This is a genomic window from Streptomyces mutabilis, assembly GCF_046628145.1.
Taxonomy (GTDB): domain Bacteria; phylum Actinomycetota; class Actinomycetes; order Streptomycetales; family Streptomycetaceae; genus Streptomyces; species Streptomyces mutabilis.
In genome coordinates this window covers 1792501-2712968 of record NZ_CP176874.1, presented here as the reverse complement: position 1 = coordinate 2712968, position 920468 = coordinate 1792501, and the positions used below count along the sequence as shown (strand labels likewise).

At 72.2% G+C, this 920468-nt stretch carries 814 protein-coding genes, 10 tRNA genes, 1 other RNA gene, 11 pseudogenes and 4 riboswitches (2 of these 840 only partly in view); of the genes and pseudogenes, 466 read left to right on the top strand and 370 right to left on the bottom strand.

The features are described 5' to 3' along the window. Positions 1-787 carry the start of a S8 family serine peptidase gene (locus ACLIN4_RS12060; RefSeq protein WP_411575764.1) on the bottom strand. 2510 nt of this gene lie to the left of the window's left edge, so only the first 787 of its 3297 coding nucleotides appear in the window; its start codon is at positions 785-787; the stop codon falls past the left edge of the window. A 268-nt stretch (positions 788-1055) separates the two neighbouring features. On the opposite strand from ACLIN4_RS12060, the gene ACLIN4_RS12055 reads away from it, so the two are divergent. Together ACLIN4_RS12055 and ACLIN4_RS12050 are read left to right on the top strand one after the other, a co-directional pair. Next, a complete protein-coding gene (locus ACLIN4_RS12055; protein ID WP_107476625.1) occupies positions 1056-1523 on the top strand; it encodes an NUDIX hydrolase in 468 nt (155 codons plus the stop codon). Between the two features lie 100 nt (positions 1524-1623). Further along, positions 1624-2760: a serine hydrolase domain-containing protein gene (locus ACLIN4_RS12050; RefSeq protein WP_382053851.1), complete on the top strand. Its 1137-nt coding sequence runs from the start codon at positions 1624-1626 to the stop codon at positions 2758-2760. Between the two features lie 79 nt (positions 2761-2839). On the opposite strand, the gene ACLIN4_RS12045 is transcribed toward ACLIN4_RS12050, so the two are convergent. Beyond that, positions 2840-3904, bottom strand: a complete 1065-nt coding sequence (locus ACLIN4_RS12045; RefSeq protein ID WP_411575763.1) for a hypothetical protein — start codon at positions 3902-3904, stop codon at positions 2840-2842. 212 nt (positions 3905-4116) lie between these two features. Further along, a complete protein-coding gene (gene pepN / locus ACLIN4_RS12040) occupies positions 4117-6696 on the bottom strand; it encodes an aminopeptidase N (protein ID WP_411575762.1) in 2580 nt (859 codons plus the stop codon). Between the two features lie 145 nt (positions 6697-6841). Here pepN (ACLIN4_RS12040) and ACLIN4_RS12035 point away from each other — a divergent pair, with 145 nt between their 5' ends. Together ACLIN4_RS12035 and ACLIN4_RS12030 are read left to right on the top strand one after the other, a co-directional pair. Further along, positions 6842-7480, top strand: coding sequence for a DsbA family protein (locus tag ACLIN4_RS12035; RefSeq protein ID WP_100047331.1), 639 nt, complete (start codon positions 6842-6844; stop codon positions 7478-7480). A 126-nt stretch (positions 7481-7606) separates the two neighbouring features. Then, a complete protein-coding gene (locus tag ACLIN4_RS12030) occupies positions 7607-8383 on the top strand; it encodes an SAM-dependent methyltransferase (protein ID WP_100047332.1) in 777 nt (258 codons plus the stop codon). A 116-nt stretch (positions 8384-8499) separates the two neighbouring features. Here ACLIN4_RS12030 and ACLIN4_RS12025 read toward each other — a convergent pair whose 3' ends face one another. Together ACLIN4_RS12025 and ACLIN4_RS12020 are read right to left on the bottom strand one after the other, a co-directional pair. Next, on the bottom strand, positions 8500-9141 hold the full coding sequence (locus ACLIN4_RS12025) for a superoxide dismutase (protein ID WP_290014234.1): 642 nt from the start codon (positions 9139-9141) through the stop codon (positions 8500-8502). Between the two features lie 164 nt (positions 9142-9305). Then, the gene (locus ACLIN4_RS12020; RefSeq protein WP_100047334.1) at positions 9306-10688 is read right to left on the bottom strand and encodes an amino acid permease; all 1383 of its coding nucleotides are present in this window, start codon (positions 10686-10688) and stop codon (positions 9306-9308) included. A gap of 330 nt (positions 10689-11018) precedes the next feature. Here ACLIN4_RS12020 and ACLIN4_RS12015 point away from each other — a divergent pair, with 330 nt between their 5' ends. Then, positions 11019-11600, top strand: coding sequence for a biotin transporter BioY (locus ACLIN4_RS12015; RefSeq protein ID WP_100047335.1), 582 nt, complete (start codon positions 11019-11021; stop codon positions 11598-11600). An 82-nt stretch (positions 11601-11682) separates the two neighbouring features. On the opposite strand, the gene ACLIN4_RS12010 is transcribed toward ACLIN4_RS12015, so the two are convergent. Next, positions 11683-13125: an amino acid permease gene (locus tag ACLIN4_RS12010; RefSeq protein ID WP_100047336.1), complete on the bottom strand. Its 1443-nt coding sequence runs from the start codon at positions 13123-13125 to the stop codon at positions 11683-11685. A 207-nt stretch (positions 13126-13332) separates the two neighbouring features. Between ACLIN4_RS12010 and ACLIN4_RS12005 the strand changes: the two genes are divergently transcribed. Beyond that, entirely contained in the window at positions 13333-13818 is a 486-nt protein-coding gene (locus ACLIN4_RS12005; protein ID WP_411575761.1) for a ribose-5-phosphate isomerase, read from the top strand. A 145-nt stretch (positions 13819-13963) separates the two neighbouring features. Further along, complete coding sequence (locus ACLIN4_RS12000) at positions 13964-14827, top strand: Fpg/Nei family DNA glycosylase (protein WP_411575760.1); 864 nt, start codon at positions 13964-13966, stop codon at positions 14825-14827. A 76-nt stretch (positions 14828-14903) separates the two neighbouring features. Here the strand turns inward: ACLIN4_RS12000 and ACLIN4_RS11995 are convergent, their stop codons facing one another. Beyond that, entirely contained in the window at positions 14904-16154 is a 1251-nt protein-coding gene (locus ACLIN4_RS11995) for a GNAT family N-acetyltransferase (RefSeq protein ID WP_411575759.1), read from the bottom strand. A 162-nt stretch (positions 16155-16316) separates the two neighbouring features. On the opposite strand from ACLIN4_RS11995, the gene ACLIN4_RS11990 reads away from it, so the two are divergent. Both ACLIN4_RS11990 and ACLIN4_RS11985 read left to right on the top strand, forming a co-directional pair. Then, positions 16317-17537: a PP2C family protein-serine/threonine phosphatase gene (locus tag ACLIN4_RS11990; RefSeq protein WP_107476622.1), complete on the top strand. Its 1221-nt coding sequence runs from the start codon at positions 16317-16319 to the stop codon at positions 17535-17537. Between the two features lie 12 nt (positions 17538-17549). Then, positions 17550-18044, top strand: coding sequence for an HD domain-containing protein (locus tag ACLIN4_RS11985; RefSeq protein ID WP_107476621.1), 495 nt, complete (start codon positions 17550-17552; stop codon positions 18042-18044). 21 nt (positions 18045-18065) lie between these two features. Here ACLIN4_RS11985 and ACLIN4_RS11980 read toward each other — a convergent pair whose 3' ends face one another. Next, the gene (locus ACLIN4_RS11980; RefSeq protein WP_289903195.1) at positions 18066-19232 is read right to left on the bottom strand and encodes an acyltransferase family protein; all 1167 of its coding nucleotides are present in this window, start codon (positions 19230-19232) and stop codon (positions 18066-18068) included. 664 nt (positions 19233-19896) lie between these two features. On the opposite strand from ACLIN4_RS11980, the gene ACLIN4_RS11975 reads away from it, so the two are divergent. Further along, complete coding sequence (locus tag ACLIN4_RS11975; protein WP_100048540.1) at positions 19897-20091, top strand: hypothetical protein; 195 nt, start codon at positions 19897-19899, stop codon at positions 20089-20091. Between the two features lie 88 nt (positions 20092-20179). Here ACLIN4_RS11975 and ACLIN4_RS11970 read toward each other — a convergent pair. Further along, positions 20180-20250 (bottom strand) — tRNA-Gly (locus tag ACLIN4_RS11970). Between the two features lie 162 nt (positions 20251-20412). On the opposite strand from ACLIN4_RS11970, the gene ACLIN4_RS11965 reads away from it, so the two are divergent. From ACLIN4_RS11965 to clpX, 5 genes are all read left to right on the top strand, one after another. Continuing rightward, positions 20413-20489, top strand: a tRNA-Pro gene (locus ACLIN4_RS11965). A gap of 168 nt (positions 20490-20657) precedes the next feature. After that, complete coding sequence (gene tig, locus ACLIN4_RS11960; protein WP_100048541.1) at positions 20658-22052, top strand: trigger factor; 1395 nt, start codon at positions 20658-20660, stop codon at positions 22050-22052. A 364-nt stretch (positions 22053-22416) separates the two neighbouring features. Continuing rightward, positions 22417-23022, top strand: a complete 606-nt coding sequence (locus ACLIN4_RS11955; RefSeq protein ID WP_052412035.1) for an ATP-dependent Clp protease proteolytic subunit — start codon at positions 22417-22419, stop codon at positions 23020-23022. An 81-nt stretch (positions 23023-23103) separates the two neighbouring features. Continuing rightward, on the top strand, positions 23104-23784 hold the full coding sequence (locus tag ACLIN4_RS11950) for an ATP-dependent Clp protease proteolytic subunit (protein WP_100048542.1): 681 nt from the start codon (positions 23104-23106) through the stop codon (positions 23782-23784). A 191-nt stretch (positions 23785-23975) separates the two neighbouring features. After that, a complete protein-coding gene (gene clpX / locus ACLIN4_RS11945; protein WP_107476619.1) occupies positions 23976-25262 on the top strand; it encodes an ATP-dependent Clp protease ATP-binding subunit ClpX in 1287 nt (428 codons plus the stop codon). Positions 25263-25332: 70 nt separating this feature from the next. Here clpX and ACLIN4_RS11940 read toward each other — a convergent pair whose 3' ends face one another. After that, positions 25333-26304, bottom strand: a complete 972-nt coding sequence (locus tag ACLIN4_RS11940) for a hypothetical protein (protein ID WP_411575758.1) — start codon at positions 26302-26304, stop codon at positions 25333-25335. A 138-nt stretch (positions 26305-26442) separates the two neighbouring features. Between ACLIN4_RS11940 and ACLIN4_RS11935 the strand changes: the two genes are divergently transcribed. From ACLIN4_RS11935 to obgE, 17 genes are all read left to right on the top strand, one after another. After that, complete coding sequence (locus ACLIN4_RS11935) at positions 26443-29067, top strand: valine--tRNA ligase (protein WP_289903197.1); 2625 nt, start codon at positions 26443-26445, stop codon at positions 29065-29067. 195 nt (positions 29068-29262) lie between these two features. Continuing rightward, a complete protein-coding gene (gene folC / locus ACLIN4_RS11930; protein ID WP_100048544.1) occupies positions 29263-30786 on the top strand; it encodes a bifunctional tetrahydrofolate synthase/dihydrofolate synthase in 1524 nt (507 codons plus the stop codon). A gap of 8 nt (positions 30787-30794) precedes the next feature. After that, the gene (locus tag ACLIN4_RS11925; RefSeq protein WP_100048545.1) at positions 30795-31151 is read left to right on the top strand and encodes a DUF4233 domain-containing protein; all 357 of its coding nucleotides are present in this window, start codon (positions 30795-30797) and stop codon (positions 31149-31151) included. 158 nt (positions 31152-31309) lie between these two features. Continuing rightward, positions 31310-31723, top strand: a complete 414-nt coding sequence (gene ndk / locus ACLIN4_RS11920) for a nucleoside-diphosphate kinase (RefSeq protein WP_007449819.1) — start codon at positions 31310-31312, stop codon at positions 31721-31723. A 319-nt stretch (positions 31724-32042) separates the two neighbouring features. Further along, positions 32043-33062: a rod shape-determining protein gene (locus ACLIN4_RS11915; RefSeq protein WP_019325389.1), complete on the top strand. Its 1020-nt coding sequence runs from the start codon at positions 32043-32045 to the stop codon at positions 33060-33062. A 166-nt stretch (positions 33063-33228) separates the two neighbouring features. Next, positions 33229-34236 carry a rod shape-determining protein MreC gene (gene mreC / locus ACLIN4_RS11910; protein ID WP_269956779.1) on the top strand — a complete coding sequence of 336 codons (1008 nt, stop codon included), beginning with the start codon at positions 33229-33231 and terminating at the stop codon, positions 34234-34236. Between the two features lie 13 nt (positions 34237-34249). Further along, positions 34250-34921, top strand: a complete 672-nt coding sequence (gene mreD, locus ACLIN4_RS11905) for a rod shape-determining protein MreD (RefSeq protein ID WP_100049023.1) — start codon at positions 34250-34252, stop codon at positions 34919-34921. Positions 34922-34973: 52 nt separating this feature from the next. Next, positions 34974-37271, top strand: coding sequence for a penicillin-binding protein 2 (gene mrdA / locus ACLIN4_RS11900; RefSeq protein WP_290014242.1), 2298 nt, complete (start codon positions 34974-34976; stop codon positions 37269-37271). Continuing rightward, positions 37268-38467 carry a rod shape-determining protein RodA gene (rodA, locus tag ACLIN4_RS11895; protein WP_107476616.1) on the top strand — a complete coding sequence of 400 codons (1200 nt, stop codon included), beginning with the start codon at positions 37268-37270 and terminating at the stop codon, positions 38465-38467. The genes mrdA and rodA overlap by 4 nt, the downstream gene beginning before the upstream one ends. Before the next feature lie 105 nt (positions 38468-38572). Continuing rightward, complete coding sequence (locus ACLIN4_RS11890) at positions 38573-40516, top strand: TIGR03960 family B12-binding radical SAM protein (protein ID WP_179350566.1); 1944 nt, start codon at positions 38573-38575, stop codon at positions 40514-40516. Between the two features lie 59 nt (positions 40517-40575). Beyond that, positions 40576-41709: a hypothetical protein gene (locus ACLIN4_RS11885; protein ID WP_411575757.1), complete on the top strand. Its 1134-nt coding sequence runs from the start codon at positions 40576-40578 to the stop codon at positions 41707-41709. A gap of 170 nt (positions 41710-41879) precedes the next feature. Further along, on the top strand, positions 41880-42656 hold the full coding sequence (locus ACLIN4_RS11880; RefSeq protein WP_107476610.1) for a TIGR03936 family radical SAM-associated protein: 777 nt from the start codon (positions 41880-41882) through the stop codon (positions 42654-42656). Between the two features lie 273 nt (positions 42657-42929). Continuing rightward, positions 42930-47066 carry a ribonuclease E/G gene (locus ACLIN4_RS11875; protein WP_411575756.1) on the top strand — a complete coding sequence of 1379 codons (4137 nt, stop codon included), beginning with the start codon at positions 42930-42932 and terminating at the stop codon, positions 47064-47066. Between the two features lie 168 nt (positions 47067-47234). Further along, positions 47235-48296 carry an iron-containing alcohol dehydrogenase family protein gene (locus tag ACLIN4_RS11870; RefSeq protein WP_179342730.1) on the top strand — a complete coding sequence of 354 codons (1062 nt, stop codon included), beginning with the start codon at positions 47235-47237 and terminating at the stop codon, positions 48294-48296. 203 nt (positions 48297-48499) lie between these two features. Further along, a complete protein-coding gene (rplU, locus tag ACLIN4_RS11865; RefSeq protein ID WP_004931419.1) occupies positions 48500-48820 on the top strand; it encodes a 50S ribosomal protein L21 in 321 nt (106 codons plus the stop codon). 14 nt (positions 48821-48834) lie between these two features. Beyond that, entirely contained in the window at positions 48835-49089 is a 255-nt protein-coding gene (gene rpmA, locus ACLIN4_RS11860) for a 50S ribosomal protein L27 (protein WP_003976205.1), read from the top strand. Between the two features lie 112 nt (positions 49090-49201). Beyond that, positions 49202-50638 (top strand): GTPase ObgE, encoded by a 1437-nt coding sequence (gene obgE / locus ACLIN4_RS11855; RefSeq protein ID WP_107479946.1) that lies wholly within the window; start codon positions 49202-49204, stop codon positions 50636-50638. A 121-nt stretch (positions 50639-50759) separates the two neighbouring features. Here the strand turns inward: obgE and ACLIN4_RS11850 are convergent, their stop codons facing one another. Both ACLIN4_RS11850 and ACLIN4_RS11845 read right to left on the bottom strand, forming a co-directional pair. Next, positions 50760-53000, bottom strand: a complete 2241-nt coding sequence (locus ACLIN4_RS11850; RefSeq protein ID WP_107479945.1) for a bifunctional glycosyltransferase/CDP-glycerol:glycerophosphate glycerophosphotransferase — start codon at positions 52998-53000, stop codon at positions 50760-50762. Between the two features lie 175 nt (positions 53001-53175). Next, complete coding sequence (locus ACLIN4_RS11845) at positions 53176-55212, bottom strand: hypothetical protein (protein ID WP_411575755.1); 2037 nt, start codon at positions 55210-55212, stop codon at positions 53176-53178. 405 nt (positions 55213-55617) lie between these two features. On the opposite strand from ACLIN4_RS11845, the gene proB reads away from it, so the two are divergent. From proB to ACLIN4_RS11820, 5 genes are all read left to right on the top strand, one after another. Continuing rightward, the gene (gene proB / locus ACLIN4_RS11840; protein ID WP_179342731.1) at positions 55618-56724 is read left to right on the top strand and encodes a glutamate 5-kinase; all 1107 of its coding nucleotides are present in this window, start codon (positions 55618-55620) and stop codon (positions 56722-56724) included. Positions 56725-56869: 145 nt separating this feature from the next. Further along, positions 56870-57346, top strand: a complete 477-nt coding sequence (locus ACLIN4_RS11835; protein ID WP_100048516.1) for a hypothetical protein — start codon at positions 56870-56872, stop codon at positions 57344-57346. A 361-nt stretch (positions 57347-57707) separates the two neighbouring features. Next, positions 57708-58994 (top strand): glutamate-5-semialdehyde dehydrogenase, encoded by a 1287-nt coding sequence (locus tag ACLIN4_RS11830; RefSeq protein WP_107480482.1) that lies wholly within the window; start codon positions 57708-57710, stop codon positions 58992-58994. A 133-nt stretch (positions 58995-59127) separates the two neighbouring features. Continuing rightward, a complete protein-coding gene (locus tag ACLIN4_RS11825) occupies positions 59128-59697 on the top strand; it encodes a hypothetical protein (protein ID WP_289903205.1) in 570 nt (189 codons plus the stop codon). 84 nt (positions 59698-59781) lie between these two features. Then, positions 59782-60852, top strand: a complete 1071-nt coding sequence (locus ACLIN4_RS11820; RefSeq protein ID WP_307652835.1) for a hypothetical protein — start codon at positions 59782-59784, stop codon at positions 60850-60852. A gap of 64 nt (positions 60853-60916) precedes the next feature. On the opposite strand, the gene ACLIN4_RS11815 is transcribed toward ACLIN4_RS11820, so the two are convergent. Next, a complete protein-coding gene (locus ACLIN4_RS11815) occupies positions 60917-62089 on the bottom strand; it encodes a M48 family metallopeptidase (protein WP_289904016.1) in 1173 nt (390 codons plus the stop codon). A gap of 142 nt (positions 62090-62231) precedes the next feature. Here ACLIN4_RS11815 and ACLIN4_RS11810 point away from each other — a divergent pair, with 142 nt between their 5' ends. From ACLIN4_RS11810 to ACLIN4_RS11770, 9 genes are all read left to right on the top strand, one after another. Further along, positions 62232-62393 (top strand): hypothetical protein, encoded by a 162-nt coding sequence (locus ACLIN4_RS11810; protein ID WP_179342636.1) that lies wholly within the window; start codon positions 62232-62234, stop codon positions 62391-62393. A gap of 151 nt (positions 62394-62544) precedes the next feature. After that, positions 62545-62712: a hypothetical protein gene (locus tag ACLIN4_RS11805; RefSeq protein ID WP_043373015.1), complete on the top strand. Its 168-nt coding sequence runs from the start codon at positions 62545-62547 to the stop codon at positions 62710-62712. Between the two features lie 73 nt (positions 62713-62785). Further along, positions 62786-63490, top strand: a complete 705-nt coding sequence (gene nadD / locus ACLIN4_RS11800) for a nicotinate-nucleotide adenylyltransferase (protein ID WP_107479345.1) — start codon at positions 62786-62788, stop codon at positions 63488-63490. A gap of 16 nt (positions 63491-63506) precedes the next feature. Continuing rightward, positions 63507-65264, top strand: coding sequence for an LCP family protein (locus ACLIN4_RS11795; RefSeq protein WP_411575754.1), 1758 nt, complete (start codon positions 63507-63509; stop codon positions 65262-65264). 81 nt (positions 65265-65345) lie between these two features. Continuing rightward, a complete protein-coding gene (gene rsfS, locus ACLIN4_RS11790) occupies positions 65346-65792 on the top strand; it encodes a ribosome silencing factor (protein ID WP_100048514.1) in 447 nt (148 codons plus the stop codon). Continuing rightward, the gene (locus ACLIN4_RS11785; protein WP_100048515.1) at positions 65789-66460 is read left to right on the top strand and encodes a histidine phosphatase family protein; all 672 of its coding nucleotides are present in this window, start codon (positions 65789-65791) and stop codon (positions 66458-66460) included. Before rsfS ends, ACLIN4_RS11785 begins: the two co-directional genes overlap by 4 nt. A gap of 142 nt (positions 66461-66602) precedes the next feature. Then, a tRNA-Ala gene (locus tag ACLIN4_RS11780) sits at positions 66603-66675 on the top strand. 378 nt (positions 66676-67053) lie between these two features. Continuing rightward, on the top strand, positions 67054-67287 hold the full coding sequence (locus tag ACLIN4_RS11775) for a hypothetical protein (RefSeq protein ID WP_003976229.1): 234 nt from the start codon (positions 67054-67056) through the stop codon (positions 67285-67287). Positions 67288-67423: 136 nt separating this feature from the next. After that, positions 67424-67496, top strand: a tRNA-Ala gene (locus ACLIN4_RS11770). 50 nt (positions 67497-67546) lie between these two features. Here the strand turns inward: ACLIN4_RS11770 and ACLIN4_RS11765 are convergent. Then, positions 67547-69157, bottom strand: coding sequence for an NADH-quinone oxidoreductase subunit NuoF family protein (locus ACLIN4_RS11765; protein WP_179350635.1), 1611 nt, complete (start codon positions 69155-69157; stop codon positions 67547-67549). Next, on the bottom strand, positions 69158-70420 hold the full coding sequence (locus ACLIN4_RS11760) for a cytochrome b/b6 domain-containing protein (RefSeq protein WP_411575753.1): 1263 nt from the start codon (positions 70418-70420) through the stop codon (positions 69158-69160). Between the two features lie 534 nt (positions 70421-70954). Between ACLIN4_RS11760 and leuS the strand changes: the two genes are divergently transcribed. The 9 genes from leuS (at position 70955) to holA (ending at position 83070) form a co-directional block, all read left to right on the top strand. After that, positions 70955-73843 carry a leucine--tRNA ligase gene (leuS, locus tag ACLIN4_RS11755; RefSeq protein WP_411575752.1) on the top strand — a complete coding sequence of 963 codons (2889 nt, stop codon included), beginning with the start codon at positions 70955-70957 and terminating at the stop codon, positions 73841-73843. 191 nt (positions 73844-74034) lie between these two features. Next, positions 74035-74769: a hypothetical protein gene (locus tag ACLIN4_RS11750; RefSeq protein WP_107479349.1), complete on the top strand. Its 735-nt coding sequence runs from the start codon at positions 74035-74037 to the stop codon at positions 74767-74769. A 72-nt stretch (positions 74770-74841) separates the two neighbouring features. Then, entirely contained in the window at positions 74842-75687 is an 846-nt protein-coding gene (locus ACLIN4_RS11745; protein WP_100049150.1) for a DegV family protein, read from the top strand. Positions 75688-75820: 133 nt separating this feature from the next. After that, the gene (locus tag ACLIN4_RS11740; RefSeq protein WP_411575751.1) at positions 75821-76978 is read left to right on the top strand and encodes a helix-hairpin-helix domain-containing protein; all 1158 of its coding nucleotides are present in this window, start codon (positions 75821-75823) and stop codon (positions 76976-76978) included. Further along, a complete protein-coding gene (locus tag ACLIN4_RS11735; RefSeq protein WP_411575750.1) occupies positions 76975-79695 on the top strand; it encodes a ComEC/Rec2 family competence protein in 2721 nt (906 codons plus the stop codon). Before ACLIN4_RS11740 ends, ACLIN4_RS11735 begins: the two co-directional genes overlap by 4 nt. A gap of 5 nt (positions 79696-79700) precedes the next feature. Further along, on the top strand, positions 79701-80528 hold the full coding sequence (locus ACLIN4_RS11730; RefSeq protein WP_411575749.1) for an arylamine N-acetyltransferase family protein: 828 nt from the start codon (positions 79701-79703) through the stop codon (positions 80526-80528). 295 nt (positions 80529-80823) lie between these two features. After that, complete coding sequence (locus tag ACLIN4_RS11725; protein ID WP_107480390.1) at positions 80824-81705, top strand: YceI family protein; 882 nt, start codon at positions 80824-80826, stop codon at positions 81703-81705. A 51-nt stretch (positions 81706-81756) separates the two neighbouring features. Further along, positions 81757-82002, top strand: coding sequence for a hypothetical protein (locus tag ACLIN4_RS11720; protein WP_107480392.1), 246 nt, complete (start codon positions 81757-81759; stop codon positions 82000-82002). A gap of 78 nt (positions 82003-82080) precedes the next feature. Next, positions 82081-83070, top strand: coding sequence for a DNA polymerase III subunit delta (holA, locus tag ACLIN4_RS11715; protein WP_179342802.1), 990 nt, complete (start codon positions 82081-82083; stop codon positions 83068-83070). Positions 83071-83269: 199 nt separating this feature from the next. Here the strand turns inward: holA and rpsT are convergent, their stop codons facing one another. Then, positions 83270-83536 (bottom strand): 30S ribosomal protein S20, encoded by a 267-nt coding sequence (gene rpsT / locus ACLIN4_RS11710; RefSeq protein ID WP_019326438.1) that lies wholly within the window; start codon positions 83534-83536, stop codon positions 83270-83272. A gap of 464 nt (positions 83537-84000) precedes the next feature. Between rpsT and lepA the strand changes: the two genes are divergently transcribed. The 4 genes from lepA to hemW all read left to right on the top strand — a co-directional run bounded on the left by lepA (position 84001) and on the right by hemW (position 91591). Continuing rightward, positions 84001-85869: a translation elongation factor 4 gene (lepA, locus tag ACLIN4_RS11705; RefSeq protein ID WP_100046483.1), complete on the top strand. Its 1869-nt coding sequence runs from the start codon at positions 84001-84003 to the stop codon at positions 85867-85869. 295 nt (positions 85870-86164) lie between these two features. Continuing rightward, on the top strand, positions 86165-88042 hold the full coding sequence (locus ACLIN4_RS11700; RefSeq protein ID WP_100046484.1) for an AMP-dependent synthetase/ligase: 1878 nt from the start codon (positions 86165-86167) through the stop codon (positions 88040-88042). Between the two features lie 197 nt (positions 88043-88239). Continuing rightward, the gene (locus ACLIN4_RS11695) at positions 88240-90255 is read left to right on the top strand and encodes a SpoIIE family protein phosphatase (protein ID WP_411575748.1); all 2016 of its coding nucleotides are present in this window, start codon (positions 88240-88242) and stop codon (positions 90253-90255) included. Between the two features lie 103 nt (positions 90256-90358). Further along, positions 90359-91591 (top strand): radical SAM family heme chaperone HemW, encoded by a 1233-nt coding sequence (hemW, locus tag ACLIN4_RS11690; protein WP_411575747.1) that lies wholly within the window; start codon positions 90359-90361, stop codon positions 91589-91591. Between the two features lie 145 nt (positions 91592-91736). Here hemW and ACLIN4_RS11685 read toward each other — a convergent pair whose 3' ends face one another. Together ACLIN4_RS11685 and ACLIN4_RS11680 are read right to left on the bottom strand one after the other, a co-directional pair. Further along, a complete protein-coding gene (locus tag ACLIN4_RS11685; RefSeq protein WP_411575746.1) occupies positions 91737-92540 on the bottom strand; it encodes a DUF3097 domain-containing protein in 804 nt (267 codons plus the stop codon). A gap of 34 nt (positions 92541-92574) precedes the next feature. After that, positions 92575-93309 carry an MBL fold metallo-hydrolase gene (locus tag ACLIN4_RS11680; protein WP_411575745.1) on the bottom strand — a complete coding sequence of 245 codons (735 nt, stop codon included), beginning with the start codon at positions 93307-93309 and terminating at the stop codon, positions 92575-92577. A gap of 163 nt (positions 93310-93472) precedes the next feature. On the opposite strand from ACLIN4_RS11680, the gene hrcA reads away from it, so the two are divergent. From hrcA to ACLIN4_RS11660, 4 genes are all read left to right on the top strand, one after another. Further along, positions 93473-94489 (top strand): heat-inducible transcriptional repressor HrcA, encoded by a 1017-nt coding sequence (hrcA, locus tag ACLIN4_RS11675; RefSeq protein ID WP_100046491.1) that lies wholly within the window; start codon positions 93473-93475, stop codon positions 94487-94489. After that, positions 94490-95629: a molecular chaperone DnaJ gene (gene dnaJ / locus ACLIN4_RS11670; RefSeq protein ID WP_100046492.1), complete on the top strand. Its 1140-nt coding sequence runs from the start codon at positions 94490-94492 to the stop codon at positions 95627-95629. It begins immediately after the preceding gene. A gap of 111 nt (positions 95630-95740) precedes the next feature. Then, positions 95741-96826, top strand: a complete 1086-nt coding sequence (locus ACLIN4_RS11665) for a nitronate monooxygenase (RefSeq protein ID WP_107478959.1) — start codon at positions 95741-95743, stop codon at positions 96824-96826. Continuing rightward, the gene (locus tag ACLIN4_RS11660; RefSeq protein WP_307652840.1) at positions 96823-97572 is read left to right on the top strand and encodes a 16S rRNA (uracil(1498)-N(3))-methyltransferase; all 750 of its coding nucleotides are present in this window, start codon (positions 96823-96825) and stop codon (positions 97570-97572) included. Before ACLIN4_RS11665 ends, ACLIN4_RS11660 begins: the two co-directional genes overlap by 4 nt. A gap of 9 nt (positions 97573-97581) precedes the next feature. Here the strand turns inward: ACLIN4_RS11660 and ACLIN4_RS11655 are convergent, their stop codons facing one another. After that, positions 97582-97941 (bottom strand): hypothetical protein, encoded by a 360-nt coding sequence (locus ACLIN4_RS11655; protein ID WP_107478957.1) that lies wholly within the window; start codon positions 97939-97941, stop codon positions 97582-97584. A 70-nt stretch (positions 97942-98011) separates the two neighbouring features. Between ACLIN4_RS11655 and ACLIN4_RS11650 the strand changes: the two genes are divergently transcribed. The 5 genes from ACLIN4_RS11650 (at position 98012) to ACLIN4_RS11630 (ending at position 104260) form a co-directional block, all read left to right on the top strand. Continuing rightward, positions 98012-98521, top strand: a complete 510-nt coding sequence (locus ACLIN4_RS11650; RefSeq protein WP_107478956.1) for a hypothetical protein — start codon at positions 98012-98014, stop codon at positions 98519-98521. Positions 98522-98599: 78 nt separating this feature from the next. Next, the gene (locus ACLIN4_RS11645) at positions 98600-101833 is read left to right on the top strand and encodes a S41 family peptidase (RefSeq protein WP_289903253.1); all 3234 of its coding nucleotides are present in this window, start codon (positions 98600-98602) and stop codon (positions 101831-101833) included. 124 nt (positions 101834-101957) lie between these two features. Further along, positions 101958-102311 carry a histidine triad nucleotide-binding protein gene (locus ACLIN4_RS11640; RefSeq protein ID WP_100046498.1) on the top strand — a complete coding sequence of 118 codons (354 nt, stop codon included), beginning with the start codon at positions 101958-101960 and terminating at the stop codon, positions 102309-102311. A 24-nt stretch (positions 102312-102335) separates the two neighbouring features. Next, the gene (locus tag ACLIN4_RS11635; protein WP_107478954.1) at positions 102336-103241 is read left to right on the top strand and encodes a ribonuclease Z; all 906 of its coding nucleotides are present in this window, start codon (positions 102336-102338) and stop codon (positions 103239-103241) included. A gap of 20 nt (positions 103242-103261) precedes the next feature. Beyond that, positions 103262-104260 carry an adenosine deaminase gene (locus ACLIN4_RS11630; RefSeq protein WP_307652841.1) on the top strand — a complete coding sequence of 333 codons (999 nt, stop codon included), beginning with the start codon at positions 103262-103264 and terminating at the stop codon, positions 104258-104260. 3 nt (positions 104261-104263) lie between these two features. Here the strand turns inward: ACLIN4_RS11630 and ACLIN4_RS11625 are convergent, their stop codons facing one another. Together ACLIN4_RS11625 and ACLIN4_RS11620 are read right to left on the bottom strand one after the other, a co-directional pair. Further along, a complete protein-coding gene (locus ACLIN4_RS11625; RefSeq protein WP_290014144.1) occupies positions 104264-105610 on the bottom strand; it encodes an MFS transporter in 1347 nt (448 codons plus the stop codon). Positions 105611-105784: 174 nt separating this feature from the next. Beyond that, on the bottom strand, positions 105785-106579 hold the full coding sequence (locus ACLIN4_RS11620; protein ID WP_269957568.1) for an IclR family transcriptional regulator: 795 nt from the start codon (positions 106577-106579) through the stop codon (positions 105785-105787). A gap of 111 nt (positions 106580-106690) precedes the next feature. Between ACLIN4_RS11620 and ACLIN4_RS11615 the strand changes: the two genes are divergently transcribed. From ACLIN4_RS11615 to ACLIN4_RS11600, 4 genes are all read left to right on the top strand, one after another. Further along, on the top strand, positions 106691-107653 hold the full coding sequence (locus ACLIN4_RS11615) for a 5-dehydro-4-deoxyglucarate dehydratase (protein ID WP_290014142.1): 963 nt from the start codon (positions 106691-106693) through the stop codon (positions 107651-107653). Beyond that, positions 107650-108945 (top strand): glucarate dehydratase family protein, encoded by a 1296-nt coding sequence (locus tag ACLIN4_RS11610; RefSeq protein ID WP_289903265.1) that lies wholly within the window; start codon positions 107650-107652, stop codon positions 108943-108945. The genes ACLIN4_RS11615 and ACLIN4_RS11610 overlap by 4 nt, the downstream gene beginning before the upstream one ends. A gap of 92 nt (positions 108946-109037) precedes the next feature. Continuing rightward, positions 109038-110423: an MFS transporter gene (locus ACLIN4_RS11605; protein WP_411575744.1), complete on the top strand. Its 1386-nt coding sequence runs from the start codon at positions 109038-109040 to the stop codon at positions 110421-110423. An 85-nt stretch (positions 110424-110508) separates the two neighbouring features. After that, positions 110509-111699, top strand: coding sequence for a carbohydrate kinase family protein (locus ACLIN4_RS11600; protein WP_290014140.1), 1191 nt, complete (start codon positions 110509-110511; stop codon positions 111697-111699). 67 nt (positions 111700-111766) lie between these two features. Here ACLIN4_RS11600 and era read toward each other — a convergent pair whose 3' ends face one another. Beyond that, positions 111767-112720: a GTPase Era gene (era, locus tag ACLIN4_RS11595; protein ID WP_269957572.1), complete on the bottom strand. Its 954-nt coding sequence runs from the start codon at positions 112718-112720 to the stop codon at positions 111767-111769. A 286-nt stretch (positions 112721-113006) separates the two neighbouring features. Here era and ACLIN4_RS11590 point away from each other — a divergent pair. After that, a pseudogene (locus tag ACLIN4_RS11590) lies at positions 113007-113226 on the top strand (polymorphic toxin-type HINT domain-containing protein); the annotation flags it as partial. Positions 113227-113599: 373 nt separating this feature from the next. Further along, on the top strand, positions 113600-113794 hold the full coding sequence (locus tag ACLIN4_RS11585) for a hypothetical protein (protein ID WP_143657512.1): 195 nt from the start codon (positions 113600-113602) through the stop codon (positions 113792-113794). Positions 113795-113822: 28 nt separating this feature from the next. On the opposite strand, the gene ACLIN4_RS11580 is transcribed toward ACLIN4_RS11585, so the two are convergent. The 8 genes from ACLIN4_RS11580 to ACLIN4_RS11545 form a co-directional block, all read right to left on the bottom strand. Beyond that, on the bottom strand, positions 113823-114176 hold the full coding sequence (locus ACLIN4_RS11580) for a hypothetical protein (RefSeq protein WP_100046508.1): 354 nt from the start codon (positions 114174-114176) through the stop codon (positions 113823-113825). A 37-nt stretch (positions 114177-114213) separates the two neighbouring features. Further along, positions 114214-114573 carry an MmcQ/YjbR family DNA-binding protein gene (locus ACLIN4_RS11575; RefSeq protein WP_107477216.1) on the bottom strand — a complete coding sequence of 120 codons (360 nt, stop codon included), beginning with the start codon at positions 114571-114573 and terminating at the stop codon, positions 114214-114216. Beyond that, positions 114570-115874 (bottom strand): hemolysin family protein, encoded by a 1305-nt coding sequence (locus ACLIN4_RS11570; RefSeq protein WP_100046510.1) that lies wholly within the window; start codon positions 115872-115874, stop codon positions 114570-114572. The genes ACLIN4_RS11575 and ACLIN4_RS11570 overlap by 4 nt, the downstream gene beginning before the upstream one ends. Further along, positions 115871-116368, bottom strand: coding sequence for an rRNA maturation RNase YbeY (gene ybeY / locus ACLIN4_RS11565; RefSeq protein WP_100046511.1), 498 nt, complete (start codon positions 116366-116368; stop codon positions 115871-115873). The genes ACLIN4_RS11570 and ybeY overlap by 4 nt, the downstream gene beginning before the upstream one ends. 12 nt (positions 116369-116380) lie before the next feature. Next, positions 116381-117460, bottom strand: a complete 1080-nt coding sequence (locus tag ACLIN4_RS11560; protein WP_107477215.1) for a PhoH family protein — start codon at positions 117458-117460, stop codon at positions 116381-116383. Between the two features lie 106 nt (positions 117461-117566). Continuing rightward, positions 117567-118898 (bottom strand): GH1 family beta-glucosidase, encoded by a 1332-nt coding sequence (locus ACLIN4_RS11555; RefSeq protein ID WP_307652846.1) that lies wholly within the window; start codon positions 118896-118898, stop codon positions 117567-117569. Positions 118899-118955: 57 nt separating this feature from the next. After that, positions 118956-119222, bottom strand: coding sequence for a protealysin inhibitor emfourin (locus tag ACLIN4_RS11550; protein WP_100046513.1), 267 nt, complete (start codon positions 119220-119222; stop codon positions 118956-118958). 21 nt (positions 119223-119243) lie between these two features. Beyond that, positions 119244-120314, bottom strand: coding sequence for a M4 family metallopeptidase (locus tag ACLIN4_RS11545; protein ID WP_107477213.1), 1071 nt, complete (start codon positions 120312-120314; stop codon positions 119244-119246). A gap of 334 nt (positions 120315-120648) precedes the next feature. On the opposite strand from ACLIN4_RS11545, the gene leuA reads away from it, so the two are divergent. Together leuA and ACLIN4_RS11535 are read left to right on the top strand one after the other, a co-directional pair. Further along, on the top strand, positions 120649-122370 hold the full coding sequence (gene leuA, locus ACLIN4_RS11540; RefSeq protein ID WP_411575743.1) for a 2-isopropylmalate synthase: 1722 nt from the start codon (positions 120649-120651) through the stop codon (positions 122368-122370). A gap of 184 nt (positions 122371-122554) precedes the next feature. Then, positions 122555-123250, top strand: coding sequence for a TerB family tellurite resistance protein (locus ACLIN4_RS11535; RefSeq protein WP_100046516.1), 696 nt, complete (start codon positions 122555-122557; stop codon positions 123248-123250). Between the two features lie 49 nt (positions 123251-123299). Here the strand turns inward: ACLIN4_RS11535 and ACLIN4_RS11530 are convergent, their stop codons facing one another. Continuing rightward, positions 123300-123839 carry a GNAT family N-acetyltransferase gene (locus ACLIN4_RS11530; RefSeq protein WP_107477211.1) on the bottom strand — a complete coding sequence of 180 codons (540 nt, stop codon included), beginning with the start codon at positions 123837-123839 and terminating at the stop codon, positions 123300-123302. A 277-nt stretch (positions 123840-124116) separates the two neighbouring features. On the opposite strand from ACLIN4_RS11530, the gene ACLIN4_RS11525 reads away from it, so the two are divergent. The 9 genes from ACLIN4_RS11525 (at position 124117) to ACLIN4_RS11485 (ending at position 135093) form a co-directional block, all read left to right on the top strand. Beyond that, positions 124117-124869 carry an SCO2525 family SAM-dependent methyltransferase gene (locus ACLIN4_RS11525; RefSeq protein WP_411576751.1) on the top strand — a complete coding sequence of 251 codons (753 nt, stop codon included), beginning with the start codon at positions 124117-124119 and terminating at the stop codon, positions 124867-124869. 55 nt (positions 124870-124924) lie between these two features. Then, entirely contained in the window at positions 124925-126769 is a 1845-nt protein-coding gene (locus ACLIN4_RS11520) for an SCO2524 family protein (protein WP_107477210.1), read from the top strand. Positions 126770-126771: 2 nt separating this feature from the next. After that, positions 126772-127689, top strand: coding sequence for an SCO2523 family variant P-loop protein (locus ACLIN4_RS11515; RefSeq protein ID WP_100049153.1), 918 nt, complete (start codon positions 126772-126774; stop codon positions 127687-127689). Beyond that, positions 127686-128651, top strand: a complete 966-nt coding sequence (locus tag ACLIN4_RS11510; RefSeq protein ID WP_107477209.1) for an SCO2522 family protein — start codon at positions 127686-127688, stop codon at positions 128649-128651. The genes ACLIN4_RS11515 and ACLIN4_RS11510 overlap by 4 nt, the downstream gene beginning before the upstream one ends. 1 nt (position 128652) lies before the next feature. Further along, positions 128653-129639: an SCO2521 family protein gene (locus ACLIN4_RS11505; RefSeq protein WP_107477208.1), complete on the top strand. Its 987-nt coding sequence runs from the start codon at positions 128653-128655 to the stop codon at positions 129637-129639. An 83-nt stretch (positions 129640-129722) separates the two neighbouring features. Continuing rightward, positions 129723-130835, top strand: coding sequence for a hypothetical protein (locus ACLIN4_RS11500; RefSeq protein ID WP_107477207.1), 1113 nt, complete (start codon positions 129723-129725; stop codon positions 130833-130835). A 151-nt stretch (positions 130836-130986) separates the two neighbouring features. Further along, a complete protein-coding gene (locus tag ACLIN4_RS11495) occupies positions 130987-133077 on the top strand; it encodes an MMPL family transporter (protein WP_411575742.1) in 2091 nt (696 codons plus the stop codon). 67 nt (positions 133078-133144) lie between these two features. Then, the gene (locus ACLIN4_RS11490) at positions 133145-134419 is read left to right on the top strand and encodes a sensor histidine kinase (RefSeq protein ID WP_179342370.1); all 1275 of its coding nucleotides are present in this window, start codon (positions 133145-133147) and stop codon (positions 134417-134419) included. Next, positions 134416-135093, top strand: a complete 678-nt coding sequence (locus ACLIN4_RS11485) for a response regulator transcription factor (protein ID WP_269957590.1) — start codon at positions 134416-134418, stop codon at positions 135091-135093. The genes ACLIN4_RS11490 and ACLIN4_RS11485 overlap by 4 nt, the downstream gene beginning before the upstream one ends. Here ACLIN4_RS11485 and ACLIN4_RS11480 read toward each other — a convergent pair. From ACLIN4_RS11480 to ACLIN4_RS11470, 3 genes are all read right to left on the bottom strand, one after another. Continuing rightward, on the bottom strand, positions 135081-136565 hold the full coding sequence (locus ACLIN4_RS11480; RefSeq protein ID WP_307652852.1) for an alpha/beta hydrolase: 1485 nt from the start codon (positions 136563-136565) through the stop codon (positions 135081-135083). The genes ACLIN4_RS11485 and ACLIN4_RS11480 overlap by 13 nt on opposite strands. Positions 136566-136630: 65 nt before the next feature. After that, positions 136631-136828, bottom strand: a complete 198-nt coding sequence (locus ACLIN4_RS11475) for a DUF397 domain-containing protein (protein ID WP_100049159.1) — start codon at positions 136826-136828, stop codon at positions 136631-136633. Next, complete coding sequence (locus tag ACLIN4_RS11470; RefSeq protein ID WP_289903314.1) at positions 136810-137643, bottom strand: helix-turn-helix domain-containing protein; 834 nt, start codon at positions 137641-137643, stop codon at positions 136810-136812. Before ACLIN4_RS11470 ends, ACLIN4_RS11475 begins: the two co-directional genes overlap by 19 nt. A gap of 115 nt (positions 137644-137758) precedes the next feature. Here ACLIN4_RS11470 and ACLIN4_RS11465 point away from each other — a divergent pair, with 115 nt between their 5' ends. Genes ACLIN4_RS11465 through ACLIN4_RS11450 form a run of 4 tightly spaced genes read left to right on the top strand, consistent with a single transcriptional unit; the run spans position 137759 to position 139830 of the window. Then, entirely contained in the window at positions 137759-137965 is a 207-nt protein-coding gene (locus ACLIN4_RS11465) for a hypothetical protein (protein WP_411575741.1), read from the top strand. Further along, positions 137962-138183 (top strand): hypothetical protein, encoded by a 222-nt coding sequence (locus ACLIN4_RS11460; protein ID WP_100046995.1) that lies wholly within the window; start codon positions 137962-137964, stop codon positions 138181-138183. The genes ACLIN4_RS11465 and ACLIN4_RS11460 overlap by 4 nt, the downstream gene beginning before the upstream one ends. Before the next feature lie 22 nt (positions 138184-138205). Next, a complete protein-coding gene (recO, locus tag ACLIN4_RS11455) occupies positions 138206-138955 on the top strand; it encodes a DNA repair protein RecO (RefSeq protein WP_100046996.1) in 750 nt (249 codons plus the stop codon). 32 nt (positions 138956-138987) lie between these two features. Continuing rightward, positions 138988-139830 (top strand): isoprenyl transferase, encoded by an 843-nt coding sequence (locus ACLIN4_RS11450; RefSeq protein ID WP_307652854.1) that lies wholly within the window; start codon positions 138988-138990, stop codon positions 139828-139830. A gap of 60 nt (positions 139831-139890) precedes the next feature. On the opposite strand, the gene ACLIN4_RS11445 is transcribed toward ACLIN4_RS11450, so the two are convergent. The 4 genes from ACLIN4_RS11445 to ACLIN4_RS11430 are packed head-to-tail and all read right to left on the bottom strand — an operon-like array spanning position 139891 to position 143065. Next, positions 139891-140310: a Fur family transcriptional regulator gene (locus ACLIN4_RS11445; RefSeq protein ID WP_100046993.1), complete on the bottom strand. Its 420-nt coding sequence runs from the start codon at positions 140308-140310 to the stop codon at positions 139891-139893. 60 nt (positions 140311-140370) lie between these two features. After that, positions 140371-141273 (bottom strand): metal ABC transporter permease, encoded by a 903-nt coding sequence (locus tag ACLIN4_RS11440; protein WP_100046992.1) that lies wholly within the window; start codon positions 141271-141273, stop codon positions 140371-140373. After that, positions 141273-142043, bottom strand: coding sequence for a metal ABC transporter ATP-binding protein (locus tag ACLIN4_RS11435; RefSeq protein ID WP_100046991.1), 771 nt, complete (start codon positions 142041-142043; stop codon positions 141273-141275). The genes ACLIN4_RS11440 and ACLIN4_RS11435 overlap by 1 nt, the downstream gene beginning before the upstream one ends. 26 nt (positions 142044-142069) lie before the next feature. Next, on the bottom strand, positions 142070-143065 hold the full coding sequence (locus ACLIN4_RS11430) for a zinc ABC transporter substrate-binding protein (protein WP_100046990.1): 996 nt from the start codon (positions 143063-143065) through the stop codon (positions 142070-142072). Positions 143066-143224: 159 nt separating this feature from the next. On the opposite strand from ACLIN4_RS11430, the gene ACLIN4_RS11425 reads away from it, so the two are divergent. The 4 genes from ACLIN4_RS11425 (at position 143225) to ACLIN4_RS11410 (ending at position 150893) form a co-directional block, all read left to right on the top strand. Continuing rightward, positions 143225-144607, top strand: coding sequence for a glycine--tRNA ligase (locus ACLIN4_RS11425; protein WP_388163174.1), 1383 nt, complete (start codon positions 143225-143227; stop codon positions 144605-144607). Between the two features lie 177 nt (positions 144608-144784). Further along, the gene (locus tag ACLIN4_RS11420; protein ID WP_107477222.1) at positions 144785-145405 is read left to right on the top strand and encodes a LysE family translocator; all 621 of its coding nucleotides are present in this window, start codon (positions 144785-144787) and stop codon (positions 145403-145405) included. Positions 145406-145706: 301 nt separating this feature from the next. Then, positions 145707-146504: a hypothetical protein gene (locus ACLIN4_RS11415; protein WP_290014860.1), complete on the top strand. Its 798-nt coding sequence runs from the start codon at positions 145707-145709 to the stop codon at positions 146502-146504. A 9-nt stretch (positions 146505-146513) separates the two neighbouring features. Next, positions 146514-150893, top strand: coding sequence for a cation-translocating P-type ATPase (locus ACLIN4_RS11410; RefSeq protein ID WP_307652855.1), 4380 nt, complete (start codon positions 146514-146516; stop codon positions 150891-150893). A 109-nt stretch (positions 150894-151002) separates the two neighbouring features. Here the strand turns inward: ACLIN4_RS11410 and ACLIN4_RS11405 are convergent, their stop codons facing one another. Further along, positions 151003-152442 (bottom strand): MFS transporter, encoded by a 1440-nt coding sequence (locus tag ACLIN4_RS11405; RefSeq protein ID WP_411575740.1) that lies wholly within the window; start codon positions 152440-152442, stop codon positions 151003-151005. Between the two features lie 107 nt (positions 152443-152549). Here ACLIN4_RS11405 and dusB point away from each other — a divergent pair, with 107 nt between their 5' ends. After that, positions 152550-153716 (top strand): tRNA dihydrouridine synthase DusB, encoded by a 1167-nt coding sequence (gene dusB / locus ACLIN4_RS11400; RefSeq protein WP_100046984.1) that lies wholly within the window; start codon positions 152550-152552, stop codon positions 153714-153716. Here dusB and ACLIN4_RS11395 read toward each other — a convergent pair whose 3' ends face one another. Further along, entirely contained in the window at positions 153717-155516 is a 1800-nt protein-coding gene (locus ACLIN4_RS11395; RefSeq protein WP_290014924.1) for a CDP-alcohol phosphatidyltransferase, read from the bottom strand. Positions 155517-155997: 481 nt separating this feature from the next. On the opposite strand from ACLIN4_RS11395, the gene ppdK reads away from it, so the two are divergent. After that, positions 155998-158718 (top strand): pyruvate, phosphate dikinase, encoded by a 2721-nt coding sequence (gene ppdK / locus ACLIN4_RS11390; RefSeq protein WP_100046982.1) that lies wholly within the window; start codon positions 155998-156000, stop codon positions 158716-158718. 122 nt (positions 158719-158840) lie between these two features. On the opposite strand, the gene ACLIN4_RS11385 is transcribed toward ppdK, so the two are convergent. The 6 genes from ACLIN4_RS11385 to ACLIN4_RS11360 form a co-directional block, all read right to left on the bottom strand. After that, positions 158841-159308, bottom strand: coding sequence for an excalibur calcium-binding domain-containing protein (locus tag ACLIN4_RS11385; protein WP_411575739.1), 468 nt, complete (start codon positions 159306-159308; stop codon positions 158841-158843). A gap of 152 nt (positions 159309-159460) precedes the next feature. Beyond that, complete coding sequence (locus tag ACLIN4_RS11380; RefSeq protein ID WP_269955724.1) at positions 159461-160615, bottom strand: alkaline phosphatase PhoX; 1155 nt, start codon at positions 160613-160615, stop codon at positions 159461-159463. 126 nt (positions 160616-160741) lie between these two features. Next, on the bottom strand, positions 160742-161689 hold the full coding sequence (locus ACLIN4_RS11375) for an SMP-30/gluconolactonase/LRE family protein (protein WP_289903342.1): 948 nt from the start codon (positions 161687-161689) through the stop codon (positions 160742-160744). Between the two features lie 106 nt (positions 161690-161795). Next, a complete protein-coding gene (gene nirD / locus ACLIN4_RS11370; RefSeq protein WP_043373180.1) occupies positions 161796-162146 on the bottom strand; it encodes a nitrite reductase small subunit NirD in 351 nt (116 codons plus the stop codon). After that, positions 162143-164758: a nitrite reductase large subunit NirB gene (gene nirB / locus ACLIN4_RS11365; protein ID WP_411575738.1), complete on the bottom strand. Its 2616-nt coding sequence runs from the start codon at positions 164756-164758 to the stop codon at positions 162143-162145. Before nirB ends, nirD begins: the two co-directional genes overlap by 4 nt. Further along, positions 164758-165996, bottom strand: coding sequence for an NAD(P)/FAD-dependent oxidoreductase (locus ACLIN4_RS11360; protein WP_107479033.1), 1239 nt, complete (start codon positions 165994-165996; stop codon positions 164758-164760). The genes nirB and ACLIN4_RS11360 overlap by 1 nt, the downstream gene beginning before the upstream one ends. A 185-nt stretch (positions 165997-166181) precedes the next feature. Between ACLIN4_RS11360 and ACLIN4_RS11355 the strand changes: the two genes are divergently transcribed. Next, a complete protein-coding gene (locus ACLIN4_RS11355) occupies positions 166182-166964 on the top strand; it encodes a sulfite exporter TauE/SafE family protein (RefSeq protein WP_381913205.1) in 783 nt (260 codons plus the stop codon). Positions 166965-166983: 19 nt separating this feature from the next. Here ACLIN4_RS11355 and ACLIN4_RS11350 read toward each other — a convergent pair whose 3' ends face one another. The 3 genes from ACLIN4_RS11350 to ACLIN4_RS11340 all read right to left on the bottom strand — a co-directional run bounded on the left by ACLIN4_RS11350 (position 166984) and on the right by ACLIN4_RS11340 (position 170207). Further along, positions 166984-167610 carry a class F sortase gene (locus tag ACLIN4_RS11350; RefSeq protein ID WP_100046975.1) on the bottom strand — a complete coding sequence of 209 codons (627 nt, stop codon included), beginning with the start codon at positions 167608-167610 and terminating at the stop codon, positions 166984-166986. 123 nt (positions 167611-167733) lie between these two features. Beyond that, positions 167734-168267 carry a hypothetical protein gene (locus ACLIN4_RS11345; protein WP_107480519.1) on the bottom strand — a complete coding sequence of 178 codons (534 nt, stop codon included), beginning with the start codon at positions 168265-168267 and terminating at the stop codon, positions 167734-167736. 302 nt (positions 168268-168569) lie between these two features. After that, positions 168570-170207, bottom strand: coding sequence for a M4 family metallopeptidase (locus ACLIN4_RS11340; RefSeq protein WP_290014708.1), 1638 nt, complete (start codon positions 170205-170207; stop codon positions 168570-168572). 162 nt (positions 170208-170369) lie between these two features. Between ACLIN4_RS11340 and ACLIN4_RS11335 the strand changes: the two genes are divergently transcribed. Beyond that, positions 170370-170852: a gamma-glutamylcyclotransferase family protein gene (locus ACLIN4_RS11335; protein ID WP_307652861.1), complete on the top strand. Its 483-nt coding sequence runs from the start codon at positions 170370-170372 to the stop codon at positions 170850-170852. A 15-nt stretch (positions 170853-170867) separates the two neighbouring features. Here the strand turns inward: ACLIN4_RS11335 and ACLIN4_RS11330 are convergent, their stop codons facing one another. Continuing rightward, on the bottom strand, positions 170868-172970 hold the full coding sequence (locus tag ACLIN4_RS11330) for a molybdopterin oxidoreductase family protein (protein WP_307652862.1): 2103 nt from the start codon (positions 172968-172970) through the stop codon (positions 170868-170870). A 110-nt stretch (positions 172971-173080) separates the two neighbouring features. After that, entirely contained in the window at positions 173081-173767 is a 687-nt protein-coding gene (locus ACLIN4_RS11325) for a SanA/YdcF family protein (protein ID WP_107478515.1), read from the bottom strand. 194 nt (positions 173768-173961) lie between these two features. Between ACLIN4_RS11325 and ACLIN4_RS11320 the strand changes: the two genes are divergently transcribed. The 4 genes from ACLIN4_RS11320 to dnaG all read left to right on the top strand — a co-directional run bounded on the left by ACLIN4_RS11320 (position 173962) and on the right by dnaG (position 179595). Beyond that, positions 173962-174831, top strand: coding sequence for a sirohydrochlorin chelatase (locus tag ACLIN4_RS11320; protein ID WP_307653591.1), 870 nt, complete (start codon positions 173962-173964; stop codon positions 174829-174831). 39 nt (positions 174832-174870) lie between these two features. Next, positions 174871-176145 (top strand): deoxyguanosinetriphosphate triphosphohydrolase, encoded by a 1275-nt coding sequence (locus ACLIN4_RS11315; protein WP_290014707.1) that lies wholly within the window; start codon positions 174871-174873, stop codon positions 176143-176145. A gap of 145 nt (positions 176146-176290) precedes the next feature. Further along, positions 176291-177556, top strand: coding sequence for an NAD(P)/FAD-dependent oxidoreductase (locus ACLIN4_RS11310; RefSeq protein WP_289903359.1), 1266 nt, complete (start codon positions 176291-176293; stop codon positions 177554-177556). Positions 177557-177666: 110 nt separating this feature from the next. After that, positions 177667-179595 (top strand): DNA primase, encoded by a 1929-nt coding sequence (gene dnaG, locus ACLIN4_RS11305; RefSeq protein WP_411575737.1) that lies wholly within the window; start codon positions 177667-177669, stop codon positions 179593-179595. Positions 179596-179607: 12 nt separating this feature from the next. Here the strand turns inward: dnaG and ACLIN4_RS11300 are convergent, their stop codons facing one another. Then, on the bottom strand, positions 179608-180603 hold the full coding sequence (locus ACLIN4_RS11300) for a nucleotidyl transferase AbiEii/AbiGii toxin family protein (RefSeq protein ID WP_411575736.1): 996 nt from the start codon (positions 180601-180603) through the stop codon (positions 179608-179610). After that, entirely contained in the window at positions 180600-181274 is a 675-nt protein-coding gene (locus tag ACLIN4_RS11295) for a hypothetical protein (protein ID WP_179342536.1), read from the bottom strand. Before ACLIN4_RS11295 ends, ACLIN4_RS11300 begins: the two co-directional genes overlap by 4 nt. 162 nt (positions 181275-181436) lie before the next feature. Between ACLIN4_RS11295 and ACLIN4_RS11290 the strand changes: the two are divergent. After that, positions 181437-182692: pseudogene (locus tag ACLIN4_RS11290) on the top strand (RNA polymerase sigma factor); the annotation flags it as partial. Between the two features lie 16 nt (positions 182693-182708). On the opposite strand, the gene ACLIN4_RS11285 reads toward ACLIN4_RS11290, so the two are convergent. The 5 genes from ACLIN4_RS11285 to ACLIN4_RS11265 all read right to left on the bottom strand — a co-directional run bounded on the left by ACLIN4_RS11285 (position 182709) and on the right by ACLIN4_RS11265 (position 188670). Further along, positions 182709-182981: a hypothetical protein gene (locus tag ACLIN4_RS11285; protein WP_143657556.1), complete on the bottom strand. Its 273-nt coding sequence runs from the start codon at positions 182979-182981 to the stop codon at positions 182709-182711. A gap of 29 nt (positions 182982-183010) precedes the next feature. Beyond that, positions 183011-184939: an ABC transporter ATP-binding protein gene (locus ACLIN4_RS11280; RefSeq protein WP_290014705.1), complete on the bottom strand. Its 1929-nt coding sequence runs from the start codon at positions 184937-184939 to the stop codon at positions 183011-183013. After that, complete coding sequence (locus ACLIN4_RS11275) at positions 184939-186672, bottom strand: ABC transporter ATP-binding protein (RefSeq protein ID WP_107478511.1); 1734 nt, start codon at positions 186670-186672, stop codon at positions 184939-184941. Before ACLIN4_RS11275 ends, ACLIN4_RS11280 begins: the two co-directional genes overlap by 1 nt. Positions 186673-186824: 152 nt before the next feature. Beyond that, positions 186825-188279: a xylulokinase gene (locus tag ACLIN4_RS11270; protein WP_411575735.1), complete on the bottom strand. Its 1455-nt coding sequence runs from the start codon at positions 188277-188279 to the stop codon at positions 186825-186827. Positions 188280-188364: 85 nt separating this feature from the next. After that, the gene (locus ACLIN4_RS11265) at positions 188365-188670 is read right to left on the bottom strand and encodes a hypothetical protein (protein ID WP_107478509.1); all 306 of its coding nucleotides are present in this window, start codon (positions 188668-188670) and stop codon (positions 188365-188367) included. 150 nt (positions 188671-188820) lie between these two features. Here ACLIN4_RS11265 and ACLIN4_RS11260 point away from each other — a divergent pair. The 3 genes from ACLIN4_RS11260 to ACLIN4_RS11250 all read left to right on the top strand — a co-directional run bounded on the left by ACLIN4_RS11260 (position 188821) and on the right by ACLIN4_RS11250 (position 189233). After that, positions 188821-188893: transfer RNA gene (locus ACLIN4_RS11260), tRNA-Asn, on the top strand. A gap of 5 nt (positions 188894-188898) precedes the next feature. Continuing rightward, positions 188899-188971, top strand: a tRNA-Asn gene (locus ACLIN4_RS11255). A 188-nt stretch (positions 188972-189159) separates the two neighbouring features. Continuing rightward, positions 189160-189233: transfer RNA gene (locus ACLIN4_RS11250), tRNA-Ile, on the top strand. A gap of 51 nt (positions 189234-189284) precedes the next feature. Here the strand turns inward: ACLIN4_RS11250 and ACLIN4_RS11245 are convergent. From ACLIN4_RS11245 to ACLIN4_RS11210, 8 genes are all read right to left on the bottom strand, one after another. Beyond that, positions 189285-189434, bottom strand: a complete 150-nt coding sequence (locus ACLIN4_RS11245; protein ID WP_307652865.1) for a hypothetical protein — start codon at positions 189432-189434, stop codon at positions 189285-189287. A 98-nt stretch (positions 189435-189532) separates the two neighbouring features. Next, entirely contained in the window at positions 189533-190273 is a 741-nt protein-coding gene (locus ACLIN4_RS11240; protein ID WP_411575734.1) for an ANTAR domain-containing protein, read from the bottom strand. Positions 190274-190512: 239 nt separating this feature from the next. Beyond that, the gene (locus tag ACLIN4_RS11235; RefSeq protein WP_411575733.1) at positions 190513-191949 is read right to left on the bottom strand and encodes a GAF domain-containing protein; all 1437 of its coding nucleotides are present in this window, start codon (positions 191947-191949) and stop codon (positions 190513-190515) included. 50 nt (positions 191950-191999) lie between these two features. Further along, positions 192000-193049 (bottom strand): rod shape-determining protein, encoded by a 1050-nt coding sequence (locus tag ACLIN4_RS11230; protein WP_307652868.1) that lies wholly within the window; start codon positions 193047-193049, stop codon positions 192000-192002. Positions 193050-193182: 133 nt separating this feature from the next. Further along, positions 193183-197109: an SAV_2336 N-terminal domain-related protein gene (locus ACLIN4_RS11225; RefSeq protein WP_411575732.1), complete on the bottom strand. Its 3927-nt coding sequence runs from the start codon at positions 197107-197109 to the stop codon at positions 193183-193185. Then, positions 197109-198134 (bottom strand): AAA family ATPase, encoded by a 1026-nt coding sequence (locus ACLIN4_RS11220; protein WP_289903383.1) that lies wholly within the window; start codon positions 198132-198134, stop codon positions 197109-197111. The genes ACLIN4_RS11225 and ACLIN4_RS11220 overlap by 1 nt, the downstream gene beginning before the upstream one ends. 57 nt (positions 198135-198191) lie before the next feature. Continuing rightward, the gene (locus tag ACLIN4_RS11215; RefSeq protein WP_411575731.1) at positions 198192-199856 is read right to left on the bottom strand and encodes a trypsin-like peptidase domain-containing protein; all 1665 of its coding nucleotides are present in this window, start codon (positions 199854-199856) and stop codon (positions 198192-198194) included. Further along, positions 199853-200209 carry a CU044_2847 family protein gene (locus tag ACLIN4_RS11210; RefSeq protein WP_179342674.1) on the bottom strand — a complete coding sequence of 119 codons (357 nt, stop codon included), beginning with the start codon at positions 200207-200209 and terminating at the stop codon, positions 199853-199855. The genes ACLIN4_RS11215 and ACLIN4_RS11210 overlap by 4 nt, the downstream gene beginning before the upstream one ends. A 226-nt stretch (positions 200210-200435) precedes the next feature. On the opposite strand from ACLIN4_RS11210, the gene ACLIN4_RS11205 reads away from it, so the two are divergent. Beyond that, positions 200436-204080, top strand: coding sequence for a S8 family serine peptidase (locus ACLIN4_RS11205; protein WP_411575730.1), 3645 nt, complete (start codon positions 200436-200438; stop codon positions 204078-204080). A gap of 236 nt (positions 204081-204316) precedes the next feature. Here the strand turns inward: ACLIN4_RS11205 and ACLIN4_RS11200 are convergent, their stop codons facing one another. Genes ACLIN4_RS11200 through ACLIN4_RS11190 form a run of 3 tightly spaced genes read right to left on the bottom strand, consistent with a single transcriptional unit; the run spans position 204317 to position 208597 of the window. Continuing rightward, positions 204317-205690 carry a carboxyl transferase domain-containing protein gene (locus ACLIN4_RS11200; protein WP_411575729.1) on the bottom strand — a complete coding sequence of 458 codons (1374 nt, stop codon included), beginning with the start codon at positions 205688-205690 and terminating at the stop codon, positions 204317-204319. Continuing rightward, the gene (locus ACLIN4_RS11195) at positions 205683-207140 is read right to left on the bottom strand and encodes an acyl-CoA synthetase (RefSeq protein WP_100046953.1); all 1458 of its coding nucleotides are present in this window, start codon (positions 207138-207140) and stop codon (positions 205683-205685) included. The genes ACLIN4_RS11200 and ACLIN4_RS11195 overlap by 8 nt, the downstream gene beginning before the upstream one ends. 59 nt (positions 207141-207199) lie before the next feature. Then, on the bottom strand, positions 207200-208597 hold the full coding sequence (locus tag ACLIN4_RS11190) for an SLC13 family permease (protein ID WP_290014690.1): 1398 nt from the start codon (positions 208595-208597) through the stop codon (positions 207200-207202). A 174-nt stretch (positions 208598-208771) separates the two neighbouring features. Here ACLIN4_RS11190 and ACLIN4_RS11185 point away from each other — a divergent pair, with 174 nt between their 5' ends. Both ACLIN4_RS11185 and ACLIN4_RS11180 read left to right on the top strand, forming a co-directional pair. Next, positions 208772-209479, top strand: coding sequence for a FadR/GntR family transcriptional regulator (locus ACLIN4_RS11185; protein ID WP_100046955.1), 708 nt, complete (start codon positions 208772-208774; stop codon positions 209477-209479). A 4-nt stretch (positions 209480-209483) separates the two neighbouring features. After that, positions 209484-210353, top strand: coding sequence for an ATP-grasp domain-containing protein (locus tag ACLIN4_RS11180; RefSeq protein ID WP_107479582.1), 870 nt, complete (start codon positions 209484-209486; stop codon positions 210351-210353). 10 nt (positions 210354-210363) lie between these two features. Here the strand turns inward: ACLIN4_RS11180 and ACLIN4_RS11175 are convergent, their stop codons facing one another. Further along, entirely contained in the window at positions 210364-210957 is a 594-nt protein-coding gene (locus ACLIN4_RS11175) for a hypothetical protein (RefSeq protein WP_107479581.1), read from the bottom strand. Positions 210958-211093: 136 nt separating this feature from the next. Between ACLIN4_RS11175 and ACLIN4_RS11170 the strand changes: the two genes are divergently transcribed. Together ACLIN4_RS11170 and ACLIN4_RS11165 are read left to right on the top strand one after the other, a co-directional pair. Then, positions 211094-211867, top strand: a complete 774-nt coding sequence (locus ACLIN4_RS11170) for an IclR family transcriptional regulator (protein ID WP_107479580.1) — start codon at positions 211094-211096, stop codon at positions 211865-211867. Then, positions 211864-212727: an SMP-30/gluconolactonase/LRE family protein gene (locus ACLIN4_RS11165; RefSeq protein ID WP_382086364.1), complete on the top strand. Its 864-nt coding sequence runs from the start codon at positions 211864-211866 to the stop codon at positions 212725-212727. Before ACLIN4_RS11170 ends, ACLIN4_RS11165 begins: the two co-directional genes overlap by 4 nt. A 68-nt stretch (positions 212728-212795) precedes the next feature. On the opposite strand, the gene ACLIN4_RS11160 is transcribed toward ACLIN4_RS11165, so the two are convergent. From ACLIN4_RS11160 to ACLIN4_RS11140, 5 genes are all read right to left on the bottom strand, one after another. Then, a complete protein-coding gene (locus ACLIN4_RS11160) occupies positions 212796-214202 on the bottom strand; it encodes an NAD(P)/FAD-dependent oxidoreductase (protein WP_307652874.1) in 1407 nt (468 codons plus the stop codon). Further along, positions 214192-215406 carry an MAB_1171c family putative transporter gene (locus ACLIN4_RS11155; protein WP_107480518.1) on the bottom strand — a complete coding sequence of 405 codons (1215 nt, stop codon included), beginning with the start codon at positions 215404-215406 and terminating at the stop codon, positions 214192-214194. Before ACLIN4_RS11155 ends, ACLIN4_RS11160 begins: the two co-directional genes overlap by 11 nt. Positions 215407-215437: 31 nt before the next feature. After that, positions 215438-216622: an MAB_1171c family putative transporter gene (locus tag ACLIN4_RS11150; protein WP_381940368.1), complete on the bottom strand. Its 1185-nt coding sequence runs from the start codon at positions 216620-216622 to the stop codon at positions 215438-215440. After that, positions 216619-217149: a toxin gene (locus tag ACLIN4_RS11145; RefSeq protein WP_269955760.1), complete on the bottom strand. Its 531-nt coding sequence runs from the start codon at positions 217147-217149 to the stop codon at positions 216619-216621. The genes ACLIN4_RS11150 and ACLIN4_RS11145 overlap by 4 nt, the downstream gene beginning before the upstream one ends. A 91-nt stretch (positions 217150-217240) precedes the next feature. After that, positions 217241-218473, bottom strand: coding sequence for an MAB_1171c family putative transporter (locus ACLIN4_RS11140; RefSeq protein ID WP_107479416.1), 1233 nt, complete (start codon positions 218471-218473; stop codon positions 217241-217243). Positions 218474-218667: 194 nt separating this feature from the next. Here ACLIN4_RS11140 and ACLIN4_RS11135 point away from each other — a divergent pair, with 194 nt between their 5' ends. The 5 genes from ACLIN4_RS11135 to ACLIN4_RS11115 are packed head-to-tail and all read left to right on the top strand — an operon-like array spanning position 218668 to position 224348. Next, entirely contained in the window at positions 218668-220026 is a 1359-nt protein-coding gene (locus ACLIN4_RS11135) for an extracellular solute-binding protein (protein ID WP_411575728.1), read from the top strand. Further along, a complete protein-coding gene (locus ACLIN4_RS11130) occupies positions 220023-220964 on the top strand; it encodes a carbohydrate ABC transporter permease (RefSeq protein ID WP_289903413.1) in 942 nt (313 codons plus the stop codon). Before ACLIN4_RS11135 ends, ACLIN4_RS11130 begins: the two co-directional genes overlap by 4 nt. Further along, the gene (locus ACLIN4_RS11125) at positions 220961-221824 is read left to right on the top strand and encodes a carbohydrate ABC transporter permease (RefSeq protein WP_100046966.1); all 864 of its coding nucleotides are present in this window, start codon (positions 220961-220963) and stop codon (positions 221822-221824) included. Before ACLIN4_RS11130 ends, ACLIN4_RS11125 begins: the two co-directional genes overlap by 4 nt. Positions 221825-221865: 41 nt before the next feature. Further along, positions 221866-222795 carry an arabinan endo-1,5-alpha-L-arabinosidase gene (locus ACLIN4_RS11120; protein WP_290013544.1) on the top strand — a complete coding sequence of 310 codons (930 nt, stop codon included), beginning with the start codon at positions 221866-221868 and terminating at the stop codon, positions 222793-222795. 47 nt (positions 222796-222842) lie between these two features. Beyond that, complete coding sequence (locus ACLIN4_RS11115) at positions 222843-224348, top strand: alpha-N-arabinofuranosidase (protein WP_100046967.1); 1506 nt, start codon at positions 222843-222845, stop codon at positions 224346-224348. Positions 224349-224445: 97 nt separating this feature from the next. Here the strand turns inward: ACLIN4_RS11115 and ACLIN4_RS11110 are convergent, their stop codons facing one another. Further along, positions 224446-227193 (bottom strand): beta-galactosidase, encoded by a 2748-nt coding sequence (locus ACLIN4_RS11110; RefSeq protein ID WP_307652878.1) that lies wholly within the window; start codon positions 227191-227193, stop codon positions 224446-224448. 233 nt (positions 227194-227426) lie between these two features. Here ACLIN4_RS11110 and ACLIN4_RS11105 point away from each other — a divergent pair, with 233 nt between their 5' ends. Next, the gene (locus ACLIN4_RS11105; protein WP_411575727.1) at positions 227427-228080 is read left to right on the top strand and encodes a DUF4360 domain-containing protein; all 654 of its coding nucleotides are present in this window, start codon (positions 227427-227429) and stop codon (positions 228078-228080) included. Between the two features lie 81 nt (positions 228081-228161). Here ACLIN4_RS11105 and ACLIN4_RS11100 read toward each other — a convergent pair whose 3' ends face one another. After that, the gene (locus tag ACLIN4_RS11100) at positions 228162-229724 is read right to left on the bottom strand and encodes a substrate-binding domain-containing protein (RefSeq protein ID WP_107479541.1); all 1563 of its coding nucleotides are present in this window, start codon (positions 229722-229724) and stop codon (positions 228162-228164) included. A 309-nt stretch (positions 229725-230033) separates the two neighbouring features. Here ACLIN4_RS11100 and ACLIN4_RS11095 point away from each other — a divergent pair, with 309 nt between their 5' ends. Further along, a complete protein-coding gene (locus tag ACLIN4_RS11095; RefSeq protein ID WP_411575726.1) occupies positions 230034-231002 on the top strand; it encodes an arabinan endo-1,5-alpha-L-arabinosidase in 969 nt (322 codons plus the stop codon). 17 nt (positions 231003-231019) lie between these two features. Here the strand turns inward: ACLIN4_RS11095 and ACLIN4_RS11090 are convergent, their stop codons facing one another. The 8 genes from ACLIN4_RS11090 to ACLIN4_RS11055 all read right to left on the bottom strand — a co-directional run bounded on the left by ACLIN4_RS11090 (position 231020) and on the right by ACLIN4_RS11055 (position 241417). After that, positions 231020-232699, bottom strand: coding sequence for a pyridoxal phosphate-dependent aminotransferase (locus ACLIN4_RS11090; protein WP_411575725.1), 1680 nt, complete (start codon positions 232697-232699; stop codon positions 231020-231022). Positions 232700-232825: 126 nt separating this feature from the next. Then, on the bottom strand, positions 232826-233974 hold the full coding sequence (locus ACLIN4_RS11085; protein ID WP_179342667.1) for an aldose epimerase family protein: 1149 nt from the start codon (positions 233972-233974) through the stop codon (positions 232826-232828). Positions 233975-234042: 68 nt separating this feature from the next. Continuing rightward, positions 234043-235287 (bottom strand): multiple monosaccharide ABC transporter permease, encoded by a 1245-nt coding sequence (gene mmsB / locus ACLIN4_RS11080; RefSeq protein WP_100045887.1) that lies wholly within the window; start codon positions 235285-235287, stop codon positions 234043-234045. Beyond that, positions 235284-236834: a multiple monosaccharide ABC transporter ATP-binding protein gene (mmsA, locus tag ACLIN4_RS11075; RefSeq protein ID WP_107479543.1), complete on the bottom strand. Its 1551-nt coding sequence runs from the start codon at positions 236832-236834 to the stop codon at positions 235284-235286. The genes mmsB and mmsA overlap by 4 nt, the downstream gene beginning before the upstream one ends. Before the next feature lie 32 nt (positions 236835-236866). After that, entirely contained in the window at positions 236867-237976 is a 1110-nt protein-coding gene (chvE, locus tag ACLIN4_RS11070) for a multiple monosaccharide ABC transporter substrate-binding protein (RefSeq protein WP_100045923.1), read from the bottom strand. Positions 237977-238113: 137 nt separating this feature from the next. Then, positions 238114-239085: a hypothetical protein gene (locus ACLIN4_RS11065; RefSeq protein ID WP_100045888.1), complete on the bottom strand. Its 972-nt coding sequence runs from the start codon at positions 239083-239085 to the stop codon at positions 238114-238116. 164 nt (positions 239086-239249) lie between these two features. Continuing rightward, complete coding sequence (locus tag ACLIN4_RS11060; RefSeq protein ID WP_107479544.1) at positions 239250-240254, bottom strand: zinc-dependent alcohol dehydrogenase; 1005 nt, start codon at positions 240252-240254, stop codon at positions 239250-239252. Then, entirely contained in the window at positions 240251-241417 is a 1167-nt protein-coding gene (locus tag ACLIN4_RS11055) for a mandelate racemase/muconate lactonizing enzyme family protein (RefSeq protein WP_100045890.1), read from the bottom strand. The genes ACLIN4_RS11060 and ACLIN4_RS11055 overlap by 4 nt, the downstream gene beginning before the upstream one ends. Positions 241418-241632: 215 nt before the next feature. Between ACLIN4_RS11055 and ACLIN4_RS11050 the strand changes: the two genes are divergently transcribed. Then, positions 241633-242328: an SCO2400 family protein gene (locus ACLIN4_RS11050; protein ID WP_411575724.1), complete on the top strand. Its 696-nt coding sequence runs from the start codon at positions 241633-241635 to the stop codon at positions 242326-242328. Between the two features lie 50 nt (positions 242329-242378). Here the strand turns inward: ACLIN4_RS11050 and ACLIN4_RS11045 are convergent, their stop codons facing one another. Continuing rightward, positions 242379-242819, bottom strand: coding sequence for a MarR family winged helix-turn-helix transcriptional regulator (locus ACLIN4_RS11045; RefSeq protein WP_100045924.1), 441 nt, complete (start codon positions 242817-242819; stop codon positions 242379-242381). Between the two features lie 120 nt (positions 242820-242939). Between ACLIN4_RS11045 and ACLIN4_RS11040 the strand changes: the two genes are divergently transcribed. The 3 genes from ACLIN4_RS11040 to ACLIN4_RS11030 all read left to right on the top strand — a co-directional run bounded on the left by ACLIN4_RS11040 (position 242940) and on the right by ACLIN4_RS11030 (position 245438). Then, positions 242940-243962, top strand: a complete 1023-nt coding sequence (locus ACLIN4_RS11040; RefSeq protein WP_307652880.1) for an NADP-dependent oxidoreductase — start codon at positions 242940-242942, stop codon at positions 243960-243962. Between the two features lie 116 nt (positions 243963-244078). Further along, positions 244079-244498, top strand: coding sequence for an organic hydroperoxide resistance protein (locus ACLIN4_RS11035; protein ID WP_100045894.1), 420 nt, complete (start codon positions 244079-244081; stop codon positions 244496-244498). A gap of 106 nt (positions 244499-244604) precedes the next feature. Then, on the top strand, positions 244605-245438 hold the full coding sequence (locus tag ACLIN4_RS11030; protein WP_107480285.1) for an EI24 domain-containing protein: 834 nt from the start codon (positions 244605-244607) through the stop codon (positions 245436-245438). Here ACLIN4_RS11030 and ACLIN4_RS11025 read toward each other — a convergent pair. The 3 genes from ACLIN4_RS11025 to ACLIN4_RS11015 all read right to left on the bottom strand — a co-directional run bounded on the left by ACLIN4_RS11025 (position 245401) and on the right by ACLIN4_RS11015 (position 248913). Beyond that, positions 245401-246693 (bottom strand): pyroglutamyl peptidase, encoded by a 1293-nt coding sequence (locus ACLIN4_RS11025; protein WP_289903440.1) that lies wholly within the window; start codon positions 246691-246693, stop codon positions 245401-245403. The two genes, ACLIN4_RS11030 and ACLIN4_RS11025, sit on opposite strands and share 38 nt — an antisense overlap. Before the next feature lie 277 nt (positions 246694-246970). Beyond that, positions 246971-247948 carry an aldose epimerase family protein gene (locus tag ACLIN4_RS11020; RefSeq protein WP_107480286.1) on the bottom strand — a complete coding sequence of 326 codons (978 nt, stop codon included), beginning with the start codon at positions 247946-247948 and terminating at the stop codon, positions 246971-246973. 38 nt (positions 247949-247986) lie between these two features. Then, on the bottom strand, positions 247987-248913 hold the full coding sequence (locus ACLIN4_RS11015) for an SGNH/GDSL hydrolase family protein (RefSeq protein WP_411575723.1): 927 nt from the start codon (positions 248911-248913) through the stop codon (positions 247987-247989). A gap of 258 nt (positions 248914-249171) precedes the next feature. Between ACLIN4_RS11015 and ACLIN4_RS11010 the strand changes: the two genes are divergently transcribed. Then, the gene (locus ACLIN4_RS11010; RefSeq protein ID WP_107476456.1) at positions 249172-249666 is read left to right on the top strand and encodes a DUF3145 domain-containing protein; all 495 of its coding nucleotides are present in this window, start codon (positions 249172-249174) and stop codon (positions 249664-249666) included. 76 nt (positions 249667-249742) lie between these two features. On the opposite strand, the gene ACLIN4_RS11005 is transcribed toward ACLIN4_RS11010, so the two are convergent. The 5 genes from ACLIN4_RS11005 to fasR all read right to left on the bottom strand — a co-directional run bounded on the left by ACLIN4_RS11005 (position 249743) and on the right by fasR (position 254710). Further along, on the bottom strand, positions 249743-251023 hold the full coding sequence (locus tag ACLIN4_RS11005; RefSeq protein ID WP_289903445.1) for a beta-ketoacyl-[acyl-carrier-protein] synthase family protein: 1281 nt from the start codon (positions 251021-251023) through the stop codon (positions 249743-249745). An 86-nt stretch (positions 251024-251109) separates the two neighbouring features. Continuing rightward, a complete protein-coding gene (locus ACLIN4_RS11000; protein WP_043373398.1) occupies positions 251110-251358 on the bottom strand; it encodes an acyl carrier protein in 249 nt (82 codons plus the stop codon). A gap of 79 nt (positions 251359-251437) precedes the next feature. After that, positions 251438-252469, bottom strand: a complete 1032-nt coding sequence (locus ACLIN4_RS10995) for a ketoacyl-ACP synthase III (RefSeq protein WP_107476454.1) — start codon at positions 252467-252469, stop codon at positions 251438-251440. Positions 252470-252485: 16 nt separating this feature from the next. Next, the gene (locus ACLIN4_RS10990) at positions 252486-253415 is read right to left on the bottom strand and encodes an ACP S-malonyltransferase (RefSeq protein ID WP_100045901.1); all 930 of its coding nucleotides are present in this window, start codon (positions 253413-253415) and stop codon (positions 252486-252488) included. Between the two features lie 89 nt (positions 253416-253504). Then, positions 253505-254710 (bottom strand): fatty acid biosynthesis transcriptional regulator FasR, encoded by a 1206-nt coding sequence (gene fasR, locus ACLIN4_RS10985; RefSeq protein ID WP_100045902.1) that lies wholly within the window; start codon positions 254708-254710, stop codon positions 253505-253507. Positions 254711-254814: 104 nt separating this feature from the next. Here fasR and ACLIN4_RS10980 point away from each other — a divergent pair, with 104 nt between their 5' ends. Beyond that, positions 254815-255477 carry a pirin family protein gene (locus ACLIN4_RS10980; RefSeq protein WP_107476453.1) on the top strand — a complete coding sequence of 221 codons (663 nt, stop codon included), beginning with the start codon at positions 254815-254817 and terminating at the stop codon, positions 255475-255477. Between the two features lie 115 nt (positions 255478-255592). Here ACLIN4_RS10980 and ACLIN4_RS10975 read toward each other — a convergent pair whose 3' ends face one another. Together ACLIN4_RS10975 and ACLIN4_RS10970 are read right to left on the bottom strand one after the other, a co-directional pair. Continuing rightward, entirely contained in the window at positions 255593-256414 is an 822-nt protein-coding gene (locus tag ACLIN4_RS10975) for a serine hydrolase domain-containing protein (protein WP_289903452.1), read from the bottom strand. An 18-nt stretch (positions 256415-256432) separates the two neighbouring features. After that, positions 256433-256904, bottom strand: a pseudogene (locus ACLIN4_RS10970) (GNAT family N-acetyltransferase). Between the two features lie 96 nt (positions 256905-257000). On the opposite strand from ACLIN4_RS10970, the gene ACLIN4_RS10965 reads away from it, so the two are divergent. Continuing rightward, on the top strand, positions 257001-257483 hold the full coding sequence (locus ACLIN4_RS10965; RefSeq protein WP_179342272.1) for a MerR family transcriptional regulator: 483 nt from the start codon (positions 257001-257003) through the stop codon (positions 257481-257483). Next, on the top strand, positions 257483-258499 hold the full coding sequence (locus ACLIN4_RS10960; RefSeq protein WP_107476451.1) for an aldo/keto reductase: 1017 nt from the start codon (positions 257483-257485) through the stop codon (positions 258497-258499). Before ACLIN4_RS10965 ends, ACLIN4_RS10960 begins: the two co-directional genes overlap by 1 nt. Before the next feature lie 5 nt (positions 258500-258504). Here the strand turns inward: ACLIN4_RS10960 and ACLIN4_RS10955 are convergent, their stop codons facing one another. The 3 genes from ACLIN4_RS10955 to ACLIN4_RS10945 all read right to left on the bottom strand — a co-directional run bounded on the left by ACLIN4_RS10955 (position 258505) and on the right by ACLIN4_RS10945 (position 261420). After that, the gene (locus ACLIN4_RS10955) at positions 258505-259371 is read right to left on the bottom strand and encodes a DUF4429 domain-containing protein (protein WP_107476450.1); all 867 of its coding nucleotides are present in this window, start codon (positions 259369-259371) and stop codon (positions 258505-258507) included. Positions 259372-259446: 75 nt separating this feature from the next. Then, complete coding sequence (locus ACLIN4_RS10950; protein ID WP_289903461.1) at positions 259447-260655, bottom strand: alpha/beta hydrolase; 1209 nt, start codon at positions 260653-260655, stop codon at positions 259447-259449. A 72-nt stretch (positions 260656-260727) separates the two neighbouring features. Further along, positions 260728-261420: a TetR family transcriptional regulator gene (locus tag ACLIN4_RS10945; RefSeq protein WP_411575722.1), complete on the bottom strand. Its 693-nt coding sequence runs from the start codon at positions 261418-261420 to the stop codon at positions 260728-260730. 138 nt (positions 261421-261558) lie between these two features. On the opposite strand from ACLIN4_RS10945, the gene ACLIN4_RS10940 reads away from it, so the two are divergent. Together ACLIN4_RS10940 and ACLIN4_RS10935 are read left to right on the top strand one after the other, a co-directional pair. After that, the gene (locus ACLIN4_RS10940; RefSeq protein ID WP_289903466.1) at positions 261559-263166 is read left to right on the top strand and encodes an MFS transporter; all 1608 of its coding nucleotides are present in this window, start codon (positions 261559-261561) and stop codon (positions 263164-263166) included. 233 nt (positions 263167-263399) lie between these two features. Next, the gene (locus ACLIN4_RS10935; protein ID WP_107476447.1) at positions 263400-263708 is read left to right on the top strand and encodes a small hydrophobic protein; all 309 of its coding nucleotides are present in this window, start codon (positions 263400-263402) and stop codon (positions 263706-263708) included. A gap of 33 nt (positions 263709-263741) precedes the next feature. On the opposite strand, the pseudogene ACLIN4_RS10930 reads toward ACLIN4_RS10935, so the two are convergent. Both ACLIN4_RS10930 and aceE (ACLIN4_RS10925) read right to left on the bottom strand, forming a co-directional pair. Beyond that, positions 263742-264550 (bottom strand): annotated as a pseudogene (locus ACLIN4_RS10930) (potassium channel family protein). 81 nt (positions 264551-264631) lie between these two features. After that, positions 264632-267388, bottom strand: a complete 2757-nt coding sequence (gene aceE, locus ACLIN4_RS10925) for a pyruvate dehydrogenase (acetyl-transferring), homodimeric type (RefSeq protein WP_290013517.1) — start codon at positions 267386-267388, stop codon at positions 264632-264634. Between the two features lie 412 nt (positions 267389-267800). Between aceE (ACLIN4_RS10925) and ACLIN4_RS10920 the strand changes: the two genes are divergently transcribed. The 6 genes from ACLIN4_RS10920 (at position 267801) to ACLIN4_RS10895 (ending at position 272320) form a co-directional block, all read left to right on the top strand. After that, entirely contained in the window at positions 267801-268238 is a 438-nt protein-coding gene (locus ACLIN4_RS10920; protein ID WP_043373435.1) for a DUF3052 domain-containing protein, read from the top strand. A 123-nt stretch (positions 268239-268361) separates the two neighbouring features. Continuing rightward, positions 268362-268820 (top strand): peroxiredoxin, encoded by a 459-nt coding sequence (locus ACLIN4_RS10915; RefSeq protein ID WP_107476445.1) that lies wholly within the window; start codon positions 268362-268364, stop codon positions 268818-268820. A gap of 141 nt (positions 268821-268961) precedes the next feature. Next, positions 268962-269537 (top strand): calcium homeostasis/redox stress adaptation protein, encoded by a 576-nt coding sequence (locus ACLIN4_RS10910; RefSeq protein ID WP_043373440.1) that lies wholly within the window; start codon positions 268962-268964, stop codon positions 269535-269537. 109 nt (positions 269538-269646) lie between these two features. Next, positions 269647-270222 (top strand): TerD family protein, encoded by a 576-nt coding sequence (locus tag ACLIN4_RS10905; protein ID WP_100045912.1) that lies wholly within the window; start codon positions 269647-269649, stop codon positions 270220-270222. Positions 270223-270271: 49 nt separating this feature from the next. Next, the gene (locus ACLIN4_RS10900) at positions 270272-271414 is read left to right on the top strand and encodes a DUF475 domain-containing protein (RefSeq protein WP_031020227.1); all 1143 of its coding nucleotides are present in this window, start codon (positions 270272-270274) and stop codon (positions 271412-271414) included. A gap of 168 nt (positions 271415-271582) precedes the next feature. Beyond that, entirely contained in the window at positions 271583-272320 is a 738-nt protein-coding gene (locus ACLIN4_RS10895) for a TerD family protein (protein WP_100045913.1), read from the top strand. Between the two features lie 53 nt (positions 272321-272373). Here the strand turns inward: ACLIN4_RS10895 and ACLIN4_RS10890 are convergent, their stop codons facing one another. Next, positions 272374-273333: a TerD family protein gene (locus ACLIN4_RS10890; protein WP_107476444.1), complete on the bottom strand. Its 960-nt coding sequence runs from the start codon at positions 273331-273333 to the stop codon at positions 272374-272376. Positions 273334-273541: 208 nt separating this feature from the next. On the opposite strand from ACLIN4_RS10890, the gene ACLIN4_RS10885 reads away from it, so the two are divergent. The 3 genes from ACLIN4_RS10885 to ACLIN4_RS10875 all read left to right on the top strand — a co-directional run bounded on the left by ACLIN4_RS10885 (position 273542) and on the right by ACLIN4_RS10875 (position 278235). Then, complete coding sequence (locus ACLIN4_RS10885; protein WP_307652885.1) at positions 273542-274711, top strand: HpcH/HpaI aldolase/citrate lyase family protein; 1170 nt, start codon at positions 273542-273544, stop codon at positions 274709-274711. Between the two features lie 81 nt (positions 274712-274792). Further along, positions 274793-277423, top strand: a complete 2631-nt coding sequence (locus ACLIN4_RS10880) for a phosphoribosyltransferase (RefSeq protein ID WP_411576750.1) — start codon at positions 274793-274795, stop codon at positions 277421-277423. Next, on the top strand, positions 277423-278235 hold the full coding sequence (locus ACLIN4_RS10875) for an HAD family hydrolase (RefSeq protein WP_289903489.1): 813 nt from the start codon (positions 277423-277425) through the stop codon (positions 278233-278235). The genes ACLIN4_RS10880 and ACLIN4_RS10875 overlap by 1 nt, the downstream gene beginning before the upstream one ends. On the opposite strand, the gene ACLIN4_RS10870 is transcribed toward ACLIN4_RS10875, so the two are convergent. Further along, positions 278153-278986 (bottom strand): DedA family protein, encoded by an 834-nt coding sequence (locus ACLIN4_RS10870; RefSeq protein WP_307652886.1) that lies wholly within the window; start codon positions 278984-278986, stop codon positions 278153-278155. The two genes, ACLIN4_RS10875 and ACLIN4_RS10870, sit on opposite strands and share 83 nt — an antisense overlap. 132 nt (positions 278987-279118) lie before the next feature. Here ACLIN4_RS10870 and ACLIN4_RS10865 point away from each other — a divergent pair, with 132 nt between their 5' ends. Continuing rightward, positions 279119-280261, top strand: a complete 1143-nt coding sequence (locus ACLIN4_RS10865) for a histidine kinase (RefSeq protein WP_381940329.1) — start codon at positions 279119-279121, stop codon at positions 280259-280261. Next, a complete protein-coding gene (locus ACLIN4_RS10860; RefSeq protein WP_411575721.1) occupies positions 280252-280896 on the top strand; it encodes a response regulator in 645 nt (214 codons plus the stop codon). Before ACLIN4_RS10865 ends, ACLIN4_RS10860 begins: the two co-directional genes overlap by 10 nt. 177 nt (positions 280897-281073) lie before the next feature. On the opposite strand, the gene ACLIN4_RS10855 is transcribed toward ACLIN4_RS10860, so the two are convergent. The 3 genes from ACLIN4_RS10855 to ACLIN4_RS10845 all read right to left on the bottom strand — a co-directional run bounded on the left by ACLIN4_RS10855 (position 281074) and on the right by ACLIN4_RS10845 (position 283791). Continuing rightward, entirely contained in the window at positions 281074-281298 is a 225-nt protein-coding gene (locus ACLIN4_RS10855) for an FmdB family zinc ribbon protein (RefSeq protein WP_100045919.1), read from the bottom strand. A 244-nt stretch (positions 281299-281542) separates the two neighbouring features. Continuing rightward, positions 281543-282949 (bottom strand): hypothetical protein, encoded by a 1407-nt coding sequence (locus tag ACLIN4_RS10850; protein ID WP_290013519.1) that lies wholly within the window; start codon positions 282947-282949, stop codon positions 281543-281545. A 71-nt stretch (positions 282950-283020) separates the two neighbouring features. Continuing rightward, positions 283021-283791: a DUF4097 family beta strand repeat-containing protein gene (locus tag ACLIN4_RS10845; protein WP_107476440.1), complete on the bottom strand. Its 771-nt coding sequence runs from the start codon at positions 283789-283791 to the stop codon at positions 283021-283023. 361 nt (positions 283792-284152) lie between these two features. Here ACLIN4_RS10845 and ACLIN4_RS10840 point away from each other — a divergent pair. Beyond that, a tRNA-Val gene (locus ACLIN4_RS10840) sits at positions 284153-284227 on the top strand. Positions 284228-284348: 121 nt separating this feature from the next. On the opposite strand, the gene ACLIN4_RS10835 is transcribed toward ACLIN4_RS10840, so the two are convergent. Next, positions 284349-284705, bottom strand: coding sequence for a hypothetical protein (locus ACLIN4_RS10835; protein WP_107476439.1), 357 nt, complete (start codon positions 284703-284705; stop codon positions 284349-284351). 151 nt (positions 284706-284856) lie between these two features. On the opposite strand from ACLIN4_RS10835, the gene ACLIN4_RS10830 reads away from it, so the two are divergent. Together ACLIN4_RS10830 and ACLIN4_RS10825 are read left to right on the top strand one after the other, a co-directional pair. Beyond that, positions 284857-285408: a GNAT family N-acetyltransferase gene (locus ACLIN4_RS10830; RefSeq protein ID WP_307652888.1), complete on the top strand. Its 552-nt coding sequence runs from the start codon at positions 284857-284859 to the stop codon at positions 285406-285408. Positions 285409-285412: 4 nt separating this feature from the next. Next, positions 285413-285646, top strand: coding sequence for a DUF2277 domain-containing protein (locus ACLIN4_RS10825; RefSeq protein WP_107476437.1), 234 nt, complete (start codon positions 285413-285415; stop codon positions 285644-285646). Positions 285647-285800: 154 nt separating this feature from the next. Here the strand turns inward: ACLIN4_RS10825 and ACLIN4_RS10820 are convergent, their stop codons facing one another. The 4 genes from ACLIN4_RS10820 to ACLIN4_RS10805 all read right to left on the bottom strand — a co-directional run bounded on the left by ACLIN4_RS10820 (position 285801) and on the right by ACLIN4_RS10805 (position 289929). Further along, entirely contained in the window at positions 285801-286463 is a 663-nt protein-coding gene (locus tag ACLIN4_RS10820; protein WP_100049059.1) for a DedA family protein, read from the bottom strand. A 209-nt stretch (positions 286464-286672) separates the two neighbouring features. Next, the gene (locus ACLIN4_RS10815; RefSeq protein WP_307652889.1) at positions 286673-287128 is read right to left on the bottom strand and encodes a DoxX family protein; all 456 of its coding nucleotides are present in this window, start codon (positions 287126-287128) and stop codon (positions 286673-286675) included. Positions 287129-287357: 229 nt separating this feature from the next. Further along, positions 287358-289154, bottom strand: a complete 1797-nt coding sequence (locus ACLIN4_RS10810) for an alkaline phosphatase D family protein (protein WP_411575720.1) — start codon at positions 289152-289154, stop codon at positions 287358-287360. Between the two features lie 130 nt (positions 289155-289284). Continuing rightward, on the bottom strand, positions 289285-289929 hold the full coding sequence (locus ACLIN4_RS10805) for an HNH endonuclease family protein (RefSeq protein WP_107476435.1): 645 nt from the start codon (positions 289927-289929) through the stop codon (positions 289285-289287). Positions 289930-290353: 424 nt separating this feature from the next. Between ACLIN4_RS10805 and ACLIN4_RS10800 the strand changes: the two genes are divergently transcribed. Together ACLIN4_RS10800 and ACLIN4_RS10795 are read left to right on the top strand one after the other, a co-directional pair. Then, positions 290354-290935: a TMEM165/GDT1 family protein gene (locus tag ACLIN4_RS10800; RefSeq protein WP_100049053.1), complete on the top strand. Its 582-nt coding sequence runs from the start codon at positions 290354-290356 to the stop codon at positions 290933-290935. Positions 290936-291223: 288 nt separating this feature from the next. Beyond that, positions 291224-291889 carry an HAD-IA family hydrolase gene (locus ACLIN4_RS10795; protein WP_100049052.1) on the top strand — a complete coding sequence of 222 codons (666 nt, stop codon included), beginning with the start codon at positions 291224-291226 and terminating at the stop codon, positions 291887-291889. Between the two features lie 172 nt (positions 291890-292061). Here ACLIN4_RS10795 and ACLIN4_RS10790 read toward each other — a convergent pair whose 3' ends face one another. Beyond that, positions 292062-292958 (bottom strand): peptidoglycan-binding domain-containing protein, encoded by an 897-nt coding sequence (locus tag ACLIN4_RS10790; protein ID WP_289903509.1) that lies wholly within the window; start codon positions 292956-292958, stop codon positions 292062-292064. Between the two features lie 846 nt (positions 292959-293804). On the opposite strand from ACLIN4_RS10790, the gene ACLIN4_RS10785 reads away from it, so the two are divergent. After that, on the top strand, positions 293805-295868 hold the full coding sequence (locus ACLIN4_RS10785; RefSeq protein WP_290013522.1) for an MDR family MFS transporter: 2064 nt from the start codon (positions 293805-293807) through the stop codon (positions 295866-295868). 150 nt (positions 295869-296018) lie between these two features. Here the strand turns inward: ACLIN4_RS10785 and ACLIN4_RS10780 are convergent, their stop codons facing one another. Beyond that, complete coding sequence (locus ACLIN4_RS10780; protein ID WP_100049050.1) at positions 296019-296519, bottom strand: GNAT family N-acetyltransferase; 501 nt, start codon at positions 296517-296519, stop codon at positions 296019-296021. A 163-nt stretch (positions 296520-296682) separates the two neighbouring features. Here ACLIN4_RS10780 and ACLIN4_RS10775 point away from each other — a divergent pair, with 163 nt between their 5' ends. Together ACLIN4_RS10775 and ACLIN4_RS10770 are read left to right on the top strand one after the other, a co-directional pair. After that, positions 296683-297354 carry a hypothetical protein gene (locus ACLIN4_RS10775; protein ID WP_107476432.1) on the top strand — a complete coding sequence of 224 codons (672 nt, stop codon included), beginning with the start codon at positions 296683-296685 and terminating at the stop codon, positions 297352-297354. 5 nt (positions 297355-297359) lie between these two features. Further along, a complete protein-coding gene (locus tag ACLIN4_RS10770; RefSeq protein WP_290013526.1) occupies positions 297360-297923 on the top strand; it encodes a hypothetical protein in 564 nt (187 codons plus the stop codon). Between the two features lie 10 nt (positions 297924-297933). Here ACLIN4_RS10770 and ACLIN4_RS10765 read toward each other — a convergent pair whose 3' ends face one another. Then, positions 297934-298341: a DUF1992 domain-containing protein gene (locus tag ACLIN4_RS10765; protein ID WP_100049047.1), complete on the bottom strand. Its 408-nt coding sequence runs from the start codon at positions 298339-298341 to the stop codon at positions 297934-297936. Positions 298342-298428: 87 nt separating this feature from the next. Here ACLIN4_RS10765 and ACLIN4_RS10760 point away from each other — a divergent pair, with 87 nt between their 5' ends. Then, entirely contained in the window at positions 298429-298821 is a 393-nt protein-coding gene (locus ACLIN4_RS10760; RefSeq protein ID WP_179342268.1) for an FHA domain-containing protein, read from the top strand. A 36-nt stretch (positions 298822-298857) separates the two neighbouring features. Here ACLIN4_RS10760 and ACLIN4_RS10755 read toward each other — a convergent pair whose 3' ends face one another. Next, the gene (locus ACLIN4_RS10755; protein ID WP_100049045.1) at positions 298858-299529 is read right to left on the bottom strand and encodes an O-methyltransferase; all 672 of its coding nucleotides are present in this window, start codon (positions 299527-299529) and stop codon (positions 298858-298860) included. Positions 299530-299723: 194 nt separating this feature from the next. Then, positions 299724-301127 (bottom strand): glycine betaine/L-proline transporter ProP, encoded by a 1404-nt coding sequence (gene proP, locus ACLIN4_RS10750; RefSeq protein ID WP_373429051.1) that lies wholly within the window; start codon positions 301125-301127, stop codon positions 299724-299726. 473 nt (positions 301128-301600) lie between these two features. On the opposite strand from proP, the gene ACLIN4_RS10745 reads away from it, so the two are divergent. Beyond that, positions 301601-303871, top strand: a complete 2271-nt coding sequence (locus ACLIN4_RS10745) for a phosphatase PAP2 family protein (protein ID WP_411575719.1) — start codon at positions 301601-301603, stop codon at positions 303869-303871. Here ACLIN4_RS10745 and ACLIN4_RS10740 read toward each other — a convergent pair. From ACLIN4_RS10740 to ACLIN4_RS10730, 3 genes and pseudogenes are all read right to left on the bottom strand, one after another. Beyond that, the gene (locus ACLIN4_RS10740) at positions 303825-305489 is read right to left on the bottom strand and encodes a hypothetical protein (RefSeq protein ID WP_411575718.1); all 1665 of its coding nucleotides are present in this window, start codon (positions 305487-305489) and stop codon (positions 303825-303827) included. The two genes, ACLIN4_RS10745 and ACLIN4_RS10740, sit on opposite strands and share 47 nt — an antisense overlap. A gap of 70 nt (positions 305490-305559) precedes the next feature. After that, positions 305560-305769, bottom strand: a complete 210-nt coding sequence (locus ACLIN4_RS10735; RefSeq protein ID WP_411575717.1) for a DUF397 domain-containing protein — start codon at positions 305767-305769, stop codon at positions 305560-305562. Beyond that, positions 305729-305926: pseudogene (locus ACLIN4_RS10730) on the bottom strand (XRE family transcriptional regulator); the annotation flags it as partial. The gene ACLIN4_RS10735 and the pseudogene ACLIN4_RS10730, both read right to left, overlap by 41 nt. Between ACLIN4_RS10730 and ACLIN4_RS10725 the strand changes: the two are divergent. Further along, on the top strand, positions 305919-306353 hold the full coding sequence (locus ACLIN4_RS10725; protein WP_411575716.1) for an ATP-binding protein: 435 nt from the start codon (positions 305919-305921) through the stop codon (positions 306351-306353). The pseudogene ACLIN4_RS10730 and the gene ACLIN4_RS10725 sit on opposite strands and share 8 nt — an antisense overlap. On the opposite strand, the gene ACLIN4_RS10720 is transcribed toward ACLIN4_RS10725, so the two are convergent. Next, entirely contained in the window at positions 306350-306940 is a 591-nt protein-coding gene (locus tag ACLIN4_RS10720) for a cysteine hydrolase family protein (protein WP_411575715.1), read from the bottom strand. The two genes, ACLIN4_RS10725 and ACLIN4_RS10720, sit on opposite strands and share 4 nt — an antisense overlap. Before the next feature lie 183 nt (positions 306941-307123). On the opposite strand from ACLIN4_RS10720, the gene ACLIN4_RS10715 reads away from it, so the two are divergent. After that, complete coding sequence (locus tag ACLIN4_RS10715; RefSeq protein ID WP_289904038.1) at positions 307124-308125, top strand: GlxA family transcriptional regulator; 1002 nt, start codon at positions 307124-307126, stop codon at positions 308123-308125. A gap of 319 nt (positions 308126-308444) precedes the next feature. On the opposite strand, the gene ACLIN4_RS10710 is transcribed toward ACLIN4_RS10715, so the two are convergent. The 7 genes from ACLIN4_RS10710 to ACLIN4_RS10680 form a co-directional block, all read right to left on the bottom strand. Beyond that, on the bottom strand, positions 308445-308858 hold the full coding sequence (locus ACLIN4_RS10710) for a transglycosylase SLT domain-containing protein (RefSeq protein ID WP_411575714.1): 414 nt from the start codon (positions 308856-308858) through the stop codon (positions 308445-308447). Positions 308859-309112: 254 nt separating this feature from the next. Beyond that, positions 309113-309967 (bottom strand): ECF transporter S component, encoded by an 855-nt coding sequence (locus ACLIN4_RS10705; RefSeq protein WP_307652891.1) that lies wholly within the window; start codon positions 309965-309967, stop codon positions 309113-309115. Next, entirely contained in the window at positions 309964-311661 is a 1698-nt protein-coding gene (locus ACLIN4_RS10700; protein WP_289903530.1) for an ABC transporter ATP-binding protein, read from the bottom strand. Before ACLIN4_RS10700 ends, ACLIN4_RS10705 begins: the two co-directional genes overlap by 4 nt. Continuing rightward, positions 311658-312878, bottom strand: a complete 1221-nt coding sequence (locus ACLIN4_RS10695) for an energy-coupling factor transporter transmembrane component T (RefSeq protein ID WP_411575713.1) — start codon at positions 312876-312878, stop codon at positions 311658-311660. The genes ACLIN4_RS10700 and ACLIN4_RS10695 overlap by 4 nt, the downstream gene beginning before the upstream one ends. Next, complete coding sequence (locus ACLIN4_RS10690; RefSeq protein WP_411575712.1) at positions 312868-313521, bottom strand: SCO2322 family protein; 654 nt, start codon at positions 313519-313521, stop codon at positions 312868-312870. Before ACLIN4_RS10690 ends, ACLIN4_RS10695 begins: the two co-directional genes overlap by 11 nt. After that, on the bottom strand, positions 313518-314765 hold the full coding sequence (locus ACLIN4_RS10685; RefSeq protein WP_290013534.1) for a prenyltransferase/squalene oxidase repeat-containing protein: 1248 nt from the start codon (positions 314763-314765) through the stop codon (positions 313518-313520). The genes ACLIN4_RS10690 and ACLIN4_RS10685 overlap by 4 nt, the downstream gene beginning before the upstream one ends. 128 nt (positions 314766-314893) lie before the next feature. Continuing rightward, positions 314894-314989: riboswitch (cobalamin riboswitch) on the bottom strand. A gap of 30 nt (positions 314990-315019) precedes the next feature. After that, positions 315020-315715, bottom strand: coding sequence for a TetR family transcriptional regulator (locus ACLIN4_RS10680; RefSeq protein ID WP_289903536.1), 696 nt, complete (start codon positions 315713-315715; stop codon positions 315020-315022). Between the two features lie 216 nt (positions 315716-315931). Between ACLIN4_RS10680 and ACLIN4_RS10675 the strand changes: the two genes are divergently transcribed. From ACLIN4_RS10675 to ACLIN4_RS10665, 3 genes are read left to right on the top strand one after another with little or no spacing between them, the layout of a single operon-like run. After that, on the top strand, positions 315932-317326 hold the full coding sequence (locus ACLIN4_RS10675) for a glycosyltransferase family 4 protein (RefSeq protein WP_107479122.1): 1395 nt from the start codon (positions 315932-315934) through the stop codon (positions 317324-317326). Then, complete coding sequence (locus ACLIN4_RS10670) at positions 317320-318054, top strand: class I SAM-dependent methyltransferase (RefSeq protein WP_107479121.1); 735 nt, start codon at positions 317320-317322, stop codon at positions 318052-318054. Before ACLIN4_RS10675 ends, ACLIN4_RS10670 begins: the two co-directional genes overlap by 7 nt. After that, positions 318051-319130, top strand: coding sequence for a prenyltransferase/squalene oxidase repeat-containing protein (locus ACLIN4_RS10665; RefSeq protein WP_107479120.1), 1080 nt, complete (start codon positions 318051-318053; stop codon positions 319128-319130). Before ACLIN4_RS10670 ends, ACLIN4_RS10665 begins: the two co-directional genes overlap by 4 nt. A gap of 22 nt (positions 319131-319152) precedes the next feature. Here the strand turns inward: ACLIN4_RS10665 and ACLIN4_RS10660 are convergent, their stop codons facing one another. The 5 genes from ACLIN4_RS10660 to ACLIN4_RS10640 all read right to left on the bottom strand — a co-directional run bounded on the left by ACLIN4_RS10660 (position 319153) and on the right by ACLIN4_RS10640 (position 324126). Then, a complete protein-coding gene (locus ACLIN4_RS10660) occupies positions 319153-319446 on the bottom strand; it encodes a hypothetical protein (RefSeq protein ID WP_100046606.1) in 294 nt (97 codons plus the stop codon). Positions 319447-319555: 109 nt separating this feature from the next. After that, positions 319556-320419, bottom strand: a complete 864-nt coding sequence (locus tag ACLIN4_RS10655) for a DUF5336 domain-containing protein (protein WP_100046605.1) — start codon at positions 320417-320419, stop codon at positions 319556-319558. A 158-nt stretch (positions 320420-320577) separates the two neighbouring features. Beyond that, positions 320578-321570 (bottom strand): N-acetylmuramoyl-L-alanine amidase, encoded by a 993-nt coding sequence (locus ACLIN4_RS10650; RefSeq protein WP_411575711.1) that lies wholly within the window; start codon positions 321568-321570, stop codon positions 320578-320580. Between the two features lie 22 nt (positions 321571-321592). Next, entirely contained in the window at positions 321593-322246 is a 654-nt protein-coding gene (locus ACLIN4_RS10645; RefSeq protein WP_179342606.1) for a class I SAM-dependent methyltransferase, read from the bottom strand. Between the two features lie 113 nt (positions 322247-322359). Next, positions 322360-324126 carry an MFS transporter gene (locus ACLIN4_RS10640; RefSeq protein WP_269959106.1) on the bottom strand — a complete coding sequence of 589 codons (1767 nt, stop codon included), beginning with the start codon at positions 324124-324126 and terminating at the stop codon, positions 322360-322362. Positions 324127-324390: 264 nt separating this feature from the next. Between ACLIN4_RS10640 and ACLIN4_RS10635 the strand changes: the two genes are divergently transcribed. Together ACLIN4_RS10635 and ACLIN4_RS10630 are read left to right on the top strand one after the other, a co-directional pair. Then, positions 324391-325848: an MFS transporter gene (locus tag ACLIN4_RS10635; protein WP_179350353.1), complete on the top strand. Its 1458-nt coding sequence runs from the start codon at positions 324391-324393 to the stop codon at positions 325846-325848. A gap of 87 nt (positions 325849-325935) precedes the next feature. Further along, positions 325936-326820 (top strand): MaoC/PaaZ C-terminal domain-containing protein, encoded by an 885-nt coding sequence (locus ACLIN4_RS10630; protein WP_107479116.1) that lies wholly within the window; start codon positions 325936-325938, stop codon positions 326818-326820. Positions 326821-326941: 121 nt separating this feature from the next. Here ACLIN4_RS10630 and ACLIN4_RS10625 read toward each other — a convergent pair whose 3' ends face one another. Together ACLIN4_RS10625 and ACLIN4_RS10620 are read right to left on the bottom strand one after the other, a co-directional pair. After that, on the bottom strand, positions 326942-327109 hold the full coding sequence (locus ACLIN4_RS10625; protein WP_107479115.1) for a hypothetical protein: 168 nt from the start codon (positions 327107-327109) through the stop codon (positions 326942-326944). A 97-nt stretch (positions 327110-327206) separates the two neighbouring features. After that, positions 327207-328430, bottom strand: a complete 1224-nt coding sequence (locus ACLIN4_RS10620) for a hypothetical protein (protein WP_289903550.1) — start codon at positions 328428-328430, stop codon at positions 327207-327209. A gap of 197 nt (positions 328431-328627) precedes the next feature. Here ACLIN4_RS10620 and ACLIN4_RS10615 point away from each other — a divergent pair, with 197 nt between their 5' ends. From ACLIN4_RS10615 to ACLIN4_RS10605, 3 genes are read left to right on the top strand one after another with little or no spacing between them, the layout of a single operon-like run. After that, positions 328628-329485, top strand: a complete 858-nt coding sequence (locus ACLIN4_RS10615; protein WP_107479114.1) for a Nif3-like dinuclear metal center hexameric protein — start codon at positions 328628-328630, stop codon at positions 329483-329485. Next, on the top strand, positions 329482-330225 hold the full coding sequence (locus tag ACLIN4_RS10610; RefSeq protein WP_107479123.1) for a zinc ribbon domain-containing protein: 744 nt from the start codon (positions 329482-329484) through the stop codon (positions 330223-330225). The genes ACLIN4_RS10615 and ACLIN4_RS10610 overlap by 4 nt, the downstream gene beginning before the upstream one ends. Before the next feature lie 48 nt (positions 330226-330273). Then, positions 330274-331713, top strand: a complete 1440-nt coding sequence (locus ACLIN4_RS10605) for a bifunctional RNase H/acid phosphatase (RefSeq protein ID WP_411576749.1) — start codon at positions 330274-330276, stop codon at positions 331711-331713. Here the strand turns inward: ACLIN4_RS10605 and eda are convergent. The 4 genes from eda to ACLIN4_RS10585 all read right to left on the bottom strand — a co-directional run bounded on the left by eda (position 331688) and on the right by ACLIN4_RS10585 (position 334643). Beyond that, positions 331688-332347: a bifunctional 4-hydroxy-2-oxoglutarate aldolase/2-dehydro-3-deoxy-phosphogluconate aldolase gene (eda, locus tag ACLIN4_RS10600; protein ID WP_107479112.1), complete on the bottom strand. Its 660-nt coding sequence runs from the start codon at positions 332345-332347 to the stop codon at positions 331688-331690. The two genes, ACLIN4_RS10605 and eda, sit on opposite strands and share 26 nt — an antisense overlap. Before the next feature lie 108 nt (positions 332348-332455). Then, on the bottom strand, positions 332456-333238 hold the full coding sequence (yaaA, locus tag ACLIN4_RS10595) for a peroxide stress protein YaaA (protein ID WP_381940116.1): 783 nt from the start codon (positions 333236-333238) through the stop codon (positions 332456-332458). A 32-nt stretch (positions 333239-333270) separates the two neighbouring features. Next, the gene (locus ACLIN4_RS10590) at positions 333271-333885 is read right to left on the bottom strand and encodes a hypothetical protein (RefSeq protein ID WP_411575710.1); all 615 of its coding nucleotides are present in this window, start codon (positions 333883-333885) and stop codon (positions 333271-333273) included. Then, a complete protein-coding gene (locus ACLIN4_RS10585; protein ID WP_411575709.1) occupies positions 333882-334643 on the bottom strand; it encodes a MerR family transcriptional regulator in 762 nt (253 codons plus the stop codon). The genes ACLIN4_RS10590 and ACLIN4_RS10585 overlap by 4 nt, the downstream gene beginning before the upstream one ends. A gap of 196 nt (positions 334644-334839) precedes the next feature. Here ACLIN4_RS10585 and ACLIN4_RS10580 point away from each other — a divergent pair, with 196 nt between their 5' ends. From ACLIN4_RS10580 to rnpB, 3 genes and pseudogenes are all read left to right on the top strand, one after another. Then, positions 334840-335676 carry an AraC family transcriptional regulator gene (locus ACLIN4_RS10580; protein WP_381913375.1) on the top strand — a complete coding sequence of 279 codons (837 nt, stop codon included), beginning with the start codon at positions 334840-334842 and terminating at the stop codon, positions 335674-335676. A 19-nt stretch (positions 335677-335695) separates the two neighbouring features. Further along, positions 335696-336523 (top strand): annotated as a pseudogene (locus ACLIN4_RS10575) (DMT family transporter); the annotation flags it as partial. 67 nt (positions 336524-336590) lie between these two features. Further along, positions 336591-336994: RNase P RNA component class A (gene rnpB / locus ACLIN4_RS10570), an RNA gene on the top strand. Positions 336995-337304: 310 nt separating this feature from the next. On the opposite strand, the gene ACLIN4_RS10565 is transcribed toward rnpB, so the two are convergent. Next, the gene (locus tag ACLIN4_RS10565; protein ID WP_411575708.1) at positions 337305-338354 is read right to left on the bottom strand and encodes an LLM class flavin-dependent oxidoreductase; all 1050 of its coding nucleotides are present in this window, start codon (positions 338352-338354) and stop codon (positions 337305-337307) included. 347 nt (positions 338355-338701) lie between these two features. On the opposite strand from ACLIN4_RS10565, the gene ACLIN4_RS10560 reads away from it, so the two are divergent. Continuing rightward, the gene (locus ACLIN4_RS10560) at positions 338702-339700 is read left to right on the top strand and encodes a glycoside hydrolase family 11 protein (protein ID WP_290013540.1); all 999 of its coding nucleotides are present in this window, start codon (positions 338702-338704) and stop codon (positions 339698-339700) included. Between the two features lie 34 nt (positions 339701-339734). Then, on the top strand, positions 339735-340712 hold the full coding sequence (locus ACLIN4_RS10555) for a polysaccharide deacetylase family protein (RefSeq protein ID WP_411575707.1): 978 nt from the start codon (positions 339735-339737) through the stop codon (positions 340710-340712). A gap of 50 nt (positions 340713-340762) precedes the next feature. On the opposite strand, the gene ACLIN4_RS10550 is transcribed toward ACLIN4_RS10555, so the two are convergent. Both ACLIN4_RS10550 and ACLIN4_RS10545 read right to left on the bottom strand, forming a co-directional pair. Then, positions 340763-341119 carry a MazG-like family protein gene (locus ACLIN4_RS10550; protein ID WP_307652901.1) on the bottom strand — a complete coding sequence of 119 codons (357 nt, stop codon included), beginning with the start codon at positions 341117-341119 and terminating at the stop codon, positions 340763-340765. A 39-nt stretch (positions 341120-341158) separates the two neighbouring features. Continuing rightward, complete coding sequence (locus tag ACLIN4_RS10545; RefSeq protein ID WP_289903569.1) at positions 341159-341701, bottom strand: DoxX family protein; 543 nt, start codon at positions 341699-341701, stop codon at positions 341159-341161. 181 nt (positions 341702-341882) lie between these two features. Between ACLIN4_RS10545 and ACLIN4_RS10540 the strand changes: the two genes are divergently transcribed. Next, positions 341883-342209: a nuclear transport factor 2 family protein gene (locus ACLIN4_RS10540; RefSeq protein WP_107480244.1), complete on the top strand. Its 327-nt coding sequence runs from the start codon at positions 341883-341885 to the stop codon at positions 342207-342209. Between the two features lie 280 nt (positions 342210-342489). On the opposite strand, the gene ACLIN4_RS10535 is transcribed toward ACLIN4_RS10540, so the two are convergent. Further along, the gene (locus ACLIN4_RS10535; protein WP_107480243.1) at positions 342490-343278 is read right to left on the bottom strand and encodes an SDR family oxidoreductase; all 789 of its coding nucleotides are present in this window, start codon (positions 343276-343278) and stop codon (positions 342490-342492) included. Positions 343279-343410: 132 nt separating this feature from the next. On the opposite strand from ACLIN4_RS10535, the gene ACLIN4_RS10530 reads away from it, so the two are divergent. Further along, positions 343411-345075, top strand: coding sequence for an alkaline phosphatase D family protein (locus tag ACLIN4_RS10530; RefSeq protein ID WP_307652902.1), 1665 nt, complete (start codon positions 343411-343413; stop codon positions 345073-345075). Here the strand turns inward: ACLIN4_RS10530 and ACLIN4_RS10525 are convergent. Continuing rightward, positions 345062-346078 carry a Gfo/Idh/MocA family protein gene (locus ACLIN4_RS10525; RefSeq protein WP_179342774.1) on the bottom strand — a complete coding sequence of 339 codons (1017 nt, stop codon included), beginning with the start codon at positions 346076-346078 and terminating at the stop codon, positions 345062-345064. The two genes, ACLIN4_RS10530 and ACLIN4_RS10525, sit on opposite strands and share 14 nt — an antisense overlap. 105 nt (positions 346079-346183) lie before the next feature. Here ACLIN4_RS10525 and ACLIN4_RS10520 point away from each other — a divergent pair, with 105 nt between their 5' ends. The 5 genes from ACLIN4_RS10520 to ACLIN4_RS10500 all read left to right on the top strand — a co-directional run bounded on the left by ACLIN4_RS10520 (position 346184) and on the right by ACLIN4_RS10500 (position 351986). Next, positions 346184-347530, top strand: coding sequence for a multidrug effflux MFS transporter (locus tag ACLIN4_RS10520; RefSeq protein ID WP_290013543.1), 1347 nt, complete (start codon positions 346184-346186; stop codon positions 347528-347530). Next, positions 347497-348666, top strand: a complete 1170-nt coding sequence (locus ACLIN4_RS10515) for a serine hydrolase domain-containing protein (protein WP_289903577.1) — start codon at positions 347497-347499, stop codon at positions 348664-348666. Before ACLIN4_RS10520 ends, ACLIN4_RS10515 begins: the two co-directional genes overlap by 34 nt. A gap of 365 nt (positions 348667-349031) precedes the next feature. Continuing rightward, the gene (locus ACLIN4_RS10510; protein ID WP_107479163.1) at positions 349032-350027 is read left to right on the top strand and encodes a small ribosomal subunit Rsm22 family protein; all 996 of its coding nucleotides are present in this window, start codon (positions 349032-349034) and stop codon (positions 350025-350027) included. Between the two features lie 23 nt (positions 350028-350050). Further along, positions 350051-351301 (top strand): sensor histidine kinase, encoded by a 1251-nt coding sequence (locus tag ACLIN4_RS10505; protein WP_107479162.1) that lies wholly within the window; start codon positions 350051-350053, stop codon positions 351299-351301. Positions 351302-351314: 13 nt separating this feature from the next. Beyond that, positions 351315-351986: a response regulator transcription factor gene (locus tag ACLIN4_RS10500; RefSeq protein ID WP_289904048.1), complete on the top strand. Its 672-nt coding sequence runs from the start codon at positions 351315-351317 to the stop codon at positions 351984-351986. Here ACLIN4_RS10500 and ACLIN4_RS10495 read toward each other — a convergent pair. Next, positions 351981-352193 (bottom strand): DUF6243 family protein, encoded by a 213-nt coding sequence (locus ACLIN4_RS10495; RefSeq protein ID WP_179342615.1) that lies wholly within the window; start codon positions 352191-352193, stop codon positions 351981-351983. The two genes, ACLIN4_RS10500 and ACLIN4_RS10495, sit on opposite strands and share 6 nt — an antisense overlap. 114 nt (positions 352194-352307) lie before the next feature. Between ACLIN4_RS10495 and ACLIN4_RS10490 the strand changes: the two genes are divergently transcribed. Next, the gene (locus ACLIN4_RS10490; RefSeq protein ID WP_289903583.1) at positions 352308-352952 is read left to right on the top strand and encodes a TetR/AcrR family transcriptional regulator; all 645 of its coding nucleotides are present in this window, start codon (positions 352308-352310) and stop codon (positions 352950-352952) included. 130 nt (positions 352953-353082) lie between these two features. After that, on the top strand, positions 353083-353814 hold the full coding sequence (locus ACLIN4_RS10485) for a bifunctional DNA primase/polymerase (RefSeq protein WP_100048321.1): 732 nt from the start codon (positions 353083-353085) through the stop codon (positions 353812-353814). 25 nt (positions 353815-353839) lie between these two features. Here ACLIN4_RS10485 and ACLIN4_RS10480 read toward each other — a convergent pair whose 3' ends face one another. The 4 genes from ACLIN4_RS10480 to ACLIN4_RS10465 all read right to left on the bottom strand — a co-directional run bounded on the left by ACLIN4_RS10480 (position 353840) and on the right by ACLIN4_RS10465 (position 357909). Next, positions 353840-354829: a hypothetical protein gene (locus ACLIN4_RS10480; RefSeq protein WP_411575706.1), complete on the bottom strand. Its 990-nt coding sequence runs from the start codon at positions 354827-354829 to the stop codon at positions 353840-353842. Positions 354830-354929: 100 nt separating this feature from the next. Continuing rightward, complete coding sequence (locus tag ACLIN4_RS10475; protein ID WP_411575705.1) at positions 354930-355796, bottom strand: heme ABC transporter ATP-binding protein; 867 nt, start codon at positions 355794-355796, stop codon at positions 354930-354932. Then, positions 355793-356884 (bottom strand): FecCD family ABC transporter permease, encoded by a 1092-nt coding sequence (locus ACLIN4_RS10470; protein WP_290014942.1) that lies wholly within the window; start codon positions 356882-356884, stop codon positions 355793-355795. Before ACLIN4_RS10470 ends, ACLIN4_RS10475 begins: the two co-directional genes overlap by 4 nt. Next, positions 356881-357909 (bottom strand): heme/hemin ABC transporter substrate-binding protein, encoded by a 1029-nt coding sequence (locus tag ACLIN4_RS10465; RefSeq protein ID WP_411575704.1) that lies wholly within the window; start codon positions 357907-357909, stop codon positions 356881-356883. The genes ACLIN4_RS10470 and ACLIN4_RS10465 overlap by 4 nt, the downstream gene beginning before the upstream one ends. A 102-nt stretch (positions 357910-358011) precedes the next feature. On the opposite strand from ACLIN4_RS10465, the gene ACLIN4_RS10460 reads away from it, so the two are divergent. The 5 genes from ACLIN4_RS10460 (at position 358012) to ACLIN4_RS10440 (ending at position 362725) form a co-directional block, all read left to right on the top strand. Next, positions 358012-359454, top strand: coding sequence for an HtaA domain-containing protein (locus ACLIN4_RS10460; protein WP_307652907.1), 1443 nt, complete (start codon positions 358012-358014; stop codon positions 359452-359454). Positions 359455-359506: 52 nt separating this feature from the next. Beyond that, positions 359507-361081 carry an HtaA domain-containing protein gene (locus tag ACLIN4_RS10455; protein ID WP_290014939.1) on the top strand — a complete coding sequence of 525 codons (1575 nt, stop codon included), beginning with the start codon at positions 359507-359509 and terminating at the stop codon, positions 361079-361081. A 179-nt stretch (positions 361082-361260) separates the two neighbouring features. After that, on the top strand, positions 361261-361584 hold the full coding sequence (locus tag ACLIN4_RS10450; RefSeq protein ID WP_307652908.1) for a hypothetical protein: 324 nt from the start codon (positions 361261-361263) through the stop codon (positions 361582-361584). Next, positions 361560-362072 (top strand): hypothetical protein, encoded by a 513-nt coding sequence (locus tag ACLIN4_RS10445; RefSeq protein WP_307652909.1) that lies wholly within the window; start codon positions 361560-361562, stop codon positions 362070-362072. The genes ACLIN4_RS10450 and ACLIN4_RS10445 overlap by 25 nt, the downstream gene beginning before the upstream one ends. Positions 362073-362080: 8 nt before the next feature. Beyond that, a complete protein-coding gene (locus ACLIN4_RS10440; protein ID WP_289903601.1) occupies positions 362081-362725 on the top strand; it encodes a PhzF family phenazine biosynthesis protein in 645 nt (214 codons plus the stop codon). Positions 362726-362813: 88 nt separating this feature from the next. Here the strand turns inward: ACLIN4_RS10440 and ACLIN4_RS10435 are convergent, their stop codons facing one another. Continuing rightward, entirely contained in the window at positions 362814-363461 is a 648-nt protein-coding gene (locus ACLIN4_RS10435) for a heme oxygenase (biliverdin-producing) (protein WP_307652910.1), read from the bottom strand. A gap of 135 nt (positions 363462-363596) precedes the next feature. After that, positions 363597-364457 (bottom strand): type I methionyl aminopeptidase, encoded by an 861-nt coding sequence (map, locus tag ACLIN4_RS10430; RefSeq protein ID WP_100048327.1) that lies wholly within the window; start codon positions 364455-364457, stop codon positions 363597-363599. A gap of 58 nt (positions 364458-364515) precedes the next feature. Here map and ACLIN4_RS10425 point away from each other — a divergent pair, with 58 nt between their 5' ends. Further along, complete coding sequence (locus tag ACLIN4_RS10425) at positions 364516-364746, top strand: hypothetical protein (RefSeq protein WP_100048328.1); 231 nt, start codon at positions 364516-364518, stop codon at positions 364744-364746. A 3-nt stretch (positions 364747-364749) separates the two neighbouring features. On the opposite strand, the gene ACLIN4_RS10420 is transcribed toward ACLIN4_RS10425, so the two are convergent. Then, positions 364750-366093 (bottom strand): MFS transporter, encoded by a 1344-nt coding sequence (locus ACLIN4_RS10420; RefSeq protein WP_107480112.1) that lies wholly within the window; start codon positions 366091-366093, stop codon positions 364750-364752. 62 nt (positions 366094-366155) lie between these two features. Further along, entirely contained in the window at positions 366156-366758 is a 603-nt protein-coding gene (locus ACLIN4_RS10415; protein ID WP_307652911.1) for a hypothetical protein, read from the bottom strand. A 162-nt stretch (positions 366759-366920) separates the two neighbouring features. Here ACLIN4_RS10415 and npdG point away from each other — a divergent pair, with 162 nt between their 5' ends. Further along, a complete protein-coding gene (gene npdG / locus ACLIN4_RS10410; RefSeq protein WP_307652912.1) occupies positions 366921-367628 on the top strand; it encodes an NADPH-dependent F420 reductase in 708 nt (235 codons plus the stop codon). Between the two features lie 76 nt (positions 367629-367704). Continuing rightward, positions 367705-367896, top strand: coding sequence for a hypothetical protein (locus ACLIN4_RS10405; RefSeq protein WP_100048332.1), 192 nt, complete (start codon positions 367705-367707; stop codon positions 367894-367896). Here the strand turns inward: ACLIN4_RS10405 and ACLIN4_RS10400 are convergent. Then, the gene (locus tag ACLIN4_RS10400; RefSeq protein WP_307652913.1) at positions 367886-368683 is read right to left on the bottom strand and encodes a site-2 protease family protein; all 798 of its coding nucleotides are present in this window, start codon (positions 368681-368683) and stop codon (positions 367886-367888) included. The two genes, ACLIN4_RS10405 and ACLIN4_RS10400, sit on opposite strands and share 11 nt — an antisense overlap. A gap of 200 nt (positions 368684-368883) precedes the next feature. On the opposite strand from ACLIN4_RS10400, the gene ACLIN4_RS10395 reads away from it, so the two are divergent. Further along, positions 368884-372492, top strand: a complete 3609-nt coding sequence (locus ACLIN4_RS10395) for an AfsR/SARP family transcriptional regulator (RefSeq protein WP_411575703.1) — start codon at positions 368884-368886, stop codon at positions 372490-372492. Between the two features lie 35 nt (positions 372493-372527). Here ACLIN4_RS10395 and ACLIN4_RS10390 read toward each other — a convergent pair whose 3' ends face one another. The 3 genes from ACLIN4_RS10390 to panB all read right to left on the bottom strand — a co-directional run bounded on the left by ACLIN4_RS10390 (position 372528) and on the right by panB (position 375408). Continuing rightward, a complete protein-coding gene (locus ACLIN4_RS10390) occupies positions 372528-373358 on the bottom strand; it encodes an ABC transporter permease (RefSeq protein ID WP_307652915.1) in 831 nt (276 codons plus the stop codon). Next, the gene (locus ACLIN4_RS10385) at positions 373355-374380 is read right to left on the bottom strand and encodes an ATP-binding cassette domain-containing protein (protein ID WP_107480161.1); all 1026 of its coding nucleotides are present in this window, start codon (positions 374378-374380) and stop codon (positions 373355-373357) included. Before ACLIN4_RS10385 ends, ACLIN4_RS10390 begins: the two co-directional genes overlap by 4 nt. A 152-nt stretch (positions 374381-374532) precedes the next feature. Then, entirely contained in the window at positions 374533-375408 is an 876-nt protein-coding gene (panB, locus tag ACLIN4_RS10380) for a 3-methyl-2-oxobutanoate hydroxymethyltransferase (RefSeq protein WP_107480158.1), read from the bottom strand. 312 nt (positions 375409-375720) lie between these two features. Between panB and ACLIN4_RS10375 the strand changes: the two genes are divergently transcribed. Then, complete coding sequence (locus ACLIN4_RS10375; protein WP_107480159.1) at positions 375721-376773, top strand: endonuclease/exonuclease/phosphatase family protein; 1053 nt, start codon at positions 375721-375723, stop codon at positions 376771-376773. 145 nt (positions 376774-376918) lie between these two features. After that, positions 376919-378151: an MFS transporter gene (locus ACLIN4_RS10370; protein WP_381913397.1), complete on the top strand. Its 1233-nt coding sequence runs from the start codon at positions 376919-376921 to the stop codon at positions 378149-378151. A gap of 103 nt (positions 378152-378254) precedes the next feature. Here ACLIN4_RS10370 and ACLIN4_RS10365 read toward each other — a convergent pair whose 3' ends face one another. Further along, the gene (locus ACLIN4_RS10365) at positions 378255-378398 is read right to left on the bottom strand and encodes a hypothetical protein (protein WP_179342831.1); all 144 of its coding nucleotides are present in this window, start codon (positions 378396-378398) and stop codon (positions 378255-378257) included. On the opposite strand from ACLIN4_RS10365, the gene ACLIN4_RS10360 reads away from it, so the two are divergent. From ACLIN4_RS10360 to ACLIN4_RS10345, 4 genes are all read left to right on the top strand, one after another. Next, positions 378397-379272 (top strand): alpha/beta fold hydrolase, encoded by an 876-nt coding sequence (locus ACLIN4_RS10360; protein ID WP_107480551.1) that lies wholly within the window; start codon positions 378397-378399, stop codon positions 379270-379272. The genes ACLIN4_RS10365 and ACLIN4_RS10360 overlap by 2 nt on opposite strands. A 395-nt stretch (positions 379273-379667) precedes the next feature. Further along, the gene (locus ACLIN4_RS10355) at positions 379668-380348 is read left to right on the top strand and encodes a hypothetical protein (protein ID WP_289903625.1); all 681 of its coding nucleotides are present in this window, start codon (positions 379668-379670) and stop codon (positions 380346-380348) included. A gap of 67 nt (positions 380349-380415) precedes the next feature. Beyond that, entirely contained in the window at positions 380416-380781 is a 366-nt protein-coding gene (locus tag ACLIN4_RS10350) for a phage holin family protein (protein ID WP_257101854.1), read from the top strand. Beyond that, positions 380757-381494, top strand: coding sequence for a DUF3618 domain-containing protein (locus tag ACLIN4_RS10345; RefSeq protein WP_107479870.1), 738 nt, complete (start codon positions 380757-380759; stop codon positions 381492-381494). The genes ACLIN4_RS10350 and ACLIN4_RS10345 overlap by 25 nt, the downstream gene beginning before the upstream one ends. Before the next feature lie 197 nt (positions 381495-381691). On the opposite strand, the gene ACLIN4_RS10340 is transcribed toward ACLIN4_RS10345, so the two are convergent. Beyond that, complete coding sequence (locus ACLIN4_RS10340; RefSeq protein ID WP_100048033.1) at positions 381692-381925, bottom strand: hypothetical protein; 234 nt, start codon at positions 381923-381925, stop codon at positions 381692-381694. Between the two features lie 480 nt (positions 381926-382405). Continuing rightward, positions 382406-383767: a type I glutamate--ammonia ligase gene (gene glnA, locus ACLIN4_RS10335; RefSeq protein WP_100048042.1), complete on the bottom strand. Its 1362-nt coding sequence runs from the start codon at positions 383765-383767 to the stop codon at positions 382406-382408. A gap of 276 nt (positions 383768-384043) precedes the next feature. Here glnA (ACLIN4_RS10335) and ACLIN4_RS10330 point away from each other — a divergent pair, with 276 nt between their 5' ends. The 3 genes from ACLIN4_RS10330 to ACLIN4_RS10320 all read left to right on the top strand — a co-directional run bounded on the left by ACLIN4_RS10330 (position 384044) and on the right by ACLIN4_RS10320 (position 387224). After that, entirely contained in the window at positions 384044-384712 is a 669-nt protein-coding gene (locus ACLIN4_RS10330) for a DUF3105 domain-containing protein (protein ID WP_100048034.1), read from the top strand. After that, positions 384709-385335, top strand: a complete 627-nt coding sequence (locus ACLIN4_RS10325; RefSeq protein ID WP_100048035.1) for a DUF305 domain-containing protein — start codon at positions 384709-384711, stop codon at positions 385333-385335. Before ACLIN4_RS10330 ends, ACLIN4_RS10325 begins: the two co-directional genes overlap by 4 nt. 125 nt (positions 385336-385460) lie before the next feature. Further along, the gene (locus ACLIN4_RS10320) at positions 385461-387224 is read left to right on the top strand and encodes an NAD+ synthase (protein WP_411575702.1); all 1764 of its coding nucleotides are present in this window, start codon (positions 385461-385463) and stop codon (positions 387222-387224) included. Between the two features lie 15 nt (positions 387225-387239). On the opposite strand, the gene ACLIN4_RS10315 is transcribed toward ACLIN4_RS10320, so the two are convergent. From ACLIN4_RS10315 to ACLIN4_RS10305, 3 genes are all read right to left on the bottom strand, one after another. Next, positions 387240-387686: a VOC family protein gene (locus ACLIN4_RS10315; protein ID WP_100048037.1), complete on the bottom strand. Its 447-nt coding sequence runs from the start codon at positions 387684-387686 to the stop codon at positions 387240-387242. Positions 387687-387776: 90 nt separating this feature from the next. Continuing rightward, positions 387777-388031, bottom strand: a complete 255-nt coding sequence (locus tag ACLIN4_RS10310; RefSeq protein WP_043373662.1) for a Txe/YoeB family addiction module toxin — start codon at positions 388029-388031, stop codon at positions 387777-387779. After that, on the bottom strand, positions 388028-388291 hold the full coding sequence (locus ACLIN4_RS10305; RefSeq protein WP_043373664.1) for a type II toxin-antitoxin system Phd/YefM family antitoxin: 264 nt from the start codon (positions 388289-388291) through the stop codon (positions 388028-388030). The genes ACLIN4_RS10310 and ACLIN4_RS10305 overlap by 4 nt, the downstream gene beginning before the upstream one ends. A 127-nt stretch (positions 388292-388418) precedes the next feature. Here ACLIN4_RS10305 and ACLIN4_RS10300 point away from each other — a divergent pair, with 127 nt between their 5' ends. Continuing rightward, positions 388419-391412, top strand: coding sequence for a bifunctional [glutamine synthetase] adenylyltransferase/[glutamine synthetase]-adenylyl-L-tyrosine phosphorylase (locus ACLIN4_RS10300; protein WP_290014408.1), 2994 nt, complete (start codon positions 388419-388421; stop codon positions 391410-391412). Positions 391413-391547: 135 nt separating this feature from the next. Here ACLIN4_RS10300 and ACLIN4_RS10295 read toward each other — a convergent pair whose 3' ends face one another. Both ACLIN4_RS10295 and ACLIN4_RS10290 read right to left on the bottom strand, forming a co-directional pair. Next, on the bottom strand, positions 391548-392408 hold the full coding sequence (locus ACLIN4_RS10295) for a phosphatase PAP2 family protein (RefSeq protein ID WP_107479190.1): 861 nt from the start codon (positions 392406-392408) through the stop codon (positions 391548-391550). Between the two features lie 95 nt (positions 392409-392503). After that, positions 392504-393538, bottom strand: coding sequence for a LacI family DNA-binding transcriptional regulator (locus tag ACLIN4_RS10290; protein ID WP_411575701.1), 1035 nt, complete (start codon positions 393536-393538; stop codon positions 392504-392506). 412 nt (positions 393539-393950) lie between these two features. On the opposite strand from ACLIN4_RS10290, the gene ACLIN4_RS10285 reads away from it, so the two are divergent. The 4 genes from ACLIN4_RS10285 (at position 393951) to ACLIN4_RS10270 (ending at position 399070) form a co-directional block, all read left to right on the top strand. Beyond that, entirely contained in the window at positions 393951-395222 is a 1272-nt protein-coding gene (locus tag ACLIN4_RS10285; protein ID WP_107479189.1) for an extracellular solute-binding protein, read from the top strand. A 118-nt stretch (positions 395223-395340) separates the two neighbouring features. Continuing rightward, positions 395341-396345, top strand: coding sequence for a carbohydrate ABC transporter permease (locus tag ACLIN4_RS10280; protein WP_411575700.1), 1005 nt, complete (start codon positions 395341-395343; stop codon positions 396343-396345). 13 nt (positions 396346-396358) lie between these two features. Continuing rightward, entirely contained in the window at positions 396359-397273 is a 915-nt protein-coding gene (locus ACLIN4_RS10275; RefSeq protein WP_107479187.1) for a sugar ABC transporter permease, read from the top strand. A gap of 114 nt (positions 397274-397387) precedes the next feature. Further along, on the top strand, positions 397388-399070 hold the full coding sequence (locus tag ACLIN4_RS10270; protein WP_107479186.1) for a glycoside hydrolase family 13 protein: 1683 nt from the start codon (positions 397388-397390) through the stop codon (positions 399068-399070). A gap of 43 nt (positions 399071-399113) precedes the next feature. Here the strand turns inward: ACLIN4_RS10270 and ACLIN4_RS10265 are convergent, their stop codons facing one another. After that, a complete protein-coding gene (locus ACLIN4_RS10265) occupies positions 399114-400130 on the bottom strand; it encodes a hypothetical protein (protein WP_398011085.1) in 1017 nt (338 codons plus the stop codon). 216 nt (positions 400131-400346) lie between these two features. On the opposite strand from ACLIN4_RS10265, the gene ACLIN4_RS10260 reads away from it, so the two are divergent. The 3 genes from ACLIN4_RS10260 (at position 400347) to ACLIN4_RS10250 (ending at position 407696) form a co-directional block, all read left to right on the top strand. Next, positions 400347-401720, top strand: a complete 1374-nt coding sequence (locus ACLIN4_RS10260) for an alpha-amylase (protein ID WP_307652922.1) — start codon at positions 400347-400349, stop codon at positions 401718-401720. 142 nt (positions 401721-401862) lie between these two features. After that, a complete protein-coding gene (pulA, locus tag ACLIN4_RS10255; RefSeq protein WP_411575699.1) occupies positions 401863-407283 on the top strand; it encodes a pullulanase-type alpha-1,6-glucosidase in 5421 nt (1806 codons plus the stop codon). A gap of 56 nt (positions 407284-407339) precedes the next feature. Then, a complete protein-coding gene (locus ACLIN4_RS10250) occupies positions 407340-407696 on the top strand; it encodes a 5-carboxymethyl-2-hydroxymuconate Delta-isomerase (RefSeq protein WP_381913407.1) in 357 nt (118 codons plus the stop codon). Here ACLIN4_RS10250 and ACLIN4_RS10245 read toward each other — a convergent pair. From ACLIN4_RS10245 to ACLIN4_RS10235, 3 genes are all read right to left on the bottom strand, one after another. Beyond that, a complete protein-coding gene (locus tag ACLIN4_RS10245) occupies positions 407693-408382 on the bottom strand; it encodes a TetR/AcrR family transcriptional regulator (protein WP_381913409.1) in 690 nt (229 codons plus the stop codon). The genes ACLIN4_RS10250 and ACLIN4_RS10245 overlap by 4 nt on opposite strands. A gap of 72 nt (positions 408383-408454) precedes the next feature. Then, the gene (locus tag ACLIN4_RS10240) at positions 408455-410386 is read right to left on the bottom strand and encodes a hypothetical protein (RefSeq protein WP_381913411.1); all 1932 of its coding nucleotides are present in this window, start codon (positions 410384-410386) and stop codon (positions 408455-408457) included. Positions 410387-410430: 44 nt separating this feature from the next. Continuing rightward, positions 410431-410916 carry a tetratricopeptide repeat protein gene (locus ACLIN4_RS10235; protein ID WP_257101756.1) on the bottom strand — a complete coding sequence of 162 codons (486 nt, stop codon included), beginning with the start codon at positions 410914-410916 and terminating at the stop codon, positions 410431-410433. 161 nt (positions 410917-411077) lie between these two features. Here ACLIN4_RS10235 and ACLIN4_RS10230 point away from each other — a divergent pair, with 161 nt between their 5' ends. Next, positions 411078-411527, top strand: a complete 450-nt coding sequence (locus ACLIN4_RS10230) for a hypothetical protein (RefSeq protein ID WP_100048473.1) — start codon at positions 411078-411080, stop codon at positions 411525-411527. 75 nt (positions 411528-411602) lie between these two features. Here ACLIN4_RS10230 and ACLIN4_RS10225 read toward each other — a convergent pair whose 3' ends face one another. The 9 genes from ACLIN4_RS10225 to ACLIN4_RS10185 form a co-directional block, all read right to left on the bottom strand. Beyond that, on the bottom strand, positions 411603-413093 hold the full coding sequence (locus ACLIN4_RS10225; protein WP_289903674.1) for a DUF1996 domain-containing protein: 1491 nt from the start codon (positions 413091-413093) through the stop codon (positions 411603-411605). A 134-nt stretch (positions 413094-413227) separates the two neighbouring features. Next, positions 413228-413881: a LuxR C-terminal-related transcriptional regulator gene (locus tag ACLIN4_RS10220; protein ID WP_289903676.1), complete on the bottom strand. Its 654-nt coding sequence runs from the start codon at positions 413879-413881 to the stop codon at positions 413228-413230. Next, positions 413866-415143: a sensor histidine kinase gene (locus ACLIN4_RS10215; RefSeq protein ID WP_411575698.1), complete on the bottom strand. Its 1278-nt coding sequence runs from the start codon at positions 415141-415143 to the stop codon at positions 413866-413868. The genes ACLIN4_RS10220 and ACLIN4_RS10215 overlap by 16 nt, the downstream gene beginning before the upstream one ends. A 154-nt stretch (positions 415144-415297) precedes the next feature. Continuing rightward, the gene (locus ACLIN4_RS10210; RefSeq protein ID WP_289903679.1) at positions 415298-416311 is read right to left on the bottom strand and encodes an SDR family oxidoreductase; all 1014 of its coding nucleotides are present in this window, start codon (positions 416309-416311) and stop codon (positions 415298-415300) included. A 59-nt stretch (positions 416312-416370) separates the two neighbouring features. Further along, a complete protein-coding gene (locus ACLIN4_RS10205; RefSeq protein ID WP_107479002.1) occupies positions 416371-416994 on the bottom strand; it encodes a winged helix-turn-helix domain-containing protein in 624 nt (207 codons plus the stop codon). Between the two features lie 334 nt (positions 416995-417328). Beyond that, positions 417329-418258, bottom strand: a complete 930-nt coding sequence (locus ACLIN4_RS10200; protein ID WP_411575697.1) for a DUF6891 domain-containing protein — start codon at positions 418256-418258, stop codon at positions 417329-417331. A 114-nt stretch (positions 418259-418372) separates the two neighbouring features. Then, positions 418373-419404 (bottom strand): glutamine synthetase, encoded by a 1032-nt coding sequence (gene glnII / locus ACLIN4_RS10195; protein ID WP_107479000.1) that lies wholly within the window; start codon positions 419402-419404, stop codon positions 418373-418375. A gap of 239 nt (positions 419405-419643) precedes the next feature. Continuing rightward, complete coding sequence (locus ACLIN4_RS10190) at positions 419644-420393, bottom strand: hypothetical protein (protein ID WP_107478999.1); 750 nt, start codon at positions 420391-420393, stop codon at positions 419644-419646. 133 nt (positions 420394-420526) lie between these two features. Further along, positions 420527-420886, bottom strand: coding sequence for an arsenate reductase family protein (locus tag ACLIN4_RS10185; protein WP_100049253.1), 360 nt, complete (start codon positions 420884-420886; stop codon positions 420527-420529). A gap of 175 nt (positions 420887-421061) precedes the next feature. Between ACLIN4_RS10185 and ACLIN4_RS10180 the strand changes: the two genes are divergently transcribed. Continuing rightward, positions 421062-421370, top strand: coding sequence for a hypothetical protein (locus ACLIN4_RS10180; RefSeq protein WP_100049254.1), 309 nt, complete (start codon positions 421062-421064; stop codon positions 421368-421370). 67 nt (positions 421371-421437) lie between these two features. Here ACLIN4_RS10180 and ACLIN4_RS10175 read toward each other — a convergent pair whose 3' ends face one another. Beyond that, positions 421438-421698, bottom strand: a complete 261-nt coding sequence (locus ACLIN4_RS10175) for a hypothetical protein (protein WP_043373717.1) — start codon at positions 421696-421698, stop codon at positions 421438-421440. A 380-nt stretch (positions 421699-422078) separates the two neighbouring features. Here ACLIN4_RS10175 and ACLIN4_RS10170 point away from each other — a divergent pair, with 380 nt between their 5' ends. Further along, positions 422079-424187 (top strand): KAP family P-loop NTPase fold protein, encoded by a 2109-nt coding sequence (locus ACLIN4_RS10170; RefSeq protein ID WP_411575696.1) that lies wholly within the window; start codon positions 422079-422081, stop codon positions 424185-424187. Between the two features lie 52 nt (positions 424188-424239). Next, on the top strand, positions 424240-425028 hold the full coding sequence (locus ACLIN4_RS10165; protein WP_411575695.1) for an NUDIX domain-containing protein: 789 nt from the start codon (positions 424240-424242) through the stop codon (positions 425026-425028). Here ACLIN4_RS10165 and ACLIN4_RS10160 read toward each other — a convergent pair. Next, entirely contained in the window at positions 425012-426019 is a 1008-nt protein-coding gene (locus tag ACLIN4_RS10160) for an XRE family transcriptional regulator (RefSeq protein WP_411576748.1), read from the bottom strand. The two genes, ACLIN4_RS10165 and ACLIN4_RS10160, sit on opposite strands and share 17 nt — an antisense overlap. Positions 426020-426906: 887 nt before the next feature. Between ACLIN4_RS10160 and ACLIN4_RS10155 the strand changes: the two genes are divergently transcribed. From ACLIN4_RS10155 to ACLIN4_RS10120, 8 genes are all read left to right on the top strand, one after another. After that, positions 426907-427194: a hypothetical protein gene (locus ACLIN4_RS10155; protein WP_411575694.1), complete on the top strand. Its 288-nt coding sequence runs from the start codon at positions 426907-426909 to the stop codon at positions 427192-427194. After that, on the top strand, positions 427191-428216 hold the full coding sequence (locus ACLIN4_RS10150) for a DUF2637 domain-containing protein (RefSeq protein ID WP_411575693.1): 1026 nt from the start codon (positions 427191-427193) through the stop codon (positions 428214-428216). The genes ACLIN4_RS10155 and ACLIN4_RS10150 overlap by 4 nt, the downstream gene beginning before the upstream one ends. Next, positions 428213-428863: a GGDEF domain-containing protein gene (locus ACLIN4_RS10145; protein WP_411575692.1), complete on the top strand. Its 651-nt coding sequence runs from the start codon at positions 428213-428215 to the stop codon at positions 428861-428863. The genes ACLIN4_RS10150 and ACLIN4_RS10145 overlap by 4 nt, the downstream gene beginning before the upstream one ends. Then, a complete protein-coding gene (locus ACLIN4_RS10140; RefSeq protein WP_411575691.1) occupies positions 428860-429186 on the top strand; it encodes a hypothetical protein in 327 nt (108 codons plus the stop codon). Before ACLIN4_RS10145 ends, ACLIN4_RS10140 begins: the two co-directional genes overlap by 4 nt. Before the next feature lie 126 nt (positions 429187-429312). After that, positions 429313-431514: a cell division protein FtsK gene (locus ACLIN4_RS10135; RefSeq protein ID WP_411575690.1), complete on the top strand. Its 2202-nt coding sequence runs from the start codon at positions 429313-429315 to the stop codon at positions 431512-431514. Between the two features lie 142 nt (positions 431515-431656). Next, positions 431657-431932, top strand: a complete 276-nt coding sequence (locus ACLIN4_RS10130; RefSeq protein WP_411575689.1) for a hypothetical protein — start codon at positions 431657-431659, stop codon at positions 431930-431932. Continuing rightward, complete coding sequence (locus tag ACLIN4_RS10125; RefSeq protein ID WP_411575688.1) at positions 431929-432123, top strand: hypothetical protein; 195 nt, start codon at positions 431929-431931, stop codon at positions 432121-432123. The genes ACLIN4_RS10130 and ACLIN4_RS10125 overlap by 4 nt, the downstream gene beginning before the upstream one ends. Before the next feature lie 11 nt (positions 432124-432134). Next, positions 432135-432590 carry a hypothetical protein gene (locus tag ACLIN4_RS10120; RefSeq protein WP_411575687.1) on the top strand — a complete coding sequence of 152 codons (456 nt, stop codon included), beginning with the start codon at positions 432135-432137 and terminating at the stop codon, positions 432588-432590. Positions 432591-432593: 3 nt separating this feature from the next. Here ACLIN4_RS10120 and ACLIN4_RS10115 read toward each other — a convergent pair whose 3' ends face one another. Then, positions 432594-432746 carry a hypothetical protein gene (locus tag ACLIN4_RS10115; RefSeq protein ID WP_411575686.1) on the bottom strand — a complete coding sequence of 51 codons (153 nt, stop codon included), beginning with the start codon at positions 432744-432746 and terminating at the stop codon, positions 432594-432596. A 112-nt stretch (positions 432747-432858) separates the two neighbouring features. Between ACLIN4_RS10115 and ACLIN4_RS10110 the strand changes: the two genes are divergently transcribed. The 5 genes from ACLIN4_RS10110 to ACLIN4_RS10090 all read left to right on the top strand — a co-directional run bounded on the left by ACLIN4_RS10110 (position 432859) and on the right by ACLIN4_RS10090 (position 437529). Continuing rightward, positions 432859-433404, top strand: a complete 546-nt coding sequence (locus tag ACLIN4_RS10110; protein WP_411575685.1) for a hypothetical protein — start codon at positions 432859-432861, stop codon at positions 433402-433404. Between the two features lie 186 nt (positions 433405-433590). Continuing rightward, on the top strand, positions 433591-434469 hold the full coding sequence (locus tag ACLIN4_RS10105) for a bifunctional DNA primase/polymerase (protein WP_411575684.1): 879 nt from the start codon (positions 433591-433593) through the stop codon (positions 434467-434469). After that, complete coding sequence (locus ACLIN4_RS10100; RefSeq protein WP_411575683.1) at positions 434466-435878, top strand: DNA primase family protein; 1413 nt, start codon at positions 434466-434468, stop codon at positions 435876-435878. The genes ACLIN4_RS10105 and ACLIN4_RS10100 overlap by 4 nt, the downstream gene beginning before the upstream one ends. Before the next feature lie 87 nt (positions 435879-435965). Next, positions 435966-436214: a helix-turn-helix domain-containing protein gene (locus ACLIN4_RS10095; RefSeq protein WP_411575682.1), complete on the top strand. Its 249-nt coding sequence runs from the start codon at positions 435966-435968 to the stop codon at positions 436212-436214. Between the two features lie 76 nt (positions 436215-436290). Then, a complete protein-coding gene (locus ACLIN4_RS10090; RefSeq protein WP_411575681.1) occupies positions 436291-437529 on the top strand; it encodes a tyrosine-type recombinase/integrase in 1239 nt (412 codons plus the stop codon). Between the two features lie 40 nt (positions 437530-437569). Here the strand turns inward: ACLIN4_RS10090 and ACLIN4_RS10085 are convergent, their stop codons facing one another. The 3 genes from ACLIN4_RS10085 to glnA (ACLIN4_RS10075) all read right to left on the bottom strand — a co-directional run bounded on the left by ACLIN4_RS10085 (position 437570) and on the right by glnA (ACLIN4_RS10075) (position 440464). After that, complete coding sequence (locus ACLIN4_RS10085) at positions 437570-437785, bottom strand: hypothetical protein (RefSeq protein ID WP_411575680.1); 216 nt, start codon at positions 437783-437785, stop codon at positions 437570-437572. Positions 437786-437899: 114 nt separating this feature from the next. Continuing rightward, positions 437900-438829, bottom strand: a complete 930-nt coding sequence (locus ACLIN4_RS10080) for a restriction endonuclease (RefSeq protein ID WP_411575679.1) — start codon at positions 438827-438829, stop codon at positions 437900-437902. Between the two features lie 225 nt (positions 438830-439054). Then, complete coding sequence (gene glnA, locus ACLIN4_RS10075; RefSeq protein WP_043373718.1) at positions 439055-440464, bottom strand: type I glutamate--ammonia ligase; 1410 nt, start codon at positions 440462-440464, stop codon at positions 439055-439057. 252 nt (positions 440465-440716) lie between these two features. Here glnA (ACLIN4_RS10075) and ACLIN4_RS10070 point away from each other — a divergent pair, with 252 nt between their 5' ends. Next, positions 440717-441184: an RDD family protein gene (locus ACLIN4_RS10070; RefSeq protein WP_100049256.1), complete on the top strand. Its 468-nt coding sequence runs from the start codon at positions 440717-440719 to the stop codon at positions 441182-441184. Between the two features lie 232 nt (positions 441185-441416). On the opposite strand, the gene ACLIN4_RS10065 is transcribed toward ACLIN4_RS10070, so the two are convergent. The 4 genes from ACLIN4_RS10065 to lipB form a co-directional block, all read right to left on the bottom strand. Further along, a complete protein-coding gene (locus tag ACLIN4_RS10065; protein WP_100049402.1) occupies positions 441417-442121 on the bottom strand; it encodes a DUF4191 domain-containing protein in 705 nt (234 codons plus the stop codon). 91 nt (positions 442122-442212) lie between these two features. After that, positions 442213-442413 carry a hypothetical protein gene (locus tag ACLIN4_RS10060; RefSeq protein WP_043373722.1) on the bottom strand — a complete coding sequence of 67 codons (201 nt, stop codon included), beginning with the start codon at positions 442411-442413 and terminating at the stop codon, positions 442213-442215. Between the two features lie 268 nt (positions 442414-442681). After that, positions 442682-443635: a lipoyl synthase gene (gene lipA / locus ACLIN4_RS10055; RefSeq protein ID WP_100049403.1), complete on the bottom strand. Its 954-nt coding sequence runs from the start codon at positions 443633-443635 to the stop codon at positions 442682-442684. 175 nt (positions 443636-443810) lie between these two features. Continuing rightward, on the bottom strand, positions 443811-444608 hold the full coding sequence (gene lipB, locus ACLIN4_RS10050; RefSeq protein ID WP_100049404.1) for a lipoyl(octanoyl) transferase LipB: 798 nt from the start codon (positions 444606-444608) through the stop codon (positions 443811-443813). 236 nt (positions 444609-444844) lie between these two features. On the opposite strand from lipB, the gene ACLIN4_RS10045 reads away from it, so the two are divergent. Beyond that, positions 444845-446311, top strand: coding sequence for a regulator (locus ACLIN4_RS10045; RefSeq protein ID WP_289903693.1), 1467 nt, complete (start codon positions 444845-444847; stop codon positions 446309-446311). Positions 446312-446471: 160 nt separating this feature from the next. Here the strand turns inward: ACLIN4_RS10045 and ACLIN4_RS10040 are convergent, their stop codons facing one another. Beyond that, a complete protein-coding gene (locus tag ACLIN4_RS10040; protein WP_289903695.1) occupies positions 446472-447878 on the bottom strand; it encodes an NAD(P)/FAD-dependent oxidoreductase in 1407 nt (468 codons plus the stop codon). Positions 447879-448105: 227 nt separating this feature from the next. Then, entirely contained in the window at positions 448106-449023 is a 918-nt protein-coding gene (locus tag ACLIN4_RS10035) for a TIGR01777 family oxidoreductase (protein WP_289903697.1), read from the bottom strand. Between the two features lie 71 nt (positions 449024-449094). Between ACLIN4_RS10035 and ACLIN4_RS10030 the strand changes: the two genes are divergently transcribed. Next, the gene (locus ACLIN4_RS10030) at positions 449095-449589 is read left to right on the top strand and encodes a GNAT family N-acetyltransferase (RefSeq protein WP_179342811.1); all 495 of its coding nucleotides are present in this window, start codon (positions 449095-449097) and stop codon (positions 449587-449589) included. Positions 449590-449638: 49 nt separating this feature from the next. Here ACLIN4_RS10030 and ACLIN4_RS10025 read toward each other — a convergent pair whose 3' ends face one another. Continuing rightward, positions 449639-450823, bottom strand: a complete 1185-nt coding sequence (locus ACLIN4_RS10025; protein WP_381913422.1) for a MarP family serine protease — start codon at positions 450821-450823, stop codon at positions 449639-449641. Positions 450824-451157: 334 nt separating this feature from the next. On the opposite strand from ACLIN4_RS10025, the gene ACLIN4_RS10020 reads away from it, so the two are divergent. Further along, positions 451158-451892 carry a peptidoglycan recognition protein family protein gene (locus tag ACLIN4_RS10020; protein WP_107480205.1) on the top strand — a complete coding sequence of 245 codons (735 nt, stop codon included), beginning with the start codon at positions 451158-451160 and terminating at the stop codon, positions 451890-451892. 75 nt (positions 451893-451967) lie between these two features. On the opposite strand, the gene ACLIN4_RS10015 is transcribed toward ACLIN4_RS10020, so the two are convergent. The 7 genes from ACLIN4_RS10015 to ACLIN4_RS09985 all read right to left on the bottom strand — a co-directional run bounded on the left by ACLIN4_RS10015 (position 451968) and on the right by ACLIN4_RS09985 (position 462695). Then, positions 451968-452489, bottom strand: a complete 522-nt coding sequence (locus ACLIN4_RS10015) for a DUF4240 domain-containing protein (protein ID WP_107480203.1) — start codon at positions 452487-452489, stop codon at positions 451968-451970. Positions 452490-452544: 55 nt separating this feature from the next. Continuing rightward, a complete protein-coding gene (locus tag ACLIN4_RS10010) occupies positions 452545-453546 on the bottom strand; it encodes a helix-turn-helix transcriptional regulator (RefSeq protein WP_289903707.1) in 1002 nt (333 codons plus the stop codon). Positions 453547-453618: 72 nt separating this feature from the next. After that, on the bottom strand, positions 453619-456321 hold the full coding sequence (gene aceE, locus ACLIN4_RS10005; protein ID WP_289903708.1) for a pyruvate dehydrogenase (acetyl-transferring), homodimeric type: 2703 nt from the start codon (positions 456319-456321) through the stop codon (positions 453619-453621). Between the two features lie 428 nt (positions 456322-456749). Next, positions 456750-457373, bottom strand: a complete 624-nt coding sequence (locus tag ACLIN4_RS10000) for a GntR family transcriptional regulator (protein ID WP_019326115.1) — start codon at positions 457371-457373, stop codon at positions 456750-456752. 208 nt (positions 457374-457581) lie between these two features. Beyond that, positions 457582-459405: a 2-oxoglutarate dehydrogenase, E2 component, dihydrolipoamide succinyltransferase gene (sucB, locus tag ACLIN4_RS09995; protein ID WP_307652929.1), complete on the bottom strand. Its 1824-nt coding sequence runs from the start codon at positions 459403-459405 to the stop codon at positions 457582-457584. Between the two features lie 64 nt (positions 459406-459469). Further along, a complete protein-coding gene (gene lpdA, locus ACLIN4_RS09990; RefSeq protein WP_179342807.1) occupies positions 459470-460858 on the bottom strand; it encodes a dihydrolipoyl dehydrogenase in 1389 nt (462 codons plus the stop codon). 310 nt (positions 460859-461168) lie between these two features. Beyond that, positions 461169-462695, bottom strand: coding sequence for a leucyl aminopeptidase (locus tag ACLIN4_RS09985; RefSeq protein WP_107480413.1), 1527 nt, complete (start codon positions 462693-462695; stop codon positions 461169-461171). 240 nt (positions 462696-462935) lie between these two features. Here ACLIN4_RS09985 and ACLIN4_RS09980 point away from each other — a divergent pair, with 240 nt between their 5' ends. Continuing rightward, on the top strand, positions 462936-463721 hold the full coding sequence (locus ACLIN4_RS09980; protein ID WP_100044229.1) for an endo alpha-1,4 polygalactosaminidase: 786 nt from the start codon (positions 462936-462938) through the stop codon (positions 463719-463721). 19 nt (positions 463722-463740) lie between these two features. Here the strand turns inward: ACLIN4_RS09980 and ACLIN4_RS09975 are convergent, their stop codons facing one another. Further along, entirely contained in the window at positions 463741-464523 is a 783-nt protein-coding gene (locus ACLIN4_RS09975) for an adenosylcobinamide-GDP ribazoletransferase (protein ID WP_100044228.1), read from the bottom strand. A 60-nt stretch (positions 464524-464583) separates the two neighbouring features. Here ACLIN4_RS09975 and ACLIN4_RS09970 point away from each other — a divergent pair, with 60 nt between their 5' ends. Next, positions 464584-465321, top strand: coding sequence for a hypothetical protein (locus ACLIN4_RS09970; protein ID WP_107480577.1), 738 nt, complete (start codon positions 464584-464586; stop codon positions 465319-465321). A 559-nt stretch (positions 465322-465880) separates the two neighbouring features. Here the strand turns inward: ACLIN4_RS09970 and cobT are convergent. Continuing rightward, positions 465881-466939, bottom strand: coding sequence for a nicotinate-nucleotide--dimethylbenzimidazole phosphoribosyltransferase (cobT, locus tag ACLIN4_RS09965; RefSeq protein WP_289903730.1), 1059 nt, complete (start codon positions 466937-466939; stop codon positions 465881-465883). 151 nt (positions 466940-467090) lie between these two features. Between cobT and ACLIN4_RS09960 the strand changes: the two genes are divergently transcribed. Next, on the top strand, positions 467091-467828 hold the full coding sequence (locus tag ACLIN4_RS09960; protein ID WP_289903732.1) for a class I SAM-dependent methyltransferase: 738 nt from the start codon (positions 467091-467093) through the stop codon (positions 467826-467828). On the opposite strand, the gene ACLIN4_RS09955 is transcribed toward ACLIN4_RS09960, so the two are convergent. After that, positions 467817-469016 carry a bifunctional adenosylcobinamide kinase/adenosylcobinamide-phosphate guanylyltransferase gene (locus tag ACLIN4_RS09955; RefSeq protein WP_107477082.1) on the bottom strand — a complete coding sequence of 400 codons (1200 nt, stop codon included), beginning with the start codon at positions 469014-469016 and terminating at the stop codon, positions 467817-467819. The two genes, ACLIN4_RS09960 and ACLIN4_RS09955, sit on opposite strands and share 12 nt — an antisense overlap. Positions 469017-469198: 182 nt before the next feature. On the opposite strand from ACLIN4_RS09955, the gene ACLIN4_RS09950 reads away from it, so the two are divergent. Next, on the top strand, positions 469199-469429 hold the full coding sequence (locus ACLIN4_RS09950) for a hypothetical protein (RefSeq protein WP_107477083.1): 231 nt from the start codon (positions 469199-469201) through the stop codon (positions 469427-469429). A gap of 33 nt (positions 469430-469462) precedes the next feature. Here the strand turns inward: ACLIN4_RS09950 and ACLIN4_RS09945 are convergent, their stop codons facing one another. The 3 genes from ACLIN4_RS09945 to ACLIN4_RS09935 all read right to left on the bottom strand — a co-directional run bounded on the left by ACLIN4_RS09945 (position 469463) and on the right by ACLIN4_RS09935 (position 472059). After that, entirely contained in the window at positions 469463-470557 is a 1095-nt protein-coding gene (locus tag ACLIN4_RS09945) for a S1C family serine protease (protein WP_411575678.1), read from the bottom strand. A gap of 78 nt (positions 470558-470635) precedes the next feature. Beyond that, the gene (locus ACLIN4_RS09940) at positions 470636-471337 is read right to left on the bottom strand and encodes a class I SAM-dependent methyltransferase (protein ID WP_107477085.1); all 702 of its coding nucleotides are present in this window, start codon (positions 471335-471337) and stop codon (positions 470636-470638) included. 83 nt (positions 471338-471420) lie between these two features. After that, positions 471421-472059 (bottom strand): DUF3043 domain-containing protein, encoded by a 639-nt coding sequence (locus ACLIN4_RS09935; protein WP_100044247.1) that lies wholly within the window; start codon positions 472057-472059, stop codon positions 471421-471423. Between the two features lie 271 nt (positions 472060-472330). On the opposite strand from ACLIN4_RS09935, the gene ACLIN4_RS09930 reads away from it, so the two are divergent. From ACLIN4_RS09930 to ACLIN4_RS09905, 6 genes are all read left to right on the top strand, one after another. Continuing rightward, positions 472331-473116, top strand: a complete 786-nt coding sequence (locus ACLIN4_RS09930; protein WP_269960100.1) for a PspA/IM30 family protein — start codon at positions 472331-472333, stop codon at positions 473114-473116. A 20-nt stretch (positions 473117-473136) separates the two neighbouring features. Then, positions 473137-473421: a PspA-associated protein PspAA gene (gene pspAA / locus ACLIN4_RS09925; protein ID WP_290013184.1), complete on the top strand. Its 285-nt coding sequence runs from the start codon at positions 473137-473139 to the stop codon at positions 473419-473421. Positions 473422-473745: 324 nt separating this feature from the next. Continuing rightward, a complete protein-coding gene (locus ACLIN4_RS09920; RefSeq protein WP_289903746.1) occupies positions 473746-474987 on the top strand; it encodes a sensor histidine kinase in 1242 nt (413 codons plus the stop codon). Continuing rightward, positions 474984-475670, top strand: a complete 687-nt coding sequence (locus ACLIN4_RS09915) for a response regulator (protein ID WP_107477087.1) — start codon at positions 474984-474986, stop codon at positions 475668-475670. The genes ACLIN4_RS09920 and ACLIN4_RS09915 overlap by 4 nt, the downstream gene beginning before the upstream one ends. Positions 475671-475826: 156 nt before the next feature. Continuing rightward, a complete protein-coding gene (locus ACLIN4_RS09910) occupies positions 475827-478955 on the top strand; it encodes an efflux RND transporter permease subunit (protein ID WP_411575677.1) in 3129 nt (1042 codons plus the stop codon). Between the two features lie 141 nt (positions 478956-479096). Continuing rightward, positions 479097-479897 (top strand): SMI1/KNR4 family protein, encoded by an 801-nt coding sequence (locus ACLIN4_RS09905; protein WP_381913520.1) that lies wholly within the window; start codon positions 479097-479099, stop codon positions 479895-479897. Between the two features lie 10 nt (positions 479898-479907). On the opposite strand, the gene ACLIN4_RS09900 is transcribed toward ACLIN4_RS09905, so the two are convergent. Beyond that, the gene (locus ACLIN4_RS09900) at positions 479908-481422 is read right to left on the bottom strand and encodes a DUF4246 domain-containing protein (protein WP_411575676.1); all 1515 of its coding nucleotides are present in this window, start codon (positions 481420-481422) and stop codon (positions 479908-479910) included. Between the two features lie 122 nt (positions 481423-481544). After that, entirely contained in the window at positions 481545-482729 is a 1185-nt protein-coding gene (gene nadA / locus ACLIN4_RS09895) for a quinolinate synthase NadA (protein WP_289903754.1), read from the bottom strand. A gap of 252 nt (positions 482730-482981) precedes the next feature. Between nadA and ACLIN4_RS09890 the strand changes: the two genes are divergently transcribed. Continuing rightward, complete coding sequence (locus ACLIN4_RS09890; RefSeq protein WP_043373791.1) at positions 482982-483338, top strand: iron-sulfur cluster assembly accessory protein; 357 nt, start codon at positions 482982-482984, stop codon at positions 483336-483338. Positions 483339-483422: 84 nt separating this feature from the next. Here ACLIN4_RS09890 and ACLIN4_RS09885 read toward each other — a convergent pair whose 3' ends face one another. Together ACLIN4_RS09885 and ACLIN4_RS09880 are read right to left on the bottom strand one after the other, a co-directional pair. Continuing rightward, a complete protein-coding gene (locus ACLIN4_RS09885) occupies positions 483423-484949 on the bottom strand; it encodes a hypothetical protein (protein ID WP_107477090.1) in 1527 nt (508 codons plus the stop codon). A gap of 115 nt (positions 484950-485064) precedes the next feature. Continuing rightward, positions 485065-485274: a hypothetical protein gene (locus tag ACLIN4_RS09880; RefSeq protein WP_100044214.1), complete on the bottom strand. Its 210-nt coding sequence runs from the start codon at positions 485272-485274 to the stop codon at positions 485065-485067. Positions 485275-485406: 132 nt separating this feature from the next. Here ACLIN4_RS09880 and ACLIN4_RS09875 point away from each other — a divergent pair, with 132 nt between their 5' ends. After that, positions 485407-486381 (top strand): carbohydrate kinase family protein, encoded by a 975-nt coding sequence (locus tag ACLIN4_RS09875; RefSeq protein ID WP_289903763.1) that lies wholly within the window; start codon positions 485407-485409, stop codon positions 486379-486381. Positions 486382-486525: 144 nt separating this feature from the next. On the opposite strand, the gene ACLIN4_RS09870 is transcribed toward ACLIN4_RS09875, so the two are convergent. Further along, positions 486526-487908, bottom strand: a complete 1383-nt coding sequence (locus ACLIN4_RS09870; RefSeq protein WP_289903765.1) for a cysteine desulfurase/sulfurtransferase TusA family protein — start codon at positions 487906-487908, stop codon at positions 486526-486528. 327 nt (positions 487909-488235) lie between these two features. Between ACLIN4_RS09870 and coxB the strand changes: the two genes are divergently transcribed. From coxB to ACLIN4_RS09850, 4 genes are all read left to right on the top strand, one after another. Further along, positions 488236-489195: a cytochrome c oxidase subunit II gene (coxB, locus tag ACLIN4_RS09865; RefSeq protein ID WP_100044211.1), complete on the top strand. Its 960-nt coding sequence runs from the start codon at positions 488236-488238 to the stop codon at positions 489193-489195. Further along, positions 489192-490925 carry a cytochrome c oxidase subunit I gene (gene ctaD / locus ACLIN4_RS09860; protein ID WP_107477091.1) on the top strand — a complete coding sequence of 578 codons (1734 nt, stop codon included), beginning with the start codon at positions 489192-489194 and terminating at the stop codon, positions 490923-490925. Before coxB ends, ctaD begins: the two co-directional genes overlap by 4 nt. Then, on the top strand, positions 490922-491320 hold the full coding sequence (locus ACLIN4_RS09855) for a cytochrome c oxidase subunit 4 (protein ID WP_107477092.1): 399 nt from the start codon (positions 490922-490924) through the stop codon (positions 491318-491320). The genes ctaD and ACLIN4_RS09855 overlap by 4 nt, the downstream gene beginning before the upstream one ends. Positions 491321-491450: 130 nt before the next feature. Beyond that, positions 491451-492725 carry a L,D-transpeptidase gene (locus ACLIN4_RS09850; protein ID WP_290013178.1) on the top strand — a complete coding sequence of 425 codons (1275 nt, stop codon included), beginning with the start codon at positions 491451-491453 and terminating at the stop codon, positions 492723-492725. Positions 492726-492836: 111 nt separating this feature from the next. Here ACLIN4_RS09850 and ACLIN4_RS09845 read toward each other — a convergent pair whose 3' ends face one another. After that, complete coding sequence (locus ACLIN4_RS09845; RefSeq protein ID WP_019327931.1) at positions 492837-493238, bottom strand: hypothetical protein; 402 nt, start codon at positions 493236-493238, stop codon at positions 492837-492839. A 188-nt stretch (positions 493239-493426) separates the two neighbouring features. Here ACLIN4_RS09845 and ACLIN4_RS09840 point away from each other — a divergent pair, with 188 nt between their 5' ends. From ACLIN4_RS09840 to ACLIN4_RS09815, 6 genes are all read left to right on the top strand, one after another. Further along, positions 493427-494047, top strand: a complete 621-nt coding sequence (locus tag ACLIN4_RS09840) for a cytochrome c oxidase subunit 3 (protein WP_029393865.1) — start codon at positions 493427-493429, stop codon at positions 494045-494047. Positions 494048-494112: 65 nt separating this feature from the next. Then, positions 494113-494922 (top strand): c-type cytochrome, encoded by an 810-nt coding sequence (locus ACLIN4_RS09835; protein ID WP_107477093.1) that lies wholly within the window; start codon positions 494113-494115, stop codon positions 494920-494922. Next, the gene (locus ACLIN4_RS09830; protein ID WP_100044207.1) at positions 494919-495974 is read left to right on the top strand and encodes a ubiquinol-cytochrome c reductase iron-sulfur subunit; all 1056 of its coding nucleotides are present in this window, start codon (positions 494919-494921) and stop codon (positions 495972-495974) included. The genes ACLIN4_RS09835 and ACLIN4_RS09830 overlap by 4 nt, the downstream gene beginning before the upstream one ends. After that, complete coding sequence (locus tag ACLIN4_RS09825; protein ID WP_107477094.1) at positions 495971-497608, top strand: cytochrome b; 1638 nt, start codon at positions 495971-495973, stop codon at positions 497606-497608. The genes ACLIN4_RS09830 and ACLIN4_RS09825 overlap by 4 nt, the downstream gene beginning before the upstream one ends. Before the next feature lie 131 nt (positions 497609-497739). Continuing rightward, positions 497740-498804, top strand: a complete 1065-nt coding sequence (gene trpD, locus ACLIN4_RS09820) for an anthranilate phosphoribosyltransferase (protein ID WP_107477095.1) — start codon at positions 497740-497742, stop codon at positions 498802-498804. An 81-nt stretch (positions 498805-498885) separates the two neighbouring features. Beyond that, positions 498886-499002, top strand: a riboswitch (SAM riboswitch). 146 nt (positions 499003-499148) lie between these two features. Next, complete coding sequence (locus ACLIN4_RS09815) at positions 499149-500522, top strand: aminotransferase class V-fold PLP-dependent enzyme (RefSeq protein WP_411575675.1); 1374 nt, start codon at positions 499149-499151, stop codon at positions 500520-500522. Here the strand turns inward: ACLIN4_RS09815 and ACLIN4_RS09810 are convergent. From ACLIN4_RS09810 to ACLIN4_RS09780, 7 genes are all read right to left on the bottom strand, one after another. After that, positions 500456-501679 (bottom strand): glycerate kinase, encoded by a 1224-nt coding sequence (locus ACLIN4_RS09810; RefSeq protein ID WP_179342359.1) that lies wholly within the window; start codon positions 501677-501679, stop codon positions 500456-500458. The two genes, ACLIN4_RS09815 and ACLIN4_RS09810, sit on opposite strands and share 67 nt — an antisense overlap. 38 nt (positions 501680-501717) lie before the next feature. Next, complete coding sequence (locus ACLIN4_RS09805) at positions 501718-503133, bottom strand: SLC13 family permease (protein ID WP_290013177.1); 1416 nt, start codon at positions 503131-503133, stop codon at positions 501718-501720. A 57-nt stretch (positions 503134-503190) separates the two neighbouring features. Next, the gene (locus ACLIN4_RS09800; RefSeq protein ID WP_100044203.1) at positions 503191-503856 is read right to left on the bottom strand and encodes a response regulator transcription factor; all 666 of its coding nucleotides are present in this window, start codon (positions 503854-503856) and stop codon (positions 503191-503193) included. 19 nt (positions 503857-503875) lie between these two features. Continuing rightward, positions 503876-505375 carry a sensor histidine kinase gene (locus ACLIN4_RS09795; RefSeq protein ID WP_179342358.1) on the bottom strand — a complete coding sequence of 500 codons (1500 nt, stop codon included), beginning with the start codon at positions 505373-505375 and terminating at the stop codon, positions 503876-503878. Further along, on the bottom strand, positions 505293-505610 hold the full coding sequence (locus ACLIN4_RS09790) for a small secreted hydrophilic protein (protein ID WP_100044202.1): 318 nt from the start codon (positions 505608-505610) through the stop codon (positions 505293-505295). The genes ACLIN4_RS09795 and ACLIN4_RS09790 overlap by 83 nt, the downstream gene beginning before the upstream one ends. An 87-nt stretch (positions 505611-505697) precedes the next feature. Next, a complete protein-coding gene (locus ACLIN4_RS09785; RefSeq protein WP_100044201.1) occupies positions 505698-505979 on the bottom strand; it encodes an Lrp/AsnC family transcriptional regulator in 282 nt (93 codons plus the stop codon). Beyond that, entirely contained in the window at positions 505976-506746 is a 771-nt protein-coding gene (locus ACLIN4_RS09780) for a rhomboid family intramembrane serine protease (protein WP_107477098.1), read from the bottom strand. Before ACLIN4_RS09780 ends, ACLIN4_RS09785 begins: the two co-directional genes overlap by 4 nt. Positions 506747-506903: 157 nt before the next feature. Between ACLIN4_RS09780 and ACLIN4_RS09775 the strand changes: the two genes are divergently transcribed. The 5 genes from ACLIN4_RS09775 (at position 506904) to ACLIN4_RS09755 (ending at position 512426) form a co-directional block, all read left to right on the top strand. Next, complete coding sequence (locus ACLIN4_RS09775) at positions 506904-507143, top strand: hypothetical protein (RefSeq protein ID WP_100044199.1); 240 nt, start codon at positions 506904-506906, stop codon at positions 507141-507143. A gap of 64 nt (positions 507144-507207) precedes the next feature. Beyond that, on the top strand, positions 507208-508551 hold the full coding sequence (locus tag ACLIN4_RS09770; RefSeq protein ID WP_107477099.1) for an NYN domain-containing protein: 1344 nt from the start codon (positions 507208-507210) through the stop codon (positions 508549-508551). Between the two features lie 232 nt (positions 508552-508783). Then, positions 508784-509824: a C40 family peptidase gene (locus tag ACLIN4_RS09765; protein WP_411576747.1), complete on the top strand. Its 1041-nt coding sequence runs from the start codon at positions 508784-508786 to the stop codon at positions 509822-509824. A gap of 224 nt (positions 509825-510048) precedes the next feature. Beyond that, positions 510049-511062 (top strand): NlpC/P60 family protein, encoded by a 1014-nt coding sequence (locus tag ACLIN4_RS09760; RefSeq protein ID WP_289903798.1) that lies wholly within the window; start codon positions 510049-510051, stop codon positions 511060-511062. Between the two features lie 167 nt (positions 511063-511229). Next, positions 511230-512426, top strand: a complete 1197-nt coding sequence (locus ACLIN4_RS09755) for a hypothetical protein (RefSeq protein ID WP_411575674.1) — start codon at positions 511230-511232, stop codon at positions 512424-512426. On the opposite strand, the gene ACLIN4_RS09750 is transcribed toward ACLIN4_RS09755, so the two are convergent. Beyond that, positions 512383-513624: a glycosyltransferase family 87 protein gene (locus ACLIN4_RS09750; protein WP_289903800.1), complete on the bottom strand. Its 1242-nt coding sequence runs from the start codon at positions 513622-513624 to the stop codon at positions 512383-512385. The genes ACLIN4_RS09755 and ACLIN4_RS09750 overlap by 44 nt on opposite strands. A gap of 119 nt (positions 513625-513743) precedes the next feature. Here ACLIN4_RS09750 and ACLIN4_RS09745 point away from each other — a divergent pair, with 119 nt between their 5' ends. Continuing rightward, positions 513744-514886, top strand: coding sequence for a glycosyltransferase family 4 protein (locus tag ACLIN4_RS09745; RefSeq protein ID WP_411575673.1), 1143 nt, complete (start codon positions 513744-513746; stop codon positions 514884-514886). A gap of 119 nt (positions 514887-515005) precedes the next feature. Here the strand turns inward: ACLIN4_RS09745 and ACLIN4_RS09740 are convergent, their stop codons facing one another. Continuing rightward, the gene (locus ACLIN4_RS09740; protein ID WP_289903805.1) at positions 515006-516802 is read right to left on the bottom strand and encodes an AMP-dependent synthetase/ligase; all 1797 of its coding nucleotides are present in this window, start codon (positions 516800-516802) and stop codon (positions 515006-515008) included. A 351-nt stretch (positions 516803-517153) separates the two neighbouring features. Here ACLIN4_RS09740 and ACLIN4_RS09735 point away from each other — a divergent pair, with 351 nt between their 5' ends. The 6 genes from ACLIN4_RS09735 to ACLIN4_RS09710 all read left to right on the top strand — a co-directional run bounded on the left by ACLIN4_RS09735 (position 517154) and on the right by ACLIN4_RS09710 (position 522436). Further along, positions 517154-517909 carry a metallophosphoesterase family protein gene (locus tag ACLIN4_RS09735; RefSeq protein ID WP_179350161.1) on the top strand — a complete coding sequence of 252 codons (756 nt, stop codon included), beginning with the start codon at positions 517154-517156 and terminating at the stop codon, positions 517907-517909. Positions 517910-518049: 140 nt separating this feature from the next. After that, positions 518050-518487, top strand: coding sequence for an SRPBCC family protein (locus ACLIN4_RS09730; protein ID WP_107477436.1), 438 nt, complete (start codon positions 518050-518052; stop codon positions 518485-518487). A gap of 268 nt (positions 518488-518755) precedes the next feature. Beyond that, complete coding sequence (locus ACLIN4_RS09725; protein WP_289903808.1) at positions 518756-519928, top strand: ArsA family ATPase; 1173 nt, start codon at positions 518756-518758, stop codon at positions 519926-519928. A 57-nt stretch (positions 519929-519985) separates the two neighbouring features. Next, positions 519986-520522: a DUF5304 domain-containing protein gene (locus ACLIN4_RS09720; protein ID WP_107477434.1), complete on the top strand. Its 537-nt coding sequence runs from the start codon at positions 519986-519988 to the stop codon at positions 520520-520522. A 54-nt stretch (positions 520523-520576) separates the two neighbouring features. Further along, complete coding sequence (locus ACLIN4_RS09715) at positions 520577-521530, top strand: ROK family glucokinase (protein WP_007448618.1); 954 nt, start codon at positions 520577-520579, stop codon at positions 521528-521530. 153 nt (positions 521531-521683) lie between these two features. Continuing rightward, a complete protein-coding gene (locus tag ACLIN4_RS09710; protein ID WP_411575672.1) occupies positions 521684-522436 on the top strand; it encodes an endonuclease/exonuclease/phosphatase family protein in 753 nt (250 codons plus the stop codon). Positions 522437-522472: 36 nt separating this feature from the next. On the opposite strand, the gene ACLIN4_RS09705 is transcribed toward ACLIN4_RS09710, so the two are convergent. Continuing rightward, positions 522473-523132 (bottom strand): hypothetical protein, encoded by a 660-nt coding sequence (locus ACLIN4_RS09705; protein WP_100044189.1) that lies wholly within the window; start codon positions 523130-523132, stop codon positions 522473-522475. After that, positions 523125-523928 (bottom strand): alpha/beta hydrolase, encoded by an 804-nt coding sequence (locus ACLIN4_RS09700; protein ID WP_107477433.1) that lies wholly within the window; start codon positions 523926-523928, stop codon positions 523125-523127. The genes ACLIN4_RS09705 and ACLIN4_RS09700 overlap by 8 nt, the downstream gene beginning before the upstream one ends. A 223-nt stretch (positions 523929-524151) precedes the next feature. Here ACLIN4_RS09700 and ACLIN4_RS09695 point away from each other — a divergent pair, with 223 nt between their 5' ends. The 5 genes from ACLIN4_RS09695 to ACLIN4_RS09675 all read left to right on the top strand — a co-directional run bounded on the left by ACLIN4_RS09695 (position 524152) and on the right by ACLIN4_RS09675 (position 529083). Further along, complete coding sequence (locus ACLIN4_RS09695; protein WP_179342392.1) at positions 524152-524961, top strand: lysophospholipid acyltransferase family protein; 810 nt, start codon at positions 524152-524154, stop codon at positions 524959-524961. A gap of 48 nt (positions 524962-525009) precedes the next feature. Then, positions 525010-526248: a MacS family sensor histidine kinase gene (gene macS, locus ACLIN4_RS09690; protein WP_289903828.1), complete on the top strand. Its 1239-nt coding sequence runs from the start codon at positions 525010-525012 to the stop codon at positions 526246-526248. After that, positions 526245-526922: a response regulator gene (locus tag ACLIN4_RS09685; protein ID WP_030971926.1), complete on the top strand. Its 678-nt coding sequence runs from the start codon at positions 526245-526247 to the stop codon at positions 526920-526922. The genes macS and ACLIN4_RS09685 overlap by 4 nt, the downstream gene beginning before the upstream one ends. 58 nt (positions 526923-526980) lie before the next feature. Continuing rightward, positions 526981-528009 carry a 6-phosphofructokinase gene (locus ACLIN4_RS09680; protein WP_107477431.1) on the top strand — a complete coding sequence of 343 codons (1029 nt, stop codon included), beginning with the start codon at positions 526981-526983 and terminating at the stop codon, positions 528007-528009. A gap of 78 nt (positions 528010-528087) precedes the next feature. Next, complete coding sequence (locus ACLIN4_RS09675; protein WP_100044184.1) at positions 528088-529083, top strand: 2-hydroxyacid dehydrogenase; 996 nt, start codon at positions 528088-528090, stop codon at positions 529081-529083. Here ACLIN4_RS09675 and ACLIN4_RS09670 read toward each other — a convergent pair. Both ACLIN4_RS09670 and ACLIN4_RS09665 read right to left on the bottom strand, forming a co-directional pair. Then, positions 529035-530918, bottom strand: a complete 1884-nt coding sequence (locus tag ACLIN4_RS09670; protein WP_411575671.1) for an anthranilate synthase family protein — start codon at positions 530916-530918, stop codon at positions 529035-529037. The genes ACLIN4_RS09675 and ACLIN4_RS09670 overlap by 49 nt on opposite strands. A 104-nt stretch (positions 530919-531022) precedes the next feature. Further along, positions 531023-531079: a trp operon leader peptide gene (locus ACLIN4_RS09665; RefSeq protein ID WP_143657523.1), complete on the bottom strand. Its 57-nt coding sequence runs from the start codon at positions 531077-531079 to the stop codon at positions 531023-531025. Between the two features lie 105 nt (positions 531080-531184). Here ACLIN4_RS09665 and ACLIN4_RS09660 point away from each other — a divergent pair, with 105 nt between their 5' ends. Next, positions 531185-532537, top strand: a complete 1353-nt coding sequence (locus ACLIN4_RS09660; protein ID WP_100044181.1) for a class II 3-deoxy-7-phosphoheptulonate synthase — start codon at positions 531185-531187, stop codon at positions 532535-532537. 164 nt (positions 532538-532701) lie between these two features. Then, positions 532702-532935, top strand: coding sequence for a (2Fe-2S)-binding protein (locus tag ACLIN4_RS09655; protein WP_073723846.1), 234 nt, complete (start codon positions 532702-532704; stop codon positions 532933-532935). Positions 532936-532944: 9 nt separating this feature from the next. Here ACLIN4_RS09655 and bfr read toward each other — a convergent pair whose 3' ends face one another. Beyond that, a complete protein-coding gene (bfr, locus tag ACLIN4_RS09650; RefSeq protein ID WP_019327969.1) occupies positions 532945-533448 on the bottom strand; it encodes a bacterioferritin in 504 nt (167 codons plus the stop codon). Between the two features lie 181 nt (positions 533449-533629). Between bfr and ACLIN4_RS09645 the strand changes: the two genes are divergently transcribed. Then, positions 533630-534277 carry a sulfite oxidase-like oxidoreductase gene (locus tag ACLIN4_RS09645; RefSeq protein WP_100044179.1) on the top strand — a complete coding sequence of 216 codons (648 nt, stop codon included), beginning with the start codon at positions 533630-533632 and terminating at the stop codon, positions 534275-534277. 27 nt (positions 534278-534304) lie between these two features. Here ACLIN4_RS09645 and ACLIN4_RS09640 read toward each other — a convergent pair whose 3' ends face one another. The 5 genes from ACLIN4_RS09640 to thiO form a co-directional block, all read right to left on the bottom strand. Next, on the bottom strand, positions 534305-535201 hold the full coding sequence (locus tag ACLIN4_RS09640; RefSeq protein WP_411575670.1) for a deoxyribonuclease IV: 897 nt from the start codon (positions 535199-535201) through the stop codon (positions 534305-534307). A 47-nt stretch (positions 535202-535248) separates the two neighbouring features. After that, positions 535249-537192 (bottom strand): Stk1 family PASTA domain-containing Ser/Thr kinase, encoded by a 1944-nt coding sequence (pknB, locus tag ACLIN4_RS09635; protein WP_411575669.1) that lies wholly within the window; start codon positions 537190-537192, stop codon positions 535249-535251. A 227-nt stretch (positions 537193-537419) separates the two neighbouring features. Then, entirely contained in the window at positions 537420-538217 is a 798-nt protein-coding gene (locus tag ACLIN4_RS09630) for a thiazole synthase (RefSeq protein WP_269960070.1), read from the bottom strand. 2 nt (positions 538218-538219) lie between these two features. Next, complete coding sequence (thiS, locus tag ACLIN4_RS09625) at positions 538220-538420, bottom strand: sulfur carrier protein ThiS (protein ID WP_100044175.1); 201 nt, start codon at positions 538418-538420, stop codon at positions 538220-538222. Next, positions 538417-539604, bottom strand: a complete 1188-nt coding sequence (gene thiO / locus ACLIN4_RS09620) for a glycine oxidase ThiO (RefSeq protein WP_290013170.1) — start codon at positions 539602-539604, stop codon at positions 538417-538419. Before thiO ends, thiS begins: the two co-directional genes overlap by 4 nt. Continuing rightward, a riboswitch (TPP riboswitch) is annotated at positions 539602-539713 on the bottom strand. (Overlaps the previous gene by 3 nt.) Before the next feature lie 52 nt (positions 539714-539765). Here thiO and ACLIN4_RS09615 point away from each other — a divergent pair. From ACLIN4_RS09615 to ACLIN4_RS09590, 6 genes are all read left to right on the top strand, one after another. After that, positions 539766-540116: a hypothetical protein gene (locus ACLIN4_RS09615; RefSeq protein WP_100044173.1), complete on the top strand. Its 351-nt coding sequence runs from the start codon at positions 539766-539768 to the stop codon at positions 540114-540116. Between the two features lie 32 nt (positions 540117-540148). After that, positions 540149-541441 carry an NAD(P)/FAD-dependent oxidoreductase gene (locus tag ACLIN4_RS09610; RefSeq protein ID WP_381913547.1) on the top strand — a complete coding sequence of 431 codons (1293 nt, stop codon included), beginning with the start codon at positions 540149-540151 and terminating at the stop codon, positions 541439-541441. A 41-nt stretch (positions 541442-541482) separates the two neighbouring features. Further along, positions 541483-541848: an Rv2175c family DNA-binding protein gene (locus ACLIN4_RS09605; RefSeq protein ID WP_100044171.1), complete on the top strand. Its 366-nt coding sequence runs from the start codon at positions 541483-541485 to the stop codon at positions 541846-541848. Positions 541849-542063: 215 nt separating this feature from the next. Next, on the top strand, positions 542064-542720 hold the full coding sequence (gene thiE, locus ACLIN4_RS09600; RefSeq protein ID WP_289903855.1) for a thiamine phosphate synthase: 657 nt from the start codon (positions 542064-542066) through the stop codon (positions 542718-542720). Between the two features lie 187 nt (positions 542721-542907). Continuing rightward, a complete protein-coding gene (gene metF / locus ACLIN4_RS09595; protein WP_107477425.1) occupies positions 542908-543831 on the top strand; it encodes a methylenetetrahydrofolate reductase [NAD(P)H] in 924 nt (307 codons plus the stop codon). Positions 543832-543887: 56 nt separating this feature from the next. Continuing rightward, on the top strand, positions 543888-544886 hold the full coding sequence (locus tag ACLIN4_RS09590; protein ID WP_290013169.1) for a hypothetical protein: 999 nt from the start codon (positions 543888-543890) through the stop codon (positions 544884-544886). Between the two features lie 37 nt (positions 544887-544923). On the opposite strand, the gene ACLIN4_RS09585 is transcribed toward ACLIN4_RS09590, so the two are convergent. The 4 genes from ACLIN4_RS09585 to ACLIN4_RS09570 all read right to left on the bottom strand — a co-directional run bounded on the left by ACLIN4_RS09585 (position 544924) and on the right by ACLIN4_RS09570 (position 550682). Then, the gene (locus tag ACLIN4_RS09585) at positions 544924-546444 is read right to left on the bottom strand and encodes a phytoene desaturase family protein (RefSeq protein WP_107477423.1); all 1521 of its coding nucleotides are present in this window, start codon (positions 546442-546444) and stop codon (positions 544924-544926) included. A 587-nt stretch (positions 546445-547031) separates the two neighbouring features. Then, positions 547032-547661 carry a TetR/AcrR family transcriptional regulator gene (locus ACLIN4_RS09580; RefSeq protein ID WP_100044166.1) on the bottom strand — a complete coding sequence of 210 codons (630 nt, stop codon included), beginning with the start codon at positions 547659-547661 and terminating at the stop codon, positions 547032-547034. Positions 547662-547717: 56 nt separating this feature from the next. After that, positions 547718-549802, bottom strand: coding sequence for a YhgE/Pip domain-containing protein (locus tag ACLIN4_RS09575; protein WP_290013167.1), 2085 nt, complete (start codon positions 549800-549802; stop codon positions 547718-547720). Then, positions 549774-550682: an ATP-binding cassette domain-containing protein gene (locus tag ACLIN4_RS09570; RefSeq protein ID WP_107477422.1), complete on the bottom strand. Its 909-nt coding sequence runs from the start codon at positions 550680-550682 to the stop codon at positions 549774-549776. Before ACLIN4_RS09570 ends, ACLIN4_RS09575 begins: the two co-directional genes overlap by 29 nt. 560 nt (positions 550683-551242) lie before the next feature. Here ACLIN4_RS09570 and ACLIN4_RS09565 point away from each other — a divergent pair. From ACLIN4_RS09565 to ACLIN4_RS09510, 12 genes and pseudogenes are all read left to right on the top strand, one after another. After that, positions 551243-553198, top strand: a complete 1956-nt coding sequence (locus tag ACLIN4_RS09565) for a hypothetical protein (RefSeq protein ID WP_411575668.1) — start codon at positions 551243-551245, stop codon at positions 553196-553198. Continuing rightward, positions 553195-553608: a hypothetical protein gene (locus ACLIN4_RS09560; RefSeq protein WP_411575667.1), complete on the top strand. Its 414-nt coding sequence runs from the start codon at positions 553195-553197 to the stop codon at positions 553606-553608. Before ACLIN4_RS09565 ends, ACLIN4_RS09560 begins: the two co-directional genes overlap by 4 nt. Before the next feature lie 125 nt (positions 553609-553733). After that, positions 553734-554017: pseudogene (locus ACLIN4_RS09555) on the top strand (S4 domain-containing protein); the annotation flags it as partial. Between the two features lie 137 nt (positions 554018-554154). Next, entirely contained in the window at positions 554155-554697 is a 543-nt protein-coding gene (locus ACLIN4_RS09550) for an SLATT domain-containing protein (protein WP_411575666.1), read from the top strand. A 7-nt stretch (positions 554698-554704) separates the two neighbouring features. After that, on the top strand, positions 554705-555574 hold the full coding sequence (locus ACLIN4_RS09545) for an SMODS domain-containing nucleotidyltransferase (RefSeq protein WP_411575665.1): 870 nt from the start codon (positions 554705-554707) through the stop codon (positions 555572-555574). A 256-nt stretch (positions 555575-555830) separates the two neighbouring features. After that, a complete protein-coding gene (locus ACLIN4_RS09540; protein WP_411575664.1) occupies positions 555831-556466 on the top strand; it encodes a TnsA-like heteromeric transposase endonuclease subunit in 636 nt (211 codons plus the stop codon). 8 nt (positions 556467-556474) lie between these two features. Further along, complete coding sequence (locus tag ACLIN4_RS09535) at positions 556475-558508, top strand: Mu transposase C-terminal domain-containing protein (protein WP_411575663.1); 2034 nt, start codon at positions 556475-556477, stop codon at positions 558506-558508. Then, on the top strand, positions 558505-559563 hold the full coding sequence (locus ACLIN4_RS09530; RefSeq protein WP_411575662.1) for a TniB family NTP-binding protein: 1059 nt from the start codon (positions 558505-558507) through the stop codon (positions 559561-559563). Before ACLIN4_RS09535 ends, ACLIN4_RS09530 begins: the two co-directional genes overlap by 4 nt. Then, a complete protein-coding gene (locus tag ACLIN4_RS09525) occupies positions 559560-560537 on the top strand; it encodes a TniQ family protein (RefSeq protein ID WP_411575661.1) in 978 nt (325 codons plus the stop codon). Before ACLIN4_RS09530 ends, ACLIN4_RS09525 begins: the two co-directional genes overlap by 4 nt. Before the next feature lie 155 nt (positions 560538-560692). Beyond that, a complete protein-coding gene (locus tag ACLIN4_RS09520; RefSeq protein WP_307652942.1) occupies positions 560693-561373 on the top strand; it encodes an SAV_6107 family HEPN domain-containing protein in 681 nt (226 codons plus the stop codon). Between the two features lie 259 nt (positions 561374-561632). Then, positions 561633-562460 (top strand): methyltransferase, encoded by an 828-nt coding sequence (locus ACLIN4_RS09515; RefSeq protein ID WP_179350157.1) that lies wholly within the window; start codon positions 561633-561635, stop codon positions 562458-562460. Between the two features lie 278 nt (positions 562461-562738). Beyond that, a complete protein-coding gene (locus ACLIN4_RS09510) occupies positions 562739-563140 on the top strand; it encodes a spore wall synthesis complex protein (RefSeq protein ID WP_100044163.1) in 402 nt (133 codons plus the stop codon). Positions 563141-563450: 310 nt separating this feature from the next. Here the strand turns inward: ACLIN4_RS09510 and ACLIN4_RS09505 are convergent, their stop codons facing one another. The 4 genes from ACLIN4_RS09505 to ACLIN4_RS09490 form a co-directional block, all read right to left on the bottom strand. Next, a complete protein-coding gene (locus ACLIN4_RS09505; protein ID WP_411575660.1) occupies positions 563451-565841 on the bottom strand; it encodes a transglutaminase TgpA family protein in 2391 nt (796 codons plus the stop codon). Then, positions 565838-567193 carry a DUF58 domain-containing protein gene (locus tag ACLIN4_RS09500; RefSeq protein ID WP_411575659.1) on the bottom strand — a complete coding sequence of 452 codons (1356 nt, stop codon included), beginning with the start codon at positions 567191-567193 and terminating at the stop codon, positions 565838-565840. The genes ACLIN4_RS09505 and ACLIN4_RS09500 overlap by 4 nt, the downstream gene beginning before the upstream one ends. Further along, positions 567193-568230 (bottom strand): AAA family ATPase, encoded by a 1038-nt coding sequence (locus ACLIN4_RS09495; protein ID WP_100044160.1) that lies wholly within the window; start codon positions 568228-568230, stop codon positions 567193-567195. Before ACLIN4_RS09495 ends, ACLIN4_RS09500 begins: the two co-directional genes overlap by 1 nt. A gap of 258 nt (positions 568231-568488) precedes the next feature. Further along, positions 568489-569043 (bottom strand): beta-class carbonic anhydrase, encoded by a 555-nt coding sequence (locus ACLIN4_RS09490; protein WP_179342746.1) that lies wholly within the window; start codon positions 569041-569043, stop codon positions 568489-568491. A 421-nt stretch (positions 569044-569464) separates the two neighbouring features. On the opposite strand from ACLIN4_RS09490, the gene rsmH reads away from it, so the two are divergent. The 16 genes from rsmH to divIVA all read left to right on the top strand — a co-directional run bounded on the left by rsmH (position 569465) and on the right by divIVA (position 587362). Continuing rightward, a complete protein-coding gene (rsmH, locus tag ACLIN4_RS09485; RefSeq protein WP_107480033.1) occupies positions 569465-570421 on the top strand; it encodes a 16S rRNA (cytosine(1402)-N(4))-methyltransferase RsmH in 957 nt (318 codons plus the stop codon). Between the two features lie 121 nt (positions 570422-570542). Continuing rightward, complete coding sequence (locus tag ACLIN4_RS09480) at positions 570543-571037, top strand: FtsB family cell division protein (protein WP_100044158.1); 495 nt, start codon at positions 570543-570545, stop codon at positions 571035-571037. Beyond that, a complete protein-coding gene (locus ACLIN4_RS09475) occupies positions 571034-573001 on the top strand; it encodes a peptidoglycan D,D-transpeptidase FtsI family protein (protein WP_289903883.1) in 1968 nt (655 codons plus the stop codon). The genes ACLIN4_RS09480 and ACLIN4_RS09475 overlap by 4 nt, the downstream gene beginning before the upstream one ends. A gap of 194 nt (positions 573002-573195) precedes the next feature. Further along, entirely contained in the window at positions 573196-574716 is a 1521-nt protein-coding gene (locus ACLIN4_RS09470; RefSeq protein WP_100044156.1) for a UDP-N-acetylmuramoyl-L-alanyl-D-glutamate--2,6-diaminopimelate ligase, read from the top strand. Positions 574717-574753: 37 nt separating this feature from the next. Continuing rightward, positions 574754-576169: a UDP-N-acetylmuramoyl-tripeptide--D-alanyl-D-alanine ligase gene (locus ACLIN4_RS09465; protein WP_107477766.1), complete on the top strand. Its 1416-nt coding sequence runs from the start codon at positions 574754-574756 to the stop codon at positions 576167-576169. Continuing rightward, positions 576169-577260, top strand: a complete 1092-nt coding sequence (mraY, locus tag ACLIN4_RS09460) for a phospho-N-acetylmuramoyl-pentapeptide-transferase (protein ID WP_073723842.1) — start codon at positions 576169-576171, stop codon at positions 577258-577260. The genes ACLIN4_RS09465 and mraY overlap by 1 nt, the downstream gene beginning before the upstream one ends. A gap of 11 nt (positions 577261-577271) precedes the next feature. Further along, complete coding sequence (gene murD, locus ACLIN4_RS09455) at positions 577272-578678, top strand: UDP-N-acetylmuramoyl-L-alanine--D-glutamate ligase (RefSeq protein WP_100044239.1); 1407 nt, start codon at positions 577272-577274, stop codon at positions 578676-578678. Between the two features lie 76 nt (positions 578679-578754). After that, positions 578755-580125, top strand: a complete 1371-nt coding sequence (gene ftsW, locus ACLIN4_RS09450) for a putative lipid II flippase FtsW (RefSeq protein ID WP_107477767.1) — start codon at positions 578755-578757, stop codon at positions 580123-580125. A gap of 6 nt (positions 580126-580131) precedes the next feature. Beyond that, positions 580132-581226, top strand: coding sequence for an undecaprenyldiphospho-muramoylpentapeptide beta-N-acetylglucosaminyltransferase (gene murG, locus ACLIN4_RS09445; RefSeq protein WP_100044153.1), 1095 nt, complete (start codon positions 580132-580134; stop codon positions 581224-581226). A 25-nt stretch (positions 581227-581251) separates the two neighbouring features. Then, complete coding sequence (gene ftsQ, locus ACLIN4_RS09440; protein ID WP_289903892.1) at positions 581252-582046, top strand: cell division protein FtsQ; 795 nt, start codon at positions 581252-581254, stop codon at positions 582044-582046. A 286-nt stretch (positions 582047-582332) separates the two neighbouring features. Continuing rightward, positions 582333-583541, top strand: coding sequence for a cell division protein FtsZ (gene ftsZ / locus ACLIN4_RS09435; RefSeq protein ID WP_100044151.1), 1209 nt, complete (start codon positions 582333-582335; stop codon positions 583539-583541). Continuing rightward, positions 583538-584266 carry a peptidoglycan editing factor PgeF gene (gene pgeF / locus ACLIN4_RS09430; protein ID WP_411575658.1) on the top strand — a complete coding sequence of 243 codons (729 nt, stop codon included), beginning with the start codon at positions 583538-583540 and terminating at the stop codon, positions 584264-584266. Before ftsZ ends, pgeF begins: the two co-directional genes overlap by 4 nt. Before the next feature lie 6 nt (positions 584267-584272). Further along, positions 584273-584992 carry a YggS family pyridoxal phosphate-dependent enzyme gene (locus ACLIN4_RS09425; protein ID WP_100044149.1) on the top strand — a complete coding sequence of 240 codons (720 nt, stop codon included), beginning with the start codon at positions 584273-584275 and terminating at the stop codon, positions 584990-584992. Between the two features lie 128 nt (positions 584993-585120). Next, positions 585121-585762: a cell division protein SepF gene (locus ACLIN4_RS09420; protein ID WP_100044238.1), complete on the top strand. Its 642-nt coding sequence runs from the start codon at positions 585121-585123 to the stop codon at positions 585760-585762. A gap of 81 nt (positions 585763-585843) precedes the next feature. Next, positions 585844-586128 (top strand): YggT family protein, encoded by a 285-nt coding sequence (locus ACLIN4_RS09415; RefSeq protein WP_003976737.1) that lies wholly within the window; start codon positions 585844-585846, stop codon positions 586126-586128. A gap of 55 nt (positions 586129-586183) precedes the next feature. Further along, a complete protein-coding gene (gene divIVA / locus ACLIN4_RS09410; RefSeq protein ID WP_100044148.1) occupies positions 586184-587362 on the top strand; it encodes an apical growth/hyphal branching protein DivIVA in 1179 nt (392 codons plus the stop codon). A 329-nt stretch (positions 587363-587691) separates the two neighbouring features. Here the strand turns inward: divIVA and ileS are convergent, their stop codons facing one another. After that, entirely contained in the window at positions 587692-590838 is a 3147-nt protein-coding gene (ileS, locus tag ACLIN4_RS09405; RefSeq protein WP_107477769.1) for an isoleucine--tRNA ligase, read from the bottom strand. Between the two features lie 561 nt (positions 590839-591399). On the opposite strand from ileS, the gene ACLIN4_RS09400 reads away from it, so the two are divergent. From ACLIN4_RS09400 to ACLIN4_RS09380, 5 genes are all read left to right on the top strand, one after another. Further along, entirely contained in the window at positions 591400-592122 is a 723-nt protein-coding gene (locus ACLIN4_RS09400; protein WP_307652947.1) for a TraR/DksA family transcriptional regulator, read from the top strand. Between the two features lie 110 nt (positions 592123-592232). Continuing rightward, the gene (gene lspA, locus ACLIN4_RS09395; RefSeq protein ID WP_107477771.1) at positions 592233-592829 is read left to right on the top strand and encodes a signal peptidase II; all 597 of its coding nucleotides are present in this window, start codon (positions 592233-592235) and stop codon (positions 592827-592829) included. A 94-nt stretch (positions 592830-592923) separates the two neighbouring features. After that, positions 592924-593868 carry an RluA family pseudouridine synthase gene (locus tag ACLIN4_RS09390; protein WP_269957081.1) on the top strand — a complete coding sequence of 315 codons (945 nt, stop codon included), beginning with the start codon at positions 592924-592926 and terminating at the stop codon, positions 593866-593868. Beyond that, positions 593865-594347 carry a GNAT family N-acetyltransferase gene (locus tag ACLIN4_RS09385; RefSeq protein ID WP_100044144.1) on the top strand — a complete coding sequence of 161 codons (483 nt, stop codon included), beginning with the start codon at positions 593865-593867 and terminating at the stop codon, positions 594345-594347. The genes ACLIN4_RS09390 and ACLIN4_RS09385 overlap by 4 nt, the downstream gene beginning before the upstream one ends. Before the next feature lie 89 nt (positions 594348-594436). Continuing rightward, positions 594437-596023 carry a Na+/H+ antiporter gene (locus tag ACLIN4_RS09380; protein ID WP_411575657.1) on the top strand — a complete coding sequence of 529 codons (1587 nt, stop codon included), beginning with the start codon at positions 594437-594439 and terminating at the stop codon, positions 596021-596023. Between the two features lie 95 nt (positions 596024-596118). Here the strand turns inward: ACLIN4_RS09380 and ACLIN4_RS09375 are convergent, their stop codons facing one another. Further along, positions 596119-597243, bottom strand: a complete 1125-nt coding sequence (locus tag ACLIN4_RS09375) for a mechanosensitive ion channel family protein (RefSeq protein WP_107477773.1) — start codon at positions 597241-597243, stop codon at positions 596119-596121. 60 nt (positions 597244-597303) lie between these two features. Between ACLIN4_RS09375 and ACLIN4_RS09370 the strand changes: the two genes are divergently transcribed. Further along, positions 597304-597957, top strand: a complete 654-nt coding sequence (locus ACLIN4_RS09370) for a dienelactone hydrolase family protein (protein WP_257002910.1) — start codon at positions 597304-597306, stop codon at positions 597955-597957. On the opposite strand, the gene ACLIN4_RS09365 is transcribed toward ACLIN4_RS09370, so the two are convergent. The 4 genes from ACLIN4_RS09365 to ACLIN4_RS09350 form a co-directional block, all read right to left on the bottom strand. Further along, on the bottom strand, positions 597942-599627 hold the full coding sequence (locus tag ACLIN4_RS09365) for an alkaline phosphatase D family protein (protein ID WP_411575656.1): 1686 nt from the start codon (positions 599625-599627) through the stop codon (positions 597942-597944). The genes ACLIN4_RS09370 and ACLIN4_RS09365 overlap by 16 nt on opposite strands. Positions 599628-599715: 88 nt before the next feature. Then, the gene (locus ACLIN4_RS09360) at positions 599716-600516 is read right to left on the bottom strand and encodes a DsbA family protein (protein WP_100044236.1); all 801 of its coding nucleotides are present in this window, start codon (positions 600514-600516) and stop codon (positions 599716-599718) included. 97 nt (positions 600517-600613) lie between these two features. Next, on the bottom strand, positions 600614-601321 hold the full coding sequence (locus tag ACLIN4_RS09355; RefSeq protein WP_107477775.1) for a hypothetical protein: 708 nt from the start codon (positions 601319-601321) through the stop codon (positions 600614-600616). Positions 601322-601407: 86 nt separating this feature from the next. Next, positions 601408-602748: a DUF2252 domain-containing protein gene (locus ACLIN4_RS09350; RefSeq protein WP_100044139.1), complete on the bottom strand. Its 1341-nt coding sequence runs from the start codon at positions 602746-602748 to the stop codon at positions 601408-601410. Between the two features lie 245 nt (positions 602749-602993). Between ACLIN4_RS09350 and dnaE the strand changes: the two genes are divergently transcribed. Next, positions 602994-606533, top strand: a complete 3540-nt coding sequence (gene dnaE, locus ACLIN4_RS09345; RefSeq protein ID WP_289903932.1) for a DNA polymerase III subunit alpha — start codon at positions 602994-602996, stop codon at positions 606531-606533. Between the two features lie 82 nt (positions 606534-606615). Here the strand turns inward: dnaE and ACLIN4_RS09340 are convergent, their stop codons facing one another. Then, positions 606616-606783, bottom strand: coding sequence for a hypothetical protein (locus tag ACLIN4_RS09340; protein WP_100044137.1), 168 nt, complete (start codon positions 606781-606783; stop codon positions 606616-606618). 224 nt (positions 606784-607007) lie between these two features. Here ACLIN4_RS09340 and ACLIN4_RS09335 point away from each other — a divergent pair, with 224 nt between their 5' ends. The 4 genes from ACLIN4_RS09335 to ACLIN4_RS09320 all read left to right on the top strand — a co-directional run bounded on the left by ACLIN4_RS09335 (position 607008) and on the right by ACLIN4_RS09320 (position 611033). Next, entirely contained in the window at positions 607008-608225 is a 1218-nt protein-coding gene (locus ACLIN4_RS09335; RefSeq protein WP_289903933.1) for an NYN domain-containing protein, read from the top strand. Between the two features lie 151 nt (positions 608226-608376). Beyond that, positions 608377-609351 (top strand): ABC transporter ATP-binding protein, encoded by a 975-nt coding sequence (locus tag ACLIN4_RS09330; protein WP_100044136.1) that lies wholly within the window; start codon positions 608377-608379, stop codon positions 609349-609351. Positions 609352-609478: 127 nt separating this feature from the next. Next, positions 609479-610303 carry an ABC transporter permease gene (locus ACLIN4_RS09325; RefSeq protein ID WP_107478871.1) on the top strand — a complete coding sequence of 275 codons (825 nt, stop codon included), beginning with the start codon at positions 609479-609481 and terminating at the stop codon, positions 610301-610303. Between the two features lie 34 nt (positions 610304-610337). Next, positions 610338-611033 carry an AAA family ATPase gene (locus ACLIN4_RS09320; protein WP_269957072.1) on the top strand — a complete coding sequence of 232 codons (696 nt, stop codon included), beginning with the start codon at positions 610338-610340 and terminating at the stop codon, positions 611031-611033. Positions 611034-611254: 221 nt separating this feature from the next. Here the strand turns inward: ACLIN4_RS09320 and ybaK are convergent, their stop codons facing one another. From ybaK to ACLIN4_RS09300, 4 genes are all read right to left on the bottom strand, one after another. After that, positions 611255-611755: a Cys-tRNA(Pro) deacylase gene (gene ybaK / locus ACLIN4_RS09315; RefSeq protein ID WP_100044134.1), complete on the bottom strand. Its 501-nt coding sequence runs from the start codon at positions 611753-611755 to the stop codon at positions 611255-611257. A gap of 13 nt (positions 611756-611768) precedes the next feature. Beyond that, positions 611769-612509 (bottom strand): LON peptidase substrate-binding domain-containing protein, encoded by a 741-nt coding sequence (locus ACLIN4_RS09310; protein WP_100044133.1) that lies wholly within the window; start codon positions 612507-612509, stop codon positions 611769-611771. A gap of 11 nt (positions 612510-612520) precedes the next feature. After that, positions 612521-613546 (bottom strand): hypothetical protein, encoded by a 1026-nt coding sequence (locus ACLIN4_RS09305; RefSeq protein WP_411575655.1) that lies wholly within the window; start codon positions 613544-613546, stop codon positions 612521-612523. 124 nt (positions 613547-613670) lie between these two features. Next, positions 613671-615248, bottom strand: coding sequence for an oxidoreductase (locus ACLIN4_RS09300; protein WP_107478875.1), 1578 nt, complete (start codon positions 615246-615248; stop codon positions 613671-613673). Positions 615249-615448: 200 nt separating this feature from the next. Between ACLIN4_RS09300 and hisD the strand changes: the two are divergent. From hisD to ACLIN4_RS09245, 11 genes and pseudogenes are all read left to right on the top strand, one after another. Then, positions 615449-616773: pseudogene (gene hisD / locus ACLIN4_RS09295) on the top strand (histidinol dehydrogenase). Beyond that, the gene (locus tag ACLIN4_RS09290) at positions 616770-617876 is read left to right on the top strand and encodes a histidinol-phosphate transaminase (RefSeq protein ID WP_100044129.1); all 1107 of its coding nucleotides are present in this window, start codon (positions 616770-616772) and stop codon (positions 617874-617876) included. Before hisD ends, ACLIN4_RS09290 begins: the two are co-directional and overlap by 4 nt. Then, positions 617873-618466, top strand: a complete 594-nt coding sequence (hisB, locus tag ACLIN4_RS09285) for an imidazoleglycerol-phosphate dehydratase HisB (RefSeq protein WP_019328035.1) — start codon at positions 617873-617875, stop codon at positions 618464-618466. The genes ACLIN4_RS09290 and hisB overlap by 4 nt, the downstream gene beginning before the upstream one ends. Positions 618467-618469: 3 nt before the next feature. Then, positions 618470-618634: a hypothetical protein gene (locus ACLIN4_RS09280; protein ID WP_179342585.1), complete on the top strand. Its 165-nt coding sequence runs from the start codon at positions 618470-618472 to the stop codon at positions 618632-618634. Then, positions 618631-619275: an imidazole glycerol phosphate synthase subunit HisH gene (gene hisH, locus ACLIN4_RS09275; RefSeq protein WP_179342586.1), complete on the top strand. Its 645-nt coding sequence runs from the start codon at positions 618631-618633 to the stop codon at positions 619273-619275. Before ACLIN4_RS09280 ends, hisH begins: the two co-directional genes overlap by 4 nt. Positions 619276-619292: 17 nt before the next feature. Then, on the top strand, positions 619293-620018 hold the full coding sequence (priA, locus tag ACLIN4_RS09270) for a bifunctional 1-(5-phosphoribosyl)-5-((5-phosphoribosylamino)methylideneamino)imidazole-4-carboxamide isomerase/phosphoribosylanthranilate isomerase PriA (protein WP_107478877.1): 726 nt from the start codon (positions 619293-619295) through the stop codon (positions 620016-620018). Beyond that, on the top strand, positions 620015-620410 hold the full coding sequence (locus ACLIN4_RS09265; RefSeq protein ID WP_107478878.1) for a RidA family protein: 396 nt from the start codon (positions 620015-620017) through the stop codon (positions 620408-620410). Before priA ends, ACLIN4_RS09265 begins: the two co-directional genes overlap by 4 nt. Positions 620411-620456: 46 nt before the next feature. Further along, positions 620457-621212, top strand: a complete 756-nt coding sequence (gene hisF, locus ACLIN4_RS09260; RefSeq protein ID WP_100044125.1) for an imidazole glycerol phosphate synthase subunit HisF — start codon at positions 620457-620459, stop codon at positions 621210-621212. 66 nt (positions 621213-621278) lie between these two features. Beyond that, a complete protein-coding gene (locus ACLIN4_RS09255; RefSeq protein ID WP_030186025.1) occupies positions 621279-621497 on the top strand; it encodes a hypothetical protein in 219 nt (72 codons plus the stop codon). Next, entirely contained in the window at positions 621494-621868 is a 375-nt protein-coding gene (locus tag ACLIN4_RS09250) for a hypothetical protein (RefSeq protein WP_107478879.1), read from the top strand. The genes ACLIN4_RS09255 and ACLIN4_RS09250 overlap by 4 nt, the downstream gene beginning before the upstream one ends. 4 nt (positions 621869-621872) lie before the next feature. Next, a complete protein-coding gene (locus ACLIN4_RS09245; RefSeq protein WP_290013141.1) occupies positions 621873-623135 on the top strand; it encodes an MFS transporter in 1263 nt (420 codons plus the stop codon). Between the two features lie 12 nt (positions 623136-623147). On the opposite strand, the gene ACLIN4_RS09240 is transcribed toward ACLIN4_RS09245, so the two are convergent. After that, positions 623148-623783 (bottom strand): TIGR03085 family metal-binding protein, encoded by a 636-nt coding sequence (locus ACLIN4_RS09240; RefSeq protein WP_100044123.1) that lies wholly within the window; start codon positions 623781-623783, stop codon positions 623148-623150. Positions 623784-623865: 82 nt separating this feature from the next. Between ACLIN4_RS09240 and hisI the strand changes: the two genes are divergently transcribed. From hisI to lgt, 11 genes are all read left to right on the top strand, one after another. Continuing rightward, positions 623866-624276 (top strand): phosphoribosyl-AMP cyclohydrolase, encoded by a 411-nt coding sequence (gene hisI, locus ACLIN4_RS09235; protein WP_289903955.1) that lies wholly within the window; start codon positions 623866-623868, stop codon positions 624274-624276. Between the two features lie 29 nt (positions 624277-624305). Next, positions 624306-625796, top strand: a complete 1491-nt coding sequence (locus ACLIN4_RS09230) for an anthranilate synthase component I (protein WP_100044232.1) — start codon at positions 624306-624308, stop codon at positions 625794-625796. Positions 625797-625858: 62 nt separating this feature from the next. Next, positions 625859-626500, top strand: coding sequence for a TIGR02234 family membrane protein (locus ACLIN4_RS09225; protein ID WP_107478881.1), 642 nt, complete (start codon positions 625859-625861; stop codon positions 626498-626500). Between the two features lie 165 nt (positions 626501-626665). Further along, positions 626666-626917 (top strand): HGxxPAAW family protein, encoded by a 252-nt coding sequence (locus tag ACLIN4_RS09220; RefSeq protein ID WP_100044121.1) that lies wholly within the window; start codon positions 626666-626668, stop codon positions 626915-626917. A gap of 86 nt (positions 626918-627003) precedes the next feature. After that, entirely contained in the window at positions 627004-627492 is a 489-nt protein-coding gene (locus ACLIN4_RS09215) for a DUF2752 domain-containing protein (RefSeq protein WP_257002901.1), read from the top strand. Between the two features lie 117 nt (positions 627493-627609). Then, a complete protein-coding gene (gene trpC, locus ACLIN4_RS09210; RefSeq protein WP_100044120.1) occupies positions 627610-628419 on the top strand; it encodes an indole-3-glycerol phosphate synthase TrpC in 810 nt (269 codons plus the stop codon). Between the two features lie 21 nt (positions 628420-628440). Further along, positions 628441-628635, top strand: a complete 195-nt coding sequence (gene trpM, locus ACLIN4_RS09205; protein WP_369178262.1) for a tryptophan biosynthesis modulator TrpM — start codon at positions 628441-628443, stop codon at positions 628633-628635. A gap of 114 nt (positions 628636-628749) precedes the next feature. Further along, a complete protein-coding gene (gene trpB / locus ACLIN4_RS09200; protein WP_107479985.1) occupies positions 628750-630033 on the top strand; it encodes a tryptophan synthase subunit beta in 1284 nt (427 codons plus the stop codon). Continuing rightward, positions 630030-630845 carry a tryptophan synthase subunit alpha gene (gene trpA / locus ACLIN4_RS09195; protein ID WP_191888039.1) on the top strand — a complete coding sequence of 272 codons (816 nt, stop codon included), beginning with the start codon at positions 630030-630032 and terminating at the stop codon, positions 630843-630845. The genes trpB and trpA overlap by 4 nt, the downstream gene beginning before the upstream one ends. 98 nt (positions 630846-630943) lie before the next feature. Continuing rightward, a complete protein-coding gene (locus ACLIN4_RS09190) occupies positions 630944-631717 on the top strand; it encodes a DsbA family protein (RefSeq protein ID WP_179342738.1) in 774 nt (257 codons plus the stop codon). Positions 631718-631790: 73 nt separating this feature from the next. Further along, on the top strand, positions 631791-632762 hold the full coding sequence (gene lgt, locus ACLIN4_RS09185; RefSeq protein ID WP_289911026.1) for a prolipoprotein diacylglyceryl transferase: 972 nt from the start codon (positions 631791-631793) through the stop codon (positions 632760-632762). Between the two features lie 81 nt (positions 632763-632843). Here lgt and ACLIN4_RS09180 read toward each other — a convergent pair whose 3' ends face one another. From ACLIN4_RS09180 to ACLIN4_RS09155, 6 genes are read right to left on the bottom strand one after another with little or no spacing between them, the layout of a single operon-like run. Then, on the bottom strand, positions 632844-633668 hold the full coding sequence (locus ACLIN4_RS09180) for an HpcH/HpaI aldolase/citrate lyase family protein (protein WP_290013629.1): 825 nt from the start codon (positions 633666-633668) through the stop codon (positions 632844-632846). Beyond that, a complete protein-coding gene (locus ACLIN4_RS09175) occupies positions 633665-634885 on the bottom strand; it encodes a CaiB/BaiF CoA transferase family protein (RefSeq protein ID WP_307652955.1) in 1221 nt (406 codons plus the stop codon). The genes ACLIN4_RS09180 and ACLIN4_RS09175 overlap by 4 nt, the downstream gene beginning before the upstream one ends. After that, a complete protein-coding gene (locus ACLIN4_RS09170) occupies positions 634867-636240 on the bottom strand; it encodes an ADP-ribosylglycohydrolase family protein (protein WP_289911022.1) in 1374 nt (457 codons plus the stop codon). Before ACLIN4_RS09170 ends, ACLIN4_RS09175 begins: the two co-directional genes overlap by 19 nt. Continuing rightward, positions 636228-637421: an ADP-ribosylglycohydrolase family protein gene (locus tag ACLIN4_RS09165; protein ID WP_289911020.1), complete on the bottom strand. Its 1194-nt coding sequence runs from the start codon at positions 637419-637421 to the stop codon at positions 636228-636230. Before ACLIN4_RS09165 ends, ACLIN4_RS09170 begins: the two co-directional genes overlap by 13 nt. Beyond that, positions 637418-638698 (bottom strand): ADP-ribosylglycohydrolase family protein, encoded by a 1281-nt coding sequence (locus tag ACLIN4_RS09160; RefSeq protein WP_290013634.1) that lies wholly within the window; start codon positions 638696-638698, stop codon positions 637418-637420. The genes ACLIN4_RS09165 and ACLIN4_RS09160 overlap by 4 nt, the downstream gene beginning before the upstream one ends. Next, positions 638695-639906 (bottom strand): ADP-ribosylglycohydrolase family protein, encoded by a 1212-nt coding sequence (locus ACLIN4_RS09155; protein WP_411575654.1) that lies wholly within the window; start codon positions 639904-639906, stop codon positions 638695-638697. The genes ACLIN4_RS09160 and ACLIN4_RS09155 overlap by 4 nt, the downstream gene beginning before the upstream one ends. 246 nt (positions 639907-640152) lie before the next feature. Between ACLIN4_RS09155 and ACLIN4_RS09150 the strand changes: the two genes are divergently transcribed. From ACLIN4_RS09150 to ACLIN4_RS09140, 3 genes are all read left to right on the top strand, one after another. Continuing rightward, the gene (locus tag ACLIN4_RS09150; protein WP_411575653.1) at positions 640153-640884 is read left to right on the top strand and encodes a VIT1/CCC1 transporter family protein; all 732 of its coding nucleotides are present in this window, start codon (positions 640153-640155) and stop codon (positions 640882-640884) included. A gap of 428 nt (positions 640885-641312) precedes the next feature. After that, positions 641313-645851: a glutamate synthase large subunit gene (gene gltB / locus ACLIN4_RS09145; protein ID WP_307652957.1), complete on the top strand. Its 4539-nt coding sequence runs from the start codon at positions 641313-641315 to the stop codon at positions 645849-645851. Continuing rightward, entirely contained in the window at positions 645844-647307 is a 1464-nt protein-coding gene (locus tag ACLIN4_RS09140; RefSeq protein ID WP_307652958.1) for a glutamate synthase subunit beta, read from the top strand. The genes gltB and ACLIN4_RS09140 overlap by 8 nt, the downstream gene beginning before the upstream one ends. A gap of 133 nt (positions 647308-647440) precedes the next feature. On the opposite strand, the gene ACLIN4_RS09135 is transcribed toward ACLIN4_RS09140, so the two are convergent. Continuing rightward, positions 647441-648343, bottom strand: a complete 903-nt coding sequence (locus ACLIN4_RS09135) for a chitosanase (RefSeq protein ID WP_107476827.1) — start codon at positions 648341-648343, stop codon at positions 647441-647443. Positions 648344-648356: 13 nt separating this feature from the next. Beyond that, a complete protein-coding gene (locus tag ACLIN4_RS09130) occupies positions 648357-649292 on the bottom strand; it encodes a rhomboid family intramembrane serine protease (RefSeq protein ID WP_411575652.1) in 936 nt (311 codons plus the stop codon). A 153-nt stretch (positions 649293-649445) separates the two neighbouring features. On the opposite strand from ACLIN4_RS09130, the gene ACLIN4_RS09125 reads away from it, so the two are divergent. After that, complete coding sequence (locus ACLIN4_RS09125; RefSeq protein ID WP_107476828.1) at positions 649446-650168, top strand: vWA domain-containing protein; 723 nt, start codon at positions 649446-649448, stop codon at positions 650166-650168. An 88-nt stretch (positions 650169-650256) separates the two neighbouring features. Here ACLIN4_RS09125 and ACLIN4_RS09120 read toward each other — a convergent pair whose 3' ends face one another. Next, positions 650257-651156, bottom strand: a complete 900-nt coding sequence (locus ACLIN4_RS09120; protein ID WP_307652960.1) for a hypothetical protein — start codon at positions 651154-651156, stop codon at positions 650257-650259. A gap of 120 nt (positions 651157-651276) precedes the next feature. Here ACLIN4_RS09120 and ACLIN4_RS09115 point away from each other — a divergent pair, with 120 nt between their 5' ends. The 5 genes from ACLIN4_RS09115 to ACLIN4_RS09095 all read left to right on the top strand — a co-directional run bounded on the left by ACLIN4_RS09115 (position 651277) and on the right by ACLIN4_RS09095 (position 657689). Then, positions 651277-651735: a GNAT family N-acetyltransferase gene (locus tag ACLIN4_RS09115; protein WP_289911005.1), complete on the top strand. Its 459-nt coding sequence runs from the start codon at positions 651277-651279 to the stop codon at positions 651733-651735. A 59-nt stretch (positions 651736-651794) separates the two neighbouring features. Beyond that, positions 651795-652133, top strand: a complete 339-nt coding sequence (locus tag ACLIN4_RS09110) for a chorismate mutase (RefSeq protein ID WP_100044712.1) — start codon at positions 651795-651797, stop codon at positions 652131-652133. Between the two features lie 133 nt (positions 652134-652266). Beyond that, a complete protein-coding gene (pepN, locus tag ACLIN4_RS09105; protein WP_307652961.1) occupies positions 652267-654765 on the top strand; it encodes an aminopeptidase N in 2499 nt (832 codons plus the stop codon). Positions 654766-654909: 144 nt separating this feature from the next. Beyond that, positions 654910-656280: a pyridoxal phosphate-dependent decarboxylase family protein gene (locus ACLIN4_RS09100; RefSeq protein ID WP_307652962.1), complete on the top strand. Its 1371-nt coding sequence runs from the start codon at positions 654910-654912 to the stop codon at positions 656278-656280. Then, positions 656277-657689: a lysine N(6)-hydroxylase/L-ornithine N(5)-oxygenase family protein gene (locus tag ACLIN4_RS09095; protein WP_307652963.1), complete on the top strand. Its 1413-nt coding sequence runs from the start codon at positions 656277-656279 to the stop codon at positions 657687-657689. Before ACLIN4_RS09100 ends, ACLIN4_RS09095 begins: the two co-directional genes overlap by 4 nt. Positions 657690-657713: 24 nt before the next feature. On the opposite strand, the gene ACLIN4_RS09090 is transcribed toward ACLIN4_RS09095, so the two are convergent. Further along, positions 657714-659528 (bottom strand): bifunctional metallophosphatase/5'-nucleotidase, encoded by a 1815-nt coding sequence (locus ACLIN4_RS09090; RefSeq protein ID WP_411575651.1) that lies wholly within the window; start codon positions 659526-659528, stop codon positions 657714-657716. A gap of 220 nt (positions 659529-659748) precedes the next feature. Between ACLIN4_RS09090 and pyk the strand changes: the two genes are divergently transcribed. Further along, positions 659749-661185, top strand: coding sequence for a pyruvate kinase (gene pyk, locus ACLIN4_RS09085; RefSeq protein WP_289910997.1), 1437 nt, complete (start codon positions 659749-659751; stop codon positions 661183-661185). Between the two features lie 2 nt (positions 661186-661187). Here pyk and ACLIN4_RS09080 read toward each other — a convergent pair whose 3' ends face one another. Together ACLIN4_RS09080 and ACLIN4_RS09075 are read right to left on the bottom strand one after the other, a co-directional pair. Continuing rightward, complete coding sequence (locus ACLIN4_RS09080) at positions 661188-661976, bottom strand: helix-turn-helix domain-containing protein (protein WP_143668507.1); 789 nt, start codon at positions 661974-661976, stop codon at positions 661188-661190. An 83-nt stretch (positions 661977-662059) separates the two neighbouring features. Next, positions 662060-662142: transfer RNA gene (locus ACLIN4_RS09075), tRNA-Leu, on the bottom strand. A 100-nt stretch (positions 662143-662242) separates the two neighbouring features. On the opposite strand from ACLIN4_RS09075, the gene ACLIN4_RS09070 reads away from it, so the two are divergent. Then, positions 662243-662899, top strand: a complete 657-nt coding sequence (locus tag ACLIN4_RS09070) for an ANTAR domain-containing response regulator (protein ID WP_019328077.1) — start codon at positions 662243-662245, stop codon at positions 662897-662899. A 68-nt stretch (positions 662900-662967) separates the two neighbouring features. Here ACLIN4_RS09070 and ACLIN4_RS09065 read toward each other — a convergent pair whose 3' ends face one another. The 9 genes from ACLIN4_RS09065 to ACLIN4_RS09025 all read right to left on the bottom strand — a co-directional run bounded on the left by ACLIN4_RS09065 (position 662968) and on the right by ACLIN4_RS09025 (position 673421). Next, positions 662968-663684 carry an ABC transporter ATP-binding protein gene (locus tag ACLIN4_RS09065; protein WP_100044705.1) on the bottom strand — a complete coding sequence of 239 codons (717 nt, stop codon included), beginning with the start codon at positions 663682-663684 and terminating at the stop codon, positions 662968-662970. Continuing rightward, positions 663681-664616: an ABC transporter ATP-binding protein gene (locus ACLIN4_RS09060; RefSeq protein ID WP_107476835.1), complete on the bottom strand. Its 936-nt coding sequence runs from the start codon at positions 664614-664616 to the stop codon at positions 663681-663683. Before ACLIN4_RS09060 ends, ACLIN4_RS09065 begins: the two co-directional genes overlap by 4 nt. Positions 664617-664620: 4 nt before the next feature. Then, positions 664621-666447 (bottom strand): branched-chain amino acid ABC transporter permease, encoded by a 1827-nt coding sequence (locus tag ACLIN4_RS09055; protein WP_107476836.1) that lies wholly within the window; start codon positions 666445-666447, stop codon positions 664621-664623. Positions 666448-666452: 5 nt separating this feature from the next. Continuing rightward, a complete protein-coding gene (locus ACLIN4_RS09050) occupies positions 666453-667385 on the bottom strand; it encodes a branched-chain amino acid ABC transporter permease (protein ID WP_107476837.1) in 933 nt (310 codons plus the stop codon). Positions 667386-667501: 116 nt separating this feature from the next. Further along, entirely contained in the window at positions 667502-668740 is a 1239-nt protein-coding gene (locus tag ACLIN4_RS09045; protein WP_179342326.1) for a branched-chain amino acid ABC transporter substrate-binding protein, read from the bottom strand. A 287-nt stretch (positions 668741-669027) separates the two neighbouring features. Further along, a complete protein-coding gene (locus ACLIN4_RS09040) occupies positions 669028-669663 on the bottom strand; it encodes a Tat pathway signal sequence domain protein (protein WP_411576746.1) in 636 nt (211 codons plus the stop codon). Next, a complete protein-coding gene (locus tag ACLIN4_RS09035; RefSeq protein ID WP_411575650.1) occupies positions 669660-670373 on the bottom strand; it encodes a hypothetical protein in 714 nt (237 codons plus the stop codon). The genes ACLIN4_RS09040 and ACLIN4_RS09035 overlap by 4 nt, the downstream gene beginning before the upstream one ends. Before the next feature lie 194 nt (positions 670374-670567). Beyond that, a complete protein-coding gene (locus tag ACLIN4_RS09030; RefSeq protein ID WP_100044700.1) occupies positions 670568-671056 on the bottom strand; it encodes a PaaI family thioesterase in 489 nt (162 codons plus the stop codon). A gap of 85 nt (positions 671057-671141) precedes the next feature. Continuing rightward, complete coding sequence (locus ACLIN4_RS09025) at positions 671142-673421, bottom strand: FdhF/YdeP family oxidoreductase (RefSeq protein ID WP_411575649.1); 2280 nt, start codon at positions 673419-673421, stop codon at positions 671142-671144. A 177-nt stretch (positions 673422-673598) separates the two neighbouring features. Between ACLIN4_RS09025 and polA the strand changes: the two genes are divergently transcribed. Both polA and ACLIN4_RS09015 read left to right on the top strand, forming a co-directional pair. Further along, positions 673599-676325 carry a DNA polymerase I gene (gene polA, locus ACLIN4_RS09020; RefSeq protein ID WP_411575648.1) on the top strand — a complete coding sequence of 909 codons (2727 nt, stop codon included), beginning with the start codon at positions 673599-673601 and terminating at the stop codon, positions 676323-676325. 161 nt (positions 676326-676486) lie between these two features. After that, a complete protein-coding gene (locus ACLIN4_RS09015) occupies positions 676487-676900 on the top strand; it encodes a hypothetical protein (RefSeq protein ID WP_179350200.1) in 414 nt (137 codons plus the stop codon). Here the strand turns inward: ACLIN4_RS09015 and ACLIN4_RS09010 are convergent. Then, positions 676821-677675, bottom strand: coding sequence for a DUF4184 family protein (locus tag ACLIN4_RS09010; protein WP_411575647.1), 855 nt, complete (start codon positions 677673-677675; stop codon positions 676821-676823). The genes ACLIN4_RS09015 and ACLIN4_RS09010 overlap by 80 nt on opposite strands. Before the next feature lie 240 nt (positions 677676-677915). On the opposite strand from ACLIN4_RS09010, the gene ACLIN4_RS09005 reads away from it, so the two are divergent. After that, the gene (locus tag ACLIN4_RS09005) at positions 677916-679721 is read left to right on the top strand and encodes a lytic transglycosylase domain-containing protein (RefSeq protein ID WP_100044695.1); all 1806 of its coding nucleotides are present in this window, start codon (positions 677916-677918) and stop codon (positions 679719-679721) included. 75 nt (positions 679722-679796) lie between these two features. On the opposite strand, the gene ACLIN4_RS09000 is transcribed toward ACLIN4_RS09005, so the two are convergent. Together ACLIN4_RS09000 and ACLIN4_RS08995 are read right to left on the bottom strand one after the other, a co-directional pair. After that, on the bottom strand, positions 679797-682478 hold the full coding sequence (locus ACLIN4_RS09000) for an ATP-dependent RNA helicase (RefSeq protein ID WP_411575646.1): 2682 nt from the start codon (positions 682476-682478) through the stop codon (positions 679797-679799). 72 nt (positions 682479-682550) lie between these two features. Further along, a complete protein-coding gene (locus ACLIN4_RS08995) occupies positions 682551-683444 on the bottom strand; it encodes a class I SAM-dependent methyltransferase (RefSeq protein WP_411575645.1) in 894 nt (297 codons plus the stop codon). Between the two features lie 313 nt (positions 683445-683757). On the opposite strand from ACLIN4_RS08995, the gene rpsA reads away from it, so the two are divergent. The 4 genes from rpsA to ACLIN4_RS08975 all read left to right on the top strand — a co-directional run bounded on the left by rpsA (position 683758) and on the right by ACLIN4_RS08975 (position 687615). Next, positions 683758-685257: a 30S ribosomal protein S1 gene (rpsA, locus tag ACLIN4_RS08990; RefSeq protein WP_100044691.1), complete on the top strand. Its 1500-nt coding sequence runs from the start codon at positions 683758-683760 to the stop codon at positions 685255-685257. A 165-nt stretch (positions 685258-685422) separates the two neighbouring features. Further along, positions 685423-686361: a PAC2 family protein gene (locus ACLIN4_RS08985; protein ID WP_107476841.1), complete on the top strand. Its 939-nt coding sequence runs from the start codon at positions 685423-685425 to the stop codon at positions 686359-686361. 136 nt (positions 686362-686497) lie between these two features. Beyond that, positions 686498-687103, top strand: a complete 606-nt coding sequence (coaE, locus tag ACLIN4_RS08980; RefSeq protein WP_100044690.1) for a dephospho-CoA kinase — start codon at positions 686498-686500, stop codon at positions 687101-687103. 131 nt (positions 687104-687234) lie between these two features. Next, on the top strand, positions 687235-687615 hold the full coding sequence (locus ACLIN4_RS08975; RefSeq protein ID WP_043374149.1) for a tetratricopeptide repeat protein: 381 nt from the start codon (positions 687235-687237) through the stop codon (positions 687613-687615). 67 nt (positions 687616-687682) lie between these two features. Here the strand turns inward: ACLIN4_RS08975 and ACLIN4_RS08970 are convergent, their stop codons facing one another. Together ACLIN4_RS08970 and ACLIN4_RS08965 are read right to left on the bottom strand one after the other, a co-directional pair. Next, positions 687683-687940: a DUF6343 family protein gene (locus ACLIN4_RS08970; protein WP_107476842.1), complete on the bottom strand. Its 258-nt coding sequence runs from the start codon at positions 687938-687940 to the stop codon at positions 687683-687685. A 219-nt stretch (positions 687941-688159) separates the two neighbouring features. Next, the gene (locus ACLIN4_RS08965) at positions 688160-688771 is read right to left on the bottom strand and encodes an RNA-binding S4 domain-containing protein (RefSeq protein WP_107476843.1); all 612 of its coding nucleotides are present in this window, start codon (positions 688769-688771) and stop codon (positions 688160-688162) included. A 145-nt stretch (positions 688772-688916) separates the two neighbouring features. Here ACLIN4_RS08965 and ACLIN4_RS08960 point away from each other — a divergent pair, with 145 nt between their 5' ends. Both ACLIN4_RS08960 and pip read left to right on the top strand, forming a co-directional pair. Next, on the top strand, positions 688917-689630 hold the full coding sequence (locus ACLIN4_RS08960; protein WP_107476844.1) for a uracil-DNA glycosylase: 714 nt from the start codon (positions 688917-688919) through the stop codon (positions 689628-689630). 42 nt (positions 689631-689672) lie between these two features. Further along, positions 689673-690650 carry a prolyl aminopeptidase gene (gene pip / locus ACLIN4_RS08955; RefSeq protein WP_289910963.1) on the top strand — a complete coding sequence of 326 codons (978 nt, stop codon included), beginning with the start codon at positions 689673-689675 and terminating at the stop codon, positions 690648-690650. Between the two features lie 33 nt (positions 690651-690683). Here pip and ACLIN4_RS08950 read toward each other — a convergent pair. Together ACLIN4_RS08950 and ACLIN4_RS08945 are read right to left on the bottom strand one after the other, a co-directional pair. Then, positions 690684-691151, bottom strand: a pseudogene (locus ACLIN4_RS08950) (GNAT family N-acetyltransferase); the annotation flags it as partial. Further along, complete coding sequence (locus ACLIN4_RS08945) at positions 691148-691561, bottom strand: RidA family protein (protein WP_107476846.1); 414 nt, start codon at positions 691559-691561, stop codon at positions 691148-691150. The pseudogene ACLIN4_RS08950 and the gene ACLIN4_RS08945, both read right to left, overlap by 4 nt. Before the next feature lie 151 nt (positions 691562-691712). Between ACLIN4_RS08945 and ACLIN4_RS08940 the strand changes: the two genes are divergently transcribed. From ACLIN4_RS08940 to ACLIN4_RS08920, 5 genes are all read left to right on the top strand, one after another. Then, positions 691713-692498 (top strand): nucleotidyltransferase domain-containing protein, encoded by a 786-nt coding sequence (locus tag ACLIN4_RS08940; RefSeq protein WP_289910960.1) that lies wholly within the window; start codon positions 691713-691715, stop codon positions 692496-692498. 320 nt (positions 692499-692818) lie between these two features. Beyond that, positions 692819-694639: an FUSC family protein gene (locus tag ACLIN4_RS08935; RefSeq protein ID WP_411576745.1), complete on the top strand. Its 1821-nt coding sequence runs from the start codon at positions 692819-692821 to the stop codon at positions 694637-694639. Next, positions 694639-696039 (top strand): amidohydrolase, encoded by a 1401-nt coding sequence (locus ACLIN4_RS08930; RefSeq protein ID WP_411575644.1) that lies wholly within the window; start codon positions 694639-694641, stop codon positions 696037-696039. Before ACLIN4_RS08935 ends, ACLIN4_RS08930 begins: the two co-directional genes overlap by 1 nt. A 128-nt stretch (positions 696040-696167) precedes the next feature. Next, positions 696168-696857 carry a DUF899 domain-containing protein gene (locus ACLIN4_RS08925; RefSeq protein ID WP_290013882.1) on the top strand — a complete coding sequence of 230 codons (690 nt, stop codon included), beginning with the start codon at positions 696168-696170 and terminating at the stop codon, positions 696855-696857. 158 nt (positions 696858-697015) lie between these two features. Continuing rightward, a complete protein-coding gene (locus ACLIN4_RS08920; RefSeq protein ID WP_078949152.1) occupies positions 697016-697192 on the top strand; it encodes a hypothetical protein in 177 nt (58 codons plus the stop codon). A gap of 49 nt (positions 697193-697241) precedes the next feature. On the opposite strand, the gene ACLIN4_RS08915 is transcribed toward ACLIN4_RS08920, so the two are convergent. From ACLIN4_RS08915 to ACLIN4_RS08905, 3 genes are all read right to left on the bottom strand, one after another. Beyond that, the gene (locus ACLIN4_RS08915) at positions 697242-699107 is read right to left on the bottom strand and encodes an ABC transporter ATP-binding protein (protein ID WP_107480339.1); all 1866 of its coding nucleotides are present in this window, start codon (positions 699105-699107) and stop codon (positions 697242-697244) included. A gap of 411 nt (positions 699108-699518) precedes the next feature. Next, the gene (locus ACLIN4_RS08910; RefSeq protein ID WP_179342694.1) at positions 699519-699959 is read right to left on the bottom strand and encodes a hypothetical protein; all 441 of its coding nucleotides are present in this window, start codon (positions 699957-699959) and stop codon (positions 699519-699521) included. Beyond that, positions 699950-700591, bottom strand: coding sequence for an ATP-binding protein (locus tag ACLIN4_RS08905; RefSeq protein ID WP_107479722.1), 642 nt, complete (start codon positions 700589-700591; stop codon positions 699950-699952). Before ACLIN4_RS08905 ends, ACLIN4_RS08910 begins: the two co-directional genes overlap by 10 nt. 254 nt (positions 700592-700845) lie before the next feature. On the opposite strand from ACLIN4_RS08905, the gene ACLIN4_RS08900 reads away from it, so the two are divergent. The 3 genes from ACLIN4_RS08900 (at position 700846) to ACLIN4_RS08890 (ending at position 702898) form a co-directional block, all read left to right on the top strand. Further along, a complete protein-coding gene (locus tag ACLIN4_RS08900; RefSeq protein ID WP_289910944.1) occupies positions 700846-701709 on the top strand; it encodes a helix-turn-helix domain-containing protein in 864 nt (287 codons plus the stop codon). Next, positions 701706-701981: a DUF397 domain-containing protein gene (locus ACLIN4_RS08895; RefSeq protein WP_100044677.1), complete on the top strand. Its 276-nt coding sequence runs from the start codon at positions 701706-701708 to the stop codon at positions 701979-701981. Before ACLIN4_RS08900 ends, ACLIN4_RS08895 begins: the two co-directional genes overlap by 4 nt. A 113-nt stretch (positions 701982-702094) precedes the next feature. After that, positions 702095-702898: an SAM-dependent methyltransferase gene (locus tag ACLIN4_RS08890; RefSeq protein ID WP_307652972.1), complete on the top strand. Its 804-nt coding sequence runs from the start codon at positions 702095-702097 to the stop codon at positions 702896-702898. A gap of 35 nt (positions 702899-702933) precedes the next feature. Here the strand turns inward: ACLIN4_RS08890 and ACLIN4_RS08885 are convergent, their stop codons facing one another. Both ACLIN4_RS08885 and ACLIN4_RS08880 read right to left on the bottom strand, forming a co-directional pair. Further along, positions 702934-704424, bottom strand: coding sequence for a glutamate synthase subunit beta (locus tag ACLIN4_RS08885; protein WP_307652973.1), 1491 nt, complete (start codon positions 704422-704424; stop codon positions 702934-702936). A 133-nt stretch (positions 704425-704557) separates the two neighbouring features. Continuing rightward, positions 704558-705037 (bottom strand): DUF1772 domain-containing protein, encoded by a 480-nt coding sequence (locus ACLIN4_RS08880; RefSeq protein ID WP_107479719.1) that lies wholly within the window; start codon positions 705035-705037, stop codon positions 704558-704560. Positions 705038-705200: 163 nt separating this feature from the next. On the opposite strand from ACLIN4_RS08880, the gene ACLIN4_RS08875 reads away from it, so the two are divergent. After that, complete coding sequence (locus ACLIN4_RS08875; RefSeq protein ID WP_290013853.1) at positions 705201-705833, top strand: uridine kinase; 633 nt, start codon at positions 705201-705203, stop codon at positions 705831-705833. A 15-nt stretch (positions 705834-705848) separates the two neighbouring features. Here ACLIN4_RS08875 and ACLIN4_RS08870 read toward each other — a convergent pair whose 3' ends face one another. Continuing rightward, positions 705849-706976, bottom strand: a complete 1128-nt coding sequence (locus ACLIN4_RS08870) for a magnesium and cobalt transport protein CorA (protein ID WP_107479718.1) — start codon at positions 706974-706976, stop codon at positions 705849-705851. Between the two features lie 313 nt (positions 706977-707289). Between ACLIN4_RS08870 and ACLIN4_RS08865 the strand changes: the two genes are divergently transcribed. Continuing rightward, positions 707290-708084 (top strand): methyltransferase domain-containing protein, encoded by a 795-nt coding sequence (locus ACLIN4_RS08865; RefSeq protein ID WP_100044674.1) that lies wholly within the window; start codon positions 707290-707292, stop codon positions 708082-708084. A 263-nt stretch (positions 708085-708347) separates the two neighbouring features. Here the strand turns inward: ACLIN4_RS08865 and ACLIN4_RS08860 are convergent, their stop codons facing one another. The 4 genes from ACLIN4_RS08860 to ACLIN4_RS08845 all read right to left on the bottom strand — a co-directional run bounded on the left by ACLIN4_RS08860 (position 708348) and on the right by ACLIN4_RS08845 (position 711948). Next, positions 708348-709265, bottom strand: a complete 918-nt coding sequence (locus ACLIN4_RS08860; protein WP_307652975.1) for a carbohydrate kinase family protein — start codon at positions 709263-709265, stop codon at positions 708348-708350. Next, a complete protein-coding gene (locus ACLIN4_RS08855; RefSeq protein ID WP_179342693.1) occupies positions 709262-710170 on the bottom strand; it encodes a pseudouridine-5'-phosphate glycosidase in 909 nt (302 codons plus the stop codon). Before ACLIN4_RS08855 ends, ACLIN4_RS08860 begins: the two co-directional genes overlap by 4 nt. Positions 710171-710451: 281 nt before the next feature. Further along, complete coding sequence (locus ACLIN4_RS08850) at positions 710452-711006, bottom strand: methylated-DNA--[protein]-cysteine S-methyltransferase (protein WP_289910929.1); 555 nt, start codon at positions 711004-711006, stop codon at positions 710452-710454. Between the two features lie 33 nt (positions 711007-711039). Beyond that, entirely contained in the window at positions 711040-711948 is a 909-nt protein-coding gene (locus ACLIN4_RS08845) for a glycerophosphodiester phosphodiesterase (protein ID WP_100044671.1), read from the bottom strand. A 289-nt stretch (positions 711949-712237) separates the two neighbouring features. On the opposite strand from ACLIN4_RS08845, the gene ACLIN4_RS08840 reads away from it, so the two are divergent. The 5 genes from ACLIN4_RS08840 (at position 712238) to ACLIN4_RS08820 (ending at position 719454) form a co-directional block, all read left to right on the top strand. Then, on the top strand, positions 712238-713116 hold the full coding sequence (locus ACLIN4_RS08840; RefSeq protein WP_289910926.1) for an MHYT domain-containing protein: 879 nt from the start codon (positions 712238-712240) through the stop codon (positions 713114-713116). Between the two features lie 40 nt (positions 713117-713156). Continuing rightward, a complete protein-coding gene (gene uvrB, locus ACLIN4_RS08835; protein ID WP_107480430.1) occupies positions 713157-715301 on the top strand; it encodes an excinuclease ABC subunit UvrB in 2145 nt (714 codons plus the stop codon). A gap of 141 nt (positions 715302-715442) precedes the next feature. Then, positions 715443-716021 (top strand): TerD family protein, encoded by a 579-nt coding sequence (locus ACLIN4_RS08830; protein ID WP_100044668.1) that lies wholly within the window; start codon positions 715443-715445, stop codon positions 716019-716021. A gap of 118 nt (positions 716022-716139) precedes the next feature. Continuing rightward, positions 716140-718194 (top strand): TerD family protein, encoded by a 2055-nt coding sequence (locus tag ACLIN4_RS08825; RefSeq protein WP_411575643.1) that lies wholly within the window; start codon positions 716140-716142, stop codon positions 718192-718194. Positions 718195-718452: 258 nt separating this feature from the next. Then, on the top strand, positions 718453-719454 hold the full coding sequence (locus ACLIN4_RS08820; protein ID WP_107478325.1) for a TerC/Alx family metal homeostasis membrane protein: 1002 nt from the start codon (positions 718453-718455) through the stop codon (positions 719452-719454). 155 nt (positions 719455-719609) lie between these two features. Here the strand turns inward: ACLIN4_RS08820 and ACLIN4_RS08815 are convergent, their stop codons facing one another. After that, on the bottom strand, positions 719610-720656 hold the full coding sequence (locus ACLIN4_RS08815) for a S66 family peptidase (RefSeq protein ID WP_411575642.1): 1047 nt from the start codon (positions 720654-720656) through the stop codon (positions 719610-719612). A 104-nt stretch (positions 720657-720760) separates the two neighbouring features. On the opposite strand from ACLIN4_RS08815, the gene aroQ reads away from it, so the two are divergent. Continuing rightward, positions 720761-721234, top strand: coding sequence for a type II 3-dehydroquinate dehydratase (gene aroQ, locus ACLIN4_RS08810; protein ID WP_411575641.1), 474 nt, complete (start codon positions 720761-720763; stop codon positions 721232-721234). Positions 721235-721537: 303 nt separating this feature from the next. Here aroQ and ACLIN4_RS08805 read toward each other — a convergent pair whose 3' ends face one another. Both ACLIN4_RS08805 and ACLIN4_RS08800 read right to left on the bottom strand, forming a co-directional pair. Beyond that, positions 721538-722194 (bottom strand): MBL fold metallo-hydrolase, encoded by a 657-nt coding sequence (locus ACLIN4_RS08805; protein WP_100047798.1) that lies wholly within the window; start codon positions 722192-722194, stop codon positions 721538-721540. Positions 722195-722244: 50 nt separating this feature from the next. Then, positions 722245-722931, bottom strand: coding sequence for a maleylpyruvate isomerase family mycothiol-dependent enzyme (locus tag ACLIN4_RS08800; RefSeq protein WP_411575640.1), 687 nt, complete (start codon positions 722929-722931; stop codon positions 722245-722247). A 223-nt stretch (positions 722932-723154) separates the two neighbouring features. On the opposite strand from ACLIN4_RS08800, the gene uvrA reads away from it, so the two are divergent. Continuing rightward, complete coding sequence (gene uvrA, locus ACLIN4_RS08795; RefSeq protein ID WP_107478321.1) at positions 723155-726175, top strand: excinuclease ABC subunit UvrA; 3021 nt, start codon at positions 723155-723157, stop codon at positions 726173-726175. Between the two features lie 148 nt (positions 726176-726323). Here uvrA and ACLIN4_RS08790 read toward each other — a convergent pair whose 3' ends face one another. Together ACLIN4_RS08790 and ACLIN4_RS08785 are read right to left on the bottom strand one after the other, a co-directional pair. Then, positions 726324-727232, bottom strand: coding sequence for a carbohydrate kinase family protein (locus tag ACLIN4_RS08790; RefSeq protein WP_269958339.1), 909 nt, complete (start codon positions 727230-727232; stop codon positions 726324-726326). Then, entirely contained in the window at positions 727229-728293 is a 1065-nt protein-coding gene (locus tag ACLIN4_RS08785; protein WP_289910909.1) for a LacI family DNA-binding transcriptional regulator, read from the bottom strand. The genes ACLIN4_RS08790 and ACLIN4_RS08785 overlap by 4 nt, the downstream gene beginning before the upstream one ends. A gap of 275 nt (positions 728294-728568) precedes the next feature. Here ACLIN4_RS08785 and ACLIN4_RS08780 point away from each other — a divergent pair, with 275 nt between their 5' ends. After that, positions 728569-728994, top strand: coding sequence for a Rieske (2Fe-2S) protein (locus ACLIN4_RS08780; protein ID WP_289910907.1), 426 nt, complete (start codon positions 728569-728571; stop codon positions 728992-728994). A 24-nt stretch (positions 728995-729018) separates the two neighbouring features. Here the strand turns inward: ACLIN4_RS08780 and ACLIN4_RS08775 are convergent, their stop codons facing one another. Next, positions 729019-729969: a hypothetical protein gene (locus ACLIN4_RS08775; protein ID WP_269958337.1), complete on the bottom strand. Its 951-nt coding sequence runs from the start codon at positions 729967-729969 to the stop codon at positions 729019-729021. Positions 729970-730399: 430 nt separating this feature from the next. Between ACLIN4_RS08775 and uvrC the strand changes: the two genes are divergently transcribed. The 11 genes from uvrC to pgi all read left to right on the top strand — a co-directional run bounded on the left by uvrC (position 730400) and on the right by pgi (position 744821). Next, entirely contained in the window at positions 730400-732541 is a 2142-nt protein-coding gene (gene uvrC / locus ACLIN4_RS08770; RefSeq protein ID WP_289910903.1) for an excinuclease ABC subunit UvrC, read from the top strand. Then, entirely contained in the window at positions 732538-733554 is a 1017-nt protein-coding gene (rapZ, locus tag ACLIN4_RS08765; protein WP_100047806.1) for an RNase adapter RapZ, read from the top strand. The genes uvrC and rapZ overlap by 4 nt, the downstream gene beginning before the upstream one ends. Then, positions 733551-734642, top strand: coding sequence for a gluconeogenesis factor YvcK family protein (locus ACLIN4_RS08760; protein WP_289910900.1), 1092 nt, complete (start codon positions 733551-733553; stop codon positions 734640-734642). The genes rapZ and ACLIN4_RS08760 overlap by 4 nt, the downstream gene beginning before the upstream one ends. Next, on the top strand, positions 734633-735625 hold the full coding sequence (gene whiA, locus ACLIN4_RS08755; RefSeq protein WP_043374250.1) for a DNA-binding protein WhiA: 993 nt from the start codon (positions 734633-734635) through the stop codon (positions 735623-735625). Before ACLIN4_RS08760 ends, whiA begins: the two co-directional genes overlap by 10 nt. A 210-nt stretch (positions 735626-735835) precedes the next feature. After that, complete coding sequence (locus ACLIN4_RS08750) at positions 735836-738790, top strand: M14 family metallopeptidase (protein WP_107478316.1); 2955 nt, start codon at positions 735836-735838, stop codon at positions 738788-738790. A gap of 227 nt (positions 738791-739017) precedes the next feature. Continuing rightward, positions 739018-740025 carry a type I glyceraldehyde-3-phosphate dehydrogenase gene (gap, locus tag ACLIN4_RS08745; protein WP_019331048.1) on the top strand — a complete coding sequence of 336 codons (1008 nt, stop codon included), beginning with the start codon at positions 739018-739020 and terminating at the stop codon, positions 740023-740025. A gap of 142 nt (positions 740026-740167) precedes the next feature. Continuing rightward, the gene (locus tag ACLIN4_RS08740) at positions 740168-741379 is read left to right on the top strand and encodes a phosphoglycerate kinase (protein ID WP_100047808.1); all 1212 of its coding nucleotides are present in this window, start codon (positions 740168-740170) and stop codon (positions 741377-741379) included. Between the two features lie 5 nt (positions 741380-741384). Next, positions 741385-742161 carry a triose-phosphate isomerase gene (tpiA, locus tag ACLIN4_RS08735; protein WP_411575639.1) on the top strand — a complete coding sequence of 259 codons (777 nt, stop codon included), beginning with the start codon at positions 741385-741387 and terminating at the stop codon, positions 742159-742161. Between the two features lie 130 nt (positions 742162-742291). Then, positions 742292-742522 carry a preprotein translocase subunit SecG gene (gene secG / locus ACLIN4_RS08730; RefSeq protein ID WP_019331045.1) on the top strand — a complete coding sequence of 77 codons (231 nt, stop codon included), beginning with the start codon at positions 742292-742294 and terminating at the stop codon, positions 742520-742522. Positions 742523-742788: 266 nt separating this feature from the next. Beyond that, positions 742789-743076, top strand: coding sequence for an RNA polymerase-binding protein RbpA (locus tag ACLIN4_RS08725; protein WP_373420308.1), 288 nt, complete (start codon positions 742789-742791; stop codon positions 743074-743076). Positions 743077-743168: 92 nt separating this feature from the next. Next, on the top strand, positions 743169-744821 hold the full coding sequence (gene pgi / locus ACLIN4_RS08720; RefSeq protein ID WP_307652984.1) for a glucose-6-phosphate isomerase: 1653 nt from the start codon (positions 743169-743171) through the stop codon (positions 744819-744821). A 30-nt stretch (positions 744822-744851) separates the two neighbouring features. Here pgi and ACLIN4_RS08715 read toward each other — a convergent pair whose 3' ends face one another. Genes ACLIN4_RS08715 through ACLIN4_RS08705 form a run of 3 tightly spaced genes read right to left on the bottom strand, consistent with a single transcriptional unit; the run spans position 744852 to position 748741 of the window. Further along, a complete protein-coding gene (locus ACLIN4_RS08715) occupies positions 744852-747413 on the bottom strand; it encodes an FtsX-like permease family protein (protein WP_411575638.1) in 2562 nt (853 codons plus the stop codon). 51 nt (positions 747414-747464) lie between these two features. Continuing rightward, positions 747465-748229 carry an ABC transporter ATP-binding protein gene (locus ACLIN4_RS08710; RefSeq protein WP_107477907.1) on the bottom strand — a complete coding sequence of 255 codons (765 nt, stop codon included), beginning with the start codon at positions 748227-748229 and terminating at the stop codon, positions 747465-747467. Further along, complete coding sequence (locus ACLIN4_RS08705; RefSeq protein ID WP_107477908.1) at positions 748226-748741, bottom strand: PadR family transcriptional regulator; 516 nt, start codon at positions 748739-748741, stop codon at positions 748226-748228. The genes ACLIN4_RS08710 and ACLIN4_RS08705 overlap by 4 nt, the downstream gene beginning before the upstream one ends. Before the next feature lie 160 nt (positions 748742-748901). Between ACLIN4_RS08705 and ACLIN4_RS08700 the strand changes: the two genes are divergently transcribed. From ACLIN4_RS08700 to ACLIN4_RS08680, 5 genes are all read left to right on the top strand, one after another. Beyond that, positions 748902-750167, top strand: a complete 1266-nt coding sequence (locus ACLIN4_RS08700) for an ABC transporter substrate-binding protein (protein ID WP_411575637.1) — start codon at positions 748902-748904, stop codon at positions 750165-750167. A 182-nt stretch (positions 750168-750349) separates the two neighbouring features. Next, complete coding sequence (locus ACLIN4_RS08695; protein WP_107477910.1) at positions 750350-751972, top strand: glycoside hydrolase family 13 protein; 1623 nt, start codon at positions 750350-750352, stop codon at positions 751970-751972. Between the two features lie 36 nt (positions 751973-752008). Next, positions 752009-753337 carry an ABC transporter substrate-binding protein gene (locus ACLIN4_RS08690; RefSeq protein ID WP_411575636.1) on the top strand — a complete coding sequence of 443 codons (1329 nt, stop codon included), beginning with the start codon at positions 752009-752011 and terminating at the stop codon, positions 753335-753337. Positions 753338-753343: 6 nt separating this feature from the next. Next, complete coding sequence (locus tag ACLIN4_RS08685) at positions 753344-754708, top strand: ABC transporter permease subunit (RefSeq protein WP_107477912.1); 1365 nt, start codon at positions 753344-753346, stop codon at positions 754706-754708. 10 nt (positions 754709-754718) lie between these two features. Beyond that, the gene (locus ACLIN4_RS08680) at positions 754719-755558 is read left to right on the top strand and encodes a carbohydrate ABC transporter permease (RefSeq protein WP_107477913.1); all 840 of its coding nucleotides are present in this window, start codon (positions 754719-754721) and stop codon (positions 755556-755558) included. Between the two features lie 131 nt (positions 755559-755689). On the opposite strand, the gene pgl is transcribed toward ACLIN4_RS08680, so the two are convergent. Genes pgl through tkt form a run of 5 tightly spaced genes read right to left on the bottom strand, consistent with a single transcriptional unit; the run spans position 755690 to position 762297 of the window. Further along, entirely contained in the window at positions 755690-756472 is a 783-nt protein-coding gene (gene pgl / locus ACLIN4_RS08675; protein ID WP_107477914.1) for a 6-phosphogluconolactonase, read from the bottom strand. After that, complete coding sequence (gene opcA, locus ACLIN4_RS08670; RefSeq protein WP_107477915.1) at positions 756469-757533, bottom strand: glucose-6-phosphate dehydrogenase assembly protein OpcA; 1065 nt, start codon at positions 757531-757533, stop codon at positions 756469-756471. Before opcA ends, pgl begins: the two co-directional genes overlap by 4 nt. After that, entirely contained in the window at positions 757530-759053 is a 1524-nt protein-coding gene (gene zwf / locus ACLIN4_RS08665) for a glucose-6-phosphate dehydrogenase (RefSeq protein WP_107477916.1), read from the bottom strand. The genes opcA and zwf overlap by 4 nt, the downstream gene beginning before the upstream one ends. Before the next feature lie 3 nt (positions 759054-759056). Further along, positions 759057-760175, bottom strand: a complete 1119-nt coding sequence (gene tal, locus ACLIN4_RS08660; RefSeq protein WP_100049715.1) for a transaldolase — start codon at positions 760173-760175, stop codon at positions 759057-759059. 34 nt (positions 760176-760209) lie between these two features. Beyond that, on the bottom strand, positions 760210-762297 hold the full coding sequence (gene tkt / locus ACLIN4_RS08655; RefSeq protein WP_107477917.1) for a transketolase: 2088 nt from the start codon (positions 762295-762297) through the stop codon (positions 760210-760212). A 374-nt stretch (positions 762298-762671) separates the two neighbouring features. Here tkt and ACLIN4_RS08650 point away from each other — a divergent pair, with 374 nt between their 5' ends. From ACLIN4_RS08650 to ACLIN4_RS08640, 3 genes are all read left to right on the top strand, one after another. Beyond that, positions 762672-763622 carry a heme o synthase gene (locus ACLIN4_RS08650; RefSeq protein WP_411576744.1) on the top strand — a complete coding sequence of 317 codons (951 nt, stop codon included), beginning with the start codon at positions 762672-762674 and terminating at the stop codon, positions 763620-763622. Between the two features lie 84 nt (positions 763623-763706). Beyond that, positions 763707-764051, top strand: coding sequence for a hypothetical protein (locus ACLIN4_RS08645; RefSeq protein WP_179342453.1), 345 nt, complete (start codon positions 763707-763709; stop codon positions 764049-764051). 81 nt (positions 764052-764132) lie between these two features. Then, positions 764133-765287 (top strand): amidohydrolase family protein, encoded by a 1155-nt coding sequence (locus ACLIN4_RS08640; RefSeq protein ID WP_289909852.1) that lies wholly within the window; start codon positions 764133-764135, stop codon positions 765285-765287. A gap of 5 nt (positions 765288-765292) precedes the next feature. On the opposite strand, the gene ACLIN4_RS08635 is transcribed toward ACLIN4_RS08640, so the two are convergent. From ACLIN4_RS08635 to ACLIN4_RS08620, 4 genes are all read right to left on the bottom strand, one after another. Next, the gene (locus tag ACLIN4_RS08635) at positions 765293-766348 is read right to left on the bottom strand and encodes a COX15/CtaA family protein (RefSeq protein ID WP_373429057.1); all 1056 of its coding nucleotides are present in this window, start codon (positions 766346-766348) and stop codon (positions 765293-765295) included. A 7-nt stretch (positions 766349-766355) separates the two neighbouring features. Then, positions 766356-767138 carry an ABC transporter permease gene (locus ACLIN4_RS08630; RefSeq protein WP_307652988.1) on the bottom strand — a complete coding sequence of 261 codons (783 nt, stop codon included), beginning with the start codon at positions 767136-767138 and terminating at the stop codon, positions 766356-766358. Continuing rightward, complete coding sequence (locus tag ACLIN4_RS08625; protein ID WP_307652989.1) at positions 767135-768058, bottom strand: ABC transporter ATP-binding protein; 924 nt, start codon at positions 768056-768058, stop codon at positions 767135-767137. The genes ACLIN4_RS08630 and ACLIN4_RS08625 overlap by 4 nt, the downstream gene beginning before the upstream one ends. 97 nt (positions 768059-768155) lie before the next feature. Beyond that, entirely contained in the window at positions 768156-768944 is a 789-nt protein-coding gene (locus tag ACLIN4_RS08620; protein WP_107477922.1) for an aminoglycoside N(3)-acetyltransferase, read from the bottom strand. A gap of 160 nt (positions 768945-769104) precedes the next feature. Here ACLIN4_RS08620 and ACLIN4_RS08615 point away from each other — a divergent pair, with 160 nt between their 5' ends. The 11 genes from ACLIN4_RS08615 (at position 769105) to dapD (ending at position 777710) form a co-directional block, all read left to right on the top strand. Beyond that, positions 769105-769863 carry a helix-turn-helix transcriptional regulator gene (locus ACLIN4_RS08615; protein ID WP_100047430.1) on the top strand — a complete coding sequence of 253 codons (759 nt, stop codon included), beginning with the start codon at positions 769105-769107 and terminating at the stop codon, positions 769861-769863. Beyond that, entirely contained in the window at positions 769860-771281 is a 1422-nt protein-coding gene (gene sufB / locus ACLIN4_RS08610; protein ID WP_019329248.1) for a Fe-S cluster assembly protein SufB, read from the top strand. The genes ACLIN4_RS08615 and sufB overlap by 4 nt, the downstream gene beginning before the upstream one ends. Before the next feature lie 83 nt (positions 771282-771364). Continuing rightward, on the top strand, positions 771365-772555 hold the full coding sequence (sufD, locus tag ACLIN4_RS08605; RefSeq protein ID WP_100047431.1) for a Fe-S cluster assembly protein SufD: 1191 nt from the start codon (positions 771365-771367) through the stop codon (positions 772553-772555). Beyond that, positions 772552-772869, top strand: coding sequence for a non-heme iron oxygenase ferredoxin subunit (locus ACLIN4_RS08600; RefSeq protein WP_073721582.1), 318 nt, complete (start codon positions 772552-772554; stop codon positions 772867-772869). Before sufD ends, ACLIN4_RS08600 begins: the two co-directional genes overlap by 4 nt. 7 nt (positions 772870-772876) lie before the next feature. Further along, complete coding sequence (gene sufC, locus ACLIN4_RS08595) at positions 772877-773641, top strand: Fe-S cluster assembly ATPase SufC (protein ID WP_043374310.1); 765 nt, start codon at positions 772877-772879, stop codon at positions 773639-773641. Further along, positions 773638-774894 (top strand): cysteine desulfurase, encoded by a 1257-nt coding sequence (locus ACLIN4_RS08590; protein WP_219178194.1) that lies wholly within the window; start codon positions 773638-773640, stop codon positions 774892-774894. Before sufC ends, ACLIN4_RS08590 begins: the two co-directional genes overlap by 4 nt. Before the next feature lie 17 nt (positions 774895-774911). Further along, positions 774912-775382: a Fe-S cluster assembly sulfur transfer protein SufU gene (sufU, locus tag ACLIN4_RS08585; protein WP_100047433.1), complete on the top strand. Its 471-nt coding sequence runs from the start codon at positions 774912-774914 to the stop codon at positions 775380-775382. Then, on the top strand, positions 775379-775711 hold the full coding sequence (locus ACLIN4_RS08580; protein ID WP_009187969.1) for a metal-sulfur cluster assembly factor: 333 nt from the start codon (positions 775379-775381) through the stop codon (positions 775709-775711). Before sufU ends, ACLIN4_RS08580 begins: the two co-directional genes overlap by 4 nt. An 84-nt stretch (positions 775712-775795) precedes the next feature. After that, on the top strand, positions 775796-776116 hold the full coding sequence (locus ACLIN4_RS08575) for a DMT family transporter (protein ID WP_290014022.1): 321 nt from the start codon (positions 775796-775798) through the stop codon (positions 776114-776116). Next, a complete protein-coding gene (locus ACLIN4_RS08570) occupies positions 776116-776667 on the top strand; it encodes a TetR/AcrR family transcriptional regulator (protein WP_107477924.1) in 552 nt (183 codons plus the stop codon). The genes ACLIN4_RS08575 and ACLIN4_RS08570 overlap by 1 nt, the downstream gene beginning before the upstream one ends. 53 nt (positions 776668-776720) lie before the next feature. Continuing rightward, positions 776721-777710 carry a 2,3,4,5-tetrahydropyridine-2,6-dicarboxylate N-succinyltransferase gene (dapD, locus tag ACLIN4_RS08565; protein ID WP_100047436.1) on the top strand — a complete coding sequence of 330 codons (990 nt, stop codon included), beginning with the start codon at positions 776721-776723 and terminating at the stop codon, positions 777708-777710. A 68-nt stretch (positions 777711-777778) separates the two neighbouring features. Here the strand turns inward: dapD and ACLIN4_RS08560 are convergent, their stop codons facing one another. Continuing rightward, positions 777779-777967, bottom strand: a complete 189-nt coding sequence (locus ACLIN4_RS08560) for a hypothetical protein (RefSeq protein WP_179342455.1) — start codon at positions 777965-777967, stop codon at positions 777779-777781. A gap of 171 nt (positions 777968-778138) precedes the next feature. On the opposite strand from ACLIN4_RS08560, the gene ACLIN4_RS08555 reads away from it, so the two are divergent. Then, a complete protein-coding gene (locus tag ACLIN4_RS08555) occupies positions 778139-778369 on the top strand; it encodes a hypothetical protein (protein WP_100047437.1) in 231 nt (76 codons plus the stop codon). Here ACLIN4_RS08555 and dapA read toward each other — a convergent pair. After that, positions 778354-779274, bottom strand: a complete 921-nt coding sequence (gene dapA, locus ACLIN4_RS08550) for a 4-hydroxy-tetrahydrodipicolinate synthase (RefSeq protein WP_381944056.1) — start codon at positions 779272-779274, stop codon at positions 778354-778356. The genes ACLIN4_RS08555 and dapA overlap by 16 nt on opposite strands. A 156-nt stretch (positions 779275-779430) precedes the next feature. Between dapA and ACLIN4_RS08545 the strand changes: the two genes are divergently transcribed. The 3 genes from ACLIN4_RS08545 to ACLIN4_RS08535 all read left to right on the top strand — a co-directional run bounded on the left by ACLIN4_RS08545 (position 779431) and on the right by ACLIN4_RS08535 (position 781249). Then, positions 779431-779850, top strand: a complete 420-nt coding sequence (locus ACLIN4_RS08545; protein WP_179342689.1) for a phage holin family protein — start codon at positions 779431-779433, stop codon at positions 779848-779850. Beyond that, positions 779847-780374, top strand: a complete 528-nt coding sequence (locus ACLIN4_RS08540; RefSeq protein WP_307652990.1) for a DUF3618 domain-containing protein — start codon at positions 779847-779849, stop codon at positions 780372-780374. Before ACLIN4_RS08545 ends, ACLIN4_RS08540 begins: the two co-directional genes overlap by 4 nt. Before the next feature lie 167 nt (positions 780375-780541). Further along, on the top strand, positions 780542-781249 hold the full coding sequence (locus ACLIN4_RS08535) for an antibiotic biosynthesis monooxygenase (protein ID WP_307652991.1): 708 nt from the start codon (positions 780542-780544) through the stop codon (positions 781247-781249). A gap of 22 nt (positions 781250-781271) precedes the next feature. On the opposite strand, the gene ACLIN4_RS08530 is transcribed toward ACLIN4_RS08535, so the two are convergent. Continuing rightward, positions 781272-783101 (bottom strand): endonuclease/exonuclease/phosphatase family protein, encoded by a 1830-nt coding sequence (locus ACLIN4_RS08530; RefSeq protein ID WP_411575635.1) that lies wholly within the window; start codon positions 783099-783101, stop codon positions 781272-781274. 347 nt (positions 783102-783448) lie between these two features. On the opposite strand from ACLIN4_RS08530, the gene ACLIN4_RS08525 reads away from it, so the two are divergent. The 7 genes from ACLIN4_RS08525 to ACLIN4_RS08495 all read left to right on the top strand — a co-directional run bounded on the left by ACLIN4_RS08525 (position 783449) and on the right by ACLIN4_RS08495 (position 791240). Beyond that, the gene (locus ACLIN4_RS08525) at positions 783449-784876 is read left to right on the top strand and encodes a hypothetical protein (protein WP_107479690.1); all 1428 of its coding nucleotides are present in this window, start codon (positions 783449-783451) and stop codon (positions 784874-784876) included. A 290-nt stretch (positions 784877-785166) separates the two neighbouring features. Continuing rightward, complete coding sequence (locus ACLIN4_RS08520; protein ID WP_107479691.1) at positions 785167-786636, top strand: alkaline phosphatase PhoX; 1470 nt, start codon at positions 785167-785169, stop codon at positions 786634-786636. Then, positions 786629-786755, top strand: a tRNA-OTHER gene (locus ACLIN4_RS08515). The genes ACLIN4_RS08520 and ACLIN4_RS08515 overlap by 8 nt, the downstream gene beginning before the upstream one ends. Positions 786756-787102: 347 nt before the next feature. Continuing rightward, the gene (locus ACLIN4_RS08510) at positions 787103-788686 is read left to right on the top strand and encodes a TROVE domain-containing protein (RefSeq protein WP_411575634.1); all 1584 of its coding nucleotides are present in this window, start codon (positions 787103-787105) and stop codon (positions 788684-788686) included. 92 nt (positions 788687-788778) lie between these two features. Beyond that, on the top strand, positions 788779-789426 hold the full coding sequence (locus ACLIN4_RS08505; RefSeq protein WP_100047445.1) for a GntR family transcriptional regulator: 648 nt from the start codon (positions 788779-788781) through the stop codon (positions 789424-789426). An 81-nt stretch (positions 789427-789507) separates the two neighbouring features. Next, complete coding sequence (locus ACLIN4_RS08500) at positions 789508-790524, top strand: 1-aminocyclopropane-1-carboxylate deaminase (RefSeq protein ID WP_100047446.1); 1017 nt, start codon at positions 789508-789510, stop codon at positions 790522-790524. 137 nt (positions 790525-790661) lie between these two features. After that, positions 790662-791240 carry a TetR/AcrR family transcriptional regulator gene (locus tag ACLIN4_RS08495; protein ID WP_100047447.1) on the top strand — a complete coding sequence of 193 codons (579 nt, stop codon included), beginning with the start codon at positions 790662-790664 and terminating at the stop codon, positions 791238-791240. Between the two features lie 60 nt (positions 791241-791300). Here ACLIN4_RS08495 and ACLIN4_RS08490 read toward each other — a convergent pair whose 3' ends face one another. Beyond that, a complete protein-coding gene (locus ACLIN4_RS08490; protein WP_289909860.1) occupies positions 791301-792527 on the bottom strand; it encodes a TerD family protein in 1227 nt (408 codons plus the stop codon). Between the two features lie 436 nt (positions 792528-792963). Between ACLIN4_RS08490 and ACLIN4_RS08485 the strand changes: the two genes are divergently transcribed. The 5 genes and pseudogenes from ACLIN4_RS08485 to ACLIN4_RS08465 all read left to right on the top strand — a co-directional run bounded on the left by ACLIN4_RS08485 (position 792964) and on the right by ACLIN4_RS08465 (position 797556). Further along, positions 792964-793074, top strand: coding sequence for a keywimysin-related RiPP (locus ACLIN4_RS08485; RefSeq protein WP_107063896.1), 111 nt, complete (start codon positions 792964-792966; stop codon positions 793072-793074). A gap of 23 nt (positions 793075-793097) precedes the next feature. Next, positions 793098-794954 carry a lasso peptide isopeptide bond-forming cyclase gene (locus ACLIN4_RS08480; RefSeq protein ID WP_107480475.1) on the top strand — a complete coding sequence of 619 codons (1857 nt, stop codon included), beginning with the start codon at positions 793098-793100 and terminating at the stop codon, positions 794952-794954. 28 nt (positions 794955-794982) lie between these two features. Continuing rightward, positions 794983-795237, top strand: a complete 255-nt coding sequence (locus tag ACLIN4_RS08475; RefSeq protein ID WP_100049739.1) for a lasso peptide biosynthesis PqqD family chaperone — start codon at positions 794983-794985, stop codon at positions 795235-795237. Next, positions 795234-795667, top strand: a pseudogene (locus ACLIN4_RS08470) (lasso peptide biosynthesis B2 protein). Before ACLIN4_RS08475 ends, ACLIN4_RS08470 begins: the two are co-directional and overlap by 4 nt. Next, positions 795664-797556, top strand: coding sequence for an ABC transporter ATP-binding protein (locus ACLIN4_RS08465; protein WP_382023363.1), 1893 nt, complete (start codon positions 795664-795666; stop codon positions 797554-797556). Before ACLIN4_RS08470 ends, ACLIN4_RS08465 begins: the two are co-directional and overlap by 4 nt. A gap of 50 nt (positions 797557-797606) precedes the next feature. On the opposite strand, the gene ACLIN4_RS08460 is transcribed toward ACLIN4_RS08465, so the two are convergent. The 6 genes from ACLIN4_RS08460 to ACLIN4_RS08435 form a co-directional block, all read right to left on the bottom strand. Continuing rightward, positions 797607-798599 (bottom strand): zinc-dependent alcohol dehydrogenase family protein, encoded by a 993-nt coding sequence (locus ACLIN4_RS08460; RefSeq protein ID WP_411575633.1) that lies wholly within the window; start codon positions 798597-798599, stop codon positions 797607-797609. Further along, the gene (locus tag ACLIN4_RS08455; RefSeq protein ID WP_100047714.1) at positions 798596-799480 is read right to left on the bottom strand and encodes a carbohydrate ABC transporter permease; all 885 of its coding nucleotides are present in this window, start codon (positions 799478-799480) and stop codon (positions 798596-798598) included. The genes ACLIN4_RS08460 and ACLIN4_RS08455 overlap by 4 nt, the downstream gene beginning before the upstream one ends. Further along, entirely contained in the window at positions 799477-800421 is a 945-nt protein-coding gene (locus ACLIN4_RS08450) for a carbohydrate ABC transporter permease (protein ID WP_100047715.1), read from the bottom strand. Before ACLIN4_RS08450 ends, ACLIN4_RS08455 begins: the two co-directional genes overlap by 4 nt. Next, complete coding sequence (locus tag ACLIN4_RS08445) at positions 800418-801788, bottom strand: ABC transporter substrate-binding protein (RefSeq protein ID WP_100047716.1); 1371 nt, start codon at positions 801786-801788, stop codon at positions 800418-800420. The genes ACLIN4_RS08450 and ACLIN4_RS08445 overlap by 4 nt, the downstream gene beginning before the upstream one ends. Before the next feature lie 78 nt (positions 801789-801866). Then, positions 801867-802637 (bottom strand): DeoR/GlpR family DNA-binding transcription regulator, encoded by a 771-nt coding sequence (locus tag ACLIN4_RS08440; RefSeq protein ID WP_307652994.1) that lies wholly within the window; start codon positions 802635-802637, stop codon positions 801867-801869. A 271-nt stretch (positions 802638-802908) separates the two neighbouring features. Further along, positions 802909-803718 (bottom strand): NAD-dependent epimerase/dehydratase family protein, encoded by an 810-nt coding sequence (locus ACLIN4_RS08435; protein ID WP_100047717.1) that lies wholly within the window; start codon positions 803716-803718, stop codon positions 802909-802911. 221 nt (positions 803719-803939) lie between these two features. Between ACLIN4_RS08435 and ACLIN4_RS08430 the strand changes: the two genes are divergently transcribed. Both ACLIN4_RS08430 and ACLIN4_RS08425 read left to right on the top strand, forming a co-directional pair. Beyond that, positions 803940-804890: a 5-dehydro-4-deoxyglucarate dehydratase gene (locus ACLIN4_RS08430; protein ID WP_289909775.1), complete on the top strand. Its 951-nt coding sequence runs from the start codon at positions 803940-803942 to the stop codon at positions 804888-804890. Then, a complete protein-coding gene (locus ACLIN4_RS08425; RefSeq protein WP_289909774.1) occupies positions 804887-806056 on the top strand; it encodes a hypothetical protein in 1170 nt (389 codons plus the stop codon). The genes ACLIN4_RS08430 and ACLIN4_RS08425 overlap by 4 nt, the downstream gene beginning before the upstream one ends. Positions 806057-806218: 162 nt before the next feature. Here ACLIN4_RS08425 and ACLIN4_RS08420 read toward each other — a convergent pair whose 3' ends face one another. Continuing rightward, positions 806219-807472 (bottom strand): MFS transporter, encoded by a 1254-nt coding sequence (locus ACLIN4_RS08420; protein WP_289909772.1) that lies wholly within the window; start codon positions 807470-807472, stop codon positions 806219-806221. Positions 807473-807610: 138 nt separating this feature from the next. On the opposite strand from ACLIN4_RS08420, the gene ACLIN4_RS08415 reads away from it, so the two are divergent. From ACLIN4_RS08415 to ACLIN4_RS08345, 15 genes and pseudogenes are all read left to right on the top strand, one after another. Further along, positions 807611-808216: a TIGR03086 family metal-binding protein gene (locus tag ACLIN4_RS08415; RefSeq protein WP_107477781.1), complete on the top strand. Its 606-nt coding sequence runs from the start codon at positions 807611-807613 to the stop codon at positions 808214-808216. A gap of 245 nt (positions 808217-808461) precedes the next feature. Beyond that, positions 808462-809130 (top strand): GntR family transcriptional regulator, encoded by a 669-nt coding sequence (locus ACLIN4_RS08410; protein WP_411575632.1) that lies wholly within the window; start codon positions 808462-808464, stop codon positions 809128-809130. After that, on the top strand, positions 809127-810035 hold the full coding sequence (locus ACLIN4_RS08405; RefSeq protein ID WP_100047721.1) for a dihydrodipicolinate synthase family protein: 909 nt from the start codon (positions 809127-809129) through the stop codon (positions 810033-810035). The genes ACLIN4_RS08410 and ACLIN4_RS08405 overlap by 4 nt, the downstream gene beginning before the upstream one ends. Beyond that, complete coding sequence (araD, locus tag ACLIN4_RS08400) at positions 810032-811771, top strand: L-arabinonate dehydratase (protein WP_381944036.1); 1740 nt, start codon at positions 810032-810034, stop codon at positions 811769-811771. Before ACLIN4_RS08405 ends, araD begins: the two co-directional genes overlap by 4 nt. Before the next feature lie 96 nt (positions 811772-811867). Further along, positions 811868-812803, top strand: coding sequence for a carbohydrate ABC transporter permease (locus ACLIN4_RS08395; RefSeq protein WP_019329285.1), 936 nt, complete (start codon positions 811868-811870; stop codon positions 812801-812803). After that, positions 812800-813699 carry a carbohydrate ABC transporter permease gene (locus ACLIN4_RS08390; protein WP_107477782.1) on the top strand — a complete coding sequence of 300 codons (900 nt, stop codon included), beginning with the start codon at positions 812800-812802 and terminating at the stop codon, positions 813697-813699. Before ACLIN4_RS08395 ends, ACLIN4_RS08390 begins: the two co-directional genes overlap by 4 nt. Beyond that, complete coding sequence (locus ACLIN4_RS08385; protein WP_107477783.1) at positions 813696-814853, top strand: Gfo/Idh/MocA family protein; 1158 nt, start codon at positions 813696-813698, stop codon at positions 814851-814853. Before ACLIN4_RS08390 ends, ACLIN4_RS08385 begins: the two co-directional genes overlap by 4 nt. Next, positions 814850-815695 carry a PmoA family protein gene (locus ACLIN4_RS08380; RefSeq protein ID WP_107477784.1) on the top strand — a complete coding sequence of 282 codons (846 nt, stop codon included), beginning with the start codon at positions 814850-814852 and terminating at the stop codon, positions 815693-815695. Before ACLIN4_RS08385 ends, ACLIN4_RS08380 begins: the two co-directional genes overlap by 4 nt. Further along, complete coding sequence (locus ACLIN4_RS08375; protein ID WP_411575631.1) at positions 815692-817209, top strand: glycoside hydrolase 43 family protein; 1518 nt, start codon at positions 815692-815694, stop codon at positions 817207-817209. Before ACLIN4_RS08380 ends, ACLIN4_RS08375 begins: the two co-directional genes overlap by 4 nt. Positions 817210-817247: 38 nt before the next feature. After that, a pseudogene (locus tag ACLIN4_RS08370) lies at positions 817248-818291 on the top strand (polysaccharide lyase family 1 protein); the annotation flags it as partial. A 166-nt stretch (positions 818292-818457) separates the two neighbouring features. Next, the gene (locus ACLIN4_RS08365) at positions 818458-819822 is read left to right on the top strand and encodes an ABC transporter substrate-binding protein (RefSeq protein WP_107477787.1); all 1365 of its coding nucleotides are present in this window, start codon (positions 818458-818460) and stop codon (positions 819820-819822) included. Between the two features lie 119 nt (positions 819823-819941). Beyond that, positions 819942-820742, top strand: a complete 801-nt coding sequence (locus ACLIN4_RS08360; protein WP_411575630.1) for a rhamnogalacturonan acetylesterase — start codon at positions 819942-819944, stop codon at positions 820740-820742. Between the two features lie 34 nt (positions 820743-820776). Next, positions 820777-822111, top strand: coding sequence for a pectate lyase family protein (locus ACLIN4_RS08355; protein ID WP_411575629.1), 1335 nt, complete (start codon positions 820777-820779; stop codon positions 822109-822111). Positions 822112-822187: 76 nt separating this feature from the next. Further along, entirely contained in the window at positions 822188-823315 is a 1128-nt protein-coding gene (locus ACLIN4_RS08350) for a pectinesterase family protein (RefSeq protein WP_382087085.1), read from the top strand. Continuing rightward, complete coding sequence (locus ACLIN4_RS08345) at positions 823299-824387, top strand: dienelactone hydrolase family protein (RefSeq protein WP_107477791.1); 1089 nt, start codon at positions 823299-823301, stop codon at positions 824385-824387. Before ACLIN4_RS08350 ends, ACLIN4_RS08345 begins: the two co-directional genes overlap by 17 nt. On the opposite strand, the gene ACLIN4_RS08340 is transcribed toward ACLIN4_RS08345, so the two are convergent. The 10 genes from ACLIN4_RS08340 to ACLIN4_RS08295 all read right to left on the bottom strand — a co-directional run bounded on the left by ACLIN4_RS08340 (position 824368) and on the right by ACLIN4_RS08295 (position 835277). Continuing rightward, positions 824368-826575: a family 43 glycosylhydrolase gene (locus ACLIN4_RS08340; protein ID WP_411575628.1), complete on the bottom strand. Its 2208-nt coding sequence runs from the start codon at positions 826573-826575 to the stop codon at positions 824368-824370. The two genes, ACLIN4_RS08345 and ACLIN4_RS08340, sit on opposite strands and share 20 nt — an antisense overlap. Positions 826576-826825: 250 nt before the next feature. Next, positions 826826-827659, bottom strand: coding sequence for a pectate lyase (locus ACLIN4_RS08335; RefSeq protein WP_411575627.1), 834 nt, complete (start codon positions 827657-827659; stop codon positions 826826-826828). Between the two features lie 109 nt (positions 827660-827768). Next, positions 827769-828629 (bottom strand): hypothetical protein, encoded by an 861-nt coding sequence (locus tag ACLIN4_RS08330; RefSeq protein WP_411575626.1) that lies wholly within the window; start codon positions 828627-828629, stop codon positions 827769-827771. Next, entirely contained in the window at positions 828626-829192 is a 567-nt protein-coding gene (locus ACLIN4_RS08325; RefSeq protein WP_411575625.1) for a SigE family RNA polymerase sigma factor, read from the bottom strand. Before ACLIN4_RS08325 ends, ACLIN4_RS08330 begins: the two co-directional genes overlap by 4 nt. Positions 829193-829344: 152 nt before the next feature. Next, on the bottom strand, positions 829345-830799 hold the full coding sequence (locus tag ACLIN4_RS08320; RefSeq protein WP_307653000.1) for a peptidoglycan D,D-transpeptidase FtsI family protein: 1455 nt from the start codon (positions 830797-830799) through the stop codon (positions 829345-829347). 53 nt (positions 830800-830852) lie between these two features. After that, on the bottom strand, positions 830853-831512 hold the full coding sequence (locus tag ACLIN4_RS08315) for a response regulator transcription factor (protein ID WP_100048878.1): 660 nt from the start codon (positions 831510-831512) through the stop codon (positions 830853-830855). 172 nt (positions 831513-831684) lie between these two features. Then, on the bottom strand, positions 831685-832956 hold the full coding sequence (locus tag ACLIN4_RS08310) for a sensor histidine kinase (protein WP_411575624.1): 1272 nt from the start codon (positions 832954-832956) through the stop codon (positions 831685-831687). Beyond that, positions 832953-833951, bottom strand: coding sequence for a hypothetical protein (locus ACLIN4_RS08305; protein ID WP_411575623.1), 999 nt, complete (start codon positions 833949-833951; stop codon positions 832953-832955). Before ACLIN4_RS08305 ends, ACLIN4_RS08310 begins: the two co-directional genes overlap by 4 nt. A 78-nt stretch (positions 833952-834029) precedes the next feature. Next, a complete protein-coding gene (locus tag ACLIN4_RS08300) occupies positions 834030-834500 on the bottom strand; it encodes a GNAT family N-acetyltransferase (RefSeq protein WP_289909745.1) in 471 nt (156 codons plus the stop codon). 3 nt (positions 834501-834503) lie between these two features. Beyond that, a complete protein-coding gene (locus ACLIN4_RS08295) occupies positions 834504-835277 on the bottom strand; it encodes an IclR family transcriptional regulator (RefSeq protein WP_100048875.1) in 774 nt (257 codons plus the stop codon). A gap of 145 nt (positions 835278-835422) precedes the next feature. Between ACLIN4_RS08295 and ACLIN4_RS08290 the strand changes: the two genes are divergently transcribed. The 4 genes from ACLIN4_RS08290 to ACLIN4_RS08275 all read left to right on the top strand — a co-directional run bounded on the left by ACLIN4_RS08290 (position 835423) and on the right by ACLIN4_RS08275 (position 839608). Then, on the top strand, positions 835423-836952 hold the full coding sequence (locus tag ACLIN4_RS08290) for an aldehyde dehydrogenase (NADP(+)) (protein WP_107480085.1): 1530 nt from the start codon (positions 835423-835425) through the stop codon (positions 836950-836952). Between the two features lie 75 nt (positions 836953-837027). Beyond that, on the top strand, positions 837028-837636 hold the full coding sequence (locus tag ACLIN4_RS08285) for a DUF1349 domain-containing protein (RefSeq protein ID WP_307653002.1): 609 nt from the start codon (positions 837028-837030) through the stop codon (positions 837634-837636). Positions 837637-837740: 104 nt separating this feature from the next. Next, positions 837741-838454, top strand: a complete 714-nt coding sequence (locus ACLIN4_RS08280) for a DsbA family oxidoreductase (protein ID WP_289909742.1) — start codon at positions 837741-837743, stop codon at positions 838452-838454. A gap of 59 nt (positions 838455-838513) precedes the next feature. Then, entirely contained in the window at positions 838514-839608 is a 1095-nt protein-coding gene (locus ACLIN4_RS08275) for an aminotransferase class V-fold PLP-dependent enzyme (RefSeq protein WP_107480088.1), read from the top strand. 156 nt (positions 839609-839764) lie between these two features. On the opposite strand, the gene thpD is transcribed toward ACLIN4_RS08275, so the two are convergent. From thpD to ACLIN4_RS08250, 5 genes are all read right to left on the bottom strand, one after another. Continuing rightward, positions 839765-840664, bottom strand: coding sequence for an ectoine hydroxylase (gene thpD, locus ACLIN4_RS08270; RefSeq protein ID WP_019329311.1), 900 nt, complete (start codon positions 840662-840664; stop codon positions 839765-839767). Positions 840665-840670: 6 nt separating this feature from the next. After that, complete coding sequence (locus ACLIN4_RS08265; protein ID WP_043374438.1) at positions 840671-841069, bottom strand: ectoine synthase; 399 nt, start codon at positions 841067-841069, stop codon at positions 840671-840673. A 97-nt stretch (positions 841070-841166) separates the two neighbouring features. Further along, the gene (gene ectB / locus ACLIN4_RS08260) at positions 841167-842438 is read right to left on the bottom strand and encodes a diaminobutyrate--2-oxoglutarate transaminase (RefSeq protein ID WP_107480525.1); all 1272 of its coding nucleotides are present in this window, start codon (positions 842436-842438) and stop codon (positions 841167-841169) included. A 133-nt stretch (positions 842439-842571) separates the two neighbouring features. Next, on the bottom strand, positions 842572-843087 hold the full coding sequence (gene ectA / locus ACLIN4_RS08255) for a diaminobutyrate acetyltransferase (protein WP_107480524.1): 516 nt from the start codon (positions 843085-843087) through the stop codon (positions 842572-842574). 329 nt (positions 843088-843416) lie between these two features. Then, positions 843417-844559 carry an aminotransferase class V-fold PLP-dependent enzyme gene (locus tag ACLIN4_RS08250; RefSeq protein ID WP_411576743.1) on the bottom strand — a complete coding sequence of 381 codons (1143 nt, stop codon included), beginning with the start codon at positions 844557-844559 and terminating at the stop codon, positions 843417-843419. Between the two features lie 168 nt (positions 844560-844727). On the opposite strand from ACLIN4_RS08250, the gene ACLIN4_RS08245 reads away from it, so the two are divergent. The 3 genes from ACLIN4_RS08245 to ACLIN4_RS08235 all read left to right on the top strand — a co-directional run bounded on the left by ACLIN4_RS08245 (position 844728) and on the right by ACLIN4_RS08235 (position 847492). Then, the gene (locus ACLIN4_RS08245) at positions 844728-845225 is read left to right on the top strand and encodes a hypothetical protein (protein ID WP_289909735.1); all 498 of its coding nucleotides are present in this window, start codon (positions 844728-844730) and stop codon (positions 845223-845225) included. A gap of 44 nt (positions 845226-845269) precedes the next feature. Next, positions 845270-846361 carry an amidohydrolase family protein gene (locus tag ACLIN4_RS08240; protein WP_289909734.1) on the top strand — a complete coding sequence of 364 codons (1092 nt, stop codon included), beginning with the start codon at positions 845270-845272 and terminating at the stop codon, positions 846359-846361. Positions 846362-846547: 186 nt separating this feature from the next. Beyond that, positions 846548-847492 carry an SCO1860 family LAETG-anchored protein gene (locus ACLIN4_RS08235; protein WP_411575622.1) on the top strand — a complete coding sequence of 315 codons (945 nt, stop codon included), beginning with the start codon at positions 846548-846550 and terminating at the stop codon, positions 847490-847492. 67 nt (positions 847493-847559) lie between these two features. Here the strand turns inward: ACLIN4_RS08235 and cobC are convergent, their stop codons facing one another. The 6 genes from cobC to cobM are packed head-to-tail and all read right to left on the bottom strand — an operon-like array spanning position 847560 to position 853901. Beyond that, positions 847560-848666 carry an Rv2231c family pyridoxal phosphate-dependent protein CobC gene (cobC, locus tag ACLIN4_RS08230; protein WP_289909728.1) on the bottom strand — a complete coding sequence of 369 codons (1107 nt, stop codon included), beginning with the start codon at positions 848664-848666 and terminating at the stop codon, positions 847560-847562. Then, positions 848638-849558, bottom strand: coding sequence for a sirohydrochlorin chelatase (locus tag ACLIN4_RS08225; RefSeq protein ID WP_289909726.1), 921 nt, complete (start codon positions 849556-849558; stop codon positions 848638-848640). The genes cobC and ACLIN4_RS08225 overlap by 29 nt, the downstream gene beginning before the upstream one ends. Further along, complete coding sequence (locus tag ACLIN4_RS08220) at positions 849555-850157, bottom strand: precorrin-8X methylmutase (RefSeq protein WP_289909724.1); 603 nt, start codon at positions 850155-850157, stop codon at positions 849555-849557. The genes ACLIN4_RS08225 and ACLIN4_RS08220 overlap by 4 nt, the downstream gene beginning before the upstream one ends. Further along, entirely contained in the window at positions 850154-851836 is a 1683-nt protein-coding gene (gene cobJ, locus ACLIN4_RS08215; protein ID WP_411575621.1) for a precorrin-3B C(17)-methyltransferase, read from the bottom strand. The genes ACLIN4_RS08220 and cobJ overlap by 4 nt, the downstream gene beginning before the upstream one ends. Continuing rightward, positions 851833-853068, bottom strand: coding sequence for a precorrin-6y C5,15-methyltransferase (decarboxylating) subunit CbiE (cbiE, locus tag ACLIN4_RS08210; RefSeq protein ID WP_381944019.1), 1236 nt, complete (start codon positions 853066-853068; stop codon positions 851833-851835). The genes cobJ and cbiE overlap by 4 nt, the downstream gene beginning before the upstream one ends. After that, entirely contained in the window at positions 853065-853901 is an 837-nt protein-coding gene (gene cobM / locus ACLIN4_RS08205) for a precorrin-4 C(11)-methyltransferase (protein WP_369180701.1), read from the bottom strand. The genes cbiE and cobM overlap by 4 nt, the downstream gene beginning before the upstream one ends. An 86-nt stretch (positions 853902-853987) precedes the next feature. On the opposite strand from cobM, the gene ACLIN4_RS08200 reads away from it, so the two are divergent. Beyond that, positions 853988-854716, top strand: a complete 729-nt coding sequence (locus tag ACLIN4_RS08200; RefSeq protein WP_290014007.1) for a ZIP family metal transporter — start codon at positions 853988-853990, stop codon at positions 854714-854716. A gap of 20 nt (positions 854717-854736) precedes the next feature. On the opposite strand, the gene cobI is transcribed toward ACLIN4_RS08200, so the two are convergent. The 9 genes from cobI to ACLIN4_RS08155 all read right to left on the bottom strand — a co-directional run bounded on the left by cobI (position 854737) and on the right by ACLIN4_RS08155 (position 867566). Further along, positions 854737-855486, bottom strand: coding sequence for a precorrin-2 C(20)-methyltransferase (gene cobI, locus ACLIN4_RS08195; protein WP_411575620.1), 750 nt, complete (start codon positions 855484-855486; stop codon positions 854737-854739). Beyond that, the gene (locus ACLIN4_RS08190; protein ID WP_373429062.1) at positions 855483-856928 is read right to left on the bottom strand and encodes a cobyrinate a,c-diamide synthase; all 1446 of its coding nucleotides are present in this window, start codon (positions 856926-856928) and stop codon (positions 855483-855485) included. The genes cobI and ACLIN4_RS08190 overlap by 4 nt, the downstream gene beginning before the upstream one ends. After that, positions 856925-857524: a cob(I)yrinic acid a,c-diamide adenosyltransferase gene (cobO, locus tag ACLIN4_RS08185; RefSeq protein ID WP_100044965.1), complete on the bottom strand. Its 600-nt coding sequence runs from the start codon at positions 857522-857524 to the stop codon at positions 856925-856927. Before cobO ends, ACLIN4_RS08190 begins: the two co-directional genes overlap by 4 nt. Continuing rightward, the gene (locus ACLIN4_RS08180; RefSeq protein WP_411575619.1) at positions 857524-859539 is read right to left on the bottom strand and encodes a putative cobaltochelatase; all 2016 of its coding nucleotides are present in this window, start codon (positions 859537-859539) and stop codon (positions 857524-857526) included. Before ACLIN4_RS08180 ends, cobO begins: the two co-directional genes overlap by 1 nt. After that, entirely contained in the window at positions 859536-863189 is a 3654-nt protein-coding gene (gene cobN, locus ACLIN4_RS08175; RefSeq protein ID WP_269958253.1) for a cobaltochelatase subunit CobN, read from the bottom strand. The genes ACLIN4_RS08180 and cobN overlap by 4 nt, the downstream gene beginning before the upstream one ends. Then, complete coding sequence (locus ACLIN4_RS08170; protein WP_290014003.1) at positions 863186-864694, bottom strand: cobyric acid synthase; 1509 nt, start codon at positions 864692-864694, stop codon at positions 863186-863188. Before ACLIN4_RS08170 ends, cobN begins: the two co-directional genes overlap by 4 nt. Continuing rightward, positions 864691-865656 (bottom strand): cobalamin biosynthesis protein, encoded by a 966-nt coding sequence (locus ACLIN4_RS08165; RefSeq protein WP_289909706.1) that lies wholly within the window; start codon positions 865654-865656, stop codon positions 864691-864693. Before ACLIN4_RS08165 ends, ACLIN4_RS08170 begins: the two co-directional genes overlap by 4 nt. 104 nt (positions 865657-865760) lie before the next feature. Continuing rightward, positions 865761-865901: riboswitch (cobalamin riboswitch) on the bottom strand. A gap of 170 nt (positions 865902-866071) precedes the next feature. Beyond that, positions 866072-866293 carry a hypothetical protein gene (locus tag ACLIN4_RS08160; protein ID WP_043374477.1) on the bottom strand — a complete coding sequence of 74 codons (222 nt, stop codon included), beginning with the start codon at positions 866291-866293 and terminating at the stop codon, positions 866072-866074. A gap of 34 nt (positions 866294-866327) precedes the next feature. Then, entirely contained in the window at positions 866328-867566 is a 1239-nt protein-coding gene (locus ACLIN4_RS08155; protein WP_100044960.1) for an inorganic phosphate transporter, read from the bottom strand. 223 nt (positions 867567-867789) lie between these two features. On the opposite strand from ACLIN4_RS08155, the gene ACLIN4_RS08150 reads away from it, so the two are divergent. From ACLIN4_RS08150 to ACLIN4_RS08140, 3 genes are all read left to right on the top strand, one after another. Next, entirely contained in the window at positions 867790-868509 is a 720-nt protein-coding gene (locus ACLIN4_RS08150; protein WP_381916069.1) for a class II aldolase/adducin family protein, read from the top strand. Positions 868510-868590: 81 nt separating this feature from the next. After that, complete coding sequence (locus ACLIN4_RS08145) at positions 868591-869718, top strand: alpha/beta hydrolase family protein (protein ID WP_381944006.1); 1128 nt, start codon at positions 868591-868593, stop codon at positions 869716-869718. 396 nt (positions 869719-870114) lie between these two features. Further along, positions 870115-871533, top strand: a complete 1419-nt coding sequence (locus ACLIN4_RS08140) for a hypothetical protein (protein WP_289909696.1) — start codon at positions 870115-870117, stop codon at positions 871531-871533. Positions 871534-871561: 28 nt separating this feature from the next. Here the strand turns inward: ACLIN4_RS08140 and ACLIN4_RS08135 are convergent, their stop codons facing one another. Further along, entirely contained in the window at positions 871562-871966 is a 405-nt protein-coding gene (locus ACLIN4_RS08135) for a VOC family protein (RefSeq protein ID WP_100044956.1), read from the bottom strand. Positions 871967-872267: 301 nt separating this feature from the next. On the opposite strand from ACLIN4_RS08135, the gene ACLIN4_RS08130 reads away from it, so the two are divergent. From ACLIN4_RS08130 to ACLIN4_RS08120, 3 genes are all read left to right on the top strand, one after another. Next, positions 872268-873866 (top strand): ABC-F family ATP-binding cassette domain-containing protein, encoded by a 1599-nt coding sequence (locus ACLIN4_RS08130; RefSeq protein WP_107478900.1) that lies wholly within the window; start codon positions 872268-872270, stop codon positions 873864-873866. A gap of 359 nt (positions 873867-874225) precedes the next feature. Beyond that, on the top strand, positions 874226-874447 hold the full coding sequence (locus ACLIN4_RS08125) for a helix-turn-helix domain-containing protein (protein WP_003976983.1): 222 nt from the start codon (positions 874226-874228) through the stop codon (positions 874445-874447). A gap of 158 nt (positions 874448-874605) precedes the next feature. Next, a complete protein-coding gene (locus ACLIN4_RS08120) occupies positions 874606-875409 on the top strand; it encodes an enoyl-CoA hydratase/isomerase family protein (RefSeq protein WP_289909662.1) in 804 nt (267 codons plus the stop codon). A gap of 35 nt (positions 875410-875444) precedes the next feature. On the opposite strand, the gene ACLIN4_RS08115 is transcribed toward ACLIN4_RS08120, so the two are convergent. Further along, entirely contained in the window at positions 875445-876194 is a 750-nt protein-coding gene (locus ACLIN4_RS08115; RefSeq protein ID WP_411575618.1) for a nucleopolyhedrovirus P10 family protein, read from the bottom strand. 88 nt (positions 876195-876282) lie between these two features. On the opposite strand from ACLIN4_RS08115, the gene ACLIN4_RS08110 reads away from it, so the two are divergent. From ACLIN4_RS08110 to amaP, 5 genes are read left to right on the top strand one after another with little or no spacing between them, the layout of a single operon-like run. Continuing rightward, positions 876283-876750, top strand: a complete 468-nt coding sequence (locus ACLIN4_RS08110) for an Asp23/Gls24 family envelope stress response protein (protein WP_107478902.1) — start codon at positions 876283-876285, stop codon at positions 876748-876750. 28 nt (positions 876751-876778) lie between these two features. Beyond that, positions 876779-876964 (top strand): hypothetical protein, encoded by a 186-nt coding sequence (locus tag ACLIN4_RS08105; protein WP_019329346.1) that lies wholly within the window; start codon positions 876779-876781, stop codon positions 876962-876964. Beyond that, on the top strand, positions 876961-877344 hold the full coding sequence (locus ACLIN4_RS08100) for a hypothetical protein (RefSeq protein WP_107478903.1): 384 nt from the start codon (positions 876961-876963) through the stop codon (positions 877342-877344). The genes ACLIN4_RS08105 and ACLIN4_RS08100 overlap by 4 nt, the downstream gene beginning before the upstream one ends. After that, positions 877341-878006 carry a DUF6286 domain-containing protein gene (locus ACLIN4_RS08095; RefSeq protein ID WP_290014587.1) on the top strand — a complete coding sequence of 222 codons (666 nt, stop codon included), beginning with the start codon at positions 877341-877343 and terminating at the stop codon, positions 878004-878006. Before ACLIN4_RS08100 ends, ACLIN4_RS08095 begins: the two co-directional genes overlap by 4 nt. Beyond that, positions 878003-878590 carry an alkaline shock response membrane anchor protein AmaP gene (amaP, locus tag ACLIN4_RS08090; protein ID WP_411575617.1) on the top strand — a complete coding sequence of 196 codons (588 nt, stop codon included), beginning with the start codon at positions 878003-878005 and terminating at the stop codon, positions 878588-878590. Before ACLIN4_RS08095 ends, amaP begins: the two co-directional genes overlap by 4 nt. A 104-nt stretch (positions 878591-878694) precedes the next feature. On the opposite strand, the gene ACLIN4_RS08085 is transcribed toward amaP, so the two are convergent. The 8 genes from ACLIN4_RS08085 to ACLIN4_RS08050 form a co-directional block, all read right to left on the bottom strand. After that, positions 878695-879450, bottom strand: a complete 756-nt coding sequence (locus tag ACLIN4_RS08085) for an SDR family oxidoreductase (protein ID WP_107478906.1) — start codon at positions 879448-879450, stop codon at positions 878695-878697. 5 nt (positions 879451-879455) lie between these two features. Beyond that, complete coding sequence (locus ACLIN4_RS08080; RefSeq protein WP_307653013.1) at positions 879456-881243, bottom strand: glycoside hydrolase family 15 protein; 1788 nt, start codon at positions 881241-881243, stop codon at positions 879456-879458. Positions 881244-881306: 63 nt separating this feature from the next. Then, the gene (locus ACLIN4_RS08075) at positions 881307-882098 is read right to left on the bottom strand and encodes an SURF1 family protein (protein ID WP_179350221.1); all 792 of its coding nucleotides are present in this window, start codon (positions 882096-882098) and stop codon (positions 881307-881309) included. A 145-nt stretch (positions 882099-882243) separates the two neighbouring features. Continuing rightward, on the bottom strand, positions 882244-882477 hold the full coding sequence (locus ACLIN4_RS08070; RefSeq protein WP_071528763.1) for a hypothetical protein: 234 nt from the start codon (positions 882475-882477) through the stop codon (positions 882244-882246). Between the two features lie 106 nt (positions 882478-882583). Then, entirely contained in the window at positions 882584-883576 is a 993-nt protein-coding gene (locus ACLIN4_RS08065; RefSeq protein WP_289909649.1) for a DEDDh family exonuclease, read from the bottom strand. Between the two features lie 113 nt (positions 883577-883689). After that, positions 883690-884697 carry a CopD family protein gene (locus ACLIN4_RS08060; RefSeq protein WP_107478908.1) on the bottom strand — a complete coding sequence of 336 codons (1008 nt, stop codon included), beginning with the start codon at positions 884695-884697 and terminating at the stop codon, positions 883690-883692. Positions 884698-884974: 277 nt separating this feature from the next. Continuing rightward, positions 884975-886495 (bottom strand): S8 family peptidase, encoded by a 1521-nt coding sequence (locus tag ACLIN4_RS08055; protein ID WP_107478909.1) that lies wholly within the window; start codon positions 886493-886495, stop codon positions 884975-884977. An 86-nt stretch (positions 886496-886581) separates the two neighbouring features. Next, complete coding sequence (locus ACLIN4_RS08050; protein ID WP_290014593.1) at positions 886582-888156, bottom strand: S8 family peptidase; 1575 nt, start codon at positions 888154-888156, stop codon at positions 886582-886584. A gap of 265 nt (positions 888157-888421) precedes the next feature. Between ACLIN4_RS08050 and ACLIN4_RS08045 the strand changes: the two genes are divergently transcribed. The 3 genes from ACLIN4_RS08045 to moaA all read left to right on the top strand — a co-directional run bounded on the left by ACLIN4_RS08045 (position 888422) and on the right by moaA (position 891556). Continuing rightward, entirely contained in the window at positions 888422-888778 is a 357-nt protein-coding gene (locus ACLIN4_RS08045; protein ID WP_219186393.1) for a DUF485 domain-containing protein, read from the top strand. Continuing rightward, positions 888775-890409: a solute symporter family protein gene (locus tag ACLIN4_RS08040; protein ID WP_100044943.1), complete on the top strand. Its 1635-nt coding sequence runs from the start codon at positions 888775-888777 to the stop codon at positions 890407-890409. Before ACLIN4_RS08045 ends, ACLIN4_RS08040 begins: the two co-directional genes overlap by 4 nt. A 157-nt stretch (positions 890410-890566) precedes the next feature. Then, positions 890567-891556 carry a GTP 3',8-cyclase MoaA gene (moaA, locus tag ACLIN4_RS08035; RefSeq protein WP_307653017.1) on the top strand — a complete coding sequence of 330 codons (990 nt, stop codon included), beginning with the start codon at positions 890567-890569 and terminating at the stop codon, positions 891554-891556. 7 nt (positions 891557-891563) lie between these two features. On the opposite strand, the gene ACLIN4_RS08030 is transcribed toward moaA, so the two are convergent. Both ACLIN4_RS08030 and ACLIN4_RS08025 read right to left on the bottom strand, forming a co-directional pair. After that, a complete protein-coding gene (locus ACLIN4_RS08030) occupies positions 891564-891785 on the bottom strand; it encodes a hypothetical protein (protein ID WP_107480399.1) in 222 nt (73 codons plus the stop codon). A gap of 210 nt (positions 891786-891995) precedes the next feature. Continuing rightward, on the bottom strand, positions 891996-892394 hold the full coding sequence (locus ACLIN4_RS08025; RefSeq protein WP_179342804.1) for a DUF3099 domain-containing protein: 399 nt from the start codon (positions 892392-892394) through the stop codon (positions 891996-891998). 262 nt (positions 892395-892656) lie between these two features. Between ACLIN4_RS08025 and ACLIN4_RS08020 the strand changes: the two genes are divergently transcribed. Next, on the top strand, positions 892657-892938 hold the full coding sequence (locus ACLIN4_RS08020) for a GlsB/YeaQ/YmgE family stress response membrane protein (protein ID WP_100044940.1): 282 nt from the start codon (positions 892657-892659) through the stop codon (positions 892936-892938). Positions 892939-893040: 102 nt separating this feature from the next. On the opposite strand, the gene tyrS is transcribed toward ACLIN4_RS08020, so the two are convergent. The 3 genes from tyrS to ACLIN4_RS08005 form a co-directional block, all read right to left on the bottom strand. After that, on the bottom strand, positions 893041-894309 hold the full coding sequence (tyrS, locus tag ACLIN4_RS08015) for a tyrosine--tRNA ligase (RefSeq protein WP_107480401.1): 1269 nt from the start codon (positions 894307-894309) through the stop codon (positions 893041-893043). Positions 894310-894370: 61 nt separating this feature from the next. Beyond that, the gene (locus ACLIN4_RS08010) at positions 894371-895768 is read right to left on the bottom strand and encodes a metallopeptidase TldD-related protein (protein WP_411575616.1); all 1398 of its coding nucleotides are present in this window, start codon (positions 895766-895768) and stop codon (positions 894371-894373) included. Next, the gene (locus tag ACLIN4_RS08005) at positions 895765-897288 is read right to left on the bottom strand and encodes a TldD/PmbA family protein (protein ID WP_289909631.1); all 1524 of its coding nucleotides are present in this window, start codon (positions 897286-897288) and stop codon (positions 895765-895767) included. Before ACLIN4_RS08005 ends, ACLIN4_RS08010 begins: the two co-directional genes overlap by 4 nt. Before the next feature lie 274 nt (positions 897289-897562). On the opposite strand from ACLIN4_RS08005, the gene fabG reads away from it, so the two are divergent. The 3 genes from fabG to ACLIN4_RS07990 all read left to right on the top strand — a co-directional run bounded on the left by fabG (position 897563) and on the right by ACLIN4_RS07990 (position 899581). After that, positions 897563-898267 carry a 3-oxoacyl-[acyl-carrier-protein] reductase gene (gene fabG / locus ACLIN4_RS08000; protein WP_100044937.1) on the top strand — a complete coding sequence of 235 codons (705 nt, stop codon included), beginning with the start codon at positions 897563-897565 and terminating at the stop codon, positions 898265-898267. Positions 898268-898272: 5 nt separating this feature from the next. Then, a complete protein-coding gene (gene fabI, locus ACLIN4_RS07995) occupies positions 898273-899040 on the top strand; it encodes an enoyl-ACP reductase FabI (RefSeq protein ID WP_107478395.1) in 768 nt (255 codons plus the stop codon). Positions 899041-899212: 172 nt separating this feature from the next. Then, entirely contained in the window at positions 899213-899581 is a 369-nt protein-coding gene (locus ACLIN4_RS07990) for a hypothetical protein (RefSeq protein ID WP_411575615.1), read from the top strand. Here the strand turns inward: ACLIN4_RS07990 and ACLIN4_RS07985 are convergent, their stop codons facing one another. Beyond that, on the bottom strand, positions 899582-900259 hold the full coding sequence (locus tag ACLIN4_RS07985) for a FadR/GntR family transcriptional regulator (protein WP_100044934.1): 678 nt from the start codon (positions 900257-900259) through the stop codon (positions 899582-899584). It lies immediately after the preceding gene. A gap of 58 nt (positions 900260-900317) precedes the next feature. Here ACLIN4_RS07985 and ACLIN4_RS07980 point away from each other — a divergent pair, with 58 nt between their 5' ends. The 4 genes from ACLIN4_RS07980 to ACLIN4_RS07965 all read left to right on the top strand — a co-directional run bounded on the left by ACLIN4_RS07980 (position 900318) and on the right by ACLIN4_RS07965 (position 902875). Beyond that, positions 900318-901718 (top strand): CynX/NimT family MFS transporter, encoded by a 1401-nt coding sequence (locus tag ACLIN4_RS07980; protein WP_179342521.1) that lies wholly within the window; start codon positions 900318-900320, stop codon positions 901716-901718. Between the two features lie 47 nt (positions 901719-901765). After that, a complete protein-coding gene (locus ACLIN4_RS07975) occupies positions 901766-901882 on the top strand; it encodes an SGM_5486 family transporter-associated protein (RefSeq protein WP_019329374.1) in 117 nt (38 codons plus the stop codon). Positions 901883-902055: 173 nt separating this feature from the next. Beyond that, positions 902056-902262, top strand: coding sequence for a hypothetical protein (locus tag ACLIN4_RS07970; RefSeq protein WP_100044933.1), 207 nt, complete (start codon positions 902056-902058; stop codon positions 902260-902262). Positions 902263-902356: 94 nt separating this feature from the next. Continuing rightward, entirely contained in the window at positions 902357-902875 is a 519-nt protein-coding gene (locus ACLIN4_RS07965) for a SixA phosphatase family protein (protein WP_100044932.1), read from the top strand. 176 nt (positions 902876-903051) lie between these two features. Here ACLIN4_RS07965 and serB read toward each other — a convergent pair whose 3' ends face one another. Continuing rightward, positions 903052-904296 (bottom strand): phosphoserine phosphatase SerB, encoded by a 1245-nt coding sequence (gene serB / locus ACLIN4_RS07960; RefSeq protein ID WP_100044931.1) that lies wholly within the window; start codon positions 904294-904296, stop codon positions 903052-903054. A gap of 419 nt (positions 904297-904715) precedes the next feature. Continuing rightward, positions 904716-906806 carry a streptophobe family protein gene (locus tag ACLIN4_RS07955; RefSeq protein WP_411575614.1) on the bottom strand — a complete coding sequence of 697 codons (2091 nt, stop codon included), beginning with the start codon at positions 906804-906806 and terminating at the stop codon, positions 904716-904718. 240 nt (positions 906807-907046) lie between these two features. Between ACLIN4_RS07955 and ACLIN4_RS07950 the strand changes: the two genes are divergently transcribed. Next, the gene (locus ACLIN4_RS07950; RefSeq protein ID WP_381944660.1) at positions 907047-909617 is read left to right on the top strand and encodes an FHA domain-containing protein; all 2571 of its coding nucleotides are present in this window, start codon (positions 907047-907049) and stop codon (positions 909615-909617) included. A gap of 119 nt (positions 909618-909736) precedes the next feature. Here the strand turns inward: ACLIN4_RS07950 and ACLIN4_RS07945 are convergent, their stop codons facing one another. From ACLIN4_RS07945 to ACLIN4_RS07935, 3 genes are all read right to left on the bottom strand, one after another. Then, a complete protein-coding gene (locus tag ACLIN4_RS07945) occupies positions 909737-910441 on the bottom strand; it encodes a transglycosylase SLT domain-containing protein (RefSeq protein ID WP_107478400.1) in 705 nt (234 codons plus the stop codon). A 354-nt stretch (positions 910442-910795) separates the two neighbouring features. Continuing rightward, positions 910796-911839 (bottom strand): S-adenosylmethionine:tRNA ribosyltransferase-isomerase, encoded by a 1044-nt coding sequence (locus ACLIN4_RS07940; protein ID WP_289909617.1) that lies wholly within the window; start codon positions 911837-911839, stop codon positions 910796-910798. Then, positions 911836-912534, bottom strand: a complete 699-nt coding sequence (locus ACLIN4_RS07935; RefSeq protein ID WP_307653022.1) for an SDR family NAD(P)-dependent oxidoreductase — start codon at positions 912532-912534, stop codon at positions 911836-911838. The genes ACLIN4_RS07940 and ACLIN4_RS07935 overlap by 4 nt, the downstream gene beginning before the upstream one ends. 217 nt (positions 912535-912751) lie before the next feature. On the opposite strand from ACLIN4_RS07935, the gene ACLIN4_RS07930 reads away from it, so the two are divergent. From ACLIN4_RS07930 to chpE, 3 genes are all read left to right on the top strand, one after another. Next, positions 912752-913897 carry a GAF domain-containing sensor histidine kinase gene (locus tag ACLIN4_RS07930; RefSeq protein ID WP_289909614.1) on the top strand — a complete coding sequence of 382 codons (1146 nt, stop codon included), beginning with the start codon at positions 912752-912754 and terminating at the stop codon, positions 913895-913897. Continuing rightward, positions 913890-914531 (top strand): response regulator, encoded by a 642-nt coding sequence (locus ACLIN4_RS07925; protein WP_107478402.1) that lies wholly within the window; start codon positions 913890-913892, stop codon positions 914529-914531. The genes ACLIN4_RS07930 and ACLIN4_RS07925 overlap by 8 nt, the downstream gene beginning before the upstream one ends. A gap of 157 nt (positions 914532-914688) precedes the next feature. Continuing rightward, positions 914689-914934 (top strand): chaplin ChpE, encoded by a 246-nt coding sequence (gene chpE, locus ACLIN4_RS07920; RefSeq protein ID WP_100044926.1) that lies wholly within the window; start codon positions 914689-914691, stop codon positions 914932-914934. A 207-nt stretch (positions 914935-915141) separates the two neighbouring features. Here chpE and ACLIN4_RS07915 read toward each other — a convergent pair whose 3' ends face one another. Beyond that, a complete protein-coding gene (locus ACLIN4_RS07915) occupies positions 915142-915930 on the bottom strand; it encodes a hypothetical protein (protein ID WP_289909611.1) in 789 nt (262 codons plus the stop codon). Between the two features lie 154 nt (positions 915931-916084). On the opposite strand from ACLIN4_RS07915, the gene ACLIN4_RS07910 reads away from it, so the two are divergent. The 3 genes from ACLIN4_RS07910 (at position 916085) to ACLIN4_RS07900 (ending at position 918485) form a co-directional block, all read left to right on the top strand. Further along, entirely contained in the window at positions 916085-916882 is a 798-nt protein-coding gene (locus ACLIN4_RS07910; protein WP_107478404.1) for an ABC transporter ATP-binding protein, read from the top strand. Positions 916883-916935: 53 nt separating this feature from the next. Continuing rightward, entirely contained in the window at positions 916936-917370 is a 435-nt protein-coding gene (locus tag ACLIN4_RS07905) for an NfeD family protein (RefSeq protein WP_269958216.1), read from the top strand. A gap of 155 nt (positions 917371-917525) precedes the next feature. After that, positions 917526-918485: an SPFH domain-containing protein gene (locus ACLIN4_RS07900; RefSeq protein WP_107478406.1), complete on the top strand. Its 960-nt coding sequence runs from the start codon at positions 917526-917528 to the stop codon at positions 918483-918485. A gap of 52 nt (positions 918486-918537) precedes the next feature. On the opposite strand, the gene ACLIN4_RS07895 is transcribed toward ACLIN4_RS07900, so the two are convergent. The 3 genes from ACLIN4_RS07895 to ACLIN4_RS07885 all read right to left on the bottom strand — a co-directional run. Then, positions 918538-919044, bottom strand: coding sequence for an HNH endonuclease (locus tag ACLIN4_RS07895; protein ID WP_019329390.1), 507 nt, complete (start codon positions 919042-919044; stop codon positions 918538-918540). Positions 919045-919243: 199 nt separating this feature from the next. Then, entirely contained in the window at positions 919244-919783 is a 540-nt protein-coding gene (locus tag ACLIN4_RS07890) for a YbhB/YbcL family Raf kinase inhibitor-like protein (RefSeq protein ID WP_107478407.1), read from the bottom strand. Positions 919784-919832: 49 nt separating this feature from the next. Continuing rightward, positions 919833-920468, bottom strand: the 3' portion of a protein-coding gene (locus ACLIN4_RS07885) for a sporulation protein (RefSeq protein WP_100044920.1). 147 nt of this gene lie beyond the right edge of the window; the window shows 636 of its 783 coding nt (coding positions 148-783); its start codon lies off the right edge, out of view; its stop codon occupies positions 919833-919835.

Below are 920468 nucleotides of genomic sequence, written 5' to 3'. Positions count from 1 at the left end.
AGGTGAAGGCGGGCCCGGAGACGGAGGTGGTCATCGGGCGCCAGGTGCGGTCGCCGTCGACGACCGGGTCGGTCGCGGTGACCCAGTCGACGATCTTGCGCTCGCCGGTGGTGGTCTTCTGCAGCGCCGGGTGGGCGAGGTCGACGCCGGAGTCGAGGATGCCGATGGTGATGCCGCGGCCGTCCGCCTTCGGGTTCTTCTTCACGAAGTCGACGGCGCCCGTCTCGAAGGACGGGTTGTACGGGTTCTCGGCGGGGGTGCGGCGGTCCGGCGCCGGGTAGGAGCGGCCCTCGCGGTGCTCGGCGCCCTTCGCCCGGTCCGCGCCCGGCGTCGGGTCGTCCAGCGGGATCTCGTCACGCAGGTCGATGCCGTGCACGGAGGAGAGCTCGGTGGCGGCGGCGATGGCCGAGTCCGCCTTGCCGGTGGGGACGGTGGCACGGACGTAGCCGAGCTCGTCGTAGGTCCGGCCGACGCTGCCGCCCTCGACCGAGTCCAGCTCCTTCGCCACCTGCTCGGTCTTGCCGGGGGCGGTGGCGACCATCATGGTGACGTTCTTGGTGCCGTCGGCCTTCGCCTCGGCGAGCAGGTCCGCGTCGTCCGAACCGAGCTTGTCGTGCGCCGACTTGACGGAGGCGTCGGCGGGCGGAGCGGCCTGGGGGCCGTCGGCGGCGAAGGCCACGGGTATCGGCCCGGCGGCGCAGAGCGCGGCGACGAGGCCCGTGGCCACGGCCAGGCGGGCCGCGCGTCTCGCGCCCGGTATCGGTTCGCGCTGGGGGGTGTGGGTCATCGGCATCCCTTGTAGGTAAAGGAACGTGCGTGAACGACCGGGGCCGATCGGTCCTGGCCGCAACAGTCCGGAATCCGATCCCGGACGACCGCTCAGCTTTACGTAAGGGCTCACTGTTTGGGGAGAGTTGTCCGGGGCGGGATGGAGTCATGGCGTACTTCCGCCATACGCCATCGGGTACACAAGGGACGGGCTGTGACATTCCTGTGCGCCGTGTCGCGGTCCGGCCCGGGCGGGTTAACGTCCCGGAGTGCTGCGAAAACTGAGGGTGGCGGCCTACGCCGTATGCGTCCGCGACGGGCAGGTGCTGCTCGCCCGGTCCCCCGGCCCCGGCGGGGTCCCCGAGTGGGTGCTGCCGGGCGGCGGCACGGAGCACGGCGAGGACCCCCACGACACCGTCGTGCGCGAGGTGGAGGAGGAGACCGGCTACCGAGTCGAGCCCACCGCCCTGCTCGGCGTCGACTCCAGCCGCCGCACCCGCCCGAGCCGGTTCGGCCCCGGCAGGCTGCTGCGGCGGACCGTGGACCACCACGGCGTACGGCTCGTCTACGAGGTCCGGGTCACCGGCGGCGACCTGCGGTTCGAGGTCGGCGGCTCCACCGACCTGGCGGCCTGGCAGGACCTGGACGCCGTGCCCGGGCTGACCCGGGTGCCGCTGGTCGACGCGGGACTGCGGCTGTGGCGGGAGAGGCCGCCGGCGGGGCGGCCCGGGTGCCACGGGGTGAAAGAGGGCTGAATCCGGCTCAACCGTCCCCGAGCACCTCAACCTTCGCGGCGCCCGCCCGGTCCGTCCCACCGACCGGGCAACGCCGAGGACGCAGACGATGGGGGAAGACATGACCGCACGCGTACGCACCACCCTGGTGGCGGCCACCGCCGTGGCACTGTCGATCGCGGTGGCGGGACCCGCCGTGGCGGCGCCCGCCACCGGCGGCCACGACCCGACCCGCCGTGCCATGGAGGCCGCCGTCACCGCCGGTGTGCCCGGCGTGACCGCGTCCGCCGGGGACGCCCGCGGGACCTGGTCCGAGGCCGTCGGAACGGGGGACCTGAGGACCGGCGAACCGCGTTCGGAGCGGGACCGCTACCGGGTCGGCAGCATCACCAAGACGTTCGTCGCCACCGTCCTGCTCCAGCTGGAGGCCGAGGGCCGGCTGTCGCTGGACGACACGGTGGACGAGTGGCTGCCGGGGGTGGTCGAGGGCAACGGCCACGACGGCGGCCGCATCACAGTGCGCCAACTCCTCAACCACACCAGCGGCGTCCACGACTACACGGCCGACGAGGAGTTCGTCCGCGCCTACTTCCTCGCGCCCGGCTTCTTCGAGCACCGCTACGACACGGTGACGCCGCGAGAGCTGGTCGCGATCGCCATGACCCACGAACCGGACTTCGCCCCGGGCACCGGCTGGAGGTACTCCAACACCAACTACGTCCTGGCCGGCATGGTGATCGAGGAGGTCACCGGGCGCCCGTACGGCGACGAGGTGCGCCGCCGCCTCATCGAGCCGCTGAAGCTCCGGGCCACGTCGGTCCCGGGCACCAGGACCACCCTGCCGCGGCCCAGCAGCCGCGCCTACTCCAAGCTGGCCGGGCCGGCCACCGGCCCGACGTACGACGTCACGCGGCTCAACCCGTCCATCGCCGGGGCGGCAGGCGAGATGATCTCCAGCTCCGCCGACCTGAACCGCTTCTACACGGCCCTGTTCCGCGGCAGGCTGCTGCCCGCCGAGCAGCTGGCCGAGATGACGACCACGGTCCCCGCGGAGCCGGGCGCCGAGTACGGTCTCGGCCTGATCAAGCGGCGACTCGACTGCGGGGTGACCGTCTGGGGCCACGCCGGCGGCATCCACGGCTCCTCGTCGGAGGCGGTGGCGACGAGGGACGGCCGGCACGCCCTCGCCTTCAACTTCAACGGCGACTGGGCGGGGGACAGCGGGGCGGTGATCGAGGCGGAGTTCTGCGCGAAGTAGGCGCCGCAGCGTGAGGAGGGGCGCCCCCGGCACGGCGGCGCCCCTCCTCTCCCCTCCTCGTGGGCGTCCCGGTCCGTCACTACCGGGGCAGCGCCACGACGTACGCGGCGGGTTCCCTGTCCCCGGCCGCCATCAACGCCGTACGGACCACGGCGGCCTGGTGTTCCGGACAGTCCCGCAGCTTGCGCGGCGTCAGGTGCACGACCGTGACGCCCAGCCGCTCCAAGTGCTCGCGCTTGCGGGTGTGTTCCGCCCGGAGCGCCTCGTCCTCCTGCTGCCGGTGGGCGCGGGTGTCCAGCTCCAGTGCCACCGAGTGCTCGGGCCAGAAGGCGTCCACGCCGCCCAGGTGGGGGCCGCCGGGCAGGCGCAGGTCGACGTTCCACAGCGGCTCCGGCAGCCCGTGCTCGCGCACCATCCGGTACAGGCGCTGCTCGGCCAGCGCCCGCCCCTCGGCGACCAGCGAGTCCACGGCGTCCACCACGTGCGGGCGGCTGAGCAGCCGGGCCCGGTTCAGCTCCCGGACCACCGCCGCCGGTTCGCAGTGCCCACCGCGCACCGCCTCCGTCAGCAGCCGGCGGACCGCGCCCGCGTCCGTCAGCTCCGCCACGGCGTCCGCCAGGGCCCGCGCCACCGGCGCCACCGGAACCCCGGTGACCAACTGGGCGGAGGGCAGCGCGGTCGTGCGGACGACGCGTGCGCAGCCCGTCGTGCGCAAGCGGCGCAGTCTCGGCACCAGGACGTCGATGACCTCCAGGGACGGCAGCGGGGGAGTCGAGGTGAAGCCGTGCAACGTCAGCGCGGCCAGCCCCGTGACCATCGCCTCCGCGTAGGGGGCCGCGGGCTCGTGCTCACCGTCCGGCTGGACCGGCACGGACGCGGTGACGCCCGGACCCGATCGGCCGGACCGCTCCCGTGCCGCGTACAGGAGCACCGCGTGCAGGCGCTCGTCGCTGGTGGGCGGGCCCGGGTGGAGCAGGACGACGTTCGGCAGCAGCAGCTGCCAGGGTCCGCCCGGCCGGCACTGCGCGTCGGCCTCGGCGGCGGAGACACCGTGCGCCCGCAGCTGAGCGGTCGTCATCAGCCGGCGCCGGCCGTCGGTCAGCTGGTGCAGGGGGCGAGGGGAGAGCGGGGTGTTGTGCGTCATGACCGGCAATTTCCCGCGTCCGATCCGTCCCTTAACCCCTGTTACAAGTCCATCGACGAATCAGGACAAGGCCGCCCTAAAGGACGGGTGTTCGGATGCCGAAAACCCCTGGTCCGCGAAGGTGCGGCCAGGGGTTACGGCTGCCGTTGACCGGATTCCGTAACGATCACGGAACGCCGAATCTTTGGCCAGAGGTGGGGGTGGCCGGGAGGCTAGCGGCCGGCCGCCGCGTCACACGCCTGCCCGCGCAGCGCCCGCGCCAGGTCGTCCCGCGCCTCCAGCACCAGCCGCCGCAGCGCCGGCGCGGCCCCCTCGTGCGCGGCCAGCCACGCGTCCGTCGCCTCCAGGGTGTCCTGGGAGTCCCGCAGCGACGGGAACAGCCCCCGCACCACGTCCATCCCGATCTGGATCGACCGCTCGTCCCACACCCGCTCGATCGCCGCGAAGTACTTCTCCGCGTACGGCGCGAGCAGCTCCCGCTGCGAGGCCTGCGCGAAGCCCGCGATGGTCGCCTCCACCAGGGCGTTGGACAGCGCGTCCGACTCCACGACCTGCGCCCAGGCCTGCGCCTTCACCGCCGCCGACGGCCGGGCCGCCAGACAGCGCACCTGGTGGCGCTTGCCGGAGGCCGTGTCGTCGCGGGCCAGCTCGGCGGCCAGCACGCTCTCGTCGGCCTCGCCGTGCGCGGCGAGCGGCTCCAGGAACGCCCAGCGCAGCTCCTGGTCCACGTCCAGGCCGTCGATCTTCTCCGTGCCCTCCAGCAGGTCGCGCAGCAGCCGCAGCTCCGGCTCCCCGGAGGCGACCGCCGCGAAGAACCGCGCCCACGCGAGCTGCTGCTCGCTGCCCGGCGCCGCGCCCCGCAGCTCGCGCAGCGCGCCCTCGCCCAGCAGCCGGGCACCGGCCTCCCGCCACTCCGGGGCCACGTAGTGCGTCAGCGCCGAGCCGGCCCAGGCGTGCAGCATCTGCAGGACGCCGATGTCGGACTCGCGCCCGGCGAACCGCATCACCAGGCCGGCGAAGTCCCGGGCCGGCAGCAGCGCGTCCCGGGTCATGTTCCACAGCGCCGACCAGCACAGGGCGCGGGCCAGCGGGTCGGTCAGCGCGCCCAGGTGCTCGCGCAGCGTCGCCAGCGACGTCTCGTCGAAGCGGGTCTTGCAGTACGTCAGGTCGTCGTCGTTGACGAGGACCAGCTCGGGCGCCTCGGCGCCGGCCAGCTCCGCCACCACCGTGCGCGGCCCGTCGACGTCCACCTCGGCACGCGCGTACCGCTCCAGGGCACCCTCGGCCGTACGCCGGTACAGGCCCACCGCCACCCGGTGCGGGCGCAGCTCGGGGTGCGACTCCGCCGCTTCCTGTACGACCGCCAGCTCGTCGACGGTGCCCGCCTCGCCCAGCAGCACCTGCGGGGTCAGCGAGTTGACGCCCGCCGTCTGGAGCCAGGAACGCGCCCAGGCGCCCATGTCCCGCCCGCTGGTCTCCTCCAGCACCGACAGCAGGTCACCGAGGCGCGTGTTGCCGTACGCGTGCCGCTTGAAGTAGCGCCGGGCGCCCTCCAGGAAGGCGTCCTGGCCGACGTACGCCACCAGCTGCTTGAGCACCGAGGCGCCCTTGGCGTACGTGATGCCGTCGAAGTTGAGCTTGGCGTCCTGGAGGTCGCGGATGTCGGCGGTGATCGGGTGCGTGGACGGGAGCTGGTCGGCGCGGTACGCCCAGGCCTTGCGGCGGTTGGCGAAGGTGATCCAGCCGTCGGTGAAGCGGGTCGCGCCGACCAGCGAGAAGGCGCCCATGAAGTCCGCGAAGGACTCCTTCAGCCACAGGTCGTCCCACCACTCCATGGTGACCAGGTCGCCGAACCACATGTGCGCCATCTCGTGCAGGATGACGTTGGCGCGGCTCTCGTACGACGCCCGCGTCACCTTGCCCCGGAAGATGAACTCCTCGCGGAAGGTGACCAGTCCCGGGTTCTCCATCGCGCCGAGGTTGTACTCGGGCACGAACGCCTGGTCGTACTTCCCGAAGGGGTACGGGTAGTCGAAGTGGTCGTGGAAGAAGTCCAGGCCCTGCTTGGTGACCAGGAAGACGTCGTCGGCGTCGAAGTGCGGGGCGAGCCCCTTGCGGCACATCGCGCCGAGCGGGATCTCCAGCCGGGTGCCGTCCTCGAAGGTCCGCTCGTAGGAGTCCGTCACGTAGTGGTACGGACCCGCGACCACGCACGTGATGTACGTCGAGATCGGCTTGGTCTCCGCGAACCGCCACACACCGTCGAAGAGTTCACCGACGCCGTTGGACCACACCGTCCACTCCTCGGGCGCCCGCACCTCGAAGCGGAAGGGCGCCTTGAGGTCCGGCTGCTCGAAGTTGGCGAAGACGCGGCGGGAGTCGGCCGGCTCGTACTGGGTGTACAGGTAGACCTCGCCGTCCTCCGGGTCGACGAAGCGGTGCAGGCCCTCGCCGGTGCGGGAGTACGCGCACCGGGCGTCGACGACCAGCTCGTTCTCGGCGGCCAGGTCCTCCAGCGCGATGCGGGAGCCGTCGAAGACCTCGCTCGGGTCGAGGTCGCGGCCGTTGAGGGACACGGCGGTCACGCTCGGCGCGATCAGGTCGGCGAAGCTGCTCGCGCCGGGCTCGTTGCAGCGGAAGCGGATCGTGGTCACGGAACGGAAGGTGCGCGGACCCTCACCCTCCGCCTCACCGATGGCCGAGCGCACGTCGAGGGACACCTCGTACCCGTCGACGGACAGCAGGGCGGCCCGCTCCCGGGCCTCGTCGCGGGACAGATTCTCACCGGGCACGGGCGGCACTCCCTCGGGTGGTGTTCAGTATGCGGACAGCACCGATCCTGCCATGCGCCCCTGACGCGCGGCAGCCGGGAATGGCCACGGCGGCCGACCGGTTGCCAGGAGAAAAGCTCGGTTGCGTCGCCTCCTGAGGAGAGACATGTCCAAGAAGACCCCCGTCGACTTCTGGTTCGACCCGCTGTGCCCCTGGGCCTGGATGACCTCCCGCTGGGTCCTGGAGGTGGAGAAGGTCCGGGACATCGAGGTCCGCTGGCACGTCATGAGCCTCGCCGTCCTCAACGAGGACAAGATCGACGAGCTGCCCGAGGAGTACCGCGAGATGCTCCGGACCAAGGCGTGGGGCCCGGTCCGCGTCGTCATCGCCGCCCAGGAGGAGCACGGCGCCGAGGTGCTCGGCGACCTCTACACGGCGCTCGGCACCCGCTTCCACAACCAGGGCGAGGGGCCGGAGAAGGAGACGGTGGCCGCGGCCCTGAAGGACGTCGGCCTGCCCGACTCCCTCATGGACCACTGGGACGACACCCCCTACGAGCCCCAGCTGCGCGCCTCCCACAAGGAGGGCATCGACAAGGTCGGCCAGGAGGTCGGCACCCCGGTCATCGCCGTCCCCGGTGCCGACGGCGAACAGCTCGCCTTCTTCGGCCCGGTCGTCACCCCCGCCCCCAAGGGCGAGGACGCCGCCAAGCTCTGGGACGGCACCCTCGCGGTCGCCTCCGTCCCCGGCTTCTACGAGATCAAGCGCACCCGCACCAAGGGCCCCGACTTCAGCAACCTGTGAGGCCGCACCGGCGGGCTTCCACGAAGTACCGGGGCAAGCCCGCCGGCGCCCGCCGTTGTGCCGCGCGGGCCCGCCCGGCCGTAGCACCATGTGTCGGACACCGACCCTGGAGGCGAGTCCCACCCCATGACGGAGATCGACACCTCGGTGCCGCACTCGGCCCGGATCTGGAACTACTGGCTGGGCGGCAAGGACAACTACCCCGTGGACGAGGCGGCCGGCGACGCCTACACCGCGGTCTACCCCGGCATCGTCACCATCGCCCGCGGCAGCCGCGCCTTCCTCGGCCGTGCCATCCGCTACCTGGTGCTGGAGGCGGGCGTACGCCAGTTCCTCGACGTCGGCACCGGACTGCCGACCGTCGACAACACCCACGAGGTCGCCCAGCGGCACGCACCCGAGTCCCGGATCGTCTACGTCGACAACGACCCGCTGGTCCTCGCCCACGCCCGCGCCCTGCTGACCTCCACCCCCGAGGGCGCGACGGCGTACGAGGACATGAGCCTGTACGAGCCCGGGCGGATCCTCGAGGCGGCGGGCCGGACCCTCGACCTGAGCCGTCCCACGGCGCTCATCCTCAGCGGCATCCTCGGCCACGTCGCCGACCACGACCGGGCCCGTGACCTGGTGCGCCGCCTGATGGCCGGCCTGCCCTCCGGCAGCTACCTGTGCGTCAACGACGGCTCGCGCGGCACCGACCCGGCCTACGAGGCGGCCCAGGACGGCTACAACGAGACCGGCGCGGTCCCGTACTTCCTGCGGCCGGTCGAGCAGATCGAGGCGTACTTCGAGGGGCTCGAACAGGTCGAGCCCGGCGTGGTGTCGGTGCCGCTGTGGCGCCCGGACGGCGAAGGGACGCCGAAGCCGATCGGCCAGCACGGCGGTCTCGCCCGCAAGCCCTGACCGGCCCGCGCACAGGAGGCCCCCGCGAGTCACGTCCTCGCGGGGGCCTCCCTCATTCCGCCTGCCGCCGTGAAGGGTGAGAAGACGATCACGAGGCAGGACGTCTCACGGGCGCGTCAGGGCGCCAGCAGCAGCACGTCCGCCCGGGACTTCGCGGCCTCGTAGCGCTTGGCCACGTCCTGCCAGTTCACGACGGCCCACATGGCGTCGATGAAGTCGACCTTCTGGTTCTTGTACTGGAGGTAGAAGGCGTGCTCCCAGGCGTCGAAGACCAGGATCGGGGTGGCGCCCTGGCCGACGTTGCCCTGGTGGTCGTAGACCTGCTCGACGATCAGCCGCCCGCTGAGCGGTTCGTACGCCAGGACGCCCCAGCCGGAGCCCTGCGTGGTCGCGGCGGCCTTGGTGAGCTGCGCCTTGAAACCGGCGAAGGAGCCGAAGGACTCGGCGATCGCGTCGGCGAGGTCGCCCACACCGTCGGCGGCCAGCGGCTCACCGCCGCCGTCGCCGGTCATGTTGTGCCAGTAGATCGAGTGCAGGATGTGCCCGGAGAGGTGGAAGGCCAGGTTCTTCTCCAGGCCGTTGATCGAGCCCCAGGACTCCTTGTCCCGCGCCTCGGCGAGCTGCTCCAGCGTGTCGTTGGCGCCCTTCACATAGGCCGCGTGGTGCTTGTCGTGGTGCAGCTCGATGATCTCGGGGCTGATCACGGGCGCCAGCGCGGAGTAGTCGTACGGCAGTTCAGGAAGTGTGTAGACGGGCATGGCGGATCCCCTCCGACCTCTTATTGCAAAAGGCTTGCAAGTGCACGCTAGCAGCAAGAGTGTGCGCTGACGTGTCCGAGGGGCAACCGGGCGTGCCGCCGGAACGCGAAAGGGCCCCCGCACGGAACGTGTCCGTACGGGGGCCCTCGAAGAGCCCGTGGCGGCTAACCGCGCGCCCGCCGCCGCTGCCAGGCGTAACCGGTGGCCGCCAGGACCAGCGTCATCGCGCCGGTCGAGTAGAGCTGCACCCGCGTGTCCGGCTCGCGGGCCATCAGGACGAACACCGCGGCCATGCCCGCCAGCGCCACCCAGGTCAGCCACGGGTACGCCCACATGCGCACCACCAGCTTCTCCGGAGCCTCCCGCTCCAGTCGGCGCCGCAACCGCAGCTGGGAGACGGCGATGAAGATCCAGACGACCAGGATGACCGCGCCGATCATGTTCAGCAGCCAGGCGAAGACGTCGTCCGGCCGCCAGTAGCTGAGCAGCACGCAGCCGAAGCCGAAGAGGGAGGAGACCAGCACCGCGATCCGCGGCACCCCGCCCGACACCCGGCCCAGCGCCTTCGGGCCCTGACCGCGCTCGACCAGCGAGTAGCCGATGCGCGAGGCGCCGTAGATGTTGGCGTTCATCGCGCTCAGCAGCGCGACCAGCACGACGACGTTCATGAGCTGACCGGCGCCGGGGATGCCGAGTTCGTCGAGGGCGGCGACGTACGGGCCCTTCTCGACGACCTCGGGGGAGTCCCAGGGGACCAGGGTGACGATGACCGCCATGGAGCCGATGTAGAACAGCGCGATCCGCCACATAGCCGTCCGTACGGCGCTCGCCACGCCCCTGACCGGGTTCTCCGACTCGGCCGCGGCGATCGTCACCGTCTCCAGACCGCCGTAGGCGAAGACCGAGGCGAGCAGGCCGATGATCAGGCCGTTGCCGCCGTTGGGCAGGAAGTCGCTGAGGTGGGAGGTGCCGGGGGAGTCGGTGCCCGGCAGGACACCGATGATCGCCAGCACGCCCAGCACCAGGAACAGGGTGATCGCGCCGACCTTGAGCGCGGCGAACCAGAACTCGAACTCGCCGAAGTTCTTCACGGCCGCCAGGTTCGTCCCGCAGAACACCACCATGAACAGCGCGACCCACACCCACTCGGGCGTGCCCGGCAGCCAGCCGTGGACGATCGCCGCGGCGCCGATGCCCTCCAGCCCGACGGCGGTGCACAGCAGCACCCAGAACGCCCAGCCCGCGGTGAAGCCGGCCCAGGGGCCGATCGCCCGCTCGGCGTGCGCGGAGAAGGAGCCCGAGGACGGATACGCGGCCGACATCTCGCCCAGCATCCGCATCACCAGCATCACGAGGAGGCCGGAGAGGGTGTAGGCGACGACGATCGAGGGCCCGGCGGCGGCGATGCCGGCCCCGGAACCGACGAACAGTCCGGCGCCGATCACGCCGCCGAGGGCGATCATCGACAGGTGGCGCTGCTTGAGGCCGTGGGAGAGGGCGGCGTCGGGCGACTCGGGCTGCGCCTCGGTGGTGGTGCTGTTGGACATGGGGCGGCTCGTCCAATGCGTGGGGGGCGGGGGCAGGGCAAAAACGCCCACAGTCTCCGGGGTGGCGCCCGTCGGCGACACCGGTTGCCCACGATACGGACGGTCCCGGTACGGAACGTGATCGTCCGAATGCGGGATTCCGCTTCCGGGTGACGCTCGCCTCCCCGCCGCGGTGACCGATATCACCCGCAACCGCGTGTATGCCGCTCGTTTGTCGGGAGCCCACCAAGTCGCCGATCGACCCTTTGTCGAGCGCTGCTGGTGATCGGCTCCTACCGGCTGGGATAGCGTCGCGCTGTCCCGACATGTCCACACCACCGCGGAGTCCCCATGAGCACCGCTGCCCTTCCCACCCGCTCCGGCCAGGTCCTCGCCGACCTCATCCCCTCCTCCCGGGTCCGGGATGTCGCGCTGGTGGCCGGCGGTGCCGTGCTCACCGGCATCGCGGCCCAGATCGCGGTGCCGGTTCCCGGCTCCCCGGTCCCGGTGACCGGCCAGACCTTCGCCGCCCTGCTCGTCGGCACCTCGCTCGGCGCCGGGCGCGGCCTGCTCTCGCTCGCGCTGTACGCCCTGGTCGGTATGGCGGGCGTGCCGTGGTTCGCGGAGGGCGGATCCGGCGTCGGCGCCCCGTCCCTCGGCTACGTCTTCGGCATGCTGCTGGCCGTCACCGTCGTGGGCGCCCTGGCCCGCCGCGGCGCCGACCGCTCGGTGCTGCGCACGGCCGGCACCATGCTGCTCGGCGAGGCGCTCATCTACGCCGTGGGCGTCCCGTACCTGGCCCTCGCCGCCGACATGTCCCTCACCGCCGCGATCGCGGCCGGCCTGACCCCGTTCCTGATCGGCGACGCGCTGAAGGCGGCGCTGGCGATGGGCGTGCTGCCCACCGTCTGGAAGCTGGTCGACAAGAAGTAGGCACAGCCGCGCAGCCACCGAAAGGGGCCGGCCCGATCGCTTCCGCGACCGGGCCGGCCCCTTTCCGTGCGCCGGACGGCGGTCAGTCCTTCCCGGCGAGCGCCTTCCGCGCGGTGACCTTCTGCTTGACGACGGCGACGACGAGCACGAGCGCCGCGACGAGCAGCGACAGCAGCACGGTCGTACGCCCGTTGTGCTCCGTGTCGGTCAGCATGTAGCCGAGCACGAAGACGATCACGGCGGCGGCCGCCCAGGTCAGGTACGGGAACAGCCACATCCGCACCACCAGCTTCTCCGGGGCCTCGGCCTGGATGATCTTCCGCATCCGCAGCTGCGAGAAGCAGATCACCAGCCACACGAAGAGGGCCACGGCACCGGAGGAGTTGACGAGGAAGAGGAAGACGGAGTCCGGGAACTCGTAGTTGAAGAACACGGCGACAAAACCGAACACCACGGACACGAGGATCGCCGTCCGCGGCACGCCCCGCGCGGTCGTCCGGGCGAACGCCCCCGGCGCGTCACCGCGCTGGCCGAGCGAGAAGGCCATGCGGGAGGCCGTGTAGAGCCCGGAGTTCAGGCACGACAGCACGGACGTCAGCACGATGAAGTTCATGATCTGACCGGCGTTGGCGATGCCGAGCGAGTCCAGCGCGGCCACGTACGAACCCTTGTCGACGATCGACTGCGAGTCCCAGGGCAGCAGCGCGACCACGACGAAGATGGAGCCCAGGTAGAAGACGGCGATGCGCCAGATGATGCTGTTGGTCGCCTTGGTGACGGCCCGCTGCGGGTCCTCGGACTCACCGGCGGCCAGCGTGGGGATCTCGCTGCCCATGAACGAGAAGACGACGAGCAGCACACCGGTCAGGATCGCCCCCGCCCCGTTCGGCAGGAATCCGCCGTGCTCCGTGAGATTGGCCAGCCCCGCCTGCTCGCTGTCCACGCCCGGCAGCACCCCGAAGACGGCCAGCCCGCCGACGACGATGAACGCGGCGATCGCGACGACCTTGATCCCGGCGAACCAGAACTCGAACTCGCCGTAGGAGCCCACCGAGGCGAGGTTGGTGGCGGTCAGCACCACCATCACGATCAGTGCCCACCCCCACTGCGGCACGGCGGGTATCCATCCCTCCAGGATCTTCGCCCCCGCCGTCGCCTCCACGGCCAGCACCACGACCCAGAAGAACCAGTACAGCCAGCCGATGGAGAAACCGGCCCAGGGCCCGAGCGCCCGGTCGGCGTGCGCGGAGAAGGAGCCCGAGGTCGGGTTGGCGGCGGACATCTCGCCGAGCATCCGCATCACCAGCACCACGAGCGTGCCGACGAGGGCGTACGACAGGAGGATTCCGGGGCCCGCGGTGGCGATGCCGGAACTGGAGCCCACGAACAGCCCGGCCCCGATGACACCACCGATCGCGATCATCGACAGATGGCGGTTCTTGAGTCCGGCCTGGAGCCCGGACCCGGGTTCTCCGGGCTTTCCGGGGCCGTCCTCGGCCTTGGTCAGAGTCGGCTGCGAAGTCATGGGGGTGTTTTCCTTTGCGCCGGTCGAACAGTTTCCCCGTACGAGCGGTGTACGAGCCGGACCAGTGAAACGGAGGTGAACGAATTCGGGAACCTTTGATTTCGGATCGTTACTTGAGCCTTTCCTGAGGTTCCATAGTTTTACCCACTCTTTTCACAGCCTGTACCCGACGCTGCTGCCCCGCGGGGCCCGTGTCACACTCGACCCATGCGCGTGTATCTCGGCTCGGACCATGCGGGCTACGAACTCAAGAACCACCTCGTCGAGTGGCTCAAGGCGGCGGGGTACGAGCCCGTCGACTGCGGCCCGCACATCTATGACGCCCAGGACGACTACCCGCCCTTCTGCCTTCGCGCCGCCGAGCGGACCGCCGCGGACCCCGGCGCCCTCGGCATCGTGATCGGCGGCTCCGGCAACGGCGAGCAGATCGCGGCGAACAAGGTGAAGGGCGTGCGCGCGGCGCTGGCCTGGAGCGAGGAGACGGCGTCGCTGGGCCGCCAGCACAACAACGCCAACGTCGTGGCGGTCGGTGCCCGCATGCACACGCAGGAGGAGGCGACGAAGTTCGTCGAGACCTTCCTCGCCACCCCGTTCTCCGGTGACGAACGCCACGTCCGCCGCATCGACATGCTCTCGTCCTACGAGACGACCGGCGACCTCCCGCCCGTCCCCGCCCACCACCCGCAGCAGTAACCGCCCGGCCGGTGCGCCTCTCCCCGGTGCCCGCGCGCCGGGGAGAGCCCACGCCGGGGCCCGGGGAGGAGCCCCTGGGCGAGGCCCGTTTCCCGTCCGACCGAGTCGGACGGGAGGGCCGGCAGAGGAACGAAAGGACGACCCCGTGCCAGAGGGGCACACCATCCACCGGCTGGCCATGGACTACGCCGGTGCCTTCGTCAACGGCACGGCGCCGCGGGCCACCAGCCCCCAGGGCAAGTTCTCCGATGCCGCCGCCCTCCTCGACGGCACCCCCCTCGTCCGCACCGAGGCCCACGGCAAGCACCTCTTCCTCGGCTTCGGCGCGGCCGACGCCACCGAGGCCCCCGGCCCCACCGAGGCCCCCGACCCCGTCGACTGGGTCCACATCCACCTCGGCCTCTTCGGCAAGGTCAGCTTCGGACCGGCCCCGGCCCCGCCCCCCACGGACACCGTCCGCCTCCGCCTGGCGAACGACACCACGTACGTCGACCTCCGCGGCCCCACCACCTGCGCCCTGATCACGGACCCGGAGAAGCAGGCGATACACGACCGCCTCGGACCCGACCCCCTGCGCCCGGACGCCGACCCGCAAGCGGCCCACCGCCGCGTCTCCCGCAGCCGCACCACCATCGCCGCCCTGCTCATGGACCAGAAGGTCATCGCCGGCGTCGGCAACGTCTACCGCGCCGAGGTCCTCTTCCGCCACGGCATCGACCCGTACCGCCCCGGCAAGTCCCTCACCCCCGCCGAGTGGGACGCGATCTGGCGCGACCTCACCGTCCTCATGCGCGAGGGCGTGAGGAACAACCGCATCGACACCGTCCGCCCCGAGCACACCCCCGAGGCCATGGGCCGCCCGCCCCGCGTCGACGACCACGGCGGCGAGGTCTACGTCTACCGCCGCGCGGGCCTGCCCTGTCACCTCTGCGGCGACCCGATCCGCACCGCGGACCTGGCCGCCCGCAACCTCTTCTGGTGCCCGACCTGCCAGCGAGGACGGACGTAGGCGACCACGGCCCCCGTCAGAACCCGCGCGGCGACCACGGCCCCCCGTCAGAACCCGCGCGGCAACCAGCCCCCGGTCAGAACCCGTGCGGCAACCACGGCGCGACGTCCGACCCGAACCCCACCGACGCCTCCGCCAGCGCCCCCGGCCGCACCTGCCGCACCCGCCCGGCCGCGCCCAGCGACGTCAGGCTCACGCCGCCGAGGTACGCCGCTCCCAACTCCCGTACCGACAGCGCGAGATCGGCCGCGTCCGACGTACGCTCGCAGGACGCCCCCTTCGCGTCCCCGCTGAGCCGCCAACGCCCCGCGTTCCAGGGGCAGAAGGCGTCCTCGACCTCGAACACGACGTCCACCGGCGCCTGGTACGTCCGCGCCGCGAGCGCCGCCCCGACGTCCACCAGCCGCACGTACAGCGCGTCCCGCAGCACCGGCCCGCACCGCCGCAGGTCCGACACCTGGTACTGCCACGCCTCGTCGACCGGCCGCCCCCGCACCGACAGCGTCGACGTCAGGTCGATACCGAACAGGAAGCGCCACAGCGCCGCCTCGGTCACCGGGTCCGTCCCGGCCAGGTCCCGCAGCACCACCGTGCCGGCGGGCCCCTCGCCGCTCCAGCCCGGCCGCACCTGGAACCGCGCGTACCCCGTGACCTCACCGCCCCGCCGGGCGACCACACACTGCAGCGGCGACGCCCCGCCCCGGCTGCTCTCCGGGTCCAGCAGCCCGTGCCGCTCCCAGCCGGGCCGCCGCGCCAGCATGCCCGGCCGCCCGGGCACCAGCCGTGCGTAGACCGCCTCGCACACGTCGAGCACGTCGCCCGGCGCCGCGTACCGCAGCCGTACGTCGTCCGTACCGTCCGGCACCGACAGCCGGACCCGGTCCGTGTCGATCTCCGCGTTGACCTGGAAGGTCGCGGCGCCGTACCCGAACCTGCCGTAGATCGCCGGCTCGGAGGCCGTCAGCACGGCCAGCGGCTCGCCCAGGGACCGTACGTCGTCCAGTTGCCGCCGCATCATCGACGTCAGCACACCCCGGCGCCGGTGCGTGGCGGCCACGCCCACCATCGTGACGCCCGCCACGGGCACCTCGGCACCGCCCGGCACCGTCATCCGGAAGCTGAACGCCCCCGCCGTGCCGACGCACTCGTCGCCCTCCCAGACCCCGAGCGAGCGGTCGGCCTCGGTCAGCGATTCGTAGAGCTCCAGCTCCTCGGCCGCTTCCGGGACCCCGCCGAAGGCACGGACCAGTGTCGCGTACCACGTGCCCCACTCGCTCTTGCGCAGTGTCCGCAGCCCGGTCTTCAGCTCGCCCTTGTCATCGCCCATGGGCCATGCGTATCAGGGTCCGGAAGCACGGGCGAGGCAATTTCCGCCAGGTTGCCGCGCGCGGGCCGTACGTGAAGTTCACTGTGAAGTCGGGCCTCGGACGGGGGACAAGCAGGACCTCCCGTGCCAAGTGTCCGGTCCGATGGATAGGGTCCCGAACTAATGGCAGCAGGACGACAGCGGCGCGCGGAAGCCGACACGTTCACGGCCCGGTGGAAGAAGCAGTGGCACCGGGCCCGCGTCGGCATGCGCAGATCCGCCGTCGACTACTTCCGCGGCGACGGCTCGGACTGGATCGCCCTGGCCGGACTGCTGCTGACGATCCCCGTCATCGCGGCCACCACGATGATGAACTCGGTGTGGTGCGCGCCCGCCGCCCTGGTCCTGCCGATCGTGGCGGGCGGCCTGCTGCTGCGCCCGGCGAGCCTGCTGGGCCTGTACGCGGCGGCGGCCACGGCGCTGATCGTGGAGTCGGTCCAGCTCGGCCCGTACACCGAGGGTCCCTCGCGGGTCACCCCCGGTGTGGTCCTGGTCGTCGCGGCCTGCGGCTTCTTCGGACTGCTGGTCGCCCAGTTCCGCAGCCGGGTCGGCGTGCCCTGGCGGCGCGGCGGCACCATGCTCTTCGACCTGCGCGAACGCATCCGGGTCCAGAGCAAGCTGCCGGGGCTCCCGCCGGGCTGGCACCGCGAGATGGCGCTGCGCCCGGCCGGCGGTCAGTCCTTCTCGGGCGACTTCGTCGTCGCGGCCCGCACCAACGGCGGCCGGACCCTGGAGGTCGTCCTCACCGACGTCTCCGGAAAGGGCATGGACGCGGGCTCGCGCGCCCTGCTGCTGTCCGGCGCCTTCGGAGGACTGCTGGGCAGCCTCCCGCCGCACGCCTTCCTGCCGGCCGCCAACGGCTACCTGCTCCGCCAGGACTGGGACGAGGGCTTCGCCACCTCCATCCACCTCGTCCTGGACCTCGACTCCGGCGACTACGAGCTGTACTCGGCCGGACATCCGCCGGGCCTCCAGCTGAGCGCGGGCACCGGCCGCTGGGAGGAGAAGACGGCCGAGGGACCGCTGCTGGGTGTGTACGACGGCGCCCAGTTCGACCCGGTGAAGGGCTCGCTGCGCCCCGGCGACGTGTTGATGCTGTTCACGGACGGTCTGGTGGAGACCTCGGACCGCGACATCGCCGAGGGCATCGACCGCCTCACCGGCGAGGCCGACCGCTACGTCGCGGGCGGCTTCCACGGCGCCGCCTGGCACCTGATCGAAGCGGTGGCCAAGGACGTCAACGACGACCGGGCCCTGCTGCTGATCTGCCGGGAGGGCCCGACGGCCCAGACCACCACGGCCGCCCGGTCCACGGCGACCCGCCCCTCCCTGACGGCGGACTGACAGACTGGCCCCGTGCCCCACACCACACCCGCACCCTCCACACCGCCCACACCCCCGGCCCGGCTCTCCCTGACCGAGGTGGAGGCCGTCGCCCGCGCAGCCCACGCCGGGCAGACCGACAAGGCGGGACGGCCGTACGCCGAACACCTGCGGGCCGTCGCCGAGGGTGTGCGGCGGCGTGGCGGGGACGACGAGCAGATCGCGGCGGCCTGGCTGCACGACGCCGTCGAGGACGACGCGCTGACCGAGGACTGGCTGCGCGAGGCCGCACTGAGCCGCCGTACCAAGGACATCGTCCTGGCCCTCACCAAGCGGGCCGGGGAGCCGCCCGAGGCGTACGCCGCACGCATCCTCGCCACACCCGGCGCACCGCTGGTCAAGGAGGCGGACCTGGCGCACAATGCCGACCCGGCACGGCTCGCGGTCCTGGACGGGGCCACACGCACACGACTGACCGAGAAGTACACGCGCATGCGCGCACTCCTCGGTCTGCCGGACGGACGCTAGGTTTTCGGGTCCCTCAGGCCCTCAGACGGACACCTTCTCGCCGGCCCCGCTGGACGCGCGCGCCCCTTCCGGCTCGCGTCCCTCGGTCCGCTCCCGCTTCTCACGGCCCCGGGCGGCCTCACCGGGGTCCCGCTTGAAGGCCCACTCCATCTTCGGCTCCACCACGCACCGCAGGACCCGCTGGACGGGCTTGGTGCACAGCAGGGTGATGAGGGTGGCTCCGAGGACGGTGATGCCGATCTCACCGAGCGGCGTGTCCCACACCGAGGCGTGGAACCAGCCCGCGAAGGTGCCCTCCTTCACCACGAAGCCGTGCAGCAGGTAGCCGTAGATCGTGCCCGCGCCGAGCGCGGTGAACCACATGCGCCGACCCGGCACCCAGGCGAAAAAGCACGCGGTCAGCACGACCGAGCAGCCGAAGAGGGCCAGCGTCAGGACGGGCCCGGACCACCAGGGGGCACCCGTGTCCTGCACGGCGGCGTTGCGGTAGAACCAGCCGGTCTCCATGCGCGGCACCGACCACCAGGCGACGACCGCCGACACGGCGACCACCGGCACGGACAGGATCCGCACCGACCGGCGCCGCACCAGCTGGAAGTGCTCGGGGCGCAGCACCAGGCCCAGCACGAAGCACGGCAGGAACTGCAGCACCCGCTGCATGTTCAGGTCGTTGCCGATGGTGGGCGTCACGGAGGCCAGCGCCGCGATCACCAGGGCGATCGGCAGCGGCCAGCGGACCGTCTTCCAGATGGGGGTGGTCAGCCGCCAGACGAACAGCGCGCACAGGAACCACAGCAGGTAGGTGGGGTCCAGCAGGCTGATGTCGTTGCCGGGGTCCTCGCTGAAGCGGCGGTGCAGCGCGTAGCCGACCTCGAAGACGACGTAGGGGACGACGACGCCGGTGATCAGGCGTTTCACGCGCTTGGGGCTCAGGTCGAAACTGCGCGAGAAGTAGCCGGAGATGATGATGAACGCCGGCATGTGGAACGTGTACAGGACCCGGTACAGGGTCTCGACGGTCCGGTTCCCGTCCAGGATCTGGCCCCAGGCGTGGCCGACGCCGACCAGCACGATCGCCAGGTACTTGGCGTTGTCGAAGAACGCGTCGCGCTGTCGGCCCGGTTGTGTCTGCTGATCCGGTGGGGACGGCGTCTTCCGGTCGCCGTGCGGTCGCAGCGAGCTCGTCATGCAACCCCCCGCCGGAAAATCGGCGAGTCGTCACAGGACCTCGCTGCTCTGGTGGGGGACGAGGCAGCGTAGAACATCTGAGGCACCCTAGCGTTCTCCGTGGGATTCCGTAAAACCTTCGACGTCATTCCTGTATTCGGATCCCGAGTGCCTGGCGAGTACCCCGCAATTCGGGGAACTCGGCCCGGGCGGCGGTATGACCTCCGCCACAGCGCGGATAGTCGCAGCGCGCCGAAGTGGTGCCCGGGCCACCCTACTTGTCATGACACGTCATGACTAAACAGCGCATAAGGCCGGAGGGTGACTTCCCTGGAATGTCCGCTTCCACGGCCTGGCGGAGACCCTGAGGTGATCCTGTGATCTCCCTGTGATGCACCCGTCGGTGCGCGTCCCCGGACAATTCGAAATATCTGCGAACGCGTTGTGTGGACATCGAAACGAAGTGGCCGGAATTCCCCGCACGAGTGCCCTGTCGAATTTCTGTACGGGGTGGCATGGTGGGCCGCGTCCGCGCGTGCGCGGCGACGTCGGCCCCCGGAACCGGCCGACGATGCGTCACCCGCCGCATAGCCGGGCCCGGTTGGTGGCACGATGGTCCTGGCGGGGGTGTGCGCGGCCGCACCTCCGGGCCGGGAGAGCGGACCGATCGAGGGTGTGATCAGTTGTGGCCATTTCACTGTCAGTGGTGCTGCTGTTGGCGATCGTCCTGGTGGTGCTGCTGCGAGGAGGCTCCCTCAAGGCGGGCCCGGCGATCGTCGCGGTCCTCTTCGGCTTCTTCCTGGCCTCCACCGGCATGGCCGACGACATCCAGCGGTTCCTGGACTCGATAGCGGACACCATCAACTCGATCCAGTTCTGAGCGGGCCGCACCCCGGCCGGCCCCGACCCGCACCGCACAAAAGCCTCCGGCCCGGTCCCCTGAAGGGACCGGGCCGGAGGCCTCTCGGAGCGGGCGACGGGAATCGAACCCGCGTAGCTAGTTTGGAAGACTAGGGCTCTACCATTGAGCTACGCCCGCACAGCGCGCGCCGCAGGTCGGTGACCGCGGCACTGCAGGCATCGTAGCGGGTCGCACCCCGTTCCCGCACACCCCTTCCGGTCCGCGCCGGACCTTCACGGGCGCCCGGGAAACCGGGGGTACCCGGTGCCTGGCGGCATGTACCCTACGTGTCGCACCAGACGGGGTGTGGCGCAGCTTGGTAGCGCGTCCGCTTTGGGAGCGGAAGGCCGTGGGTTCAAATCCCGCCACCCCGACCACCGACCGACCACCGGGTGATCGCCTTTTGGGCGGTGTAGTCGCTGCCGTTACTATGCAAGCTGCACGCCCGTGTGTCTCAGAGTCTGAAGTCTCCGGGCGGCGAATCCGCCGGACGCCCCGCTGGCCCCGGCAGAACCCAAGAAGTCAGCCACCAAGGAGACCGAACCGTGAAGAGCGCCGTGGAGACCCTGAACCCGACCCGGGTTCGGCTCACTGTCGAGGTGCCCTTCGAGGAGCTCAAGGACAGCCTCGACGCGGCGTACAAGAAGATCAACCAGCAGGTCACGGTGAAGGGCTTCCGCAAGGGCAAGATCCCGGCCCGGGTCATCGACCAGCGGTTCGGCCGCGGTGCGGTTCTGGAGGAGGCCGTCAACGACGCGCTCCCGAAGTTCTACACCGACGCGGTCAACGAGGCCGACCTGAACCCGCTGGGTCAGCCCGAGGTCGACATCACCGAGCTGAAGGACGGCGAGACGCTGAACTTCACCGCGGAGGTCGACGTCCGCCCGACCGTCGAGATCCCGGACTACTCCGGCATCGAGGTCGAGGTCGACGCCGTCGAGGTCACCGACGAGGACGTGGAGAAGTCGGTCGAGCAGCTGCGCGAGCGCTTCGCCTCCACCTCCCCGGTCGAGCGCGCCGCCGAGGACGGCGACGTGGTCACCATCGACCTGCAGGCCAAGGTCGACGGCGAGGTCCTCGAGGACGGCGTCGCCGACGGTGTTTCGTACACCATCGGCTCGGGCGAGCTGCTGGACGGCATCGACGACGCCGTGAAGGGCCTGGAGGCCGGTGGCGAGGCCACCTTCACCTCCGAGCTCAAGGGCGGCTCGGCGGCCGGCAAGGAGGCCGAGGTCACCGTCAAGGTCACCCAGGTCGCCAAGCGAGAGCTGCCCGAGCTGGACGACGACTTCGCGCAGCTCGCGTCGGAGTTCGACACCCTGGAGGAGCTGCGCGCCGACAGCCGCAAGCGCCTCGCCAACATGAAGCAGTACGACCAGGCCACGCAGGCCCAGGAGCGCGTCCTGGACAAGCTGCTCGAGCTGGTCGAGGTCCCGGTCCCCGAGAAGCTCCTCGAGGACGAGATCAACACCCGTAAGCACAACCTCGAGCACCACCAGCTCGGCCAGATGGGTCTGGACCTCGAGAAGTACCTCGAGATCCAGGGCAAGACGGCCGAGGAGTTCGACACCGAGACCCGCGAGGCCGCGGTCAAGGGCATCAAGACCCAGTTCGTCCTCGACGAGCTGGTCAAGCAGGAGAAGCTCAACGTCAGCCAGGAAGAGCTGACCGAGCACCTCATGCGCCGCGCCGCCTCCTCCGGCATGTCCCCCGACCAGTTCGCCCAGGCCGTCGTCGAGCAGGGCCAGGTCCCGCTCCTCGTCGGCGAGGTCGCCCGCGGCAAGGCCCTGGCCGTCGTGGTCGAGAAGGCCACGGTCAAGGACACCAACGGCGAGATCGTCGACCTGGACGACGAGGAGGAGACGGAGGAGGCCGCCGAGGCCGCCGCCGAGTCCACCGAGTCGGGCGACGACAAGGCCGAGGAGAAGACCGAGGGCTGATCCCCTCGCGCCTCCGCAGACGGACGCAGAACGGGCCCCGGGACGATCAGTGCCGGGGCCCGTTCCGCGTACGGCGGGGCAGCCCCGCCGGGGGCGCGGGGAACGGCGCGAGCGACCTCGGGAAGCCCGCGTCCCGGCGACGCGCCCCCACCGCGACGGCGAGGCTCCGCACCGCACCCGCACCCGTGGAGCGCTACGCCCCCGGCGAACACTCGCGGAACCGGGATGGCGCCGCAGGCCCTGCGCGTTAGGGTCCATGAATACGAGGGCAGGGGAGTCCCCGAAAGCGGCTCCAGCCCCGCAGGGAAACGTGAGACGGCCCGGCGCCGTCGTAAGACGAGCAGGTGGATACGTGACGAATCTGATGCCCTCAGCCGCCGGCGAGCCCTCCATCGGTGGTGGCCTCGGCGACCAGGTCTACAACCGGCTGCTCGGCGAGCGGATCATCTTCCTCGGCCAGCCGGTCGACGACGACATCGCCAACAAGATCACCGCACAGCTGCTGCTCCTTGCCGCCGATCCGGACAAGGACATCTTCCTGTACATCAACAGCCCGGGCGGTTCGATCACGGCCGGCATGGCGATCTACGACACCATGCAGTACATCAAGAACGACGTGGTGACCATCGCCATGGGTCTGGCCGCCTCCATGGGTCAGTTCCTGCTCAGCGCGGGCACCCCGGGCAAGCGCTTCGCGCTCCCGAATGCCGAGATCCTGATCCACCAGCCCTCCGCCGGCCTCGCCGGCTCGGCCTCGGACATCAAGATCCACGCCGAGCGGCTGCTGCACACCAAGCGGCGCATGGCCGAGCTCACGGCCCAGCACACCGGCCAGACGATCGAGCAGATCACCCGCGACTCGGACCGCGACCGCTGGTTCGACGCCTTCGAGGCCAAGGAGTACGGCCTCGTCGACGACGTGATCACCACGGCCGCCGGCATGCCGGGCGGCGGCGGCACCGGGGCCTGAGCCCTCCCGGGCCCCAGCGGGCCCGAGAGCGTGTCCCAGCCAGCCCCCAGCCGACGCCTCAGCCCTTTTCCAGGAGACACTGTGAACGACTTCCCCGGCAGCGGCCTGTACGACCGCACGCGCGCCGAGTACACCGGCCCGACCGCCGAGTCCCGCTACGTGATCCCGCGCTTCGTCGAGCGCACCTCGCAGGGCGTGCGCGAGTACGACCCGTACGCGAAGCTCTTCGAGGAGCGCGTGATCTTCCTCGGCGTCCAGATCGACGACGCCTCCGCCAACGACGTCATGGCGCAGCTCCTGTGCCTGGAGTCGATGGACCCCGACCGGGACATCTCGGTCTACATCAACAGCCCCGGCGGCTCCTTCACGGCGCTCACGGCCATCTACGACACGATGCAGTACGTGAAGCCGGACATCCAGACGGTCTGCATGGGCCAGGCGGCCTCCGCCGCCGCCGTCCTGCTGGCCGCCGGCACGCCGGGCAAGCGCATGGCGCTGCCGAACGCCCGGATCCTGATCCACCAGCCGTACAGCGAGACCGGCCGCGGCCAGGTCTCCGACCTGGAGATCGCCGCCAACGAGATCCTGCGGATGCGCTCGCAGCTGGAGGAGATGCTGGCCAAGCACTCCACCACGCCGGTCGAGAAGATCCGCGAGGACATCGAGCGCGACAAGATCCTCACGGCCGAGGACTCGCTCGCGTACGGCCTGATCGACCAGATCATCTCCACCCGGAAGATGGACAACTCCTCTCTCCGCTAGGCGGGAGGCTGTATCGTCTGCCGCTCCTTGGCACGGTTTGACGCGATTCACGTCAAAGCGAACCGTGCCAAGGGGGGCCCGGACGGGGGGCCCGGCAAGGTACCGTCGGACATAAGGCAGCACCAGGAGTCCGCCGGCCGTTGACGTCACGTCGGCGGCCAGGCGTCTCCCAGGCGAAGGGGAAGCACACCGTGGCACGCATCGGTGACGGCGGCGATCTGCTCAAGTGCTCGTTCTGCGGCAAGAGCCAGAAGCAGGTCAAGAAGCTCATCGCAGGGCCCGGTGTGTACATCTGCGACGAGTGCATCGACCTCTGCAACGAGATCATCGAGGAAGAGCTGGCGGAGACCAGCGAGGTGCGCTGGGAGGAACTCCCGAAGCCCCGCGAGATCTACGAGTTCCTCGAGGGCTACGTGGTCGGCCAGGAGGCCGCCAAGAAGGCCCTGTCGGTCGCGGTGTACAACCACTACAAGCGGGTCCAGGCCGGTGAGAACGGCGGTGCCCAAGGCCGCGACGACGCCATCGAGTTGGCGAAGTCCAACATCCTCCTGCTGGGCCCCACGGGCTCCGGCAAGACCCTCCTCGCCCAGACCCTCGCCCGCATGCTGAACGTCCCCTTCGCGATCGCCGACGCCACGGCGCTCACCGAGGCGGGGTACGTCGGCGAGGACGTCGAGAACATCCTGCTGAAGCTGATCCAGGCCGCCGACTACGACGTCAAGAAGGCCGAGACCGGGATCATCTACATCGACGAGATCGACAAGGTCGCGCGCAAGAGCGAGAACCCGTCGATCACGCGTGACGTCAGCGGCGAGGGCGTCCAGCAGGCCCTGCTGAAGATCCTGGAGGGCACCACCGCCTCGGTCCCGCCCCAGGGCGGCCGCAAGCACCCCCACCAGGAGTTCATCCAGATCGACACGACGAACGTCCTGTTCATCGTGGGCGGCGCCTTCGCGGGCCTGGAGAAGATCATCGAGGGCCGGGCCGGCGCCAAGGGCATCGGCTTCGGCGCGCAGATCCGCTCCAAGCGGGAAGCCGAGTCCAAGGACCAGTTCGAGCAGGTCATGCCGGAGGACCTGGTCAAGTTCGGCATGATCCCCGAGTTCATCGGCCGCCTCCCGGTCATCACCTCGGTCCACAACCTCGACCGCGAGGCGCTGCTCCAGATCCTGGTCGAGCCGCGCAACGCCCTCGTCAAGCAGTACGAGCGCCTCTTCGAACTCGACGGCGTGGAACTGGACTTCGAGCGCGAGGCCCTGGAGGCCATCGCCGACCAGGCCATCCTCCGCCAGACCGGCGCGCGCGGCCTGCGCGCCATCATGGAGGAGGTCCTCCAGGGCGTGATGTACGAGGTCCCGTCCCGCAAGGACGTCGCCCGCGTCGTCATCACGGCCGACGTGGTCCTCTCCAACGTCAACCCGACGCTGATTCCGCGGGATTCGCGGGGGCGGGGTTCGGGGGAGCAGAAGACGGCGTAGGCAACAGCACTGCGGAAGGGGCCCGGTCGGTGTCGACCGGGCCCCTTCCACATGCGTTCAGGCGTCCGCGTCAGGCCTTGACGCGGACCTCCTTGCGGAGCTTGGCGGTGATCTCGGCCGACTCGGCGGGGTCGGTCTTCTTGCCGGCCGCGATGTCCAGGAGGCTCATCGGCATCACGAAGCCGAGGGTGCTGTGGTCGCCCCAGACGCAGTACGTCATGGTCATCGACTTGGGCTCGTTCGGGCCGCCGTCGGAGTTGTCGACCTTGGCGTCCTGGCACTTGAGGATGGCGCCGTCGAGGGAGTCGGGCTTGTACTCCTTCGGGTCGCCCTGGAACGTGACGTCCTCGTCGCTGCCGCCCTTCCCGCTCTCCTTCTTCATGTGGGCGAACATCGCGTCGACGGTCTTCTCCGGGTCGTCGATCGTGCCGTAGACGCCACCGAACATGAGCTGCTTGGAGGCGAGCGGGTTTTCCTCGTTCTCCGCCGCGTACGAGGCGCTCACGTCCTGGGCGTTCTTCACCCCCCACTGCTCGGCGTCCTTCATGTCACTGGCGTCCATCGTGCCGCTGTCGCTCTCGGCCTTCTTGTACTCGCCGAGCACCGTCGCCGGAGTGGTCAGCTTGTGCGGCCCGTCGTCGGCGATGTCCGAGCCGCCGCCGCTCCCGCCCCCGCCGAACACGAAGTACGCCCCCACGCCGATCGCCGCCACGACGGCGACCGCGCCGATGATCAGGCCGGTCTTCTTCTTCCCGCCGCCCGGCGCCGGGGGCTGGGGCATGCCGTACGGCTGCTGGCCGTAGGGCGGCTGCTGGCCGTAGGGGGCCTGCTGGCCGTACGGCGGCTGCTGCGGCGGGACGCCGCCCTGCTGGGGCTGCTGCGGGTAGCCGTACCCGGGCTGCGCGGGCGGGGGCGTCTGCTGGGGGTAGCCATAGCCGGGCTGGGGGGCCTGCGGCGGCTGCTGGCCGTACGGACCCGGCTGTCCGTACGGTCCGGGCTGCTGGGGCTGCCCGCCGTACGGGCCCGGCTGGTTGTGACTCATTTCTGGGTTCCCCTCCAGATGCTTACGTGGTGCTGACATCCTGACGCAGACGTGGCGTGCGCAGGTCACCGGGGGGCCGCACCGTTACAAAGGAAAGGCGTTTCGGGACAGGGCCGTGACGCCCGTAAACTGACCCCCGTGACCGAGAACACTCAGCAGCCGCAGCCCGCACCCACCACCGAACTGCCGACCCAGTACACGCCGGCCGAGGTAGAGGGGAAGCTGTACGAGCGCTGGGTAGAACGGGGTTACTTCGAGGCCGACGCGGACAGCGAGAAGCCGCCGTACACCGTCGTCATCCCGCCGCCGAACGTCACGGGCAGCCTGCACCTGGGGCACGCCTTCGAGCACACGCTCATCGACGCCCTGACCCGCCGCAAGCGCATGCAGGGCTACGAGACGCTGTGGCAGCCCGGCATGGACCACGCCGGCATCGCCACGCAGAACGTCGTCGAGCGGGAGCTGGCCAAGGAGGGCAAGTCCCGGCACGACCTCGGCCGGGAGGCGTTCGTCGAGCGCGTCTGGCAGTGGAAGGGCGAGTCCGGCGGGCAGATCGGCGGACAGATGCGCCGGCTGGGAGACGGTGTCGCGTGGTCGCGTGAGCGGTTCACGATGGACGAGGGGCTGTCCCAGGCCGTCCAGACCATCTTCAAGCGGCTCTACGACGACGAGCTGATCTACCGCGCCGAGCGCATCATCAACTGGTGCCCCCGGTGTCTGACGGCCATCTCCGACATCGAGGTCGAGTACCAGGACGACGACGGCGAGCTGGTCTCCATGAAGTACGGGGACGGGGACGAGACCATTGTCGTCGCCACCACCCGTGCCGAGACGATGCTCGGTGACACCGCCGTCGCCGTCCACCCGGAGGACGAGCGGTACAAGCACCTCGTCGGCAAGCTCATCAAGCTGCCGCTGACCGACCGCTCCATCCCGGTCGTCGCCGACGAGCACGTCGATCCCGAGTTCGGCACCGGCGCCGTCAAGGTGACGCCCGCCCACGATCCGAACGACTTCGAGATCGGCCAGCGCCACGACCTGCCCGCCATCGCGGTCATGGACGAGCACGCCGTCATCACCGCCCACGGCCCCTTCCAGGGCCTGGACCGCCTGGAGGCCCGCTCCGCCATCGTCGGCGCGCTGCGCGCCGAGGGCCGGATCGTCGCCGAGAAGCGGCCCTACGTCCACTCCGTCGGGCACTGCTCGCGCTGCAAGACCACCATCGAGCCGCGCCTGTCGATGCAGTGGTGGGTCAAGGTCGGCCCGCTCGCGAAGGCGGCCGGTGACGCCGTCCGCGACGGCAAGGTCAAGATCCACCCGCAGGAGATGGAGAAGCGGTACTTCGACTGGGTCGACAACCTCCACGACTGGTGCATCTCGCGCCAGCTGTGGTGGGGCCACCGCATCCCGGTCTGGTACGGCCCGGAGGGTGAGGTCGTCTGCGTCGGCCCCGACGAGGAGCCGCCGAGCGGCGAGGGCTGGTACCAGGACTCCGACGTCCTGGACACCTGGTTCTCCTCCGGCCTGTGGCCGTTCTCCACGCTGGGCTGGCCCGAGCAGACCGACTCGCTCGCGAAGTTCTACCCGAACTCCGTCCTGGTCACCGGCTACGACATCCTCTTCTTCTGGGTCGCCCGGATGATGATGTTCGGCCTCTACGCGATGGACGGCACCCCGCCGTTCCACACCATCGCCCTGCACGGCATGGTCCGTGACCAGAACGGCAAGAAGATGTCCAAGTCCTTTGGGAACGTCGTGAACCCGCTGGACTGGATGGACAAGTACGGCTCCGACGCGCTCCGGTTCACGCTGGCGCGCGGCGCCAACCCGGGCGTCGACGTCCCGATCGGCGAGGACTGGGTCCAGGGCTCCCGCAACTTCGCCAACAAGATCTGGAACGCCACCCGCTTCGCGCTGATGAACGGCGCGACGGTCGAGGGCCCGCTGCCCGACGCGTCGAAGATGTCCTCGACGGACCGGTGGATCCTGTCGCGGCTGAACTCGGTGGTCGCCGAGGTCGACGCGTACTACGAGGACTACCAGTTCGCGAAGCTCTCCGACACCCTGTTCCACTTCGCCTGGGACGAGGTCTTCGACTGGTACGTCGAGCTGTCCAAGACCACCTTCCAGGCGGGCGGCGAGGCCGCCGAGGTCTCCAAGCGCGTCCTCGGCGAGGTCCTGGACGTCACGCTGCGCCTCCTGCACCCGGTCGTCCCCTTCGTCACCGAGACGCTGTGGACGACGCTCACCGGTGGCGAGTCGGTCGTCATCGCCGAGTGGCCGGCCGACTCGGGCTTCCGGGACGCCGACGCCGAGCGGGAGATCGAGACCGTCCAGTCGGTGATCACCGAGGTCCGCCGGTTCCGCGCCGACCAGGGGCTCCAGCCCGGACAGCGGGTTCCGGCCCGGTTGACCCTCGCGGGCAGCGCGCTCGCCGCGCACGAGGCGGCCGTCCGGCAGCTGCTGCGGCTCCAGCCGGAGGGTGACGCCTTCACGGCGACGGCGACGCTGCCGGTGGCGGGGGTCGAGGTCGCCCTCGACCTCTCCGGTGTCATCGACTTCGCCGCCGAGCGCAAGCGCCTCGCCAAGGACCTCGCCGCCGCCGAGAAGGAGAAGGCCCAGGCCAACGCCAAGCTCGGCAACGAGGCGTTCCTCGCCAAGGCGCCGGACCACGTCGTGGACAAGATCCGGGGCCGCCTCGCCAAGGCGGACGAGGACATCGCCCGCATCCAGGCCCAGCTGGAGAAGCTGCCGGAGGCGTAGCCGCCGTTACGTGACGCAGGCTCCCGGTGCCCCACAAGCGCCGGGGGCCCGCACACCCCCAGGGGTGCGGGCTGTTTCGATGTGCGGCTCCGCCGCGTGGGCGCGACCGGCCACAGCGGCGCCGCACACGCCACGGAACCTCAGCCGTCCCACTCCCGCCCCCGACCGTCGGAGACTCTCCGTAGACTGGTCCCCGTGAGCGACATCCCCGGCGAGAACGACCAGCCCGACCCCTCCGACCCCCTCGACTCCTTCGACGAGATCATCGACGCGGAGACCACCCGCGACCCCGACCTCGCCGTCATCGAGGCCGGCAGCCGCACCCTGCGCACCCAGGGCGGTCCGCCGCAGGCCGACATCCCCGGGCGCCCCGAGGACCCCGAGGTGGACAAGGCGCTGCGCGAGGTCGAGGCGGAGCTGGCCACCCGCTGGGGCGAGACCAAGCTGGAGCCGTCCGTCGCCCGCATCGCCGCGCTCATGGACGTGCTGGGGGAGCCGCAGCGGTCGTACCCCTCCATCCACATCACGGGGACGAACGGCAAGACCTCCACCGCCCGCATGATCGAGGCCCTGCTCGGCGCCTTCGAGCTGCGCACCGGGCGGTACACCTCGCCGCACGTGCAGTCGATCACCGAGCGGATCAGCCTGGACGGCGCCGCGATCTCCGCCGAGCGGTTCATCGAGACGTACCAGGACATCAAGCCGTACGTCGAGATGGTCGACGCGCGGCAGGAGTACCGGCTGTCCTTCTTCGAGGTGCTGACCGGCATGGCGTACGCCGCCTTCGCCGACGCGCCCGTGGACGTGGCCGTCGTCGAGGTCGGGATGGGCGGCTCCTGGGACGCCACCAACGTCATCGACGGGGACGTCGCCGTCGTCACCCCCATCGACCTCGACCACACCGACCGGCTCGGCTCCACGCCCGGCGAGATCGCGACCGAGAAGGCCGGCATCGTCAAGCAGGACGCCACGGTGATCCTGGCCCAGCAGCCGGTGGACGCCGCGCAGGTCATGCTGAAGAAGGCCGTGGACGTCAACGCCACCGTCGCGCGCGAGGGGCTGGAGTTCGGGGTCGTCGCCCGGCAGGTCGCCGTCGGCGGGCAGTTGGTCACGCTGCGCGGGCTCGGCGGTGAGTACACCGAGATCTACCTGCCGCTGCACGGCGCCCACCAGGCGCACAACGCGGCCGTCGCGCTCGCCGCCGTCGAGGCGTTCTTCGGCGTGGGTGCGCAGCGTCCCGAGCCGCTGGACATCGACACCGTGCGCAAGGCCTTCGCCGCCGTCGCCTCGCCGGGGCGGATGGAGGTCGTGCGGCGTTCGCCGACCGTGGTGCTGGACGCGGCGCACAATCCGGCCGGCGCCCGGGTGACCGCGGAGGCGGTGGGGGAGGCGTTCCAGTTCAGCCGGCTCATCGGCGTGGTCGGCGCGAGCGGCGACAAGAACGTGCGGGGTCTGCTGGAGGCCTTCGAGCCGGTCTTCGCCGAGGTCGTCGTCACACAGAACTCCAGCCACCGCGCGATGGACGCCGACGAGCTGGCCGGGATCGCGGTCGAGGTGTTCGGCGAGGACCGCGTCCAGGTCGAGCCGCGGCTGCCGGACGCCCTGGAGGCCGCGATCACGTTGGCCGAGGAGGAGGGCGAGTTCGCCGGTGGCGGCGTGCTCGTCACCGGTTCCGTCATCACCGTCGGCGAGGCCCGGCTGCTGCTGGGGAAGGGCTGAGGATTTCCGTGCGTACGCTCTGTGCTTCGACCTTGATCGGCGAGTTCTTCGTCATCGGCTTCGCCGGGCTGGTCGCCATGAAGGACCCGGACCTGTCCATGGGGACGGTGTGGACGGTCAGCGGCATCGCGATGTTCCTGTGCGTGGCGCTGTGCGGCGTGGTGACCCGGCCGGGCGGCATCGCCTTCGGCTGGGCCCTGCAGATCGCCCTGATCGCGTCCGGTTTCGTGGTGCCGACCATGTTCTTCCTGGGCGCGGTCTTCGCGGCCCTGTGGTGGGCCTCCGTGCACTACGGGCGGAAGATCGACGAGGCGAAGGCGAGGTTCGCGGCCCAGGCCGAGGCGTCCGCGCCCGACGCCGCCTGACGCTGCGTGACGGGCGCCGCGACACGCCCGGTAACCTCTGTCATCAATTCGTGCGACGCGGCATTCGCACCGCCGCCCGCCCGCCCGCCCGCTTGCGCACAAACCGTACGCACAGCCCGTACGCACAACCGCACACCCGCATATCCCAAGGAGCCCTCGTGACCCAGCGCAGCCTCGTCCTCCTCAAGCCCGACGCCGTCCGTCGCGGCCTGACCGGCGAGATCATCAGCCGCATCGAGCGCAAGGCCGGCTGGCAGATCACCGCGCTGGAACTGCGCACCCTGGACGCCGAGACGCTGGAGCAGCACTACGGCGAGCACAAGGGCAAGCCCTTCTACGAGCCGCTGGTCGAGTTCATGGCGTCCGGTCCGGTCGTCGCCATGGTCGTCGAGGGGGAGCGGGTCATCGAGGGCGTGCGCGCGCTGGCCGGCCCGACCGACCCGATCGCCGCCGCCCCCGGCTCGATCCGCGGGGACTTCGGTGTGATCGTCCGGGAGAACCTGATCCACGCCTCCGACTCCGAGGAGTCCGCCGAGCGCGAGCTGAAGATCTTCTTCCCCGGCCGGGTCTGAACCACCCTCCGGACACGCCGGACACATCTTTTTTCTGACGCCGTGTCAGCCGAATGGCCCGCCGCGGACCAGGGCGGTCGCGTAAAAGCGACCGCCCTGTGGCATATGCGCGCCTGTTCGGGGGAACGGATGCCCCCGTTGGCCCGTCTCCACAAGCGAGGCGGTGCGCCATCTGCCGACAATGGCGAAGACCCTCGCGCAGTGTTCGCGAAAGCGCGTCTACGATGGAAGCCTCCACGCGTCACTGCATCCACTTCGCCTACCTGAAAAGCCCTCAAAAGCTCCTGGGAAGGCCAGTCGAATCCTGATGGGGAACTCAATGTCGTTCATCGGCCGTGACATGGCTGTCGACCTCGGGACCGCCAACACGCTGGTGTACGTCAGGGGTCGCGGGATCGTACTCAACGAGCCGTCCGTCGTCGCGATCAACACCAACACCGGTGGCATCCTCGCGGTCGGCGCCGAAGCGAAGAAGATGATCGGGCGCACGCCCGGCAACATCGTTGCCGTGCGCCCGCTGAAGGACGGCGTCATCGCCGACTTCGAGATCACCGAGCGGATGCTCCGCTACTTCATCCTGAAGATCCACAAGCGGCGGTATCTGGCTCGTCCGCGGGTCGTCGTCTGTGTGCCCTCGGGCATCACCGGCGTCGAGCGCCGCGCCGTCATCGAGGCGTCGTCCCAGGCCGGCGCCCGTCAGGTGCACATCATCGAGGAGCCCATGGCCGCGGCCATCGGCTCCGGCCTGCCGGTCCACGAGGCCACGGGCAACATGGTGGTCGACATCGGCGGCGGCACCACGGAGGTCGCGGTCATCTCGCTCGGCGGCATCGTCACCGCCCAGTCCATCCGCGTCGCGGGTGACGAGCTGGACAACGCGATCATCCAGCACGTGAAGAAGGAGTACAGCCTCCTCCTGGGTGAGCGCACGGCCGAGCAGATCAAGATCACGATCGGTTCGGCGTACGACCTCGACGCTGACGAGCACACCGAAATCCGCGGGCGGGACCTCGTGTCCGGGCTGCCCAAGACCGTCGTCATCTCCGCCGCAGAAGTGCGCAAGGCGATCGAGGAGCCGGTCAACGCGATCGTCGACGCCGTCAAGACGACCCTCGACAAGTGTCCGCCGGAGCTGTCCGGCGACATCATGGACCGGGGCATCGTCCTGACCGGTGGCGGCGCGCTGCTGCGCGGGCTCGACGAGCGGCTGCGCCGGGAGACCGGAATGCCGATCCACATCGCCGAGGACCCGCTGGACAGCGTGGCGCTCGGCTCCGGCAAGTGCGTCGAGGAGTTCGAGGCGCTCCAGCAGGTGCTGGACGCCCAGCCCCGCAGATGACGTAACACTTCGGTTCCGCCGTACGAGACGATCTCCTCTCGTGCGGCGGATCGTTGATATAGAGGCTTCGTGCCGCCTGATACGCACCGCGCGCACCGAATCCCCTGAATTCCTGAACACCGCCACGTAATTGTCGAATTCGACGAGGAAGGCACGGCCGCCGCACGTGAGGGACACGAAAGAGAGCCGGCTGCTCCTGGTGCTGCTGATCGCCATCGCGTTCGCGCTGATCACGGTGGACATCCGCGGCGGGGAGGACTCACCGGTCGACGGTGCCCGGCAGGCCGCGGCCGGTGTCTTCGGTCCGATCGAGAACGGGGTGTCGTCCGCGGTCGACCCGATCGGCAACGCGATCTCCGCCGTCCGCGACTCCGGCGACCGCCACGACCGGCTCGCCGCGCTGGAGACGGAGAACGCGGCCCTGAAGGCGAAGCTCGGCAGCGACGAGCGCGGCCGCAGCCGCCTGAAGCAGTTCGACAAGATGCTCGGGCTGGCCGGCGCCGGCCAGTACGGCATCAAGGGCGCCCAGGTCATCGCCATAGGAGCCGCGCAGGGCTTCTCCTGGACCATCACCATCGACGCCGGAGCCAACGACGGCATCGAACGCGACATGACCGTCCTCAACGGCGACGGCCTCGTCGGCCGCGTGACCACCGTCGGCCCGAACACCGCCACGGTGCTGCTCGCCAACGACCCCGACTTCACCGTCGGCACCCGGATGGAGGGCAGCGACGAACTCGGCTTCGCCTCCGGCCAGGGCGGCCGCCCCCTGCGCGTCGAACTGCTCAACGGCAAGGCCCAGGTCAAGAAGGGCGACCGGCTGGTCACCTTCGGCTCCCAGGCCGACAAGCCGTTCGTGCCCGGCGTGCCCGTCGGCACCGTCTCCCGCGTCGACCCCTCCGGCGGCGACCTGACCCGCACGCTCGAGATCACACCGTTCGTCAGCTTCACCAAGCTCGACGTCGTCGGCGTCGTCGTCCAGGGCCCGCAGAAGGACCCGCGCGACACGGTGCTCCCGGAGAAGAAGCAGCCGAAGCCCACGCCGACCGTCACGGTGACCGTGACCCCCGGAGCCGATCCCGACGGCCAGGCCCAGGACGGCCAGGCCCAGGACGGTCTGCCGCAGGACGGCGGGACCGGGCAGAACCAGCAGTCCGAGCAGAACGAGCAGTAGGAGCTTTCACCCCATGCGCGTCAACCGGATCCTGCTCTCCGCCTCCCTCGTCGTCGTCGCCCTCGTCATCCAGGTGAGCGTCCTCGCCCGCCTCCACCTGCCCGGAGCCGTCCCCGACCTGCTGCTGCTCACCGTCCTCGGCCTCGCCCTGGTCTACGGCCACGTCGGCGGCGCCCTCGTCGGCTTCGGCGCCGGACTCCTCGCCGACCTCGCCCCGCCCGCAGACCACGCCGCCGGCCGCTACGCCCTGGTGCTCTGCGTCATCGGCTACCTCGCCGGCCTCGCCAAACCGGAGAACGGCCGGCTCAGGTCGGCCACCGGCCCCATGGCCGTCGTGGTCGTCGCCGCCCTCGGCACCACCCTGCTCTACGCCGGAGTCGGCGCCCTCGTCGGCGACACCGCCGCCCGCCACGTCGGCCTGCCCGGCCTGCTGTTCACGGCCGCCCTGTACGACCTGCTGCTCGCGCCCTTCGTCGTCCCCGGCATCATGGCCCTCGCCAGACGCGCCGAGAACGACCCGCTGGCCGACACCAACTCCGCCGGCCAGAAACCCGACATCTCCTCGGGCTGGCTCTCCGGCGGCACCGGCCTGCGCATCGGGAACCAGCGCAACGGTCTCCGCGTGAAGGCGGCACGGGCACGGGTGGCCCGGGCCGGACGCATCAAGGGGGTCAAGCGGCTGTGACCACGCAGCAGCACACCAGGAGCACACACGTCTCAAGGGGGAAGCAGCCGCAGTGACGAACATCCCCGAGACCGGCCGCAGCACACGAGTCCAGACCCGGCTCGTCGTCATCCAGGTCCTCGTCCTCTCCCTCCTCGCCACCCTCGGCGGCCGGCTCTGGTACCTCCAGATCCGCCAGGGCGACGAGTACGCCGCGGAAGCCTCCGGCAACCACGTCCAGCAGGTCGTCCAGCCCGCACCCCGCGGCTCGATCCTGGACGCCCGCGGCGTGGCCCTCGCCGACAACGAGACCCGCCTGGTGGTCTCCGCCTCCCGCACCGACCTGCTGAAGATGAAGGACGACGGCAAGGCCGTCCTCACCAAGCTCGCCGGCGTCCTCGGCATGGAGCCCAAGGACGTCATGGACAAGGTCCGGCTCTGCGACGCCGAGACCCCCCAGCCCTGCTGGAACGGCTCGCCCTACCAGCCGATCCCCGTCACCGACGAGGCCACCCCCAAGCAAGCCCTCCAGATCCGCGAGCGCGCCGAGGACTTCCCCGGCATCACCGCCGAACCCATGGCCGTCCGCCGCTACGCCGCCCCCGGCAAGGCCAACACCGGCCAGGTCCTCGGCTACCTCTCGCCGGTCACCGACGAGGAGATCAAGAAGGCCGAGGACACCGACTCGCCCTTCCTGCGCTCCGACCAGGTCGGCCGCTCCGGGCTGGAGCGCCAGTACGACAAGGCACTGCGCGGCAAGGCCGGCGTCACCCGCTACGAGGTCGACAACCTCGGCCGCGTCATCGGCGAGGCCGAGTCCGACCCCGGCGTGCCCGGCTCCAACCTCGTCACCAGCCTCGACGCCCGCGTCCAGCGCGTCGCCGAGTACGAGCTGAACGAGGCGATGAAGGCCGCCCGCAAGGAGATGGACCGCAACACCAACCGGCTCTACGAGGCCGACGCCGGCGCGGTCGTGGTGATGGAGGCCAAGACCGGCCGCGTCGTCGCCATGGCCTCCAACCCGACGTACGACCCCAACGCCTGGGTCGGCGGCATCTCCGCCAAGGACTACAAGAAGCTCACCGGCAAGGAGTCCAACTACCCGCTGCTGAACCGGGCCACCCAGGGACAGGCCGCCCCCGGCTCGATCTTCAAGGTGGTCTCCACCTCCGCCGCGGTCGAGGCCGGCTACGACTTCAACGGCGGCTACGACTGCTCCAGCTCCTACTCCGTCGGCGGTCAGGTCTTCAAGAACTTCGAGTCCGCGAGCTACGGCTCGATCGACCTCGGCCGCGCCCTGGAACTCTCCTGCGACACCGTCTACTACCGCCTGGCCCACCAGGAGTGGAAGAAGGACGGCGGGATGAACCCGAAGAACCCCAACGACTACTTCTACGAGGCCGCCCACGAGTTCGGCCTCGGCGAGAAGACCGGCATCGACCTGCCCAACGAGGTCAGCGGCCGCGTTCCCGACCGCCAGTGGAAGCAGGACTACTGGGAGGCCAACAAGGACGCCTGGTGCAAGACCGGCAAGAAGGACGGCTCCTACGTCGAGAAGCTCGCGTACGAGGGCTGCCTCGAGGGCAACAAGATGCGCGCCGGTGACGCCATCAACTACTCCATCGGCCAGGGCGACACCCTCGTCACCCCCATCCAGATGGCCACCATCTACGCGGCCATCTCCAACGGCGGCACCCTGTACGACCCGTCCATCGGCAAGGCGGTCGTCAGCCCCGACGGCAAGGACGTCCAGGCGATCGCGCCCCAGGCGCACGGCAAGCTGCCCATAAGCAAGGCCACGCTGGCCCAGATGGACGACGCCCTCGCCGGCGTCGCCACCCGCGGCACCGCCGCCTGGCGGTTCGAGGGCTGGCCGCAGGACGAGATCCCGATGCACGCCAAGACCGGTACCGCCGAGGTCCACGGCAAGCAGACCACCTCCTGGTTCGCCACCTACACCGACGACTACGCGATCGTCATGACGATCTCCCAGGGCGGCACCGGCTCCGGCGCCTCCGGCCCCGCCGTCCGCAACATCTACGACGCGCTCTACGGCGTCTCGGACGACGGGAAGATCGACACGAAGAAGGCGCTGCTGCCGAAGCCGCAGGCGAAGCTGCCGACCATCAAGGCGGACGGGACGATCCCCGCACCGAAGATCTCCAAGGACATCGTCAAGGACCTGCTGCCCGACGAGAAGGCCTCCCCGGAAGAGGAGTACGCCCCCATCGACGAGCAGGGACAGGCCGCGACGACGCCGACGCAGAACGGCGACAACCGCGACACCCGCCGCCACCGGCGGCGCGGCGGCGCACGCGGCCGAGGGCGCGGCAGGACGAGCGGCAGCGGAAGCCGGAGGGCACGCACATGACCGGCGCCAACAGCTTCCAGGTCTCCGGATACGGACCCGAGAAGGCCGGCTGGACCCGGGTCTTCGCCCGGGACGGCATGGCTCGACGGCTCGACTGGCCGATACTGCTGGCCTCCGTCGCGCTCTCCCTGATGGGCTCCCTGCTCGTCTACTCCGCGACCCGCAACCGCACCGAGCTCAACCAGGGCGACCAGTACTTCTTCCTCACCCGGCACCTGCTGAACACCGGCATCGGCCTCGCCCTGATGGTCGGCGTCGTCTGGCTCGGCCACCGCGCCCTGCGCACCGCCGTACCGGTCCTCTACGGCGCCTCCGTGTTCCTGATCCTGCTGGTGCTCACGCCGCTCGGCTCGACCATCAACGGCGCCCACTCCTGGATCAAGCTGCCCGGCGGCTTCTCCCTCCAGCCCTCGGAGTTCGTGAAGATCACGATCATCCTGGGCATGGCGATGCTGCTCGCGGCGCGCGTCGACGCGGGCGACCGGCCCCACCCCGACCACCGGACCGTGCTGCAGGCCCTGGGCCTGGCCGTCGTACCCATGCTGATCGTGATGCTCATGCCCGACCTCGGGTCGGTCATGGTCATGGTCATCATCGTGCTCGGCGTGCTGCTCGCCTCCGGCGCCTCCAACCGCTGGGTCTTCGGACTGCTCGGCGCCGGAACCGCCGGCGCCCTCGCCGTCTGGCAGCTCGGCATCCTGGACGACTACCAGATCGCCCGCTTCGCCGCCTTCGCCAACCCGGCACTCGACCCCGCGGGCGTCGGCTACAACACCAACCAGGCCCGCATCGCCATCGGCTCCGGAGGCCTGACCGGCTCCGGCCTCTTCGAGGGCTCGCAGACCACCGGCCGCTTCGTGCCGGAGCAGCAGACCGACTTCGTCTTCACCGTCGCCGGCGAGGAACTGGGCTTCCTCGGCGCCGGCCTGATCATCGCCCTGCTCGGCGTGGTCCTGTGGCGCGCCTGCAAGATCGCCCGCCAGACCACCGACCTGTACGGGACGATCGTCGCCGCCGGCATCGTCGCCTGGTTCGCCTTCCAGACCTTCGAGAACATCGGCATGACCCTCGGGATCATGCCGGTCACCGGCCTGCCGCTGCCCTTCGTGTCGTACGGCGGCTCCTCGATGTTCGCCGTGTGGATGGCGGTGGGGCTGCTCCAGTCGATCACCGTCCAAAGGCCCATGTCGGCGTAGGAGGGGCCCGCTGCCGGGAGGCGGAGAGGGCGAGCGGTAAGGGGGACCGTCCGGGCCGGGTTAGGCTGGATGGTCCCCCTTGTCAGCACACGAAGGTTCCGTGAGATGCCTGCCGAAGCCGCCGAGTCTGTGAAGTCTGTGTTTCCGCAGCTCGAAGCTCTGCTCCCGCATGTGCAGAAGCCGATCCAGTACGTCGGCGGAGAGCTCAATTCCACGGTCAAGGACTGGGAATCCTGCGACGTCCGCTGGGCCCTCATGTACCCCGACGCGTACGAGGTCGGTCTGCCCAACCAGGGCGTCATGATTCTCTACGAGGTACTGAACGAGCAGCAGGGCGTCCTCGCCGAGCGCACCTACAGCGTCTGGCCGGATCTGGAGGCGCTGATGCGGGAGCACTCCGTCCCGCAGTTCACCGTCGACAGCCACCGCCCGGTGAAGGCCTTCGACGTCTTCGGCCTCTCCTTCTCCACGGAGCTGGGCTACACCAACATGCTGGCCGCCCTGGACCTCGCGGGCATCCCGCTGGAGGCCAAGGACCGCGGCATCGACGACCCGGTCGTCCTGGCCGGCGGACACGCGGCGTTCAACCCGGAGCCGATCGCCGACTTCATCGACTGCGCCGTCATCGGCGACGGCGAGCAGGCCGTCCTGGAGATCACCGCGATCATCCGCGCCTGGAAGGCCGAGGGCCGCCCCGGCGGCCGCGAGGAGCTGCTGCTGCGCCTCGCCAAGACCGGCGGGGTCTACGTCCCCGGCTTCTACGACGTCGAGTACCTCCCCGACGGCCGCATCGCCCGCGTCGTGCCCAACCGCTCCGGCGTCCCGTGGCGGGTCAGCAAGCACACCGTCATGGACCTCGACGAGTGGCCCTACCCCAAGCAGCCCCTCGTCCCGCTCGCCGAGACCGTCCACGAGCGCATGTCGGTCGAGATCTTCCGCGGCTGCACCCGCGGCTGCCGCTTCTGCCAGGCCGGCATGATCACCCGCCCGGTGCGCGAGCGCTCCATCACCGGCATCGGCGACATGGTCGACAAGGGCCTGAAGGCGACCGGCTTCGAGGAGGTCGGCCTCCTCTCCCTCTCCTCCGCGGACCACTCGGAGATCGCCGACGTGGCCAAGGGCCTCGCCGACCGGTACGAGGAGGACAAGATCGGCCTGTCCCTCCCCTCCACCCGCGTCGACGCCTTCAACATCGACCTGGCCAACGAGCTGACCCGCAACGGCCGCCGCTCCGGCCTCACCTTCGCCCCCGAGGGCGGCTCGGAGCGCATCCGCAAGGTCATCAACAAGATGGTCTCCGAGGACGACCTCATCCGGACCGTCGCCACGGCCTACGGCAACGGCTGGCGCCAGGTGAAGCTGTACTTCATGTGCGGCCTGCCCACCGAGACGGACGACGACGTCCTCCAGATCGCAGACATGGCCACCCGCGTGATCCAGAAGGGCCGCGAGGTCTCCGGCTCCGGCGACATCCGCTGCACCGTCTCCATCGGCGGCTTCGTTCCCAAGCCCCACACCCCCTTCCAGTGGGCCCCGCAGCTCTCCGCCGAGGAGACCGACGCCCGCCTGCAGAAGCTCCGCGACAAGATCCGCGGCGACAAGAAGTACGGCCGCTCCATCGGCTTCCGCTACCACGACGGCAAGCCCGGCATCGTCGAGGGCCTCCTCTCGCGCGGCGACCGCCGCACCGGCGCCGTCATCCGCGCCGTCTACGAGGACGGCGGCCGCTTCGACGGCTGGCGCGAGCACTTCTCCTACGACCGCTGGATGGCCTGCGCCGACAAGGCCCTCGCGCCCTACGGCGTCGACGTCGACTGGTACACCACCCGCGAGCGCGGCTACGAGGAGGTCCTGCCCTGGGACCACCTCGACTCGGGCCTCGACAAGGACTGGCTCTGGGAGGACTGGCAGGACGCCCTCGACGAGACCGAGGTCGAGGACTGCCGCTGGACGCCGTGCTTCGACTGCGGGGTGTGCCCCGCCATGGACACGGAGATCCAGATCGGTCCGACCGGGAAGAAGCTGCTGCCGCTGACCGTGGTCAAGTAGCCGTACCCGACCTGACGCCGCGGGGGATCCGAAAGGGCCCCCGCGGCGTCTTCGTGTACATGGTCGATCTGGAGAAGGCGTCTCCCGGCAGGAGCCCGGAGCGGGAACCCGTGCCGCGGGCGGACGGGGAGGGATGTCTCGTCGTCGCGGTCCGGCTCCCGGTGCGGATCGTCGTCCTGGTGCTCGTCCTGCCGGTGCGGATGGCGTGGGACGCGCTGGTCGTCGCCGGGCGGTTCCTGCGGGACACGGTGCTGCGGCCCGTCGGACGGGCGCTGGCGTGGCTGGGGCGGGCCGTCTTCGTGTGGCCGCTGGTCGGGCTGTGGCGGTACGTCGTCGTGCCGGTGGCCCAGGGCGTGGGGTGGCTGGGGAACGTGCTGCTCGTGGTGCCGGCGGTGTGGGTGTACCGGTGGTTGCTGACGCCGGTCGGGCATGCGCTCGGCTGGTTCTTCAGGGGCGTGGGCGCGGTGCTCGCGGCCGTCGGGCGGGGGCTGTACGCCGGTCTGGCGTGGCTCGTGGGTGGGCTGTACGCCGGTCTGGCGTGGTTCGGGCGCGGGGTGTACTGCGGTCTCGCCTGGCTCGCGCGGTACCTCGTCGTCGTGCCCGCCGGGTGGCTCTACGCCTGGGTGCTGACCCCGATCGGGCATCTGCTGGCCTGGTGCGGACGGGGGCTGGCCTGGTGCGGCAGGGGAGTGCTCTGGTGCCTGGGGCAGATCGTCACCGGGATCGGTGCGGTGCTGTACTGGACCGTCCGCATCCTGCTGGTGCTGCCCGCCCTCGCCGTGTGGCGGTGGGTGCTGGTGCCGGTCGGGCGGGCGCTCGCGGTCGTCGGGCGGGAGGTCCTGGACGCGCTCGGGCACGCCTGGCGGGTCGCCGGGTACGTCTCGCGCGCCGTGGGGCGGTTCCTCGCCGCCGTCTTCCGCTGGACCGTCGCCGAACCGGCGCGGTGGGTGTACCGGAGCGTGCTGACGCCGGTGGGGCACGCCGTGCGGGACACCGTCCTGCGGCCCCTGGCCGAGGCCGCTCGGAGTGCCCGGCGGGCGGGCCGGCAGGCGCTCGGCTCCGTCCGGCTGTCCGTGCGGCAGGCTCGTGCCGACCTGCGGCGGACGCTGTTCGGGGAGCCGGTGCGGACGCCGTCGGTGGACCGGCGGGAACCCTCGGGCGCGCGAACGCGTACTCTTGAAAAGAGGACCTGACGCGAGACGTCCCCGCCGATGCGGGGATGATCCCGACTGCACGACACCGGGAAGGCGTCAGCCGGACTGCTCCCCGCCAGCGCGGGGATGCGTCACGGTCCCGACCGCCGTACACAAGGAGAAGTCCCCTGGGCAAGCGACAGCCCGAAGGCCCGCCGCCCGTACCCGCGGTGCAGCGCATCCGACTGCGTTACACCAAGCGCGGCCGCCTCCGGTTCACCAGCCACCGTGACTTCCAGCGCGCCTTCGAGCGTGCGCTGCGCCGCGCCGAGGTACCCATGGCGTACTCGGCGGGGTTCACACCGCACCCGAAGGTGTCGTACGCCAATGCCGCACCCACCGGCACGGGCAGTGAGGCGGAGTACCTGGAGATCGCCCTCACCGAGGCGCGTGACCCGGAGCGGCTGAGGCTGCTCCTCGACGAGTCCCTGCCCGCCGGGCTGGACATCGTCGACGCGGTCGAGGCCCGGACCTCCGGGCTCGCCGACCGGCTGACCGCCTCCGTGTGGGAGCTGCGGCTGGCCGGTGTGGAGCCCGCCGAGGCCGAGCGCGCCGTGGCGGCGTTCAACGCGGCCCCGGCCGTGGAGGTCCAGCGCAAGACGAAGAACGGCGTCCGCACCTTCGACGCCCGCTCCGCCGTCGCTCACCTCGAGAGCGGCACCACGCACGGTTCGCCGGCTGATAGGCCGACCGACCAGCCCTGTGCGATACTGCGGCTGGTTGTTCGGCACGTGACGCCTGCCGTACGACCCGACGACGTCCTGTCCGGTCTTCGCGCCGTGGCCGACCTGGCGCCGCCGGTCCCCGCAGCGGTGACCAGGCTGGCGCAGGGGCTGTTCGATGAAGAGACCGGTGCGGTGACCGACCCGCTCGCGCCCGACCGCGAGGCAGAAGCGCCCGCGCCGCAACCGGCCGCCGCTTCCGCCGCCGCGAAGGCGCCGGCGTAAGGAAGGTTCCGCGTAGGGACGGACGTCGTAGCGCCGCCCTCGAACTCGGGAGCCACCTGGGTCGGGCAGCGCACCGACCACAAGACTTTCGCCAGGCCGTGCACGACAAGGGGTACGGAACCGGCGAGACAAGACACGAGAGCTTCCGAGCGGCGCCCGCGCCCCGGACGGCGGCGACCGCGCACCAGCGCGAGCCGCGGACGTCACCGGCGGTCGACCTGTCGATGCCGGACCGGGCGCGGCGCCCGGGAGCCTGACGGGAGAAACCCCCGCATGCTCGAACCGACCGAACCCACCGGGTCCGCGACCACCTCGACGGACACCGAGTCGAACACCCCCAGCGACACCCTGCCGCCGCGCCGTCGGCGCAGGGCCGCCTCCCGCCCGGCCGGCCCGCCGTCCGGCGCCTCCGAGGCGTCGGCGGAGAGCGTCGCACCGGCCGACGTGACGCCGGTGACCGACGAGGCCGAGGAGACCGAGGCCGAGGAGACCGAGGCCGCCGGGACGACGGCACCCGAGCCCGCGCCCGCGGGCCGTCCGCGGCGCCGTGCCGTGCGCCGCGCCTCCTCGCCCGCCGGGGCCCCGGTCTCGGCGGAGGCCGCCGAGACCGTCGTTCCCGCGTCGCCCGCGACCGAGGCTCCCGCGCAGCCCGAGCCCGTCGCCGGGACCACCGAGGACGCCGCTCCCCGTCGTACCCGTCGTCGTGCCACGCGCACCGTGACCTCGCCCGCCGAGCCGGCCGCCGAGACCGCCTCCCCCGCGGCCGAGGCTCCCGCGCAGCCCGAGCCGGCCGCCGCTTCCGAGCAGGTAGCCGCTTCCGAGCCGGCCGCCGAGGATGCCGCTCCGCGTCGTACCCGTCGTCGTGCCACGCGCACGGTGACCTCGCCCGCCGAGCCGGCCGCCGGGACCGCGCCCGCCGCTGAGGCCACGGACGCCGAGCCCGTCGCCGCGCCGCAGGCGGAAGCCGCCGAGGACACCGCGGAGGACGCCGCTCCCCGTCGTTCCCGCCGTCGTGCCACGCGGCGCGTGTCCGCCCCGGCGGAGCCGGTCGCCGAGACGGGCGCCGACGTGAGCGAGACCGCGCCCGCCGCCGAGGCCGCCCCGGCCCCCGAGACCACCGCCGAGCCCGCCGCGCCCGCCGAGCCCGCCGAGGAGGCCGCTCCGCGCCGTGCGCGCCGCCGGTCCACCCGCAAGGCCGCCACCGGTTTCGCCGCGCCCGCCCAGAGCGCCGCCGCTTCCGAGGAGGCGGACGCCCCCAAGCGCCCGTCGCGTCCGGCCGTGGCCGTCTTCCAGCCCCCCGTCTTCGCCGAGCCCCAGTTCCAGACGCCGGAGCGGGCCGCGGCCGAGGCCGCCGCAGAGGCCGCCGGGGCCGCCCCGGCGCAGGCCGTCGAGGAGACCGAGGAGTTCCCGGAGGAGCAGTCCGCCGGGTCGCGCCGCCGCCGTCGTCGCCGGGGCGCCGCCGAGGAGAGCGCCGAGGACCGGGCCACCGCCCCCGCCGTGCAGGACGAGCCGGAGGACCGGGCCGACACCGACACCGACACCGACGCCGACAGCGACGCCGACGAGTCGGGCGAGGACCACGACGACGCCGAGGGCTCCGAGGAGTCCGGCTCGCGCCGCCGCAGGCGCCGGGGTGGCCGTCGCCGCCGTCGCGGCGATGCCGCCGAGGGCGAGAACGGCGAGGGCGCCGAGGACACCGAGCACGTCGCCGCCGAGCAGGCCGCGCAGGACGCCGAGGACACCGCCGAGCAGGCGGAGGAGGACGCCGAGGAGAACGGCGAGTCCTCCGGCGAGAGCGGCGGCTCCAGCAGCAGCCGTCGCCGGCGTCGCCGCCGTCGCCGGGCCGGGGACGGCTCCGGTGAGGCCGAGTCGTCCTCCGACGACCCCGAGCGCACCGTCGTCAAGGTCCGCGAGCCGCGCCCGAAGCCCGAGCCGTCCGACGAGGTGCAGTCCATCAAGGGCTCCACGCGTCTGGAGGCCAAGAAGCAGCGCCGCCGCGAGGGCCGCGAGCAGGGCCGCCGCCGGGTGCCGATCATCACCGAGGCCGAGTTCCTGGCCCGCCGCGAGGCCGTCGAGCGCGTCATGGTCGTCCGCCAGCACGGCGAGCGCACCCAGATCGGCGTCCTGGAGGACGGCGTGCTCGTCGAGCACTACGTCAACAAGGAGCAGGCCACCTCGTACGTCGGCAACGTGTACCTCGGCAAGGTGCAGAACGTGCTGCCGTCCATGGAGGCCGCCTTCATCGACATCGGCAAGGGCCGCAACGCCGTCCTGTACGCCGGTGAGGTCAACTTCGAGGCGCTGGGCATGGCCAACGGCCCGCGTCGCATCGAATCCGCCCTCAAGTCCGGCCAGTCGGTCCTCGTGCAGGTCACCAAGGACCCGATCGGTCACAAGGGCGCCCGCCTGACCAGCCAGGTCTCGCTGCCCGGCCGCTACCTGGTCTACGTGCCCGAGGGCTCGATGACCGGCATCAGCCGCAAGCTGCCCGACACCGAGCGCTCCCGCCTCAAGACCATCCTTAAGAAGATCGTCCCCGAGGACGCGGGCGTCATCGTGCGCACCGCCGCCGAGGGCGCCAGCGAGGAGGAGCTGCGCCGCGACGTCGAGCGGCTCCAGGGGCAGTGGGAGGAGATCCAGAAGAAGGCCAAGGGCGGCGGCTCCGGCGCGCCCACGCTGCTGTACGGCGAGCCGGACATGACCGTCCGGGTCGTGCGGGACATCTTCAACGAGGACTTCTCCAAGGTCGTCGTCAGCGGCGACGACGCCTGGCAGACCATCCACGGCTACGTGTCGCACGTGGCGCCGGACCTGGCCGAGCGGCTGTCCAAGTGGACGAGCGAGGTCGACGTCTTCGCCACGTACCGGATCGACGAGCAGCTCGCCAAGGCGCTGGACCGCAAGGTCTGGCTGCCCAGCGGCGGTTCGCTGGTGATCGACCGGACCGAGGCGATGGTCGTCATCGACGTCAACACCGGCAAGTTCACCGGTCAGGGCGGCAACCTCGAGGAGACGGTCACCAGGAACAACCTGGAGGCGGCCGAGGAGATCGTGCGCCAGCTCAGGCTGCGCGACCTCGGCGGCATCATCGTCATCGACTTCATCGACATGGTGCTGGAGTCCAACCGGGACCTGGTGCTGCGGCGCCTGCTGGAGTGCCTGGGCCGGGACCGGACCAAGCACCAGGTCGCCGAGGTGACCTCGCTGGGTCTGGTCCAGATGACCCGCAAGCGGGTCGGCCAGGGTCTGCTGGAGTCGTTCTCGGAGACCTGCGTCCACTGCAACGGCCGGGGTGTCATCGTCCACCTCGACCAGCCGACGGCAGCCGCCGGCGGCGGTGGCGGCAAGCGCCGCAAGCGGGCCCGGGCCGGCGCGGACCAGCCGCACGAGCACGAGGCCGTGGCCGGCGTGGAGACCGGTCCGACGGCGGAGCAGGAGGCGGACACCGAGTCCGAGGCCGAGGTCGCCGCCGAGGTGGCCGAGCCGGTCGCCCTCCCGGCGCCCGAGTTCACCCCGGACGAGGAGCTGTACAGCAGCGCCGCCGAGGCCGAGGCCGCCGCCTCGCGCGGCCGTGGCCGGCGCCGCACCAGCCGGCGGGCGTCGGCCCCGGCGGGCGCCCCGAAGGGCGCGAAGGGCGAGAGCCCGGCCGCCGTCCAGGCGCCCACCGCGCAGGACGTCACGGCCGCCGAGGAGGCCGAGCGTCCCGTGGTGCGGGAGTCCGCCGCCGAGGTGCTGGCCGAGCCCGCGGCCGTCGAGGACGCCGTCTCCGGCGCGCCCGCCCCCGAGGCCCCGACCGCCGAGGAGGCCGCGCCCAAGGGCCGCACCCGCCGCCGGGCCACCCGGAAGGTGTCCGCACCGGCCGGTTCGCCCGCGGGTTCGCAGGCCGCCGTCGTGACGGTCCCCGAGGCCGCGCCGGCCGAGCGGCCGCAGGCCCCCGCCGAGACGGCACCTGAGGCCCCGGTGGCCCAGGAGCCGGCCGAGCAGCCCGCTGCGCCCGTCGAGAGCGCCGCACCGGCCCGCCCGCGCCGGCGCGCCGTGCGCAAGGCCACCGCGCCGACCGCGCCCGAGGAGACGGCCGTCGTGGTCGTCCCGTCGGCCCCGGCACCGGAGGCGGCCGAGCAGGCCACGGCCGCCGAAGGCGCGGAGACCGGCGACGAGGCCGCCCCGGCCAAGAAGGCGGCGGCCCGCAAGACGGCCAAGAAGGCGACGGCGAAGAAGGCCGCCACCAAGAAGACGGCGACCAAGAAGGCGACGACCGCCAAGAAGGCCACCGCCAAGAAGGCGGCCAAGACGACGACCGCCAAGAAGGCCACGGCGAAGACCACGGCCAAGAAGACGGCGTCGAAGAAGACCGCGGCGGCCGCTCAGCAGAGCCCGTCCTCGGTCACGGCCGCCACCGACGAGGGCTGATCCGGCACCCGTCCGGTCAGGCACCTGCCTGATCGGGCACCTGTCGCAAAACGTGTGGTCCTGTCCGTTCGGAATCCGTTCGGACAGGACCACACGTTTCCCCGGACGTGCCCGTGCGCATCATCACCGGACAGTCACCGATCCGCCCCCGTGAGGAGAGAAGATCACGTGCCGGTACTGACGAGGCTCATTCCCTCGCCGCTCGCCGTGGACATCCGGCCGGGCGCACTCGACGACCTCGCCGACGTCCTGGCGGACGAGCGGATCTCCCGGTCCGGGCGGCTCGCCGTGGCCGTCAGCGACGGTTCGGGGGCGCGGCTGCGCCGGAGACTGGAGCCGTCCCTGCCCGGCGCCGACTGGTTCGAGGTCGGCGGCGGCACGATCGACGACGCCGTGCGGCTGGCCGACGGGATGAAGTCGGGCCGCTACGACGCGGTGGTCGGCCTCGGCGGCGGCAAGGTCATCGACTGCGCCAAGTTCGCGGCGGCCCGGGTGGGCCTGCCCATGGTCGCCGTGGCCACCAACCTCTCCCACGACGGCATCTGCTCCCCGGTGTCGATACTGGACAACGACGCGGGCCGCGGTTCGTACGGCGTGCCGACGCCCATCGCGCTCGTCGTCGACCTCGCGGTGATCCGGGAGGCGCCGATCCGCTTCGTACGGTCCGGGATCGGCGACGCCGTCTCCAACATCTCGGCGGTCGCCGACTGGGAGCTGGCGCACCGGGTCAACGGCGAGAAGGTCGACGGTCTCGCCGCCGCCCTCGCCCGGCAGGCCGGCGAGGCGGTGCTGCGCCATCCCGGCGGCTGCGGCGACGACGCGTTCCTGACCGTGCTGACCGAGGGCCTGGTGCTGTCCGGCATCGCCATGTCGATCGCCGGGCACACCCGCCCCTCGTCCGGCGCCTGCCACGAGATCAGCCACGCCCTCGACCTGCTGTACCCCAGGCGCGCGGCGAGCCACGGCGAGCAGGTGGGCATCGGCGCGGCCTTCGCGACGTTCCTGCGGGGCGACCACGAGGGCTCCCTGCTGATGGCCCGGACGCTGCGCCGGCACGGGCTGCCGGTGGTGGCCGAGGAGATCGGGTTCGGGGACGACGAGTTCGTACGGGCCGTGGAGTTCGCGCCGCAGACCCGGCCCGGCCGGTACACGGTCCTGGAGCACCTCGACCTGTCGCCGGAGCGGACCAAGGAGGCGTACGCCCAGTACGTCGCGTCGGTGGCCGACTGAGGCAGCGGGGCCCGGTTTGACCCCTGTCGTGCGGCCCCGTAATCTTGACCGTCGGCGTGTCGACTGACACGTCACATCCCCGTAAACCTCATTCCTTCCGGATGCGGACCCTCGTGGGCCCGGGCCGGGAGAGGCCGCTCGCGCATGTCGCGGGGCGGCTGGACTGCGGGGGTGCCGTTCCCGAGCGAGAGAGTGAGATCCGCGTGTACGCCATCGTGCGCAGCGGTGGTCGCCAGCACAAGGTTGCTGTCGGCGACATCGTTGAGGTTGACAAGATTTCCACCGCCAAGGTCGGCGACACGGTCGAGCTCTCGACCCTGCTCGTTGTCGACGGCGACGCTGTGACCAGCGACCCGTGGGTGCTGGCCGGCATCAAGGTCCAGGCCGAGGTCGTGGACCACCACAAGGGCCAGAAGATCGACATTCTGCGCTACAAGAACAAGACCGGCTACCGCCGCCGTCAGGGCCACCGCCAGCAGTACACGGCGATCAAGGTCACTGAGATCCCCGCGGCTGCGAAGTAAGGGACTGAGGAGACATGGCACACAAGAAGGGCGCATCGTCCACCCGGAACGGTCGCGACTCCAATGCCCAGCGGCTCGGCGTGAAGCGCTTCGGCGGTCAGGCCGTCAACGCTGGTGAGATCCTGGTCCGCCAGCGCGGCACCCACTTCCACCCGGGCGCCGGCGTCGGCCGTGGCGGCGACGACACGCTGTTCGCCCTGCAGGCCGGTGCGGTGCAGTTCGGCACCCACCGTGGCCGCAAGGTCGTGAACATCGTTCCGGTCGCCTGACCGGACACTTTCGCGAGGCGGGCCTCACTTCCCCGAGGGGAAGCGGGTCCGCCTTTCGCGTGTTACCCCAAGAGACATCCCCTGTAGTAGGCAGTAACTGGAGGCACATCCCATGACCACCTTCGTGGACCGCGTCGAACTGCACGTCGCCGCGGGTAACGGAGGCCACGGCTGTGCCTCCGTCCACCGTGAGAAGTTCAAGCCGCTCGGCGGCCCGGACGGTGGCAACGGCGGCCGGGGCGGCGACGTGATCCTCACGGTCGACCAGTCGGTGACCACGCTGCTCGAGTACCACCACTCCCCGCACCGCAAGGCCACCAACGGCAAGCCCGGTGAGGGCGGCAACCGTTCCGGCAAGGACGGCCAGGACCTGGTCCTCGCCGTGCCCGACGGCACCGTGGTCCTCGACAAGGCGGGCAACGTGCTGGCCGACCTGGTCGGGCACGGCACGTCCTTCGTCGCCGCGCAGGGCGGCCGGGGCGGCCTCGGCAACGCGGCCCTCGCCTCCGCCCGCCGCAAGGCCCCGGGCTTCGCGCTGCTCGGCGAGCCGGGGGACCTCGGGGACGTCGTCCTGGAGCTGAAGACCGTCGCCGACGTGGCGCTGGTCGGCTACCCGAGCGCGGGCAAGTCCTCGCTGATCTCCGTACTGAGCGCGGCCAAGCCGAAGATCGCCGACTACCCCTTCACGACGCTCGTCCCCAACCTCGGCGTGGTGACGGCCGGCGAGACCGTCTACACCATCGCCGACGTCCCCGGCCTCATCCCGGGCGCGAGCCAGGGCAAGGGCCTCGGTCTGGAGTTCCTGCGGCACGTGGAGCGGTGCAGCGTGCTGGTGCACGTCCTGGACACGGCGACGCTGGAGTCCGACCGCGACCCGGTCTCCGACCTGGACATCATCGAGGCGGAGCTGCGCGAGTACGGCGGCCTGGACAACCGGCCCCGCATCGTCGTCCTGAACAAGATCGACGTGCCCGACGGCAAGGACCTCGCCGAGATGGTCCGCCCGGACCTGGAGGAGCGCGGCTACCGCGTCTTCGAGGTGTCGGCCGTGGCCCACACGGGCCTGAAGGAGCTGTCGTTCGCCCTGGCCGAGCTGGTGGCCAAGGCCCGTGCCGCCCGCCCGAAGGAGGAGGCCACGCGGATCGTCATCCGGCCCAAGGCCGTGGACGACGCGGGCTTCACCGTCACCCGCGAGGAGGACGGTCTGTTCCGCGTGCGGGGCGAGAAGCCCGAACGCTGGGTCCGCCAGACCGACTTCAACAACGACGAGGCCGTCGGCTACCTCGCCGACCGGCTCAACCGCCTCGGTGTCGAGGACGAGCTGATGAAGGCCGGCGCCCGGGGCGGCGACGGCGTGGCCATCGGCCCCGAGGACAACGCGGTCGTCTTCGACTGGGAGCCGTCCGTGTCGGCCGGCGCCGAGATGCTCGGGCGCCGCGGTGAGGACCACCGCCTCGAGGAGGCCCGCCCCGCCGCCCAGCGGCGCCGGGACCGGGACGCCGAACGGGACGAGGCGCAGCGGGAGTTCGACGGCTTCGAGCCGTTCTGATCCCTTCTCCGGCCCTGGGCCGACACGTGCACGGCCGGCGACGGCCGGCCGTGAACGTGTTTCCTGAGAGGGCGCCGACCTCGCGCGTAGGAGCAGGTCGGCGGAGAGCGGTCCTCCGGGGTCAGACCCGCTCGACCCGGTCGACAGGTTCGAGCGCCTGGGCGGGGGACGGGGCAGGACGGCGTTCGTCGAACGGAACGACGGGCAGCAGGCCCTCTTCACCGAGGAAGACGCGTCGTACGACCCGCTCGGCCGCGTGTCCGTCGTCGAATTCACAGAAGCGCCGACGGAAGGCGTCCCGGTGCTCGGTGGTCTCCGGGCTGTCGTACTCGCCCGTGACGAGGAGCCGCAGCAGTTCCTCCTGCGTGGTCGCCACCGCGCCGGGCGGCTCCTGGAGCAGGTCGAAGTAGGTGCCGCGCACCGCGGAGTAGGTCTCCCAGTCGGGGATGTAGCTGATGATCGGACGGTCCAGCACGGCGTAGTCGAACATCGCCGAGGAGTAGTCCGTGATCAGGGCGTCCGCGGCGAGGTACAGCTCCTCCACCGAGGGGTGCCCGGAGACGTCGACGATCCGGCCCGCGCTGCGCAGCTCCTGGGCGTGGGCCGAATTGCCGTAGAAGTAGTGGCCGCGCAGCAGGATGGTCACGTCGGGGCCGACCTCGTCGGCGAGCCTGGTGAGGTCCAGCGGCGGAGTGAAGTCAGGCTGGTACTCGCGGTGGGTGGGCATGTACAGGAACGCCTTCGCGCCGTCGGCCAGCCCCAGCGACGCACGCGCCCTGCGCACGTCCTCGGCGTCGGCGTTGACGAGGGCGTCGTTGCGCGGGTAGCCCGTCTCCAGCGTGGTGTAGGAGCAGGGGTAGACCCGTTCCCACACCAACGTCGAGAAGCGGTTGGAGCTGATGCTGTAGTCCCAGCGGTCGCAGCGCTTGAGGAGCTTGGAGAAACTCATTCTGGTGGACGCCGGGTACTTCCGCTGGTCCAGCCCCATGGTCTTCAGCGGAGTGCCGTGGTGGGTCTGCACGTGGATCTGGCCTTCCCGCTTCACCACGGCGTCCCCGAAGTTCACGTTGTTGACCAGGTACTTGGCGCGCGCCACTGCCGCCCAGAACTCACGTGAGCCCAAGCGCACGTAGTCCGTCCCCGCGGGCACCTGGTCCACCGCGTCCGGCCGGACGGCCCACACCCGGCGGACATGTGGAGCGAGCCGGGCCAGTTCCGCGTCGATCGCCGCGGGGTTGCAGGAGACGCTGCGGTGCCAGTAGGCGGAGAACACCGCGAGGTTCTCGTCGAGCGGCATTCTCAGCTGGGAGCGGTAGAAGGCCCGCATGGCACGGCGCTTGGACTGGTTCACGACATAGCGGGCGCGCTTCTTGAGCCGCTGGCGAAGCCGCACGGCGCGCGTCGCGCCGGCCATGGTGTGGTACGCGCCACGCTCCAGCATGGCGTACTTGTGGCCCTCGCTGCCGTCCGGCCGGGTGAAGCCCTCGGGCACGCGGGCGCGGTAGTCGGCCGATGCGCGGTGGAAGAACTCCGCCCGCGCCTTCTGCGGCAGACGGCCCGGGTTCTCCAGCACGGTCAGGTAGTGGTGGACCATCTTGCGGAACAACGGGCCGCGCCACACGTCCAGTTCCTCGTGCTCGTCGAGGTAGTCGAAGACGCGGCGGTACTGGTCGAACACGTCGAAGTGCTTGCGGCTGACCGTCTTGAGGATGTTGCCGCCCTCACGGCGCTGCCGGTAGTACACGCAGACGCGGTCCAGCAGGGTGATCTGTTCGGCACTGATCAGGGAGCAGAACGTCCAGGGGGTGTCTTCGTAGTACCCGGGCGGGAAGGTGAGCCCGGTGCGGGCGATGAAGTCGCGCCGGTATGCCTTGTTCCACACGATCTGGAGCAGGTCCAGCAGCTCCGGACGGTCGCGGAGGGAGATGACGTCCGGTCCGTCGTTCGCCAGCAGGTCCGCCAGCTGATTGCGCCTGACCTTGCCGTCCCAGTAGGTGCGGGCGTAGTCGTAGATGAGTATCTCGGGGTCGTCCGTCGCGTCGAGACGGTCGGATATCGCGGTCAGCGCGCCGGCCGACAACGTGTCGTCACTGTCGAGGAACAGCACGTAGTCGCCCTGTGCCTTTTCCAGGCCCGCGTTCCGCGCCCGTCCCAACCCCACGTTCTCCGTGAGGTGAATCACCTCGAGTCGCGCGTCACGTGCCGCGTACTCGTCCAGGATGGCTCCGGAGCCGTCCGGCGAGCAGTCGTCGACCGCGATGACCTCGAAGTCCGCGTAGTCCTGCCCGAGCACGGAATCGAGGCACTCGGGCAGGTATGCCTGCACCTTGTGCACGGGGATGATGAGGGAAAGCCTGGGCATCCTTTGCAACCTGTTCCAACGGGGGCTGGTGGGGGTTTCGAGATACCGTAGCGGGCCATTCTGTGACGTGCCGCCAAGCGTAATGCCCACCATGTGGGTCTACGCTTCGTTTCGGTCGGATTGCCTTTTGAGGATTCACACATATCTTGAGGTGCGCACACAAGTTGTGCACGGTTCACACTGGCCGCTCCGGAACGGCGGCGGGCAGAGCGCCGGATGACTGCTGCCGCGGGCCGGGCAGGGCCAGTTCCGTCGCGAGCCGCCCCGCCATCCGCGCCCGGTGCTCGCCGGCCGCCGCGCACAGCGCCCGTACGGCCCCGGCGAAACGCTCCTGGGACGGTGGCTCGGCCGGGCCCAGCAGCCGCCGGGCCAGCGCGGCGCGCTCCGCCGCCCGTCCGTCGCGCTCGGGATGCCGGACCGCGTCCAGCAGCGCGGGCACCCCGGCCGCGTCCGGCGTCAGCACGGTCGCCGCCGCCACCGTCGGGAACGTCTTGCGGAACCCGTCCTCGGCCAGCCCGCTGGTGTTGGCCACCGCGTACGGCTTGCCGCTCGCCAGGAAGTCGCTGATGACACTCGACACATCGCTGATCAGCAGGTCGGCCCGGTTGAAGCAGGAGTACAGGGCCGGCCGGGCGTCCGTGACGACCTGGTGCTCCCACTCGGGCAGCGAGGCCCAGTACGCCTCCTCCCAGGCGTCCGCCGCCCCCGCCACCGCCGCGGCCCGTCCGGGCTCCGGCGCGGGCTGCCGCAGCATCCGTTCCGCCTGGTCGGCGGCCGAGCGGAATCCGGCGGTCGTGAGCCGGTCCAGCTCCGTCGTCCGGCGGGCCAGCTCACCCGCCGCCGACGCGTCCGGCCGGGGCCCGCTCCGCTCCCGGTTCGCGGCCCGCACCAGCTCCCGGATGCGCAGATCGGCGGCCCGGGCCCGCGGGTCCACCGACCCCGTCAGCGGGTGCGGCTTGTACAGCAGCCGTACGCCCGGGTCGGCGAGCAGCGCCCGTACGAGGTTCTCCCCGGCCTCGATCACCGACGTGTTGCCGGGGTTGCCGTCCCAGCCCTCCCAGGTCGGCGCGTACAGCACCGTCGTGTACGCGCCGGGCGCGGGCGGCCCCGCGTACGGCCGTACGGCGTCCAGCTGCGGGCGGCCGATCTCCACCACGTCCTTGTCCTCGACGCCGACCTCCGCCAGCGCATACCGCTCGCGCGCCGCCGGACCGGCCACCCACACCTCGTCGTAGGCCTTCGCGTACGGGTTGCAGGAGGACAGCTTGTCGCTCTCCCCGTGGTTGACGAAGGCGTGCTTGATCGTGGGGATGCGCAGGACCTGCGAGGTCTTGCCCGAGTTGGAGGGGTGCAGGAGGACGCGGAGGGTGGACTGCTCCAGGCGCATCAGCGTGGAGACCTTCGGCAGGCACACCACGGGGATGTCGGTCGCCGCGATCCGCTGCACCATGTGCCGCTCCCGCAGGATGATCACCGGCCGGCCGTCCAGCCGCGCCAGCGGCTCCAGCCACATGTTGGCCTGGTACGCCGAGGACGCCCCGCCCGAGAAGTACAGGCCGACGGTCGGCCGGTACTCCGCCAGCCAGCCGTCGAACCAGTCCAGGACCTCCCGCTCGCCCGCCGGCCGGCGCCCCGGCAGCAGCCGCAGCAGCAGCGCGCCGAGGCCTGCCAGCGACACCGCCAGCGACAGCGCGAGGCCCGCCGCCCCGTACACCGGCGCGTCGGTGGCCGTCGTCACCAGCAGCCCGGCGGTGGCGGGCAGCCCCAGGACCGCCAGGCGGTGACCGGGGCGGCGCAGCAGCGCGGGCGGGGCGGGGGTCAGGCGCAGCGCGGAGGCGTCGATGTTCCGGGTCACCACGGGCAGCGTCCGGGTGCGCCGGACCAGCACCGAGACCGCCTGGATCGCCCAGTGCAGCCCGTAGAAGACGAGCAGGGCGGCGACGAGCGGGGCGTACGCGGGCTCCCGGTGCTGCTCGCCGAGCCGCAGCAGGCCGACCACGAGCAGCAGGTCCCGCAGCACGTGCCGCACCGTGACGTCGGCGTGCGACTTGGCGAACAGCGACACCATGCCCCGCTGCCAGCGGTACAGCACCCCCTCGGCGGCCAGCGAACCGGCGGTCGCGGCGAGCAGCAACGGCACGTGCGGCAGCAGCGCCCCCACGGCCTGCGCCGCCGAGGCGGTGGCCAGCACGCCGAGGACGAGCAGCTTCACGGCTGTCCGGCGACGCAGGAGGGCGAGGCCGGGGACCCGGAGGCGCGGACGCCCGGGGCGGCCGGAGCCGAGGCGCGAAGGACCGGGGCGGCCGGGGCCGAGGCGCGAAGGACCGGAACGGGGGGCACGGCGGGGAAGTCCGCGGCGGGGCAGGGATAGGGGCACTGCGGTCGCTCCAGGCTTGCTCGTCGCGCATCGGACATACGGGTTAACGCACGGCGACCTCCGGACGACACGCACGTGTTGTCCCGGCCCCCGGCGCGGAGCCGGCAGGCCGTCCCGTCCGCAGCCTGGACGGCGACGCGGGGCGCGCTCCGCGTCGCGTAGATTTCCTGGTGGGCGCCCGGGCGGGCGCGCGTCGACGGGGAAGGACGGGCGGCAACAGTGGCTGGGGCAAGGCAGGCCGTGGGCGAGGCCCGCAGGATCGTCGTCAAGGTCGGTTCGTCCTCGCTGACCACCGCGGCGGGCGGTCTGGACGCCGACCGGGTCGACGCGCTCGTCGACGTCCTCGCGAAAGTACGCAGCGGCGGGGAGAGGGAGATCGTCCTCGTCTCCTCCGGTGCCATCGCCGCCGGTCTCGCCCCGCTGGGCCTGCGCCGCCGCCCGAGGGACCTGGCCCGCCAGCAGGCCGCCGCCAGCGTCGGACAGGGCCTGCTGGTCGCCCGCTACACCGCGTCCTTCGCCCGCTACGGCGTCCGCGTCGGCCAGGTGCTGCTGACCAGCGACGACATGAGCCGCCGCGCCCACCACCGCAACGCCTCCCGCACCCTGGACAAGCTGCTGGCGATGGGCGCCTTCCCGATCGTCAACGAGAACGACACCGTCGCCACCGACGAGATCCGCTTCGGCGACAACGACCGCCTCGCCGCCCTCGTCGCCCACCTGGTCCACGCCGACCTGCTGGTGCTGCTGTCCGACGTGGACGGCGTCTACGACGGCGACCCGAGCCGGCCCGACACCTCGCGGATCGCCGAGGTGCGCGCACCGGCCGACCTCGCGGACATCGAGATCGGCAGCGCGGGCAAGGCGGGCGTCGGCACCGGCGGCATGGTCACCAAGGTCGAGGCGGCCCGGATCGCCGCCGCCGCCGGCATCCCCGTGGTGCTGACCAGCGCCGTGCACGCGGCCGACGCCCTGGCCGGCGGCGACACCGGCACCTACTTCCACGCCACCGGCAAACGCTCCGCCGACCGGCTGCTGTGGCTCCAGCACGCCTCGACCCCGCAGGGGGCGCTCGTCCTCGACGACGGGGCGGTGCGCGCGGTCGTCGAGGGCCGCAAGTCGCTGCTGCCGGCCGGGATCGCCGGCGTCGAGGGCGAGTTCGCCGCGGGCGAGCCCGTCGAGCTGCGGGACGGGAAGGGCCGCGCGGTCGCCCGGGGACTCGTCAGCTTCGACGCCAAGGAGCTTCCCCGGCTGCTCGGCCGCTCCACCCGGGACCTGGCGCGCGAACTCGGACCGGCGTACGAACGCGAGGTCGTACACAGGGACGATCTGGTGATCCTGCACCCGTAATGGGTCGAAACGTCCCCGAATCGGCGGTGTACGTTCCGCAAAACCGCCCCGCGATCTTGCGGGGCCTGCTCAACTTTCCTTCAGGGACAGGCCCGGCCGACCACCGGGCTCAGCAGTGTGCGTGGAGGAGGCCGTCGTGAGCGGAGTGCGCCCTGGAACGGCGGCGTCCCGCGCCCGCCCGGGCGGCGGCGCCCGCAAGGCGTCCCGCGCGGCCGGTGAGGAACGCCCCCTGACCAGCGTCGCGGCCGGCGACCGGTTCCGGGGCGAGGAACCCGAGCACACCCCGCGCCTGTGGCACGTCACGCTCAGCGTCTCCGGCGCCCGCGCCCCGCTGCCCGAGGTCCGCCGCGCCCTGGAACAGCTCGCCCACGACCACCCGTTCCTGCTGACCAGCCGCTACGCCGACGACCACGCCGAGATCCGGTACTGGGAGGAGGCCCGCGACCTGCACGACGCCGCCGCCGTCGCCCTGCGCCTGTGGGGAGAGCACCGGCAGACCGCGGGACTGCCGCCCTGGGAGATCGTCGGTCTGGAGGTCATCGACCGGGTGACCTACCACCAGCGCATCGCCGCCGGGTACGGACCGGCCCCGGCGACACCGGTCGGGGTGCACCCGTTCTAGCCGGGGCCTCGCCCCGGGCCCCCGCCCGCCCGATGACGCCCGGCACGCGCTCGTGCCCCGGAGCGCGGCGCGGGGTTCGCCGGGTCGCTCGGCGCGTTGTGCGCCTGGACGCCCCGCTCCCGGTCGTGGTCGCGGTGCGGGTCCGCAGAGGGCACTCGCCGCGGCGGGGACGTACACTCCCCGCGGCCGGCACGCGCTCGCGCGAGGAGCCCCCGGCGCCACCCGCGGCCGGCCCGCCTCCCCAGGGGGGCGACGGGAACACGGCCGCCGGCCCCGACCGTCCCTTTTCACCCCGTCCGGCGCATGTCTCGCGGTTCGGGACGACCGGTGGACGACCCGTCCGGCCTACTACGCTTCCCCCATGACCACGCTCTCGCCGTACGACTCGATGTCCCCGGTCACCCGGGCCGCCTACCGGGCCAAGGCCGCCGCGGCCGACCTCGCGCCGCTGCCGCGGGCCGCCAAGGACGACGCGCTGCTCGCCGTCGCGGACGCGCTGGAGGTCCGTACCAGCGAGATCGTCGAGGCCAACGCCCAGGACGTGGCCAAGGCCCGCGCCGCCGGGACCAGCGAGGCCATCGTCGACCGGCTCACGCTCACCCCGGAGCGGGTCCGCGCCATCGCCTCCGACGTGCGCGACGTCGTCGCCCTGCCCGACCCGGTGGGCGAGGTCGTGCGCGGCAACACCCTCCCCAACGGCATCGACCTGCGCCAGGTCCGCGTGCCGCTCGGCGTGGTCGGCATCATCTACGAGGGCCGGCCCAACGTCACCGTCGACGCCGCCGCCCTGTGCCTGAAGTCCGGCAACGCGGTGCTCCTGCGCGGCTCCTCCTCCGCCTACCGGTCCAACACCGCCCTGGTCCGGGTCGTCCGCGACGCCGTGGGCGGGGCCGGCCTGCCCGCCGACGCCGTGCAGCTGGTGCCCGGCGAGAGCCGGGAGAGCGTGCGCGAGCTGATGCGGGCCCGCGGCCTGGTCGACGTGCTCATCCCGCGCGGCGGCGCCTCGCTGATCAACACCGTCGTCCAGGAGTCCACCGTCCCCGTCATCGAGACCGGCACCGGCAACTGCCACGTCTACGTCGACGCGCAGGCCGACCTCGACACGGCCGTCGACATCCTCATCAACTCCAAGGCCCAGCGGGTCAGCGTCTGCAACGCCGCCGAGACCCTGCTGGTCCACCAGGACATCGCCGCCGAGTTCCTGCCCCGCGCGCTGGACGCCCTCGCCGAGGCCGGCGTCACCGTGCACGCCGACGAGCGGGTCATGGCGTACGCCAAGGACTCGAAGGCGACCGCCGTCGAGGCCACGCCGGAGGACTGGGAGACGGAGTACCTGTCGTACGACATCGCCGCGGCCGTCGTCGACTCCCTCGACAAGGCCGTCGAGCACATCCGGTTGTGGACCTCCGGCCACACCGAGGCGATCGTGACGACCTCGCAGCAGGCCGCCCGCCGCTTCACCCAGCTGGTCGACTCCACCACCGTCGCCGTGAACGCCTCCACCCGCTTCACCGACGGCGGCCAGTTCGGCTTCGGCGCCGAGATCGGCATCTCCACGCAGAAGCTGCACGCCCGCGGGCCGATGGGGCTGCCGGAGCTGACCAGCACCAAGTACATCGTCACCGGCGACGGGCACGTGCGGCGCTGACGGCCGGCCCCGCGCCCGCGGCGCACGCCGCGGACGGGCGGCACGCGCCCGTGACCCGATCGGGGCATCTCACCCACCGGATGAATTTCCCCGCCGTCTGCCCAAATCGACCCCCCAGGTCTACTCTGGACCCGTGCCGGAGGACGTGGGGGGTAGGCCGTTCCCTGACGGCTGGGAGCCCGACGACGACCACGACCACGGGGTGTCGGACGAAGAGTTCGCCTCCGTGGTCTTCGACGAGGCCTTCGTACGGGCGGCCGTGGTGCACGAGCCGTCCGCCGTCGAGCGTCTCCTGGCCGCCGCCGAGGCCAGAGCCGAGGCCACCGAGGCGGAAGCGGCCCGCCGCGGCCGCAGCAGAGCCGAGCGCTACGACGACGGGTACGGCGACTTCGGCCATGATCCCGACCTCGACGACCCGGACGACGACCGGGACCTCCTCGACCGCCCCTACGGCGCTCCCGCGGCCTACGGCAAGCAGGTCCGCTGGCACCGGCCGGTCGCCTGGATGCTCGCCCTCGTGATGGGCGTCGGCATGGTCGCGCTGGCCTTCGCGGCGGTCTACCGCGGCGCCTCCTCGGGCGGCGGCACCGAGCAGGTGCCCCCACCGGCCTCGACCGGCCCCGAGCAGGGCGGCACCATGACGCCGTCGGCCTCCGCCGACTACTCCCAGCCCGCCGTGCCGGTGATTCCGCGCACCCCCTGACCTGCCGCCCGGCGGTTCGAGGCCGTGCCGACTCCACCCGCGGCAGCGCGTTTACGGGACCCTCCGCAGACCTACCCTGAAGGTATGGCAGGGCTGGGCGACCCGCCCGGAGGGACGCCCGAGGGCTCCCCCGGAGGCGGAGAGGACGAGTACCGATCCGTCGTCTTCGACGAGTCGTTCGTCCGCGCTGCCCGCCTGGAGGAGTTCTCCGCCCAGGAGCGCATCGCCGACCACGCGCCCGCCGTGCGCCGCCGTACCCCGCTGCGCCGGGCCGGTCTCTCCCGGCAGGCGCTGATCCTCGTCGTACTCATAGCCGTCGCCGTCGGCACCGCCCTCTACATGGGCGTACGCCACCCGTACCAGAGCCCCGCCACCCAGCGGCCCGCCGAGCCGGTGCGGATGACCGTCGTCCCGCTCGCACCGCAGGGCGAGGTGCCCGGCGCGCAGGACGCCGCCCACCTGTACGCGAACAGCCCCGCCGCGGAGTTCCGGACCGCGGCGAAGGGCGTCCCGCTGCCGGGCCACCACCGCACCGCGCACTTCTCGGACGACCAGGTGCTGAACGCCCTGACCACGGCCAAGCACTACATCGTCCGCTCGGCGCTCGACCCCGACGTGCTCGGCGGCCGGGAGGTCCGCTCGGTGCGGGTGCTGCTCGACCCGGACCAGCTGCAACAGTTCGACGAGAGCTTCGAGAGGCCCGTCCCGGACGGCCGGCACGCGCCCACCGGATGGCTGGTGCGCTTCGACCCGGCCCGCGCCGAGCTGGCCGACGCGGAGATCCGGGTGCACGGCAGCATGCGGTTCACGGAGACCGACGCCTCCACGCTGGAGGTCTCCGCCGACCACACCATGGTCTACCCGCTGCGGCCCCCCGGCGACGACCGGGCCGAGACATCGCTGTTCACCGTCCGGCGCGAACTGCTCTTCCGCTTCGACCGGGAGGACCTACGCCTGCAACAGACGCAGGTCGTCGCCTCCTACGTCCAGGCCGGACCGCTCTCCTGCGCCGACGACTCGGCCGGCCACCTGCGCCCGCTGCTCGCCGGCCAGACGGCCAGGACCGGCATTCCCGCCGGCACCGACCCGTACACCGAGGACAACCCCACGGCCCTGTGCGGCACCCTCGCGGCGAGCGCCCAGCCGAAGGTGTAGCCGCCCGGTCGAGGGCGCAGCCGCTCGACCGGAGGCGCGGGGCGGCCGGCGCCCCGGGGAGCCCTCAGGCGCCGCCGCCCGGCGGACGGTCGTCCGGCGCCTGAGACCCGCCCGGCGTCCCGTCCGGGCCCTCGGACGACGACCCGTCCGCGTCCTTGGGCGACGACCCGTCCGCGTCCTTGGGCGGCCTCGGCTGCGAGGAGGTGAAGCCGCCGAAGCCGCGCCGCATCCGGTCGCCGAGGTCCCCGGCGCCGCCGGCGATGTCGTTCACCAGCTTCATCAGCGGGTCCTTGGAGCTGCGCACATGGGTGGCGTAGCTGGACGCGGACTCGCGGAAGGAGTCCCGCACCGAGGTGTCCTTGTCCTCCTCGCGCCGCGGGTAGTGGCCGTCCATGATCCGCTGGTAGTCCCGGGAGGCCGCCCACTTCTTCAGCTCGGCGGCCCGCACCGTGGTGAAGGGGTGGGAGCGGGGCAGCACGTTGAGGATCTTGAGCACGGAGTCGCGCAGGTCGCCGCCCGCCTCGTACTCCTCGGCCTGCTCCAGGAACGCGTCCACGTTCATCTCGTGCAGGTGGTTGCCGCCGGCGATCTTCATCAGGCCCCGCATGGACGCCTGAAGGTCCTGGCCGACCAGCAGACCCGCGCGGTCGGCGGACAGCTCCGACTTGCGGAACCACTCGCGCAGCGCGGTGACGATCGCCATGATCGCCACGTTGCCCAGCGGGATCCAGGCGACCCGGACCGCGAGCGAGGTCAGGAACAGCAGGATGGTCCGGTAGACCGAGTGTCCGGACAGCGCGTGCCCGACCTCGTGCCCGACGACCGCCCGCATCTCCTCCTCGTCCAGCAGCTCGACCAGGCCCGTGGTGACGACGATGATCGGCTCGTCCAGGCCGATGCACATCGCGTTCGGCTTCGGGTCCTGGTTCACGTACATCGCCGGGACCTTCTCCAGGTCCAGGATGTAGCAGGCGTCGCGCAGCATGACGTTCAGATGGGCGAACTGCCGGTCCGAGACGCGCACCGAGTCGGAGAGGAACAGCAGCCGGAGGCTGCGCTCGGGCAGCAGACCGCTCAGCGCCTTGAAGACCGTGTCGAAACCGCTCAGCCTGCGCAGCGCCACCAGCGCGCTGCGGTCGGCCGGGTGCTCGTACGCACGCGAGGAGATTCCGGGGAAGCGCCTGCGCTGCCTGCTCGGCACGTTCTCGTGCCCGTTGTGCTGGTGGCCGTCGGACATGTCTTCCCCCATGTGCGTGTGTGTGGCCTGTGCGTGTGTCTGGGCCTTTGCGAACCCTTGTGCGGCCCTTTGCGCCCCCGAGGCCGAGCCCAGCCTAGGCGGAGATACCGTGGACGGGCAGTACAGCGAAGGAGTCCACGTCATGTCGCACACCCCCCACACCGACTGGCTCGCCGCGGCGGCGACCGCGGCCGAGCAGCAAGGGCCGGGGAATCTGCTCCGGATCGTGCTGATCGTGATGGTGGTGGGCTGTGTGCTGACGGCGTGGTTCCTGCTGCGGGGGTACAGCCGGAAGGACGACTGACGGGATCCGAAGGTTCCCCGGACCGCACCGGAGCACCTCGGGCCGCCTCGGACCGTCCCCAACGGCGGAGTCGGCGTGATCGCCCGGGAGGCGCCCGCATACGATGAGGCGACGTCTTTATTCCGCCCACACCGGATAGGTCCTGCCGAAGATGAGCTTCCACAGCACCGCTGCCCAGATCGTGACCCTCGCCTCCGAGGGCGGCGAGGAGCACAGCGGCAACCACGAGAGCCTCAGCCCCTACGTCACCGGCATCGGCGCGTTCGTCATCCTGATGCTCCTGCTGTGGATCACCACCCGGTTCAACCGCGACCGCTGAGCCCGGGGGCCGCGTGCCCCGGGACCGTGGGCCGGGCAGGAGCCTTCACACCGGGCCGGTAGGGTCTGCACGCATGGGAGAGCAGGACATGCCTACCGGTCCGGCGCACGACACGGCGCACGCGCCGGAGCGCGGCACGCAGAACCGCGCGGTGCCCGCCCGCGCCGCCGGCGGCGGCCCGGCGCCCTCGGGCAAGCGCCGCCTCGGCGTCATGGGCGGCACCTTCGACCCGATCCACCACGGCCACCTCGTGGCGGCCAGCGAGGTCGCCGCGCAGTTCCACCTCGACGAGGTGGTGTTCGTACCCACCGGGCAGCCCTGGCAGAAGAGCCACCGCACGGTCTCCGCCGCCGAGGACCGCTACCTGATGACGGTCGTGGCGACCGTCGAGAACCCGCAGTTCTCCGTGAGCCGCATCGACATCGACCGCGGCGGCCCCACCTACACCGTGGACACCCTGCGCGACCTGCGCGCGCTCAACCCGGACGCGGACCTGTTCTTCATCACCGGCGCCGACGCCCTCGCCCAGATCCTCACCTGGCGCGACAGCGAGGAGCTCTTCTCCCTGGCGCACTTCATCGGCGTCACCCGGCCCGGTCACACGCTGACGGACGCCGGACTTCCCAAGGGGGGTGTCTCGCTGGTCGAGGTGCCCGCCCTCGCCATCTCCTCCACGGACTGCCGTGCGAGAGTCGCCAAGGGCGATCCCGTCTGGTACCTGGTGCCGGACGGAGTCGTGCGCTACATCGACAAGCGCCAGCTGTACCGCGGCGAGTGAGCCGAGAGGGGCACCGGTGAACGAGGGATACGACGCGGGATACGGCGGCGACCAGTACGAACTCGTCGGCTACGACGAGTACGGCCGGCCCGTGTACCGCCAGGCACAGGGCCAGGCCCAGGCCCAGGCCCACAGCGGCGGGCAGCAGCCGTACGACCCCTACGACCCGTACCCGCAGCAGCACGGCGGCGGGCAGGCCCAGCAGGGCTACGGCTACGACCCGTACGCCACGGGCGGGCAGCAGCCCTACGACGCCTACGCCTCCCAGGCCGGCTGGGACACCGGTCAGCAACCGCCGACCCCCGCCCACGACGGCCAGTACGGCGCCCAGTACGGGGACGGCCGGGCCGGGCAGCAGTACGGCCCCTCCGACCCCTACGGCCAGGCGGTCACCGGCGGCCCGCAGCCCCAGGTCGCCGAGCAGACCGCGCACATCCCGCAGCAGGCCGGACCGCGCGACGAACCGGAGGTCTCCGCCGAGAGCGCCGAACCCGACCGGGAGTACCGGACCGAGCAGTTCGCCTTCGTCGAGGAGCCCACCGACGACTCCGAGGACGTCATCGACTGGATGAAGTTCACGGAGAACCGCACCGAACGCCGCGAGGAGGCCCGGCGCCGCGCACGCGCGCGTGTCGTCGCCCTGGTCGTCGTCCTGGCACTGGTCGCCGTCGGCGGCGTCGGCTACCTCTGGTACGCCGGGAAGCTCCCCGGCATGTCCTCCTCGGACGACAGCGCGGGCGGTACGACGGCCGCGGGCGCCCAGAAGCGCGACGTGATCGCCGTCCACCTGCACGACACCGACGGCGGGGGCACCTCCACCGCGCTGCTCGTCGACAACACCACCACCCAGCAGGGCACCGCCGTCCTGCTCCCCAACACCCTCGCCCTGACCGCGGACGACGGCACCGCCACCACGCTCGCGAAGTCCGTCGACGAGGCCGGCCCCGACGCCACCCGCACCGCGCTCGACACGGTCCTCGGCACCGACATCGAGGGCACCTGGCGCCTGGACACCCCCTACCTCCAGATCCTGGTCGACCTGGTCGGCAACATCGAGGTCGACACCGACACCGACGTCCCCGACCCGGACGCCAAGGAGAAGGGCGCCGCACCCCTCGTCCGCAAGGGCGAGGCCCAGACCCTCAGCGGCAAGACGGCCGTCGCCTACGCCACGTACCGCGGCTCCGGCGAGGAGGCGAACGCCCAGCTGCAGCGGTTCGGGCAGGTCATGCAGGGCGTGCTGCGCAAGCTGTCCTCCGATCCGCAGGCCGCGACGACCACCGTCCAGACCCTCGGCCTGATCCTCGACCCGCCGCTGACCGAGAAGGACCTCGGCTCCTTCCTCGCCGGCCTCTCCGACCTCGCCAAGGGCGGCGACTTCAAGACCGCCCTGCTGCCCGTCCAGGACGACGGCAGGCTCAGCGCCGAGGCCGCCGACAGCGTCGTCAAGGACGTCCTCGGCGGCACCGCCAAGAGCCCCGACAAGGACGCCGCCGTCAGCGTCTCCGTCCGCAACGCCACCGGCGACGAGGACCGCACCGCCAAGGCCCGCGTCACCCTCCTCAACGGCGGCTTCACCTTCCTGGAGGGCGGCACCGCCTCCGGCACCCAGGCGACGTCGGAGGTCGTCTACGCCGAGGCCGCCGACAAGGAGAACGCCGTCCAGGTGGCCAAGACGCTCGGCCTGTCCGCCGACGCGGTCGAGCAGGGCAAGGTCTCCGCCAACGCCAGGGTCTCGGTGGTGCTCGGCCAGGACTACGAACCGTCCTCGTAGGGGCGGACGTTTATCACGTGGGCCGCCGTCGGCGGTCGTGAGACCCTTGAGGTCAAACGACCGCCGACCGAAAGCCACGCAGTGACCGCGACCGACCGATCCATCGAACTCATCAACACCGCCGCCCAGGCGGCAGCCGACAAGCTCGCGCACGACGTCGTCGCCTACGACGTCAGCGACGTGCTGTCGATCACGGACGCCTTCCTGCTGGCCTCCGCGCCCAACGACCGCCAGGTCAAGTCGATCGTCGACGAGATCGAGGAACGACTCAACAAGGAACTCGGCGCCAAGCCGGTCCGCCGCGAGGGCGACCGCGAGGCCCGCTGGGTCCTGCTCGACTATGTCGACATCGTCGTCCACGTCCAGCACAGCGAGGAGCGCGTCTTCTACGCCCTGGAGCGGCTGTGGAAGGACTGCCCCGAGCTGGAGCTGCCCGCCGACGCCAAGGAGACCCGCGGCAAGGCGAAGGAGCACGCCGAGCGCCAGGCCGCCGAGGAGGCGACGGACACCGACGGGGACTGGCGGTGAGCGCCACCGGTGAGGTGACGGCCGGCCGGCCCGGCCGGGGCCGGCGCGTCATCCTGTGGCGGCACGGACAGACCTCGTGGAACGTGGAGCGCCGCTTCCAGGGCACCACCGACGTCGAGCTCACCGAGACCGGCGTCGCCCAGGCCCGTCGCGCCGCCCGGTTGCTGGTGCACCTGAAGCCCGACGCGATCGTCGCCTCCGACCTGCGCCGGGCCGCGCGCACCGCCGCGGAGCTGGCGGCGCTCACCGGCCTGGACGTGACCCACGAGGAGGGCCTGCGGGAGACCTACGCGGGCGTCTGGCAGGGCCTGACCCACGACGAGATCATCGCCCGGCACGGCGAGGAGTACGCGGCGTGGAAGCGCGGCGAGCCGGTCCGCCGCGGCGGCGGCGAGCTGGAGACCGAGGTCGCCGACCGGGCCGCCCCCGTCGTGCTCCGGCACGCCGAGAAGCTCGCCGAGGACGGCACGCTCGTCGTGGTCAGCCACGGCGGCACGATCCGCACCACCATCGGCCGCCTGCTCGGTCTGGAACCGCACACCTGGGAGAGCCTGGGCGGCCTGACCAACTGCTGCTGGTCCGTCCTGGGCGAGGGCGCCCGGGGCTGGCGCCTGCTGGAGCACAACGCCGGCACCCTGCCGGAACCGGTGCTCGGCGACGACGACTGACCGGTCCCGGGCGGCCCGGGACGGGTCCCGGGCGGGCGCGGGAACCCGGATTTCACTTTCCGGCAGGTCGCAGGCTAAAGTTCTTCTTGTTCGCCCCGCCGAGCGGAGCGAAACACCACTCGGCCCGGCCGGGTGGCAGCAAGGGGCTATAGCTCAGTTGGTAGAGCGCCTGCATGGCATGCAGGAGGTCAGGAGTTCAATTCTCCTTAGCTCCACAGCCCACGGACGAATCCCGTCCCCCTCGGGGGGCGGGATTTTTCGTTTGCGTCCGCTTGAGCAACACGCGTCCCACGGGCGTATACCTCGGTGGAACTCCGTGTCCGGACCGGTACTGAGGCGTCGCTGACCGTATTGGCCCGCTCGTGGCAGAATCAAACGGCCGGAAGGGGACCGCGACCCGACGGGAGGGAGTGGCGATGCCTGCGAGCATCCTCGAGGAGGTCGGTCACCTCCTCGGCTCAGCGGTGACACGGAACACGGCCACTCGTCTTCTCTGCCCCTCCTGCGGTTCCGGGCACGTGGCCCAGGTCCTCGGCGACAACGGCGGAATCTCATACGTGTGCACGGCCTGCGGCCACAGCTGGAGCTGATCGATGGGTGCACACAGGCGGAAGTGCGACTGGTGCGGCAGCGGCACCCCGATCGTGCGGGACATGGAGCCGGTGAACCCGGACTACCAGTACTGGTGCGAGGAGTGCGCGCGGGCGCTGATCATAAAGGGCGACCCGATCGAGACGTACCGCGAACTCGAGGGCGAGCCGATCTACGGCCGGCTCCTGGAGGAGCACTGCACGCTCAAGCGGTTCTACTCGTTCGTGACGGCCTAGCGATCCCCGACGCGCTCTCCGATACCGACGCCACAAGAGGGCAAAACGGGCAAACCGGAAACGATTTGGTGTTGGACCCGGTGGACCGTGTAATGTTGGCGTCGCCGCCGGGGAAACCGGGCGGACGAAGAAGCAAGGGGCTATAGCTCAGTTGGTAGAGCGCCTGCATGGCATGCAGGAGGTCAGGAGTTCAATTCTCCTTAGCTCCACAGTGAAATGAACCCCCCGGACCGTTCGGTCCGGGGGGTTCGTTCTTGTGTCAGCGGCCGAGCGCCCTGCGTCCCCGCCCCGGGGACAGCACCGGCAGGTTGGTGCGCGAGGAGGGGGCCTGGCCGCGGGTCTCCTCCTCGATGCGCAGGGCGAGCGCCGGACAGCGGCGCACCGCGCGGACCGCCTTGGCCTCCGCGAAGCGCGGTACGTCGGCCTGTGCGACGGTCGGGAAGCCGTCGGCGCCGAGCTGGAAGACCTCCGGGAGGATGTCCGCGCACAGCCCGTGGCCCCGGCACAGCGTCCAGTCCACGTAGATCTTCTGCCGGCTGGGCCCGCTCTCCCCGTCGCCGCCCGGGATGCCCGTAGGGGTCCCCCCGCCCTCCAGGAGCGGCAGGACGCCTTGGACGGGCCGTCCGCAGCCGTTGCCGAGGACGTGGGCGGCGAGGTCGTCCGTGAACGCCTTGACGGTCGACTCCAGGAACATCGCCGAGCCGTCCGGGTGCGAGCAGGCGCCGCGCCGCTTCACGTTCCGCGCGACCTGCTTGACCGCCTCCAGCGCGGCCGGACCGCCGCCGTTCAGGATGTCCTCGAGTCCCCGCGCGGCGGCCGGCAGGCCGAGGTAGCAGGGGCCGCACTGGCCGGCGCTCTCCTCCGCCAGCCACTGCGCCACCCGCAGCGACTCGCCCAGCGGGCAGGTGTCCTGACCGATCGGCAGGATCGCGCCCGCGCCGAGCGAGCCGCCCGCCTGCTGCAGCGAGTTGCGGGAGACGATCGCCTCGTCGACGGTCACCGCGTCGATCCACTTGCCGTGGTAGCCGCCGGTCAGCACGCCCTGCGGCACCGGCGGGGCGCCGGCCAACTGGAGGACGTAGCGCAGCGGCACCCCCGTCGGCACCTCGATCACCATCGGACGGGCGACCGCCCCGGACACGGTGAGCATGACGGTCCCCGGCTCGTCGTACAGGCCGGTGTTGCCGTAGCGCTCCGGGCCGATGCGGGCGGCGATCGCCAGCTGGGCGAAGGTCTCGGCGTTGGACAGCAGGGTCGGCGCGCCGCCCACGCCGCTCCTGGAGGCGCTGACCTTGCGGCCGGGCGGGATCGCCGGGCCGCCGTCGATGGAGCGGATCAGCGAGGCCGCCGCGCCGGTGACCATGCGCACCGGGTTGCGCTGCACGCGCGCGCGGAGCGCGGAACGGCGTCCGTTGCTCAGCCCGCGCTCGGCGAGGGCGGCCTCCATGGAGCGCTGGGTGGACTCACGGGTGACGCCGATGACGAGGGTGCGGGCGCCCATGGCCTCGGCGCACAGCAGCGCGCCGTCCAGGATCAGGTGCGGGGCACGGTTGATGAGCACCGTGTCCTTGCGGCAGGCCGGCTCGTCCTCACTGCCGTTGACGACCACGACCGGCCGTACGCCGCGCTTGATGGCGGACTCGGCGACCGAGCGCAGCTTCTTGTGGAAGGGGAAGCCCGCGCCGCCGCGGCCCCTCAGGTTGATGCGTTCGGAGAGCTGCGCCAGCTGCTCCCCGCCCATCGGTTCGAGCGGCCCGTGCACCTTCAGGTGCATGGGCAGGTCCAGGCGCTCGACAAGGTCGAAGCCCGACGTGAGCTGGGGAAGGCCGACCACGCGGACTTCCGGGACGTCGGGCAGGGCCTCGTTCACTTAATGGCCTCCGGAAGGCGTGTTCCAAGGTTCGCCCGAACCCGGTGCGTCGAAGTCCCAGGACGCGTCGCGGGGCGACGTGCCCCGGGGCGCACCGGGGGTCGGTTCAGGGGTGGGACCGCTGTTGTACGTGTCGGTCGGGTAGTACGTGTCGTGGACGGCGTTCGTCTCACCCGTGTCGTACACGTCACTCGAGCCGTAGGCCGAGGAGTGGGCCGCGGTGTCCGTATTGCCGTAGACGGGGATGGTGTGCCCCGTGTCGTTGAGCGGGTCGTACGCCGACGGGGGCGCCTCCCCGACCGGGGGCGGTGACGGTATCGGCCAGCTTCCCGACGTGCTGCCGCCGCCGTCCACGACGGACATCGCCTCGGTGGGCCGCATGTCCGGTGGCAGCCGGGTGGCGGCGGTCGCGTCGGCCGTCAGCGGCCGGCCGCGTCCTCCGGCGGGCCCGGACACGGCACGGTAGGCCGCCGCGAAGCCGCCGGCGGGCTCCGGGGGCGAGAGGCGTTCCGCGGGTTCGTACAGCGGTGCGGCCGGGGACGTCCCGCGCGGCCCGGACGCCGCGGGGCCCTCGTACCCCGGCAGTGCGGCGGCCGTGGCCCGGGACCGGCTCTCCTCCAGGTCCTCGCGGGTGTTCCGCTCCGCGGTGCCGAAGAAGGCGGCGATCCGGTCGGCGACCCTGCGCTTGACCGGGCGGGGTGCCGCGCGCAGTGCCAGGGCCGCCATGACACCGAGTACGGACAGGCCGTACAGGATGGTGAACAGCGGCTTCGCCGCGCGACCCGCGTAGAGCCCGTGCAGCAGGGCCAGGCACCAGGCCGGGTAGGCCAGCATGTGCATGGCCCGCCAGCGCGAGGCCACCGGCGCCGGGGTGGCGAAGCGGTTGCGCAGGGCGCCGGTGACGCCCACGAAGATCATGAGCATGCTGGCCAGGGTGCCGAAGCCGATGAGCACGGACCGGCCCCCGAACGCCTCGTCGTCCGTGGCGAGCAGCCCGAAGGGGATCACCGCGGCGACCCAGGTGGTGTGGTCCAGCGCCAGCTTGACCCCGATGTGCACCAGCAGGAACACCACCGAGGCGACGGCGGTGCTCCGGTGCACCGCCTGGGCCAGGATGCGCCGGCGGGCGTCGAGGACGATCCGGTCCTGGGCCACCAGCCCCCAGATCACGGAGCAGCTCAGGAGGACGAGGGAGAGGACGCCGGCGCCGAAGTTCAGGAACTCCGCGAAGGTGTCGTCCACCGTGCTGTCGTTCGTCACCACGGCATTCCTCCCCACGTCAGGGATGCGCGGGGAGGGGGTGGGCTGTCGCTGCGGGGATGGATCAGGGGAGGGTTCATGGGGGCAACTCCGAGCGGTTCGGGAAAGCGGTCCCGCTGCCGCACTCTAAGTGGCGCCATACCCACGGGTACGAGGTTTGAGTTATTGCGTTGTTATCAAACGACAATGCGCTCGTGGCGTTGTCCTTTAGCGGTTGTTACGCGAAGTAACCTTTGACCTTGGTTCAGGTTTCGGGCCGATGGACGGCGTCCGGCGGCCGGAGAGCGGCGCCCCAGGGCTCCGCGGGAAGCCCGTCGCGGCCCGCTCGGCGACTGCGGTACCCTGACGCCATGCGTGCCGTACGCCTTCTGCTTAGCGAGCCGCGCTGATCAGTCCCGACCCCGGTCCACTCCGGCGGTCGGAATCGGCGCGGCGTCCCCTCCTGTGCGAGGGGATTTTTCATTTCCCGGCAATCGCAGCCGCTGGTCATGAATGTCGCAGCCGCTGGCAGAGACGATCGATGGAGCTTTGAGGATCATGAGCGAGACGAACCCCGCGGCGACCGCCCCCGTGACGGCGGACGCCGCGCCGCACCGCTACACGGCGGCCATGGCCGCCGAGATCGAGGCACGCTGGCAGGACTTCTGGGACGCCGAGGGGACGTACGCCGCGCCGAACCCCAAGGGCGACCTGGCGGGCGACCCGGAGGTGGTCGCCAGGCCCAAGAAGTTCATCATGGACATGTTCCCGTACCCCTCGGGTGCGGGTCTGCACGTCGGCCACCCCCTGGGGTACATCGCCACCGACGTCTTCGCCCGCTTCCAGCGGATGACCGGCCACAACGTCCTGCACACCCTGGGCTTCGACGCCTTCGGCCTGCCCGCCGAGCAGTACGCCGTGCAGACCGGCACGCACCCGCGCGTGTCCACCGAGGCCAACATCAAGAACATGCAGAGCCAGCTGCGCCGGCTGGGTCTGGGCCACGACAAGCGCCGGTCGTTCGCCACGATCGACCCGGAGTACTACAAGTGGACCCAGTGGATCTTCCTGCAGATCTTCAACTCCTGGTACGACGACGAGGCGAAGAAGGCCCGCCCGATCTCCGAGCTGGTCGCCCAGTTCGAGTCCGGTGAGCGCGCCGTTCCCGGCGGCCGCGCCTGGGGCGAGCTGACCGAGGGCGAGCGCGCCGACGTCCTGGGCGAGTACCGCCTGGCCTACGCCTCCGACGCGCCCGTCAACTGGTGCCCCGGCCTGGGCACCGTGCTGGCCAACGAGGAGGTCACCGCCGACGGCCGCTCCGAGCGCGGCAACTTCCCCGTCTTCAAGTCCAAGCTGCGCCAGTGGAACATGCGCATCACCGCCTACGCCGACCGGCTGCTGGAGGACCTGGACGAGCTGGACTGGCCCGAGGCCATCAAGCTGCAGCAGCGCAACTGGATCGGCCGCTCCGAGGGCGCCCGCGTCGACTTCCCGATCGACGGCGAGAACATCACGGTCTTCACCACCCGCCCCGACACCCTGTTCGGCGCCACCTACATGGTGCTGGCGCCCGAGCACCCGCTGGTCGAGAAGTTCACCCCGGGCGCCTGGCCCGAGGGCACGCACGACGTGTGGACCGGCGGTCACGCGACCCCGGCCGAGGCCGTCGCCGCGTACCGCGCGCAGGCCGCCTCCAAGTCCGACGTCGAGCGGCAGGCCGAGGCCAAGGACAAGACCGGCGTCTTCATCGGCGCGTACGCCACCAACCCGGTCAACGGCGAGCAGGTCCCGGTCTTCATCGCCGACTACGTGCTGATGGGCTACGGCACCGGCGCGATCATGGCCGTCCCGGCCGGCGACCAGCGCGACTTCGAGTTCGCCCGCGCCTTCGAGCTGCCGATCCGCTGCATCGTCGAGCCGACCGACGGCCGCGGCACCGACACCTCGACGTGGGAGGACGCCTTCGCCTCCTACGACGCGAAGATCATGAACTCGTCGAACGACGAGGTCAGCCTGGACGGCCTGCCCGTCGTCGAGGCCAAGGCCCGCATCACCGAGTGGCTGGAGCGGTCCGGCGCCGGCCGGGGCACCGTCAACTTCCGCCTGCGCGACTGGCTGTTCAGCCGCCAGCGCTACTGGGGCGAGCCCTTCCCGATCGTCTACGACGAGGACGGCATCGCCCACGCCCTGCCCGAGTCGATGCTGCCCCTGGAGCTGCCCGAGGTCGAGGACTACTCGCCGCGGACCTTCGACCCCGACGACGCCGACACGCAGCCCGAGACGCCGCTGTCGCGCAACGAGGACTGGGTCAACGTCACCCTGGACTTGGGCGACGGCCCGAAGAAGTACCGGCGCGAGACCAACACCATGCCCAACTGGGCCGGCTCCTGCTGGTACGAGCTGCGCTACCTGGACCCGCACAACGGCGAGCAGCTGGTCGACCCGGAGATCGAGCAGTACTGGATGGGCCCGCGCGAGGGCCTGCCGCACGGCGGCGTCGACCTGTACGTCGGCGGCGCCGAGCACGCCGTGCTGCACCTGCTGTACGCCCGCTTCTGGTCCAAGGTCCTGTTCGACCTGGGGCACGTCTCCTCCGCCGAACCGTTCCACAAGCTGTTCAACCAGGGCATGATCCAGGCCTACGTCTACCGCGACGCCCGCGGCATCGCCGTACCGGCCGCCGAGGTCGAGGAGCGCGACGGCGCCTACTGGTACCAGGGCGAGAAGGTCTCCCGGCTGCTGGGCAAGATGGGCAAGTCCCTGAAGAACGCGGTCACCCCGGACGAGATCTGCGCCGAGTACGGTGCCGACACCCTGCGCCTGTACGAGATGGCCATGGGCCCGCTGGACGTCTCCCGGCCGTGGGACACCCGCGCGGTGGTCGGCCAGTTCCGGCTGCTGCAGCGGCTGTGGCGGAACATCGTCGACGAGAACACCGGCGAGGTGACGGTCACGGACGTGGCGGAGTCCGACGTCGACGAGGACACCCTGCGCGCCCTGCACAAGGCCATCGACGGCGTGCGGCAGGACCTGGAGGGCATGCGGTTCAACACCGCCATCGCCAAGGTCACAGAGCTGAACAACCACCTGACGAAGGTGGGCGGCCCCGTCCCGCGGACGGTCGCCGAGCGCCTGGTGCTGCTGGTCGCGCCGCTGGCCCCGCACGTCGCCGAGGAGCTGTGGCGCAAGCTGGGCCACACCGACTCGGTCGTCCACCAGGACTTCCCGGTGGCCGACCCGGCGTACGTGGTCGACGAGACCGTCACCTGCGTCGTCCAGATCAAGGGCAAGGTCAAGGCGCGTCTGGAGGTCGCCCCGTCCATCTCCGACGAGGACCTGGAGAAGGCGGCGCTGGCCGACGAGAAGGTCGTGGCCGCGCTGGGCGGGGCGGGCATCCGCAAGGTGATCGTGCGGGCGCCGAAGCTGGTGAACATCGTTCCGGCCTGATGCCGGGGTAGTCCGGGGTGGTCCGGGATGGTCCCCTACGGGCTCGTCGGGGCCGGTTCAGGGACGAGTGCGGGCAGGTTCGGGGTTCCGTCGGAACCTCGGGCCTGCCCGCTGCGTTTACCGTGGAAGAGCGGCGTGGAGAGCGCCGTGGTCCGCCGGTGCGCGGGCCGGACGCTCGGAGGAGGAGCTTCGTGGAAGCAGTGATCACGGTATTCGCCCTGCTCTTCCTGCTCGCCGTCGTGCTGGGGGTCTACGCCACGGTCAAGGCCGTCGGCGCGGCCAAGCGCAGCGTGGACCGCGGCATCACCCAGGCCCGCCGGACCGTCGAGGACCACACCCTGCGGGCCAAGTCCCTCGTCCAGGTGGGTCCGGCGGCCGAGCTGGCCCAGCTGCGGCTGACCCTGCGCACGTCGATGCGGGCCACGCAGGACGCGCTGCACGCGCGCGTGGCCGAGGACGAGTCCCTCAAGGAGTCGCTCGCCCTGTTCGAGCGGCTCAGCGCGCACGGTTTCGAGCTGGACGGCGAGCTCAGGCGGCTGGAGTCCGAGCCCGACCGCGCCACGCTCGCCCAGCGCCTGCCCGAGCTGCGGGAACGCACCGAGCGCATCACCCGCTCCGCCGAGTCCCTGCGCTGGGCGGCCCGCGACCGGGCCCGCCGCTTCGCCGACGACGACCTGGACTCGCTGAGCGCACAGATCGACGTCGAGGCAGGCGCCCTGCGGCACTGGACCGAGACGGAGCCCGCCGCCGCACCGCCGTCCTGGCCGGAGGCGCCGGCCGCCGACGCCCCGCCCGCCTCGCAGAGTTGGCCGAAGGACCCGCGGCCCGAGCCGGCCAAGGAGCCGACGCGGTCCGCCATCGACCCACCCGCTCCGAGCCCCGTGTACCCGTGGCAGAAGAAGGCCCGCCCGGAGAACACGACCTGATCACAGCCCGGTGGGCGCCGGTCGTCGGGGCCGGGCTGCCGGATGGGCGCTACGGCAGGTAACCTCCAGCTCATGTCCCGCCATGTCGCGATCGTCACGGATTCAACGGCCTACCTCCCGGCCCGGGCGATGGAGCGGCACGGCATCACCGCGGTACCCCTGACCGTCGTCCTCGGCGACCGGGCACTGGAAGAGGGCACCGAGATCTCGACCCGCTCGCTGGCCCAGGCCCTGCAGAAACGGCGGCCCGTCACCACCTCCCGGCCCGCCCCCGAGCTCTTCGCCGAGACCTACCGCCGGATCGCCGAGTCCGGCGCCGACGGCATCGTTTCCCTCCACCTCTCCGCGGAACTCTCGGGCACGCACGACGCGGCCGTCGTCGCCGCGCGTGAGGCACCGGTCCCGGTGCGGGTCGTGGACACCGGCATGATCGCGATGGCCCTCGGGTTCTGCGCGCTCGCCGCGGCGGAGGCCGCGGAGACGGGCGGCACGGTGGACGAGGCCGTTACGGCCGCCGAGAAGCGGGCCGCGGGCACCTCCGCGTACTTCTACGTCGACACCCTCGACTACCTGCGCCGGGGCGGCCGGATCGGGGCCGCCCAGGCGCTGTTCGGATCCGCGCTCGCGGTGAAGCCGCTGCTGCGGCTGGACGGTGGCCGCATCGAGCCCCTGGAGAAGGTGCGCACGGCGTCCAGGGCCATCGCGCGGCTGGAGGAGATCGTCGCCGACCGCGCGGGCAGCGCACCCGTCGACATCGCCGTCCACCACCTCGCCGCCCCCGACCGGGCGTCGGCCCTGGCGGAGCGTCTGCGGGACCGGGTGCCGGGACTGGCAGACCTGCACGTGAGCGAGGTCGGTGCGGTGATCGGGGCGCATACGGGGCCGGGGTTGCTGGGGGTCGTGGTCTCGTCGCGGTGAGGCGGCGCCGGCTGCCCCGGTGAGGTCCGTCATGTCACTCGGGTGAGGGACGCAGTTGTCCACAACCCGCGAGTAGTCCCCGGAGAACGAGCAAGATCATCGCGGGTGGGGTGAGGTGTCCGATCCTCCTCGCATGACTCTTCGATCACGCTCACGTACAGCGAACGCGACCAGCGGCCCCGGCCGCGAACCGGCCTCCGACGGCCGGCTTCGCCACCGCCGCGCATCCCGTACCGGCTCCCGCTCCCGCACCCGCTGCAGCTCCGGCCCGCCCGGCCGGGCACGGCACGGACGCCGTCGCGTGCCCGCGGACGACCTCCGTCTCCGCGCGGAGGCCATCTTCGGCGAACGTCCCGGCCCGCGGGGCGAGTCGGGGAAGGGTCCGCCCGCCGAGGAGCGGCAGGCGGGCGAACGCGGGCGGGCAGAGGCCGGACCGGTCGCCGTCGACGCCGCGCACGTCGCCGATGCCGCGGGTGGCGGAGTCGGTGCCGTGGGCGGTGTGGGGCCATCGGACGGTCTGGGCGCCGTGGGGGCCGTGGGCGTCGACGCGGCCACCTGGCGGGAACGCGCCGGGCATGCGCTGCGGGAGCGGATGCCGGTGTGGCTGCAGGCGCGGTGCGGGATGGAACGGCGCAGCGCCGCCGCGCTCACGGTGCTGCTCGTCGTCGCGGCGGTCTTCGCCGTGCAGCACTTCTGGACCGGCCGCACCCAGCCCGTGCCGGCGCCCGAGGTGGTACGGGAGGCGGCGGCGTACGGTGCCGACGGGGGCGACGAGGCGGCCGACGACGACGCGGCTGCCGAGGGTCCGGCCGAGGGCACGGCGACGGCGACGGCCGGGGCCGAGATCGTGGTCGACGTCGGCGGCAAGGTGCGCGAGCCCGGGGTCCACCGCCTGCCGGCCGGTTCGCGGGTCGCGGACGCCCTGCGCGCCGCCGGAGGTGTGCGGCCAGGCACCAGGACCGACGGGCTGAACCGCGCTCGCTTCCTCGTGGACGGTGAGCAGGTGATCGTCGGCGCCCCCGCACAGGCCGCGGGGGCCGTCCCCGGCGGTACCGCCCCGGGCGGCCCGGGTGGTGCGGCCGCGGGAGCGGCACCCGCGGCGCCGGTCTCCCTCAACACGGCGACCGCCGACCAGCTCGACACCCTCCCGGGCGTCGGCCCGGTGCTGGCCCAGCACATCATCGACTACCGCGCCCGGCACGGAGGCTTCCGCTCGGTCGACGAACTGCGCGAGGTCAACGGCATCGGCGAACGCCGCTTCGCCGACCTGCGGAACCTCGTGCGGCCATGAGCACCGGGACGGACGCGCAGACGGGTGCCGACAGCGGTACGGACGCCGGGCGGAGGGCCACGCAGCGGTCCTCGTCCGACGGGACGGCGCCTGTGCGCGCGGCCGTGCACGCCGCGTCCGGGCACCGGCTCGGGGCGGCCCACCCCCGGCAGGAAGGGCCCGCGGATCTGCGGTTGGTGGCGCCCGCCCTCGCCGCCTGGGCCACGGCGGCGCTGATGCTGGACGCGCCCGCCGGGTGGGCCGTGGGCACCGTGACGGTCGGTCTGGTCGTGGCAGGCGCACTGCTGCTGAGGGCGGGGAGACCGAGTCCCGCGCGCGGACGGCCGCGCGCGTCGGTCGCCGCCGTTCTCCTCTGCGTCGCCGCGTCCGCGGCCTCGGCCGGACTGCACGGCGCCGACCTGCGCCGCGGGCCCGTACCGGAGCTGGCCCGGCGGTACGCCACCGTCACCGCGGAGGTCGAGGTCACCGCCGACCCCCGCCTCACCCGGCCCCGAGTCCGGGGCAACCGCGCCGTGCCGCCCACCGTGTTGATCGAGGGCGACGTACGACGGGTGACCGAGGCCGGCGGAAGGGAGGTGCTGACACGGACGCCGGTGCTGATGCTCGTCGACGTGGGCGGGGACGAAGAGTCGGACCGAGGGGGCGCGAGGGAACAGGGACCGGCCCCACCGCGCGCCCCGGGCGACGTGCCGAACGCCCGTGCCGGTCACGGCAGCGCGCACTGGCTGGAACTGCTGCCCACCACACGGCTCCGGGTCACCGCCCGCGCGGCGCCCCCGAGGACGCGCGGGGACCGCGTCGCGGCCGTGCTGCGGGTACGGGGCGACGGGAAGGCACCGGAGGCGGTGGCCGGGCCGTCGGGCGCGCAGCGGCTCGCGGGACGGCTGCGGGCCGGTCTGCGGGAGGCCACCGACGGCCTGTCGGCGGACGCGCGGGCCCTGCTGCCGGGGCTGGTCGTCGGGGACACCTCGCGCATCACACCCGAACTGGAGGAGGCGTTCAAGGAGACCGACCTCGCGCACACGCTGGCCGTGTCCGGAGCCAACTTCACGATCGTGCTCGCCCTGCTGCTCGGACCGCCCGGACTGGCCCAGCGCAGCGAACGCCGGGGGCTGGCACCGCGCCTCGGCATCTCCCTGCGGACGACCGCGCTGCTCGGCGGGGTGCTCGCGCTGGCCTTCGTCGTCGTGTGCCGTCCCGACCCGAGCGTGCTGCGGGCCGCAGCGTGCGGTGCCGTCGCCCTGCTCGCCCTGGCCACCGGGCGCCGCAGATCCCTGCTCCCGGCGCTGGCGACGGCCGTGCTGCTGCTGGTGCTGTACGACCCGTGGCTGGCCCGCAGTTACGGCTTCCTGCTCTCCGTGCTGGCCACCGGGGCGCTGCTCACGCTCGCCCCGCGGTGGAGCGCGGCGTTGCGCCGGCGGGGGGTTCCGCCGCGGCTCGCCGAGGCGCTGGCCGCCGCCGGTGCGGCGCAGGCCCTGTGCGCGCCGGTCGTCGCCGTGCTGTCGGCGCGGGTGAGCCTGGTCGCGGTGCCGTGCAACCTGCTCGCCGAGTTCGCGGTGGCGCCGGCCACGGTGCTGGGTTTCGCCGCGCTGGCGACGGCACCGGCTGCCATGCCGGTGGCCGAGGGACTGGCCTGGTGCGGAGGCTGGCCGGCCGAGTGGATCGCGGCGATCGCCCGCACCGGCGCCGCGCTGCCCGGTGCGGGAGTGGACTGGCCGGGCAGTTGGGCCGGGGCGGCGCTGCTCGCGCTGGTCACGCTGGGGGTGGTGTTCCTGGGCCGGCGCCTGTCGGCGCATCCCTGGTGGTGCGGTGTCGTCGCGGTGGTGCTGGTGCTGGCGGTGGTGCAGCCGCCGCCCTTGGCCCGGGTGATCAAGGGGTGGCCGCCGCAGGGCTGGCGGATGGTGATGTGCGACGTGGGACAGGGCGACGCGCTGGTGCTGGCGGCGGGCGGGGGCACGGGCGTGGTCGTGGACGCCGGGCCCGACCCGGCGCTGGTCGACCACTGTCTGCGCTCGCTCGGCGTCACGCGGATTCCGCTCGTGGTGCTGACCCACTTCCACGCCGACCACGTGGCGGGGCTTCCCGGGGTGCTGCGGGGGCGCTCGGTGGGGGCGATCGAGACCACTGCCCTCGAAGAGCCCGAGGACCAGGCCGAGTTCGTCCGCAGGCAGGCGGCGGCCCGGCGGATTCCCCTGCGGCACGCCGCCGCCGGGGAACGGCGGCGGACCGGACCGCTGTCCTGGCAGGTGGTGTGGCCACCGCCGCCACCAGGACCGACACCGTCGGCACCGTCGCGCGCGGTGCCGGGCTCGCCGTCGGGTCCGCGACCGGCCCCACCGGAGGGCGCGGAAGGGCCCAACGACGCCAGCGTCACCCTGCTGGTGCGGACGGCCGGGCTGCGTCTGCTGCTGCTCGGGGACCTGGAACCCCCGGCGCAGCAACGGCTGGCGAGTTCACCGGCGGCCGCGGCGCTGGAAGGGGTCGACGTCCTGAAGGTGGCTCACCACGGCTCCGCCCACCAGGATCCCGGCCTCATGCGGAAGGTGGCCCCGCGGGTGGCGCTCATCAGCTGCGGTGAGGACAACACGTACGGGCACCCGGCGCCCGCCACCGTCCAGGCGCTGCGGTCCGGCGGCGCGTTGGTGCTGCGTACGGACCGGGACGGGCCGCTGGCGGTCACCGGCACGGGCGAGGCGCTGCGGGTGGCGGGAGACTGAGGGCCATGGACACACCACAGGTCGACGCCTACCTCCGCCGGCTGGGAGCCGAGTACCCGGCGTGGCCCACCCTCGACGCCTTGCGCGAACTGCACCTGCGTCACTTGCGGACGGTGCCGTTCGAGAACCTCTCCGTCCATCTGGGCGAGGAGATCGTGTTGCAGGAGGAGCGGCTGCTGGACAAGGTCGTGGGGGCGCGGCGAGGCGGTTTCTGCTACGAACTCAACGGTCTCTTCGGTGCGTTGCTGACCGCGCTCGGGTACGAGGTCACGCTGCTCGCGGCGCGGGTGTACGGGGAGGGGGGAGCGCTCGGGATTCCGTACGACCATCTGGCGCTGCTCGTGCGGACGGTGGACGGGGGCGACTGGCTGGCGGACGTCGGGTTCGGGGCGCACAGCCACGGTCCGCTGGAGTTCGGGGAGCGGGGTGAGCAGGAGGACCCCGGGGGGACGTTCCGGATCGTCGAGGCGGGACCGGACGAGGCCGGGGTGCGCGGCGGGCACGACACGGCCCGGGCGGCCGACCTGGACGTGCTGCGCGACGGCCAGGCCGTGTACCGGGTGGAGCTGCGCCCGAGGGTGCTCGGCGACTTCGTGTCCGGCGCGTGGTGGCACAGCACCTCGCCGCGGTCGCACTTCCTGCGGTCGCCGGTGTGCTCGCGGCTCACGGAAGACGGAGGAAGGATCACGCTCAGCGGGCGCAGGCTCACGACGACCACCCCCGACGGCGGACGGGAGGAACGCGAACTGGCGACGGACGAGGAGGTGCTGGCGGCGTACCGGGACCGCTTCCGCGTCCACCTCGACGAGGTGCCGGCAGCACCCGGCGGATGACGGGACAGGGCCCTCGACGAGGAGACCGGCCCCGCCGATGAGAAGACCGGGCCCGGCGATGAGGCCGGGCCCGCCGATGAGGAGACGGGGCCGGCCGGTGACGTAGCCGGGTGCCGCCCGTGAGGAATCGGGCCGGGATCGGTGAAATCGGCCGACTTCCGGGCCACTCGTGCGTACTCCCTGCACATGTGCTGGTTTCCCGTGATGTGGGTCAGTCTTGCCTCGAAAGCCCCATCAGTGATCGAATGTTTCTTCGTCAACGAATTTTGTCAATGTCTCGCAGAGGGTGTCGCAGATGATCGGCCGCTTGCTGGGAAGCCGAACGAAGCGGATGCAACGGACGGGGCCCCTCGCTGCGGTACCGACTCCGCCGAACGCGGGAGTACTCAGCTGCCGGGTCCTCGACCCCGTCAACGAGCCGGTGCCGAACGCCGAGTTCGCGGTCAGCGACACCATGGGGCGCAAGGTGGTCGGGGGCGGGACGGACCCCTTCGGGTCGTTCGTGGCGACGGTGCCCGCGGGGGAGTACCGGCTCGCCGTGTCCGCCGAGGGTTACACGCCCTACCGGGCGTCCGCGACGGTCACCGAGGACGCGCTGGTGTCGCTCGGCGACGTGACCCTGCAGGTGGCCCAGCCCCCGCAGCTGCCGGCGCCGGGGGACTGGGAGATCGAGCCGACGCACTCCTCGATCGCGTTCACCGCGCGACACATCGGGCTCGCCCGCATCCACGGCCGCTTCAACGCGTTCGCCGGCGCGGTGCGCATCGGCGAGGACATGGAGCAGTCGGCGATGCACGTGGTGATCGACGCGGCGTCCATCGACACCAACGTGAAGATGCGCGACGACCACCTGCGGTCCGCTGACTTCCTGGACGTGCAGCGGTTCCCGACGCTGGAGTTCTACAGCGACAGGTTCACGCACCGGGGCGGCAACCGGTGGGCGGTGACGGGGGCGCTGTCCCTGCACGGGGTGACCCGCACGGTCACGCTGGACGCCGAGTACCTCGGCCTCGGCAACGGCATGGAGGGCGAGACGCGGGCGGCCTGCCGTGCCACCACCGAGCTGCACCGCGACGACTTCACGGTCAGCTGGCAGACGATGCTGGCGCGCGGCATCGCCGTCGTCGGCCCCAGCATCCGGATCGAGCTCGACGTGCAGATCGTGCCCAAGGGCTGATCTCCCGGACCTCGCGCTCCGGCTCCCGCCCGGTGTCCGACAATGGCACCCGTGAGTGACGTGAGACATGTGCTGGTGCTGCCCGACCGCGACGCCGCCGAGGAGGTGGCCCAGGCGCTGGGGGAGCGGTTCGGCCTCGACGAGGAGCCCCTGCTGGTCCGGGACGCCCTGGCCGGCGAGGACGACGCCGAGGACGCCCAGTGGCTCGTCGTACTGCGTGACGAGGAGGAGCGCCTGGACCCCGGGGAGCTCGACGAGTTCGCGGGGGAGTGGGAGGGCTGGCGCGAGGAGCCGTAGGGCCTGACCGGTGGCTCCCGTCCGCGCCGGGACGCCCGCCGGGGGTCGTTGTCAGCGGTGCGTGCGATGCTTGTCGCGATGGCCAGGAAGACTGCGAATGACGACCCTCTCGCCCCGGTGACCCTTGCCGTGGGCCAGGAGGACCTCCTGCTCGACCGTGCCGTGCAGGAGGTGGTGGCCGCCGCGAAGGCCGCCGACGCCGACACGGACGTACGCGATCTGACCTCCGACCAGTTGCAGCCCGGCACCCTCGCCGAGCTCACCAGCCCCTCGCTCTTCGCCGAGCGCAAGGTCGTGGTCGTACGCAACGCGCAGGACCTGTCCGCCGACACGGTCAAGGACGTCAAGTCCTACCTGGGCGCCCCCGCCGAGGAGATCACCCTCGTCCTGCTGCACGCGGGCGGTGCCAAGGGCAAGGGCCTGCTGGACGCCGCGCGCAAAGCGGGCGCGCGCGAGGTGGCGTGCGCCAAGATGACGAAGCCCGCGGACCGGCTCGCCTTCGTGCGGGCGGAGTTCCGCGCCGCCGGACGGTCGGCCACCCCCGAGGCCTGCCAGGCCCTGGTCGACGCGATCGGCAGCGACCTGCGCGAGCTGGCCTCGGCGGTGTCGCAGCTGACGGCCGACATCGAGGGGACGATCGACGAGGCCGTCGTCGGGCGGTACTACACCGGACGGGCCGAGGCGTCCAGCTTCACCGTCGCCGACCGGGCGGTCGAGGGACGGGCGGCGGAGGCCCTGGAGGCGCTGCGCTGGTCGCTGGCGACGGGAGTGGCACCGGTGCTGATCACCAGCGCGCTCGCCCAGGGCGTGCGGGCCATCGGAAAGCTCTCCTCCGCCCGCGGCGGACGCCCCGCCGACCTCGCCCGCGAGCTGGGCATGCCGCCGTGGAAGATCGACCGCGTCCGGCAGCAGATGCGCGGCTGGACCCCGGACGGCGTGTCCGTGGCCCTGCGCGCGGTGGCCGAGGCCGACGCGGGGGTGAAGGGCGCCGGGGACGACCCCGAGTACGCCCTGGAGAAGTGCGTGGTGACCATCGCGCGGGCGGCGCGTTCCCGGGGACGCGCGTAACCCGGGTCGGACGGCCGCTCACACCGAAGGCCCCGGCGTCCGTCCTGGGGAAGGACGGTCACCGGGGCCTTCGGACAAAGCTCGCGGATCCATGCCCGCGTGGCGAACGCAGGCCGCGCATGGATCCTGGGTGCCGGACGGGGGCGGATGAGAGAGGGCCCGCCCTGGGTCCTTCCGGCGATCAGATCAGATAAGAGGTTCAGCCCTTGAGGGCGCCGACCTTCTGCGCCAGGGCCGACTTCTTGTTGGCGGCCTGGTTCTTGTGGATGACGCCCTTGGAGACGGCCTTGTCGAGCTGGCGCGCAGCAACGCGCTGGTACTCGGTGGCCTTCTCGACGTCGCCCGCGGCAGCGGCCTCACGAGCCTTGCGGATCGCGGTCTTCAGAGAGGACTTGACGGCCTTGTTGCGCAGCCGGGCCTTCTCGTTGGTCTTGTTCCGCTTGATCTGGGACTTGATGTTCGCCACGAATGAGCCTTTGCAGGTTCAGGCACGAGGCCGCGAGGGTCCCGTGCCGGTGATTTCTTGAAGGAGTGCCTCGCGCTGAGAGGGCATGAGACACAGCCCCCCACACTACCAGCGGCCGCTCAGCCCGCCCAAACCCGGCCGGAGCCGACCACGCACCGGGCCCGCAACCCGGCCCCGAACCCTCCCGGAGCAGGCCCCGAACCCTCCCGGAGCCGACCGCAAACCCTGCCCCAACCCTGCCGGATCCGCCCCCCAACCCTGCCGGACCCGCCCCCTCACCAGCCCGCCACCCGCCCCCTCACCAGCCCGCCACCCGCCCCCCACCGGCCTCCAGCCGCCCCCGATCCCGCCCGCAACCCCTCCCAAACCCATCCCAGCCCCGCACCCGTGGGACGATGGAAGCTACGTATAGATCCGACCCGAGACCGCAGACACTGCGGACGCCTCAAGAATCAGGACCCTGCGTGCCCGCGATCCCTAGCCATGTGCCCGAGCCGAGCCGTACCGACCCGGCTCTGATCCGCAATTTCTGCATCATCGCGCACATCGACCACGGCAAGTCCACGCTCGCCGACCGGATGCTCCAGCTGACCGGTGTGGTCGAGCAGCGGCAGATGCGCGCCCAGTACCTCGACCGCATGGACATCGAGCGCGAGCGCGGCATCACGATCAAGTCCCAGGCGGTGCGACTTCCGTGGGCCCCGTCCCACGACGAGGGCAACACGCACATCCTCAACATGATCGACACCCCGGGGCACGTCGACTTCACCTACGAGGTCTCGCGGTCGCTCGCCGCCTGCGAGGGCACCATCCTCCTCGTCGACGCAGCCCAGGGCATCGAGGCCCAGACCCTCGCCAACCTCTACCTGGCGATGGAGAACGACCTCACGATCATCCCCGTGCTGAACAAGATCGACCTGCCGGCCGCGCAGCCCGAGAAGTTCTCCGAGGAGCTCGCCAACCTGGTCGGCTGCGACCCCGAAGACGTGCTCAAGGTCTCCGCCAAGACCGGCCTCGGCGTCGACGCCCTGCTGGACAAGGTCGTCGCCGAGGTCCCCGCCCCGGTCGGCGTCAAGGACGCCCCCGCCCGCGCGATGATCTTCGACTCGGTCTACGACTCCTACCGCGGTGTCGTGACGTACGTCCGTGTCATCGACGGTCAGCTCAACAAGCGCGAGCGCATCCGGATGATGTCCACCGGCGCCACGCACGAGCTGCTGGAGATCGGCACCAACTCGCCGGAGATGCTCTCCGCCGACGGTCTGGGCGTCGGCGAGGTGGGTTACCTGATCACCGGCGTGAAGGACGTCCGCCAGTCCAAGGTCGGTGACACGGTCACCAGCCAGCACAAGGGCGCCGAGGAGGCGCTCGGCGGCTACAAGGACCCCAGGCCGATGGTCTTCTCCGGCCTGTATCCGCTGGACGGCTCCGACTACCCGCTGCTGCGCGAGGCCCTGGACAAGCTCCAGCTCAACGACGCCGCCCTGGTCTACGAGCCCGAGACCTCCGCCGCCCTCGGCTTCGGCTTCCGCGTCGGCTTCCTCGGTCTGCTCCACCTCGACGTGATCCGCGAGCGGCTGGAGCGCGAGTTCGGCCTCGACCTGATCGCCACCGCGCCCAACGTGATCTACCGCGTGGTCATGGAGGACGGCACCGAGGTCGAGGTCACCAACCCGAGCGAGTTCCCCGAGGGCAAGATCAACGAGGTCTACGAGCCGGTCGTGCGCGCCACGATCCTGGCTCCGACCGAGTTCATCGGCGCGATCATGGAGCTGTGCCAGACCCGGCGCGGCACCCTCCTCGGCATGGACTACCTCTCCGAGGACCGGGTGGAGATCCGCTACACCCTCCCGCTCGCGGAGATCGTCTTCGACTTCTTCGACCAGCTGAAGTCCAAGACCCGCGGCTACGCCTCCCTGGACTACGAGCCCACCGGCGAGCAGACCTCCAGCCTGGTCAAGGTCGACATCCTGCTGCACGGCGACAAGGTGGACGCCTTCTCGGCGATCACCCACAAGGACCAGGCGTACGCGTACGGCGTCCGGCTCGTCGCCAAGCTCAAGGAGCTGATCCCGCGCCAGGCCTTCGAGGTGCCCGTCCAGGCCGCCATCGGCTCCCGGGTGATCGCCCGCGAGACCATCCGCGCCATCCGCAAGGACGTCCTCGCCAAGTGCTACGGCGGTGACATCTCCCGTAAGCGGAAGCTGCTGGAGAAGCAGAAGGAAGGCAAGAAGCGGATGAAGATGGTGGGTTCCGTGGAGGTTCCGCAGGAGGCCTTCATCGCGGTGCTGTCGAGCGACGACAACGCGGGGTCGGGCAAGGGCAAGAAGTAGCCGCCGCACCGCACCCGCCGCACGCCGAGTCCGGGCAAATCGGTCACGAAGGGGCCCGTCGTACGAAAGTGCGGCGGGTCTCTTCGCATGTCACGCGCGCGCATCTGTAGGAAGTGACAGGGTGCGGACTCTTACGCCGAGGCCACTCGCCCTCTACTCTGATGCCTGCCCCGTAGTTACTCGTGAGTTAAACAAGTGATCGGGCAACTGTCCGAGCCCCTGCCCGACCACCGCCCGAGAGTGAATCCAGCCGCACCTGAGCAAGCCGCACCGTCGCGGGCCCACGGAGGATGTCGTGAGCGACACACAGACACTGATCGAGAACCGTCCGCCCTCCGTGGCGGGGCTCTTCCTGGAGCGGGTGGCGGCCACGCCGGACGCCGAGGCGTACCGCTACCCGGTGCCGTCCGCCTCGGGTGAGGGACCGGACGACTGGAAGTCGCTGACCTGGGCGCAGGCCGCCGAGCGGGTCTACGCGATCGCGGCCGGTCTGATCGAGCTGGGCGTGCAGCCCGAGCAGCGCGTGGCCCTCGCCTCCTCCACCCGCCTGGAGTGGATCCTGGCCGACCTCGGCATCATGTGCGCCGGCGCCGCGACGACCACCGTCTACCCGCAGACCAACGCCGACGAGTCGGCGTACATCCTCTCCGACTCCGAGAGCCGGGTGCTGATCGCGGAGGACGCCGCGCAGCTCGCCAAGGCCAGGGAGAAGCGGGCCGAGCTGCCCGACCTCACCCACGTCGTGGTGATCGACGCGACCGGTGCCGACACCTCCGAGGACTGGGTCCTCACCCTCGACGAGCTGGAGCGCCGGGGCGCCGCCCGCCTGGAGCAGGACCCCGAGCTGGTCAAGAAGCGGGTCGGCGCGCTCACCAAGGACCAGCTCGCCACCCTCATCTACACCTCCGGCACCACCGGCCGGCCCAAGGGCGTCCGCCTCCCGCACGACAACTGGTCGTACATGGCGAAGGCGATCGCGGCGACCGGCCTGGTCACCAAGGACGACGTGCAGTACCTGTGGCTGCCGCTCGCGCACGTCTTCGGCAAGGTGCTCACCTCCGGCCAGATCGAGGCCGGTCACGTCACCGCCGTCGACGGCCGCGTCGACAAGATCATCGAGAACCTGCCGGTGGTCCAGCCGACCTACATGGCGGCCGTGCCCCGCATCTTCGAGAAGGTCTACAACGGCGTCGCCGCCAAGGCCCGCGCGGGCGGCGGGGCCAAGTACAAGATCTTCCAGTGGGCGGCCGACGTGGCCCGCGAGTACGCCAAGGTCACCCAGGACAACTTCAAGCGCACCGGCACCGCGAGCGCCCCCGCCGGCCTGCGCACCAAGCACGCCGTCGCCGACAAGCTCGTCTACGCCAAGATCCGCGAGGCCTTCGGCGGCAACCTGCGCGCCTGCGTCTCCGGGTCGGCCGCCCTCGCCCCCGACATCGGCTACTTCTTCGCCGGCGCCGGCATCCACATCCTGGAGGGCTACGGCCTCACCGAGTCCTCCGCCGCCTCCTTCGTCAACCCCGGCGAGGCCTACCGCACCGGCACGGTCGGCAAGCCGCTGCCCGGCACCGAGGTGCGCATCGCCGACGACGGCGAGATCCTGCTGCGCGGCCCCGGCATCATGGAGGGCTACCACAAGCTGCCCGAGAAGACCGCCGAGGTGCTGGAGTCCGACGGCTGGTTCCACACCGGCGACATCGGCGAGCTCTCGCCCGACGGCTACCTGCGCATCACCGACCGCAAGAAGGACCTCATCAAGACCTCGGGCGGCAAGTACATCGCGCCCGCCGAGGTCGAGGGCCAGTTCAAGGCGGTCTGTCCGTACGTCTCCAACATCCTGGTCCACGGCGCCGACCGGAACTTCTGCACCGCGCTGATCGCCCTCGACGAGATCGCCATCACGCAGTGGGCGAAGGAGAACGGGCTGGCGGGCAAGCCGTACGCGGAGATCGTCGCGGCCCCCGCGACCGTCGAGATGGTCGACGGCTACGTCAAGCAGCTCAACGAGGGCCTCCAGCGCTGGCAGACCATCAAGAAGTTCCGCCTGCTGCCCCGTGACCTGGACGTCGAGCACGGCGAGATCACGCCGAGCCTGAAGCTGAAGCGGCCGGTCGTCGAGCGGGAGTACAAGCACCTGATCGAGGAGATGTACGAGGGGTCGCGGGAGGCGTAGCCCGGGCGCGAACGTCGTGATCCGTACGGCGAATGCCCGAAACCGTCCGGCTTCCGGCCGTCTTCGAGCATTCGCCTACCACGGATCTCACCCATGGCGGCCCACTTCGGTAACTCCGCGCTTATGGGCGGGGCCGGTCTGTCACTCTGTCGGCATTGACTGCGAAGCATGCGCACGCACTGCCCGGGGAGCCGTCCATGGGGGCCATTCCGACGCAACGGGAGATCGTCTCCCGCGCCACCGGTGCGCCCGCGCACCTTGCCGGCGCGTCCGTCCAGGAGTGCGCGCGGGCGCGCGTGACCCTGCTCGGCAGCTCCCTGGCGCCGGGTGCGGCCCGTGCGATGGTGCGGGCCGCGCTGGCCGACTGGTCCGCGCTCGGCCTGCCCGGCACGGACCAGCTGACCGAGCACCTCGCCGCCGACGCCCTGGTGGCCGTCAGCGAACTGGTCACCAACGCCGTCGTGCACGCCGGCACCGACGTCGAGGTGGTCTGCCGGCTGGAGCAGACGGGCACCCTCGTCGTCGAGGTCACGGACCACCACCCCTCCCGGGCGCCGAGGAGCGGCGACCAGGAGACGCCGCAGGAGACTCCCGAGTACGGCAGGGGCCTGCGGCTCGTCGCCGCGCTCGCGGAGGCCTGGGGCATCACGTACCGCCCGGGCACCAAGACGGTCTGGGCACGGCTGCGCGCCGCGGGTGCCGAGGCGGCGGAGACGACGGAAGCCGCGGAGGAGGCGGACGCGGTGCGGATCGCCGCGCGGACCGAGGCGGACACGGTGTGGACCGCCGCGCGGACCGAGGCGTACGCGGAGGAACGCGACCCGCGGTTCACCGGGTCCCCGTACGGACCACCGCCCGAGCACGAGAGCGGGCCCGGCCGGCGCGGCATCCGTGACCGCGAGTGGCTGGGCCGCGGTGCCCTGTCCTTCCTCGCCGAGGCCTCCGACCTGCTGGCCGGGCAGCTCGACGAGGACCTGGTCGCCTCCCTCACCGGTCAGCTGATCGTGCCGCGGCTCGCCGACTGGTGCGCGGTGTGGCTGGAGGACGAGTCCCTGGGCCGGGGAGCCTGGAGCGACGCCCCGGGGGCGGTCGTCGGGGCACGGCTGGGCGGCGTCTGGCACGGCAGCGAGAGCCACATCGAGGAACTGCGCCGCGCCCTGGAGAAGGACCCTCCCCGCCCGCGCGACCCGTGGCGCTCCGGGCCCGTCGCCCACCCCTGGCCCGGCGAGGCGCTGGGCCCGGACGGTGTCCACGGCGCCGCGCTCGCCTACCGCCTGGTCGCCGGGGGCCGGCCGCTCGGCACCCTGGTGATCGGACGGACCGGTACCGCCGGCTTCCCCGACGAGATCACCGGCCTGGTGGAGGACCTCAGCCGCCGCGTGGCGCTCGCCATCGGCGCCGCCCGTCAGTACGCCCGCCAGGCCACCATCAGCGCCGTCCTCCAGCGCGGCCTGCTGCCCGGCGCCGTCGCCGAGATCCCCGGCGTGCGCAGCGCCCTCGTCTACGAACCGTGCGACAAGGGCGGCCCCAGCGGCGACTTCTACGACCTCTTCCCGGCCGGCGACGGCCGCTGGTGCTTCGCCGTCGGAGACGTCCAGGGCAAGGGTCCCGAGGCCGCCGTCGTCATCGGGCTCGCCCGGCCCTGGCTGCGCTTGCTGGCCCGCGAGGAGTACGGCGTCCCCGACGTCCTGGACCGCCTCAACCAGCTCCTCCTCGACGACGCCACCGAGGCCGCCGACGCCGCCGCCCGCGCCCTGGTCGCCGCAGGCGGCCCACCGGTTGCCCCGGGCGACGGACCGCAGACCCGCTTCCTGTCCCTGCTCTACGGCGAGCTGGTCCCGCACGACGGCGGCGTCCGCTGCACCCTCGCCTCCGCCGGGCATCCGCTGCCCCTCCTCCTCGGCCCGGACGGCGCCGTCCGCACGGTCGCCGAACCGCAGACCCTGCTCGGCGTCGTCGAGGACGCGACGTACACGAGCGAGACCTTCGAGCTGTGCTCCGGCGACACCCTCCTCTGCGTCACGGACGGGGTCACCGAGCGGCGCAGCGGCTCCCGCCAGTTCGACGACGGGGACGGGCTGGCCACGGCCCTCGCCGGGTGCGCGGGCCTGGACGCCGGGCTGGTCGCCGAGCGGATCAGGCGGCTGGTGCACGAGTTCGGGGCGCGGCCCCCGGAGGACGACCTGGCGCTGCTGGTCCTCCAGGCCGAGTAGGCCGGGTAGCCCGAGCAGCCCGAGCAGCCCGAGCAGCCCGAGCAAGCCGAGCAAGCCGGGCGGGGCAACCGAGCAACAGCCGCCGTACGGGACAATGGAACGCATGCCCTCCGCACTCCCCGACGGCGAGCCCGTCCCCGCCGACGGTGCCCTCCCGGCGTCCGCGCTCGCCGGCGCCGCCGACCGCCCCCTCGGCTTCTACCTGCACGTCCCGTACTGCGCGACCCGCTGCGGCTACTGCGACTTCAACACCTACACCGCGACCGAGCTGCGCGGCACCGGCGGCGTCCTCGCCTCCCGCGACAACTACGCCGAGACGCTGACCGACGAGATCCGCCTCGCCCGCAAGGTGCTCGGCGACGACCCCCGCCAGGTCCGCACGGTCTTCGTCGGCGGCGGTACGCCCACCCTGCTGGCCGCCGGCGACCTGGTGCGGATGCTGCACGCGATCCGCGACGAGTTCGGCCTCGCGCCGGACGCGGAGATCACGACGGAGGCCAACCCGGAGTCGGTCGACCCGGCCTACCTCGCCACCCTCCGCGAGGGTGGCTTCAACCGGATCTCCTTCGGCATGCAGAGCGCCAAGCAGCACGTCCTGAAGATCCTGGACCGCACCCACACTCCCGGCCGCCCCGAGGCCTGCGTCGCCGAGGCCCGCGCGGCCGGCTTCGACCACGTCAACCTGGACCTGATCTACGGCACCCCCGGCGAGAGCGACGACGACTGGCGCGCCTCCCTGGACGCGGCCCTCGGCGCCGGACCCGACCACGTCTCGGCGTACGCCCTGATCGTCGAGGAGGGCACCCAGCTCGCCCGCCGCATCCGGCGCGGCGAGGTCCCCATGACCGACGACGACGTCCACGCCGACCGGTACCTGATCGCCGAGGAGACCCTGTCGGCGGCGGGCTTCGACTGGTACGAGGTGTCCAACTGGGCCACCTCCGACGCGGGCCGCTGCCTGCACAACGAGCTGTACTGGCGGGGCGCCGACTGGTGGGGCGCGGGGCCGGGAGCCCACTCCCACGTGGGCGGGGTGCGCTGGTGGAACGTGAAGCACCCGGGGGCGTACGCGGGGGCGCTGACGGCCGGGAAGTCGCCGGGCGCCGGACGCGAGCTCCTGACGGACGAGGACCGGCGGGTGGAGCGCATCCTGCTGGAGCTGCGCCTGCGGGAAGGCGTCCCGCTGTCCCTGCTGCGGGAGGCGGGGCTCGCGGCGTCGCGCCGGGCGCTGTCCGACGGGCTTCTCCAGGAGCAGCCCTACGACGACGGCCGCGCGGTGCTCACCCTGCGCGGGCGGCTGCTGGCGGACGCGGTGGTGCGGGATCTGGTGGACTGACCGGATTGTTCTCGCCCCGCCGCCCCTTCCCGTCCCCGGGGAGGGGGCTGCCCCCGGACCCCCGCTCCTCAAACGCCGGAGAGGGGGGAATCACCTCACGCCGGAGGGGCCGGAATCGCCTGACGCCCGAGGGGCTGGATCCACCTCACGCCGTCACGAAGTCGATCAGCTCCTCCACCCGCCCCAGCAACTCCGGCTCCAGGTCCTTGTACGACCCCACCCGCGCCAGAATCGCCTGCCACACCGCCCCCGTGTTCTCGGTCGGCCACCCCAGCGCCCGGCACACCCCCGTCTTCCAGTCCTGACCGCGCGGCACCCGGGGCCAGCCCTCGATCCCCAGCGACGACGGCTTCACCGCCTCCCAGATGTCGATGTAGGGGTGGCCCACGACCAGCGCGTGCTCGCTCGTCACCGCCTGCGCGATCCGCCACTCCTTCGAACCCGGCACCAAGTGGTCCACCAGGACCCCCAGCCGAGCGTCCGGCCCCGGCGCGAAGTCGTCGACGATGGACGGAAGGTCGTCGACGCCCTCCAGGTACTCCACCACCACGCCCTCGATGCGCAGGTCGTCGCCCCAGACCTTCTCGACCAGCTCGGCGTCGTGCCGCCCCTCGACGTAGATGCGCCCGGCGCGCGCCACCCGGGCGCGAGCCCCCGGGACCGCCACCGACCCCGACGCCGTACGGGAGGGCCGCACGGGAGCGGAGGACGACGGCCGCACCAAGGTCACGACCCGCCCCTCCAGCAGGAAGCCGCGCGGCTCCATCGGGAAGACCCGGTGCTTGCCGAAGCGGTCCTCCAGGGTCACCGTGCCGGCCTCGCAGCCGATCACCGCGCCGCAGAACCCGGTCCCGGGCTCCTCGACCACCAGACCGGGGTCGGCCGGAACCTCCGGTACCGGCTGCGATTTCTTCCACGGAGGGGTCAGGTCGGCGGAGTACTGGCGCATTCTGATGACGATACGAGGAGCGGACGCGCCGAGATCAGCGCGACACGCCGAAACGCGCGGCCAGCGCGTCCCGTTGGGCCCGCACGAACGCCGCGTCCACCACCGCGCCGTGACCGGGCACGTACACCGCGTCCTCGCCGCCCAGCTCCAGCAGCCGGTCCAGCGCGGCCGGCCAGTGCGCCGGTACGGCGTCGGGGCCCGCCTGCGGCTCGCCGGACTCCTCGACCAGATCCCCGCAGAAGACGACCTCCACCTCACCTGGCACCAGCACCGCGAGGTCGTGGCCGGTGTGCCCCGGGCCCACGTTGGCCAGCAGGACCTGCCGGCCGCCGCCCAGGTCGAGCGTCCACTCGCCGCACACCTCGTGCGGGACGCGGACCAGCGCGTCGGCCGCCTCCTCCGCCGACCGCGCGTCCAGCCCCTCCGCCACCGCGTCCGCGCGGAGCGCCTCCCGCCCGTGTCCGCCCCGGGCGAACAACGCGTCGGTGCCCACCGCCCCGTACACCTCCACGCCCGCGAACGCCGCCGCGCCGAAGACGTGGTCGAAGTGCGGGTGGGTCAGAGCGAGATGCGTCACACGGTGACCGGCGAGCGCCTGCGCCGCCGCGCGCAGCCGGGCGCCCTCACCGAGGCTCGACCCGGCGTCCACGAGCAGCGCGGCGCCCGCGCCGACGACCAGCCCCGCCGTGCAGGCCCACACCGGGAGCCGGCACCGGCCCACCCCGGGCGCCAGCCGCTCCCACCCCCGGTCCTCCCACATCACGCTCATGACCGCGACGCTATCGGTGGGCACACCCGACGGCACGGCGGCGGTGAACCGGCCTTGCCGTGGGCGTACCCCACGGCCGTACACTGGGCCGGGGAAGTCTGGCACTCGAACACGGTGAGTGCCAGGGGGAACACCGGGCGGACGACTTCTGGAGGTGTGCGCGATGCTCAGTGAACGCAGGCTGAAGGTGCTGCGCGCCATCGTTCAGGACTACGTCGGCACCGAGGAGCCCGTCGGCTCCAAGGCCCTCACCGAGCGGCACCACCTCGGCGTCTCCCCGGCCACCGTGCGCAACGACATGGCGGCCCTGGAGGACGAGGGGTTCATCGCCCAGCCGCACACCAGCGCGGGACGCATCCCGACCGACAAGGGCTACCGGCTCTTCGTCGACAAGCTGGCCGGCGTCAAGCCGATGACCGCGCCCGAGCGGCGCGCCATCCAGAACTTCCTGGAGGGCGCCGTCGACCTCGACGACGTCGTGGCCCGCACGGTGCGGCTGCTCGCGCAGCTGACCCGGCAGGTCGCCGTCGTGCAGTACCCGTCGCTGACCCGCTCGACCGTGCGCCACGTCGAGCTGCTCTCGCTCGCGCCCGCGCGTCTGATGCTCGTGCTGATCACGGACACCGGGCGGGTCGAGCAGCGCATGGTCGACTGCCCGGCGCCGTTCGGCGAGGCGTCCCTCGCGGACCTGCGCGCTCGGCTCAACAGCAGGGTGGCGGGACGGCGCTTCGCGGACGTGCCGGGCCTGGTCGAGGACCTCCCGGAGGCCTTCGAGGCCGAGGACCGGGGTACGGTCTCCACCGTGCTCTCCACTCTCCTGGAGACGCTGGTCGAGGAGAACGAGGAGCGGCTGATGATCGGCGGCACCGCCAATCTCACCCGCTTCGGGCACGACTTCCCCCTCACGATCCGGCCGGTGCTCGAGGCGCTGGAGGAGCAGGTCGTGCTCCTCAAGCTGCTCGGCGAGGCGAAGGATCCGGGCGTGACCGTCCGTATCGGTCATGAGAACGCCCACGAAGGACTCAACTCCACGTCCGTCGTGTCGGTGGGCTACGGTTCGGGCGGCGAGGCGGTTGCCAAGCTCGGCGTGGTCGGTCCGACCCGCATGGACTACCCGGGAACGATGGGAGCGGTACGCGCAGTGGCACGGTACGTCGGACAGATCCTGGCGGAGTCGTAGGTGGCCACGGACTACTACGCCGTACTCGGCGTGCGCCGCGACGCTTCCCAGGACGAGATCAAGAAGGCGTTCCGGAGGCTCGCGCGCGAGCTGCACCCGGACGTCAACCCCGATCCGAAGACCCAGGAGCGGTTCAAGGAGATCAACGCCGCCTACGAGGTGCTGTCGGACCCGCAGAAGAAGCAGGTCTACGACCTCGGCGGCGACCCGCTGTCCCAGGCGGCGGGCGGTGGCGGAGCCGGCGGCTTCGGCGCGGGCGGCTTCGGGAACTTCTCGGACATCATGGACGCGTTCTTCGGCACGGCGTCGCAGCGCGGACCGCGCTCGCGCACCCGCCGCGGCCAGGACGCCATGATCCGCATCGAGGTCGAGCTGGACGAGGCGGCCTTCGGCACGACCAAGGACATCCAGGTCGACACGGCCGTCGTCTGCAACACCTGCAACGGCGAGGGCGCGGCCCCGGGCACCTCCGCCCAGACGTGTGACATGTGCCGCGGCCGGGGCGAGGTCTCGCAGGTCACCCGGTCCTTCCTGGGCCAGGTCATGACCTCCCGCCCGTGCCCCCAGTGCCAGGGCTTCGGCACCGTGGTCCCCACCCCGTGCCCGGAGTGCGCGGGCGACGGCCGCATCCGCTCCCGTCGCACGCTCACCGTGAAGATCCCGGCCGGTGTCGACAACGGCACCCGCATCCAGCTCGCGGGCGAGGGCGAGGTCGGCCCCGGCGGCGGCCCCGCCGGTGATCTGTACGTCGAGATCCACGAGCTGCCCCACTCCACCTTCCAGCGCCGCGGCGACGACCTGCACTGCACGGTCACCATCCCCATGACGGCGGCGGCCCTCGGCACCAAGGTGCCGCTGGAGACCCTCGACGGCATGGAGGAGGTCGACATCCGCCCGGGCACCCAGTCCGGCCAGTCGATCCCGCTGCACGGCCGGGGCGTCACCCACCTGCGCGGCGGCGGCCGGGGCGACCTGATCGTCCACGTCGAGGTGACCACCCCGACCAAGCTCGACCCCGAGCAGGAGCGCGTGCTGCGCGAGCTCGCCAAGATGCGCGGCGAGGAGCGTCCGCAGGGGCAGTTCCAGCCTGGTCAGCAGGGCCTCTTCTCGCGTCTGAAGGACGCCTTCAACGGGCGCTGACGGGCACCGGACACGGTCTGCCGCCAGGGGCTCCGCGACGCGGATGCTCCTGGCGTATGCCGACGGAAGCCCGGATTCGGACTTGTTCGGAGGACGTGACAACATGCGCTCATGTCCTCCGCACTGACCGATCTCTTCCCCTACCCGATCGTGCAGGCGCCCATGGCGGGCGGCGTCTCCGTGCCGCAGCTCGCCGCCGCGGTCTGCGATGCGGGCGGGCTGGGATTCCTCGCCGCCGGGTACAAGACCGCGGACGGGATGTACCAGGAGATCAAGCAGCTGCGGGGGCTGACGAACCGCCCCTTCGGCGTCAACCTCTTCATGCCCCAGCCGGAGACGGCCGACCCTTCCGCCGTCGGCGTCTACGCCCACCAGCTGGCCGGCGAGGCCGCCTGGTACGAGACGGAACTCGGCGACCCGGAGTGCGGCCGGGACGACGGTTACGACACCAAGCTCGCGGTGCTGCTGGACAACCCGGTGCCGGTGGTGTCGTTCCACTTCGGCGTCCCGAGCCGCGAGGTCGTCGACTCCCTGCACCGCGTCGGCACCTTCGCGCTGGTCACCGCGACCACCGCGGACGAGGCCCGGGCCGTCGAGCAGTCCGGCGCCGACGCGGTGATCGCGCAGGGCACGGAGGCCGGCGGACACCAGGGCACCCACCGCGACAACCCGGAGACCGGCGGCACCGGCACCGGACTGCTGTCGCTGGTCGCCCAGGTGCGGGAGGCGGTGAGCCTGCCGATCGTCGCCGCCGGCGGCATCATGCGCGGCGGCCAGATCGCCGCCGTCCTCGCCGCCGGCGCCAGCGCGGCCCAGCTCGGCACCGCCTTCCTCGCCACCCCCGAGTCCGGCGCGCACGACCTGCACAAGCAGGCCCTGACCAACCCCCTGTTCGTGCGCACCGAACTGACCCGCGCCTTCTCCGGCCGCCCCGCCCGCGGCCTGGTCAACCGCTTCCTGCGCGAGCACGGCCCGTACGCCCCCGCCGCCTACCCCGAGGTGCACCACCTCACCGCACCCCTGCGCAAGGCGGCGGCGAAGTCGGGCGACGCCCAGGGCATGGCCCTGTGGGCGGGACAGGGCCACCGGATGGCGCGGGAGCTGCCCGCCGGGCAGCTGGTGGAGGTGCTGGCCGCCGAACTCGCCGCGGCCGGGACAGCGTTGTCGGGATTCGCGACGGGAGGTACGGGCCGATGACGGCACCGGTGTTCGTGGTCGACGCCCTCGGGCCGGGGGGCCTGCCCGGAGGGGAGTACGTCCTCGACGGCCCCGAGGGACGGCACGCGGTCTCCGTGAAGCGGCTGCGGGCCGGCGAGGACGTCGTCCTCACCGACGGACGCGGACGCTGGGCCGAGGGCGTGGTGAAGGCCGCCGAGGGCAAGGACCGGCTGGTCGTCACGGACCTGGAGACCGTCCACGAGGAGCCGCCGCACCAGCCCCGCGTCACCGTCGTCCAGGCCCTGCCCAAGGGCGACCGCGGCGAGCTGGCCGTCGAGACGATGACCGAGGTCGGCGTCGACGCGATCGTGCCCTGGGCGGCGTCCCGCTGCATCACGCAGTGGAAGGGCGACCGGGGCCTGAAGGCGCTCGGCAAGTGGCGGGCGACGGCCCGCGAGGCCGGCAAGCAGTCCCGCCGGGTCCGCTTCCCCGACGTCGCGGACGCGGCGACGAGCAAGCAGGTTGCCTCACTTCTGGCCGACGCCGACTTCGCCGCCGTGCTCCACGAGAGCGGCGAGGAGCCCCTGGCCGCCACGGAACTCCCCACCAGCGGCGACATCGTGCTCGTGGTCGGTCCCGAAGGCGGCGTCTCCCCCGAGGAGTTGGCGCTCTTCGCCGAGGCCGGCGCCCGGCCCTACCGCCTGGGACGCAGCGTCCTGCGCACCTCCACCGCGGGCACCGCGGCGACCGCCGTCCTGCTGGCCCGCACCGGCCGCTGGTCCTGACGGCCCCGGTCAGCCGCCCGCCTCGCGGGCGGCGACCACGGCCGGGAACAGCTCCCAGCCGTCCAGGTCCGCGGACCGGTCCAGCAGCCCGCGCCGGGCCGCCTCGTCGACGAAGGCCCGTACGACACCCGGTTCGTGCAGGTTGAGAGCGGCGTCGCCCAGCGCCACACAGCCCGAGGGCAGGAAACCGTCGGGGACGTGCCGTCCCCCGCCGCCCCGGAACAGCAGACGGGTCCGCGTCCCGTCCCGGGACAGGGTGAGCACCTCCTGGCAGGGCCCCGTGACACTGTGCCGGTGCCGCACCGACCACACGTAGGCGGTGGCCGCTCCGTCCACCACGAGCCGTCTGAGCCGGCGTCCGTCGCGCATGCGCCCACGGTAGTGAGGAGTGGCCGTATGCGCCCTACCGCCGGCCCCGTACCGGTGGCAGGCTGCCCGCATGGGGGCATCGAGGCGGATTCGGCGTACGGCTCCGGCGGTCGTCGGCGTGGTCGTCGCCGTCGGCGCAGCGGTCGCGTGCGAGCCGGGCGGGCTCAGTTCCGCGTCGGTGGCGTTCACGACCGACCAGACGGTGACGCGTGAACTGGAGCGGCAGAAGGCGGAGGTCCGGTGGCTGACCTGCACCGCCTCCTACGGCGACGAGGCCACCGGCGCTTCCGAGAACGCCGTCGCGACCGTCGAGTGCGAGGGCAGGACGGACGACGGCAAGGAGATCACCGTCGACGGAAAGGTCACCCGCGTCGTCAACGGCGCCTGCGTGCGCGGCGAGTTGACCGCGAAGGTGGACGGCAAGGAGTGGTTCCGGGTCGACGGGCTGGGCAACTGCGAAGCCACCGGCGGCCCTCCCGCGAACGAGCCGTCGCAGCAGCAGCCCCGCCCCACCGTGACCGTCACCCGCACCATCTGGTGCCCGGACGACCCGCACTGCCGGCCGGTGGAGGGCAAGTAGCCGCACCGCGCGCGGGCCGCGGCCGGTAAGTGATCCAAACCTCTGTCGGCGGGCCCCGCCCCTGCATAGGGTGAAGGGGTGACACAGCCCGCAGCGCCTGCCTACCTCCGCTTTCCGCACCCGCACGGCGAGTTGGTCGCCTTCACCGCCGAGGACGACGTGTGGCTCGCCCCGCTCGACGGCGGCCGGGCCTGGCGGGTCAGCGCCGACAACGTGCCGGTGAACCACCCGCGCATCTCGCCCGACGGCACCACCGTCGCCTGGACCTCCACCCGCGACGGCGCCCCCGAGGTGCACGTCGCGCCCGTCGACGGGGGTCCCGCCAAGCGCCTCACCCACTGGGGCAGCGTCCGGACCCAGGTACGCGGCTGGACCGCCGACGGACGGGTCCTCGCCCTGAGCACCTACGGCCAGGCCAGCCTGCGCCGCAGCTGGGCCCGTGCCGTGCCGCTCGACGGGGGACCGGCCGAGACCCTGCCGTACGGACCCGTCGGCGACGTCGCGGCCGGCCCGCACACCGTGCTGCTGTCCGCGCCGATGGGCCGCGAGGCCGCCTGGTGGAAGCGCTACCGGGGCGGCACGGCGGGCAAGCTGTGGATCGACGCCGAGGACGACGGTGAGTTCGTCCGGCTGCACAGCGACCTCGACGGCAACATCGAGTACCCCTTCTGGGTCGGCGACCGCATCGCTTTCCTCTCCGACCACGAGGGCACCGGCGCCCTCTACTCCTCCCTCGCCGACGGCTCCGACCTGCGCCGGCACACCCCCCTCGGGGGCACCTCCCGCTCGAGCGGGGCCGAGAGCGGGGGAGGCTTCTACGCCCGGCACGCCGCGACCGACGGCACCCGCGTCGTCTACTCGTCCGCCGGTGAGCTGTGGACGCTGGACGACCTCGACGGCGCCGAGCCCCGCCGCCTCGACGTCCGGCTCGGCGGCCCGCGCGTCGACCTCCAGGCCTACCCCGTCAACGCCGCCCGCTGGTTCGGGTCGGCGTCCCCCGACCACACCGCGCGGGGCAGCGCCGTCGCCGTACGCGGCGGCGTCCACTGGGTCACCCACCGCTCCGGCCCCGCCCGCGCCCTCGCGGCGACGCCCGGCGTCCGCACCCGGCTGCCGCGCACCTTCCGCGCCGACGGCGAGGAGTGGGTGGTGTGGGTGACGGACGCCGAGGGCGACGACGCCCTGGAGTTCGCGCCCGCCACCGGACTCGCGCCCGGCAGCAGCCCGCGCCGGATCGCCGCCGGTCAGCTCGGCCGGGTGCTGAACCTCGCCATGGCCCCCGACGGCAGCCGCGCCGCCGTCGCCTCGCACGACGGGCGCGTCCTGCTCGTCGAGCGCGAGACCGGCGAGGTCCGCGAGGTCGACCGCAGCGACAACGGCGACGCCTCCGGCCTGGTCTTCTCGCCCGACTCCGCCTGGCTCGCCTGGTCCCACCCCGGGCCCGACCCGCTGCGCCAGCTCAAGCTCGCCAACACCACCGACCTGTCGGTGAGCGAGGCGACCCCGCTGCGCTTCAAGGACTACGCGCCCGCCTTCACCCTGGACGGCAAGCACCTCGCCTTCCTCTCCACCCGCTCCTTCGACCCGGTCTACGACGAGCACGTCTTCGACCTGGCCTTCGTGGAGGGCGCCCGCCCTTACCTGATCACGCTCGCGGCGACCACCCCGTCGCCCTTCGGCCCGCAGCGCCACGGCCGCCCCTTCGAGACCTCGGACCGGGACGAGACCCCCGACAGCGAGGGCACCCCCACCACCCGGATCGACATCGAGGGCCTCGCCGACCGCATCGTCCCCTTCCCGGTGGAGGCCGCCCGCTACTCCGGGCTGCGCGCCGCCAAGGACGGTGTGCTGTGGCTGCGCCACCCGGTCACCGGTGTCCTCGGCGCCTCCCGCGCCACCCCGGACGACCGCGACCCGCACACCGAGCTGGAGCGCTACGACCTCGCCCAGCAGCGCGTCGAGCACCTCGCCGGCGACGCCGACCACTTCGAGGTCAGCGGCGACGGCAAGCGGGTGCTGCTGTGGACCGACGGACGCCTCAAGGTCGTGCCCAGCGACCGGCGGGCCTCCGGCGACGAGGACAGCGACACCAACATCACCGTCGACCTGTCCCGGATCCGGCAGACCGTCGACCCGGCCGCCGAGTGGCGCCAGATGTTCGACGAGACCGGCCGCATCATGCGGGACCACTTCTGGCGGCCCGACATGAACGGCGTCGACTGGGACGGCGTACTCGACCGCTACCGGCCCGTCCTCGACCGCCTCGCCACCCACGACGACCTGGTCGACCTCCTGTGGGAGGTGCACGGCGAACTCGGCACCTCGCACGCCTACGTCACCCCGCGCGGCGGCCACGGCTCCGGCGCCCGGCAGGGCCTGCTCGGCGCCGACCTCTCCCGGCACGAGGACGGCACCTGGCGCGTCGACCGCGTCCTGCCCTCGGAGACCTCCGACCCCGACGCCCGCTCCCCGCTCGCCGCGCCCGGCGTCGCCGTGCGCGCCGGGGACGCGATCGTCGCGGTCGCGGGACAGCCCGTGGACCCGGTCACCGGACCCGGCCCGCTGCTGGTCGGCACGGCGGGCAAGCCGGTCGAGCTGACCGTCTCCCCGGCCGGCGGCGGCGAACCCCGGCACGCCGTCGTCGTCCCCCTCGCCGACGAGGAGCCCCTGCGCTACCACGCCTGGGTCGCCGACCGCCGCGCCTACGTCCACGAGAAGTCCGGCGGCCGGCTCGGCTACCTCCACGTGCCCGACATGCAGGCGCCCGGCTGGGCCCAGATCCACCGCGACCTGCGCGTCGAGGTGGCCCGGGAGGGCCTGGTCGTCGACGTCCGCGAGAACCGCGGCGGCCACACCTCCCAACTGGTCGTGGAGAAGCTGGCCCGGCGCATCGTCGGCTGGGACCTGCCGCGCGGCATGCGGCCGTCCAGCTACCCCCTGGACGCGCCCCGCGGCCCGGTCGTCGCCGTCGCCAACGAGTTCTCCGGCTCGGACGGCGACATCGTCAACGCCGCGATCAAGGCGCTCGGCATCGGCCCGGTCGTCGGCACCCGCACCTGGGGCGGCGTCATCGGCATCGACAGCCGCTACCGGCTGGTCGACGGCACGCTGATCACCCAGCCCAAGTACGCCTTCTGGCTGGAGGGCTACGGCTGGGGCGTGGAGAACCACGGCGTCGACCCGGACGTCGAGGTCCCGCAGCGCCCGCAGGACCACGCGGCGGGCCGCGATCCCCAGCTGGACGAGGCGATCAGGCTGGCGCTGGCGGCACTGGAGGAGACTCCGGCGAAGACGCCGCCGAGCCTGCCGTAGCCGGACGGGGGCGGGTGCCGCGGCACCCCGCGACGCCGCGCCCCCGTGCCGCCCTCGGCGGCACGGGGGCCCCGGCTCGATGGATACGATGCCCGTAGAAGATCACCCGCGTGAGGAGGCCCCCATGACAGGCGAGCCACAGGACGACTGCCTGTTCTGCAAGATCGTCGCAGGCCAGATCCCCGCGACGATCGTCCGTGAGACCGAGACGACCGTCGCGTTCAGGGACATCAACCCCCAGGCCCCCACCCACGTCCTGGTGATCCCCAAGGCCCACTACCGGGACGCCGCCGCCCTCGCGGCCGGCGCCCCGGAACTCGCCGCGGACGTCCTGCGCGAGACCCAGGCGGTCGCCGACGAGGAGAAGCTGGACAGCTACCGCATCGTCTTCAACACCGGCACCGGCGCCGGCCAGACCGTCTGGCACACCCACGCCCACGTCCTCGGCGGCCGTGGCCTCGAATGGCCCCCCGGATAACAGGGACGACCCGGATCACCCACGATGTCCGTACGTGAACTCGTCGTCCTCGGCACCGCCAGCCAGGTCCCGACCCGGCACCGCAACCACAACGGCTACCTGCTCCGCTGGGACGGCGAGGGCATCCTGTTCGACCCCGGCGAGGGCACGCAGCGCCAGATGCTGCGCGCCGGGGTCGCCGCCCACGACCTGAACCGGATCTGCGTCACCCACTTCCACGGCGACCACAGCCTGGGCCTGGCCGGCGTCATCCAGCGCATCAACCTCGACCAGGTGCCGCACGAGGTCACCGCCCACTACCCGCGCTCCGGGCAGCGCTTCTTCGACCGCCTGCGCTACGCCACCGCCTACCGCGAGACGGTCGCCCTCACCGAGTCCCCGGTCACCGCGGACGGGCCCCTGGCCGTCACCCCCGCCTACACCCTCGACGCCCGCAAGCTCTCCCACCCCGTCGAGTCCTACGGCTACCGCCTCACCGAACCCGACGGCCGCCGCATGCTCCCCGAGCGCCTCGCCGCGCACGGCATCACGGGCCCCGACGTCGGCCGCATCCAGCGCGAGGGCTCCCTGAACGGCGTACCGCTGGACGAGGTCAGCGAGGTGCGCCGCGGCCAGCGGTTCGCGTTCGTCATGGACACCCGGCTGTGCGAGGGCGTCCACGCGCTCGCCGAGGGGTGCGACCTGCTGGTCATCGAGTCCACGTTCCTCGACGAGGACGAGACCCTCGCCACCGACCACGGCCACCTCACCGCGGGCCAGGCGGCGCGGGCCGCCCGGGACGCGGGGGTCCGGCACCTGGTCCTGACCCACTTCAGCCAGCGCTACTCCGATCCCGAGGAGTTCGAGCGGCAGGCCCGGGCGGCCGGCTACGACGGCGAGCTGACCGTGGCCCGCGACCTCACCCGCGTCCCGGTTCCGAAACGTCGGTGAAACGGTCGTACGATGCTCTGATGCCCCTGCCCAAAGCTGAACTGCACCTCCATATCGAAGGCACCCTGGAGCCGGAGCTGGCCTTCGCGCTGGCCGCCCGCAACGGCGTGTCCCTGCCGTACGCGGACACCGACGCCCTGCGCGAGGCGTACCGCTTCGAGGACCTCCAGTCCTTCCTGAACCTGTACTACGAGCTGATGGCCGTCCTGCGCACCGAGCGGGACTTCGAGGACCTCGCGAACGCCTACCTCGCCCGCGCCGCCGCGCAGGGCGTGCGGCACGCGGAGATCTTCTTCGACCCGCAGGCCCACCTCGCCCGGGGCGTGGAGATGGGCACGGTGGTCGAGGGCCTGTGGCGGGCGCTGAGCACCAGCCGGAAGAACCACGGCGTCTCCACCCGCCTGATCATGTGCTTCCTGCGCGACGAGTCCGCCGAGTCGGCCCTCGCGGCGCTGGACGCCGCCAAGCCCTACCTCGACCGCATCACCGGCGTTGGCCTGGACTCGGCAGAGGTCGGCCACCCGCCGGTGAAGTTCCGCGAGGTGTACGAGGCCGCCGCCGCCCTCGGGCTGCGCCGGGTCGCGCACGCGGGCGAGGAGGGGCCGCCGGAGTACGTCACCGAGGCCCTGGACGTCCTCGGCGTCGAGCGGATCGACCACGGCCTGCGTTCGGTGGAGGACCCGGCGCTGGTCGAGCGGCTGGTGCGCGACCGCGTCCCGCTGACCCTGTGCCCGCTGTCCAACGTGCGGCTGCGCACGGTCGACACCCTCGCCGACCACCCGCTGCCCGCGATGCTCGACGCCGGTCTGATGTGCACGGTCAACTCCGACGACCCGGCCTACTTCGGCGGGTACGCCGGCGACAACTTCGACGCGGTGCGCGAGGCCCTCGGCCTGACCGAGGACCGGCTGCGCGAGCTGGCCCGCAACTCCTTCCTCGCCTCCTTCCTGGAGGACGACGAGGAGCTGAGGGCCGGCTACCTCGCCGAGGTGGCGGCGTACGAGTTCCCGACGGCGTAGGGCTCAGCCCGTCCCGGACCCCGGTGCGGCCGCGGCCTGCCGGGGTCCCGCCGTGCCGTAAGCGCCCTGGACGGCCACGGCCGGGGCCTCCACGTCGATCTCCACGACCGGCTGCTCCACGGCGCCCACCTCGGGCACCGCACCGCTCGGCGTGCCGGTGGCGGCGGCGACCAGCGCGGCCGGGGTGCCGCCGCGGCGGCGGATGGCGCCGGGCAGCAGCGGACGCCCGCCGGTGTGCAGGGCGACGGCGGTCATCGGCGCGGCCACCAGCAGCAGACCGCCGGCCAGCACCAGCCCCATGCCCGCGTAGCCGGCCTGCTCCGACAGCACGCCGCCGGCCAGCGGCCCGGCGGCCGTCCCCAGCGAGGACGCCGAGCCGACGAGCACCGCCCACCTGCCGCGCGGGTCGAGCGAGGCGGCGAGCCCGATCAGGTACGACAGCACCACCGGGTACAGCGTGTTCCAGGCGATCTCCCCGGTCGCGAAGGTCAGGGGCGTGGTCGCGGACGCGGTGAGGGCGATGCAGACGGCGATGACCGAGGTCCCCGCCCCGATGGGCATCGCCCGCCCCAGCCGCGGTCCCAGCGCGCCGGCCACCAGGACACCCACCAGTCCCGCGCCCAGCGCGACGGCCAGGACGACCCCGAGAGCGGCGTCGCCCAGACCGGCCTGTGTCAGCCCGATCCGGCCGCTCACGCCCCACAGGGAGTTCTGCGCGAGGGACCAGCACAGCACCGTGACGGCGAGGACCAGCCCGGAACGGCGGCGGGGGAGCGGGGCGTCGGCGTCGGTGTCGTGCCCGGCCGGTGACGTGGCCGTCCCGCCCGGCAGCCGGCCGGTCAGCGGCCACACCGCGAGCGCGGTCAGGGCGATCGCGGCGAGCGGCAGCCCGTGCGACCGGCCGAGGTGCGGCACCGTCAGATACACCGCGCCGGCCAGCGCGGACACGCTCAGCAGGCCCGCGGTGGAGGCTCGGTGGGGGTCCTTCTCGGCGGCGATCCGGGTGGCGGCGACCGTGATGGCCGTGCCCGACCCGAAGCCGCCGAGGACCGCGCCGGCGACGACGGCGGGGACGGCGGTGGTGAGCGAGGCCGCGCCGTAGCCGAGGACGGTCAGGGAGAGGCCGAACCGGGCCAGCGCGCGGGCGCCGGTCCGCCGCACCCGGGAGGCCAGCAGGAAACCGGCGGTCGCCGAACTCAGCAGCAGCGCACTGCCGACGGCGCCCGCCTGCGTGGTGGTCAGCGGAAGGCTGGTGTCGAGTCTGCCGACGGTGGTGGGCAGCAGATACGGAGGAAGGTACCCGGCCGTGAAAAGGGCGACGAGGGGCCAGGGAGTGGTGCGGGCGAACACGGGCGTTCCCAGGGCGTGCGAAAGGAGGGTGGGGAAGGGAGGGGGCGACGACCGTCGAATGATCGGAACGCGCGCGCAATTTGTATCAAGCGCGGGGAGCCGGAAAACAGCCAGAAAGATGTGATCTGAGTCACACTTTGGTTTGGGGTTCTGGAGCCTGGGTAGCAGCGTTCGCTACCGCCAGTGAACTGCCCCGCCCACGGCCGGAATTGACGCCTCCACCTTCGCCCTGATCTCTCGCATCACCGCGACGATCCGCGCCTCGTGATCCGGTGTCAGCCGGGCCACCGGCACCGAGCAGCTGATCGCGTCCAGCGCCGGATCCTCGTACCGCAGCGCGAAGCCGAAGCCCACGATTCCCCGCACGCCCTCCTCGCGGTCGACGGAGTAGCCGCGCTCCCGGGTCCGGGCCAGGTCGGCCGCCAGGGACTCCCGGTCGGTGAGGGTGTTCGCGGTCAGCGCCTCGTACGGTCCTTCCGGCAGCTCCGCGTCCGGCCGCTCGGCCAGCAGCGCCTTGCCGAGCGCGCCGACGTGGGCGGGCAGCCGGCGCCCCACCCGGCTGATCGTGCGCAGGTATTCGTGCGACTCGCGTGTCGCCAGGTAGGCCACGTCGTACCCGTCCAGCCGCCCCAGGTGGATCGTCTCGCCCAGTGCCTCCGACGCCTCGTCGAGATACGGCCGCACCACCCGCACCCGCGGATCGGAGTCCAGGTAGCTGGTGCCGGTGAGCAGGGCGTGGATGCCGATGCCGTACAGCGAGCCGGTGACGTCGGTGCGGACCCAGCCGCGCGAGATCAGGGTCTGGAGCAGCGCGTACATCGAACTGCGCGGCACGCCCAGCTCGTCCGCCAGCTCCTGGAGCCGGGCCGGGCGGTCCCCGCGCGCGGCCAGCACCTCCAGCAGCTCCACCGTGCGCGCCGCGGACTTCACCTCACGGACGCCGCCTGCCGCGCCCCCTGTCTCGGACATGTGCCGATCGTAAGCGGATGCCGCCGACCCATTGACGCCTCCCGGTCACCTCTCTACCCTCCATCTTCATACGTGGACGACATCTACATACGGAGACAGGAGACGGTTGAGATGACGAGCGTGGGCCCCGACACCGGCGCCGCACGGGCGGCTGTGGTCCGACGGCTGCGCGAGGGGATGGCCCGGAGCGTGCTGTCCTTCCCGCTGACCAGCTTCCGCGACGACGGTTCGCTCGACCCCGACGGCTACCGCGCCTACGTCGCCGATCGGCTCGCCGCCGACCCCGGCGCCCTCTTCCCGGCCTGCGGCACCGGCGAGTTCTTCTCCCTGGACGAGGACGAGTACCGGCAGGTCGTCACCATCGCCGTCGAGGAGAGCGCGGGCCGCGTGCCGGTCGTCGCCGGCACCGGGTACGGCTGGGCGCAGGCCCTGCGGTTCGCCCGTGTCGCCGAGGAGGCCGGCGCCGACGCCCTGCTCGTCATGCCGCACTACCTCACCGCCGCCCCGCAGGAGGGCCTGGTCGCCCAGCTGGAGCGGATCGCCGCCGGCACCCGGCTCCCGCTCGTCGCCTACCAGCGCGGCCAGGTCGCCTACACCGCCGAGTCCGTCCGGCGCATCGCCCGCGTCCCCGGCGTGATCGGCCTCAAGGACGGCCACAGCGACCTCGACCGCCTCCAGCGCGCGGTCCTCGCCGCCCCCGAGGACTTCCTCTTCTTCAACGGCGCCGCCACCGCCGAGGTCCAGGCCCGCGCCTACGCCGCCGTCGGCGTCCCCGCCTACTCCTCCGCCGTGCACGCCTTCGCCCCCGAGATCGCGAACGCCTTCCTCGCCGCCCTGCACGGCGGCGACACCGGCACGGTCGACAAGCTGCTGCGCGACTTCTACGTCCCGCTCGTCGAACTGCGCGACCGCGTCCCCGGATACGCCGTGTCCCTCGTGAAGGCGGCGGCCCGGCTGCGCGGCTGCCCCGTCGGCCCCGTCCGCGCCCCCCTCACCGACCCGTCCCCCGCCGACCTGGCCGAACTCAAGACCCTGCTCGCCACCGGACTCGACCTCGTAGGAGCCGCCCTGTGACCCGCGACCTCACCATCACGGCCGTCCGCCTGACGCCGATCCTGGTCGCCGACCCGCCCCTGCTCAACACCCAGGGCGTGCACCAGCCGTACACCCCCCGCCTGATCGTCGAGGTGGAGACCGCGGGCGGTGTCACCGGCGTCGGCGAGACCTACGGCGACGCCAAGTACCTGGAGCTGGCCCGCCCCTTCGCCGGCAAACTGGTCGGCCGCCAGGTCTCGGACCTCAACGGCCTGTTCACCACCGCCGACGAGGTCGCCGTCGACTCCTCCCGGGTCTCCGGCCAGGTGGACGTCGGCGGGCTGCGCGGCGTCCAGACCGCCGACAAGCTGCGCCTGTCCGTCGTCTCCGGCTTCGAGGTCGCCTGCCTCGACGCCCTCGGCAAGTCGCTCGGCCTGCCCGTGCACGCGCTGCTGGGCGGCAAGGTGCGCGACGCCGTGGAGTACAGCGCGTACCTCTTCTACAAGTGGGCCGACCACCCCGAGGGCGTGGCCGCGGAGAAGGACGACTGGGGCGCCGCCCTCGACCCGGCCGGCGTGGTCGAGCAGGCCCGCGCCTTCACCGAGCGCTACGGCTTCACCTCCTTCAAGCTCAAGGGCGGCGTCTTCCCGCCCGAGGAGGAGATCGCCGCGATCAAGGCCCTCGCCGAGGCCTTCCCGGGCCACCCCCTGCGCCTGGACCCCAACGGCGCCTGGTCCGTGGAGACCTCCCTCGAGGTCGCGGCGGAACTCGGGGAGGTCCTGGAGTACCTGGAGGACCCCGCGCTCGGCACCCCGGCGATGGCCGAGGTCGCCGCGAAGACCGGCGTGCCGCTCGCGACCAACATGTGCGTGACGACGTTCGCCGAGATCCAGGAGGCGTTCACCAAGGGCGCCGTGCAGGTCGTGCTCTCCGACCACCACTACTGGGGCGGGCTGCGCAACACCCAGCAACTGGCCGCCGTCTGCCGCACCTTCGGCGTCGGCGTCTCCATGCACTCCAACACCCACCTGGGCATCAGCCTCGCCGCCATGACCCACGTGGCGGCCACCGTCCCCAACCTCCACCACGCCTGCGACTCCCACTACCCCTGGCAGTCCGAGGACGTCCTCACCGAACGCCTCACCTTCGACGGCGGCAAGGTCGCCGTCTCCGACGCCCCCGGCCTCGGCGTCGAACTCGACCGCGACAGGCTGGCCTTCCTCCACCGGCGCTGGCTCGACGACGACGGCACGCTCCGCGACCGCGACGACGCGGCCGCCATGCGGATCGCCGACCCCGACTGGGTCACCCCGTCCGTCCCCCGTTGGTGAACCGTCCCCGTCGGTGAAACACCCGTGCAGCACCCCTTCCCCCCTTCCCCCTGCCACGACCGGAGCCGCTCGTGTCCGCAGCAAGCCCAGAGGTGCATTCCCCAGCCGTACAGTCAGCCGTCCGCAAGATCTTCCGCCGCGTGGTCCCTCTCTTCTTCGTCATGTTCGTGGCGAACTACATGGACCGCGTCAACCTGGGCTTCGCCCAGGACGAACTCCGCGCCGACGTGGGCCTCTCGGCCGCCGCGTTCGGCCTCGGCGCCGGCGTCTTCTTCATCGCGTACGCCATCTTCGAAGTCCCCTCCAACATGCTGATGGAGCGGTTCGGGGCCAAGGTCTGGCTCACCCGCATCATGATCAGCTGGGGCGTCGTCGCCACCGCGATGGCCTTCGTCAACAGCGTGGAGATGTTCTACGCCCTGCGTTTCCTGCTCGGCGTCGCCGAGGCAGGCTTCTTCCCGGCCGTCATCTACTACTTCAGCCGCTGGCTCCCCGACTCCCACCGGGGCCGGGCCACGTCCATCTTCCTGATGGGCTCCGGCACCGCGACCGTCATCGTCGGCCCGATCTCGGGCGCGCTCATGGAGATGCACGGGATCTGGGGGCACGCCGGCTGGCAGTGGATGTTCTTCATCGAGGGCATCTTCTCCGTCGTCCTCGGCTTCGTCGTCTACCGCTTCCTCGACTCGGGCATCGAGCAGGCGGCGTGGCTGACCGACGGGGAGAAGACCGGCCTCGTCGCGGCCATCGACGCCGAGCAGGAGGAACGGGACGCGCGACGCGGCGGCGAGGCGGCGAAGGTCTCCCGGTGGAAACTGCTCGCCGACCCCCAGATGCTGCTCTTCCTCTGGATCTACTTCGCGATCAACGTCGCCCTGTACGCGGTGACCTTCTGGCTGCCCTCGATCGTGGACGACATCGGCGGGGTGAGCGACTTCCAGGTGGGACTGCTGACCGCCGTGCCGTGGCTGTGCGCCCTGGTCGCCCTGTTCGTCAGCGGCCGGATCTCGGACCGCATCGGCAAACGCCGGCCCGTGCTGGCCGTCCTGCTCCTGCTCGGCGGCTGCGGCACCCTGCTGGCCGTGTTCGTCTCGCCCTGGGTCGGGCTCGGCGCGCTGTGCCTGGCCGCGATGGGCTTCAAACCGGCCTCCCCGGTCTTCTGGACCATCCCGCAGAGCTACCTCGACGCCCGCGCCGCGGCCCCCGGCATCGCGCTGATCAACTCCATCGGCAACCTCGGCGGGTTCGTCGCCCCCACCGCCTTCGGCATCATCGAGGACACGACCGGCTCGACCGAGGGCGGCCTGGTCGGTCTGACCGTCGTCGGTTTCCTGGCCGCGCTGAGCGTACTGCTGGTGCGCGGCGGCGGGCGCAACGACCGCGTCCGCACCCGCCCGGCGAAGGCGGTGGCGCCCCCGGCCCCGGAGACCACCCCGGGCGCCGCCCGGACCGTGCACCCGGGACCGGCCACGACCTGACGCCGGACGCCGCACCGGGACACCGCCGCACTGTCGGTGGCGTGGTGCACACTGGCGGGGTCCGCACCATGCCAGGGAGCGCACCGTGACAGCGTCCACCGTGTCCGCCGACGTGCCCGACGTGCCGTCCGTGCCCGTCGTACCGGCCGACGAGAGAACACACCGCCACGTCCCGCCCGAGGGATCGCACCACCACCCCCAGGTCGATCCCCTCGTCGCCCTGCGCACCCCGCAGGACCCGCCCTGGGACGTCTACCTGACCGGCACCGTCTTCCTCGACGTCGTCTTCACCGGGCTCGACTCCGCCCCGGTGCGCGGGACCGAGTCCTGGGCCCGGGGCATGGGGTCGAGCCCGGGCGGCATCGCCAACATGGCGACCGCGCTGGCCCGCCTCGGCCTGCGCACCTCGCTGGCCGCGGCCTTCGGCGACGACCACTACGGCGACTACTGCTGGGACGCCCTCGCCCACGGCGAGGGCATCGACCTCACCCCCTCGCGCACCGTGCCCGGCTGGCACTCACCGGTCACGGTCTCCATGGCGTACGAGGGCGAGCGCACGATGGTCTCCCACGGCCACGAACCGCCGCCCGAGGAGCCGTCCCCCGACTGCCCGCCCGGCGCCCGCGCCGCAGTGGCCTCCCTCACGCCCGGTGTCAGCGCCCCGTGGATCGCCCGGGCCGCCGCCCGCGGCACCCGCGTCTTCGCCGACGTCGGCTGGGACGACACCGGTGCCTGGGACCTGGCCGCGCTGCCGGACCTCGCGCACTGCGAGGCCTTCCTGCCCAACGCGGAGGAGGCCATGCACTACACCGGCGCCCGCTGCCCCCGGGCCGCCGCGCACGCCCTGACCGAGCACGTGCCGCTCGCCGTGGTCACCCTCGGCGCGGACGGCGCGTACGCGGTGGACCGGCGGACGGGGGAGAGCGCCGAGGTCCCGGCGATCGAGGTCGAGGCCCTGGACCCGACCGGCGCCGGGGACGTGTTCGTCGCCGGCTTCGTCACCGGCACCCTCGCCGGCTGGCCGCTCGCCGACCGCCTGGCCTTCGCCGGGCTGACCGCCGCCCTCTCCGTCCAGGAGTTCGGCGGCTCGCTGTCGGCGCCCGGCTGGTGCGAGATCGCGACCTGGTGGCGCAAGGTCCAGTCGCTGGAGGACCAGGACCCGGCGGCCCTCAGCCGCTACGCGTTCCTGGAGGACATGGTCCCGGAGGACCCGTCCGGCTCGTGGCCCCTGCGCCGCGCGGTCCCGACCATCGGCTTCCGCCCCCCGGCGGACTGACCGGGGAGCCTGTGGCCCCGAGCCGCCGCAGCCGCCCCGGGCACGCCGGCCGGGCTGCCGGAGAGCCTCAGAAGCCGAGCCGCCGCAGCTGCTTCGGGTCGCGCTGCCAGTCCTTGGCGACCTTCACGTGCAGGTCAAGGAAGACCGGAGTACCGAGCAGCGCCTCGATCTGCTTGCGGGACTTGATGCCCACGTCCTTCAGGCGCTTGCCCTTGGGGCCGATGATGATGCCCTTCTGGCTGGGGCGCTCGATGAAGACGTTGGCGTGGATGTCCAGGAGCGGCTTGTCGGCGGGACGGTCCTCGCGCGGGAGCATCTCCTCCACGACCACCGCGATGGAGTGCGGCAGCTCGTCCCGTACGCCCTCCAGCGCGGCCTCCCGGATCAGCTCGGCGACCATCACCTGCTCGGGCTCGTCGGTCAGATCGCCCTCGGGGTAGAGCGCGGGGCCCTCGGGCAGCAGCGGGGTCAGCAGGTCGGCGAGCAGGTCCACCTGCTTGTTCCCGGTGGCCGACACCGGGACGATCTCCGCCCAGGTGATCCCCAGCTCCTGGCCGAGCTGATCGATGGCGATCAGCTGCTCGGCCAGCGTCTTGGAGTCCACCAGGTCGGTCTTGGTGACGATCGCGACCTTCGGGGTCTTCTTGATCCCGGCCAGTTCCTTGGCGATGAAGCGGTCACCGGGGCCCAGCTTCTCGTTCGCCGGCAGGCAGAAGCCGATGACGTCCACCTCGGCCCACGTCGTGCGCACGACGTCGTTGAGCCGCTCGCCCAGCAGCGTGCGCGGCTTGTGCAGCCCCGGGGTGTCCACCAGGATCAGCTGCGCGTCCTCGCGGTGCACGATGCCCCGCACGGTGTGCCGGGTGGTCTGCGGACGGTTCGAGGTGATCGCCACCTTCTGCCCGACCAGAGCGTTCGTGAGGGTGGACTTGCCCGCGTTGGGGCGGCCCACGAAGCAGGCGAAGCCGGCCCGGTGAACAGCCTCGGCCGGTTCTTCGGATGACTGGGTACGAACGCTCATGGCGCCCATTGTCCCTGATCCCCGGAGCGTCGCCGTACCACCCGCCCGCTGCCGACGGAACGACCGGGCCCCGGCCGCCACCCGCGTGAGGGGGGAGGCCGGGGCCGGGGCGATTCACCGGGGCAGGGACGTCAGCCGAGGGCCTTCACCTTGCTCCAGTCCGTCGACAGGACGTTCTTCACGGCGGCGTTGGTGTTCGTCCTGGACGGGTGGTAGATCCGCATCTGGCCGTCGCTTCCGTAGCGGGCCCAGATGTCGGGGATGCCGTCGCCGCTGACGTCGGGGAGGCCACCCCTTCTGGGTCCCCGAACTGGGCAAGTGGCTCGACGCCACCGACCTCGGCCCCGGCCAGTGGCTCCGGACCAGCGCGGGCACGCACGTCCAGATCACCGCGGTACAGCGCTGGTCGAGCCCCGGGGCGACGGTCCACAACCTGACGGTCGGCAACGCCCACACGTACTTCGTGGTGGCGGGCGACACCTCGGTCCTCGTCCACAACTGCGCTATCAGCGCGGAGGCGCGGGAGCACGTGCTGAACGGCGTCATCACCGACGACAACCGGTTCGCCGGCTGGCACCTCCACCCCGATCAGACAGGCGGCATCCCCGACAACCGCTACATCAACGGAGACCTGACGACGAACGCGGACGGCTCGGCCACCGTGAGCGGCACGGTCGGCGCGCGTCTCCCGGATGGTGGAACACTGGCGAAGGTGGCCAACGCGAACGGGACGTACACACCCTCGACCTTCTTCCCCGTGGGGAGGTAGCGCCCTGATGTCGTCTGATGTGTGGTCGTTCGCCGTCGACCAGGACGGGCTCGTCATCGTTCGGCACTCGTGCGGCGAGTGTGGAGGACTTTCTCCGGGAGTGGCGGAGGATGACACGGGATCTCGGGTTCGGATACACCCTCGGTACGTCCGCCGCGGCCGTGAAACGGATCGATGCCGACCACGTGGAGATCGCAGACCTGTACGGCCAGTTCGAGACGTGCCTGATGGGCGCCGGGGAATTCGAGAACGCTCTGGAACGCATGCTCCGGTTCCTGGAGCAGCGGCGTTCCCAGGCGTCCTAGCGGGGCCCCGCCACGGGGGCGGTGAGCCTCAGCCCGCGCTCACCGTCCCCCGTACCGCGCCGTCCGGCCCGGCCACCAGGACCGGCGTTCCGGGACCGCCCAGGTCCCGCACCGCCGCCCGGTCCTCCTCCGACGCGGACTCCGCCTCCGTCACCACCGCCGCCGCCTCCAGCGACTTCGCGCCGGACGCCACCGCCATCGCCACCGCCGTGCGCAGGGCGCTGAGCTTCAGGGAGTCCAGGGCGACCGTGCCGGCGACGTACGTGCGGCCGGTCTCGTCGCGTACGGCGGCTCCCTCGGGGACGCCGTTGCGGGCCCGGGCGGAGCGGGCCAGGGTGACGATCTTGCGGTCCTCGGGGTCGAGGTCGGGAGTCTCGGTCATGAGGCGAGCATACGTAGCCACGCCGGCCGCCCGGAGATCAGGGACGGTCGAGGCGGAGCCGGTCCGCGCGGGGCAGTCCCGCGACCACCAGGTCGTACGAGTCCTCGACCAGCTCCCGGACGAGACGGTCCGGGAGACCGCCGTCCACGGTCACGGTGTTCCAGTGCCGCTTGTTCATGTGCCAGCCCGGGAGGATCAGCTTCGGGTGGTCACCGCGCAGCCGGATCGCGTCGTCCGGGTCGCACTTCAGGTTGACCGTGAGCGGGTCCCCGTCCAGGAAGGACAGCGCGAACATCTTCCCCAGCACCTTGAAGACCGAGATCTCCGGGCCGAAGGGGAAGTCCTCCACGGCGGCGTTGAAGGACAGGCAGAAGTCGCGCAGCTCCCCGGGGGTCATTCGGACGCGGCCTCCTCGGCGGGCCGCGCCGCGTTGACCGGCTCCACCAGCACCGTCACGATCTTGTTCCGGCGGCCCGCCGCGGCCTCCGCCGTCAGGCGCAGCTCACGCCCGTCGGGCAGCTCCACGATCGAGGAGGCGCCGGCGATCGGCACCCGGCCCAGCGCCTTGGCGAGCAGCCCGCCCACCGTCTCCACGTCCTCGTCGTCGAACTCCTCCAGGCCGTACAGCTCGCCCACGTCGCCGATGTCGAGGCGGGCGGTGACCCGGAAGCGGCCCTCGCCCAGCTCCTCGACCGGCGGCAGCTCCCGGTCGTACTCGTCGGTGATCTCGCCGACGATCTCCTCCAGGATGTCCTCGATGGTGACGATGCCGGCCGTGCCGCCGTACTCGTCGATGACGACGGCGACGTGGTTGCGTTCCTTCTGCATCTCGCGCAGCAGGTCACCGGCGTTCTTGGTGTCGGGCACGAAGGACGCGGGACGCATCGCCGTGGAGACCAGGTCGCTCTCCGCCTCCCGGCTGATGTGCGTCCGGCGGACCAGGTCCTTCAGGTACACGATGCCGACGACGTCGTCCTCGCTGTCCCCGGTGACCGGTATCCGCGAGAAACCGGAGCGCAGGGCCAGGGTGAGCGCCTGGCGGATGGTCTTGTAGCGCTCGATGACGACGAGGTCGGTCCGCGGGACCATGACCTCGCGCACCAGCGTGTCACCGAGCTCGAACACCGAGTGCACCATGCGGCGCTCCTCGGCCTCGATCAGGGACTCCTTCTCGGCGTAGTCCACCAGTGCCCGCAGCTCCGCCTCGGAGGCGAAGGGGCCGCGGCGGAAGCCCTTGCCGGGCGTGAGCGCGTTGCCGATGAGGATCAGCAGCGACGGGATCGGACCCATGATCCGGTCCAGCGGCACCAGCACGTACGCCGCCGCCGTGGCCGTGTTCATCGGGTGCTGCCGGCCGATGGTGCGCGGGGACACCCCGACGGCGACGTACGAGACGAGCACCATCACCGCGATGGCGATCAGCAGGGCCTCGGTGGTGTTGGCGAACTCCTGGAGGCAGGCGTAGGCGACCAGCGCGGCGGCGGCCATCTCGCAGGCGACGCGGACCAGCAGCGCCACGTTGAGATAGCGCGTCGGGTCGGCGGCGACCTTGGCGAGCTTCGCGCTGCCGCGCCGCCCGGACCGCACGGCCTCCTCGGCGCGGAAGCTGGAGACCCGGGCGAGCCCCGCCTCCGCGCACGCCGCGAGCCAGGCGATCACCACCAGGGCGACCGCACCGGCGACCAGGGGGAGGCTCATGAGACGGTCGGGGCCGGGGACGGGCCGGTCAAGCCCTTCTCCGCACGCCAGCCGTCCACGATGGCGGCCTGCAACGAGAACATCTCGGCCTTCTCGTCCGGCTCCTCGTGGTCGTAGCCGAGCAGGTGCAGCACCCCGTGGACGGTCAGGAGCTGGAGCTCCTCGTCCATGGAGTGCTGCGTCGGCGCCTCGGCGCCCTGCTTGGCGGCGACCTCCGGGCAGAGCACGATGTCGCCGAGCAGCCCCTGCGGCGCCTCGTCCTCGTCCTTGCCCGGCGGACGCAGCTCGTCCATCGGGAAGGACATGACATCCGTAGGGCCGGGCAGGTCCATCCACTGGATGTGGAGCTGCTCCATGGCGTCGGCGTCCACGACGATCACCGAGAGCTCGGAGAGCGGGTGGATGCGCATCCGCGCGAGCGCGTAGCGGGCGATGTCGAGGATCGCCTGCTCGTCGACCTCGGTTCCGGACTCGTTGTTGACGTCGATCGACATGGTGGTGCTGGTCTACTTCCCCTTGGCCTTGGCACCGCTTCTGGGTGTCCGGCCGCCGTTGTGGCCGCCGTTCTCGGTGCCGTTCCTGCTGTCGTACTGCTCGTAGGCGTCGACGATACGGCCCACCAGCCTGTGCCGGACGACGTCCTGCGACGACAGCCGGGAGAAGTGGACGTCCTCGACACCCTCGAGGATCTCCTGCACCTGCCGCAGACCCGACTTCGTGCCGCCGGGCAGGTCGACCTGCGTCACGTCACCGGTGATCACGATCTTCGAGTCGAAACCGAGGCGGGTGAGGAACATCTTCATCTGCTCGGGGCTGGTGTTCTGGGCCTCGTCCAGGATGATGAAGGCGTCGTTCAGCGTCCGGCCGCGCATGTACGCCAGCGGCGCGACCTCGATCGTCCCGGCCGCCATCAGCCGCGGGATCGAGTCCGGGTCGAGCATGTCGTGCAGCGCGTCGTACAGCGGGCGCAGGTACGGGTCGATCTTCTCGTAGAGTGTGCCCGGCAGGAAGCCGAGCCGCTCGCCGGCCTCGACCGCCGGGCGGGTCAGGATGATGCGGTTGACCTGCTTGGACTGCAGGGCCTGCACCGCCTTGGCCATCGCCAGGTAGGTCTTGCCGGTGCCCGCGGGACCGATGCCGAAGACGATCGTGTGCTTGTCGATCGCGTCGACGTACCGCTTCTGGTTCAGCGTCTTGGGACGGATCGTGCGGCCGCGCGAGGACAGGATGTTCTGCGTGAGCACCTGGGCCGGGGTCTCCTGGCCGTCGCTCTCCCCGTTCTCGCTCGCCTTGAGCATGGCGATCGAGCGTTCCACTGCGTCCTCCGTCATCGGCTGCCCGGTGCGGAGCACCAGCATCATCTCGTCGAACACGCGCTGGATCAGAGCGACGTCATGGGTGTCGCCGACCGCGCTGATCTCGTTTCCCCGGACGTGGATGTCGGCCGCCGGGAAGGCCGTCTCGATCACGCGCAGAAGGGAGTCGCCTGATCCCAGCACCGTCACCATGGGGTGCTGGGCGGGGACGGTGATCTGTGCTCTGGCCTGCCCCTGCGCGGGGGTGTGAGCTGAGGGTGTCTGAGTCATGGGCCGGCGCTCGAGGCCTGCTCGTCCTCCTCTGCGGCGTGCGCCGCGTGACGGGTGTGTCTGCTGTCTCCAGCGTACGACTCCCCGCCGACAGCACCGAGACCTTTTATCGGACCGGTGTTCCCCGCTGGGCGCGGACCAGGTCCCGGTACCAGCCGTACGACGCCTTGGGAGTGCGCTCCAGCGTCGCGAAGTCCACGTGGACCAGTCCGAACCGGCGCGCGTACCCCTCGGCCCACTCGAAGTTGTCCAGCAGCGACCACACGAAGTAGCCGCGCACGTCCACCCCGGCCTCCAGCGCCCGGTGCAGGGCGCGCACGTGCCCGTCGAGGTAGGCGATGCGGTCCCGGTCGTCGAGGCCCGCGTAGGAGCAGCCGTTCTCGGTGATCACGACCGGTGGGAGCCGGTCGCCGTAGCGGTCGCGGAAGCCGGTCAGCAGCTCCGTCAGCCCCTCGGGTACGACGGGCCAGCCGAAGTCCGTCAGCGGTCGGCCCTCGACGGCGACCACCGAGAACGGCAGCTCCGCGGGCAGGGTCACGCCACCGAACTCGATCTCCGCACCCCGCGGGGCGCCCACCCGCGTCGGCGCGTAGTAGTTCACGCCGTACCAGTCCAGTGGCTCGGCGATGACCTCCAGGTCGGCGTGCACGTCCCCCGGCATCAGCTCCCCGATGCCCTCCGGGTACCGCCCGGTCAGCACCGGGTCGGCGAACATCCGGTTCAGCAGGACGTCGTGGAACTCCGCCGCCTCCCGGTCGGCCGCCGCCTCGGAGGCCGGCCAGGTGGGACCGTGCGAGTTGGCGATCCCGATGTCCGCGGCGCCGGACGCGCGCAGGGCGCGTACCGCCAGGCCGTGCGCGAGGAGCTGGTGGTGGGCCACCGGGAGGGCGTCGAACAGCAGCCGCTCGCCCGGCGCGTGCACGCCGAGCGCATGGCCGAGCAGCGTGTGCTCGGCGGGCTCGTTCAGGGTGATCCACTTGCCGACGCGGTCGCCGAGCCGGTCCGCGACCCGGGACGCGTACTCCGCGAACCGCGACGCCGTGTCCCGCTGCCGCCAGTCCAGCCCGGCCGGCAGGTCCCAGTGGAAGAGCGTCGGCACCGGCCGCACGCCCGCCGCGCACACCTCGTCGACCAGGCGGTCGTAGAAGCCGAGGCCGCCGGGGGAGTCCACCCGCGGCCAGGAGACCGAGAAGCGGTAGGCGTCCACGCCCAGACCCGCCAGCAGCGCCACGTCCTCGCGGTAGCGGTGGTAGTGGTCGCAGGCCACCGCCGCCGTCGAGCCGTCCTTCACCCGTCCCGGCGTGGCGGTGAAGACGTCCCACACGGACGGCCCGCGCAGCTCGGCCGCGCCCTCGATCTGGTGGGCCGAGGTCGACACGCCCCACAGGAAGCCGTCCGGGAACCGCGGCATCGCCCCCGTGTCCGTCTCGGTCGCCATGCGCGGATCATCCGTACCGCCGGTGAGGGAAGTCAACGCCCGTGCACGGCACCGGCGTCACGCACCCTCCTTCAGCACCCGCGAGATCAGCCTGCGCTGCTCCTCCGTCAGCCGTGGATCGGCGGCGTACACCGTCGTGCCGTCCACGGTGATCTGGTAGCTGAACCCGTCCGGCACCCCGATGGGCGGCGTGCCCCGCCCGTCGGCGACCGCCCGCTCGGCCAGGGCGTGCCACTCGGCCGCGTCGGGGCGTCCGGTGGTCTCGACCTCCGCGTGGCGCTCGATGCCCGCGAAGCCTCCTGTGCGCCTCACCTGAATCCGCATGGACCCGTGTCTAGTACGGAACTACAGCGTCCGCACCCCGACCCGCTCCCACGCCTTGCGCACCGCCTCCAGCTCCTCAGCGTCCCCGTACCGCTCCCGGGCCGCCTTCACCGTGAGCGTCGCGAAGTCCGTGAACAGCGCGTCCTGGGCCAGCTCGCCGCCGGTCAGCACGTCGTACCAGACCAGTCCCGCCCGCTCCCAGGCGTGCCCGCCGAGCGTGGTGGCGACGAGGTAGAAGGCGTGGTTGGGGATGCCGGAGTTGATGTGGACGCCGCCGTTGTCGCGGCCGGTGCGCACGAAGTCGTCCATCGTCGCGGGCTGCGGGTCCTTGCCCAGCACGTCGTCGTCGTACGCCGTGCCCGGTGCCTTCATGGAGCGCAGCGCCACTCCCGTCACGCGCGGGGCGAGCAGGCCGGCGCCGATCAGCCAGTCGGCCTCGGCGGCGGTCTGGCCGAGCGAGTACTGCTTGATGAGGGCGCCGAAGACGTCGGACACCGACTCGTTGAGGGCGCCCGGCTGGCCGTAGTAGGTCAGGTTGGCGGTGTGCTGGGTGACGCCGTGGGTCAGCTCGTGGCCGATGACGTCGAGGGGGATGGTGAAGTCGAGGAAGATCTCCCCGTCCCCGTCGCCGAAGACCATCTGCTCGCCGTTCCAGAAGGCGTTGTTGTACTCCCGGTCGTAGTGGACGGTCGCGTCCAGCGGCAGTCCGGCGCCGTCGATGGAGTCGCGCCCGTACACCTTCAGGAAGTGCTCGAAGGTGGCGCCGAGACCCGCGTAGGCCCGGTTCACGGTGGCGTCCTTGCCGGGCTCCTCGCCCTCGCCGCGCACCTTCTTGCCCGGCAGGTCGGTGCCGTGCCGGGCGTCGAAGATCGTGCGCTGCGGCTTCTCGGGCCCGGCGCCGGCGCGCGGGGCGACGGAGGGGGCGCCGATGACCGTGGTGAGCTGCCGGTGGGTGCGCTCGAAGGCGTCGCGCTGGAGGGTCCGGCGGGCGGGGCCGGCGAGCACGGGGTCCTCGTGCTGGGCGAGCCTGTCGAGGACGTGGGGCGGCACGATGGTGCAGAAGACGGGCTGGAAGCCCCCGTATGTCGTCATGTCCGGCACCCTCGCACTGCGTGACGTCACTGTCACCCCCCGCAACCACGATTGGTGAAAACCGGCGCCAAGACGGCCCCGCGACCGACGGTGAGTGGTATACGGCACTTTTTGTCCCGGTTATCCCCACGGTCCCGCATACTGATACACACCCGCGTGACCGGCGTGACTCGGCTAAGGTGCTGGGCATCATGCGATTCGGGCTGCTTCTCCTTAGCTGCCGCGGCGAGGGCCTGCAATAGGCCGACTCCCTCCCCGCGGTGCTGAGTGGTGCGCGTCGGCCGTCCTTCCGGACACGCGGACACCGCGGACATCACGAGGAGCCCACGCCACCATGGCCAACCGCCAGCAGCCCAGCCCCATGCCGACCGGCAAGTACCGAGGCTACGAGCAGGTCGACATCGCCGACCGCACCTGGCCGAACCAGCGCATCACCACCGCCCCCCGCTGGCTCTCCACCGACCTGCGCGACGGCAACCAGGCGCTGATCGACCCCATGTCGCCCGCCCGCAAGCGCGCGATGTTCGACCTGCTGGTCAAGATGGGCTACAAGGAGATCGAGGTCGGCTTCCCCGCCTCCGGCCAGACCGACTACGACTTCGTGCGCTCCATCATCGAGGAGCCCGGCGCCATCCCGGACGACGTCACCATCTCCGTACTGACCCAGGCCCGCGAGGACCTGATCGAGCGCACGGTGGAGTCCCTGAAGGGCGCCAAGCGGGCCACCGTCCACCTGTACAACGCCACCGCCCCCGTCTTCCGCCGGGTCGTCTTCCGCGCCTCGCGCGACGACATCAAGCAGATCGCGGTCGACGGCACCCGGCTGGTCATGGAGTACGCCGAGAAACTGCTGGGCCCCGAGACGGAGTTCGGCTACCAGTACAGCCCCGAGATCTTCACCGACACCGAGCTGGACTTCGCCCTGGAGGTCTGCGAGGCGGTGATGGACACCTACCAGCCCGGTCCCGGCCGCGAGATCATCCTCAACCTGCCCGCCACCGTGGAGCGTTCCACCCCCTCCACCCACGCGGACCGCTTCGAGTGGATGGGCCGCAACCTGTCCCGCCGCGAGTACGTCTGCCTGTCCGTCCACCCGCACAACGACCGCGGCACGGCGGTCGCGGCGGCCGAACTGGCCGTCATGGCCGGCGCCGACCGCGTCGAGGGCTGCCTGTTCGGGCAGGGCGAGCGCACCGGCAACGTCGACCTGGTCACCCTGGGCATGAACCTGTTCTCCCAGGGCGTCGACCCGCAGATCGACTTCTCCGACATCGACGAGATCCGTCGCACGTGGGAGTACTGCAACCAGATGGAGGTCCACCCGCGCCACCCGTACGTGGGCGACCTGGTCTACACGTCCTTCTCCGGCTCCCACCAGGACGCCATCAAGAAGGGCTTCGACGCCATGGAGGCCGACGCGAAGGCCAAGGGCGTCACCGTCGACGACATCGAGTGGGCCGTCCCGTACCTGCCGATCGACCCGAAGGACGTCGGCCGCTCCTACGAGGCGGTCATCCGCGTCAACTCGCAGTCCGGCAAGGGCGGCATCGCCTACGTCCTGAAGAACGACCACAAGCTGGACCTGCCGCGCCGGATGCAGATCGAGTTCTCGAAGATCATCCAGGCCAAGACGGACGCCGAGGGCGGCGAAATCACCCCCGCCGCCATCTGGGACGTCTTCCAGGACGAGTACCTGCCCAACCCGGACAACCCCTGGGGCCGCATCCAGGTGGCCAACGGCCAGACCACGACCGACCGCGACGGCGTCGACACCCTCACCGTCGAGGCCACGGTCGACGGCACGGAGACCACCCTGGTCGGCACCGGCAACGGCCCGATCTCGGCGTTCTTCCACGCGCTGCAGGGCGTCGGCATCGACGTACGGCTGCTGGACTACCAGGAGCACACGATGAGCGAGGGCGCCTCCGCGCAGGCCGCCTCCTACATCGAGTGCGCCATCGGCGACAAGGTGCTGTGGGGCATCGGAATCGACGCGAACACCACGCGCGCCTCGCTGAAGGCGGTCGTCTCCGCCGTCAACCGCGCTACGCGCTGACCAGCCGAATCAGTGGTTCGAGGCCCCGCTCGCCGGAAAACGGCGGGCGGGGCCCCGTCGTATACCGGCCATCTCCGCGCGCAGGTCACGGAAAGGTCTCTTCCTGGGTACTGACTCCACGTCGGTGATGTGGCTAACATCACGCCAGCGCGACGATGCTGTCACGCGGTTACGGAGGTGCGACGTGCTGCCTGGACGGGGACGAAACGGCCGAGCTGCCCGGCTGCCACACATCCTGGGCACCCGCACCGCGTGGACACCCGTCGGCGACGGCGAGTTCTTCTGCCCCGGCTGCGGGGGCGACCGCAACTACCAGCGCCTGACCGGCCGCCGCCGCTTCACGCTGCTCGGCGTCCCCGTGCTGCCGCGCGGCGAGTCCGCGCCCACCGTCGAGTGCGCCGCCTGCCGCCGCCACTACGGCACCGACGTCCTCGACCACCCCACCACGACCCGCTTCTCCGCCATGCTCCGCGACGCCGTCCACACCGTCGCCCTCGCGGTCCTCGCCGCGGGCGGCGCCTCCTCCCGCACGGCACTGGAGACGGCGGCCGTCGCGGTGCGCGCGGCCGGGTTCGAGGACTGCACCGAGGACCAGCTGTGCGCGCTGGTGGAGGCGCTGGAGGCGGACACCGGCCGGGTCCACGGTGAGCCCTGCGTGCCCGGTCTGGCCATAGAGCTGCACGAGGCGCTGGACCCGCTGGCCCCGCACCTCGCCGCCGTCGGCCGCGAATCCATCCTGCTCCAGGGCGCCCGCATCGCCCTCGCCGACGGCCCCTACACCCCCGCCGAACGCGACGCCCTGGCTACGGTCGGCGCGGCCCTGACCATCTGCTCCGACGACGTGACCCGCCTTCTGGAGTCGGCGGGCACGCCCTCCTAGCCGCGGGCCGCTCTCCCCGCCCGGCCGCTCTCCCGGCCCGGCCGCCCGCCTAGTGGCCCAGGTCCAGCCGCATGATCTGCCGGTGCATGCCCGGGCCGAAGTAGTCCGGGCGCAGCCCGCCGTCGGGCTCCTCCGGGCGGAACCCGAGGTCGCGGTAGAGGAATATGGCCGCGAGGTTGGCGGGCTCCACGGTCAGGCGCACCACCCGTATGCCGTCCCGGCGCAGCCGGTCCAGCACCTCCGTCATCAGCTCCCGCCCCAGCCCGTGACGCCGGCGGTCCTGCGTCACGCACAGGCCGAGTATCCAGCTGTCCGCGCCCAGCGCCCTCGTGGCCGCCAGCACGTAGCCGCGCAGCCGGCCCGTGCCGTCGTCCAGCACCAGGAAGTGCTCCTCGTACATGTCGAAGAGCTGGCGCAGCAGGAAGCCCGGATAGGCGACCTCCTGGAAGACCTCCTCGTCGAGCCGCCGCAGTTCGGGCAGGTCGGATTCCCGGGCCGTCCGCAGGACCAGTGGTTCGTCGGGATGAGGGGTGAGCTGCGTGAGCTGGTCGCGGTGGTCGAGGGAACGTTCCAGCGGTTCGGCGGTCATGCAACCCCCCAGTCGGGACGCGCGAGGTCAACTCGACGGATGCGCTGTTCATTCGTCAGGAGTACCGGCCTTCGTGTGGCGGCCGGTGACTCCTTCTGGCTAGAGTGAGCGTCCAACTTCCCCCGTGCAAGGGCGAGTTAGGGCGTGCGACAGTGCGCCTGACGTGCGCCCGGCGGATGAGGGCTGGCGTGTTTCCGGCTGTCTCGACGTGTCCTGGTGGCCTACCGTGCACGGCACTGGGGCTTGTCCGGAATCGAAGGAACGCGGCAGGGTGACTATGGATCGCAACGCCGACGCACCGTGGTCGAAGTTCGATCCAGAGGTGTACGTCGACAACAACTACCGGACGCCGCTCGAAGTCGACCTGCTGATCGTCCGGTTGATGCGCGACTGGTTCGGCCGCTGCTTCACCGGAGCCGCCCCCGGCACCGCCCGGGGCATCGACGTCGGAGCCGGCGCCAATCTCTATCCCGCGCTCTCCATGCTCCCCTGGTGCGAGAAGGTGCTGCTGCTGGAGTACGCGCACCCGAACGTCGAGTACCTGGAGCGGCAGGTCTCCTCCGGCGGGTACGACACGGCCTGGGACGCGTTCTGGAACGAACTCCGCGACGCACCTGCCTACGCCGCCGTCGAGCCCAGGAGCCGGTTCGGCGAGATCGTCAGGGTGGAGCGCGGCAACCTGTTCGACCTGGAGAACGGAAGCCGCCGCTGGGACCTCGGGACGATGTTCTTCGTCGCCGACTCGATGTCCGAGTGCCCCGACGAGTTCCACCGGGGCGTGCGCTGCTTCATGAACGCGCTGAGCGAGGGCGCGCCGTTCGCCACCGCCTTCATGAAGGAATCGGTCGGCTACCGCGTCGGCGACCACGACTACCCGGCCTACCGGGTGAACGAGGACCAGGTCAGGGAGGGCCTGGAGCCGTTCACGGGAGAGCTGGAGATCCACGATCTGCACCACATGGTGCGGCCGGGACACGAGGGAATGATCCTCGCCCTGGGGCGGCGCAACGCGGTGGTTGCCGCCCCGTAGGAACGGGGACCATGCTGTAACACAGGGCAAGCGGATCTGTACGAGGGGTGCGGGGATGCAGATCAAGCCACGCCAGCATCTGCTGGACATCTGGCAGGCCATGGCCCGCCACTCGTTCGACGACGGGAAGCTCGTCCGGGGGGACACCGACGGGCTGAGCAGCGTCGCGGACGCCGAGCGCCTGCTGTGCCTGCTGTATCCGGCGACCGAGGTCCCGGCCTTCCGACTCGACCAGCCGGACACCACCGAACGTGACGTCCTGCGCGCCCTGGACCGGCTCGGCAGCCGCCTGGAGATCCCGCCCAACCTGATCACCGCTCTGACCCAGTTCATGCGCACCCACACCGGCACGGACGACAGCCCCACCTTCGCCGGCGGGCACTACTTCCGTCCCGCCGAACCCGACGGCCGGATCACGCACGAGCAGGGCCAGCTGGGCGTGGTCGACTCCTACTCCATGTCCGTCACGCTCTGCCTCGCCACCCTCGGCTTCCTCAAGGTCTACGAGACCACCACCACCCGCCCCGAGGTGCACCGGTCGATCGCCGAGCTGCGCGAGGCCACCAACGCCCGGCTGACCGCCGCCATGGTCAGCCTGCTGCGCTCCTTCACCGTCAACGTCTTCGACGCCGAGTCCGAACAGGGCAAGAGACTGATCCAGGTCGTCGGACAGGGCAGACAGTCCGACCGGGCCGTCCTCCAGCAGTTCTCCCGCCGGTTACGCCCCCTGCGCGCCACCATCATCGAGAGCCTCTCCCGCGGCATCGAGGTCGACGAGGGCATCCGCGACGAGAGCCAGCTCTTCGAGTGCGGCTGGGCCTGGGGCATCGTGCAGGACGCCCCCGAGATCACCGACCTGGACATCCCGGTCCGCGGCCAGCCCGCCGGGATCGCCGACCGCCTGCCCTACGTGTACTTCACTGTCGTCGCCCTCGACGGCATCCAGGACCTGTTCTCCGACCGCACCCTCACCCTCGGGCTGCTCGACGCCGACCAGCAGAAGCTCGCCGAGGCACTGCGCCTGCGCTGGGAACTCAGCCAGCAGTACTGGTCGGCGATCGCCCGCTTCGGCACCGAACGCTGGCCCCTGGAGGACCTGCCCTGGCAGACCACCGGCCTGCGCCTGGAGTCCGAGTACTTCTCCCTCACCGTCGCCGCCATCCTCGTCCACGACCTGGTCCGCCGGAAGGCCACCGACGACGACCTCACCCGCACCGTCGCCGTCATGGAACGCCTCGCCGACCGAGGCAGAGTCACCAGCCGGATGACCAGGAACGACCCCACCATCGCCCTGCACAATCCCGGCGTCACCATGCCGCTCGCCGGCAGTGAGCGCAGCGGCGGGCTGCTGCTGTGGCGGATGACCGACTTCTCCGCCCAGCTCCTCAAGCGGATCATCCAGCTCGCCGAACTCTCCCGGAACATCGGCGCGCAGGACCGGCTGCTGCGCCTCGCCGAGCAGGCCTTCGAGCACCTGTGGAACCGGCGGATCGACGACGAGGACGGCGCCGGCCTCTGGGACAACGTCCAGGCCGTCTACCCCGAGGCGCACCACGCCGAGCTGCGCATGTCGTGGAGCATCACCGAGCGCGTCACCGAATGCCTCGTCGCCGCCCGCAACCTCTACGAGCAGCAGCCCATCCGCAGCCCCGAACTGGCCGAGCTGGCCCGCGAACTGCTCAGCGAGGCCACCCACCTGTTCGGCAAGGAGCAGCTGGAGGCGTCCGTCGCCGCCGACGGCAGCAGAGCCCGGGCCATGCGCAGCATCGAGAACCGTCTCGACCACGCCCGCAGCCTGGTCGACGACCGGCCCGCCACCGCCTTCGCCCTGGCCCTGCCCGTCCTGCGGGAACTCGACACCCTGGCCCAGGCCAGGGGCGCCGCCGCACAGGAGGTGTGAGCGTGCTCGTCTTCGCCGCCTCCGACAAAGGAGGCACCGGGCGCTCGGTGACCAGCGCCAACCTGGCGTACCAGCGCGCCCTCGCCGGCGACCACGTGGCCTACGTGGACTTCGACTTCGGCTCGCCCACCGCCGCCGCCGTCTTCGACGTGCCCGGCGCGATGCGCGGCACCGAGGAACGCGGCCTGCACTCCTACCTGGAGGGCGAGGTCGCCGAGCCCGCCCGGATCGACGTCTGGCGGCAGACCGAACACCCCCTGCTGCGCGCCCGCCCCAACCAGTCCGGCCGCCTCGTCCTGTTCCCCGGCGACGCGGGCGGCGGCGAGTTCGCCATCGGCGAGGAATCCCTCCAGCGCTGCATCGACCTGCTGCTGCGGCTCAACGGAGAGTTCGACGTCACCGTCGTCGACCTCAGCGCCGGCCGCAGCTACGCCGTCGACATGGTCCTCGCGGCCACCGCCCACCCCCGGATGCGCAACGTCCCCTTCCGCTGGCTCGTCTTCCACCGATGGACCCGGCAGCACGTCATCGCCGCCTCCGGGCTCGTCCACGCCGCCCACGGCATCATCGGCGGCGGCGTCGAACGCGGCCACGACAAGGAGGCGCTGGAGGCCGCGATCCGCTTCGTGCGGGCCGCCGTACCCGACCCCGAGTCGCCGCTGTGGGCCCAGGGCTCACCCGCCCAGGCCGCCTGGATGCAGGCCTGCGACGAGGCGCTGCGCCGGCTCGCGGCCGAACACGCCATCGGCGACAGCGTGGTCCTCGGCATCGTGCCGCTGGAGCCCATACTCCAGTGGCGCGAGCAGCTGATCACCGAGGAGGACGTCCTCGCCACCCAGATCGCCAACAAGGAGACCCTGGAGGCGCTGGAGGAGATCGCCCGGCGCCTGACGGACGACGCGCACTGGGGGCGGCCGTGACGGACGCAGTCTTCCGCGAGACCGCCGCCGAGCCGCGCAACCGGTCGGTGCCGCTGGCCCACCTCTCCCTGGAGCTGGGGCACCTCTACATGGAGGACTTCGAGGCCGGGCCGCAGCGCCTGCGCAGCCACTTCGCCGAAGTACGCCCCTGGGCGGAGGCGGCCCGCGCCGCCGCCACCGCCCGCGTCGGCGGCAAACGCGCCCGGATCAGCACCTGCTTCCTCATCGACGACTACTTCACCCGCTTCTCCACCCCCGCCGAGGTCGTCCCCATGCTCCTCGCGGAGGCCGAGCGGGCCGGGCTGAGCGTCGACTACCTGGCCCGCGAGTCCGGCTGCGCCGTCACCGGCAAGGTGCCCGTCGCCGAGGCGGTGGCCGGGCGCATCGTCGAGTCACCGCCGCCCGGCAGCTACGGCCTGCGCCCGCCCGCCGCGCAGACCGGCTGGCTGGCCAACGGCGAGCGCAGCCCCGTCGCCCGCGCCCCGCAGGCCATGAAACCGGCCGTCGAGTGGCAGCCGCCCAAGGAGACCGCCGCCCGCCGCCACTCCGTCTTCCTCGACGTCGAACTGTGGAGCGACGACGCCGACGGGCACCGCACCTGGTCCTGCCCCTTCCTGGCCGCCGTCTGGCAGCTCGCCCGCCTCGGCCTGCTGCGCAACGAGGGCGAGGCCGTCCTCGTACCGCAACCGCACACCGCCGCCGGCTTCCCCGACGACTGGGACGAACTGCCCTCGCTGCTTCGGCTCAACGACCGCGCCGACCCGTTCGCCGCCTACCGGACCTGCTCGGTCCTGCCCACCCGCTTCCTCCCCGTCGAACACGCCGTCCGCGTGATCCTCGACCAGATCGAGGTCGACCCCGGCGCCCTGGAGCAGGTCGCCGAACGCTCCGGCCGCGAACGCACGTCCGTCCCCGACTCGGTCGCCGACCGCGTCTCCTACGTCTACTACGCGGGGCTCTGACATGGCGCCGCGCGAGAGCACACGCACACCGCGCGCCGTACTCGCCTGCGGTGAGATCCGCACCTGCCTGCTGCCCGCCGGGCAGGCCCTCGACATCCGGGCCGCCGCCCAACTCCTGGCCCTGCGCGCCGACGAACGGGTCCTGACATCCGAACGCCCCGGTCTCTACGCGCGTTCCCCCGACACCCTGACCGGCGTCGACTGCCCGCTGCCCAGCGCCAACGGCGCCCGCGTCCGCGCGGTCGGCACCGTCGCCGCACGGGCCGCGCTCACCGAGGGCCGCGTCCTTCAGACCTCCGCCCGCTTCCACCTGCCCGCCACCGGCCCCGACCAGCGCCGGCCGTGGGGCGAGTACCTCGTACGCCCCGGCGTGGTCGAGCCGCTCGGGAAGCTGCCGCACGAGGCGGTCGCCCAGGGCGTCCTCGGCGGCGGACGCACCGGCGACCTCGACGCCGGACTGATCGCCGAGGGCCTGCTCAACCGGCTCCTGCGCCACCCCCTGCTCGACCAGTGCCCGCCCTTCCGCTCCCGCCCCACCCGGCTGCGCTGGGCCGCGCTGCCCGCGGCGCCGGGCGAGGGACCCCGCCTCGAACGCTTCACCCTCGCCGAGGACGAACTGCGCACCGTCCGCCTCCGGGTGCCCGAGGACACCCCCGCCGCCGGTCTCGCCGCCCTCTGCGAGGACCTCGCCCTGCACGACTGGCTGCTCACCACCGTGGTCCGCATGCTCGACGGCGTCCGCCTGGGCACCGGAGCCGCCCGGGACACCGGCGCCGTCGTCCGGACCCTGCGCCCGGCCGTCGACCACCTGCTGCACCTGTGGATGCCCCGCGCCCGGGTGAGCCCGGAACTGGCCCCGCTGTGGGACCCGCTGGAGGAACGCCCCGGCTTCACCCGGCAGTGGCGGAACCTGGTGCAGCGCATCCGCGACCAGCTCACCCTGCACGCCATTCCCGCACCCCACCGGGAGGTGGAACCGGTCCCCTGACCGGGCGCCGACGCCTCCCACGCACATCCCCGCACCCCGATCGAACCCGATCCGACGCGTATCCCAACGGGGGGAGAAGCGAGATGAGCACGGCACAGTCACCCCGCCCCGACGACACGAACCACCCGCCCGGCCCGGCCGCCCTGAAGGGGGAGTCCCCCTGGGCGCGCATGCTGCTGATCGCCCTGGTCGTCGGCGCCCTCTTCTGGAGCGTCACGGCACTCCTGAGCCCCGACGACGGAACACTGCGGCAGTTCGCGGCCGCCGTGCTCTGCGCCGGCGCCGCGCTGCTCGTCCAGTACGTGATCGGCCTGACCCCCCGCCCGGGGCACGCCCGGCTGGAGGAGCACACCCGCCGGGTGGAGAGCGCGCTGGCCGAGAACACCGCCGCCGTCCGGGAGGGCCTGAACCGCTACGACGACGAGCTGAAGACCGGCCTGACCCGGCACACCGAGGACGTGAAACAGCTGGTCGAGACCCACGTCGCCCAGGTCGACCACGGCGCCGAGGCCCGGCCCCGGATGGACCCGGTCCGCATCGACAGCGTGCCCGACCTCGCCAAGGGCTTCGCCGACGTCCTGCTCCCGGAACCCTCGATCCTGCACACCTTCGTCCACCTGGAGATGGCGCGGGTCGTCGGCCACATGGCGGACCTCACCAACCTGACCGCCGAGTGCCCCGGCGAGAACCACGACTGGATGCTCACCCTCACCCGCGCCGCCGAGCACTCCATCTGCGCCACCAGCACCTCCGTCGACCGGGAGTTCTGGAACAGCGAGCCCGCCGGCCGCTATCTCGACGCCCAGCAGCAGGCGATCGACGAACAGGGCGTGACGGTGCGCCGGCTCTTCCTCCTGGAGAGCGCCCGCGAACTCGACGACCGGCTGCTGCGCCTGTGCGAGGAACAGGAACTGCGGCGGATCGACGTACGCGCGGCCGTCCTGCCCGAACTGCCCCCGCACCTCCAGCGCGGCACCACCAACGACTTCATCCTCTACGACGAGGGGGTGTCCTTCGAGATCGAGCAGGACCTGCGCGACGTCAACGTCCGCACCCGGCTCACCGCCCGCCAGGACTACGTCCGGGACCGGCTCAAACGCTTCCGGGAGCTGTGGGACGCGGGCATGGGCCTGCGCGAGCTGGAGGTGCGGGTCGACGCCGAGGAGGACGGCAACTGGATGGTCGACCGCGCCTGACCGCCCGCCCGTTACTCCCCGGGGAGTAACGGCGGCCGGACGCCACCCCGGGAAGTAGCCGCCGACTCGGTCTCGGGCCCGACGCCTCGCGGCCCCGCGGCCGGAAGTCTGGAGACACCGAACCAGACATCCGACCGAGGAGGCCCGTCACATGGGGGCAGCAAGGACACGCGGGGGCACGGACGGGAGGCGGCGCCGGGCCGTGCCCTGGCTGGTGCTCGGACTGTGGATCGCCGTGCTGGCGATCGCCTCGCCGTTCGCGTCGCAACTGTCGGACGTGCAGCGCGACCGCGCCGTCGACTACCTGCCGGCGAGCGCCGACTCGACCCAGGTGGCGAAGATCCAGGACCGGCTGCCGGGCGGCGAGGCCACCGAGATGGTCGTCGTCTACCACCGCGACGCCGGACTGACCGCCGCCGACAAGGCCACCGCCGCCGACCAGATCGCCGAGATCGCCTCCGCGCACCGGCTGACCGACCGCCCGGCCGGTATCCCGTCCGAGGACGGCACCACCCTCATGTACCCGGTCGCCTCCACCGAGCCCGGCCAGGACGAGGAGGCCCGCGACGCACTGGTCAACGCCGTACGGGACGTCGCCGAGGGCGGCGACGGGCTGAGCGTCGAGGTCGGCGGCGCGGGCGCCCTCACCACCGACGCGAGCGAGGTCTACAACTCCCTCGACGGCCCGCTGCTCTACACCACGGCCGCCGTCGTCGCCCTCCTGCTGATCCTCATCTACCGCAGCCCGTTCCTGTGGCTCGTCCCGCTCGCCGTCGCCGGGATCGCCGACTACCTCTCCATGGGCGTTGCCTACGGCCTCAACCAGTGGTTCGGCACCTCGGTCTCCGGCCAGAGCTCCGGCATCATGACGATCCTCGTCTTCGGCGTCGGCACCGACTACGCGCTGCTGCTCGTCTCCCGCTACCGCGAGGAACTGCGCCGCATCGAACGCCCCTACGACGCCATGGTCGCCGCCCTGCGCGGCTGCGGCCCCGCCGTGCTCGCCTCCTCCGGCACCGTCGCCGCCGGACTGCTGTGCCTGCTCGCCGCCGACCTCAACTCCAGCCGGGGCATGGGCCCGCTCGGCACCGTCGGCGTGCTGTGCGCGCTGGCCGCCATGCTGACCCTGCTGCCCGCGATCCTGGTCCTCCTCGGCCGCCGCGTCTTCTGGCCGCTCGTACCCCGCTACGGCAGCACGCCCAAGGCCCGCAGGTCGCTGTTCAACGCGATGGGCAGCTCCGCCGAACGCCGCCCCCTCGCCGTCCTCGTAGGCGGCGCCCTCCTGCTCGGCGCACTCGCCCTCGGCTCCCTCAACCTGCCCGGCACCCTCAAGCAGGAGGACTCCTTCACCTCCAAGCCCGAGGCCATCGCCGCCATGGAGACCCTCGCCGCCGCCTATCCGGAGCGCGGCACGCAGCCCATCACCGTCATCGCGCCCACCGACCGAGCCGAGGCCGTCCTCGCCGAGGCCCGCGACACCCGCGGCGTCGAGAGCGCCGTGACCGGCCGCAGCGGCGACGGGTGGACCGAACTGACCGTACTGGCCTCCGCCCCGCCCCAGTCGGCGGCCGAGACCGCCACCATCGAGGAGCTGCGCGACAAGCTCGACGGCTCCTACGTCGGCGGCCCCAGCGCCCAGCAGATCGACCTGGAGGACACCAACGCCCGGGACACCGTCATCGTCGTCCCGATCGTGCTGCTGTCGGTCCTGCTGATCCTCGTCGTCCTCCTCCGCTCGCTGGTCGCCCCGCTGATCCTGGTCGCCGCCGTCGTCGCCGTGTGGGGCGCGGCCCTCGGCATCGGCGGCCTGGTCTTCGGCCCGGTCTTCGGCTTCGAGGGCACCGACCCGGGACTGGGCCTGCTGTCCTTCGTCTTCCTGGTCGCCCTCGGCGTCGACTACGGCATCTTCCTGATGCACCGCATGCGCGAGGAGTCCCTGGACGGCGCGGAACCCACACAGGCCGCGCTCACCGCGCTGCGCACCACGGGCGGTGTCATCGCCTCCGCCGGGCTCGTCCTCGCGGCCACCTTCGCGGTGCTCACCAACATGCCGATGGTGCAACTCGTCGAACTGGGCTTCGTCATCGCCGTCGGCGTCCTCCTCGACACCTTCCTCGTCCGCACCTACCTCGTCACCAGCGCGAGCGTCGCCCTGCGCCGCCGGGTGTGGTGGCCGGGCCGGCTGTCCCGGGCCCCCGAGGAGCCGGTGCCGGCGGGGGAGCGGGAGACCGTCGGTGTCTGAGCCGTCCACCGACCGGAGTGCGCCCCTCCCCTCCCGGAGGGGCGCGTCCGTCGCGGAGGATGGGCGCGTGCAGGCAACCACTCCGACGACGTCGTCCTGGCCCTCCCGCCTCGGCGAGCGGATCATGGCCGCGATCAACCGCGACCCGCTCACCGCGCCGCACCGCGACCGCAACGACGCCGTGCTCGCCGCGGTCCTCCTCGTCGGCGCGGTCTGCCTGGCGCTGTTCACCGACGAGGGCCGTCGCCCGGACGCGCCGGGCTGGACGCTGCTGGTCGCCGCGCACGTCCCGATCGTGTGGCGGCGGCGCCGTCCGCTGCTGGTGCTCGCGGCGGTGTTCGCCCTCGTCGGGCCGTACCACGCCATGGACAACAACCACGCCGCGCCCGGCCCCGCCTCCTACGTCGCCCTCTACACGCTGGCCGTCACCGGCCGGCCCCTGCGCACGATCCTGACCGGCACCGCGGTCCTCACGGCGTCCGTCAGCATCATGCTCACCGTCGACACCCACCGGGCCGTCGAACTGATCCGCATCTCCGGCTGGGTGATCGCCATCCTCTTCGCCGGCGTCGACGTCCGCTACTACCGCCAGTACGTCGCCTCCATCGTCGAACGCGCCGAGCGTGCCGAACGCACCCGCGAGGAGGAGGCCCGGCGCCGCGTCGCCGAGGAACGCCTGCGGGTCGCCCGGGACCTGCACGACCTGCTCGCGCACAGCATCACCCTCATCGGCGTGCAGACCTCGGTCGCCGCCCACGTCCTGACCGCCGACCCCGACCGCCTGGACCGCGCCGCCGTCGCCAAGGCCCTCGACGACATCGCCGAGACCTGCCGGAGCGCGCGCGGTGAACTGCGCACCACGCTGGAGGTCCTGCGGGCGCAGGACACCCCCGACGCACGCGGCCCGTTGCCCGGCCTGCACGGCCTGCCCGACCTGGCACAGGCCGCGCGCCTGGCCGGAGCGAACGTGGAACTGTCCCTGCGCGCCGGCGACGTACCGCCCGCGGTCGGCGCCGCCGCGTACCGCATCGTGCAGGAGGCGCTGACCAACGCCGTACGGCACGCGGGCCCCGAACCGTCGGTCCACGTCGAGGTGCACGCCGAGCAGGGCGCCCTGCGCCTGTCCGTCACCGACGACGGCACCGGCCCCGATCCCGCCGGGACCCCCGGCTTCGGCCTGGTCGGCATGCGCGAGCGGGCCCGCAGCGTGGGTGGCACACTCGACGCCGGGCCGCGCGACGGGGGCGCCGGCTTCGAGGTGACGGCCGTACTGCCGACACCCGCGCCACCCCCGGCCCCCGCCGCGCCCCTGACGGCCGTGACCCCGGAGAGAGACGGATGACCATACGCGTGCTGCTCGCGGACGACCAGAACCTCGTACGGGCCGCGTTCGCCCTGCTCGTCGCCTCGGCCCCCGACATGGAGGTCGTGGGTGAGGCGGGCACCGGCCGCCAGGCCGTCGAACTGGCCCGCACCGAACGCGCCGACCTGGTCGTCATGGACATCCGCATGCCCGACCTGGACGGCATCGAGGCGACCCGGCTCATCGCGGCGGACGAGGACCTGGCGGGCGTGAAGGTGCTGGTCCTCACCACCTACGACACCGACGAGAACATCGTGGAGGCCCTTCGCGCGGGCGCCTCCGGTTTCCTGGTGAAGGACACCAGGCCCGCCGACCTCCTCGACGCCATCCGCACCGTGACGGCGGGCGACGCCCTCCTGTCACCCGGCCCCACGGCCCGCCTGATCGAGCGGTTCCTGCGCAGCCCGTCCACCCCGGTGGGAGGCGGAGGGGGCCCCGACTGCCTGTCGGACCGCGAGCGCCAGGTCCTCACCCTCGTCGCCCGCGGCCTCAACAACACGGAGATCGCCGACTCCCTGGGCCTCAGCCCCCTGACCGCGAAGACCCACGTCAGCCGCATCATGGGCAAACTGGGGACCCGGGACCGGGCACAACTGGTCATCGTGGCCTACGAGTCGGGCCTGGTGACACCCGGCACCGGTCAGCGGCAGTAGACGTCCGAGCCCGGCCGGACCCCGGTCGCCAGGAAGCGGGAGACCACGCGGTCGCCGCACGCGTTGCCGTTGGCGAGGTAGGCGTCGTGGCCGGTGGAGTCCACGGTGACCATGACCGCGCGGCGCCCGAGCGCCTCCCGCATCTTCAACGCGCCGGTGAGCGGGGTGGCGACGTCCCGCTCGTTCTGCACCAGCAGGACGTTGGACGGGCCGTGGTCGGTGATCCGAACCGGCGCCTCACGCGGCGGGTACGGCCAGGAGGCGCAGAGCATCGCGTTGCGGGGCATGCCGGCGGTGAGCGGGTGTTCGGCGCGGCTCTCGGCGACGCCCTTCTCGTACACCGCCTGGGACTCGGGCCACGCCACGTCGTTGCACAACGTCCCGGCGCCGACGCCCGCGACGTTCTGCAGCACGTCCTCGGGCGGCGCCTGGGGCGCGGGCGGCACGGTGCCCTGCCGGGCGGCCCGGATCAGCTCGGCGAGCGCCGGGTAACGGCTGGGCCGGTAGAGGCCGTCCAGCAGGGCCTGGCGCAGTACGTTGCCGTTCAGCTCCTCCGGGTTGGCGCCGGGCCACGGGATCGGCTCACGGTCGAGCCGCGCGGCGAGCCGCAGGAACATCGGCCGTACGTCGGCGGCCCGGCGCGCCAGGCGGTCCGGGTTGCCGGGCTTCGAGGCCCATGCGGCGAAGTGCGGGAAGGTGTCCTCGACGCCCTGCTCGTGCCCGGCGAGCCAGGCCCGGTTGACGCGGTCGGGGTCGGGGTTGTCGACGCTGTCCAGCACGATGCGGTCGGTGCGGTGGGGGAAGAGCTGCGAGTAGACCGCGCCGACGTACGTCCCGTACGAGACACCCCACGCGGAGATCTTCCGCTCGCCGAGCGCGGCCCGGACGCGGTCGATGTCGCGGGCCTCGTTGGCGGTGCTGAGGTGCTTGATCAGTTCACCACCGTTGCGTGCGCATGCGTCGGCCATGCGGCGGGCGGTGGCCATGTTCCCGTCCACCGAGCCGTCGGGAGCGGGCCAGGGGCGGAGCTTGGAAGTGGCGAGGTCGCCGTGCTCCAGCCCGCAGGAGACGGGGGTGGACGGTGCGAGCCCGCGCGGGGCGAACCCGATGAGGTCGTGGGTGTCGCGGACGCCCTGGGGCAGCTTCTGCCCCTTCCCCGACGGGTCGTTCAGGCTGGAGCCGCCCGGCCCGCCGGCGATGAGCAGCAGGCTTCCGCGCCGGGCGTCCGGATTCTCGGCGGGGATGCGCGAGACGGCGATGTCGATCAGTGGACTGCCGGGGTCGGAGTGGTCCATGGGGACCTGGAGGGTGGCGCACTGCTGACGGGGGTCGACGGTGGTGCCCTCGCAGGAACCCCAGGTGAGGGGCGAGGACGGGTTCGCGACGGCGGTGACGGGTGCGGTGATGCCCAGGAGGGCGGTGGACACGCCGACGATGGCGGCGTTACGGAGGATGCGCGTGCGCTGCGTCATGAGATGAGCCTCGCGGAGTGCGAGGGCCCGTCACATCCGGGCAACGACCCAAAGGCTACTGGGGTTTACCCCACCATCCCCCTGACGAACTCCATCCAGGCCACCGACCCCACGACGACCACCGGACCGGCGGCTACCTTGCTGTCCCGGACGGGTACCACGCCGGGGACCCCGTCGGCCACTTCGAGGCACTCCTCGCCGCCGTTGCCGCCGCTGTAGCTGCTCTTGCGCCAGCATGCGTTGGTCAGGTCGTACCCGCGCATCGTCTGTAGCCTTCCGCCGCTGCCTCGATCATGGCCAGGGACGCGTCCAGTGTCAGAGCTGCGGCCCTGAGAAGATCGTAATCCGCACGCACCTGCTTCACTACTGCCGGATCATCCAGCAGATTGCCCGACAGCACGGCCTCTGTATAGACGGTGGGTGGTGCATCGTCGAACTCCATCAGCCTCGTCAACTTACCCATCTGCGGGTGCGCCCCGGCGGAGAAGGGCACTACCAGGACCAGGGCCTTGCGGCCGCGCACGGTCTCCGCGATGTGCTCGAGCTGCTCAGCCATCACAGTGGGCGGCCCCACCTGGATCCGAAGTACGGCTTCGTGCAGCAGTACCCAATACACGGGACGTGTGGCGTCCTTGAGTAGCCGCGTCCGCTCCATGCGTAGGCCGACCATCTCCTCGACGTACCCGTCAGGCGAGAGCGGGTTGCTCGAAAAGTAGATCGCGCGAGCGTACTCCGGTGTCTGCAAGAGCCCAGGCACCACCGCAGGCGCCCACTCGCAAATGCCCGTCGCCAGCCGCTCCAACTCCGCAGCGTGCGCGAAGTACTCCGCGAACCGCTGCTCCTTGATGAGCTTACGCCAGAGTCGTTCGAAAAAGCCGTCGGTTTGTAGCGACTCGTCAATCCGTTGAGCCACATCCAGCTGCGGCTTGCGAATTGCCTGTTCGAACTGGCCGATGTATCCCCCGGACACGAAAACCCGGGCGCCAAGCTCCACTTGTGTGATTCCCGCGTCCTCGCGCCGGCGTTTCAGTTCCGTGCCGAAGAACTCCCACGCCGCCTGCCGTGAACCATTGGCCATAGCCAACCCCCTGGCGCTGACCCGCACTTGTAGTGCAGTAACTCCGACCGAGTGTAGTCACGACAGGGCATTCTGGGGACACGAAGAGTGAAACCGTAAAGGCAAGGGGAACACGGTGAAGGCACCACACTCGGCGCTCTGCGTCGAAGAAGCGGAGGACACGGTGAAAGAATTGCGCGAGGCGCTCGCGGAGGCCGAAATTACTCTTCCCTCCCTCGGGCTCGACCCGGTGAGTCTTGCGCGGGAGGCACCCTGTCCCCTCGTCGAATTGGGCCGGTGTTCCGTCGAGACCGCACGACGCCTCGCGGCGGTGCTGCGATGACCTACCCCCCGCCCGTCGGCACCTACGCCATCGACACCCGCACCGGGCGCGTCGGCCTCGTCATGGGGCACGAGGGCCCGTACGTCCAGATGCGTCCGTACGGCGGCGGCCGGGAGTGGGACGCCGAGCCGGGTGACGTACGCCACGCCACCCCGGCGGAGCGCCTCAGCGCGGCGACGGCCTACACCAATGCCAGAAGCCGGGGCGAGGTGCCCTGACGCATGCGCGAGAATGGACGGCATGAGTCTGTTCCGCGACGACGGCATCGTGCTGCGCACCCAGAAGCTGGGTGAGGCGGACCGGATCATCACGTTGCTCACACGCGGTCACGGACGCGTACGCGCCGTGGCGCGCGGGGTGCGGCGGACGAAGTCGAAGTTCGGGGCGCGGCTGGAGCCGTTCTCGCACGTCGACGTGCAGTTCTTCTCGAAGGGGAGCGAGCTGGTCGGGCGCGGGCTGCCGCTGTGCACGCAGAGCGAGACCATCGCGCCGTACGGCAGTGGCATCGTGACCGACTACGCCCGGTACACCGCCGGGACGGCCATGCTGGAGACGGCCGAGCGGTTCACCGACCACGAGGGCGAGCCGGCGGTGCAGCAGTACCTGCTGCTGGTCGGCGGGCTGCGGACCCTCGCCCGGGGCGAGCACGCGCCGAACCTCGTGCTGGACGCCTTCCTGCTGCGCTCCCTCGCCGTGAACGGGTACGCCCCGACCTTCGGGGACTGCGCGAAGTGCGGGATGCCCGGCCCGAACCGGTTCTTCTCGGTCGGATCGGGCGGTTCCGTATGCGCCGACTGCCGGGTGCCCGGCAGCGTCGTACCCTCGCCGCAGGCCCTGGAACTGCTCGGGGCGCTGCTCACGGGAGACTGGGGGACCGCGGACGCGTGCGAGCCGCGGTACGTCCGGGAGGGGAGCGGACTGGTCTCCGCCTACCTGCACTGGCACCTGGAGCGCGGCCTGCGCTCCCTGCGGTACGTAGAGAAAACCTGAAGCCGAAGTCACCTGAAGGAGACGAGAGACACATGGCGGTACGCGGATTCCTGGGGCGTCAGCGCCGGGAGTACAGGACGCCGGAGCCGCATCCGTCCGGCGCGCGGCCTCCGAAGCTCGGTGAGCTGGTTCCGGAGCATGTGGCGATCGTCATGGACGGCAACGGGCGCTGGGCCAAGGAACGCGGGCTGCCGCGCACCGAGGGGCACAAGGTCGGGGCCGAGCGGGTGCTCGACGTGCTCCAGGGCGGCATCGAGATGGGCGTCAAGAACATCTCCCTGTACGCCTTCTCCACCGAGAACTGGAAGCGGTCGCCGGACGAGGTGCGCTTCCTCATGAACTTCAACCGGGACTTCATCCGCAAGACCCGCGACGAGCTCGACGAGCTGGGGATCCGCGTGCGCTGGGTCGGGCGGATGCCGAAGCTGTGGAAGTCGGTCGCCAAGGAGCTCCAGGTCGCCCAGGAGCAGACCAAGGACAACGACCTGCTCACGCTGTACTTCTGCATGAACTACGGCGGGCGGGCGGAGATCGCCGACGCGGCGCAGGCCCTCGCCGAGGACGTGCGGGCCGGGCGGCTCGACCCGTCGAAGGTGAACGAGAAGACGCTCGCCAAGTACCTGTACTACCCGGACATGCCGGACGTGGACCTGTTCCTGCGGCCGAGCGGGGAGCAGCGCACGTCGAACTACCTGCTGTGGCAGAGCGCGTACGCCGAGATGGTCTTCCAGGACGTGCTGTGGCCGGACTTCGACCGGCGCGACCTGTGGCGGGCCTGCCTGGAGTTCGCCTCCCGGGACCGCCGCTTCGGCGGCGCCATCCCCAACGAGGAACTTCTGGCCATGGAGGGCACCAACAGCCCGTCCGGAGACTGAGGACGAGGCCGTTCAGGCCGAAGGGGGGTAGGGCCGGGGCGCAGTCCCGGCCCTACCCGCTCAACCGCCGGAGGCCTCCGCGCAGTCCGCGCACGTGCCGAAGATCTCCACGGTGTGCGCCACGTTGACGTAGCCGTGCTCGGCGGCGATGGCCTCCGCCCACTTCTCCACGGCCGGTCCCTCGACCTCCACCGCCTTGCCGCAGGTGCGGCAGACCAGGTGGTGGTGATGGTCGTCGGTGGAGCAGCGGCGGTAGACGGACTCGCCGTCGGCGGTGCGCAGGACGTCGACCTCACCGGCGTCGGCGAGGGACTGCAGGGTGCGGTAGACGGTGGTGAGACCGACCGAGTCGCCCTTGTGCTTGAGCATGTCGTGAAGCTCCTGCGCGCTGCGGAACTCCTCGACCTCCTGGAGGGCCGCCGACACGGCGGCCCGCTGCCGGGTGGCGCGGCCCTTCACGGGCGGTCCAGCGGTCGTCACCGGATTCCTCCTCACGTCTGCGGCTTGCCGGGCCATTGTGCCAGCCCGGCCCGCCGGCGGTCAGACGCCGACCTCGTCGGTGGTCCCCCGGGTGGCCGGAATCTTGCATTCTGCGGGATCGGCGGCGGGCTGCGCCGCCCTGAGCGCCCGCGCGCGCCGCCGGGCCAGCGGTGCGGCCAGCGCGGTCATCAGGACGAACGCGCCGATGGTGAGCAGCACGATCGTCGCGCCGGGCGGCACGTCCTGGTAGTACGACGTGACCGTGCCGCTGATGGTCACCGTGACGCCGATCGCGACGGCCACGGCGAAGGTGGCGGCGAAGGAACGGGTCAGCTGCTGCGCGGCGGCCACCGGGACCACCATCAGCGCCGACACCAGCAGCAGCCCGACGACGCGCATCGCGACCGTCACCGTCACGGCCGCCGTGACGGCCGTCAGCAGGTTCAGCGCGCGCACCGGCAGGCCGGTGACCCGGGCGAACTCCTCGTCCTGGCTGACGGCGAACAGCTGGCGGCGCAGGCCGAGGGTGACGAGGACCACGAAGGCCGCCAGGAGGCAGATCGCGGTGACGTCGGACTCGCTGACCGTCGACAGGGAGCCGAAGAGGTACGAGGTGAGGTTGGCGTTGGAGCCCGTCGGCGCGAGGTTGATGAACATCACGCCGCCGGCCATGCCGCCGTAGAAGAGCATGGCGAGGGCGATGTCGCCGCGGGTCTTGCCGTACCAGCGGATCAGCTCCATGAGGACGGCGCCGAGGACGGAGACCAGGGTCGCCATCCACACCGGGGACCAGGTGAGCAGGAAGCCGAGGCCGACGCCGGTCATCGCCACGTGGCCGATGCCGTCGCCCATGAGGGCCTGGCGGCGCTGGACCAGGTAGATGCCGACGGCGGGGGCGGTGATGCCGACCAGGACGGCCGCCAGCAGCGCCCGCTGCATGAAGGCGTAGTTCAGGATTTCCATCAGCTCAGCAGTCCCGTGCGGATCGGTTCGGCGCCCGCCGGTGCGTGCGGGTGTACGTGGTCGTGGCCGGGCAGCGCGTGCTGGCCGACCGCCTTGGGGGGCGGGCCGTCGTGCAGGACGCAGCCGTCGCGGAGCACCACGGCCCGGTCGATCAGGGGCTCCAGGGGGCCCAGCTCGTGCAGGACGAGGAGGACGGTGGTGCCGGCCGCGACCTGCTCGCGCAGGGTGTCGGCCAGGACCTCCTGGCTGGCCAGGTCGACGCCGGCCATGGGCTCGTCCATGATCAGCAGCTCGGGTTCGGCGGCGAGCGAGCGGGCGATCAGCACCCGCTGGTGCTGGCCGCCGGAGAGGGCGTTGACGGAGTCCTTGGCGCGGTCCGTCATCCCGACCAGGTCGAGGGCGCGGCGGACCGCCTCGCGGTCGGCCTTGCGCAGCACGCCGAAGCGGGCGCGGGAGAGGCGGCCGGAGGAGACGACCTCGGTCACCGTGGCGGGGACGCCGCCCGCGGCCGTGGTGCGCTGCGGGACGTAGCCCACGCGCGCCCAGTCGCGGAAGCGGCGCCGCGGGGTGCCGAACAGCTCGATCTCCCCGGCCGTGACGGGCACCTGGCCGATGACCGTGCGCACGGCCGTGGACTTGCCGGAGCCGTTGGCGCCGAGCAGCGCCACGACCTCGCCGCGGCCCACGGTGAGGTCGATGCCGCGCAGGACGGGGCGTGAGCCCAGCTCGGCGCGGACGCCGCGCAGGGAGATGACAGGCTCGTCGCTCACGATGCCCTCCGTAACGATCGGTGCGCTCACTTGGCGCCGAGGGCGGCCTCGAGCGCCTTGAGGTTGGACTCCATGACCGCGATGTAGTCGTCGCCCTTCGACTTGTCGGTGATGCCCTCCAGCGGGTCGAGGACGTCGGTCTTCAGGCCCGCGTCCTTGGCGAGGGTCTTCGCGGTCTTGTCGGACACCAGTGTCTCGTAGAAGACGGTGGTGACGCCGTCGGCCTTGGCCTCGTCCTGGAGTTCCTTGATCCGGGCGGGGCTGGGCTCGCTCTCCGGGTCGAGGCCGTTGATGGCCTCCTGGGTCAGTCCGTAGCGCTCGGCGAGGTAGCCGAAGGCGGCGTGGTTGGTGAAGAAGACCTTGGTGTCCGTGTTCGCCAGGCCGTCCTTGTACGCCGTGTCCAGGTCGGCCAGCTTCTTCGTCAGCGCGTCGGCGTTCTTGCGGTAGTCGGCGGCGTTGTCCGGGTCGGCCTTCTCGAAGGCCGTGGCGACGCCCTCGGCGATCTCGGCGTACTTCACCGGGTCCAGCCAGACGTGCGGGTCGAGGGCGTGCTCCTCCTCTTCGGAGTGCGCTTCCTCGGAGTGCTCCTCGGCCGCGTGCTCCTCGCCCCCGTGGTCGTGACCGTGGTCGTGCTCGACGCTCCCGTGGTCCTCGAGCTTCGTCAGCGTGGCCGCGTCGATCTTGGTCTTCACGTCGGCCTGGCCGACGGCCTCGTCCACGGCGGGCTGGAGGGTCTTCAGGTAGAGCACCGCGTCCGCCTCGCCCATCTGGGCGGTCTGCTTGGCGCTGAGCTCCAGGTCGTGCGGCTCCTGGCCGGGCTCGGTGAGGGTGGTGACGTTCACGTGGTCACCGCCGATCTGCTCGGCGAGGTACTGCATCGGGTAGAACGACGCGACGACGTCGAACTTGTCCGTGTTGCCCGCCGCCGAGCTGTCGCTGGAGCAGGCCGAGAGGGTCCCGAGGCCGACTGCGGCGGCCGCGGTGACTGCTATGCCGGATATGTGGCGTCGTCGTACGTTCATGGCATTCATTTTCAACAAATATGGAAACCGTTGTCAACTAAGTGGGATGCGGTGCGGGGGAGGCCCCGATTTGGTCGAGGGGCGGGCCGCGCCGGTAACCTGAAGCATTCTCTGGAAGCATCTCGCTTCGTCGCCCGTCGTCGTAATGAAGAGAGCACCGTGGCCGCCGACAAGATCGACACCATCGTCAGCCTGAGCAAGCGCCGTGGCTTCGTATTCCCGTGCAGTGAGATCTACGGCGGTCAGAAGGCCGCCTGGGACTACGGACCGCTGGGTGTCGAGCTCAAGGAGAACCTCAAGCGCCAGTGGTGGCGCTACATGGTGACGTCGCGCGAGGACGTCGTCGGTCTCGACTCGTCCGTGATCCTCGCCCCCGAGGTGTGGGTGGCCTCCGGTCACGTCGCCACCTTCACGGACCCGCTGACCGAGTGCACCTCCTGCCACAAGCGGTTCCGCGCGGACCACCTGGAGGAGGCCTACGAGGAGAAGAAGGGCAAGGCCCCCGAGAACGGCCTCGCCGACCTCAACTGCCCCAACTGCGGCAACAAGGGCACGTTCACCGAGCCCAAGCAGTTCTCCGGCCTGCTCTCCACCCACCTCGGCCCGACCCAGGACAGCGGCTCCGTCGCCTACCTGCGGCCCGAGACCGCACAGGGCATCTTCACCAACTTCGCCCAGGTGCAGACCACCTCGCGCCGCAAGCCGCCGTTCGGCATCGCCCAGATGGGCAAGTCCTTCCGCAACGAGATCACGCCCGGCAACTTCATCTTCCGCACCCGCGAGTTCGAGCAGATGGAGATGGAGTTCTTCGTCAAGCCGGGCGAGGACGAGAAGTGGCAGGAGTACTGGATGGAGCAGCGCTGGAACTGGTACACCGGCCTCGGCATGCGCGAGGAGAACATGCGGTGGTACGAGCACCCGGCTGAGAAGCTCTCCCACTACTCCAAGCGCACCGCCGACATCGAGTACCGCTTCCAGTTCGGCGGCAGCGAGTGGGGCGAGCTGGAGGGTGTCGCCAACCGGACCGACTACGACCTCTCCTCGCACGCCAAGGCCTCCGGCCAGGACCTCGCCTACTACGACCAGGAGGCCGGCGAGCGCTGGACGCCGTACGTCATCGAGCCGGCGGCCGGTGTCGGCCGGGCGATGCTCGCCTTCCTCCTCGACGCCTACGTCGAGGACGAGGCGCCCAACGCCAAGGGCAAGATGGAGAAGCGCACCGTGCTGCGCCTCGACGCGCGTCTGGCCCCGGTGAAGGTCGCCGTGCTGCCGCTGTCCCGCAACCCGGAGCTGTCCCCGAAGGCGAAGGGGCTCGCGCAGGCGCTGCGGCAGCACTGGAACATCGAGTTCGACGACGCCGGTGCGATCGGGCGCCGGTACCGGCGCCAGGACGAGATCGGTACGCCGTTCTGCGTGACGGTGGACTTCGACACGCTCGACGACAACGCGGTGACCGTGCGGGAGCGGGACACGATGAAGCAGGAGCGCGTGTCGCTGGACCAGATCGAGGGGTACCTCGCTTCGAGGCTCGTCGGCTGCTGAACGTCCGGTTCGGTTGATGTACCAGGGGGCTTCGCCCCCTGGGCCCCGGAGCCCGTGCCCACCCACCACCCGACTCGGTCGGCAGAGGGATGAGCGCCCCAGGTCCGTGATTGGCCCCCGAAAGAGGATCCCGAGTGGTCCTCTTCCGGGGGCCGTCGTGTTGCCAGGGTGGTGGCCATGAGCCTCGCCTTCCTGCTGACCACCCTCGTGGTCGTCGCCACCCCCGGCACCGGGGTCGTCTACACCCTCGCCGCCGCCCTCTCGCGCGGACGACGGGCGAGCGTCGTCGCCGCCCTCGGCTGCGCGCTCGGGATCGTGCCGCACCTGCTCGCCACCGTCACGGGCGTCGCGGCGGTGCTGCACGCCAGCGCCACCGCCTTCCAGGTGCTCAAGTACGCCGGTGTGGCCTACCTGCTGTACATGGCGTGGGCCACCCTCCGGGACAAGGAGGCGCTCGTGGTGGCGGGGGAGGACGCGGCGGCCGGGCCCGTCCCGGCGGGGCGGGTGATCCTTCGCGGGGTGCTGATCAACATCCTCAACCCGAAGCTGACCCTGTTCTTCTTCGCCTTCCTGCCGCAGTTCGTGGACCCGGCCGAGGCCGGTGCCCTGCCGCGGATGCTGCTGCTCGGCGGCGTGTTCATGCTGGTGACCTTCGTCGTGTTCGCCGGGTATGGGGTGCTTGCCGCGTCCGTGCGCAGCCACGTCATCTCCCGGCCGAGGGTGATGGCGTGGCTGCGGCGGAGCTTCGCGGGGTCGTTCGTGGCACTGGGGGCGAAGCTGGCGTTCACGGCGCGGTGAGCGCGGAGGCGAGCCGGCCGCCCTGCGTCAGCGCACGATGCAGAAGGGGTGCCCGGCCGGATCGGTGAGGACCCGCGCCTGGTCCCCGTTCGCGACCGGTTGCAACCACGGAGGCAGGACATCTCCGCGTCTTCCGGTGGGATTTCGTCCACGAACCGTATGTCCCGGACGTGGCTGCCGAGCCCCCGTCGAGCACGGACCACTTCACCGGGATGAGCGCCCGAAGTGCGGGAACCCGGAGAAATGCGGAAGGTGAGGTTCCCAGGGTTTCCAAGCACGCACAGGGCGAGGACGAACAGTCATGGCTGAGCAGAAGTCGGCGCAGACGCTCCCGCGGCCGTTGCACGCGGCTGCCTCCGCGCTGCGCAAGGTGCCGGGCGCCGGGACGGTCGGGAGGGCCGCCGAGGGCGCCCTGGACAGGATCGGAGCGGTGTCGCCCCGCGGGCGGCGCGCCGTGGTGTACACGGGGGCCGGGGTGCTGGGCATCGCCGGACTGGTGGAGTGGCCGGTCGCGCTGACCGCGGGAGCGGTGGCGTGGTTGACCCGGCCGAGGCCGCAGGAGTCGCCGGGGGCGGAGGCCGCCCGGGTGATCCAGGACGGGGCGGGAGGCTCCGGCGGGGGCGGGGACAAGGGCGAAGGCAAGGGGGAGGGCGGAGCGGCCGGGGCGGAGAAGACCCCCGCGCGGCGGAGTACCGCCAAGAAGACCTCCGGCGCGCAGACCGCTGCCCGCAAGAGCCCGGCCGCGAAGTCGGGCGCGGCCAGGAGGGGTGCCGCGAAGACGAGCGCGGCGAAGGCCGGTACCGCCAAGAAGAGCGCGGCGAAGAAGAGCGCGGCGAGGACGAGCGCGGCGAAGACGAGTACGGCGAAGACGAGCGCGGCGAAGAAGAGCACCACCGCCGAGAAGACCGCCGCCAGGAAGAGCACGGCTGCCAAGAGCACCGCCGCCAGGCGGCCCGCCAAGAAGAGCGCCTCCGCCACCAGCCCCGCCAAGAAGGCCGCCAAGAAGACGACGGCCGGGGCCTCCAAGGCCAAGGCGTCCGCCGGTACCGCGGGCGGCCGGAGCCGGAAGACAACCACGTCCACGCGGAAGGCGGGCTGAGAGACAACGATGGTCGGTGGACTTCTGACGCGTTCCCAGGACGCCGTCACCGGGTTCGTGCTCGCGGGACCCCGGCTGCTCGCCCGCGGCACCGCCCCCGCCGTGGGTGCCGCGGCCGGTGCCGTGGCGGGCACCGCGCGGGCCGGTGTGCGCGGCGCGGACTTCGCGGCGCGGGCGGCACGGGTCGCCCGCGCCGCGCTGCCCGGCGGCGGCAGCACCCGGGACTGGCGGGCCGGCAGCAGGGCGCACCTCGCGCTGCGGCCGGCCGCGACCGAGAAGGTGCGCCGGGCCGGCGGCATCGAACGCGTCGCGAGGCGCGTGGCGGCGGCCCTGGCCGAGCACCCGGACGTAGCGCTCGCCTACTGGGACACCGGCCTGGCCCGGCTGGTGGTGACCGCCACCGAGGACGCGCTCACCGACCGGGTGGTGGACCGGGCCACCGAACTCGCCGAACGGCATGGACTGACCCGGACGGACCAACCGGGTCCGGGCGATCCGGTGGAGGAGCTCGCCCACCCCGGCGACCCGGCCTCCGTGCGCGTCGCGGCGACCGCCCTCGGCGCCGACGTCCTGGGCATCGCCGCCGCCATGGCCGGCGCCCGCATGGGGCTGCCGCCCACCCCTCGCCTGGTGACGGCCGTGGCGACGCTGCTGCGCGAGAACCCCGCCTTCCGGGCCTGGCTGCGCGAACGGCTCGGCGCCCACGGCATGGACGTGGCCCTGGCCGCCGCCAACGCGGCCGTCCACGGCGCCGGACAGAGCTCCACCTCGCTCTGGCTCGACGGTGCGTTGCGCACCTGCCAGCTGACGGAGGCGGTGACCCGCACGGCGGCCTTCGAGGTCGTGCACGACCGACTGTGCCGCCCGGAACGGGACAGCCTGCCCGCCGACCCCGCCCTGCGCCCGCCCTTGCAGAGCTCCCCGGCCCAGGACTACGCCGCCCACGCCTCGACCGGCAGTGTGGCGGGCGCGGCGGCGACGCTGCTGGTCAAGCACGACGTGGCGGAGGCGGCCGAGGCGGTGCTCGCCGGATCCCCCAAGGCCGCGCGCTACGGGCCCGCCGCCTTCCACGCCGTACTGAGCGCCGCGCTGTCCCGTACCGGTGTGCTCGTGCGCGACCCCGAGCGGCTGCGGCAGCTCGAGATGGCCGCCACGGTCGTCCTGCACCCCAGCGCGCTGCGGGCGCCGGACGCGGGCGCGGACCCGTGGACGGAGGACGTGCTGGACGCGGCGCGCCGCGCGGGCCTGCGCGTGGTGATGGTGGAGGACCCGGCGCTCGCCGACTTCACCGGCCTGGCGGACCAGGTGGTCAGCGGCAAGCGGCCGTTGCGGGAGGTCGTGGACGAACTGCGCCCCGAGGGCGGCGTCATCACCGTCGTACGGCCCCGGCCCGGCGACGACGAGTCGCTGCTGGCCGGGCTGCTCGGCGGGGACGTGGCCGTCGCGCTGGCCGACGGGGACGCCCCGGTGGCCTGGGGCGCGGACGTGCTCGCCCCGCAGGGTCTCGCCGACGTGTGGCGGCTGCTGCGGGCGGTGCCCGCGGCCCGCGGGGTCGGACGCCGGTCGCAGACGCTGGCCCGGTCCGGCGCCGCGCTCTCCGGGCTGCTGGTGGCGGTGGGCGAGGCGCGTGGCAAGGGCAAGAAGGGCGGCGGGGGCGGTGGTTCGGCGCTGTCCGGGCTGCGGCACGCGCCCGTCGACGTGAGCGCGGCGGCGGCCCTGTTCTCCGGCACGCGAGCCGCGCTGGGTGTGGCGGCGGCCCGAGCCCCGCACCCCCGGGCGCGGGTGGCCTGGCACACGCTGGACCCCGCGGGAGTACGGGAACGCCTGGCGCGGGAGAAGGAGCCGGAGCCGTCCCTCGCCGAACAGCTGACGGCGCGGATGAAGGCGGCGGCCGACCGGGCGGGCCGTGTGCCCGTCCTCGCGCCGGTGAAGTGGACCTGGCAGCTGGGGCAGGCCGTGCGGGGCGAGCTGGACGACCCGCTCACTCCGGTGCTGGCGGTCGGGTCGGCGGCCGAGGCCATCCTCGGCTCCGTCATGGACGCGCTGCTCGTCGTCGGCGCGCTGGATCTGAACGCGCTGGTCGGCGGCTTCCAGCGGCTGCGGGCCGAGCGGGCGCTCTCCGGGCTGCTCGCCCAGCAGAAGCAGAAGGCGCGGGTCTCCGAGGAGGAGACGCACGACCCGTCGGCCGAGCCCCGGGTCGTGGACGCGGCCAAGCTCCACCCGGGCCACATCGTCGACCTCAAGGCCGACGACGTCGTGCCGGCCGACGCCCGGCTGCTGTGGGAGGACGGCCTGGAGGTCGACGAGTCGGCGCTCACCGGCGAGTCCCTGCCGGTGGACAAGTGCGTGGACCCGGTGACGAACGCGCCCGTCGCCGAGCGGCACTGCATGGTCTTCGAGGGCACGACCGTGGTCGCCGGACGCGCCCAGGCCGTCGTGGTGGACACCGGTGAGCACACCGAGGCCGCGCGGGCGGTCTCGCTGGCCGCGCGCACGCCGTCGGCGGCCGGTGTGCAGGCCAGGCTCCAGGAGCTGACCCGCAAGGCGCTCCCGCTCACCCTGGCCGGCGGGGCCGCGGTGACCGGTCTCTCGCTGCTGCGGGGGGCGCCGATCCGGCAGGCCGTCTCCGGCGGTGTGTCGGTGGCGGTGGCCGCCGTGCCCGAGGGGCTGCCGCTGGTGGCGACCGTGGCGCAGCTGGCGGCGGCCCGCCGGCTCAGCCGGCACGGCGTCCTCGTGCGCACCCCGCGCACGCTGGAGGCGCTGGGCCGCATGGACACCATCTGCTTCGACAAGACCGGCACGCTCACCGAGAACAAGCTGCGGCTGACCCGTGTCGCGGGTGCGGACGGCACGGTCCGCAAGGCCGGCGACCCGGACGCCGCCGACGCCGTACGGATCGCCGCGCGGGCCTGCCCCCGCCTCAACGGCGACGGCGCCCGACCCACCCACGCCACCGACGAGGCGGTGCTCGACGCGGCCGGTCCGGACCCGGAGTGGACGCAGGAGGAGGGCCTGCCCTTCGAGACCTCGCGCGGTTACGCCGCCGCCGTCGGACGGGACGGCGACGGGGCGCCGGTACTGGTGGTCAAGGGCGCCCCGGAGACCGTCCTGCCCGCCTGCGCCGACCTGCCCGCGCACGCCACCGAGGTGGCGCACGGCCTGGCCCGCGACGGACTGCGCATCATCGCGGTGGCCAGCCGGCCCCTGCGCAAGGGGGAGAAGGCCGCCGACGTCCTCGAACAGGAGCCGGAGAAGCTGGAGTTCACGGGGATGCTCGGACTGTCCGACGTCCCGCGCGAGACGTCCCCGGCCCTGGTGCACGGGCTGCGCGAGGCGGGCGTACGGCCCGTGGTGCTGACCGGCGACCACCCGCAGACCGCCCACGCCATCGCCGTCGACCTGGGCTGGCCCGAGGACGCGGTCGTGGTCACCGGTGACGAGATCGCCGCGGCGGACCGTTCGGCGCGGTCCCGGATGCTGCGGGACGCGGACGTCGTCGCCCGGGTGGCGCCCGAGCAGAAGCTCCAGGTCGTCGAGTCGCTGCGGGACGCCGGGCGGGTCGTCGGCATGGTCGGCGACGGCGCCAACGACGCCGCCGCCATCCGCGCCGCCGACATCGGCGTCGGCATCAGCGCCCGCGGCTCGGCCGCCGCCCGCAACGCCGCCGACCTCGTCGTCACCGGCGACGACCTGCTGGTCTTGGTGGAGGCGGTGCGGGAGGGCCGGGCCCTGTGGCACAGCGTCGCCGACGCCATCGCCATCCTGATCGGCGGCAACGCGGGCGAGGTCGGCTTCGGCATCCTCGGTACCGTGCTCGGCGGTTCCGCCCCGCTGTCCACCCGTCAGATGCTGCTGGTCAACCTGTTCACGGACCTCTTCCCCGCGATGGCGGTGGCGGTCACGGAGACCGGCGACCCCGAGCAGGAGGAGGACGACGCGGGCACGCCGCTCGGCACGGCGGTGCTGGGCGAGCCGCTGATCCGCCAGATCCGGCACCGGGCGATGACCACGGCCCTCGGCGCGACCGCGGCCTGGCTCTTCGGCCGCTTCACGCCGGGCACGCGGCGCCGCTCCACGACGATGGCCCTGTGCGCCGTGGTCGGCACCCAGCTCGCCCAGACCCTCGCCGACCGTCGCGGCAGCCGCCTGGTCCAGGTCACCTCCCTGGGCTCCGCCGCCGCCCTGGTCGCCCTGGTCCAGACGCCGGGCGCCAGCCAGCTCTTCGGCTGCACGCCGCTGGGTCCCCTGGCCTGGGCGGGCGTGGCGGCGGCGATCGTCCTGGCGCTGGCGGGACAGCGGGCGCTGCCGGCGGTGGAGGAGGCGGTCGTGAAGTACTGGCCGAAGGTGTCGGAGCGGCTGCCGGCGGTGGTGCGGAGCGCTTCCGCGTGAGCGGGCTCCCCGCGGGGCGGTCGAGTGCCGTCCGCGGGTGAGCGGGGGCCGATCGCGCAGTTCCCCGCGCTCCTGGGGCGTGCTTCGGGCCTGCCTCGGGAAGGTGCCGTCACGAGCGTGACGGCACCCGCACCTCCGCCGACTCCAGCCGCTCCGCGTTCCGTTCCGCCGTGCGGTGGGCCCAGTGGCCGGTGGTGAGGGCGCCGAGGGTCAGGACCGCGAGGCCGCAGGCGGTCAGGATCCACCAGCCGGGGCGGGCGGCGGAGACGAAGGTGTCGCGGTACGACGAGGCGCCCACGCCCGCCGCCAGCACCGCGCCGACCACCGCGACGCCGAGCGTCTGGCCGAGCTGGCGGCTGGTGGAGGCGACGGCGGCGGCCACCCCGGCCTGGGCGCGGGGCATGCCGGAGACGGCGGTGTCGGTGATGGGGGCGTTGACGAAGCCGAAGCCGACGCCGAACAGGACGTAGCCGATGAAAAGGGTGGCGTCGGAGGTCTCGGCCTCGAAGGCGGCGAACAGGACCCCGCTCACGGTCAGGGCGCCGCCCGCGATCAGCAGCGGCACCCGCGGCCCCCGGCTGCCGACCAGCCGCCCGGCGAGCGGGGCGCACAGGAAGGTCGGCACGGCCATCGGCAGCATCCACAGCCCGGCGTGCAGGGCGCTCAGCCCGCGCACGTTCTGCAGGTACAGCGTGGACAGGAACAGGAAGCCGCCCAGCGCGGCGAAGGCGCTGACCGCGATGACGGTGGCCCCGCTGAACGGCGCCGAGCGGAAGAAGCGCAGGTCGATGAGGGGTTCGGCGCGGCGGGGCTCGTACAGGAGGAGGCCGAGCAGGGCGGCCAGTGCCAGTGCGGCGAACGGCAGCACCGCGGTGAACCCGGCGTTCGGCGCCTCGATGATCGCGTACGTCAGGGAGCCGAACAGCACGATGACCATCAGCTGGCCCAGCGGGTCGGGGCGGCGGGCCTTCGGTGCGCGGGACTCGGGGACGAAGCGCAGGGTCAGGAGCAGGGCCGCGAGGCCCACCGGAAGGTTGACCCAGAAGATCGAGCGCCAGCCGACCGACTCCACGAGCAGGCCCCCGACCAGCGGGCCCGCGGCCATGGATATGCCGACCACCGCGCCCCAGACACCGATCGCGCGGGCGCGGTCGCGCGGGTCGGTGAAGGTGTTGGTGATGATCGACATGGCGACCGGGTTGAGCATGGAACCGCCCACCGCCTGGATCATCCGGAAGACGACCAGAGAGGACAGGTCCGGGGCCAGCGAGCACAGCAGCGAGCCCAGGGTGAAGACCACCAGGCCGGTCATGAAGACCCGCTTGCGGCCGATCCGGTCGGCCGTGGAGCCGGCGAGCATCAGCAGCGCGGCCAGCACCAGGGTGTAGGCGTCGATCGCCCACTGGAGTCCCGACGTGTTCGCGTGCAGGTCGCGCTGCACGGCGGGCAGGGCCACGTTGAGGATCGTGTTGTCGATGCTCACGATCAGCAGGCTCATGCAGCAGATGGCGAGCACGAGCATGCGTCGGCGGTGGGTGAGCTCGGGCACGGGCGCCATCGTACGCGCATTTCGATAGTGCGGTTAACTAATGACCGATGCATGATCTCTGTCCACAGGCGCGGCGGGCACTGCTCCGCGTGCGTGACAATGGAGGAATGTCCACGCCCACCACGCCCGCCCCCAGCACCCCCGCCCGGCCGTTGCAGGTCGGCCCGCACACCGTCGCGCCGCCCGTCGTGCTGGCGCCGATGGCCGGGATCACCAACGCGCCGTTCCGCACGTTGTGCAGGGAGTTCAGCGGCGGCAAGGGCCTGTTCGTGAGCGAGATGATCACGACCCGGGCGCTGGTCGAGCGCAACGAGAAGACCATGCAGCTGATCCACTTCGACGCGACCGAGACGCCGCGCTCGATCCAGCTGTACGGCGTCGACCCGGTGACCGTCGGCAAGGCCGTCCGCATGATCGCGGAGGAGGACCTCGCCGACCACATCGACCTGAACTTCGGCTGCCCCGTGCCCAAGGTGACCCGCAAGGGCGGCGGCTCCGCCCTCCCGTACAAGCGGAACCTGCTGCGGGCCATCGTCCGCGAGGCCGTGACCGGCGCCGGCGACCTGCCCGTCACCATGAAGATGCGCAAGGGCATCGACGACGACCACCTCACCTACCTCGACGCCGGCCGGATCGCCGTCGAGGAGGGCGTCACCGCCATCGCCCTGCACGGCCGCACCACCGCCCAGCACTACGGCGGCACCGCCGACTGGGACGCCATCGCCCGCCTCAAGGAGCACGTCCCGGAGATCCCCGTGCTGGGCAACGGCGACATCTGGTCCGCCGAGGACGCGCTGCGCATGGTGCGGGAGACCGGCTGCGACGGTGTCGTGGTCGGGCGCGGGTGCCTGGGGCGGCCGTGGCTCTTCGCCGATCTCGTCGCGGCCTTCGAGGGACGTACCGACGCCTACGTACGGCCCACCCTGCGGGAGGTCGCCGACGTGATGGTGCGGCACGCCACCCTGCTCGGCGAGTGGATCGGCGACGAGGCGCGCGGCGTCATCGACTTCCGCAAGCACGTCGCCTGGTACCTCAAGGGCTTCGCGGTGGGCTCCGAGATGCGCAAGAAGCTCGCCATCACCTCCTCGCTGGAGGCACTGCGTGCCGGGCTGGACGAGCTGGACCTCGACCAGCCCTGGCCCACCGGCGCCGACGGCCCCCGCGGCCGCACGTCCGGCAACAACCGCGTCGTCCTGCCCGACGGCTGGCTGAAGGACCCGTACGACTGCGCGGGCGTCGGCGAGGACGCGGAGCTGGACACCTCCGGCGGCTGATCAGCCCGTGGTGGGGTGCGGGACGGAGCCGTACGCCGTCAGGAAGCGGTCGCGGAACGCGCTCATCTTCCACACCGGCGCGTCCTGGGCGGGCTCCAGGCCCTCCGTCCAGTTCCAGTCGTCGACCGCGGCGAGCACCTTCGGGTCCTTGGCGACGATCGAGACGGGCACGTCCCGGCTCGCCCTGTCGCCGCTGACCCGGGCGAGCGGCTGGTGGTCGCCGAGGAAGACGAGGACGGTGTCGTCGGTGCCGTAGCGCTCCAGCCACTGGGTGAGGCTGGTGACCGAGTACTCGACCGACTTGCCGTACTCCTGCTTCGACCGGGTGGAGTCGGCGATGATGTCGGCCGCCTCCACGCCCGACGCCTCGATGCCCCCGTACACCGAGCCGTCGCCGATCTCGTCCCAGCCGACCATCCTCGGCAGCGGCGCCCAGGGCTGGTGGCTGGAGGTCAGGATGACCTCCGCCATCAGCGGCCGGTCCCGCTCCCTGCCGTGCTCCAGGCGCTGGAACGCCTCCAGCGCGTACTGGTCCGGCATGGTCGACCAGCTGAACTTCGGGCCCTCGTAGCCCACGTCGAACGCGTCGTAGACCTTGTCCAGCCCGTACCACTCCGCCTCCGGCCAGGCCTTCTGCACGCCCGGCATGACACCGACCGTGTCCCAGTGGCCGGTCTTCTCGAACGCCTTCGTGAGGGTGAGGTGGTCGCTCGCGGTGACGGTGCGGTAGCGCTGCTGGTTGTCCACCCACAGGCCCGACATGAAGGTGGAGTGGCCGAGCCAGCTGCTGCCGCCGAACGTGGCGGACGTGAGCCAGCCGCTGCGCGCCCGGAAGCCCGCATCGGCCAGCGCCTCCGTGCCGGTGTCGAGGACGCGGCCGACGCCGGGCGCCGTCACCGGGTCCTCGATGGCGCTGCGGCCGTAGCTCTCGACGAACGCGAAGATCACGTCCTTGCCGCGCAGGTCCGGCACGAGCCGGTCGCCGGGCGTGGCGCCGAAGCGGTCCGACTCGGCCTCCTTCGCGAACGCCGCCTCGTCCCGCAGGGTGTCCACCACCCGGTGCGCCTGCGCCTGAAGCAGGGCGGACGCGTTCGTCGTGGCGACCCGCGTCCCGAAGGTCTGTACGCCCAGTGCCACGCAGGTCATCCACACCGTGGCCGCCAGCAGCGCGCCCCGCGCCGCCCGCTCCCGGTGCGCGGCGAGCAGCTCGCCGAGCCGTACCACCGCCAGCGCCATGGCCACCAGCAGCGAGAGGGCCAGCGCGACCGCGCCCACGGCGGCCCAGGTCGCCGCCGCCCCGCCCATCGAGTCGGCCACGTACGACTGGGCGTCGTCCAGCAGCCCCCAGTCCAGGACGACGTCGAAGCCCCGGCCCAGGTACTCGGTGAAGCCCATGTCGAGCAGGTTCAGCACCGTCAGCGCCCCGAGGACGGTCCCGAAGAGCGCAGCCGCCGCCAACCGGGCCGCGCGGGGCAGGCAGAGCAGCAGGACCGCCCCGATGACCGCCTCCGCCGGGATGCGCGCGAACCGGTTGGGTTCGAGGGCGGCGAAGCTGTTCGGCAGCAGCAGGGCCCCGAGCACGAGCGCGGCGGCGAGGGCGGTCGTGGTGCGGCGGACGACGAGGGCGGTGCGCGGGTGACGGGTGCGCCAGGCGCGCCGGCGGTCGAGCCGGGCGCGCCAGGGGGCCAGGCGGGCCTGGAGGGCCTTGAGGGGCGTATGTGCGGCTGGGGCGGGTGTGTCGGGGGTGGCGGGGGCGTCGGCGCTCCGCGGCGGCCGGTGGAAAGGCGTGCTGACAGGCACCCGGAGTCCTTCCGTGCGTAACCCGGTGGTCGGCGGACCCGGCGAGGGGGCCGGGTCCGCCGCACCCTGTCGTACGTGCGCCGCGAGCGGTCCGTTCACCGGTCCGCATGGTGAAATCCGGCGGCCTGTGGCAGCGTGATTCTCGCCACCTCTGATAGAGGTCACGCTCAGATGAGCGGATCTTGGGCGGTTCCACTTCTCCAAGGGGTGGCACTGAGTGCCATACCATGATCGTTCATCGATCGAACTCAAACGTGGCGAATGACGCTCAAGTGAGCGGCGCTCGTGCGCTCCGGGGATTCATTCGTTCAAGAAGTGAAAACACAAGCCGTCGGTCGCTTGCCAAGCCTTGACTTTCGATCCGCTGGCGGACGAGTGGTTACAGGCGCATAACGCGCAAGTGGACGTACCCAGGTGCCTTTGATCTGGGTACATTCCTCGCCGTCAGGGCAGCCACCGCGTCCTCGAGGAGTCGAGACCCGTGTCGGAAAACAAAGATCCCCAGGTAACGAAGTTCGTTTACGACTTCACCGAGGGAAACAAGGACCTCAAGGACCTCCTCGGCGGCAAGGGCGCCAACCTCGCCGAGATGACCAACCTGGGCCTTCCGGTTCCTCCCGGCTTCACCATCACCACCGAGGCCTGCAAGACCTACCTCGACAGTGGCGAGGAGCCGACGGCACTGCGTGACGAGGTGAGTGCGCACCTCGACGCCCTCGAAGCGAAGATGGGCAAGAAGCTCGGCCAGGCCGACAACCCCCTCCTCGTGTCGGTCCGCTCCGGTGCCAAGTTCTCCATGCCCGGCATGATGGACACGGTCCTCAACATCGGTCTCTCCGACAAGTCGGTGCAGGGCCTGGCCAAGCAGGCCGGCGACGACCGCTTCGCCTGGGACTCCTACCGCCGCCTGATCCAGATGTTCGGCAAGACCGTCCTCGGCGTCGACGGCGACCTCTTCGAGGAGGCGCTGGAGGCGGCGAAGGCGGCCAAGAAGGTCACGGTCGACACCGAGCTGGAGGCCGCCGACCTCAAGAAGCTCGTCACCAAGTTCAAGAAGATCGTCAAGACCGAGGCCGGCCGGGACTTCCCGCAGGACCCGCGCGAGCAGATGGACCTCGCCATCAAGGCCGTCTTCGACTCCTGGAACGGCGAGCGCGCCAAGCTCTACCGCCGCCAGGAGCGCATCCCGCACGACCTCGGCACCGCCGTCAACGTCTGCTCCATGGTCTTCGGCAACCTCGGCCCCGACTCCGGCACCGGTGTCGCCTTCACCCGCGACCCCGCCTCCGGCCACCAGGGCGTCTACGGCGACTACCTCCAGAACGCCCAGGGCGAGGACGTCGTCGCCGGCATCCGCAACACCGTCCCGCTGGCGGAGCTGGAGCAGATCGACAAGAAGTCGTACGACCAGCTGATGCAGATCATGGAGACGCTGGAGAACCACTACCTGGACCTCTGCGACATCGAGTTCACCATCGAGCGCGGCCAGCTGTGGATGCTCCAGACCCGCGTCGGCAAGCGCACGGCGGGTGCGGCCTTCCGCATCGCCACCCAGCTCGTCGACCAGGGCCTGATCGACGAGGCCGAGGCCCTCCAGCGCGTCAACGGCGCCCAGCTCGCGCAGCTGATGTTCCCGCGCTTCGACGAGGACGCCAAGGTCGAGAAGGTCGGCCGGGGTATCGCGGCCTCGCCGGGTGCCGCGGTCGGCAAGGCGGTCTTCGACTCGTACACCGCGGTGAAGTGGTCCCGCTCGGGCGAGAAGGTCATCCTGGTGCGCCGCGAGACCAACCCCGACGACCTGGACGGCATGATCGCCGCCGAGGGCATCCTGACCTCGCGCGGCGGCAAGACCTCCCACGCGGCCGTCGTCGCGCGCGGCATGGGCAAGACCTGTGTCTGCGGCGCCGAGGAGCTGGAGGTCGACACCAAGCGCCGCCGGATGACCGTGCCCGGCGGGCACGTCGTCGAGGAGGGCGACGTCATCTCCATCGACGGCTCCTCCGGCAAGGTCTACCTCGGTGAGGTCCCCGTCGTGCCGTCGCCGGTCGTCGAGTACTTCGAGGGCCGCATGCACGCGGGCGCCGAGGACGCCGACGAGCTGGTCGAGGCCGTGCACCGCATCATGGCCTTCGCCGACCGCAAGCGCCGGCTGCGGGTGCGCGCCAACGCCGACAACGCCGAGGACGCGCTGCGCGCCCGCCGTTTCGGCGCCCAGGGCATCGGCCTGTGCCGCACCGAGCACATGTTCCTCGGCGACCGGCGCGAGCTGGTCGAGCGGCTGATCCTGGCCGACACCGAGGCCGAGCGCGAGGAGTCCCTGAAGGAGCTGCTCCCGCTCCAGAAGCAGGACTTCGTCGAGCTGTTCGAGGCGATGGACGGCCTCCCGGTCACCGTCCGCCTCCTGGACCCGCCGCTGCACGAGTTCCTGCCCGACATCACCGAGCTGTCGGTGCGCGTCGCGCTCGCCGAGTCCCGCCAGGAGCCGCACGAGAACGAGCTGCGCCTGCTCCAGGCCGTGCACCGCCTGCACGAGCAGAACCCGATGCTGGGCCTGCGCGGCGTCCGTCTCGGCCTGGTCATCCCCGGCCTGTTCACCATGCAGGTGCGGGCGATCGCCGAGGCGGCGGCCGAGCGCAAGGCCGCCAAGGGCGACCCGCGGGCGGAGATCATGATCCCGCTCGTCGGCACCGTCCAGGAGCTGGAACTCGTCCGCGACGAGGCCGACCAGGTCATCGCCGAGGTCGAGGCGGCCACCGGCGCCAAGCTCAAGCTGTCCATCGGCACGATGATCGAGCTGCCGCGCGCCGCGCTGACCGCCGGTCAGATCGCCGAGGCCGCCGAGTTCTTCTCCTTCGGCACCAACGACCTCACCCAGACCGTGTGGGGCTTCAGCCGCGACGACGTGGAGGCCAGCTTCTTCACGGCGTACCTGGAGAAGGGCATCTTCGGCGTCTCCCCGTTCGAGACCATCGACAAGGACGGCGTCGGCTCCCTGGTCGCCGCCGCCGCGAAGGCCGGCCGCGAGACCCGCCCCGACCTGAAGCTCGGCGTCTGCGGTGAGCACGGCGGCGACCCGGAGTCGGTGCACTTCTTCCACGAGGTGGGCCTGGACTACGTCTCCTGCTCCCCGTTCCGCATCCCGGTGGCGCGCCTGGAGGCGGGCCGGGCGGCGTCGCAGTCGAAGGGCAGCGACCACCGATAGCCCCCTGAGCGGGGCCCAGTCCCCGGAGCCGCCGTCTGTCACCCGACCACCCTCACCGATCGGCGGCGGCTCCGGTCCACGAGAAGAGGCGGCACCCTTGTGCGGGGGTGCCGCCTTTCTCGTCAGCCGGCGCCGTTGCCCCGGCGCCGACGCGCGGCCAGCAGCAGTCCGCCGCCGGCGAGCACGACGGCCGCGCCGCCCGCCGCGATGTACGGCGTCGTGTCGTCGCCGCCGGTCTCGGCGAGGTCGGTGCCCTGCTGCCCGACGGCCTCCTCGCCGCCGCCGGAGTTCTCCGCGTTCCCGGAGTCCCCGGAGCCGGCCGCGTCGTCGGAGTCCTTGTCGCCGGAGTCCTTGTCGTCGGCGGGTACGAAGCCCGCGGGCGGCTTGTCGCAGCCGACGCCGTCCTTGTCGCGGTCGAGGTGGTCGCCGTAGTGCTCGTCGCCCTCCTTGATGTTGGAGTACCCGGCGTCGTAGGCCTCGGTGCAGTTCTCGAACGGGTGGTTGCCGTCGTGCGCCTGGGCGGCGGCGGGCAGGGCGGCCAGGGCCACCGCGGCCAGGGCGACGGCGGCGGGCTTGCGGAGCAGCTTCATCAGGAGTCCCGGGAATGGTGTGGTGGAGCGGACGTGAGGTGACGAAGCTATTGAGGTGAGCAGGGTGTGGTGGAGATATGAAGGACTCGTGATGAGAACGTGATGTGACCGGACGGTAGCTCTCCGCTGTCTCCCGGCTGCCCGTCGGCGGGCTACGCCCGGAACGGTCCGCGCACCTCGTAGGTGATCCCGCCGGAAGAGCTGCCGCTCGTCCCCCGCTGGCTGGAGAAGTACAGCCGGGTGCCGTCGGGCGAGAAGGCCGGGCCCGTGATCTCCGAGCCGGACTGGCCGTCGATGCGCAGGAAGGGGGCGATCACGTCGCTCGGTGTGATCACGCAGATCTCCATGTTGCCGCCGTCCTCCGCCACGAACAGGTCGCCGGAGGAACTGCCGGTGACGTTGTCCACGCCGGTCAGCGGGGCCGTGCCGGACGTCACCAGGGAGTCGTCGTAGGCCAGCTCGATGGTCCGGGCGGCCGCGTCGTACTGCCAGACGCGGTTGTCGCCCTTGGTGGTGAACCAGCAGGTGTCGTCCGCGTAGTAGCAGCCCTCGCCGCCGTTGAACCGCTTGGCGCCGGAGACCTGGTTGCGGGTGGCCGTGGCGCCGGACGGGTCGGGCACCTTCGCCCAGGTGACCGGGCCGCTGGTGGCCGAGCCCGCGACCAGCACCTCCAGCGTGCCGGAGGAGAGGTCGCCCCAGGTCGTGGGGCGGAAGCGGTAGAAGCAGCCGTCGCTGACGTCCTCCGTCAGGTAGACGACCTCGCGGACCGGGTCGGCCGCCGCCGCCTCGTGCTTGAAGCGGCCCATGGCGTCCCGCCGCACCGCGGCCTTCACGCCCCACGGGTCGGTCTCGTAGACGTAGCCGCGGTCCACCTCCTCGCAGGACAGCCAGGTGTTCCACGGCGTCCGGCCGCCCGCGCAGTTCTGCCGGGTGCCGGAGAGCACCCGGTACGCCGACGTGATCGTCCCCGTGGCCGAGAACTTCACCGCGCTCGCTCCGCCGGAGGGGTTGATCTCCGAGTTGGAGACGTAGATCCAGCCCGAGCCGTCCGCGTAACAGGCGCCGCCGTCCGGGGCGTTGTGCCAGGTGTACGAGGTGCCCGCGACCCTCTGGCCGGAACGGGCGATCACCCTGCTGGTGAAGCCGGCGGGCAGTCGGATGCCGTTGGCGTCGGGTGCTCCGAGCGCCCCGTACGGGCCGCCGCCGGGCTGGGCGGGGGCGGCGTGCGCGGCACCGCGCCACAGGGCTCCGCCGAGCACGGCCGAGCCGCCGACGACGGCCGTGCGCAGGAGGGTACGACGTTCCACTGCTGCCTCCGGGTGTCCTGACCGGGGCCCGCCGCCGGTCGGCGGCGGGAGCGTTCGGCTACGGACCCTAGAGCGGCTCGGTTGACGGTGCATGGACAATCCGTGACGGCCGGGCGGCGTGCTCCCTCACCGGTCCACGGCCACCGCCGTGAACGTCGTCTCGGGCGTCTGCGGGCTGGTGAAGCGCGCGTTGACGAGATAGAGCCGGTCGCCGAAGCGGGCGGCCGTGGCGGGGACGTCGAAGCGGGGATCGGTGATCGTACGGCGCAGGGTCGCCCGGCCGGCCCGCGCGTCCAGGTCCCACACGCTGACCAGGTTGCGCCGGTTCTGGACGACGTACAGCGTGCGTCCGACGCGGACCAGGCCGTCGCCGTTGACGACGTCGTCCGCGCCGACCAACCCGATCCGGGTGGCGCGGCCGGTCCTGAGGCTGACGCGGTACAGCTCGCCCGGGGTGCTCCGCACGACGATCAGGCCACCCCCGTCCGGGGTGGTGACGATCCCGTTGGCGTTGATGACGTCCGGCGTCTGCTCCCAGTCGCCGGTCAGCTCCAGGGTGCGCACGCCGCCGCGCCGACCGCGCGGGACGCCGTGGAGGACGGGCCCGTACGAGTCGGTGAACCAGGCGCGGTCGCCGTGCAGGATCACGTCGTTGACGAAGTGGCCGGTGGCCCCGGTGAGCCGGTGGGTGTGCAGCAGCCTGCCGGTGCGGGCGTCGACGATCCGCGCGGTTCCGCCGCCGCCCCCGGCGACGTACAGCAGCCCGTCGTCGTCCAGCTTCAGGCCGATGGCCGCGAGGCCGGTGCCGCCCTCGTGGACGATCCGGCCCGCACCGGTGCGCAGGTCGGCGCGGTAGACGGCGCCGTTCGCGCGCGAGCCCAGGTAGGCGTACGGGCCGCGCCCGATGGCGATGCCCTCGGGCAGCCAGCCGTCGGGCAGCGGGAACTCCGTGGGCCAGGCGCGCCCCGGGGTGGCGGCCTGTACCGGCCCGGGGCCGGCGGCCACCGTGAGCGCGGCCAGGGCGGCACCGCCGAGCACCGTGCGCCGGGACGGGCGGGGACGGTTGCGAGTCATGGTGCGACCTCCGTGGGAGAAGGACGGGGACTCGATGAAACCCGACCGCCCCGCCGAACTCGACCGGGCGGCCGGGTTCGACAGGAAACCGACAGTCCGGCGCGGCCTACGCCGCCTTCACCTCGTACGTCGCCACCCGCACCGCCTCGTCGTCCAGGCACACCCCGGTCGCCAGGTCGAAGCGCTGCTTGAGCAGCGGGGAGGCGACGAAGGGGCGGCCCCGGTGGGTGCCGGTCAGGCCGCGGGAGAGGACCGCCGCGCCGGTGAACGGGTCCCGGTTGTCGATGGCGTACAGCTCGCCTCCCCGGTCGCGGAACAGGGCCACCTGGCCGCCGTCCGGCAGCAGGGCCGCCACGCCCCGGCCCGGGAGCAGCGCGCCGAGGTCGCAGGCGGTGAACCAGTCGTCCGTCAGCCGCAGCAGGACCTTGAGGTCGGTCGTCTCGGGTGCCAGGGTCATCGCCGGGTGCTTCCTTCCAGGAGGTCGTCTTCCGAGGGGCGCCGCAGGCCGATGTCCAGCAGCGGCAGGTCGGGCTTGATCTGGTCGCGCTCGGGCACGAAGCCCACGACCGGGTCGGGGGTGTCGGGCGCGTTCACGAAGGACACGAACCGGGCCAGCTTCTCCGGGTCGTTGATGGTCTCGGCCCACTCGTCGCGGTAGTGCGAGACGTGGGCCCGCATCAGGGTCTCCAACTCGTCGCAGATACCGAGCGAGTCGTGCACGACGACGTCCCGTACGTGGTCCAGGCCGCCCGGGATGCGCTCCAGCCAGGTGGAGGTGCGCTCCAGCTTGTCGGCGGTGCGGATGTAGAACATCAGGAACCGGTCGATCAGGCGGACCAGTTCGGCGTCGGACAGGTCCTGCGCGAGCAGGTCCGCGTGGCGCGGGGTGGCGCCGCCGTTGCCGCCGACGTAGAGGTTCCAGCCGTTGGACGTGGCGATCACGCCGAAGTCCTTCGACTGGGCCTCGGCGCACTCGCGGGCGCACCCCGAGACCGCCGACTTGAGCTTGTGCGGGGACCTGAGCCCCCGGTAGCGCAGCTCCAGGTCGATCGCCATGCGCACCGAGTCCTGGACGCCGTAGCGGCACCAGGTCTGCCCCACGCAGGACTTCACCGTGCGCAGCGACTTGCCGTACGCGTGCCCCGACTCGAAGCCGGCGTCCACCAGCCGGGCCCAGATCACCGGCAGCTGCTCGACGCGGGCGCCGAACATGTCGATGCGCTGACCGCCGGTGATCTTCGTGTAGAGCCCGAAGTCCCGGGCGATCTCGCCGATGACGATCAGCTTCTCCGGCGCGATCTCACCGCCGGGGATGCGCGGCACGACGGAGTACGAGCCGTTCTTCTGGAGGTTGGCCAGGAAGTGGTCGTTGGTGTCCTGGAGGGCCGCCTGCTCACCGTCCAGGACGTAGCCGCTGGCGCCGATGCTCGGGGCGAGGGAGGCGATGATCGAGCCGACCGCCGGCTTGCAGACCTCGCAGCCGTCGCCGCCCCGGGCGCCCTCGCGGCCGTGCCGGTCCAGCAGCTCCCGGTAGGAGGTGATCCGCAGGGCGAGGACGATCTCGTACAGCTCCTCGCGGGTCTGCGCGAAGCAGCCGCACAGGCCCTTGTCGACCTCGACGCCGCTCGCCTCCAGCTCGGCGGTGACCAGCTGGCCGAGCACCTTGACGCAGGAGCCGCAGCCGGTGCCGGCCTTGGTGCACTTCTTCACCTCGGGCACGGTGGTGCAGGAGTGCTCCGTCACCGCGCCGCGGATGGTGCCCTTGGTGACGTTGTGGCAGGAGCAGATCACCGCGTCGTCGGGGAGGGCGGACGGGCCGAGCTGGGCGGGCGCCCCGGCTCCGGCGGGCAGCACCAGGGACTCGGGGGAGACCGGCGGTACCGAGCCGGTGAAGGCGCGCAGCGTGCCGTACGCCTCGGCGTCGCCGACCAGGATGCCGCCGAGCAGCGTGCCGTCGCGGCCGATGACCAGCTTCTTGTACAGGCCCGCGCGGGAGTCCGAGTAGACGACGTCCAGGCAGTCCTCGGCGGTGCCGTGCGCGTCGCCGAAGGAGGCCACGTCCACGCCGAGCAGCTTCAGCTTGGTGGACAGGTCGGCGCCGGTGAAGGAGGCCTCGTCGGAGGCGATCGTCGCGGCGGCCGTCTCGGCCTGCTCGTACCCGGGCGCCACCAGCCCGTACACCCGGCCGTCGGCGGCCAGCGCGCACTCGCCGATCGCGAACACCCGCTCGTCGGTGACCGTGCGGCACTGCTCGTCGACGCTGATGCCGCCGCGCTCGCCGACCGCGAGACCGCAGTCGCGGGCCAGCTGGTCCCGGGGGCGGACACCGGCGCTGAACACCACCAGGTCGGTGGCGAGTTCGGAGCCGTCGGACAGCTTCATGCCGGTGACGGCACCCGTCGCCTCGTCGACCACGATCTCCTGGGTGCCGACGCCCGTGTGGACGGACAGGCCCATCTCCTCGATGGTGCGCAGCAGCGCCGCGCCGCCGCCCTCGTCGACCTGGACCGGCATCAGACGGGGTGCGAACTCCACGATGTGCGAGGTGAGTCCGAGCCCCTTGAGCGCGCCGGCCGCCTCCAGCCCGAGCAGCCCGCCGCCGACCACCGCGCCGGTGGTCGCGGTCTTCGCGTACGCCTCGATGGCGAGCAGGTCCTCGATCGTCCGGTAGACGAAGCAGCCCTCGGCGTCCTTGCCGGGGACCGGCGGGACGAACGGGTAGGAGCCGGTGGCCAGGACGAGCACGTCGTAGCCGACGACCAGTCCGGAGCGTGCGGTCACCGTGCGCGCGTCCCGGTCGACGGTCACCGCCGGGTCGCCGACGCGCAGTTCGACGCCGTGCTCGGCGATGAAGGCCGGGTCGGTCATCGACAGGTCCTCGGGGGTGCGCCCCGAGAAGTACGAGGTGAGCTGGACGCGGTCGTAGGCGGGGCGCGGCTCCTCGCACAGCACCACCACGCGGTGCGTGGCGGTCAGGCCGCGCTCGGCGAGGGCTTCCAGGAAGCGCTGGCCGACCATGCCGTGGCCGACGAGGACGATGGTGGGGGCGGTCCCCGGGTCGGTGGTCATCAGGAGCCTCCGTCGTGGGTGAGCAGGTGGAGCAGGGGGCCGCCGTCGGACGGGAGCGGCTCTGCTCCCTCCCAGGCGCGCGCGAGCGCGCCGACGGTGCCGAGTTCGCCGACCAGGACCCCGCCGACCAGCCGGTCGTCACGGACGACGACCTTGCGGTAGGTGCCCCGGGTGGCGTCGGTGAGCTGCACGACGTCGTCGCCGGGGCGGGGGTCGGTCTCGCCGAACGCGGCGAGGTCGAAGGGGCTGCCGGGCCCGGAGGGGCGGTCCGGACCGGCGAGGGTGAGCCGGGTCAGCGAGCGGGTGCCGGTGTAGCGGGCGGCGGTGCCGTCCCCGGCGAGCAGTCCGGCGAGCGCGCCCGCCTGTTCGAGGGCCGGGGCGGCCAGCCCGTACACCCGTCCCGCGTGCTCGGCGCAGTCGCCGATCGCGCGGATGTGCGGGTCGGCGGTGCGCAGCTCGTCGTCGACCACCACGCCCGTGCGGACCTCCAGGCCCGCCTCCCGCGCCAGGCCGACGCGCGGGCGGACCCCGCAGGCGAGGACGACGAGGTCGGCGCCGAGGGCGTACCCGTCGGCCATCTCCACCGACCGCACCGCCCCGCCCACGCTCCGCACGTCCCGCACCCGGCACTCGGTGTGCACCTCGACACCGAGGTCCTCCAGATGGCGCCGGACGAGCGCGGAGGCGGCCGGGTCGAGCCGGCACTCCATGAGCCGCTCGGACTGCTGGGCGAGGACGACCTGCGCGCCGCGCACGGCCAGCGCGCGGGCGGCGGACACCCCGAGCAGGCCGCCCCCGACGACTACCGCCCGCACCCCCGGCCGCAGGGCCTTGGACAGTGCCAGGCAGTCGTCCATCGTCCGGAACGCGTGCACGCCCTCCGGCAGCTCCCGTCCCGGGGTGAACAGGCCGCGCAGCGGCGGCAGTACGGCGTTGGAGCCGGTGGCCAGGACCAGCGTGTCGTATGCGATCACGGAGCCGTCGGCGCAGCGGACGGTCCGCCCGGCCCGGTCGATGCCGGTGACCCGGCCGCGCAGCAGCCCGGCCGGCGCGGGCAGGGCGACCACCTCGGGGCCGTACCGTCCGGCCAGCACCTCGGCGAGCAGTACCCGGTTGTACGGGCGGTGCTCCTCGTCGCCGACGACCAGCGCGGGCGTGCCGAGCTCACCGAGCCGCCGGGCGAGCGTGACGCCCGCCAGTCCGGCGCCGATCACCACCACACGCGTATTCGAGGTCATGGCACCGAGCGTGCGGTGCGGGTGTTACCCGGTGGCATCGCGTCTGTTTCCCACCGGGAACGCTGCGCTCAGCGGGGGCGGGGAGCGGGTGTGAGGGCTTCCGGGAGGGGCGCCGGCGCCCCGCAACCTCAGAAGACCCTCATCTCGATGGACGGCGCATCCACTCCCTCCATAAGGTCGCGATCATGCCCGACATAGCGCTGACCACGGTCGTCCTGCTCTGCCTCGCCGCGCTCGCGGCCGGCTGGATCGACGCCGTGGTCGGCGGCGGCGGGCTCCTGCTGCTGCCCGCGCTGCTGCTCGGCCTGCCCGCCGGTACGCCGGCCGCGCACGCGCTGGGCACCAACAAGGCGGTCGCCATCGTCGGCACCACGGGCGCGGCGGTGACGTACGCCCGCAAGGCGCCGGTGGACGTCCGCACGGCCGTCCGCATCGGGCTGGCGGCCCTCGCCGGGTCGTCCGGCGGGGCCTTCTTCGCGGCCGGGATGAGCACCGAGGTGCTCAAGCCGGTGATCATGGTGGTGCTGCTGGCGGTGGCGGCCTTCGTGATCCTGCGCCCCGCCTTCGGCACCGCCCCGGCCACCGGCCCCGCCACCCGTCGCCAGGTCCTCGCCGCGATCGGCCTCGCGGGCCTCGGCATCGGCTTCTACGACGGTCTCATCGGCCCCGGCACCGGCACCTTCCTGGTGCTGGCCCTCACCGGCATCCTCCACCTGGACCTGGTGGCGGCCTCCGCCACCGCCAAGATCGTCAACTGCTGCACCAACGCGGGCGCCCTCGCGATGTTCGCCTGGCAGGGCGCGGTGCTGTGGCAGCTGGCCGCCCTGATGGCCGTCTTCAACCTCGCGGGCGGCACCCTCGGCGCCCGCACGGCCCTCAAGCGGGGCAGCGGGTTCGTGCGGATCGTGCTGCTGACGGTGGTGTTCGCGCTGGTGGCGAACCTGGCGTACGAGCAGTGGTTCGCCTAGCCCGGGCTTCGGCGGCGTCTCAGCGGCTGCCGGTCAGGTGCGCGAAGACGACCACGTTCCCCTGGTAGCCGGTGCCGCGCGAGTAGTCGCCGCCGCAGGTGATCACGCGCAGCTCGGGCCGGTCCGCCGCGCCGTACACCTTCTCGTCGGGGAAGTCCTTCGCCGCGTACACCTCGACCGCGTCCACGGTGAACACCGCGACGCCGCCGTCGCGCCGGTCGACCTCGATCACCGAGCCCTTCTCCAGCGCACCGAGCCGGTAGAAGACGGCGGGGCCCTCGGTGTTGTCGACGTGCCCGGCGACGATCGCGGTGCCCGTCTCGCCGGGGGTGGTGCCGGCCTCGTACCAGCCGGCCAGGTTCTCCTTCTCGGCGGGCGGCACGTCGAGGCTGCCGGACGGCGTCAGCCCGAGGCCCGTCATCGGGGCGTCCACGCCGATCGCCGGGATGCGGACGCGGTCGGGCGGGGAGGGCGGCAGCGCCGGTGCGGCGGGCGCCTGCGCGGCCTGCCCGGCGCCGGTGCGGGCCTGCGCGGCCGACGGCTGCGGCGGGGCCTCGGTGCCGGCGGCGTCGAGCAGCAGCCACACCCCGGAACAGAGGGCGACCGCGGTGACCGCCGCTATCGCGGAGTTGCCGATCCTGCGCATGAAGCGGCCCCTCTCCCTCGGGTCCCTCGGGGGTTCCCCTGCCCCCTCCGGGCCGCGAGGGGCATCGGACCCGGAGGGGGTGGGGAAGTGCGGTACCGGCGGACGGGCAGCGGAGGGTGCCCGTCAGATCCCGTCGCCTCTCGCCCGGCGATGCAGGAGCCAGGTACCGCCCGCGGCGGCGACGGCGAGAGCCGCCACACCGGCCGCGGTCTGCACGGGATCGGGGCCAAGAGCGCCGCCGACCCCCGTCTTCACGCTTCCTCTGGGGTACACCTGCTCACGGGCCGCGGTCAGCGTGACCACCAGGTCACCCGTCACCCGCTTGCCGCTCCCCCCACAGGTCGCGACGATCTCGTACGTCCCCGGCTGCGCGCTCGGCGGCACCTGGAAACCGCCGGTCGTCTCGCCCTCCCGCGCGCCCGGCGCCAGCGGGAACTCACCGGCGCCGACCGCGCTGGCGTCCCCCGCCGCCGCACCGTCCTCGCCGCACGCCGCCGTGCGCACCGTGGCCCGCTCGCCCGGCACCACCGAGGACGGGGACACCTCCAGACCACCGGTGGCCCGGGCGTCCCCGGCGTACGCGGGCGCCGGGGAGGCGAGGCCGACGGCCGCGACGGCGAGCGCGGTGCCGGTCAGCAGGCGGGCGGTACGTCGCATCGGTGCTCCTTTGAGCTCTTCGGTGGCCCCTGCCCTACCGAGGAAATCGGCACCGGGCGCGGACCGCTCCCCGAGAGCGCGCCGGGAATGGGATGAACGGGTGTCGCCCGTACCCCCGGCGTCCCCCCGCGGGAGCCCGTTCGGGCAGGTCACAGGCGTGCGGCGGGTCGCTTCGGAAAAGTTGCCGCGGTGCGCGGGACGCGGGTGTGAACGGGTGACCGGTGCCTCCGAACGGGACCGCCCCGGCTCCCCGGCGTCACAGCTCGCCGGGAAGCCGGGGCGGACCGCCGGCCCACGCTCGGTCAGCCCACGTTCACCGCGCTCCACGCCGCGCCCACCGCGGCGTACTCGGTGCTGTCGGCGCCGTACAGGTCCTTCGCCGCGTCGAGGGTGGCCTCGCGGGCGCCCGCGTAGTCGGTGGAGGAGGTCATGTAGACCGTCAGCGCCCGGTACCAGATGTCGCCCAGCTTCTCCCGGCCGATCCCGGAGACGGTGGAGCCGTCGCAGGTGGGGGAGTCGTAGCTCACGCCGCCCACGTTCTTCGCGCCGCTGCCCTCGGCCAGCAGGTAGGCGAAGTGGTTGGCGATCCCGGAGGAGTAGTGGACGTCGAGGTCGCCCGCCGCGGTGCTCCAGCAGTCGGCCGAACTGCCGTCCCGGCTCGGCCTGTCCATGTAGCGCAGGGCGTCGCGGCCGAAGCCGGAGCGGACGACCTTCTCGCCGATCAGGTAGTCGCCGGGGTCGGTGGAGTTGTCCGCGTGCCACTCCACCAGCGCGCCGAAGATGTCGGAGGTCGCCTCGTTCAGGCCGCCGGACTCGCCCGAGTACGTCAGCGCCGCCGTCGACGACGTCACGCCGTGGGACATCTCGTGCGCGGCGACGTCCAGCGAGACCAGCGGACCGAAGGTCGTCCCGTCACCGTCGCCGTACGTCATGCAGAAGCAGCCGTCGTCCCAGAAGGCGTTGTTGTACCGGGTGCCGTAGTGCACGCGGTTGTACGAGCCCTTGCCGTCGCCGGCGATGCCGCTGCGGCCGTGGACGTCCTCGTAGTAGTCCCAGGTGACGTCCGTGCCGTACTGCGCGTCCACGGCGGCCGAGGCGCGGTCGTCGGCCGTCCCCGAGCCCCAGTGGTTGTCGGCGTCGGTGAACACCGTGGAGGGGGCCCGGACCAGGCAGACGCCGAGGAAGCACAGGTCGGTCTGGTTCCCGGCGTCACCGGTGTAGGTGTCGCCGCGCGTCGGGTCCTTCAGCTGGTACGACGACGCGGACTGCGTGGTCGACAGCGGCACCGTCCCGCCGTACAGCGACCTGCCGTCACCCTCGGCCGCCGACTCCAGGGCGTCCCAGGCGTCGATCCGGGCGCCGGTGCCCGCGTCGGTCAGCACCGTGCGCGCGACCGGGTTGCCGAGGGAGTCCAGCGCGACCGCGTTCGTCCGCCAGGCCAGCTTCGGGGCGCCGTGCAGGGCGTCGACGACCAGCTCGGGCTCGGCGGTGAGCCGCTTCAGCAACTCGCCCGGGTTGGCGGCGCGCAGCGCGTTCGCGGCGAGGTCGGCGGCCCTGGGGGCCGACAGCCTCGGGGTGACGGTGGGCAGGGAGACGGCCGCCCTCGTCGCGCGGTCGGCTCCCCGGTACTCGCCGTCGGGGGTGAGGTGGACGACGAAGTCGCCGCCCAGCACGGGCAGTCCGCGGTAGGTGCGGTCGTAGCGGACGTGCTGGGTGCCGTCCGCGTCGACGATGACGTCACGGACCTCCGTCTCCTGGGCCGGGGACAGGCCCAGGACGGAGGCACGGTCCGTGAGGACCGCCGCCGCGTTGTCGACGGCGGCGGAGGGGGTGGGGCGGTCGGCGGCGCCGGCGGTGGGGGAGAGGGCGGCGACCAGCAGGGTGGCCGCGATGCCGGCCGTGGTGAGGCGGGGACCACGGACGTGCCGTATTCGGCTCATCGATCTCCTCGGGGAGGGGCCCACGAACGCGTGGGGGCGCACGGGGGCCTGTGGGGACGTGCGGGGGCGTGGGGGGTGGGGTGTGGGGAGTGCTGACTCGGATTCAATGGCCCCGGACGTGTCATGTCCATAGCGCTGGCGTGGAGATCGTGAGGGGAGAGAATGACCCTCGTGGACGCCGTACCGGATGCCTCGACGGATGCCGCCCCGGACGCCTGGACGGGTGCCGGGAGACTGCCGTTCTTCGTCTACGGCACGCTCCGCCCCGGCGCCCCCGACCACGCCCGTTTCCTCGAGGGCCGCACCCGGTCCGAGGAACCGGCCCGGCTCACCGGCGCCACCCTGTACCCCGGCCCCGGCTACCCCTACGCCGTCGAGGGCCCCGGCGGAGTGGTGACCGGCGACCTCGTCACCGCCCGGCCGGAGGCGTACGCCGACCTGCTCGCCACCCTCGACCGGCTGGAGGAGCACACGCCGGGGGACCCGCGCAACCTCTACGACCGGGTCGCGAGGAACGTCGTACGGGCCGCCGACGTCACGCCCGTCCGCGCCTGGGTCTACGTCGCCGCCCCGGCCGTCGCCGCCCGGCTGCGCGCCCGGGCGACGCCGATCGCGGGCGGGGAGTGGCGGATCGCGCGCCGGTGAGCCCGGCGGGCGGCCCTAAGGCGTCACCGGCTCCACCCGCACCGCGCACACCTTGAACTCCGGCATCCGCGAGGTCGGGTCCAGCGCCGGGTTGGTCAGCGTGTTGGCGCGGCCCTCGCCCGGCCAGTGGAAGGGCATGAAGACCGTGTCGGGGCGGATGGCGGTGGTGACGCGGGCCGGAGCCACGGCCCGGCCGCGCCGGGAGACGACGGCCACCGGATCGCCCTCGGCCACCCCGAGCCGCGCCGCCAGCCGCGGGTGCAGCTCCACGAAGGGGCCGGGCGCGGCGGCGTTCAGCTCGTCCACCCGCCGGGTCTGCGCCCCGGACTGGTACTGCGCCACGACCCGCCCGGTGGTCAGCAGCACCGGGTACGCGTCGTCCGGCTCCTCGGCGCTCGGCCGGTGCGAGACGGGGGCGAACCTGGCCCGGCCGTCGTCGGTGGCGAAACGGTCGAGGAAGAGGCGCGGGGTGCCCGGGTGCCGGCCGGCCCCGCCGGAGCCGGTCTCCTCGGGCGCCGGACACGGCCAGAACACACCGTTCTCCTCCGCGAGCCGCCGGTAGTCGATCCCGGAGTAGTCGGCGGGCCCGCCCGCGCTCGCCCGGCGCAGTTCCTCGAAGACCTCCTCCGGCTCGGCCGGGAAGCCCTTCTCCACCCCGAGCCGGCCGGCCAGTTCGTGCAGCACCTCCAGGTCGCTGCGGATCCCGTCGGGCGGCGTGATCGCACGCCGCCGCAGCAGCACCCGCCCCTCCAGGCTGGTCGTCGTCCCCGTCTCCTCCGCCCACTGCGTCACCGGCAGCACCACGTCCGCCAGCGCCGCCGTCTCGGAGAGCACCACGTCGCACACGGCCAGGAAGTCCAGCGACCGCAGCCGCCCCTCGACGTGCGCGGCCCGGGGCGCCGACACCACCGGGTTGGACCCCATCACCAGCAGCGACCTGATGTCCGTTCCCAGCGCGTCCAGCAGCTCGTACGCACTGCGCCCCGGCCCCGGCAGCGAGTCGGGGTCCACACCCCACACCCCGGCCACGTGCCGGCGCGCCGCCGGGTCGGTCAGCTTCCGGTAGCCCGGCAACTGGTCCGCCTTCTGCCCGTGCTCGCGCCCGCCCTGCCCGTTGCCCTGCCCCGTCAGGCAGCCGTACCCGGACAGAGGCCGGCCGGCCCGCCCGGTCGCCAGGCACAGGTTGATCCACGCGCCCACCGTGTCCGTCCCCTTGGCCTGCTGCTCGGGCCCCCGCGCGGTCAGCACCATCGCCGCGTCCGGCGCGCAGAACAGCCGTACCGCCTCCCGCAGTTCGGGAACGGACACCCCCGTGATCCGCTCCACGTACTCCGGCCAGTGCGCCATCGCCGCCGCCCGCGCGTCCTCCCAGCCAGAGGTGCGCTCCTCGACGTACTCCGCGTCCACCCGCCCCTCGGCGACGACCAGGTGCAGCATCCCCAGCGCGAGCGCGAGGTCCGTGCCGGGCCGGGGCGCGAGATGCAGGTCGGCCTGTTCCGCGGTCCTGGTGCGGCGCGGGTCGACGACGATCAGCGTGCCGCCGTTCTCGCGCAGCTCGGTGAAGTACCGCAGGGACGGCGGCATCGTCTCCGCCGGGTTCGACCCGACGAGGATCACGCAGCCCGTCCTCGGGATGTCCTCCAGCGGGAAGGGCAGCCCCCGGTCGAGCCCGAACGCCTTCGTGCCGGCCGCAGCCGCCGACGACATGCAGAACCGCCCGTTGTAGTCGATCTGCGAGGTGCCCAGCACCACCCGCGCGAACTTCCCCAGCGCGTACGCCTTCTCGTTGGTCAGCCCGCCCCCGCCGAACACCCCGAGCGCGTCCGCGCCGTGCTCGGCACGCGTACGGGAGAGGTCCGCGGCGATCCGCCCCAGCGCCTCGTCCCAGCTCGCCGGCACGAGCACCCCCTCGCCCGAGCGCACCAGCGGCGACGTCAGGCGAACCCCGGACGAGAGCACTGCCGGCGCCGTCCGCCCCTTGCCGCACAGCGCGCCCCGGTTGACGGGGAAGTCCGCGCGTTCGGAGACCTCGACGGTCCCGCCCTCCACGGGCGTCAGGTTCATCCCGCACTGCAGGGCGCAGTACGGGCAGTGCGTGGGCGTGGCGGTGTTCTGCATGCCGCCAGCGTGCGACGCGCGTGTTACGCGTCCGGGCCGCCGTTTGTTACACCGCCGGGACGGTGACCTCCCCGGCGCTCACCCGCCGCCGTGAGGGCCGCGTCACCGGTTCAGCGCGCACGGGCCAGGGCCCGCTCCACGCCCGGCTCCCTCGGCCCCAGGAAGCGCGGGTCCGGCTCGAGGACCGCGTCCAGCGCCGCCTTGCCCGCCGCGAGGATCTCCCGCGCGCCCCCGTAGTACCAGGTCAGGTCGTGCCGGTCGTCGACCCCGACGCCGTACGACGCCACCCCGGCCTCCTGGCACAGCGCCACCGCCCGCCGGATGTGGAAGCCCTGGCTGATCAGCACCGCCCGGTCGACCCCGAAGATCTTCTTCGCGCGGACGCAGGAGTCCCAGGTGTCGAAGCCCGCGTAGTCGCTGACGATCCGCCCGTCGGGCACCCCGTGCCGGACCAGATAGGCGCGCATGGCGTCCGGCTCGTCGTACTCCTCGCGGCTGTTGTCCCCGGTGACGAGCAGCACCTCGACCCGCCCCGCGCGGTACAGCTCGGCCGCCGCGTCCAGGCGGTGCGCGAGGTACGGGGACGGCTCCCCGTCCCACAGTCCCGCGCCGAACACGACCGCGACCTCGGTGCGGGGCACGTCGGCGGTGGTGCGCAGCCGGTCGCCCGTGACGGCGTACAGCCACGTCATCGGCAGCAGGGCCAGCACGCACCCGGCCATCACCGCCTGCACCAGCCGTCGCCGCCCCTTCCGGGTGCGCGGAAGGCGCGGTCTTCGAGGTCTCCAGCGGCGCATCGTGTCGGTCCCCTCCCGCTCGTGTCCCGGTCGCCCCCCCGGTCCCAGGGACGCCCGGGCACGCGGTCCGGTTCACCGGCCGCTCACACGGGGTGCCCGGCGCCGTGTGAACCGGCGGAAAATTCCCGTGACACCCGTGCAACGGGGAGGCAACGTCCGGCCGCCACCCTCGACGCATGACGGCGACGACACTGATGGGCACGACGACGAGCACGGCGACCCCCGGCGGCACCCCCGCCCTGGTCGTCGTCGCCCACGGCAGCCGCGACCCGCGCGCGCTGAGCACCGTACGCGCCCTGCTCGACCGGGTGCGTGCCCTGCGCCCCGGCCTGCCGGTGCGCCTCGGGCACATCGAGCTGAACGCGCCCCTGCTGCCCGACACGCTCGCCGCCCTGGGGGAGAGGGCGGCCGTCCTGGTCCCGCTGCTGCTCAGCCGCGGCTACCACGTCAAGCAGGACATCCCCGAGATGGCCGCGGCCTCCCCGGCCCGCGCCGGCGTGGCGGCCCCTCTCGGCCCGCACTCCCTGCTCGTGGACGCCCTGCACGACCGCCTCACGGAGGCCGGCTGGCCCGCCCGTGCGCCCCGCGACGGCGCCGTCGTCCTCGCCTCCGCGGGCTCCCGCGACCCGGAGTCCCGCACCGACACGGGGCGCACCGCCGCCCTCCTGGCCGAACGTCTCGGCGTCCCGGTGCTCCCGGCGTACGCCTCGGCGGCGGCGCCGACGGTGCCGGAGGCGGTGCGCGCGCTGACCGCCCATGGGTACCGCCGGGTGGCCGTCGCCTCGTACTTCACGGCCCCGGGCCGCTTCGCGACGGAGTGCGCGGCGGCCGCGCCCTGGATCGCGTCCGCCCCCCTGGGCACCCACCCGGCGATGGCCCACCTCCTCCTCCACCGCTACCACCAGGCACTCGGCGCCGGAGGTGAGGGCAACGCACCTGAAGGGGCGCGGGGAACGGCACGACATAGGGCGCCGGGAACGGCACGACAAGGCGCGCGGGGAACGGCGCGACCAGCCACGACGTACGCCGCACCCGCGAGCGGACCCCACCCGGCACACGCGTAGGCGACCCAACTGTCACACCTTCCGCTTAATGTTCATGGCATGGAAGGCACCGCACCCCCACTCCCGTACGACCCCACGTCAGTGGCCCGCTACGCCCCCGAACCCGACAAACGCCCCGGCCGCACCGCCTTCCAGCGCGACCGCGCCCGCATCCTGCACTCCGCCGCCCTGCGCCGCCTCGCCGGCAAGACGCAGGTCGTCGCGCCGGGGGAGGGCAGCCCCGTCTGGGACGCCAGCCCCCGTACCCGCCTCACGCACTCCCTGGAATGCGCCCAGGTGGGCCGCGAACTCGGCGCCGCCCTCGGCTGCGACCCCGACCTCGTCGAGGCCGCCTGTCTCGCCCACGACCTGGGTCACCCGCCCTTCGGGCACAACGGCGAACAGGCACTGAACGACTTCGCCGAGGACTGCGGCGGCTTCGAGGGCAACGCCCAGTCGCTGCGGCTCCTCACCCGCATCGAGCCCAAACGGTTCACCGAGGACGGCCCCGTCGGCCTCAACCTCACCCGCGCCACCCTCGACGCCGCCACCAAGTACCCGTGGCCCCGCGGCGCCCACCCCACCGACCCGGCGTCGCCCAAGTTCGGCGTCTACGACGACGACCGGCCCGTCTTCGCCTGGCTGCGCGAGGACGCCCCCGGCGCCCGCACCTGCTTCGAGGCCCAGGTCATGGACTGGGCGGACGACGTGGCGTACTCCGTGCACGACGTCGAGGACGGCCTGCACGCCGGCCACATCGACCCGAACTGCCTGCTCGCCGACCCCGAGCGCGAGGCCGTCTTCGAGGTCGCCGTCGGCCGCTACGTCCCCGCCGGCACCGACCACGCCGAACTGGCCGCCGCCCTCGACCGCCTCCTCGCCCAGGACTGGTGGCCGCACGGCTACGACGGCTCGGCGACCGCCCAGGCCCGCCTCAAGGACGCCACCAGCCAGCTCATCGGCCGCTTCTGCCTCGCCGCCGAGGCCGCCACCCGGGCGGCGTACGGGGGCGGCCGGCTCACCCGGTACACGGCCGAACTGGTCGTGCCCCGCGAGACCCGCATGGAGTGCGCCGTCCTCAAGGCGGTCGCCGTCCGCTACGTCATGCAGCGCACCGAGCAGGAGCGGCTCCGCGCCGACCAGCGCGTCGTCGTCGCCGAACTGGCCGAGGCGCTCACCGCCCGCGCCCCGGACGGGCTCGACCCGCAGTTCCGCGCCCTGTTCGACGCGGCCGCCGACGACCGTGCCCGCAAACGGGTGATCGTCGACCAGATCGCCTCCCTCACCGACGCCTCGGCCCGCTCGCTTCACGCCCGCTTGACGGGGCATCCATGAGACTGACGGGACAGGAGTGACCCAACCAGACCGGAAGGCGCCGGAACAGCGTCCTCCGTGGCCTGATCGGGTCACTCCCTCTTCCCGCGCCACGCCGCGTGCGGGACGCTCGCATGTGGCGGCACCCTGACGAGGAGGCAGACAAGTGGTCGACGCGGATCAGACATTCGTCATCGTCGGAGGCGGCCTGGCCGGCGCGAAGGCGGCCGAGACACTCCGCACGGAGGGGTTCAGCGGCCGGGTGATCCTCATCTGCGACGAGCGCGACCACCCCTACGAGCGCCCGCCGCTGTCCAAGGGCTACCTCCTCGGCAAGGAGGAACGCGACAGCGTCTTCGTCCACGAGCCCGCCTGGTACGCGCAGCACGACATCGAGCTGCACCTCGGCCAGACCGTCGTCGAGATCGACCGGGCCGCCAAAACCGTCCACTACGGCGACGACGGCACCCACGTCAGGTACGACAAGCTGCTCATCGCGACCGGCGCCGAGCCCCGCCGCCTCGACGTCCCCGGTACCGGCCTCGCGGGCGTCCACCACCTGCGCCGCCTCGCCCACGCCGAACGCCTCAAGGGCGTCCTCGCCTCCCTCGGCCGGGACAACGGCCACCTCGTGATCGCCGGCGCCGGCTGGATCGGCCTGGAGGTCGCGGCGGCGGCCCGCGAGTACGGGGCGGAGGTCACCGTCGTCGAGCCGGGACCGACCCCGCTGCACGGCGTCCTCGGCCCCGAGCTGGGGTCCGTCTTCGCCGAGCTGCACGAGGCGCACGGCGTCCGCTTCCGCTTCGGCGTGCGGCTGACCGAGATCATCGGCCAGGACGGCATGGTGCTGGCCGCCCGCACCGACGACGGCGAGGAGCACCCCGCGCACGACGTGCTCGCCGCGATCGGTGCCGCCCCGCGCACCGCGCTCGCCCAGGCGGCCGGACTGGAGATCGCCGACCGGGAACACGGCGGCGGCATCGTCGTCGACGCGAACCTGCGCACCTCCGACCCCGACGTCTACGCGGCCGGCGACGTCGCCTCCTTCCACCACGCCCTCTTCGACACCCGCCTGCGCGTCGAGCACTGGGCCAACGCCCTGAACGGCGGCCCCGCCGCGGCCCGCGCGATGCTCGGCAAGGGCCTCGCCCACGACCGCGTGCCCTACTTCTTCACCGACCAGTACGACCTGGGCATGGAGTACTCGGGCTGGGCGCCGCCGGGGTCGTACGACCAGGTGGTGATCCGTGGCGACGCGGCCAAGCGCGAGTTCATCGCCTTCTGGGTGAAGGACGGCCGGGTGCTGGCCGGGATGAACGTGAACGTGTGGGACGTCACGGAGCCGATCCAGCAGCTGATCCGCTCGAAGGCCCAGGTGAACACGGAGGCGCTGGCCGACCCGCACGTCCCGCTGGAAAGCCTCGTCGCATAGCTGTCGTACCTCCGCCGTGCTGCGATTCCCGGGGGGCAACCCCCGGACCCCCGGCCGGGGGGCGATCACGGCGGCGGAGGAATGTCGGCGCCGCCCCGTAGAATCGCCACGTGGCAGGACGGATCAACGACGAGGACGTGAAGGCGGTACGGGACGCGGTCCCGATCGACGCCGTCGTCTCGGAGTACCTCCAGCTGCGCAACGCGGGCGGCGGCAACCTGAAGGGCCTGTGCCCGTTCCACGACGAGAAGTCCCCGTCCTTCCAGGTCAGCCCGAGCAAGGGTCTCTTCCACTGCTTCGGCTGCCAGGAGGGCGGCGACACCATCACGTTCGTGATGAAGATCGACCACCTCACCTTCTCGGAGGCGGTCGAGCGCCTGGCCGGCCAGGCCGGCATCACCCTGCGCTACGAGGAGGGCGGCTACAACCCCTCCCACCAGCGCGGGGAGCGCATCCGCCTGGTCGAGGCCCACAAGGTCGCCGCCGACTGGTACGCGGAGCAGCTGGCGACCAGCCCCGAGGCGGACACCGCCCGCGCCTTCCTCGCCGACCGCGGCTTCGACCAGGCCGCCGCCCAGCACTTCTCCGTCGGCTACAGCCCCCAGGGCTGGGACCACCTCACCCGCTTCCTGCGCGGCAAGGGCTTCAGCGACAAGGAGCTGCTGCTCTCCGGCCTCGCCCAGGAGGGCCGCCGCGGCCCCATCGACCGCTTCCGCGGCCGGCTGATGTGGCCGATCCGCGACGTCGGCGGCGACGTCGTCGGCTTCGGCGCCCGCAAGCTCTACGAGGCGGACAACGGCCCGAAGTACCTGAACACCCCCGAGACCCCGATCTACCGCAAGTCCCAGGTCCTCTACGGCATCGACCTGGCGAAGAAGGACATCGCGAAGGCGTCCCGCGCGGTCGTCGTCGAGGGCTACACCGACGTCATGGCCTGCCACCTCGCGGGCGTGACGACCGCCATCGCGACCTGCGGCACCGCCTTCGGCGGCGACCACATCAAGATCCTCCGCCGCCTCCTGATGGACAACGGCTCGGCCCGCGTGATCTTCACCTTCGACGGCGACGCGGCCGGCCAGAAGGCGGCCCTGCGCGCCTTCGAGGACGACCAGAAGTTCGCCGCCGAGACCTACATCGCCATCGCCCCCGACGGCATGGACCCCTGCGACCTGCGCCTGGCCAAGGGCGACGAGGCGGTCGCCGACCTGGTCGAGCCGCGCACCCCGCTCTTCGAGTTCGCGCTGCGCCAGATCGTGAGCCGCTACGATCTGGACACCCCGGCCGGCCGCGCCGCCGCCCTGGACGAGGCCGCCCCGGTCGTCGCCCGCATCAAGAACAGCGGCGCCCAGCACGAGGTCGCCGTGCAGCTCGCCGGCATGCTCGGCATCCTCGACACCCAGTTCGTGGTCAAGCGGATCGCCCAGCTGGCGCGCTGGGCCCGCGACCGCGGCGGCAAGGGCCCCGCCCCCGACCGGCAGCAGCGCGGCGGAGCACAGCAGTACGCGGCCCCGGACGCTCCGGGCCACCGCGGCGGCGGCCCGGCCCTCAACCTCCGCAACCCCGTCTTCGCCACCGAACGCGAACTGCTCAAGCTCGCCCTCCAGCGCCCCGAGCTGGTCTCCCCGGCCTTCGACGCGTACGGCGTCGACGAGTTCACCGCCCCGCCGTACGCCGCCGTGCGCCAGGCCATCCTGGAGGCGGGCGGCGCCGAGTTCGGCGTCCAGGACCCGCAGGACTACCTGGTCCGCGTCCGCGAGGCCGCCCCCGACGACACCGTCCGCGCCATGGTCACCGAGCTCGCCGTCGAGGCGATCATGCTGCACCGGGGCGTCAAGGACGTCGACGAGGTCTACGCGGGCGCCCAGCTCGTCACCGTCCGCCGCCGCGCCGTCGAGCGCCGCATCCGCGACATCACGGGCCGCCTGGCCCGCCTCACCGGCCACGGCGACCCCGCCGAACTGGCCGCCGTGCAGAACGAACTCTGGGTCCTCCAGCAGTACGACCAGACCCTGCGCGAACACGGCGCCGCCGCGTTGTAGACGGTGGCGCCGTCAGCCGGCGCCTTCCTCGAAGGCGGGCGCCACCGCCCGCACCAGCCGCTCGGCGAACTCCTGCTCGGCATCGGCGAACCGCGGGTACTCGGTGGCGAAGTGGTTCCATTCCACGTACCCGGCCGCCTTCACCACGTCCTCCAGCAGGATGTGCTCGCGGTGGTACGGCCACTCGCCGGACAGCCGGAACACCTCGTGCAGCAGCTCCCGGTTCAGCGGGTGCCGCTCGGCCAGCAGCACGGCGTCGTACAGGTCCTTGCCCTGCCCGTGCATGTCGTTGATCAGCCACATCAGCTTCCAGGCCAGGGACAGCCCCGGGGTCGCCGCGTACACGATCACACCGCCCGGCAGCTCCACCGGCTCCGGCGGCTCGGGCAGCCGCTCGCCGAAGACGAAGTCCAGCTGGACGTGACCGCCCGGCAACCCCGGCGCCTCCCACGGCAGCACCATGCGCAGGCCGGGCACCCGGTCGTACGTCCAGATGTCCTCGACGACCGCGTCGCGGGCCGAGATGGCGACCGTCCCGCCGTCCGCCACGGCCCGCTCCCGGGCCGCCGCCGCGAGCGAGGCCAGCATCCGTTCGGTGCGCCCGTCGTCTGTCCGCCAGGAGCGGGGGACGACGACGAAGTCCAGGTCACCGGGCTCCCGGGCGTCCTCGCCGAACCAGGCCGACATCAGTACGCTGCCGCGCAGGACCAGCGACTCGACCCACTCCGAGTCGGCCACGGCGCCCAGCACGAGGTCCAGCGCACGCCGTCGCGCCACCCGCCAGGCGTCGCCCCGTTCCGGGTCGGCGAAGCACGGGTCGGTCGCCCGGTAGGCGTTCTGGTACTGCTTGAGCGCCGGGTCGAACACCGGCCGCTGTGCCACGTCGTCCCCGGGCACGTACCGCAGCGTCTTCGGCAGGTTCTGGGCCCGGCGCGTCTCCTCGTCCAGCGGCTCCCGGGGGATTTCGTCGTTCGCCCAGCCGAAGCCCTGCCAGCTCTGCCTGCTCATCGCAGGACCCCCTCTCTTCGTTCCGCCGGCCGGCCGGAGTCCAGCCAGCCGTCGTCCACCGACATGTCACTGTCGTGGAGGACGAACTCGCGCTCCACCTCCAGCACCCGCAGCGGTGCCAGCACGGCCAGCAGCCCGTCCAGCGCACGTCCCGCGCCCTGCGCGTCCACCCCGTGACAGCGCTGGGTGACGAAGCGTTCGTGGTCCGCGCCCTCGCGCACCCGACGGGAGTTCCACGACAGATGGGCGCCGTGCGGCACGACGAGTGCGGCCAGCGCGGCCGTGTCCGCGTCCGCGGTCAGCAGCAGCTTGACGTGGTGCTCGAAGTACTGGCCGTCCCCGCACGGCCTACGCGGCACCTCGGCGGCCCACGGCGACGACTCGATCTTCACGCGGACGGGACGGAAACCGTCGGCCCGCAGCCGCGCCACTGTCTCGGCGGCCCGCCGCGACTCCTGTGCGTACGTACGCGAGCCCCGCAGCGTCAGCATCGGTTGGTGCCGAGTCCGGCCCCGGGCGAGCACGATGTGGGTCAGCTTCAGACCGGCCGCGGCCGCCCACCGGCCGAGTCGCTCGGCCTCACCGGGCTCGGGACAGCGCACCGTGACATGGGTTTCGTACTGGGCGTCGGACACCGGGTGATCGTGCCAGAGCGGCGCACCGCCCGGCATCCGGGTTTCCGGTGGCATGACCGCCCGGTCACGGCCCGGACGCAAAAAGTCACCGCACGCCCCTCGTGGCGGCGATGTGTCGTACCCCACACTGGGGGCGGTGCCTGAGTCCTCGGAGCGCGGCCGGGTCCCCGACCCCCGCGGTTCCGTTCCACGCGTACGGGCGGACAGCGGCGAGCGAGCCGGCTCCGTTCCCGAAGTACCGCCGCCGGCCCCCGCCGGCCGCGTCCATCCTGGAGGTCGCCCCCGTGCAGACCCAGACCCTCACCCAGACCGACACCAGTACCGACGGCGCGGAGCCGGACGCGGAGAGCGGCGTCCTCGTCGCGATGCCGCCGCAGCACCGTGCCGTGCACCACCCCGACAACCGGTCGGACGGCCGGCCCGGCGACCCGGCGGGTCCTTCCGCCGACGCCCTGGAGCCCGCCCAGGCTCCCGGGGAGCCCGAGGGCCCCGAGGGTCCCGAACCCGCAGAACCGCCGCCGCCCACCCGCACGGAGAGCGGGGGTCCCTCCTCCGACCTGTTCCGCCAGTACCTGCGGGAGATCGGCCGGATCCCGCTGCTCAGCGCCGCGGAGGAGGTCGACCTGGCCCGGCGCGTGGAGGCCGGGCTGTTCGCCGAGGAGAAGCTGCGGCTCACCCCCGACCTGGACAGCCGGCTCGCCCTGGACCTCGACCGGCTCGTCGTCATGGGCCGCGTCGCCAAACGCCGCCTGATCGAGGCGAACCTGCGGCTCGTGGTCTCGGTGGCCAAGCGGTACGTCGGACGCGGCCTGACCATGCTGGACCTGGTCCAGGAGGGGAACCTCGGGCTGATCCGGGCCGTCGAGAAGTTCGACTACGCCCGCGGGTACAAGTTCTCCACCTACGCCACCTGGTGGATCCGCCAGGCCATGTCCCGGGCCCTGGCCGACCAGGCGCGCACCATACGGGTCCCCGTCCACGTCGTGGAACTGATCAACCGGGTGGTGCGCGTCCAGCGCCGCATGCTCCAGGAACGGGGGTACGAGCCGACCCCGCAGGAGGTCGCCGCCCACCTCGACCTGGCCCCCGAGCGGGTCGGCGAGGTGCTGCGCCTGGCCCAGGAGCCGGTCTCCCTGCACGCCCCCGTCGGCGAGGAGGACGACGTGGCCCTCGGCGACCTGATCGAGGACGGTGACGCCACCAGCCCCGTCGAGTCGGCCGCGTTCCTGCTGCTGCGCCAGCACCTGGAGGCGGTGCTCTCCACCCTCGGCGAACGCGAGCGCAAGGTCGTCCAGCTCCGCTACGGCCTGGTCGACGGCCGCCCCCGCACGCTGGAGGAGATAGGCCGCATCTTCGGCGTGACCCGCGAGCGGATCCGCCAGATCGAGTCCAAGACGCTCAACAAGCTCCGGGACCACGCCTACGCGGACCAGCTGCGCGGGTACCTCGACTGAGCCGACGGCAGGCCGGTCAGGCGTCCGGGCCCGCCGCCTCCCGGCGCTTCCTGGCGTCGATGCCGGCGCCGACCGCCACGCCGCATCCGATCCCGAGCGCGACGCCCGCGCCCAGGTTGCCGCTGAGCTGCCCGAGGCTGAGGCCCAGGGCGACGCCGATGGGCAGCCACAGCCCCAGCGCGGTGTCCGACCGGCGGCGGGTGGTGCCGCCGTGGGCCCCGGCCGACGTCGCGTTCCGCTCCGGCTGCCCCGGCTCCCGCTCCGGGTTCCCGCCGTCGATCTCCGTCATGTCCTCGTCCCCCATGTGTCCGGCCGCGGTCAGTCGACCTCGGCGACCGCCTGCGCGAACTGCGCCGCGTACAGGCGGGCGTACCCGCCGTCGGCCGCCAGCAGTTCGCCGTGCGTGCCCTGCTCGATGATGGACCCATTCTCCATCACCAAGATCACGTCGGCGTCGCGGATCGTCGACAGCCGGTGCGCGATCACGAAGGACGTCCGCCCGTGCGCGAGCTTGGCCATCGCCTTCTGGATCAGCACCTCGGTACGGGTGTCCACGGAACTCGTCGCCTCGTCCAGGACCAGGATCACCGGGTCGGACAGGAACGCCCGCGCGATCGTGATCAGCTGCTTCTCGCCCGCGCTCACCCCCGTGCCCTCGTCGTCGATCACCGTGTCGTAGCCGTCGGGCAGCGTCCGCACGAACCGGTCGGCGTGCGCGGCCCGCGCCGCCTCCTCGATCTCCCCGCGCGTGACCTCCCGCGACGCCCCGTACGCGATGTTCTCCGCGATGGTGCCGCCGAACAGCCAGGTGTCCTGGAGCACCATGCCGATGCCGGAGCGCAGCTCGTCCCGGGACATCTTGGCGATGTCCACGCCGTCCAGGGTGATCCGGCCGCCGGAGACCTCGTAGAACCGCATCAGCAGGTTGACCAGCGTCGTCTTGCCGGCTCCCGTCGGGCCGACGATGGCGACGGTGTGGCCCGGCTCCACCTTCAGCGACAGGTCCTCGATCAGCGGCTTCTCCGGGTCGTAGCGGAACGACACGTGCTCCAGCTCCACCCGTCCGCGCAGGTCCTCCGGCCGCGCCCCCGGGATCGGGTCCGCCGACTGCTCCTCGGCGTCCAGCAGCTCGAAGACCCGCTCCGCCGACGCCACGCCCGACTGCACCAGGTTCGCCATCGACGCGACCTGTGTCAGCGGCATCGAGAACTGCCGGGAGTACTGGACGAAGGCCTGCACGTCACCGATGGAGAGCGAACCCGAGGCGACCCGCAGGCCGCCCACGACCGCGACCAGCACGTAGTTCAGGTTGGACACGAACATCATCAGCGGCTGCATGATCCCGCTGTTGAACTGCGCCTTGAACCCGGCCTCGTACAGCGCTTCGTTCTGCTCGGCGAACTGCTTCGCCGACTCCTCCTGCCGCCCGAACACCTTCACCAGCGTGTGCCCGGTGTACATCTCCTCGATGTGCGCGTTCAGTGCGCCCGTCGAGCGCCACTGCTGCACGAACTGCGGCTGCGATCGCTTGCCCACCCGCGTGGCCACCACGAACGACAGGGGCACGGTCACCAGCGCCACCAGTGCCAGGATCCAGGAGACGTAGAACATCATCGCCAGCACGCCGATGATCGTCAGCAGCGAGTTGATCAGCTGCCCCATCGACTGCTGCAACGTCTGCTGGATGTTGTCGATGTCGTTGGTGGCCCGGCTCAGCACCTCGCCGCGCTGCCGCTTGTCGAAGTACGACAGCGGAAGCCGGGACAGTTTCGTCTGCACGTCCTCGCGCAGCCGGAACATCGTGCGGTTCACCGCCCGGTTCACCAGCCGCGTCGCCACCGCCATCAGCAGCCCGGCCGCGCCGAACACCGCCAGCGCCAGCAGCAGCACCTCGCCCACCGCACCGAAGTCGATGCCCTGCCCGGGCGTGAAGTCCGTGCTGCGGAGCATGTCGGCGACGTTGCCGTCACCGCGCTCCCGCATCGACTCCAGGACCTGCTCCTTCGTGGCCCCGGACGGCATGTCCCGCCCGACGATGCCCGCGAAGACCAGGTCGGTGGCCCGGCCGAGGATCTTCGGCCCGACCACGCTGAGGGCGACGCTGACCACCACGCACGCCACCAGCGTGAACAGGGTCGCCCGCTCGGGCCGGAACTGGCCGATGAGCCGCTTGCCCGACCCCTTGAAATCCATCGAACGCTGGTCGGGGCCGCCCCCGGCCATCATGCGACCCGCAGGCCCGGCCATCAGGCAGCCTCCGCTTCCGTGAGCTGGGAGAGCACGATCTCCCGGTAGGTCTCGTTGTCCGCCATCAGCTCGTGGTGCCGGCCCTCGCCGACCACCCGCCCCTCGTCCAGCACGATGATCCGGTCCGCGTCCCGGATGGTCGCCACCCGCTGCGCCACGATCACGACGGTCGCCTCGGCCGTCTCCCGGCCCAGCTCGGCCCGCAGCGCGGCGTCGGTCGCGTAGTCGAGGGCGGAGAAGGAGTCGTCGAAGAGGTAGATCTCCGGGCGCTGCACCAGGGTCCGGGCGATGGCGAGCCGCTGCCGCTGACCGCCCGACACGTTGGTGCCGCCCTGCGAGATCGGCGCGTCCAGCCCGCCGTCCAGCGCCGAGACGAACTCCTTGGCCTGCGCCACCTCCAGCGCGTGCCACAGCTCCTCGTCCGTGGCGTCCGGGTTGCCGTAGCGCAGGTTGGTCGCGACGGTCCCCGCGAAGAGGTACGGCTTCTGCGGCACCAGCCCCACGACCTTGGCCAGCACCTTCGGATCGAGGGTCCGTACGTCCACCCCGTCGACCAGCACCTCGCCCTCGGTGGCGTCGACCAGCCGGGGGACCAGGCTCAGCAGGGTGGACTTGCCGCTGCCGGTCGAGCCGATCACGGCGGTCGTCTCGCCCGGCCGCGCCACCAGCCCGATGTTCCTGAGCACCGGCTCCTCGGCACCCGGGTAACGGAAACCCGCCCCCCGGACCTCCAGGTGCCCGTGCCGCCGCAGCTCGGTGACCGGCGCCGACGGGGGCACCACACTGCTCTCCGTCCCCAGCACCTCCTGGATGCGCTCGGCGCACACCTCGGCGCGCGGCACCATCATGAACATGAAGGTGGCCATCATCACGGACATGACGATCTGCATCAGGTAGGCGAGGAACGCGGTCAGGTCGCCGATCTGCATCCCGCCGCTGTCGATCCGATGGGCGCCGAACCACACCACGGCGATCGACGACAGGTTCACCACCGTCATGACCACCGGGAACATCAGTGCCAGCAGATTGCCCGTGCCGAGGGCCACCTCGGTGAGATCGGCGTTGGCCTTGCGGAAGCGCTGCTGCTCGTACTCGTCGCGCACGAAGGCCCGGATCACGCGGTTGCCGGTGATCTGCTCGCGCAGCACCCGGTTCACCGTGTCCAGCCGCTCCTGCATCGCCCGGAACAGCGGCCGCAGCCTGCGCACGATCAGCGTCACGCAGATCGCCAGCACCGGCACGACCCCGACCAGCACCCCGGACAGCGGCACGTCCAGACCGAGCGCCATCACGATGCCGCCCACGCACATGATCGGCGCCGACACCATCAGCGTGAACGTCATCAGGGCCAGCATCTGGACCTGCTGCACGTCGTTGGTGGTCCGGGTGATCAGCGAGGGCGCGCCGAAGCCGCCGACCTCGCGGGCCGAGAAGGACTGCACCCGGTCGAAGACGGCACCGCGCAGGTCCCGGCCGAGCGCGGCGGCGGTGCGGGCGCCGAAGTAGACGGCGCCCACGTTGCCCACCACCTGCACCAGCGAGATGGCGATCATGAGGGCGCCGTAACCCAGGATGTAACCGGTGTCGCCCTTGACGACACCGTTGTCGATGATGTCGGCGTTCAGCGTCGGCAGGTAGAGGCTGGCGCAGGTCTGCACGAACTGCAGCGCCACCAGCAGGGCGATGGGTTTCCGATAGGGCCTGAGACAGGCCCGCAGGAGTCGTATGAGCACGCTGGGTCTCTCGGAGTCGGCGACGGGGCCGGTTGGTTGCCCCTGGCCCCTATCGTCGAACACTCCACCCGCGTTACCTCAACCGAATTAACCCAAGAGCACGGCAAATTCCGGCCTACGAGCGGCACGGACCCCGGACGGGGCCGTCCGGGTCACGCGCGCAGTGCCCCCGGATGCGTCTGCTCCCGCACCGACACGAACTGCTGCCGCACCGCCTGCCCCACCGCCAGCTCCTCGCCCGGCTCCAGCACCTGGGCGACCGCGCCCTGCCAGACCGGGGGCGTGCGCGGGTCCAGCGTGCCCTGGGACACGCCCAGCGCCCACGCCGCCTGCCTGGCGGAGCCGATCGCCGCGTAGTCCGAGGGCTGCGGCACGACCACCTGCGTCCCGAACAGCGCGGGCGCCGCCGCCTGCACGGCCGGCAGTTCGGCCGCCGCGCCCAGCAGGAAGACCCGCCGCACGTCCACGCCCCGGCCGCGCAGCACGTCCAGGGCGTCGGCGAGACCGCACAGCATCCCCTCGAACGCGGCCCGCGCCAGGTGCTCGGGCTTCATCGACTCGCGCCTGAGGCCGGCCAGCGTCCCGGCGGTGTGCGGCAGGTTCGGCGTGCGCTCACCCTCCAGGTAGGGGAGCAGCACCAGCCCGTGCGCGCCCGGCGTCGACTTCATCGCCAGCTCGGACAGGCTCTCCAGGTCGGGCAGCCCGAGCAGTTCGGCGGTGCCGCGCAGGGTGCGCACGGCGTTCAGGGTGGTGACGACGGGCAGGTGCATGCCGGTGGCGTCGGCCAGTGAGGTGATCATGCCGTGCTGGTCGACCAGCGCCTCGTGGTGCACCGCCATCACGGACCCGGACGCGCCCAGCGACACCACCGCGTCGCCCAGCCCGATGCCGAGCCCGAAGGCGGCGGCCTGGGTCTCGCCGGTCCCGGCGGAGATCAGCAGCCCTTCCGGCGTCGTGCCGGCCGCGTCGGCGGGGCCGATCACCTCGGGCAGCATCACCTGGTGCCCGAGCGCCAGCTCGACCAGATCGGGTCGGTAGCCGCCGGTCGCCGCCGACCAGTAGCCGGTGCCGGACGCCCCGCCCCGGTCGGTGGTCCGCCGCGCCGGCCGCCCGAGCAGCTGCCACACCAGCCAGTCGTGGGCCTGGAGCAGTACGGCGGTCCGCGCGGCGGCCTCCGGCTCGGTCCGGGCCAGCCAGCGCAGCTTGGTCACCGGCTGAGCGGCCTGCGGGACGCAGCCCACGGCCTGCGCCCACGCCTCGCGCCCGCCGAGCGCGTCGATCAGGTCGGCCGCCGCCACCTGGGAGCGCTTGTCGCCGCCCACCATGGCCGGGCGGACGGTGTTGCCCTGCGCGTCCAGCGGCACGACCGAGTTGGCCTGCGCGGACACGCCGATGGCCTGCACGCCCTCCAGCAGTCCGCCGCCGGCCGCCTCCCCCAGGGACAGCAACCAGGCCTGCGGATCGACGTCGGCGGGACGGCCCCCGCCCTCGGGGCTCTCCACCGGATGCGGCGCGAAGCCCTGCCGCAGTACGGCACCGGTGTCCGAATCGCAGACGACGATACGAGTGAAATCGGGCGAACTGTCCAACCCGGCGACTATCCCCATGCCCGAAATTCTGCCGTACCGGGAGAGGTGTCCGTACCCGGTGGGGGCACGGGATCCGCTGGGGGCGCGCGGTGCGGCGCGGGCGTCAGGTGTTGCTGGTGCCCCAGTCGTCCGCGCCGCTGCCGTTGCTGTTGCGTTCGCGCAGGGAGCGGACCCGCTGGGCCACCGAGTCGGGCATCCGGTCCCCGACCCTGTCGCTCACCACGTGGTACGCCTTGTCGGCGAACTGCCTGCCCTGCTGGGCCGCGGACTCGGCGGTGTTGCGCACGGCCGGGTTCTGCGCGACCTGTCGGGCGGACTTCCGCAACTGCTCGTAACGTTCCCGCCCGGCCTTCGTGCCCAGCACGTAACCCACGGCGAGTCCGACGACGAACGTGAGCCGGTAACGCATGGCGGCCACCCTTCCCTTGCTCTGGCTCCGAGGTGTCGGGGAGTACCGATTGGCGGAGCACCCCCCTGCTTGCGCTAATGTATGTGTCGCAGCGAGCGCGCGCCCCCTGGCGAATACCCAGGCAGACGCGTTCGATGCGATACGAGACCTTCCTCGGTAGCTCAATTGGCAGAGCAGCCGGCTGTTAACCGGCAGGTTACTGGTTCGAGTCCAGTCCGGGGAGCTCGGTCCTCCGTAGCTCAATTGGCAGAGCAGCCGGCTGTTAACCGGCAGGTTACTGGTTCGAGTCCAGTCGGGGGAGCACGGTGAACGAGGGCCCCGAAGGGGGTCCTTTTTCATGTCCTGGTCCCGGCCGGGAACCACGCGGCACGCTGCGGAGTCCTCAAGGTCATGAAGGCGTCGCGGTAGCCGACCAGCCGAGGCAGGAGATCGTATGAGCGGCTATGCTGCGGCAGACGGCGCGCACAGATGTACGCGACACGCCGCTATGGGGCGGTAGCTCAGCCGGTTAGAGCAGCGGACTCATAATCCGTCGGCCGTGGGTTCGAGTCCCACCCGCCCCACTTCGCGCCACCTCTGCAGAAACCTTTTCTGGACGGTGGCGCCGCGCCGGGCTACCGGTCCCGCACGTTCTCCGTGGCGTCCTCCTCGTCGCGCTCGCCCTCCGCCTGGGAGGGAGTGGTCTGCGCCGGGTTGGGGCCTTCCTGGCGGTTCTCCTCGTCGTCGCGTTCGCCCTCTGCCTGGGACGGGGTCTGCTCGCTCATCGTGGTGCCTCCTCATGCCGGACGGATACCGGGCGATACCGGGCGGGTCCGTGGCCGGGTACCCCTCCGACACGCCCGGCACCACACCGGGCGCGGTCTCAGCGGCGGAAGCGGGCCAGCGCCGCCCGCAGGGCCGCGCGCACCTCGGGCGGTGGGGGCGGGCCGTCGCTCTCGGCGCCGGCGGTGACCGCCGCGGCCACCGTGCGCAGCTTGGTGTTGGACAGCTGGGAGGCCTCCCGCAGGATGTGCCACGCCTCGTCCGAGGTGCAGGCGTGCAGCGCCATGAGTACGCCCCGGGCCTGGTCGATGACCGGGCGGGAGGCGATCGCCCGGCGCAGCTGGTCCACCTCCTCCTGGAGGACGTGCAGCTGTTCGGCGGGGGGCGCGGGGGACGAGGGGGCGGCGGGAGGCTCGGCTTCCGGCTCCGGCTCCGGCTCCGGCTCCTGCTCCTGCTCCGGCTCCGGCTTCCGCTCGGGGTCCGGCCGGTGGGCCGTGGCGCGCAGGGGGTCGGTGGTGTCCAGGCCGGCCAGTTCCAGGATGCGCAGCGGCTGGCCGTGCCAGTTCGTCGCCGTCACGGGCACCGCCTGCCGGTGGCTGAAGCCGCCGAGCAGGTCCAGAAACTGGAGCCCGGCCGTGTCCATGAACGCCACGTCGCCCATGTCCAGGTCCACCCGGCCGATACCGGCCGGCAGCGCGGCCAGGACCTCGGCCAGGATGTCCGCGCACCCGTGGACGAGTTCTCCCCGTGGGACGAGCAGCGCCCGGTCGGCGTCCACCCGGCCGTCGATGACCAGGGTGGCCGGACTGCCCGCCAGACGTGGAGGTGCCGCTGAGGTCATGTCACCGCCTTGTCCGTCCATGTCGGTCCCCGGCAGACGTTCGCAACGTCACACAGCCCCCGTCGGCCGACGGACCGGAGCGAGGGACCGGGTCCCGGTCCGGCCGCGGTGGTCCGGCGGCGCTGTTGGTGCACCTGCCCACCGGACGGGTGACTACACCCGGGTCCCGGCAGTGAACGGGCCGTGGGCGGGCGAGGGCGCCGGCCGTCCGTCGCGGCGCCGTCCCGCCCCGCGCGTGCTCAGAGCGGGGCCCACCAGGTGAAGGTCGTCCCCGCGACGTCGCCCCCGTCCCCGCCCGCGGCACTCCCGCCGTCGTCGAGGACCGTGAGCCGTACGCCCTCCCGGCCGTCGGGTGAGGCGGCGCTCGCGTCGACGACGACCTCGACGCGGGTCACGTCCGGGCGGCCGGCCGTGTCGGACAGGGCCTGGCGCAGTGCGGCGAGCAGACGGTCCCCGACCCGGTCCGGTACGCGGGTGTCGACCGCGCCGGTGAAGTGCGTGGACGGCGGGAAGCCGAGCCGGGCGGCGGCGGACGCGGTCTCCCGCAGCACCCTGCCGCGCAGCCCGGTGGGCGGGCCGGTCGGGGGCTGCCGCAGCGCCAGGATCGTCGTACGGACCTCCCGGACCGTGGACCGCAGCTCGTCCACCGCCCGGTCGAGGGCGTCCCGTACGTCGTCCGCGCCCGGGCGGCGCTGCGTGGACTCCAGCATCATCCCGGTGGCGAACAGCCGCTGCACCACCAGATCGTGGAGGTCCCGGGCGATGCGGTCCCGGTCCTCGTAGACGGCGAGCCGTTCCCGGCCGCGCCGGGCGTCGGCGAGGACCAGGGCGAGCGCCGCCTGCGAGGCGAACTGCGTCGCGAGCAGCCCTTCGACGGCCGTGTACGGGCGGTCGCCGCGGCGGCGGGGCAGGGCGAGGGTGCCGATCAGCCGGCCGTCCGCCCGCAGGGGCAGCAGCATGCTCGGCCCGAAGCGGTGCCGTACGTGCGTCGTCATGCGCGGGTCGGTCGCCGAATCGGTGACGAAGACGGGTTCCCCGCCGAGGAGTTGTTCCAGCACGGGACTGCCCGGCGCGATCGTCGCGCCGACGATGCCGTCCGGGTCCTCGGGCGTCGAGGCGGTCACGATCTCCATGCCGCCCTCGGCCGTCGGCTGAAGGATCACGCCCGCGGTGGCGTCGGCGAGCAGCCGGGCGCGTTCGGCGACCGTCGTCAGCGCGTCACCGGCGCTCTCCTCGGTGAGCAGCGCGTTGGTGACGGCCGCGGCCCCCTCGATCCAGCGCTCGCGCCGACGGGCCGTCTCGTACAGGCGGGCGTTGCCGATCGCGATGCCAGCCTGCGTGGCCAGGACCCGTACCGATTGCTCGTCCTCGGCCGTGAACGGGCCGCCGCCGGACCGACCGGCCAGACGCAGCTCGCCGAACTCCTCGTCGCCCACGTGGATCGGTACCCGGAGCCGGGACGCCGGTTCGGGTGCGCCGTCGCGGCCCGGCGTGCGGATCTCGGCGAGGCCGCCCCGGGCGGGGTCGGCGATGGCCAGCTCCGCCCAGGAGGCGCCGGTCAGCTCGGCGGCGCCGTCCACGACGCGCTGCAGGGTGCCGCGCAGATCGAGGTCGGTGCCGACCTCCAGGACCGCTTCGAGGAGGCGGGTCAGTCGGGGCGCGGACCGGTCGCTCATGCCGTACGGCTTCGTCGGTGTCGTCGGCCCGCGTTCTGGCGCGCCGGCGGTCAGTCGGCCGACGTCGGGTTCAGCGCCAGCGGCTCGATGCGGCCCTCCAGCATGGTGCCGAGGCCCTGGACCGCGCACACGTCGGGACGTTCCGCGATGTGCACCGGCATGCCGGTCGCCTGACGCAGCATCTGGTCGAAGCCCGGGAGCAGCGCGCTGCCGCCGACCATCATGATCCCGCGGTCGGCGAGGTCCGCGACCAGGTCCGGCGGGCAGTCCCGCAGCACCTTCCCGATCCCGTCGAGCACCGCGGTCAGCGGCGTCTGGATGGCGTTGCGCACGGCGGCGGTGTCGACCCGCACGCTGCGCGCCAGCCCGGTCGCCACGTCCCGGCCGTGGATCTCCGTGGACGCGGGCCCCTGCGGCGTCAGGCCGTTGCCGGACAGGGCGACCTGCAACGGGCGCACGGACTGGCTGGGCAGCACCAGTTCGTGCTGGTGGCGCAGGAGCTGCACGATCGCGTGGTCGACGGCCTCCCCGCCGACCGGGATGCGCTCGGCGGTCACGATGGAGCCGAGGGAGAGCACCGCGACCTGCGTGGCGTGCGCCCCGCACACCATGATCATGGTCGCCTCGGGCTGCTCCACCGGCAGCCCGCAGCCGACGGCCGCGGCGATCAGCGTGTCGACGAGTTCCACCCGGCGCGCGCCGAGCCCGACCAGCGTCTCGATCGCCGCCCGCTGGGAGAGGGGATCCGCGTCGTGCGGGGTGCACACGGCGGCGCGCAGCCGGGGCTTGCGGCGCAGGGCGCGGCGGATCTTGTCGCCGAGCAGGTGCCGCAGCATGCGCTGGGCCATCTCGATGTCGACGACCGTGCCGCCGGAGACGGGCCGTACGACGCGGATGTAGCCGGGGGTGCGGCCCGTCATCTTCTCCGCGAACTCACCGACCGCGATCAGCGCGCCGGTGCGGGTGTTGACCGCGGCGGCGGACGGCTGGTCGACGACGAGCCCGGCGCCCTTGACGTACACGCGTGTCCGCGCCGCGCCCAGGTCGACGGCGAAGTGGCAGCGGCGCAGCTGCTCCAGACTGGCGGTACTGGCGGTCATGGCGGATCCTCCCGAGAGCGCGGACCGTGCGGGGCCGGCTGGTGGCCGGCCTCCTTGGCATCGTGCGCGGAGGAGGGGGCGGGCGCGTCCTGGAGGGGGCCGGGCGGGGGGCCGCCGAACGGGGGGTGTGCGGTCAGCGGCCGGCCGGTGCCCCGGGTCCCCCGGCGGTGGCCCGCCCGACCGGCCGGTACCAGCCGGTGTCGTCGGCCAGCGGCCGGAAGGTGTCCGGGGGGAAGACGGGGCCGTCCTGCCCCTCCTCGTACACCTCGTCGTAGTACAGGGAGTCCGAGACGGCGATGACCGCCTGGGCGCCGGAGGTGTCCAGGGCGTCGCGGACCGACCGGGGGTCGGCGCGGAAGGCCCGCTCCTCGCCGCCGTCGAGCCGGAACTCCACCTGCCAGAACTCCGCGAGCAGCCGCACACCTCCCAGGTGGGCGAGCCGCCCGGGCAGGTCCTCCACGGTCGCCCGCAGGAGGGGGGTTGCCTCCACCCGTGGCGCCAGCAGTACGAGGAGGTTGCCCGCCCGGTCGTCCAGGAGCTGGTACGCGTCACCGTGCAGCCCGCTGTCCGCCAGCAGGTCGGTGACGACGAGGTGCAGGGCCGCGGGGGCTTCGCCGTCCGGGGAGCCGTCGGGGAAGGTGTAGCGGGCGCAGTCGTGGAAGTCGGTGTCGATGTCGGCGTCGTCGGCGTCGTGCGCCGTGTGTTCCGACCCGGGGCCCCATGCGCCCCCCGCCATGGCCCCCACCGGTTCTCCCGCCGGGATCTCCCACATATCCACGGGGAAGCGGGAAGCGTCGGTCTCCGTCTCCCCGGCCCGTACGGCGATCTCCTCGGCATCCTCCGCCTCCTGCTCGGCGGGGCGGCCCTCCTCGCCCTCGTCCTCGCCCAGCAGCGGCGTCCACAGGCCGTCCTCCGTGGGGAAGGGCCCCTCCGGGAGCTCGTCCGGCGCGGATACGACCGTGTCCGGCCCGTCCGGGACCGCCGCCCCCTCGTACTGCTCCCACGGGGCCTCGTCCGCCGGCCCGGCGTGCTCCTCGCGCAGTTCCCGGCCGAGCGCCACCAGTGCCGGGCTCCGCCCTCCGGACAGCTCGTACTCCTCGTAGACCTCCAGCGCCTCCTCGCCTCGGCCCTGGCGGCGCAGCGCGATCAGGTAGAGGCGGCGGAAGTCCTCCCGGTGCGGGTGCGCGCGCAGCAGCCCGGCCAGGTCGTCGGCGGCCCGGTCGTACTCGCCCAGGGCCAGGTCGAGTTCGGCCCGCTTGGTGTGCAGGGCGAGGCGGAGCCGCGTGAGGCGGGTGCGGGCGGTGCGGGCGCCGGGGCCGGGCACGTCCGCCAGGGGCTCGGTGCCGCGCCACAGCGACAGCGCCTCGGTGACGTGGGCGTGGGCCTCGGCGAGCTCGCCCGCCAGCCGCGCCGCGTCGGCCCGGCGTACCAGTTCGTCGCAGTGCACCACGTCCACGTGGTCGGCGCTGGTGTGCAGGGCGTAGCCGTGGGCCGACGTCGCCAGTACGCCCGGGCCCAGGACGGCGGCCAGCTCCTCGGCCGCCCTGGTCACCTCGGCCCGCGGGTCGCGCGGCTCGTCGCCCGGGTCCCACAGCCCCCACCGCAGTTCCTCGTGCGTCACCGTGCGGCCGTGCTTGAGCAGCAGCGTGGCGAGCAGCGCGCGGACGGCGGGCGGCAGCGTGCGGGAGCCGTCCGGGAGGTCGACCCGCAGCGGGCCCAGGGCGCGGTACCGGCGCGGTTCGTACGCCTCCCGCGCCCGGGCCGGCAGTCCGGGATGCGTGAGCAGGTCCCGGCCCCGGGTCTGCGTCTCCAGCGACGGGAACATCAGCTGGTCGAAGGCGTGCGCGTAGTCGATGCGCAGGGACTCGGGCAGCCGGTCCAGGCGGCGGGACTCGATCGGGACGGTCAGGCGCGAGGTCCCCGACGTGAGCAGCAGCATGACGTCGCACAGGGCCCGCAGGTCCTCGGAGCGTCCGGCCGGGCCTGAGGTGCGCCCCGGTGAGAAGAGGCTGAGCCGGGCCGTGCCGTCCGGCAGCAGGACCACCCGGGACGCCTCCAGACCGCCGTGCGTGACGCCCGCCGCGTGCAGGGCGCCGAGCGCGCGGGCGAGCTGCGCCCCGACCGACACCGTGAGCGGCGCCGGCAGTCGTCGGCCGTTCGAGCGGACGAGCGCGTGCAGGGCGATGCCGTCGAGGTGCTCCATGACGACGTACGGCACGTCGTCGTCGATGCCGCCGTCGAGGACGGCCACCACGTTCGGGTGATCGATCTCCGCCAGGCGGCGCGCGTCCCGCAGGAACGCCTGGCGCGCTGCGGGGTCGGGCAACCGGGCGTGCAGCCGGACCGCCACGGTCCGGTTGGTCTCGGTGTCCTCGGCCAGCCACATCCTCCCGGCCGGTGCGAGCCGCCGCACCGGGCGGTAGCGCGCGCGCAGCACGGGCGGGAAGGGCGAGGGGACCGGCGGTCGCCCCGGCGCGGACAGCTGCCGTGCGCTCTGCTGGCTGATCGCCGCGAACGATCCGTTCCCGTCGGCGCGTTCGGTGCCGTCCCGGGAGGGGATCAGCGCGCGGAACTCGCCGGGCGACCGGCCCGCCCGCTCGTCGATCAGACCGCCGGTCCGCAGCAGCAGGTCGTGGGTGCGGTTCCGCGCGGTGCGGGGCAGACCGCGCAGGAGCAGCTCGCGTACGCCGGGGCGGAACTCGTACGAGCCGGGAGGCCCGGGGACCGTGGTGAGCAGGCCGCTGAGGATGACCTCGGCCAGGTGCCGGGGGAGCGGGTCCGGCTCGACGGCGGCCTGCACCAGCCGCATCACCGGCAGGTCCGGGCGCCCGAGCGCGAGGTGGCCGGCCAGCCGGAACGCCTGCGACGACGCGCCCGCGCGAAAGCGCAGCACCAGTTCCTCCGCGGACAGCCGAGCGAGGTCGGTGCGGTCGTCGGCGTCGGCCGGCAGGGGGCGGTGCAGTACGGCTGCCGCGCCCGGGTACTCGGCGCCGCCCGGGCTCGCGACCAGCGACGCCCAGTTCGCCAGCCACTCCGGTCCGGGCTCCAGCACCGGGACGTGCACGGCGCCCTCGGGCGCGGGGGACCCGGTGGCGTCGTACGGGGTGAAGTCCAGCGCCGCGCTGGGCGCGGCCCGGTGCGGTGCGGACAGCCGGCCGGGGACGGGCGGCAGCGCGGTGTCCCGCCACAGCTGTTCGGGCAGCGGCTGGAGGACGGCGAGGGGCGTCCGGTGCGCCCAGCGGCGCAGGGTGGCGAACCACCGGGTGCCGGCCGGGCTCTCGCGCCACTGCGGTCCCATGCAGTCGCTGATCAGCAGGGTGACCGTACGGCCGTCGGCGGGTGCCTGGGCGCCCTCGCCGCGGACGGTGCCGTCGGCCTCCGCGCGGTGCAGGGTGACCGTGCGGAAGACGCCCGACTGGGCCAGCGCGGCGTGCAGTTCACGTACCAAGGGCTGCCAGACGGGCATCGTGGGGCTCGCGTCGTGCACCAGGTTCAGCCGCAGCCAGCGCTCCCGCACGGGTCGCAGCACCGGCAGCCACCACTCGGGGGCGGCGCCCAGCCGGGCGATGCGGTCGGCGGTCGCGGACTCGTCCACCTCGTGGCCCACCGGGGCGTCGGTACGGCGTTTGAGGGGGCGCAGCGATCGCTGGAGCGCCAGCGGGTGGCGCAGCATCGGCGGGGCGGGCGCCAGCAGGGCGCTGTGCGGTTCGGCCGCCGCCGACCCTGGGGCGGGGGACGGGGACGGCAGGCGCAGGGGGCTGCGGGGGGCGGTCGCCTCGGACGGGGGCGGGGGAAAGGCCGGCGGGTCGGGCCGGTCCTCCCGCCGCGGCCCTCGGGGCCGTTCCGCCGCCGGCCCGGGTGTGGGTGGCGGCGTGCGCTCCGCGGGCTCCGCACCGGCCGACGGGCCCGGCGGGTTCCGCTCCGCCGATTCCATGTGGCCCGCCAGCCAGAGGAGTTCGGCGAGCTCCAGCGGGGTCGGGCGGGCACCCGAGGACGCCCGGCCGAGGACGTCGGCCAGGCGGGGCAGGGGGTCCGGCGGGCCGGGGCGGTCGGCGGGCATCAGAAGGCGTCGGGCTGCGGGGACCGGCCCAGGTACGGCATCAGCTGCTCCGCCAGCTCGTCCAGGGACTCGGTGCCCAGGCCGGAGGAGCGGGCCAGGTAGATGGCGTTGAGGAGCTGGTCGGTGGCCAGGTCTCCGCTGCCCACGCGGGACAGGAACCGGTCGATCAGCTGCCGGGCGTATCCGTCGGGCTCGCCCAGGTGGGCGCGGACGATCTCGGCGAGGTGGTCGTCGTCCGGCTGCCGCAGGCGCAGCGAGACGCAGCGGCGCAGGAAGGCCGGGGGGAACTCGCGCTCGCCGTTGCTGGTGAGGACGACGAACGGGAAGGCGTTGCAGCGCACCCGGCCGCGTTCGACGGGTACCCGCCGGTCGGTGCCGTCGATCAGCACCTCGGCCCGCCCGCCGGGGATGTCCCGCGAGGCGCGGACGAGTTCGGGGATCTCGTACTGGCCCTCCTCCAGGACGTGCAGGAGGTCGTTCGGCAGGTCGAGGTCGCTCTTGTCGATCTCGTCGATGAGCAGGGCGCGCGGGCGGGCGTAGGGCAGCAGGGCGGTGCCGAGCGGGCCGAGGCGCAGGTGGTCCTCGATGCCGGTGCCGCCGGCCGGGTCGCCGGGGCGTTCGGCGGTCCGGCGCGCGGCGTAGAGGCGGGAGAGCGGGTCGTAGGTGTAGAGGCCGTCGTGGAGGGTGCTGCGGCTGGTGATGTTCCACCTGAGGACCGGCCCGAGCCGCAGTTCCCGTGCGACCGCGTAGGCCAGGGACGACTTGCCGGTGCCGGGCGGGCCGGTGACCAGCAGCGGGCGCCGCAGATAGAGGGCCGCGTTGACCAGCTGCACCGTCTGCTCGGTGGCCTGGTAGGTCGTGGCGCGGTGGGCGCGGTCGGGGGAGGCGTGCGCGCAGTCGCCGTCGTCGTCCGGCGGGTCGAGCAGCGGGCGGCCGTCGAAGGCACGCCAGGGCGGGGGCGGGGGCAGCCTGGTGATGCCGTCGTGCGGGTCCGGCGCGCCGGTGTAGACGGGCCACAGGGGCATGGTTCTTCTCTCCGAGCGATCGGTGCGGCGGGTGGTTCCTGGGCGGGGCGGGCCGGGTCAGCCGACGGGTGAGTGCAGCGGGGCGGCGGGCTCGGCGAAGCAGCGCGGGTCGTCCCACAGCAGCTGGACGTCCCTCGCCCAGTGCTCGTCCGGGACGTCGGCCGCGTCCGCCGTCTCGCGCAGCTCCATGACCAGACTGGGGAGTTCGGACGGCGGGACCCCCGCCACGGACACGGCGAGTTCGTCGAGGAACGCGGTGCCGGAGCAGGCGCCGTCGTGCCCGTCGCCGGGGCAGCCCCTGCGCGGCCACAGCAGTACCGGGACGGGGAGGTTGAGGCCGACCTCGAAGTGTTCCCGGGCGGCCGGGGGCGGGGCGGCGAAACCGGCCAGCTCCGCCCCGTCCCGCAGCCGCTTGCGCAGCCCGGCCGGCCGTTCCCGGGTCCCGCACTCGACGCGGTGCAGCTTCCCGCCCGGACTGACGCCGAGCTCGCGCCACCTCTTGCGCAGCTGGTGGCGGAGCCGTCCACTGCGGTGGCGGTACCGGTCGGTGACGACCAGCGGGTAGGCGCAGCCGAGCGGGGTGGGGTCGTCCTCGCTGCACGCCCAGTGCGCGACCGGTTCGTTGAGCCACTCGCGCGGCAGTACGAAGGTGATCAGTTCCTCGGCGCCGGGGTCGAGCTGGGTGAACGCCTCGTCGATGCGCTCCTGCACGAAGGCCCGCACCGCGCTCCGGGCCATCCGGCGCGAGCCCACCGGGCGGCGCCGTCCGTCCCGGTAGGCGGACACCTCGACGGTGACCTGGTCGGCGCCGGCCCCGCTGTGGTCGATCTCCACGACGATGGGCGACCACGTCGCGGGCCGCGGCGGGACGGCCTGCGGCCGTTCCTCCAGCAGTTCCTCCAGCCGGTCGGCGAACCGGGCCACGGCGCCCGGCTCCGTCACCTCCCACTGGACGTAGGCGGCGGCTTCCCGCAGGGAGGCGAAACCGCCTTCGGGCGGCGGCGGGGCGAAGTCGTCCATGGCGGAGACGTACAGCCGGTTCGGTTCGCACGGCAGGCCCGCCTCCTCGGCGCGGCGCACCAGCGCGTACAGCCGCCTGCGCGCGTCCGACCGGTGCCCGGGCGTGGGCACCAGCTCGCCGAGCTCGGGCCAGTAGCGCGCCATGACCTCGACGGGCAGCATCCGGCCGACGCGTACGTCCCTGGCGCCCGCGACCGCGGTGACCATGCCGACGACCGTGCCGTCGGCCAGCGTCACCGCCGCCCCGCTGAACCCGGCGGCCAGCGGCTGCCCGTGCCCCGTCAGTGCCTCCAACTGGACCCACTCGTCCGAGATGAGCGGGCCGGGCACGGCCCGGTAGGAGGCGAGCATGCCCTCGTCGTACCCCTTTGGGAAGCCGTAGGCGACCAACTCGGGGGCGGGCGCGACCCGTTCCGCGCCGGGGCGGGCGAAGGAGGCAGGGGTGAGCGGCACTTCACGCTCCAGCTCCAGTACGGCCAGGTCGCCGCGGTCGGCGGCGCCGCCACGCCAGCCGCCGTGCGCGGTGACCGCGGCGGACAGCTCGCCCAGCTCCCGGTGGCCGGGAAAGGTCACCGTGACCGGGGCGTCCCCGCTCCACCTGACGACATGCGCGCAGGTGAGCAACCGGCGCCCCGAGACGAGGAACCCGGCGCCGACCTCCGTGCCGCACTCGACGCGGGCGTGCCACGCGGCACCGCTCATGACCGGCCCGCGGCGTCCGGTCCCTCCGGACGCGCCGGGTGCTCGGGCGACCAGCTCAGCCTCACCACCAGATGGCCCTCGGCCGCCCCCTTCGCGATGACCGCACCGGTCTCCGCGGTCAGTTTGACCCCGAACTCCAGCTCCACCGAGTCGGGTCTGAGCGAGCCGTCCCGGAACACCCGCAGCGCGGACCCGGCCGCCGCCCGCACGCCCTCCAGGGAAGCCTCGAAGGTGCGCGCCGCCCGGGCCGGTCCGTCGCCGCGCGAGACCAGTCGCGCGCCGTCCTCGTCCTCGACGCCCTCGACGACCACCCGCGCACCGTCCTCGGTGCTGAACTCGACCAACCGGTCCATGAAGCCGTTCGCTCCCCGTATGCCGTCCGTACCCGTGCGGGACCTCATTGTGACGGACGGTACTCGGCGGTGTCCCGTCTTCCGCCGCCGGTCCCGGGCGGGGCTGGCGGAAACCCGCCAGGGCGCCTAACCGCCACCCCTGGTCAACTCCCCGGTCCCACAAGCCCCGTGAGACTGCTCTCAGCAATCGTCACAGCACTCTACGACGACACGAAGAGAGACGTGGATGACCAGAGGACCAGTCAGACGCGGAGCGACCCTCCTGTCGGCGGGGCTCGTGATCGCGCTGCTGCCGGCCGGTACGGCGACGGCGCAGGAGCCACCCGCGGCGGCGACCGGCACCCAGGCCGCGAACGCCCGCGACGCCACCCGCACCGTCACCCTCGTCACCGGTGACCGGGTGACCGTGGGCGACCTGGGCGGCGGCCGGCAGACCGTCACGGTCGAGCGGCCCGAGGGAGCCACCGGGGCCGTGCACACCCGCAGCACCGGCGGGCGGACCACGGTCGTGCCCGACGAGGCGCTGCCGTACCTGCGCGACGGCAGCCTCGACGCACGGCTCTTCGACATCGGGGAACTGCTGGAGCAGGGGCTCGCCGACACCGAGACCGGCGAGCTGCCGCTGATCGTGACCTACGACAAGGGCGCCCGGGCCGCCGCCTTGAAGGGCGCCGAGCGGACGCGGTCGCTGCCCAGCGTGCGCGGGGCCGCCGTCGAGGCGGACAAGGGTCGTACATTCTGGCGGGAATTCACCCGTCGGAGCACCGCCATCGACGGCGTGTGGCTCGACGGGCGGGTCACCGCCGCCATGGCCGAGTCCAACGCGCAGATCGGCACGCCCGAGGCCTGGGAGGCCGGGCTCACCGGCAAGGGCGTCACGGTGGCCGTGCTGGACAGCGGTGTGGACGCCGGCCATCCCGACCTGGACGGCCGCGTCGCGCAGAGCCGCAGCTTCATACCGGGCGAGGAGGTCGCCGACCGGCACGGCCACGGCACGCACGTCGCCTCCACCGTCGGCGGCAGCGGCGCGGCCTCCGGCGGCAAGGAGAAGGGCGTCGCGCCCGGCGCGACCCTCGCGGTCGGCAAGGTCCTGTCCGACCAGGGCACGGGCAGCGAGTCCCAGATCATCGCCGGCATGGAGTGGGCCGCCCGGGACGTGGACGCCGACATCGTCTCCATGAGCCTCGGCTCCACCGAGCCCAGCGACGGCACCGACCCGATGGCACAGGCCGTCGACACCCTGTCCCGCGAGACCGGCGCCCTGTTCGTCATCGCCGCCGGGAACACCGGCTCCCCCTCCTCCATCGGCTCGCCCGGCGCCGCGGACTCCGCCCTGACCGTGGGCGCCGTCGACTCCGCCGACCGGGCCGCCTGGTTCACCAGCGCGGGGCCCCGGTACGGGGACAGCGCCCTCAAGCCCGACCTGTCGGGCCCGGGCGTCGGCATCCTCGCCGCCCGCTCCCGGCTCGCCGAGGGCAGCGGCGACTACACCTCCATGGACGGTACGTCGATGGCGACGCCGCACGTCTCCGGCGTGGCGGCCCTGCTCGCCGAGCGGCACCCCGACTGGAGCGGCGCGCAGTTGAAGGACGCGCTGATGTCCACCTCGAAGCGACTCGACGACTCCGCCTACCGGCTGGGCGCGGGCCGGGTCAGCGTGCCGGACGCGATCGGCGCCGAGGTCACCGCGACGGGCAGCGCCGACCTCGGCTTCCACTCGTGGCCGTACGACGCCAACGAGCCGGTCACCCGCACCGTGACCTACTCCAACTCCTCCGCCACCGAGGTGGAGTTGAAGCTGTCCGTGCAGGGCGCCCCCGAGGGCGTCGCCACCCTCGCCGACACCACCCTCACCGTGCCCGCGCACGGCACCGCCTCCACCACCGTCACCGGTGACGGCGCCAAGGCCCCGGTCGGGACGACGAGCGGCCGGATCGTGGCGTCCGGCGCGGACGGCACGCCCGTCGCGCACACGGCGTTCGGGCTGGTCAAGGAGGAGGAGCGGTACACGCTCACCGTCCACGTCAAGGACCGCGCCGGTGCAGCCGCCCCGGCCGACCTGACCGTCCAGCGCCTGGCCGAGGGCGTAGACCCCGTCCCCGCGCACGTCGGTGACACCGGAACCCTGAAGCTGCGGCTCGTGCCGGGGACGTACAGCCTGACCTCCTTCCTCGACGTGCGCGGCAGTCACGGCGCCGACTCGCTCGGGCTCGGCTTCCTCGCGGCGCCCGAGGTCGTGGTCGACCGGGACCGCGAGATCACCCTCGACGGCACCGAGCTGCGCGAGATCAGCGCCGACGTCGACAAGCGCACCGAGACGCGGCAACTGCTCATGGAGTACGACCGCAGCGCGAACGGCTCCGACCTGTTCGGCGCGGTCCAGGTGCCCCTGACGTACGACAGCGTCTTCGCCGCGCCCACCGGAAAGAAGGTCACCGAGGGCGACTTCGAGTACCGGACGGTGTGGCGGCTCGGCAAGCCGCTGCTGGAGGTGAAGGGGATCGGTGAGGCCGCCGTCCAGTCCGGCGGCACCCTGATCGAGGGCCGCAGCCGACTGCCGCTGGTGGACGTCGGGGACGGTCCCTTCCCGGACGGCGTGCGGGGCAAGGCGGTCCTCGCCGAGCTCACCGGGGGCACCGAGCCGACGGACCTCGCGCAGGCCGCGCAGGACGCGGGCGTGAAGGCGCTGTTCGTCACCGACGACGCGCCCGGGCGGCTGATGTCCTGGTGGGGCACGGACGACAACGCCGACCGGCCGCTGCAGATCGCCACGGTGAGCGCCGCCGACGCGGAGCGGCTGCGGGAGGCCGGCCGGGTCGACATGACCGGGACGCGCAACAGCCCCTACACGTACGACCTGTCCGAGGGCCATCGCGGCGCCGTGCCCGACCGGGACCTCACCTACGATCCGGGGCGCCGGGGCCTCGCGGAGCTGCGGACCAGGTACCACGCGGCCGAGCCCGCGAGCGGCGGCGAGTTCCGGTACTCGATCACCGACACCTTCCCGATCGGCCTCGGCTTCAAGGAGCGGATCGACTTCCCGGCCGAGCGCACCGAGTACGTGTCGACCGGACCCGGCCAGCTGTGGCACGAGTCCGTGACCACCGCCGACGGCGCGCTGGAGCAGCGGTCGGGGACGGTCCGGTACGAGGGGGGCTCGCACACCGAGCTGAACTGGTTCAAGCCGGTGTGGCACCCCTACCTCGGCACCGGGCTGGGCTGGGGTCAGCAGCGGGTCGGCAACCGGCTCCAGTTCAACGCCCCCGGCTGGGGCGACTCCGGCCCCGACCACACCGGCTTCGGCGACGTGTGGAGCGAGGGCAGCGGGATGACGCAGACGACGTCCGTGTACCTGGACGGGGAGCTGGTGGACCAGGGTCCCAGTTCCGCCGCGTACGTGTCGGACGCGCCGGCCGACGAGCGCACGTACAAGCTGGTCACCGAGACGGCGCTCGACGCCGGGCGCTGGGGCCTCGGGACCGAGGGGCACGCGGAGTGGACCTTCCGCTCGGCCGCCGTGCCGGAGGACCGCTGGACCTACCTCCCCCTGATCAACCTCTCCTTCGACGTCGACACCGACCTCGCGGGGAAGGTGCGCGGCGGGAAGAAGCTGCGGGTCGGGATCGGCGCCGAGTACGTGGCCGGGGCGCCGGACACCGGGACGATCGGCGGCGGGAAGCTGGAGGTGTCGTACGACGCCGGGAAGACCTGGCAGGACGTCCGGCTGCGCGGCGGTGACGGGGAGGCGTCCTGGCACGGGACGCTGAGCGTGCCCCGTGACGCCGGGCACGTCTCGCTGCGGGCCTCGGCGCGCGACGACCGGGGCGGCTCGGTCACGCAGGAGATCGTGCGGGCCGTGGCCGTGCGCTGACAAGCGGACGGCGCCGCCTCCCTGGGACGGGGAGGCGGCGCCGCCTGGTTTCTCGGACCGTCAGACCAGCCAGCCGACGAAGTGGACGAGGCCGGCGAGGATGTCGGTGAGAAGGTTCATGATCGTGCAGCTCCTTGCGCTGTGCTGTGTGGGACTCGGTACTGCTTGGGACATGTGCGTCGACTACGGTCTGCAGCCCGTTGCGTGCACACCGTAAGTATCGTTGGTCTCTGCAGTCACATGCGTTCTTCAGAGCGACGATCACCTGTTCCAGGGAACAACTGCTCGCCTGTTCGGATCACGCCCAGCTCGGCCAAGTCGGCCGGACAAAGGCGCAGTTGATTCGCCGTCGACTCGACCTCCTCCGGACCCCGTTTCAGGATCGCCGCCGCGAGCTCCGGCGCGATGACGGAGAAGTAGCTGTCCGGCGTGGCCCAGGTGCGGCCCGGCGCGGCCAGCGCCAACGCCCCGCCCGAGCCGCCCTCGCCGATCACCAGCGTGGTCACCGGCGTGCGCACCGACGCCATCGCGACGAACAGGTCGGCGATGGCCGGGCCCGCGCCCTGCCGCTCCGCCTCCGCGTCACCGGCCGCGCCCGGGGTGTCCACCAGGGTCAGCACCGGGATGCCGAGCCGGTCCGCGAGGCGGAGCAGGCGGGCGGCGGTGCGGTAGCCGGCGGGCCGGGTCGCCGTCCCGGTCTGGGCGGCGTACGCCACCGTCCGGCCCGCGTGCTCGCCGAAGCCGCAGAGCATGCCGTCCGGGTCGGTGCCGCCGCAGCGGTCGCCGGACAGGGCGACGCGGTCGGTGAAGTAGGCGTCCAGGTACGCCCCGGCGCGCGGGCGTTCGGGGGCGCGGGCCCGCCGGACCGCGTCCCAGCCGCTCACCGGCAGGTCCCGCGCCCCCAGCGGCTCCGGCACGGGCGCCGGTCCGTCCGACGGCGCGGTCAGCAGCCGCAGCCACCGCCCCAGCGTCGCGCGCAGCTCCCCGGTCGGCACCACGGCGTCCGCGCTGCCCGCCGCCACCTGCGCCTCGGCCGTGTACGCCGCCGGGTCGGCGTCCGGCGGCCGGACCCGGGACCCGGCGAAACCGACCTGGGCGCCGGGCAGCGCGAGGACCACGTCGGCGCCCGCGCCCAGGGTCGCCCAGCCGCCGCCGGTGGCCGGGTCGCGCAACACGGCGATCTGCGGCAGCCCGGCCTCCCGGGTGAGCGCCGACTGCCGGGCCACCCGCTGGAGCTGGGTCAGCGCGAGCATCCCCTCCTGCATCCGGCTGCCGCCGGTCGCGACCAACGGCACCACCGGCAGCCGGTGTTCGCGGGCGTACGCGTACGCCGCGACCAGCCGGTCACCGGTGTGCCGGCCCAGCGAGCCGCCGAGGAAGCCGAACTCGAAGGCGAGCAGCACCGCCCGGGTGCCCTCGACGCGCCCGGTGCCGCAGACCACGGACTCCGCCTCGCCCGTGCGTGCGGCGGCGCGGGCGCGGGAGGCGCCGTAACCGTCCCAGCCGAGGGGGCCGTCGGACGGCTCCGGCCGGTCGGGCGGGTGGGGGAGTTCGGCGAAGTCGTCGGTGAGCAGGGCGAGGAACGCCCGCGCGGACAGGCGGTCAGCCATCGGCCAGCGCCCGCTTCATGATCTTCCCCATGTCGTTGCGCGGCAGCGCGTCCACGTACCGGACCACGCGGGGCCGCTTGTGCGGGGCGAGCCGCCCGGCGACGTGGTCGGCCAGGGGCTCCAGGGCGGGCGGCGAGGCGGGGTCGGCCGGCACGATCCACGCGACGATCCGCTCACCGAGGTCCGGGTCGGGCTCGCCGGTGACGGCCGCCTCCCGCACCCCCGGGTGTTCGAGGAGCGCGTTCTCGATCTCACCGGCCCCGATCTTGTACCCGCCGCTCTTGATCAGGTCGGTGGCCTTGCGGCCGACGATGCGGACATAGCCGTCGGGGTCGCGCACCGCCATGTCGCCGGTGCGGAAGAAGCCGTCCTCGGTGAAGGCGGCGGCGGTGGCGTCGGGGCGGTTCAGGTACTCGGTGAACAGGTTCGGGCCGCGCACCTGGATCTCGCCCACGCTCTCCCCGTCCAGCGCCGTGATCGGGGTGCCGTCCTCCTCCACCAGCCGCAGCTCGACGCCCGGCAGCGGCACGCCCACCGTCCCGGCGCGCGGCTCGCCGTCCGCCCGCACGCTGGTGTTCATCAGCGTCTCCGTCATGCCGTACCGCTCGATCACCCGGCGTCCGGTCGCGGCGGCGATGCGCTCGTGGTCGTGCACGGGCAGCGCCGCCGAGCCCGACACCAGCAGCCGGGCCCCGGCCAGCGCCTTCGCCAGCTCCGGGTCGGCGGGCAGCGCCTCGGCGATGCGGTGGTACATGGTCGGCACCCCGAAGAGCATGGTCGCGCCGTCGTTCAGCTCGCGGGCCGCGCCCTCGGTGGTGAACCTGCCCAGGTGCCGCACGGAACCGCCGCGCCGCAGCGGGCCGAGGACGCCCAGCACCAGGCCGTGCACGTGGAACAGCGGCAGCCCCTGCACCAGCACGTCGTCGCCCGTCCACCGCCACGCGTCGGCGAGCGCGTCCAGGGTCGTCGCCAGCGCGCGCCTCGGGATGACCGCTCCCTTGGGCGGGCCGGTGGTGCCGGAGGTGTAGACGACGAGGGCGGGGTCCGCGTCGTCGGCGCGGTCCTCGGGGACGGGAGCGGTGGCGTGCACGTCGACGTCGATACGCTCCAGGCCGCCCAGGGCGGACGGGAGTTCGGCGCCGGGGGGCGCCAGGACGAGCGACGGCTCGCTGTCGGACAGGATGTGCGCGAGCTCCTTGTCGCCCGACTTCGGGTTGAGCGGTACGGCGGGGACCCCGGCCAGCAGCGCCGCCACGACGGCGACGGCGGTCTCCATCGCCGGTGCCGCCCAGACGGCGACCCGCCCGGCCCCGCGGATGTGTGCGGCCGTGCCGCCCGCCGCGGCGGCCAGTTGCCCGTACGTCAGGGAGCGCTCGCCGAACCGCAGGGCGGGCCGGTCGGCCCCGGCGCCGGTCGCGGCCGGGGAGAGGGCGGGGAAGAGAGAGGACACGCGTCGTACTCCTTAGTCGATTCTCTGCTGCTCGCGATGGCCGGTTTCCCGACCCGGGTCTATCCGAAGCCGGGCACGACCAGCACCAGCCACGCCAGCGCGGGCACGGCCGCGACCACGATCCCTCCGTAGACCATCAGTTGCCTGAAGAACCGCTCGCGGTCGACGTCCGGCGCCGCGGCCAGCACCAGCGCGCCGTTGGTCGAGAACGGGCTGACGTCCACGACCGTCGCGGACACCGCGAGCGCCGCCACCATGCCGACCGCCCCGATCTCGCCCTGCGCGAGGAACGGCACCGCCAGCGGGATCAGCGCCCCCATGATGCCCACGGACGAGGCGAAGGCCGACACGATCGCGCCGATGTAGCAGAGCAGCACGGCGGCCAGCAGCGGGACGCCGATGCCGCCGACGCCCTCGCCGGCCCAGGTGATGGTGCCCATCTCCTCCAGTACACCGACGTACGTGAGGACACCGCAGATCAGCAGCACCGTGGACCAGGCGATCTCGCCCACCGCGCGACGGCTGTCGTCCGGCCAGGCGGTGCTCAGCACGACGGCGAGGGTGACGGCGGTCAGTCCCGCGTCCAGGTCGAAGCCGAGGACGGCCACGACGAGGGCGATCAGGGCGGTGAGGGTGGCGATCCGGGCGGGGGTCAGGCGGAGGCCGTCGCCGGTGCCGTCGCCGGTGTCCTGGTCGGGGCGGACGGCGACGGCGGTGGGGGAGGTGCCCGCGGTATCGGTGCGGGCGCCGGAACCGGTGCCGGTGCCGGGTGTCGTGCCGGTGCCGGGGGCCTCCTTGCCCGCGGGCTCCGTGCCCGCCTCGCCGGTGCCGTCCGTCGGCACCGAGCCCCGCGCCCACAGCTTCCGCCCGCCGAAGAGCGCGAAGAGCACGCCCGCGATGAGCAGGTTGGCGATCAGGGAGGCCAGGAAGAGGGTGACCTCGCTGCCCGGCAGGTCCTCGCGCTCCACGATGCCGTTGACGATCGAGCCGTAGATGCTGATCGGCGAGAAGCCGCCGGCCTGGGCGCCGTGCACCACCATCGTGCCCATGAGCAGTGGGCTGATCGAGTACCGGGTGGCGAAGCTCAGCGCGACCGGCGCGACGATCGCGACCGCCGCCGGGCTGACCGCGCCGATCGCCGTGAGCGCGCCGGTGAGCGCGAACATCACCCACGGGATCAGCGCCACCCGCCCCCGCACCAGCCGGACGGCGGCGTGCACCAGCCAGTCCGTGGTGCCGTTGGCCCGGGCGATCGCGAACAGGTAGGTGACACCGACGAGGACGACGAAGAGGTCGCCGGGGAAACCGGCGAAGATGCCGTCCGCGTCGAGGTCCGCGACGAGCGTGCCCACCCCGAAGGCGGCGGCGAAGGCGAGGGCGCCCATGTTGACGGAGCGGGTGGTGGCGATGACGAACACCACCACGAGGACGAGGATCGAGACGAGTTCGGGGGACATGCGGGGGCTCCCGAGGGCTGACCTGACTGGCTCAGTGGCTGAGCCACTTGGACGGTGCGACTGGTCGGCCAGCGTGGGCCCGCTCCAGGGCCGCGTCAAGGGGTCGCGCACGAATTGGCTCAGCCACTCGGCCACCGACGGCCCGGTGTTACGCTCCCGGCGAGAGGGGGAACCGTGACCGACGCCCTGCGCCCCATGACCAAGCAGCGCCTGTACGAACAGGTGCTTCAGCGGCTGCGCCAGTACGTCGCCGACGGCGGCCTGCGGGCCGGCGACCGGCTTCCGCCCGAACGGGACCTCGCCCAGCGCCTCGGCGTCAGCCGGGCCTCGGTGAAGCAGGCGATCGTGGTCCTGGAGGTCCAGGGCCTGGTGGAGGCGCGGCACGGCGGCGGGACGTACCTGGTGCGCGACAGCCTCGACGTCGAGCCCGTCGAGAACATGGTCGAACGCCGTCGGCGCCTCCCGGACGTCCTGGAGGCCCGCGAGGCGCTGGAGACCAAGCTCGCCGAACTGGCCGCCGAGCGCCGCACGGAGGACGACCTGACCGCGATGCGGTCCGCGCTGGCCGTCATGGCCGAGGAGGTCGAGCGGGGCGGGCACGGCGTCGAGGGCGACCGCCTGTTCCACGCGGCGGTGACGGCGGCGGCGCACAGCAGCCTGCTCGCGGAGTTCATGCGCTCCATCGCCCACCAGATCGCCGAGAGCCGCACCGAGTCCCTGCGCCAGCCCGGCAGGCCCGGCCGCTCCCTGGCCCAGCACCGGGCCATCCTCGATGCGATCGCCGACCGCCTGCCCCGGCAGGCCGCCGCCGCGATGCGCCGCCACGTCCGTACGGTCGCCAAGGTCCGCCTGCTGGACTGGGACCCGGGAGAGGAACGATAGAGCCATGCCCCGAATAGCACTCGTCACCTGCCGCCCCGGCCCGCAGGTCAGCGTCGACCGGGACCTGCCGGTGCTGGTGCGGGCCCTGGCGGACGCGGGCGCGACGGCGTCCGCCGAGGTGTGGGACGACGACGGCGTCGACTGGGCGTCCTTCGACCTCGCCGTGATCCGTTCCACCTGGGACTACAGCTGGCGGGCGGACGAGTTCACGGCGTGGGCCGAGGAGTGCGGGAAGCTGACGCGGCTGGCGAACCCGGCGTCCGTCGTGCGCTGGAACACCGACAAGCGCTACCTGGGCGAGCTCGCCGAGGCGGGCGTGCCCACCGTCCCCACCCGCTACACGGCGCCCGGTGAGGCCGTCGACCTGCCGGACGGCCACGAGTACGTCGTCAAGCCGACCTCCGGCGCGGGGGCCCGCTTCGCCGCCCGCTACACGCCCGACGAACACGCCGTCGCCGTACGGCAGGTGGAGCGGATGCACGCCGAGGGCTTCACGGCGATGGTGCAGCCGTACGTGCGCAGCGTCGACACCGCCGGGGAGCGGGCGCTGCAGTTCTTCGGCGGGCGCCTGCTGCACGCCGGCCGCAAGGGCGCCGTCCTCACCCCCGGGACGCCGTACGACGAGCGCAAGGTCGCGCACCCGGGCCTGGAGCGCTGGACGCCGACCGCGGCCGAGGTCGCCGTCGCCGAACGCGCCCTGGCCGCCGTACCGGACGCGCCCGAGCTGCTGTACGCCCGGGTGGACCTGGTGGACGGGGACGACGGGCGGCCGCGGGTGATGGAACTGGAGCTGGTGGAGCCGAACCTGTTCCTGTGGCTGCACGAGCGGTCGGTGCCGCGGGTGGCGGAGGCGGTGCTGGACGCGGCCCGCTGAACGCGGCCGGCTAGCGGTCGCCGACCGCCGTCCGCTGGAGCAGCCCCCAGGTGAACTCGGCGACGACCTCGCGCCGTCGACCGTGCGCGTCCGGCGCGGTGAAGGCCAGGCCCCACCGGGTCGGCGCCGAGCCCTGGAGCGGGCGGGCCGGTGCGAAGGCGCGGGCCGCCTCGTCGACCGTGCAGGACCAGGGGGTGAGGTCGTCCAGGGTGCGCAGCTCCGGTCCCGGGGCGCCCGGGGCGCGGACCAGCCACTCGTTCCAGACCACGCCCCTGTCGGCGACGAGCACCTCGAAGCGCAGGTCCGGCCAGAGGGGGAGCCGCCACTGCCGGGCCTCGCACTCCAGGTCGCCGATCCGGCGGGGTGCCGTCGACTCGGGCTCGCCCAGGACGGAGCGGTACCGGGAGGCCGCCGAGCGGGAGCGCGGGGCGCGGAGCATCGCCTGCCAGCGGCGGTTGGCCTCCCTCATGTCCGCGATCGAGACACCCAGCTCACGGCGGGCGTCCTCCACCAGGTCCGGGTTGTGGTCGGCCATGCGGCGCAGCAGTACGAGCTGGAAGTCGCGCGGGGTGAACGGGCCGGAGGGTCGCTTTCCGGTGGGCATGGGTCCATCGTGGCCCATGGGCCGGACGAGCACGCGGGCGCAGGCCCATTGCCCCGGCAAACGCGATGTGAGTAGCCTGTGTTCGTTATTCCGATCGCCTGTTGAAATCTCGAACAACTTAGGGAGGGGGCCGGACATGGGGCGCCTCGTACCAGCCGTGACCCGGGCTCTCGACATACTCGAGCTCTTCCTCGACGGGGACGGCACGCTCTCCGCCCCCGACATCGTGCGCCGGCTCCAGCTGCCGCGCACCACCGTGCACGAGCTGGTCACCACGCTCGCCGCCCGCAAGTACATCGTCCCCGTGGCAGGGCAGCCCGGACGGTACCGGCTCGGTGTGCGTCCGTACCAGCTCGGCGCCCGCTACGCCGAGCACCTCGACCTCGCCGCCGAGGGGCAGCAGGTCGCCCGGTCCGTCGCCGAGACCTGCGACGAGACGGTGCACGTGGCGATCCTCGAGGACACGGACGTCATCTACATCGCCAAGGTCGACTCCACGCACGCGGTGCGGATGGTGTCGGCGGCCGGGCGGAAGCTGCCCGCCCACTGCACGTCCGTCGGCAAGATGCTGCTGGCCTCCCTCCCCGAGCCGGAGCTGGCGGCCCGCTTCCCGGACGGCACCGAGCTGACCGCGATGACGCCGAACAGCATCACCGAACCGGCCGCGCTGCGCGAGGCCCTGGCCGACATCCGGGAGCGGGGCATCGCGGTGGAGAACCGCGAGTCCAACCCGGACGTCTCCTGCGTGGCCGCCCCGGTCCGCGACCGCACCGGCCGGGTCGTCGCGGCCCTGTCGATCTCGGTGCCCATGATCCGCTGGAGCGAGGAGCGCCGCGCCGAGCTGGAGGAACTGGCCGTCAAGGGCGCCGCCGACCTGTCCGAGCGCCTCGGCCACCGGAGCGCGTCATGACGGCGACCGGCACGGCGTACGAGGTGGCCGTCCGGGCGGAGGCGGCGCTCGGCGAGGGACCCACCTGGGACCCGGCGACCGGCCGCCTCCTGTGGATCGACATCCTGAACTCCCGCGTCCACACCTACGACCCGGCGACCGGCCGGCGCACGGTGCGCCGCACCGAACAGCACGTGGGCGCGGTCAAGCCCCGCGCGGGCGGCGGGCTCGTCCTCAACCTGCGGGACGGCGTCGGCCTGCTCGATCCCGACGGCACCTTCCGCTGGCTGCACCGGGAGGTCGTCCCCGGCCGACGCGCCAACGACGCCGCCGTCGCCCCCGACGGCACGCTGTGGGCCGGCACCATGCGCTACGACGAGGCACCCGGCGGCGGCACGCTGTCCCGGATCGCCGGGGACGGCACGGTGACGACGGTGCTGGACGACGTCACGGTCAGCAACGGCACCGGCTGGAGCCCCGACGGGCGGCTGATGTACTACGTCGACACGCCGACCCGCCGCATCGACGTCTTCGACGCCGACGCCCCCGACGGCCGGATCACGGGCCGCCGCCCGCTGGCCGTGATCGAGGAGGGGGCCGGTTTCCCGGACGGGCTGTGCGTCGACGCCGAGGGGTGCGTGTGGGTCGCCCTGTGGGACGGGGGCGCGGTGCGCCGCTACACACCGTCCGGCGAGCTGGACCGGGTGATCGCGCTTCCGGTGCCCCGGGTGACCGCCTGCGCGTTCGGCGGCCCGGGCCTGACCGACCTGTACATCACCACCGCCCGGGTGGGGCTCGACGCCCCGCATCCGCTGGCGGGGTCGCTGCTGGTGGTGCCGGGCGCGGGGCGGGGGGTGGCCCAGCCGGCGTTCGCCGGCTGAGACCCGGAGCCGGTGCGCGGTGGCGGGGGTCCCGGGTCAAGACGCCGGCAGCGGTGCGCGGCGGCCCGTCACCGCCCCGTGCGGTCCAGTGACCGCAGGACCTCGCGTTCGCCCGGGGTCAGCGGCGGCTCGGTGAGCCGGGGGAGCGGGGAGCCGGCGACGGCGGCCAGGACGGCGTCGGGGCGGAACATGCGGGTCGGGGGCGTACGCATGCTGGTGACGTCCCAGATGGCCGAGGCCGCCGCGTACGAGCCCGTGGCCGCCTTCATCATGCGCCGCGTGTACGCCGTCACGGCGCGGTCGGCGACGCCCGGCCGCCGCCCGCCGCGCACCCCGGGGTAGAGGATGTCCTGGCCGACGGCCATGGACCACGCCGCGTCCACCGAGCGCGCCGCCCCCCGCACCACCCGCCGGGCCAGACCGGGGGCGGCGAGGCTCCCGGCGCGCTCCAGCTCCCGTCCGAGCACCTGCGCGCCGAACGCGGCCACCGACATGCCCTGCCCGTACGCCGGGTTGAACGTGGCCAGCGCGTCCCCGAGGACCACGAAGCCCTCCGGCCAACGCGGCGCCTTCTCCAGGTACCGCCGCACGTTGCTGGTGGAGCGGCTCAGATGGATGCCGGTGAGCGGCTCCGCGCCGGAGATCAACCGGCCCACGATCGGGTCCGGCAGCGCGAGCGTGTACCGCAGGAAACCCTCGGGGTCGGCGGGCGGTTCGCCGCCGCGCGAGCCGCCGCAGCTCACCAGCCAGCGGTCCCCCTCGACCGGCATGACCATCGCGCTCCGGGCCGGCCGGCCCACGTACGGGTTGGCCTGCACGATCGTCAGCGGGAACCGTTCGGCCCCCTCGGGCATCCGGTAGACGCGCGAGGCGTTGACCAGCCCCGAGTCCACGGCCTGCTCCCGGACGCCGGGCAGTCCGAGTCCGTCCAGCCAGGTGACGACGCGCGTGCCGCGCCCGCTCGCGTCGACGATCAGATCGGCGTCGAGGTCCGTGTCCCCGCCGGGCGACGCGATCCGCACCCCCCGCACCCGCCCCGCCGACCCCGTCAGCCCGAGCACCGTCGCCTTGCGGATCTCGACCGCGCAGTGCTCCCGAACCGCCTCCCGTACCGTCCAGTCCAGCAGCGCCCGGGTGCAGGTGAGCATGGCGGGCCCCTCGCGGCGCCACCGCCGCAGCCAGCCCTCGGGGGTGCGGGCCAGCATGCCCGAACTGAGGGATATCTCGTGGGCCCCGGCGGCCAGCAGCCGTTTGCGCAGGCTCACGCCCGGCACCAGCTCCTCCATGGCGGCCAGTCCGCCGGCCATCAGCAGGTGCGCGTGCCGTCCCTGCGGCAGCCCGCGCCGGTGTTCCGGCCCTTCGGGCAGCTCGTCGCGGTCCAGCACGATCACCTCGTCCACGTCGGCCGTGGACAGCACGGCCGCGGCCAGCGTTCCGGCCAGGCCGGCACCGACGACGACAGCTCTACGCGACATGGGGCTCCTCGGGTTCAGCCACGGGTGGGGTGGTCGTGGAAGGCGGTACCGCACCACCGGATGCGGTACCGCCGACGGGTGGGCGGTGCAGTGCACGGGCCAGCTCCACCAGCCCGCTCGGGCCCGAGACCTCGGTGGCGTGCAGACGGTACGAACCGGTGGTCTCGGGCGGTTCCTCACGGGCGGCGGCCCGGCGCGCGGCGTCGGTGAGCATGGCCGCCTCCGCCGCCAGCCGGGCCTCGTGGGGTGAGCGGCCCGCGCGCAGGGCGGTGTCCCGCACCCGCTCGCGGACCCGGTGGTCGAAGTACGGGGCCAGCGTGAGCAGGGCGTCGTGGATGGACACCTCGCGCCACTGAAGCCGGGCCTGCGGAAGCTGCCACCAGGCGGCCGGGGGCTTCGGGGCGGTGGACACCGACCTCACCAGGGTCCACAGCGGTTCCAGCCGCCGGTAGTCGCCCAGCCCCCGCCAGTGCGCGACCACGGGAGGCAGCAGCCTCGGCAGCAGGAACCCCGCCGAGCACAGCAGCGCGGCCAGCGAGGCCATCGGCGGGGCCACCGTGGTGGACAGGAAGTCGAGGTCGTGGCCCGACCAACGCGCCACGACCGCCGTGTACTTGGTCAGCTGGAACCCCAATACGTCCAGCAGCGCCCCCAGCAGGATCAGCCGCAGCCCGGCCCGCAGCAGCCCGCCCACCTCACGGCCCCACTTGACGCAGACCGCGCACATCACCAGCATCGCCGCGGTGTGCCCGAGCAGGTACAGCAGGATCATCTCCCGCATGAACGGGGTGCCGGCGTAGTAGGTGTCGAGGTCGGTCAGGCGCTCGGTGCGCGCGTCGGCCAGGGCGAACAGCACCACGATCGCGACCACCAGCAGCCCGTAGGCGGCCATGCTGCGCAGCACCAGCCGCCGTACCCGCTCCCGCGGGCCGCCCCGCCAGTTGATCAGCAGCACGAGCACGGCGCAGCTGTACGCGCAGAGCATGCCGTAGGTCAGCGGGGCGCCGAAGTTGGGGACGCCCGTGAGGTCGTTGACGGTGGCGAGGGTGGCCGGGGCGGCGCACACGAAGACCAGGGCACCCAGCACGATCGCCGCGCAGGTGGACAGGGTCAGCGGGTTGCGCATGGCCGTGCGCGGCCGGCGGAACAGCAGCACGGACGTCGTCCCGAACACCAGGGCCGCGAGGTACACGACGAGGCTCATACCGTTCGGCTCCTCTCGCGCCGGGCCCGGATCACGCGGCCTCCGCCGTGCTCGTACCCCTCGGCACGGCGGCCGTCGGCGGTACCGGGGCGGCGGCGGCCAGCGCGTCGGCGATCCGGACGAGGGCGGCCGGGCCCGGCACCCGGCCGGGGAGGCGTCCGGCGCCGGCGGCCGGCGGGGCCTTGCCGTCGGGGTCGGCCTCGTGCCGCACCGCGGCGCCGATGACCGCGGCCCAGGCGGCGGCGTCGGCCCGCTCCGGGTCGCCCGTCGCCGCCAGCGCGACGGCGCGGGTCCGGTCGTACAGGTCACCGTCGAAGTACGCCTGGAGGTGGCTCAGCGCGTTGTGGATGCTGGTCTGGCGCCACACCAGCCGGGTGGTGGGCGAGGCGAACCGGGGCCGGGGCAGCCGCAGCGCCCGACGGGTCAGCAGGTCCTCCAGCGCGCGCTCCAGGGGCGCGAGCCGGGCGTACGTCCGCCGGGCCCGCCGCCACTCGTCCGCCCGGGGCGCCACCAGCGGGACCAGCACCCCGACGACCGTCAGCAGCGCGCCGAGCCCCGCGGCGGCCGGGGAGACGGTGGTGCCGAGCGCCGACCAGTCGCGCCCGGTCCAGCGGGCGCCCACCGCGACCAGCTTGGCCAGGCTGTAGCCGGCGCCGCACAGCGCACCGGTGCCGAGCAGGACCAGCCCCGCCCGCAGCGCGCCCCGCACCCGGCGCGCCCAGCGCAGCGCGGACACCGTGGTGACGGTCACCGCGGTCAGGTGCGCCAGCAGGTACAGCACGATCATCTGGGCGAGGAACGGGGTCGTCGCGTAGTACGTGTCCAGGTCGGTCCGGCGTTCCACGGGCGCCTCGCCGAGGGCGAAGGTGACCGCGATGCCCAGCAGTACGGCGGCGTAGGCGAGCATCCAGCGGCGGGCGGTGCGGCGCACCCGGGGCCCGCCGCGCCAGTGGACGACGAGGACCTGGGAGGCGGCGCAGTACCCGGTGAGCGCCGCGTAGGTGAGCGGGGCCGCGAGGTTCGGCACCCCGCTGAGCCGGTTGACGGCGCCGACCGTCGGGGGCGCCCCGAGCAGGAAGCAGAGCCCGGCCAGTCCCAGCACCGCGCAGATGGCCCACAGGTACGGATCGCGGCGGTGCCGCAGCAGGTCGGGGGCCTTGACCAGCAGGCCGAGCCACAGCACGCCGCAGCTCAGGTAGTTGATCACGCCGTTCATCTGGTCGTCCCGCGGTAGTTGAGCGCGGCTCCGATGCGCCCGGCGAGGTCCTTCGGGTCGTCGGGGTCGCCGCCCTCCGCGGCGAACACCGAGTCGGTGGACGCCTCCAGCCAGGTGCGCAGCCGACGGCCCATCAGCATGCCGAAGCGGTCCGCCTCCTGCTCCTCGGCGAGCGAGAAGTCGGTGCGCGCGGCGACCGGCCGGGGTCCGCCGACGCTCGCGCCCGTCGCCGTCTCCGCCTGCCGGCGGCTCATGTGCCACACCTCGTGGCAGAGGATCACGATCTGGTGCCACACGGCGGCGCGCTCGTCCACCACCACGTCGTCGTGGCTCTCGCGCTCCAGCCACAGCCCGCTCGCGGTGTGCGGGGGGAACGCCGCGCGGTGGACGACCACCTCGCGTCCCCGCCACGCGCTGACGGAGGCGACCAGCGCCTCGAACAGGACCTCGGGGTCGGCCGGGACCGGCACCCGGATGGGGTCGATGAGGGCGTCAGCGAGACGACGCATCTCCTTCCTGGTACGCACCGCTGTCTCCCTGTTCCCCTGGGTGTGGCTCGGTCACCAGTGCAATATGCCAAGACAGGTGCCGTCCGGGCCAGTTGCGCGCGCGGCGGGGTCACTCGGTGACCGCCGCACTGTCCCCGGGTGCCAGGGCGCGGGCGCGGACCTCGCGGATGACGTCGGGGTGGCGCAGGGCGCGCGAGACGGCCCCGATCTCGCGGAGCAGTTCCGTGGTGTCGGGGCCGTCACCGCCGTCGGCGTCGTCCGTGGGGCCGGCGTCGACCGCGTCGAGGATCACCACGGCCGCGGCGAGCGCCCTGGCCCGCTCCGGTGCGCAGCCCAGGCCGAGGGCGGCGAGGTAGGACCGCTCGCGCAGCCGTTCGTCGGTGCGCCGGGCCAGCGGCAGCAGGACGTCGCGGATGAAGGTCTCGCGGCGGGTCAGGCGCAGTTCGGGACTGGCGCGCAGGACGAACGGGATCCCGGAGCCGTGCACGGTCCGCATCAGCCGGTACAGGGGCCTGAGCCGCCGGTGGGCCTGGCGGATGCGGCGGCGCTCGTACAGGTACTGGCCGGCGTGCGGCAGGATGAAGCCGACCGCGATCGAGACCGCGGACAGGCAGGCCGCCGCCGGTGCCACGTCCAGGCTGAGCCGGTCCAGGTCGCCTCCGCTCCAGCGGGCGGCCACGGCGGTGAGCTTGGCGGCGTCGAAGGCCAGGTTCAGCGCGTAGCCGACGCCCAGGAACTTCAGTCCCCAGCGCAGCCAGGCGTCGAATCCGCCGGTGCGGATCCAGTTCCAGATCAGCCGCGCCGTGATGAGGACGGCGGTGGTGTGCGCGAGGAGGTACAGCAGGATCAACTCGCGCATGAACGGAGTGTTCGCGTAGTAGGTGTCCAGGTCCCGGGTGCGTTCCACGGGCACGTCGGCGAGGGCGAACAGCACCCACAGCAGGACGATCACGCCGCCGTAGGCGGAGACGACCCACCGGGTGGCCCGGCGGGTCGAGGGGGAGTGCTCGGACAGCCCGTCGCGCCAGGCGATGATCAGCAGCAGGCAGGAGGCGCAGAACGCGGTGAGCAGCGAGTACACCCAGGGTGCCGAGATGTTCGGTACGCCGGTGACGCGGTTGACCCACACGATGGTCGAGGGCGCGACGAACACGAACACCGCGCAGGCGAGCAGCAGCAGACCGCCGACCGCGCGCAGCAGCGGGTCCTTCCAGAGCCGGACGATGGTCGGCAGTTTGATCGCCAGGGCGGCGGCCAGGACGCCGGCCGGAATCCACCAGAAGGACGTGTAGAACTCGCTGAGGAACGAGGCCGGACCCATGGCCGCCTCCGCGAACTCCATGGCCTCCCCCGCTCGTTCCTCGCCGCCGAAACCGCGTCCGTTCCCAAGGCCGTTCGAGCCTACGCGGCCGGACGCGTCCGCATCGAGTTCTTGTCCGAACCATTGACGTGCCGCGCTCACCGCTTTACGGTCCCGTTCGAAGTTACGAGCGACATTCGATATCTCGAACAATCCATGAGCAGATAGGGCAGGGCATGGGACGACCTGACCTGAATCGCAGGCACTTTCTGGCCGCGGCGGGGGGCCTGACGGTCGCGGGAAGCTTCGGCTTCGCGGCCCTCGGTACGGGCGCCGACGCCCTGGCCTCCGACGCGGACACCCGAGTGCGCTACTGGAACCTCTTCAGTGGCGGCGACGGATACAACATGATCGCGATGCTGGACGCCTTCCGTAAGGACAACCCCGGCATCGACGTGAAGGACTCCACCCTCCAGTGGGGCAGCCCCTTCTACACCAAGCTCGCCATGGCGGCCGCCGGCAACCGCGCGCCGGACCTCGGCGTGATGCACCTGGGCCGCGTCACCGGCTTCTCGCCGGGCCGCCTCCTGGACCCCTGGGACGTCGGCCTGCTCGCCAAGTACGGCGTCAAGGAAGCCGACTTCAACCCCGAGCTGTGGCGGCGCGCCGTCATCGACGGCAAGCTCTACGCCCTCCCCCTCGACATCCACGTCCAGCTCTGCTTCTACCGCAGGGACGTGCTGAAGAAGGCGGGCCTGCTCGGCGCCGACGGCCGGATGGTGCCGGTCACCTCCGTCGACGAGTGGTTCGACGTGCTGAAGGAGGCCAAGAAGGCCACCGGGAAGGGCCTTCAGACCATCGGTTTCTGGCACAACGACCAGAACTTCCAGTGGTGGTTCTTCGTCGCCTTCTACACCCAGCTCGGCGGCACCTGGTTCAACGACGACAACACCGAGGTCACCTTCGACACCGACAAGGCCACCCAGGTCCTTGAGTTCCTGCGCCGGCACATCACCGACGGGTACGCCGACCCGAGCTTCGGGGGCGGCGCGGGTGCCGAACAGTTCGTCAACGGGGCGCCCTTCGCCTGGGAGGGCAACTGGTCGGTGCCGGTCTTCTCGGGCGCGAAGCTGGACTACGGCGCGACCCCGCTGCCGCCCGTCTTCGGCAGGCAGGCCACCCACGCCGAGTCGCACTCCTTCGTGCTCCCGCACCAGGCCGGCCGCGGCGGCGCCACCAACGAGGCCGCGCACCGACTGGCCGCCTACGTCGTCAAGCACGCCCAGCAGTGGGCGGCCGGCGGACACATCCCCGCCTACACGCCGACGCTGTCCACGGCCGCGTACAAGGAGCTGAAGCCGCAGAGCGAGTACGCCGGCGCCATGGACCACCAGGCCACCGAGCCCAAGGTGTGGTTCGCCGGGTCCACCGGCATCCTCGCCCAGCGCGTCGGCCCGATCGTCGTCTCCTCGACGATGGGCTCGGCGAAGCCGGAAGCCGTCGCCCGCCGCATGAAGGGCGCGCTCACCGACCTGCTCGGCACGAAGAACCCGATGGACGGCCGCACCGCCGCACAGGGAGGTGCCGGCGCATGACGACGACCAGCGCTGAATCGATCATCCGCCCGGCCCGCGCGAAGACCGCCGCGGCCGGCGCCACCCTCCGACGCAGGCAGGGCTTCCAGCACGGCGGCTGGTTCGTCGCCCCGTTCCTCGCCCTGTTCGCGCTCTTCGTGGTCTGGCCCCTGCTGCGCGGCCTGTACCTCAGTTTCACGGACGCCAACATCTCCGGCGACGGCGCCAGCTTCATCGGCCTGGACAACTACAGCGAGGCCCTCCAGGACCCCCTGATGTGGGACGCGTTCGGCCACAGCGCGTACTTCACGCTGCTCGTGGTGCCCTGCATCACGGTCCTGGCCTTCCTCCTCGCGATGCTCGCCCACCACATCGAGCGCGGCAAGTGGCTGTGGCGACTGTGCTTCTTCATGCCGTTCCTGCTGCCGTCCACCGTCGCCGCCAACCTGTGGCAGTGGCTGTTCAACCCCGGCACCGGCATGATCAACCACGTCTTCGGCCTCGAGACGCCGTGGCTGACCGACAAGTCGTACGCGCTGCTCGCGGTCGTCATCACCACCCTGTGGTGGACGGTCGGCTTCAGCTTCCTGCTCTACCTCGCCGCCCTCCAGGGCATCCCGCTGCACCTCTACGAGGCCGCCAAGCTGGACGGCGCGAACGCCTGGCACCGCACGGTCCACATCACGCTGCCGATGCTGCGCAACATCACCGGCCTCGTCGTCGCCCTCCAGATCCTCGCCTCGCTCCAGGTCTTCGACCAGGCCGTCGTCATGCAGGACTTCGGCCCGGGACCTGAGGAATCGACCCGCACCTTCGTGCAGTACACCCTCGAACAGGGCTTCACCAGCTACCGCGTGGGCTACGCCTCCGCGATCTCCATCATCTTCTTCGTGCTCATCGCGGCCGTCGCCCTCGCGCGGATGTGGCTGCTGCGCAACCGTGAGGAGGGCGGCCGATGACCACCGCCGCAGCACCGACGCGGACCAAGCCCCGCAAGGCCTGGTCGCCCAGCCAGATCGTGCTCACCCTCCTCGGCGCCGCCGTCTCCGCGGTGTTCCTCGCCCCGCTCGCCTGGGCGCTCTTCACCTCCCTCAAGTCGGAGACCGAGGCCGTCGAGGTGCCGACGCACTGGCTGCCCGAGAACTGGACGGGCCAGGCATGGACGGCCCTCTTCGAGACCGGCAACATCACCAACTGGTTCGTCAACTCCCTGGTCGTGTCGGTCTGCGTGACCGCGATCGTGCTGCTGGTGAGCGCGCTGGCCGGTTACGGCTTCGCCCGCACCGAGTTCCGCGGCAAGGGCGTGCTGATGGCCCTGGTGATGGCCGGCCTCATGATCTCCCCGGCCGTGCTCGGCGTCCCGCTCTTCACGACCGTCCAGCAGATGGGGATGGTCGACACCTACTGGGGCATGATCCTGCCGCAGTGCGCGCCCGCCGCGATGGTCTACATCCTCTACAAGTTCTTCCAGGGCATCCCGCGCGAACTCGAGGAGGCCGCCTTCATCGACGGCGCCGGCCGCTGGCGCGTCTTCTTCACCATCATCGTGCCGCTCTCCCGCCCCTCGCTCGCGGCGGTCGGCATCTTCACCTTCATCAGCTCCTGGAACAACTTCCTGTGGCCGTACATGGTGACCAACAACCCCGACCTGATGACGATGCCGAACGGCATCGCGACCGTCATGAACTCCTACGGCATCCAGTGGGCCCAACTCATGGCCGGCGGTCTCATGGCCGGCCTGCCCCTGATCATCGTCTTCGTCTTCTTCCAGCGGCAGATCGTGGCGGGCGTCGCCCACACGGGATTGGCGGGACAGTGACCGTGCGCAGAACCCTCACCGCCGTGGCGACGGCGGCCCTCATGGCCCTGCTGCCCAACACGGCCCAGGCCGGGGCGGCTTATCCCGACCCGCGCCCCGTCACCGGCCAGCAGATCATCCACGACCCCACCGTCCTGCGCCTGAAGGGCGGCGGCTACGTCGCCTACTCCACCGGCGGCGTCATCGGCGCCCGCCTCTCCGAGGACGGCCGGCACTGGGACGACGCGGGCAACGCCTTCGCCGAGCCCCCGGCCTGGTGGTACGAGTACAACGACACCGGCGACCCGTGGGCCCCCGACCTCTCCTACCGCGCCGGCCGCTACTGGCTCTACTACGCCGTCTCCTCCTGGGGCACCAACCACTCCGCGATCGGCGTCGCCACCTCCCGCACGGGACTGCCCGGCACCTGGACCGACCACGGCAAGGTCTTCTCGTCCGAGACCACGGACACCTGGAACGCCATCGACCCCGCGGTCGTCGAGGCCGACGGCCGCCTGTGGATGTCCTTCGGCTCGTACTGGAGCGGCATCCGCATGGTCGAGCTGGACCGGCGCACGGGCAAGGCCGTCGCGGGCGCGGAGGTCCACCACCTCGCCACCCGCCCCGACGAGCCGTACGCCGTCGAGGGCCCGGAGATCGTCAAGCACGGCCGCCACTACTACCTCTTCGCGTCGTACGACGCGTGCTGCTCGGGCGTGGACAGCACCTACAAGATCAAGGTCGGCAGGGCCACGGACATCAAGGGCCCCTACGTCGACAGCAGCGGCACCCCGATGCTGGAAGGCGGCGGCGACCTCCTCCTGGAGGGCCACGGCCGCTACATCGGCACGGGCGGCCAGTCCGTCTTCCGCGACCGGGGCCGGGACTGGCTGGCGTACCACTACTACGACGCGCAGGACGAGGGCACGCCCAAGCTCGGGCTGAACGCCCTGACCTGGACCGAGGACGGCTGGCCGGCAGTAGGCCAGTGACCCGCACAGCCACCCCCGGACGACACAGAAACTCCCGAAAGGCAGAGATGCGAACCGCCCGCTTCACCCTCGACCCCGCCTTCACCGTCGGCGAAGTCAACCCCCGCCTCTTCGGTTCCTTCGTGGAACACCTCGGCCGCTGCGTCTACACCGGCATCTTCGAACCCGGCCACCCCGCCGCCGACGAGGACGGCATACGGACCGACGTGCTGGACCTCGTCCGGGAACTCGGCGTCACCGCCATCCGCTACCCCGGCGGCAACTTCGTCTCCGGCTACAAGTGGGAGGACTCGGTCGGCCCGGTCGAGGACCGTCCCCGCCGCCTCGACCTGGCCTGGCGCACCACGGAGTCCAACCGCTTCGGCCTGTCCGAGTACATCGCCTTCCTCAAGAAGGTCGGCCCGCAGGCCGAACCGATGATGGCGGTCAACCTCGGCACCCGCGGCGTCGCCGAGGCCCTCGAACTCCAGGAGTACGCCAACCACCCCTCCGGCACCGCCCTGTCCGACCTGCGCGCCGAGCACGGCGACAAGGACCCCTTCGGCATCAGGCTCTGGTGCCTGGGCAACGAGATGGACGGCCCCTGGCAGACCGGCCACAAGACCGCCGAGGAGTACGGCCGCCTCGCCGCCGAGACCGCCCGCGCCATGCGGCAGATCGACCCGGACCTCGAACTGGTCGCCTGCGGCTCCTCCGGCCAGTCCATGGAGACCTTCGCCGCATGGGAGGCGACCGTCCTCCAGGAGACCTACGACCTGGTCGACCACATCTCCCTGCACGCCTACTACGAGCCGCACGACGGCGACGTCGACTCCTTCCTCGCCTCCGCCGTGGACATGGAGTCGTTCATCGAGAACGTCGTCGCCACCTGCGACCACGTCGGCGCCCGCCTCAAGTCCAAGAAGAAGATCAACCTGTCCTTCGACGAGTGGAACGTCTGGTACATGGCCAAGACGCAGGCGGAGGTGAGCGCCCTCGACTGGCCCGAGGCCCCCCGCCTGCTGGAGGACAACTACAGCGTCACCGACGCGGTCGTCTTCGGCTCGCTCCTCATCGCCCTGCTCAGGCACGCCGACCGCGTCACCGTCGCCTGCCTCGCCCAGCTCGTCAACGTCATCGCCCCGATCATGACCGAGCCGGGCGGCCCGGCCTGGCGCCAGACCACGTTCTTCCCGTTCGCCCAGGCCTCGAAGTACGGCCGCGGCGAGGTCCTCGACGTCCGGGTGGACTCGCCGACGTACGAGACGAAGAAGTACGGCGAGGCCGACCTGCTGCACGCCACCGCGGTGCGCGCCGAGGACGGCTCGGTCACCGTCTTCGCCGTCAACCGGTCCCGCACCGAGTCGCTGCCGCTGGACGTCGCCCTCAGCGGCCTCGACCTGAGCGAGGTCGTCGAGCACAGCGCCCTCGCGGACGCCGACCCCGACGCCCGCAACACGCTCGCCGAGCCCGAGCGGGTCGTCCCGCACGCGGTGGACGGCACGGCCCTGAGCGACGGCAGGCTGACCGCCGCCCTGGAGCCGCTGTCCTGGAACGTGATCCGGCTGCGCTAGGGACCGTCGTCCGGATCAGGCCGCAGGGAAGAGACGGGGCCGGTCAGGCCCCGGGTCCGCGGCACGAGCCGCACCACGGCCTCCGGGCCCGCCCGGGTCAGCGGCGCCGGCCGGGGGAGGCGACCGGTTCCACCGGCACTCCTCCGGCCGCGCCGCCCAGCAGCTCCAGCCGTACCGTCCCCGGTCCCGACGGCGCCTCGCCGTCGGCCAGCACGGCGAGGGCCAGGGTGTTGGCGGCGGCGCGGGTGCGCAGGATGCCGTTGGGCAGCACGAAGGTCCGCGGTGCGCCCGTGCGGTCGGCGGCGTGCTCGCCCATGTTCCAGCCGTTCAGGAAGAGCTGGGCGCGCTGGAAGCGGCCCGGATCGCCGTCCAAAACCAGCCCGACGGAGGCGTCGACGTCCGGCGGGACGTCCAGCCGGAACGTCGTCCGGTACCAGACCACGCCCTGGCGCCGGTCGCCGCCGGGGGAGGGCACGGGCTCCCAGCCGGCGTCGTCGTACCCGGGCAGGTGCCAGCCGTGGCGCTCCCCGTACAGGCCGCCGTTGTTGAGCGGCCCGCGCACGGGGTCGGGTGCGGCCGCCCCCTGGATGCGCCACCGCACCTTCGGCGCGGCCCCCTCGAAGGCGGCCGAGATCAGACCCCGGGCCGCCCTGTAGTCGTCCTGGTCGTGCCGGGCGCCCCGGACCAGTACCGACAGCACGGACGAGTCACCCGCGTCGGGCCGCCTCCGCCGCGCCTCCCGCAGGCCGTCCGGCAGCCGGAAACGGGCCGTGGCGGTCCATGTGCCCCGCCCGTCGCCCTCGTCGTCCACGCGGTGCGTGCCCAGCGGCTCCCCGTCCAGCCAGGCCATCACGAGACCTCGCGCGCCCGTGCCGCAGGACAGGGAGACCGACTCCAGGCCCGCGGCGCCGGTGAGCCGGCCCCGGTACCAGACGTCGCCGTAGTGGAAGCCGTAGTCGTCGGCGAAGAGGACGGGCTGCCCGTCGGGCACGGGGGTCGTGCTGAAGGACGTCTTGCGGTCGGCGGCCGTCCACCCGGAGTCGTCGTAACCGGGCCGGGACTCGGGGTTCTCGGCGCGGCGCCGCCAGCCGTCCAGCGCGGGCAGGACCAGTTCGGGCACGCCGGGCAGGGACCGGGTGGCGTACAGGCTGTGGGCCCGGCCGAGCGACGTGTTCAACCGGCTGCCGTTCCAGGTGACGTCCGTGATGCCGGGCGGCGCCCACACCTCCAGCCCGCACTCCTCGACGGTGTCGCCGGTGAGCCGGATCGTGTGACCGTCCAGGGCGGCGTCGCGCAGCAGCGCCGGGCCGTGTACGAGCACCCGGCCCGACGGGGTCTCGTACGGCCACAGCCGCAGGGAGGCGGCGTCGTCGGCGAGGAGCAGGATCATGGTGCGGTCGGTCTTGCCGCTGCGGATCCGGAGCCGGGTCAGCCGGTCCTCGGCGAGCTCCACCGTGACGTGCAGCTTCCCGCGGTCGTACGCCCAGGCGGCTTCCTTGTCCAGCCGGGTCGGCCAGGGCTCGTGCGGGCAGTCCAGCACCAGGTGCGCCATCTCCCCGGCCCGGCCCACGAAGGCGGCGATGTCCAGTTTGCCCACGCTCATGGAGAGCATGGGCTGCAGGGTGGAGTACGCCAGTTTCCGGCCCGCGCCCAGGTGCAGCCCGGTGGCGAACAGCTTGGCGTCCCGGCCGGGGACGGTGACCTCCACGTCGGTCCCGCCCATCGGCAGTTTCGAGGTGACGTCGGCGGCGGAGTCGTTGCGCACCACGTACGCGTGGGTGCCGGTGTCCCGGTTGACGAGGTGCCGCACCCGCAGGCGGGCGTCGGCGGCCCTGACCCCGGCGGCCTCGTCCAGCCGGGTGAAGTCGGGCACGTTGCGCAGGAGCTGCCCGAGCTGGTGGAGCGGGGCCGTCCGGTCCGTGGGCCGGCGTGCCTCGTCGATCCCGGCGGTGGGGTCGTAGGTCGGGTCGGGCGCGGACGGCGCGGGCAGCCAGCCCCAGGAGGTGCCGCCGAACGCGGTGTGCACCTGGTGCAGCGTGACCCCGTCCGCGAGGTGCGCGAGGTGCACCCGCCGTGCCTCGGCGGCGTCCCGGGTCCGTTCGGCCTCGCCGCGGGCGACGGGGCCGTCGGCGGGCAGGAAGGGTACGTCGATCCCGTCGGCGCGGACCTTCTCGCGCAGGTGGGCCCGCTGGGCGCGGTGCGGGGCGTCGAGGCGGTAGAGCAGGAGGGTGCCGGTGCCGCGGGTGTACTGGTGCCGGGCGGCGACCGCGTTGACGCGGCTCAGCCACTCGTCGGCGTGGCGCAGATAAGCGGGGTCGGCGGTCCGGGCGTCGGCCCCGGTGGCCGTCAGCCAGCCGGGCAGGCCGCCGGCGTCCACGTCCGCGCCGATGTACGGGCCGGGGTCCAGGACGACGTACATCCGGGTCTCGGCGGCCGTGCGCAGGAACAGGTCCAGGTCGCGGACGCCGGTGAAGTCGTACTCGCCCGGCGCGGGGGAGTGCAGGTTCCAGGCGAGGCGGGCGCTGACCGCGTTGTAGCCGTACGCCCGCATCTTCTGCAGGACGTCCCGCCACAGGGACGGGCTCGGCAGCCGGAAGGGGTGCATCTCGCCGGACCACAGGGCCAGGCGCCTGCCGTCGACCAGCAGGGAGTACCGGTCCAGCGTGACGTGGTGGCGCTGCCCGTCGGCGCCGGGCGGGCCGGGCGGCGGGCCGGTGGGCACGGGGCCGCGGGCGCCGGAGCGGGGCAGTGCCTGGCTGCTCACGCTGCCGCCGAGCGCGAGACCGAGGACGGTGGTGCCCGCGAGGGTGCTGAACGCTCGTCTGCTGAGCCTGCTGAGCTCCAAGGGAGCCTCTCCTGTTGCCGTGCTTCCGGTGCTTCGCTGCCGGGCCATTCTGCACAACCGGAGCGGCGCTGCGGTAAATGGCCAAAGTGTGACCTGTGCGCGTCCGGCGGCCGAACATACGATGCGACCGCATCGTGAATGACATGTGCACAACATGTGTGCAGTGCATTCAACCACCCCCGGCCGGCCTTCGTCGGCCGCGTCCACCCCCCACCGACCGGGATGGGAGACCCATGGCCACCGGCCTGCTCCTGAGCGGCACGATCGCCGCGCTCCTCACCTCCGTGCTGCCCGCGCAGCACCAGCCCTCCGGCGGGTTCGAGGACCCGCCGCCGGACAAGATCGTCATCAAGGTCGCCACGGTGAACGGCTCCGGCTGCCCGCAGGGCACGGCGGCGGTCGCCGTCTCGGAGGACAACACCGCCTTCACCGTGACCTACAGCGACTACCTCGCCCAGGCCGGCGGCGACTCGCCGCCCACGGCCTTCCGCAAGAACTGCCAGCTCAACCTGCTCGTCCACGTCCCGCAGGGCTTCACCTACGCCGTGGCCGGCGCGGACTACCGCGGCTTCGCCGCCCTCCAGGACGGCGCGAAGGGCACCCAGCGGGCCTCGTACTACTTCCAGGGCTCCCCGAACACGGAGTACCGCACCCACCCCTTCGAGGGCCCCCTCAACGACAACTGGCAGGCCACCGACAGCACCGACTGGGCCCAGCTGGTCTGGGCGCCCTGCGGAGTCCAGCGCAACTTCAACATCAACACGGAGCTGCGGGTGAGCGCGGGGACCTCCGGCCCTGCCGAGGTGAGCTTCATGACGATGGACTCGACGGACGGGGACATCAGCACGGTGTACCACCTGGCGTGGAAGGAGTGCCCCGAGTCCTGACCGCCCGCTGACGGGTGGCTCCCGGCTCCCGCCGAGGCCGGTCGTGGAACCGGGCGCGCGTGACCCGGCCGCCGGACGCGGTCACGACCCGCTCGGCCGGCACACCAGCGGCTTGTCCAGTTCGGCGCACGGGCGGTGGCCCTTGGAGCGGATGATGTCCTTGCCGACCTCGTTGGCGAGGTAGCGCAGGAAGCCCGCGGCGATCGAGTCCGCCGGCGGCTCGCCGTACGTGTAGGCGATCTCGGTCTCCCAGAAGGGGTACGCACCCTGGTCGGCGCCCTCCAGCGTCGCCGGGTAGCCGTCGATGCGGACCTGGCGCACGTCGTCGCGGGCGACCGCGGAGCCGACCTCGCTGTGACCGAGGGCGCCGCGGGTCGAGGCGACGGCGTCCAGCAGTTCCGGTGTGCCGCCGACCTCGCAGCGGCCGGGGCCGCCGGTGTCCAGGCTCCGGCAGTCGTTCGTGGTGACCGCGGGCAGGGGCCGGCCGTCCAGCACACGCTTCTCCAGGGCGGTGCGGGTGCCGGAGCCCGGGTGACGGCTGACCAACTGGATCGGCAGGTCCTCGCCCTTCACCTGCTCCCAGTTGGTGATCTTCCCCGCGTAGATGTCCCGCACCTGCTTCAGGGACAGGTCGCGGACTCCGGTGTCCTCACTGACGACCAGGGTGAACAGCGACAGGGCGACCGGTCTGGGCAGCAGTTGCGGGCGGCCGTCGGACTTGGGGCCGTCACTGAAGGCGAGCCGGTCGCCCAGGCCCCCGTCCTCGCCGAGCTCTGCCTTGCCGCCCGCCGCGGCGAGGGCGTCCAGGCCCGGGACACTGCCCTCCAGGGAGTTGCCGGTCAGCGGTATCCGGGCGCCCGGGCAGGTCTTGGTGTACTGCGCGGCGGCCTGCTCCAGCACGGGCTTGAAGGCCGTGGAACCCGACAGGTGCAGAGTCCCCTCGGCGCAGTCCAGCGGGGCCGCGACCGCGTCCTCGCCGCGGGCGAAGGTGGACACGGACTGGGCGACGCTCACCAGCACGAGGAGGGCGAGGAGCCAGCGGACCGGCCGGGAGGCGAAGGGGAAGTACTCGGTCTTCTTGATGGTCCCGTCGCGCACCCCGCCGACGACGCCCGCGGTGACCACGGGGCGCGGGAACTCCGGTTCCCTGAAGTCCGGCTCGCGTTCCAGGACCGCCACGACCTTGTAGTGGGCCCTGCGGTTGAGTATCACCTTGGGCAGACTGATCACGCCGTCCGTGGTGGCGAACCCCGGCCGGTCCGGCACGAAGAAGCTGCGCGGCACGTTGTCGCTGCGCTCGGTCACGGCCATGCCCACCACGCGGCGGCCCGGGAAGGCGATGCTCACGCCCACCGGGTCCGCAGGGGGTGCCACGTAGTCGGTGTCGACGATCGGTGACCAGCCCACGTTCTCGATGCGCAGGAGTACGACCGACGGGTCGGTCAGCGGCCTGCCGTCCCACTGCATCGGCTGGAACACCCGGGGCTCGGGGCCGGAGGTGGACGAGTCCTGGACGGCGGTGTCCATCTGGACGCGGTAGCCGAGCCGCTTGCGGCCCGCCATGGCGAACTCCCACAGGGCGGCGATCACGGGCACGGCGAGGCCCAGCACGGCGATCACCGACTCCCACGGGACACCGCTCATGACCGACTCCCCCCGGCGTCGCACTTGGCTGGAGAGGCCATGGTGTACGGGCGTGACTCGCCCGGCGAGTCCCTGTGCTGACCATCCGTCAGGAATTCACCGGTGTGTCACCTGTGACACGGGGAGTTTTCCGGACGTTGGTTGCCGTTGCTGCGCGAGCTGTTGACGCGCACGGGGTTCGACTCTACGTTCCCGTTCGAAAAAGCGATCGCTGTTCGAAATCCAGAACAACTTCCTGCAGGAGCAGAGCACTTCCGTACAGGAAGCAGACCAAGTCCGTACAGCAATCGGAACAGGAGCGTCCCCCACATGAGTCGCAGACGAACCGCCCTCCTCGCCCTCCCCGCCGCCGCCCTGCTCGTGCTCGTCCCCACCACGGCGTCGGCCTACCCCGGTCCGGGTGTGGTGACCGGATCCGTCGTCACCCACGACCCGACCATGATCCGCACGTCCTCCGGCCAGTACCTGCTCTACGCCACGGACGACGGCATCACCAGCAAGACCTCCAGCGACCGCACCGCCTTCGCCGCCGGAGCGGACGCGTTCCCCACGCGGCCGAGCTGGTGGGGGAACTACTCCAGCGTGAGAGAGGCCTGGGCGCCCGACATCTCGTACCACGGCGGCAGGTACCTGATGTACTACTCGGTCTCGAAGTTCGGCGAGAACACCTCCGCCATCGGGCTGGCCGTCTCCACCACCGGACTGCCGGGCAGCTGGGCCGACCACGGCGTCGTCTACACGTCGAACACGTCCAGCGACTACAACGCCATCGACCCCAACCTCTTCGTCGACGACGACGGCAAGTGGTGGCTGTCCTTCGGCAGCTGGTGGACCGGCATCAAGATGATCCGGGTCGACCCGTCCACCGGCAAGCAGCTCGCCTCCGACACCGCCCGGCGCTCCCTCGCCTCCCGGCCGTCCGGCACCAAGGCCGTCGAGGCGCCGTACATCGTCAAGCGGAACGGGTACTACTACCTCTTCGCCTCGTACGACACCTGCTGCGCCGGCACCAGCTCCACGTACAAGATCAAGGTGGGCCGGGCGACCAGCGTCACCGGGCCGTACTACGACCGCAACGGGGTCTCGATGATGAACAACGGCGGTACCCCCGTGCTCGAGTCGCACGGCAGCGTCATCGGCCCCGGCGGGCAGTCGATCATGAACGACGTCGACGGTGACCTGCTCGTCTACCACTACTACGACGCCAACGACAACGGCGCGCCCAAGCTCGGCCTCAACCTCCTGGACTGGAGCAGCGGCTGGCCCGTCGCCTACTGAGCGCAGGGGCGGCGCGGTCAGCCCGTGCGGCCCATGCCCGCCGGGTCCGGCCGGCCTTGCGAGGCCGGCCGGCCCGCCGCCGGGACCGACTCCAGGCCGTCGGTGCCCCGGACCTGGGCGGCCGTGAGGCCACCGCGGGCCGGGACACCGAGCGGGGTGGGGCCGGCGGGCACGGAGTACGGGGCGGCGGCAGCCGCGGCCGGGGCGGGCGCCGGATACGGCCCCGGGGCGGGCTGCGGGACCGGGGCGGGCGCGGGCTGGTGGACCGGTGCCGGGTGGGGGGCCGGCACCGGCCCGGGGTACGGCGCCGGCTGGGGGACCGGCGCCGGTCGCGGCACCTGCTGAGGTGCCGGCACCGGCATCGGGCCGACGGTGGCCGCCGCGGGGGCGACGGGCACCGCGGCGGGGAGCGGCATGCCGGTGCCGGCGGCGGGAGCGGCGGCGAGCCCCGGAGGGCCGGCGGGCTGAGCGGCGAGCGCCCGCATCCCGGCCCCGTTGGTCTCGCTCACCAGGCGGTCCACCGCCGCCGTGCCCGAGCTGTAGCTGGTCCCGGTAGCGGGCTCGGGCACGGCGGCTCCCCTCCTGGACCCGTAGAGCACCTGTTCCAGGCCGGACACCAGGCGACGCACGTCCACCTGGGGGCGCACCACGAGACGCAGGAAGCGGCTGGACGAACCGATCTTGTTGCCGCATTCACGGACCAGGACCCGGTGCTCGGTGAGCATCCGGTCCCGGACGACGGTGCCCTCGGCGCCCACGGGGAGGCGCACGAAGAGGAAGTTGCCCTGGGAGGGATAGACGGTCAGACCGGGAAGCGCGGACAGCTGACTGGCCATCTCCAGGCGGTCGCGGCGCACCTGGTGCAGACTCCGCGCGTACTCCGGCCCGTGGTCGCGCAGCATGAACACCACGTGCTCCGCGAAGGAGTTGAGGTTCCACTTCGGCAGCATGGCGCGCACCCGGCCCGCCAGGACCGGGTTGGCGACCAGGTAGCCGAAGCGGATGCCGTGCAGGCCGAAGTTCTTGCCGAGGCTGCGCAGGACGACGACGTTGGGGCGCAGCATCGCCTCCTGCACGACGCTGGGTTCCGCTTCCGCGTCGGCGAACTCCAGGAAGGACTCGTCGATCACGACGAGGTCCCGGTCGGCCATCGCGTCCATGAACTGCACCAGCGCCTGCTTGTGCAGGTAACCGCCGTCGGGGTTGTTGGGGTTGCAGATCACCACCGCCCGCGTCCCCCGGGCCCGGACGAACTCGGCGTACCGCGCGAGGTCGAGGGCGAAGCCGCCGGCCTCCTGGAGCGGGAACATGTCGACCCGCTTGCCGGTCTCCATCGGCTGGTCGGTCCAGCGGCCGAAGGTGGGGACGGGCACGGCGAGGGACTCGCGGACCAGCAGGTGGTCGATCCAGGTGATCAGCTCGGTGGACCCGTTGCCCATCGCCACGCACTGCGGGGGCAGTTGGAGCAGGCCGCACAGCTCGGCGGTGATGGTGTCGGCGCCGCTCGGGTAGTACGTGATGATGTCGCGCAGCCGGCCGGCCATCTCGTCGAACATGGCCGGAGTGGGGAAGTACGGGTTGCAGGGGATGCAGAAGTCCACCGGGCCCGCCCCGCCGTCGCTCTCCCGCGTCAGCGCCGCCATCGACGGGCTGTGCGCCGCGGTGCTGCGGAACAACGAGGTGACGTTGCCGGACAAGTGGACCTCCGTCGGTGGGCGGCCCGCGCGGGGGAGCGCGGGCCGCCCTTACATACGGAGGAGCGTCACAGGGTGTTCAACGCGTGTGAAGAAAGTGTGCCCTCACGCCCTCACGCCCTCACGCCCTCACGCGTCGAACGAGTGGACCGTCGTCGTCCGGTAGGTCTGTCCGGGCCGCAGCACGGTCGACGGGAACGACGGCTGGTTCGGTGAGTCCGGGAAGTGCTGCGTCTCCAGGCACAGGGCGTCGCCCTGCCGGTAGAGCGAGCCGCCGGTGCCGGTCAGGGTGCCGTCGAGGAAGTTGCCCGAGTAGAACTGCAGACCGGGCTGGTCGGTGGCGATGCGCAGGGTGCGGCCCGAGGCGCCGTCGCGCAGGGTGGCGATGTGCTCGGGGCGCTCGGTGATGCCCTTGTCCAGCACCCAGTTGTGGTCGAAGCCCTTGGCGGTGACCAGCTGCGGGTGGGCGTCGCGGATGTCCCGGCCGATCGGCTTGGCCCGGCGGAAGTCGAAGGGCGTGCCGGACACCTTCGCCAGCTCGCCCGTCGGGATGAGGCCCGCGTCGGTGGGCGTGTAGCGGGACGCCGCGATCGACAGCTCGTGGTCCTCGATGGTGCCGCTGCCCTCGCCGGCCAGGTTCCAGTAGACGTGGCTGGTGAGGTTGACGACGGTGGCCTTGTCGGTGGTGGCCTCGTAGTCGATGCGCCACTCGCCGCGCCGGGTGAGGGTGTAGGTCACCTTCGCCTTCAGCGTGCCGGGGTAGCCCATCTCGCCGTCGACGCTGGTGTAGTGCAGGACCAGGCCGACGTCGGAGCCCTCGGTGAACGGCTCGACGTCCCACACCCGGTAGTCGAAGCCCAGGGCGCCGCCGTGCAGGGAGTTCTCGCCGTCGTTGACGGAGAGCTGGTACTCCTTGCCGTCCAGGGTGAAGCGGCCCTTGGCGATGCGGTTGCCGTACCGCCCGATCAGGGCGCCGAAGTGCGGGCTGCGGGCCACGTAGTCGTCGAGGTTGTCGAAGCCCAGCGAGACGTTCGCGTAGCGGCCCCGGCGGTCGGGGACCTCCAGGGACTGGACCACGCCGCCGTACGACAGCACCTTCATCCGCGTGCCGCCGTTCTCCAGCGACCAGCGGTACACCTTCGTGCCGTCGGCGAGCTTGCCGAAGAGCTCCTTCACCGGCTTCCTGCCTCCCGTGGCGTGTGCCGTGCCGCCGAGCGTGGTGGCGGCGATGCCCGCGGCCGCGGCGGATGCCATGACCGTGCGTCTGCTCAGTTCCATGTGCGGCTCCTGTACTTCCGTGAGAAGAAGCGGGCCCCGCCTCTCGATCAGGCGGGGCCCGGAGTGACCTACGAACCGACCCTGCGCTTGTTCCACACGTCGAACCCGACCGCCGCCAGCAGCACCGCGCCCTTGATGACCTGCTGCCAGTCGGTGCCGATGCCGACGAGGTTCATGCCGTTGTTCAGCACACCCAGGACCAGACCGCCGATGATCGCGCCGAGGACCGTGCCGACACCGCCGCTCATCGACGCGCCGCCGATGAACGAGGCGGCGATGGCCTCCAGCTCGAAGTTGAGGCCGGCCTTGGGGGAGGCCGCGTTGAAGCGGGCGGCGAAGACCAGACCCGCCAGGGCCGCGAGCATGCCCATGTTCAGGAAGACCAGGAAGGTGACCTTCTTGTCCTTCACGCCCGACAGCTTGGCCGCGGGCAGGTTGCCGCCGATGGCGTAGATGTGACGGCCGATGATCGCGTTGCGCATCAGGTAGCCGAACCCGACGACCAGCACGCCCAGGATGAGCAGCACGATCGGCGCGCCCTTGTAGCTGGCCAGCAGCAGCGTGACGACGAGGACGGCGGAGACCAGCGCGACCAGCTTGAGCAGGAACAGCTTGGCCGGCAGCACCTCCAGCGCGAACTCCTGCTGCCGCTTGCGGTCGCGGACCTCCTGGTAGACCACGAAGGCGATCAGCGCGAAGCCCAGCAGCAGGGTGAGGTTGTGGTAGTTGGTGTTGGGGCCGACCTCGGGCAGGAAGCCGTTGGCGATCTTCTGGAGGTCCTTGGGGAACGGGCCGAGGGTCTGGCCCTCCAGGAAGATCTCGGTCAGACCGCGGAAGAGCAGCATGCCCGCGAGGGTCACGATGAACGACGGTATGCCGAGATAGGCGATGAAGAACCCCTGCACCGCCCCCGCGGCGGCGCCGATGGCCAGGCACAGCACCACCGCGACCGGCCAGGGAAGATCGTTCTCCACCATCAGTACGGCGGCCATCGCGCCGATGAACGCGGTCAGCGAGCCCACCGACAGGTCGATGTGGCCCGCGATGATGACCAGCATCATGCCGATCGCGAGGATCAGGATGTAGCTGTTCTGCAGCACCAGGTTGGAGACGTTGCGCGGCAGCAGCAGGTCACCGTCCGACCAGACGGCGAACAGCGCCACGATCAGGCCGAGGGCGATCAGCATGCCGTACTGCCGCATGTTGCGGCGCATGCCGTCGAGCATCAGCTGCAACAGGCCGCCGCCGGGGGCCGAACCGCCCTTGCCGGGCGGCGCCGGGGCCGGGTTCTTGGCGGTCACGTCCGTGCTCATCGGGTTACCTCTTTGTCCTTCGTCATCTGACGCATCAGCGCTTCCTGCGAGGCCTCGGCCCGCGAGAACTCACCCGTCAGCCGCCCCGCGGCCATCGTGTAGATGCGGTCGCACATGCCGAGCAGCTCCGGCAGTTCGGAGGAGATGAAGACGACCGCCTTGCCCTGGGCGGCCAGCTGGTCGATGACCGTGTAGATCTCGTACTTGGCGCCCACGTCGATGCCGCGGGTGGGCTCGTCCAGGATCAGCACCTCGGGACCCGCGAAGATCCACTTGCTGAGGACGACCTTCTGCTGGTTGCCGCCGGACAGCTTGCCGACCGGCTCGAAGACGGTCGGCGCCTTGATGTTCATGGACTTGCGGAAGTCCTCGGCGACCTGCCGCTCCCCGTGCTCGTCGACCACACCCCGCTTGGCGACCTTGCCCAGGGCGGTCAGCGAGATGTTCCGGTTGATGGTGTCGATGAGGTTGAGGCCGTAGTGCTTTCGGTCCTCGGTGACGTAGGCGATGCCGTGCTTCACCGCCTCGGGGACGGTCTTGGTACGGATCTCCACCCCGTCCTTCAGGACGGTGCCCCCCGCGTACCGGCCGTAGGTGCGGCCGAAGACGCTCATCGCCAGTTCGGTGCGGCCGGCGCCCATGAGCCCGGCGATGCCGACGATCTCGCCGCGCCGGACCTCGATCGACACGTCGTCGACGACCTTGCGCTGCTGGTCGATGGGGTGGTGCACGGTCCAGCCGCGGATCTCCAGGGCGGGCGCCGCACCCTCCTCGGGGTGGTGCGGGGTCCGGTCCGGGAAGCGGTTCTCGAGGTCCCGGCCGACCATCCCGGAGATGATCCGGTCCTCGGTGGTCTCCGCGGCCTTCACGTCCAGCGTCTCGATGGACCGGCCGTCGCGGATGATCGTGACCGAGTCGGCCACCCGGCGGATCTCGTTCAGCTTGTGCGAGATGATGATCGAGGTCATGCCCTGTTCCTTCAGCTGAAGGATCAGGTCGAGGAGCTTGCCGCTGTCCTCGTCGTTGAGCGCCGCCGTCGGCTCGTCGAGGATGAGCAGCTTCACCTTCTTCGACAGCGCCTTGGCGATCTCCACCAACTGCTGCTTGCCCACGCCGATGTCCGCGACGCGGGTCTCCGGGTGCTCGTCGAGACCGACCCGGCGCAGCAGTTCGGTGGCGTGCCTGAGGGTGTCGTTCCAGTTGATCAGCCCGCGCTTGGCGTGCTCGTTGCCGAGGAAGATGTTCTCGGCGATGGAGAGATACGGCACCAGCGCCAGCTCCTGGTGGATGATCACGATGCCGTGCTGCTCGCTCGCCCGGATGTCCCTGAACCGGCAGGTCTCGCCCTCGAAGAGGATGTCCCCCTCGTAACTGCCGTGCGGATGGACGCCGGAGAGCACCTTCATCAGGGTCGACTTGCCGGCGCCGTTCTCCCCGCAGATGGCGTGGACCTCGCCCTGGCGGACGGTCAGCGTGACGTCCGACAGCGCTTTGACACCGGGAAAGGTCTTGACGATCGAGCGCATTTCCAGGACGGGTCCCGCCATGGTCGTGCCTTCCAATCCTTGTGGGGGCCCGGTTACTTGAGGTCGTCCGCGGTGTAGTAGCCGCCCTCGACGAGGACCTTCTCGTAGTTGGCCTTGTCGACGCTGACCGGCTGGAGCAGGTAGGCGGGCACGACCTTGGCACCGTTGTCATAGGACTTGGTGTCGTTGACCTCGGGCTTCTTGTCGTTCAGGACCGCGTCGACCATGTTCGAGGCGACCTTGGCGAGCTCACGCAGGTCCTTGTAGACGGTCTGGGTCTGCTGGCCCGCGATGATCGACTTCACCGAGGCGACCTCGGCGTCCTGGCCGGTGACGACCGGCATGGCCTTGTTGCCGGAGCCGTAGCCGTCCGACTTCAGGGCGGAGAGGATGCCGATGGAGATGCCGTCGTAGGGCGAGAGCACCGCGTCGACGCGTGCGCTGCGGTAGCTGGAGGTGAGCAGGTCGTCCATGCGCTTCTGCGCGGTGCCGCCGTCCCAGCGCAGGGTGGTGACCTGGTTGAGGTCGGTCTGCTTGGAGCGGACGACGAGCTGGCCCTTGTCCATGTACGGCTTCAGGACGTTCATCGCGCCGTTGAAGAAGTACTTGGTGTTGTTGTCGTCGTTGGAGCCGGCGAACAGCTCGATGTTGAAGGGGCCCTTCTTGCCCGCCTTCAGACCGAGCTTGTCCACGATGTACGAGCCCTGCAGCTCGCCGACCTTCTCGTTGTCGAACGAGGCGTAGTAGTCGACGTTCTCCGTGCCGAGGATCAGCCGGTCGTAGGAGATGACCGGGATGTCGGCGTCCTTGGCCTGCTGGAGGACGTTGCCCAGGGACTTGTTGTCGATCGCGGCGATGATCAGGGCGTCCACACCCTGCGTGATCATGTTCTCGATCTGCGAGACCTGCTGGTCCGGGTCGTCCTCGCCGTAGACGAGCTTGGTCTCGTAGCCCTTGGACTTCAGTTCCTTCTCGACGTTGGCGCCGTCGGCGATCCAGCGCTCGGAGGACTTGGTCGGCATCGCGATGCCGATGGTGGCGCCTTCGGCGCCGCCCTTGTCCTCCTCACTGCCGCCCTCGCTGTTCTGGCCGCAGGCGGTCAGCGTCAGGGCGAGGGAGGCGGCGGAGGCTATGGCAGCGAGTGCGGCTCTGCGGTTGCGCATGGTCATCATCCTTGATGTGGGTGCAGGGCTCGGTCTGGTGGTGCCAGAACGCAAAATCACTGAGGTAGAACGACCGAAAGAGATGTGTCGGATTGTGCGCGGTCGTGTCTTCTTTTGAGAAGGGAGTTTCCGGAACGTTATGACGAGATCTCGAACCGGTTGAGCGAGCCCGGCAGCCGCGAACCGAGCGGGGCCATGTCGCCGTCCGCCCCGTGCCGGGCGAGCAGGTCGAGGGCGAGCCGGCCGCGCCGCACCCGCTCCTTCGCGGTGGCCAGCGTCAGTTCCCGCAGGTGGTGGCCGTACGGATAGATCCCGGGCGCCTTGGAGAGGCCGAACTTCAGGTACAGCGGGGCGCCGCGCCGGATCAGCTCGGCGATCTCGTACATCCGGACGTAGCCGCCGAGGTCGTCGGGAGCCTCGATGTACATGTCCATCGGTGCGGCCGAAACCCGTCGGATTTCGGTCAGGTGATCCGGCGTCAGGTCGCTGGGCACGTTGATGGAGTCGGCGCCGAGGCGCTCGTACACCGCGTACGAGGCCGGGTTGACCGGCCCGACCAGCGCCGAGAGCTTCAGCGTGGTGTCGGCGGGGATGATGCCGGCCGTCCGCGCCCGGTGCAGCGTCCACAGCACGCCCTCGTCGGCGACGAGCAGGCACTTGACGCCCAGCTCCGTGGCGCGGACGGCGTCCTCGACGCACCCGGCGACCGCGTCGTGGCCGCGGGCGCGCAGACCCGCGCCGCCCGAGTCGGTCCGGGTGGAGCCGCCGATGTCCCAGGTGCCGCGCGGGCCGGTGAACAGGCACAGTTCGATGTCGCGTTCGGCGGTGGCCTCGACCATCTCGGTGATCTCGGCGTCGGTCAGCATCCACACGCCGCTGCCCTGGCTGATCCGGTGGATCGGCACGTCCAGTCGTGAGGACTCCTTCAGTACCACCCCCAGCGCTTCCGGCCCCTCGCAGGAGGGGATCTCGGTGCGCCAGCGGCCGCCGCCCGGGAAGGAGTGCGGGGAGGCGTCGGTGGGGTCGAGGGCGGGCGCGGCCAGGCCGAGCGCGGTGAGCGCCTGCTCACCGGGCCTGCGTGCGGCGGCCTTGGCGGAAGCGTCGGTCACAAGCGTTCCTTAGGTTCGGTACGCCGGAGTCCGTGTCCGGCACATGGTGTTCGACATGTCGGACAGGGTTCGCGGCGTGAGGTACGAAAAGCCTCGAAGTGGATGTACACCGGTACGGAGGCCGTCAGGTCGCCCCCGTACCGGCGTACGGCTCGGGGGCGGCGTCAGGGATGCAGCAGCACCTTGCCGACCTTCGGGTCGCCGGAGCCCACCAGCTCGATGGCCTCGGTGAACTCGGCGAGCGACAGTTCGTGCGTCACCAGTGGCCGCGGGTCGAGCAGACCGGCCGCGAAGACCCGCACCGTGTGCGCCCACGCGTCCGGCGGCGCCCCGAAGACGGTGTGCACCTCCAGCTGACGCACCACCAGTTCGGTGGGGTCGAGCCCGTCGGCGCCGGGCGCCGGGATGCCGGTCAGCACCAGCCGCCCGCCCCGGCGCAGCAACGAGGCGGCGGTCCGGGCGGCACCGGCCGAACCGGCGGTCTCGATGACGACGTCGAAGTCGTCCGGCAGGAGCTGGTCCTTGGTCCGGAAGTCGGTCGCGCCGTACTGCCGCGACAGCGCCTCCCGGTCCCCCCGCGTGCCGACGACCAGCAGCTCGCCGGGGGAGGCGGCGCGCAGGAACTGCACGGCGAACATGCCGAGCGTCCCGGTGCCGACGACGGCCACCCGCTCGCCGGGCCGGGCGTTCGCCTTGAGCGCGGCGGCGGCGATGCAGGCGGCGGGCTCCAGCAGGGCGGCGGCGGTGAGGTCGGCGTCGTCCGGCAGGACGTGCAGGAGACGGGCGGGCAGGGTCAGCGTGGGCGCCATGGCGCCGGGCTGGGTGAACCCCGTCTCCTCGTAGCCGGCCGTGCACAGCGTCGTCTCGCCCGCGTGACAGCGGTCGCACACCTGGCAGTTGCGGAAGCCCTCGCCGACCACCTTGCGCCCGGCGAGGGACTCCGGCACCCCGGCGCCCACCCGCTCCACGGTCCCGGACCACTCGTGCCCCGGGGTGAGCGGGTAACGCACGTACCCCTCGGGCCGGTTGCCCTGCCAGACCTCGCGGTCGCTGCCGCAGATCCCGGCCGCGTGCACGCGCACCAGCGCCTCGCCGGGGCCGGGTTCGCGCGGCTCGTGGGGGACGAGCCGGTGCTCGCCCGGCGCCTCGATGACGACCGCGCCGCTCACGCCCCGGTCCCCTTGGGCTTGCGCTGCTCCCAGCCCTCGGCCCACAGGTCGAACCGCGCCTGCTGCTGCGGGAACTCGGCCGCCGCGTCGGTGTCCAGCTCGACTCCGAGGCCGGGCGCGTCGGACAGGTGGAAGCACCCGTCCTCCGGGTCCACCTGCGGCGCGCCCTTCACGACCTTCTTGATCTCCGCGTCCGCGAAGTCGTTGAAGTGCTCCAGGATCTTGAAGTTGGGCGAGGTGAAGCCGACCTGGAGGGAGGCGGCGGTGAGGACGGAACCGCCCACGTTGTGGGGCGCGACGAGCGTGTAGTGCGTCTCGGCGGTGGCGGCGAGCTTCCGCGTCTCCCAGATGCCGCCGATGTGACCGACGTCGGGCTGGATGATGTCCACGGACTGGTCCTCGAACAGCTCGCGGAACTCGATCCGGTCGTGGATGCGCTCACCGGTGGCGACCGGGATGTCGACCTTCTCGGCGACCTTCCGCAGCGCCTTGAGGTTCTCCGGCGGGACCGGCTCCTCCAGCCAGGCCGGCTTGAACGGCGCGAGCTCGCGCGCGAGCCGGACGGCGGTGGAGGGCGAGAAGCGGCCGTGCATCTCCAGCATCAGCTCGGCGTCCGGCCCGATGGCGTCGCGCACGGCCTCGATGAGGGAGACGGCGTACAGGGTCTGCTCGTGGTCGAGCTCGAAGTGACCGGTGCCGAACGGGTCGATCTTCAACGCCCGGTACCCGCGCTCCATGACGCCCTGCGCGGCCTTGTGGTACGCCTCCGGGGTCCGCTCGGTGGTGTACCAGCCGTTGGCGTACGCCTTGACCTTGTCGGTGACCTTGCCGCCCAGCAGCTGCCAGACCGGGACGCCGAGGGCCTTGCCCTTGATGTCCCAGCACGCCATCTCGACGACCGCGATGCCGGACATCACGATCTCGCCGGCGCGGCCGTAGTCGCCGTACTTCATGCGGCGGACCAGGTCCTCGACAGCGAACGGGTCGGAACCGAGAATGTGGTTGGCCTCGGCCTCCTTCAGGTATCCGAGGAGCGCGTCGGTGTGCCCCAGCATCCGGGTCTCGCCGACTCCAGTGATCCCCTCGTCGGTGTGCACCTGGACGTACGTCAGGTTGCGCCACGGCGTCCCGACCACGTGTGTGCTGATTCCGGTGATGCGCACGGCAGTTGCCCTTCGCTGTGTTCGATATTTCGTCACTCGTTCGAAATGCTGGCGTGACAGTAAGGAGAGCGCGGTCGGAGTGTCAATGGGTCGGACACATAACGGTTTCGGCAGTTTCGAAAGCGCGGTGCGGAGTGCCTTCGGCCGCTTTCCCACACAACCTTCACAGCCACGCCTAGGAACGCGCCCGTCGCGGAACTTAATCTTCCCGCGTCATGGACTACTGCCACCCGTGCCGACGGCACCTCAACGGCGCCCTCGCCTGCCCGGGGTGCGGCACACCCGTCGAGGAACCCCGCGCCGCCGAGCCGCACTTGACGGAGGCCGAGGAGGCGCCGCCGTCGCGCGTCGAGGAGGTGCGGGCGGCCGACGGCCGCCCTTCCGGCGGGCGGGGCAGTCGCCGCGACCGCAAGGCCGCCGCACACCGCCGGCGCCGCCGCCGGGTCCTGTTCGTCACCGCCGGTTTCGTCCTGGCCGCCGGCGGACTCAGCCTCGCGGAACTCGGCCTGGACGCCCCGGGCTCCCCGCCGAGGCCGGCGGCGGCCGGCGGCGAGTCCACGGACGGCGAGGCGACGCGGGAGGTGGGGGAGACGTCCGCCGTACCGGCCGACGCGACCTCGGGTACGGTCACCGCGACCACTGCCTCGGGCACACCGTCACCGGACGCCTCGGCGTCGGGCTCGGCGTCGGCGTTGGCTTCGAAGTCTCCGTCGGCGACGGAGCCGGAGACGGCCGAGGAGACGGACGGCCCGTCGCAGCCCCCCGCCTCCGCACCCGACGCGCCCGGTACCCCGGACCGCCCGACAGCACCCCCGGACGACCCGCCCCCGACCACGACCCCCACCCCGTCGACCTCACCGGACCCGACCCCGACGGAAACCTGCGACCGCTTCCTGTGGTGGTGCACGTAACCCCGTCACCTGCGCCGCTCCACCGGCGCCCGGGGCTCACGACGCCGACGTCACTCCCCGAGCATCCTCCGCAGCGCGTCCCGCAGGGCGACCCGCTCCCCCTCCGACAGCCCCGCCAGCGGCTCCCGCGCGAACCGCAGTGACTCCCGCAGGCCCCGGGCCACCCGCCGCCCCTCGTCCGTCGCCGCCGCCACCTTCACCCGCCGGTCGCCGGGATCGGGCCGCCGCTCGACCAGGCCCCGCGCCTCCAGCCGGTCCACGATCCCGGTCACGTTCGACGGCTCGCACTTCAGCTTCTGCGCCAGCTTCCGCATCGGCAGCGGCTCCAGCGACAGCAGGCTGAGCAGCTTGGCCTGCGCCCCGGTCAGGGCGAGTTCCGCGGCGGCCTCCTCGTAGTCGGCGTGGAAACGGGCCACGACCTCGCCGATCAGCTCGACGACTTCGAGGGTGAGTGCGTCGGGTCGACGGGACGTGTCGCGTGGTGTGGCCATGGAATCCAGGGTACCCATTTGTTTGACAACCTGAAATGTTCAGTCGCATGGTTGTTTCAGGACCTGAAACAACTGCGTCGACCGCGAGACCCCCTTCCCGCCCCAGGAAAGGCGAACCCCATGACCGACTCCCCCTCCCTCCCCGCCGTCAACCGCGAATGGCACCTGGACAGCCGCCCGGTCGGCTGGCCCAAGCCCGAGGACTTCTCCCTCGTCGAGGCGGAGGTCCCCACCCCGGGCGAGGGCCAGGTCCTCGTGCGCAACCTGTACGTCTCCGTCGATCCCTACATGCGCGGCCGCATGAGCGCCGCCAAGTCCTACGTCGCCCCCTACGAGCTGGGCAAGCCCATGCAGGGCGGCGCGGTCGGCGAGGTCGTGGCCTCCAACGCCGAGAACATCGCCGTCGGCGACCACGTCCTGCACTTCTTCGGCTGGCGCGAGTACGCCGCCGTGGACGCCAAGAACGCCGTCAAGGTCGACCCGGACGCGGCGCCGCTGTCGACGTACCTGGGCGTGCTCGGCATGACGGGGCTGACCGCCTACGCCGGTCTGCTGCGCACCGCCGCCTTCAAGGAGGGCGACTCCGTCTTCGTCTCCGGCGCCGCGGGCGCCGTCGGCAGCCAGGTCGGGCAGATCGCGAAGCTCAAGGGCGCCTCCCGCGTCATCGGCTCGGCCGGCTCGGACGAGAAGGTCAAGCTGCTCGTGGACGAGTACGGCTTCGACGCCGCCTTCAACTACAAGAACGGCCCGGTGAGCGAGCAGCTGCGCGCCGCCGCCCCGGACGGCGTCGACGTCTACTTCGACAACGTGGGCGGCGACCACCTGGAGGCCGCCATCGGGTCCCTCAACCGGGACGGCCGCATCGCGATCTGCGGCGCGATCTCCGTCTACAACAACACCGAGCCCGCCCCCGGCCCGAAGAACCTGGCCCGCCTGATCCAGACCCGCGGCCGCATCGAGGGCTTCCTGGTCGGCGACCACTACGACCTCCAGCCGCAGTTCGTCCAGGAGGTCGGCCCCTGGGTCCGCACCGGCGAGCTGAAGTACCGCGAGACGGTCGTCGAGGGCATCGAGAACAACCTGGAGGCGTTCCTCGGGGTCCTGCGCGGCGACAACACCGGCAAGATGATCGTCAAGCTGTGAGGTCCCCGCGCGGGAAGAGCGGCCTTCACTGAATTTCCGGCATGCGGTAGCGTCTTTCCGAAATCCGTCGTGGTCGTGGGCGCGAGTCACGGCGGACCGAGGAGGAAGACAACCGCATGCCCATTCAGCAGTCCGAGGTCCTCTACACCGCCGTCGCCACCGCCGAGAACGGCCGCGACGGCCGGGTCGCCACCGATGACGGCAAGCTCGACGTCGTCGTGAACCCGCCCAAGGAGATGGGCGGCAGCGGCGCCGGCACCAACCCGGAGCAGCTGTTCGCCGCCGGGTACAGCGCCTGCTTCCAGGGCGCGCTCGCCGTCGTGGCCCGCCAGGAGGGCGCCGACGTCTCCGGCTCGACCGTCACCGCGAAGGTCGGCATCGGCAAGAACGACGACGGCTTCGGCATCATCGTCGAGATCTCCGCCGAGATCCCGACGGTGGACGCCGCCACCGCCCGGTCGCTGGTGGAGAAGGCGCACCAGGTGTGCCCGTACTCGAAGGCCACCCGCGGCAACATCACCGTGACGCTCGCCTGACCGCCGGCCCGTCGCGCAGGACTCACCGGAGGCCGCACCCGCAGACGCCGGGTGCGGCCTCCGGCGCGATCCTGCGGCCCCCGCCCGGCCCGGTAGAGTTCCGCCCATGCGCGATCTTGGGGCGGGATTCGGTCATCTCCTGAAGGGCCAGCGCTGGGTGGCCCGGCACGGCAAGAGCTACGGCTTCGGGCTGGTCCCCGGCCTGATCACCCTCGTCCTGTACGTGGCGGCGCTGGTGTCGCTGGCGCTGTGGGGCACGGACTTCGTCGCCTGGGTGACCCCCTTCGCCGACGACTGGTCGAGCCCCTGGTCCGGCCTCTTCCGCGGCTTCCTCACCGCCGTCCTGTTCGCCCTCGCCCTGCTCCTGGCCGTCCTCACCTTCACCGCGGTCACGCTGCTGATCGGCCAGCCCTTCTACGAGAGCCTCTCCGAGCGCGTCGACCGGGACGTCTCCCCGGACGGCACCGCCCCCGAGTCGGACCTGCCGCTCATGCGCGAGCTGTGGATCTCGGGCCGCGACAGTCTCCGCGTCCTCCTGCGCGCGGCGGTGTGGGGCGTACTGCTCTTCGCCCTCGGCTTCATCCCGGTCGTCGGCCAGACGGTCGTCCCGGTGATCGGCTTCTTCGTCACCGGCTTCTTCCTCACCGAGGAGCTGACCTCGGTCGCCCTCCAGCGCCGGGGGGTCGAAGTGCGCGACCGGCTCGCCCTCCTGCGCTCCCGCAAGCTCCTGGTCTGGGGCTACGGCACCCCGCTGGCCGTGGCCTTCCTCGTCCCCTTCGTCGCGGTGTTCCTGATGCCGGGCGCGGTCGCCGGCGCCACCCTCCTCGCCCGCGAGCTGCTGGGCGAGGAGACCCGGGACAGCGACGACGGCCGGCCCGACGGAGGCGCCGGCGACCCGGCGGTCAGCTCCGGCCCGGCCGGTCCGTATCCGACGCGCTGACCGCAACGGCCACGATCGACCGCACCTGAGCCACGATGTCGAGCCGGTTGCGCACGAACGCGGGGTCGGTGACCGTGCCCGCCGCCGGGTCGGTGTTCCCCGCCCCGAACTGAAGCACCGGCGTGTGCACGTGCCCGCCCGGCAGTGTGCCGTGGAGCCCGAGGCGGTCCCGCAGCAGGGTCGCCCGGTAGGCGATCTCGTTCGACAGGTAGTCCCCGCCGCCGCCCGCACGGGCAGTCGACCCCGGCGTCGGTCCCTGCGGCCGCACGACCGGCTCGGTGCCGCCCGCCGGGATCTCCGTCACGCTCGTGTTGTCGTACACGGGGAACCGGCCCGTGTCCGCGGCCGTGATCGCCTCGTACGGCAGGGTCGTGGTGGTCCACTGCGGCTGCGAGGCCGGGTCGGCCACCGGCACCGTCTCCGTACGGGAGACGTTCTCGTTGTCCGGGAAGCCGCCCCGCCAGGCCCCGTTGGTCCGCTCCACGTCGAACCGCCCGACCCGCCCCTGACTCACCGTCGTGAACAGGTCCACCCGCGGCAGATACGGCCTCAGCGCCTCCTCCACCGCCCCTCGCGTGAAGTCCCGCCAGCGCACCGGGAACACCGCCGTCTCCACCCGCGCGGGACCCGCCTCCGTCTGGATCACGGTGCCGTCCAGCGCGAGCGCGGCGGCGCCGGACGGGTTCGAGATCCGGACGTCGCGGTCCAGGGTGAACGGGTCGAAACCGGTGAGCAGGACCCGCTCGAGGCCCTTGCCCCGCTGCCCGTCGCCGGGCAGGTCGATGTCGCTGTGCCCGCGCGAGGTGCGCTCCAGCACCGCGAGCAGCGCGTCCCGCTGCCGCTCGGTCAGCCGGAACCCCGGCTCCCAGGTGCGCAGTTCCCGGGTCATCCCCAGCCGGGCCCAGTACAGCGGCCGGTCGTCGTCCCGGCTGAGGTCCCCGCCGGCGGGCCCGCGCCCCTGCACCCGGTCCACCGCCCGACGCCACAGCGCCGAGCCCTCGCGCGCGACGAGACGGCGGGCCTCCCGGTAGGAGTCGGCCCGCCCGAGTCCGCGGGCGAACGCCGGCGCCACCCCGGCGAATCCGGAGCGCCGCAGGATCTCCTGGGGCACCTCGCCGTCGAGCCGCCGCTCCTCGACGGTGGGAGCGGGGGCGGTGACGGCGGCCGGGGGAGCCGCCGTGGCCGTCGCGGGGGCCACGAGTCCCGCCACCAGGGCCAGTCCGAGTACGCCGGTTCGAACGCGTATGTCTGTCAAGGGAGTCCAGGCCTTCCGTCGCCGTGGGGTGCGCTGCGGACGGCGGCAGTATCGCGTGACGGAAGGGACGCGCGCTACGGCGACCGGCTCATGGGCGTTTGTGAAGGCTTCGTACGAACTCCGGTTCGGACGCTCGATCACCGGCCACCGGATCCCGGCGGCGATTAACGTCTGGGACGGGCCGCCGCGCGACGGCGTGCCCCCGCGAACAGCCCCGGCCCGGGACCTGACGGCCGGGCCGGGGCTCAGTACCTCTTCGCGGGCTCCACAGCGGCGGTTACCGCACCGAGAAGCCGTACACCGTCTCCGAGCGGAACACCTCGCCGGGCCGCAGCACCGTGCTGGGGAACTCCGGCCGGTTGGGGGAGTCCGGGAAGTGCTGCGTCTCCAGCGCGACGCCGTCGCCGGGGGCGAAGGGCTCGCCCAGGTGGTCGGCGGTGTACAGCTGGAGGCCGGGCTCGGTCGTCGCCACCGTCAGCACCCGCCCCGACGCCGGGTCGTACAGCTCGGCGACCTCCACGGCGGTGTCCGTCACGCCCTTGTCCAGGACGAAGTTGTGGTCGTAGCCCGAGCCGACCTTCCGTGCCCGCCGGAAGTCGAAGCGGGTGTCCGCCACGTCCTCCAGAGCGCCCGTCGGGATCAGGTCCGCGTCGACCGGCGTGATCCGGGAGGCGGCCAGCCGCAGCTCGTGCCCGCCCGCGTGCCCGGACCCGGGGCCGCCGAGGTTGAAGTAGCTGTGGTTGGTCGGGTTCAGCACCGTCGGCGCGTCGGTGACCGCCTCGTACACGATCCGCAGCGCGCCCGCCGCGTCCAGCGTGTACGTCGCCGACATCTCCACCCGGCCCGGGAAGCCCTCCTCGCCGTGCGGGCTGACCCGGCTCAGCCGGACGCCGTCCGCGACCGGCGCCACGTCCCACACCCGCTTGTCGAAGCCGCGCTCGCCGCCGTGCAGCGAGTTCGGCCCGTTGTTGAGCGCCAGCGCGTACGTCCGCCCGTCCAGCGGGAAGCGGCCGCCCGCGATGCGGTTGGCGTACCGTCCGACGAGCGCGCCGAGGTAGGGCTCCGGGTGCGTCACATAGCCGTCCAGCTCGGCGAACCCCAGCACCACGTCGGCGCTGTTCCCGTCCCGGTCCGGGACCTCGGCCGACTGCACGATCCCGCCGTACGACAGGACCCGCACCCGTACGCCGGCCCGCTGAAGGGTCCAGCGGTGGACGGGCGTGCCGTCGGAAAGTGTGCCGAAGAGTTCGTTCATGTGCGGAACTCTAGGACACCCGCCCAGGTCGGACCGGGTCAAGGCTTCTTGGCGGTCACCGCGCGGTAGGCGATCTCCGCCAGCCGGGCCTGGCCGTCCACACTCGGGTGGAACCAGTCCCAGTGGCTCAACTGGTCGGTGCCGAACCGGAACTCGTGCACCGCCCCGCCGTCGGTGCGGCACCGCCGGTCCTTCGCGCAGACGTCCCGCAGCACCGCGTTGTAGTCCTCGACCCGGTCCCGCACGGTGTTGCGCCGCAGGGTCGCCGCCGAGTCCAGCGCGTCCGCGTCGCCCAGCATCGACGGGCAGATGCCCAGCTTCCACACCTGCTTGCCCAGCGGATCGGTGCGCCCCTGGGACCACAGCCGCTTCAGGTCCGGGATGCTCGCCACGAACACCTGCGCCTTCGGCAGCTCCTCGCGCAGGGTGCCCATGGCCTCCTCGAACTGGGCCCGGAAGTCGGCCACCGACGTCATCGCCGAGGTCGTCGCCCGGCAGGCGTCGTTGGCCCCGACCATCACCGCGACCAGCTCCGGCTTCCGCGCCGCCGCCCGCTTCATCTGCCCCGTCAGATCGGCCATCCGGGCCCCGGTGACGGCGTAGTTCCAACTGCGCTCGGCCGCCTCCGCCTTCCCCAGGAGCCGTACGGCGAGGCTGTCGACCTCGGGGCTGCTGCCGGTGGCCCACGAGACCTCGGGGCAGTCCGACAGCACCGTGCACGCGTCGAAACCGCGCGTGATGGAGTCGCCCACGGCGGCGACCGACTCCGGGCTGGTGTCCCACACCGGAGCGGACTTCGTGCGCTTCGAAGCGGAGCCGGACGGGTCGGGGGAGCCGCCGCCCACCGCGTCGCAGCCGGTCACGCCCACGACGGCCGCGGTCAGAACGGCGGCGGCGCGCACGGCGAGTGCGGCGCGCGAACGGCGGCGGACGCGCCGCGCCCCCCGCTCCGGGCCCTGCCCCATGTCGGTCCCACCCCTCGCCTCGTGCCTCCAGTGTGCTCAACCCATGACACCGCGCGAGGGTTCCCGGGGACGGGGATGCAACGTCTCACACCCGCACAAGCGTCCTGCCGGGTGAATGGCGGAGGTTTGTCGGCACCGGGACCGACGGTACGTCACACTCCGCGCCCCGGCGCACGGTAGCCTCGCCATCAACGTGGCCCGCCCGGCCGCGGGCCGTTCTACCTGTTCCGAGATGTCCCGCTCAGCCCGGAGGTTCCGGTGACGACACGTGGAGTCCTGTACGTGCACTCCGCGCCGCGCGCGCTGTGCCCGCACGTCGAGTGGGCCGTCGCCGGGGTGCTCGGCACGCGCGTCAGCCTGGACTGGATCCGGCAGCCCGCCGCGCCCGGCACCTGGCGCTCGGAGTTCTCCTGGCAGGGCCAGGCCGGCACCGCCTCCAAGCTCGCCTCCGCGCTGCGCGGCTGGCAGCTGCTGCGCTTCGAGGTCACCTCGGAGCCGTCCGCGAACGCCGAGGGCGAACGCTACAGCTGCACCCCCGACCTCGGCATCTTCCACGCCGTCACCGGCATCCACGGCGACATCCTCGTCCCCGAGGACCGGCTGCGCGCCGCCCTGACCCGCTCCCGGCACGGCGAGAGCGACCTGGAGTCCGACATCGCCAAGCTCCTCGGCAAGCCCTGGGACGACGAGCTGGAGCCCTTCCGCTACGCCGGCGAGGGCGCCCCGGTGCGCTGGCTGCACCAGGTGGTCTGAGTCCCGGACGCCGTACGAGTCATGTGAAAGGGCCCCACCGGTCGGTGGGGCCCTTTCAGGTGCGTACGAGCGCGGCTCAGACCGTCCGGAACGCCAGCACCACGTTGTGGCCGCCGAAGCCGAACGAGTCGTTCAGCGCGGCGATCCGGCCCTCGACCGGCAGCTTCCGGGCCTCGCCGCGCACGATGTCGGCGTTGGCCTCGGCCTCCGGGTCGAGGTTCTCGACGTTGATGGTCGGCGGCGCCACCCGGTGGTACAGGGCGAGGACCGTCGCGACCGACTCCACGCCGCCCGCACCACCGAGGAGGTGGCCGGTCATCGACTTGGTGGCGGAGACCGCCATGTGGTCGACGTCGTCGCCGAGGACCTTGCGCAACGCCTTCAGCTCGGCGATGTCACCGGCCGGCGTCGAGGTGGCGTGCGCGTTGACGTGCACGATCTCGGCCGGGTCCAGGTCGGAGCGGTCCAGCAGGTTCTGCAGGGCGTGCGCGATGCCGCGGCCCTCCGGCTCCGGCTGCACGATGTCGTGGCTGTCGGCGGAGACGCCCTGACCGACCGCCTCAGCGTAGACGCGGGCACCGCGCGCGGCGGCGTGCTCGGCGGACTCCAGGACGAGGACGCCGGCGCCCTCACCGAGGACGAAGCCGTCACGGCCCGTGTCGAAGGGACGCGAGGCGCCCTGCGGGTCGTCGTTGTTCTTGGACATCGCCATCATGTTGCCGAACGCGGCGATGGGCAGCGGGTGGATCGCCGCCTCCGTGCCACCCGCGACGACGACGTCGGCGCGGCCGGTGCGGATCATCTCGATGGCGTAGCCGATGGCCTCGGCACCCGACGCGCACGCGGAGACCGGCGTGTGCACGCCCGCGCGGGCGCCCACGGCCAGACCCACGTTGGCGGAGGGGCCGTTCGGCATCAGCATGGGGACGGTGTGCGGGGAGACGCGGCGGACGCCCTTCTCCTTGAGCACGTCGTACTGGTCGAGCAGGGTCGTCACGCCGCCGATGCCGGAGGCGATGACGGCGCCGAGCCGGTCGGGGTCGACCGTGCCGCCCTCACCGGGCTCGCCGGCCTTGCCGGTGAAACCGGCGTCCTTCCAGGCCTCCTGCGCGGCGATCAGCGCGAACTGCGCCGAGCGGTCCAGTCGGCGGGCCTGCGGACGCGGGATGACCTCGGAAGGGTCGACGGCGGCCGGTGCGGCGATGCGGACGGCCTGGTCGGCGGCCCACTCCTGCTCCAGGGGCTTGGCGCCGGACTTGCCGGCGACCAGACCCTCCCAGGTCGAGGCTGCGTCGCCACCCAGCGGTGTGGTTGCGCCGATACCGGTGACGACCACGGTGCGCTTGGTCGAGCTCACGGGAATTCTTTCTCCAACGGGATACGGATTCGTACGGCGCCACCGCCGGGTGGCGGGGCAGTCAGCCCAGAGTCAGTGACCGCGGGTCACTTCTGGTTCTTCAGGATGTACTCGGTCGCGTCGCCGACCGTCTTGAGGTTCTTGACGTCGTCGTCCGGGATCTTGACGTCGAAGCGCTCTTCGGCGGCGACGACGACCTCGACCATGGACAGCGAGTCGACGTCCAGGTCGTCGGTGAAGGACTTGTCCAGCTGGACGTCCTCAACCGGGATGCCGGCGATCTCGTTCACGATCTCCGCGAGACCGGCGACGATCTCTTCCTGAGTGGCGGCCATGATGGCGCTCCTTCGTTGATGTTCCAGAGGGTGTGGCTGTTGTGTTCCGCTCCGGACCGCATGATCCGGCACGGAGTGCCTAGGGGAGGGTAACGACCGTCGCGGCGTAGACGAGACCCGCCCCGAAGCCGATGACGAGTGCGGTGTCGCCGCTCTTCGCCTCGCCGGTCGCCAGGAGCCGCTCCATCGCGAGCGGGATCGAGGCGGCCGAGGTGTTGCCGGTGGTGCGGATGTCACGGGCGACCATGACGTGCTCCGGCAGCTTCAGTGTCTTCACCATCGAGTCGATGATCCGCACATTGGCCTGGTGCGGGATGAAGACGTCCAGGTCGTCCGGGCTGATCCCGGCCGCGTCCAGCGCCTGCTGGGCGACCTTCGCCATCTCGAACACGGCCCAGCGGAACACCGCCTGGCCCTCCTGCGTGATCGCAGGAAACTTGACGTTGCCCTCCCTGTCGAGGGGCAGCTCGGAGACGTCGCCGATCCGGAAGCGGTCCCAGGGGACCGTCTGCTTGATCGTCTCGGACTTGTCGCCCTCGGAGCCCCAGACGGTCGGGCCGATCGCCGGCTCCTGGGAGGGTCCGACCACGACCGCGCCCGCGCCGTCACCGAAGAGGAAGGCGGTGGCCCGGTCCTCCAGGTCGGTCAGGTCGGAGAGCCGCTCCACGCCGATGACCAGGACGTACTCCGCCGAACCCTCGACGATCATGCCCTTGGCCAGCGTCAGACCGTAGCCGAAGCCCGCGCAGCCCGCCGAGATGTCGAAGGCGGCGGCCTTGTCCGTGCCGAGCTTGTCGGCGATCTCGGTGGCGACGGCCGGGGTCTGGCTGAAGTGCGACACGGTCGACACCACCACGGCGCCGATCTGCGAGGCGTCGATCCCGGCGTCCGCGATCGCCTTGCCGGACGCCTCGATCGACATCGCGGCGACGGTCTCCTCGGGACCCGCCCAGTGGCGCGTCTCGATGCCGGAGCGCGAGCGGATCCACTCGTCGGACGAGTCGATCGTCTCGAGGATCACCTCGTTCGGCACGACCCGGGTCGGGCGGTAGCCGCCGACACCGAGGATGCGCGCGTACGGGGCGCCCTTGCTGGGCTTGATCTTCGACATGCTCTCGCGCTCCTTGTCAGGCCTGCTGGGCGTGCTCGGCGACGAGCTCACGGGCCGCGTCCAGGTCGGCGGGGGTCTTCAGGGCCAGCGTCTTCACCCCGGGCAGCGCACGCTTGGCCAGGCCGGTCAGGGTGCCGCCGGGGCACACCTCGATCAGCGCGGTGACGCCGAGCTCCTGGAACGTCTCCATGCACCGGTCCCAGCGGACCGGGTTGGCGACCTGCCCGACCAGGCGCTCCAGCACCTCGGTGCCGGAGGCGACGGCCTGTCCGTCCTTGTTGGAGACGTACGTCACCTTCGGGTCGGCGGGCGTGAGCGCCTTCGCGGCCTCGGCGAGCTTGTCCACCGCCGGCGCCATGTGGTGCGTGTGGAACGCGCCGGCCACCTTCAGAGGCACGATCTTGCGCACGCCCTCGGGCTTGTCCTCGTTCAGCGCGGCCAGCTGCTCCATGGTGCCGGCGGCCACGATCTGACCGGCGCCGTTCACGTTGGCCGGGGTCAGGCCGAGCTTCTCCAGGTGGGCGACGCTCACCTCGGGGTCGCCGCCGAGCAGCGCCGACATGCCGGTCTCCGTGACCGCGGCGGCCTCCGCCATGGCCAGGCCCCGCTTGCGTACGAGGGCCAGCGCGGCGGTGTCGTCGAGGACACCGGCGAACGCGGCGGCGGTGATCTCGCCGACGCTGTGGCCGGCGACGGCTCCGGGCGCGATCTCGGAGATGTCACCGAGTGCCGCGGCGGACAGCAGGCCCGCGGCGACCAGCAGCGGCTGCGCGACGGACGTGTCACGGATCTCGTCCGCGTCGGCCTTGGTGCCGTAGTGGGCGAGGTCGAGTCCGATGGCGTCGGACCACGCGGCGACGCGGTCGGCGGCGCCGGGCAGGGCGAGCCAGTCAGTCAGGAAGCCGGGCGTCTGGGCGCCTTGGCCGGGAGCGACGAGTACGAGCACTCTCACACTCTCTCTTGAGGACGGGCGCGGCCGCCCGTGGGGACAGGGACGAAGAACACGAGGGGGTTTTGTAGGGGTCCGACAAGAGTTTAGAGTTGCGGATCTCCATCGGCCAGACGCCCCAGGATGAGCGCGATCCGCAGTGTGAACGCAGACCGTACATCAGAGGGTGACCATCCGGTGACGTCAGTCACACGTCGGAGCCGGTAGCGCACGGTGTTCGGGTGAACGAAGAGCATCCGGGCGGCCCCTTCGAGGCTGCTCGCCTGTTCGAGATAGACGCTGAGTGTCTCCAGCAGTGCCGCGCCGGCTTCCTCCAGCGGTCTGTAGATCTCCTCCACCAGCTGCACACGGGCCGAAGGGTCGGAGGCGATCGCGCGCTCCGGAAGCAAGTCGTCCGCCAGCACCGGGCGCGGGGCGTCCTGCCAGGCGGTGCAGGCCTTGAGGCCGGCGGCGGCGGCCTGCGCGGACCGGGTCGCGGCCAGCAGGTCGGGCACCACGGGACCGGCCACGACGGGCCCCTGCGCGAACGGCCCGATCAGCGACCTGGCCACGGCGAGCGGGTTGTCGCTGCCGCCCGCGATCACCACCAGCCGGTCCCCGAGCACCCCGGTCAGCACCTGGAGCTTGGCGTGCCGGGCCGCGCGCCGGATGGCCTCCACGGTCAGCTCGGAGTCCCCGTCGGGCGCGGTGCCCAGCACGACGCACACGTGCTCGGGCGAGTTCCAGCCCAGCGCGGCGGCCCGCGAGACCGCCCCCTCGTCGGCCTCCCCGCTGAGCACGGCGTTCACGACCAGCGACTCCAGCCGGGCGTCCCAGGCACCGCGTGCCTCGGCGGCCTGCGCGTACACCTGGGCGGTCGCGAAGGCGATCTCCCGGGCGTACACGAGCAGCGCCTCGCGCAGCACCGACTCGTCACCGGGCGCGGCGACCTCGTCGATGGCGGACTCCATCACCTCGATGGTCGTCCGCACCATCTCAACGGTCTGGCGCAGCGTGATCGCCCGGGTCAGCTCGCGCGGCGCGGTGCCGAAGACGTCGGTGGAGATGGCCTGCGGGGCGTCGGGGCGCCGGAACCACTCGGTGAAGGCGGCGATGCCCGCCTGGGCGACCAGCCCGATCCAGGAACGGTTCTCCGGTGGCATGGCCCGGTACCACGGCAGTGTCTCGTCCATGCGCGCGATGGCCTGCGCGGCGAGCGATCCGGAGGACTGCTCCAGCCGCTTGAGGGTCGCGGTGTGCGGATGGACGGCGCGCGCCGCGGGCTCTGGCTTGCTGGTTTCGGGTTCGGGCACGGGACAAGACTGCCTTATCGGGCCGGACGCGTGTCGCCGGGGCCGTGCTTGGCGGCTCGCCCGTCCTCGGGCACGCGGCACGCCGGGACTACGGTGGACGAGTGATGGACGTACGGCGCGCCGACGAGCGCTACCCCGGAGGTGACGCGGCGGCGGGCATCGAGTCGCGGCACGCCTTCTCCTTCGGCCCGCACTACGACCCCGACAACCTCCGGTTCGGGTCACTGATCGCCTGCAACGAGGAGCGCCTCGCGCCCGGCGCCGGCTTCGACGAACACCCGCACAGCCACACCGAGATCGTCACGTGGGTGGTGGAGGGCGAGCTGACCCACCGGGACACCGCGGGCCACGAGACGGTGGTCCGCGCCGGCGACGTCCAGCGCCTCAGCGCGGCGGGCGGCGTGCGCCACGTCGAGCGCAACGACGGCCCGCTGCCCCTGACCTTCGTCCAGATGTGGCTGGCCCCGCGCGAGCCCGGCGGCGACCCCGCCTACGAGATCGTCCGCGGCATCGCCGACTCCACCCCGTACGCCGTCCCGGAGGCCGGCGCGATGCTCCACGTACGGCGGCTGGGGGCGGGGGAGCGGGCGGCGGTGCCGGACGGGGCGTGCGTGTACGTGCACGTGGTGCGGGGCGAGGTGACGCTGGACGGGGAGGACCTGCGCCCCGGTGACGCCGCCCGCCTCACGGACGCCGAGGGCGTGGACGCGGTGGCGGGGGCGGCGTCCGGCGCGGAGCTGCTGGTGTGGGAGATGGCGGCTCGCTGACGCGGCGGGGGCCGCGCGTCAGGTCAGCGGGTGCGTGAACGGGCCCGCCGCCCTCTCGAAGGCCGAGTCGGCCGACTCGCCGTCGCGGAACCGGTAGCCCAGGGACCAGCCCACCTCAGCCCCGTGCCTGAGCCAGCACCGCGTCCGTGAAGGGCGGCCACACCTCGACCGCCCACGGCCCGAACGCGCGGTCGGTGAGGGCGACGCAGGCGAGCCCGGCGTCCGGGTCGATCCACAGGAACGTGCCGGACTGGCCGAAGTGACCGAAGGTGCGCGGCGAGGACGAGGCGCCCGTCCAGTGCGGGGACTTGCCGTCGCGGATCTCGAAGCCGAGGCCCCAGTCGTTGGGGTTCTGGTGGCCGTAGCCCGGCAGGACGCCCTTGGTGCCCGGGTACTGGACGGTCATCGCCTCGGCGACCGTGCGCGGGTCCAGCAGGCGCGGCGCCTGCACCTCGGCGGCGAAGCGCAGCAGGTCCTGGACCGTCGAGACCCCGTCCTTCGCCGGGGAGCCGTCGAGGGTGGTGTCCGTCATGCCCAGCGGCTCCAGCACCGCCTGCCGCGCGTACTCGGCGAACGGCATGTCCGCCGCCTTCGCGATGTGGTCGCCGAGCTGCTCGAAACCGGCGTTGGAGTACAGCCGGCGCTCCCCGGGCGGGGCGGTCACCCGGTGCTCGTCGAAGGCCAGGCCCGAGGTGTGGGCGAGCAGGTGACGGACCGTCGCCCCGGGCGGTCCCGCGGGCTCGTCCAGTTCGATCGCGCCCTCCTCGTACGCGACGAGGGCCGCGTACGCCGCGAGCGGCTTGGTGACCGAGGCGAGCGGGAAGCGCTGCCCGGCGGGGCCGTGGGTCCCCAGGACCGTGCCGTCGGCGCGTACGACGCCCGCCGCGGCGGTGGGGACCGGCCAGTTCTCGATGGACGCGAGGCTCTGCAAGGACATGGCGTCGAGCCTAAGCGCTCAGAGCGTCAGCTCCAGCAAGGGGTCGGGCTTGACCTCGAAGCCCATTGAGACGTACATGGGCTCGGCCTGCGCGGACGCGGTGAGGCGGACCCGCCGGGCGCCGCGCTCGCGGAACCACTCCAGCAGGGCCTCCATACAGGCGCGCGCGTACCCGCGGCGGCGCGCGTCCGGGTCGGTGGCGACGCTGAACACGTAGCCGTCGGTGCCCCGCGGGTTGCTCGCGCCGCCGATGCGGTAGTCGAGCGTGCCGGCCACCAGTGCCGCGAGCGCCCCCGGGCGCTCCGGGTTGTCCACGACGAACGCGGCGCAAGTCGCCGTCCGGCTGGGCCAGCCTGCCGCGCAGCACGGGCAGGGACTCGGCGTGCCAGTCGGTGGAGGGGTTGGACCTGGCCAGCGAATCGATCATCACCTGACGGAGTCGGAGTACTTCCTCCGCGTCCTCGGGCAGCGCACGACGTACGACGGTCATGCCGGGCATGCTAATCAGCCAGGGCCCCGGTCAGCCGCCGGCTTTCCGGCGCTCACGCTTGCTTGGAGTGCACTCCAAGGTCTTAGCGTGTGGCACATGACGGTGATGCAGACCACGGCCGGGACCCTCGCGCGGAACGCCACCAGCACGGACATCTGCTCCGCCCCGCCCCCGCGCCACCCGCGCCCCGACGGGCAGGACCGCTACACCATCAGCGAGGTCGTCGCCTTCACCGGGCTGACGGCCCACACCCTGCGCTGGTACGAGCGGATCGGTCTGATGTCCCACATCGACCGCTCGCACACCGGGCAGCGCCGCTACAGCAACCGCGACCTGGACTGGCTCGACTTCGTCGGCAAGCTCCGCATGACCGGCATGCCGGTCGCCGACATGGTGCGGTACGCCGAGCTGGTGCGCGAGGGCGAGAGCACCTACCCCGACCGGCGGGAACTGCTGGAGTCCACGCGCCGCGACGTGCTGACGCGGATCGCCGAACTCCAGGACACCCTCGCCGTACTCGACCGGAAGATCAGCTTCTACGGGGACGCCGGACGTGCCCGTGAAACGGAGAGCACCTGATGACCGACAGCACCATCCCGACGGCGCGGCTCGGCGACGGCGGCCCCGAGGTGGGCGTCCAGGGCCTGGGCTGCATGGGCATGAGCTTCGCCTACGGCCCCACGGACGCCGACGCCTCGCGAGCCACCCTGGAACGGGCACTCGAACTCGGCGTCACCCTCTACGACACCGCGGACGCCTACGGAGCGGGGGAGAACGAGCGGTTCCTGGCGCCGTTCGTCAAGGCCCACCGCGACGAGGTGGTCATCGCGACGAAGTTCGCCCTGTCCATCCCGCCGGACGACCCGACGAAGCGGATCATCCGCAACGACGAGCCGTACATCCGCCAGGCCGTCGAGGCGAGCCTGCGCCGCCTGGATGTCGACGTGATCGATCTCTACTACATGCACCGCCGCGACGTGAACGTGCCGATCGAGGAGACCGTCGCCGTCATGGCCGACCTCGTGCGCGAGGGCAAGGTCAAGCACCTCGGGCTGAGCGAGGTGACCGGCGACGAGCTGCGGGCCGCACAGGCGGTGCACCCGATCGCTGCCGTGCAGTCGGAGTGGTCGCTGTTCAGCCGGGACATCGAGGCGGGCGTGGTACCGGCGGCCCGCGAACTGGGCGCGGCCCTCGTCGCGTACTCGCCGCTCGGCCGGGGCTTCCTCACGGGATCCTTCGCCGACGCGGAGCAGGACCTGACGGCCGGCGACTTCCGCCGCCAGCAGCCCCGCTTCACCGGCGACAACGCGGCGGCCAACGCGGCGCTGCTCGCCCCGGTCCGCACGGTCGCCGAGGCCCACGGCGCCACCCCGGGCCAGATCGCCCTGGCCTGGGCCCAGCAGCGGGCGGAGGTGCACGGTCTGCCGGTGATCCCGATCCCGGGCACCCGGAAGCCGGCGCGGGTGGAGGAGAACACGGGGGCGACGCGGATCGTCCTGACCCAGGAAGAGCTGTCGTTGCTGGAACCGATCGCGGGGAAGGTCGCGGGCGACCGTTACGCGGACATGACGTTCACTTCCGCCGGACGGGAGTAGACGCGTCACAGTTCCGCCAACAACTCCGCCTTCTTCGAGGAGAACTCCTCGTCCGTCACCAGCCCCGCCTGATGCAGCTCCCCCAAGTGCCGTATCCGCTCGGCGATGTCCGCCGGATCACGCCGGGCGGCCGGCACCGGAACCGGCACCGGGGCGCCCGCGCCCTGCTCCCGCACCGCCGCCAGCACCGCGGCGGCGAACGGCAGCGACTCGTGCACCGGCCCGTACCCGAGCCCGAACACGACCGCCGCGGGATCCTGGTCGGCCTGCACGACAGCCGGTGCGAGCGAGGCGGACGCGTCCCGCGGCAGCAGCCGCAGGTACCCCTCGAACAGCTCGGGGGAGCGCCACTCCACCCCGCCGAGGTCGGCGACCGGGAAGCTCTGGTCGCCGGCCTTCCACTTCGCCGACGACGCGCCCGTCCAGGACCACCGGAAGGACACCGAGGTGCCGTCGAAGGACGCCTTCCCGTCGTACGCCTTGAAGTTCAGCGGCGCCTCGGGCGCGGCCACCAGGTACCGCTCGGTCTTGCCGGACTCGCTCAGCAGCCCCCGCAGCTCGTCGGCGTAGTACTCCGCGAGCGTCTCCCGCTCGGCGGGCAGCACCAGGCGGTACGGGTCGCCGCTCTCCTTGAGCTGCCCGGCCGCCGCCTCCATCAGCGGGTCGGCACCCGGGCGGGGCTCGACGCGCAGCACCACGGTGCCGCGTCTGCCCGGCGTGAGCGTCACGCCGGCGATCGCCTCCAGGGGCACGCGGCGTTCCCCCAGGGCCTGGAACAGCTTGGGTGTTCGAATCCCCCGTTCGTAGCGGATGAGCACGGAGTCGGACTCGAACTCCCAGGCGGCATGAAATCCGGCCAGTACGTCACCCATGCGGCTCATCGTATGCGGCACGAGCTCTTCCGTCCCCTCCCCGTGCAAACCGGAGTTTCTGCACCTCTACGCGCGTCAGGCGGCCGCCGCTTCGGACAAACCCACCCGGCATGTGCCGTTCTCGCCGGCGCAGGCGACCGTGCGGTACGCGCCAACGCCGATTTCCGCGAAGTTCCGCAGGCTCTCCGTGCCGGGCACGAAGTAGCCGCTGTGTCCCTGGGCGCCCCGCGCGGACAGCACGCGCGCCCCGAACCCCGCGGACACCGGGTCGGCGCCGTGCCCGAGGCCGCCGACCTCCAGGTACGGCACCTCCTGGATCCAGTCGTCGGCGTCCCGCATCGCCCACACGCGGGCGGAGGTGCCCAGGTGGGCGGCCTTCTCGACCCGCATGCCGGGGCTGCCGGCCACCGCTATGTCGGTCACCCGGCCGGGCAGGCCGCGGGCGGCGAGGCCGCAGACCACCGATCCGTAGCTGTGGCAGAAGAGGGAGACCGGGGCCCGGCCGGGGAGCGCCCGCAGCAGGGCGTTCAGCCGGACGGCCCCCTGTTCGGCGCGGGTCGCCGTGGCCGCCTCCATGCCGAGGCCGCTGGGGGAGGTGTAGTCGGCCCAGGCGATCACGGCCGTACGCGTGCCCGGGCTCGCCCTGTGCTCGGCCGCGTACAGGGACTCGCCCATGCCGGCGGGCGCCGAGTACTTGCGGACGGTGCGCTGGAAGGTGAGCAGCTCGGTGTCCACGCCGGGCACGACGACGGACACCCGGTCGGCGCGGTTCAGGTTCCCGAACACCTCGGCGACCTTGCCCGAGCCCGCCGGATCGAAGGCGAGGATGTGGCGGTCCGGGGCCAGCAGTGAGTCGTAGCGTTGGGCGCGCCGCCCCGCCTCGCGCTGCCCGGAGGGCGACAGGCGCTCGTCGTGCATCCGTAGTCGCTCCACCGCGCGCGCCTTGCGCAGCGCCGCGCGGTTGGCGAGGTAGCGCACTTCGACGGGGGCGCCGTTCATGTTGCCGACGGCGAGGGGGTAGCGGCGGGCCAGGCTGCGCCGCTGCCAGTCCGAGAGCGAGGCGAAGAAGCGGGCCAGCCGGGCCGGGGCCGCCTGCGCGTCGGGCAGCCGGCGGCCGTCGATCCGGCCGTGCTCCCAGGCCGTGACCGACGCTTCGAGCGCCGTGGGCCCCCGCTGGTTGCGCAGGGCGGTCCAGCCGGTGGTCGCCAGCATCACGAACACCACGGCCAGGGCGAGCAGTGCGCGCCAGACGTTGAGCTGCGGGGAGGTGTCGAAGGAAGTCACTGGGAGGACACACTAGGAGAACGAGACGGTCTCGCGTGAATCCAGTGACACGGATCACGTTTCGGTCTTCCGTTACGGGGCTGGGTCCGTCGAGCCGGAGCCGGAGCCGCAGCCGGGGGTGTCGCGCCAGTCGCCGGTGAGCGCGGGCACCACCTGATCGAGGTAGGCGGCGGTCAGTTCGCGCAGCGACGCGAGCCCGGCGTCGTCCCGGGTGGACCAGATCCGTTCGGTGACCCGCATGACCGCTCCGAAGGCGGCCACGACCACGCGCGGCCGGGGGTCGGCGTCGACGTCGACGTTCTCGCGGTGGGCGACGATGCGGGCGATCTCCTCCTCCAGCTCCGTCGCGCGCCGCAGGTGTGCGGCGAGCAGGGCCGGCGTCGACTCGATCACCCGGTAGAACCGCATGTGCAGCTCGAGCGGGACGAGCTGCTCGACGGCCTCCCCGATCGTGTCCCAGCACTCCACGAGGGCCTGCCGCATCGCGTCCAGCGGCGCCTCCTCGGGCGGCCGACGGCGTACGGCGTCGACGAAGTGCGACTCCGCGAGCCGGGACACGAAGAAGGCCGCCTCCTCCTTGCTGGCGAAGTAGCGGAAGAAGGTGCGCTGCGAGACCTCGGCCGCCTCCGCGATGTCGTCCACGGTCGTCGCCTCGTAGCCCCGCTCGGTGAACAGCACGAGGGCGGAGCGCAGCAGGGTGTCCCGGGTGCGCTGCTTCTTCCGCTCGCGCAGGCCCTGCGCGGGTGCCGTCTCCGCCGTCTTCAAAAGGTCGCTCCTCGGGCTCGCTCCGGCGTGTCGCCGTGCGGTCGTTTCCGCAGTTCAGGCTAGCCGCAGATGACGTGTCAGTTACCGACCGGTGAAACCGTTTGTCAACTGTCAGCGGCTGTCATTAGCCTCGCCGGTATGACTAGTCAGACCACCATCGACAAGGCGGGGCCGGGGGACGGACCGTCGGGCCCGGCGCCGGCCACAGGGCTGCGCGGCCACCCATGGGTCACCCTCGTCACCGTCGCGGTCGGGGTCATGATGGTGGCCCTCGACGGCACCATCGTGGCCATCGCCAACCCGGCCATCGGCAAGGACCTGGGCGCCAGTTGGTCCGAACTGCAGTGGATCACCAACGCCTACTTCCTCGCCCTCGCGGTCTCCCTGATCACCGCGGGCAAGCTCGGTGACCGCTTCGGCCACCGGCAGACCTTCCTCATCGGCGTGGCGGGCTTCGCCGCCTCCTCCGGTGCGATCGGGCTCTCCGACAGCATCGCCGCGGTCATCGTCTTCCGCGTCTTCCAGGGCCTCTTCGGCGCCCTGCTGATGCCGGCCGCGCTCGGCCTGCTGCGGGCCACCTTCCCGGCCGAGAAGCTCAACATGGCCATCGGCATCTGGGGCATGGTCATCGGCGCCTCCACCGCGGGCGGCCCGATCCTGGGCGGCGTGCTGGTCGAGCACGTCAACTGGCAGTCGGTGTTCTTCATCAACGTGCCGGTCGGCATCCTCGCCGTGGTGCTCGGCGTACTGATCCTGCTGGACCACCGGGCCGAGAACGCCCCGCGCTCCTTCGACGTCGTCGGCATCGCCCTGCTGTCCGCCTCGATGTTCTGCCTGGTGTGGGCGCTCATCAAGGCGCCCGAGTGGGGCTGGGGCTCCGGGCAGACCTGGCTGTTCATCGCCGTGTCGGTGGTGGGCTTCGCCGTCTTCTCCTTCTGGGAGACCAAGGTGAAGGAGCCGCTGATCCCGCTGGCGATGTTCCGTTCGGTGCCGCTGTCGGCGGGTGTCGTCCTGATGGTCCTGATGGCCATCGCCTTCATGGGCGGCCTGTTCTTCGTGACGTTCTACCTCCAGAACGTGCACGGCATGAGCCCGGTCGACGCCGGCCTGCACCTGCTGCCGCTCACGGCCATGATGATCGTCGCCTCGCCGCTGGCCGGTGCGATGATCACCAAGTTCGGCCCGCGCGTGCCGCTCGCGGGAGGCATGGTGTGCACCGCGATCGCCATGTACGGCATGTCCACGCTCGAGACGGACACCGGCAGCGTGGCGATGTCCGTCTGGTTCGCGCTGCTCGGTCTCGGTCTCGCACCGGTCATGGTGGGCGCCACCGAGGTCATCGTGGGCAACGCCCCGATGGAGCTGTCGGGCGTCGCGGGCGGCCTCCAGCAGGCGGCGATGCAGATCGGCGGCAGCCTCGGTACGGCGGTCCTGGGCGCCGTGATGGCCTCCAAGGTCGACAGCGACCTCGCCGGGAACTGGACGGACGCGGGTCTGCCCGCGCTCACGCCGGCCCAGGAGGAGCTGACGGCCCAGGCCGTGCAGCAGGGGATCGCGCCGGTGCCCGAGGGGACCCCGGAGCAGATCGCCGCGAAGATCACCGACGTCGCGCACGACACCTTCGTCTCCGGCATGAGCCTGGCGTCGCTCGTCGCCGCCGGTGTCGCGGCCGTGGCCGTACTGGTCGCCTTCCTCACCAAGCGCGGTGAGAACGCCGAGGCCGGTGCGGGCGTGGGCCACATCTGAGGAAGTTTCCGTTCCGTTCTCCGGCCCTGTTCGCCTATCCGGGTGACAGGGCCGGGGAACCCTCCCCTCCGACGGACCTCGCAGGTCACAGTGGGTCAAGTCCTCCGCAGGGCACGGGGGGCGAGATGCTGCGGCGCGCTGCTGGAGGGGGGCAGCGCGCAGGCAGCACGTTCGCGGCAGGCATGAGCTGCCGTGCGGGGGTACCCGAACTCCACGATGAGTTCAGGGAGTTGATGATGGCGACCTTCGGCACCGGATCGCGCAGGCACCCCCGCTCACGTGGCCGGACGTGGTCACGGACCGGGCCGGATCGCGCGACCCTCGCCGTCGTCGGACTCGTCTGCGCGATCGCCGGCTTCTTCGTGCTGGGGATCGTCCTCGGCCCCGCCGCGATCGTCTGCGGCCGGCTGGCCATGGGCCGCACCCGGGTGGGTTCCCGCCCGGTCCCGGCCGTGGTCGCCCTGGTCCTGGGCGTCATCGACACGGTCCTGGCCGTCCTGTGGCTCATCGGAGCGGCGCCCTCGGGCCACGGCATCCTCTGACCTCCGTCCCCTAGGGGAGTTCCCGCGCCTCCGCTACTCCGCAGTGGCGGAGGCGGAGGTTCGGGCAGGCGCAGGCGCAGGGGCAGAGCCGGGCGCGGACGCGGGAACGGGAGCGGGGACAGGGGCGGACGCCGCCGTCCCCCTCAGCTCCGCGACCTCCACCCGCAAGGCCCGGACCTCCTCCGCCAGTGCCACGATCGCCTCGGTCTGCCGCCGCTCCTCCACGTCGTCCTTCTCGAACCGCGCGACAGCATCAGCCCGACGGCCAGCAACCGCCCCACCCCGGTCGTCGGCGCGTGGTCCCCGTACCCCACGGTCGTCATCGTCGTGAACGACCACCAGACCGCGTCCCCCAGCGTGCGGATGTTCCCGCCGGGTGCGTCCCGCTCCACGGACAGCACCGCGAGCGAACCGAACATCAGCAGCCCCACCACAGCCCCGGCGACGTACGTCGTCAGCCGGATCTGCGTCGCCATCCGCGCGCGCCGCCCGACGAGCAGCAGGGTCGAGACCAGGCGCAGCAGCCGCAGCGGCTGGAGCAGCGGCAGCAGCACCGCGCACAGGTCCAGCCAGTGCGTGCGGACGAACCGCTTGCGGTCCCCGGTGAGCTTCAGCCGCATCAGATAGTCCACGGCGAACGCTCCCCACACCAGCCACTCCGCCACCGCGCACGCGCGGGTCAGGGGGCCGCTCGCGGAGCTGTTCACGATGGGCACCGCGTACGCCACGGCGAAGAGCACGGCCAGCGCCAGCAGCGGCCGCTGGGTGCGCCGCTCCCACCGCTCCTGTGCCGTCCGCCCCTCGACACCCTCGTCCGTGACGTCCTGCTCCGTACGCGTCATGGCCGCATCGTAAGGAGGCCGTGGAACGGCCGGGGCGGCGGAGCCGAAACCCCACCGCCCCGACCGCCGCCGTGTACGTGCCTACGCGTCGCCGCCCGCGACCCCCGGGTCGGCCGCCGCCACGTCGAGCAGCCGGTACCGGTCGATCGCCTGCTTCAGGACCGACCGGTCGACCTTCCCCTCCCGCGCCAGCTCGCTCAGCACCCCGACCACGATCGACTCCGCGTCGATGTGGAAGAAGCGCCGGGCGGCCCCGCGCGTGTCCGCGAAGCCCCAGCCGTCCGCGCCCAGCGACTGGTACGTCCCCGGCACCCAGCGCGCGATCTGGTCCGGCACCGACCGCATCCAGTCCGACACGGCCACGAACGGCCCCTGCGAGCCGGCCAGTTTCCGCGTCACGTAGGGCACCTGCTGCTCCTCCTCGGGATGCAGCAGGTTGTGCTCCTCGCACGCCACCGCGTCACGCCGCAGCTCGTTCCAGGAGGTCGCCGACCAGACGTGGGCGCGCACGTTCCACTCCTCGGCGAGGATCCGCTGCGCCTCGACCGCCCACGGCACCGCGACCCCGGACGCCATGATCTGCGCCGGGATCGAACCGTCCGTCGCCTCGCTGAAGAGGTAGATGCCCTTGAGGATGCCCTCGACGTCCACGTTCTCCGGCTCTGCCGGGTGCTGGATCGGCTCGTTGTAGACGGTGAGGTAGTAGAAGACGTCCTCGCCGTGCGGGTGCTGCTCGTCCGCGCCGTACATCCGGCGCAGGCCGTCCTTGACGATGTGCGCGATCTCGAAGCCGAAGGCCGGGTCGTACGCCACGCACGCCGGGTTGGTCGAGGCCAGCAGCTGCGAGTGGCCGTCCGCGTGCTGCAGGCCCTCACCGGTCAGCGTCGTACGCCCCGCGGTCGCGCCCAGCACGAAACCGCGCGCCAGCTGGTCGCCCATCTGCCAGAACTGGTCACCGGTGCGCTGGAAACCGAACATCGAGTAGAAGACGTAGACCGGGATGAGCGGCTCGCCGTGCGTGGCGTACGCCGAACCGGCCGCGATCAGCGAGGCGGTGCAGCCGGCCTCCGAGATGCCGTCGTGCAGCATCTGCCCGTTCGGCGCCTCCTTGTAGGCGAGCAGCAGGTCCCGGTCCACGGACTCGTACTGCTGCCCGAGCGGGTTGTAGATCTTCGCGCTCGGGAAGAACGAGTCCATGCCGAACGTCCGGTACTCGTCCGGCGCGATCAGCACGAACCGCTTGCCGATTTCCTTGTCCCGCAGGAGGTCCTTGAGCAGCCGCACGAACGCCATGGTCGTCGCGATGGACTGCTGACCCGACCCCTTCTTCACGGTCGCGTACGTCCGCTCCTCCGGCATCGGGAGCGGCTTGGAGCGCACGACCCGGGTCGGCACGTAGCCGCCGAGACCCAGCCGGCGGTCGTGCATGTACTGCATCTCCTCCGTGTCCCGGCCCGGGTGGTAGTACGGCGGCGGACCGGACTCCAGCTCCTTGTCGGAGATCGGCAGGTGCAGCCGGTCGCGGAAGCGCTTGAGGTCGTCGACCGTCAGCTTCTTCATCTGGTGCGTGGCGTTGCGGCCCTCGAAGTTCGGCCCGAGCGTCCAGCCCTTGATCGTCTTGGCGAGGATGACGGTCGGCTGGCCCTTGTGCTCCAGTGCCGCCTTGTACGCCGCGTAGATCTTCCGGTGGTCGTGACCGCCGCGCCCCAGGTGAAGGATCTGGTCGTCGGTCATGTTCTCGACCATCGCGCGCAGCCGGTGGTCGTCGCCGAAGAAGTGCTCGCGGATGTAGGCGCCGGACTCGGTGGCGTACGTCTGGAACTGGCCGTCCGGGGTGGTGTTCATGCGGTTGACCAGCACGCCGTCGCGGTCCTGGGCGAGCAGCGGGTCCCAGGTGCGGTCCCACACCAGCTTGATGACGTTCCAGCCGGCGCCCCGGAAGACCGACTCCAGCTCCTGGATGATCTTCCCGTTGCCGCGCACCGGGCCGTCGAGGCGCTGGAGGTTGCAGTTGACCACGAAGGTCAGGTTGTCCAGGCCCTCACGGGCGGCGATGGACAGCTGGCCCAGCGACTCGGGCTCGTCCATCTCGCCGTCGCCGAGGAACGCCCACACGTGCGACTTCGAGGTGTCCGCGATGCCGCGCGCCTGCATGTAGCGGTTCATCCGCGCCTGGTAGATCGCGCCGATCGGGCCGAGGCCCATCGACACCGTCGGGAACTCCCAGAAGTCCGGCATCGACCGCGGGTGCGGGTACGACGACAGCATGTACGGCGCCTTGGACTTCTCCTGCCGGAAGCCGTCCAGGTGCTGCTCGGTCAGCCGGTCCAGCAGGTAGGCGCGGGCGTAGATGCCCGGCGAGGCGTGCCCCTGGAAGAAGACCTGGTCACCGCCGTCGCCCTCGTCCTTGCCCCGGAAGAAGTGGTTGAAGCCCACGTCGTACAGGGACGCCGAGGAGGCGAAGGTCGCGATGTGGCCGCCGACGCCGATGCCGGGCCGCTGGGCGCGCGAGACCATCACGGCGGCGTTCCACCGGGTGGCGTTGAGGATCTTGCGCTCGATCTCCTCGTTGCCGGGGAAGAACGGCTCGCTCTTGGTCGGGATGGTGTTGACGTAGTCCGTGCTGCGCATCTCGGGCACGGCCACGCGCTTCTCGCGGGCCCGCTCGATCAGCCGCAGCATCAGGTAGCGGGCCCGCTCCCGGCCGCGCTCGTCGACGGCGGCGTCGAGGGAGTCGAGCCACTCCTGCGTCTCCTCGGGGTCGAAGTCAGGGACCTGACTCGGGAGGCCGCCAATGATGATCGGATTGCGATCACTGCGATCGGATGCGGAAGCCACGCTGTTCCTTCGCTGTCGGAGGGCCACTTTGCCGGATGCTGCCTGATGCCGGATGCTGCCTGTGTCTGCGCCGATTCCCCGCCGGAACCCCATCGTGTACCTCGAGGGGGCAAACGTCATCTGTACCGTGGGGTAACCGGTTCCCCCATGGGAGCCGGGGGCACGTTCATTCGAGTCTCGTACCCACACATGGTTCCCAATTACGCAAACGGGGCAGATAGGTGTGGTGTACGTCACCTTCGGTCTGGACGGCATGGCTGGAGTTGCGGCGACACAGCCGGGATCGTCACCGTTTCGGCGGTCCCAGTCGCCGGGTACTTGCGCGATCCGTCCCGCCCGTGTGGACTACGGCCAAGCTTCGCGCACGCGCGTGGCTGAAGACATCTACCGAAACATGATCAGGAGGCAACCCGTGAGCGCGACCGCGGACCACGCGGAGGAGCGGACTAACCCTGCCGCCAGGCTGGGTTTCCAGCCCGGGCAGGTGGTCCAGGAGATCGGCTACGACGACGACGTCGACCAGGAGCTCCGCGAGGCCATTGAGAGCGCCGTCGAGGGCGAGCTGGTGGACGAGGACTACGAGGACGTGGCCGACGCCGTCGTGCTGTGGTTCCGTGACGACGACGGCGACCTGACGGATGCGCTGGTGGATGCCACCACGTACATCGAAGAGGGCGGGTCGATCCTCCTTCTGACGCCGAAGACCGGCCGTCCGGGGTACGTCGAGGCCAGCGACATCTCGGAGGCTTCGACGACGGCCGGACTGACGGCGTCCAAGAGCGTCAGCGTCGGAAAGGACTGGAGCGGCAGCCGGCTGGCGACGCCCAAGGCGGCCAAGTCCAAGCGGTAGCCGACCGGGCTCCGCATCACCGGGCCCCGGACGGGCCGGCCGCCGTCGGCCCGTCCGCGGGTCCGCGATGATTCCTGCGTAGGGTGTTTCCAGCGAACCACCCTTCGAAGGGACGAACAGGACATGGCGATCCAGGTCGGCGACAAGGCCCCCGACTTCGAGCTCAAGGACAACCACGGCGCGACCGTCCGGCTGTCCGACTTCCGCGGCCGGCAGAACGTGGTGCTGCTCTTCTACCCGTTCGCCTTCACCGGCGTGTGCACCGGCGAGCTGTGCGAGGTGCGCGACAACCTGCCGCAGTTCTCCGACCGCGACACCCAGGTGCTCGCCGTCTCCAACGACTCCATCCACACCCTGCGCGTCTTCGCCGAGCAGGAGGGCCTGGAGTACCCCCTGCTGTCCGACTTCTGGCCGCACGGCAACGTCTCGCGCGCGTACGGCGTCTTCGACGAGGACAAGGGCTGCGCCGTCCGCGGCACCTTCATCATCGACCGCGAGGGCGTCGTCCGCTGGACCGTCGTCAACGGCCTGCCGGACGCCCGCGACCTGGGCGAGTACGTGAAGGCGCTCGACACCCTGTGACCGGCACGGTGTGAACCGACACCTTGCGATTTGTCGGCCGCAGGGCCTGCGGGGGGCGGGAACCCGTCACTAGGATCGAATCGTTGATCCGATATCCACGCACTACGGGGCTCCCCGCCCCTGGACACCAATGGAGGACTCGTGGGAGTCAGCCTCAGCAAGGGCGGCAACGTATCGCTGACCAAGGAGGCCCCCGGCCTCACCGCGGTCATCGTCGGTCTGGGGTGGGACATCCGCACCACGACCGGTACCGACTTCGACCTCGACGCCAGCGCCCTGCTGCTGAACAGCGGCGGCAAGGTCGCCAGCGACGCGCACTTCATCTTCTTCAACAACCTGAAGAGCCCGGACGGCTCGGTCGAGCACACCGGCGACAACCTCACCGGTGAGGGCGAGGGCGACGACGAGCAGATCAAGATCGACCTGGCCAACGTCCCCGCCGACATCGAGAAAATCGTCTTCCCGGTCTCGATCTACGACGCCGAGAACCGCCAGCAGTCCTTCGGCCAGGTCCGCAACGCGTTCATCCGCGTCGTCAACCAGGCCGGCGGCGCCGAGATCGCCCGCTACGACCTGAGCGAGGACGCCTCCACGGAGACCGCCATGGTCTTCGGCGAGCTGTACCGGCACGGCGCCGAGTGGAAGTTCCGCGCCATCGGCCAGGGCTACGCCTCCGGCCTGCGCGGCATCGCCCAGGACTTCGGCGTCAACGTCTGAGCGACCTGCACCGCCGGGGCGTGAGCCTCGACCGTCCGGCGCCACACGGTTTACGTGCGGCGCCGGACGTGCAGGAAACCCGAGAACCATCACCCGGGGAGGGATCACCATGGGCGTCACGCTTGCCAAGGGAGGCAACGTCTCCCTGTCCAAGGCCGCACCGAACCTCACGCAGGTACTGGTCGGACTCGGCTGGGACGCGCGTTCCACCACCGGAGCACCCTTCGACCTCGACGCCAGCGCCCTGGCGTGCGGCGGCGGCCGGGTGCTCGGCGACGAATGGTTCGTCTTCTACAACCAGCTCAAGAGCCCGGACGGCTCGATCGAGCACACCGGCGACAACCTCACCGGCGAGGGGGACGGTGACGACGAGTCGGTGCTGGTCGACCTCTCCGCAGTGCCCGACCGCTGCGACAAGATCGTCTTCCCGGTCTCCATCCACATGGCCGACGAGCGCGGCCAGACCTTCGGGCAGGTCAGCAATGCCTTCATCCGGGTCGTCAACCAGGCCGACGGCCAGGAACTCGCCCGCTACGACCTCAGCGAGGACGCCTCCACGGAGACCGCGATGATCTTCGGAGAGCTCTACCGCTACCAGGGGGAGTGGAAGTTCCGTGCGGTCGGGCAGGGGTACGCGTCGGGGCTGCGCGGCATCGCTCTAGACTTCGGAGTCAACGTTTCGTAAAGCCGCGTACGGCGCGGGGGAGCCCCGTACACACACGATTGGGTAGCCAGTGGTTCTGAAAACCTTCGGGTGGTCGTTCGCGGTCACCGCGCTCGGCCTGGTGGCCGCGATCTTCTACGGGGGGTGGGCCGCCTTCGGAGTGGTGGCGATCCTGTCCATTCTGGAGATCTCGCTGTCCTTCGACAACGCGGTGGTCAACGCCGGGATCCTGAAGAAGATGAATGCCTTCTGGCAGAAGATCTTCCTCACCATCGGCATCCTGATCGCCGTCTTCGGCATGCGCCTGGTCTTCCCGGTCGTCATCGTCGCCGTCAGCGCGTCCCTCGGGCCGATCGAGGCCGTCGACCTCGCCCTCACCGACAAGGACCGCTACCAGGAGCTGGTGACCGACGCCCACCCGTCGATCGCCGCCTTCGGTGGCATGTTCCTCCTGATGATCTTCCTGGACTTCATCTTCGAGGACCGGGACATCAAGTGGCTGGGCTGGCTGGAGCGCCCGCTGGCCAAGCTGGGCAAGGTCGACATGCTGTCGGTCTGCATCGCCCTGATCGTGCTGCTGATCTCCGCGATCACCTTCGGCGCCCACGCCCACCAGCACGGCGGCACCCACGCCGACAAGGCGGAGACGGTCCTGCTCTCCGGCATCGCCGGTCTGATCACCTACCTGGTCGTCGGCGGCCTCTCCGGCTTCTTCGAGGACAAGCTCGAGGAAGAGGAGGAGCGCGAGCACGAGGCCGAGGAGGCCGCCGAGCGGGCGGGCAAGCCCAAGTCGGCCGTCAAGCTGGCCGGCAAGGCCGCGTTCTTCATGTTCCTCTACCTCGAGGTCCTGGACGCGTCGTTCTCCTTCGACGGCGTCATCGGCGCCTTCGCCATCACCAACGACATCGTCCTGATGGCCCTCGGCCTGGGCATCGGCGCCATGTACGTCCGTTCGCTCACGGTCTACCTCGTCCGCGAGGGCACCCTCGACGACTACGTCTACCTGGAGCACGGCGCCCACTACGCCATCGGCGCCCTCGCGATCGTCCTCCTGGTGACGATCCAGTACGAGATCAACGAGTTCATCACCGGCATGATCGGTGTGGTCCTGATCGGTGCCTCCTTCTGGTCCTCGGTCCGGCGCAACAAGCGGCTCGCCGCGGCCGGGGGAGAAGGCGGCAAGGAGAAGGCGGAAGTCTCCTCCGGGGTGTGAAACCCTTCTGTACCCGGGCCGGGTTCGCCCCCGGTGCGCCCGCACCTCTGGTGTGAACACGGCCCGGGTGAGGGAACGCTCTGTGCGGGGCGGCCGACGAGGACGACTCCTCGGGGCCGCCCCGTCGGCGGTCCCTGGCCGGTCGTCGAGTGAACGTGGGGGGCGGGAATGGGCTTCTTGGACGGTCTGTGGCGCGGTCGCGAGTCGGAGTTCGACTCGGGCAGCGCGGCGACCAACTCCATCCAGCTGACCAAACGGCACAGCCAGGTCTCCCTGACCAAACAGGGCGCGGCGACCGGCAACCTCCGCATCAACCTCTCCTGGCGGATGCGGACCTCGGACATCATGGGCACCCAGCGCGAGAGCCTGCTGCGCCACCCGTTCAAAGCGCTCAAGCCGCCCGAGGTCGTGGGCCACAGCCAGAGCATGGTCAACGTCGACCTCGACCTCGGCTGCCTCTACGAACTCCAGGACGGCACCCGCGGGGTCGTCCAGCCGCTCGGCGGCTTCCTGGGCGACGTCAACGGCCCGCCGTACGTCAAGCTCAGCGGCGACGACCGGTTCGGCTCGGCATCCGGCGAGACGATATACGTCAACCTGGACCACAAGGACGCCATCAAGCGTCTGCTGCTGTTCGCCTACATCTACGACCAGACCCCGGCCTTCGACCGCACGCACGCCATCGTGACGCTCTACCCGAGCAACGGGCCCCGCATCGAGATAGGCCTCGACGAGCGTCATCCCCAAGCCCGGTCCTGTGCCGTCGTGATGATCGAGAACGTCAAGGACGAGATCCTCGTGCGCCGCGAGGTGAAGTTCGTGTACGGCTTCCAGGGAGAGCTGGACCGGCTCTACGGGTGGGGCCTGCAATGGGGCCGTGGGCACAAGAGCAAGGCGGAGCGGTAGGACTCCGGCCGTAGCCGCACGGGCACCGGGCGATGAACGCGCCGGTGCGGTGCCTACCGCCCGATGAACTGCGGCCCCTGGGGCGGCAGCCGGAAGTCCGGGTCGGGCACCCCGGAGACCGGTGGCGGATAACCGTAGCCGGACTGCGCCCCCGTGGCCCCCGCCGCGGCGGGAGCCTGCGGATACCCGTATGCGGGCCGGCCGGCCGGTTGCGGATACCCGTAGGCCGGCTGAGCCGCGGGCGGCTGCTGCGGGTAGCCGTACGCGGGCTGCGCCGGGACTCCCGCGGGCTGTTCCGGGGGCAGTGGGCGGGAGACCTCCGGGACGCGCTGGACCGTCGTCGGCTCCTCGGGACCGATCGTCGGGGCGGTGGACGGGGGAGGCGGGGCGGCAGCGGGCGGCGACGACTGGACGGGCGTGTGCGGGGGCGTCTCGGGCCGGGGCGCCGACATGGGGCCGTCCGCCCCTTCCGACTCGTCCACCGAGATGCCGAAGTCGGTTGCCAGACCCTTGAGCCCGTTCGAATAACCCTCACCCAGCGCCCGGAACTTCCAGCCCTCCCCGCGCCGGTACAGCTCGCCGCAGATCAGCGCCGTCTCCTGGCCCGTCTCCGGCTTGACGTCGAAATACGCCAACGGCTCCGCGTCGGCGGCCGTGGCGTCGTACAGCAGGATGCGCAGGGAGGTGACGCGGTCGAAGGAGACGCCGTCCGCCGAAGCGACCAGCAGGATCCGGCCCACCGAGGCCTCGACCCCGGTCAGGTCCGTCTGGATAGTGTCGGTCAGGCCCTCGGCGACCCGCTTCTTGCCGAGCCGCCAGACCTGGCCCGAGGGATGCCGGGGCTGGTTGTAGAAGACGAAGTCCTCGTCGGAACGCACGCGGTCGTCGGGCCCCAGCAGCAACGCGGAGGCATCGACGTCGGGGACCCCCTGCCCGGGAGTCCAGCGCAGCACGGCGCGTACCGTGGTGGCTTGGAGCGGGACGTTCGACCCCTTCAGCATCGCGTGCGTCATGCCGTCATCCTGCCCTCTCGGTCCTGGTCACGACAACGCGGGGGCGGGTACTCGGAGCGTGTCTCCCACACCCCGGGTCGCCGCCGTCGACACGGCCGGGTTACCTGGAATTCATGCCCGGTGGGAACCGTCGACATGGTCACGTACGTACTATTACCGGCCACCTTGGACAGTTCAGAGGTCGCCCAGAGAGCACGGGGGAGTATTCATGCGTCATTTCGGACAGATCGCCCCTGAAGTGCGCAAGCGCCTCTTCTACCAGGAGCCCTGCACCTTCACGGCGGACTCCCCGTCCCGGCTGCTGTCCACGGCCCTGGGCGCGACCCTCTACAGTCCGGCCACCCGGCCCAGGCTCGCCGACGACATCCTCAAGCAGGCCGCTCGCGGTGTGGTGTCCATGGTGCTGTGCCTGGAGGACTCGATCGACGACGCCGACGTGCCGGTCGGTGAGGAGAACCTCGTCCGCCAGCTGAACGACCTGGCGAAACGTTCCGACACCGACGTACCCCTGCTCTTCGTCCGGGTCCGCACCCCCGAGCAGATACCCGACCTCGTACGGCGCCTCGGCCCCGCGGTCCGCATGCTGTCCGGATTCGTACTGCCGAAGTTCACCGAGACCCGTGGAATGCCCTTCCTGGAGGCACTCTCCGCCGCCGAGTCCGCCACCGGGCAGAGGCTCTTCGCCATGCCCGTGCTGGAGTCGCCCGACCTGCTGTACCGCGAGTCCCGGGTGCAGACGCTGGAGGGCATCTTCCGCGCGGTCGACAAGTACCGCGACCGCGTGCTCGCCCTGCGCCTGGGCGTGACCGACTTCTGCTCCTCCTACGGGCTGCGCAGGGGCCCCGACATGACGGCGTACGACGTCCAGATCGTCGCCTCCGTGATCGCCGACGTGGTGAACATGCTCGCCCGGGCCGACGGCACCGGATTCACGGTGACCGGACCGGTGTGGGAGTACTTCCGCGTCCAGGAGAGGATGTTCAAGCCTCAACTTCGGCAGAGCCCCTTCCTCGAAGTGGAGGCCGTGGAACTGCGCTCGAAACTCATCGAGCACGCCATGGACGGCCTGCTGCGCGAGATCTCCCTGGACCGGGCCAACGGGCTGCTGGGCAAGACCTGCATCCACCCCTCGCACGTCCTCCCCGTGCACGCGCTGTCCGTGGTCAGCCACGAGGAGTTCACCGACGCCCAGGACATCCTGCGGCCGGAACGAGGCGGTGGGGGTGTACTGAGGTCGGCCTACACGAACAAGATGAACGAGGTGAAGCCCCACCGCGCCTGGGCCGAGCGGACGCTGCTGCGCGCCGAGGTCTTCGGGGTGGCCAACGAGGACATCGGCTTCGTGGAACTGCTCGCCGCCGGTCTGTCCGACGACTGAACACCCCGCCGGACCGAACTCAAGGAATCCATGACCGACGCAAGGGCCCACACACCGGTGGACAACGGGAGGCACGAGTACATGACCGAGAGGGCGCGCGCCGACGAGCGTGCCGGAGTCTGGTCCGGCAGCTGGGTCGCCGAGCGGCTCGGCGTCGAACTCGCCGGCGACGACACACTGCCCGGCCTGCTGGGACTCGCCCTGCGCCGCAACCCCAAGCGGGCGCACCTGCTCGTCTCGAACGTGCTCGGCAAGCACGTCCCGCAGTCGCCCTCCGTCGTCCACGGCCACGGCGTCGCCCTCGGCCGCCGCGTCCGCGACCTGCTCGGTGCCGAGACGGCCGCCCGCGCCGTCGTCCTCGGCTACGCGGAGACCGCCACCGGTCTCGGCCACTCGGTCGCCGACGGCCTCGGCCCCGCCCCGTACCTGCACTCCACCCGCCGCCCGGTCGCCGGGGTCGCCCGCGCGGGCGGCTTCGAGGAGTCCCACTCGCACGCGACCTCCCACCTGCTGCTGCCCGAGGACCCGGCGCTGCTGGCCGGCGACGGGCCGCTGGTCCTCGTCGACGACGAGTTCTCCACCGGCAACACGGTGCTCAACACCGTCCGCGCCCTGCACGAGCGCTATCCCCGCAAGCGGTACGTCGTCGTGGCCCTCGTCGACATGCGCTCGCCCGCCGACGCCGGTCGCCTGGAGGACTTCGCCCGGGAGATCGGCGCCCGCGTGGATCTGGTGACGGCCGCCTCCGGCACGGTCCGGCTGCCGGACGGTGTCCTGGAGAAGGGACAGGAACTGGTCGCCCGGTACGAGGCGCTCGCCGCCGAGCCGACCCGTGGCAGGGGGAGCGGCGAGGTGCCCGGGCCCGCGGAAACCTCCCGCGACGTCGCCGCCGGAGCCACCGGCGGTACCGGAGCCATCGGCGGTACCGGAGCCACCCCGCCCGTCCCGGGCCGCGGGGGAGGGCCCGCGCGGGGTGCCGTCGGGCTCGAGCCGTCCACCTCGTCCACCCCCGGCTCCGTCGCGCGCGTCGACCTGCACTGGCCCGCCGGAGTGCCGGACGGCGGACGACACGGGTTCACCGCGGACCATCGGCACCGGCTGGAGGCGGCCCTGCCCGGCATGGCCCGGCGGATCGCCGGGGCGCTGCCCGCGGAAGCCCGGCGCGTCCTCGTACTCGGCTTCGAGGAGCTGATGTACACCCCGCTGCGCCTGGCCCACACCCTGGAGCAGACGGTCGACGCCGAGGTGCGCTACTCCACCACGACCCGCTCTCCCGTCCTCGCGGTCGACGACCCCGGCTACGCGATACGCACCCGCCTGGTCTTCCCCGCGCACGACGATCCCGCCGACGGCCCCGGCGAGCGCTACGCGTACAACGTCGCGGGCGCCGGCTTCGACGCCGTCGTCGCCGTCGTCGACTCGGCCGCCGACACCCCCGCACTGCACGCGTCCGACGGACTGCTGGCCCGGCTCGCCGACCACACCCCGCACGTCCTGCTCGCGGTCGTCCCGTCGTACGTCCCGCAAGCCCCGCACGCCCCTGAAAGGCCCCTCATGCTGCCCGAGCCCCTGCGCGGCCCCGACTTCTCCTCGTACGCCCCCGACGAGGTGGGCTGGCTGCTCCAGGACCTCTCGGCCGTGACGCTGGAAGCTCCGACCGAGGAACGGGAGGAGGCCATCCAGAGCGGTGGCGCCCACTACGCGGAGTCGCTGCCCGTGGAGTACCAGCCCAGCGAGCAGTACCAGGAGCTGTTCCACGCGGCGCTGGAGACGTCCGCCGCCCGGCTGGCCCGAGCCGTCGGCGCCGTCACCGAGATCGTGCTCACCGAGCGGTCCCCCCGCCCCGTCCTCGTGTCCCTCGCCCGCGCGGGCACACCCGTCGGCATCCTGATGCGCCGCTGGGCGCAGTTCCGTCATGGTCTCGACCTCCCTCACTACGCGGTGTCGATCGTCCGGGGCCGCGGCATCGACGCCAACGCGCTGCGCTGGCTGGCCGACCGTCACGACCCCGCCGACGTCGTATTCGTCGACGGCTGGACCGGCAAGGGCGCCATCACCCGCGAACTCGCCGCCGCCCTGCGCGACTTCGAGACCACCGACGGCATCACCGGCTTCGACCCGGAGATCGCCGTTCTCGCCGATCCCGGCTCCTGCGTGCGCACCTACGGCACCCGCGACGACTTCCTCATCCCCTCCGCCTGCCTCAACTCGACCGCCTCCGGCCTGATATCCCGCACCGTGCTCCGCGCCGACCTGGTCGGCCAGCACGACTTCCACGGCGCGAAGTTCTACCGCGAACTCGCCGGCGCCGACCTGTCGACGGCCTTCCTCGACGCCGTCACCGCCCGCTTCCCGGACGTCGCCGACACGGTCGACGCCCAGGCCAAGGACCTCCTGTCCGCCGACCGCACCCCCACCTGGGAGGGCTGGGCCGCCGTCGAGCGCATCAGTGAGGAGTACGGCATCGACGACGTCAACCTCGTCAAGCCCGGTGTCGGCGAGACCACCCGCGTGATGCTGCGCCGCGTCCCGTGGAAGGTGCTGGCCAGGGCCGGCGCGGGCGCCGACCTGGATCACGTACGCCTGCTGGCCGAACAGCGGGGCGTACCCGTCGAGGAGGTCGCCGACCTCCCCTACACCTGCGTCGGGCTGATCCACCCCAAGTACACGCGGGGTGCGACCGGCGCCGACGGCAAGGCGGTGGCGCTCTGATGCCGGTGCTCGTCGCGAGCGACCTCGACCGCACGCTCATCTACTCCGCCGCCGCGCTCGGGCTGACGATGCCCGACTCGCGGGCACCCCGGTTGCTGTGCGTGGAGGTCTACGAGAGCAGGCCCCTCTCCTACATGACCGAGGCGGCCGCCGGGCTGCTGACCGACCTCGGCGACACGGCGGTCTTCGTACCGACGACCACCCGCACCCGCGAGCAGTACCAGCGCATCAACCTCCCCGGCCCGCCCGCGAAGTACGCGATCTGCGCGAACGGCGGCCACCTGCTGGTGGACGGCGTCTCCGATCCCGACTGGCACGCGCGGGTGACCGCACGGCTGGCCGACGAGTGCGCCTCGTTGCCCGAGATCCGCGACCACCTGATGAACACCGCGGACCCTCTGTGGGTGCGCAAGCACCGGGTCGCCGAGGATCTCTTCGCCTACCTCGTGGTCGAGCGCGAACTGCTGCCCGAGGACTGGGTGAAAGAACTCGCGGTGTGGGCCGAGAACCGTGGCTGGACCGTCTCCCTCCAGGGCCGCAAGCTCTACGCCGTCCCCAAGCCGCTCACCAAGAGCGCCGCCGTGCGCGAGGTCGCCCGCCGAACCGGCGCCGACCTCACCCTCGCCGCCGGTGACTCCCTCCTCGACGCGGACCTGCTGCTCGCCGCCGACCGGGGATGGCGCCCCGGTCACGGTGAGCTGGCCGACTCGGACTGGACGGCTCCGGCGATCAGCGCCTTGCCCGAGCGCGGTGTGCTGGCCGGTGAGCGGATCCTCCGGGAGTTCCTGCACGCGGCGAGACCGGCTCGCTGACGCCGCCGTCACGGCCCCCGGCACCGCCCCCGGTGCCGGGGCGGTCGTCGTCATCGGCCGGCGGCCGTATGTCCTGTCCGTTGCCGCCGCGTCCGTGGCCCCGCCTGCGCTGTCCGGCTCCCGGCCGCAGCAGACGCATGACGATGAAGACCAGCAGCGCCAGGGCGGCGAGTGCGAGGATCACCTTCGAGTACGTGGAGGCGATGCTCGAGACCTCGGACCAGTTGTCGCCGAGCGCGTAACCCGCGAGCACGAACACCGTGTTCCAGATCGCGCTGCCCAGCGTGGTCAGGGCGAGGAAGACGGGCAACCGCATCCTCTCCACGCCTGCCGGCACGGAGATCAGGCTCCGGAAGATGGGGATCATCCGGCCGAAGAAGACTGCCTTGGTCCCGTGCTTCTGGAACCACGCCTCCGTCTTCTCTATGTCGGACACCTTCACCAGCGGCAGCTTGCCCGCTATCGCCACCGTGCGGTCCCTGCCGAGCAGTGCGCCGATCCCGTACAGAGCGAGCGCACCGATGACCGAACCCGCCGTCGTCCACAGCAGGACGGCGATCAGGTTCATCCGGCCGGAACTCGCCGCGAACCCCGCGAGCGGCAGGATCACTTCGCTCGGCAGGGGAGGGAAGAGGTTCTCCAGAGCGATGGCCAGGCCGGCGCCCGGGGCGCCGAGCGCGTCCATGAGGTCGTTGATCCACTGCGGTGCCGCACCGCTGTCCGCGGCCGTCTGCGCTGCGATGGCTGTCATGCCGACCACGCTAGAAAATCGCAGCTGAAGGGACCCTGAGGAAGACCGCAAGATCGACTGCGGTGTACCGCAGGCGGGAATTGCGGTTTTCCGCAGTGTGCGCCGGGTCGGTGCCCGGCTAGCCTCGCGATCATGCGAGACATGGCGCGACGTGTAGTGCGGTGCGGGGTGGGCCTCATCATGGGGACCGCCACGGCCGCCGTCGAGCTGCTCTTCGCCCTGCTGGCCGGCGCGGTGCTCCTGCCGGTGGCGGCGTGGCCGGCCGCCCGCCGCGCCGTACTGCGCCCGGTCCTCGCGGGCGCGCGGACACTGTCGGGGATGGAGCGGGCCCGGCTGGCGATGTGGCTGGACCTCCGCATCACGCCCGCGCACGAGGACGTGCGGGCCCTGCGGTACGTGGCCTGCCGCTGGGCCCTGGGTGTCCTGGGCGGCGTGGTGATGCTGACGGCCGCGATCGGCCTCGGGTACGGCACCTTCGGGATATACGGCTGGCTCCTGCTGGACGGCATACGCGACCCCGGTTCGTTGGTCCTCGGCAGCGTGGGCGGCTTCTTCCTCGTGTTCCTCGCCGTGCAGGGAATATTCGGCGTGGTGGGACTGGAGGGCCAGCTGGCGCGCCACTTCCTCGGGCCGCGGCACCAGGAGGAACTGGAGCGGCGCATCGCCGAGCTGTCCGCCAGCCGCGCCGCCGTGGTCGACGCGGTGAACGACGAACGGCGCCGCATCGAGCGTGACCTGCACGACGGCGTGCAGCAGCGCCTCGTCGCCCTCGGCATGCTGCTCGGCCGCGCCCGCCGCAGCCAGGACGCCGACCGGCGGGACCGGCTCCTGGGCCAGGCCCACGACGAGAGCCGCCGCGCCCTGGACGAGCTGCGCGAGGTGGCCTGGCGGGTCTACCCGACCACGCTGGACGAGGCGGGTCTGCGCGCGGCCCTGGAGACGGTCGCCGAGCGGGCGTCCGTGCCGGTCGGGGTGGAGTACGACCTGGTGGAGGAACCTGACCAGGCTGTGGCGACCGTCGCCTACTTCGTCGTCTGCGAGGCTGTCACGAACGCGGTCAAGCACGCGGCGCCCACCCGGATAAGCGTCGCGGTCAGAGCTGAGGAGCAACGGATGTACGTGAGCGTGCGGGACGACGGCTGCGGTGGGGCGAACGCCGCCGGCAGCGGACTGTTCGGGCTCGCCCGGCGCGTCGCCGCTCTCGACGGAAGCCTCAGCGTGGTCAGCCCGCCCGGCGGGCCCACCCTCGTGGCCGCGGAGCTGCCATGCGGCTGATCCTCGCCGAGGACTCGACCCTGCTGAGGGAGGGTCTGTTGCGGCTGCTGACGGAGGAGGGACACGAGGTGCTCGCGGCCGTGGGCAACGCCGAGCTGCTGCTGAAGGCGGTCGCCGAGGATCCGCCGGACGTGGTCGTCGCCGATGTCCGGATGCCGCCCACACACACGGACGAGGGCCTGCGCGCCGCCCTGGAGATACGCGAGCGCTGGCCCGAGGTCGGGGTGCTGGTGCTCTCCCAGTACGTCGAGAAGCGTTACGCGACGGAGCTGCTGACCGGTGAGACGGAAGGAGTGGGATATCTGCTGAAGGACCGGGTGGTCCAGATCGACGAGTTCCTGGACGCGCTGGAGCGGGTGGCCGCCGGCCGTGCGGCCTTCGACCCGGAGGTCGTCCGGCAGCTGCTCGGCCGCACGACACACACCGACCTGCTCGCCCGGCTCACCGCACGGGAGCGGGACGTGCTGGCGGAAATGGCCCAGGGACACACCAACGCGGCGATCGCGCGGAGGCTGCACATCTCGCAGAGCGCGGTGGAGAAACACACCAACGCGATCTTCGACAAGCTGGAACTGACCGGAGGTGAGGGCTATTCACGCAGAGTGCTGGCCGTGCTGCGCTACCTCGGCAGCTGAAGGAGGGCGACGGGAGCCGTAGCAGGGCCTCGGGGAGCTGAAGCCGGGCCCCGGGAGCCGTCGCCGGGCCCCGGGAGCCGTGTCGAGGAGAGCCGACAGGTGCCGACGGGCGCGAAGGGGGACCGAGGGCGGTCGGGTGCCGGCCCAGCCGCGCCGGGGCGGGCGATCTGCCTCGGGTCAGCCGCAGCAACCTCCGCCGCAGCAGCCGCCACCGCCTCCGCCGCCCGGTGCGGGAGCGGGTGCGGATCCGGAGGACGAGCCGCCGACCGCGACCGTCGACAGCAGCTTCACCGTGTCGTCGTGGCCCGCCGGGCAGGCGGCGGGGGCGGAGGACTCGGCCATGGGGCGGCTCAGTTCGAAGGTGTCGCCGCAGCTCCGGCAGCGGTACTCGTAGCGAGGCATGGGCACAGGTTAACCGTCCGGACGGCCTGTTCCGCCGGGAAGAGCCGGAAAACCGGCCGGGCACGGACGCGTGACCGGCCACAGGCGGCAGACCGCTGGTCAGCGACCGGAAGCCGGCCGTCGATCAGTGACCGGCACTCGGCCTTGACCAGTGACCGGCCGCCGCGCGGTGATCAGTGACCGCCGCATGGTGGTCAGTGACGGGCAGCCACACGGTGATCAGCGACCGGCCGCCGCACGGTGATCAGTGACCGGCACCGCGCTCCTCGCGGATCTGGGAGACCACACGGGCCACCGTCTGCCGGACTTCCTCGGTCTCCGTGAGGAAGTGCCAGTAGTCGGGGTGCCGGCCCTCCAGCGTGGTGATCGCCCGTTCCAGCCGCGCCACGGCGTCGTCCAGCGGGCGCGCGTGACGGGGGTCCGGGGTGTTGCGGCCGGCCATGGCCAGGCGCTGGGCGTCCCGGATGGCGAAACGGGTGCGCTCGATCTCCTGCTGGGGGTCCTTCTGCACGGCGTTCAGCTGTCGCAGCCGGTCGCCGGCGGCGGAGACGGCCTCGTCGGTCGCGTTCAGCAGTGCCCGCACCGTCGACAGCAGGGCGGTGGCGTCCGGCCAGCGCTGTTCGTCGCGGGCGGTCTGGGCCTCGGCCAGCTTCCGTTCGGCCTGCCTGACCGACTCGGCGGCCTGGTCCGGCACCTGCTGGAGATCCTGCCAGCAGGCGACGGTGAACCGTCGTCGCAGCTCGCTCAGGACCGGTTCGACCTGCTCGGTTCGGGTGGTCAGGGCCTGGGCGCGGGTGCGCAGGGAGACCAGCCGGTGGTCGATCTCGGCGGCGCGTTCGGGCAGTCGCTCGGCCTCCGCGCGGACCGACTCGGCCTCCCGGGTGACCCGCTCGGCCCGCTCCAGGGTCTGCGGCACGCCGTGTGCTCCGGCGCCCTGGTTCAGCCGGGTCAGTTCCGGGCCGAGGGCGGCGAGCCGGGCGGCGAGGTCGTCCGCCTTGAGACGGGACTCGCGGGCTGCGTCCAGGGCGTTGGAGGCGGCGAGCAGAGCCTGTCGGGCGCGTTCGACGGCGGGAGCCAGGCGGGCCAGCTGGGTCTCGGCCTTGCCGAGCAGGGGGCCGAGCCCTTCGGCGAAGCGGTCCAGTTCCTGCTTGACGCGGCCGAGCTCGTTCTTGGCGGCGGTGAGTTCGGTGCGGGCGCGGGAGGCGGCCGACGCCTCCAGGTCGTCCCGGTCCAGGTCGTGGGCGTCGACGGCGTTGATGTACTGGTGGCTGACCTCGTCGATGCGCCGGCCGAGCGCCTCGAAGTCGCCGACCGCGCGCCGGGCGGCGGGGGAGGAGTCGACGGCCGCGATCGTCTCTATCGAGATCCGCAGGTCCCGCTGCGCGGTGTCCAGTTCGTAGAAGGCCGCCGCGGCGTCGTCCTTCGCGGCCTGTGCCTCGGCCCGCTGGCTCTCGGCCCGCCCGCCGAACCAGCGGCGCGTGCCCCCTCCGGCGAACGCGGCGGGGAGCGCGACAGCGGCGAGGAGCGGCAGACCCACGAGGGTGAGCACGTCACGGACCGCGCCCGGCTTGCGGCGACGGGCGGAACGGTGCGGCAGGCGCCGTGCGCACGGCACCATCGGCGAGTACGGCTGCGATGGTGTCGCCGTCACATCCCTCTCCCGTGTCGTCCGTCCTGCCCGGGTTCATTCTCCCACCCGTTAGGGACGAACACACGGGCCGGTCAGTTCGCGGTTCGGACCGTGACTTTCCCGTCCTGGGTCCGCGCGTTCACCACGTGGGAGCTGGTGTCGTCCCGGGGCACGGACACATCGACCGCACCGTCGTCGCTCTCGGCGGACACCTTGTAGGTCTCCCGGGGCAGGGCGACGCTCACGGAGCCGTCGTCGCTGCGGGTCTCCACCAGGTCCGGGACCACGCGCAGATCCAGGCGGACCGAACCGTCCTTGGTGGAGGCCTCGACCCGGCGGGAGGAGACGTCCGCACGCAGCGACCCGTCGTCGCTGTGCAGTTCGAGCGGCCCGGTGGAGTCGCTGACGCGCACGGACCCGTCCGCCGTACGGATCTCCAGCGCGTCCCGGAAGCCCTGCGCCCGCACGCTGCCGTCGTCGGACTTCACCTTGACGGCGATACCGCGCGGCACCTCCACGCGGTGCTTGCTGGCGCAGTCGGCGACCACGCCGGAGCAGTGCGTCCGCAGCTTCAGCCGGTCGCCGTCCATGTCCCAGGTGACCTCGGGGTCGGAGCCGATGGCGACCGAGCCCTGGAACCACCGGGTCACCTTGATCTTGCCGGACGCGTTGTCGTCGGCGGCGACGATCTCCAGCCCGGAGTCGTCGGCGTCGATGGTGAGGGTGTCGCCCCGGAAGGCGAAGGTCCGGTGGTCGGGGTCCTTGTCGTCCTCCGCGGAGGCACAGGCGCCGAGGCCCGCGACGAGGACGGCGACGGTACCGGCGGCGGCGAGCGCGCGGGCCGGAAGGATGCGGCGGGACATGACGGTTTCCCCCAAGGACGGACGACGAGGCGCCGCCGGGCGGATCCGCGGTGCGGGGCCCGGTGAGGCGAGGCTCTACGACCGTACGGAGCGGCGGGCCCAGGCGGGATCCGGGCCACTCCCGGATCGGGGGTGGGGTTAACCCCCCGCTCCTGTCCCGTCCTCGCCCTGCCCCGTCCCCCCTGCCCCGCGACCGCCCCCTGCCCCCACCCGTTCGCGCTCCCGCCGCGATGCGAGGCTCCCCGCCCGTTCGCGCTCCCTCCGCGACGCGCGGCCCCCTCACGCGTCGGCGCCCGCCGCCCGGCCCCCCCCACGCGTTGCCGCACACCGCCCGGGGCCATGTAGGCTGTCCACTCGTCCTGGGTGCGTAGCTCAGGGGTAGAGCGCCTGCCTTACAAGCAGGATGTCGGCGGTTCGAAACCGTCCGCGCCCACCAGGACCGGCGCCGCTGTCGTCGGTGCGAGGCCCTCGGAGCATCCTCCGGGGGCCTTTCGCGTGCGCCCGCTCGGTGCGGTCCTCGACGATCCGGTGATCCGTCCCCTGTCGGTGCGAGTCGTTCAGGCATCTCCGGGTGGGGTCTCGCGGTCCGGGGCGGCGTGTGCGCGTTTCAGTTCGGAGCGGGCGGTCACCCGGTCGGGGCCGGTGATCTGCGACCAGTAGCGGTGGGTGCTGACGAACACGGCCAGTTCGCGTTCGCGCTGCCGGAGCTTTTCCACCTCGGCCTGTTCGTCCGCCGACCAGCCGGGTGAGGCCGGGCGTTCGACCTTGCGCCAGCCGTTGTCGTCGCTGAAGCCGTCGAGTGGTTCGACGGACCAGGGGAGTCTCTTCAGCAGGGCCGACAGCTCGGCCCGGACCTGATGCAGTTCCTCCTGGCCGGCGAGGAGGTCACTGGGGAAGTCATAGGTCGTAGCCACAGGCCAATGATACGCCTGTTCGATTTTGAGGCGCGCGTTCCCTTCAGTGGTTCACGCGAACGGGTGGCCCGGAGCCGCTCGCGTCTTCTTCGCCGCCCGGCGCTCCCCGCCGCCGGGCCGACTGTCAGACCCCTGCCCTACCGTGAAGAACATGGACGGCGCGGAAGAGCGGGGCGGCGGGGAAGAGCGTGCCAGTGGGGACGGGGGCCGGGTGTGCCTGGTGCCCTGGGCGGAGGGGGGCCTGTGGCTGCTGCGCAGGACCAACGCCCCCGAGATGACCGCGCACCTGGGCGGCCCGGAGACCGAGGAGCAGCTCGCGGTGCGACACCGGCGGTACGTCGAGTTGGAGCCGGGACGGATGTACCGGATCACGCTGGCGGACGGTGGCGGGACCGTCGGCTCGATCGGGTACTGGCAGCGGACCTGGCAGGGCGCGGAGGTCTGGGAGACCGGTTGGGCGGTGTTGCCGGAGTTCCAGGGGCGGGGGCTGGCGGCGCGGGCGGCGCGCGCCGTGGCGCAGGCCGCCCGCGCCGCCGGTCCGCACCGGTATCTGCACGCGTTCCCGAGCGTCGGTCACGCCGCCTCCAACGCGGTCTGCCGCCGGGCCGGCTTCACCCTGCTCGGCCAGGCCGACTTCGAATATCCGAAGGGCCACCGGATCAGGTCGAACGACTGGCGGGTGGACCTGAAGAGGGGAGACTGAGGCCATGTGCCGCAGCATCAAGACACTGCGTCCGCCCGTGCTGGCCGAGGAGGCCACCGAGGACGAGATCAGGGCCGCGGCCCTGCAGTACGTCCGCAAGGTCTCCGGTTTCCGCGCGCCGGCCGCGCACAACCGGGAGGTCTTCGAACAGGCCGTGGAGGCAGTCGCGGGCGCCACAGCCGAACTGCTCGCTGGTCTGGAGATACGAGGAGGCGTCGGCGCGCGGCGTGCCTCATGACGCCTTGAGGCCCGCCCGGTCGCGCCCCGGCGTGTGCCGGTGCCCGGACGCGCCACGGCTCCCACGCGGCCGTCGCCGGGCGGGTGTCGCCGCGCGCCGCGCCGAGCGGCACGGTGCCGGACGCCACGGCCCCCGAAGGGCCCGCTGGGGGGGGTTAGGAGGCCTCCGTGGCCCGGGGCTGGCGGCGCATCAGGTACGCGGCCACCGCCCCCGCGCCGAACAGCGCGGCCAGGGACACCCCCGTGGCCAGCCAGGTCGCGCCCAGCCACTGGCTGCCGAAGTAGCCGAGGGCCACGCTGTAAAGGGCCCAGGCCAGTCCGGCGAGGGCGGACCAGGGGAGGAACTCGCGGATCCGGCGGTGTGCCGTACCGGCGACGAGGGAGACGACCGAGCGGCCGGCCGGGGCGAAACGGGCGAGTACGACGAGGGCGCCGCCGCCTCGGGCGAGTGCCCCGCCGAGACGTTCCTGCGCCGTGGTCAGCCGTCGGGAACGGGCGATCGCGCGGTCCAGACGCGGCCCGCCGCGCCACGCGAGACGGTAGACCGCCAGGTCGCCGACGACGGAGGCGGTCGCCGCGCAGAGGATCAGCACCAGGATGTCGGGGACGTCCTGCGGCACCCGTCCGGCGGCCGCCGCACCGGTACCCGCTGCCGCCGCCGCACCGGAGCCCGCTGCCGCCGCCGTGGCCGCGGCGATCACCAGCACGCCGCTCGGCAGCACCGGCAGGAAGATGTCGAGGAGCACGGAAGTGGCCACCAGCGCATAGATCCATGGGCTGCTGACCAGCGAACCGATACTTCCGAGACTCTCGACCACCACAACTCCCCGTTACTCCCCCGTGGGCCGGGCCATGCCGCGGAATGCGGGGACGGCAGGAGCGGCCGATGACAGCCATACAGCGTACGCCCGGGGTGTGACAGACGGTTCACAGGGGGCTTGGGTGTTCGGCACGGAACGTTCACCGGGAGGGGGTGTTCAGGTCCCCGTTCACGTCCCCGGGGGATGCCCGGGGACGTGGAGACGGTTCAGGCCGCGACCGGGGTCTGCCGCTCCGCGGCTGCCTGCTCCTGCTCGGACGTGCGCCGGGCGAACAGCCGGTCCAGGCCGAGGGCGCCGGAGCCGGTGAAGACCAGCAGCAGGAACGCCCAGCAGAACATGGCCGAGGCCTCGCCGCCGTTCTCCATCGGCCACAGGGCGCTCGGCTGGTGCACCTTGAAGTACGCGTAGGCCATGGAGCCCGAGGAGACGAGCGCGGCGGCGCGGGTGCCGAGGCCCAGCAGGACGAGGCCGCCGCCGACCAGCTGGATCACGGCGGCGTACCAGCCGGGCCAGGTGCCCGCGTCGACCGTGCCGCCGGTGCCCGACGTGCCGCCCAGAACCCCGAAGAGGGAGGCGGCGCCGTGGCAGGCGAAGAGCAGGCCGACGACGATGCGGAACAGGCCGAGGGCATAGGGCTGGGCACTGTCGATGCGTCCGGACATGTGGGGGGTGCTCCTTCGGTCGGACCGGCCGGGACGGGCCGGTGGGGACGGAACCGAGTGGGCTGCCCACGTTAGGTGAGCCTAACGAGTACTTGCAAGTTCAACATTTGGCCATGACATGGCAGGTGGTCACCGTCGCGCCCTGTTCGCCACAGCAGGTGGGAGCGCTCCCACAAGTGGACCGAGGCCCGTCGGCATGACTGAATCCATACCCGGCCCCGCCCTGGTCCTACGCCAGCTCCCTGTCCGTGATCAGGTGCAGGGCGGTCGTCCCGTCGCGTTCCGCCCGTGCCTGTTCCAGCCGCAGCCGGGCCGACCGCCCCCGCAGGGTCAGCGTCATGATCTGGTTGCCGAACCACGGCCCGCCGGTCCTGCGCCAGCTGACCGCCGACGCCGCGCAGCGTCCGTGCCGGGCGATGCGCCGCCCGAGGGCACGCGCCCAGGCGCTCCAGCCGAAGCGGAAGCCGAGGCGGATGGAGAGCGGCACCGAGTTGTGTACCGGTGAGCAGGTCAGCTGCGCGACGTGCGCGTCGGGTGTGCGCCCCGGCCAGGACGGCTCGGCCACGTACGCGTGGTGGACGTCACCCGACAGCACGCTCACCGTCGCGGGCGCCCCGGGCCCCGTACCGGCCTCGGCGATGAGGTCCGCGAGGGCGTCGAAGGAGGACGGGAAGGCCGCCCAGTGCTCCAGGTCGGCCCCACGCCGGATCCGCTCCCCGAGCCGTGCCCAGCGCGCACCCCGTTCGCCGGCGCACATCGCGGCGTTCCACGCCTCCACGTCGTGCACCAGATGAGGCAGCAACCAGGGCAGGGAGGTGCCGATCAGCAGGTGGTCGTACGGGCCTTCCCGATCGCCGGCGGGCGCACGCATCGTGTCGCCGACGGGCGCACCCATCGCATCGTCGGCGCGCGCACCCTCCGTGTCGCCGGCGGGCCTGCCCTCCCGCTCTCCCTCGCGCGCACCCTCCCTCTCGCCGTCGCCCGCGTCCACCCCCGTGCGGTCGCCCCGGCCGTCGAGGACCTGCTCGCGCAGCCAGGCGGCCTCGCCCGGGTCGAGCATGGCGCGGCGGTCCTCCTTCAGGACGCGGGCCGCGCGGGAGTCCACCATCAGCAGCCGTACGCGGCCGAAGTCGCGCCGGTAGCTCCAGCGGACGGAGGCCGGGTCGGCGTCGGCCCGCGCGGCGAACGTGCGCAGCACGTCGGTGCCGTCGTGGCTGTCGCGGACGGCGGCGTAGAGGGGATCGGTGGCCAGTTCCTTGGGGGAGAGGTTGCCCAGCTGCTGGTACACCCAGTAGGACATCAGCCCGCTGAGCAGCCGCTCCCGCCACCAGTCGGTGGCCCGCATGTCGGCGAGCCACGCCTCGGAGGTGTTCCAGTCGTCGATGACGTCGTGGTCGTCGAAGATCATGCAGCTGGGCACGGTGGACAGCAGCCAGCGCACCTCGGGGTCGAGCCACGACTCGTAGTAGAGGCGGGCGTACTCCTCGTAGTTCGCGACCTGGTCGCCCGGAGGTTCGGCCAGGTCGCGGCGGCCGGAGATCCATCGGCGCGTGGCGTCGGAGATCTCGTCCGCGTAGACCTGGTCGCCGAGCAGGAGCAGCACGTCCGGACGCGCCGCCTCCGGGTCGGCCGCGATGCGGGCGGAGAGGGTGTCCAGCGCGTCCGGCCCGACCGGGTCGTGACCGCCGGCCGGCGGCGCGGCCCAGCGGCAGGAACCGAAGGCGATGCGTGTGCCCTCGTCCGCCGGGGACGTGGCGATCACGGAGGGCGGGAAACGGGAGTCGGGCGGCGGCCACACGCGTGTGCCGTCGAGGAGCACCTCGTACTCCGTCGCCGTACCGGGCGTCAGGCCGCTCACCGGGACCAGCGCGTAGTGGTGGCCCGCGATCCGGAACGTACGGGTCGAACCCCGGGCGCCGTCGGCGCAGCGCACCTCGGCGGTGCAGGGCCGGTCGCTCTCGACCCAGACGGTCGCGGACGAGCCGTCGGTGTATCTCAGCAGTGGTCCCAGGCGCAGTCCGGCCATGGTGATGCCCTCCTCCGTCGCCCCGTACGGTACGGAACGACGGAGGGCGGCGGGGTGGTTCCGCGCCGAACACGCCGTGACCGGGCTCGCGGTGTCCGAGCACGTGACCGCCTGCGCGGTCACCGCGGCGTCAGCAGCTCGCGAGCTGGTTCTGCAGTGCCGACTTCTCCGCGGAGTCGACCGAGAGGTCGTAGTAGTACTTCACCTGGACCCAGGCGCGGACGTACGTGCAGCGGTAGGCGCTGCGCGAGGGCATCCACGTGGCGGGGTCCTGGTCGCCCTTGGACTGGTTGACGTTGTCGGTGACCGCGAGGAGCTGGGGGCGGGTCAGGTCGTTGGCGAAGGACTGGCGCCGGGAGGTGGTCCAGGAGCCGGCGCCGGAGTCCCAGGCCTCGGCGAGCGGGACGAGGTGGTCGATGTCGACGTCGGAGGCGGCGGACCAGGTGGCGCCGTCGTAGGGGGAGTACCAGCTTCCGCTGGTGGCGGCGCAGGAGGAGTCGGTGACGACGCCCGAGCCGTCGCGCTTGAGGACGGTCTCGCGGGTGTTGCAGGTGCCGGACTGCGTGATCCAGTGCGGGAAGAGGTCGCGGTCGTAGCCGGTGCGGCTCTCGGTCTCCACGGTGAGGGAGGAGAGGTAGGAGCGGGCGGTGGCGGCGCTGACCGGGGTGGGGAGGGCGGCGGAGGCGGCCGGGCCGTTGAGCAGCCCGGCCGAGGCTATGAGGCCGGTGAACGCGGCGAGGAAACCGAGCCGTCGACGCGCGTAGAACTTCGGCATGCGAACTCCCTTGGATTGTGGGGGTGTTGGGGCGCGAGCAGGGGAATGCTCGCGACGCCGCATGGCGCACAGGTGTGCGGCCGGTAAGAAGTTAGTGACGTGTGCATGGCACGTCTACAGGTGCGGCAGGACTCGTGACGGAATGTCCCGGGACTTTCGCCCCCTCGGCCCGCCCGCGGGGGTCGCGTACTATGGACGGCGCAGAAGGGGAGTAGCTCTTCGCCGGACCGTCGACACACTGCTCAGCTCGCCTGAGCCGGCGCCCGGAGGCAGGCCTCGTGCGCGGGGCCGGCCAGCGAGACCTTCGGCAAGCAGTGCACGCCCGTGCCGTACGGCGGGGGCGACCGTGTGCTGCCGTGCCGAGGTGTCCGCAAGCGCAGGATCAGCACTCTCGGTGGGGCGGCCCCGACCGATAGAGGATTCCTTGATCAGCCTGACCGTGACGGCGCTCGTCTTCGGCGTCGTCTTCCTCGCCGAACTGCCGGACAAGACCGCGCTCGCCGGTCTCGTCCTCGGCACCCGCTACCGGGCCTCGTACGTCTTCGCCGGCGTGGCCGCCGCCTTCCTGCTGCACGTCGTGCTCGCGGTCGCGGCCGGCAGCGTGCTGACCCTGCTGCCGCAGCAGATCGTGCACGCGCTGACCGGCGTGCTGTTCCTGGGTGGCGCCGCCGTGCTGCTGATGAAGAAGGACGAAGACGACGAGGAGATCCGCAAGCCCGAGGACCAGTCCTTCTGGAAGGTCTCCGGGGCCGGCTTCATGCTCATCCTGGTCGCGGAGTTCGGCGACCTCACGCAGATCATGACCGCGAACCTCGCGGCCCGCTACGACGACCCGCTCTCCGTCGGCCTCGGCGCGGTGCTCGCGCTGTGGGCGGTGGCCGGGCTCGGCATCGTCGGCGGGAAGGCCCTGATGAAGCGGGTGCCGCTGCGGCTGATCACCAAGGTCGCGGCGCTGCTGATGCTGGGTCTCGGCGTGTGGAGCCTGTGGGAGGCGATCGCCGGCTGAGCGGGGCGGCGGGCGGCGGGTGCGTTCCGGACGGCGGTCGGGAGTCCCGGTGGGTGAGCGGGCCGGTGGACGGGCTGGTCGGTGGGCGGGCTGGTCGGTGGGCGGGCGGGCCGGTGGCGCGCGGAGTCGGGTGACGTGCGAGCTGAACGGTTCGTGAACGTTCCGGCGGGGTGGTGGCGCGACCCCCGAACCGTTTTGTACCGTGGAGGAACAAAGTGGCTCCCGCCCGTTCACCCTGACCGGCGGGCGGGGCCGCCTTGTTTCCTCCTCGCGCCTTGGAGTCTGCCGATGACGGCCACCGCCACCACCGTTCTCACCGCCCGCGCCCTGCTGCTCGACATGGACGGCACCCTCGTCAACTCGGACGCCGCCGTCGAGCGCGTCTGGCGGCGCTGGGCCGACCGGCACGGTCTGGACGGCGACGAGGTCATGAAGGTCGTCCACGGGCGCCAGGGCTACGCCTCGATGGCGCTGCTGCTGCCGGACCGGCCGATGGAGCAGAACCACGCCGACAACGCGCGCATGCTCGCCGAGGAGACCGCCGACACCGAGGGCGTCGTCGCGATCCCGGGCGCGCCGGAGTTCCTGGCCTCGCTGCGCGGCCTGCCGCACGCCCTGGTGACCTCGGCTGACGTGCCGCTGTCCACCGCGCGGATGGCCGCCGCCGGGCTCGCCCAGCCGGACGTCAGGGTCACCGCCGAGTCGGTCGGCGCCAGCAAGCCCGACCCCGAGGGCTTCCTCAAGGGCGCCGCCGAGTTGGGCGTCGACCCCGCCGACTGCATCGCCTTCGAGGACTCCGGCGCGGGTATCGCCGCCGCCCGGGCCGCCGGGATGCGGGTCGTGGGCGTAGGTCCGCGCGCCGGTCTCCACGGGCCGGACGTGGTCGTGGAGGACCTGACGCGGGTACGGGTGGAGGCCGGCGCGGACGGCTCGCTGCGGCTGCACATCGGCTGACGGGCGGAGCATGGCTCGGGGCCGTTGCCCGGGCCCCGACGGGCGCCCGACCGGACGCCGGCTGCGGGTCGTGTGCGGGTGCGGTCGCGGTTTCCGTGTGACGGTGCCCACGGCGCTCACGGCCTGCGCGTGAATGCGTGAACGCGGGCTCACGGCCCTCGGGCAAGGCCGCCTACGGCTCCCGCGTCTCCGACTCCAGCATGCGCCGGGTGTCCTGCCCGTAGACGCCGAGCTCGTCGGAGCGGACGCCGCGGGCCCACTGGTAGGTGCGGACAGAGTCCTCGACCTGGTGGTCGTAGTCGCCGTCGATGTCGCCGTTGTAGAGATACAGCTGGGTCAGCCGCTGCTGGAGTTCGACCACCTCGGAGCCCCGGTCGCCGCGGTGCAGCGTGGGGCCGCCGTCACGGTCCCGGTCGCGGTCGTCGCCCTCGGACTCCTGGGCGGGCGCGCCGGGAGGGGTGGTCGCGGCGGACGGTGACGTCTCGGCCGACCGGGACGGCGACGGCGAAGCACTGGGCGCCGACTCCGACGTCGACGGCGAGGGCGACGGACTCGTGCTCGTGGACCGGGACGCGGACGGGGACGGGGGCGCGGAGGTCTCGGAGGCGGACGGCGAGTTCGATCCGGCAGCGGAGGACACCGCGCTGGTCGACGGGTCCGGCACGCTCGCCCTGACCTCCTCCGGCAGCGCACCGTCCCGCGAGGGCGCCTCGTAGGAGAACAGACCGCTCGCGAACCCGGCGGCGCCCACCACGACCACGACCGCGGCCGCGGCACTCAGCAGCACGCCCCTGCGCCGCCCGCGCGACGGACGCCCGTCGGTGCCGTCAGCGCCGGGCCCCACGGGCGTGGCGGGGGCGGCGGGCGAGGTGGCCGAGGTGGCCGAGGTCTCGAACAGGCTCAGGTCGTGCGCGCGGGGCGCGTCGGCCGAGGGCGCCAGCGGCGTGGGCAGTACGGGCGTGGGCAGTACGGAGGTCGCCTCCGTGGCCGGGACCGGCGGCTGCCCGGCACCGACGGCGCGCAGCGTCATGGTGGCGTCGGGGTCCGGCGTACTGGACGGGGCGGGCACGGACGGGGGTGTCGCCCCCTGCGGAGCCGTGGCCTCCGGCGATCCGCCCGCCGACGCGGCGGACGAGGGCGAGCCCGACCAGCCGGCACCCGGGGAAAGAGCCCCCGACGAGGGACCCCCCGGTGAGTGCGCTCCCGACGACGCCGCGCCGTTCGCGGCCGTTCCTGCCGAGGTGATCCCCGTGGAAGACCCCCCGTCCGCAGCCGTCCCACTCGGCGCCGCCCCGTCCGCAGTCGCCCCCGCCGAAGGTGCCCCGTCCGCAGTCGCCCCGCCGACAGCCGCCTCGCCCGAGCCCGGACGTGCCCCCTCCGACGACGCCCCGCCCGCAGCACCCGCTCCCGAAGGCACCCCGCCCGCAGCACCCGCTCCCGAAGGCACCCCGCCGGAGGCCCCCGCCCCCCGCACCCGTGCCCCCGCGTCCCCGGCGCCGTCCAGTTCGACGTACGGACGTATACGCAGCGGGTCGAAGTCCTCCGCCGCTGCCGCCTGTGCCGTACGCGCGTCGCGCAGGGCGTCGGAGGCTCGCGTTCCGCAGGCGCAGGCGGGCGTGTTGTCCGCCTCCCTGGGGGTGCCGCACTCCGGGCACGAGTGCCCCGAGGGCCGCTCACGCGACGTCTCTCCCCGCCGTTCCGGCTGTTCCCGCTGCTCCACGCGTTCGTCCCTCCCCTCGCGACTCCCCTCGCGAACTCCAGAGATTATGCAGATCTTCTCCATACTTCCGCGCGTACGCCCCCGGAATCCCGGCTTCCCCCAGGAGTGAACCGGCCATAACTGGTCACACCGACCAGGATGGAGGGTGCGCGATCGCACCCGTGAGTGATCCATGAGACACCCGTGGAGGTCTTCATGGCCCAGGACGTGCGCGAGGCGACGGACCCGATGCGGCCCGCGGGGAACGAGGAGGGGCGGGAGCAGGTCCCCGGCGGCGTGCTCGTCTCGATCGGAGCCCTGCTCCTCGGCATGCTGCTCGCCGCCCTCGACCAGACCATCGTGTCGACGGCGCTGCCCACCATCGTCAGCGACCTGGGCGGCATGGAGCACCTGTCCTGGGTGGTCACCGCGTACATGCTGGCCGCGACCGCCGCGACCCCGCTGTGGGGCAAGCTCGGCGACCAGTACGGGCGCAAGCGGCTGTTCCAGATCGCGATCGGCATCTTCCTGGTCGGTTCCGCACTGTGCGGCATCGCGCAGAGCATGCCCGAGCTGATCGCCTTCCGCGCCCTTCAGGGACTGGGCGGCGGCGGCCTGATGGTGCTGTCGATGGCGATCGTCGGAGACTTGGTGTCACCCCGCGAACGCGGCCGCTACCAGGGCCTGTTCGGCGCGGTCTTCGGCGCGACCAGCGTGCTCGGACCGCTGCTCGGCGGGGTCTTCACCGAGCACCTGAGCTGGCGCTGGGTCTTCTACATCAACCTGCCCGTCGGCATCGTCGCACTCGCCGTGATCGCGGCGGTCCTGCACATCCCCCGCCGCACCGCCCGGCACGTCATCGACTACCTCGGCACCCTCCTCATCGCCTCCGTCGCCACCTGCCTGGTGCTGGTGGCCTCGCTCGGCGGCACGACCTGGGCGTGGGGCTCGCCGCAGATCGTCGGACTGGCGGTGCTGGGAGTGGTCCTGGCGGCCGTCTTCGTGGCCGTGGAGCGCAGGGCGGCCGAGCCCGTCCTCCCGCTCAAGCTGTTCCGGGTCCGCACCTTCACGCTCTCCGCCGTGATCAGCTTCGTCGTCGGCTTCGCGATGTTCGGCGCGATGACCTACCTGCCGACGTTCCTCCAGGTCGTGCGGGGTGTCAGCCCGACCATGTCCGGCGTGCACATGCTCCCGATGGTGGTCGGTCTGCTGCTGTCCTCGACCGTCTCCGGGCAGATCGTCAGCCGCACCGGCCGCTGGAAGGTGTTCCCCGTCGCGGGCACCGCCGTCACCACCCTCGGCCTGCTCCTGCTGCACCAGCTCGACGAGAACAGCTCGACCGCGGAGATGAGCTCCTTCTTCTTCGTCTTCGGCCTCGGCCTCGGCCTGGTCATGCAGGTACTGGTCCTCATCGTGCAGAACGCCGTGCCGTACGAGGACCTGGGCGTCGCCACCTCCGGAGCGACGTTCTTCCGCTCCATCGGCGCGTCCTTCGGCGTCGCCGTCTTCGGCACGATCTTCGCGGCCCGCCTCGGCACCGCGCTCACGGATTCCTTCCGGGGCGCCGATCTCCCGCCCGGCGTCACCGTGGACTCCCTGAAGGCCGACCCGCGCGGCATCGGCGCCCTGCCGCCCGCCCTGCGCCCCGACGCCCTGCACGCCTACGCCTCGTCCATCACGGACGTCTTCCTCTACGCCGCCCCCGTCGCCCTCCTGGGCTTCCTGCTGGCCTGGTTCCTGAAGGAGGACCGGCTGCGCGGCGCGGTCAGGGCGCCGGACGGCACCCAGACCCTCGCCAGCAACCCGGTGGAACGGTCCTCGCGCGACGAGGTGTGCCGCGCGCTGTCGGTGCTCGGCACCCGTGAGGGCCGCCGGGAGGTCTACCGGCGGATCACCGCGCGGGCGGGCTACGACCTGCTGCCGGCGTCGAGCTGGCTGCTGCTGCGGGTCAGGCGGTACGGCAGGGTCGAGCCGGCCCTCCTGGCCGAGCGCAGCCCGGTCCCGCTGACCACCGTCATGGCCGCCGCCCGCCAGGTGGAGGAACGGCGCCTCGCCGTCCGAGAGGGCCCCGATCTGGTCCTCACCGACCGGGGGCGCGTGGCCGCGGAACGGCTGGCGCGGGCCCGCGAGGAATCCCTGGCCGAGCTGCTCGGCGACTGGTGGGGCCCGGACCGCCCCACCGACCTGACGCACCTCGTGAGGGAACTCACTGGCGAGCTGTGCGGATCGCGGCGGGAGCGCCCGCACGACGACCGGCGCACGCCGGCACCGGCCGGCTGACCGTACGCCGATACCGGCCGCGTACGCCGGTACCGGCCGCGTACGCCGGTACCGGCCCGCTGACCGCGGGACGGAGCGGAGGCCGTCCGGTCGGCGCGAGCGGAGGCCGATCGGCGCCGTCGGCCCGCCCCGCTTCCCGTCCCGCTCCCGTCAGGCGGCGTCCGGAAGCCGCTTGGCGAACCAGTGCTCGGCATACGGCTCTTCGTTGTGCGGCTCGGTCTCGGTGTAGCCGAGGCGCGCGTACAGGGCACGGGCCTCGACGAGGTCACCGCGCGTGTCGAGCACCATCCGCGAGGCCCCGAGCGCCCGTGCCGCGTCCTCGGCGGCCCGTACGAGCAGCGCGGCACCGCCCCGGCCGCGCATCCGCTCGTACAGGAACACCCGGGTCAACTCCGCGGTGCCGGCGTCCAGCAGCCGTACGCCCGCCGTGCCCGCCGCCTCACCGCCGTACCGGGCGACCAGCAAGCGGCCCCGGGGCGGGGCGAGGTCGGCGCCGGGCTGGGCGGCGATCTCCCGCTCCAGTTCTCCGGGGTCGGTGCGCCGTCCCTCGTGCAGCAGGTACCAGCGGTCGCTGACCTCCGTGTAGTACGCGCGCCACAGGGCGGCGGCTACGGGGGAGTCGTACGGTTCCGGGGCGACGGTCCAGGTCATGCCCGCATTCTCGGGACGGGTGGGCGTCCCGCGCGAGCGTATTTTCCCACCGATGCGCCGTTCCCGCTCCCCGTGCGCCGTTTGACCGGGAGCTGAGGGGCAACCCGAACCGCGAGCCGGCCCGCCAGGAGAGCCGGTCGGGCCGATTACCCGGAAGGCACTCATGTCCACAGGCGTGATCATCGCTTTGATCGTGATCGTGGCGGCCGTGCTCGTCGTGGCGGCCGTCCTGGCCCTGCGCGCACGGGGCCCCCAGCACGGCGGAAGCCTGAAGCGGCGCTTCGGGCCCGAGTACGACCGGGCCGTGGCCCGGCACGACGGAGACACCAAGGCGGCCGAGCGCGAGCTGGCCGACCGCGTGGAACGGCACGGGTCGCTGCGTGAACGGCAGTTGGAGCCGGCCGAGCGTGAGCGCTTCGAGGCGCGCTGGGCGGCGGCCCAGGAGCGCTTCGTCGACTCCCCGCGGGAGGCGGTCGGCGAGGCGGACCGGCTGCTCGCGGAGCTGGCCGGAGCCCGGGGCTTCCCGGACGGCGGACAGTACGAGGAACAGCTCGCGGCCCTGTCCGTGCACCACGCCCACCACGTCGACGGCTACCGGCGCGTGCACCGCGTGACGCACGCGCGCGTGGACGGCGCGCAGGACGCGGGCGCGGGCACGGAGGAGATGCGCGAGGCCATGGTCGCGGCCCGCGCGCTGTTCGAGGACCTGGTGCACCCGGCCCGCCACCACGACGGAGGCCGGCACCGGGCCGGAACGGACGGCGACGGAGCGGCGCCCGCCACCCGCGCGCACCACTCCTTCTCGTTCAGCAAGAGCCGGCCGAAGGAGAGTTGAGGCACATGTCCGACGTGACCCGGCAGCCCGGCGGCACCCCCGCCGAGCAGGAGACGCAGTATCCCGGCGCACGTGGTGCGGCCGTCCCGGACACCGGCCGGGCGGCCGAGACGCCCCCGGTTCCCGGAGCCCGGGCGGACCACGCCGCGGGCGCCCGCGCCGACACCACCCCCGGCCTGCGGACCGACGGGGCGGCACACCCCCGGCCCACCGGCGAACCCACCACCCCGACCGGTGCCCGGGCCGGCACCCCGGCCGGCGTCGCGGACGCGGCCCACGGTGGCGGCGCGCTCCTCCCGCACGAGGAGTGCGACAAGCTCGGGCAGCGGCTCCAGCACGCGGTGGCCGGCTTCGTCGACGCGCCGCGCGCCTCCGTGGAGGAGGCGGACCGCATCCTGGAGGAGCTCACCGCCCGCTTCACGGACGCCGTGGCGCACCGCCGGCGCACCCTGCGCACGTCCTGGCACGACACCGGCCCGGACGACCGCGCGACGAACACCGACACCGAACAACTCCGCCTCGCCCTGCGGGACTACCGCGAGCTGGCGGACCGCCTGATGCGCCTGTGACCGACGGGCGTCACCGCTCTGCCCGGCGCTCCCGCCACTGCCGTACGACCTCTTCGACGTCGTAGGGCTTGAGACCCAGCGGGGGGCCGGGCGGCGGCTTGAACATGACGTCGCGGATCTTGACGTTGATCTCCTCGACGATGCGGCGCACCACCCGTTCCGACGGGGCGTTCGCCGCCGCCTCCAGGGCGTCCTCCGCCTCCTTGCGCAGCGCGAGGGTCGGCGGCAGCACGGAGAAGCCCTCGCGGGCCATCTTCCGCTTGACCCACCAGAGTTCGTCGTAGGTACCGTCCATTTCGCCGGGCAGGGGCTTGCCCACGCCGGGCAGGTCGGCGAACTCGCCTCGCGCGTCCGCCTCACGGATCTGTTTGTCGACCCAGGACTCGAAGTCGACGCCAGGTGGCTTTCGCTCGGTCATGACCTCATTGTGCCGGACACGGCACCGGCGGCCGACTTATCATGCGGCGGCGATACGTCAACGAGGGACGTCTCTGGAGGAGCGCACGTGCTCGAACTCACCATGGCCGCCGTCACCGCGGCGGACGCGGGTGCCACGGCCGGCATGCAGATGGCCGAGGCGCCCAGCGAGCCGGGAGCGGTGCTGCGGGTGGGCAGGGACAAGTCCGTGTGCCGGCTGTCGACGCCGGACGACTGGCTGTTCGTCTCCCGGGTCCACCTGGAGTTCCGCTGCGGACCCGACGGCACGTGGCAGCTGACGTGGCTGCGCGGCTCCCAGCCCGACCCGTCCTGCGAGGTCCGGCTCACCGTCGACGGCCACGCGCGGCCCGTGTCCTACGGCGGCACCGTGCCGCTGCCGAGGGGCGGGAGCGGCGAGATCGTCGTCCAGGACCGCACGGAACCGCGCAGCGTCAACGTCGGCTTCTACCACGAGGCCTGAGCGCGCCCTTTCGCGAGGCCTGAGCGCGCGCCGCCCTCACTCCAGCACGCGGGCCAGCGCGAATCCGTCGTAGCCCTTGCTGCCGACCGTCTGGACCGCCGTACCGCTCAGCCGCGGGTGGCTGCCGATCATCTCGATCGCGGCGCGGGTGCCGCGCACGTCGTCGCCGGTGTCACCGGCGTCGGCCACGCGGCCGCCGCGGACCACGTTGTCGACGACGATCAGGCTGCCGGTGCTGGTGAGCCTCAGGGCCCACTCCAGGTAGTGCGGGTTGTTTCCCTTGTCCGCGTCGATGAAGACCAGGTCGAAGGGCGGCGGGTTGTCGTCGGCGAGCTTCGGCAGCGACTCCAGGGCCGGCCCCACGCGTACGTCGACGAGGGCGTCGAGGCCGGCGCGGGCGATGTTGCGGGTGGCGACCTCGGCGTGCCGGGCGCTGTACTCCAGCGTGACCAGGCGGCCGTCGGCGGGGAGGGCGCGGGCCAGCCAGATGGTGCTGTAGCCGCCGAGGGTGCCGATCTCCAGGATGGTGCGGGCGCCCTGGATCTGCGCCAGGAGCTGGAGGAGCTTGCCCTGAGCGGCGGTGACGTTCACCGGCGGCAGCCCGGCGGCGTCGCTTTCCCGCAGGGCGGCCTCCAGGGCGTCGTCGGCGGGGGAGAGCTGGGCGGTGAAGTAGGCGTCGACGTCGTCCCAGAGCTGCGAGTCGCTCATGCGGGGCCTCCCGTGTGCGTCGTTAGCTTTTCTAAGTAGGTGCGCTAACGAAGATAGCCGGGGGGCGGTGCGCGCAGGGGCGTTCCGGTGGGCGTGTTTCGGTCGAGCGGGAGGTGGGCGGGTGGTGGGCGCGCTGTCCGCACCACCCGTCGGTCTCGTCCGCACCGCCCGTCGGTCTCGTCCGTGCGCCGGTCCTACGCGCGCTCGCGCGCGTCCAGCGCCGGTGCCGAGCCCGGCAGCGGCCGTCCGGCCGACTCCGACATGAACCACACCGCCACACCGCCGACGACGGCCGCGGCCATCATGTAGTAGGCGGGCATCATCATGTTGCCCGTCGCCCCGATCAGCGCCGTCACCACCAGCGGCGTCGTCCCGCCGAACAGGGACACGGACACGTTGAAGCCGATCGACAGCGAGCCGTACCGCACCCGCGTCGGGAAGAGCGCCGGCAGCGCGGACGGCATCGACGCGGTGAAGCAGACCAGCAGCAGGCCCAGCGCGGCCATGCCCAGGCCCACCGCCCACAGGCTGCCGTCACGGATCAGCAGCAGCGCCGGCACGGACAGCAGCAGGAAGCCCGCGCAGCCCGCCGCGATCACCGGACGCCGCCCGACCCGGTCGGTCAGCGCGCCCGCGAAGGGCTGGACGACCATCATCAGCGCCATCACGGCCAGCACCACGAGCAGCCCGTGCGTCTCGTCGTACTTCAGCTCGCTCGTCAGATAGCTCGGCATGTACGACAGCAGCATGTAGTCCGTGACGTTGAAGACCAGCACCAGGCCGACGCAGAGCAGCAGTGCCCTCCACTGCCCGGTGACCATCTCCCGCAGCGGCACCTTGACCCGCTCCGCCTCCGCCTTCTCGACCTCGGCCGCGAACGCCGGCGTCTCCTCCAGCCGCATCCGCAGGTACAGCCCGATGATGCCCATCGGCCCCGCGATCAGGAACGGGATCCGCCAGCCCCACGATGTCAGGTCGCCGTCCGACAGCAGCGCCGTCATCAGCGTCACCAGGCCCGCGCCGCCGATGTACCCGGCCAGCGTGCCGAACTCCAGCCAGCTCCCCAGGAACCCGCGCCGCTTGTCCGGCGCGTACTCGGCGATGAAGGTGGACGCGCCCGCGTACTCACCCCCGGTGGAGAAGCCCTGCACCAGCCGCGCGACCAGCAGCAGCACCGGCGCCCAGACGCCGATCGTCGCGTACGAGGGGATCAGGCCGATGGCGAACGTACCCGCCGCCATCATGATCATCGTCAGGGCGAGGACCTTCTGCCGCCCGACCCGGTCCCCGAGCGGCCCGAAGACCATGCCGCCCAGCGGCCGGACCAGGAACGCCGCCGCGAAGGCGCCGAACGTCGACAGCAGCTGCGCCGTCGGGTTGCCCGACGGGAAGAAGACCTTGCCCAGCGTCACGGCGATGTAGCTGTAGACACCGAAGTCGAACCACTCCATCGCGTTGCCGAGCGCCGCCGCCTTGACGGCACGCCTGACCAGCGCGGGATCGGTGGCGGTGGGCGGGCCGTCGGCACGGGAGGAGGGTGGCACGGACGGTGCGGGGGTCGTGCGGGACGGATGAGCGACGACGGGGGCGGCCGACAAAACTTCGCTCGCCTACCTTTCGACGGGAACAGGGACGCCCCGACCCGCACGGCGGCACTGTCGCCGGGCCGGAAAGAACCCGCGGCCACTCGGCCACGGGCAGAAAGGCGACCATAGGCGCTGATGCGCCGCTTACGCCCGGTATGCTCTTCGTTGCACAATGCATCAAAAGGGTGTGCACGCAGGGACATCCGCGCGCCACGGAGCGCTCCTTTCCTCCGTGACCTGTGATCCTTCTCGCTCCCAGAAGAGGCAACCGGCCCTCTCCCGCACTATCGTCGTCCGAACAAACAGCCGGAAGGCGGCCGAAACCCGGGCAGGAGAAAAAACACGGCGAAAAGCGGGCGGCGGTCAGGTTGAGCGGGGGTTGCCTGCGTCTCCCCCCGGGGGGTGGTGCGAGCCTCATAGGGTTCGCAAGGACGACACATCGCGTGCACGGGCGCGATACGAACGGGGCGGGAGGCCGACGGGGCGTGGCGAATGCGGAGCACAGTGGGCGACCGGCGGAGGCTTTCGGAGCCCCGGCCGTCGATGCGACCAGGGCACGGATGCGCGTGGCCCGCCTCGGCCTGTGGCTGGTCGCCGCCATCCTCGCCGTCCGGCAGCTGGCCGCGGTCCTCAGCACTCCGAGCGGAGAACGGCTGACGGACCTGGAGACCTGGGTCGGGGAGCACGGCGTCCTGCACGTGGAGGGCTCGCTGTACGAGTCCACGCAGTTCACCGGCACACCCTTCGTCGGCCTGGTCCTCAAACCCTTCACCCGCGCCGCCGAGCAGGCCCTCGGCTGGGGCTGGACCTTCGGCTCACTGCTGCTGGTCGTCGCGCTCGGCCTGGTCGCCGCCCGAGCCCTGCCGCGGCCGGTGGGCCGCCGCACGGCGCTGCTGGCGGCGCCGGTCGCCGTGAGCCTGCTGATGCTGTCCCTGCCGGTGCGCAACGCCCTGTGGCTCGGCCAGACCAGCATCCTCCCCGTCCTGCTCGTGCTGCTGGGCTGCTTCGCCGTACGGGGGGAGCACGCCGACCGTGTCGGCGGGGTACTGATCGGCGTCGCCGCCGCCTTCCAGCCCACCGTGCTCCTCTTCGTGCCCCTGCTCTGGTTCACCGACCGCAGACGCGCCGCCGTGTCCACCGGCGTCACGTTCCTCGCCTGCACCGCCGTCGCCTGGGCGGCGATGGCGCAGGACTCGTACACCTACTGGGTCCACCACATGGCCGGCGTGGGCCTGGGCGGCGAGGCCGACGACCTCGCCAACCAGTCGCTGCACGGCGCCCTGCTGCGCCTCGGCCTGAACGGCCCGTTGGAGATCGCCCTCTTCCTCCTGCTCGGCGCGGCCGTCGCCGTCCTCGCCCTGCGCCGCGCCGTCCGCTACGCCCGCGACGGCCAGCTGCTGCTCGCCGTCGCCGTCACCGGCTGCGCGGCCGTCGTGGTGTCCCCGGCCACCTGGCAGCACCAGCTGCTGTGGGTGCTGCCCGCGCTCGTCGGCCGGGTCGGCAAGCGCGCCTCCGACCGCCTGGTGTGGCCGGTCGCCGTCGTCCTGGTGATGACGCTGCCCGCGAAGATGATGCTGCCGAACATGGCGGCCCTGTACCCGCTGCGCGACAACATCGTCCTGCTCGCGGCGCTGGCCGCCGCCGTCGCCGTGCCCTTCCTGCCGCGCACCTCGCCGTACTTCGACACCCCGGTCCCCACCAGCTACGCCCCGCCCGTCCCGGCCCGCTTCAAGCGCGTCCCCCTCCTCCCCTTCCTGCGCCGGGTCCTCACCCGCCCCAACCTCCTCCTGGAACTGCTCCTCATCCGGGTCACCTACGCCGCCTACTCCCAGGTCCGCCTCGCGGCGACCGGTGGCAGCAACTCGGCGGGCCGGGCCCGCGCGGAGGAGCACGGATGGCAGATCCTCGACATCGAGCGCTTCCTGCACCTCGACATCGAGCACGCGGTCAACCACGCCGTGGTGAAGATCGGCTGGCTGCGGGACTTCTTCGACTTCTACTACACGTCGTTCCACTTCGTCGTCCCGCTGGCCGTCCTCGGCGTCCTGTACTGGCGCCGCCCCGTCGACTACCGCTGGGCCCGCGCGTCCCTCGGCTTCACCACGCTGCTGGCCCTGGTCGGCTTCTGGCTGTACCCGCTGGCGCCGCCGCGCCTGATGCCGGGGCTCGGGATCATCGACACGGTGCACGGCGTGCAGGACTTCTCCAAGCCGGACTACGGCACGCTGACCCACCTCACCAACCAGTACGCCGCGATGCCGTCGCTGCACTTCGGCTGGTCGCTGTGGTGCGGGGTGGCGATCGCGGTCATCGCCCCGAAGCTGTGGATGAAGGCCCTCGGCCTCCTGCACCCCCTCTTCACCGTTGCGGCGATCGTGGCCACCGGCAACCACTGGGTGCTGGACGCGGTGGGCGGCGCGGCGGTCGTGGCGGCGGGCTTCGGCCTGGCGTACCTGTTCCAGGGCCCGAGGGCCCGGGTGACGACGGCGGCGGCCAAGGAGACGGCGGCGGCGAAAGACACGGCGGCGGCGAAAGACACGGCCGTCGTCACAGGCACGGCCGTCGTCACAGACACGGCCGCTGTCACGGACTCGGCCGCCGACAAGGAGACCGCCCCCGCCCCGTCCCCGGCCAGGGACACGGCGGACGCAGTGGACAGGGCGGACACGGCGGAGGACACCGAGGGCGCTTCCCCGCCCGCCGACGACCTCAGCAGCGGCCCCCCGTCCCAGGTGAAGGACCGTACCGGGAGCTGAGCCGGTACTCGCCGGGTGCCTCGACCGTCAGGCGGGTGAACTCGCCGTCCCGGGCGAGGCACCCGCCGTCGGCCCGCAGCCACGGCGACCAGGCGACCCGTACGGTCACCGAGCCGGGCCGGTCCACGCGCAGCACCAGGTCGGCACCGGAGGTGGCCACGACGGTGCCGGGCTCGGAGACGAGCGGTACGGCGTCCCGCACCCGGAACACCCGCCAGTGCTCGTCCTGCCAGACGGGCTCCAGCCAGTCGGGGCGCAGCTCCGGGTCCCGCACGAGGGCCGCCTCGGCCTTGGCGGGCCCGTCCGGTTTGGCCTGCGGAAGCACCACGAAGCCGACCGCCCAGCGGTCCAGCCAGTCCCGGTAGGTGGTCGCGGAGAAGGTCCCGTCGTAGAAGAGGCGGCCGCGTTCCACGTCGAGCTGCCGGTTCCAGCCGCGGGCCAGGTTGACGTGCGGGGCGAGCCCGGCGGCCTCGCGGTGGTCGCGGGCGGGCACCACCTCCACGCGACCGCGGTCCGCGCCGAGCCCGTCCAGCGCCCGTACGACACCGTCCGTCTCGACGGCCCAGGCGGGCACCGCGGTGTACTCCGTCAGGTCGTCGGCGGTCTTCTTCACCGTCCACCCCACGGAGAAGACGAGCGCGACGATCAGCAGACCGCGCGCGATCCGCCGCGCCCGGTCCGTGCCGAGCAGGGCCGCGAGCAGCACCGGGGGTGCGAAGTACTCCGCGAACCGCTCGACGTTCGTGCCGATGGGGGAGGCGACGACGTACGTCAGCACGATGCCGGCCGCGTACACGGCCCCGCTCCACCGGGCGACCCGCCAGGCACGCGGGGCCAGCACGGTGACGGCGAGGCCGAGCACGACCGGCGGCCATATTCGGCCCGCCGGCATCGGCTGCTCCCCGTCGAAGGGGAACAGCAGCGTGGTCAGCCCGACGACCGCGGCGGGCGGCACGAGGAGCACGAGGGCGCGGCCCCGGTCCCGTACGAACAGGAACCCGGCCCCGACGACGGCCAGGAACAGCCCGGCCACCGGCGACGCCATGGTGGCCAGCGCCGCGTACCCGGCGGCGAGCACGAGCCGTCGCTCCCGGACCAGGAACACACAGGCCGCCAGCCCGAAGGCCAGGCCGAGCGCGAAGGTGGTGCGCCCCGAGGCGACGTTGCACCACAGGGCGAGGGAGGCGAGCAGGGCGACCCACAGCGGCCTGCGCACGCCGGTCCGCATGATCAGCACGGCCGCCAGCCAGGCGGCGGCCAGTCCGGACAACGCGGTGACCGTGCGCACGCCGAGCGCGGCCATCAGGTACGGCGAGATGACGCTGTAGTTGGCGGTGTGCACCCCGCCGTACCAGAACAGTCCGTAGGCCGAGGAGCCGTGCCGCGAGACGAAGTCGGTCCAGGCCACCTGCGCGGCGAGGTCACCCCCGCCGGTGGCGAGAAACACCCACCACACCGCGTACAGCGGGATGGTGGGCAGCGTGACGAGCAGGGGCACGCGATGCCGGCGCCCGAAGGCGCGCAGGGCATCGCTCGGGCGTCTCTCCCGGCGCCGTTCGGGGCTCGGGAGGGTCGTCAGGGCGGCAGGGGCCACGGTCGGGTTTCCGTTCGGTGTCATCGAGGTGCACGGCGGGGGCACGTGCGAAGACGATAATTCGAACAGAAACGTTGATCGGGTCCCGGCCGGATCAGTGGGCGGCGGTGGAGGCCCAGTCGACGAAGGCGGCGAACGCGGCGGGGACCAGGGTGAGGACCGGCCCCGCCGGGGTCTTGGAGTCGCGGACGGCGACGGTGGTGCGGCGGGGGAGTTCGGCGACTTCGAGGCAGTTGCCTCCCTGGTCGCTGCTGTAGCTGGACTTACGCCACTGGATCCTCGTCGGCAGAGCCTTGTTCCCCATGGCGTTCCTCCATCAACCGGCGGATCAGCTGCGCCGAATCCCTGAAGGGAAGCGCGGCGGCCCGGGAATGATCGTAACGGAGTGAACACTCCTTGACGGTCTCCGGGTTGGCGGTCGGATGGCCGGTGCCGTACCCCTCCGTGTAGACGATGGCCGGGTATTTTCCCTCGGTCCTCGTGGGCCACCGCCCGGACCAGTACCGGATGAGCTTCACGGCCGGCGCTCACGCGGTGCGGCACGTCCGGCGCATCGTGCGTTCGTACCTGTGCGAGTGGGACCTCGTCGACCTGACCGACGCCGTGGAACTCGGCGTGACCGAACTGCTGGCCAACGTCGTGCGCCACGTACCGGACCGCCGCTGCACGCTGCTGTTGCTGCGGCGGGCGGACGGGGGCGGGGTCCGGGTGGAGGTGGCGGACGGCAGCCCCCGGCACCCCGTGGTGGCCGTCGCGGTGGACGACGACTCGGTGAGCGGCCGGGGGCTGGTCCTGCTGGAGGCGGTCGTGGACAAGTGGGGCGTGGGGCCGGGCCCCGGGGACGGCAAGACCGTGTGGTTCGAGTGCGGGGGCGCCGGTCAGCCTTAGGCCAGGGACTCCTGCGACGGGACGACCACGCCGTACATGTCGGCGATCGTGGCGAGGGCGCCCTGGTGCACCTGGCGGGCGTCCAGTTCGGTGTCCGCGACCGGCAGCGCGCGGGTGGCGCAGGCGTCGGCCACGACCGTGGGGCGGTTGCCGCGAAGGAAGGCGCCCTGGGCGGTGAAGGCCACGCACATGTGCGTCATGAAGCCGACGACGACGAGGTCGTTGTTGCCGACCGCGTCGACGTGCTCGCCCAGGTCGGTGCCGAAGAAGGAGTCCGGTGCCTGCTTGGTGACGACCGCTTCGCCGTCGACGGGAGCGACGCTCGGGTGGATCTGCCCGATCTCCGCCCGGATGTCGTACGGGGTGCCCTCGCCGCCGTCGTGGACGACGTGGATGACCTTGGCGCCCTCCTGGCGGGCCCGTGCCAGCAGGCGGGAGGCGGCGTCGAGCGCGGCCTGCCAGCCGTCCAGTTCCATCACGCCGGTCGTGTAGGTGTTCTGGTAGTCGACCAGGACGAGGGTGGAGTCGGCGAGCTTGGCGGGAGTGTCGTCGAGTCCGTTGAGGCGGCGCAGCGTGGTCCTGGGCATGGGGAACCCCCTGGTGGTCGGAGTGGGATGACGGGTGGCGACCCGCGCCTACGACGCTACGGCCGGCGCGGGATGTCGGCAATGTCGTCTAACCTGCAGATACCGACATGCCCGGTAGTCGCAAGACCGCAAGACCGCATGACCTGCGTGGCCACGCGCCCGCGGGAGATCGCCGAGGAGCCCGTGAACTCCGTGGAACGACTGATCGTCGTCGTCCTCTTCGAGGGTGTCGACCTGCTCGACGTCACCGGACCGCCGGAGGTGTTCGCCCTCGCCCGGCGCGAGGCGGCGGAGGCGGCGGGCTACGACGTCGTCCTCGCCGCCGAGACCCTGGACCCCGTCACCACCGGCGCCGGGGTGCGCGTCCTGCCCGACGCGACCTTCGACGAGCTGGCCACGAGGGCCGTCGACACCCTCATCGTGCCCGGCGCGGTCGAGGTCGACGAGCGGGGCCGTGTCCGCGCCCTCACCGACCCGGCCGTGGTGAAGCGGGTCGGGGAACTCGCCGGCCGGACCCGGCGGGTCACGTCCGTCTGCGTCGGCGCGCACGTACTGGCCGCCGCCGGACTGCTCGACGGCAGGCGCGCCACCACCCACTGGTCGACCGCGCGGCAGCTCGCCGAGGAGCATCCGGCGGTCGAGGTGGACGCCGACCCGATCTTCGTCCGGGAGGGCGACGTGTGGACGGGCGCGGGCATCAGCTCCTGCCTCGACCTCTCCCTCGCCCTCGTCGCCGACGACCTCGGCGAGGACGTCGCCCTGCGCGTCGCCCGGCAACTGGTGATGTACCTGAAGCGGCCGAGCGGCCAGAGCCAGTTCAGCGTCCCCCTGGAGCAGGTCTCCACGACCCGCCGCGTCGAGGACCTCCGCCACCACGTCCTGCGCAACCTCACCGAGCCGCTCACCGTGGCCGACCTCGCCGCGCACGTCCACGTCAGCGACCGGCAGCTCACCCGGATCTTCAAGAACGAACTCGGCACGACCCCGCACGCCTACATCGAGTCGGTCCGCGTCGAGGCGGCGCGCCGGCAGCTTGAATCCACGGACGCCACCTTGGAACGCGTCGCCTCGGCCTGCGGTTTCGGCACCGTCGACACCCTGGTCAGGGCCTTCCGCCGCAGACTCGACACCACTCCGACCGAGTACCGCCGCCGCTTCCGGACCGGCACGAGCGCCCACGGCTAGTGCCCTGACCGGGAAGGTCCGCCGGTCTGGGCAGGCGGAACTCCGCTGCCGCGCAACCCCACTCCACTGACCGAGCCGACGGGAGCCCCGGCCGGGCCGCGCCACCAGAAGAAGGTGGGAAGGGCGCTCAGCGTCATACCGGCCGCGCCGGTCCACGAGGTCCCGGTCGCACCGAACGCGGACCCGGACGCGCTCGGCCGCCTTCCGCCCACCGGCCCCCGTCGCTGACGTCGCACCGATGCCGGACACACGAAGGCGGCGGCCCCGGGGATCAGGGGGCCGCCGCCTTCGGTATGCGGGAGCGGGGAGGGCGGCCGGGTCAGTACCAGCCGTTGGACTGCCAGAAGCTCCAGGCGTCGCAGGCGCTGCCGTAGCGGTTTTTCATGTAGTCCAGGCCCCACTCGATCTGGGTGGCCGCGTTGGTCTTCCAGTCGGAGCCGGCCGAGGCCATCTTCGAGCCCGGCAGGGCCTGGACCAGGCCGTAGGCGCCGCTGGAGGAGTTGGTGGCGTTGACGTTCCAGTCGCTCTCGTGGTCGACGATCTTCGAGAAGCACTGGTACTCGGCCGAGTCGCCGATCATCTTCTTCGCGGTCGCCTGTGCCGAGGAGGCCGGCGTCGCGGCCTGCGCGGGCGCGGCGGCGATCAGGGACCCGCAGGTGGCCGCGGCCAGGGCGGCGCCCGCGAGGGCCTTCTTCGGGGTGGCGACGGTGCGGAGGAGGGAGACGGCGGTCAACGGAGGGCCTTTCGTCGGGGACGGGGGCGTCGGCGCACGCCGGCCCGCACGGGCCCCGCATGCGTCGGCGCCGCTGCCCGGGAGGGTGTCGGCGCCTGGCGACCGGTTCAGAGAAACAGGCGGGCCGGTCGTCCGCAATCGTCCCTTTTGCTAAGCGTGGTCGTAGGAGCGGGTGGAGGGTGCTCCGCGCCTGGCCCCATGACCCGCCCGCCGCCCGGCCTGCGGCTACGAAACTGCTTCGCAGGTGAACCACGTCACGTGGGGCGGCTCACCTCGTCGGCCTCCTCGAACGCGACCGGCGCCTCGAACGCCGCCCGGCGGGTGGCCCGGCGCAGCGCCTTCAGGAGCGGGGTGCCGAGGGCGAGGGTCAGGACCACCGTCACGGCGGCGCGGCCTCCGTCCCAGCCGAGGGACGTGGCCAGGCAGTACGCGAAGAAGCGGGCCAGGTTGTCGGGGATCGACGCGTCCGGGTCGAAGGCGATGTTCGAGGCGAGCGTGTTCATGAAGGTCCAGCCCGCGAGGTTCATGACCGTGCCGTAGGCGAAGGCGGCCAGGAAGCCGTACGCGGCCAGCATGAGCAGTTCCGCCCGGCCGCGCAGCCGGTCGGGGCCGGGCAACAGGCCCGCGCCCATCGTGAACCAGCCCATCGACAGCATCTGGAACGGCATCCACGGCCCCACCCCGCCGGTGAGCAGCGCGGACGCGAACATCGTGACCGAGCCGAGGACGAAGCCGAAGCCGGGGCCCAGCACCCGGCCGCTGAGGACCATCAGGAAGAACATCGGCTCCAGGCCGGCCGTCCCCGCGCCGATCGGGCGCAGTGCCGCGCCGGCCGCCGCCAGGACGCCCAGCATCGCCACCGCCTTGGGGCCGAGGCCCGACTCCGAGATCGTCGCCGCCACCACGGCCACCAGCAGCACCAGCAGGCCCGCGAACAGCCACGGCGCGTCCTGCGCGTGGGCGTTCAGGGAGGCGTCCGGCGGGGCCAGGAACGGCCAGCCGAAGCCCGCCACACCGACCGCGCTGACCAGCACGAGCGCGGCGACGGAGCGCGGGCCGAGGCGGACCGCGCGGGCCTGGCGGTCGCGCGGTGAGGACGGCACCTTCATGCCAACGCCTCCCGTACCTGCGCGACCGTGAGCCACTTCCGAGGCGCCAGCACCTTCGCCACCTGCGGCGCGAAGGACGGCGAGGCCACCACCACGTCCGCCGCCGGGCCGTCGGCGATCACCTCGCCCTCCGCGAGCAGCACCACGCGGTGGGCCAGCTCGGCGGTCAGCTCCACGTCGTGCGTGGCCAGTACGATCGCGTGGCCCTCGGCGGCCAGCGAGCGCAGGATGCCGGCCAGCCGGGCCTTCGCCGCGTAGTCCAGGCCGCGCGTCGGCTCGTCCAGGAGGAGGAGCGGAGGGCGGGCGGTCAGGACGACGGAGAGGGCGAGGGTGAGGCGCTGGCCCTCGGAGAGGTCGCGGGGGTGGGTGTCGTCGGTGACTCCCGGGAGCAGTTCGGTGAGCAGGGCGCGGCAGGTGCCGGGGGCCGCCTCCGCGTCCCGGTCGGCGGCCTGGCACTCGGCGGCGACCGTGTCGGCGTACAGCAGGTCGCGCGGCTCCTGCGGGACCAGGCCGACCCGGCGTACGAGGTCGCGGGGGGCCGTGCGGTGCGGTACCGCGTCACCGGTCCGGACGGAACCGGAGGACGGTTCGACGAGGCCGACTAGCGCGGAGAGGAGGGTCGACTTCCCGGCGCCGTTGCGGCCCATCAGGGCGACCGTCTCGCCGGGGGAGACGGTCAGGTCGACGTGGCGCAGCGCCTGGACGCGGTCGCGGCGGACGGCGAGGGCACGGACCTCGGCGGCGTACGGCGTGGAGGCGGCGGACGTTTCCACCCGCTTTCCGCGCCGCCACCGGCGGGAGGGGGCGGGGCGGAGCGCGGGGGGTGCCGGGAGCGAGGCGGCCGGTGCGGCCGGTGGGGTGCGGTCCGGGATCTCCCGGTCGGCCAGCCGGTCCCGCAGCGGGGCCGCACGGCGGCGGGCGTCCCGGATCGTCAGGGGCAGCGGGGACCAGCCCGCCAGCCTGCCCAGGTCCACCACCGGGGGGTACACCGGGGACACGGCCATCACCTCCGCCGGGGGACCCAGCAGCGGGGGCTCTCCCGGGGCCGGGAGCAGGACGACCTGGTCGGCGTACTGGATGACCCGCTCCAGGCGGTGCTCGGCCATCAGGACCGTCGTACCGAGGTCGTGGACCAGGCGCTGGAGGACCGCCAGGACCTCTTCCGCCGCCGCCGGGTCCAGGGCGGAGGTCGGCTCGTCCAGGACCAGCACCTGAGGGTGCGGGGTGAGGACCGAGCCGATGGCGACCCGCTGCTGCTGGCCGCCGGAGAGCGTGGCGATGGGGCGGGACCGCAGGTCGGAGAGGCCCAGCAGGTCCAGGGTCTCCTCGACGCGGCGGCGCATCACGTCCGGCGGCAGGCCCAGGGACTCCATGCCGTAGGCGAGTTCGTCCTCGACGGTGTCCGTCACGAAGTGGGACAGCGGGTCCTGGCCGACCGTGCCGACGACGTCGGCGAGTTCGCGCGGCTTGTGGGTGCGGGTGTCGCGGCCGGCGACCGTGACCCGGCCGCTCAGCGTGCCGCCGGTGAAGTGCGGGACGAGGCCGCTGACCGCGCCGAGGACGGTGGACTTGCCGACCCCCGAGGGGCCTGCGAGCAGGACCAGTTCGCCTTCCGGGACCTCGAAGTCGACGCCCCGGACGGTGGGTCCGGTCGCACCGTCGTACGTGACCGACACGTCCTCGAAGCGGATCACGACGGCTCCTTCACAGCTGTCTCGGGCGCGGGGGTGACGAACGCGGGGAGCAGGCCGATCAGTACGGCCGCCGCCGGCCACAGGGGGAGGGACGGCGCGACCAGCGGGACCACGCCCGGGTGCAGCGCCGCCGGGTCGCGGGCGGCGGCGAGGAACAGCAGGGCCGCGACGGCGGCGCCGGACGCGGTGACCAGCCAGGCGCGGGCGTCCCAGCGGTCCGGGCGGTAGCGGGTGCGCACGGTCCGGCGGCCACCGAGCCACAGGCCCCCGAGGGCGGCGGCGACCCCCGCCACGAGGACGGGGACGCCGTACGTGCCGCCCGCGGCGGTCAGCAGCCCGTACGTCCCGGCGCAGACGCCGAGCAGGCCCGCGAGGGTGAGCGCGGCGGTGGTGCGGCGTACGGCGGCCGGGACGTCGGCGGTACGGCCGTAGCCGCGGGCGTCCATCGCGGCGGCGAGGGCGACGGAGCGCTCCAGGGCGCCCTCCAGCACCGGGAGCCCGACCTGGAGCAGGCCGCGTACGCCCCTGTCCGGACGGCCCCTGAGGCGGCGGGCGGCGCGCAGCCGCTGGACGTCGGCGATGAGGTTCGGGGCGAAGGTGAGGGCGACGACGACGGCCACGCCCATCTCGTACAGGGCGCCGGGGAGGGACTTGAGGAGGCGGGAGGGGTTGGCGAGGGCGTTCGCGGCGCCGACGCAGATGAGGAGGGTGGCCAGCTTCATCGCGTCGTACAGGGCGAAGGTGAGGCCCTCGGCGGTGACCCGGCCGCCGAGGCGGATGCCCTGGGCCCAGTCGGGGAGGGGGACTTCGGGGAGCGTGACGAGGGTGTGGGTGCCGGGAATGGGGGAGCCGAGGACCGTGGTGAAGAGGAGGCGGATGAGGAGGACGGCGAGGGCGAGCTTGACGAAGGCGCCGTAGGAGCGGGACCACGGCGCGTGGGGGCGGCGGGTGACCACGACGTAGGCGGAGACAGCGATGAGGAGGGCGAGGAGGAGGGGGTTGGTGGTGCGGGTGGCGGCGGTGCCGAGGGCGAGCGCCCAGAGCCACCAGGCGCCGGGGTGGAGGGAGGTCGTGACAGGGCGTCGGGGGCCGGCGCCCGACGGCCTGCCGACCGAGGGCCTGGCCGCCGACGGTCCGGCGGTACGACCGCCCGCGGGCCGCGGCGCTGGTGCGGCGCCGCGGCCCGCGGACTGAGCGGGCTGCCCGTTACGGGGCATTCCTGCGCCGCCTCGCCTGCCAGGTCGCCGCTCCGGCCAGGACCGCCACGATCGCGACGCCCGCGTAGAGGCCGACCGATGGGCCGTCGGATTCGTCCTCCGCGGCCTTCCGGCCCGACGGCTCGGCGGGCGTCGGCTCCTTGTCCGCCGACACCTGCTCCCCGCACCCCGACTTCGGATACCCCGCGATCGCGCACAGCAGGGCGCTGTTGTCGTACCTGAGCGAGCCCGCAGCGGCGGCCAGGGCGTCGGCCGTCGTCGCGTCGGGGGAGACCCGGGCGCAGGCCGTGCGCGGGGCCGGCGGGGTCTCGCCCGAGGGGGCGTCGGAGGCCGTACCGAAGTCGAGGACCAGGGCGACGCGCTTGGTGCCGTCCTCGGCCGGTGTCTGGGCGCAGATCGACGTGAAGTCCGCCGTGCCGCGGGGCCGGGCCGCGTCGCCGGAGTTCACGCTCACCGCGAAGCGGAAGCCCTGGACGTCGCCGTCGGAGGGGCGGGCGAGGGACGGGCCCTGCGTGGCGTAGACCCACTTGTCGCCGTCGCGGTCCCAGAAGGACCAGTAGCGGTAACCGGCGGCCTGCGCCTGGCCCGCGCTCCCGATCAGCAGGAACGCGGCCAGGAAGAGGAGGACGGCGCGGCGGGTCACGGCTGCTGCTTCTTGCTGCGGCCGCTGAGCAGGAAGCCGATGCCGATGCCGAAGACCAGGCAGACACCGACGAACCACCAGACGCCGAAGCCGGAGTCGTCCTTCTTCTCGTCCTCGTCCGCGGCCTTGTCGCTCGTGGCGGCGGTGTCCTTCGCCGCCGCCCCCTGCGGAGCCGGCCCCGTCGCGTTCAGCTTCTCCACCAGGTCAGTGCCGCCGAAGGCGCGCGGGTCGGTGCCCGTGGCGTGCGCGGCGAGGATCAGCTGGGCGTAGGCGGCCGGGCCGCTCTGCTCGGCCCACTTCGCGGCGTTCTTCTCCAGCCAGGCCAGCGGCTTCGCCGCCTTGTCCGCGCCGCCCTGCGCGGCGAGCGCCACGACCGCGTCGGCGGTGTTGCCGTAGTCCGGCTGCTCGGTGGAGCCGCCGAGGGCCGACTTGAGGTGGCCGTCCTTCGCGAGGGTGTCGGCGAGGTAGGCGGCACCGTTCGCGGCGGCCTGCTCGCGGGTGGGCTCGTCCGCGTCGGTGCAGCCGGCGCCGCCGGCCTTCTCGGCGGCCTCGGTGACCAGGCCCTTGCCGAGCGCGCCGAGGACGCCGGCGGCCGTGGCGTCCGCGTTGGCGAGCAGCTTGCCGTCCTGGTCCGGGTACCCGAAGGCGCCGGCGTCCTCGGCGCAGGGCAGGGCGGAGGCGAGCAGCGCGTCGTACGGGGACTTGCCGGCCTTCCTGACCTTCTCCGGGTCGGTCTCCGTGGCGGTCAGGGCGCCGATGACGACGGAGGTGGAGTTGGCCTCGCTGGGCCCGCCGGGGGTGTAGCCCCAGCCGCCGTCCTCGTTCTGCACGGACTTCAGCCAGGCCAGGGCGGACTCGACGACGTCACCGTGGCCGCCCACGGCCCACAGCGCCTGGACGGCGGCGGCCGTGCTGTTGGTGTCGACCATGGTCTTGGCGTCGCAGGCCTTGGCCGGGTCGGCGCGGAAGGGGGCGAAGGCGCCGTTGTCGCACTGCTGGTCCGTGAGCCACTTCACGGCCTGGGACGACGGGACGACGCCCGCCGTGTCCTGCGCGAGCAGCGCGAGGGACTGGCGCCACACGCCGTCGAACTGCGGGTCGGCCGACCCGTACAGCCCGGACGGACTCGACGGCGCGGACGCCGACGTGGACGGTGACGGATCGGCGGCGACCGCGGGCGCGGCGACGCCGATCACGGCTATGGCGGCCAGAGCCGCGGCGCTGCTGCGACGGCGGACGTTCATGAGCGGCGGGTGCCTTTCCCTGTGCGGGGCCGGACAGCACGGGGCACCCCCGGCGGCTCGGCCCCGTATGCCTCGACGGTGCCCGTGCACGGCGGGCGCCGGGCACGTGAGCCGGTCACGTCCGCGCGGGGCAGTCCGGCTCACCGTCCCCGGAAGGCGGCCTCGACGGCCTCGGCGGGCGGCTCACGGTTGCGGGTCAGCGCCGGAATTGCACCGGCTTCCCCCCGTACGGGTGTGATGACGACGCCGCCACTTTACCCGGAGGCAACCGGACCGGACCCGTGCGCTCGCTCACGCTCCTCCGCCCCCGTCACACGGGGCTCCCCGGCCCCCGTCACGTCGAGCAGCCGGCACGCCGTCTCGATGTCCGCCCCCACCTGGGCGATCGACGCGCGTCCGGACAGCCAGGCGATCAGCGTCGAGTGCCAGGTGTGCTCGATGACGCGGACCGCCGAGAGCTGCTCGGCGGTGGGACGGTCCAGGCCGCCCATGGCGTCCAGGATGATCGCCGTGGTCCGGCGGGACACCTGGTCGACCTCGGGGGAGACGCTGCGGTCGGCGAAGGTCAGGGCGCGGGCCATCGCCTCGGCCAGCCGGGGTTCGCGCTGCAGGGCGCCGAAGGCCCGCATCAGGGTCTGCGCCACCCGGTCCGCGGCCGTCTCGCCGGCCGGCGGGCTCCTGCGCAGCGTCCCGTGCAACTGCTCCAACTGGTCCTGCATGGTCGCGACCAGCAGGTGGACCTTGGACGGGAAGTAGCGGTACAGCGTGCCGAGGGCGACCTCGGAGGACTCCGCGACCTCGCGCATCTGCACCGCCTCGAAGCCGCCCCGGCAGGCGAGCCGGGCGGTCGCGTGCAGGATCCGGCGGCGGCGCGCCCGCTGCCGCTCGGTGAGGGGCGGGGCGGGGGAGCGGTTCGCGGGGCCGGGCGCGGCCGCTTCCGGGTTGTCCACCTCGGTCACCTTCTCCCCGCCGTCAGGCCCGGCGCCGTGTCCGGCGCGGTCTCCGGCGCCGGGGGCGCGCCGTGGCGTGAATCACCTGATCCACTCGTCACAGCGCCCCTACCTGCCGGTAGATTCGGAGCCTCTGAACGATCAAGTCTGAAACTTGTTCTAGATTAACGTCCCGGCATAGTGTCGCGGGACAGCGCAGTGAGAAGGGGGCCCAGGGTGACCGCTGAGGCCAGTCGGACGGGTCCCCGTCCGGAGCCCGCCGCCGACGGCTTGCGACCGCTCCGCATCGCGCTCCTCACGTACAAGGGGAACCCGTTCTGCGGCGGCCAGGGCGTCTACGTCCGCCACCTCTCACGCGAACTGGTCCGCCTCGGCCACCGGGTCGAGGTGATCGGCGCACAGCCCTACCCGGTGCTCGACGACGGCCCGGACCACGGCCTCGGGGACCGGCTCTCCCTCACCGAGCTGCCCAGCCTCGACCTCTACCGCCAGCCCGACCCCTTCCGCACCCCGAAGCGCGACGAGTACCGGGACTGGGTCGACGCGCTGGAGGTCGGCACCATGTGGACCGGCGGCTTCCCGGAGCCGCTGACCTTCTCGCTGCGCGCCCGCCGCCACCTGCGCGCCCGCCGCGGCGACTTCGACGTCGTCCACGACAACCAGACGCTCGGCTACGGGCTGCTCGGTGACGTGGGCGCCCCCCTCGTCACCACCATCCACCACCCCATCACCGTCGACCGGCAGCTCGAACTGGACGCCGCCGAGGGCTGGAAGCGGCGGTACTCCGTGCGCCGCTGGTACGCCTTCACCCGCATGCAGAAGCGGGTGGCGCGCCGGCTGCCCTCCGTGCTCACCGTCTCCGGCACCTCGCGCCAGGAGATCGTCGACCACCTCGGCGTACGCGGGGACCGCATCCACGTCGTCCACATCGGCGCCGACACCGACCTCTTCTCGCCCGACCCGTCGGTGCCGAAGGTGCCGGGCCGGATCGTGACCACGTCCAGCGCGGACGTGCCGCTCAAGGGCCTGGTCTTCCTCGTCGAGGCGTTGGCGAAGGTGCGCACCGAGCAGCCCGCCGCCCACCTCGTCGTCGTCGGCAAACGGCCCGCCGAGGGACCCGTGGCCCAGGCGATCGAGCGGTACGGCCTGGAGGGCGCCGTCGAGTTCGTCAAGGGCATCTCCGACGCGGAACTCGTCGACCTGGTGCGTTCGGCCGAGGTCGCGTGCGTGCCCTCCCTGTACGAAGGGTTCTCGCTGCCCGCCGCCGAGGCCATGGCGACCGGCACGGCGCTGCTGGCCACCACCGGCGGGGCCGTCCCGGAGGTCGCCGGACCCGACGGGGAGACCTGCCTCGCGGTGCCGCCGGGCGACGCGGGCGCGCTGGCCGCCGGACTGAACCGGCTGCTCGGCGACCGGGAACTGAGGGCCCGGCTCGGCGCGGCCGGACGCGAGCGCGTGCTGCGGCACTTCACCTGGGCCCGCGCCGCCCAGGGCACGGCCGCCCGCTACCGCGAAGCCATCGGCCCCTCGGCCACCGTCCCGACGGCCGGCCCCGCCACCACCCCCACCAGTGACACCGGCGTCTACCCCGAAAGCAGGGCCACGTGCTGACCGTCGACTTCTCCCGGTTCCCGCTCGCCCCCGGCGACCGCGTCCTGGACCTCGGCTGCGGCGCCGGCCGGCACGCCTTCGAGTGCTACCGGCGCGGCGCCCGGGTCGTCGCCCTGGACCAGAACGCCGACGAGATCCGCGAGGTCGCCAAGTGGTTCGCCGCGATGGAGGAGGCCGGCGAGGCCCCGGCCGGCGCCACCGCCACCGCGATGGAGGGCGACGCGCTGGCCCTGCCCTTCCCGGACGAGTCCTTCGACGTCGTCATCATCTCCGAGGTGATGGAGCACATCCACGACGACAAGGGCGTCCTCGCCGAGATGGTCCGCGTCCTCAAGCCCGGCGGACGCATCGCGATCACCGTCCCGCGCTACGGTCCCGAGAAGGTCTGCTGGACGCTGTCCGACGCCTACCACGAGGTCGAGGGCGGGCACATCCGCATCTACAAGGCCGACCAGCTCCTCGCCCGCATCCGCGAGGCCGGCCTCAAGCCCTACGGCACCCACCACGCGCACGCGCTGCACTCGCCGTACTGGTGGCTGAAGTGCGCCTTCGGCGTCGACAACGACAAGGCGCTGCCGGTGCGGGCGTACCACAAGCTGCTGGTCTGGGACATCATGAAGAAGCCGCTGGCGACGCGCGTCGCCGAGCAGGCGCTGAACCCGCTGATCGGCAAGAGCTTCGTGGCGTACGCCACCAAGCCGCACCTGCCGCCGGTGGACGCCGCGTGACGACCTCGCGCACGCCCCGCACCGAACACCTCGTCCTGCCCGGCGTCCTCACCGAGGCCGAGGCCGCCGCGACCGTCCGCGGCATCCTCGCCGTACAGCGCGAGGACGGCGCGATCCCGTGGTTCCGCGGGCACCACCTCGACCCCTGGGACCACACCGAGGCGGCGATGGCCCTGGACGCGGCCGGTGAGCACGACGCCGCCGAGCGCGCCTACGAGTGGCTGGCCCGGCACCAGAACGCGGACGGCTCCTGGTACGCCGCCTACGCCGACGGCGCCCACGACGACGTCACCGACCGGGGCCGCGAGAGCAACTTCGTCGCCTACGTCGCCGTCGGCGTCTGGCACCACTACCTCGCCACCGGCGACGACACCTTCCTGGACCGGATGTGGCCCGTCGTCCACGCGGCGGTCGAGTTCGTGCTGCGCCTCCAGCAGCCCGGCGGACAGATCGGCTGGCGGCGCGACGACGACGGCACCGGCGCCACGGAGGCGCTGCTGACCGGCAGCTCCTCCGTCCACCACGCGCTGCGCTGCGCCCTCGCCATCGCCGAACAGCGTGAAGAGCCGCAGCCCGACTGGGAGTTGGCGACCGGAGCGCTCAGGCACGCGATCCGCCGCCACCCGGAGCGGTTCCTGGACAAGGACCGCTACTCGATGGACTGGTACTACCCGGTGCTGGGCGGCGCGCTGACCGGCACGGAGGCAAGGTCCCGCATCGCGGAGAGCTGGGACCGCTTCGTGGTCCCCGGCCTCGGCGTGCGCTGTGTCGTGCCCAACCCGTGGGTGACCGGCGGCGAGTCGGCCGAACTGGCCCTCGCCCTGTGGGCGGTCGGCGAGTCCGACCACGCCCTGGAGATCCTCCAGTCGATCCAGCACCTGCGGGACGCGGACAGCGGCCTGTACTGGACGGGCTACGTCTTCGACGACGACGCCATATGGCCGCGCGAACTCACCACCTGGACGGCCGGCTCGCTGCTCCTCGCCGTCGCCGCGCTGGGCGGGCACGAGGCCACCTGCCAGGTCTTCTCCGGCGACCGGCTGCCGAGGGGGCTGGACCCGGACTGCTGCGTCTGACCGACGCGTCGCCGGGCGCGGCTCAGTGGCGGTGCAGGCGGTTGGCGACGGCGTGTCCGACGAAGAGGTAGACCACCGCTGCCAGTCCGTAGCCCGCGACCACCCGGGCCCAGGCCTCGTCGAACGTGAACAGGTCGCGTGACCAGCCGGCCAGCCAGTTCGCGGCGTCGTGGACGAACCGCACCAGGTCGTTGGCCCGGTTCGCGTCCAACAGGTACATCAGGATCCACAGTCCGAGGATGACGGCCATGATGTCCGCGATCACCGCGACGGCCGTTCCGGCGGAGTTGGAGCCACTGCGACTTCGAGGGGACATGCCTTCCGTCTGACCCCGGATGTCCGTCCGAAACCAACGGCGACGGCCCCTCGCCCGGAAGCTCCGGTGGGCGAGGGGCCGTTGACGTCGAAACGCTGGGCGGGCGCGGTCAGCCGCGCTGGATGCCCGAGGTGTCCTGGAGCACGCCCCGGCGGCCGTCCTGCGTCTGCGCGACCAGATTGGCGCCGCGCTGCTCGACCGCCAGGTACCAGGTGCCCGGCGCGAGTTCGGCGATCGGCGTGGGGTTGCCGTCCTCCGCGAACAGCGGACGCGGCACCGGCACGGCGAACCAGAACGGCGAGAAGTCCCCGGCCGGCTGCGCCTGCTGCGGGGCCTGGGCCTGCTGCGGGGCGTGCGGCTGCGGCTGGCCCGGCTGCGGCTGGCCGCCACCGAAGGACTGACCGGGCTGTCCGGGCTGCCCCGGCTGGGCGCCGTACGGCTGCTGCTGCGCACCCGGGTAGCCGTAACCACCCTGCGGCTGGCCGCCGTAGGGCTGCGGCGCGGCCGGGCGGGCGGCGGGGATCAGGGAGCCCTTGAGGGCCGGGACCAGCGGCGTGGCGACGGCCGCGACGGCCATGATCAGGGTGGCGACGAGGGCGAGGATCAGGCCCGTGCCGAGGTCGGGGCCGTCGGAGCCGCCGCCCACGTTGTCGACACCGCTCGCCGGGTCGAAGACGTTGCCCAGCGCGCTCCAGGCAGCGAAGATCGTGAACGCGATGCCGAACTGGCCGAGGTCGAGGCCGGCGACCTTCCTGGGCTGCGGCAGCCCCCGGGCCACCACGATGAGCGCGGCGCCGATGATGCCCGCCAGGACGACGCTGAGTACGACCGGTCCGCTGCCCCACAGGTTGGGCAGTTCGAGACTGTCGGGAGCGTCTTCGACGGAGTAGAGGCCGAGGAACGACGCGATGAACAGCAACACCGCTGCTCCGATCACCACGCCGTCGCCTCGAGTGAGGGAGCGGATATTCACTTCAGGTCCTTCGTAGGTCGTCTCGTCGTCGGTAGAGGCGTCGCTGTCACCATGTCGCCGTCAGGGTCCGGAGTGAAGCGCGGGGGTGGCCCCTCATCGTACGGATGACACTATCGTCCAGGCGTCGGGCCTGTCCCCGGGGATCCGCGCGCTGATCGCTACCCGCGCAGGAAACTCACGATTCCCTCAGACATCCCTTGCGCCGCTTTCTGCCGCCAGTCGCCGCTGGTCAGCAGCGCCACATCTTCGCCGTCGCGCATGTTGCCGCACTCGATGAACACCTTGGGAACCGTTGACAGATTGAGACCGCCCAGGTCCGTGCGCGTGACCAGGCCGGTGCCGCCGCCGACGTAGTTGGAGGGCGCGCTGCCCGTGACGCGGACGAAGCCGCCCGCGATGCGCTGACCCAGTTCGGCGGAGGGGGCGACGATGGCCCGGGTGTCGGCCTCGCCGTCGTGCACGGAGCCCGGAAGGATCACGTGGAAGCCTCGGTTGCCGGCCCCCGACCCGTCGGCGTGGATCGAGACCGCGGCGTCGGCCTTCGCCTCGTTGCCGATCCGGGCCCGTTCGTCCACGCAGGGGCCGTACGGACGGTCGTCGTCCTGCGTCAGTCTCACGGTCGCGCCCTGCTCCTCCAGGAGAGTGCGCAGCCGGTGGGCGACGTCCAGGGTGAACTTCGCCTCGGGCCAGCCCGCGTCGGTGGCGGTGCCCGTCGTGTCGCACTCCTTCCAGTGGGTGCCGACGTTCACCTTGCGGTTGATCTCGGACGCGTGCCGGAAGTTGCCCGGGTTGTGGCCGGGGTCGATGACGACGACCTTCCCCTCGAGGGGGCCGTTCGCCCCGGCGGGCGCGGACTTCGAGGCGGAGGGCGACGGCTTCCTCGTGGAAGGCGAAGGGGAGGTGCCCGTGGGCGCCTTGGGGTCGGCGCTCGGGGAGGCCGGACCCTCCGAGGACGGTGCCGCCGACGTTCGCGCACCACTCGCGCGGTCCGCCCCGCCGCCGCCCCCGTCGTCCGGACCGGCGACCGCCGCGTACACCCCCCAGCCGAGCAGCGCGCCGGGGACGAGCGCGGCGATCGCCACCGTCAGCGGGCGGCGCAGCGGAGAGCGGCGGGGCTGGGGTGGTTCGAAGTCCGGGCCTGTGTACGACACGTCAGCGACTCTAACCGCGCCCTCAGATCCCCGTGCCCGTTCGCCGCAGGACGCGCAGCGAGTCGGTCACGGAGACCTCCGTGAACGCGCCGGACGCGAGGGCCCTGAGGTAGACGCGGTACGGGGCCTGGCCGGTGAACTCGTCGGCCGGGTCCGGGAAGACGTCGTGGATGACCAGGAGGCCGCCGTCGGCGACGTGCGGGGCCCAGCCCTCGTAGTCGGCGCCCGCGTGCTCGTCGGTGTGGCCGCCGTCGATGAACACGAGGCCGAGGGGTGAGTTCCAGACCGACGCCACCTGGGGCGAGCGGCCCACCAGGGCGACCACGTGCTCCTCCAGCCCGGCCCGGTGGAGGGTGCGGCGGAAGGTGGGCAGGGTGTCCATCACGCCCAGTTCGGGGTCGACCGTCTCCGGGTCGTGGTACTCCCAGCCCGGCTGCTGCTCCTCGCTGCCCCGGTGGTGGTCGACGGTGAGCGCGGTGACACCGGCCCGGCGGGCGGCGTCGGCGAGCAGGACGGTGGAGCGTCCGCAGTAGGTGCCGACCTCCAGCAGCGGCAGCCCGAGCCCGCCGGCCTCCACTGCCGCCGCGTACAGCGCGAGGCCCTCGTGCGCGGGCATGAACCCCTTCGCGGCCTCGAAGGCGTCCATGATCTCCGGCGTGGGTGCTGCCGCGGGCATGCGGGTCCTCTCGGTGGTACGTCCGGCGTGCGGCCCCATGCTGCCGCACCCCCCGCCGCGTGTTGCGGCAGGGGGTGCGGGTGGGCGGTGCGGTGGGGTGCGTGCGGTGCGGGTCAGGCGGAGACCGTCTCGCCCGGCAGGGACAGGTCCAGGTCGACCGGGCGGTGACCGGTGTGGGTCGCCGAGTGGGCGAGCGGGCCGTGGCCCGCGGCACGGGCGGCCAGGACGTACGGGCCCTCGGCGGGGACGGCGAGGGCGTAGCTGCCGTCACCGGCGGAGAGCGTCGCGCCTGCCTGGCGGCCGTGCCGGTCGATCAGCGTGACCTTGGCACGGGCGACGGGGACGCCGTCGGCGGTCAGCACCCGGCCGCGGAAGCCGGACAGCGCCGCGTCGGACGGGAACTCGCCGGCCAGCGCCTGCTCGGCGCGGGCCAGGTTGGCGTCCTCCTCGCTGCTCGCGCGCAGCTGCGTGGTGGACTCCGGGCGGCGGCGGGGGAGGAAGAAGGCCAGGGCCAGGCCCACGGCGACCGCGGCGGTGGCGATCAGGAACGAGACGCGGAAGCCGTGCATGGTGGGGACGGCGACGCCGCCCACGTCGTTCGCCGTGTTGGCGAGCACCATGCCGATGACGGCGCTCGACACCGACGTACCGATGGACCGCATCAGGGTGTTGAGGCCGTTGGCCGCGCCCGTCTCCGAGGCCGGGACCGCGCCGATGATCAGCGCGGGGAGGGAGGAGTAGGCGAGGCCGATGCCGGCGCCGATCAGCACCGAGGTGACGACGGTCTGCCAGGCGGCGTTCATCAGGCCGAGGCCGCCGCCGTAGCCGACCGCGATGATCAGCAGGCCGATGATCAGGGTGGTGCGGGGGCCGTAGCGGGCGGACAGGCGGGCGTAGACCGGCGCGGTGAACATCATCGTCAGGCCCAGCGGGGCCACGCACAGACCCGCGACGACCATCGACTGGCCGAGGCCGTAACCGGTCTCCGAGGGCAGCTGGAGGAGCTGGGGCAGGACGAGCGAGATGACGTAGAAGGAGACCCCGACCATGATCGAGGCCAGGTTGGTGAGCAGGACCTCGCGGCGGGCCGTGGTGCGCAGGTCGACCAGCGGGGCGGCGACGCGCAGCTCCATCAGGCCCCACAGGAGCAGGACCACGGCGGCGGCGGCGAACAGGCCGAGCGTGGTGGGCGAGGACCAGCCCCAGTCGCTGCCCTTGGTGATCGGCAGGAGGAAGAGGACCAGGCCGGCCGACAGACCGAGCGCGCCCGGCAGGTCGAAGGAGCCCTTCGCGCGCAGCGGGGACTCCGGCACGACGAGGAGGGTCAGGGCGATGGCGAGGACGCCGAGACCGGCGGCGCCGTAGAACAGGGCGTGCCAGTCGGTGTGCTGCGCGACCAGGGCGGCGGCGGGCAGCGCCAGACCGCCGCCGACGCCGATCGAGGAGCTCATCAGCGCCATCGCCGAGCCCAGCCGCTCGCGCGGCAGCATGTCGCGCATCAAGCCGATGCCGAGGGGTATCGCGCCCATCGCGAAGCCCTGGAGGGTACGGCCGACGATCATCGGGAGCAGGGCGTCGGTGAACGCGCTCACCAGCGCGCCCACCACCATCACCGACAGGCTGAGGATCAGCATGCGGCGCTTGCCGAACAGGTCGCCGAGCCGGCCCATGATCGGCGTGGCCACGGCTCCGGACAGGAGCGTGGAGGTCAGGACCCAGGTGGCGTTGCTGGACGAAGTGTCCAGGAGTCGGGGCAGATCCTTGATGACCGGGACGAGCAGGGTCTGCATCACCGCGACGACGATGCCCGCGAAGGCGAGCACCGGGACGGTGGCTCCGGTCGCTCGCCGGGCGGGTTCGTCGGTCGTCGTGGGGGACACGGACATTGAGTGGGGCCTCCAGGCCGGGAGTCGGCGAATGCGTCTGAATCGGGTCTGCGTCTGTGGTCAAGGTGCGTGCAAGCTGAACCTCGTGCGCCGGGGCAACTATTCCGTTGCTTCGAGTCCCTAACTAATTCTTGACCTTCTCTTGGCAACCCGCCTACGCGCGGTTCACCGGCCGGTCGCCCAGGACTCCGGTCCTAGGACCGGACGGGCACCAAATACCGATGCAAGGGGCGCACTCGGGTTGAGACCATGACACCCATGCTCGAAGCCACCGGCACCTCTGCCACCGCCCGGATATCCGCCCGCCGCAGCCCTCCTCCCACCTGGCTGGTCGTCGCGCTCGCCTGCGCCGGACAGTTCCTGGTCGTCCTCGACGTGTCCGTCGTCAACGTCGCCCTGCCGTCGATGCGGGCCGACCTCGGCCTGAGCGCGCAGGGCCTGCAATGGGTGGTCAACGCCTACGCCATCGCCTTCGCCGGCTTCATGCTGCTCGGCGGCCGGGCCGGCGACCTCTACGGACGCAAGCGGATGTTCCTGGTCGGGCTCGGCCTGTTCACGCTCGCCTCGCTCGGCGGCGGGCTCGCGCAGGAGGGCTGGCAGCTGCTGCTCGCACGGGCCGTGCAGGGGCTGGGCGCGGCGGTGCTGGCACCGTCGACGCTGACGATCCTGACCGCGGCGGTGCCGGAGGGCGCGGCGCGGGCGCGGGCGATCGCGACCTGGACCGCCGTGGGCGCGGGCGGCGGCGCGGCGGGCGGTCTGGTGGGCGGCGTCCTGGTGGACGGGCTGTCGTGGCGCTGGGTGCTGCTGATCAACGTCCCGGTGGGCGCGGTGGTGCTGGCCGGCGCCGTGCTCTGGCTCACCGAGAGCCGGGCCGGTGAGCGGCGGCGCCTCGACCTGCCGGGCGCGCTGCTGGTGACCGCCGGTCTGGCCACGCTGGCCTACGGCATCTCGCAGACCGAGTCCGCGGGGTGGGCGGCGACGGCGACGCTCGTGCCGCTGCTCGCCGGGCTGCTGCTGCTCGGGCTGTTCCTGCTCGTCGAGGCGCGGACGGCGGCGCCGCTGATGCCGCCGGGGCTGCTGCGGCTGCGGTCGGTGGCGTCGGCGAACGTGGCGATGCTGGTGTCCGGCTCGTCGATGTTCTCGATGTGGTTCTTCATGACCCTGTACGCGCAGAACGTGCTGGGCTACTCCCCGCTGGAGGCCGGTCTCGCCCTGGTGCCCAGCTCGCTGGCGGTGGTCCTCGGGTCGAAGCTCGCGCCGCGGTTCATGCGGGGGATCGGGGCGCGGAACGTGGCCGTGCTGGGCACCCTGGTGGCGGCGGCCGGCTTCGGCTGGCAGTCGACGATGACCGCGGACGGGGCGTACGTCACCGCGATCATGATCCCCGGGGTGCTGATGATGCTGGGCGCGGGCCTGGCGGCGACTCCGCTGGCCTCGCTGGCCATCTCCGGGGCGGCGGCCGGGGACGCGGGGCTGGTCTCCGGGCTGATCAACACCTCCCGGACGATGGGGGGTTCGCTGGGGCTCGCGGTGATGTCGACGATCGCGGCGGCCCGGGCCGGGGGAGAGGAAGCGGGGCCGGCCGCGCTGACGGACGGATACGCCCTGGTGTTCCGGACGGCGACGGTGGTGCTCCTCGCCGGGGCGGTGCTGATGTGGGCGTGGCTGCCGGCGGGGAAGCGGGAGGAGAAGGGGACGGACACGGGGGCGGCGTAGGCGGGGCGGCCGGTCAGACGGTCGACGGCGTCCCGTACGGTCGGGGCAGTCCGTGATCGTCCTCGTGAACGGGGTGACAGGAGAGCCATGCCCATCGACGCAGCCGAGGCGCTCGCCGCCGCACCGCGCGTGCGGGAGATCGCCTGGGACCACAAGGACGTCCAGCTCTACCACCTCGGCATCGGCGCCGGTCTGCCCGCCACCGACCCGGGCGAACTGCGCTACACCCTCGAGTCCCGGCTGCACGTGCTGCCCAGCTTCGCCACGGTCGCGGGCGGCGGCGCACCCGGCGTCACCGGCGCCCTGTCCGGGCCCGGCGTCGACGTCGACCTCGCCCGCGTCCTGCACGGCGGGCAGCGGCTGCGCCTGCACCGGACCGTTCCCGTGCGGGGCCGGGCGCGCGCGGCCTCACGCGTGGTCGCCGTGCACGACAAGGGCACGGCGGCCGTCCTCGTCCTGCGCACCGACGTCACCGACGCGGACGGGCCGCTGTGGACCGACGAGGCCGAGGTCTTCGTACGCGGGGAGGGCGGCTGGGGCGGTGAACGGGGACCGTCCGGCCGTCCGGGGCCGGTGCCGGACGGGGCGCCGGACCACGTGGCCGAGCGAGCCGTGCGCGAGGACCAGGCCCTGCTCTACCGGCTCTCCGGTGACTGGAACCCCCTGCACGCGGACCCGGAGTTCGCCGCGCGCGCCGGCTTCGAGCGGCCCGTCCTGCACGGGCTGTGCAGCTACGGAGCCACCCTCAAGTCGGTCGTGGACACGCTGCTGGACGGCGACGTGAGCCGGGTGCGGGAGTACCGGACGCGGTTCACCGGGATCGTGTACCCGGGGGAGACGCTGCGGGTGCGGATGTGGCGGGCGGCGGCGCCGGACGGGGGCGGGACGGTGCGGGCGGACGTGAGCGTGCGCGAGCGGGGCGACGCGGTGGTGCTCGCCGACACCGTGGTGCGGTACTCGCCGACCCCCTGACGCGGTGTGCGTGACGGCGAACGGCTCTGACGCGTTGTGCGTGACGGCGAACGGCTCCGGCCCGGCCCGTCGGAGGTGACGGACCGGGCCGGAGCCGCTCGCTGTACGTGTCCCGCGGCCGTCAGGCGGCCGCTTCGGACTCCTCGGCCGGCTTGCGGTGGCGGCCCCGCGGAACCTGGGCACCGTCCTGGCTGGACACCGGTCCCCGGTGCCTGCCGTGGCCGGTCCCGGTCTCGGATACGTCGGCGCCGTCGGCCTGCGTGGGCTGGGTCGTGCTGGCGTCGTTCATCGGAAGGAATTCACCCCGTCAACATGATCTTTCCTACAGCCGGGCGAGTCTAACCGGCACCCCGAGGGCCGGATCCAGGCGGCCGCGCCAACCGGCACTACTTCGTTACAAGCCGTGCCAGCGGGGCCTGTTGCAGCGGTACGGGGCGCGGTGGGGACGGAGCAGGGGCGTCCGGTTCCGCCCCCTCCGACGGGTCCTCCGCACCGGGCGCGGGTGACGGCCCGGGCGCCGGTGCGGGGGGCTCGGCAGGAGGCGACGACTCCGCCTCCCGCTCCCTCGTCCGCGCGCCGTCCGCGTCCGGTGGCGCGGGCAGCCGCGCCACCCCGCACGGCGACTGCGGCGTGGCGCACGGCAGCCGCAGCTCCCCGTCCGCGGTCCACAGCCCGGCGCCGGCCAGCCACCCCGCGGGCGCCGGAAGGTGACGCACCCGCCGTTCGTCGGGCCGCCACACCGCGACCCAGCTGCCGAGCGCGCCGTCCACGCGCAACGCCACCGCGCACCGTTCCGGCGTCAGCGCCTGACCCGGCTGGATCGCGAACGGCGTCACCACGCAGTCCGGCAGCCGCAGGCATTCCGGGAAGCGCACCGGCAGCGTGCTGCCCAGCACCCCCCAGCCGAGCCGGTCCTGCCCCGGCGAGGGCGCGTCCGAGCGGATCAATACCAGCCCGCTGTCCGGGTCGGCCAGCAGTATCCGGTCGTCGCTGTCCGCGGCGATCTGCAGCAGCGGCGACACCTCGCCGTCCCGCTCCAGGTCCAGTACGACCGCCTTGGTGCGCCCGCCCGTCTCCCGGTCCACGGCCAGTATCCGGCCCGTGCGGTCCAGCCAGACCCCGCCCGAGCAGCGCCCGGGGATCTCGGCCAGCCGCTCGGGCCCGAACGCGCCGCCCGCCACCTGCCACAGCACCGTCGAGCGGGGGCCGGTGGCGAGGGCGTACGCACGCTCCCCGCCCGGGGCCGGGGGCAGCAGCCGCAGCACGGTGGCGTCCGCCGGGCACTCGACCGCGCCGAGCGGCAGTTCGCCGGTGCCCGGCCCGGTCGGGTACAGCAGCGAGAAGAAGTGCCGTCCGGCCGCCACGCGGTGGACCAGGACCCGCCCGTCGCCCATCGGCTGCACCTCGGTGCCGGGCTCCTCCGGCTGGTTGCCGGGCAACGGCACCGCGTACGGCTCGGGACCGTCCAGGGTCCAGCGCTCCGGGTACCAGCAGTCCCCGCGACGGGCGAGGCGTGCGGCGTAGGCGCCCTCGGCGGTGATGCTGCAGCCCGCCGGTGGCGGGCCGTCGTTCCCGGGCGCCGCCGAAGGTTCGATAGCACAGGCTGTCATCGTTCGGTCACCTCCAGCGACGAAGCTAGTTTTCGTACGCGCGGGCGGGGACCGGCGAGAGCCCGCATCACACGTACGTGTGGCACAGGAACGATTCGCCTGAGGGGCGTGCGGGGTGTGTGCTGTGCCCGGCCGGACGGGGACCGGGGAGCCGCTGCGGGTACGACGGCGCAGTACAGGCAGGTAGCCTTGCACCCGTGCCCCGTCTGTCAGAAGTCATCGCCGCGCTGGAGAGCCTGTGGCCCGCCGAGCGGGCCGAGTCCTGGGACGCGGTCGGCACCGTCGTGGGCGTCCCCGACCAGCAGGTCTCCCGGGTCCTGTTCGCCGTCGACCCGGTCCAGGAGATCGCCGACGAGGCGGTGAAGCTGGGCGCCGACCTGCTCGTCACCCACCACCCGCTGTACCTGCGCGGGACGACGACCGTCGCGGCCTCCACCTTCAAGGGCCGCGTGGTGCACACGCTCATCAAGAACGACGTCGCACTGCACGTCGCCCACACCAACGCCGACATCGCCGACCCGGGCGTCTCCGACGCGCTGGCCGGCGCCCTCGACCTGCGCGTCGTGCGACCCCTGGTGCCGGACCCGGCCGACCCGCACGGGCGTCGGGGCCTCGGCCGCGTGTGCGAGCTCGAGCATCCGCTGACCGTGCGCGAGCTCGCCGCCCGCGCCGCGGAGCGGCTGCCCGCCACCGCGCAGGGCATCCGCGTTGCCGGCGACCCGGAGGCCGTCGTCCGCACGGTCGCCGTCAGCGGCGGCTCCGGCGACAGCCTCTTCGACCACGTGCGGGCGGCCGGCGTCGACGCGTTCCTCACCGCGGACCTGCGCCACCACCCGGTCTCGGAGGCCCGCGCCCACAGTCCCCTCGCGCTGCTCGACGCGGCGCACTGGGCCACCGAATGGCCCTGGTGCGAGCTGGCCGCGGCCCAGCTCGACGAGATCTCCGACCGTGAGGCATGGGACCTGAGGGTCCACGTCTCCAAGACGGTCACCGACCCCTGGACGGCCCACGCGGCGTCCGCCCCGACCTCCGACGCAATGGGAGCCCCCAACTGAAAGCCGAGTCCGCCGACCAGATCCGACTCCTGGACGTCCAGGCCCTCGACGTCCGCCTCCAGCAGCTCGCGCACAAGCGCAGGTCCCTGCCCGAGCACACCGAGATCGAGTCGCTGACCAAGGACCTCACGCAGCTGCGCGACCTGCTCGTGGCCGCCCAGACCGAGGAGAGCGACTGCGCCCGCGAGCAGACCAAGGCCGAGCAGGACGTGGACCAGGTGCGCCAGCGCGCCACCCGCGACCAGCAGCGCCTGGACTCGGGCGCCGTCACCTCCCCGAAGGACCTGGAGAACCTCCAGCGTGAGATCGCCTCCCTCGCCAAGCGGCAGGGCGACCTCGAGGACGTCGTCCTGGAGGTGATGGAGCGCCGCGAGTCCGCGCAGGAGCGGGTCGCCGAGCTGACCGAGCGGGTCGGTTCCGTGCAGGGCAAGCTCGACGACGCCGCCGGGCGCCGGGACACGGCCGTCGGGGAGCTGGACGCCGAGGCGGCCTCGGTGACCAAGGAACGCGAGGTCATCGCGGCCTCCGTCCCCGCCGACCTGCTGAAGCTCTACGACAAGCTGCGCGAGCAGCAGGGCGGCGTCGGCGCGGCCAAGCTGTACCAGCGCAGCTGCCAGGGCTGCCGCCAGGAGCTGGCGATCACCGAGCTGAGCGAGATCCGCTCGGCGGCGCCCGACACGGTCGTACGCTGCGAGAACTGCCGCCGCATCCTGGTGCGTACGGCGGACTCGGGCCTGTAGGGAGCCGGTTCGGTGGCAGTTCCGGTGACGGAGGCGGGTGCCGGTCCCGTGCGGGAGTTCGTGGTCGAGGCCGACGGCGGGTCGCGGGGCAACCCGGGGCCAGCGGGCTACGGCGCGGTGGTGCTGGACGCGGCGACGGGGCAGACCCTGGTCGAGGCGGCCGAGTACCTGGGCGTCGTCACGAACAACGTGGCCGAGTACCGGGGCCTGCTGGCCGGTCTGCGCGCGGCGCGGGAACTGGACCCGGACGCGACCGTGCACGTCCGGATGGACTCCAAGCTCGTCGTCGAGCAGATGTCGGGCCGCTGGAAGATCAAGCACCCCGACATGAAGCCGCTGGCGGCCGAGGCGGCGCGGATCTTCCCGCCCGGGCGGGTGACGTACGAGTGGATCCCGCGCGCCGGCAACAAGCACGCCGACCGCCTGGCCAACGAGGCGATGGACGCGGGAGCGCGCGGCGAGCAGTGGTCGCCGTCGGCGTCGACTGCGGAACTGGACGCCGGGCGCTCCGCCGGTGCCCCTGGCGCGGGGGACGCCGACGCACGGACGCGCACCGGCGCCGCGGATGCCGCCGGTACCGGCGGCGGGCTCACCGCGGCGGGCGCTGAGGGAGTCGCCGCCGAACCCGAGGCGGCGGATGCCGGGGGAGCCGTCGTCGAACCTACTGCGGCGGGCTCCGGGGAAGCCACCGCCGACGACCCCACCGCCGCGAGCACCGCGCCGGCCGCGAGCACCGCGCCGGCCGCGAGTACCGCCGCAGCCGCCGGCACCGCCACCGCTCCCACCGGCGCGGAAGCCGCCACGGCCGCCGACGTCCGGGCCGCGAAGACCGTGGCCTCACCCGGCTGGGGACCCCCCGACATGGGTGCCCCCGCCACCTTCGTCCTGCTCCGGCACGGGGAGACGCCCCTGACGCCGCAGAAGAGGTTCTCCGGGAGCGGCGGCAGCGACCCGTCCCTGTCGGCCGCCGGCCGCGAGCAGGCCGAGAAGGTCGCCGCGAGCCTCGCCCGGCGCGGCACGATCCAGGCGATCGTCACGTCCCCCCTGGCCCGCACCCGCGAGACCGCCGGCATCGTCGCCGCCCGCCTCGGCCTGGAGGTGACGGTCGAGGAGGGGCTGCGGGAGACCGACTTCGGCGCCTGGGAGGGGCTGACCTTCGGCGAGGTGCGCGAGCGCCACCCCGACGACCTGACCGCCTGGCTGTCCTCGCCGGACGCGGAGCCGACCGGCGGCGGCGAGAGCTTCGCGGCGACCGGCGCCCGTGTCGCCGCGGCCCGGGACAAGCTGGTCAGGGCGTACGCGGGCCGCACGGTCCTGCTGGTCTCCCACGTCACGCCGATCAAGACGTTCGTCCGCCTCGCCCTGGGCGCCCCGCCCGAGTCGCTGTTCCGCATGGAGCTGTCGGCGGCGTCGCTGTCGGCGGTGGCGTACTACGCGGACGGCGGCGCGAGCGTCCGCCTGTTCAACGACACGTCCCACCTGCGCTGAGCGAGGCCGCCGCACGGGCCAGCGCCTCGACGCGCCCCCAGTCCCGGCCGGCCACCGCGTCCTTGGGCAGCATCCAACTGCCCCCGACGCAGCCGACGTTGGGCAGCGCCAGGTAGTCCGGTGCGGAAGCCGGCCCGATGCCACCCGTCGGGCAGAAGCGGGCCTGCGGCAGCGGGGCGGCGAGCGCCTTGAGGTAGGCGGTGCCGCCCGCGGCCTCGGCCGGGAAGAACTTCATCTCCCGCACCCCGCGCTCCAGCAGCGCCACCACCTCCGACGTGGTCGACACCCCCGGCAGGAACGGCACCCCGGACGCCCGCATCGCCTCCAGCAGCGCATCGGTCCACCCCGGGCTCACCAGGAACCGCGCCCCGGCCGCCACGACCTCCCCCACCTGTCCCGGCGTGATGACCGTGCCCGCGCCGACCACCGCGCCCGGCACCTCGGCGGCGATCACCCGGATCGCGTCGAGCGCGACCGGCGTCCGCAGCGTCACCTCGATCGCGGGCAGCCCACCGGCGACGAGCGCCCGGGCGAGCGGCACCGCGTCCGCGAGATCGTCGACGACCACGACCGGGACGACCGGGGCGAGGTCCAGTACGGAGGCGGCGGGAGAGGAGGGCAGCGGTGAACTCATGCGCTCATCGTGCCGCCGGGGAGCACAAGGCGCAACGAGCGTTGCGTCATGTGCAACGAATGCGCCGGTCCCTTCGCATGCTCCAGTCCCTTCACATGCTCCGGTCCTTCAGTGGACCTCCGCCACCAGCACGTCCAGCTCCCACGGCTTCCCCGCCTTCACGGGCGCCTGAGCCTCCACCTCGTAGCCGAGATCACGCAGCGCCTCGACCAGCTCGGCGGGCCCGGCCGGAGCACTCCCGGACGTCAGCAGACTCCGCACGATGCGCCCCTTGGTCGCCTTGTTGAAGTGGCTGACCACCTTCCGGGTCGGCGCGTGCAGCACCCGCACGGTCGCCGTCCGCCCGGCGACCTCCCCCTTCGGCTTCCAGGCCGTCGCGTACGCCGCCGACCGCAGGTCCAGCACCAGCCCGTCACCGGCCGCCTCCGGCAGCACCTCGGCCATCGGCGCCCGCCAGTAGGCGCCCAGCGCACCGAGCGCGGGCAGCTTCACGCCCATCGAGCACCGGTAGGAGGGAATCCGGTCGGTCACCCGCACCGCGCCCCACAGCCCGGAGAACACCAGCAGCGAACGCGCGGCCCGCTTCCGCGCCGCCGCGTCGAGCGAGGCCAGGTCCAAGGCGTCGTACAGCACACCCGTGTAGATCTCGCCGGCCGGTCGCGCCCCGGCCGTGCGCAGCTCGGCGTTCTTGGCGACCTCGCCGCGCAGCCCCTCGCTCAGTCCGAGTACCTCGCGCGCCTTCTCCTCGTCCCCGGCGCACAGCTCGACCAGCTCACCGAGGACGGTCTCCCGGGCGGGGGTCAACCCGGGGAGCGACAGCGACTCCGGCTTCAGCGGTGCGCCCCGGCCGGACGCGGCCTTCCCCTCGGACGGCGGCAGCAGGACAAGCACACGTACTCCTTCACATCGAGTCTGGCCCTCGGTCAGGGTACGGCGTAGCCCTCCCGTGCCTGGTCGACGGCCCGTACGAGCGCCCCGGGATCGTCGGCGTGGAAGCGCACGACACGTACCTCGTGCCGCCGCCCGAAGAAGGCGGCGTGGGTGACGGGCTCGGTGAGTTCGAGGGTGACGGAGGTCTGCGCCCCCACGGCGAGATCCAGCTCACCCTCCGTCCGCTCCTGCGCCATCCGCAGCTCCCGGCGCACGGACGCGATCCGCTCCAGCGGTATCCGCAGGTCGACGTGGACGGCCCGGCGGATCCGCAGCGTGCCGCCGACGGGGTCCAGGACGTGCGGCCGGACCACGGAAGCGGCGTGCAGCCCGATCACGACGACGATGGTGTACACGTCCAGGACCAGCACCACGTGGTGCACGGTGGGCCAGTTCCGCAGCAGCACGGACATCATCACGGTCTCGATCACGCACACGAACGCGAACCCGAACATCATCGCGCCCTGCCCCCGGACGTACCCGAAGGCCGTCCCGCCGCCCACCGTCCCGTGGGTCCGCCGGCGCGCCCACAGCCACAGACTGGCCAGCAACCGCAGCTCGTGCCGGACCATGAGCCAGGGAATCCGCACGTAGCGCGGGCCGCTCATGACCGCCGCCCCCGCGCGACGATCTCCAGGGCCAGCCGGATCGCCTCCGCCTGCCCCGGCGCGAAGTCGGCGTACATGGCGCGCAGGAAGCTGTGATCGGAGTCGAGCGAGACGTCCTCCTCGGGCAGCATCTGGGCGGGCAGGCACTCGGCGAGCACCCGGGCCGCCTCCGCCACCCGCGGATCATCGACGCCGACGTCCGCCAGCTCGTCGAGCAGCGCGTACGCCCGATGCGCCTGTGCCACCGCCTCCGGTGAACCCAGGGCGCCACGCAGCGCCTTCAGCAGCCCCTCCCGGTCCTCCGGCGCCACCGTGCTCTCCAGAAGCGCCAGCATCTCGCGGTCCCGTACGGCCATGGGGGAGCCGGAGACGTCCCCCATCCCCGCGAACAGCTCGGCCAGCTCCGGCGAGACCGGCCCCTCGGCCGGCAGCCCGCCCTCCGCCGCCAGCAGCTCCCGCAGCCGCGCCCGGCGGTCCCGGATCGCCTCCTCCTGCCGCGCGAGGTCCGCGTCCAGTTCCTCCAGCACCTCGGTGAGATCCTTCCCGGCCTCGTCCGCGAGCACGTCCCGCACCTCCGCGAGCCCGAGCCCCAGCTCGGTCAGCCGCCGGATCCGGGCCAGCACGACGACGTGCCGCAGGGTGTACGTCCGATAGCCGTTGGCCAGCCGTTCCGGTTCGGGCAGCAGGCCCTGGTGGTGGTAGTGCCGCACGGTCCGCGTGGTGACGCCGACGACGTCGGCGAGTTCTCCGATCCGCATGGCTCCAGTAGAGACGTTGACGTTGCGGCAGGGTCAAGCGGGAAGCCGGGCCCGCTTCCGGACGGCGCCGCCGGTCCTGTGCCACGATCGAGGGAGCGGTTTCCGATCTCACGGACACCCCCTCCCCGCTCCCTCCTCCCTCGACCTGGACACCGCCGGCTTCCTCTGATCCAGTTGGACCGGGGGGTGGGAAGCGGTGGACGCACGCGGCGAACAGGCACGGTGGACCAGGGCCCGGCTGGGGACGGCCGGTCCGCCCCTCGATCTCCTCACCGCCCGCTTCGACCGTCACGTCTACGCCCCGCACGCCCACGACGAGTACACGGTCGGCGTCACCGTCGGCGGCCTGGAGGTCATCGCCTACCGGGGCGGACACATCCACTCGGGACCGGGATCCATCGTCGTCCTCGAACCCGGCGAGGTGCACACCGGCGGCCCGGCCGCCCCCGACGGCTACTCCTACCGCGCCCTGTACGCGGCCCCGAGCCTCCTCGCCGACGGCACACGCGCCCCCGCCGCCCTCCCGCACTTCCGCGAACCCGTCCTCGACGACCCCGAACTCGCCGCCGCCCTGCGCGCCGCGCACACGGACCTGGCCCACTGCCCCGACCCGCTGGAGGCCGAGTCCCGCCTCCCCTGGCTCCTCACCGCGCTGGCCCGCCGCCACTCCACCGCCCGCGCGACCGACGACACGGTCCCCGGCGCCGCCCGCGTCGCCCGCGCCGTACGCGACCGCCTCGCCGACGAACTCCTCGCCCCGCCGTCCCTGGCGGCCCTCGCCACCGACCTCGGCCTGTCCCGCTACCAGCTCCTGCGCGCCTTCCGCACGGCGACGGGGATACCGCCGTACGCCTGGCTCGCCCAGCACCGGGTGGCCAGGGCGCGGGGGCTCCTGGACGCGGGCCTGCGCCCCGCCGAGGCGGCGGCACTGGTGGGCTTCGCCGACCAGGCGCACCTGACCCGCTGGTTCCGCCGGGTCCTCGGGGTGACCCCGGCGGCGTACCGCAACAGCGTTCAAGACCACGCCCGCTGACCCTGCGGAGACTTACCGCATGACTGCACGCGGCTGGTTCCTGTTCTCCCTGATGGGAGTGGTCTGGGGCATCCCCTACCTCATGATCAAAGTGGCGGTGGACGAGGTGTCCCCGTCGGGGGTGGTGTTCGCCCGCTGCGCCCTCGGCGCGCTGCTCCTGCTCCCCTTCGCGCTGCGCCGGCCGGGCCTGACCCGGAACGTGCGGAAGCACTGGAAACCGATGCTCGCGTTCGCGGTCATCGAGATCATCGGCCCCTGGTACACCCTGACCGACGCCGAACGCCACCTCTCCAGCTCCACGGCGGGCCTGCTGATCGCGGGCGTACCGATCGTCGGCGTCCTGCTGTCCCGCTTCTTCCACGCAGCCGAGTCGCTGGGTGCCCGCCGCCTCACGGGCCTGGCCCTCGGCCTAGGCGGCGTCGGCGTCCTCACCGTCCCCCACCTGACCGGCGGCGACGCCCTCTCCCTGGCGGAGGTCCTGGTCACGGTCATCGGCTACGCCACGGCCCCCCTGATCGCCGACCGCCACCTCAAGGACGTCCCGACGCTGCACCTCATCACGCCCTGCCTGGCCCTGGCGGCCCTCGTCCACGCCCCCGCGGCCGTCGTGACCCGCCCGGCGGACCTTCCCTCGACCGGCGCCCTGGCCGCTCTGGCCGCCCTCGGCGTCGTCTGCACCGCGGTCGCCTTCGTGGCCTTCCTGGAGCTGATCAAGGAGGCCGGCCCGATCCGCGCCTCGGTGATCACGTACGTCAACCCGGCGATCGCGGTAGCGGCCGGTGCCCTCTTCCTGGCCGAACCCCTGACCGCGACCGTCCTGACCGCCTTCACCCTGATCCTCACCGGCTCGGTACTGGCCACGGCCGCCGCGCCGGAGCCCCGCTCGCGCCGGGTACGATGGTCGACACGGCAGACGAGCCGGGCGGGCGGCCGCGTGGAGTCCCTTGCGGGACTTCCCGAGGAACGTCCGGGCTCCACAGGGCAGGGTGATGGCTAACGGCCACCCGGGGTGACCCGCGGGACAGTGCCACAGAAAGCAGACCGCCGGAGGCTTCGGCCCCCGGTAAGGGTGAAACGGTGGTGTAAGAGACCACCAGTGCCCAGGGCGACCTGGGCAGCTAGGTAAACCCCACCCGGAGCAAGGTCAAGAGGGGCGCCGTGAAAAGCGCTCTGCGCGGACGATCGAGGGCTGCCCGCCCGAGTCCGCGGGTAGACCGCACGAGGCCGGTGGCAACGCCGGTCCTAGATGGATGGCCGTCGCCGGCGGGACCGCGAGGACCCGCCGGAACAGAACCCGGCGTACAGCCCGACTCGTCTGCCGGCTTGTACTGCTTCCGCCGGCAGCGGCCACGACCCCGAGGGGCGGAGGCCCGCCCGTCCTGGCGTCGCAGAACCGGCATCACGTTTCGCCGGCGCGGCCGCCAGGCTCGGTCCGGTGCGCAGGGCGTATCGAGACGGCGGGTGCCCCGGTCGACTCCGCCGCCACCGCGGCCCACACGCGCCACGCCGCCGAGCCGACGGCGGAGCGGCCGAGCGGGGCAGTGATCGCGACGACCGAGCCCGAGATCCGGCAGAGGCAGCCCGTACGCGTCATCGGCGTCGGGCCCTGACGCCCGGCCGCCGTCACCTCACCCGACCCCCGGCATCACCCGCTCCGCGATCAGCCGCAGCTGCGTGTCCACGTCCGCCGCCTCCGGCAGGTCGCGGCCCGTGAACGCCTTCACCAGGGTGCGGTCGGTGATCGCGCAGATCATGTGGTTCACGCCGCTGGGGGCGATGTCCCGTTCGATCTTCTCCCGGCACTCCTCGGGCGTGCCCGCGACCGAGAGGCGGTCGGCGATGTCCGGGGTGGTCAGTTCGATGCCGCGGGCCAGGTCGCCGGCGCCGATCGCGTCGATGACCGGCTTCAGCTCGGCCGGGTCCACGCCGTTGCGGAGCAGTTGCTCCTCCGGCATCGAGGAGGCGTAGATGCCGACCATGCTGCGTGCCGCCTCCTTGGCGACCGCCGAGTCGGGGCCGGTCGCGAAGACCACCCACGCCCCGATGTCCAGCGACCGCCAGTCCTTGCCCGCACGCTCGGCGCCCGCCCGGATGTGCCGCACCGCGTAGTCGTAGGCCTCGCGGGTGTAGCTCAGGGCGTGGTGGCAGCCGTCGGACAACTCACCGGCCGCCTCGAAGGACGTCGGCCCGCGCATCGCGCCGAGCTTCAGCGGCAGCCGGTCCTGCACGGGCCGGGCGAACGTGAACAGGCCGTCGTAGGAGAAGAACTCGCCGTCGTGCGTGATGGCGCCCTCGTCGAGGAACGTGCGCATCACGTGCAGGGCCTCCTTGACGCGGGAGAGCGGCCTGGTGCGGGCCCAGTCGATGCGGTACTGGGCGAGCAGGCCGAAGTTGCCGCTGGACAGGACGCCTTCGGCGCGTCCGCCGGAGAGTTCGTCGAGGGTGGCGAGGGCCTGGGCGATCAGGGTGGGCTCGCGCAGGGTCACCGGGGAGACGCTCGGGCCCAGGCGGATGCGGCTGGTGCGGCCCGCCGCCGCGGCGAAGAGGAGCCAGAGGTCCTTGTGCCAGGTCTCGTCGGCGGCGTAGCAGGCGTGGAAGCCGAGTTCGTCGGCGAGCCGGATGGACTCCAGGGACTCGGCCAGGGGGTAGTCGGGGAGCATGGCGTAGCTGAACTTCACGTGCGACACCTTTCGTTGGGTGAAGGGCGTGCGTGTGCGCGGCCGTGTCGTGCTCCGCCCGTCCCGAGGATCCGAGCCTCTTCCCGCAGTTGTCCAGAGGGTGGATGGTCGAAACTTTCGGTTGAGTGAGTGGGCATTTCTGGTCCACGAGTCTTCCCTCGTTCCGCAGGGCGGGCTTCACGGTCGTTGAACTGCGGCTGAGCAGTGGATTGAGCGGACGTGCGGACGGCGAGGGGTGGGCGAAGCTTTCGAAACATTTACCGAAACTGTTGACGCTTGACGGGTGCAGGCCAACACTGGCGCCGTTGTTCGAACCGTGCAGGACTCCAGGAGAGGAAGCACCCCCCATGAACCTGCTCGTACAACCGGGGCGCCGCAGAAGCGGCCCCCTCACGCTGCTCGTCAGGAGCGCCTGGGCCGTCGCGCTGGCCGCCCTCGCCGCCATGATGCTGCCGGGCACCGCCCACGCCGGCACGGTCGTCACGACCAACCAGGAGGGCACCAACAACGGCTACTACTACTCGTTCTGGACCGACAGCCAGGGCACCGTCTCCATGGACATGGGCTCCGGCGGCCAGTACAGCACCTCCTGGCGCAACACCGGCAACTTCGTCGCCGGCAAGGGCTGGAGCAACGGCGGACGCCGGACCGTGCAGTACTCGGGCACCTTCAATCCGTCAGGCAACGCGTACCTGGCCCTCTACGGATGGACGTCGAACCCGCTCGTCGAGTACTACATCGTCGACAACTGGGGCACCTACCGGCCCACGGGCGAGTTCAAGGGCACCGTGACCACCGACGGCGGCACCTACGACATCTACAAGACGACGCGTTACAACGCGCCCTCCGTCGAAGGGACCCGCACCTTCGACCAGTACTGGAGCGTGCGTCAGTCCAAGCGGACCGGTGGCACCATCACCACCGGCAACCACTTCGACGCCTGGTCGCGGGCCGGGATGCCGCTGGGCAGCTTCAGCTACTACATGATCATGGCCACCGAGGGCTACCAGAGCAGCGGCAGCTCCAACATCACGGTCGGGGGGACCAGCGGTGGCGGTGGCGGCGGTGGCGGTGGCGGCGGTGGGTGCACCGCGACGCTGTCCGCCGGGGAGAAGTGGGGGGACCGGTACAACCTCAACGTGTCCGTCAGCGGGTCCAGCGACTGGACCGTGACGATGAACGTGCCGTCCCCGGCCAAGGTCATGTCGACCTGGAACGCCAACGCCACGTACCCCAGTGCGCAGGTGCTCACCGCCCGTCCCAACGGCAACGGGAACAACTGGGGCGCCACGATCCAGGCCAACGGCAACTGGACCTGGCCGTCGGTCTCGTGCAGCGCGGGCTGACCGAGACACGGAGGAGAGAGGAGGAGCCGCTCCCATGAGAACGAGATCCCGTCCGTCCCTGCGGTCCCTGGTCACCGCCGTCTCCGTCGCCGCGCTGGCCGCCGCCGGCACCGTCGCCGCCGACGCCGCCCCCGCCCGGGCCGCCGCCTGCAACGGCTACGTCGGGCTCACCTTCGACGACGGCCCGTCCGGCAACACCCGGGCGCTGCTCGACGCGCTCAGGCAGAACGGGCTGCGGGCCACGATGTTCAACCAGGGCCAGTACGCGGCCCAGAACCCGTCCCTGGTCCGGGCCCAGGTCGACGCCGGCATGTGGGTCGCCAACCACAGCTACACCCATCCGCACATGACCCAGCTGAATCAGGCGCAGATGGATTCGGAGATCTCCCGGACGCAGCAGGCCATCGCGAACGCGGGCGGTGGCACGCCGAAGCTCTTCCGCCCGCCGTACGGCGAGACCAACGCCACGCTGCGTGCGGTCGAGGCCAAGTACGGGCTGACCGAGGTGATCTGGGACGTCGACTCGCAGGACTGGAACAACGCCAGTACCGACGCGATCGTGCAGGCCGTCTCCCGGCTGGGCGACGGCCAGGTCATCCTCATGCACGACTGGCCCGCCAACACCCTCGCGGCGATCCCGCGCATCGCGCAGACCCTGGCGGGCAAGGGCCTGTGCTCCGGCATGATCTCGCCGCAGACCGGGCGTGCCGTGGCCCCCGACGGGGGCGGCGGAGGTGGTGGCGGAGGTGGTTGTACCGCGACCTTGTCCGCCGGGCAGCGGTGGGGGGACCGGTACAACCTCAACGTCTCGGTGAGCGGGTCCGATGACTGGACCGTGACGATGAACGTGCCGTCCCCGGCCCGGGTCATGTCGACCTGGAACGTCAACGCCAGTTACCCCAGTGCCCAGGTGCTGACCGCCAAGTCCAACGGCAGCGGCAACAACTGGGGCGCCACCATCCAGGCCAACGGCAACTGGACCTGGCCGACGGTCTCCTGCCGGACGGGCTGACCGGCGCCGCGTGTGTCCGGGTCCGGGGCGCGCTCCCGGGCCCGGCACCCTCACGTACCGGGCGGCAGCGACCGGCCCGCCACCCGCGCCAGATGCCGCTCGAACACCTCCCGCGCCTCGGGCGTCAGCGTGCGCAGTGCCACCATGGCCGTGATCACGACGTCGCACAGCTCCGCCTCGACGTCGTCCCACGTGTGGGTGACTCCCTTGCGCGGGTTCTGGCCGGTCGCGCCGATCACCGCCTCGGCGACCTCGCCGACCTCCTCGGACAACTTCAGCATCCGCAGCAGCAGGCCCTCCCTGCCGCCGACGGGCTGGTCCGCCTCCAGCCACTTCCACAGGGCGTCGATGGTGTTCCACAGGTCGGTGCGGGTGGCGGGGGCGGTGCCGTGGTCGTCGTCGCTCATGGCGGGCAGCCTGCCACGGGAGGGAGGGCGGGCGGTACGTCAGTCGAACAGGGGCTCCTGCTGCCCCTCCGCCGCCTTCCGCACCCGCTTGTTCCGCGCCCCGACCACCACCGCCGTGGCCGCCGCGGTCACCGCCAGTGCGGCCGGGACCATCCAGTTCCGGTTGACGGCGTGACCGAGGGCGTGGTCGAGGGAGAGGCGGCCCGGGCCCGAGACCGCGAGGCCCGCCGCCGTCAGGCCGAGGGACACCGCGTACTCGTAGCCGCCGGCTTGGGCGAAGAAGCCGTTGGGGGCGTGGACCGCGGCTGCGCCCGCCATCGCGCCGGCCGCGGCGGCGCCCGCTGCCGGGGTGGCGAGGCCCAGCGCCAGCAATGCCCCGCCGCCCGCCTCGGCGAGGCCCGCCGCGGTGGCACTGGCCCGGCCGGGCGCGTAGCCCATGGCCTCCATGGCCTGACCGGTCCCCTCGATGCCGCCACCGCCGAACCAGCCGAGCAGTTTCTGCGCGCCGTGTGCGGCCAGGACACCGCCGGTGCCGAGCCGGAGCAGCAGCAGGCCCAGATCACGCCGGTCATAACAGTTCACGTCGACTCCCTCGCGGACGGCGGCTGATCACACCACTCACCACCGTCGCCCGCCGGTGCCGCGCGGGCCCCTCGCGGGCGCCATTGGAGTGAAGGGCGTCAGGGCGAGGCGCCCGCGGTCGGGTGGCGAGGAGCCCGCGGTCGGGTGGCGAGGGGTCGCGGGCGGTGTGACTCTGGCCGGCATGACGATTCAGACCACGCGACTGAGCGACCCGGCCGTCCGCGCCTTCGTCGCCGCCGTGAACGCGCACGACCGTGACGCCTTCCTGGCCACGCTCGCGCCGGACGCCACCATGGCCGACGACGGGGACGACCGGGACCTCGCCCAGTGGATCGACCAGGAGATCTTCTCCTCCAACGGGCACCTGGAGGTCGACAACGAGTCGAACGGCGGCCGTGCCCTCATCGCCCGCTACCGCAACGACACCTGGGGCGAGATGCGTACCCGGTGGAACTTCACCGTGGACGGCGACGGCCGGATCGCGCGGTTCGAGACCGGGCAGGCGTGAGGGGAGGAGGCGCAGGGGCGACAGCAGTAAGACACGGCAGCCGTTCCGCCCCCCCAACCGGCGCGTCTCCGCGCTCTCACGCGGGATTCCCCCCAGCCGGTGCCGCGGAACGGCTGCCGCCTCCCCCCTCGGGATGGCTCGCGGAGCCGCACGGGAGGCTTGGCCGCCAAGTGTGAAGCTCCTGTGAAGGAGAGTTGAGCATAAGTCCGCCACCGGCCGCAATAGTGCGGACTTCGATATTCCGATTGTGTGGATCGAGGGGCGGCTTCCCGCGCCCCCCTCAGCCGCGCCCCACGTACGGCATCGCCGTCGCCATGACCGTCGCGAACTGCACGTTCGCCTCCAACGGCAGCTCCGCCATGTGCCGCACCGTGCGCGCCACGTCGGCGACGTCCATCACGGGCTCGGGTGCCGTCTCCCCGTTGGCCTGGAGCGCGCCCGTCTGCATGCCGGCCGTCATGTCGGTCGCCGCGTTGCCGATGTCGATCTGGCCGACCGCGATGCCGTAGGGCCTGCCGTCCAGGGACAGTGACTTGGTCAGACCGGTCAGCGCGTGCTTGGTCGCCGTGTACGCCACCGAGTGCGGGCGGGGGGTGTGTGCCGAGATCGAGCCGTTGTTGATGATCCGGCCGCCCCGCGGGTCCTGCTCCTTCATCTGCCGGTACGCCGCCTGCGCGCACAGGAACGCCCCGTTGAGGTTGGTGTCCACCACGTGCCGCCACGCCTCGTAGGGCAGCTCCTCGACCGGCACCCCGCCCGGGCCGAACGTCCCGGCGTTGTTGAACAGCAGGTCCAGGCGTCCGAAGCGGTCGCGCACGGCGGCGAACAGGGCCTCGACGTCCTCGGGGCGTGACACGTCGGCGCGGACCGGGAGCGCCGTCGCGCCCTGCGGTGCCCGTGCCGCCGTCTCCTCCAGCCTCTCCGGGCGCCGGCCCGCCAGGGCCACCGACCAGCCGGCCGCGAGCAGTTCGACGGCGACCGCCCGGCCGATGCCGGAGCCGGCTCCCGTCACGAGGGCTACCTTCTGCGCGCCGGTGTTCTCCTCGGCGGCGGTTCTCACGGTGTTCATGAGTCGGCAGCGTACGCGTGGCCGAACATGCGGAACTCATGCGTCCGACATGGGATCGCCATGTCCGCGCCAAGCCAGGGTCGTCACCGGCCATTCGAATGCCCCCTGCAACCACCGCAAGGGGAGGAACGGATGACACCCGCGAACCACCAGGGCCACAACCGGCCCGGGACCACGCCCTCGCACGCGCCCGAACTCCGCGCCGCCGCCCGGCACCTGGGCCGCCGTCGCTTCCTGACCGTCACCGGCGCCGCCGCCGCGCTCGCCTTCTCCGTGAACCTGCCGTCCGCCGGCACCGCGAGCGCCGCCGAACTCGACCCGGCGCAGCTCACCGGCGACCCCTTCACCCTCGGCGTCGCCTCCGGCGACCCGCAGCCCGGCTCCGTCCTGCTGTGGACGCGCCTGGCCCCCGTGCCGTACCAGGCCGACAGCGGGCTGCCCGCCAAACGCGTCGACGTCTCCTGGGAGTTGGCGCTCGACGAGCGCTTCCGCCGCGTGGTCAGACGGGGCCGGGCCACCGCGCACCCCGAGTTCCACCACACCGTGCACGTCGAGGTCGACCACCTCGCGCCCGGCCACGTCTACTACTACCGCTTCCGCGCGGGCCGGTACGTCAGCCCGGCCGGCCGCACCCGCACCGCGCCCGCCCAGCGGAGCCGGGTCTCGGACCTCACCTTCGGCCTGGTCTCCTGCCAGCGCTACGACCAGGGGTACTACACCGCGTACAAGCACCTGGCGCAGGAGGACGTGGACGTCGTCTTCCACCTCGGCGACTACCTCTACGAGTACGCCGTGAACTCCAGCGGCGGATCCCGCGCCTACCCCGCGGGCACCCTGCCGGACCTCTTCGACCGGGAGACGGTGACGCTGGAGGACTACCGCCTGCGGTACGCCCTCTACAAGTCGGACCCCGACCTCAGGGCCGCGCACGCCGCGCACCCGTTCGTCGTCACCTGGGACGACCACGAGACCGAGAACAACTACGCCGACGAGACGCCCGAGAACAGCGTCCCGCCGGAGGAGTTCCTCATCCGCCGCGCCGCCGCCTACCGGGCCTACTGGGAGAACATGCCGCTGCGCCGGCCCCAACTGCCCGACGGCCCGGACCTCAAGCTCTACCGCCGCCTCCACTGGGGCAGGCTCGCCCAGTTCGACGTGCTCGACACCCGCCAGTACCGCTCCAACCAGGCCTACGGCGACGGCTGGCAGTTCCCCGGCCCCGAGTCCGAGGACCCGAGCCGCACCCTGACCGGCGACACCCAGGAACGCTGGCTGATCAACGGCTGGCACCGGTCCGACGCCCTGTGGAACGTGGTGCCCCAGCAGGTCACCTTCTCCCGCCGGTTCAACTCGACCAGCACCCCGTCCAAGGTCTCCATGGACTCCTGGGACGGCTACCCGGCCTCCCGCGAGCGGGTGCTGGCCGGCGCGCAGGCCGCCGGCGTCGAGAACCTGATGGTCCTCACCGGCGACGTGCACGTCCACTACGGCTTCGACGTCAAGCGGGACTTCGACGACCCCGGCTCCCGGACCCTGGGCACCGAGATCGTCACCACGTCCGTCACCAGCGGGCGCGACGGCTCCGAGAAGCCCTCCAACTGGGACACCCTCATGGCCGCCAACCCGCACCTGAAGTTCTTCAACGGGCTGCGCGGCTACACGACCGTCTCGCTCGGCCGGGAGCTGGCGCGGGCCGACTTCAAGACGGTCTCCCACGTGACCACCGGGGGCGCGCCGCTCACGACCGCCGCCTCCTTCGTGACCGAGGTGGGGGACCAGGGGCTCAAGCCGGCGTGACCGCGCGCTCCTCGCCGGGGTAGCGGACGCCGACGCGGTCCCGGATCGCGTCGAGCGTCCGCATCACGGCCAGTGTGCCGTCCAGCGGGACCAGCGGGGACTCGGTCTCACCGGCACGCAGGGCGCGCATCACCTCCCGGGCCTCGTGCTTGAGGCTGGCCCGGGGCCCGTCGGCCGGGTCCGCCCGGAACTCCTGCGGCTCCTTGCCGTCGCGGTGCAGCACGAAGTGGTCCGGGAAGAAGAAGCCGTACGGGACGTCGATGCGGCCCTCGGACCCGGTGACCGAGGCGGAGTTGGGCGTGCCGCCGGTGATGGAGCAGTGCACCGAGGCGAGAGCGCCGCCGTCGTAGGAGAGCAGCGCACCCGTCTGGAGGTCGACGCCCTCCTCCGAGAGCACCGCCCGCGCGACGACGTCCGACGGCTCGCCGAGCAGCAACTGTGCGAACGACACCGGGTACACGCCCAGGTCGAGCAGTGCGCCGCCGCCCTGCGCGGGGTCGCGCAGCCGGTGCGCGGGCGGGAAGGGGCCCGCCAGGCCGAAGTCCGCCTGGACGCTGCGGATCTCGCCGATCGCGCCGTCGTCGACCAGCGCCTTCAGGCGCCGGACCAGCGGGTTGCAGTACATCCACATCGCTTCCATCAGGAAGCTGCCGCCCGCGCGGGCGAGCGCGACGAGTTCCTCCGCCTCGCGCACGTTCAGCGTGAACGGCTTCTCGCACAGCACGTTGCGCCCCGCCTCCAGGCACAGGCCGGCGGCCGTGCGGTGCGCCGAGTGCGGGGTGGCGACGTACACCACGTCGACCTCCTCGTCCCGGGCGAGCGTCTCCCAGTCGCCGTACGCCCGGGATATCCCGAACCGCTCCGCGAACGCCTTCGCCGACGCCTCCGTCCGCGAGGCCACCGCCACGACCTCTGCGTCCGGCAGATCGACCAGATCCGCCGTGAACGTCGCCGCCATCCCACCGGTCGCCAGAATCCCCCAGCGCACCTTCTGCCCGGTCACCGCTGACACCCTGCCCCACCCTCGCTCAGGTCGTTCGAGTTTGTTCGTTCAAGACCGTACGAGCTGAGAGCATAGGTGCCGGATCTGCAGAAGAGGGAGGGGCACATGCCCGAGAGCGGGCCGTCCACACCGCACGCACCGCAACCGATCACCCCACAACCGAACACGACACACACGCCGCACACGGCCGGACCGGGAACGGGACCGGCCGTCGGCCCGCTGCCGGACGACCGCGGCAGCCGCGGCGCGCGCCGCACCGGACTGCTCGTCACCCTCCTCCTCGGCGGGCTGACCGCGACGCCGCCGCTGGCGATGGACATGTACCTCCCCGCACTCCCGGAGGTCACCCGGTCCCTGAGCGCGCCCGCCGCCACCGTGCAGCTCACGCTCACCGCCTGTCTGGCCGGCATGGCGCTCGGACAGCTCGTGGTCGGGCCGATGAGCGACAAGTGGGGCCGCCGGCGCCCGCTGCTGACCGGCCTCGCCGTGTACGTCGTCGCCACCGCGCTGTGCGCGCTCGCGCCCACCGTGGAACTGCTGGTCGCCTTCCGGCTGGCGCAGGGGCTCGCGGGGGCCGCCGCGATCGTCATAGCCCGGGCCGTCGTGCGCGACCTCTACGACGGTGTGGCCATGGCCCGCTTCTTCTCCACCCTCATGCTGATCTCCGGGGTCGCCCCCGTCGTCGCACCGCTCATCGGCGGACAGATCCTGCGGGCGACGGACTGGCGGGGCGTCTTCGTCGTGCTCACGGTCGTCGGGGTGGCGCTGGGCGCCGTCGTGTGGGCCAAGCTGCCGGAGACGCTGCCGGAGGAGGAACGGCACGAGGGCGGCGTCGGCGACACGCTGCGCGCCATGCGCGGGCTGCTCGCCGACCGCGCCTTCACCGGCTACATGCTCGCGGGCGGATTCGCCTTCGCCTCGCTGTTCGCCTACATCTCCGCGTCGCCGTTCGTCGTCCAGGAGATCTACGGGGCGTCGCCGCAGACGTTCAGCCTGCTGTTCGGGATCAACTCGATCGGGCTGGTCGCGGTCGGGCAGCTCAACGGCAAGATCCTGGTCGGGCGGGTGCGTCTGGACCGGGTGCTGGCCCTCGGCCTGCTGATCGTCATCGTCGCCGCCACCGCCCTGCTGCTGATGTCCCTCGGCGTCTTCGGCGAGGTCGGGCTCGTGCCGGTCGCCGCCGCGCTGTTCGTGCTGATGTCGGCGATGGGCATCAGCCTGCCCAACACGCAGACGCTCGCGCTGATGCGGGTGAAGAAGTCGGCCGGCTCCGCCTCCGCGCTGCTCGGCACCTCCTCCTTCCTCATCGGCGCCGTCGCCTCGCCGCTGGTCGGGATCGCGGGGGAGGACACCGCCCTGCCGATGGCCGTGGTGCAGCTCGTCGCGGCGGTGCTGGCGCTCGCCTTCTTCATGGGGATGTGCCGTCGTCCTTCGGAGGGAGAAGAGAGCTGAGCACACCGAGACTGCGCAGCGGCACCCCGGAGCGGGCCGGGCTCGACCCCGAGCAACTCCGCCGTGCCGTCGAGGAGGTGCACGGCCTCACCACCGGGGAGCGGCCCTGGGCGGCGGGGGCCGTCGTCGCCGTGGGGCGGGGGCCCGTGCTCGCCGTGGAGGAGGCGGCGGGCTGGGCGGTGCGCTACTCGGCCTACGACGCGCGCGCGGACGCGGGCGTGGAGCTGCCCGAGCGCTCCCGGGTGCCGATGAGCGTCGGTACGCCCTTCGACCTGGCGTCCCTGACGAAACTGTTCACGGCGGTCGCCGCCGTGCAGCAGATCGAACGGGGCACCCTCGGCATCGACGCGGAGGTCGGGGCGTACCTGCCGGACTTCCGGGCGGCGGCCGTGCACGGGATCACGGTGCGGCAGCTGCTCACGCACACCTCCGGGCTGCGGCCCGAGCTGCCCCTGTACGACTGTGCCGACGACGAGGAGCGGCTGCGGCGGCTGCGGGCGGAGCCGCCGGTGGGGGTGCCGGGGACGTACTGCTACTCGGACCTGAACATGCTGCTCCTCCAGCACGTGCTGGAGCGCATCACCGGCCGCACCCTCGACGTCCTCGTCCGCGACGGGATCACCCGGCCGCTGGGCATGACGGCGACGCGCTTCGGGCCGTGCCCGGGGGCGGCGGCGACGGAGGACCAGCGGCGGCCGTGGGCCAAGGCGGACCGGGGGATGCTGCGGGGGGTCGTGCACGACGAGAACGCGTGGGCGCTCGGCGGGGTGGCGGGTCACGCGGGGCTGTTCTCGACGGGGCGGGACCTGGCGGTCTTCTGCCGCGCGCTGCTGGCGGGCGGCTCGTACGGGCCGGCGCGGATCCTCGGCCCGGACTTCGTGGAACTGCTGCTGACCGGCCCGGGGCTCGGCTTCGCCCTCGACCAGCCGTGGTTCATGGGGGAGCTGGCGGGGCGGGGGGCGGCCGGGCACACCGGGTTCACGGGCACGATGCTGGTCCTCGACCGGGCGACGGACACGTTCGCCGTTCTCCTGGCCAACACGGTCCACCCACGCCGCCGGCCACCGGACAACGGACCGCGGGCGGGACTGGGGACACGGGTGGCGCGGGCCGTACGGGTCGCCTCCGGCGGTTGAGCGGGTGCCTCCGGTGGTGGGGCGGGTGCCTCCGGTGGTGGTGCGGGGTGTCTGCGGCGGTGGGGTGGCTGCCTCCGGTGGTGGTGCGGGGTGCCTGCGGCGGTTGGCCGGGGTGCCTGCGGCACAGCCGGGTCAGCCGCCTGCCGCCGTAGCCGCGTAGCTGCGGGCAGTCGTGCCGCTGGGGCGATGGGGGTCCCCCCGCTCGAGCGAAGCCGAGAGTGGGGGAGGGTGGGCGCAGCGGCACCCCGCAGCGCCGGGCCGCGCACCCACCCCGCGCCCACACCCACCCCGGGCGCCCTCCCTGGCCGCCGGCGCCGCAGGCACCCCGCGCCGCAGGCACCCCGCGCCCCCATACAATTCGCCGAGTGAACGACCCCGCCGAAACCCTGCGTGCCGCCCTCGCCGAGCTGGTCGACGGGCTCCCGCCCCGCCAGGCCGCGCAGGCCGTGGAGCGGCTGATCGCCAACTACCGCGGGGCCACCCCCACCGACGCCCCCATCCTGCGCGACCGCGCGGACGTCGTCGCCTACGCCGCCTACCGCATGCCCGCCACCTTCGCCGCCGTACGCTCCGCGCTCGCCGCGTTCGCGGACGCCGTGCCCGGGTGGGTACCCGGCGGCCACGTCGACGTCGGCGGCGGGACCGGCGCCGCGACCTGGGCCGTCAACGACACCTGGCCCGGTGCCCGCCCGGTGACCGTGCTCGACTGGGCCGAGCCCGCGCTCGCCCTCGGCCGGGAGATCGCCGACGCCCTCCCGGCGCTGCGCGACGTCCGCTGGCAGCGCGCCCGGATCGGAGCGGCGCTCACCGTGGAGAGCACCGACCTCGTCACCGTCTCCTACGTGCTCAACGAGCTGACCGGCCCCGACCGCGCCGCCCTCGTCGACGCCGCCGCCTCCGCCGCGCACGCTGTCGTGATCGTGGAGGCCGGGACGCCGGACGGGTACGCCCGGGTCATCGAGGCCCGCGACCGGCTGGTCGCCGCCGGGTTCCGGGTGGCCGCCCCCTGCCCGCACAGCGCCGCCTGCCCCATCGTCCCCGGCACGGACTGGTGCCACTTCGCGGCGCGGGTCAGCAGGTCCAGCCTGCACCGGCAGGTCAAGGGCGGCTCCCTCGCCTACGAGGACGAGAAGTTCAGCTACGTCGCCGCCACCCGGCTCCCCGTCGAACCCGCTCCCTCCCGGGTGGTCCGGCGTCCGCAGATCCGCAAGGGCCAGGTCCTGCTCGACCTGTGCGAACCCGACGAGCAGCTGCGCCGCCGGACGGTCACCAAGCGCCACGGCGACCTGTACAAGGCCGCCCGCGACGCCGACTGGGGCGACCCCTGGCCCCCACCGGAGGCCAACCAGCCCGCGCAGTAGGGTCGTTGACCGAAGGAGGGCGCATGGCAGCACCGCTCGCCGGGCGCGGGGAGACCGTCGCCCGTACCGTCTCCGCCGCGCTCGCGGCGACGCGGCAGCTCACCGGCGGTCTCGGTACGGCGCTGCTCGCGCTCCTGGTCCTGTGCGGGCTCGCCCTCACCGCCGTGGCCTGCCTGGTGGGCGTGGGCCTGCTGATGGCACCGGCCGCGCTGCGCGCACTGCACGCCCTGGCCGCGCGGGAACGGGAGCGGCTGGGGCGCTGGGGCGAGGAGGTCGTGGCCCCGGACCCGCCGCCGAACGGGCTGCGCCTCGCCCTCGCCGATCCGGTCACCCGGCGTGAGCTGCGCTGGGTGGTCCGGCACGCCACCCTGGGGCTCCTGCTGGGCCTGCTCGGCGTTCTCCTGCCGATCTGCGCCGTCCGGGACACCACCTTCCCGCTGTGGTGGCCGCTCCTGCCGGGGGACGCCACGACCACGTCCGTGGGGATCGGCACCGCCCACTCCTGGGCGGACGCCCTCGCGGCGGCGCTGCTGGGGGTGGGCTGGGTCGCGATCCTGCTGGGGCTGGGTCCGGGAATGGCGCGGCTCCAGTCCGGCCCGGGACGGCGGCTGCTGGCGGCGGGGCCGGGGGCGGACCTGTCGTTGCGGGTGGCGGAGCTGACGGCGACGCGGGCGGCGGCGCTGGACGCGCACGCGACGGAGCTGCGGCGGATCGAGCGGTCGTTGCACGACGGCGCGCAGAACCGGTTGGTGTCCGTGACCGTGTTGCTGGGGGCGGCGCGCCGGATGGCGCACCGGGACCCGGTGGGGGCGGAGGAGCTGCTGGAGCGGGCGCAGGTGGCGGCGGAGGAGGCGTTGGCGGAGTTGCGCGGGGTGGCGCGGGCGATCCTGCCGCCGGTGCTGGCGGACCGGGGTCTGGCGGGGGCGTTGTCGGGGCTGGCGGCGGACTGCGCGGTGCCGTGCCGGATCGAGGCGCAGGTGCCGGAGCGGTGTGCGGCCTCGGTGGAGGCGACGGCGTACTTCGTGGTGGCGGAGGCGTTGACGAACATCGCGAAGCACAGCGGGGCCCGGCGGGCGTCGGTGACGGTCCGCGGGCACGGGGGGCGGTTGCGGGTCGTGGTCGAGGACGACGGGCGCGGCGGCGCGGACGAGGGCGGCGGCACGGGGCTGACGGGCATCCGGCGCCGGGTCGCGGCCCATGACGGCTCTCTCCGCCTGGACAGTCCGCCGGGCGGACCTACGACCCTGGAAGTGGACCTGCCCTGTGGAACCTGACGTGGACCGCGCCCTGCGGATCGTGATCGCCGAGGACGACCCCCTGCTGCGCGAAGGGCTCGCCCTGCTGCTGCGCGCGGAGGGCCTGGACGTGGTGGCGACCGCGGACACCGCCGAGTCGGCGCTCGACGCCATCGACGCGCACGAGCCCGACGTCGCCGTCCTGGACGTACGCATGCCGCCCACCCACACCGACGAGGGAGTCCGCGCGGCCGTCGAGGCCAGACGCCGGCGGCCCGCGATGGCCGTCCTGGTGCTGTCCGCGTACGTCGAGCAGTCCTTCGCCACCGATCTGCTGACCGGCGGGGTGGGCGGCCTCGGTTACCTGCTCAAGGAACGGGTCGGGCGGGTCGAGGAGTTCATGGACGCGCTGCACCGGGTCGCGGCCGGGGGCACCGCCATCGACCCGGAGGTCGTCGCCCAGCTGTTCACCCGGACCCGGCAGGACACCCGCCTGGAACGCCTCAGCCCACGCGAGCGGGAAGTGCTCGCCCTGATGGCCGAGGGCCTGGGCAACGGCGCCATCGCCGCGCGGCTCGTGGTCACCGACGGCGCGGTCCACAAGCACATCCGCAGCATCTTCGCCAAGCTCGACCTTTCCCCGGCCGACCGGGTCGACCGGCGGGTGGCGGCCGTCCTGCACTACCTGGAGAACGCGCGCGCCCAGCCCCGCGGCTCGTCATGAGGATTTCTCGTCGGTGGCCTTCTCCTCCTGCCGGCGCTGTTCGCGCCGGCGCTCCTGGAGCCTCCGCAGCAGTTCCCGCTTCTCGGCCAGCGGGTCCGGACCACCGCCGTTCCGGCCGCCGCGGTCGCCGCCGCGCAGTGCGTCGCGGCCGAGCTTTCGGCGGGTGCCGCCGACGCCCAGCATGTTTCCGGCTCCACCTCGGGTCATGAGGTTCACTCTCCTCGGCAATCGAGTCAACGTGACGATACGTGCCGTCTCGTTCGCGTCCGGATTCACTGTCCGGCGAGACGAACCGTCTTGTCAACCTGATAAGTTCGAGCCATGGCCGCCGAGAAATCCATCCCCACCCCGACCGACAAGCCGCACCCCGACGTCAGCCGCCGCAGTCAGCGGTCCCGCCGGGCCATCTACGACGCGGCCCTCGCGCTGGTCTCCGAGGTCGGCTACCCGAGGACCACCATCGAGGGCATCGCCGCCCGTGCCGGCGTCGGCAAGCAGACGATCTACCGCTGGTGGACCTCCAAGGCGGACGTCCTGCTGGAGGCCTTCCTCGACCTCGCCGACCAGGCCGCGCGGGCCGCCGGTGACGAGCACGTCGGCGCCATCCCGGACACCGGTGACCTCGCCGCCGACCTGAAGAGCGTGCTGCGCGCCACCGTCGACGAGCTGCGCGACCCCAAGTTCGAGGCCCCCTCCCGTGCCCTCGCCGCGGAGGGCGTCGTCAACGAGAAGCTCGGCCGGGAGTTCGTCACCAAGCTCCTGGAGCCGTCGCTCCAGCTGTACGTCGACCGGCTGCGCTCCGCCCAGGAGGCCGGCGACCTGCGTCCGGAGATCGACCCGCGGATCGCGCTGGAGCTCTTCGTCTCCCCGCTCGCCCAGCGCTGGCTCCAGTACACGGGGCCGATCTCCCACGAGTACACCGACACGCTCGTCGACTACGCCCTGCACGGGCTCGCCCCGCGCTGACCGGAAACCGACCGGCGAAAACCGGCCGGACAACCCTGACCAGGGAAGTTTGTCCCTTCCCGGCCCCGAAGCGCGGAATGGTGCGACCATAGGGCATGCTGGTGCGCACGACGGCGAGGCGAGGGGATAGATGAGAGCGGAGTTCGGCGGTCGGAGCGGTCTGCAGGGCAAACTCTCCCAGTGGCTGCGCGGACGCCGCCCCAAGGAGGCCGCCGGTGACGGTGGCCGGGAGGATCTGCTGCTCGCCGCCGCCGACGCGGGACTGCCCTTGGCGCCCGCCGCGCACCCGGCCGGATACCGCTGCTCCTGCGAGCGCGTCGGCTGCCCCACCCCCGCCCGGCACCCGGTGTCGTTCGCCTGGCAGACCCAGTCGACGACGGACCGCGCGCAGATCGAGCGCTGGGCCCGCCATCAGCCCGAGGCCAACTTCATCACCGCGACCGGCATGGTGCACGACGTCCTGGACGTGCCCCTGGAGGCCGGTCGCGAGGCGCTCGGGCGGCTGCTCGACGCCGGAGTCGACGTCGGCCCGGTCGCCGAGAGCGACGACGGCCGCATGCTGCTGTTCACCCTCACCCGGGGCACCCCCGAGGACGAGGACGAGTGGTGGCCCTGCGAGCTGGACTGCCATCCCGAGACGATGGACGAGCACCCCGGCCTGCGCTGGCACTGCCGCGGTTCCTACGTGCTCGTACCGCCCGCCCGGCTGCCCGGCGAGGACCGCACGGTGCACTGGGTGCGCGGACCCGAGCACCCGCTGCCGGACCCGCTGACCCTGCTGGAGACCCTCACCGACGCCTGCGCCCGGCACGCCGGCGCGGAGGGCGACCACGCGGGCGCCGCCTGGCCCCTGCGCCGCTGAGCGGGGCCGGCCTACGCCGGGGCGGCTATTCGCCCTTCGCCGACGTCAGGCCCTGGACCCGGCCCAGTACGGACACCGGGCCGTCCGCCGGGTCCAGCGCGATCTGGTTGGAGACGAACTCCATCGTCAGCGACTGCTTGATCTCACCGTCCGTCAGCGCCAGCACGTCCTCGTTCGGCGTCGGCACGGACACGCCCTGTGCCGCCGTCTGCTTCTCGTAGTGGCGCGTGCTGAAGAACACCGCCGCTCCGCCGTCCTTCGTGCGCAGCGCCAGCGGCGCGTAGTCGCCGTTCGCCAACGGCTCGTCGATGTACTGGGTGACCAGGCCGGGGCGCTTCGACCGCTTCTGCCGCAACTCGCGCCAGGCACTGGTGTGGGCGCCGTCCGCGAAGGTCTGCCCGCCGTCCTTCAGGTACGCCGTGTAGTCCTTGCTCAGATCGCCGGGCGGGGCGGCCACGTCGGTGGCGTTCGCGGGTACGGCCTCGGCCCAGCCGTCCGCGTCGGTCTTGAACTCCGGCACCTTGCCAGGGGCGACCAGCGTCAGGTACGCCGCCTGCCAGGTCTCCTCCATGCCGTGCCGGGTGAACACCAGCAGCCAGCGCGTGTCGCCGCCCTTGTTGCCCTTGGCGTCCGCGACGAACCAGCGCGGCCAGCCCGCCTTCTTGGGGATCGTGAACTCGGCGTCCGTCAGCTCCAGCGGCGTGTGCGACGGATTGCCGTCCGGATGATTGGCCCGGCCCGCCTTCAGCCGTGCCGAGTCGATGGCGGCGAGGGCGCCGGTGGTGTGGTCGGCGTCCAGGGAGGTGTCGTACGCCTTGTCGGCCGCGTTGTACGCGGAGGTGAACTGCTCGAGCGCCTTCGCGGCCTCGGCCCGGGTGGCCGACGGGAGCACCTCGTGCTCACCGTGCACCACCACGCAGCCGCTCGCCGTCAACGACAGAGCGGTCGCCGAGGCGGCTATGAGCGCCTGCCTGCCAAACCTGCGGGGCCTACGAGGGCCACGGTCCCAGCTCATCAGGTTCCTTCACCTTCCCCTTCCCGGAGGCGAACCCTACCGGGGCGAAACGGAGCCCGGACGCCGGGACGGGGTACCGCGGCCTCTCCGTGACCTCGCGTCAGGGGTCTCGGTGCGGGAGGACCAGCACGGCCCCCGTGCGCGGGTGCGGCAGCACCTCCACCGGCTGGTCGTAGACGTCGGAGAGCAGTTCCTCGGAGAACACCCGGGCCGGCGGCCCGTCGGCCGCGATACGGCCGGCCCGCAGGACCGCGACCCGGTCCGCGTACGCCGCCGCCAGCGCGAGGTCGTGCAGGACGACGACCACCGCGTCCCCGGCCCGCGCCCGCTCCCGGCACAGCCGCAGCACCAGCTCCTGGTGGCGCAGGTCCAGGGCCGCGGTCGGCTCGTCCAGCAGCAGGAGGGGGGAACGCTGCGCGAGGACCCGGGCGAGCGCCACCCGCGCCCGCTCGCCGCCGCTGAGCGCCGAGAACGGACGCCCGGCGAAGCCGGTCACCTCGGTGCGCGCCATCGCCTCGGCCACGGCCGCGTCGTCCTCTTCCGCCAGGTCGGTGCCCGCCCAGGGCGCGCGGCCCATCCGGACCACCTCCTCCACCGGGAACGGGAACGACAGCGACGCCGACTGGGGCAGCACGGCCCGCCGCAGGGCGAGTTCGGGCGCCGTCCAGTCCGCCACCGGGCGGCCGTGGACCCGTACGCCCCCCTCGGCGGCCGGGACATCGGCGGCCAGGACACCCAACAGGGTCGACTTGCCCGCCCCGTTGGGGCCCACCAGGGCCAGCACCTCGCCCGCGCGGACGGTGACGTCGACGCCGTCCAGGACCGGCCGCCCGCCGAGGTGGACGCGCACACCCTCCGCCTCGGCGAGGACGTCGCCGGGCGCGGCCGGGGGCGGCGGCACCGGACGGGACGGTACGAGGCGCAGCAGCCCCCTGGCGTTCGCGGTCCTCGTGTTCGTGCCTCTCATGCCCAACCCCCTTGCCTGCGCCGGGTGCGGCGCAGCAGCCAGAAGAAGAACGGGCTGCCCAGCAGCGCCGTCAGCACCCCGAGCGGCAGCTCGGCGGGCTCGGCGACCGTGCGGGCCGCCAGGTCGGCGGCGAGCAGGACCAGCGCGCCGAGCAGCGCGCTGCCCGGGATCAGGAACCGGTGCCCCGGCCCGGCGATCATCCGCAACAGGTGCGGGACGACCAGGCCGACGAAGCCGATCACGCCCGCCACGCTCACCGCCGCCGCGGTCAGCAGCGCGATCACCAGGACCAGCACGATCCGCAGCCGCTCCACGTCCACGCCCAGGTGCCGGGCCGGGCGCTCGCCGAGGGCGAGGAGGTCGAGCCGGCGGGCGTACAGCGGGGCGATGCCGAGACCGAGCGCCGCGCACGGCAGCACCGCCAGCACCTTCGGCCAGGTCCCCTGGGCGAGCGAACCCAGCTGCCAGAAGGTGATCTGGTTGACCGCCGCCGTGTCCGCGAAGAACAGGAACAGCCCGATCAGCGCCCCCGCGAAGGCGTTCACCGCGATGCCCGTGAGGATCAGCGTCACGACCTCCGTACGGCCACCCGAGCGGGACATCGCGTACACCACCAGGACGGTGACGAGACCGGAGACGAAGGCGAAGACGGACACCGTCCAGTTGCCGAGGAAGCTCACGCCGAACGCGATGGCGGCGACCGCGCCGACCGCCGCGCCCGAGGAGACGCCGATGACGCCCGGCTCGGCGAGCGGGTTGCCGAACACGCCCTGCATCAGCGCGCCCGCGCAGCCCAGCGAGGCGCCGACCAGCAGCGCCAGCACGATCCTCGGGAACCGCACGTTCCACAGCACGGATTCGGCCACCCGGTCCAGCTCCGTGCCGCCGAGGCCGGTCCGGTGCAGCAGCGAGCCCAGCACGTCGCCGACCGGGATCGGGTAGGCGCCGGTACCGGCCGCGACCGGGACCAGGACGAGCAGACCGGCGGCCAGGGCGGCGGTCAGCAACCAGGGGGTGGTGCGGCGGGCGCGTGACTGGGTGGGGTCGGCGGGCGTCCGGGAGCCGACGGGCTTGTCCAGTACGGTCACCGGGCGCCGTCCTCGCCGTAGAGCTGGGCCACGACCGACTCGAGCACCTGGTCGGTGCGCGGGCCGTAGTTGAGGAGCACGCCGTCCTCGACGGAGACGATGCGGCGGTCCAGGCCGGCCGGGGTCTGGGCGACCCCGGGGATCTTCACCAGCCCGTCGACGCCGCCGACCGATTCCAGGCCCTTGCTCATCACGAGGATCGCGTCGGGCGCCGCCTTCACGAGCGCCTCGCTGGTGATCGCGGTGAAGTCCTTCTCCAGGCCCGAGGCCGCCCCGGCGTCCACCGCCCCGGCCGCCTCGATCAGCGAACCCGCGCCGGAGCCCTTGCCGCCGATGAGGTAGACGGAGGCCGAGCCGCGCAGGTACAGGAAGGCGACCCGGGGCCGCTCCCCGTGCGGGACGTCCTCGCGCACGGCCTCGATCCGCTGCTCCGAACGCCGGGTCAGCTCCTTGCCGGCCGCCGGGACGCCGAGGGCGTCGGCGACCGCCTGGATGCGCGGGCCCACGTCGTCCAGGCCGCCGGCCGCCTCCACGAACAACACCGGGACACCGGCGGCACGGATCTGGTCCACCGCCTCCTCCGGTCCGGTGGTGGTCTCCGCGATCACCAGATCGGGCTTCAGGGACAGCACGCTCTCGGCGGAGACGTCGTGCCCCCGGGTGACCACGGGGAGCTTCGCCGCCTGTTCGAAGGTGGCGGTGACGTCGCGGGCGACGACCCGGTCGCCGAGCCCGAGCGTGAAGACGATCTCGCTGAGGCTGCCGGAGAGGGGGACGATCCGCTCGGCCCGCTCGACCTCCACCTGCGCGCCGTCGGCGGAGCGGACGGTGACGGGCAGCTCGGGCTCGGGTCTCTTCGCCAGTGGTTCGACCCGGTTCGCCACGGGCTCCGCCGTCGCGGCGTCCCCCGGGCCGGCCCCGGCGCCTGACGAGGCGTCGGAGGAGCCTCCGCATCCGGTCGCGGTCAGGGTGAGGGCGAGCACGGACAGCAGTGCTCCCGCCAGTCGGTTCCGCAAGCGTCGCACGGTCGTGTCCGGTCCTTTCCGTCGACCTCGGTGTCAGTCGATCGAAGCTTAGGTTAGCCTTACCTTTGTTCGCTACCGGCCCCCCGATCCGGAGGACTTCACATGCCCGCCCGTCTGCGCGCCCTGGTCACCGTGTTGTGCGCGGCGGTCCTCGCAGCCCTGCTCCCGGCGACCACCGCACACGCCGAGAGCCGGACCGTGCAGGGCGGACGGCTCGACTGGGGCATCAAGTCGTCGTTCCAGAGCTACGTCACCGGGCCTATCGCGAAGGGCAGTTACTCCCTGACCCAGGGAGCGGCCACCGTCGGCGGCAGCACCTTCCGCTTCCACTCGGCGGCCGGCACCTACGACGGCGACACGGGCGCCTTCCGCGCCGCCTTCTCGGGCGGCGTGCGCTTCCTCGGTCACCGCACGAGCACGGGCGCCCACCAGCTCGACCTCACCCTCAGCCGTCCCACCGTGAGCATCTCCGGCTCCACCGGCACGCTCCACGTGGACGTCACCAGCAAGGCGAAGGACACCGGGGCGGTCACGACGTCCCGTCAGGTGCCCTTCGCCTCACTCTCCCTGGGCGGCATCGACATGCGGGGCGGCGGCGCCACCGTGGCGCTGAACAACCTGCCGGCCACCCTCACCGCCGAGGGCGCCCGCTCCTTCGCCGGGTACTACACCGCCGGCACCGCGCTGGACCCGGTGAGCCTGTCCGCCGACGTCCAGGAGGCGGCGCGGCAGCAGGAGAAGCAGCCGTCCGAGTCGCCGGAGCAGAAGCGGACGTCCGGCGCGGCCACGAAGGACGGCGCCATCGAGGACGGCGCCATCGAGGACGGCGCCGTCGACTGGGGCGTGCGCCGCACCTTCCGCGAGTACGTCACCGGCGACATCGCCGACGGCGAGTGGGCCCTCACCGCCGGCGCCCAGGACGGCGGCGCCCTCTTCCGCTTCCCCGGCGGCGAGGGGACGTACGCGGACGGCGACCTCACCGCGTCCTTCGACGGCGCCGTGCGCTTCACCGGCGCCCACGGCCTCGACCTGAGCCTGAGCGGCGTACGGGCCGAGATCCAGGACGGCAAGGGCACCCTCTACGCCGATGTGAAGAGCCCGGACCTGAGCGGCGAGAAGGTGCCCCTGGTCACCTTCACCGCCGAGGAACCGAAGTCCGCCGACGGCCTGGTGACGGTGACCGAGGCGCCCGCGAAGCTCACCGCGCGCGGCGCCGAGGCCTTCGGCGGCATGTACCGGGCGGGCACCGAGATGGACCCCGTCTCCCTGGCCGTCGCCCTCACCGCCGAGGCGAAGCTGCCCGCCCTGCCCGACCTGGGCAGCGCCCCCACGGCGAGCGCGAGCCCGCAGCCGAAGAAGACCACCGAGCCGGAGAACTCCGCCGAACCCGTCGCGAGCGCCGCCGACGACGGCGACTTCCCCGCCCTGCCCGTCTCCCTCACCGCCGGCGCCCTGCTGCTGGTGGCCGCGGCCCTCGTGGCCGTCGCCGTCCGCAGGCGCCGCGCCCGGCCCGCCGCGTCACCCTCGGCCGCGGACCAGGGCTGAACCGGCGACACCGCCCGCCCACCGGCGGCCCACCACCCAAGGAGAACCGAGCATGCCCGTCAGACGACGCCGCTCCACCGCACTCGCCGCTGCCGTGGCCACGGCCGCCGCGCTCGGCGCCACCGCCCTCGCCACGGTCGGCACGACCACCGCCTCGGCCGCCGAGATGCCCCTGAAGGACTACGAACTCACCTGGGGCATCAAGCAGTCGTACCGCACCTACGTCGGCATGTTCGGGGGCTTCACCACGGCGGACGGCGCCTCGCAGGCCACCGGCAACGGCGCCTTCACCTTCGTCGACGGCACCGGCACCTACGACACCACCGGCCACACCGTCGACCTCGCCTTCAAGGGCAGCCTGGTGAGCGCCTCCAGGACGCACGGCTTCGAGGTGACCCTCACCGACGTGCGCTTCGACAGCGAGGCCGGCGAGATCACCGCCGACGTGAAGAAGGTCGACAGCTCCCAGGGGACCCCGAAGACCACGGAGGGCGACGACGTCCCGCTCGCCACGGTCGCCGTGACCCGCGACATGAAGGACATGGCGACCACGCTCACCGCCGAGGCCGGGGACTTCCTCGGCAGCCCGGGTTACGCGGGCGCGGCGGGCGACCCGCTGACGGTGGTCAGGAAGACGCCGCCGACCACGCCGCCCGCCTCCCCGTCGCCCACCGAGGAGCCGGAGAGCCCGGAGCCGACCCCGTCGGCCACGGAGACCACGCCCACCGCACCGCCGAAGACCGAGACCCCCGACCCGGACCCGACGCCGACGAAGTCCACCGGCACCGGCCCGTCGCCGTCCGCCTCCGCCACGGCCACGCAGGCTGCCACCAAGGGCGAGATAGCCGACGGCACCCTCGGCTGGGGCGTGAAGCAGTCCTTCCGCTCCTACGTCACCGGCCCCTTGGCCAAGGGCCGGGTCACCGTCTCCGGCGGGGCCGCCCAGGCGGCCGGCAACGGCGCCTTCACCTTCAAGGGCGCCACCGGCACCTACGACACCGACGCCGACAAGCTCACCGCCGCCTTCCAGGGCGCCGTGAACTTCAAGGGCCACGAGACGAACGGCGCGTACGGCCTCGACCTGACCCTGAGCAACCTGAAGGCCACCCTCGACGACGGCACCGGCACCCTGACCGCCGACGTGAACAGCCTCGGCACGCGGACCGAGGGCGTCGTCCTGGCCGACCTGAAGGCGAAGTCCGCCGACCTGACCGCCCGGAACGACGTCATCACGGTCGACGACGTCGCCGCGACGCTCACCGAGGCGGGCGCGAAGGCCTTCGGCGACTTCTACACCGCCGGCACGGCCCTCGACGCCGTCGACCTGTCGGTGGCGCTGAGCGAGGACGCGCGGCTTCCCGGGGGCGGCGGCACGGGCGGCAGCGGCGGCACGGGCGGGTCCGGCGGCACGGGCAGCACGGGCGGCACCGGCGGCGCGTCCGGTTCGACGACCGGCGGCACCGGCTCCACCATCGGCGGCACCGGCTCGGCCACCGGCGGCGGAAGCCTCGCGTCCACCGGCTCGGACGTCCCGGGCCCGGCCCTGGCGGGCGCGGCCGGCGTCGCGGTCGCGATCGGCGCGGGCGCGGTGTTCGCGACGCGCAAGCGGCGGACGACGCAGGCGTAGCGACCGGCGACCGGCGACAGGTTGCAGGCGGCTGGTGACAGGTGGCAGGTGGCAGGCGGCCGGGGACAGGCGACCCGCGACACGCGACCGGCGGCGGGCGACCCGCGGCAGGCCACCGGCGGGACGGCACCCGCGGGAAAGCGCTACGGGCCGGGGCGGCCCACCCCGATACTGTCCGCATGAGGCGGGCGGCGAGGGAACGGACACCGGGACCACTGGTCCTGGACGTCCGAGGCCGCCCCGGCCCGCCCCCACTGCGCTTCGTACGGGCGGACGCCGGCCCGCCGGCCCTGCACCAGGGCGACCGCCCGCTGTTCCTGGCCCGGTCCGTCGGCGACGGCTGCTGCCGCGAGCTGCACCTGCGCCGCCTGCCCGGCCACCGCTCGCCCCTGCCGCCCCTGCGCGCCGCGTCGATGCGCGAGCCCGACGACTGGCGCCACCGGTACGCCCGTTGGCTCGAAGAAGCCCCGACGGCCCCTTGCACGCCGGGCGTTGGGGGCTGACCGCACGCGCCTCCTTCGCTCCCGGCATCTGGACGGAGGACTTCGTACGGGACTGGCCCGACTGCGTCCTCGAACTGCTCTGCGGCGGCGGCTGGCACGGCGTGCTGCCGCTGCGTCGCCTCTCCGCGCCCGACGCGCCGCGCGTGAAGGCGTACCGCAAGCACGCCCTGGACGGCACCCTCGCCCCCGTGTTGCTGTGGTGGGTGTCCTTCCTCGACGGCTGGCTGATCCTGGACGGGCACGACCGGGCCGTGGCGGCCCTGGCCGAGGGCCGCGAACCGGCCTGCGTGGTGCTGGCCCGCCTGCCGGACGAGGCGGAGTGGCGGCGGACCGCCGATGAGATCACCGAGGCACGCGCGGCCCGCCCCGCCGGCCCGGCCACCGGACCCGGACAGGCCGCACTCGCGCGGGCGTACGCGGACACACTCGCCGCCCTGCCGTACGACGAGGCCCCCACGCCGCTCTGGCCGCCCGACGACGATGCTTGAATGCCCCGGTGACTGACTACGACGTACTGCGCGTCTTCTGCGCGCCGAACGGCGGATACGGCAACGAGCTCGGCGTGGTCCGGGACGGCTCCGTACTGCCGGACCCCGCGGGGCGGCAGGAACTGGCCGCGAAACTCGGCTTCAGCGAGACCGTGTTCGTCGACGACCCCGAGCGCGGCGTCGTCGACATCTACACGCCCACCCTGCGCCTGCCGTTCGCCGGGCACCCCTGCGTCGGCACCGCCTGGCTGCTGGACGTGCCCGAACTCGTCACCCCGGCCGGGGTGGTGGGCGCCCGGCTGGACGGCGAGTTCAGCTGGATCGAGGCCCGCCCCGAGTGGGCCCCGCCGCGCACCCTGCGCCAGTACGCCACCGCCGCCGAGGTGGACGACCTGGCGGTGCCGCCGCCGGGGGAGTGGGTCTACGCCTGGGCGTGGGAGGACGAGCCGGCCGGGCGGGTGCGGGCCCGCGCCTTCCCGGGACGCGGCGACGGCATCGACGAGGACGAGGCGACCGGGGCGGCGGCACTGCTGCTCACCGAGCGGCTGGGCCGGGCCCTGAACATCACCCAGGGGGCCGGCTCGCAGATCCTGACCGCGCCGCAGCCCGAGGGCTGGGTCGAGATCGGCGGCCGGGTGCGCCTGGAACGGTGACGGGCGCCGCTCACGCGCAGAGCGCCGACCCGCCGCTCACGCCAAGAGCGCCGACCCGCCGCTCACGCGCAGAGCCCGGACCCGCCGCTCACGCGGAGAGCGGGAACTCCTCGCCCAGGGCCCGGAAGACCGCCGTGTTCAGGGCGAAGGCCCGCTTGCACTCGGCGACGACCCGCTGCTTCTCCAGGTCGTCCGCGCGGATCCCGTCCAGCAGCTCCCGGTACTCGCGCTTGAACGCGGCCGGGTTGGTAATCTCCTCGAAGACGTAGAACCGGACCCCGTCGCCCTTCCTGGTGAAGCCCCACGTCCGCTCCGCCTTGTCGCGGATGATCTGGCCGCCGGACAGGTCGCCGAGGTAGCGGGTGTAGTGGTGGGCGACGTACCCGGCCGGCCAGTCCTCGGCGCACTCGCGCACCCGGGCCGCGTACTCCTCGGTGGCGGGCAGGGCGGTCAGCCCCGCGCGCCAGTCCGCGCCGCGCAGGTGCGCCAGGTCCCGCTCCAGCGAGGCCAGCCGCATCAGCTCCGGCCGCACGAACGGCCCGGCCACCGGGTCCGACGCCAGCCGGCCGGCCCCGGCCTCCAGGGCCTCGTAGACGAACCACAGCTGCTCGGTGTAGCGCGCGTAGGCGTCGACGCCGAGCCGTCCGCCCAGCAGGTCGCTCATGAAGGTCGAGGTCTCCGCCTCCACGTGCTGCTCGTGGGAGGCGGTGCGGATGAGCGTCGAGAAGGAGTCCATGGGCCGATTTTCTATGGTTAGGCTTACCTAAGTCAATGGCTTGCCGACGGTCTGTCGGTAAAAGCCTACCCGGACGCGGAACGGCCCGCCCTCCGAGGAGAGCGGGCCGTTCCGGTGGCGCGTACGAGGGGCCGGTCAGGGAAGAGTCAGGATCTCGGCCCCGGAATCGGTGACCACCAGCGTGTGCTCGAACTGTGCAGTCCGCTTGCGGTCCTTCGTCACGACCGTCCAGCCGTCGTCCCACATGTCGTACTCGTGCGTCCCGAGCGTCAGCATCGGCTCGATCGTGAAGGTCATACCGGGCTGCATGACGGTGGTGGCGTGCGGGCTGTCGTAGTGCGGGACGATCAGCCCGGAGTGGAACGACGAGTTGATCCCGTGCCCGGTGAAGTCCCGCACCACCCCGTACCCGAACCGCTTCGCGTACGACTCGATGACCCGGCCGATGATGTTGATCTGCCGGCCCGGCTTGACCGCCTTGATCGCGCGCGCCAGCGACTCCCGGGTCCGCTCGACCAGCAGCCGGCTCTCCTCGTCCACGTCGCCGACCAGGTACGTCGCGTTGTTGTCGCCGTGCACGCCGCCGATGTACGCCGTCACGTCCAGGTTCACGATGTCGCCGTCGCGCAGCACCGTCGAGTCCGGGATGCCGTGGCAGATGACCTCGTTGACCGAGCTGCACAGGGACTTGGGGAAACCGCGGTAGCCGAGCGTCGACGGGTAGGCGCCGTGGTCGCACATGTACTCGTGCGCCACCCGGTCCAGCTCGTCCGTGGTCACGCCGGGCGCGATGAGCTTCGCGGCCTCCTCCATCGCCCGTGCCGCGATCCGCCCGGCGACGCGCATCGCCTCGATCGTCTCGGGCGTCTGCACCTCCGGTCCGGTGTACGGCGTCGGCGCGGGCTTGCCGACGTACTCGGGCCGCCGGATGTTTCCGGGCACGGAACGGGTGGGAGAGAGCTCCCCAGGTACGAGCAGCGACTGGCCAGAAGACATGACAGCGAGTCTAACCAGGGGGCATGCGAGACCATGTCCCTGGCGAAAGGAGCCGGTCATGGCCCTGTTCAAGAAGCGCACGGTCGGAAAACCGGGCGAGTGGTACTACTGCCTGGAGCACAAGAAGGTCGAGGAGGGCCCGGAGTGCCCGGCCAAGGACCGCTTCGGCCCGTACGCCTCCCGCACCGAGGCCGAGCAGGCGATGCGGACGGCCCGCGAGCGCAACCTCGAGTGGGAGAACGACCCCAAGTGGCACGACGCCCCGGCCGGACGGGCGGACGAGGACTGACGGTCAGCCCTCCACGGGCACGGTCGCGGACCCGGTCCCGCTCCCGGCGGCGGCTGCGCGCTCCTCGCGCAGCCGCACCGCGTGCTCGTTCGTCCGCACGTCGTACCGCATCATCGTCGGCAGGCACAGCGCCAGCAGCGCCACCGCGCCCGCGCACAGCAGCCCGCCCGACCACACCGACGCCCGCACCCCCGTGAGTGCGGCCATGCCGCCCGCGCGGACCTGGCCGAGCTGCGGGCCCACGGAGTACGACAGCAGCTCGATACCCGCGAGCCGGCCGCGCAGCTCGTCCGGGATGGTCTGGTTCCACATCGCCCCGCGGAAGACGCCGCTGACCATGTCGCAGGCACCGGCGAGGACGAAGCACAGCAGCACCAGCCACACGTTCCCCGCGACCCCCGCGGCGGCGATCGCGAGGCCCCACCCGACCGCCGCCAGCACCACCATCCGCCCGTGCCGGTGCACCCGAGACGTCCAGCCGCTGCTCACGCTCACCAGCAGCGACCCCGCCGGGATCGCCGCGTACATCAGCCCCAGCGACCACTCGGCGTCCAGCTCGTCCGCCAGGAACGGCAGCAGCGCGAGGGGCATCGCCAGGAACATCGCGGCCAGGTCGATCGCGTACGTGCCCAGCAGCTCCTTGCGGTGCCACGCGTACCGGGCGCCCTCCGCGATCGCCGCCCACGAGGGCCTGCGCGCCTCGTGCGAGGCGGGGGAGGCGGCGAGGCCGGCCACCAGGAGGACGGAGACGAGGAAGGTGAGCAGGTCGACCGCGTACGCCCACGCCAGTCCTGCGTACGCCACCACCACCCCGGCCAGCGCCGGGCCGGCGATCCCGCCCACCTGCCAGCGCAGCGCGTTCAGCGAGGCGGCGGCCGGCAGGTGCTCGTGGGCCACGATGCGCGGGATCAGCGAGTCCAGGGCCGGGCGCTGGACGGCCGCGAGCGCCGAGGTGAACGCGGCGATCACGTACAGCGGCCAGACGGCGGGGCTCGGCATCAGCGCGTTGACCAGCAGCGCCGCGGACAACAGGCCCTGACCGACCTCCGTCCGCACGATCAGCTTCCGCTTGTCCCAGGCGTCGGCCAGGGCACCCCCGTACAGCCCGAACACCACCAGCGGCACCAGCTCCACCGCGCCGATCGCGCCCACGGCCGCCGCCGAGCCCGTCAGCTCCTTGATCTGCACCGGCAGCGCGACCAGCGTCAGGAAACTCCCGAAGTTCGTGATCAGACCGGAGAGCCACAGCCGCCGGAAGTCCCGCGAGGCCCGCCAGGGCGAGAGGTCGGGCAGCAGGGCGCGCAGGCCGGTGGGCCCGGCATCGGGCGCGGGGGTGTCGTCGGTCACGAGGGGTCATCGTCGGTTGGTGCACGGGCGTGGGCAACCGGTTTTCCGGGCGCCCGCCTCCGTCACCAGCGCGACGGAGGCGGGGCCGTCAGGTGGTCGGCCAGGCGGGAGAGTCGGTCGCGGAAGCGGCGGGGGCCCCGCGGGGGCGGCACCGCGTTCTCGCCGGCCGCCGCGCTGACCAGGTGCTGCACCGTGTCCAGGTCCAGCTCGGCGCCCTCCGGCACGGACAGGGCCTCGTGCGCCATGGCCGTCAGCTCCCGCTCGCCGCTGCCCAGGGCCAGCACCGTGGCGCCGGCCCGGCGGGCGTCGTGCACCCGTTCCAGGAGCGGGGCCCCGGGGTCGTCGGGCGTCACCACGAGCAGCGTCTCGCCGCGCCGGGCCGCCGCCAGCCGTCCGAGGCCGACCGACAGGTGCGCCGGGTCCGACGGCCGCGCGTCGTGCCGTACGAGGGTGGGTGCCAGCTCCGGAGTCCCCGACCAGGCGGCCTCGTCCACCAGGTGCGCCGCCAGGTGCCAGGGCTCGTACCGGGGGGTGCCCACCACCAGCAGCCCGCCCCCGTGCGGCACCACCGACCCCCTGAGCGCCCCCGCGAACCTCCGGGTGGCCCCCAGCCACTCGGTCCCGGCGAGCACTTCCCGCAGCAGCGCGACCCGTACGGCGTCCATGCGCCCGCATCCTGCCGCAACCCGGCCCGCGCGGCCCGGCGTTCGCCCGGGATTCGCCCGACCCGGGGACGGCGGGGGACCACCGGGACCCGGTTCGGTGACGTCCGGCACCGGGCGGGACCTCGGCCCGTGCGGTGGCCGGGACGGACGTAGGGTCGGCCCATGACCTCTACCGACAGTGCTGCACAGAAGGCCCCCGCCAAGGACCCCTGGGACCTGCCCGACGTATCCGGGCTGGTCGTCGGCGTGCTCGGCGGCACCGGCCCCCAGGGCAAGGGCCTCGCCTACCGCCTCGCCAAGGCCGGCCAGAAGGTGATCGTCGGCTCGCGCGCCGCCGAGCGCGCCGAGGCCGCCGCCGAGGAGATCGGCCACGGCGTCGAGGGCGCCGACAACGCCGAGACCGCCCGTCGCAGCGACGTGGTGATCGTCGCCGTGCCGTGGGACGGCCACGGCAAGATCCTGGAGTCCCTGCGCGGGGAACTGGCCGGCAAGCTCGTCGTGGACTGCGTCAACCCGCTCGGCTTCGACAAGAAGGGCGCCTACGCGCTCAAGCCCGAGGAGGGCAGCGCCGCCGAGCAGGCCGCCGCCCTGCTGCCGGACAGCCGGGTCACCGCCGCCTTCCACCACCTCTCCGCCGTCCTCCTCCAGGACCCGGAGATCGACGAGATCGACACCGACGTGATGGTGCTGGGCGAGGAGCGGGCGGACGTGGAGATCGTCCAGGCCCTCGCGGGCCGCATCGCCGGCATGCGCGGCGTCTTCGCCGGACGGCTGCGCAACGCCCACCAGGTCGAGTCCCTGGTCGCCAACCTGATCTCCGTCAACCGCCGCTACAAGGCACACGCCGGGCTCCGCGTCACCGACGTGTGAGGCGATGGGGGACACTGGTGGGTGCCGGCCGCGCCGGCGCAGTACCCGCACGTGTCCCCCGACAGGAGCCCGCCCCATGCCCCGCCTCGCCCTCTACGCCCTGGCCGTCTGCGTCCTCGCGGTGGCCGCCGCCGTCGTCTCCTTCGTGCAGGGCAGCGTCGTGATCGGCGTCGTGTGGGTGCTGCTGTCCGGCGTGTCGTCCAACATGTGCTGGTACTACGTCAAGCGGGGCCGCGACGCCCGGCGCTCCGCGTCCGTCACGGGCTGACGGTGCACAGCTCGTCCGTCTGCCAGAAGCGGTACAGCTCGAAACCGCAGTAGGTGTCGATCTCGCCGATCCCGAGAGAACGCAGGATCGCGTCGATCGCGTCGAAGAACACGCCGTTGACCGCCGGGATCCACAGCAGCGCGAACACGATCAGCAGCCCGAACGGTGCCAGCGGTTCCACCTGCCGCCGCACGTTGTACGACAGCCAGGGCTCGAGCACCCCGTAGCCGTCCAGGCCCGGCACCGGCAGGAAGTTCAGGATCGCGGCCGTGACCTGGAGCAGCGCCAGGAAGGCCAGCGCCAGCCGGAAGTCGCGCGGTACGCCCTCCAGCGCGTCCAGCCAGAACGGCGCCGTGCAGACGATCGCGAACAGCACGTTCGTCAGGGGACCCGCGGCCGAGATCAGACTGTGCCGCCAACGCCCCCGGATGCGCCCGCGCTCGATGAAGACCGCACCGCCGGGCAGGCCGATCCCGCCCATGATCACGAACAGCACCGGGAGCACGATGCTCAGCAGGGCGTGCGTGTACTTCACCGGGTTCAGCGTGAGGTAGCCCTTCGCACCGACCGAGATGTCACCGCTGTGCAGGGCGGTGCGCGCGTGCGCGTACTCGTGCAGGCACAGCGACACGACCCAGGCGCCCGTCACGAACAGGAAGACGGCCACGCCCGGCTGCTCGGCGAACCCGCTCCAGGTGGCCCAGCCCGTGACCGCGGTGACGGCGACGATCCCGAGGAAGACGGGACTGATCCGCCGGTCGCTCCGGCGGACGGGGGCGGTGGTCATGGGGCTCCCTGGGCTTTTCGGCGTGCGGACCCGGCCGGCGGGACCCGCGGGGACTGCCCGACCGTACCGGGCGCACCGGGGGAACGTCTCGCGGTCGGCGGGAGGTTCCGGGGGAGGCCGGCCCCGCGTCCCGGCCGGCCGGCGGGCCCACGCGCCACACCGGCAAAACCTCGTGACCGGCCCCGACGGCAACGGGGACAATGGGCCCCGTGCGCTATCGCATCCTCGGCACCACGCAGGTACTCCGCTCCGACGGCACGGCCGTCCCGGTCGGCGGGGCGCGGCTGCGCGCGCTGCTGACCGTGCTCGCGCTCAGGGCCGGCCGCACCGTGCCCGCGGGGCTGCTGGTGGAGGAGGTGTGGGCCGGCGACCCGCCCGCCGACGCGCCGGGCGCGTTGCAGGCGCTGGTCGGGCGGCTGCGGCGGGCGCTCGGGGCGGACGCGGTCGCCTCGGCCGACGGCGGCTACCGGCTCACCGCCGGCCCCGAGGACATCGACCTGCACCGCTTCGACCGGCTCGCGGGCGAGGGCACCCGCGCCCTCGCCGACGGCGACCCCGCCAAGGCCGCCGCCGTGCTCGACGACGCCCTCGGCCTGTGGCGGGCCCCCGCCCTCGCCGACCTGCCCGACCGCACCGCCGAGGCGGCCCGCTGGGAGACCCGGCACCTGGACGTCCTGCGGGCCCGCCACACCGCCGCGCTGGAGCTCGGGCAGGCCGAGCACTCCCTGCCCGAGCTCACCGCGCTGTGCGACGGCCACCCGCTGGACGAACCGCTCCAGGCCCTGCGGCTGCGCGCCCTGCGCGACACCGGCCGCACCGCCGAGGCGCTGGCCGCCTACGAGGACGTACGACGGCTGCTCGCGGACCGGCTCGGCGCCGACCCCGGCCCGGAACTGCGGTCACTGCACGGCCGGTTGCTCAACCCCGGCCCGCCCGACGGCTCCACCGGACCCATGCCCTCCGCCGGACGGCCGGGGACGCCCGCCGCACCCACCGGGCCCACGGGGCCCGCCGCGCCCACCGGACCCGTGGGCTCCGCCGCGCCGGACGCCTCCGCCGGCCCCCCGCCGTCCGTCGAGGGCGCCGCCTCCCCGGCGTCCGCCGCCTCCGCCGGTGCCGCCACCACGCCGTTCCCCGGTACCGGCGTCTCCGCCGCCGACCCGTCGGCACAGGCCCACCCCGCGGCCCCCGCCCGCCCCACCACGCCCGCCCCCCAGGCATCCGCCGGCCCCACGGCGCCGCCGGGCCCCGAGGCCCAGGCACCCGCCACCGTGTCGGCGCCCCGCCCCCGCGGCAACCTGCGAGCCCGGCTCACCTCCTTCGTCGGCCGGGACACCGACCTGGCCGCCCTCCGCGCCGACCTGGCCGCCACCCGCCTCGTCACCCTCCTCGGACCCGGCGGAGCCGGCAAGACCCGGCTGTCGCAGGAGGCCGCCGAGGGCGCCGGCGACCCGGCACGGGACGGTGCCTGGCTGGCCGAACTCGCGCCCGTCGACGACCCCGACGCCGTACCGGAGGCCGTGCTGACCGCGCTGGGCGCCCGCGAGACCGTGCTGTACGGCGCCGGCGCCGAGGAGATGCGGGCCGTCGCCGCCACCGACCGGCAGGCCACCGCCGTCGAGCGCCTCGTCGAGCACTGCGGCCGCCGCCGCATGCTGATCGTCCTGGACAACTGCGAGCACGTCGTCGACGCCGCCGCACGCCTCGCCGAGGAACTGCTCGCCCGCTGTCCGAACCTCACCGTCCTCGCCACCAGCCGGGAACCCCTCGGCGTACCGGGGGAGCTGCTGCGCCCGGTGGAGCCGCTGCCCGAACCGGCCGCGCTGCGGCTGCTCGCCGACCGGGGCGCCGCCGCCCGCCCCGGCTTCCGCCCCGACGCCGACGAGGAGACCGCGGACGCCTGCGCCGAGATCTGCCGCCGCCTCGACGGCCTGCCGCTCGCCATCGAACTGGCCGCCGCCCGGCTGCGGATGCTGACCCCGCGCCAGATCGCCGACCGCCTCGACGACCGCTTCCGCCTGCTCACCTCCGGCAGCCGGACCGTCCTGCCCCGCCAGCAGACCCTGCGCGCCGTCGTCGACTGGTCCTGGGACCTGCTCGACGAGGAGGAGCGGGAGGTGCTGCGCCGCCTGTCCGTCTTCGCGGGCGGCTGCGACCTCGCCGCCGCCGAGGCCGTGTGCGGGCCCGCCGCCCTGGACGCGCTCGGTTCCCTCGTCGACAAGTCCCTGGTCGTGGCCGCGCCGTCCGGGAGCGACGGGATGCGCTACCGGCTCCTGGAGACCGTCGCCGAATACGCCGGCGAACGCCTCGACGAGTCCGGCGGCCGACCCGCCGCCGAGCGCGCGCACCTGACGTACTACCGGGAACTCGCCCGCACCACGGACCCGTTGCTGCGCGGCCCGCGACAGCTCGCCGCCATCGAGCGGCTGGAGCGCGAGTACGAGAACCTGCGCACCGCCCTGCGCCACGCCATCGCCGAGCGCGACGAGCAGGAGGCGCTCAGCCTGTCCCTGTCGCTGGTCTGGTACTGGCAGATGCGCGACCTGCGGGTGGAGGCGCGGAACTGGTTCAGCGAGGTTATGACCCTCGGCCCGGACCCGTTCGCCGAGCCGGTCCGCCGCGCCGAGCCGGTGTGGGAGCGGTGCACGGCGGCCCCGCCCCCGATGACCGGCGAAGTGCTCGCCGAGGCCCGCCGCGGCGTCCACCTGGCCCATCTCGCCTGCATGGACACCGAGCTGGACGCCTGGCAGAGCCCGGCGGCCAAGCGGAAGCTGCGCGCCATCGCCGACACGTACGAACCGGGCATGCCCCAGACCTGCTTCCCTCCCGGCCTGCTCTGGTTCTTCGCCGTGATGCTCTCCGGCGACATGGAGCGGCTGCGCCAGATCATGGACGGCGCCGTGCGCACCTGCCGCGAGACGCCGGGATACGACTGGGCGCTGGCCGGCAGCCTCCAGATGCGCGCCAACTTCCTCGCCAACCGCACCGAGTGGGCGGGCGACGCCGCCAGTGACGCCGACGAGGCGCTGGAGATCTACCGCCGCCTCGGCGACGCCTGGGGCACCGCCGAGGCCCTCGCCGCCCGCGCCGAGGCCCGGGAGCGCAAGGGCGACTTCCGGCTCGCCGCCGTCGACTACCGGGCCGCCGCGCGGCACGCCGAGCGGCTCGGCGCGCACGCCCAGGTGGACGTCCTGGAGGCCCGCCTGGGCAGTGTGCTGCTGGAGGCGGGCGAGGGCGAGGAGGGCGAGCGCATCCTGTGCGCCGTGATCGACCGCACCGACCGGGCCGGGCACAGCGGCGCCATGCCGGCCGCCCGGCTCTTCCTCGCCGGCTGGCTCGGCATGACGGACCGGACCGCCGAGGCACGGGTGCAGCTGCGGTTGCTGCGCGAGGACTTCGCCATCTCGCACTTCATCGTCTTCGACGCCTTCATCCTCGCCGCCGAGGCGTGGATCGCCACGTTGGAGGACCGGCACGAGGAGTGCCTGGACAAGGTCCGCAAGTCGTTGGAGATGGCGGAGGACCCGCTGTCCGCGGCCGTCGCCCCGCACATGCGCTCCGGTTACCTGACCATCGCCGCGATGGCGCTGGCCCGCGTGGACGGCGGGCGCCGGGCCGCCGACGCCGCACGCTGCATCGGCGCCGCCGACGCGATGCTGCCGCCGGAGCACGTCGCGATGGGCCTGGAGCGGGACGCACGCGCCCGCGCCACCGGGCGGGTCCGCGAGGTGCTCGGCGCCGAGGAGTACGAGGCCGCGTACGCGGAGGGCGCCGCCCTCTCCCCGCGGGAGGCCGTCGCCGTCGTCTGACCCGGACCCCGCGTCCGGGCGTCCGTCCGGCCGGGTCAGGTCTTCGTACGGAACTTGTGGATCGCGACCGGCGCCATCACCGCCGTGATCGCCACCGACCAGCCCAGCGTGATCCACAGGTCGTGCGCGACCGGGCCGCCCACCATCAGTCCGCGCGCCGCGTCGGCGAGCGTGGACAGCGGGTTGTAGTCGGTGAAGGCCTGCAGCCAGCCCGGCATCGACTGCGTCGGCGCGAAGATCGAGGAGCCGAACTGGAGCGGGAACAGCACCAGGAAGCCCATCGCCTGCACCGACTGGGCGTTCTTGAGGATCACGCCCAGGGTGATGAACACCCACATGATCGACGAGGCGAACACCGCCGACACTCCCACGGCGGCGAACAGACCGCCCCAGCGCTCGATGTCGAAACCGACCAGGACGGCGACGACCATAAGCACCGCCGTCGCGAACAGCATCCGCAGCATCTCCACCGCGATCTTCGCGAAGAGCACCGAGCCGCGCCCGATCGGCAGCGACCGGAAGCGGTCCATGACACCGGAGTTGAAGTCCTGGCTGAAGCCGGTGCCGACGCCCTGGGACAGCGTCATGCTCATCATCGCGATCATGCCGGGGATCACGTACTGCACGTAACCCTCCTGGCCGCCGCCCAGGGCCTGGCCGATCGACCCGCCGAAGACGTACACGAACAGCAGGGTGAAGACGACCGGCATCAGCACGGCGTCGAACATCGACTCCGGGTCCTGGCGGATCCACAGCAGGTTGCGGCGGACCAGGGCGCCGGTGTGCCGCACGTGCCCGCGCAGCGAGATCCGGGCGTCGGCGGTGGGAGCGGACGCGGGAGCGGGGGTCAGGGCGGTGGCGCTCATACGGCGACCTCCTCGCGGGTGTCGGCGGGCGCGGGGTCCTGCGGGGCACTGGCGCGGTGGCCGGTGAGGGACAGGAAGACCTCGTCCAGGCTGGGCAGTTCGGTGGTGACGGAGGAGACGGTGATGCCGCGCGCGGTGACCGCGCCGACCACCGCGGTCAGCTGCTCGTCGCTGAGGATCGGCACCAGCACGGCACCGCGCTCCGTGTCCACGGTGGAGCTGGCGAGCCCGGTGATGCCCAGCTCGTCCAGGTAGGAGGCGAGCGGGCGCAGCTGGAGCGGGTCGGCCGGGCGGACGCGCAGGGTGCGGCCGCCGACCTTGGCCTTCAGCTCCTCGATACCGCCGTTCGCGATGACCTTGCCGCGGTCCACGACGGTCAGCTCGGAGGCGAGCTGCTCGGCCTCCTCCATGTACTGGGTGGTGAGCAGCACGGTGACGCCGTCGCCGACCATGCGCTTGACCTCGTCCCACACCTCGTTGCGGGTGCGCGGGTCCAGGCCGGTCGTGGGTTCGTCCAGGTACAGCACCGCCGGGTGCCCGATCATGGAGGCGGCGAGGTCGAGGCGGCGCCGCATGCCGCCCGAGTAGGTGCTCGCGGGCCGCTTGGCGGCCTCGGTGAGCGAGAACCGCTCCAGCAGTTCGTCGGCCCGCCTGCGGGCGTCCTTGCGGGAAAGGTCGAGCAGGCGCCCGATCATGTAGAGGTTCTCCCAGCCCGGGAGCTTCTCGTCCACGGACGCGTACTGTCCGGTGAGACCTATCACGCGCCGCAGCTGCCGCGGCTGCCGTACGACGTCGTAGCCGGCGACGTGCGCCCGGCCGGCGTCGGGCGTGATGAGAGTGGACAGAATGCGGACGAGGGTGGTCTTGCCGGCCCCGTTCGGTCCGAGCACACCCATCACGGTGCCCTCGCGCACATCGAGGTCGACGCCGTCCAGTGCCTTGGTCTCGCCGTAGTGCTTGACCAGCCCCCGCACGGTGACCGCGCTGCCCGCGGTCCGGGGGTTGTCGTCGATTCGCTTCATGCCGACGACGTTGTCAGCCTCCGCCGACAAACCACCGACATCCCGCCGACAGGAGGGCGACGGCCCCGACATCCCACCGACACCACCGTGACGTGCACCGGCCCCGCCGACGGGGGAAGATCGGCGGGGCCGGTGTGTGGTGCCGCGATGGCTCAGTGGACGGAGTGCTCCTCCTGCGGGAACGTTCCGCCGACGACGTCCTCGGCGAAGGACTTCGCCGCGTCGCCGATGACCTGGCGCAGGTCGGCGTACTTCTTCACGAACTTCGGCACCCGGCCGCCGGTCAGCCCGAGCATGTCGGTCCACACCAGCACCTGGGCGTCGGTGTCGGGTCCGGCGCCGATGCCGACCGTCGGGATGTGCAGCGACCGCGTCACCTCGGCGGCCAGCTCGGCCGGCACCAGCTCGAGGACGACCGCGAAGGCGCCCGCGTCCTGCACGGCCTTGGCGTCGCGCAGCAGCTGCTGGGCCGCCTCCTCGCCCCGGCCCTGCACCCGGTAGCCCATGGCGTTGACGGACTGCGGGGTGAGGCCGATGTGCGCCATCACCGGGATGCCGGACTCGACCAGCAGCTCGATCTGCCGGTGCGAGCGCTCGCCGCCCTCCAGCTTGACCGCCCCGACCCCGGCCTCCTTCACCAGCCGGGTCGCCGAGCGCAGCGCCTGCACCGGGCCCTCCTGGTAGGAACCGAAGGGCAGGTCGCCGACGATCAGGGCGCGCGAGGTGCCGCGGACGACGGCCGCGGACAGCATGGTCATCTCGTCGAGGGTGACCGGCACGGTGGTGTCGTAGCCGAGGTGGCAGTTGCCCGCGGAGTCGCCGACGAGCATGACCGGGATGCCGGCCTCGTCGAAGACGGACGCGGTCATCGCGTCGTAGGCGGTGAGCATGGGCCACTTCTCGCCGCGCTCCTTGGCGGCGGCGATGTCCCGGACGGTGATACGACGGTTGCTCTTGCCCCCGTACAGCGCCTTGCTCCCGTCGGCGGGGCGGCTCTGTGGCGTCTGGGCAGCCGAAAGCTGCGTCATGGCAACGGCTCCTTCATGTCATCTCGAGGCGCCCTCACGGCGTCCCCGGATCCCTTCCATGGTGGCACTTACCGCGCCCCGGCGGCTAGGGGACCCTCCTCCCGGCCCGCGATCCGGTGTGCCGAGTGGGGCGAATGTGCTCGTTCTGTCACAGAGCGGCCCAGGAGGGCGGCGTTCGGAACTCCGGACGCAGACTCGTACGTCCTCGTGCCCGTACGGCCGTCGAGGGACGGCAGGAACGGAACCGATCATCCCCTAGGGTGCTGAGTCACGGGGGGCGACGGTGTGCACGGCAGGCAGTGAGGCGACGGTATGGCGCAGCAGGCGTACATCACGGAGACGGACGACGACGACTCGGGGCCCGAGCGCCGGACCACCCGGATCCGGCGCCTGTACGACCGGGCCGTCACCGGTTGGCGAGGCGACCGAAGGATCTGGCGCCGGGGTCTGATCACCGCGGCGGTGGCGGTCGTCCTGGCGATCGTCATGGCGGCCCATTCCCACATCCCGAACGCCATCGGCAACCTCGGCAGCCTCACGGAGACCTTCCTGCCGTGGTTCGGCCTGCTGATCCCCGTCCTGCTCGTGATCGCCCTCGCCCGCAAGTCGGCGACGGCGCTGATCGCGCTGGTATTGCCGGTGAGCGTGTGGCTCAATCTCTTCGGCGGTCTCCTCTTCGACAAGACCGGCTCGGGCGGCGACCTCACGGTGGCCACGCACAACGTCAACGCCGACAACGCCGATCCGGCCGGCACCGCCCGTGCCGTGGCCGCCGCCGGAGCGGACGTGATGGCCCTGGAGGAGCTGAAGGCGACCGCGGTGCCGACGTACGAGAAGGCGCTGGCGGCGAAGTACCCGCACCACGCGGTCGTCGGCACGGTCGGGCTGTGGAGCAAGTACCCGCTGAGCGACGTGAAGGCCGTCGACATCGAGCTGGGCTGGAAGCGCGCCATGCGCGCCACCGTCGCCACGCCCTCCGGGCCGGTCGCGGTGTACGTCGCCCACCTGCCCTCCGTACGGGTGAAGCTGGAGGCCGGCTTCACCGCCCGGCAGCGGGACAAGAGCGCCAACGCCCTCGGCGAGGCCATCGCCGACGAGAAGCTGGACCGCAAGATCCTGCTCGGCGACCTCAACGGCACCATGAACGACCGCGCCCTCACCGCCATCACCTCCCAGATGCGCTCCCCGCAGGGCGCCGTCGGCGACGGCTTCGGCTTCAGCTGGCCGGCGGCCTTCCCGATGGCCCGCATCGACCAGATCCTGGTCTCGGGGGTCGAGCCGACGACCAGCTGGACGCTCCCGGCCACCGGCAGCGACCACCTCCCGATCGCCGCGCGTGTGAGGGTCGACACAGGGGCGCAGTGAAAGTCCCTGCTCAGCCCCATATGGGCGGCTGCCGGAAACCCGCGCGTCACCTGACGGAATACTCGTCCTGAGAGACTTTGTTCCGTACGGGAACATAGCGAAGCGTCCCGTACGCACTCCTCCGCTCTCGAAAGGCGAGACCTTCATGCCCCTGGCCCTGCTCGCCCTTGCCGTGGGCGCCTTCGGCATCGGTACCACCGAGTTCGTGATGATGGGCCTGCTGCCCGACGTCGCGGACGACCTGAACATCTCGATCCCCAGCGCCGGCCACCTGGTCTCGGCGTACGCGCTCGGCGTCGTCATCGGCGCCCCGCTGCTCGCGGCGGCGACCGCGCGGATGTCCCGCCGCACGGTCCTGATCGCGCTGATGGCCCTCTTCGTGGCCGGCAACGCGCTGTCCGCGTTCGCCCCCGGAGAGGTCTCCCTCCTCGCCGCCCGCTTCGTCAGCGGCCTGCCGCACGGCGCCTTCTTCGGCGTCGGCGCGGTGGTCGCCACCGGCATGGTCGCGCCGGAACGCAAGGCCCGCTCCGTCTCCCTGATGTTCCTGGGCCTCACCGTCGCCAACATCGTCGGCGTCCCCGCCGCCACCGCCATGGGCCAGCAGCTCGGCTGGCGGGCGACCTTCATCGGCGTGAGCGCGATCGGCGTCGTGGCGATAGCGGCGCTGGTCGCGCTGATCCCGCGCGAGAAGGCCCCCGCCCCCACCACGGGCCTGCGCGGCGAACTGGCCGCCCTGCGCTCCGTCCCCGTCTGGCTCGCCCTCGGTACGACGGTCGCGGGCTTCGGCGCGCTCTTCGCGGCGTACAGCTACATCACGCCGATGCTCACGGACGCCGCCGGCTTCGCCGAGGCCAGCGTGACGCTGCTGCTGGCCCTGTTCGGCGTCGGCGCCACCGCGGGCAACCTGCTGGGCGGCCGCCTGGCCGACCACTCCCTGCGCGGCACCCTCTTCGGCGGCCTGGTCTCCCTGGTCCTGGTCCTGGCGCTCTTCCCGCTCCTGATGCGCACGGAGGTCACGGCGGCCGTCGCGGTGGCCCTGCTCGGCATGGCCGCCTTCATCACCGGCTCCCCGCTCCAGCTCATGGTCATGGAGAAGGCCGCGGCGGCCCCCTCCCTCGCCTCCTCGGCCAACCAGGCCGCCTTCAACCTCGCCAACGCCGGCGGCGCCTGGATCGGCGGCCTCGCCCTGGCCGCGGGCTTCGGCGTCACCTCCCCGGCCACGGCGGGTGCGGGGCTCGCGGTGCTCGGGCTGGCGGTCGCGGGCGCGGCGTGGGCGGTGGACCGCCGCCGGGGCGCCGACGCCGCGGTGTCCGGTCGGGAGCGTGTCGTCGCGGGGCACGTGCCGGCGGAGGCGGAGGCGGAGGCGGTACGGCGGTGACGGCGGGGGCGCCGAAGCCGGCGCCCCTGTTCCCCGTCCCGTCCCGTCCCTTCCCCTCCCGGTCTGGCCCGTCCCGTCCCGTTCTGTTTCGTCTCCGCCCCGGTCAGCAGCGGTCCTTCAGCACCTCGTAGAAGTCGTCGGCGAACTCCTCGTCCGCCTGGTCCGACCGATGCGCGGGGACGCTGATCCGGGGGCCGTGGAAATCCACGTGCGAAGCCCGCCCGCCCGGCACGAGGATGCGGAACATGACCGCCCTCGTCTCCGCCCCCGCCCGCCTCGGTGAGACCCGCCTGCCAAACGGACGTCTGCTCGGCTGGGCCGAGTGGGGCCCACCCGACGGCGCGCCGGTCCTGCTCTGCCCCGGCGCGGCCACGAGCCGCCGGCTCGGCTTCGGTGCCGGCGTCGTGGAGGCGCTCGGCGTCCGCCTGGTCTCCGTGGACCGCCCCGGACTGGGCGTGTCCACGCCCGCCCCCGGCCGGACCTTCGCCGACTTCGCGGCCGACATGCGGGCACTGTGCGGCCTGCGGGGCCTGGGCGTGCCCGCCGTGGTCGGCAACTCGCAGGGCGCCCCGTTCGCCCTGGCCTGCGCGGAGGCCGGTGTCGCCGCCGCGCTCTCCCTGGTCTCGGCCGCCGACGAGGTGGCGGCGCCCGAGTTCGCCACCGCCCTGCCGGCGGAGCTGCGCGCCCTGACGGCACGGGCCGTCCAGGACCCGTCCGGTGCCGAGGAGTTCTTCGCCCGCTTCGACGCGGACGCGATGTGGAGCCTGGTCATGGACGGCAGCCCGGACTGCGACCTCGCCGTGTACCGGGACCCCGCCTTCTCGGCCGCCTACCGCCGCGCCCTGGCCGAGGGATTCGCCCGGGGCGCGGCGGCCGGGTACGCCCGTGACACGGTCCTCGCGATGGGCCGGTGGCCGTTCGCCCTCGACCGGATCACCGTCCCGGTGGACATCTGGTACGGCGAACACGACACCGGTCACTCACCCGACCGGGGCGCCCTCCTCGCCACCCGCGTCCCCGGCGCCCGCCGCCGCGTCGTCCCCGGCATCGGCGGCGCCCTGCTGTGGACCCACGCGGAGGCCGTCCTGACCTCGTTGCTGGACCGTCACCCGTCGGCGTGACGGAGCCGCGTTCCGGGCCTCGGTCCCAACTCGCGGACGGAGCGGGGCCTTTCGTCGAGCTCGGCCTGTGAGCTGTGCGCGGTCTCCTTGCTCGCCGAGCTGATCCGGAGGCTCGGGGCCGGGGAGTCGAGCGCGTGCGCAGCCCTGTTCGCCTGCGAACGCCGCCCGTACGGTGGGGCGGCCGCAACTCGGCCGACTACCAACCGTACTGGGATCGTCACCCCATGAAGTCGCCGATCTCTCCTCGAACAAAAGCCGGGCAAAACGTGTCATAAGCCATCAAGTGGCCACCCGAAAGGGGACGGACGGTCACGTGACACGCCCGGTCCCGGCGCCCGCCGGGCCATCCGGGACACGAGGACCGCACGCAGGACATCCGACGAGGAGCACTGCCGATGAGTGAGTCCGTACAGACCGGAACCGGGGCCACCGGACAGAAGGTGAGGACAGAGACGTCCGCCACGGCCGACCAGGCCAAACAGGCCGCGAGCCAGGTGGCGGGAACGGCCGCGGAGCAGGCCCGCTCCGTGATGGGCGAAGCACGCCAGCAGGCGGGCACGGTCCTGGAGGACCTGCGGAGCCGCGCGATGGGCGAGGCCGAGGGGCAGACCAAGCGCGCCGCCGGCCAACTGCGTCAGTGGGCGAGCGACCTCTCGGGTCTGGCCGCGCACGCACGGGACGATTCCCCGGCCCGGAGCCTGGTGGCACACGCGGCGGACCGGGGCAGCCAGGCCGCCGACTACCTGGACGAGCGGGGCGTCGAGGGAATCGTCGGTGACCTGCGGCAATTCGCCCAGCGGCGGCCCGGCGCCTTCCTGGGCGCGGCACTGCTGGCCGGGCTGGCCGTCGGCCGGCTGCCGAAGGCGGCGGGAGCCGCCTCCCAGGCCGACGGGGCCGGGCCGGGCGGCCCCGCCACGACGGCCGACCGCGGTGCGACGGCCGACCGCGGTCCGGCGGAACCGCGGTCCGTGCCGACCGGCCCCCCGGCGATCTCCGCGGAGGAGACCCACGCGCCGCCGTCCGTGCCGCCCACCGTCGGGCACCTGCTCCCGGGCCGTGGACGTCCGGAGGTGTGAGATGGCGACCATCTCTCCCCTCCGAGGCACGGGAGCGCACCAGGAGCCCCGGGAGCAGGACCGGTCCATGAGCCACCTGCTGTCCGCGGTCACCGCGGATCTGCAGACCCTCTTCCGGCAGGAGGTCGAACTCGCCAAGGCGGAAGTGCGCGAGGAGGCGAGCCGGGCCGGAAAGGCCGCCGGGATGTTCGGCGGCGCCGGTTTCGCGGGCTACATGGTCCTGCTCTTCGTGTCACTGGCCGCGATGCTCGGCCTGGCCAACGTCATCGACGGCGGCTGGGCGGCCCTCGTCGTCGCCGTGCTCTGGGGCATCGCCGCCGCCGTGCTCTACCTGAAGGGCCGGGAGCGGATGAGGGCCGTGTCGCCGAAACCGGAGCGAACCGTCGAAACCATGAAGGAGAACGCGGAATGGGTACGTCACCCGACCAGATGAGGGCCGAGATCGAGGCCACCCGCGGCCGGCTGGCCACGGACGTGGACCGGCTCGCCGACCGGACCAGTCCCCGGCGCGTGGCCCGGCGCCGCAGCGCCCGGATGCGCGGCGCGGTGTCCGGCATGCGCGAGCGGGTCATGGGCACGGCCTCGTACGCGGCACACGGCGTACGGGACACCACGCAGTCGGCGGCCGGTTCGCTCCAGGAGGGAACCGGGCGGGCGGTCGAGTCGGCCCGGGACGCTGCGGGACAGGCAGCCGGTACCGCCCGGGACGCGGCGGGACAGGCCGCCGGGACCGCGCGCGACGTGGCCGAGCAGGCGGGACACGCCGTGCAGCAGACGCCCGACATGGCCCGCAGCCAGACCCAGGGCAACCCCCTGGCGGCCGGCCTGGTCGCTTTCGGGGTCGGGGTGCTGGCCTCGTCGCTGCTGCCCACTTCCCGCACCGAGCGGCAGAAGGCCTCCGAGCTGATGCAGAGCGAGGCCCTGGAACCGGTGAAGCAGGCCGCCGCCGAGTCCGCGCAGAACCTGAAGGAAGGCGCGAAGGAAGTGACCCAGGAGGCGGCCGCGGACATGAAGGACACCGCGACGCAGGCCGCCCGCACCACCCAGGAGGAGGCACGCGGGCAGGGCGGCAGGGTCACCGAGCAGGCCCGGGACTCCGGCCGGCAGCTCGCGGACGAGGCCCGGCACCGTGCCGGGCCCGGTTGAGGACCCCTCCCCACCGAGGAAGAACCCCCGCCCTGAGGGCGCTGCCGGGCCGAGGGCGGGGGTTCTCGCGTCCGGCACCACCCGGGCGGCTCGCGGGGCCGGCGCGGTGGTCAGCGGCCGAACAGGAGGACGGGGCCCCGAACCCGGCCGGTTCGGAACCCCGTCCTCCCGCAGTCAGCGCACGTCGGCCGTGCGACTCAGACCATGGTCGTGCGCGCCTGGCCCTGCGCCGCGGCACCGCCGAGGGCGGCCTCGGCGCCCAGGCCGGTGCTGACGGAGAGCGGGCCGACCTCCGCGTAGAGGCCGGCGCCGAAGCTGCCACCGGCCGTTATGACGGCCGCACCGGCGTCGACGCCGATGTTGCCGCCGGACACCTGGTCCAGGTCCGCGTCGGAGATCTCAGCCGTCTCGACCTGGGGGACGAAGTTCATGGCAGGTCTTTCCTTTCGTGCCAAAGACAATGGGAGCGGTGAGGCACGCACACCCGCTCTCCGGGTGGGGGATCCGGAGCCGGTCACCGGCGTGCCGCGCACTGATCAAAGCACGGTGGTGAACGGCCGACCATCCGCGCGCCGTTGACGGCTCGCTCCCGGCGCCGCCGCATTCATCAGTGTGCGAATGCGGTCAGGGAAAGGGCCCGCGTCTTCACGCTACCTGCCGGTTATGGGGGTCCCCCGGGTCGCGACGCACACCGTCGGCCCGGTCCGGCTCCGTCGTTGCCCGCCCGTGCGACCGTGCGATGAACGGTGTGCAGGTTCGAGGGATTTTTGGCGGCGGCTCCGGGCCGGATCCCGGCTCGGGAGGAGTGACACATCCGGAGTGGCACATCAGCGACACGTCAGGGGGCCGGCTGTCCGTCGACCGCCGGCCCCCTCCGTCACCGCGGCGGGACCCGCCCGCCGAGCCGCGCCCTACAGCACCGGCAACGACTTCCGCAGCTCGAACGCCGTCACCTGCGACCGGTACTCCTCCCACTCCTGCCGCTTGTTGCGCAGGAAGAAGTCGAAGACGTGCTCGCCGAGGGTCTCGGCGACCAGGTCGCTGCGCTCCATCAGGGCCAGCGCCTCGCCCAGGTTCTGGGGGAGGGGCTCGATGCCCAGCGCGCGGCGCTCCGAGTCGGACAGGGCCCACACGTCGTCCTCGGCGCCCGGCGGGAGTTCGTAGCCCTCCTCGATGCCCTTGAGGCCGGCGGCGAGCAGGACGGCGTAGGTCAGGTACGGGTTGGCGCCGGAGTCGATGGAGCGGACCTCGACGCGGGCCGAGCCGGTCTTGCCGGGCTTGTACATGGGGACGCGGACCAGGGCCGAGCGGTTGTTGTGGCCCCAGCAGATGTAGGAGGGGGCCTCGCCGCCGGCGCCGGCCGTGCGCTCGGTGCCGCCCCAGATGCGCTTGTAGGAGTTCACCCACTGGTTGGTGACCGCCGAGATCTCCGCCGCGTGCCGCAGCAGGCCCGCGATGAAGGAGCGGCCGACCTTGGAGAGCTGGTACTCGGCGCCCGATTCGTAGAACGCGTTGCGGTCGCCCTCGAACAACGACAGGTGCGAGTGCATACCCGAGCCGGGGAACTCCGAGAACGGCTTCGGCATGAAGGTGGCCTGGAGGCCCTGCTCCAGCGCGACCTGCTTCATGACCAGGCGGAACGTCATGATGTTGTCGGCCGTGGAGAGCGCGTCCGCGTAGCGCAGGTCGATCTCCTGCTGGCCGGGCGCGCCCTCGTGGTGGGAGAACTCCACCGAGATGCCCATCGACTCCAGCATGGTGATCGCCTGGCGGCGGAAGTCCATGCCGATGTTCTGCGGGGTGTGGTCGAAGTAGCCCGAGTTGTCGGCGGGGGTCGGCACCGAGCCGTCGACCGGCTTGTCCTTCAGCAGGAAGAACTCGATCTCCGGGTGGGTGTAGAAGGTGAAGCCCAGGTCGGAGGTCCGGGCCAGGGCGCGCTTGAGGACGTAGCGCGGGTCGGCGAAGGACGGGGAGCCGTCCGGCATCAGGATGTCGCAGAACATGCGGGCCGTGCCGGGGGCCTCCGCGCGCCAGGGCAGGACCTGGAAGGTGGAGGGGTCCGGCTTGGCGATCATGTCGGACTCGTAGACCCGGGCGAAGCCCTCGATCGCGGAGCCGTCGAAGCCGATGCCCTCGTCGAAGGCCTGCTCCAGCTCGGCCGGGGCCACGGCGACGGACTTGAGGAAGCCCAGTACGTCCGTGAACCACAGGCGTACGAACCGGATGTCGCGCTCCTCCAGCGTCCGGATCACGAACTCCTGCTGCTTGTCCATCTTCCGCTTCCCCATCCTCGCTGGTCAGGCCGCCTGTCTCCGGTACGGCGGGAGGCGGCCCCGCACCCGAGCATCACACCACAGCACGGTTTCGTACGCGTTGCGGACCTCGATCGGCCCACCGGCCCTCCCCGCAGCGTAGAGGCCACGTGTTCGATCGGGCCATTCCTGGGCTCCCACGGCGACGGATCCTGTGATCTCCCTACGATTCAGCCCTCCTCCGCCCTTACGATCAGCGGACTCCACCGTCACCCTGTTCCCAGAAGGGCACACCCCATGGGTTCCGCCAAGAAGAGCAGCAACCAGGCGCGACAGGCCCGCATAGCCGAGATGCGACGCGCCGAGGAGGCCCGCGAGCGCCGGAACCGGGTCCTCACGATCTCGGTCAGTGCCGTGGTCGTCGCAGGTCTCGTGGTCGGCGGGGTCTTCCTCGTCCGCTCGCAGTCCGACGACTCGTCCTCCGACACCGCCTCCGACGGCAAGACCTCCGGCAAGTTCGTCACCGGTGAGGACGGGGTGCGCACCTGGGAGGGGAACCTGGGCCGCAACCACGTCACCAAGAAGGTGTCCTACCCCGCGGAGCCCCCCGTCGGCGGCGACCACAACCAGGTCTGGATGAACTGCGACGGCGACGTCTACACCAAGCCGCTGAACAACGAGAACGCCGTGCACTCGCTGGAGCACGGCGCCGTGTGGGTGACGTACACCGACAAGGCCCCGAAGGCCGACGTGGGGAAGCTGGCGGAGAAGGTGAAGAAGACGCCGTACTCGCTGATGAGCCCCAACGACGAGCAGCAGGACCCGATCATGCTGACCGCCTGGGGTCACCAGCGCACCGTGACGGGCGCCGACGACCCGAACGTCGACAAGTTCTTCGAGAAGTTCGTCCAGGGCGAGCAGACCCCCGAGCCGGGGGCCGCGTGCACCAACGGGCTGTCGCAGTGACCCCGAGGCGGGCCGGCTGGATCGCGGGGGCCGCCGCGGCGGCCCTCGTCGCGGCCGGCGGCATCACCTACGCGGTCGCCGGGGACGACGGCGCGGGCCGGGTCCCGTCGGCCGACTCCGCGGACGCCGGGTTCGCGCGGGACATGGCCGTGCACCACCAGCAGGCCGTGGAGATGTCGTACATCGTGCGCGACCGCACCGACGACGAGGAGGTGCGGCGGCTCGCGTACGACATCGCGCAGACCCAGGCCAACCAGCGGGGCATGATGATCGGCTGGCTCGACCTGTGGGGGCTGCCGAAGGTCTCGTCCGACCCGCCGATGACCTGGATGGGGATGGGCGACATGCCCTCCGCGGGCGAGGGCTCGCTCATGCCGGGGATGGCCACCGACGCCGAGATGGAGAAGCTCGGCACCCTCAGCGGCCGGCAGGCCGAGGTCTACTACCTCCAGCTCATGACCGAGCATCACAAGGGCGGCGTCCACATGGCCGAGGGGTGCGCCGAGAAGTGCACCGTCGGAGTGGAGAAACGGCTGGCCCAGGGGATGGTGGAGTCGCAGGAGTCGGAGATCCGGCTGATGGCGGACCTGCTGGCCGAGCGGGGCGCGAAGCCACGGGCGTGAGGGCACGGGTACGGGGCCGAGGGCGTGGGATCACGCGTACGGGGTCGCGGGTGTGAGGCCGCGGACATGAGGCGGAAACCGGTACGTCACCCCATAGTGTCGTTCTGACGATTACACTGGGGCGCGTGCCCCGTCTACGCCTCGCCCTGAACCAGATCGACGCCACCGTCGGCGACATCGACGCGAACGCCGAGTCGGTCCTCCGCTGGACCCGGCACTCCGCCGGGCAGGGAGCGCACCTGGTGGCGTTCCCCGAGATGGTGCTGACCGGGTACCCCGTCGAGGACCTGGCCCTCAGGTCGTCCTTCGTGGAGGCATCCCGCGCCGCCCTGCGCTCCCTCGCCGCGCGCCTCGCCGACGAGGGCTTCGGCGGGCTGCCGGTGGTCGTCGGCCACCTCGACCGCTCCGCGACCGCCCGGCCGAAGTACGGCCAGCCGGCCGGCGCCCCGCAGAACGCGGCGGCCGTGCTGCACGGCGGCGAGGTGGCCCTGAGCTTCGCCAAGCACCACCTGCCGAACTACGGCGTCTTCGACGAGTTCCGCTACTTCGTGCCCGGCGACACCATGCCGGTGGTGCGGGTGCGCGGCGTCGACGTGGCCCTCGCCATCTGCGAGGACCTGTGGCAGGACGGCGGCCGGGTGCCGGCGGCGCGTTCGGCGCGGGCCGGGCTGCTGCTGTCCGTCAACGCCTCGCCGTACGAGCGCGACAAGGACGACACCCGGCTGGAGCTGGTCCGCAAGCGCGCCCAGGAGGCCGGCTGCACCACCGCCTACCTCGCGATGACCGGCGGGCAGGACGAGCTGGTCTTCGACGGGGACTCGATCGTGGTCGACCGGGACGGGGAGGTGCTGGCCCGGGCGCCGCAGTTCACCGAGGGGTGCGTGGTGCTGGACCTCGACCTGCCCGCCGCCGACGCGGACGCTCCCACGGGCGTGGTGGACGACGGGCTGCGCATCGACCGGGTCGTGCTGTCCGAGGAGCCGGCGCCCGCGACCGCCGCCGGTGAGCCGTGGCTGTCCGGCGGCCACGCGGAGCGGCTGGACGACGACGAGGAGGTCTACTCGGCCCTCGTCGTCGGCCTGCGCGCCTACGTCGCGAAGAACGGCTTCCGCTCGGTGCTCGTCGGCCTCTCCGGCGGCATCGACTCCGCCCTCGTCGCCGCCATCGCCTGCGACGCGGTCGGCGCGGAGAACGTGTACGGCGTCTCCATGCCGTCGAAGTACTCCTCCGAGCACTCCAAGGACGACGCGGCGGAGCTGGCCCGGCGCACCGGGCTCAACTACCGCACCGTGTCGATCGAGCCGATGTTCGACGCCTGCACGGGAGCGCTGGAGCTGACCGGACTGGCCGAGGAGAACCTCCAGTCGCGGCTGCGCGGCACGCTGCTGATGGCGATCTCCAACCAGGAGGGCCATCTGGTCCTCGCCCCCGGCAACAAGTCGGAGCTGGCGGTCGGGTACTCGACGCTGTACGGCGACTCGGTGGGCGCGTACGGCCCCATCAAGGACGTGTACAAGACGTCCGTCTTCCGCCTCGCCGAGTGGCGCAACCGCGCCGCCGCGGCCCGCGGCCAGGCCCCGCCCGTCCCCGAGAACTCGATCACCAAGCCGCCGAGCGCCGAACTGCGCCCGGGCCAGGTCGACACGGACTCGCTGCCGGACTACCCGGTGCTGGACGCGATCCTCGAGCTGTACGTCGACCGGGACCGGGGCGCGGACGAGATCGTCGTCGCCGGCTACGACCGCGAGCTGGTGACGAAGACCCTGCGCATGGTCGACACCGCCGAGTACAAGCGGCGCCAGTACCCGCCGGGCACCAAGATCTCGCCGAAGGGCTTCGGCAAGGACCGCAGGCTGCCGGTCACCAACCGCTGGCGGGAGCGGGGGTGACCGGCGCGCCGCCGGCTACCGCTGGCGCTTCAGGTCCGCCAGCACCTTGTGCAGCGGCTCCGTCTCCCGGCGGCGGTACTCCTGGACCGCCCAGCCGTTGCCGTCGGGGTCCTTGAAGTACATGAACGTGGCGCCGTCGTCCGGCGCGTACTGCACCGGCTCGGAGACCTCCAGTCCGCGCCCCACCAGCTCCGCGTGGGCCGCCTTGATGTCGGTGACGCAGAGCTGGAGGCCCTGGTACGAGCCCGGCTCCGGCTTGGTCTGCCCCTGGGCCATGTCCCAGATCGCGTCGCCGAGGGCGATCGAGCAGCCCGAGCCCGGGGGCGTGAGCTGGACGATGCGCATCCCCGGCATGACCTCCTGGTCGATGTCGACGTGGAAGCCGACCTTGTCCCGGTAGAAGTCCCGTGAACGGTCGATGTCGCTCACGGGCAGCGGGATCACTTCGAGGGTGAAGTCCATGACGTGACTCCTTCGACTTCCTTGTCGATGACGGTGTCTGTCGGCAGGTGGCGGTGCGTGTCAGCAGTGGGCGGTGCGTGTCAGCAGGTGTCAGTAGTGGTACCGGGCCTGGACGATGACCAGTACGTCGTCGCCCGGTTTGTACACCAGGCGGTGTGTGTCGTCGATGCGGCGTGACCAGTAGCCCGACAGGTCGCCCTTCAGCGGCTCCGGCTTGCCGATGCCCTTGAAGGGGTCGCGTGCGATGTCGGTGATCAGTTTGTTGATCCGTCTGGTCACCTTCCGGTCGCTCTCGGCCCAGTGGACGTAGTCCTCCCAGCCGTGCGACGTGAAAGCGATCCTCACGCCCGCTCCGCGTCCGGGTCGATCAGCTCGCGGTGCCGTGCCTCGCCGGCCTCGGCCTCCGCGATCGAGTCGAGCAGACGGCGGGCGTTCCTCGGCGACCGCAGCAGGTGCACGGTCTCCGTCCACGCCGTGAAGTCCTCCTCGGACATCAGCACGGCGTTCCCCTTGCGGGAGGTGATGTGCACCGGGGCATGGTCCTCGTTGACCTGCTCTATCAGCGGGAACAGGTTCTGACGGGCTTCGCTGGCGGTGATGGACATACCGGTGCCTCCCTTCGCGGCTTGTACAAGATATCGTACGAGTCCGGAGCGGGCCACCGGAAGCCCGGTTACGCTCAGGGCTGTACCACCCCCCCCCTTGATCCCACAGGTCCGACAGGAGGCCGAGATGACGGCGCCGGGGCGCAGGAGCAGTACCTTCACGCGACTGCTGCGGCACGGCTTCACCGACCCCTCGGCCGCCGAGCGGCTGCTGGACGGCATGGAACTGGCGCCGGTCCGCGACGACCCGGTCCTGCTGGAGGCCCTCGGCGCCACCGCCGACCCCGACCTCGCCCTGCACGGCCTGGTCCGGCTCCTGGAGGCGCAGCCCGACCCCACCGCCCGCCGGGAGCTGCTGGACACCCTGATAGCGGCCAAGCCCCTGCGCGACCGCCTCCTCGGCGTGCTCGGCGCCTCCGAGGCGCTCGCCGACCACCTCGCCCGGCACGCCGGCGACTGGCAGGCCCTCGTCACCTACGAACCCCGCGACCTGCACCGCGGTGTGGAGGACTTCGAACGCGGTCTCGCCGAGGCCGACGACCCGGTCTCGCTGCGCGTCGCCTACCGGCGCTGCCTGCTGTCCATCGCCGCCCGCGACGTGTGCGGCACCATCGACGTCGCCGAGACCGCCGCAGAACTGGCCGACCTCGCCACCGCCACCCTGCGGGCCGCCCTCGCCCTCGCCGAGGCCGCCGCGCCCGAGGACGCCGCGCTGTGCCGGCTGGCGGTGATCGCGATGGGCAAGTGCGGCGGACACGAGCTGAACTACGTCTCCGACGTCGACGTCATCTTCGTCGGCGAGGCGGCGGAGGGCGCGGACGAGCCCAAGGCGCTGCGGGCCGCGACCGCGCTCGCCTCGCACATGATGCGGATCTGCTCGGAGACCACCGTCGAGGGCTCCATCTGGCCCGTCGACGCCAACCTCCGCCCCGAGGGCCGCAACGGCCCGCTGGTGCGCACCCTCAGCAGCCACGTCGCCTACTACCAGCGCTGGGCCAAGACCTGGGAGTTCCAGGCGCTGCTCAAGGCCCGCCCGGTGGCCGGCGACCCCGGCCTCGGCGCCGAGTACGTCGCCGCCCTCCAGCCCCTGGTGTGGCAGGCCGCCGACCGCGAGAACTTCGTGCCGGACGTGCAGAAGATGCGCCGCCGGGTGGTGGAGAACATCCCCGCCGCCGAGGTCGACCGCCAGCTCAAGCTCGGCCCGGGAGGCCTGCGGGACGTCGAGTTCGCCGTGCAGCTGCTCCAGCTCGTGCACGGCCGCGCCGACACCTCCCTGCACAGCGGCACGACCCTGGACGCGCTGGAGGCCCTGGCCGCGGGCGGCTACGTCGGCCGGGCGGACGCCGCCCAGCTCGACGAGGCGTACCGCTTCCTGCGTTCCATGGAGCACCGCATCCAGCTGCACCGGCTGCGGCGCACCCACCTCGTGCCCGAGGACGAGGCCGACCTGCGCCGCCTCGGCCGCTCCCTGGGCCTGCGCACCGACCCGGTGCCCGGTCTGCTGCGCGCCTGGAAGCGGCACGCCTCCGTCGTACGGCGGCTGCACGAGAAGTTGTTCTACCGGCCGCTGCTCGACGCCGTCGCCCAGCTGGCGCCGGGGGAGGCCCGGCTCAGCGCGGAGGCGGCCCGCGAACGCATGGTCGCCCTCGGCTACGCCGACCCGGCCGCCGCGCTCCGGCACCTGGAGGCGCTGGCGTCCGGCGTCACCCGCAAGGCGGCCATCCAGCGCACCCTGCTGCCCGTGCTGCTCGGCTGGTTCGCGGACTCCGCCGACCCGGACGCCGGTCTGCTCAACTTCCGCAAGGTCTCCGACGCGCTCGGCAAGACGCCCTGGTACCTGAGGCTGCTGCGGGACGAGGGCGCGGCGGCCGAGAACCTCGCCCGCGTGCTCTCCGCCGGACGGCTCGCCCCCGACCTGCTGATGCGGGCCCCCGAGGCCGTCGCGCTGCTCGGCGACGGCAACGCCGGGGGACTGGCGCCACGGGGGCGGCTGCAACTGGAGCAGGAGACGCTCGCCGCGGTCCGCCGCGCCGACGGCGCCGTCCAGGCGGTCACGGCGGTGCGCGGAGTACGCCGCCGGGAGCTGTTCCGCACGGCCGCCGCGGACATCGTCGGCTCCTACGGCACCGAGGCGCAGCCCGTCGAGGCCGACCAGGGCGCCCTGGTGGACCGGGTCGGCGCGGCCGTGTCCGACCTGACGGCGGCGACCCTGGCGGGCACGCTGCGGGCGGTCGTGCGCGAGGGCTGGGGCGACACCCTGCCGACCCGGTTCGCGATCATCGGCATGGGCCGCTTCGGCGGTCACGAGCTGGGCTACGGCTCGGACGCGGACGTGCTCTTCGTGCACGAGCCGCGCGACGGGGTCGACGAGCGCGAGGCGACGGACGCGGCGAACAAGGTCGTCGCCGAGATGCGCCGCCTGCTCCAGGTGCCCAGCGCCGACCCGCCGCTGCTGATCGACGCCGACCTGCGGCCCGAGGGCAAGTCCGGGCCGCTGGTGCGCACGCTCAAGTCGTACGAGGCGTACTACCGGCGCTGGTCGCTGGTGTGGGAACGGCACGCGCTGCTGCGGGCCGAGTTCGTGGCCGGCGACGCGGACCTGGGGCGGCGCTTCACCGAGCTGGTCGACCCGCTGCGGTACCCGGCGGACGGGCTCGACGACGACGCGGTGCGTGAGATCCGGCGGCTCAAGGCCCGCATGGAGTCGGAGCGGCTGCCGCGCGGCGCCGATCCCAAGCTGCACGCCAAGCTGGGGCCGGGCGGACTGTCCGACGTCGAGTGGACGGTGCAGTTGATGCAGCTGCGGCACGGGCACGTGGAGGCCGGGCTGCGGACCACGCGGACCCGGGCGGCACTGGCGGCCGCGTGCCGGGCCGGCCTCGTCTCCGAGGAGCACGCCGAGACGCTCGACGAGGCGTGGGTGCTGGCGACGCGGGTGCGCAACGCGGTGATGCTGGTGAGGGGGAGGGCGGGGGACACCTTCCCGACCGATCCCCGGGAGCTGGCGGCGGTGGGGCGGTACCTGGGGCACGGCCCGGGGCACGCGGGGGACATGCTGGACGAGTACCGGCGCACGGCGCGCAGGGCCCGGACAGTGGTGGAGGAACTCTTCTACTCGTAGCCCCGCAACCCCGCAACCCCGCAACCCCGCAGCTGCGGGCAGTCGTGCCGCTGGGGCGGCACGGGTGGGCGCAGCGGCACCCCGCCACGCCGGGCCACGACACCCACCCCCGGCCCGCCCCCACGCCGGGCACCCCTAGGCCCGCGTAGGCAACCACACCCTCCGCCGCTCATCCCCCGGTACCACCTTGGGCAACGCATGCGGCAACGCCCCGTACCAGACGAAGGCCACCCCGTACCCGAACCCCAGGCACAGCACGCCCCCCACCGCGTCCAGCCAGAAGTGGTTGGCCGTCGCCACGATCACCACCAGCGTCAGCGCCGGATACACCAGCCCCAGCACCCGCACCCACGGCACCGACGCCAGCGCGAAGATCGTCAGCCCGCACCACACCGACCACCCGATGTGCATCGACGGCATCGCCGCGTACTGGTTGGACATGTTCTTCAGGTCGCCGGACGCCATCGAGCCCCAGGTCTCGTGGACCATCACGGTGTCGATGAAGTGCCCGCCGTTCATCAGCCGCGGCGGCGCGAGCGGATACAGGTAGTAACCGACCAGGGCGACGCCCGTCGTCGCGAAGAGGACCAGCCGGGTCGCCGCGTAGCGCCCGGGATGGCTGCGGTACAGCCACACCAGAACACCGAGCGTCACCACGAAGTGCAGCGTGGCGTAGTAGTAGTTCATGCCGACGACCAGCCAAGTCACCGAGTTCACGGCATGATTGACCGACTGCTCGACGGCGATGCCCAGTTGCTGCTCGACCTTCCAGATCCAGTCGGCGTTGCGCAGGGCCTGGCCCCGCTGCTCGGGCACCGCGTTGCGGATGAGCGAGTACGTCCAGTAACTGAGCGCGATCAGCAGGATCTCGAACCACAGCCGGGGCCGGCGCGGTGCGCGAAGACGGCGCAGCAGTCCCTGCCCCGTCTCCTCCGTGACGGGGTGCGGAACGCTCTCTTCCTGGCGTTCCGGAGTCCTCACGGTCACGTCACCCATAGGCATGAAGTCTGCCAGAAAAGCCCTGTCCCACCGATCATCCCCCGGGAGGATCCGGGCCGCATCCGGCCACTACGGGACCGGCACCACGGGTATCAGGACCGGCCTCGCTCACCCGGCGCCGACGCCGTCGAACCGCGCACCACCAGCTCCGGCATGAACACGAACTCACTGTGCGGCGCGGGCGTCCCGCCGATCTCCTCCAGCAGCGTGCGCACCGCCGCCTGCCCCATCGCCGGAACCGGCTTGCGGACGGTCGTCAGCGGCGGGTCGGTGAAGGCGATCAGCGGCGAGTCGTCGAAGCCGACGACCGAGATGTCCTTGGGCACGTCCAGGCCGTGCTGCCGGGCCGCCCGTATCGCGCCCAGCGCCATCATGTCGCTGGCGCAGACCACGGCCGTGCAGTCGCGCGCGATGAGCGCGGTGGCCGCCGCCTGGCCGCCCTCCAGGGTGTAGAGGGAGTGCTGGACGAGCTCCTTCTCCACGGTCTCGGCGCTCAGATCCAGTTGCTCCTGGACCGAGCGGACGAAACCCTCGATCTTGCGCTGCACCGGCACGAACCGCTTCGGCCCGAGGGCCAGTCCGATGCGCGTGTGGCCGAGCGAGACGAGGTGCGTGACCGCGAGGCTCATCGCGGCGCGGTCGTCGGGGGAGATGAACGGCGCCTGCACCTTCGACGAGAAGCCGTCGACCAGGACGAAGGGCACGCCCTGCGCGCGCAGCCGCTCGTAGCGCTGCGTGTCGGCGGTGGTGTCGGCGTGCAGACCGGAGACGTAGATGATGCCGGCGACGCCCCGGTCGACCAGCATCTCGGTCAGCTCGTCCTCGGTGGAGCCGCCCGGCGTCTGGGTGGCGAGCACCGGGGTGTATCCCTGCCGGGTCAGCGCCTGGCCGATGACCTGGGCCAGCGCCGGGAATATCGGGTTCTCCAGCTCCGGGGTGATCAGACCCACCAGGCCCTCGCTGCGCTGCCGCAGCCTGACGGGGCGCTCGTAGCCCAGCACGTCGAGGGCGGCCAGTACGGACTGGCGGGTGGTGGCGGCGACGCCCGGCTTCCCGTTGAGGACGCGGCTGACCGTCGCTTCGCTCACTCCCGCCTGGGCGGCGATGTCGGCAAGCCGTGTGGTCACAGGGGTGGACTGTACCTGTCGGCCGCGCCCTTGCACACCGATCGGGCGCCGTGGGCGGCCTGTTGGACGGCCCGTCGGACGGCCCGGCGCCGGCTGCTGCGTCATCGCGCTCCCTCGAGAAAGTGGCGGCAAGAGCTTGCAGAGTCTTGCACAACGGGCCCGATACCGCTCGTCCCCCCTGATCAAACCGCTCCGACCCGTTAAACAAGCGTCTCGTCACGGTCGCCGGGAGGTCACGCCCGGATAACTTCGGAGATCTCTTGCACTTTTTTGCTGCAAGACCTTTCGCGCCGCTTACAACGCTGTTACGTTCACGTCGCCCGACGGCGCCAACGACGCGGTCGGTGTCGGCAGGAGCGGCGGACGGGCCCGCACCCTGCACCACACGGGCATTCACCCTCAAGGAGAACTCATGCGGCGTGGCATAGCGGCCACCGCTCTGGTGGCGTCCCTCGCCCTCGCGGCGACGGCGTGCGGCGGGGACGGCGACAGCGACAGCGAGTCCGGCGGACCGGTCACCATCACCTACTGGGACACCTCCAACGCGACCAACGAGGCGCCGACCTACAAGGCCCTGGTCAAGGAGTTCGAGGCCGCCAACAAGGGCATCAAGGTCAACTTCGTCAACGTGCCGTTCGACCAGGCGCAGAACAAGTTCGACACCGCCGCCGGTGCCTCGGGCGCCCCGGACGTGCTGCGCACGGACGTCGGCTGGACCGCCGCCTTCGCCAAGAAGGGCTTCTTCCTGCCGCTGGACGGCACCGAGGCCCTCGCCGAGCAGGACAAGTTCCAGCCCAAGCTGATCGAGCAGGCCAAGTACGAGGGCAAGACCTACGGCGTCCCGCTGGTCACCGACACCCTCGCCTTCGTCTACAACAAGGCACTGTTCGAGAAGGCCGGCGTCGAGGTCCCCAAGACGTGGGACGACCTGAAGAAGGCCGCCGCCACCGTCAAGGACAAGACCGGCGTCGACGGCTACTGGGCCTCCACCGCCGGCTACTACGCGCAGCCGTTCCTCTACGGCGAGGGCACCGACACGGTCGACGTCGACGCCAAGAAGATCACCGTCAACTCGCCCGAGGCCAAGAAGGCGTACGGCACCTGGCTGAGCCTGTTCGACGGCAAGGGCCTGCACAAGGCCGACACCACCGCCGACGCCTACGCCCACATCCAGGAGGCGTTCGTCAGCGGCAAGGTCGCCTCGATCGTCCAGGGCCCGTGGGAGATCACCAACTTCTACAAGGGCTCCGCCTTCAAGGACAAGAACAACCTCGGCATCGCCACCGTCCCGGCCGGCTCCACCGGCAAGGCGGGCGCCCCGACCGGCGGCCACAACCTCTCGGTCTACGCCGGCTCGGACAAGGCCCACCAGGAGGCGTCGCTGAAGTTCGTGAAGTTCATGACCTCGGCGAAGTCCCAGGAGACCGTCGCCCTGAAGAACTCCACGCTGCCCACCCGCGACGACGCCTACACCGCCGAGGTCAAGGCCGACCCGGGCATCGCCGGCTTCCAGACGGTCCTGTCCGCCGCCCAGCCGCGCCCGGCGCTGCCGGAGTACAGCTCCCTGCTGACCCCGCTCGACGACGAGCTGCCGCAGATCGCCGGCGGCAAGAAGTCCCTCGACGAGGGCCTGGGCGACGTCGAGACCGCGATCGCCAAGCTGGTGCCGGACTTCAGCAAGTGAGTCCGCGTGGCCGCCGGGTCCCCACCGGAGGGGAGGGACCCGGCGGCCACCGGCCGTGCGCCGCACCCCCGGCCTTCTGACTTTCCGACCTTCCCGATGCTCCCGAAGGTGTCGAACCATGACAGTCGCCATCGACCGCGCGACCGGCAAGCGCCGCGGTGACCGCACCCCGCGGCCCGGCCTCGGCCGGCGTCTGAAAGACGGCTACCAGAAGCACTGGTACGCCTACGCCATGATCGCGCCGGTGGCCGTCGTGATCGGCGTTCTCGTGCTGTACCCGCTGGGGTACGGCCTGTACCTCACCCTCACCGACGCCAACAGCCTGAACACCGCGCGCACGATCGGCGTCAACGAGATCGAGGCCACCTACAAGTTCGTCGGCCTGGACAACTACGCCGACATCCTGTGGGGCCCGACGGCGTACGACCGCTTCTGGTCGCACTTCATCTGGACCATCGTGTGGACGGCGGTCTGCGTCGGCCTGCACTTCTTCATCGGACTCGGCCTCGCCCTGCTGCTCAACCAGAAGCTGCGCGGGCGCACCTTCTACCGGCTGATCCTGGTCCTGCCGTGGGCCGTGCCCACCTTCGTCACCGTCTTCGGCTGGCGCTTCATGCTCGCCGACCAGGGCATCATCAACTCCGCCCTGGACTGGCTGCACCTGCCCACGCCCGCGTGGCTGGAGGACACCCTCTGGCAGCGGTTCTCCGCGGTCATGGTGAACACCTGGTGCGGCGTGCCGTTCATGATGGTCTCGCTCCTCGGCGGCCTGCAGTCCATCGACAACAGCCTCTACGAGGCCGCCGAGATGGACGGCGCCAGCGCCTGGCAGCGCTTCCGCTACGTCACCCTGCCCGGTCTCAGGTCGGTCAGCTCCACGGTCGTCCTGCTCGGCATCATCTGGACCTTCAACCAGTTCGCCGTGATCTTCCTGCTGTTCGGCAACACCGCCCCCGAGGCGCAGATCCTGGTCACCTGGGCGTACCAGCTCGGCTTCGGACAGCAGCCGCGCGACTTCGCGCAGTCCGCGGCCTACGGCATCCTGCTGCTGGCCATCCTGATCGTCTTCACCTCCTTCTACCGCCGCTGGCTGAACCGCAATGAGCAGCAGCTCGCGATCTGAGGCAGGAGCCACCATGAGCACTACGACCGTCCCGGCGTCCGCTCCGGCCGAGCAGGCCGGCACCGCGCCCGCCGCCCCGCCGCGCAAGGTGCGCTCCCGCGGTGAGCGCAGCCGCGCCGCCTCCCTGGCCTCCCACGGCATCCTGACCGTCGCGAGCCTCATCGCGCTCTTCCCGGTCGCCTGGCTGGTGTACCTGTCGCTGGGCCCGGACAAGAACGACTACCTGCACCCCGAGCGCATCTGGTCGAAGATGACCTTCGACAACTACGTCTTCGTGCTCCAGGAGACGAACTTCTTCGACTGGCTGAAGAGCTCGCTGGTCGTCTCGCTGGGCACCACGGTCATCGGCGTCATGGTCGCCGCCACCACCGGCTACGCGGTCTCGCGGATGCGCTTCCCGGGCTACCGCAAGCTGATGTGGGTCCTCCTGGTCACCCAGATGTTCCCCATCGCGGTGCTGATCGTGCCGATGTACCAGATCCTGTCCGATCTCCAGCTCGTCGACAGCTACCTCGGCCTGATCCTCGTCTACTGCTCGACCGCGGTGCCGTACTGCGCCTGGCTGCTCAAGGGCTACTTCGACACCATCCCGTTCGAGATCGACGAGGCCGGACGCGTCGACGGACTGACCCCCTTCGGCACCTTCTTCCGGCTGATCCTGCCGCTGGCCCGGCCGGGCCTCGCGGTGGCCGGCTTCTACAGCTTCATCACGGCCTTCGGCGAGGTCGCCTTCGCCTCGACGTTCATGCTGAGCGACACGAAGTACACCTTCGCGGTCGGTCTGCAGAGCTTCATCAGCGAGCACGACGCGCAGCGTCACCTGATGGCGGCCACCGCCGTGCTCGTCGCGATACCCGTCTCCGCGTTCTTCTACCTCGTGCAGAAGAACCTGGTGACCGGCCTCACCGCCGGCGGCACCAAGGGCTGACGCCCGGCCGGGAAAACGTCCGGCCGCGGTGCCCATCCGACCCCGCAGCACCGCGGCCGGCCACCCCCCACCCATGCCTCCACGACCACAACCCCGTCTCATCCCAAGGACGACATGAGCCAGCAGCCTTCCGCCGCACCGGCCCCCACCTCCGCCACCGCCACCGTCGCGCGGCGCCGCGACTGGTGGCGGGAGGCGGTCATCTACCAGGTGTATCCGCGCAGCTTCGCCGACAGCAACGGCGACGGCATGGGCGACCTGGAAGGTGTCCGCACCCGTCTGCCGTACCTGCGCGACCTGGGCGTGGACGCCGTGTGGCTCAGCCCCTTCTACGCCTCCCCGCAGGCCGACGCCGGCTACGACGTCGCCGACTACCGGGCCGTCGACCCCATGTTCGGCAACCTGCTGGACGCCGACGCGCTGATCCGCGACGCGCACGCGCTGGGCCTGCGCATCATCGTCGACCTGGTCCCCAACCACTCCTCCGACCAGTACGAGTGGTTCAAGCGCGCCCTCGCCGAGGGCCCCGGCTCCCCGGCCCGCGAGCGCTACCACTTCCGTCCCGGCAAGGGCGAGAACGGCGAACTCCCGCCCAACGACTGGGAGTCCATCTTCGGCGGCCCGGCCTGGACCCGGGTGACGGAGCCCGACGGCACCCCCGGCGAGTGGTACCTGCATCTCTTCGCCCCCGAGCAGCCCGACTTCAACTGGGAGCACCCGGCCGTCGGCGACGAGTTCCGCTCCATCCTGCGCTTCTGGCTGGACATGGGCGTGGACGGCTTCCGCATCGACGTCGCGCACGGCATGGTGAAGGCCGAGGGCCTGCCCGACCTGGGAAACCACGAACAGCTGAAGCTGCTGGGCAACGATGTCATGCCGTTCTTCGACCAGGACGGCGTCCACGACATCTACCGCCAGTGGCGGCGCATCCTCGACGAGTACAGCGGTGAGCGCATCTTCGTCGCCGAGGCCTGGACCCCCACCGTCGAGCGCACCGCCAACTACGTCCGCCCCGACGAACTGCACCAGGCGTTCAACTTCCAGTACCTGGGCACCCACTGGGATGCCGAGGAGCTGCGCACGGTCATCGACCGCACCCTGGACGCCATGCGCCCGGTCGGCGCCCCCGCCACCTGGGTCCTGTCCAACCACGACGTCACGCGCCACGCCACCCGCTTCGCCAACCCGCCCGGCCTCGGCACCCAGATCCGCCTGGCCGGCGACCGCGAACTGGGCCTGCGCCGCGCCCGCGCCGCCACCCTGCTGATGCTGGCCCTGCCCGGCTCGGCCTACGTCTACCAGGGCGAGGAACTGGGCCTCCCGGACGTCGTCGACCTCCCGGACGAGGTGCGCCAGGACCCCGCGTACTTCCGGGGCGCCGGCCAGGACGGCTTCCGCGACGGCTGCCGGGTGCCGATCCCGTGGACCCGCGAGGGCTCCTCGTACGGCTTCGGCGACGGCGGCAGCTGGCTGCCGCAGCCGGCGGGCTGGGGCGAGCTGAGCGTCGAGGCGCAGACCGGCGAGCCCGGCTCCACCCTGGAGCTGTACCGCGCCGCGCTGGCGGTCCGCCGCGAGCAGCCCGACCTGGGCGCGGGCGACGCGGTGGAGTGGCTGCGCGCGCCCGAGGGCGTCCTCGCCTTCCGGCGGGGGGAGTTCGTGTGCGTCGCCAACACCACCGGCGAGTCGGTGGCGGTGCCCGCGTACGGGCGGGTGCTGCTGGCCAGCGGTGAGGTGACCGAGGCGGACGGCGAGGCGAAGGTGCCGGCCGACACGACGGTGTGGTGGTCGCGGGCCTGACCGCCCGCCGGGAGGGGCCCGCCGTCGCGGGCCCCTCACCGCGTCATCCGTCGCGACGGGCCCACCGGGCGGCCCGGACCGTCCCCTCCTCGATGGCCTTGCGGGGCAGGCCGAGACCCAGCGAGGTCTCCAGGGCGTGGAAGTACAGTGCGAACTCGTCGGTCACTTCGGGGTGGTCCAGCTCGGCGCGGCGTACGGCCCGGTTGAGGAAGTCGAGTCGCCCGCCCCGGACGTACGGGGTGCGGCCCCGGTCGTAGTAGATCAGCTCGATGATTCCGTCGTCGTCGACGCGGCGGCCGTCGCGCATGTAGTCGAAGGTGTAGATGGCCTTCGCCGAGCAGGCGCTCAGCCGCACGCTCTCCGTCACGGCGGGCGGGGCGAACGCTTCCCTGGCGGCCGGGGGGACGGGAGCCGTCTCGTGGTACATCAGGAACGCCCAGTCGCCCGCCTGCCCGAAACAGCAGCTGTCCCAGCCCGTGTCCCAGTAGCCACGGGTGGCGCCGGTCATGTCGGTCAGGTCGGCCAGGCGGGTCCCCGCGGCGACGTGCTCGGGGTCGGCTCCGTACAGCAGGGCGATCCGCTCGGCGCTGACGTTCTCGCCGCGGAAGAACTCGATGTTGGTGTAGGGGGCCTGCTCGCGCCACGAGCCGGCGATCCAGGCGAACCCCTCCAGCGGGTCGCGGCCGCAGGGGGGCGCCGGTTCCGTACCGTCCGGGCCGCCGCCGCGGAACCTGCGGCCCCAGTCGGCGTCTATCCGGTCCATCAGCGCGGCCTGGCCGGCCACGGTCCCGTCGAGCCCGCGGACGGCCTCCTCGGCGAGGCAGTACAGCGCCTCGTCGAGGCCCCGGGCGACGAAGACCTCGTCGTAGGGGCCGCTGGAGCCGCACACCGTGCCGTCCTCCTCGAGGACGAGGTAGAGACCGGCGCCGCCCCCGCCCTCCACGTGGGCCTCGTACTGCTCGTACGTGCCGGTGGGCGGGAACACGGCGTCGTCGAGCAGGTCGGATCCTGCTGCCAGCCGGTGCCATGCCTGCTTGAGCGCGTCCTCGGTGATCTGCATGGGTGCAGTATGCGACCGGGCACTGACAACGCCCCGGGGGCGGCGTCCCGATGAAACTTCTGGCCTCGACTTCGCACCGACCGCTGCCCTTTCGGTCGGTGAACCCTTAACATCTGCGTCACCGCAAGGTTTCTGAAGGTTTCAGCAAGAGTCTTCAAGCGGCCTTCAGGCACCTTCGGCTCCCCACAACGCCTTCGACGATGAAGGAAACCCCACATGGCACGCAGAGCCCTCACGGGGGCCGTCGCTCTGGCGGCGGCCACCCTTGTCATGACCCCGACGTCCGCGCAGGCCTCCCCGCCCGGCGGCAAGGACGTCACCGCCGTCCTCTTCGAGTGGAACTTCGCCTCCGTGGCCAGGGAGTGCACGAACACCCTCGGTCCCGCGGGCTACGGATACGTCCAGGTCTCCCCGCCCGCCGAGCACATACAGGGCGGGCAGTGGTGGACCTCGTACCAACCGGTCAGCTACAAGATCGCCGGGCGGCTCGGCGACCGCGCCGCCTTCAAGAACATGGTGGACACTTGCCACGCGGCCGGTGTGAAGGTCGTCGCCGACGCCGTGGTCAACCACATGTCGGCGGGCAGCGGCACCGGCACCGGCGGCTCCTCGTACGGCAAGTACGACTACCCGGGCCTCTACTCCTCGCCCGACTTCGACGACTGCCGCTCGGAGATCGACAACTACCGGGACCGGTACAACGTCCAGCACTGCGAACTGGTCGGCCTCGCCGACCTCGACACGGGCGAGGACTACGTCCGCGGGAAGATCGCCGGGTACCTCGACGACCTGCTCTCCCTCGGCGTCGACGGCTTCCGCATCGACGCCGCCAAGCACATCCCGGCGGCCGACCTCGCGAACATCAAGTCCCGGCTGAGCGATCCGGGCGTGTACTGGAAGCAGGAGGTCATCCACGGCGCCGGTGAGGCCGTCCAGCCGGGCGAGTACACCGGCAACGGCGACGTCCAGGAGTTCCGCTACGCCTACGACCTCAAGCGCGTCTTCAACAACGAGAACCTCGCCTACCTGAAGAACTACGGCGAGGGGTGGGGTTACCTGAGCAGCGGCGTCTCCGGTGTCTTCGTCGACAACCACGACACCGAGCGCAACGGCTCCACGCTCAGCTACAAGGACAACGCCGACTACACCCTGGCCAACGTCTTCATGCTGGCCTGGCCCTACGGCGCCCCTGACGTCAACTCCGGCTACGAGTGGTCGAACCACGACGCCGGACCGCCCAACGGCGGCCGGGTGGACGCCTGCTGGCAGGACGGCTGGAAGTGCCAGCACGCCTGGCCGGAGATCAAGTCGATGGTCGCCTTCCGCAACGCCACCCGCGGGCAGGCCGTCACGAACTGGTGGGACAACGGCAACGACGCCATCGCCTTCGGGCGCGGCAGCAAGGGCTACGTCGCCATCAACCACGAGTCGGGCGCGCTGACCCGCACCTACCAGACCTCGCTGCCGGCGGGGACGTACTGCGACGTCCAGAGCGGCAAGCCGGTGAGCGTGAACGGCTCCGGCCAGTTCACCGCGACGCTCGGCGCCAACACCGCGCTCGCGCTGTACGCGGGCAAGTCCGCCTGCTGAACGGGCTTACCGGGCGAGGGTCGTGAGAGTTCGTGAAAGTTCTTTCCGTTGCTTTCACGACCCTTGCCGCAACTCTTGCGGCAGCGTTACCGTCTCGCCGGGGTCGGACCCGATCGAGCCGTCATCGCAAGGAGCTCACGCCGTGATACCGAGAAGGCCGGTGCCTGTCGCGCGCCGTACCGCACGAGCGAGACGGGTCGCGGCCGTCACCGTGGCCGCGCTCGCCGCAGCCCTCCTCCCGCCCCTCGCCGCGCGGGCCGACGCCCCGCCCCCGCCCCCGTCGGACGCGAAGCTCGCCAAGGCCGAGGCCCGTCACGACCTCACCCGCGAGCAGTTCTACTTCGTCCTGCCGGACCGCTTCGCCAACGGCGACACCGGCAACGACAAGGGCGGTCTGACCGGCAGCCGCCTCAGCACCGGCTACGACCCCACCGACAAGGGCTTCTACCAGGGCGGCGACCTCAAGGGCATCACCCGGAAGCTCGACTACATCAAGGGCCTGGGCACCACCGCCATCTGGATGGCGCCCATCTTCAAGAACCAGCCCGTGCAGGGCACCGGCGAGAACGCCTCCGCCGGCTACCACGGCTACTGGATCACCGACTTCACCCAGGTCGACCCGCACTTCGGCACCAACCAGGACCTGAAGGACCTCATCTCCAAGGCGCACGCCAAGGGCATGAAGGTCTTCTTCGACGTCATCACCAACCACACCGCCGACGTCGTCGACTACGAGGAGAAGTCCTACGACTACCTCTCCAAGGGCGCCTTCCCGTACCTGACGAAGGACGGCGAGCCCTTCGACGACGCCGACTACGCGGACGGCGAGCGCCGCTTCCCCCGCGTGGACTCCGGCTCCTTCCCGCGCACGCCGACCGTCCCCGCCGACAAGCGCGGGCTCAAGGTCCCGTCCTGGCTCAACGACCCGGCGATGTACCACAACCGGGGCGACTCCACCTGGGCCGGCGAGTCGACCACGTACGGCGACTTCTCCGGCCTGGACGACCTGTGGACCGAGCGTCCCGAGGTCGTCAGCGGCATGGAGAAGATCTACCAGCGGTGGGTCAAGGACTTCGACATCGACGGCTTCCGCATCGACACCGTGAAGCACGTCAACATGGAGTTCTGGACCCAGTGGGCCACCGCGCTGGACGCCTACGCGGCCAAGAAGGGCCGGGACGACTTCTTCATGTTCGGCGAGGTCTACTCCGCCGACACCTCCGTCACCTCCCCGTACGTCACCCAGGGCCGCCTGGACTCCACGCTGGACTTCCCCTTCCAGGACGCGGCCCGCGCCTACGCCTCCCAGGGCGGCAGCGCCCAGAAGCTCGCCGCCGTCTACGGTGACGACTGGAAGTACACGACCGACAAGGCCAACGCCTACGAACAGGTCACCTTCCTCGGCAACCACGACATGGGCCGCTTCGGCACCTTCCTCAAGCAGGACGACCCCGAGGCCGGCGACGCCGAGCTGCTGAAGAAGGCCCGGCTCGCCAACGAGCTGATGTTCCTCGGCCGCGGCAACCCGGTCATCTACTACGGCGACGAGCAGGGCTTCACCGGCGCGGGCGGCGACAAGGACGCCCGCCAGACCATGTTCGCCTCCCGTACCGCCGACTATCTCGACGACGACCAGCTCGGCACCGACCGCACCCACGCCGAGGACGCCTACGACACGGGCGCGCCCCTGTACCGGCAGATCAGCGCCCTGGCGAAACTCCGCAAGGCCCACCCCGCCCTCGCCGACGGGGTCCAGACCGAGCGGTACGCGGCCGACGGCGCCGGCGTCTACGCCTTCTCCCGCACGGACGCCGAGCGCGGCACCGAGTACGTCGTCGCCTTCAACAACGCCGACGAGGCCAAGACGGCGACCTTCGCGACCGGCTCCGCCGACATGACCTTCCACGGCATCCACGGCACCGACCAGGACGTGAAGTCCGGCGCCGACAAAAAGGTCACGGTCACCGTCCCCGCCGGGTCGGCGATCGTCCTCAAGGCCGCCGGTCGCCTCGCCGAGCCCGCGACCGAGCCCGCCGTCACCCTCACGGCCCCCGAGCCCGGCGCCACCGGCACCGTCGAGCTGACCGCCGACGTCACCGGCGGGCAGCTCAACCGCGTCGTCTTCGCCGCCCAGACCGGCGACGGCAAGTGGCGCACCCTCGGCTCCGCCGACCACGCCCCCTACAAGGTCACCCACACCGTCGCCGGGGACACACCCGCGGGCACCGCCCTGCGCTACAAGGCGGTCGTCGTCGACTCGTCGGGCCGCACGGCGAGCGACACGGCAGCCTCGGCCACGGGCACCCCGCCCGCCGAACAGCCCCCCGCCGCCGCCTCCCGCGACTACGCGATCGTCCACTACAAGCGCGAGGACGGGAACTACGACGACTGGGGCCTGTACGCCTGGGGCGACCTGGCCGAGGGGGAGGCCACCGAGTGGCCCAAGAGCCACCCCTTCATCGGACGTGACGCCTACGGCGCCTTCGCCTACGTCAAGCTCGAGCCCGGCGCGTCGAACGTCGGCTTCCTCGTCATCGACAAGGACGGCGACAAGGACGTCGCCGCCGACCGCACCATCGACGTCACCCGGACGGGTGAGGTGTGGATCGAGCAGGGCAAGGAGCAGGTCGTCACGGAGCGGCCCGAGTACCCGGCCCAGGACACCACCAAGGCCGTCCTGCACTACCACCGCGCCGACGGGAACTACGACGGCTGGGGCCTGCACGTCTGGGGCGGTGCCGCGAACCCCACCGACTGGTCGAAGCCGCTGACGCCGGTCAAGACTGATTCCTATGGCGCGGTCTTCGAAGTACCCCTCACCGAGGGTGCCACCAGCCTCAGCTACATCGTCCACAAGGGCGACGAGAAGGACCTGCCCACCGACCAGGCCCTGGACCTCAAGGCCAAGGGACACGAGGTGTGGCTGGTGAGCGGGGAGAAGGAGTACCTGCTGCCGCAGCCGGCCGGTTCGGCGGCGGCCGTCGACCTCACCACCGCCGAGGCCGTCTGGATCGACCGGAACACCGTCGCCTGGAACGGCTCCGCAGGCGCCGCCTCCACCCAGCTGCTCGCCTCCCGCGACGGCTCGATCAAGGCCGAGGACGGCAGACTGACGACCGGCGGCGAGGAGACCACCTGGCTCCGCCTGACCAAGACCACCCTCACCGACGCCCAGAAGGCGAAGTTCCCGCACCTCAAGGAGTACACCGCCTGGTCCGTCGACCCGCGCGACCGCGACCGGGTCCGCGAGGCCCTGCGCGGTCAGGTCGTCGCCTCTCAGCGCGCCGCCAACGGTGCCGTCCTCGCGGCGACCGGCGTGCAGACCGCCGGCGTACTGGACGACCTCTACGCCGCCGACGCGACGAAGGCCGACCTCGGTCCGGTCTTCCGCCACGGCCGCCCCACCCTCTCCGTGTGGGCGCCGACCGCACAGGACGTGAAGCTGGAGATCGGCGACCGCACGGTCCGGATGCGCCGCGACGACGACACCGGCGTCTGGTCCGTCACCGGCCCCCGCTCCTGGAAGGGCCAGTCCTACCGCTACGCCGTCAAGGTGTGGGCCCCCGAAGCCGGGAAGGTCGTCACCAACAAGGTCACCGACCCCTACTCGCTCGCCCTGACCACCGACTCCGAGCGCAGCCTCGTCGTCGACCTGGACGACCGCTCGCTCGCCCCGCGCGGATGGGACAGCTACCGCAAGCCCGCGGCCGTGCCGCTCAGGGACGCCCAGATCCAGGAGCTGCACATCCGCGACTTCTCCGTCGCGGACCGCACGGCGGACCCGGACCACAAGGGCACCTACCTCGCCTTCACCGACAAGAAGAGCGACGGCTCGAAGCACCTGCGCGAGCTGGCCGAGGCCGGCACGTCGTACGTGCACCTGCTGCCGGCCTTCGACATCGCCACCATCCCCGAGCGCAAGTCCGACCAGGCCACCGTCGACTGCGACCTCGCCGCGCTCCCGGCCGACTCCGACAAGCAGCAGGAGTGCGTGGCGAAGGCGGCGGCGAAGGACGCCTACAACTGGGGCTACGACCCCTACCACTACACGGTCCCCGAGGGCTCCTACGCCACCGACCCGGACGGCACCGCCCGCACGGTCGAGTTCCGCGAGATGGTCAAGGCGCTGAACGACGACGGCCTGCGCGTCGTCATGGACGTCGTCTACAACCACACGGCGGCCAGCGGCCAGGCGAAGACCAGCGTCCTCGACCGGATCGTCCCCGGCTACTACCAGCGGCTCCTGCCCGACGGCTCGGTGGCGAACAGCACCTGCTGCGCCAACACCGCCACCGAGAACGCCATGATGGGCAAGCTCGTCGTCGACTCGGTCGTCACCTGGGCCAAGGAGTACAAGGTCGACGGCTTCCGCTTCGACCTCATGGGCCACCACCCGAAGGAGAACATCCTCGCGGTCCGCGAGGCGCTGGACGCGCTGACCCTGGAGAAGGACGGCGTCGACGGCAAGAAGATCATCCTGTACGGCGAGGGCTGGAACTTCGGCGAGGTCGCCGACGACGCCCGCTTCACGCAGGCCACCCAGAAGAACATGGCCGGCACCGGCATCGCGACCTTCTCCGACCGGGCCCGTGACGCCGTGCGCGGCGGCGGCCCCTTCGACGAGGACCCGGGCGTCCAGGGCTTCGCCTCCGGCCTCTACACCGAGCCCAACGGCTCGAAGGCCAACGGCAGCGAGGCCGAGCAGAAGGCCCGCCTCCTGCACTATCAGGACCTGATCAAGGTCGGCCTGACCGGCAACCTCGCCGGCTACACCTTCACGGACACCGACGGCAAGGAGGTCAAGGGCTCCGAGGTCGACTACAACGGCGCCCCCGCCGGATACGCGGCTGCACCGGGCGACGCCCTCGCCTACGCCGACGCGCACGACAACGAGACCCTGTTCGACGCCCTCGCCTTCAAGCTGCCCGCCTCGGCGACCGCGGACGACCGGGCCCGCATGCAGGTCCTCGCCATGGCCACCGCCGCCCTCTCCCAGGGGCCGGCGCTCTCCCAGGCCGGCACCGACCTGCTGCGCTCCAAGTCGCTGGACCGCAACTCCTACGACAGCGGCGACTGGTTCAACGCCGTCCACTGGAACTGCGCCGGCGGCAACGGCTTCGGCCGCGGCCTGCCCCCGGCCGCCGACAACCGGGACAAGTGGCCGTACGCCAAGCCCCTGCTCGGCACGGTCGAGGTCGGCTGCCCGCAGATCACCGGCGCCTCGGCGGCCTACCGGGACCTGCTGAAGATCCGCACGAGCGAGCGGGACTTCTCCCTCGCCACTGCCCAGCAGGTCCAGTCCCGCCTGTCCTTCCCGCTCTCCGGGAAGGACGAGACGCCCGGCGTGATCACCATGCGCCTCGGTGACCTGGTGGTCGTCTTCAACGCCACCCCCGAACCGCGGGAGCAGCGGATCGAGGCGGCGGCCGGGACCGGCTACCGGCTGCACCCGGTGCAGGCGGCGGGTGCGGACCCGGTGGTGAAGAAGTCCGCGTACGCGGCGAAGACCGGCACCTTCACCGTGCCGGGCCGTACGGTCGCCGTGTTCGAGCGGGCCGGCTGACGGTCGCGGTACTGCGGTTAGGGTGAGCCCTGCTGTTCACCGCAACGGGAGGGCTCATGCCGCAGATCACCGTCGACTACTCCGCCTCACTCGCGGACGACTTCGACCGGCCCGCCTTCGCGCGGGCCCTGCACGGCGCCGTCGTCGAGATCGCGGCCGCCAAGCCGCCGGCCTGCAAGACGCAGTTCCGCCGCACCGAGGACACCACGGTGGGCCCCGACACCGAGGGGCACGCCGTCGTGCACGTCATCCTGGGGCTGCTCGCGGGGCGCACGGACGAGACCAAGGCGCGGCTGACGGAGGCCGTCCTGGAACTGCTGCGGCAGCACGTGAAGCCCGGCGACGGCCTCGCCCTGCACGCCTCGGCAGAGGTCCGCGACCTGGACCCGTCCTACCGGAAGTTCGAGAGCTAGGCGGCCAGCGCGGACAGCCGGCCGACCAGGTCCACGAACGGTCCGTCGGCCGGCTCGTCCGCCACCACGCGGCGCAGCAGCGCGCCCATTTCCTCGTCCTGGGCGGCGCTCACCGCCGTCAGCGCGGCGAAGTCGTGCACGAGCTGGATCTCCAGCTCGGCCCGCGGGATACGGCGCCCGTCCAGCCAGATCAGGGCCGTCGACTCGGCCAGCGAGATCCAGGAACGGACGACCAGTTCCAGCCGGGCGGGCGGATCACTGACGCCCAGGTGCGCGAGGATCTGGTCGTACGCGGCCTGCCGTACGGAGGCCACGAGCGCGTTCGTCCGTGACGAGCCGACCGCCGGACCGCCGCGCATCAGCGCCGAGAAACCGGGGCCGTGCTCGTCCACGAAGTCGAAGTAGCGGCCCATCACGCGCAGCAGCCGCGCACCCAGCGGGCCCTGGGCCGGCTCCACGAACCGGGCGGCGAGATCGTCCGCCGCGCGCTGCAACGCGGCCTCGTACAGGCTGAGTTTGCCCGGGAAGTAGTGGTAGACCAGCGGGCGCGAGATGCCCGCGGCCGACGCTATCTCGTCGATGGAGACCTCGTCGGGCGAGCGGCGGCTGAACAGATCGAGGGCGACGCCGATCAACTGCTGCCGTCGTTCCTCGACGCCCATTCTGCGGCGTGCCCCGGTAGTCATACGAACACCTTACCGATCGAATTCGGCCCCCGAACGGGCCGGATCGGGCAAAGGTGTTCCGCGTCTCCCGGGCTACCGCAGGCCGCTGATCGACCGGCCGTTGTCCAGGGTGCCCTTCAGCTCGGCCTGCGCGCCCTGCTCGCCCTTCGCCGTCAGCAGGTTCCCGTCGGCGGAGCCGCTGATGCCGCCCGTCGCCTCGACCGACCGCGTGTCGCGGTCGCCGGCGGCGAGCAGGTACCAGTGTCCGCCCTCCGACTTCCACAGCACGCCGGCCAGCACGTGCGGGTCGCGCTCGCCGCACGCCGGCACGTCCTGCGCCTTCGCGGCCACGGCGCCCTGGGTCCCGCCCGGCGTGCGGAACTGGGCCAGTACCCGCGCCCCGCCCCCGCGCCAGGTCTCGGCCCGGGTGCACACCCAGGCCGCCGAGCCGCTGGAGTCGGGCAGCGGCTGCGTCGCGAACCGCCACGCGTTCACCGACCGCACGCCCTGCCCGCGCACTGCGCCGAGCGAGCAGGCGTACGGCGCCCAGTCGGCCCGCGCCCCGGCGCCGGAGACGTCCTTCGCCGAGCCGGGGCGGCCCGTGGTCAGGCGGGCCGGGACCAGCTCGCCGAGGTCGGTCGCCAGGCGGGTGTCCGAGCCGTCGGTCAGCTCCAGCACGTTCCAGGACGTGCACGCCCCGGACTGCTGCTGCACGGGGCTGGTCAGCGGCGAGGTCACACCGTCGGTCAGCGTCAGGGAGCGGGCGGCGGAGTCCGGGTCGGCGAGGTCCCGCACGGCCGCCTTCGTCACCCAGGGCGCCGTCAGGTAGCGGACGTTGCCGTCGGCCCGGCCCAGGACCACCGCACCGGCCTCGGAGCGGCCGGCACCGTCGGTGCGCGCGAAGTCCAGGGCGGCGCCCGCCGTGCCGTCCTGCGGCTCGGCGTACCGGGCCAGACGCAGACCGTCGTGCAGGATCACCACGCGGGCGTTGTCGACGGTCCCGGCGTACAGCAGCTGGGGCGGGCCGGACGGGCCGCCGGTCGGGGTGCCGGGCGTCGCCGAGACCCCCACGCTCCCGCCCGGCCGCGCCCACACGGCGAGGGCCCGGCGGAGCAGCTCCTCGTCACCGGTGAGGTCGCCGCGCGCCGGCCACACCGAGAAGTCGGTGCGGGCGGAGGTCTTCCAGGCGGCGGGCGCGACGCGCGTCAGCCCGGCGGGGTCCAGGGCAGCCTCGGCCGCCGGGTTCCGCGCGTACGACGGAGCGGCGGCGTTGTCCGGCCCCCAGCCGTCCCCGGGCACGCCCAGCAGCGCCCCGCACACCACCAGGGCCGCCCCGGCGACCAGCGCGGCCCTCGTGTGCTGGCGGCGACGCATCAGGTCGGTCGGCCGGGCCTGGAGGGAGCAGGGGTCGAACTCGGGGGAGGTGAGCAGCGCGTACTGCGCGGGCACCTCGTCGGCCTCCCGCAGGGCGGCGTCCGCGTCGGCGACTCCGGCGGCTTCGAGCAACTGCCGTACATCACCGTCGGGGAGCGTCTCCAGGCCCCGCAGCACGTAGGCCGCACGACCCGGTGCGGAGAGGGCGGACAGGCGCTGGTCCAGGGCGAGTTCGTCGGCGCCGCCCGAGCGCGGGAAGAGCTTGAGGCCCCGCACCTGGGGCAGCAGCGGCGGCAGCTGGGACCGCTTGGGCCACGCACGCCGCTTGAGCGGGCGGCCGGCCTCCAGCGCCGCACGGACGACGCGCAGGCGGACCAGCGCGTAGCCGGGGTCCACGTCGCGGCCGGTCGACTGGGCCGGGATCGCGGGAGTCGTCGTCCGGTTCCGGGGCAGGGCGCGCTGGGTGAGGGAGTGTGCGGTCAGGACGCGGCGGCCCCGGCCGAGACCGGGCGGCAGCACCAGGTAGGCGAGCCGGACCAGGCGCGGATAGTGCTCGACGAGCGCGGCCTCGGCCTGTTCGACATCGACGACCGGGTCGGTCGCGGAGGCGGAGGACGGTGCGGGGCGCGGGGCGACATCCTGTGACTGCACGTTCAGCTGAACGAGCGAATCGGTGGATGGTCACCATGCCCAGGTCAGTCCTCGGGTTCCACCAGCGCCCGCGCGTAGGCGGCCATCGAGCGCCGGTAGCGCGGCAGATGGGGCGCGAGCGCGCCGAGCACCAGCGCCAGGCCCTCACGGTCGCGGCCCATGCTCGACAGGCACAGGGCGAGCGTGGCGCGCACGGCGTCGTCCAACTCGTCCGACGGAGCCAGCAGTTCCGGCGACAGCAGCTTGACGCCCTCCTCCGGCTCGCCGATGTTCCGCAGCGAGCTGGAGAGCTGGATCTTCGCCCGGCGGCCCTTGTAGCGGCTGATCTCGCCCAGCCCGCGCTCCAGCGCCTCGCGGTACAGCGGCACGGCACGGTCGGAGTGGCCCGTGGAGTCCCAGGCGCAGGCCCGCTCGAACAGGCCGAGGGGGCTGTCCGCCGGCAACTCGTCGGCGAGGGCGTCGATCACCGCGCGGAAGTCGGCGGCGCCGTCCTCGGCGTAGTCGTCGATCGTCGCCCAAGCGGCGGTCACGCGGTCTTCCCAGTCCTGGTCCACGGCGCCACTCTCGCACGGGCGTACGCGCGACGGCACCGGGATTTCTGAATGGTTCGCGCCCCGCGGCCGTATCGATCGGTGAGAGCCCCTCGCCGGGGCTCCGTGCGGCATGTCGCCGGAACGGACCGGAGGAACACATGAGGCTGACCCGACCGATGCTCGCGCTGGCCGGAGCGGCGGCGGTACTGGCGCTGACGGGCTGCGGCTCCGACGGGAAGGGCGAGGCGGCCGTCCCGGAGACGGCGACCGGCAGCCTGGAGCACCTGGCCGCCGAGGTGAAGTGCGATCCCGACATGCAGACCGACGCCGACACCATCCGCCAGGCCATCTGCCGCAAGGGAGAGGAGAAGTACGTCCTCGTCACCTTCGCGACCGATCGCGGCCAGCGCGAATGGATCAACACGGCCAAGGACTACGGCGGTCACTACCTCGTCGGCCGCAAGTGGGTGGCCGTCGGCCACCAGGACGTCGTGGCCGGCCTGCGCGGCCGGCTCGGCGGCACCCTGGAGCAGGGCGCGCGGCACGGTGGCGGCACCCACTCGGCCGGTCGCGGGGAGCACGACGGGCACGCGGGGCACGGCGGATGACCACAGGTCCCAACGGCCCAAAGGGCCGGTGACGGTTCTCCGTCACCGGCCCTTCCCGTGGGGGTGTCGCGCGAACTACTGGCAGTCCTCCCCGCTGTTGATGCAGTCGACCACCTCGTTCATGAGGTCCTCGTCCATGACGTTGATGAAGTCGTTGTGATCGGTGATCGGCTTGTGCAGCTGCTCCGGGAAGCTGTCCACGGCGTACGGGTTGCGCACCTGGCCGTTCTCGACGGTCGGCGTGGGGATGTCGTACACCAGGCGGACCTGGAGCTGGGGGATGGCCTGGAACCCGTTCGGGCAGCCGCCGTCCTCCTGGACGAACGCCATGTGGTCCCGGTGGTTGGCGCTGTCGATGTTCTGGCCGTCCCAGCAGCTCTGGAAGTTGGACGTACGCACCACCTGGCTGCCCTCGGGGCAGAGCGGGTACTTGTCGGTGACCTGCCGGTCCTCGAAGCCGGTGCAGCTCCACGAACTGTTGGCGTTGGCGTCGCCGTTGGTGAAGGACTTGGCGTCACCGGTGATGATGCGCAGGAACTTCGGCATGGCGACCACGTCGCCCTGCTGGTTGCCGACGAACTTCAGCTCCGCCTGGGCCGGCTTCAGGATCCGGCCGACGTTGCCCTCGGCACCGCCGCCCAGCTCGTTCGCGTCGAACTCCTCGGTACCGTCCTGGAGGCGCAGCACCGGCCAGTAGTACGTGGACCTGTCACCCTGGTTCCGGCACGAGGTGTCCGCGTTCGCCAGGTCCTCGTCGCTGGAGAAGGCGTCGTTGTCCTGGTTGCCGACGTAGTCGTGCACGTGGTGCGCGCCGTTGTCGACACCGGGGGCGGCGATCAGGTTGTCGCTGTTGAACAGGTTGTTCTCGTTGACCCCGCAGTCCGTGGTGAAGGTGCCGGTGGAACCGCCGTCGCCGTTGGCGGCCAGACCGTTCTCGCTGTCGCGGGAGTTCGGCTCGACGTCGTTGATGTCGATGAAGTCGTCCGCCACCGGGCCCGCGGCGCCGTTGCCGTTGTCGTCCTGGTTCTGACCGCCGTCCTGGTTCTGACCGCCGTCCTGGCCGTCGCCGTTCTGGCCGTCCCCGTTCTGCGGCTGCTCCGCGGGCCGGCCCTGGCAGCCGGCCAGCTGGTCCAGGTTGTCGTCGGCCCGGCCGCCGGCCCGGTCGATCTCCAGCTGGATCCGGTCGATGATCGCCTTCCGCCGGTCCTTCAGCGGGCCGAGGATCGTGTTCTGGACGAACCGAGGATCACCCGCCTGCGCGCGCCGCGTGGTGGCGAGGCGCTGGTAGGCCTCCGTGATCTGGCTGTCCATCGTGGCCAGTTCGCCGTCGACCTCCCCGCGCGCGCGGTCCGGTACGCCGGACAGCTGCTGGCCGACGTCGGGACAGTCGATCGTCGCGACCTGCGCCGCGGCCGACCTCGTCCGATGGTGGGCCGGACCCTCCTCGTGCGCCGAGGCATGGAAATTGGCCCAGACCAGCCCGCCCCCGCCGACCGCCAGGGCCGCCGCCCCGGCTACGACCTTGGCGGCCAGCGGCGTACGGCGTTTTCTCGTGTTGCGTCCCATGGAACTCCTCTTTGACTTCCTTGCGGGGCATCGAGGGCGCCCGACAGGAGTGAAGCGGCTCCCTTCCATACGGAGGCCGTCCCAGGGGTGTTCAGCCGTCTGCGGAATTGACGGGTCCTGTGTGGCGGGTGAGGTCAGCGGCCGTGGTCCAGATACGCCAGAACCGCCAGCACACGGCGGTTGTCGTCGTCCGAGACCTCGAGGCCCAGCTTGGCGAAGATGTTCGCGGTGTGTTTCGCGATCGCCCGCTCCGTGACGACCAGTTTGCCCGCGATCGCCGCGTTGGTCCGGCCCTGCGCCATCAGCTCCAGCACCTCCAGCTCCCGGGGGGTGAGCCGCTCCAGTGGCCGGTCCGCCGCCGCACGCCGGCTGAGCAGCTGCTGGATGACCTGCGGGTCCATCGCCGTACCGCCCGCCGCCACCCGCCGTACGGCGTCCACGAACTGCTCCGCGTCGAAGACCCGGTCCTTGAGCAGGTACCCCACCCCGCCGTTGCCGTCGGCCAGCAGTTCGCGCGCGTACAGCTGCTCCACGTGCTGGGACAGGACCAGCACCGGCAGCCCCGGCCGCTCGCGGCGGGCCTGAAGCGCGCACTGAAGGCCCTCGTCGGTGAGCGTCGGCGGCAGGCGTACGTCGACGACGGCGACGTCCGGCTCCAGTTCGGCCAGCGCCCGGGACAGCTCGGGGCCGGTCTCGACGGCCGCGGCGATCTCGAAGTCGTGGGCCTGAAGGAGCCGGACCAGCCCGTCGCGGAGCAGGAACAGGTCTTCGGCTAGGACAACGCGCAAGGGATCTCCACGGTGACCATGGTGGGGCCGCCCGCGGGCGAGCTGACGGCCAGGACGCCGTCGAATGTACCCAGTCGCCGCTCCACCCCGGCCAGTCCGGACCCCGCGCCGATCACCGCGCCGCCCTTGCCGTTGTCGGTCACGGAGACGCGCAGCCGGCCCTCGGCGTGGTGCATGTCGATCCAGATCCGGTCGGCGCCGGAGTGCTTGACGGCGTTGGTGAGGATCTCGCTGACCGCGAAGTACGCGGCGGCCTCCACCGGCGCCTCCGCGCGGCCGGGCAGGTCCACGTCGGTCTCCACGGTGACGGGCAGCCGCAGCGCCAGGGCGCGCACGGCGTCTCCCAGGCCGCGTTCGGCGAGGACCGGGGGGTGGATGCCCCGCACCAGTTCCCGCAGCTCGGTCAGGGCGTCGGCGGAGGACCGGCGGGCCTGGGCGAGCAGCTCCCGGGCCTTCGCCGGGTCCTTCTCCAGCAGCGCCTCGATGGTGCCGAGGTCCATGCCCATGGCGACCAGCCGGGCCTGGGCCCCGTCGTGCAGGTCGCGCTCGATGCGGCGCAGTTCGGCCGCGGAGGTGTCGACGGCGTCCCGCCGGGTCTCGGTCAGCACCCGCACCCGCTCGGCGAGCTCGACCTGGTTGGAGCCGAGGACCGCGCCGGTGAGCCGGAAGTGCGCGGTCAGCAGGAGCGGGGTCAGCCAGTAGGCGGCGACGAGGAGGACGGCGCCCAGGGCGGCGGCGTACAGGCCCGAGGTCTGGTCGGTGACGTGCACGAAGCCGTACCAGTAACCGTCGGACCAGACCCGCCACAGACCCGCCGCGATCGCGAACCCCTCCAGCGGGTAGAGCGGGAGCGCGAAGGCCAGCAACGCGGTGACGAAGCCCGCGGTCATGTCGACCGGCAGCCACAGGAGGTCCCGCCAGGTCGCCGGGTCACCGAGCATCCCGAAGGTGCGCCCCCAGGGGTTGGCGTTCTCGGGCAGCGGCCGGTACGCCCGCTGGATGCGGACGCCTCCCCACTCGGCGGCGAGCACCCGTCGCCAGTCCGCGAACATCCGCACGCCGCTCAGCACGTACGGCGTGGTGACGATGCCGATCCCGATCGGGATGAGGGCGAGGGACACCAGGGTCAGGCAGAAGCAGAGCACCGCGCCGGGCAGGGTGATGAACGTCAGCGCCAGTCCCCGCACGGCCGACAGCGCCATGTTCCGCGTCCGCGGCGGGGTCCGTGTCTGTCGCGTGCCGCTCTTCGTCTCGATGCTCATGACAGCAGTCTCGCCGAGCCGACGGCACCGGTCACGGGGCCGAGCCCCCGGGCAGGAGGTGGTGCCAGGTACACCCCCGGCTGCGGCTGCGGCTGCGGCTGCGGGTGCGGCTGCGGGTGCGGTCGCGTCCGCGGTGCGGTGCGGTCGCGGCGCTCTACCGGTCGCCCGGGGCCCGGTCGACGGCGAGGGCCTTCGCCTCCGTCTCCGGGTCCAGGCCGACCGGCGGGCGGTCCGGGCGCCGGGGTGCCGTGCCGCCGATGCTCCGCAGCCAGGTCCAGGTGTCGGTGACCGTGTCGCCGACCGGGCGGCAGCTCAGGCCCGTGGCCAGGGCCCGGGAGACGTCGGCCTGGTGCAGCGCCTCGTGCAGGTCGCTGTCCGGCGGCGTCCACACCGGCAACTGGGTCCACGGCTCGATCCCGGCGGCGAGGACGGTTTCGGGGTCGGTCCAGCGCAGCTCCGCCGCGCCCGCGGTGACCCTCGCGCAGGCTTCGAGCAGGGCGCCCATGGTGGCGTGGCCCGACGGGGAGATCAGGTTGTACGGCCCGCTCAGCTCCCGCCGGACCGCCCCGAGGATCCAGTCGGCGAGGTCGCGGACGTCGATGTACTGGAGGGGCAGGTCCCGGGGGCCCGGGGCGAGCACCGGACCGCCGTCGGCGACGCGGTTCAGCCACCACGGCAGCCGCCCGACGTTCTCGTACGGGCCGAGGATCAGACCGGCCCGGACGAGCACCGAGCGGTCCGCGCCGAAGGCGTCCAGGACGGCCAGTTCGGCGCCCCGCTTGTCCCGGGCGTAGTCGCTCTGCCCGGCGTCCGCCGACGCGCCCTCGACCAGCGGGGCGTCCTCGGTGTACCCGGCGGGCGGCGCCCAGGCGTACACCGAGCAGCTCGACACGTACACGTACCGGCCGACGCGGCCCCGCAGCAGCCGCGCCGAGTCCCGCACCGCGCGGGGCGCCGCCGACCAGGTGTCGACGACGGCGTCCCACGTGCCGTCGGCCAGGGCGGCGAGCCCGTCGGGTGCGGTGCGGTCGCCGTGCAGTGCGCGCACCCCGGGCGGCGGGGCGTGCCGCCCGCGGTGGAGGACCGTCACCTCCCAGCCGCGTCCGAGGGCCGCCTCCACCACGGCCCGCCCCACGAACTCCGTACCGCCCAGCACCAGTAGCCTCATACCCGCCACTGTGCCCGCCCGGATGCGTCCGCGGAACGGCTGTCTGCCGACAGCAGAGGTCAGCGTCCCGCCGGCGGCGTGTACTTGTAGCCGACGCGGCGCACGGTCTGGATCGTCCGCCGGTGCTCGGCACCGAGCTTGCGGCGCAGCCTGGCCACGTGCACGTCGACGGTGCGTCCGTCGCCCACGTGGCCGTACCCCCACACGGTGGTGACCAGCTGGTCGCGGGTGTGCACCCGGTGGGGGTGCGCGACGAGGTGGGCGAGCAGCTCGAACTCCAGATAGGTCAGGTTGAGTTCACGTCCGGCCACGGCTGCGGTGCGGCGGGCCGTGTCGATCCGTACGAGCGGGTCGTCGCCGCCCGGGACGTGGGCGCCGTCCGCGTCGCCCCGGGTGCCGGCGGGGGACGGGCCGGGCCCGCCCAGTGGCGGGACGGGCGGCTGCTGGTCGGCCGGGACCAGCACCAGGTAACCGACCATCGGCGGACGTCCGGGCAGGGAGGGCAGGGCGTGCGGGGGAGCGGGCAGCCAGGTCGCGCCCGGCGGCAGGAGGCCGGCGACGTCCACCGCCTCGTCGCGGTCGACGGCACGCAGCCGGTGCCGGGGGCCGCCGCCCTCGCGGAGCGCGGCGGCGGAGGCGGGGGAGCCGAGGGTGACGGTGGACAGGGAACGGGTGGTCGCCATGAGACGTCAGCTCTTTCGCGCGAGAGTTCGTCGGGAAGGGCGACGGGCGCGAGTTCGTGGTCGTGCGCGTCGCGGGACGTACGTCGGACGCGCCGGCCGAAGGCCTGGGTGGGTACGGCTTTCTAGCGGGCCGGCGCGGTCGTCGCGCGGCAACACACCCGGTCGAAGTCGTCGTGCTGACGGGAGGGCCAGAAGGGCTCGAGGTCATGGCGACCCGTCGCTGCGTACTTCCGGAAGCCGACCATGTGCCCATTGAAGCAGACACCGGCCCGCGGCAGGAGCCTCTTCTCACTGCGTGGACGCCGCTCCTGGCGTGAACTCGACGCCCTGCCGGTCACCCCACCAGTCGTTTGCGCCAGTCCAGCGGCGTGACGGTGATGGCCGTGCCCGGATCGCCGTTCCACTGTGTGGGCAGTCCGGCCGCCGTGAACGCCGCCACGACCTCGTGCCCGACCGCGGTGGTCGTGGCCTCGGAGCCGTCGAAACCGCCGTAGTGCAGGGTCACTCCGTACCCCTCGGCCGCGGCCTCCGTGCTCTGCCGGTGGAAGAAGACGAAGCCCCGCGCCCCCTCGCGCTCCGCGCCTATCTCCGCCGTGCCGCAGCCGCGGCAACAGGTGAAGTTCTCCCGGGCGGTGACGCCGGCCGCGTTCAGCGTCTCGAAGACGCGGGTGAGCCGGTCGCAGTCGGTGGTCTCGTCTCCCCACGCCTCCTGCTCCGCCAGCCGCTCCAGCCACAGCCGGTCCACCAACCGCCGGGCCTGGGCCTTCGACACCGGCCGCTCGTCCTCGGCGTCCGCGACCCGGTACTCCTCGGCGATCTCGACCAGGACCTTCCGGCTGTCGTAACCGCAGCGCAGCCGCTCCCGCAGCCGCTGCTCGACGTCCTCGCGCACCTCGTCCGGCAGTTCGGGGACGTGCTGCTCCGGTCCGAGGTCGACCGGCTCCCAGTCGACGCCGGAGTCCCAGCCGGGCTCCTGGCGTGCCCAGCCGGTCAGGAGGTCCGCCACACGGTCGCACTCGTCGAGGTCGGTTCCGAAGAACAGGTCCTCGGCGGCCCGGTACTCCAGCCGGTAGTCCCCGCCGTCCTCGTGCCACACCTGCGCGAACACATCCGGGATGTCCGGTATCCGCTGGACGACCAGGAACCGGTCGCCGGTGCCGCCGATCCGCGCCACCAGTTCGCGCAGCCGGGTCGCCGGAATCCGCGCGTGCGTCTGCCAGTTCTCCGTCTCGACCTTGATGGCGAGGTCCCCGTCGATCTCCATGCCCCCACGATGCCAGGCACCACTGACAACGCGACCACGAGCCCGGTCACGGCGGCAGCGCTAAGGGGCGCCCACCGTCGTGGTGGACGCCCCTTCGCGCGAGTCGGGGCGGGATCAGACCTGGCCGGCCTTCTCCAGCGCGGTGCAGCAGGTGTCGACGAGCAGGCGGGTCACCACGTACGGGTCGACGTTGGCGTTCGGACGGCGGTCCTCGATGTAGCCCTTGCCGTCCTTCTCGACCTGCCACGGGATGCGGACCGAGGCGCCGCGGTCGGAGACGCCGTAGGAGTACTCGTTCCACGGGGCGGTCTCGTGCAGGCCGGTCAGGCGGTCGTCGATGCCGGCGCCGTAGTTCTTGACGTGGTCCATCGGCTTGGAGCCCTCACCGAGGGACTCGCAGGCGGTGATGATCGCGTCGTAGCCCTCGCGCATCGCCTTGGTGGAGAAGTTGGTGTGCGCGCCCGCGCCGTTCCAGTCGCCCTTGACCGGCTTGGGGTCGAGGGTGGCGGAGACCTCGAAGTCCTCGGCGGTGCGGTAGAGCAGCCAGCGGGCCACCCACAGCTGGTCGGAGACCTCCAGCGGGGACAGCGGGCCGACCTGGAACTCCCACTGGCCCGGCATGACCTCGGCGTTGATGCCGGAGATGCCGAGACCGGCCTTCAGGCAGTTCTCCAGGTGGGCCTCGACGACGTCGCGGCCGAAGATCTCGTCCGAGCCGACACCGCAGTAGTAGCCGCCCTGAGCCGCGGGGAAGCCGCCCTCGGGGAAGCCGAGCGGGCGGGCGCCCTTGAAGAAGGTGTACTCCTGCTCGATGCCGAAGATCGGCTCCTGCGCGGCGAACCGCTCGGAGAGCTCGGCCAGCGCGGCGCGGGTGTTGGTCGGGTGCGGGGTCATGTCCGTGTCGAGGACCTCGCACAGCACCAGGATGTCGTCGCCGCCGCGGATCGGGTCGGGGCAGGAGAAGACCGGCTTGAGCACGCAGTCCGAGGAGCTGCCCTCGGCCTGGTTGGTGGAGGAGCCGTCGAAGCCCCAGATCGGCAGCGCGTCCAGGCCGGCGGGGGCGTCCGTGATGATCTTCGTCTTGGAACGGAGCTTGGCCGTCGGCTCGGTGCCGTCGATCCAGATGTACTCGGCCTTGAAGGTCACGGGGACACATCCTTCGGGTGGGTCTGGGCGCACTGCGGGTGCTGCGGCGCTGCGGCATCGGGGCGCCGCTCTACTGCTGTGCAGCGTGCCAACCGGCGATTTCCCGTCCGTTGCCCGTTTGTGAACCCCGTGTTACCTGGGGGCGGTGTGGCGCGTCTCTCAAACCGGCTCCCGGTCCCGCCGCTCCCCCCCCGCGGGCAACAGCAGGACCATCGCGGGACCGGGACCGGGACCGGGCCTCAGCCGACCTTCTCGATCAGCGCCCGCCGGATCAGGAACTTGCCCTCCTCCCGGACCTGTTCGAACGCCGCGTTGTTGAGCAGCACGCAGCTTCCCGAGACGGAGGCGACCTCCACCGTGGTCGACTTGGCGTTGTCGAGATTGGTCACCTTGAGTGTGGTGCCGACCGGGAACTGGTTGCTGGAGGCGGCGGGTGCACCGCCTTCGCCGGAGAGGGTGACGGTGGAGCCGTTGCACACCTGCTCACCGGCCTGGGCGCCACCCCCTCCCGCCTGGTCGCCGGCCTGTTCGCCCGCCTGGTCACCGGCCCCTTGGCCCGCTTCCTGGCCGGGCTCCTGGCCACCCGCTTCCTGCCCCGCTTCCTGGCCTGCTTCCTGACCGGCGTCCTGGCCGTCCCCGGGCGGCTGCGCGGCCTGGGAGCCCTGAGCCGACTCCCCGACCGCGCAGCCGGACGCCTCCTGCTTGCGCTCGATCTCCGCGATGACAGCCTCGCGGTTGGCGATCCTGGCCTCCGACTGCGTGTCGGGATCGGCCCGCTGGCCCTCGATGAACCGCTGGTTGTTGCCGAGCGCGGTGGCCAGGCCCTGGCAGACCGACGAGTCCTGGGCGGCCTTGGTCCGCGCGCTCTGGTCGGTCTGCGCGGCGTTCGAGGCGTTCGCCATCACGAAGGCCCCACCGCCCGCCACCGTCGCGGCACTGACCAGGAGCGCGAGCTTCTTCTTCGTACCGAGAGTTCTCCTGCGCGACATGCGCGCCTCCTGAAGAGGTAGGGGAGCGTACGCCGCTATGTACGGGATACCGAACGGAGTTGCTCAGCCGCGACGCCGATACGCGCGAGTAACCCGCGTCACAACGCTCCCCGGCAGGGGGGCGCCCGGCGGTCTAACGGGACAAGGCGTCCCGTACCGCCTCGTCGGTGCGGCCCACGACGGCGGTTCCGTCGTCCGCCGTGATGATCGGGCGCTGGATCAGCTTCGGGTGCTCGGCGAGCGCCGCGACCCACCGGTCGCGTGACGCCTCGTCACGGGGCCAGTCCTTGACGCCCAGTTCCTTCGCCACCGCCTCCTGGGTGCGGGTGATGTCCCAGGGTTCGAGGCCGAGCCGGGTGAGCACCGCGCGGATCTCGTCCTCGCTCGGTACGTCCTCCAGGTAGCGGCGGACGGTGTAGTCGGCTCCCTCCGCGTCGAGCAGGCTGATCGCGCTGCGGCACTTCGAACAGGCCGGATTGATCCAGATCTCCATGCCGCACACGGTAGCCCGAGGGGTGCGGAAACCCGTTCGCCCCGTGCGCCACAGTCACCCCGAAAGCCCTTGTGGCCAGGGGCTTTTGTCAGTGGTGGGCAGTAAAATAGAAGCAGTGTTCGAGGGTGTCGCCGGGAGGTCCGGACGGCGCCCTGACCGCGACAGGAGGATGCCCGTGCCCGCTGCCGCACTGAAGCCGAAGCCCACCCAGTCCACCGCCAAGCGGCCCGTCCTGCTCGACCTGCCCTACGAGCCCGTGGAGAAGCGCCCGCTGCCGGCGGGCCGTCCCCGCGAGTGGTACATCACGCACAACCGCCGGCTCAAGGCGATGCGGCTCGCCATCGCCCTGCTCGACTCCGGCGTCTACCTGGCCGACCAGGCGCGCAACGAGAGGATACGCAGCGCCGCGCAGACCATCGGCGTCCACCCGCCGTCGGACACGACGTGCCACATGGTGCGGGCGTTGATGCGGTACTCGCGGTGAGCGGGGCGCCGGGCGCCGTTCCTTCTCGGCGCCCGGCGTCGCGGGGCCGGAGGGCCCGGTGGGCGACCTAGTAGGGCGCCCGGAAGTTGATGTACCCCAGCAGGACGATCACCGCGGCCACGCAGCCGAGCACCACCGCGGTGGAGACCCACGACGACCGGCGCCGGGACCCCACGTGCTCGGGATCGGCCCGGAAGGGGACCGGTCCGGGCGGGTTCTCCTTCCACCGGGCGGCGAGCATCCGGGCGCGCGCGGAGGGCTCCTTCTGTTCGGCGCCGTCCGCCCACTTCAGGTCGAACTCGCGTTCCTCGTCGTCCCGCTCGGACATGTCCGGTCTCTCTCCCCGTCCCCCGACTCGAACAACCGTGTCGGTACACATGATCCCGCCCCGGGGTCCCGGTGTGAAGTTTTCCGGCCGACGACAGCGCCCCCGCCCTCGCCGGACAGGCAGGGGACGGGGGCGCCGGACGGACCGGGCGTCGATCACACGTCGAAGAAGTGACGACCCGGCCCCGCTACGTCGAGGGACAGGAAGCGAAGTTCCACTGACCAGCTCAAACGTCGCTGTTGCATGTCGTCTGTGGTCGTTGGTGGCCGTCCTCGGACGGCCCAGAGACGGCCCCGTTGGGGACTCGCCAGCAGTGACGCCAGAAGGGAACCTTCCAGCTATCCAGACGACTACTTGGGCCCGCCGTTACGCTCGATCCTATGAGTCAGCGCACCTTCTTTCGTGACGACCCCGATCCAAGTATTGACGCCTTGGAGCGTCGACAGTTCGCAGAGCGGACCGTGCGCGCGCTGTCAGAAGTCAGGCGCCAGAGTACGAGCAGTGTGGCAGGTCTCATCGCGCCTTGGGGTGCCGGCAAGTCAACAACCTTGGCAATGATCGTAGAAGGGCTGAAAGAGCACGAAATAACACCGTGGACAGTGGTAGACCTCAACCCTTGGCTTTACAGCGACGTTGATTCACTTCAGCTTGGGTTCTTCGTCGCCTTGAGGGAAGCGCTTCCTTCCGACGCAAAATGGAATCGTACACGGGAGCGTATCGGCAACTTCTTCACGGCTATCTCGCCGGCAGGGAAGGTGAATGGACTGGCAGGGGTTGACGCCAGTTCAGCACTTGAAGCATTTGGTCAATGGGTAGCTGGTGATGTTAGCGCTAATGCACTTAAGGAGAAGGCAGAATCGAAGCTCAGTGAGCTAGAAAAGCCCATCCTCTTTGTGATGGACGATCTTGATCGATTGACGCCGGAAGAACTACTCATGGTGTTCAAGCTAGTGAGGCTAGTGGGGCGCCTTCCGAATATCTACTACCTGCTCTCCTATGATGAGAAGACGCTGCTCGATCTGATCCAGCAGACGAATATTGCTTCTGGCAACAGAGGGCGCGCGCGCGACTACATGGAAAAGATCATCCAGGTGCGATTCGACGTGCCTGCTATGAGGCCCGACCAGCAGGCCGCCCTAGTAAGTGATGCAATGGTGGACGTCATGACGCGGCACGGAGTCGAGTCCAATGCCGAGGACAACGAACTCTTCGGGCGCCACTTTAGGCATCATCTACAAAATATCCTTACGACTCCGCGAGCGATCAACCGGTACTTTGCTCAAGTAGATGCACTTTACGAGACTCTCCATGAGGAAGTGAACTTCACTGACTTCACCCTTATTACTTTTATCAGGACTTTTGAGCCGGATGTCTACAAGGCACTTGTGGGTCCTTGGCGAGGTGAGCTATTGGGGGAGTCATCGCTCTCCTCATCCAGGCGAGGAGAGAAGCCCGAGGAAAAGGAACAGCGCTGGCGCGAGATGCTATCGGATGCGCACGTCAATGCGGCCGATATTCAGGGCGTGTATGAACTACTAAGGTCCCTGTTTCCGAGACTAACCCCCAGTGACGGCTTCGGTGGCGGACGTCCTGACATGTCTAAACGGCGCGGTGTAGGACACCGTGACTATTTCGATCGCTACTTCAATTTTGGGGTGCCTGGCGACGATGTGCCTGACAGGACATTGCGGGAACAGGTGGTTGCCCTGAATGAAGGGCCCGATGAGCAGTCAATTGGTTTCATTCGCTCAGCGCTGCGTGTACGCACAGCACGTGTCTGTCGCAAGCTGCGTCGTGTTCTGCCGGGTAATGGAAACGCCTGCGCCGAGCTGCTCCCAGTGTTCGCTGAGGTATACGCAACTAGGGAACACGCTATATTCGCGGTAGATGGAAGTCCTTTGCTTAACCTGGAATCAGCAGCTGAAGATGCTGCTTATGAGTTGGCGACAGTCAGGGTGGAAGAGGTTATCCGTGCAATGAATATGTACTCGCACGGAGCCATACTGGCATCAAATATAGTGCAGCGTCTGCGGGAGAGAGGTTCGAGCAACTTCCCTAGCTTGCTCGCCAGCACGTCACGTGTCTTGGAAGAAAGGGTGGTAGCCCTACTAGGGCGCGAACTGGACTCGATTTCTACCCATGACTTTAGGCATGTCTACCATTGGCGAGTTACAGCAGGGAAAGAGACTGTCGATCCCAGGCTGAGGTCGACTCTGACGGACGGTAACTGGATTCCGCTAGATTTCGCTGCCCGAAATGTTTCCGTGGTTATCAGTGGAAATGTTGAATTCCTGTCTGAATTGGACTTCAACTTGCTTGAGGAGGTGATTGGGCTAGATTTCTTCTACAGTTCATTGGAGCGAGAAATTGATGCGAGCGACTCGCCAATCCGCCGCCACTTTTATGCCGACACTATGGATAATCGCCGCTCGTTGGCATTGGCTTTCCTGAGGGCGCGACGAGAAGGGCAAAGCTCCGCTGATAGGTAGACCGGCAAGCTCACCTTGAATGAAGATGTGTCTGAACGGAGATGGCTCTACGGTGGGACCGAAGACAACTAAGGTCTACGAGACGCTTCGCGCGCGACTCGCGGCAGGCGAGTATGCCCCCGGCGACAAGCTGCCCTCAGAGCGCACGCTCGTGGAGGAACTCGGCATCGGGCGAACTGCTCTACGGCAAGTGCTCGCCCGTCTCGTCTCAGAGGGGCAGTTGGAGGTCCGGGGACGGAGTTCCTATCGGGTGCCAGGGGCGGTGAGTGTTCAACGTCCGGAGGGTGTGGAACCGTGGCGTATCCACGGCGAGCGCGACGTGTACGACAACCGATGGGTCAGACTCCAGCTCTGGGACGTGGAGCCTCCTGGGGCGAAGCGGTTCGAACACCACGTCGTGAGGCTTCACCACGTAGCGATCACCGCCGTCCTGGATGATCAGGACCGCGTTCTGATGATGTGGCGGTACCGCTTTGTTCCGAAGCAATTCGGCTGGGAGCTCCCCGGCGGCATCGTCGACCAGGGGGAGGACCCGGCGGACACGGCGCTACGGGAGACCGTCGAAGAAACGGGGTGGCGACCCAAGTCGCTGGAACACGTTGTGACCTTTCAGCCTATGGTCGGCATGGTCGACTCGCCACATGCCATCTTCGTGGGGCACGGTGCTGAGAAGGTTGGAGAGCCAACAGACCTGGAGGAAGCCGGCCACATCGAGTGGGTGCCGCTGGCGGACGTTCCCGGACTCATGGCACGCGGTGAGCTGCTGGGCTCTGGCACCCTCGTTGCTCTGCTGCACATCTTGGCGGCAAGGCGTACTCAGGGACTCACAACCGCTCAGTAAGCAGGTCGACGCGACGGCGCTGCCGGACCGAGCCGGTACGGCTTGCCAATAGGCGAGCCTGCCGCAGGTGCGTGCTGGCGTCGTCGTACTCGGCTCGCGTGAGGTGAGCTTGCGCTAGGTCTGCGTGGAGACCTGCGCGGGCGCGCACGAACGTCGGGTCCATGACCTCAAGCGCACCATAAAGGCTGGTGACAGCCGATTCCTCACCGAGGAGCGCGAGCACGTTTCCTTGCCATCGCGCGAGATGGGCACCGTTCAGGAAGATGCTCAGCATGTCCGGGTCGCGATCCTCGGGGCCCGGCGGGATAGCCGCCATGGCTGCTTCCAGTGCACGCCGGCAGTCGTTCGGCATTCCGGCGTGGGCGCACATCTCGGCTTCCGCGGCGTATAGCCACGCTCGCAGCCGTGCGGAGCTGGAGGGACCGACCGTGCGCTGTGCGTCGCGCACGAGGTCGACGGCCAGCGCTGGCCGCCCCGCCTCGCAAAGCACGTATGCCTGTTCACCCATCGCGTGGGCTAGGTACATCGGCTCTTCAGCGTCGCGTGCCGCCCGCTTGGCGAGTTCGTAGTGTCGCCACGCTCGCTCAATTGCTCCCGCGTCGATTGCCTGCCATGCCGCGAGAGTTGACGCGCCCGCGAGCGCGAGTGCCACTGGGCGGCGCGCTGCGGGGAGCACAGCGAAGTTGAGCGCATCTTCGAGAGCGGAGAGATGGCCGGTCACCTGGTCGACCAGGGCCGCGGCACCCCTCTGCCGGTCCATGGTGCGTAGTAGCTCGGTCTGGTCATTAAAAGCCTTCACCATGGACTCACTGACACTGCTTGCCGTATCAATCCGGCTCAGCAGGTCGTCGTAACCGTCCGCAGTCGACACCGCCGGTACTGGGTCCATGTGCCGCAGCTCCCCGTCCGTAACGCCGAGGAGCTGTCGCAGGACTCGCGCGTACCGGTCTGAGATCGTGCGCTTGCCGTTCTCCCACTCGGAGACGTACACCCGCAGGCTCGCGGTCGAAGCAACGTCCGTGAGGTTACGGCGGGCGTACTGCTCGATTTCGCGAACCAGTCGTTCCTGCGACCATCCGCGCGCCGTCCGCGCGGTGCGAAGTCCCGTACTCACGGGCTACCTCCCGACGTTGGTTCCGCTCGCAGCACCTTGCCAGCATGGCCCACATCGCCGCAGGTCAACAGCTCTTAACAGGACGGATGTTAAGCCCTGTTGGCTACCGGAGGCCCTATCTGCAGAGGTCCCCTAGAGGTGCACCACGACGGGTCAACCGCCACTCAAGTCGGTGAACCACCTTGACACTGGTGCGCACCAGATGCAGTCTACTGGTGCGCACCAGATGTCGAGCTCGGGTTGGCTCACGGTGCACAGGGTGGACACGCTGCAAGACCGCCCGACAAGGCCAGGGGACAGGGCTTCGGCCCGACTGGCGAGGTGGCCCGGTGACCGCGAGCAACGGCCGGAGAGTGGGGACGCGGTCCCCCTTGCAGTGCTTCACCCCCTGTTGACCTCGCCTCTGAAGAGCCTCAGATGAACCGACGAAGACCTTGGGCGTTCGCCATGATGGGCCGGCCGGCGGCGCCTGAACATCACCCGGTCCACTTCGGCATCGCAGCGCTTGACGCTGCGGCCGGCTGCCTCTCCCGCCCGTCCGTCCGCGCGCTGCGTGCGGACGTACGGACGGGGGCGCGGGGAGCCGGAGGCGGCGGCCGTGTCGCCGTCCGCCCGCTAGCGCTCCACCGCCCCGATGGCCAGTGGCCCGGGGCGTTTCCCCGTTGCCGCTCTGCGGCTCGGGTTCCTCCTGGAGCAGGCGTCGTCTCACCACACGCCTGTGCCTGCTCCCGGTCGCCCGGTCCCTCCAACATCAGGAGCACCCTGTGCGTAGCTATGTCGGCGGTCATCAGGCCGTCTCCGTTGACGACTTTCTCGAACTCGCCCTGGGCACCCCGGTTGAGCTGTGGCTGGGTGTCGAGGGCGAGACCGAAGAGGAGCGTGCGGTCCGGCTGGACGCCGCCCGCGACATCCTCGCCGACCACCCCGAAATGCCCGACGACCTGACCCGCATCGCGGCCCGAATCGTCGAGACGCACCCCGAGCTGTTCGACATCGTCTCCCTGTCCCGCCCCGCCCGCCGCCGTACGCCCCGCAAGGGGGTGGCAGCATGACGGAGCAGACCATCGAGCGTCCGGCCGTGCCGCCGCTGACGCGCCCCGAAATGGGCCTGGCCGGGATCGGCGCCGCCGCGGCGGCCGGAGTCGGCGCGCTCGGCCTCATCTCCTCCTTCGACGCTGTGTCGGCCGCTGCCGCCCGCTGGGGGTTCGGCGAGCCGTGGATGCTGCCCGTCGGTATCGACGTGGCCATTCCGGTGTTCACGCTGGCCAACCTGCTCCTGATCCGGATGGACATGGCGCTGGCGTGGGTACGGTTCGTGCCCTGGATGCTCACACTGATCACATGCGGGCTGAACGTCGCCACCGGCCACTCGCTGTGGGCGAAGGTGGCGCACGGCACGATGCCGCTGCTGTGGGTGGTGTTTTCCGAGATCGGCGCGCACATCTACGCCGTCCGGATCGGCGCCGCGACCGGCCGCCGGATGGAGAAGGTGCGGTTCTCGCGCTGGCTGCTCGCCCCGGCCTCCACGTTCGCGCTGTGGCGGCGGATGACGCTGTGGGAGGTCACCTCCTACACCGATGCGCTCGTTCGTGAGCGGGATCGGTTGCTGGCCCGCGCAGACCTGCGCGAGCGCTACGGCCGCGCCTGGCGCCGCCGCACCCCGCGCCGCGAACGCGTCCTGCTGAAGCTGGGTGAGCTGAACCCGGCCGACTCGGTGCCCGACACCACCCCCGCCTCCGATGCCGCTCCGGATTCGGCCGCAGAAGAGGCCACCCCTCCGGCTCCGAAGGCGCCGCGGAAGCGTGCCGGGAAGAGCCGGGGCAAGGCGGCGCCGCGCTCGGTGGCGGACCTGTTGACCGAGGCGCGCACGGTCACGGCCGACTGGCCGGACTCCGGGATCAACGCCGAGGCGCTGCGCAAGGAGCTGCGGTGCGGTGCGGGTCCGGCCCGGCAGGTGCGTGACGTGCTGCTCGCCGAGCGGGCCGACGGCCGCGCCCTGCGCCCCGTCGACAGCCCTGAGACTGACACCGACACCGCCGATTCCGACGACACCGGTGAGGAGGCGGCGGCATGAACACGCTGGCCACGGTCCTGCTGTCCGCGCTGCCCCTGGCTGCCGGGTGGGCGGTGCACGTGCGCTGGCTGCACGGCGTCTTGAGCACCGCCCGCCGGGACCCGCTCACCGGCTTACGGACCCGCGAGGGCTTCACCCGTCGTGCCACGGCCCTGCTGAAGGACCCGCGCGCGGTCGTCGTCCTCGCCGACGTCGACAAGTTCAAGCACATCAACGACACCTACGGGCACGCCGCCGGAGACGCCCTGCTGAAGGCGACCGCTGACCGGCTCGCCCAGCACGTCGGCCGCACCGGGGTCGCGGGGCGGCTCGGGGGCGATGAGTTCGCCGCCGTCCTCCTCGACGACCACGGCACCGCCGGCGACCTGCTTGCCGTCCTGCACGGCGTGCTCGCCCGCCCTGCTGAGGGCCAGGACCCAGCCGTGCACACCACCGTCTCGCTCGGCTGGGTCCGCGCCGCGGACTTTCCCGCCGACGACCTGTCCGCCCTCCTGCGGCGGGCGGATGAGGCGATGTACACGGCCAAGCAGGCACGCGCCGGACTGCGCCGGGCCGGGCTGGGTCGGCTGGTCGCCACCCTCGCCGGACGCCGCGCCGGCCGTACCGGTGCCCGTGAGGGCGCCTCGGTTGTGGGGGTGGCGGCATGAGCGAGCCTCTTGCGGCCGTCGGCACCTGGCGACCGGTGATGGAAGCGGCCGGGCACCGCTGCCAGTGCAGCGGCCAGTGCGGCAACCCCCATGCCAAGACCGACGGGCGGTGCCCGCGCGAGCACGACGGCTACACCAGCAAGCACGGCCACCGCGTCCGACTGATGGCTGCCCCGGCCGACCCGCTCACCCCGCCTGTGAAGGCGGTCACCTTGCCGCCGGGGGACCTGCGGGCCTGGTGCCCGGAGTGCCACACCGCCGCCGCCCGCCGCGCCCGAACCACCGCGCCGGTAGACGACGCGCCGAGCCTGTTCGACCTCTGAGAAGGTACGCACTTCGCGTGCCCTCCTCCGGCCCGTCTGGGCTGACCCTTTTGTCACGAGCCCGGCCGCCCACCTCCTACAGCGTCGGCCGGGCCCACCCTCCCGTCATTCCGGAAGGAACCTTCAGTGAAGCACCCCGACGACGACAACGAACTCTTCAACCGGCTGGAAGCCGAGATGGCCGCCGACTCCGGCGGCGAGGTGGTCGACCTCGACAAGGCACGGTCGGCCCGTGCCGAGTCGGCCGACCGGTCGCCCGACTCCGACGCCGGACGGTCGGGTGCCGGGTCGGGCGACCCGTCGGCGCCCGTGATGGTCGACCGGTCGGCGCCGACCGCGACCGGCCCCGGCTACCTCGGTCGGCTGGCCGGAGCGCGGCGCCGGGCGGTCGTCCCGGTGTGGCTGCGGTCGACCGCCGAACTCAAGACGGCCGCCGGGTGGGTGGCCCGCCACTACGCCCACGCCGCCGGGTACCACGCGCTGCGCGCCCCGGTCTACGCCGCCCGCCTCACCCTCCAGGCACCGACGGGGGCAGCGAAGTTCGTCGGCGGCACCCTGCGGTGGGTGGCCGACCGCGAGGGCGAACCCATCCGCCTGGCGGCCGTCCGCCGCGAGGACGCCGCGGAGTACCTGAAGCTGTCGCGGCAGCGCGACGGCCGGGTCCGACTGCGCACCCTCGTCGCGGTGCTGGCCATGTTCACCGGTCTGGCCACCGCGCTGGCCATCTACGTGCTCGCCCCGACGTGGCTTCAGGCCGTGTCGGTGAGCGCGCTGGTGATGGCGCTCGGGTCGGCCGGCCGCAAGGCGGACGCCCCCGTCATCCACCGCGCCGTGGAACTGCCCAAGGCCGCCAAGCTCACCAGTGACATCGTGCTCCGCGCCCTCGGAGCGCTCGGTATCCCTGCGATCAATCAGGCGCAGGCCAAGGGGCGGGACGGGTTCGAGTTCACCGCCCCGATCACCCGCGACGGTCCGGGCTGGAGGGCGGAGGGCAACCTCCCCTTCGGGGTCACCGTGACCGACATCATCGAGCGCCGCGAACGCCTCGCCTCCGGCCTGCGCCGCCCGCTCGGGTGCGTGTGGCCCGAGGCGGTGGCCGACGAACACACCGGCCGCCTGGTGCTGTGGGTCGGCGACCAGGACCTGACGAAGGCGAAGAAGCCGCAGTGGCCGCTGGCCAAGGCGGGGGCGGTGGACCTGTTCAAGCCCGTCGCCTACGGCACCGACCAGCGCGGACGCTGGATCGACGTCACCCTGATGTACATCGCCGGGGTGATCGGCGCCATCCCCCGCATGGGCAAGACGTTCTTGCTGCGGCTGCTGCTGCTCATCGCAGCGCTCGACCCGCGCGCTGAGCTGCACACCTACGACATGAAGGGCACCGGCGACCTCGATCCGGTCGGCAACGCCGTCTCCCACCGGCACGCCGCCGGCGACGACGAGGCCATCTCCTACGCGCTCGCGGACTGGCGGGCGCTGCGCGAGGAACTGCGCCGCCGTACCAAGGTGATCCGCTCCCTGCCCCGGGACATCTGCCCCGAGTCCAAGGTCACGTCCGCTCTGGCGGACAAGCGCTCGCTCGGTCTGCATCCGATCGTGGTCGGGGTGGATGAGTGCCAGGTGCTGTTCGAACACCCCGAGCACGGCAAGGAGTTCGAGGAGATCGCCACCGACCTGGTCAAGCGTGGCCCGGCGACCGGCATCGTGATGCTGCTGGCGACGCAGCGACCGGACGCCAAGTCGCTGCCCACGGGCATTTCCGCGAACGCGTCCGCCCGCTGGTGCCTGAAGGTCATGGGCCAGACCGAGAACGACATGGTGCTCGGCACGTCCGCCTACAAGCGGGGTGTGCGGGCGACCATGTTCGCCTGGGGTGACAAGGGCATTCACTACTTCGTCGGCGAGGGCTCCGACGCCCGTATCGTCGCCTCCGTCTACGTCGACGCCCCCGGCGCCGAGACCATCGCCGCCCGGGCCCGCAAGGCCCGCGAGACGGCCGGACTGCTGTCCGGCCACGCGCTCGGGGAGGCACCCGAGACGGTCACGGGCCCCGCCTACGACCTGCTCGCCGACATCCTCGCCGTCATCCCGGCATCCGAGACCAAGGTGTGGTCGGAAACCGTCGCCGCCCGGCTCGCCGAGCTGCGCGAGGACGTCTACGCCGGCTGGGACCCCGAAGGACTGTCCGCGGCCCTGAAGCCGTACGGCGTCTCCACCATCCAGGTGGGCCGCCGGGTCAAGGGCAAGGTCGTCAACCGGCGCGGTATCGACCGCTCCCACATCACCACAGCGATTGCGGAGCGTGACGTAAGGCGGGACGCGGGCTGAGGGTCCGGGGCCGCTAGCGCTAGCGGCACGCGACGCTAACGTTAGCGGCCCTGCTAGCGCCCCAAACCTTGTTTGATCAGGTCGCTAGCGGATAGCGGCCCACCTGCGGAAACCCCTGGAAACCGCCCTGGAGGGCCCCTTCATGACGCCCATCCTCCTTGCTATCGCCTGCCTGCTCGCCATCACGCTCGGTTACGGCGGGCTGTGTGCCGCCTCGCCGTTCGGCGACTGCCGCAAGTGCCACGGCATGGGCCACGAACTCACCACCGACCGCAAGGGCAAGCCCAAGCGCGGCAAGGACTGCCGCCGCTGCAAGGCCACCGGCAAACGCATCCGCATCGGCCGCTGGCTCTACAACCGCTGGGCCCTCATCTACCGCGCCGGCACTGACACCCCCCGCCCGAAAGGCATCCGATGATCCTCAACATCTCCGCCGTGCTGCTCTTCGGCGCCGCCTCCGCGCTCGCCGTGCGCACAAAGTCCGCCGGGGGCGGCGCCGCCCTGGTGCTGTTCCTGTTCGGGTTCTTCGCCGCCGGAACCGGCGCGTATGAGCCCATCCACAACCTTGTGCAGGCGTCCGCCGACGCCATCGCCGGACTCGGCAACTAAGGAGAGCCGCCATGAACGAACCCCTCCGCCGCCCGCCCGCCGACACGGCGAGCGTGGCAGTCCACCGCCCCGTGCCCCTCGCCCCCGCACCCACGGCGTCGCTCGCGCCGGTGCAGCAGGGCGTCCCGTCGGTGGCGAGCGTCGTCCTTCCGGACGGCCGCGTCGTCACCGGCTACGCCGTCACCCCCGCCCGGCCCGAGCCAGTGGTCGCGAAGCCGGCCGTTTCCCGCGCGGCTGTGAACGTCGCCCTGGGAGGTGTCGGCTTCCTTGCGGTGTGCGGCGGGCTGTTCCTGCTGACCGCGTTCATCACCGCCCTGACCGCCCTGGTCACTCAGCTCGTCATCCTCGCCGCTGTTCTCTTCGGCGGATGGGTCGCCGTGCAGGTGTGCAGCGCACGCGGTCACCGGGGCGGGACCACGGTCAACATCCGCAAGGCCACGTTCAAGCGCAACCACTTCCACGGCTGACGCTCAGCCGTCACCGCGACCGGCCTTCCGCAGGATGAGCCGGGCTATCAACTGGCCGCCGATCGAAGTCAGCGTCACGGTCAGCGCGAACGACAGCGAGTCGTCCCACGACTTGCCCCGCACCCAGTGCCAGAACACGGCCGCAAGCCCGGCCACGGCAAGCGCGTAAGCCAGCAACGCCAGCCTCCGCGTCCCCCGGCGTCGCTGCCACGAAGGCGTTGCCTCATCGCCTGTCCGCTGACGCTCCGTCATTCCACCCAGCTACCCCATGAGGGAAAGGACCCACATGTTCGAGATCCGCGTCATCACCGACCCGGCCGACGCCGACCGCGTCACCGCCGCCCTGTCCGCCACCTTCGCCACCGGCCCGGCACGCCGGTACCCCACCCGCGACGGCCAGCGCACCCGCCTCTACGTGACCGCCGACTACCGCCCCGACCCCTTCCCGGCCCCGGAGGCGGCGTACGCCCTGGTTCCGAGCATCCTCAGCGAGATGCGGTGGGTGACGAACACCCTCGCCATTGCGGAGTGCTTCACCGCGCTGGAACGGGACTACTACCTGCGCAAGGCCGCTCTGCTCGACCGCATCGCGCTCATGGACGAACTGACCCCGCCCTTCGGCGACGCCACGAAGGCGGCTGAAGCGGCAGCTGTGCTCCTGCTCGGCACTGACCGCGACCATCTCGCCGGCCACGTCGTGGAACGGGCGGATAAGGACCCGCGCGGCTACGTCCGCCAGCAGTACGCCCTGCACGCCGGCTGCGTCTGCGACGACCTCGGTGAGGGCCCCTGCTACCTGCACCCGGAGCACTAGATGCGCCCGGGGCGGGGTGTCGTCTCACCACAAGCCTGCACCCCGCCCCGGTTCTCCAGGTCCCTCCAACGAGAACAAGGAGACCCCCAGCATGACCCATCAGCCCGCCCTTCGGCGAGTACGCGGCCACTGGCCGCCACTGCCCGCCAGAACCCCCCGCACCACGTCCATGCGGGGGGTGGGGGCATGAGCGAGACGCCCTACCCCCTGCACACCGCGCTGAGCCTCGCCGCGTCCGGCGTCCCGGTGCTGCCCCTGCGCCGTGGGAAGGTGCCGTTCGGCAACTGCCGCACCTGCGCGGGCAACGCGTGCGGCGGCCGACCGAACATGAAAGCCGCGGGCCCGTGCCGCTGCCCTGGCGTCTGCCACGCGTGGGCCGCCGCCACCACCGAGCCCGCCGTCATCGTCTCGCCCCCGTGGGCTGCCGCGTGGCGGCAGGCCGTGTGCGTCGGCTACCACCCCGGCGGCGCCGGGCTGACCGTGGTCGACCTCGACAACACGGAAGCCATCGCATGGGCCCGCACCTCGCTGCCCGCCACCAGGACCGTGCCCACGACACGCGGCCAGCACTGGATCTACGGCGGCGCCATGCCGTCGCACAACGCGGTCCGGACCGGTGTCGACATCAAGTCGGCCATGTCCTACGCCCGCTGGCTCGGGCCTGGCACCGGCACGATGACCGCCTTGCCGGACGCCGTCCGCGCCCTGGCGGTGAAGGAAGAGACCACCCCCGCCCCGGGGGAGGTGGCCTCTTCCATTCCTCGGGGCGCCACCTGGGACCGGAGCGTGGCCACCGGATGCCGCCACACCGACCGCTACGTCCGCACCGGTCTGGAACGCGGCCTGGCCCTGATCACTGCCCGGACCGAGACCGGCGCCGGCTCGCAGGCGTTCGGGGTGGCCCGGTTTCTGGCAGCCCAGCACCAGCGCTGCCCCGGGCCGTGCGGCTTGGACGTCATCGGCGCGCAGATCGTGGCCGCGGCCGTCGCGGTCGGCGTCCCCGAGCCCTACGCACAACGCGCCGTCGCCAACGGCTTCACCACCGGCAAGGAGCACGCCGCATGAGCCCCGCGGAAGAACTCCCCCCGCCCTCCCACCCGATGGCCGTCGCCCGCCGTGTCCTGCCCGGCTGGCAGGACACCGACGGACGCCTGCTGTGCCGCCGCTGGCGCGGCTCCTGGATGCGCTGGACCGGCACCGCCTGGCGAGAGCTGGACGAACAGCAGCTACGCGCCACCCTCTACAAGCGCCTCGAACACGCCGTCTTCATCAGCGGCACGGACAAGCAAGGGGCGCCGGAACTCCACGACTGGGCACCGACCAAGCAGAAAATCAGCAACCTGCTCGACGCGCTCGGGGCCGTCGTGCTGTTGCCCACCGAGGTGGACGCCCCCGCCTGGATCGACGGCACGGACAACGGCGAGCCGGACGCGAGCCCGATCGTGGCGTGTACGAACGGGCTGCTCCGTATCCGGGACCGGGAGCTGCTGCCGCACGGGCCCGGGTTCTTCAACCTCGTCTCCGTGCCGTTCCCCTACGACCCGGACGCCACCGCGCCCACCTGGGAACGGTTCCTGGCGCAGGTCTGGCCGGACAACCCCGAGGCCATCGCCGCCCTTCAGGAGTGGTTCGGTTACGTCCTGTCCGGCCGCACCGACCAGCAGAAGATCCTGCTCATGGTCGGCCCCTCCCGCTCCGGCAAGGGCACCATCGCCCGCGTGCTGAAGATGCTGGTCGGCAAAGAGAACCTGGCCGGCCCCACCCTCGCCGGGCTCGGCACCAACTTCGGACTGTCCACCCTGGTCGGCAAGCCCCTCGCCGTCATCTCGGACGCCCGGCTGTCCGGCAACGACAACAGCCAGGTCGTGGAACGGCTGCTCACCATCTCCGGTGAGGACACGATCGACATCGACCGCAAGTACCGGCAGCCCTGGACGGGTAAACTGCCCACCCGGCTGATGATCCTCTCCAACGAGCTGCCCTACTTCGGCGACTCCTCCGGAGTCATCGCCCGCCGCTTCATCGTCCTCAACATGACCGTGTCGTGGCTGGGCAAGGAAGACCCCACCCTCACCGACCGGCTCGCCGCAGAGATGCCCGGCATCATCAACTGGGCCCTCGACGGCCTCGCCCGCCTAGAAACCAGCGGACGGATCACGGAACCATCATCCAGCCGCGAAGCGGTCACCACCATGCAGGACACCGCCTCGCCTACATCCGCGTTCATCCGCGAGCGCTGCGCCACCGGACCGACGTGCAGCGTCCCCGTGGACACCCTCTGGGCCGTCTGGCGCGAGTGGGCCGAGGACAACGGCGTGAAGGCCGTCGGCACCAAGCAGATGTTCGGCCGCAACCTGCTCTCCGTCGTCCCCCAGCTCAGCCGGACCCGCCCCCGGGACGCCTACGGCCGGCAGGTCGCCACCTACAACGGGATCACGCTGAAGCAGTCCCAACCACATCAGCCTGAGTCGTGACTCATCGCGACTCAACCCCCACCGAGACGCGCTGAGTCGCGATGAGTCACGACTCAGCGCAATGTCACGCAACCTGTGGAGGACGCAGTGACGCCGTCCCACCTCGTTGAGGAAACCGATCCCCGAGCCATCCTCCGGGGTGGTCTCCCAGACCGGTACCTCAGTCCCGACGACATCGCCGAGATCTTCGACGTGCCCAAAGAGACTGTCTACCAGTGGCGTAGGCAGCGCATAGGCCCGCCGGGTTTCCGCGTCGGGAAGCACGTCCGCTATGACCCCGCCGACGTGCGCGCCTATGTAGTACAGCGTAAGAGCGCCGACCGAGACGCCTCCTAACTCAACACGTACCAGACAGCAGGGAGAGTCGTTCTTCGGCTCTCCCTGCTGTGCGTCAAGAAAGGAACGCCGCCCGATGGCAGGCCACATTCAAGACCGGTGGTTCAAGACCGTCACCGATTCCGACGGCAAGTCGCTCAAAGTGAAGACTGATCGCCACGGGACAGGGCTCCGGTACCGCGCGCGCTACGTGGGCCCGGACGGAACCGAGAAGTCGAAGAGTTTTCGGGACGGTCAGAAGCGCATCGCAGAGAAGTGGCTCTCCGGGGTCGAAGCAGACATGACGCGAGGCCTGTATGTCGATCCCTCCTCTGGCAGGGTGACCTTCAAGGACTTCGCCGTCCAATGGCTGGCCTCCCAGACGACGGACCCTTCAACCATCGTGAACATGGAGCTACGGTTCCGACTGCACGCCTTCCCCTACATTGGTGCGCGAGCCATGAACACGTTCCAGCCCGGCCATATCCGCGTGTGGGCACGGGCACTCAAGGATTCTGGGATGGCAGCCTCATACCAACGCACCGTGTTCGCGAACGTCTCGGCCGTGTTCGGTGCCGCTGTGGATGACGGCATCATCGCGCGAAACCCCTGCCGAGCTGGCTCCGTGAAGGCTCCGAGACTGGACCCCCGTAAGGTCAAGCCGTGGACACGTGACCGGGTGCTGGCTGTGCGGAATGGCCTGCCGGAGCAGTACGCCACTACAGTCGACGTCGGCGCAGGGTGCGGTCTACGGCAAGGGGAAATCTTCGGGCTTGCAGTTGATGAGGTGGACTTCGCCGGCGGGGTCGTACACGTGGTTCGTCAGGTCAAGCTCATCGGTCCGAACATGGTCTTTGCCCCGCCGAAGGGGAACAAGCTGCGGGACGTGCCCTTACCCGATGTGGTCTCGTACGCACTTGCCTCGCACATCACACGCCGACCGCCTCTCGACGTCACGCTGCCGTGGAAGACGCCGGACGGGCCGCCGGTCACTGCGAAGCTGCTCTTCTACTCGCGCGAGCGCAAGGCGGTGAATCGGAACTACTTCAACATGTTTCTGTGGAAGCCGGCCCTTGTATCCGCCGGCGTCATTCCGGAGCGCTCACCGGGGGAGCGGTTCAGGCAGTCGCGGGAGCATGGCATGCACGCCTTGCGGCACTACTACGCCTCTGTGCTGCTGGATGCAGGGGAAAACATCAAGGCGCTTGCCGAGTACCTGGGTCACTCCGATCCAGGCTTCACCCTGCGCACCTACACGCACTTGCTGCCAAACAGTCAGCAGCGGGCCCGGGACGCAATCGATCGGGTATTCCGTGCTGGGGAAGACGCTGATTGAGGGGTCGCCCGATGACGCTGGACGACCCCTCATAAGAGGGTTACTGCCGGTCTGCCTGCCTCCGTCGGCCCGTCCTTGCGGCGGGCACCGGGGCGACCTTCTGCATGTACATCAGGAACGGCGATACGAACACTGAAGCCTCAGTGATCGTCGACTGGCCCGACAGTACGAGGGTCACTCCGGCTCCGAGCGCGGCGGCATACATGCCGCTGTGCGCGAGCAGGGCTACGTGCCCCTCCGACTGCTCATCGGACATACTTGACTTGCTCCTGTCTCTACGTGGGGCTGTGAGCAAGGGCCACCCGCATCGTTTGGTAGGCGGGCGGGTGGCCTGCTCCATCTCTTGGCACCACTCTTCGGTGGTGTGCGGTCAAGCCGCGTCGGTGGACGTGTATCCGTCTCCTCCCGGCCATACGACGACGATCTGTAGCTGAGCGCACAGATCGAGCAGGTCTGGCTCTGGCTGCGACGGCACTAGCAGGGCCAATTCCGGCTGCGGTAGGAAGCGCGCGTAGTCGAGGAGCTGGCCGATCGCCATACGGACCGCCTCGCGGGACACCGAGCCCTTGGCCTCGTACAGCCGGTTAGCTGTCGCGTCGTAGAGATCTGTCAGAAGTTGCTTTGCAACGCCGGCAGGAGCGATTCGGTGACGGCCTACCGTGTGCCCCTGGAGCCGCAAGTGATCGGCGTAGGCACGCACCAACTTCGCCTCATTGCGTTCAGCCTCGTAGGGCTCTCGTGACGGGTCTACAAGCATCCGCTCGGTGTGCTGCGCCTCGACCGCTATGGGTTCTACTACGGGCACGTCGCTAGGCGTGTGGGGGAGCTGTGAACCCACTGGCGCAGCCGCTGCGACAGGTTCGAGTCGGAACATGATCACGCTGCGGATAGGGCCGCCGTTAGTTTCCGGCGCGTCCGTGCGATACCAGGGGCGCTCGTCCGGCAGCGTGAACTGACCCAGGTACTCGCACGTGCCAGAGGCGACACCCTTGAAGAGCCGCAGAGCGCGACCTTCCTTCTTGTGGTTCAGAATCGCCAGGTTGCCCTGGGTCATCTTCTGATCACCGACCTGGCCCTCACCCGCGTAGTGGTAGAAGCCGTCCTCGCCCCAGCCGTCGAAGTAGCCGTGCTTGTGCCCCTTGGCTGGGTCGGTGAAGAGAAGCACATTGGGTGAGACGCGAGATGGGCCGATGCCGCCCTGACGCCGTCCGCCGTACCGGTCGTGCAGATCGACACGCTTCAGGACCTCCCCAACGGCAACGTCCCACTCGGTCAGCTCTGGTGCGGCCTCGGCGTCCATCCCACCCCTCGTTTAGGTCTGTTCTGGTGCCAAAAAGTCTAGCCTACGAAGCCGCTCAACCACCAACCTGCTTCTCAATTAGACCGACCCGGGGTCGCACTAAATGCCGTCACTAATTGGGTGGGGAAGCAAAAAGCCGTCGGCCGGCTCTCCGAGGAAGGAGAGCCGGCCGACGGCCCAGAGGCGGCCCAGGGGAGCGGTTGCCCGCTCTGACCTGGGGCGATATCACACGTCGAAGTACATCTCGAACTCGTGCGGGTGCGGACGCAGCTGCAGCGGCGCGATCTCGTTCGCGCGCTTGAAGTCGATCCACGTCTCGATCAGGTCCGGCGTGAACACGTCGCCCTGGAGGAGGAACTCGTGGTCGGCCTCCAGGCGGTCCAGGACCGCGCCCAGGGAGGTCGGGACCTGCGCCACGTTGGCGTGCTCCTCGGGAGCCAGCTCGTAGAGGTCCTTGTCGATCGGCTCGGCCGGCTCGATCTTGTTCTTGATGCCGTCCAGGCCCGCCAGCAGCAGGGCCGAGAAGGCCAGGTACGGGTTGCCGGAGGCGTCCGGCGCGCGGAACTCGACGCGCTTGGCCTTCGGGTTCGAGCCCGTGATCGGGATACGCATCGCGGCCGAGCGGTTGCGCTGCGAGTACACCAGGTTCACCGGCGCCTCGAAGCCCGGCACCAGGCGGTGGTAGGAGTTCACCGTCGGGTTGGTGAAGGCCAGCAGCGACGGGGCGTGCTTGAGGATGCCGCCGATGTAGTAGCGGGCGGTGTCGGACAGGCCGGCGTAGCCCTGCTCGTCGTAGAAGAGCGGCTCGCCGCCCGACCACAGCGACTGGTGGACGTGCATGCCCGAGCCGTTGTCACCGAAGATCGGCTTCGGCATGAAGGTCGCGGTCTTGCCGTTCTTCCACGCCACGTTCTTCACGATGTACTTGAAGAGCTGGAGGTCGTCGGCGGCGGCGAGCAGCGTGTTGAACTTGTAGTTGATCTCGGCCTGGCCGGCGGTGCCCACCTCGTGGTGCTGGCGCTCGACCTTGAGGCCGGAGCGCTCCAGCTCCAGGGAGATCTCGGCGCGCAGGTCGGCGAAGTGGTCGACCGGCGGGACCGGGAAGTAGCCGCCCTTGTAGCGGACCTTGTAGCCGCGGTTGTCCTCCAGGGCGCCGGTGTTCCAGGCGCCGGCCTCGGAGTCGATGTGGTAGAACGACTCGTTCGCGCTGGTGGCGAAGCGCACGGAGTCGAAGACGTAGAACTCCGCCTCCGGACCGAAGAACGCCGTGTCGGCGATGCCGGTGGAGGCGAGGTAAGCCTCGGCCTTCTTCGCCACGTTGCGCGGGTCACGGGAGTACTGCTCGCCCGTGATCGGGTCGTGGATGAAGAAGTTGATGTTGAGCGTCTTGTCCCGGCGGAACGGGTCCACACGCGCGGTGGACAGGTCGGGGCGCAGGGACATGTCGGACTCGTGGATGGCCTGGAAGCCGCGGATCGAGGACCCGTCGAAGGCCTGCTCGTCGTCCGGGTCGAACGCCTCGGCGGGCAACGTGAAGTGCTGCATGACGCCCGGCAGGTCGCAGAACCGGACATCGACGAACTTGACGTCCTCGTCCGCGATGAACTTCTTGGCGTCGTCGGCGTTCTGGAACATCCAGCTCCTCCTACTCCCGACCGTCCCGCCGGGGTGGTAGATCGTTCGTGCGGCCAGTGCGGGTGGCACACGCTTCCTCGACCCTAGGGACGGGTGATTTCTCGGGCGTGACCCGTTTGTTTCGCAGAAGTTAACCGGCTCCATTCCAGCGTAGGCCTCATCCGGACCCGTCACACCCGGCCGTGCGCCCCTCTCGCCCCCTTTCGCGTACCCCCCGCCGCCGGCCGTTCACGGGCCCAGTACCGTGGACGGGTGGACAACAGGCGAGCAATCGGATCGTGGCTTTCCGGGCCGCGCGCGGCCATCGAAGAGTCCGGCGCGGACCTCGGGTACCGGGGCGAGCAGCTCGGCCTCCCCGAGGACGGACCGGGCTCGATCGCCCGCCCGGGCCGGCGGATCGGCGCCCTGGCCGTCGACTGGGCCCTGTGTCTGCTGATCGCATACGGCCTGATCACGGACGGCTATGGCCAGGCGACCAGCAACTGGGCCCTGCTGATCTTCTTCGTGCTGAGCGTGCTGACCGTCGGCACGATCGGCTTCACCCCGGGCAAGCGCCTCTTCGGCCTGCGCGTGGTGGACCTGGCCACGGGCCGCCCGAACCCGCTGCGCGCCCTGCTGCGCTCGGTCCTGCTGTGCGTCGCCCTCCCGGCCCTGATCTGGGACCGCGACGGACGCGGCCTGCACGACCGGCTGGCGCGCACCGTGGAAGTGCGGATCTGACGCGCGGATCTGACGGGGAGCGCGGTACGGGGCTCGGGGGCGGCACGCGACAGTGACGGCGGTACGCGGCCCGGGGGCGGCACGCGACAGCGGCGGCGGTACGCGACTGCGCAACCGCGCGAGTCCACGGCGGTCGTCCGCGCTCACGGCGATCGCCCGCACGTACGGCGATGGGGCGCCCGGATCATTCCGGGCGCCCCATCGCCGTACCGGCGTATCGAAGTCCTGCGGGTCAGCGCTGCCTGGGGTTGCCGCCCTTGGGCATGCGCATGCCCTTCGGCATCGGACCCTTGGGCAGCGGCATGTTGCTCATCAGGTCGCCGAGGGCGCGCAGCCGGTCGTTGGTCACGGTGACCTGCGGGCCGGACAGGACGCGGGGGAGCTTGAGCATGGTGGTGCGCAGCTTCTTCAGCTCCACCTGGCCCTCGCCGGTGCCCACGACCAGGTCGTGCACGGGCACGTCGGCGACGATGCGGTTCATCTTCTTCTTCTCGGCGGCGAGCAGGGACTTCACCCGGTTCGGGTTGCCCTCCGCGACCAGCACGATGCCGGCCTTGCCGACCGCGCGGTGCACGACGTCCTGGTTGCGGTTCATCGCCACCGCGGGCGTCGTCGTCCAGCCCCGGCCGATGTTGTCCAGTACGGCCGCGGCCGCGCCCGGCTGGCCCTCCATCTGGCCGAAGGCCGCCCGCTCGGCCCGGCGCCCGAAGACGATCGCCGTCGCGAGGAAGGCGAGCAGTACGCCCAGGATGCCGAGATAGATGGGGTGACCGACCAGGAAACCGATCGCGAGGAAGACACCGAAGACGACGATGCCGACACCCGCGAGTACAAGACCGATCTTCTTGTCGGCCTTGCGGGTCATCTTGTAGGTCAGAGCGATCTGCTTCAGTCGCCCGGGGTTCGCAGCGTCCGCTGCAGGTTCCTTCCTCGCCATGGCACGAAGTCTACGTGTCCCCGACAGCGCGGACGACGGCAGTGCCCGCCGGGGCCGGCGGAGGGGAGCGGCGGTGGGGCCGGGGCGCGTCTCAGGGGCGGCCGGCGACGGACTGCCGCAGCACGCGCTCCGTCTCGATCCGGTCCTTGGCACGGCGGCGGTCCTCCAGCACGGAGGTCCACGCGTTGCGCCGGGCGGTGCGCTGGCCGCCGCTCATCAGCAGCGACTCGACGGCCCGCAGGGCGGTGGTGAACGACGGGATGGCGGTGGCGCGAACGGGCGCGGCCTGCATCGTGGAGGTCCCCCCTCGGTACGGCTCCGGGTACGGAGACGGGTGTACGTGGCGTGATTCCAGGGTCACTGATTGGTGTTACCAGGGCGTGACCCGCCGGTCAAACGGACATGAAGCCGCGATGCCCAGGGCCGCAACGACACCGCGGCCCCGACCGGTGCCCTCATCTGCGAGGACGGTCGGGGCCGCGGAATACCGGCCACTACTGGCGAGTAGCGACTTGTGCGTGAATTCACACGGTCGCCGGGACGGTGCCTCGGGCGGAGGCTCAGACGGTGGCGGCGCGGCGCTGCTCCATGGCCATCCCGTACAGCCGTCCGGCGCGGTACGAGGACCGCACCAGCGGGCCCGACATCACGCCGGAGAAGCCGATCTGCTCGGCCTCCTCCTTCAGCTCCACGAACTCCTGCGGCTTGACCCAGCGCTCCACCGGGTGGTGGCGCACGGACGGGCGCAGGTACTGCGTGATGGTGATCAGTTCGCAGCCCGCCTCGTGCAGTTCCTTCAGCGCCTCGCTGATCTCCTCGCGGGTCTCACCCATGCCGAGGATCAGGTTGGACTTGGTGACCAGGCCGAAGTCACGGGCCTCGGTGATCACCTTCAGGGAGCGCTCGTAGCGGAAGCCGGGGCGGATGCGCTTGAAGATGCGGGGGACCGTCTCGACGTTGTGCGCGAAGACCTCGGGGCGGGACTCGAAGACCTCCTGGAGGAGTTCCGGCACCGCGTTGAAGTCCGGGGCGAGGAGCTCCACCTTGGTGCGGCCGGCCTCGCGGTCCGCCGTCTGCAGGTGGATCTGGCGCACCGTCTCGGCGTACAGCCACGCGCCGCCGTCCGGGAGGTCGTCGCGGGCGACGCCGGTGATGGTGGCGTAGTTCAGGTCCATGGTGACCACGGACTCGCCGACGCGGCGGGGCTCGTCGCGGTCGAGGGCCTCGGGCTTGCCGGTGTCGATCTGGCAGAAGTCACAGCGCCGGGTGCACTGGTCGCCGCCGATGAGGAAGGTCGCCTCGCGGTCCTCCCAGCACTCGTAGATGTTGGGACAGCCGGCTTCCTGGCAGACCGTGTGCAGGCCCTCGCTCTTCACGAGGTTCTGCATCTTGGTGTACTCGGGGCCCATTTTCGCCCGGGTCTTGATCCACTCGGGCTTGCGCTCGATGGGGGTCTGGCTGTTGCGGACCTCCAGGCGCAGCATCTTGCGTCCGTCGGGTGCGACTGCGGACACGACCGGCTCCCTAGCGATTGATTCTTCGGCGTTCTTCAGGGTACGCCCGTTGATTTGTTGGTCGGCGGTGGTGCCGGCCTTGCCGGGGGCTGCCGTCCCCAGGCCCCCGTTTCCGGCCTGAACGGCCTCGTCCTCAAACGCCGGACGGGCTGGGTTCATGCCGCCGGCGGCAAAGTCACGCGGGCGTCTTCTCGATCACCCGCGGCTTGAGTTCCGCGTTCTCCAGGACGTCCCGCAGGTGGCGTTCCGCCACCGGCAGGACCTCCTCGATGGTCACGTCGCGGCCGAGTTCGTTCGCCAGGGAGGCGACGCCCGCGTCGCGGATGCCGCACGGGATGATCCGGTCGAACCACTTGTTGTCCGGGTTCACGTTGAGGGCGAAGCCGTGCATGGTGACGCCCTTGGCGACCCGGATGCCGATCGCGGCGATCTTGCGGTCCTCGCGGCGCTGGCCGGCGTTGGAGGGCGCGTAGTCGGGGCCGTTCAGGCGGGGGTCGAACTCCTCGTCCGTCAGGCGCGGGTCGAAGTCCAGCGAGAGGCCGCCGAGCGCCGGGCGCCGCTCCACCGGGTCGCCCAGGACCCACACTCCGCTGCGGCCCTCCACCCGGCTGGTCTCCAGACCGAACTCCGCGCACGTGCGGATCAGGGCCTCCTCCAGCCGCCGTACGTGCGCCACCACGTCCACCGGGCGCGGGAGCTTCTGGATCGGGTAGCCCACCAGCTGGCCCGGCCCGTGCCAGGTGATCTTGCCGCCGCGGTCCACGTCGATCACCGGCGTGCCGTCCAGCGGACGCTCGCTGTCCTCGGTACGCCGGCCGGCGGTGTAGACCGGCGGGTGTTCGAGGAGCAGCACGGTGTCGGGGACCTCGTCGGCGAACCGCGCGGCGTGCACCCGGCGCTGCTCGTCCCACGCCTCCTGGTAGTCGACGCGATCGGCACCGAATCCCATTCGGACGAACCGCAGCTCACTCACGGCAAGTGCCTCCCTGGAAGGTCGTAAGGCACGAAGCGTGCCCACGCCACTGTACGACCGCCCGCTCGTCGTCAGCCGGGCGGGCAACCCTCACACGATCGGATGAATGCCGGTCGAAGTGTGCGATCGGGTGCTTACTCTCCGCTACATTCGCGCCGTTCACGAGGCCATAAGGGCTGCTCACAGGCGCTCCGGGCACATCGAACGGCCCGGAAGGCAGGAGACCGCACCGCACCATGACGGAACGACCCGCGCAGCGCACCCCCAACCGCCAGCTCGCCGCGCTCATCGCCGAAGCGGGGTTCTCGAACGCGGGTCTCGCGCGTCGCGTCGACCAGCTCGGACTCGAACACGGCCTGGACCTGAGATACGACAAGACGTCCGTCACCCGGTGGCTGCGCGGCCAGCAGCCCCGCGGCACCACACCGGCGCTGATCGCCGAGGTCTTCACCCGGCGCCTCGGCCGCCGCCTCAGCGCACAGGACCTCGGCCTGGACGCCTGCGCGCCCGTCTACGCGGGGCTGGAGTTCGCGGCCACCCCGGAGGAGGCCGTCGACATCGTCGGCGGGCTGTGGCGCAAGGACTCCGGCAGCCACGCCGAACTGCGCAAGATCGCCTTCACCCCGGCCGGCCTGGTCGTGCCCAGCCGGGACTGGCTGATCGGGCGGGCCGACGAGAAGGTGGCCCGCGCCGAGGTGCCCGTCCGCATCCCGGCCCAGGGCCGGCCCACCACCGCCAGGGTGCCGGTGCCGCTCGACCCGTCCCGCCGCCGGGCCCCGGCCGCCGAGCGCGGCCCCGGCCAGAAGGTCACCGGCGGCGACCTCGCCGCACTGCGCTCGGTCGGCGAGCTGTTCCGCAGCCTGGACGACCGGTACGGCGGCGGGCACGCGCGGCAGGCCCTGGTGCGCTATCTGGAGCACGAGCTGGAGCCGATGCTGCGCGGCACCTACGGCGAGCAGACCGGCCGCCGCCTGTTCGCCGCCGCCGCCGACCTGACCCGGCTCGCGGGCTGGACGTCGTACGACATCGCCGCGCACGGTCTCGCCCAGCGCTACTTCGTCCAGGCGCTGCGGCTCGCGCAGGCGGCGGGGGATCGGGCGTACGGCTCGTACGTGCTGGTCACCATGAGCCGCCAGGCCGTCTACCTGGGGCACGGGCGGGAGGCCGTGCAGCTCGCGCGGGTGGCGCAGCAGGGCGTGGGGACCTCCGCGCCGCCGGTCGTGCAGACGCTGCTGCACGCCGCGGAGGCGCGGGCGCACGGCATCCTCGGCGAGGTGCGGGCGTGCACCGCCTCGCTGGTCCGGGCCGAGCGCGCCCTGGAGGCCGCCCGGCCCGGCGACGAGGTGCCGCACTGGGCGCGCTTCTTCGACGAGGCGCAGCTCGCCGACGAGTTCGGGCACTGCCACCGCGACCTCCAGCAGTTCCGCGCCGCTGCCCAGTACGCGGAGCGCTCGCTGCTGCTGCGCGCCCCCGTGTACGCGCGCAGCCGGCTCTTCTGCCGGGTGGTCCTCGCCACCGCCCGCCTCGGCCTCGGCGAACTCGACCAGGCCTGCCAGCTGGCCGCCGAGGCGGCCGGGCAGGCGGCCGAGATGAGGTCGGCACGGGCGACGGAGTACGTCCGCGACTTCGAACGGCGGCTGGAGCCGTACAAGGACGCGGCACCGGTACGGGGGTACCGCGACAAGGTCGCGGCACTCGGGTAGCCGGGCCGCGCCCCGGCCGCACGGGTCGGCAGCCGGGCGGGGGCCCTGACCATGCGCGTCGGCAGCCGGGTGGGCCCCGACCGCGCGGGTCGGCAGCCGGGTGGGCCCCGACCGCGCGGGTCGGCAGCCGGGTGGGCCCCGACCGCGCGGGCCGGTACGGCTAGGCGGCGGCGCGGGCCGTCGGGGTCGGGTCCGCCGCGTGCATCGGCCGGGCCGCCCCCAGGTCGGTCAGGATCGCCGCCGAGGCCCGGTGGGCCGAGTGGAGGGCGCCCTGGACGCCGCTGGTGTCGCGGTGGTCGCCGCACACGTACAGGCCGGCCAGCAGCCGTACCGGCCTGCGCGGGTCGTGCGGCGGGCGCATCGCGGGCACCGCCTCGGGCGTGTGGTGCACGGCGAGGGTCTCCCAGCGGGTGGTCGGGGTGCCGTAGAGGCGGGACAGGTGGATGCGTACGGCCGTGTCGACGTCGGGCGGGGGAGCGCCGAGGACCGTGGACGAGACGAGGGTGCGCCCGGCCGGTGCGCGGGACGGGTCGACGTGGCTGACCACCGCCGTGTGGGCGACCGGCCCGCCGCGGTCCGCGTCGAGCAGCAGGGCGGCGCCGGTCGTGGGCGGTTCGTCCGTCGTGTGGTGCACCACCGTCACCGGATGGAAGTCCGGCACCCTGAGGCCCGGCAGCAACTCGGCCGCCGCCCGGGCGTCGGTCGCCACCAGGACGGCCCGGCAGCGGATGACACCGTGCTCGGCGGTGGTGACGGCGTTGGTGGCGACCGAGGTGACCCGGACGCCGGTGCGCACGGTGCCCGGCGGCAGCCCCCGCGCCAGCAGCTCCGGCAGCGCCTCCGCACCACCCTCGGGCAGCCCGAGCCGCCCGCAGGCGAATTCCCGCAGCGCCAGGTCGGCGCACCGGCTGGAGGTGGTCAGGTCCGGGTCGGAGAGCAGGGCGGCGAGCAGCGGACGCAGGAAACCGTCGATCGTGCGGGCCGGCAGCCCGCGGACCGCCAGCGCCTGGGCCGCGGACAGCTCCGGGCGGGCCAGCAGCCGTTCGACGGGGGTGCCCGCGAGACGGGTCAGTGCGGCACCCAGCCGGGCCTGGTCGACGGCCGTGCCGAGCGGGGCGCCCGCCCGCGCACGGGAAGCGGGGACGGGCCTTTTGGGAGTCCGGGCCACGGAGACCGGGCGCCGGGGCGCGGGAACCGAGCGGGGGGCGCTCGCCAGGGCGCGCACAGCGTGGAGTGCGCCCCTTGCGCCCCGCGCACCCGCCGGGACGCCCGCCCGGTGGTGGCGGCCCTCGCTGTGCAGCAGCACCCCGGGGGCGAACGGCAGCAGCGCGAGGCCGTCCAGCCCGGGGGTGAGGCGCAGTTCCGGGCACGCCGTCGACAGCGGTTGCCCGATTCTGTCGAGCCGGAAGCCGTCGACCTTCTCCGTCGCCAGCCTGCCGCCCACCGCGTGGGCGGCCTCCAGGACGGTGGTCGTCACTCCTTGGCTGGTCAGCCGATGCGCCGCGGCGAGTCCGGCGATCCCGGCCCCCACGACGACGACGTCCGCCTGGTACGCGGGCTCAAGCACGTGCCCCTCCTCGAGGTTGCGCGGCCGCTGGAGACGTCATGCCCCCAACCGGCTTGAGGGATACCCGAGTTCGATTCGAGGTTAGGGCCGGAAACGGTCAACGGGAATCGCACGGAGGCAGGGCACGGTCGCACGGTGGTCGCATAGGGAGGTCATCTGGTGCTCGAACGGGCTCACACGGTCCTGAGTGGTCACACGGCGCCGCGCCCCGCAGCGCCGCGGACCTCTCACAGCGCCGCCCGGATCGCCCCGTCGATCTCCGGGAACGCGAAGCGGAAACCCGACTCCTGCAAGCGGGCCGGGAGGACCCGTGCGCTGCCCAGGACATCGCCCGCCATCTCGCCCAGCACCGCGCGCAGGACCGGCGCGGGCACCGCGAACGGCGCCGGACGGCGCAGCACCCGCCCCATCGCCACGGTGATCTCACGGTTGGTCACCGGGCGCGGGGCCGTCAGGTTGAACGGGCCGGACAGGTCCTCGCGCTCCATGAGGTACCGGATCGCCGCCACCTCGTCGTGCAGGGACACGAAGGACCAGTACTGGGAGCCGTCGCCCAGCCGCCCGCCGAGCCCCGCCCGGAAGAGCGGGAACAGCCGGCCCCAGGCCCCGCCCCGGCGGGAGACGACCAGGCCCGTCCGGACGAACACCGTCCGTACGCCCGCGTGCCGGGCGGGCGCCGCGGCGGCCTCCCACTCCACGCACAGGGACGGCAGGAAACCCTCTCCCGCGGGGGCGCTCTCGTCCACGGGCCGGTCACCGGTCTCCCCGTAGAAGCCGATCGCGCTGCCGTTGACGAAGACCCGCGGCGGCTGCTCCATCGAGGCGACGGCCTCGGCGAGCGCCGTCGTGCCGTGCACCCGGCTGCTGCGGATCCGCGTCTTGTACGCGTCGGTCCAGCGGCGGTCGCCCACCCCCGCCCCGGCCAGGTTGACCACGGCGTCGCACCCGGCGAGCCCGGCCGCGTCCACGCGCCCGCCCTCCGGGTCCCACCGGACCTCGTCCGCGCCCCGGGGCGGACGCCGTACCAGACGCACGACCTCGTGGCCGTCCGCGGTCAGGGACCGCACCAGCGCCGCGCCGATGACGCCGGACGCGCCGGCCACCGCGACACGCGAACGCGCCCCGCCCATCCGTCCATCGTCCATGCGTCCATCCTGCCGCGCGGCCCCGGAATCCGCTGGACCGGGCCGCCCGACCGCGTCGTACAGTGACCGTCATGCCAGCCCCGCACATACGTCGCGCCAGGTCCGAGGACGAGCAGCCGCTGCGCCGGATCGACCTCGAGACCTGGTCCTACCTGCACGCCGTCTCGCCGCCGCCGGGACCGGACGACCCGTTCTTCCGCGACGTCTGCGGCCCGGACGCCCACCTGGTCGCCGAACTCGACGGCGCCGTCGTCGGCTACGTCCGCCTCGGCTTCCCCACCCCCCTGGCCTCCAACACCCACGTCCGCCAGATCCGCGGCCTCGCCGTCGCCGACGCGGCGCGCGGTCGCGGCGTGGGGCGCGCGCTGGTCCGGGCCGCCGTCGAGGAGGCCCGCGAGCAGGGCTTCCGCCGTATCACCCTGCGGGTCCTCGGCCACAACACCGCCGCCCGCAAGCTCTACGAGTCGGAGGGCTTCGTCGTCGAGGGCGTGCAGCCCGAGGAGTTCCACCTCGACGGCCGGTACGTCGACGACGTGCTGATGGGGCAGATGCTGACCACGCCCTGAGCGGGCGCACCGCGGACGCCGTCGCCGGCACCGACGCGGGCAGGCGCGCTCACGACGTGACCGGCTCGCCCGTGTCCACCGCCTCCGTCGCCTCCGCCGCGCGACGGGCGTCGTCGGCCACCTCGTCGGCCGTCAGCACGTATCCGGTCCGGGCGTCGGAGGTGGAGCGGGCGAAGACCACGCCGTACACCCGGCCGTCGGTGGTCAGCAGCGGGCCGCCCGAGTTGCCGGGGCGGACCGTGGAGCGGATCGAGTAGATCTCCCGGGTGACGCTCGCGTCGCTGTAGATGTTCTGGCCGGTGGCCCGGACCCGGTTCGCCACCGTCGCCGCCCGCAGGTCCAGGTCACCGTCCTGCGGGTACCCGGCGACCACCGCCGCGTCCCCGCGCTCCGCGTCGTCCTCGAACCGCAGGACCGGCGCGGACAGGTCCGGCACGTACAGCACGGCCACGTCCTTGCCCGGGTCGAAGAGCACCACCCGCGCCTCGTGGGCCGGCCCCACCCCGCCGACCCGGACGGTCGGGTCGTCGATGCCGGCCACCACGTGGGCGTTGGTCATCACGTGCTCCGGCGCGTAGACGAAGCCGCTGCCCTCCCGGCCCTGGTTGCCGGCGACGCCCTCCACCTTCACCGTGCTGAGCTTGGCCGCGTTGGTCGCCGCGGCCGTGACGCTGTCGCCGGACGGCTCGGCGACCTGGGCGGTCGACTCGTTCTCGAAGGGGTTGAAGACCTGCGGGAACCCCGCCTCGGTCAGCGCGGACGTCGCCCCGGAGAACCACGCCGGAGTGGTGTCCGGCATCGCCCGCTGCACCGCGCCCAGCACCGTCGAGTCCCGGATCGCCGAGGTCAACAGCGACGACGAGGAAGCCGCCAGGACGCTCGCCGCCACCCACGCCACGATCAGGGCGGCCGCCGCGTTGGCCATCGCGCCGCCGATGCCGTCGGCCACCCTCAGCGGACCCGCGTCCAGCTCCCGGCGCAGCCGCAGCGCCAGCCGTCCCGCCAGTTCGTGGCCCACCACCGCCGGCAGCAGCACCGCGACCACGGCGGTCACCGTCGCCGCCGTCGAGCCCGGCGCCACCAGGTCCATCACCCACGGCAGGAGCCACACGCCGATCACCGCGCCGCCCACGAAGCCGGCCAGCGAGACACAGCCGGCCACCAGCCCGCGCCGGTAGCCCGAGGCCGCGTAGGCCAGCACCACCAGTGCCAGCACGATGTCGAGCAGGTCCACGCGAGCCGCCTTTCTGCCGGACCCTCGGCCGGGCCCCGGAACCCTGAGTACGTGCCGGACGGGTCCCGCGATCAGAGCCCGGGTCAACCGGAAAACGTCGCGGACCGGGGCGATGGTTCCACCAGGTGGCACAGCACACGTCGCGGGCGGGGCCGATGCGCCGGACAGTGGGACCATGGGTGTCTTCCGAGGGCCGCGCGGGGCCCGGCGACGGCGTGCGGCACCCCTGCCCGGCGCGGCCCGCGGGCGTGACGGCGCGGCGCGGGCGTCCCGCACGGCGCGCGTGCCCGGCGGGGCGACGCGGGTGCCGGCCGCGGCCCGGGTGCCGGGCCCGGTGCGGGCGGTGCTCGGATGCCTCCCCGGCCTCGCCGCCGTCCTGGCGCTGGCGCTGTGCGCGAGCGGGGTGGAGAGGGCCGCCACCGCGGGCCCTCGGCAGGCCGCCGCCGACCGGTACACCGCGCCCCGGCCGACCGTCGTGCCCCGGTCGGTCTGGCTGGGCGGGGAGGCCCGCGAACAGCCGCCGCCGCGCTACGACGACGAGGTCCTCGCCGTCTTCGTCCACCACACGGACACGCCGAACGGCTACGACTGCGCCGACGTGCCGGCCATCCTCCGCGGCGTCTACTCGGGTCAGACGGGCGGGCGGGACTGGGACGACATCGGCTACAACTTCGTCGTCGACCGCTGCGGCACCATCTACGAGGGCCGTGCCGGGGGCATCGACCGCGCCGTCACCGGCGCCCACACCCAGGGCTTCAACCACCGCACCACCGGGATCGCCGCCCTCGGCACCTTCACCGCCGGCGTACCCGTGCCCGACGCGCTGACCGACGCGATCGCCGCGCTGGCCGCCTGGAAACTCGGCGGGGCCGGCACCGATCCGCGCGGGAAGGTCCGCCTGGTCTCCAGCAACGGCCTCAGCCGGTACGCCGCCGGCGCCACCGCCACCCTGCCCGCCGTCGCCGGCCACGACGAGGGCTACCAGACCAGCTGCCCGGGCGAGGCCCTGAGCGCCCGCCTCCCGGACATCCGGAACACGGCGGCCCGGCTCCAGGGCCGGCCCGGCTGACCGCCTGACGACAGGCCCGGTGTCCGACACCGGCCGCCGCCGTGCGCTCTGAGGCCGACGCGCGGGCGGCGGGCCTCACTCCCGCCCGAACCGCTCCCACAGGCGGGGGAACCGGGCGGCGAGGGCCCGGTCGTCCTCCAGGTCCACCGGGGTGCCCAGCGGCTCCGCCGGCGCCGGCGCGATGCCGAGGTCGGGGGCCACGGTGCCGGTGAGCTGCTCGTAGGCCTCGTCGGCCGCGTAGCCGAGTTCCTCGCCGTCGCCGTCCAGTTCCTCGTCGAAGTCGTCCAGCAGCTCGGCGAGCGCGTCGGGCTCGTGCACCGCGCCCTCGTACACCTCGCGGCCCTGGCCGATCAGCCAGCACCGGAAGAAGTCGAAGGCGTCGTCGCTCGCGCCGCCGAGCAGGATCCAGGCGGCACCCCACAGGTCCCAGGTGCAGGCCCGGTTGTAACGCGCCTCGAAGTGGCGGGCGAAGTCGAGCACCAGGTCCGGGTCCAGCCCGAGGAGCCGCTCCACGAGCAGGTCCGCCTGGTCCTCGGGATCGCCGTCGGCGCCCTGCCGGGTGGCGTCGATCAGCTCCCAGAACTCCGTCTCGTCCATCACGGGTCCAGCATCGGCCCTGGGCGGGTACGGCGCACGCGGAGGCGGCGGATCGTTATGCGCCGGCCTGGTCCCCGTCGGCGTACAGTCCCGCCAGCCGCCGCGCGTCCCGGGCGAACCGTTGCCGCAGCGCCGGTGGCGCCAGCACCTCCACCTCCGGTCCGAGCCCTCTGAGCTGCGTGTGCGCGACCTCCTCCGACTCCACCGGCAGCGTCACCGTCACCCACCCGTCCGCGTCCGGCGCCTCCGCGCCCGCCAGCGCCTCCCGGGCGGACAGCGCGTCGACGGCGTGCGGCAGCCCCCGCACGCCCCGGGCCGACAGCCGGACCACGACCTGGGCCCGCAGGATCGACCGCGCGAACTGCTCGGCCCGTTCCGCCCAGAACGCGGGCAGGTCGAAGCCGTCGTCCCGCGCGAAGCGCTCCTCGCCCGCCTCCACCGCCGTGAACCGGTCGATGCGGTACACGCGGAAGGGCCCGTCGCCCGCGGCCCGCGCTACCCGGGCGCACAGGTACCAGACGCCGGCCTTCAGCACGAGCCCGTACGGCTCCAGCTCCCGGACCACCTCCTCCGCCCCGCGCCGGTAGCGGGCGGCGACGCGCCGGTCGTCCCAGACCGCGTCCGCGACCGCCGGCAGCAGCTCCGGCGTCTCCGGCTCCCGGAACCAGTTCGGCGCGTCCAGGTGGAACCGCTGAGCCGCCGTGCGGGAGGCGTCCCGCAGGGAGGGGAGCAGCGCCGCCGACACCTTCAGGCGGGCCGCCGACGCCGCGTCCTCCAGGCCCATCTCGCGCAGCGCCCCCGGCACCCCGGACAGGAACAGCGCCTCTGCCTCGCCCCGGGCCAGCCCGGTCAGCCGGGTGCGGTACCCGCCGATGAGCCGGTAGCCGCCCGCCCGCCCCCGCTCGGCGTACACCGGCACCCCCGCCTCCGACAGCGCCTGCGCGTCCCGCGTCACGGTCCGCTCCGACACCTCCAGCTCGCGGGCCAGCTCGGCCGCGGTCATGGTGGGGCGGGACTGGAGGAGCAGCACCATCTTGATGAGCCGGGCAGCGCGCATCCCCACATCATGCAGGAGAACGCGGAAGGCCCCCGCCGCGGCGGGGGCCTCCTCTCACGTCGTGCCCGATCCCTACAGGCCGTAGCGCTCGCGCGCCTCCTTCACGGCCGTCGCCTTGACCTCGCCGCGCTTGGCGAGCTGGGCCAGGGCCGCGACCACGATGGACTCGGCGTCGACGCCGAAGTGGCGGCGGGCGGCCTCACGGGTGTCCGACAGACCGAAGCCGTCGGCGCCCAGCGAGGACCAGTCCTGCTCCACCCACTGCGCGATCTGGTCCGGGACCTGGCGCATGTAGTCGGAGACCGCCAGCACCGGGCCCTCGGCACCCTGGAGCGCCCGGCGCACGTACGGCACCCGCTCCTCGCCGCGCAGCAGCGCCGCGTCGGCCTCCATCGCGTCCCGGCGCAGCTCGGTCCAGGAGGTAGCGGACCACACGTCGGCGGCCACACCCCACTCCTCGGTGAGCAGCTTCTGCGCCTTCAGCGCCCAGTGGATCGCCGTGCCGGAGCCCAGCAGCTGGATGCGCGGGGCGTTCGCGGCCGGGGCCAGGCCCGCCGACTCCGCCGTGTTGAAGCGGTACAGGCCCTTGACGATGCCCTCGTCCACGCCGGCGACGGACGGCTTGGCCGGCTGCGGCAGCGGCTCGTTGTAGACCGTCAGGTAGTAGAAGACGTTCGGGTCCTCGCCCGGGGCGGCCTCGCCGTACATCCGGCGCAGACCGTCCTTGACGATCGCCGCGACCTCGTACGCGAACGCCGGGTCGTACGTCAGCGCCGCCGGGTTGGTCGCCGCGATGGCGGGGGAGTGGCCGTCCGCGTGCTGGAGGCCCTCACCGGTCAGCGTGGTGCGGCCCGCCGTGGCGCCGACCAGGAAGCCGCGGCCGAGCTGGTCGCCGAGCTGCCACATCTGGTCGGCCGTGCGCTGCCAGCCGAACATCGAGTAGAAGATGTAGAACGGGATCATCGCCTCGCCGTGCGTCGCGTACGCGGTGGACGCGGCGATGAAGTCGGCCATCGAGCCGGCCTCGGTGATGCCCTCGTTGAGGATCTGGCCGTTCTTGGCTTCCTTGTAGTACATCAGCTGGTCGCGGTCGACCGGCTCGTACGTCTGGCCCTTGGGCGAGTAGATGCCCAGGGACGGGAAGAGGCTCTCCATGCCGAAGGTGCGCGCCTCGTCGGGGACGATCGGCACCCAGCGCTTGCCGGTCTCCTTGTCGCGGACCAGGTCCTTGACCAGGCGGACGAAGGCCATGGTGGTGGCCACGCTCTGCGAGCCGGAGCCCTTGTCGAAGGAGGCGAACGCCTTGTCGGCGGGCGCGGGCAGCGGCGCCAGCGGGTGCACCCGGCGGGCCGGGGCCGGACCGCCGAGGGCGGCGCGGCGCTCCTGGAGGTAGCGCACCTCGGGGGAGTCGGCGCCCGGGTGGCCGTAGGGGACCACGCCGTCGACGAACGCGCTGTCCGCGATCGGCAGGCCGAGCAGGTCGCGCATGTCCTTGAACTCGTCCACCGAGAGCTTCTTCATCTGGTGGTTGGCGTTCTTGGACGCGAAGCCGCGGCCGAGGGTGTGGCCCTTGACCGTCTGGGCCAGGATCACGGTCGGCGCGCCCTTGTGGGCGAGCGCGGCCTTGTACGCGGCGTAGACCTTGCGGGACTCGTGGCCGCCGCGCGAGTAGTGGAAGCACTCGAGGATCTTGTCGTCGGACAGCAGCTTGCCCATCTCGGCGAGCTGCGGGTCCTTGCCGAAGAAGTCCTCGCGGATGTAGGCGGCGTCGCGCGTCTGGTACGTCTGCACCTGCGCGTCCGGTACCTCGCGCAGGCGGCGTACGAGCGCGCCCGTGGTGTCGAGCTGGAACAGCTCGTCCCAGGCCGTGCCCCACAGGGACTTGATCACGTTCCAGCCGGCGCCGCGGAACTGGGCCTCCAGCTCCTGGACGATCTTGAAGTTGGCGCGGACCGGACCGTCGAGGCGCTGCAGGTTGCAGTTGATGACGAAGGTCAGGTTGTCCAGGCCCTCGCGGGAGGCGAGGGTGAGCGCGGTGGTGGACTCGGGCTCGTCCATCTCGCCGTCGCCGAGGAACGCCCAGACGTGGGAGTTCGTCAGGTCCTTGATGCCGCGGCTGGTCAGGTAGCGGTTGAAACGCGCCTGGTAGATCGCGGAGATCGGGCCGAGGCCCATGGAGACGGTCGGGAACTCCCACAGCCAGGGCAGGCGGCGCGGGTGCGGGTAGGACGGCAGGCCGTTGCCGCCGGACTCGCGGCGGAAGTTGTCGAGCTGCTCCTCGTTCAGGCGGCCGTCGAGGAAGGCGCGGGCGTAGATGCCGGGGGAGGCGTGGCCCTGGACGTAGAGCTGGTCGCCGGAGCCGTCACCCTCCTTGCCCTTGAAGAAGTGGTTGAAGCCGGTCTCGTACAGCCAGGCCGCGGAGGCGAAGGTGGCGATGTGGCCGCCGACGCCGTACTTGCTGCCGCGGGTGACCATCGCCGCCGCGTTCCAGCGGTTCCAGGCGGTGATCCGCTGCTCCATCTCCTCGTCGCCGTCCACGGTGGGCTCGGCGGAGGTGGGGATGGTGTTGACGTAGTCCGTCTCGAGGAGCTTCGGCAGGGCGAGGCCGGCGCCCTCGGCGCGCTCCAGCGTGCGGCGCATCAGGTACGCGGCACGGTGCGGCCCGGCCGCCTTGGTGACGGCGTCCAGGGAGGCCTGCCATTCGGCGGTCTCCTCCGGGTCGCGGTCCGGGAGCTGGTCGAGCTCGCTCGGCTGGATGGCTTTGGGGTCGGTCATGTCGCCGCCTTCCTCAGTCGAAGGGGGTTCCCTCATCGTCAAGGGTTCGGGGGTGCCCTAGGTCTTTGGCAGGACAGGGCGGTGGGCTTCGGTGAAAGCCCGACGGTGACTGTAACTCCGTGATCGATGATCGATCAAAGGGTTGAGGGGCAAAACCTCTCGATACCGAGAAAGTCGGCACGGGGTGCCTTCGGCGATGGCACGGAGTGACCTGTGCTGGTGGGTGTTTGTGCAGGTGAGCGCCGTAGAGCTCGGGTGGTTCGGTGGTGTCGCGTCCGCGGGTGCGGGGTGGCTGATCGCGCCCCCGCGGCGGAGCCGCACATCGATACAGCCCCGCGCTCCTGTCAGGGGCGCGGGGAACCGCGCGGACGGCGGTCTGGGTACGTAGCCCCCAGGGGCGGAAGGGGAGGGGCGGCGGGGGCGAGGAACTACGCGCGGGGGGCGCAGCCCAGCACATGCGCCTTGACGATCTCCGGGATCCGCGGGTCCCGACGGCGGAAGGCGGCGACCAGCTCCTCGTGCTCCTCCGCGTACGACTGCTGCACCGTCCCCAGCCACCGTATCGACAGCGCCGTGAACACCTCGATGCCCAGCCCCTCCCAGGTGTGCAGCAGCACCGAGTTGCCCGCCGCCCGCACCAGCTCCCGGTGGAAGCCCACCGTGTGCCGGACCTGGGCCGTCCCGTCGGAGGCGCGGTCGGCCTCGTACAGCGCGGCGACGTGCGGTTCGAGGGCCGAGCAGTCCTCCGCCAGCCGCTCCGCCGCCAGCTCGGCGGCGATCGCCTCCAGGCCGGCCCGTACCGGGTAGCTCTCCTCCAGGTCGGCGGCGGTCAGGTTCCGCACCCGTACGCCCTTGTTCGGCGCCGACTCGATCAGCCGCAGCGACTCCAGCTCGCGCAGCGCCTCCCGCACCGGCGTCTGGCTGACCTCCAGCTCGGTGGCGATCCGCCGCTCCACGATCCGCTCGCCCGGCTGCCAGCGTCCGCTGATGATCCCTTCCAGGATGTGCTCGCGGATCTGTTCGCGCAGCGAGTGGACGACGGGCGCGGTCATGAGAGCTCCTTCGGAAGGGTCCCCTTCGGACCCCGGGGGCGTTTGACGGTTAGACAATACGGCCGTCGCGGCGGGCGGGAAGGGCGCACGGGGGCGCTTTTACGCAGGTGAGACGAGACTTACACAGCGTGCCCCGGACGAAACACGACGGTGCCCCCGCCCGGGAAGCTCCGGGCGGGGGCACCGTACAGGCCCATCGGCAGGGGAATTACAGGCCGAGCTCGACCTCGAACTCGCCCGCCTCCAGGATCGCCTTGACCGCCGTCAGGTAGCGGGCGGCGTCGGCGCCGTCCACCAGGCGGTGGTCGTAGGACAGGGTCAGGTACGTCATGTCGCGGACGCCGATGACCGGACCGTCCTCCGTCTCGATGACGGCCGGACGCTTGACCGTGGCACCGATGCCGAGGATGGCGACCTGGCCCGGCGGCACGATGATCGTGTCGAACAGCGCGCCGCGCGAACCGGTGTTGGAGATGGTGAAGGTGGCACCGGCCAGCTCGTCCGGGCTGATCTTGCTGGCCCGCACCTTGCCCGCCAGGTCGGCGGTCGCCTTGGCGATGCCGGCCAGGTTGAGGTCACCGGCGTTCTTGATGACCGGGGTCATCAGGCCCTTCTCGGAGTCCACCGCGATACCGATGTTCTCGGTGTCGAAGTAGGTGATGGTCCCCTCGGCCTCGTTGATCTTGGCGTTGATCGGCGCGTGCGCCTTCAGCGCCTGGGCCGCGGCCTTGACGAAGAACGGCATCGGCGAGAGCTTGACGCCCTCACGCGCCGCGAACGCGTCCTTGGCACGGGCGCGCAGCTTCATCAGACGGGTGACGTCGACCTCGACGACCGACGACAGCTGGGCCTGCTCGTGCAGCGCCTTGACCATGTTGTCGCCGATGACCTTGCGGATGCGCGGCATCTTCACGGTCTGGCCGCGCAGCGGGGAGGCCTCCAGGGTGGGGGCCTTCTTCGCGGGCGCGGCGGCAGCGGCGGCCGGAGCCGGAGCGGCGGCCTTCGCGGCCTCGGCGGCGGCGATGACGTCCTGCTTGCGGATGCGGCCGCCGACGCCGGTGCCCTTGACGGTGGACAGGTCGACGCCGTTCTCGGCGGCGAGCTTGCGCACCAGCGGGGTGACGTAGGCGCCGTCGTCCACCGGCTGGGCGGCGGCCGGGGCGGCCGGAGCGGCGGCCGGGGCCGGCGCGGGCGCCGGGGCGGCCGGGGTCGGCTCGGGCGCCGGGGTGGTCTGCTGCTGCGGAGCCGGGGCCGTGGGGGCCTGCGGCGCCGGAGCGGCGGGGGCGGCCGGGGCCGGAGCCGGGGTGGGCTCGGGCTGGGCCGGGGCGGCCGGGGCCTCCTGCGCGGGGGCGGCTTCGGAGGGCGCGGCGGCAGCGGCTCCAGTGGAGCCGGTGCTTGCACCGGGGGCACCCGCCTCGCCGATGACGGCGAGCTTGGCGCCGACCTCGGCGGTCTCGTCCTCGCCGACCACGATCTCCAGCAGGGTGCCGGAGGCGGGGGCCGGGATCTCGGTGTCGACCTTGTCGGTGGACACCTCCAGCAGCGGCTCGTCGGCCTCGACGCTGTCACCGACCGACTTCAGCCAGCGGGTGACGGTGCCCTCGGTGACGGACTCGCCGAGCGCGGGCAGGACGACGTCCGTGCCCTCGGCGGAGCCGCCGCCGGCGGACGCCTCGGCCGTGGGAGCGGGCGCCGGGGCGGCCTGCTCGGTGGAGGGGGCGGCCGGGGCGGGCTCGGGAGCCGGCTCGGCGACCTGCTGGGCCTGCGGGGCGGCCTCGGCGGCCGGGGCGCCGGAGCCGTCGTCGATCAGCGCCAGCTCGGCGCCGACCTCGACGGTCTCGTCCTCGGCGACCTTGATGGAGGACAGCACGCCGGAGGCGGGCGCCGGGATCTCGGTGTCGACCTTGTCGGTCGAGACCTCGAGCAGCGGCTCGTCGGCCTCGACACGCTCACCCTCGGCCTTCAGCCAACGGGTGACGGTGCCCTCGGTGACGCTCTCGCCGAGCGCCGGAAGGGTTACGGAAACCGCCATGGTTTCGGTTGCTCCTTACGAAATTGCGGAAGTCTGTGTCGTCGCGCCCAATGACCGAGGGAGGTCAGTCGTGGGAGTGCAGCGGCTTGCCGGCCAGCGCGAGGTGGGCCTCGCCCATCGCCTCGTTCTGCGTCGGGTGGGCGTGGACCAGCTGAGCGACCTCGGCCGGCAGCGCCTCCCAGTTGTAGATCAGCTGGGCCTCGCCGACCTGCTCGCCCATGCGGTCGCCGACCATGTGGACGCCGACCACGGCACCGTCCTTGACCTGGACGAGCTTGATCTCGCCCGTGGTCTTCAGGATCTTGCTCTTGCCGTTGCCCGCCAGGTTGTACTTCAGGGCGACGACCTTGTCCGCACCGTAGATCTCCTTGGCCTTGGCCTCGGTGATGCCCACGGAGGCGACCTCCGGGTGGCAGTACGTCACCCGCGGCACGCCGTCGTAGTCGACCGGGACGGTCTTCAGGCCGGCGAGCCGCTCCGCCACCAGCATGCCCTCGGCGAAGCCGACGTGCGCGAGCTGGAGGGTCGGGACGAGGTCACCGACGGCGGAGATGGTCGGGACGTTGGTCCGCATGTACTCGTCGACGAGGACGTAGCCGCGGTCCATGGCGACCCCGGCCTCCTCGTAGCCCAGGCCCTGCGAGACCGGGCCGCGGCCGATGGCGACGAGCAGGACCTCGGCCTCGAACTCCTTGCCGTCGGCGAGGGTGACCTTGACGCCGTCCTGGGTGTACTCGGCCTTCTCGAAGAAGGTGCCCAGGTTGAACTTGATGCCCCGCTTGCGGAAGGCGCGCTCCAGCAGCTTGGAGCTGTTCTCGTCCTCGACCGGCACGAGGTGCTTGAGGCCCTCGATGATCGTGACGTCCGTGCCGAAGGACTTCCACGCGGAGGCGAACTCGACGCCGATGACGCCGCCGCCCAGGACGATCGCGGACTTCGGCACGCGGTCGAGCTTGAGGGCGTGGTCGGAGGAGATGATCCGGTCGCCGTCGATGTTCAGGCCCGGCAGCGACTTCGGCACGGAGCCGGTCGCCAGCAGGACGTGGCGGCCCTGGACGCGCTGACCGTTCACATCGACGGAGGTCGGGGAGGACAGGCGGCCCTCGCCCTCGATGTACGTCACCTTGCGCGAGGCGATCAGACCCTGCAGGCCCTTGTACAGGCCCGCGATGACGTCGTCCTTGTACTTGTGGACGGCCGCCATGTCGATGCCCTCGAAGGTGGCCTTCACACCGAACTGCTCGCTCTCGCGGGCCTGGTCGGCGATCTCACCCGCGTGCAGCAGGGCCTTGGTGGGGATGCATCCGTTGTGCAGGCAGGTACCGCCGACCTTGCCCTTCTCGATCAGGGCGACGTCCAGGCCCAGCTGCGCCCCGCGCAGCGCCGCGGCGTAACCACCGCTGCCACCGCCGAGGATCACTAGGTCGAAAACGGTGCTGGCGTCGTTCGCCACGTCACGTCCTCCATGCATGTGCGCCACGCCGGTCTCCAGTGACCGGTCGGCGGCTGGTGTCCGGCCGCTCTTTGTTCTCGGCCCTTAGGTGGGGCCCTGTCCTGCCGAGCCCCATCTTCGCACTTGTAGGGGACCGACGAGACGTGGGGCCGGTGTGTGAGACGCCCCACGTTCACTTGTAGCGAAGGGAGTGGAGACACCCTCAGGGGCGCGGGCCGTATCTGATCTGCGGCTCCGCCGCGTGGGCGCGACAAGCCCCAACGACCCGCAGACGCCGGATCACCCGCACCCCCGAGCTCTCAGGCGAACGTCACCCGAGATCGCCGAGGGCGACCCGCTCGGCAACCCGCACCAGCGTCCGCACGGCCGTCCCCGTACCGCCCTTCGGCGTGTACCCGAACGGCCCGCCCTCGTTGAACGCCGGACCCGCGATGTCCAGGTGCGCCCAGGCGATGCCCTCGCCGACGAACTCGCGCAGGAACAGGCCGGCCACCAGGCCGCCGCCCATCCGCTCGCCCATGTTGGCGATGTCGGCGGTCGCCGAGTCCATGCCCTTGCGCAGGTGCTCCGGCAGCGGCATCGGCCACGCCGGCTCGCCGACCTCCTCCGACGCCTCGTGCACCGCGGCACGGAACGCGTCGTCGTTCGCCATGATCCCGTACGTCCGGCTGCCGAGCGCCAGCATCATCGCGCCGGTCAGGGTCGCCACGTCGATGATCGCGTCCGGCTTCTCCTGCGAGGCCGCCCACAGCGCGTCGGCGAGCACGAGCCGGCCCTCGGCGTCGGTGTTGAGCACCTCCACCGTCTTGCCGCTGTACATGCGCAGCACGTCACCCGGGCGGGTGGCGGAGCCCGACGGCATGTTCTCGGCCAGCGCCAGCCAGCCGGTCACGTTGACCTCCAGGCCCAGGCGCGCGGCGGCGACGACCGCGGCGAACACGGCGGCGGCACCGGCCATGTCGCACTTCATCGTCTCGTTGTGCCCGGCCGGCTTCAGCGAGATGCCGCCCGAGTCGTAGGTGATGCCCTTGCCGACGAAGGCGAGGGACTTCGTCGCCTTGGACGAGGTGTACGACAGCTTCACCAGCCGCGGACCCGCCGCCGAACCGGCGCCGACGCCCAGGATGCCGCCGTAACCGCCCTTGGTGAGCGCCTTCTCGTCGAGCACCTGCACCTTGATGCCGTGCTCCTTCGCGGCGGCCTGCGCCACCGCCGCGAACGCCTCGGGGTTGAGATCGTTCGGCGGGGTGTTGACCAGGTCGCGGGCGCGGTTCAGCTCCTCGGCGACGGCCGCGGCACGCTCGATCGCCGCCTTGTACGCCTTGTCCCGGGGCTTGCCGCCCAGCAGCGCGGCCTCGGCCAGCGGGGCCTTGCCGCTCTTCGCCTTGGCGTCCTTGCCGGTCTCCTTGTAGGCGTCGAAGGAGTACGCGCCGAGCAGCACGCCCTCGCCGACGGCGCCGGCGTCGGCGGCCTCGGCGAGCGGCAGGGCGAAGGCGGCCTTCTTGGAGCCGGCGAGCGCGCGGGCGGCCACGCCGGCGGCCCGGCGCAGCGCCTCGGCGTCGAAGCCGGCGTCCTTCTCGGGCTCGGCGCCCAGGCCCACCGCCACCACGACGGGTGCCTTGAAGCCGGACGGCGCGGGCAGCTTCGTCACCTCGCCCTCGGCGCCGGAGGCACCGAGGGTCTCCAGGACGCCGGCGAGCCGGCCGTCGTACGCCTTGTCCACGGCCTCGGCGCCCGGTGCGACGACCGGTCCCTTGGCGCCCTTGGCGACACCGATCACGATCGCGTCGGCCCGCAGGCCGGGCGCCGCGGCGGTGGAGAGAGTGAGAGCAGTCACGGTGGTGAAATCTCGCTTCCGTATGAAGTCCTGTGCGGCCGAATGCGGGTGGGTCGACCGGGCCCGACAACCGACCCTAGATCCCTCCTGCGATGCGGTCCTTACCTGGGCAGGCAAACACCCGGCACGAGCCTACGCTCGCGTCCCCGTCCGCTCCCGCCCGCGCCCCGCGGTTTCCGCGCCGCCGACGGCGTACGAGATCATTGCGGTACGCCGTCCCCGCCCCCTGGAGCACGCCCCGTGAGACGCCCGGTCCTGCTGACAGCCCTTCTCCTGCTGCTCGCGGGCTGCTCCACGGCATCCCCCGACGACGAGCCGGACGGCGCCGGCCACTGGCGGCCGCGCCCCGGCACCGCCTGGCAGTGGCAGCTCAGCGGCAAGCTGGACACCTCCGTCGACGTGCCGGTCTACGACATCGACGGCTTCGACCACACCGAGGCGACGGTGGCCGGGCTGCACCGCGACGGCCGCAAGGTCATCTGCTACGTCTCCACCGGCGCGTGGGAGGACTTCCGCCCCGACGCGGCCGAGTTCCCGAAGTCGGTGCTGGGCAAGGGCAACGGCTGGGAGGGGGAGCGCTGGCTGGACATCCGCGCGACGGACGTCCTCGAGCCGTTGATGGCCGAGCGGTTCGACATGTGCCGCGACAAGGGCTTCGACGCGGTGGAGCCGGACAACATGGACGGCTACCGGAACGACACCGGCTTCCCGCTCACCGCCGACGACCAGCTCCGCTACAACCGGCTGATCGCGAGGCTCGCCCACGACCGGGGCATGGCCGTCGGCCTGAAGAACGACCTGGACCAGATCCCGGAACTGGTCGACGACTTCGACTTCGCGGTCAACGAGCAGTGTGCCCAGTACGGCGAGTGCGCCGACAACAAGCCGTTCGTCGACGCCGGCAAGGCGGTCTTCCACGTCGAGTACGAGCTGCCGACCGAGCGGTTCTGCGCCGACTCCCGTGAGCTGGGGCTGAGTTCGATGCTGAAGAAGTACGAGCTGGGGGTGTGGCGACAGGCCTGCTGAGGCCGGGGCGGGTCTCGTGTCAGCCGAGGACGAGAACGACGAGGGCGGTGGTGGCCGCCGTCTCCGCGACCCCGCCGAAGACGTCGCCGGTGACCCCGCCGAAGCGGCGGACGCAGTGGCGCAGGAGGAGTTCGGCGACGGCGACGGCGCACAGCACGGCGAGCGCCGCACGGACCGCGTCGTACGGTCCGAGGAACGCGCCGGCCCCCGCCGCGGCCGCCATGACGACGGCGGTGACGGCCGTCGCGCCACCCGTCGGCACCACCCCGGCGACCGCCGCGCCCAGCCCCTCCGGGCGGGCGGCGGGCACCCCGCCGCGGGCGGCGAGGGTCAGCGCCAGCCGGGCGGCGGTCGCCGAGACCACGGCGGCGAGCGCGCCCCGCGCCCAGGAGTCGTCGTACGCCTGCGCGAGCGCGGCCACCTGGGCGAACAGCACGAACACGAGGGCGAGCACGCCGAACGGCCCGATGTCCGACTGCTTCATGATCCGCAGCGCGTCGTCGGCGGGCTTGCCGCTGCCCAGTCCGTCCGCGGTGTCGGCCAGCCCGTCCAGGTGCAGACCGCGGGTCAGCAGGGCCGGTACGGCGGCGGTGGCGACGGCGGCGAGCAGGCCGCCCGCGCCCAGGAGCAGCAGCAGGAGCCCGGCCGCCGCGGCCGTGACGCCGACGGCGAGGCCGGCCAGCGGCGCGCACAGCATGCCGCCGCGGGCTGCCTCGCGGTCCCAGCGGGTCACCTTGACCGGGAACACGGTGAGGGTGCCGAAGGCGAAGCGGAGGCCGTCGGGGGAGGGGGTCCTGAGCACCGGCGCAGACTACCCGGCGGTCACCGGGGCATCGGAGCGGCCCGGGGATAAAGTGCGCATATGGGAGATTGGTGGCAGCGCAACATCATGGAACCGGGGAAGCTGCCGCTGCTCCTCGCTCTGGGGGCGTTCGTGCTGACCTTCGTGGTCACGCGGGTGATCACCCGGCTCATCCGGGCGGGCAAGGGGCCCTTCGGCAATGTCAAGGCGGGCGGGGTGCACGTGCACCACGTCGTTCCTGGGATCGTCCTCACCGTCGTGGGCGGGTTCGCGGCCGTCGCCGGGGGCCGGCACGGGTTCGGCTCCGCGCTCGCCGCGGTGGTCTTCGGGATCGGGGCGGGCCTCGTGCTGGACGAGTTCGCGCTGATCCTGCACCTCGACGACGTGTACTGGAGCGAGGCGGGGCGCAAGAGCGTGGAGGTCGTGGTCGTCACGGCGGCGCTGGTGGGGCTGGTCCTCGCCGGGTTCACGCCGTTCGGCGTCGACGGCATGTCGCAGGACGAGTTGCAGGACCGGGCGAACGTCATCGCGACCGTCGCGGGGAACTTCGTCTTCTCCCTCCTCGCCCTGGCCAAGGGCAAGGCACGGCTCGCGGTCTTCGGCGTGATCGTGCCGCTCGTCGCCCTGGTCGGCGCGGTCCGCCTGGCACGGCCGGACTCCTTCTGGGCCCGCCGCTTCTACGCCCGCCGGCCGCACGCCCGCGCCAAGTCCCGCCTGCGGGCCTACCGCCACGACCGCCGCTGGTCCGGCCCGCGCCGGGCCTTCGAGGACTGGATCGGGGGGCGCCCGGACGCGTAGACCTCCGGTGGTCGGGCGGGTGCCTGCGGCGGCCTGTGCGGGGTGCCTCCGGCGGTGGGCGGGGGTGCCTGCGGCGGCCTGTGCGGGTTCGGTGGGGTGCCGGGGTGCCTGCGGCGCCGCTGAGGGTGGGTGGGGGTGCGGGTAGCGCGTTCGGTTGTGCGGTGGGTCGGGGCCGCGCCGGGGGGTGTCCGTCCTCGGAACGGCGCGGAATCGGTCGGCTACGGGGGTGAACGGCGCGGACGCGCCAACCGCTGCGGGCGGACACCCCCCGACACGTCCCCTTCCCGCCGTACGCGACTTTCCGTGCACGCGGGTGCCGCCATACTCACGTAGCTGCGGGCAGTCGTGCCGCTGGGGCGATGGGGTCCCCCCCGCTCGAGCGAAGCCGAGAGTGAGGGAGGGTGGGCGCAGCGGCACCCCGCAGCGCCGGGCCGCGACACCCCCCCCGCGCCCACACGCGTGCCGGGCCCCCGTAGCGCCGGGCCGCGACACCCGCCCCACGCCCACAGGCATGTCGGGTGCCGCGACACCCATCGGGCGCGCGTGTCGCCGAACCCCGTCACCCCTCCCCGTCGGAGACCTCCGGCAACTCCGCCGCCAACGCCGCCGCGGCCTGCACCAGCGGGAGCGCCAGCAGGCCCCCCGCCCCCTCGCCCACCGTCACGCCCTGGGACAGCAGCGGCTCCAGGGCCATCCGGTCCAGCGCCTTGGCCTGGCCCGGCTCCCCGCTGTCGTGCGAGGCCAGCCACCAGTCCGGCGCCCGGAAGGCGATCCGCTGCCCGACCAGCGCGCAGGCGGCCGTCACCACGCCGTCCAGGATCACCGGCACCTTCCGCACCGCGCTCTGCAGCAGGAAGCCCGTCATCGCGGCGAGGTCGGCTCCGCCCACCGTCGCGAGGAGCCGCAACTGGTCCCCGAGCACCGGCCGGGCACGGCGCAGCGCGTCGCGGATCGCCGCGCACTTGCGCATCCAGGCCAGGTCGTCGATCGCCAGTCCGCCCCGCCCCGTGACGACCGACGCGTCGGTGCCGCACAGCGCGGCGACCAGCACGCCGGCCGCGGTGGTGCCGCCCACGCTCACGTCGCCCAGGACCACCAGATCCGTACCGGAGTCGGCCTCCTCGTCGGCCACCGCCATGCCCGCCCGGAAGGCGGCCTCCGCCTCCTCCAGGGTCAGCGCGTCCTCGACGTCGATGCGGCCGCCGCCGCGCCGCACCCGGTGCCCCGCGACCTCGGCCGGCAGCGTCTGCGGGTCGCAGTCCAGGGCCATGTCGACCACTCGCACGGGTACGCCGAGACGCCGGGCGAGCACGGACACGGGCCGGCCGCCCTCCAGCACCTCGCGCACCAACTCGCCCGCACCGCCGGCGGGCCGTGCCGACACACCCAGTTCGGCGACCTTGTGGTCACCGGCGAAGAGCACCACCCGGGGGTGCTCGACCGGCCGCACCGGCACGGCGGACTGCGCCGCGGCCAGCCACTCGCCCAGGTCGTCCAGGCGGCCCAGCGATCCGGGCGGCACGACCTGACGCTCCCGGCGCGCCTCGGCGTCGCGGCGCACCCCGCCGTCGGGGCGCTCGATCAGATCGGTGAAGTCGTCGAGATTCAGCGAGCTCATTCGCCGAACAGTACCGGCCCTGGTCGAACACGACGGCGGGCCCGTCGGCACCGCGCCCGGGTGGCGTCGCTCCCCGCCGGACAGCGATCACCTACGTAACGTTTTGCCTGGTTTGTCGTTCGTTCTCCTCCTCGCACGTCGGGAGCCGCCCATGTCCGCACCCCCCGTCCCCTCGGCGCCGCCCCCCGTGCCCCCGGTTCCCCCCGTCCCCGGGTACGGGCCGCACCGCGCGGACTGCCCCTGGTGCGGCTCCCGGCGGCTGCGTCCCCGCCTGTTCGGCGAGGGACCGCGACGGGCCGCACCCGGTCGCTCCGTCCTCGAACGCTGCCTGGACTGCCGGTACGGCTTCCGCAACCCTCCGCTCACGCCCGGACCGGAACACCCGGTCGTCCGGGCCGGCGCCCGCCTCCGCCAGCGGTCGGCCGCCCGCGCGGTGTTCCGCCGCTGCCCCGAGCCCGAGAGCTGGCTGGACGTGGGAACCGGCGACGCCGACTTCCCCGACGCCGCCCGCGCGTACTTCCCGTACACCTCGTTCGACGGCCTGGACCCCACGCACCGGGTGCTGCGCGCCCGCGCCGTCGAACGGGTCGAGGAGGCGTTCGTCGGCCGGCTGACGGACCCGCACATCCGGGCCAGGCTGCGGGGCCGCTACGACGTGGTGAGCCTCCTGCGGCAACTGGAACGCGTCCCGGACCCGCGTGCCGAGCTGCGCGCCGCCCTCCACGTCCTGCGCCCCGGCGGTCACCTGCTCGTCGACGTCACGGACCCGCGCCGCCCGCTCGCCCTCCCGGCGGGCCTGCGCGCCGAACTGGCGGAGCTGGGCTGCACGGTGCTGACCGGCGCGCGGAGCGGACGCGTCATCGCGCGCAAGGACGCCTCAGCCGCGTAGCACCAGGGCCTGGCCCGCCACCACCAGCAGCACCTGCTCGCACTCGTCGGCGAACGCCGCGTTCAGACGGCCGAGTTCGTCCCGGTAGCGGCGGCCGGACGCCGTGGCCGGGACGATGCCCGAGCCCACCTCGTTCGACACGGCGACGACGGTGCGCCGGGTGGCGCGCACCGCCTCCGTCAGGTCCCGCACCCGGTCGCGCAGGGCCCGTTCCCCGCCGTCGGCCCACTCCGCGTCGTCCCACGCCCCCACGGCGTCCATCGCGTCCGTCAGCCACAGGGACAGGCAGTCGATCAGAAGGGGTGCCCCGTCGTCCTTGAGGAGCGGGACCAGGTCACAGGTCTCCACGGTGCGCCAGGAGCCCGGCCGCCGTTCCCGGTGCGCGCCGACCCGGGCCGCCCACTCGGTGTCCCCGCCCCGCAGGCCGCCGGTCGCGACGTACACCACCTCCGGGAAGGACTCCAGCCGGCGCTCGGCCTCCACCGACTTGCCCGAGCGGGCGCCGCCCAGCACCAGGGTGCGGCGCGGTACGTCGGGCACGTCCTCGTAGGCGCCCACCACCAGCGTCGTCCCGTCCGGGACCGCCCGTGCCCCGGCCGCCGCGAGGCGCCGGGCGAGTTCCCGGCCCGGCGGCACGTCGTGGCCCAGGTGGACGGCGACGACGTCCGTGGTGGCGCCCGCCGCGCCCACCGCGCGCAGCCTCGCCAGGGCGTCCGGGCGGCCCACGACGTCCGCGAGGACCATGTCGTACGGCTCGGCCGGCTCCTCCAGACCGGCCGGCGCGCACCCCGGCGGCAGGTAGAGGAGCCGCTGCCCGTCCGGGCCGGTCACCGCGTACCCGGTGCCCGGCGCGTCCATCGCGACCGCACGCACCCGGTGCCCGGTCAGCAGCGCCAGTTCCCGCCCGTCCGGCACCCGCCCCGGCTGCGGCAGCCCGGCCGGCACCTCCATCGCCGGCCCGTCGTGCGGGTGGGACAGCAGCACCTGCCGTACGCCGGTCAGGGAGCGACCGGCGCGTGCGGCGGCGAACGCGGCGCCGGGGGTGAGGTCCAGCAGCAGCGCCCCGTCCACCAGCAGCGCGGTCGCCGCGCGCGCGTTCTCGCCCTGGGCCGCGGCACAGGCCGCGCAGGGACAGTCGGGGCGGGGGAGTCCCGCGGGGGCACCGGTGCCGAGCAGAGTCACGTCCACGCACCGATTTTCCCCGGTGAGCCGGTGGTGTGCGCGCCCGAGGCCCCCAAGGGGCGCGGCCGGTCCGGGCGGCTGTCCTCCGGGCCTGCTACGACGCGACCGGCTCAGCGCATAGGCTGCGGGCGGAGGCCGGACCAAGATCCGGCTTCCGCTCTGCATGTGCTCACATCTTGGAGGCGTACATGGCGGCATGGACGTGGCGGTTCGAGACGGCCGACGGGACGGAGGTCCAGCCGGCGGTGCAGCCCGAGGAGTTCACCACGCAAGGGGACGCCGAGTCCTGGATCGGGGAGCACTGGAAGGACCTCCAGGAGGGCGGCACCGACCAGGTGCGGCTGTTCGAGGACTCCACGGAGATCTACGGTCCGATGAGCCTGCACGCCGAAGAGGCCCAGGAGCCGGCGGAGGGCTGAGCGGCGGGGCGGGGCCCGACCGGCCCCGCCCCCTCACTGCTCGCCCAGGGGCACCTCGGCGGTGCGCTCGTCGCCGTCGCGGGTGTACGTCACCTTCGTCCTCTCGCCCGGCTCCATCGACGCCAGCGCCTCGGCCAGCGAGGTGATCGTGGTGATGTCGGTGTCGCCCAGCCGGACGATGACGTCGCTGGGCCGCAGCCCCGCGTCGTCGGCGGCCCCGCCGTCGCTCACCTCGACGACGGCCGCGCCCGCGGGCCGGTAACCGTCGTCGACGACCGTGCGGACGGTGATGCCGAGCGCCGCCCGGCCCGAGTCGGTCACCCGTCCGTCCCTGACGATCTGGTCGGCCACCGTCCTCACCATCGACGCCGGGATGGCGAACCCGATCCCGGGCGCCGCGCTGTCGCCGAGGCCGGGGTCGGTCGCGGCCAGTGTGGGGATGCCGATCACCTGGCCGTCGAGGTTCACCAGGGCACCGCCGCTGTTGCCGGGGTTGATGGCCGCCGACGTCTGCACCATGTTGCCGATCGTCGCCCCCGTACCGCCGCCCTCACGGCCCTCGGTGACGGTCCGTCCGACCGCCGACACGATGCCCTGCGTCACGCTGGAGGACAGCCCGAGCGGCGAGCCCATCGCCAGCACGATCTGTCCGACCTCCGCCTTGGAGGAGTCACCGAACCGGGCCGCCTTCATGCCCTCGGGCAGCCGGTCCAGCTTGATGACGGCGAGGTCCTGCTCGGGGTAGGAGGAGACGAGTTCGGCGGCGAGGGACTCCTCGGTGCGGGCGGTCGTCACCCGGAAGGTCCTGCTGTCCCCGACGACGTGCGCGTTGGTGACGACGTGCCCCTTGTCGTCGTACACGACCCCGGAGCCCAGGGAGTCGCCGGCCTGGATCTGCACGACCGACGGGAGGACGTCCTCGATCACCCGCTGGTAGTCGGCCTGGAGGTCGTTGGCCGCGGCCGGTGCGGCCGCCTGGGCCGTCTCGGCCACCGGCGCGTCGGGGGAGGCGGGAGCGGAGCCGGAGCAGCCGGTGAGCAGCAGCAGCGCGCAGGCCGGCCCGGCGACGGCTCCGAGCAGCCCCGGCAGCCGGTTACGGTAAGCCGCGCGGGTGGGGGAAGCGTCCATGCCCCGAGTCTCACCGCGCCCGGGCGCCCCGGCTTGCGATGGGCACCCGAACGGGCGCCGAACCTCCTGGGGCCGGTCCTAGCCCCGCACTCCGCACAGGTGCAGCAGCGCCGCGATCCCTCGGTACGGGTCGGTCCGGCCGGCCCGTTCCTCGGCGGCGAGCAGGGTCTCCAGGTCGTCCGGCGGTGCGGCGCCGTCGGACGCCGTGTCCGTGAAGACGCGGACTCCGTACCAGGTGTGCAGCGGGGCGCCGATGCCCGCGAGCTTCGCCGTCAGCGTCGCCAGGCGGTCCGCGCGGATGCGGAGACCGAGGCGGTCGGTGTACTCGGTGGTGTCGAAGGCGGCCAGCGCGCCCGCCCAGTCGCCGGACAGACCGGGGCGCAGGGCGAGCGAGTCGCCGTTGCGCACCAGGAGCGACAGCAGCCCGCCCGGGGCGAGCATCCGGGCCAGCCCCGCGAGCAGCGGATCGGGCTCCTCGACGTACATGAGCACGCCGTGGCACAGCACCACGTCGAAGCTGCCCGGCAGGAAGTGCACGCCGGTGTCCCGGCCGTCGCCCTCGAGGATCCGCATCCGCTCCCGGATGCCTTCGGGCTGCCCGGCCAGCGCGTCCCGCGCCGCGGCGATCATCGTCGCGTCCCGCTCCACGCCGGTCACCTGGTGCCCGGCCCGTGCCAGCCGCAGCGCCTGGGTGCCCCGCCCCATGCCGACGTCGAGGACCCGCAGCCGCTTGCCCACCGGGAAGCGGCCGACTATCTGCTCGTCGAGCTGCCGGGCCACCAGCTCCTGCCGTACGACGTCACGCAGACCGCCCGGCTCGGCCGGCCGGGCATCCGCCGCGTCACCGGCGAACGGCGTCGTGCTCAGGGCCGCTCCCCGCGCTTGACCTGGGGCTTGGGCAGCCGGAGCCGGCGCATCTGGAGCGAGCGCATCAGCGCGTAGGCCACCGCGCCGCGCCTGCGGTCGTCGGGGAAGCGCTCGGCCAGGCGCTTCTTCAGCCGGAAGCCGGTGACGATCGAGTCCAGCACGATCAGCACGATCACGACCAGCCACAGCAGCAGCGCGACGTTCTGCAGCGAGGCCACCCGGATCATGCTCAGCACGAGGATGATCACGGCCATCGGCAGGAAGTACTCCGCGATGTTGAACCGCGAGTCGATGAAGTCGCGCGCGTACTTGCGGACCGGGCCCTTGTCGCGGGCCGGCAGGTACCGCTCGTCCCCGCTGGCCAGCGCCTCGCGCTGCTTGGCCAGCGCGGTCCGCCGCTCCTCGCGCTGGCGCTTGGCGGCCTCCTTGCGCGTCATCGGCGTATTGGCGACGCTGCGGCGCTGGGACTGGGCCGCACTGCGCTTGGGCGTCGGCCTTCCCTTGGGGGCCTGCGGGTCACGGGGCTGCTTGGAGTCGGTCACCTGCGCGCTGACGGCGCTCTGGGCCTTCTCATCCTTGGCACGGCTACGGAACACAAAACCCAAGGGTACGGGGTGCGGGGGTGTGGGCCCCAGTCCGGTGGGGAACGATCCGGCAACGCCGGTCGTCTGTAAGGGGACAGAGGGGACGTTGCGTACCGCCCCGGACACCGGGTCATTCCGGACAACCCCGGGGAGCACCTACTCCCTACGCCGGACCGGGAGAGTACGCAGTCGTCCTTGGGGATGAGCGCATCCGTCCCCGAACAGTGCGGTAATGGATGCAGGGCCCGTACTGTGGGTTCTGTCGCAGGTGCTGGAGCTGGAGTCGGTCAGAAGGGGGCGCGCGAAGCCCATGAGCGGTGTCATGAAGCGTATGGGGATGATCTTCCGCGCGAAGGCCAACAAGGCCCTGGACCGGGCCGAGGACCCGCGCGAGACCCTCGATTACTCGTACCAGAAACAGCTGGAGCTGCTGCAGAAGGTGCGCCGCGGCGTCGCCGACGTGGCGACCAGCCGCAAGCGCCTGGAGCTCCAGCTCAACCAGCTCCAGTCCCAGTCGTCGAAGCTGGAGGACCAGGGCCGCAAGGCGCTGGCGCTGGGCCGCGAGGACCTGGCCCGCGAGGCGCTGTCCCGCCGCGCGGCGCTCCAGCAGCAGGTGACCGACCTGGAGACGCAGCACGCCACCCTCCAGGGCGAGGAGGAGAAGCTCACCCTTGCGGCCCAGCGGCTCCAGGCCAAGGTGGACGCCTTCCGCACCAAGAAGGAGACCATCAAGGCCACCTACACCGCCGCCCAGGCGCAGACCCGCATCGGCGAGGCGTTCTCCGGCATCTCCGAGGAGATGGGCGACGTGGGCCTGGCCATCCAGCGCGCCGAGGACAAGACCGCCCAGCTCCAGGCCCGGGCCGGCGCCATCGACGAACTGCTCGCCTCCGGTGCCCTGGACGACCAGTCCGGCATGCACAAGGACGACATCCAGGCCGAGCTGGACCGGCTCTCCGGTGGTACGGATGTAGAGCTGGAACTGCAGCGGATGAAGGCCGAGCTGGCCGGCGGCACCACCGGTGACCGCCAGGCCATCGAGGGCGGCCAGGATCAGCAGCAGGCCCAGCAGCAGCCGCAGGACACCCCGCGCTTCGACAAGCAGTAGGCCACGCCTAGGAGGGCGACATGATCGTACGGATCATGGGGGAGGGACAGCTGACGCTGGCCGACGGCCGTCTCACCGAGCTGAACAAGCTGGACGACGAGCTCCAGGCCGAGATGGAGAACGGCGACGGCCCCGGTTTCCGGGGGACCCTCCAGGCCCTGCTGGCCAAGGTCCGCGAACTGGGCGAGCCCCTGCCGGACGACTCCCTGGAGCCGTCCGACCTCATCCTCCCGTCCCCGGACGCGACCCTGGAGGAAGTCCAGGAGCTGCTGAGCGACGACGGCCTGATCCCGGACGGCGCCTGAGGCGGTGTCCGGGGGGTGTCGGTCGGTACCTCTACCGATCGGGGGGTGTCCGGGGGATGCCGGTCGGTGTCTCCATCGATCGGGGAGTGGCTGGGGGATGCTGGTCGGCCTCTCCATCGATCGGGGGCCCGGGGGATGCCGGTCGGTCTCTCCATCGATCGGGCGGTGCCCGAGGAACGCCGGTCGATATCTTCAGCCCGTCCGGCGTTTGAGGACGAGGCCGTCCAGGCCGAAGCGGGGTCTGGGGGCGCAGCCCCCAGCAGACGCCCACTGCACGCGGGCTCACCCGAAAACAGACGCCCACTCCAGCTACCGTAAAAACCCGTGAGCACCCTCGCCCGCGCCCGCTGCACCCTCGGCGCCCACCCCTCCGCCCTGGACACGGCCCTCGCCGCGGCCGTCCTGGTGTGCATGGTCTGCGGCTCCTTCGTGGAGCCGCACGGGCCCGAAGGCGTCAGCTGGGGCCTGCGCACGCCCGACGCGCTCAGTCTCGCCCTCATGGCCTTCGGCGCCGCCGCGCTCGTCTTCCGCCGCCGCGCCCCGCTGGTGGTCCTCGCGGTCACCGGCTGCGTCTCCGTCGTCGAGAGCGTCACCGGCGACCCCCGCGCGCCCGTCGTCATGTCCGCCGTGGTCGCCCTCTTCACGGTCGCCGCCTCCACCGACCGCCCCACCACCTGGCGGGTCGGCCTGCTCACCATGACCGTCCTGACCGGGGCGGCCATGCTGGCCGGACCGCTGCCCTGGTACGCGCAGGAGAACCTCGCCGTCTTCGCCTGGACCGGTATCGGCGCCACCGCCGGGGACGCGGTCCGCAGCCGGCGCGCCTTCGTGCAGGCCATCCGCGACCGGGCCGAGAAGGCCGAGCGCACCAGGGAGGAGGAAGCCCGCCGCCGGGTCGCCGAGGAGCGGCTGCGCATCGCCCGCGACCTGCACGACGTGGTCGCCCACCACATCGCCCTGGTCAACGTCCAGGCCGGGGTCGCCGCGCACGTCATGGACAAGCGGCCCGACCAGGCCAAGGAGGCCCTGGCCCACGTACGGACGGCCAGCCGCTCCGCACTCGACGAACTCCGCGCCACCGTGGGCCTGCTGCGCCAGTCCGGCGACCCGGAGGCCCCGACGGAGCCGGCCCCCGGCCTGAACCGGCTCGACGAGCTCGTCGCCACCTTCCACCACGCCGGACTGCACGTCGAGGTGGCCCGCGCCGACCAGGGCGCCGAGCTGCCCACCGCCGTCGACCTGGCGGCGTACCGCATCATCCAGGAGGCGCTGACCAACGTGCAGAAGCACGCGGGGACGCGGGCGAAGGCCGAGGTCAGCGTCGTGCGGGTGGGGCCGGCCATCGAGGTCACCGTGCTCGACGACGGAGCCGGCGGCAGTACCGCCGAGACCGCCGCGCCGGCCGGCGGCGGGCACGGCCTGCTCGGCATGCGCGAGCGGGTCACCGCGGTGCGCGGCACCCTGACCACCGGTCCCCGCTACGGAGGCGGTTTCCGCGTCCATGCGATCCTTCCGGTCAGGAAGCGCACCGACGCCGCCACCGATGCAGCAAAGGACCCCGCATGACGATCCGTGTCCTGCTCGCCGACGACCAGGCACTGCTGCGCAGCGCCTTCCGGGTGCTGGTCGACTCCGAGCCCGACATGGAGGTGGTGGGGGAGGCGTCCGACGGCGCGGAGGCGGCCCGGCTGGCCGCCGAGCGGAGGGCCGACGTGGTGCTGATGGACATCCGGATGCCCGGCACCGACGGCCTCGCCGCCACCCGCATGATCAGCGCCGACCCGTCCCTCGCCCATGTCCGCGTGGTCATACTGACCACCTTCGAGGTCGACGACTACGTGGTTCAGTCGCTGCGCGCGGGCGCCTCCGGCTTCCTCGGCAAGGGCTCCGAGCCCGAGGAACTGCTCAGCGCCATCCGGGTCGCGGCCGGCGGCGAGGCGCTGCTGTCCCCGACCGCCACCAAGGGGCTGATCGCCCGCTTCCTCGCCCAGGAGGGCACGGCGGACGCCGCGGAGCGCGACCCGGCCCGCGCCGAGCGGCTGGAGTCGCTGACCGTGCGCGAGCGCGAGGTGCTGGTCCAGGTGGCCGGGGGCCACTCCAACGACGAGATCGCCGAGCGGTTGGAGGTCAGCCCGCTCACCGTGAAGACGCACGTGAACCGGGCGATGGCCAAGCTGGGCGCCCGCGACCGCGCCCAGCTGGTCGTCATCGCCTACGAAACCGGGCTGGTACGTCCAAGGGTGGAGTGACGTCCGTCCCGGTGTACTGCGGCCGGAGTATGCACCGCGTAAGGAAATGGACCTGGGAGCTAGGGAACCGGGGTCACTCATGGACCAGGGTGTTGGGGTGGGCGTACAGATGTGCCCCGTCCCCCTCCGCTCGGCCACAGAAGAGAGACCCTGTCCATGTCCTGGCTGTCGAGATTCAGCCTCGCGCAACGGGCCCTGATAGGCCTGATGTCGATCGTCGCGCTCGTCTTCGGCGCGATCGCCATCCCCCAGCTCAAGCAGCAGCTGATGCCCACCATCGAACTGCCCATGGTCTCCGTGCTGGCGCCGTACCAGGGCGCCTCGCCGGACGTGGTCGAGAAGCAGGTCGTCGAACCGATCGAGGACAGCCTCGAAGCGGTCGACGGAATCTCGGGCATCACCGCGACGGCCAGTGAGGGCAGCGCCGTCATCATGGCGTCCTTCGACTACGGCAACGGCACCCAGCAGCTCGTCGCCGATGTCCAGCAGGCCGTCAACCGGGCCCGCGCCCAGCTCCCGGACGACGTGGACCCGCAGGTCATCTCCGGCTCGACGGACGACATCCCGACCGTCGTCCTCGCCGTCACCTCGGACAAGGACCAGCAGGCCCTGGCCGACCAGCTCGACAAGACGGTCGTGACCGAGCTGAAGGACATCGACGGCGTCGCCCAGGTCGTGGTCGACGGCGTGCGGGACCTCCAGGTCACCGTCACCCCGGACCCGGCGAAGCTCGCGAAGGCCGGGGTGAGCCCGCAGGCGCTCGCCCAGTCCCTCCAGGCCGGCGGCGCGACCGTCCCCGCGGGCTCCTTCGACGAGGCCGGCGCCAACCGCACCGTCCAGGTCGGCGGCGGTTTCACCTCGCTGCGGCAGATCCAGGACCTGATGGTCACCGGCGAGGGCGTCGACAAGCCCGTCCGCCTCGGTGACGTCGCCACCGTCAAGGAGGAGGAGGCCAGGGCCGACTCCCTCACCCGCACCAACGGCGAGCCGAGCCTGGCCGTCGCCGTCACGATGGACCACGACGGCAGCGCGGTCGCGATCTCGAACGCCGTCGAGGACAAGCTCCCCGACCTGCGCGAGCAGCTCGGCTCCGGCGCGACGCTCACCGTCGTCAGCGACCAGGGCCCGGCGGTCTCCAAGGCCATCGAGGGCCTGACCACCGAAGGCGGCCTCGGTCTGCTCTTCGCCGTGGTGATCATCCTGGTCTTTCTGACGTCCGTCCGCTCCACCCTGGTCACCGCGGTCTCCATCCCGCTGTCCGTGGTGCTGGCGCTGATCGTGCTGTGGACGCGCGACCTGTCGCTGAACATGCTGACGCTGGGCGCGCTCACCATCGCCATCGGCCGGGTCGTCGACGACTCGATCGTGGTCCTGGAGAACATCAAGCGGCACCTCGGTTACGGCGAGGAGCGCCAGGAGGCCATCCTCAAGGCCGTCCGCGAGGTCGCCGGAGCGGTCACCTCCTCCACGCTCACGACGGTGGCCGTCTTCCTGCCGATCGGTCTGGTCGGCGGCATGGTCGGCGAGCTGTTCGGCTCCTTCAGCCTGACCGTGACCGCCGCGCTGCTGGCCTCCCTGCTGGTGTCGCTGACGGTCGTCCCGGTGCTGTCGTACTGGTTCCTGCGCCCGCCGAAGGGCACCCCCGAGGACGCGGCCGAGGCCCGCCGGCTGGCCGAGGAGAAGGAGGCCAAGAGCCGCCTCCAGCGCTTCTACGTCCCCGTCCTGCGCTTCGCCACCCGTCGCCGCCTCACCAGCGTGGCCATCGCGGTCGTCGTGCTGATCGGCACGTTCGCCATGGCGCCGCTGCTGAAGACCAACTTCTTCGACCAGGGCGAGCAGAAGGTCCTCAGCATCAAGCAGGAGCTGAAGCCCGGCACCAGCCTGAGCGCGACGAACGCCCAGGCCGAGAAGGTGGAGAAGCTGCTCGGCGACACCGAGGGCGTCAAGGACTTCCAGGTCACCATCGGCTCGTCCGGCTTCATGGCCGCCTTCGGCGGCGGCACGGACACCAACCAGGCCTCCTACCAGCTCATGCTGGAGGACTCGGCGAACGCCGAGGACGTCCAGGACCACATCGAGGACGGGCTCGCGAAGCTCGACGGCATCGGCACCACCACGGTCGCCGCCGGTGACGGCTTCGCCAGCCAGGACCTGAGCGTCGTCGTGAAGGCGGCCGACGCGAACGTGCTCCGCGAGGCCTCCGAGGAGGTCCGCAAGACGGTCGCCGGGCTCGACGACGTCACCGACGTCACCAGCGACCTGGCGCAGAGCGTGCCGCGCATCTCGGTCAAGGCCAACGCGAAGGCCGCCGAGGCCGGCTTCACCGACCAGACGCTCGGCGCGGCCGTCGCCCAGGCGGTGCGCGGCACCCCGGCCGCCAAGGCGACCCTGGACGACACCGAGCGCGACGTCGTCATCCGCTCCGCTCAGCCGGCCACGACGATGGCCGAGCTGAAGGCCCTGAACCTGGGCCCGGTCAAGCTGGGTGACATCGCCACCGTGCAGCTGGTGGACGGCCCGGTCTCGATGACCCGCATCGACGGGCAGCGCGCCGCGACCGTCACGGCCAAGCCGACCGGTGACAACACCGGCGCGGTGGGCACGGAACTCCAGTCGAGGATCAACGGGCTGGACCTGCCGGCCGGCGCCACGGCCGAGATCGGCGGCGTCACCGCCGACCAGGACGAGGCGTTCGTCAACCTGGGCCTGGCCATGCTCGCGGCGATCGCGATCGTGTTCATGCTGCTGGTCGGCACCTTCCGGTCGCTGGCCCAGCCGCTGATCCTGCTGGTGTCCATCCCGTTCGCGGCGACCGGCGCGATCGGCCTGCTGCTGGTGACGGGCACCCCGATGGGCGTTCCGGCGATGATCGGCATGCTGATGCTGATCGGCATCGTGGTCACCAACGCGATCGTGCTGATCGACCTGATCAACCAGTACCGCAGGCAGGGCTACGGTGTCGTGGAGGCCGTGATCGAGGGCGGCCGGCACCGACTGCGCCCGATCCTGATGACGGCCCTGGCGACGATCTTCGCCCTGCTCCCGATGGCGCTGGGCGTCACCGGCGAGGGCGGCTTCATCGCCCAGCCGCTGGCGGTGGTGGTGATCGGCGGCCTGATCACCTCGACGCTGCTGACGCTGCTCCTCGTCCCGACGCTCTACGCGATGCTGGAACTGCGCAAGGAGCGGCGCGCGAAGAAGCGGGCCGCGAAGAAGGGCGCCCTGCCCGAGCAGCAGAAGCCTTCGCAGGAGCCGGAGCCGGAGCCGGAACCGGCCCAGGTCTGACACCCGCCGGTACGGCGGAGGGGCGCTCCCGTGGAGTCATCACGGGGGCGCCCCTCCGCGTCCCGCCGCGCCCGTGCCCGGGGGCCGGCCCGGCGGTGGGTGACGTCCGCCTTGTCCGTGCGGTGCGCTTCACTGGCGGCCATGGAGCTCACACAATCGACCATCAGTGATCTGCTGACCCGGCTCGGCGGCCCGGGACCCAGACACCTCCGACTGCCCGGCGACCTCGACCCGCAGGACCTGATCGACCTGCTCGGCGACAGGTTCGGCGCCCCGCGCACCCTCGTCCTCGACGGCGTCACCGATCCGACCGTCGACGAGTCCGGCGGCGCCGCACTCCTCGTCCCCTTCGAGGGCCGGGCCGTGACGATACGGGCGTGGGCGTACGGCGATCAGTGGGTCGGCGCGGGCACGGCGCGGGACGCCGAGGGGGCCGAGCGGCCGGTGCTGGCGGTCGCTCACCGGAAGGTGCCCGAACCCTTGGCGGTCGCTCCGGGCGAGGATGCCGACCGGCTGGAGCGGCTGCGGCAGATCACCGGCTGGACCGGGCCCGCGCGGCGGCCGGACGCGGACTGGGCGGAGGTGGAGTCCCGTCTGGGCACCGCGCTGCCGAGTGACTACAAGCGCATGGTCGAGACCTTCGGCGACGGTGCCTTCGACGGGTATCTGGGCCTGTACCAGGAGCCGTGGGCGGACCGCGGGGAGGAGGGTCTGCTCGTCTGGGCGGGCACCGAGCACGAGGACCAGTACTGCTGGAGGGCCGACGGCGACGACCCCGACCGCTGGCCCGTCCTGGTCCGGTCCTTCGACGGTGACGACCTCGTGTTCGACTGCCGCACCGCGGAGTTCGTCTGCCGCGTCCTCGTCGACCCCCACCACCCGTACACGATGGCCCGCTATTTCGACACCCACTGGTTCATGAGCTACGGGACAGGGGACTGACCGGATCCCCTCAGTGCTCGCACAGGGAGAACTCCCGCTCGTAGACCTGCTCGTTGTGCTCGTCGACGAAGAACTTGCGCTCGCGCATGAGTTCTTCGCGGTAGCCCTTGGCCTGTTCGAGCGTCATGGTCGAGGTGTCGGCCCAGGGCTGCTGCGGCGGTATGTCGGACGTGGAGACGATCCGCTCCGACGGATCGACCAGGAAGAACGCGAGGATCTTGCGGTGGCCGGGGCGGGTGGGGTCCGCGAGGCGGAATTCGCCGACGCGGTGCTGCAGGACGTTCGGGAACGCCAGGCAGCGGCCCGCCGGGGTGGACGCCGACCCCAGCACCTGGTTCAGCGCGCCCTCGTTCTCCAGGCCGTAGACCTCGCGCAGGCCGTTGTCGTCGTTCTGCTCGTAGGACGGGTCGTCGAGCGCCGTCCGGAAGCTCAGCCGGCTCTCGGTGATGTTCTCGCTGTCCCAGTAGTAGATGCCGGTCGAGACGATCCGCTCGTTCAGCATGCCCTCGACGTGCCAGGAACCGCCCGCGTACTCGGGCTTGTCCGGGGTGAGGTGGATGGTGGCGAGCTTGACGATGACCTGGAGCCGGCGGCCGCGCAGGTCGACGCGGGCCGTGTCGCCGGGCTTCTCGGGCGCGGTGAACTCCGGGGCGTCCGGGACGGTCGGCCGGCGGTTCTCCCACCAGTCGTCGCTGGCCTCTTCCCAGGCCTGCATGGCCTCTTCGTAGGCCTCCTCGTCGTCGAAGTCGTCCTCGTCGGGTTCCTCCGGCTCCTGCGACTCGTCGTACCACCCGTAGGGATCGGCCTCGATCCGCAGGGGACGCGGATGGCGCAGGTCGGTGAGTACGTTCTCCAGCAGCGGGCGCATGCGCGCGAACAGGTCAGGCAGGACCGACGCCAGTTCGCGATGGTCCTCGGGGTGGACGTTGTTGACGTACGAACGGAAGGTGACGTCGCCGTCGGCGCTGACGTCCACGTCCGTGGGCAGCCACTGGAACCTCTCCGAGAACTCGTACTTCGAGTAGCGGTTCACCGGGCTGTGCCAAGCCCGTTCGGGCGCGCCGCTCGCCTCCCGCACCAGGCAGAACAGGGAAGGGTGCACCAGGTCCAGTACCTGGCCGTCGGACCCGGGGTGCCAGTCCCGCTCCTCCTCGGGGACCTCCTCCAGGACCCGGACCGCCTCGCGCAGCCGGGAGCGGAGCCGGTCGTCGATCAGCGTGTCCGACTGCCACACACCGTCGACGGCGGAGACCTCGGCGCCGGTCCGCGCGTCCCGCAGCGCGGCGTAGTGCGTGAGTTCGGCGAGCACGTAGCGGACCTGCGCCTCGGTGAAGCCCTGGGCGACCGCTTCCCGCGACCATCTGGCGACGATGTCGGGGTCGTTCATCTTGTCGGCCCACCCCGGCTTCGACCGGATGTGGGCGCTGCACCGCATCATCTCGAGTTCCCGCAGCGTCCGGGGTTTCACGGACGGTATGGAGTGGGTCGAGTTGAAGGGCAGAGGGAAGGCAGACAGGCCGGTCAATGCTCTGGATCCTCACAGTCGGTGTGCGGGCGGCGGGAAGCCTACGGCAGCGGACTGACACCGCGTCCGTGGGCTTCCCGCCGCCCGGACCGACCCGAGGGTTCCGGACCGACCCGACCGGGTTACGGCAGCGCCAGCATCCGCTCCAGGGCCAGCTTCGCGAACGCCTCCGTCTCCTTGTCGACCTCGATGCGGTTGACGAGGGTGCCCTCCGCCAGCGACTCCAGCGCCCAGACCAGGTGCGGGAGGTCGATGCGGTTCATGGTCGAGCAGAAGCAGACCGTCTTGTCGAGGAAGACGATCTCCTTGTCCTCGGCAGCGAAACGGTTCGCCAGCCGCCGGACGAGGTTCAGCTCGGTGCCGATGGCCCACTTGGAACCGGCCGGGGCGGCCTCCAGGGCCTTGATGATGTACTCGGTCGAGCCGACGTAGTCCGCCGCGGCCACGACCTCGTGCTTGCACTCCGGGTGCACCAGGACGTTCACCCCCGGGATGCGCGCACGCACGTCGTTGACCGAGTCGAGGCTGAAGCGGCCGTGCACCGAGCAGTGACCCCGCCACAGGATCATCTTCGCGCCGCGCAGCTCCTCGGCCGTCAGTCCGCCGTTCGGCCGGTGCGGGTTGTAGACGACGCAGTCCTCCAGCGACATGCCCATGTCCCGCACCGCCGTGTTGCGGCCCAGGTGCTGGTCGGGCAGGAACAGGACCTTCTCGCCCTGCTCGAAGGCCCAGTCCAGGGCCCGCTTGGCGTTGGACGAGGTGCAGATGGTGCCGCCGTGCTTGCCGGTGAACGCCTTGATGTCGGCGGAGGAGTTCATGTACGAGACGGGCACGACCTGCTCGGCGATCCCGGCCTCGGTCAGCACGTCCCAGCACTCGGCGACCTGCTCGGCGGTCGCCATGTCCGCCATGGAGCAGCCGGCGGCCAGGTCGGGCAGGACCACCTTCTGGTCGTCGGAGGTCAGGATGTCGGCCGACTCCGCCATGAAGTGCACACCGCAGAAGACGATGTACTCGGCCTCCGGGCGCGCGGCCGCGTCCCGGGCCAGCTTGAAGGAGTCACCCGTGACGTCGGCGAACTGGATGACCTCGTCGCGCTGGTAGTGGTGACCGAGCACGAAGACCTTGTCCCCGAGCTTCTCCTTGGCCGCGCGGGCGCGCGCGACCAGGTCCGGGTCGGAGGGCGAGGGCAGGTCGCCGGGGCAGTCCACGCCGCGCTCGCTCGTCGGGTCGGCCTCGCGGCCGAGCAGCAGCAGGGCGAGGGGCGTCGGCTGCACGTCGAGCTCCTGGGTTTGGGCGGTGGTCACGACACGCACCCTTTCTACTTTTCGTCGAACTGACGCTATATATCATAACTGGTTCACGTCACTTTGACGATGCCCATAGTGTCGGTGTGACGTGAATCCCGGTCCCCGAGCCACTGTCCGCTCCCCGGGGCGTGTGCGAGCATGAAGGGACGAGCCGAGGAGAAAGACACGGCCCCGGCCCGGAATGAATACGCGGCCCCGTCGGTTGGAACCGTCGGCAAGCAGTCTCCGTACAACCCGGGAGAGATGTAGATGTCCGTATCGGACGAGACCACCACCGTCACCGACGGCATCATCCTGACCGACGCCGCCGCGGCCAAGGTCAAGGCCCTGCTCGACCAGGAAGGCCGTGACGACCTGGCGCTGCGCGTCGCCGTCCAGCCCGGCGGCTGCTCCGGCCTGCGCTACCAGCTCTTCTTCGACGAGCGCTCGCTCGACGGCGACGTGGTGAAGGACTTCGACGGCGTCAAGGTCACCACCGACCGCATGAGCGCCCCGTACCTGGGCGGCGCCACCATCGACTTCGTGGACACGATCGAGAAGCAGGGCTTCACGATCGACAACCCGAACGCGACGGGCTCCTGCGCCTGCGGCGACTCCTTCAGCTGAGCCGCGCGGCGCCGGCGATCGGCGTACGAAGAGGGCGGCGGCCCGGGACACCCCGGGCCGCCGCCCTTTCTCGCGTCCGCGGCGTCACCGGCCCCCGGTGGGCCCCGGGAGCCGCGCGCCCGGCTTGTGCGCCGGGATCTCCTCGCCGCCCGAGCCCACGACCTTCCGGTCGCCCAGCGGCTCGTCGAGCGGCACCGTCCGCTCGTGCTCCTTCGCGATCAGGATGCAGACCTTCTCCGGGTGCGGGGTCTCGGTCACCGTGACCGTCACCTTCCCCGCGCTCTCCTTCGCCGTCGCCGCGTAGTCGGCGCAGACCCCGCCCGTGAAGTGCACGGTCAGCTCCCCGCCCGCGGCCGTGTAGCCCCGTACCTCCACGTCCCGCTGCTCGCCGCCCGGGGCCGAGGTCGGCTCCTGGGACGGAGCGGGCGCCGCGGTGGTCAGGTACTTCGGGTCGACCGCCGGGTAGGTGACCGTGACGGCGTCCTCCGCACCCGGCGTCCGCACCTCGAACAGCCAGGACGGCACCAGCGTCTGCCGCCCCTGGACCGGGTGCGCGGCCAGCCCGAACACCGCCTCCTCGACCGTCACCGTCTGCTTCTCCGGCTTCTTCGGCGCGCCCGTCGGCAGCTCGCAGGGCGTGTCCGCGCCGTCCCGGTGCGGTACGGGGCTCGCGCAGCCCCCGATCCCGGCGCCGGGGGCGCTGCCCGGTGAGTTCAGCAGCGCCAGCGTCTCCTCGGCGCCCAGGACGGGATACGTGTCCCCCTTGACCGGCGCCTTCACCTGCCCGCTGCCGCCGACCACGTCACCCTGCGCGCCGACCACCACACCGGTCGTCCAGCCGTACGTGGGCAGCCCGCCGACCTCGGGTTCGGCGTTCACGGCGCGCCGGGCGCCCATGACCTGGCCGGCGTCCAGCTTGGCGTCGTCCTGTCCCAGCGCCTTCAGCACGGGCGCCGCCGCCTTCTTCGCGGCCGCCTCGCTCACCGGGTCGCCCGTCCCGTCGGCGGACGGGGCCTTGCACGCGGCGCCCTTCCCGCAGTCGTCCGTGCCGGGCGTGTACCGGTGGAAGGTCCAGGTGCCCGGTGCCTGCTTGTTCACCGTGAGCAGCGGCCCGGAGCCGTCCTCGGCGTTTCCGGCCTTCCACGCCCCGCCCTGGACCCGCGGCGCCCCCTCGATGCCGAGCGCCTTCGCCAGGCGGGCCACCTCCTCCTCGGTGACCTCGCCCTTCGCCCGGTACACGGGCGCCGAGCCGGGCCCCTCGGGGAGTGTGCCGTCGGCGCGGTAGGTGACGCCGTAGGGGTCGGGCTCGCCGGGTGCGATGCCGTGCGTACCGTCCTGGCCGTCCTGGCCGCCCGGGGAAGGCGCCCCGTAGCCGTCCAGGGCGAGCGGCGGGGGAGTGCCGTCACCGGACGCGCCGGACGACGTACCGCCGCCGTCCTGGCCGCCACCGGAGGCGGACGTGGCCAGATACGCCCCGCCGGTCCCGACCAACAGCACGGCGGCGGCGACGGACGCGACGGCGAGCGCCGGGGGACGCCGCCGCGCGGGACGCCCGGTACCGGCCTCGTCGGCGGCGGTGGCGTCGTCGTTGTCGGGTCGCTCGGTGTTCACCGCATCGCTCCTTCGGCTGTTACTGGGGACAGCGATGGGACGCGGTGGGTAAGGATCCGGTTCCCGGCGGTGCCGGGCGTCGCCCGAACGGCCCCGGAGCCGTCGGCTGCGGCCCTCAGTCGCCGTAGTCCGACATCGCCTCCAGCAGCCTGGCCGACGTCTGCGGCACCCGCACGCCGTGGATCAGCGAGACGGGGACGGGACGGGTGGAGACCTTGACCGGAGCCTCCCAGCGCGGGGCCATCCGGGCGCAGTCACCACGCAGCGACGCCAGGTCGCCGTCCAGGTCGGCCGGGGCGGGGTCGGCGGTCCTCAGGTTCGTCATGACAGAACCGTAGGCACGTTGCGGACCGCGAAGAAAGTTGTACTACCGGGTAGTTTTGCCTGCTTCGGTCAGGCGGCGGTCCCGGGTAGCGTGAACTGTCAACCCGCCTCCCCTCAGGAGAGAGTCCACGCCGTGCGCATCGCAGTCACCGGCTCCATCGCCACCGACCACCTCATGACCTTCCCCGGCCGATTCTCCGACCAGCTCGTCGCGGACCAGTTGCACACGGTCTCGCTCTCCTTCCTGGTCGACCAGCTCGAGGTGCGCCGGGGCGGCGTCGCCGCGAACATCGCCTTCGGCATGGGCCAGCTGGGCACCCGCCCGATCCTGGTCGGCGCCGCCGGCCCGGACTTCGACGAGTACCGGGCCTGGCTGGACCGGCACGGCGTCGACACCGGGTCGGTGCGCATCTCCGAGACCCTGCACACCGCCCGCTTCGTCTGCACCACGGACGCCGACCACAACCAGATCGGCTCCTTCTACACGGGTGCGATGAGCGAGGCCCGCCTCATCGAGCTCAAGACCGTCGCCGACCGGGTGGGCGGCCTCGACCTGGTCTCCATCGGCGCCGACGACCCGGAGGCGATGCTCCGGCACACCGAGGAGTGCCGCACGCGGTCCATCCCCTTCGCCGCGGACTTCTCCCAGCAGATCGCCCGGATGAACGGCGACGAGATCCGCATACTGCTGGACGGGGCGACCTACCTCTTCTCCAACGAGTACGAGAAGGGGCTCATCGAGACCAAGACCGGTTGGACGGACGAGGAGATCCTCGGCCGCGTCGGCCACCGCGTCACCACCCTCGGCGCGCGGGGCGTGCGCATCGAGCGGGTCGGCGAGGCGACCATCGAGGTCGGCGTCCCCGACGAGGAGCGCAAGGCCGACCCCACGGGCGTCGGCGACGCCTTCCGCGCGGGGTTCCTGTCCGGACTGGCGTGGGGGGTCTCGCTGGAGCGGGCGGCGCAGGTGGGCTGCATGCTGGCGACCCTCGTCATCGAGACGGTGGGTACGCAGGAGTACCAGCTGCGGCGCGGGCACTTCATGGAGCGGTTCACCAAGGCGTACGGCGACGAGGCGGCCGAGGAGGTCCAGGCGCACCTGGCCTGATCCGGCCCGGCGGGCGGGGGGCTGGTCGCTCCCCCACTCTCGGCTTCGCTCGAGCGGGGGGACCCCACACCGCCCACCCGTGCCGCGGGGGGACCCCCATCGCGGCGGAGCCGCACATCGGCAACCAGCCCCGCGCCCGAGCGGTCAGCTCACCCGGCGGACCAGATAGGCCGTCCCGCTCTCCGCCGGCTCCTCGCCCACGTACTCCTGCCCCCGCATCTCGCACCACGCCGGGATGTCCAGGCGGGCCGCCTCGTCGTCGGAGAGGACGCGGACCGTGCCGCCGACGGGGACGTCGCCGATGACCTTGGCGAGTTCGATCACCGGGACGGGGCAGCGCCGGCCGATCGCGTCCACCACGAGGTCGCCCCCGGTCTCCGGGGCGGCCTCCGTCGCCGTCGGCGCGCCCAGCTTCTCCCGCACCGCGGCCACCGTGCCCGGCAGCACCTCCAGGAACCGTTCGACGTCCTCGGCCGGCGTCCCCGGCGGCAACGACACCCGGACGTTGCCCTCGCTGAGCACGCCCATCGCCCTCAGGACGTGGCTCGGCGTCAGGGTGCTGCTCGTGCAGGACGACCCGGAGGAGACCGAGAAGCCGGCACGGTCCAGCTCGTGCAGCAAGGTCTCCCCGTCGACATAGAGACACGAGAAGGTGACGACGCCGGGCAGCCGGCGCACCGGATCGCCGACCACCTCCACGTCCGGCACCAGGGCCGGCACCCGGGTCCGGATCCGCTCCGTGAGTTCCCGCAGCCGGGCCGCCTCCTCGGCCGCCTCGGCGCGCACCGCCCGCAGCGACGCCGCCGCGGCCACGATCGCCGGGAGGTTCTCGAAACCGGGCGCCCGGCCCGACTCCCGCTCGTCCCCGGGCCCTTGCGGCGCGAACCGCACCCCTTTGCGCACGACGAGCAGCCCGACCCCCGACGGCCCGCCCCACTTGTGGGCGCTGGCGGTGAGCAGCGACCAGTCACCCGTCACCCTGCCCCACCCCAGGGACTGGGCGGCGTCCACCAGCAGCGGCACGCCCGCCGCCCGGCAGGCCTCGGCCACCTCGGCCACCGGCTGCTCGGTGCCCACCTCGTGGTTGGCCGACTGGAGGCAGGCCAGCGCGGTGTCGTCGCGCAGGGCGTCCGCGCAGGCGTCCGGGTCCACCGCCCCCGTCCGGTCCACGGGCATCTGAGTGACCGTGCCGCCGCCGGCCTCGTGCGCCTCGGCGGCGTGCAGTACGGAGGAGTGTTCGACCGCTGACACGATCAGGTGGGACCCGGTCCGGCGACGCCCGGCCAGCGCCCCCGCGACCCCCGAATGGACCGCTCGCGTCCCCGAAGGAGTGAACACCAACTCGTCCGCCCGGCACCCCACGGCCTCCGCGGCCGCCTCCCGGGCGGCGTCGAGCAGCATCCGCGCCCGTCGCCCTTCCCGGTACAGCCGCGCGGGATCGGCCCACCCTTCGTCGAGGGAGGCCTGAAGGGCCTGCCGGGCGACGGGATGAAGAGGAACGGCGGAAGCAGCATCGAAGTAGGCCACACGCCAACGCTATGACGCCCGCCGGGGAAGTGCTTTCGAGGGGCGCGGGGCCGTGCTCGACATGCGGCTCGGCGCGCGTGGGCGCGAGCGGCCACGACGCACCGTCAGCCGCCGAACAACCCCAGCTCGCACCCCGCGTAGGCGCCCCGTCCCACCCTTTCAGGGTGCCCCCCGGCGCGTATGCCACCCTCCCCGCGACCCCTCGGAGAGCGTCGGCTAGGGTTTGGTCCGCATAAACATCAAACCCCTGCCCGACGCAGGGCGGCGACCGACCAGCGAGAAGGCCGCAGCCGAACAGCGCGGGCGAGACTCTCGGGAAGGCGCTACGTGAGTCCCAACGGCTCCGACCGCTCGCCGCGGCGCCCGATGCGGCGGAAGCTGCTGCAGGCACTGACCGCGGGCCTGGTCCTGGCGACCGCCACCGGTTGCACATACGAGGACTTCCCCCGCCTCGGCATGCCCACCCCAACCACGGAAGAGGCTCCGCGGATCCTCTCCCTGTGGCAGGGCTCCTGGGCAGCCGCGCTGGCCACCGGCGTGCTGGTGTGGGGCCTGATCCTGTGGAGTTGCTTCTTCCACCGGCGCACCCGCACCAAGGTCGAGGTTCCTCCGCAGAACAGGTACAACCTGCCCATCGAGGCGCTGTACACCATCGTTCCGCTCGTCATCGTCTCGGTGCTGTTCTACTTCACCGCCCGCGACGAGTCCGAGCTCATGAGCCTGAAGAAGAAGCCCGACGTCACGGTCAACGTGGTCGGCTTCCAGTGGAGCTGGTGCTTCAACCACGTCGAGAACGTCGAGGGTTCCACCGGCGACGCCAAGACCTCCAAGGAACTGGCCGCCATCCCGGACCGCTTCAAGGACGACTTCCCGGCGAACGCCGGCGGCGTCTACGACTGCGGTGTCCCGGGCACCAAGAACCCGCAGAACGGCAACCCCGGCCCGACCCTCTGGCTCCCCAAGGGCAAGACGGTCCGCTTCGTCCTGACCTCGCGTGACGTCATCCACTCCTTCTGGGTGGTGCCGTTCCTCATGAAGCAGGACGTCATCCCGGGCCACACCAACGCCTTCGAGGTGACCCCCAACAAGGAGGGCACCTTCATGGGCAAGTGCGCCGAGCTGTGCGGCGTGGACCACTCCCGGATGCTGTTCAACGTGAAGGTCGTCTCCCCGGAGCGCTACGAGCAGCACCTTCAGGACCTCGCTAAGAAGGGGCAGACCGGTTACGTTCCCGCCGGCATCGCGCAGACGAGCCACGAGAAGAACCGGGAGACGAACAACCTGTGAGCATCCTCAATGAACCCCAGGGTGCCGCGGCAGGGTCCCACTACCAGGACGAACTGCCGGTCCGGCGCCAGAGGCGTGGCGAGATCGTGGTCAAGTGGCTGACGACCACCGACCACAAGACGATCGGCACGCTGTACCTGGTGACGTCGTTCGCGTTCTTCGTGATCGGCGGCGTGATGGCGCTCTTCATGCGCGCCGAGCTGGCCCGTCCGGGCCTGCAGATCATGTCGAACGAGCAGTTCAACCAGGCGTTCACGATGCACGGCACGATCATGCTGCTGATGTTCGCGACGCCGCTGTTCGCGGGCTTCGCGAACTGGATCATGCCGCTGCAGATCGGCGCGCCCGACGTCGCCTTCCCGCGGCTGAACATGTTCGCCTACTGGCTGTACCTGTTCGGCTCGCTTATCGCGGTGGGCGGGTTCCTGACCCCGCAGGGCGCGGCCGACTTCGGCTGGTTCGCCTACTCGCCGCTGTCCGACGCGGTGCACTCGCCGGGCATCGGCGGTGACCTGTGGATCATGGGCCTGGCCTTCTCCGGCTTCGGCACGATCCTCGGCTCGGTCAACTTCATCACCACGATCATCTGCATGCGCGCGCCGGGCATGACCATGTTCCGCATGCCGATCTTCACCTGGAACGTGCTGCTGACCGGTGTGCTGGTCCTGCTGGCCTTCCCGGTCCTGGCCGCGGCCCTGTTCGCGCTGGAGGCGGACCGCAAGTTCGGTGCGCACATCTTCGACTCGGCCAACGGCGGAGCACTGCTGTGGCAACACCTCTTCTGGTTCTTCGGACACCCAGAGGTGTACATCATCGCGCTGCCGTTCTTCGGCATCGTCAGTGAGATCATCCCGGTCTTCTCCCGGAAGCCGATCTTCGGCTACATGGGCCTGATCGCCGCGACGATCGCCATCGCCGGTCTGTCGGTGACCGTGTGGGCGCACCACATGTACGTCACGGGCGGCGTGCTGTTGCCGTTCTTCTCCTTCATGACCTTCCTGATCGCGGTCCCGACCGGTGTGAAGTTCTTCAACTGGATCGGCACCATGTGGAAGGGCAGCCTGTCCTTCGAGACACCGATGCTGTGGTCGACCGGCTTCCTGATCACCTTCCTCTTCGGTGGTCTGACCGGTGTCATCCTGGCCTCGCCGCCGCTGGACTTCCACGTCTCGGACTCGTACTTCGTGGTGGCGCACTTCCACTACGTGGTGTTCGGCACCGTGGTGTTCGCGATGTTCGCGGGCTTCCACTTCTGGTGGCCGAAGTTCACCGGCAAGCTGCTGGACGAGCGCCTCGGCAAGATCACCTTCTGGACGCTGTTCATCGGCTTCCACGGCACCTTCCTGGTCCAGCACTGGCTGGGCGCCGAGGGCATGCCGCGCCGGTACGCCGACTACCTGGCGGCCGACGGCTTCACCGCGCTGAACACGATCTCGACGATCAGCTCGTTCCTGCTCGGCATGTCCCTGCTGCCGTTCTTCTACAACATCTGGAAGACGGCCAAGTACGGCAAGCCGGTCAACGTGGACGACCCGTGGGGCTACGGCCGTTCGCTGGAGTGGGCGACCTCCTGCCCGCCGCCGCGGCACAACTTCCTCACGCTGCCGCGCATCCGCAGTGAATCCCCCGCCTTCGACCTGCACCACCCGGAGGTCTCGGCGATCGACCAGCTCGAGAACGTCGGTCACGGCGAGAAGACCCTCGCCGGTGGCAAGGAGGCCGGCAAGTGAAGATCCAGGGCAAGCTCTTCATCTGGCTGAGCGTCTTCATCCTGGCCGTCGCGATCGTCTACGGCTACTGGTCGAAGGAGCCGGCCGGCACCACGGCCCTCTTCCTGGCCTTCGGCCTGGCCATCATGATCGGCTTCTACCTGGCCTTCACGGCCAGGCGGGTCGACGCCGGTGCCCAGGACAACAAGGAAGCGGACGTCGCGGACGACGCCGGCGAGATCGGGTTCTTCAGCCCGCACAGCTGGCAGCCGCTGGCGCTCGGCATCGGCGGGGCGTTCGCCTTCATGAGCATCGCGATCGGCTGGTGGCTGATGTACTTCTCGGCCCCGATCATCCTGATCGGCCTGTTCGGCTGGGTCTTCGAGTACTACCGCGGTGAGAACCGCACCCAGTAGCACGCGCCGTGCGCCGAGGGGCCCGGACACTCCGTCAGGAGCGTCCGGGCCCCTTCGTCTGCCGTAACCCTCATCACCCGTCCGGCTTACCCGCCGTGCCGCCGTTGACGTTGCTCCCTAGCGTGAGGACATGAGCAACCCGGTTCACTTCCAGGCGCGGGGGCGTACGGTCGTCGGCTGCACCCTGCTGGTGATCGCCCTCGGCGCGAGCGTCACCGCCTGCAGCGGCGACGCCGACCACCCCCTGTCCGCAGCGCCCTACGACGCGGCGGGCCAGATCTCCTTCAACGGCCCCACGGACGTCGGGAAGAAGGCCGACCCGGACAAGCCCCTGGAGGTCGTCGCCGAGGGCGCCGACGGGCGCATCACGGACGTCACGGCCATGGACGCCACAGGCCGCTACGTGGCGGGCGAACTCTCCGCCGACGGGGCCCGCTGGCACAGCACCTCACCGCTGGCCGCCAACGCCCGCTACACGGTCCGCGTGAGCACCGAGGACGGCGACGGCGCGCCCGGCCGCAAGGTCCTCACCTTCGAGACCGGCAGGCCCAGCGCCAAGAAGACTCTGGACGTCTCCTTCGGCCCGAAGGCGGGCGCGTACGGCGTCGGCCAGCCCGTCACCGCGGAACTGAGCCAGCCGGTCGCGGACCCGGCCCAGCGGGCCATAGTGGAACGCGCCCTGAAGGTGCGCTCCACGCCCGCCGTGGAGGGTGCCTGGCACTGGGTCGACGACAAGAAGCTCCACTACCGGCCCAAGGAGTACTGGCCCGCGCACGCCACCGTCCAGGTCAGCAGCACCCTCGACGGCATCAAGATCGGCGACCGGATGTGGGGCGGTACGGCCAAGCCGCTGACCATCACCACGGACGACCGCGTCGTGGCCGTCACCGACGCCGCCGCCCACACGCTGACGGTCTACCAGGACGGCGAGGCGATCAGGCAGATCCCCGTCACGACGGGCAAGCCCGGCTTCGAGACCCGCAACGGCGTCAAGGTCGTCCTGGGCAAGGAATCCTTCGTACGCATGCGCAGCAGCACCGTCGGCATCGCCGAGGGCTCCTCGGAGTCGTACGACCTGCCCGTCTACTTCGCCACCCGGGTCACCTGGAGCGGCGAGTACGTGCACGCCGCCCCCTGGTCCGTCGGCTCGCAGGGTTCCGCGAACGTCAGCCACGGCTGCGTCGGCATGAGCACCGCCAACGCGGAGTGGTTCTTCGGCGCCGTCCAGGAGGGCGACCTCGTCGAGGTCGTGAACTCCGACGGCGAGACGATGGAGCCCTTCGGTAACGGCTTCGGCGACTGGAACCTGGACTGGGACAAGTGGCGCACGGGAAGCGCCCTCACGGGCGGCACGGGCGGCACGGCGAACCAGGACACGGCGAGACTGCGCCCGACGGTTGTGTAGCGCCCTGAGGGGCGCGGGGCCGTATCGGTGCGCGGCTCCGCCGCGTGGGCGCGCCCGGCCGCAACCGAGCCGCACCCGCCACACGACGCGCAGCCCCGCCCGGTAGGCGCCCTACGCGCTCTGCAGCCTCTTCTGCCGCAGCAGAGAGGCCAGCGCACCCGCGAACTCCACCGGCTCCACCGGCAACGCCACAGCCGCCTCCGCCCGGCTCCACGTCGCCAGCCACGCGTCCTGCGGCCGCGCGATGAGCAGCAGCACCGGCGGGCACCGGAACACCTCGTCCTTGATCTGCCGGCACAGCCCCATGCCGCCCATGGGCACCGCCTCGCCGTCCAGCACGCAGACGTCGATGCCGCCCTTGTCCAGCTCCTTGATCACGGCGGCGGGGGTCGCGCACTCCACGAACTCGACCACGGGCACGTCCGGGGCGGGCCGGCGACCGGTCGCCAGCCGCACCTGCTCGCGGGTGTTGGAGTCGTCGCTGTAGACCAGCACCGTGGCGGTCGGCTGCATGCTTCCTCCGATACGCAGTGAAACAGTCGTAGCCCGTCGCGGCGGATGCTACTCCCTCCCACTGCCCGTCAACACTGGTTCGGACACGGCTTCGACGGTCCGTTCGATGGGCCATCCGGGCAGTACAGACGGGGGGAACACACCGAACGGCACCCCCCGGGGTGAGGGCGGGATAAGCGACCGACATAATGTCGGTCGTGGCGACAGCAACGACAGTAGAAACCGGGCACGCGCACCCGTCGGTCAACCGGCCGAACCTCACCAGCGTCGGAACCATCATCTGGTTGAGTTCCGAGCTGATGTTCTTCGCGGCCCTCTTCGCGATGTACTTCACCCTGCGATCGGTGACCGGCCCGGACTTCTGGTCCGAGAAGGCCGACGCGCTGAACTTCCCGTTCTCCGCGACGAACACCACGATCCTGGTGCTCTCCTCCCTCACCTGCCAGCTCGGCGTGTTCGCGGCCGAGCGCGGGGACGTGAAGAAGCTCCGGATGTGGTTCATCGTCACCTTCGTGATGGGTGCGATCTTCATCGGCGGCCAGGTGTTCGAGTACACCGAGCTGGTCAAGCACGAGGGCCTCTCGCTCTCGTCCGACCCGTACGGCTCGGTGTTCTACCTGACCACCGGCTTCCACGGACTGCACGTGACGGGCGGCCTCATCGCCTTCCTGCTGGTCCTCGGCCGCACCTACGCGGCCCGGAGGTTCACTCACGAGCAGGCGACCGCGGCCATCGTCGTGTCCTATTACTGGCACTTCGTCGATGTCGTCTGGATCGGCCTCTTCGCCACGATCTACATGATCAAGTAGTCGCGGCACGCACCCGCGCAATACCAGAAGCATCGACGCAGAAGATCCTGACACCGGGGTAATCCGTGAAAAAGCTCTCCGCACGACGACGCCACCCGCTGGCGGCGCTCGTCGTCCTACTCCTCGCGCTGGCATGCACAGGGGGGCTGTACGCCGCGTTCGCACCCGCGGACAAGGCGCAGGCCGATGAAACCGCCCAGTCCCTCGCCATCGACGAGGGCAAGAAGCTCTACGCCGTCGGCTGTGCCAGCTGCCACGGCACCGGAGGTCAGGGCACCACCGACGGTCCGAGCCTGGTCGGCGTGGGCGCCGCGGCCGTCGACTTCCAGGTGGGCACCGGCCGTATGCCGGCCCAGCAGCCGGGTCCGCAGGTCCCGCGCAAGAAGGTCATCTACTCCCAGGCGGAGATCGACCAGCTGGCGGCCTACGTCGCCTCGCTGGGTGCCGGTCCGGCCATCCCGTCCGAGGAGAAGTACGGCCCGGAGGGCGCGGACTCCGCCAAGGGCGGCGAGCTGTTCCGCACCAACTGCGCGCAGTGCCACAACTTCACCGGCAAGGGCGGCGCACTGACCCACGGCAAGTACGCGCCCACCCTCGAGGATGTCGACCCCAAGCACATCTACGAGGCCATGCAGACGGGCCCGCAGAACATGCCCTCCTTCCCCGACACCACGCTGTCGGAGCAGAACAAGAAGGACATCATCGCCTACCTGGACGCGGTCAACAGTGACGACACCGTGGACCCCGGCGGTCTCTCGCTGGGTGGCCTGGGGCCGGTCAGTGAAGGCCTCTTCGGCTGGATCTTCGGCCTCGGTGGCTGCATCGCCGTCGCCGTGTGGGTCGCCGCTCGGACCGCAAAGGCCAAGAAGTCATGAGTAGCCAAGACATTCCAGAAGAGAACCTGCCCGCTGAGCAGCGCGGCACCCACGCGCCGAAGCCCGCGGACGACAAGAACCCGTTCGCGGACCCCGGCCTGCCGCCCCACGAGCACCGGATCCAGGACATCGACGAGCGGGCCGCCAAGCGGTCCGAGCGCACGGTCGCCCTGCTGTTCACGGTCTCGATGCTGGCGACCATCGGCTTCATCGCCTCGTTCGTCGCGATCCCGCACGACAAGTCGATCTACGTCTTCCCGCTCGGGCACATCAACGCGATGAACCTCGCGCTCGGCCTGACGCTGGGCGTGGCGCTCTTCGCCATCGGCGCGGGCGCCGTCCACTGGGCGCGCACCCTGATGTCCGACGAGGAGGTCGCCGACGAGCGGCACCCCATCGAGGCCTCGCCCGAGATCCGTGCCAAGGTCCACGCGGACTTCAAGCAGGGTGCCAAGGAGTCGGCGATCGGCCGGCGCAAGCTGATCCGCAACACGATGCTGGGCGCGCTCACCCTGGTGCCGCTCTCCGGCGTCGTCCTGCTGCGCGACCTCGGCCCGCTGCCCGGGACCAAGCTGCGCCACACGCTGTGGAACAAGGGCAAGCTGCTCGTCAACATGAACACGAACGAGCCGATGCGTCCGTCGGACATCGCGGTCGGTTCGCTCACCTTCGCCAAGCCCGAGGGCCTGGACGAGCACGACCACGGCTTCCAGAACGAGATCGCCAAGGCTGCCCTGATGCTCATCCGGCTGGAGCCGGAGGCCATCAAGGACAAGCGGGAACTCGAGTGGTCCCACGAGGGCATCGTGGCGTACTCGAAGATCTGCACCCACGTCGGTTGCCCGATCTCCCTGTACGAGCAGCAGACGCACCACGCGCTGTGCCCCTGCCACCAGTCCACCTTCGACCTCGCCGACGGTGCCCGGGTGATCTTCGGTCCCGCCGGTCACGCCCTGCCGCAGCTGCGCATCGGCGTGAACGACGAGGGCTACCTCGAGGCCCTCAGTGACTTCGAGGAGCCCGTCGGTCCTGCATTCTGGGAGCGCGGATGAGTACTGCAGCCAACGAAGCACCCCGCTCTCGCGGGAAGGCCCCGGCCGGCGAACGTGTCGCCGACTGGGCCGACGGCCGGCTCGGGATCTACTCCCTGGCCAAGGCCAACATGCGCAAGATCTTCCCGGACCACTGGTCCTTCATGCTCGGTGAGATCTGCCTCTACAGCTTCATCATCATCATCCTCACGGGTGTGTACCTGACGCTGTTCTTCCACCCGTCGATGAACGAGGTGGAGTACCACGGCTCGTACGTCCCGATGCAGGGACAGCTGATGAGTGAGGCGTACAAGTCGACGCTCGACATCAGCTTCGACGTGCGCGGCGGTCTGCTGATCCGGCAGATCCACCACTGGGCGGCGATCATCTTCCTCGCCGGCATGTTCGTGCACATGATGCGCGTCTTCTTCACCGGCGCGTTCCGCAAGCCGCGTGAGATCAACTGGCTGTTCGGCTTCCTGCTGTTCGTCCTCGGCATGTTCACCGGCTTCACCGGTTACTCGCTCCCGGACGACCTGCTCTCCGGCACCGGTGTCCGCTTCACCCAGGGCGCGATCCTGTCCGTGCCGATCGTCGGCACGTACATCTCGATGTTCCTGTTCGGCGGGGAGTTCCCCGGGACCGACTTCGTCGCCCGGTTCTACTCGATCCACATCCTGCTGCTGCCGGGCATCATGCTCGGTCTCGTGGTCGGCCACCTGATCCTGGTCTTCTACCACAAGCACACGCAGTTCGCGGGTCCCGGCAAGACCAACAAGAACGTCGTCGGCATGCCGCTGCTGCCGGTGTACATGGCCAAGGCCGGAGGCTTCTTCTTCCTGGTCTTCGGTGTCATCGCGGCCATCGCCGGCATCGCCTCGGTCAACCCGATCTGGAGCATCGGCCCCTACCGGCCGGACCAGGTGTCCACGGGCGCCCAGCCCGACTGGTACATGGGCTTCGCCGAGGGTCTGGTCCGCGCCATGCCGGGCTGGGAGATCAACTTCTGGGGTCACACACTGGTCCTCGGTGTGTTCGTCCCGCTGGTGATCTTCGGTGTGTTCCTGGCGGTCATCGCCCTCTACCCGTTCATCGAGTCGTGGGTGACCGGGGACAAGCGCGAGCACCACATCCTGGACCGGCCGCGCAACGCCCCGACCCGTACGGCCTTCGGTGTCGCCTGGGTCACCGCGTACATGATCATGCTGATCGGTGGTGGCAACGACATCGTCGCCACGCACTTCCACCTGTCGATCAACGCGGTCACCTGGTTCGTGCGCATCGGGTTCTTCGTCGGCCCGGTCATCGCCTTCGTGGTCACCAAGCGGATCTGCCTCGGCCTCCAGCGCCGGGACAAGGAGAAGGTGCTGCACGGACGCGAGTCCGGCATCATCAAGCGCCTGCCGCACGGTGAGTTCATCGAGGTGCACGAGCCGCTCAGCCAGGAGCAGCTGCACACGCTCACGGCGCACGAGCAGTACAAGCCGGCCGAGATCGGCCCGACGGTCGACGAGAACGGCGTCCAGCGCAAGGTGAAGCGCACGGACAAGCTGCGCGCCAAGCTCAGCAAGTCGTACTACGGCCCGGAGTCGCAGATTCCGAAGCCGACCGTCGAGGAGTACAAGGAGATCACGAGCGGCCACGGCCACCACTGACCCTCCAGCGTCGCCACACCACGGTCGAAGGGCCCCGTCCGTTCCGCGGACGGGGCCCTTCGCCGTGCCCGGGGCTGGATAGGGTGGGAGCACACCTTCTCACCGTCATGCACACGATTCAGGAGCGGCTCATGAGCGCTTTGACCCCCGCTGGAGGCGACACCGCGGCGGGCCGCTCCTGGCCCGCCCTGCTGAACGGACTGGCGGACGGCCGTGACCTGACCGCCGACGAGACCGCCTGGGCACTGGACGTGATCATGCGCGGCGAGGCGACCGACGCGCAGATCGCCGGCTTCGCGGTCGGCCTCAGGTTCAAGGGCGAGACCGTCGAGGAGATCTCCGGTCTCGTCCGCACCATGTACGCGCACGCCAACGTCATCGAGGTGCCGGGGGAGACGGTCGACATCGTCGGCACCGGCGGCGACGGCGCCAAGACGGTCAACATCTCCACCATGTCGGCGATCGTGGTGGCCGGCACCGGCGCCAAGGTCGTCAAGCACGGCAACCGGGCCGCCTCCTCGGCGTCCGGGGCCTCCGACGTCCTGGAGAAGCTGGGCGTCAATCTGGAGCTGACGCCGAAGCGGGTGGCGGAGGTCGCCGAGGAGGCCGGCATCACCTTCTGCTTCGCGGTGAAGTTCCACCCGGCGCTGCGCCACGTGGCGGCGGCGCGCGGCCAGCTGGGCATCCGCACGGTGTTCAACTTCCTGGGTCCGCTGACCAACCCGGCGGGCGTCAAGGCCCAGGCGATCGGGGTCGCGCACGCCCGGATGGCGCCGATCATCGCCGGTGTCTTCGCCGAGCGCGGGCACTCCTCCCTGGTCTTCCGCGGCGACGACGGCCTCGACGAGCTGACCACGACGTCCACCTCCCGCGTCTGGATCGTGCGGGACGGCCGGGTGACCGAGCAGGCCTTCGACCCGCGGGACGTCGGTCTCGAACTGGTGCCGGTCGAGGCCCTGCGCGGTGCCGACGCCTCCTACAACGCCGACGTCGCCCGCCGCCTGCTGGCCGGCGAGAGGGGCCCGGTGCGGGACGCGGTGCTGCTGAACTCCGCGGCGGCCCTGGTCGCCCTGGAGCCCGGCGACGGGCCGCTGACCGAACAGATCCGGGCCGGCATGGACCGGGCCGCCGAGTCGATCGACTCGGGCGCCGCCGGGCGGGTCCTGGAGCGCTGGGTCGCGGCGAGCAACGCGTAGCCCACCCTCTCGTGTGACGTGCGTCCCGCGATCCGGACTCGGGTTGCGGGGCGCCGATCACTTCCCATAGGTTTTTCGACAGGTCATGAGTGACAGTCATGAGGCCCCGGCCGACTGTCCGGCAACCCTCCGTCCGTGGCGGGGTGCCCCGGGTGAAGACCAGGCCGTGGACAGCAAGGTCCACGGCAAGCGCGGACCCCTCGCGAAACCAGGGGTCCTGGGTCGTCCGAGGGAGTCTTCCGTGAACCAGCGAATGCGATAGGGCCGCAGAGCCCCGCCTCCGCACACCCCTTTTCCTCTTTCACAGCGTCCTTCTTCGCGCTGCTCTTTCACGGGAGTCCGCCATGTCCGTGCCCACCGCTGTCGCCACCCCGCTGCCCGTTCTCGGCCGGGACGTCACCGTCCCGCTCGTCACCGGCGGCGAGGTCACCTACGCCGCGCTCGACTACGCCGCCAGCGCGCCCGCGCTCCAGCGGGTCTGGGACGACGTGGCGGCCTACGCCCCTTACTACGGCAGCGTGCACCGCGGGGCCGGGTACCTGTCGCAGCTGTCGACCGACCTCTTCGAGAACTCCCGCAGGACCGTCGCCGAGTTCCTGGACTGCCGGGACGGCGACCAGGTGGTCTTCACCCGGTCCACCACCGACTCCCTGAACCTGCTCGCCGCCGCGCTGCCGGCCGGCTGCCGGGTCTTCGTGTTCGAGACCGAGCACCACGCCTCGCTGCTCCCCTGGCGCGACGCGGACGTGACCTACCTCGACGCCCCGCGCACCCCCGCCCAGGCCGTCGAGACCCTGGAGCGCGCCCTCGCCGCCCGCGAGCCGTACGGGCCCGCCCTGGTCTGCGTCACCGGCGCCTCCAACGTCACCGGCGAGCTGTGGCCGGTGCGGGAACTGGCCGCCGCCGCGCACGCGCACGGCGCCCGGATCGTGCTGGACGCCGCCCAGCTCGCCCCGCACCACCCCGTCTCGGTGACCGACCTGGACGTGGACTGGGTCGCCTTCTCCGGGCACAAGCTCTACGCCCCCTTCGGCTCCGGCGTGCTGGCCGGGCGGGCCGACTGGCTGCGCGCGGCCGAGCCCTACCTCGCGGGCGGCGGCGCCAGCCGCAGCGTCTCCCGGCGCGCGGACGGTGGCGTGGACGTCCAGTGGCACGACAGCGCCGCCCGGCACGAGGCCGGCTCGCCCAACGTCATCGGCGCCTACGCGATCGCCTCCGCCTGCAAGGCGCTCACCGAGGCCGGGTTCGACACGCTGGTCGCCCGCGAGGAGTACCTGATCGGGAAGGTGCGGGAGGGGCTCGCCGAGGTGCCCGAGGTGCGGGTCCTGTCCCTCTTCGGTGACGACGCTCCCCGGGTCGGGGTGCTCTCCTTCGTCGTCGACGGCTGGAACAGCTCCCACTTCGCCGCCGCGCTCTCCGCCGAGTACGGCATCGGAGTGCGCGACGGCCTCTTCTGCGCCCACCCGCTGGTGCGCACCCTGCTCGGCAGCGACCCCGAGACGCAGGGCGAATGCGGCGCTCTGGAGGCGGCGCCCGGCGAGAAGTCCCTCAACGCCATCCGCGTCAGCTTCGGCGCCGGCACCCCGGACGAGCACGTCGAGCGGTTCGTGGACGCCGTCAAGGAGCTGGTGCGCGACGGCGCCCGGTGGAACTACCGCACCGAGGACGGGCGTTGCGTGCCCGACACGTCCGCCGCCGCCGACACCTCCACCGTCTGAGCCGCCCGGCCCGGCAGTCGCGAGCCGAGCAGGATCATCCGCAGCGCCCGCTCGGTGGCGTCCGTGAGGAGTTCGGCCGCCCGCACCAGCGCGTCCGCCAGTGCCATCGGCGCCGGCATGATGCCGTGGAAGGCGTCCACCCCGGGCACCTCGTGCGCGCCCTCGCCGAGCGTGCCGGCCAGCGCGAGGACGGGACGGCCGTGCAGCTTGGCACGCCGGGCGACCTCGGCCGGGACCTTGCCGCGGGGCGTCTGGTGGTCCAGGGCGCCCTCGGCGGTGAGCACGAGGTCGGCGCGGGCCAGCCGGGCGTCCAGGTCCAGGTGATCGAGGAGGACGTCGAAGCGGGGCAGCAGCCGGGCTCCGACGGCGGCCAGACCCGCGCCCAGCCCGCCGGAGGCGCCGGTGCCGGGGCCCGTGCGCAGGTCGACGCCGACGGCCGCGAGGTCGCGGGTGAGGACCCGCGCCCAGTTCTCCAGCCCCTCCGACAACTCCTCGACCTGCGCGGGCGTCGCCCCCTTCTGCGGGCCGAACACCCGGGCCACGCCCCGCTGACCGCACAGCACGTTGAAGGGGTTGCAGGCGACCAGCAGTTCGGTGTCCTTCAGGCGCGGGTCGAGGCCGGACGGATCGATGCGGGCGAGGCGGATCAGCTCGCGTCCGCCGTGCGGGAGTTCGAAGCCGTCCGCGTCGAGCAGCCGCGCCCCGAGCGCCTGGAGCGCGCCCGCGCCCCCGTCGGACGTACCCGAGTCCCCGCAGCCGACCAGGACGCGCCGTACCCCGGTGTCGAGCGCGGCCCGGATCAGTTCGCCGACGCCGTACGTGGTCGTGGCGCCCGGGTCGCGCAGGGCGCGGGGGACCAGGGACAGCCCCGCGACGGCGGCCATCTCCACCACCGCCGTGTCCCGGCCGCCGAGCAGTGCGAAGTGGGTGCCGACGGGTTCGCCGACCGGGCCGGTGGCGGCCAGCGCGACCAGCCGCCCGCCCGTCGCGGCGGCCAGCGCGGTGGCGGTGCCCTCGCCGCCGTCCACCAGCGGGATGCGGTCGATCTCGGCGTCCGGCAGGACCCGGCGGACGCCCGCCGCGATGGCGTCGGCGGCGGCCTGGGCGGACAGGGACTCCTTGAAGCCGCTGGGGGCCACGGCGACCCGGTTGAGCAGGGAGGGCATCGAGGGCACGGAAGACATGGCGGGCTCCTTCAACGGGTCACGGGTACGCCGAGCAGCGGCCAGACGGCGGCGGCGAAGAACAGCACGAGCGCGGCGGTCAGCGGTGCCAGGACGGCGGACAGCCGCAGCAGGTCGCGCGGGGTGTAGGTGGGGGTGCCGGGGATGTCGGAGAAGAGCGTGACCGGCTTGGCGGAGGCCGGGAGCGTGTGACAGAAACCGGCCGCCGCCGTGGACGCGAGCGCGGCGGCGACCGGGTTGACCCCCGCGCCCACGGCCGCGGCGATCACCAGCGGCACCAGGACCGAGGAGCGGGCCGAGCGGGACTGGAGGACCAGGTGGGCCGCCGTGCTCACCGCGACCACGACGCCGAGGAAGACGGCCGGCGTGACGTCCGCGGGCAGCCCGGACACCAGCCACCTCGCCGCACCGGAGTCGGCGAGCGCCACGCCCATCGCCATGGTCGCCGCCATGAACAGCAGCAGCGACCACGGCACGGTCTTGAGCGCGTCCTTGAGGCGTACGGTGCCCAGCGCGGGGGAGGAGGCGACGACCGCGCCGATCAGCGCCACCACCGCGGGCGGGACGTGGTGCAGCGGCTCACTGCACCAGAGGGCCACCACCGTGGCCAGCAGCAGGGCGCAGCGCTTCTCCGCCTGGGTCCAGGGGCCGGTGACCGGGTCCTCGCTGTGCCGCTGTATCTCCTCGGCGGTGATGTGCACCGGGCCCCTGCGGTCCGCCCGCCGAGTGGTCGTCAACAGGACCGTCTCGGCGGCCAGGTGCGACGAGGCCACCGCCAGCGGCAGCCCGAGCAGCAGCCACTGGGTGAAGCCGATCCGGTCCCCGGTCGCCTCCCACAGCACCGACACGGTGATCAGGTGGGCGCCCGCGCCGATCAGCGTCGCCACCGCCGACAGCAGGATCACCGTCGGGAACAGCAGCGCCAGCATCACCACCAGCCGCTTGCGGTCCGCGAGGGCCTTGGCGAGGGCGAGGAACACCGGCAGCGCGAGCGCCGCCCGCCCCGACGTCGCCGGCACCGCGAACGCGGTGACGACCAGCGCGGCCGTCGTCAGGTGCACCAACTGCCGTACGCTGCGCGCCCCGCCGACCAGGAACGCCGCCGCCCGCCCGGCGAGCCCGGTCCGCGCCACCGCCGCGGCCAGCACGAAGGCGCAGATCAGCAGCCACACCGTGTCGTCACCGAGGGTGCCGAAGAGGGTGTCGCTGCTGATCACGCCGGTCGCGGTCAGCGCGAGTCCGGCGCCCAGCGCGATGTACGTGTCGTCGATCGGCGTACCGATCCAGGCACAGGTCGCCAGCGCGAACACGGCGAGGGTGAGGCGCGCGTCGCCGCCGAGGGCCGGGAAGTTGCCGGGCACCGCCAGCAGTGCGCACAGGGACAGGGCCACGCAGAGGGCCGCCGCGAGGCGGAGGTTCAACGTCACGTCATCGAGGATTCACGGGGGCGGTGAGCCATCGATGAGCGTCACATGAAGGAAACTTCACCAGGCAGGCAGCCGGTACCCCATCCCGCGCACCGTCTCGACCTGCTGCGCCCCGAGCTTCTTGCGCAGCGCCCGCACGTACACGTCCACGATGTTGGAGCCGGGGTCGAAGTCGTAGCCCCACACGTGCGACAGGATCTGCTCGCGGGACAGTACCTGCCCCGGGTGGCGCAGGAACAGTTCGAGCAGCACGAACTCACGGGCCGTCAGGTCGACGGTGCGCTCCCCGGCGCGGGCCCGGCGGGTGCGCAGGTCCAGGCTGAGCGCCCCCGACTTCAGCACCGTCACCTCGGGCGCCCTGGCCGCCGTACGCAGCCTGAGCCGTACCCGGGCGAGCAGTTCCTCGAAGCGGAACGGTTTGGTCATCCAGTCGTCGGCGCCGCCCTCCAGGCCGGCCACCGTGTCCCGTACGGAGTCCCTGGCGGTCAGCACGATCACCGGGGTCGTCACCCGGGACTCGCGCAGCTCGCGCAGGACCGTGAAGCCGTCCCGGCCGGGCAGCCCGATGTCCAGGACGACCAGGTCGAAGCCGCCGGTGAGGGCGTACTCGTAGGCGGCGTCGCCGTCGGCGACGGCGGTGGTGGTGAAGCCGTTGGCGCGCAGGCCCTTCTCGACGAAGGAGGCGATGCGCTCCTCGTCCTCGACGATGAGGATGCGGTTCATGGGCGTGCCTCTTCCGCGATCAGTCGGAATCAAGTGTCAGTACGAAGGTGGCGCCGCCACCCTCGGTGGTGCGCAGGCCGACCCGCCCGCCGTGGCCCTCCGCGATCGCCTTCACGATCGACAGCCCGAGACCGGCGCCGGTCCCGCGCACCCCGCGCCGGGCCGTGCCGCGCCGGAAGCGCTCGAAGATGACCTCGGCGTCCTGCGCCTGCACGCCGGGGCCGGAGTCGGCGACGTACAGCTCGACGCGGGCGCCGTCGGCGCGGGAGCCGATGCGGATGGTCTGGCCGGCGGTGGTGTGCTGCACGGCGTTCTGCGCGAGCTGCACCATGGCCTGCGTGATCCGCTGGGGGTCCAGCCGCACCTCGCGGTCGGCGACCTGGTCCAGTACCCAGTCGCGGTCGCCGAGGGTGCGGGCCTTGACGTAGACGTCGGCGGTGAGTTCGGCGAGCTGCACGGGCTCGGGGGTGACGAAGTCGGGGCGCTCGGTCTTGGCGAGCAGCAGCAGGTCCTCGACGATGCGGCTCATCCGGTCCAGTTCGTCGGTGACCAGGCGGACGGTCTCCTCCCGCTCCGCCGGGTCGTCGCCCATCAGTTCCAGGTGGCCGCGCACGATGGTGATCGGGGTGCGCAGCTCGTGGCCCGCGTCGTCGACGAACCGGCGCTGGGCGGCGAAGGCGCGCTCCAGCCGGTCGAGCATGGCGTTGAACGTCTCGGCGAGCGCGGCCACGTCGTCGTTGCCGTGCACCGGGATGCGCCGGGTCAGGTCCTGCTCGGTGAGCTGCGCGGCCGTCGTGCGCACCAGCCGCACCGGCTTGAGGATGCGGCCCGCGACCACCCAGGCGATGCCCGTCGTCATCAGCAGGGCGACGCCGGAGATGGCGAGCAGGACGCGGAACACCTCGTCGGCCCGCTCCTGTTCGCGCCCCGGGTGGAAGGCGACCACGAACGCCGCCGCCGGTTCGCCGCCGTACCGGGCGACGGTGACCTTGGCCCAGCGGACCTCGCCCTCGGGCCGGTGCAGGGTGCCGGTGGAGTCGGGCGAGGCGTAGATGGTGCGCAGGGCGTCGCCGTCCTCGTGCAGGGGCAGGGCGACCGGGATCTCGCGCTGCTGCACGAACTTGGTCGGTCGGTCGCCCACGTTGCCCACCAGGCCGAGCAGTTCCTCGTCCAGGTCGGCGTACTGCCGTTGCAGGAAGACCTTCAGCAGCCGTTCCGGGTCGGTGAACGGCAGGCCGGTCTCCGGGTCGAAGCCCTGCTCCTCGAAGTTGGCGAACTCCCCGGCCTCCTGCGCGAGCAGCCCGTTGATCCGCTGGTCGGTGTCGTGCAGCAGGATCGAGCGGGTGGTCGTGGCCACCGAGGCGAGGGCGACCGCCATCACGAGCAGCAGCCAGAGCAGGATGCGGACGCGGGCCGAGATCCGGCGGCGCTCACGGTCAGCCGTCGTCGCCGGGTCCGTCGTCGGCGGATCCTTCGGCGCCGGAGTCGTCCCCGGTTCCCTGGCCTCGGTCGTCGTCATCGTCGTCATCCGGAGGGCTGTCGGTCACCGGCGGCCGGGTCACCACCTGGTCGCTGGGCGTCGGCTCGGGTGAGGAGGAGGTGGGCGTCGGGGTGGGGGAGCCGCTCTCCAGCTCCACCTTGGACGGGACCTTGGGTTCCTGGGGGCTGTCGGTGAGGGCGAAGCTCGTCGCGGCGATGCCGAGCGGGATCAGGACGACGGCCGCCAGGGCCGCCATCCGGCGTGAGAAGACCATGCCCCTGATACTGCGCCCGGTACCCGGCTCTCCGGATGAGCCCGGGATGAAGAACTCTTCATCGGGCGCGCGGGCCGGGCGCCGGGATCAGTTGTCCAGCCCGATGGCGAAGGCCGCCTCCAGGTCGTGCTGCGAGTACGTCCGGAACGCCACGTGCGTGTCCGTGCCCTCCACGCCCGGGATCTTGCTGATCCGGCCGGGGATGACCTCGGCCAGGTCCTCGTGCCGGCTCACCCGCACCATCGCGATCAGGTCGTAGGTGCCGGTGACGGAGAAGACCTCGCTGACGTTCTCCAGCGCGGCGATCCGCTCCGCGATCTCGGGGATGCGGTCCACGCTGGTCTTGATGAGGACGATCGCGCTGATCACGGCTGGTTCTCTCCCTCGGGCGCCGCCACTGGAACGCTCTTCACTCTAGTCGTACGCCCGAACCGCACCCAGGCGAAGACGAAGCCCAGCCCGAAGCCCACCAGGTGCGCGAGGTACGCCACCCCCGGCCCGTCGCCCGCCCGCCCCGCCGCCGTCCACTGCAGGGCCACCCAGAACGGCAGCACGACCCAGGCGGGGAAGCGCAGCGGCAGGAAGAAGAGGAAGGGCAGGAGGCTGGTCACCCGGGCGCGCGGGAAGAGGAAGAGGAACGCGCCGAGGACCGCGGAGATCGCCCCGGAGGCGCCGACCAGGGACTGCTGGGAGTGGGCGTTGGCGCCCGCGTAGCCGAGCAGGGCCAGGTAGCCGCACCCGAGGTAGAACAGGGCGAACTGGAGTCGGCCCATCCGTTCCTCGGTCATCGCGCCGAAGACGTACAGGAAGAGCATGTTGCCCAGCAGGTGCACCCAGCTGCCGTGCACGAACAGCGCCGTGGCGGGCGTGAGGGCCGAACCCGGGGAGTCCTCGAACAGTTCTGCGGGGATCACGCCCCACCGTCGGAAGTACGCCCGCTGGGCGGCGAGCAGCTCCTCCCCGGTGCCGTACACCGGATTCAGGCCGGCCGCCGGACTGATCAGGAACAGCAGGCAGCACAGGGTGATCAGCGTGTACGTCACGGGCGCGGCCCGGCCCCGGGCGGTGCGGGCCGGGCCGAGTGCCCTGACCGCTGCGACCCTTCTGCGGACCGACGTGCTCCAGTTGCGGATCATGGATACAGAGCATGACGTAACGGGACGCAACCACCCAGGTCGCCTCGCCGCCGTGGACACGCGGGCGTCGGGTACCCGCCAGGCCGTAGGGTTACGAGCCACACGCACCGGGGGAGCCCGGCGCGTCACCGACACTGGAAGAGAGCGAACAGCCACGATGACGGTTCCCCTGCCGACCGAGACGACGCGGTGGCGCTGCATGCTCTGCGGCAACCTCACCCGCTTCGACGTCACCCGGGCCTCGAAGGTCGTCGAGTACGTGCACCTCGATCTGGCCGGCGAGCCGAAGGTCGAGGAGCGCGAGGTGCTCAGTGAGACCATCGAGTCGGTGCGGTGCCGCTGGTGCAACGCCGTGGACCAGGTGGAACTCGTCGACAGGCCGGGTGCCGCCTCCTGATCACGGGAGCGGCCCCGCACGAGGTGATCCCGTCCGGGATCACGCGGAGACATTGGGGTGACGGATGGTGGAGACACAGGGCGGTGGGCCGGGCGACGGCGCCGCCGAGGTGCTCGACCGGCCGCTGCCCGACGGCGTGCGCCGCAGGGTCGTGCAGATCGTCTCCGACGGCTTCGGCGGTCTCACGCCCGGCGAACTGCCGGCACAGCTGAGACAGTACGCCAGGTTCACCCCGAACCGCAGGGCCAAGTTCGCCGGCAACGCCATGGCCGCCGCCGTCGAGACCGACACGCTGTTCCGCCAGCGCATCGGCGAGAAGTTCCGCGACGCCCAGCCGGAACTGGCCGGGGCCCTGGACGCCGGCTCCCCGCCCCCGGCCGCCGACCCGCTGGACGTCGCGGCGGCGGCCTACGTGCTGCGGCCGCACGGCTGGGTGAAGCTGGTGACCGCCGCCGGCGAGGAGGCGCAGCGCGCGGACGCCGAGCGCGCCGACGAGGAGAGCCGCGCGGAGCTGGAGCGGCTGCACGAGGAGCTGGCCCGCGCCCGCGAGCACACCAGGGCCGAGACCGAGCGGCTGCGCGCCGAGCTGGACGCGTCGAAGCGGGAGGCCGAATCGCTGCACCGCAAGCTGCGCTCCGCCCTCAGCGACGTCAAGCGCGGCGAGGCGGCGCTGCGCAAGGTCCAGGCCGAGATCGACGCCGTACGCGCCGAGGGGCACGCCCAGGTCTCCGCCGCCGAGAGCGAGACCCGGCGGCTCAAGGCCCGGCTCACCGAGGCCGAGGCGGCCCTGGAGGCCACCCGCAAGGCGGCCCGCGAGGGGCGCAGCGTCGAGGACATGCGCGTACGGCTGCTCCTGGACACCCTGCTGGACGCCACGCAGGGGCTGCGCCGGGAGCTGGCCCTGCCGCCGGTGTCCGTGCGGCCCGCCGAGACGGTGGACGCGGTCGAGCCCGGCCGCATGACGCCGAAGGACATCGCCAACCGCGCCCTGTCCGAACACGACCCCGCCGTCCTCGACCAGTTGCTCGCGCTGCCCCAGGCCCACCTCGTCGTCGACGGCTACAACGTCACCAAGACCGGCTATCCGCAGATGCCGCTGGAGAAGCAGCGGCTGCGGCTGCTCGGCCAGCTCTCCCAGCTCGCCGCCCAGACCGGCGCGGAGACCACCTGCGTCTTCGACGGGGCCGAACTGGCGGCGCCGGTGCTGCTCGCGCCGCCGCGCGGGGTCCGGGTGCTGTTCTCCAAGCCCGGCGTCACCGCCGACGAGCTGATCCGCCAACTGGTGCGGGCCGAGCCGCCGGGACGGCCGGTCATCGTGGTCTCCACCGACCGCGAGGTCGCCGACGGCGTCGCGCGCGCCGGCGCACGCCCGGTGGCGTCCGCGGTGCTCCTCAAGCGGCTTTCCTGACCCCCTGCTCCACTTTCGTGCCAACCATAACGTCGGAGTTGTATGCCCGTATTGACGGAACCGTCACGCAACGTAGCGTCAAGAGGGCGTCACAGCAGGTGAGTTGTGGCAAAGAACGCGGTGAGTAACGGGGTTTTTCGGGCGGAGGATTTGAACTGATCACGAGTGGGTCACTAGGGTCAGCCCTCGAACCCTCGCACGGGTGATCCCTCTCAAGAAGGAGCTCGTCTCCGTGGCGTCCCACCGTCGTCCCAAGCAGCCGAGCCGCACGCGCGTGACCGTGCTCACCACCGCCGCTGCCGCCGCTGTCGCTCTCAGTTCCCAGGCCGCCAACGCCGCGCCGAGCGAGAAGCCGAGCAAGGACGAGGTCAAGGCCAAGGTCGACAAGCTCTACCAGGAGGCGGAGCAGGCCACCGAGAAGTACAACGGGGCCAAGGAGAAGCAGGAGAAGCTCCAGAAGGAGATCTCCACCATCCAGGACAACGTCGCCCGCGGCCAGGAGGAGCTCAACGAGCTGCGCGACGGCCTCGGTTCGATGGCCAGCTCCCAGTACCGCTCCGGCGGGATAGACCCGTCCCTCCAGCTGTTCCTGTCCGCCGACCCGGACAACTACCTGGACAAGGCCTCCACCCTCGACCAGCTCAGCGGCCAGCAGGTCGAGACGCTGAAGAAGGTCCAGGAGAAGCAGCGCGACCTCGCCCAGCAGCGAGCCGAGGCGTCCGAGAAGCTCAAGGACCTCTCCGCCACCCGGACCGAGCTGGGCAAGAAGAAGAAGGAAGTCCAGGGCAAGCTCTCCTCCGCGCAGAAGCTGCTCAACTCGCTCACCGCGCAGGAGAAGGCCGCCCTCCAGGCCGACGAGCAGCGCGCCACCCGCAGCAGCGAGCGCCAGGTCCTCACCGGCACCGGCACCCCCGCCTCCGGCCGGGCCGCCGCCGCCTTCGCCGCCGCCCAGAGCAAGCTCGGCACGCCCTACGTCTACGGCGCCACCGGGCCGTCCTCCTTCGACTGCTCGGGCCTGACCTCCTGGGCCTACGCCCAGGCCGGCGTCGGCATCCCGCGCACCTCCGAGGCGCAGACCGGCGCGGGCACGCGCATCTCCTCGATGAGCCAGCTCCAGGTCGGCGACCTCGTCTTCTTCTTCAACGACCTGCACCACGTCGGCCTCTACGCCGGCAACGGCCAGGTCCTGCACGCGCCGCGCACCGGAACGGTCGTCCGCTACGAGTCGATGAGCACCATCGGCGGTCCGTTCATGTTCGGCGTCCGGGTCTGACCCCAGCCCCTCCCGCCGCCCCGTACAACCCTCGAGGCCGCCTCGCCGTGCCGCCCGTTCGGGCGAATCGTGGCAGGCCCTCGGGACTCCCGCCCCGCCGGTGACCTGCGTCAGCGGCGGGGTCGCGCGTTGTGCGCTCCTCCGAGGTCGTTGGTGGGTGCCCCGCCGCGGGGTTACTGTCTGCCGCGTTTCCCTGTCCGCCAGCGGAAGGAGTGCGGCTTCCCGTGGGGTCCCATCGCCGCCTTGCACCAACCGGGTTCGACCGCGGGTCCACCGCCGCCGTCGGCCTGATCTCCGTCGCCGCCGCGCTCCTGGGCGCCGTACCGGCCACGGCCGCCCCGCAGGACGACCGGCGGGCGGAGGTGGACCGGCTCCACACGGAGGCGGAGCGGGCGACCGAGGCGTACAACAAGGCCGACGCGCGCACCGACGCCCTGCGCAAGGAGGTCAGCACGGCCCAGGACGCGATCGCCCGGCAGCAGGCGCGGATCAACTCCATGCGGGACGCGCTCGGTTCGCTGGCCGGCGCCCAGTACCGCTCCGGCGGCATCGACCCGTCGCTGGCGCTGCTGCTCTCCGCCGAGCCGGACGACTACCTGGACAAGGCCTCCGCGCTCGACCGGGTCACCACGCACCAGGCCGGTCAGCTCAAGGAGCTCCAGGAGGCCATGCGCGACCTCGCCCAGGACCGCGCCGAGGCCGGACGCAAGCTCGCCGAGCTGGAGAAGGGCCGCAAGGCCGTGGCCGCCCACAAGAAGACGGTGGAGCGCAAACTCGCCGAGGCCCGCAGGCTGCTCAACTCCCTCCCGGACGAGGAGCGCGCCGCCCACGACCGCGGCTCCCGCTCCGGCCGCACCGACCTGACCGCCCCCGGCGGCACCGCCCCCGCCTCGGGCCGCGCGGCCGCCGCCGTGGCCGCCGCCCGCTCCGCCCTCGGCAAGCCGTACGTCTGGGGAGCCAACGGCCCGAGCGGCTTCGACTGCTCCGGCCTGACCCAGTGGTCGTACGCCCAGGCCGGCGTCGGCCTGCCGCGCACCTCGCAGGCGCAGTCCGGGGCCGGACAGCGCGTCTCCCTGTCCGAGGCCCGCCCCGGCGACCTCGTCGCCTACCGGGACGACGCCAGCCACATCGGCATGTACGTCGGCAACGGCCAGGTCATCCACGCGCCCTACCCCGGCGCCCCCGTCCGCTACGACCCGGTGGGCATGATGCCGGTCTCGTCGGTGACCCGCGTCTGATGCGGGCGGGTGCCTGCCGGCGGGGCCGCGGCCGGGACGACGGCGCCGCGACCGGGGCCGGGTGCGCATCGCGGCGGGGGCGTCGGCCCGGGGCGCCGGGCGGGGGCGGCCCTTCCGGTTCTCCCGTCCCCTGACTCCCGCGGCCCGACGCCCGTACGATCGGGAAGGTGGCTGGTCGAAGGCGGGTGTCGGGTTCCTCGGTGGTGGCGCTGTGCCTGCTGCTCGTGTCCCTCGTGGCCTGCGGCGGCCGGACCACCACCGCGGACCCGGTCCGCACCGAGGTCCAGGGGGTGCTGGACCGGCGGGCCGCCGCAGTCCTCGGCCACGACCGCTCCGCCTACGCCCGCACCGGCGCCGCGGCCTCCTTCGACCACCTCGACGCGGTGCCGCTCGCCGCCTGGTCGTACCGCGTCACCGACGTGGACCGCGCCGGTGACACCGCCACCGCCGACGTCGAGCTGCGCTACCGGATCGACGGCTACGACCAGGGACCCGTCACCACCCGGCGCACCCTGCGGCTGAGCCGGGACGGCGCGGACGGCCGGTGGTCCGTCGACTCCGACCGGCCCGCCGAGAAGTCCGGCCAGCAGCCGTGGGACCAGGGCGACGTCAGGGTCGTCCGGGGCACCCACAGCCTCGTGCTGGGCGTGGGACAGTCCAGCGAGGCGCTGCGCGGCTTCGCGGACCTGGCCGACCGGGCGGTGCCGGCCGTGTCGGACGCCTGGGAGCGGGACTGGGCCCGGCGGGTCGTCGTCCTGGTCCCGAAGCCGCTGGAGGCGATGGCGGGCCTGCTCGGCTCGCCCGCGTCCTCGTACCGGGGCATCGCGGCGGTCACCACCGGCGAGACCGGCGGGCGGGAGCACGCCCCCGCCGACCGGATCATCGTCAACCCCGACGCGTACGGCCTCCTCGGCACCCTCGGCAAACAGGTCGTCCTCACCCACGAGACCACCCACGTCGCCACCCGCGCCGACACCACCGCCGCCACCCCGCTGTGGCTCTCCGAGGGCTACGCCGACTGGGTCGGCTACCGGGACAGCGGCCGCACCCCCGCCCAGGCCGCCCCCGAACTGGCCCGCGCGGTGTCCGAGGGCCGGACGCCCGCGGACCTGCCGACCGACGAGGACTTCGGGTTCACCGCCGACGCGGACCAGCTGGCCCGCGCCTACGAGGGCGGTTGGCTGGCCTGTCTGATGATCGCCGACCGGTGGGGCGAGGAACGGCTGGACGCCTTCTACCGCGCGGTGGGCGCGCACGACGAGCGGGCGGGCGCGGTGGAGGACGCGATGAACGGGGTGCTCGGGATCACGCCGGAGGAGTTCACGGCGCGGTGGCGGGAGTATCTGCGGACGGAGTTCGGCTGAGCCGGCCCTTCGCCTCGGCCCGTCCGCGCGGCACCGCGTCCCGCCACAGGACGCGGGCCGCGACCAGTGCCGCGGCCACCAGCAGGCCGTTGCGGACGAAGAGCAGCGCGACGCCGAACGGGTCGCTCGCGACGACCTGCGCGAAGTACAGCGGGAACTCCAGCACCGTCACCAGGCTCGCCACCAGTACCAGGGCGGCCGGCACGCGCATCCGGCTCGCCCGGAAGCACCCGCAGACCGCCGCCAGGCCGACCAGCCACACCAGATACTGCGGGCTGATCACCCGGCTCGTGACCGTGAACATCAGCACCGCCGTGAACGCCGCGTCCGCCGCCGTGTGCGTCGCGAACCGCGAGGCCGCGAGCCGCCACAGCAGCAGCCACGCGAACGCGAGGGCGGTCAGCGCCAGCGCCACCGTGCTCACCGTGCCCACGTGGGGGCCCAGGAACTCGACCGAGCCGTAGTTGAGCAGCACCTCGCCGTCCCAGCCGAAGTGCCGGGCCACGTGGAAGACCAGCGCGCCCAGCGACTCCACCTCGGTGCCCCGCTCCCGCTGGAACGTCAGGAACGCGAACGCCCCGGGCATCGTCACGGCGAACAGCCCCGCCAGTCCGGCCACGCCCAGCGCCGCGGCGGCCCACGGGGCGCGACCGCGCATCCCGAGGAGCACCAGCGCCGGCCACACCTTCAGCAGCGCCCCCAGACCCACCAGGGCCCCCGCCACCCGCGGATGCCGGCCCGCCGCCAGCAGCGCCGCCACCGCGACGGCGGTGACCATCACGTCGTAGCGGGCGTACACCGTCGGACCGAGCAGCGGTACGCCCACCACCCACACCCACGCCCCGCGCGGCGAACGCCCCGAGCCCCGGCCCGCGCGCCACAGCAGGGCGAGCACGGCCAGGTCCGCCAGGCAGGCCAGGACGAAGAAGGCCGTCGCGTACTCCAGGAAGGGCAGCAGCGCGGGGGAGAGGATCGCGAAGGCCGCGGCGGGCGGGTACTGCCAGGTGACGTCGCCCAGCGGAAACGTTCCGGTGCGCAGGACCTCGTACCAGCCCCGGTAGATGACGGACACGTCGCTGGTGACGTCCGGGCCCGGGAAGACCCACACCTTCAGCACGAACAGCAGGAGCACCAGCCGCGTGGCGCCCCAGGCCGTCAGCGGCCACACCGGTGACCGCCTCGCGTCCGTCGTCTCCACGTGCTCCCTGCCCGTCCGCGTGCCGTGCCGTGCGGCCATGATGACCCGGACACCTGTGCGCGTGCCACAGGACGCGGCCGGGCCCCGGGCCGTCCGGACGGTTCGGTAGGGTCGGCGGCGTGCGCAAGACCTTGATCGTGACGAACGACTTCCCGCCCCGCCCGGGCGGCATCCAGGCCTTCCTGCACAACATGGCGCTACGGCTGGACCCCGAGCGGCTCGTCGTCTACGCCTCCACCTGGAAGCGGAGCCGCGAGGGCGTCGAGGCCACCGCCGCCTTCGACGCCGAGCAGCCCTTCACCGTCGTACGCGACCGCACGACGATGCTGCTGCCGACGCCGGGTGCGACCCGTACGGCCGTCCGGCTGCTGCGCGAGCACGGGTGCACGTCGGTGTGGTTCGGGGCGGCGGCGCCCCTCGGCCTGATGGCCCCGGCACTGCGCAGGGCGGGCGCCGAGCGGATCGCCGCCACCACCCACGGCCACGAGGCGGGGTGGGCCCAGCTGCCCGCCGCCCGGCAGCTGCTGCGCCGGATCGGGGAGTCCACGGACACGATCACCTACCTCGGCGAGTACACGCGCTCCCGGATCGCGGGTGCGCTCACGCCCGAGGCGGCCGCGCGGATGGTGCAGTTGCCGCCCGGCGTCGACGAGAAGACCTTCCACCCCGGCAGCGGCGGCGACGAGGTGCGGGCCCGGCTGGGCCTGACCGACCGGCCGGTCGTCGTGTGCGTCTCACGGCTGGTCCCGCGCAAGGGCCAGGACACCCTGATCCGGGCGATGCCGCGCATCCTCGCCGCCGAGCCGGACGCCGTCCTGCTGATCGTCGGCGGCGGCCCCTACGAGAACGACCTGCGCCGCCTCGCCGAGGAGACCGGCGTCGCCGCCTCGGTCCACTTCACCGGGGCCGTCCCCTGGTCCGAGCTGCCCGCCCACTACGGCGCCGGCGACGTCTTCGCCATGCCGTGCCGCACCCGCCGGAACGGGCTCGACGTGGAGGGCCTCGGCATCGTCTACCTGGAGGCCTCCGCGACCGGCCTGCCCGTCGTCGCCGGCGACTCGGGCGGCGCCCCCGACGCGGTGCTCGACGGCGAGACGGGGTGGGTGGTGCGGGGCGGCGACCCCGACCAGGCCGCCGACCGTATCGTCACGCTCCTGGGCGACCCGGAGTTGCGCCGCAGGATGGGAGAGAGGGGCCGCGCCTGGGTGGAGGAGAAGTGGCGCTGGGACCTGCTGGCGGAGCACCTGAAGGCGCTGCTGTAGCGCAGGGCGCCCTCGGAACGCCGGTGAACGGCATGCCGGGAAGGGGCGCGGGGAACTGCGCGACAAGCCACAACGAACCCGCACTCGCTGACGAACCGCCCCGGCACCCCACAGGCGCCCTACTTCGCGTAAATCGCCTCGATCTCGTCCGCGTAATCCTTGGCCACAACGCTCCGCTTCAGTTTCAGCGACGGCGTCAGGTGCCCGGAGTCCTCCGTGAACTGCGCCCCCAGCACCCGGAACTTGCGCACCGACTCCGCCTTGGAGACGGCCGAGTTCCCGTCGTCGATCGCGTCCTGGATCGCCGCGAGCAGATCCGGGTCCTCCCGCAGCGACACCGCGGTCGAGCCGGCCGGCTTCCCGTGGTCCGCGCACCAGCGGCCGAGGAACTCCTCGTCGATGGTGACCAGCGCGCCCACGAAGGGCCGCCCGTCGCCGACCACCATGCACTCCGCGACCAGCGCGTGCGCGCGGATGCGGTCCTCGATCACGGCCGGGGCGACGTTCTTGCCGCCCGCGGTGACGATGATCTCCTTCTTGCGGCCGGTGATCCGCAGGTAGCCGTCCTCGTCCAGGGTGCCGATGTCCCCGGTGTGGAACCAGCCGTCGGCCAGCGCCTCGGCGGTCGCGCCCGGGTTGTTCCAGTACTCCTTGAACAGGTGCTCGCCGTGCAGCAGCACCTCCCCGTCGTCCGCGATGCGCACCACGGACCCGGGCAGCGGCTGCCCGACCGTGCCGATCTTCTGCCGGTCCCAGGGGTTGAAGGCGGTGGCCGCGCAGGACTCGGTCAGGCCGTAGCCCTCCAGGACCGTGAAGCCGATGCCGCGGAAGAAGTGGCCGAGCCGCTCGCCGAGCGGGGCGCCGCCGGAGATGGCGTACTCGCCGCGCCCGCCGAGGACCGTGCGGAGCTTGGAGTAGACGAGCTTGTCGAAGACCTTGTGCTTGATCTTCAGACCGAGGGACGGGCCGGACGGCGTGTCCAGCGCCTTGCTGTACGCGATCGCCGTGTCCGCGGCCTTGTCGAAGATCTTGCCCTTGCCGTCGGCCTGCGCCTTGGCGCGCGCCGAGTTGTAGACCTTCTCGAAGACGCGCGGCACACCGAGGATCAGCGTCGGCCGGAAGGCGGCCAGTTCGTCGGTGAGGTTCTTGATGTCCGGGACGCAGCCCAGCTTGATCGGCGCGATCATCGGCGCGACCTGGACGAGGCGGCCGAAGACGTGGGCGAGCGGGAGGAAGAGGAGCACCGAGCACTCACCGGTGCGGAAGAGCGGGCGCAGCCGCTCGACGACGTTGCCGCACTCGGCGAAGAAGCTGCGGTGGGTGAGCACGCAGCCCTTGGGGCGGCCGGTGGTGCCGGAGGTGTAGACGATGGTCGCCGGGTCGTCGGCCTTGGCGATCGAACCGCGCTCCTCGACGGCCTGGTCCGTCACGTCCTGACCCAGGCGCCCCAGCTCCTCCACGGCACCGGCGTCGATCTGCCAGACGTGCTTGAGGGCGGGCAGTTGCTCGCGCACCGACTCCACGGAGGCGGCGTGCCCGGCGGACTCCACGACGCACGCGGTGGCGCCGGAGTCACTGAGGATCCACTGCACCTGCTCGGGCGAGCTGGTCTCGTACACCGGCACGGTGATCGCGCCCGCGCTCCAGATCGCGAAGTCCAGCAGCGTCCACTCGTAGCGCGTACGGGACATCAGCCCGACCCGGTCGCCCGGCTGCACGCCGGACGCGATGAGGCCCTTGGCGGCGGCCTGCACCTCGGCGAGGAAGTCGCGGGCGGTCACGTCCTGCCAGGCGCCGCCCACCTTGCGGGCGATGACGGCGACGTCCGGGTGCTGCGCGGCGTTTCGGCGGACGATGTCGGTCAGGTTTCCGTCCGAAGGGACCTCGTACAAAGCCGGAAGGCTGAACTCGCGCAAGACTGCTGCTCCTCATAGGGCGCCGGCGCCACGACACTGTGTGATGCGACGGTGCGGTCCAAGGCTGGGCAAGCGCTCGGGACGACTCATGCGGAATTCACATGTTGAAATCCAGAGCACGACTGGACTGCCCGGACGTTACCCGCCGGTATGGCCTCTCCGACAGGGGGTCCCCGCGAGATGTTCGCTGCGTCACACGGATGGGGTTTCCTTCGCGCACAGTAGTCGACACACCGACCGACCAGCCAGTAACCGCAGGTCCGACCGCCACTGTTCACAAGAGGCACGCGCTGCTTACGCTTGATCGTCATGGCACCCACACCGCCCGGTAACACGAGGACCCGCGTCCACGTGGTCAGCGACGTCCACGGCAACGCCCGCGATCTGGCCGGGGCCGGCGACGGCGCCGACGCCCTGATCTGCCTCGGCGACCTCGTCCTCTTCCTCGACTACGCCGACCACTCGCGCGGCATCTTCCCCGACCTCTTCGGCGTCGCGAACGCCGACCGCATCGTCGAGCTGCGCACCGCCCGGCGCTTCGCCGAGGCACGGGAGTTCGGGGCGCGGCTGTGGGCGAGCGTCGACGGCGACCGGGCGGCGCTGATCGAGGGGGCGGTGCGCCGGCAGTACGCCGAGATGTTCGCCGCCTTCCCGACGCCGACGTACGCCACCTACGGCAACGTCGACATGCCGGCCCTGTGGCCCGAGTACGCCGGTCCCGGCACCACCGTGCTCGACGGGGAACGGGTGGAGATCGGCGGCCGGGTCTTCGGCTTCGTCGGCGGCGGACTGCGCACGCCGATGCGGACGCCGTACGAGATCGACGACGAGGAGTACGCCGCGAAGATCGAGGCCGTCGGCGAGGTCGACGTGCTGTGCACGCACATCCCGCCGGAGGTGCCGGAGCTGGTCTACGACACGGTGGCGCGGCGTTTCGAGCGGGGCAGCCGGGCGCTGCTGGACGCCATCCGCCGCACCAGGCCCCGGTACGCGCTGTTCGGGCACGTGCACCAGCCGCTGGCGCGGCGGATGCGGATCGGGGCGACCGAGTGCGTGAACGTCGGGCACTTCGCGTCGACGGGGAAGCCGTGGGCGCTGGAGTGGTGAAGGTCTGCGGACCGACCTGCGCAGGCAGGTGGTGACGGCGGCGGTGCCCGTGCGCGATAGCCTTCACGCGGCACACACGTGCGCGCCACGGGCGCACGACGACCCTCAGTACCGGCCCGCATCCGACAGGAGCCACGGCGATGGCGGAACACACCAGCTCGAGCATCACCATCGAGGCGGCACCGGCCGACGTCATGTCGGTGATCGCCGACTTCGCCCGCTACCCGGACTGGACCGGCGAGGTGAAGGAGGCCGAGGTGCTCGCCTCCGACGCGCAGGGGCGCGCCGAGCAGGTCCGGCTGGTCATGGACGCCGGGGCGATCAAGGACGACCAGACCCTCGCCTACACCTGGAACGGTGAGCACGAGGTCTCCTGGACCCTGGTCAAGTCCCAGATGCTGCGCTCCCTCGACGGCTCCTACCTGCTCAAGCCGGCGGGCACGGGCACGGAGGTCACCTACCGGCTCACGGTCGACGTCAAGATCCCGATGCTCGGCATGATCAAGCGCAAGGCGGAAAAGGTCATCATCGACCGGGCTCTGGCGGGCCTGAAGAAGCGCGTGGAGTCGGGCAACTGAGCTGCGGGCGGTCGCCGAACCGCCGCAGCCGCGGGCAGTCGGTCGCCATACCGCCGTAGCCGCGGGCAAGTCGTGCCTCCCCAGTGCCTGAACGGCCTGGGAGGTACCCCCAGGGCGGCACGGGTGGACGGTGGGGGTCCCCCCGCTCGAGCGAAGCCGAGAGTGGGGGAGGCACCCCGCACCGCCGGGCCGCGCACCCCACCCGCCCCGCGCCCCCACGCCGGTCGACGAGCCCAACCGGCGGAGCCCCCAGGTACCGTTCACCCCCATGCGCACCATCCTGATCACCGGCCCCGGCGGCAGTGGCCGTACCACCGTCGCCGCCGCCACCGCGCTCGCCGCCGCCCGGCAGGGCACCCGCACCCTCCTCCTCGGCGCCGACCGCGACGACACCCTCGGCGCCGCGCTCGGGGTGCGCACCGGCCCGGAACCGGTCACCGTCGAACCCGGCCTCACCGCCCGCCGCCCCGACCCCGCCCAGGGCTTCCGGGACGGCCTGGCCGCGCTGCAGGACCGCGCCGCCTCCGCCCTCGACCTGCTCGGCGCCTCCCGCCTGGACCCCGAGGAACTCACCCCCCTGCCCGGCGCCGACGAACTCGCCTTGCTGCGAGCCCTGCGCGACGCCGCCCTCGCCGAGGCGCACGACCTCCTCGTCGTCGACCTCCCGCCCGCCCCGCGCGCCCTCGCCCTGCTCGCCCTGCCCGAGGAACTGCGCCGCTACCTGCGCCGCCTCCTCCCGCCCGAGCGGCAGGCGGCCCGCGCCCTGCGCCCCGTGCTCGGCCGGCTGGCCGGCGTCCCCATGCCCGCCGAGGCGCTGTACGAGGCCGCCGCCCGCTGGGACCTGGAACTCGCCGCCACCGAGGCCGTCATCGCCGACCGGAACACCGTCGTACGGCTGGTCGCCGAACCCGGCCCGGCCGGTGCCGACGCCGTGCGCTCCACCGGCCTCGGCCTCGCCCTGCGCGGCCTGCGCACCGACCTGCTGGTCGCCAACCGCGTCCTGCCCGAGGAGGTCCCGGCCGACAGTTGGCTCGGCGGCCCCCTCGCCCAGCAGCGCAAGGCACTGGAGGAGTGGCAGGGCGCGTACGACGTCCGCACCGTCGCCCACCTGGGACGCGACCCGCGGGGCGCGGACGACCTCGCCGCGCTGGACGTCCCCGTCGTCGCCCCGGACGCCACCCCGGCCGAGTGGCCTGTCGCCGACCGGCTGGCCGAGGACGGCGTCCTGGTCTGGCACATCCCGCTGCCCGGCGCCGTACGGGAGGAACTCGACCTGGTCCGCCGCGGCGACGAACTGGTCGTCACCGCCGGGCCGTTCCGCCGGATCGTCCCGCTGCCGTCCGCGCTGCGCCGCTGCACGGTCGACGGAGCCGCCCTGCGGGAGGGCACCCTCGCCGTCCGGTTCACACCGGACCCCCGGCTGTGGCCGCGAGGACGCTGAACCCGCCGCGCCCGTTCGGGTAACGTCGTAAGGACGAACCGTAGTCAGGAGTCCGTCATGAGCGAAGAGCTCCCGTCCGAGGCCGACCGCCCCGACGAGGCCGACGCGGTCGACGAGGTGCGGGCCACCGACGCCGACGCCTGGGCGACGGCGTGTGCCGAGGACCTGGAGGCGGAGAAGGCCCGCCGTCGCGCCGAGTACGGCCCGCCCCCCGGCTCGGCGGCCGAGGAGCTGCGCCGGCTCGTCGACACCGTCGCGGACAAGCTGTCCGGCCTCCAGTCCCCCCTGTTCGGCCAGGTCGCCGGGCCGGCCGCCCAGCAGGTGGTCCGGCAGGTCGTCCAGCAGGCCAAGGCCGCCGTCGAACCGGTCATCGAGCGCAACCCGGACGTCTTCGACCACCTCGCGGCCGCCGGCGGTGAACTCCTCGCCGCCTACCGCTCCGCGGTCCAGAACCAGGAGCGCCGCTGGACCGCCGGGGACGACACCGCCTCCGAGGACCCGCGCGACCCCCGCGACCTGGACGGACGAGGCGACGACGGCAAGGACGACGGCGACGGGGGCACCGGCCCCGGGCAGCGCATCGACCTGGACTGAGCCCTGCCTCGGGTACGGTTGGCCATAGCGGGGCTCGACCGAACTGAGGGATTCATGGGACTCACCATCGGCGTCGACATCGGCGGCACGAAGATCGCGGCCGGCGTGGTCGACGAGGAAGGCAACATCCTCTCGACCCACAAGGTGCCGACCCCCACCACGCCCGAGGCCATCGTGGACGCCATCGCCTCGGCGGTGGAGGGCGCGCGCGTGGGGCACGAGATCGTCGGCGTGGGCATCGGCGCCGCCGGATACGTCAACCGCCAGCGCTCCACGGTCTACTTCGCGCCCAACATCGACTGGCGCCAGGAGCCGCTGAAGGAGAAGGTCGAGGCCCGCGTCGGCCTCCCGGTCGTCGTGGAGAACGACGCCAACGCCGCGGCCTGGGGCGAGTACAAGTTCGGCGGCGGCAAGGGCCACCGCAACGTCATCTGCATCACCCTCGGCACCGGCCTCGGCGGCGGCATCATCATCGGCAACAAGCTGCGCCGCGGCCACTTCGGCGTGGCCGCCGAGTTCGGTCACATCCGCATGGTGCCGGACGGCCTGCTGTGCGGCTGCGGCTCGCAGGGCTGCTGGGAGCAGTACGCGTCGGGCCGGGCGCTGGTGAGGTACGCCAAGCAGCGCGCCAACGCCACCCCGGAGCGCGCCGAGGTGCTGCTCGCGCTCGGCGACGGCACCCCTGACGGCATCGAGGGCAAGCACATCTCCGTCGCCGCCCGCCAGGGCTGCCCGGTCGCCGTCGACTCCTACCGCGAGCTGGCCCGCTGGGCCGGCGCCGGACTCGCCGACCTGGCCTCGCTCTTCGACCCGTCCGCCTTCATCGTCGGCGGCGGCCTCTCCGACGAGGGCGACCTGGTCCTGGACCCGATCCGCAAGTCCTACAAGCGGTGGCTGGTCGGCGGCAACTGGCGCCCGGTCGCCGACGTGATCGCCGCCCAGCTCGGCAACAAGGCCGGCCTGGTCGGCGCCGCCGACCTGGCCCGGGAGCCCGACCCGATCATGTGACGATCACTCCCTGGCAACGGGGACTGCGTCGACCTCAGGGGCGCGGGGCGGAGTCCATTCGGGGCTCCGGCCCCGTGGGCGCGACGAGCCACGCACCACCGGCAGTTGCCCACGCTCCCCGCGCCCCGAGCTCTTCGGCGTACATTGATCCACATGGAGCCGCTCCCCAACTCCCGCACCGAACCCGACGGTTCCGCCGTCATCCGGGTCCTCAGCTACAACATCCGTTCGATGCGCGACGACACCGCCGCCCTCGCCCGCGTCATCGCCGCCTGCGACCCCGACCTCGTCCTCCTCCAGGAAGCGCCCCGCTTCTTCCGCTGGCGCAAGAAGCTGGCCCGACTCGCGGCCGCCTCCGGGCTGGTGATCCTCTCCGGTGGCGCCACCGCCGCCGGCCCCGCGCTGCTGTGCTCCCTGCGCGCCACCGTCGAGCGCACGGAGGACGTGTTGCTCCCGCTCGCCCCCGGCCGGCACCGCCGCGGCCTCGCCACCGCCGTCGTACGCATCGGCGGGGCCCGCCTCGGCGTGCTGAGCTGCCACCTCTCCCTCGACGCGGAAGAACGGCACGAGCAGGCCGGCCTGCTCCTGGGCCGACTGGCCGGCATGGGCGTGACCCACGCCGTGGCGGGCGGCGACCTGAACGAGCGCCCGGGCGGACGCACCTTCCGGCGGCTCGGCGACGGACTGCGGGACTGCTGGACGGCGGCACCCTGGGGCAGCGAGTACACCTTCCCCGCCTCCGGCCCGGACCGGCGCATCGACGCGGTCTTCGTCACGGAGGGCATCGAGGTGCTGGGCTGCGGAGTCCCGCTCGGACTCCCCGGCGTCGCCGAGGACGACCTGAGGGCGGCCACGGACCACCTCCCAGTCCTGACCGCCCTCCGCCTGCCCGCGTCCGGCGACTGAGCCGCGTACCCGCGACCCGGTGCCGGACCCGGACCACTAGACCACCGCGCCCCGGCCCGGGTCGTCGTCCTCCTCGTCACCCGTGCGCATCCGCATGACCAGCGTGGCGAAACCGCCGAGGAAGCCGCCGACGCTCACCGTCGTCAGCCACCAGGTCATGTCCCAGTCCAGCACCACCGCCAGCAGGAGCAGGACCGGCCCGCCGAGCACACCCAGCCAGGCGAACTTCGCGGTGGTGTCGCCCTCGGGCAGCGGCGGCGGCTCGGGCGGTACGAAGTGGCCCTCGTCCTCCTCGCCGAGATCGTCCTCCGAGGGCTCGGCCAGGCTGTGGTCGCGCGGGCCGGCCACCCCGGGGGCGAAGGCGACGGAGCTGCCCAGCGGACGGGCCGAGGCGGGCTGGTCCGGCGTGGTCCGGTCGGCCTCGGGCCGGTCGTCGTTGGTCTCGGCCTCCAGCAGCGCCAGGTCGTCCACCGACTTGAACGGCTTCGCGCCCGGCGGGTCCGGCGGCTCGTCGCCGTAACCGGCCACGATCGCGGCCCAGGCGGCGTCCTCGTCCAAGGGCACGGCCGGGTCACCGGGGCCGCGGTCGGCCGCGTGCTCCCGTCCCTCCCGGTGCTCCGGCGTCCGCTCCAGGTCCCGGTCCTCGCGCTTCCCGCGCTCCTCGCGGTCCTCGCGGTCGGAGTCGTGCTCAGCCACCTGTGGTCGTCCCTTCCTTACCGAGACCGGGCTCCGGCTCCCCGACGGAACCAGGCGCGAGCCGGCCGATGAACGCGACGCTCTCAGCGAAGATCCGGTCCGCGTCGTGGTCCAACGTCGCCACGTGGTAGCTCTGTTCCAGCAGGACCTCCGTCACGTCCGTCGACGAGACCCGGCCGAGGATGCGGGCCGAGTCGGCCGGCGGCACCACGTGGTCCTGCGGACTGCGCAGCAACAGCAGCGGCTGGGTCACCTGCGGCAGATCGCGGTCGGCCAGCCGGAAGAACGCGCGCAGCGAGTGCGCCGCGTGCAGCGGCACCCTGTCGTACCCCAGCTCGGTGCTGAGCGGCTTGGCGATGTCGCTGGCGATGCCCTTCGTCGCGGGCACCAGATGGCGCAGGACCGGGAGGGCGTGCTGGGCCACCCCGTGCATCCGGTTCGCCGGGTTGACGACCATGACGCCCGAGACCGCGTCCCCGTGCTTGGCGGCCAGCCGCAGCGCCAGCGCGCCACCCATGGACAGGCCGGCCACGAAGACGAGCGCGCAGCGCTCCCGCAGGGCGCGCAGCTCGCGGTCCACCTCCGCGTACCAGTCCTGCCAGCCGGTGACCTGCATGTCCTGCCAGCGGGTGCCGTGCCCGGGCAGCAGCGGCAGGGCGACGGTCAGGCCGTGCGCGGCCAGGTGGCGGGCCCAGGGGCGCAGGGACTGCGGGGAACCGGTGAAGCCGTGGCAGAGGAGGACGCCGACCTCCCCGCCCTCATGGCGGAACGGCTCGGCTCCGGGCAGGACCGGCACGTCTCGGTCTCCTGTCGTCAGCGGGCCGGCACAGCCGGCACGTCGGGCGCGGTACGCGCGGGGGTGCGTACACGCGGATGCGGTACATGCGGGCGCGGTACTTGCGGGTACTTCACCGTACGCGACCGCACTGACACCGACCAGGGCCGTCGGGGCCATTGACGGTGCCCCGGGTTAAGGTCTGACCACAGACACAGGAGGCACTCGGTTGTTGTACGGCGCGATGAAGGTCACCGTCGGGGGTTCGCTGAAGCTCGCCTTCCGGCCCTGGGTGGAAGGCCTGGAGCACATCCCGGCCGACGGCCCGGCGATCCTGGCGAGCAATCACCTGTCGTTCTCCGACTCGTTCTTCCTGCCCGCCGTCCTCGACCGCAAGGTGACCTTCATCGCCAAGGCCGAGTACTTCAACACGCCCGGGGTCAAGGGCCGGCTGACCGCGGCCTTCTTCAAGGGCGTCGGCCAGCTCCCGGTGGACCGCTCCGGCGCCCGCGGCGCGGGCGAGGCCGCCATCAAGAGCGGCATAGAGGTCCTGGAGCGCGGTGAGCTGTTCGGCATCTACCCCGAGGGCACGCGCTCGCCGGACGGCCGCCTCTACCGCGGCAAGCCCGGCGGCCTCGCGCGCGTGGCGCTCGCCACCGGCGCTCCCGTCATCCCGGTCGCCATGATCGACACCGAGAAGATCCAGCCGCCCGGCAAGGTGATGCCGAAGCTGATGCGGCCCGGCATCCGCATCGGCGAGCCCCTCGACTTCACCCGCTACCAGGGCATGGAGCACGACCGCTTCGTGCTCCGCGCGGTGACCGACGAGGTCATGTACGAGATCATGAAGCTCTCCGGCCAGGAGTACGTCGACATGTACGCGACCGCCATGAAGCGGCAGCTCGCGGAGGCGGCGAAGGCGGAGAAGGAGGCGGGCAAGGCGGCGAAGGCCGCGCTCGCCCAGGCGGAGAAGGAACAGGCCGCCAAGGAGAAGGCGGCCGCCGGACAGGACCGGCCGGCGGACCGGTCCGACGAGCGGTCCGGCGACCGGTAACGCCCGGACATCGGGCAGCGGGACGTACGGGCCAGGGGGCGGGGGGACATGGCCAGGCGCGAGAAAGTCATGAGGATGTCGGTCGAGCAGCCGCTGTGGCGCGCGCTCGCCGGCTACCGCGTGCTCACCATGCTGTACGCGATCGGCTTCTTCGCCACCGCCCACTCCGGCTTCACCCGCCCCTGGCTCGCCGTCGCCTACTACGCCGTCCTCTTCGTCTGGACCCTGGCGACCCTGCCCAAGGTGGCGGGAGCGGCGAGCTGCACCAAGCGGTTCCTCACCGCCGACCTCACCATCGCGCTCACCGGCATCCTGATCACCCCGCTCGCCGACGCGCCCGAGCGGGTCGCGGACGGCGGCCCGACGCTGCCGTCGATATGGACCGCCGGCTCCGTCCTGGCCTTCGCGATCAAGGGCGGCTGGCGCTGGGCGGCCGTCGCCTCCACCCTGGTCGCCGTCGCCAACCTGATCGAACGCGGCTCCCCGGCCCGCGACACCGTCCACAACGTCATCCTGGTCTGGGTCGCCTCCATCGCCATCGGCTACGTCGTCGAGGTCGCCCGCGCCTCCGAGCGCACCCTCGCCCGCGCCCTGGAGATCGAGGCGGCGACCAGGGAGCGGGAGCGGCTCGCCCGCGACATCCACGACAGCGTGCTCCAGGTCCTCGCCATGGTGCAGCGGCGCGGCGCCGTGATCGGCGGTGAGGCGGCCGAACTGGGCCGGCTGGCCGGCGAGCAGGAGGTCGCCCTGCGCACCCTGGTCTCCGGCGGCCTGGTGCCCGTGTCCCGCGTGTCGGAGGACGCCGCCGAGGGCGCCGTCGTCCGCGCGGTGGACGAACCGGAGGGCACGGACACCGGCGGCCCCGTCGACCTGCGGACCCTGCTCGCCCCGTACGCGGGCTCCCTCGTCAACCTCGCCGAACCCGGCGCGCCGGTCCTCCTGGCACCCGGCGCGGCCCGGGAGCTCGCGGCCGCCGTGGGGGCCGCCCTGGACAACGTACGCAAGCACGTCGGCGCGGACGCCCGGGCGTGGATCCTCGTCGAGGACGAGCCCGACGAGGTGATCGTCACCGTCCGCGACGAGGGCCCCGGCATCCCCGAGGGCCGGCTCGCCGAGGCCGAGGGCGAGGGGCGGCTGGGCGTGGCCCTGTCGATCCGGGGCCGGCTGCGCGACCTCGGCGGCACGGCCGAACTGATCTCGGTGCCCGGGCAGGGCACGGAGGTCGAACTGAAGGCACCGAAGAAGACCGGCAGTACCACCGCACGGGGGAAGGCAGCGGACCGATGACCGAACGACAGGAACCGATCAGGGTCATGGTGGTCGACGACCACCCCATGTGGCGCGACGCCGTCGCCCGGGACCTCGCGGAATCCGGCTTCGACGTGGTCGCCACCGCCGGCGACGGCGACCAGGCCGTGCGGCGCGCCCGGGCCGCCGCGCCCGACGTCCTCGTCCTCGACCTCAACCTGCCCGGCAAGCCCGGCGTCCAGGTCTGCAAGGAGGTCGTCGGCGCCGACCCGAAGCTGCGCGTCCTCGTGCTCTCCGCGAGCGGGGAGCACGCCGACGTGCTGGAGGCGGTGAAGTCCGGCGCGACCGGCTACCTGCTGAAGTCGGCCTCCACCGAGGAGCTGCAGGACGCGGTGCGCCGCACGGCCGCCGGCGACCCGGTGTTCACCCCCGGGCTGGCCGGACTGGTCCTCGGCGAGTACCGCCGCCTCGCCTCCGAACCGGCCCCCGCCGCGGAGACCGGCGACCCCGGGGCGCCCCGGCTCACCGACCGCGAGACCGAGGTGCTGCGCCTGGTCGCCAAGGGCCTGAGCTACAAGCAGATCGCCGAACGCCTCGTCATCTCCCACCGCACCGTGCAGAACCACGTCCAGAACACCCTCGGCAAGCTCCAGCTGCACAACCGGGTGGAACTGGTGCGGTACGCGATAGAACGGGGTCTGGACGACGCGTGACCCCGCGCGGGACAGTGGCGGTGGCCTGAACCACCCGCTGTGGCAAGGGAGTTGCGCGATGAAGGTCGGAGTGCTGACCGGAGGCGGTGACTGCCCCGGGCTCAACGCCGTCATCCGGGCCGTCGTCCGCAAGGGCGTGCAGGAGTACGGCTACGAATTCGTCGGCTTCCGGGACGGCTGGCGCGGCCCCCTGGAGGGCGACACCGTCCGCCTCGACATCCCGGCCGTCCGCGGCATCCTGCCCCGCGGCGGCACCGTCCTCGGCTCCTCGCGCACCAACCCGCTCCGGCACGAGCACGGCATCCGGCGCATCGAGGAGAACCTCGCGAAGCTCGGCGTCGAGGCGCTCATCACCATCGGCGGCGAGGACACCCTCGGCGTCGCCACCCGCCTCGCCGACGAGTACGGCGTGCCCTGCGTCGGCGTGCCCAAGACCATCGACAACGACCTGTCCGCCACCGACTACACCTTCGGCTTCGACACGGCCGTGGGCATCGCCACCGAGGCCATCGACCGGCTCCACACCACCGCCGAGTCCCACATGCGGGTCCTGGTCGTGGAGGTCATGGGCCGGCACGCCGGCTGGATCGCGCTGCACTCGGGCCTGGCCGGCGGCGCCAACGTCATCCTCATCCCCGAGCAGCGCTTCGACACCGAGCAGGTGTGCGCCTGGGTGACCTCCCGGTTCCGGGCGTCGTACGCCCCGATCGTGGTCGTCGCCGAGGGGGCGATGCCGCGCGACGGCGACATGGTGCTCAAGGACGGGACGCTGGACTCCTACGGGCACGTCCGGCTGTCCGGGGTGGGCGAGTGGCTGGCGAAGGAGATCGAGAAGCGCACCGGGAAGGAGGCCAGGACCACGGTCCTCGGTCATGTCCAGCGCGGCGGCACGCCCAGCGCCTTCGACCGCTGGCTCGCCACCCGGTTCGGGCTGCACGCCATCGACTGCGTCCGCGACGGCGACTTCGGAAAGATGGTCGCCCTGCGCGGCACGGACATCGTCCGCGTCCCCATCGCCGAGGCCACGGCCCGGCTGAAGACGGTCGATCCGAAGCTGTACGAGGAGGTCGGGGTCTTCTTCGGCTGACCGGCGGCCGTGCGCCCCGCGCCGTATATTCGGCCCGGAGTCCGGCTACAGCCCGAGCGCGGCAGAACGGGAGCGGTCATGGAGATCCTGGCCTTCGGCGTACAGGCCGACGAGCGGCCCCTGATCGAGCGGGCCTTCCACGGCCACGACGAGATCCGCTGTCTGGACGTCTTCCTCAACGAGGACACCGCCCCCATCGCGGCCGGCCACGAGATCGTCTCCACGTCCGTCAACGCCGACCTCGGCGCGGCCGTCCTGGAGATCCTCGCGGCCGGCGGCACCCGGATGGTGGCCCAGCGTTCCACCGGCTTCAACAACATCGACCTCGACACGGCCGAGCGGCTCGGCATGACCGTCGCCCGGGTGTCGTACTACTCCCCGTACTCGGTCGCCGAGTTCGCCTGGACCCTCGCCATGGCCGTCAACCGGCGGATCGTGCGCGCCTCCACCCGCACCCGCGACTTCGACTTCCGCCTGCACGGCCTGATGGGCCGGGACATGCACGGCCGCACCGCCGGCGTCCTCGGCACCGGCAAGATCGGCGAGGCCTTCGCCCGCATCGCCCACGGCTTCGGCATGCGACTGCTGGGCTGGGACGTCGCCGAGAACCCCGCCTGCATGGAGCTGGGCATGCGCTACGTCCCCAAGGACGAGCTGCTCGCCCGCTCCGACCTGGTCTCCCTGCACCTGCCGCTGATGCCCGCGACCCAGCACCTGATCGACGCGCCCGCCCTGAAGGCGATGCGGGACGACGCCATCCTGGTCAACTCCAGCCGCGGCGGCCTGATCGACACCGCCGCCCTGGTCACGGAGCTGCGCGCGGGCCGCTTCACCGGCGTGGGCCTGGACGTCTACGAGGCGGAGGCGGGCCTGTTCTTCCTCGACAAGTCCCTGGAGGCCATCGCCGACGACACCCTGGCCCGCCTCGTCACCTTCCCGAACGTCCTGGTCACCTCGCACCAGGCGTACTACACCGAGGACGCGGTCGGGCAGATCGTCGACGCCACGGTGAAGAACGTCCTCGACTACCTGGAGGGCCGCCGTTCGGAGAACGTGCTCGTGCCGCGCAGCTGACCGGCCAGCTCCCGTACGATCGCCGCGCCGTTCAGCGTCAGCACGGACTCCGGGTGGAACTGCACCCCGGCGAAGCCCGGCCCGCGCAGGGCGTGCACCTCACCGCCCGCCGCACGGCTCACCTCCACCCCGTGCGCGGCCAGCTCCAGTGCCGCCCCGTCGTCGCAGCGCGCGGTGAAGCTGTTGTAGAAGCCCACGGTCTCGCGCCGCCCGAACAGGTCGATCTCCGTCTGCGCCCCCTGGTACGGCACCTCCCTGCGGACGATCTCCAGCCCCAGCTCCGCCGCGATCAGCTCGTGCCCGAGGCAGACCCCGAGGACGCCGTGCCGCCGCTGACGGAGGACGTCGGCGGTCAGCGCGCGCAGGAAGCGCATCTTCGGATCGGCGGGGTCGGACGGATCACCGGGACCGGGCCCCAGCACCACCGGGCCCTCGTGCCCGAGCACCGCCTCGCGCAGCCCCTCCTCGTCGTACCGGCGCACGCTCACCGCGAGCCCCGACGAGCGCAGCACGTGCGCGAGCATCGCCGTGAAGGTGTCCTCCCCGTCCACGACCAGGGCATGGCCCGTGAGCGCGTCCGACGGCTCCTGCATCCGCAGCCAGAACGGCGCCAGCGAGGCCCGGCGCCCGTCCAACGCCGCCCGCACCCGGGGGTCGTCGGCCAGCTTCGGCCGCCCCGACTCCGCACGCGGGCGGGACGGGCGCACGCCCAGCGCCGCCAGCACCCCGGCCGCCTTGGCGTGGGTCTCCGCGACCTCGCCCGCCGGGTCCGAGCCCCGCACCAGCGTCGCGCCGACCGGTACCCGGAGCCGTCCGCCCGCGTCGATGTCGGCGGTACGGATGAGGATGGGGGAGTCGAGGGTCTGGGCACCGCCGGAGTCCCTGCCGAGCAGCGCCAGCGCCCCCGCGTAGTACCCGCGCCCGCCGGCCTCGTGCCGCTCGATGACCCGGCAGGCGTTCTGCACCGGCGATCCGGTGACCGTCGCCGCGAACATGGTCTCCTTCAGCACCTCCCGCACGTCCAGCGAGGACTTTCCGCGCAGCTCGTACTCGGTGTGCGCGAGGTGCGCCATCTCCTTCAGCCGGGGCCCGACGACGACACCGCCCATGTCGCCGACGGTGCACATCATCTTGAGCTCCTCGTCGACCACCATCGACAGCTCCTCGATCTCCTTGCCGTCGGCGAGGAAGCCCAGCAGGTGCTCGGGGGTCGGCCCCTCGGCGGGATAGCGGTACGTCCCGCTGATCGGGTTCATCACCACCGTGCCGCCGGACATCCGCACGTGCACCTCGGGGCTCGCCCCGACCAGCGTCCGGTCCCCGGTGTGCACGACGAACGTCCAGTACGCGCCCCGCTCGCCCTCCAGCAGCCGCCGGAACAGCGCCAGCGCGTCGGCCCGCCCGAACCCGTCGATCCGGCCCTCGTACGTCCGCCGGATCACGAAGTTGGCCCCCTCGCCCGCCCCGATCTCCTCGTCCAGCACCCGCCCGACGATCTCCGCGTACTCCTCGTCGTCCACGTCGAAGCCGCCGCCCTCGACGCGGACGTCGTGCGCGGGCAGGGCGGCGAGGACGTCGGCGAGCGGGACGTCGTACCGCTCCTCGGGGGTCAGCACCAGCAGCGGCGTGCCGTCGTCGCGGACGTCGAAGCCGCGCTCACGGATCTGCCGGAAGGGGACGAGCGCCAGACCCTCGCCGGGCAGGTCGGCGAGCCGGTCGTGCTCGGTCACCGGGCCGAGCAGCAGTTCCACGGTGTCGTGATCGTGGCCCGGGGTGCGGCGGCGGAGCAGGGCGAACGGGCGGGGGTCGGCCAGGAGGCCGTCGAGCGGTGTCATGGGTCCGGTTCCTTCTCGGTTGTCGGGAGAGGAACGGACCCGGTCGCACGAACACCGAAGGCCGCCCCTCGGGCGGCCTTCGCGAAGTCCTACGTCACGCGCAGTCAGTGGGCCGCCGGGTGAGCGGTCCACCACCAGTTCTGGGTCAAGTGCGCGAACATACGGCGCAGCGTACCCCACCGCACGGGTGTCCACGGAGTATTCCGCGCGTCTCATTCCCTGGGCACGGGGCGGGAGCCCCCGTCCGACCCCGTAATGTTGAGGCCGTGACCGTGAACGCTAAGACCAGCGCGAGCGCTGGCAACACCTGGCGAGACCTGCCCGCGGCGCAGCAGCCCGAGTACCCCGACACCGAGGCTCTGCGCGCAGTGATCGCGGACCTCGAGTCGTATCCGCCGCTCGTCTTCGCGGGCGAGTGCGACCAGCTGCGCGCCCGGATGGCGGCCGTCGCCAAGGGAGAGGCGTTCCTCCTCCAGGGCGGCGACTGCGCCGAGGCCTTCGACGCGGTGTCCGCGGACCACATCCGCAACAAGCTCAAGACCCTCCTCCAGATGGGCGCCGTCCTCACGTACGCCGCCTCCGTGCCCGTGGTGAAGGTGGGCCGGATCGCCGGCCAGTACTCCAAGCCGCGCTCCAAGCCCACCGAGACCCGCGACGGCGTCACGCTGCCGACGTACCGGGGCGACTCGGTCAACGGCTTCGACTTCACCGAAGAGGCCCGGATCCCGGACCCCGAGCGGCTCAAGCGCATGTACCACGCCTCGGCCTCCACGCTGAACCTGGTGCGCGCCTTCACCACCGGTGGCTACGCCGACCTGCGCCAGGTGCACGCCTGGAACCAGGACTTCGTGAAGTCGTCCCCGTCCGGCCAGCGCTACGAGCAGCTGGCCCGCGAGATCGACAACGCGCTGAACTTCATGCGGGCCTGCGGCACCGACCCGGAGGAGTTCAAGACCGTCGAGTTCTTCTCCTCGCACGAGGCGCTGCTGCTCGACTACGAGTCGGCGCTCACCCGCGTGGACTCGCGCACGGGGCAGCTGTACGACGTCTCGGCGCACATGGTGTGGATCGGTGAGCGCACCCGGCAGCTGGACCACGCGCACATCGAGTTCGCCTCGCGCATCCGCAACCCGATCGGCATCAAGCTCGGCCCGACGACCACGGCCGAGGAGGCGCTGCAGTACATCGAGCGTCTCGACCCCGAGCGCGAGCCCGGCCGGCTGACCTTCATCGTCCGCATGGGCGCGGACAAGATCCGCGACAAGCTCCCGGAGCTGGTGGAGAAGGTCACCGCCTCCGGCGCCACCGTCGCCTGGATCACCGACCCGATGCACGGCAACACCTACGAGGCCGCCTCCGGCCACAAGACGCGCCGCTTCGACGACGTGCTCGACGAGGTCAAGGGATTCTTCGAGGTCCACAAGGCGCTGGGCACCCACCCGGGCGGCATCCACGTGGAGCTGACCGGTGACGACGTCACCGAGTGCGTGGGCGGCGGCGACGAGATCTTCGTCGACGACCTGCACCAGCGCTACGAGACGGCCTGCGACCCGCGGCTCAACCGCAGCCAGTCGCTCGACCTGGCGTTCCTGGTGGCGGAGATGTACCGGGACCAGTGACGGTCGGCCCCCGCCGGGGCCGGTGAATGGGGCGCGGGTCACACACGATCCGCGCCCCGTTCCCTTTTGTCGATCTTGCGTGATGGGTAAGGTTAGGTTTGCCTCACCGATCAGTCGGGCCCTCCGGTCGTCGGTACGGCACGACCTTGTACCCCGCTCGGGAGGTGAACCGCGTGTTCGTCTGCAGCTGCTTCGGTGTCACCGAGGAACAGGTGAAGAGCCACGCGGAAGCCGGCGCCTGCACGCCCCGGCAGATCGCCTCCGCCTGCAAGGCCGGCACCGACTGCGGCGGCTGCGTGCGCCGCATCCAGGCGCTGCTCGGCCGGGGTGCCTGCCCCCGCCGGCAGCTGGCCGACCAGGGCGAGCCGGTCCTCGCGGAGCTGCCCGAAGCCGCCTAGGGGCGGGTCTCAGAGCGAGCCGGGGCCGGACGCGTCCGGCTGGGACTGCTCGATGACCGTCGACAGGTACAGCGACTCGCCGAGCTTCTCGATCAGCTCCAGCTGCGTGTCCAGGTAGTCGATGTGGTGCTCCTCGTCGGCGAGGATCGCCTCGAAGACGTTGGCCGACGTGATGTCGTTCTTGGCCCGCATCACCTCGACGCCCCGGCGCAGCCGGTCGATCGCCTCGACCTCGATCTCCCGGTCGGCCTGGAACATCTCGGTCACGCTCTGGCCGACCCGCACGTGGAACAGTCGCTGGTAGTTCGGCAGGCCGTCCAGGAGCAGGATGCGGTCGGTGAGCACCTCGGCGTGGCGCATCTCGTCGAAGGACTCGGCGCGCGTGTACTTCGCGAGCTTGGTCCATCCCTTGTGGTCCTGCAGCTTCGCGTGCAGGAAGTACTGGTTGATCGCCGTGAGCTCGGCGGTCAGCTGCTCATTCAGGAACTCGATGACCTCGGGGTCGCCCTGCATCGCTTGACGCTCCTTCGAACGGGAACTGGCGTGTTGCGCCGCATGATTGCACCGGCTTCCAAGATCGTCCAGTAAGTCTAGACTTAGTAAGTAAGTACAGGCTTAGTCCATTTTGTTCCTGTTGCCCGAATGTAAGTGGGGCGGGTCGGGGGCATCGGTCCGGGTCTGTCAGGATGGAGGCATGGGTCAGCCGGTGGAACACGGATCGGGAGAAGGCGGTTCGGAAGGAGCGTCGCGGTTCGAGCTCCCACCGGGACAGCGACTGCAGCGCGGCTGGCCGGTCACCCATTACGGACCGGTTCCCAAGTTCCGCCCCGAGCGCTGGGAGTTCCGGGTCTTCGGCACCACCGCCGACGGTGAGAAGCACGGCTGGACCCACGACGAGTTCACCGCCCTGCCGTACACCACGGTCGTCGCCGACCTGCACTGCGTCACGAAGTTCAGCATGCTCGGCTCCGAGTGGGGCGGTGTCCCGGCCACCACGATCCTGGACCTGGCCCCGCCCGCGCCGGCCGTCACCCATGTGATGGTGTGGGCCGAGTACGGATTCAGCTCCAATCTCCGGCTGTCCGACTTCGCCGCCGAGCGCACCCTCTTCGCCACCCACAAGGACGGTGAGCTGCTCACCGCCGAGCACGGCTTCCCGCTGAGGCTGGTCGTGCCGCACCTGTACGCCTGGAAGGGCCCGAAGTGGGTGCGCGGCATCGAGTACATGACCGCCGACCGCCGGGGCTTCTGGGAGGAGCGCGGCTACCACAACATCGGCGACCCCTGGCGGGAGCAGCGCTACTCCTACCAGGAGGAGCCCGGGGACGGCCCCGAGCTCTGACCGGCCTTACGGCTCCGGCCCGGCGGGTCAGCCGTCCCGAAGCTTCTTCAGCCGCTCCACGTCCGCCGCGTGCCCCTCCTTGCCGCCGGGGGTCTCGATGACCAGCGGCACGCCCTCGGTCGCCGGGTGGGTCATCAGCGCGCGGAACGGGTCCTCCCCGATGTGTCCGACGCCGATGTTCTCGTGCCGGTCCTTGTGCGCGCCCGCCACGTCCTTGGAGTCATTGGCGTGGATCAGCTTCAGCCGGCCCTCGCCGACCGTGTCCACCAGCGCGTCCAGGGTCCGGTGCATGCCGGACGGCCCGGTCAGGTCGTGCCCGGCCGCGAAGATGTGGCAGGTGTCCAGGCAGACGCCCAGCTTCGGGTGGGCGTCCAGCGCCTCGAAGTACGGCCCGAAGTCCCAGGTCCGGGAGCACAGGGAGGCGCCCTGGCCCGCCGTCGACTCCAGCAACAGGTACGGGTCGTCCTCGTGGGTGAGCTCGTCGAGCAGCGGAAGCATGTGCTCCCGCACCTGCTTCAGGGCCACCGACCTGTCCCGCCCGCCGGTCGCGCTGCCGGTGTGCACGACCACCCCGAGCGCCCCGATCGCCCGCCCGCGCCGCAGCGAGTGCCGCAGCGACTCGACCGACCGCTCCACCGTCGCCTCGGTGTGCGAACCGAAGTTGATCAGATACGGGGCGTGCACGTACGCCGGGAGCGACCCGGCCGCGCAGGCCTCGCGGAACGCCTCGTCCTGCTTCGGGTTGCCCGCCGGCGTGGCCCAGCCGCGCGGGTTGGCGACGAAGACCTGCACGGCCTCCGCCCGCAGGTCACGGGCGTAGGACAGGCCCACGGAGTGCAGGCCGCCGGCCACGGGGACATGACCCCCGACGGGGTTGCGGGGAAGGCCGGGGGCGGGGGAGAGGGCGGGCCGTTGACTGTTCACCCATTCAGGGTGTCATGCGCTCCCACGCGTTCGGACCGTGAGAGCCGTCACCTGATGGTGATCTTGATGGTGGAGCCCTTGGGCGCCTCGTCCCCGCCCTCCACGGACTGCTCCTTCACGGTGTCGCCGAACAGCCCGAGCAGCCCGCGGTCCTCGTCGACGTCGAAGCCCGCGTCCTTCAGCGTCCGCTTGGCGTCGTCCACGCTGTCGCCGACCACGTCCGGGACCTCGATCATCTCGGGGCCCTTGGAGACGGTGAGGGTCACCGTGTCGCCCTCGGCGGCCCGGCTGCCCGAGCCCGGCGTCTGGCGGGCGACCTGACCCTTGTCGTACTCGGAGTTGACCTGCTTCTCGGCGACCTTCACCTTCAGCCCGGCCTCGGTCAGCTCGGCCCTCGCGTCGGCCAGGTCGTCGCCGGTGACGTCCGGGACGTCGATCGGGCTGCCCTTGCTGACGACCAGGGCGACCGCGGAGCCCGCGCGCACCGTGGTGCCCGTCTTCGGCTTCGTGGAGATCACGAAACCCTTCGGCACCTCCTCGCTGAACGCCCGGGTCACCATGCCCGGCTCCAGCCCCTCGTCCTTCAGCACGGTCCGCGCCCGGTCCAGCCTGTAGCCCTCGACGTCCGGCAGCTTCACGGTGTCGGGGCCGTCGGAGACCGTGAGCGACACCGAGTCGTTCTTGCGGATGCGGGTGCCCACCGAGGGGTCGGTGCTGATGACCTTGCCGCGCTCCACGGTGTCGCTGTAGGCGTGCTGGACCTTGCCGACGTCCAGGCCCGCCTCCTCCAGCCGGTCCCGGGCCTGCGCCTCGGTCTTGGAGAGCAGCGCGGGCACCTTGGTGAACTGGCCGGAGTTGATGTACCAGACGCCCGTGCCGACGCCGAGCACCAGCAGGACGGCCACGACGACCGCCAGCGGGCCGCGCCGCATCTGAGGCCCCCGGCGCCGGGGCGGGGCCGACGGGGGAGCGGTCAGGCGGCTGGTGCGGTTCACCCCGTCCGCGGGGTGGCCGCCGTCGCCCTCGTCCTCGTTGACCGGCAGCGGCCGGGGCATCGTGAGCGCGCGGGGGATCACGCTCGTGCGGTCCTCCGCGTTGTCGTGCTCCCCGGGGAGCGCCTGCGGCGGCACCGCGTCCAGCTGCTCCTCGGTGAGCGCTCCACGGGCCTCCCGTGTCAGCGCGAGCAGCGCCACGGCGTCGTGCGGACGGATCTCCGGGTTGCGCGCGGTCGCCGAGGCGACGAGCTCGTCCAGCTCGTACGCCATCCCGGGCACGGCGGCCGACGGCGGCGGCACGTCCTCGTGCAGGTGCTTGTAGAGGACCTGGGCCGGGGAGTCACCCTCGTGCGGCTTGCCGCCGGACAGCATCTCGTACAGCACGACGCCGCACGCGTACACGTCGACCCGGGGGTCGGCGGCACCCTGCTCGATCTGCTCGGGCGCCAGGTAGGAGACGGTGCCGAGGACGGCACCGGTGGTGTTCGTGACCGTGTCCACGGCCCGGACCAGGCCGAAGTCGGCGACCTTGACCCGGCCGTCGTCCCCTATCAGCACGTTCTCCGGCTTCATGTCCCGGTGCACGAACCCGGCCCGGTGCGCGGCGCCCAGCGCCGCCAGCACCGGCTCCAGGATGTCCAGCGCGGCCCGGGGGCGCAGCGCCCCGCGCTCGCGCAGCACGTCACGCAGGGTGCAGCCGGCGATGTACTCCATCGCCAGGTAGACGTACGCGCCCTCGGCACCCTGGTCGTACACCTGGACGACGTTGGGATGGTCGAGCCGCGCCACCGACTTCGCCTCGCGGATGAACCGCTCCACGAACGTGGCGTCGGCCGCGAGCGTCGGATGCATCACCTTCAGCGCGAGCACGCGGTCCAGACGGGTGTCCACGGCCCGGTAGACCGTGGCCATCCCGCCGACCGCGATCCGCGCCTCTACGCGGTACCGGCCGTCGAGCACCTGCCCGACGAGAGGGTCCTGGAGGGTCGTGTCCACGCAGCGAGTCTACGAGCCACCACGGACACCCGGCGCCGCCGCCGGTGACCGGCCCCCGTACTGCAGCGGACCTGTGACGCATCCCACGCAGGACCGTGGCCCCCGGGCGACGGACCACGAACGGTGAGCCGCCGACGGCGACGGACCTCCACGGGCGAGGCCCGCCTTGCCCGACCGGAAACGGGTAGTGCCTGGGTGGGAGACCAGGACGGCAGGACAGCGCAGGGCTACTGGAACGCGGGCCGCTCCGGATCGAGCACCGCCAAGCCCTCCGCGGGAGAGGACGCCTCGGCGAACCGCCGCCGCGGAATCCGCCCCGCCAGCCGAGCCGACCGCCCCGCCTCCACCGCGGAGCGCATCGCGGCGGCCATCAGCACCGGTTCCTGCGCCCGCGTCACCGCCGATGCCAGCATCACCCCGGCGCACCCCAGCTCCATCGCCAGCGCCACGTCCGACGCCGTACCCGCCCCCGCGTCCAGGATCACCGGCACGCGCGCGTGCTCCACGATCAGCTCGAAGTTGTGCGGATTGCGGATCCCCAGCCCCGACCCGATCGGCGACCCGAGCGGCATGACCGCCGCGCACCCGACGTCCTCCAGCTTCCGCGCGAGGACCGGGTCGTCGTTGGTGTACGGCAGCACCGTGAACCCGTCGTCGACCAGCGTCTCCGCCGCGTCGAGCAGCTCGATCGGGTCCGGCAGCAGCGTGCGCTCGTCGGCGATGACCTCCAGCTTCACCAGATCGGTGCCGAGCGCCTCACGCGCGAGCCGCGCGGTGAGCACGGCCTCTCCGGCGGTGAAGCAGCCGGCCGTGTTCGGCAGCACCCGGATGCCGAGCTTCTCCAGCACCGACAGCACCGACCCGTGCACCGAGGCGTTCACACGCCGCATCGCGACCGTCGTCAGTTCGGTCCCGGAGGCCACCAGGGCCCGTTCCAGCACGTCGAGGCTGGGCGCCCCGCCCGTACCCATGATCAGACGGGACCCGTACGACGTACCGCCGAGGACGAAGGGATCGTCGGCCATGGTCAGCCTCCTTGGACGGCGGTGAGAACTTCGACGCGGTCGCCGTCGGCCAGCGCGGTGGCGGACCATCGAGCGCGCGGGACGACGGTTTCGTTGAGGGCGGCGGCCACACCGGACGGCGCCGTGGTGAGCGTGCCCACCACGGTGTCCAGGACCGTGCCGGGAGCCACCTCGCGCGGCTCGCCGTTGACGGAGATGTTCATGCGGGCTGCTCCGAGAGTGCGGGGGCGGCGCTGAAGCGCCGGGGGGTGAAGGGGCGGGCCTCGGCCGGCAGCTCCCCCGTGGTCAGGGCGTGTGCCATGACGTCGCCGGTGACGGGGGTGAGCAGGACGCCGTTGCGGTAGTGCCCGGTGGCCAGCTGCAGGCCGTCCAGACCGGTCGGGCCGAGCAGCGGCGCGTTGTCCGGGGAGCCGGGGCGCAGACCCGCCCGCGTCTCCGTCAGGGGCAGCTCGGTGATGCCGGGGACCAGCTCGTGGGCGTCGCGCAGCAGCTCGTAGACGCCGCCCGCGGTGACCGTCGTGTCCCAGCCCTGCTCCTCGCTGGTGGCGCCGACGACCAGCTCGCCGCTCTCCCGGGGCACCAGGTAGAGCGGGTTGCCGCGCACCACGGCACGCACCGTCCGGTTCAGCAGGGGCCCGTGCGTTTTCGGCATCGTCAGCCGCAGCACCTGCCCCTTCACGGGCCGCACCGGCGGCAGCAGGTCCTCCGGCACGCCGCCCAGCCGTCCGCTCAGGCTGCCGCCGGCCAGGACCACCTGCCCGGCCTCCAGGGCCGTGCCGTCGGCCGTGACGACGCCGGTGGCCCGCTCTCCGCGTCCCACGGTGAGCCGGTCGGCCCGGACGCGGTGGAAGGCGACGCCCGCCCGTTCGCAGGCGGCCACGAGCGCGGCGGCCAGGCGCCGGGGGTCGATCTGGTGGTCGCCGTCCACCCGGAGCCCGCCGCGCACGCCCGGCGCCAGCATCGGCTCCAGGCGCCGGCACTCACGCCCCGACAGCCACTCCGACTCCAGGCCCGAACGCTGCTGGAGCGCGTGCAGCTCCCGCAGGTGGGCGCGGTCGTCGGCGTCCAGGGCGACGGCGAGGGTGCCGCACCGGCGGTAACCGAGGTCGTGGCCGGTGAGGTCGGCCAGCTCGGCCGCGAACCCGGGGTAGCGGCGGGCCGAGGCGAGGTTCAGCGCGAGCAGCGTCTGCTCGCCGTAGTGCAGTTCCGTGACGGCGGCCAGCATCCCGGCCGCCACCTGGGCGGCGCCACCGCCCGGTTCGGGGTCCACGAGGGCCGTGGCGAGCCCGCGCTGCGCGGCCCGCCACGCCGTGACCAGGCCGATGATGCCGCCCCCGACGACGAGGACGTCGGGTGCAGGGGACGACGTGTGCGGTGGTGACGACATGGGCGTCCAGCCCCTCCCTTCGCCGGCATGACCCGGATCAGGTTCGTACGGTCGGAGGCCGCCAGCCTCCCTCTCAGCCCGGTGCGTCCGGGCTCCCGCGAGTGCTTTACGTTGGCCACCCTAGCCCGCAGCACATCGCACTCGTAAGGGAGCCTCCACCCGTGGCACGTTCGCTCGACGGTCTCGTCCTCGCCCCCGTCGCCGACCAGGCGCCCGGCCAGGTGGGCACCCGCACCCGCTTCGCCTACCACGAGCAGGACGGCACCGTGTGGGCCGAGTACGCGGGCGGGGACGTCGTCCGCGGCCACCTGGTGGGCACCCGGGAGGGCGACCGCCTGGACTTCCGGTACGTGCAGCTCAAGACGGACGGCAGCACGTCGTCGGGGCACTGCGTGTCGACCGTCGTGGAGCTGCCGGACGGGCGGGTGCGCCTGGACGAGACCTGGGAGTGGGAGTCGCAGCGGGGCAGCGGGACGAGTGTTGTGGAGCAGGTCACTGCGCACGAGCGCTGACTGACATTCCGTCAGGTGTCTAAGGTGATCAGGTGAGCGAGCAGACGCAGGACCCGGAGCAGGTCCCGGAAGGGACGCGGGAGCGCGGAGCGGACGACCGGCGCGGGGTCGTCGTCGTCGGCGCGGGCATGGCGGGGGTGCAGACCGCGGTCGCCCTTCGGGAGCAGGGCTTCACCGGCCCCGTCACCCTGATCGGCGCCGAACCGCACCAGCCGTACGACCGTCCGCCGCTGTCCAAGGCCGTCCTGCTCGGCACGGCCGAGGGCTCCGCCTTCGACGTCGACTTCGAGGCGCTCGGCATCACGCTGCGGCTCGGCTGCGAGGCCCTGGGCGTCCGCCCCGGCGAGCACGTCCTCGACACGTCCGCGGGGCCCTTGCCGTACGACTTCCTGGTCCTCGCGACCGGCGCGGAACCGATGCGGCTGCCCGGAGCCGAGGGCGTGCCCGGGGTCCACCTGCTGCGCACCCTGGACGACGCCGAACGGCTGCGCCCGGTGCTCGCCCGGCAGCACGACATCGTGGTCGTCGGCGCGGGCTGGATCGGCGCCGAGTTCGCCACCGCCGCGCGGGAGGCGGGCTGCGCGGTGACCGTGGTGGAGGCCGCCGACCGGCCGCTGGCCGGAGCGCTGCCCGCGGAGGTCGCCGAGCCGATGGTGCGGTGGTACGCCGAAGCGGGCGCCGTACTGCGCACACGCGCGCGCGTGGCGGGCGTCGAGCCCGGCGGCGGCCCGGAGGAGCCCCACCACGTGGTCCTGGACGACGGCTCCCGGCTGCCCGCCGGCGCGGTCGTCGTCGGCATCGGTGCCCGGCCCGCCACCGCCTGGCTGGCCGGTTCCGGGATCGCCCTCGGCGCTCACGGCGAGGTCCTGGCCGACGACCGCCTGCGCGGCTCCGTCCCGGACGTGTACGCCGTCGGCGACTGCGCGTCCTTCCCCTCCGGCCGCTACGGGGAGCGGCTGCTCGTGCACCACTGGGACAACGCCCTCCAGGGCCCGCGCACGGTCGCGGCCGGCATCCTCGGCGCGGCCACCGGCGAGGTCCCCGAGCCTTACGATCCGGTGCCGTACTTCTGGTCCGAGCAGTTCGGCCGCTTCGTCCAGTACGCCGGTCACCACACGGCCGCCGACACCACCGTGTGGCGCGGCGATCCCGCGGGCCCCGCCTGGACCGTCTGCTGGCTGCGCGAGGACCGCCTGGTGGCTCTGCTGGCGGTGGGACGCCCCCGGGACCTGGCGCAGGGCAGGAAGCTGATCCAGGCGGGCACGGCGATGGACCCGAGGCTGCTGGCCGACCCGGCGAAGCCGCTGAAGGCGGCCACGGCGTAGTCCGGCTTCCGACTGTCAGTGGCAGATGGCAGGCTTGAGGCGTGACCGAGATTGACGCAAAGATCGATGCTCTCGTGCCTGCCTGGCTCACCGTCCCCGACATCGCCGAGATGCTCGGTGTCGAGGTGACCCGCGTGCGCCAGCTGATCAAGGAAGGCCAGCTCATCGCCGTACGCCGCGGTGAGAACCGCGCGCTGCACATCCCCGCGGCCTTCATCGACGAGGACAAGGTCGTCAAGGGCCTGGCCGGCACCCTGACGCTGCTGCGGGACGACGGCTTCACGGCCGAGGAGATGCTGGAGTGGCTCTTCACGCCCGACCCCTCCCTGCCCGGCACCCCCGCACAGGCGCTGAGCGAGAACCGCGGCACGGAGGTGAAGCGCCGCGCCCAGGCGCTCGCCGTCTGACCTGACCCCGCCGCCCCGGCCCGCGCGGGCCGGGGCCCACGGCCGGGAAGGCCGCCCAGGCTCCTCCGGGGGCCACCTCGGGGCTGCCACCGACGCGTCGTACCGTGGGCGGCGCCCCCGCGATCCTCCGTCCGAGGTCCTCGGGGCGCCGCAGCCCGTCAGCCGAGGCGTGCGGTCCACCGCGGGCCCACGCCGTACACCAGGGGGACACCCGCATGCCCGACACCGCCGCGACCGCACGCGCCCGGCTCGCCGACGCCCGGCTCTACCTGTGCACGGACGCCCGCCGCAGCCAGGGCGACCTGCCCGAGTTCCTGGACGCGGTGCTGGCCGGCGGCGTCGACATCGTGCAGCTGCGGGACAAGGGCATGGAGGCGGCCGAGGAACTGGAGCACCTGAAGGTCTTCGCCGACGCCTGTGCCCGCCACGGCAAGCTCCTCGCGGTCAACGACCGGGCGGACGTCGCCCACGCCGCCCGTGCCGACGTGCTGCACCTCGGGCAGGGCGACCTGCCGGTGCCGGCCGCCCGCGCGATCCTCGGCGACGACGTGCTCGTCGGCCGCTCCACGCACGCCGAGTCCGAGGCCGCCGCCGCGGCCGCCCAGGACGGCGTGGACTACTTCTGCACCGGCCCCTGCTGGCCGACGCCCACCAAGCCCGGCCGCCACGCACCCGGCCTCGACCTGGTCCGGTACACGGCGTCCCTGGGCACCGAGCGCCCGTGGTTCGCCATCGGCGGCATCGACCTCGGCAACCTCGACGAGGTCCTGGAGGCCGGCGCCCGGCGCGTCGTCGTCGTCCGGGCGATCACCGCGGCGGACGACCCCGGCGCGGCGGCGGCGGAGTTCGCGAAGCGGCTGCGACAGGCGTAGGGCCATGACGCCGGCCCGCCCGGCGGGGGACGATTCCCGCCCGGCCGGGGGCGATGCGCTCCGGGCCGGGGACCATTCCCGGCGCGTGCCTCGGGCATGTGTCCAAGGGGTGGACAACAACTCGACAATGCGGACAAATATCCCGCATCCGGTTGGGTGACCGCCACCCCGTGGCTAACCTGCCCGTATGGCCCTCGGAACCGCATCCACCAGGACTGATCGCGCACGCACCGTGCGTGACATCCTCGCCGCCGGCAAGACGACGTACTCGTTCGAGTTCTCGGCGCCGAAGACGCCCAAGGGCGAGAAGAACCTGTGGAGCGCGCTCAGGCGGGTCGAGGCGGTCGCACCGGACTTCGTCTCCGTGACCTACGGCGCCGGCGGTTCCACGCGCGCGGGCACGGTCAAGGAGACCCAGCAGATCGTCGCCGACACCACGCTGACGCCCGTCGCCCACCTCACCGCGGTCAACCACTCCGTCGCGGAGCTGCGCAACATCATCGGCCAGTACGCCGACGCCGGGATCCGCAACATGCTGGCCGTGCGCGGCGACCCGCCCGGCGACCCGATGGGCGACTGGGTCCCGCACCCCCAGGGGCTGACCTACGCGGCCGAACTCGTCGAACTCATCAAGGAGTCCGGCGACTTCTGCGTCGGCGTCGCGGCCTTCCCGGAGATGCACCCGCGCTCCGCCGACTGGGACACGGACGTGGCGCGCTTCGTCGACAAGTGCCGGGCCGGCGCCGACTACGCCATCACCCAGATGTTCTTCCAGCCCGAGTCGTACCTGCGCCTGCGCGACCGCGTCGGCGCGGCCGGCTGCGACACCCCGGTCATCCCGGAGATCATGCCGGTGACCAGTGTGAAGATGCTGGAGAGGTTGCCGAAGCTCAGCAACGCCTCCATCCCGGCCGAGCTGAAAGAGCGGATCCTCGCAGCCAAGGACGATCCGGCGGCTGTACGCTCGATCGGGATCGACTTCGCCACGGAGTTCTGCGCGCGGCTGCTGGACGAGGGTGTCCCCGGACTGCACTTCATCACGCTCAACAACTCCACGGCGACGCTGGAAATCTACGAGAACCTGGGCCTGCACCACCCACCGCGGGCCTAGACCGGCCGCACATACTTACGACACACTGCGTTGCGGCCACTGGGAGAGGGGCGTACATGGGCTGGACGGTCCTCTACATCGCGTTCGGCATCGTCGCGCTGTGGCTGCTCGGTGAGGTGCTGCTGCAGTACAAGGCACGGCTGCGCTGGCGGCTGCTGGCCTTCGGCGGCTTCGTCGGCGTCGTGGCCGGTGTGCTGCTGTCCAACGTGATCGTGATCGGGCTGGGCGCCGCCGCCTTCGCGGTCGGTCAGACCTACGTGACGCTGTCGTTCCGCCGCGGCTTCGAGGCCGGCTGGGCGGTCAACGCCCCGGCGAGCCTCGTCGGCAGGCGCGCCCGTCCCGAACGGGGCCGCCGGGAAGCGACGTTGGAGGTCTCCGGCCTCGAAGCGGCCGACACCGGCCACGAGGCGTACGACCGCGACGCGCACGACGCCTACGACGACCGCGCACAGGGCCACGGGCCGGGCCAGGGAGGCATCCCCTACGGCCACGACGACCCCGACCGCGACGACGTCTTCACCCCGGCCCGCCCCGTCGACCCCGGCGCGGCGGAGACCACGGCCGTCTACGAGCCGCTGCCCATGCCGGACGACACCGGTTCCTACGGCGTGTACGGCGACACCGGCTACGCACACGGCCAGCAGGCACCGGCCGCGGCGGCACACGGCGCCGACCCGTCCTACGCCTACGACTACCCGGGCCACACCCAGCAGGGATACGGCTACGACGCCGGGGGCCAGCAGTACGCCGCCTACTCCGACCCGTACATCGGCACCCACACCTACGGCGGCGCGGCGTACGACACCGGCGGCTACGACACGGCGGCCGGGCAGGGCTACGGCCAACAGCAGGGCTACGCGCAGGACCAGTACGCCACCGGCACGACCGGCGGCTACGGCGGCGAGACCCCGGCCGGCGGTGTCTGGGTGCCGCAGCAGCGCAGCACCGACGACCCCTACGGCGGCGAACTCCCGCCGGAGCAGACGTACCCGTACCAGGGCAACGGCCAAGCTCAGGGCCAGGGACAGGACTACGACGAGCAGTACCGCTTCTGACGGTGCCTCCGGCGGCCGGTGACCGGTCGCCGGGCGCTCACTGGGAGCCCCGGAACTCCGGCCCCTCCACGACGAGTCCGGCGACCAGCGCCCCCGACATGCCGGCGTGCGGCAGGCCTCCGCCGGGGTGGGACCAGCCGCCGACGGTGAACAGCCCTTCGACGCGCGTGCTGTTCGCCGCGTGCAGCAGGCGTCCGCCGGCTCCGGCCAGTGCCGGCACCGGCACCGCGCCGTCCGTCACCCCGGTCGCCGAGGCGATGTCGGCAGGGGTGCGCACCTCGTGCCACAGGAGACGGTCGCGCAGGTCCGGCACCGCACGCTCGGCGACGCCGATCAGGTGCTCCGCGTGGCGGGCGAGCGCTTCGCTCGCCGCCCGGTCCGGCTCGCCGCCCAGGGCGGGCACCACGGCGGTGAGCGTGACCGCCTCGTGGTCCGGGTCCGGAACCAGGCCCGGATCGTCGGGCCGCATGACCGTGACGGTCGGCCGCGCGGCCATGGCGGGCGCCGTGCCGAACAGGCCCTCCAGCTCCGCCTCCCGGTCCTCGGCGTGCACCACGGTCCGGTGCGCCGCCCCCTGCGGACGGCCGCCCCGCAGCGCCAGCAGCACCGTCAGCCGGCTCGCCCCGCCGCGCCGCGCCGGCACCTCCCCGTCTCCCCGCACCGTCGAACCCGCGCACAGGCGGTCCAGCACCCCGGGTGCCACCCCCGCGACCACGAACTCCGCCTCCGCGACGCCGCCTTCGGCCAGCTCCACGCCCGCCACCCGGCCGTCCTTCGCGACGATCCCCGTGACCTCGGTGCCGAAGCGGAACTCGACCCGGCGGGCCAGACACCGCTCGTACACCGCCCGCGCCAGCTCTCGCAGTCCGCCACCGCGCACGTACCACATGCCGAAGGCGTACTCCATGTACGGCAGCACGGCCGCGTTGGCCGGGGCGGTCCGGGGATCCAGGCCGTGGGCGAGCGCGTGGCTCTCCAGCAGGGCGGCGAGCCGGGTGTCCCGCAGCTCCCAGGCGCCCACCTCGGCGAGGGTGCCGGCCCGGCGGGTGCGCAGCAGCCGCTTGTGCGGGACCGCGGGATAGGGCTCGCGCTCGGCCAGCACCTCCCAGTTCGGCCACAGGGGCTCCTCGAGGAGCGGGCGGCGCGTCCGGTCCCAGGTCTCCCGGGCCCGCACCAGGAAGTCGCCCCACCGCCGCCCGGCGTCCGGACCGAGCGAGGCGTCCAGGGCCGCGAGGACGCCGGCCCGCGAGGCGTTCGGCAGCGCGACCTCCGTGCCGTCCGCGAAGACGTGCCGGGCGGACGGGTCGACCTGGACCAGCTCGACGCAGTCCTCCAGGGGCTCCTTGCCGGTCTTGACGAACAGATCCCGCCAGACCGCGGGCAGCGGCAGCAGTCCGGGGCCGGTGTCGAAGGAGAACCCGTCCCGCTCGAAACGGCGCAGCGCACCGCCGTACGTCGTCGTCCGCTCGTACACCGCCACCCGGTGGCCCGCGACGGCCAGCCGGGCGGCGGCCGCCATCGCGCCCATCCCGGCGCCGATCACCGCAATCCGTGCCATGCCGGCGACTTTATCGGCCGCCACCGACAGACCCCGGCCGAGGGTCCGGAGTCCCGGAGGGGCCGTCTTCGGGACGCCGGAGGGTCGGGGGCCGGGCGACGACCGGGCGGCCCGGGGAGGGGGAGGCACGAGTGGCGGAAGGGCCGCGGCCTGCGGTGACGGTCGGTGTCGGGCCGGAGCTGAGTACCGCGACGGGCGCGCCCGTGACCGGTCGGCGGACCGCCGCCGTGAGCCGGGGTGCGCACGCCTGAGTACGTGTACCTACCCGGCCGGATGAGTACCCGCGCGGATGGGACGCGACCTGCGAGAACGAGAGAGTGGAGGCACGGAGAGGGGCACGGCTCCGGCACCGGCGACACGGGGTGCCGGAACGGAGCCGGGCCCGCGATCCGCTCCTTCCGCCGGCCGCGGTCGGCGGGAGCGAGGCACGGGGGAACCCGGGGGAACGACCGAGGAACGGGGGTTCCGACGGGGGGACGTACGGGGGAACGAGAAGGCGCCGGTCCGACGGCGGCCCGCGGGGGACGCGGCCGCCACGGACCGGCGTTCTTCATGCGCGAGCGGCCCTCCCGGCCGCCCACGACGCGTCAGGGGCGGCCGCTCACGCGCCCCTGGAGCAGCCGGGAGAGGGCCGCGTGCACGTCGTCCAGGGAACGCTCGGGCTGGAACGACTTCCAGTCCAGCGCCGCCACCAGGACCATGCCGACCAGGGCGGCGGCGGTCAGCGGCACGTCGATCTCGTCGCTGAACTCCCCGCTCGCCACCCCGTCGCGCAGCACGCCCTCCACCACGGCCACGGCCTCCTGCCGGACCACCAGCAGGGTGGACTGCCAGGCCCGATTGGTGCGCCACAGCTCGGCCACGTACAGCTGGGTGAAGGCCGGGTAGCGGTCGATGAAGACGAGCCCCGCGCGGATCATCGCGTCCAGGGCGTCGACCCGGCCGCGTCCCTCGCGGGCCGTCCGCTCGGCGGCCTCCCGCAGCGACGCGGTCAGGAGGCCGACACCGTGCCGCAGCAGCTCCTCGAAGAGGACGGACTTGCTGGCGAAGTTGTAGTACACCGTGCCCTTCGCGACCCCGGCGCGTTCGGCGATCTCGTCCACGGTGGTGGCGGAGAAGCCCTGCTCGGCGATGAGGGTGACGGCCGCCTCGTAGAGCTTCTGCCGGGTGGCCTCGCGACGGCCGCTGCCGTGCGAGGCGGCGCTGCTGCTTTCCATGGTCCCGATTGTCACAGCACCCGCCACGGGCACGTCACCGCAGGGCCGGCGGGGGGTCACAGGCTCAGCTCCGGGTGCAGCCGGTCGAGGGTCCACACCTGCCGGCGGCGGGCCGACAGCGCGGTCAGCGCGAGGGCCGCCGCGGTGAACGCCGCGAGCACCACGCACGCGTGCCACACCGGTTCCAGGCCGCCGCCCGTGATGAGCCGCCTGAGGGCCTCGACGACGTGGCTCATCGGCAGGAAGGGGTGCAGCGCGTTGAAGAAGCCCGGACTGGTCTGCACGGGGTAGGTGCCACCCGCGGACGTCAGCTGGAGCATCAGCAGCGCGAGCACCAGGATGCGGCCCGCCGCCCCGAAGCGGGCGTTCAGCCACTGCACGATCGCCGCGAAGCAGGCCGTCACCAGGAACAGGAAGCCCACCGTCCCGGCCGCCCGGACCATCTCCAGGCCGACCGCCCAGTGCAGCACCGACATCAGGGCCGCCGTCTGCAGCACCCCGAGCGCCACCACCGGCAGCCAGCCCGCGAACGCGATCCGCCAGGCCGACGCCCCCGCGGCGAGCGCCCGCCGGTTCATCGGCGGGATCAGCATGTACGCCACCATGGCGCCGACCCACAGGGACAGCGGGATGAAGTACGGGGCGAAACCGGTGCCGTAGTTGGGCGCCTGGTGCAGGGACTCGGAGGCGAGCCGGACCGGGTCGGCCATCACCCCGGTGCGCTCGTCCCGCTCCCGTTCGTCGTAGTCGGGGATCTTCCCGGCCCCGTCGTGCAGACCGCCGGCGAGCTTCTCGGAGCCGTCGGCCAGCTTGAACATGCCGCCGTCCAGGTCGTCGGCACCGGTACGGAGCTTGCCGACGCCCTCGTCCAGGTCCTTCGCGCCCGTCTTGGCCGTGCCGATGCCCTTGTGGAGCTTCTCGGCACCGTCGGCGACCTTCCCGGCGCCGGTGTTGAGGTCGTTGACCTTCTTGACGGCGTCGTCGAGGTCCTCGGAGAGGTTCGGGGCGCGGTCGGCGAGGGCCTGGGCCTGCTTCTCGAGGGCCGCCAGGTTCTTGTCGAGCTTCTTCAGCTCCTCCGCGCGGTCGGTGACCAGGACACTGACGTCGTCGGCGACCGTCGCCACGGCGGCCGCCGCGTCCCTGGCCTTCTCCAGGTCGGGGCAGGCGGCGTCGGGCAGCGCCGGGTCCTCGCACCGCGTCCGGTACACCCCGGCCAGCGCGTCGGACTCCGCGTGGGCGTCCTTCGCGGCGGCAGGGGCTTTCTTCACCAGGGCGTCCAGGTCCTTGCGGAGCGCGCCGGAGGAGTCGGCGACGAACTGGGCCGTCTCGCCGATGGTCTTCTCGTTGTCCTCCAGGAAGGGCCCCACCCGGCCGGCCGCGGCGTTGACCTTGTCGGCGAGCTTCTCGGTGCCGTCCGCGACCTGCTTGGAGCCCTTCTCCAGCTCGCCCGCCTTGGTGTCGAGCTTCTTCAGCCCCTTGGACAGGTCGCCGCTGCCGTCCTCGGCGTCCTTGAGCCCGTCGGCGAGGTCCTTGGAGCCCTTCTTCGCCTTGCCGATGCCGCCCTTGAGCTCGTCCGCGCCCTTCGCCGCCTTCACGGTCTCGCCGTGGATGTCGGAGAAGGAGATGAAGATCCGGTCGAGGAACGACCGCGACGCCTTGCTGGAAGCCGCCTCGCGCACCTCGGCGAAGACCGTCCGCGAGATCTGCCCGACGATGTAGTTGTTGGCGTCGTTCGTACGGACCTGGAGGGCGCCGGTCTCCGGCGACTCGCCCGCGCTGGAGGCGATGCGGCGGCTGAAGTCCGCGGGCATGGTGAGCGACAGGTAGTAGGTGCCGTCCTCGACGCCGCGGCGGGCCTCGGCGGCGCTCACCTCGTGCCAGTCGAAGACCTCGCTCTCACGCAGCCCCTCGGTGATGTCGTCGCCCGCCGTGAGCTTCTCGCCGTCGGCGGTGGCTCCCCGGTCGTCGTTCACCAGCGCCACGGGGACGCGGTCGAGGCGCCCGTACGGGTCCCAGAACGACCACAGGTACAGGGCGCCGTAGAGCAGCGGCAGCAACAGCAGCGCGACCAGCGCGGCCCGCGGCAGCCGTCCGCGCCCGAAGCGCCGGAGCTCAAGCGCGGCCAGTTTCGGCGAGCGCATCGGCGGCCTCCTTCGTCGCGTCGTCGGTGTCGTCGTCGGTCTCGTCGTCCGTGACGGTGTCGCCGTCCGTCGTGGTGCCGTCCCCCGTGACGGTGTCGCGGTCCGTCCCGGTGTCCGGTCCGGGGACCGCGGGGACCTCGCCGGTCCCTCCGCCGTCTCCGGTCCCGTCCGGCTCGTCCGTCGCGCCCGGCCCCGTGGAGACGGCCACCGCGCCCTCGGGCGCCTCGCTGCACACCGCCACGACCGTCGTGCCGGACGCGGCGATCGAGGCCAGCAGGGACCAGACCGCGGCCCGCTCGGCGGCCGACAGCTTGAGATCGGTGTCGTCGACACCGAGCAACCGCGGGCGGCCGATCAGCGCCAGGGCGATCGACAGCCGCAGTGCCTCCGTGCGCTCCAGGTCCCGTACGGCGGTACGGGGTCCCTTGGGCAGCGTGTCCAGGTCGAGACCGGCCGCGTCCAGTGCCGCGTCGGTCCGGAGCCGTGCCCTCGCCGCCCGCTCCGCGCGGGGGAGCAGCAGGCCGCGCACCGAGTCGCCGAAGCGGCGCTGGAGCAGTGCCCGCTCGCGCAGGTGCTCGGCGACGGTCAGGGCCGGTTCGAGATCGGTGACACCCGGCACGTGCGCGAGCGCGCTGATCCGGCGCAGCGCGGACATCTGCCGGGGCAGCCGCAGGCCGCCCACGGTCGCCGTGCCGTCGGTCGGCCGCATCCGCCCGGTGAGCGCGAGCAGCAGGCAGGTGCGGCCCGACCCGGACGGCCCCTCGATCGCGATCAGCGCGCCTGGCTCCGCGTCGACGCGGACGCCGCGGAACGCCCAGCCGCGTGGCCCCCTCAGCCCGAAGTCCCGGGCCGTCACCGCGAGCCCGTGCGGACCGTCCACCTCGTCTCACCCCTCGCCATCTTTTGAACTGACTGGTCAGTGCAAAAGCTAACCCGAACCTACGATCGAGGCAAAAGTGCAGGTGTCCGGTCTCCGCGTACCTGGCGAGTGTCCGCTGTAATTGGCGAGCCGCGCGTCGCTCGTCTCGGTGAACGTGGCGAAGTTGGCGAGCGGAGCGGGACACCGCGCCCTGATGGGCCGTTAGGCGAGGCCAGGCAGGTCGCAACCGGCGAGGCCGGGCAAATTCGCAATTCCCCTGCGTCGCGCGCCTGGACGGGTGTATGTTCCTGCCCATCGCCGCCGCCGAGGGCGGCCTGCTGCGCAGCCGGTTGAGACCGCGGTCTTCACCGGCAAGGCCCGAGTACGCCGCCCGCACAATCACGGGGCGGGTACCCGGATTCCGCCTGCAGGCCACCGAAGCGACGCCGGGTCAGCCCAGCGACGGACCGCGGTCCTCACCAGGGCGGGCACGGGTGCGTTGCGCTCGATGGCGCTCTGCTCGCGTACGCCGATCACCGGCCGCGAGCTCACCTCGCGCCGGCCCATCCGATTGAGGCCATGTGAGCACCATCGAAACACCCGACGACCTCCCCGACATCCAGGTCATCGACATCCGCTCCGGCGACCGCTCCACGCCGTTCGAGCACCGCGTCGTACCGGTCAGCCAGACCGCCAAGGCGATCAAGGCCCTCGAAAAGGACCGGCCCGGCGTCCAGCTCACCGACGACGCCATTCACAGGATCGCGTACAGTGCGGTCGAGCCGGACCTCCTCGCCGATCTCCGCCCGGAGCTCCGCCGCGTCGAGACCGGCTGGCTGACCGTCATCAACTACCGCGCGTACACCCTGATGCTGTCCCCCGCGGTCGAGAACGACCGGCTCCTCGACGAGGTCCACTACGCGGCCGACCCGAACACCGTGGCCCGACAGCAGGTCCTGTCCATGCCCACCGCGCACGAGACCGACGCCGCCCTCATCTACACCGATCCCATGGACGCCCTCCTCGACTCTGTCGACCGGGCGTCCAAGAAGGTGAGGGACCAGAACAAGCAGGAAGTCGGCCGGCGCATCGTGGAGCGCCCCCTGACGGCCGTCCCCGTCGTCTTCCTCAATCCCGGGCGCCACCCCGCCGGAGACCTGGGTCTTGTCGACGGCAATAGCCGCTGGGGGTCCTGCACCGCCTGCATCCCGGCCCCGACCGGCCTGATCGGCCCGGCCAAGGACAAGGAGCGCTCCGTGCTGCTCCCGTCGTACCTCATGAGCCTCCCCCTCATCGACCGGCGCAACTTCGTCCGGGAAGTCATCAAGAAGGCATACCGCGACATCAAGGCCGCCACCGGCACGAGCAAGGCCGCCCGCGCTAAGCGCGACCAGGCCGCCGCGCTCCTCAACGCCATGACCGTCCCTGTGGAGGTCGTCATCGGCTACACCGATGACGACCCGAGCATGGGTATGCAGCGCTTCCCTGCAGCGGTGCGCTCGCTGCTGATGCGCATGAACGTCGGGGTGAAGGAGTTCGCGGACGCCTCGAAGAACGGCATCACCGCCGAGGAGACCGTCACCGCCCTGTTCGACGCCGGCGAGCTCGGCGACAACGCCCAGGCCGTCAAGGACGTCCTCCTCGGCCGCGTCGACATCACAGACCCCATGAAAACCCTCGGCCTCAGCGCCCTTCGCGACCTCCGGTTCGCATTCATTGCCCAGCAGCTCACCCGCAAGGAGCCCAGGCTGAACGCGATCACGGCCGCCAAGCTCGACAAGCGCAGCCTTCAGCTCGCTGGCCGAAGCGGCCTGGTCACCGAGCTCGGCCTGCGCTCGTACTCCACCTCCCTCGGAGAGGGCATCAGGCCCGTGCGCACCGCGCTGGAGAGCGGCTGCCTGTGGAAGGACCTCGTCGACCACGAGTGGGCCGTCGAGAACGTCGACAACGACCAGGCCGTGGACGACCTCCTCCAGCGCGCAGACAACCGCGACATCTCCGCCAAGTTGCTCCTCGGTGTGCTCGCCATGGTCACCCTCGTCACCAGCGGGAACCTCCTCGCCCCCGGCGGTACCGCCGAGCAGATCGTCAATCACACGGTCATGCGCGCTGGCGTCGGCGCGGTCGTCAAGGCTGTCCTCGAAAGGGAGGAAGGACCGAAGGTCCTCGCCGACGCGATCAAGCGAATCCGGAGCGGTGAGCGCCCGCGCTGGTGGGCCGACGGATGTCTGGTCGAGCACGACGACTGGAAGGGCAGCGATTTCAACGCCCACCTGCGTCTCGCCGCCCTCCACGGGTTCAACCCCGAGAGCGGGAGGAGCGGGCTCTCCAGCACCGCTCGCGAGGAGAAGGCCCTCACGGCGTTCCAGGTGTCCCTCACCGAGGCCGCCCACAGCCTCGATGACCTGATCAAGCTGCGCAAGAAGAACGGCACCAGCGACCAGCTTTCCTGGGAGACCGTCGAAGCCTCCGTCAAGCAGATCCGTCGCATGGACAGGGTTCTCATCCGCATCTCCGAGGAGGAGCCGCTCGGATGACCGACACCGTCTGGACCGGCGTTGTCGCCATCACCGACACCCGGTACGCCATGCTCGCCCAGCTCGCTGGCCAGTGGCTCCTCGAGGAACGGCCTGAGCCGATCCGCATTGGCGAGGATTCCGGGTACGAAGACAAGGCCATTTACGTCGTGGTCAACCGGGAGGGCCTCGCCTGCTACTGCGGAAGGACCGCTCCGACCCGGATGCTGCCCCGGGGAGCCGCCGCGATCAGGCTCCACCAGCACGTCAGCCACACCAGGTCGAAGAAAGAGGAGTGGGCCGAGTACTGGGTGATCCCGCTGAGCAGCGCCACCCCCGACCACGTCGTCTCCGACCTGGAGAGAACCGTGGCCGCCCGCCTCGGCATCCCCCTCGTGCACCGGGCGCGCATCCCACGCTGGCGCACCTGAGCTCCGGCCGACGCCCGAAGCACACCGGGGCCCCGCACCTTCCCCGTGCGGGGCCCACGCGCTGCGCCAGGTGGAGCCGGACTCGTGACGCGGCTGCTCCCTGGGGCGCCACGCGCCCGGCGGGTGCCAGCTTCGGTCAGTCCGACCTGGCGGAGCTGGACGAGACGTGCTGGTCGCGACACTCTCCGAGCTGCCGCACCTGCGGGTGACCGAGCTGGGCCAGGTCGTGGACCTGTTCGCGGAGGTCGGCCTGGTGGCGAGCAAGTCGGCGGCGCGGCGCACGGTGAAGGAGGGCGACGTCTGCGTGAACAATGTGAAGGTGACGGTCGAGGGCGCCGTGATCAGCGCCGGCAAGCTGCTGCACGGGCGGTGGCCGGTGCAGCGGCGCGGCATGAGGAACCTGGCAGCGAGCCGTGGGCCCTCTCGTCTCGCCGAACTTGGCGAAGGTGCGAACGGCGTCTGTAGTGGTCAGGGCGAGCACCCGCCTCGGGCTACTGGCCAGCAACTACTGCCAGATGTTTGGGCCTTGCCCGTACCTTTGTCGGCATGACAGACCCTGACGGACCCTCCGAGGCTGCGCGTCGGAAAGGGATCGAAGTCGAACTGAAGCGGCTCGAAGAGAGCGCCATGTACAGCGGGCAGATGCAGTTCGAGCTGACCAAACAGTGGCGGAGCGTCAACCTCTTGCTCGGCATACCGGCAAGTGTTCTGGCCGCCATCTCCGGTGCTGCCGCGCTCGTCTCTACCGCGGGGCGGATTCCTGCCGGCATCCTCGCCCTCATCGCTTCTGGCTGCGGTGTGATCCTCACCACGATCAACGCCGCGCAGCGGATGAATCAGGCAGCAGCCGCAGGTAACGCCTACTTGGAGATCCAGACTGCGGCTCGTCAGGCCAGGGAGATCGACTTGCCTTACTCGTCCATAGAGGACGCACGTCAAGCCCTGGCTGAACTCACGGCGCGTCGGGATGAGCAGAACAAGACTGCCGAGCCGCCGAACACGCGGGCCTACAGGCGAGCTCAGCGCAACATCGACAGCGGTGGGCAGACCTACGCCGTCGACGAAACGACCACGACGACGGAACGGTAAAGAAGCAATGGCACTGACAGTCTCTCAGGGCTTTGACATCTTTCTGGAGCGACTGACGCCCCTCCAGAGCGAGCGAGACGCCAAAGCTCGGCACCGGCTCCGCGTCGAGACCTCGTTGAAGGGGTCCACCCGTTTCGGCGTGCAACGCTTCCGTGAGACTGGCTCGTTTACTCACGGAACCGGTGTCAGGAACCACTGCGACGTCGATCTCCTGGTCAGCATGAGCGGCACCCAGCCCACTTCTGACACTGCTCTGAACTGGGTAAAAGAAGCCCTGAAGGTCAGCTTTCCGGCGACCACTGTCGAGATTCGCCGTCCTACTGTCGTCGTCAGGTTCGCGGGCGGAGCGGAGCAGTGGGAAATTCTTCCGGGCTTCCGTACGTCCCTTCAGGGTGAGACACCGATCTATGACATACCCGGACCAGCCAGTGGGTGGATGAGCTCGGCCCCCACGGCGCACCTGGACTACGTCAACAGGATCAACCAGCAGGCGGGCATCCTCGGCGGCACAAAAAAGCTGGCCCGACTGGCCAAGGCTTGGAAGTACTACAACCGAGTGCCGGTCTCCTCCTTCTATTTGGAGATGCGCGCTGCTCAGTACATGTCGGTGCAGACGTACTTCAGTCCCGCCTTGGATCTCTGCCGCTACCTGGAGTGGCTCGACGAGATCGAACTGGCGGACATGAACGACCCAATGGGGAAGGCGAGCCGGTTCTCTGCATGCTCCAGCCCGGCAACACGAACAACCGCACTTTCCAACCTTCGCACAGCTGCGACACGTGCTAGGAAGGCCATCACTGCCGAGCAGACCGGGAACACGCAGCTGGCCTTCGACTTCCTGGACCTGCTGTTCGGATACCAGTTCCCCAAACGTTGACTTTCGGGGAAGCCTGCGCGCTGAACGTTCAGGGCCCATACGGCTCCGCTCCATAGGAAAGGTCGTGGTCGACCACTCGTCCCAGTGAACATGGCGAGTATGGCGAGCGCTGCACCCGGCACCCTGTCACCGTTGCACGGTGGGAGCGCTTCGGGCAGTTACCGGCGGTCTCCCCGCTACGGGGACCGGTTACGAGGTTGCGTTTGTTGATGAGGTAGGTGGTGAACACCTCTTAGATCTCCATGACGCGCCACTCGTGCCGTTCGAGAGCTGCCGCCCCGTGAGGTCGTTCCCGTCGTGGAAGGGGCAGCGTAACTATCCGGGGCTGTGGTGGTCGGCGACGGTGGGTCGGCACGTCGGTTACGAGTCCTGGCTCGAGCGCGATCACGCGATGCTGCTGGACTTCGACCCCCGAGTCACGGCGTTCGCATCGCAGCCGATGTGGCTGTTCTGGATGTCGGGAGGCCGTCGCCGGTCGCATGCTCCGGACTGGTTCGCGCGGCGGTCAGACGGCACCGGGCTGGTGGTGGACTGCCGTCCGTTGGACCGGGTCAAGCCGCAGGACGCCGAGGTGTTCGCGGCGACCGAGCGGGCCTGCCGGGAGATCGGGTGGGAGTTCCGCCTCGTCGGGGCCCCGCACGCGGTCCAGTTGGCGAACGTCCGCTGGTTGGCGGGCTACCGGCACCCACGGCACCGGGTGGCCGCTGTCGTCGACCGGCTGTTGGACGTCTTCGACCGCGAGACGCCTCTGCGGGTCGGTGCTGAACGGGTCGGCGATCCGATCGCGGTACTGCCGGTGTTGTTCCATTTGCTGTGGTCGGGTGGGCTGGTGGCGGATCTGTCGGTGGTGCTGGGCGAGTGTTCGCTGATCCGGCGGGCCGAGGCAGCGTGATGACGGCGATGGTGTCCAGGCCGGGAGTGCTCCGCATCGGCGACCGAGTGTTCTTTGAGGACAGTGAGCACACCGTGGTCGCCATCGAGGGCGTCGCCGTGCGCTTGCACGGCGACGACGGTCGGGACCAGGCCCTGCTGCTGCCCTACCTGATGGCCTCGGACGGGTTCGCACTCGTCGGGACGGCCGGTGCGGAGGCGGAGTTCGCGTCGGCGGGCGTGCTGGAGTCGTTGCCGCCGGGGGCGGTGGCCGAGGCGCGGTTTTGGGAACAGCATGTTGCCGAGGTGGAGTGCGGGCTGCCTGCGGACGCATCGCCGGGAACCCGTCCCAAGCCGGAATACGATCCGGCCTGCACGATTCTGGCAGAGCGGGAGAGGGCGAAGGCCGCCGAACTGGCTGCGCTGGGGCGGCCGGTGGGCCGACGCACCTTGCAGCGGATGCGGGCCCGCTACCGAGCCCAGGGGCTGCTGGGGCTGGTGGATCACCGGGCGATGCGGCCCTCGTCGCCGACCGGACGGGCCGACCAGAGGGTGATCGACGCGATCGTCCGCGCGATCGGCGAGGAGACCCACACATCCACCGGCACACGCTCGCGGCTGATGCGGCGGGTCGAACGGCTCCTGGAGGCCGAGCACGGTCCCGGAACGGTGGCGATGCCGTCCAGGGCGGCCTTCTACCGCCTGGTCGATCAGCTTTCCACGGGGCGGCACACCTTCAGCGCGGCCACCACCCGGCGGCAGAACGCCAACCGGCCCGCCGGCCCGTTCACCCCGACTACGGCCAGCCGGCCGGGTGAGCAGGTTCAGATCGACACCACGAAACTCGATCTGCTGGCCGTCCTGGGCGACGGCACGGTCCGCAGGCCGGAGTTGACGATCGCGGTCGACATCGCCACCCGGACGATCTGCGCGGCGGTGCTGCGTCCGGAGAGCACGAAGGCGGTGGACGCCGCCCTGCTGCTGGCGAAGATGCTGGTGCCCGAACCGATGCGCCCGGCCTGGCCGCAGGCGCTGGCCGCCTCCGCGTCCCGGCTTCCGCATGCCCGGCTGCTGGCGATCGACGCCCGGTTCGAGCACGCTGCGGCGAAGCCGGTGATCGTCCCGGAGACCATCGTCACCGACCACGGCACCGTCTACCTCTCGCAGACGTTCACCGCCGCCTGCCAGCGCCTGGGCATCTCCGTCCAGCTCGCACATCCCGGCACCCCGACCGACAAGGGCGTCGTCGAGCGCACGTTCTCCTCGATCAACACCCTGTTCTGCCAGCACGTCGCCAGCTACACCGGACGGGACGTGAGCCGGCGCGGTGTCGACCCGGCCCGCAGAGCGGCCTTCAGCCTGCCCGAACTGGACGACCTGCTCCAGGAATGGGTCATCCATTGGCAGATGCGCCCGCACGACGGACTGGTACACCCCTTCCTGCCCGGCCGGTCTCTGTCGCCCAACGACTCTTACGCGCTCCAAGTCGCCGCCAGCGGCTACCTGCCGATGCCGCTGGGGCCGTCGGACTACATCGAGCTGCTGCCGGTGACCTGGCGGGTGATCAACGACTACGGCATCCGCATCGCCCATCGCACCTACGACGCACCGGAGCTGGCCGCCTACCGCAGGCAGTCCTCCGGTGTCGCGGTCCAGCGCGGGAAGTGGGAGGTCCACTACGACCCGCACGACCTCAGCCACGTGTTCGTACGCAACCACCGCGATGGCGGCTGGATCACCGCCGAATGGACGCTGCTGCCGCTGGTCGCCCGCCCCTTCTCCGACGCGCTCTGGCGCCAGGCCCGTCGTCAGGTTGTCGAGCGCGGCCAGGACGGCGACGACCAGACCGCCGTCGCCAGGGCCCTGGACGCACTGCTGCGGCGGGCCGAACGCGAAGCGTCAGAACCACCTGGTGACGTTCCGCCGCCCCGGGCGGCGATTCCGCTGCGGTCTGCCGCGGAACCCGACGACGGCGAAGACCCAGAAGGGACCGCCCCGACAGAGCTGGCCAAGGTCATCCCGTTCGGTGTCTTTGACCCCTTCAGCGAGGAGGACTACCGGTGACCGACAGTATCCCGGCCGACCGTCAGTTTCCCCTGACCACGAAGGAAGGGTGGAGTCGCTTCGTCCAGCACGTCCCGGTCACCGCACCCCTGCTCGACCGCCCCGCGCTGCTGGCGCTGAGCGGCATCGAGCGCGAGCTCTACGACGAGGCCAGAGCCGAGCACCACACCCAGCTGTTCGTCGCGAAGACCCCGACCATAATGGAAGTGATCCGCACCGGCCGGGAGCTGACCCTCCTCAACCGCCGCCAGGTCTCCGCCCGCCGCGGCCTGATCGTCTCCGGCGAGGCCGGCACCGGCAAGACCACCGCGATCACCCAGCTCGGCAAGGCCCACGAACAGCACGTCCGCCGCCGACTGCCCGCCGACAGGGGGCCACGGCTGCCCGTCGCCTACGTGACCGTCCCCCCGGCCGCCACCCCGAAGATGCTCGCGATCGAATTCGCTCGGTTCCTCGGCATCCCCCTGTTGCGCCGCATGAACCAGACCGAGATCACCAACGCGGTCTGCGAGGTCTTGGCCGAACTGCGCTGCGAACTGGTCCTGGTCGACGAGATCCACAACATTTCGCTCACCACCAGATCCGGCGCCGAGGTCTCCGACCAGCTCAAATACCTCTCCGAGCGGATCGCGGCCACGTTTGTGTACACGGGAATCGACGTCGAGTCCGCCGGACTGTTCGCCGGCACCCGCGGGAAGCAGATCGCGGGCCGGTTCGTCAGTATCCACGCCGAAGCCTTCACCATCGCCACCCCCGCCCACCGGCAGGAATGGCTCGCCCTGCTGGCCACCATGGAACAGTCCCTACGGCTCCACCGGCACACCCCTGGCATGCTGGCCGCTCACGCGGACTTCCTCTACCAGCGGACCTCCGGCATGATCGGCAGCCTCGCGCACCTGATCCGGGCCGCAGCCTTGCGGGCGATGACCTCCGGCACCGAGAAAATTACCAAGCAGCTGCTGGCGGAGATCCCCCTGGACACCGCAGCCGAGACGAGCGCACCGCTAACCGCGCGCTCGCGCCGAGCCCGCACCGCACAGCGACGCGCCGGATGAGCCGTGTTCAGCACGCTCCTGAAGCCCTGAGCGTCGCCCGGAGTCTGTGCATCCCCGTCCGCCCCTGGGGAGGGGAGTCGCTGCCCTCCTATGTCGCCCGCCTCGCCCAGGCCAACCGCATCCCGCACACCGCCCTCTGGAGATCCATCGGAGTGCCCCACAGGGCCGGAGCAAGCAGCACCACTCTGCCCTGGGAAGCCACCCTCAACCAGCCTGCCGCCGCGCGACTCGCCGTTATGTCCGGGATTCCCGTCGAACGGTTGCGGAAGGCGCTGCCCGGACTGTCCTGGTCGATCCGCGAGGCATTGGCCCTGCCCACGGACGTTCCCACGTTCTGGATGCGCCAGGCACACTCACCCAACGCGGTCATCTGCCGCCAGTGCACCCTCCGCCGCGGCATCAGCACCCAGGTCCGAGCGCACCTGTCTCTGCCGGACATTGTGTGTCACCGCCACCACACCTGGCAGACACCCGAACCCAAGGACATCTCGGCGGTCCCGGAGATCGCCCGAGCGCAACGAAGACTTCGCAAGCTCCGCAAAACCCACGGCAGCCACATCATGGCCTGCTGCGTCCGCGACGCCCGCTGGATCATCAGCGGCTGGGCCAGCATCCCGAGCCGGGAACCCATGCTCGAAGAACTCTGGCAACACCGCCGGATCAAGCTGGGTCTGCCCCACTGGTTCCGCAGCTGGGACCTGACCACCCACATCATGGCCCACCCAGAAGTCGTGACCCTCGCCTGCGCACTCGTGCCGATCTACCTCGACCCCCTCTTCTTCAAGCGCCCCGGCATCCGGGAGTGGAAGTTCAAAAGGCATCTGCGGCTCCGCCTCGGTCTTGACCCTCGGCGCCAGCCCACGGGCGACCCCATCAACAAGTTCTTTCTCGCGGTTCAGACGGACCGGGCCCGCTGGCGGAACCCCAAAAGCGCCATGATCACTGAGACGGCGACACCGCGAACCTCTCAATGATCATGGCGAACCGCAGCTCAGAAGATGCCCCTCTCGCCACCCTCGCTGAGAAAGAACAGCAGGTCAGAACGGATTGTCAGTGGCATACCTCACGATGGGCACATACGGCACCTCGTGACAGAGCGTGTCGTCACGGAGACGACAGGAGGATCGTCATGGCCCACTCGTCCGCAGCCGCCGCCCGGCGGCGCCGCGCAGCCGGCCCTGCACCCTCACTGAACGGCCCGGCGAGCGACGTGCACCCCGTGCTCCGCCGGACGACCGCCCCGCCCGCCGCCCTCGACCTGCTCGCCCAGGCACGGGCCGGCCTGGAGGAGGCCACCGTCCTCGAGACGCCGAACGAGCGTTACGCGACCGCCCATCTGGCCGCCCTGCGCACGGCCGCCGCCGTGCTCGCCGCCCGGGGCCGGCCCGAGACCACCCCGCGGGCCCGGGCCCGCATCCGGAGCGCCTGGGAAGTCCTCCCCGAGATCGCGCCCGAGCTCGCCGACTGGAGCGCGCTGTTCGCCTCGGGTGCCGGACGCCGGGCGCGGGCCGAGGCGGGCATCCGGGGGGCGGCGGGCAGCCGGGACGCCGACGACCTGATACGCGACGCGGCGATGTTCCTGCGCCTGGTGGAGCGGATGCTGGCCCTCCAGCCGGTACTGCCCCAGCCCCGCCCCGACACGGACGGCCCCGCTCCGGGCGCCCCCGGCCCGGACGCTCCGGGTCCCGGCGGTCCCGGCGGTCCCGGCGGTCCCGGCACGGGCCGGGCGGGGGACGGCCGACCGGACCGTCCGGGGGGCGGACCGGCGGGGGACGGGCCGGTGGGCAGGCAGCTCCCCGACGCCGGCTGAGCGAGGTCTGCCGCCCTGGCCCGCCCCGCCCCGCGCTCACCGCCGGCGGTGCGGCGCCTCGCCGCCCGGGGGCACCCTCCGGGCGGCGTGTCCGCGGGTGACCACGAGGTCGGAGGCGGTACGGGTGACCGGCTGTCCCACCGGAGGCAATAGGGTGGGAGAAGCCTGAAGCCTGCCCCGTTCCCGCTCCCGGGCCGGGGCGGCAGCCCGTTCGCTCCGCCCGTGCCCGAGGCGGTGCCGCGCCGAGGAGTCAACTGCCGTGTCGGACCCGATGCGCCCGCCCGTCTCCCCCCACCGCCCTCACACGGCGTCGCCGCGCTCCGAGCCCTCCCGTTCCCGCGCCGCCCTGAGGACCGCGGTGGTCTGGGACGTCCTCCAGGAGGCCCTCGACCGCAGGGTCAAGGCCACGGGCCGCCAGTCGCTGGACGTCCTGGACACCGGTGGCGGCAGCGGCAACTTCGCGGTGCCCGCGGCCCGCCTCGGCCACCGCGTCACCGTCGTCGACCCGAGCCCGAACGCCCTGTTCGCGCTGGAACGCCGCGCCGCCGAGGCCGACGTCGCCGACCGCGTGCGCGGCGTCCAGGGAGACGCCCGCGGCCTCTTCGACGTGGTCGAGCGCGGCGGCTACGACGTCGTGCTCTGCCACGGCGTCCTGGAGTACGTGGACGACCCCGCCGAAGGCGTCCGCAACGTGGTCGCGGCCCTGCGCCCCGAGGGCGTCCTCAGCCTGCTCGCCGCGGGCCTCGGCGGTGCCGTGCTCGCCCGTGCCCTCGCGGGGCACTTCACGGAGGCCCGGCACGCCCTCGACGACCCGGACGGCCGCTGGGGCGACGGCGACCCCGTGCCGCGCCGGTTCACCGCCGACCAGCTCACCGGTCTGGTCGAGTCCGCCGGCCTCCGGGTGGGTGCCGTGCACGGCGTCAGGGTCTTCGCCGACCTGGTGCCCGGAGTGCTGGTGGACACCGAGCCCGGTGCCATGGACGCGCTGCTGAAGCTGGAGGCCGCGGCGGCCGAACTCGCCGCGTTCCACTCCGTGGCCACACAGCTCCACGTGCTCGGAGAGACGCGAGGGGCCCAAGAGGAGTGAGTCACCCGGTGGGGTACGGCCCTGATCAGGGGCGCGACTGCAGATGGAGTACGCCACAGGCCCCCCGAACGGGGGCCAGTCGCCGTATGATCGAGGGAGACCGCCCGGCATGACGGGTCGGCCGCTGGGGAATGGAGACTTCAGCGAGCCGGCACGGCCATGACGGAGTCCGGTTGGCCAATTGGCGTAGAGGGGCGGGTTTCACGGGGGCGATTCCCTGCCTATCCTGAAGGGACCCCCCCGGGTCGCCCCGGCGACTGCACGATGAGGAGGACTCCGTGCCGCTCTCGGAGCACGAGCAGCGCATGCTCGAGCAGATGGAGCGAGCGCTGTACGCCGAAGATCCCAAGTTCGCGACAGCGCTCGAGGGAAGCGGGCTGCGTACGTACACCCGGCGACGGGTCTACCAGGCGGTCGCGGGCTTCCTCGTAGGTATTGCGCTCCTCATGGCCGGTATGGTCGCCCAGCAGGTCTGGCTCAGTGTGGTGGGCTTCCTGGTCATGCTGGGCTGCGCGGTCCTCGCCGTGACCGGCTGGCGCAAGGCCCCGAAGCCGGGCGAGCAGCCCGCGGCAGCCGCCGGGCCACAGGCGCGCCGCCAGGGAAAGCAGAAACGCTCCATGATGGATCGCATCGACGAGCGTTGGCAGCGGCGCCGGGACGAGCAACAGGGCGGCCAGTAGCCACGGGCAACCGTTCATCAGGACATCCGTGTGAGGGGTGACCACCGACCGGTGGTCACCCCTCACACGTACACCTGCGGGTCGGCGCCCGACCCTGCGCCAGGAGCGGCGCTCGCCTCGGGCCAGGCCGGGGCATCCGCGTCCGGCCAGAGATGCCAGCTCCCCCGTACGGGGGCATGGACCGGCACTTTCCTGGGGTCCCCGCAGCGCTGATCCCTGCTTCCCGCCGCGCGGAGCCCGGCAGTCCGGTGAGCCGGGCACCCGGCGGCCCGGACCGGAACCTTCGCTCCGGCCCGGGCTCCTCACCGGCTCAGCTCTGCTGCCCCGAGGCCTTCCGCAACGTCGGCCGGGCCGCCACGACCCGCCGCTTCGCGGCCGCCCACCGGGCGGACACCGCCCAGGCCACCCGTACGGTCGAACGCGGGGCGAACCGTGCGCGCAGCCGCGTGCCGCGCCCGACCCCGGCCCGCAGACCGGCGCTCGCCAGGTGGACGTCCTCCGTGAGGCCCGCGGTCGGACGCGGCCGGGGAGCGTAGAGGACCTGTTCCACGGCGTCCGCCACCCGGTGCACCGCCGCCGCGGCCCCGGCGTCGAGATGCCCGAGCCGCACGATCCGCGCCGCCGCCTTGCGCGGGGTCTGCGATTCCTCGGGCGGGATCCCGAGGTCCCACGCCGTGTCGGTCAGCTCCTGCCAGACCGCCAGGGTGTGCGGTCCCGCGTCCGCCTCGGTGCGGCCGTGCGCGCCCAGCCGCACCGACCGGGTGCGCAGCCGCCAGAGCATGGGGACGAGCGGGACCAGCAGTACCGCCAGACCGCCGAGGGCCCAGGCGAGGACCGCGTACCACTTCGTTCCGCTCCCGCCCGTCACCGGTGCGGCGGCGGCGGACTCGCTCGCGCAGCCCTCCACCTTCTTCAACTCGGCCGTGCAGCTCTCGCTCGCCGAAGGGGCGACCGACGGCTCCGCCTGCGGGTTCCGGGACGGCAGGGCGGGGTCGGGCACCGAGCTGCCCGGCGTGTCCGTCACGGTGTACGACGGCGTCGAGCCACGGGTCGGCGTCGGCTCGAAGCGGGTCCAGCCCACGCCCTCGAAGTACACCTCCGGCCAGGCGTGCGCGTCCCGCAGCCCCACCGACACCGAGCCGTCCGCCTGCGGGGAACCCGGGGCGAAGCCGACCGCCACCCTGGCCGGGATGTCCAGGGAGCGGGCCATCGCCGCCATGGCGAAGGAGAAGTGGACGCAGAAGCCCTCCTTGTCCTTCAGGAAGCGGGCGATCGCCTGCGAGCCGCTGCCGACCTTGACCTGGGTGTCGTACTCGAAGCCGCCGTTGACCGCGAAGTACTCCTGGAGCCTGACCGCCTGCTCGTAGGGGTTCGCCGCGCCGGCGGTGACGTCGCGGGCGGTCTGGGAGACCACCTCGGGCAGCGAGTCCGGCAGCTCGGTGTACTCCCGCTTCAGGGCCGGCGACGGCGGCGGTGCCGCGGCGAGCTGTTCCGCCGTCGGCTGCACGTCGAGGCTCCGCACCTCGTACGTGAGCCCGCGCGTGTTCTGGCCGTGATCGCCGACCAGGGTCATGCCCACGGGTTCGTAACGCCAGCTGCCCGGGACGCGGACGCCGCTCGGCGGGTACGGCATCGGCAGCCAGTCCTGGGCGTACCAGTCGGCGGCCGAGATCGTCGTCCGGGTCTCCGCCCGCTCGGTGTCCGGGCCGAGGCCCACGGGGGTGGGGAACGTGCCGTCCGGCACGGCCGTGATGTGCCGCTTGGACGGCTTCCAGGTGGTGCCGTCGAAGTCGTCCAGGGACACGATGCGCAGGTACAGGTTCGATAGGTCGCCCGAGTCGGTCTCGAGGGAGAGGACCTGCCGGTTCTCGTTGACGTTGAGGCTGTCGCGCAGGGAGACGAGGGGGTTCACGGCGGAGATCGTGCCGCCGTCCCCGGCGCCGGAGCCGACGCCCGTGGTGGAGCTGTCCAGCAGTCCGCCGTTCATCGCGGGCAGGGCGAGCGGCGCGACCAGCGCGACGCCCAGCGCGAACGCGCCGATGCGCCGCCCGGTGCGGACCGGGGCGACGGCGCCGCCCTGCTCGCCGCCCGGGCCGCGTGGAGTACCGCCGAAGACCCGGCCCCACTGGGAGAGCCGGTCGCGGCCCTCGGCGAGGAGCAGCATCAGATAGCCGGCCGCGGCGACCAGGAACCACAGCCAGTCGGTGCCGCCCTCGGACAGCCCCGCGGCCACCGAGTAGAGCGCGAGCAGCGGCAGCCCGGCCGGTGCGGCGCTGCGGAAGGTCACCGCCAGGGTGTCCACCAGCAGGCCGATCACGAGGACGCCGCCGACCAGCATCAGCCGGATGCCGTCGGACTCCAGCGGAGCCGGGATCGCGTACCGGGCGATGTCATCGCCGCCCTGTTGCAGCAGGTCGGCGAAGCGCTGGAAGGCCTGTGGACCGGGGATCAGCCCGGCGAGCGCCTGCTGCCGGGCGAAGACCAGGGTCAGGAGCACCAACGTGACCAGGGCCTGCACAGCGATGGTCAGCGCCCGGGCCAGCGGCACCCGGCGGGCGGCCGCGCCCACCCCGGACTGCACCGCCAGCAGGAACGCGGCCTGCAGGATCCAGGTGGCCGGGTCGACCAGGGGCAACAACGCGCACGCCGTCATCAGTGTGGCCGCCCACGCACACAGCGCCACCCGCGCCCGCCCGCTCATCGCGCCCCCTTCCCGCCGCTCGCCGTCGCCAGTCCGGTGCGCTCGCGGTCCGCCAGGCGCCACAGCTCCTCCAAGGAGGCGCCCCGGGGGACGTTCACGACGGTCCAGCCGGCCTCGCGGAGCATCCGCAGCCGTTCCTCGCTCCTGTCCAACGGGCCGGGTGCGCCGACCGGTTCCCCGGCCCAGATCTCGGCGTCCAGGACGAAGGCGACCGCTCCGCCGCTGCGCTGCCGCATCTTGGCGGCCACCGTCGCCTGCTCCTCGTCCAGGTCGCCGAAGAAGGCCACCAGCAGCCCCTCGTTCCCGCCGCGCAGCACGTCGTACGCCCGGGACAGACCCGTGCCGTCGGAGTGGTCGATCACTGCGAGGGTGTCCATCATCAGTCCGGCCGCGTCGGCCGTGCCCTGGCTCGCGCCCGCGAAACCGTCGGCGCCCTCGCCCGGCACCGACTTGCCGGTGTCCGTGAGCAACCGGACGGAGAAGCCCCGCTCCAGCATGTGCACCAGCACCGACGCCGCGCCCGACACCGCCCACTCGAAGGCCGAGTCCGGGCCCGCGCCCTCGAAGGCCCCGCCCCGGGTGTCCAGCAGCACCGTGCAGCGGGCGCGCTGCGGCTGCTCCTCGCGGCGCACCATCAGCTCGCCGTACCGCGCGGTGGAGCGCCAGTGCACGCGGCGCAGGTCGTCGCCGTAGCGGTAACCGCGCGGGATCACGTCGTCGTCGCCCGCCAGCGCGAGCGACCGCTGCCGCCCCTCGCCGTACCCCTTCGCCTCCCCGCTCAGCCGCACCGGAGGCAGCGCCTCCACGCGTGGCGTCACGGTCAGGGTGTCGTACGTCGAGAAGGAGCGGGTGAGTTCGCACAAGCCGAACGGGTCGGTCAGGCGCAGTTGCAGCGGGCCCAGCGGATAGCGACCGCGCAGGTCCGAGCGGACTCGGTAGGACACCTCTCGCCGGCCCCCCGGCTCCACCCGGTCGAGCACGAAACGAGGCCGCGGCCCGAGCACGTAGGGCACCCGGTCCTGGAGCATCAGCAGACCGGTGGGCAGCCGCGAGACGTTCTCGACACGCAGGTGGACCCGGGCCTCGCTGCCCGCGGGCACCCGCCCGGGGGAGAGCCGGCGGCTGCCCGCCACCCGGTAACGCGTGCGGTAGAGCACGGTCGCGCAGACCAGGGGCAGCACCCCCAGCAGCAGTCCGACGCGGAGCAGATCGCTCTGCCCGAGGACGTACGCGCAGACCGCGGCGGCGATGCCGGCGGCCAGGAAGGAACGCCCGCGGGTGGTCAGACCGGTCAAGGCGGTGCGGATGCCGCCCCGGTCGTCCTCCGACCGGTCCGTCCCCCCAGTGTCCATCACAGCCTCCGCGGCGGGTGCTGACCGTACGCCTGCGTGCCGTGGCCCATGCCGTAGGCCGTCTGTTGCTGGGGTGCCGCGGGCACCGGGGTGCGCTGCAGGATCTCCTGCACGACCTGTTCGGCGGTGCGACGGCCCAGCTGTGCCTGGGCGGTGGGCAGCAGGCGGTGGGCCAGGACGGCGACCGCGAGGGCCTGCACGTCGTCCGGCAGCGCGTACTCCCGGCCGCTCAGGGCGGCGGACGCCTTCGCCGCGCGCAGCAGATGCAGCGTGGCGCGCGGCGAGGCGCCGAGTCTGAGGTCCGGGTGGGTGCGGGTGGCGGCGACCAGGTCGACGGCGTACCGCCGGACCGGGTCCGCGACGTGCACGCCCCGGACCGCTTCGATCAGCTTGAGGATCTCGTCGGCGTGTGCCACCGGCTGGAGGTCGTCCAGCGGGTTCACCCCGCCGTGCACGTCGAGCATCTGCAGCTCGGCCTCCGGGCTCGGATAGCCGATGGAGACCCGGGCCATGAAGCGGTCGCGCTGGGCCTCCGGCAGCGGGTAGGTGCCCTCCATCTCGACCGGGTTCTGCGTCGCCACCACCATGAAGGGGCTGGGCAGCTCGTAGGTCTGCCCGTCGATGGTGACCTGGCGCTCCTCCATCGACTCCAGCAGCGCCGACTGCGTCTTCGGCGAGGCGCGGTTGATCTCGTCGCCGATCACCACCTGCGCGAAGATCGCGCCCGGCTTGAACTCGAAGTCCCGGCGCTGCTGGTCCCAGATGGACACCCCGGTGATGTCCGAGGGCAGCAGGTCCGGCGTGAACTGGATCCGGCGCACGGAACAGTCGATGGACCGCGCCAGCGCCTTGGCCAGCATGGTCTTGCCGACTCCGGGGACGTCCTCGATCAGCAGGTGTCCCTCGGCGAGCAGCACGGTCAGTGAGAGCCGTACGACCTCGGGCTTGCCCTCGATCACGTCCTCCACCGAACCGCGCACGCGCTCGACCACAGCGGTCAGATCAGTGAGGCTCGCTCGATCGTCATAGGTCGTCACCCGGCCCTCCTCGGCCTTTCCCCGCGCTTCCCGGGAAGCGGGGGTACCCCAACTTGCCGGGCCGGCCCCTACCGCCGGACCGGCCCACCCCGAATCACGGACGCCGCCCGGAAAAAGTTCCGCACGGCACCACTTCCCGCATTCTTGCTGCCGTTACCGATTCGTGTCACTCGCCTGTGGACAACTGGCCGCGATATGTCGTGCCTTACGGCCTTTGCGGGGCTTGCGCGGCACCGGTCCTCGGGGCGGGCGGCCGGATCAGGCGGGGGTGACCTCGCGCAGCCGGCCCGTCTTCACGTCGAAGACGAAGCCCCGCACGTCCTCGGTGTGCAGCAGGAAGGGCGAGGTGCGCACCCGCTCGATCGACTGCCGCACGTCCTGGTCGACGTCCCGGAAGGATTCGACCGCCCACGCGGGACGCTGGCCGACCTCCAGCTCCAGGTCGTGCCGAAACTCCTCGGTGAGGGACTCCATGCCGCAGTTGGTGTGGTGGATGAGGACCACGCTGCGCGTGCCGAGCGCCCGCTGGCTGATGGTGAGGGACCGGATCACGTCGTCCGTGACGACGCCACCCGCGTTGCGGATGGTGTGGCAGTCACCCAGGTTCAGGCCGAGCGCGGCGTGCAGGTCGAGGCGGGCGTCCATGCAGGCCACGACGGCGACGCGCTGGACGGGGCGGGCGTCCATCCCGGGGTCGGTGAACGCCGCGGCGTAGCGGCCGTTCGCCTCGACGAGGCGGTCGGTGACGGTGGAGCCGCCGGCGGTGGGGGACTGGGAATCTGCGGGAACCGATGCGGAAGTCGTCATAACCATGACGTTACTGGTCACCGTCGCCGCGGACCCCTCGGGAAGACGGACAAAGAACGTCATCGCGGCTTGTTGTGAGCCACTCCACAGACCGTACGGCTGCCTCCGTACGGGTGAAGTACCGTCCCGCGGCGATTCGTACGCGCCCGCGTCCGCGACGCGCAGGCCGGTTGATTGACCGGGCGACAGGGTGGACTAAAGTGACGCGAAGCGGGAGACGAGGCTCTCCCTGCTGGACTGAAAACCCCGGAGACCTGGGCGAAGTCCCGCCAGATCTCCCCACGTGCGCGGCGCGTACGTACGGCTCGGCCTCCTCCCGCTCCCGGCCGGCCGACGCTTCCGGCGCCGGCAGGCTTCCCCTTCACGAGCGAGCGGGAGGGGACCCGGCGGTGCGTGACGCCGTGCCGGACCTGAGAGGCCGTCCCAGTTGAGCCAGAGTCGACACGTCCCGGTGATGCTCCAGCGGTGCCTGGACCTGCTGGCGCCCGCCCTGAAGGAGCCGGGCGCCGTGGTCGTCGACTGCACGCTGGGGCTCGGTGGGCACAGCGAGGCGCTCCTCGCCCGCTTCCCCGAGGCCCGGCTGGTCGCCCTCGACCGGGACAAGGAGGCCCTGCGCCTGTCCGGTGAGCGGCTCGCCCCGTACGGGGAGCGCGCCACCCTGGTGCACGCCGTCTACGACGAGCTGCCCGATGTACTCGACCGGCTCGGCGTCCCCCGCGTCCGGGGCGTGCTGTTCGACCTGGGCGTCTCCTCCATGCAGCTCGACGAGGCCGACCGCGGCTTCGCCTACGCGCAGGACGCCCCGCTCGACATGCGCATGGACCAGACGACTGGCATGAGCGCGGCCGAGGTACTCAACACCTACCCGCCGGGCGAGCTCGTCCGCATCCTGCGGGCGTACGGCGAGGAGAAGCAGGCCAAACGGATCGTGTCCGCGATCGTCCGCGAACGCGAGAAGGAGCCGTTCGCCAACAGCGCCCGGCTCGTGGAGCTGATCCGCGCGGCGCTGCCGCAGGCCGCCAAGCGCACCGGCGGCAACCCGGCCAAGCGCACCTTCCAGGCCCTGCGGATCGAGGTCAACGGCGAGCTGTCCGTCCTGGAGCGGGCGATCCCGGCGGCCGTCGAGGCGCTCGCCGTGGGCGGCCGGATCGCGGTGCTGTCGTACCACTCCCTGGAGGACCGGCTGGTCAAGCAGGTGTTCGCGGCCGGCGCCGCCAACACCGCGCCGCCCGGACTCCCGGTCGTCCCCGAACGCTACGCGCCCCGGCTCAAGCTCCTCACGCGCGGTGCCGAACTTCCCACCGAGGAGGAGATCGCCGAGAACCGGCGCGCGGCGCCGGCCCGGCTGCGCGGAGCCGAGCGCATCAGGGAGTCCATCGGGTGAAACGAGTGAGGCAGGCCGGGCACCGGTGCGGCGGGCGAGTGGCCGCGGAGCCCGGTCCTCCGGACCGACGTCGGGACGCCGCGGGCGCCCGCGGGGCACGCCAGGGCCGAGGGGAGGGCCAGTGAGCAGGAAACCCGAACTGAAGGGGAGGGCGGCCCGGCTGGCCAAGCTCTTCCCGCCCGGCACCGGTCGTGGTCAGGCTGCCCGGGCCCCGTTCGTCCTCCTCGTCGTCGTGCTCCTCGGCGGTGGCCTCATCGGGCTCCTGGTCCTGAACTCCGCGCTCAGCGAGGGCTCGTTCCAGCTGGACGACCTGAAGGAGCAGACGAAGGAGCTCACCGACGAGGAGCAGGCCCTCCAGCGGGACATCGACGCCTACTCCGCCCCCCGCGCCCTCGAGCGCCGCGCCCGCGAGCTGGGCATGGTGCCCGGCGGAGACCCCGCCTTCCTCGCCCCCGACGGCACCGTCAAGGGCTCGCCCAGCCCCGCTCCCACCCCGGCCACTCCGCTGGTCCTCGCCCCCGAGGCGCTCACGGCACCGCCCACCACCGCGTCCCCCGGCACGCCCGGCCCCGCCGCCGCGGCGACGCCCACTTCGACCCCGACCCCCGGCAGGTGACGGAAGTGTCCGACAGGGAACCGCCGCGCCGCCGCGTGCCCGGACCCGCGAGGCCCGTCCGCCCCGACGGACGGCGGCAGCCCGGTCCCGGCGCCCGGCCCGCCCGCCGACCGGGACCGCCCCGGCCGGGCGCGCCCGGCACCATCCGGCTGGGCAGCCCCCGCCCGCGCCTGCGCATGATCGGCCTCGCGCTGACCCTCGTCATGACCGCCTTCGTCGTACGGCTGCTCCAGGTGCAGGCCGTCGACGCCGGCACGTACACCGCCAAGGCCGAGCAGAACCGCTACGTCGTCCACACCCTGCCCGCCGAGCGCGGCGGCATCACCGACCGCAACGGCGTCGCCCTCGCGTCCACCGTGGACTCCTACGACATCACCGCCGACCCCACGATGTTCACCCGTGAGCAGCTGAAGGTCGGCGACGGACCCGAGCAGGCCGCCGCGCTCCTCGCGCCGATCCTCGGCGAGGAACAGGAGGACCTGGTCGAGCAGCTCCGCCCCGAGAACAAGCAGCTCCGCTACGTCCGCCTCGCCCGCCGGCAGACCCCGCAGGTCTGGAACCAGATCAAGGACCTGAAGACCGCGCTCACCAAGAAGTCGGAGACGGACAAGTCCGTGGTCAACGTCCTCGCGGGCGTCTTCGCCGACCCCAGCAGCAAGCGTGTGTACCCGGGCGGCGACCTCGCCGCCGGCATCCTGGGCTGGGTCGGCGCCGACGGCAAGGGCGGCGGCGGCCTGGAGCGGCAGCTGGACAAGAAGCTGGCCGGCGAGGACGGCAAGATCCGCTACGCCCAGTCCGGAGGCCGCCAGGTGCCCACCGCGGGCTCCACCGAGACGCCCGCCGTGCCCGGCAGCGACGTCGAGCTCACCATCGACCGCGACATCCAGTGGGCCGCGCAGCACGCCATCAGCGAGCAGGTGGAGAAGTCCAAGGCGGACGGCGGCTACGTCATCGTCCAGGACACCGCCACCGGCGAGATCCTCGCCATGGCCAACTCGCCGGGCTTCGACCCGGGCGACCTCGCCCACGCCGACCCGGACGCGCTGGGCAACGCGGCCCTCCAGGACGCCTTCGAGCCCGGCTCCACCGCCAAGGTGATGTCGATGGCCGCCGTACTGGAGGAGAACGTCGCCACCCCGGGCACCCACATCACCGTCCCCAACCGGCTCAAGCGCGGCGACCGGCTCTTCAAGGACGACGTCGACCACCCGACCTGGTACCTCACGCTCAACGGCGTGCTCGCCAAGTCGAGCAACATCGGCACCATCATGGCCACCGGCGAGCTCGGCAGGACACAGGCCCAGGCCAACAAGGTGCTCTACGACTACCTGCGCAAGTTCGGCCTCGGCAGCTACAGCGGGCTCGGCTTCCCCGGCGAGACCAAGGGGATCCTCGCACCGCCGGACCAGTGGTCGACCTCGCAGCAGTACACGATTCCTTTCGGCCAGGGCGTCTCCATCAACGCGCTCCAGGCGGCCTCCGTGTACTCGACCATCGCCAACGGCGGCGTCCGCGTCGAACCCACACTCGTGCGCGGCACCAAGGAGGACGACGGGCGCTTCACCCCGGCCCCCGAGCCCAAGAAGACCCGCGTGATCAGCGAGAAGACCGCGAAGACCCTCTCGCGGATGCTGGAGTCCGTGGTCGACGACGAGGAGGGCACCGGCACCAAGGCGCGCATCCCCGGCTACCGCGTCGCGGGCAAGACCGGCACGGCCAACCGAGTGGATCCCGCCACCGGGCAGTACAAGGGGTACACCTCGTCCTTCGCCGGGTTCGCCCCCGCCGACAAGCCTCGCGTCACCGTCTACTGCGCCATCCAGAACGCGACGGAGGGCAGCTACTTCGGCGGCCAGATCTGCGGCCCCATCTACAAGCAGGTCATGGAGTTCGCCCTGAAGACCCTCCAGGTCCCGCCGACCGGGGCCGCCCCCGCGAACCTGCCGGTCACTTTCAAACCCTGATCCCGCCGAGCCGGTACCGACCCGGCCCCGACGCAGCACCGAGCCACCAGGAACCACCCGTGACTACGATCACCCCCGATCCCGGGAACCAGAGCAGCGGTCGCCCCTCGCTTCGCCGGGAGGCCACCGCGCCCGGTACGCTCACCGCCGTGCCACACGCTGATCAGTCCCAAACCACCCAGAAGGGCCACCCCGTGACCTACCCGGGACCGCCCCGGCCGGTGCGGATCTCCGCCACACCCCTCGCGGAACTCGCCGACCAGCTGGGTGTCACCGCACCGGACAGCACCACCGGAGTCACGGGCATCACCCACGACTCCCGCGCCGTCCGCCCCGGTGACCTGTACGCCGCCCTCCCCGGAGCCCGCGCCCACGGCGCCGACTTCGTCACCCAGGCCGCCGGGCTCGGCGCCGCCGCCGTGCTGACCGACCCGGCCGGCGCGGAGCGCGTCGCCGCCACCGGTCTGCCGGCGCTCGTCGTCGACGACCCGCGCGCGCGGATGGGCGAACTGGCGGCCACGATCTACGGCCACCCCGGCCGGGACCTGCTCCAGATCGGCATCACCGGCACCTCCGGCAAGACCACCACCGCGTACCTCGTCGAGGGCGGTCTGCGCACGGCGAAGTCCACCGGCCTGATCGGCACGGTCGAGATGCGCATCGGCGACGAGCGCATCAAGTCCGAGCGGACCACGCCCGAGGCCACCGACCTCCAGGCCCTGTTCGCGGTGATGCGCGAGCGCGGCACCGAGGCGGTCGCCATGGAGGTCTCCAGCCACGCCCTGGTGCTCGGCCGCGTCGACGCCTGCGTCTTCGACATCGCGGTCTTCACCAACCTCAGCCCGGAGCACATGGAGTTCCACTCCGGCATGGAGGACTACTTCCAGGCCAAGGCCCAGCTCTTCACTCCGGAACGCAGCAGGCTCGGCGTGGTCAACGTGGACGACGAGTACGGTCGCCGCCTCGCCAACGAGGCCACCGTCCCGGTCGTCACCTACTCCGCCGAGGGCCACCCGGACGCCGACTGGCGCGCCGACGAGGTCGAGGTCGGCCCGCTGGACTCGACGTTCACCGTGCTCGGCCCCAAGGGCGAGCGGATCGCCGCCAAGTCGCCGCTGGCCGGTCCCTTCAACGTGGCGAACACCCTCGCCGCGATCGTCGCCCTCGCCGCCGCCGGCCTCGATCCGCAGGCCGCCGCCGACGGCATCGCCGCCGTCCCGGGCGTGCCGGGCCGCCTGGAGCGCGTGGACGAGGGGCAGCCGTACCTCGCGGTGGTCGACTACGCCCACAAGACCGACGCCGTCGAGTCCGTCCTGCGCGCCCTGCGCAAGGTGACCGAGGGCAAGCTGCACGCCGTGCTCGGCTGCGGCGGCGACCGGGACACCACCAAGCGGGAGCCGATGGGCGCCGCCGTGGCCCGGTTCGCCGACACCGCCGTACTGACCTCCGACAACCCCCGCTCCGAGGACCCCCTCGCGATCCTCGCCACCATGCTCCAGGGCGCGGCCTCCGTGCCCGCCCACGAGCGCGGCGAGGTCCAGGTCTTCGAGGACCGGGCCGCAGCCATCGCCGCCGCCGTCGCCCGGGCCGAGCCCGGCGACACCGTGCTGGTCGCGGGCAAGGGCCACGAGCAGGGCCAGGACATCGCCGGAGTGGTCCGTCCCTTCGACGACCGCCAGGTGCTGCGCGAAGCCATCCAGAAGACCCAGGGATGAGATCCCGAATGATCCAGCTGATCCAGGGGACGAACTTGTGATCACCCTCTCTCTCGCCGAGATCGCAGAAGTCGTCGGCGGGCGGATGCACGACATACCGGACGCGACCGCGCAGGTCACCGGGCCCGTCGTCCGGGATTCCCGGGAAGCGGGACCCGGCAGCCTCTTCGTCGCCTTCGTCGGCGAGCGGGTGGACGGCCACGACTTCGCGTCGGCGGTCGTCGAGGCGGGCGCGGCGGCCGTGCTCGGCTCCCGCCCCGTCGGCGTGCCCGCGATCGTCGTGGACGACGTCCAGGCCGCCCTGGGCGCCCTCGCCCGTCACGTCGTACGCCGCCTCGGCACCACTCTCGTGGCCCTCACCGGGTCCGCGGGCAAGACCAGCACCAAGGACCTGATCGCCCAGGTACTGCGCCGCAAGGCGCCCACGGTCTTCACGCCCGGCTCCATGAACAACGAGGTCGGGCTGCCGCTCACCGCGCTGACCGCCACCGAGGAGACCAAGTTCCTCGTGCTGGAGATGGGCGCCCGCGGCATCGGCCACATCCGCTACCTCTGCGAGCTGACCCCGCCGAAGGTCGGCCTGGTCCTCAACGTCGGCTCCGCGCACATCGGGGAGTTCGGCGGCCGGGAGCAGATCGCCCAGGCCAAGGGCGAACTCGTCGAGGCGCTGCCGCCGGCCGAGGAGGGCGGCACCGCGATCCTCAACGCGGACGACGCCCTCGTACGCGCCATGGCCTCCCGAACGAAGGCGAAGGTGATCCTTTTCGGAGAGTCCGACGAAGCGGACGTTCGGGCCGAGAACGTGCGACTCACGGACAGCGGACAGCCTTCCTTCAGGCTTCACACACCCTCCGGTGCAAGCGATGTGACCATGCGCCTGTACGGTGAGCACCACGTGTCGAACGCGCTCGCCGCGGCCGCCGTCGCCCACGAGTTGGGCATGTCCGCAGACGAGATCGCCACCGCGCTCTCCGAGGCGGGCTCCCTCTCCCGCTGGCGGATGGAGGTCACCGAGCGCCCGGACGGCGTGACGGTCGTCAACGACGCCTACAACGCGAACCCCGAGTCCATGAAGGCCGCGCTGCGTGCGCTCGTCGCCATGGGAAAGGGGCGTCGTACGTGGGCGGTGCTCGGCAAGATGGCCGAGCTCGGGGACGAGGCGCTCGCCGAGCACGACGCGGTCGGACGGCTCGCCGTCCGGCTCAACGTCAGCAAGCTCGTCGCGGTCGGGGGCAGGGAAGCCCAATGGCTGCAACTGGGCGCATACAACGAGGGTTCGTGGGGTGAGGAGTCGGTGCACGTGTCCGACGCACAGGCGGCGGTCGACCTGTTGCGCAGCGAGTTGCGCCCGGGGGACGTCGTGCTCGTGAAGGCGTCCCGTTCGGTGGGTCTGGAGAGCGTCGCCTCGGCGCTGCTCGAGACCGGCGCCGAGGGTGAGGTTGCCGGCCGATGATGAAGCAGATCCTGTTCGCGGGAGTCATCGGCCTCTTCCTGACGCTGGTCGGCACGCCGCTGCTGATCAAGCTCCTGGCCCGCAAGGGCTACGGCCAGTACATCCGCGACGACGGCCCGCGCGAGCACGCCAGCAAGCGCGGTACGCCGACCATGGGTGGTATCGCGTTCATCCTGGCGACGGTCGCCGCCTACTTCCTCGCCAAGGTCATCACCAGCTACCTGGACCCGAAGGCGGACGCGGCGCCGACCTTCTCGGGTCTGCTGGTGCTCGGCCTGATGGTGGGCATGGGCCTCGTCGGCTTCCTCGACGACTACATCAAGATCGTCAAGAGGCGGTCGCTGGGCCTGCGGGCCAAGGCGAAGATGGCCGGCCAGCTCATCGTCGGCATCGCCTTCGCGGTGCTCTCGCTCCAGTTCGCGGACAACCGCGGCAACACCCCGGCCTCCACCAAGCTGTCGTTCATCACCGACTTCGGCTGGTCGATCGGCCCGGTGCTGTTCGTCATCTGGGCGCTGTTCATGATCCTCGCGATGTCGAACGGCGTGAACCTGACCGACGGTCTGGACGGCCTGGCCACCGGCGCCTCCGTCCTGGTCTTCGGTGCCTACACCTTCATCGGCGTCTGGCAGTTCCAGGAGTCCTGCGCCAACGCGCTGACCCTGACCAACCCGGGCGCCTGCTACGAGGTACGAGATCCCCTCGACCTCGCGGTGGTCTCCTCCGCGCTGATGGGCGCCTGCCTCGGCTTCCTGTGGTGGAACACCTCGCCGGCCAAGATCTTCATGGGCGACACCGGTTCGCTCGCGCTCGGCGGTGTCCTCGCGGGTCTGGCGATCTGCTCACGCACCGAGCTGCTGATGGCCATCCTCGGCGGTCTGTTCGTCCTGATCACCATGTCGGTGGTCATCCAGGTCGGATCCTTCCGCCTCACCGGCAAGCGCGTCTTCAGAATGGCGCCACTCCAGCACCACTTCGAACTCAAAGGCTGGTCCGAGGTCCTTGTCGTGGTCCGTTTCTGGATCATCCAGGGCATCTGTGTGATCGTCGGACTGGGCCTCTTCTACGCGGGATGGGCAGCGGACAAGTGACCGACTCCTCGGTGCCTTTCGAATTCCAGGGCAAACACGTCACCGTCGCCGGACTCGGCGTCTCCGGGGTCCCGGCGGCCAAGGTCCTGCACGGCCTCGGCGCGCGCGTGACCGTCGTCAACGACGGCGCGGACGAGCGCGCGCGGGCGCAGGCGGCCGAGTTGGAGGCGCTCGGCATCACCGTGCGCCTCGGCGACGGCGACACCCTGCCCGACGGCACCGAGCTGATCGTCACGGCGCCCGGCTGGAAGCCCACCAAGCCGCTGTTCACGGCGGCCGGGCAGGCCGGCGTCCCGGTCTGGGGCGATGTCGAACTGGCCTGGCGCCTGCGCCGCCCCGACTCCGCGCCCTGGCTCGCGGTCACCGGCACCAACGGCAAGACCACCACCGTCCAGATGCTCGCGTCGATCCTGAAGGCGGCGGGCCTGCGCACCGCCGCCGTCGGCAACATCGGCGTCTCGCTGCTGGACGCGGTCACCGGCGACGAGGAGTACGACGTCCTCGCGGTGGAGCTGTCCAGCTACCAGCTCCACTGGGCGCCCTCCCTGCGCGCCCACTCGGCCGCCGTCCTCAACCTCGCCCCGGACCACCTCGACTGGCACGGCTCCATGGAGGCGTACGCCGCCGACAAGGGCCGCATCTACGAGGGCAACCGCGTCGCCTGCGTCTACAACGTCGCCGACAAGGCCACCGAGGACCTGGTCCGCGAGGCCGACGTCGAGGAGGGCTGCCGGGCCATCGGCTTCACCCTCGGCTCCCCGGCGCCCTCCCAACTCGGCGTCGTGGACGGCATCCTGGTCGACCGAGCCTTCGTCGAGAACCGGCACAAGAACGCCCAGGAGCTCGCCGAGGTCTCCGACGTGAACCCGCCGGCCCCGCACAACATCGCCAACGCCCTGGCCGCCGCGGCCCTCGCCCGCGCCTTCGGCGTCCCCGCCGCGGCCGTACGGGACGGCCTGCGCGCCTTCACGCCCGACGCCCACCGCATCGCGCACGTCGCCGACGTCGACGGGGTGGCGTACGTGGACGACTCCAAGGCCACCAACACCCACGCCACCGAGGCATCCCTGGCCGCGTACGAGTCGATCGTGTGGATCGCCGGCGGGCTGGCCAAGGGCGCGACCTTCGACGAGCTGGTCGCGGGTGCGGCGAAGCGGCTGCGCGGCGCCGTCCTCATCGGCGCCGACCGCGCCCTGATCCGCGAAGCCCTGGCGCGACACGCCCCGGAAGTACCCGTGGTCGACCTCGAGCGGACCGACACTGGTGCGATGCTCCAGGCCGTCCAGGAGGCCCGGCGACTCGCCCGGCCCGGTGACACGGTGCTGCTGGCCCCGGCCTGTGCCTCCATGGACATGTTCACCAACTACAACCAGCGCGGCGACGCGTTCGCACAGGCCGTTCGCGAACTCGGCGCCTGACCCGGCCGCCTCCTGCGCCGGGTGACCTCGGGAGGACGCGTGGGACGGTCCATGCCGACGTACAGCGGGGGCAGCGATGCCCGGTAGTCCCCAGAGCCGTACCGGACGTCCGCCCGTACCGCGGGCCGTCAAGCGACCCACCGCGCCGGGGCCGGAGCACGAGAACTCCGTGCTCCGGCTGTACCACCGCCTGCGCCGCGCCTGGGACCGGCCGCTGACCGCCTACTACCTGATCTCCGGCGCCGGTGCGCTGATCACCGTGCTCGGCCTGATCATGGTCTACTCGGCCTCCCAGATCACCGCGCTCCAGCTCTCGCTGCCGGGGTCGTACTTCTTCCGCAAGCAGTTCCTGGCCGCGCTGATCGGCGTCGGGCTGCTGGTGGCCGCCATGAGGATGCCGGTGAAACTGCACCGCGCGCTCGCCTACCCGATCCTCGCCGGTGCCGTCTGCCTGATGATCCTGGTGCAGGTGCCCGGGATAGGAGTCGCGGTCAACGGCAACCAGAACTGGATCGCGCTCGGCGGCTCCTTCCAGATCCAGCCCAGCGAGTTCGGCAAGCTCGCCCTGGTGCTGTGGGGCGCGGACCTGCTGGCCCGCAAGCAGGACAAGAAGCTGCTGACGCAGTGGAAGCACATGCTGGTGCCGCTGGTGCCGGCCGCGTTCATGCTGCTCGGGCTGATCATGATCGGCGGCGACATGGGTACGGCGATCATCCTGACCGCGATCCTGTTCGGCCTGCTGTGGCTGGCCGGCGCGCCCACCCGGCTGTTCGCGGGCGTGCTGTCGATCGCCCTCCTGCTCGGCTTCATCCTCATCAAGACCAGCCCGAACCGCATGGCCCGGCTGAACTGCCTCGGCGCCACCGACCCCGGCCCCGGCGACGCCTGCTGGCAGGCCGTGCACGGCATCTACGCCCTCGCCTCGGGCGGACTGTTCGGTTCCGGACTCGGTGCAAGCGTGGAGAAATGGGGTCAACTCCCCGAAGCGCACACCGACTTCATCTTCGCCGTCACCGGTGAGGAACTGGGCCTGGCGGGGACACTGTCGGTGCTCGCCCTCTTCGCGGCTCTAGGCTATGCGGGTATCCGCGTGGCCGGACGCACGGAGGACCCGTTCGTGAGGTATGCCGCGGGAGGCGTGACCACCTGGATCACGGCCCAGGCCGTGATCAACATCGGTGCGGTCCTCGGACTGCTGCCGATCGCCGGTGTCCCCCTCCCGCTGTTCTCCTACGGAGGTTCCGCCCTGCTCCCGACCATGTTCGCCATCGGTCTGCTCATCGCCTTCGCGCGTGATGAACCCGGTGCGCGGGCGGCGCTTGCGCTGCGGCAACCTCGCTTTGGTAGAAAGCGGGGGGCCAGGGGACCCGTGGCCAAGCGGAGCCCCCGGAGTTGGAACACGATGCGACGGCGCGCCTCGAAGGCGCGCTCGTCCGGAGAGCGGTGAATTTCGGTGCATGTCGTACTCGCCGGCGGAGGAACCGCGGGCCACATCGAGCCCGCGCTCGCCCTCGCGGACGCCCTGCGCAGGCAGGATCCGACCGTGGGCATCACGGCCCTGGGCACGGAACGCGGCCTCGAGACCCGCCTCGTACCCGAGCGCGGGTACGAACTGGCGCTGATCCCGGCCGTACCGCTGCCACGCAAGCCCACCCCCGAGCTGATCACCGTCCCGGGCCGGCTGCGCGGCACCATCAAGGCGACCGAGCAGATCCTGGAACGCACCAAGGCGGACGCCGTGGTCGGCTTCGGCGGCTACGTCGCCCTGCCCGGCTACCTCGCGGCCAAGCGGCTCGGCGTGCCGATCGTCATCCACGAGGCCAACGCCCGCCCGGGCCTGGCCAACAAGATCGGTTCGCGGTACGCGGCCCAGGTCGCCGTCTCCACGCCCGACAGCAAGCTGCGCAACTCCCGCTACATCGGCATCCCGCTGCGCCGCTCCATCGCCACCCTCGACCGGGCCGCCGCCCGCCCCGAGGCCCGCGCGATGTTCGGGCTCGACCCCAACCTGCCCACGCTGCTGGTCACCGGCGGCTCGCAGGGTGCCCGCCGCCTCAACGAGGTGGTCCAGCAGGTCGCGCCCTGGCTCCAGCAGGCGGGCATCCAGATCCTGCACGCGGTCGGCCCGAAGAACGAACTGCCGCAGGTCCACCAGATGCCGGGAATGCCCCCGTACATCCCGGTAAGTTACCTGGACCGGATGGACCTTGCGTACGCCGCGGCCGACATGATGCTCTGCCGCGCGGGCGCGATGACCGTCGCCGAACTCTCCGCCGTCGGACTCCCGGCCGCCTACGTCCCGCTGCCCATCGGCAACGGCGAACAGCGGCTCAACGCCCAGCCGGTGGTCAAGGCCGGCGGCGGCCTGCTGGTCGACGACGCGGACCTCACCCCCGAGTGGGTGCAGCACAACGTCCTGCCCGTGCTCGCCGACCCGCACAAGCTGTACGAGATGTCCCGCGCCGCCGCCGAGTTCGGCCGCCGGGACGCCGACGACCTGCTCGTCGGCATGGTGTACGAGGCGATCGCCGCCCGTGCACACCGCTAGGGACGCATGACGGAGGGCAGGGAGCGTGGCCGGACCGACCACCGCCGAGCGCGGTGAACGCCAGCAGGAGTCGTCCGGCCCGCCCCGGACCCGGCGGGTGCGCCCGCCCCGCCTCCGTACGGTCGTCATCGTGGCCGCCGCCCTCGTGCTTCTCGCGGGGGGCACCGTCTGGCTGCTCTACGGCTCGAACTTCACGCGTGTGGAACGGGTGTCGGTCTCCGGGACGCGTGTCCTGACGCCGGCGCAGGTGCGCGAGGCGGCCGACGTGCCCGTCGGGGACCCGCTCGTCTCCGTGGACACCGGGGCGATCGAGGACCGGCTCGCCCGGAAATTGCTCCGCATCGACGAAGTTCGCGTAGAGCGTTCCTGGCCGCACGGAATCACCCTGAAAGTGACGGAGCGTACTCCGGTTCTCATTGTTCAAAAGGGCCGAAACTTCGTGGAAGTGGACGATGAAGGCGTCCGTTTCGCCACGGTTTCCCGCGCCCCCAAAGGCGTGCCCGAGCTTGAATTGGAGCCTGACCGTTCCGGTTCCGCCGCGGCGAGTCTGCGCCGCTTCGACGACGACCGCCTCGCACGGGAAGCGGTGCGGGTGGCCGACCGCCTCCCGCGCGCGGTCGCCGAGGACACACGGGTCGTCAAGGTCCGTTCGTACGACGACATCTCACTGGAGCTGAGCGGCGACCGGACCGTGGTCTGGGGGAGCGGTGAGCAGGGTGAGCGCAAGGCCCGGGCGCTGACCGCGCTGATGAAAGCGGCGCCGGACGCGCGGCACTTCGACGTGAGCGTTCCCACCGCGCCTGCGTCATCAGGGAGTTGACGGGTATACGTGCAGGCCAGCACCCTGGTTGGGCAGCGCTACGCCTGATCACATAGGGTGAAAAGAAAAACGGGAGGTTCGGCGTGTTCGTTGAACGTGCGCCACTTGTCGACTTAGTGTCCTGTTCAGAAGACTCCAAGGAACAGACACACTGGTAACCCTAAACTTCAGCGTTAGGGTTCGGGTCGGCGCTACGGACCGTCCCAATCGGCATCAGTCGTCGGTCGCGGGGCCACAGTGCTCCGGGGATTCGGCGACACGTAACTCGAGGCGAGAGGCCTTCGACGTGGCAGCACCGCAGAACTACCTCGCAGTCATCAAAGTCATCGGTGTCGGCGGCGGTGGTGTCAATGCCATCAACCGGATGATCGAGGTCGGTCTCAAGGGCGTCGAGTTCATCGCCATCAACACCGACGCGCAAGCTCTGTTGATGAGCGACGCCGACGTCAAGCTCGACGTCGGCCGCGAACTCACCCGCGGACTCGGCGCCGGAGCCAACCCGGCCGTCGGCCGCAAGGCCGCCGAGGACCACCGCGAGGAGATCGAGGAGGTCCTCAAGGGGGCCGACATGGTCTTCGTGACGGCCGGTGAAGGCGGCGGCACCGGCACCGGCGGCGCGCCCGTCGTGGCCAACATCGCACGCTCGCTGGGTGCCCTCACCATCGGCGTGGTCACCCGCCCGTTCACCTTCGAGGGACGGCGCCGGGCCAACCAGGCCGAGGACGGCATCGCCGAGCTCCGCGAAGAGGTCGACACCCTCATCGTCATCCCCAACGACCGGCTGCTGTCCATCTCGGACCGCCAGGTCAGCGTGCTCGACGCGTTCAAGTCCGCCGACCAGGTGCTGCTGTCCGGTGTGCAGGGCATCACCGACCTCATCACCACGCCCGGCCTGATCAACCTGGACTTCGCCGACGTGAAGTCGGTCATGTCCGAGGCCGGTTCGGCCCTCATGGGCATCGGCTCGGCCCGCGGCGACGACCGCGCGGTGGCCGCCGCCGAGATGGCGATCTCCTCGCCGCTGCTGGAGGCGTCCATCGACGGCGCCCGGGGCGTGCTCCTCTCCATCTCCGGCGGTTCCGACCTCGGCCTGTTCGAGATCAACGAGGCCGCCCAGCTGGTCAGCGAGGCCGCCCACCCCGAGGCCAACATCATCTTCGGCGCGGTCATCGACGACGCCCTCGGCGACGAGGTGCGGGTCACCGTGATCGCGGCCGGCTTCGACGGCGGCCAGCCGCCGTCCAAGCAGCGGGACAACGTCCTCGGCGCCTCCTCCTCGGCCAAGCGCGAGGAGCCCACCCCGGTACGGCAGCCCGAGAGCCGTCCCTCCTTCGGCTCGCTCGGCAGCGTCAAGCCGAAGGAGGAGCCGGAGCCCGCCCCCGCGCCGGAGCCGGTGAGCGACCTGCCGCAGGTCGCCCCGCCGCCGGTCCCGCCGTCCCGCACCTACTCGGACAGCGCGGCCGAGGAACTGGACGTGCCGGACTTCCTGAAGTGATAGGACAGCGCGACACCGTGAACGGCGCGCACTTCGGCTTCACCGACCGGTGGGGCGGAGTGAGCGCCGTTCCGTACGAGGAGCTCAATCTCGGCGGCGCGGTCGGCGACGACCCCGCCGCCGTCACGGCCAACCGGGACCTCGCGGCCAAGTCGCTGGGCGTCGACCCTGCCCGGGTGGTCTGGATGAACCAGGTGCACGGTGCCGGCGTCGCGGTGGTCGACGGCCCCTGGGGGGACGGTCCGGTCCCGCGCGTCGACGCGATCGTCACCACCGAACGCGGTCTCGCCCTCGCCGTCCTCACCGCCGACTGCGTGCCCGTCCTGCTGGCCGACCCGGACGCCGGTGTCGTCGCCGCGGCCCACGCGGGCCGGCCCGGCCTGGTCGCCGGGGTCGTCCCCGCCGCCGTACGGGCCATGACGGAACTCGGCGCCGACCCCGCCCGGATCACCGCCCGTACCGGACCCGCCGTGTGCGGCCGGTGCTACGAGGTGCCCGAGGACATGCGCGCCGAGGTGGCCGCCGTCGAACCGGCGGCGTACGCCGAGACGAGCTGGGGCACACCGGCGGTCGACGTGAGCGCCGGCGTGCACGCGCAGCTCGAACGCCTCGGGGTGCGCGACCGGGCGCAGTCGCCGGTGTGCACCCTGGAGTCGAAGGACCACTTCTCGTACCGACGCGACCGCACCACCGGGCGGCTCGCGGGCTATGTCTGGCTGGACTGATGGGGCATGACGGACCGTAAGAGCGAACTCGCCGGGAATCTGGCACGAGTGGAGGAGCGCATCGCCGCCGCCTGTGCGGCCGCGGGGCGCCGCCGCGACGAGGTGACCCTCATCGTGGTCACCAAGACCTACCCCGCGGACGATGTGCGCATTCTCTCGGACCTCGGCGTGCGCCATGTCGCCGAGAACCGCGACCAGGACGCCGCGCCGAAGGCGGCAGCATGCTCGGATCTGCCGCTTTCGTGGCATTTCGTGGGTCAGTTGCAGACCAACAAGGTGCGTTCGGTGGTCGGTTACGCCGATGTCGTGCAGTCCGTCGACCGTCCCAAGCTCGTCACAGCTCTGTCGAAGGAAGCCGTGCGGGTCGGACGGGAGGTGGGTTGCCTCATTCAGGTCGCGCTCGACGCGGGGGAGAGCGCCCGCGGTGAGCGCGGCGGCGTGTCGCCCGCGGGAATCGAAGAGTTGGCCGACCTCGTCGCCGGGGCGGAAGGGCTGCGGCTCGACGGGCTGATGACGGTGGCGCCGCTCACCGGCGAGTACGCCGGACGCCAACAGGCGGCGTTCGAGCGTCTCATGGATTTGTCGACCTACGTGCGCCGAACCCATCCGGCTGCGAACATGGTCTCCGCAGGAATGAGCGCGGACCTCGAACAGGCCGTGGCCGCCGGAGCGACACATGTACGCGTCGGCACCGCGGTACTCGGAGTCCGCCCCAGGCTCGGGTAACGTCGCCAAGAAGTCGGACCACAGCAGAAAATATGGTCATTACCGCCGAAAGGCGGACGAACGACCTCGTGGATCGCGGGCACTTGGCAGTCGTCAGCCGATCCACCACAGAGCGGAGGACTCAGAGCATGGCCGGCGCGATGCGCAAGATGGCGGTCTACCTCGGCCTCGTGGAGGACGATGGGTACGACGGCCGGGGGTTCGACCCCGACGACGACTTCGAACCCGAACTGGACCCGGAGCCCGAGCGGGACCACCGGCGGCACGAACCGGCACACCAGTCGCACGGTTCACATCAGCCCCAAAGGGACGAAGAGGTACGAGTCGTCCAGCCGCCCGCGCCGCGCGAACCGGTCTCCCGATCCGCTTCGCTCGCGGCGGAATCGGGCCGTCCGGCGCGTATCGCGCCCGTGGCATCCATCACACAAGAACGCGCAAGCCTGGAAAAGAGCGCACCGGTCATCATGCCCAAGGTCGTGTCCGAACGAGAGCCCTACCGGATCACCACGCTTCACCCCCGGACCTACAACGAGGCCCGTACCATCGGGGAACACTTCCGTGAGGGCACGCCGGTGATCATGAATCTCACTGAGATGGATGACACAGATGCGAAGCGACTTGTCGACTTTGCGGCCGGTTTGGTGTTTGGTCTTCACGGCAGTATCGAGCGGGTGACGCAGAAGGTGTTCCTGCTGTCTCCTGCTAACGTCGATGTCACGGCGGAGGACAAGGCCCGCATCGCAGAGGGCGGGTTCTTCAACCAGAGCTGAGACGCAACACCGGTAGAGAGCAAGACCACGGGTCCGACAACGGGCCCGAGAGATGGTTCAGGGGAGAGGGAAGCAAGGGTCATGAGCGTGGTCCTGGATGTCGTCTACATCGCGCTGATGTGCTTCCTCATCGTGCTCATCTTCCGGTTGGTCATGGACTACGTCTTCCAGTTCGCCCGCTCGTGGCAACCCGGCAAGGCGATGGTGGTCGTTCTTGAGGCCACCTACACTGTCACCGATCCACCGCTGAAGCTTCTGCGGCGGTTCATCCCGCCGCTGCGTCTCGGGGGCGTGGCGCTCGACCTGTCCTTCTTCGTATTGATGATCATCGTCTACATCCTGATCTCGATCGTGAGCCAGCTGTGATCGATGAGAGAGATACGGGCTTGCCGAATGCCGACGACAACGTTGAGGTGAAGAGATGCCGTTGACCCCCGAGGACGTGCGGAACAAGCAGTTCACGACCGTCCGCCTCCGAGAAGGCTATGACGAGGACGAGGTCGATGCCTTCCTCGATGAGGTCGAAGCCGAACTGACCCGACTGCTCCGCGAGAACGAGGACCTGCGCGCCAAGCTGGCCGCGGCGACGCGAGCGGCCGCGCAGAACCAGCAGAACATGCGCAAGCCCCCGGAACCGCCGCAGGATCAGCAGCAGCACCAGCAGCAGGGTCCGCCGCAGCAGGGCGGTATGCCGCAGCAGGGCATGCGAGGTCCCGGCGCTCCGGTGCCCGCCGGCATATCGGGCCCGCCGCAGCAGCAGATGGGTGGCCCCATGGGTGGTCCGCCCCAGCTGCCGAGCGGTGCCCCGCAGCTGCCCGCCGGCCCCGGCGGTCAGGGTGGCCCGCAGGGCCCCGGCCCGATGGGCCAGGGTCCGGGACCGATGGGCCAGGGCGGCCCCGGTCCGATGCAGGGCCAGATGGGCCCCGGCCCGATGGGCGGCCCCATGGGCGGTCCGCAGGGTCCCGGTGGTCCCGGCGGCATGCCCGGTCAGGGCGGCCCCGGCGGCGACAGCGCCGCCCGTGTCCTCTCGCTGGCCCAGCAGACCGCCGACCAGGCGATCGCCGAGGCCCGTTCCGAGGCCAACAAGATCGTCGGCGAGGCGCGTTCGCGTGCCGAGGGTCTGGAGCGGGACGCCCGTGCCAAGGCCGACGCCCTGGAGCGGGACGCGCAGGAGAAGCACCGCGTCGCGATGGGCTCCCTGGAGTCCGCGCGCGCCACGCTGGAGCGCAAGGTCGAGGACCTGCGCGGCTTCGAGCGCGAGTACCGGACGCGACTGAAGTCGTACCTGGAGTCGCAGCTGCGTCAGCTGGAGACCCAGGCGGACGACTCGCTCGCCCCGCCGCGTACGCCCGCGACGGCGTCCCTGCCGCCGTCCCCGGCGCCCTCGATGGCACCGGCCGGCGCCAGCGCCCCGTCCTACGGCGGCAACCAGTCGATGGGCAGCGGGCCGAGCCAGAACGGTCCGTCCTACGGCGGTCAGCAGCAGATGTCGCCGGCGATGACCCAGCCGATGGCACCGGTGCGGCCGCAGGGGCCGTCGCCGATGGGGCAGGCGCCCTCGCCGATGCGCGGGTTCCTGATCGACGAGGACGACAACTGATCTGTAGTACGGCGTAGTCGTCGGCAGCGTTCAGGGCGGGCCCCGGGTTTTCGACCCGGGGCCCGCCCTTTTGATGTGCGGGTTCAGGTGCGGAGTGTCGGGGTGGCGGGGTGTCGGGGTGGCGCGAGGTGGTCGCGTGGCCCGGCGCTGCCGGGGTGCCTCCCCCACTCTCGGCTTCGCTCGAGCGGGGGACCCCACACCGCCCACCCGTGCCGCCCTGGGGGTACCTCCCAGGCCGTCCAGGCACTGGGGGAGGCGCGACTGCCCGCAGCTACGCGTGAGGGGCCCGCATCCCCGTCCAGGGATGCGGGCCCCTCATCTGTTGTGGGCTACTGCTTGCGCAGGCGGAACGTCAGGGACAGCCCCTCGTCCGAGAACGGCTCTCCGTACGCGTCGTCCGCCTCGCCCCGCGCGAAGTCCGTCGCCAGGACCTCGTCCGAGATCAGACCCGCGTGCTCGGTCAGGGCGGCGACCGTCGCCTCGTCCGTGGCCGTCCACCGCAGCGCGATCCGGTCCGCGACGTCCAACCCGCTGTTCTTGCGGGCCTCCTGGATCAGCCGGATCGCGTCCCGGGCGAGGCCCGCGCGGCGCAGCTCCTCCGTGATCTCCAGGTCCAGCGCCACCGTCGCGCCGGAGTCGGAGGCGACGGACCAGCCCTCGCGCGGCGTCTCGGTGATGATCACCTCGTCCGGGGCGAGGGTGACCGTCTCACCGTCGACCTCCACCGACGCCGTGCCCTCGCGCAGCGCGAGGGAGAGCGCCGCGGCGTCCGCGTTCGCGACGGCCTTCGCGACGTCCTGGACGCGCTTGCCGAACCGCTTGCCCAGCGCCCGGAAGTTGGCCTTCGCGGTGGTGTCGACCAGCGAGCCGCCGACCTCGCTCAGCGACGCGAGGGACTCGACGTTCAGCTCCTCGGTGATCTGCGTGCGCAGCTCGGGGGAGAGGGTGTCGAAGCCGGTCACGCCGATCAGCGCGCGGCTGAGCGGCTGGCGGGTCTTGACGCCCGACTCCGCGCGCGTGGCGCGGCCCAGCTCGACCAGGCGGCGCACCAGCACCATCTGCTTCGACAGCTCCGGGTCGATCGCCGTGAGGTCGGCCTCCGGCCACGAGGACAGGTGCACGGACTCCGGCGCGCCCGGGGTGACCGGCACGATCAGGTCCTGCCAGACCCGCTCGGTGATGAACGGGGTCAGCGGGGCCATCAGCTTGGTGACCGTCTCGACCACCTCGTGCAGCGTGCGCAGCGCGGCCTTGTCGCCCTGCCAGAAGCGGCGGCGCGAGCGGCGGACGTACCAGTTGGACAGGTCGTCGACGAACGCGGACAGCAGCTTGCCGGCGCGCTGGGTGTCGTAGGCGTCCAGCGCCTGGGTGACCTGGTCGGTGAGCGCGTGCAGCTCGGACAGCAGCCAGCGGTCCAGCACCGGGCGGTCGGCCGGGGCCGGGTCGGCCTCGCTGGGCGCCCAGCCCGTGGTGCGGGCGTACAGGGCCTGGAAGGCGACCGTGTTCCAGTAGGTGAGGAGCGTCTTGCGGACGACCTCCTGGATGGTGCCGTGGCCGACGCGGCGGGCCGCCCACGGGGAGCCGCCGGCCGCCATGAACCAGCGGACGGCGTCCGCGCCGTGCTGGTCCATCAGCGGGATCGGCTGAAGGATGTTGCCCAGGTGCTTGGACATCTTGCGGCCGTCCTCGGCGAGGATGTGACCGAGGCAGACCACGTTCTCGTACGAGGACTTGTCGAAGACCAGGGTGCCGACCGCCATCAGCGTGTAGAACCAGCCGCGGGTCTGGTCGATGGCCTCGCAGATGAACTGCGCCGGGTACCGGGACTCGAACAGTTCCTTGTTCTTGTACGGGTAGCCCCACTGCGCGAACGGCATCGAGCCCGAGTCGTACCAGGCGTCGATGACCTCGGGCACGCGCACCGCTTCGAGGGAGCAGCCCTCGTGGGTGCAGGTGAAGGTGACGTCGTCGATGTACGGGCGGTGCGGGTCCAGTTCCGACTGGTCGGTGCCGGACAGCTCGGTGAGCTCCGCGCGGGAGCCGACGCAGGTGAGGTGGCCTTCCTCGCAGCGCCAGATGGGCAGCGGGGTGCCCCAGTAGCGGTTGCGGGAGAGAGCCCAGTCGATGTTGTTGTTCAGCCAGTCGCCGTAGCGGCCGTGCTTGACCGAGTCCGGGAACCAGTTGGTGCCCTCGTTCTCCTCGAGGAGACGGTCCTTGATGGCCGTGGTGCGGATGTACCAGGACGGCTGGGCGTAGTAGAGCAGCGCGGTGTGGCAGCGCCAGCAGTGCGGGTAGCTGTGCTCGTACGGGATGTGCTTGAAGAGCAGGCCCCGGGTGTCCAGGTCCTCGGTGAGCTGCTCGTCGGCCTTCTTGAAGAAGACGCCGCCGACCAGCGGGAGGTCCTCCTCGAAGGTGCCGTCCGGGCGGACCGGGTTGACCACGGGCAGGCCGTAGGAGCGGCAGACCTTGAGGTCGTCCTCACCGAAGGCGGGGGACTGGTGGACCAGACCGGTGCCGTCCTCGGTGGTGACGTAGTCGGCGTTCACCACGTAATGCGCGGGGGCCGGGAACTCCACCAGCTCGAAGGGGCGCTGGTAGGTCCAGCGCTCCATCTCGGCGCCGGTGAAGGACTGCCCGGTGGTCTCCCAGCCCTCGCCGAGAGCCTTCTCCACCAGCGGCTCGGCGACGACCAGCTTCTCCTCGCCGTTCGTCGCGACGACGTAGGTCACCTCGGGGTGGGCCGCCACCGCCGTGTTGGAGACCAGCGTCCACGGCGTGGTCGTCCAGATCAGGAGCGCGGCCTCGCCGGCCAGCGGGCCGGAGGTGAGCGGGAAGCGGACGTAGACGGACGGGTCGACGACCGTCTCGTAGCCCTGCGCCAGCTCGTGGTCGGACAGACCGGTGCCGCAGCGAGGGCACCAGGGGGCGACGCGGTGGTCCTGGACCAGCAGGCCCTTGTCGAAGATCGTCTTCAGCGACCACCAGACGGACTCGATGTACTCCGGGTCCATCGTGCGGTACGGGTTCTGGAGGTCGGCCCAGTAACCCATGCGGGTCGTGAGCTCTTCGAAGGCGTCCGTGTGGCGGGTCACCGACTCGCGGCACTTGGCGTTGAACTCGGCGATGCCGTACGCCTCGATGTCCTGCTTGCCGGAGAAGCCCAGCTCCTTCTCCACCGCCAGCTCGACCGGCAGGCCGTGGCAGTCCCAGCCGGCCTTGCGGCCCACGTGGTAGCCGCGCATGGTGCGGAAGCGGGGGAAGACGTCCTTGAAGACGCGCGCCTCGATGTGGTGGGCGCCGGGCATGCCGTTGGCGGTGGGCGGGCCCTCGTAGAACACCCACTCGGGGCGTCCCTCGGACTGCTCCAGGCTCTTGGCGAAGATCTTCTGCTCGCGCCAGAAGTCGAGCACCGCGTGTTCGAGCGCGGGCAGGTCGACCTGGGCGGGCACCTGGCGGTACTGCGGCTGCGTATTCAACGAGCTTCCTCCGGCGGACGTGCTGCCTTCCGTCGGAGGGACGAGAGCCGTGCTCCCGCGGTACCACCCTCCTTGGCTCCCCGGTGCGTCGTGTGCGCCGATGAGCCCCCTCATTGGGGTCGCGAGCCGGTTCTACTCGCCTCGGCCGTCCTGGCCAGGGCTTTCTTCCGGCGGCTCCGGGGTGATCTTCACGTCGCGCTCGCCCCCGGGCTCACACCGTCCCCGGGTCGCTCTGGGCTGCGTACGCCGCTACTCGTCCCCATCCAAGCTTTTCGCTGCGCCCAGTGTACGGCGCCCCGCGGACAGCGGCCGACCGGTTTTCGCACCGGGGGCACTGACCCGAATGCCACCGCGGGGCGTCCGGCTCCCGGCGGACCCGGCCGGCCCTCCGCCCGGCGGATTACCGGGCGGGGAGCTGGGCACAACGCATGCATGTTCGCCGCGCGGCGCGCGGTGGGCGGGCGAATCGGGCGGCGTGCCCCGTTGCCGCGGGACCCGAGTCGATTTATCGTCCCAGCACGATTCGCGAGCAAGATCACAATATGTGAAGGGGCCGCGGCCATGGTGGCGAAGAAGACCGCCGGAGAGCAGCCGGAGGCGGCTGCGGAGAAGACCGCCGCCAAGAGGACGACGGCCAAGAAGGCAGCCGCCAAGAAGACGACGGCCAAGAAGAGCGCGGCCAAGAAGGCCGCGGCCGAGAAGAGCACGACCGGCACGAAGAGCGCGGCGAAGAAGACCGCGGCGAAGAAGAGCACGTCCAAGAAGGTGGGCGCGGCGCAGGCCGCGGAGCAGACGGGAGCCACGACGGTGGTTGCGAAGAAGACTCCTGGCACGGCCACGGCGGCCAAGACCGCCGTTCCCAAGGCGCGCGGCGCCGCCGCCGAACCCGGCGACCTCGCGGTACGTCCCGGCGAGGAACCCTGGACCCCGGAAGAGGTCGAGGAGGCGCGCGGGGAACTCCAGTCCGAGGCCGACCGGCTGCGCACCGAGATCGACTCCTCCGAGCGGTCGCTCCAGGGCATGATGCGGGACTCCGGCGACGGAGCGGGCGACGACGAGGCGGACACCGGCAGCAAGAACATCACGCGCGAGCACGAACTGGCGCTGGCGGCCACCGCGCGCGAGGTGCTCACCCAGACCGAGCGCGCCCTGGAACGCCTGGACGCGGGCACCTACGGCCTGTGCGAGAACTGCGGCAACCCCATCGGCAAGGCGCGCATGCAGGCCTTCCCGAGGGCCACGCTGTGCGTCGAGTGCAAGCAGAAGCAGGAGCGCCGGTACTGATCCGGTACCGATCCGCGCCGTTCCGCCTCCGGATGGGTCCTGAGCACGTGCGGGACGGAAGGTGTGCCGTACCCTCGTCCTCAGTCAGGTACCTAGGCTGAGGGACTCACGTGGCAGAGGCGGAGCGCATCATCGGTACTCCGGACACCCCGGACGCGGCGGGGGACGGGCAGGAGCGGCCCGACGCCGATCAGGAGCAGGCGCCGCAGGAGCGTCCCCGGGGCAAGCGGCGGGTCGCCGTGCTGTTCGCGGTCGCCGCGTTCGCGTACCTCCTCGACCTGGTCAGCAAGATGATCGTGGTCGCCGAGCTGGAGCACCAGGAGCCCGTCGAGATCGTCGGCGACTGGCTGCGGTTCGTGGCGATCCGCAACGCGGGCGCGGCCTTCGGCTTCGGCGAGGCCTTCACCGTGATCTTCACCGTGATCGCGGCGGCGGTGATCGTCGTGATCGCCCGCCTCGCGCGCAAGCTCTACAGCGTGCCGTGGGCGATCGCCCTCGGCATGCTGCTCGGCGGCGCCCTCGGCAACCTCACCGACCGGATCTTCCGCTCGCCCGGCGTCTTCGAGGGCGCGGTGGTGGACTTCATCGCGCCCAAGCACTTCGCCGTCTTCAACCTCGCCGACTCGGCGATCGTGTGCGGCGGCATCCTGATCGTGATCCTCTCTTTCCGGGGCCTGGACCCGGACGGGACCGTCCACAAGGACTGACCGGCCACCGGGACCGACCGTCCGCGGGTCCCGGTCGTCCACAGGACTGAGAGCGCGTTCGGGAGTGTCCGAGCCGTCCGGCATACTCGACGGGGTGAGCACGCTTCCCGAGATCCGCACCCTGCCCGTGCCCGACGGCCTGGAGGGCGAGCGCGTCGACGCCGCCATCTCCCGCATGTTCGGCTTTTCCCGTACCAAGGCCGCGGAGCTCGCCGCGGCGGGCAAGGTGCAGGTCGACGGATCGGTGGTCGGCAAGTCCGAGCGCGTCCACGGCGGCGCCTGGCTCGAGGTCGAGATGCCGCAGGCGCCCGCGCCGGTGCAGGTGGTCGCCGAGCCCGTCGAGGGCATGGAGATCGTGCACGACGACGAGGACGTGGTCGTCATCGTCAAGCCGGTCGGCGTCGCCGCCCACCCGTCGCCGGGCTGGAGCGGCCCCACCGTCATCGGCGGACTGGCCGCCGCCGGCTACCGCATCTCCACCTCCGGCGCCGCGGAGCGGCAGGGCATCGTGCACCGCCTCGACGTGGGCACCTCCGGCCTGATGGCGGTCGCCAAGTCGGAGCGGGCGTACACCTCGCTCAAGCGCCAGTTCAAGGAGCGCACGGTCGACAAGCGCTACCACACGCTCGTGCAGGGCCACCCCGACCCGACCAGCGGCACCATCGACGCCCCCATCGGCCGCCACCCCCAGCACGACTACAAGTGGGCCGTCACCGCCGAGGGCAAGCCCTCCGTGACGCACTACGACCTCATCGAGGCCTTCCGTGCCGCCTCCCTGCTCGACGTGAAGCTGGAGACCGGCCGCACCCACCAGATCCGCGTCCACATGGCCGCCCACCGCCACCCCTGTGTCGGTGACCTGACCTACGGCGCCGACCCGACCCTCGCCAAGCGGCTGCGCCTGACCCGCCAGTGGCTGCACGCCGTGCGGCTCGGCTTCGAGCACCCCGGCGACGGCCAGTGGGTCGAGTACGCCAGCGACTACCCCGAGGACCTCCAGCAGGCCCTGGACCGGGTCCGTGAGGAGACCTACGCATGAGCGGCCCGTCGCGGCCGCCGTCCTACCGGGTGCGGGTCGCCGAGGACGCCGCCGACCGCGAGATGTGCTTCGCCGTGCGCAAGGAAGTCTTCGTCGCCGAGCAGCAGGTCCCCGAGGACATCGAGTACGACGCCTACGACGCGGTCGCCGTGCACGTCCTGGCGGTGCGGGAGGACGGCACACCTCTGGGCACCGGCCGGCTGCTGCACGGAGAGGCAGCCGCGGCGAAGACCGGCGGCGAGGCGGCCGTCGGCTCCCTGGGCCGGCTCGCGGTGACCCGGGAGGCCCGCGGACTGGGCGTCGGGGCCGCCCTGGTGCGGGCCGTCGAGGAGGCGGCACGCGCACGCGGACTCACCGCCGTCGACCTGCACGCGCAGACCCACGCCCTGGGTTTCTACGAGCGACTGGGGTACGAGGCGTACGGACCCGAGTTCCCCGACGCCGGGATACCCCACCGCGCGATGCGGCGCGCCCTGTAGCAGGAGGTGCCGTACGGGCTGGTGAGGCCGGTGACGTGACAGGCTTGAGGTCCGCCGTGTGACGCCGAGAGACCACCGGAGCGGTGACCGTGGATCAGTTGGGCCTGTTGTTCATGCTGCTGCTCGGGGCCCTGCTGAGCGTCCCGGTCGGCGCCCGCCTCGGGCTGCCGGCGCCGGTGCTGATGACGGTCCTCGGCATCGTCCTGGCGCTGCTCGACTTCGTGCCCAACGTCGACATCCCGCCCGAGCTCATCCTGCCCGCGCTGCTGCCGCCGCTGCTCTACGCGGCCGTACGGCGCACGTCCTGGCGGCAGTTCGCGGCCAACAAGCGGCCTATCTTCCTGCTCGCCGTGGCGCTGGTCTTCGTCACCATGGCCTGTGTCGCCGCGGTGGCCCACGCGATCGTGCCGGGCCTGCCCATCGCCGCCGCCTTCGCGCTGGGGGCGCTGGTGGCGCCGCCCGACCCGGTCGCGGCGACGGCCGTCGCCGGTCAGCTGGGGCTGCCGCGCCGCCTGGTGTCGATCCTGGAGGGCGAGGGGCTGTTCAACGACGTGACGGCCATCGTCCTCTACCACGTGGCCATCGCCGCCGCGGTCGGCGGCACCTTCTCGCCGTGGCGGGCGGGGCTCGACCTGGTGCTGTCCGCCGTCGTCGCCGTCGCGGTCGGCCTCGCACTGGGCTGGGCCACCAACAAGCTGATGAGCGTGCTGGGCGACGCCACACTGCAGATCGGCATGACGCTGCTCGTCCCGTACGTGGCCTACGTGCTGGCCGAGGAGCTGCACGGCTCCGGGGTGCTGGCGGTGCTCACCACCGCGATGTTCCTCGCCGAGTACGCCTTCGACGCCGACGACGTGATGACCCGGCTGGCCGGGCACACCGTGTGGGACGTCGTCGACACGCTCGTCACCGGCGTCGCCTTCGGACTGGTCGGCCTGGAACTGCACAACGCGATCCGGACGGCCTCCGGACGCTGGACCGAACTGCTCGGCTGGTCCGCGGTCGTCGTGGCCGTGGTGATCCTCGTACGGCTGCTGTGGCTGCTGCCGGCCACCTGGCTGACCCAGCGGCTGCACGCCAGACAGGACAAGGACGAGGACATCCCCACCTCCTGGCGGGAGACCGTCGTCATGTGGTGGTCGGGCATGCGGGGCGTCGCCTCGGTCGCGCTGGCGCTGGCGATCCCGCTGGAGACGGAGGACGGGTCCGCCTTCCCCCACCGCGAGGAGATCGTCTTCATCGCCTTCGGCGTCATCATGGTCACCCTGCTGCTCCAGGGCCTGACGCTGCCGTGGCTGGTGAGCCGGCTCGGGGTGCGCGCGGACACCGAACGGGAGAAGCAGTACGAGAAGGAGCTGGCCGTGCGGGCGGCCAGGGCGGCCAAGCAGCGCCTCAGGGAGATCGAGTCGGTCGAGGAACTGCCGGAGGAGCTGTCCGAGCAGATGCTGCGGCGGGCGTTCGACATCGGGCTGCGGATCAGTCCGGACGTCGGCGACGAGGAGCGGCGCGAGGCCCAGGAGCAGCGGGCCCGCCGGGTGAAGCGGATCCGTCGCATTCACGGCGAGATGCTGAGCGCCGCCCGCCACGAGGTGCTGGCCGCCCGCAGCGAACCCGGCGCGGACCCGGAGATCGTCGACCGCGTCCTGCGCCACCTGGACGTGCGCAGCATGCGGTGAGGCCGCCCTCACGCCCGGCCCGGCGTCGCGGGCGCCGGTCGGGGGCGTGACCCGTGCCGTCGGTCCGGGCGTGGCCCGTCGGTCCGGGCCGGCAGTCACAGGCTCTTCGCCGGCTGTTCCGGAAAGCGGCGCGGGCCGCCGTCGGGGGAGCGGCGAGGGCGGGTGACCCCGTCGGGGGACGGTCGCAGGGCGGCGTCGGCCGTGTTGACGCGGGGCAGGGCGTAGGGATGCTCGTCGGCGAGCCAGCGGAGCATCCCCTCGCGCACCGTGACCCGGACCGTCCAGATGTCGTCCGCGTCCTTCGCGGTCACCAGGGCCCGCACCTGCATGGTGTTCGGGGTGGTGTCGGTGACGGTCAGGTTGTAGTCGCGGCCGTCCCAGGCGGGGCACTCGCGCAGGATGTCGCGCAGCCGCTCGCGCATCAGGTCCAGCGGTGCCGTGTGGTCGAGGTGCCAGAAGACGGTGCCGGTCATCTGCGGGGTGCCGCGCGACCAGTTCTCGAACGGCTTGGACGTGAAGTACGACACCGGCATGGTGATCCGGCGCTCGTCCCAGGTGCGCACGGTCAGGAACGTGAGCGTGATCTCCTCGACGGTGCCCCACTCCCCGTCCACCACCACGGTGTCGCCCATGCGCACCATGTCGCCGAAGGCGATCTGGAACCCGGCGAACATGTTGCTGAGCGTGGACTGGGCGGCCACACCGGCGACGATGCCGAGGATTCCGGCCGAGGCCAGCAGCGAGGCCCCCGCCGCGCGCATCGCCGGGAACGTCAGCAGCATCGCCGACACGGCGACCACGACGACGACCGCCGTGACCACGCGCATGATCAGCGACACCTGGGTCCGCACCCGGCGCACCCGGGCGGGGTTGCGCTGGGCGTGGGCGTGGGCGTAGCGGGAGTACGACGTCTCGACGACCGCGGCGGCGATCCGGGTCACCAGCCAGGCCACCGAACCGATCAGCAGCAGCGTCAGCACCCGGCCGACCGCCGACCGGTGCTCCGGGAACACCTGTGCCTCGACGTACGACCCTCTCAGCAGCGCGGCGCACAGCATGACCTGGTACGGGATGCGGGCACGGCGCAGCAGCCCCCACAGGGGCGTCTCGGGATGCCGCGCGTCGGCCTTGCGCAGCAGCAGGTCGGTGGCCCATCCGATGACGAGGGTCAGCAGGATCGAGCCGCCGACCACGGTCAGCGGGCGGAGTATCGTCTCCATCCCTCGAACGTAACCGGACCCGCCGTGCGGTGAACCTGTGACTTCCGTCCCGCCCCGGGTATCGCCGCCGATCGCGTTGTCACACCCGGCTGGCACCATGGCCTCATGAACATCGTGCTCTTTCACTCGACCCTCGGCCCGAGGCCCGCGGTGCGGCAGGCCGCCGACCGGCTGCGCGACGCCGGGCACCAGGTGTGGACCCCGGACCTCTTCGAGGGGCGTACCTTCGACACGGTCGAGGAGGGCATGGCCCACCAGGACGGGATCGGCAGGGAGGAGCTGCTGAAGCGGGCGGTGCTGGCCGCCGCGCCCTATTCCGAACGGGGACTGGTGTACGCGGGCTTCTCGCTCGGCGCGTCCATCGCCCAGACACTCGCCCTCGGCGACCACCGGGCCCGCGGGCTGCTCCTCCTGCACGGCACCTCGGACATCGCGGCCAACGCCTCGGTCGACGACCTCCCGGTCCAGCTGCACGTGGCCGAACCGGACGCCTTCGAGACGGACGACTGGCTCAGCGCCTGGTACCTCCAGATGGGCCGCATCGGCGCCGACGTCGAGGTGCACCGGTACGCCGGGGCCGGTCACCTCTACACCGACCCCGACCTGCCGGACTACGACGCGGAGGCGGCCGAGGCCACCTGGCGGGTGGCGCTCGGCTTCCTCGACTCGCTTCAGGAGGCCCAGGCGGCCGACGAGCCTCAGACGGGCGAGTAGACCCGCTCCACCCGCTGCGTACCGCTGCGCGTGCGGTACGAACGGGCCCACTTCGAGGTGGCGTCCGGGTCGGTGCGGTCGGAGAGGACGTAGTAGTCCATCTGCGTCCGGTCGGCGGTGACGTCCAGCACGCCGTAGCCGTGCCGGTCGGTGTCGACCCAGTGGACGTGCCGGTTCGCGGCCCGGATGACCGGCGCCGCGATCGCCGAGACCGTGCCCTCGGGGACCTTCACGATGTCGTCGAGGTTGTCCGAGGTCACCGAGGTGACCACGAACTCCGTGGCGGCCGAGGCGGACAGCGGGTACGTGGCGGCGTTGTGCGGCACGTCGTTGGCCCAGGCCATGTGGATGTCGCCGGTCAGGAAGACCGTGTTGCGGACGGAGTTCGCGCGCAGGTGGGCGAGGAGTTCGCGGCGGTCGTCGGTGTAGCCGTCCCACTGGTCGGTGTTGAGGGCGAGTCCCTCCTTGGGCAGCCCGAGCAGCTCGGCCAGCGGCCTCAGCAGCTCGGCGGGGATGGAGCCGATGGCGAACGGCGAGATCATCACCGGGTTCCCCACCAGCCGCCACGTGGCGTCGGAGGAGGCCAGCCCGGACTTCAGCCAGTCCATCTGGGCCCGGCCGGTGAGGGTGCGGTCCGGGTCGTCGACGTCACCGTTGCCGAGCCCCACCTGCTGGGAGCGGAAGGTGCGCAGGTCCAGCAGCGACAGGTCGGCCAGCTTGCCGAAGCGCAGCCGGCGGTAGGTGGTCCCGGCGATCGCGGGACGGACCGGCATCCACTCGAAGTACGCCTGCTTGGCGGCGGCCTGACGCGCCGCCCAGGCGCCCTCGACGCCCTCGGTGTGGTTCTCGGCGCCTTGCGACCAGGTGTCGTTGGCTATCTCGTGGTCGTCCCATATCGCCACGACCGGCGCGGTGGCGTGCAGCGCCTGGAGGTCGGGGTCGGTCTTGTAACGCCCGTGCCGGACGCGGTAGTCGGCGAGCGTGAGGATCTCGTGGGCGGGCGCGTGCGGGCGTACGACGGTGCCGCGGGTGCCGTACTCGCCGGTGCCGTACTCGTAGATGTAGTCGCCCAGGTGCAGCCAGGCGTCCAGGTTGCCGCGGGCCGCGAGGTGCCGGTACGCGGAGAAGTGGCCGGCCTCCCAGTTGGCGCAGGAGACCACGCCGAAGCGCAGGCCCGCCACGGCGGCGTCGGGGGCGGGGGCCGTACGCGTGCGGGCGGCGGGGGAGTCGGTGGGACCGGCGGAGAAGCGGAACCAGTAGTCCGTGGCGGGCGCCAGGCCCCGGACGTCGGCCTTGACGGTGTGGTCGGAGGCGGCCGTCGCGGTGACGGACCCCTTGGCGACGATGTCCGTGAACTCCTTGTCCGTGGCGACGACCCAGCTCACCTCGGTGTCGGGTCCGGTTCCCGAGCCCGGCACGGCCTCGGGCGTCGGGGTCACCCTGGTCCACAACAGGACGCCGTCGGGCAGCGGATCACCGGAGGCGACTCCGTGCAGGAAGGCGGGGACGGCGCCGGCGGCGGCGGCCGGCAGCGCGGCGGCGAGCGGGGCGGCCAGAACGGCGCCGGCCGCCGCGGCCTTGACGACCGTACGGCGGCTCGGTGAACGGGTGTCCGTGAGTTCGGCGGACGACGGGGCGGGAGTCTCGGATGATCTGTGTCGACTGGTCACGGACGATCAGGTTACTGATCGGTATGGGCGCGAGCGGGCGAACTCGTGAAGTTCGCCCGCTCGTTCACCTGTGTACGGCTGGTGCGTACTACTTCGTGACGCCGGCGTCCTTGAGCGCCTTCTGCCAGTCGGCGTCCGTGCTCGGGGTCTCGATCACCTTGTCGTTGATCTTGACGGTCGGGGTCGACTGGACGTCCTCGGCCTTCTGGAAGGCGTCGCCCATCTTCATCGCCCAGGCGTCGTAGGTGCCCTTCTTCACGGCGTCCTGGAACTTCTTGTTGTCCTTCAGGGAGTCGACGCTGTTGGCGACCTTGATCAGGTAGTCGTCCTTGGCGAACTCGTCGGTCGACTCCGACGGGTGGTACTCGGAGGAGTACAGCGCGGTCTTGTAGTCGATGAAGGCCTCGGGGGAGACGTTCAGCGCGGCGCCGAGGGCGCTGAGGGCGTTCTTGGAGCCCTCGCCGCCGAGGTTGCCGTCGAGGAAGGTGCCGATGGTGAAGGAGAGCTTGTAGGTGCCGTCCTCCATGCCCTTGTTGACGGTCTCGCCGATGGTCTGCTCGAAGTTGGCGCAGCCCGGGCAGCGCGGGTCCTCGTAGAGGTGGACGACGTGGTCGCTCTTGGACTCGCCGAGGGTGACCGTGGTGCCGTTCTTGCCGGAGGTGTTGGCCGGGGCCACCACCTTGGCGTCGGCGGCCTCCTCCCACTTCGAGGGCTGGTTGCTCTGCACGACGGCGTAGCTGATGCCGCCGGCCACCGCCAGCACGCCGACGATCGAGCAGGCCACGATGACCTGCCGCTTGACCTTGTCACGCTTGGCCTGACGCTCGCGCTCCAGGCGCAGCCGCTCACGGGCCGCCGACTTGGCCGCCTGACTGTTCCGCTTGCTCATGGTGATGATCTCTCCGGGGACGCGCACACGGTCGGTGTGCGGGATACGTACGGGGGACTGCCGGTGCTCGGTCACGTGCCGCGCGAAGGCGCGCGGGTCACACGAGGGCGACCGGGCAGGGCGGTCCGCGCCGTCCCAGGGAGTGCGTGAGGATCGCCTCACGGGCGCCGGTGGTCCGGTGGGCCGAGACCGTCGGGCGGCGCACCGCCGGGGCCCGGCTCGCGCTCACCGCCGCGACGGCGAGCAGCAGCGGCCGGAAGGTGGTCGCGGCCACCGCGCTCAGCAGCTGGGCCAGCGCGCGCTCGCCGCGCCGCAGCCAGGCCGCCGCCAGCAGCCCGATGCCGACGTGCGCGCCGAGCAGCAGCCAGGCGGTCCGGGGGTCGGCGTCGGCGAGCACGGTCGCCAGCCGGTCGGTCTCGGCGCCGGTGACCCTGGTCAGCGGGGCGGTGACCCCGGCGTGGACGCCGGTCCCGTCGCCGCACAGCACGTCGAAGCCGACCGAACGCAGCGGGCCCGCGACGGGGCCGCCCGCCCTGCCGTAGCAGACGTGCTGGCCGGTGGTGAAGACCGTGTCGGCGGCCAGTTCCAGCGGGATCAGCAGGGCGGCGATACGGCCGAAGCCGCGCTCGCGTCGCCCGGCCAGGGCGTACGCGATCAGGAACACGGCGGCGGAGACGGCCGCCACCGTGGGCAGCGGCAGCGGAACCCCGGACAGCAGCACGTGCGACGCGGTGCTGAGCGTCACGACGAGTGCCGTGAACAGCGCCGCGCGTACGGCTCTGAGTGGGGTTCCGGATATGTCCATAGCGAGAGAAGAGTGTGTCACGGGGTCCGGTAAGGGACCCCTAAAGGATTCCTGTGAGAAGGCCGACGGTTATCGAACCGGAATGGTCACAGCCCCGGGATCCGGCCGTTGCGGAAGAGGTCCACGAAGGTCTGGTGGTCGGCGCGCGCGCGTGCGCCGTACCGGTGCGCGAAGTCGACCAGCAGGGGCGCGAAGCCCTCCTCGTCGGCCGCGATCGCCGCGTCGATGGCCCGCTCCGTGGAGAACGGCACCAGGGACTCACCGGACTGGTCGTCCGCCGCCGCGTGCATGGCGGCCGTGGCCCGGCCCAGGTCGGCGACGACCTCGGCGATCTCCTCCGGGTCGTCGATGTCGCCCCAGTCCAGGTCGACGGCGTACGGCGAGACCTCGGCGACCAGCTGGCCCGAGCCGTCCAGCTCGGTCCAGCCCAGCCACGGGTCGGCGTGCGCCTGGAGGGCGCGCTGGGAGATCACCGTGCGGTGGCCCTCGTGCTGGAAGTAGTCCCGGATCGCCTGGTCGGTGATGTGCCGGGAGACCGCCGGGGTCTGGGCCTGCTTGATGTAGATCACGACGTCGTTCTCCAGGGCGTCGCTGTTGCCCTCCAGGAGGATGTTGTACGAGGGCAGACCGGCCGATCCGATGCCGATGCCGCGGCGTCCGACGACGTCCTTGACGCGGTAGGAGTCGGGGCGGGCCAGGGACGACTCCGGGAGGGTCTCCAGGTAGCCGTCGAAGGCCGCCAGCACCTTGTAGCGGGTGGCGGCGTCCAGCTCGATGGAGCCGCCGCCCGGGGCGAAGCGGCGCTCGAAGTCGCGGATCTCGGTCATCGACTCCAGGAGACCGAACCGGGTCAGGGAGCGGGCGACGCGCAGGGCGCCCAGCAGCGGCCCGTCGGCGGTGTCCAGGGTGAAGGGCGGCACCTCGTCGCTCTTGGCGCCGGTGGCCAGGGCGTGGATGCGCTCGCGGTACGCGCCCGCGTACACCCGGACCAGCTCGGTGATCTGCTCGTCGCTGAGCGCCTTCGCGTACCCGATCAGCGCGACGGAGGCGGCGAAGCGCTTGAGGTCCCAGGTGAAGGGGCCGACGTAGGCCTCGTCGAAGTCGTTGACGTTGAAGATCAGCCGGCCGGTGGAGTCCATGTACGTGCCGAAGTTCTCCGCGTGCAGGTCGCCGTGGATCCACACCCGGGAGGTCCGGTCGTCCAGGTAGGGGCCGCCGGTCTTCGAGCCGAACTCCTGGTCCTCGGTCAAATCGTGGTAAAAGAGGCAGGCGGTGCCGCGGTAGAACGCGAAGGCCGACGCGGCCATCTTCCGGAACTTCACGCGGAACGCCGCCGGGTCCGCGGCCAGCAGCGTGCCGAAGGCGGCGTCGAAGACGGCGAGGATCTCCTCGCCGCGGTGCTCCTCGTTGAGCTGCGGGTCCGACATGCCTGGTGCCTCCTGGTGCGGATGGTGCTGTGACCGGTGGAGCGGATCTCCACCCGGGTCAACGTTCGAACGGGTGCGGGAGTGCCCGCGCCCGGGGACCGCGCCCGACGCGGGACCCGCCCCCCGAAGGTACGCGGGGAAGCCCTCGGAGTGTCAGTGGCGAGGCATAGACTTCGACGCTGACCCCCGGACTGTCCGCGACCCGCCGCCAGCCCGTCACCGAGAGTTCTCCCAGGAGGCCGAACGTGTCCAAGCCGCCGTTCACGCACCTGCACGTCCACACCCAGTACTCGCTGCTGGACGGTGCCGCGCGGCTGAAGGACATGTTCAACGCCTGCAACGAGATGGGCATGACGCACATCGCCATGTCCGACCACGGCAACCTGCACGGGGCGTACGACTTCTTCCACTCCGCGCAGAAGGCCGGGGTCACCCCGATCATCGGCATCGAGGCGTACGTCGCGCCCGAGTCCCGCCGCAACAAGCGCAAGATCCAGTGGGGACAGCCGCACCAGAAGCGGGACGACGTCTCGGGTTCCGGCGGCTACACCCACAAGACCATGTGGGCCGTGAACAGCACCGGTCTGCACAACCTCTTCCGGCTCTCCTCCGACGCCTACGCCGAGGGCTGGCTGCAGAAGTGGCCCCGGATGGACAAGGAGACCATCTCCCAGTGGTCCGAGGGCATCGTCGCCTCCACCGGCTGCCCCTCCGGCGAGGTGCAGACCCGGCTGCGCCTCGGCCACTTCGACGAGGCCCTGAAGGCGGCCGCGGACTACCAGGACATCTTCGGCAAGGACCGCTACTTCCTGGAGCTGATGGACCACGGCATCGAGATCGAGCACCGGGTCCGCGACGGCCTCCTGGAGATCGGCAAGAAGCTCGGCATCCCGCCGCTGGTGACCAACGACTCGCACTACACCTACGCGCACGAGGCGACCGCCCACGACGCCCTGCTGTGCATCCAGACCGGCAAGAACCTCTCCGACCCGGACCGCTTCCGCTTCGACGGCACCGGCTACTACCTGAAGTCGACGGACGAGATGTACGCCATCGACTCCTCCGACGCCTGGCAGGAGGGCTGCGCCAACACGCGCCTGATCGCCGAGATGGTCGACACCACGGGCATGTTCGTCAAGCGCGACCTCATGCCGAAGTTCGACATCCCCGAGGGGTACACCGAGGTCACCTGGTTCCAGGAGGAGGTCCGCCGCGGCATGGCCCGCCGCTTCCCCGGCGGCGTCCCGGAGGACCGCCAGAAGCAGGCCGAGTACGAGATGGACGTCATCATCCAGATGGGGTTCCCGGGCTACTTCCTCGTGGTCGCCGACTTCATCATGTGGGCGAAGAACCAGGGCATCGCGGTGGGCCCCGGCCGAGGCTCCGCGGCCGGTTCGATCGTGGCGTACGCCATGGGCATCACCGACCTCGACCCGATCCCGCACGGCCTGATCTTCGAGCGGTTCCTCAACCCCGAGCGCGTCTCCATGCCCGACGTCGACATCGACTTCGACGAGCGTCGGCGCGTCGAGGTGATCAGGTACGTGACGGAGAAGTACGGCGCCGACAAGGTCGCCATGATCGGCACGTACGGCAAGATCAAGGCGAAGAACGCCATCAAGGACTCCGCGCGCGTGCTGGGCTACCCGTACGCCATGGGCGACCGGCTCACCAAGGCCATGCCCGCCGACGTCCTCGGCAAGGGCATCGACCTCAACGGCATCACGGACCCGACCCACCCGCGCTACAGCGAGGCCGGCGAGATCCGCGCGATGTACGAGAACGAGCCGGACGTGAAGAAGGTCATCGACACCGCCAAGGGCGTCGAGGGCCTGGTGCGGCAGATGGGCGTGCACGCGGCCGGCGTGATCATGTCCAGCGAGCCGATCGTCGACCACGCCCCGATCTGGGTGCGGCACACCGACGGCGTGACCATCACGCAGTGGGACTACCCGCAGTGCGAGTCGCTCGGCCTGCTGAAGATGGACTTCCTCGGCCTGCGCAACCTCACGATCATGGACGACGCCGTCAAGATGGTGAAGTCCAACAAGGGCATCGACCTCGACCTGCTGTCCCTGCCCCTGGACGACCCGACGACCTTCGAACTGCTCCAGCGCGGCGACACCCTCGGCGTCTTCCAGTTCGACGGCGGCCCCATGCGCTCCCTGCTGCGGCTGATGAAGCCCGACAACTTCGAGGACATCTCCGCCGTCTCCGCGCTCTACCGTCCCGGCCCGATGGGCATGGACTCGCACACCAACTACGCGCTGCGCAAGAACGGCCTCCAGGAGATCACGCCGATCCACAAGGAGCTGGAGGAGCCCCTCCAGGAGGTCCTGGCGGTCACCTACGGCCTGATCGTCTACCAGGAGCAGGTGCAGAAGGCCGCCCAGATCATCGCCGGCTACTCGCTCGGCGAGGCCGACATCCTGCGCCGCGTGATGGGCAAGAAGAAGCCCGAGGAGTTGGAGAAGAACTTCGTCATCTTCCAGGCCGGCGCCCGGAAGAACGGCTACAGCGACGAGGCCATCCAGGCACTGTGGGACGTGCTGGTCCCGTTCGCCGGCTACGCCTTCAACAAGGCGCACTCGGCCGCGTACGGACTGGTCTCGTACTGGACGGCGTACCTCAAGGCGAACCACCCCGCCGAGTACATGGCCGCCCTGCTCACCTCGGTCAAGGACGACAAGGACAAGTCGGCCGTCTACCTGAACGAGTGCCGGCGCATGGGCATCAAGGTGCTGCCGCCCAACGTCAACGAGTCGATGTCGAACTTCGCCGCGCAGGGCGACGACGTGATCCTCTTCGGCCTCTCCGCGGTGCGCAACGTCGGCACCAACGTGGTCGAGTCGATCATCAGGTGCCGCAAGGCCAAGGGGAAGTACACCTCCTTCCCCGACTACCTGGACAAGGTGGAGGCGGTCGTCTGCAACAAGCGGACGACGGAGTCGCTGATCAAGGCCGGCGCCTTCGACGAGATGGGGCACACCCGCAAGGGCCTCACCGCCCAGTACGAACCGATGATCGACAACGTGGTCGCGGTCAAGCGCAAGGAGGCCGAGGGGCAGTTCGACCTCTTCGGCGGCATGGGCGACGAGCAGACCGACGAGCCGGGCTTCGGACTGGACGTGGTCTTCAGCGAGGAGGAGTGGGACAAGACCTATCTCCTCGCCCAGGAGCGGGAGATGCTCGGCCTCTACGTCTCCGACCACCCGCTCTTCGGTCTGGAGCACGTGCTGTCCGACAAGGCGGACGCGGGCATCTCCCAGCTCACCGGCGGTGACTTCGGCGACGGCGCGGTCGTCACCATCGGCGGCATCATCTCCGGCCTCCAGCGCAAGATGACCAAGCAGGGCAACGCCTGGGCCATCGCCACCGTCGAGGACCTGGCCGGTTCCATCGAGTGCATGTTCTTCCCGGCGACCTACCAGCTGGTGTCCACCCAACTCGTCGAGGACGCCGTGGTGTTCGTCAAGGGACGCCTGGACAAGCGCGAGGACGTGCCGCGCCTGGTCGCGATGGAGCTGATGGTCCCCGACCTGTCCAACGCGGGCACCAACGCGCCCGTGGTCCTCACCATCCCGGCGACCAGGGTCACACCGCCCATGGTCAGCCGCCTCGGCGAGATCCTCACCCACCACCGGGGCGACAGCGAGGTGCGGATCAGGCTCCAGGGGCCGACGAAGACGACCGTGCTGCGCCTGGACCGGCACCGGGTCAAGCCCGATCCGGCGTTGTTCGGCGACCTGAAGGTGCTGCTCGGCCCGTCCTGCCTGGCGGGCTGAGCGCGGAAACGAGCGAGGGGCGCGCCGGGCATCCGGGCGCGCCCCTCGTCCGCGCGGGGCCGCACGGCCCGTCGCGCGGCTGTCAGTTGTGGCCGAAGCGCTTCTGCCGCTTGCGGGAGGCGGCGTCGCCGGGCGTCGTCAGCGTCGGGGAGTGCTGCTCCTCGCGGTCCATGACGGCGGACTCGGCGGCCTGCGTGGCACGGGCGGACTGGGGCTGCTTACGGTCACTCTTGTTCTTGTTCTTGGCCATGGTGATCTACCTCCTGAGGGGGATCTAGGGGCCAGGGCCGATTTCAGATTCACACAGCCCAACAAAGAACGCATATCGGGCAATTACCGTGCGTGACGCGGGTCGTCGGGGCGCGGGGTGCGGAAACGCCACGCCGAAGATCGAGTTCGCGCCGTTAACCTCCGTGTGGTCGGGCAGACTCGAAGGAAGCCCGAAGCAAACCTCCCGGAAAGAGGGTGGATCGCGTGGACCGCTGCATCGTCCTGGTGGACGCCGGGTATCTGCTGGGGGCCGCCGCCAGTCTCCTCGCCGGTGAGCCCTCACGCTCCCGCATCACCGTCGATCACGCCGCCCTCATCCAGGGCCTGCGCGACCGCGCCGAGTCCGACACGCAGCAGCCGCTGCTGCGCATCTACTGGTTCGACGGCGCCCCCGACCGCGTCCCGCAGCCCGAGCACCGCCGACTGCGCGTGATGCCGCGCGTCACCGTCCGGCTCGGAGCTCTCACCCGCAGTGACGGGCGCTGGGCGCAGAAGGGCGTGGACGCCGCCATGCACGCCGAGCTGACCGAACTGGCCCGCAACCGCGCCTGCTCCGACGTCGTCCTCGTCACCGGCGACGGCGACCTCCTGCCCGGCATGATGGCCGCCAAGGAACACGGCGTCGCCGTCCACCTGTGGGCCGTGCAGGCCGCCGACGGCGACTACAACCAGTCCGAGGACCTGGTCGCCGAGGCCGACGAGCGACGCGTCCTGGACCGTACGTGGATCACCAAGGCGGTGCGCGCCAAGGAACTCGGCGGGATCTGCGCGCCGCCGCCCGTGCCCCGCCCCGAGATCGCCGCGATCCTCTCCGCCCCGCTGCCCGAGTCCGCCCTCTCCGGCACCGCGGAGCGGCCCGCCGAGGAACCCGAGCGCTCCGCGAGGACCGAGACCCCGCGCAACGGCAGCGAGGAGCGCGTACCGCCCCCCAAGGGCGTCCCCACCCCCAAGGACCTGGCCGCCCTGCGCGCCCCCGGTGCCCACCCCGCCCCGCACCCCCCGACGAGCGCCACCCTGCGCTGGTCCTCCGACAAGGGCTGGGTCGACCGGCCGGCCGCCGAACCGGCCGAGGCCGCCTCGATGCCGACGCTGGCCCAGCTCACCACGGCCGAGCAGCGCTGGGCCGACCGCGAGGAGGACATCACCACGGTCGGCGGCGATCCGTACGAGGTCGGGCAGGTCTTCGCCCGCCGTTGGCTGGAGCGCCTCGGCGACCACGGCCACCTGCAACGGCTCTCCGGGATGTATCCCCGCATCCCGCACCGCGTCGACGGCGAGCTGCTGCGCTACGCCGCCCGCTTCGGGCTGCTCGCCCACAAGGACGACCAGATCGACGAGCGCGACCGGTACGCGATCCGGGCCGGCTTCTGGCGGGAGGTCGACGTCCGCACGGCGACGGAGCGCACCCCCGCGGCGGAGTGAGGCCCGGCCCTCTCCGTGGCCTCCCCGTGCTTTCCCCGGCTGATTCGACACTTATGGGCGGACCCGAGGGCGGGGCGGAGGGACGGACCCCGTAGTCTCGTCCCTTGTGAGTACGCGCGCGGCACAGGCACTTCGACCCGGTGGCGGTGCGGTGTGCGCGGTGCGCGGACTGACCAAGACCTATCCCGCGGTACGCGGCCGGCGGGGCGTTCCCGCGACTCCCGAGGTCCGGGCCACCGACGACGTGTCCCTGGACATCCGCCGCGGTGAGATCTTCGGCCTGCTCGGGCCGAACGGAGCCGGCAAGTCCACCCTCGTGCGCCAGCTGACCGGCCTGATGCGCCCCGACCGGGGCAGCGTGGAGATCCTCGGCCACGACATCGTGCGCCACCCGGAGCGGGCCGCCCGCATCCTCGCCTACCTCGGGCAGGAGTCCAGCGCCCTGGACGAGCTGACCGTGTCGCTCGCCGCCGAGACCACCGGACGGCTGCGCGGCCTGGAGGTGCGGCGGGCCCGCGCCGAGCGGGACGCGGTCCTCGAGGAGCTGGGCCTGACCCCGATCGCCTCCCGTCCGATCAAGAAGCTCTCCGGCGGCCAGCGCCGCCTGGCCTGCTTCGCCGCCGTGCTGGTGGGGGAGCGTCCGCTGCTCGTCCTGGACGAGCCGACCACCGGCATGGACCCGGTGGCCCGGCGCGCGGTGTGGGCGGCGGTCGACCGGCGGCGCGCCGAGCTCGGCACCACCGTCCTGCTCGTCACCCACAACGTCATCGAGGCCGAGACCGTCCTCGACCGGGTCGCCGTCCTCGACCGGGGACGCGTGATCGCCTGCGACACGCCCTCCGGCCTCAAGGAGAAGGTCGCCGGCGAGGTCCGCGTCGACCTGGTGTGGCGCGAGACCGCGCCGCTGAACGTCCCCGAGGTCGCCGCCCTGCGTGACCGCGCCGCCGAGTCCGGGCGCCGCTGGACGCTGCGGCTCGCCCCGGAGGAGGCCCGCGCGGTCGTCGCCACCGTCACCGGCGGCGCCGCCTTCGCCGCCCTGGACGACTTCACCCTCGCCACACCCAGCCTGGAGGACGTGTACCTGGCACTGGGCGGCGCCGCGCGACAGGGGCTGGTGAGGGCTTGAACACCCCGACGGTGAGCGGCGGGGGCGCAGTGAGCACACCGGCCGCCGCATCCGTACCCATCAGGACGGCCGCCACGAACGACCCCCAGCGAGCTTCGAAGGACCCGACGAAGGGGAGCAGCGCGACGTGAGTGTCGTACCCGCCGATGTTCTGCCGGGCGGTGCCCTGGCCGTCGAGGAGCAGGGCGCCGTCGGCGCGGCCGAGCTCGGCCCCAAGGCGCGGCTGTGGCCCTCCCTGGTGGCCGTGTACCGGGCGCAGCTGTCCCGGGCTCGGGTCGCGCGCATCCCGCTGCTGTTCGTGGCCACCTTCCAGTCGATCGGCATCATGATCCTGATGCGCGGCGTCGTGGACGGCGGCGGTGAGGCGCGGGCCGTCGTCGCCGGGTCGGCGGTGCTCGTCGTGGCCTTCGTCGCGCTGAACCTCCTCGCCCAGTACTTCGGGCAGCTGCGCGCGAGCGGCGGCCTCGACCACTACGCGACACTGCCGGTGCCGCCCGCCGCGGTGGTCCTCGGCGCGGCGGGCGCGTACGCGTCCTTCACCGTGCCGGGGACCGTGGTGACCGCGGTGACCGGCTGTCTGCTGTTCGGGCTGCCGATGACCCACCTGTGGGTGCTGGTGGCAGTGATCCCGCTGGCGGGCGCCGCGCTCGCCGGACTGGGCGCGGCCCTCGGGCTGCTCGCGCCCCGGCCCGAGTTCGCCACCCTCCTCGGCCAGCTGGGCATGTCGGCGGCGCTGCTGCTGGGCGTACTGCCGGCCGAGCGGATGCCCGAGGTGGTACGCCTCGCGCGGGACCTGCTGCCCTCGACGTACGGCGTGGAGGCCTTCGCGCGTACGTTCGGGGACCGGCCCGACTGGGCCTTCGTCCTCGGCGACCTCGCGGTGTGCGCCGTGGTCGGGGTGATCTCGCTGGCCGTCGCCACCTGGGCGTACCGCCGGGCCGCCGTCCGGTGAAGCGCCGCACAGGTCGGTTTGGCACGATGGCGGGGTGACCGCACCTCTGACTCCGCCACCGCCACCGAACGAACGCTCGTCGTACCAGGGCGGCCCGGTGCCGCCGCCCGTCGGTGCGCACGCGCTGGGCACTCCGCCCGGCGCCCCGTACGGCACTCACGGCGAGCACGGAGGACAGGACGGCCCCGGAATGCTGACCGAAGTACGGCAGGCCGCCGTGACCGTGGCTGCGGTGACCCTCTCCGGGCTGCTGCTGGGCGTGCTCTGGTGGAAGCTCGCCCCGAGCGTGCCGCTGGTCGGTGAGGTCGTCGGCGACAGGTGGCTGGTCTACCTCAAGGAGTCCGAGGGCGAGCAGTCGGTCGGCGTCGACGGCACCTTCACCCTGCTCGCGCTCGCCTTCGGGGCGCTCAGCGCGGTGGTCGTCTTCCTGCTGCGGCGGCGCGGGGGCGTGCCGCTGGTGGTGGCGCTGGGCGCCGGCGGGCTGCTCGGGTCGCTGCTGGCCTGGCGGGTCGGGATCTGGCTCGGGCCGGCCCAGGACGTCATCGCCCACGCGAAGGAGGTCGGCAAGGGCGTGACCTTCTCCGCACCCCTGAAGCTGGGGGCGAAGGGCGCGTTGCTGGCGTGGCCGATCGCGGCGCTGGTGGTCCACCTCGGACTGACCGGCCTTTTCGGGCCCCGGGACCCGGAGCCCGACCCGTGGCCCGCGCCGTACGGGAAGACGTCCGCCTGAGGACTCCCGGCCGGCGCCGGCGAGCGACGACGACGCCGCGGACGGGCGTGGCAGGCCCCGCGTCCGCGGCATGATCCGCCGGGCAGGCCCTGACGGGACGATCCCGACCGGCAGGGCCCGGCGGCGACCGAGGTCACCCTTCCCGGTGAGCCAGCCGCGTCTGCGCGCCCGCCTCGGCGCGTTCCGTCCGATCGGCCGGGAACCGCGCGCTCGTCGAGGGGTTACGCGCGGCCGATCGGCGCCAGGGTCGCGTTCGTCAGCCGGGTCAGGTCGTCGGGGGAGAGCTCGACCTCCAGGCCCCGGCGGCCCGCCGAGACGCAGATCGTGTCGTGGTCCGACGCCGACGCGTCCAGGACCGTCGGCAGCCGCTTGCGCTGGCCCAGTGGTGAGATGCCGCCCCGCACGTAGCCCGTGGTCCGCTCGGCCAGGGCCGGGTCGGCCATCGCCGCGCGCTTGCCGCCCACCGCGGCCGCCAGCGCCTTCAGGTCCAGCTGGCCCGCCACCGGCACCACCGCGACCGTCAACGCACCGTCGACGTCGGCGACCAGGGTCTTGAACACCCGGTCGGGAGAGACGCCCATCGCCTCGGCGGCCTCCTCGCCGTAGGACGGGTGCGCGGGATCGTGGTCGTACGCGTGGACCGTGTAGGTCACCCCGGCGGCCGTCAGCGCCACCGTCGCGGGGGTGCCACCGGCCTGCTGCTTCTTGGACTTCTTCGCCATCCGGGCCAGTACCTCAGTTGAGACTCGTCGGGCCGCTCGTCAGGTCCGACGACGGCAACGACGGCAGCGTACGGATGATGGCCGTCTCGGAGCGAAGGAGTTTCAGCTCGTCGCGCAGGCGGGAGGCCGTGTCCGGCGCCTGGAGCAGACGCTGTTTCGTGGGGGTGTCCAGCATCATCGCGGCGGCGACCAGGTAGGAGACCACACCCGGTTCGTCCGGCAGCTCCGCGCCGGTCGCCAGCGACCGCTCCCGGGCCCCCGCCAGCCGCTTCTGGTACTGCCGGAAGGACCGCAGCACCCCCTCGGCCAGCGCCCCCGCCTCGTCACCGGGTTCCTCGTCCAGCGGCTCCAGCTCGGCCGTCAGGAACGGGCCCGAGGCGTCCACCGAGCGCAGCCGCACCCGGGTCGTCCCGGTGGCCAGCACCTCGAAGGTGCCGTCGGAGCGCTCGCGGATCGTCGCCGCGTCGGCGACGCAGCCCACCTTGTGGAACGCCTTGAGCGGGTCGGGTCCGAACCCGGCCGCCGGGCCCAGCTCGGGCAGCGCCGTCGGATCGGGCAGGCCGGGTGCGCTCCGGGCCACCTCGTGGCCGTCGCGGATCGCCACGACGGCGAACCGGCGCGGTTCGTCCTCGGGGGTCTTCAGCAACTCGCGCATCATGGCGCGATAGCGCTCCTCGAAGATGTTGAGCGGGAGCACCAGCCCCGGGAACAGAACCGAGTTCAGGGCGAAGAGCGGAAGCCGGACGGTGGTCACGACGCAGAAGCCTAATGGTCGTCCGGGCGGACGCGACCGCCGCGCCCACTTCGTGGATGACCCGAACCCGCCGTGTCCGGCGCGGAGCCCACCGCCGCACGGACGTCCGCGCGCACCTGGAGGAAGCGGCCGAGCGGGTCGTCCGCGCCCTGGTCCCAGGGGAAGGACGTGACGTACGGGCCGGTCAGACGCAGTTGTTCCTCCGCGTCCCGGGGGCGCTCCAGGCGGAGCAGGACGTACGTCAGGAGGTTGCGCAGCCCGGCGGACCACGGGTCGGACGCCGGGTGGGTGGCCGAAAGAGCGATGGCGCGGTCGGCCGCCGCGTGGAGGCGGTCCCGGTGCACGCTGGCCGGGTCGTCGCCGCCGTTCGCGGTGAGACAGGTGAAGGCCGCCCGCAGGGGCAGCGCCCGTACCGGGGAGTCCTCGGGCGCGTCCTGCGCGGCGGTCTCGGCGAAGTCCAGGCACTCCCGGTGGGCGCCGGGGGAGGCGGCGGCCAGGTACTCCAGAGCGGCCACGTGGCAGCCGTAGTGGTGCGGGGCGCGGCGCACCGCCTGCTCCCACAGCCGCTCGAACTCGGCGTGGCCGGCCCGGGCGCCCCGCGCGGCATCCAGAACGGTCCGCCACGGCACGGGGTCCCGTCCGGCGGCCTCCGCGGCGGCCGTGACCGCGGGGGCCACCTGACGCAGCAGCTCCGCGCGGGCCGGCGAGTCCCAGTGGCGGTCCACCGTCAGCCGGCCCTCGATCAGGAGGGCGTCGGGGTCGTCCGGGGCGGTGGCGCGCCAGTGGGCCAGCCACTCGGTGCGGGAGCGCGCGAAGGCGGCGAGCCCGGTCGCGTAGCGGTCCCGGTGCTCCCACTCGGCGTTCTCGCGGGTGGCGGTGAGGAGCGCGGCGGCGGGCGCGTGCTCGCCGCGGGCCGCCGCGACGAGGGCGGGGCCGAGGCGGTCGTCGGGGGCGTCGAGGAGCACGTCGTCGTCATGGGCGGGCCGGGACGCCCGCGAGCGGGCCCGGGCCGCCGTCCGGAGGAACGCGCGCAGCATGGCCAGTACGACGGCCGACGGTTCGCGATGGTTGTGCGGTCTCGGCTTCGCCTTCGGCCGTTCGGAGTACCCACCCGCGCCGTCCCCGGCCCCGTCGGACGGGGGACCCCGCGGCTTCGCCCGGTCAGTTGCGGCGCAGCAGCCGGGTGGCGCCCGCCGCGACGGTCGTCGCCAGTATCCAGCCCAGCAGGATCAGGACCGTCGCCAGCCACTGCCAGCCGTCGTGCAGCTGCCAGAAGCCGACCTGGCCCAGGTCGATGACCGGCAGGAGCAGATCGAGGGCGAAGAGGGCCGGGTTCCAGTCCGGATGCTCGCCGTTCTTCAGCGGCGGCGGGTCGGCGCGGGCGAAGGCGAGCGAGCCCGCCGCCCACAGCACCGCCATCCACACCGCCGCCCGTCCCGGCCGGTAGCCGTAGGCGACCGTCCAGTCCTGGGCGTACCCCACGAGCTTCGCGGCGACGGGCAGGCTCTCGCGGCGCCGGCGGTGCTTGGCGAGCAGCACCTCGCGGGCGTCCTCGTCCTCGCCGCCGGCCCGCAGCACGGCGGCGAGGCGCTCGTACGGCTCCGGGTTGTACTCGGCGGTGGCGGCGCCCACCCACCGCAGCCGCTTCTCCAGCGGGAACGGCCCCCGCGGCACCAGGTTCTCGTAGGCGAAGCCGCCCATGTGCAGCCGGCCGGGACCGGGCCAGCTGTCCGCCCGGTCCATCAGGTTGACCACCCGCGCCCCCGACAGCACCACCCGCCCGCGCGCCGGCCGCTCGCCGAGGAACCGCAGCTCGGGCGTCTGCACCCGGCGCAGCGACAGCTCCTGCTCGTCGGTGAAGGTGAACCGGGCGTGCTCGAAGTCGACGGCGTCGCCGAACCGCCCGTCGTCCAGCCGCACCCCGCCCTCGCACTCGAAGCGCTGGATCCGCGTGCCCTGGGCCGGGGTGGTGCCGCGCAGCAGGGGGCTGCCCAGGCCGGCCGGGGTCATGTACAGCGTGCGCTCCACGGTCAGCTGCGGGGCGTTCAGCGCGTGCCGCGTGTACGGGTTGAGGAGCCGGGCGCCGCGCAGGCTCAGCGAGACACCGACCTGTGCGCTGCGCAGGCTCACCTCGCCGTGCGACTCCAGCATCTCGGCCTGGAGGTCCTGCCCGACGGTCATGCCGTCCGCCGCTATGGAGCGGCCGCTGCGGTCCCGGTGCACGACCGCCTGGTTCAGCAGCAGGTCGGTGCCTATCTGCGCGTCGGTCAGCCGGATGCCGCTGCGGAACCGGCAGCGCGGCAGGTGCAGGTCGCCCTCGGTCTGCAACCGCGCCGCCTCCAGGCGCGGCACCGAGCAGTCCACCAGCCGCACCGTGGTGAACCGGGTCTCCGGCAGCAGGACCTCCCGGTCGAAACGGCAGGCCCGCAGCTCGACGTAGGGATCGACCGTGCCGCCCGCGAGGTCCATCGTGTCGCTGATCCGCACGCCCACGAGTTGCAGCGAGGAGACCCGGCCCGCGAGCGCGGGCGGACCGTCGAGGAGCAGCCAGCACACGATGCGGGCCCGCACGGTCCGCTCCGGCCCCCAGGCACGCCCGCCGTGCGGGTCGTCGACGAGCGCGTCGCCGCTGGACAGGTCGTAGACGCTGCCGTTGCGGAAGGCCTGCCACATGCCCGCCTCGGCGGCCGTCAGGTCGTCCGGCAGCTCTCCGTCACGGTGGCCTGCCCCCTCGGTCACGGCGCTTCACTCCCTCCCCAACTACTCGTCGGTCGCTCACCCTTCGTACAACCGTTCATGCCCACTGAGTGACCGGCTGAACACTCAAAGTGAGGATGATCTGCCGATTCCGGCCACGGTGCGCGAGTGGCCGTCGGGTTCTGTATCAGCCATTGATACGTGCGAACGGTGTCCGACGCGGGTCTGAGAGAATTGGTTCCGTGATCTCCCGAATCGATCTGCGCGGCGACGCCCTCCCCGAGGGCCCCGCCCTGCGCGACCTGCTGCCCCGAGCCGACTTCGACGTCGCGGCCGCCCTGGACAAGGTGCGCCCGATCTGCGAGGCCGTGCATCATCGTGGCGACGCGGCGCTGATCGACTTCGCCGAGCAGTTCGACGGGGTCGCGCTGGACCGGGTCCGGGTTCCGGCCGCCGCGCTCACGCGCGCGCTGGAGGAGCTGGACCCGGCCGTGCGCGCGGCCCTGGAGGAGTCCGTCCGCCGCGCCCGCCTCGTCCACCGCGAGCAGCGCCGCTCCACGCACACCACCCAGGTCGTCCCCGGCGGCTCGGTCACCGAGAAGTGGGTCCCGGTCGAGCGGGTCGGGCTGTACGCCCCGGCGGGCGTTCGGTCTACCCGTCGTCCGTGATCATGAACGTCGTGCCCGCGCAGGAGGCCGGCGTCGAGTCGATCGCGCTCGCCTCCCCGGCGCAGGCCGAGTTCGGCGGGCTTCCGCACCCCACGATCCTCGCCGCCTGCGCCCTTCTCGGCGTCGACGAGGTCTACGCGGCCGGCGGCGCCACCGCCGTCGCGATGTTCGCGTACGGCACCGAGTCCTGCCCGCCCGCCAACATGGTCACCGGCCCCGGCAACATCTGGGTCGCCGCCGCCAAGCGCTACTTCACCGGGAAGATCGGCATCGACGCCGAGGCCGGCCCGACCGAGATCGCGATCCTGGCCGACGCCACCGCCGACCCGGTGCACGTCGCCTCCGACCTGATCAGCCAGGCCGAGCACGACCCGCTGGCCGCCGCCGTCCTGGTCACCGACTCCGTCGAACTCGCCGACGCGGTCGAGAAGGAGCTCCAGCCGCAGGTCGAGGCCACCAAGCACGTCGACGACCGGATCGTGCCCGCGCTGAAGGGCCGGCAGTCCGCGATCGTCCTGGTCGACGGCCTGGACGAGGGCCTGCGCGTGGTCGACGCTTACGGCGCCGAGCACCTGGAGATCCAGACCGCCGACGCCGCCGCCCTCGCCGACCGCGTCAAGAACGCCGGCGCGATCTTCGTCGGCCCCTGGGCGCCCGTCTCGCTCGGCGACTACGCGGCCGGGTCCAACCACGTCCTGCCCACCGGCGGCTGCGCCTGCCACTCCTCGGGCCTGTCCGTGCAGTCCTTCCTGCGTGGCATCCACATCGTCGACTACACGCGTGACGCCCTCGCCGAGGTCGCGCACCACGTGGTGACGCTGGCGGAGGCGGAGGACCTGCCCGCGCACGGCGCGGCGATCAAGGCACGGTTCGACTGGAAGGTCCCGGACGGCAAGTGACAGGCATCGACGATCTCCCCGTACGGGACGAGCTGCGCGGCAAGTCCCCCTACGGCGCGCCCCAGCTGGACGTGCCGGTACGGCTGAACACCAACGAGAACCCCTACCCGCTCCCCGAGGCCCTGGTCGAGCGGATCACCGAGCGGGTCCGCGAGGCCGCCCGCGACCTCAACCGCTACCCGGACCGGGACGCGGTCGAACTGCGCACCAGGCTCGCCGAGTACCTGACCGACACCTCGGGCCACGCGCTGGGCGTCGAGAACGTCTGGGCGGCCAACGGCTCCAACGAGGTCATCCAGCAACTGCTGCAGACCTTCGGCGGGCCGGGCCGCACCGCGATCGGCTTCGAGCCGTCGTACTCGATGCACGGCCTCATCGCGCGCGGCACCGGCACGGGCTGGATCTCCGGCCCGCGCCACGAGGACTTCACCATCGACGTGCCCGCCGCCGAGAAGGCGATCGCCGAGCACCGCCCGGACGTCGTCTTCATCACCACCCCCAACAACCCCACCGGCAACGCCGTCCCGGCCGAGACGGTCCTCGCCCTGTACGAGGCGGCCCAGGCCGCCAAGCCCTCCATGGTCGTGGTCGACGAGGCCTACATCGAGTTCAGCCACGGCGCCTCCCTGCTGCCGCTGCTGGACGGCCGCCCGAACCTCGTCGTCTCCCGCACCATGTCGAAGGCGTTCGGCGCGGCGGGCCTGCGCCTCGGCTACCTCGCCGCGCACCCGGCCGTCGTCGACGCCGTCCAGCTCGTACGGCTGCCGTACCACCTGTCCGCCGTCACCCAGGCGACCGCGCTGGCCGCCCTGGAGCACACGGACACGCTGCTCAAGTACGTCGAGCAGCTGAAGGCCGAGCGGGACCGGCTGGTGGCCGAACTGCGCGCCATCGGCTACGAGGTGACGGAGTCCGACGCCAACTTCGTCCAGTTCGGACGGTTCGCGGACTCCCACGCCACCTGGCGGGAGATCCTCGACCGGGGCGTCCTGGTCCGGGACAACGGCGTACCGGGATGGCTGCGGGTCACCGCCGGCACCCCGGAGGAGAACGACGCGTTCCTCGACGCGGTCCGTGAAGTCAAGAAGGAGCAGAACACATGAGCCGCGTGGGACGCGTGGAGCGCACGACCAAGGAGACCTCGGTCCTCGTCGAGATCGACCTCGACGGCACCGGCAAGACCGACATCGCCACCGGCGTCGGCTTCTACGACCACATGCTCGACCAGCTCGGCCGGCACGGTCTGTTCGACCTGACCGTGAAGACCGACGGCGACCTGCACATCGACTCCCACCACACCATCGAGGACACCGCCCTCGCGCTCGGCGCCGCCTTCAAGCAGGCCCTCGGCGACAAGGTGGGCATCTACCGCTTCGGCAACTGCACGGTCCCGCTGGACGAGTCCCTCGCCCAGGTCACCGTCGACCTCTCCGGCCGCCCCTACCTCGTGCACACCGAGCCCGAGAAGATGGCGCCGATGATCGGCGAGTACGACACCACGATGACCCGGCACATCCTGGAGTCCTTCGTCGCCCAGGCGCAGATCGCCCTGCACGTGCACGTGCCGTACGGGCGCAACGCGCACCACATCGTGGAGTGCCAGTTCAAGGCGCTGGCCCGGGCCCTGCGCTACGCCTCCGAGCGCGACCCGCGCGCGGCCGGCATCCTGCCTTCCACGAAGGGCGCGCTGTAACCCATGAACGGTACGTCCACCGCGCTGATCGTCGTCGGCCTGTTCTTCATCGGCGGCATCATCTCCTTCGCCAAGCAGCAGATGCCCAAGGGCCTGATCGTGCTGCTCTCCATCGGCGCCGGCATGTGCCTCCTCGCCGGCGTCCTGAGGCTGGAGGTGTGGAGTTGACCGCCACCACCAAGAAGGTCGTCGTCTTCGACTACGGCTTCGGCAACGTCCGTTCCGCCGAGCGCGCCCTCGCGCGCGCGGGAGCCGACGTCGAGATCACCCGTGACTACGACAAGGCCATGAACGCCGACGGGCTGCTGGTCCCCGGCGTCGGCGCCTTCGCCGCCTGCATGGACGGCCTGAGGGCCGCCCGCGGCGACTGGGTCGTCGAACGCCGACTGGCCGGCGGGCGCCCGGTGATGGGTATCTGCGTCGGCATGCAGATCCTCTTCGCGCGCGGCATCGAGCACGGCGTGGAGGCCGACGGCCTGGACGAGTGGCCCGGCACGGTCGGCCCGCTCCAGGCCGACGTGGTGCCCCACATGGGCTGGAACACCGTCGAGGCACCGGCGGACTCCCAGCTCTTCGCGGGCCTGGACGCGGACGCACGATTCTACTTCGTGCACTCCTACGCCGTCCACGACTGGTCCCTGGAGACGCACAACCCGCTGATCGCCGCCCCCAAGGTCACCTGGTCGACGCACGGCAAGCCCTTCGTGGCCGCCGTGGAGAACGGTGCCCTGTGGGCCACGCAGTTCCACCCGGAGAAGTCCGGCGACGCCGGCGCCCAGCTCCTCACCAACTGGATCGAGACCCTGTAGAGATGAGACCGGTAGAGATGAGCAAGCTCGAACTCCTCCCCGCCGTCGACGTCCGCGACGGCCAGGCCGTCCGCCTCGTGCACGGCGAGTCCGGCACCGAGACCTCCTACGGCTCCCCGCTGGAGGCCGCCCTCGCCTGGCAGCGCTCCGGCGCCGAGTGGCTGCACCTGGTCGACCTGGACGCCGCCTTCGGCACCGGGGACAACCGCGAGCTGATCGCCGAGGTCGCCAAGGCGATGGACATCAAGGTGGAGCTGTCCGGCGGCATCCGCGACGACGACACCCTCGCCGCCGCCCTCGCCACCGGCTGCACCCGCGTCAACCTCGGCACGGCGGCCCTGGAGACCCCCGAGTGGGTCGCCAAGGTCATCGCCGAGCACGGCGACAAGATCGCGGTCGGTCTCGACGTACGGGGCACCACGCTCCGGGGCCGCGGCTGGACCCGTGACGGCGGCGACCTCTACGAGACGCTGGAGCGGCTCAACAAGGAGGGCTGCGCCCGCTACGTAGTCACCGACATCGCCAAGGACGGCACCCTCCAGGGCCCCAACCTGGAGCTCCTGAAGAACGTCTGCGCGGCGACGGACCGCCCGGTCGTGGCGTCCGGCGGCGTGTCGTCCCTGGACGACCTGCGCGCCATCGCCGGTCTGGTCCCGGCCGGTGTCGAGGGGGCCATCGTCGGGAAGGCCCTGTACGCGAAGGCGTTCACCCTGGAAGAAGCCTTGGAGGCTGTGTCGCCATGACATCCGAAGCCGTACGGCGCGTGCAGAGCGGAAGTCCCTGGGAAGAGTCCTTCGGTTTCGCACGGGCCGTCGCGGCGGGTGATCGTGTCGTCGTGGCGGGCACGACCGCCTTCAAGGACGACATGCTGTACGGCGAGGGCGACCCCTATGAACAGGCCAAGGTGGCCTTCGGCACCGCCGTCGACGCGATCGGCGAGTTCGGGCTCGGCATCGAGTCCGTGATCCGGACGCGGGTGTACCTGGCCCACGCGCGGGACGTCGACGAGGTGGGCCGCGCCCACAAGGAGCTGTTCGACGCCGTACGCCCGGTCACGACCCTGCTGGTCGTGGACGGCTTCATGGACTCGCGCGTGCTGGTGTCGGTGGAGCTGGAAGCATTCAGAGAGCAGTAGTCAGAGAGCAGCAAGAGGCCTTGCGAGCTAGAGGAGCCGTGGATTCATGACCCTGGCGGTCCGAGTCATCCCCTGCCTGGACGTGGACAACGGCCGGGTCGTCAAGGGCGTCAACTTCCAGAACCTGCGCGACGCGGGCGACCCCGTCGAGATGGCCAAGGTGTACGACGCCGAGGGCGCCGACGAGCTGACGTTCCTGGACATCACCGCCTCGTCGGGCGACCGCGAGACGACGTACGACGTGGTGCGCCGCACCGCCGAGCAGGTGTTCATCCCACTGACCGTCGGCGGTGGCGTGCGCACCGCCGACGACGTCGACAAGCTGCTGCGGGCCGGTGCGGACAAGGTGGGCGTCAACACGGCCGCCATCGCCCGCCCCGACCTGATCCGCGAGATCGCCGAGCGCTTCGGCCGCCAGGTCCTGGTCCTGTCGGTCGACGCCCGCCGCACCGAGGCCGGCACCTTCGAGGTCACCACCCACGGCGGCCGGCGCGGCACCGGCATCGACGCCGTGGAGTGGGCGCACCGCGCCGCCGAACTGGGCGCGGGGGAGATCCTGCTCAACTCGATGGACGCGGACGGCACGAAGGACGGCTACGACCTGGAGATGCTGGCGGCCGTCCGCAAGCACGTGTCGGTCCCGGTCATCGCCTCGGGCGGCGCGGGCAGCCTCGCCCACTTCGCCCCGGCGGTCGAGGCGGGCGCGGACGCGGTGCTGGCGGCGTCCGTCTTCCACTTCGGCGACCTGCGGATCGGCCAGGTGAAGGAGGCGCTGCGGGGGGCGGGGCATCCCGTTCGGTAGTTCGAGACATCCTCCTGGTAGTGAAGGCGGTAGTGGTCGCGGTTGTGGTCCCGCTAAGGTGCTCATATGCCTGGGATCACGATTGAGTTCACCGAGGAAGAGCTGGCCGAGCTGCGCGCGGAAGCCAAGGAGCAGGGCGTCGCGATCAAACGGCTCGCGCACGACATACTGACCGAGGACGTGGTGCGCCGGCGGCAGAAGCAGCGGTTCGTGGAGGGGGCGTCGAAGTACGCCCGCGAAATCATGGCCGACTTCGAGGAGCGCTTCCCGGCGGGACTGCGGTGACGCTCTACGTCGATGCCGGCTGGGTCCTCTGCGTTCAGGTCGAGGTCTCGCCGCCGAACACACCCGTCCGGGACTGGGGCGCTCTGCACTGCATGGCCGAGAGGCACAGATACGAGCGGGTCGCGGGGGAGCCCTACTACGAGGAGATCCCGACCCGAGCGGCCACGTTTCTGCACACTGCACTGAGGCTCCGGCCGTTCACGGACTACAACGCGTCGATCGGCATCGGCTGCGTCCGTGCGTACATGGAGGCGTCGGGAACACCGGTCGATCCAGGGCCCGGTGACTGGGCCAAACTGGTCTCCGACATCCGCAGCGACGAGGCCGACCTCAACGAGACCGCCCGTCTGCTCCGCGACTGGGCTGCATGACCCGGTGACCGACCTCACCGACATAGCCACCGGCCGGGCCCGCGCCGGCGTCGACCGCCCCGCCCACCGCGACCCCAACGTCCTGCGCTGGGTCGCCGCCTACACCGCGTCCATGCTCGGGGACACCGTCTTCTACCTCGCGCTGTCCTGGGCCGCGGTGCAGCACGGCAGCCCCGCCGAGGCCGGGATCGTCACCGCCGTCAGCGCGGTGCCGCGGGCGCTGCTCATGCTCGGCGGCGGAGTGGTCGCCGACCGGCTGGGGCCGCGCCGGGTCGTCATCGGCAGTGACGCCGTACGGTGCGTCACCGTCCTGGCGGTGGCCGCCGTGCTCTTCGCCACCGACCCCGGACTGTGGCTCCTCGCGCTGCTCGCCGTCGTCTTCGGCACCGTCGACGCCGTGTTCATGCCCGCCGTCGGGGCGCTCCCGGCGCGGATCACCGGCAAGGACCAGCTCGCCCGCGTCCAGGGCATGCGCGGCCTCGCCATCCGATTCGCCGCCGTCGTGGGCGCACCGCTGGGCGGGCTCGGCGTCGCGGCCGGCGGCGCGGCGGCCGCCTTCGCCTGCGCGGGGCTGCTGATCGCCGTGTCCGTGCCGCTGCTGGTCTCCGTACGGATGCGTGAACTGCCCGCCGACGACGCGACCGCCGCGCGGGACACCACCGCCTGGCGGGACCTGGTGGGCGGGCTCCGCTACGTCCGCCGCCACCGCGTCCTCGGCCCGCTGATGGTGGCCATCGCCCTCGGCGACCTCGGCTTCGTCGGCCCCCTCAACGTCGGCCTCACCCTGCTCGCCGACGAGCGGGGCTGGGGCGCGTCCGGTATGGGCTGGGTGCTCGCGGGATTCGGCACGGGCGCCGGAGTCGCCGCCCTGCTGCTGACCGTCCGGGGACGCGTACCGCGCGCCGGGTGCGTCGCCGCCGGTGCCATCATTCCCGGCGCGGCGGCGATCGCGGCCCTCGCGCACGCCCCGGGCCTCCCCGCGGCCGTCGGCACCGCCGTGGCCGTCGGGCTGCTCACGGGGCTCAGCGGAGCCATGTGCGGGGCGCTGCTGCAGACCCAGTCCGACCCCGCCTACCTGGGACGCGTCACCGCCGTCGCCGGGATCGTCAGCCTGGGCGTCGCACCGCTGAGCATGCCGCTGTCCGCCGCCGCCATCGGCGCCTGGGGCACCGGCCCCGTCTTCGCCGTCAGCGCGGCGGTATGCGCCCTCGGCGGAGTGGTCGCCCTGTGCGCACCGGGCGTACGGCGGGCCGAACTGCCGAAGTAGCGGCCCCGGCGCTCAGATCCCCAGCTGCTTCGTCTCGTGCAGCTTGGCGATCGCGTCCTTCTCGCCCTCCAGTTCCACCTTCGCCGCGCTCTGCCGCCCGTACGCGAACAGCAGCAGCTCGGACGGCTCGCCCGTCGCCGTGACCACCGGCGTGCCCCGGTGGGCGACGGTCGTCTGGCCGTTCGGGCGGCGCAGCACCAGCCCCGTCGGGATGCCCCGGCCCATCAGCCGCGCGGCGCGCTCCAGCCGGGACCACAGGGCGTCCTGGAAGACCGGGTCCAGCTCGCGCGGCGACCAGTCCGGCTGGGCACGGCGGACGTCCTCGGTGTGGACGTAGAACTCCACCGTGTTCGCGGCCTCGTCGACCTGCTTGAGCTGGAAGGGGGAGAAGCGGGGCGGACCCGTGCGGATCAGCTGGATCAGCTCCTCGTACGGCTTGGCGCCGTACTCCTCCATCACCCGGTCAAGCCGGGAGGCCAGCTGCTTGATCAGGGTGCCCCCGGCGGCGTCCGGCCGGCGCTCGCGCACCACCACGTGCGCGGCAAGGTCACGGGTGCGCCAGCCCTCGCAGAGCGTCGGGGCGTCCGGACCCGCCGTCTCCAACAGGTCCGCGAGCAGAAGTCGTTCACGCTTGGCGAAAGTCGACATGGAGTCAGCCTACGACCGTCCGCCGGGTCCGCCCAATGGACGGCGCGGGGGCGTGTCAGTCCCGCGCGGCACAATGGGCGTCATGACCAGCAGCTCCCCCCGGCGGCCCAGCCCGCTCGCCCCGGAGATCGCCGACCGCCTCAAGCGCAGCGCCGACGGCCTCCTGCCCGCCATCGCCCAGCAGTACGACACCGGGGAGGTGCTGATGCTCGGCTGGATGGACGACGAGGCACTGCACCGCACGCTGACCACCGGGCGCTGCACCTACTGGTCGCGCAGCCGCCGGGAGTACTGGGTCAAGGGCGACACCTCGGGGCACTTCCAGTGGGTGAAGTCCGTCGCCCTGGACTGCGACGCCGACACCGTCCTCGTCAAGGTCGACCAGGTCGGCGCCGCCTGCCACACCGGCGCCCGCACCTGCTTCGACGCGGACGTGCTGCTCGACGCCGGCACGGACGGCACGGACTCCGGCGCGCCCGGCACGGATCAGTAGGGTCTGCCCACATGGACGACATGGACGTCATGGACCTCGACACCTTCCGCAAGCTGGCCGCCGACCGCCGGGTGATCCCGGTCAGCCGCAAGCTCCTCGCCGACGGCGACACCCCGGTCGCGCTGTACCGCAAGCTCGCCGCCGAGCGCCCCGGCACCTTCCTCCTGGAGTCCGCGGAGAACGGCCGCTCCTGGTCCCGGTACTCCTTCGTCGGCGTCCGCAGCGCCGCCACCCTCACCGAGAAGGACGGGCAGGCACACTGGCAGGGCACCCCGCCCGTCGGCGTCCCCACCGACGGCGACCCGCTCGCCGCCCTGCGCGCCACCGTCGAGGCCCTGCACACCCCGCGCGACCTCGCCCACGACCTGGGGCTGCCGCCCTTCACCGGCGGCATGGTCGGCTACCTCGGCTACGACATCGTGCGCCGCCTGGAGAAGGTCGGCCCGGGGGAGCGCGACGACCTGAAGCTCCCCGAGCTGACCATGCTGCTCACCAGCGACCTCGCCGTCATGGACCACTGGGAGGGCTCGGTCCTGCTGATCGCCAACGCGATCAACCACAACGACCTGGAGACGGGTGTCGACGAGGCGTACGCCGACGCGATCGCCCGCCTGGACGCCATGGAGGCCGACCTCACGCGCGCCGTCGCCCAGCCGCCGGCCGCGCTGCCGCCCTCCGAGCTGCCCGAGTACACGGCGCTGTGGGGCGGCACCGACTTCCAGGAGGCCGTCGAGGACATCAAGGAGCGCATCCGCGCGGGCGAGGCCTTCCAGGTCGTCCCCTCACAGCGCTTCGAGACGCCGTGCACGGCGAGCGCGCTGGACGTGTACCGGGTGCTGCGGGCCACCAACCCGTCGCCGTACATGTACCTGCTGCGCCTCGACGGCTTCGACGTCGTCGGTTCCTCCCCCGAGGCACTGGTCAAGGTCGAGGACGGGCGGGCCATGGTCCACCCCATCGCCGGCACCCGCCCCCGGGGCGCCACCCCGCAGGAGGACCAGGCCCTCGCCGAGGAACTGCTAGCCGACCCCAAGGAGCGCGCCGAGCACCTGATGCTCGTCGACCTCGGCCGCAACGACCTCGGGCGGGTCTGCGAGCCCGGCTCGGTCGAGGTCGTCGACTTCATGTCCGTCGAGCGGTACTCGCACGTCATGCACATCGTCTCGACGGTCACCGGCCGCGTCGCCCCGGGCCGCACCGCCTTCGACGTCCTCACCGCCTGCTTCCCGGCCGGCACCCTCTCCGGCGCCCCCAAGCCGCGCGCCCTGCAGATCATCGACGAACTCGAACCGTCCCGGCGCGGCCTGTACGGCGGCTGCGTCGGCTACCTCGACTTCGCGGGCGACTCCGACACCGCCATCGCCATCCGCACCGCCCTGCTGCGCGACGGCACCGCCTACGTCCAGGCCGGCGCCGGCGTCGTCGCGGACTCCGACCCGGTCGCCGAGGACACCGAGTGCCGCAACAAGGCGGCGGCGGTGCTCCGCGCGGTGCACACGGCCAACCGGCTGGGGCGATAGGGCCATTCTCACGCCGCGGATTACGAACCCCGGGTGACGGTTCGCCCGGGGTTCGGGTGATAGTGGAGTACGTGACAGCTGTTCCTCACCCCCGTAACCCAGCCGCAGGCCCCGCCCGGTCCGGCCGCCGGAGCCTCGCCGCCGCTCTGCTGTGCGGCGCGCTCGGCGCGGCCGTCGCCCTGCTCGCCACCCGGCAGGAGTGGTCGGAGGGCACCGCGACGGTGGCCGGCGGCGCGTTCCCGCTGACCGCCAAGGGCAGCGACGTCACGGGCGTACCCGCGGCGCTCGCCATAGTGGGCCTCGCCGCGCTCGTCGCCGTCTTCGCCGTCCGCCGCGCGGGCCGGTTCGCGGTCGCCGCCCTGCTCACGCTGAGCGGCGCGGGCACCGTCGCCGCGGCCCTGGCCGGCGCCTCCGACAGTTCCGCCCTGGACGACAAGGCCGCCGAGGCCGCCGGCGACACCTCGGCCACCGTGGACGCCCTCACCCACACCGCCTGGCCGTACGTCGCGGCCGTCGGCGGTGCCCTGCTCCTGCTGGCCGGGCTGCTCGCCCTGCGCTACGGACGCCTGTGGCCCGCGATGTCCGGCCGCTACGAGCGCGACGGCACGCCGCGTCCGCGCCGCAAGCCGCAGACCGTCGACCCGGACCGCCCCGAGGACCTCTGGAAGGCCCTCGACCGCGGCGAGGACCCGACCGGCGCCTGACCGGCGGTTCATCCGCACCCTCCCGGGCACCCGGGAACGGGACCGGCTCCCGCCGGTCGCCACGCGCGCGTGGGGAGCACCCCCGCTCATGGCGCGCGCGCCCGTGCGGGACAATGAACCCGAGCGTCCTGCTCAGACTTGGCACACAGCAACGAGGAGCAAGCAATGGCGGGCAGCAGCCACGGTCACACCCCGGCCGCCTGGACGGGTGTCATCATCGCCTTCATCGGTTTCTGCATCGCGGGCGTGTTCATGGTGGCGGCCCAGCCGGTGGGCTTCTGGGCCGGCATGGCGATCGTCCTCCTCGGCGGTGCCGTGGGCGGCATCATGCGCATGATGGGCCTCGGCCAGCCGCGGCACACCCACCCCGTGCACCAGGTCGCCGGCGACAGCAAGCCGGTCGGCGCCAAGGGCTGACCGGGCGACGACACCTCCCGAGGGGCGGGCCGGCACACGCGTGCCGGCCCGCCCCTCGCGTGCGTGCGGGACCGCCCGGAGGCAGAATGCGCAAGGTGGACGCCGAGACCGGGAAACCGACGCCGAGCAGGACCCTCACCCGGGGCACGACGGTGCCCCCGGGAGCGACACGCGGACCGGCCCTGCTCGGCCGCCTCGCGGTCCCGGCCGGGGTCCTCGCGGCGGTGGCCGGCGCCTTCGCCTACGTCGGCAGCGTGGACCCCAACGAGCCCGGCCACTACCCCGTCTGCCCCCTGCTGCGCTTCACGGGCGTCCTCTGCCCCGGCTGCGGCGGCCTGCGCAGTGCCCACGCCTTCGTCCACGGGGACCTGCCGACCGCGCTGCAGGCCAACGCCCCGGCCGTCCTCGCCTACCTCGGCTTCGCCGTGCTCTGGACCGTCTGGGTGGTCCGCGTGGCGCGCGGCCGGCCCGTGCGCGTCGACCTCGGCCCGGTCCACCTGTGGGCGGCGGGCACCTTGATGCTGGCCTTCACGGTTGTCCGGAACCTGCCCTTCGGTGGCTGGCTCCGCCCTTGATCATCTGCTGGACGTCCAGGTAGTGGGACTGGCGTCAACCGGATGCGAGGCCGGTGCCCGGATCCGGATACCATCGCAGTGACCATACGTTCCGCCGCCTGGAAGGGGGCCGCTCGCGTGAGTGTGCTCGACGAGATCATCGACGGAGTCCGTGCCGACCTCGCGGAGCGGCAGGCGCGCGTCAGCCTCGACGAGCTCAAGGAGCGCGCGGCCAAGGCACGCCCCGCCAAGGACGGCGTCTCCGCCCTGCGCGGCGACGGCGTCAAGGTCATCTGCGAGGTCAAGCGCTCCAGCCCGTCCAAGGGCGCGCTGGCCGCCATCGCCGACCCGGCGGGCCTCGCCGCGGACTACGAGGCGGGCGGCGCCGCCGTCATCTCCGTCCTGACCGAGCAGCGCCGCTTCGGCGGCTCGCTGGCCGACCTGGAGGCCGTTCGGGCCCGCGTGGACATCCCGGTCCTGCGCAAGGACTTCATCGTCACCTCGTACCAGCTCTGGGAGGCCCGTGCGCACGGCGCCGACCTGGTGCTGCTGATCGTCGCGGCCCTCGAGCAGCCGGCGCTGGAGTCGCTGATCGAGCGCGCCGAGTCCATCGGACTCACCCCGCTCGTGGAGGTCCACGACGAGGACGAGGTCGAGCGCGCGGTGGACGCCGGCGCCAAGATCATCGGTGTCAACGCGCGCAACCTGAAGACGCTGGAGGTCGACCGCGGCACCTTCGAGCGGGTCGCCCCGGAGATCCCCGCCCACATCGTCAAGGTCGCCGAGTCCGGTGTCCGCGGCCCGCACGACCTCATCGCCTACGCCAACGAGGGCGCCGACGCCGTCCTGGTCGGCGAGTCCCTGGTCACCGGCCGCGACCCGAAGACCGCCGTCGCCGACCTGGTCGCCGCCGGCGAACATCCGGCACTGCGCCACGGCCGGGGCTGACATCCCGGTAGGCTGGCCCGCATGACGCTTCCGCTCACCCCGGCCCCCCGGGACCCGTACGCGCGCCTGGCGCGCGGCTGCCGCCCCCGCGGCTGCCGCGCCCCCGCCCGCCGGGTCCACGGCCGCCGGGTGCGGTACGTCATCGGAGACGAGCCGGGACAGGTGAACGGCATGCGATGGCCTCAGCGCCCCGTAAGGGGCGCGGGGCTCTCTTGAATCTGCGACTCCGTCGCGTGGGCGCGAGCGACCACGGACGGCCCGCAGCGGCCTGACCTCCCCCGCCCCCACGGCGAATCTGCCCGAACCGGACACTCACCGTGAGGTACCCGCATGCCCAGCAACTTCTTCATCCCCGACCCCGAGGGTCAAACCCCCAGCCCGGAAGGCTACTTCGGGGCGTACGGCGGCAAGTTCATCCCGGAGGCCCTCGTCGCCGCCGTGGACGAGGTCGCCGTCGAGTACGACAAGGCCAAGTCGGACCCCGAGTTCGCCCGGGAGCTGGACGACCTCCTCGTCCACTACACCGGCCGCCCCTCGGCGCTCACCGAGGTGCCCCGTTTCGCCGAGCACGCCGGCGGAGCCCGGGTCTTCCTCAAGCGCGAGGACCTGAACCACACCGGCTCGCACAAGATCAACAACGTGCTCGGCCAGGCCCTGCTCACCAAGCGCATGGGCAAGACCCGCGTCATCGCCGAGACCGGCGCCGGCCAGCACGGCGTGGCCACGGCCACCGCCTGCGCGCTCTTCGGCCTGGACTGCACGATCTACATGGGCGAGATCGACACCCGCCGCCAGGCGCTCAACGTGGCCCGCATGCGCATGCTCGGCGCCGAGGTCATCGCCGTGAAGTCCGGCAGCCGCACACTCAAGGACGCGATCAACGAGGCCTTCCGCGACTGGGTCGCCAACGTCGACCGCACCCACTACCTCTTCGGCACCGTCGCCGGCCCGCACCCCTTCCCGGCGATGGTGCGCGACTTCCACCGCGTCATCGGCGTCGAGGCCCGCCGCCAGCTCCTGGAGCAGGCCGGACGCCTCCCCGACGCCGCCATCGCCTGCGTCGGCGGCGGCTCCAACGCCATCGGCCTCTTCCACGCCTTCATCCCCGACGCGGACGTCCGCCTCATCGGCTGCGAGCCCGCCGGGCACGGCGTGGAGACCGGCGAGCACGCGGCCACCCTGACCGCGGGCGAGCCCGGCATCCTGCACGGCTCCCGGTCCTACGTCCTCCAGGACGAGGAGGGCCAGATCACCGAGCCGTACTCGATCTCGGCCGGCCTCGACTACCCGGGCATCGGCCCCGAGCACGCCTACCTCAAGGACTCCGGCCGCGGCGAGTACCGCGCGGTCACCGACGACGCCGCCATGCAGGCGCTGCGTCTGCTGTCGCGCACCGAGGGCATCATCCCGGCCATCGAGTCCGCGCACGCGCTGGCCGGCGCCCTGGAGGTCGGCAAGGAGCTGGGCAAGGACGGGCTGATCGTCGTCAACCTGTCCGGCCGCGGCGACAAGGACATGGACACCGCCGCCCGCTACTTCGGGCTGTACGACACCGACGCCGAGGTCACCGAGGACGCCTCCGGCACCGCCGAGATCGAGGGGGACGCCAAGTGAGCGGGAACGTGCAGCTGCTGAACGACACCCTCGCCGCGGCGAAGGCCGAGGGCCGCGCCGCCCTCATCGCCTACCTCCCGGCCGGCTTCCCGACCGTGGACGGCGGCATCGCGGCGGTCGAGGCCGCCCTCGACGGCGGTGCCGACGTCGTGGAGGTCGGGCTGCCGCACAGCGACCCGGTCCTGGACGGCCCGGTCATCCAGACCGCCGACGACATCGCCCTGCGCGGCGGCCTGAAGATCGCCGACGTGATGCGCACGGTCCGGGAGGCACACGCGGCCACCGGCAAGCCGATCCTCGTCATGACCTACTGGAACCCCATCGACCGTTACGGCGTGGAGCGCTTCACCGCCGAGCTGGCCGAGGCCGGCGGGGCCGGGTGCATCCTGCCCGACCTGCCCGTCCAGGAGTCGGCGCTGTGGCGGGAGCACGCGGACAAGCACGGGCTGGCCACCGTCTTCGTGGTCGCGCCCAGCAGCAAGGACGAGCGGCTCGCCGAGATCACCGCGGCCGGCAGCGGCTTCGTCTACGCCGCCTCCCTGATGGGCGTCACCGGCACCCGTGAGACGGTCGGCGCGCAGGCCGAGGACCTGGTGCGGCGCACCCGCGCCACCACCGACACCCCGGTCTGCGTCGGGCTCGGCGTCTCCAACGCCGCCCAGGCCGCCGAGGTCGCCCGCTTCGCCGACGGCGTGATCGTCGGCTCGGCCTTCGTCAAGCGCATGCTGGACGCCCCCGACGCCGCGGCCGGCGTGGAGGGCGTCCGCGCGCTCGCCGCCGACCTGGCGAAGGGCGTGCGCGGACAGGCCTGACCGCCGCCGTGACGGGACGCACGTGACAGGGGTCCCTCGTACGAGTGGACCTGGGACCGGGGAGGCGCGGTGCGCCTCCCCGGTTCGTTCTGCGGGGTGTGAGCGAGAAGAACCGAGAGGGTAGGCGCACCGCCCGCCAGAAGCTGGCGGCCGAGCGCGAGAAGCAGAAGTCCAGGGACAAGCGCCGGCGCGCGCTGATCGTCGGCGCGAGCGTGGTGGGCGTCCTCGGGCTCGCGGCGGTGATCGGCGTGATCGCCGCCAACGCGGGCAAGGACGACGGCAGCGAGTCGTCCGGCCCGGTCGTGGCGCCCTCGGGGGCACAGGGCAAGGACAGCCTCGCGATCCCGGTCGGCAAGGAGAGCGCCAAGTCGACGCTCGTCATCTGGGAGGACTTCCGCTGCCCGGCCTGCAAGGCCTTCGAGCTGGCGTACCGCGACACGATCCACGAGCTCACCGACGCCGGGCAGCTCAAGGTCGAGTACCACCTGGCGACCATCATCGACGGCAACATGGGCGGCACCGGCTCCCGCAAGGCCGCCAACGCGGCGGCCTGCGCCCAGGACGCCGGGAAGTTCCCGGCCTACCACGACGTGCTGTTCACCGACCAGCCCGCCGAGTCCGACGACGCGTACGCCGACGAGGACAAGCTGATCGACCTGGCGGGCAAGGTCGACGGACTGGACACCACCGCGTTCCAGGAGTGCGTGAAGAACGGCACGCACAACAGCTGGGTGGAGAAGTCCAACGAGGCCTTCCGCTCCGGCGGCTTCAGCGGCACACCCACCGTCCTGCTGGACGGCAAGAACGTCTACCAGGACCGCTCCATGACCCCGGCCAAGCTGAAGCAACTGGTCGAGGACGCCAACAAGTAGCGGACGGTGTTACGCACCCGTAGCCGGGCTGCCCGCCGCGGGCACCGCCCGACACGGTAGCGTCGACCCTGCCATGGAACTTGCCTTCATTCCCAGCCCGTCGCGCGGGGTGCTGAACCTCGGTCCCATCCCGCTGCGCGGCTACGCGTTCTGCATCATCATCGGCGTCTTCGTTGCCGTCTGGCTCGGCAACAAGCGCTGGATCGCCCGCGGCGGGCGGGCCGGCACGGTGGCCGACATCGCGGTCTGGGCCGTTCCCTTCGGCCTGATCGGCGGCCGGCTCTACCACGTGATCACGGACTACCAGCTGTACTTCAGCGAGGGCCGTGACTGGGTCGACGCCTTCAAGATCTGGGAGGGCGGGCTCGGCATCTGGGGCGCGATCGCGTTCGGCGCGGTCGGCGCCTGGATCGGCGCCCGCCGCCGGGGCGTCCCGATGCCCGCCTACGCCGACGCCGTCGCCCCCGGCATCGCCCTCGCGCAGGCCATCGGCCGCTGGGGCAACTGGTTCAACCAGGAGCTGTACGGCAAGGCCACCGACCTGCCCTGGGCCGTGGAGATCACCTCCTCGGCCGACGGACGGGTGCCCGGCACGTACCACCCGACCTTCCTGTACGAGTCGCTGTGGTGCATCGGCGTCGCCCTGCTCGTCATCTGGGCCGACCGCCGCTTCAAGCTGGGCCACGGGCGGGCGTTCGCCCTGTACGTCGCGGCCTACTGCGCGGGCCGCTTCTGGATCGAGTACATGCGCGTCGACGACGCCCACCACATCCTGGGCCTGCGGCTCAACAACTGGACCGCGCTGCTCGTCTTCCTGCTCGCCGTGGTGTACATCGTGCTGTCGGCGCGGATGCGGCCGGGCCGGGAGGCCGTGGTCGAGCCCGGCGCGGAGTCCGTCGACGGCGACGCCGGGGACGGCGCGACGCAGGACGCCGGCTCCGAGGACGCCGAGGGTGTCGTGGAGAACGAGGACGCCGACGACGCGGCCGTGAAGGACGCGAAGAAGGACGTGAAGGACGGGGCCGACTCGGCCAGGAAGTCCTGACCCGGCGGCCGGGATCTCATACGTCGCGCAGGGCGCCCGGATCCGTTCCGGGCGCCCTCCGCGTTCGTCGGGTCACCGGCGTCAGGACAGCGCGGGCCGCCGGGCCAGCGACAGGGTGCGCTGGGCCGTCGCGACCACCGCCGCGTCGACGAACCGCCCGTCCGGCAGGGCCAGCGCGCCCGGCTGCGCGGTGGCCGCCTTCACGATCGTCTCCGCCTCCTCCAGCTCCCGCTCGGTCGGCAGGTACGCCCGCTCGATGATCGGCAGCTGGCGGGGGTGGATCGCCGCGCGGCCGAGGAAGCCCAGGGCCCGGCCGTGCGCGCAGGACGCCGCCAGACCCTCCAGGTCCCGGGTGTCCGGATGCACCGTCTGCGACGGCGGCGCCAGACCCGCCGCCCGCGCGGCCACCACCACCCGCGAACGCGACCAGTCCAGTCCCGGGTCGCCGCGTACCCCCAGGTCGGCACGGAGGTCCGCCTCCCCGAGCGCGATGCCGCGCAGCGACGGATGGGCGGCCGCGATCGCGTACGCCCGCTCCACGCCCAGGGCGGTCTCCAGCAGCGCGTACAGGGGCGGTCCGCCGGTGGCCGTCGCGACACCGGCGACCTGTTCGGGAGAGGTCACCTTGGGCAGCCGCAGCCCGGACAGTCCCGGCAGCGCGGCCAGCGCCGCGAGGTCGGCCGCGGCCAGGGGCCCGTCCAGGGCGTTGACGCGGACGTGGACCGGCACCGGCTGCGGCTCGGAGAGCAGTTCGGCGGTGGCCTCGCGGGCGTAGTCCTTGCGGTCGGGGGCGACCGCGTCCTCCAGGTCGACCACCACCACGTCGGCACCCGCGGCCAGTGCCTTGGTCACCACCGGGGGCCGGTCTCCGGGGACGTACAACCAGGTCAGCACGGGTGCGGTCATACGACGCCCTCCTCACGCAGCTCCTTCACGTCCGCCGGGGCCAGGCCCAGCTCGGTCAGCACCTCCTCGGTGTCCGCACCGTGCCGGCGGCCCGCCCAGCGGATCGCGCCGGGCGTGGCGGAGAGCCGGAAGAGGACGTTCTGCATGCGCAGCGGGCCCAGCTCCGGATCGTCGACCGTGGTGACCGTGTCCAGGGCCCGGTACTGCGGGTCGGCCATCACGTCCCGGACGTCCTGCACCGGGGCGACGGCCGCCTCCGCCTTCTCGAAGGCGGCCAGCACGTCGGCGCGGCTGTGCCGGGCGATCCAGTCGCCGACCGCCGCGTCGAGCACGTCGGCGTGCCGGGCGCGGTCGGCACCCGACCCGAACCAGGGTTCCTCGATCAGCTCCGGCCGCCCCACCAGCCGCATCACCCGCTCGGCGACCGACTGGGCGGAGGTGGAGACGGCGACCCAGGTGCCGTCGGCGGTGCGGTAGGTGTTGCGGGGCGCGTTGTTCTGGGACCGGTTGCCGGTGCGGGGCTGGACGTGGCCGAGCTGGTCGTACCAGGTGGGCTGCGGGCCCAGCACGGTCAGGATCGGCTCGATGATCGCCATGTCGACGACCTGCCCCTCGCCGGTGCGGTCCCGGGCGGCCAGCGCCGTCATCACGGCGTACGCCGTCGCCAGGGCGGCGATGGAGTCGGCGAGCCCGAACGGGGGCAGCGTCGGGGGCGCGTCCGGCTCGCCGGTCATCGCGGCGAAACCGCTCATGGCCTCGGCCAGGGTGCCGAAACCGGGGCGGCGCGCGTACGGGCCGAACTGTCCGAAGCCGGTGACGCGGGTGAGGACCAGGCGCGGGTTGACGGCGGACAGCTCGTCCCAGCCCAGGTCCCACTTCTCCAGGGTGCCGGGGCGGAAGTTCTCGACGACGACGTCGGCGGTCGCGGCGAGACGGAGGAGGGTGGCGCGGCCGGCGGGCTTGGAGAGATCCAGGGTGATGGTGCGCTTGTTGCGGCCCAGCACCTTCCACCACAGGCCGATGCCGTCCTTGGACGGGCCGTGGCCCCGGGACGGGTCGGGCCGCCGGGGGTGTTCCACCTTGATCACCTCGGCGCCGAAGTCCCCGAGCATGGTGGCGGCGAGGGGGCCCGCGAAGAGGGTGGCCAGGTCGAGGACGCGCAGGCCGGTCAGCGGAGCGGGAGCGGGGACGGGGGGAGTCACGACGGGCCGGGGCATGGGCGGGTGGCCTCCGTGTGGGTGAGGTGGGCGAGGGTGTCGAAGCCGATGCCGTCGAAGTCGCCGACGGAGGTGGCCAGACGGTTCTTCAGCGGCGCCGTCCAGTGCTCGGGCAGGGCGGCGGGGGAGCCGGCGAGCAGACCGGCGACGCTGCCGGCGGTGGCGCCGTTGGAGTCGGTGTCCCAGCCGCCCGACACCGCACGGGAGACCGAGCCGGTGAAGTCACCGTCCGCGTGGGTGAGGGCGGCGGCGATCAGCGCGGTGTTGGGGACGGCGTGCACCCAGTGGTGGTCGGGCCAGTGGCGGGCGTGCAGGGCGTCCACGACCGTGTCGAAGTCGGAGTGCCGCCCGGCGAGGCGGACGGCGTGGCGGACGGCCTCGGCGAGGCGGGAACCGGGCGGTACGACCGTGAGGCCGGTGCGCAGACAGGCGTGGACGTCGTGCGCGCCGGTCGCGGCGGTGGCGAGGACGGCCGCGGCGAACATCGCCGCGTGGACCCCGACCCCGGTGTGGGTGAGGGTCGCGTCCCGGTGGGCCTGCTCGGCCGCGGCGGCCGGGTCGCCGGGGTTGGTCCAGCCGTGCACGTCGGCGCGGATCAGGGCGCCGATCCACTCGCGGAACGGATTGCGGTGGCGGGCGGTGTGCGGGGGTTCGAGGCCGCAGAGCAGGTTGCGGTAGGCGACGCGTTCGGCGGTGAAGGCGCGGCCGGCGGGGAGTTCGTCGAGCCAGAGGCGGGCCACGTCGGCGGTGGTGAAGGCCCTGCCGTGGCGTTGCAGGAGCCGCAGGCCGAGGAGGGGGTAGTTGAGGTCGTCGTCCTCCGGCATCCCGTCGATGTTCTCGGCGAGGGACGTGGGCGCCGAGCGGCGGTTCCAGGGGTGGGCGGCGAGGAGGTCGGCGGGGACTCCCCGGGCCGTGAAGTAGTCGGCGGGGGGCCAGTTGCCGACGGCCCGGCCGAGGAGACGGATGCCGGTCAGGGGGAGCTTCTCGACGGGCTTGCCCAGGAGGCAGCCGACGGCCCGGCCGAGCCAGGCGGCCTCCAGGCGGGCGGGGGACACGGTCGCGGGGCGGGGCGCGGGCCAGTCGGGGCACAGGGCCTTGATCCGGTCGAGGTCCGTCGGTTCCTTCTCCGCCAAGGGGCTGGGCAGATCGGCCAGTTCGTCCAAGAGATCTTCCGCCAGCAGGCGGAGGTACGGGGAGGGCGGCCGGGGGGACGCGCCTGCCCGGGGCGGGGCCTCGCAGCCGCCCGCGGCCCGCCAGCGGGCCGCGACCGCCGAGGGGTTGCGGCCGTCCAGCCGCGCCTGGCGCAGCTCGTGTCCGATCAGGTCCTCGGGCTGGACCCACGTCAGTCGGAGCATCCCGCGCCCCCGATCGCGGCGAACGCCTCCTCGTGCGCGCGGCGCCGCCGTACGTCACGCTCGAATACCTCCCGCGCGACCTCGGTGAGCGTCGCCGCCGGTGCCCACAGGTCCAGCCGGCTCGCCTCCGCGACCGTCTTCGCCCAGTCCTCGGGCACCGGTGAGCCCAGCGCCCCGGCCAGCGCGCCCGCCATCGTGGCGATGGAGTCGCAGTCGCGGCCGTAGTTCACCGCGCCGAGGACCGCGTGCCGGAAGTCTCCGCCGGAGACGAGCAGCATGCCGAGGGCGACGGGCAGTTCCTCGATCGCGTGCAGCCGGGACGGGCGCCGGGCACCGAGCGAGGGCGCGCGGTAGTCGGCGCCCACCGTGTCGTAGGGGGCGACCGCCTCCCGCAGCGGCGCGAGCGCCGACTCGAAGTCCGAGTACCGCGAGGCCGCTTCGCAGACCGCCTCGATCGCCGCCCGGGTGCCGTCCTTCGCCAGCGACAGACAGGCGGCCACCACCGACTCCGGCGTCGCCCCGGGTGCGCAGGCCGCGGCCACCGCCGCCGCGAGGACACCGGCCGCCTCACGGCCGTACGACGACTGGTGGGCGCCCGCGACGTCCAGCGCCTCGGCGTACGCCCCGGCCGGGTTGGCGGCGTTGACCAGGCCGACCGGGGCCATGTACATCGCGGCACCGCAGTTGACGATGTTCCCGGTGCCCGCCTCGCGCGGGTCGACGTGGCCGTAGTGGATCCTGGCCACCAGCCACTTCTCCGCCAGGAAGATCCGCTGGAGGGGCAGCGCCTCGGCCTCCAGTTCCGGGATCCAGCGCGGGTTCGACATCAGGTCCGGTACCAGGTGCTCGGCGACCGCGTGGGCGTCGAGGTGGTCGCGGACCGTGCCGTAGACCCGGACCAGCGCGTGGGTCATCAGGGTGTCGTCGGTGACGTGGCCGTCGCCCTTGTGGTACGGCGCGATGGGGCGGGCGGTGCGCCAGGCGTCGCCGTTCCAGGGGCCGACGATCCCGTTCACGCGGCCGCCGTGGCGTTCGAGGATCTGCTCGGGGGAGTAGCCCTCGACGGGGCCGCCGAGCGCGTCGCCGACGGCCGCGCCGACGAGGGCGCCGGTGATGCGTTCGTCCAGGGGCGTCGTCGTGCCGCCGCCACCGGTCGCGGTGGGTGTGCCGGGTGTGGTCATGCCGGGTGCGGTCCTTCCGGTCGGGGCCGGTGCGTGGCGTGCAGGAGTCCGGCGAGTTCGACCAGGTCGGTGCCGGTGAGCCGGGGCAGTGCGCAGCCGGACAGCGTCCGGCACGTCTCCCGCCAGGACGCGGGGATCGCCGCGCCGCCGCCCAGCGCGCCGGTGAGGGCGCCGGCCAGCGCGGGGGCGGAGTCCGCGACCCGGGAGAGGCAGGCCGCCGCCGGTACCGCCTCCGCGATGCGCCCCCCGGCGGCGGTGGCGAGGGCGAGGGCGACCGGGACGGTCTCGGCGGCGGCGATGCCGTAGCTGTAGACGTGGTCGACGATTCTGTGCTCCAGCAGCGGGACGAGCGCGAAGGTGCTCTCGGCGTCCGCCGCGAGGGCCAGTGCCTGGCGGGCGTTGCGGCCGATCTCCGTCTCCTCGGGGAGTTCGGCGAGCGCCGCCGTCACGCAGGCGTGTACGCCGGCGCCGTCGAGGGCGCAGGCCAGGGCCGCCGCCATCGCCCGGGCGCCGTGCACACCGTCGCCGTCCTGGGTGTAGCGGGCGTCGAACTCGGCGAGGTCGGCGGCGGGGCGCGGGGCGCCGGGGTGGGCGACGGCGAGGACGCAGGCGCGGACGCAGGCCGCGTCGTCGAAGTAGTGCGGGTTGTCGTGGCCGGTGGCGGGCGGGCGCAGACCGGTGGCGAGGTTGCCGAGCCCGGCCCGGACCGAGATGCGGGCCCGCAGCGGCAGCACCGCCGACTCGGCCTCCGGGGCGCGGTCCGTCGCCGCGGCCACCTCGCTGGCCATGGCGTTCCAGGTCAGGTCGATCGCGGCCCGCATCCGCCGCTCCCGGCTCAGGTCGCCGAGCGCCGCGTCGTCCCCGGCCCGCAGCACCGCCTCCGCCGCGAACGCCGCCCACTCGGCGTCGTCGGAGGGGCCGAGGCACAGCGGCTCCGGGGGCTGGTTCAGCGCGATGGGCACGGGGAGGGTGGTGGTGGCGTTCTGCTCGGCGAAGGTGTCCAGCTCGCGGGTGAGGCGGCGAGTCCACTCGGGCATCCGTGCGGCCCGGTGCCGGGCGGCGGGCCAGCCTGCGGCGTCTCCGGCGGCGAGCCCGAGGAGCAGGCCCTCGATGCGGTCGCCCGCGGGGTGGCCGGGCCGCGCGGCGGTGCGGTGCGTCGCGGCGGTCTCGGGCAGCGAGCGGTGCCCGCTCCCGGCGGGCGCGGGCGCCTCCGGCGCGTCGGGCGGGGCGACGTACGCGGTGGTGGCCGGCTCCTCGCCGGGCCGTCCCCTGGTCACGCCCCCGCCTTCGTCGCCGTGTCGCCCGGGCCGGTAGCGAGGGTGCCGTTCCGCGCGGGGGGCGGCTCGGACACGCCCGCGTGTACGGAGGTCTGCCCGGCCGTGCGCGGGGGCCGCCGTCCGCCGTCGGGTGCGGTCGCGTCCTCCGGTACGGCGTCCGCGCGGGGGCCGGGGGTGTGGTCCGGGGGCGGGGCTTCGTGGCGCACCTCGCCCGCGGCCCGCGTCAGCAGATCGGCCACCTCCAGCACATGGTGCCCCGCCATCGCCGGCAGGCAGCTGCCCCGGGCCGGGCCGATGGCCGACGCCCACTCGGCCGGGATCGCGGCGACCCCTCGGGCGGCGCCGGCCAGGGCGCCCGCCACCGCCGCCGTGGTGTCGGCGTCGCGTCCCATGTTGACGGCCGTCAGCACCGCGTCCGTGAAGTCGCCGTCGGCAGCCGCGTACGCACCGAACGCGAGGGCGACCGCCTCGGGGGCGAGGTCGGTCCAGGGGTAGCCGCCGATGACCACGGCCGAGCGGACGGCGCGTTCGCCGAGGTGGGCCGCCGTCATCGCCCGGCGCAGGCAGCGGGCCGTCCAGGAATCCTCCGGGACGACGGCCAGCGCCGAGGCCACCACCGCGTCGGTCGACGCCCCCGCCATCGCCGCCGCGACCCCCGCCGCCACCGCCTGGCCGCCGTGGATGCCCTCGCCGTCGTGGCTGACCGAGCCGTCGATCGCCACCAGCCGGGCCGCCTCGGCGGGACGGCCCGCCGCGAACACGCCGTGCGGCGCCGCCCGCATGGCCAGCCCGTCGCTCCAGGCGTGCCGGTGCTGCGCGGAGATGGGCGCCGCCAGCCCGCGGCGCAGGTTCTCCAGGGTGCCGCGCTCGCTGAAGCCCGCGCCCCGGAACGGGCCCTCCTCCCGGTCCGCGATCCACTCGTGCCAGGCCGTCTCCACGTGGGCCGGGGTGAGCGCGGAACCGTACCGGGCCAGCAGCAGCCCCGAGAAGATCGCGTACTCGGTGTCGTCGGTGCCGGCCGGTTTCTGGACCACGTAACCCGTGATGCGGCCCCAGCGCGCGCGGATCTCGGAAGGCTTCATGTTCTCGGCCGGCGCCCCGAGGGCGTCCCCGACGGCCAGACCGAGCAGCGCGCCCCGGGCCCGTTCGCGGAGTCCGACGGCGTCTCCCGGCGCGGGGGCCGGGGGGATGCAGGCGGTGGATGCCATGCGGCCTCTCCTCTCCCTTTGCGGATGTGTCCCCGGCGCGGCGCGCATCGCAGCCTCACGGGCCCCAGCGTCACCCGGACGACATCAGTGCAGGCATGATCACGGATGAGCGCTGAACGGTAAAACCGCAGGTAAGCCCAGCCTTTCCTTGCTGGCGAGACGGAAATGACCGGCGTACATTGGTTGTTGTTAAAAAGTAGACCCAGTCCAAACTGGGTGTCCGCAACCAACCTCCGGGGGGCCCGCATGGCCATCATCGAGACCGAGGCGGCGCTGCACGAGGCGCACCGCGACAACCACACCCACCGCGACGTCAACGGCGGCTGGCTGCGCCCCGCCGTCTTCGGCGCGATGGACGGCCTGGTCTCCAACCTCGCTCTGATGACCGGCGTCGCCGGCGGTACGGCGAGCCAGCAGACCGTGGTGATCAGCGGGTTCGCGGGTCTCGCCGCCGGCGCCTTCTCCATGGCCGCCGGCGAGTACACCTCCGTCGCCTCGCAGCGCGAACTCGTCGAGGCCGAGTTGGAGGTCGAGCGCCGCGAGCTGCGCAAGCACCCGGCGGACGAGGAGGCCGAGCTGGCCGCGCTCTACGAGGCGCGGGGCGTGGAGCGGGGGCTCGCGCGGGAGGTCGCCCGGCAGCTGTCCCGCGACCCGGAGCAGGCGCTGGAGATACACGCCCGCGAGGAACTGGGCATCGACCCCTCCGACCTGCCGTCCCCGCTGGTCGCGGCCGTGTCGTCGTTCGGTTCCTTCGCGCTCGGCGCGCTGCTTCCCGTGCTGCCGTTCCTGCTCGGCGCCGACGCCCTGTGGCCCGCCGTGCTGCTCGCGCTCGCGGGGCTGTTCCTGTGCGGTGCGGTGGTGGCCAAGGTGACGGCACGCAGCTGGTGGTACAGCGGCCTGCGGCAGCTCGCCCTCGGTGGCGCCGCGGCCGGTGTGACGTACGCCCTGGGCAGCCTGCTCGGAACGGCCGTAGGATAGCCCGGCTCGAACCTATGCGTCGGACCGCATAGGTAACCGTTACTCGCTGGTTTCGAGTGCGTGATCCCCGGGCATGAGCCGTAAGCGCTGTGAGCAATGAGGCCCGCCGCGCACCCGCGGAGTGGGCGACGAAGCCCTCTCCGCCCCCTCGGACCGACGGACATCGATCTGTCCGCCTCGGCCCTCGAAGCCTCCACCGCCGGGTACGGAACCCCCGCCCCGACCCCCCGGTGTCCGCATGGTGGAACGGATTATCCCGGTTCCCGAGAACCGCTCCATCATGTAACCTGCACGAAATTTTGATCTCACGCAGAGGGCCAACGTCGTCCCTCGGTACTTGCACATGCCAGATGACGACGACGGGAGAGCCGATGCGTACGCCGCGCCAGCCGTCCCAGCACTCCGCGAATGGCCAGAACTGGTCCTTCATGGATGCTCGCCCTGCCGCGCAGGGTATGTACGACCCCCGCAACGAGCACGACGCCTGCGGCGTCGGTTTCGTCGCCACTCTCACCGGCGAGGCATCGCACACCCTGGTCGACCAGGCACTCACCGTGCTGCGCAACCTGGAGCACCGCGGTGCCACCGGCTCCGAGCCCGACTCGGGCGACGGCGCGGGCATCCTCTCCCAGGTGCCCGACGCCTTCTTCCGCGAGGTGGCCGGATTCGACCTGCCCGAGGCCGGGGCGTACGCCGTCGGCATCGCCTTCCTGCCGGTCGACGGCACCGAGGACGCCGTCTCACGCATCGAGACGATCGCCGACGAGGAGGGCCTCACCGTCCTCGGCTGGCGCGAGGTCCCGGTCGCCCCGCAGATGCTCGGCGCCACCGCCCGCTCGACCATGCCGGTCTTCCGCCAGATCTTCGTGACCGACGGCGCCTCCCAGGGCATCGCCCTCGACCGCCGCGCCTTCGCGCTGCGCAAGCGCGCCGAGCGCGAGGCCGGCGTCTACTTCCCGTCGCTGTCCGCGCGGACCATCGTCTACAAGGGCATGCTGACCACCGGCCAGCTCGAGCCCTTCTTCCCGGACCTCTCCGACCGCCGTTTCGCCTCCGCGATCGCGCTCGTGCACTCCCGGTTCTCCACCAACACCTTCCCGAGCTGGCCGCTCGCCCACCCGTACCGCTTCGTCGCGCACAACGGCGAGATCAACACGGTCAAGGGCAACCGCAACTGGATGCGCGCCCGCGAGTCCCAGCTCGCCTCCGACGTCTTCGGCTCGTCCTCCGACCTGGACCGGCTCTTCCCCATCTGCACGCCGGACGCCTCGGACTCCGCCTCCTTCGACGAGGTCCTGGAGCTGCTCCACCTCGGCGGGCGCTCGCTGCCGCACTCCGTGCTGATGATGATCCCGGAGGCGTGGGAGAACCACGACTCCATGGACCCGTCGCGGCGCGCCTTCTACCAGTTCCACTCCACGATGATGGAGCCCTGGGACGGCCCCGCCTGCGTCACCTTCACCGACGGCACCCAGGTCGGCGCGGTCCTCGACCGCAACGGTCTGCGCCCCGGCCGCTACTGGGTCACCGACGACGGCCTCGTCGTCCTCGGCTCCGAGGTCGGCGTCCTCGACATCGACCCCGCGAAGGTCGTCCGCAAGGGCCGCCTTCAGCCCGGCCGCATGTTCCTGGTGGACACCGCCGAGCACCGCATCATCGAGGACGACGAGATCAAGGCCCAGCTCGCCGCCGAGCAGCCGTACGGCGAGTGGATGGAAGCCGGCGAGATCGAGCTGTCCGACCTGCCCGAGCGCGAGCACATCGTGCACACCCACGCCTCGGTCACCCGCCGCCAGCAGACCTTCGGGTACACCGAGGAGGAGCTGCGCGTCATCCTCGCGCCGATGGCCAAGGCCGGCGCCGAGCCGATCGGCTCCATGGGCACCGACTCGCCCATCGCCGCGCTCTCCGACCGGCCCCGGCTGCTCTTCGACTACTTCACCCAGCTGTTCGCCCAGGTCACCAACCCGCCGCTGGACGCCATCCGCGAGGAACTGGTCACCTCCCTGCGCTCCTCGCTGGGCCCGCAGGGCAACCTGCTGGAGCCGTCGGCCGCCTCCTGCCGCAGCGTCCTGCTGCCGTTCCCGGTGATCGACAACGACGAGCTGGCCAAGCTCATCCACATCAACGCCGACGGCGACATGCCCGGCTTCAAGGCCGCGACCCTCTCCGGCCTCTACCGGGTGCACGGCGGCGGCGACGCGCTGGCCGCCCGCATAGAGGAGATCTGCGCCGAGACCGACGCCGCCATCGAGAACGGCGCCCGGCTGATCGTCCTCTCCGACCGCCACTCGGACGCCGAGCACGCGCCGATCCCGTCGCTGCTGCTCACCGCCGCCGTCCACCACCACCTCATCCGCACCAAGCAGCGCACCGAGGTGGGCCTGCTGGTCGAGGCCGGCGACGTCCGCGAGGTCCACCACGTCGCCCTGCTCATCGGCTACGGCGCCGCCGCGGTCAACCCGTACCTGGCCATGGAGTCCGTCGAGGACCTGGTCCGCGCGGGCACCTTCCTGCCCGGCATCGAGTCCGAGCAGGCCATCCGGAACCTGATCTACGCCCTCGGCAAGGGCGTCCTCAAGGTCATGTCCAAGATGGGCATCTCCACCGTCGCCTCCTACCGCGGCGCCCAGGTCTTCGAGGCCGTCGGCCTGGACGAGGCCTTCGTCGATAAGTACTTCAACGGCACCGCCACCAAGATCGGCGGCGTCGGCATCGACGTCGTCGCCCAGGAGGTCGCCGCCCGCCACGCCAAGGCCTACCCGGCCAGCGGCATCGCGCCCGCCCACCGCGCCCTCGACATCGGCGGCGAGTACCAGTGGCGCCGCGAGGGCGAGCCCCACCTGTTCGACCCGGAGACGGTCTTCCGCCTCCAGCACTCCACGCGCTCCGGCAAGTACGACATCTTCAAGAAGTACACCGAGCGCGTGAACGAGCAGTCCGAGCGGCTGATGACGCTGCGCGGCCTGTTCGGCTTCAAGAGCGACCGGCAGCCGATCCCGATCGACGAGGTCGAGCCCGTCTCCGAGATCGTCAAGCGCTTCTCCACCGGCGCCATGTCGTACGGCTCCATCTCCCAGGAGGCGCACGAGACCCTCGCCATCGCCATGAACCAGCTGGGCGGCAAGTCCAACACCGGTGAGGGCGGCGAGGACCCGGAGCGCCTGTACGACCCGGCGCGCCGTTCGTCGATCAAGCAGGTGGCGTCGGGCCGCTTCGGCGTCACCTCCGAGTACCTGGTCAACGCCGACGACATCCAGATCAAGATGGCCCAGGGCGCCAAGCCCGGCGAGGGCGGCCAGCTGCCCGGCCACAAGGTCTACCCGTGGGTCGCCAAGACGCGTCACTCGACGCCCGGCGTGGGCCTGATCTCCCCGCCGCCGCACCACGACATCTACTCCATCGAGGACCTGGCCCAGCTGATCCACGACCTGAAGAACGCGAACCCGCAGGCGCGGATTCACGTCAAGCTGGTCTCCGAGGTCGGCGTCGGCACGGTCGCGGCGGGTGTGTCGAAGGCGCACGCGGACGTCGTCCTCATCTCCGGCCACGACGGCGGCACGGGCGCCTCCCCGCTCACGTCGCTCAAGCACGCGGGCGGTCCCTGGGAGCTCGGCCTCGCCGAGACCCAGCAGACCCTGCTGCTCAACGGCCTGCGCGACCGGATCGTCGTGCAGACCGACGGCCAGCTCAAGACCGGCCGGGACGTGGTCATCGCCGCGCTGCTCGGCGCCGAGGAGTTCGGTTTCGCGACCGCGCCGCTCGTCGTCTCCGGCTGCGTCATGATGCGCGTCTGCCACCTGGACACCTGCCCGGTCGGCATCGCCACCCAGAACCCGGTGCTGCGCGACCGGTTCTCCGGCAAGGCCGAGTACATCGTCAACTTCTTCAAGTTCATCGCCGAAGAGGTCCGCGAGATCCTCGCCGAGCTGGGCTTCCGCTCCATCGAGGAGGCCGTCGGTCACGCCGAGACCCTCGACGTCACCCGCGCCGTCGACCACTGGAAGGCGCAGGGCCTGGACCTGGAGCCGCTGTTCCACGTGCCGGAGCTGCCCGAGGGCGCGGTGCGCCACCAGGTGACCGTCCAGGACCACGGCCTGGAGAAGGCCCTCGACAACCAGCTGATCAAGCTCGCGGCGGACGCGCTCGGTGCCACGGACGCCACCGACGCCGCCCCGGTGCGCGCCCAGGTCGCCATCCGCAACATCAACCGCACGGTCGGCACCATGCTCGGCCACGAGGTGACCAAGAAGTTCGGCGGCGCGGGCCTGCCCGACGACACCGTCGACATCACCTTCACCGGCTCCGCGGGCCAGTCGTTCGGCGCCTTCGTCCCGCGCGGCATCACGCTGCGCCTGGAGGGCGACGCCAACGACTACGTCGGCAAGGGCCTCTCCGGCGGCCGGATCATCGTCCGCCCGGACCGGGGCGCCGACCACCTCGCCGAGTACTCCACCATCGCCGGCAACACCATCGGCTACGGCGCCACCGGCGGCGAGATGTTCCTGCGCGGCAAGGTCGGCGAGCGCTTCTGCGTCCGCAACTCCGGCGCGACGGTCGTCTCCGAGGGCGTCGGCGACCACGGCTGCGAGTACATGACCGGCGGCCACGCGGTGGTCCTCGGCGAGACCGGGCGCAACTTCGCGGCCGGCATGTCCGGCGGCATCGCCTACGTCATCGACCTGGACCGCGACAACGTCAACGCGGGCAACGTCGGCGCGATCGAGTCGCTGGACGACGCCGACCGCGCATGGCTGCACGACGTCGTGCGCCGGCACCAGGAGGAGACGGGCTCCACCGTCGCCGAGAAGCTGCTCGCCGAGTGGCCCGCCGCCGTCGAGCGGTTCAGCAAGATCATCCCCAGTACGTACAAGGCAGTGCTCGCCGCCAAGGACGCCGCCGAGCGAGCCGGTCTCTCCGAGACCGAGATCACCGAGAAGATGATGGAGGCGGCGACCAATGGCTGATCCCAAGGGCTTTCTGAACCACGGGCGCGAGGTCGCCAAGACCCGCCCCGTCGAGGAGCGCGTCAAGGACTGGAACGAGGTCTACGTCCCCGGCTCCCTGCTGCCGATCATCAGCAAGCAGGCCAGCCGGTGCATGGACTGCGGCATCCCGTTCTGCCACAACGGCTGCCCGCTCGGGAACCTGATCCCCGAGTGGAACGACTACGCCTACCGCGAGGACTGGCAGGCCGCGCAGGAGCGCCTGCACGCCACCAACAACTTCCCGGAGTTCACCGGCCGCCTGTGCCCGGCCCCGTGCGAGTCGGCGTGCGTGCTCGGCATCAACCAGCCGCCGGTCACCATCAAGAACGTCGAGGTCTCCATCATCGACAAGGCGTGGGAGACCGGGGACGTCGCCCCGCAGATCCCCGAGCGCCTGTCCGGCAAGACCGTCGCCGTCATCGGTTCGGGCCCGGCGGGCCTGGCCGCCGCCCAGCAGCTCACCCGGGCCGGCCACACCGTCGCCGTCTACGAGCGCGCCGACCGCATCGGCGGCCTGCTGCGCTACGGCATCCCCGAGTTCAAGATGGAGAAGCGGCACATCAACCGCCGCATCGAGCAGATGCGCGCGGAGGGCACCCGCTTCCGCACCGGCGTCGAGATCGGCCGCGACCTCAAGGCGACCGACCTGAAGAAGCGCTACGACGCCGTCGTCATCGCCGCCGGCGCCACCACCGCCCGCGACCTGCCGGTCCCCGGCCGCGAGTTGAACGGCATCCACCAGGCGATGGAGTACCTGCCCCTGGCCAACAAGGTCCAGGAGGGCGACTACGTGGCGCCCCCGATCACGGCCGAGGGCAAGCACGTCGTCGTCATCGGCGGCGGCGACACCGGCGCCGACTGCGTGGGCACCGCCCACCGCCAGGGCGCGGCCTCCGTCACCCAGCTGGAGATCATGCCCCGGCCCGGTGAGGAGCGGAACCCGGTCACCCAGCCGTGGCCGACCTTCCCGATGCTCTACAAGGTCACCAGCGCCCACGAGGAGGGCGGCGAGCGGGTCTACGCCGTCTCCACCACCCACTTCGAGGGCGACGAGGACGGCAACGTCCAGTGGCTGCACATGAGCGAGGTCGAGTTCGTCAAGGGCAAGCTCACCCCGAAGCCGGGCACCGAGCGCAAGATCCCGGCCCAGCTGGTCACCCTCGCCATGGGCTTCACCGGCACCGACCGGGAGAACGGCCTGGTCGACCAGTTCGGCCTGGAGCTCGACGAACGCGGTAACATCGCCCGGGACGCCGACTTCCAGACCAATGTGCCGGGTGTGTTCGTCGCCGGTGACGCCGGCCGCGGCCAGTCGCTCATCGTCTGGGCGATCGCCGAGGGCCGCTCCGCCGCCCGCGGCGCCGACCGCTTCCTGACCGGGGCCAGCGAACTGCCGGCCCCGATCCGCCCGACGGACCGCGCCCTCGCGGTCTGACGGACGGACAACCGTCCCGACGGACGGAACAACCGAAGAACGTCCCGTACAAAGGCGTACGGAACACTGATGGCGCCTGCCCTGTCCCCGACCGGACAATGGGGCAGGCGCCGTCGCATGCGCCCGCGGACGCCTACGGCAGCCGGTACGTGTCCCCGTACATCTCCCACACCAGCGGCACGTCCAGGTCCAGGTTCCCGTCCCGCAGCCACCGGCGCTGTGCGGTGTCGACGCGGGAGGTGTCGATGCCCGGACGCTTGGCCAGCATGGCCTCGCGGCGGACGTCCAGGAACGCCGTGAGGTAGGCCTTCTCGGAGCCTGCCCGGGCCGGCGTCTTCGCCTTCTCCATGGCCCGCTCGCGCAGCCCGTAGAAGCCCTCGGCGTCCGTGTCGGGACCGTGGAAGACCATCGCGTCGAAGTACACGAACTGGCCGAGCGTGCCGAGGCCGTCCAGCTTGGCGAGGCGGACCGCCGGCTCGAAGTAGACCCGGTCGCGCTCCTCCTCCTGCGCCTTGCGGAACTCCGGCCGCTCGGCCTCCGCCTGCCAGGCGGCCGTGAAGCCGGGGTCCAGACCCTCGTGGGAGTCGGTGCCGTCCACCTCGCGCAGGGCGGGCAGGTACGTCGCCAGGCCGTTGTCCGGATGCGCCTTCGTGTAGCGCTCGACCAGCGTGAGCAGGTCGTGGGTGGCCGTGCAGAAGCCGATGATGCCCGCCGTGTAGCCGCACCCGTCGCCGAGGTCCTCGATCGTCCCGTACGAGGTGCGCCACTCGGTCGTCGAGTTCTCGGCGCTGGACACCAACTGCTGGGCCAGCTCCTTCTTCGCGGGGTCGGCGAGCCCCGGCGGCAGGTCGGCGATCAGCGCGTCGTCCGCCTCCCGCTCCTGCTCCGCCCGGCTCTTGGCGTCCTGGCGGGACGACTGGGCGGAGGACACGGGAGGCGCCACCGGGGCGTCGGCCGAGTCCGTCGGCATCACGAAGTACACCCCCGTGGCGATCACGGGAACGGCCGCGAGGAGCAGCACACCGGCACGTTTCATCGGGGAATACCTCTCATAGGGAAATGCCTGAGCCTGTCAGTTCCGCCACCCTGCTCACCGTCGCGACCGCCAGCAGAGCCAGCAGCGCCGCGCACGCCCCCGTCTGCTCCGCCGCCCGGCGCCCGTCCCGGGGCGCGTACGCGAAGGCCAGCGCCACCGCGCCGCCGGCCAGCAGTCCGCCCAGGTGGCCCTGCCAGGAGGTGAACCCGGCGGACACCACCAGCCACAGCAACAAGAGCATCATGAAACGGTTGACCGCGGCCAGGTCCGCGCCCAGCCTGCGGTGCAGGACGTAGTACGCGGCACCCACGCCGAAGACCGCCCCCGAAGCGCCGACCGAAGACTGCCCGGGATCGGCCAGCAGCAGCTGCGCGACGGAACCGCCCAGCGCGGACAGCAGATACAGCACCACGAATCGGAGCCGGCCCAGCATCAGCTCCACCACCCGCCCCAGTTGCCACAGCGCCACCATGTTCAGGGTGATGTGCAGGATGCCGAAGGCGCCGTCGAACGGCGACACGTGGAGGAAGGAAGCGGTGAGCATCCGCTCCCACTCGCCACCGGCCACGCCCTCCGTCCGGAGCGAGCCGAAGACGAAGTACGCCCCATCGGCGGACAGGTGGCCGCCGTCCGGGCCGACCAGCCGCGCACCGACCATCGAGAAGCGGTCCACGATCTCCGGCCGCACCACCTCGGCCAGATACGCGACCACGTTCAGCGCGAACAGCGCGTACGTCACCTGGGGCGTCGCCGAGACCCGTCCGCCCGCGATGGTCCGCGCCTGCCGGACCGACCGCGCCCCCTCCTTCACGCACTCGGGACACCGGTGGCCGACGGGGGCCTCACGCATGCAGTCCGGGCAGATGAACCGCTCGCAGCGGGCGCAGCGGACGTGGCACTCCACCGCCGGATGGCGGTAGCAGGTCGTGACGGTGGACTCGGAATCCACGGCCGGCTCCTCGGGGCGGGACGGACGGTGAGCCGGTGGGGACGGCGGCGAACAAAATAGCGAATGCCTGTGGACGAGCTGAGAGGCGGGGTGCGCCGTGCCGTAACCTCGGCAGCCAGAAGCCGCAAGTCCAGGGGTGACGGGGGAGTCCGCATGTCCGCGATCAGTCTCACCAAGGTGCGGGAGACGGCGCCCGCGCTGGTCGATCTGTACGAGCGCGCCGGGGTGTCGCTGACGAAACACGGGCTGGAGGGGACCCGGGCCGCGGTCTACCTCGTCGTCGACTACTCCGGATCGATGAAGCCGTACTACAAGGACGGCAGCGTGCAGGCCCTCGCCGACCGGGTGCTGGGGCTGTCCGCCCACCTCGACGACGACGGCACCGTGCCGGTGGTGTTCTTCTCCACGGACGTCGACGCCGTCACCGAGATCGCCCTCGCCGACCACCGGGGACGCGTCGAGCGGATCGTGGCCGGCCTCGGACACATGGGCAAGACCAGCTACCACCTGGCCATGGACGCCGTCATCGACCACTACCTCGACAGCGGCGCCCGCCACCCCGCCCTCGTCGTCTTCCAGACCGACGGCGGCCCGATCAACCGGCTCGCCGCCGAGCGGTACCTGTGCAAGGCGGCGTCCCTGCCGCTGTTCTGGCAGTTCGTCGGATTCGGCGACCCGGGCAGCCGCCAGTTCGAGTACCTGCGCAAACTCGACGAACTGGCGGTGCCGGACAAGCGGGTCGTCGACAACGCCGGGTTCTTCCACGCCGGCCGCGACCCGCGGAAGGTCTCCGACGCCGAGCTGTACGACCGCCTGGTGGGCGAGTTCCCCAAGTGGCTCGTGGCCGCACGGGCGCAGGGCATCGTGCGGCCGTAGGGAAGCGTGCGGCCGTAGGGCATCGTGCGGGCCGTAGAGAAGCGTGCGTCCGGACACAGGCGCCGCCCCCGAACTCCCCGGCGACCCGTCAGGTGTCGCACTCCAGCACCGTCCGGCACAGCCCGCACCGCGCCCGGACCCGCCCCCGCACCGGCACCCTGATCCGCTGGTGACAGGTCGGGCACGGGAACGACACCCGCAGCGGGCCGTGCTCCCGCGAGGTGAACGCGTAAGGGCCGTCCTCCGGCGGGACGGACGAGGCGTGCGGACCCTGCGCTTGCCTGCGGTCCCGCGCGTACCGGCGGCGGCCCGCCCAGCCGGCCGCCGTCAGCGGCGGCTGCCGCTCGTCCCGGCGGGCCCGCGCCAGACCCTTGCCGTACGCCTCGTACGCCTGCGGACTGGTGAACCACACCGACGGGTCCTCCCCGAACACCAGCGCCCGCTTGGCCAGCACGTACCCGAACTCCTCCGGCGTCAGATACCCCAGCTTCTGCGACGACGCCCCGTCCTCCCGGTAGGCGTCCAGCAGCAGCCAGCCGGCACCCAGATACGTCGTCGCCGTGTCCGTGAGGATCTCGTTGTCCCGGGTGCCGGGGAAGGACAGGTCCAGGCGGTGCAGGTACACGTGCATCACCTCGTGCGCCAGCGCCGCGCCGATGTCCCGGCGATGAGTGCGGAAGCGGTCGTTCAACTCGATGAAGTACTCGGGGCCCGCCGTCAGCTCCACGTGCGCCGCGTGCGTCATCTCCCGGAAGGAGACGATCATCCGGGCGTCCGGGAGACGGTAGTGACGCACCAGCTCGTGAGCCACCCGCTGGGCGCCCAGATACAGGTCGTCGGTGTCGCAGAACGCCACGTCCGCCGGAGGCACACTCGCCGAGAACGTCCGCACGGTGTCGTACGACAACCGCCGGTACAGCGCGGTGACGGCGGCCCGCACCGTCTCCAGGTGCGGAAAACCGTGCTCGACCGGTCCGCCGTTCGCCACGCCCGACCCCCAAGACGCCTGAACCCTCCTCCCACTGTACGAGGAGCCCCGCACCACCGGCCGTCACCGCCCGGCCGAAACCGTTCGCCCCGCCCCGGGCCTCCGGGCAGAATCCGGACCGTGACCGGCGAACAGCACACCGCACCGGGCGCCACCCTGCACGTGGGCGGCGCCGACGACGACCTGGAAAAGCGGCTCGACGACGAACTGACCGCCTTCAACACCGCCGCCGCCCACGGCGCCCGCACCCGGCCCCTCACCGTGCGCGCCACCGACGCCGAGGGCGCCCTGATCGGCGGACTGACCGGCTGGACCTGGTCCACCCTCGCCTCGGTCGACATGCTGTGGGTGCGGGAGGACCAGCGGCAGGCCGGCTGGGGGAGCCGGTTCATGCGCGAGGCCGAGGACGAGGCCGCCCGGCGCGGCTGCACCGACATGATCGTGTCCACCTACACCTTCCAGGCACCCGGCTTCTACCCGAAGCTCGGCTTCCAGGAGCGGGGCCGCATCCAGGGCGTACCCGGCGGACACGAGGACGTGTACTTCCACAAGCGCATCGGACAGCGCACCACCGAATAGGTTCTCGGGCCCTGAGACGGTCTGCGACGCCCCGGCGCCCGCCCGTAGGGTGAGCCCCCATGACCACCAGCAACACCGGTACCGGTGCCGTCGACCCCGCCGTCCGCGAGGAGCTGGCCCGACTGAGGGACAGCATCGACAACATCGACGCGGCCGTCGTCCACATGCTCGCCGAGCGCTTCAAATGCACCCAGCAGGTCGGCCACCTCAAGGCCCGGCACCAGCTGCCGCCCGCCGACCCGGCCCGCGAGGCCAAGCAGATCGCCCGCCTGCGCGCCCTCGCCGAGAGCGCCAAGCTGGACCCGGCGTTCGCCGAGAAGTTCCTGAACTTCATCATCGCCGAGGTGATCCACCACCACGAGCGCATCGCGGAGAACAACGGCACCGGCCCCGCCTGACCCCCGAGCGGCGGCGCCCCCGCCCACGGGGGCGCGCGCCGGGGAGCGCGCCGCCCTCCGAAACCGACCGGACATACCCCGCGTACCGATCCGCCTCTGTGCCCTGCCGACGCCATCAGGCAGCATGGCGTCCATGTCCGTACTCACGCGCGACGAAGCGCAGACCCGTGCCAGGCTCCTCGACGTCCACCACTACGCGATCGACCTCGATCTCACCCGTGGGGACGACACCTTCGACTCCCGCACCGTCATCCGCTTCACCGTGCGCGGCGAGACGGACACCACGGACACCTTCGTCGAGGTCAAGCCCGCCGAGCTGCGCACCGTCACCCTGGACGGACACCCCCTCGACCCCGCCGCCCTCGACGAGAACCGGCTCGCACTGAAGAACCTCACCCCCGGCGAGCACGAACTGCGCGTCGACGCGGCCATGCGCTACTCCCGCACCGGCGAGGGCATGCACCGCTTCACCGACCCCGCCGACGGCGAGACCTACGTCTACACCCAGCTCTTCCTCGACGACGTCCAGCGCGTCTACGCCGCCTTCGACCAGCCCGACCTCAAGGCCGTCTTCGACCTCACCGTCACCGCCCCCGAAGGCTGGACCGTCCTCGCCAACGGCATCACCGAACACACCGGCGACGGCCACTGGAAGGCCGCCACCACCCCCCGCATCTCCACCTACCTCGTCGCCGTCGCCGCCGGCCCCTGGCACTCCGTACGCACCGAACACCGCGGCCTGCCCTTCGGCATCCACTGCCGCCGCTCCCTCGCCCGCCACCTCGACGCCGACGCCGACGAACTGTTCGAGATCACCCGCGGCTGCTTCGACCGCTACCACGAGAAGTTCACCGAGCCCTACCCCTTCGACTCCTACGACCAGGCGTTCGTCCCCGAGTTCAACGCCGGCGCCATGGAGAACCCCGGCCTCGTCACCTTCCGCGACGAGTACGTCTTCCGCTCCGCCGTCACCGACACCCAGCGCCAGACCCGCGCCGTGACCATCGCCCACGAGATGGCCCACATGTGGTTCGGCGACCTCGTCACCCTCAAGTGGTGGGACGACATCTGGCTCAACGAGTCCTTCGCCGAGTACATGGGCTACCAGACCACCGACGAAGCCACCCGCTTCACCGGCACCTGGACCGGCTTCGGCGTCACCCGCAAACCCTGGGGCTACGACGCCGACCAGCGCCCCTCCACCCACCCCGTCGCCCCCGAGAACGTCTCGGACACCGCCTCCGCCCTCCTCAACTTCGACGGCATCTCCTACGCCAAGGGCGCCTCCGCCCTGCGCCAGCTCGTCACCTGGCTCGGCGAGAAGGACTTCCTTGCCGGCATCAACACCCACTTCGAACGGCACAAGTTCGCCAACGCCACCCTCGCCGACTTCATCGACTCCCTCGCCGCCGCCACCGACCGCGACGTCCACGCCTGGGCCGACGCCTGGCTGCGCACCACCGGCGTCGACACCATCACCCCCCGCGTCACCGGCGACAACGGCGACCGCGCCCTCACCGTCGACCGCACCGGCAGCCGCCCCCACCGCGTCTGCGTCGGCCTCTACGACCCCGACCTCACCGACGAAGGCCGCCTCACCCTGCGCACCCGCCTCGACATCGACGTACCCCAGAGCGAACCGACGCCCATCGGCAAACGCCCCGCCCTCACCGTCCTCAACGACGGCGACGTCACCTACGCCAAGATCCGCTTCGACGCCGACTCCTTCCAGACCCTGCGCACCGGCCTGTCCGGCCTGCCCGACCCCCTCACCCGCGCCGTCGTCTGGAACGCCCTGCGCGACGCCGTCCGCGACGGCGCACTCGCCCCCACCGCCTACCTCGACATCGCCCGCACCCACCTCCCGCACGAAACCGACCTCGCCCTCGTCGACGGCGTCCTCACCTTCGCCGGCACCCAGGTCGCCGACCGCTACGTCACCCCCGAGCAGCGGCCCGCCGCCCTCACCACCCTCACCGACCTGTGCCGCGACCTCATCCGCCGCACCGAGGACGGCGACCACCCCGGACTGCGCCTGATCGCCGTCCGCCACCGCATCGCCACCGCCGCCCACCCCGACACCATCGCCGCCTGGCTCGCCGACGGCACCGTCCCCGGCGGCCCCGAACTCGACCCCGAACTGCGCTGGCGCATCCTCACCCGCCTCGCCGTCCTCGGCGCCACCGACGAGACCGCCATCACCGCCGAACTCGCCGCAGACCCCAGCGCCACCGGCCAGGAAGGCGCCGCCCGCTGCCGCGCCGCCCTGCCCGACGCCGAGGCCAAGAGCCGCGCCTGGGACGCCATGTTCGCCACCGACGACCTCTCCAACTACCTGTTCACCGCCACCGCCCAGGGCTTCTGGCAACCCGAACAGGCCGACCTCGTACGCGACTACGTCCCCCGCTACTACGCCGAATCCGTCGCCGTCGCCGCCCGCCGCGGCCCCGCCATCGCCGAAGCCGCCGGCCGCTGGGCCTTCCCCGCCCACGCCGTCGACACCGACACCCTGCGGCTCGGCCGGCAGTGCCTGAGCGACGCCGACCCCATCCCCGCCCTGCGCCGCAAACTCACCGACCAGCTCGACGACCTGGCCCGCGCCCTGCGCGTACGGGAGGCGGCCACCAACTGACCCGGAGGCGGCCGGCTCCCGCACACCGGGCCGGAACCGGCCGCACGGATACCCCTTTCGGGTAGTGATCATTGAGCTGTCCGGGCGTACGGACGCGACCGCGTCCAAGCTGGAACCCCAGTCCCCCCGCCCGGAGGCCAGCCCATGGGCCTGCCGCCCCTCGCCTCGGGCCCGCACGGCCCCGACACCCTGCGGCCCCTGCTCGACACCGTGCTCGACGCCCTGCGCACCGGCACCGCCGCCCGCGGCGGCCCCCTGCCCGCAGGCGGCCCCGACGCCGTCACCGCCAAGGTCACGAAGGCGGCCGGCGAACTCCTGCCCGACCACGGCGACCCCGACGCACTGCACACCCTCGTCACCGCACTCGCCGAAGGCGCCGCCGACCCCGCCCACCCCCTGTGCGCCGCCCACCTGCACGGCCCACCACTCGCCGTCGCCACCGCCGCCGACCTCGCCGCCAGCGCCCTCAACCCCTCCCTCGACTCCTGGGACCAGGCCCCCGCCGCCTCCGCCCTCGAAGCCCTCCTCACCCACACCCTCGCCCGGGAGACCGGCGCCACCGACGCCCTCGTCACCACCGGCGGCACCGAGTCCAACCACCTCGCCGTCCTGCTCGCCCGCGAGACCCACGGCGCCGGCCTACGACTCCTCCACGGCGCCAACGCCCACCACTCCGTACCCCGCGCCGCCTGGCTGACCGGCCTGCCCGAACCCGTCGCCGTCCCCGCACCCGCCGGCACCCTCGACCCCGCCGCACTCGACGAAGCCCTCACCCAGGTCCCCGGCCCCCACCTCGTCATCGCCACCGCCGGCACCACCGACGCCGGCCTCATCGACCCGCTCCCCGAGATCGCCGACCGCTGCGCCGCCCACGGCGCCCGCCTCCACATCGACGCCGCCTACGGCGGGGGCCTCCTCTTCAGCGACCGGCACCGCCACAGACTCGCCGGACTGGAAGCCGCCGACACCGTCGCCCTCGACCTGCACAAACTCGGCTGGCAACCGATCGCCGCCGGCCTCCTCACCGTCACCGACCCCGACGACCTCGCCGCCCTCCACCACCACGCCGACTACCTCAACGCCGACGACGACACCGACGCGGGCCTCCCCGACCTCCTCGGCCGCTCCCCACGCACCAGCCGCCGCCCCGACATCCTCAAGATCGCCGTCACCCTCAAGACCCTCGGCCGCGCCGGACTCGGCGCGCTCGTCGACGAGGTCTGCGCCCACGCCGAGCGGTTCGCCGCCCTCGTCGACACCCACCCCGCGTTCGAACTGCACGCCCCGCCCACCATCAGCACCGTCCTGTTCCGCCCCGCACACGCCACCGACACCACCGTCGCCGCCGTACGCCGCACCCTCCTCACCACCGGCACCGCCGTCCTCGGCCGCGCCCGCGCCGACGACCGCCTCTGGCTCAAGGCGACCCTCCTCAACCCCCACACGCGGCCCGGCGACCTCGCCGCCCTCCTGACCCACGTGGAAAACTCCCTGGAAGGACGCACCCCCCGATGAACACCCCCGCACACCCCACCCACGAAACCCCCCGCGACCTCGTCGGCATCGGCATCGGCCCCTTCAACCTGTCCCTCGCCGCCCTCGCCGACCCCCTCACCGACCTCGACACCGTCTTCTACGACCAGCGCCCCGCCTTCCACTGGCACCCCGGCCTCCTCATCGACGGCGCCCGCATCCAAGTCCCCTTCCTCGCCGACCTCGTCACCCTCGCCGACCCCGCCAGCCCGTGGACCTTCCTCAACCACCTCAGGGCCCGAGAACGCCTCTTCCCCTTCTACTTCGCCGAACGCTTCCACATCCAGCGCGCCGAATACGACGCCTACTGCCGCTGGGTCGCCGAGAACCTCACCACCCTCCGCTTCCACCACCAGGTCGACGCCGTCCGCTGGAACCCCGAACGAGACCTCTTCGAAGTCGACTACACCCGACTCGACCCCGACGGAGAAGCCGACGCCCTCGGCCGCACCTACACGAAGAACGTCGTCCTCGGCATCGGCACCGAACCGCACGTCCCCGACCCGCTCAAACCCCTCGTCGACACCCCCGACGTCCCCGTCGTCCACGCCGCCGACTACCTCCGGCACCGCGAGACCCTGCTCACCGCCGGACACATCACCGTCATCGGCACCGGCCAGTCAGGCGCCGAGATCTTCCTCGACCTGCTCCGCCACCGCCCCGCCGGACACGAGAAACTCCACTGGCTCGGCCGCACCGAAGCCTTCGCCCCCATGGAGTACTCCAAACTCGGCCTCGAGCACTTCACCCCCGACTACACCCGCTACTTCCACGCCCTGAGCGAACCCGTCCGCGACCGCCTCGTCGCCGCCCAGTGGCAACTCCACAAGGGCATCGACGCCGACACCACCGCCGCCATCCACGACGAGCTCTACCGCCGCACCCTCGACGGCGGCTGGCCCGACACCGTCCTCACCCCCGGCGTCCACGTCCGCACCGCCGGCCGCGTCTCCACCACCAGGATCGAACTCCACCTCGAACACGCCCAGCAGAAGACCCGCTCCCGCCTCACCACCGACGCCGTCGTCCTCGCCACCGGCTACCGCGAACGCCCCCTCGGCCGCGTCCTCGCCGGCCTCGACCCCTACATGCGACGCGACAGCCACGAACGCCCCCGCGTCGACGAACGCTTCCGCCTCCTCCTCGACCCCTCCGTCACCGGACACGTCTACGTCCAGAACGCCGAGACCCACACCCACGGCGTCGGCACACCCGACCTCGGCCTCGCCGCCTGGCGCAGCGCCACAATCCTCAACGACGTCACCGGACGGAACCCCTACCCGCTCCCCAGCCGCACCGCCTTCACCACCTTCGGCCTGGAACGCGCACAGCCCCAGATCCCCTCCGCACGCGACCACCGGGCTCTCACCCCGCTGGTGGAAGGAATCTGAGGCCGCCCCTCGAAAACTCCGGGCTCAGAACACCGGCACACCGTCCCGCGTCAGCTTCCAGTCCACCGACGCGAAGTCCTTCGGGTCCAGCACACCCTTCGCCGTGACCCACTCGGCGATCCGCGTACGGATCTCGGTCGACTCCGACCACAACTCCTGGGCCGACGCCACATGCGGGAACGCACCACCACCGTTGGCCCGGTAGTTGTTCACCGCGAGTACGAACCGCGCGTCGTCCGCCAACGGGGCGCCCTCGTACGCCAGCTTCTTGATCCGCGAACCGGGCGCCTGCGCGATGTCGACCTCGTACGTCAGCCCCGACACGTAGTCGTAGTTGTAGTCCGGACGGCCGTTCGCGTTGGTCAGCTTCGCCACGTCCACCGGCGCACCGGCCGCCGTCCGCACGTAGTACTCCGCCGAGTACTCCAGGTACGCCCGCAACTGGGCGCCCGTCATCAACTTCGCCACCAGCGTGTTGTCGTACACGTACAGACTCGACAGATCCCGGATCGTCACGTCACCGGCCGGAATCTCGGACGTCCGCGAGAAGGGTGAAGCCTGGGCCAGAACCGGCAGCGAAGCGTACTCCGTACCCGCCAGCGCCTCCCTGACCACGTCCTCCTGCACCTTCGTGATCAGGTCGATGATCGGCGCGTCCTTGTAACGCGCCTCCACCGTCGTCAACGTCTCGGTCGCCGTACCGACCACCTGATTGACGTACGCCACGACCTTCGCGTGCTCGTCCGAGAGCAACCCGGTGATCTCCGGGTCGTCCTCGACCGTGCTGGAGTCACGCAGCGACGCCTTCACCGACTCCACGTGCCACCGGCCCCGCTCGAAGACCAGCTCGAAATCGAACAGGGTCAGCCGCTCCGCGTAACACAGCGGCTCCGACAGCACGACCGTCCTGCCGGTCTCCTCGTTCACGACCTTCAGCTCCGCGATCTCCTGGTGCGCGTGCCCCACCAGGATCGCGTCGATGCCCGGCACCAGCCTCGCCACGTTCGCCGCCGCGTTCTCCACGTACGGAAGCTGGTCACCGTACGACGACGTGCCCGACGACCCCGAGTGCGCCGACACCACCACCACGTCCGCGCCCATCGAACGCAGCTTCGGCACCCACTTGGCCGCCTGCTCCTCAAGACCCGGGAACGCCAGCTTCCCCTGCACGTACGCCTTGTCCCAGATCGCGATACCCGGATTCGTCAGCCCCAGCACCGCCACCTTCACCGGCGGCGCGCCCTTCACCCGGAACGTCTTCATGAAGTACGGCGGGAAGGCGGGCTTCAGCGTCTTCGCGTCCACCGCGTTCGCACCCAGCAGCGGGAAATCGCACTGCTCCTCGAACTTGCGCAGCGTCTCGATGCCGTAATTGAACTCGTGATTCCCGAGCGCCACCGCGTCGTACCCGATCGCGTTCATCGCCTGCGCCATCGGGTGCACCGGACCACCCTCGGCGGTGATCGGGTCGACCTTGGCGTAGTAGTACGTCAGCGGGGTGCCCTGGATCGTGTCACCCGCGTCCAGCAGCAGCGTGTTGCCGCGGCCCTTCTCCTCGCGGACCTGCTTCACCAGCGTGGAGACGCGGGCCAGGCCTTGGGCGTTGCCCGCCGCGTCGGAGTACTCGGCGTCCTTGAAGTAGTCCCAGTTGAAGACGTGCCCGTGCAGATCGGTGGTGCCGAGGACGGTCAGCGCGTACCGCTTGGGCTTCCGGCCACCCCGGTGGCCCTCGTGGGCCGGGGCCGCCTCGGCCGCCGGAGCCGCCACCGCGCCGGCCAGCGCGACACCCGCCCCCGTCACTGCGGACCTGCTCAGGAACTTCCGGCGGTTCAACGGCATGGCTGGCTCTCCTCGGTTCAGTGACCCGTGCACGACATCGGCAACGCGCGTAGATTCTGTCCTGAACATGCCCTCTGTCAAGGGGTGACGGCCGACTCGAATGCTCATCGGAGCGGACGGGCGCACAATTCAACACTTGTCAATAACCCTTTACTCAAAGGTTGTTGAGTGGACATGCGCGCCCAATTCGCTACCCGGCAGTAAGTCATAGGCTCGACCCATGCGCCGAGCAAAGATCGTCTGTACCCTGGGGCCCGCCACCGACTCGTACGACCAGATCAAAGCCCTGGTCGACGCCGGAATGGACATCGCCCGCTTCAATTTCAGCCACGGCACCCACGCCGAACACGAAGAGCGCTACCGCCGAGTCCGCAAAGCAGCCGACGAAACCGGCCGCAGCGTCGGCGCCCTCGCCGACCTTCAGGGCCCGAAGATCAGGCTCGGCCACTTCGCCGAAGGACCCGTACTCCTTGAACGCGGCGACACCTTCACCATCACCGTCGAAGAGGGCGTGGAGGGCGACCGCCACACCTGCGGCACCACCTACGCCGGCCTCGCCGCCGACGTCACCCCCGGCGAACGCGTCCTCGTCGACGACGGCAAGGTCTGCCTGGAGGTCACCGACGTCGACGGACCCCGGGTCCGCACCAGGGTGATCGAAGGCGGCATGGTCTCCGACCACAAGGGCCTCAACCTCCCCGGCGTCGCCGTCTCCGTCCCCGCCCTCTCCAAGAAGGACGAGGACGACCTGCGCTGGGCACTGCGGGCCGGCTTCGACGTCGTCGCCCTCTCCTTCGTCCGCAGCGGCCGCGACGTCCTCGACGTCCACCGCATCATGGACGACGAAGGCCGCCGCCTCCCCGTCATCGCCAAGGTCGAGAAGCCCCAGGCCGTCGAGAACATCGAGGACATCGTCGCCGCCTTCGACGGCATCATGGTCGCCCGCGGCGACCTCGGCGTCGAGATGCCCCTCGAACAGGTGCCGATCGTCCAGAAGCGCGCGATCAAGCTGGCGAAGCGCAACGCCAAGCCGGTCATCGTCGCCACCCAGATGCTCGACTCCATGATCGACAACGCCCGGCCCACCCGCGCCGAAGCCTCCGACGTCGCCAACGCCGTCATCGACGGCACCGACGCGGTGATGCTCTCCGGCGAGACCAGCGTCGGCAAACACGCCGTCGACACCGTGCGCACCATGGCCAAGATCGTCGCGGCGGCCGAGGAGGACATCCTCGCCAAGGGCCTCCCCCCGCTCACCGAACGCAACAAGCCCCGCACCCAGGGCGGCGCGGTCGCCCGCGCGGCGGCCGAGATCGGCGACTTCCTCGGAGCCAAGTACCTCGTCGCCTTCACCCAGTCCGGCGACACCGTCCGCCGCCTCTCCCGCTACCGCTCACCCATCCCCCTGCTCGCCTTCACCCCCGAACCGGCGACACGCTCACAGCTCAGCCTGACCTGGGGCGTGGAGACCTTCCTCGGCCCCCACGTCGACTCCACGGACGCGATGGTCGACCAGGTGGACGAACTCCTGACCCGCTACGGCCGCTGCGAGAAGGGCGACGTCGTGGTCATCACGGCGGGCTCGCCGCCGGGGGTGTCGGGCACGACCAATCTGGTGCGGGTGCACCACATCGGGGAGGACGACGGTCCTGCTTGACCTCAGTACTTGGGGCCGACGTGGGTGTCCATGAGGGCTACGGAGGCTTTGCGGGCCACGGAGACGTTGAAGGGGTCACTGCCGCGCGCGAGGATGGTCCACCGGACGCCGACTTTGTCGAGGGTGTCCGTGAAGAGCTTCCGGATGTCGTCCGACTTGTTGGTGAAAAGGTACCGCGGGTATTCGTAGCGCTTGGGCACGCCACCGACGAGCCTGGTCGTCCAATTGGTGATACGGCATCCGTCGGAGTGGATCAGTCCGCGGATGAACTCCCATGGATGGGTGTCGACGATCGTCTGTTGCCAGGGGGCGAGAGAGATCCGGCGGTCGTGCTTCTTGCCGGGGCCGTGTTGCGGGAAGAGGCAGGACAGGTGCTTCGAGTAGACCTTGACGTATTGGCAGCCGGTCTTTCGGACCCGGCAGACCGAGTTGTCGGGGAAGACAGTGCGCACAGCCCGTTCGCAGTCATCGACAAGACCGGGCCACGAGTCGGCACAGGCGACCATGAGGTTGGGTACACGGTGCCCGGAATAGCGGCTGATGTGGCCGTCGCCGAGGTAGAGACCCAAGAGGTAGCTGTAGGCGGACGCGTCCAGATGCCGACCGTGGCACCTCGGGCAACTCGGATCATGTTTGCCCGGGCATTCGCCGCGCGCGGCGCGGTCCAAGTGCTTCCAGTAGCCGATCGTGCCCATCGGGACGTTCAGTCTCCGGGACACGTCCGCATTCTTGGCGCCGCCGCGCAGCAGGGTGAGCGCCTTCTGTCGTACATCAGTGCTGTGGAAGTTCACACGAACACTGTCTGTCACGGAGAGGTGCCCGAAGCGGCAAAAAGCGGAGGTTCACAAGAACGTGAGCCTCCGCTTTGCGGGAGTGCCGGGTGCGGGATTCGAACCCGCACGCCCTTTCGGACAGATGTGTTTGAGACATCAGCGTCTGCCATTCCGCCAACCCGGCCGGACAGCCCCGTAGGAGTGTACCGGTTCACCCGATGCAGCCGCAGCTAGGTACGCTGCCTACCAGCAGTACCGCCTGCCCCGGAACAAGGAGCGCCCACGTGACCGCCCCCGAGTCGCCCCAGCCCGCCGACGTGAACGATGACGACAAGTCGCACGTGCCTCCGCTGACGACCCGTGTCGTCATCGCCGAGGACGAGGCGCTCATCCGGCTGGATCTCAAAGAGATGCTGGAGGAGGAGGGGTACTCCGTCGTCGGTGAGGCCGGTGACGGGGAGCAGGCCGTGGAGCTGGCCCGGGAGCACAAGCCGGACCTCGTGATCCTCGACGTGAAGATGCCCAAGCTGGACGGCATCTCGGCGGCGGAGAAGATCGCGGAGGAGAGCATCGCGCCGGTGCTGATGCTGACGGCGTTCTCGCAGCGCGACCTGGTGGAGCGGGCGCGGGACGCCGGGGCGATGGCGTACCTGGTGAAGCCGTTCAGCAAGAGTGACGTCGTTCCGGCGATCGAGATGGCCGTCTCGCGCTTCACGGAGCTGAAGACGCTGGAGAAGGAGGTCGCCGACCTCAGCCAGCGGCTGGAGACGCGGAAGCTGGTGGACCGGGCGAAGTCGGTGCTCCAGACGGAGTACGGGCTGACGGAGCCGGCGGCGTTCCGGTGGATCCAGAAGACGTCGATGGACCGGCGGATGTCGATGCAGCAGGTGGCCGAGGCGGTCATTCAGGACGCCGAGGAGAAGAAGGCGTCGAAGGGCTGATCGAGAGAGTGTGGGTGAGGCCCGCGTCCCCGGTGGGGGGCGCGGGCCTCAGTCGTGTCCGGGGCGGTTCAGTCCTCGCCGAGGTAGGCCTTGCGGACGGATTCGTCGTGGAGGAGGTCCTGGCCGCTGCCGGAGAGGACGATGTTGCCGACCTCCATGACGTGGCCCTGGTCGGCCAGGGAGAGGGCGGCCTGGGCGTTCTGTTCGACGAGCAGGATGGTGGTGCCCTGGGACTTGAGTTCGGCGATGGTCTGCATGATCTTCTGCATCATGATCGGCGAGAGGCCCATGGAGGGTTCGTCGAGCATGAGCAGTTTGGGCTGGGACATGAGGGCGCGGCCCATGGCGAGCATCTGCTGTTCGCCGCCGGAGAGGGTGCCCGCGGCTTGCTTGCGGCGTTCGCCGAGGATGGGGAAGAGGTCGTAGGCGCGCTGGATGTCCTTCTCGATGCCTGGTTTGTCGTTGCGGAGGAAGGCGCCGAGGCGGAGGTTGTCCTCGATCGTCATGCGGGGGAAGATGTGCCGCCCCTCGGGGGAGTGGGCGAGCCCGAGGGAGACGATCTGGTGGGCGGGGACCTTCTTGAGCGACTTGCCGCCGAACTTGATCTGTCCGCCGACCGGCTTGAGGAGGCCGGAGAGGGTGCGCAGGGTGGTGGTCTTGCCGGCTCCGTTGGTGCCGATGAGGGTGACGACCTGGCCGGCGTCGACCTTGAACGAGATGCCTTTGACGGCTTCGATCTTGCCGTAGGCGACGCGGAGGTCTTCGACCTCGAGGAGTGCGGTCATCGGTCGTTCTCCTTGCCGGCCGCGATGTCCGTGGTGGTGTCGTCGGCCTGGGGGGCCTCGGATGCCTGGGCGGCCTCGGCGGCTTCGACTTCGGCGGCTTCGGCGGCGCCGGGGTCGTTGTCGAGGGGTTCGCCGAGGTAGGCGGCTACGACGCGTTCGTCGCCCTGGACGGTGGCGCTGTCGCCTTCGACGAGTTTTTCGCCCTGGACGAGGACGGCGACGCGGTCGCAGAGGTTGAAGATGAAGCGCATGTCGTGCTCGATGACGAGGACGGCGATGCCCTTGTCGCGGATGGCGAAGACGAGTTCTTCGGTGGCCCGCGTCTCCTGGGGGTTCATGCCGGCGGTCGGTTCGTCGAGGAGGAGCAGGCCGGGTTCGCTGGCAAGGGCGCGGGCGATCTCGAGCTTGCGCTGTTCGCCGTAGGGCAGGTTCCGTGCGAGATGCTCGGCCTTGTCGGCGAGGCCGACGAACTCGAGGAGTTCCATGGCGCGTTCGCGTGAGGTGGCTTCGGCCTTGTGGAAGCCGGGGCCGCGCAGGACGGCGGACCAGAAGCCTTCTTTGGTGCGGGTGTGGCGGCCGACGAGGACGTTCTCGAGGACCGTCATGTTGGCGAAGAGGCGGATGTTCTGGAAGGTGCGGGCGATGCCGGCGGCGGTGACCTTGAAGGACTTGGCCGGCAGGACCTTGCCCTTGTAGCGGACTTCGCCTTCGGTGGGGATGTAGAGGCCGGTCAGGCAGTTGAAGAAGGTGGTCTTGCCTGCGCCGTTGGGGCCGATGAGGCCGACGATCTCGCCGCTGTTGACGGTGAGGTCGACGCCGTTGACGGCGGTGAGGCCGCCGAAGCGCATGGTGACGCCGCGTGCGTCGAGGACGGTGGTGCCGGGGGCGGGGGCGCCCGGGGTGGTGTCCTTGGTGGTGGTGTCGGTGGTCATGTGGTCAGGCCCCTGTCTTGCTCAGGGTGGTGGGCGCTTCGGCCTCTTCGTGGAATTCGAGTTTGCGGCGCCGGTTGGCGACCAGGCCTTCGGGGCGGAAGCGCATGAGCAGGACGAGTGCGAGTCCGAAGGCGAAGAGCTGGTAGTCGTCGAGGAACTGCAGCTTGTTGGGGATGAGGAAGAGCAGTGCGGCACCGATGAGGGGGCCGGCGATGGTGCCCATGCCGCCGAGGACGACCGCGGCGAGGAGGAAGGCGGAGTTGGGCGGGGTGGTGCCGGCGAAGAGGTACTGCTCGGGGGTGACGGTGTAGGTCACGTGGGCCTGGACGGTGCCGGCGAGTCCGGCGAGGGAGGCGCCGACGGCGAAGGCGATGAGTTTGACGCGGAAGCCGTTGATGCCCATGGCGAGGGCGGCGGTCTCGTCCTCGCGGATGGCGACCCAGGCGCGTCCGATGCGGGAGTCGCCGCTGCGTCGGAAGACGAGGACGACGACGGCCGTGATGAGGAGCATCAGGAAGAAGTAGTTGGCGAACCGGCCGATGGTGAAGCCGCCGATGTCGTGTGCGATCCCCATGTCGAAGCCGAGGATGTTGAGGTCGGGGATGGAGGAGATGCCGTTGGAGCCGTTGGTGACGTCCGGGCCGGAGGTGCCGTCGAGGTTGTTGGCGGTGATGCGGAAGATCTCGCCGAAGCCGAGGGTGACGATGGCGAGGTAGTCGCCGCGCAGTCGCAGGGTGGGTGCGCCGATGAGGACGCCGAAGACGAGTGAGGCGGCGGCGCCGACGAGGACGGCGGCCCAGAAGGGGAGGTGCAGGTCGAAGGGTGAGCTGGGGGAGCCGGAGACCATGGAGGCGGCGTAGGCGCCGACGCCGAGGAAGGCCACGTAGCCGAGGTCGAGGAGGCCGGCGAGGCCGACGACGATGTTCAGGCCGAGGGCGACGGTGGCGAAGATCAGGATGTAGACGCCGAGGGTGGCGTACTGGTCGTCGGACTGGGTGAAGGGGAAGCAGGCCGCGGCGATGAAGGCGCCGCAGACGGTGATGTTCTGGTGCCGGGCGGTGATCTCGGTGGCCTGGGCGATGAGGCCGGCCCGGTGGAGGGCGGTGAAGCCGAGGCCGGCGACGATGAGGAAGCCGACGAAGAGTTCGTCGTACTCGGTGCCGATGCCGTAGGTGAAGACGAGGAGGGCGACGGCGAGGATGCCGACGATGATGAGGATCTCGGCGTAGGAGGGCAGGGCGCGGACGGGGCGGGGGGTGCCGGAGGCGAAGGCCGCCTTGATGGTCTGCCAGTTCTGGGAGCTGGTGTGCTTGAACTGTTCCCAGCCGGTGTCGTCGGGGTCGAAGGGGTCGGGCGCGGGTCGTTCGAAGGGGAGGGCGAGTGCGCCGAGGAGTGCGATGAGGGTGGCGGCCGCGGCGATGTAGCCGCCGGGTTCGAGGTTGACGAGGCCGCCGAGCTTGGCGCTGATCGCGATCATCGTGTACCAGGTGGTCGCGAAGGCGGCGAGGGCGGCGAATTTGAGGGCGGCGTCGCCGCCGGCGGGGATCAGCCAGCGCAGTCCTTTGACGCCGTACGAGGCGAGGCCGAGGAGGGTGGTGAGGGCGCCGGCGATGAGGACCAGGACCTGGAGTCCGCCGGGGTAGCCGTAGACGGTGAGGTCGCCCGGGAATTCGGCGGTCCAGGTCCAGGCGAGGAAGGTGGAGGCGACGGTGAGGGCGCCGCCGCCGGTGGCGAGGGCCCGTCCGATGTGCGGGGGCATGCCGATGAGGCCGGAGGTGTCGCCCGCGGTGGGGGTGCCGGCGGTCTTCGGTGTGGTGGTCTGTGTGGTCATCGGTGTCACGCCCTGTCCGCAACGCGTTCGCCGAGCAGGCCCTGTGGCCTGAACAGCAGCACGAGGATGAGGAGGATGAAGGCCCAGACGTCGGCCCAGGACTGGCTGCCGAACTGGTCGAGGCCGGGGATGTCGGCGATGTAGGCGGTGGCCAGGGTCTCGGCGATGCCGAGGACGACGCCGCCGATCATGGCGCCGTAGATGTTGCCGATGCCGCCGAGGACGGCTGCGGTGAAGGCCTTGAGTCCGAGGATGAAGCCCATCTTGAACTCGATCTGGCCGTATTTGAGGCCGTAGGCGACGGCTCCGACGGCGGCGAAGACGGCGCCGAGGGCGAAGGCGACGACGATGATGCGGTCGGTGTTGACGCCCATCAGTTTGGCGGTGTCCGGGTCTTGGGCGGTGGCCTGCATGCCGCGTCCGGTGCGGGTGCGCATCACGAAGTAGGCGAGGATGGCCATGCTGACGGGGGCCGCGATGAGCAGGAAGATGTCGCCGGTCTGGAGGGTGACGTCGCCGATGTGGAAGGGGCCGCCGTCGATCTGGGGGAAGGTGCGCGCGGATTTGGCGTCGGGGTACCAGGCCCACACTGCCTGCTGGAGAGCGAGGGAGAGGCCGATGGCGGTGATGAGGGGCGCGAGTCGGGGTGCGCCGCGCAGGGGGCGGTAGGCGAACCGTTCCGCCCCGACGGCGACGGTGACGGAGACCACCACGGCGCCGAGCAGCATGAGGGGCAGGGCGAGCAGCATGGAGGTGCCGTCGGGCAGGACGTATATGTAGACCGTGAGTGCGCCGAAGGCGCCGGTCATGAAGATCTCGCCGTGGGCGAAGTTGATGAGCTGGACGATGCCGTAGACCATTGTGTAGCCGATGGCGATCAACCCGTACATGGATCCCAGTAGCAGGCCGTTGACCAGCTGCTGCGGCAGTTCGTTCACCGCATGTCCTCCGAGACTTTCGGAACGTTCGACGGATGTGGCCGGATGCGAGTCCGCGCGGGGCGCCTGTGGACAGCGCCCCGCGCGGCTCGTGGTTCGGTGGTGCGGGTGGTGGGTCAGCCGGTGTAGGTGCCGGACTTCACCGACTTCCAGGCACCGTTCTCGACGGCGTACACGGTGAGCTGCTTGTTGGTGGCGTCACCGAATTCGTCGAAGGAGACCTTTCCGGTCACCCCGTCGAAGGAGACGTTCTGCATGGCGTCCACGACCTTGGCGCGGGCGTCGTCGGGGAGCTTGCCGTCGTTGGCCTCGACGACGGCCTTGACGGCTTCGATGATCGCCCAGGCGGAGTCGTAGGAGTAGCCGCCGTAGGCCTCGTAGGCCTCCTTGTATCCGGCGGCCTTGTAGTTGGCGACGAATTCCTTGGCGGAGGGGAGTTCCTCGACGGGGGCGCCGACGGAGGTCGCGAGGTCGCCGGTGCCGCTGGCGCCGGCGAGCTTGATGAAGTCGGCGCTGTAGATGCCGTCGCCGCCGACCACGGGGATCTTGGCTCCGGCGGCCTTGATCTGCTTGCTGAGCGGGCCGGCCTGCGGGTATTCGCCGCCGTAGTAGACGACGTCGGCGCCGGAGTTCTTGACCTTGGTGGCGACCGCGTTGAAGTCCTTGGTGTCGGGGTTGATGTGCTCGGTGCCGACGACCTGGCCGCCGAGCTTCTTGAACTCCTCGGTGAAGGTGGCGGCGAGGCCGGCGCCGTAGGTCTTCTTGTCGTCGATGACGAAGACCTTGCGCTTCTTGGAGTCGTTGTAGACGTACTGGGCGGCGAACGGGCCCTGGATGGCGTCCGTGGTCGCGGTGCGGAAGTACGACTTGTAGGGGCGGACCTTCTTGGTCTGCCAGTCGACGCCCTGGGTGAGGGAGGGGTTGGTGTTGGCCGGGGAGACCTCGACCAGCTTGGCGGTGTCGAAGACCTTCTGCATGGACTCGCCGACCGAGGAGTTCAGCGGGCCGACGACGCCGAGGACGTCGTCGTTGGCGACGAGTTTGGTGGCGTTCTGCTGGCCGACGGAGGGCTGGCCCTGGTCGTCGAGGGCTTCTATCTCGAACTTGATGCCGTCGACGTAGTTGTCCTTGTTGGCGGTCTTGGCCGCGAGGTCCACCGAGTTCTTGATGCCGAGGCCCAGCGCGGACAGGTCGCCGGTCAGCGGGGCGTCGACGCCGATGACGACGGTGGTGCCACCGCCGCCGCCGTTGCCGGAGTCCGAGCCGCCGTCGTCGTCGCGCGAGCCGCAGGCGGTGAGGGTGAGTGCTCCCGCCGCCAGAGCGGCGGTGATGGCGATGAGCGAACGTTGACGCACGATCAGTCCTTTCCCTGGCACAGCCGCGTCCCCCTGGAGGCGGCCGAGTCGAGCGCTGGGCCGAAGTGACAATCGGACTGCGCGGTGACTGGCCGTGACTCTAAGCGTGTGTGGGGAACGTGGAGGAGGGTCTGACTCAGGCTGTGACGCTCTTGTTATGACACGGGGTAATGCAGAGCGGTACTGGCTGGGAAGAAGGGCGGAATTCCGGCCGATTCGCCCGGTCCACATGCTGAGAACCCGCAGGACCGGAGCGCGGAGTTCAGGCGTCTGGAGCGTTTTGGTGATTACCCGGAATCCTGGTCGCAGGCGGCTTGAAGGGCCTGGGAGAGGTCCTGTGCATAGCGTGATCCGAGGATGAAACTGTGGGCCTGTATTGCGCGCGCATTACGTAGCGTTACATCCAAGAAAGGGAGTCCGAGGTTCCGGGGTGCTTTTTCGCATTCCGTCACCCTCAGCGTGACAATGATCTTGCGGGCCGAATGCGACTTTGTCTGGAAAGGTGCCGCGGGTGACGAGGTCATCGCGAGGCCGTCGTAGGGCTGGGCCAGGCGCGTCACGGTGACGGGCCGACCGGAGCGCACGCTCAGCAGTACCGCGAAGCTGAAGTCGCCGGGCGCGGCCCCGCCGGGGCCGGGTACCGCGTCCAGGTAGACGAGGTCCACCACCTGGACGGGGTACGGCGGCGGGGGAGGCGTCGGCTGCCGCGGCCGGCCGGCGTACAGGTAGCCGCTGCCCGCCAGTACGGCGAGGGCCGTGGCGCAGCCGAGGACTGCCCTGCGGTGGCGGTGGTAGCGCCGGGCGAGCCGGCCTCGCGGGCGGCCGGGCGGCCGGGGCATGTCCGTCTCGTCCCAGGCGCGGGTGTCCGTGTCGTCCCAGGCGTGGGTGCCCTCGCCCGGCTCGACGGGGCCGGCGCCGCTCATCGCCACGGGCCTTCGGTGGGGCCGCCGCCGTGGTACGGATCGGCGCACCCGGCGCGCGCCTGATGGTCGATCAGCATCCGTGCGGCGCGCGGTCCTCGGTCGCGTTCCGCGGTCCTCGCGGCGCTCACCACTTCGCGGAGGATGTCGTACTGCCGGTTGGAGAGGCCCATCGACTGGTAGTCGCCGTAGGGGGTGGCGCCGTCGAGCAGTTCGCGTGCCCAGTGGCGGACGGCGGTCGTACACAACTCTTCGGGGGAGAGGGCGGGTCGGGCCGATGCGGACGTGGACGCGGATGCCGGGGTCGGCGCGGTCGCTTCCGTGGCGTTGTCGGAAGCGGCCCTGTCGGCGGGGGAGTTGCCGCAGGCGGCGGCGGGCAGGGTCAGCGCGAGCGCCATCAGGACCGGGACGATCCGGTCGCGTGCGCCGCGCCGGTGCGTCGCGCGTTCGCGTGCGGGGGCTTCCCGCGCGGTGTGCTCGGGCGTGTGCCGCTCCAACCCTTGGCGGGCGGCGCGTTGGCGGGCGGCGCGTTCGGGTGCGGGGTGTGCGTACGCGGGCGGCGGCGGTCCGGGCCGTGGCGGTCCGGACGGTGCCGGCCCGGGTGGTGCGGTCGCGGGCCGGGCGGGATCACGCCGGGCGGGATCACGCCGTGCGGAGGCGAAGCGGAACCGCCGAGCCGTCGCCCCCGGCCAGGGGGCCTCTCCCCGTCCCATGCCCCGAAGCTAGGGCGCCGGGTGGCCGGGAGCAATGCCGTGCGCGCGATATGCCCTCCGGGGCTGTGTGCCGACGGGAGCCGAGAGTCGACGGGAGCCGTGCGCCGACGGGAGCGGTGAGTCCACGGCGGCCGTGCGCCGACGCGGGCGGTGTGGCGACGGGGGCGTGTCGATCGGCTCGGTCGCGCCGCCGCTCAGGCGGTCGCGCCCGCCTGCGCCCCGTCGCCCGGCTTCACGTCCCGCAGCAGACAGGTCAGCCGGGCGGTGCACACGCGGCGGTCCTGCTCGTCGCTGATCACGATCTCGTACGTCGCCGTCGACCGCCCCCGGTGCACCGGCGTGGCCACCCCGGTGACCAGACCGGAGCGGACGCCGCGGTGGTGGGTGCAGTTCAGGTCGACGCCGACGGCGATCTTGGAGGTGCCGCCGTGCAGCATCGAGCCGACCGACCCGAGCGTCTCGGCCAGCACCGCCGAGGCGCCCCCGTGCAGCAGCCCGTACGGCTGGGTGTTGCCCTCGACCGGCATGGTGCCGACGACCCGGTCGGCCGACGCCTCGCGGATCTGGACCCCCATGCGCGTCCCGAGGTGCCCGGCGGAGAAGAGTGCGGGCAGGTCGACGCCGAGCGTGGCGTACTCGTCGATGACCTCCTGCGGGAACTGCACCTGCTGCTGCTCGCCCATGGGCCCGGCTCCGTTTCGTCGCTCCGTCTGTCGGATCCGCCGGCCGGCCCGGTGGGACGGGCCGTCGGCGCCGCTGAGCAAACGCTCAGTCGGTCGTCGATTGTTCCAGACGGACCACGACGGACTTGCTGGCCGGGGTGTTGCTGGTGTCCGCGGTGGCGTCCAGCGGCACCAGGACGTTGGTCTCCGGGTAGTACGCCGCCGCGCAGCCCCGGGCCGTGGGGTAGTGCACGACGCGGAAGCCGGGGGCCCGCCGCTCCACACCGTCCTTCCACTCACCGACCAGGTCGACGTACGCGCCGTCCCGGACGCCGAGCTCCCGGGCGTCCTGAGGATTGACCAGGACCACCCGGCGGCCGTTCTTGATGCCCCGGTAGCGGTCGTCCAGACCGTAGATCGTGGTGTTGTACTGGTCGTGCGAGCGCAGCGTCTGCAGCAGCAGCCGGCCCTCGGGCAGCTCGGGGTACTCGACCGGCGCCGCGGTGAAGTTGGCCTTGCCGGTGGCCGTCGGGAAGCGGCGTTCGTCGCGCGGGGCGTGCGGCAGGGCGAAGCCCCCGGGGCGGGCCACGCGCGCGTTGAAGTCCTCGAACCCGGGGATCACGCGCCCGATGCGGTCGCGGATCGTCGCGTAGTCCTTCTCGAACTCCTCCCAGGGCGTGGCGCTGCGCTCGCCCAGCACCCGGCGGGCCAGCCGGCACACGATGGCCGGCTCGGACAGCAGGTGGGCGCTCGCGGGCTCCAGCCGGCCGCGGGAGGCGTGCACCATGCCCATGGAGTCCTCGACGGTGACGAACTGCTCGCCGCCGCCCTGGAGGTCCCGCTCGGTGCGGCCGAGCGTCGGCAGGATCAGGGCGCGTGCGCCCGTGACGGCGTGCGAGCGGTTCAGCTTCGTCGACACGTGCACGGTGAGCCGGGCGCGGCGCATCGCCGCCTCGGTGACCTCCGTGTCGGGGGAGGCGGAGACGAAGTTGCCGCCCATGGCGAAGAACACCTTCGCCTCACCGTCACGCATCGCGCGGATGGCCCGTACGACGTCGTAACCGTGCTCGCGCGGCGGGGCGAAGCCGAACTCCTTCTCCAGGGCGTCCAGGAAGGCGGGCGCGGGCCGCTCGAAGATGCCCATGGTGCGGTCGCCCTGCACGTTGGAGTGGCCGCGGACCGGGCAGACGCCCGCGCCCGGACGGCCGATGTTGCCGCGCAGCAGGAGGAAGTTGACGACCTCGCGGATCGTGGGCACGGAGTGCTTGTGCTGGGTCAGGCCCATCGCCCAGCACACGATGGTGCGCTTCGAGGCGAGCACCATGCGCAGGGCTTCCTCGATCTCCGCGCGGGTGAGGCCGGTCGCCGCGAGGGTCGCCTCCCAGTCGGCGGCGCGGGCCGCCTCGGCGAACTCCTCGTACCCGTGGGTGTGCTGCTCGACGAACGCCTCGTCGACCGCCCCGTCGGTCTCCAGGATCAGCTTGTTGAGGAGCCGGAACAGGGCCTGGTCACCGCCGATGCGGATCTGCAGGAACAGGTCGGTGAGCGCGGCGCCCGCGGTGAGCCCCTTCGGGGTCTGCGGGTTCTTGAAGCGCTCCAGGCCCGCCTCGGGCAGCGGGTTGACGCTGATGATCTTCGCCCCGTTGGCCTTGGCCTTCTCCAGGGCGGAGAGCATGCGCGGGTGGTTGGTGCCCGGGTTCTGGCCGGCCACGATGATCAGGTCGGACTTGTACAGGTCCTCCAGCAGGACGCTGCCCTTGCCGATGCCGATGGTCTCGGACAGGGCCGAGCCGGACGACTCGTGGCACATGTTGGAGCAGTCCGGCAGGTTGTTGGTGCCCAGCTCCCGCGCGAAGAGCTGGTAGAGGAACGCCGCCTCGTTGCTGGTGCGCCCGGAGGTGTAGAAGACCGCCTCGTCGGGCGAGCCCAGGGCGGCGATCTCCTCCGCCACGATGTCGAAGGCGCGCTCCCAGGTGACCGGCTCGTAGTGCTCGCCGCCCTCCGGGAGGTACACCGGGTGCGTGAGCCGTCCCTGCTGGCCCAGCCAGTAGCCGCTGCGGTTGACGAGGTCGGCCACGGAGTGCTCGGCGAAGAACTCCGGGGTGACCCGGCGCAGGGTGGCCTCCTCGGCCACGGCCTTCGCGCCGTTCTCGCAGAACTCCGCCTTGTGCCGGTGGTCCGGCTCGGGCCAGGCGCAGCCCGGACAGTCGAAGCCGTCCTTCTGGTTGACGCTCAGCAGCGTCAGCGCGGTCCGCTTCACGCCCATCTGCCGCTGCGCGATCCGCAGGGTGTGCCCGATGGCCGGAATCCCCGCCGCCGCATGCTGTGGTTCCGTGATCTGCGGCGCGTCCTGAACCGGATCACCCTTGGGCGGCTTGGTGGCCATCGCGCGCTCCTTCGCTTACGCGTGTGAGGTACGTCTCCGATCCTCGCACGTCCCTGTGACAGCGAAGGAGGCCGGGCGGGCCGGAATCCGGAACGGTGGTCGCGGCGGACGCAGGCCGGTCCGTGCCGACGGCGAGGGCGGGGCCGAGTGTCAGTGGTCCGTGGCAGGATCGGGGGCGTGGCAGAGACAGCATCGAAGAAGACCGACAACACCTCCGGCGGCGACCGTCCGCGCCTGATGCTCATGGACGGGCACTCGCTGGCCTACCGCGCGTTCTTCGCGCTGCCCGCGGAGAACTTCACGACCGCGACGGGCCAGCCGACCAACGCGATCTACGGCTTCGCGTCGATGCTGGCCAACACGTTGCGTGACGAGGCGCCCACCCACTTCGCGGTGGCGTTCGACGTCTCCCGCAAGACCTGGCGGTCCCAGGAGTTCACCGAGTACAAGGCGAACCGCTCCAAGACGCCCGACGAGTTCAAGGGGCAGGTCGAGCTGATCGGCGAGCTGCTCGACGCCATGCGCGTGCAGCGCTTCGCCGTCGAGGGCTTCGAGGCCGACGACGTCATCGCCACGCTCGCCACGCAGGCCGAGGCCGAGGGCTTCGACGTGCTGATCGTCACCGGCGACCGGGACTCCTTCCAGCTGGTCAGCGAGCACACCACGGTGCTGTACCCGACCAAGGGCGTCTCCGAGCTGACCCGTTTCACGCCGGAGAAGGTCTTCGAGAAGTACGGGCTGACCCCCGCCCAGTACCCCGACTTCGCGGCGCTGCGCGGCGACCCGTCCGACAACCTGCCGGGCATCCCGGGCGTCGGCGAGAAGACGGCCGCGAAGTGGATCAACCAGTTCGGGTCCTTCGCGGAGCTGGTGGAGCGCGTCGACGAGGTCAAGGGCAAGGCCGGGCAGAACCTCCGCGACCACCTGGAGTCCGTCAAGCTCAACCGCCGCCTCACCGAGCTGGAGCGGCGGGTCGAGCTGCCGAAGACGGTCACCGACCTGGAGCGGACGGCGTACGACCGCAAGGGCGTCGCCATGATCCTGGACACCCTGGAGATCCGCAACCCGTCCCTGCGGGAGCGGCTGTACGCCGTCGACCCGGGCGCCGAGGAGGCCGAGGCGACCCCGGTCGTGGCGGACGGGGTGGAGCTGGACGGCGCCGTGCTGGGCACCGGCGAGGTGGCCGGCTGGCTCGCCGAGCACGGCACGCAGCCCCTCGGTGTGGCCACGGTCGACACCTGGGCGCTGGGCACCGGCTCGGTCGCCGAGGTCGCGCTCGCCGCGGCCGACGGCAAGGCCGCCTGGTTCGACCCGACGGAGCTCGACGAGGCCGACGAGGCGGCGTTCGCGGCCTGGCTGTCCGACCCGGACCGGCCCAAGGTCCTGCACAACGCCAAGGGCGCGATGCGCGTCTTCGCCGAGCACGGCTGGAGCGTCGCCGGTGTCGGCATGGACACCGCGCTCGCCGCCTACCTGGTCAAGCCGGGCCGCCGCTCCTTCGACCTGGACGCGCTCTCCCTGGAGTACCTGCACCGCGAGCTGGCCCCCGCCGCCGCGGCCGACGGCCAGCTCGCCTTCGGTGCCGACGACGGCGCCGAGGCCGAGGCGCTGATGGTGCAGGCCCGCGCCATCCTCGACCTGGGCGAGGCCTTCGAGGGCCGCCTTCAGGACGTCGGCGCCGGCGACCTGCTGCGCGACGTGGAGCTGCCCACGTCCGCGCTGCTGGCCCGCATGGAGCGGCACGGCATCGCGGCCGACCGGGAGCACCTCCAGGCCATGGAGCAGATGTTCGCCGGTGCCGTGCAGCAGGCGGTGAAGGAGGCGCACGCGGCGGCCGGGCACGAGTTCAACCTCGGCTCGCCCAAGCAGCTCCAGGAAGTCCTCTTCGGCGAGCTGAACCTGCCGAAGACCAAGAAGACCAAGACCGGTTACACCACCGACGCCGACGCCCTGGCCTGGCTCGCGGCCCAGACGGAGAACGAGCTGCCGGTCATCATGCTCCGCCACCGCGAGCAGGCCAAGCTGCGGGTCACGGTCGAGGGCCTGATCAAGACGATCGCCTCCGACGGCCGCATCCACACCACGTTCAACCAGACGGTCGCCGCGACCGGCCGCCTCTCCTCCACGGACCCGAACCTGCAGAACATCCCGGTCCGCACCGACGAGGGCCGGGCGATCCGCCGCGGGTTCGTCGTCGGCGAGGGCTTCGAGTCGCTGATGACGGCCGACTACAGCCAGATCGAGCTGCGCGTCATGGCCCACCTCTCCGAGGACGCGGGCCTGATCGAGGCCTTCACCTCCGGCGAGGACCTGCACACCACCGCCGCCGCGCAGGTGTTCTCCGTCGAGCAGTCCGCGGTCGACGCGGAGATGCGCCGCAAGATCAAGGCCATGTCCTACGGCCTGGCGTACGGACTGTCCGCCTTCGGCCTCTCCCAGCAGCTGAACATCGAGGCGGCCGAGGCCCGCGGCCTGATGGACGCCTACTTCGAGCGGTTCGGCGGAGTACGGGACTACCTGCGCCGGGTCGTCGACGAGGCCCGGGCGACGGGCTACACGGCGACGCTCTTCGGCCGCCGCCGGTACCTGCCCGACCTCAACAGCGACAACCGCCAGCGCCGCGAGGCGGCCGAGCGCATGGCGCTGAACGCCCCGATCCAGGGCACGGCGGCCGACATCGTCAAGATCGCCATGCTCAACGTCGACAAGGCGCTGCGCGAGGCCGGCCTCTCCTCCCGCATGCTGCTCCAGGTCCACGACGAAATCGTCCTGGAGATCGCCCCCGGCGAGCGGGCGGCGGCGGAGGAACTGGTCCGCCGCGAGATGGCGGACGCCGTGCGGCTCAGGGTCCCCCTGGGCGTCTCGGTGGGCGCGGGACCGGACTGGGAGTCGGCGGCGCACTAGCCTGCGGCGGTCGGCGGTACGGGATGTGATGGGGGAGCGCCGCGGGGTCGCGTGTGTCGCGTGCTCGCGGCGTCCTCCTCCTCCGCGCGCCCGGCGGCCCCGTCACTCAGGTGGCCCCCGCGAAAGCGCCCCCCGCCCCCGACTCCCCTGAGGATGCGGGCATGGGTATACGCATGCTCCACCACCGGACGACACCGGCACGGGCAAGCACCGACCGACCCGCCCGCGTGCCACTCCTACCGGTCCCGGTCTTCGCGCCGGGCGCAAGTACCGGCCGCACCCCCACCACCCTCGCGACGGCCCTGCGCCGCACCACGACAGACCTCCGCCGCAGACTCGTCCGCCGGGACCGGACCGCCCCGATGCCGCGCGAGACGCCCGCCTGGCGGCTGTGGGCCGACCTCGCCCGCGGCTACCTGGCGCTCGCCCTCACGCTGCTGCCGCGGACCCGGCCCGCGCACACCTTCACCGTGTTCGTCGCCGGCACCGACGCGCTCAGCGCGCGACCCGGCGGTCCGGCTCCGTACCGGCGCCTTCCGGGCGGGCGGGGACCGGGGCCGGACGCCACACCCTGACCGCCACGGCGTACAGCAGCAGTCCCGGGACGAGCCCCGCGCCCGCCCCGAAGCACACCGTCGGGATCAGCTCCCAGGGTTTCGCCACGTCACCCCAGTAGTCCCACCACCGGGTGGCCCGCCGCACCGCCCCGGCCACCGCACAACCGCCCACCACCGCCCCGGCCCACCACCGGTCCCGCACCAGGAGTACCGGAACGCCCAGCGGCTCGGTCCGGGGCGCCCGGTGCAGCGCCCGCGCCAGGAACACGGCGAGCACGACGGCGGCCACGGCGGAACCGCCGTACTGGAGGTACCAGTACAGAGGAGAGCCCGCGATCTCCCGGCCGAGGACGGGGAACACCCGCATCCCCCACCGGTCGAGATGCGTGAACGCGTCCCACACCACGTGCGTCGACGCCCCCAGCACCGCGGACACGTACCACCACAGCAGGAGCGAGGGCGTCACGCGCGCGCGGGTCGCCCCGCAGCGCAGCAGCGCGGCGACCCGCCCCTGCCGGGCCCTCGGCAGCAGGGCCACCAGCGGCTCGCGCACGAGCAGCCACAGACCCACCAGAGCCCAGGCGATGACCACATCGACGGTGAAGACACCAGGGAAGGCGTGCGTGACGTCCCCGAACTCCATCGCCCCGGACAGGAAACTCGCCGCGTAATAGGTCATGTCGGGCGAGAAGGAGCCCGCCACCAGCGCAGCCGGTACCAGCCGCCCCCGTCCGGTCCCGTCACCCCTCAAAGCGGGCAGGACGGCGGCGGCATGACTGAGGGTGAACGGCAACGGAACTCCTCGTATGGCCAACTGGTGAATATCGGGCGCGAACGGGTCCCCGCGCACAGCAAGTTGCCGTAGGGTCGCGTGCGGCACCGTACTGATCGAACAGACGAACATCGCGCGGGAAAGTTGCGGCGCAACCTCCGGCGCGCACCGATCGTCGCAACAGGACGGGTACGACGGGCGAGTACGACAGCCGGGAACGAACGGACGGACGCGCGGGCGTCCATGGGAGGGGTTCACTCTATGGCGGCGCAATTCGACAGGAGGCTCCGCAAGGCGGCGGTCACCACCACCGTGGCAGCGGTCGCGGTCGCGGCCCTGTCCGCGTCCCAGGCTCCCAACGTGACGGCCGACGCCAACGGCAGACAGACCACCTCCGACAACGTGCCGACCTTCGACACGCCCGCCGAGGAGAGCGCGACCGGCAACTCTCCCTACTACACGGACCTGCCGCCGCTGAACAGCCCGAGCCCCGCGCCGACCATCGGCACCCCCGCGTCCCGGACACCGTCCGAGGCGGGCATCCCCGCCACGGTCCTCGACGCCTACAAGAAGGCCGAGTCGGAGCTGCGCCGGTCCAAGCCAGGCTGCAACCTCCCCTGGCAACTCCTCGCCGCCATCGGCAAGGTGGAGTCGGGTCAGGCCCGCGGCGGCCGCGTCACCGCCGACGGCACCACGACCAGTCCGATCATCGGCCCGCAGCTCGACGGCAACGGCTTCGCGCTCATCAAGGACACCGACAACGGCGTCTACGACGGCAACAGCGCCTACGACAACGCCGTCGGCCCCATGCAGTTCATCCCCTCCACCTGGGCGTGGGCGGGCCGCGACGGCAACGGTGACGGCAAGGAAGACCCCAACAACATCTACGACGCCGCGCTCTCCGCCGGCCACTACCTGTGCCGCAACGGCTGGGACCTGTCCGACCAGGCCGACCTCAAGCGCGCGATCCTCAGCTACAACAACTCCCAGGACTACCTGTACACGGTCCTGTCGTGGCTGGAGCACTACCGCAAGGGCACCCACGAGATCCCGGACGGCACCGGCACCCTGCCCGTGGGCCGCAGCGACGACGGCGCCGCGAGCGGACGCCAGACGTCCCCCGGCGGTACGGGCGCGACCACGCGCCCCACGTCCCCCGGCACGCCGTCGCCCAGCCCGGTCAAGCCGGGCGGTTCCACCGCACCCGGCACACCCACTGCCCCGCCGGACTCCGGCACCGGCTCCCCGAGCCCCAAGCCGCCGACCGACCCGGAGACCCCGTCCGGCACCCCGACCCCCACCGACACGGTGCACCACCTGGAGAACGCCGGGACCACGGGGCTCACCGCGGTCGCGGGCGACACCTTCACCAGGAAGATCAGCACCCGCGCCGAGACCGAGGCCGGAAAGGCCGTCGGCAAGGTGCGGATCCGCTTCACCGTGCTGGGCGACACGGACGCCACCTTCGCCGGCGGCGAGAAGGTCGCCGTGGCCACCACCGACGCCTCCGGCGTGGCGGTCGCGCCCGCACTGGTCGCGGGCGAGAAGACCGGCGCCTTCACCGTGCGCGCCGCCGTCGCCGGCCGCACCGTCCCCGGCATCGACTACAGGGCGACCGTCACCGAGCGGGTCGCCGACGCCCTCGCGCGCACCGGCGCGACCGAGCTGACGTGCACGCCCGGCGGCGAGTTCGCGGACCGGGTCGCGGTCAAGGCCACGTACCGGGGCGCCGCCGCGGACAAGGTCGCCGTCACCGCCACGCTCGCCAAGTCGGTTCTCGACCCGGCCGAGAACGACAAGGGCCCCTACTTCAAGGACGCCGACGGCAAGCCCGTCCGCACCCTGACCGGCCTGAAGACCGACGCCAAGGGCCTGCTGACGCTGCCGAAGCTGTACGCGGACGACACCAGCGGCACGTTCGTGCTGCGTCTCACCACCGCGGGCGGCGCCGCCCTCAACGTCCAGCTGAAGGTGGCCGAGGCGGAGCCGACGCCGAGCCCGTCCCCCGAATCGCCCGACGCCTCGCCCAGCCCCTCGACCGAGCCGTCGACGGAGCCGGAAGCGTAGGCGCGGCACCCGCGCGAACGACCGAGGGGCGCCCTCCGCTTCGGCGGGGGCGCCCCTCGGCGCGTCGTCACCCGCTCACTTCGCGAGCCGGGCCTTGGTGTGCCGGGTGGGCTCCGCGGTGGCCGGGTCCTCGGGCCACGGATGCTTCGGGTAGCGGCCGCGCAGCTCCGCCCGTACGCCGAAGTAGCCGTCCTTCCAGAAGGAGGCCAGGTCGGCGGTGACCGCGGCCGGGCGGCCGGCGGGGGAGAGGAGATGGACGAGGAGCGGCACCCCGGCGACCTCGGGCGAGCGGTGCAGTCCGAACATCTCCTGCAACTTCACCGCGAGCACCGGCTGCGCGGGGTCGTCGTAGTCGATCCGGACCCTGGACCCGCTGGGGACGGTGATCCGCTCCGGCGCGAGTTCGTCGAGCCGTGCCGCTTCCCCCGAGGCCCAGGGCAGCAGCCGTGCCAGTGCCTGTCCGGCGTCGATCCGTGCCACGTCGGCCCGCCGACGGGCCCGGCTCAGCTCGGGCTCCAGCCACTCGTCCACGCGCGCGTGCAGCGCGTCGTCCGAGACGTCGGGCCAGGGCTCGCCGAGCCGCCGCCGCAGAAAGGCGAGCCGTTGCCGCAGTACCACCGCGTCGGCCGGCCAACGCAGCAACCCGAACCCCTCTCGCCGCAGTCCCTCCAGGAGCGCGTTCCGCACGAGAGAGGGGTCGGCGGCGGTGAGCGGCCGTGCCGTGAGCTCCACCGCCCCGAGCCGTTCGACGTGCCGGGCCACGACGTCGCCGTCGGCCCAGTGGACCTCGTCCGTCTCCTCCAGCAGCGCCCCCGCCGCCAGCCGGGCCGTCGCCTCGTCCACGACCGCGCCGAGCCGCACGCGCGCGTGCCCCTTCCCCACGGGCCGGTCGGCCACCGCCACGGCGATCCACGGTGCCCCGCGCAGCGCCGACGCCTCCGGGAGTTCGGCCCGGGTGCCGGACACCATGAGGTACGAACCGCCGTCCTTCCGGGCCACCCGCTCGGGGAACGCGAGCGCGGTCACCAGCCCGGCGACACCGTCGTCGGTGACCTCCCGCCCCACGCCGGGGCCGGAGTCCTGCCCGGCGGCCTGCAGCCGTCGGACCTCGGTCCGCCACCGGGCCCCGTAGGCATCGGCCCCGCGCCGAGCGGTGCGCAGCGCGGCCACCAGATCGTCCCCGTACTCCCGGGGCGGCTCCTCACTGAGCAGGGCCACCACCTCGGCCACCGCCGCCGGGCCACCGACGTCGGGGCCTGCGGCGTCGGAGGGCCGGCTGCCCGGGGCGCGGGTACCCGGGCCCCGGTCGTCGCGGGCCCCCTCGCCCGGGAGGCGCGCGTGGGGAGCGTCCGCGTCCCCGACGCCGGTGTCCGTGCGTGTGCCGGAGCCCCGCGGGTGAGAAGACCCCCGTGCCCCCGTCACCGTGCCCCGCGCGTCGAGCAACGCCCGCCCGAGGCGGGGATGCAGCCCGAGGCGGGCCAGCCGTGCGCCCCGTTCGGTGGCACGACCGGCACGGTCCACCGCGCCCACCGCCGTCAGCACCGACCGGGCCGCCGCCATCGCCCCGCCCGGCGGCGGATCGAGCAGCGCCAGCCCGGAGGCGTCAGGATCGCCCCAGCAGGCCGCCTGGAGCGCGAACGCCGTCAGGTCGGCCACCTTGATCTCCGGTGCCGGGAAGCGCGGCAGACGGGCGTCCTCGGCCTCCGCCCAGCAGCGGTACACCGCGCCCGGCGCCTCACGTCCGGCCCGCCCCGCCCGCTGCCGGCCCGCGGCACGCGAGGCCCGAACCGTCGTCAGCGCGCTCAGCCCCCGCGCGTGGTCCACCCGGGGCTCCCGGGCCAGACCCGCGTCCACGACCACCCGCACGCCCGGGACCGTCAGCGACGACTCGGCCACCGCGGTCGCCAGCACCACCCGGCGCCGTGCGCCCGGCGCCAGCACCGCGTCCTGCACGGCCGCCGGCGCCCGCCCGTGCACCTGGAGCACCTCGACGTCCCCGATGCCCGTCAACTGCCCGGCGACCCGGGCGATCTCACCGACCCCCGGCAGGAAACACAGCACGTCCCCGTCCCGCTCGGCCAGCGCCCGGCGCACCACCGACGCCACGTGCGCGAGCAGCGCCGGGTCCACCCGCATGCCGTGCGGCGGCCGCACCGGGCGCGCAGGCGGCGCCCACACCACCTCCACGGGGTACGACACCCCCTGCGCCTCGACGACCGGCGCGTCGCCCAGCAGGCGGGCCCAGCCCTCGGCGTCGGTCGTCGCCGACGCGGCCACCAGCCGCAGCTCCGGCCGCAGCGCCTGCCGCACGTCCCACAGGAACGCCGCCGTGGTGTCCGCGTCCAGATGCCGCTCGTGACACTCGTCGAGCACCACCACGTCGACGCCCGTCAGCTCCTGGTCCCGCTGGAGCCGCTGCAGCAGCACACCGGTCGTGACGACCTCCACGCGCCCGTGCCGCCCGACGACCCGCTCGCCGCGCACGGTGTACCCGACGCTCCCGCCGGGCTTCTCGCCCAGCAGCCACGCCATTCGCCGGGCCGCCGCCCGCGCGGCGATCCGCCGCGGCTCGGCCACGACCACGCGCCGCGCGGGACCCTCACCCAGCAGCCCCGCCAGCGCGAGCGGCACCAGCGTCGTCTTGCCGGTGCCGGGCGGCGCGACCAGCACCGCGGTGCCGTGCCCCTCCAGGGCGTCGTGCAGGGCGGGCAGGGCACCGCGTACGGGCAGGGCGTCCAGGGCGTCGTAACGGATCACGCCCCCAGTGTCGTACGCCCGCGAAACCGTCCTCCACGCGCGCGTACGTACCGGGCCGAGCGGGCGCGTGCCTCAGTCGCGCTCGCAGACGAAGATCGCCGTCCCGGGGATCAGACGACCGCGCAGCGGCGACCAGCCGCCCCACTCGGAGGTGTTCCAGTCCGGCCACTCCGGTTCGACGAGGTCCACCAGCCGGAACCCGGAAGTCACCACGTCCCGCACCCGGTCGCCGAGCGTGCTGTGGTGCTCGACGTACACCGCGCGGCCCTCGTCGTCCTGCTCGACGTACGGCGTGCGGTCGAAGTAGGAGCCGGACACCGACAGGCCCTCGGGGCCCGGCTCGTCCGGGAACGCCCAGCGCAGCGGGTGCGTCACGGAGAAGACGAAACGGCCCCCGGGCCGCAGCACCCGGCGCACCTCCCGCAGCACCAGCCGCGGATCGGCGACGAAGGGCAGCGCCCCGTACGCCGAGCACGCCAGGTCGAAGGAGCCGTCCGCGAAGGGCAGCACGGCCGCGTCCGCGCAGACCAGGGGGAAGGAGGAGCCGATGCGCAGCGCGTGCTGGAGCTGGCGGTGGGAGAGGTCCAGCGCCACCGGACGCGCTCCCTGGGCGGTCAGCCAGCGCGAGCACTGGGCGGCGCCGGCGCCGATCTCCAGGACGTCCTTGCCCTTCAGGTCCTCCGGCGGGCCGAGCAGCTCGGCCTCCACCTCGTCCAGGCCTTCGGGGCACCACACGAAGCGGTCGTCGCCGAGGAAGGTGCCGTGCTCGATCTGGTACTCGTCCGCGTTTCGGTCCCACCAGCCGCGGTTGGCGCGGGAGCTCTCCGTGACACCGGCGGCACGCCGGGTGGCCTCGGGCTCGGCGGGTCCGCCGGCTTCGGCCTCGGACGCTACGAACTCTTGGATGACCGGCTCCCTCGTACTAGTCTGCGGGCTCTTCCGTGCCGCCGGCCCCGCGTGTCGCAAGGGACGTCCGAGGGGTCCATGTGGCCTCGGTGGACGGCACTTGTGCCGGGAATGCGGCGATCCGCCCCGGGTGTGCGGCTTCGCGCATTGACCCCGCCCGGCTGCCCCCGTATGCTACAAGTTGCGCTGCGGGCCTGCGCACCTCAGACGTAGCAGGTCGCGCTCGCATCTGTTGTATGTCCCCTCGGTTCTCGAGGCGTCACCAGCGGTTTTCGGTGACGCTTACTTGGCTGTCCGGCTTCTGCAGAGCGAAACGGGCTCCCGGCGTAAGCAGTACCTACGACTCAATGTCCGTACCGGAGCCCTTTCCCACATGACGAGCAGCACCGAGACCACCGCCACCACCCCGCAGGTAGCGGTCAACGACATCGGTAACGAGGAAGCCTTCCTCGCCGCGATCGACGAGACGATCAAGTACTTCAACGACGGCGACATCGTCGACGGCGTCATCGTGAAGGTCGACCGGGACGAGGTCCTGCTCGACATCGGTTACAAGACCGAAGGCGTTATCCCGAGCCGCGAGCTCTCGATCAAGCACGACGTCGACCCCAACGAGGTCGTCGCCGTCGGTGACGAGATCGAAGCCCTTGTTCTCCAGAAGGAGGACAAGGAAGGCCGCCTGATCCTCTCGAAGAAGCGCGCCCAGTACGAGCGTGCCTGGGGCACCATCGAGAAGATCAAGGAAGAGGACGGGATCGTCACCGGTACCGTCATCGAGGTCGTCAAGGGTGGTCTCATCCTCGACATCGGCCTCCGTGGCTTCCTCCCGGCCTCCCTGGTCGAGATGCGCCGCGTCCGCGACCTCCAGCCCTACGTGGGCAAGGAGCTCGAGGCCAAGATCATCGAGCTGGACAAGAACCGCAACAACGTGGTCCTGTCCCGCCGTGCCTGGCTGGAGCAGACCCAGTCCGAGGTCCGCCAGACCTTCCTCACCACCCTCCAGAAGGGTCAGGTGCGGTCCGGCGTCGTCTCCTCGATCGTCAACTTCGGTGCCTTCGTGGACCTGGGTGGCGTCGACGGTCTGGTCCACGTCTCCGAGCTGTCCTGGAAGCACATCGACCACCCCTCCGAGGTCGTCGAGGTCGGTCAGGAAGTCACCGTCGAGGTCCTCGACGTGGACATGGACCGCGAGCGCGTCTCCCTGTCGCTGAAGGCGACCCAGGAAGACCCGTGGCAGCAGTTCGCCCGCACCCACCAGATCGGCCAGGTCGTGCCCGGCAAGGTCACGAAGCTGGTGCCGTTCGGTGCGTTCGTCCGCGTGGACGAGGGCATCGAGGGTCTGGTCCACATCTCCGAGCTGGCCGAGCGCCACGTGGAGATCCCGGAGCAGGTCGTCCAGGTCAACGACGAGATCTTCGTCAAGGTCATCGACATCGACCTCGAGCGCCGTCGCATCAGCCTCTCGCTGAAGCAGGCCAACGAGGCCTTCGGTGCCGACCCGTCGGCGGTCGAGTTCGACCCGACCCTGTACGGCATGGCCGCGTCCTACGACGACCAGGGCAACTACATCTACCCCGAGGGCTTCGACCCCGAGACCAACGACTGGCTCGAGGGCTACGAGACCCAGCGCGAGGCGTGGGAGACCCAGTACGCCGAGGCGCAGCAGCGCTTCGAGCAGCACCAGGCGCAGGTCATCAAGTCCCGCGAGGCGGACGAGAAGGCCGCTGCCGAGGGTGGCGACACCGCGGGTGCGGCTCCGGCCGCGTCCGGTGGCGGCTCGTACTCCTCCGAGGGTGGCGACCAGTCGGGCGCCCTGGCGTCGGACGAGGCGCTGGCCGCGCTGCGCGAGAAGCTGGCCGGCGGCCAGAGCTGACCGCGGGCCGCTGAGGCTCAGCCGTTGACCGAGGGGCCGTACCTTTCGAGGTGCGGCCCCTCAGCCGTGCCCGCGACACGGACAAGATCACAGCCCTGCCGGCCGGGAATGCCGGCCCCCGTGCGGACGTTGTGACGTACGGACACGAGGAGGGGAGCGGACACTGTGCTTGATCCGCAGGGTTTGTACGCATGGGAGCCGAAGGGCCTGGCCGTCGTCGACATGGCACTCGCCCAGGAGTCGGCCGGACTGGTCATGCTCTACCACTTCGACGGATACATCGACGCCGGCGAGACCGGCGACCAGATCGTCGACCAGGTGCTCGACTCTCTGCCGCACCAGGTCGTCGCCCGCTTCGACCACGACCGCCTCGTGGACTACCGGGCCCGCCGCCCGCTGCTGACCTTCAAGCGGGACACCTGGACGGCCTACGAGGAGCCCACCATCGAGGTGCGGCTCGTCCAGGACGCCACCGGAGCGCCCTTCCTGCTGCTGTCGGGCCCAGAACCGGACGTGGAGTGGGAGCGCTTCGCCGCCGCCGTGCGGCAGATCGTGGAGCGGCTCGGTGTCCGCCTGTCGGTCAACTTCCACGGCATCCCCATGGGCGTCCCGCACACCCGCCCCGTCGGCATCACCCCGCACGGCACCCGCACCGACCTGGTCCCGGGCCACGCCAGCCCCTTCGAGGAGGCGCAGGTCCCCGGCAGCGCCGAGGCACTCGTCGAGTACCGCCTCATGCAGGCCGGCCACGAGGTGCTGGGCGTCGCCGCGCACGTCCCGCACTACATCGCCCGCTCGCCGTACCCGGACGCGGCGCTGACCGTGCTGGAGGCGATCACCGGGGCGACCGGACTGGTCCTGCCGGGCATCGCGCACTCGCTGCGCACCGAGGCCCACCGCACCCAGACCGAGATCGACCGGCAGATCCAGGAGGGCGACGAGGAGCTCACCGCCCTCGTGCAGGGCCTGGAGCACCAGTACGACGCCGCCGCCGGCGCCGAGACGCGCGGCAACATGCTCGCCGAGCCCCTCGAGATCCCCTCGGCGGACGAGATCGGCCGCGAGTTCGAACGGTTCCTGGCGGAGCGGGAGGGCGACGGCTGATCCGCTAGTCTGGCGGACGATCATGCCCCGTCTCTCCCCGCCGTGGCGGGGCCGTTCCGGGGGGTCTGACCGGCGGTATCGGAGTCGGCAAGTTGCTCCCCGCACTCGCGGGGACCGGTGATGTGGAGGCGCGGTCGTGCTGTCCGTGGGCCTGACCGGCGGGATCGGCGCCGGCAAGAGCGAGGTGTCGCGGCTGCTCGTCGAGCACGGTGCCGTACTGATCGACGCGGACCGGATCGCGCGCGAGGTCGTCGCGCCGGGGACCCCGGGGCTCGCGGCGGTCGTGGCGGCCTTCGGCGAGGAGGTCCTGGCCGAGGACGGCAGTCTGGACCGGCCGAAGCTCGGCTCGATCGTGTTCGCCGACCCGGAGAAGCTGGCCGCGCTGAACTCGATCGTCCACCCCTTGGTCGGTGACCGTTCCCGGGCCCTGGAGGAGGCCGCCGCCGAGGACGCCGTCGTCGTGCACGACGTGCCCCTGCTCACGGAGAACGGCCTGGCCCCGCTCTACGACGTCGTGGTCGTCGTCGACGCCGACCCCGCCACCCAGCTCGACCGGCTGGTACGGCTGCGGGGCATGACCGAGCAGGACGCGCGGGCCCGCATGGCCGCCCAGGCGACGCGCGAGCAGCGCCGGGAGATCGCCGACGTGATCATCGACAACGACGTACCGCTGGACCGCCTGCGGAGCCGCGTGGCCGAGGTGTGGGCCGAGCTGGCCCGCAGGGCGCACCAGCCGCGCTGAGCGGGCCGGCGGTGCCCGCCGCCGCGGGCGTCGATCAGTACGGCCTCGGCCGCGGTCCTGGCCGTGATGGCGCAAGGAATAGTCGCATCCGCGCGGGCGTTGATCCGTCCCAGCGAGGGAAGGACTCAGCCGTGCCCGACACCAGCGGATCGACCGGACGTACGCCGGAGACGGATGTGATCGACTTCCGCGCGGCCGAGCAACTGCTCGCGGCGCGGGACCCGCGGGGCGCGGTGAAACTGCTCGACGGGGTCATCGGCGCCCACCCCGAGAACACGGCCGCGCGGCTGCTGCGCGCGCGTGCCTTCTTCGCGGCGGCCCAACTGCGACCGGCCGAGCTGGAGTTCACCATCGTCCTGGAGCGTGAACCGGACAACGCCTTCGCGCACTTCGCGCTCGCCCGCACCTACGAACGCCGGGGGTGCGGCGAGCAGGCCCGCCGCCACTTCCGCCTGGCCGCGGCGCTGGACCCGAACCCGGAGTACCTGCGACAGGCACGCTTCGAGGCCTGACGGGCACGGAGGAAGCCCGGCCCGCCCCGGACCGGTGCCCGGCGGACTCGACGGACCGCGCGGGGCCTCAGCCGCTCGGCGGACGGTACGGCGGGATGTCGCGGCCGGGCTGGTAGTGCGGCCCCTGGCGGATGTGCCGGAGGACGACGACGAGGTCGACGGTGGCGACGAGCCACAGCACCCCGCACGCGAGCGCCCACCCGAACCGTCCGACGAGCGCGAAGGCGGCCGTGCCGAAGATCGCCCAGGTCAGCCCCCACAGGCTCAGCCAGAAGCGCGCCCGCAGCGCACTGCGCGCGGTGACCGGTTCACTGCCCGTACGCATCGGATCACCGTCCTGTGGCCCTCCTGTGGCCAACGTACTCCGGCCGGCCACGCGGCGGAAACGGGCGCTGCCACGGGACCGGTCGGGCCACGAGACCGCACGCGGCCACGGGCGGGTGAATCGACCGGGCGCGGGGACGGGTGTGCGGGAGCGGGTCGTCGGTCGGGCACGGAGCCGAGAATGCGTGAGGGGCACCAGGGGGACGGGGCCGGGGGCCGCTCAGGGCTTGGCCTTGGCGTCCCTCCGGGCCCGGCTCAGGTTCTCCAGCCCGCGCAGGCGTTCCAGCTCGCGGCGGTCGCGCTTGGTCGGACGGCCGGCGCCGCGGTCACGGATGCCGGCCGGGGCGACGGCCTCACGGGGCGGGGGCGGCGGCGAGTTGTCGACGTAGCACTGGACGGCGACCGGGGCACCGACACGCTTGCGGATCAGCCGCTTGACGACGACCACGCGTTCCCTGCCCTCGTGCCGCAGGCGCACCTCGTCGCCGACGCGCAGCGAGTACGCGGGCTTCACACGCTCGCCGTTCACCCGGACATGGCCGCCCCGGCAGGCGGTCGCGCCGAGGGAGCGGGTCTTGATGAGGCGGACGGCCCAGATCCAGCTGTCCACCCGCACGCTCTCGCCGCTCTGCGGCCCGGCCGCCTCGGCGGCGGCGATCGCGGCTGCGGTCTTCGGGTCCGGGGTCTGTGAAGCGGCTGCGGTCGCCGGGTCCGGGGTGCGTGACGCGGTCGCCCCCGCAGGGTCCGCGGTGTGTGACGCGGCGGTACTGCCGTCGCCCGTGCCGGGCCCGGCCGTTCCGCCGTTGCCGCCCTCGTCGTGCTCGGAAGCCATGCCTCGACCTTAACCGCCCGGCCCGCCGGCGGGGGGCGCCATTTTTTCGGCGGGCGGTGCGGCACCGTCATGGCGTCGCACCGGCATGGCGTCATGGCGTCCCGCGGCAAGTCGTTCAGGGACGGACCGGTCTTACGGTGGAGGCATGGACACCAGCGGCCTCTCCGTTCTCGACCAGCGGATCGCGGGATGCCGTGCCTGCCCGAGACTGGTCGACTGGCGGGAGGAGGTGGCCCGCACCAAACGGGCCGCCTTCGCCGACTGGACGTACTGGGGCCGGCCGGTACCGGGCTTCGGCCCGCCGGACGCGCGGCTGCTGATCGTCGGCCTCGCCCCCGCGGCCCACGGCGGCAACCGCACCGGCCGGATGTTCACCGGTGACCGCTCCGGAGACGTGCTGTACCAGGCGTTGTACGACGTGGGCCTCGCCTCGCAGCCCACCGCGGTCGCCGCCGACGACGGCCTGGAGCTCCACGGAGTGCGCATCACCTCTCCGGTGCACTGCGCCCCGCCCGCCAACAAGCCCACGCCCGCCGAACGCGACACCTGTCGTTCCTGGCTCGTCCAGGAGTTGGGGCTGCTGCGGCCGACGCTGCGGGCCGTGGTCGTACTGGGTGCCTTCGGCTGGCAGGCGGCGCTGCCGGCGTTCGCCGAGGCCGGCTGGACCGTGCCCCGGCCCCGCCCCGCCTTCGCACACGGCGGACACGTCGCGCTGGACGACCCCGAGGGCCCCGCCCTGCACCTCTTCGGCTGCTTCCACGTCAGCCAGCGCAACACGTTCACCGGCCGGCTCACCCCCGAGATGCTCCGGGAGGTGCTGCGCACGGCGGCCGGGCAGGCAGGGCTGACCGCACGGTAATTGAGGATGAGCGGACTAGGGCGGGAGGGCTAGGCTGCGCCGATGGGCCTCTATCCGATGATCGAACCGTACGACCAGGGCATGCTCGACGTCGGCGACGGCAACCACGTCTACTGGGAGACCTCCGGAAATCCGCACGGCAAGCCCGCGGTGGTCCTGCACGGAGGGCCCGGGAGCCGGACGAGCCCCAACCTCCGGCGGTACTTCGACCCCGCCGCCTACCGGATCGTCCTGCTCGACCAGCGCGGCGCCGGACGGTCGCTGCCCCGCGCGAGCGACCACGCCACCGACATGAGCGTCAACACGACCGCTCACCTCATGGCCGACCTGGAGCGGCTCCGCGTCCACCTCGGCATCGAGCGTTGGCTGGTGTGGGGCGTGTCATGGGGCTCGGTCCTGGGCCTGCGGTACGCGCAGACCCACCCGGGCGTGGTCTCCGAGCTGGTGCTGACCGGGGTCGCGACGGGCTCCGACGCCGAGGTGGCCCTCATGACCCGGGGGCTGGGAAAGATCTTCCCCGAGGCCCACGAGCGGTTCCTCGCCGAGCTCCCGGCGGGCGAACGCGACGGCAATCCGGCCGCCGCGTACAACCGGCTGCTCGAGTCGCCCGACGCGGAAGTCCGGGAACGGGCCGCCCGTGCATGGACCGACTGGGAGACGGCGACCATCCCCGCGCCGCCCGGCTCGGTCGCCCGGTTCGAGGACCCGGAGTTCCGCATGGGTTTCGCGCGCACTGTCACGCACTACTGGGGCAACGGCCACTTCCTCGGCGACGGCAACGACGAAGGCGTGGTCCTGCGGGAGGCGCCCCGGCTGAAGGGCATCCCGGGCACCCTGGTGCAGGGCAGCCTCGACTTCGGCAACCTGCTCGGCATCGTCTGGCGGCTCCACCACGCCTGGCCGGACAGCGAGCTGGTGATCGTGGACGAGGCCGGACACGACGCCGGAGAGGTCGGTGACGAGGCCCTGCTGGCGGCGACCGACAAGTACGCCCGCGCCGAAGCCCGTAGGGAGGACTGACCCGGCGGCAGCGCGGCCCCGCGCCGGTCCCTGAGGCCGCCACACGTACCGTACGTCCGGCTCCCGCTCCTCGTTCCCGGCACCGTCCGTCCGCTGGACGGCGGTGAAACCGTGCCGTTCGTAGAAGCGGTGCGCGGGCGTGTTGACCTGGAAGGTCCACAGCGAGAGCCCCGTCGGCCGCAGTTCCTTGGCCAGCGCGACGAACCGGTCCCCGATCCCGCACCCGCGCCGGTCCGGGGCCAGGTACAGCTGCGCCAGCTCGTCCTCGTCCAGCACCATCACTCCGACGACCTCACCACCGGCCGCCTCCGCCACCCACGTCTCGTACCGGCCCGCCACCACCAGGTGCCGGAAGTAGTCCCGGACCTCGTCGTCGGTGCGGGGCCGGACCACGGTCGGCAGCGCGGCGGCGAAGGACCGCAGCCAGACGCCGGCCGCCGCGAGGGCGTCGCCCGCCGACGCGCGCCGCAGGACGACCCGCTCGCCGCCCTCCCGGCTCACGGACGGGTCTCCTCGGGCACGACCGCCGTCGCCGTGATCTCCACCAGCTGTCCCGGGTACCCGAGGCAGCTCACCCCGAGCAACGTCGAGGAATGCGGTCCGGTGCTGAGGCCGGACGCCTCGACGACGTCCCAGACGGCGGACAGCGCGGCGGTCTCGGTGCTCACGACGTACACGTCGGTCGACAGGACGTGGGCCGGCTCGCTGCCGACGGCGCGCAACTGCTCGGTGAGATTCGCGATCACCTGCTCCGCCTGCCTGACCGGGTCGCCCGCACCGACCAGCTTCCCCTCCGCGTCGAGCGGGACGGCCCCGGCCAGGAAGGCGAGCTTGGTCCCGGCCTCGACGACGGAGGCGTGGGAGTAGACGGGCGGCGGGAACAGACCGGGCACGGTGACGCGCTGAATCACGGGGGCTCCAGGAAGGCGTGTACGGGCAGTCAGTCCCACGATCGTCCGGACTCACGGTCCCCGCCGCACCCGAATTTCGCTCGTGCCCCGCCGCCGGGCCGCCTAGGCTGCCCGCGTCCGCCCCCGCCCCCACCCACTGGAGCCCGCGACAGTGCCCTCGCTCACGGACCAGGCCTTCCTCGACACGACCGCCGACCGGCTCGCCGCGCTGCCCACCGTCCGGGCCGTCACGCTGGGCGGCTCCCGCGCCCAGGGCACCCACGGGCCCGACAGCGACTGGGACCTGGCGGTCTACTACCGGGGCGCCTTCGACCCCGACGACGTCCGCGCCCTCGGCTGGGCCGGGGAGGTCTGCGAGGTCGGCGCCTGGGGCGGCGGCGTCTTCAACGGCGGCGCCTGGCTGACGGTCGACGACCGGCGCGTCGACCTGCATTACCGAGACCTCGACGTGGTCGAGCACGAGACGGCGGAGGCGGAGGCGGGACGCTTCGGCATCGAGCCGCTGATGTTCCACCTCGCGGGCATCCCGACGTACCTGGTGGTCGCCGAACTCGCGATCAACGAGGTGCTGCGCGGCGAACTGCCCCGCCCCGCCTACCCCGAGGCCCTCCGGACCACCGCCCCCGACCGCTGGCACGGCGCTGCCGCCGCGACTCTCGCCTACGCCGAGGCGGGCCACGCCCCCAAGGGCGCCCTCGCCCAGGTCGCCGGCGCGATCGCCCTCGCCACGGCCCAGACGGCACACGCGGTGCTGGCGGCACGGGGGGAGTGGGTCACCAACGAGAAGGGGATGGTCCGGCGGGCGGGGCTGGACGGCCCGGACGGGATCGACGGGATCCTCGGGAACCTGACACCGGATCCTCAGGCCCTGGGACGGTCGGTCACGGACGCCGAGGAAGTCCTGCGCGCCGCCGTCGAGTCGGCCCGGAGGGGCTAGCGACAGGCGACGGGCGGGCACGACCCGGTCGCGGTCTTGAAGAACCCGCGGTTCCGGCAGGTCGTCACATCCCCGAAACACGCCCGTCCCCTCTCCTCCAAGAACACCCCTTAGCGTGGAAGCCGCACCGCCCGACACACCCCGGCCCGGCCACCGTCGCCCGAAGGCTCACCCCCGCCCTCGCCCCGACGACAGGAGCCCCGCGCCCCGTGTCCCCCACCGCCCGCACCGCCCGCACCGCCCCCACCGTTCGGCGGACTCCGCCGTCCACCCCCGGCACCAGCCACAGGCCCGCCCTCCCGCCCTGGCTCGCCCACGCCCTGCGCGCCCAGCGCGGACCCGTTCCCTGGGCCGCGGTGGCCCGCGGAGCACTGGCCGGCGGGCCCCTGCTGCTCGCCGCGGTGCTCGCCGGCCGGGCCTCCCTCGGCGTCGTCGCCGCGATCGCCGCCATGCTGGCCGGGATCAACGACCGGCCGGGCAGCCGACGCACCTCCGTCCGGCGCATCGGGGTACCCGCACTCGCGGGAGCCGTCGGGCTGCTCGTCGGGACGTACGCCGGCCAGTACCTGGGAGCGGTCGCGCTGACCCTGGTACTGACCGGGCTCGGACTGGTCGGCGGAGGCATCAGCGCGGTCGGGCCGGTGGCGTCCGCGACCGGGACGCAGCTGCTGGTCACCAGTGCGGTGGGTGCCGGGATGCCGCTGCCCGACCCCGGGTGGCGGAGCGTGCTGGCGTTCCTGGCCGGTGCCGGGTGGCTGCTCACGCTGCGGCTGGTCCTGCCCACGCCCGGGGCGCTCACCGGCGACTCCCGCCTCGATTCCCGCCTCGACTTCCGCTTCGACGGTGAGCGGGCCGCCGTCGCCGACGTGTACGACGCCGTCGCCGCGCTCCTGGAAGCGGCCGGCACCGCACACGCCGTCGCCCGCCGGGCCGCGCTCACCGCCGCGCTCGACCACGCGCAGGACGCGCTCGCCGGGCCCCGGCTGCGGCGCTACGCCTCGTCCGCGGCCGAACGGCGCCTGCACGCCCAGTACGCCGCCGCGCTGCCGCTGGGCGAGGCGGCGACCGCGCTCGCCTGGGCGGGGCGCACCGTGCCGGAGCGGGCGGTCGAGGGGCCCCGGCGGCTCGCGGCGGCCGTCCGCGGCAACACCCTCGCCGGACCGCTGCCCGCCCCCGCCCGGACCGACCCCGCCCTGCGCGCCCTCGACGACGCCCTCCTGCACGCCGCCGAGGCCTTCGACCGGGGCCGGGGCCGTGACCTGCACACCCGCAGGCGGTCGGTGGCCTCGCTGGTGCGCACCGTCCTCGGCGCGGGCGGACGGGAGTACGCCCTGCGCGCCGGTCTGTGCTTCGGGGTCAGTGCCGCCGTCGCCCAGGCCCTGCACCACGGCCAGTGGTACGGGGCGCACCAGCACTGGTACTGGCTGCCCGCCACGGCCGTCTTCCTCGTCAAACCCGACCTCGGCCCCCTCGTGTCCCGGGTGCTGTGCCGGGCTGCCGGGACCGTCGTCGGGGCGCTCCTCTTCGCCGGGTCCGCGGCCGTGCTGCCCCGGCCGGGCGGGCTCGTCGCGCTCGTCGCCGTCTGCGGTGCCCTGGTGCCCGTGGCCGCGCGTCACTTCGCCGCCCAGACCACGGTCGTCACCGTCCTCGTCCTCGCCCTGGTCATGGCGGGCGGCGAACCCCAGGCCTCCGTCGGCCGCATCGGGGAGACGCTGCTGGCCTGCGCGATCGTGCTGGTCGTCGGGCATCTCCCCGTGCCCGGGCAGCGGGGCGGCGGAATCCGCGCCCGGATCGAGGCCGCCGACGCCGCCGCGCACGCCTACCTCGCCCACGTACTCGGAGAGTCCGACGACCGGGCCACCCGGTGGACGCTGCGCCGCGAGGCCTACCGCACGCTCGCCGAGGCCCGCGCCGCGATCGCGCTCGCCGCCGCCGAACTGCCCGCCCTCGCCCGGCACTCCGCGGGCGCGGACGAGGTGGCCGCCGTACTCGAACGGCTCGTCGACACCACCACCGCGTGCGCCGTGCACCTCGACGACACCGGCCGTCTCACGCCCCGCCACGCCGGACGGCTCGCCGGGCTGCGGGACGAACTCGCCATGCGGCGCGGACGGGTGGGCCGTTCCCGTACGTTGGCGTGATGACGCCTTCTTCCCATGAGAAGCCCGCCCGGCTTCCTGAGGAGCGCCCCCGCGAGACGCCCGCCGACCTGATCGTCAGCGGATGTACCGTCCTCGTCCACGACGAACGGGAGCGGATCGGCTTCGAGGAGGACGCGGCCGTCGTCGTACGGGAGGGAGTGATCCATTCCGTGACGACCGCCGCCGCGGTGGACGGCCTTCCCGCGGCCGACCGCATCGACGCCCGCGGGCAGGTCGCCCTCCCCGGCCTGATCAACTGCCACACGCACGCGCCGATGGTCGCCCTGCGCGGCCTCGCCGAGGACCTGCCCACCGAGGAGTGGTTCAACGACGTCGTCTGGCCCGTCGAGTCCAACCTCACCGAGCGGGACGTGGAGCTGGGCACCCGGCTCGCCTGCGCCGAGATGATCCGCGCGGGCGTGACCTGTTTCGCCGACCACTACTTCGCCATGGACGCCGTCGCCGCGGTGGTCGCCGAGTGCGGGATGCGGGCGCTGCTGGGACAGGCGTACTTCTCCTCGCAGGGGCCCCAGGGGCGGGAGAGGTCGCTGGAGTTCGCGCTGCGGCACCGGGGCACCGCCGACGGCCGGATCACGACGGCCCTCGCCCCGCACGCCCCTTACACCGTGACCGACGCCGACCTCGCCACCACCGCGGGCCTCGCCCGCGACCACGGCCTGCCCGTGCACCTGCACGCGGCCGAGAACCGCGACCAGACCGAAACCAGCCTCGCCCGGCACGGAGCCACCCCGATCGGGGTCCTGGAGCGCACCGGCGTCCTCGACACCGACGTGCTCATCGCCCACGGCACCGGCATCACCGAGGACGACCTTCCGCTCCTCGCGCGCGCGAGCGGCCGTACGGCCGTGGCCACCGCGCCCCGCGGCTACCTGAAGTTCGCCTGGCCCACCACCACACCCGTACGCGCCCTGCGCGACATCGGCGTCCCCGTGGGGCTCGCCACCGACGGCGCCGCCTCCAACAACTCCCTGGACGTGTGGGAGTCGATGGCACTGACGGCCCTCGTCCAGAAGTTCACCGAGGGCGATCCCCGCCGGCTCACCTCCCGCCAGGCCCTGCACCACGCCACGGTGCAGAGCGCCGAAGCGGTCGGGCTCGGCGGCACCGTAGGCCGCATCGCGCCGGGGCGGCGGGCCGACCTCGTTCTCGTCGACCTCACCGGCCCGCACACCCAGCCCGTGCACGATCTCGCCGCCACCCTCGTGCACAGCGCGCGCTCCGCCGACGTGCGCACGACGATCGTCGACGGGCGCGTCCTCATGCGGGACCGCGAGCTGCTGACCCTGGACGTCTCGGCGGTGGTGCGCGAACTCGGGGAGCGGCTGCCCGCGCTGACCGACCGCGGCCACGGCCGTCGTATCCAGGAGTACGACACCTGAAAGGCGAGGTCAGCGGCTTACGGGTGCCACCGCGAAAAAAACCTCGCCGGGCCGCGATGAGTTCCGCTCCGCGCGACGGTCACCACCCCGACGGACCGTCGCTTGCCGCACAGGAGGAGCTGGAGCCCATGTCGCTGCCCGAGATCGTCAGCCGCGCGGACTGGCGCGCGGCGCGCGAGGCCTTACTGGCCAAGGAGAAGGCGGCCACACGCGCGCGTGACGCGCTCAACGCCGAGCGGCGCGGGCTGCCGATGGTGGAGGTGGACAAGGAGTACGTGTTCGAGGGCGGCGACGGCAAGGCCACGCTGCTCGACCTCTTCGAGGGCCTCGACCAGCTCGTCGTCTACCACTTCATGTTCGCGCCGGAATGGGACGCCGGCTGCCGCAGCTGCTCCGCCTTCCTGGACCAGATCGGGCACCTCGCGCACCTGCGGGCCCGCGGCACGTCGTTCGCGGCCGTCTCCCGGGCCCCCTACCCGAAGATCCTGCCGTTCAAGGCCCGGATGGGCTGGACCCTGCCCTGGTACTCGTCGTACGTCTGCGACTTCAACACCGACTTCGAGGTGACCCTCGAGCACGAGGGCGAGCTCGTCGAGCGGCCGGGGCTCAGCTGCTTCCTGCGAGACCGGGATCGGGTCTTCCACACCTACTCGACGTACGAGCGCGGCCTCGACGGGCTCGGCTCGACCACCAGCCTGCTCGACCTGACCGCGCTCGGCCGGCGGGAGCAGTGGGAGAAGCCCGCGGGGCGTGCGTCGGCTCTCGGGGCGCCTGCGGGAAGCGAGGGAGTCCGGTACCACGACGAGTACGAGGACTGACACGCACGGTAGCGGTTCGTGTCAAATGGATGAGGCGCCGCTCACACTTTGCGGTGAACGAGTGTCAACTATGTCTCAGTACCATCACCGCACGAGGCATCCGCTCCATGGTTGGCGTTTAACTCTACGAGTACAGCGCTACATGGAGGTGCAGGGTGGTGAACGGGCGAACGGTGCTCGAACGCTTTCCCGCCGGCGGACCGCGAGGATCATGGCCGGCGGAGGAGTTCGCGCAGGCGCGGCGTCTGGAGGGCCTGCCCGCCGAGGTCGTCATGGATCTCGCCACGGACATGTTCCTGGTCATCGTCCGCGGCGGCGACGCCGCGGCCGCCTGACGCGCGGACACCCCGGGGACGGCGTCCGGACACGGACGCCCGGCTCCCGTCAGCCGGACCTCGGGGCGGGCACCGGCCGGCTGGTGAACTGCTCCGCCTGAAGTGAGTACAGCTCCGCGTAGACCCCGCCGGCGGCCAGCAGCTCGTCCGGTGTCCCGGACTCCACGAGGCGGCCCTGGTCGAGGACGTGCACGAGGTCGGCGTGGCGCACGGACGCCAGCCGATGGGTGATGAGTACGACCGTCTGTCCGCTGCCGGCCAGGGCGCGGATCTTCTCGAAGACCTCCAGCTCGGCCCGTGCGTCCAGGGCGGCCGTCGGCTCGTCCACGATGAGGATGCTGCCCTGCCGGTACGCCGCGCGGGCGATGCCGACCCGCTGCCACTGGCCGCCGGACAGCTCGTGGCCGCCGCTGAAGTTCCGGGCGAGCAGGGTGTCCAGCCCGCGCGGCAGGTCCGCGACCACCTCCTCGGCCCCGGCCTCGGCGACCGCCGCGGTCACGCGTTCGTCGCCGAGCGGTACGGAGGAGCGGCCCACCGCGACGTTGACCCGCGCGGTGAACGGCCACCGCTTGAAGTCCTGCGCCACCATCGCGACCCGCTCGGCGAGCGCGTGCCGGTCCACCGCAGCCACGTCGACGCCGTCCCACGTGATCCGGCCCGCGTCCGGTGTGTACAGCCCGGCGAGCAGTTTGACCAGCGTCGTCTTGCCCGAGCCGTTCTCCCCGACGAGCGCCACGATGCGGCCCAGCGGCAGGGAGAGCGTCACGTCGTCGAGGGCCGGGCGGGCCGCGTCGCCCGGATAGCGGAACGTGACGTTCTCGAAGCGGATCTCCTTCGGGTCCTCGGGCAGTGCGGCGCCGCCCACCGGGATGGCCCGGTCGGCGGCCTCCACGTGCAGTCGTTCCAGGTCGCCGACGAAGAGAGCCTCCTCGTGGAGCGCGTTGACCTCCACGACCAGGGTGCCGAGGCTCTGCGAGCCGGTACGGATCGCGATCACCGCCGTACCCGCCACCGACAGGGCCATCGCGCCGCCCAGCAGCAGTCCGCCGAGCGTCGCGTACGTCGCCGCCGTCGCCAGCCCCGTCCACGCGGCCGCGATCAGCCCCGTACGGGCCGCCAGCCGGGCCAGTCGCGCCTGCTCCGCCTCGGCGGTCTCCGACATCGCGCGGAAGTGGCGCAGCAGGAAGGGGCCGACTCCGTGCACCCGGATCTCGGGGGCGGCGGCCGGTTCGATGAGGAGACTCGCCAGCAGCCGCCCCGCCCGCTCGTGCTGCACCCAGGCGTGGAAGGACTCGTACCGGCGACGAGCGAGGGTCAGGGCGCTCCAGGCGCTCGGCAGCGTCATCGTGACCAGCAGCGGCAGCAGGACCGGGTGCAGCACGGTCAGCACGCCGGCCGCCGCGATCAGCGAGATCATCGCGTTCACCACGCGGGTGCCGTACGAGATCATGCGCCGTGCGGAGGCGGCACCGTACTGGGCGGTGTCCAGCAGCTTGTGGAAGGCGTGGTCCTCGATCGCGGACAGTTCCACGGCCGCCGCCCGCTCCAGGTACCGCTCGGTGGCCACCCGTTCCACCTTGGGTTCGAGCCGTCCGGTCGCGTAGGTCGACGCGGCCCGCAGCAGCGCCGCGACCAGCATCATCACGGCCACCGTGATCAGTGCCGGGGCAGCCCCGCGCAGCCGCTCCTCGATCGGGCCGTCGGCCATCAGCCCGGCCAGCACGCTGTTGACCGCCAGCAGGCTGACCGCCTGCGCCATGCCCCGGACCACCTCGGCCGCCAGTACCGTCCGCGCGGCCTGCGGGTCCGCCTGCCGGGCGAGCCGCAGGCTGGACGCCAGCAGGGACGGCAGCCGGGTCAGCATCGCCCGGAAACCCAGCTCCAGGAACGCGTCCGCGTGTTGGTTCCAGCCCATGTCGTAGCGCAGCGGGCCACCGAAGAGGAGCCGCTCGGACTCCGACACACCGGCTGGTTCCGTGTCGCCCTTCCTGCGCACCGTCTGCCTCCCCCGATCGTGGACGGACGGCCACTATCGCGGGGGCGGGGCGCCCGCGGGCAGGGCGCGGACGGGGGGAGCCCGGAGCACGCGGGCGCGCGCCCGGCCGTGGGGCGCCGGGAGGGGGCGTGCGGGGCCGGCGGGGGGAGTGCCGGCGGGCGGCGGGCACGTGCGAGGCGTGAGGTGGTGGCCGGGCCCGGGTGGCGCGGCGGGGTCCACGCGCGTGAGGGGGTGCGGCGGTGGCGCCGGTCTGCCGTCACGCGACGGCGTCCACGCGCGTGCCGCGCGTCGTGACCACGGTGGTCCGTGGGTGCCCAGCCCGCGGCGGCGCTACGCGCTCACCGGCCGCGACCAGGTCGGCGTCGTGTCCGTCAGTCGGCACAGTGCCAGGTACAGCGGGATGGGCGGGGTGTACGGAACCGTGCCGTCCGGCCGGTGGATGAGCCCGGGGACATCCGGGGTGTCGGGGACGACCGCGCCGGTGGCGTACCGCGCGGGGGCGGGCCACTCCAGGGCGTAGTCGGAGTCGGACGGGACGATCCACCACCAGTGCGCGTCGTCGGCGTAGACACATCCCACGCGCGGCAGCCGCGGCATGACCAGGGGACCGAAGCGGGCGGGCACCGCCACCGCGTCGCAACCCAGCGGGGCCGTCATTCCGTCCGGTACGGGCAGCCGCCGCGGCGTCCCCGGGGCGTCCATCCGCCGCTGGAGGCGGAGCAGAGTGTCGAGGCCGAGGGGTCGGATGCCGGACGCAGTCCTCACAGCCATGCGGTCCCCGTTCCGCGGCGCGCCTGAAGGTGGCGTCCCTCCGCCTCGCCGTCGTCGCCCGTGCCGTCGGCAGGGCCGGGCTTGGGGCGGGCGCCCCAGCCCAGGTCGTTGTGGGGCTCCGCCGGGTCGCGCGGGCCGTCGGCCTTGCGCGGCAGTTCCGCCCAGACCAGCAGGCCGGGCCCGTGCTCGTGGGCGCCCCACGCGTCGCACAGGGCGTCGACGAGGAGCAGACCCCGGCCGTGCTCGTCCTCGGGCTGCTGATCGGCCGGCGCATGGGGCTGACCGGGGGCGCAGCCCTCGTCGCGTACGGCTATGCGGACCAGGTCGGCACCGTCGTGCAGCTCGCACACTATGTGTCGGCTCGCGGTGTGCACGATCGCGTTGGTCACCAGCTCGGAGACCACGAGGGCCGCGGTGTCGCAGGTGTCCTCGCACACCGACCAGCCGTTCAGCCGGGCCCGTGTCAGGCGTCTGGCCTGTGCGGGCGAGCCCGGATGTGCGGCCAGCTCGAAACGGAACCGGCGCTCTGCGGCGGCGGACCCCGAAGGGCCGGCTCCCACGGCGGCAGCGAGGCCCAGGGAGCCCGCGGTGGCCTCTGTTCCTAAGGGCGCGGACGGAATCACGCTTGCCACTATCGCCCCGTCGTGAACACTTGGCAAGTGTCACTCTGAAAAATGCAGAGTGCGGTGTGACGGTCTGCAAGGCCGTGGCACACTGCTCGCAACAGCACGTCGAGCGGCGCCACTTCAGATCAGCGAAGGTCTGCACGGGCTTTCGAAAAGGTCTTCGAATGGCGCCGTCGGGCTGTGCGCACAAGCTGTTGGTGCGCACCGGTCGTGCGCACGAGGACGCAACGGGCTCTTCGGGACTCTTCAGGAGGTGGGCGGTGAGCGAGCCGCGGTCGGCGCCGACGGTCGGCCAGGTCGTCCTCGGCCGGCGCCTGCTGGACCTGCGCGAACGTGCCGGTCTCAAGCGCGAGGAGGCCGCCCGCATCCTGCGGGTCGCCCCTGCCACGGTACGCCGTATGGAGATGGCCGAGGTGGCCCTCAAGATCCCGTACCTCCAGCTGCTGCTGAAGGCCTACGGCATCGGCGACGAGGAGGCCGAAGCCTTCGTCAAGCTGGCCGAGGACGCCAACAAGCCCGGATGGTGGCAGCGCTTCCACGACATCCTGCCGGGCTGGTTCTCGATGTACGTCAGCCTGGAGGGCGCGGCCTCCCTGATCCGCTCCTACGAGCCCCACTTCGTCCCCGGGGTACTGCAGACCGAGGACTACGCGCGCGGTGTGCTCCGCTCCGGAGCGATCGGGCAGACCCGGCCCGACGACATCGAGCGCCACGTCGACCTGCGCATGCGGCGCCAGGAGCTGCTGACCCGCAAGGACGCGCCCAGGCTGTGGGTCGTGATGGACGAGACCGCGCTGCGCCGCCCCGTGGGAGGGCCGGAGGTGATGCGGGCCCAGATCGACAGGCTGCTCGAGGCCACCGAACTGCCCAATGTGACGCTCCAGGTCGCCCCGTTCTCCAACGGGCCGCACCCGGGCACGTACGGGCCCTTCGTACTGTTCCGATTCGCCATGCCGGAACTGCCGGACATGGTCTACAGCGAGTACCTGACCGGCGCCGTCTACCTCGACGCGCGCGCGGAGGTGGCGACCCACCTCGAGGTCATGGACCGCATGGCGGCCCAGGCCGCCACGGCACATCGCACGAAGGAGATCCTCCGGGATCTCCGCAAGGAGCTTGAATGAGTCACATCAAACCCCAGCGCTCGCCACGCAATCGCGGTGAGCGGATCTACAACGGCATGCCCGCCCGTGAGCTGGGCAGCGAGGGCTGGCACAAGCCGTGGAGCGGCGGCAACGGGGGGAACTGCCTGGAGGCCATGAAACTCGCCGACGGCCGGATCGCGGTGCGGCAGTCCACCGACCCCGACGGTCCCGCGCTGATCTACACCTCCGCCGAGATAACGGCCTTCATCGAGGGCGCGAAGGCGGGAGAGGCGGACTTCCTGCTGTCCTGAAACATGCTCTGTTGATGCTTGTTCTTAAGCCTGTTTGGTACGGATGTTCGGAACCGGGCTGACGGCCCGTCATCAGTAGGACTCGAGGAAAACTCAACACCTTGGAGCTCGTCATGACCGGGCAGCACCGCGTCGAGATCGACACCGGCAAGCCGCATCCCGCGCGGATGTACGACTGGTATCTCGGGGGCAAGGACAACTACCCGGTCGACGAGGCCATGGGCGGGCAGATGCTCACCCTCGACCCGAGGGTGCCGGTGATGGCGCGGGTCAACCGCGCCTTCATGCACCGTGCCACGCGCTGGCTGGCCCGCAACGGCACACGGCAGTTCCTGGACGTCGGCACCGGCATCCCGACCGAGCCCAACCTCCACCAGGTCGCCCAGGAGGTCGCGCCCGACGCCCGCGTCGTCTACTGCGACAACGACCCGATCGTGCTGGCCCACGCGGCGGCCCTGCTGCGGGGCGCGCCCGAGGGGGCGACGGACTACCTCCAGGCCGACGTCCGCGATCCGGACGCCATCCTGGAGGGCGCCAGGAAGATCCTCGACTTCGACCGGCCCGTCGCGCTCTCACTGGTCGCGCTGCTGCACTTCGTGTCCGACGAGGACGGTGCCCACGATCTGGTCGGCCGGCTGCTGGCCGAACTGCCCTCCGGCAGCCACCTGGTGATGACCCATGCGACCGCCGACTTCACGCCGGAGGAGTCACGGGCGGCCACCGAGAAGCTCAAGGCCGCCGGTGTCACCCTCGCCCTGCGCTCGCGCGAGGAGTTCACCCGGTTCTTCGACGGCCTCGACCTGATCGAGCCCGGCGTCGTGGTGCCCCACCTGTGGCATCCCGAGCTGGGCGAGCCGGTCGCCGGGCAGGACGACGGAGTCGTCCCGGGGTACGGGGCGGTGGCCCGCAAGCCGTGAACCGCTGACCGGAGTTCTCCGGGGGACGCACGCGCTCAGGGCGTCATCGGCCGGTCGTACGGGCCGACCGGTGCCGGCAGCCGAGTACTGCCGCCCGACAGGTGACGGTCGACGGCCGCCGCCACCGCCCGCCCCTCCGCGATCGCCCACACGACGAGCGACTGCCCGCGTGCCGCGTCCCCGGCGGCGAACACGCCCGGGACGTTCGTCGCGAACCCCCGGTCCCGTGCGATCGTGCCCCGGGGCTCCAGCTTCAGCCCCAACCCGCCGACGAGCCCGTCCTTCCGGTCCGGCCCCGAGAAGCCGAGCGCGAGGAGGACGAGATCGGCCGGGAGCGAGCGACCGGTGCCGGGCAGCGGCCGGCGACCGGCGTCCACGGCGACCAGGTGCAGCGACCGCACACGGCCCTCCGCGTCGCCGGTGAGACGGAGCGTGGACGCCGCGAACAGCCGCGCGTCCGCGTCCGCCGCGGGGGCGGACCGCAGGTCACGTGCCTCCTCGTGAGCGGCCGACAACCGGTACAACCGTGGATAGGTCGGCCACGGCTCGGCCTCCTCGTCGCGCTCCGCGCCCGGCCGGGCGTAGATGTCCAGCTGGGTCACGGACGCGGCCCCCTCCCGCACCGCCGTACCGAGACAGTCCGCGCCCGTGTCGCCGCCGCCGACGATGACGACGTGCTTCCCGGCGGCGGACAGCGGGGAGCGTTCCAGGTCGCCCTCGCACACGCGGTTGGCCAGGGGCAGGTACTCCATCGCCTGGTGCACACCGGCCAGCTCCCGGCCGGGCACGGCCAGGTCGCGCCACGCGGTCGCTCCGGTGGCGATCACCACCGCGTCGTAACGGGCCCGCAGTCCGGCGGCGTCCACGTCCCGCCCGACCGCCGTCGACGTGCGGAACTTCGTCCCCTCGGCCCGCATCTGCGCGATGCGCCGCTCCAGATGGCGCTTCTCCATCTTGAACGCGGGGATGCCGTACCGCATCAGCCCGCCGATCCTGTCGTCCCGCTCGAAGACGGCGACCGTGTGCCCGGCCCGGGTCAGCTGCTGCGCCGCGGCGAGCCCGGTCGGCCCCGACCCGATCACCGCCACCGTCCTGCCGGACAGCCGGTCCGGCGGACGCGGCGGGGTGAAACCCTCCTCCCACGCCTTGTCGGCGATCGCGCACTCGACGTTCTTGATGGTGACGGCCGGCTGGTTGATGGCGAGCACACAGCCCGCCTCGCACGGTGCCGGGCAGAGCCTTCCGGTGAACTCGGGGAAGTTGTTCGTGGCGTGCAGCCGGTCGCTCGCCGCCCGCCAGTCCGAACGGGCGACCAGGTCGTTCCACTCCGGGATCACGTTGCCGAGCGGGCACGCCTCGTGACAGAAGGGGACTCCGCAGTCCATGCAGCGGTCGGCCTGCGGGCCGACGATCGGCAGCAGGGCCCCGGGGACGTACACCTCGTCCCAGTCCCTGACCCGCTCTCCGACCGGCCTGCGGGGCCACTCCTGGCGAGGCGTGGTCAGAAAACCCTTGGGATCGGCCATGACCGTCTTCCTTGCCTGCGGGGCCGGCCGTGCGCGGTCGGGACGGTGTTCGCTCCTGCGGCCACGATACGGCCCACCCGCTCCGCACGGCGCGCCGAACGGGACGGTGCCTCGGACGGCGGGGCCCGCTCCCTCAGGCGAGCGCGAGCACGTAGGCCAGTGCCGCCGCGGCCGAGGCGACCGTACGGACGTGGTTCCACGCCGTCCACTCCCGGACGTACGCGGGCCACCGGCCGGCCGCCTCCGCGGTGCCCGGCTCCAGACGGAGCAGCGCGGTGTTGCGCGGCACGTTGGCGGCCGCGGTCACTCCGAACGACCCGAAGAGATGGAGCGCGCTGCCCAGCAGCAACTCCACCGCGGCCCCGTCCGGCCACAGCACGAACGTCACCACGGCGATCACCGCGGTCAGCACCGTCGTCCCGAGGAACAGGAGCATGAAGGCCGGCCGTACCGCTGCCGTGTTGATCGCGTTCATCGCGGCGACCCCCTGCGCGGGCGGCAGCGCGGCCAGCCCTCGCATCACGAACGTCGAGAAGGCGCAGAAGGCGCCTGCCGTCAGTCCGGTGCCGAGCACGCCCAGCACCGTCAGTGCGAAGTACGGTCCGTCGATCATGTCCTGTCAGCTCCCACCCGTCGATCCGATGCCCGCACGGCACCGTCGGCCGTCGACCACCCCGAGTCAACTCCCGTGCGGACGCGGTGACCATGGCCGGGCGGCGCGGGCGCATGTGCGAGCGTCCACGCGGGCGGACGGGTGGTCGGCGCATCATGGTCGGGTGCGACTGGAAGCGATCACCTGGGACAGACTCGGCGACCTGCTCGCCGAGCGCCTGCTCGACCTCGAGCCCGCCGACGGCGGCGACCGGCCGCGCGTCGCCTTCGACGGCGCCCCGGCCGCCCGCCCCGGCGAACTCGCCCAGCGGGTCTCCGAAGCGCTGCGCGTCCGAGGCCGTCCCTCCCTCGTCGTCGGGACGGAGGACTTCCTGCGCCCCGCCTCGCTCCGCCTGGAGTACGGGCGCCAGGACGTGGAGTCCTACTACAGCGGCTGGTACGACACCGGCGCCCTGTGGCGGGAGGTCTTCGACCCGCTCGGGCCCGGCGGCGACGGACGCGTGCTGCCGGACCTGTGGGACCCGGCCACCGACCGCGCCACCCGCAGCCCTTACGTCCGTCTCCCGCCCGGCGGTGCGCTGCTGCTGCACGGTCCCTTCCTGCTGCGCCACTGGTTCCCCCTCGATCTCAGCGTGCACCTCTTTCTCACCCCCGGAGCCCTGCGCCGCCGCACCCCCGACTCCGAGCACTGGACCCTCCCCGCCTTCGAGCGCTACGAGGAGGAGACCGACCCCTCGGCCACCGCCGACGTCCTGGTGCGCACGGACGATCCACGGCACCCCGCGTGGAGCGGCTGAGCCGTCGGACCGGGCTCAGAGCCAGCCGTTGCGCCGGAACCCCCGGTGCAGCGTCAGACAGGCGACGGCTATGACACCGATGACCAGGCCGTAGCCGTACCGCCAGCGAAGCTCCGGCATGTGGTCGAAGTTCATGCCGTACACCCCGCAGACCATCGTGGGCACGGCGATGATCGCGGCCCAGGCGGTGATCTTCCGCATGTCCTCGTTCTGCGCGACCGTCACCCGGGCCAGGTGCGCCTGGAGGATGGAGTTGAGCAGTTCGTCGAAGGCCGCGATCTGCTCCGTGGCCCGCAGCAGATGATCGGCGACGTCCCGGAAGTACGCCTGTATCTCCGGCTCCACCACCCGGACCGGCCGCGTGGCCAGTTCCTCCAGTGGCCGGCCGAGCGGTACCACGGCCCGCCGCAGCTCCAGGAGCTCTCGCTTGAGCTGGTAGATCCGCCCCGGATCGACCCGCGCCCCGTGCTCCGCGAACACCTCCGTCTCGACATGGTCGATGTCCGCCTGGAACGCCTCGATGACGCTCAGGAATTCGTCCACCACGTGGTCCGCGATCGCGTGCAGCACCGCCGACGGTCCCTTGGCGAGCTGCACGGGGTCGGCTTCCAGCCCTTCCCGCAGGGGGCCCAGCGAGCCGTGCCGCCCGTGCCGGACGGTGATCACGAAGTCCTGGCCGACGAACACCATGATCTCGCCGGTGCTCACCACCTCGCTCGTGGCCGTGAGCTGCTCGTGCTCCACGTAGCAGACGGTCTTGAACACGGCGAAGAGCGTCTCGCCGTACCGCTCCACCTTCGGGCGCTGGTGGGCCTCGATCGCGTCCTCGACCGCCAGCGGGTGCAGGTCGAACAGCTCAGCCACACCCGCGAACTCCTGGTCCGTCGGTTCGTGCAGACCCAGCCAGACGAAACCGTCTCCCCGCCTGCGCATCCGCTCAACGACCTGGACCGGATCACCGCCCTCGGGTGTGCGGACACCGTCCCGGTAGGTCACGCAGTTCACCACCGAGGAACCGAGCGGCGAGCGGGCCGGGTGGCTCAGGTCCACCCGCGGGCGCCGTCGGGCCAGCCGTGCCACCTTGCGCAGGCCGCCGGTCCTTCCCAGGCCCGTGACCTTCCGCAGATTCCCTGCCATCGTCATCCGTGTCTCCCCGCGTGGGTCCCCTCGCGCCGTGCTTCCCGCGCCTTGGCGCGCCAGTCTGCCAGGCCGGCGCGAGAGGCGTTCGAGCCTGTGGAAACGGATCGTTCCGCTTTGTTCCCGGCTGTGGACGGGCGGTTGGGAGCCGCGTCCGGGCCCCTTTCCGCTCCGCCTCCGGGCCGCCTCCAGGCCGCGTCCGGTCCGAGTCCGGCCCGGTTCCCGGAGTGGGCCGGGCTCGGTCAGGCCCCGCTGCGGCGGGTGCCGCACCGGAGCGTCGCCCGCTTCGGGTAAGCAGGACAACTGGGATGATCGGCGCATGACGCGAACCGACGGATACCTCCTCGACAACCGGCAGACCGAGGCGGCCGAGCGTTTCGACGCCTTCGCCGCTCTCTTCGACCCCACGACCTTCCGGCACCTCCAAGCGCTCGGCGTCGGACCCGGCTGGCGCTGCTGGGAGGTCGGGGCCGGAGGTACCTCAGTGGTGTCCTGGCTGGCCAAGAGGGTGGGGCCGACCGGCAGGGTCCTGGCGACCGACATCGACACCTCGCGGGTGGCGCCGGCCGGCCGCCCTCCCGTCGAGGTGCGCGTGCACGACGTGGGCGCGGAGGAACCGCCGGGTGAGGGCTTCGACCTGGTGCACGCCCGACTCGTACTCGTCCATGTGCCGGACCGCGAGCGGGCGATGCGGTCCATGATCAAGGCCCTGCGCCCGGGGGGCCGCCTCCTCGTCGAGGACGCCGATCCCGCCCTGCAGCCCTTGCTGTGCCCCGACGAGCACGGTCCCGAGCAGCAGCTGGCGAACCGGCTGCGGCACGGCTTCCGCCAGTTGCTGGCCCGCCGCGGCGCCGACCTCTCCTACGGCCGCCGGCTCCCGCGGCTGCTCCGGGAGGCGGGGCTGCGCGACGTGGAGGCCGACGCCTACTTCCCGGTCACCTCAGCCGCGTGCGCCGCTCTGGAGTCCGCGACGGTCCGACAGGTCCGTGACCAACTGGTCGCCGCCGGCGTGGCCACCCACGACGACATCGACCGGCACCTCGCTCACGTGGCGTCCGGCGGCATGGACCTGGCGACGGCGCCGATGATCTCCGCGTGGGGGCGCAAGGCGTAGGGGAGCGGATTGCGGGCCGGTCCGGCGGTCGCCGTCGGTCGCCGTCGGTCGCGCAGGACGGACGCCGCGAGTCGGGAACTTCCCCGACAGCCCACCTGAGCGGGCCGCGAGCAGGGCTCCTCCGAGCGGTCCGAGCGGTCCGAGCGGTCCAAGCGGTCCAAGCGATACGAGTGGGTCCGAGCAGGTCACCCGAACACCTCGTACACACCCTGCCCAGCCCCCGTCGGCTTCCCGCTCGCCCCCCCGGAGCACACCGCCGCCCCTCAGCCGACCGCCCGCGGAGGCCTCGCGCCCACTCGCTCGACCGACCTCGCCCCCGCCCGGCACCCCGCGGCGGCAGCCTCCTCGGGAGCCGCGCCCGCGAGGAGTGCGGCGAGGAACGCTCCGGTGAAGGCGTCACCGGCGCCGGTGCTGTCCCGCGGTGACGCCGGTACGGCGGGGACCCGCGCGCACACGGTGCCGGACCGGGCCACCAGGGCCCCCTCCGCACCCTGCTTGGCGATCACCAAGGGAACATGCCGGCTCAGTTTCGCCGCGGCGTCCGCCGGATCGGGCAGCCCGGTCAGCAGAGACGCCTCGTCGCGGCTGGGGAGCAGGATGTCCACTCCCTGCACCAGGTCCAGGAAGCGGTCGACACCCAGCTCGGTGAGGAATCCCGCCGACGCCGGGTCCAGACTCACCGGCACCCCGCGCGCGCGTGCCGCGGCCAGGGCGACCGGCACCAGGGCACGGCTCGGCTCCGAGAACAGCAGGTAGCCCGACAGGTGCAGCCGGGCGGCGCCGTCGAGCAGTGCGTCCGACCAGTCACCGGGCGCCAGCCGCAGTGACGCCCCGCTGTCCGTCAGGAACGTCCGCTCGGCCGAGGCGCCCGTGTCGACCAGACAGATCACCGTCCCCGTCGGTGCGCTCGCGTCGACGACCAGGTGGGGACGCACGCCGAGGGCGGTCAGCTCCCGCCGGTGCCAGTCCGCCGCGTCCGAACCGACCCGCCCCAGCAGCCGTACGTCCCGGCACCCGCCGTACGCCGCCCAGCAGGCCACGTTGGCGCCGGCCCCGCCGGGCAGCCGGCGGATCGAGGCGGCCGTGTCCGTGCCGGCGGCCAGCGGCCCCCGGTGCCGGGCGACGACGTCCGTCACGACGTCCCCGACGACCAGCAGCGCGTCGCCCGGCCCCGCGGTCATGCCCCGGTCCAGGCCGCCGCGATGCGCGCCGCCAGCCGTACGTTTCCGCGGACCGCCGCCAGATTGGCCTCCAGTGAGGCGCCGTCGGTGTGCCGTACCAGGTGGGCGAGGAGGAAGGGCGTGACCGCCTGGCCGGTGATCCCCTCGGCCTCGCACGCGCGCAGTGCGTCGGCGAGCACGCGCGCGTGGAGCGCGGGGTCGAGCTGCTCCTCCTCGGGGACGGGGTTGGCGACCACGAGCGCGGACCGGGGCCCACGGAGCGTGTCCTGGGCCCGCATGACGGCTGCCACCTGCTCGGGGGTGTCCAGCGTCCAGTCCACCGGATGCCCCGAGTCGGACAGGTAGAAGCCGGGGAAGCGGTCCGTGCCGTAACCGGCCACCGCGACGCCCAGCGTCTCCAGCCGCTGCAGGGTCGCCGGCACGTCCAGGATGGACTTCACCCCCGCGCAGACCACCGTGATCCGGGTACGGGCCAGCAGACCCAGGTCGGCCGACTCGTCCTGCGTCGCCGTCCACTCCCGGTGCACACCACCGAGGCCGCCGGTCGCGAAGACCCGCACCCCCGCCAGTTCCGCCAGCAGGGCGGTCGCCGACACGGTGGTCGCCCCGCTCGCCCCGGTGGCCACCGCGAGCGGCAGGTCCCGGTGACCCAACTTGCGGATGCCGTCCTCGTTCGCGACCCGCTCCAGCTGCTGCTTGTCCAGGCCGACATGCGGCCGTCCGTCCAGCACGGCGATCGTCGCCGGTATGGCGCCCTCCCGCCGGACCGCCTCCTCGAGCTCCCGTGCCACCTGCAGATTGCGCGGACGTGGCAATCCGTGCGCGATGATCGTGGACTCCAGGGCCACCACGGGACGGCGCGAGCCGATCGCCGCCCGTACCTCTTCCGACACCACCAGCGTCACGCGCCTGCCTCCTGTCGTCGGTCCCTCCCTCATCTCTGGCGGGCGGGGGAGCGGGCCAAACCCGCACGGCCCCGAGGAGGACTTTCGCGGCTTCCGGCGGAGGGCGGGGCCAGGGGCATGACGGACTCCACGGCGCCACTGAGACTCACCGAGCACGCCGCGGGAACCGTGAGCTTCCCCTCCGTGCGCCTCGACGGGGAGACGCGACACCATCGAGACACGCAAGACACGGCCCTACGAGCAGCCCCGCCCGCCGCCTCCCCCGGCCGGGCAGCGATCCCTCAGAAGAGCGGTGCGGGCAGGACCCCCTCCAGCGCGAGCAATTGCCGCTTGGTCTCGACCCCGCCCCCGAATCCGCCGATGCCGCCGTCACTGCCGACGACCCGGTGGCACGGCACCACGACGGGCAGCGGATTGGCCCCCATCGCCGCACCCACCGCCTGAGCGGCGCCCGGCTGGCCGACCCGGCCGGCGAGGTCGCCGTAACCGACGACCGAGCCGTACGGGACGCCGGACGCCAGCTCGCGCAGCACCTCCCGGTTGAAGCCCGAGATCAGCGACCAGTCCAGCGACAGGTCGAAGTCACGCCGCCGACCCGCGAAATACGCCTCCACCTGGCGTATCGCCTCGGTCAGCAGCGGGGAACCGGGCGCCTCGACCGGCTCCGTGCCCAGCCGGGCCGCCAGCTTGTCGAGCGCCCGGCCGCGCGTGGCGCCGCTCGCGTGGAACACGACATTGACCAGTCCGTCGGGGGTGGCGGCCAGCAGCAGTGGACCGATGCCGGTGTCGACGACGGTCCACACGACTCGCTGCTCATAGCGCCCATGGCTGTCCATGCGCCCACCGTACGGCCGGCCACTGACAACGGGTCACCAGCCGGTGGAGGCCCCGTTCCGGTCCTCTTCCTCGCCCACGGCCTCGCGCACGACGTCGGGCTTGTTGGTGATGATGCCGTCGACGTCGTACCCGGCGATCCGCCTGGCGGTGGCCGCGTCGTCGACCGTCCAGGCGAAGACCTCCATCGGACGGCCGTGCGGCCCCGTGAACGCGTGGACCGAGGAGACGTAGCTCATGGAGAGCGAGCCGTGCGAGGGGTTGATCTGGTCGGTGAACCCCGCGTACTCGGGCAGGTCCGACACGGGCGGCGTGCCGAGGAAACCGGTCTTCACGGCCGGCTTGATCTCGTGCACGGTCCGGATGCTGTCCGCGCTGAAGCTCTGCACGACCAGCCGGCCGGCCACGTGCCGCCGGTCGAGCCATCCCTCGTTGGCGAGAACCTTGAGGGTCTGCTGCTCGATGCCCGGGTACAGCTGGGGGTTCTTCAGCTCCAGCAGCAGCTTCTGGTGGTTGTGCTCGACCCGCTCCACGTACTGCTTCAGCGTCGGCACGCGCGCACCCGCGTACTCGGACCCGAACCAGCTACCCGCGTCCAGCCTGGCGATCTCCGCGGCGGTGAAGTCCTTCACCTTCCACGGCGAGCGGTCGGGGAACACCTCCTCCACGTCGGTCGTGCGCCGCAGACTGTCGTCGTGGAGGACCACGAGCTCGCCGTCCCTGGTGCGCTGGACGTCGTTCTCGACCCAGCGGATGCCCAGCTCGGCGGCCTTGTCGACAGCGGCCAGCGTGTTCTCCGGCGCGTAAGCGGATGCGCCCCGGTGGGCGACGACCGTGGGCCCCTCGTCCTCGCCGCTCTGCGCGGTCCGGGCGTGGGAGAGGGGGGTCAGCAGGGCCACCCCCAGGAACGCGGTGGTCGTCACGGCAACTGCGCGTGCGTGCATGCGCACTCCTCGCGTCGAGTGATCACGGACAGCACCACTGTGACACCGGACAGTCAACGGGAGAGGAGTGCGGAGTGGCCACGGGCTGAATGGAGTTGCTCAACTCCGCTCACCGGGACGGCACAAGTGGGGCAAGGCCGTGATTCTTTGCCGGAGAATCGTTCGACCATTCCGGTGGGCGTCATACTCTCTGCCTCGACCCTGGCCGTTCACGCGGGCCCGGGAGGGGGTGCACATCAGGAAAATCCGGGCGTATCCGGGCAGCAAGAACGCGGAAGGGCGGCCGCATATGCAAGGCACGGTCGACGGATTCAGTTACGGACTGGTCACACCGCTGGTGGCCTATCTCATGGCCTGCCTCGGCGGTGCCCTCGGACTGCGCTGCACCACCAGATCCCTGCGTGTCACCGGCTCCTGGCGCCCCGGCTGGCTCGCTCTCGGCGCGGCGGCGATCGGCTCCGGGATCTGGACCATGCACTTCATCGCGATGATGGGGTTCACGATCGAACACACGCCGGTCCGCTACGACTGGCTCATGACCTTCGCCAGCCTGGCCGTCGCCATCGTCATGGTGGGCGTGGGAATCTTCATCGTCGGCTACCGGGGAGCGCGGGGAACGGCCCTGTTCACCGGCGGCACCATCACCGGCCTCGGCATCGCCTCGATGCACTACCTGGGCATGGCGGGCATGCGCCTGGACGGCCGGCTGACCTACAACACCCTCACCGTGGCCGTGTCCGTCGTCATAGCCATGGCCGCCGCCACCGCCGCCCTGTGGGCGGCCGGCCAGGTCCGGGGCTTCCTGTGGAGCGTCGGAGCCAGCCTCGTCATGGGCCTGGCCGTCACCGGCATGCACTACACGGGCATGGCCGCCCTCGAAGTCCACGTCCACGGCACGACCGACCCGGCCTCCGGCGGGTCCCCGGCCGAGCTGCTCGCCCCCATGTTGATCGGCCCCCTCGCCTTCCTGCTCCTCGCCGCCGTAGTGGTGATGTTCGATCCACTGATGGTCATGGGTGAGCCCGCCGGGGCCCCGGCCGAGCGCAAGCCCGGCATCCCCGCCCACACCGTGACCCCGCGCACGGTCCACCACTCGGCACACCACCCCGCGCGCCGCACCCGCCGCGCCCTCGTGCACCGGCGGTCCCGCACCCCGCAGAACCGCTGATCCGGACCGGTTGTCAGTGCGGGGTCGTACGGTGGAACCCATGCGGCCCGTTTCCCAGATCGAACGCACGGTGGCGCCCTTCGAGGTCGTCAGCCCCTACCAGCCCAGCGGCGACCAGCCGGCGGCCATCGCCGAGCTGGCCCGGCGTGTCGAAGCAGGCGAGAAGGACGTCGTCCTGCTCGGCGCGACCGGCACCGGCAAGTCCGCCACCACCGCGTGGATGATCGAGAAGCTCCAGCGCCCCACCCTCGTGATGGCGCCCAACAAGACCCTGGCCGCCCAGCTGGCGAACGAATTCCGCGAGCTCCTGCCGAACAACGCCGTCGAGTACTTCGTCTCGTACTACGACTACTACCAGCCCGAGGCGTACGTCCCGCAGTCGGACACCTACATCGAGAAGGACTCCTCGATCAACGAGGAGGTCGAGCGACTGCGCCACTCCGCGACCAACTCGCTGCTCACCCGCCGCGACGTCGTCGTGGTCGCCTCCGTCTCCTGCATCTACGGCCTCGGCACCCCGCAGGAGTACGTGGACCGCATGGTCCCTCTCCGGGTCGGCGAGGAGTACGACCGGGACGAACTGCTGCGCCGCTTCGTGGACATCCAGTACACGCGCAACGACATGGCCTTCACGCGCGGCACCTTCCGGGTGCGCGGCGACACCATCGAGATCTTCCCGGTCTACGAGGAGCTCGCCGTCCGCATCGAGATGTTCGGCGACGAGATCGAGGCCCTGTCCACCCTCCACCCGGTCACCGGCGAGATCATCAGCGACGACCAGCAGCTGTACGTCTTCCCGGCCTCCCACTACGTCGCGGGCCCCGAGCGCCTGGAGCGGGCCGTCAACGACATCGAGAAGGAGCTGACCGAGCGCCTGGCCGAGCTGGAGAAGCAGGGCAAGCTCCTCGAGGCGCAGCGGCTGCGGATGCGCACCACGTACGACATCGAGATGCTCCGCCAGATCGGCTCCTGCTCCGGCGTGGAGAACTACTCGATGCACTTCGACGGCCGCTCGCCCGGCTCCCCGCCGAACACCCTGCTGGACTACTTCCCGGACGACTTCCTGCTCGTCATCGACGAGTCGCACGTCACCGTGCCGCAGATCGGCGCCATGTACGAGGGTGACGCCTCCCGCAAGCGGACCCTGGTCGACCACGGCTTCCGGCTGCCCTCCGCCCTCGACAACCGCCCGCTGAAGTGGGAGGAGTTCCAGGAACGCATCGGGCAGACCGTGTACCTGTCGGCCACCCCGGGCGCCTACGAGCTCTCCCGCTCGGACGGCGCCGTGGAGCAGATCATCCGCCCCACGGGACTCGTCGACCCCGAGGTCGTCGTCAAGCCCACCGAGGGGCAGATCGACGACCTGGTGCACGAGATCCGCACGCGCACCGAGAAGGACGAGCGCGTCCTGGTCACCACGCTCACCAAGAAGATGGCCGAGGACCTCACCGACTACTTCCTGGAGCTCGGCATCCAGGTCCGCTACCTGCACAGCGACGTCGACACCCTGCGCCGCGTCGAACTGCTGCGTGAGCTGCGGGCCGGCGAGTACGACGTCCTGGTCGGCATCAACCTGCTCAGGGAGGGCCTCGACCTGCCCGAGGTCTCCCTGGTGGCGATCCTCGACGCGGACAAGGAGGGCTTCCTGCGCTCCGGCACCTCGCTGATCCAGACCATCGGCCGCGCGGCGCGCAACGTCTCCGGCCAGGTCCACATGTACGCCGACAAGATCACGCCGGCGATGGCGAAGGCGATCGACGAGACCAATCGCCGCCGCGAGAAGCAGATCGCGTTCAACAAGGCGAACGGCATCGACCCGCAGCCCCTCCGCAAGAAGATCAACGACATCGTCGCGCAGATCGCCCGCGAGGACATCGACACCGAGCAACTGCTCGGCTCGGGCTACCGCCAGTCCAAGGACGGCAAGGCCGCCAAGGCTCCCGTGCCCTCCCTCGGCGGCCAGGCGACAGCCGACGGCAAGGCGGCCAAGGGCAGGCGGAAGGCCAAGGAGACGGCGGTGACCGACCGCCCGGCGGCGGAGCTGGCCGCACAGATCGAGGACCTGACCACCCGTATGCGGGCCGCCGCCGCGGACCTCCAGTTCGAGATCGCGGCCCGTCTGCGCGACGAGGTCTCCGAGATGAAGAAGGAACTGCGCCAGATGAAGGAGGCAGGCCTGGCCTGACGGCCCGCCCGGGTTCGCGCTGTGTTGCAAGACCGACACAAAGTGCGGTCCTGGGTGGGGCGCTGTCAGTGCTCCTGCGTAGGGTTCTGGTCAACCGCGGGCACCGCGGCAACAGGGGACTGCTCGAGAGGGGATCAGCGCGTGACCGTCAATATGACCAAGGGTCAGGCCATCAGTCTGCAGAAGAACGACGGCGGCAGCCTGACGTCGGTGCGCATGGGTCTCGGCTGGCAGGCGGCTCCCCGGCGCGGCCTGTTCGGATCGCGCACCCGGGAGATCGACCTGGACGCCTCCGCCGTCCTGTTCGCGGACAAGCAGCCGGTCGACGTCGTCTTCTTCCGCCACCTGGTGAGCGACGACGGCTCGGTGCGCCACACCGGGGACAACCTCGTCGGCGGTGTCGGCCAGGGCGGCGACGACGAGGCGATCCTCGTCGACCTGCAGCGCGTCCCGGTCCACATCGACCAGATCGTCTTCACCGTGAACTCCTTCACGGGCCAGACCTTCCAGGAAGTGCAGAACGCGTTCTGCCGGCTGGTCGACGAGACCAACGGCGAGGAGCTCGCCCGCTACACGCTCGCCGGGGGTGGCGCGTTCACCGCCCAGATCATGGCGAAGGTGCACCGGGTGGGACAGGGCTGGTCGATGACCGCCATCGGCTCCCCGGCCAACGGCCGCACCTTCCAGGACCTGATGCCGACGATCCTGCCCGTCCTGTAGCGGGCGACCGAGCGGAACCGCCCGCCGGCCGCGGGACCGGGGCGGGCCGACGCCGCACGGCAAGCACGGGCGACGAGAGCCAGTGACGCAGACGCACGAGTGACACAGGGGGAAGGCGATGACGGCCGAGCTGACGCGGGGACAGAACCACCCGCTTCCCCGGGCCCGCCTGGAGATCCGGGTCTCGGCCGGCACGCCGGTCGTGGCCGGGGCCACGCTCGGCGACGAGAACGGCAAGGTCCACGGCGTCGAACGGGTGGCCCACCCGGGCACACCCACCCTGCCGGGGCTGGAGGTCTCCCGGCAGGCCGCCGCCGACCACCGCCTCGCGGTGGACCTGGACGCCGTACCGGACGCCGTGCACCGCGTCAGCGTGTTGCTCGCCCTGCCCGCCGGAGGGCCCGGCCCGGCCCGCTTCGGCTCCGTGGCCGCACCCTTCGTCGCCGTCACGGGCCTCGACGGCGACGAGGTCGCCAGCTACACCCTCACCGGCCTGGAGGCAGAGTCCGCCGTCGTCGCGCTGGAGCTCTACCGACGCCAGGGCGCCTGGAAGGTGCGCGCCGTCGGCCAAGGCTACGCGGGCGGCCTCGCCGAGCTCTTCACCGACCAGGACCTGCCCGAGGCCCACCGGCTCGCCGGGGACATCCAGGACGCCGTGGCCCGCGGCCTGGCCCGTTCGGTGCCGGCGCCTCCTGCCCGGACCGCCGACGGCGACCGTTCCCGGCCCGCCACCGCCCCGGCGCACGACTCCGGCACAGCCGCACCCCAGGGCGCCGGCGGAGGCGTGCCGTCCACGGCGCCGTACGACACCCAGGGCACGCAAGGACGGCAGACACCCGCAGCCCCGGGACAGCAGACCGGCCCGCAGCCCCCGCAGCCGTACCCGAACGCCTCGGGAACACCGGGGGACTCCTCCGCAACCGGCCGGCCGTCCACGGCCACCGGCGACGGCCCGATCGACTACAGCCACCCCCGCCGGCAGCACGGCGCCCCGCCCCCGCCCCCGCCGGCCGCGCCCCCGGCCGCACCCGGGCAGCCCGCACCGCCCGTCGCCGGTGACGCCACCGGCTGGTCCATGGAGGAGCGGCTCTACAACCAGGTCTGGGGCATGTTCGAGGACCTTGCCCGCACCGCCGCCGCCTACCGCAGTGCCGTCGACTTCGCGGACTCGCGCATGGAGAAGGAGCTCGACCAGGTCCTGTCCGACCCGCGCAACCGGATCGGCGGGCAGGGCGAGGCCGCCCGGGAGCAGGCCCGGGCCCGGCACGGTCAGCTCGTGGCACAGGCCAGGGAAGCCCTGGACCGGGACGTGGCCCAGCTCGAGGCCGAGGCCGAGGTCGTCGAACCGGCCCTGCCGGCCGCCTACGCGCGCTGGGACAACCCCGTCTGGCACGCCTACCGCGTGCCCATGGAGATCCCCATGGCCCTCAGGCTGGGCGACCTCCATCTGTCCGAGGCGGACCGCATACGCATCCCGATGCTGGTCCGGCTGCCGCTGGAGCGCGGCCTGTGGATCGACAGCGGACGTGCGGCCTCGCTCGACGGTTCGTTCACCGACTCGCACGAGATGCGGCGCCTCGGCCTGGAGACGGCGGTCGCGCACGCGGCCCGGCTGCTCGCCGTCTACCCGGCGGGCGAGTTCACCGTGCACGTCATCGACCCGGCCGGGTCGGGGACCCAGGCGCTGGCGCCCCTGGTCGAGACCGGCGTGCTGGCCGCCCCGCCCGCCCTGGGCGCCGCCGGGACCGCGGACGTGCTCGCGCGCCTCACCCAGCGCGTCGACCTGGTGCAGATGGCCTTGCGCGGCGGTGCTCCCGATGCGCTCCCGCCCGGTCTCGACACTTCCCAGCAACTCCTGATCGTCAACGAGTTCCCGCACGGCTTCGACGACCGTGCGGTGAACCAACTGCGCTATCTCGCCGACGAGGGGCCGGCCGTCGGCGTCCACCTGCTGCTGGTCGCCGACCGCGAGGATTCCGCCGGGTACGGGCCGCTGCTCGACCCGCTGTGGCGCTCGCTGCTCCGGCTGACACCCGTGGCCGACGATCACCTCGCCGACCCGTGGGTGGGCCATGCCTGGACGTACGAGCCCCCGCTCGTCCCGCCCGGCAGCCAAGTGCTCCGACAGGTACTCACCCAGGTCGCCGCCGCACGCCGTTCATGGATCCGGTAAAGGCGCCTGAACTGGCGTTTTGAGCTTTATTTGCAATTCTCTTTACCTTCCCTTGGGGAATGGGGTACTGTCGTCCGTACGGAGGGGAGTACTCCCTGCCAACTACTGCGGCGTACCCGTCAATACGGATCAGGCCAGATCCCGGGGCGTCGGCCCGCGGGTTCCGGACGCGTCACGCGTCCCGGACACCCGGGGTGGAAGAGACCTCCGGCAGCGACGACGCTGACATCTGCCGTGTGACGTACTGCCGGAGGCGTAGTGGAAGTTTCCGTGACCCTGTGGGTCCTGACCATCGTGGGCCTCGCAGCCCTCATCGCCGTCGATTTCTTCATCGGCCGCAAGCCGCACGACGTATCGATCAAGGAAGCCGGGATCTGGACGGTCGTCTGGATCGCCCTCGCGGGACTCTTCGGAGTCGGTCTGCTCGTCTTCGGCGGCGGCCAGCCCGCCGGTGAGTTCTTCGCGGGCTTCATCACCGAGAAGTCCTTGAGCGTGGACAACCTCTTCGTCTTCGTCCTGATCATGGCGAAGTTCGCGGTGCCCTCGCAGTACCAGCAGCGAGTGCTCCTCATCGGTGTTCTCATAGCCCTGGTCCTGCGGGCCATCTTCATCGCGGCCGGCGCCGCGATCCTCGCCAGCTTCTCGTGGGTCTTCTACCTCTTCGGCGCCTTCCTGATCTGGACCGCCTGGAAGCTCATCCAGGAGGCCCGGGCCGACGAGGAGGACGAGGAGTTCGAGGAGAACAAGCTCCTCAAGGCCGCCGAGCGCCGCTTCGGTGTCGCCGACCGGTACCACGGCACCAAGCTGTGGATCGAGGAGAACGGCAAGCGCATCATGACCCCGATGCTGGTCGTGATGCTCGCGATCGGCACCACCGACGTGCTCTTCGCGCTCGACTCCATCCCGGCGATCTTCGGCCTGACCCAGGACCCGTACATCGTCTTCACGGCCAACGCGTTCGCCCTGATGGGCCTGCGTCAGCTGTACTTCCTCATCGGCGGCCTGCTGAAGAAGCTGGTCCACCTCTCCTACGGACTGTCGATCATCCTGGGCTTCATCGGCGTCAAGTTGGTGCTGCACGCCCTGCACGAGTCCGGGGTCCACGTGCCCGAGATCAGCATCCCGGTCTCGCTCGGCGTGATCTGCTCCGTCCTGATCGTCACCACGATCACCAGCCTCCGGGCCTCCAAGAAGAAGGCCGAGGCGGACGCCGCGGAGACCCGGAGCGACGACGCCCCGAAGGACAGCATCGAGGCCTGACCGGCCGGCACCTGCTCCGGCGGGGTGCTGGAGCGACCAACCACCGGGAGCGGCGGGCGGCAAGGAGCCGCCCGCCGCTCTCCGTGCGGGCCGTGGGCGGAGGCCGGGACCGGGTGCTGTCCCAGGAACCGGTCGATCGCCGGACGGGCGGAGCGTCAGTACGTGACGATGACGCGTCGGGCGGGCCCGTCGACCCGCACGGTCCCCCCGTACGGGATGACGACCTGCGGATCGGTGTGGCCGAAGTCCACGTCGAAGACGATCGTGGCCTCGGGGGCGTAGTCCCGCATCGCACGCAGCACCGCCTCGCGCTGCTCCGCCGCGTACCGGGCGCTCTCCTCGGGGCCGTTGGGGTGCCCGAAGGACCAGGTCTTCGGGCGGGCCATCAGCAGGGCGGAGAAGCGGCCGAGCAGCCCGCGCTCGCCCATGTTGCGCAGGGTACGGAAGACCTCCGCCGCGCTCGGCATCTCCTCGGAGGTCTCCAGGAGAAGCACGCCCCCGTCGTACTCCGCCGGGTCCCGTGCGATCTCCCGGTCGGCCATCAGCAGTGAGCCGAGGATCTCCAGGCAGCCGCCCCAGGTGCGTCCCTCGACCACCCGGTCGGCGTTCACCCAGGACCAGCCCGAGCCGGGCCGCGTCGAGGGCTCCGAGTCGAAGGTGGCCGGGTCGGCCCAGTCTCGGTCGATGTCGTTGAAGCGTTCGGCGGGCCGCAGCTCGTACGGACCGGAGGTGAACAGTGCCGCGCGCAGCGAGTCGGCGGTCTGCGGGTGCATGGCGCCGGGCCGGCCCAACTCCACCATGACGCTCGCGCCGTGGTAGCCGACGATTCCCGTGTTGCGCAGGTAGGCGAGCAGGTTGGTGTTGTCGCTCAAGCCGAAGAACGGCTTCGGATCGGCCCGGATCAGTTCCCGGTCCAGCAGCGGCAGCACGGTGATCTGGTCGTCGCCGCCGATCGACGCGATGACGGCCTTGATCGTGGGGTCGGCGAAGGCCGCGTGGATGTCGGCGGCCCGCTCACCGGGCGTCGCGCCCATCTTCCGGGTCGCCGGATACTCGACCGGCTCCAGGCCGAACTCGTTGCGCAGCCGTTCCAGGCCCAGCTCGAAGGGGAGCGGGAAGAGTCCCGGCAGTCCGGAGGAGGGGGATATCACCGCGACGCGGTCGCCGGGCGAGGGCTTGGGCGGATAAGCGATCATCGTCATGGACGGAGGGTAGGGGCGGCCGGGCGGCCGGCGCACCGTGATAAACCGGGGACCGAGCGGCGGCCGCGCAAGGACCACCGCGCCCCGAACGGACCGGAGGAACCGTGCCCCGCACCCTGGCCAACGCCCCGATCATGATCCTGAACGGCCCCAACCTGAACCTGCTGGGCCAGCGCCAGCCGGAGATCTACGGCTCCGACACCCTCGCCGACGTCGAGGCGCGGTGCGTGAAGGCGGCGGAGGCACACGGCGGCACGGTGGACTTCCGCCAGTCCAACCACGAGGGCGAACTGGTCGACTGGATCCACGAGGCCCGGCTGAACCACTGCGGGATCGTGATCAACCCCGCCGCCTACTCGCACACGTCCGTCGCGATCCTGGATGCGCTCAACACCTGCGACGGCCTGCCGGTGGTGGAGGTCCACATCTCCAACATCCACCAGCGTGAGTCGTTCCGGCACCACTCCTACGTCTCGCAGCGCGCCGACGGCGTGATCGCGGGGTGCGGTGTGCAGGGCTACGTGTTCGGCGTGGAGCGGATCGCGGTGCTGGCCCGCACGGGGCTGGCCCAGGCCTGAGGATCCGGGCGGGGCGGCCCAGGCCCCCAGGCGCCGGGGCCGCCGGTCGAGGGCGGGATCGGAGGACCGGCGGCCCGTGCCGCGCGGGACCCGGCGTCCTGCGCGGGGCGTTCTCCAGTTGACCGTGCCGTCCCCGCGGGCCGGGAGCGCGCGCAGCCCCTCGGTGTGCGCGAAAGCCTCACACGGGGTGCGTACGGGGGCCGGGCGCCGGGCACTTGCCCTCCGCGCCGGGGCACGGCGGCCCGAGCGCCGGGGTCCTGCACTGCGCGCCGGGAGCCGGTCGGCCCCGTCGCGCCGACGGGCTCACCAGCCCCGCGCGCGCCACTCCGGCAGGTGCGGCCGTTCCGCGCCGAGCGTGGTGTCCTTGCCGTGCCCGGGGTAGACCCAGGTCTCGTCCGGGAGCACGTCGAAGACCTTGGTCTCCACGTCGTGGATCAGGCTCGCGAACGCCTTCGGATCGTCATGGGTGTTGCCCACACCGCCCGGGAAGAGACAGTCCCCGGTGAACACATGGGGATGTCCGTGCGGGTCGTCGTACACCAGGACGATGGAGCCCGGCGTGTGCCCCACCAGGTGGCGTGCGGTGAGTTCAACCTGTCCGACGCGGATGGTGTCGCCGTCGTCGACCGGGACGTCGGTCGGCACGGGAATGCCCTCGGCATCGTGCCGTCCGGCGTGCGTGCGGGCCCCGGTCGCCGCGACGACCTCGGCGAGCGCCTGCCAGTGGTCGCCGTGCCGGTGGGTGGTGACGACCGAGGCGATGCCGTCGTCGCCGATCGTGCCGAGCAGCGTGTGCGCGTCGTTGGCGGCGTCGATCAGCAGCTGCTCGTCGGTGGCCCGGCAGCGCAGCAGATAGGCGTTGTTGTCCATCGGGCCGACCGCGACCTTGGTGATCATCAGGTCCTTGAGTTCGTGCACGTCGGCGGGTCCGCCGACCCTGACCTCTCCGCTGTACGTCATGGCCGCCAGCCTAGCGCCGGGAGGCGGCCCGCAGGCCGCCTCCCGAGGGGCTACAGCGGAGGCAGCGAGGGCAGGGGGCCGCCCTCCACCGTCAGCGCGGAGCCCGCACGGCGTCCGGCGAGCCAGCCGAGCAGGTCGGCCGGGCGTCCGGTGACGGTCACCTCGGGACCGCCGGCCTCCCGGCCCGTGCGCCACGCGCGCGTGCCGTCCGTGAGCCGGGTGGGCGCCACGTCCCGGTGCCCGGCGAACCGCGCGGCGAGGAAGTCGGTCTCCCGCTCCGTGAACTCCGCCGGAAGATCCTCCAGCTCGTACCCGATGCCCAGGTCGACGTGGTGCAGCTCGACCTCGACCCACCGCCGGAACGGCACCCGGGAGGCGGTGTCGGTGACCCCGTTGCGCAGCTCCACCGTGCGGGACCAGTCCGCGGGGGCGGCGCAGACGTCCTGGAACCGCGCAGCACTCTCGCGCACGTCGGCGAGCTGGACGTCGAGGGGCCGCGGGGCGTCCCGCTCGATGTCGGCGTCCCGGACTTCGCCGGAGACGTACATGGGACGTCCTTCGAGGACGTTCACGAGGGCGTCCGCGTTGCGGGCGAGGTGGGCGAGGACGTGGCCGCGGGTCCAGCCGGGAAGCCGTGACGACTCCGTCACGGACGCGTTGTCCAGTTTCCCGACCTCGGTGAGCAGCCGCTCGGTAGCGTCACGTACAGACTCCAGGTCATGAGCGTGATCAATCATGGTGCTGACCTTAGACCGCGCCACACCTTCGGGTGAAGGTTGTGGACGCCCCCCGCAATTCGAATGCACGTGCTATATGGTCGGAGGCGGCGTCGGGCATGCTGGGAAGTCGGGGTTTGTTGACAACCGGTGAATCCGACCGGCGTTGTCAGTGGCTCCCCCTAGTCTGAGAAAGACGGGGGCCTCGCCCCTGTCACTTCTCTCAAGAAAGGTGCGGACCGGCGTGGCCGACCGTCTCATCGTCCGTGGCGCGCGCGAGCACAACCTGAAGAACGTCTCGCTCGACCTGCCTCGTGACTCGCTCATCGTCTTCACGGGTCTGTCCGGGTCGGGCAAGTCCTCCCTGGCCTTCGACACCATCTTCGCCGAGGGTCAGCGGCGCTACGTGGAGTCGCTCTCCTCCTACGCCCGGCAGTTCCTCGGCCAGATGGACAAGCCGGACGTCGACTTCATCGAGGGACTCTCCCCGGCGGTCTCCATCGACCAGAAGTCGACCTCCCGCAACCCGCGCTCCACGGTCGGCACCATCACCGAGGTCTACGATTACCTGCGCCTGCTCTTCGCGCGGATCGGCAAGCCGCACTGCCCTCAGTGCTCCCGGCCGATCTCGCGCCAGTCGCCGCAGGCCATCGTCGACAAGGTCCTGGAGCTGCCGGAGGGCAGCCGCTTCCAGGTGCTGTCGCCGCTGGTGCGCGAGCGCAAGGGCGAGTTCGTCGACCTCTTCTCGGACCTCCAGACCAAGGGCTACTCCCGAGCACGGGTCGACGGCGAGACGATCCAGCTCTCGAACCCGCCCACGCTCAAGAAGCAGGAGAAGCACACCATCGAGGTGGTCGTCGACCGCCTCACGGTGAAGGACTCCGCCAAGCGCCGCCTCACCGACTCCGTGGAGACCGCCCTCGGCCTCTCCGGAGGCATGGTCGTCCTCGACTTCGTCGACCTCCCGGAGGACGACCCCGAGCGCGAGCGCATGTACTCCGAGCACCTGTACTGCCCGTACGACGACCTGTCCTTCGAGGAGCTGGAGCCCCGCTCCTTCTCCTTCAACTCGCCCTTCGGCGCCTGCCCCGACTGCTCCGGCATCGGCACGCGCATGGAGGTCGACCCCGAGCTGATCGTCCCCGACGAGGAGAAGTCCCTCGACGAGGGCGCCATCCACCCCTGGTCGCACGGGCACACCAAGGACTACTTCGGCCGCCTGATCGGCGCCCTCGCCGACGCGCTCGGCTTCCGGACGGACATCCCCTTCGCCGGCCTCCCGCTGCGCGCCCGCAAGGCCCTGCTGAACGGGCACAAGACCCAGGTCGAGGTCCGCTACCGCAACCGGTACGGGCGTGAGCGCCGCTACACCACGGCCTTCGAGGGCGCGATCCCGTTCGTCAAGCGCCGGCACAGCGAGGCCGAGAGCGACGCCAGCCGCGAGCGCTTCGAGGGCTACATGCGCGAGGTGCCCTGCCCGACCTGTGACGGCACGCGCCTGAAGCCCCTCGTCCTCGCGGTCACGGTCATGGGCAAGTCGATCGCCGAGGTCTCGGCGATGTCCATCAGCGACTGCGCGGACTTCCTGGGCGAGCTGAAGCTCAACGCCCGCGACAAGAAGATCGCCGAGCGCGTGCTGAAGGAGGTCAACGAGCGGCTGCGCTTCCTGGTCGACGTCGGCCTGGACTACCTCTCACTGAACCGCGCGGCCGGCACCCTCTCCGGCGGCGAGGCCCAGCGCATCCGCCTGGCCACCCAGATCGGCTCCGGGCTCGTGGGCGTGCTCTACGTCCTCGACGAGCCGTCCATCGGCCTGCACCAGCGCGACAACCACCGGCTGATCGAGACCCTCGTCCGGCTGCGCGACATGGGTAACACCCTCATCGTCGTCGAGCACGACGAGGACACCATCAAGGTCGCCGACTGGATCGTCGACATCGGCCCCGGCGCCGGCGAGCACGGCGGCAAGGTGGTGCACAGCGGCTCCCTGAAGGAGCTGCTCGACAACGCCGAATCGCAGACCGGTCTGTACCTGTCCGGCAAGAAGGCCATCCCGCTGCCCGACATCCGGCGCCCCCGCGACCCGGCCCGGCAGCTCACGGTGCACGGCGCCCGGGAGAACAACCTCCAGGACATCGACGTCTCCTTCCCGCTCGGCGTCTTCACGGCGGTCACGGGCGTCTCCGGCTCCGGCAAGTCGACCCTGGTCAACGACATCCTGTACACCCACCTGGCCCGCGAGCTGAACGGCGCGCGCAACGTGCCCGGCCGACACACGCGCGTGGACGGCGACGACCTCGTCGACAAGGTCGTCCACGTCGACCAGTCGCCCATCGGCCGCACCCCGCGGTCCAACCCGGCGACGTACACCGGCGTCTTCGACCACATCCGCAAGCTCTTCGCCGAGACCACCGAGGCGAAGGTCCGCGGCTACCTGCCCGGCCGCTTCTCCTTCAACGTCAAGGGCGGCCGCTGCGAGAACTGCGCGGGCGACGGCACCATCAAGATCGAGATGAACTTCCTCCCGGACGTCTACGTCCCGTGCGAGGTCTGCCACGGCGCCCGGTACAACCGGGAGACCCTGGAGGTCCACTACAAGGGCAAGTCCATCGCCGACGTCCTGAACATGCCGATCGAGGAGGCCACGGACTTCTTCGAGGCGGTCCCCGCGATCTCCCGGCACATGAAGACGCTCAAGGACGTCGGCCTCGGCTACGTCCGGCTCGGCCAGTCCGCGACCACCCTCTCCGGCGGTGAGGCGCAGCGCGTCAAGCTCGCCAGCGAGCTGCAGCGCCGCTCCACCGGTCGCACGGTCTACGTCCTGGACGAGCCGACCACCGGCCTTCACTTCGAGGACATCAGCAAGCTGCTGACCGTCCTGTCCGGCCTGGTCGACAAGGGCAACTCGGTCATCGTCATCGAGCACAACCTCGACGTGATCAAGACCGCCGACTGGGTCGTCGACATGGGCCCCGAGGGCGGCGCCGGAGGTGGCCTGGTGGTCGCCGAGGGCACGCCCGAGCAGGTCGCCGCCGTGCCCGCCAGCCACACCGGCAAGTTCCTGCGGGACATTCTCGGCGCCGACCGCATCAGCGACGCGGCCCCGGTGAAGGCCCCGCGCAAGGCGGCGGCGAAGACGGTCGCGGCGAAGGCGTCCGCCAAGAAGACCACCACCAAGGCGGTCACCGGCACAACGGCGAAGAAGGCCGCCACCAAGGCCGCCAAGCCCGCCGCGAAGAGGACCACGCGGACGACCAAGGCCTGAGCCGAGCCGGTACCTCACCGGACGCACCGACCCGCCGGGCCCCACGGACGATCCCGTGAGGCCCGGCGGGTCGTTCACGCGGTCCGGGACCCGCGTCGTTCACGAGGCCGACACGCACCACGACCGCTCAGGCCCGCACCGCCGGGCGTCAGGCGGCGATCTCGTGCGCGTACGGCGGCTCCGCGCCCGCCCGCGAGCAGGTGACCGCCGCCGCGCGGGCGGCGAAGCCCAGCAGCCCCGCCCAGCCTTCCGCCCCCAGCCCGGACACCGCCTCCTCACTGAGCGCGTCCCGCACCGCGAGGCCGTGCAGCAGCGCCGCGTTCACCGTGTCGCCCGCGCCGATCGTGTCGACCACGGCGACCCGCTCGCCCGCCACCGCGTGCTCGCCCCCGTCACGGGTGTACGCCGTCATCCCGGCGCCGCCGCGGGTGACGACGACCGCCGCCGGACCCGCCGCCAGCCACTCGCGGGGGCTGCCGCCGAGCCACTCGGCGTCCTCGGCGGACAGCTTCAGCAGCGACACCGACGGCAGCCAGCTCTTGAACCGGGCCCGGTAGGCGTCCGGGTCCGGGATCAGCCCGGCCCGGATGTTCGGGTCCAGTGCCGTGAACACGCCCCGCGCGGCCGTCTCGCGCAGCAGCTCCTCGTAGGCGCTCGCCCCGGGCTCCAGCACCAGCGAGCAGGTCCCGAAGGAGACCGCCCGGGTACCGGACGGCAGCGCGGCGGGCACCGAGAACAGCCGGTCCGCCGTCCCTTCCACGTAGAAGGAGTACGCGGCCGAGCCGTCCGCGTCGACCGAGGCGACGGCGAGCGTTGTCGGCTCGGCCCCGCGCTGCACGGGCGACACGTCCACGCCGGTCTCGCGCAGCCGGTCCAGCAGGGCCGTGCCGAAGGCGTCGTACGACACCCGGGAGCAGAAGGCGGCGGGGGAGCCGAGCCGGCCCAGCGCGACGGCCGTGTTGTACGGCCCGCCACCGAGCGCCGGCCGCAGCGCGGCGAGGGCGCCCGTGCCCTGCGGTACCAGGTCGATCAGGGCCTCACCGGCGACGACGATCACGGGAGTGTCCTTTCGTGAGCCAATTCGGGGGCTTGCTCGGGCTGCTCGGGGCAGCCGCACGAGGTGCGGTGGACGAAGGCGCTCGGCAGCCGCACGGTCCGGGCGGGCCGGTCCGGCGCGGCGAGGCGTTCCAGCAGCATCTCGACGGCCCGGGCGCCGAGCTCCCTGCTGGGCTGCGCCACGGCCGTGAGCCGGGGGGAGAAGAGGTCCGCCCAGGGGAAGTCGTCGAAGCAGCACAGGGCGAGGTCGCCGGGCACGGACAGACCGCGGTCCCGCAGGGCGCGCAGCGCTCCGATGGTCATCGCGTTGTTGGCGGTGACCAACGCGGTGGGCGGCACCGCCAGGGACAGCAGGGCGGCCGTGGCCCGTTCCCCGCCGGCCGCCTCGGAGTCGCCGTGGACCAGGAGCCGTTCGTCGTGGGGCAGCCCGGCGGCGGCGAGGCCGTGCCGGTACCCGGTGATCCGCTCGCGCGTCGTGCTGAGCCCCGGGCGACCGGCGACCAGGCCGATCCGGCGGTGACCGAGCCCGGCGAGATGGGTGACCAGCCGGGCCGTCGGCTCGGTGCCCTCGGCACAGACCTGGTCGAAGTGCGGAGCGCCGTCGCCGACCGGGGCGTCCACGACCCGGTCCAGGAACACGGCGGGAACGCGGTGGCGGCCGAGGTAGGCGACCAGAGCGCTCGGGTCGGCGGAAGGCGCGACGATCATGCCGTCCACGCGCCGCTCGTGCAGCAGCCGGACGACCTCGCGCTCGTGTCCGGGGTCGTCGTGCGGGTCGGCGATGAGCAGACCGTAGCCCTGTTCCAGGGCGGCTGCCTCCACGCCCTGGAGGATCTCCGTGAAGTACGGGTTGCTGATCGCAGACACCGCGAGCCCGATGGAACGGGTACGGGAGGTCACCAGGGAGCGGGCGAGGGTGTTCGGGGTGTAGCCGAGTTCCTCGACGGCGTCGAGCACCGCCTGACGGGTGTGGGGGAGAACCGGACGGGTGTCGTTGAGCACGTGCGAGACGGTCGCCACGGAGACCCCGGCGCTCCGCGCGACATCGGCCATGGTGGGCATCGACGGGCTCCCCTCTCCGCGTACGGCCGCGTGGGCCGCCCCATTCCGCGTACGGCCGCACCGGCCGCCGCACCGCACCGCACTGTGCGTACTGGCCGGGACCGTACCTCATCCGCAGCGGGCGCGTAAGCGCTTGCGCAATCGTTTGCGCGACCCGCTCCGCGGGCCGCCTCGGGCCACCGGATCCGCCCGGCCCGCCCCGCGACCCACCCCGCGGGACGGCTCCGGCCGCCGGATATCGTCGCCCTGCACACCCCCTGACCAGTGGAGCCCGCATGCCCGGCCGTCCCGCCCCGAGCCGCCGTACCGTCCTGCGTACGGCGGCCCTCACGCCCGTCGCCGGACTCGGCGCGGCCGCCTGTTCACCGGGCGACGACGGCGCCGCGCCCGCCCGGCCCACCGCACCCGTGGACCTCGGCGCCGACGGCTCGGTCGCCAAGGGGGCGACCGAGCTGCACCGGGATCACAACGTGGTGGTCAGCCGGGCCGAGGACGGCACCTTGAAGGCGTTCAGCACGGTCTGCACGCACGCGGGGTGCCCCATCAAGAAGCTGGACGGAACGAAACTCGTCTGCCCCTGTCACGGCAGCGAGTTCGACGCCCGGACCGGCGAGGTGCTGCACGCCCCGGCGACCGTGCCGCTCATCGAACTGCCGGTCGAGGTGAAGCAGGGCCGGATCGTCGCGAGCCCGGGAACCTGACCGGTCGGCGCCGGAGCGGCCCGCTCACTCCCAGTCCCACCCGATCCCCAGCATCCCCGACCGCACCCGTGGCTCCACGAGGTGCACCGAGTGGTGCTGCCCGCTGAGGACGAGTTCCTGACGGCCGCCGCGCGGAGCCGCCGGCGAGTGCTGAGTGAACCGGTGGCAGCGCACCGGCAGGGCCGCTGCGTCGAACCGCACCTGGAGGGCGTACTGCCCGCCCGCGCCGCCGAACCCGCGGACGTACTCGCGGCTCACCCCGGCCGTGCCGTCCTCGACGCCGTAGCGGAAGAGGTAGGTGTCCCCGGCCCGCAGACGCGTGTCGAAGAGCAGCTCGGTCACGAGCACGCCGGTGTCGTGGTGGGTGCGGACACGCCCCGTGCGGCAGTTCTCCAGCGCGTGGACGGTCATCCGCGCGGGAGCGCAGCCCGGGTCGCCGTGGTGGACGGCGACGAAGCGGTCGACGCCTTCGCGGTGGGCGCGGACGATGTGGTGCGACTCACGGCCGGCGAGCTCGCGGCGGGCTCCGATCCGGATCCGTTCGTGGTGCCCGAGGGTGTGCATCCCGCCGTCCGACGACGGATGGTCCAGCTCGGCCAGCAGCCGTTCCAGGACGCCGGAGGCCTCTACGTGGGCGCGGTAGGAGCGGGCGGCGGGCCGCTGGTCCGCGGGGTGCTCCTCGGCCTCGGCGAGCAGGCGTATCAGCGACTCCTCGGGCAGCTGGAGTATCTCCTCCAGGGCCCGCACGGCTCGCAGCGACTCCGGACGCTGCGGGCGCCGGGCGCCCTGCTGCCAGTAGCTGAGACTCGTGACGCCCACCTTCACGCCGTAGCGCGACAGGTGGTGCTGCACACGCTGCAGCGGCAGTCCGCGAGCGGCGATCGCGGCGCGCAGTGCCACGTGGAAGGGGCCACCGCGCAGGGCCGAGTCGAGTTCCGCGGTGGCGACGTCCATGTGCTGGGTGGCGTGCGGCATGCAGGGGCCTTTCTGTGAAGGACACGACGGCTGGTCAGACCGTTCGACGCGGATCGACCGGGGCCGCCCCCGGGTCGCGGCGCAGCGGTCTTCACATCCGTACGCCGTGCTTCTGGGCCCCGATTCCCCCCGCATTGAAGCGTGTTGACCCAGTCGCGACAACACCTGAAGCGCGACCGTGACACGCTCCTGGCCGAGAACGCACCGGCCCGTCACCCCAGGGGCACCCGGCGTGACCGACGGGCCCCGGACCGTCTCTCCCCGGCCGCGCGACGCGCCGTGCACGCGTCCCTCGGACCGTCGTCCACGCGCCCCCGTGGGGCCCCGCCGCAGGGCTCCCACAGGCCCGGACAAGAGTTGTCCACAGGACCCCTCGCCCGTCGTCCACAGCCCCGCCGCGGTGTCGGTCCCCGCCAGTAGGGTGTGAGTCATGGCCGACCCCTCCAGCTACCGCCCCAGGCCGGGAGAGATCCCGGACACCCCGGGGGTGTACAGGTTCCGCGACGAGCACCGCCGGGTGATCTACGTCGGAAAGGCGAAGAGCCTGCGCCAGCGCCTGGCCAACTACTTCCAGGACCTGGCGAACCTGCACCCCCGCACGCGCTCCATGGTCACCACCGCCGCGTCCGTGGAGTGGACGGTGGTGTCCACGGAGGTCGAGGCGCTGCAGCTGGAGTACTCCTGGATCAAGGAGTACGACCCCCGGTTCAACGTCAAGTACCGCGACGACAAGAGCTACCCGTACCTCGCGGTGACGATGAACGAGGAGTTCCCGCGCGTGCAGGTGATGCGCGGCCACAAGAAGAAGGGCGTGCGCTACTTCGGACCGTACGGACACGCCTGGGCGATCCGCGACACGGTCGACCTCCTCCTCCGCGTCTTCCCGGTCCGCACCTGCTCCGCCGGCGTCTTCAAGAACGCTGCCCGCACCGGCCGCCCCTGCCTGCTCGGCTACATCGGCAAGTGCTCGGCGCCCTGCGTGGAGCGGATCTCCGCCGAGGACCACCAGGAGCTCGCCGAGGAGTTCTGCGACTTCATGGCCGGCCGCACGGGCACCTACCTGCGCCGCCTGGAGCGGCAGATGGCCGAGGCGGCCGAGGAGATGGAGTACGAGCGGGCGGCGCGCCTGCGCGACGACATCGGTGCCCTGAAGAAGGCCATGGAGAAGAGCGCGGTCGTCCTCGCCGACGCCACCGACGCCGACCTGATCGCGGTCGCCGAGGACGAGCTGGAGGCGGCCGTCCAGATCTTCCACGTGCGCGGCGGACGCGTGCGCGGTCAGCGCGGCTGGGTCACGGACAAGGTGGAGGAGATCACCACCGGCGCCCTGGTCGAGCACGCCCTCCAGCAGCTGTACGGCGAGGAGAGGGGGGACGCCGTCCCCAAGGAAGTCCTGGTCCCGGCCCTGCCCGACCCGGTGGAGCCGGTCCAGCAGTGGCTGACCGAACGGCGGGGGTCGGGCGTGTCGCTGCGCATCCCGCAGCGCGGCGACAAGAAGGCGCTGATGGAGACCGTCCAGCGCAATGCCCAGCAGGCGCTGGTCCTGCACAAGACCAAGCGCGCCTCCGACCTGACCACCCGCTCGCGCGCGCTGGAGGAGATCGCCGAAGCGCTGGACCTGGACAGCGCCCCGCTGCGGATCGAGTGCTACGACATCTCCCACCTCCAGGGCGACGACGTGGTGGCCTCCATGGTCGTCTTCGAGGACGGACTGGCCCGGAAGAGCGAATACCGCCGGTTCCAGATCAAGGGCTTCCGCGGTCAGGACGACGTCCGTTCCATGCACGAGGTCATCACACGCCGCTTCCGCCGCTACCTCGCCGAGAAGGAGAGGACCGGCGAGTGGGCGGACGGTCCGAACGGGACGGAGGCGGGCGGCGACGAGCAGCGCCCGAACGGGCGGGACCTCACGGACGGCCCGGTCACCCCGGACGACGGCGACGTCCTCACCGACGGCCCGGCCCTGAAGGACGACGACGGCCGTCCCAAGCGCTTCGCCTACCCGCCCCAGCTCGTCGTCGTCGACGGCGGGCAGCCGCAGGTCGCGGCGGCCCAGCGGGCGCTGGACGAGCTCGGCATCGACGACATCGCCGTCTGCGGTCTCGCCAAGCGGCTGGAGGAGGTGTGGGTGCCCGGTGAGGACGACCCGGTCGTCCTGCCCCGCACCAGCGAGGGCCTTTACCTGCTCCAGCGGGTCCGCGACGAGGCCCACCGTTTCGCGATCACCTACCAGCGCACCAAGCGGGCCAAGCGCTTCCGGTCGAGTCCGCTGGACGATGTGCCGGGCCTCGGGGAGACCCGCAAGCAGGCGCTGATCAAGCACTTCGGTTCGGTGAAGAAGCTCAGGTCGGCGACGATCGACCAGATCTGCGAGGTGCCCGGCATAGGCCGCAAGACGGCGGAGACCGTCGCCGTGGCCCTCGCCCGCGCCACCCCGGCCGCACCCGCCGTGAACACGGCGACCGGAGAGATCATGGATGACGAGGACGGGGCACCCGAGACGACGGCGGATGCCCCGGGGGAGCCCGTGTCCGCGGGCACCCCGGACGAACGACGGGGGCAGGAGAGATGACCGAGCACGAGGCACAGCCCACAGCGGGACGAGAACAGGCCCACGGCACGGCCGGCGAGGACGCGGACCCGCGGACGGCCGGACCGGACCCGCGCCAGGACGACGGAGCACAGGTGAGTACGGGCAAGGAAACAGCCGGGGCGCACGAAGCGGCCATCCCCGAGCTGGTGATCATCTCCGGCATGTCCGGAGCCGGCCGCTCGACGGCCGCCAAGTGTCTGGAGGACCTCGGCTGGTTCGTCGTGGACAACCTCCCGCCCGCGCTGATCCCCACCATGGTGGAGCTCGGCGCCCGCTCGCAGGGCAACGTGGCGCGGATCGCGGTCGTCGTCGACGTCCGCGGCCGGCGCTTCTTCGACAACCTGCGCGAATCCCTCGCCGACCTCGACGCCCGCGGCGTCACCCGGCGGATCGTCTTCCTGGAGTCCTCCGACGAGGCGCTGGTGCGCCGCTTCGAGTCGGTGCGCCGACCGCACCCCCTCCAGGGCGACGGCCGCATCGTGGACGGCATCGCCGCCGAGCGGGAGCTGCTGCGCGAGCTGCGCGGCGACGCCGACCTGGTGATCGACACCTCCAGCCTCAACGTGCACGAGCTGCGCGCCAAGATGGACGCCCAGTTCGCGGGCGATGAGGAGCCCGAGCTGCGGGCCACCGTCATGTCCTTCGGCTTCAAGTACGGCCTCCCGGTCGACGCCGACCTGGTCGTGGACATGCGCTTCCTGCCCAACCCGCACTGGGTCCCGGAGCTGCGCCCGTTCACCGGCCTGAACGAGGAGGTGTCCTCGTACGTCCTCAATCAGCCGGGGGCCAAGGAGTTCCTCGACCGCTACACCGAGCTGCTCCAGATGATCGCCGCGGGTTACCGTCGGGAGGGCAAGCGCTATGTGACCGTCGCCGTCGGCTGCACCGGCGGCAAGCACCGGTCCGTGGCCATGTCGGAGAAGCTCGCCGCCCGGCTCGCCGCCGAGGGCGTGGAGACGGTGGTCGTCCACCGGGACATGGGACGGGAATGACAAGACGTACTCCGCGGCTGAGCAGGCTGCGCCGGGTGGTGCCCGAAGGGCGCGGCGGCAGACCCGCCGAGGCCCGCGCCGCCCGGCCCGAGCAGGCGCGCGGCGGCAAGCCGCGCCGCCGGGGCGCCCAGCCCAAGGTCGTCGCGCTCGGCGGCGGCATGGGTCTGTCCGCCTCGCTCGCCGCGCTGCGCCGGATCACCGGCGACCTCACCGCCGTCGTCACCGTGGCCGACGACGGCGGCTCCAGCGGGCGCCTCCGCGACGAGCTGGGCGTCCTGCCGCCCGGCGACCTGCGCAAGGCGCTGGCCGCGCTGTGCGGGGACGACGACTGGGGCCAGACCTGGGCCCGCGTGATCCAGCACCGCTTCCAGTCCCAGGGCGACCTGCACGAGCACGCGGTCGGCAATCTGCTGATCGTCGCCCTGTGGGAGCAGCTCGGCGACCATGTCCAGGCCCTGGACCTGGTCGGCAAGCTGCTCGGCGCGCACGGGCGCGTGCTGCCCATGTCCGCGGTGCCGCTGGAGCTCCAGGCCCTGGTCAAGGGGCACGACCCGGGCCGGCCCGACGAGGTGGACACCGTGCGCGGGCAGGCGACCGTGGCGCTCACCCCCGGCGAGGTCCAGTCCGTGCACCTGGTGCCGAACGACCCGCCGGCCGTCCCCGAGGCGGTCGATGCCGTCCTGGACGCGGACTGGGTGGTGCTCGGCCCCGGCTCCTGGTTCTCCTCCGTCATCCCGCACCTGCTCGTGCCCGACCTGCTCGACGCCCTCGTCGAGACCAAGGCCCGCCGGGTGCTCTCCCTGAACCTCGCTCCGCAGCCCGGAGAAACCGAGGGCTTCTCCCCGCAGCGTCATTTGGAGGTTTTGGGACGACACGCCCCTAAACTCGCCCTGGACGTGGTGCTGGCCGACGAGGCCGCCGTGCCCGACCGTGACTCGCTCACCGACGCCGCGAAACGGTTCGGCGCCGCGGTCGAACTGGCTCCGGTCGCCCGGACCGACGGGACCCCGAGGCACGACCCGGAGCTGCTGGCCGCCGCGTACGACCGTATTTTTCGGATGCATGGAAGGATCGGCCCATGGCGATGACGGCAGCGGTGAAGGACGAGATCTCCCGGCTCCCCGTCACCCGGACCTGCTGCAGAAAGGCGGAGGTCTCCGCCGTCCTGCGGTTCGCCGGCGGCCTTCACCTGGTGAGCGGGCGCATCGTGATCGAGGCGGAGCTGGACACCGCGAACGCGGCGCGGCGGCTCAAGCGGGACATCCTGGAGATCTTCGGGCACAGTTCCGAGCTGATCGTGATGGCGCCCGGCGGGCTGCGCCGCGGTTCGCGTTACGTCGTTCGGGTGGTCGCGGGCGGTGACCAGCTCGCCCGGCAGACCGGCCTGGTCGACGGGCGGGGCCGGCCGATCCGCGGTCTGCCGCCGCAGGTGGTCTCGGGGGCCACGTGCGACGCCGAGGCCGCCTGGCGCGGCGCGTTCCTGGCGCACGGTTCGCTCACCGAGCCCGGCCGGTCCTCCTCCCTGGAGGTCACCTGCCCGGGTCCCGAGGCCGCGCTCGCCCTGGTCGGCGCCGCCCGCCGGCTGTCGATCGCCGCGAAGGCCCGCGAGGTGCGCGGGGTGGACCGGGTCGTCGTCCGCGACGGCGACGCGATCGGCGCCCTGCTCACCCGGCTCGGCGCGCACGACTCCGTGCTGGCCTGGGAGGAGCGGCGGATGCGCCGCGAGGTCCGGGCCACCGCCAACCGCCTCGCCAACTTCGACGACGCCAACCTGCGCCGCTCGGCCCGCGCGGCCGTCGCCGCGGGTGCCCGGGTCCAGCGGGCCCTGGAGATCCTCGCCGACGACGTGCCGGAGCACCTCGCCGCCGCGGGCCGGCTGCGCATGGAGCACAAGCAGGCCTCCCTGGAGGAGCTGGGCGCCCTCGCCGACCCGCCGCTGACCAAGGACGCGGTCGCCGGCCGCATCCGCCGCCTGCTGGCCATGGCCGACAAGCGGGCCTCCGACCTCGGCATTCCCGGCACGGACGCCAACCTCGGCGAGGAGGAGCTGGCGGACAACCTCGTCGGCTGACCGAACGCGCGCCGGCCCGCCGCACACGCCGGCCCCCACGGCACACGGGTCGACAACCAGCCGGTGCGAGCGCCCACTTGGGTGACCCGCACCGGCTTTCGCGTGTCCTTGCCGTGCTCTTGACTCGATCATGAGCTGTCATGAGCCTGGCATCTGTTCGCTGCTGTGGCGAACCCAGGCCTGTCGGACAGGCCCCATCTAGGGGGGTTCATGAGACGAAGAGCGAGATCGATCCTCGCCGTCGGCGCGCTCCTGATCGGCGGAGCGAGCTTCGCACCCATCGCCCAGGCACAACCCTCGGGCCCCGCGGACACGGACGCGGACGAGGTGAAGGTCTTCCGGGCCGACGTCACCCAGGAGCAGGTACCCCTGCTGCTGGCCGCCGGCCAGGACGGCCACGAACTCGGTGAGCAGGTCCCCGACCAGGGCACCGCCACCGTCGAGGTCTACCTCACCGACCAGCAGGCCGGGAAACTGGAGAAGCAGGGCGTCGACCTCAAGGAGCACACCCTCTCCACCCGGGCCGCCGAGCGGGTCGAGGACGCCGCCGAAGGCGTCTTCCGCCCGTACAGCGGCAGCGGCGGCCTCAGGGAGGAGATCCTGCGCACCGCGCAGGAGCACCCCCGCCTCACCAAGGTCGTCTCCATCGGCAAGACGGTGAACGGCAAGGACATCCTCGCCCTCAAGCTCACCAAGCACGCGGACCGGACCCGGGACGGCTCCAAGCCCGCCGTCCTCTACATGTCCAACCAGCACGCGCGTGAGTGGATCACCCCGGAGATGACCCGGCGGCTGATGCACCACTACCTGGACAACTACGAGAAGGACCGGCGGATCAGGAAGCTGGTCGACTCCACCGAACTGTGGTTCCTGCTGTCGGCCAACCCCGACGGCTACGACTACACCTTCGAGGACACCGACAACCGTCTGTGGCGCAAGAACCTGCGGGACGTCAACGGCGACGGCACCATCGGCACCGGCGACGGCGTCGACCTCAACCGCAACTTCGCCTACAAGTGGGGCTACGACGACGAGGGCTCGTCCCCGAACCCCACCAGCCAGACCTATCGCGGCGCAGGCCCGAACTCCGAGCCCGAGACCAAGGCCCTGGACGCCTTCCAGAAGCGGGTCGGCTTCGCGTACGGCATCAACTACCACTCCGCCGCCGAACTCCTCCTCTACGGCGTCGGCTGGCAGGTCGCCACGCACACCCCGGACGACGTCCTCTACGAGGCGCTCGCCGGCACGCCCGAGAACTCCGCGATTCCCGGCTACCGCCCGCAGGTCTCCTCGGAGCTGTACACCACCAACGGCGAGGCGGACGGCCACGCCGCGAACGTCAACGGCATGGCGATGTTCACCCCGGAGATGTCCACCTGCCAGACCATCTCCGACCAGTACCCCGACGACGAGTGGAAGGCGAGCGACTGCCAGTCCGGCTTCAACTTCCCCGACGACGAGAAGCTGATCCAGGAGGAGTTCGAGAAGAACATCCCCTTCGCGCTCTCCGTCGCGGAGTCCGCCGCGCACCCCGACCGGCCGTCCTCCTCCGTCGGCATCGAGGCCGCCGACTTCACCCCGGCCCCCTTCACCACGTCCTACTCGCGCGGCGCCGACCAGGAGGTCTCCGTCGTCGTGCGCAAGTCGGTGCGCGACAAGGAGCTGAAGTACCGCGTCAACGGCGGACGCGTCCACGACATGGCCCTGAAGCCCTGGCGGGGCGGCGAGACGTACGGCGGCGAGGACAACCTCTACTTCGACGAGTACCGGGCCGAGGTCAAGGACGGTGACCGCGGCGACGAGGTCGAGGTCTGGTTCACCGGCGAGACCAAGCAGGGCAAGCGGACCGAGAGCGAGCACTTCACCTACACGATCGCCGAGCGGCCCCGCGCGGACGTCCTCGTCGTCGCCGAGGAGGGAGCCAGGGCCACGCAGACCAAGACCTACGTGGACGCGCTCAAGGCCAACGGCAAGCGGGCGGCCGTCTGGGACGTCGCCACCCAGGGCGCGCCCGACGCGCTCGGCGTCCTCGGCCACTTCGACACCGTCGTCCACTACACCGGCGCGGCGACCCCGGGCAACGCCACCCAGCTCCAGCTGCGCGCCTACCTCAACGAGGGCGGCCGGCTGATCGAGGCCGGCGAGCGGGCCGGCGGCAGCGTCGACCTCGGTGACGGCACACCGTCCGACGACTTCAGCCAGTACTACCTGGGCGCCTACACCCGCACCGCCACCCCCGGAGCCACCGGATTCACCGGCTCCGGCAAGCTCGGCGGCACCACCGGACAGCTCGGCGACGCCCCCGGCAATCCGCTGGACGCCGCCGGGACCTTCAGCGTCACCTCGGACCAGCTGCCCGCCGACACCTACCCCCAGTTCGCGAGCGAGGGGGCCGGGAAGTTCGCCGGGACCGTCAACCCGTACGGGCCCTACGCGGGCGAGTGGATGGCCGCCGCCGTCCACACCGACGACGCCTACAAGCGCCTCACCCGCACCGTCGACCTCACCGGCGTCACCGCCGCCGACCGTCCCACCCTGCGCACCCAGCTCCTGTGGGACACCGAACGCGGCTACGACCACGCCCTGGTCGAGGCGCACACCACCGGCGCCGACGACTGGACCACGCTCCCCGAGGCCGGCGGCGCGACCGGCACCGCCGTGCCGTCCGAGTGCGGAGCCGGCTTCTACATGGGCGAGCACCCCTGGCTGGAGCACTACCTCACCCTGTCCGACGACGGCTGCACCGCCACCGGCACCACCGGGCAGTGGAACAGCCTCACCGGCTCCTCGGGCGGCTGGCGGCAGGTCGAGTTCGACCTGAGCGCCTACGCCGGGAAGTCCGTCGAGGTGTCGATCGCCTACGTCACCGACCCCGGCAGCGGCGGACGCGGCGTCCTCGCCGACGACGCCTCGCTCGTGGTCGGCGGCACGGCGACGCAGACCGAGGGTTTCGAGACCTCGCTCGGCGCCTGGCAGGTGGCAGGACCGCCCGCCGGCAGCCCCGCCGTCCTGAAGGACTGGACCCGCACCGGGACCCTGTTCCAGACCTACGGCGCGGTTACCACGGACGACACCGTGCTGCTCGGCTTCGGCCTGGAACACCTCACCGAGCCGGCCGCCCGGACCGCGCTGGTCCGGCAGGCGCTGCGTGCCCTGGACGAGTGAAATCCGTGACGCGGGGGACTGGCACGGTGTAGCGAAATCGGGTGATCGGTCCCCGTGACCCCGGGCGGTCCGTACCCCTACTGGCGGGTACGGGCCGCCCTGCCGGGAATGGGCCGTCTCGATGTCACCCCCGAGGCCCCGGAGAGGTAGGGTCGGAGGTGGTCGGGGACATCCCAAATACAGCTCGCCGGCACATCGGGCCGGCGTACCAACGAGGAGATCGGTTCGTGACGATCCGCGTAGGCATCAACGGCTTTGGCCGCATCGGTCGTAACTACTTCCGCGCGCTGCTGGAGCAGGGTGCAGACATCGAGATCGTGGCTGTCAACGACCTGGGTGACACCGCGACCACCGCGCATCTGCTGAAGTACGACACCATCCTCGGGCGCCTCCCGTACGAGGTCTCGCACACCGAGGACACCATCACGGTCGGCGACAAGACCATCAAGGTCCTCGCCGAGCGCAACCCCGCCGACATCCCGTGGGGCGAGCTGGGTGTCGACATCGTCATCGAGTCGACCGGCATCTTCACCAAGAAGGCCGACGCCGAGAAGCACATCGCGGGCGGCGCGAAGAAGGTCCTCATCTCGGCCCCGGCCAAGGACGAGGACGTCACCATCGTGATGGGCGTCAACCAGGACAAGTACGACCCGGCGAACCACCACGTCATCTCCAACGCCTCCTGCACCACCAACTGTGTGGCGCCGATGGCCAAGGTCCTCGACGAGAACTTCGGCATCGTCAAGGGCCTGATGACGACGGTCCACGCGTACACGAACGACCAGCGCATCCTGGACTTCCCGCACAAGGACCTGCGCCGCGCCCGTGCCGCCGCGGAGAACATCATCCCGACCACCACGGGTGCCGCCAAGGCCACCGCGCTGGTCCTCCCGCAGCTCAAGGGCAAGCTGGACGGCATCGCCATGCGCGTCCCGGTCCCGACCGGCTCGGTCACCGACCTCGTCCTGGAGCTCGGCCGCGAGGTCACCAAGGAAGAGGTCAACGCCGCCTTCCAGAAGGCCGCCGAGGGCGAGCTCAAGGGCATCCTGGAGTACACCGAGGACCCGATCGTCTCCTCGGACATCGTCAACGCCCCGGCGTCCTGCACCTTCGACTCGTCCCTGACCATGGTCCAGGACGGCAAGAACGTGAAGGTCATCGGCTGGTACGACAACGAGTGGGGCTACTCCAACCGCCTCGTCGACCTCACGGTCTTCGTCGGCAACCAGCTCTGATCCAGCCGGACTCAGCAGGCACCTCGCATGTGACAGCAGGGCTCGGGCAGCGCAAGGCCGCGCTGTCCGGGCCCTGCGTCGCGTCCGCAGCGACCAGCCCTCGTAGGATCACGAGCGATCCGAGAACCCAGGAGCCCACTGCATGAAGACGATCGACGAACTGCTCTCCGAAGGCGTCACCGGCAAGCGCGTCTTCGTCCGCGCCGACCTCAACGTGCCGCTGGACGGCACCACCATCACCGACGACGGCCGCATCCGCGCCGTGGTGCCCACCGTCAAGGCCCTGGCCGACGCGGGCGCGCGCGTGATCGTCGCCTCGCACCTGGGCCGCCCCAAGGGCGCCCCGGACCCCGCCTTCTCCCTGGCCCCGGCCGCCGCCCGCCTCGGTGAGCTGCTCGGCACCGACGTCGCCTTCGCCGAGGACACGGTCGGCACCTCCGCCGAGGCCACCGTCTCCGGCCTCTCCGACGGCCGGGTCGCGGTCATCGAGAACCTGCGCTTCAACGCCGGCGAGACCAGCAAGGACGAGAGCGAGCGCGCCGCCTTCGCCGACAGGCTGGCCGGCCTCGCGGACGTCTACGTCGGCGACGGCTTCGGAGCCGTGCACCGCAAGCACGCCTCCGTCTTCGACCTGCCGAAGCGGCTGCCGCACTACGCCGGCTACCTCATCGCCACCGAGGTCGGCGTCCTGAAGAAGCTCACCGACGACGTCCAGCGCCCCTACGTGGTCGCCCTCGGCGGCGCCAAGGTCTCCGACAAACTCGCCGTCATCGACCAGCTGCTCGGCAAGGCCGACCGCCTCCTGATCGGCGGCGGCATGGCGTACACCTTCCTCAAGGCCAAGGGCCACGAGGTCGGCATCTCCCTCCTCCAGGAGGACCAGATCCCGGCCGTCAAGGAGTACATCGAGCGCGCGGAGAAGAACGGCGTCGAGCTGGTCCTCCCCGTCGACGTGCTGGTCTCCTCCGAGTTCCCGGACCTGAAGACCAAGGCCCCCGCCAACCCCACCACCGTCGCCGCGGACGCCATCCCCGCCGACCAGGAGGGTCTGGACATCGGTCCCGAGACCCGCAAGCTGTACGCCTCGAAGCTCGCCGACGCCGCCACCGTCTTCTGGAACGGCCCCATGGGCGTCTTCGAGCACCCCGACTACGCCGAGGGCACCAAGGCGGTCGCCCAGGCCCTCGTCGACGCCCCGGGCTTCACCGTGGTCGGCGGCGGCGACTCCGCCGCTGCCGTCCGCACGCTCGGCTTCGACGAGAACGCATTCGGCCACATCTCGACCGGCGGCGGCGCCTCCCTCGAATACCTCGAGGGCAAGACGCTCCCCGGCCTCGCCGCACTGGAGGACTGACCCCGATGACCACCCGCACGCCGCTGATGGCGGGCAACTGGAAGATGAACCTCAACCACCTCGAGGCCATCGCCCACGTTCAGAAGCTCGCCTTCGCCCTCGCGGACAAGGACTACGACGCCGTCGAGGTCGCCGTCCTCGTCCCCTTCACCGACCTGCGCTCGGTGCAGACCCTGGTCGAGCACGACAAGCTGAAGATCAAGTACGGCGCCCAGGACGTCTCCGCCCACGACGGCGGCGCCTACACCGGCGAGATCTCCGGCCCGATGCTGGCCAAGCTCCGCTGCACCTACGTCGCGATCGGCCACTCCGAGCGCCGGCAGTACCACGCCGAGACCGACGAGCTGGTGAACGCCAAGGTCAAGGCCGCCTACAAGCACGGTCTGACCCCGATCCTGTGCGTCGGCGAGGAGCTGGACGTCCGCGAGGCGGGCAACCACGTCGCCCACACCCTCGCCCAGGTCGAGGGCGGCCTGAAGGACCTCTCGGCCGAGCAGGCCGAGACGATCGTGATCGCCTACGAGCCCGTGTGGGCGATCGGCACCGGCAAGGTCTGCGGCGCCGAGGACGCCCAGGAGGTCTGCGCGGCCGTCCGGGGCAAGCTCGCCGAGCTGTACTCCCAGGAGCTGGCCGACAAGGTCCGCATCCAGTACGGCGGCTCCGTCAAGTCCGGCAACGTCGCCGAGATCATGGCGCAGGCCGACATCGACGGCGCCCTGGTCGGCGGTGCCTCGCTGGACTCGGACGAGTTCGTCAAGATCGTCCGCTTCCGCGACCAGTGAGCCGACCGGCGGGTCGACCGGTGAGTATGCGGTAGCGGCGATACGTCGTACCCTTGCGGGGGCATGGTGGCCTGTTGCACCGTGCCCCCGTCGTTCATCCGAATCCGAGGAAGTTGGTCCAGCCGTGGTTTTGGGGTTCTCGATCGCCCTGATCGTCTTCAGCGCGCTGCTGATGCTGCTGGTGCTGATGCACAAGGGGAAGGGCGGCGGCCTCTCCGACATGTTCGGTGGCGGCATGCAGTCCTCCGTCGGCGGCTCCTCGGTCGCCGAGCGCAACCTCGACCGGATCACCGTGGTGGTCGGTCTGCTGTGGTTCGCGTGCATCATGGTGCTCGGCCTGCTGATGAAGGCGAACAACTGACACGTGGCGAACTTCTGACACGTCACGCACTTCCACACGTAAAGCCCCATGTTCGGTACGCGCCGCACGGCGCCGCCTATCATGGGGCTTGCGTCTGGGCGCTTGGGCTTGTAACTCCAACCACTGGACGCGCGTTGGGCCTTACGTAGACTGAGGCGCCTCGCAGCGAAGCGAAACGCCGACTCGCTTCGCGGCACCATCACGCAGGGAGTTACACCGTGGCAAGTGGCAACGCGATCCGGGGGAGCCGGGTCGGGGCGGGGCCGATGGGTGAGGCCGAGCGCGGCGAGTCCGCGCCGCGTCTGCGCATCTCCTTCTGGTGCTCCAACGGACACGAGACACAGCCGAGCTTCGCGAGCGACGCACAGGTGCCGGACACCTGGGACTGCCCGCGCTGCGGCTTCCCCGCCGGACAGGACCGGGACAACCCGCCGGACCCGCCGCGCACCGAGCCCTACAAGACGCATCTGGCGTACGTGCGCGAGCGGCGCAGCGACGCGGACGGCGAGGCGATCCTCGCCGAGGCGCTCGCCAAGCTGCGGGGCGAGCTCTAGTTCCCGCACGGTCGGTCTTCTTCCGTACAGATCAATTAGGTTGGACCAGCCGGGACAGCTGGGACACCCAAGGAAGAAGGCTGACGTCCGACATGAACGCAGACGGCCGTACCAGGCTCAACCAGACGCCCGAATGGACCGCGCTGGCCAAGCACCGCGAGGAACTCGGCGAGTTGCGGCTGCGCGAGCTGTTCGCCGCCGACCCGGATCGCGGTACCGGCTGCACGCTCCGGGTGGGAGACCTGTACGTCGACTACTCCAAGCACCTCGTCACCGACGAGACCCTGCGGCTGCTGCGCGAGCTGGCCGCCGCCACCGGCGTCTTCGGCCTGCGTGACGCCATGTTCCGCGGCGAGAAGATCAACACCACCGAGGACCGGGCGGTCCTGCACACCGCGCTGCGCGCCCCGCGGGACGCGGTGATCGAGGTCGACGGCGAGAACGTCGTGCCCAAGGTGCACGCCGTGCTGGACAAGATGGCCGGCTTCGCCGACCGGGTCCGCTCCGGGGAGTGGAAGGGCCACACCGGCAAGCGCATCAGGAACGTCGTGAACGTCGGCATCGGCGGCTCCGACCTGGGCCCCGCCATGGCCCACGAGGTGCTGCGCAGCTTCACCGACCGGGACCTGACGGTCCGTTTCGTCTCCAACGTCGACGGCGCCGACCTGCACGAGGCGACCCGTGACCTGGACCCCGCCGAGACGCTGTTCATCATCGCCTCCAAGACCTTCACCACCATCGAGACGGTCACCAACGCCACCTCCGCCCGGACCTGGCTGCTGAACGCGCTCGGTGACGAGAAGGCGGTCGCCAAGCACTTCGTCGCCCTGTCGACGAACGCCGAGAAGGTCGCCGACTTCGGCATCGACACGGCCAACATGTTCGAGTTCTGGGACTGGGTCGGCGGCCGCTACTCCTACGACTCGGCGATCGGACTGTCCCTGATGATCGCCATCGGCCCGGACCGCTTCCGGGAAATGCTCGACGGCTTCCGCATCGTCGACGAACACTTCCGCACCGCCCCCGCCGAGTCCAACGTGCCCCTGCTGATGGGCCTGCTGGGCATCTGGTACGGCAACTTCATGGGCGCCCAGTCGCACGCGGTCCTGCCGTACAGCCACTACCTGTCGAAGTTCACGGCCTACCTCCAGCAGCTGGACATGGAGTCCAACGGCAAGTACGTCGGCCGCGACGGGCGCGAGGTGGAGTGGCAGACCGGGCCGGTGGTGTGGGGCACGCCGGGCACCAACGGGCAGCACGCCTACTACCAGTTGATCCACCAGGGCACGAAGCTGATCCCGGCGGACTTCATCGGCTTCGCCGAGCCGGTCGCCGAGCTGAGCGACGAGCTGAAGGCCCAGCACGACCTGCTGATGGCCAACTTCTTCGCCCAGACCCAGGCCCTCGCCTTCGGCAAGACGCCCGACGAGGTACGCGCCGAGGGCGTCCCGGAGGAGCTGGTCCCGCACAAGACGTTCAAGGGCGACCACCCGACGACCACGATCCTCGCCCGCGAGTTGACCCCGTCGGTGCTCGGCCAGCTCGTCGCCCTCTACGAGCACAAGGTGTTCGTGCAGGGCGCCGTCTGGAACATCGACTCCTTCGACCAGTGGGGCGTCGAACTGGGCAAGGTGCTCGCCAAGCGCGTCGAACCCGCCCTCACCGAAGGCGCCGAGGTCCCCGGCCTGGACGCCTCCACCGAGGCACTGGTCGCCGCCTACCGGGAGCTGCGCGGCCGGCGGTGAGCCGGGGCGCGGTGGCCCGGCCGGTCCCGGTCAGGCCACCGCGCTCAGCGTGTCCGCGAGGCGGCGCCGGGCCGCCCGCGCCGCGGGCACCGCGGCCAGCGCCGCCGCGCCGAGCACGGCCGCCGCGCCCACGAGCACGAGGAGAACGGGGGAGGGGGCCTGGGCGATGCCCGCGCCGATGCCGCTGGAGGCGCCCTGGGCGTCGATCAGCCAGTGCGCGAGCGGCAGCCCGAGGACGGCGGCGAGGAGCACGGCCGCCAGGGCGGTGAAGCCGGTGGCCGTGACCGTGATGCCGGTGATCTGGCGCGGTGACAGCCCGATCGCCTTGAGTGCGAGCAGGTCGCGTTCGCTCTCCCGGACGGTGCCGCCGATCGCGGTGAGCAGTTCGATCAGCCCGACGAGGGCGAGGACGGCGATCAGCCCGACGACGACTCCGCGCAGCGGGGAGAGCCCGTCGGCCGGGTTCGCCACGGCGTGCACGTCGAGCCGTCCGTGCCCGGCCTCGGCGAGGCGCCCGGCCACCTCGTCCGGGTCGGCGCCCGCGCGCAGGCGCAGCTGGTGGAGGGTCGGCTCGAGCCGAGGGTCGTTCTCCCGGAGGGTGTCCAGCGAGGTGGAGATGACCCGGCCCGCGTTCTCCGGCTCGATGCTGCGGCCCACGATGTGCAGGACCTGCGGCTGGTCGCCGACGGTCATCCGCACCCAGTCGCCGACCTCCACCTCCAGCAGGTCCAGCAGCCCCTGCCCGGCCACCGCCTCGTCGGGTCCGTGTGCGCGGCGGCCCTCGGCCAGGGCGTACGGGTACGGGTCCTCCCGGGTGCCGAGCCCGCGCAGGGCGATCGTCGCGGTCTGCCCCGGCACCAGGGCGGCCACCTCGACACCCGGGTAGGCGGCGGCGACCTCGGGGTCGCGTTCCAGCAGGGCCCTGGTGCCGGCCGTATCCGCACCGGCCTCGGCGCGGACGGTGAGGGCGGTCGGCAGACCGATCCGCTCGGGGTGGTCGTGGAAGCGGTCGATCGTGGTCCACGCGCTCATCGCGACCACGATCAGCAGCAGCGGCAGCGTCAGGCGCGCGACCGCGGCGAACGAGCGCGGGCGGCGGGCGAAGGCCTTGTGCCAGCCGAGGACGAGCGCGGGCGGCACGCGCAGCTCCAGTCGGCGCGTGCCGGGTGCCTGTTCACCGGCCGCTCCGCGGCGGCCGGTGCCGGCCCCGCGGCTGCCCGGGTCCCCGGGCTCGGCAGGGCTCGGGACGTCGATCTCTCCAGTGCCTGGGCTGTCGCTGCCTCCGCTGCCCGAGAGGTCGGCGTCCCCGGGGCCCGGGGTGCCGGGCTTCGCCGGGGCGGGCGTGCCGGAGACCGTGGCGGTCCGGACGCCGGGCTCCCCGGCGCCCCGGTCACCACGCCCCGGCGCCCGCACCCGCACCCGCACCCCCAGCACCCTCCGGGCCGCCCCGGACAGCCCGCCGCCCTGTGCCGCCGCCGGACGCGGCAGCGGAACCGGCGGCACCCGGCCCGCCCGCCACGCCGCGAGGCCGGTGGTGGCGCCGATGAACAGGACCGCGCACGCCGGCACGGCGAACAGCGCGACGGTGTGTCCGGGCAGCCCCTGCCACACGCCGACCGCGTCCCCGAGCCGCCCCGGCACCCGGCTGCCGAGGGCCTGCGTGAGCCCGGCGGCGGCCACCGCGCCGAGCAGCGCGTAGGCGAGGTGCTGGAGCAGGAAGACCCGCGTCACCTGCCCCGGCGTGAAGCCGATCGCTTTCAGCACCGAGATGTCCCGCAGATGACCGCGGATACGGGTGCCGATCGCCCCGTGCACCGCCAACCCCGCGGCGAGCAGCGCGCCCAGCCCGAACAGGCCGAGGACCTGACCGAGCAGCCGGTTGTCGCCCTGCACCTCCGCACGGGCCTGCTCCCAGGTGGAGACCTGCCCGATCGCACCGGCGCCCAGCACGGTCACCGCTCGCTGCACGGCGTAGTCCGTCTCCCCGGGATCGGTCAGCCGCAGCCCGATCACCTGCCCGCCGGGCTCGGACACCGCGGCCGACGGCGCCCACACCAGGCCCGGCTGCTCGCCCGGCCGGTAGCGGCGTTCGGGGCTGTCGGCGATGCCGAGCACCGTGAGGGTGCGCGGGGTGCCGGGCAGGGTGAGGGTGTCGCCGGGCTGGGCGAGCAGCGCGCGGGCGAGCCGGCTCTCCAGCACCACCCCGTCGGGCTCGTCGGCGTCGAGCCAGTGCCCGGCGGTGATCAGCGGACGCCCCACCTCGGGCACCTCGGAGGTGCCGCGCAGCTCGACCGAGGCCCGGGTGCCGCGTACGGCGACGGTGGCGGAGGCGGTCGGATAGGGGCCGGCGACGTCCTGGACGCCGTCCAGCGCGGCCAGCTCACCGGTGTCGGCGGCGCGGTCGGTGTGCAGCCAGACGTGCGCGCCGCGGGCCTGCGTGAAGACCCGCTGCCAGGGGTTGGTCGCGTACCCGAACAGGGCCGTGGCCAGCAGCAGCGACGCGACGATCCCGGCGGTGGCGAGGACGAGGAACAGCGCCTCGCCCCGGTGCGTGCGCAGATCGGAGTGGGCCCAGCGCAGAGTGGCTCGCACGGGCCTCAGCCCTCCGGTGCGCGGTGCGCGCGGTGGTCGTACGCCCGCATGTCAGTCCTTGAGCTCCAGTACGGCGGACGCCCCCGGGCGGCGCGGTGGCGCACCGGCGTCGAGTTCGGCGTCGTCGGCTATCCGTCCGTCGAAGAAGCTGATCACCCGGTCGGCGGCGCTCGCGAGCCGCGCGTCGTGGGTGACCAGCAGGATCGTCTGGCCGCGCCGGTGGAAGCGGGACAGCAGCCGCATCACCTCGCGGGTGCCCTTGCTGTCCAGGCTGCCCGCGGGCTCGTCCGCGAGCAGCACCGGCGGATGGTTGACCAGGGCCCGGGCGAGCGCCACCCGCTGCTGCTCGCCGCCGGACAGCTCTCCGGGCATGCTGCGCTCCTTGCCCACCAGCCCCAGCTCGGCCAGCAGCTCCTCCCGCTCGGCGCGCGCCCGCTTCGGCGGCACCCCGGCGAGCAGGGCGGGCAGCTCGACGTTGTCCGCGACGGACAGGTCGGAGACCAGGTTGAAGAACTGGAAGACGATCCCGATGTGCTTCCTGCGCGCGACGGCCCAGCGCGCCTCGCTGTACGCGTCGGTGCACTTCCCGTCCAGCCAGACGCTGCCGGCGTCCGGCCGCTGGAGCCCGCCGAGCAGATGCAGCAGCGTCGACTTGCCCGCGCCGGACGGCCCGGTGATCGCCACGAACTCGCCCCGCCGCACGCACAGGTCGACCCCGCGCACGGCGTGCGCCGGTGCGCCCTCGCCGTGGTGCGTCTTGACCAGGCCCTCGGCGCGCAGCACCGGAGCGGGGTCCGCACTCGCCCCAGCGCTCACTCCAGCTCCTCCAGCTCTTCCTGGCACCGTTCCAGCCAGTCGAGGTCGGCCTGGAGGTGCAGCATCGCGCCCTCGATGAGGAGGTGGGCGATGCGGTTGTCGCGGTCTTCGGCGGCGGCCAGCTTCGACAGCTGACGCATCGTGTTCAGGTACTGGCGCCGCTGCTTGTTGATCAGGGCGATCTGGTCGGCGAGCCCGGTCTGCGGAGCCAGGGCGAGCTTCATGAAGAACTCGTCCCGCACCCGCGGCTCGTCCGCCGTCTCCTCGTACCAGGCCCGCAGCTCCTCGCGCCCGGCGTCGGTGAGGTGGTAGACCTTCTTGTTGGGCCGGCTCGACTGCTCGATGTCCTCGCCCTCGATCAGCCCCGTCTTCTCGAGACGGCCGAGGGTGACGTAGATCTGGCCGACGTTCGGCTGAGGGTACGCGGAGCCCAGCAGTTGCTCAAGGTCCTGCTTCAGCTCGTAGCCGTGGGCCGGACCGCGGGCCAGGAGAGCCAGGAGGTGCAGGCGCACTCAGCCGTCCTCCCGCTTCTGTTCGAGTCCCCGGATGTGCTCCAGGCCCTAGTATCGCGCATACCTAACAGGTATACATGGCCTCTGACCCGGGACGAGGACGCCCGGTGCCGGTGCGGACGAACGGGCCCGGTGTACGAGGGTGTACAGGGAGGAACCTATGCGGTGGATCCACGCCGCCGGTAGGGGCCTCCTCGTCCTCGTCGTCGTCCTGACCGGGTACGCCGCCTCCGGTGCCCGCGCCGATGAGGGTGCCGCGAGCGGCCATGGGCCGCTCACCCTGGCCACCGCGGGCGACCTCACCGGCTACCTCGGCCCGCTGCTGGAGGGCTGGAACCGCGCCCACCCCGACGAGTGGGTCACCCTCGTCGAACTGCCCGACTCCGCCGACGAGACCCGCGCACAGATGGCCACCGACCTGCGCGACGGCGGACGGCACCGCTTCGACGTCCTCAACATCGACGTCAACTGGACCTCCGAGTTCGCCGCCGCCGACTGGATACGCCCGCTGCCCCGCGACCGCTTCCCGCTCGGTGCCTTCCTGCCGCCGGTCGTCGACACGGCGACCTACGACGGGCGGCTGTACGCCGTCCCCTACGTCACCAACGCCGGCCTGCTCCTGTACCGCAAGGACGTCCTGGCCGCCGAGGGCGTCCCGCCGCCGCGCACCTGGGCGGAGCTGGAGCGGTACGCCGAGACCATCGCCCCGAAGCACGGACTGGACGGCTACGCCGGACAGTTCCTGCCCTACGAGGGCCTGACCGTGAACGCCGCCGAGGCCGTCTACTCGGCCGGCGGCAGCATCCTCGGCGACGAGGGCGCACGCGTCACCGTGGACTCGGCGGCGGCCCGCGAGGGAATCGGATTCCTGGCGCGCGGGGTGCGCGAGGGCTGGATACCGGAGAACGCGCTGACCTACAAGGAGGAGGAGTCCAAGCGGGCCTTCCAGGACGGCCGCCTGCTCTTCCTGCGCAACTGGCCCTACGCCTACGTCAGTGCCTCGGCCCCGGACTCCGAGGTCGCCGGGAAGGTCGGCGCCGTACCGCTGCCGGGCCCCCACGGACCCGGGACCAGTGTCCTCGGCGGTTCCAACCTGGCCGTGGGTGCCCACGCCCGGCACCCCGACTCCGCCGCGCGCCTCATCGCGTACCTCACCAGCGAGCGCGTCCAGCGCCAGGTCCTCACGCGCGGGGCGCTGCCGCCCGTACGGGCCGACCTGTACGAGGACCCCGCGCTCGTCGAGGCGTTCCCCTACCTGCCGACCCTGCGCGAGAGCGTGCTCGCCGCCGCCCCGCGGCCCAAGAGCCCGCGCTACGACCAGGTCAGCCTGGCCGTGCAGGCGGTCGTGCGCGACGCGATGACCGGACGGCAGACGCCCGAGGCGGCGGTGCGGCGGCTGGCGCGCGAGCTGGACGCGATCTCCTAGCACGTCTCCTGGTTACGCGTTAGGTAACGCCGACGTCTCATCTGCGCCCGTGGTGCGGTGAAAAGTCAGGACATGAACCCCCAACTGCTCAGTAGTCTTCGTTCCATTCGTTGACACCCGCGCGTCACCGCTACCTAACATGCATGCATAACAGCGACCCCCTCTAGAGACAGGTTCCCGGGGTGAACAGGCACCACTGGTGGCGTGACGCGGTGATCTACCAGGTCTACGTCCGCAGCTTCCTCGACAGCACCGGCGACGGAGTCGGCGACCTCGCCGGCGTCCGGGCCGGACTGCCGTACCTGCGCAAACTCGGCGTGGACGGGATCTGGCTGAGCCCCTTCTACCCGTCACCGCAGCACGACCACGGCTACGACGTCGCCGACTACCGCGGTGTCGACCCGCTCTTCGGCGACCTCGACGAGTTCGACGCGCTGGTCGCCGCGGCCCGGCGCCTCGGCATCCGAATCCTGCTGGACATCGTCCCCAACCACTGCTCCAGCGAGCACCCGTGGTTCCGCGAGGCCCTGGCCTCCCCGCCCGGCAGCCCGGCCCGCGCCCGCTTCCACTTCGCCGACGGCCGCGGACCGGACGGGGACGAGCCGCCCAACAACTGGCACGCCATGTTCGGCGGCCCCGCCTGGACCCGTGTGACGGAGCCCGACGGCCGCCCCGGCCAGTGGTACCTGCACATGTTCACGCCCGAGCAGCCGGACTGGAACTGGCGCACCCCCGAGGTCGCCGCCGAGTTCGACGGGATACTCCGCTTCTGGCTGGACCGGGGCGTCGACGGCTTCCGCATCGACGTCGCCGCCGGCCTCTACAAGCACCCCGACCTGCCCGACTCCCCGGACCCGGAGGCCGACGCCCGCACCCGCGACTCGGTCAACCCGCTCGCCTGGAACCAGCCCGAGGTGCACGACGTGTGGCGGCACTGGCGCGCGGTCTGCGAGGAGTACACCGCCCGCGACGGCCGCGAACGCCTCCTCGTCGGCGAGGTCTCGGTCCCCAGCGCCCGTGAACACGCCCGCTACGTCCGCCCCGACGAACTCCACCAGGCCTTCTTCTTCGACCTGCTCGGCGCACCCTGGGACCCCGACGCCTTCCGCAAGGTCATCTCCGAGGCGATGCAGGACATCGCCGGCACCGGCTCCACGGTCACCTGGGTCCTCAACAACCACGACCAGGTCCGCACCGTCACCCGCTACGGCGAACCCGCCACCGACGGCAGCGGCCTCGGCACCGCCCGCGCCCGCGCCGCCGCGCTGCTGATGCTGGCGCTGCCCGGTGCCGCGTACATCTACCAGGGCGAGGAACTGGGCCTGCCCGAGGTCGTCGACCTGCCCGACGACGTGCTCACCGACCCGATCTTCCACCGCACCGGCAGCCGCGCCCGCGTCCGCGACGGCTGCCGGGTGCCGCTGCCCTGGTCGGGCCAGGCGTCCCCGTTCGGCTTCACCTCCGGCGACGGGACCGCCAAACCCTGGCTGCCGCAGCCGGAGTACTTCGCCGAGTACGCCACCGACCGCGCCCTCGCCGACACCCGCTCCTTCTGGCACCTGTACCGCGACGGCCTGCAACTGCGCTCCGAACTGCCTCAGTTGGGCGAAGGCACCCTGCGCTGGCTGGACACCCCGCCCGGCGTCCTGGCCTTCGTCCGTGGCGACGGCCTGGTCTGCGCCGTCAACTTCGGCACCGCCCCCACGCCCGCGCCGGTACCCGGCACCCCGCTCCTGACCAGCGGCCCCTGCCCGCCCGGCGTCCTGCCCGGCTCCACCGCCGCCTGGTGGATCGCCGGACTCTGACCTCGCTCCACCCGACCCATCGAAGGGACATCAACGATGATGCGACGACGTACCTCCCTGCTCACCGGCTGCACCGCCCTCGTCCTCGCCCTCGGCGCCACCGCCTGCGGCGGCTCGGGACCCGTCACGGCCGGCGGCGGCGACAAGGCGCTCAGCGGACAGTCGGTCACCGTGGCCGGCGTCTGGTCCGGCACCGAGCAGGAGAACTTCCAGAAGGTGCTCGACGCCTTCACCGAGAAGACCGGCGCCGAGACCTCCTTCGTCTCCACCGGCGACAACGTCTCCACCGTCGTCGGCAGCAAGATCGAGGGCGGCAACGCCCCCGACGTCGTGATGGTCCCGCAGGTCGGCGTCCTCAAGCAGTTCGCCGGCAACGGCTGGCTGAAGCCGCTGTCCAAGACGGCCCAGAAGTCCGTCGACACCAACTTCGCGGACGTCTGGAAGACGTACGGGACCGTCGACGACACCCTCTACGGCCTCTACTTCAAGGCCGCCCACAAGTCGACCGTCTGGTACAGCCCCGACGCCCTCGCCCAGGCCGGGGTCGAGCCGCCGAAGACGTACGACGAGATGCTGGAGGCCGGGCGGACCGTCTCCGACTCCGGGCTCGCCGCCTTCTCGGTCGCCGGGCAGGACGGCTGGACGCTGACCGACTGGTTCGAGAACGTCTACCTCTCCCAGGCCGGACCCGAGAAGTACGACGCGCTCGCCGCCCACGAACTGAAGTGGACCGACGCCAGCGTGGTCGACGCGCTCACCACCCTCGGCAAGCTCTTCAAGGACGAGCAGCTCGTCGAGGGCGGCCGGAAGGGCGCCCTGAACACCGACTTCCCGGGCTCCGTGGAGAAGGTCTTCGGCCCGAAGCCCGAGGCCGGCATGGTCTACGAGGGCGACTTCGTCGCCGGGGTCGCCAAGGACCAGTTCGGCAAGGAGATCGGCAAGGACGCGAACTTCTTCCCGTTCCCCGCGGTCGACGGCGGTGAGGCACCGGTGGTCAGCGGCGGTGACGCGGCCGTCGTCCTCGAGGACGGCAAGAACTCCGAGGCCGGCATGGCGCTCCTGGAGTACCTCGCGACGCCCGAGGCCGCGGCCGTGTGGGCCGAGGCGGGCGGTTTCCTCTCCCCGAACAAGAACCTCGACCCCGCCTCCTACGGCGACGACGTCACCCGGGCCACCGCCGAGTCCCTCGTCGGCGCCGGGAACTCGGTCCGCTTCGACATGTCCGACCAGGCACCCGCGGCGTTCGGCGGCACCAAGGGCACGGGCGAGTGGAAGATCCTCCAGGACTTCCTGCGCGACCCCTCCGACCCGAAGGCGACCGCCGCCGAGCTGGAGGCCGCGGCGGCCAAGGCATACAAGGGCTGACCGGCCATGACCTCCACCCTGGTGAAAGAGGCGAGCCCGCCCACGGCCCCCGGCCCGGCGCCCGTACGGCGCCCCCGGCGGCGCCGGGCGGCCGTCGCGCTGCTCTTCGTCCTGCCCGCGCTGCTCCTGCTGGGCGCCCTCGTCGTCTACCCCGTGCTGTTCTCCGTGGGCCGCAGCTTCTTCGACGCCTCCGGGACGCGCTTCGTGGGCGGCGACAACTACACCGAGATGTTCCGCGACCCGGCCACCCTCAAGGCCATCCGCAACACGGCGATCTGGGTCGTCGTCGCGCCCACCCTGCTCACCGGCCTCGGCCTGATCCTCGCCGTCCTGGTCGAGAAGGTCCGCTGGGCCACCGCCTTCAAGCTGCTCCTCTTCATGCCGATGGCGGTCTCCTTCCTCGCCGCCGGCATCATCTTCCGGCTCGCCTACGACCACGACCCGGACAAGGGCGTCCTCAACGCCGCCGTGACCGGGGTGCACGACGCCTTCACCGGCACGTCGTCCTACCCGACCGCCCGGGCCCGGGAGGGCCAGGACGGCGGCCTGGTCAAGGGGGCCGACGGCTCGTACCGGACCGGTGCGGCCGTGTCACCCGGCGACACGGTGGCGCTCGGACTGGTCGGGGTCGGGCCCGACGACCTCCCGTCCGGCGCGAGGACCGCGTACGGGGCGGCGGGACGGGACGCCGCCGCCGACGAGGTGCGCGGCGTCGTCTACCTGGACTTCACGCCCGGCGGAGGAGGGGAGCAGGGCCGGGTCGACCGGAGCGAGCGCGGGCTGCCCGAGATGACCGTCGAGGCGGTGCGCGACGGCCGTACGGTCGCGACCACGACCACCGGGGACGACGGCTCCTTCGGCTTCGAGGAGCTGGCGGAAGGGTCGTACACCGTCCGGCTCCCCGCCTCGAACTTCGCCCCGCCCTACGAGGGCGTCTCCTGGCTCGGACCCGCGCTGGTCACGCCCGCGATCATCGGCGCGTACCTGTGGATCTGGACCGGGTTCGCGATGGTGCTGATCGGCGCCGGGCTGTCCTCGCTGCCGCGCGACGCGCTGGAGGCGGCGCGGATGGACGGCGCGAACGAGTGGCAGATCTTCCGGCGGATCACCGTGCCGCTGCTGGCCCCGGTGCTCACGGTCGTGTTCATCACCCTCGTGATCAACGTGATGAAGGTCTTCGACCTCGTCTACATCATCGCGCCCGGCCCCGTGCAGGAGGACGCGACGGTGCTCGCGACGCAGATGTGGCTGGTGTCGTTCGGCGGCGGCAACAACCAGGGGCTCGGCAGCGCGCTGGGTGTGCTGCTCCTGCTGCTCGTCGTCCCGGCCATGGTCTTCAACGTCCGCCGCTTCAAGAGGAGTCAGCGATGAGGAGTCAGCGATGAACGCCGTCCGGCGGTATCTGGGCAACGGGATCGTCCAGGCCTTCCTCGTGCTCGTCGGGCTGGTGTGGATGACGCCGCTGGCCGGGCTGTTCCTGTCCTCGCTGCGGTCCTCCGAGGACACGGCGAAGGGCGGCTGGTGGACGGCGCTGGCCAGCCCGGGGCAGCTCTCCCTCGACAACTACTCGGCGCTGCTCGGCAACTCGGGCATCACCCAGGCCTTCTGGAACACGGTGCTGATCTCCGTGCCGACGACCGTGCTCGTCGTGGTCGTCGGGGCGCTCGCCGGGTACGCCTTCGCCTGGCTGGACTTCCCGGGGCGCGAGGCCGTCTTCCTGGTGGTAGTCGCGCTGCTGGTGGTGCCCGTGCAGATCGGACTGCTGCCGGTCGCCAAGCTCTTCGGGCAGCTGGGGCTGTTCGGGACCATCCCGGGTGTCGTGCTCTTCCACGTCGCGTACGGGCTGCCGTTCGCCGTGTTCCTGCTGCGGAACTACTTCGCCGAGATGCCCAAGGAGATGCTGGAGGCCGCGCGGATGGACGGCGGCAACGAGTGGCGGATCTTCACGCGGCTGGTGCTGCCGGTGGGGAAACCGGCCATCGCCAGCCTCGCCATCTTCCAGTTCCTGTGGGTGTGGAACGACATGCTGGTCGCGCTGCTGTTCGCGGACAGCTCGTCACAGCCGCTGACGGTGGAGCTCCAGTCGCAGATCCGGCAGTTCGGCAGCAACATCGACGTGCTGGCGCCGGGGGCGTTCCTGTCGCTGGTGGTGCCGGTGGTGGTGTTCTTCGCGTTCCAGCGGCACTTTGTGCAGGGGGTCATGGCGGGGTCCGTGAAGTGACGGCTGGGGGTGGGGCGGCGGGGAGGGTTTCGCCCCCGCCGCCCCTTCCCGTTCCCGTCCCTGGGGGCTGCGCCCCCAGACCCCCGCTTTCGGCCTTGACGGCCTCGTCCTCGAACGCCGGACGGGCTGGGTCAGGCCGACGCCGGTGGGTAGAGGGATCTCGGCAACTGTGATGCCGCCGCCGTGTCCAGGAGCCACAGGGTGCGGGACCGTCCCCGCGCCCCCGCCGCCGGGGCCTGGATCTCGCCCGCGCCCGAGAGGGCCATCGCGACCGCGTTCGCCTTGTCCTCGCCCGCCGCCAGCAGCCACACCTCGCGGGCGGTGCGGATGGCGGGGAGGGTGAGGGAGACGCGGGTGGGCGGGGGCTTGGGGGAGCCGTGGACGCCGATGACCGTGCGGTCCGTCTCCCGTACGCCCGGGTGCTCCGGGAAAAGGGACGCCACGTGGGTGTCCGGGCCGACGCCCAGGAGGAGGACGTCGAAGGACGGGACCGACGCGTGGTTCTCGGGCACCGAGGCCTCGGCCAGTTCCCGCGCGTACGCGGCGGCCGCCGCCTCCACGTCGGAGCCGTGCGGGCCGTCCGACGCCGGCATCGCGTGCACCCGCTTCGGGTCCAGCGGCACCGAGTCCAGCAGGGCTTCCCGCGCCTGGGTGACGTTGCGCTCCGGGTCGCCCTCCGGCAGGTAGCGCTCGTCGCCCCACCACAGGTCGATGCGGCTCCAGTCGATGGCATCCCGGGCCGGGGAGCCCGCGATCGCGGTCAGCAGGCCGTTGCCGTTGCGGCCGCCGGTGAGGACCACCGACGCCGAGCCCCGGGATGCCTGCGCGTCCACGATCCTCGTGATCAGCCGTGCCGCCGCGGCCTCGGCCATCAGCTCCTTGTCGCGGTGCACGACCAGTTGGGGAGTACTCACTTCGCCGCCGCCTTCTTCACCGGTGCCTTCTCCCGCGCCGCTTCCTTCGCGGGAGCTTTCGCGGCCGTCTCGACGGGAGCGGGGACGGCGACCGCCCCGTCACCGTCGCCGGAGTCCCCTTTGGTCGGGGTGCCCGGCGCGTTCAACCGGTTCACCCCGTACCGCAGCGCCGACGCGTACGTGTCGTCCGGGTCCAGGCGCCGCAGCTCCTCCGCGATCAGCTCGGCCGTCTCGCGCCGCTTCAGCGCCACCGCCCGAGACGGCTGCCCCTTGATGGACAGCGTCGCGAGCGAACCGTCGGCCCGGTCCAGGACCACCGGGCCGCAGTCCGTGTCCATGCGCACGGCGGTCAGACCGGGCCCCTCGGACGCGGTGCGCTGCACCGGCACGTCCAGCCGGTCCGCAAGCCACATCGCCAGCAGCTCGCAACTCGGGTTGTACTCCTCGCCCTCCACCTCGACCGACTGCACCTGGCAGTCGACCTGGTCCAAGGCCGCCGCCAGCATCGAGCGCCACGGCGTGATGCGGGTCCAGGACAGGTCCGTGTCGCCCGGCGCGTACGCCTCCGCGCGGGCCGCCAGCTCCCGGATCGGCTCCTCGCAGGCGTACGTGTCGGTGACCCTGCGCTGGGCCAGGGCACCCAGCGGGTCCCCGGCCGGGTCCAGCGGCGCGTTCACCGGCCACCACACCACGACCGGCGCGTCCGGCAGCAGCAGCGGCAGGACGACCGACTGGGCGTGGTCGACCACGTCGCCGTACAGCCGCAGCACGATCGTCTCGCCGGTGCCCGCGTCGGCGCCGAGGCGGACCTCCGCGTCCAGGCGGGACTTCGTGCGGTCCCGGGGGGAGCGGGAGACGCGCTTGATGACGACGAGCGTGCGCGAGGGGTGCTCGTGCGCGGCGTCGCTCGCGGCCTTCAACGCGTCGTAGGCGTTCTCCTCGTCGGTGACGATGACCAGCGTGAGCACCATGCCGATGGCCGGCGTGCCGATCGCCCGGCGGCCCAGCACCAGCGCCTTGTTGATCTTGCTGGCCGTGGTGTCCGTGAGGTCTGTCTTCATGGCCGGCGCCAGCTCCGTCCGTCTCGCTCGAGCATTTCGTCCGCCTCGACGGGGCCCCAGGTGCCGGCCGGGTACTGGGCCGGGACGCAGTGCTTGTCCCAGTACTCCTCGATCGGGTCGAGGATCTTCCAGGACAGCTCGACCTCCTCGGTGCGCGGGAAGAGGTTCGCGTCGCCCAGGAGGACGTCCAGGATCAGGCGCTCGTACGCCTCCGGGCTGGACTCCGTGAAGGACTCGCCGTACGCGAAGTCCATGGACACGTCCCGGATCTCCATCGACGTGCCCGGCACCTTGGAGCCGAAGCGGACGGTGACGCCCTCGTCGGGCTGGACGCGGATGACGATCGCGTTCGAGCCCAGCTCCTCGGTGGCCGTCGTGTCGAAGGGGGAGTGCGGGGCCCGCTGGAACACGACCGCGATCTCGGTGACGCGGCGGCCCAGGCGCTTGCCGGTGCGCAGGTAGAAGGGGACGCCCGCCCAGCGGCGGTTGTCGATGCCGACCTTGATCGCGGCGTAGGTGTCGGTCTTCGACTTCGCGTCGATGCCGTCCTCTTCGAGGTAGCCGATGACCTTCGCGCCGCCCTGCCAGCCCGCCGCGTACTGGGCGTGCACGGTGTCGCGACCCAGGTCCTTCGGCAGGCGGACCGCGCCGAGCACCTTGGTCTTCTCGGCGGCCAGCGCGTCCGCGTCGAAGGAGGCCGGCTCCTCCATCGCGGTCAGCGCCAGGAGCTGGAGCAGGTGGTTCTGGATGACGTCGCGGGCGGCGCCGATGCCGTCGTAGTAGCCGGCCCGGCCGCCGATACCGATGTCCTCGGCCATGGTGATCTGCACGTGGTCCACGTAGGACCGGTTCCAGATCGGCTCGAACATCGTGTTGGCGAAGCGCAGCGCCAGGATGTTCTGGACGGTCTCCTTGCCCAGGTAGTGGTCGATGCGGAAGACCTGGTCCGGGGCGAAGACCTCGTGGACGATCGCGTTCAGTTCCTCGGCCGACTTCAGGTCGTGGCCGAACGGCTTCTCGATCACCGCGCGGCGCCAGGAACCGCTCGACTGGTCGGCCAGCCGGTGCTTCTTCAGCTGCTGGATGACCACCGGGAAGGACTTCGGCGGCACCGACAGGTAGAAGGCGAAGTTGCCGCCCGTGCCCTGCGCCTTGTCCAGGTCGTCGATGGTGGCGCGCAGCCGCTCGAACGCGTCGTCGTCGTCGAAGGTGCCCTGGACGAAGCGCATCCCCTGGATGAGCTGCTGCCAGACCTCCTCGCGGAACGGCGTGCGCGAGTGCTCCTTGACGGCGTCGTGCACGACCTGGGCGAAGTCCTCGTGCTCCCAGTCGCGGCGGGCGAAGCCGACAAGAGAGAAGCCCGGCGGCAGCAGACCACGGTTGGCGAGGTCGTACACGGCGGGCATGAGCTTCTTGCGGGAGAGGTCGCCGGTGACGCCGAAAATGACCAGACCCGACGGCCCCGCGATGCGCGGGAGCCGTCGGTCTGCGGGGTCACGCAGCGGATTGCTGCTTGACAATTTCTAGCCCTCCGAGGGAGCGAGGCGCTTGAGTTCGGCCTCCGTCGACTTCAGCAGGTCGTTCCAGGAGTCCTCGAACTTCTCGACGCCCTCCTTCTCGAGGAGCTGGACCACCTCGTCGTAGGAGATCCCCAGCTTCTCGACCGCGTCGAGGTCGGCGCGCGCCTGCTCGTAGGTGCCCGCGACGGTGTCGCCGGTGATCTCGCCGTGGTCCTCGGTGGCGAACAGCGTCGCCTCCGGCATCGTGTTCACCGTGTTGGGCGCGACCAGGTCGGTGACGTACATGGTGTCGCTGTACGCCTTGTCCTTGACGCCGGTCGACGCCCACAGCGGACGCTGCTTGTTGGCGCCGGCCTTCTCCAGGGCGGCCCAGCGGTCGGAGGAGAAGACCTCCTCGTACGCCTGGTAGGCGAGCCGGGCGTTGGCGACGGCGGCCTTGCCGCGCAGCGCCTTGGCCTCGTCGGTGCCGAGCGCGTCGATCCGCTTGTCGATCTCGGTGTCCACGCGGGACACGAAGAAGGACGCCACCGAGTGGATCTGGGAGAGGTCCAGGCCGCGCTCCTTGGCCTTCTCCAGGCCGGTCAGGAAGGCGTCCATGACCTTGCGGTAGCGCTCCAGCGAGAAGATCAGCGTGACGTTGACGCTGATGCCCAGGCCGATGGTCTCGGCGATCGCCGGGATGCCGGCCTCGGTCGCCGGGATCTTGATCAGCGTGTTGGGCCGGTCCACCAGCCAGGCGAGCTGCTTGGCCTCGGCGACCGTCGCCTTGGTGTTGTGCGCCAGGCGCGGGTCGACCTCGATGGAGACCCGGCCGTCCTTGCCGCCGGTGTTGTCGAACACCGGGCGCAGGATGTCGGCGGCGTCGCGGACGTCCGCCGTGGTGATCATCCGGATGGCCTCTTCGACCGTGACCTTGCGGAAGGCCAGGTCGGAGAGCTGCTGGTCGTAGCCGTCGCCCTGGGAGATCGCCTTCTGGAAGATCGACGGGTTGGTGGTGACGCCCACGACGTGCTGCTGGTCGATCAGCTCGGCGAGGTTGCCGGACGTGATCCGCTTGCGCGACAGGTCGTCCAGCCAGATCGCGACGCCTTCATCCGAGAGGCGCTTGAGTGCGTCTGTCATGGAAAATGCATCTCCTACGTGTCGTGTGTGAGCGTCAGCGCTGGGCTGCGGCGATCGATTCCCGGGCTGCGGCGGCCACGTTCTCGGCAGTGAAGCCGTACTCCTGGAAGAGCACCTTGCCGTCCGCCGAAGCACCGAAGTGCTCCAGGGAAACGATGCGGCCGGCGTCCCCCACGTACTTGTGCCAGGTCAGACCGATCCCGGCCTCCACCGCGACGCGGGCCTTCACGGACGGGGGCAGGACGCTGTCCCGGTACCCCTGGTCCTGCTGCTCGAACCACTCGACGGACGGCATCGACACGACACGCGTCGGCACACCGTCGGCCTGGAGCGCCTCGCGGGCCTCGACGGCCACGTGCACCTCGGAACCGGTGGCGATCAGCACCACCTGCGGCTCGCCGCCCTCGGCCTCGAACAGGACGTAGCCGCCCTTGGCCGCGTCCTCGTTCGGCTCGTACGTCGGCACGCCCTGGCGGGTCAGCGCCAGACCGTGCGGCTGGCCCTTGCCGTACTCCTTCGTCCAGCGCTTGAGGATCTCGCGCCAGGCGATGGCCGTCTCGTTGGCGTCGGCCGGGCGGACCACGTTCAGGCCCGGGATGGCGCGCAGCGAGGCCAGGTGCTCGACCGGCTGGTGGGTCGGGCCGTCCTCGCCGAGGCCGATGGAGTCGTGCGTCCACACGTACGTCACCGGCAGGTGCATCAGCGCAGACAGACGGACGGCGTTGCGCATGTAGTCGGAGAAGACCAGGAACGTTCCGCCGTAGATGCGGGTGTTCCCGTGCAGGGCGATGCCGTTCATCTCCGCGGCCATCGCGTGCTCGCGGATGCCGAAGTGGATGGTGCGGCCGTACGGGTCGGCCTCCGGCAGCGGGTTGCCCGCCGGGAGGAAGGACGACGTCTTGTCGATCGTCGTGTTGTTCGAGCCCGCCAGGTCGGCCGAGCCGCCCCACAGCTCGGGGATGACCGCGCCGAGCGCCTGGAGCACCTTGCCGGACGCGGCGCGGGTGGCGACACCCTTGCCGGTCTCGAAGACCGGGATCTTCTCCTCCCAGCCCCCCGGCAGCTCACCCTTCGCGACGCGGTCGTACTCGGCGGCGCGCTCCGGGTTGTTGTCCCGCCACTGCTGGAAGGACTTCTCCCACACCGCGCGGGCCGCCTGGCCCTTCTCCAGCGCCTTGCGGGTGTGCCCGATGACCTCGTCGGAGACCTCGAAGGTCTTCTCCGGGTCGAAGCCCATGACCCGCTTGGTCGCGGCGACCTCTTCGTCGCCGAGCGCCGAGCCGTGGGCGGCCTCGGTGTTCTGCGCGTTCGGGGCGGGCCAGGCGATGATCGAGCGCATCGCGATGAAGGAGGGGCGGTCGGTGACCTTCTTCGCCGCCTCGATCGCGTCGTAGAGCGCGTTCGGGTCCAGGTCGCCGTCCGGCTTCGGGGCGACGCGCTGCACGTGCCAGCCGTACGCCTCGTACCGCTTGCAGGTGTCCTCGGAGACGGCGGTCTCGGTGTCGCCCTCGATCGAGATGTGGTTGTCGTCCCACAGCAGGACCAGGTTGCCCAGCTTCTGGTGGCCCGCCATGGAGGACGCCTCGGCGGAGATGCCCTCCTGGAGGCAGCCGTCACCGGCGATGCAGTAGACGTAGTGGTCGAACGGCGACTCGCCCTCGGGAGCCTCCGGGTCGAACAGGCCGCGCTCGTAGCGGGCGGCCATCGCCATGCCCACCGCGTTGGCGACGCCCTGGCCCAGGGGGCCGGTCGTGGTCTCCACGCCGGTGGTGTGCCCGTACTCCGGGTGACCGGGGGTCTTAGAGCCCCACGTCCTGAAGGACTTCAGGTCGTCCAGCTCCAGGCCGAAGCCGGCCAGGTACAGCTGGGTGTAGAGGGTCAGGGACGAGTGGCCGGCGGACAGCACGAAACGGTCGCGTCCGACCCAGTTCGCGTCGGCGGGGTCGTGCCGCATCACCTTCTGGAAGAGGGTGTAGGCGGCGGGCGCCAGGCTCATCGCCGTACCCGGATGGCCGTTGCCAACCTTCTGTACGGCATCGGCGGCCAGGACGCGGGCGGTGTCCACGGCCCGCTGGTCCAGTTCGGTCCACTCGAGGTCTGTGGTGGTCGGCTTGGTGCTCACCCTGAGTCAGGGCTCCTCTCCACATGTCGGATGCCGGTGCACGTGGGCGCCCACCGGCTGCCGGCGCGTCCTGAGTCGGCCGGCCGTTGTTGAGCCTACCCCCGTAAGTACGTGCGTTTTTCCGCTGGAAACCAGACTGCCGGGAGTCTTCTGCATCCGCCTGTCGACCGGGCGAAACCGCATTCGGCAAGTGAATACGGAGCCGCTCATCTGACCGCTCAATCGACTCCCCGAACGCACGTCGGAGCGCCCTTCTCAACACGACCCCACCCCCGCGAAGGCCGAAGTAAGGGCAACGTCTAAAGTGGCGTGGTACGCGCGAGCCTTTACCGCCACTTCACACGGGGAGGCTTGCTGGGATGTCTCTGTCAGGGGTGTGCGTGACGGCCGTTGAATCCCGTCCTGCGGGGGTAATCGGGACGAGCCAGAGCCCGAGTCACCGGCCGTTCGGGGCCCGTGTCAAGGCGTTCGTGGCGCTGACCAAGCCGCGGATCATCGAGCTTCTGCTGATCACCACCGTTCCGGTGATGTTCCTCGCCGAGCAGGGTGTGCCCGATCTGAAGCTGGTGCTGCTGACCTGCGTCGGCGGCTACCTCTCCGCGGGCGGCGCCAATGCGCTGAACATGTACATCGACCGCGACATCGACGCGCTGATGGACCGGACCTCGCAGCGCCCGCTGGTCACCGGCATGGTCAGCCCGCGCGAATGCCTCGCCTTCGGCATCACCCTGGCGATCGTCTCGACGCTGCTGTTCGGCCTCACCGTCAACTGGCTGTCGGCCTGGCTCTCGCTCGGCGCGCTCCTCTTCTACGTCGTCTACACGATGATCCTCAAGCGGCGCACCTCGCAGAACATCGTCTGGGGCGGCATCGCCGGCTGCCTGCCGGTGCTCATCGGCTGGTCGGCCGTGACGAACTCGATGTCCTGGGCGCCGATCATCCTCTTCGGGGTGATGTTCTTCTGGACGCCGCCGCACTACTGGCCGCTGTCCATGAAGGTGAAGGAGGACTACGCGCGCGTCGGCGTGCCGATGCTCCCGGTCATCGCCTCCAACAAGGTCGTCGCCCGGCAGATCGTCATCTACAGCTGGGTGATGGTCGCCGTGTCCCTGCTGCTGACGCCGCTCGGCTACACCGGCTGGTTCTACACGGCGGTCGCCCTCCTGGCCGGCGGCATGTGGCTGTGGGAGGCACACGGTCTCCAGAACCGGGCCAAGGCCGAGGTGACGGGCGTCAAGCTCAAGGAGATGCGGCTCTTCCACTGGTCGATCACCTATGTGTCGGTGCTCTTCCTGGCGATCGCGGTGGATCCCTTCCTGCGCTGAGGTCTCGACGGACGGGCGGGGTGCGTGGCCAAGGCCACGCCCCCCCCGTCGCCGTTCGATCTACCCGTCGGTAGCATCCTGTGCATGGCAGACACGCAGCAGGTTGAGACGAAGCCCGACCGCTGGGCCGAGCGCCGGGTGGCCCGGCTGGCCGGGCGCATCGACGCCTTCTCCAAGGCGCACGGCGGCGCCGAGGGCCAGGTGGCCTACCTCGGCGAACGCGGCGCCCGCATCGTGCTGGTCGGCGCGGACGGCGCCTGGGGCGATCTGGTCGCACGCACCTACGACAGCGCGCTGAAGGCCGTGGAGAAGTCCGGGATCACCGTCCACGAGGACTTCGACGGCGAGTTCGCCGCCAAGGTGACGACGGGGCGCTACGAGTGGTCGCGCATGGCCGGTATCCAGGTCGGCGGCCCGAGCAACACCTGAGACCGGGTTCACCCGTTAGGACCGTAGAAGCCGCACGGCGTACGAGCCGTGCGGCGCACGGTCCGACCGCGGGGAGTCCGGATGATCGAAACGCCGTCCCTGGTGGACCAGTACTGCCACGGCGTCCTGAGAACGGAGCTGGGCCTCGGCACCTTCGAGGCCCAGCTGGCCCGCACCGAGGGCCCGCCCGCCCCGGGCACCACCCTCTTCGACACGCAGACCGGCTTCGCGGTACGCCGCTGGTGCCCGCCCCTGCTCGGTCTGGAGCCGCACTGCCCGCCCGCCCGCTACCTGGCCCGGCGCCGCGAGCTGGGCGTGATGGAGGCCGACCGCCGACTGCTGCGCGGCAGCGGCATCACGACGTACCTGGTCGACGCGGGCCTGCCCGGTGACCTGACCGGCCCCGAGGAGCTGGCCTCCGCCGCGGCCGCCGACGCCCACGAGATCGTCCGCCTGGAGCTGCTGGCCGAGCAGGTCGCCGACACCTCCGGCACCGTCGAGTCCTTCCTCGCCAACCTCGCCGAGGCCGTGCACGGCGCAGCCGCCCACGCGGTCGCCTTCACCTCGGTCGCGGGCGTACGGCACGGTCTGGCGCTGGCGCCCGAGCCACCGGGGCCGGGGGAGGTGCGCGGTGCCGCCGCCCGCTGGCTGAGCGGACGCGAGGTCGGCGGGGAGCTGAGCGACCCGGTGCTGCTGAGGCACCTGCTGTGGATCGCCGTCGCCTCCGGACTGCCGCTCCAGCTGCACGCCGGCCTCGGCGAGCCCGGCCTGCGGATCGACCGTACCGACCCGGTCCTGCTCACCGACTTCGTGCGGGCCACCGCCGGCCTCGGCACCGATCTGGTCCTGCTGCACGGCTACCCGTACCACCGCCACGCCGCCCACCTCGCCGGCGTCTTCCCGCACGTCTACGCCGACTCGGGCGCCGCCCTGGTGCGCACCGGCGCCCGCGCGGCGACGGTCCTCGCGGAGATCCTGGAGCTGGCCCCCTTCGGCAAGATCCTTTTCTCCAGCGGCGCCCAGGGCCTGCCCGAGCTGCACGTGGTCGCCGCCCGCCTGTTCCGCGAGGCCCTGGGGCGGGTGCTGGGCACCTGGGTGGCCGAGGGGGCGTGGTCCCTGGGGGACGCGCAGCGGGTGGCGGGGATGATCGCGGCGGGGAACGCGGGGCGGGTGTACGGGTTGGAGCAGGCCCCGGCGGGCCTCGCGGGGAACGTGACCCCGCTCAGACCCGGGTGAACCGCTCAGGCCTTGGCGAGCGTCGTCTCCACCGCGGGACCGGGCACGTCGGCCGTCTCCTGCGGTCGCTCACGCAGCGCCAGCAGCACTCGTAGGGTCGCGATCCACACCAGGCACGAACCGAGCATGTGCAGCCCGACCAGGACCTCGGGGAGGTCGGTGAAGTACTGCACGTAGCCGATGACGCCCTGCGCCAGCAGCACCAGGAACAGGTCGCGGGTACGGGCCAGCGGACCCTTCGGCGCGTCGACCGCCTTCAGCACGAACCACAGCGCGAACGTCAGCGTCACCACGACCCACGCCAGCACGGCGTGCGCCTTGCTCACCGTCTCCCAGTCGACCGGCATCCGCTCGACCTCGCTGGAGTCGCCCGCGTGCGGGCCCGCCCCGGTCACCACGGTGCCGACGGCGATCAGCAGCACGGAGACGACGACCAGCACCCACACCAGCTGCTGGATCGCCTTGCCGACCAGGGGGCGTGACGCCGCGTCGCCCTCCCCGGTGCGCCGCCACATCACGGTGGCGACCGCGATCAGAGCGGTGGAGAGCAGGAAGTGCGCCGCGACCGTGTACGGGTTGAGGCCGACGAGGACCACGATGCCGCCGAGGATCGCGTTGCCCATCACGATCCAGAACTGTGCCCAGCCCAACCGCGTCAGGCTGCGCCGGAACGGCTTCTGCGAGCGCGCGGCGATGATCGCCCAGCCGACCGCCGCGCACAGCACGTAGGTCAGCATGCGGTTGCCGAACTCGATGACGCCGTGGATGCCCATCTCGCTGGTGTTGGTCAGCGAGTCGTCGGTGCACTTGGGCCAGGTCGGGCAGCCGAGGCCCGAGCCGGTCAGGCGTACCGCGCCGCCGGTGACCACGATGACCACCGACATGACGAGTGCGACGAGGGCCGCCCGCCGGACCGTCCGGGGATCCGGGGTCCAGCGTGCGGCGATGAAGGCGAGCGGGTTGCGCACGGCGGCTGCGGCGTCGGCGCGGGTCACGTTTGGCACGCCGTCCATCGTAGGCGCCTGCTTGTGCACGCTTTCACGAGGGTCGGTTCCAGGCATCGCGTCCCTACTCCCAGCGGAAGAACTTCCCGGCGGCCGCGATTCCCACGACACCCCACGCGGCGAGGATGCCCAGGTCGCCCCAGGGCATCGCGGCGCCGTGCTGGAGGACGTCCCGCAGGCCGTCCGACAGGGCGGAGATCGGCAGCAGCCCCAGCACGCTCTGTGCCGCGTCCGGGAACCTGTCCAGCGGCACGATCACCCCGCCGCCGACGAGCAGCAGCAGGAAGACCAGGTTGGCGGCGGCCAGCGTCGCCTCGGCCTTCAGCGTGCCCGCCATGAGCAGCCCGAGCCCGGAGAACGCGGCCGTGCCGAGGATCAGGAGCAGCAGCACGGCGAACGGGTTGCCCTGCGGCGACCAGCCCAGCGCGAAGGCGATCACGGTCAGCAGGACGATCTGGAGCACCTCGGTGACCAGCACGGACACCGTCTTCGCGGTCATCAGGCCCCAGCGCGGCAGCGGGGACGCCGCCAGCCGCTTCAGCACCCCGTACCGGCGCTCGAAGCCGGTGGCGATGGCCTGCCCGGTGAAGGCCGTCGAGAGCACCGCGAGCGCGAGGACGCCGGGGGCGAGGAAGTCGACGGCCTCGCCGTCCCCGGTGTCGACGATGTCGACGATGTCGACGGTGCTGAACAGCACCAGCAGCAGCGTCGGGATGATCACCGTGAGCAGCAGCTGCTCGCCGTTGCGCAGCAGCATCTTCGTCTCGAGCGCGGCCTGGGCGGCGATCATGCGGCCGAGCGGCGCGGCCCCGGGCTTCGGCGTGTACGTACCGGTGCTCGTCGTCATGAGCGCAGTTCCTTGCCCGTGAGTTCCAGGAAGACGTCCTCCAGGGTGTGCCGCTCCACCGAGATCCGGTCCGGCATCACCCCGTGCTGGGCGCACCAGGACGTGACGGTCGCCAGGAGCTGCGGGTCGACCTTGCCGTTGACCCGGTAGGAGCCCGGCGTCAGCTCGGCGGCCGAGGAGTCGGCGGGCAGGGCCTTGAGCAGCGAGGCGACGTCCAGTCCGGGGCGGCCGGTGAAGCGCAGCGTGTTCTCGGCGCCGCCGCGGCACAGCTCCTCGGGGGAGCCCTGCGCGATGACCCGGCCGGCGTCGATGACGGCGACGTCGTCGGCGAGCTGCTCGGCCTCGTCCATGTGGTGGGTGGTGAGGATGACGGACACACCGTCGGTGCGCAGGTCCCGCACGAGGTCCCAGGTCGCGCGGCGGGCCTGCGGGTCCAGGCCGGCGGTCGGCTCGTCCAGGAAGACCAGCTCCGGGCGTCCGACCACGGCCATCGCGAGGGCGAGCCGCTGCTGCTGCCCGCCGGAGAGCCTGCGGTACGTGGTCCGGCCGCACGAGCCGAGCCCGAGCCGTTCGATCAGCGCGTCGACGTCCAGCGGGTGGGCGTGCAGCTTCGCGACGTGGCGCAGCATCTCGTCCGCGCGGGCGCCGGAGTAGACGCCGCCGGACTGGAGCATCACGCCGATCCGGGGCCGCAGCTCGCCTGCCTGCCGTACCGGGTCGAGGCCCAGGACGCGCACCGTGCCGGAGTCCGGCCTCCGGTACCCCTCGCAGGTCTCGACCGTGGTCGTCTTGCCGGCTCCGTTGGGGCCGAGTACGGCGGTGACACCCGCCCAGGCCACCAGGTCGAGGCCGTCCACCGCGGTCTTCGTGCCGTACCGCTTCACCAGGGCCTGGACCTGGACCACGGGCTCGCTTCGCATGGGTCACGAGTCTAGGTAGGCGGGGAAGTGCCCGGGCGCGGGGGTGGCGGGAAGTCCCTCCCACGGGGACGCGGGCCGTGACGGCCGGGGGACGTGCTCACTCCCGGGGCCGGTGCAGCGGCAGCCAGCGCTCCGCGTAGGCCACCGCGTCCGCGAGCGGGAACAACCGGACCACCGCCGCGCCGACCCGCCCGCGCACCACGGGCCGGTCCCGTTCGAAGTCGTGCCCCAATTCGTCGAACCGGTCCGAGGTGATAGACACCTCCGTCACCCGCTCCCACCCCACCGGCCCCGGCCGCCCCACCTCCACCAGCGGGGAGGGAATCCGGTACTCGGCGAGGTGGAAGCCGGTGCACGCCTCGAAGCCGGCGCCGAGCAGCAGCACCCGGGCGCCCATCCGCTCCAGCGCCGCCAGCGGGCTCCGTTCGCCCAGCCGGCAGTCCGTCGCGTGCCCGGCGACGACCTCGGCGGCGCGCGGGCCGACGGCGGCGAAGGACGTCTGGGGGTGCGCGCTGCGCAGGGCGCCCGGCCAGGTGCGCACGGTCTCGGGGATCACGCCGACCCCGCGCGAGGGCGTGATCAGGGGGTCGTAGGCGGGCATCGCGGCGCGGACGGTGTCCCACCACTCCCGCGGCACCGGCGGGTTCTGCCACAACGCCGGGTCCGACAGGTCACCGGTCTGGGTGGGCACCACCAGGGTGCCGTCCGGACCGAGGGCATCGAGCAGTCCCTGGACGACCGCGACGGGCCCTCCGCAGACCCATCCGAGGGAGCTGAGGGAGGAGTGCACGAGGAGCGTGTCGTCGCTGCGCACGCCCAGCTCGCGCAGCCCGGCGGCGATGGTGCCGCGGGTGACGAGTGGGCCGGTGGGAGGGGGTGCGGGCATGCCGGGGAGTGTCCCGCAGCCCGGTCCCGGACGCCACCGGATTGATCGATCAATGATCGTTTCCGCAGGTCAGATTAGGTATACCTAAGTGACGCAGGGCACCGTCCGGCGGTCCGGACGCGGCTTGCCCGGCTCCGAGGAATTACGCAACAATGGCGTTGTGAAAAACGTTGGCGAGGCTCCGCAGGAGGAACTCGCGACCGGTGAGCGGTCCACCCGCAACCGCGTCGCGCGCTCCATCCTGGACCACGGGCCGTCGACCGTCGCCGAGCTCGCCGGGCGTCTGGGCCTGACCCAGGCCGCCGTCCGGCGCCACCTAGACGCGCTGGTCGCCGACGACGTGGTCGAAGCCCGTGAGCAGCGGGTCTACGGCACGCGCACGCGCGGGCGGCCGGCCAAGGTCTTCGCGCTCACCGACTGCGGCCGGGACGCCTTCGACCAGTCCTACGACAAGCTGGCCGCGGACGCCCTGCGCTGGATCGCCGAGCGGGAGGGCGGGGAGAAGGCGATCGCCGCCTTCGCCCGCGCCAGGATCGCCGGGCAGGCGGGCACGTACCGCAAGGCGGTCGAGTCGGCGCCCCCGCACATGCGCACGGAAGCGCTGGCCAAGGCCCTGAGCGCGGACGGGTACGCTGCTACCGCGCGGAGCGCACCCCGGCCCCAGCAGGGCGAGCAGCTGTGTCAGCACCACTGCCCGGTCGCCCATGTCGCCGAGCAGTTCCCGCAGCTGTGCGAGGCGGAGACGGAATTTTTCGCCGAGCTGCTCGGTACGCATGTGCAGCGGCTCGCGACCATCGCGCACGGCGACGGGGTCTGCACCACCTTCATCCCCAAGACTTCGCACGCGGCGGACACGTCGCGCGCGGCCACGAACACCGATAACGCATCTGCCAGCACGGCCGGGAGGAACCCCGCATGACTCTCCCCACGGAGACTGCTCACCCTGAGCTCGAGGGCCTGGGCAAGTACGAGTACGGCTGGGCCGACTCCGACACGGCCGGCGCCTCTGCCAGGCGCGGCATCGACGAGGACGTGGTCCGGGACATCTCCGACAAGAAGTCCGAGCCGGAGTGGATGACCAAGCTCCGCCTCAAGGGCCTCAAGCTCTTCGAGAAGAAGCCCATGCCCAACTGGGGCTCGGACCTGTCGGGCATCGACTTCGACAACATCAAGTACTTCGTGCGCTCCACGGAGAAGCAGGCGGAGTCCTGGGAGGACCTGCCCGAGGACATCAAGAACACCTACGACAAGCTGGGCATCCCGGAGGCCGAGAAGCAGCGCCTCGTCGCCGGTGTCGCCGCCCAGTACGAGTCCGAGGTCGTCTACCACCAGATCCGCGAGGACCTGGAGGAGCAGGGCGTCATCTTCCTCGACACCGACACGGCGCTGAAGGAGCACCCGGAGCTCTTCAAGGAGTACTTCGGCACCGTCATCCCGGCCGGTGACAACAAGTTCGCCGCGCTGAACACCGCCGTGTGGTCCGGCGGCTCCTTCATCTACGTGCCGAAGGGCGTGCACGTCGAGATCCCGCTCCAGGCCTACTTCCGCATCAACACGGAGAACATGGGCCAGTTCGAGCGGACCCTGATCATCGTCGACGAGGGTGCCTACGTGCACTACGTCGAGGGCTGCACGGCGCCGATCTACAAGTCGGACTCGCTCCACTCCGCGGTGGTCGAGATCATCGTCAAGAAGAACGCCCGCTGCCGCTACACGACCATCCAGAACTGGTCGAACAACGTCTACAACCTGGTCACCAAGCGCGCCGTGGCGTACGAGGGCGCGACCATGGAGTGGATCGACGGCAACATCGGCTCCAAGGTGACGATGAAGTACCCGGCCGTCTACCTGATGGGCGAGCACGCCAAGGGCGAGACCCTGTCCATCGCCTTCGCGGGCGAGGGCCAGCACCAGGACGCCGGCGCCAAGATGGTCCACATGGCCCCGAACACGTCCTCCAACATCGTCTCCAAGTCGGTGGCGCGAGGCGGCGGCCGTACGTCGTACCGCGGCCTGATCGAGATCGGCGAGGGCGCCCCGGGCGCCAAGTCCAACGTGCTGTGCGACGCGCTGCTCGTGGACACCATCTCCCGCTCGGACACCTACCCCTACGTGGACGTCCGCGAGGACGACGTGTCCATGGGCCACGAGGCGACCGTCTCCAAGGTCTCCGAGGACCAGCTCTTCTACCTGATGAGCCGCGGCCTCTCCGAGGACGAGGCGATGGCGATGATCGTGCGCGGCTTCGTCGAGCCGATCGCCAAGGAGCTGCCGATGGAGTACGCGCTCGAACTCAACCGGCTGATCGAGCTCCAGATGGAAGGCGCGGTCGGCTAGTCACCGGCCGCGGGGCGGCCCGCAGGCCGCCCCGCCTTCCCATCCAGCCCCATACGTAACGGAAAGCGAGCACTACGACAGCCATGGCTGAGGCTCAGAACATCCCGGTCGGTTCCACGACCGCCGGTGCGATCGCGGTGGCCGCCGAGGCCGACTCGACCGTCGCCACGCGCATGAGCGCGCCCCCGTCCTTCGACGTGGCGGACTTCCCGGTCCCGCACGGCCGCGAGGAGGAGTGGCGCTTCACCCCGCTGGAGCGGCTGCGCGGCCTGCACGACGGCACCGCCACCGCCACCGGCGAGGGCGTCAAGGTCGCCGTCGAGGCCCCCGAGGGCGTCACCGTCGAGACCGTCGGCCGCGACGACGCACGGCTCGGCCGCACCGGCAAGCCCGTGGACCGCGTCGCCGCCCAGGCGTACTCCGCCTTCGAGCAGGCCGGCGTGATCACCGTCCCCAAGGAGACGGTCCTCACCGAGCCCGTCCGCATCGCCGTGCACGGCGAGGGCGGCACGGCCTACGCCCACCAGGTCATCGAGCTCGGCGCCTTCGCCGAGGCCGTCGTGGTCATCGACCACACCGGTGACGCGGTGCTCGCCGCCAACGTCGAGTACGTCCTCGGCGACGGCGCCAAGCTCACCGTCGTCTCCGTCCAGGACTGGGACGCCAAGGCCGTCCACGTGGGCCAGCACAACGCCCTCGTCGGCCGTGACGCGAGCTTCAAGTCGGTCGTCGTCACCTTCGGCGGCGACGTGGTCCGCCTGCACCCGCGCGTGCAGTACGCCGGTCCCGGCGGCGAGGCCGAGCTGTTCGGCCTCTACTTCACCGACCGGGGCCAGCACCAGGAGCACCGCCTCCTGGTCGACCACAACGTCCCGCACTGCAAGTCCAACGTCGTCTACAAGGGCGCGCTCCAGGGCGACGACGCGCACGCGGTCTGGATCGGCGACGTGCTCATCGAGGCCAAGGCCGAGGGCACCGACACCTACGAGATGAACCGCAACCTCGTCCTCACGGACGGCGCGCGGGTCGACTCCGTGCCGAACCTGGAGATCGAGACCGGCGAGATCGTCGGCGCCGGCCACGCCTCCGCGACCGGCCGCTTCGACGACGAGCAGCTCTTCTACCTGATGGCGCGCGGCATCCCCGAGATCGACGCCCGCCGCCTGGTGGTCCGCGGCTTCTTCGCCGAGCTGGTCCAGCAGATCGGCGTCCCGGACATCGAGGAGCGCCTGCTCGCCAAGATCGAAGAGGAGCTGGAGGCGTCGGTCGCATGACCTTCGTACGCGTCTGTGGAGCGGGCGAGCTGGAGGAGGACACCCCGAAGCGGGTGGAACTCGACGGCACGCCGATCTCCGTCGTGCGCACCGAGGGCGAGGTCTTCGCGATCCACGACATCTGCTCGCACGCGAACGTCTCCCTCGCCGAGGGCGAGGTCGACGACTGCCACATCGAGTGCTGGCTGCACGGCTCGCGCTTCGACCTCCGCTCGGGCAAGCCCGACAGTCTGCCGGCGACGCGCCCCGTCCCCGTATACCCCGTAAAGATCGAAGGGGACGACGTGCTCGTCTCCCTCACCCAGGAGTCCTGAGGCACCCATGGCAACGCTTGAAATCCGAGACCTGCACGTCACCGTCGAGGCCGACAACGCCACGAAGGAGATCCTCAAGGGCGTCGACCTCACCGTGAAGCAGGGCGAGACGCACGCCATCATGGGCCCCAACGGCTCCGGCAAGTCGACTCTCGCCTACTCCCTCGCGGGTCACCCCAAGTACACGATCACCAGCGGCACCGTCACCCTCGACGGCGAGGACGTCCTGGAGATGTCCGTCGACGAGCGCGCCCGCGCCGGCCTCTTCCTCGCCATGCAGTACCCGGTCGAGGTCCCCGGCGTCTCCGTCTCCAACTTCCTGCGCACCTCCGCCACCGCCGTGCGCGGCGAGGCCCCCAAGCTGCGCACCTGGGTGAAGGAGGTCAAGGAGGCCATGCAGCGCCTCAACATGGACCCCGCCTTCGCCGAGCGCAACGTCAACGAGGGCTTCTCCGGCGGTGAGAAGAAGCGCCACGAGATCCTCCAGCTGGAGCTGCTCAAGCCGAAGATGGCGATCCTCGACGAGACCGACTCCGGCCTCGACGTCGACGCCCTGCGCGTCGTCTCCGAGGGCGTCAACCGGGTCCGCGAGACCGGTGAGGTCGGCACCCTGCTGATCACGCACTACACGCGCATCCTGCGCTACATCAAGCCCGACCACGTCCACGTCTTCGCGGCCGGCCGCATCGCCGAGTCCGGCGGCCCCGAGCTGGCCGACAAGCTGGAGGCCGAGGGCTACGAGGCATACACGAAGGGTGGCGTATCCGCGTGACACAGCTGCCGGGCCTCCTCGACACCGAGGCGATCCGCAAGGACTTCCCGATCCTGGACCGCGTGATCCACGACGGCAAGAAGCTCGTCTACCTCGACAACGCCGCGACCTCGCAGACCCCGCGCCAGGTCATCGACGTGCTCGACGAGTACTACGAGCAGCACAACGCCAACGTCCACCGTGGCGTGCACGTCCTCGCCGAGGAGGCCACGGCGCTGTACGAGGGAGCGCGGGACAAGGTCGCGGAGTTCATCAACGCGCCCTCCCGTGACGAGGTGATCTTCACCAAGAACGCCTCGGAGTCCCTCAACCTCGTGGCCAACATGCTGGGCTGGGCCGACGAGCCCTACCGCGTGGACCACGAGACCGAGATCGTCATCACGGAGATGGAGCACCACTCCAACATCGTGCCGTGGCAGCTGCTCGCGCAGCGCACCGGCGCGAAGCTCCGCTGGTTCGGCCTGACCGACGACGGCCGCCTGGACCTGTCCAACATCGACGAGGTCATCACCGAGAAGACGAAGATCGTCTCCTTCGTGCTGGTCTCCAACATCCTGGGCACCCAGAACCCGGTCGAGGCGATCGTGCGCCGCGCCCAGGAGGTCGGCGCGCTCGTGTGCATCGACGCCTCCCAGGCCGCGCCGCACATGCCGCTGGACGTACAGGCCCTCCAGGCCGACTTCGTGGCCTTCACCGGCCACAAGATGTGCGGTCCGACCGGCATCGGCGTCCTGTGGGGCCGCCAGGAGCTGCTGGAGGACCTGCCCCCGTTCCTCGGTGGCGGCGAGATGATCGAGACCGTCTCGATGCACTCCTCCACGTACGCCCCGGCGCCCCACAAGTTCGAGGCGGGTACGCCGCCGATCGCCCAGGCCGTGGGTCTGGGCGCGGCGATCGACTACCTCAACTCGATCGGCATGGACAAGATCCTCGCCCACGAGCACGCGCTGACCGAGTACGCGGTCAAGCGGCTGCTGGAGGTGCCGGACCTGCGCATCATCGGCCCCACCACGGCCGAGGAGCGCGGCGCGGCGATCAGCTTCGCGCTCGGCGACATCCACCCGCACGACGTGGGCCAGGTCCTCGACGAGGAGGGCATCGCGGTCCGGGTCGGCCACCACTGCGCCCGCCCCGTCTGCCTGCGCTACGGAATTCCTGCGACCACGCGAGCGTCGTTCTATCTGTACTCCACGCCGGCCGAGATCGACGCACTGGTCGACGGCCTGGAGCACGTACGGAACTTCTTCGGCTGACGGGACGAGCGAAGAGCATGAAGCTGGACTCCATGTACCAGGAAGTCATCCTGGACCACTACAAGAACCCGCACGGGCGGGGCTTGCGGGATGGCGACGCCGAGGTCCACCACGTCAACCCGACATGCGGTGACGAGATCACGCTCCGCGTGAAGTACGACGGCACGACGATCAGCGACGTCAGCTACGAGGGCCAGGGCTGCTCGATCAGCCAGGCGAGCGCCTCCGTGCTGAACGAGCTGCTGGTCGGCAAGGACCTGGCCCGGGCACAGCAGATCCAGGAGACCTTCCTGGAGCTGATGCAGTCCAAGGGCAGGATCGAGCCCGACGACGCGATGGAGGAGGTCCTGGAGGACGCGGTCGCGTTCGCCGGGGTCTCGAAGTACCCGGCCCGGGTCAAGTGCGCCCTGCTGAGCTGGATGGCCTGGAAGGACGCGACGGCCCAGGCGCTGGACGGCGCCGACGCCGAGAAGGAGACGACGGCATGAGCGAGACCGTGGAAATGAAGCCGGCCTCGGAGGAGGAGCTCCGCGAGGCCCTGATGGACGTCGTGGACCCCGAGCTGGGCATCGACGTCGTCAACCTCGGCCTGATCTACGGCATCCACGTCGACGACGCGAACATCGCGACCGTCGACATGACCCTGACGTCGGCGGCCTGTCCGCTGACCGACGTGATCGAGGACCAGGCCAAGTCCGCCACGGACGGCCTCGTCAACGAGCTGCGCATCAACTGGGTCTGGATGCCGCCGTGGGGCCCGGACAAGATCACGGACGACGGCCGCGAGCAGCTGCGCGCGCTCGGGTTCAACGTCTGAGACACCCGCTTGCGAGAACGGCGACGCCCATCGGGCGTCGCCGTTCTCGTGTGTGCGGGACCCTCGTTATGTACGCTCGTACACATGGGATATCTGCTCCTGGCCGGAGCCATCGCCGCCGAGGTCGCCGGGACCACCGCCATGAAGTACAGCGAGGGTTTCAGCAAGCTGGGCCCCTCCCTGCTCACGGCACTCGCCTACGTGCTCTCGTTCGCACTGCTCGCCCAGACCCTGAAGGTCCTCGCCGTCGGCACGGCGTACGCCATCTGGGCCGGCGTGGGCACCGCGGCCATCGCCGCGATCGGCGTGCTGTTCATGGGCGAGGGCATGACCGTCACCAAGGCCGCCGGCATCGCGCTGATCATCGTCGGTGTCGTCGTCCTCAACCTGGGCGGCGCGCACTGATGCCGCGCCGGCACGACCCCGAGCGACGGCAGCGCATCATCGACGCGGCGATCCGGGTCGTCGGACGGCAGGGCATCGCGGGCCTCAGCCACCGCACGGTCGCCGCCGAGGCGGACGTCCCGCTCGGCTCGACGACGTACCACTTCGCCACCCTGGACGAACTGCTCGTCGCCGCCCTGCGGCAGGCCAACGAGGGCTTCGCCGAGGTGGTCGCCGGGCACCCGGCGCTGGCCGATCCCGACGCGGATCTCGCGGGCGAACTGGCCCGGGTCCTCGGCGAGTGGCTGGGCGGCGACCGCACGGGGGTGGAGCTGGAGTACGAGCTGTATCTGGCTGCCCTGCGACGGCCCGCGCTGCGGCCGGTGGCCGCGGAATGGGCGGAGGGCGTGGGTGCGCTCCTTGCCGCTCGGACGGATCCGGTGACGGCGCGGGCACTGGTGGCGGTGCTGGACGGGATCTGTCTGCAGGTGCTGCTGACGGACTCGGTGTACGACGAGGGGTATGCGCGGGAGGTGTTGGCTCGGGTGCTGGGCGGGGCGACCGGCACGTGAGATGCCCGGTGGTCGGTTCGCACCGGGGCGCCCCCGCCGGTTAGGTTGCCCTCATGACCGACACGACTGCTTCCCGCACCACCGGCGCCGTGGCCGCCGGGCTTGCCACGATCGCCGCCGACGGCACCGTTCTCGACACCTGGTTCCCCGCCCCCGAACTCGTCGCCGAGCCGGGCCCGTCCGGCACCGAGCGCCTCACCGCCGAGCAGGCCGCCGAACTCCTCGGCGGCGGCGCCACCGCGGCGGTCGGTCCCGACGCCCGCCGCGGCGTCGAGGTGGTCGCGGTCCGCACGGTCATCTCCTCGCTCGACGAGAAGCCGGTCGACACGCACGACGTCTACCTGCGCCTGCACCTGCTCTCCCACCGCCTGGTCAAGCCACACGGCCAGAGCCTGGACGGCATCTTCGCCCACCTCGCCAACGTCGCCTGGACCTCGCTGGGTCCGGTCGCCGTCGACGACATCGAGAAGGTCCGCCTCAACGCCCGCGCCGAGGGCCTGCACCTCCAGGTGACCTCCATCGACAAGTTCCCGCGCATGACGGACTACGTCGCCCCCAAGGGCGTGCGCATCGCCGACGCCGACCGCGTCCGCCTCGGCGCGCACCTGGCCGAGGGCACCACCGTCATGCACGAGGGCTTCGTCAACTTCAACGCCGGCACGCTCGGCACCTCGATGGTCGAGGGCCGCATCTCCGCGGGTGTCGTCGTCGGCGACGGCTCCGACATCGGCGGCGGCGCCTCCACCATGGGCACCCTCTCCGGTGGCGGCAACGTCCGCATCACCATCGGCGAGCGCTGCCTGGTCGGCGCCGAGGCGGGCGTCGGCATCGCGCTGGGCGACGAGTGCGTGGTCGAGGCCGGCCTCTACGTCACCGCCGGCACCCGCGTGACCATGCCCGACGGCCAGGTCGTCAAGGCCCGCGAGCTCTCCGGCGCCTCCAACATCCTCTTCCGCCGCAACTCGGTCACGGGCACCGTCGAGGCCCGCCCGAACAACGCGGTGTGGGGCGGCCTGAACGAGGTCCTGCACAGCCACAACTGATCGACCGGGGCCCCGCTGCGCCGACCCGCCCTCCCGACGCGTCCGTACGCGGTGCGCCGGGAGGGCGTTCAGCGTTTCAGGGCCCGGTAGCGCTTCAGCAGCGCGGTGATCCGGTCCCGGTCGGCCGCGCCGTTGAGCTCGGTCAGGAGGTCGTCGGGGCACAGCTCGTAGAGGTCGCCCCAGAAACGGTGACCCCGGTTGTCCCAGATCCGGTATCCGCCCGGGACGCCCCGGGCCACGTAGCGTCGTCTGCCCACCGGGTGACCGTAGGCGTCCGGGTGGTGTCCCGCCAACGCCTTTACCGCCCCGTGCCTCGCGCGCCCCCCGCACGTACGGATGACGCCCCGTGACCTTGTGGTGGTCTTGGCGGATGAACGGGTGGACGCAGAGTCCGATCAGACGCCGATCCGACGAAACGAGGACCTGGTATGACGAACGAGCGGGCGAGGACCGTGGCGCGTTGGCTGGCCGGGGCGGGGGCCGCAGCGCTGGTGTGCTGGGCCCCGGCCGGGGCGGCGCACGCCGACGAGACCACCACCGGATCGCACAACGGCCCCCGCGTCGGTCTCCTCAACGTCCACGTCGGGCAGATCGACGACCCGATGGAGGACGTCCTGGAGCACACCCTGCTCTTCGGCGACGGCTACACCTGGAGCTGACCGGGACCGGCGGCCAACTCCTCGTACGCCGTCAGCAGGGCGTCGGTCGTCGCGCGGTCCGCGGCCCGCAGCGGGGCGCGGACCGGGCCCGCGGGCAGGTCCAGGGCGCCCAGCAGCGCCTTCGCGGTGACCGCGCCGGGCAGGCCCGCCGTCATCATCGGTTCGATGAGCGGGAGTGCCCGGCGTTGCAGCAGGGCGGCCCGTCCGGTGTCGCCCGCGTCGAAGGCGTCGAGGACGGCGCGGAACAGTTCCGGCACGACGTTCGCGACCGTGCTGACGTAGCCCGCCGCGCCGACCGCGTACAGGGCGAGGACCTGCTCGTCGCAGCCCGCGTAGTACGCCAGATCCGTGCGGGAGAGCACCCGCTGGGTGCCGAGCAGGTCGTAGGAGCAGTCCTTGACGGCGACGATCCGCGGGTGGTCGGCGAGCCGGGCGAGGGTGTCGGGTTCGACGCGGGTGCCCGTGCGGCCGGGGATGTCGTAGACGACGAGGGGCAGACCGGAGGCGTCCGCGACCTCCCGGAAGTGCGCCTCCACCGCGTCCTGCGGAGGCCTGCTGTAGTACGGCGCGACCACCAGCAGCCCGTCCGCGCCGGCCTTCTCCGCGGCCAGCGCCAGCTCCACCGTGTGCCGCGTGTCCGCGGTGCCCACCCCGGCGACCAGCGTCACCCGGTCGCCGACGGCCTCACGCACCGCCGTGACCAGTGCCGCCTTCTCGGCGTCCGTGGTGGTCGGCGACTCGCCCGTGGTGCCGGACAGCACCAGGCCGTCGCAGCCGCCCGACACCAGCCGGCCGGCGAGCCGCTGGGCGCCCTCGAGATCGAGGGCGCCGGACTCGGTGAAGGGCGTGACCATGGCGCACAGGGCGCGGCCGAAAGGGGCGGGGGAGCGGTGGTCCGTCGTCATGGAAGTAGTGTCGGCACGTCAACCGTGCAGCTCTACTTAAATTTGCTACGAGATACCGGTAAGGGAAGCTGAGAGGTCGCTGTGCCGACACCGGCGGGGGTAGCGCCGCTCCGCCGGGGGTACCCGGGGTGCTCCGAACCGAGAGGAGGCGGAACCGTGACCGGGACCATGCACACCAGGCCGGTGCGCGACGAGCAGCACTCCGTGGGCGAACTCGTCGGTCAGGCCACCGAACAGCTCTCCCGGCTCGTGCGCCAGGAAGTGGCCCTCGCCAAGATGGAACTGGCGGAGAAGGGCAAGCGCGCCGGGCGCGGCGGCGGGATGCTGGGCGCCGCGGGCGCCATCGCGTACGTCGGTCTGTTCGCCCTGGCCGGCACGGCCATCGCCGCGCTCTCGCTGGCGCTGCCCGTCTGGGCCGCGGCGCTCATCGTGACGGCGGTGCTCTTCGTGATCGCGGGCGTGCTGGCCATGATGGGCCGCGCCCAGCTCCGTCGCGCCGTGCCCCCGAAGCCCGAGGCGACCCTCGGCAGCGTCAGGACCGACGTGGACGTGATCAGGGAAAGGGCGCATCGATGACCGACGCGACGAGCGGGGACGGCACGAGGGCCGGCTCCACCGCGCAGCCGGCGGGCGGGGCCAAGGGCCCCGACGAGCTGCGGCAGCAGATCGAGCAGACCCGCAGCCAGCTCGGCGACACCGTGGAGGAGCTGGCGGGCAAGGCGGACGTGAAGGGCCGTGCCAAGGCCCGGGCCGCCGACCTCAGGGACAAGGCCGGCGCCATGACCGTGCAGCTGCGCAGTTCCGCCGCGCACGCCGGCCACGCGGTGCAGGGCAAGGCGCACCGGGCCGGTCACGCCGTCCAGGACAAGGCGGGCCAGGCCGGTCACGCCGTCCAGGAGAAGACCGGGCAGGCCGGCCACGCGGTGCAGGGCAAGGCGGGCAGGGCCGGGCACACCGTCGAGCGGCGCGTGCCGGGGCGGGCGCGCGGCGTGGTCCGGGTGGGACTCGACCATCCCCGTGCGGCCCTGGTCGCCGGTGCGGCGGCGGGCGCGCTCGTGGCGGCGGGCGTGTTGCGGCGCCGTCACCACGGGCGCTGCTGACGGCGCCGGACACACGGTTCGAGGAGGGGCCCGCACGGGGCGGGTCCCTCCTCGAACCGTGAACTGCCGCAGGGCACTTGACCTCAACCTTGGTCGAGGTCGGAGAGTGGTGCGTGCACCGGACGCCGCAGAGGCGTCCGACGAACCACCGATCGATGGAGGCCGGCATGACCCGCCGCACCGACACCCACCCCGAACTGGCCCGCCCCGACGTCCAGGCACCCTTCTTCAGCACCTGGCGGGTGGGCACCCCCGAGCGGCAGCGGCAGACCGTCGACGCCATCGCCCGTACCTGGGAGAGCCGGCCCTGGCCCGCCGACGACCTGCTGGGTTACCACGTCTACACCGGCCACGACGGCAGCACGCTGCTGCACCACTCGCAGTGGGCGAGCGAGCAGGCCTACGAGGCCTTCTTCAAGACCCACCGCCAGGAACGCGTCGACGAGATCGACACCGCCGTGCCGGGCATCGAGCGGCTGTGGCTCGGCCGGTACCGGCACTACCGCAGCCTCACCCGCGAGGACGGCGGCACGGCACCCGTCCCGGGCTGCGTCGTCATCGTCGACATCGAGTTCGAGGGCCCGGACCCCGACCGGCAGCGCGCCTGGGTGGACGCCGTGTTCGAGGCCCTGGAGAGCGAGCCGGAGCCGCACCCCGGAGGCATCTCCGCCCACTTCCACCTCAGCACGGACGGCACCCGCGTCCTCAACTACGCCGAGTGGGACAGCGCCCAGGCCCACATCGACGCCCTCGCCGCACCGGGCGACGGCATCGGCTCCGGATCGGACCTGTGGAAGCGGGTGCAGAACTGGCCGGGCATGACCGGCGGGGGGGTCAGCCGCTACGACCACGCCCTCGGCCTCGTGCCCCGCTGAACCCGCCCCCACCGAGCGCCGGTCACGGACGGAACCGCAGCACCTGCGGGTCGTGGTCGCTGATCTGGTCGTGGAACTCGGCGTTGACGTGCACGCTGTCGTACGACAGGCGCCCGCCCCACCGGATCGACGGGCTGACCAGGATCTGGTCCAGGACCTGGCTGTTGCCCTGGTAGACGTACGAGTAACGCTCGCTCTCCGGCAGCGACTTGACCGCCGACCACAGGACGCCGTCGTCCTCCAGGAGGCGGGTGGTCGTCGAGAACTCGAAGTCGTTGATGTCGCCGAGGACGACGACGTCCGCGTTCTTCTGGGTCGCCAGTACGTCCTTGACGAAGGTGTTGACGACCTTCGCCTGCGCGTGGCGCTGGGTCTCCGAGCCGCGCGCCGGCGGCTGGTACTGCGCCGTCAGGCCCTGGTCGCCGCCCTTGGAGTTGAAGTGGTTGGCGACGACCACGACCGTCCGGCCGCGGAAGGCGAACTCGCCGGCCAGCGGCTTGCGGCTGTCCTCCCAGGCGGCGTTCGCCGGGTCCACGCGGCCGGGGGAGTGGGTGAGCGCCGCCTTGCCGCGCACCTTCGTCACGCCGGTCGCGGTGGTCGCGTCGCCCGCACCGCGGTCGGTGAAGGAGACCCGCTCCGGGTCGAACAGGAACGCCTGGCGGATGTTGCCGCCGGGCTGGCCGCCGTCCTCGCCGTCGGCCGGGTCGATGCCCCGCCAGTCGTAGCGCGGGCCGCCGGCCGCGACGATCGCGTCGATCAGCTTGCCGACCGTCGCGTCGGCGGCCACCGTACCGTCGTCCGTGGCGCCGTTGTTGTCCTGGATCTCCTCCAGGGACACGATGTCGGGCGACGCGAGGTTGTGCACGATCGCCTCGGCGTGCGCGGCGAACGTGCCGTCGGACGGGTCGAGGTTCTCGACGTTGTACGTCGCCACCGCCAGCTCGCGGCCGCTCTGCCGGCGCGTCGACTCCCGCTCCAGGCCCCCGCTCTCCAGCGTGCCGATCTCGCTCGCGACCATCGTGTAGCCGCCGTACTGGTTGTAGTCCAGCGGGCCCGAGGTGGTGCCGGCGAGGGTGTCGCCCACGTTGGCGTCGGGGAAGTCGGCCGGCTTGCCCAGGGACTGGATCTGGAGGCGGCCGGTGTTCTGGGAGTCGTACGAGCCGTACACCGTGCCGCCGCGGCGGTTGGCGTTCTCCCAGGGCTTCACCGTGACCCACAGCTCGGTGTACGGGTCCGAGGCGCCGACGACGCGGGCGTCGGCGACGCGGACGTTCATGCCCTCCAGGGACTCGTAGAGGTCCAGGGCGTACTTCTCCGGCCGCAGCGTCAGGCCGTTGACCGAGCCGTTCGCGGCCTCGTCGCCCTCGGGGGCGTACGCGCGCGGCACGGACCGGGCGGAGACCGTCGTCGCGGCCGGGACCTCGTTGCCGCTGGAGACGACCGTGAAGGTCGGGCGGGTGATCTCGGTCAGCGACTGGTTCCCGGAGGAGGTGCCGCCCGGGACGTACTCCGAGACCGTGCCGGACACGGTGACCGCGTCACCGACGGCGACGCCCTTCGGGGTGGAGCCGGTGAAGACGAAGACGCCCTCGCTGGTGGCCGGGTCGGCGTCCGGCCTCGGATCCTGGATCCAGAAGCCTCTGGAGGAGCCGTAGCCGCGGACCCCGGTGACGATTCCGGCCACGTCGGTGACCTGCTTGCCCGCGTACGGCGACAGCCGGGTGCTGCCCTGGATGTCGTGGACGCGCACGGAGTCGGCGTGCGCGGGGGAGGTGAGGACGACGGTGGACGTCACCGAGCAGACGGCGGCGACGGTGAGCGCGGCGAGGCGCGCGGAGGACTTGCTGGCCAACGGGATCCCTCCGGGGACGTGACAGAGCGCCGGGACGAGGGTGGGGCATGGGACGCGAGGGGTCGCAGGGCACCCGCGGACCTGAGTGAAGCAGACCTGGGTGAACACTTGTCCCCCCGCTTTCTACGCGCGTCAATCTCCTGCCTGCTCGGGCCGGTTGTCAAGGTTTCGGCCATGTACGCCACCCGTCGGGGAGATGAACCGGGCGGCATGCTGCCAAACCCGTCTAGGCTGAGCGGCTGAGCCGTACGGCGTCCGGATGGCCGTGCGGCCGTCGAGACGCGGCCGAGAACGGCCGCCCGGACGCGGCCCCACGGCCGTCAAGGCGCGCGAGGAGAAAACAGCCGATGTCAGACCGCTCCACCCTGCCGCCCGCACGGTTGCGCCCCGAAGCGGAGCTGGCTCGCGACGCGCTGTCCACGCCGCTGCTCGCCCGGGCGGCCCGGCTGGCCCGCTGGGCCGGCCCGGAGACCCGCGTGGACGCCGGCGGCGGGCTCGTCGAGGAGCAGTTGCCCGCGGCGGCCGGTGAACTCGGGCTGACCGGCGACGACGCCGCGGCCCACGCGAGCGAGGCCTGGCGGATCGCCGTGGACACCGGGCTCGTCGAGATCACCGACGAGGAGGCGGGCACCGTCGCGGCGGGCGACGACCTCGCCCTGCTCACCGGCGGCTCCCCGCAGGACGTGCTCGGGGTGTGGCTCACCGCGCTGGAGACGGTGCTCGCGGACGCGAGCGTGCCCGACCTCGACGACCTGGTCGACGCGATGGCCGAGGGCGGCACGGTCGACCTGTCGTCCCTGGACTGGGACCCGGAGGCCGAGGCGGAGTTCCTGGACGGGGTGCTCGGCAACCTCTACCTGCTCACCGTCGGCGAGGACGGGGCCGGCGACACCCCCGTGCCGCTGCCCGCGCTGGCCGCGTCCGTGATCGTGCCCGGCGACATGGGCGAGCCCACCAACGACGTGCTGGAGCAGGTCTCCGACGCGATGATGCGGCTGGACGACCAGTTCCGGATGCTGGAGCCCGTCGGGCTCGTCGCCTACCGGCCGGTGGACGAGGCCCTGATGGCCGACGCGGACGAGGAGCCGGCCGCGCCCGTCGACGAGGCCGACGTCGCCCGCTACGGCATGGTGCGCCTGACCCCCCTCGGGCTGTACGGGCTGCGTTCGCGGCTCCTGGAGGCCGGCTTCGACGTACCCGCCGTCGGCGACCTCGCCGACAAGGGCGCCGACGCGCTGCTCGACGGCACGGCCCCCTTCCCGCCGGCCGCGGCCCACGCCGAGACCGAGCTGTGGCTGGCCGGACGTGGCGCGCTCGACGCCGCCCGCGAGCTCCTGGCGGCGGCCCGCGGCTCGGACACCGGCGCGCCCCTGCGCCGGCTGCGCTGCCAGCAGGCGCTGTCCCTGGTCGGCGCCGAGGCGGAGCCCGCGCTGCGGGAGGTCCTGGACGACCCCGAACTGGGCGGCCTCGCCCGGGTCTGGCTGACCGAGCACGGTGCGCCGGACGTACCGGTACCGCCGCAGGAGATGGTCTTCTGGCTGACCATCGACACCGTGGCCGCGCAGCTCGCGGCCGAGGGCAACTCCGAGGAACTGCGCGCCCTGGTGGAGGGGCTGGCCCGGCAGCACGGCGGGTTCTTCGACACGGCCTGGCGGGTCGACCACCCGGCCACGCCGGACGTCCTGGAGGCGATGGGCCGGCTGCACCCCGACAAGAAGGTCGCCAAGGAAGCGCGGAAGGCGGCGTTCAAGGCGCGGTCGCAGCACGGGGGCTGACAGCGGCATCGGGACGCTCGGGCCGGGTCCGGCGGATCCGGCACGGCACCCGGCCGGGACGGGTGGTGCGACCGGCACCGCGGGGTGTCTCCCCGCCCACCCGTGCCGCCCTCGGGGGTGCCGTCGTTCAAGCGACGGGGGAGGCGCGTGCCCGCGCCGGCGTGCGGAGTCACGCAACCCGGCAGGGAAAGGTCGCGCCCAGTTCAACCGCCGTTCAGACGTGGGCGCGACCGTGACGCCGAACGAGGTCCGCCACCCTCCACGGCACGTCCACCGTCACAGGAGACACCATGTCGCTCACCCGCAGGGACTTCGCCGGCCGATCCGCGCTCACCGGCGCCGGAATCGCGCTGGCGGGCAGCGTCGGCGCCCTCGCCACCGCCCCGAACGCCCTCGCGTCCACGGACACCGAGAGCGCGGGGGAGGAGCACGGCAGAGGCCACGGACACGGGCACGACCACGGCGGGGTCGGCTACGGTCCCCTGCTCCCCGACCCGGACGGCATCCTCGCGCTGCCCGCCGGCTTCCGGTACGAGATCCTCACCTACAGCGGCCGGACCAGGCTGGAGTCGGGCGAGTACACCCCCTCCAACCACGACGGCACCGCCACCTTCGACGGCCCCCGCGGCACCACCCTCCTGGTCAACAACCACGAACTCGGCGGCCACCGCGACGGCTGGGAGCACCCCGTCCCCCTCACCGAGGGCCTCGTCTACGACCCGGCCGCGGCCGGCGGCTGCACGGTCGTCGAGGTCCGCCGCGGCGGCCACGTCGCCGAATGGGTCGGCATCGCCGGCACCGCCCAGAACTGCGCGGGCGGCAGCACCCCGTGGGGCACCTGGCTGACCTGCGAGGAGACCGAGGACAAGGCCGGCGAGGAGGGGATGACCAAGGACCACGGCTACGTCTTCGAGGTCGACCCCGCCGACCGCCGCGCCAACCGGGACCCCGAGCCGATCAAGGCGCTGGGCCGCTACGCCCACGAGGCCGTCGTCGTCGACCCCAAGCGCGGCCACCTCTACCTCACCGAGGACGCCTCCGGCCCCAACGGCCTCTTCTACCGCTGGGTCCCGCCGCAGGGCTTCCGCCACGGCCGCGGCCGGCTGCGCACCCTCGCGGACGACGCCGGTGTCCTCCAGGCCTTCAAGTGCTTCGACTCCGGTGGCAAGTTCGTCGACGACCTCTCCCGCGCGACGAAGACCGGCACGGTCTACGGCGTCGACTGGGTCGACGTCCCCGACCGCGACGCGCGGAACACCTCCGTGCGCAAGCAGTTCACCGACGCCCGGATCACCCGGGCCCGCAAGCTGGAGGGCATGTGGTGGGCCGACGGCGGCGCCTACATCGTCTCCTCCTTCGCCCGTGACGAGAGCCCCGGCCGCCCGCACGACGGCCAGGTCTGGTTCTACGACCCGAGCCGCCGCACCCTCACCCTCAAGGTCCTCCTCGGTGTCAACCCCGATCCGTCGGCGGACGGCGCCTTCGACGGCCCCGACAACATCACCGTCTCCCCGTACGGCGGCATCGTCATCGCCGAGGACGGCGACGGCGTCCAGCACCTGTTCGGCGCCACCGACAGCGGGCGCACGTACCCCATCGCGCGCAACGACCTGAACGTCGGCTCCGAAGAGGAGCCCGAGTACAGCGAGTTCGCCGGCGTCACCTTCTCGCCCGACGGGAAGACCCTTTACGCCAATATCCAGAACCCCGGCATCCTGCTCGCCATCACCGGCCCCTGGAAGCGGCAGAAGCGCCGGTGATTTAATTCGCTCGCCCGAGCGGCGGCCGCCCTTTTAGAGTGATGAACGTCCAGGTGCGAAGGCAGGACCTACTTCCACTCATAATGGGGCGGCCACGGGTTCGAGTCCCGTCACCGGCACACGCGCCGGTGTAGCTCAGGGGTCAGAGCACCTTGTCGGTTCCGCCGACCTGAACTCTGGACACCGAACTTCGCACCTCCCGGTGCGCGGGCTGCGGCTACTTCGTTGCAATCGAATCCAAGGCCGCCGCCGATCTGATCTCGGGAGGCGCAGCAGATGGCGGGTGCCCGGTGCGCAGGCAGCGGATACTTCCTTTGACCGGACGGTTGCGGGTTCGAATCCCGTCACCGACCTCGGGTCGGTGTAGCTCAACGGCAGAGCATCCGAATGTTCCGTCGCCGATCCCGACCTCGGGCGCCCTCCTTCTGCCGTGCCTCCCACCGAAACGAATTCGGGGGAATTCACCATGGCGCGATTCAACACCAAGGCGGCGAAGGCGCAGCCCACCTCGCGCGTGACGTCGACGGGCCGCGTACTGCGCACCTACGAGGGCGGCCGGGGCCGCGAGCGTGACGCACGCTCCGAGCTCTTCCTGCTGGCGGTCGCCAACTTCGTCTCGCAGCAGACCTTCTACGAGACCGGCGCCGCCCGCGACGACCGGTTCGCCACGCTCGTGCGTGAACTCGCCGTCACCGACCCGTCGTGGACGGCCGGCCTGCTCGGCTGGCTGCGCGGCGAAGGCAACCTGCGCACCGCCTCGATCGTCGGCGCCGCCGAGTACGTCAAGGCCCGCTTCGACGCGGGTGCCACCGACGGCCCGGCCAACCGGCAGGTCGTCGCCTCCGTCCTCCAGCGGCCCGACGAGCCGGGCGAACTGCTCGCGTACTGGACGTCGACGTACGGGCGTGCCGTTCCCAAGCCGGTCAAGCGCGGGATCGCCGACGCCGTACGGCGGCTCTACCACGGCAAGTCGCTGCTGAAGTACGACACCGCGTCCAAGGGGTACCGCTTCGGCGACATCCTCAACCTGGTCCACGCGGCGCCGGACCCGGACAAGCCGTGGCAGGGAGAGCTGTTCCAGTTCGCCCTCGACCGCCGGCACAACCCGGACACCGCGATGCCGCCCGCCTCGAACCGCGTCCTGACCGCGCACCGCGAACTGATGGCGCTCCCCGTCGACCAGCGGCGGGCGGTCGTCACCGCACCCGACGGTGCCGAGCGGCTCGCGGCGGCGGGCATCACCTGGGAGATGCTGGCCGGCTGGCTCCAGGGCCCGATGGACAAGGCGGCCTGGGAGGCCGTGATCCCGTCCATGGGCGCCATGGCGCTCGTCCGCAACCTGCGCAACTTCGACGAGGCCGGCGTGTCCGACGAGGTCGCGGAGCGGGTGGCGGCGCGGATCAGCGACCCGGCCGAGGTGGCGCGCTCGCGGCAGTTCCCCTTCCGCTATCTCGCCGCGTACCGGCACGCCCCGTCGCTGCGCTGGTCGTACGCGCTGGAGCGGGCGCTCGGCCACTCGCTGGCCAACGTGCCCGCGCTGCCCGGGCGGACGCTGGTCCTCGTGGACCGTTCCGGCTCGATGTTCTACTCGCGGATGTCGGACCGTTCGGAGCTCAACCGGGCCGACGCGGCTGCGGTCTTCGGGGCGGCGCTCGCGCTGCGGGCGGCGGACGCGGACCTCGTCGAGTTCGGCACGTTCAGCAATCGTGTGGAGTACCGCCGGGGCGAGTCGGTACTGAAGATCCTCGACCGCTTCGGCGACCTGGGCGGCACGGACACGACCGAGGCGGTCCGCCGGCACTACCGGGAGCACGACCGCGTTCTGATCGTCACCGACGAGCAGTACGCGTACCACCGGCACGGCGACCCGACCGAGCAGGTCCCGGCACACGTTCCGGTCTACACCTGGAACCTCGCCGGGTACCGCGCGGGCCACGGCCCGTCGGGCACGGGCAACCGGCACACCTTCGGCGGCCTCTCGGACGCGGCCTTCCGGATGGTGCCGCTGCTGGAGTCGGCCCGGGACGCCGACTGGCCCTGGGCGGCCTGAGGCGGCCCCGGCGGTCCACCGCGGCCCGCACCCGTGCGTGGGTGCGGGCCGCGCCCTTGTCGGCCGACACGCTGACATCTAACATTTCAGCTGTGGAGGCCATCCGACCCGTACCCCGCACCCTGCTGCGCGACCGCGCCCACGCGGCGATCCGCGACGCCATCGTCGCCGGAGAGCTCGAGCCGGGCGCGATCGTCCGCGACGCCGACCTGGCCGAGCGGCTGGGGCTGTCCCGGGCGCCGGTGCGCGAGGCGTTCTCCCGGCTCGTGGACGAGGGCCTGCTGGAGAGCAAGCCGCAGAGCTACACCCGGGTCACCCCGGTCCTGGCCGAGGACGTGCGGGACGCCGCGGCCGTCGTCGGCGCCATGCACGAACTGGTGACGCGGGTCGCCGTCGCCCGGCTGACGCAGGCGGACCTCGACACGATGCGCGCGGCCAACGAGCGCTTCGCCGCGGCCGTCCGCGCGGGCGACGTCGACGGCGCCCTGCGCGCCGACGACGACCTGCACCACGTCCTGGTCCGCGCCGCCGGCAACCGGGCCGCCGCCGCCACCGTCGCCCGCTACACCCCGCTCATCCGCCGCCTGGAGCGCCGCCGTTTCGGCGAGGGCGGCAGCTGCCGCTCGGCCGGACTGCACGACCGTCTCATCGACGCCTGCGCGACCGGCGACACGGAGACGGCGCTGCGGGTCACGGCGGACATCTGGCGTGGCCTCGAAGACCTCGCCGACCCCGACTGATCCGGACCGAACCCGACCGGTCCGGACCTGTCCGGCCCCGTCCGGACCGAACCGACGCAACCGGACCCCCCTGGAGGGCACATGTCCCTTTCCTCGTACGAGCGTTACCCGCTGCTCCTCGGCCCTTCGCCCGTGCACCGGCTCGACCGGCTCACCGAACACCTCGGCGGGGCCGCGCTCTGGGCCAAGCGGGAGGACCTGAACTCCGGCATCGCCTACGGCGGGAACAAGACCCGCAAGCTGGAGTACCTGGTCGCCGACGCCCTCGCCCAGGGCTGCGACACGCTCGTCTCCATCGGCGGGGTGCAGTCCAACCACACGCGCCAGGTCGCGGCCGTCGCCGCGCGGGCCGGGCTGAAGTGCGTGCTGGTGCAGGAGAGCTGGGTGGACTGGCCCGACGCCGTCTACGACAAGGTCGGCAACATCCTGATCTCCCGGCTGGCCGGGGCCGATGTGCGGCTGGTGCGGGCCGGGTTCGGGATCGGCTTCAAGGAGAGCTGGGAACAGGCGCTCAAGGAGGTCGAGGACGCGGGCGGCAAGCCCTACGCCATCCCCGCCGGTGCCTCCGACCACCCGCTCGGCGGGCTGGGCTTCGCCGGCTGGGCGTACGAGGTCGCCGAGCAGGAACGGGAACTGGGCGTCTTCTTCGACACCGTCGTCGTCTGCTCGGTGACCGGCTCGACCCAGGCCGGCATGGTCGCCGGCTTCCGTGCGCTGGAGGAGGCGGGCGGCCGGACCCGGCGGGTGATCGGCGTCGACGCGTCCGCCGAACCCGCCCGCACCCGGGAGCAGATCGCCCGGATCGCGCACCGCACGGGACAGCTCATCGGCGTGACGGCGGAACTGACCCAGGCGGACGTCGAACTGGACGAGCGGTACCACGCGGGCACCTACGGCGTCCCCGACGACACCACGCTCGCGGCGATGCGGCTCGCCGCCCGGACCGAGGGCATGGTCACCGACCCGGTCTACGAGGGGAAGTCGATGGCGGCGCTGGTCGACCTGGTGGGCCGCGGCGAGATCGGCCGCGACGCCACCGTCCTCTACGCCCACCTGGGCGGGCAGCCGGCGCTGAACGCGTACAGCGCGCTGTTCTAGTCCGCGGGGCACCGTGCCGCTCCCGTACGTCTCGGAGGGGGCCGTCCACCGGATCGCGGCGTCCGCGCGGGCCGGGCGGCGGCGCGCGGGCGCGCGGTAGGGTTCGGCGTAAGACCCCGGTGTTCAGGAGTAGTGGGATGGCGCAGGTCAGGCCCATGCGTGCGGATGCCCGCCGCAACCGTGAGCGGCTGCTGGAGGTCGCGGCGGCGGCCTTCGCCGAGCACGGGGAAGGCGCCTCCCTGGACGACATCGCCAAGCGCGCGGGGGTCGGGACCGGCACGCTGTACCGGCATTTCCCGACGCGGCAGGCGCTGCTGGAGGCCGCCTACCTCGACCGGATCGAGGCGATCGCGGCCCGTGCGGACGTCATCGCGGCCGAGCGGGCGCCGGGTGAGGCGTTGCCGGCGTGGCTGAACGAGCTCGCCGCCGGAATGATCGAGGTGCGCGGGATGAAGGCGTTGCTGGGCACCGCCGTCACGGCCGGCGGCTCGGCGGTGGACACGGCGTGCGGCGACTGCCTGCGGGGCGCGGCGGAGCGTCTGGTGCGGGCGGCGCGGGAGGCCGGGGCACTGCGGCGGGACGTCGAGCCGATCGAGGTGCTGCGGCTGGTGCACGGGGTGGCGACGGCGGCCGGTGCGACGCACGAGGAGGGCGGGGACGTCGGGAGGTCCGTCCGCCGGTACCTGTCGCTGGTGTGGGACGGGTTGCGCGGATAGGCCGTGCCGGTGGGGCGCTCCCGGCACCCTCTGCCGGGAGCGCCCCACCGGGCCCGTTGCCTACAGCGCCTTCGCCGCCGGCTTCACCATGCCCCGCACCGTGCGGGACTTGACGAACTCGCCCATGGCGGTCATCTCCCACTCGCCGGAGAACTGGCGGATCAGCTTCGCCATCATCACGCCGGTCTGCGGCTCGGCGCTGGTGAGGTCGAAGCGGACCAGCTCCTCACCGGACGCGGCGTCGATGAGGCGGCAATACGCCTTGGCGACCTCCGTGAACTTCTGCCCGGAGAACGAGTTGACCGTGAAGACCAGTCCGCTGACCTCCTGGGGGAGCCGGCCGAGGTCCACGGTGATCACCTCGTCGTCGCCGCCGCCCTCACCGGTGAGGTTGTCCCCGGAGTGCTTGATCGCGCCGCCGACGATGGACAGCTTGCCGAAGTAGCAGCTGTCGATGTGGTTGCGCTGCGGGCCGTAGGCGATGACCGACGCGTCCAGGTCGATGTCCTTGCCGCGGTACGCGGGCTCCCAGCCGAGACCCATCTTGACCTGCGACAGCACCGGACGGCCGCCCTTGACGAGGGAGACGGTCTGGTTCTTCTGGAGGCTGACCCGGCCCTTGTCGAGGTTGATCTTCCCGGCGCCCGGGGCGGGGGCCGGCGGGGCGGCCGGCGCCGCGGGGGGAGCGGCGGGCATAGTCGGCGCTGCGGCGGGCGGGGGCGGGGGAGTGGCCGCCTGCGACCGCGCCGGGGGTGCGGACTGGGCGGGGGCGGCGGGCTGGGCCGGGGCGGCCGGCTCCTCCACCGTGACGCCGAAGTCGGTGGCGATGCCGGCCAGGCCGTTCGCATAGCCCTGGCCGACCGCGCGGGCCTTCCAGGCGCCGTTGCGCAGGTAGACCTCCACGATCACCAGGGCGGTCTCGGTGCCCAGCTGCGGCGGGGTGAAGGTGGCGAGGACGGAGTTGTCGTCCGCGTTGCGGATGGTGGCGGTGGGTTCGATGCCCTGGAAGGTCTGCCCAGCCGCGTCCGGGCTGGCGGTGACGACGATCTTCTCGATGCCCGGCGGGACGGCGGCCGTGTCGACCACGATCGCGTCCGGGGCGGTGCCGCCGCCGGAGCGGTAGGTCACGCCCTGGCCGGTGGGCTGGTTGTAGAAGATGAAGTCGTCGTCGGAGCGCACCTTGCCGTCGGCGGTGAGCAGCAGGCCCGATACGTCGAGCCGCACGGGCGCGGCGACGTCCACCGTCACGCGGGCGGCGGAGAGGGGGATGTTCGAGCCGGGGGTCATAGCTGTCATGCCGGGTGAACGAGCGAGGGCGTTTTACCGTTCCCTTACCCGGGGGCCAATCGGGTCGGCGGTGCGGTCGGCACACGCGCACCGCGGCACGGGTCCGGTCCCGGCGGTTGCGTTCCCGGTGCGCTGTGCGCCGGTCGGCGCCCCCCTACCCCGTGTGCCGGGTCCTGGTGGCCCGCCTCCCCGGTGCGCCGGCCGTGCCGGGCAGGTCAGAGGGCGTGTGCCGTCCGTTCGCCTCCCCACGCCGCCCCCCTCGGTTCCGGCGGGGGCCACCGACGGGGGCGCGTGCCGTCCGGAACAAGCCGTTCGGGGTCTGGTGATACGACTTATCCCCGGTGTCTTGCCTGTGCCGCGTGCCGCCCCGCTATCTGGTGTCCCCGCCGACGGCCGCACGGATGGCCGACGGCACCGCTCACATCGAGGTGATGGCATGAAGAAGGCGTACGAGGCTCCGACGCTCGTCCGGCTCGGGTCGTTCCGCGAGAAGACCGGGCTGCTGCAGCGCAACGGCAACGACCGACTGATCCTCAGCAAGAACTGACGGCCGGCACGTAGCGCGACTAGATGTCCGACATGCACGAGAGTGCGGAACCGGGTCGCGGCGACGCCCACTTCGCGGTCCTCCCCGACTGCGAGGAGGCGGCCGTCGCGGCCCGCTTCTTCCGCCGCCCCGGAACCCGCGTCCTGCCCCACGCCTCGGGCCGGCCCTGGCTCGTCGGCCGGTGGTCCGGCACGGAGATCACCACGGCTCGGGCGGGCACCACGGCCCTCGCCGTCCTCGGCTGGTGCCCGGCCGACGAGCAGCGGCTCGAACGCCGGGCCGCACGCCTGCGCGACCTCACCGAACTCGACACCCTGGCCCGCTCCCTGCCCGGCAGCTTCCACCTGGTGGCCACCCACCGCGGACGGCTCCGGGTGCAGGGCACCGCCTCCGGGCTGCGCCTGGTCTTCCACGCGCGGATCGGCGGCGTCCACGTCGCCGCGACGAGCGCGGACCTGCTCGCCGAGGCCCTGGGGAGCAGCCCGGACACCGGCCGGCTGGCGGTCCGGCTCCTGTGGCCGGTGCCGCATCCCCTGTACGAGACCTCCGTCTGGCGGGGAGTGGACGCGGTCTCCCCGGAGGACGCCCTGCTCGTCTCCGCGGACGGACAGAAGGTCAGCACCGCACGCTGGTGGCGGCCCCCGGAGCCCACCCGTACCCTCGCGCAGGGCGCCCCGGCCGTCCGCGAGGCACTGGCCGAGGCCGTCGACGTCCGGACCCGGGCGGGCGGCGTGGTCAGCTGCGACCTGTCCGGCGGACTGGACTCCACCTCCGTCTGCTTCCTGGCCGCCCGCTCCACCGCGTCCGTGGTGGCGGCGACCTGGCCCGGACGGGACCCCGCGGACACCGACCTGGCCTGGGCCGCAAAGGCGGCGGAGCACCTCCCCGAGGTCGATCACGTCGTCTGGGACGCGGACGCCTCGGCCCTGGTCTACTCGGACCTGCTCGGCATCGACGACCTGCTAGACGAGCCGACCATCGGCGTGATGGACCGCTCACGCGTCCTGCAACACCTGCCGTGGCTCGCCGAGCGCGGCAGCCGGGTGCACCTCACCGGCATCGGCGGCGACCACGTCGCCTGGTGCTCGGAGGCGTACTACCACCGACTGCTGCGGACCCGCCCGCTGTTCGCACTGCGCCAGTTGCGGGGTTTCAGGGCCCTGTGGAACTGGCCCCTCGGCGGCACGGCGAGCGCCCTCGCCGACTCCCGCGCCTACCCGCGCTGGCTGGCGGACTCCGTCCGGCACCTGCGCGATCCGATGCCGGAGTCCTCGGTGACCGGCAGCCTCGGCTGGGGGATGTCCCCCCGCCTGTTCCCCTGGATGACCGCCGAAACGGAACGGCCGGCCCGCCGGGCCCTGCTGGACTCCGCCGCCCGGGCCGAGCCACTGCACCCGGACCGCGGCCTGCACACCGACCTGGAGCTGATCCGCACCTGCACGCGCATCGTCCGGCAGTGGGAGCGGATGGCGGCCCGGGCGGGACTCCCGATGGCGTCGCCGTACCTGGACGACCGCGTCATCGAGGCGTGCCTCGCGGTGCGGCCCGACGAACGCGTCACGCCGTGGCGGTACAAACCGCTGCTCACCGAGGCGATGCGCGGAGTCGTCCCCAAGGAGTGCCTGCGGCGGGCCAACAAGGCCGAGGCGTCGATGGACGCGTCCGACGGGCTGCGCCGCCACCGGGGAGACCTGCTGGCCCTGTGGACCGGCTCCCGGCTGGAGGACCTCGGCCTGGTGGACGGCGGGGAACTGCGCCGGCTCGCGCAGCGGCCCTCCGCGCCGGGCCTGCGCGACGCGATCCTCTACTCGACCATCGCGTGCGAGGTGTGGCTGCGCTCCCGCGACCGCGCCCCACTCCCCGGATCCACCGTCGGATGACGCGAGACAGCAGAAAGGCGCCGCTCCCATGACGCTCCGATTCGACACCGACGTCTCCACCGCGCAGACCCAGTACGGAACCGTGCTCCTCGACCAACGCACCGGTGAGTACTGGGAACTCAACCCCACGGGTGAGCTGGTGGTGCGCACCCTCATGGACGGCGGGGACGAGGCGGCCGCCGTCGCGGCGCTGGTCGCGCGGTTCGAGATCGACCGGGACCGCGCCGAGCAGGACGTGAGGGCGCTGCTGCGCGACCTCCGGGCCGCCGGGCTGGCCTCATGACCACGCCCAGTGCCCTGGACCGGCCCACCGGAGTCCCCCTCGCCCGGCGACTGGCCGCCCGTCTCGTCCTCGTCCCCGCGCTGGCCCTGTCCTTCCTGCCCCCCGGCGCATCCGCGCCGTACTGGAGCGGGTGCGCCGCGGTGCGCGGCCCGCCACCGCCGCACAGGCCGCGGCGGCCCGGGACGCGCTCTGCGCGGTGAGCCTGCGCTGCGCCGGGCCGCGCGGCTGCCTGCCGCGCTCGCTGGGGGCAGCCCTGCTCTGCCGCCTCCACGGGACCTGGCCCACGTGGTGCACGGGGGTGCGCAAGGTACCGCCGTTCTCCGCCCACGCCTGGATCGAGGCCGACGGCCGTCCGGTGGGGGAAGGCGCCCCGGACGACTACTTCGCGCGGCTGGTGACGGTGGCCCCGGCGCGGCGGACGCGGACGTGAGCGAAACGGCCGTCGCGGACGACGCCCCACCCGGCACCGGACCCGGCGACCGCGGACCGGCCCCCCGCGCGGCGCCTGCGGGGGGCCGGACGGCGCGGGGCTCGGTCGCCTCCCTGTTCCGCCTGACGTCCGGCCACCGGCGCAGCATCACGGTGGCGACCGCCCTGACCCTGGTCGCGTCGGCGCTCGGACTCGCCCAGCCGCTCGTCGCCAAGCACGTCGTGGACTCCAGCGCCCACGGTGAGCTGCTGTGGCCGCTCCTGCTGCTGCTGTGCGGACTCTTCGCCGCGGAGGCCGCCGCGGGAGCGACGGGCCGGTTCCTGCTGGACCGCATGGGCGAGGGCGTGATCCGCGTGGTGCGTCACGGGCTCGTCTCGCGGCTGCTGCGGCTGGAGATGCGCGAGGCGGACCGGCGTCGCGGCGGCGACCTGGTCTCCCGGGTCACCGCCGACACGACCCTGCTGCGGGACGTCGTGTCCCAGGCACTGGTCGACCTGCTCACCGGCTGCCTCGTCTCGGCCGGGGCGCTGCTGCTGATGCTGTGGCTGGACCCCTTGCTGCTGCTCCTCGTCGTGGCGACGGTCGCCCTCGCCGCGGCCGTCGTCACCACGCTCCTGAAGGGCATGCGGGTGGCGTCGCAGCACATGCAGGCCTCCGTGGGCGCCGTCGCCGCCGAACTGGAACGCGCCCTCGGCGCCCTGCCGGTGGTCCGGGTGTACCGGGCCGAGGAACGCGAGGCGCGCCGCATCGGCGAACGGGTGGACTCGGCCTACCGGTCGGGCGTGCGGGCGGCGAAGCTGGCCGCGGTCATGAGCAGCGCCGTCGAACTCGCGGTCCAGGGTTCCTTCCTGCTCGTCCTGGTCGTCGGCGGCATGCGGGTCGGCAGCGGGGGCGCCGACTCCCTCGGCGATCTGGTCGCCTTCCTGCTGTACGCGTCGTACCTGGTCATGCCGCTGTCCTCGGTGTTCCGCGCCATCGGCCTGATCCAGCGCGGCACGGGCGCCTGTCTGAGGATCGACGAAGCTCTGGCCCTTCCCCAGGAACCGCCGGAAGCCCCGCAGCCCCAGGAACCCCCGGCGCAGTCCGGCCGCACGGCCGCCGGCACACCGCCGGCCGCCCCGCGCTCCCCGGCCCCCGCGCTGGAGCTGACCGACGTCCGCTTCGGCTACGTCCCGGACCGGGCGGTGCTGCGCGGGGCGAACCTCACCGTGCCGCGGCGCGGACTGGTGGCACTCGTCGGCCGTTCCGGAGCCGGCAAGAGCACGCTCTTCGCCCTGGTCGCGCGCCTGTACGAACCCGACGCCGGGACCATCCGGTTCGAGGGCCGCCCGACCGCTGAGCTGAGCCGCCGGGAGTGCCGCGCGGGCATCGCCCTCGTGGACCAGAACACACACGTCCTGGAGGGCACGCTGCGGGAGAACATCACCTACGCGTCCCCCGGAGCCCCCGACGACGAGATCCTCCGCGTCGTACGCCTGACCCGGCTGGACCACGTGGTGCGGCGGCTGCCGGGGGGCCTGGACGGCAGACTGGGCGACCGCGGCGGCACCCTGTCCGCCGGGGAACGCCAGCGCGTAGCCCTGGCCCGGGCCCTGCTCGCCCGTCCGCGGCTGCTCCTCCTCGACGAGCACACCTCGCACCTCGACGCAGTCAACGAGGCGGCGCTGATCCGGACACTGAGCGCCGTCAGCCGGGACTGCGCGGTGCTCGTCATCGCGCACCGCCTCGCCACCGTGCGGCACGCCGACCGGATCGTCGTCCTCGAGGACGGCCGCACGGTGGCCTGCGGCCGGCACGACGAACTCCTCGCCACCAGCCCGGCCTACCGGGAACTGGCCACCGCCCACGTCCTGAACGGTGACCCGGCCCCGGACGACGGCGAGTGCTGAGCCGGCCCGCCGTCCGCCAGGCGGGCGTGACGGCTAGGAGAGCGTGACGGCTAGGAGGGCGTGACGACGATCTTCCTGCCGACACCCGAGGCGAACTGCTCCAGCGCCTCGGGGTAGCGGTCCAGCGGGATGCGGTCGCTGATGAAGACGCCCGGGTCCAGGACGCCGTTCGCGAACAGCTCCGCCGCGCGCTCGTAGCTGTGCAGGACCGCCATCGAACCGGTGATGGTGATCTCCTGGTTGTAGATGCGGTAGGGGTCGATCTGCACCCGGGTCGCGTAGTCGGCCACCCCGAACTGGAGGAACGTACCGGCCTTGGCGACGCGGTCCAGTCCGTCCTGGATGGCCGCCGCGTTGCCGGTCGCGTCGATGACGAGGTCCCAGCCCTGGGGGCGGTCCAGCTCGTCGGGTGTCGCGGCCGAGGCCGAGACGCCGAGGCCGCGGGCGGTCTCCAGGCGGGCCGGGTTGAGGTCCACCACGTCCACGCTGGCGGCGCCGGTGCGCTTGGCCAGCTCCAGCATCATCAGGCCCATGGTGCCGGAGCCGTAGATCAGGACGTGGGCGCCGAGGCGGGACTGGAGGACGTCGTAGCCGCGGACGGCGCAGGACAGGGGCTCGATGAGGGCCGCGTCCTGGGTGCGGACGTGCTCCGGGAGCTTCACGCAGTTCGCGACCGGCGCCACGGCGTACCGCGCCGCGCCGCCCGCCGTGGTGACGCCGATGGCGGCCCAGCGTTCGCAGAGGTTGTTGTGTCCGGTGCGGCAGTAGCGGCACTCGTAGCAGTAGAGGGACGGGTCGACGGCGACCTGGTCGCCGACCGCCACCTCGGTGACCTGGGCTCCGACGCCGACCACCTCGCCGGCGAACTCGTGGCCCGGCACGATCGGGAGCTTGGGCGCGAACTCGCCCTGGAGGATGTGCAGGTCGGTACCGCACAGGCCGCAGGCGGCGACCTCGACGACGACCTCGCGCGGCCCTGGCGTCGGGTCCGGGACCTCGGTGACGACGGCGCGGCCCACGGACTCGATGACGGCGGCCTTCATTTCACGGCTCCCAACGACAGGCCCTGGACCAGTTTGTCCTGGGCGGCGAACCCCGCGGCGAGCACCGGCAGGGAGATGACGAGCGACGCGGCGCACACCTTGGCCAGGAAGAGGCCCTGGCTGGTGATGAAGCCGGTCAGGAAGACGGGGGCGGTCTCGGCGACCACGCCCGTCAGCACCCGGGCGAAGAGCAGTTCGTTCCAGCTGAAGATGAAGCAGATCAGGGAGGTGGCGGCGATGCCGGGCAGGGCGATCGGGGCGACCACGCGGGTCAGGATCGTCGGCAGCTTCGCGCCGTCCACCCGGGCGGCCTCGATGATCGCGACCGGCACCTCGGCCAGGAAGGACTGCATCATCCAGACCGCGATCGGCAGGTTCATCGAGGTGTAGAGGATGACGAGCAGCCAGATGTTGTCCAGCATGTCCGTGTTCTTGGCGAACAGGTAGATCGGCAGCAGGCCCGCCACCACCGGCAGCATCTTGGTGGAGAGGAAGAAGAACAGGACGTCCGTCCACTTCTTCACCGGGCGGATGGAGAGGGCGTACGCGGCGGGCAGGGCCAGCACCAGGACGAAGAGGGTCGAGGCGACCGACGCGACCGCCGAGTTGATCAGCGCCGGCCAGGGGCTCGCGCCGCCGTCCGCGCCGAAGAACTCGCGGTAGCCGTCCAGGGTGAGGGAGGCCGCGAAGGACGGCGGGTTGGTGGCGGCGTCCTCCTCCGAGTGGAAGGAGGTCAGGGCCATCCAGGCGATGGGCAGGAAGAAGACGATCCCGGCCAGCCAGGCCACCAGGCCCAGTCCGGCGCCCGCCTTGCGGCGGACTCGCACGGGCTTGTCACCGGTGGTGCCGGTGGTGGCGGGTCGTACGGCGGTGGCGCTCATGCGCGGCCGACCTCCTCGCGGAACAGGGACGACACCACGCGCAGGGCGAAGGTGGCGATGATGATCGAGCCGATGACGACCAGGACGCCCGCGGCCGAGGCGAGGCCGTTCTCGTGGGCCTGGTAGAAGCTCTGGTAGACGGTGTAGGGCAGGTTGGCCGTGCCCAGGCCGCCGGACGTGATCGTGAAGACCGCGTCGAAGTTCTGCACGATGTAGATCGAGCCGAGCAGGGCGCCGAGTTCGAGGTAGCGGCGCAGGTGGGGCAGGGTCAGGTGGACGAAGATCTGCCAGTCGCTCGCGCCGTCCACCCGGGCGGCCTCGATCTGCTGCTGGTCCCGGCTCTGCAGTCCGGCCAGCAGGATCAACATCATGAACGGCGTCCACTGCCACACCAGCGCCGCCTCGACCGCGAGCAGCGGGGTGTTCGAGATCCAGTCCGGTTGCGGGCCGCCGACGTAGTGCAGCAGGCCGTTGAACAGGCCGTACTCCGGGTTGTAGAGGACGTGCTTCCAGAGCAGGGCCGCCGCGACCGGGACCACCAGGAACGGGGCGATCAGCAGGGTGCGGACCACGCCCCGGCCCTTGAACTTCCGGTCCAGCAGCAGGGCGAGGGCCAGGCCCAGGACCAGACTGGCCAGGACCACCGCCACCGTCAGCAGGATCGTCGTCCACACCGACTTGCGCAGGGCCGGGTCGGACAGGACGTCGCCGTAGTTGCCGAAGCCGGCGAAGGAACGGGCGTCGGGGTAGAGGGAGTTCCAGTCGAAGAAGGAGATCACCAAGGTCGCCACGAAGGGCAGTTGGGTGACCGCGATCATGAAGATCAGGGCGGGGAGGAGCGGGGCCCGGGTGGCCCATGCCCTCAGCCGGGGGGACGGCCGGCGGACGGGGGCGGGTACGCGGTCGGGTGCGGCCGAGGGGGCCGTTGCGGTGGCGGTCATCGTCCCTCGTACTCCTCGGAGATCTGCTCGGCGAGCTGCTGGGACTTCTTCAGGGCCTGTTCGACGGACTGGCGTCCGGCGACGGCCGCGCTGATCTCCTGGGAGACCTTGGTGCCGAGGTCGGTGAACTCGGGGATGCCGACGAACTGGATGCCGGGCGCCGGGCGCGGCTGCACGCCGGGGTCGTTCGGCTTGGCGCCCTCGATGGCCTCCCGGGTCATCTCCTGGAAGGCGGCGGCCTCCTTGACGTAGTCCGGGTTCTCGTACGTCGAGGCGCGCTTGCCGGCCGGGACGTCGGACCAGCCGACCTCGTCGCCGACCAGCTGCTCGTACTCCTTGCTGGACGCCCAGGAGACGAACTTCCACGCCTTGTCGGCGTTGCGGGAGGCCTTCTGGATGCCCCAGGCCCAGGTGTAGAGCCAGCCGGCGGAGTCGGTCTTCTCCACGGGGGCGGGCGCGTAGCCCATCTTGCCCTTGACGGGGGAGTTCGCGGACTCCAGGGAGCCGGCCGCGGAGGTGGCGTCGTACCACATGGCGACGTTGCCCTGGGTCATGTTGTTCAGGCACTCGGCGAAGCCGGACTGGGCGGCGCCGGACTGGCCGTGCTCGCGGACGAGGTCGACATAGAACTTCGTCGCCTTCTCCCACTCGGGGGAGTCGAGCCGGGCGTTCCAGTCCTCGTCGAACCAGGTGCCGCCGAAGGTGTTCACGACCGTCGTCAGGGGCGCCATCAGCTCGCCCCAGCCGGGCAGGCCGCGCAGGCAGATGCCCTTCATGTCCGGCTCGGCGCCGTCGAGTTCGGCGGCGAACTCCGCCACCTGGGTCCAGGTGGGGTGCTCGGGCATGGTCAGGCCCTCCTTCTCGAAGATGTCCTTGCGGTACATCAGGAAGGACGACTCGCCGTAGAAGGGCTGGCCGTAGAGCTTGCCGTCGTCGCCGGTGAGGGACTCGCGCATCGGCTTCAGGATGTCCTGCTGGTCGTACGCCGGGTCCTTCGCGACGTAGGAGTTCATCTCGTGCAGCCAGTCGTTGCGGGCGTAGATCGGTATCTCGTAGTTGGAGAGGGTGGCGACGTCGTACTGCCCGGCCTGGTTGGCGAAGTCCTGACTGATCTTGTCGCGGACGTCGTTCTCCGGCAGGACGGTGAAGTTCACCTTGATGCCGGTGTCCTTGGTGAAGTGGTCCGCCGTGAGCTTCTGCAGCTCGACCATCTGCGGGTTGTTGACCATCAGGACGTTGATGGCGTCGCCGCCGGAGCCGGCCCCGCCCGCCCCGACCCAGCAGCCGGAGAGCAGCGGGGCGAGCAGCGTCCCTGCGGCGGCCATGGCGAGCGTGGCTCGCGGCCTCCGTCGGCTCTGGGTTCGCATGGATCGCTCCTGAACATATGGGGAGGTATGGGGCATCGGAGGGTGTGGAGGTGCCCTCCGGGGACGTGAGTCGGTGGGTCAGACGCGGATGACCTGCGGGCCGAGCAGTGAGTAGCGGTGGGCCTCGGCCGTGGGGAGCAGCGTGCTGGTGACGATCGCCTCAAGGGCGCCGACCTCCGCGAACCGGCAGAAGCTGACCGCCCCGAACTTGGTGTGCGTGCCCGCGAAGACGGTGCGGCGGGCGGCGCGGATGGCCTGGGCCTTGACCTCGCTGACGGCCGGGTCGGGGGTGGTGAGGCCGTGTTCGCGGGAGATGCCGTTGGCGCCGATGTACGCCAGGTCGATGACGAAGCCGGCCAGCATCTTCGTCGTCCAGTGGTCGACGGTGGCGAGCGTGCCCGAGCGGACCCGGCCGCCGAGCAGCAGGACGGAGGTGTCACCGGCCTCGGCGAGCGCGCCGGCGACCGGCAGGGACGCGGTGACCACGGTCAGCGGCCGGTCCCGGGGCAGTGCCTCGGCGATGAGCTGGGGGGTGAAGCCCTCGTCGACGAAGACCGTCTCGGCGTCGCCTAGCAGTTCGGCCGCCGCCGCGGCGATCCGGCGCTTCTCGGGCACGTGACTGGTGGCGCGGAAGGCGAGCGTCGTCTCGAACCCGGCGCTCTCCACGGGGTAGGCGCCGCCGTGGGTGCGGCGGACCAGGCCGTGGTCCTCCAGGGCGCGCAGGTCCCGGCGCACGGTCTCCTTGGCGACGCCCAGGTCGGCGGCGAGCGCGGTGACGTCGACGGAGCCGGTGTCGCGGGCGATCCGCACGATCTCCCGCTGACGTTCCTCCGCCGTCCTCGTGGCCATGCCGAACACCTGCCTCACCGCCTCGTCGTGCGTCCTTGCCCGTTCGGGCCCGTGGGACCCATGGGGGAAGTTGTACAGCGGCCGTGCGGCACTGACCAGGTCTGTTGTGGAGCCGATGTTGCCCGATTGTGCCCGTTCGGCTCGCCGGGTGCCCGTCTCGGACCTGGCAGGCAGTGATCCGGGGGGTGGGAACGGGCAGCGCGGATGCCCGCATGCCGAGGCGGGCGGGCCCGTTCGGTGCCCGCCCGCCCCGTCGGCCGACCGGTTCCGGTCAGTACGGCCAGATCGGGGGGTCGGTCACGAAGTGGCCGCCCAGGCAGGCGTGCGCCGGGTTGTCCGGGTCGAGTTCGCCCTGTTCGGCGATCAGCTTGGCGGCGTACGGCTCGGAGTCGTCCTGCGGTTCGTAGCCGAGCGCACGCGCGGAGGTGAGGTCCCACCACAGGCGTGTGTTGGCGGACGAGCCGTGCACGACGGTGTGCCCGACGTTCTCGGCGGTCAGGGCGGCGTCGAGGAGGCGGGCGCCGTCGGCGGGGCTCATCCACACCGAGAGCATGCGCACGCTGGTCGGCTCGGGGAAGCAGGAGCCGATGCGGACGGAGACGGTCTCGATGCCGTGCTTGTCCCAGTAGAGCTGGGCGAGGTCCTCGCCGAAGGACTTGGACAGGCCGTAGAAGGTGTCCGGGCGGCGCGGGGTGTCGATCGGGATGAGCGGGTCGTCGCCCCGGGGGCGCGGGGTGTAGCCGACGGCGTGGTTGGAGGAGGCGAAGACGATGCGCCGGATGCCCTCCTCGCGGGCGGCCTCGTAGACGTTGTAGGTGCCCTCGATGTTGGCCTTGAGGATCTTCTCGAAGGGGGCTTCCAGGGAGATGCCCGCGAGGTGGATGATCGCGTCGACGCCCCGTACGGCCTCGCGCACGGCCGCCCGGTCGGCGAGGTCGGCGACGATCGCGTCCGGCTCGCCCTCGATCGGGCGCAGGTCGAGCAGGCGCAGCGTGTAGCCGTGCGCGGGAAGCAGCTCCCGCATCAGGGTGCCGAGGCCGCCGGCGGCGCCGGTGAGCAGGACGGTGCGGGGAGCGGGCATCCTCGGGACTCCTAGGTCTCCTGTTGGTCTCCTGAACCGGCAGCCGTACGCATGGGCGCCTGGCGTTCATATGCGTGGACACGCTAAGGAACCGGTGGTCAGCCGTCAAGAGGTCGCCTGCTTGACGGTGTCGGTGAGTCGGCTTAGCGTGGTCGCGTTCAGAAATATGGACGCGGATCACGAATATGATGCCGACCTTGAATCAGGAATGGGGAGCGCCCGTGACCTCAGCCCCTCTCGCCGCCCGGCTCACCGTCCCCAGCGGGCCGCTGTTCTTCCCCGTCACGGCCTGCGCCCCCGGTGGCGAGGTCGACCTCGACGTCTACCGCACGCATGTGCGCCGAGGGGTGGACGCCGGCGCCGCCGCCGTGTTCGCCTGCTGCGGCACCGGTGAGTTCCACGCGCTGACGCCCGAGGAGTTCGAGGCCTGTGTCCGGACGGCCGTGGAGGAGACCGCGGGGCGGGTGCCGGTCCTCGCGGGCGCGGGCTACGGCACCGCCCTCGCCGTGCGCTACGCCCGCGTCGCCGAGGAAGCCGGGGCCGACGGGCTGCTCGCCATGCCGCCGTACCTGGTCGTCGCCGGGCAGGAGGGGCTGCTGCGGCACTACCGGGAGGTGGCCGCCGCGACCGCCCTGCCCGTCGTCGTCTACCAGCGCGACAACGCCGTGTTCACTCCGGAGACGGTGGTCGAACTGGCCCGCACGGACGGGATCGTCGGCCTCAAGGACGGCCTGGGCGACCTCGACCTGATGCAGCGGATCGTCAGCGCCGTGCGCACCGAGGTGCCGGACGGCGACTTCCTCTACTTCAACGGGCTGCCGACCGCCGAGCAGACCCAGCTCGCCTACCGCGCCCTCGGCGTCACCCTCTACTCGTCCGCCGTGTTCTGCTTCGCCCCCGAGATCGCCCTCGCCTTCCACCGGGCGTTGCGAGAGGACGACACGGCCACCGTGCACCGTCTGCTGGACGGCTTCTACCGGCCGTTCGTCGAACTGCGCGCCCAGGGCCGCGGGTACGCCGTCGCCCTGGTCAAGGCGGGCGTACGGCTGCGCGGCCTGGACGTGGGGGAGGTGCGGACGCCGTTGCAGGAGCCGGCCGAGGAGCACGTGAAACAGCTCGCCCAGCTGATCGAGCGGGGGCAGGCGCTGCTGGACGAGGAGGGTGACAAGTGAGGGCGTCGGCATTCGTCTACCCCTGGGACGTCAACGGCGACCCGGAAGCCGCCGCGTTCGTCGCGGGCCTCGGCGTGGAGCAGGTGACGCTCGCCGCCGCCTACCACTCCACCCGCGCCCTCACTCCCCGCCACCCCCGCCACCGCGTCGTCACCGCCGAGCACGCCGCCGTCCTCTACCCGCCGGACCCCGCCCGCTGGGAGGGCCGGGACCTGCGCCCGTACGAGGCCGGCGACTGGGCGCCCGGCGACGCCTACGGCGAGGCCGCCGCCGCGCTCGCGGACGCGGGCCTGGAGGTGCACACCTGGGTCGTCCTCGCCCACAACTCCCGCCTGGGCGCCGAGCACCCGCACACCTCCGTCGTCAACGCCTACGGCGACCGCTACCCCTGGGCGCCCTGCATCGCGCAGCCCGCCACCCGCGCGTACCTCGTCGGCCTCGCGGCCGAGGCCGCGGTACGGCCCGGAGCGCGCGGCACGGAACTGGAGTCCCTCGGCTGGTACGGACTCGCCCACCTGCACGCCCACGACAAGACCGGCGGGGTCGCCCTCGGGGACGCGGGGCAGTACCTGATGTCGCTGTGCTTCTGCCCGCACTGCCGGGAGGGCTACGGCGCCGAGGGGCTCGACCCCGACGAGCTGGCCGCCGCCGTGCGCGCCGCGCTGGAGCCGGTGTGGCGGGGGACGGCGCCGTCGGACGGGGGCTGGGCGGGCGTGGGGAAACTGCTCGGCGAGGCGCCCGCCAACGCCACCCGTGCCTGGCGGGACGAGCGGGCCCGCACCCTCCAGGAGGCGGCGGTCGAGGCCGTGCGCGCCGCCGCCCCCGAGGGCTTCCAGGTCCTGCTGCACGCCGACCCGGTGTCGTACCACTGCGGCGCCAACGCCGGCGTCGACCCCGCGCACGTCCTCTCCGTCGCGGACGGCGTGGTCGTGCCCTGCACGGGCGGCGCGGGCCTGCTGACACCGTTCGCCGAGCAGGCGCGCGACGGGGCCGTCCTCGCCGCCAACCTCACCGTGGTCTCGGGCATGGGCGGCCACCCGGACACGCTCGCCGCGGACGCCGCGCGGGCGCGGGAACTGGGCGCCACGGAGCTGCGGCTGTATCACGCCGGGCTGGCGTCGGACGGGGATCTGGAGGCGGTGCGGGCGGGGCTGCGGGTGGGGTGAGCGGCGGGACCCTGTTCCGGTGCGGGGCGGCGGGGGCCGGTCGCGCGGTTCTCCGCGCCCCCTCCAGGGGCGTTCGGCGAACGTTCCTGGGAAGGGGGGCGTCGGCGAGGCTGAGGGTCGTGTTTCGGGTGGGGGCCGGTAGCGGCATTCCCCGCCGCCCTTTCAGGGGCGTTCGGCGCACGTGTCCGAGGCGGCTTCGGCCACCGGGTGCCGGGCCAGTGCCGCCGCCGTCGCCAGCAGGACCGCGCCCAGCGCCGGCAGCAGCAGCCACAGGGCGACCGTCTCGACGAGGGCCGCGCCGACGGCCAGGCCGAGGACGTTCGGCGCGAAGACCAGGGTGTTGGCGGTGGCGCTCACCCGCCCCAGCAGCGGCCCCGGCGTCTCGCGCTGCACGGCGGTCAGGGCGGCGATCAGGACCGTCGGCAGTCCCAGGCCGATCGCCGCTCCGGACACCCAGGCGAGCACGTCGGAAGGGACCGCCCGAGCCGCCACCGCCACCGCGAACAGGGCGATCCCGGCCGCCCCGAACCGTCGTGCGCCCAGGCGGCGCAGGGCGGGGCCGGACACGACCCCGACCACCACCGAACCGGCACCCTGGACGGCGTAGAGCACACCGGCGTAGGCGGGGGAGCGGCCGAGGGCGTCGACCACGGCGTACAGCGTGGCGCCGCCGGCGCCCGCGCACAGCATCGTCACCCCGCCCGCGAGGACCAGCGGGCGCAGCCGCGGGTGCCCGCACAGGTACCGGACGCCCTCGGCCGTCTGCCGCCGCCGGTTCGGCGCGGGCCGCTCCGGCGGTGCCTCCCGCACCCGCAGGGCCGCGTACAACCCCGTGGCCAGCACGAACGTCGCCGCGTCCAGCGCCGCCACGCTCGGCCCGCCGTACGCCGCGTACAGACCCGCCCCGGCGAGGGGAGCCACGAGCTTCATGCCCTCGTTGGCGGTCATGCGCAGTCCGTTGAAGTCGCCGAGCAGGCGCGGATCGACGGCGGCGGCGACAAGCGCCGACTCGGCCGCGTCCTGCACGACACCGGCCGCGCCGTACACGAACAGCACCGCGAACAGCAGCCACAGCGCGTCCGGTGAGTCGACGGCGAAGAGGGCGGGCAGGAGCGCGGCCGGCAGCAGGTTCGCGGCGATCAGCAGCGGCTTGCGGCGGACGCGGTCGGCGATCGTGCCCAGCGCCGGGCCCACCAGCGTCGGCGCCCACATCGCGAGCATGCACAGCGCCGCGAGTCCGTCCGAGCCGCTGAGGTCCTTCACCCAGACACCGGCCGCCAGCCACAGCGCCGAGGTGCCGAAACCGGACACCACCACCCCGGCGAGATACAGGCCCGCGTTGCGGTCGCGCAGGACGCGGGCCAGGGGCCAGGTTCCGCGTCCCGTCTTCCTCGTGTTCGTCCTTCTTGGCGTCATGCCAGGTCATCGTGGTCCTGAGGCAGGGCGGCCGACATCGGGCAGGTGCCCAGTGCGCGGGCTCGGGGGCCGATGAGTTTCGCGGCCGTGATCGGTCTACCTCCCGACAGAGCGGCCCTGCCTCCCGAGGAGCGATCGATGACCCACGACACCCCCACCCCCACGCTCGACCTCGGACCGCAGGCCCGGGTCCTGGCGCACCTCGCCGAGGGCGTGAGCGACGCCCGGCTCGCGGACCCGACCCCGTGCCCGGACCTGGCCGTCCGCAACCTGCTCGGCCACCTCGCCGGCCTCGCCGTCGCCTTCCGCGACGCCGCGCGCAAGGACCTGGGCGTCACCACCGACACCAGTCCCGAGGCGAGCGTGCCCGACATCGGACCCGGCTGGCGCCAGGAGCTGCCGAAGGTGCTCGGCGAACTCGCCGAGGCCTGGCGCGACCCGGGCGCCTGGACCGGCATGACCCGCGCGGGCGGCATCGACCTGCCCGGCGAGGTGGCCGGCGCCGTGGTCGCCGACGAACTGGTCATCCACGGCTGGGACCTGGCCCGCGCCACCGGTCAGGAGTACGACCCCGACCCGGCCGCCCTCCAGGCGTCGTACGGGCTGCTCGCCGCCTCCGCGGAGGAAACCGACCGGGACGAGGGCATGTTCGGCCCCGTCGTCCCCGTGCCCGCCGATGCCCCGCTGCTGGACCGGGCGGTCGGACTCAGCGGTCGCGACCCGCGCTGGACGCGGCCCGCGTAACGGCCCGGTCCGACGGGCGCGGCGACCTCCGCGCCCGGCCTTCGAGCCCCGGCAACCTCAACTTCCTTTGTCAGAAGCATTGACGTGGCCCCGCGCCCCTCTTACCTTCAACGCGTCGTACTCCGTACGTCATATATGAGACGCGATACGCGAGATCAGGTACGCGAGATCAGATACATGTGACCGTTGCATGTGATCAGCGGCGTGAGATCCGCGCATCCGACGCGAGATTCCGAGAGGCGCGCATGACCTCTGTGCCCACGCCGATCCCCTCCCGCACGCAGTACGTGCTGGAGGAGATCAAACGCCGCATCCTCACCGGTCGGCTCACCCCCGGCCAGGCCCTGGTCGAGACCGACCTCGCCGCACAGTTCGGGGTGTCCAAGACACCGGTGCGCGAGGCGCTCAAGACGCTGGCCGGTACCGGACTGGTGGTGATGAGCCAGTACAAGGGCGCGACGGTGCGCATGGTGGACGCGGACATGGCGCGCGAGGTCTACGACGTGCGGCTGCTCCTGGAGCCCGAGGCCCTCAAGCGCGCCGTGCGCCGCGGAGCCTCCCTGGACGCCGCCAGCGACGCGCTGACCCGGGCCGACCAGGCCACGGACACCGCCGAACGGTCGCTCGCCAACCGGGAGTTCCACCGCGCCCTGTACGTGCCGTGCGGCAACCCGCTGCTCGGCCAGATGCTGGACGAGGTCCGCGACCAGGCGGCCCTCGTCTCCGCCGTCGCCTGGGCCGCCGACCCCTCCTGGGAACGGGAGGCCGGCGAGCACCAGGAGATCCTGCGCCTCGCCCTCGCCGGTGACGCGGACGGCGCCGCCCGCGCCCTGCACGCGCACATCGCGTCCTTCGTCGAGCGGGCCTTCCCCGAAACGGGAGCCCAGGCCCAGGAAGAGGACGGTCAGGCATGACAGCGACGTTCGAGACCCAGCGGGCGGCCCTGGCCGACGTGGTCGCGATCCCGGTGACCCCGTTCGCCGAGGACGGCTCCGTCGACCCCGCCACCTACCGGGCCCTGCTGCGTCGTCTCCTCGACGGTGGCATCACGACCCTCACCCCCAACGGCAACACCGGCGAGTTCTACGCCCTCTCCCCGGCCGAGCGCACCCTCGTCACCGAGCTGACGGCCGAGGAGGCCGGCGACCGCGCCGCGATCCTCGTCGGCGTCGGCCACGACGTGCCGACCGCCGTCGCCTCCGCCCGGCACGCCCGTGACCTCGGCGCCTCCATGGTGATGGTCCACCAGCCGGTCCACCCCTACGTCTCCCAGGGCGGCTGGGTCGACTACCACCGCGCCATCGCCGAGGCCGTGCCCGAGCTGGGCGTCGTGCCCTACCTGCGCAACCCCCAGCTGCCAGGCGCCCGCCTCGCCCAGCTCGCCGACGCCTGCCCCAACGTCATCGGCGTCAAGTACGCCGTCCCGGACGCCGCCCGCTTCGCCGCCTTCGCCCGCGACGCCGGCCTCGACCGCTTCGTGTGGGTCGCCGGCCTGGCCGAGCCGTACGCGCCGTCGTACTTCTCCGCGGGCGCCACCGGCTTCACCTCGGGCCTGGTCAACGTCGCCCCGGCCGTCTCCCTCAACATGATCGAGGCGCTCCGGGCGGGTGACTTCCCGGCCGCGATGAAGGTCTGGGAGCAGATCCGCCGCTTCGAGGAACTGCGCGCCGCCAACGGCTCCGCCAACAACGTCACCGTGGTCAAGGAGGCCCTTGCCTCGCTGGGCCTGTGCCGCCGCGAGGTCCGCCCGCCGAGCAAGCCGCTGCCCGAGGACGAGCGCGCCGAGGTCGCCGCCATCGCCGCGGGGTGGTCGATATGACGGCCCCGACCGGCCGGAAGTCCCCGGAGCAGCTCCGCAGCCACCAGTGGTACGGCACCGACGGGCTGCGCTCCTTCAGCCACCGCGCCCGCACCCGCCAGCTCGGCTACCTGCCCGAGGAGCACCTCGGCAAGCCCGTCATCGCCATCCTCAACACCTGGTCCGACATCAACCCCTGCCACGTCCACCTGCGCGACCGCGCCCAGGCCGTCAAGCGGGGCGTCTGGCAGGCGGGCGGCTTCCCCCTCGAATTCCCGGTCTCCACGCTCAGCGAGACCTTCCAGAAGCCGACCCCGATGCTCTACCGCAACCTGCTCGCCATGGAGACCGAGGAACTGCTGCGCTCCTACCCGGTCGACGGCGCGGTGCTGATGGGCGGCTGCGACAAGTCCACCCCCGCCCTGCTCATGGGCGCCGCCAGCGTCGACCTGCCCGCCGTCTTCGTGCCCGCCGGCCCCATGCTCCCCGGCCACTGGCGCGGCGAGACCCTCGGCTCCGGCACCGACATGTGGAAGTACTGGGACGACAAGCGGGCCGGCCTCATCGGCGACTGCGAGATGCAGGAACTGGAGAGCGGCCTGGCCCGCTCGCCCGGCCACTGCATGACGATGGGCACCGCCTCCACGCTGACCGCCGCCGCCGAAGCCCTCGGCGTCACCGTCCCGGGCGCCTCCAGCATCCCGGCCGTCGACTCCGGCCACGACCGGATGGCCGCCGCCGCCGGACTGCGCATCGTCGAACTCGTCCACCGGGACCGGAAGCTGAGCGACATCCTCACGGCCGACGCCTTCGAGGACGCCGTCACCACCGTGCTCGGCCTCGGCGGCTCCACCAACGCGGTGATCCACCTGATCGCCATGGCGGGCCGCGCGGGCGTCACCCTCACCCTCGACGACTTCGACAGCATCGCCCGCACCGTCCCGGTACTGGCCAACGTCCGCCCCGGCGGACAGACCTACCTGATGGAGGACTTCCACTTCGCCGGCGGCCTGCCCGGCTTCCTCTCCCGCATCCCCGACCTGCTCCACCTGGACCGGCCCACCGTCGCGCACGACACGATGCGCGAGCAGATCGCGGGCGCCCAGGTGCACCACGACGACGTCATCCGGCCCCGCGACAACCCGGTCGCGGCCGAGGGCGGGGTCGCCGTCCTGCGCGGCAACCTCTGCCCCGACGGCGCCGTCATCAAGCACATCGCCGCCGAGCCGCACCTGCTCAAGCACACCGGGCCCGCGGTCGTCTTCGACGACTACCGGACCATGCAGCGCACCATCAACGACCCGTCCCTCGGCATCACCGCCGACAGCGTGCTCGTGCTGCGGGGCTCCGGCCCCAAGGGCGGACCGGGCATGCCCGAGTACGGCATGCTGCCCATCCCCGACCACCTGCTCAAGCAGGGCGTGCGCGACATGGTCCGCATCTCCGACGCCCGCATGAGCGGCACGAGTTACGGCGCGTGCGTGCTGCACGTGGCGCCCGAGTCGTACGTCGGCGGACCGCTCGCCCTCGTCCGCACCGGCGACTCGATCACCCTGGACGTGGAGGCGCGCTCCCTCCAGCTCAACGTGGACGACGAGGAGCTGGAGCGCCGCAGGGCCGCGTGGACGCCGCCGCCCGCCCGCTACGAACGCGGCTACGGCGCCCTCTACAACGAACAGATCACCCAGGCCGACACCGGCTGCGACTTCGAGTTCCTGGCCCGCCCCGGCAAGGTGCAGGACCCGTACGCCGGCTGAACCCCCGTACGACACGAACACCGCCGCACACCCCTGCACGCCGAGAAAGCGCTTCCTGCACGACCCACGCACGACGTACCAGAACGGAGAACTGTCATGGCCCAAGCCGCAGCCGTGGCGAAACCGCCCGCGCCACCCCGGCGGCGCCGTGCCTCCGCCACACCGCGCAGGCTCCCCTACCTGCTGATCGCACCGGCCGCCCTGCTGATGCTGGGCTTCATCGCCTACCCGGTGCTCAGCGTCTTCTACTACAGCCTGCAGGACTACAACCCCACCAAGCCCTGGCGGAACGGCTTCGCGGGCCTCGACAACTTCACCAGGATCTTCACCGAGGACCCGATCTTCTGGGACACCCTCGTCTTCAGCGCCAAGTGGGTCTTCGTCGAGGTCGGACTCCAACTGCTCTTCGGCCTGGCACTGGCCCTCATCGTCAACCAGACCTTCGTCGGCCGGGGCATCGGGCGCGCCCTGGTCTTCTCCCCCTGGGCCGTCTCCGGCGTGCTGACCTCCGCGATCTGGGTGCTGCTCTACAACTCCCAGACCGGCATCACCCGTTACCTCGCCGACCTGGGCATCGGCGACTACGGCACCAGCTGGCTCTCGGACACCTCGACCGTGTTCTCCGCGGCCGTCGTCGCGGACCTGTGGCGCGGCGTGCCCTTCTTCGCGATCCTCATCCTCGCCGACCTCCAGTCCGTCTCGAAGGACCTGTACGAGGCGGCCGAGGTCGACGGGGCGAGCCGCTTCAAGCAGTTCTGGCACATCACGCTGCCGCACCTGAAGGACGCCATCATCCTGTCCACGCTGCTGCGCGCGGTGTGGGAGTTCAACAACGTGGACCTGCTCTACACCCTGACCGGCGGCGGACCCGCGGGCGTCACCACGACCCTGCCCCTCTACATCGCCAACACCAGCGTCGACGCCCACGACTTCGGCTACGCGTCGGCCCTCACCACGGTCGCGTTCGTGATCCTGCTCTTCTGCTCGATCGTCTACCTGCGACTGAGCAAGTTCGGAGGCGAGAACAAGTGATCACCAAGGAGGCCACCGCGCCCGCCCCCGCGCCCGCGCGGGCCGACCACGAACCGCCGCGGCCGGCGAAGAAGCGCCGCCCGGCCTGGGACGAGGTCCCGCGCTGGCAGATCTACCTGCCGCTCGGCGTCTACCTCGTCTTCACCCTGGTCCCGTTCTACTGGATCCTGCTCTTCGCGCTCCGCCCGTCCGGCTCGACCTCGCTCGTGCCCTGGCCGATCACCTTCGACCACTTCGAGAAGGTCTGGACGGACCGCAGCTTCGGCACCTTCTTCCAGAACAGCGTGTACGTCGGTCTCGCGACGCTGGTGATGACCACCCTCGTCGCCCTGGCCGGCGGCTACGCCCTCGCCCGGTTCGACTTCAAGGTCAAGCGGGCCTTCATGCTGGCCCTGCTCTGCTCCCAGTTCGTGCCCGGCGCGCTGCTGCTGGTCCCGCTGTTCGAGATCTTCGCCGAACTCCAGATGATCAACTCACTCGGCAGCGTCATCATCGCCGAGACGGTCTTCCAGCTGCCGCTGTCGATGATCCTGATCAGCAACTTCATCAAGAACGTGCCGTACTCCCTGGAGGAGGCCGCCTGGGTCGACGGCTGCGGCCGGATGCGGGCCTTCCTGGTCGTCGTCCTGCCGCTGCTGCGGCCCGGCCTGATCGCCGTCGGCTCCTTCGCCTTCGTGCACTCCTGGAACCACTTCCTGTTCGCCCTGATGTTCCTCAACAACCAGGACAAGCAGACCATCCCGGTCGGCCTCAACACCCTGATGAGCGCGGACAGCGTCGACCTCGGAGCCCTCGCCGCCGGCGGCATCATCGCCGCCGTGCCCGTCGTCCTCGTCTTCGCCTTCATCCAGAAGTGGCTGATCACCGGCTTCAGCGCGGGGGCGGTGAAGGGATGAACCCGGTTTCCGTCGTCCTCGCCGGCGCCCGCGGCCACGGCCGCTGGCACGTCGCCAACATCCGCCGCCTGGAACGGGCGGGACTGGTCAGGCTGGCCGGCGTCTGCGAGCTGACCCCGCTGACCGAGGAAGAGGCCGGCGGCCAGGTCCCCGAGCAGTCCGCCGACTTCGGCGCCCTGCTCGACTCCACCGGCGCCCGGATCGCCGTGATCTGCACGCCGATCCCCACCCACACCGACCTCGCGCTGACCGCCGCCCGCAAAGGCGTGCACCTGCTGCTGGAGAAGCCCCCGGCGCCGTCGTACGCGGAGTTCCGGCGCATGGCCGACGGGGTCGCCGAGGCCGGCGTCGCCTGCCAGGTCGGGTTCCAGTCGCTGGGCTCGCACGCCGTGCCGGCGATCCGCGCGCTGCTCGCCGAGGGCGCGATCGGCGAGGTCGTCGGCATCGGCGGGGCCGGGGCGTGGGTGCGCGACGAGGCGTACTTCCGCCGGTCGCCCTGGGCGGGCCGGCGGCGGATGGACGGCGCCGACGTGATCGACGGCGCGCTCACCAATCCGCTCGCGCACGCCGTCGCCACCGCGCTCGCCCTCGGCGACAGTTCCCGCGCCGAGGACGTCACCGGCATCGAGACCGAGCTGTGCCACGCCAACGACATCGAGGCCGACGACACCTCCTGCGTACGGGTCGGCACCGCGCGCGGCCACCGCGTCACCGTCGCCGCGACCCTGTGCGCGGAGCGGGCGCACGAGCCGTACGTGCTGGTGCACGGCAGCGGAGGCCGCGTCACCTTCTGGTACAAGCAGGACCGCGTCCTGCTCCAGCGCGGCGGCCACGGCCCCGAGGAGTTCGAGTACGGCCGCACCGACCTGCTGGAGAACCTGGTCGACCACCTCACCACCGGCGCCGCCCTCCTGGTGCCGCCGGACGAGACGGGCGCCTTCATGCGGGTCGTGGAGGCGATCCGCCGGGCCCCCGACCCGGAGCCGCTGCCCGACGCCGCCTGGCGCCGCGTCCCCGGCGAGAACCGCCGGGTGGTCCCGGGCGTCGACGGACTCGTGGCCGCCGCCGCCGACACCCTCTCCCTCTACTCCGAGCTGGGTGCCCCCTGGGCGCCGCGCACCGAGCACCCGCTGAGCGAGGTGAGCACCCGATGACCGGCCACGACTCCCTGGTGCTGCGCGTGGCGGGCCGCCCCGTCGGCCGTTACGTCACCCGGCCCGAACTGCCCGCCCGGCTCTCCCCGCGCCCCTGCCTGCACCCCGTCACCACCCTGGCCGGCACGGCCGTGACCGAGTTCAGCCCCGCCGACCACCTCCATCACCTCGGCGTCGGTGTCGCCGTTCCCGACGTCGAGGGGCACAACTTCTGGGGCGGGCGCACCTACGTGCGCGACCGGGGACCGACCGAGCTCGACAACCACGGCGCCCAGCGGCACACCGGCTTCCAGCTCCGCGACCCCGACGGCTTCGTCGAGGAGCTGCGCTGGGTCGCGGCCGGCACCGAGCTGCTGCGCGAGCGCCGCACCGTCGCCGCCACCGGACTCACCGACGCCGCCTGGGCGCTGGACTTCACCTTCTCCCTCACCAACGTCACCCCGGACCCCCTCACCATCGGCAGCCCCGCCACCAACGGACGCCCCGGCGCGGCCTACGGCGGCTTCTTCTGGCGCGCCCGCAAGGGGAGCGAGGCACCCAGGGTCTTCACCGCCGACCGCGAGGGCGAGCGGGAGGTGCACGGCACTCGCGCCGACTGGCTCGCCCTGACCGGCGACACCTGGTCGCTGGTCTTCGCCGGGGCCACGGACCGGACCCGGCGCGACCCGTGGTTCGTGCGCACCGAGGAGTACCCGGGCGTCGGCTCGTCCCTGGCGTACGACGAACGGCCGGCGATCGCCCCCGGCGACACCCTCGTCCGCCGGATCGTCACCGTCGTCGCCGACGGCCGCCTCGGCCCCGACGACGCCGCGACCCTCGTACGAAAGGCGGTGAGCCCGTGACCCCCGAGACCGCGGACACGTACACCAACCCCGTCCTGAACGCCGACTGGTCCGACCCGGACGTCGTCCGCGTCGGCGACGACTTCTACCTGACCGCCTCCAGCTTCGGCCGCGTCCCCGGCCTGCCGCTCCTGCACTCCCGCGACCTGGTCAACTGGTCGCTGGTCGGGCACGCCCTGCCCCGCCTGGAACCGGCGGAGGCGTTCGCCGCGCCCCGCCACGACTGCGGCGTCTGGGCCCCGTCCCTGCGCCACCACGCGGGCCGCTTCTGGATCTTCTGGGGCGACCCCGACCACGGGATCTTCCAGGTCAACGCCCCCGAGATCCGCGGCCCGTGGACCGCGCCGCACCTGGTGAAGGCGGGCAAGGGCCTGATCGACGCCTGCCCGCTCTGGGACGAGGAGAGCGGGGAGGCCTACCTCGTGCACGCCTGGGCCCGCTCCCGCTCGGGCATCAAGAACCGCCTCACCGGCCACCGCATGCACCCCGACGGCACCGGCCTCCTCGACGAGGGCAAGGTGATCGTCGACGCCGACCGCATCCCCGGCTGGTTCACCCTGGAGGGCCCCAAGCTCTACCGGCACGACGGCTGGTTCTGGATCCTGGCGCCCGCCGGGGGAGTGGAGACCGGCTGGCAGGGCGCCTTCCGCTCCCGCGACTTCTTCGGACCGTACGAGGAGAGGGTCGTCCTGGAGCAGAAGGACACCGACGTCAACGGCCCCCACCAGGGCGGCTGGGTGCGCACGCCGTCCGGCGAGGACTGGTTCCTGCACTTCCAGCAGCGCGGCGCGTACGGCAGGGTGGTCCACCTCCAGCCGATGAGGTGGGGGACGGACGGCTGGCCGGTCCTGGGCGACGACGGCGCCCCGGTCGCCGAGCACGCGCGTCCCGCCCTGCCCCCGCAGCCGCCGGCCGCGCCCGCGACCGACGACGACTTCCCCGGCGGACGGTTCGGCCGCCAGTGGTCCTGGACGGCCAACCCCCGCGACGGCTGGGCCACCCAGCACTCCGGGGACGGGCTGCGCCTGGCCTGCGTCCGCTCGGCCGACGCGCACGACCTGCGCAGGCTGCCGAACGTGCTCACCCAGCGGCTGCCCGGCATCCCCTCCGTCGTCGAGGTCGACCTGCGCCTGGACAGCGAGGAGCCGGGCGCGCGGGCCGGGCTGGCGGTGCTCGGCGACGCCTACCGCTGGATCGGGCTCCAGCGGGGAGCGGACGGGACCGTGCACCTGGTGCACCGGTTCGCCGAGACGGTGGCCGAGACCGAGCGGGACGCGGACCACCCGCGCGTCGCACCCGGGGGGCAGGTACGGCTGCGGATCGAGACCGCGCCCGGCGCCCGCTGCCGGTTCTCCTACGACCTCGGCGACGGCCCCCGCCCCACCGGCCAGGTCTTCGCCGCCACCCCCTGGCGCTGGGTCGGCGCCCTGCTCGGCCTGTTCGCGCTCGCGCCCGCCGGCGAGGGACACGCCGGCGCCGCCACGTTCACCCGGTTCCGGAACGGACCCCGGTAACCACCGACCTCATCCGTACGCCTGTTGGGAGAGCCGCAATGACGCACCTCCGTAGCAAGCGCTTGCCGGGGACCGGCAGGGCGTTGGCCGCCGTACTCGGCCTGGTGGCCGCCCTGACCCTCGGGGCGGTCGGGGAGGCCCAGGCCGCCCCGGCCGAGGAGGCGGGAGCGCCGCCCCGCCACACCGACCGGGCCCACGGCTTCGCCTCCCTCGCCGGCGGCACCACGGGCGGTGCGGGCGGCCGGGTCGTCACCGTCACCGACCAGGCGGCGCTGGCGAAGTACGCGGCGGCGAAGGAGCCGTACGTCATCCGGGTGGCGGGCTCGATCACCGTGGCTCCCTTCGGCTCGGACATCGTGGTCGCCTCCGACAAGACGATCATCGGCGTCGGCGACACCGGCGAGATCGTCCACGGCGAACTGCACCTGAACCCCGGCACGCACAACGTGATCATCCGCAACCTGACCATCAGGGACAGCTACGTCGAGGGTGACTGGGACGGCAAGACCAGCGACTTCGACGCCATCCAGATGGACTCCGTCCACCACGTCTGGATCGACCACAACCGCCTCACGCACATGGGCGACGGCCTGCTCGACATCCGCAAGGACAGCGAGTACGTCACCGTCTCCTACAACCGGTTCGAGAACCACAACAAGGCCCTCGGCATCGGCTGGACGGACAACGTCCGCACCCAGATCACCATCGACCACAACTGGTTCACCGGCACCAAGCAGCGCAACCCGTCCGCCGACAACTGCGCCTACGCCCACCTGTACAACAACTACCTCTCCGCCCAGGTCGACGACGGCGACCCGCAGTGGACGTACGGGAACTGGGCGCGCGGCGCGACGCGGATGGTCATCGAGAACAGCTACTACGACGGTGTCCAGCACCCCTACCAGGCGGACGCCGGCGCGGAACTGGTGCAGCGCGGATCGATCCTGAAGGGCACGACCGGCCGGCACGACGCGTGGGGCGACGCCTTCGAGCCGGACGACTTCTACGACTACCGGCTCGACCCGGCGGCCGCCGTCCCGGCACTGGTCAAGCGCTTCTCCGGGCCGCAGAAGCAACTCGGCGCCCGCTGAAGCCAGTACGGAACCACCCACGGAACCACCCTCTGCACCACCCACTGCACCACCCACTGCACCACCCACTGCACCACCCATTGACCCCCCCCACGTGTTCAGCCCGTTCACCGCTCCGTTCCACCGCTTGTTGGATCCAGAAGAAGAGAGCCGACCAATGAAGATCAGCAATCGCAGCAGCAGAAGCACAGGCAGGCGCCGGACCTCCGCCGCCGTCGCCCTGGGGGCCGTGCTCGCGCTGACCGCCACCGCCTGCGGTGACGACGGCAGCGGAGCGGGCGGCGACAAGGGCGCCGAAGGCAGCGGCACGGGCAAGATCGTCTTCTGGGACAACAACGGCGGTATCCGTACGGCCGTCTGGAAGGAGATCATCGCCGACTTCGAGAAGGCGAACCCGGAGATCGACGTCGAGTACGTCGGGATCGCCGCCACCGAGTACCAGTCGAAGGTCGACACCGCCATCCAGGGCGGCGGCCTGCCGGACGTCGGCGGTGTCGGCGCGGCGATGCTGGCCGGCTTCTCGGCCCAGGGCGCCCTGGAGCCGCTGGACGACCGGCTCACCAAGTCCTCCCTGAGCGGCAAGCTCAACAAGGACATGGTCGAGTCCCTGAAGGCGGCCGGCGGTGGCGACGGCACCCTGTACTCGGTGCCGACCTCCGCCAACAACGGCGTCCTGTACTACCGCACCGACCTGTTCGACAAGGCGGGGCTGGACGCGCCGACGACGTGGGACAAGTTCTACGAAGCCGCCGAGAAGCTGACGAACAGGGGCAAGAACGAGTTCGGCTACACCATCCGCGGCGGGTCGGGATCGATCGCGCAGGCGCTCGACGCCATGTACGGGCAGTCCGGCATCACCTCGTTCTGGAGCGAGGACAAGAAGACGACGACCGTCAACGACCCGAAGAACGTCGAGGCGCTGGAGAAGTACGCGGCCCTCTACAAGAAGGTCACGCCCGCGGCGGACGTCAACAACGACTTCGCCAAGATGGTCGCCCAGTACGACTCGGGAACCATCGGCATGCTCAACCACAACCTCGGCTCCTACCAGGACCACGTGAAGGCGCTCGGCGTCGACAAGTTCCGCGGCATCCCGCAGCCGGTCGGCGCCACCGGCAAGCGGGTCCAGGTGTCCAACCCGGTCGACGGGCTCGGCATCTTCAAGAGCTCCAAGAACAAGGAGGCCGCCTGGAAGTTCATCGAGTTCGCCACGTCGCACGAGCAGAACTCGAAGTTCAACGAGTCGGCCGGGCAGGTGCCGTCGAACACGGAGGCCGCCAAGGACGCGTGGATCCAGAAGGCCGAGCCGACGAAGCTGGCGGCGGAGGCGCTGAACGACGGGTCCACGACCATCGTCCAGCTGCCGTACTACCTGCCGGACTGGAACACGCTGTCCAAGTCGGAGAGCGAGGCGGGGTTCCAGAAGGTGCTGCTCGGTGAGATGAGCGCGAAGGACTTCCTGGACGGGCTGGCCGAGAAGCTGAACGAGGCGCAGACCGAGTGGACGGAGCAGATGGGCTAGTCGGCTGCGAATCCCGCCGTGGGACGGCCCGTGGTCTGCGGGCTGCGGGCCGTCCTCGGCAGGTCGCCCGGTTCCCCGCCCCTCCGGGGGCTGTCCATCCCCTCCCGAAAGGCACAGATGTGTCACTGAGCCGAAGACAAGTCACTGCGGCCGCCGTCTCCGCCGTCCCTCTGGCGCTCGCCGCCACCGGCACCGCCCGAGCCGGCGGGCGCCGCTCCCGCACCCTCTTCATCGCCGGTGATTCCACCGCCGCGCAGAAGTACGCCGACGCCGCGCCCGAGACCGGGTGGGGCATGGCGCTGCCCTTCTTCCTCCGCAAGGACCTCCAGGTCGCCAACCACGCCGTGAACGGGCGGAGTTCCAAGAGCTTCGTCGACGAGGGGCGGCTGGACGTCGTCCTCGACGCGATCCGGCCCGGCGACTTCCTGCTCGTCCAGTTCGCGCACAACGACGAGAAGGAGGCGGACCCCACCCGCTACACCGAGCCCTGGACGACGTACCAGGACCATCTGCGGCTGTACGCCGAGGGCGCGCGGGCCCGCGGGGCGCGGCCGGTGCTGGCCACGCCCGTCGAGCGGCGGCGGTTCGACGCGGCGGGCGACGCGCGGCCCAGCCACGGGGAGTACCCGGCGGCGATGCGGGCGCTCGCCCGGGAGGAGGGCGTGGCGCTGCTCGACGTACAGGCGCTGTCGCTCGCGCTGTGGCAGCGGCTCGGTGCCGAGGGCACCAAGGCGTACTTCAACTGGACCGCCACCGAGCAGGACAACACCCACTTCAACCCGCCCGGCGCGATCGCGGTCGCCCGGCTCGTCGCGCGGGAACTGCTGCGCACGCGGGTGCTGGCGCACCGGGACGTGCGGCGGCTGGACGAGGAGATCCCCGAGTCCTGGATCGAGTGGCCCGCGCCGGCCACCGCGTAGCACCCCGACACTTCCGGAAAAGGAGAGCCGCACCATGAGCACATCGAGATGGCATGGGCATGCCACCAAGAGAACCGCCGCGCTCGTCGGCTGCACCGCCCTCGTACTGAGCCTGACCGCCGCCACCGCGCAGGCCCGCCCCGGCCACCACCACCCCCGCGACACCGCCCGGCAGACCCTGCCGGCCGGCGACGGCTGGGCCTCCCACGGCACCGGCACCACCGGCGGGGCGGACGCCGTCAAGGAGCGCGTGTTCACCGTCTCCACCTGGGACGACTTCAAGGCCGCCCTCGCGGTGGAGGGCACCGCGCCGAGGATCGTCAAGGTGCGGGGCACGATCGACGCCGTCTCCCAGGGCTGCGAGGCCTTCGCCGTGCCCGGCTACGACTTCGACGCGTACCTGGAGAAGTACTCCCCGGAGAGCTGGGGCACCGAGACCGACCTGAGCGACGAGCCCGACGACAGCCCCGAGGGCCTGCGCCGCGCCTCCGCCGCACAGCAGGACGAGGCGATCAAGGCGAACGTCCCCGCCAACACCACCATCATCGGCGTCGGCCGGAACGCCGGGCTCAAGGGCGCAAGCCTCCAGATCAAGGGCGTGGACAACGTCATCGTCCGCAACCTGACCTTCGAGAGCCCCGTCGACTGCTTCCCGCAGTGGGACCCCACCGACGGCGACAAGGGCAACTGGAACTCCGAGTACGACAGCGCCGTCGTGCACGGCTCCACCCACGTGTGGCTGGACCACAACACCTTCACCGACGGCGAGCACCCCGACAGCGAGGCGCCCGCCTACTTCGGCATGCTGTACCAGCAGCACGACGGCCAGCTCGACATCGTCAAGGGCGCCGACTACGTCACCGCCTCCTGGAACGTCTTCACCGAGCACGACAAGACGATCCTGATCGGCAACAGCGACAGCGAGTCGACGGCCGTCGTCGACCGCGGCCACCTGAAGACGACCTTCCACCACAACCTCTTCAAGGACCTCGTCGAGCGCGCGCCCCGGGTGCGGTTCGGCCAGGTCGACGTCTACAACAACCACTTCGTGGCCGGCGAGGACTACGCCTACAGCTTCGGCGTCGGCAAGGAGTCCCAGCTCGTCGCCGAGCACAACGCCTTCACCCTGCCGGACGGCGTCAGCCCCGCGAAGGTGCTCAAGAAGTGGAGCGAGGCGCCGGTCACCGCCGCGCACAACCGGGTCAACGGCCGCGCGGTCGACCTGATCGCCGTGCACAACGCCGAGATCCCGGACGAGACCCTCCAGTCGGGCGCGGGCTGGACGCCCACCCTGCGCACCAAGGTCCTCCCCGCCCGGGCCGTCCCCGGCGTCGTCGACCACGGCGCGGGCGCCGGCCGCCTGCGCTGACGCCCGTCCACGAACCGGGCCGGGGCGCCCGCACCGCCCCGGCCCTCCCTCCCGGACCCCGAAGGAGAGCACCCGCATGCACCGACCCGCCCTGTCCCGCAGAGGTTTCCTCCTGACCACCGCCGGCGCGGGCGCCGCCCTCGGCCTCGCGGCCGGCCCCGCCACCGCCGGCACCCGTCCCCGCCCCCGCCCGTTCGGCCGGTACGGCTCACCCGCCGACCGCCGCACCCCGAAGACCCTGTACGTCGACCCCCACGGCCGCGGCGACTTCACGTCCGTCCAGGCCGCTGTGACCGCCGCCGAGGGCAGCGGCTGGACGCTGGTCCTCGCGCCCGGCACCTACCGCGAGACGGTGTCCGTGGACGCCGACCGCACCGACGCGACCTGGATCGGCGCCTCCCAGGACCCGCGCGACGTCGTCATCGTGTACGACAACGCGGCCGGCACCCCCAAACCGGACGGCTCCGGCACCTACGGCACCAGTGGGTCGGCCACCACCACCGTGCGGGCCGACGGCTTCACCGCCCACCGGATCACCTTCGCCAACGACTGGCTGCGCGCCGACCACCCCGGCTGGACCGGCACCCAGGCCGTCGCCATCAAGGTCCAGGGCGACCGCAGCGCCTTCCACCACTGCCGGTTCCTCGGCCACCAGGACACCCTCTACGCCGACACCCGCGACCTCGGCCACTTCGCCCGCCAGTACTACGCGCACTGCTACGTCGAGGGCGACGTCGACTTCGTCTTCGGCCGGGCCACCGCCGTGTACGAGGACTGCCACTTCCGCACCCTGGTCCGCACCGACCTGTCCGGTGCCCCCTACGGCTTCGTCTTCGCGCCGTCCACCGCGGGCGCCAACCCGCGCGGCTACCTGGTGACGCGCGGCCGGGTCAGCAGCGAGGCCCCCGACGGCTACTACAAGCTGGCCCGCCCCTGGGTGCCCAGCTCCGACACCACCGCCCGCCCCATGCTCACCGTGCGCGAGAGCCACCTCGGCGCGGGCATCGACGCCGTCGCGCCGTACGCCGACATGAGGGACGCTCACCCGTGGCAGGACCAGCGCTTCCGGGAGTACCGCAACACCGGCCCCGGCGCGGCGGTCACCGTGCCGGAGAACCGGCCGCAGCTCACCCGCGCCGAGGCCGCCGCGCACACCCGGGAGGCGTACCTCGGCGACTGGCGGCCGTATGCCCGCCGCCGGTGACCCGCCCGACGCCCTGCCCGGCTTCCACCCGGCGCTCAAGGACGAGCTGACCTTCCCGCTCGCCTGGGGCACCTCGCCGGTCCGGGACTTCGAGGCGTGGCGGCGCACCGCCCGCGCCACCGTGGAGGCACATCTCCTCGTCGACCGGCAGGACGACACCCCGTACGCCCCGCAGTTCACCGCCCGCTCGGACGGCGACGGGTACACGCGGGAGCTGGTCACCCTCTCCCTCACCCGCTACGGACGGGTCCGCGGCGCCCTGCTCACCCCGCACGGCACCGGGCCCTTCCCGGCCGTGCTGCTCCTGCACGACCACGGCTCCCGCTTCGACATCGGCAAGGAGAAACTGGTCCGGCCCTGGTACGACGACACCCGGCTCGCCGCCGCCGTCGACTGGGCGGACCGGCACTTCGACGGGCGCTTCCCCGGCGACGAACTGGCCCGGCGCGGCTACGTGGTGTTCTGCGCCGACGCGCTGGGCTGGGGCGACCGCGAACCGCTCACCTACGAGCGGCAGCAGGCCCTCGCGAGCAACCTCTTCCACCTCGGCAGTTCGCTGGCCGGGCTGCTGGCCCGCGAGGACCAGCGCGCCGCCGGCTTCCTGGCCGGTCTCGACCGCGTGGACGCCCGCCGGGTCGCGGCGGCGGGCTTCTCCATGGGCGGCTACCGCGCCTGGCAGACCGCCGCCCTCAGCGACGACGTCGCCGCCGCGGTGAGCGTGTGCTGGATGACCGGCCTGAAGGGGATGCTGGTGCCCGGCAACAACACCCTGCGCGGACAGTCCGCCTTCCACATGCTGCACCCCGGGCTCGCCCGCCACCTCGACCTGCCCGACGTGGCGAGCATCGCCGCACCCAAGCCGATGCTGTTCCTCGGCGGTGAACAGGACCCGCTGTTCACCGCCGAGGGCGTCCGCACCGCCTACGCCCGGCTGCGCGCCGTCTGGCACTCCCGCGGCGCCGCCGACCGGCTGCGCACGGAGACCCGGCCGGACATGGGGCACGCCTTCCCTCGGCGCGTGCAGGACGAGGTCTTCGCCTGGCTGGAGTCGGTCACCGCCGCACCGGACTGACCGACCCGAGGGTCGGCACCACCGGCTCGATCGAGCCGTCCGCCGCGAAGCGCAGCCGGTCGATCGTGGTCTCCCGGTGCGTGCCGTCCCCGCCGGGCCTGCCCGGGCCGTTCAGGGCGAACCGGTGGTAGACGATGTACCAGTCGTCGGTGCCGGGGGCGTTGACCACGGAGTGGTGGCCGGTGCCGAGGATGCCGTACTCCGGGCGCTTGGACAGGATCGTGCCCCGCTTCGTCCACGGGCCGAGCGGGCTCGGGCCGGTCGCGTAGGCCACGTGGTAGTTCTCGCTGCGGGTGTCGTCCTCGGACCACATGAAGTAGTAGGTCCCGTCGCGCTTCACCACGAACGAGCCCTCACGGAAGTTCTCCGGGGTGATGTCCTTCATCCGCGACGCGTCGAACGACACCATGCCGTCGTCGAGCGGGGCGACGTAGCCGTGCCCGTTGCCCCAGTACAGGTACGAGGTGCCGTCGTCGTCCGTGAAGACGGCCGGGTCGATCATCTGGCCTTCGAACCGCCCCTTCGGGACCAGCGGTTCGCCGAGCGCGTCCTCGAAGGGGCCGGCCGGGGAGTCGGCCACCGCGACGCCGATCTGCTGCTCCGCGCTGAAGTAGAAGTAGTACTTCCCGTCGCGCTCTGCGATCGCCGGCGCCCAGGCGTTCTTGTCGGCCCAGCTCACGTCCGGCCCCAGGTCGAGGACGACGCCGTGGTCCTTCCAGTGGACCAGGTCCTTGGAGGAGAACGCCTTGAACCGCGTGCCGCTCCAGCCGGGGAAGCCGTCCGTCGTCGGGTAGATCCAGTACCGGCCGTCCATGTACCGCACGTCCGGGTCCGCGTAGAGGCCGGGCAGGACCGGGCTGCGGGTGGGCACCGCCTCCACCGTCCAGGTGCGCTTCGTGCCGTCGGCGGCCGTCACCGTGTACGTCTGCGGCGTGCGGAAGTCGCGGCGCGTGCCCGACCTCGGGCTGAGCGTCGCCTCCTCGCCGACCCACAGCTTCGGGGCGAGGTCGCGCAGGTTCGTGCGCGGCTCCATCGGCAGGACGACCTTGCCGGTCTCCTCGCTGACGACCGCGTACCCCTTCTGCCCGCGTGCCGTGGCGTCCACGATCGAGGCGGGGCTCGCGGGGTAGGCGGCCAGCAGCCGGTCGTACTCCGCCTGCGTCACCGGGATCACCGTGCCGTGCCGGGGACTGGCGGGCAACTGGTAGTCGGTCGACGGCGTCCACTCGCCGGAGTCGAGGTCGGTGGTCTCGAAGGGGAGGTAGCCCCGGCCGCCGTACTCGTCGACGAACAGGTACCACTTCTCCTCGGTGTTGGACTTGAAGACCGTCGGCCCCTCGCCGCGCTCCATCGCGCCCCGGCCGATGCAGTCGGAGACGAAGTCGTACGAGGTGTCGGTCAGCGAAGCCGACTTCTCGCCGGTGATGAACTTCGAGCACGGCGAGCCGGAGGACGGGTCGCGCTCGTCCTTGGTGTAGCGGTAGTACGTGCCCTCGTGCTCGACGACCGTGGAGTCGATGACCGAGTAGCCCGGGTCGTTCCAGACCTTCGGCTCGCTGAAGGTGCGGAAGTCCTTCGTGGTCGCGTACAGCATCTTGTTGTACGTCGAGCCGGTGTGGTCCGGGTCGTCGTCGGCGTAGAGCTTCGACGCCCAGAAGACCACGTACGCGTCGAGCTCGTCGTCCCAGTAGGCCTCGGGCGCCCAGGTGTTGCCCGCGTTGTCCGGGGCGACCTTCACCAGGCGCTGGTCGGTCCAGTGGACCAGGTCGGTGGACTCCCACACCATGATCGACTTGCTGCCGTGCCGCTGGACCTCGTCCCAGCTGCCGCTGCTGTTGCGGTACATGCGCAGGTCGGTGGCGATCATGTAGAACCTGTCGCCCTCGGGGGAGCGGATCACGAACGGGTCGCGCAGACCCTGCTCGCCGATCGTGGACGTCAGGACCGGTTTGCCCGCGTTGAGTTCGCGCCAGTGCAGGGCGTCGTCGCCCCGGCTGAGGGCGTAGCGGATCTGTTCGCCGTCGGCGGTGCCCTCGCCGGTGAAGTAGGCGAAGAGGTATCCGGCGTACGGGGACTTCGGCACGGGCGGTGCTCCCGGGTGTGCGGTGCCCGGCGGGGCGGCGAGCAGGGCGAGGAGGAGGGCGAGGAAGGGGACCAGGAGCGTGCGACGGGCGGTGGGACGGCGCATGACACTTCCTGTGGGAGTCTGGGGGATTCTGTTGGGTGGCGTGCTCTCGGAGTGTCACCAGCGGGGAGTGAGGCGTCAACGGGACGGCAGAGCCCGAAAGTTTCGGTTCCGCACAGGGGAACGCCCCCGCCGGTCGTCACCGGGCGGGGGCGTTCGAAGGGCCGGCCGAGTGGGGGCTCGGGCGGCGCGCACCGGCCCGGGGGGCGGGCCGGTGGTCCTGAAGGCTCGGACGGGCTACCGGTAGATCGGGCTACTTGTAGGTGATGTCCGAAGCGGTGAAGTCGCAGGTCTTGCCGTACGGGCCGACCGGGGAGAGCTTCTTCGGCTCCTTGCCGCTGCTGTTGCCCGCGTAGCGGGCGCAGGTCTCGATCTTCTTCTTGCCGTCACCGTGGATGCGGACGTTGCGCAGGGCCGCCGTGTCGCCGTAGTTCTGGTTGACGCCGACGATCGACTTGCCGGGCGCGGTGATGTCCACGTCGTTGATGATGACGGTGCGCTTGTACTGCTTCTTGCAGTTGCCGCAGGAGCGCACCAGCTTGCCGAAGTTCTCGACCTGGAACTTCGAGACGACGAGCTTGCCCGCGCCGTTGAACTGGAGCACCTTGTCGTCGGCGTTCTTCGCGCCGCCGCCCTGCACCGTGTAGACCGCGGAGGCCGAGGTGCCCTTGAAGCTGGCGGCGTCCTCGCCGACGTCCAGCCACCACACGTTCTGCAGCGTGCAGGAGCCCTTGCAGTGGACGCCGTCGGCGGCCGGGGTGCCGATGATGACGTTCTTCAGCGTGGCGCCGTCCGCCAGCTCGAAGACCGGGTCCTGGCCCTCGTCCTGGCCGTCGCCGCCCAGTTCGCCGGTGCCGTAGAACTTCTTCATCCCGCCGTCGTAGGTCCCCTTGACCGGGATCGTCGACGAGACGGGCTTGCTGCCGGTGTCCTCGGGCCAGGACGACGCGGCACCCGCGGTGGACAGCATCGTCGTGGTGACGATCGCGGCCCCGGTGAGGCCGAAGGCAGCGGTCCCGGCGATCACCGCCCGGCGCTTGGTGACCCGGCGGCGGTGGCGGACGCGCTGTTCAGCTCGTGCAGTCATGCCCATTTCCTTGCGTGGGGAGAGGAACTTTGCGCTTCCTGGTCGCCACCGGTGGAGAAAGGGTTGCCGTGACTTCAGATCTTTTTCACGACCGCCGTCAGGGCCGCCGTCACGAACCGCCGTCGCGGGGTGCGAAGTCGCCCCCCACCGAGAGCTTCCCGGACCCGGCGGTCGCCGTCGCGGTGTAGCGGTCGCCGTGCGCGTCCCGGCCGCCGCTCTCGTGGTCGTACTGGCCGGCGAACATCCACTCGCCCGCCGGTACCGTGCGGCCCTCCTTCAGCGTCCACCGGTACACCAGGAAGCCGTCCCGCTCGTCGACGGTGAAGGTGAAGTCCTCCTCGGGCAGCGAGCGCCAGGCGCCGGTCGAGGCGACCCCGCCGGTCTGCGCCACCCGCAGTTCGACGGTGAGCGCGGTGAGGGGCTCACCGGTCTTGAGGGTGACGTTGCTCTGCGCCCAGAAGTCGTTGCTGTGCGGGTCCACCGAACCGTCGGACCAGAGCGGGCCGTCCTCCACGGAGGTCGCGGGCGGAGGGGCGGTCCCGGTCGCCGTCGAGGTCGCGGCCGGCGGCCGGGTGGACGCGGGGGCGTCCGGGGCCTTCGACCCGGGCGCGGTGGCGCTCGGGGTCGGGTCGGCCGGAGGGACCGGCGCCCGGCTCGTCGTGTCCCGCGGCGACGGTGTGGGGGTCGGCGAGGTGGCCACCGAACGCTGCGGGGGAGCGTCGTCCTTGACCGCGGACGCGACCGCGTACCCGCCGACCGCGAGGACCCCCGCCACCGCGGCCGTCGCCCCGGCCACCCGCGCCCAGCCGAACACGGGCGGACGCGTCGCCCGGTGCTGGTGCGGGCGCTCCTCGCCCGCCATGCCGCGCTCCACCCGGGCCAGGATGCGCGCCCGGTCGGGCTGGTGCGCACCGGCAGCCTCGTGCAGCCGGACCCGCAGCTCCTCGTCCACGTCCCGCCGGCCGGTCATCGGTTCCTTCCCGCGGCCTCGCCACTGCGCGCGACCGCCGCGTGCACCTGTCGCACGGCCGTCTGCGTGCCGAGCAACCGCTGCAGTTCGGCCATTCCCTTCGACGTCTGGCTCTTCACCGTACCCACCGAGACGCCCAGGGCGAGCGCCGTGTCCTTCTCCGACAGGTCGAACGCGTGCCGCAGCACCACGCACGCCCGCTTGCGGAACGGCAGTCGGCGCAGCGCCTCCTGCACGTCCACCACGCCCGCGACGTCCGGGTTCTCCGTCCGCTCCTCGCGCTGCGACCAGAACAGGGCGATCCGTCTGCGCTCGCGCACGGCGGTGCGGATGCGGGTGCGGGCGAGGTTGGCGACGACCCCGCGCGCGTAGGCCGCCGGACGGTCGGCCGCGCGGACCCGGTCCCAGCGGTGCCACAGGGCCAGCAGGGCGTCCGCCGCGAGGTCGTCGGCGGCGTCCGGCTCGCCCGTCAGCAGGTGGGCCAGCCGCGCGAGTTCCGCGTAGTGGCGCTCGAAGAAGGCGTGGAACTCCACGGAGGCGGCGTCGTCGACGACTGTCCCCACGGGCGGACTCTCCTCGCAGCGGCTTCCCCGGCGTCGAACAGCCGTGCGCCGGGCCGGAATCCGGAACTGTAGCAGCGTTCGACGCACCACCTGTACGGTGCGTCGAACGCTGTGTGAAGAGCCGAACCGGCCGAAGTGTCCCGCTCGTTGGACTAACCCTTGAGCGCCGCCTCCATCATCGCCTTGGCGACCGGGGCCGCCAGGCCGTTGCCGCTGACCTCGGAGCGGGCCGCGTCGGACTGCTCGATGATGACGGCCACCGCGACCTCCCGGTCCGACGAGTCGGACTCGGCGTACGAGGTGAACCAGGCGTACGGGGTCTTGCTGTTGTTCTCGCCGTGCTGGGCCGTGCCCGTCTTGCCGCCCACGGTCGCGCCGGGGATCTGCGCGTTCGAACCGGTGCCGTCCTCGACGACGGTCCGCATCGCCGACTGGAGCTGCTCGGCCGTGGTGGAGGAGACGATCCGCTTCGAGTCGGGGTCGGTGTGGTCCTCCAGGACGTCGCCGCCGCTGTCCGTGATCTGCGACACCATGTGCGGCGAGACCAGCTCACCGCCGTTGGCCAGCGCCGCCGACACCATGGCCATCTGGAGCGGGGTCGCCGTCACGTCGAACTGGCCGATGCCCGTCAGGGCCGTCGACGACTCGTTCATGTCCTTCGGGTACCCGCTCGTGTACGCCCGCACCGGCACGTCCTGCGTCTCGTCGTTGAACCCGAACTTCTCGGCCATCGCCCGCAGCTTGTCCTGGCCGAGGTCGACGGCCATCTTCGCGAAGACGTTGTTGCACGAGTACTGGAGCGCGGTGCGGATCGTGGCGTTCTCGCAGGGGGCGTTCGGGTTCTCGTTGGTCAGGTCGGTCACGGTGCCCGGCAGCGTGTACGGGTCCGGGCTGTCGGTCTTCTCGTCCACCGACCCGTACAGCCCGTCCTCCAGCGCGGCGGCCGCCACGACCAGCTTGAACGTGGAGCCCGGCGGCAGCGGCTGGCGCAGCGCGCGGTTGGTCAGCGGCTTGTCCGGGTCGCTGGTCAGCTGCTCCCACGCCTCACCGGCGGTGTTGGCGTCGGTCAGCGACGTCGGGTCGTACGACGGGGTCGACACGACCGCCAGGATCTCGCCGGTCCTCGGGTCGATCGCGACGGCGGCGCCCTTGGTCTCGCCCAGCGCCTCGAACCCGGCCTTCTGCACGTCCGGGTCGATCGTCGTGACCACGTTGCCCGGCTCGGCCCGCGTGCCGGTGATCGTGTCCATCACCGTCTTCAGCCGCGGGTCGGTGCCGTTGAGGACGTCCTGGTAGATGCCCTCCAGCTGCGTCGGCGCGTACGCCTGCGAGGCGTAGCCCGTCACCGCCGCGTACAGCTTGCCGTTCTCGTACGTCCGCTTGTACGCCAGGTCACCCCCTTCCGTGGGCGCCGAGCCGGTGACCGACCGGCCGGCCACGATGATGTTGCCCAGCGGCTCCGCGTACGTCTCGATCGCGTTGCGCCGGTTGTTCTTGTCGTCCGCGAGCGCCTGGCCTTCGTAGAACTGCACCCAGGTCGCCCTGACCAGCAGAGCGAACACCAGGAGCAGCGTGAAGACCGATGCGCGCCTGATCGTCTTGTTCATCCCGCTTGCAGGACGAGCGGGCCGGAGCGAATCGTTCCCCCGCGCCCGTTTTCTCATCCTCCGTTCATGTAACCGGCCTCGTAGGCGCGGATGACCGCCTGGGTGCGGTCGCGGCTGCCGGTCTTCGCCAGCACCGACGCCACATGGGTCTTCACCGTGGCCGGCCCCACCCGCATGTGCCGGGCGATCTCGGCGTTGGTCAGCCCGGTCGCCATCAGGCGCAGTACCTCGCCCTCGCGGCCGGTCAGCCGCGCCGCCCAGGGCGGCGGGGCGGGGTTCGCGCGCGCGTGCTCGGCCGCCAGCTCGCGTACCGCCGACGGGAACAGCAGCGTGTCGCTGTGCGCGACCAGCCGTACGGCCTGGACGAGCGTGTCCGCGTCGGCGCGCTTGAGCAGGAAACCGGCGGCCCCGGCACGCAGGGCGTCGTAGACGTAGGAGTCGTTCTCGAAGGTGGTGACGACCACGACGCGGGGTGGTTCGGCGAGCGTGGCGAGGATCTGCTCGGTGGCACGGATGCCGTCGGTCCCGGGCATGCGGACGTCCATCAGGACCACGTCCGGCAGGGTCTCCCGTACGACGGAGACGGCCTCGGCGCCGGTGGCGGCCTCGCCCGCGACCTCCAGGTCCGGCTCGGCGGAGAGGATGGCGCGCAGGGCGGTGCGCACCATGCGCTCGTCGTCGGCGAGGACGATCCGGATCGGCGGGCGGGTCACGCGGTCTCCTTCGGCTTCGGGGGCTCTTCTCGGACTCGGGTGGTGGTCATGGGGCCCGGCTGTCTGCGGTGGCCGGTCATGGGGGTGCCCCCGGCTTCCTGCCGTGGTCACGGGGCCGCTCCCTGCCTCCGGCGGTGGTGCCACGGGCCCGGCCCCGGTCTGCGGCGGTGGGTCACGCGCCCCTCCCGAGCGGCAGCCGTACGTGCAGCCGCCACGTCCGCCCGACGGGGCCCGCCTCCGCCGTGCCGCCCAGCAGCCGGGCCCGGTCGGCGACGCCGCGCAGGCCGTGGCCGCCGCCGGGACGCGGGGCGGCGCCGGAGCGGGCGGCCTCGCCCGCTTCCGCGATCGGGTTCTCGACGGTGATCCGCAGATGACCGTCCCGTACGTCGACGCGCAGCGTCACGGTGACCCGTCCGCCCGCGTGCCGCAGCGCGTTGCTCAGCCCTTCCTGCACGATGCGGTACGCCTCCCGGGACACCGGCCCGGGCAGCGCCCGGGGGTCGGCGGTGACGGTGGCCGACACCCGCAGTCCGCCCGCGCGGGTGCGGTCCAGCAGGCCGTCGAGGTCGGCGGCGAGCGTGGGGGCGGGGGCGGTGCCGGGCGCGTCCCCGTCGCGCAGGACGCCCAGGATGGCGTCGAGTTCGCCCACCGTGCGCCGCGTGGTGTCCTCGATCGCGGCGAGGGCCTCGCGGACGAACTCCGGGTCGCAATCCAGGAGCCGGCGGGCCGCGCTCGCCTGGAGGGTGACCGCGCTCAGGGCGTGGCCCACGGAGTCGTGCAGTTCGCGCGCGAGCCGGTTGCGGACGGCGAGGTCGGCGGCGCGCGCCTCGGCCGCCGCCACCCGGTCCTCGGCCGACGGTCCGAGCAGGGCGGGCGCCCAGCGCGCCAGCAGCGCTCCGCACCCGGCGGCGCACCCGGCGAGCGCGACCAGCAGCGCCCCACCCGCGACCGGCGCCAGCGCGAGCGCCCAGGCGTGGTCGAGGACGCCGGGCAGCCCCGCCCCGTCGTCGCGCAGCGCCGGCACGAAGGGCAGCACGATCAGCGCCGCCGCGAAGGGCGGCACCGCGAGCGACATCCCCGCGACGATCCCGCCGACGCCCAGGTGCAGCGTGAACCAGGCAGCCGTGCGCCCCTTCTCGCCCTTCGTCCGGGCCGGCCCGTACGCCAGCAGGTCGGCCTCGACGCCGCACAGCGACCGCACGACACCGGACTCCAGCGGGCGGGTGAGCGGGAACAGCGAGGTGACGGCGGCCAGGGGCAACCCGACGGCGAACGAGGCGAGTTGCAGCGTGAGGGACCCGAAGACGTTGTCCACGCCGGTGATCGGGCCGACGACGACCGAGCCGACGAGGACGTACGGCATGGCGAGCGCGCCGCCGAGGATCAGATGGATCCACCGCAGGCGCGCCCGCCGGCCGAACAGGAACCGGGCGACGGCGCTCACGGCCGGGTACGGGCCGTGGCCGACCGCCGGGCGAGGAAGTGGGCGCCGACTGAGGCGAGAAGGAGACCGGCGGTCATCTGGCCAGCGTAGGTGACCGCCAGCAGCTGTGTCGGGCGGTCGGCGGGATCGTCGGACGGCAGCAGCGCGGCGAGCAGCATCCAGCCGCCCCAGCAGGCGACTGCGCCGGAGCAGACCCAGGCCGAGGCGAGGGGTACGGTGACCGGCAGGACGCGGGCGCGGTGGAAGGCGAGCAGCAGGGTGCCGGTGACGGCCGCCACGAGGAAGCCGGCGTGCATGCCCTCCAGCACCTGAAGGTCGGCGGTGCGGTCGGCGTCCTTCAGCCCGGCGGTGCCGCCGCACACCCAGTACAGCCGGACGGCGAGCGGGAACGCGGCGAGGACCGCCCCGGCGAGGGCGACGGCCCGGTACGGCCTCGCGACGACGCCGACCGGCAGCTCCCGCACCCGCCCGCGCCACAGGCGTCCCCAGCGGTCACGGGCGTAGAGCGCGAAGAGCGCCCCGAGGGCCAGGCCCTGAACGATGAACCCGGTGTACACGACCCCGAACACCCACGGGTCGAGGAAGAGTTCGCGCCCCGGGCCGGGCTCCGTGGCGGTGTCACCGCCGAGCGCCCGCGTCAGGAGCTGCAGCGGGAACCCCGCCATGATCGGCGCGAGCAGCCCGCCGGCGACCCACACCGGGAACGCCAGCGCCCAGGCGGGCACGCGCAGGCCCCACGGCCGGGTCAGGATCAGGGCCAGCACGATCACACAGCTGTCCAGCAGCAGGGTGACCCCGTTGGCCGCGATCATGGTGGCACGATGGTCCAGCAGGGCGCTGCCCTCCGGGATCCCGGCCCGACTCCCGGCGATCCAGGCGACCTTGAGACCGAGGTACGGCAGGCAGGCGAGGACGGCGACCGCGCGCAGCGACCTGCGGGTTCGGGTGGTGCCGACCGGTGCGGCGGCCGGGGCGGGGACGAGAGTCGGTGTCATGCCTCCACGCTGCCGCGCGGACACCCTCAAAGGCGTCCTGCGCACCGACGATCCGTCTCCGCCGCGCGGCGGAGGGGATCAGCCCGCGAGGTGGAGCACGACCTCGTCGATCACCTCGCCCCGGGCCGGGGCGAACCCCCGCGCGTGGGCGCTCATCTCGAAGCCGCACTTCTCCAGGACGCGCAGCGACCCCGTGTTGTCCGCCGCCGCACGCGCGTACAGCGGGCGGTCGGTCACCTCCGAGAGCAGCGCCCGCAGCGCCGCAGTGGCCGCGCCCTTGCCCCAGTACGCCCGGTCGACCCAGTACGTCACCTCGCGCTCGCCCGGATCCCCGTACACCGCCGCGCTGCCGATGACGTCACCGTCGCCGAGGATGGTGCGCACGACGTCGCGCGACGTCCGTATCGTGTGCCAGTGCGTCGTGAACGCGTCCCAGTCGGCGGGCTCCGGCGGGGTGAAGGCAGCCATGCGCAGGGCCTCCGGGTCGTTCATCTGCCGGAAGAAGACGGGCAGATCGCTGTCGTGGACCTCGCGCAGTGCGATGTGCATGGATCAGAGCCTACGCGTGGCCAGCGTCAGCCGGTCCCGCGCGTCGAACAGCGCGTCCTTCACCATCTGCTCGTGCGCGGGCGTCAGCCGCGCCACCGGCACCGAGCAGCTGATCGCGTCCCGCGCGGGGGTGCGGTAGGGCACCGCCACGCCGAAGCAGCGCAGGCCCAGCGTGTTCTCCTCGCGGTCCACGGCGAAACCCTGCTCCCGCACCTGGTGCAGCTCCTCGATGAGCTTCTCCCGGTCGGTGATGGTGTGCTCGGTCAGCGCGGGCAGCGTCTCCGGCAGCAGCTTGCGGACCTGTTCGTCGCTGTACGTGCTCAGCAGCGCCTTGCCCAGCGAGGTCGAGTGGGCGGGCAGCCGGCGGCCGACCCGGGTGAAGGGCCGCAGGTAGTGCTGCGACTGGCGGGTGGCCAGGTACACGACGTTGGTGCCGTCCAGGCGCGCCAGGTGGATGGTCTCCGTGGTGTCGTCGGAGAGCCGGTCCAGCGTCGGCCGCGCCGCCGCGACCACCTCGTCGCCGTCGATGTACGACGTGCCGACCAGCAGCGCCCGCACCCCGATGCCGTACCGCGTGCCGGTCGCGTCGGTCTCCACCCAGCCCAGCTCGACCAGCGTGCGCAGCAGCATGTAGAGGCTGGACTTGGGATAGCCGACGGCCTCCTGGACCGACGCGAGGGAGTGCATACCGGGTCGTCCGGCGAAGTACTCGAGCAGTTCAACCGTCCGCACGGCGGACTTGACCTGCGCTCCGCCCCCCGTCTCGCCAGCCGACATCGCCCTTGACCCCTTCGTTCGACGGGAAATAGTCTCCAACAGCATATTCATCATGAGAGACGGCGTTCAGTATATCGAACGAGCTTGATGTCGAGCACGTTCGGTGCCGAGCACGTTCCGATGCAGAGCACGTGGAGGGACCGCGGTGGCAGCAGCACCAGTCTGGAGTGTCGACCCCCGTACCGGGAAGCAGCGTGAACAGGTCGCGGTGGAAGCCACGGCCCAGGAGGTGGACGCCGCCGTACGCGCCGCGGACGCCGCCCGGGACGCGCTGGCCGACCGCACCGTCCGCGCGGCCTTCCTGCGCACCGCCGCCGACGAGCTGAAGGCCGCCGAGAGCACCCTGGTCGAGGTGGCCGACGCGGAGACCGCGCTCGGCCCGGTCCGGCTCACCGGCGAACTCGCCCGCACCTGCTACCAGCTGCGCGCCTTCGCCGACATCGTCGACGAGGGCGAGTTCCTCGGCGTCGTCGTCAACCACCCCGACGACACCGCGACCCCGCCCGTCCCCGACCTGCGCCGCTACAAGGTGCCGCTCGGCGTCGTAGCCGTCTACTCGGCCTCCAACTTCCCCTTCGCCTTCTCCGTCCCCGGCGGCGACACCGCCAGCGCCCTCGCGGCAGGCTGCCCGGTCGTGGTCAAGGCCCACCCGGACCACCCGGGCCTGTCCGAGCTGGTCGCCAAGGTGCTGCGCCGGGCCGCCGCCCGGCACGACATCCCCGAGGGGGTCGTCGGCCTCGTGCACGGTTTCGAGGCGGGCGTCGAACTGGTCAAGCACCCGCTGATCGCCGCGGCGGGCTTCACGGGGTCCGTCCGGGGCGGGCGCGCGCTGTTCGACGCGGCGGCGGCACGGCCGGTCCCGATCCCCTTCCACGGCGAGCTGGGTTCGCTGAACCCGGTCGTGGTCACGGAGGCGGCGGCCACCGAGCGGGCGGAGGCGATCGGCGCCGGGCTGGCCGGTTCGATGACGCTGGGCGTCGGGCAGTTCTGCGTGAAGCCCGGCCTGGTCCTGGTGCCTGCGGGCGCAGCCGGTGACGGCCTGGTCAAGTCCCTCACCGACGCGGTCAGCGACACGGACGCCGGGGTGCTGCTCGACCACCGCATGCGGGACAACTTCGTCGCCGGGGTCGCCGAGCGCGCGGCCCTGCCCGACGTGGAGTCCCCGGTGACGCCGGGACCGGGCGGCGAGCACACCGTCAGCGCCGGGTTCCTGACCGTGCCGGCCGCGCGGCTGGCGACGGAGGGCGAGCACGACCTGCTGCTGGAGGAGTGCTTCGGGCCGGTCACCGTGGTGGCCCGCTACGAGGACGAGGCCGAGGTGCGGGGGGTGCTGTCGCGGCTGCCGGGGAACCTCACGGCGACGGTGCAGCTCTCCGCCGAGGAGGCGGCGGGGGAGGGCGCCGGGGCGGCTCTCCTCGCCGCGGTGACGCCGCTCGCGGGGCGGGTGCTGGTCAACGGCTGGCCCACGGGGGTCGCCGTGGCGGCGGCCCAGCATCACGGGGGGCCGTACCCGGCCACGACGTCGACGTCCACGTCGGTGGGCGGTACGGCGATCGAGCGGTGGCTGCGGCCGGTCGCGTACCAGGGGGTGCCCGAGGCCTTGCTGCCGGCTGAGCTGCGGGACGGGAACCCGCTGGGGTTGCCTCGGCGGTTCAACGGGGTGCTCGAGCGGTAGCGCCGTGGGGGAGGGCGGCGCAGCGGGTGCTGCGCCGCCCCTGAGTTTCCGCAGTGACCCGGAGATGATCAGTACATGAATGTCGTACTTCCCGAACTGCCCTTCCCCGTCCGCCCCTACGGGCCCGAGGGGAACTGGTCCTACGACGACGGTGTGCTCACCGGAACCGCCGGGCCCCGGCAGGACCGCTTCGTGCCGCCCACCGGTGAATCGCTGGAGTCCGTCTCCGACGCGCCCCGGCTGCTGGGGGCGCCCGAGGGGGACTTCCAGCTGATCGCCCGCGTCACCGTCGGGTTCAACGCGGCCTTCGACGCCGGGGTCCTCTACGTCCACGTCGGCGAGCGGGCCTGGGCCAAGCTGTGTCTGGAGTACTCCCCGGACGCGGCCACCGTCTGCACGGTGGTCACCCGGGGGCACTCCGACGACTGCAACTCCTTCACCGTGGACGGGGACTCGGTGTGGCTGCGCGTCAGCCGTACCGGGCGGGCCTTCGCCTTCCACGCCTCCCTCGACGGCGAGCGCTGGACCTTCGTCCGGCTGTTCACGCTGGGGGAGGAGAAGGAGACCGGGGCCGCCCTGGTCGGCTTCCTCGTGCAGGCGCCGACGGGCGACGGGTGCACGGTGACGTACGACCGGCTGGAGTACCGGTCGGCATGGCCCGCCGACCTGCGCGACGGCAGCTGACGGGACCGGGGGGGCGAGGCGGGAATGAGGACCGCTGCTTGAACGTTCACGTACGGGTGCGGAGAGGGCCTCCGCACCCGTACGACCTGGAGAAGAGCCGAGACATGCGCGTCGAGATCTGGAGCGACATCGCCTGCCCGTGGTGCTACGTGGGCAAGGCCCGCTTCGAGAAGGCGCTCGCGGCCTTCCCCCACCGGGACGGGGTCGAGGTGGTCCACCGGTCGTTCGAGCTGGACCCCGGGCGGGCCAAGGACGACGTCCAGCCCGTGCTGACGATGCTCACCGCCAAGTACGGCATGAGCGAGGCACAGGCGCAGGCGGGTGAGGACAACCTCGGCGCGCAGGCCGCCGCCGAGGGCCTGGACTACCGCACCCGGGGCCGCGACCACGGCAGCACCTTCGACATGCACCGGCTGCTGCACCTCGCCAAGGACAAGGGCCGGCAGGAGGCGCTGCTGGACGCGCTGTACCGGGCCAACTTCGCCGAGGAGCGTTCCGTCTTCGACGACGACGAGCGCCTGGTCGGCCTGGCCGTCGCCGCCGGCCTCGACGCGGACGCGGCCCGCGCCGTGCTCGCCGACCCCACCGCCTACGCCGACGAGGTCCGCGCCGACGAGCGCGAGGCCGCGCAGCTCGGGGCGACCGGTGTGCCGTTCTTCGTGCTCGACCGGAAGTACGGCGTCTCCGGCGCCCAGCCCGCCGAGGTCTTCGCGCAGGCGCTGACCCAGGCGTGGGGCGAGCGCACGCCCCTGAAGCTGATCGACGACGGCGGCGCGGAGGCGTGCGGCCCGGACGGGTGCGCCGTTCCCGGCAAGTGAAGCGGCAGGTCGGGGCGCTCGCACAAGCGTCTCCTGGAGACACCGCGCAGAAATACGCGATGGACGGGGAGGTCCAGGGGCCGCACAGTGGTCCCATGGAGAGCTTCGAGAACCTCGTCCGTACCGAGTTCGCCCCGAAGACCACGTACCTCAACACCGCCAGCACCGGTCTGCTGCCCGCCCGGACCCTCGTCGCCATGCGGGACGCGGCGGCCTCGGCGGCGGCCGGGCTGCCGTCCGACATGTTCGCCGACGTCGAGGCGTCCCGGTCCGCCTTCGCCCGGATCGTGGGAGTGCCCGCCACCCGGGTCGCGGCCGGCGCGTCGGTCGCCACGTACACCGGGCTCGTCGCCGCCTCGCTGCCCGAGGGCGCCGAAGTGCTCACCGCCGAGGCCGACTTCAGCTCCCTGGTGAACCCGCTGCACATGCGGGGCGACCTGAAGGTGCGCAGTGTGCCGCTGGAGCGGATCGCCGAGTCGGTGGGGCCTCAGACCGCGCTCGTCGCGGTCAGCGCGGTCCAGTCCGCCGACGGCCGGATCGCCGACCTCGCGGCGCTGCGGGACGCCGCCCGGGCCCACGGCGCGCGGACGCTGATCGACGCCTCCCAGTCGAACGGGTGGCTGCCGCTGGCCGCGGACGACTTCGACTACGTGGCCGCCGTCGCCTACAAGTGGGCGCTCTGCCCGCGCGGCGTCGCCTTCCTCGTCGTACCGGAGGACCTGGGCGAGTCGGCCGGGCTGACGCCCCTGTTCGCGGGGTGGGCGTCGGGGGAGCACCCCTGGGACAGCTGCTACGGCAGGGTCGAGGAACTGGCGCACTCCGCACGGCGCTTCGACGAGAGCCCTGCCCTGTTCTCGTACACCGGCGCCCGGCACTCCTTGGCCCTGATCGAGGAACTGGGCGTGGAGGCGGTACACGCCCACGACACCGCGCTCGCCGACCGGTTCCGCGCGGGGCTCGGCTCCCTGGGCCACGAGCCGGTGCCCGCGCCGGGCTCCGCGATCGTGTCCGTGCCCGGACTCGGGCACCGCCAGGAGGAGCTCGGCCGGGCCGGGGTCCAGGTCTCCGACCGGGCGGGCAACCTGCGGGCCGCCTTCCACCTGTACAACACGGCGGCGGACGTGGACCGGCTGCTGGACGTGCTGGCGGGCTGAGGCACCGGGGCCGAAAATATCGGGCAGGGGCCTCCCGTCCCACACGAAAAGGCCCCTGCCCGAGTCTCAGACGCGGTTCACTTCACCGGCGTGAAGTCCCGCGCCCCGATACTGTGATCTCCGGGGGACGACCCCCGGACCCCCGGCCGAGCCGGGTCACCGTACGGGAGTGAAGTCCCGCGCCCCGATGAACTCCGGCCGCCGGATCGGTGCCGCGAAGGGCTCGACCGCCGTGTTCTCCACGCTGTTGAACACGATGAACACGTTGCTGCGCGGGAACGGCGTGATGTTGTCGCCGGAACCGTGCATGCAGTTGCAGTCGAACCACGTCGCCGAGCCGGCCTTGCCGGTGAACAGCTTGATGCCGTACTCGGAGGCCATCTTCGTCAGCGCCTCGTCGGACGGCGTCCCCGCGTCCTGCATCTGCAGGGACTTCTTGTAGTTGTCCTTCGGCGTGGCCCCCGCGCACCCGAGGAACGTCTTGTGCGACCCCGGCATGATCATGAGACCGCCGTTGGTGTCGTAGTTCTCGGTGAGCGCGATCGAGACCGAGATCGTGCGCATGTTGGGCAGGCCGTCCTCGGCGTGCCAGGTCTCGAAGTCCGAGTGCCAGTAGAAGCCGCTCGCACCGAAGCCCGGCTTCACGTTGATCCGCGACTGGTGGACGTAGACGTCCGAGCCGAGGATCTGCCGGGCCCGCCCGACCACGCGCTCGTCGCGCACCAGCTCCGCGAAGACCTCGCTGATCTTGTGCACCTCGAAGACCGACCGGATCTCCTTGGACTGCGGCTCCACGATGGAGCGCTCGTCCGCGCGGATGGCCGGGTCGGTGGTGAGCCGCTCCAGCTCGCGGCGGTAGACCTCGACCTCGTCCGGCCCGATGAGCTGGTCGATGGCGAGGAAGCCGTCGCGGTCCAGGGCCTGCAGGTCACCGGCCGAGACGGGACCGGGCGTGTCCGGGGAGCCCCAGACGACCGGGTCCTGCCGAGGCGTCGCCACCTCGGTGGCGCCGCGGGTGGGATAGAGGTCGGTGACGTTCGTGGTCGTGGTGGTCACGGTGACTCACACCTCCTCGGTGAGCAGCGGGTAGACGCCGTTCTCGTCGTGGTCCTCCCGTCCGGTCACGGGCGGGTTGAAGACACAGATGCAGTGGAAGTCCTCCTTGACCTTGAGCGTGTGCCGCTCGTGGCCGTTCAGGAGGTACATGGTCCCCGGCGTGATGTGGTACGTCTTCCCCGTCTCGCGGTCGGTCAACTCGGCGTCGCCCTTGGTGCAGACGACCGCCTCGATGTGGTTCGCGTACCACATCGACGTCTCCGTACCCGCGTACAGGATCGTCTCGTGGACGGAGAAGCCGACCTTCTCCTTCGCGAGGACGATGCGCTTGCTCTCCCAGGTGCCGGACGCCGATTTCACGTGCCGGTCGGTGCCTTCGATCTCCTTGAACGAACGGACGATCACGGTGTTGCGATGCCTCCTAGGTGAAGGGTGTGCAAGGGTCTCCGGCGCCTTCGGCCCACGGACGCGCGGGCCGAAGGCGCCGGAAGCGGTGGGGGTGTCAGGCGGTCTCGCGCACGGCCCGGGCGAGGGTCTTCATGCCCTCGTCCAGCTCGTCGGGCGTGATGGTGAGCGCCGGAAGCAGCTTGACGACCTCGCTCTCGGGGCCGGACGTCTCGATGAGCAGCCCGAGCTCGAAGGCGCGCTTGGCGACCCGGCCCGCGCGGCCCTTGTCGTGGAACTCCAGGCCCCAGACCAGACCGCGGCCGCGGTACTCCTTGACGTCGGCGAGGTTCTCCTCGGTGATGGCGATCATGTGCTGCTCGACCTGCTCACCGCGGGTGCGGGTCTGCTTCTCCATCGCCGACCCGTCCGCCCAGTACGCCTCCAGCGTGGCGGTCGCCGTGACGAAGGCCGGGTTGTTGCCGCGGAAGGTGCCGTTGTGCTCGCCCGGCTCCCAGACGTCCAGCTCCGGCTTGAACAGGGTCAGTGCCATCGGCAGGCCGTAGCCGCTGATCGACTTGGAGACGGTGACGATGTCCGGCGTGATGCCCGCCTCCTCGAAGGAGAAGAAGGCGCCGGTACGGCCGCAGCCCATCTGGATGTCGTCGACGATGAGCAGCATGTCCTGGCGCTCGCACAGGTCGGCCAGGGCGCGCAGCCACTCGGGCCGGGCGACGTTGATGCCGCCCTCGCCCTGCACCGTCTCGACGATCACGGCGGCCGGCTTGTTGAGGCCCGAGCCCTGGTCCTCGAGCAGCCGCTCGAACCAGAGGAAGTCCTCGACGGTGCCGTCGAAGTAGTTGTCGAACGGCATCGGCGTGCCGTGCACCAGCGGGATGCCGGCGCCGGCCCGCTTGAAGGCGTTGCCGGTCACGGCGAGCGAGCCCAGCGACATGCCGTGGAAGGCGTTGGTGAACGACACGATCGACTCGCGCCCCTTCACCTTCCGCGCCAGCTTCAGCGCGGACTCCACGGCGTTGGTGCCCGTCGGGCCCGGGAACATGACCTTGTACGGCAGGTCACGCTTGCGCAGGATGGTGTTCTGGAACGTCTCCAGGAAGCGGCGCTTGGCGGTGGTCGACATGTCGAGCCCGTGGGTGACGCCGTCCCGCTCCAGGTAGTCGATGAGCGCGCGTTTCAGGACGGCGTTGTTGTGCCCGTAGTTGAGCGAGCCCGCTCCGGCGAAGAAGTCGAGGTACTCGTGGCCGTCCTCGTCGTACATGCGGCTGCCGACCGCACGGTCGAAGACGGTGGGCCAGCCGCGGCAGTAGCTGCGCACCTCGGACTCGACGGTCTCGAAGACGCTGAGGTCGGGCTGGGTGATGGTCACGACGAATCGCTCCTCGTTGGGTGAGGGTGGGAGAGGAAGGTCGTACGGATCCGGGGGACCGGTGCGGTCCCGGCCGGGAAGTCTGAGGGGCCGGACTGGCACGGGGTGCCGGGCTGTCCGGGGAACCGGTCGGTCAGCGGGCGGTGGCCGGCAGGGGGCCGATGCGGTACAGGACCTCGGGCTCGTGCGGCCCGTCGGGGAACAGGCCGGTGTCGAACAGCACCTCACGCTCCAGCCGGGCGCCGTGGCGCTCGGCGAACGAGGTGAACAGCCGCTGGGAAGCGGTGTTGTCCGGGGAGATCGTGGTTTCCAGGGTGGTCAGTCCGCGCTCCGCGACGGTGCGGGCGGCCAGTCCGTCGAGCAGGGCCGCGGCGAGTCGGCGTCCGCGGTACGCCTCGTCGACCGCGACCTGCCACACGAGCAGGGTGTCCGGCCGGTCCGGCCGCACGTACCCGGTGACGAAGCCGACCGGCTCACCGCGCTCGTCGCGGGCGACGGCCGACGTGGCGGCGAAGTCCCGGCACCAGAGCAGATAGCTGTAGGACGAGTTCAGGTCGAGGACCTTCGAATCCCTCGCTATCCGCCACAGGGCGGCCCCGTCGGCCACTCTCGGACGGTCGATTTGCAGGTCTGCTTGCGCGGCAGTCATGCAAATTGAATTTACCCAGCGAAATTCAAAAATGCATCGCCGGACGGGGTTACGGATGGGCGCGTGCTGTGTTATCACGCGGGCGCGTGCCGACGCGCGAGGGGTCGACGCTATGTCCTGATTTCCGCCGGACGAAGGTTGCAAACCGGACAGCATGTGTATCGGGTCACAATCACGTAACTCGCGCGAGACGTGCCCGAAATGCGAAGCTTGGCCTTCGCGGAATCTTTGTGTTTAGGTCCCCGGAAAGCGGGCAGAAGAATACGGGAAGCTGTGCTGAGCGTAATTCCTTAATTCTGTTTGTGTGAGCTTTGGGAATTGCCCTGAATTCAGGCTTCCGTTACCGCTTCCGAATGGCCGGCGCCGGCCGGGCGGTCCCAGGCGTCCTCGACGGCCCGCCGGGCGGCCTCCAGGTCGGCCTTCAGCCCCTTCTCGGCCAGCGCGGCACCCAGTGCCGCCAGGGAGCCCTGCACCGCCCCGCGCGTCGCGTCCGGCCCGTAGTGGTTGATCCGGATCATCTCCCCGGCCAGCGCGCCCCCGCCCGCCGCCAGCGGCAGCCCCGGGTCGGACGCCAGGGCACGGGCCACCAGCTCCGACGCGTCCACGTCCGACGGGACCCGCAGGGTCGTCGCGACCGGCGCCGCGTCCCGCGCCTCGCGCACGTACGGCTCCAGACCGCCGCCCAGCGCGAGCGCGCCGGCCCGGGTGGCCGCCGCGGCCGAGGCGTGCCGCGCCATCACCGTCCGCGGGCCCTCCGCCTCGATGCGCTCCACGCACGCCTCCAGCGCGAGCATCTCCAGCTGCGCCGGCGCGTGCAGCAGCGCCTTGCGACCGCCGTCGATCCAGCGCTCCTTCCAGTCCAGCAGGGACAGGTACGAACGCCGCGGGGCGTTCGGGTTCGCCGCCATCCGCGCCCACGCCCGCTCGCTCACCGACACCGCCGACACCCCGGCCGGACCGCCCATCGCCTTCTGCGCGCCGATGACGCACAGGTCCACGCCCCACGCGTCCGGCAGCACCGGCTCGGCGCCCACGGAGGCCACGGCGTCCAGGTAGAACAGCGCTTCGTGCGCCCGCACCGCCTCGCCGATCTCCGCGACCGGATTGGTGTTCCCGGTCGCCGCCTCCGCGTGCACCAGGGACACGAAGTCGATCTCCGGGTGCTCGGTGAGGGCCCCGCGGATCTGCTCGGCGGTCACCGCCGTGTGGAACGGCACGGCGAGGTCGTGCACGGTCGCGCCGCAGTCCCGCAGCCAGTTCCCGAACGTCTGCCCGTACGGCCCCGTGATCACGTTCAGCGCGACGGTGCCCGGCCCGGCGGCGGCGCGGATCGCGCCCTCCAGCGGCAGCAGTGCCTCGCCCTGCATGACCACGACGTCCTGCCGGGTGCCGAGCAGGCGCGCGACCCGGTCCTCGATCGCGGCGAAACGGCCGGCGCTCAGCGGGGCGAGGTCCAGGAAGGGGTGGGTCACGGCGGTGCTCTCTTCAGTAACGGTCAGGTGTACGGCGCGTACGGAGTCGAGAGTAACCATGGCCCCGGGCACCACTCGCGCCGGAGGGCTTCCGTTGCGACACCCCCACGCCCGGAATTGTGGCTTCCGCCACAGTCACGGCGGTCGCCGGCTGATGGACTCGGGCCCGTGATCCTCCTGCTGCTCGTCCTCGTCGCGGTCGTGACGGCCGTCCTCCTCGGCCGGGGCACCGGCACGTACCCCCGCGCGCGGACGGCACCGGCGGCCCCCGTTCCCGCACCGCGCAAGCCGGGCGCGCCCTTCCGCGTCGCCGCCGGAGCGGCGGGCTGGGCCGCCGCCCTGCTTTACCTCTGGGGTCTGGTGTGCGTGGGGTTCGCGGCCATGGAGGCGGAGGACGGCGGCACGGACTCCTCGCCACTGCGGCCGTGCCGAGCCGGCGTGCCCCCGGAGCTGTCCGGGCGCGTCATCGACTACGAGGTCTCCTACCTGCCCCTGCGCTTCAGCTGCGAGACCGTCGACGGCGAGGCCTACGACTCCGCCGACGTCCCCGGCTACGTCAACCCCGGCGTCGCCGTCCTCGCCCTGACCGCCGTCGCGAGCGCCGTCGCGGCCGGATACGCCACCGAGCCGCGCGCCCGCGCGGCAGCGCGAGCGGACGGCCGGTGACCGGGCCTTCGAACGGCCCCGGGGCCCGGTCTAAGGTGCGGGGCATGAGCGATCACACGGTGCTGCACGTGAAGGGTCGGGTGCTCGTCGGGCCGGAAGAGGTCCGCGACGAGTTGTGGGTGATCGACGGCAGGATCTCGTACGACCGTCCCGCCGGCGCCGCCGACATCCGCACCGTCCGCGGCTGGGCCGTGCCCGGCCTGGTCGACGCGCACTGCCACGTCGGGCTCGACCAGCACGGTGCCGTCCCCGAGGACGTCGCCGAGAAGCAGGCGCTGACCGACCGCGAGGCCGGCACCCTCCTCATCCGCGACGCGGGCTCGCCCTCCGACACCCGCTGGATCGACGACCGCGACGACCTCCCGAAGATCATCCGGGCCGGCCGGCACATCGCCCGCACCCGCCGCTACATCCGCAACTACGCCTGGGAGGTCGAGCCCGACGACCTCGTCGCCTACGTCGCCCAGGAGGCCCGGCGCGGCGACGGCTGGGTGAAACTGGTCGGCGACTGGATCGACCGCGACCTCGGCGACCTGTCCGCCTGCTGGCCGCGCGGCGCCGTGGAGGCGGCCATCGCCGAGGCCCACCGCCTGGGCGCCCGCGTCACCGCGCACTGCTTCGCCGAGGACTCCCTGCGCGACCTCGTGGAGGCCGGCATCGACTGCGTCGAGCACGCCACGGGCCTCACCGACGACACCATCCCGCTCTTCGCCGAGCGGGGCGTCGCCATCGTGCCGACCCTGGTCAACATCGCCACCTTCCCCGCCCTCGCCGACGGCGGCGAGTCGAAGTTCCCCCGCTGGTCGGCCCACATGCGCCGGCTCCACGAACGCCGCTACGACACCGTACGGAGCGCCTACGACGCCGGGATCCCGGTCTTCGTCGGCACCGACGCGGGCGGATCGCTGGCGCACGGTCTGGCGGCGGCGGAGGTCGGGGAGCTGGTCACCGCCGGCATCCCGCCCGTCGAGGCGCTGGCCGCGACGACCTGGGCCGCCCGGCGCTGGCTGGGGCGTCCCGGCCTGGACGAGGGCGCGCCGGCCGACCTGGTGGTGTTCGACGAGGACCCGCGCGCGGACGTGCGCGTGCTCGGCGCTCCGCGCCGGGTGGTGCTGAACGGGCGCGTCGTCGGTTAGCCGACCGGAGTGACGCCGGGGAACGCCCGTGCCAGGAGATTCGAAAAGACGGGCGGAAACCCCACGAAGGGGTGAAGTGCCCCGCTATCGCTGACGGTTCGGCGCGTGCGGGGACATCCTTTCCGGGTCCCAAGCATGTCGCTCATGCGTGTCCCGCACGCATGTCTCACTGGGGGTCCCACCACCTTGAACGGCAACACCTTCCGCATGCCCGCACGCCGCCTCGTCACCGTCGCGGCGGCCACGGCCCTCGCCGCCGGTCCCGCGGCACTGGCCGGCGCGGGCACCGCTCACGCGACCGGTGACCACGGCCGCGCGAGCGCCACCGTCCTGCGCACCGGGCTCGACGTGTCCCTGCTCAACAAGACCGTGAACGTCCCGCTCACGGTCACCCTCAACGAGGTGCGGGCGCCCGAGAGCGCCGAGAAGACCGCGCTGACCGCCCGCCTCGACGGCGTCGACGGAGGCAAGCCCTTCAGCGTGCTGCGCGCCGACGTGGCGCAGGCGAAGGCGACGGCGACGGCGACGAAGAGCGAGGGCCGCACCGAGCTGGCCCACGCCCGGGTCCACGTCCCCGGCCTGCCCCTGCTGTCCCTGATCGAGCTCGAGAAGGTCACCTCCACGGCGACCTGCGAGGCCGGCAAGGCGCCGGTCGCCGACGCCAACCTGCTGGGCGCGGTGACCGTCCTCGGCAAGAAGGTCACGCTGACCACCGGCGGGCCGACGGAGGTGAAGGTGCCCGGCGTCGGCGAGGTGCGGCTCGACCTCTCCAGGACGCAGACCACCTCGCGGACGGCCGCCGCCACCGCGCTCGAACTCGACGTGTCCGTCAACCCCCTCGACCTGAACGTCGCCGAGGTCGACGGCACCCTGACCCTGGCCGAGGCGACCTGCGAGTCCCCGGCCGCCCCGGAGTCCGAGGCCGCCCAGCCCCCGGCGAAGGGCGAGGAGCCCGCCGCCGAGCCGGAGGCCGAACCCGCCGCCGACGTCCGGCCCCAGGGCGCCCGCGCCGAGGCAGACCTGGCCGAGACCGGCGGCAGCTCGGCGACCCCGTACATCGCCGCGGGCGCCGCCGCCCTGGTCGTGGCGGGCGGCGGCGCCCTGGTCCTGGCCCGGCGCAGGCGCGGCTGACGAGCGGGGGTGACGGGAGTGTGCGGGGCGGGGACCGGCCGGGGAGGGACCGTCCTGGCCGTACGCCTCAGGCCGGTCCCGTCACCGCCCGTCCCAGCGCCTCCAGGAAGCCGTCCGTGGTCGCCCGGTCCCGTACCGCCAGCCGCAGCCACTCCTCGCCCAGCCCCGGGAAGGTGTCGCCGCGCCGCACCGCGTACCCGAGGCCGCGCAGCCGGTGGCGCACGGCGGCGGCGTGCGGGAGGCGGAGGAGGACGAAGGGGCCCTCGGCGGGAGCGACGACCCGCAGGCCGGCGTCGGTGAACCCGGCGAGCCCGGCGACCAGGTGGGCCCGGTCCGCGGCGGTGCGATGGGCCGCGTGTGCGGCCTCCGCCAGAGCACGCGGCGCCACGCACGCCTCCGCCGCCGCCAGCGCGGGCGTGGACACGGGCCACAGGGGCTGGGCGCGTTCCAGGGCCGCGATCGTCTCCGGCGCCGCGAGGACGTAGCCGATGCGCAGCCCCGCCAGCCCCCACGTCTTGGTGAGGCTGCGCAGGACCACCAGCCCGGGGACGTCCGTCCGCCCGGCCAGCGCCTCCCGCTCGCCCGGCACCGCGTCCAGGAACGCCTCGTCCACGACCAGCGTCCGCCCGGGACGGGCCAGCCCCGTGACCACGGCCGCCGGATGCAGTACCGACGTCGGGTTCGTCGGGTTGCCGATCACCACCAGGTCGGCGTCCTCCGGGACGCACTCCGGGTCCAGCCGGAAACCGTCCGCCTCCCGCAGCAGCACCCGGTCGACCGTGTGCCCCGCGTCCCGCAGCGCCGCCTCCGGCTCCGTGAACTGGGGGTGCACCACGACCGGCCTGCGCACCTTCAGCGCCCGCGCCAGCAGCACGAACGCCTCCGCCGCGCCCGCCGTCAGCAGCACCCGCTCCACCGGCAGCCCGTGCCGCGCCGCCACCGCCGCCCGCGCCGCCCGCCCGTCCGGGTAGGTGGCGAGGGAGCCGAGCGAGGCGGCGATGTGCTCGCGCAGCCAGGCCGGCGGCGTGTCCGCGCGGACGTTCACCGCGAGGTCCACCAGCGCCGAGCCGTCGTCGCGCACCTCGGCGTCCCCGTGGTGCCGCAGGTCAGGGCCACCGGGCCCCGCCGCTGCTCCGGGCCCGGTCTCAGTGTGCGTGGGAGTGTGCGTGTCCATGCCCGTGATGGTGCCCGTGGTGGTGGTGGCCGTCGTCGTCGGGGTGGAAGTGCGGCTGCTGCGGCAGTCCCACCTTGTCCTCGAAGCCGGGCAGCGCGATCCGGTACACACAGGAGTCGCAGTTCATCCGCAGATCGCCCTTGACGGCCTCCTCGTACCGCTCCCACACCAGGTCCAGCAGCTCCGGCTCCGGTCCGATGACGTCGGCAGAGCGCACCTCGGTCTCCGGGTGTGCCGCCGCCCACTCCTCGGTCTGGTGCCGGACCCGGTCCGGGAGGATGCCGGTGAACAGGAAGTACGGCAGCACCACGACCCGCCGCGCCCCCAGCCGCGCGCACCGCTCCAGGCCGCCCGGCACGTCCGGCTCGGCCAGCGACACGAACGCCGTCTCCACGGCCCCGTATCCGCGCCCCTCCCACAGCAGCCGCGCCGCCTTGAACACCTCGGCGTTGGCGTCCGGGTCCGTCGACCCGCGCCCGACCAGCAGCACGGTCACCTCGGCCGGGTCCCAGGACGGGTCGACCGCCTGAGCCAGCCGCCGCTCCAGCACCCGCAGCAGCGCCGGGTGCGGGCCCAGCGGACGCCCGTAGGTGTAGGTGATGCCGGGGTGGCGCTCCTTCTCGCGGGACAGCGCCGCCGGGATGTCGCCCTTGGCGTGCCCGGCCGACACCAGCATCAGCGGCACCGCGGCGAAGCGGCGCACCCCGCGCTCCACCAGCTCGGCGACGGCCTCGCCCAGCGGCGGCGGGGACAGCTCGATGAAGCCGCCCGCGACGGGCAGTTCGGGGTGGCGGCGGCCCAGCTCGCGCACGAAGTCGCGGAAGGCCTCGGCTCCGGCCTCGTCCCGGGTGCCGTGTCCGGCGATGAGCAGGGCGGGCGGCGGGGTGGTCACGATTTCTCCTCGAAATGCGAATCGGAGTACGAAGTGGGGTGGTACAGCAGGGCGTTGAGCGCGGCGGCGGCGACCGCCGAACCGCCCTTCTCGGACACGTTGCTGACGGCGGGCAGCCCGCTCTCGCGCAACGCGGCCTTGGACTCGGCCGCGCCGACGAAACCGACGGGCAGACCGATGACGAGCGCCGGGTCGGCGTCCAGGGTGAGCAGCTCCTCCAGGGCGGTCGGCGCGTTGCCGATCACCCAGAGGGCACCGGGACCGACCTGCTCGTACGCAAGCCGGATCGCGTGTGCCGAACGGGTCAGGCCCGGCCCGGCCACGGCCTCCTTCAGCCGGCAGACGGTCTCCCGCCGGGTGATCCCGGCCGCGACCATCTCGACGTCCACGACGACGGGCGCCCCGGCGTGCAGCGCGGCGTACGCCCGCTCCAGCGCGGCCTCGTCGGTCACGAGGTCGGTGGCGTACTCCAGGTCGGCGGCGGAGTGGATGACCCGCTCCACCACCGCGCGGGTCAGCGGCGGGAAGTGCGAGGTGTCCAGGCGGGTGCGCAGCCGCCGGTAGGACTCCTCCTCGATGGGATGGACGACGCGGTTCACTTCGGCTCCTCCTGCCAGCGGTAGCCGCGCGGCGTCACCATGCGCCCGGCGATCTCGCGGGTCGCGGTGTTGCCGACCGTCACGACCGTCATCATGTCGACCGTCGCCGGGTCGAGCGCGGCGAGCGTGGTCAGCCGGCTCGACTCGTCGGCCCGCGACGCGTTGCGCACGACACCCACCGGCGTGGCCGGCGCCCGGTGCTCCGCGAGGATCGCCAGCGCCTTGGGCAACTGCCAGTCCCGGCCCCGGCTGCGCGGGTTGTAGAACGTCACGACGATGTCCGCCTCGGCCGCCGCCCGCACCCGCCGTTCGATGACCTCCCACGGCGTGTGCAGGTCGGACAGGCTGATCGACACGTGGTCGTGGCCGAGCGGCGCGCCCAGGATCGCCCCGGCCGCCAGCGCCGCCGTCACCCCGGGCACCCCGATCACGTCGATGTCGTCGGACGCCTCCGCGAGCGCGGGCGAGGCCATGGCGTACACCCCGGCGTCCCCGCTCCCGATCAGCGCCACGGCGTGCCCGCGCCGGGCCTCCTCCACCGCGGTCCGGGCCCGCTCCTCCTCGGCGCCGAGCCCCGACTCCAGGACCCGCGTGCCGGGCCGCAGCAGGTCGCGGATCTGGTCGACGTACTGGTCGAGCCCGACCAGCACCGACGCCCGCCGCAACTCCGCCTGCGCGCGCGGCGTGACCAGGTCCCGGGCGCCCGGCCCGAGCCCGACCACCGCGAGCCGCCCGCGCCCCGGCCGCCGTACGACCGCGCAGGTCGCCATCGCCGGAACGGCCGCCGACTTGCGCTTGGGAACCAGGAGTTCGCCGCCGCGCACCAGCGCCGCCGCCTCCGCGACCGACGGGGTGCCGACGGCCGCGAGCGGGGCGTCGGACGGGTTGGGCACCTCGATGCCCGCCAGTTCGTCGGCGGCGTACGTCACCAGGGGCACGCCCAGCCGCTCGGCGGCGCCCACGATCCCCGGCTCCTCGGCCTTGGCGTCCACGGTGGCCAGCTCGGCGACCGACGCGGCGGACAGCCCGGCCTCCCGCAGGGCCGTCTCCACCAGCCCGTGGACCTCGTCCACCGGAGCGCCCTTCGAGGCGCCCACGCCGACGACCAGGGACGGCGGACGCAGGACGGCCTCCCGCTCGGCCGGCTCCACCAGGCGGTCGGTCACCCGGACCGCGTACGCCCCGTCCTCGGTGACCGGCAGCGGCGGCAGCGGCCAGCTCACCTCCGCCCGCAGCGCCACCGGCTCGCCGTCCAGCAGGGCCCGCGAGACCCCGGCGACATCGCCCTCCACGGGCAGCCCGAGCGTGTCCAGACCGGCCAGGCCCACGGCGTCCGTCGCCGTCGTCACCACCGGCTCGGCGCCCAGCACCTCGCCGACCGCGCGGGCCAGTTCGTTGGCGCCGCCGCCGTGGCCGCCGACCAGCGACACGGCGAACCGCCCGCCCTCGTCGACGCACACCACCCCCGGGTCGGTCCGCTTGCCGTCCAGCAACGGAGCCACGAGGCGGACCACGGCCCCGGTCGCCAGGAAGCACACGAGCTGCTCGCACTCGACGAACGCGGTCCGCACGGCGTCCGCGACGGGACCCCCGTACACGCGCGTGCGGTCCGGCCACGCCGCGGCCAGCCGGTCCCGCGCCGCAGCTCCCGCCGCGGTGGCGGAAATGAGGCCGATCAAGGGGAAACTCCTTCGGTACGGCTGTGCGGCCTCACGCCCCACAGCAGGAACACGGGATTGGTGGCCGCCAGCCGGGTCACGTCACCCGGCAGCGGCGCCAGCCGGGACGACTGCAACAGCACCCCGTCACACTCCAGTCCGGCGCCGAGCAGCGCCTCGCGGGCCGCCGGCACCCGGTCCAGCGCGGCCATCGCGACGACCACGGCCCGCCGGGCGCGCCGCGCGCAGGCGGCGACGATGGCGGGCAGCTCGCGCCCGCCGCCCCCGACGAACACGGCGTCCGGGTCGTCCAGGCCGGACAGGGCCGTGGGCGCCGCCCCGTGCACCACCCGCACGTCCACCCCGTGCGCGGCGGCGTTGGCGCGCACCCGCTCCACGCCGTCCGGCGTCTTCTCGACGGCGGTGACGGCCGCGCCGAGCCGCGCGCACTCCACGGCCACGGACCCCGAGCCCGCCCCGACGTCCCACACCAGATCCCCGGGCCGGGGCCCGAGCCGGGCCAGCGCCAGCGCCCGCACCTCGAACTTGGTGATCATCGAGTCGCGGTGGGCGAACTCCGTCTCGTCCAGTGCCCACCCGGCGGGCCCCGGCCGAGGCCCGGCGACCGAGCGGACCGGACCCAGCGCCCGCGCCTCGTCCAGGCACAGCACCACACTCACCGCCGCTCCCCAGTCCCGGCCCGCGGCCTCGACGGGCGTCACCCGCTCCACGCGCTCGTCGCCGGTGCCCAGCGCGGAGGCGACGACCAGGACCCGCGGGTCGGTCCGCAGCGCGGCGCCCAGCTCCGCCGGTCCGGCACCGGGCCCGGTCAGCACGGCGACCTTCGGGTGCGCCCGGCACAGGTTCACCGCCGTCCGCAGGTCCCGCCCGTGCGCGCTGGCCACCACGGCGTCGTCCCACGGCAGCCCCGCCCGCGCGAAGGCGGCGGCGACGGACGAGACCCCGGGCCGCACGTCCAGCCGCTGAGCCCCGAACCGCTCGGCCAGCACCCGCACGATCCCGAAGAACCCCGGGTCGCCGGAGGCCAGCACGACCACCGGCCGCTCCTTCGCCACGTACTCCGCGACCGTGTCCAGGGCGGGCGCCAGCGCCCCGAGGACGACCCGCTCGGCCCCCTCCGGCAGCCGTACGGCCTCCAGGTGCCGCCGCCCGCCGACGACCAGCTCCGCACCCGCGACGACGTCCCCGGCGGGCGCCGCGCCGGCGGCCCCCATCCCCACGACGGTGATCACGTGCTCGCACCCCGCGCGCGCAGCTCACGCCGCGCCTCCGGATCGGCCTTCCGGTAGCCGTGGAAGTGCCCCGGGTGGTACAGGTGCGAGCGCGTGCCGTGCGCGTCGAGGGCCGGGCCGACCAGGAACAGGGTGTGCTTCCAGAGCTTGTGCTCCTTGACCGTCTCCTCCAGCGTGCCGATCGTGCACTTCACGACCAGCTCCTCCGGCCAGGTGGCCTGGTACGCGACGACCACCGGGGTGTCGGTCGGGTAGCCGCCCTCCAGCAGCTCCCGCACCAGCTGCCCGCTGCGCGCCGCCGACAGGAACACCGCCATGGTCGTCCCGTGCTTCGCGAACTCGCGGACCTCCTCCCCGGGCGGCATCGGCGTCTTCCCGCCGCCGAGCCGCGTGAGGACGACGGACTGCGCCACCTCCGGAATCGTCAGCTCCCGCTGCGCCAGCGCGGCCACGGCGGAGAAGGCGGAGACACCGGGCACGACCTCGGTCGCGATGCCGATCTCCGCGCACCGGTCCAGCTGCTCCTGCGTACCGCCCCACAGCGCCGGATCGCCGGAGTGGATACGGGCCACCCGCAGCCCCTCCTGCGCCGCCCGCCGGTAGACGGCCACGACGTCCTCCAGCGACATCGTCGCCGAGTCCAGGACCTCCGCGCCCTCCCGCGCGTGGTGCAGCACCTCCGCCTGCACCAGGCTCGCCGCCCAGATCACGACATCGGCCTCCGCGATGGCGCGCGCCGCGCGGAACGTCAGCAGGTCGGCGGCGCCGGGGCCGGCCCCGACGAAGGTCACCTTGCCGGTACGGGCAGCGGCATCACGGGCCACGGAATCCATGGGTCTGGGTCCTTTCCTACGCATATTTACTGCCGTTGCTGCTGTCGTGCGCACGGATCCGCGCTCCGATCGGATAGCAAGGGCCCATGGCGGTCTTCGTCGCGCTCGGCGCGTTCCTGATGACGCTGGCCGGCGGCTGGACGGCACAGCGGGTGACCGACCGGCGCCACCTCGTCCTGGGTCTGGCCGGCGGCCTGATGCTGGGTGTGGTCGGCCTCGACCTGCTGCCGGAGGCGCTGGAGGCGGCCGGTGACGAGGTGTTCGGCGTGCCGGAGGCGCTGCTGCTCTTCGTCGCCGGATTCCTGCTCGCGCACCTGGTGGAACGCCTGCTGGCCGCCCGCCGCGCCGCGCACGGAGGCGAGGAGGACGGGCACCGCTCGCCCGAGGTGGGCCTGACGGCCGCCGCCGCGATGGTCGGGCACAGCGCGATGGACGGCGTGGCGATCGGCGCGGCCTTCCAGATCGGCGGCGGCATGGGCGTGGCGGTCGCGATGGCGGTGATCGCCCACGACTTCGCGGACGGCTTCAACACCTACACGCTCACCAGCCTGTACGGGAACGCCCGCCGCCGCGCGATCGCGATGCTGTTCGCCGACGCCGTGGCCCCGGTGGCCGGCGCGGCCTCCACGCTCCTGTTCACCATCCCGGAGGGCGTACTCGGCGCGTATCTCGGCCTCTTCGGCGGCGCGCTGCTCTACCTCGCCGCCGCCGAGATCCTTCCCGAGGCCCACCACGAGCACCCGGCCCGCTCGACGCTGCTGTGCACGGTCGCGGGAGCGGCGTTCATCTGGCTGGTGGTGGGCGTGGCCGAATGAGCCGCCGCCCCTGGCGGAGTTCACAGCTTCCCGCCCCGCCCGCCCTCGCGCCGGGCGGGCGCGATGAGCGTCGAGAGATACGGCAGCGGCCCGTCGTCCAGCTCCGCCGCGGCCCGCACCGACTCCTCCGGCAGCCCCAGCGCCGACCCCCACACGGCGTCGTCCAGCCGCCCGGTCTCCCGCAGCGCCTCGGCGACCTCGGCCGCCTGCCGGCCGAACTTGTAGGCGACGACCGTGCCCGGCCCGTTCAACGCGTCCTTGAGCACGGCGGTCCCCGCGGTCACCGGCACCAGCGTCAACGGCTCGGTGCCCTCGGTCAGCACCGCGCCCGACCGCGCCGCGAGGTCCTGCATGGCGGTGATCCCCGGCACGGTCTCCACGGCGGTGCCCGGCACCAGCTCGCCGACCGTCTGCGCGAGATAGGTGAAGGTGGAGTACACGTTGGGGTCGCCGATGGTCGCGAAGGCCACGCTGCCGTGCTCCCTGAGCAGCGCGGCCACCCGCTCCCCGGCCGCGTCCCATGCCGCCTCACGGCGTGCCCGGTCGGTGCGCTCGTTCAGCGCGAACACGACCCGTACGACCTTCTCGGCGGGGACGTAGTGCAGCACGGTGGCCTCCGCCCGCCCCCGCTCCCCGCCGTCCTTTCCATCGGGTGCAGCCATCACGGGTACGACGACGACCTCGGCGGCCCGCAGCGCGTTGACCCCCTTGACGGTCACCAGCTCCGGGTCCCCGGGCCCGACTCCGACCCCGACCAGCCTGCTGCTCATGACGTCCGGCACCTCTCCACGAACCGACGGGCGACACCGGGCTCGGACGCCCAGTGCGTGTGCAGATAGCTCGCGTGCACACCGCGCTCCACAAATCCCTCGACGCGCCGCTCGGGCGCACGCATCCCCCACGCGGGCGCCGCCCCGGCCCCCGGCTCCACGACCGTCCGGTGGAACTCGTGCCCCCGCATCCGCGTCCCCGCCGTGGCCAGCGCACTGTCGGACACGGCCACGGCGTCCCGGTACCCCAGGGTCAACCGCTCCGACATCCGCGCGGCGGCGTCCAGCACCCCGCACATCGGCAGCCCGTCCAGCTCCCGGCACAGGTACAGCAGCCCCGCACACTCGGCGGCGACCGGGGCGCCGCTCAGCGCCAGCTCGGAGACGGCCTTGCGCAGCGGCTCGTTGGCGGACAGCTCGGAGGCGTACACCTCGGGGAACCCGCCCCCGACGACCAGCCCGGCGGTCCCGTCGGGGAGTTCCTCGTCCCGCAGCGGGTCGAAGACGACGACCTCGGCCCCGGCGGCGGCGAGCAGCTCGGCGTGCTCGGCGTAGGAGAACGTGAAGGCCGGCCCACCGGCAACGGCGACGCGTTTCAGCCCGTCCGGCGTTCGAGGACGAGGCCCGTCCAGGGCCGAAAGCGGGCGCCCGGGGACGGCAGCCCCCGGGGTCGGGACGGGAAGGGGCGGCGGGGGCGAAGAACGCAGAACCTCACCCGCGTCCCAAGCCGCACACTCCAACGCCCCCGCACTCCGCGCCAGCCCGACCAACGCCTCCAGGTCACAACCGTCGGAGACCTGCGCCGCCATCGCCGCGACGGCATCCACCGCCGCACCCCGCCGCTCGGCGACCGGCACCAGTCCCAGGTGCCGGGACGGCACATCGACCTGCCGCGCCCGCCGCAGCACCCCCAGCACCGGCACCCCGACGGAGTCCAACGACTCCCGCAGAAGCGCCTCGTGCCGGTCGGAGCCCACCTTGTTGAGGATCACGCCCCCGACCCGCACCTCCGGGTCCCAGGACACGAACCCGTGCACCAGTGCCGCCACCGACCGGGACTGCGACGACGCGTCCACGACCAGCACCACCGGCGCCCGCAGCAGCTTGGCGACCTGCGCGGTGGACGCCAGCTCACCCTCCCCGGCGGCCCCGTCGTACAGCCCCATCACGCCCTCGACCACGGCGATGTCGCACCCGCGCGCCCCGTGCAGGAACAGCGGCCCGACCAGCTCGGGCCCGCACAGGTACGCGTCGAGGTTCCGCCCCACCCGCCCGGTGGCGAGCGCGTGGTACCCGGGGTCGATGTAGTCGGGCCCGACCTTGTGCGGCGACACGGCGAGCCCGCGCCCGGCGAGCGCGGCCATCAGACCCGTGGCGACGGTGGTCTTGCCGCTGCCCGAGGAGGGCGCGGCGACGACCAGCCGGGGAACGGCGGAGGTCACCACTCGATGCCCCTCTGCCCCTTCTGCCCCGCGTCCATCGGGTGCTTGACCTTGGACATGTCGGTGACGAGGTCGGCGAACTCCACCAGCTTCTCCGGCGCGTTCCGCCCGGTGATCACGACGTGCTGGGTCCCGGGCCGCTCCCGCAGCACGGACACGACCTCGTCGGTGTCGACCCACCCCCAGTGCATCGGGTAGGCGAACTCGTCCAGCACGTACAGCTTGTACGTCTCGGCGGCCAGGTCCCGCTTGACCTGCTCCCAGCCCTCCCGGGCCTTCTCCTCGTTGTCCATCTGGGCGTCCCGCTGGACCCAGGACCAGCCCTCGCCCATCTTGTGCCAGTCGACGGACCCGCCCTCACCGCTGGCGCCCAGCACCCGCAGCGCGTTCTCCTCGCCGACCTTCCACTTCGCCGACTTGACGAACTGGAACACCCCGATCGGCCACCCCTGGTTCCAGGCCCGCAGCGCCAGCCCGAAGGCGGCGGTGGACTTGCCCTTCCCGATGCCCGTGTGCACGACGACCAGCGGACGATTGCGCCGCTGACGGGTCGTCAGTCCGTCGTCCGGTACGACGCTCGGCTGCCCCTTCGGCATTACGCGGCCCTCCTGTTCCCCTGCACGTCCTTCACCAGCCCGGCGATGGAGTCCGCCCGCAGCTCGTCCAGCGTCACCGCCGTACCGCCCAGCTCACCCGCGAGCCGCCCGGCCAGCCCCAGCCGCACCGGCCCCGACTCGCAGTCCACGACCACCGAGGCGACGCCCTCGGCCGCGAACAGCCGCGCCGCGCGCCCCGCGAGCGCCACCGGTTCGGGGCCACCGGTGGCCCGCCCGTCCGTCACCACCACGACCAGCGCCCGCCGCGCCGGGTCCCGCAGCCGCTCCACCCGGAGCACCTCGTGGGCACGCAGCAGCCCCGCCGCCAACGGCGTCCGCCCACCCGTCGGCAGTGACTCCAGCCGTGCCGCGGCGGCGTCCACCGACGAGGTCGGCGGCAGCGCCACATCGGCCGCCGACCCGCGGAAGGTCACCAGCCCCACCTTGTCCCGCCGCTGGTAGGCGTCCAGCAGCAGCGACAGCACGGCACCCTTGACGGCGCTCATCCGCTGCCGCGCGGCCATCGACCCGGAGGCGTCGACCACGAACAGCACGAGATTGCCCTCACGCCCCTCACGGGTCGCCTGCCGCAGATCGTCCCGCCGCACCACCAGCCCCGGGCCGCTGCGCCCCCGCGCCCGCTGGTGCGGGGCGGCGGCCTGCACGGTCGCCGCCAGGTGCAGCTTGGTCAGCGCCCCCTGCGGCCGGCGGGCCCCGGTCGTCCGCCCGTGCTCGGTCCGCGCCCGCGACCGCCGCCCGGCGGCCCCCTCGCCCAGCCCCGGCACGCTCAGCACCTTGGCCCGGAACGGCTCCGCGGCCCGCGCGGGGGACTGCTCACCGGCACCGCCGGAAGGCTGCGGCTCCCCGCTCTCCCCGGCCTCGGGGCGGGCGGCGGCGTCACCGTCGCCCTGCGGGGCGTCGTCGGGCTCCGGCTGCCCACCGGGGCCACCGGGACCGTCGGGGTCCGGGTTGGGGTCGTCGTCCCCGCCACCGTCCCCGTCCGGCCCGCCGAACTCCTCCAGCGTCTCGTCGAGCTTGTCCTCGTCGAGGCCCGGCGCGTCGAACGGGTTGCGCCGCCGCCGGTGCGGCAGCGCCAGCAGCGCGGCCTGCCGCACGTCCTCCGCCAGTACGTCGGTCCGCCCGGCCCAGGCCGCCAGCGCGGTCGCCGTGCGGGCCATCACGATGTCGGCGCGCATGCCGTCCACCTCGAACGCGGCACAGGTCGCCGCGATCTGCCGCAGCGCCCCGTCCCCGAGCCGGACCGAGGGCAGCAGCTCCCGCGCCGCCACGATCCGCGCCCGTACGGCGGCCTCCTCGTCGGCCCAGCGCGCGGCGAAACCGGCCGGGTCGTCGTCGTGGGCCAGCCGGCGCCGCACGACCTCCACGCGCTGGTCGGGCTCGCGCGAGGCCGAGACCTCCACGGTCAGCCCGAACCGGTCGAGGAGCTGCGGCCGCAGCTCGCCCTCCTCGGGGTTCATGGTGCCGACGAGCAGGAACTTCGAGGCGTGCCGCACCGACACACCCTCGCGCTCGACGTACGAGGCGCCCATCGCCGCCGCGTCCAGCAGCAGGTCCACCAGGTGGTCGTGGAGGAGGTTCACCTCGTCGACGTACAGGATGCCCCGGTGCGCGTCGGCCAGGAGGCCCGGCTCGAAGGCCTTCACGCCCTCCGCGAGGGCCCGCTCGATGTCGAGGGCGCCCACCAGCCGGTCCTCGGAGGCACCGACGGGCAGCTCGACCATCCGGGCCGGCCGGGAGCCCGAGGCCCCCGGCTCGTGCGGTCCGTCCGGGCAGCCGGGGTCGGGGGAGTGCGGGTCGCAGGAGAAGCGGCACCCGGAGACGACGTCCACCTCCGGCATCAGCGCCGACAGCGCGCGCACGGCCGTGGACTTGGCGGTGCCCTTCTCGCCGCGCACCAGCACGCCACCCACCGCCGGGGAGACGGCGTTCAGCAGCAGCGCGAGCCGCAGGTCGTCCTGACCCACGACGGCCGTGAACGGGAACGGGGTACTCACTTCTCGTCGCCCTCCAAGTCGCCCTCGAGCTCCAGATAGGTGGCGCGCAGCCGCTCCAGGGTCTCCGCGTCCGGTTCGGCCCACAGGCCGCGGTCGGCCGCTTCCAGCAGCCGCTCCGTGATGCCCCGCAGCGCCCACGGGTTGGACTTCTTCATGAAGTCCCGGTTCTCCGCGTCGAAGACGTACTCGGCGCTGAGCTTCTCGTACATCCAGTCGTCCACGACCCCGGCCGTGGCGTCGTACCCGAAGAGGTAGTCGACGGTCGCCGCCATCTCGAAGGCGCCCTTGTAGCCGTGCCGGCGCATCGCCGCCATCCAGCGCGGGTTGACCACGCGGGCCCGGAAGACCCGGTGCGTCTCCTCGCCCAGCGTCCGCGTCTTCACCTGGTCCGGGGTGGCCGAGTCACCGACGTACGCCTCCGGACTCGTCCCCGTCAGGTGCCGCACCATGGCGACCATGCCGCCGTGGTACTGGAAGTAGTCGTCGGCGTCGACGAGGTCGTGCTCGCGGGTGTCCACGTTCTTCGCCGCCACCGCGATCCGCCGGAACGCCGTCTCCATGTCCCCGCGCGCCGCCCGCCCGTCGAGCCCGCGCCCGTAGGCGTAGCCGCCCCACACCGCGTACACCTCGGCGAGGTCGGCGTCGGAGCGCCAGTTGCGGGCGTCGATCAGCGGCAGCAGACCGGCGCCGTACGCGCCCGGCTTGGAGCCGAAGATGCGGGCGGTGGCCCGGCGCCGGTCGCCGTGCTCGGCGGTGTCGGCGTCGGCGTGGGCGCGCACGTAGTTCTGCTCGGCCGGCTCGTCCAGCTCCGCCACCGCCCGCACCGCGTCGTCGATCAGCCCCACGACGTGCGGGAACGCGTCCCGGAAGAAGCCCGAGATGCGCACCGTGACGTCCACGCGCGGCCGTCCCAGCTCCGCCGGGGGCACGATCTCGAAGCCGGTCACCCGGCGCGAGGCGTCGTCCCAGACCGGACGGCAGCCCAGCAGCGCCAGGATCTCGGCGATGTCGTCGCCCTGGGTGCGCATCGCCGACGTGCCCCAGACCGTGAGGCCGACGGACTTCGGGTACTCGCCGGTGTCGCTCAGGTACCGCTGGATCAGCGAGTCCGCGAGCGACTGCCCGACCTCCCAGCTCAGCCGGGACGGGATCGCCTTCGGGTCGACGGAGTAGAAGTTGCGGCCGGTCGGCAGCACGTTGACCAGTCCGCGGGTCGGGGAGCCCGACGGGCCCGCCGGGACGTAACCACCGTCCAGGGCCCGCAGGATGTGCCCGATCTCGTCCGTGGTCCGGGCCAGCCGCGGCACGACCTCGGCGCAGGCGAACTCCAGCACCGCGACCGCGTCGGGCAGTTCGGTGCCCAGCACCTCGCGCACCAGCGCCGGCACGGCCGCGGTCTCCCACGCCCGCGCCTCCATGCCCTCCGCGAACCGCCGGCACAGCTGCTCCAGCAGGTCGATCGCGTCGGCGGCCGAACGCGCCGGGCCGTCCACCAGGTCCGTCAGCTCCACCGGCACCTTCACCGGCGCGCCCGGCTCGGCCAGCAGCTCCTTCTCCACCAGCCCGAAGTGCTCGGCCAGGGACGCCCGCAGGCCCGGCAGCGCGTTCGCCTGACCGCCCCACACCTGCGAGGCGCGCAGCACCGCCAGCACGAGGTTGACGCGCGGCTCGCCGACCGGGCCGCCGCCCAGGATGTGCAGCCCGTCGCGGATCTGCACGTCCTTGATCTCGCACAGATAGCCGTCGATGTGCATGACGAACTCGTCGAACTCGTCGTCGTCCGGCTGGTCGTCCACGTGCAGGTCGTGGTGCAGCTCCGCGGCCTTGACCAGCGTCCAGATCTGCGCGCGGACCGCCGGCGCCTTCACCGGGTCCAGGTCGGAGACGAGCGCGTACTCGTCGAGCAGCTGCTCCAGCTTGGCCAGGTCGCCGTAGGTGTCGGCGCGCGCCATCGGCGGCACGAGGTGGTCGACGACCGTGGCGTGGCCGCGCCGCTTGGCCTGGGTGCCCTCGCCGGGGTCGTTGACGATGAACGGGTAGATCAGCGGCAGGTCGCCCAGGACCGCGTCGGGCGCGCACCCGGCGCTCAGCCCGAGGCCCTTGCCGGGCAGCCACTCCATCGTGCCGTGCTTGCCCATGTGCACGATCGCGTCGGCGCCGAAGCTGTTCTCCAGCCACCGGTAGGCGGCCATGTAGTGGTGCGACGGCGGCATGTCGGGGTCGTGGTAGATCGCGATCGGGTTCTCCCCGAAGCCGCGCGGCGGCTGGATCATGACGACGACGTTCCCGAACTGGAGCGAGGCGAGCACGATGTCGTCCCCGTCCACGTACAGCGAGCCCGGCGGCTCGCCCCACGCCTCCCGCATGGCTCCCTTGAGGTCCGGGTCGAGCTTCTCGAACCACGCCCGGTAGTCGGCCAGCGGCACCCGCGCGGGCGCGGCGGCCAGCTGGTCCTCCGTCAGCCACTCGACGTCGTGGCCGCCGGCCTCGATGAGCCGGTGGATCAACTCGTCGCCGCCGGACGGGTACTCGGTCAGCGCGTACCCGGCGTCCCGCAGCGCGTCCAGCACCCGCACCGCCGAGGCCGGGGTGTCCAGTCCCACCGCGTTGCCGACGCGGGAGTGCTTGGTCGGGTACGCCGTGAAGACCAGCGCGAGCCTCTTCTCGGCGTTCGGCTTGTGCTTGAGCGCCGCGTGCCGTACGGCGATCCCGGCGACCCGCGAGGCCCGCTCGGGGTCGGCCACGTACACCGGCACCTCGTCGGGGCCCTGCTCCTTGAAGGAGAACGGCACGGTGACCAGGCGCCCGTCGAACTCCGGGATCGCGACCTGCATCGCCGCGTCCATGGGGGAGAGGGCGGCGTCCGACTCCTCCCAGGCGGCCCGGGACGAGGTCAGGCAGAGCCCTTGCAGCACCGGGACGTTCAGGTCGGCCAGCGCGCCGATGTCCCACGCCTCCTCGTCGCCGCCCGCCGACGCCTGCGAGGCGTGCGTGCCGCCCGCCGCGAGGACGGTGGCGACCAGGGCGTCCGCCCGGCCCAGCAGCTCGTACAGCCCGGCGTCCGCGCCGCGCAGCGAACCGCAGTACACGGGCAGCGCGTTGGCGCCGCGCGCCTCGATCGCGTCGCACAGGGTGTCGACGAAGGCGGTGTTGCCGCTGAGCTGGTGGGCGCGGTAGAAGAGCACGCCGACCGTCGGGCGGCCCTCGGTGAACGCCCGCTCGCCGTGGAGGCCGTACTCCGGCATCTTCCGCGGCTCGTCGAAGCCCTCGCCGGTCAGCAGCACGGTGTCGGACAGGAACCGGGCGAGCTGGGTCAGGTTGTCCGGACCGCCCTCGACCAGATAGCGCAGCGCCTCCGCCACCACCCCGGCCGGCACCGAGGACTCGGCCATCAGCTCGGCGTCCGGCACGCTCTCGCCGCCCAGCAGGACGGTCGGGACGCCGGCGGCCTTCAGCGCGGCGAGCCCGTCCTCCCAGGCGCGCTTGCCGCCCAGCAGGCGCACGACGGCGACGTCCGCGCCCTCGACGAGCCCCGGCAACTCCTCGCGTACGTCGACCCGGGTCGGGTTGCCGATCCGGTAGGCGGCGTCCGACGCGCGGGCCGCCAGCAGGTCCGTGTCGGCGGTCGACAACAACAACACTGTGCTCATGCGGGCGCTCCCGGTGGAATGAAGGGCAGTCCTTGCGGCGCGCCGGACTCGATGAGCCGCCACAGCGCGTCCGTGTCCGCGTGGTGTTCGATCAGGTCGCCGAGCAGGTCGAGCTGCTCCTCGCGCAGCGCGGCGAACGAGGTGTCGGGGGCCGGCACGAAGCGGCGGCCCGCGGCGGCGGCCACCTCGCGCAGGAACGCCCGCCGGAAGCCGTCCGACTCCAGCGAGCCGTGCCAGTGCGTGCCCCAGGTCTGGCCGACCCGGCAGCCGTCCAGGAAGGGGTCGCCGCCCGTCACGTCGGCGACCCCGTGATGGATCTCGTACCCCTCGACGTGCTCGCCGAGGGCCTCGCCCACCGGCCGGGTGAGGGTCTTCTCGCGGGCGAACCGCACCCGCACGGGCAGCAGTCCGAGCCCGTCCACGTGCCCGGCACGGGACTCCACGTCGTCCTCGATGTGCTCGCCGAGCAGCTGGAACCCGCCGCAGATGCCGAGCACGGGCCGCCGCTCGGCCACCCTGCGCGCGATGGCGTCCGCGAGCCCCCGCTCCCGCAGCCACTCCAGCGCCCGGACCGTCCCCCGCGTGCCCGGCACGATCACGAGGTCCGCGTCGGCCAGCTCCTCCGGCCGGTCCACGAACCGCACCACGACGCCCGGCTCGGCCGCGAGCGCGTCCACGTCCGTGAAGTTGGACATGAGCGGGACCGCGCAGACGGCCACCCGGAGCACGTCCTCGCCGACGGGCGGCGCGACGACCGACTCCCGCACGGTCCCGCGCAGGGAGACCCGCAGTCCGTCCTCCTCGTCGATGCCGAGCCCGTGCCGGAAGGGCAGGACGCCGTACGTCCGCCGCCCGGTGAGCCCGTGGAGCATGTCGAGGCCCGGCTCCAGCAGCGAGACGTCGCCGCGGAACTTGTTGACCAGGAACCCGGCGACCAGCGCCTGGTCCTCGGGGGCCAGCAGCGCCACCGTGCCGAAGAACGAGGCGAAGACGCCCCCGCGGTCGATGTCGCCGACGACGAGGACGGGGAACCCGGCGCCCCGGGCGATCCCCATGTTCACGATGTCGGTCCGGCGCAGGTTGATCTCGGCCGGACTGCCCGCCCCCTCGCAGATCACCGCGTCATACGTGCCCCGAAGCTCGGCCAGACAGTCCAGCACGGTGCCGAGCAGCCGCTGCTGCCGTCCGCCGTGGTAGCCGCGGGCGCTCATCTCGCCGACCGGCTTGCCGAGCAGCACGACCTGGCTGCTCTGCTCGCCCCCCGGCTTCAGCAGCACCGGGTTCATCTGCGCGGTCGGCTCCACGCGGCACGCCTGGGCCTGCATGGCCTGCGCCCGCCCGATCTCGGCGCCCTCGCGGGTGACGAAGGAGTTCAGCGACATGTTCTGCGCCTTGAAGGGCGCGACCTTCACGCCCTGACGCACCAGCCAGCGGCAGATCCCGGCGGTGACGACGCTCTTGCCGGCGTCGGAGGTGGTGCCGGCGACGAGGAGGCCACCGCTCATGACGTACGTCCCTTCGTGAGTGACCGGCGGGCGATCAGCCGCGCGCCCGCGCACACGCCCAGCGCCAGCCAGCCCACGCGCCGGGAGAGCCGTACGGCCCGGTCGATGTCGCCGGAACCGGCCCGGACGGCGCGCCCCGCCGCCCCGTTGAGGACGGGCCGGTGCTCGATGCGCCCGCCGTAGGAGAGCGTCCCGCCCAGCCGCACGCCCAGGGCGCCAGCGAAGGAGGCCTCCACGGGACCGGCGTTGGGGCTCGGATGCTGTGCTGCGTCGGCGCGCCAGGCCCGTACGGCGCCCCGCGGATCGCCGCCGGCCACGGTGGCCAGGACGGCGGTCAGCCGGGCGCCGGGCCAGCCCGCGAGGTCGTCGAGCCGGGCCGAGGCCCAGCCGTAGCGGCGGTACCTGGGCGACTTGTGGCCGACCATCGCGTCCAGGGTGTTCACGGCCCGGAAGCCGAGCAGTCCGGGCACCCCGCCCAACGCGCCCCAGACCAGGGCGCCCACCACCGCGTCCGAGGTGTTCTCGGCGACGGACTCCACGACCGCCCGCGCGATCCCGTCGGCGTCCAGCGCCTGCGGGTCCCGCCCGCACAGGTGCGGCAGCCGCGCGCGGGCCGCCTCGACGTCGCCGGCCTCCAGGGCACGGCCGACGGCGACCGCCTCGCGGGCGAGCGAGGTGCCGCCGACGACCGACCAGGTGGCGGCGGCGGTCAGCGCGACGGAGGCGGCGGGGGAGCGGTGTACGGCGCGGGTGGCGGCCAGCCCGAGGGCGGCGGCGCCACCGGCGCACACGGCGGTGTGCAGCGCGCCCCACCCACGGTGGTCACGCCACAGCACCCGTTCCACGGCACCGGCGGCACGGCCGAACGCGGCGACCGGGTGTCCGCGGCGCGGGTCGCCGAGGAGGAGGTCACCGAGGAGGCCGGCGGCGGCGCCGTACGCGAAGACGCGTTCGGCGCGCACGGCTCAACCGGCCGCGGGGAGGGGGAGGCGAAGAGTGTCGCTGGTGAGCCTGGAACGGCAGCCGCGCATGGCGATATGTCCTCACTCAGGGTGTCCGCGCCCTGGTTAGAAGAGAACGGCGATGAGAGTTCCTGGCTCCCGGGGATCGCTCCCCGGTCACAGTGGCGGGACCGCGCCGGATTCGCACCGGCTTCCTCTCCTGTCGCCGTATTGGCTCCGGCAGTCCACCACGGCCCGCGAACACCCGTCAACTTGCTGTTGACCTGCGATGGGGGAGTGTGCGAAGGCCCACACGCGGGCGGTGTGCGCGGGCGCGCGGAAGAGGTGCGCGGGCCACAGGGAAAGGCGGGGCGCAGGACGGACACCGAGTCCGTCCTGCGCCCCGCCTCACGAGAGTGCGCGACGTGCGCGTCGCTCAGGCGACGATCAGATAGATGCCGTACGCCACCGCCGCCGCGCAGGCGGCGAAGCACGCGTACGCGCCGGTGACCGCGAGGCCCGCGGAGCCGCCCTCGGCGGCGGCCCGCTCCTGGCGGGAGAGACCGGCGATGCCGAGGGTGAACAGGCCCACCAGGGCCACGGTGGCCACGAGGCTGACCCCGAAGACGGAGCCGAGCGCTGCCCAGTCGATGCTCATGGAGGTTCGTTTCCTTCGTACCCGGAGCGCGGGTTCAGACGGTGGTGGTGGCCGACGGGGCCTTGGACTCGGACGCGGCGGCGACGGCGGCCGCAGGCTCCTCGGTCACGCCCGCCGGGGGCGGGGTGACGGCGGCCATCGCCTGGGTCACCACACCGGACTGCTCGGGCTCGTCGGTGTCGATGACGTTGGTGTGGTCGACGACCTCGCGCCGGGAGATCTTCCAGATGGCGGCGCTGGAGGCGATCAGGAAGACCGCGACGAGGGCGGTGCCCCAGTCGCCCAGGCCGCACACCCACTCGGCGATCGCGGCGACCAGGGCCGCGGCCGGCAGGGTCAGACCCCAGGCGACGAACATCCGGGTGGCCGTGGACCAGCGGACCACACCGCCCTTGCGGCCGAGACCCGCGCCCATCACCGCGCCGGAGACCGAGTGCGTGGTGGAGAGGGAGAAGCCGAGGTGGGAGGAGGCCAGGATGACCGTCGCGGCGCTGGTCTGGGCGGCGAAGCCCTGCTGCGGCTGGAGGTCGGTCAGGCCCTTGCCCATGGTGCGGATGATGCGCCAGCCGCCGAGGTAGGTGCCGAGCGCGATGGCGATGCCCGCGGAGAGGATGACCCACAGGGGCGGGTCGGAGTCGGGGGCGAGCGAGCCGCCGGCGACCAGGGCCAGGGTGATGATGCCCATCGTCTTCTGGGCGTCGTTGGTGCCGTGGGCCAGCGAGACCAGACCGGCGGAGGCGATCTGCCCGGTGCGGTAGCCCTTGGCGGCGGCCTTGCCGTCGGCCTTGCGGCCGAGCCGGTACGTCAGCCGCGCGCCGAGCATCGCCGCGATGCCCGCGACCAGCGGGGCGGCGATCGCCGGGAGGAGCACCTTGGTGACGAGCACGTCGCCGTGGACCGCGCCGACGCCCGCCGAAGCGATCGCGGCACCGATCAGACCGCCCATCAGGGCGTGCGAGGAGCTGGACGGGAGACCGACCAGCCAGGTCAGCAGGTTCCAGAGGATCGCGCCGACCAGGGCGGCGAAGATGACCTCGGGACGGATGCCGGTCTCGTCCACGAGACCCTTGGAGATCGTGTTGGCGACCTCCACCGAGAGGAAAGCGCCGACAAGGTTGAGGACGGCGGACATGGCCACCGCCACCTTGGGCTTGAGCGCACCGGTCGAAATGGTCGTTGCCATCGCGTTGGCGGTGTCGTGGAAACCGTTCGTGAAATCGAACGCGAGAGCGGTCACCACCACAATCGCGAGGATCAGCGAGAAGCTTTCCATTTACCCAGGCAATCGTTCGAGGTCATTGGCTGGACGAACGTAGGTAACCATGGTGAACGGAAGATGAACTGGACCGGGCGTCGCGGTGACCGGAACCGGGGGTGCCGCCTCCCTCCCCGTGTTCGCCCCGATGCTCTCCGGAGACGTGCCTGGCAGGATCGCCGTGAAGCCGGTCGGCGGCGGTGGGCGAGGGCCGGGAGCGGCCGGGGAGGAGAGGGTGACTGTGACGTATTCGCGGGCCGGGGAGGCGGCGGAACGGGTGTCCGGACGGACGGGCGCGGACGGGGGTAGCGCCCCGGAGACGGCCCGGGAGGCGGCCTGGGAGGCGCTCGTCGCCACGGCCCGGCGGACGGTGACGGACGGCCTGGTGGTCGGCACCTCGGGCAACGTCTCCGTGCGCGTCGGCGACACGGTGCTCGTCACCCCTTCGGGCGTGCCCTACGACCGTCTGGCCCCCGAGGACATCACCGGCGTCGACCTCGACGGCCGGCAGGTGCTCGGGACGCTGGTCCCCACCAGCGAACTGCCCATGCACCTCGCCGTCTACCGCGCCACCGACGCCGGGGCCGTCGTCCACACCCACGCCGTGCACGCCACGGCCGTCTCGCTCCTCGTCCCCGAACTCCCGCCGGTGCACTACATGACCGCGGCACTCGGCGGCCCGGTCCGCGTCGCCCCCTACGCGACCTACGGCACCGACGAACTGGCCCGCGCCATGCTCGACGCCCTCACCGGCCGCACCGGCTGCCTCCTGAAGAACCACGGCACCATCACCTACGGCACCTCCCTCGACCAGGCCTACGACCGCACCGCCCAGCTGGAGTGGATGTGCCGCCTGTGGCTGACGGCCTCCTCGGTGCCGGGCCGGTCGCCGTCCCTGCTGACCGAGGAGCAGTTGGCCGAGGTGGCCGACCGGCTGCGGGAGTACGGGCAGCGGTCCTGACCCGGCACCGGTTGATCCGAACGGCCCGCCCGTCCGCCGTCCCGGTGGCTTACTCCGGAGCCCCCCGGGAAACTGAAAGGCGTGCGCATCCTCCCCGCGACGGCCGCCGCCGTCACCGCAGCCCTGGCCGCAGGGGCGGCGAGCGTCGCCGCCGGACGGCTCGCCAGCGACGCCGCGCTCAAGGCGCCGCCCGGACGGCCCCTGCCCACCGAACCCCGGCTCACCGTGCACGGCACCGCCGCCGGCCAGATCACCCTCACCCGGGACCTGGCCGCGCTGCGCCCCGGCCGCTACGGTCTCGCCGGTGACGGCTCCCACGCGGTCGTCGGCCCGGTCCTCGGCACGGCCGACCACGGCGCCGACACGGTCGTACGCCGCCTCGAACGCGTCACGCACGGCACCCTCACGGCCGGCGACCGGGTGTGGTTCACCCCGAACCTGTACGTCGGCGACCCGGGCACCGCCCTCGACCTCGAGTTCGCCGACGTCGAGGTCCCCGGCGAGCCGGGCCCGCTCCCGGCCTGGTTCCTGCCCGGCTCCCGCCCGACCTGGGTCATCGCCGTGCACGGCCTGGCCGCCACCCGCGAACACGCGCTGAACATCATCGCGCCCCTGCACCGCCGCGACGTCCCGGTGCTCGCCCTCGCCTACCGAGGCGACGTCGGCGCCCCGCCCTCACCGGACGGCCTGCACCACTTCGGCGAGACCGAGTGGCGCGACGTGGACGCGGCGATCCGCTACGCCGTCGACCACGGCGCCCGCCAGGTCGTGCTGCTCGGCTGGTCCACCGGCGCCACCATGGCCCTGCGCACCGCTGCGCTCTCCGGCGTACGCGAGCGCATCGCGGGGCTCGTGCTGGACTCCCCGGTCCTGAGCTGGGAGGCCACCCTGCGCGCCCTGGCCGCCGCCCGCCGCACCCCGGGCGCGCTCCTGCCGCTCGCCGTCCGCGCCGCCCAGGGCCGCGCCGGACTGCACGCCGACCACGACGCCGGGACCGCCGGCCTGTACCGCCCGGCCGTCCCGACCCTGGTCTTCCACGGCCCCGACGACGCGGTGGCCCCCTGGCGGCTGTCCCGCCGCCTCGCCGACACCCACCCGCGCCTGGTCGCCCTGCACACCGTCAAGGGGGCCCCGCACGGAGCCATGTGGAACGCCGACCCCGAGCACTACGAGGAGACCCTCCGCCGCTTCATGACCCCGCTGGTGTGACCCCGCAGCCCCTCCGGCGCCGCACCCTGTGCGCACGCCGGGCCTCCCACCCGAGCGCGGCGCGCTTCCGGCGGCGCGCGCCGCGTGGGCCGTGCCCGTGCGCGCCCGGTGGGGCGCGTGTCGGAAGTCCCGGCGGCGTGTGCCGCGGCCACGGCACACGCCGCCGGGACCTGTGCCGCGGCCTGCTCGGCGGGCCGGGCCGCGTTGCCCGCGGCACGTGCCGGGCGACCGTGGCGGAGTCGCGGCGCAGGGGCGCCGTCCGGGTTCCGCTTAGCGTCGTACCGGTGGCTTGATCCAGCTCCCGGAGGGTGTTCCGGGCCGATGCGTCCCCCGTCCTGGACGGGGGTCGTCGCATTCCGTTTGGGTTTTCGGACCGTCAACCGGAAGACTGCACCCGTGACGTCCCGTATCCCGCGCGACTCCAGGCTCCGACTCGTCCGCCCGCGACCCCTGGCCGCCGCCCCCCAAGCGATGACCCAGCGGCGTCCGCGCCGCGCCGCGCCACGGCCCCCGGAGGGCACACCCGCCCGGTCGGAGCTGGCCAGAATGGCACGCGCCGGTCTTGCCGACGCGGCCCGCGTCGCCCGCTGGGCCGACAGTGCCCTCGGCCGCGGCAGCGCGACCGCCGACGGCAAGGCCACCCTCTCCGACGCGACCGCCGAACGCGCGGCCCGGGAACTGGGCCTGACCCCGGCCGAGGTCCGCGCCGACTGGGACACCGCCCGCCTCGCGGGACTCGTCGAGGTGCACGGCGACAGCGCCCGCCCCGGCTGGCGGCTGCGCGCCTGGAACCGCGACGACAGCGCCGTGCTGCGCGGCTGGGTCGCCCTCTTCGACGCCTGGTCGCTCGCCTATCCCGAGCCCGCCGGGCAGGAGCCCGCCGCCGTGGCCGAGGTCATCTCCGCCATGCCCCAGGTGCTCTCCTTCCTCCAGCTGTCCGCCGGACCCGTGCCCGTGGCGCAGCTCCTGGACCTGCTGGAGCAGCGCGTCACCGAACTGCGCACCGAGCGCTGCGAGGTGCCCTACGGCCCCCGCCTCGAGCCCGGGACCCCGCAGCCCCCCGAGGCCGCACCGGTGCCGGACGCCGCCGCCGACACCCCGCTCGCCCCCCTGCTCGACTGGGCCCTGCACGCCCTCGCCTCCGTCGGCGCCCTGACCTGCGGCGACGGTCACGCCACGCTCACCCCGCTCGGCAGTTGGGCGGTCTGGGTCAAGCTGGAGCAGATCTGCGTCGCCGCGCAGAGCCCGGCCGGCAACATCGAGCAGCCGGCCGAGGACATGCTCCGCGGCTGCGCCCGGCTCCGCCCGAACGCCGCCCGCGCCGAGTACCGAGCCTGGCTCGCCGCCCGCCCCGTCGGCAGCGCCGTCACGGAGCTGATCGACGCCGCCCGCGGCGAGGACGCCCTGCTGCGCGGCCTCGCCTTCGACGCGCTGCGGGTCGTCGGCGCCCCCGCCGAGCCGGACGTCCGCGCCGTCGTCGACGAGCCGACGCTGCGGCCCTACGCCCTGCTGTGGCTCGCCGAGCACGACGGCGCCGACCCCGAGGACGCCCACCACGTCCTCACCCGTCGGGAGGCCACCTGGCTGTGGGTCGACACCGCCGCCGCCGTCGCCGACCACGGAGAGGCCCCGTTGCTCGTGCGGCACCTGGAGTCCGCGGTGCAGCCCACCGTCCCGGCCCTGCTCGACGAGGTCCGGGCGGTAGGGCACCCGCGCACCGTGCAGGTCCTGGTCGCGCTCGCCGCGGCCCACCCCGACCCCGCCCTGGCCAAGGCGGTGCGCAGGGCGGCGTTCCAGGTGCACACCGGGGGCTGAGGGCGGGAGGAGGGCGTCGGGCCCGGTGTCAGGCGCGGATCTCGGGAGCGTAGGTGCCGAAGCTCCAGATGTTCCCCTCCAGGTCCCGGGCCATGTAGTCCCGCGACCCGTAGTCCTGGTCGGTCGGGGGCATGAGGATCTCCGCGCCGTGCTCCACGGCCCTGCGGTGATGGGCGTCCACGTCGTCGACCACGACGTAGACCCCCGTCGTGCCCGCGTTCCTCATCGCCTCGTCGAAGCGGCTGCCCGTGCCCTTCGAGCCGAGCATGACCGCGCCGTTGCCCTGGGCGAGCTCGGCGTGGGCCACCGAGCCGTCCTCGCCCTCGTACAGGGCGAGTTCCGTGAAGCCGAAGGCCTGGGTGAGCTGGCGGACCGCCGCCTTGGCATCCGCGTACAGCAGCGTCGGGAAGACGCTGGGACGGCCGCCGTCCATGCCTGCCATGCCGATCACTCCCTTGTGAGCCGGTGTCGGGGACCGGACGCCGCGAAGCTCCCGATGGTCCGGGAAGTCCCGGAATCCAGCGCTGTGGCCAGTCTTGCACCGCCCACCGACAACGTCCCGGACCAGCACGTCCGAACACGGGAGCCCCGAACAGGGGGCCGTGGACGGCCGGACCCGGAAAAGCCCTTGCACGGCCCCGTTAGACTGGCCCCATGGCCATTCTCCTCGCGCATTAGACGGCGGGAATCCACCAGCCGACCATCCCGCCACCCACCCGCCCAGGAGTCTGACCGTGATCTCCGCCTCCGGCATCGAGCTGCGCGCCGGTGCCCGCGTCCTCATCGAAAGCGCCACCTTCCGCATCGCCAAGGGCGACCGCATCGGCCTGGTCGGCCGCAACGGCGCCGGCAAGACCACCCTCACCAAGGTCCTCGCCGGCGAGGGCCAGCCCGCCGCGGGCAACGTCACCCGCTCCGGAGAGGTCGGCTACCTCCCGCAGGACCCGCGCACCGGTGACCTAGACGTGCTCGCCCGCGACCGCATCCTCTCCGCGCGCGGCCTCGACGTACTGATCCGCAAGATGCGGGAGAACGAGCAGCGCATCGCCAACGGCCAGGGGGCCACCCGCGACAAGGCCCTGCGGCAGTACGAGCGCCAGGAGACCGAGTTCCTCACCAAGGGCGGTTACGCCGCCGAGGCCGAGGCCGCCACCATCGCCGCCGCGCTGAACCTGCCCGACCGGGTGCTCGGCCAGCCCCTGCACACGCTCTCCGGTGGTCAGCGCCGCCGTATCGAGCTGGCCCGCATCCTGTTCTCGGACGCGGACACCCTGCTGCTCGACGAGCCGACCAACCACCTCGACGCCGACTCGATCGTCTGGCTGCGGGACTACCTGAAGACCTACCGCGGCGGCTTCATCGTGATCTCCCACGACGTCGACCTGGTCGAGACGGTCGTCAACAAGGTCTTCTACCTGGACGCCAACCGCTCCCAGATCGACGTCTACAACATGGGCTGGAAGCTCTACCAGCAGCAGCGCGAGGCCGACGAGAAGCGCCGCAAGCGCGAGCGCGCCAACGCCGAGAAGAAGGCCGCCGCCCTGCACTCGCAGGCCGACAAGATGCGCGCCAAGGCCACCAAGACGGTCGCCGCGCAGAACATGGCCCGCCGCGCGGACAAGCTGCTCTCCGGCCTGGAGGCGGTCCGCCAGTCCGACAAGGTCGCCAAGCTCCGCTTCCCGGAGCCCGCGCCGTGCGGCAAGACCCCGCTGATGGCCGAGGGCCTGTCCAAGTCGTACGGCTCCCTGGAGATCTTCACCGACGTCGACCTGGCCATCGACAAGGGCTCCCGGGTCGTCATCCTCGGTCTCAACGGCGCGGGCAAGACCACCCTGCTCCGCCTCCTCGGCGGCGTCGAGAAGCCCGACACCGGCCGGGTGATCGAGGGCCACGGCCTCAAGCTCGGCTACTACGCGCAGGAGCACGAGACGCTCGACCCCGAGCGCACCGTCCTGGAGAACATGCGCTCGGCCAACCCCGACCTCGACCTCGTCGAGGTCCGCAAGACGCTGGGCTCGTTCCTGTTCTCGGGCGACGATGTCGACAAGCCGGCCGGTGTCCTGTCCGGCGGCGAGAAGACCCGCCTGGCGCTGGCCACCCTCGTGGTGTCGTCGGCCAACGTGCTGCTGCTCGACGAGCCCACCAACAACCTCGACCCGGCCAGCCGCGAGGAGATCCTGGGCGCGCTGCGCACCTACAAGGGCGCGGTCGTCCTGGTCACCCACGACGAGGGCGCCGTCGAGGCACTCCAACCGGAGCGGATCATTCTGCTTCCGGACGGCGTCGAGGACCTCTGGGGCGCCGACTACGCGGATCTCGTCGCCCTCGCTTGATCGAGTGCTCGTCGCCCTCGCTTGATCGAATGGATGATCCACTGGGTATGGATCATTCAGCCGATCCGTGATCCACCATCTGTGTGAGTTCTCCTCATCACGAGGTGTGTCCTACACGGATTTCGCGGCCGGACCCCCCATCGCCGGGGGCCGGCCGCTTCTCCTTTCTGACCTGGCACTTCGCCGGGAAACCCGTTCGGGTGTACGGACCCGATTCGCTGGAATCCCGCATTCCGTATGTGGGGACCCGCTCCTGTCGTCACAACCTTGTCTCATCGACCTTGCCGAATGGGTGGCCATGTGGCCCGGGAGGGGTGATCATGAGGAGACCAGAGCGCACTTCCCATGAGGAGGCACGGGTGGCCGAGACTCTGAAGAAGGGCAGCCGGGTGACCGGCGCCGCGCGCGACAAGCTCGCGGCAGACCTGAAGAAGAAGTACGACGCCGGTGCAAGCATCCGGGCGTTGGCCGAGGAAACCGGCCGCTCGTATGGCTTCGTGCACCGCATGCTCAGTGAGTCGGGCGTCACGCTCCGAGGGCGTGGCGGGGCTACCCGGGGCAAGAAGGCCACATCGGCCTGACGCTCCGGGCGACCCCTCGGCTTTCGAAAGTGAAGGTGGTCACCCGGTCGGTCGTCGGACCGTCCGGGTGGTTACTGTGCAGTCACTTAGCCCTGTCGTCGTAGGCGAGCCAGCCGGCGTACGACGGGGACGACGACCGCACCTTTCGGAGGCGCCCCATGGCTTCGCCCGCCCACGACCCCGGTCCCGCACTCGACAAGGACGGCGTGCGGCTCACCGTCGACGACGCGATCGCGACGGTGACACTGACCAACCCGGCCAAGCGCAACGCGCAGAGCCCCGCTCTGTGGCGGGCGCTCACCGAGGCCGGCCGGCTCCTGCCGGGTTCCGTCCGGGTCGTGGTGCTGCGCGCCGAGGGCAAGTCCTTCTCGGCCGGGCTCGACCGGCAGGCGTTCACGCCCGAGGGCTTCGACGGCGAGCCGTCGTTCATCGACCTCGCACGGGGCGGCGACGCCGAGCTGGACGCGACCATCGCCGAGTACCAGGAGGCGTTCACCTGGTGGCGGCGCAGCGACATCCTGTCCGTCGCCGCCGTGCGGGGGCACGCCATCGGGGCGGGTTTCCAGCTTGCCCTCGCCTGTGACCTGCGCGTTGTCGCGGACGACGTGCAGTTCGCCATGCGCGAGACCAGTCTGGGCCTGGTGCCGGACCTGACGGGCACGCATCCCCTGGTGTCCCTCGTCGGCTACGCACGGGCGCTGGAGATCTGCGCGACGGGCCGCTTCGTCATGGCCGAGGAGGCCGTGAACACCGGGCTGGCCAACCTCGCCGTGCCCGCGGACCAGCTCGACGGCGCCGTCCACGACCTGGCCTCCGCCGTGCTGGCCGCGCCCCGCGACGCCGTCATCGAGACCAAGGCGCTCCTCCAGGGCGCCCTCGGCCGCGACTACGAGGCCCAGCGCGCCGCCGAACGCGCCGCCCAGGCCCGCCGTCTGCGCGACCTGGCCGGTCTCGGGGAGTGACCGGGCCCAGCGACGCACCGCGGTAGCCGGGCCGGTCAGTCGACCGCCGTCACCAGTACCGCCACCGACGGCCGGTCCGGCAGGGCATCGGTCACCGCCGTGCGGACCCGCCGGGCCACCTCCACGGCGCGGTGGTCCGCACGCGCCGCCAGTTCCACCCGGACGTGCCGGCGCGGCAGGGCGGACTCCTGCGGCAGCTCCGTGACGTCCACCGGACGGCCCAGCGTCGCCGTCAGCCGGGACACGCCCGGAACGGCCAGCGCCGCGCCGGCCGCACGGCCCGCGTCGCCCTCGTCCCGGTCGGTCCCCGGGCGCGGCCGGGGACCGGGCCCGGGATCCGATGCCGGCTCCGGAGCAGGCTCCCGCGGTTCCGGAGCCGGTTCAGGCTCGGTGTCCAGGAGGGCCGTCGCCCGCAGGTCCACGTCCGTCACCGTCAGGCCCAGCCCGTGCGCCGCCGCCGCCAGAGCGGACCGCAGGCGGTCGGCCGCCACCGGCAGCGGCTCCGCCGTCCTCGCCGCGAAGTCGGCGGTCACCCGCAGCGGACCGGGCGGCAGGGCACTCGGCGGTGACGGCACGGCCGGTTCCCACGCGTCCCCCGGATCGGCGGGCGCCACGCGCAGACCTTCCGTGCGTACGCCCGCCACGGCCCCGGCGGCGGCCATCAGTACCTCGCGGACCGCGCGCTCGGCGATCCACGCGCCGTCCCGCGGCCCGCCCAGCGGCAGCAGCCTGCCTAGCCCCAACTGTTCCCGCACCGCCCGTGTCCACCGGTCCGCCGTCGTCATTCCTCCAGCCTGCCGCATCCCTGGCGCGCGATCGCGCAACCTTGCTTACGGTGGTCGAAGAAGGACGGACCGGGAAAGGACTGCGGCGATGAGTGACCTGACGGAGAAGGACACGCCCGAGACCGGGGCCCAGCGAACGCAGGGAGTCCGGCGCGGCGGGGGAGCCCCCGGTGAGCGGGGCCGCACCACCATCGCCGACGGCGTCGTGGAGAAGATCACCGGAATGGCGGCACGCGACGTCGCCGGTGTGCACGCCATGGGCAGCGGCATGTCCCGCACCTTCGGCGCCATGCGCGACCGGGTGCCCGGCGGGACCAAGTCCGGGGTGACCCGCGGCGTCAAGGCCGAGGTCGGCGAGAAGCAGACCGCGCTCGATCTCGAGATCGTCGTGGAGTACGGCGTGTCGATCTCGGACGTCGCCCGGGACGTGCGGGAGAACGTGGTGGCGGCGGTGGAGCGGATGACCGGCCTCGAGGTCGTCGAGGTCAACATCGCGGTCAGTGACGTGAAGCTGCCCGACGAGGAGGACGAGGAGCCGGAGCCTCGGATCAAGTGACGCGGACGCGGACTGAGGGGAGCGCACCATGAGCATGGCCGTGGTCGGCCTGATCGCCGGCATGGCGCTGGGTTTCGCGGGGTATTTCGGCGGTTTCGGCGCCTTCCTGCTGGTGGCGGCCCTGGGAGCCGTCGGGTTCGTCGTGGGTCGCCTGCTGGAGGGCGACATGGACCTCGGTGACTTCTTCCGCTCCCGCGACGACCGGCGGCGGTGACCGGCGTGAGCGGTGGGGCCGGTGAGCTCCTCGAACCCCTGACCGTCGTGCCGCCGGGCGAGCGCGGAGCCACGCGGATCGCCGACCGGGTCGTCGCCAAGGTCGCCGCGCGGGCGGCGCGCGAGGCGGTCGGCCCGCTCCACCCGGACGCGGCACGCCCGTACGCCACCGTCGTCGTCCACCACGACACCGCCCACGTCCGGGTCCATCTCGAACTGGACTATCCGTGCGACATCGGCGCCCGCTGCGGGCAGGTGCGTCACCAAGTCGTCCAGCGGGTACGCGCGTTGGTGGGCATGGCGGTGCCGGAGGTCGTCGTCCAGGTGGAGCGGCTGCACCTGGCGGCGGAGTACGGCGCGAGGCAGGGGAGGACGCGATGAGCGAACCCCAGGGCACGGAGGGCAGCACCCGGCGGCTGCCCGTCATGGAGCCCGGCACCGAGCAGGAGGCACCCGGCGGCGGCTCCGCGCGACCGCCCGGCCCCGACACCGCAGGCGGACCGGCTGGCCGCTTCTGGTCCGCGCGCCGCGTGCCCGCGGGCATCGTCGCCCTGCTGGTCCTGCTCCTCGCGGGAGCCTTCCTCTACGACATCGCCGCCGTGCGCACCGGTCGCTCCGCCCTCGCCCCGCGCCGCGAACTGGCCCGGCAGCTCGCCGAGCGGCCCCTCGACGACACGTGGGTCCTGGTCGGCGCGGGAGTCGCCGCGGCCCTCGGGCTCTGGCTGCTCGTCCTCGCCCTCACCCCCGGCCTGCGCAAGGTGCTGCCGATGCGACGCACCCTCCCGGACGTCCGCGCCGGCCTCCACCGGGACGCCGCCGCCACGGTGCTGCGCGACCGGGCCATGGAGGTCGCCGGGGTGCAGTCGGCACGCGTGCGGATGCGCCGGCGCAAGGCCCGCGTGCGCGCGCTGTCCCACTTCCGGGAGCTGGACGACGTACGGACCGACCTGGACGGCGTGCTCGACGACGCGGTGCGCGGGCTGGGGCTGGCCCGGCCGCCCGCCGTGTCCGTCAGGGTGGCGCGTCCCGGAAGGAAGGGGTGAGGGCGGTGCTCAGGACCGTCGACCGTGTGCTGCTGGGACTGGTGGGCCTCATCCTGCTCGCCCTCGGCGGCTCGGTGCTGGCCATCGGTTTCGGCGCCCCCGCGCCCTCCTGGTGGCTGCACCAGGGGCCGCACGACGTGCTGCTCAGCACCGTCGAGCGGACCCGGTGGCGGGAGGCGGGCTGGTGGTGGCCGGTCGTCATCGCCGTGCTCGCCGTGGTACTGCTGCTCGCCCTGTGGTGGGTGATGGCCGTGCTGCGTCGCCGCCGGCTCACCGAGGTGCTCGTGGACACCGGTGACGGCGAGGGAGCGGTGCTGCGCGGCCGGGCCCTGGAGGCTGTCATCGCCCAGGAGGCGGACCGCGTGGACGGCGTCGAGCGGGCCAAGGTCCGGCTCACCGGCCGCCGCGCCTCACCGGCGGCCCGCGTCCGTCTTCTCCTGGCCCCCCACGTGGACCCCGGCACCGCCCTGGGCGACCTCACCGCCCACGCCCTGACCCATGCCCGCACCTCGGCGAACCTCGCGGCCCTCCCGGCCGAGGTCCAGCTGCGGGGCGTCAAGCACGGGGCCGAGCGGGTCAGCTGACCGCCCGCGGAGGCGGCGGCCCCGTCCTCGCCGCCGGGCGGGCGGTGTCGTTCGGATCCGGCCGGGCCGGGCGGGGCCGGCCGGATCCGAACGGTGCCGTCCAGCTAGAACCCGTGCCGTACCCCGCCGTCCACCGGCAGCATCACGCCCGTGACGTAGGAAGCCGCGGGGGACAGCAGGAACGCCGCCGCCCGGCCGAACTCCTCCGGGGCGCCGTAGCGGCGCAGCGGGACGCGGGACTCGGCCGCCGCCCTGGTCGCCTCCGGGTCGGCGGACATGCCGTCCAGCTCGCGCACCCGGTCGGTGTCGATGCGACCGGGCAGCAGGCCGACGACGCGGATGCCGCGCGGGCCCAGTTCGTCGGCGAGGGACTTGGCGAAGCCCGCCAGGCCGGGCCGCAGGCCGTTGGAGATGGTCAGGCCGGGGATCGGCTCGTGCACCGAGCCCGACAGCACGAAGCCGATGACACCGCCGTCCTCCAGTTCGGCCGCCGCCGTCCGGGCCAGCCGCACCGCGCCCAGGAACACCGACTCGAAAGCCGCCTGCCACTGGTCGTCGGTGTTGTCGGCGACGAACCCGGGCGGCGGCCCGCCCACGCTGATCAGTACGCCGTCGAAGCGGCCGAAGCGCTCACGGGCGGTGGCGATCAGCCGGTCGGCGGCCTGGGGATCGGCGTTGTCGGCGGCCACTCCCACCGCGTGGGGGCCCAGTGCCGAGGCCGCCTCCGCGGCCGTCTTCTCGTCCCGCCCCGTGAGGACCACCTTCGCACCGTCGGCGACCAGCTCGCGCGCGGCGGCGTTGCCCAGCCCCCGGGTGGCTCCCGTGACGACGTACACCCGGTCCTTCAGTCCAAGATCCATGGTCCCTATCCTGCCCGCTCGTCCCCGAACAGCGCGAGGGCGGTGTTCACCAGGCCGATGTGGCTGAACGCCTGCGGGAAGTTGCCGAGCTGGCGGCCGGAGACCGGGTCGTACTCCTCGGCCAGCAGTCCCACGTCGTTGGCGAGCCCCACCAGCCGTTCGAACAGCTCCCGGGCCTCCTTCGCGCGACCGGTGGCGTGCAGCGCGTCCGCGTACCAGAACGAGCACACCAGGAAGGTCCCCTCGCCGCCCGGCAGCCCGTCGACGGGGTCCCCCTCGGTGCTGTACCGGCGCACGAGGCCGTCCCGGGTCAGCTCCGCGCCGATCGCGTCGACCGTCCCGACGACCCGGGGGTCGTCCGGCGGCAGGAACCCCACGCGCGGGATCAGCAGCAGCGAGGCGTCCAGCTCACGCGAGCCGTAGGACTGGGTGAAGGTGTTGCGCTCCGGGTCGTAGCCCTTCTCGCACACCTCCCGGTGCACCTCGTCGCGCAGCTCGCGCCAGCCGTCCGGATCACCGCCGCTCAGTTCCGGGTGCTCCTCCAGCGTGCGCACGGCCCGGTCCAGCGCCACCCACGTCATCACCTTCGAGTGCACGAACTGCCGGCGCCCGCCGCGCACCTCCCACAGCCCCTCGTCGGGCTCGCGCCACGCCGTGGCCAGGAAGTCCATCAGGGCGCACTGCAGCTCCCACATCTGCGGCTGCGGGTGCATGCCCGCCAGCCGGGCCAGCGAAAGGGAGTCCATGACCTCGCCGTACACGTCCAGCTGGAGCTGGTTCACGGCGTCGTTGCCGACCCGTACGGGCGTGGACCCGGCGAAGCCGGAGAGCCACGGCAGCTCGAACTCCGGCAGCCGCCGCTCACCCGCCAGGCCGTACATGATCTGCAGGTCGGCGGGATTCCCCGCGACCGCGCGCAGCAGCCAGTCGCGCCAGGCCTCGGCCTCCTCCAGGTACCCGGCCGACAGCAGGGCGCCCAGGGTGAGGGTGGAGTCCCGCAGCCAGCAGAAGCGGTAGTCCCAGTTGCGTACGCCGCCCGGCTCCTCGGGCAGCGACGTGGTCGGCGCCGCCACGATGCCGCCGGTGGGCTTGTAGGTGAGCGCCTTGAGGGTGATCAGCGAGCGGACCACGGCGTCCCGGTGCGGACCGTCGTAGCGGCAGTGCGCGGCCCAGGCCCGCCAGTCCTCGATGCTGTGCTCCAGGGCGATGAACGGGTCGACCAGTGCGGGGCGGGGTTCGTGCGAGGGGTGCCAGGTGAGGACGAACGCGACCTTCTCGCCCTCGGCGACGGTGAACTCCGCGTGCGTCCCGAAGTCCTTGCCCCAGCTGCGCACCTCCGGTTCGCTGCGCAGCCACGCCGAGTCCGGCCCGGCGACCGCGATCCGGTGGCCGTCGGCCCGGCGCACCCAGGGCACGACCGAGCCGTAGTCGAAGCGCAGCCGCAGCACGCTGTGCACGGTGACCTCGCCGCGCAGGCCCTCCACGACGCGTACGAGGTCGGGGGCGCGGTCGCGCTGGGGCATGAAGTCGGTGACCCGTACCGCGCCGTCCTCGGTCTCCCACTCGGTGTCCAGGACCAGGGTGTCCGGCCGGTAGGCGCGCCGGGTGCAGCGCTCCGCCCCCTCGGGGGCGATACGCCAGTGGCCGTTGTCCTCGTCGCCGAGCAGCCTGGCGAAGCAGGCGGCGGAGTCGAAGCGGGGCAGACAGAGCCAGTCCACGGAGCCGTCCGTGCCGACCAGGGCCGCGGTCTGCTCGTCGCCGATGAGCGCGTAGTCCTCGATACGGGGGTGCACGGGATTCCGTCTTCCCGACGAGGAGCGGAGCAATCGGCTCCGTTCGCGCGCTCCGCCGGGCGGCTACACCGCCGCGGGCTCCGGCTGCGCCGGCTCCACGTCCTCGGCGGCCTCACGATCGCGCTTCTCGCGGCGGACCAGGAACCACCAGCCGACCGGTACGGCGGCGGCGAACAGCCACCACTGGATGGCGTACGCGAAGTTCAGCGCGGCGTCCTCGTTGCCGGGCCTGCCGATCCGCTCCGGGGTGTCGCCCTTCGGCTCCGGCTCGATCAGGACGACGTATCCGCCGAGGACCGGGGCGTCCAGGCGCTCGGCCTGCTGCTCACTGTTGATGAGCATGATCTGCCGGTCCGGCAGGCCCTCGAGGTCCTTGATGCCGCTCGCTTCGGTCGTCTCGTCGGGCATGAGCCGCCCGGTGACGGTGATCTCTCCCCGGGGCGGCGCGGGAACCTCGGGGAACGCGGTCTGGCTCGGGCCGTCCGCGGGGATCCAGCCCCGGTTGACCAGCAGGATCCTGCCGTCGTTCAGCACGAACGGGGTCAGCACGTGGTAGCCGATGTTGTCGTCGGAGTCGGTGCGGCGGCGGACGACGACCTCGCGGTCCGCGTCGAAGTGCCCCTTCGCGGTGACGGTGCGGTACCGCTCACGCGACGTGATCTTCTTGCCGGGGGCGGTCAGCGACTCGGCGGGCACCGGCGCCGCGTCGAGCGCCTGCGCGACCAGGTCGTTGCGGGCGGTGCGTTCCTCGTAGCGGCCCATCTGCCAGAAGCCCAGCCAGATCATCGTGGGGATGAGCAGCACGGCGACCAGCGTGAGGATCACCCACTGGCGGGAAAGGAGGAAGCGGTACACGCATCGACGGTACCTCGACCGCGATCGGCCCTCGCGGGGAGGTCCCCGCGAGGGCCGTGGCCCCGCGTCGGCGGGGAGCACGTTCGACATTCACGGCGCGGCGCAGACGTCAGAGAGCCGTTCGCCAGGCGGTCACGCGAACCGCTCAGACCTTGTCGACGATCCCCGCCCTCCCCTCCGCGCGGGCGCAGTGGGCGCCGCAGTACCAGTGGCCCTCGACCTCGACGCCCTGGCCGATGATCTGCACCCGGCAGTGCTCGCAGATGGGGGCCATCCGGTGGATCGCGCAGGAGAAGCAGTCGAAGACGTGCACCGCTCCCTGGGCGTGGACCTCGAAGGTCATTCCGTAGTTGTTGCCGCAGACTTCACATGTCGCCATGCGCCACAGGGTGAGCCGTCACCGCGACGCGGGCGAGCGGGTGCCGGGCGAGTCGCCCGGAATCACCCGTCCGTACGGCTCGACCGCGGTTCCCGCACGGCTCGGTTCACGGCTCGGCGTCCGCGGGCTCGACGTCCCGCAGGAGCTGCCCGAAGGCCGCCTCGTCCACCACCGGCGTGCCGTACTGGCGTGCCTTGACCACCTTGGACGTGCCCGAGTCCGGGTCGTTGGTGACCAGGAGGCTGGTCAGCCGGGACAGGCTGGTGGCCACGTGCAGGCCGGCCTCGGTCGCGCGGTCCTCCAGCAGGTCCCGCTCGACCGAGGTATCACCCGAGAAGGCGACCCGCATGCCCTGCTTGAGCCTTTTGCCCTCTTCGTACCGGCCCGGGTTGGGATACGGGCATGCGGGCCTTTTGCGGGAGGGGCGCCAACTGGTCGGCCGGTAGCCGCCGTAACCGGCCTGCCGTCCGATCCGGGGTGCGGGCGCGTCCGACCACTCGGTCAGCGGCCGGCACTCGTGCAGCGGCAGCCGCAGACCGCCCGCCGCCGCGGCGAGCAGGCTCGGCCGGAACGCCTCCGCCAGCACCCGCGCGTCGTCCAGCGCGTGGTGCGCCCGCTGCTGCACGACCCCGAAGTGGGCGGCCAGCGACTCCAGCTTGTGGTTGGGCAGCGGGAGGTCCAGCGCCTTGGAGAGCGCGATGGTGCACAGCCGCTGCCGCACCGGCGCCGCACGCTCGGCGCGGGCGTACTCGCGGGCGATCATCTGCCAGTCGAAGACGGCGTTGTGCGCCACGAGCACCCGTCCGTCGAGGCGGGCCGCGAACTCCTCGGCGACGTCCGGGAAGAGGGGCGCGTCCCGGAGCACCTCGCTCGTCAGACCGTGTATCCACACCGGGCCCGGGTCCCGCTCCGGATTGACCAGGGTGTACCAGTGGTCCTCGACCTCGCCGCGGGCGTCCAGGCGGTAGACGGCCGCGGAGATGATGCGGTCGTCGCGGGCCAGGCCGGTGGTCTCCACGTCGACGACCGCGTATCCCTGCGGATACGCGGTCGGCCACGCCGTGGCGGACGGCGCTGCGGTCGTGCGGTCTTCGAGCATGGTCCATGAGGATACGGGCCGCGACCGACACTCGGGTCAGGCAGGTGCCGCGCGGCGCCGCGGCAAAACGGTTCCTCCGTCAAGCGACCGGCCGGGAGCGGAAGTTGCGGGGCTCACCACCGGATCGGTACCGGAAGGGCCGTCAGCAGTCCGGACACCGCGACCACGACACCGAGGACGGCGACCTCCGCGCGCGCGGGGGAGCAGGCGGTCAGCGGGTCGGCCGCACGGCTCAGCCGGACCCTGGCCCACAGGGCGAGAGCGGCCACGGCGACCATGAGGATCACCTTGGCGAGCAGGACCCGTCCGTACGCCGTGTCCGTCAGCTGGTCCACGATCGTGCCCGGCGGCATCCGGCGCAGCGAACTGCACACGCCGGTCGCCGTGATGGCGGCGAGCAGAACCACCGCCACGCGCGCGTAGAGCCCCAGCAGGGCCGGGCCGGCCCCGGTGTCCCGCCATGCGCGCAGGGTCCGCAGCGCGTACAGCAGGCCGCCCACCCACAGCGAGGCGCACGTCAGGTGGACGAGGGTCAGGCCCGACCCGAGCAGCGGGCTGTACTCGGTCGTCGGGTGCGCGCGCAGCGCCTCCGCGACGATCACCGCGGCCAGCGGCCAGACCTGGAGGCCCGGCCGGCGGGAGGTGGCGCACAGGCCGGCCGCGAGGAACCCGTTGACCTCCAGGAGCGCGAGTTTGCCGTCGCGGGACGAGTAGAGGCCGCCCACGTCGATGTCGGCGACGCTGTCCGGCACCAGATTGCCCGTGGCCACGACCGACGCCAGGCCCAGAGCGGCGACGAAGCCGGCGGCGCTCGCGTACGCGGACCAGGTGCGGGGGCGTTCCGGGGGAGCGCCGGGGAGCGACTTGGCGAGCCGGTTCACGAAGAGTTCGCCGAGCGAGACGCTCAGCGCGGCGAAGAGCACCGTGCGCAGCAGGGCTATGCCGCCGGTGCCGGGTGCCTCGGCCTCCCCGGTGCCGTGCAGGGCGGGGGACGGGCCGAGGACGGGTATCAGCGCGGCCAGCACCACCAGCACGAGCACGGCCACGGCCCGGCCGGTGCCGGAGGGCCGCGCGTGCCGTCCGGTGCCGGTGGTCCGGGACGGGGGTCTTGTCAAGGTCACCTCGAGATCTTCACCAGCTCCCCCAGATCCGGGCAAGTTCCGGAAAACAACTGGCGGTCCGGCATTCCGCACATGAGGACGTTTTCGGCCGCCGTACGGTTCGGGGATCGCCGGAAGCGGGTGAGTGACGCGTCACACTCACCGCGCGGCGTCCGTCACCTGCCGGTCGGATGCTCAGGGGTGCGGGAACCTCGCCGCACGCACGAGGCGGGCCGGGAGAGAACCCCCGGCCCGCCTCACGAGCGCGTGGTGACCGTCGCGGCCACCGGAGCGCCGGTTACCAGGTCACCGCGTCCAGCGCGTCGGCCATGCCCCAGCCGTAGAAGCCGTTGCGGTTCTTCGAGCCCTCGCACACCGCGTCGACCTTGCCGTCGCCGTCGATGTCGTACGGCTTGGTGCACGCGGTGGCGTCGGCCTGGGCGTACAGCAGGGCCTTGACCATGGCCGGGGAGGCGTGCGGGTGCGTCGACTTGATCAGGGCGGCCACGCCCGCGACGTGCGGGGACGCCATCGACGTGCCGGCCATGTAGCCCCACTTGCCGCCGGGCAGCGTGCCCAGGATCAGACCGCTGGTGGCGGGCGGTTCGGGCTTCTGGTAGGCCGTCGAGTCGCCGCCGGGCGCGGCGATGTCGACGACGCCCAGACCGTGGTTGGAGAAGGACGACTTGAGGCCCTTGGCGCCGGTCGAGGCGACGGTCACGACGCCGGGCAGCTGGGTCGGGATGTCCAGGCACTCGGACGGGTCGACGACCCGGTCGCCGGGCGTGGTGTCGTTCGGGGAGGACGGGTCGGTGATCTCGTCGGAGGAGAGGTCGTAGTTCTCGTTGCCGGCCGCGGCGACGTTGACCGCGCCCTTCTTCTCCGCGTACCGCGACGCCCGGGTGACGGCCTCGACCAGCGCCTTCTGGTCCGGGTCGTTCTTGCAGTTGAAGTACCAGGGGTCGGTGTAATAGCTGTTGTTGGTCACGTCCACGTCGTGCTCGGCCGCCCACATGAAGCCGCAGACCACGGCCTCGGTGTAGAAGAAGCCGTCGGGGTTGGACACCTTGATGCCGGAGACCTTCACCCCGGGCGCCACGCCGGTCATGCCGACGCCGTTCTTGGCGGCCGCGATCTCACCGGCCACGTGCGTGCCGTGCGGGCTCTCGGCCGCGCTCGGCCGCCAGGCGCCGTCGGTGGTGTCCGGCTTGCCGGAGACGCAGTTGACGGAGGCGTCCCGGTCGAAGTTCGGGGCGATGTCCGGGTGGGTGTCGTCCACGCCCGTGTCGATGACCGCGACGGTCACCTTCTCGCTGCCCAGCGACTTCTCGTGCGCCTTGTCCGCCTTGATGGCGGGCAGGTCCCACTGGAGGCCCTGCAGCGGGTCCTGGCCCTCGGCGGCCTCGGCGGCGGCGATCTCCTCGCCGCTGAGGACCTTCGGCGCGCCGGTGTCGGTGGTGGCGGCCGACGGCAGCGGCGCGGTGCGGGTGGCGCCGGCCGACTGCACGCCGCGCACCTTGCGGACGGTCTCGGCGAAGTCCGGGTTCGCGGAGTGGACGACGACCACGCCGATCCGGTCGTACGACGTCACGATCGTGCCGCCGGCCTTGGCTATCTCCCGCTTCACGTGTGCCGAAGGGCCGTGCCCGGCGCGGACGTTGACGACGTAGCTCATCGAGGACGACGAGTCCGCCGGGAGCGTGGGAGCGGCCTCGGCGGCGGAGGCCGGGACGCCCGGCAGGAACGCCAGCGAAGCGGCCACGGCCATACCGGCCGGGATCGCGAGGGCGCGGCGGTGACGCGGGTGGGGAGCGGTCATGTGCGGTGTCTCCAGTTCGTTCGTGCGACCGGTGCGTGACGGAGGAAGGGAGGTGTGCGGCCCGGGACGAGCGGCGTGCGGGCGGGTCACTTCACCGCGCGCAGCGCGTCGACGATGCCGTAGCCGTAGAAGCCGTTGACCCGCTCGCCGCCCTCGCAGCCGGCGTCCTCGGCGCCGTCGCCGTCCTGGTCGTAGGAGGCCGGGCAGCCGGGGTTGTCCGCCTGCGCCTTCAGCAGCCGCTGGAGCTGCGCCGGGGACGCCCAGGGGTGCTCCGACTTCAGCAGCGCGGCGACGCCCGAGGCGTGCGGGGAGGCCATCGAGGTGCCCTGGAGCCAGCCGTACTCGTTGTTCGGCATGGTCGACAGGATGCGGCCGTTCTTCGAGGGCGTGTCCGGGATCTGGTAGCGCCCGTCGCCGCCCGGCGCCGCGACGTCCACGACACCCTCGCCGTACGAGGAGTAGTAGGACTTCTCCTTGTCGACGCCCGTGGCGCTGACCGTGACGATGCCGGGCAGCTGGGTCGGCACGTCGAAGCACTCGTGCGGGTCGATGGTCCGCGTCACCGGCGTGGAGTCGTCGGGGCTGGAGTCGTCGACGATGGCGTCGGAGTCCAGGTCGTGGTTGGAGTTGCCGGCGGAGGCCAGGTGCAGGGTGCCCTTGCGCTGGGCGTACAGCTGGGCCCGGTTGACCGCGTCGACGATCGCGCGCTGGTCCGGGTCGTCCATGCAGTTGTACAGCCAGGGGTCCACGTAGTAGCTGTTGTTGGTGATCTCCACGCCGTGGTCGGCGGCGAACATGAAGGCGCAGACGACGTTCTCGGGGTAGAAGAGGCCGTTGTCCGGGTCGCTCACCTTGATGCTGGAGACCTTCACGCCCGGTGCGACACCGGCGACGCCGATGCCGTTGCGGGCGGCGGCTATCTCACCGGCCACGTGGGTGCCGTGGTAGTCGTCGGCGGTGTACGGCCGCCAGGCGCCCTCGCTGGTGTCGGCCTTGCCGCCCACGCAGTTTGCGGACTGGGCGGCGGAGAAGTTCGGGGCGAGGTCGGGGTGGGTGTCGTCGACGCCGGTGTCGATCACGGCGACGGTGACCCGGGAGCTGCCCGGGTTGATCTCCGCGGCCTTGTCGGCGCCTATCGCGCGCAGGTCCCACTGGTCCGCTTCCAGGGGCTCGCTCGCCCCGGCGGCCTTCGACGCCTCCGCGGTCCGCGCGGCCTGCGCGTCGGTGAGCGTCTCGGCGGTGCCCTGGTCGGTCGTCCCGGCGGCGGTCAGCGGCGCGGTGCGGGTCGCGCCCGCGGACTGCACCCCGCGGACCCTGCGTATCTCCTTGCCGAAGTCCGGGTCGGCCGAGTGGACGACGATCACGCCTATCTTCCGGTACGTGGCGACGACGCGGCCGTCGGCCTCGGCTATCGCCCGCTGCACCGACGCGATCGTGCGGTGGTCCGTCCGCGTGTTGACCACGTACGCGAGGTCGGGGGCGTCCGTGGCCCCGGCGGTCCGGGCGGCCTCCTGGGCGGTGTCCGCACCCGGGGCGGCCGAGGCGGCCGCCGGCAGGAAGCCCAGCGACGCGGTGAGCGACAGCACGACCGGCACGGCGAGGGCGAGCCGCCGTCTGGAACGCGACGACCGCGAAGGACGCGGGGAACGCAGATGATCCATGGGGTCTCCACATCATCCGGAAACGAGACCGGCCCGAGACACGGGTGGTGCTCGGGCAGGTACATGACGGAGTGGTGCAGGGTGAAGCTATCCCTCGCGGTCGCCGGCCAGCAATGACCCGCAACAGGTGACTTCGAAAAGTGCGGCGCGGGTTGAACCGGTGCCGGTGGGGCGTCGTGTCGTTGGACAGGGAGCCCGAGCACGATCAGGCCCCCGTGAGAACACCGAGGTCCAAGCCGTCATGTCCGTCGTACGAGGAGACTCCGTGGCCACCGACGCACCGCCCCCCTCGAAAGAGGAACGCCATCTTCCGTCACCCGAGGAGTTCTCCGAAGTGCAGCAGAGCGCTGAGTTCGGCGAACTGCGCCGCTCCTTCCGCTCCTTCGCCTTCCCGCTGACGATCGCGTTCGTCGCCTGGTACCTGCTGTACGTGCTGCTGTCGAACTACGCCGGCGGCTTCATGGGCACCAAGCTCTTCGGCAACATCAACGTCGCCTTCGTCTTCGGCATCGCCCAGTTCGTCACCACGTTCCTCATCGCCTGGTGGTACTCGCGGCACGCCGCCGCGAAGCTCGACCCCAAGGCCGAGGCCATCAAGTCCCGGATGGAGGGCGGCGCATGAGCCCCGCACAGACCGTTCTCGCCGCCGAGCTCGCCGCCAACGAGGCCAGCGAGCACCGGCCGCTCATCATCACCCTCTTCGCCCTCTTCGTCCTCGCCACGCTCGGCATCACCGTCTGGGCCGGCCGCCAGACCAAGGACGCCGCCGACTTCTACGCGGGCGGCCGGTCCTTCAGCGCCTTCCAGAACGGACTCGCCGTCTCCGGCGACTACATGTCGGCCGCGTCCTTCCTCGGCATCGCGGGTGCCATCGCCCTCTTCGGATACGACGGCTTCCTCTACTCCATCGGCTTCCTGGTCGCCTGGCTGGTCGCCCTGCTCCTGGTCGCCGAGCCGCTCAGGAACTCCGGCCGCTACACGATGGGCGACGTCCTCGCCTACCGCATGCGCCAGCGCCCCGTGCGCACCGCCGCCGGCACGTCCACCATCGTCGTGTCGATCTTCTACCTGCTGGCCCAGATGGCGGGCGCGGGCATCCTCGTCTCCCTGCTGCTCGGCATCACCTCCGACGCCGGCAAGATCCTCATCGTCGCCCTCGTCGGCATCCTGATGATCGTGTACGTCTCCATCGGCGGCATGAAGGGCACCACCTGGGTCCAGATGGTCAAGGCCGTCCTGCTGATCGGCGGCACCATCCTGATCACGTTCCTGGTGCTGCTGAAGTTCGACTTCAACATCTCCGACCTGCTGGGCACCGCCGCCGAGAAGAGCGGCCACGGCGCCGCCTTCCTGGAGCCCGGGCTCCAGTACGGCGCCAACGGCACCACCAAGCTGGACTTCATCTCCCTCGGCATCGCCCTGGTGCTCGGCACGGCCGGCCTGCCGCACATCCTGATCCGCTTCTACACGGTGCCCAACGCCAAGGCCGCCCGTAAGTCCGTGAACTGGGCGATCGGCATCATCGGCGCCTTCTACCTGATGACCATCGCGCTCGGCTTCGGTGCCGCCGCACTCGTCGGACCGAAGGAGATCACCGAGTCCAACGCGTCCGGCAACACCGCCGCGCCGCTGCTCGCCCTGCACGTGGGCGGCGTCGACTCGGCCTGGGGCGCGATCCTGCTGGCGACGATCTCGGCGGTGGCCTTCGCGACCATCCTCGCCGTGGTCGCCGGTCTCACCCTCGCCTCGTCCTCGTCCTTCGCGCACGACATCTACGCCAACGTCATCCGCAAGGGCCAGGCCACCGAGAAGGAGGAGATGCGGGCGGCCCGCTGGGCGACCGTCTTCATCGGCGTGGTCTCCATCGCGCTCGGCGCCCTCGCCCGCGACCTGAACGTGGCCGGCCTGGTCGCCCTGGCCTTCGCGGTCGCCGCGTCCGCGAACCTGCCGACCATCCTCTACAGCCTCTTCTGGAAGCGGTTCACCACCCAGGGAGCCCTGTGGTCGATCTACGGCGGTCTGATCGTCGCCGTCGGCCTGGTGCTGTTCTCGCCCGTGGTCTCCGGCGACCCGAAGGCGATGTTCCCCGACGTGGACTTCGCCTGGTTCCCGCTGAAGAACCCGGGCATCATCTCCATCCCGTTCGGCTTCTTCATGGGCTGGCTCGGCACGGTCCTGTCGAAGGAGGAGCCCGACAAGGCGAAGTACGCGGAGCTGGAGGTCCGGTCCCTGACCGGCACCGGCGCCCACTGATCCCACCCCGCGCGCGGCCCCGTCGTAGATCCCTACGACGGGGCCGCGCCGTACGTCGTAGGGATCGGCCCGCTGTCGATGTCGGACCCGTCACGTAGGCTCGCAGTGTCGGAGGAGATAAGTGCTCCGCCGATCCGCGTCGAGGGAGGGGGCCCACGTGCTCATCGACACCTACGGCCGAGTGGCCACCGACCTGAGGGTCTCGCTGACCGACCGCTGCAATCTGCGCTGCACCTACTGCATGCCCGAAGAGGGCCTCCAGTGGCTGGCCAAGCCCGACCTGCTCACGGACGACGAGATCGTCCGCCTCATCGACATCGCGGTCGCCTCCCTCGGCATCGAGGAGGTCCGCTTCACCGGCGGCGAGCCCCTGCTGCGCCCCGGTCTCGTCGGCATCGTGGAGCGTGTCGCCGCCCTGGAGCCGCGCCCCCAGATGTCCCTCACCACCAACGGCATCGGCCTCAGGCGCACGGCGACGGCCCTGAAGACCGCGGGCCTGGACCGGGTCAACGTCTCGCTGGACACCCTGCGCCCGGACGTCTTCAAGACCCTCACCCGCCGGGACCGCCACAAGGACGTCCTGGAGGGCCTGGAGGCGGCCCGCGAGGCCGGTCTGACCCCGGTCAAGGTCAACTCGGTCCTGATGCCGGGGTTCAACGACGACGAGGCCCCCGACCTGCTCGCCTGGGCCGTCGAGCACGACTACGAGCTGCGCTTCATCGAGCAGATGCCCCTGGACGCCCAGCACGGCTGGAAGCGCGAGGGCATGGTCACCGCGGGTGACATCCTGGCCTCCCTGCGCACCCGCTTCGAGCTGACCGCGGAGGGTTCCGAGGAGCGTGGCTCGGCCCCCGCCGAGCGCTGGCTCGTCGACGGCGGCCCGCACCGGGTCGGCGTCATCGCCTCCGTCACCCGCCCGTTCTGCTCGGCCTGCGACCGCACCCGCCTGACCGCCGACGGACAGGTGCGCACCTGTCTGTTCGCCACCGAGGAGACCGACCTGCGGGCCGCGCTGCGCTCCGGCGCCGCCGACGAGGAGATCGCCCGCATCTGGCGGCTGGCCATGTGGGGCAAGAAGGCCGGCGCCGGCCTCGACGACCCGACCTTCGTACAGCCCGACCGGCCGATGTCGGCGATCGGGGGATAGGGCACGCCTAGGAGTCGGCGGGGGCTTCCCACTCGTCCAGCGGGACCACGTCCTTCAGGAAGCCCCGCACTCCGAGGAACTGCGACAGGTGCTCCCGGTGCTCGTCGCACGCGATCCACGTCTTGCGCCGCTGAGGCGTGTGGATCTTCGGGTTGTTCCATGCCAGCACCCACACGGCGGCGGTGCGGCAGCCCTTGGCGGAGCAGATGGGGGCGGTCTCGTCACTCACAGGTTCGTCTCACAGGTCCACACACAAGGCGACGCCGAGCAGCCACGGGGGGAGCTGCCCGGCGTCGGTCCGTCGCTCCGACGGGGGATGCGGAGCGCGTACGAAGTATGTCACGGGTCACCCGCCACCCGGCACCGGAACCACATGATTCATCTGAGCATTTCTTCGGCCTGGCGAGGAATCGACGTCCGCCCCGCCGAGCGCCCTGGGTCACGACCGGGCGTGCGGCTCACCGGCCCGGTCCCGCGCCGGTCCGGACGCGGTGCCCTCCGGGTCGGATTCCGCCGGGCCGTCGTCGGCGCGCGGCGGCGTGATCATCGGAGCCGTCGGCATCGTCACGAACGTCGAGGGCAACGATGGCGCGTTCTCGCGCCCGGCGTTGGCGATCACCACGGCGATGTACGGCAGGACGGCACCGAGGACCAGGGCCACGATCGCCACGTGCCGTTCCACGTTCCACAGGCAGGCCGCGAGGACCACCGACAGGGTACGGATCGACATCGAGATGATGTAGCGGCGCTGCCGGCCGCGCACATCCTCCTGGAGGCCCGTCCGGGCCCCGGTGATCCGGAAAACCTCGGCCTTGCCGCCGGCACTCTGCTTCCGCATCTGGTTCCACCATCCGCCCGCATCGGACTCTCCCCGCCCCGTTCCCGTCCGTGGCCGCACGGGGACTCCGGTCCCGGACAACTCTCCACGTTACGCCGCGCCTGCGCCGTCCACGAGACCGGGGCACCCTCCGGTCCGCCCGCAGGGCCTGCGCCGCACCGCGTGGGGCGGTACCCCATTCGGCCGTACCCGCCATGCGTCGTACGCGGTACGGCCGAAGACTGGCGGTACTGCTCGCTTGGAGCCGAATGAGGAGGCAGCCATGGGCTGGTTGTGGGCGATCATCGTCGGATTCGTGCTCGGTCTGATCGCCAAGGCGATCATTCCCGGGAAGCAGCACAGTCCCCTGTGGCTGACCACCATCTTCGGCATGCTGGGCGCCATCGCCGGCAACGCGATCGCCCGGGCGGCCGGCGTGGACGCGACCTCCGGCATCGACTGGTGGCGGCACGTGTTCCAGCTGGTGGCCGCGATCGTCATCGTCGCCGTCGGCGACGCGATCTACATGGCGGTGCGGGGCAACAGGCGACGCGAACGGGCCTGACCCGCGCGGACCCCGTACGACGGGACCCGCGCGGCGACCTGCACGGCGAGGGGCGGTCTCCGGCAGCCGCACGGCACCGGAGACCGCCCCTGTCGCGTGCGCTCAGGCGCCGGTGACCTCGACCGCGGCCAGGTTCTTCTTGCCGCGGCGCAGCACCAGCCAGCGCCCGTGCAGCAGGTCCTCCCGGGCGGGGACGGCGTCCTCGCCGGCGACCTTGACGTTGTTCACGTAGGCGCCGCCCTCCTTCACCGTGCGGCGCGCGGCGGACTTGCTGGCGACCAGGCCGACCTCGGCGAACAGGTCGACGACCGGAGCCGGCTCGGCGACCCGGACGTGCGGCAGCTCGGAGAGGGCCGCGGCCAGCGTCCGCTCGTCGAGCTCCGCCAGGTCGCCCTGGCCGAAGAGGGCCTTGGACGCGGCGATCACGGCGGCCGTCTGGTCGGCGCCGTGCACCAGCGTCGTCAGCTCCTCGGCCAGCGCGCGTTGCGCGGCCCGGGCCTGCGGACGCTCCTCGGTCTGCCGCTCCAGCTCCTCCAGCTCCTCGCGGGAGCGGAAGGACAGGATGCGCATGTACTTCGAGATGTCCCGGTCGTCCGCGTTCAGCCAGAACTGGTAGAACGCGTACGGCGTGGTCATCTCCGGGTCGAGCCAGACGGCGCCGCCCTCGGTCTTGCCGAACTTGGTGCCGTCCGCCTTGGTCATCAGCGGCGTCGCGTAGGCGTGGACGGTGGCGTCCGGCTCCAGGCGGTGCAGCAGGTCGAGGCCGGCCGTCAGGTTGCCCCACTGGTCGCTGCCGCCGCCCTGGAGCGTGCAGCCGTACCTCCGGTAGAGCTGGAGAAAGTCCATGGCCTGGAGCAGCTGGTAGCTGAACTCCGTGTAGCTGATCCCCTCGGAGGACTCCAGGCGGCGGGCGACGGAGTCCTTGGTCAGCATCTTGTTGACCCGGAAGTGCTTGCCGATGTCCCGCAGGAACTCGATCGCGGACAGGCCCTCGGTCCAGTCGAGGTTGTTGACCATCAGGGCCGCGTTCTCGCCCTCGAAGGACAGGAACGGCTCGATCTGGCCGCGCAGCCGCTCGACCCAGCCCGCGACGGTCTCCGGCGAGTTCAGCGTGCGCTCGGCGGTGGGACGCGGGTCGCCGATCTGGCCCGTCGCGCCGCCGACCAGCGCCAGCGGCCGGTGACCGGCCTGCTGGAGCCGGCGCACGGTGAGCACCTGCACCAGGTGCCCGACGTGCAGGGACGGCGCGGTCGGGTCGAAACCGCAATAGAACGTGACGGGACCGTCCGCGAGCGCCTTGCGCAAAGCATCCTCATCGGTGGACTGGGCGAACAGCCCACGCCACTTCAGCTCGTCGACGATGTCCGTCACGGTTCTCGTGTCTCCTACATGATCATGATCTTCGGCAGTCGGGTGACAGCCGCCTACGAGGTTATACGCCCTGACTGACAGAGCTCATATTGAAATCGGGGACCCGCAGCGCCGGCATCGCGGCCCTGGTGAACCAGTCGCCCCACTCCCTGGGCAGCGTCTTCTCCGTACGCCCCGCCTCCGTGGCCCGGCCCAGCAGACTCACCGGCGACTCGTTGAACCGGAAGTTGTTCACCTCGCCGACCACCTCGCCGTCCTCGACGAGGTAGACGCCGTCCCGGGTGAGCCCGGTCAGCAGCAGCGTCGCCGGGTCGACCTCGCGGATGTACCAGAGGCAGGTGAGCAGCAGCCCGCGCGAGGTGCCGGCGACCATCTCCTCCAGGGACCGGTCGGGGTCGCCGCCGTCCAGGACCAGGTTGCCGATCGCCGGGGCAACCGGCAGCCCGGTCAGCCCGGCGCTGTGCCGGGTGGTCGCCAGCCGGTGCAGCTCACCCGCGCGGATCCAGTCGGTCGCCGCCACCGGCAGCCCGTTGTCGAACACCGACTGGTCGCCGCCGGACGAGTGCGCGACGACGAAGGGCGCGCACTCCAGACCCGGCTCGTGCGGATCGCTGCGCATCGTCAGCGGCAGCTCGCCGAGCCGCTCGCCCACGCGCGTGCCGCCGCCCGGCTTCGAGAACACCGTGCGGCCCTCGGCCGCGTCCCGTCCCGACGCCGACCAGAACTGGTAGATCAGCAGGTCGGCGACCGCGGTCGGCGGCAGCAGCGTCTCGTACCGTCCGGCGGGCAGCTCCACGCGCCGCTCGGCCCAGCCCAGCCGCACGGCCAGCTCGGCGTCGAGCGCCGCCGGGTCGACGTCCTTGAAGTCCCGCGTCGCCCGGCCCGCCCACGCCGACCGGGTGCGGTCCGGCGATTTCGCGTTCAGCTCCAGCGTCCCGTTGGGCTGGTCGTGGCGGAGCCTGAGCCCGGTGGACGTCCCCACGTACGTCGACGTCATCTCGTGGTTGGCGAACCCGTACAGCTCCCGGCCGCCCGCACGCGCGCGGGCGAAGGCCTCCCCGAGGGCCGGCGCGAAGTCCGCGAACACGGCCGACGACGTCTCCGCGGGCCCGTCGGTGAAGTCGGGCGAGGCGGGCACGCCCGCGACCAGCGGCTGCGCGTCCTCGGCCGGCCCGGCGCCGCGCGCGGCGGCCTCCGCGGCCCGCACCAGGGGCTCCAGCTCGTCCACGGTCACGGCCGAGCGCGACACGACCCCCGAGGCCGTGCCCTCCCGGCCGTCCACGGTGGCGACGACGGTGAGCGTGCGCCCGCGCGTGACGCCGTTGGTGGTGAGCGCGTTGCCCGCCCAGCGCAGGTTGGCGGTGGACTCCTCGTCGGCGATCACGACGCAGCCGTCGGCGCGGGACAGTTCCAGCGCCCGGTCGACGATCTCGTGCGGCCTGCTCGTGCGCGCGCTCATCGACCCGCCTCCTGCGTGGTGTTCAGAATGTTGACTCCCTTGAAGAGGGCCGACGGGCAGCCGTGCGAGACGGCTGCGACCTGCCCCGGCTGGGCCTTGCCGCAGTTGAAGGCGCCGCCCAGGACGTACGTCTGCGGCCCGCCGACGGCCGCCATGGACCCCCAGAAGTCGGTGGTCGTCGCCTGGTACGCCACGTCCCGCAGCTGACCGGCGAGCCGCCCGTTCTCGATCCGGAAGAACCGCTGACCGGTGAACTGGAAGTTGTAGCGCTGCATGTCGATCGACCAGGACCGGTCCCCGACGACGTAGATCCCGCGCTCCACGCCCCCGATCAGGTCCTCCGTGGACAGCCCGCCGGGATCCGGCCGCAGCGAAACGTTGGCCATGCGCTGCACCGGCACGTGGGCGGGGGAGTCGGCGTAGGCGCACCCGTTGGACCGCTCGAACCCGGTGAGCCGCGCGATCCGCCGGTCCAGCTGGTAGCCCACCAGCGTCCCGTTCTTCACCAGGTCCCAGGACTGGCCCGCGACGCCCTCGTCGTCGTACCCGATGGTCGCCAGCCCGTGCTCGGCGGTGCGGTCGCCGGTGACGTTCATCAGCTCCGAGCCGTAGCGCAGCTTGCCCAGCTGGTCGAAGGTGGCGAAGGAGGTGCCGGCGTAGGCGGCCTCGTAGCCGAGGGCGCGGTCCAGCTCGGTGGCGTGCCCGATGGACTCGTGGATGGTCAGCCACAGGTTGGACGGGTCCACGACCAGGTCGTACAGACCCGCCTCGACACTCGGCGCCCGCATCTTCTCGGCCAGCAGCTCCGGGATCCGGGCCAGCTCGGCGTCCCAGTCCCAGCCGGTGCCGGTCAGGTACTCCCAGCCCCGCCCGGCGGGCGGCGCCAGGGTGCGCATGGAGTCGAACTCGCCGCTGGAGTCGTCCACGGACACGGCGGTCAGCACCGGGTGCAGCCGCACCCGCTGCTGCGTGGTCACGGTCCCGGCGGTGTCGGCGTAGAACTTGTTCTCGTGCACGGTGAGCAGCGAGGCGTCGACGTGATCGACCCCGTCCGCCGCCAGCAGCCGCGCGCTCCAGTCGGCCAGCAGGGCCGACTTCTGAGCGTCGGGCACGGTGAAGGGGTCGATCTCGTACGCCGAGATCCAGGTCTTGTCGGCGTGCACGGGCTCGTCGGCCAGCTCCACCCTCTCGTCCGACCCGGCCGCCTTGATCACCTGTGCGGACAGCTTCGCCATCGCCACCGCCTGCGAGGCGACCCGGGCGGCGGCGTCCATGGTGAGGTCCACGCCGGACGCGAAGCCCCAGGTGCCGCCGTGCACCACGCGCACCGCGTACCCGAGGTCGGTGGTGTCCGAGGACCCGGCGGGCTTGGCGTCCCTCAGGCGCCAGGAGGCGTTGCGCACCCGTTCCAGCCGGAAGTCGGCGTGCTCGGCGCCGAGGGCACGCGCGCGGGCGAGGGCGGCGTCGGCGAGGGCGCGTAGGGGGAGTGCCGTGAAGGCTTCGTCGATGCTATGAGGCACCTGCGTCTCTTTCTGTCGACGTGGAGGCGGTTCGGGGCGGACCGGGCCGTGGAGGCCCGTGGTCGCTCCGATCATGTCGCCCATCCCGCCCCCGGACCAGAGGTTTCCCTCCGGCCCGCGCACGGTTCTGTAGGGATCCGACAGTCACTCCCGTGAGCCACTGTCGGTGCCCGAATGTCCCCGGCCGCTCCCCGACCGATAGGTTTCCGAGGAAGCCGCCTGCTCTCCACGGGTCCGGGCGGGTGTGTCAGACCGCTACTGAAAGGGTGATCCGTTGAGCCGCTCGGTTCTCGTCACCGGAGGCAACCGGGGCATCGGCCTCGCCATCGCCCGCGCATTCGCCGACGCCGGCGACAAGGTCGCGATCACGTACCGCTCGGGTGAGCCGCCCGCCGGTTTCCTGGCCGTCAAGTGCGACATCACCGACAGCGAGCAGGTGGAGCAGGCCTACAAGGAGATCGAGGAGACGCACGGTCCCGTCGAGGTCCTCATCGCCAACGCCGGCGTCACCAAGGACCAGCTCCTGATGCGCATGACGGAGGAGGACTTCACCTCCGTCGTCGACACCAACCTCACCGGCACCTTCCGCGTCGTCAAGCGCGCCAACCGCGGCATGCTGCGGGCCAAGAAGGGCCGCGTCGTGCTGATCTCGTCGGTGGTGGGGCTCCTCGGCTCCGCGGGGCAGGCGAACTACGCCGCCTCCAAGGCCGCCCTGGTCGGCTTCGCGCGCTCCCTCGCCCGTGAGCTGGGGTCGCGCAACATCACCTTCAACGTCGTCGCGCCCGGTTTCGTCGACACCGACATGACCCGGGAGCTCACCGAGGAGCAGCAGACGAAGATCCTCGCGCAGGTGCCGCTGGCGCGGTACGCGCGGCCGGAGGAGATCGCCGCGGCGGTGCGGTTCCTCACCTCGGACGACGCCTCGTACATCACTGGAGCCGTCATCCCCGTTGACGGCGGACTGGGAATGGGTCACTGATCACCATGAGCGGAATTCTCGAGGGCAAGCGCGTCCTGATCACCGGTGTGCTGATGGAGTCCTCCATCGCCTTCCACGCCGCCAAGCTGGCCCAGGAGCAGGGCGCCGAGATCATCCTGACCGCGTTCCCGCGGCCCACGCTGACCGAGCGCATCGCCAAGAAGCTGCCCAAGCCCACCAAGGTCATCGAGCTCGACGTCACCAACGACGAGCACCTCGGGCGGCTGGCCGACGTCGTGGGCGAGGAGCTGGGCGGCCTCGACGGCGTCGTCCACTCCATCGGCTTCGCACCGCAGGACGCCCTCGGCGGCAACTTCCTCAACACCCCGTTCGAGTCGGTCGCCACGGCCATGCACGTCTCGGCGTACTCCCTGAAGTCGCTGACCATGGCCTGCCTGCCGCTGATGCAGAACGGCGGCTCGGTCGTCGGCCTCACCTTCGACGCGCAGTACGCCTGGCCGCAGTACGACTGGATGGGCCCGGCCAAGGCCGCGCTGGAGGCGACCAGCCGCTACATGGCCCGTGACCTGGGCAAGCAGAACATCCGCTGCAACCTGGTCTCGGCGGGCCCGATCGGTTCCATGGCCGCCAAGTCCATCCCGGGTTTCTCGGACCTCGCCGCGGTGTGGGACAGCCGGTCCCCGCTGGAGTGGGACCTCAAGGACCCCGAGCCGGCCGGTCGCGGCATCGTCGCGCTGCTCAGCGACTGGTTCCCGAAGACCACGGGCGAGATCGTCCACGTGGACGGCGGTCTGCACGCCATCGGCGCCTGACCGGACGCCCCCGCGGGGCCCGCATCCACCCGGGTGCGGGCCCTCGGCGTGTGACCGTGGGCGCGTCACCCGTTCGGCTCAGTCGGCCGGGCGTCCGGGCCGGCCGCGACGCACGCTGAAGTACGAGTTCACCACGCGCTTTCCCCTCCCCAGCCGGCCGAGGAGGTCCCTTGTGCGTCCACTCCACCGTCTGGCCTCAGCGGCCCTCGCCGTCGCCTGCGTGCTGATCCTTCCGTACGAAGCGGTGTCCCACGCGCGCGTGCCGGTCACGAAGGCCGGCGAGGCCGGGGACGCCGCCTCGGCCGAGCCGTTCGGCTCAGCGTGCCGGGTCCGCGTCGACGAGTCCGACGTGACCGCCTACTGCCACAACCCCTACCCGGGGCCCGACCACGTGCGCCTGCACGTCGAGTGCGAGCACTGGTGGGACCTCGACAGCGACACCTCCCCGGTGGTGGCCGGTCCCGCGCAGACCGTGCGCCTGGACGGCCGGTGCTGGAAGGAGGTCCGGGCGGCCTGGGTCAGCCACGCGCGGGGGAGCTGATCAGCTGATCCGGCCCGTGCGGCACTGGAACGGGTAGCCCGCGGCCTCCGCGTGCGCCGTCTCGGCGTCCCCCGCGCGGATCGCGTCGACCAGCCGGGTGTGGTCCATGCGCGTCTCCGGCGTCAGCTCGCTGCCGACGTCCACGCGCAGCCAGTCCCGCATCACCTCCCCGAGGTCCGCGTACATGGCGGTCATCACGTCGTTGTGCGAGGCCGCCACGACGGCCAGGTGGAAGGTCGAGTCCGCCGTCACGTACGCCTCCGCGTCGCCCGTCTGCCAGGCGTCCTCACGGCGCGCGAGGAGCGCGTCGAGCTGCTTGAGGTCCTTCTCCGTGCGCCGCTCGGCGGCGAGCCGTGCGGCGGCGGACTCCAGGGTGGAGCGCAGCTCGGCGATGTGCCGCGGGTCGGCCTCGGCGAACCGGCGCTGCATCACGCCGGCCAGCTCGCTGGTCGCCACGACGTACGTGCCCGAGCCCTGGCGGATGTCCAGCAGGCCGTTGTGGGCCAGCGCGCGGACCGCCTCGCGGACCGTGTTACGGGCGACCCCGAGCTGGTCGACCAGCTCGGGCTCGGTCGGGATACGGGAGCCCACCGGCCACTCGCCCGAGGCGATCTGCTGCCGCAAGGCCGCGATGACCTGCTCGGACAGCGCCGAGCGACGGGGATGGCTCAGGGGCATGGCTCACCTTCACGCGGGAGTCGACAAGCGAGTGGACAATCAATCATCCCATGATTCTATGATGGGTCTCATGGCTAGTGACGAAACCCGGACCGAGACACGGACGGAGACGCCGACGAAGACGCCGACGGAGACACGGACCGGGACCACGCGGCCCGCGACCACCGGTGAACCGGCGGGGCCCGGCGCCCGGGTACCCGGTGAGGCGTCCCAGGCGTCCGGCACGCGCGCGTGGACGCCGTGGATGACCCGTCTGCTCGTCCTCGGGATCGTGCTGGCCGCGGTCAACCTGCGGCCGGCCATCACGAGCCTGGGCGCGCTCCTGGAAGAGGTCCGCGACGGACTCGGCATGAGCGGCAGCGTGGCCGGACTGCTCACCTCGGTGCCCCCGCTCTGCTTCGCCGTCTTCGGGGTCGCCGCCCCGCGGCTGGCCCGCCGCTTCGGCCCCGGCGCGGTGGTCTTCGGCGGCATGGTCGCCATCACCGCCGGTCTGCTGATACGCCCGTACGCCGGTGGTACGGCGGGCTTCCTGGCCGCCACCGCCCTCGCCCTGATGGGCATCGCGCTCAGCAACGTACTGATGCCGGTCATCGTCAAGCGCTTCTTCCCCGACCGGGTCGGCTCCATGACCGGCCTCTACTCCATGGCCCTCGCCTTCGGCACCTCGATCGCCGCCGCGGCGACCGTGCCGGTGACGAACGCGCTGGGCGGGCACTGGCAGCCCGGCCTCGCGGTGTGGGCCGTGCTGGGTGCGGCGGCCGCCCTGTCCTGGATCCCGTTCGTACGGGCCCGGAAGGCGCCGTCGTCCGCCGACTCCGCCGGGACCGACGCTCCGCGTGATGACGCCGACGGCCGCCCGGTCGAGCAACCCGCGCTGCGCATCACCCGCAGCCGTACGGCCTGGGCGCTCGCGGTCTTCTTCGGCCTCCAGGCCACCGCCGCCTACATCACCATGGGCTGGATGGCGCAGATCTTCCGGGACGCGGGCGTGTCCGCCGGCACCGCCGGTCTGCTGCTCGCCGTCATCATGGTGATGGGCGTGCCGCTCGCCTTCGTCATCCCCCGCGTGGCCACCCGCCTGCCCCACCAGGGCCCGATCGTGCTCGTACTGGGCGTGTGCGGACTCGCCGGATACGCCGGCCTGTACTTCGCCCCGGCCGGCGGCGCCTGGGCCTGGGCGCTGCTCCTCGGCGTCTCCAACTGCGCCTTCCCGCTCGCGCTGACCATGGTCGGGATGCGGGCCAGGACCGGTGCGGGCGTCGCCCAGCTGTCCGCCTTCGCGCAGAGCACCGGCTACCTGATCTCCATCCCGGGCCCGCTGCTGGTGGGCGTGCTCTATCAGCACAGCGGGGGCTGGGGCCTGCCGATCGCGCTGATGAGCGCCTTGATGGTGCCGCAGATCATCGTGGGCGTCCTCGCGGGGCGCGACCGCACGGTGGAGGAGGAGGCGGCCCGCTGACCCGGGCCGCCGGTCCGGGTGCGGGTGGCGGATGCGAGACTTGCCGTATGCCAGTCCTCGACCCGAACCCGCAGCACGGCCAGAAGAAGATGCTGATCGTCTTCGGCTCCTTCCTCGCGATCTTCGTGATCATCGGCATCGTGGCCACGATCGCCTCGCCGTGACACGGCCCGAGGGTGGGGTTAACCCCCCGTCCCCTAGGGGGTGAGGGTCAGGGTCAAGTGGGTGGACTTCCGGATGGGTTGGGGCCCGCGGATTCCGTAGCTTCGAGATGTGCCCGCTCCAGGCGGGCCGCGCAGCACGGACCAGGGACGCCCGAAGACCAGCGGAGGCACTCATGTCGGCCCCAACCCACACCCCGCCTCCCCGGGCGACCCGGCGCGGCGTCGACATCCGGCTGCCCTGGTGGGCCCTCGCCCTGCCCGTGCTCGCCTTCGTGACCCTGTTCCTGCTGATACTCAATCCCTCCGACGCCCACGCCGCCGCGGGCGAACCCGCGATCGCCCACCTCATGGAGTGGCTGCGGCAGCTGATCGCACGCTGAGGCCGCACCGCGCCCCGCACGCGCGCCGACGGAGGGTGAATCCGCATGTCAACTCCCTGCGCCCCGTGGCCTGTTTCATGCGAAGCTGGATGCCATGAGCGTCGCAGAATCCCGCAGGATCGTCCTCTTCCGGCATGCGAAAGCCGACTGGCCACAGGTGGCCGACCACGAGCGGCCACTCGCCGAGCGGGGCCGCAAGGACGCCGCAGAGGCCGGACGCCGGCTCGCGGACACCGGAGTCCCCTTCGACCAGGCACTGTGCTCCACCTCGACCCGGACCCGCGAGACCTGGAAGCTCGCCGTCGCGGAGTTCCCGCAGCGGCCGAAAACCGTCTACGAGGAGCGGATCTACGAGGCCTCGCCCGGCGAGCTGATCGCCGTGCTCAACGAGACCCCCGACGACCTGCGGAACGTACTGGTGATCGGCCACAACCCGGGTATGGAGGGACTCGCCGAGATCCTGGCGGGCTCGGCCGAGGGCGACGCCCGCGAGCGGATGGGCCGCCGCGGCTTTCCGACCGCCGCCTTCGCCGTGCTGACCTTCGACGGTTCCTGGAAGGACGTGGAGCCGGGCGTGGCCTCCCTGGTCGACTACTGGGCGCCGACCGACTGATCCGACCCCGCGCGACCGGCCCGGGCAGCAGGTGTTCCGGGCCCTCGCCGCGGCGGCTGCCCGCCCGCCGACCGGATACGGCCGGGGCAGCCCGGTCGGCCCCGGCCGACGAAGCCCGGCCGATCCGGCCGGGAGGTGCCGATGGGCGGTGCCGGTCGCCCCGCTCGGGGCGCCGGTCAGATTCCGTCGAGGGGCCGGCCCAGGCTGTCGCCGAGGCCCTCGTCCAGCGTGTCCGCCGCCTCGACCTCCTCGCGGGTGATGCCCAGCAGGTACAGGACCGTGTCCAGGAAGGGCACGTTCACCGCGGTGTGCGCCGCCTCGCGCACCACCGGCTTGGCGTTGAAGGCCACGCCGAGCCCGGCCGCGTTCAGCATGTCCAGGTCGTTGGCTCCGTCACCGATCGCCACCGTCTGCGACAGCGGAACGCCCGCCTCGGCGGCGAACCGCCGCAGCAGCCGCGCCTTGCCCGCGCGGTCCACGATCTCCCCGGTGACCCGCCCGGTCAGCTTCCCGTCGACGATCTCCAGCGTGTTGGCCTGGGCGAAGTCCAGCCCCAGCTTCTCCCGCAGATCGTCGGTGACCTGGGTGAAGCCACCGGAGACGACCCCCACCTGGTAACCGAGCCGCTTCAAGGTGCGGATCAGCGTGCGGGCACCCGGCGTCAGCCGCACCTCGCCGCGGACCTTCTCCACCACCGACGCGTCCAGCCCGGCCAGCAGCGCCACGCGTGCGTGCAGCGACTGCTCGAAGTCCAGCTCCCCGCGCATGGCGGCCGCCGTGACCTCGGCGACCTTGTCCTCACAGCCGGCGTGCGCGGCGAACAGCTCGATGACCTCGTCCTGGATCAGCGTGGAGTCCACGTCCATCACCACCAGGCGCTGAGCCCGCCGGTGCAGGCCGGCCGAGACCACCGCGACGTCCACACCGAGCGCCGCGGCCTCGGTCGCCAGCGCGGTGCGCAGCGGCTCGGTCTCCACGCCGGACACCGCGAACTCGACGGCGGTCACGGGGTACTTGGCGAGCCGGAAGATACGGTCGATGTTGCTGCCGGACTCGGTGATCCGGGCCGCTATGGCGGCCGTCGCCTCGGCGGTGAGCGGGTGGCCCAGCACCGTGACCAGGGAGCGGCCGAGACCGCGCGGCCGGTTGTCGCCGATGCCGGAGATGATCTCCGCCTGCAGCCTCAGCGACTCCGCCCAGCTGTGGACGGTCGCGCGCAGATCGCCCTCCAGTCCCCGGGGTGGCTCGGTGACCAGTGCGCACAGCACGATCCGGCCACGGGTGACGACCTGCTCGATGTCGACCACGTCGACGGAGTAGGCGGCGAGGGTGTCGAACAGGCCGGCCGTGATGCCCGGTCGGTCCTTGCCGAAGATCTTGACGAGAAGCGTGGGAACGTCAGAGGTCTGCGAAGCGCTCATGGTGCTCCAACCGTATCCGGCACCCGGTGCCTCCCGCCCCCGAGGTCCGCCTGACGGACACGGCACCCACGGCGGGCCCGGCCCGCGTCCGCGCCTCCCATTGTCCGCCGCGTGCGCCCCCTCGGCGGCCTGGGCCGGGAACGGGTCGGGGGGATACAGGCCGGGGCGGCACGAGCGGGGCGTCTGGCTCCCGCTTGTGCGGCGGTGACCGCCGTCCCGGTGGCTTTTCGGCCCGTGGCGGGCGGTGAGGCGGGGGCGCGTCGGCGTACCTGTGGTCCGTCACGGTCGGCGCGGTGGTGCACAGACGTGGAGGCGGAACGGCGGGCCCCGGCTCAGCAGGGCTGTCGGCAGCGGCGGCCGGTCACCGCGGGGGCGGCGTGCGGGGGACGGCCCGGCCCCGTTCCCTCGGCGTCCTTCGCTCATCGGCCGTCACCCCCCGGACGGCGCGGTGGTGCCGGAGGCGGTGGCGGGGGAGGGGGCGGGCCCTCGCCCCAGCGGGACGGTGGCCTGCCGCCCGGCCGCTCCCCGGGACGTGGAGGCCGCCGTGGCGTCCCCGGCGGCGGTGCCGGCGGCCCGGCGACCGTGGGGGCGCCGGACACGTCCTCGTCGTCGGATCCGTGCTCGCCGCTGCGGGACCGCAGGTCGCCGCCGGACCACCCGTCTCCCTGGCCGCCCGGCCGCTCGGCGCTGCCGGGCTGATCGACGCCGGGGCCGGGACGGCCGCTCCCCGCCGCGCCGCCCGCACCGGACTGCGGCGGGGTGCGCGCCCATTCCGGGCGTGCGTCCTCGGGCTCCCCGCCCCCGCCCCGCGGACGCAGATACGGATTCGCGCCGGGGTCCGCCGGCCGGTGCGGAGGATCCGGCCGATACGGCCCCGGGGGCGGTCCCGGCGGCGCCCCCGAGTACGCGGTACCGCCCGCACCCCCAGCACCCGCGCCACCGCTCCAACCTTCGCGTGCCCCTGAGCCGCCGCCACCCCCACCGTCGTCCCCCGCACCCGCGCCAACAGCACCACCCCCGACAGCACCACCTCCGACAACCCCAGCACGCCCGACAGCCCCACCACTCCCGACCACCCCAGTACGGCCCCCCACCCCGGCACTCCGTGCCACCACCGTCGCCCGAGCCCCCGCCGCCCTGCTCACCCGCGTCAACAGCGCTCCGGCCGCCCCTGCCCCCGCGCCCCACACCGCACCCAGCAGCAGCGCCGTGCCGATCCGTCCGCGCAGGTCGATGCCCGCGCCGAACGCGTCGATGCCGAGTACGGACAGCGAGGCGTCCACGGACACCTCCGTCAGCCGGGCCAGCAGCGGCAGCGTCAACGCGGTCACCACGCCCAGTCGCACGGCACACCGCACGGCGAACGCCGGGGAACGCGCCTCGCCGGGCGCCACAGGTGTCCGCGCCGCCGTCAGCACCCCGGCCAGCAGCATCGTCAGCGCCGCCGCCGCCCCCAGCACCCACACCCGCCCGTCCAGCTCCGCCAGCCGCCCGAGGGTGACCGTCTCCCGCGCCCCGGAGCCCAGCAGCCGGTCCAGCGGATCGGGGAGCACCCGCACCAGCTCGCCCGTGGCCCGGCCCTCCCACGGCACGAACAGGCCGAGCGGAACACCGAGCCACACGCCGTTCGGCGCGCCCAGCAACGCGGCACCGACGATCCGCCGGGGATGGTCGTCGCCGATCGCCGCCCAGCCGGCAGCCGCCCAGCCGGCCGCGACCGCCGCCAGCGCCACCGTGACCACGGCGGACACGGCCGGCCGCACCACCCGGTGCACCGCCTCGCACCCGCGCGGCAGGGGGGTGCGGCGCGAGGACAGCAGCGCGATCAGCAGGACCCCGACGGACCAGACCAGCCCGCCCAGCAGCGTCGGACCGGTGTCGACGGTGAAGCCGACGGCCGCCTCGGCGTCGACCAGATCGTCGATGCGGTCGGGGAGCAGCCCACCGATGTCCCCGATGCCGCCCACGTCCCCGAGCCCGGGAATCTCGATGCCCCCGCCCCCGCCGTCACTCCCGGGCAGGTCGTCCAGCCCCAGCGAACCGCCGTCGATCGTGATGACGTCGTGACCCACCCAGGCCAGCCCGCCCAGCATCGCCACGAACAGGGCGACCACCGCGCCCGCGCGCACCAGCAGTTCCGCGGGCGGGACCACAACTCCGGCCGCCCGCAGGGACCGTAGGAAGAAGAAGGACAGGAAGAGCGCACCGACCAGCCCCACACCCAGTGGCGTGATCTCGATGGCCGTGTGCGCCTGTGCCCCTTCCAGCCCGAACGCGGACACATCACCGGCCGGCGACACCGAACCACCCGCACCGAGCGCCACGACCGCCGCGGTCATCGGGCCCAGCGAGCCCGCCGCGTCCGCGCCCAGCAGGTGCAGACCGAGCGCCGCCGTGCCCGCCATCCCGATCAACGCCCAGCTCACGGAGGCGATCGCGGACATCAGGACGTCACCCCAGGGCACCCTCGTGCCGTATCCGTCGGTTCCGACGCTCGTGGACGCGCTCATGGCAGACCCCCCGATCCGCGGCGCGGCCCAGTTGCCGCGCATGTCCCCCTCGCGTGGAATACCACTCTCCGGGCAGGTTTCAACCCCGTCAACGGGATCGGCCGATGGCCGCCTGCGCAAGTTTCACAAGGCCCGACTTTCGGTCAGGGGGCCGAGCCTGAAATAGTTCCCCCCGATGTTCGACATCCCTAGACTCCCCGCGACGGGGGTACATCGGGGGACAACTCAGTGGGGCTTGGAGTGCCGGAACTCGTACTGGAATCCAATGGACAGACCTGGACGCTCGATCCGTCCCGGTCATATGCGCTCGGACGCGATCCGCAGGGGGAACTTGTCTTCGACGACGCCAGGGTGTCCTGGCGTCACGCCACGATCAGCTTCAACGGCCGCAGTTGGGTCGTCGAGGACCACGGCAGCACCAACGGCACCTTCGTACACGGACAGCGCGTCCAGCACATGGAGCTCGGCGCCGGCACGGTGCTGAACCTGGGCAACGCCACCGACGGACCGCGCGTCAGCCTGACCGGCGCGCAGGCCCCGGTCGGCACGCCGCAGGGGCAGCAGCAGCCGTACGCCGCGCAGGGTGCGAACGCGGGCTGGGCCCAGCAGGTGCCTGTCCAGGAGCCGCAGAAGCAGCAGGCGCCACCGCAGCACGGGCAGCAGCAGGCGGGCTGGCAGCACCAGCAGTCGCAGCAGGCCGCTCCGCAGCAGCCCGCGCCGCAGCAGGGCGCACCGCACTTCCCCCAGCAGCAGGGCTCCGGTGGCGCGGCGGGGGCGCCGCCGGCGTACGGCGACCGCAGCCCGACCACGTTCCACCAGTTCTCGCTCGGCCGCGTCATGCGCATCGGCCGTGCCCTGGAGAACGACCTGGTCGTCTCAGACCTCCAGGTCAGCCGCAACCACGCGGAGTTCCACTCGACGCCCGACGGGCGCATGGAGATCCGCGACCTCGGCTCGCACAACGGCACGTACGTCAACGGTCTGCCGATCGCCAAGGGCGGCTCCCAGCTGCTCGGCCCGACCGACATCGTGGGCGTCGGCCACTCGACGTTCCGGATCGTCGGGGACCGGCTCGAGGAGTTCGTCGACACCGGTGAGGTGTCCTTCTCCGCCCGCCACCTGACCGTCACGGTCGACGGCGGCAAGCAGATCCTCAAGGACGTCTCCTTCGGCGTGCCCGAGAAGTCGCTGATCGCGGTCATCGGCCCCTCCGGCTCCGGCAAGTCCACCCTGCTCAAGGCGCTGACCGGCTACCGGCCCGCCGACCAGGGCGAGGTCCTCTACGACAACCGGAACCTGTACAAGCAGTTCGCCGAGCTGCGCCAGCGCATCGGTCTGGTCCCGCAGGACGACATCCTGCACAAGGAGCTGACCGTCAAGCGGGCCCTGAAGTACGCGGCCAAGCTCCGTTTCCCGGCCGACACCACGGCCGCCGAGCGCGACGCCCGCATCGACGAGGTGCTGCGCGAGCTGAAGCTGGACATCCACAAGGACAAGAAGGTCACGTCCCTGTCCGGCGGCCAGCGCAAGCGCGTCTCCGTCGCCCTGGAGCTGCTGACCAAGCCGTCGCTGATCTTCCTGGACGAGCCGACCTCCGGCCTCGACCCGGGCATGGACCGCGACGTCATGCAGCTGCTGCGCGGCCTCGCCGACGACGGCCGGACCGTCCTCGTCGTCACCCACTCGGTGGCCGAGCTGGCGATCTGCGACAAGCTGCTGGTGATGGCGCCGGGCGGCTCGGTGGCGTACTTCGGTCCGCCCGAGGAGGCGCTGAACTTCTTCGGCTACGACACCTGGGCCGACGTCTTCTCCGCCTTCGAGAACTACCGCGACTACGACTGGGCGGGCCGCTGGAAGGGCTCGCAGCACTACCAGATGTACGCCGCGGACATCGACGCCGTCGCCCCGCAGGCCGTACAGATGCCGGCCATGCAGGGGATGAAGCCGCCGAAGCCGCAGGGCTGGATGTCGCAGTTCGTCACGCTGGTGCGGCGCTACGTGTCGGTGATCGTCTCCGACAAGGGCTTCCTCGCCCTGATGGTGATCCTCCCGGCGGTGCTCGGCGCGGTCAGCCTGCTCATCGACGCCGACAAGGGCCTGCTGCCCAACCCGCCCAACGCGGCGGGCCGCATCATCCCGAACGGCACGGCGACCACGGTCCTGCTGATCCTCGCGGTCGGCGCCTGCTTCGCCGGCGCCGCGAACTCGGTCCGCGAGCTGATCAAGGAACGGGTGATCTACGAGCGGGAGCGGGCGACCGGCCTGTCCCGGTCGGCGTACCTGATGTCCAAGGTCTTCGTGCTCGGTGTGATCACCGTGCTCCAGGGCCTGATGGTCGGCGTCATCGGCTTCGCCTCCCGCGAGATCCCCGAGGAGGGCCTCGTCCTCGGCGGCCTCACCCTCGTCGAGCTGTCGCTGCCGATCATGGCGCTGGGCTTCACCTCGATGATGTTCGGCCTGATCATCTCCTCGCTGGTGAAGACCGCCGAGAAGACCATGCCGCTGCTGGTCATGTTCGCGATCATCCAGGTCGTCTTCACCGGCTGCCTCTTCGCCCTGAACGGCGCGGTCGGCGTCAACCAGTTCTCGTACCTGATGCCGTCGCGCTGGGCGGTGGCCGCGGCCGGCGCCACGCTGGACTTCAACAAGATCAGCCCGCCCGAGGAGGGCGCCGAGGCCGATCCGCTGTGGGAGCACACCGTCGGCGCCTGGGGCATGGACATGGCCGCCCTGATCGCGCTCGGCGTGATCTGCGGCTTCTTCGTGGCGCGCTTCCTGCGCCGCCACGAGCCCGAGGTCATGCGGAAGTGACCGCAGGGGCCCCGGTCGGCCCCTGTGTACGCCCCGAAGGGCGGCACCCCATCAGGAGGGTGCCGCCCTTCGGCGTACGGTGCGGCGTCGGCGACGTCGTGAAGAGGTCCGCGCCGACCTCAGTACGCGCTGTCGACGTTGTCCATGGTGCCGTACTTGTCCGCGGCGTAGTTGCACGCGGCGACGATGTTGGCGACCGGGTCCCAGATGTTCTTCGGGGTGCCGGGCACGTGGTAGGCCTCGAACGTCGGCGGGATGACCTGGAGCAGGCCCTTCGACGGGATGCCGTTGATGGCGTTGATGTCCCAGTCGTTGATGGCCTTCGGGTTACCGGAGGACTCCCGCATGATGTTGCGGTGGATGCCCTCGTAGGAGCCGGGGATGCCGTGCTTCTTCATGATGGCCCGGGCCTCGCGGATCCAGCCGTCGAGGTTGTTCGGGTAGGACTTCTTGACCTCGGTGCGCTCGGCGGACCGGCTGGCGGACTGCTTCGCCTCACGCTTGGCGGCGGCCTTCTTCGCCGCGGCCTTCTTGGCGGCGGTCTCCTTCTTCGCGGCCGCCTCCTGCTTCGCCTCGATGGCGGCGACCTTCTGGCTCGCGCCGGCGAGCTGGCCGGTGACGCCGGCGTGCACGTCCTGGATCTGCTTGGTGCTGTACGCCACCTTGGCCGTCGGAGCGGCCTCGCTCGTGGTCGTCTGACCGCTGGCCGGGACCGCGGTGAGCGCGACGGCGGCGGCGCCGAGCGTGCCGACACCGGCGGCCACGATCTTGTGCTTGCGGTTCAGGGAAATACTGCGACCACGGGTGAAGATGTTCTTGGGCATGGCGGGATAGACCTCTTCGAATAGCGCGGAGGTCGCTCTCGTCCGGTGGGGACAGTTGGTGTTTCCGGTGCGAACGCCGCGGGGAAACGACCCACGGCGCTGAGCGACGAAAGCAATTCTTAGCGGCCGCAAAATTCGGAGGCAAAGGTGTGACGTACGATCCGAGGTAGTGGATCAGGGATGGGAGAAACGGGGCAGATTGGACCATCTGCCCCGCTCAAAACGGACGAGTCGTTCTCCTACTCCCCTTCGTACGTGACGCGCGCCCTATGCGCGGGCTCACACGCACCCCCCGCCGTTCTCACTTTTGGTTGCTCAAGCAATGCAGTGTGTAAGGGGCTGCGCAGGCCTCTCCTACGGCAGGAGGAGATGGACGTCGCCGAACTCGTGCCACAGGTACCCCCCGCGTACCGCCGCCTCGTACCCGCGGTCGATCGCCGCCCGCCCCGCCACCGCCTCCAGCATCAGCAGATGCGAGGCCTCCGGCTCGTGCAGCCCCGTCAGCAGCCCGTCCACCACCCGCACCCCGCGCTCCGGCGTCACGACCAGATCGGTCCACCCCGCCCGAGCCCGTACGACGCCGTCGGCACCCGCCGCCGACTCCGCCGCCCGCACGGCGGTGGTCCCCACGGCCAGCACACGCCCGTCGCCCGCTCGGGCCGCGTTGATCAGCCGTGCCGACGCCTCGGGCACCGAGAACCGTTCCGGATACGGCGGCTCGTGCGACTCCGCCGACGCCACCCCCGTGTCCAGCCGCACCGGCGCGAACTGCACCCCCCGGCTCACCAGCTCCGCCACCAGCCGAGCCGTGAAGGGCCGCGCCGCGCTCGGCATCTCCGCACTGCCCGTTCCGTCCTCGGACGGCAGCGCGAACACCGTCTGGTACGCCGACAACGGCTGGTCCCGCTCCGTATAGGAGTAGCGAATGGGCCGCCCGTGCTCCCGCAGCAGCGCCGGCACCCGGGCGCCGGACACCCGTGCCCACCACAACCGCTCCGCACCCGGACTCAGCGGCCGCTCCAGCACCAGCCGCCCGCCGCCCGGCAGCCGCACCCCCAGTCCCTCCCTGCTGTCCGCACGCGCGCGCGTGGTGCCGCGCCCGTCGGGTTCCCGCAGCTCCACGGCCCACCGGCCGTCGTCCCCACGCGTGGAGAAATGCACCACCACGCGCGCGTGCCCCACCCTCCCGTCCACGGCGGCGGCCAGCGTCGACGACGTGTTGACGACGAGCAGGTCCCCCGCCCGCAGCAGCCGCGGCAGCTCCCGGAACCCGTGGTGCGACACCTCGGTGCCCCGCGACACCAGCAGCCGTACGTCGTCCCGCTCCAGCCCGGGACCCCGCTGCTCGGCCGGCACCCGAGCCGACAGCTCCTCCGGGACGCGCACCGCCAGCGTCATCGCCGTCCCTCCAGCAGCGCCGACGCCCCGTAGCGGCCGCCGGCCGGCCGCTCGTCCAACAGCCGCAGCAGCGCCGGTACGACACTCGCCGGATCGGGCCGGGGATCGTCATCATCCGGCACGGCCGCCGCGTACAGGTCGGTGGCCATGTCCCCCGGATCGACCGCCCAGACCCGCAGCCCCGGCTCCTCCACGCCCAGCACCGCCACCAGCTGGTCCAGGGCCGCCTTGGACGCCCCGTAGCCGCCCCACGTCTCGTACGCCTCCGACGCGGCATCCGAGCTGACCGCGAGCACCGCGCCCTCACGGGCGGCCCGCAGCAACGGCAGCGCCTCCTGCACCAGGCCCAGCGCCGCCACGACGTTCACCTCTAGCGCCCGCCGCAGCCCGTCGAGCGGCAGCTCCTCCAGCCGCACCAGAGGCTCGACTCCCAGCGCGCTCGCGTTGCTGACCAGCAGATCCACCCCGCCCAGCCGCCGGGCCGCCGCGACCAGACCGGCCCGGTGCCCGGCGTCCGTGACGTCACCGGGCAGCGCCGCCACGCGCGCGCCGTACGCCTCCAGCGCCACCGCCGTCTCCTTGAGCGGGTCCGGCGTCCTGGCGTCCAGCACCAGGTCCCAGCTCCGCGCCGCCAGGGCCTCGGCGAGCGCCCTCCCCAGTCCCTTCGAAGCTCCCGTGATGATCGCAACCGGCATGACACACGTCCCCTCGTCGTCCACGCCTCCGGATCGGAACGGCGTGGCCTCAACGTAGGAACCGGGCGCCTCAGGCCGCCTCGGGCACGGGCCGCAACCGCGCGGGGTCCTTCGGCCTAGGACAGGCGGACGGGACCGCGGTCCTAGGCCCACCGCCCTAGGCGACGGCGTCCACAGGGCCGATCCCGCCGCCGCACCCCGCCGGTACCGTGAGGACATGAGTCACGGCCCCCGGTCCGGCCTCGCGGCGGTCAGTTCCGCGCTGCTGGCCATGAGCAGGCACCTCGAGGTGCGCGACGTCCTCAAGACGATCGTCGCCTCGGCCCGCGAGCTGCTCGACGCGCAGTACGCCGCCCTCGGCGTCCCCGACGACCACGGCGGCTTCGCCCAGTTCGTCGTCGACGGCGTCAGCGACGAGCAGTGGAAGGCCATCGGCCCCCTGCCCCGCCAGCACGGCATCCTCGCCGCGATGCTGCACGAGGCCACCCCCGAGCGCCTCGCCGACGTCCGAGAGGACCCCCGCTTCGAGGGCTGGCCCTCCGCCCATCCCGACCTGGTCGACTTCCTGGGCCTGCCGATCCGGGACGGCGACGAGGTCATGGGCGCGCTGTTCCTGGCCAACAAGAACTGTCCGAAGCCGGCCGGCGGCTGCGGCTTCACGGCGGACGACGAGGAACTGCTGGGCATCCTCGCCCAGCACGCCGCCATCGCCCTCACCAACGCCCGGCTGTACGAACGCAGCCGCGAGCTGACCATCGCCGAGGAACGCTCCCGCCTCGCCCACGAACTGCACGACGCGGTCAGCCAGAAGCTGTTCTCCCTGCGCCTGACCGCCCAGGCCGCCGCCACCCTGGTCGACCGCGACCCCGCGCGGGCCAAGGGAGAGCTCCAACAGGTCGCGGCGCTCGCCGCCGAGGCCGCCGACGAACTGCGCGCCGCCGTCGTCGAGCTGCGCCCCGCCGCCCTGGACGAGGACGGCCTCGTCGCCACCCTCCGTACCCAGGTCCAGGTCCTCGACCGCGCCCACACCGCGCGCGTGACCTTCGCCGGCCACGGGGTCAAGGCACTGCCCGCCGCCCAGGAGGAAGCGCTGCTGCGCGTGGCCCAGGAAGCGCTTCACAACGCCCTGCGCCACGCCGCCGCGGACCACGTAGACGTGACGCTGCTCCGGCGCGGCACCGGAGCGGTGCTGCGGGTCACCGACGACGGCAGGGGCTTCGACCCGCGCACGGTGCGCCGCGCGGGACGCCACCTGGGCCTGGTCTCGATGCGGGACCGGGCGAACGGCGTCGGCGGCACGCTGACCGTGGAATCGGCGCCCGGCAAGGGCACCACGATCGAGATGGAGGTCCCCGGTGGCTGACGCAATCAAGGTGCTGCTCGTCGACGACCACCAGGTGGTCCGCCGGGGTCTGCGCACCTTCCTGGAGGTGCAGGACGACATCGAGGTGGTGGGGGAGGCCGCGGACGGCGCCGAGGGAGTCGACCGCGCCGAGGAGCTGAAACCCGACGTGATCCTCATGGACGTCAAGATGCCGGGCATGGACGGCGTGGACGCGCTGCGCAGGCTCCGCGAGCTGGAGAACCACGCGCGCGTGCTGATCGTCACCAGCTTCACCGAGCAGCGCACCGTGGTCCCGGCCCTGCGTGCGGGAGCCGCCGGTTACGTCTACAAGGACGTCGACCCCGACGCGCTGGCGGGCGCCATCCGCTCCGTCCACGCCGGTCACGTCCTGCTACAGCCAGAGGTCGCGGGCGCCCTGCTGTCCCAGGAGGAGAGCACCCCCGGCCAGGGCAGAGGGGGCTCCCTCACGGAGCGGGAGCGGGAGGTGCTGGGCCTGATAGCGGACGGCCGCTCCAACCGCGAGATCGCGCGCGCCCTCGTCCTGTCCGAGAAGACCGTGAAGACCCACGTTTCGAACATCCTGATGAAGCTCGACCTCGCGGACCGCACCCAGGCCGCGCTGTGGGCCGTGCGCCACGGAGCCGCCGGCTGAGCCCGCTTACGCGGCGGCAACCCGGAGGGTTCCCCTCCGGTGCGAGATTCATACCGTCGTGGGAATGTCCCCCGGATGGCGCATCCTCTCCGGCGCCCGGCCGTTCTCCAGTGCGTGCCGCGGCGACTGCCGCGGCGATCGCGAGGAGGGCTTGTAAGTGAAGAACCTGAAGAAGGCAGCGGCCGTGACGATGGTGGCCGGCGGGCTGATCGCCGCCGGCGCGGGCATGGCCTCCGCCACCGACGGCTCCGTCGCCCACGGCGAGGCCATCGGTTCCCCGGGCGTCGCCTCCGGCAACGTCGTCCAGGCGCCGGTCCACATCCCGGTGAACGCCGTCGGCAACAGCGTCAACGTCATCGGCGTCCTGAACCCGGCCTTCGGCAACCTGGGCGTCAACCACTGACCCAGGTCACCAGGACCCACGGACCTCCGGCCTCCCGGCCCCACCCGGGAGGCCGGTCGCCGTCATGGGCGCAAACCGCATGACGGCGGTCGGTCAATACAGCCCGTCCGGCGTTTGAGGACGAGGCCGTTCAGGCCGAAAGCGGGGGTCTGGGGGCGCAGGCCCCAAGACGCTCACACGAACGTGGGGCACGGGTCAGGCAGCCAGTCACCGCACCCCCTTCTCCCGCTCCTCCACAACGGAGTTGTACGCGGCCACCTGCGCCCGCCGAGCCGTCCGCTCCACCGGCCGCAACACCTCCCCGCGCGCCGCCATCTCGGACGCACTCACCGCACCCCCGTGCCCGTTCTCGTACGCCAGCGAAATCAGCATCCCCACCCGCTGAGCCAACTCCAGCACCCGCACTGCCCGCGGCGGATACCCCGGCGCCAGCACCTCCCGCCCCCGCTCGGCCCGCGCCCGGTACGCCGCGACCGCCGCCTCCGCCACCGGCCCCGACCCGGCGACGTCCAGCCGCGTCAGCATCTCCGTCGCGTCCCGCAACGCCTCCGCCAGCTCCCGCTCGGCCTCCCCGAGCGACGGCACGTCCGCCGGCGGCGCCTCCCGCACCGCCAGACAGTGCCAGACCACTTCGACGTGCACGTCACCCTCGGGCCCGGCCTCGTACACCTCCGGCACCAGCCCGAGCGCCGCCCCGTGACAGACCACCGCCTCCTCCGCCTCCAGCGCACGCGCGTTGAACTCCGGCGGCCCGCTCAGCCCCAGCGGATGTCCCGGCGCGGGCAGCGCGACCCGCAGCCCCCTCGCCCCGAGCGCGCGCAGCCGCCCCAGCGCCAGCGTGAGACCGACCGGAGCCGATTCCCCCGGCAGCCCCGCCACCCGGTGCACCGCGTCCTCGCCCACGATCGCGATCGCGGCTTCGTCCGGTGAGACCATTCCGGCAATAAGGGCATTTCCCCAGGCGGCAAGGCGCCCTGCGCGTGGTTCCGAGAGCATGCCCCCACCCTAAGGACCGGACCGATGGAACGGCGAAGCCGACCGGTGGCGTAGATTTCCTGGAGGGGCCTGCGCCCACCGGCGCGGCGACCCGAGCCCACAGGCGTACGCGACAGCCGGAACCGGCCACACTGCAAGGGGAGACAACGCGCTCATGAGCGATGTTCTGGAGCTTCAGGACGTATCCGTGGTCCGCGAGGGCCGGGCTCTGGTGGACCAGGTCTCCTGGTCGGTGAAGGAGGGTGAGCGCTGGGTCATCCTCGGCCCCAACGGCGCCGGCAAGACCACCCTCCTCAACGTCGCCTCCAGCTACCTCTACCCCAGCAAGGGCACCGCCACCGTCCTCGGTGAGACCCTCGGCAAGCCCGGCACCGACGTCTTCGAGCTGCGCCCGCGCATCGGCATGGCCGGCATCGCGATGGCCGACAAGCTGCCCAAGCGCCAGACCGTCCTGCAGACCGTCCTCACCGCCGCCTACGGCATGACCGCCGGCTGGCAGGAGCAGTACGAGGACATCGACGAGCAGCGCGCCCGCGCCTTCCTCGACCGCCTCGGCATGACCGAGTACCTGGACCGGAAGTTCGGCACGCTCTCCGAGGGCGAGCGCAAGCGCACCCTGATCGCCCGCGCCCTGATGACCGACCCCGAGCTGCTGCTCCTGGACGAGCCGGCCGCCGGCCTCGACCTCGGCGGGCGCGAGGACCTCGTCCGCCGCCTCGGCCGCCTCGCCCGCGACCCGATCGCCCCGTCGATGATCATGGTCACCCACCACGTCGAGGAGATCGCCCCGGGCTTCACCCACGTCCTGATGATCCGTCAGGGCAAGGTCCTGGCCGCGGGCCCGCTGGAGCTCGAACTGACCTCCCGCAACCTCTCCCTCTGCTTCGGGCTCCCGCTCGTCGTCGAGCAGGTCGGCGACCGCTGGACCGCGCAGGGGCTCCCGCTGTCCTGACCGCCCCCCGTGCGCCCTGTCCCCGGCACGTCACCCGGACCTACCATGACCATGTGAACGACATCGACGCATGGGTGTGGTGGCTCGTTGCCGCGGCCGGGCTCGGAATCCCGCTCGTCGTGACGGCGATGCCGGAGTTCGGGATGCTCGCCGTCGGCGCGGTCGCCGCCGCCGTCGCCTCCGGCTTCGGCGCGGACCTCGTCGTCCAGGTACTCGTCTTCGTCATCGTCTCGGTCGCCCTCATCGCCGTCGTACGGCCCGTCGCCGCCCGGCACCGCGCCCAACGGCCCCAACTGGCCACGGGCGTCGACGCCCTGAAGGGCAGACAGGCCGTCGTGGTGGAACGGATCGACGGCTCCGAGGGCGGCCGGATCAAGCTCGCCGGGGAGATCTGGTCGGCGCGCGCCCTCGACCCCGCACGCGCCTACGAGGCGGGCGAGGAAGTGGACGTCGTGGACATCGAGGGGGCTACGGCGATCATCATGTGACCTCGCCGGACACAAGTGGACCGAACGCCCACCGAGGCACGCGACGGTCTGTCAGACTCGACGAACAAGATCCTCAACAGCCGTAAGATGCACAACAGTCAGGGTCAATAGGATCTGCCAGAGCGCCGAGGCGGAGAAGGGGACGGACAGCCACTATGGGACCGGTCGTCATCGTTCTGATCATCCTGGTGGTGTTGGTCTTCATCGCCCTGATCAAGACCATCCAGGTCATTCCACAGGCCAGCGCCGCCATCGTCGAGCGCTTCGGCCGCTACACGCGGACACTCAACGCGGGGCTCAACATCGTCGTCCCGTTCATCGACACCATCCGCAACCGCATCGACCTGCGTGAACAGGTCGTCCCCTTCCCGCCGCAGCCGGTCATCACCCAGGACAACCTGGTCGTCAACATCGACACCGTCATCTACTACCAGGTGACCGACGCCCGCGCCGCGACCTACGAGGTCGCCAGCTACATCCAGGCCATCGAGCAGCTCACCGTCACCACACTCCGCAACATCATCGGCGGCATGGACCTGGAACGCACCCTCACCTCGCGCGAGGAGATCAACGCGGCCCTGCGCGGCGTCCTCGACGAGGCCACCGGCAAGTGGGGCATCCGCGTCAACCGCGTCGAGCTCAAGGCCATCGAACCGCCCACCTCCATCCAGGACTCGATGGAGAAGCAGATGCGCGCCGACCGCGACAAGCGCGCCGCGATCCTCCAGGCCGAAGGTGTCCGTCAGTCCGAGATCCTGCGCGCCGAGGGCGAGAAGCAGTCCCAGATCCTGCGCGCCGAGGGTGAGGCCAAGGCCGCCGCCCTGCGCGCCGAGGGCGAGGCCCAGGCCGTCCGCACGGTCTTCGAGGCCATCCACGCCGGCGACCCGGACCAGAAGCTGCTCTCCTACCAGTACCTCCAGATGCTCCCGAAGATCGCGGAGGGCGACGCCAACAAGCTCTGGATCGTCCCGAGCGAGATCGGCGACGCCCTCAAGGGCCTCTCCGGCGCCATGGGCAACATCGGCGGCCTGGGCGGCGGTTCGGGCAGCGGCACCGGCAACGGCGGCGCGAGCGTCCCCGCCCAGGAACGCCGCGAGAAGCCGTCCATCGACTAGAGCCACCACGAACCAGCAGTCAGCGACGAACATCAGCTCCTACGGCGCATCCTCACGCCGCGTCCAGTACCAACCAATCCGGCAGCGCCTCAAGGTCGTCCCTGGCCAGCGCCAGCAACATCGCATCGGCGGGAGTCGGCTCGAACGGCTCCCGCAGCAACGGCATCCCCGCCTGCTCAGGCGTCCGATTCGCCTTGCGGTGATTGTCCTCCGCGCACGAGGCCACCGTGTTCAGCCACGTGTCCTGCCCACCGTGCGACCGCGGCACCACGTGGTCCACGGTCGTCGCCCGCCTTCCGCAGTACGCGCACCGGTGCCGGTCCCGGACCAGCACACCCCGCCGCGACCACGGAGCGCGTCTTCGAAAGGGCACCCGTACGTATTGGCACAGCCTGATCACCCGGGGCGCCGGCATGTCGAGCGCGGCTCCGCGCATCCGCAGGGAGGGGTGGGCCTGTTCGACGACGGCCTTGTCCTGGAGCACCAGAACGACGGCTCGATTCAGCGTCACCGTCGACAACGGCTCGAAGCTCGCGTTCAGTACCAGCGTGTCCCGCATACCAGCCCACCTCCCGTGTGCACCGGCCCACCCCCTGGCGGGCTGGGATCAACTCTGGCCGGGCACGCCGAGATGGACAACGCAATATCTGCTGCTCCGAGGGGGGTATCTCCCCCCACCACCCCCGCAACAAAAATGCCCGCCCCTGATCCATTCCAAGACCAGGGGCGGGCAAACGTTCCGTGAACGCTCGGAACACTCAGCCTTCGGCAGGCACCTCGTACTCACCGATCAACTGCGCCCGGCCGATCGTGTGGAACCGCAGGTTGAAGCCGACGAAGGCAGGCGTCGCCTCGGCGTCCGGACCCAGCTTCTCCTGGTCCACGGCGTACACCGTGAACACGTACCGGTGCGGCCCGTCGCCGGCCGGCGGCGCGGCACCGCCGAACTCCTTCGTCCCGTAGTCGTTGCGCGCCTGTACGGCACCCTCCGGCAGGCCCTCGAACTTGCCGCTGCCCGCGCCCACCGGCAGCTCGGTCACCGATGCCGGGATGTCGAACACCACCCAGTGCCAGAAACCGCTCCCCGTCGGGGCGTCCGGGTCGTAGCACGTCACGGCGAAGCTCTTGGTCTCGGCCGGGAAGCCCTCCCACCGCAGATGCGGCGAGGTGTTACCGGCCGCGTAGACCTGAGCGTCCTTGAGCGTCGCCCCCTCCTGGACGTCCTCACTCGTGACCGTGAACGACGCCACGGGCGGGTGGAAGTCATGGGGAAGCGGACGCCGCTTGAGCTCGGTCACCTCGGTACCTCCTGATCGTCTGGTGCAGTGGTGTCCGAGCCTAGAACCCTCAGAACCAGTTCCGCTTGCTGCCGACCTCGGACAGCCACTGGTTGAGGTACGCGGTCCAGTCGGTCCCCTGGTAGTCGTCCAGCCCCACCTTGAAGGAACGGAACGTGTCGCTGCCCTCGCTGAACAGGCCCGGCTTCTTGTCCATCTCCAGCACGACGTCCATGGCCTGGGCGTCGGCCACGAAGCTCAGCTCGACCTGGTTCAGCCCCCGGTACTGCTGCGGCGGGAAGAACTCGATCTCCTGGTAGAAGGGCAGCTTCTGCCGCGTACCCCGGATGTGGCCGCGTTCCATGTCCGCGTTCTTGAAGCGGAAGCCCAGCCCGATGAACGCGTCCAGGATCGCCTTCTGCGCGGGGAGCGGGTGCACGTTGATCGGGTCCAGGTCGCCGGAGTCCACCGCGCGGGCGATCTCCAGCTCCGTGGTGACGCCGATGTTCATACCGCGCAGCGCCTGCCCGTCGATCATGGTGATCGGCGTCTCCCACGGGATCTCGAGTCCGAACTGCACGGCGTGCACCGCGTTCGCCTTCAGCTCGAAGGCACCGCCGAGCCGGCTCTTCGTGAACTCGATGTCCTGCTTGTACTCCTGGTCGCCGCTCTCCACCTCGACCTTGGCCTGGAGCCCCACCGACAG

What these genes read in the sequence shown, in the direction of transcription:
- ACLIN4_RS12050 (WP_382053851.1), top strand. Translation starts at nt 1,624, where the DNA reads ATGACCGCACGCGTACGCACCACCCTGGTGGCGGCCACCGCCGTGGCA.
- ACLIN4_RS12045 (WP_411575763.1), bottom strand. Translation starts at nt 3,904, where the DNA reads ATGACGCACAACACCCCGCTCTCCCCTCGCCCCCTGCACCAGCTGACC.
- ACLIN4_RS12035 (WP_100047331.1), top strand. Translation starts at nt 6,842, where the DNA reads ATGTCCAAGAAGACCCCCGTCGACTTCTGGTTCGACCCGCTGTGCCCC.
- ACLIN4_RS12030 (WP_100047332.1), top strand. Translation starts at nt 7,607, where the DNA reads ATGACGGAGATCGACACCTCGGTGCCGCACTCGGCCCGGATCTGGAAC.
- ACLIN4_RS12025 (WP_290014234.1), bottom strand. Translation starts at nt 9,141, where the DNA reads ATGCCCGTCTACACACTTCCTGAACTGCCGTACGACTACTCCGCGCTG.
- ACLIN4_RS12020 (WP_100047334.1), bottom strand. Translation starts at nt 10,688, where the DNA reads ATGTCCAACAGCACCACCACCGAGGCGCAGCCCGAGTCGCCCGACGCC.
- ACLIN4_RS12015 (WP_100047335.1), top strand. Translation starts at nt 11,019, where the DNA reads ATGAGCACCGCTGCCCTTCCCACCCGCTCCGGCCAGGTCCTCGCCGAC.
- ACLIN4_RS12010 (WP_100047336.1), bottom strand. Translation starts at nt 13,125, where the DNA reads ATGACTTCGCAGCCGACTCTGACCAAGGCCGAGGACGGCCCCGGAAAG.
- ACLIN4_RS12005 (WP_411575761.1), top strand. Translation starts at nt 13,333, where the DNA reads ATGCGCGTGTATCTCGGCTCGGACCATGCGGGCTACGAACTCAAGAAC.
- ACLIN4_RS11995 (WP_411575759.1), bottom strand. Translation starts at nt 16,154, where the DNA reads ATGGGCGATGACAAGGGCGAGCTGAAGACCGGGCTGCGGACACTGCGC.
- ACLIN4_RS11990 (WP_107476622.1), top strand. Translation starts at nt 16,317, where the DNA reads ATGGCAGCAGGACGACAGCGGCGCGCGGAAGCCGACACGTTCACGGCC.
- ACLIN4_RS11980 (WP_289903195.1), bottom strand. Translation starts at nt 19,232, where the DNA reads ATGACGAGCTCGCTGCGACCGCACGGCGACCGGAAGACGCCGTCCCCA.
- ACLIN4_RS11955 (WP_052412035.1), top strand. Translation starts at nt 22,417, where the DNA reads ATGCCCTCAGCCGCCGGCGAGCCCTCCATCGGTGGTGGCCTCGGCGAC.
- ACLIN4_RS11940 (WP_411575758.1), bottom strand. Translation starts at nt 26,304, where the DNA reads ATGAGTCACAACCAGCCGGGCCCGTACGGCGGGCAGCCCCAGCAGCCC.
- ACLIN4_RS11915 (WP_019325389.1), top strand. Translation starts at nt 32,043, where the DNA reads ATGTCGTTCATCGGCCGTGACATGGCTGTCGACCTCGGGACCGCCAAC.
- mreD (WP_100049023.1), top strand. Translation starts at nt 34,250, where the DNA reads ATGCGCGTCAACCGGATCCTGCTCTCCGCCTCCCTCGTCGTCGTCGCC.
- rodA (WP_107476616.1), top strand. Translation starts at nt 37,268, where the DNA reads ATGACCGGCGCCAACAGCTTCCAGGTCTCCGGATACGGACCCGAGAAG.
- ACLIN4_RS11890 (WP_179350566.1), top strand. Translation starts at nt 38,573, where the DNA reads ATGCCTGCCGAAGCCGCCGAGTCTGTGAAGTCTGTGTTTCCGCAGCTC.
- ACLIN4_RS11885 (WP_411575757.1), top strand. Translation starts at nt 40,576, where the DNA reads ATGGTCGATCTGGAGAAGGCGTCTCCCGGCAGGAGCCCGGAGCGGGAA.
- ACLIN4_RS11875 (WP_411575756.1), top strand. Translation starts at nt 42,930, where the DNA reads ATGCTCGAACCGACCGAACCCACCGGGTCCGCGACCACCTCGACGGAC.
- rpmA (WP_003976205.1), top strand. Translation starts at nt 48,835, where the DNA reads ATGGCACACAAGAAGGGCGCATCGTCCACCCGGAACGGTCGCGACTCC.
- obgE (WP_107479946.1), top strand. Translation starts at nt 49,202, where the DNA reads ATGACCACCTTCGTGGACCGCGTCGAACTGCACGTCGCCGCGGGTAAC.
- ACLIN4_RS11850 (WP_107479945.1), bottom strand. Translation starts at nt 53,000, where the DNA reads ATGCCCAGGCTTTCCCTCATCATCCCCGTGCACAAGGTGCAGGCATAC.
- ACLIN4_RS11830 (WP_107480482.1), top strand. Translation starts at nt 57,708, where the DNA reads ATGACCACGCTCTCGCCGTACGACTCGATGTCCCCGGTCACCCGGGCC.
- ACLIN4_RS11820 (WP_307652835.1), top strand. Translation starts at nt 59,782, where the DNA reads ATGGCAGGGCTGGGCGACCCGCCCGGAGGGACGCCCGAGGGCTCCCCC.
- ACLIN4_RS11815 (WP_289904016.1), bottom strand. Translation starts at nt 62,089, where the DNA reads ATGTCCGACGGCCACCAGCACAACGGGCACGAGAACGTGCCGAGCAGG.
- ACLIN4_RS11810 (WP_179342636.1), top strand. Translation starts at nt 62,232, where the DNA reads ATGTCGCACACCCCCCACACCGACTGGCTCGCCGCGGCGGCGACCGCG.
- ACLIN4_RS11805 (WP_043373015.1), top strand. Translation starts at nt 62,545, where the DNA reads ATGAGCTTCCACAGCACCGCTGCCCAGATCGTGACCCTCGCCTCCGAG.
- nadD (WP_107479345.1), top strand. Translation starts at nt 62,786, where the DNA reads ATGGGAGAGCAGGACATGCCTACCGGTCCGGCGCACGACACGGCGCAC.
- ACLIN4_RS11775 (WP_003976229.1), top strand. Translation starts at nt 67,054, where the DNA reads ATGGGTGCACACAGGCGGAAGTGCGACTGGTGCGGCAGCGGCACCCCG.
- leuS (WP_411575752.1), top strand. Translation starts at nt 70,955, where the DNA reads ATGAGCGAGACGAACCCCGCGGCGACCGCCCCCGTGACGGCGGACGCC.
- ACLIN4_RS11745 (WP_100049150.1), top strand. Translation starts at nt 74,842, where the DNA reads ATGTCCCGCCATGTCGCGATCGTCACGGATTCAACGGCCTACCTCCCG.
- ACLIN4_RS11740 (WP_411575751.1), top strand. Translation starts at nt 75,821, where the DNA reads ATGACTCTTCGATCACGCTCACGTACAGCGAACGCGACCAGCGGCCCC.
- ACLIN4_RS11735 (WP_411575750.1), top strand. Translation starts at nt 76,975, where the DNA reads ATGAGCACCGGGACGGACGCGCAGACGGGTGCCGACAGCGGTACGGAC.
- ACLIN4_RS11730 (WP_411575749.1), top strand. Translation starts at nt 79,701, where the DNA reads ATGGACACACCACAGGTCGACGCCTACCTCCGCCGGCTGGGAGCCGAG.
- ACLIN4_RS11725 (WP_107480390.1), top strand. Translation starts at nt 80,824, where the DNA reads ATGATCGGCCGCTTGCTGGGAAGCCGAACGAAGCGGATGCAACGGACG.
- holA (WP_179342802.1), top strand. Translation starts at nt 82,081, where the DNA reads ATGGCCAGGAAGACTGCGAATGACGACCCTCTCGCCCCGGTGACCCTT.
- ACLIN4_RS11695 (WP_411575748.1), top strand. Translation starts at nt 88,240, where the DNA reads ATGGGGGCCATTCCGACGCAACGGGAGATCGTCTCCCGCGCCACCGGT.
- hemW (WP_411575747.1), top strand. Translation starts at nt 90,359, where the DNA reads ATGCCCTCCGCACTCCCCGACGGCGAGCCCGTCCCCGCCGACGGTGCC.
- ACLIN4_RS11685 (WP_411575746.1), bottom strand. Translation starts at nt 92,540, where the DNA reads ATGCGCCAGTACTCCGCCGACCTGACCCCTCCGTGGAAGAAATCGCAG.
- ACLIN4_RS11680 (WP_411575745.1), bottom strand. Translation starts at nt 93,309, where the DNA reads ATGAGCGTGATGTGGGAGGACCGGGGGTGGGAGCGGCTGGCGCCCGGG.
- hrcA (WP_100046491.1), top strand. Translation starts at nt 93,473, where the DNA reads ATGCTCAGTGAACGCAGGCTGAAGGTGCTGCGCGCCATCGTTCAGGAC.
- ACLIN4_RS11665 (WP_107478959.1), top strand. Translation starts at nt 95,741, where the DNA reads ATGTCCTCCGCACTGACCGATCTCTTCCCCTACCCGATCGTGCAGGCG.
- ACLIN4_RS11660 (WP_307652840.1), top strand. Translation starts at nt 96,823, where the DNA reads ATGACGGCACCGGTGTTCGTGGTCGACGCCCTCGGGCCGGGGGGCCTG.
- ACLIN4_RS11655 (WP_107478957.1), bottom strand. Translation starts at nt 97,941, where the DNA reads ATGCGCGACGGACGCCGGCTCAGACGGCTCGTGGTGGACGGAGCGGCC.
- ACLIN4_RS11650 (WP_107478956.1), top strand. Translation starts at nt 98,012, where the DNA reads ATGGGGGCATCGAGGCGGATTCGGCGTACGGCTCCGGCGGTCGTCGGC.
- ACLIN4_RS11640 (WP_100046498.1), top strand. Translation starts at nt 101,958, where the DNA reads ATGACAGGCGAGCCACAGGACGACTGCCTGTTCTGCAAGATCGTCGCA.
- ACLIN4_RS11635 (WP_107478954.1), top strand. Translation starts at nt 102,336, where the DNA reads ATGTCCGTACGTGAACTCGTCGTCCTCGGCACCGCCAGCCAGGTCCCG.
- ACLIN4_RS11630 (WP_307652841.1), top strand. Translation starts at nt 103,262, where the DNA reads ATGCCCCTGCCCAAAGCTGAACTGCACCTCCATATCGAAGGCACCCTG.
- ACLIN4_RS11620 (WP_269957568.1), bottom strand. Translation starts at nt 106,579, where the DNA reads ATGTCCGAGACAGGGGGCGCGGCAGGCGGCGTCCGTGAGGTGAAGTCC.
- ACLIN4_RS11615 (WP_290014142.1), top strand. Translation starts at nt 106,691, where the DNA reads ATGACGAGCGTGGGCCCCGACACCGGCGCCGCACGGGCGGCTGTGGTC.
- era (WP_269957572.1), bottom strand. Translation starts at nt 112,720, where the DNA reads ATGAGCGTTCGTACCCAGTCATCCGAAGAACCGGCCGAGGCTGTTCAC.
- ACLIN4_RS11585 (WP_143657512.1), top strand. Translation starts at nt 113,600, where the DNA reads ATGACACGGGATCTCGGGTTCGGATACACCCTCGGTACGTCCGCCGCG.
- ACLIN4_RS11580 (WP_100046508.1), bottom strand. Translation starts at nt 114,176, where the DNA reads ATGACCGAGACTCCCGACCTCGACCCCGAGGACCGCAAGATCGTCACC.
- ACLIN4_RS11575 (WP_107477216.1), bottom strand. Translation starts at nt 114,573, where the DNA reads ATGACCCCCGGGGAGCTGCGCGACTTCTGCCTGTCCTTCAACGCCGCC.
- ACLIN4_RS11570 (WP_100046510.1), bottom strand. Translation starts at nt 115,874, where the DNA reads ATGAGCCTCCCCCTGGTCGCCGGTGCGGTCGCCCTGGTGGTGATCGCC.
- ybeY (WP_100046511.1), bottom strand. Translation starts at nt 116,368, where the DNA reads ATGTCGATCGACGTCAACAACGAGTCCGGAACCGAGGTCGACGAGCAG.
- ACLIN4_RS11560 (WP_107477215.1), bottom strand. Translation starts at nt 117,460, where the DNA reads ATGACTCAGACACCCTCAGCTCACACCCCCGCGCAGGGGCAGGCCAGA.
- ACLIN4_RS11555 (WP_307652846.1), bottom strand. Translation starts at nt 118,898, where the DNA reads ATGGCGACCGAGACGGACACGGGGGCGATGCCGCGGTTCCCGGACGGC.
- ACLIN4_RS11550 (WP_100046513.1), bottom strand. Translation starts at nt 119,222, where the DNA reads ATGCGGATTCAGGTGAGGCGCACAGGAGGCTTCGCGGGCATCGAGCGC.
- ACLIN4_RS11545 (WP_107477213.1), bottom strand. Translation starts at nt 120,314, where the DNA reads ATGACGACATACGGGGGCTTCCAGCCCGTCTTCTGCACCATCGTGCCG.
- leuA (WP_411575743.1), top strand. Translation starts at nt 120,649, where the DNA reads ATGGCCAACCGCCAGCAGCCCAGCCCCATGCCGACCGGCAAGTACCGA.
- ACLIN4_RS11530 (WP_107477211.1), bottom strand. Translation starts at nt 123,839, where the DNA reads ATGACCGCCGAACCGCTGGAACGTTCCCTCGACCACCGCGACCAGCTC.
- ACLIN4_RS11525 (WP_411576751.1), top strand. Translation starts at nt 124,117, where the DNA reads ATGGATCGCAACGCCGACGCACCGTGGTCGAAGTTCGATCCAGAGGTG.
- ACLIN4_RS11520 (WP_107477210.1), top strand. Translation starts at nt 124,925, where the DNA reads ATGCAGATCAAGCCACGCCAGCATCTGCTGGACATCTGGCAGGCCATG.
- ACLIN4_RS11505 (WP_107477208.1), top strand. Translation starts at nt 128,653, where the DNA reads ATGGCGCCGCGCGAGAGCACACGCACACCGCGCGCCGTACTCGCCTGC.
- ACLIN4_RS11500 (WP_107477207.1), top strand. Translation starts at nt 129,723, where the DNA reads ATGAGCACGGCACAGTCACCCCGCCCCGACGACACGAACCACCCGCCC.
- ACLIN4_RS11495 (WP_411575742.1), top strand. Translation starts at nt 130,987, where the DNA reads ATGGGGGCAGCAAGGACACGCGGGGGCACGGACGGGAGGCGGCGCCGG.
- ACLIN4_RS11485 (WP_269957590.1), top strand. Translation starts at nt 134,416, where the DNA reads ATGACCATACGCGTGCTGCTCGCGGACGACCAGAACCTCGTACGGGCC.
- ACLIN4_RS11480 (WP_307652852.1), bottom strand. Translation starts at nt 136,565, where the DNA reads ATGACGCAGCGCACGCGCATCCTCCGTAACGCCGCCATCGTCGGCGTG.
- ACLIN4_RS11475 (WP_100049159.1), bottom strand. Translation starts at nt 136,828, where the DNA reads ATGCGCGGGTACGACCTGACCAACGCATGCTGGCGCAAGAGCAGCTAC.
- ACLIN4_RS11470 (WP_289903314.1), bottom strand. Translation starts at nt 137,643, where the DNA reads ATGGCCAATGGTTCACGGCAGGCGGCGTGGGAGTTCTTCGGCACGGAA.
- ACLIN4_RS11460 (WP_100046995.1), top strand. Translation starts at nt 137,962, where the DNA reads ATGACCTACCCCCCGCCCGTCGGCACCTACGCCATCGACACCCGCACC.
- recO (WP_100046996.1), top strand. Translation starts at nt 138,206, where the DNA reads ATGAGTCTGTTCCGCGACGACGGCATCGTGCTGCGCACCCAGAAGCTG.
- ACLIN4_RS11450 (WP_307652854.1), top strand. Translation starts at nt 138,988, where the DNA reads ATGGCGGTACGCGGATTCCTGGGGCGTCAGCGCCGGGAGTACAGGACG.
- ACLIN4_RS11440 (WP_100046992.1), bottom strand. Translation starts at nt 141,273, where the DNA reads ATGGAAATCCTGAACTACGCCTTCATGCAGCGGGCGCTGCTGGCGGCC.
- ACLIN4_RS11430 (WP_100046990.1), bottom strand. Translation starts at nt 143,065, where the DNA reads ATGAACGTACGACGACGCCACATATCCGGCATAGCAGTCACCGCGGCC.
- ACLIN4_RS11420 (WP_107477222.1), top strand. Translation starts at nt 144,785, where the DNA reads ATGAGCCTCGCCTTCCTGCTGACCACCCTCGTGGTCGTCGCCACCCCC.
- ACLIN4_RS11415 (WP_290014860.1), top strand. Translation starts at nt 145,707, where the DNA reads ATGGCTGAGCAGAAGTCGGCGCAGACGCTCCCGCGGCCGTTGCACGCG.
- ACLIN4_RS11410 (WP_307652855.1), top strand. Translation starts at nt 146,514, where the DNA reads ATGGTCGGTGGACTTCTGACGCGTTCCCAGGACGCCGTCACCGGGTTC.
- dusB (WP_100046984.1), top strand. Translation starts at nt 152,550, where the DNA reads ATGTCCACGCCCACCACGCCCGCCCCCAGCACCCCCGCCCGGCCGTTG.
- ACLIN4_RS11385 (WP_411575739.1), bottom strand. Translation starts at nt 159,308, where the DNA reads ATGAAGCTGCTCCGCAAGCCCGCCGCCGTCGCCCTGGCCGCGGTGGCC.
- ACLIN4_RS11375 (WP_289903342.1), bottom strand. Translation starts at nt 161,689, where the DNA reads ATGACTCGCAACCGTCCCCGCCCGTCCCGGCGCACGGTGCTCGGCGGT.
- nirD (WP_043373180.1), bottom strand. Translation starts at nt 162,146, where the DNA reads ATGACCCTGGCACCCGAGACGACCGACCTCAAGGTCCTGCTGCGGCTG.
- nirB (WP_411575738.1), bottom strand. Translation starts at nt 164,758, where the DNA reads ATGACCACCGACCCGGGGACCGCCCCCACCATCGTCCTCGTCGGCCAC.
- ACLIN4_RS11360 (WP_107479033.1), bottom strand. Translation starts at nt 165,996, where the DNA reads ATGACCTCGAATACGCGTGTGGTGGTGATCGGCGCCGGACTGGCGGGC.
- ACLIN4_RS11355 (WP_381913205.1), top strand. Translation starts at nt 166,182, where the DNA reads ATGCCCGACATAGCGCTGACCACGGTCGTCCTGCTCTGCCTCGCCGCG.
- ACLIN4_RS11350 (WP_100046975.1), bottom strand. Translation starts at nt 167,610, where the DNA reads ATGCGCAGGATCGGCAACTCCGCGATAGCGGCGGTCACCGCGGTCGCC.
- ACLIN4_RS11345 (WP_107480519.1), bottom strand. Translation starts at nt 168,267, where the DNA reads ATGCGACGTACCGCCCGCCTGCTGACCGGCACCGCGCTCGCCGTCGCG.
- ACLIN4_RS11340 (WP_290014708.1), bottom strand. Translation starts at nt 170,207, where the DNA reads ATGAGCCGAATACGGCACGTCCGTGGTCCCCGCCTCACCACGGCCGGC.
- ACLIN4_RS11335 (WP_307652861.1), top strand. Translation starts at nt 170,370, where the DNA reads ATGACCCTCGTGGACGCCGTACCGGATGCCTCGACGGATGCCGCCCCG.
- ACLIN4_RS11330 (WP_307652862.1), bottom strand. Translation starts at nt 172,970, where the DNA reads ATGCAGAACACCGCCACGCCCACGCACTGCCCGTACTGCGCCCTGCAG.
- ACLIN4_RS11325 (WP_107478515.1), bottom strand. Translation starts at nt 173,767, where the DNA reads ATGCGCCGCTGGAGACCTCGAAGACCGCGCCTTCCGCGCACCCGGAAG.
- ACLIN4_RS11320 (WP_307653591.1), top strand. Translation starts at nt 173,962, where the DNA reads ATGGGCACGACGACGAGCACGGCGACCCCCGGCGGCACCCCCGCCCTG.
- ACLIN4_RS11315 (WP_290014707.1), top strand. Translation starts at nt 174,871, where the DNA reads ATGGAAGGCACCGCACCCCCACTCCCGTACGACCCCACGTCAGTGGCC.
- ACLIN4_RS11300 (WP_411575736.1), bottom strand. Translation starts at nt 180,603, where the DNA reads ATGAGCAGGCAGAGCTGGCAGGGCTTCGGCTGGGCGAACGACGAAATC.
- ACLIN4_RS11295 (WP_179342536.1), bottom strand. Translation starts at nt 181,274, where the DNA reads ATGCCGGGCGGTGCGCCGCTCTGGCACGATCACCCGGTGTCCGACGCC.
- ACLIN4_RS11285 (WP_143657556.1), bottom strand. Translation starts at nt 182,981, where the DNA reads ATGACGGAGATCGACGGCGGGAACCCGGAGCGGGAGCCGGGGCAGCCG.
- ACLIN4_RS11280 (WP_290014705.1), bottom strand. Translation starts at nt 184,939, where the DNA reads ATGGCCGGGCCTGCGGGTCGCATGATGGCCGGGGGCGGCCCCGACCAG.
- ACLIN4_RS11270 (WP_411575735.1), bottom strand. Translation starts at nt 188,279, where the DNA reads ATGGGGATAGTCGCCGGGTTGGACAGTTCGCCCGATTTCACTCGTATC.
- ACLIN4_RS11265 (WP_107478509.1), bottom strand. Translation starts at nt 188,670, where the DNA reads ATGCGTTACCGGCTCACGTTCGTCGTCGGACTCGCCGTGGGTTACGTG.
- ACLIN4_RS11245 (WP_307652865.1), bottom strand. Translation starts at nt 189,434, where the DNA reads ATGAGCGAGCAGACCCCGTCCCAGGCAGAGGGCGAACGCGACGACGAG.
- ACLIN4_RS11240 (WP_411575734.1), bottom strand. Translation starts at nt 190,273, where the DNA reads ATGACCTCAGCGGCACCTCCACGTCTGGCGGGCAGTCCGGCCACCCTG.
- ACLIN4_RS11235 (WP_411575733.1), bottom strand. Translation starts at nt 191,949, where the DNA reads ATGAGCGACCGGTCCGCGCCCCGACTGACCCGCCTCCTCGAAGCGGTC.
- ACLIN4_RS11230 (WP_307652868.1), bottom strand. Translation starts at nt 193,049, where the DNA reads ATGACCGCCAGTACCGCCAGTCTGGAGCAGCTGCGCCGCTGCCACTTC.
- ACLIN4_RS11225 (WP_411575732.1), bottom strand. Translation starts at nt 197,109, where the DNA reads ATGCCCGCCGACCGCCCCGGCCCGCCGGACCCCCTGCCCCGCCTGGCC.
- ACLIN4_RS11220 (WP_289903383.1), bottom strand. Translation starts at nt 198,134, where the DNA reads ATGCCCCTGTGGCCCGTCTACACCGGCGCGCCGGACCCGCACGACGGC.
- ACLIN4_RS11215 (WP_411575731.1), bottom strand. Translation starts at nt 199,856, where the DNA reads ATGAGCGGTGCCGCGTGGCACGCCCGCGTCGAGTGCGGCACGGAGGTC.
- ACLIN4_RS11210 (WP_179342674.1), bottom strand. Translation starts at nt 200,209, where the DNA reads ATGGACCGGTTGGTCGAGTTCAGCACCGAGGACGGTGCGCGGGTGGTC.
- ACLIN4_RS11205 (WP_411575730.1), top strand. Translation starts at nt 200,436, where the DNA reads ATGACCAGAGGACCAGTCAGACGCGGAGCGACCCTCCTGTCGGCGGGG.
- ACLIN4_RS11200 (WP_411575729.1), bottom strand. Translation starts at nt 205,690, where the DNA reads ATGGCTGACCGCCTGTCCGCGCGGGCGTTCCTCGCCCTGCTCACCGAC.
- ACLIN4_RS11190 (WP_290014690.1), bottom strand. Translation starts at nt 208,597, where the DNA reads ATGTCCCCCGAACTCGTCTCGATCCTCGTCCTCGTGGTGGTGTTCGTC.
- ACLIN4_RS11180 (WP_107479582.1), top strand. Translation starts at nt 209,484, where the DNA reads ATGCCCCGAATAGCACTCGTCACCTGCCGCCCCGGCCCGCAGGTCAGC.
- ACLIN4_RS11175 (WP_107479581.1), bottom strand. Translation starts at nt 210,957, where the DNA reads ATGCCCACCGGAAAGCGACCCTCCGGCCCGTTCACCCCGCGCGACTTC.
- ACLIN4_RS11170 (WP_107479580.1), top strand. Translation starts at nt 211,094, where the DNA reads ATGGGGCGCCTCGTACCAGCCGTGACCCGGGCTCTCGACATACTCGAG.
- ACLIN4_RS11165 (WP_382086364.1), top strand. Translation starts at nt 211,864, where the DNA reads ATGACGGCGACCGGCACGGCGTACGAGGTGGCCGTCCGGGCGGAGGCG.
- ACLIN4_RS11160 (WP_307652874.1), bottom strand. Translation starts at nt 214,202, where the DNA reads ATGTCGCGTAGAGCTGTCGTCGTCGGTGCCGGCCTGGCCGGAACGCTG.
- ACLIN4_RS11155 (WP_107480518.1), bottom strand. Translation starts at nt 215,406, where the DNA reads ATGAGCCTCGTCGTGTACCTCGCGGCCCTGGTGTTCGGGACGACGTCC.
- ACLIN4_RS11150 (WP_381940368.1), bottom strand. Translation starts at nt 216,622, where the DNA reads ATGAACGGCGTGATCAACTACCTGAGCTGCGGCGTGCTGTGGCTCGGC.
- ACLIN4_RS11140 (WP_107479416.1), bottom strand. Translation starts at nt 218,473, where the DNA reads ATGGAGTTCGCGGAGGCGGCCATGGGTCCGGCCTCGTTCCTCAGCGAG.
- ACLIN4_RS11135 (WP_411575728.1), top strand. Translation starts at nt 218,668, where the DNA reads ATGGGACGACCTGACCTGAATCGCAGGCACTTTCTGGCCGCGGCGGGG.
- ACLIN4_RS11130 (WP_289903413.1), top strand. Translation starts at nt 220,023, where the DNA reads ATGACGACGACCAGCGCTGAATCGATCATCCGCCCGGCCCGCGCGAAG.
- ACLIN4_RS11125 (WP_100046966.1), top strand. Translation starts at nt 220,961, where the DNA reads ATGACCACCGCCGCAGCACCGACGCGGACCAAGCCCCGCAAGGCCTGG.
- ACLIN4_RS11120 (WP_290013544.1), top strand. Translation starts at nt 221,866, where the DNA reads ATGGCCCTGCTGCCCAACACGGCCCAGGCCGGGGCGGCTTATCCCGAC.
- ACLIN4_RS11115 (WP_100046967.1), top strand. Translation starts at nt 222,843, where the DNA reads ATGCGAACCGCCCGCTTCACCCTCGACCCCGCCTTCACCGTCGGCGAA.
- ACLIN4_RS11105 (WP_411575727.1), top strand. Translation starts at nt 227,427, where the DNA reads ATGGCCACCGGCCTGCTCCTGAGCGGCACGATCGCCGCGCTCCTCACC.
- ACLIN4_RS11100 (WP_107479541.1), bottom strand. Translation starts at nt 229,724, where the DNA reads ATGAGCGGTGTCCCGTGGGAGTCGGTGATCGCCGTGCTGGGCCTCGCC.
- ACLIN4_RS11095 (WP_411575726.1), top strand. Translation starts at nt 230,034, where the DNA reads ATGAGTCGCAGACGAACCGCCCTCCTCGCCCTCCCCGCCGCCGCCCTG.
- ACLIN4_RS11085 (WP_179342667.1), bottom strand. Translation starts at nt 233,974, where the DNA reads ATGGAACTGAGCAGACGCACGGTCATGGCATCCGCCGCGGCCGCGGGC.
- mmsB (WP_100045887.1), bottom strand. Translation starts at nt 235,287, where the DNA reads ATGAGCACGGACGTGACCGCCAAGAACCCGGCCCCGGCGCCGCCCGGC.
- mmsA (WP_107479543.1), bottom strand. Translation starts at nt 236,834, where the DNA reads ATGGCGGGACCCGTCCTGGAAATGCGCTCGATCGTCAAGACCTTTCCC.
- chvE (WP_100045923.1), bottom strand. Translation starts at nt 237,976, where the DNA reads ATGCGCAACCGCAGAGCCGCACTCGCTGCCATAGCCTCCGCCGCCTCC.
- ACLIN4_RS11050 (WP_411575724.1), top strand. Translation starts at nt 241,633, where the DNA reads ATGGACTACTGCCACCCGTGCCGACGGCACCTCAACGGCGCCCTCGCC.
- ACLIN4_RS11045 (WP_100045924.1), bottom strand. Translation starts at nt 242,819, where the DNA reads ATGGCCACACCACGCGACACGTCCCGTCGACCCGACGCACTCACCCTC.
- ACLIN4_RS11040 (WP_307652880.1), top strand. Translation starts at nt 242,940, where the DNA reads ATGACCGACTCCCCCTCCCTCCCCGCCGTCAACCGCGAATGGCACCTG.
- ACLIN4_RS11035 (WP_100045894.1), top strand. Translation starts at nt 244,079, where the DNA reads ATGCCCATTCAGCAGTCCGAGGTCCTCTACACCGCCGTCGCCACCGCC.
- ACLIN4_RS11030 (WP_107480285.1), top strand. Translation starts at nt 244,605, where the DNA reads ATGCGCGATCTTGGGGCGGGATTCGGTCATCTCCTGAAGGGCCAGCGC.
- ACLIN4_RS11020 (WP_107480286.1), bottom strand. Translation starts at nt 247,948, where the DNA reads ATGAACGAACTCTTCGGCACACTTTCCGACGGCACGCCCGTCCACCGC.
- ACLIN4_RS11015 (WP_411575723.1), bottom strand. Translation starts at nt 248,913, where the DNA reads ATGGGGCAGGGCCCGGAGCGGGGGGCGCGGCGCGTCCGCCGCCGTTCG.
- ACLIN4_RS11000 (WP_043373398.1), bottom strand. Translation starts at nt 251,358, where the DNA reads ATGGCCGCCACTCAGGAAGAGATCGTCGCCGGTCTCGCGGAGATCGTG.
- ACLIN4_RS10995 (WP_107476454.1), bottom strand. Translation starts at nt 252,469, where the DNA reads ATGTCGAAGATCAAGCCCAGCAAGGGCGCCCCGTACGCGCGCATCCTC.
- ACLIN4_RS10980 (WP_107476453.1), top strand. Translation starts at nt 254,815, where the DNA reads ATGGACGTACGGCGCGCCGACGAGCGCTACCCCGGAGGTGACGCGGCG.
- ACLIN4_RS10975 (WP_289903452.1), bottom strand. Translation starts at nt 256,414, where the DNA reads ATGTCCTTGCAGAGCCTCGCGTCCATCGAGAACTGGCCGGTCCCCACC.
- ACLIN4_RS10965 (WP_179342272.1), top strand. Translation starts at nt 257,001, where the DNA reads ATGACGGTGATGCAGACCACGGCCGGGACCCTCGCGCGGAACGCCACC.
- ACLIN4_RS10960 (WP_107476451.1), top strand. Translation starts at nt 257,483, where the DNA reads ATGACCGACAGCACCATCCCGACGGCGCGGCTCGGCGACGGCGGCCCC.
- ACLIN4_RS10955 (WP_107476450.1), bottom strand. Translation starts at nt 259,371, where the DNA reads ATGGGTGACGTACTGGCCGGATTTCATGCCGCCTGGGAGTTCGAGTCC.
- ACLIN4_RS10940 (WP_289903466.1), top strand. Translation starts at nt 261,559, where the DNA reads ATGACTAGTCAGACCACCATCGACAAGGCGGGGCCGGGGGACGGACCG.
- ACLIN4_RS10935 (WP_107476447.1), top strand. Translation starts at nt 263,400, where the DNA reads ATGATGGCGACCTTCGGCACCGGATCGCGCAGGCACCCCCGCTCACGT.
- ACLIN4_RS10915 (WP_107476445.1), top strand. Translation starts at nt 268,362, where the DNA reads ATGGCGATCCAGGTCGGCGACAAGGCCCCCGACTTCGAGCTCAAGGAC.
- ACLIN4_RS10905 (WP_100045912.1), top strand. Translation starts at nt 269,647, where the DNA reads ATGGGCGTCACGCTTGCCAAGGGAGGCAACGTCTCCCTGTCCAAGGCC.
- ACLIN4_RS10895 (WP_100045913.1), top strand. Translation starts at nt 271,583, where the DNA reads ATGGGCTTCTTGGACGGTCTGTGGCGCGGTCGCGAGTCGGAGTTCGAC.
- ACLIN4_RS10890 (WP_107476444.1), bottom strand. Translation starts at nt 273,333, where the DNA reads ATGACGCACGCGATGCTGAAGGGGTCGAACGTCCCGCTCCAAGCCACC.
- ACLIN4_RS10885 (WP_307652885.1), top strand. Translation starts at nt 273,542, where the DNA reads ATGCGTCATTTCGGACAGATCGCCCCTGAAGTGCGCAAGCGCCTCTTC.
- ACLIN4_RS10880 (WP_411576750.1), top strand. Translation starts at nt 274,793, where the DNA reads ATGACCGAGAGGGCGCGCGCCGACGAGCGTGCCGGAGTCTGGTCCGGC.
- ACLIN4_RS10875 (WP_289903489.1), top strand. Translation starts at nt 277,423, where the DNA reads ATGCCGGTGCTCGTCGCGAGCGACCTCGACCGCACGCTCATCTACTCC.
- ACLIN4_RS10870 (WP_307652886.1), bottom strand. Translation starts at nt 278,986, where the DNA reads ATGACAGCCATCGCAGCGCAGACGGCCGCGGACAGCGGTGCGGCACCG.
- ACLIN4_RS10865 (WP_381940329.1), top strand. Translation starts at nt 279,119, where the DNA reads ATGCGAGACATGGCGCGACGTGTAGTGCGGTGCGGGGTGGGCCTCATC.
- ACLIN4_RS10860 (WP_411575721.1), top strand. Translation starts at nt 280,252, where the DNA reads ATGCGGCTGATCCTCGCCGAGGACTCGACCCTGCTGAGGGAGGGTCTG.
- ACLIN4_RS10855 (WP_100045919.1), bottom strand. Translation starts at nt 281,298, where the DNA reads ATGCCTCGCTACGAGTACCGCTGCCGGAGCTGCGGCGACACCTTCGAA.
- ACLIN4_RS10845 (WP_107476440.1), bottom strand. Translation starts at nt 283,791, where the DNA reads ATGTCCCGCCGCATCCTTCCGGCCCGCGCGCTCGCCGCCGCCGGTACC.
- ACLIN4_RS10830 (WP_307652888.1), top strand. Translation starts at nt 284,857, where the DNA reads ATGGACGGCGCGGAAGAGCGGGGCGGCGGGGAAGAGCGTGCCAGTGGG.
- ACLIN4_RS10825 (WP_107476437.1), top strand. Translation starts at nt 285,413, where the DNA reads ATGTGCCGCAGCATCAAGACACTGCGTCCGCCCGTGCTGGCCGAGGAG.
- ACLIN4_RS10815 (WP_307652889.1), bottom strand. Translation starts at nt 287,128, where the DNA reads ATGTCCGGACGCATCGACAGTGCCCAGCCCTATGCCCTCGGCCTGTTC.
- ACLIN4_RS10810 (WP_411575720.1), bottom strand. Translation starts at nt 289,154, where the DNA reads ATGGCCGGACTGCGCCTGGGACCACTGCTGAGATACACCGACGGCTCG.
- ACLIN4_RS10805 (WP_107476435.1), bottom strand. Translation starts at nt 289,929, where the DNA reads ATGCCGAAGTTCTACGCGCGTCGACGGCTCGGTTTCCTCGCCGCGTTC.
- ACLIN4_RS10795 (WP_100049052.1), top strand. Translation starts at nt 291,224, where the DNA reads ATGACGGCCACCGCCACCACCGTTCTCACCGCCCGCGCCCTGCTGCTC.
- ACLIN4_RS10785 (WP_290013522.1), top strand. Translation starts at nt 293,805, where the DNA reads ATGGCCCAGGACGTGCGCGAGGCGACGGACCCGATGCGGCCCGCGGGG.
- ACLIN4_RS10780 (WP_100049050.1), bottom strand. Translation starts at nt 296,519, where the DNA reads ATGACCTGGACCGTCGCCCCGGAACCGTACGACTCCCCCGTAGCCGCC.
- ACLIN4_RS10775 (WP_107476432.1), top strand. Translation starts at nt 296,683, where the DNA reads ATGTCCACAGGCGTGATCATCGCTTTGATCGTGATCGTGGCGGCCGTG.
- ACLIN4_RS10770 (WP_290013526.1), top strand. Translation starts at nt 297,360, where the DNA reads ATGTCCGACGTGACCCGGCAGCCCGGCGGCACCCCCGCCGAGCAGGAG.
- ACLIN4_RS10765 (WP_100049047.1), bottom strand. Translation starts at nt 298,341, where the DNA reads ATGACCGAGCGAAAGCCACCTGGCGTCGACTTCGAGTCCTGGGTCGAC.
- ACLIN4_RS10755 (WP_100049045.1), bottom strand. Translation starts at nt 299,529, where the DNA reads ATGAGCGACTCGCAGCTCTGGGACGACGTCGACGCCTACTTCACCGCC.
- ACLIN4_RS10740 (WP_411575718.1), bottom strand. Translation starts at nt 305,489, where the DNA reads ATGACACCGAACGGAAACCCGACCGTGGCCCCTGCCGCCCTGACGACC.
- ACLIN4_RS10735 (WP_411575717.1), bottom strand. Translation starts at nt 305,769, where the DNA reads ATGGGGAACAAGGCTCTGCCGACGAGGATCCAGTGGCGTAAGTCCAGC.
- ACLIN4_RS10725 (WP_411575716.1), top strand. Translation starts at nt 305,919, where the DNA reads ATGGCCGGGTATTTTCCCTCGGTCCTCGTGGGCCACCGCCCGGACCAG.
- ACLIN4_RS10720 (WP_411575715.1), bottom strand. Translation starts at nt 306,940, where the DNA reads ATGCCCAGGACCACGCTGCGCCGCCTCAACGGACTCGACGACACTCCC.
- ACLIN4_RS10705 (WP_307652891.1), bottom strand. Translation starts at nt 309,967, where the DNA reads ATGAAGGTGCCGTCCTCACCGCGCGACCGCCAGGCCCGCGCGGTCCGC.
- ACLIN4_RS10695 (WP_411575713.1), bottom strand. Translation starts at nt 312,878, where the DNA reads ATGCCCCGTAACGGGCAGCCCGCTCAGTCCGCGGGCCGCGGCGCCGCA.
- ACLIN4_RS10685 (WP_290013534.1), bottom strand. Translation starts at nt 314,765, where the DNA reads ATGAACGTCCGCCGTCGCAGCAGCGCCGCGGCTCTGGCCGCCATAGCC.
- ACLIN4_RS10660 (WP_100046606.1), bottom strand. Translation starts at nt 319,446, where the DNA reads ATGTCCCCTCGAAGTCGCAGTGGCTCCAACTCCGCCGGAACGGCCGTC.
- ACLIN4_RS10645 (WP_179342606.1), bottom strand. Translation starts at nt 322,246, where the DNA reads ATGCCCGCGGCAGCACCCACGCCGGAGATCATGGACGCCTTCGAGGCC.
- ACLIN4_RS10635 (WP_179350353.1), top strand. Translation starts at nt 324,391, where the DNA reads ATGCTCGAAGCCACCGGCACCTCTGCCACCGCCCGGATATCCGCCCGC.
- ACLIN4_RS10630 (WP_107479116.1), top strand. Translation starts at nt 325,936, where the DNA reads ATGCCCATCGACGCAGCCGAGGCGCTCGCCGCCGCACCGCGCGTGCGG.
- ACLIN4_RS10625 (WP_107479115.1), bottom strand. Translation starts at nt 327,109, where the DNA reads ATGAACGACGCCAGCACGACCCAGCCCACGCAGGCCGACGGCGCCGAC.
- ACLIN4_RS10620 (WP_289903550.1), bottom strand. Translation starts at nt 328,430, where the DNA reads ATGACAGCCTGTGCTATCGAACCTTCGGCGGCGCCCGGGAACGACGGC.
- eda (WP_107479112.1), bottom strand. Translation starts at nt 332,347, where the DNA reads ATGAGTTCACCGCTGCCCTCCTCTCCCGCCGCCTCCGTACTGGACCTC.
- ACLIN4_RS10590 (WP_411575710.1), bottom strand. Translation starts at nt 333,885, where the DNA reads ATGAGCGGCCCGCGCTACGTGCGGATTCCCTGGCTCATGGTCCGGCAC.
- ACLIN4_RS10585 (WP_411575709.1), bottom strand. Translation starts at nt 334,643, where the DNA reads ATGCGGATCGGAGAACTCGCCGACGTCGTCGGCGTCACCACGCGGACC.
- ACLIN4_RS10560 (WP_290013540.1), top strand. Translation starts at nt 338,702, where the DNA reads ATGAACCTGCTCGTACAACCGGGGCGCCGCAGAAGCGGCCCCCTCACG.
- ACLIN4_RS10555 (WP_411575707.1), top strand. Translation starts at nt 339,735, where the DNA reads ATGAGAACGAGATCCCGTCCGTCCCTGCGGTCCCTGGTCACCGCCGTC.
- ACLIN4_RS10550 (WP_307652901.1), bottom strand. Translation starts at nt 341,119, where the DNA reads ATGAGCGACGACGACCACGGCACCGCCCCCGCCACCCGCACCGACCTG.
- ACLIN4_RS10540 (WP_107480244.1), top strand. Translation starts at nt 341,883, where the DNA reads ATGACGATTCAGACCACGCGACTGAGCGACCCGGCCGTCCGCGCCTTC.
- ACLIN4_RS10535 (WP_107480243.1), bottom strand. Translation starts at nt 343,278, where the DNA reads ATGAACACCGTGAGAACCGCCGCCGAGGAGAACACCGGCGCGCAGAAG.
- ACLIN4_RS10530 (WP_307652902.1), top strand. Translation starts at nt 343,411, where the DNA reads ATGACACCCGCGAACCACCAGGGCCACAACCGGCCCGGGACCACGCCC.
- ACLIN4_RS10520 (WP_290013543.1), top strand. Translation starts at nt 346,184, where the DNA reads ATGCCCGAGAGCGGGCCGTCCACACCGCACGCACCGCAACCGATCACC.
- ACLIN4_RS10505 (WP_107479162.1), top strand. Translation starts at nt 350,051, where the DNA reads ATGGCAGCACCGCTCGCCGGGCGCGGGGAGACCGTCGCCCGTACCGTC.
- ACLIN4_RS10495 (WP_179342615.1), bottom strand. Translation starts at nt 352,193, where the DNA reads ATGACCCGAGGTGGAGCCGGAAACATGCTGGGCGTCGGCGGCACCCGC.
- ACLIN4_RS10490 (WP_289903583.1), top strand. Translation starts at nt 352,308, where the DNA reads ATGGCCGCCGAGAAATCCATCCCCACCCCGACCGACAAGCCGCACCCC.
- ACLIN4_RS10485 (WP_100048321.1), top strand. Translation starts at nt 353,083, where the DNA reads ATGAGAGCGGAGTTCGGCGGTCGGAGCGGTCTGCAGGGCAAACTCTCC.
- ACLIN4_RS10480 (WP_411575706.1), bottom strand. Translation starts at nt 354,829, where the DNA reads ATGAGCTGGGACCGTGGCCCTCGTAGGCCCCGCAGGTTTGGCAGGCAG.
- ACLIN4_RS10475 (WP_411575705.1), bottom strand. Translation starts at nt 355,796, where the DNA reads ATGAGAGGCACGAACACGAGGACCGCGAACGCCAGGGGGCTGCTGCGC.
- ACLIN4_RS10460 (WP_307652907.1), top strand. Translation starts at nt 358,012, where the DNA reads ATGCCCGCCCGTCTGCGCGCCCTGGTCACCGTGTTGTGCGCGGCGGTC.
- ACLIN4_RS10455 (WP_290014939.1), top strand. Translation starts at nt 359,507, where the DNA reads ATGCCCGTCAGACGACGCCGCTCCACCGCACTCGCCGCTGCCGTGGCC.
- ACLIN4_RS10450 (WP_307652908.1), top strand. Translation starts at nt 361,261, where the DNA reads ATGAGGCGGGCGGCGAGGGAACGGACACCGGGACCACTGGTCCTGGAC.
- ACLIN4_RS10435 (WP_307652910.1), bottom strand. Translation starts at nt 363,461, where the DNA reads ATGGACTCCTTCTCGACGCTCATCCGCACCGCCTCCCACGAGCAGCAC.
- map (WP_100048327.1), bottom strand. Translation starts at nt 364,457, where the DNA reads ATGTCTTCTGGCCAGTCGCTGCTCGTACCTGGGGAGCTCTCTCCCACC.
- ACLIN4_RS10425 (WP_100048328.1), top strand. Translation starts at nt 364,516, where the DNA reads ATGGCCCTGTTCAAGAAGCGCACGGTCGGAAAACCGGGCGAGTGGTAC.
- ACLIN4_RS10415 (WP_307652911.1), bottom strand. Translation starts at nt 366,758, where the DNA reads ATGGACGCCGTACGGGTCGCGCTGCTGCGGGAAGTGCTCGCCGGGACC.
- npdG (WP_307652912.1), top strand. Translation starts at nt 366,921, where the DNA reads ATGACCTCTACCGACAGTGCTGCACAGAAGGCCCCCGCCAAGGACCCC.
- ACLIN4_RS10405 (WP_100048332.1), top strand. Translation starts at nt 367,705, where the DNA reads ATGCCCCGCCTCGCCCTCTACGCCCTGGCCGTCTGCGTCCTCGCGGTG.
- ACLIN4_RS10400 (WP_307652913.1), bottom strand. Translation starts at nt 368,683, where the DNA reads ATGACCACCGCCCCCGTCCGCCGGAGCGACCGGCGGATCAGTCCCGTC.
- ACLIN4_RS10395 (WP_411575703.1), top strand. Translation starts at nt 368,884, where the DNA reads ATGGGCCCCGTGCGCTATCGCATCCTCGGCACCACGCAGGTACTCCGC.
- ACLIN4_RS10390 (WP_307652915.1), bottom strand. Translation starts at nt 373,358, where the DNA reads ATGAGCGCCACCGCCCTGACCCCCGCTCCCGCGTCCGCTCCCACCGCC.
- ACLIN4_RS10385 (WP_107480161.1), bottom strand. Translation starts at nt 374,380, where the DNA reads ATGAAGCGAATCGACGACAACCCCCGGACCGCGGGCAGCGCGGTCACC.
- panB (WP_107480158.1), bottom strand. Translation starts at nt 375,408, where the DNA reads ATGACGCAGCTTTCGGCTGCCCAGACGCCACAGAGCCGCCCCGCCGAC.
- ACLIN4_RS10375 (WP_107480159.1), top strand. Translation starts at nt 375,721, where the DNA reads ATGGCGCAGCAGGCGTACATCACGGAGACGGACGACGACGACTCGGGG.
- ACLIN4_RS10370 (WP_381913397.1), top strand. Translation starts at nt 376,919, where the DNA reads ATGCCCCTGGCCCTGCTCGCCCTTGCCGTGGGCGCCTTCGGCATCGGT.
- ACLIN4_RS10360 (WP_107480551.1), top strand. Translation starts at nt 378,397, where the DNA reads ATGACCGCCCTCGTCTCCGCCCCCGCCCGCCTCGGTGAGACCCGCCTG.
- ACLIN4_RS10365 (WP_179342831.1), bottom strand. Translation starts at nt 378,398, where the DNA reads ATGTTCCGCATCCTCGTGCCGGGCGGGCGGGCTTCGCACGTGGATTTC.
- ACLIN4_RS10355 (WP_289903625.1), top strand. Translation starts at nt 379,668, where the DNA reads ATGAGTGAGTCCGTACAGACCGGAACCGGGGCCACCGGACAGAAGGTG.
- ACLIN4_RS10350 (WP_257101854.1), top strand. Translation starts at nt 380,416, where the DNA reads ATGAGCCACCTGCTGTCCGCGGTCACCGCGGATCTGCAGACCCTCTTC.
- ACLIN4_RS10345 (WP_107479870.1), top strand. Translation starts at nt 380,757, where the DNA reads ATGGGTACGTCACCCGACCAGATGAGGGCCGAGATCGAGGCCACCCGC.
- ACLIN4_RS10340 (WP_100048033.1), bottom strand. Translation starts at nt 381,925, where the DNA reads ATGAACTTCGTCCCCCAGGTCGAGACGGCTGAGATCTCCGACGCGGAC.
- glnA (WP_100048042.1), bottom strand. Translation starts at nt 383,767, where the DNA reads ATGGACAAGCAGCAGGAGTTCGTGATCCGGACGCTGGAGGAGCGCGAC.
- ACLIN4_RS10330 (WP_100048034.1), top strand. Translation starts at nt 384,044, where the DNA reads ATGGGTTCCGCCAAGAAGAGCAGCAACCAGGCGCGACAGGCCCGCATA.
- ACLIN4_RS10315 (WP_100048037.1), bottom strand. Translation starts at nt 387,686, where the DNA reads ATGGACTTCACCCTCGAAGTGATCCCGCTGCCCGTGAGCGACATCGAC.
- ACLIN4_RS10305 (WP_043373664.1), bottom strand. Translation starts at nt 388,291, where the DNA reads ATGTCCATCACCGCCAGCGAAGCCCGTCAGAACCTGTTCCCGCTGATA.
- ACLIN4_RS10300 (WP_290014408.1), top strand. Translation starts at nt 388,419, where the DNA reads ATGACGGCGCCGGGGCGCAGGAGCAGTACCTTCACGCGACTGCTGCGG.
- ACLIN4_RS10295 (WP_107479190.1), bottom strand. Translation starts at nt 392,408, where the DNA reads ATGGGTGACGTGACCGTGAGGACTCCGGAACGCCAGGAAGAGAGCGTT.
- ACLIN4_RS10285 (WP_107479189.1), top strand. Translation starts at nt 393,951, where the DNA reads ATGCGGCGTGGCATAGCGGCCACCGCTCTGGTGGCGTCCCTCGCCCTC.
- ACLIN4_RS10280 (WP_411575700.1), top strand. Translation starts at nt 395,341, where the DNA reads ATGACAGTCGCCATCGACCGCGCGACCGGCAAGCGCCGCGGTGACCGC.
- ACLIN4_RS10275 (WP_107479187.1), top strand. Translation starts at nt 396,359, where the DNA reads ATGAGCACTACGACCGTCCCGGCGTCCGCTCCGGCCGAGCAGGCCGGC.
- ACLIN4_RS10270 (WP_107479186.1), top strand. Translation starts at nt 397,388, where the DNA reads ATGAGCCAGCAGCCTTCCGCCGCACCGGCCCCCACCTCCGCCACCGCC.
- ACLIN4_RS10265 (WP_398011085.1), bottom strand. Translation starts at nt 400,130, where the DNA reads ATGCAGATCACCGAGGACGCGCTCAAGCAGGCATGGCACCGGCTGGCA.
- ACLIN4_RS10260 (WP_307652922.1), top strand. Translation starts at nt 400,347, where the DNA reads ATGGCACGCAGAGCCCTCACGGGGGCCGTCGCTCTGGCGGCGGCCACC.
- ACLIN4_RS10250 (WP_381913407.1), top strand. Translation starts at nt 407,340, where the DNA reads ATGCCGCAGATCACCGTCGACTACTCCGCCTCACTCGCGGACGACTTC.
- ACLIN4_RS10245 (WP_381913409.1), bottom strand. Translation starts at nt 408,382, where the DNA reads ATGACTACCGGGGCACGCCGCAGAATGGGCGTCGAGGAACGACGGCAG.
- ACLIN4_RS10230 (WP_100048473.1), top strand. Translation starts at nt 411,078, where the DNA reads ATGAGGCTGACCCGACCGATGCTCGCGCTGGCCGGAGCGGCGGCGGTA.
- ACLIN4_RS10225 (WP_289903674.1), bottom strand. Translation starts at nt 413,093, where the DNA reads ATGGGACGCAACACGAGAAAACGCCGTACGCCGCTGGCCGCCAAGGTC.
- ACLIN4_RS10215 (WP_411575698.1), bottom strand. Translation starts at nt 415,143, where the DNA reads ATGAGCATCGAGACGAAGAGCGGCACGCGACAGACACGGACCCCGCCG.
- ACLIN4_RS10210 (WP_289903679.1), bottom strand. Translation starts at nt 416,311, where the DNA reads ATGAGGCTACTGGTGCTGGGCGGTACGGAGTTCGTGGGGCGGGCCGTG.
- ACLIN4_RS10205 (WP_107479002.1), bottom strand. Translation starts at nt 416,994, where the DNA reads ATGGCGACCACCCGTTCCCTGTCCACCGTCACCCTCGGCTCCCCCGCC.
- ACLIN4_RS10200 (WP_411575697.1), bottom strand. Translation starts at nt 418,258, where the DNA reads ATGGAGATCGACGGGGACCTCGCCATCAAGGTCGAGACGGAGAACTGG.
- ACLIN4_RS10190 (WP_107478999.1), bottom strand. Translation starts at nt 420,393, where the DNA reads ATGTCGCGCAGGAGAACTCTCGGTACGAAGAAGAAGCTCGCGCTCCTG.
- ACLIN4_RS10185 (WP_100049253.1), bottom strand. Translation starts at nt 420,886, where the DNA reads ATGGAGATCTGGATCAATCCGGCCTGTTCGAAGTGCCGCAGCGCGATC.
- ACLIN4_RS10175 (WP_043373717.1), bottom strand. Translation starts at nt 421,698, where the DNA reads ATGTCCGAGCGGGACGACGAGGAACGCGAGTTCGACCTGAAGTGGGCG.
- ACLIN4_RS10170 (WP_411575696.1), top strand. Translation starts at nt 422,079, where the DNA reads ATGAGTCAGCGCACCTTCTTTCGTGACGACCCCGATCCAAGTATTGAC.
- ACLIN4_RS10150 (WP_411575693.1), top strand. Translation starts at nt 427,191, where the DNA reads ATGACGGAGCAGACCATCGAGCGTCCGGCCGTGCCGCCGCTGACGCGC.
- ACLIN4_RS10145 (WP_411575692.1), top strand. Translation starts at nt 428,213, where the DNA reads ATGAACACGCTGGCCACGGTCCTGCTGTCCGCGCTGCCCCTGGCTGCC.
- ACLIN4_RS10140 (WP_411575691.1), top strand. Translation starts at nt 428,860, where the DNA reads ATGAGCGAGCCTCTTGCGGCCGTCGGCACCTGGCGACCGGTGATGGAA.
- ACLIN4_RS10130 (WP_411575689.1), top strand. Translation starts at nt 431,657, where the DNA reads ATGACGCCCATCCTCCTTGCTATCGCCTGCCTGCTCGCCATCACGCTC.
- ACLIN4_RS10125 (WP_411575688.1), top strand. Translation starts at nt 431,929, where the DNA reads ATGATCCTCAACATCTCCGCCGTGCTGCTCTTCGGCGCCGCCTCCGCG.
- ACLIN4_RS10120 (WP_411575687.1), top strand. Translation starts at nt 432,135, where the DNA reads ATGAACGAACCCCTCCGCCGCCCGCCCGCCGACACGGCGAGCGTGGCA.
- ACLIN4_RS10110 (WP_411575685.1), top strand. Translation starts at nt 432,859, where the DNA reads ATGAGGGAAAGGACCCACATGTTCGAGATCCGCGTCATCACCGACCCG.
- ACLIN4_RS10105 (WP_411575684.1), top strand. Translation starts at nt 433,591, where the DNA reads ATGAGCGAGACGCCCTACCCCCTGCACACCGCGCTGAGCCTCGCCGCG.
- ACLIN4_RS10100 (WP_411575683.1), top strand. Translation starts at nt 434,466, where the DNA reads ATGAGCCCCGCGGAAGAACTCCCCCCGCCCTCCCACCCGATGGCCGTC.
- ACLIN4_RS10090 (WP_411575681.1), top strand. Translation starts at nt 436,291, where the DNA reads ATGGCAGGCCACATTCAAGACCGGTGGTTCAAGACCGTCACCGATTCC.
- ACLIN4_RS10085 (WP_411575680.1), bottom strand. Translation starts at nt 437,785, where the DNA reads ATGTCCGATGAGCAGTCGGAGGGGCACGTAGCCCTGCTCGCGCACAGC.
- ACLIN4_RS10080 (WP_411575679.1), bottom strand. Translation starts at nt 438,829, where the DNA reads ATGGACGCCGAGGCCGCACCAGAGCTGACCGAGTGGGACGTTGCCGTT.
- glnA (WP_043373718.1), bottom strand. Translation starts at nt 440,464, where the DNA reads ATGTTCCAGAACGCCGACGACGCCAAGAAGTTCATCGCGGACGAGGAC.
- ACLIN4_RS10065 (WP_100049402.1), bottom strand. Translation starts at nt 442,121, where the DNA reads ATGGCGAGGAAGGAACCTGCAGCGGACGCTGCGAACCCCGGGCGACTG.
- ACLIN4_RS10060 (WP_043373722.1), bottom strand. Translation starts at nt 442,413, where the DNA reads ATGCAGGCCGCGCCCGTTCGCGCCACCGCCATCCCGTCGTTCACCACC.
- ACLIN4_RS10045 (WP_289903693.1), top strand. Translation starts at nt 444,845, where the DNA reads ATGACGGAACGACCCGCGCAGCGCACCCCCAACCGCCAGCTCGCCGCG.
- ACLIN4_RS10035 (WP_289903697.1), bottom strand. Translation starts at nt 449,023, where the DNA reads ATGGACGATGGACGGATGGGCGGGGCGCGTTCGCGTGTCGCGGTGGCC.
- ACLIN4_RS10030 (WP_179342811.1), top strand. Translation starts at nt 449,095, where the DNA reads ATGCCAGCCCCGCACATACGTCGCGCCAGGTCCGAGGACGAGCAGCCG.
- ACLIN4_RS10015 (WP_107480203.1), bottom strand. Translation starts at nt 452,489, where the DNA reads ATGGACGAGACGGAGTTCTGGGAGCTGATCGACGCCACCCGGCAGGGC.
- ACLIN4_RS10010 (WP_289903707.1), bottom strand. Translation starts at nt 453,546, where the DNA reads ATGCGCGCTGCCCGGCTCATCAAGATGGTGCTGCTCCTCCAGTCCCGC.
- aceE (WP_289903708.1), bottom strand. Translation starts at nt 456,321, where the DNA reads ATGACCGACCCCAAAGCCATCCAGCCGAGCGAGCTCGACCAGCTCCCG.
- ACLIN4_RS10000 (WP_019326115.1), bottom strand. Translation starts at nt 457,373, where the DNA reads ATGACCGCGCCCGTCGTCCACTCGCTGCGCGAACAGATCCGCGAGCAC.
- sucB (WP_307652929.1), bottom strand. Translation starts at nt 459,405, where the DNA reads ATGGCGGTTTCCGTAACCCTTCCGGCGCTCGGCGAGAGCGTCACCGAG.
- ACLIN4_RS09970 (WP_107480577.1), top strand. Translation starts at nt 464,584, where the DNA reads ATGGGAGATTGGTGGCAGCGCAACATCATGGAACCGGGGAAGCTGCCG.
- cobT (WP_289903730.1), bottom strand. Translation starts at nt 466,939, where the DNA reads ATGAGCTCGCTGAATCTCGACGACTTCACCGATCTGATCGAGCGCCCC.
- ACLIN4_RS09960 (WP_289903732.1), top strand. Translation starts at nt 467,091, where the DNA reads ATGTCCGCACCCCCCGTCCCCTCGGCGCCGCCCCCCGTGCCCCCGGTT.
- ACLIN4_RS09950 (WP_107477083.1), top strand. Translation starts at nt 469,199, where the DNA reads ATGGCGGCATGGACGTGGCGGTTCGAGACGGCCGACGGGACGGAGGTC.
- ACLIN4_RS09945 (WP_411575678.1), bottom strand. Translation starts at nt 470,557, where the DNA reads ATGGACGCTTCCCCCACCCGCGCGGCTTACCGTAACCGGCTGCCGGGG.
- ACLIN4_RS09930 (WP_269960100.1), top strand. Translation starts at nt 472,331, where the DNA reads ATGAAGCGTATGGGGATGATCTTCCGCGCGAAGGCCAACAAGGCCCTG.
- pspAA (WP_290013184.1), top strand. Translation starts at nt 473,137, where the DNA reads ATGATCGTACGGATCATGGGGGAGGGACAGCTGACGCTGGCCGACGGC.
- ACLIN4_RS09915 (WP_107477087.1), top strand. Translation starts at nt 474,984, where the DNA reads ATGACGATCCGTGTCCTGCTCGCCGACGACCAGGCACTGCTGCGCAGC.
- ACLIN4_RS09910 (WP_411575677.1), top strand. Translation starts at nt 475,827, where the DNA reads ATGTCCTGGCTGTCGAGATTCAGCCTCGCGCAACGGGCCCTGATAGGC.
- ACLIN4_RS09905 (WP_381913520.1), top strand. Translation starts at nt 479,097, where the DNA reads ATGGAGCTCACACAATCGACCATCAGTGATCTGCTGACCCGGCTCGGC.
- ACLIN4_RS09890 (WP_043373791.1), top strand. Translation starts at nt 482,982, where the DNA reads ATGTCCGTATCGGACGAGACCACCACCGTCACCGACGGCATCATCCTG.
- ACLIN4_RS09880 (WP_100044214.1), bottom strand. Translation starts at nt 485,274, where the DNA reads ATGACGAACCTGAGGACCGCCGACCCCGCCCCGGCCGACCTGGACGGC.
- ACLIN4_RS09850 (WP_290013178.1), top strand. Translation starts at nt 491,451, where the DNA reads ATGAGCAACCCGGTTCACTTCCAGGCGCGGGGGCGTACGGTCGTCGGC.
- ACLIN4_RS09845 (WP_019327931.1), bottom strand. Translation starts at nt 493,238, where the DNA reads ATGCAGCCGACCGCCACGGTGCTGGTCTACAGCGACGACTCCAACACC.
- ACLIN4_RS09840 (WP_029393865.1), top strand. Translation starts at nt 493,427, where the DNA reads ATGTCGGTCGTGGCGACAGCAACGACAGTAGAAACCGGGCACGCGCAC.
- ACLIN4_RS09830 (WP_100044207.1), top strand. Translation starts at nt 494,919, where the DNA reads ATGAGTAGCCAAGACATTCCAGAAGAGAACCTGCCCGCTGAGCAGCGC.
- ACLIN4_RS09825 (WP_107477094.1), top strand. Translation starts at nt 495,971, where the DNA reads ATGAGTACTGCAGCCAACGAAGCACCCCGCTCTCGCGGGAAGGCCCCG.
- trpD (WP_107477095.1), top strand. Translation starts at nt 497,740, where the DNA reads ATGAGCGCTTTGACCCCCGCTGGAGGCGACACCGCGGCGGGCCGCTCC.
- ACLIN4_RS09815 (WP_411575675.1), top strand. Translation starts at nt 499,149, where the DNA reads ATGTCCGTGCCCACCGCTGTCGCCACCCCGCTGCCCGTTCTCGGCCGG.
- ACLIN4_RS09800 (WP_100044203.1), bottom strand. Translation starts at nt 503,856, where the DNA reads ATGAACCGCATCCTCATCGTCGAGGACGAGGAGCGCATCGCCTCCTTC.
- ACLIN4_RS09795 (WP_179342358.1), bottom strand. Translation starts at nt 505,375, where the DNA reads ATGACGACGACCGAGGCCAGGGAACCGGGGACGACTCCGGCGCCGAAG.
- ACLIN4_RS09790 (WP_100044202.1), bottom strand. Translation starts at nt 505,610, where the DNA reads ATGGTCTTCTCACGCCGGATGGCGGCCCTGGCGGCCGTCGTCCTGATC.
- ACLIN4_RS09780 (WP_107477098.1), bottom strand. Translation starts at nt 506,746, where the DNA reads ATGATCCGCAACTGGAGCACGTCGGTCCGCAGAAGGGTCGCAGCGGTC.
- ACLIN4_RS09775 (WP_100044199.1), top strand. Translation starts at nt 506,904, where the DNA reads ATGACGGTTCCCCTGCCGACCGAGACGACGCGGTGGCGCTGCATGCTC.
- ACLIN4_RS09770 (WP_107477099.1), top strand. Translation starts at nt 507,208, where the DNA reads ATGGTGGAGACACAGGGCGGTGGGCCGGGCGACGGCGCCGCCGAGGTG.
- ACLIN4_RS09730 (WP_107477436.1), top strand. Translation starts at nt 518,050, where the DNA reads ATGGCGGAACACACCAGCTCGAGCATCACCATCGAGGCGGCACCGGCC.
- ACLIN4_RS09725 (WP_289903808.1), top strand. Translation starts at nt 518,756, where the DNA reads ATGCGCACCATCCTGATCACCGGCCCCGGCGGCAGTGGCCGTACCACC.
- ACLIN4_RS09720 (WP_107477434.1), top strand. Translation starts at nt 519,986, where the DNA reads ATGAGCGAAGAGCTCCCGTCCGAGGCCGACCGCCCCGACGAGGCCGAC.
- ACLIN4_RS09715 (WP_007448618.1), top strand. Translation starts at nt 520,577, where the DNA reads ATGGGACTCACCATCGGCGTCGACATCGGCGGCACGAAGATCGCGGCC.
- ACLIN4_RS09710 (WP_411575672.1), top strand. Translation starts at nt 521,684, where the DNA reads ATGGAGCCGCTCCCCAACTCCCGCACCGAACCCGACGGTTCCGCCGTC.
- ACLIN4_RS09695 (WP_179342392.1), top strand. Translation starts at nt 524,152, where the DNA reads ATGAAGGTCACCGTCGGGGGTTCGCTGAAGCTCGCCTTCCGGCCCTGG.
- macS (WP_289903828.1), top strand. Translation starts at nt 525,010, where the DNA reads ATGGCCAGGCGCGAGAAAGTCATGAGGATGTCGGTCGAGCAGCCGCTG.
- ACLIN4_RS09685 (WP_030971926.1), top strand. Translation starts at nt 526,245, where the DNA reads ATGACCGAACGACAGGAACCGATCAGGGTCATGGTGGTCGACGACCAC.
- ACLIN4_RS09680 (WP_107477431.1), top strand. Translation starts at nt 526,981, where the DNA reads ATGAAGGTCGGAGTGCTGACCGGAGGCGGTGACTGCCCCGGGCTCAAC.
- ACLIN4_RS09675 (WP_100044184.1), top strand. Translation starts at nt 528,088, where the DNA reads ATGGAGATCCTGGCCTTCGGCGTACAGGCCGACGAGCGGCCCCTGATC.
- ACLIN4_RS09670 (WP_411575671.1), bottom strand. Translation starts at nt 530,918, where the DNA reads ATGACACCGCTCGACGGCCTCCTGGCCGACCCCCGCCCGTTCGCCCTG.
- bfr (WP_019327969.1), bottom strand. Translation starts at nt 533,448, where the DNA reads ATGCAGGGCGACCCCGAGGTCATCGAGTTCCTGAATGAGCAGCTGACC.
- ACLIN4_RS09645 (WP_100044179.1), top strand. Translation starts at nt 533,630, where the DNA reads ATGGGTCAGCCGGTGGAACACGGATCGGGAGAAGGCGGTTCGGAAGGA.
- ACLIN4_RS09630 (WP_269960070.1), bottom strand. Translation starts at nt 538,217, where the DNA reads ATGGCCGACGATCCCTTCGTCCTCGGCGGTACGTCGTACGGGTCCCGT.
- thiS (WP_100044175.1), bottom strand. Translation starts at nt 538,420, where the DNA reads ATGAACATCTCCGTCAACGGCGAGCCGCGCGAGGTGGCTCCCGGCACG.
- thiO (WP_290013170.1), bottom strand. Translation starts at nt 539,604, where the DNA reads ATGTCGTCACCACCGCACACGTCGTCCCCTGCACCCGACGTCCTCGTC.
- thiE (WP_289903855.1), top strand. Translation starts at nt 542,064, where the DNA reads ATGCCCGACACCGCCGCGACCGCACGCGCCCGGCTCGCCGACGCCCGG.
- metF (WP_107477425.1), top strand. Translation starts at nt 542,908, where the DNA reads ATGGCCCTCGGAACCGCATCCACCAGGACTGATCGCGCACGCACCGTG.
- ACLIN4_RS09590 (WP_290013169.1), top strand. Translation starts at nt 543,888, where the DNA reads ATGGGCTGGACGGTCCTCTACATCGCGTTCGGCATCGTCGCGCTGTGG.
- ACLIN4_RS09585 (WP_107477423.1), bottom strand. Translation starts at nt 546,444, where the DNA reads ATGGCACGGATTGCGGTGATCGGCGCCGGGATGGGCGCGATGGCGGCC.
- ACLIN4_RS09580 (WP_100044166.1), bottom strand. Translation starts at nt 547,661, where the DNA reads ATGGAAAGCAGCAGCGCCGCCTCGCACGGCAGCGGCCGTCGCGAGGCC.
- ACLIN4_RS09575 (WP_290013167.1), bottom strand. Translation starts at nt 549,802, where the DNA reads ATGCGCTCGCCGAAACTGGCCGCGCTTGAGCTCCGGCGCTTCGGGCGC.
- ACLIN4_RS09560 (WP_411575667.1), top strand. Translation starts at nt 553,195, where the DNA reads ATGACCGACACCGTCTGGACCGGCGTTGTCGCCATCACCGACACCCGG.
- ACLIN4_RS09550 (WP_411575666.1), top strand. Translation starts at nt 554,155, where the DNA reads ATGACAGACCCTGACGGACCCTCCGAGGCTGCGCGTCGGAAAGGGATC.
- ACLIN4_RS09545 (WP_411575665.1), top strand. Translation starts at nt 554,705, where the DNA reads ATGGCACTGACAGTCTCTCAGGGCTTTGACATCTTTCTGGAGCGACTG.
- ACLIN4_RS09535 (WP_411575663.1), top strand. Translation starts at nt 556,475, where the DNA reads ATGGTGTCCAGGCCGGGAGTGCTCCGCATCGGCGACCGAGTGTTCTTT.
- ACLIN4_RS09525 (WP_411575661.1), top strand. Translation starts at nt 559,560, where the DNA reads ATGAGCCGTGTTCAGCACGCTCCTGAAGCCCTGAGCGTCGCCCGGAGT.
- ACLIN4_RS09520 (WP_307652942.1), top strand. Translation starts at nt 560,693, where the DNA reads ATGGCCCACTCGTCCGCAGCCGCCGCCCGGCGGCGCCGCGCAGCCGGC.
- ACLIN4_RS09505 (WP_411575660.1), bottom strand. Translation starts at nt 565,841, where the DNA reads ATGAGCGGGCGGGCGCGGGTGGCGCTGTGTGCGTGGGCGGCCACACTG.
- ACLIN4_RS09500 (WP_411575659.1), bottom strand. Translation starts at nt 567,193, where the DNA reads ATGGACACTGGGGGGACGGACCGGTCGGAGGACGACCGGGGCGGCATC.
- ACLIN4_RS09490 (WP_179342746.1), bottom strand. Translation starts at nt 569,043, where the DNA reads ATGGTTATGACGACTTCCGCATCGGTTCCCGCAGATTCCCAGTCCCCC.
- mraY (WP_073723842.1), top strand. Translation starts at nt 576,169, where the DNA reads ATGAAGCAGATCCTGTTCGCGGGAGTCATCGGCCTCTTCCTGACGCTG.
- ftsW (WP_107477767.1), top strand. Translation starts at nt 578,755, where the DNA reads ATGCCCGGTAGTCCCCAGAGCCGTACCGGACGTCCGCCCGTACCGCGG.
- ACLIN4_RS09425 (WP_100044149.1), top strand. Translation starts at nt 584,273, where the DNA reads ATGACGGACCGTAAGAGCGAACTCGCCGGGAATCTGGCACGAGTGGAG.
- ACLIN4_RS09420 (WP_100044238.1), top strand. Translation starts at nt 585,121, where the DNA reads ATGGCCGGCGCGATGCGCAAGATGGCGGTCTACCTCGGCCTCGTGGAG.
- ACLIN4_RS09415 (WP_003976737.1), top strand. Translation starts at nt 585,844, where the DNA reads ATGAGCGTGGTCCTGGATGTCGTCTACATCGCGCTGATGTGCTTCCTC.
- divIVA (WP_100044148.1), top strand. Translation starts at nt 586,184, where the DNA reads ATGCCGTTGACCCCCGAGGACGTGCGGAACAAGCAGTTCACGACCGTC.
- ACLIN4_RS09400 (WP_307652947.1), top strand. Translation starts at nt 591,400, where the DNA reads ATGGTGGCGAAGAAGACCGCCGGAGAGCAGCCGGAGGCGGCTGCGGAG.
- ACLIN4_RS09385 (WP_100044144.1), top strand. Translation starts at nt 593,865, where the DNA reads ATGAGCGGCCCGTCGCGGCCGCCGTCCTACCGGGTGCGGGTCGCCGAG.
- ACLIN4_RS09375 (WP_107477773.1), bottom strand. Translation starts at nt 597,243, where the DNA reads ATGGAGACGATACTCCGCCCGCTGACCGTGGTCGGCGGCTCGATCCTG.
- ACLIN4_RS09360 (WP_100044236.1), bottom strand. Translation starts at nt 600,516, where the DNA reads ATGAGCAAGCGGAACAGTCAGGCGGCCAAGTCGGCGGCCCGTGAGCGG.
- ACLIN4_RS09355 (WP_107477775.1), bottom strand. Translation starts at nt 601,321, where the DNA reads ATGGACATATCCGGAACCCCACTCAGAGCCGTACGCGCGGCGCTGTTC.
- ACLIN4_RS09350 (WP_100044139.1), bottom strand. Translation starts at nt 602,748, where the DNA reads ATGTCGGACCCGCAGCTCAACGAGGAGCACCGCGGCGAGGAGATCCTC.
- ACLIN4_RS09340 (WP_100044137.1), bottom strand. Translation starts at nt 606,783, where the DNA reads ATGGCCAAGAACAAGAACAAGAGTGACCGTAAGCAGCCCCAGTCCGCC.
- ybaK (WP_100044134.1), bottom strand. Translation starts at nt 611,755, where the DNA reads ATGGCGAAGAAGTCCAAGAAGCAGCAGGCCGGTGGCACCCCCGCGACG.
- ACLIN4_RS09305 (WP_411575655.1), bottom strand. Translation starts at nt 613,546, where the DNA reads ATGCTGCGCGCGTTCCTCCGGACGGCGGCCCGGGCCCGCTCGCGGGCG.
- hisB (WP_019328035.1), top strand. Translation starts at nt 617,873, where the DNA reads ATGAGCCGCGTGGGACGCGTGGAGCGCACGACCAAGGAGACCTCGGTC.
- ACLIN4_RS09280 (WP_179342585.1), top strand. Translation starts at nt 618,470, where the DNA reads ATGAACGGTACGTCCACCGCGCTGATCGTCGTCGGCCTGTTCTTCATC.
- priA (WP_107478877.1), top strand. Translation starts at nt 619,293, where the DNA reads ATGAGCAAGCTCGAACTCCTCCCCGCCGTCGACGTCCGCGACGGCCAG.
- ACLIN4_RS09265 (WP_107478878.1), top strand. Translation starts at nt 620,015, where the DNA reads ATGACATCCGAAGCCGTACGGCGCGTGCAGAGCGGAAGTCCCTGGGAA.
- hisF (WP_100044125.1), top strand. Translation starts at nt 620,457, where the DNA reads ATGACCCTGGCGGTCCGAGTCATCCCCTGCCTGGACGTGGACAACGGC.
- ACLIN4_RS09255 (WP_030186025.1), top strand. Translation starts at nt 621,279, where the DNA reads ATGCCTGGGATCACGATTGAGTTCACCGAGGAAGAGCTGGCCGAGCTG.
- ACLIN4_RS09240 (WP_100044123.1), bottom strand. Translation starts at nt 623,783, where the DNA reads ATGTCGACTTTCGCCAAGCGTGAACGACTTCTGCTCGCGGACCTGTTG.
- hisI (WP_289903955.1), top strand. Translation starts at nt 623,866, where the DNA reads ATGACCAGCAGCTCCCCCCGGCGGCCCAGCCCGCTCGCCCCGGAGATC.
- ACLIN4_RS09230 (WP_100044232.1), top strand. Translation starts at nt 624,306, where the DNA reads ATGGACCTCGACACCTTCCGCAAGCTGGCCGCCGACCGCCGGGTGATC.
- ACLIN4_RS09220 (WP_100044121.1), top strand. Translation starts at nt 626,666, where the DNA reads ATGGCGGGCAGCAGCCACGGTCACACCCCGGCCGCCTGGACGGGTGTC.
- ACLIN4_RS09215 (WP_257002901.1), top strand. Translation starts at nt 627,004, where the DNA reads ATGCGCAAGGTGGACGCCGAGACCGGGAAACCGACGCCGAGCAGGACC.
- trpM (WP_369178262.1), top strand. Translation starts at nt 628,441, where the DNA reads ATGACGCTTCCGCTCACCCCGGCCCCCCGGGACCCGTACGCGCGCCTG.
- trpB (WP_107479985.1), top strand. Translation starts at nt 628,750, where the DNA reads ATGCCCAGCAACTTCTTCATCCCCGACCCCGAGGGTCAAACCCCCAGC.
- lgt (WP_289911026.1), top strand. Translation starts at nt 631,791, where the DNA reads ATGGAACTTGCCTTCATTCCCAGCCCGTCGCGCGGGGTGCTGAACCTC.
- ACLIN4_RS09180 (WP_290013629.1), bottom strand. Translation starts at nt 633,668, where the DNA reads ATGACCGCACCCGTGCTGACCTGGTTGTACGTCCCCGGAGACCGGCCC.
- ACLIN4_RS09175 (WP_307652955.1), bottom strand. Translation starts at nt 634,885, where the DNA reads ATGCCCCGGCCCGTCGTGACTCCCCCCGTCCCCGCTCCCGCTCCGCTG.
- ACLIN4_RS09170 (WP_289911022.1), bottom strand. Translation starts at nt 636,240, where the DNA reads ATGCTCCGACTGACGTGGGTCCAGCCCGAGGACCTGATCGGACACGAG.
- ACLIN4_RS09165 (WP_289911020.1), bottom strand. Translation starts at nt 637,421, where the DNA reads ATGACCACACCCGGCACACCCACCGCGACCGGTGGCGGCGGCACGACG.
- ACLIN4_RS09155 (WP_411575654.1), bottom strand. Translation starts at nt 639,906, where the DNA reads ATGGCATCCACCGCCTGCATCCCCCCGGCCCCCGCGCCGGGAGACGCC.
- ACLIN4_RS09150 (WP_411575653.1), top strand. Translation starts at nt 640,153, where the DNA reads ATGGCCATCATCGAGACCGAGGCGGCGCTGCACGAGGCGCACCGCGAC.
- gltB (WP_307652957.1), top strand. Translation starts at nt 641,313, where the DNA reads ATGGATGCTCGCCCTGCCGCGCAGGGTATGTACGACCCCCGCAACGAG.
- ACLIN4_RS09140 (WP_307652958.1), top strand. Translation starts at nt 645,844, where the DNA reads ATGGCTGATCCCAAGGGCTTTCTGAACCACGGGCGCGAGGTCGCCAAG.
- ACLIN4_RS09135 (WP_107476827.1), bottom strand. Translation starts at nt 648,343, where the DNA reads ATGAAACGTGCCGGTGTGCTGCTCCTCGCGGCCGTTCCCGTGATCGCC.
- ACLIN4_RS09125 (WP_107476828.1), top strand. Translation starts at nt 649,446, where the DNA reads ATGTCCGCGATCAGTCTCACCAAGGTGCGGGAGACGGCGCCCGCGCTG.
- ACLIN4_RS09110 (WP_100044712.1), top strand. Translation starts at nt 651,795, where the DNA reads ATGACCACCAGCAACACCGGTACCGGTGCCGTCGACCCCGCCGTCCGC.
- pepN (WP_307652961.1), top strand. Translation starts at nt 652,267, where the DNA reads ATGTCCGTACTCACGCGCGACGAAGCGCAGACCCGTGCCAGGCTCCTC.
- ACLIN4_RS09100 (WP_307652962.1), top strand. Translation starts at nt 654,910, where the DNA reads ATGGGCCTGCCGCCCCTCGCCTCGGGCCCGCACGGCCCCGACACCCTG.
- ACLIN4_RS09095 (WP_307652963.1), top strand. Translation starts at nt 656,277, where the DNA reads ATGAACACCCCCGCACACCCCACCCACGAAACCCCCCGCGACCTCGTC.
- ACLIN4_RS09090 (WP_411575651.1), bottom strand. Translation starts at nt 659,528, where the DNA reads ATGCCGTTGAACCGCCGGAAGTTCCTGAGCAGGTCCGCAGTGACGGGG.
- pyk (WP_289910997.1), top strand. Translation starts at nt 659,749, where the DNA reads ATGCGCCGAGCAAAGATCGTCTGTACCCTGGGGCCCGCCACCGACTCG.
- ACLIN4_RS09065 (WP_100044705.1), bottom strand. Translation starts at nt 663,684, where the DNA reads ATGACCGCACTCCTCGAGGTCGAAGACCTCCGCGTCGCCTACGGCAAG.
- ACLIN4_RS09060 (WP_107476835.1), bottom strand. Translation starts at nt 664,616, where the DNA reads ATGACCACCGACACCACCACCAAGGACACCACCCCGGGCGCCCCCGCC.
- ACLIN4_RS09055 (WP_107476836.1), bottom strand. Translation starts at nt 666,447, where the DNA reads ATGACCACACAGACCACCACACCGAAGACCGCCGGCACCCCCACCGCG.
- ACLIN4_RS09040 (WP_411576746.1), bottom strand. Translation starts at nt 669,663, where the DNA reads ATGAGCGGCGCCGGCCCCGTCGAGCCGGGCGAGGGCACCCACGCCTGG.
- ACLIN4_RS09035 (WP_411575650.1), bottom strand. Translation starts at nt 670,373, where the DNA reads ATGGGACGGGGAGAGGCCCCCTGGCCGGGGGCGACGGCTCGGCGGTTC.
- ACLIN4_RS09030 (WP_100044700.1), bottom strand. Translation starts at nt 671,056, where the DNA reads ATGGGCGAGCAGCAGCAGGTGCAGTTCCCGCAGGAGGTCATCGACGAG.
- ACLIN4_RS09025 (WP_411575649.1), bottom strand. Translation starts at nt 673,421, where the DNA reads ATGGCCACCAAGCCGCCCAAGGGTGATCCGGTTCAGGACGCGCCGCAG.
- ACLIN4_RS09015 (WP_179350200.1), top strand. Translation starts at nt 676,487, where the DNA reads ATGGGTATACGCATGCTCCACCACCGGACGACACCGGCACGGGCAAGC.
- ACLIN4_RS09005 (WP_100044695.1), top strand. Translation starts at nt 677,916, where the DNA reads ATGGCGGCGCAATTCGACAGGAGGCTCCGCAAGGCGGCGGTCACCACC.
- rpsA (WP_100044691.1), top strand. Translation starts at nt 683,758, where the DNA reads ATGACGAGCAGCACCGAGACCACCGCCACCACCCCGCAGGTAGCGGTC.
- ACLIN4_RS08970 (WP_107476842.1), bottom strand. Translation starts at nt 687,940, where the DNA reads ATGCGTACGGGCAGTGAACCGGTCACCGCGCGCAGTGCGCTGCGGGCG.
- ACLIN4_RS08965 (WP_107476843.1), bottom strand. Translation starts at nt 688,771, where the DNA reads ATGGCTTCCGAGCACGACGAGGGCGGCAACGGCGGAACGGCCGGGCCC.
- ACLIN4_RS08960 (WP_107476844.1), top strand. Translation starts at nt 688,917, where the DNA reads ATGGACACCAGCGGCCTCTCCGTTCTCGACCAGCGGATCGCGGGATGC.
- pip (WP_289910963.1), top strand. Translation starts at nt 689,673, where the DNA reads ATGGGCCTCTATCCGATGATCGAACCGTACGACCAGGGCATGCTCGAC.
- ACLIN4_RS08930 (WP_411575644.1), top strand. Translation starts at nt 694,639, where the DNA reads ATGACGCCTTCTTCCCATGAGAAGCCCGCCCGGCTTCCTGAGGAGCGC.
- ACLIN4_RS08925 (WP_290013882.1), top strand. Translation starts at nt 696,168, where the DNA reads ATGTCGCTGCCCGAGATCGTCAGCCGCGCGGACTGGCGCGCGGCGCGC.
- ACLIN4_RS08915 (WP_107480339.1), bottom strand. Translation starts at nt 699,107, where the DNA reads ATGGGCTGGAACCAACACGCGGACGCGTTCCTGGAGCTGGGTTTCCGG.
- ACLIN4_RS08910 (WP_179342694.1), bottom strand. Translation starts at nt 699,959, where the DNA reads ATGGCTGTGAGGACTGCGTCCGGCATCCGACCCCTCGGCCTCGACACT.
- ACLIN4_RS08895 (WP_100044677.1), top strand. Translation starts at nt 701,706, where the DNA reads ATGAGTCACATCAAACCCCAGCGCTCGCCACGCAATCGCGGTGAGCGG.
- ACLIN4_RS08890 (WP_307652972.1), top strand. Translation starts at nt 702,095, where the DNA reads ATGACCGGGCAGCACCGCGTCGAGATCGACACCGGCAAGCCGCATCCC.
- ACLIN4_RS08885 (WP_307652973.1), bottom strand. Translation starts at nt 704,424, where the DNA reads ATGGCCGATCCCAAGGGTTTTCTGACCACGCCTCGCCAGGAGTGGCCC.
- ACLIN4_RS08880 (WP_107479719.1), bottom strand. Translation starts at nt 705,037, where the DNA reads ATGATCGACGGACCGTACTTCGCACTGACGGTGCTGGGCGTGCTCGGC.
- ACLIN4_RS08870 (WP_107479718.1), bottom strand. Translation starts at nt 706,976, where the DNA reads ATGACGATGGCAGGGAATCTGCGGAAGGTCACGGGCCTGGGAAGGACC.
- ACLIN4_RS08865 (WP_100044674.1), top strand. Translation starts at nt 707,290, where the DNA reads ATGACGCGAACCGACGGATACCTCCTCGACAACCGGCAGACCGAGGCG.
- ACLIN4_RS08860 (WP_307652975.1), bottom strand. Translation starts at nt 709,265, where the DNA reads ATGACCGCGGGGCCGGGCGACGCGCTGCTGGTCGTCGGGGACGTCGTG.
- ACLIN4_RS08850 (WP_289910929.1), bottom strand. Translation starts at nt 711,006, where the DNA reads ATGGACAGCCATGGGCGCTATGAGCAGCGAGTCGTGTGGACCGTCGTC.
- ACLIN4_RS08845 (WP_100044671.1), bottom strand. Translation starts at nt 711,948, where the DNA reads ATGCACGCACGCGCAGTTGCCGTGACGACCACCGCGTTCCTGGGGGTG.
- ACLIN4_RS08840 (WP_289910926.1), top strand. Translation starts at nt 712,238, where the DNA reads ATGCAAGGCACGGTCGACGGATTCAGTTACGGACTGGTCACACCGCTG.
- uvrB (WP_107480430.1), top strand. Translation starts at nt 713,157, where the DNA reads ATGCGGCCCGTTTCCCAGATCGAACGCACGGTGGCGCCCTTCGAGGTC.
- ACLIN4_RS08825 (WP_411575643.1), top strand. Translation starts at nt 716,140, where the DNA reads ATGACGGCCGAGCTGACGCGGGGACAGAACCACCCGCTTCCCCGGGCC.
- ACLIN4_RS08815 (WP_411575642.1), bottom strand. Translation starts at nt 720,656, where the DNA reads ATGACGATGATCGCTTATCCGCCCAAGCCCTCGCCCGGCGACCGCGTC.
- ACLIN4_RS08805 (WP_100047798.1), bottom strand. Translation starts at nt 722,194, where the DNA reads ATGACGTACAGCGGAGAGGTCAGGGTCGGCGGACCCGCCGACGTGCAC.
- ACLIN4_RS08800 (WP_411575640.1), bottom strand. Translation starts at nt 722,931, where the DNA reads ATGATTGATCACGCTCATGACCTGGAGTCTGTACGTGACGCTACCGAG.
- ACLIN4_RS08785 (WP_289910909.1), bottom strand. Translation starts at nt 728,293, where the DNA reads ATGCCCACCATGGCCGATGTCGCGCGGAGCGCCGGGGTCTCCGTGGCG.
- ACLIN4_RS08780 (WP_289910907.1), top strand. Translation starts at nt 728,569, where the DNA reads ATGCCCGGCCGTCCCGCCCCGAGCCGCCGTACCGTCCTGCGTACGGCG.
- ACLIN4_RS08775 (WP_269958337.1), bottom strand. Translation starts at nt 729,969, where the DNA reads ATGCCGCACGCCACCCAGCACATGGACGTCGCCACCGCGGAACTCGAC.
- uvrC (WP_289910903.1), top strand. Translation starts at nt 730,400, where the DNA reads ATGGCCGACCCCTCCAGCTACCGCCCCAGGCCGGGAGAGATCCCGGAC.
- rapZ (WP_100047806.1), top strand. Translation starts at nt 732,538, where the DNA reads ATGACCGAGCACGAGGCACAGCCCACAGCGGGACGAGAACAGGCCCAC.
- ACLIN4_RS08760 (WP_289910900.1), top strand. Translation starts at nt 733,551, where the DNA reads ATGACAAGACGTACTCCGCGGCTGAGCAGGCTGCGCCGGGTGGTGCCC.
- whiA (WP_043374250.1), top strand. Translation starts at nt 734,633, where the DNA reads ATGGCGATGACGGCAGCGGTGAAGGACGAGATCTCCCGGCTCCCCGTC.
- ACLIN4_RS08750 (WP_107478316.1), top strand. Translation starts at nt 735,836, where the DNA reads ATGAGACGAAGAGCGAGATCGATCCTCGCCGTCGGCGCGCTCCTGATC.
- ACLIN4_RS08740 (WP_100047808.1), top strand. Translation starts at nt 740,168, where the DNA reads ATGAAGACGATCGACGAACTGCTCTCCGAAGGCGTCACCGGCAAGCGC.
- tpiA (WP_411575639.1), top strand. Translation starts at nt 741,385, where the DNA reads ATGACCACCCGCACGCCGCTGATGGCGGGCAACTGGAAGATGAACCTC.
- ACLIN4_RS08725 (WP_373420308.1), top strand. Translation starts at nt 742,789, where the DNA reads ATGGGTGAGGCCGAGCGCGGCGAGTCCGCGCCGCGTCTGCGCATCTCC.
- pgi (WP_307652984.1), top strand. Translation starts at nt 743,169, where the DNA reads ATGAACGCAGACGGCCGTACCAGGCTCAACCAGACGCCCGAATGGACC.
- ACLIN4_RS08700 (WP_411575637.1), top strand. Translation starts at nt 748,902, where the DNA reads ATGCGGTGGATCCACGCCGCCGGTAGGGGCCTCCTCGTCCTCGTCGTC.
- ACLIN4_RS08690 (WP_411575636.1), top strand. Translation starts at nt 752,009, where the DNA reads ATGATGCGACGACGTACCTCCCTGCTCACCGGCTGCACCGCCCTCGTC.
- ACLIN4_RS08685 (WP_107477912.1), top strand. Translation starts at nt 753,344, where the DNA reads ATGACCTCCACCCTGGTGAAAGAGGCGAGCCCGCCCACGGCCCCCGGC.
- ACLIN4_RS08680 (WP_107477913.1), top strand. Translation starts at nt 754,719, where the DNA reads ATGAACGCCGTCCGGCGGTATCTGGGCAACGGGATCGTCCAGGCCTTC.
- opcA (WP_107477915.1), bottom strand. Translation starts at nt 757,533, where the DNA reads ATGAAGACAGACCTCACGGACACCACGGCCAGCAAGATCAACAAGGCG.
- tal (WP_100049715.1), bottom strand. Translation starts at nt 760,175, where the DNA reads ATGACAGACGCACTCAAGCGCCTCTCGGATGAAGGCGTCGCGATCTGG.
- ACLIN4_RS08645 (WP_179342453.1), top strand. Translation starts at nt 763,707, where the DNA reads ATGGCAGACACGCAGCAGGTTGAGACGAAGCCCGACCGCTGGGCCGAG.
- ACLIN4_RS08640 (WP_289909852.1), top strand. Translation starts at nt 764,133, where the DNA reads ATGATCGAAACGCCGTCCCTGGTGGACCAGTACTGCCACGGCGTCCTG.
- ACLIN4_RS08635 (WP_373429057.1), bottom strand. Translation starts at nt 766,348, where the DNA reads ATGCCTGGAACCGACCCTCGTGAAAGCGTGCACAAGCAGGCGCCTACG.
- ACLIN4_RS08630 (WP_307652988.1), bottom strand. Translation starts at nt 767,138, where the DNA reads ATGACGACGAGCACCGGTACGTACACGCCGAAGCCCGGGGCCGCGCCG.
- ACLIN4_RS08625 (WP_307652989.1), bottom strand. Translation starts at nt 768,058, where the DNA reads ATGCGAAGCGAGCCCGTGGTCCAGGTCCAGGCCCTGGTGAAGCGGTAC.
- ACLIN4_RS08620 (WP_107477922.1), bottom strand. Translation starts at nt 768,944, where the DNA reads ATGCCCGCACCCCCTCCCACCGGCCCACTCGTCACCCGCGGCACCATC.
- sufB (WP_019329248.1), top strand. Translation starts at nt 769,860, where the DNA reads ATGACTCTCCCCACGGAGACTGCTCACCCTGAGCTCGAGGGCCTGGGC.
- sufD (WP_100047431.1), top strand. Translation starts at nt 771,365, where the DNA reads ATGGCTGAGGCTCAGAACATCCCGGTCGGTTCCACGACCGCCGGTGCG.
- ACLIN4_RS08600 (WP_073721582.1), top strand. Translation starts at nt 772,552, where the DNA reads ATGACCTTCGTACGCGTCTGTGGAGCGGGCGAGCTGGAGGAGGACACC.
- sufC (WP_043374310.1), top strand. Translation starts at nt 772,877, where the DNA reads ATGGCAACGCTTGAAATCCGAGACCTGCACGTCACCGTCGAGGCCGAC.
- sufU (WP_100047433.1), top strand. Translation starts at nt 774,912, where the DNA reads ATGAAGCTGGACTCCATGTACCAGGAAGTCATCCTGGACCACTACAAG.
- ACLIN4_RS08580 (WP_009187969.1), top strand. Translation starts at nt 775,379, where the DNA reads ATGAGCGAGACCGTGGAAATGAAGCCGGCCTCGGAGGAGGAGCTCCGC.
- ACLIN4_RS08575 (WP_290014022.1), top strand. Translation starts at nt 775,796, where the DNA reads ATGGGATATCTGCTCCTGGCCGGAGCCATCGCCGCCGAGGTCGCCGGG.
- ACLIN4_RS08570 (WP_107477924.1), top strand. Translation starts at nt 776,116, where the DNA reads ATGCCGCGCCGGCACGACCCCGAGCGACGGCAGCGCATCATCGACGCG.
- dapD (WP_100047436.1), top strand. Translation starts at nt 776,721, where the DNA reads ATGACCGACACGACTGCTTCCCGCACCACCGGCGCCGTGGCCGCCGGG.
- ACLIN4_RS08555 (WP_100047437.1), top strand. Translation starts at nt 778,139, where the DNA reads ATGACGAACGAGCGGGCGAGGACCGTGGCGCGTTGGCTGGCCGGGGCG.
- dapA (WP_381944056.1), bottom strand. Translation starts at nt 779,274, where the DNA reads ATGACGACGGACCACCGCTCCCCCGCCCCTTTCGGCCGCGCCCTGTGC.
- ACLIN4_RS08540 (WP_307652990.1), top strand. Translation starts at nt 779,847, where the DNA reads ATGACCGACGCGACGAGCGGGGACGGCACGAGGGCCGGCTCCACCGCG.
- ACLIN4_RS08535 (WP_307652991.1), top strand. Translation starts at nt 780,542, where the DNA reads ATGACCCGCCGCACCGACACCCACCCCGAACTGGCCCGCCCCGACGTC.
- ACLIN4_RS08525 (WP_107479690.1), top strand. Translation starts at nt 783,449, where the DNA reads ATGTCAGACCGCTCCACCCTGCCGCCCGCACGGTTGCGCCCCGAAGCG.
- ACLIN4_RS08520 (WP_107479691.1), top strand. Translation starts at nt 785,167, where the DNA reads ATGTCGCTCACCCGCAGGGACTTCGCCGGCCGATCCGCGCTCACCGGC.
- ACLIN4_RS08510 (WP_411575634.1), top strand. Translation starts at nt 787,103, where the DNA reads ATGGCGCGATTCAACACCAAGGCGGCGAAGGCGCAGCCCACCTCGCGC.
- ACLIN4_RS08500 (WP_100047446.1), top strand. Translation starts at nt 789,508, where the DNA reads ATGTCCCTTTCCTCGTACGAGCGTTACCCGCTGCTCCTCGGCCCTTCG.
- ACLIN4_RS08495 (WP_100047447.1), top strand. Translation starts at nt 790,662, where the DNA reads ATGGCGCAGGTCAGGCCCATGCGTGCGGATGCCCGCCGCAACCGTGAG.
- ACLIN4_RS08490 (WP_289909860.1), bottom strand. Translation starts at nt 792,527, where the DNA reads ATGACCCCCGGCTCGAACATCCCCCTCTCCGCCGCCCGCGTGACGGTG.
- ACLIN4_RS08485 (WP_107063896.1), top strand. Translation starts at nt 792,964, where the DNA reads ATGAAGAAGGCGTACGAGGCTCCGACGCTCGTCCGGCTCGGGTCGTTC.
- ACLIN4_RS08480 (WP_107480475.1), top strand. Translation starts at nt 793,098, where the DNA reads ATGTCCGACATGCACGAGAGTGCGGAACCGGGTCGCGGCGACGCCCAC.
- ACLIN4_RS08475 (WP_100049739.1), top strand. Translation starts at nt 794,983, where the DNA reads ATGACGCTCCGATTCGACACCGACGTCTCCACCGCGCAGACCCAGTAC.
- ACLIN4_RS08460 (WP_411575633.1), bottom strand. Translation starts at nt 798,599, where the DNA reads ATGAAGGCCGCCGTCATCGAGTCCGTGGGCCGCGCCGTCGTCACCGAG.
- ACLIN4_RS08455 (WP_100047714.1), bottom strand. Translation starts at nt 799,480, where the DNA reads ATGAGCGCCACCGCCGTACGACCCGCCACCACCGGCACCACCGGTGAC.
- ACLIN4_RS08450 (WP_100047715.1), bottom strand. Translation starts at nt 800,421, where the DNA reads ATGACCGCCACCGCAACGGCCCCCTCGGCCGCACCCGACCGCGTACCC.
- ACLIN4_RS08445 (WP_100047716.1), bottom strand. Translation starts at nt 801,788, where the DNA reads ATGCGAACCCAGAGCCGACGGAGGCCGCGAGCCACGCTCGCCATGGCC.
- ACLIN4_RS08440 (WP_307652994.1), bottom strand. Translation starts at nt 802,637, where the DNA reads ATGGCCACGAGGACGGCGGAGGAACGTCAGCGGGAGATCGTGCGGATC.
- ACLIN4_RS08435 (WP_100047717.1), bottom strand. Translation starts at nt 803,718, where the DNA reads ATGCCCGCTCCCCGCACCGTCCTGCTCACCGGCGCCGCCGGCGGCCTC.
- ACLIN4_RS08420 (WP_289909772.1), bottom strand. Translation starts at nt 807,472, where the DNA reads ATGACGCCAAGAAGGACGAACACGAGGAAGACGGGACGCGGAACCTGG.
- ACLIN4_RS08415 (WP_107477781.1), top strand. Translation starts at nt 807,611, where the DNA reads ATGACCCACGACACCCCCACCCCCACGCTCGACCTCGGACCGCAGGCC.
- ACLIN4_RS08410 (WP_411575632.1), top strand. Translation starts at nt 808,462, where the DNA reads ATGACCTCTGTGCCCACGCCGATCCCCTCCCGCACGCAGTACGTGCTG.
- ACLIN4_RS08405 (WP_100047721.1), top strand. Translation starts at nt 809,127, where the DNA reads ATGACAGCGACGTTCGAGACCCAGCGGGCGGCCCTGGCCGACGTGGTC.
- araD (WP_381944036.1), top strand. Translation starts at nt 810,032, where the DNA reads ATGACGGCCCCGACCGGCCGGAAGTCCCCGGAGCAGCTCCGCAGCCAC.
- ACLIN4_RS08395 (WP_019329285.1), top strand. Translation starts at nt 811,868, where the DNA reads ATGGCCCAAGCCGCAGCCGTGGCGAAACCGCCCGCGCCACCCCGGCGG.
- ACLIN4_RS08385 (WP_107477783.1), top strand. Translation starts at nt 813,696, where the DNA reads ATGAACCCGGTTTCCGTCGTCCTCGCCGGCGCCCGCGGCCACGGCCGC.
- ACLIN4_RS08380 (WP_107477784.1), top strand. Translation starts at nt 814,850, where the DNA reads ATGACCGGCCACGACTCCCTGGTGCTGCGCGTGGCGGGCCGCCCCGTC.
- ACLIN4_RS08365 (WP_107477787.1), top strand. Translation starts at nt 818,458, where the DNA reads ATGAAGATCAGCAATCGCAGCAGCAGAAGCACAGGCAGGCGCCGGACC.
- ACLIN4_RS08355 (WP_411575629.1), top strand. Translation starts at nt 820,777, where the DNA reads ATGAGCACATCGAGATGGCATGGGCATGCCACCAAGAGAACCGCCGCG.
- ACLIN4_RS08350 (WP_382087085.1), top strand. Translation starts at nt 822,188, where the DNA reads ATGCACCGACCCGCCCTGTCCCGCAGAGGTTTCCTCCTGACCACCGCC.
- ACLIN4_RS08345 (WP_107477791.1), top strand. Translation starts at nt 823,299, where the DNA reads ATGCCCGCCGCCGGTGACCCGCCCGACGCCCTGCCCGGCTTCCACCCG.
- ACLIN4_RS08340 (WP_411575628.1), bottom strand. Translation starts at nt 826,575, where the DNA reads ATGCGCCGTCCCACCGCCCGTCGCACGCTCCTGGTCCCCTTCCTCGCC.
- ACLIN4_RS08335 (WP_411575627.1), bottom strand. Translation starts at nt 827,659, where the DNA reads ATGACTGCACGAGCTGAACAGCGCGTCCGCCACCGCCGCCGGGTCACC.
- ACLIN4_RS08330 (WP_411575626.1), bottom strand. Translation starts at nt 828,629, where the DNA reads ATGACCGGCCGGCGGGACGTGGACGAGGAGCTGCGGGTCCGGCTGCAC.
- ACLIN4_RS08320 (WP_307653000.1), bottom strand. Translation starts at nt 830,799, where the DNA reads ATGAACAAGACGATCAGGCGCGCATCGGTCTTCACGCTGCTCCTGGTG.
- ACLIN4_RS08305 (WP_411575623.1), bottom strand. Translation starts at nt 833,951, where the DNA reads ATGACACCGACTCTCGTCCCCGCCCCGGCCGCCGCACCGGTCGGCACC.
- ACLIN4_RS08300 (WP_289909745.1), bottom strand. Translation starts at nt 834,500, where the DNA reads ATGCACATCGCACTGCGCGAGGTCCACGACAGCGATCTGCCCGTCTTC.
- ACLIN4_RS08295 (WP_100048875.1), bottom strand. Translation starts at nt 835,277, where the DNA reads ATGTCGGCTGGCGAGACGGGGGGCGGAGCGCAGGTCAAGTCCGCCGTG.
- ACLIN4_RS08285 (WP_307653002.1), top strand. Translation starts at nt 837,028, where the DNA reads ATGAATGTCGTACTTCCCGAACTGCCCTTCCCCGTCCGCCCCTACGGG.
- ACLIN4_RS08280 (WP_289909742.1), top strand. Translation starts at nt 837,741, where the DNA reads ATGCGCGTCGAGATCTGGAGCGACATCGCCTGCCCGTGGTGCTACGTG.
- ACLIN4_RS08275 (WP_107480088.1), top strand. Translation starts at nt 838,514, where the DNA reads ATGGACGGGGAGGTCCAGGGGCCGCACAGTGGTCCCATGGAGAGCTTC.
- ectA (WP_107480524.1), bottom strand. Translation starts at nt 843,087, where the DNA reads ATGACTGCCGCGCAAGCAGACCTGCAAATCGACCGTCCGAGAGTGGCC.
- ACLIN4_RS08240 (WP_289909734.1), top strand. Translation starts at nt 845,270, where the DNA reads ATGAGCGATCACACGGTGCTGCACGTGAAGGGTCGGGTGCTCGTCGGG.
- cobC (WP_289909728.1), bottom strand. Translation starts at nt 848,666, where the DNA reads ATGGACACGCACACTCCCACGCACACTGAGACCGGGCCCGGAGCAGCG.
- cobM (WP_369180701.1), bottom strand. Translation starts at nt 853,901, where the DNA reads ATGGATTCCGTGGCCCGTGATGCCGCTGCCCGTACCGGCAAGGTGACC.
- ACLIN4_RS08200 (WP_290014007.1), top strand. Translation starts at nt 853,988, where the DNA reads ATGGCGGTCTTCGTCGCGCTCGGCGCGTTCCTGATGACGCTGGCCGGC.
- cobI (WP_411575620.1), bottom strand. Translation starts at nt 855,486, where the DNA reads ATGAGCAGCAGGCTGGTCGGGGTCGGAGTCGGGCCCGGGGACCCGGAG.
- cobO (WP_100044965.1), bottom strand. Translation starts at nt 857,524, where the DNA reads ATGCCGAAGGGGCAGCCGAGCGTCGTACCGGACGACGGACTGACGACC.
- cobN (WP_269958253.1), bottom strand. Translation starts at nt 863,189, where the DNA reads ATGAGCACAGTGTTGTTGTTGTCGACCGCCGACACGGACCTGCTGGCG.
- ACLIN4_RS08170 (WP_290014003.1), bottom strand. Translation starts at nt 864,694, where the DNA reads ATGAGCGGTGGCCTCCTCGTCGCCGGCACCACCTCCGACGCCGGCAAG.
- ACLIN4_RS08160 (WP_043374477.1), bottom strand. Translation starts at nt 866,293, where the DNA reads ATGAGCATCGACTGGGCAGCGCTCGGCTCCGTCTTCGGGGTCAGCCTC.
- ACLIN4_RS08155 (WP_100044960.1), bottom strand. Translation starts at nt 867,566, where the DNA reads ATGGAAAGCTTCTCGCTGATCCTCGCGATTGTGGTGGTGACCGCTCTC.
- ACLIN4_RS08135 (WP_100044956.1), bottom strand. Translation starts at nt 871,966, where the DNA reads ATGGACGGCGGCCGTCCCAGCGTCTTCCCGACGCTGCTGTACGCGGAT.
- ACLIN4_RS08120 (WP_289909662.1), top strand. Translation starts at nt 874,606, where the DNA reads ATGGCTTCGCCCGCCCACGACCCCGGTCCCGCACTCGACAAGGACGGC.
- ACLIN4_RS08115 (WP_411575618.1), bottom strand. Translation starts at nt 876,194, where the DNA reads ATGACGACGGCGGACCGGTGGACACGGGCGGTGCGGGAACAGTTGGGG.
- ACLIN4_RS08110 (WP_107478902.1), top strand. Translation starts at nt 876,283, where the DNA reads ATGAGTGACCTGACGGAGAAGGACACGCCCGAGACCGGGGCCCAGCGA.
- ACLIN4_RS08105 (WP_019329346.1), top strand. Translation starts at nt 876,779, where the DNA reads ATGAGCATGGCCGTGGTCGGCCTGATCGCCGGCATGGCGCTGGGTTTC.
- ACLIN4_RS08095 (WP_290014587.1), top strand. Translation starts at nt 877,341, where the DNA reads ATGAGCGAACCCCAGGGCACGGAGGGCAGCACCCGGCGGCTGCCCGTC.
- ACLIN4_RS08085 (WP_107478906.1), bottom strand. Translation starts at nt 879,450, where the DNA reads ATGGATCTTGGACTGAAGGACCGGGTGTACGTCGTCACGGGAGCCACC.
- ACLIN4_RS08070 (WP_071528763.1), bottom strand. Translation starts at nt 882,477, where the DNA reads ATGGCGACATGTGAAGTCTGCGGCAACAACTACGGAATGACCTTCGAG.
- ACLIN4_RS08065 (WP_289909649.1), bottom strand. Translation starts at nt 883,576, where the DNA reads ATGCTCGAAGACCGCACGACCGCAGCGCCGTCCGCCACGGCGTGGCCG.
- ACLIN4_RS08055 (WP_107478909.1), bottom strand. Translation starts at nt 886,495, where the DNA reads ATGACCGCTCCCCACCCGCGTCACCGCCGCGCCCTCGCGATCCCGGCC.
- ACLIN4_RS08050 (WP_290014593.1), bottom strand. Translation starts at nt 888,156, where the DNA reads ATGGATCATCTGCGTTCCCCGCGTCCTTCGCGGTCGTCGCGTTCCAGA.
- ACLIN4_RS08040 (WP_100044943.1), top strand. Translation starts at nt 888,775, where the DNA reads ATGAGCCCCGCACAGACCGTTCTCGCCGCCGAGCTCGCCGCCAACGAG.
- ACLIN4_RS08025 (WP_179342804.1), bottom strand. Translation starts at nt 892,394, where the DNA reads ATGCGGAAGCAGAGTGCCGGCGGCAAGGCCGAGGTTTTCCGGATCACC.
- ACLIN4_RS08020 (WP_100044940.1), top strand. Translation starts at nt 892,657, where the DNA reads ATGGGCTGGTTGTGGGCGATCATCGTCGGATTCGTGCTCGGTCTGATC.
- ACLIN4_RS08010 (WP_411575616.1), bottom strand. Translation starts at nt 895,768, where the DNA reads ATGAGCGCGCGCACGAGCAGGCCGCACGAGATCGTCGACCGGGCGCTG.
- fabI (WP_107478395.1), top strand. Translation starts at nt 898,273, where the DNA reads ATGAGCGGAATTCTCGAGGGCAAGCGCGTCCTGATCACCGGTGTGCTG.
- ACLIN4_RS07985 (WP_100044934.1), bottom strand. Translation starts at nt 900,259, where the DNA reads ATGCCCCTGAGCCATCCCCGTCGCTCGGCGCTGTCCGAGCAGGTCATC.
- ACLIN4_RS07980 (WP_179342521.1), top strand. Translation starts at nt 900,318, where the DNA reads ATGATGGGTCTCATGGCTAGTGACGAAACCCGGACCGAGACACGGACG.
- ACLIN4_RS07975 (WP_019329374.1), top strand. Translation starts at nt 901,766, where the DNA reads ATGCCAGTCCTCGACCCGAACCCGCAGCACGGCCAGAAGAAGATGCTG.
- ACLIN4_RS07970 (WP_100044933.1), top strand. Translation starts at nt 902,056, where the DNA reads ATGTCGGCCCCAACCCACACCCCGCCTCCCCGGGCGACCCGGCGCGGC.
- ACLIN4_RS07965 (WP_100044932.1), top strand. Translation starts at nt 902,357, where the DNA reads ATGAGCGTCGCAGAATCCCGCAGGATCGTCCTCTTCCGGCATGCGAAA.
- serB (WP_100044931.1), bottom strand. Translation starts at nt 904,296, where the DNA reads ATGAGCGCTTCGCAGACCTCTGACGTTCCCACGCTTCTCGTCAAGATC.
- ACLIN4_RS07955 (WP_411575614.1), bottom strand. Translation starts at nt 906,806, where the DNA reads ATGAGCGCGTCCACGAGCGTCGGAACCGACGGATACGGCACGAGGGTG.
- ACLIN4_RS07945 (WP_107478400.1), bottom strand. Translation starts at nt 910,441, where the DNA reads ATGCCCAAGAACATCTTCACCCGTGGTCGCAGTATTTCCCTGAACCGC.
- ACLIN4_RS07940 (WP_289909617.1), bottom strand. Translation starts at nt 911,839, where the DNA reads ATGACGCTGGCGGTGCGCGTCCCGGAGGAGCTGTCGGCTCGGGTGCCG.
- ACLIN4_RS07935 (WP_307653022.1), bottom strand. Translation starts at nt 912,534, where the DNA reads ATGCCGGTTGCGATCATCACGGGAGCTTCGAAGGGACTGGGGAGGGCG.
- ACLIN4_RS07930 (WP_289909614.1), top strand. Translation starts at nt 912,752, where the DNA reads ATGAGTCACGGCCCCCGGTCCGGCCTCGCGGCGGTCAGTTCCGCGCTG.
- ACLIN4_RS07915 (WP_289909611.1), bottom strand. Translation starts at nt 915,930, where the DNA reads ATGCTCTCGGAACCACGCGCAGGGCGCCTTGCCGCCTGGGGAAATGCC.
- ACLIN4_RS07910 (WP_107478404.1), top strand. Translation starts at nt 916,085, where the DNA reads ATGAGCGATGTTCTGGAGCTTCAGGACGTATCCGTGGTCCGCGAGGGC.
- ACLIN4_RS07900 (WP_107478406.1), top strand. Translation starts at nt 917,526, where the DNA reads ATGGGACCGGTCGTCATCGTTCTGATCATCCTGGTGGTGTTGGTCTTC.
- ACLIN4_RS07895 (WP_019329390.1), bottom strand. Translation starts at nt 919,044, where the DNA reads ATGCGGGACACGCTGGTACTGAACGCGAGCTTCGAGCCGTTGTCGACG.